We start from the raw sequence: 811,280 nt of genomic DNA, 5'->3' as shown, positions 1-811,280 counted from the left end.
ATTGGTGGGCTTCCGGATTACCCGCCTTTTACGCGATCGCGTATACGTTGTCACGCAGAAACGGGTACGACTGGCAGCGTATACTCGGTTTCCCGTGGTTTCTGCAGGGCGTTCGGGCTTGATGCGCCTATGTCGTCTGCGATGCCGCGGCAGGTCTCGCCGTCTTGTCTGCCGGCTGTCTGGGTTGCCTGGCCGGGTATCCGGCGATTGGCAGGATGGCAGGCACACGGTGGGCAACCCCGAAGGGTTGTCCACGGTTGGCTGTCCATCAGCTACAAGTAAACGATACCGATACGGGTTAACTACTCGTAAACCGTATACGGAGCCTTCACGCGCTTGATTTGAAAGCGATTTCAGACGCTCTGCGTACCCGATTCTGCGCGCTTCCGTACTCGTTTCTGCGACGGGCCGAACCCGATTCTGCGGCAGACCGAACCCGTTTCAGCGCACGGCGCGAACCGAATTCTGCGAGGATAACCCATTGATCCCACAGGCTTTTCCACAGGCTGGCAGGACGAAAGCGTACCCGTTTCTGCGCCGTGGGCTGGTGAAGTGTGTGGCTGGCCGTCCTTCCGCGCTGGAAACCACGTTATCCACGCAGAATCTGGTACGCATTGGCGGCCAAAGACACTGGGCGGAAGCGGTGGGCGTACCCGATTCTGCGGGCACGGACTGCCGAAGCGTACCCAATTCTGCGCGAAACGGCTTCGGCGGCCGCCAAGACGACATCGAACCCGTTTCTGCGGCGTACCCGATTCTGCGAAATTGGCGTTGCGGGACAACTTCGACGCGGCCGTACCTGTTTCTGCGGGCAAACAGGGGGCAGCAAATCACAGGGGCGTACCCGTTTCTGCGTACCGCATCGGTGTGGGTGGACGGGCAGCCAGCGTACACGCGGACGTATACGTAAAGTTGGTGCCCACTAAGTAACGGCCAACCCGCGGATCAAGCGGCAAGCCCGTACCTATTTCTGCGTGTGAATAAGTGCTCGATTAGGCCGGTGACCAATACCTGAGCCAGCTCCATCTAGGGCGAGTACCCATTTCTGCGCAGGATGACGCTTCGTGGGCGTACCCGTTTCTGCGCCGCCCAAGCAGCATCGGTACGTATACGTGCCGCAGGCCGAAAACGTACCCAGTTCTGCGTGGATAACCCAGTTGCTCAAAACGAAGGCGGGATAACTGGAGAGCAAAGCAAGCGTTTCGGCCCTCGCCGCGCGAAAGCGTGCCCGTTTCTGCGTCGCACCATCGCGTGGCAATTCTGACCGCAGCGCGCCCAACCGTACCCATTTCTGCGCAGGACAGCGGCGACAACCGTACCCATTTCTGCGTTGCAACAATACGACGATCCGGAGCGTACCCGTTTCTGCGACGGAGTGCGAGGAGGGGCGCGGCGGCACAGCGCAAGAAGCACGCAACAGCAGCCGCGAGACAACCCAGGCCCACCGCACGGACGAAAAAAAACCCGCCGTAAGGCGGGTTTTTCTGAAGCTGGCCGTGCCGTTGCAGGCGCGGCCGACTTGAGCGGGACTTAGATCGGCGTGATGTTGGCCGCTTGCAGACCCTTCGGGCCGTTCTTCACTTCGAACGACACGCGCTGGTTTTCTTGCAGCGACTTGAAGCCCTCGACGCGAACTTCCGAGAAGTGCGCGAACAGGTCGTCACCGCCGGCGTCCGGCTTGATGAAGCCAAAGCCCTTGGCGTCGTTGAACCACTTGACGATACCGGTTTGCATGGTATTGCTTTCCAAAAAAGATAAAAAGAAACCGATGGTGCTCACACCACCGTACTGCCAACTCAAGGAAAGGACACCATGGACAACCGAAGTACCAAGACGGTGGCTAACGAATGAACTGTTGCCTCGTCGCTTGAATCTGGCGGAGATTTATACGGGGGATTGTCCTCCCCGTCAAGGCAGGGATTCCCCCGGCCCGGACTGGCTGCCCGCGCGGGCTTGTGGGATCATCCGGCCTTTTCCGACTTGCCCAGTCAACAAGGCGCCCGGCGCGCGTGCGATGCATGCGCCACCCAAGAACCTGGAGACCCCATGACCATGCCCGATCAGGCCCCCCGGCCCAGTCCATCCTCCCCGCCCGCCGGCGTCCCGGCCAGTCTCGTCGAACGGCTGTTCAAGCTGCGCGAACACAACACGAACGTGCGCACCGAGCTGCTGGCCGGCGTGACGACGTTCCTGACGATGGCCTACATCATCTTCGTCAACCCCAGCATCCTGGGCGATGCCGGCGTGCCGAAGGACGCCGTGTTCGTCGCCACCTGCCTGGCCGCCGCCATCGGCACGCTGATCATGGGCTTCTACGCGAACTATCCGATCGCGATGGCGCCGGGCATGGGGCTGAACGCCTACTTTGCCTACACCGTGGTCAAGGGCATGGGCCTGCCGTGGGAAGCGGCGCTCGGGGCCGTGTTCATCTCGGGCTGCCTGTTCCTGATCGTGACGCTCTTCCGCGTGCGCGAAGCCATCGTGAAAGGCATCCCCGCCGCCATCCGCGGGGCGATCACGGCCGGCATCGGCCTGTTCCTGGCGATCATCGCGCTGCACAGCGCGGGCATCATCACCGGCAACCCGGCCACGCTGGTGACGCTGGGCGACCTGCACCAGCCACCGGCCGTGCTGGCCATCATCGGCTTCTTCGTCATCGTCGCGCTGGACCGGCTCAAGGTGAAGGGCGCGATCCTGATCGGCATCCTGCTGACCACGGTGCTGAGCTTCGTGTTTGCGGGCAACCAGTTCCATGGCGTGGTGTCGGCCCCGCCGTCCATCTCGCCGACGCTGTTCAAGCTCGACATCTCCGCCGCCCTGTCCATCGGCATCATCAACGTGGTCCTGGTGTTCTTCCTCGTCGAGCTGTTCGATGCCACCGGCACGCTGATGGGCGTGGCCAACCGGGCGGGGCTGCTCAAGGCCGGCAAGATGGACCGCCTGAACAAGGCGCTGATGGCCGACAGCACGGCCATCATGGCCGGTTCGCTGCTCGGCACGTCGTCCACCACGGCCTATATCGAGAGCGCCTCCGGCGTGCAGGCCGGCGGCCGCACCGGGCTGACCGCCGTGACCGTGGCCGTGCTGTTCCTGGTCTGCCTGTTCATCGCCCCGCTGGCCGGCACCGTGCCGGCCTACGCCACGGCGCCGGCGCTGCTGTACGTGTCGTGCCTGATGCTGCGCGAACTGGTTGATATCGACTGGAGCGACGTCACCGAGGTCGTGCCCGCCGTGCTGACCGCGCTGGGCATGCCGTTCACCTACTCGGTGGCCAACGGCGTGGCGTTCGGCTTCATTTCCTATGCCGTGCTCAAGCTGCTCACCGGCCGCGCGCGCGAGGTGCCGCTGATGGCCTGGATCATCGCCGCGGTGTTCCTGTTCAAGTTCTACTACCTGCCGGGTCACTGAGCGGCGGCGGCCTTCCGCCCGGCGGACGTGCGAAGGGACAGCCCGCTGGCTGTCCCTTTTTCATGGTGCTGTCATCGTATGTTCAAAATGAAAACGATGACATCGGGCCCGTCCGAGGGATGAAAGCGTACCCGTTTCTTCGTATCAAACGACCGACCGCCGCCGACACGGCGTACCCGTTTCTGCGTCGAATGTAAGGACTCATTAACCTAATGGGCGATGCGCCAAGCCGCTCTCGCGTCTCATACAAAAGTATGAGACTTGGGTGAAGCCGAACATTCCGGGCTGGACAAAAGGGGTGAAATGCACTGAACTAGAGGCGTGGCAAAAATTTGAGGGCGCGTCGTAGCGCCCTTTGTTGACTCCGGGATCCGCAGGCGCCGCCGACGCATCGGCCGTGCTTGCCCGATGGACACGCGGCCAGGCCCGCCAGCCGTGACAGAGAAGCCGGCCAGCCGATAAAGAGACCGTCCGCAACAGGACGGCTTCGCCACCACGATACAAAGAGTGCGCGCAGCCATGCGCACCAGACAAAGACAGCTCGATTCCAGAACAGAGAAAGTGGTAACCGCGAACGTGTAGTGCCGGGGGATGTTGTTCAACGGGGAACAAATCATGACCGCAGGAGAAATCCGGCGTCCCGCCATCGGGCCCGACAGCCAGGCCGGCAGCCAGCCGGTACCGGGTGCCTGGGCTGCCCTGGGAGAAGCCTCAGCAGACGTCGCGCTTCAGGAAGCCGGCGAAAAGGGGCACGAGGATTACGCCATCACCGACGTCGCCGCGCTGCTGGCCGAAGACCGCGACGTCTCGCCACGCACCCGCGCGGCCGTCCAGAGCCTGTTGCAGCGCCATCGGCTGCTGTCCGAAGAACTGCACCGGCAACGCCTGCTGCTGCAGGAATGGATCCTGAGCCAGCTTACCTACAAGGCGCTCTACTACCAGTATTCGGGCCAGAAGCCCGAGGCGCCCAGCATCGAGCTGATGCGCGAGAAGGACATGGTGCGCCGGCGCATCCGCGACGAACTGTACGCGGGGGCCGACCCGGCGGCGCTGTCCGACGATTCCCCTCGCAGTCTGTCCAGACCGTGATTCACCAGACGTTGCGCGCGGACCCTTCCGCGCAGCCGGCGGAACCCGAGCGGGCCCAGTGGCCCGTGGCCGCGCGCGCGGCCGGCCCCGCCGCACCCAACAAGAAGTCCAACGTCAGGGAGAAGGTCATGGACCGACTGTGCAAGGCGCCGGCACGCACCGCACAGATCGTGCTCGTGTCGCGTTACGAAGATTTTGGTTTCAGTGCGAACCAGTTTGGCTCGGGGTGGGAGATCCGGCGCGTGCAACAGGTGCGAGACCTGGAACGCACCGTGCGCGGCAGCGCGCCCATGGCCGGCATCATCGACCTGCAGGCCCCCTATACCGATGCCGAACTGGCCCAGCTCGAACAGGGGCTGCAGCACCTGCACGTGATGTGGGTGGCCATCACGTCCACGGCCATGCTCGAAGACGAACGCGTGCGCCGCCTGATCCGCGACTACTGCGTGGATTACGTGCGCACGCCGTTCTCGTTCGACGAACTGCTCTACACGCTCAAGCACGCCCACGGCATGGCCTGCCTGCACGGCGCCCGGCTGCCGGAGCAGGCCGCGCGCGGCCCGATGATCGGCGAATGCCAGGCCATGCGCGCGATGTTCCGCTCGCTGGCCAAGGTGGCCCACAACGATGCGCCGGTGTTCATCTCGGGCGAATCGGGCACGGGCAAGGAACTGGCCGCGCAGGCTATCCACGAGTCATCCAGCCGCCGCAAGGGCCCGTTCGTCGCCATCAACTGCGGGGCGATCCCGTCGCACCTGGTGCAGTCCGAACTGTTCGGCTACGAGAAAGGCGCGTTCACCGGCGCCAACCAGCGCAAGATCGGCTGGATCGAGCAGGCGCAGGGCGGCACGCTGTTCCTGGACGAAATCGGCGACCTGCCGCTCGAAAGCCAGGTGGCGCTGCTGCGCTTTCTGCAGCAGGGCACGATCACGCGGCTGGGCGGCCACCAGTCGATTCCGCTGGACTTGCGCATCATCTCGGCCACGCACGTGGACCTGGTGGCGGCGCAGGCCGACGGCCGCTTCCGGGCCGACCTGTTCCACCGCCTGTGCGTGCTGACGCTGACGATCCCGCCGCTGCGCGAGCGCGGCGAGGACATCCTGCTGCTGGCCAACGCGGTGCTGGCCGAGCACGGCCACGAGGCGCACCGGCGCATCCGCGGCTTCTCGTCGTGCGCCACGCAGTCGATGATGCAGTACACGTGGCCCGGCAACGTGCGCGAGTTGATCAACCGGGTGCGGCGGGCCATCGTGATGACTGACAACCGCAAGATCACCGCCGAGGACCTGCAGCTCCACAGCGGCGTGGAAGTGCCCCGCAAGACGCTCGATGCGATCCGCGAGGAAGCCGAGCGCGAGGCTATCCGCACCGTGATGGCCAGCCACGGCTTCCACGTGGTGCCGGCGGCGCGCGAGCTGAACGTGTCGCGCGTGACGCTCTACCGGCTGATGCACAAGCACAACATCCGCGTCGATCTGCAGCCGGGCGCGCCGGGCGAGTAGTTTCTAAGCAAGGGATGCCAGGCGCGCCACGGCTTGCCCGTGGCGCCAAGGGGGCTCCGGCGACGTCCGCTCGCCGGAGCCCCTTCGTCCTTTCGCCCGGACAGCGGCGGAAGGCTGGCGCGGCTTGGCCCGCGCAACATCGTCCTAGCTCATGCTGACCTTGCCGCGCCGCCCGCGTGGCGGGGCGCTGTCGTCGTGCGGCAGCCGACCCGGCGCCAGGCCGTGCGGGTCGGTCAGGTTGTCGCGCGCCTGCCGCTCGGGCGGCTGCGGCGGCTGCGGCGTGCCGGGCTCCTGCTTGAACTGCAGGTCGCCCCAGGTCCAGCCGAATGCCCGCACGTAGCTGTCGTTGCTGACGGCGGCGTGGCTGTTCAGGTTGGCCGCCTCGGGCCGGTCGAAATAGGCATAGTTGCCGGCCAGCGCCGGCGCGGCAGCGGTCGAGAGCAGCGCCAGCGCGAAGGCGGCAAGGACTCTGGCGTACATGGGTGGCTCCCTCCCTTGCTGGAAAAAGGTGCCCGCCGGGGGACGGAGCACGTAAACCGGTTTAGGTCCGGCCGCGCGAAAAAGCAACGTGGACTTGCCCGGACCCGATGCCCGCCAGGCGTCGCACCCGCGCCTCAGCAGCCCGGATGGCCGTTGCGCTGGCGGCTGGCGGCCGCGGCCACGCCGCGCTGCGCGGTGGCGCAAAACGTCGTCGCGGGGCGCGCCGTGGGGCGCGGGGACGGCAACAGGGGCGGCGACAGCAGCTCCCTGACGGATGGGGCCGGGCCGGCTAGCCGATGGGCGCGCCGGCGGGCCGTCATTCGCGCTGGTGGATGACGCATGGCAGTGGTCCTCTCCTGCGTGCTGACGCTATTGTTTTTTTGACTCGAACTTCTCCCGGCATGGACAAGAGCGACAAGCGTGCCAATCGTCGGTAAACGCTTGTTCCAAAAGGGTTGTGGCAAGGCCGCCCGCGACCGTGCGGTGCCGATGACCGGCAGGCGGCGGCAATCGGTTACGCCGTTGCAACCCGATGCGGACGGCAGGCCGCGTGGCGGCGCCGGGCGTGAAACGTCGGCCCACCGGCGGCGCGCGGCGGGCGTGCGGCCGATGTCGCGCGCGGTGGGAGCGCGGCCCCCTGGCGCGTTCTAAACAAACACTTATGTCTGCCTTTCAGCGCGCGGGACGCCCGCCACAGGCGCAAAGTGCGGCACCGGGCGCGCGCCACCCCGGCCGGTGGGCCGGGCGTGCATCCGGTTGCATCGCTGAAACCCGCTGCGCCCGCAGAAATGGGTACGCCCCGGGGGTCAACGCGGCGTGCCTTGCGCGCCCGAGGCGCCGCTGGCGGCCGGGGTGGGCGCGCCGTTGCCCGAGATCGGCTTGGGGCCCGGGCCGGGCTGATTGCGTTCGCAGCCGGCCAGCAGGGCCAGGCAAAGCGCCAGGCCGGCGCACGCGGCGTATCGACGGCCGTTCAGGGAGAGGATCACGATGGCTCCTGTTCTGGCCGGACGCCGCGCGTCCAGCCTCGGGGGTCCGGCATGTGTGCCTGAATCAACTGTAGCAGGCGCCGCGTGCGCCGGCGGCCAAGCGGACTATGATGAACGCAAGCCGGTTTCGGGCCCCGCATGGGCATCAGACGCCGGCCGACAGACGCGGCGCGCGGCGCCAGCCAGACTCCACGGGTGTCCCGGCGGAACCTTCGGCCCGACACCTCCCAAGCCTTTCAAGGACGCCACGGCATGCCTTCCGACCACGTGCCCGAGAATCCCGACCGCTCGCCGCCCAGCCCCCGCCGCGGCCGCCTGCTGCCCGACCGCCACACCGGCGCCCGCACGGTGCGCGTGGTGTCCGCCGCGGTGATGTCGTGGTTCGACCACCGGGCCGCCAGCAAGGGCGCGGCGCTGTCGTTCTACATGCTGTTCTCGCTGGCGCCGATCCTGGTGCTCGTCATTTCGATTGCCGGCCTGTTCTTCGGCGCCGAGGCCGCGCGCGGCGAGATCTTCATGCAGCTCAACGGGCTGGTCGGCGAGCAGGGCGCCGCGGCCATCCAGGAAATCCTAGCGGCCACGCACCGGGCCGGCGGCGGCGGCGTGGCGGCCCTGATCGCGTTCGGCATCCTCGTGCTGGGCGCCACCAGTGCCTTTGCCGAGCTCAAGAGCAGCTTGGACGATATCTGGCAGGCGCCGCCGCCCACTGGCGCCGGCTGGAAAAAGCTGCTGCGGGCGCGGCTGCTGTCGTTCAGCATCGTGCTGGCGCTGGCGTTCATGCTGCTGGTGTCGCTGGTGGTCAACGCCGCGCTGGCCGTGGTCAACCGCTTCTGGGGCCAGCTCTGGACGGCGTCGTGGTTCGCGCCGGTGGCCGACGCCATTTCCACCGCGTTCTCGTTCGCCGTGGTGACCGCGCTGTTCGCCACGATCTTCAAGATGCTGCCCAACGTGCGCATCGCCTGGCGCGACGTGCTGATGGGGTCGATCATCACCGCGCTGCTGTTCTCGGTGGGCAAGCGGCTGATCGGCATCTACCTGGGCAACAGCGCGGTGGCGTCGTCCTATGGCGCGGCCGGCTCGGTCGTGGCGCTGATGCTCTGGGTGTATTACTCGGCACAAATATTTTTCTTCGGCGCCGAGCTGACGCGCCAGTACGCGCTGCAGTTCGGTAGCCTGCGCGGCCACGATCCGGCCCGCGAAAACCGGGCGGCGCCAGGCCATGCCCCGGCCGGCACCGCGAACCGGTAAAATAGCGCCCCAATCCGATCCCCGGGACGCGTCCCGGGCTGCCCCTGGCCTTTGGCGCCGCCCCCTGCCGCGCCAGCGCTCCGCCCGGGCCATCGCCCTTACCCGATTCCAGAAGCCGTGAGTTCGCTCGTTTCCGAAATTGCGCGTCGTCGCACGTTTGCCATCATTTCCCACCCGGATGCGGGTAAGACCACGCTGACCGAGAAGCTGCTCTGGTTCGGCGGCGCCATCCAGGTGGCCGGCGAGGTCCGCGCGCGCAAGGCCGACCGCCACGCCACGTCCGACTGGATGGAGCTGGAAAAGCAGCGCGGCATCTCGGTGACGTCGTCGGTGATGCAGTTCCCGTATCAGTCCCGCCCGGACCAGCCCGAGAACATCGTCAATCTGCTCGACACCCCGGGCCACGAGGACTTCTCGGAAGACACCTACCGCACGCTGACGGCCGTGGACTCGGCCGTGATGGTGATCGACTCGGTCAACGGCGTGGAAGCGCAGACCATCAAGCTGCTGAACGTCTGCCGGCTGCGCGACACGCCCATCCTGACGTTCATCAACAAGCTGGACCGCGAGGGCCGCTCGCCCATCGAACTGCTCGACGAGATCGAGGACGTGCTGAAGATCCAGTGCGCGCCGATGACGTGGCCCATCGGCATGGGCAAGGCGTTCCGCGGCGTGTACCACATGATCGACGACAAGGTGCAGCTCTTCGACCCCAAGGGGGAGAAGGGCACCGCCGCCATCCTGGACGGGCTGGACAGCCCCGAGCTGGACCGCATCCTCGGCTCGCAGGCCGACGAACTGCGCATGGAGATCGAACTGGTGCGCGGCGCGTCGCACACGTTCGACAAGGAGGCGTTCCTGGCCGGCAAGCAGACGCCGGTCTACTTTGGCTCGGCCATCAACAACTTCGGCGTGCAGTCGCTGCTGGACGCGCTGTGCCAGCTCTCGCCGCCGCCGCTGGCGCGCCAGACCGAGACGCGCACCGTGGAGCCCGAGGAACCCAAGTTCAGCGGCTTCGTGTTCAAGATCCAGGCCAACATGGACCCGCGCCACCGCGACCGCATTGCGTTCGTGCGCGTGTGCTCGGGCCGCTTCGACCGCGGCATGAAGCTGCTGCACGTGTCGCAGGGCAAGACCGTGGCGATCAACAACGCCATCACGTTCATGGCGCAGGACCGCAACACGACCGAGGAAGCGTTTGCCGGCGACATCATCGGCGTGCCCAACCACGGCACGATCCGCCTGGGCGACGTATTCACCGAGGGCGAGCCGCTGCGCTTTACCGGCATCCCGTCGTTCGCGCCCGAGTTCTTCCGCCGCGCGCGGCTGAACAACCCGCTCAAGGTCAAGCAGCTCCAGAAGGGCCTGCAGCAACTGGCTGAGGAGGGCGCCACGCAGATGTTCCGCCCGCTGATGTCGAACGAGCTGGTGCTGGGCGCCGTGGGCATGCTGCAGTTCGACGTGGTGGCGCACCGGCTGGAGCACGAGTACGGCGTGGATGCGATCTTCGAGTCGCACGAATGCGCCACGGCGCGCTGGCTCAAGGGCGACCCGGCCGAGATCGAGAAGCTGATCGACAAGAACGGCCACAACGTGGCAGTGGATGGCGCGGGCGACCACGTCTACCTGGCGCCCAGCATGGTCAACCTGCGCCTGACGCAGGAGCGCTTTCCGAACATCCGCTTCCTGGAGACGCGGGAAATCGCCTGATCCGCGCCGCGGGGGCCGGGGCGCCCCCGGCCGCGATGTATCGTTGCCGATACAACATTCGGCCGGCGCGATCGGCCGGGCTCGGCTAGAATCCCGAGCTTTGTACGCGATTGCGTACATTGCATCCGCCCGGCCCGTCCGGCGCCCCTTCGCCCCATGTCCAACGCCCCTGCGCAGCCGGCCGACGAGCCGGACACCGTCTTTCGCGACCCCGCCTTCCGGCATTTCTGGTTCGCGCGGCTCTGTACCACCATCGGCTACCAGATCTTCACGGTGGCCGTGGGCTGGCAGATGTACGACCTGACGCGCGACCCGTTCATGCTCGGCATGGTCGGGCTGGTGCAGTTCCTGCCGTCGATCGTGCTGCTGCTGATGTCCGGCCACGTGGCCGACCGCTTCGACCGCCGCATCATCGTGCGCACCTGCCAGATGCTGGAGGCCGTCATCGCGGCCGCGATGGCCGTGGCCAGTTTTTCGGGCTGGGTCACCAGCGAGCACATCTTCCTGTTTGTGGCGGCCATCGGCGGCTGCCGGGCGTTCGAGATGCCGACGTTCCAGGCGCTGCTGCCGAGCGTGGTGACGCCGCGCCAGTTGCCGCGTGCCGTGGCGCTGTCCAGCTCGGCCGCGCAGACGGCCATCATCATCGGCCCGGCGCTGGGCGGGTTTGCCTACGTGGCCGGCCCCGGCGTGGTCTACACGATCAGCGCCGTGCTGTTCGCCATCGCGGCGGGCCTGGTGTTCACGCTGAAGCTGCGCCAGGCGGCCCAGCGCCTGACGGCGCCGGTCAGCGTCAAGACCCTGTTTGCCGGCTTTGCGTACATCCGCAGCCATCAGGTGCTGCTGGGCGCGGTGTCGCTGGACCTGTTCGCGGTGCTGCTCGGCGGCGCCACGGCGCTGCTGCCGATCTATGCGCGCGACATCCTGCACACCGGGCCGTGGGGCCTGGGGCTGCTGCGCTCGTCGCCGGCCATCGGCGCGCTGGTCACGGCGCTCTGGCTGGCCCGGCATCCGCTGAACCGCCGCGTGGGCCGCGTGATGTTCGGCGCGGTGGCCATCTTCGGGGTGGCGACGATGGTGTTCGGCATCTCCACGTGGCTGCCGCTGTCGATGGGTGCGCTGGTGGTGCTGGGCGCATCGGACATGATCAGCGTCGTGGTGCGCCAGACGCTGGTGCAGCTCGATACCCCGGACGACATGCGCGGCCGCGTGGGCGCGGTTAATTCGGTCTTCATCGGCGCGTCGAACCAGCTGGGCGAGTTCGAATCGGGCGTCACGGCCGCGCTGCTGGGCCCGGTAGGCGCGGTGCTGCTGGGCGGCGCCGGCACGCTGCTGGTGGTGGGCGTCTGGATGAAGCTGTTCCCGGCGCTGACCAGCCGCGACCGCCTGCACGACCATCCCACCGAACCCAAGGCCGGGCAGGGCGCGGCGGCGGCACGCTAGGACCGACAGGGCGGCCAGACCGCCCTTTTTCGATGGCCGCGCGTACCCGTTTCTGCGTGAATGGCGGGTGGTCCTCCGGGTCCGCCATCCGCCCGCCATCGCCCCCGATTTGGGATAGAGTCACGTGATGCCCGACGCCCCCCAGCCCCTCAGCGGCAACGCCGTGTTCTCCGCGCTCACGCAGTCGCGTGCGTCGCTGGAGCGCGCCTGCGTGCTGGGCGACGGCCTGGGCCTGGCGCTATGGCGCAACCGCCAGGACGACACCGCCTACGCCCGGCCGGGCCACCACACGATGTCGGTCTACCTGGAAGGCGGGCAGGGCACCTATCGCCGCGACGCGCCGGACCGCAAGGGCGGCCCCGACCGGCTGTGCCTGCTGCCGGCCGACCATGAATCGGCCTGGCACGTCGGCGGCACCCAGCGCTTTCTCCATCTCTACTTCCAGCCCGAGCACCTGGCGTGGCACTGCGTGCGCGTGCTCGATGCGGAGCCGCGCGCGTTGCAGTTGCAGGACCGGCTGTTCGCCGAGGATGCCCGGCTGGTGGCGATGTCGCGCCGGCTGGTGGCGCTGGACTGGCAGGACCCCGACAGCCGCATGATCGGCAACGCCATGGCGCACGAGGCCGTGACGCACCTGCTGCTGTCCCATGGTGCGCGCCGGCCGTCCGCCGACTGGCGCGGCGGGCTGTCCGCCACGGCGCGGCGCCGCGTGGCCGACTGGATCCACGCCCATCCGGCCGACAATCCCACGCTCGGACAGCTTGCCGAACTGGCCGGCCTGTCGGAATTCCATTTCGCGCGGATGTTCCGCGTCTCGTTTGGCATGGCCCCGCACGCCTGGGTCATGCGGGCGCGGCTGGAACGGGCGCGGGGCCTGCTGGACGACCGCCGGCTGTCGTTGCAGCAGGTGGCGGCCCGCGCCGGCTTTGCGTCGGCCAGCCACCTCAGCAACCGCTTCGGCGCTGCCTACGGCGTCACCCCCGGCCAATGGCGCGGGGCGGCAACAATTCCCACCGCGTTGTAAAGACTGCACTCGCAGGGCCGCCCCGCCAGCAATAGTGACGCCGGCGGCGCGCCCGCCTGCGCGACACCCCGGCTCGCCGCCAGCCGTTGCGCGGCTTTGGCTCACGCAGAAACGGGTACGCCCGGGCGCCGCCGGGCGGCCCGGCTGGCACAGCCTTCGCAAGTCTGGCGGGGTTTGCCACCCGGAGCCTTTGCATGGACCTGAACCTGATCGATCACGCCAAGCTGGAAGCCACCTGGGCCTACCTGACCCAGTTCGCCGTCAGCCAGGGCCTGAACTGCCTGGCGGCCCTGGCCATCCTGACCATCGGCTGGTGGCTGTCCGGCCGCGCCGCCCGCGCGCTGCGCCAGACCCTGCAGCGCACCCATGTCGACGACACGCTGCGCCCGATGCTGGCCAGCGTCGCCCAGTGGGTGATCCGCGTGCTGACCGTGGTGCTGGTGCTGTCCCAGTTCGGCGTGCAGACGGCCAGCATCATCGCCATGCTCGGCGCCGCCGGCCTGGCCATCGGCCTGGCGCTGCAGGGCACGCTGCAGAACATTGCCGCCGGCATCATGCTGGTGCTGCTGCGGCCGTTCCGCGTCGGGCAGTACATCGACGCCCAGGGCGTGGCCGGCACCGTGCGCGAGACCGGGCTGTTCATGACCGAATTGCAGACGTTCGACGGCGTCTGCCTGCGCGTGCCCAACGGCAAGATCTGGGGCAGCCCGATCATGAACTACAGCGAGAACCCCACGCGGCGGATGGACATCGAGGTCACCGTCACCTTCGACAGCCCCGTGCAGGCCGGGCTGGACGCGCTGGCCGCCATGCTCGACAGCGAGAAGCGCCTGCTACCCGAGCCGCGGCGCGAAGTCATGGTAGTGCGCTACACCGACCGCGGCGTCACGCTGAACGCCCGCTACTGGACGTCGAACGACAACTTCTGGACCGTGCAGTACGGCTTCTTCGCGCGGCTGAAGTCGGTGCTGGAAGGCGCCGGCTGCCGCATCGCCGTGCCGATCCAGGAAGTGCACGTGCCCGAGATGGAAGACGCCGAACCGGCCGAATCGGGCAACGGCGACGCCCGCAGCCTGCCGTATCGCGGACGGCCAAACTAGCACGCAGAATTGGGTACGCTTTGGGCGCGCGGCAAGACATCGGGACGTCGAGCTCGCAGCCGAATTCCAGCGATGGTGGTCTCCCCTCTCCCGCAACGCGGGAGAGGGGCTGGGGAGAGGGCGTTGAGGCGCTGCTTGCCGACCACATCGCATTTTGAGCCGCCGGCCCTCTCCCCTGACCCCTCTCCCGCAGGCGGGAGAGGGGAACAAGACATCGGGACGTCGAGCTCGCAGCCGAATTCCAGCGATGGTGGTCTCCCCTCCCGCAACGCGGGAGAGGGGCTGGGGGAGAGGGCGTTGAGGCGCTGCTTGCCGACCACATCGCATTTTGAGCCGCCGGCCCTCTCCCCTGACCCCTCTCCCGCAGGCGGGAGAGGGCAATAACCAACAATCCTCAGCCCTCGTCCGCGAACAGCGAGCACGCGCCCATCTCGGCCGTGCCCACGTGCTTGCGGAACCCGCCAAACAGGTCGCGGCCCACGCCGTGGCGGTTGGCCGTGAGATCGGGGATCTGGACGGTGCGCGCGGCCCAGTCGTCGTCGGCGGCCAGCACGGTCAGCACGCCGGCCGGGGCGTCCACGCGGACGATATCGCCGGTGCGGACCTTGCCGATCGGCCCGCCGGCCAGCGCTTCCGGGCAGACGTGGATGGCGGCCGGCACCTTGCCCGACGCGCCCGACATGCGGCCGTCGGTCACCAGCGCCACCTGGAAGCCGCGGTCCTGCAGCAGCGTCAGCGTCGGCGTCAGCTTGTGCAGCTCGGGCATGCCGCACGCCGACGGCCCCTGCCACGGCAGCACGGCCACGAAATCGCGCTCCAGCTCGCCGCGCTTGAAGGCGGCCAGCACGTCGTCCTGATGCTGGAACACGATGGCCGGCGCCTCCACCACCTGGTGCTCGGGCTTGACCGCCGACGTCTTGATCACGCAGCGGCCCAGCTTTCCGTCCAGCAGCTTGATGCCGCCGTCCGGCGCAAACGGCTGGTCGGGGCCGCGCACGATGGTGTCGTCGAGCGACTTCTCCGGGCCGTCGGCCCACGTCAGCCGGCCCTCGCGCAGCGTCGGCTCGCGCGTGTAGTCGGCCAGCCCGCGCCCGACAATCGTCGTCACGTCGTCATGGAGCAGCCCCAGCGACAGCAGGCCGCGGATCACCAGCGACAGCCCGCCGGCGGCCTGGAACTGGTTCACGTCGGCCTTGCCGTTCGGATAGACGCGCGCCAGCAGCGGCACGGCGGCGGACAGCTCGTGGAAGTCGTCCCACGTAAGCTGGATGCCGGCCACGCGGGCCATGGCGATCAGGTGCAGCGTGTGGTTGGTGGACCCGCCCGTGGCCACCAGGCCGACGATGCCGTTCACGAACGCGCGTTCGTCCAGCACGTCGGCAATCGGCGTGTAGCGCTCGCCGCCGTGCACCAGCCGCAGTGCGTGGCGCGCCGATTCACGTGTCAGCGCCTCGCGCAGCGGCGTGTTGGGGTTGATGAATGCGGTGCCCGGCAGGTGCAGGCCCATGATTTCCATGAGCATCTGGTTTGAGTTGGCCGTGCCGTAGAACGTGCAGGTGCCGGGGCCGTGGTACGACCTGGATTCGGCCTCCAGCAGCCCGGCGCGGTCGATCTTGCCTTCGGCGTAGAGCTGGCGGATGTGGGCCTTCTCGTCGTTGCTCATGCCCGTGGTCATCGGCCCGGCCGGCACGAACACGGCGGGCAGGTGGCCGAACGACAGCGCGCCCATCACCAGGCCGGGGACGATCTTGTCGCACACGCCCAGGCACAGCACGCCGTCGAACATCTGGTGCGACAGCGCCACGGCCGTGGCCATCGCGATCACGTCGCGCGAGAACAGCGACAGGTCCATGCCGTCCTGCCCCTGGGTCACGCCGTCGCACATGGCCGGGGTGCCGCCCGCGAACTGCGCCGTGCCGCCCGCTTCGAGCGCGGCTTCCTTGATCCATTGCGGAAACGCCTGCAGCGGCTGGTGCGCCGACAGCATGTCGTTGTAGGCCGACACGATGGCCAGGTTCGGCCGCTCCTGCGCCTTCAGGCGGATCTTGGCCTCGTCGGGCATGGCGGCCACGGCATGGGCCAGGTTGGTACACGAGATGTTGGCGCGCTCGACCTTCTGGCCGGCCAAGGCGCGGGTGCGGTCCAGATACGCCTGCCGGGTGGCGGCGCTGCGGGCCACGATACGGGCCGTGACCTGCTCCAGAACGGGGTGGCGGGGCATTGTGATCTCCTGAAAGGGCGATTCTCAGCGTAGCCGAAAAAACGGGGCGCCACCGTCACGGCGGCGTCATCGAATGGGGACTGCCAGCCGTTGGGAGTGACGAAAGGGGGCGGATGTTCCGCATCCGGCCCGCCGGCGCGGCCCGCAGAAACGGGTACGCCCGTGCTGCCTGGCGGCGCGCCCGCCTGTCCAAGCGGCCATGAGTGACGTAACATCACTGGAACAAATGCGCCGCCCGGCGGCACTCAGTAGTTGCCGGGGGCGATCCCCCGAAGGAGCCCAGGGTGAGCATGCCCGATTTCGACATGGTGCTGTTTGGCGGCACCGGTGACCTGGCGCGGCGCAAGCTGCTGCCGTCCCTCTTCGACGCCCACCGCTGCGGCGTGCTGCATCCGTCGGCCCGCATCCTGGCCACGGGCAGCCATCCGCAGACCACCGAGCAGTACAAGGCCACGCTGGAAGACACCGTGCGCCCCGGCCTGGAGCACGCGCCGCCCGAGGCGTGGGCGTCGTTCCTGGACCGCATCTGCTATGTGCAGGCCGACGCCCGCGAGCCGGCCCACTTCGACGCGCTGGCCCAGAAGGTGCTGGCCCGCAAGCCCGAGGTGGTGGTCTGCTACCTGGCCACGGCGCCTCACATCTTCGTGCCGATCTGCGAACAGCTGGCCCGCACCGGGCTGAACACGCCGAACGTGCGCGTGGTGCTGGAGAAGCCGCTCGGCCACGACCTGGATTCGTCCGAGGCCATCAACGCGGCCGTGGGCAAGTACTTTGCCGAGGACCAGATCTACCGGATCGACCACTACCTGGGCAAGGAATCGGTCCAGAACCTGATGGCGATCCGCTTCGGCAATGCGCTGTTCGAGCCGCTGTGGCGGCGCGAATGGGTGCAGGACGTGCAGATCACGATTGCCGAGGAACTGGGCGTGGAGAAGCGCGGTGACTTCTACGACCAGACCGGCGCGCTGCGCGACATGGTGCAGAACCACCTGCTCCAGCTGCTGTGCATGGTGGCGATGGAGCCGCCGGCCAGCCTCAGCGAGGACGCCATCCGCGACGAGAAGATCAAGATCCTCAAGGCGCTCAAGCCCATCATGCCGCAGGACGTGGCCGAGAAGACCGTGCGCGGCCAGTACCGCTCGGGCGCCATCGCCGGCAAGCCCGTGGTGGGCTACCTGGAAGAGCAGGGCATTGCGCCGGACAGCCGCACCGAGACGTTCGTCGCCATCAAGGCCGAGATTGCCAACTGGCGCTGGGAAGGCGTGCCGTTCTACCTGCGCACCGGCAAGCGCATGCAGTCTCGCGTGGCCGAGATCGTGGTGCACTTCCGCGACGTGCCGCACGCCATCTTTCCCAAGCCGCTGGGCTTGTCGCCGCAGAACCGGCTGGTGATCCGGCTGCAGCCCGAGGAAAGCATCAGGCTGTACTTCCTGGTCAAGCAGGCCGGCGACACGCTGGAGCTGACGCCCACCTCGCTCGATCTCGATTTCGCCAACTCGTTCAAGGCGCGCCGCGCCGGGGCCTACGAGCGCCTGCTGCTGGACGTGATCCGCGGCCGGCTGGGCCTGTTCGTGCGGCGCGACGAGCAGGTGCAGGCGTGGCGCTGGGTGGAGCCGATCATCGACACCTGGGACGCCAGCACCGTGCCGCCCAAGCCGTACACGGCGGGCACGTGGGGGCCGGCGGCGTCCACGGCGCTGATGTCGCGCGACGGCGCGCTCTGGCACGAGGAAGTCTGATCCCGACCGAAAGGAGCCGCGCCATGCGCCAGTTCGAACATCCCACGCTGATGGACCAGGCCGAATCGCTGGCCATCTCGGTCAGCCATGCGCTGGACCTCGTCATCAAGGCCAAGGGCTGGGCCGTGCTGGCGGTATCGGGCGGCAAGTCGCCGGTGCCGATGTTCGAGCGGCTGCGCTACCGCCCCATCCGCTGGGACGCCGTGACCGTGACGCTGGTGGACGACCGCGCCGTGCCGCCCGACCACGCCGACAGCAACGGCGCGCTGGTGCGCAGCCACCTGCTGCGCGAGGGCGCGGCCGTGGCCGGCTGGGCGCCGCTGATCCGCGACGACGCCGAGGCCGCCGCGCCGCTGCAGGCCGTGCAGCGCCTGAACGCCAGCTTCCAGCAGCCCGACGTGGTGGTGCTGGGCATGGGCGAGGACGGGCACACGGCGTCGCTGTTCCCGGACGCGCCGGAGCTGCAGACCGGCCTGTCCGAGCCGCAGCCCGGCTACCTGGTCACCCATCCGTCCGTGGCGCCGCACGCGCGCGTGACGCTGAACCTGGCCGCGCTGCTGGCCGCCGAACGCACCTTCCTGGCCATCTCGGGCGCGCGCAAGAACGCGGTGCTGGCGCGCGCGCTGGAGGCGCCCACGCCGTCGCTGCCCGTCAGCGTCGTGCTGGCCCGGCACCGGCGCGGCGTGGACATCTTCCGCACCGAAGGCGGCTGACCCGCCATCCCACCCCACGCATCCACGCATCCACGCATCCACGCAGCGATCCACATGTCCTATCCCAGACTGCTGGCCGATGTCGGCGGCACCAATGTCCGTTTTGCCCTGGAAACCGCGCCGATGCGCATTGGCGCGGTCACGGCCTACAAGGTGGCCGATCACGTGTCGCTGGAAGCGGCGATGCGCCAGTACCTGTCCACGCTGCCCGACGACGCGCGGCCGGCCCATGCCGCCATCGGCCTGGCCAACCCGGTGACGGGCGACCACGTCAAGCTGACCAACCACAACTGGGCGTTCTCGGTCGAGGCCATGCGCCAGTCGCTGGCGCTGCAGACGCTGGTGGCCATCAACGACTTCACGTCGCTGGCGCTGGCGCTGCCGCACCTGTCCGACGACGACATCGTGCAGGTGCGGCCCGGCACGGCCGTGGCCACGGCGCCGCGCGCGCTGATCGGCCCGGGTACCGGGCTGGGCGTCTCCGGCCTCGTGCCGGCCCCTGGCGGCGGCGCGGTGGCGCTGGCGGGCGAGGGCGGCCACATCGAGGTCATGCCGGTCACGGACGACGAATGGATTGCCTGGCGCGCCGCGCATGACCAGTTGGGCCGGGTGTCGGCCGAGCGGCTGCTGTCGGGCATGGGGCTGTCGCACATCCACGCGTCGCTGTCCGCAGAAACGGGTACGCCGCTGGATACGCTGCTCACGCCCGCGCAGGTCACCGACGGCGCGCTGAAGCAGGGCGACCCGCTGTGCCGCCGCGCGTTCGACGCCTTCTGCGGGCTGCTGGGCTCGGTGGCGGGCGACATCGCGCTGGTGCTGGGCGCGCGCGGCGGCGTCTACATCGGCGGCGGCATCGTGCCGCGCTTCGTGCAGGCGTTCCATGCCTCGCCGTTCAACGCGCGCTTTGTCGACAAGGGGCGCATGGGCAAGTACCTGGCCGAGGTGCCCGTGTTCGTGATTGCCGCCGAATTCCCGGCCCTGCCGGGCCTGGCCCGCGCGCTGGCCGACCGGCTGCAGGGTGACATGCGCCACCCCGCCACCTGAGCGCCGACGACCATGCGAGTCCTGCTGGTGGAAGACGATGCCATGATCGGCGAGAGCGTGAAGACGGCGCTGCGCCAGGAGGGCTTTACGGTGGACTGGGTGACCGATGGCGACGCGGGGCTGGACGCCGCGTCCGACCAGCACGGCCCCCGCGCCGATGGCGGCTACGACCTCGTGCTGCTGGACCTGGGGCTGCCGCGCCGCTCGGGCATCGACGTGCTCAAGACGCTGCGCGCGCGCAACGTGCGCACGCCGGTGCTGATCGTCACCGCCCGCGACGCCGTGGCGGACCGCGTGGCCGGGCTCAACGCCGGCGCCGATGACTACGTGATCAAGCCATTCGACCTGCAGGAGCTGGTGGCGCGCATGCACGCGATGGCGCGCCGCGCCGAAGGCCGCGCGGAGCCGGAACTGCGCTACGGCGACATCGTGCTGAACCCGTCCACGCGCGAGGCCACGCAGGCCGGCACGCCGGTGCGGCTGTCGGCGCGCGAGTACGCGCTGCTGTCGGCGCTGATGGCCCGGCCCGGCAAGGTCTGGTCGGTGCCGCAGCTGCAGGAGCGGCTGTACGGCTGGGACGACGAGGTCGGCAGCAACACGGTGGAGGTCTATATCCACGCGCTGCGCCGCAAGTTCGGCGCGGGGCTGATCCGCAACATCCGCGGCGTCGGCTACCTGATGCCGCAGCTGGATGACGCGGCCAGCAAGGCGGCCGACTGATGCGATCGATCCAGCGAACGTTGCTGTGGTGGCTCGCGGCGGGCCTGGCGCTGGGCATCGCCGTGGCCACGGGCCTGATCTACGGCCAGGCGCGGCAGGAAGCCAACGCGCTGTTCGACTACCAGATGAAGCAGCTTGCCGCCGCGCTGCCCAGCCAGTTCCAGGCCCCGATGGCGCCGCCGTTCGATGGCGGCGGCAGTGCCACGGGCGCCGACCTGCTGCGCGCCGACGAGGACGTCGTGATCCATATCTGGGACGGCTCGGGCCGCAGCCTCTATCTGTCGCATTCCCGCCCGGCGCTGCCGCCGCGCGCCGAGCTGGGTTTCACCAACGCGCAGACCGAATCGGGCGAATGGCGCATCTACAGCGTCCAGCTGGGGCCGGCCGTGGTGCAGATCGCCCAGCCGCTCAGCGCGCGCCGCACGCTGGCGGCCCATATGGCGCTGCGCACCGTGGCACCGCTGCTGCTGTTGCTGCCGCTGCTGGCGTGGCTGGTGTGGATGGCGGTGGGACGCGGCCTGCGTCCGCTGCGCGAGATTGCCACCGAGGTGCGCGCGCGCGATGCCAACACGCTGGCGCCGCTGGCCGTGCGCGACATGCCCGACGAGATCGCGCCGCTGTCGGCCGCGCTGAACCAGTTGCTGGCACGGCTGGCCCATGCCATCGACACCCAGCGCGCCTTCGTGGCCGATGCCGCGCACGCGCTGCGCACGCCGCTGACCGCGTTGCAGCTCCAGGCGCAGCTGGTGGAGCGCGCCGAGAGCGCCGACGCGCGGCAGGCGGCGCTGGGCCAGCTACGGCAGGGGCTGGAGCGGCTCACGCATATGGTGGCGCAGCTGCTGACGCTGGCGCGCCAGGAGCCCGGCGCCGCGCCGCCGCCGCACGAACCGGTAAACCTGCGGGCGCTGGCTGGCGAAGTGGTGGTGCAGATGTCGCAGGCGGCCATCGACCGCGACATCGACCTGGGGCTGGAGGATGGCGGCACGCAGGGGCCGGTCACGGTGCGTGGCGATGCCGACGCGCTGCGCATCCTGTTGACCAACCTCGTCGACAACGCGCTGCACTACATCCCGCGCGGCGGCCGGGTCGACGTCTGCGTGGCGCACACCGGGCGCGGCATCGAACTGGTGGTGACCGACAACGGCCCCGGCATCCCGCCCGACGAACGCGCGCGCGTGTTCGACCGCTTCTACCGTGCGCCCGACGCGCCCACGGGCGGTAGCGGCCTGGGCCTGGCCATCGTCGCCGAGGTGGCGCAGTCCCACGGCGCGCAGGTGGCGCTGGAAGACGCGGCGCCGGGACTGCGCGTGCGCGTGGTGTTTCCGGCCGTCGGCTGAGGCCGGGGCGTCAGCCCACCGGGGCCACCAGCGGCTCGCCGGCAAAGTGGCGGCGGGCGTTTTCCAGGAACTGGTTCACCGATGCCAGCACCGCCTCGGGCGACCATCCGCCCACGTGCGGCGTCAGCACGACGTTCGGGCAATCGAACAGTTCGGCCGGCGGCTCGGGCTCGCTCTCGTAGACGTCCAGCCCGGCGCCGCCAAGCTGGCCGGCCCGCAGCGCGTTGCCCAGGGCGGCCGTGTCTACCACGCTGCCGCGCGCGATGTTGACCAGGTAGCCGCCCGGCCCCAGCGCGCGCAGCACGCCCGCATTGACCATATGGCGCGTGGCCGGGCCGCCCGGGGTGGCGACCACGAGGTAGTCGGCCCATTCGGCCAGCGCCATCACATCGGCAAAGTAACGGTACGGAGCGTCCTCGCGCGGGCGGCGGTTGTGGTAGCCCACCTCCAGATCGAACGCCTGGCCGCGCTGGGCGATGCGCCGGCCAATCGTGCCCAGCCCGATGATGCCCAGCCGCTTGCCGGACACATTGGGCGGCAGCGCGATGGTCGTGCGCCAGATGCCGTCGCGCGTGGCGCGGTCCAGCGAGGGCACGCGGCGCACGGTGGCCAGCAGCAGCGCCATCGCGTGGTCGGCCACGCAGCTATCGTTCGTGCCCGCGCCGTTGCCCACGGCAATGCCGCGCGCCCGGCAGGCGGCGATGTCGATGTTCTCGTACCCGGCGCCCAGCGCGCACACCAGCGTCAGTTGCGGCATGGCGGCAACGTCCGCGGCCGTCAGGCCCGTGGTGCCGTTGGTCAGCACCGCGCGGAACGTGCCGCCCTTGCTGGCGATGGCTTCGGCCCGCTGCGCGGCATCGGGCGCGTAGCAGACGTCGTATTGGCGGGAAACGAGGACGAGGTGGTCCGGTTCGAGCTGGACCAGGACGAGCAGGGCGGGCTTCATGCGTGACAGCGGATCGAGAGAGGAAAGTCGTAAAGGCCGGCCAGGGCCGACCCCGCATTCTATGCCCGGGGGCGCCGGGCTGCCTGCGGCGCGCCGGTGTTGTGGGCGATTATCAGTCGGGATCGGCGGGCGTGGCGGGGCGCAGAAATGGGTACGCTGTGGCGGGGCGGAGGGCGCAGAAATGGGTACGCTTTTGCAGGTGGGTGTTGTTTTTGGCGGGGGCGGTACGCATGCGCCTGCCCTCTCCCCCGGCCCCTCTCCCGCGTTGCGGGAGAGGGGAGAACCCCGCAGGTCTTTCGATCGCTCACGGTTTGCTCCCCTCTCCCGCTTGCGGGAGAGGGGCCGGGGGTGAGGGCCAGCCGGCCAATTGCCGACCACCCTGATTCGCCGCCACAATCGAGCCATGCGCCTGCCCACCCCCCACACCTGGCCCTACCACCTGCTGCTTGGCGCGGCCGGCATGCTCGTGCTGGGGCCGCTGGGGGGCGTGGCGGCGGCGTACATGAACTTCTCGCTGGGGTTCTTCGTGGGCGGGCAGGTGCTGGCCGGCATCCTTGGCTCGGCGGTGACGGCCGGGTATGGCGCGGCGGGGCGGCATGGGGCCAACTACATCCAGACCGCGGCGGCGTCGGTGGCGGGGATGGGTGGCATGGTGGTCGTCATCCAGGCGATGGGATGGATGGGCATGGCGCAGCCGCCGCTGTGGCAGTTGATCGGCTACATGCTCTGCATCGGCATGTACGGCGTGGGCGTGGGCATGCTCTACACGCCGTTGCTGGTGGATCGCATGCAGCTCACGTTCCCGTCCGGGCTGGCCGTGGCCAACATCCTGCGTGCGCTGACCGATCCGGTGCTGCTGCGCCGGTCGCTGGCGCGGCTGGCCGGCGGGATGGGCGCGGGCGTGCTGGCCGGGGTGGGGGCCACGCGCGTGGCGTGGCTGGGTGCCATCGACCTGTCGGCGTCGACGTTCGGCGTCGGGATGATCGTCGGCGCGCGCATCGGCATCGCCGCGCTGGTGGGCGGGCTGGCCGGGTGGGCGCTGACGCCGTACTTCGTGTCCATCGGCTGGCTGGCGCCGGGCGATCCCTATCGCAAGATCACGTTCCTGCTGGCGCTGGGGATGATCATGGGCGCCGCCGCCGTGGACGTGCTGCTCCTGCTGGCGCGTGCCTGGCAGCGCGCGCGGCGGGCCACCGGCGGATCGGCGGGCCGTGCGTCGGCGCCGCAGCGCTGGATCGTCGCCTGGGTCGTGGTCTGGGGCCTGGCGGTGGTCGCCAGCGGCGCCGCATGGTTCGACCAGCCCGTCGGCTACCAGTTGATGGCCGTCGGGCTGGTGCTGGTCTTTGCGCTGGTCAACGGCATCTCGGTGGGGATGGTCGACCAGAACCCGATTTCGTCCGCGTTCGTGCTGACCGTGATCCTGATGGCGGCGGTGGGGCTGCGCCAGCCCCATGTCGGGCTGATCGCGGCGACGGTGCTGCTGGTCTCCACGGCCGAGGCGTGCGACATGCAGCAGGACCGCTCCACGGGCTGGCGGCTCGGCACCAACCGCACGGTGCAGTTTGCCTACCAGGTGGCGGGGATCGTGGTGGGCGCGGTGCTGGCGGTGCTGCTGGCGCGGCTGTTCATGGATGCCTATCCGGTGCTGCGGCTCGACCAGACCGTGCTGCCGGCCGACCAGCAGCCGGCGCGCTGGACATCGGCCATGACCTACAAGATCGTCGGCGCGCTGCGCAGCATGACCGAGGACCGGCCCTACCAGCGGCTGGCGGTCTGGATCGGCGTGGGTATCGGACTGGTGACCGAGGTCCTGCGCAAGGCGCTGCGCGCGTGGCCGCGCTATATGCGGTTTGCCCAGGCGGGCCGGGCCGGCCGGACTTGCGATTTCGTGCTCGATGCGGTGGTGCTGCCGTCGCCGTATGCGTCGTCGTTTGGCGGCTTTGTCAACCTGCCGGCCACCGTGTGGATGGCGGCCGGCGGCGTGGCGGCCAGCCTGTGGGACAGCCGGGCGCGCCGGGCATCGCGCGACGCGGCGCTGCCCGAGGACATGAGCACGACTTCGCTGGTGGGCGGCGGGCTGATTGCCGGCGACGCGCTGGCCGCGCTGGGCTTCGGCGTGGCCGGGCTGCTGGCCGTGGTGGGCTGACGCCGGCTCAGATCACCGGCATCGACGCATGGGGCGGCTTGCCCGCCAGCAGGCCTGACAGCTTCTTCAGTGCCATCGATAGCTGCGCGCGGTCCGGCACGCCGCCCAGCGCGATGCGGATGGCGTTGGGCGGCGCGGCGCCGTCGTGGAACACGTCAGACGCGGTGACGCGCAGCGAGGCGTCCTGCGCCGCGCGGCTGAATCCGGCCGATGACCAGTAGCTGGGCAGCGCGTGCCAGACGTGGATGCCCGACGGCGCAAACGGGCCGCTGGCCGCCAGCCATTGCCGGGCAATCTGCTGGCGCGCGGCCGCTTCCTCGCGGATGCCGGCCAGCAGCGCGGCGGCCGAGCCGTCGCGGATCCACTGGGTCGCCAGCGCCGTGGCAATCGGCGACGCCATCAGCGTGATCGCGCGCAGCGCGCCGAGGATCGATTCCTGCATGTCGCGGTCGGGCGCCACCACATAGGCGGTGCGCAGCCCCGGACTCAGGCATTTGGCCAGCGTGGCGATGTAGACGGTCTGGTCCGGCGCGATGGCGGCCAGCGGCGGCGGCGCGTCGGGCGTCAGCAGCCAGTACGGGTCGTCCTCGACGATCAGCACGCCATGCTGCCGGGCCACGCGGACGATCTCGCGCCGGCGCGCCGCGGGCATCGTGTGGGTGGTGGGGTTCTGCAGCGTCGGGTTGAAGTAGACGAGCTGGACGTTGCCGCTGCGGCAGGCGGCGTCGAGCGCGTCGGGGCGCATGCCGTCGGCGTCGACGGCGATGGTGGCCACCTGCCGGCCCAGTTCGGCGGCCGCGCCGCGCACGCCCGGGTAGACCAGCGGTTCGGCGGCGATGGTGCCGCCGGGCGTGGTGCGGCTCAGGATCAAGGCGGCCAGCGCGGGCTGGGCGCCGGGGCTGGCCATCACGCGCTCGGGCGCCACGTCGCCCAGCATCGGCGCCAGCCACTGCGCGCCGGCCACGCGGTCGGGCATGGTGCCGCCGCCAAGCTGGTAGGTCATCAGCAGGTTGGCGTCGGCGCGCAGCGTCACCTGGGCCAGCCCGCGCCGCAGCAGGTCGGCAAAGTCGATGCCGGCCGGCGGGGGCGGCACGTTCATGCTCAGGTCCACGGCCTGCGCCAGTTCAAAGGCCGGGGCGGCGACGAAGGTGCCGAGCGAACCGCGCGGCGCCACCAGCCCGCGCCGGCGGGCCTCGGCCAGCGCCCGGGTGACCGTGGTCAGGTCGACGGCGAACAGCGCCGCCAGTTCGCGCTGGGGCGGCAGGCGGTCGCCGGGCACCAGCCGGCCGTCGGCCATCGCCATCTCCAGAAAACCGGCGATCTGGATGTAGCGCGGCCCGGCGCCGGGCGCGAACGCGCCGATCCACGCGGGTTTGGCGGGCGGCGGGTTGCCGGGGCGCACGGGCTGCGTTGTAGGCAAGACAAGACTCCACTTGTATGGATGTTGTCTTACCTTAGCATGCGCCGCACCGCAGGCAAATCCATACAAATACCCGGTTGCCGGGTCTGCCCCGCCTGCGCCCCCGAACCAAGGTGTTTGACATGCGTAAGCCACCAGCCGACCCGTGCGGGCGTCGGCGCCCCCCGTCCCGTCCTGCCGCCTCATCGTTCCTGCCGCCCGGCGCCTGCCTGGCCGCCATCGCGCCGCTGATCCTGACCGGCTGCACGTGGGACCTGCTGAACCCCAGCGGCTCCATCGGCGTGCAGACGCGCAACCTGATCGTGCTGGCCACGGCGCTGATGCTGCTGGTGGTGGTGCCCGTGATCATCCTGACGCTGGTGTTCGCGTGGCGCTACCGCGAAGGCAATACCCGGGCCGCGTACGCGCCGCGCTGGTCGCATTCCACCCGGATCGAAGTGGTGGTGTGGGGCATCCCGTGCGTCATCGTGGCGCTGCTGGGCATCATCATCTGGGACACCACGCACAAGCTGGACCCGTTCCGCCCGCTGGAATCAGCTGTCGCGCCGCTGCAGGTGGACGTGGTGGCGCTGGACTGGAAGTGGCTGTTCATCTATCCGCAGTACGGCGTGGCGTCGCTGAACGAACTGCCGATCCCGGTGGGCACGCCGGTCAACTTCCGCATCACGGCCGAGTCGACGATGAACGCGCTGTTCATCCCGCGGCTGGGCAGCATGGTCTATGCGATGGCCGGCATGCAGACGAAGCTGCACCTGATTGCCGACCAGCCCGGCGTGTTCGACGGCCGCTCGGCGGCCTACAGCGGCGCGGGGTTCTCGGACATGCATTTCCGGACCGTTGCCACGTCGCGGGCCGATTTCGACGCCTGGGTGGCGCGCGCCCGCGCATCGGGCCACACGCTGGACGCGGCGGCCTACCGCCGGCTGGAGCAGCCCAGCAGCAAGGACCCCGTCACCGTCTACGGCAAGGTGGACCCGCGCCTGTTCCAGGGCGTGGTGGACCAGTACATGGCCGGCAACGGCGACATCTGCCGGGCCGACACCCCGGTCACCCTGAGCGCCATTGCCGGCGCCAACATGCCGCCGCTCCCGGCGCAGCAGACCACGCTGGAGCGCTAACCCATCATGTTCGGAAAACTTTCTCTCGACGCCATCCCGCTGCACGAGCCCATCATCATGGGCACGCTGGTGGCGGTGCTGCTGGGCGGCGCCGCGCTGCTGGCCGCGATCACGCGCTACCGCAAGTGGGGCTATCTCTGGACCGAGTGGATCTGCTCGGTGGACCACAAGCGCATTGGCGTGATGTACATCGTGCTGGCGCTGGTCATGCTGCTGCGCGGGTTTGCCGACGCCATCATGATGCGCACGCAGCAGGCCATCGCCGTGGGCGAGGCGGCCGGCTACCTGCCGCCGCACCACTACGACCAGATCTTCACCGCGCACGGCGTGATCATGATCTTCTTCGTCGCCACGCCGTTCATCCTGGGCCTGATGAACGTGATCGTGCCGCTGCAGATTGGCGCGCGCGACGTGGCGTACCCGTTCGTCAACTCGCTGAGCTTCTGGATGTCGGCCATGGGCGCGGTGCTGGTCATGCTGTCGATGTTCGTCGGCGACTTCGCGGCCACGGGCTGGGTGGCCTATCCGCCGCTGAGCGGGCTCGGGTACAGCCCGACCGTGGGCGTGGACTACTACATCTGGTCGCTGCAGATATCGGGGCTGGGCACCACGCTGACCGGCATCAACTTCATCGTGACGATCCTGCGCATGCGCGCGCCGGGCCTGACGCTGATGAAGATGCCGGTGTTCACGTGGACGGCGCTGATCACCAACATCCTGATCGTGGCCATCTTCCCGGTGCTGACGGCCACGCTGGCGCTGCTGGCGGCCGACCGCTACCTGGACATGCACATCTTCACGACCGAGCTGGGCGGCAACGCGATGATGTACGTGAACCTGATCTGGATCTGGGGCCACCCGGAGGTCTACGTGCTGATCCTGCCGTGCTTCGGCGCGTTCTCGGAGATCATCGCCACGTTCTCGCGCAAGCCGCTGTTCGGGTACACGTCGATGGTGTACGCCACGTCGTCCATCGGCGTGCTGTCGTTCTTCGTCTGGCTGCACCACTTCTTCACGATGGGATCGGGCGCCAGCGTCAATGCGTTCTTCGGCATCATGACGTCGATCATCTCGATTCCCACCGGCGTCAAGCTGTTCAACTGGCTGTTCACGATGTACCGGGGGCGCATCCGCTTCCACTCGTCCACGCTCTGGACCATCGGCTTCATGGTCACGTTTGCCGTGGGCGGCATGACCGGCGTGCTGCTGGCCGTGCCGGGCGCGGACTTCGTGCTGCACAACAGCCTGTTCCTGATCGCCCACTTCCACAACGTGATCATTGGCGGCGTGGTGTTCGGCTGCCTGGCGGCCATGACGTTCTGGTTCCCCAAGGTGTTCGGCTTCACGCTGAACGAGTTCTGGGGCAAGGTGGCGTTCTGGTGCTGGCTGGTAGGCTTCTACCTGGCGTTCATGCCGCTCTACGCGCTGGGCCTGCAGGGCATGACGCGGCGCATGAACCACTACAACAACCCTGACTGGCAGCCGTACCTGATCGTCGCGCTGGTGGGCGCCGTGGTCATCGGCTGCGGCATCCTGGCGATCCTCTGGCAGCTGTTTGTCAGCGTGCGCGACCGCCACCAGCACCGCGACCTGACCGGCGATCCGTGGGACGGCCGCAGCCTGGAATGGGCCACCGCGTCGCCGGCGCCGTTCTACAACTTCGCGCACGTGCCGCAGATCACGTCGCTGGAGCAGCACTGGGACGACAAGGAGACCGGCCGCGCCTACCGGGTCGACGCGCCGTACGCGGACATCCACATGCCGCGCAACACGTCGGCGGGGTTCATCGTGTCGGCGTTCGGGCTGGTGCTGTGCTTCGCGCTGGTCTGGCACATCTGGTGGCTGGCCGGCTTCGGGCTGGTGGCGATGATCCTGACGTTCATCGCCCGCAGCTACGACCGCGACGTGGACTACTACGTGCCGGCCGCCGAGGTCGCGCGCATCGAACAGGCCCGCCACGCCCAGCTGGGCGCCGCGCTGGCCGCCCGGGGAGCCAACTGACCATGACCACCACCCTGAAACTCCAGGCCGGCGCGGCGGACGTGCCGCACGCGGCCGCCGCCCCTGCGCACGACGCCGGGCACGACCATCATGCCCAGGCCCAGGCATCGACGCTGAAGCTCGGGTTCTGGATCTACCTGATGAGCGACTGCCTGATCTTCGCGTCGCTGTTTGCCACGTTCGGCGTGCTGCTGCACGGCACGGCCGGCGGCCCCACCGGGCGCGAGCTGTTCGACCTGCGCTTCGTGCTGGCCGAGACCGTGCTGCTGCTGACCAGCAGCCTGACGTTCGGCGTGGCGATGCTGAAGCTGGACGAAGCCGGCAAGGGCGCCCCGCAGGCCGTGATTCGCTGGCTGGTGCTGACGTTCGCGCTGGGCGCCGCCTTCGTGTGCATGGAGGTATACGAATTCCGCGAACTGCTGCACGAGGGCGCGGGGCCGCACCGCAGCGCCTACCTGTCGGCGTTCTTCATGCTGGTGGGCACGCACGGGCTGCACGTCAGCGCCGGCCTGCTGTGGATCATCGTCATGGTCAACCAGGTGCAGGTGTTCGGGCTGGACGCCGTGGTGCGCCGCCGGCTGGCCTGCCTGAGCCTGTTCTGGCATTTCCTGGACCTGGTGTGGATCTTCGTGTTCACGGTGGTCTACCTGCGGGAGTTCCTGTGATGTCCCAATCCGAAGCCATCCATCCTGCCGCCCATGGCAGCCTGCGCAGCCACCTGATCGGCTACGCGCTGTCGCTGGTGCTGACGTTCCTGTCGTTTGGTGCCGTGATGGGCCGGCTGCTGCCGCCGCGCGCCGGGCTGGCGCTGATCGTGGCGCTGTGCGTGGTGCAACTGCTGGTGCAGCTCGTGTACTTCCTGCACCTGGGGCCGCGCCGCGGCCAGCGCGGCAATACGGCGATCTTCGCGTGCACGGTGGGCCTGATCGCCATCGTCGTGTCGGGGTCGCTGTGGGTCATGCACAACGCCAACCAGAACATGATGCCGATGCCGTCCGTGCCAGTTGGGGCGCGCGCGCCAGGCTGAGGCATCTGTGCCCGGCTCGGGCTGGAGCCGGTTCTTGACAGGACAGACGTGCGTTCCCCGCACGGCCTGTCCTTTTTTGCTGTGGAGGCCGGGCTAGTCGTCAGTGATGACGCTGATCTTGCCGTCGGGCTCCAGGTACATGACCTTGACGTGCCGGTACGACTCCACGCCCTTCTCGCGCAGCTGCGCGGCCAGTTCCTCGTCGGTGATCGTGTGGCGCTCCATGTTGCGCACCACCTTCTTGCCGTTGCGCACCAGCACCACCTTCTGCGGTGTGACAAAGCGCCGGATCGCGGGCGACAGCCACGCGCCCAGGTCGAACAGCCGGTTCCAGGCCACCAGCGTGCCCACCAGCAGCGCGGCGTCGGCCACGCTGTCGCCCTTGCCGGCCATGCCGTTCTGCGCGGCATCGGCCACGATCACCACGATCAGCAGGTCGGCAATGCCAAGCGAGCCCACGTCGCGCCGGGCGACAAAGCGGAACATCAGGAACAGGAACCAGTACATCAGCGTGCCGCGCAGCATGGTTTCGAGCGGCGAAATGCTGAAGTGGAGCAGGTTGCCCCAGTCGACCGAAAGGTCCATGGCGGGTGCGGCGCAGGGCGCCTTGTTGAGCCTGCTTCCATGGTAAGGACCGGCGCGCGGGCGGTGCGACGGTGGCTGTCCGATCCCGCTGTCAGGCGGCTCCTACCCCTCCAGGCTCCCTCGCGCGACCTAGCCCCCGCCAGGATGCGCCTGCGACGCTTCCGACGCATAGTCGGCCGCGATCAGGATGACCAGCCGTGCCGATTCGGCCCGCCCGCGCTGCCCGGCCGCCTCGCGCAGCGCGCCAACCAGCTGGCGCAGCAGCGCGCCGGTGGACCGGCCGCCATCGAGCGTGCGGAAATGCATCATCGCCTTGTCGATCTCGGACGTGGCCAGCGCGGACACCGGCTCGCCCTGCTGGGCGGCATCGGCCTTCTCGACGATCTGGGTGGCATAGAGCCGTACCACGGCATCATGGTCTGCCATCTCGACACTCCTTGGACGCCGGCGGCGCTGTGTTGGATGGCCGGACCATGCATATTCCGGTCCCGGCGCCGCCAAAGGGGGCCAGCCCCGCAGGCAGCGCGCATTCCCGGCCCGGCAGGCCGTGCAGATTTCACAAAGGCGGGAATTTATGGCCGTCGCGGTTGCGCAGGCGGGCCAAGGGGGGGAATGGCGGGGGATGGCAGGGGGGATGGCCGGGCAGACAGGGGCGGCGGCCGCGGACTTGCGCCGGCGTCCGTCGCCCCTGCGCAGTGCCGCCGTCAGGCCGGCGGCGCACCCTCCTTGAAACACGCCTTGAGCTGGCTGCGCAGTTCGGGCGAGTCCTGGTGGTCGTGAACCTGCACCGCGTGCTGCACGGCTGCTTCCAGCAGCTCGTCCTCCGTGTCGGCGCTCAATGCGACCGTGCAGTTCTTCTCGCTGGGAAACTCGCGGCAATCGATGTATTTGCGTCCCATGGCTGCCTCCTGGCGCGAATGATCGGCGCGCCAGAACCAGTATAGGGCGAGGGGTGATCGGGTGGGCGCCTGCACGCATCGGCAATTCGGACTAAGCTGTCGCGTCCCCGTTCTGAAAGCCGGCGCCGCCCGGACCATGCCATGCCCCAGTCACTCAGGATCGACTTTGTCTCGGATATCGCCTGCCCATGGTGCGCCATCGGCCTGGCGTCGCTGATGCAGGCGCTGGAGCGCACCCGCGACGTGGTGGACGCCCAAGTGGTCATGCACCCGTTCGAGCTGAACCCGCAGATGGGCCCGCAGGGCGAGGCCATCGTCGACTACCTGGGCAAGAAGTACGGCCGCACGCCGGCCCAGATTGCCGAGACGCAGGCCATGATCCGCGAGCGCGGCGCCAGCGTCGGGTTCAACTTCGGCCCGCGCGACTTTGTCTACAACACGTTCGACGCACACCGGCTGCTGCAATGGGCCGCCACGCAGGGCCGGCAGCTCCCGCTGAAGCAGGCGCTGCTGCAGGCGTACCACGGCGACGGCAAGGACCCCAGCAGCCACGACGTGCTGCGGGAGGCCGCCGCGTCCGTGGGGCTGGACGCCGCCGAGGCGCGCCGCGTCCTGGAGTCCGACGCCTACGCCGACGAAGTGCGGGCCGAGCAGCGCGAGTACCAGGGCATGGGCATCCAGTCGGTGCCGTCCGTGATCTTCAACAACCGCTACCTCGTCACCGGCGGCCAGCCGGTGGAGGCGTTCGAGCAGGCCATCCGCGAGATTGCCCGCGAGGCGCAGGGTCAGAACTGATGCCGCATGCCGACCATCACGCCCACGCGCGTGCTGCGGCTGACATCGGTGACCGGCGTGCCGGCCCAGTACTCGGTCTCGCGGCCCACCGTGCCGCCGCGCGCCACCACCACGTCTGACTCCAGGTACACGCTCGTGCGCTTGGAGAACGCGTAGTCGGCCACCAGCGCGACGCTGTCGGCATTGCCGGCGCCCAGGTGTACCGGTACATCCAGGAATTGCGTGGTGACGTTGCCTGACTGGCGATAGCGGTAGTAGGCGCCTGACAGGTGCAGCGCCTGCGTGAGCTGGTAGCCCAGGCCCACGTACGAGATGTTGAAGCGCGCGTCCTGGCCCGATTCGCGCCGCCCCAGGTGGCCGGCATAGGCGGTGGCCTTGCCCATCGCATACGAGCCGCCCACCGAGTAGTTGCGCACGGTGTTGGCGCCGTCGTCGCTGCGGCGCTGGTCGTACGCCACGCCCAGCGCCAGCGCGCCCTGCTGGTACTTCACCCCGCCGCCCAGCGTGGTGCCGCGCGCCAGCGTGCCGGGCTGCTCGCCCGCGCCGTAGTCGAGCTGGACCGAGAACGGGCCCACCTGCTTCTGGTAGACCACGCTGTTGTTGATCCGGTAGTCCTGGAAGAAGATGTCGCCGCCGATGTAGAGCGGGTCGGACCAGAACAGCCCCCAGCCCTTGGCCAGCGGGTCGAATTCCCAGGCGATGTTGTTCAGCGCGTTGTACTGGCGGCCAAAGGTCAGGCTGCCCCAGTGTCCGCTCAGGCCCACCCAGGCCTGGCGTCCGAACAGTGCGTCGTAGTTCATCTTGCCGGTATCGCTGCCGAAGCCGGCCTCCAGCTGGAAGATGGCATGGATGCCGCCGCCCAGGTCTTCGTCGCCCTTCAGGCCGAAGCGGCTGGCGGCCATGCCGCTGGACAGCACGCCCACCTGCGAATGGTGGCGGCCATCGATATTGGACGTATAGCGCACCGCCGAGTCGACGAGGCCATAGAGCGTCACGCCGGAGCCGGCGTACGCGGCGCAGGGCAACAGCCCGGCCGCTAGCAGCCAAAGGCTGGCTGGGGTCTTCACGAGTTGTCCTCCGGAATACGGATCGCATCCGGCGCGGGGCGCCGGAAGGGTCGGTTCAGGCAAGTACCTGAGGGGTTCCAGTCCTGCGCGGAAGTCCTTCGGCAAGAAGGACGCAGGGCGTTATCCGGCGAATGCGCCGGCCAGTTGGCACGGCGCCCGGATCGAGGGTCGAAGCGAATCGGCGAATGCTGTGAGCGGGCACAGGCAAGCCAGGGGGCGCGGGCGCGACGGCCCGGTGGTGATGCGCCGCCGTCACCTGCTTCGACATCGGCGCAGGTCCGGGTGCCTGAAAAGGCAGCACCGGCACGCACGGTGCGGCGGAAGGCCGGTAGTTTACCGCATCCGCTACGCCCGCAGCCCGTGCTCGGACGCGTAGTCGAACAGCTCGGCGTCGTTCTTGACCCCCAGCTTGCGCATGGCGCTGTGCTTCTGCGTGCTGACCGTATTGATGCTGCGATTCAGGTGCCGGGCCACCTCCGACGTGGTCATGCCGCCGACATAGAGCCGCAGCACTTCCATCTCGCGCGGGCTCAGCGTGTCCAGCGACCCGTTCTGCGACGTGCCGGGGCCGGGCCGGGTGATGGCCCGCCGCATCGTCGCGCCCAGATGCTCGCGCCCCTGAAAGGCGGCAATCACGGCGGCGGGCAGCTCGCGCATGTCGTCGCGCTTGTTCAGCAAGGCCAGCGCGCCGGCCCGGCGCATGCTGAGCAACAGCCCGGGGTTGTCCAGCATCGTCAGCACCACGATCCGCACCGCTGGAAACTTGGCGCGGATGGCGTTCAGCAGGACCAGCCCGTCGGGCACGCCGCTGCCCGGCATCGAGAAATCGGTAATCACCACGTCGCACTCGATGCGGGACAGGTTATCCATCAATCCCGGCGGATTGGCCGCCTCGGCGACCACGCTGAAGCCCAGTTGCCGGCTTAATATCTCCCGCACGCCGAACACGATGAATGGGTGATCGTCCGCGAGCATGACGCGTATGGTGGGCATAGTGCGTTTCCCAGAGTTTTCGGATGAGGGCGGCGGCCGCATGGAAAGCATCGCTGGCGAATCGCCAGGCCATTGGGGATCGGCACGCTTGGCATGTGGTGGGTCTGCTGCGGCAAGGCAGCGGAAGGGAGTCTGGCGTAGGACCGGCGATGGCGCCGCGGCGGGCGGGGCCGCCCGGCCGATACCGCAAGCATCAGGAAGGCGTAGGCAGATTCTGATTGGCGATCCGGCTGGACGCCACGCGGTCCAGACGAAGCCTAAGGACTCGTCATCTTTTGCGGGATGGAAACTTTTCTATTTTCTTTTTCAGATGTGACGCGCAAGGTCGCAATTCGCGCTGCCCTGGCGGACGGCCGATGTCGGGCCGATCTGGGCGTTTCTTGAGGACCTGTCCCACGTTTTAGTCGAATTACTATTTTATTTCCCGCATTCAAATCAGGCGACCCATTCGCCGCCGTCTGATTTTCTCTCAGATCCCCATCTTTAGAGTTTTTACGATTTTTGCTCGCTCCACGCGCTCATACGATTCGGTGCGTGGAGTAGCGGAACTCGTCCGTCCTGCCCTTCCGGCACCGACGGCCTCCGCATCCAGAACGAGACACCAGGCCTTACCGCCGCCTCTGCAGGCGGGCAACGCCTGCGAGTTGGGTCGCTGCCAGATGCAGCAGGTTTCTGAGAAATAGAGAGCAAGCAGTCATGAACAAGAATCGGTATCGCCGCGTATTCAGCAAGCATCTCGGCATGCTTGTGGCCGTTGCGGAAAATGTGAAGAGCCGCGGCAAGGCGCCTGGGGAAGGCGCCGCGGAGGCATCGCCCCAGCTGGGCGTGGTATCGGCGATGACGGCCATCGCCCTCGCCCTGTTTGCCTGGGACATGGACGAAGCCCGTGCCCAAGGACTGCCGACCCAGGGCAACGTCGTGGCCGGTCAGGCCACCATCTCGCAGCCGAACGGCTCGACGATGACCATCAATCAGGGCAGCCAGCGCGCTGTCATCGACTGGAACAGCTTCAGCATCGGCCAGGGCAATACTGTCCAGTTCAACCAGCCCAACGCACAGGCCCAGGCGCTGAACCGCGTCACGGGTGGGCTCCCCTCCAATATCCACGGCTCGCTGCTCGCCAACGGGCAGGTGCTGATCCAGAACGCCAACGGCGTGCTGTTCGGACGCGGTGCAGTGGTCAATGTCGGCTCGCTGCTCGCGACGACGAAATCCATCGACTCCAACGCCTTCATGGCCGGCAGCCCGCTGGCACTGAGCGCCACCGGCACGCAGGCCGGCATCATCAACGAAGGCTCCATCAACGCCCAGGGTTACGTGACCTTCATGGGCGACCAGGTCCGCAACGCGGGCGACATCAAGACCGGCCCGGGCGGACAAGTCCTGCTGGCCGCTGGCGATAGCGCCACGGTGGCCCTGCACAACGGCCAGGGCATCTCGCTGGTCCTGAACGACGCCACCGCCAACGCGCTGGCGGAAAACAGCGGCAACATCCACGCCCAGGACGGCACGGTGCTGATTACCGCGCGCGGCAAGGACACGCTCCTTAATACGGTTGTGAACCTCTCCGGCGTGGTCCGCGCCGGCACGGTCGTGGCCGACGCCGGCAAGACCGGCGACGTGGTCATGACCGGCAGCATCGACGCCTCGAACCGCAACGGCGGCCAGGGCGGCACGGTGGTACTGGCTGGCGACCGCGTCGGCCTGTTCGACAGCGCCTCGATCGATGCCTCGGGCGACTCGGCTGGCGGCAAGGTCATCCTTGGTGGTGACTCGCTGGGCAAGCTCGAAGGCACCGAAGCGCGCAAGCTGCTGCAGGATGGTGCGGGCTTTGCCAACTTCACGCAGGTGGGTGTCAACGCGCGGATCGATGCCGGTGCGCGGCATGGTGACGGTGGGTTCGTGGAAACCTCGGCTCACAACCTCAACGTCCAAGGCACGGTGACCGCCTCAGCGCCGAACGGCAAGTCTGGCGAATGGTTGATCGATCCGACCGATATCACCATCGGCACAGGTAACGATGCTGGCTACAGCGGTAGCGTCTCGGGTGGCTTCACGCCGACGGGCAGCACTGCCACGGTTCGCAACACGTCCATCAACGACGCCCTGAACGCAGGCACCGACGTCACGATCACCACGGCCAGCTCAGGTACGGCGGGCGGGAATATCGTGCAGAGCACCGGTGCCGACATTACAAAGACCGGCGGCGGCGCGGCGAATCTCACGCTGGTGGCAAACAGATCGATTACCCTCAACGGCAATATCACGTCCACCTCCGATGCGCTGAATCTGAATCTGACCTCGGGGATGGGCGGCGGATATGGCGCCGTTCTCCAATCAAGCGGCAGAACCATCGACTTGAATGGCGGACGGCTAACGGCGTACGGGGACACGACAAGCGCCTCAAGCGGCCATGCCATCAACATAAGCGGCACCCTGGCAAATATCGGCGGCGGCACCATTACCGGCTTTAGCGCCGGCAGCGTTGGCGTGTATATGAACACCGCCATGACGCAGGTGGGTGGCAGCCTCTCCATCTATGGCAGTTCCCGCTCGGAGACCGGCGTCTATATTGACAACGGATCCAACCTTACGATCTCCGGAGGATCGCAACTGGTCATCCATGGGGAAGGTGGCGGCTACGACGGCATCATGCACCGCGGCGTTCTTACCCTCAATGATGATGCCGCCGTCAGCTTGATTGGCAACACGACGGGCCGTTTGTACTCGGGCATTCGTCTCAACACGCTCAAGATTACAGTCAACAACAACGCCTCGCTGGATATCGAAGGCCACTCCACGGGCTCAGGAAGCGACTCGCAAGGCGTGACGATCCTGGGTGGCAATTACGCGACCAGCAGCATCTCGGTCTCGGGCAACGGGGTCGTCAACATTACCGGCGTAGGCAACTACGCGGATGGTATTCGAGCCTGCGGTGCGACGTCTATCAATATCTCGGACAACGGTGCGGTGAACCTCAACGGTACATCGAACAACGAGCCAGGCATATTCTTCGACACACTTCGGTATAACCTGCAGAACAATGCCACGCTGAATCTCAGCGGCAGCGGTAACGGATCGAATCCCGAATGGGCCGGCGTGGGTATCCTTGGCCAAGGATCCATGTCCGGAGACAGCAAGCTGACAGTCAACGGCGACGGACCCAAGGCCGCCGGTGTACGTTGGCAGGGTACGTTGAATATGTCGGGAAACGCGACCGTCGACATGACCGGCCAGTCGGATACCCAGGACGGCGTACTGATCCAAACCGTCATCAACGCCACTGACGATGCTCGAATCAACGTTTCGGGCACGTCGCGCGCCAACACCGCCACCTCAGCCGGCGTGCGCTTCGCATCCAACTCCAGCCTGAATCTCTCTGGAAACGTGAAGACCGACATCACTGGCGATTCGCGGTACCGCGAAGGGGTCCATTTCCAGGGTGGCGTCAACATCACCGACAACGCCTACATGAACGCTACCGGCACCTCCAGCGGTGGCGGTGACGCGGGCATCGGCGTGCGCGTGGGCACCACCAGCAACATTACCGTGAACGGCAACGGTACTGCCGTCCTGACGGGCGCCGCCCCCGACGGCCGCGACCACGCGCTCGAAGGCCGCATGCGGGTAAACGGAAACGGTGCCATCCACATCCTGACCGGCGATCGCGTCGCGCCTACCGATGGCAACGGCAACGGCCCGGACGGTAACGGCAATGGCCCGGACGGCAATGGCAACGGTCCCGATGGCAACGGTAACGGCCCTGACGGCAATGGCAACGGCCCCGACGGCAATGGCAACGGCCCCGACGGCAATGGCAACGGCCCCGACGGCAATGGCAACGGCCCCGACGGCAATGGCAACGGCCCCGACGGCAATGGCAACGGCCCCGATGGCAATGGCAACGGCCCCGATGGGAACGGCAATGGCCCCGACGGCAACGGTAACGGCCCGGATGGCAATGGCAACGGTCCTGACGGCAACGGCAACGGCCCCGACGGCAATGGCAACGGTCCCGACGGTAACGGCAATGGCCCGGACGGTAACGGCAACGGCCCCGACGGTAACGGCAACGGTCCCGACGGTAACGGCAATGGCCCGGACGGTAACGGCAACGGCCCCGACGGTAACGGCAATGGCCCCGACGGTAACGGCAATGGCCCCGACGGTAACGGCAATGGCCCCGACGGTAACGGTAACGGTCCCGACGGCAACGGCAATGGCCCCGACGGTAACGGCAATGGCCCGGACGGTAACGGCAACGGCCCCGACGGGAACGGTAACGGCCCGGACGGCAACGGTAACGGCCCCGACGGCAACGGCAATGGCCCGGACGGCAACGGTAACGGTCCCGATGGGAACGGTAACGGCCCCGACGGCAATGGCAACGGCCCCGACGGCAATGGCAACGGCCCCGACGGCAATGGCAACGGCCCCGATGGCAATGGCAACGGCCCCGATGGGAACGGCAATGGCCCCGACGGCAACGGTAACGGCCCGGATGGCAATGGCAACGGTCCTGACGGCAACGGCAACGGCCCCGACGGCAATGGCAACGGTCCCGACGGTAACGGCAATGGCCCGGACGGTAACGGCAACGGCCCCGACGGTAACGGCAACGGTCCCGACGGTAACGGCAATGGCCCGGACGGTAACGGCAACGGCCCCGACGGTAACGGCAATGGCCCCGACGGTAACGGCAATGGCCCCGACGGTAACGGCAATGGCCCCGATGGGAACGGCAACGGTCCCGACGGCAATGGCAACGGTCCCGACGGGAACGGCAACGGCCCCGATGGGAACGGCAACGGTCCGGACGGGAACGGTAACGGCCCGGACGGCAACGGCAACGGTCCCGACGGCAATGGCAACGGCCCCGACGGTAACGGCAATGGCCCGGACGGTAACGGCAATGGCCCTGACGGCAATGGCAACGGCCCGGACGGCAACGGCAACGGTCCCGATGGCAATGGCAACGGTCCCGACGGTAACGGCAATGGCCCGGACGGCAATGGCAACGGACCCGATGGGAACGGCAACGGCCCCGATGGGAACGGCAACGGTCCTGACGGGAACGGCAACGGCCCGGACGGTAACGGCAATGGCCCCGACGGCAATGGCAACGGCCCCGACGGTAATGGCAACGGCCCGGACGGTAACGGCAATGGCCCGGACGGGAACGGCAACGGCCCCGATGGGAACGGCAACGGCCCCGACGGGAACGGCAACGGCCCGGACGGGAACGGCAACGGCCCGGACGGTAACGGCAACGGCCCCGACGGGAACGGCAACGGCCCCGACGGCAATGGCAACGGCCCCGATGGGAACGGCAACGGCCCGGATGGCAATGGCAATGGCCCCGACGGGAACGGCAACGGCCCGGACGGCAATGGCAACGGTCCCGATGGGAACGGCAACGGCCCGGATGGCAATGGCAACGGTCCCGATGGCAACGGCAACGGCCCGGATGGCAACGGCAATGGCCCGGACGGTAACGGCAACGGTCCCGACGGCAACGGCAATGGCCCGGACGGTAACGGCAACGGCCCCGACGGTAACGGCAATGGCCCGGATGGCAATGGCAACGGTCCCGACGGGAACGGCAACGGCCCGGATGGGAACGGCAATGGCCCGGACGGCAACGGCAACGGCCCCGACGGCAATGGCAACGGTCCTGACGGCAACGGTAACGGCCCGGACGGGAACGGCAACGGCCCCGATGGCAACGGCAATGGCCCCGATGGGAACGGTAACGGCCCCGACGGTAACGGCAATGGCCCGGACGGTAACGGCAACGGCCCCGACGGGAACGGCAACGGCCCCGACGGCAATGGCAACGGCCCCGATGGCAATGGCAATGGCCCCGACGGGAACGGCAACGGCCCGGACGGCAATGGCAACGGTCCCGACGGGAACGGCAATGGCCCCGACGGGAACGGAAACGGTCCCGACGGCAATGGCAACGGTCCCGACGGGAACGGCAATGGCCCCGACGGGAACGGCAATGGCCCCGACGGCAATGGCAACGGTCCCGACGGCAATGGCAACGGCCCGGATGGGAACGGCAATGGCCCTGACGGAAACGGCAATGGCCCCGATGGGAACGGTAACGGCCCCGATGGGAACGGTAACGGCCCCGATGGGAACGGTAACGGCCCCGATGGGAACGGTAACGGCCCGGACGGCAATGGCAACGGCCCCGATGGGAACGGCAATGGCCCTGACGGCAACGGCAACGGCCCCGACGGTAACGGTAACGGCCCCGATGGGAACGGCAACGGCCCGGACGGTAATGGCAACGGCCCCGATGGGAACGGCAATGGCCCTGACGGCAACGGCAACGGCCCCGACGGGAACGGCAATGGCCCTGACGGGAACGGCAACGGTCCTGACGGAAACGGCAATGGCCCCGATGGCAACGGTAACGGCCCGGACGGCAACGGCAACGGCCCCGACGGCAACGGCAACGGCCCCGACGGCAACGGCAACGGCTCCGACGGCGGTAACGGCTCGAACGGTGGCAACGGCTCCGACGGCGGCGACAAGACGCCTGACGGGGGTTCGGACGGCTCCGGTGGTTCGGGCTCGGGTGGCTCCAACTCGGGTGCCACGGCCGGTGCAATCATGGGCGCGGTTGGCGCGGGCGGTATCCTCGCCTACGTGATCGACGACCTGGCCGACGCAAGCTGGTACCTCGATGCCCCGGTGCCGCTGACGGTCGAGTCCGACGAGGACAAGGCGTGGGAAGGTGCGCTGATGTCGGGTGCCACCGTCCAGGTGAAGGGCACGACGGCCACGGTCCAGGTGAAGACCAAGACCGGGACTGTCGAGCGCACGCTGACGTTGCGGGACGGCGCCAACGGGACGAAGCACTTCGTCTACGAGGACCCCGTCACCAAGACCAAGGCCGATCTGGCGGTGAACATGGAGACACGCGAGTTCTTCTACACCGAGGCCGGCGCGCCGAACGGCAAGCGCTACGTCGTGAAGAGCCACGGCTGGTTGAAGAGTGACGCTGCGCCAGCAGCAAGCACCAGCTCCACCGTCTCGGCTACGCCGGGTACGGCAGGCGGTATCGGCGGCTGACGATAGCCATGTGCCGGCGTCGAAAGGCGCCGGCATATTGGCGCCCGCCATGGGTCCAATCATTCAACAAGAACAAGCGGTTCCGATCAGTTTCCGATGCTGTTGATGCGGAAACTGATTCGGACCATTTTCATTTCGAACGCGCACATTCCCTGCCACACTCCGCTCACATGCATGGGGTGGGAGATGCTGGGTATGCGCCTAACGCTCGGGTCCACGTCGAGATTTCGTAAAACGGCTATTAGCCTGTGGCCGCTGCGCCGCTACGCTGACTTGCATGAACGCTCTCTGAGCAGAATCGGACATGCAAGATGTCTCGACCGGTTCTGGAAAATCTTGAAAACCATCGAAACCATGCTCCGGCAGCATGCCAGCCGCACGCGCATGCTCATGCGCTGCCTGTGCACCACGCTGCTAATCGCCGTCGCGCCTGTGCAGGCGCAGTCGGAAACACCACCCATCACGCAGACTGGCATTGCCGCCGCCAACGTCGCCTTTGACGTCGTCCCGGCGGGCAGCCGCGCACACGACGACATCGTCGGCGTTCTTCGCAAGGCTTCCGCCACGCTGGGCGACACGCCGACGACCCTCGAAGCCGTCGGGCAATGGTCGGACAGCCTCACCAATGCGTTGCGCCAGGGCGGCTATCCCGTCGGCCAGGTCCTTGTGACCGAGCCAGACTGGCAGGCGAGCCGGCAAGGCGCGCCGCTGAAGTTCACGGCCTTTCCTGGCCGCATTCATGAAGTCAAGATCGACAACAAGTCGCGCGTGAAGGATGCCCGGCTCTATCGGCTGATCACGAAGGCACTCTGTGGCGCCGACACGCTCGACCGCGTCTGCGTCCTGCAGACGTCGCGGCTGGAGCGCACCACGCAGCTCCTGCAGGACGTGCCGGGCGTGGCAATTGCCAAGGCGCCGCAGTTCTCGTCCGGTGGCGCGCTGGGCGGCATCGACGTGCTGTTCAGCCTGCAGCAGCGCGGCAAACCGTTGAGCGGCGACATCTTCATCGACAACCAGGGTATCGAGGCAACAGGTCTCACCCGACTCGGCGTGACCGGCTCCGGCAACAACTTCTTCGGGCTGGGCGAAAGCTACGCGCTGACGCTGACCGGCACCGAGAAACGCATGTGGACCGGGTCGCTGACCGGCAGCATTCCGATCTTCGACGACGGGCTGCGCCTCACGGGCGGCTTCACGCGCCAGCAGTACACGATCAACGCCTCCACGCGGCTGGCCGGCGTGGCCAACACCGCGCAGCTCGGGCTGAGCTACCCCATCACGCGCGGGCTCGACCGCAACGTTTGGGTCGGCGGCTCCTACCTGCACAGCCGCACGTCGACGTCGTATGTCGACTTCGAGAATGCGTTCTCGCACAGCACGCTCGATGCCTTCCGCTTCTCGCTGCAGGGGAACAATGGCGACCGGGCGCAGCAACTGCGTACCAACATCTGGAGCGGCGAAGTGGCTCTGACGGCCGGCCGCCGGCGCAGCAGTTCCCCGGCCACCGACGCGGCGGTCAATCGCAAGGACCATTACGGCAAGCTCGGCGTGTCGGCCTTCGGCACCTATGCACTGAACACCAGCGGCGACTTCTTCCTGTCCGGGCGCGCGAACGGCCAGTACGCCAGTACCAACCTGGACCCCAGCGAGAAGCTCAGCGTGGGCGGCCCCGGCGCCGTGCGCGCCTACCGGGCCGACGAAGGGTCGTTCGATGACGGCGTGATCCTCAATCTCGGCGTCCACAAGCGCGTGCCGATCGTCGCCGGCAATCAGCTCCAGTTCGGCCTGTTCTCGGACTTCGCGATCGGCAAGGTCAATCACAAGCCCTGGAGCCGCTGGGAATCCGGCTACGTCGGCATCCCCGGTGTCACCAACCGACGCATCCTGTCCGGCTACGGCCTGAGCGTGGAATGGCTGACATCGTTCGGCGCCACGTTCTCGGCCTCGGCATCCAAGGCATACGGCTTTTCCTCCACCTCATGGGTCGATCCCGGCAAGAAACCCGTGCAGTACTGGCTATCCGTGTCCTGGGCGAACTAGGCCAACGCAACGCAAGCACAACACGCCAAGCGCCCCTTTTCGAGAAAGACGGCTATGAAATTCGATATCACGACGTTCGAGCATCACTGTTATCGCAGTGATCCCGCGATTGCCTTCAACGGCCTGCGCGAGCTGCTGCAGAAGATTGCCGATGGCTATGGCGAGACCAGCCACCTTGATGAATGGGAGCAGTCGACGGAGGCCATCAATATCCGCGACGAGCATATGGTGACGCGGCTGGCCGCGGCGATCACCGCGCTGGCGACCAATCCGGACTTCCACATGTCCGAGCAGGACAGCGCATCGGTGCTCAAGCACCAGCGCTGGCTGGCCAGCATCTTTGCCAGCAGCCCGTTCCGCAATGCCGACCACATCCTGCGGGCGCTGGGCATCGACGAAACGGCGCGCGACAGCTTCGACATCCACCCGGCTGACCTGTGGAAGTTCCAGCTCTTCTACCTGCCGCAGTCGGAAATCAAGCTTGACTGGGACGCACTGTGGAAGCTCGACAAGGGCGCGGCTGGCGGGCTGGCCATGGCGATCCTCTCGCCGCGGTTCCAGGGCACCGTCGCCGCGCACCGGAAACGCGAGTTCCTGCTGGAATGGCTGCCCGGCCGTCTGGACCAGGTGGAAAACCTTGACCGGCTGCCGCATGTGATCATGCACGACGTCAACATGTTCTGCAGCTACGCGGACACGCCGGAAAAGCACAGCATCAAGAAGCCGCTCTGCACGCTGGTGCGCCGCAAGCTGGCGGGGATGGGCGTGCATGACACCGAGCGCAAGGCCGTGGCGCCGAAGGACGGGAAGAAGCCCGTGCTGCTGGTGGTGCTGGAATCGTTCCAGAAGAACCATTCGATCTACCGCACCCATTCGCAGACCATCGACCTGATGCGCCGGAAGTTCCACGTGGTCGGCATGGGCTACCGCGACCGGGTGGACGACGCCGGCCGGGCGGTGTTCGACGAGTTCATCGAGCTGCAGTACCACGGTGTGTGGAACTCGGCCGCCCATGTGCGTGACATCAGCGAGAAGTACCAGGCGCAGATGTTCTACATGCCCAGCGTCGGCATGTTCGCGGTCACCGTGGTCGTCTCGGCCTTCCGCGTCGCGCCGATCCAGATCATGGCGCTGGGTCATCCGGCGACGACCCATTCCCCCGCGATGGACTACGTGGTGGTCGAGCAGGACTACGTCGGCGATCCGGCCTGTTTCAGCGAGCAACTGCTGGTGCTGCCGCCCGATGGCATGCCCTACCGGCCGTCGGCCAACCTGCTGGCCTGGCCGCCAAAGCCGCCGGCCCGGTCGTCCGATGTCGTCAAGATCGCCGTGGCGGCCACGACCATGAAGCTCAACCCGGGGTTCATCGAGACCTGCGGCGCGATTGCCCGCGAGGCGCGTGTGCCGGTGGAGTTCCATTTCCTGGTGGGGCAGGGCAGCGGCCTGGTGTATCCGCAGGTCCGCAACATGATCCAGCGCGTGATGGGCAACAAGGCGGTGGTGCATCGGGACCAGCGCTACGGCGTCTACATGGACACCATCGCAAGCTGCCAGATGTTTGCGAACCCGTTCCCGTTCGGCAATACCAACGGCATCGTCGATACGGTCTGGCCGGGGCTGGTCGGCGTCTGCAAGACCGGGCGGGAGGTGCACGAGCACATCGACGAGGGCATGTTCCGCCGGCTGGGATTCCCGGAATGGACCATCGCCAAGACCGTGGACGAGTACAAGGCGGCCGTGATCCGCATGGCCGAGAACCACGAGGAACGCGAGGCGCTGGCGGCGAAGCTGGCCGGGCGAGAGGCCATCGAGACGCACATCTTCAAGGGCCGCCCGGAGATCCTGGGCGAGCGCATGTATGCGCTGTGGTCGGAACAAGTTGCCAATGAGAACGCGAACAGATCATGAATGAACTCAGCAAATCGGCGCTGCGGCGCTCGCACGACCCCGCCTTCCTGCAGCATTACTTTGCCGGCCGGGGACTGGACATCTGCGGGGCGGGCGAGAGCCTGGCCACGTTCGCGGGCTGGTTCCCGCGCGTGCAGGACGTGAAACCCTGGCGCAAGTCGGCGTCCGACATGCAGGAGGTGCCGGGCATCGACGAACAGTCGCTCGACTTCGTCCACGCCAGCCTGCGCCTGCAGACCCTGGCCAACCCGCACAAGGCGCTGGCGCGCTGGCTGGACCTGGTGAAGCCCGGCGGCTATGTGATCTTCACCGTGCCGGACGAGGACTTCCTGACGCCGCGCAATACCATCCGGCTGACGATGCCCGGCAAGAATCCCAAGGCGCAGTCGTCCGGCCAGGGCGGCGGCGCGCGCTTCACGATCTACAAGCCACCGCACGACGACGCGACGACCCAGAACCTGCTGGACACCATCCAGCTGTTCTCGCGCGTGGCGTCGTGCGAGCGGATGGCGCTGGTGCGGGACCATGAAGGCGAGGCGCCAGTCAACGGCGAGGCCGATACGCGGCGCTTTGTCGAGGGCGTGATCGAGGTGGTGCTGCGCAAGCGCGCCGCGCCGGGCATCCAGGACCTGCTCGGCCGCGCCAACGCGGCCCAGAACGCGGAAGACTGCGTGCGCTGCTGCCGCGAGGCCGTCGCGACCTATCCGTACCGGTTCCAGGCCTACCTTCGCTCGATCATGCTGGCGCAGCGCTGGAGCCTGATGGACGAGATCGACCACGTGCTGGATCTGGCCACGAAGCGCCTGCATGGCGAATGGAATCCGCAGCTCTACCAGATGCTCCACTACATCAAGAGCGGGCGCCTGAACCAGGGCTTCCAGCTGCGCGAGCAGATGTACGCCCGCATCAACTGGCAGCGTCGCACCAAGGCGCAGCCGCCGGCCAACACCCCGGCCTGGACAGGCCAGCCGCTGGAGGGCAAGCGCATTGTCATCTGGAGCGAGTTCGGGCTGGGGGACGAGATCTTCTTCCTGCGGTTCGCCCGGGTCCTGCGGGAGCAATGTGGCGCCGCCCACGTGACCGTGGTGTGCCAGGGACCGATCTTCGAGCTGTTCAAGGCGTCGGGCGAGGCGGACGACGTGGTCCGCGTGGACGCCACGTCCAGCCTGGCGCCGCACGATTTCTGGGTCTATCCGCACGCGATCATGGCCCACCTGCCGGTCGATGTGTCGAACCTGCCGCAAACGGTGCCGTTCCTGCGCGTGCCGGAGGCGGCCAGCCTGCCCGGGCGGCCCGAGGCGCTGAAGGTGGGCGTGGTGTTCAAGGGCGCGCCCAATCACGAGAACGACCATGCACGCTCGCTGCGGTCGCTCTCGGTGCTGGACGCGCTGTTCGCGCATCAGGAAGTGGACTTCTACAGCCTGCAGAAGGGCCCCGGCGCCGACGAGGCCGCCGATTACGCGCGGCGCCTGCCCAACTTCTACGACATCGGCGCCGGCGTGCAGACGATGATCGAGACGGCGCAGGCGGTCCAGGCGCTCGACCTGCTGGTGACGGTGGATACCTCGGTCGCCCACGTGGCCGGCGCGCTGGGCAAGCAGACGTGGCTGTTCCTGCCGTTCTACACGGACTGGCGCTGGTTCTACGAAGGCGAGGACAGCCCCTGGTATCCGTCGATGCGGCTGTTCCGCCAGCGTTGGGGCGCCGAGGTGCCCGAGGTAATCGCCCGCATGAACGGCGAACTGCTCGGTCTGATGCTGGACAAGCAGAGACGCCAGGTGGCTGTCGGCGAACCCAGAATCTGATGCCAATTGTTTAAAGAAATTGCTATTCGATGCGGTCAGGGACGGCTCTACCCTTCAGGTGAATTGACCAAGGAGTCCATCATGAAACATCCAGTCGACCGGCTGATTGCCGGCATCTTTCTGACAGTCGTGACGACGGTGGTGGCGATGCTGCTGCTGTCCGTCATACCCGTTGCCGAGATGAACGAAGGGCGGAACATCTGGCATCTGCTGATTGGCGTGACCATCGCCGCCTGCATTTGCCTGCCGCGTCCGATTCTGATGCGTACGTACTGGCGCGAGCGCTATCCGTTCGTGCTGGACGACGAACTCAACAACATGCTGCTGGGCCGGTTGATCGGCCTGGCCTGCGGGGCGATGGCGGGCATGTTCGTGCTCGCGAAGATTGCCTGACGCGCCACTGTCCCATCCTTTTCCTGCGAGGCCGATCATGACGATCACAAAATTCAGCATCAACAAGTTCGAGTACCTGTGCTACCTCGGCGAGCACGAAAAGGCCGGCCGCGAGCTGGTGGCCCTGATGGAGCTCATCGACCGCCACTACGGGCTGCTGATGGACGTCGACGAGTGGCCGCAATCGGTTGAGGCGCTCGACATCATGGACGACCACCTGCTCACGCGGCTGGCGTCCGCCATCACGAGCCTCGTCGCCAATCCGTCGTTCCGCTTCTCGGACCATGGGGCCGCCGTGCTGCTCCAGTACCAGCGCTGGCTGGCGGCCCTGTTCGCGGCCAGCCCGTTCCGGAATGGCGACCACATCCTGCGCACGCTGGGCGCGGACGAGGAGGCGCGCACGGCGCTGCAACTGCGCACGTCGGAGCTGCAGAAGTTTCAGTTGTTCTATTTCCCGGAATCGGAAGTCGTGCTCGACTGGGACGTGATCTGGGGCGTCGACAAGGTGCTGGCGGCCGGCCTGGCGCTGGCGATCATGTCGTCGCGCTTCCTGGCCACCCCGTCGGCGCACGCCAAGCGCGAGCTGCTGCTGCGCTGGCTGCCGCCGCGGCTGGCCGAGGTGGACAGCGTCGACCAGTTGCCGATGGCCATCCTGCACGACGTCTACATGCACTGCAGCTACGCCGACCTGCCGGGCAAGCACGACATCAAGAAGCCGATCAACACGCTGATCCGGCGCAAGCTGGCGTCGCTGGGCGTGGCCGATGTGGCGCGCCCGGCGGCCCGGCCGGCGTCGGGCAAGCCGGTGATCCTGGTGGTGCTGGAGTGGTTCTCAGAGAACCATTCGATCTACCGCACCCATTCGCAGACCATGGTGGCCATGCGCGACAAGTTCCATCTGGTCGGCATGGGCTACGAGGATCGTGTGGACGATGCCGGCAAGGCCGTGTTCGACGAGTTCGTGCCGCTGGAGGGCGGCAGCGTCTGGGAAAACGCCGCGCACGTGCGCGCCACCAGCGAGAAGTACCAGGCCCAGGCGGCCTACATGCCAAGTGTCGGCATGTTCCCGATCACGATGCTGCTGGCCAGCCTGCGCGTCGCGCCGCTGCAACTGATGGCGCTGGGCCATCCGGCCACGACCCACGGCCATGCGATGGATTACGTGGTGGTCGAGGAAGACTACGTCGGCGACGAGGCGTGCTTCAGCGAGACGCTGCTCAAGCTGCCGCCGGACGGCATGCCGTACCGGGCCCCGGCGGCGATGCTGCGGCTGGACCTGGACGCGGCAAGGAAGCCGCGGCCGACCGAAGTCGTCAAGGTCGCCGTGGCGGCCACGACGATCAAGCTCAATCCCAAGTTCCTGGCGGCCTGCGCGGCGATTGCCCGGACGACCAAGGTGCCGGTGGAGTTCCACTTCCTGGTGGGGCAGGCCACGGGGCTGATGTTCCCGCAGGTCCGCAATGTGGTGCGCCGGATCATCGGCCCGTCGGCCATCGTGCACAAGCACCAGAGCTACGACGACTACATGGCGGTCATCGCGGACTGCGACATGTTCCTGAACCCGTTCCCGTTCGGCAACACCAACGGAATCGTCGATACGGTCTGGTCGGGCCTGGTGGGCGTGTGCCGCACCGGCGCCGAGGTCCACGAGCATATCGACGAGGGCATGTTCCGCCGGCTCGGCTTTCCGGACTGGACGATCACCACGTCCACCGAGCAGTACATCGCGGCGGCCGTGCGGATGATCGAGCGCGCCGAGGAGCGGCGGGTCATGCAGGGCAAGCTGGCGGGCCCGCAGGCCATCGAGCGGCTGATCTTCAAGGGCCGCCCGGAGATCCTTGGCCAGCGCATCCAGGCGCTGTGGGAAGACAAGCTCAGGACGGCCACGCCGGCCTGAGCGCTGGGCGCCAAGGGTATCGCTTACTTCGCCCCCGTCACCGGCTCCGGCATGGCCGACGAGTGATGGTGGGCGATCAGCCACTTGCCGTCGTTCCACTCGTAGACGTAGGTGTACCGGGCGTGGACGGTCTTGCCGTCGGCGTACCGGAACGTGTAGTTGCCGACGTCCTGGGCCACGTTGCAGCCGATGCGGATAAAGCGGTCGTCGATCGATCCCTGCGGCTTGTACTTCAGGAACTTGACGAAGTAGTCCTTGATGGCGGCCGGCGTGGTGCGGGCCTGGTTGGACACGGTCGGCAGCAGCACGCCGTCCGGCGCGTAGTTGGCCAGCACCTTGTCCGGGTCGCCAGTGCGCAGCGAGTCGTTCCAGCGGTCGAACAGGCTGGCGATCTGCTGCTGGGTGGCGGGCGCGCAGGCTTGCTGCGCGGCGGCCGGCAGCGAGGTGAGAAGAACGCCTGCGGCAACGGCGGCGAGGGAAGCGGCACCAACGTATGTCATCGAATTTTTCCTGTGGTCAGTCTGGTCGTCACCCCTGTGCAGGGGTGGCGCCGGTGAATCGGCACGGGAAAATTCTGGGGGCCGAACGTTAACCGCAGGGCCCGGCTTCGATGAAGCGATGCTGACGATCAGATGAACGGCAGATGAACGAATCGTGCCGGGACCGGCGCAACTGGAATCAGGGTACATCGTCGATGCGGTAGCCAAGTCCGCGCACGGTCTTGAGCAGCGGCAGGGCGTGGCCGTCGTCGATCTTGCTGCGCAGCCGGCGCACGTAGACGTCGACGATATTGGTCAGCGGGTCCTCGTTGGCGCCCCAGACGTTGGACAGGATGCGCTCGCGGCTGAACACCCGGCCCGGCGCGCTCATCAGCAGTTCCAGGAAGGCCAGCTCCTTGGCCGTCAGCGGGATGGCCTGGCCGCCGCGCATGACCTGCATGCGGTCGCGGTCGAGCACCAGGTCCGCCACCTGTAGCTGCTGGGATATGGGCTGCTGCTCGCGGCCGCGTCTGAGCAAGGCCTCGATGCGGGCCAGCAGTTCCTCGAACGCGAACGGCTTGGTCAGGTAGTCGTCGGCGCCCAGCCGCAGGCCGGCCACGCGGTCGCCCACGTCGCTCAGCGAGGTCAGGATCAGGATCGGCACGTGGTTGCGCTCGGCGCGCAGCGTCTGGCACAGCTCCAGGCCGTCGATGCCGGGCAGCATCAGGTCCAGCAGCAGCAGCGACGCGTCGCCGCGGCGCGCCATGTCCAGCCCCTCGGGCCCGGTGCGCGCGAGCTGGACGAGATAGCCCTCCGCGCGCAGCCCGCGCACCAGGAAATCGGCCACGCGGGCGTCGTCTTCAATGACCAGGATGTTCATGGTGTGGGATGGCAGTGGCGCCGGCGCCGGCGGCATCGGCGCGCGGCCCGGGCGGCAGCTCAATGCAGGCGCGGGTGCCATGCGGCGCGGCGGCGCTGACGGAAAGGTTGCCATGATGGGCCCGCACGATCGCCAGCGCAATCGACAGGCCAATGCCGGTGCCGTCCGCCCGATGCGCCCGCGCGCGCCGGCCGCGCATGAAGCGCTCGAACACCGACCCCAGTTCCTCGGGGTCGATGCCGATGCCCCGGTCCTCCACTTCGATCCGTACGCCGTCGCCGCTGGCCGCCGCGCGCAGGCATACCGTGCTGCCGCGCGGCGAATAGCGGATGGCGTTGTCCAGCAGGATCACGATGGCCTGCCGCAGCCGGTCGGCATCGGCCATGACGGTGAGGCCGTCGGCGCCCTCGGGCGCCTGGAGCTGGATCTTGACGTCGTGCTCGGCCCCCAGCGCATCGGCAAAATCGGCGGAATCCTGCAGGAGCTGCCACAGCGCCACGCTGCGCGGCTGCATGACCAACTGGTCAGCTTCCGCCCGCGCGATCAGCAACAGGTCGTTGATATGCCCGGTCAGTTGCTCGGCCGCGCCGACGATGTGCTGCAGCGCCTGCCGGTACTCGTGCGCGGGCTTCTCGCCGCCGCGCAGCGCAATCTCGGCCTCGCCGCGAATGGCCGTGGTCGGCGTGCGCAACTCGTGGCCCAGGTCGGCAAACAGTTGCCGGCGGCGCTGGTCGATGCGCTGGAGCGTCTCGTGCGCCGAACTCAACTCGGCCGTCCGGGCCTGCACCGCCTCTTCCAGCCGGCGGCGCGCCGCGTCGGCGTCGATCCGGTGCTGCTGCAGCTCGGCGGCCATGGCGTTGAAGCCGGCCGCGACATGCCCGAATTCGTCGCCGGAATGGATCGGCAGGCGGTAGTCGAGCGCCCCGCTACGCAGCGCGCCGACGCCTTCGAGCAACTGGTCCAGCGGCCGCTTGAGCCGCCGGCCCAGGCGCAGCGCCAGCACGACGGCCGCCAACAGCGTCACGGCGGCCATCACGAATGCCTGGGTCCGCAGCCGGTCCAGCCCGCGCTCGGTGGCGGCCCGCGCCACCGGCACGGCGGCGCGCTGGCGTTCGATGGCGCCGTAAAGCAGTTCGCGCAGGTCACGGCCGCGCGCCTTGTCGAACACCTTGTTCAGTTCGTTCCAGACGCCCGCGAAGTCGGCGTCGCGCGGCAGGGGCTGCAGGGCCACGAGGCGGCCTTCCACGGCGCGGATGTTGTCGCCCAGCAGTTCGGACATGCCGGCCAGTTCGTTGACCTCGGGCGGCACGGGCACGCCATCGAGCGCCGAGATGGTGTTCCAGAGCACGATGTCGCGCTGGGCAAGCTGCTGCAGCCGGCCGGCGCTGCGCTTCATGCTGGCCAGCAGGCGGTCGCGGGCCTCGGGCGAGGCATCGGCGTTCATCAGCCGCTGCGACGCCCAGACGCGCAGCCGCTGCTTGTTGGCGGAAAGGTCCAGCAGTTCGGCCAGGATGTCGTTGGCCAGCCGGCTGTGCTGAGCGTAGTCGTTGACGCGGTTGGCGCCCCAATAGACGAACGCCGCCTGGATGCAGACCAGGGCGACGAGCAGGGCAAAGGCGAGCGTCAGGCGAAAACGGAACATGGCGGGGGTATCAGGGGCGCAGCGGTGGCGCGGCGCGCCACCGGGCTTGGCTTGGCGCGGCCAGCGGGCACCTTCCGGACGCCCGCGTGGCCGCAGCCGGCGCTCATACTTCCTTCGTCAGCGCCTTGAAGTCAATCCACTGGTCGAACTGTTCGTTCGTGACGTGACCGGAGTCAATGGCTGCCTCGCGCAGCGACAGGTTCTTCTTGACCGCGAGCTTGGCGATCTCGGCGGCCTTGTCGTAGCCGATATGCGGATTCAGCGCCGTCACCGACATCAGCGAGCGCTCCAGCAGTTCCTGAATCCGCGCGCGGTCCGGCTCGACGCCTTCCACCATGTGCTCGGCAAAGCTGGCGGCGGCGTCGGCCAGCAGCGTGACGGACTGCAACAGGCTGTAGACGATCACCGGCTTGTACGCGTTGAGTTCCAGCGTGCCCAGGCTGTTGGCCAGCGTGACCGTGGTGTGGTTGCCGATCACGCGGCAGCAGACCATCGCCAGCGCCTCGGCCTGCGTGGGGTTGACCTTGCCCGGCATGATCGACGAACCCGGCTCGTTGGCGGGCAACTGCAGCTCGGCAAAGCCGGCGCGCGGGCCCGAGCCCAGCAGCATAAAATCGCGCGCGATCTTCAGGAACGACGACGCCGTCGTGTTCAGCGCGCCGGACAGGTCCGCCAGCGCATCGTGCGCGGCCTGCAGCGCGTAGCGGTTGGCGGCCGGCTCGAACGGCAGGCCCGTGTAGCCGGCCAGCGCCCGGGCAAACGCCGCCGCGAACCCCGGCGGCGCGTTCAGGCCCGTGCCGACGGCGGTACCGCCCTGCGCCACGGGCATCGCACGCAGCATGGCCTGCTGCAGCCGCGACTGCGCGTCGGCCACTTGCGTCATGTAGCCGGAAAACTCCTGGCCCAGCGTCAGGGGCACGGCATCCTGCAGATGGGTGCGGCCGACCTTGACGATATCGGCAAAGGCGTCGACCTTCCTGGCGAACGCCTGTTGCAGCGTCTCCAGCGACGGCAACAGTGTCTGCTGGATGGCACGCGTGGCTGCGATATGCATCGCCGTCGGGAAGCTGTCGTTCGACGACTGGCTGGCGTTGACGTGGTCGTTCGGGTGAACCGGCTTCTTGCTGCCCACCTCGCCGCCCAGCATCTGGATGGCGCGGTTCGAGATCACCTCGTTGAGGTTCATGTTGGTCTGCGTGCCGGACCCGGTCTGCCACACCGACAGCGGGAACTCACCTGGCCACTTGCCGGCGATGACTTCCTCGGCGGCCTTCTCGATGGCATCCGCCACGTCGGGCTTGAGCACGCCAAGCTCGCGGTTGGCGCGGGCGGCGCACAGCTTCAGGACCGCGAACGCCTCGATCAGCGCGGGCGGCATTTTCTCGGTGCCGATACGAAAATTCTGACGCGACCTTTCGGTCTGGGCACCCCAGAGATGATCGGCCGGGACGGCAACGTCTCCCAGGCTGTCTTTCTCGATGCGGGTGGCTGGGGACTTCTCGGACATGGACGGACTCCTTCAGGAAAGAGATCGCAGTTGAATCTGAGCAGACCTAGAGGATAGCCGCCCGGTGGCATATGCGCCGCAAAGCCCTGCCGCCGGCGCGTGCTTGGGCAGCGGCCGGCGGCGGTTGCCTGGAATCAATGCCTACGGAGCGATTGGCGGGGCCGGGCCGGTGCCGGCGTCCCGCGCGCGCCACGCATGGCGTGGCATGGTCATGCGGTCATCTTCAGGCACATTTCCATGCAGGCCGTGCACGCCTTGGCGCATTCCTGGCAGTGCCAGTGGTCGTGCCGCTCGCATTCTTCCTTGCACCACTTGCACACTTCGGCGCAATCTTCGCAGACCAGCGGGGCGAACTCGCTGTTGCGGAGCATGTAGGACGCGGCCAGGTTGGCGATGCCGGCGCAGTCCATGTCCAGCGCGATGCAGCGCGACATCTTGCGGGTGTCGGGTTCCTCCAGGCACGCCGCCGCGCACTTCAGGCAGGCCGCCGCCGCGGCGTTGCACGCGGCGATGCAGTCGGCGTAGCGGGCAAAGTTTTCCTGCACGTTGGGTCGTATCATCGGTGTCCTCCTTGGGGGGATAGGTGGTAGGCAACCGTTATCCACAATAGGCAACATCGGGCGGCCGTGCAGTCCGGCGTGGTCTACAATGGCCCCCTCCACTTCGCCTACATGGCCCGATGCGGCGGGGCGAGGGCGGGGTTGCGCGCAGTTCGGCGCAGTACGCGGCAGTTGACAGATCCGGGCGGCATGAAAGGACAGCATCATGGGTGAGGCAAAACGACGGGGTACGCCTGAGGAACGGGCGCAGCAGGCGCGGGCACGGGTAGACGCGCTGCGGCCGGCGCAACTGGTCTGCGGATCGTGCAAGACCGCCTTCACGAACTTCGACGCCATTCCGGCGCCGGGCCTGCACGGCATCGACGCCGTGTTCGGCGGCGAGTGCCCCAACTGCGGCAACGACGTGGTCGTGTTCAAGGGCGAATCGAAGGCGGTGGCCGAGGCCATGCTGGCCTACCAGAGGATGATGGGCGAGAACGCCAAGCTCGGTTACCAGTCGGCGGACGGCCGGCACGTGCCGTTCGACGCCGACGCCCCGCAAGCATCGGACGCTTCCGACGAATCCACCAAGCACTGACAGGTCTGCAGCCGCGCCGCGCGCGGCGGCTTTCAGCGCCGAAAGTCGGCGCTCAGGCGTCCACTTCCAGCAGTTCCGCCGGGCCGATCTCGTAGCGGCCGCGGCCGGCCGCCTTGGCGCGGTACAGCAGCACGTCGGCCTGGCGCATCAACGCTTCCTCGCTCATCGGCGTGCCGCGATACAGCGCCACGCCGATGCTGACATCCACGTCGGCCAGCACCCCATCGAAATAGAATCCACGCGCCACCGCCTGCAGGATGGCCTCGGCCACGCGCTGCGCGGCGGCCGGGGTGGCGATGTCCGACAGGATCACGGCAAATTCGTCGCCACCCAGCCGCGCGACGTGGTCCTGCTTGCGCACGCAGCGCCGCAGCCGCAGCGCGAACGATTGCAGCAACTGGTCGCCCGTGGCGTGGCCGTGCATGTCGTTGACGGCCTTGAAGCGGTCCATGTCCAGATAGAGGAGCGCCATCAGTGCATCGTCGCTGCGGCTCAGCGCCATGGCGTCGCGCAGGTGGGTCTCGAACGCGGCGCGGTTGGGCAGCTGGGTCAGGTGATCGGTGCGGGACAGGTGCGACAGCCGCTGGGCTTCCAGCTTGCGCTGGGTGATGTCCTGCACGTGGATGTGCACGCCCACCACCTGCTTGCCGTCCTCGCTCCACTCGGGCCGGTAGCTCGTTTCCATCCAGTGCAGGTCGGGGTAGGCATATTCGGCCTCGAAGCTGACCACGCTGCCCGCCAGCGCCCGCTGCAGGTGGGGCCGGGCGCGCTGGTAGCGTTCCTCGCCCAGCAGCTCGCGCATGGTCATGCCGCGGATGCGGTCCACCGGCAGGCCGAACGCGCGCTCGTAGGCGGCGTTGTTGAAGACGTAGCGCTCGTCGTTGTCGATGAAGGCCAGCAGCGACGGCAGCGTATCGGTCACGGCGCGCAGCCGGCGCTCGCTGCGCGCCAGTTGCTGGCCGCGCTGCCGCACGTCGCGCATCAGGCCGATAAAGGCCCGCGTGACGTCGCCGATCTCGTCGCGCTGGGGCCGCTGCGGCAGCCGCTCGAAGGCGTCGACGTCGTTCGCGCTCTCGCGCACCACCTGGTGCAGCCGCGACAGCGGCATCAGCAGCCGCCGCACGGCCAGCCAGATCAGCAGTGCCACCACGGCCAGCACGATGCCGGACAACGTCAGGAAGCGCGCCTGCATCTGCCGCAGCGGGGCATACGCCTCGCGCGCGGGCAGCACGGCCACCAGCTCCCAGCCCGTGGTGGCCATCAGGCGCCGCGCGATGACCGGCTGAGCCGGCGTCAGGAATTCCAGCCGGGCCGTGTGGTTTTCGACGCCGCAGGTATCGTCGAACGGCCGCGCGGGCTGATGCAGCCGTGCCGCATCGGGATGCTGGATGTAGACCGGCGCCGCGCCGGCCGACACCAGGCAGTAGAAGCCCGTGATGCCCAGCCGGCTGCGCGCGATCTCGACCAGGAAATTGGAGTGGGCCAGGTTGAGCCAGCCGCCCACCAGCCCCATGAACTCCCCGGCCGGGGAGACCACCGGCACCGCCACCAGGGCACCCATCGCCCCGTTGGTGCGGGCGCGCAGCGGGGCGGCCACCACGACGTTGCGCGTGCGGGCTGCCTCATGGAAGTAGATGCGGTCGCTGACGTCGGCCGGCATGCCGTCCATCGTCAGCACCGTGCCGCGGGCGTCGGCGATGACCACGGCGTCGAACGCATCGGGGATCGAGATGGCGCGGTTGACCACGTCGAGCAGGCGCGGGCGCAGTTCGTCGTGCGGCGTGCCGGTCGCGGCGGCCAGCAGCGGCACTAGCTGGGGCGCCAGGTTCGTCAGCATCACGATGCGGTCTTCCATGGCCGTGTCCAGCAACTCGGTGGACAATTTGACGATGGAGTCCTGCTGGTTCTGCAGCACGTCCTCAAGGTCGCGGTGCGCGTGATAGAGCGAGCCGAGCACAATGCCGCCGCCAAGCACGGCGGCAAGCACCGTGGTGATCAGGGCGATTCGCGCCTTGAGCGATGGCAGTAATCGGGGCATGCGGTTCGGATGATTCCCGCGTGGCGGGCTGGGCGCCTCGGTAGTCGGCGGAGGCCGGGATTGCCCTGTGCCAGGGTCCGTCGAGCCAAAGTTACGGTATCACGACTCACCCGTTTGAGGCAGTCCGGGCATTCCGGGTTTGACAGCGCGGCCGCGCTGGCGCGTGTGGCGGTGACGCCATGTTTCGGCGGCAGCGGCCACGCTTCGTGAAGTTTCGGTGTCAGCGTCATCTGTCCTGTCACATAGCGCGTTCAATCTGCACGTTGGCGACCCAAACAGCGTGCAACGCGGCGCGCGGGCGGGCCGCCGTACACCAATAATCCACGTCATGGGCGGCGCGGACATGCCTGGGCATGCCGCCCGCCACCATGCGGAGGGGTCACCATGATCAAGACAATGCTGGGCCGGCTGGCTGCCATCCGCGTACGGCGGCGGGCGGCCGCGCCGCGGCAGGCCCGTGGCATCGAGCGGTTCGAAATGCAGCGCATGGCACCGGCGCAGCGCCGCCATCTCTGGCTGTCGTTCGTCTGCTGCGTCGCGTTGCTGGGATAGCCATCCGCCAAAAAGAAAACCCGGCTGGACGCACACGCGTGCAGCCGGGGTTTCAGGGGCGGGGGCGCCCGGTCTACCGCGTTCAGGTCTTGCTGGCGATGGTCAGCGGTTCGCCGACGCCGGTCGGGTTGTGCAGGCGCCGGTAAAGGTCGTCGATCCGCGAGCGGCTGCTGGCCAGCTCTTCGCGGCCTTGCTCGGTCAGCAGGTAGACCCGTCCGATGCCGTCGCGCAGCACGCTTTCCAGGTAACCCTCCATCTGCAGGGCGCGGAGCAAGGGCCGGACCGTGCCGATATCGACCTGGAATCCATACTCCATGAGCATTTCTGCAAGCATGGCCACGGTGGCGGGCACCTCCATGGCGAACTGCATGACGTAGACGCGGGCTAGCAAGCCGAGGAACTGTCGTTTCATGTGGCAGGCAACGCAAAACCGGGGCGGTAGGTTGACGCAGGAATGCAACGTGCGCGCAACGCCCCATCCCCCGATCGCTGCGCAGTCGCTACGATACGCCTTTCCGCCGACAAAAAAAAGAAGCCGCCAGGAGTTGCCTGGCGGCTTGTCGGGAATGCGTCGGAGGGGTCAATTAACTCTGGCGCAGGGCAGATTTTAATGGAACTGAATACGCAATGTCACGCCCTGTGGTAAGGCCCCCTACCACGGGGGGGTAAACCTGTAAGGCATCCGAAAGCGTCACTGCGGCGTGCATGCAACAAACGCCGCTTTTGCCCCTTTTTTGGGCGCCGATCCGGGACGTTGGGCGTTGCAGTCTGTCGTATTTGCCGGCCCGCATGTCCGATTCCAGCACGCCATGGTGGCCGGTATGCGGTGAAATGGCGCCCATCCAATGCCATGGCAATCCTCGGATTGGGGCGTAAAGCGACACAAGTGTCGCTTGGCTGCAACGGTCTGCGCTCCCAAACTCTAATTCTTGCTCCGATCGAACTGATGAAACCCGCTGACCTGCTTCGCCTGCTGCTGCTTTCCGCCATCTGGGGCGCAAGCTTTCTGTTCATCCGCATTGCCGCGCCGGTGCTGGGTCCGTTCCCGACGGCGTTCTTCCGCGTGCTGATCGGCGCCGTGACTCTGGTGGCCTGTCTGCCCCTGCTGGGCGTGAAATGGGACATGAAAGGCAAGTGGCCGGCCGTGGTGGGGCTCGGCATCATCAATTCGGGCATTCCATTCGTGATGTACTCGGTGGCGGCGCTCTGGCTGCCGGCCGGCTATTCGGCCATCTTCAACGCGATGACGCCGCTGATGGGCGTGGTGATCGGCACCCTGTTCTTTGCCGAGAAGCTGACGCGGGCCAAGGCGGCCGGCGTGATGATGGGGCTGGCGGGCGTGGCCGTGCTGACGCGCACCGGGCCGGTCGTGTTTTCGCACGATGTGCTGCTTGGGGCGCTTGCGTGCCTGATGGCGACGTCGTGCTACGCGCTGGCGGGCTTCCTGACCCGGCGCTGGATTACCGCCCAGGGCGGGCTGGACAGCCGGCTCGTGGCGGGCGGCAGCCTGGTCGGCGCCGCGCTGTTCCTGCTGCCGTTCAGCGCGGTGGCGCTGATCCGCGACAACACGCTGCCGGCCGCCGGTGTTGGTGTCTGGGCGGCGATGCTGGGCCTGGGCATGTTCTGCACGGCCATCGCCTACGTGCTCTATTTCCGGCTGATTGCCGACCTGGGACCGGTGCGCTCGCTGACCGTGACCTTCCTGATTCCGCCGTTCGGCATCGTCTGGGGCTGGATGTTCCTGGGCGAGGCGCTGTCCTGGGCGCACGCGGGCGGCATGCTGCTGATCGGACTGGCGGTGTGGCTGGTGCTGCGGCCGGCCGCGCCGGCGGCGACGCCGGCCGTGGCGCGGCCATGATGGCGGTGGCTTAGCGGCGATAGTAGCCGTGGTCGTAGCCATGACCGTGGTCGTGGCGGTGCCAGGCGTGGTATTCGCGGCGGTCGTACCAGCGGCGGCCATCCCAGTAGCGGTCGCCGTGCCAGCCGATGATGACGGCGGGCGGCGGCGCCACGACCACCGGCGGCGCCGGGCGATAAACCAGGGGCGGCGGCGGAGGCGGGGCTACGTACACGGGTTGGGGCGGGACATAGACCGGCGCCGGGGCGACGACCACCGGGGCCGGCGCGATCGGCACGCCGAGATTCACGTCGACATCGACGCGCGCCATGGCGGCGGTGGAAGCGGCCAGCGCGGCGGCGCCGGCAACGAACAGCGAGAGGTAGAGGGGGCGCTTGCTCATGGAAATCACCAGTGGGTGAGATGCGATGGCTCCACTCTACCCATCTGGCGTATTACCGTTTGCGCACCTTTGTAACGGCACCTGACGTTTCTGTAAGAAACGTCCGCGCTACTTGCCAGGCTAGGCGGCGGTGGCGCTTTCGGCACCCGCCGACTGGCAGGCCGGGCACAGGCCGTACAGCACCAGCATGTGCTCGCGCAGGACAAAGTCGTTCTGGGCGGCCACCTGTTTCTGGCGCTGCTCGATGCCTTCGTCGCGGAATTCCTCGACCACGCCGCAGCTCACGCAGATCAGGTGGTCATGGTGGCCGCCCTCGTTCAGCTCGAATACCGCGTGGTCCGACTCGAAGCTGTGGCGCAGCAGGATGTTGGCCTGCACGAGCTGGTTCAGCACACGGTAGACGGTGGACAAGCCCGCGTCGATATCGAGGTCGAGCAGGATCCGGTAGACGTCTTCCGCGCTGAGGTGCCGACGCTCGCTGCTGCGAAACGCTTCCAGCACGTGCATGCGCGGCGACGTGGCCTTCAGGCCCGCGCGCTTCAGGGGAACGGCATCGGAGTTCACGGTGGACATAGTCATGCGGCGGCTCGCGCCCGGTTGGGGCGCCTGGTTAGTACTCCAGTCGGTGGAACCCCGACGGGGCGGAAGCCGGCGCGTGGGGCCGGCCGCCACCGCCGGAGGCGTGGCGGGAGCAGGCGGAGAAGCGCCGGGCCGCATCCGCATGATGTGCGGGAGCGTCCCGGGCGGCGCGCTGTGCCTGCGTGGCGCGCGGAATAAAAAGGTGGCCTGGCTTGCTGCAGGATGACGCGATCGGGAAAACGGGGTCTGGATGTTTTCCCGATCTTCCTGCAGCTGGCTACTACCAAACGCTCCGTGTCTCGGAGCGGTCCCCACAAAAGACGGTATCGGGCGCCGTATCGGCGGGTGCGGACACGCCGCACGCTGAACCACGCCCTGCAATCTGTGCCTGCCCGGTGTCGGCGGTGCCGTGCGTCGGACAGTGATGCGAATAGTAAATGGGAATCGATCTCATTTCAAGGAATATTTTTGCCGTGGGGATTCGACCCTGCGGCGGGAGTGGTCATGGACACGACAACGCAACCGGGCTTGCCCCTGCGCCAGCGCATCGACGCGCTGGACTGGCCCGCCATCGCACACCAGCTCGACGCGTTCGGCTGTGCCGCCATCCCGGCGCTGGTGCCGCACGGGGTCTGCGACCGGCTCGTCGATCTCTATCGCGACGACACCCGCTTCCGGGCCCGCATCGACATGCGCCGGCACGGCTTCGGGCAGGGCGAGTACAAGTACTTCGCCTATCCGCTGCCTGACGCGGTGGAGACCCTGCGGACCGGCCTCTATCCCCGACTGGTGCCGATCGCCAACCGCTGGAACTCGGCGATGGGGATCGACACCCGCTATCCCGCCGCCCATGCCGATTTCCTGGCTCGCTGCCACCGTGCGGGCCAGCCGCGCCCCACGCCGCTGCTGCTGCAGTACACGGCCGGCGACTACAACTGCCTGCATCAGGACCTCTACGGCGAGCATGTTTTTCCGCTGCAGGTGGCGGTGCTGCTGTCCGCACCCGGCCAGGACTTCACGGGCGGCGAGTTCGTGATGACCGAGCAGCGGCCGCGCATGCAGTCGCGCGCCGAGGTGGTGTCGCTGCGCAAAGGCGACGCCGTGGTCTTCGCGGTCAGCCAGCGGCCCGTGCAGGGCACGCGCGGCGTCTATCGCGTGAACCTGCGGCATGGCGTGAGCCGGCTGCACACGGGCCACCGGCACACGCTCGGCATCATTTTCCACGACGCGGCGTGAGCCGCATAGCCGATTTACATCACAGGATGATGTAAATATTGCCGCCACGGGCCGAGCCGGGAAATCGCTCGGGGATTTCCCGTAGCTTCGCCCAATTACATCACGACATGATGTATTGTCCGTCCCTCCTGCACCGGCACATCGCGCAAGACGACCGACGGTGCGCAGACGAAACGGGGAAAGACAGATGCAAATACGGAGACAGACGGACCTGCTGTCCGGACTGATGTTCATCGCGGTGGGGCTCGGATTCTCGTTCATCGCCCGCGGCTACACGATGGGAACGGCGGCGCGCATGGGGCCGGGCTACTTCCCGTTCTGGCTCGGCATCGTGCTGGCGCTGCTGGGCGCGGTGGTAGCCATCGGCTCCACGTCGGGCAAGGCCGAGGCGGACCGCATGGCGCGCTGGGACATCAAGACGCTGCTCTGGATCCTGGGGTCGGTGGTGCTGTTCGGGCTCGTGCTGAAGCCGCTGGGCATGGTGCTGTCGGTGCTCGTGCTGGTGCTGACGTCGTCGATGGCAAGCCATGAATTCACGTGGAAGGGCGCCTGCCTGAACGCCGTGGTGCTGGTGCTGATCAGCACGTTCGCGTTCGTCTACGGCATCAACCTGCAGATGCCGGTGTGGCCGGCATTCCTGACCAACTGAGGAGGGCGCGGACATGGAACTGCTGAGCCATCTCGCGCTGGGATTTTCCACGGCGCTTTCGCTGCAAAACATCGCCTACGCCTTCCTGGGCTGCGTGCTGGGCACGCTGATCGGCGTGCTGCCGGGGCTGGGGCCGCTGGCGACCATCGCCATGCTGCTGCCGGTCACGTACTCGCTGCCCCCGGTGGCCGCGCTGATCATGCTGGCCGGCATCTACTACGGCGCGCAGTACGGCGGATCGACCACGGCCATCCTCGTGAACCTGCCCGGCGAGTCGTCGTCGGTCTGCACCACGCTGGACGGCTACCAGATGGCCCGCCGCGGCCGCGCCGGCGTGGCGCTGGCCACGGCCGGGCTGGGGTCGTTCTTCGCCGGCAGCGTCGCCACGCTGATCCTGGCCGCGTTTGCCACGCCGCTGTCGGAGCTGGCGTTCAAGTTTGGGCCGGCCGAATACTTCTCGCTGATGGTGCTGGGCCTGATCGGCGCCGTGGTGCTGGCGTCGGGCTCGCTGGTCAAGGCCGTGGGCATGATCGTGCTGGGCCTGCTGCTGGGGCTGGTGGGCACCGATGTCAACTCGGGCGCCGCGCGCTTCTCGTTCGATGTCCCCGAGCTGACCGACGGCATCAGCATTACGGCGCTGGCGATGGGCCTGTTCGGGTTTGCCGAGATCATCGCCAACCTGGAGCAGAAGGAAACGCGCGAGACGTTCACCGACAAGGTCTCCGGCCTGTTCCCGAACCGCGAGGATTTCCGCCGCATGATCCCGGCCGTGCTGCGGGGCACGGCGCTGGGGTCGGCGCTGGGCATCCTGCCGGGCGGCGGCGCGTCGCTGGCGTCGTTTGCGGCCTATTCGCTGGAAAAGAAGACGTCGAAGTTCTCGCACGAGTTCGGCAAGGGCGCCATCGAGGGCGTGGCCGGGCCGGAGTCGGCCAACAACGCCGCCGCGCAGACGTCCTTTATCCCGCTGCTGACGCTGGGCATCCCGCCCAATGCGGTCATGGCGCTGATGGTGGGCGCCATGACGATCCACAACATCCAGCCCGGCCCGCAGGTGATGACCAGCAACCCGTCGCTGTTCTGGGGGCTGATCGCGTCGATGTGGATCGGCAACTTCATGCTGGTGGTGCTGAACCTGCCGCTGATCGGCATCTGGGTGAAGCTGCTGACCGTGCCGTACCGCTTTCTCTATCCGGCCATCCTCACGTTTTGCAGCATCGGCGTGTACTCGGTCAACAACACGGTGTTCGACGTGTTCGTGGCCGCCGCCTGCGGCCTGGTGGGCTACCTGTTCCTGAAGCTGCGCTGCGAGCCGGCGCCGCTGCTGCTGGGCTTTGTGCTGGGGCCGATGATGGAGGAAAACTTCCGCCGCACGCTGCTGCTGTCGCGGGGCGACTTCAGCGTGTTCGTGTCGCGGCCGTTGTCGCTGGGCCTGCTGGTGGCGGCCGCGGCGCTGGTGGCCGTGGTGGCGCTGCCGTCGATCAAGGCCAAGCGCGAGGAAGCATTCCAGGAGGAATAATGTGGGCCACCCCACATTCTTATCGGTCACATAATCGGTAAATTACGGCGCTGTCATTATCCATATAATGACAGCGTCGTCATGTTAGGGTGTAGGCCGTTCCGGAAACCGGGCATTTAAAACGGGTCACTACAACCATAAGAACGAGGCCAGCAGCCAGATCCGGCTGTTACCGCACGAATATCCGCCCATTATCGGACGTAGCCGTAATCCCGTTGTCCGATGCCCTTCCAGACGTATGGCCAAGTGTGCCGGCGTGCCCGCTGTGAAAATATGGGAAACACATTCCATAAACCGAGGGGCATGCAAATGAAAGCGAAACTGGCTTCGTTATCGATGGCCGTGCTGTTGACGCTGGCCGGGTGCGGCGGCGGCGGAGACGGCGATTCGACGCAACAGGCGAACAACGGCGGCGGCACGCCGGCCCAGCCGGCCCAGCCCGCGCCCGCCACCCCCACGCCCGAGAAGCCGGCGACCGTCCTGGAGACCAACCAGGCGCTGCTCAAGGCCGCGTCCGCGCAGGGCGCCATGCCGACCAACATGACCTCGCCGCCCATCGTCACGCCAGGCACGCCCAACATGCCGACGACGATCGCCAATGGCGTGCTGATCGCGCCCGGCGACCCGGCGCTGCGCTTCAGCGGCACCATGGTGCAGAACGGCACCGTCCACCCCGACCAGCTTCTGATGAAGAACATCGCCGTCAACTACGGCGGGCTGGGCCGTGGCTCCAACGTGCTCTACATCGATTTCGTGACCGATGCGCCGGTCTTCGAGATCCTGGTCAAGGGCAACGTGGAGATCTCGCGCCACCGCATCCTCGTGGACGGCGCCTACGTGTCCGGCACGCCGGTCGGCTATCCCGACGACGGCAACCTGTACCTGACGCGCGTGGACTTCCAGGGCGCCCGCAAGACGCGCCACATCCGCATCGAATCGAACGACATGCGCTTCGGCGGCCTGTACGTCGCGCCGGGCGACAAGGTCACCGCCGTGCCGACGCTGGGCAACGTGCGCGCCATCGCGCTGGGCGATTCGGTCACCGAGGGCATGTCCGGCCAGGGCGACAGCTTCGACAACTACGCCAGCCGCCTGGGCTACATCATGGGCTGGAAGGACATGTACGTGTCCGGCGTGGGCTCCACGGGCTATCTGGCCGCGCCGTCCACCAAGCTCAAGTTCCGCGACCGCATGGAGACCGACGTCTACCCGTTCAACCCGCACGTGATCCTGATTGCCGGCGGCATCAACGACGCCCCGTTCACGCAGCAGGCGCTGCAGGCCGAGGCCGCGACGCTGTTCGACGAGATCGCCACCCGCCTGCCCAACACCACGGTGTTCGTGCTCGGGCCGTGGTCGCCCGGCTCCACCCACGTGGAGCAGCGTGACGCGATCCGGGCCGCCGTGGGCCAGCGCGCCAACTTCCACTTCATCGACAACATCGCCGAGCAGTGGCAGACCGGCACCGGCAACGTGGCCAACCCCAAGGGCGACGGCAACGGCGACATCTACGTCTCGGCCGATGGCACCCACCCGACGCTGGCCGGCCACATCTACCTGGCCGACAAGGTGGCCGCCGCCATGCGCGCGGTGATCGGCAAGTTCTGACCTGGGGGGCGCGCCGTCCGCAGGGGCGGCGCGCGCGGGGCGGGCCAGCCGGATCAGAGCAGGTCGATGGCGGCCAGTACCGAGCAGGCCAGCGCGAAGACCAGCCCGCCCAGGCCCATCCGCTGCTGGATGATGCCGAATTTCTCGCGCCGCTTGGCGGCCGGGTACGACGCGCTGATGCCGCTTTCCTCGATCAGCGACAGCGCGAACGGCACGTGGCGGAACGCCTTGGCCTTGAAGCGCGTGTAGTACTGCAGCACGAAGTCGAGGTCGCTGTAGATGCGCCATTTCTCGTCGTAGCGCAGGTCGCAGACGCGGAACGCCATGGCCTGGTGGCAGGCGTGGATGATGCCGGCGCGCAGCCGGTAGAGCGGGGCGGCCGGCTCCAGCCCGCGCGGGCTGATGTTGTCGCCGTAGATCAGCCACGCGCCACGGTGCTCGTGGGCGGCCTGGACGACGATGGAGAGCGCGTCGGGCCGGGCGAAGCAGTCGCCCGAGTTCATGAACAGCACCCATTCGCCGGTGGCGCGGGCCAGGCCCTTGTTCATCGCGGCGTAGACGCCGTTGTCGGGCTCGCTGACGAACACGTCGATCTCGGCGGCGCGGACGCGCGCCAGTTCCACGGAGCCGTCGGTGGAGCCGCCGTCGATGACCAGGTACTGCACGTCGAACGTGTCGGCCTGCTGCTGGGCCACGCTGTCCATGGTGCGCGCCAGCCCGTCGCGGTTGTTGTAGTTGACGGTGACTACGGAAATCTGGGTCATGACGAATTCCTGCCTGCGTAAGCGATAGCCAATATGGCGGCCGTCCGCGCCGATGACCCCGGCCGTCCCCTTCTTTTTGCATCGCGCAAGTTCGACGGCATGGCGCCAGCGTTCCACGTAAACGCTGGCGCCGATGTGGGACGCCGCACACAGCGTGCGCGGCGTGCGGCAGGAGGCTGACAGGAGGAATGCGGAAGGCGTGCGGAAGGGGCGGAAAGAACGGACGCCGGCAGGTCAGGCCCGGATCAGGCCCCTATCAGGCCGATACAGTGACCCGGGCATCACCCGCGGTCATGATGCCGATCTGGGCCGCATGGCCGAAGCCTGCCTGGCGGAAGCAGCGCAGGACCGCGTCGGCGGCGGACGGGGCACAGGTCACCAGCAGCCCGCCGCTGGTCTGCGGATCGGTCAGCAGCGCCTGCTGGACGTCGGATACGCCCGCGCCCAGCACCACGTCGTGCCCGTAGCTGGCCCAGTTGCGGCGCGACGCCCCGGTCACCGCGCCATGTTCTGCCAGCGCGGCCACGCCCGGCAGCAGCGGCACGCGCGCCATGTCCACCGTGGCGCCCAGCCCGCTGCCCCGGCACACCTCCAGCAGGTGGCCCAGCAGGCCAAAGCCGGTGACGTCGGTGATCGCGTGCACGCCGTCCAGCTCGCCCAGCGTGCGGCCGGGCGTGTTGAGCTGCGTGGTGCTGGCAATCATCTGGCGGTAGCCGTAGTCGTCGAGCAGGTCTTTCTTGATTGCCGCCGAGTAGACCCCCACGCCGAGCGGCTTGCCCAGGATCACCACGTCGCCGGCCTGCGCGTCGCGGTTGCGGCGGATGCGGTCCGGGTGGACCAGCCCCATCACCACCAGCCCGTAGATCGGCTCCACCGAGTCGATCGAGTGCCCGCCGGCAATCGGAATGCCGGCCTCGGCGCAGACCGCCTGGCCGCCGGCCAGGATCTTGCCGATGGTCTCGGGCGACAGCTTGTCCACCGGCATGCCGACCAGCGCCAGCGCCATGATCGGCGTGCCGCCCATCGCGTAGACATCGGAAATGGCATTGGTGGCGGCGATGCGGCCGAAGTCGTAGGGGTCGTCCACCACCGGCATGAAGAAGTCCGTGGTGGCAATCAGCGCCTGCGTGTCGTTGAGGCGGTAGACCGCCGCGTCGTCGCTGGTCTCGATGCCCACCAGCAGCGCGGGCGGCGCCGGAAACTGGCCGGTATTGCGCAGGATGTCGCTCAGCACACCCGGCGCGATCTTGCACCCGCAGCCGCCACCGTGCGCCAGCGACGTCAGCCTGACTTCCTTGTCCCCCGGCTTCGCATCCGCCATCACGCCACCCTGCGCGACGTGATGCGGTAGCCGAACGCGGCCGGGTCCAGGCTGTCGAGCGTGCCCGCCACCGTGCGGCCCTGTGGATACATCAGGAACGGCACCGGCGCCGCGTTGCTGCCCGGCAGCCGCACGTCGTGGCCATGGTTGTAGGCCACCCAGTTGCCTTCCCACGCGCCGAACAGCATCGCGCGCGCGGCGCGTACCTTGCCGTCGGTCATCGGCAGGCCGCCCGGCGTTTCCTCCAGCGCCACCTTACGCACGTCGCCGGGGTCGGCCGGGATCCAGCCATAGCCGGCGGCGTAGAACTCGGCGCGGCAGTGCTGGGCCTTGGAGATGTCGCCCGACTTGCCGAGCGCCCGGAAGCCTAGCTGCGAATCGTCGACGCGCACGCCATAGGCGTCGCGCGCCGGCACGCCGGCCGCCCGGGCCAGCGCGACAAACAGGCCGTTGATGTCGGCACACTTGCCGTTCATCACGCCGCCGGTCTTGAGCATCGTCACCACGTCGCCGGTGCCGCAGCCGCGCACGCTGGCGTCGCGGCAGGTATGGTCCACCACCCACTGGTAGATGGCCTGCGCCTTGGTCATGTCGTCGGTCATGCCGGCCGTGATGGCCAGCGCGGTCTGGCGCACGATGCCGTCGGTCGGCATCAGCGCCGTGGGCCGCAGGTATTCGCGTAGCGCCGCCGGCGATTCCGCGCCGGCGCCGCGGGCCGGTGCGGCGCCCAGGTCGACGTCGCGGTCGCGCAGCGCCACGGTGTTGGTTAGCCGGCCCGTCAGCGGCGCGCCATGTGTGGCGTTAGGCCAGTCGATGACCAGCATGTCGACGCCATAGCGCCCCGTGCGCACGGGGCGGACCCGCCCGCCGGGCGCCAGCCATTCGTTCGATACGGTGCGCTGGTAGTCGCCAAGCTGGCCGGCCGTCATCGGCACCCACACGGTGGCGGGCGCGGAGGCGGCGGGTAGCTGGATGTCGGTGGTCAGTTCGTAGACCCGCCAGCCCGCCGAGGCCGGAAAGGTGTCCGGCGTGGCTGTGGCAGCGGGGGTGGAGGTGGCGGCGAAGGCCGGGGCGATGCCCGTGGCGCCGAGGGTGGCCGGAATGGCGGCGCCAAGCCGCAGGAACGCGCGTCTGTCCATGGTGATCCCCTGGATGAGAAGTTCGAGACTCGAAACATGCCCAACCGCTGCCCTAGGATGGTAGGCGACGCCAAGGCGACAGGAAAGCGGAAACTGCCCCGGCTGGAACGAAAGTTGCGCGTCAGTCTGCGGTCGGGGCCGCATGGGGCGGCTGATCCAGCAGGAGACGTCATGAAGCAGAGCAGGCACGACACGTCGGGCAATCGCGAATTGGACAAGCGCCAGGGGCTCGACGACCGCGAATTGCGCGAGAACGCCGCCGCGAACCAGCAGGCGCGCGAGCGGGCGGACAAGGACTGGGAAAACGCGGCGTCGCATCGCAAGCCGTCGGAGCCGGAAACCGACAAGCCGGCCGGCCGGAAATAGCGCGCCGCCGGGCGTGCGGTGCCGGTCAGATTTGCACCGGGCACCGGCAGGAAAGATGGCGGAAAGCAGCAGGAGTCGAACCTACCTGGGAACGTCTGGCGCCCCCAACCGGGTTTGAAGCCCGGCCGCATCACCGGATACGGATGCCTTCCGTGGTGGGTGGCGCCGCCGGCCGCCATTCGCTGTCCGGCCGCAGCATGCGCGCATTCGCCACGCGGCGAGTGTATCCCGCGCGGTCGAAGAACTCCAGAAGCTGGATCGTCCGCTTGCGGCCCAGCCCCACCGCGTCACGGAACGCGATGACCTCCACGCGCCCGTGCGCGGCGGCCATGGCGCCAAACCGGCCCGCCAGCGCCTCGATGACCGGCGCGGCGTAGAACAGGTCGCGCACCACCTGGTGCACGTCGCCCTGCCGCGCCAGCTTGCGCAGCACCTGCCGCACCTGTTCCTCGGGCGCGTTCAGTGCCACCGCGTGCTCGCGCACCCAGGGCGGGTCGAAGCCGCCAGCCGCCACGCGCGGCAGCAGCCGTGCGGCCAGCGCCTGCTCGGCGTCGGTGAACGTGATGGCATGGCCGGGCAGCCGCAGCCAGCCGCCGTGCCGTTCCACGTCGTGCCGCTGGAGCAGCGTATCGAGCAGCGCGGACCAGAGCGCGTCCGGCAGCGGCGCGCCCGCAAAAGCCACGCGGCGCAGCGAGCCGGCCCCCAGGCCGGGTTCGTCGGGCATGCGCGCGTGAAAGCCGGCCAGCGTGTCCAGCACGCGCGCGCGCAACGCATCGACATCGCGCGCCAGGATCCACGTGTCGCCCACGCGCTGCGTGTCGGGCGGCAGCGTCCCCGCATCGGCGGCGCGGCCCGTGAGCTGCGCCAGCCGGCGCTCGCCCAGGCCGTGCGGCGCGTGTTCCAGCAGCGCCGCGAGACCCTGGCCGGACAGGTAGCGCTCCACGGCCTGCAGCCACGCCACCCGGGCCGGCGTGCGGCGGTGCCGCTCGGGGGCCAGGTTGTCCAGCACCACGCCACCGCCCACGGTCTGCGTGGCCTGCGCGTTGCGCACGATGATGCGGTCGCCGGCCAGCGCGCAGAGCGGCGTGGCGAACACCAGCTGCGCCAGCGCGGTGCCGCCGGCATCGAGCGACTCGGCGTCCAGCAGCACCACGTTGGCCACGCGATGCGCGGCGCCCAGATGCACGTGCACGGGCGTCCAGTGACCGATCCGCAGGTCGGCGCCCGGCTGCAGCGTCAGGCGGACATCGAGCCGCGTCACCGGCGCCATCAGCACGGGGTCGACGATCCAGTCGCCGCGCCGGATCGCGTCCTTGTCGACGCCGGCCAGATTCAGCGCGCAGCGCTGGCCGGCCAGCCCGGCTTCGGCCGGACGGTTCTGGGCGTGGATGCTGCGCACGCGCGCCGGCAGGCCCGACGGCGCCACCTGCATCACGTCGCCCACGGCCACGCGGCCGTCGAACACGGTGCCGGTGACCACCGTGCCGTGCCCGGCCAGCGTGAACACGCGGTCCACGGCCAGCCGGAACCGGCCATCGCTGCGGCGCGCGGGCTGCTGCCGCGCGGCATCGTGCAGCCAGTCGCGCAGCCGGGCCACGCCGGCGTCGGCGGCATCGGTGGCGTTGACCGCGAAGATGTCGGCGCCGGCGTAGGGCGTGGTGGCCAGCAGCGACGCGATCTCTTCGCGCACGGCGGCCAGGCGCACCGCGTCGGCATGGTCGGCCTTGGTCAGCACCACCACCGCGCGCGGCACGCCAAGCCGCTCGACGATGGCCACGTGCTCGCGCGTCTGCGGCATGACGCCGTCGTCGGCGGCCACCACCAGCAGCGCCAGGTCGATGCCGCTGGCGCCGGCCGACATCGTGTGGATCAGCCGCTCATGGCCGGGTACGTCGATGTAGCCCAGCACGTCGCCGCCGGGCAGCGGCGTGTACGCGTAGCCCAGTTCGATCGAGATGCCGCGCGCTTTCTCTTCCTTGAGCCGGTCGGTGTCGACGCCGGTCAGCGCCCGCACCAGCGTGGTCTTGCCATGGTCGATATGCCCGGCCGTGCCGACGATCATGCGTGCAGCGCCTCGGCCAGCCCAGGCAACTGGCCCGTGAACGCGGCTTCGTCGTGCGCTTCCAGGCAGCGCAGGTCGAGCCAGAGCGCGTCGTCGCGGATGCGGCCGATGATCGGGCGCGGCAGCGCGCGCAGCGCCGCTTCCAGTCGCTGCAGCCGGCAGCCGGCGCGCTTGCCCGCATCGCGCGGCGCCACCGCAAGCCCGAAGCTCGGCAGCTGCCCGCCCGGTAGCGCGCCGCTGCCAATCTGGCTGACGGTCGGCACCGCCGACACCTGCCACGCATCGCCCAGCGCCGCCTGCATGGCCGGCAGCAGCCGCCCGGCCAGCGCTGCCATCTCGCCCGCGGGGCGCGTCAGCAGCCGCAGCGTCGGCAGCGACGCCGCCAGCGTGTCCGGATCGCGATACAGCCGCAGCACTGGTTCCAGCGCCGCCAGCGTCAGCTTGCCCACGCGCAGCGCGCGCTTGAGCGGGTTCTTCTTGATCCTGGCGATCAGGTCCGCGCGGCCGACGATCAGCCCGGCCTGGGGCCCGCCCAGCAGCTTGTCGCCGCTGAAGGTCACCAGGTCCGCGCCGGCCGCGATGGTGTCGCGCACGGTGGTCTCGGGTGGCAGGCCCCAGCGCGCCAGGTCGCACAGCGTGCCGCTGCCCAGGTCCACCACCACGGGCAGGCCGTGCGGCTGGGCGGTGCGCACCACCTCGGCCACGTCGACGCTGCGCGTGAAACCGGTGATCTCGTAGTTGCTGCAGTGGACCTTCATCAGCAGCGCCGTGCGCGGGCCGATGGCGTTGGCGTAGTCGTGCGGATGGGTGCGGTTGGTCGTGCCGATCTCCACCAGCCGGGCGCCGGCCCGCTGCATCACGTCGGGAATCCGGAACGCGCCGCCGATCTCGACCAGTTCGCCGCGCGACACCACCACCTCGCGGCGCTGCGCCAGCGTGTTCAGCATCAGCAGCACGGCCGCCGCGTTGTTGTTGACCACCGTGGCGGCCTCGGCGCCAGTCAGCTCGCAGAGCAGGTCGTCGACCAGATCGTCGCGGTCGCCGCGACCGCCGGTGTCGAGGTCGAATTCAAGGTTGGCTGGCGCGGTCATCGCCCGCATCACGGCCTGCACCGCGCTGTCGGGCAGCAGCGCGCGGCCCAGGTTGGTGTGGAGCACGGTGCCGGTCAGGTTGAACACGGCGCGCAGGCGGGGCTGGCTGTCGCGCTGCACCTGGGCGGCCAGCCCGTCGCAGAGCGCGGCGTCGGCGATGGCGTGGCGCGTGAGCCGGCCTGCCACGGCCTGCGCGCGCAGCGTATCCAGCAGGCGGCGCAGCGCGGCCGTGACCGGGGCGCGGCCGTACTGGTCCAGCAGCGCCTGCGCGCCGGGCAGCCGTAGCAGGCGGTCCACCGACGGGATGTCCGCCGGCTGCGCGGGCATCGACACGCTGTCGTTCATCGCCGCGCCTCCCCGCCGTCCGCGTCGTCGTCATCGTCGTCGGGCAGCCACAGCAGCGGATTGCCGTTGGCGCGGCCGTAGCCGGCCTCGCCCATCATCACGTCGAGCGCCAGCGACGCCAGGTCGTCGGCCAGCGGCTCGGCCAGCGGGTCTTTCTCCATATAGCTGATCTTGCGGTAGTGGTGGCACTGGTCGCAGGTCTCGGCCTTGAGCGCGTCGCCGTGGCCTTCCACGGCGTAGTAGCTGATGCCTTCGGTCGTCTCGCAGTGGCTGCACTTGACGCGCACCATGTGCCATTCGGTAGCGCACAGCCCGCAATGCAGATAGCGCAGCCCCTGGTAGCGGCCGCCGATGCGCACGATGCTGGCCACGGGCGGCGTGCCGCAGACCGGGCAGACCGTGTGGACGTCGAGCACCGGGATGTCGCCTTCGCGCAGGCCGCTGGCCAGCACCGTGCGGTCCAGCTGCAGCACCGCCATCAGCAGCGGGGCCAGCGCGGGGTCCACGGGGCCGTCATGCTGGCCCAGCAGCGCGCGGACCTGATCGGCCAGCGCGGCCGGCGACAGGGCGCGCAGCGTGGCCAGCGGGGCGGCAAGCGCGGGCAGCGCAGCCAGGCGTTCGAACAGCGCCGGGGCCGACACCGGCACGCCGGCATCCTGCGCGGGCAGCAGCGGCATGCAGTGCTCGCCGGCGCGTTCGATGGTCTGGGGGGAGGGCGGGGGAATGTCCAGGGACTGGGCCACTGCGTGCTGCGCGTTGGCCACGGCGGCCATCAGCAGCAGGTAGGGCCCGATGGGGCTGGACGGCGCCAGTTGCCGCAGGCGCTGGGCCCGGGCGCCAAACACTTCGGCGCGCTCGGGCAACCGCACGCGCGCAATGGCGATGTGGTCGATCGATTCGATCTCCGCCGGCTCCAGAATGCGCTGCACCATCGTGTCGTCATCCTTTGGCGAGCCGGCCCGGGGGTGCCTGCCCGCTATTTGTCGCCTGGCCGGAAGTTCTCGCGGAACCAGGCGCGATGATGTTTCCACGCCCAGCCCGGCGTGACCGTCCCGCGCGTCATGGCCTGCACGGAACCCTTGACCCATACGGCTGCATAGATGTGCACAATGATGCCGCAAATCAGCAGGAAGGCGCAAACGGCGTGCACCACCGACGCGAGCCGGATGGCCCAGATCGGGAACAGGGCGGAGAACCACGCGCGCCACATCACCAGCCCGCTCAGCAACAGCAGCACCAGGCACGCCACCATCACGAAGAACAGCAGCTTCTGGCCGGCGTTGTAGCGGCCCACCTCGGGCACGTTTTCCTCGTGGTTGGTCAGCACGTCGCGGCCGTGGCGCAGCCATTCGCGGTCGCTCCAGGTCATGAGGTTGTGGTGCCAGAAGCGCAGCGCCAGGATCAGGAACGCCACGAACATGAACACGCCGATGTACGGGTGCAGGATGCGCGTCCACGTGCCGCCACCGAACAGCGCGCTCATCCAGTACATCGACGGATGGAACAGCGCCAGCCCGGACAGCGCCAGCAGCACGAACGTCAGCGCCACGATCCAGTGGTTGGTGCGCTCGCCGGCCGTATAGCGGCGGATGTTGGCCTCGCGGCGCTTATCGATTCTCATCGCGCACCTCCTCTGGCGGCGTCACTTCGTCGGGCGTGCCGCGCGGCCGGGGATTGTCGCGGCCCCAGCGCACGATCTCGTCCTCGGCGGCGGCCTCGTCCTCGGGGCCGGTCTCGTTCGGGCCCACGCGGATGTAGTGGAAGAAGCCCGCGATGGCCGCCAGCGCCATGCCGGCCACGGCCAGCGGTTTCGAGATGCCCTTCCACAGGCTCACCAGCGGGCTGATGTGCGGGTCGTCGGGCAGCTCGTGGTACAGGCTCGGCTTGTCGGCGTGATGCAGCACGTACATCACGTGCGTGCCGCCCACGCCGGCCGGGTCGTACAGGCCGGCCTTCTCGAAGCCGCGCGACTTCAGGTCGACGATCCGCTCCTCGGCGTGAGCCACCATGTCGGTCTTGGTGCCGAACACGATGGCGCCGGTCGGGCAGGTCTTCACGCAGGCCGGCTCCTGGCCCACGGCCACGCGGTCCGAGCACAGCGTGCACTTGTACGCCTTGTGGTCGGTCTTCGAGATCCGCGGGATGTTGAACGGGCAGCCGGTGATGCAATAGCCGCAGCCGATGCAGTTTTCCTCGTGGAAGTCGACGATCCCGTTGGCGTACTGGACGATCGCGCCCGGCGCGGGGCACGCCTTGAGGCAGCCGGGGTCCTCGCAGTGCATGCAGCCGTCCTTGCGGATCAGCCATTCCAGGTTGCCGTTCGGGTTCTCGTACTCGGTGAACCGCATCAGGGTCCACGTGTGCTCGTCCAGGTCGGCCGGGTTGTCGTAGATGCCGACGTTCACGCCCACGTCGCCGCGCAGGTCGTTCCATTCCATGCACGCCGCCTGGCAGGCCTTGCAGCCGATGCACTTGGTGGTGTCGATCAGCTTGGCCACGCTGCCGGTAACCGGCTGCCGCACGCTGGGCGGCTGCGTGGTGGTGGCCGAGCGGCGCACGATATCGAGAGACTGTAGTGCCATCGTTGCGCTCCTATGCCCTTTCCACCTTGACCATGAACGACTTGAACTCGGGCGTCTGGGTGTTGCCGTCGCCCACGAACGGCGTGAGCGTGTTGGCCAGGAAGCCCGGCTTGGTCAGCCCCGTGAAGCCCCAGTGCAGCGGTATGCCCACCATGTGCACGGTCTTGCCGTCGATCCGGAACGGCTTGATCCGCTTGGTGACCAGCGCCACGGCCTTGATGTAGCCGCGCGTCGAACTGACCTTCACGCGGTCGCCCGCCTTCACGCCCACCTGCTTGGCCAGGTCCTCGCCGATCTCGACGAACTGCTCGGGCTGCAGGATCGCGTTGATGTGGGCGTGCTTGGTCCAGTAGTGGAAGTGCTCGGTCAGGCGGTACGTGGTGGCGATGACCGGGTAGGCGTCGGGCTTGCCGAACTGCGCCCAGTCGTTCTTGAACACGCGCGCCGCCGGGTTGCTGACCACCTTGGATTCGCGCCCGTTCAGCGGGTTGTAGCCCAGCGGGTTCTCGAACGGCTCGTAGTGCTCGGGGAACGGCCCCTCCACCAGCGTCTGCCGGGCAAAGAACCGCGCCACGCCTTCGGCCTGCATGATGAACGGCCCCATGCCGTTGGCCGGGTCCTCGTCCAGCTTGAAGTCCGGCGTGTCGAAGCCCGTCCAGCTCTTGCCGTTCCAGGCAATCAGCTTGCGGCCCGGGTTGAACGGCTTGCCGTTCACGTCGCACGATGCCCGGTTGTACAGCACGCGCCGGTTGGCCGGCCACGACCACGCCCAGTTCAGGTTCTGGCCGATGCCGGTGGGGTCGCTGTTGTCGCGCTTGGCCATCTGGTTGCCGGCCTGCGTCCACGACCCGCAGTAGATCCAGCAGCCGCTCGCGGTGCTGCCGTCGGCCTGCAGCTCGCCAAAGCTGTTCAGCTGCTCGCCGGCCTTGCGCACCACCTTGGTCGGGTCTTTCGGGTCGACGAGGTCGGTCAGCGCGCGGCCCGAATACTCCTTCGCCAGCTCCTCGGGCGTGGGCGAATGCGGCACCGCGTACGGCCAGTGCAGGTTGACGATGGGGTCCGGATACTTGCCGCCGTCCTTCTGGTACAGCGTGCGGATGCGCAGCCACAGGTCGGACATGATCTCGATGTCGCTGCGCGCCTCGCCCGGCGGGTCGGCGCCCTGCCAGTGCCATTGCAGCCAGCGCGACGAATTCACGAGCGCGCCGTTTTCCTCGGCAAAGCAGGTGGTGGGCAGCCGGAAGACCTCGGTCTTGATCGACTTGGTGTCCACGTCGTTCGATTCGCCGACGTTGCGCCAGAACTCGGACGTCTCGGTGGCCAGCGGGTCCATCACCACCATGAACTTCAACTGGCTCAGGCTCTGCAATAGCTTGGCCTTGTTCGGCGCCGCCGCCAGCGGGTTGAAGCCCTGGAGGATGTAGCCGTTGACCCGGCCCGCGTGCATCAGCTCGAAGACCTGCAGCATGTCGTAGGCCTTGTCGAGCTTGGGCAGGTAGTCGAACGCCCAGTTGTTCTCCCTGGTGGCGGCCGGGCCCCACCACGCCTTCATCAGGCTGACGTGGAACTTGCCGTAGTTCTGCCAGTAGCTGAGCTGGTTGGGCCGCAGCGGCTTGAACGAGCGCGCCTCGATGTACTTGTCGTAGTCGACCTCGGAGTCGGCCGGCAGCGTCAGGTAGCCGGGCAGCAGGTTGGTCATCAGGCCCAGGTCGGTCAGGCCCTGGATGTTGGAGTGGCCGCGCAGCGCGTTCATGCCGCCGCCGGCAATGCCGATGTTGCCCAGAAGCAGTTGCACCATCGCGCCGCAGCGGATCATCTGCGAGCCGATGGAGTGCTGCGTCCAGCCCAGCGCGTACATGATGGTCATGGCGCGGCTTGGCGTGGCCGTGCTGGCCATCATCTCGCAGACCTTCAGGAAGCGGTCCTGCGGCGTGCCGCAGACGCGCTCGACCATTTCCGGCGTGTAGCGCGCGTAGTGGGCCTTGAGCAACTGGTAGACGCAGCGCGGGTGCTGCAGCGTCGGGTCGGTCTTCACATAGCCGTCGTCACCTTTCTCCCAGTCCCAGCTTTCCTTCAGGTAGTGGCGCTTCTCGGCGTCGTAGCCGGAGAAGATGCCGTCCTTGAACTGGTAGTCCTCGCGCACGATGAACGTGAGGTCGGTGTAGTTCTTCACGTACTCGTGCTGGATCCGGTCGTTTTCCAGCAGCCAGCGGATGACGCCGCCCAGGAACACGATGTCCGTGCCGGTGCGGATCTGCACGTAATAGTCGGCCACGGACGCCGAGCGCGTGAAGCGCGGGTCCACCACGATCAGGCGCGCCTTGTTGTGCGCCTTGGCTTCGGTCACCCACTTGAAACCGCACGGGTGGGCCTCGGCGGCATTGCCGCCCATGATCAGGATAACGTCCGCGTTCTTGATGTCGACCCAATGGTTCGTCATCGCTCCACGGCCAAACGTCGGGGCAAGACCTGCCACCGTCGGGCCATGTCAGACACGTGCCTGGTTGTCGAACCCCAGCATGCCAAGACTGCGGATCGTCTTGTGCGTGATGTATCCCGTCTCGTTGCTGCTGGCCGACGCGGCCAGCATCGCGGTACTGAGCCAGCGGTTCACGGTCTGGCCCTGCTCGTTCTTCTCGATGAAGTTGGCGTCGCGGTCCTGCTTCATCAGCGTGGCGATGCGGGCGAGCGCGTCGTCCCACGAGATGCGCTGCCACTTGTCCGATCCCGGCGCGCGGTACTCGGGGTACTGCAGCCGGTTGGGACTATGGATGAAGTCGATCAGGCCGGCGCCCTTGGGGCATAGCGTGCCGCGGTTGACCGGGTGGTCGGGGTCGCCCTCGATGTGGATGATGCTGGCCTTCGCGTTCTTGGCCTTGTCGCCAAGGCTGTACATCAGCAGGCCACATGCCACCGAGCAGTAGGGGCAGGTATTGCGGGTCTCGGTGGTGCGCGCCAGCTTGTAGGCCCGTACCTCCGCCAGCGCCGTGTCGGGCGCAAACCCGACCAGCGCGAGGCTCGATCCCGCCAGCGACGCTCCCGTGAACTTCAGGAACTGTCGGCGGTTCATCGTAACCATGAGCACACCTCCTTGTACCGACTCGCCGGCCGGTCATGGACTTGTTGCAGGGACAAGGACCAGTATAGGCATTAGTGGCGTTTTCGCTATGTATGCAGACCGAACGGGTGGCTCAAACGGCGATATTGGGGGTTTTGTGATTTAAAGATTACTTTAAGGTGCGCGCGAGGCGAAAAAAAACCCGCTGGCGAACCAGCGGGTTTCTCGTCTGGACAGCAATGGCTTGCCATGCACTGTCCGATGGCCCATTACCGCAGGCTTTGCAGTTCCTGCGTGTACACCTTCATGAACGTCGGGTTCGAGAAACCGGTGGGATAACCGTAGTTCGAAACCCATTTCACCGTACGGCCGTTTTCCGGAGACCACCAGCCCGTGACCGTTTCGCTGTACGTGGCGGTACCGAGGTTGCCGTTCGGCAGTTGAACATCGTTCGAGTTCGTGTAGGTGATGACGTAGTTGATGCGCAGCGCGTTGAACGTGCCGGCGGCCGTGGTGACCGGCTCATAACCCGCAACGGTAGCCTTCACTGCGCCGGTTTCACGATAGCCAGCCTGGCAGCTATAGGCCCACGTATCGCTCCACGTCTTGCCGACGTACATCGGGAAGCTGTAGAGATTGCGCTTCGGGGCGTACGTGCACACGTTGCCGTTGTCCAGGTACGTACGCGTCAGGCGGTTGCGGTCCTGATCCTGCGTGTAGCTCTGGGACGGCGTGTTGGTGTCGATGTTGAGACCGGTGATCGACGCGATACCGTTGCTGACGGCCGTCGTCGTGTAGGCGATGTGCTGCGTGCCACCGCCGCCGCCGAGACGTTGCGACGTTTCGGCGTACGTGGCGACTTCGCCAGCCTTCTGGACGGGCGAGGTGTAGCGCTGCGGCGCCACGGTCAGGTTCAGCTTGAACACCTTGCTGGCATCGTTCACCAGCGTGGCCGTGAGCTGGATGGTGTCGCCCGTCGGGCTGACCAGATTGCCCGACCAGTTGGTCTCGTTCAGCGTCTGGTTGGTCACCGTGGTCTGATTGCTTGTGATAACCGCCTGCCACTTGACCGGCGCGCTCGTCCGCAGTGCCAGGTAGTCACCCGATTGCACGCTCAGCGACGCGGCCTGGCCGGTAGCGACCGAGGTGCCTTGCGTCGTGCTGCCCGATGCGCTGACGCTCAGCGTGGCGCCGCCGCCGCTATCGTCGCCGCCACCACCGCACGCGCCAAGCATTGCGGCCAGCGCGAAGCTGGCCATCCATTTACCCATTCCCTTCATGATTTCCCCTAACGTTCTTTTTCGGTGTCTGGCCCCGGACCTGGTTTTGATATCAGGGCCGGGGCAGATTCTAGGGGGAAGTGATTTAAGCTGCGCCCCCAACCTCAGGGGGGCTTGACGGCGTTGCCGGGAAATCAGCGGCCGATAATCAATGTCGGGTTATACCGATTACCTGCCATGGTTTTCGGGGTTGCCCGACAACCGGTAATAACGATTATCTTGGGATGCGCCCGAGCTACCGAGCTTCAACCTTTAAAAATCCACCTTCTGCCCCGGCTCCGGCACGATCACGGCCGTGGCCGGGTTGTTGCCCAGCGCCGTCTTCAGTTCTGCCGGCGTGCCGCGCAGCATCGGGCTGGTGCCGTAGTGCATCGGGATCGCGTATTTCGGCTTGATGAAGTCGCGCAGCGCGATGGCGGCGTCTTGCGGGCCCATCGTGAAATGGCCGCCGATCGGGATCAGCACCAGGTCGGGCTTGTAGCGGTCGGCCACCATCATCATGTCGCCGTACAGGCCGGTGTCGCCCATGTGCCAGATCTTGAAGCCGTTTTCCATCTCGATGATGTAGCCCACCGGTTCGCCGCCGTAGTGGGTCTCGTCCTTGCCGGTGGCGGGATTCTTCCAGACCAGTTCCGACGAATGCTCGGCATGCACGGCCGTCACCTTGGGGCCGTTCGGGCCCAGCGGCTGGACCGTGCCGCTCTTGTTGAAGCGTTGCGACAGGTTGGCCGGCACCATGCCCAGGCTGACGAGCTGCTGGCCCATGCCGCCGCCGTTCCAGGTGGGCGCGTTGTTGAGCTTGGCCAGTTCGGCCGCGTCGCCCAGGTGGTCGCCGTGGGCGTGGGTGACCAGGATCAGGTCGACCTTGCCCAGCGCGGAAAGCTGCTTGAATGCGGCCGGGGTCTTGGGATTGCCGGTCAGCCACGGGTCGACCACGATGACCTTGCCGCCCGGTGTGGTGATGCGCATCGCGGCCTGCCCCAGCCAGAGCACCTCGGTCTTGCCGGCGGCCACCGGCGCGCCGGTGGCGCCGGGCTGGGCCGGGGCGGGCGGATTCGAAACATTGCTCGCGCAGGCGGTGAGCAGGGCCACCGCGCCGGCGATCAGCAGATGGCGGGGGCGCAGCGCAAAGCGGCGTGTGATCATGGTCGTCCCTTTTGGAATTGTCTAGACATTTGCCAGAACCGCACCGCTTCAGCAGGCTGACGCGCAGGCACCGAGGCGTTGCGATGTGGAGTATTTGCATCGCCCGAAACGCTGTCAACTGGCATTTCCCGCGCCATGACCGGACAGAAGTTGTAACGTCAGATTCAAGAAACGGCTATTTGCAGCCCGGTGCGGCCCGGCTGGCGGGGCGCCGGGGTGGCCTGGCATTTACATCTGCTCACCACCGTGTAACCCATCGTAATCATCGGGCGTCCATCATGCATTCCGTAGTGCGGGCCATTGGCGGCCCGCCAAGGAGTGAGAGATGCGCAAGTCGATTCGTTACACCGGTATCGCCGTCCTGAGTGCCGCCATGCTGGTCGCGGGGACGGCCTCGGCCCGTGACCGTTACCACCATGGTGGCGGCGGATCGTCCGCGGGGGCCGCGATTGCCGTGGCGGCGGTGGCCGGGCTGGCGCTCGGCGCGCTGGTGGCCAGCAGCCAGCCGGTGGTGGCCGCGCCGGCGCCGTACTATGCCCCGCCGCCGCAGCCGGTGGCCTACGCCGCGCCGGCCGTGCCGCCGGGCTACTGCTACGACAACTACCGCGGCGGCTACGTGCCGTGCGGCCGCCCGGCGCCGGTGCAATATGCGCCGCCGTCGTCGTACTACGGCTCGTCGTACTACGGGTATTGAGATCCGGGCCCGGCCGGGCCCATCGGGGGATGGACGGGAAGGCAGCCTGCGTGGCTGCCTTTCGTCATCTGGGGGTCAGGTCGCGGCGCCCAGCGTGATGGTGGACGCGCCGGCATCTTCCACGTCGATGCCCCAGTCGCCATGCATGTACCAATCGTCGCCCAGCAGTTCGGCCGGATGCTGCGTGCGGCTGGAGCCGTTGCCGCAGCCCATGGCGTCGACGGCGCAGTACTTGTCGCAGCCCCAGCAGATGCGCTCGGGATGCTTGGGATGAAGCGGAAATTTCTTGGCCATGTGGATGTGCCGGCGTGCGGATGGGGCGCCGACGCATTCGATGGTAGTGCGTCCGCCGGCAGGTTTTGGCGATTTTGCTAGTCGGTTTGCGCAGGATCAATTGCGATGCCACGTTGTGGAATCACAGTCCGCCCCGCTAGCGCCGGCGCATCACCAGATACAGCCCGGCCGCCGCGATGGCCATCCCCGGCCACGCCATCGGCGGCAGCGACTCGCCCAGCAGCACGAACGCGATGACGGCCGTCACGGGCGGCACCAGGAAGAACAGCGCCGACACGCGCGACGCCTCGCCATGGCGGATCATCGCCAGCAGCAGCGATATCGCCACCAGCGAATTGCACAACACCAGATACGCCAGCGAGCCGAACAGCCCCGGCGTCCACGCCACGTGCATCGGCTCGGTCAGCCACGCCAGCGGCGCGGTGACCGCCAGCGCCACCCCGTACTGCACGGTGTTGGCCAGTACCGGATGCACGGGCGAGCCGAAGCGCTTTTCCCAGAGCGTGCCGGCCGTGATGGCCAGCAGCGCCAGCACCGCGAACAGCAGGCCCAGCGCGGAACTCATCTGCACGGACGACCGGGCCGTGATGACCAGCGTCGCGCCCGTCACGCCCAGCGCCAGCCCGGCCCAGCGCACGCGATCCACGCGCTCGCCGGCAATCAGCGGCGCCAGCAGGCCGATCAGGATCGGCTGCTGCGACGTGACCAGCGCCACCGCGCCGGCCGACATCCCCAGCTTCAGGCTCAGGTACGTGAACGCGAAATAGCCGGCCTGGATCAGCAGGCCGATCATCGCCAGGTGCAGCCACGGCGCCAGCCCCGGCGGCATGGCGGGCCGCAGCCACAGGCACGGGCCGATCAGCAGCCCGACCACGATGGCGTAGCGCAGCGCCAGGAACGTCAGCGGATCGGCATATTGCAGGCCGAGCTTGAGGAACACGAAGCCGCAGGACCACAGCAGCAGGAACAGCGCGGGAGCCAGGCGCAGCCAGAGCGGGGCGGCCGGCGCCTGCAACGTACGGTCGGTCATGGATGGGCCAGCCGGGGCGGGCCGGCCACGGCGGAGTCAAGGGGGCAAGCCGAGACGATAGCACCGCATCGCATCAGGCCATCAGCTTTTCCTTGACGATCGGCAGGTCGCGCACGCGCTTGCCCGTGGCGTGGTACACCGCGTTGGCCACGGCGGCGGCAAAGCCGGTGATGCCGATCTCGCCAATGCCGCGCGCGCCGAACTCGTTGAACGCCAGGTCCGGATGGTCCAGCAGCAGCACGTCGATCTGCGGCTGGTCGGCGTGCACCGGCACCGCGTACTCGGCGTAGTTGTTGTTGCCCGGCATGCCGTTGCGCTCGTCGTACTCGGTGGCCTCGAACAGCGCCATGCCGATGCCCATCACGATGGCGCCCTCCACTTGGTTGCGCGCGGTCACGGGGTTGATCACGCGGCCCACGTCGATGGCGCTGACCACGCGCGACACGCGCAGCCGCGAGATGCCGGGGTCCCAGCGCACCTCCACGAAATGCGCGCCGAACGACATGAACGGCATCTTGTCGGTGTTCGGCGCGCCGCCCGTGCGCCCGAAGCCCTCGGCCGCGGCAAAGCGCTGCTGGTTCAGCACGTCCGCGTAGTCCACGCTGCGCTTGCCGTCGGTCAGCCTGCCGTCCTGGAGCTTCAGCGTCTCGGGGTTGGCGCCGGCAAACGCGCCGCCCTCGCCGGTAGCAAAGCCGCGTAGCTGGCCGATGGCCTCGCGGGTGGCCTCGGCCACGGCGGGCAGCACGCTGGCCGTTGCCCACGACCCGCCCGCCACGGGCGCGGCCGGGAACGACGAATCGCCGATCCGCACGTCGATCTTCTCGAACGGCAGCCCGGTCAGCTCGCTCACGGTCTGCGCGACGATCGTGTACATGCCGGTGCCGATGTCCTGGATCGCGCAGGTCACCTGCGCCGTGCCGTCGCCGCGCAGGAACACGCGGGCCTCGGCTGGGGTGCGCCACGCGTCCCAGTTGCAGACGGCCACGCCGTAGCCAATGACCTCGCTGCCGTCCCGCATCGACCCCGGGCGCGGGTCGCGCCTGTCCCAGCCGAACTTGCGGCTGCCCAGCTCGATGGCCTCGCGCAGGTGGTTGCTCGACCACGGCAGGTTCATGCTTTCGTCGCGCGTGGACAGGTTGGTCATGCGGAACTGCACCGGGTCCTGCCCGCAGGCCAGCGCCAGTTCGTCGATGGCCGATTCCAGCGCGAACAGCCCGGGCGCGGCGCCCGGCGCGCGCATCGACGTGGGCGCGCCCCGGTGCACGCTGGTCGTGTGGTGCGTGACCAGCACGTTCGGGCACGAATAGAGGCTCTGCGTCATGCCGCCGCAGTTCTCCACGTACTGCTCGATGAACGACGTGGTGTTGACCGATTCGTGCCGGATCGACGTGATGCGCCCGTCGGCACTGGCCGACAGCCGCAGGTGCTGGCGCGTCTCGGGCCGCTGGCCCGTGGTCGTGAACATGGCCGCGCGCGGCACCACGAACTTGACCGGCCGGCCCGTCATCTGCGCCGCCGCGCTGGTGGCCACCGAATGCGGCCACATGAACAGCTTGGCGCCAAAGCCGGACCCCAGGAACGGGCAGTCCACGGTCACGCGCTCGGGCGTCAGGCCGAATACCTGCGCGATGGTATTGCGGTGCACGGTGGCGCCCTGCGTGGCCTCGTAGAGATGCAGCTCGCCGCCTTCCCACCACGCCACGGTGGCGTGCATCTCCATCGGGTTGTGGGTCTCCACGGGCGTGCGGTAGATGGCGTCGACCTGGACCGCGCCCTGGTCGAACGCCGGCGCCGGCGTGCCGCGGGCATGGCCCGCTTGCGTCGGCTTCAGGCCATTGGCCTTGACACCGTGCTCCAGGTCCGCCACCGCCTTGTCTGGCGCGTACGACACGCGCACGCGGTACGCGGCGTCGCGCGCGTGCTCGAACGTGTCCGCCACCACCAGCGCCACCATCTGGCCGCCGTAGTGGATCGTCTGGTCCTCGAAGGGCAGCCGGTGCTCGTCGGTGATCGACGCGGTCAGGATCGTGGCGCCCGAGATCGGGCTCTTCGGCGTCCTGTACAGGCGCGGAAAGTTGCCGTGGTGCAGGATGTCGACCACGCCCGGCACGCGGCGCGCGTCGGCCACGTCGATGTCGGTGATGCGCCCGCTGGCCACGGTGCTGTAGACGCCGTAGGCGTGCAGCATGCCCGGCATCGAGCGGTCGGCGGTGTAGAGGGCGGCGCCGGTCACCTTGAGCCGGCCATCGATGCGGCGCGGCGAGGCGCCGATAGCAGTGCGGTTCACGCGGATATCTCCTTGGGCGGTGTCGGGCGCGTCAGGCCATCAGCCGCGACAGGTTCCGGATCACGGCCTGCTGGCCGAGCGGGATCTTGAAGCCGTTCTGGCCGTACGACTGCGCGCCGGCCAGCGCCGCGGCCGCGGCGTCGCGGATCGACGCCTCGGTCAGCGGCTTGCCGCGCAGCACGGCCTCGGCATCGGCGGCGCGCCACGGCTTGGTGGTGACGCCGCCCAGCGCGATGCGGATGTCGCGCACGCTGCCGCCGTCCATCGCCACGATGACCGCGCTCGACGCCAGCGCGAACTGGTACGACGTGCGGTCGCGCAGCTTCAGGTAGGCAGACCGGCTGCCCGCCATCGGCGCGTCCAGCGTCACGTGGGTGATCAGCTCGTCGGGCTCCAGCGCATGTTCCTTCCAGGGCGTGTCGCCGGGCAGCAGGTGGAAGTCCGCGAACGCGATGTCGCGCTTGCCGCGCGGGCCCTGCACGTGCACGGTGGCGCCGATGGCCACCATCGCCACGCACATGTCCGACGGATGCGCGGCGATGCACTGCGGGCTGCCGCCCAGCACCGCGTGGACATTGCGGTTCAGGCCCTCGATGGCGGCACAGCCGGACCCCGGCGCGCGCTTGTTGCACGGCGACACCCCGTCGCGGAAGTAGCCGCAGCGCACGCGCTGCATCACGTTGCCGGCCGTGGTGGCCTTGTTGCGGAGCTGCGTGCTGGCGCCGGACAGAATCGCTTCGGACAGCACCGGGTAGTGCCGCGCGACGTGCGCGTGCCGGGCCAGGTCGGTATTGCTGACCATGGCGCCCACGCGCACGCGGCCGTCGGGCAGCGGTTCGATCTGGTCCAGGCCGAGCTTGTGGATGTCCACCACGTGCGCGGGGCGCATGACGTCGAGCTTCATCAGGTCCAGCAGCGTCGTGCCGCCGGCCAGGAAGACCGTGTCGGCGCTGCGCGCGTGCAGCGCGATGGCCTGCTCCACGTCGGCCGCGCGGGCGTATTCGAAGTTGCGCATCACGCCCCCTGCATCTTGCCGCGCGCGTCCTGGATGGCCGCCACGATGTTCTTGTACGCGCCGCAGCGGCAGATGTTGCCGCTCATCGCCTCGCGCACGGCCGCCTCGTCGGCGGGCACGCGCTTGTCCTGCAGGATGCCCACGGCGCTCATCATCTGCCCGGCGGTGCAGTAGCCGCACTGGTAGGCATCGTGGTCCCAGAACGCCTGCTGCACGGGATGCAGCTGGCCGTCGCGCGCCAGGCCCTCCACGGTCGTGATCTCGTCGCCGTCGTGCATGACGGTGACCGACAGGCACGCATTGACCGTGACGCCGTTGACGATCAGCGTGCACGCGCCGCACTGGCCGTGGTCGCAGCCCTTCTTGGTGCCGGTGAGATGAAGCTGGTCGCGCAGCGTATCGAGCAGGATCGCATTGGCCGGCACGGTCAGCCGGTGCGCGGTGCCGTTGACCTTCAGCGTGACGGGATAGCCCTGCGCCTCGCCGGTCAGCGTGGCGGTGGCCGCGTTCGTGGGGTCTTCCATATGTTCTCCTTGTTCTGGAGCGCGTCCACGAGCCCGGCCACATTGCACCAATGTCATGTGCCGGGCAGGGGCAACAGCGTCGGGCGCGCTCTCACTTTATGCGCAACCCCAGCTTTTTCAAGGACGGCTTGCAGCGGCACGGCGCGCGCACCGTCGTGAGGCAAATGTCTTTGCTTGTCTCATCGGATGGGGCTCGCTCGTTCCCGCCGGGACACGGTGTTGTCACGCTGATGTGCCTCGTCGGCGGGACGCGTGTGCCGAGGAACGGTCCACCGTGGGCGTGCTAGATTGGCCACCTGCCCCCGCCATGGGGCGCAACCGCGTGGAGCTGGATGTCCATGGATTCATTGATTACCGCCGCGGCGCGGGCGCTGGCCCACGGCGATCCGCTGGGTGCGCTGGATCGCGTTGCGCTGCGTGACGATGCCCCGGCGCTGGCCTTGCGCGGCATCGCCATGTCGCAACTGGGCGACTTTGCGCGCGCCCGGGCGCTGCTGCGCGGGGCGGCGCGGGCGTTTGGTCCGCGCGAGAGCCTGGCGCGGGCGCGTTGCGCGGTGGCCGAGGCCGAGGTGGCGCTGGCCGCGCGAGACCTGGGCTGGCCCGCGCGGGCGCTGGATGCCGCGCGGCGCGTGCTCGATGCCCATGGCGACCACGTCAACGCCGCGCATGCCGGCTACCTGATCGCGCGGCATCACCTCATCACGGGACAACTGGAAGACGCCGAGCGCACGCTGGCGACGCTCGATGCCGCGCCGCTGCCGCCGGCGCTGCGCGCGGTGCACGAACTCGTGGCGGCCGGCATCGCGATTCGCCGCGTGCGGGCCGCCGACGCGCACGCGGCACTGGCCCGGGCGGCGGACGCCGCGCAGCGGGCCGGCATCCCGGCGCTGGTCGCGGAGGTGGCGGCGGCCGAGCAGGTGCTGCAGGCCCCGGTCGCGCAGCGCGTGGCGCGCGGGCAGGCGCTGCCGCTGCGGCTCGATGCAGTGGAAGCCTGCCTGGCGTCCGATGCGCTGATCGTAGATGCCTGCCGCATGACCGTGCGCCGGCGCGACACGGTGGTGGCGCTGGCGCGCCGGCCGGTGCTGTTCGGGCTGGCGCGCGCGCTGGCGCAAGCGTGGCCGGAGGACGTGCCGCGCGATGCGCTGATCGCCACGGCGTTCCGCATGCGCCATGCCGACGACACGCACCGCGCGCGGCTGCGCGTGGAGATGGGCCGGCTGCGGCAGGCGGTGGCGCCGCTGGCCGGCATCGACGCCACGCCACGCGGCTTTGCGCTGCGGCCGGCGGATGACGCCGAGGTGCTGCTGATCGTGCCGCCTGCCGACCAGCTTTACGCGCCGGTGCTGGCGTGCCTGGCCGACGGGCAGTCGTGGTCCAGTTCGGCACTGGCGCTGGCGCTGGGCATCAGCCAGCGCACGGTGCAGCGCGCGCTCGATGCGCTGGCCGCCGCCGGGCAGGTCCAGCCGGTGGGCAGTGGCCGCACGCGGCGCTGGATGACGCCGCCGGCCACCGGATTCGCGACGGCCTTGTTACTCCCCGCGCCGCTGCCTGGCGCGTAGCATGGGTTTCACGTTCACCACGTCAAAGGAAACCGTCATGAAACGCAATGCCGCAGAAATCGTTCAGGAATACGGCCCGTTCCCGGGGGTCGAGCATGTGCACGGGCTGACATTCGATGGCCGGCAGGTCTGGTTCGCGGTGGGCGACAGGCTGCTGGCGCTGGACCCGTCCAGCGGCGCCACCGCGCGCGAGATCGGCGTGCAGGCCGATGCCGGCACCGCGTTCGATGGCCGCTACCTGTTCCAGATCGCCGAGCGCCAGATCCAGAAGATCGATCCGCAGACCGGCAAGGTGGTGGCGACGATCCCGGCGCCGGGCCATGGCAACGATTCGGGCCTGACCTGGGCCGAGGGGTCGCTGTGGGTCGGCCAGTACCGCGACCGCAAGATCCACGAGATCGACCCGGAGACCGGCGCCATCCGCCGCACCATCGAATCGAGCCGCTACGTCACGGGCGTGACGTGGGTCGACGGGCAGCTCTGGCACGGCACCTGGGAAAACGACCAGAGCGAGTTGCGCCGCGTCGACCCGCAGACCGGCAAGGTGCTGGAGGCGCTGGAGATGCCGGCCGGCGTGGGCGTATCGGGGCTGGAATCGGATGGCGCCGACCGCTTCTACTGCGGCGGCGGCAACAGCGGCAAGGTACGCGCGGTGCGGCGGCCGCGCTAGCCGACCCGGCCCCGCGGTGCGTCAGCGGTCGCTGCGGATCGGGCCGAATTCCACGGGCACCCAGGTGTAGCCCACCTGGTCGCGCCGCACGTGGCCCAGGCCCGGGAACGGCAGGTGCGCGCCGCCCACCCAGAGCTTGTTGCGCGCCGCATCGGCCAGCACGCGCTTGCGCGTCTGCACGGCCTGCTGGCTGTCCACGTCGAACTCGATGGCGATGTTGGGCCGGCGGAACTGCGTGGCGTGGCTGTGGACGATGTCGCCCCAGAGCAGCAGGTTGTCCTTGCCGGCCGTGAACAGGTAGCCGGTGTGGCCCGGCGTGTGGCCCGGCGTGGGCACCGGCTGCACGCCCGGCACCGGCGACTCGCCCGACGCGCCGCGGAACGTGCGGAAACGGTTGGCGGCCTGGTACGGCGCCACGGCATTGCGCGCCATCGCAAAGAACGCCTGGGCGCCCTCGGGCGCGGCGGTGGCCACCGATTCGCTGAGCCAGTAGTCGGCGTCGGCCTGGTCCGCGTAGACCGTCGCGTTGGGGAACACCGGCTTGCCGTCGGCCACGAGGCCGCAGGCGTGGTCGCCGTGCAGGTGGGTCAGCAGCACCGCATCCACCTGTTCGGGGCTGTAGCCGGCCGCGCGCAGGTTCGGCACGATGCCGCCGAGCGTGGGGCCGAAGCAGGCCGCCGCGCCGGTATCCACCAGCACGAGTTGCGTGCCGGTGTGGACCAGGTAGGCGTTGACGGCGGTCTGCATGCCGGGCGTGGAGGCCACGAACATGCGCGCCAGCAGGCTCTGCACCTCGCGCGCGCTCGTGTACTTGAGCACCTTGGGGTCAAGGTCGATGTAGCCGTCGTAGAGGGCCGTGACTTCGAGCTGGCCGACCATCATCCGGTAATAGCCGGGCACCTGCGTCTTCTGCTGGGCGGGCGGGGCGGCATGGGCCACGCCGGACGCCAGCGGCAGTGCCGCGGCGGCGGCCAGCAGCGCGGCGGCCATGGCAGCCCGTGCGCGGGGCTGGCGGATTCGGGGGGGCGCGGGGCAGGCGCAGTTCCATGTGGGTTCTCCCTGGGGTCGGATTCGTCAAAGTGCGATGAAACGGAGATGCACGACGCTGCACATTACGCGTATCGACCGGACCGGGCAAGTTGGCACTCCGGACAACAGGGCCATACCTTTGGCTGATGCCCCGCACGGCCGCCATGGCAGGGTTCGCTGCCCGGCTTTGTAAAAACCACACACGGCACGGCGCGTGGTGATCGGTGCCACGGGGGCTGGCGCAGTGGCATCGATCTTGCCTGCAGCGTTTGAATCCGCTCCCGCCGCCGCGCGGGAAGCGGGACCATTCGAACGATGATGAAGGAGTCCCCATGTCTGAGAAGCAACCGTTCCTGACGGACGTCAAAACGATTCGCGAGCGTGCCCGGCAACACATCGACGACGGCGCCGTGACCGCCGGGTACAACGCCGAGCGCGACACGGTGATCAAGTTGCTCAACGAGGCGCTGGCCACCGAGATCGTCTGCACGCTGCGCTACCGCCGCCACTATTTCATGGCCAAGGGGCCGAACTCGAAGGGCGTGGCCGAGGAATTCCTGGCCCACTCGAACGAGGAACAGGGCCATGCCGACCAGATTGCCGAGCGCATCGTGCAACTGGGCGGCGAGCCGGACCTGTCGCCCAACACGCTGACCACGCGCAGCCACGCCGAGTACGTGGAAGGCACGTCGCTGTCGGACATGATCAAGGAAAACCTGGTGGCCGAGCGGATCGCCATCGACACGTACCGCGAGATCATCCAGTACCTGGGCGAGAAGGACCCGACGTCGCGCCGGCTGATGGAGAGCATCCTGGCCGTCGAGGAAGAGCACGCCGACGAGATGCTGGACCTGCTGTCGTCGCGCGAGGACGGGCAGAAGAAGTAGGCGGAAGCCAGCGGCCGCCGGAGTCTGGCCGGCAGCCAAGGAGAAAGGCGAGGCCACGGCCTCGCCTTTTTTCGTCGTGGCGCGTGGCGCCGTGGGCCCCGGTCGTCCGTCAGTTGACCGGCTGCGGCTCGGGGAAGCGGTACTTGCCGCCCAGCACTTCCTGGCGCGGGCGATACAGCCGCACCGTGTAGTTCCAGCCTTCGACGATCGGCAGGCAGTTGCTGGCGTTGGCGTCGCAGCCACCGAACTGGATGGTCACGCCGCCGTCGGCATCCTTCTTCGCCGTGAGGTTGTTCAGCGTGTAGGCGTTGGCGGCGTTCTTCTCGAAGTAGCCCTTGGCGTTGTAGACGCTGACCGACCAGAAGCCGTTGACGGGCACGTCCTTGACGTGCAGCCGGTAGACGGTCTTGCCGTCGTTCTTCGGCGGCGTGATGTTCAGGTAGGTGGCGTCCTTGTCCGGGTTGCCGCCCCACGCGGCGGCCGCGCCGATCAGGTGGCGCACCGGGTCCACCTCGCCGCGCTTGCCGAAGGCGCGCTTGAAGTCGGGCACCGTCGACGCCAGCACCAGGATGGCCTCGCGCACCTTCTTCTGGCTGGCCGCGTCCCAGTTCGGCAGTTCCAGTTGGCCGGGGGACTTCTGGGTGACCTGGATGGCGTCCTGCAGCGCGTGCACTTGCCGGACGTCGTCCGGACTGTTCGGGTCAACCAGCGTGCGGATGCCGACCACGGCGTAGCGCGTGCCCACGCTGTCGCGCGTCAGCACGCGCTTGCCGGCGCCGTAGTAGACGGCCGGCACGTAGTGGTCCGCGTTGATGACCTGCAGCGACATGTAGCGCTTGCCCGGATCGGGCATCGTGATCGTGACCGGCCCCGCGTCGAGGTCGAACACGGCCGACGAGTACAGCGTGTCGCGGTTGAGCCGGATCACGGTCTGCCGGTCGATCGACGACGGCTCGCGGCGGTGGTAGATCTTGCCGAGCCCGCCCTGCTTGGCCAGGCTGGCAATGTAGGTATCCGATTCCGCGCGGACGAAGTTGTCGACGGTGACCGGTACCGGATTGGTCGCGGGAGCGGTTGCGTCCTGCGCGTGGGCCATGCCGAAACCGGCCAGGGCCAGGCCCGCGAAGGTATTGACGATCTGCTTTCTGTTCACTGGTTTGCCTTCCACAAAGCGTGGCGCCAGGCCACTTGCGGGGCAAGTATGCGGCAGCGCGGCCGTGCCCGGCATCGCGCGCGAAAGGACTCAGATCGGGCGCCGAAACCTTTTAATTGGCGGGCGCCGCCGGCCGCCTGGCCTGCGGCCCAGCCGGCATCGGACGCATCCGAGCCTGCGCGGTCAGCGTACCGCCGTGCCGGGCTTGCAGTTCTTCACGTAGCCGGTGACGCGGCTCTTGCTGAGCATCGGACGCCAGTCGCCGGCGCTGCGGATCTCCACGTCGGTGCCCTGCCGGGCCGCGCGCAGGCTGATCAGGTATGACGTGCCGGCATCGGCGCGATGGCCGTAGCCCACGCGCACGTCGACCTTGCCGGGCTCGGGGTACGCCTGCACGCTGGCGTCGTCGCCGAGCTTCTGCTTCAGGCACAACACCAGGTCGCCGACGCTGGCGTCGGAGTGCAGCGTGCTGCCGTCCTGCGATTCCAGGTATTCCATGCTGGTGCCGCTGGCGCAGGCCGCCAGCAGCGGGGCTAGGATGGCCGCGATCATGAGTGGCCGGATTCGGGTCATTGAGGCTCCTGTCGTGCATCGGGGGGGGGGCGGAGGCGTCCGCCCCGCGATGCTGCCATGCCCGGGGCCGCGCGGTCAAAGCCGCCGGGCAGGGCCGGGCGCCCGTCAGCCGAACGTGAACGCGTACGCCTGCGCCCCGGCGTCCAGGAAGCGGATCTCGAACGTGTGCTCGCCCACGTCGCCGGCCTGGCGCACGAGCTGGTAGAGCCGCGTGGCGGTGACCGCGCCGTTGCCGTTGGCGTCGATGTCGGCACCGTGGCTGGCGCCGGGCGCCTTGCCGTCGATCGTCACCACGAAGCGCACCGCGCGGCCGTCGGCGCCGAGGCCCAGCACCAGGTGCAGGTCGCGGGCCCGGAAGCGGTAGCGGATGCTGCCGTCGGCGCGGTCCAGCATGGCCTGCTCGGGGCCCACGGTCCACTGGCCGGTCAGGCCCCACTGGTTCAGCGGCAGGCGGGTGCCCACGTCGTAGCGCTGCGATGCATCGGGCCGGATACCGCCCGGCGAGGCAAAGTTCGACGCCTGGCTGTAGCCAACGTACGTCTCGCCCGATCGGACGTTGCGCAGGTCAGGCGCGGCCTGGGCGCCCTGGGCGTCCGGCACCACCACGTCGCGCGACGCGGACGGCTGGCCGGCCTCGGCCAGCAGCGTCTGAATCACGCGCTCGGAGTTGGCGTAGTCGCCCTCGCCGAACTGGTGATGGCGGATGTTGCCGCGCGCATCGACAAAGTAGGCGGCCGGCCAGTAGTTGTTGTCGAACGCGCGCCAGATGCGGAAGTCGCTGTCCAGCGCCACCGGGAAGTTGATCTTGAAATCGCCAATCGCGCGGCGGACGTTCTCCGGGCGCTTTTCGAACGCAAACTCGGGCGTGTGCACGCCGATCACGGTCAGGCCGGGGTACTTGTCGGCCCAGGCCCGCAGGTACGGCAGCGTGCGGATGCAGTTGATGCACGAGTACGTCCAGAAGTAGACCAGCGTGACCTTGCCCTGCAGCTGCTGGCGGGTGATGGGCGCGCCGTTGGGCGTGTTGAACCACTGGACGGCGCCGTCCAGCGCCGGCAACTGGCCTTCCACGGGCAGGCGGCTGCCGAAGCCGGCGCTCATGTCGTTGGCCGCCAGCAGCATGCCGGGGCCGGCCTGGGCCACTTCCGGGGCGGCCGGCCGCACCGGCGCGGCCTCCTTGTGCAGCCGCTCGATCAGCGCTTGCTCCAACCGGGCCGGGCCGCCAATCGACAGCCGCGCCAGCAGGCCGGTATCGGCACCGATGGCGATGGCCGCCACGCCGCCCAGCACGCCCACGCCCAGGCCGCGGCGCAGCCATTCGCCCGCGCCCATCGACCGCTTCATGGCCGCGAAGAGCCGTCCGCCCACGCCCAGCGCGGCGGCCAGCGACGTCGCCGCGCCGGCCGCGTACGCCACCAGCAGCAGCGAACTCTGCACGCTGGCGCCCTGCAGTGCCGCCGTGGTCAGCACGATGCCGAGGATCGGGCCGGCGCACGGCGCCCAGAGCATGCCCGTGGCCACGCCAAGCAGCAGCGACGCCCACGGCGAGGCAACGGTGCCCGTGCCGTTGCCGGCCAGCCGGTTGCCCAGCGCCACCACCGGCCGCGTCAGCGCATCGGCCAGCCGCGGCACCAGCAGCGACACGCCAAAGACGGCCAGCAGCGCCAGCGCGGCGTAGCGGCCGTACTCGTTGGCGCGTACGGCCCAGGCCCCGCCCACCGACGCCAGCGTGGCCACGGCCGCAAAGGTCAGCGCCATGCCGGCCAGCATCGGCAGGCGGCCGCGCAGGAAGGGCTGGCCGCTGCCGCTCAGCACGAACGGCAGGACGGGCAGGATGCACGGGCTCAGGATGGTGAGCGCGCCGCCCAGGTAGGCAAGGATCAGCAGGGTCATGGTCGGGTCCTCTCGGCAAGGATGTCGGGCCAGCAATCTGGCATGCCCCAATGAGACGCCGCTGATCTACCGTAAATGTGTCGCCGAACGGCAAAGTTGTATGGCTTTGTGGGGCCCGCGCGCCCAGATACATTGCGATACACGGAAACCGGCGGCCGCCCATACAATCACGCCAACAGACGGATTGTTCACATTTCGCCAAGAACAAATTACCAGGGGTGACGCTGATGGAATCGCACGTAGACCACGTCCTGATCGTTGACGACGATCGGGAAATCCGGGAGTTGGTATCCACTTACCTGACCAAGAACGGCCTGCGCGTGACCATGGCGCCCGACGGCCGGCACATGCGCCAGTTCCTGGAGGCCAACACGGTGGACCTGATCGTGCTGGACGTGATGATGCCCGGCGACGACGGCCTGGTGCTCTGCCGTGAACTGCGTGCCGGCAAGCACAAGGCCACGCCGATCCTGATGCTGACCGCCCGCGACGACGAGACCGACCGCATCATCGGTCTGGAAATGGGCGCCGACGACTACCTGACCAAGCCGTTCGCGGCCCGCGAGCTGCTGGCGCGCATCAAGGCCGTGCTGCGCCGCACGCGCATGCTGCCGCCGAACCTGCAGATCACCGAGGCCGGCCAGTTGCTGGCCTTCGGCGACTGGCAGCTGGACACCACGGCGCGCCACCTGATCGACAAGGAAGGCACCATCGTCGCGCTGAGCGGCGCCGAGTACCGGCTGCTGCGCGTGTTCGTCGACCATCCGCAGCGCGTGCTGAACCGCGACCAGCTGCTGAACCTGACGCAGGGCCGCGAGGCCGACATGTTCGAGCGCTCGGTCGACCTGCTGGTCAGCCGGCTGCGGCAGCGTCTCAATGACGACGCCCGCGAGCCGGCCTATATCAAGACCGTGCGCAGCGAGGGCTATGTGTTCTCGATGCCCGTTGAAATCACGGAGGCACGTCAGTGAGCACTCGCCGCCGCTGGCACTGGCCCCATACGCTGGGGTCCCGGCTGTTCCTGATCCTGCTGACGGGGTTGATCGTCGCGCACCTGATGTCGATCGCCGTGCTGTTCTCCGAGCGCTACATGTCGGCCCGGCAGGTGATGCTGGGCACGCTGGAAACCGACGTGGCCACGTCCGTCGCCATCCTCGACCGGATTCCGGCCGCCGAACGGCCGCAGTGGCTGCCGCGCGTGAACCGGGGCAACTACCAGTACATCCTGGGCCCCGGGGCGCAGGGCGTGCCGGAAATGACCCAGCGCGGCAAGGACATCGCCGAGCGGATCATGGAGGCCACAGGCACGCGGTATCCGGTCACGGTGGAATGGATTCCCGGCGACGGCAAGCAGTTGCAGGCGCACCTGACGCTGACCGACGGCAGCCCGCTGACGATCGACGTGCATCCGCGCATGACGCCCATCGCCGAATGGCTGCCCTACGTGCTGGTGCTGCAACTGGCGTTGCTGGTGCTGTGCTGCTGGTTCGCCGTGCGGCTGTCGATCCGCCCGCTGGTCGCGCTGGCCGAGGCCGCCGACGCGATGAATCCGAATGTGAAGTCGGCGCCGCTCGACGAGGACGGGCCGACGGAGGTGGCGCGCGCCGCCCGGGCGTTCAACGCGATGCGTGGCCGGATTGCGCACTTCGTGGCCGAGCGCGTGCAGATCCTGGCCGCCATCTCGCATGACCTGCAGACGCCCATCACGCGGATGAAGCTGCGCGCGGAGATGGCCGAGGATTCCGAGGAAAAGCGCAAGATGGTCAACGATCTGAACGAAATCCAGACACTGGTGCGCGAGGGCCTGGCCTATGCCCGCAGCGCCAGCGGCGACGGCGAGCCGCCGTCGCGCGTGGATTTGGGATCGTTCGTCGAAAGCCTCGTCTACGACTACCAGGACACCGGCAAGGACGTGGCGGTGGTGCAGAACGCGGGCGGCGCCATCCTGACGCGGCCCAACGCGCTGCGGCGCGTGCTGACCAACCTGATCGACAACGCGATCAAATACGGCGGCGGGGCGGCGGAAGTCGGCGTCCGCCGCGAACCGGGCGCCGTGGTCATCGCCATCATGGACCGCGGGCCCGGCATCCCCGAAGACAAGCTCGACGCCGTGCTGCAGCCGTTTGTACGGCTGGAAGGCTCCCGCAACCGCGAAACCGGCGGCACCGGACTGGGCCTGGCCATCGCCCACCAGCTCGTGACAGCCGCCGGCGGCTCCCTGAGCCTGCGCAACCGCGATGGCGGCGGCCTGGCAGCGGAAATACGGCTGGCGGCCTAGCTGGGCGGCAGGACGTCTGCCTTTGTTTCGTAGTTCCGGGGGTTGCTCCCCCTCTGCCGCTTGCGCTGGACTTCGGCTGCGAGCTCGGCGTCCCGGTGTCTTGCTCCCCTCTGCCGCCTGCGGGAAAGGGGTCGGGGGAGAGGGCCGGCGGTTCAAATCGCGATGTTGGTCGGCAAGCAGAGCCTCAGCGCCCTCACCCCCAGCCCCTCTCCCGCGCTGCGGGAGAGGGGAGACCACCATCGCTGGAATTCGGCTGCGAGCTTGACGTCCCGATGTCTTGCTCCCCTCTGCCGGCTGCGGGAGAGGGGAGACCACCATCGCTGGAATTCGGCTGCGAGCTCGGCGTCCCGATGTCTTGCTCCCCTCTCCCCGCCTGCGGGAGAGGGGTCGGGGGAGAGGGCCAGCGGTTCAAATCGCGATGTTGGTCGGCAAGCAGAGCCTCAACGCCCTCACCCCCAGCCCCTCTCCCGCGCTGCGGGAGAGGGGAGACCACCATCGCTGGAATTCGGCTGCGAGCTTGACGTCCCGATGTCTTGCTCCCCTCTGCCGCCTGCGCTGGAATTCGGCGTCGAGCTCGACATCCCTATGTCTTGCTCCCCTCTCCCGCGCTGCGGGAGAGGGGTCGGGGGAGAGGGCCGGCGGTTCAAATCGCGATGTTGTTCGGCAAGCAGAGCCTCAACGCCCTCACCCCCAGCCCCTCTCCCGCGTTGCGGGAGAGGGGAGACCACCATCGCTGGAATTCCGCTGCGAGCTCGACATCCCGATGTCTTGCTCCCCTCTCCCGCCTGCGGGAGAGGGGTTGGGGGAGAGGGCCAGCGGTTCAAATCGCGATGTTGGCCGCCAAGCAGCGCAACCCGCCCCGCCGCGGAGCAAACTGCACTTCCTGACGCCGCAGCTCGCTGCGTCATCCCTTCCCAGCCCCTCCCGGCAGCACCTCCCACCCGGCCTGCCCAGGCCAGGCCACCCGCCTTCCAGCCGTCCTTCCCCCCTTTTTGTACGCGACTGTATCAACGCGCCGCGACGATACGTGCCCTGACAGAACGGCCGTGAAGTCGCTACGGGCGCGATACGTCGGGCGCCTTAAATACGTTCCGTGGCAGCGCAACGCAACAACGACAAGGCGAAAACGCTGCTTCGGCACAACCCCGACTCATACCGCAAACCGCTATCCAAAAGGAAACCGATCATGTCCAAGACTCTCGCCCAACGCCTCGTCCTCGCCGTTGCCCTCGCTGCCGCCGCTGCTGGCGCACAGGCTTCCGTCCTCGGTGCCCGCGACCCGTTCACCGAAGGCGCCCGTTCCGCCACCGAAGCACGCGACCCGTACACGGAAGGCGCCCGCTCGGTGCAGGAGCCGCGCAGCCCGTACTACGACGGCGCCCGCACGGTGGCCCTGGTCCGCTCGGCTGATCCGTTCCTCGATGGTGCCCGCTCGGTGCAGGATCAGCGCGACCCGTACACGGAAGGCGCCCGCTCGGTGCAGGAGCCGCGCAGCCCGTACTACGACGGCGCCCGCACGGTAGCCCTGGTCCGCTCGGCTGATCCGTTCCTCGATGGTGCCCGCTCGGTGCAGGACCAGCGTAGCCCCTACTACGATGGCGCCCGCTCGGTACAGGAACCGCGCAGCCCGTACTACGACGGCGCCCGCACGGTAGCCCTGGTCCGTTCGGCCGATCCGTTCCTCGATGGTGCCCGCTCGGTGCAGGACCAGCGCGACCCGTACTCGGAAGGCGCCCGCTCGGTGCAGGAACCGCGCAGCCCGTACTACGACGGCGCCCACACGGTGGCCGGCATGGACCGCACCGGCGTCTCGGCGCCCCCGGCGCGTAGCGCCGATCCCTACCTCGACGGCGCTTACGCCTGAGGCGGCATCCGCCCCCGATCGACCCTGAAAACCCTGACTCAACCCCTGCAACAGAAGGAAAAGGAACACCATGACCCGCATCGAAAAAGTCCTGTACACCGGCAAGGTCCACGTCACGTCCGGTGGCCGCGACGGATCGGCCCGCAGCAGCGACGGCAAGCTGGATATCCAGCTCTCGCACTTCGCCGGCAAGGGCCAGGGCACGAACCCCGAGCAGCTGCTGGCTGCCGGCTGGTCCGCCTGCTTCATCGGCGCCATCGGCATCGCGGCGTCGAAGGCCAAGGTGCAACTGCCGCAGGACCTGTCGGTGGATACCGAAGTCGACCTCGGCACGGCCGGCGTGGAGTTCCTGCTGCAGGCCCGGCTGCGCGTGCACATTCCCGGCGTGGACCGCGACGTGGCGCGCCAGCTTGTGGAAACGGCGCACCGCACCTGCCCGTACTCGAAGGCCCTGCACGGCAACGTCCACATCGAGACCGAACTGGTCTGACCCGCCCCGCGTGCCCCGTGGCCTGCCCAGGCAGGCGGCGGGGCGCCGACCTTACAGAAAGGCCCCCGAATCATGCGTAACGTACTCCGCGCCATGCTTGCCGCCATCGGCATCGCCGCGATCTATACCTTCGGCACCGGCGCGATTGCCGAAAGCCCGAAAGTGGGCGACCAGGGCGCCGCGCCCGAATTCGTGGGCATCAACAACTGGCTGAACACGACCCCGCTGACCATGCAGCAGTTGCGCGGCAAGGTGGTGCTGGTGGACTTCTGGACCTATGCCTGCGGCAACTGCGTGAACACGCTGCCGTACATCAAGCAGTGGCATGACAAGTACAAGGACCAGGGGCTCGTCGTGGTGGGCGTGCACACGCCCGAGTTTCCGTTCGAGAAATCGACCGAGAACGTGCAGGCGGCGCTGAAGCGGTACGACATCCGCTACCCGGTGGCGCAGGACAACGCCTACGGCACGTGGTCCGCGTATCGCAACCAGTACTGGCCGGCGCTGTACCTGATCGATGCCAACGGCCGCATCGTCTACCAGCACTATGGCGAGGGCCGCTACAAGGAAACCGAGGCGGCCATCCAGAAGCTGCTGGCCGAACGCCGCGCCGCGCCGTAGCGCGGGCCACGGCGCGATGGAAAGGGGCCCTGCGGGGCCCCTTCCTGCGTGGATGCGTGGCTAGCGCGCGCCGTCCAGCAGCACGATGGTCAGCAGCAGCGACGCGTCGCTGAGCGCCTTCACGTCGTGCCGGACGTTGCCGGCCAGGTAGATCAGGTCGCCCGCGCGCAGCCGTTGCGAACCGTGGTCGAGCGCGACCTCGATCTCGCCCTCGATGCACTGGATCGTCAGCGGCCCGGCCACGGCGTGCGGCGGCAACTGCTTGCCGGCCAGCATCACCAGGCGTGCCACTTCCATGTGGGGCGCCTTGAACAGCGCGGTGGTGGGGGTGTTCTTGAGGTTGGCGCCCAGCGGCAGCACGCTGGCGGTCTGGCCGGACGACAGGTGGGGAATCGACATGGTGCTTCGCTCGCTGGGTGGGGATTGGCTGGTTGTACAGCCGCGCCAGGCTGCGCGCGGTAGCTTTCAGTCTATGGCCAAACGATGCCCGCGGCCCAGTGCGAGTGTGGCAAAGGCAGCGTATGTCGACCCGGGACGGCATCGTCGGCGTAGGGCAGGCGCGGCCACGCCCGGTGGTCGGGCACGGCCGCGCGGGGGGCCTCAGGCGGCGGCGCCGTCGGTGTAGACGTCGACCGTGCGCGCCGGCTCGGCGGACACGCCGCGGCGATCCATGCCCGACAGCGAGCGGTCGTCGTCACGCTCGCGCGTGACCGGCGCAACGTTGCGCGCGCCTTCGCTGTACGGGTCGAACTGGCCGCTGCGGGCGCCATCGGTGTAGACGTCGCGCGTGTCGACGCGGTAGCTGTAGCCGTACAGCTCGCCGGCAGGCGTGCCGCCGCGCGGGGACGCGGCGTGGGCGGCGCCGGCGGTCAGCCCCAGGGCAACGATGGCGGTGAAAATGTGGAAAGCGGTAACTCTGCGGGACATGGCAACACTCCGTAAAACAGGTAGAAAGGCAACGAGCGCGTTGGCGCGCTCGGGGGGCTATAACGCACGAGCCGTACCACCATCAAACGGCCGCTTGAAGTGCCGGGCATGCCGCTCCCGGGGCCGATCCGGGCCCTTGGTGTCGGGCGAAGGCCAACAGCGCGCGCGCCGCCTGCCGGGCCGGGGCCGACACCCGCCGCGCCGCCGGGGCGCTGCTAGACTTCGGGCGTCCCCTGTAGCTGCCCGTCCTGACCGTGAACCTTTCCCACCTTGAACGCCAACTCCAGTTCCTGCGCGAGATCGACCGCCTCAAGCGCGTGATCCGCATGACGCCGCTGATCGACCAGTCGCGCCGCGAGAACAGTGCCGAGCACTCGTGGCACCTGGCCATGTACGCGCTGGTGCTGGCCGAGCATGCCGCCGAGCCCGTCGACGTGACCCGCGTGGTGAAGATGCTGCTGCTGCACGACATCGTCGAGATCGACGCCGGCGACGTGCCGTTCCACGATACCGCCGCGCACGCCGCCCAGGCCGCGCGCGAGCAACTGGCCGCCGAGCGGATCTTCGGGATGCTGCCCGATGCCCAGGCCGCCGAGTTCCGCAGCCTGTGGGACGAGTTCGAGGCCGGCCAGAGCGCCGACGCGCGCTTTGCCAAGGCGGTGGACCGCTTCCAGCCGCTGCTGCACAACGCGGCCACGGGCGGCGGATCGTGGGTGGAGATGCAGGTCACCGAGGCGCAGGCCGCCGCGCGCTACCGTCCGCCCATCGAGCGCGGCTCGCCGGTGCTGTGGGAAGAGGCCGCGCGGCTGGTGCGGCAGCACTTTGCCGGCGGCGCCGACCACTGACGCGGCGCCGATCGCCATTTGGCCTACACGGTTGTCAGACCCCGGCCGACTACCGCGCGGGGCGCTTTGGGTGAATAAGTACGCTATGTGACAAACATCCAGAGGTGACCCCATGAGCAAGGACGTACACGTGGTGCCCGCCCCCGAAGGCTGGGCCGTGGAAGAGGCCAGGACCCCGGCGGGCCGCAAGCTGTTCGCCACGCAGGAGGACGCCATCGAGGCGGCCACGGAGCTGGCCCGGCGCAACCAGTCGGAGCTGTTCATCCATGGCCGCGACGGCCAGATCCGCTCGCGCAACTCGTTCGGGCACGATCCCCGGTCGATCAAGGGATAAGTGGCCGGCGCGAATGGGAGGTCGATCATGCAACCGGCTGAACAGGCAGCGCAGTTCCTGCAGCGCCAGCAGTTGCGGCTGGCCACGGCGGAGTCGTGCACGGCGGGGCTGATCGCGTCGCATATCGCTGACGTGCCCGGCTGCGGCGGCACGCTCAAGTGCGCCATCGTCGCGTACTCGCCCGATGCCAAGGAGCAGATCCTGGGCGTCAATCCAGACCTGATTGCGCGCCACGGGCTGACCAGCGAGGCGGTGTCGCTGGCGATGGCGCGCGGCGTGATGCGCATCAGCCAGGCCGACGTGGCGGTGGCCAACACCGGCGTGGCCGACGATGGCGCGCCCGATGGCACGCCGGCCGGCACCCAGTGCTTCGCGTGGCTGTTCCGCCTGCCGGGCAAGACCCAGACGGTGCGCGAGTACACTGAGACGCGGCGCTTCAGCGGCAATCGCACGGAAATCCGCAAGGCGGCGTCCGAATGGGCGCTGGAGCGGATTTCGCACTATCATGCGCTCGCCATGGCGGCCGGGCGGCCCTAGTGGCATGGCGCGTGCTTCGTGATGGCAATCCATTGCCGTGGCGGGCGCCACGGCGCACGCTGCGCGCGTGTCCGGAAATTCACCGTTCCGCACAGCAACGGCCGGGCTGACGCGCAAGCGGGCGGCGGGCGGCCATCGCTATAGTGGAACCACGCATCACGGGCCCCGGCACCATGCACCAGGCAACGCGCACCCCCACGACCGACATGCCATTCCTCAAACCAAAAATCAGAGCCACGGTCATCTGCGTACGCGCGGGGCAGGTGCTGCTCGTGTCGAAGGACGGCGCGCGCTGGGCGCTGCCGGGCGGGCGGCCGGACAGCCAGGAGCCGCTGATCGACACCGGCCGCCGCGAACTGCGCGAGGAAACCGCGCTGGAGGCCAAGGCGATGACGGCCGCGTTCCAGTTCATCGGGGCGACGACGGTCCACCACGTGTTCGCGGCCACGGTCGGCAAGTCGGCCAACGCCAAGCCGCGCAACGAGATCAAGCACGTGAAATGGACGTCGCCCGACGGGCTGGACCACCTGGACACCAGCCCGACCACGCGGGCCATCGTCTCGCAGTACTTCCTCTGCAACGTCGACTAGGCGTCCCGGGCCGGGCAGATTTTGCACCGGGTGTGCGCGATGCCCGGCACGATCTGCAATCGGCCGGACCTGCACGTGAAGCGGCGTGCCTCGGCTACTTCACCTGGCCGGCCATCTGGCGGGCCATCTCAAGATGGTGGTTCAGCGTGGGCAGCGTCTCGCGCGCGAACGCCTTGACGCCGTCGTCCTTGGTGTCGTCCACGGCCTTCCGGAACAGCGCCACGGCGTCCTGGTGCGCGTCCACGCCAATCTGCTGCGCGTAGGCCCGGTCGAAATCGGCACCCTTGAGCTGCCCGAGCCTGGCGAGCGCCTGCTTGTCGTTGTCCAGCGGGGACGCCGGCACCTGCACGCCCAGGCGCTGCGCGTGCTGCTTGAGCTTGGCCTCCGCAGCGCGATGGTCCTTGACCATCTGCGCCGCAAACGCCTTCACGGCCGGGCTGCTGGCGCGGCTTTCGGCCAGCGTGCTGGCCTGGATCTCCATCGATCCGGCCAGCGCGGCCTTGCGCAGGAACATGGCGTCGGCGTCGCCGGCCAGCGCGGTGCCGGGTTTGTCGGACAGCGGCGCCGCCTGCGCCGGCGCGGCCAGCATCAGCAGCGATGCCGCGGCGGCCACGCAGCCAAGCCAGGCGCCAACGGATCGTGCATGGCGGGAAAGACGGGAAAGTTGTGCGCGCATGATCGGCCTCCGCAGATCGTTGGTATCCATGGCACGCAAGACGCAAGGGACATGCCGGTGGCCGCCACGGCGCATGCCCGCCAGACAGGCACGATGCTTGCGCGCGGTTCCGCAGACAGGCTTTCTGGAGATTGTGATGTCGAGCAAACCACGCACCGGCGGCGACGCCAAGCCCACCGACACCCCCACCAATCCCGGCGTGCGCACCGACCGCCGCGCCGACGAGGTGAAGAGCCGCAGCGCCGATCCGGGCCAGAGCAGCTACGGCGGGTTCCGCAACGAGGACCCAGGTGCCCAGCACCAGGCCGATTCGGGCGCGGCGGAGCCGTCCAGGGGCAAGGACGCGGGCGGCGAGTCCGGCAAGTCCGGCAAGTCCGGCAAGCAGGGCGCGGGGCGGCCATGAGGCGCGGCCCGCCCGATGACCGCTACCTCGACACCCTGCGCCAGCCGCCGCGCGGCTACGGCGGCGATCCGCGCCGCATGGAGCAGATGCGCTACACGGGGCGCGCCGGCTGGGGCATCGACGGTGGCTATCCCGACGAAATCCGCGACGGCGACCGCTACGACGGCGCCGCCGCCTATCGCCCCGGCCGCGGGCTGGGTGGGCCCAAGGGCTACACCCGCAGCGACGAACGGATCCGCGAGGACCTGTGCGAGCGGCTGGCCCATGCGCGCCATGTCGATGTACGCGAAGTGGAGGTGAACGTGACCGATGGATGGGTGAAGCTGACCGGCACCGTGCCGGCACGCCAGCAGAAATACCGGATCGAGGACATCGCCGCGATGGTGTCGGGCGTCAAGGACGTCGAGAACGACATCCGCGTGGTGCCCGGCACGCAGGACACGAGCTGGACCGGCCAGCCCGGCGAACCGGGCCTGACCGGGCAGCCGGGGCAGGCCGACCAGCCCGGCACGGCCGGGCAGAGCGAGGCCGAGCCGACGCCTGAGGAACTGGCCGATCCCGACGCGCCCACCCGGCCCGACGGCAAGCCAGCCTGACGCCCGTCACCGGCCCGCGCGGCCGGTGAAGTGGCAGGCCCCCCGGGGGACGCCACGGGCCGCGTATCGATATGCCGCGATCTTCGTTCGCGGCGGCCTTCCGTGCGCCTACGCTTGGCAGGCGCAGCCTTTGACGTGTCCGGTACGCCGACCTAGGCTACTCAGGCACGCGCCCCTGCGCGTTCCCGAGGAGACCTCACCATGGACCTGCGGCCCGATCCGACCTTCCATGCATCGCCGCGGCTCGCGATGCAGGCCCCGGCGGAAACCCACGCCTACACGCTGCTGCTGAGCCCCGATGCGTCGCAGCCCGACGCGCTGGCGGTCATCGACGTCAATCCCGCATCGCCGCGCTACGGCCAGGTGGTGCACACGGTACCCATGACGGCCAGGGGCGACGAGCTGCACCACTTCGGCTGGAATGCGTGCTCGTCGGCGCTGTCGCCGCTCACCGGCCACGCCTTCCTGCAGCGCCGCTACCTGGTCATCCCGGGCATGCGCAGCTCGCGCATCTACATCGTCGATACGCGGCCCGACCCCACGCAGGCACGCATCCACAAGGTCATCGAACCCGAGGAAGTGTTCCGCAAGACCGGCTATTCGCGCCCGCACACAGTGCATTGCGGCCCGGATGGCATCTACGTCAGCACGCTGGGCGGCGCCGGCCCCGACGGCACCGACGGCGCGCCGGGCATCTTCATCATGGACTGCGAGACATTCGAGGTGCTGGGCCGCTGGGAGATTGACCGCGGCCCGCAGGACAAGCACTACGACTTCTGGTGGAACCTGCCGCGCGACTACATGGTGTCGAGCGAATGGGCGCTGCCGCCGCAGTTCGAGCGCGGGCTGGTGCCCGAAGACCTGCTGGCCAACCGCTATGGCCACCGGCTGCACTTCTGGGACCTGCGCGCGCGGCGCAACGTGCAGACCATCGACCTTGGCGCGCAGCACCAGATGGCGCTGGAGGTGCGTCCCGCGCACGACCCCGTGCGCGAGTACGGCTTTGTTGGCGTGGTGGTCGACACGACCAACCTGGAAGGCTCGATCTGGACGTGGTGGCGCGAGGGCGGCCAGTTCCATATCGAGAAGACCGCGACGATCCCGCCCGAGCCGGCCGCCGCCGACGACCTGCCGCCACTGCTCAAGGGCTTTGGCGCCGTGCCGCCGCTGGTGACCGATATCGACCTGTCGCTGGACGACCGCTTCCTGTACGTGTCGTGCTGGGGCACGGGCGAGATGCGCCAGTACGACGTCAGCGACCCGCGCAAGCCCCGGCAGACCGGATCGGTGCACGTGGGCGGCATCGTCCGGCGCACGCCGCATCCCGATGGCCAGCCGTTCGCGGGCGGCCCGCAGATGGTGGAGATCAGCCGCGACGGGCGGCGCGTGTACTGGACCAATTCGCTGTATTCCACCTGGGACGACCAGTTCTATCCCGACGGCGTGCCCGGCACGCAGGTGATGGCCCACGCCGGCCCCGAGGGCGGGCTGACGCTCGACGACCGGTTTCGCGTGACGTTCCCCGACGGCTACCGCGCGCATCAGATCCGGCTCGAAGGCGGCGACTGCTCGACCGATTCGTTCTGCTACACGTCGGTGCAGGCGCCGGAGCACGCTTGACCGCAAGCTGGGAGCCGATCGGCCTGTGGGTCGCCGTGGTGGCGAGCGGCCTCTACCACGGCATCAACCCGGCGATGGGCTGGCCGCTGGCCGTCTCCGGCGCGATGCTCGCGCGCAGTGGCCGGCAGTTGCCGGTGTCGCTGGGCTACCTTGGCGTGGGCCACGCGGTGGCCGTGCTCGCGCTCACGCTGCCGTTCGGCCTGCTGGCCGCGCTGGCCGCATGGGCGCCAACGATCCGCATGACGGCGGCGGTGCTGGTGACGGCCTGCGGCGTGGTGCTGCTGTGCCGGCGCCGGCATCCGCGCGTGCTGGCGCGCATCCCGCCGTCACGGCTGATGCTCTGGTCGTTTGCGGTGGCGCTGGCCCACGGTGCCGGGCTGATGCTCCTGCCGATCTATCTGGGCCTCTGCACCGCGCCCGATGCCGGGCACCAGGCGGCCACCACGCTGGCCTTCGGCAACGCCGGCACCGCGCTGCTGGTGGCGGCCATCCACACCGCCGCGATGCTCGTGGCGGGCGGCGCGCTGGCGTGGCTGGCGTGGCGCTACGTCGGCCCGCAACTGGTCTCGCGCAGCTGGTTCAACCTCGACGCGGTCTGGGCGCTGAGCCTCGTGATCGTGGGCGTGGCGTCGCTGTGGCTGCTGGCCGTCGATCCAGGTGTCTGAGTGATCGGTGTCAGTCGTCGCGTCAGTCGTCGCTCTGATAGCGGCCGTCCAGCTCGTCGTAGCGCGGCTTGCGCACCAGCCGCTGGCGTTCGCCGAACGGGACGACGATGGCGGGGTCCTCGGTCATCTGGCCCTGGGTCTGCAGCAGGTCCAGCGCCTGCTGCATGCCGCGCACGGCGCCCTGCAACGCGGCGTTGGCGTACAGCACCAGGCCGTAGCCCATCCGCTCCAGCGCGTCGCGGCCCTGCACCGGTGTCTTGCCGCCGATCACGATGTTGATCAGCAGCGGCACGTCGAACAGGCCGGGCAGCCGCTCGATGTCGCGCAGGTCCTCGATGGCCTCCAGGAACAGGATGTCCGCGCCGGCTTCGGCAAACCGGTGGCCCCGGTCGATGGCGTCGTCGATGCCGTGCACGGCCGCCGCATCGGTACGGGCCACGATCAGGAAATCGGGGTCGTCGCGCGCGTCGGTGGCGGCCCGGATCTTGCCGACCATCTCGCCCGTGCCGATGACCTGCTTGCCGGCAAAGTGGCCGCACTTCTTCGGCATCACCTGGTCTTCGAGCTGGATGGCATCGGCGCCGGCCCGTTCCAGCGTGCGCACCGCGTGGTGCACGTTCAGCGCGTTGCCGAACCCGGTGTCCGCATCCACCAGCAGCGGCAGGTCCACGGCGTCGCGCACGCGGGCGGTGTGCTCGGCGATGTCGCTCAAGCCGATGAAGCCCAGGTCGGGCAGTCCGAACGACATGTTGGTGACGCCCGCGCCGGTCAGGTAGACCGCCTGGAAGCCGAGGTCCTCGATCACGCGCGCGCTCATGGCGTTGAACGCGCCGGGCATCAGCAGCGCCTGGCGCGCCGCCACCTGCTGCCGGAACGCCTGCCGGCGGGCGGAGGCTTTGGAAGTCATGGGGATTCTCCAGTCAGGCGGGACGCCGGCGGCATCCCGATGCAGGCTGAAGATTACACCTTGCCGGGCAACCGGCTAGAGCGCAGCCGGCACCTTGGCGGGGGCGGGCGCAGCCGAGGCGGCGGGCGCCTTGTCCGGGTTGCTGCCATAGGCAAAGTAGCGCGCCTTGGCGCCCTTGCCCCAGTACGCCACGGTGAACTGCTTGCCGTCGCGGGCGTACAGCAGTTCCAGCGTGCCATTGGCGGCCGCCCACTCGGCGTAGGCGTTCTGGGCGTTGGCGTCGGTCTTGCGCTTCGATTCGTAGCGCGCGTCGAGCTTGTGCGTGACGTCGTCCAGCGCGGTGCGGTCGAAGGTCAGCGTCACCAGCGTCACCAGGTCCTGCGCATCGCAATTGACGACCGCGCGCGTCAGTCCGGGCAGGTTGAATCGGTCGAGGTGGCGCAGCTCGAAGGCGTCGCCGCCGGCCCACGGCGTCTTGCCGGTCTTCTCGCGGTTCGGGCCGGGCGTCAGCCTTGCGCACTGGGTCTTGCCCAGCTCCAGCCCCAGCGGCGCCGCGACGGCGCCCACGGTGGACTGCGCATGGGCCGCGCCGGCCAGGCAGGCCAGGGCCAGCAGGAATACTTGCTTCATGGGATTGCTTCCAGACGATGTCCCGGGATTTTACGGCTTTCCGCGGGCCCGACTTGAGCGCGGCCGTCAGCCTTCGGTCAGTTGCCGCGCCAGCAGTTGCGCGTGGGGCGTCAGCGCCTGGAAATCGCGCGCGCAGAGATAGAGGCGGCGGGTCGCCCAGGGTTCGGACAGCGGCAGGATGGCCAGCCCGCGCGGCATGGTCTGCGCCAGTGCGTCGGACACGATCGAGATGCCGATGCCGGCGTCGACCAGCATCGCCACATGCTCGACGTTGCGAAGCTGCACGCGGTAGTGCAGCTGGCGCCCCAGCCGCGCGGCGCGCTCGGCCAGGTGCGATTCCAGCGCCGTGTCGGCCACGCCGACGATCGGCTCGCCCACGATGTCCGCAAACGCCACCGTTTCCTGCGTGGCAATCGGATGCATCCGGCCGGCCACGACCACGAGCTGGTCCTGGGCGATGCGGTGGGTCTGGAGCGTCGAGACATCGGTGATGTCGGCGACGATGCCCAGGTCGGCGCGGCCCTCGGCCAGCGCCTGGACGATCTCCGCGCTGGGACGCTCGCCCAGGTCGACCGACAGGTCCGGATGGGCGGCCAGGAAGCGGCACAGGGGGGGCGGCAGGAAGGCAGCCAGCGCGGCGGTATTCGACAGCAGCCGGATGCGGCCCTTGAGGCCCGTGGCGTAGTGGCGCAGTTCGCCGCGCATCTGCTCCACCTGGCCCAGGATCGAGCGCGCGTGGCGCACCAGCGCCTCGCCCGCCGCGGTGGGCCGCACGCCGCGCCGGTTGCGTTCCAGCAGCGGCGCGCCCAGCGCGGCCTCCATGCCGGCGATGCGCTCGCTGACGGACGCCACCGCAAGGTGCATCGCGCGGGCGCCGTGGGTCAGGCTGCCGCATTCCACGACGCTCAGGAACAGCCGCATGTCGGTCAGGTCGAAACGCACCGCAACGCTCCTCTGCTTTCGGATGCGCCGAAGTCTAGCACCGGAAATGCCAGATTGCGGACCGGGCCGCCGGTGCATAGCATTCCGTCCATGGATCCGATACTGATGGTTCTTGGCGCTGGATTTGTGGCTGGCGCGATGAATGCCCTGGCTGGCGGGGGCTCGTTCGTCAGCCTGCCGGCGATGATCGCCGCCGGGGTGCCACCGGTTCAGGCGAACACGTCCAGCACCGTGGCGCTGTTTCCGGGCGGGCTCGCCAGCGCGTGGGCCTATCGCGACGGGCTGGGCCCGGTGGGCGCCGTGTCGCTGCGGGCGCTGCTGGTGGCCACGCTGTGCGGCGGGCTGGCCGGGGCGCTGCTGCTGTTGCGCACGCCATCGGCCGCGTTCACGTTCGTGCTGCCGTGGCTGCTGCTGGTGGCCTGCGTGGCGCTGGCGTTCGGGCGCCAACTGGGCGAGGCGCTGCGCAGGCGCTGCCATGTCCACGCCAATGCCGTGCTGGCCGTGCAGTTCGCGCTGGGCGTCTATGGCGGCTATTTCGGCGGGGCCGTCGGCATCATGATGATCGCCATGTGGGGCCTGCTCGACAGCCGCGACATCAAGCGGCTCAATGCCCCGCGCACGCTGATGGTCAGCGCCGCCAACGCGGTGGCCGTGATCGCCTTTATCGTGGCGGGAGCCGTGCGCTGGCCAGAGACGCTGGCGATGCTGATCGGCGCGGTGCTGGGCGGCTACGGCGGCGCGCTGCTCGGCAAGCTCACGCCGCCGCGCGTGGTGCGGGCGGGCACGCTGCTGGCCACGTCGTGCATCACGCTGGCGTTTTTCGTCAAGACCTACGCGCCGGGGATGTTCCGGTAGCGCCCCCCGCCGGATCGGTCAGACCGCGTCCGTGGCGATGGCGGCATCCAGCATGGCGATGGTCAGCCCCACCAGCAGTGCCACCGCCGACGCAATGAACCAGCGTACGGTCTTGCGGTATTCCGGGATGCTGTCGTCTTCCAGCCGCAGCGCGCGAAACAGGGCCAGAATCTGCAGCGCCACCGCGACGATCAGGCACAACGCGGCCAGCAGCGCGCTGGCGCCCCAGTGGCCGGGACTCTCGAACCCCCAGAAACGCCAGAACGCCAGCGAAAAGCCCAGCAGCACCGTGATGGCCGTGATGATGCCCTGCCGGAAGCCCGACGGGACGCCGGTCGGCGGCGCAGGCGGTGGCGGGTGCGGCCCATCCGGCGTCGGCATCGGCGCGCTCAACCGGCGGCCCCCGGCATCTGCACCATGGCCAGCGTGGCGATATTGCCGCCGATCACGCGGCTGGCGTGGCCCTTGCCGTGCGTGTCCTCCAGCAGCAGTGCGTTGCCCGGTACCAGCGCGCGGCGCTCGCCGTCCGATGCCTCGAACTCCATCTCGCCATCGAGCACGAAGATCCACATGCGCACCGGCGCGGGATGGAACTGGCCGACCCAGCCGGTGGGGATGACCAGGAAACCCTGCCGCTCGGCCGGGTCCAGGCGCGAGACGCGGAACGCTGGCGCCGGCGGGGCGAAGTCGCGCTCGTGCATGTCGAACGACAGCGCGCCGAAATGCGATTCGCCGGCGTCGTCGCTGTAGAGGCGCCCGAAGGCCAGCGTCGAATGGCTGACGGGCGGGTCGGTGGAGGTGGCGTCGGCCATGGCAGGGCTCCGGTCCGCGTGGCGATCTACCCAGTCTAGTCGCGGCCCGGCTGCGGACCTAGCCCTGCACGCGCCGCGCGATGGCGCGCTCGAACCAGTCGTCGAGCATGGCTTTCTCGTAGCGCAGCGGGTCGCTGGGGCCGTACAGGTTGACGCCCCAGTTGAAGTGCATGTTGTGGATGCGTTCCTCGCGCGTGGCCAGCGTCTCGTCGCCGTGCGTCAGCACGTAGCGCAGCGTCATGCGCGGCCACGTGGCGTCGCGCACGATGCGCAGGCCGCTTGGGTAGCGCCAGTCGACGTAGCCGGCCAGGTCGATGTCCAGCACTTCGATCGACAGCGCGTAGCCGGGCGGCAGCCCACGGGCGGCCAGCTTCTGCAGGTGCTGGCGGATCGCCTGCAGCACCTGCGCGTCGCTGCCGTAGCCGGCGTGGCGCGAGGCGTCCTGGTACGTGTCGGGATGCAGGAACGTGACGGTCAGCGCGCTCGGCGGCTCGGCCGCCAGGGCGCCGCCCATGGTGGCCAGCATGGCAACGAGCGGCGCGCCGGCCAGCCGGATGGAGAAGCGCCAGGGAAGGCGCAAGGGAAAGCGAGACATGGCACCCCGCCGCGAAAACGCCCGGCTGCACCGCTGGCACGGCACGGCTTCCAGCCGGTGAAGCGCGTGGCCTGCTTCAGCTTAGTACACGGCGCAGCGGTTATGATCGGACCCTTCGCACGATGGAGACCGAGCATGACGCAAGCCCAACAGTATCTGCAGGAAGCCATCCGCCTGGCGCGCGCCAACATGGAAGCGGGCGGCCGCCCGTTCGGCGCCGTGATCGTCCGCGATGGCCAGGTCATCGCCACGGCCGTCAATGAGATCCACAAGACCCAGGACCCGACGTCGCACGCCGAGCTGAACGCCATCCGCGCCGCCAGCCACAAGCTCGGCAGCCCCAGCCTGGCCGGCTGCGCGGTCTACGCCAGCGGCCACCCGTGCCCGATGTGCATGGCGGCGATGCGGCTGGCCGGCGTGACCGAGGTGGCCTACGCCTATTCGAACGACGATGGCGAGCCGTTCGGGCTGTCCACGGCGGCCATCTACGCCGACCTGGCCCGGCCCTTCGCCGAGCAGTCGATGACCATCCAGTACCTGCCCGTGCGGCAGCAGGGCGAGCTCGACCTGTACGAGGCCTGGCAGCAGCGGCAGCGCTGACATCCGCCGCGCCGCCGCCGGCGGCGCTACTTCTGCCTGACCAGGTCGCTCGGCTTCCACGCCTTGTCGAAGAACGCCTGGGTCGGGCCGTACAGCCGCAGGATCACGAAGTAGCCCTGCCCCGGCAGCGTGCGCAGCCAGTTGCGGCCCTCGCCCGGCGATGTCGGCCCGAAGTAGATGTCGGTCGATCCATCGGCGTTCTGCGCGGGCTTGTCCATCGTGTTGATCGACGGGAAGGGCTGGCCGTTGTCGACGCCGGTCGCCTTCAGCGAGTCATAGATCGTGACGGACCAGAACAGCGCGGCCGGCACGTCCTTCGGCAGCGTCAGCTTGTAGCGGTTACCGCCGCTCAGGAACTTGCCGTCGGCATCGACGAACGTCGCCGGATACTTGGCGCCCACGTTCACCATTTCCACGGCCATGCCCGGGCTGGCCGAGTAGGCGTTGGCAAAGAACCCGGTGCGCGGGTCGATATAGTTGAACGTCTCGGCCGTGAACGTGGCGTTGCCCGGGAAGACGTTGAGCCAGCGCCGGTCCGGGTACCAGAGGCCGTTCTCGACGATGGTCTGCGGCTCGTAAGACGCCACGTGCGCCATCTTGGCTGCCGTGCGCGCGGCCTTGTCCAGCAGCGCCCGCTGCCGCGCGTCCGGCGCGAACGGCTTGTCCTTGCGGATGCCCAGCGCGGCCAGCATGCCGCGCATTTCCATGTCCTGCGGGTCGGCGTACTCGTGCGCGATGTAGCGGGCCAGCATGTCGAAGGCCGAGCCGTCGGTGGGGTACAGCATGTCGACGGGCACGCCCGACGCGTTCGGGAACTGCATCGGCCGCGCCGATGCCTCCTTGCCCAGCGGGTAGATGCGGGTCTGTTCCATCACGCGCACCGGCTCGGCCAGCGCCTTCGGGTCCTTGAAGAAGCCGCGCCAGAACACGAATACGCCGTAGGTGCGCGAGCGCATGGTGATGTAGCCCGGCGGCACCTCGCCGCGGTAGTCGGGCGGCAGCAGCAGGTACTTGCCGCCCTTGCCCTTGTCGGGCCCGGGCAGGCCCACGTCGCCGCACCAGCGGCGGCCTTCGATCTCGCCTTCCGTGCAGATCGGCCGCTGGAAGAAGTCGTCGAGGATGCCCTGCAGGCCCGGCGGCACCTCGATCACCATCGGCCCGTCCTCCTTGAGGTCCAGGTAGCCCATGGCGTAGATCACGTCCGAGTTCGGCGTGGTGACCCGCGTCTTGGCGTTCAGCCGGTCCTTCCAGATCGGCAGCACGTTGTAGCCCTTGCCGAACGTCTTCTCCGAGCCTTCCTTCATGCCGTACATGTTCAGCGCCGGCAGCGCCCAGATGTAGCTCTGCACCGCGCGCTGGAAGTACAGCTCGTCCTGCAGCGCGGTAATGCCCTGGCGGGTCGGGTAGCCGCCCTGGAACGGCGTGCCCGCCAGATTCTCGTATCGGGAAGACTGCCCGTGTGCCGCGCCGGCCAACGCCATCGCCAGCGGGGCCGCCGCCATCCATTTCAGTGCTCGTCGCATCGTGTTCTCCGCCAGTTGTGCCGGGTTCGACGGAAATGGTATCGACGATGCACCGGGTGCGGCATTCACTTCTTTCGGCGAACGATATGAATTTTCTCGGGCGGCGCCCCTGGACGGCTACTTCCAGGTGTACTTGAAGCCGACGCGGGCCGCGTACTGGTAGTAGTTCTGCTGGCCCCAGGAGCCCGAGACATTGGCCCAGGCCGTGCGGCCCTTGCCCAGGTCCGCGTTCAGGCCCAGCTTCAGCTCCATCCGGTTGTGGGGATAGAGGGTGCCCACCGGGATCTGGTTGAACGCGATGTTGCTGTCCGTGTCGCTGTACCACCAGTTCACGGTCAGGTACGGCTGGTACTTACGGCCGTCGGCGCGGTCGTAGGTGCGGTGCGTGCGCACGCCGAGCCGGGTGATGACGCCTGAGCTGTCGGCGCCGTTCACGCGCGTGCCGTTGGGCTCGGTGACATCGTCCTCGTTGTAGTCGACGTAGATCAATTGCGCCTGCGGCTCCACCACCCAGCCGTCGCGCAGCGGCACCGCGTAGCCCGCCTCGCCCGACAGCGCCAGCCCCTGCGCGTGGTAGCGCACCGAGGGCAGCAGGTCGCCCTCCACGCGGTTGGTGAACCAGCCGTATTGGAACCACGTGTCGACGTAGGCGCCCAGCCGGTTCTCGTCGTTCTGGTACCACGTGCCGTACGCGCCGACGCTCCAGCCTTCCACCTTGCCGCGCGCGTGGAACGCGTTGCCGGCGGCGTCCGCGTCGGTGCGGGCGTTGCCGTAGCTGGCCATCAGCCCGGCGTGCGCGCGGTCGGTCTCAGAGCCCAGGTGCCACTTGGCGAGTTCGAGCCCGCCGTGCAGCAGGAACGAGTCGGTGCTGGTCTTGTACACGCCGTCCTTGCTGCGGCTGCCCTGCCAGTTGCCCACGGCGCGCAGCCAGCCCGCGCGCGGCTTGTCCTCCGCCCGGTCGAAGCCCTGCGATTCCACGTACTGCGGCTCGCCCAGCCGGTCGTGCAGGCTGTGGACGAACATCTGCCCGGCCAGCCGCTGGTTGGCCAGGTAGGCGGCCACCTCGGGCCGGTACAGCGCCTGCGGGGTTGGCGTGGGCTCGGGGCTGCGCTCGGAGCGCAGGTACCAGACGTCCGGATTGGCGCCGGCCTGGTCGCCTCGAAACAGGCGGTACTCGTAGACCCCGGCCACGGCACGGCCGTTCAGCGCGAACGCGTTGGGGTCGCTGGCCGACGGCGCCTTGTTGGTCAGCTCGACCAGCGCGATGCCGGCGCCGTTGGTCAGCGCGCCCGCGCCGCCCACGTTGTTCACGGCGATGCGGGTCGGCCCGCCCGGGCCGGTGGCGGTGGCGTCGACGACGAGCATGTCGGACCGGCTGGCCGCGCCGCCTTCGTTGAGCACCGTGTTGAGCTTGAGCGCGCCGCCGTTCGACACGAATGTGCCGCCGCCATCGGCGCCGGGCGTCTGCCCGCCGGTGATCACCAGCACGTTGCCGACGGCCGTGCCGCCACCGGCCACGTCGATGGTGCCGCTGTTCGTGAACGTCCGCACGCCCAGCAATTGCCCCTGCACCGCGCCGCCCAGCACCGGCGCGTTGGCCGACTGGCCGAGCGGCAAGTAGGCGCCGGTGGCGTCGAACGTGGCGATGGCGTCGGCCGGGCTGCGCGTGGCGGCCGTGCCGACTGGCTGCGGCGCCAGCGACAGCGTGCCGCCGTTGTCGACGCTGTTGGCGCCGCTCGTGCCCAGGTTGGCCACCGCCACCTGCCACGTGTCGCGGACCCCCGTGCCGCTGCCGTCGATGAACCGACGCAGGTTCCAGGCCCCGGCGTTGGCGATCTGCGTGGCCGACGTGGCGGCGGTGACCACGCCCGTCATCGCGCCCGTGTTGCGCAGCACGAAGCTGCCCGCCGCGCCGTTGTCGGCCGCCACCGCCACGTCGCTGAGCGCCGACAGTCCGGCCCCGTTCTGCACGGCCTGCGCCGCGCCGCCCACGCGGATGCCGGCGCTGGTGCCCCATCCCGCCAAAATCGGCCCGGTGCTGGTGACGTCGACCGTGCCCTGCGTGGTGGCCTCGATGCCGGATGCGTTGTTGCCGACGGTCTGGATGCCGCCGCTGTTGGCCACGGTGATGGCCGCGGCGGCAGTCGCCTGGGCCAGGATGCCTTGCGAGTCGGCTACGCCGAGCGTCTGGATCGATCCGGTGTTCGTGATCTGCTGCGCGCCGGTGCTGCTGAAGCTGCGCATGCCGCGCTGGGTGGCGCCGCGCGCGAGGATCGCGCCGGCGTTGCGGACGGTGACGCTGCCCGCGCCGGTGCCGCCGCTGAAGCCCGAGCCGGCGACGATGCCCGCGCCCGACCCGTTGACGTCGATCTGCCCGCCCTGGAAGTCGATGCTGACCGGGCCGCCCAGCGTGGTGGCCTGCAGGCCGAACGAGCCGCCGCCGGAGCCGTCGCCGCCGCCGTTGTCGGCATGGGTGACGATGGTGCCCGACGCGCGCACGGTCACGGGCGCGGTGGCTGAATCATTGGTGGCGTAGATGCCGTTGGCGTTGGCGTTGAACGTTTCGAGCTTGCCCCCGTGGTAGTCCACCGTCGTCGCGTTGGTGTTCGAATGGGCGCGAATGGCGCCCGCGCCGTTGCCGACCACCGTGATGTTGCCGGAATAGTCCACCGTCGACGTGCCGTTGACCGCGCTCATGATGATGCCGTAGCCGCGCCCCGAGGTCGGCGCGCCGCGCACGGTAATGTCGCCCGAGCCCGTGACCTGGGCGTTGCTGGCGCCGCGCGCGATCACGTAGATGGCGCGCGACCCCTCCGCGTCGCCGGCGTTGGCGGGGCTGCCCACGGTCAGCGTGCCGTGGTTCTCCACGGCGATGTTGCCGTCGGTGGCGCCGCCGCTGACGTAGATGCCGTGGCCCTGTATCCCGGTGGTCGTCAGGGCGCCACGGTTGACGATGGTGATGTCGCCGCTGGTGGTGGCGGCGGCGCGCAGCGCGCTGCCGGCCGTGCCGTCGGTCGTGATCGCGCCCGTATTGCGGATGCTGACCGCGCCCGTGCCGCCCCAGCCCAGGATGCCGAACGCGTTCTCGTCGATGGACCGGATGCTGGCGCCGTTGTCGATCGTGATCGCGCCGCTGCCGACGGTGCGGGCCCAGATGCCGGCGTGGTTGGCCTTGCCCGCTTCCAGGCCGGGGTCGGCGGGGTCCGCCACGCCGTTGGTGTTGTCGACGATGATCGACACGCCGCTGCCGACCGTCGCGGAGATGGTGCCGGCGCCCACTGCGCGGCCATGGACGCCGTTGCCGCCCACCACCGAGATCTGGCCCGTGCCGTTGTGCACGATGCTGGCATTGCCGCCGCCGGTGTTGTTGGCGTCCAGCCCGTCATGGTCGTTGCCGTTGACGAGGTTGGTGATCTGGAGCGCCGTGCCGGCCGTGACCGAGATCGACGCCGCGCCCGCCGTGTTGTTGAGCGCGTTGGCGCCGTCCAGCGCAGTCGCGCCGGTTAGCGTGATGCCAGTGGCGCCGCCCGAGAACGTCACCGTGGCGTCGCCGGGCGCGCCCGTGACCTGGGCCTGGACCCCATGGGCGTTGCTGACCGTGGCGCTGTTCGTAATCGTCGCGCCGTCCACGGTCACCGACGCGCTGGCCTGTCGGCCGAATGCCCGCAGGCTGGAGGCGGTGGTGCCGCCGAACGTGGCGCCTGGCAGCGTGCCCAGCACGGCCGCCGTGCCGATGGCCGGCTGGCACAGCACGCCGGTCGGAAAGCTGCCCGAGATGTCGCTGCCGCAGCGCGCCGTGGCCTGGGCGGCGGCCGGCGTGGCATGCACGGACAGCGCCACCAGCGCGGCGGCGCCCAGCGTCACGCGCGGCGTGGGCGCGTCCGGCTCCGGACCATCGTTGCGGAAGGGTGGGTAAGAAGCAGACGCAGCCAGGCCCATGACATCGTTCGCCGGGGAACCATCGTCACTGCATTGTTGGCGGTCGCGTCACCTTCCGTAATTGAATCTTTTTTGATTGCGTCTGAAGAGATTTGTTAGAAGTATCAAAATCTCTGACTGCGCAGTGAAGGTGCGGGCGGGCCGGCTTCCGGTGGAAACCGCCCGCCCGTGCGGGCCGGCTGCCGTTCAGTCGAGCGTGATCTTGCCGGCCTTCACGATCTGCGCGTAGCGCGTGGTGTCGCGCTCGATCAGCTTGCGGAACTCGTCGGGCGTGCTGCCCACCGGGATGAAGCCCAGCTCGGTCAGCTTCTTCGCCACGTCGGGGCTGCGCGTGGCGGCCGCGATCTCCTTCGCCATGCGGTCGACCACCGGCTGCGGCGTGCCGGCCGGGGCCAGCAGGCCGGTCCACGAACTCATGATGAAGCCGGGAAAGCCGGACTCCTCCATGGTCGGGATGTTGGGCTCGCCGGGCCAGCGCTTGGCGGATGCCACGGCCAGCACGTTGATCTTGCCGGACTTCACATGCGGCATCGGCACCAGCAGCGGGTCGAACGCCACGGAGACCTCGCCGGCCACCAGCGCGGGCAGGATCGGCGCGCTGCCGTTGTACGGCACGTGCGTCATGCGGACTTTCGATTCCATCGCCAGCCGCTCGCCGGTCAGATGCGCCGAGCTGCCGACGCCGCTGGAGCCGAACGTCAGCGCGTCCGGATGCTTGCGGCCGTAGTCGACCAGCTCGCCGACGCTCCTGGCGGGCACCTTCTTGCTGGCAAACAGGAACAACGGCAGTTCTGCCATTTCCGCCACTGGTGTCAGGTCCGACGGCTTGTAGCTGAGCTTGGAGTACAGCGACATGTTGGCGCTGTACGCGGCCAGCACCGACACGAACGTGTAGCCGTCCGGCGCCGAGCGCGCGGCCACGCCCACGCCCAGCGTGCTGTTGGCGCCGGGCTTGTTCTCGATGATGATCGGCTGGCCCAGGCTCTGGGACACGCGCTCGAACACCACGCGCGACACGGTGTCGGTGGACCCGCCCGGCGTGTACGGCACGATGACCTTGATCGGCTTGCTGGGCCAGGCGTCCGCGGCAAAGGCGGACGGGGTGGACAGGGTGGCGATGGCAACGGCCATCCCGCACGCGGCGCGCGCGGCTTGACGCTTGATACGCACTACATCTCCTTCACTGATGTTCTGCTCGCACCCGGTGGCGGCGCCCCGGGGCTCTCGGCCGGACGGCGCCGGCCGGGCGATTATCGGCGAGGAACCGGGCGGCCGGCGTCAGGGTCAGCCCCCGGTTGTGCGATGCAATGTGCGATAGCCGCACCGGCGCGGGCCGGCCATGCTGCATGGCAGGCCGGCATGGCGCGACGGGTGCCGGTCAGTCGATGCGCGCGCCCGAGCTGACCACCACGGGCTTCCACGCCTGGTACTCGGCCACGACGAACTTGCCGAACGCGTCGGGCGTCAGGCTCATCGCCTCCGCGCCCTGCTGCGCGAGCTTGCTGCGCATCTCGGGCTGCGACAGCGCGTCGGTCACGGTGCGGTTCAGCCTGGCGACGATCTCCGGCGGCGTGCCCTTCGGCGCGAACAGGCCGAACCACGCGCCCGTCACCACGTTGCGCACGCCGGCCTCGGCCATGGTCGGCACGTCGGGCAGCGCGCTCGACCGCTTGCGCGACGTCACGGCCAGCGCGCGCAGTTGCCCACCGCGGATATGCGAGATCACCGACGGCACAGTCGCGAACATGAACTGCACGCGGCCGGCCAGCAGGTCGTTCAGCGCGTCGGCGCCCTTGTACGGCACGTGGGTCGTCTTGGTGCCCGCGCTCTCGTTGAACAGCACGCCGGACAGGTGCGCGGCCGTGCCCACGCCGGTGGAGCTGAAGTTGAGCTGGTTCGGGTGCGCCTTGGCGTAGGCGATGAACTCCTGCACGGTCTTGGCCGGCACGCCGGGGCTGACGACCATCACGTTGGGCACGTCGGCGATGGGCGCCACGGCCTGCAGGTCGGTCTGCGGGTTGACCTTGAGGCGGCTGTACAGCGTGGGATTGATCGCCACGGGGCCCACCGACGTGGCCAGTAGTGTGTAGCCGTCGGGGTCGCTGCGGCCGACGAAGTCCGTGCCGATGTTGCCGCCGGCGCCGGGGCGGTTTTCCACCACCACGCTCTGGCCCAGCGCCTTGCCCATCTGCTGCGCCACCTCGCGCGCCAGGATGTCGGTGGTGCCGCCGGCCGTGAACGCCACGACCACGCGGATCGGCTTCGACGGGTACGGTTGCTGGGCATGGGCTGTCGCGGCGCAAAAAAGCAGTACGCCGGCGGCCGAGCGCCGCAGGAAGTCTTTCATCGCTGTCTCCGTGTGTCTCTTGTCATGGGGCCTGCCGCTGGCGCGGTAGCCCTGGGACCATCTTAGAAAGACGGCGGCGCCGAGCTTTGACGAAACAGAAACGCTGCGTTCTTGCCGTGCGGCGCGGCCGCGGCTACCTGGGCTTCAGGAAATGCTGCTCCATCGCGGCGCAGCGGCTCAGGTATTCCAGCAGCCGGCCCACGGCCGATGGCAGGCTGTCGCGGTCGCGCACGCAGACATAGAACGCGCGCTCGGCCCAGTCGTCCTTCAGCGTCAGCAGCGACAGGCCCATCATCTGCAGGTAGTTGCGGGCGATGCCCTCGGGCACCACGGCCAGGCCCAGGCCCTCGCGCACCATGCGGCAGCGCGCCTCGAAGTTCGACACCTGCGTCTTGACGGTCAGCGGCCGCGAGATCGTGCCGGACACCAGCGTCAGGAACGCGTCGAACGTGTGGCGCGGAAAGTAGCCCAGGAAGTCGTAGTCCAGCGCCTCTTCCAGATGCAGCGCGCCGCGTGCCTCCAGCGGATGCCCGCGCGGCACCACCAACCCCACGCGGTCCTGGCGGTATGGCAGCGAGTGCACGCCGGGGCTGGGGCTGCGCGCGTGGTAGATGCCGATGTCGGCATCGCCGTTGGAGACCATGCGCGGGATGTCGAAGCTGAACGCTTCCACCAGGTCGATGCGGGCCTCGGGGTCGTGTTTCAGGAAGCCGCTGATGTCGGCCGGCAGGAACTGCAGGATGGTCGACCGGTTGGACGCCAGCCGGATCTTGGCGATGCCGTCGAGCGAGTAGGCCGCCAGCGCGTCCTGCGCAAGCTGCACGCTGCGCACGATGGCCTTGGCGCGCTGGTAGAGCATGGCGCCGGCCGGCGTGGGCTCCACGCCGCGCCCGTGGCGGCGCAGCAGCGCCGTGCCCGCGCGCCGTTCCAGCTCGGCAATCCGCTTGCTGGCGGCGGAGGTGACCAGGTTCTCGCGCTCGGCCGCACGTGACAGGCTCTTCTCTTCCACGGCGGCAATCAGGATGGCAAGCGAAGGAATGTCCATGTCCATGGGTCGGGCGTGCTCCGGAAGGAAAAGCTGCGCGCAAAACGGCGTGCGCCGAGTATGCACCAGCCCGGGCCGGGCCGGATACGCGGCCGGGCTCGGGAGCTTTCACCAAATGTCAAAGCTGGGCCGGTGGCGGTTCGTACGATGGAGGCATTCCAGAGGAGACCACCGGAGACCCCCGGCATGCTGATCGACCGATTTGCCGACTATGTCGGCAGCCAGGCCCATGCGCCGCTGCCCGACGACGTACAGCACCACGCCCGGCGCGTGGTGATCGACTGGTTTGCCGCGCTGCTGGCCGGCGTGCCGATGGCGCCGGGCCAGCAACTGATGGCGGCCCATCGCGCCGAACTGGGCGTGGGACACAGTACCGTGCTGGGCCATGGCACCACGGCCTTCCCGGCGCTGGCCGCGTGGATCAACGGCAGCGTGTCGCACGCGGCCGAGTTCGACGACATCTACCGCGACGCGGTCTATCACCCGGGCTGCCCGACCATCGCCGCCGCCCTGGCCGTGGCCGAGCAGTGCGACGCCAGCGGCACCGACCTGCTGCGCGCCGTGGGGGCCGGCTACGAGGTCTCCACGCGTATCGGCGCGGCGATCCAGCCCGCGCACTACCGCTACTTCCATACCACCGGCACGGTCGGCTGCATTGGCGCGGCGGCGGCCGGCGCGCTGCTGCTGGCGCCGGGCGATGCCGGCGTGGCAGGCCATGCGATGGCCACGGCCACCACGTTTGCCTCGGGGCTGCAGCAGGCCTTCCGCTCCGATGCGATGACCAAGGCGCTGCACGCGGGCCATGCGGCCCAGACCGGCGTGCTGGCCGCGCAGGGCGCCGCGCATGGCGTGACCGGCGTGCGCGACATCCTGGAAGGCGACGCCGGCTTTGGCGCGGCGCTGGGCGGCAGCCCGGACTGGTCGCGCGTCACCGACGGCCTGGGCAGCGACTTCCACGTCACGCGCATCACGCAGAAGAACCACGGCTGCTGCGGCCACACGTTCGCCGCCATCGACGCCGCGATGCAGCTCGTGCGCGACCATGACCTCGATCCGTCGCGCATTGCCGCCGTGCACGTGCAGGCGTACCAGGTGGCGCTGGACGTCACCGGCAACTTCCATCCGGCCACGCCGTTCGAGGCGCGCTTCAGCCTGCCCTACGTGGTGGCGCACGGCATCCTGCACGGCGCGGTGCGGCTCGATGCGTTCAGCCCCGCGCGCCTGGCCGATCCCGCCATCCGCGCGCTGATGCAGCGCATCACGCTGGCCGCCGATCCCGCGCTGACCGCCGCCTTTCCGCGCCAGCGCGCCGCGCGCGTGGCGATCGAGATGGCCGACGGCCGCCGCCACGAGCACTTCGCGCCCTACCGGCGCGGCGATCCCGAAGCGCCGCTCGACGACGCGACGCTGGCAGACAAGTTCATGGAGCTGGCCGGCCCCGTGCTGGGCACGATCCGCGCCGCCAGCCTGCTGGACGCGCTGTGGCAGCTCGACGCGCGCCCGGTGCGCGCGCTGGGGCTCGGTGCGCTGCGCGCGCGCTGAAGCCATCCCCTCATTGATACCGAAGCAGACGGAACAGTCATGACGAGAGTCGACAAGGAAATCGTGGCCGGCGCGCCCGCCGTGGCCGCCACGGGCAAGGACCTGGCGCGCGCGCTGTTCGCGCCGCAGGCCGTGGCGCTGGTGGGCGCTTCGGCCGACGAGAAGAAGAACACGGCCCGGCCGTTGCGCTTCATGCGCAAGCACGGCTTCCAGGGCCGCATCCTGCCGGTCAACGCCGGCCGGACCGAGGTGATGGGGCTGGCCGCGTACCCGAGCGTGGCCGCGCTGCCCGAGCCGATCGACCACGCGTTCGTGATGGTGCCCGGCGCCCACGTGGCCGAGGCGCTGGCGCAGAGCGCCGCGCAGGGCGCGCGCGTGGTGACCATCTTCTCCGACGGCTTTGCGGAACTGGGCCAGGCTGGCATGGCGGCGCAGCAGGCGCTGGCCGAGCAGGCGCGCGCGCTGGGCGTGCGCGTGCTGGGGCCGAACAGCATCGGCGTGGTCGACATCCATAGCGGCGCGGTGCTGTCCGTCAACGCGGTGCTGGAGATGGACGCGCTGCATGCCGGCCCCGTCAGCGTGGTGTCGCAGAGCGGGTCGATGCTGGGCGCGCTGCTGTCGCGGGGCGCGGCGCGCGGCATGGGCTTTGCCAAGCTCGTGTCGGTGGGCAACGAATGCGATATCGGCGTGGGCGAGCTGGTGGACCTGCTGGTCGACGACGCCGCCACCGAGGTCATCCTGCTGTTCCTGGAAACGATCCGCGACGCGGCGGTGCTGGGTCCGGCGCTGCGCCGCGCCAGGGCCGCCGGCAAGCCGGTGCTGGTCTACAAGCTCGGGCGTTCGGCGCAGGGCGAGGCGCTTGCCCAGTCGCACACGGGCGCGCTGGCCGGCAACGACGCGGCCGTGGACGCCTTTCTGCGCCAGCATGGCGCGATGCGCGTGGAACTGCTGGAAACACTGTTCGAGGCGGCGCCGCTGGCCAGCCGCTACGCGCGCACGGTGCCCGCGCTGGACCGCGCGCCGCGCGTGGCCGTGGTGACGACGACCGGCGGCGGGGCGGCCACGGTGGTGGACCGCCTGGGCCTGTCCGGCGTGGAAGCCGTGGCGCCGCCCGACGCCTTCATCGCACACATGGCGACGCGCGGCGTGAAGATCCGGCAGACGCCGATCATCGACCTGACGCTGGCCGCCAGCGGCGCGCAGTACCGCGACCTCGTGGAGCAGATGCTGCAGGGCGACTGGTGCGATGCCGTGTTGTGCGTGGCCGGGTCGTCGGCGCAGTTTCATCCGCAGCTTGCGGTCAGGCCCATCGTCGAGGCATCGGCGGTGGGCGGCAAGCCGCTGCTGGCGTTCCTGTCGCCGGAAGCCACGCAGTCGCTGCAGGTGCTGCAGGACGCCGGCGTGCCCGCGTTCCGCACGCCCGAAAGCTGCGCCGATGCGCTGGCCTGCCTGTTCCGCGCGGCCCGGGCGGGCCAGGCGGCGCCCGATGCGCCGCTGCCGCCGCTGGCGTGGCCGGCCGGGCTGCCGACGCAGGGCGACCTCAGCGAGATCGAGGCCGGCGCCGTCTTCGCGGCGCTGGGCGTGCCCGTGGCGCCGGCCGCGCTGGTCGATCCGGCGTCGCTGGCCCACGCGGTGCCGTATCCGGTGGTCGCCAAGGTGTGCTCGCGCGACATCCTGCACAAGACCGAGATCGGCGGCGTGCAGGTGGGCGTGCGCGACAACGCCGAACTGGCCGCCGCCGTACAGCGCCTGATGGCCAACGCGCGCGCCCACGCGCCGGCTGCCCGCGTCGACGGCATCCTCGTCCAGCGCATGGAGGACCGGCTGCTGGAGCTGATGCTCGGCTATCGGCTGGACCCGCTGGTGGGGCCCATCGTCGTGCTCGGCGCCGGCGGCATCACGGCCGAGCTGCATCGTGACGTCAGCCTGCGGCCGGCGCCCGTGAGCCTGGCCGACGCACGGCAGATGATCGACGAAGTGCGGTCCACGCGCATCGTGCGCGGCTTCCGTGGCCTGCCGCGCGGCGACGTCGACGCGCTGGCCGACGCCATCGTCCGCTTCTCTCGCCTGGCGGCGCTGGACGGCGCCACCGTGGCCGAGGCCGAGATCAACCCGCTGTTCGTGCGCGCCGACGGCGTGGTCGGCGTCGACTGCGTGCTGCGCCTGGCCGACTGATCGGCGCGCGCAGCCATCCCCATACCCAGCCTCACCGGAGACACCATGCATTTCAAGCTCACCCCCGAACAGCAGGAATTCCAGGACGCCGTGAGCCGCTTTGCCGAAAAGGCACTGCGCCCCGGCGCCCGCGAGCGCGCCCATACCGACGCCTACCCGTGGGACGTGGCGAAGAAGATGGCCGAGCAGGGCCTGCTCGGCATCACGATTGCCGAGGCCGACGGCGGCCAGGGCGGCACGCTGATGGACGCCGTGATCGCCATCCAGGCCGTGGCGGCCCACTGCCCCCGCAGCGCGGACGTGGTGCAGGCCGGCAACTTCGGCGCGATCCGCGTGCTGGCCGAGTACGGATCGCCGGCGCAGAAGGACAAGTGGCTGGCGCCGCTGCTGCGCGGCGAGACGCTGATCTCGGTTGGCATGACCGAGCCCGAGGCCGGATCGGCCGTCACCGAGCTGAAGACCAGCGCCACGCCCGACGGCGAGGGCTTCCGCATCAACGGCACCAAGATCTTCACCACGCATGGGCCCCATGCCGACGTGATCCTGGCGTACGTGCGATTCGGCCCCGGCGTAGGCGGCATCGGCTCGGTGCTGATCGACACGAAGGCGCCGGGCGTGCGCATCGGCCAGAAGTCGCGCTTCATGTCGGGCGAGGAATGGGCGCAGATCTACTTCGAGGACGTCTACGTGGCGCCGCAGGACGTGCTGCTGGGCGAGGGCGGCTTCAAGAAGCAGATTGCCGGCTTCAACGTCGAGCGCATGGGCAACACCGCGCGCTCGCTGGCGCTGGGCCGCTATGCGTACGAGGTGGCGCGCCAGTGGGCGCTGCAGCGCAAGCAGTTCGGGCGCCTGCTGTGCGAATTCCAGGGTCTGCAGTGGAAGTTCGCCGAGATGAAGATGAAGCTCGATGCCGGCCAGCTGCTGCTGTACCGGGCGGCCAGCAATGCCGACAGCGGCCTGCCGTCGGCCGAGGAAACGGCCATCGCCAAGGCGTTCTGCAACCAGGCCGGCTTCGACATCGCCAACGAGGCGCTGCAGGTGATGGGCGGCATGGGCTACAGCCAGGAGGAACTGGTCGAGTACTGCCAGCGGCGCTGCCGGGGCTGGATGATCGCGGGCGGCTCGATCGAGATCCTCAAGAACCGCATTGCCGAGGCGGTCTTCGAGCGGACGTTCCCGCAGCGGCCCTGATCGCCAGGGGCGCCGGGGGCGCCGGGATCAGGCCGCCTCGGCCGTCACGGCGGCCGACGGCACGCTCAGCATGGCGCCTTTCTCGCGCGCGCGGAACACGGCCTCGGTCTTGCTGCGGGCCGCCAGCCGGCGGTAGATCTGCAGCGTGTGGCTCTTGACCGTTGGCACCGAAATGTCCAGCCGGCGGCTGATCAGCTTGATCGACATGCCCTTGGACAGCAGCACGAGCACGTCGTACTGGCGCTGCGTCAGGTTCAGCAACTGGGCCTCGGCGGCAAACGCGGGCAAGCCCTGGCCGACATTGCGCGCGGGCACCATCGGCAGGACCACGGCGACCCCATCGTCGGCCAGCGCGGCTTCGCGGCCGGGCTCCGTGCCGCCGGTGCGCATGGCGCCGATGATCCGGCGCATGGTCTGCTCGATGTCGTCGGCCGGGGCGTTCTCCGGCAGCCACGACAGCAACGGCGACACTGTGCGCGGGGGCGTCCACTGGACCGTGCCGCTGGAGCCCAGGTACAGCACGCCCCGGACGGCGTCGGCGGTGCCCAGCAGTTCGAGCGTGGCGGCGTCGTACCCCTGGAACAGGTCGCCGACGATCAGCAACTCGATGCCCCGCAGGGAATGAGCGCGCGATGGCGATGGCGACAGCGCAGGCGAGACCACGCTGGCGTCGTGGACGTCCGCGATCCGGTGCAATACCTGCTGGATGCCAAGGCCGATCAGCGGCCTGGACTCTAGAACCGCAGCCTTCATCTGAAGCTCCCCTTGTTTCTGATTTTGTGTTTGAAAAAGGAGCAGCGCAAAAACCGTTCCAGAATGAAAATCGCGCCACAACCCGCATGGCGCCGTGAAAACCTGACCGGCGCCCGTTACGTGTTACGTAACATTGGGCGCCGCACGTGCTGCAATATTTACCTTTTTTCCGATGCCAGATTAAGGTGGGGTTAAGTCTAAATGTATGCATGCCCCGCCGTTGGGGGGTATTCGGATAATCGCCGCAGCATTTACTGGCTGGTCGCGTCCGCGTCGCCTTCGCCCGCCAGGCGCTCGTTCGGCGTCTTGCCGGGCGCGGGGTGCTCGGGCTTGAGTACGTGGCCGGAGGTTTCGTCGTCGACGAGTCCATTACCGTCGCCGGACACCTTGATTTCGACTGTCTGGTTTTCGCTCGCCTTGTTCGCGTCGTTTTCGGCGGGGGTGTTTTGCGGGGCATTGTCGCGGGGCGTATTCATCTTGGACTCCTTTGGCTGCTGAATAAGACATGGGTAACCGGATGTGCTTGGCGCAGCAAGGTTCAGACCAAGGTTTGCCGCCGGAACGCAAAAAGGCCCGCATCGCTGCGGGCCTTTGATACCGGCGCGAAGCCGGCGGGTTACAGCGCACCGGCCAGCCGGAACTGGCCCACGGCGCGGTGCAGCGCGTCGGCCTGGTCCTCCAGCGACGCGGCGGCGGCCGTGGCCTGCTCCACCAGCGCGGCGTTCTGCTGCGCCATCTGGTCCATCTGCGACACCGCCTGGTTGACCTGCTCGATGCCGCCGGTCTGTTCCTCGGTGGCGGCGCGCATCTCGCCCATCAGGTCGGTCACGCGCTTGACGGCCTCGACGATCTCTTCCATGGCCTTGCCGGCGCCTTCCACCAGCGTCGCGCCGTCTTCCACGCGCTGGGCCGAGTTGTCGATCAGCGACTTGATTTCCTTGGCCGCCGTGGCGCTGCGCTGGGCCAGGCTGCGGACTTCCCCGGCCACCACCGCGAAGCCGCGGCCCTGCTCGCCGGCCCGGGCCGCTTCCACGGCCGCGTTCAGGGCCAGGATGTTGGTCTGGAAGGCGATACCCTCGATCACGGCGATGATGTCCACCACCTTGCCCGAGGCGTCCTTGATCTCGCCCATCGTCGCCACGACCTTGTGCACGATCTCGCCACCGCGCACGGCGATATCCGATGCGCCCTCGGCCAGGTGCGCCGCCTGGCGCGCGTTATCGGCGCTCTGGCGCACGGTGCTGGTCAGTTCCTCCATGCTCGCGGCGGTCTGTTCCAGCGACGCCGCCTGTTCCTCGCTGCGGCGCGACAGGTCGACGTTGCCGGCCGAGATCTGGCGCGCCGCCCCGGCGATGGCGTCGGCGGAGCCGCGGATCTGGCCGATGGCGCCGGTCAGCCGTGCCTGCATCTGCTGCATGTTGTACAGCACGCTGTCGCGGTCGTGCGGTGCGGTCTCGACCTGCGTGGCAAGGTCGCCCTCGGCGATGCGCGCGGCAATGTGCGACGTCAGCGCCGGTTCGCCGCCAAGCTGCTTCTGCAGGCTTATCGACACCCGCACCATCACCACGCTCATCAGCGCGCCCACGGCCACCAGCCAGCCCAGCGCCTTCCAGAGCGCGGCGCGGAATTCGGCGTGGATGTCGTCGAGGTACAGGCCGGCGATGAAGTCCCAGTCCCACGGCTTGAAGTTCAGCGTGTAGCTGAGCTTGGGCTGCGGCGCCTCGGCGCCCGGCTTGGGCCACAGGTATTCGATGAAGCCCTTGCCGGTGGTCTTGCCGATCTGCGCGATGTCGCGGAACAGGTAGACGCCGTTCGGGTCCTTCATGTCGCCCATGAACTTGCCATTGAGTTCGGACTTGATCGGATGCATCAGCACGACCATGTCGGAGCGCATGATCGTGAAGTAGCCGTCGGCGCCAAAGCGGATGGCCCGCACGCGGTCGATGGCCTGCTTCTGCGCGTCCTCGCTGCTCAGCTTGCCGGCGCGCGCCAGCGCCTCGTATTCAGCAACCACTGAATTTGCCGCGTCGGTCACCTGCTCCAGCGCCACCTTGCGGTCCTCCAGGCGCTGCTCGCGCATCTGCCAGACGTTCCACAGCGTGATGGCCAGCAGGCAGGCCCAGCTCAGCACCAGGGGCAGCATGAGCTTCTTTCTCAGACTCAGGTTTTGCAGCATCCAACTCCTCCATTTCGCTTCGTTGATCGGCGGGACGTTTGGTCGCACGTCCTCTATGAGCGGCGCTAACGGCCGTCCGGAGCCGAAACTTGACTGAGGATTGATACCAATAGTGTGGGTAGTGGCGTGGGCGCCGCTTTCCGGGCGCCCCATGCCACGCATGGCTCACGCGAACATGCGGATCAGCTGCTGCAGCCGGTCGCAGGCGTTCGGCACCTGCCGCTCGATGGCCGTGGCCACGCCTAGCAGCAGCCCGGCGCGGGCCGTGCCGGGGTCGCAGTAGAAGCCGGACAGCGGCGCCGGCGCCAGCCCGTAGGCATAGGCTTCGCGGGCGATGCGCCGGTCGTCGGCGCCATCGGGCAACTGGACGACGACAGCCAGCCCGGCCGCGTAGGCGTGGAACTGGCGCGCCTGCAGCGCGGCCAGCAGCGTCTGGCTGCGCTGGGCGTAGATCCGCTTCATCCGGCGCAGGTGGCGCATGTAGTGGCCGTCGCGCATGAATTCGGCGGTGGCTAGTTGCACGGCCGGGCCCGGCGCCGATCCCAGGCAGGCCACGGCCTCCTCGAAGCGGCCGACCAGCGCGGGCGGCGCGACCACAAAGCCAAGCCGCAGCGTGGGGCTGATGGTCTTGCTGAACGAGCCGATGTGGATCACGCGGCCGGCGCGGTCCAGCGACGCCAGCGCCGGTGCCGCCCGGCGCCGCAGCTGCAACTCGCCCAGGTAGTCGTCCTCGATGACCCACGCGCCGGCCCGGCCCGCCCAGTCCAGCAACTGCATGCGCCGTGCGAGCGACAGCGTCGGCCCCAGCGGCGCGTGCTGGCCGGGCGTCACCAGCGCCACGGCGGCGTCGGGCGCCAGCCGCTCGCCCTGCGCCACGTCCAGCCCGTCCTCGTCGACCGGCACCGCAACCGTCCGGAACTGGGCGATCGACAGCGCGGTGCGGCTGGGCAGGAAGCCGGGATTCTCGACCCAGGCCGCGCGGCCCGGCGCCGGGATCACGCGCAGCGCCACGCCCAGCGCGCCCGTGAAGCCGGCGGCGATGAAGACCTGCGACGGCTGGCAGTCGATGCCGCGCGACAGCGCCACGTGGGCCGCGATCTCACGACGCAGCGCGTGCTCGCCGCGCGGATCGGGGTACGACGCGGGCGCCTCCACCTCGTCGCGCACGGCCCGCGCGCGCAGCCGCGCGACCAGCGACGCCGGAAAGCAGTCGGACGCCGGCACGCCCATCTGGAACACCGCCGGCCCTGGCAGAAAGTGCTGGTACAACGCGGACTGCAGGTCGGCGTCGATGGACCGCGCCGCGCCGGTGGGGCCGGGCAACGCGGCCGGCTGGTCCGCCACCCGCGTGCCGGCGGCGCGCGATGCGACCAGCAACTGCGCATCGACCAGCCGCTCGTAGGCGGCCTTGACCGTGCCGCGCGCCACGCCAAGCTGGGTGGCAAGGTCCATCCACGACGGCAGCCGCGCGCCGGGCGCCAGCACGCCGCTCTCGATGGCGGCGGCGATACCGGCGCGGATCTGCTCCGCAAGTGACGTGCGGGACGTGCGGTCAAGCTGCAGGTGGAGTGGGGGCGGCATGGTCGGGGGCGGTGCGGGATCGGCGTGGTACAGCCGGTTGCGCGCATCTTGGTGCTTTTCGGTGTACCAGCCGGCGTCCATGATTCTACCCATCGGCCGGGCGCTCGACCCGGCCTTCCACGACAGACAGGAGTTGGCAATGCGACTGGACTACACCAAGGCGGCGCCGGGCGGCGTGAAGGCATTCGGCGGCGTCTACGGCTACATCATGCAATCGGGGCTCGAAGACGTGCTGGTCGAGATGGTCTACCTGCGCGTAAGCCAGATCAACGGCTGCGCGTACTGCCTGGACATGCACACGCGCGACCTCGTCAGGAAGGGCGTGTCGCCGCAGAAGCTGGCGCTGGTGCAGGTCTGGCACGAGGCGGGCAGCCTGTTCAGCGCGCGCGAGCAGGCGGCGCTGCGCTGGGCGGAATCGGTCACGCGCGTGGCCGAGACCCACGTGCCGCAGGCGGATTTCGACGCCGCCGCGGCCGTGTTTGCCGAGAAGGAACTGGCCGACCTGACGATGGCGATCGGCCTGATGAACGCGTTCAACCGGCTGGCCATCAGCTTCCGGCGCGGCCCGGAGCCGGCCGAAGGCTGAGTACCCCGGCTGCCGGTGACGATGGCGGCTTAGCGCATCGGCAGGCTGTCGATGGCGTTGCCGCCGCCCTGGCCGGTGGGCACGCGCGCGTCGCGGCGGGCCGGCACGATGCCATCGTCGGCCAGCCGCTGCTGCAGGGTGCGGTTGTCGAGCTGGCAGTAGTCCTTGCCGATCTCGCGCGTGATGGCGTCGCTGACCGACGCCGGCAGCGCCTGCCGCAGCAGCCCCAGAAAGCGCGGCGGCGCGATCACGACCAGCTCGTCGAACCGTTGCCGGTTGCGCGCGTCCTCCAGCAGCTTCGCCACGCGGCGCGAGAAAAGCTGCGCCTCCTGATGCAGGGCGTCCTCGCCGGCCGACGACACCACCGTGGCCGTGCGGCCCGCGTGCGCGCCGGGGTGGCCGGCATCGCCCTGCACCGGGGCCTGCCCACGGCGGCCGTAGGCGTCGCGGCGCAGGTCGGCATTGTCGGCATGGGCGCCGGCGTCCGTGACCTTCTCGACTTCTTCCAGGCGGGCGTTGTCGCCCTGCGGTGCCAGCACGCGGGCGACACCTTCGTCCGCCACCAGTATCCAGACTGTTTTCATGGGAAGTCTCCGATTGGGGCCTGCAAATCAGGCCCGTGGAGAGAGAGGCTTGCAAACACCACGCCACGCCCGCCGGAGTGCGCGCGCGGCGGGTCGCGGCGGCGCCGATTGCAGCTTCGACGGGCAGCGTCGCAAGATTTGCAGCCCAGGCGTCATCAACGTAATCAAAACGCCCGGCCATCCGCGCCGGGATTGGTTGCCGCACCAGATGAGAATCATTATCAGCCTCGGCTTGCGGCGCCGGACGTGGCCGCCGCACCGCATGGACGATGCGGCGGGGTTGCGGCGGCGCATGATCGCCGTGGCCGTCACATTCCGCTATCCTCGCAGCAGTTTCCGCCGAGGAGTCGCGATGTCCCGTCTGATCCGTCCATGGCGCGGCGCTGTTGCCGTCGCCGCCTGGCTGGCCGCCGCCAGCCTGCCCGCCGGAGCCGCCGGCCCCGACAAGTTCGCCGTGCCGGGCCTGGAAAAACCGGCCACGGTGCTGGTGGACCGCTGGGGCGTGCCGCACATCTACGCCAATACGCTTTACGACGCGTTCTACGTGCAGGGCTTCATGGCCGCGCGCGACCGGCTCTGGCAGATCGACCTGTGGCGCAAGCGCGGGCTGGGCGAGATGGCCAGGGACTTCGGCCCGGCCTACGTCGACGGCGACCGCATGGCGCGCGCGGTGCTGTTCCGCGGCGACATGTACCGCGAATGGCTGGCCTACGGGTCCGATGCCAAGCGCGTGGCCGAGGCATTCGTGGCCGGCGTGAACGCCTACGTGGCGCAGGTGGAGGCCCGCCCGGAACTGCTGCCGCCCGAGTTCAAGATCCTCAACTACAAGCCGTCGCGCTGGCGCGCCGAGGACGTGGTGCGCATTCGCCACCACGGCCTGACGCTGAACTTCACCGGCGAGATTGACCGCGCGCAGGTGTTCTGCCACGCCAGGCCGAACGCGGTACGCGCCGACTGGGTGCGCCGCGAACTCGATCCGCCGGTGGAGCCCAGGCTGCCGGACGGGCTGGACCCGTGCGGGCTGCCCGGCGCCGAACTGCGCAAGGCGTACGACCTGGCCACGGCGCCGCCGCGCTTTCCGAAGGACTGGTGGCAGGGCGCCGCCAAGGCCGCCAGCCTGCCGGTGGACCAGCTCTACGCAACGGTGGACGCCAACAGCGACACGGGCCGCAGCCTGGGCTCGAACAACTGGGTCATCGCCGGCAGCCGCACCACCACGGGCCGGCCGATCCTGGCCAATGATCCGCACCGCGCGCATGGCGCGCCGAGCCTGCGCTACATCAGCCACCTGAACGCGCCGGGGCTGTCGGTGATCGGCGCGGGCGAGCCGTTCCTGCCCGGCATCTCGATCGGCCACAACGGCACCATCGCGTTCGGCCTGACCCGGTTCTACATGGACCAGGAAGACCTCTACGTCTACGAGACCAATCCCGCGCAGCCACACGAATATCGCTACAAGGGCCGCTGGGAGCCGATGGAAACGGTCACCGAGCAGATCGCCGTGCGCGGCGAGCCCACGCCCCGCAAGGTGACGATCGACTACACGCGGCACGGGCCGGTGCTGTACGCCGACACCAAGGCCGGCCGCGCCTACGCGCTGCGCGCCGCGTGGCTGGACTACGGCATGGCGCCGTACTTCGGGTCGATGGACTACATGCGCGCCCAGAACTGGGACCAGTTCCGCGCGGCGATGAACCGCTGGGGCGCGCCCGGCGAGAACCAGGTGTACGCGGACCGCACCGGCAACATCGGCTGGATTCCGGGCGGCCTGACCGTGAACCGCCCGAACTGGGACGGCCTGATGCCGGTGCCCGGCGATGGCCGCTACGAGTGGGCCGGGTATCGCAACATGGACGAGCTGCCGTGGGCGTTCAACCCGGCGCCGGGCTTCGTCGTGACGGCCAACGAGAACAACATCCCGCCCGAGCATCCGGCCGCGAAGATCGGCGTGGGGTACGAATGGAGCGACAGCTCGCGCGCACGCCGGCTCAAGGCGCTGGTGGCGGCGAATCCGCGCAGTTCGCTGGAGGATTCGATGGCGTGGCAGAACGACACCGTGTCGCTGCCCGCGCAGCGCGTGGTGGCGCTGGTCAAGCCGCTGAACAGCAGCGACCCGCAGGTGCAGCGCGGGCTGGACCTGCTGCGCAACTGGGACGGCAACGCCCGCGCCACCAGCGCGCCGGCCGCGCTGTTCGAGGTCTGGTTCAGTAAGTACCTGCGCCCGGCCGTGGTGCGGGCCGCGCTGCCGGCGGACGCGTCGCGCCTGGTCGGCGCCGGCGACGCCAGCCGCGTGATCGCGGTGCTGGAGCGTCCCGACACGTGGATGGCGATGGACAAGCGCAACGACATCCTGTTCGGCACGCTGAAGTCGGCCATGGTCGAAGTCGAGAAAAAGCTCGGCACCGACCCGAAGGCGTGGCAATGGGGCAAGCTGCACACGGCCGTGTTCAACCACCCGCTGGACCCGATCCTCGACGCCACGCAGCGCCAGCAGTTCGACGTCAACGCGGGCCCGATCGGCGGGTCGTCGTTCACGCCGATGAACACGAGCTACCGCAACAGCGACTTCCAGTTGACCGCCGGCGCGTCGTTCCGCATGGTGCTCGACGTCGGCAACTGGGACGCCTCGCGCGCGGTCAACACGCCGGGACAGTCGGGCAACCCGGCCAGCCCCCACTACCGCGACCTGGCGCCGCTGTGGGCCAAGGGCGAGTATTTCCCGCTGGTCTACACGCGCAAGGCGGTGGAAAAGGAAAGCAGGGAACGGGTGGAACTGGTGCCGCAGTAGGGGGGGTGTGCTCCCCTCTCCCGCTTGCGGGAGAGGGGCGGGGGAGAGGGCCAGTGGTGCAAATTGCGACGGTCGGCAAGCAGAACCTCGTCGCCCTCTCCCCCAACCCCTCTCCCACGGTGTGGGAGAGGGGAGCAAGGCACGTAGTGGGCGACGACAGGTCGCGATTTCAGGCGCCGGCCCTCTCCCCCAACCCCTCTCCCACGGTGTGGGAGAGGGGAGCAAAAACAAACCAAACCAAACCAAATCAGACCTACAACGCCATCTCCAGCACCCGGGCTACGTGGATGGCCTGGCGGCCGGTGCCGTCGTGGATCTGGTGGCGGCAGCTGGTGCCGTCGGCGACGACCAGCGTGTCGGCGTCGGCCTTGCGTACGGCGGGCAGCAGCGACAGCTCGCCCATCTTCATCGAGACCGCGTGGTGCTCGGCCTCGTAGCCGAAGCTGCCGGCCATGCCGCAGCATGACGATTCGATCAGCGACGTCTTCAGCCCGGGAATCCAGCCCAGCACCTGTTCCACCGGCCGTACCGCGTCGAATGCCTTCTGGTGGCAGTGGCCGTGCAGCAGCGCCTGGGCGTGGCCGACTGGCTTCAGCGCCGGGGCAAAGCGGCCGGCGGCGTGCTCGCGGACCAGGAATTCCTCGAACAGGAACGCGTGGTCGGCCAGCCGTCGCGCGGCGTCGCCGTAGCCGTACTGCAGGAATTCGTCGCGCATCGACAGCAGGCACGACGGCTCCAGCCCCACCACCGCCACGCCCCGTTCGACGTACGGCAGCAGCGCGTCGAGCGCGCGCCGGGCCTCCGCGCGGGCCTCGTCGACCAGCCCGGCGGCCAGGAACGTGCGGCCGCAGCAGAGCGGGCGCTCGCCGGGCACGCCGGACAGGTGGACGGTGTAGCCGGCCGCCTGCAGCACGCGCTGCGCCGCGCGGGCGTTTTCGGGCTCCATGTGGTTGTTGAAGGTATCGACGAACAGCAGCACTTCCTTGTCCGCCGTGGGCTGGGCGACATAGTCGTCGCGCACGAAGGCCGGCTGCCAGCGCGGCAGCGAGCGCCGCGCGGACAGGCCCAGCAGCCGCTCGCCAAGCTGCGGCAGCCCCGGCACGCGGTCGCGCAGGTTGAACAGCCAGGGCAGCTTGCTGGCGATGCCGGCGTAGCGGGGCAGGAAGGCCACCAGGCGGTCGCGCGCGCGCAGGCGGCCGGCGCGGGCGTTGGCGGCGCGCACCTCGATCTTCATCTTGGCCATGTCGATGCCGGTCGGGCAGTCGCGCTTGCAGCCCTTGCACGACACGCACAGGTCCATCGTCTCCTTGACGGCCGGGTCGAGCAGCCCGTCGGGGCCAAGCTGGCCGGACAGCGCCAGCCGCAGCGTGTTGGCGCGGCCGCGCGTCAGGTGCTGCTCGTCGCGCGTGACGCGGTAGCTGGGGCACATCGTGCCAGCGTCGAACTTGCGGCAGTGGCCGTTGTTGTTGCACATCTCCACGGCGGCGGCCAGGCCGCGCGCGGGGTCCAGGCCCGTGCCCGGCGCGCTCTCGGCCTCGGTGACGGGGTCTCGCGTGACGTTCCAGGCCGACCAGTCCAGCGCCGGCGTCAGCGGCGTGACGGTGTAGCCGGGCGGAAAGCGGAACAGCGCGGTGTCGTCCATCTTCGCCGTGCGCACGATCTTGCCCGGGTTGCAGCGATTGTCCGGATCGAACAGCGCCTTGACCTCTTCGAACGCGCGCGCCAGCGACGGCCCGAACTGCCAGGCCACCCATTCGCCGCGGCACAGGCCGTCGCCGTGCTCGCCCGAGTAGGCGCCCTTGTACTCGCGCACCATCGCGGCGGCTTCCTCGGCGATGGCGCGCATCTTGGCCGCGCCGTCGCGGCGCATGTCCAGGATCGGCCGCACGTGCAGCGTGCCCACGCTGGCGTGGGCGTACCAGGTGCCGCGCGTGCCGTGCTTGTGGAAGACCTCGGTCAGGCGCGACGTGTACTCGGCCAGGTGTTCCAGCGGCACCGCGCAGTCCTCGATGAACGACACCGGCTTGCCATCGCCCTTCATGCTCATCATGATGTTCAGCCCGGCCTTGCGGACTTCCCACAGCGCCTTCTGCGGGCCGGCGTCGGGCATCTCGACCACCGATCCGGGCAGGCCCAGGTCGGCCATCAGCTCCACCAGCTGGCGCAGGCCGCGCAGCGTGGCGTCGCGGTCCTCGCCGGCGAACTCGACCAGCAGGATGGCCTCGGGCTCGCCGATCAGCGCGCGCTCGATCACGGGCCGGAACGCGGGGTTGCCGCGCGCCAGGTCGATCATCGTGCGGTCCACCAGCTCCACGGCGGCCGGCTTGAGCGCGACGATATGGCGCGTCAGGTCCATCGACTGGTAGAAGGTGGGGAAGTTGACCACGCCGAGCGTCTTGTGCGTGGGCAGCGGCGCCAGCTGCAGCGTGATCTGGCGGAAGTAGGCCAGCGTGCCTTCGGAGCCCACCAGCAGGTGCGCCAGGTTGACGCTGCCGTCGGCCGTGTAGGGCCGCTCGTTGCGCGGCGCGAAGATGTCGAGGTTGTAGCCGCCCACGCGGCGCAGCACCCGGGGGTACATCTGCGCGATGGCATCGGCTTCGCGCGCGGCAATGCGGCGCACGCCGTCGGCGATGGCGCGGTGCGGGGCGTCGTCCGCCGGCCACTGCGTGTCGAAGCGCACGTCGTCGCCATTGGCCAGGATGGCCTGTACCCCCAGCACGTTGTGCACCATGTTGCCGTACTGGATGGAGCGCGAGCCGCACGAGTTGTTGCCGGTCATGCCGCCGATCGTGCATTGCGCGGCCGTGGACACGTCCACCGGAAACCACAGGCCGTGCGGCTTGAGCCAGGCGTTCAGGTGATCCAGCACGATGCCGGGCTGCACGGTCACCGTGCGCGCCACGGGATCGAAATCGACCACCTGGTTCAGGTACTTGCTGTTGTCGATGACCAGCGCCTCGCCCACGGTCTGGCCGCACTGGCTGGTGCCGCCGCCGCGCGGTAGCAGCGGCGCTTTGAGGTCGCGGGCGATGTCCAGCGCCAGCCTGGCGTCGGCTTCGTCGCGCGGCACCACCACGCCCAGCGGCATGATCTGGTAGATCGACGCGTCGGTGGCATAGCGGCCGCGGCTGGCGGTGTCGAACAGCACGTCGCCGCGCAGTTCGGCGGCCAGGCGCCGGTACAGCGGCGATTGCAGGGCAGGGGCGGAAGCCGCGCCGGGCATGAAGCGCAGCGGCTGCACGCCGGGCGGCGTGGGAGTGACGGGCAAGGCCATGGGCGGGGATGTCTCCGGGTTGCGGGCGCCTTGCCGGACCCCGCCACCTGTGCCCGATGCGCGCCGTGCGGCGCGCCGGCGGCTCAGGCGGCGACGTCCTGGGCGCGTTCTAGTTCGGCGATCAGCGCGTCGTGCTTGTGCTTCAGGTGCGCGCGCAGGATGTCTCGCAGCGCCGCGCCGTCGCGTCTGGCCAGGGCATCGAGCATGGCGCCGTGCTCGCGCACGGCCATGTCCCATTTGTCGTGGTCGAAGTTCGAGCGGAAGCGCAGCGCCTGGATACGCAGGTTGATGCGGCGATAAGTCTCCTCAAGGATCGGATTGCGAGCGGCGGCGTTGATGGCGTCGTGGATGCGCCGGTTCAGCGCGTAGTAGTTGGGCAGGTCGCGCCGCGCATGGCAGGCCAGCATCTCGAAGTGCAGCGCGCGGATTTCGTTGAGCTCGGCCTCGGTGATGCGCTCGCAGGCCAGTTCGCCGGACATGGCCTCCAGCGCGCCCATCATCTCGAACAGGTGGTCGATGGTTTCCTTCGACAGCACCACCACCTCGGCGCCGCGGTTGGGCAGCAGCGTCACCAGGCCGTCAGCGGCCAGCACCTTGAACGCCTCGCGCAGCGGCGTACGCGACACCTGGAGCAGATCGCACAGCACGCGCTCGTTCAGGCGGGTGCCGGGCGCCAGATCGCCTTCCATGATCATCGTGCGCAGGCGCTGGGCCACCGCCACATGCAGGATCTGGCGGTCGACGGCTGGCGCGGAGAGGGTCGGAATTGTGCTCATCAGGGATCGTGTGGCTTGACAGTATTGTATTCAAAACCTACTCTGGGGCAAGCACGAATCAGGTTCCGGTAGCGTTTTCCCTTACCGGCACCCGGCGGCGACCGGCAGGTATTCCTTATATGCGTTGATTTATAAGGGTTTGTAGCGGAGAGGCAGGTGCTTGCGCCGGCCAACATTATCCCGCATGCCGACGCGGTCGTGCATCCCGGTTTTTTGAATACAAAATTCAAACGTAAGGACGCGAGGCGACATGATCCGACTGAATTCCCATCCGAGTGGCCGGCACTTCCTGCAGATTCCGGGCCCCACCAACGTGCCCGACCGCGTGCTGCGCGCGATGGACTACCCGACCATCGACCATCGCGGCCCCGAGTTCCAGCAACTGGGCAAGAAGGTGCTGGCCGATATCCGCAAGGTGTTCCAGACCACGCAGCCGGTGGTGATCTACCCGGCGTCGGGCACCGGCGCGTGGGAGGCGGCGCTGGTCAACACGCTGTCGCCCGGCGACAAGGTGCTGATGTACGAGACCGGCCACTTCGCCTCACTCTGGAAGAAGATGGCCGACAAGCTGGGCCTGAAGCCCGAGTTCATCGTCGGCGACTGGCGCCATGGCGTGGATGCCGCCGCCATTGGCGCGCGGCTGGCCGAGGACCGCGGCCACGAGATCAAGGCGGTCTGCGTGGTGCACAACGAGACGTCGACCGGCGTCACGTCCGACATCGTGGCCGTGCGGCGCGCCATCGACGGCGCCAGCCATCCGGCGCTGCTGCTGGTCGACACCATCTCGTCGCTCGGTTCGGTCGACTACCGGCATGACGAGTGGGGCGTGGACGTGACGGTGTCGGGCTCGCAGAAGGGGCTGATGCTGCCGCCGGGCATCTCGTTCAACGCGGTCAGCCAGAAGGCCGTGGCGGCGTCTGCCCACGCAAAGCTGCCCAAGGCGTTCTGGGGCTGGGACGAGATCCTGGAATCGAACAAGAACGGCTTCTGGCCGTACACGCCGGCCACGAACCTGCTCTACGGGCTGTCCGAGGCGTGCGACATGCTGTTCGAGGAAGGGCTGCCCAACGTCTTTGCGCGCCACCAGCGCCACGCGGCCGCCACGCGCGCCTGCGTGACCGCCTGGGGGCTGGAGATCCTGTGCCAGAACCCGGCCGAGTACAGCCCGGCGCTGACCGCCGTAGTCATGCCCGATGGCCACAACGCCGACGCGTTCCGCAAGGCGACGCTCGAACATTTCAACATGTCGCTGGGACAGGGGCTGTCCAAGCTGTCCGGCAAGGTCTTCCGCATCGGCCACCTTGGCGATTTCAACGACCTGACGCTGATGGGCACGCTTGCCGGCGTGGAGATGGGGCTGGCGCTGGCCGGCGTGCCGCACCAGACCGGCGGCGTGCTGGCCGCGATGGCCAGCCTGCGCGAGGCGGCGTCGAAGCCGGCGCTGCGCGCGGCGTAGCAGGCCATGGCATGACACAGGCGCCCCGCTTCCCCAGGACAACTGGACGGGAGCGGGGCGCAGATCAGCAGGGATCGGCACAGGCTCGATCCGGTTTTTCCAGGAGTCCGCAGCACCCGCAGTCATCACCGCAAACCGAGGCCGCCCGCCAGAGGCGCCCCGCTACCCTAGGAGACAGATCATGACGTTGCGTTATGCCGCACGCGCGCTCGCGTGTGCTTCGCTGTTCGGCGCTGGTTGGGCCACCCCGGCCCTGGCCTGGGAGCCGACCAAGCCCGTGGAAGTGGTGGTGCCGTTCAGTGCCGGCGGCGCGTCGGACCAGATGGCGCGCTCGATCCAGGGCATCATCGCCAAGCACAAGCTGATGAACCAGCCGATGATCGTCGTGAACAAGGCGGGGGCCAGCGGCGCGGAAGGGCTGATGGACACCAAGGCGTCGAAGGGCGACGCGCACAAGCTGCTGGTCACGTCGTCGGCGCTCTACACGGTGCCGATGATCAGCCAGTTGCCGTTCAACTGGCGCGACCTGACGCCGGTGGCGATGGTCGCCATGGACGAGTTCGTGCTCTGGACCAACGCGCAGGACCCGTACAAGACGCCGTCGGACTACCTGGCCGAGGTCAAGAAGAGCCCGGGCAAGTTCAAGATGGGCGGCACCAGCTCCAAGCGCGAGGACCAGATCATCACCGCGCAGACCGAGCGCAAGGCCGGCGTGCGGTTCATCTACATCCCGTACAAGGGCGGCGGCGAGGCCGCCACGCAGCTATCGGGCAAGCACATCGACTCCAACGTCAACAACCCGTCCGAATCGGTGGGCCAGTGGCGCGCCGGCGAGCACCGCGCGCTGTGCGTGTTCGCGCCGGACCGCATGCAGTACACCTCGAAGATCACCGGCACGCAGAGCTGGCACGACATTCCCACCTGCAAGGAGCAGGGGCTGGACGTGCAGTACCAGATGCTGCGCGTGTTCATGCTGCCCGGCGGCGTCAAGCCGGACCAGCAGAAGTACTACGTCGACCTGATGCAGAAGGTGGTGGCCACGCCCGAGTGGAAGGAATACCTGGAAAAGAACGCGCTCAAGAACGACTTTGTCACGGGCCAGAAGCTGACCGAGTTCCTGACGACCGACGAGACGCGCCACAAGGACATCATCAAGGAAGCGGGCTTCGTGGCGGCCAAGTAGGGCAGGGTGGTCTCCCCCTGGCCCGCCGCGCGGGCGGGGGGGGCCTGACACAAGAGCGGGGAGACGGATTCCATGCACGACGAAACACATGAGGACGCCGCGCCGGCGGCGATATCGGTGCGCGCGGCGGAGATCGCCATGGCGGTGCTGATCGCGGCCGGCGCGGTGGTGGTGATGGTCACCAACTACGGGATCGGCGCGGGCTGGGCGCCCGACGGGCCGCAGGCCGGCTATTTTCCGCTGCGCATCGGCGCGCTGATCTTCATCGCCTGCTTGGCCGTGCTGTGGACGGCGCTGCGCACGCCGAACGATGCCGTCTTCGTGACGTGGCCGCAGTTGCGGCAGGTGGCGGTCATCCTGGTGCCGCTGACCGTGTACGTCGCGCTGATCGGGTTCCTGGGCATCTACGTGGCATCGGCCATCTTCATCGCCGGCTTCATGCTGGCCATCGGCAAGTTTGCGTGGTGGCGTGCCGTGCTGACCGGCGTGGTCATCAACGCGGCGCTGTTCTGGATCTTCGAGATGCAGTTCCGCGTGCCGCTGCCCAAGGGCCCGCTCGAAGCGGCCTTCGGCTTCTGAAGGGGAACGCGCATGGAAGAACTCAATGCATTGATGGGCGGCTTTGCCGTGGCCATGTCGTGGCACAACGTCGGCCTGATGCTGGTGGGCATCCTGCTCGGTATCGTGGTGGGCGTGCTGCCGGGGCTGGGCGGGCCCAACGGCGTGGCGATCCTGCTGCCGCTGACGTTCTCGATGGAGCCCACGTCGGCCATCATCATGCTGTCTTGCATCTACTGGGGCGCGCTGTTCGGCGGGGCCATCACGTCGATCCTGTTCAACATCCCCGGAGAGGCGTGGTCGGTGGCCACGACGTTCGACGGCTACCCGATGGCCCAGCAGGGCGAGGCCGGCCGGGCGCTGACGTCGGCGTTCACGGGGTCGTTCCTGGGCGCGCTGGCCGGCGTGCTGCTGATCACGTTCCTGGCGCCGATGGTGGCAAAGTTCGCGCTGCGGTTCGGGCCGCCGGAATTCTTCGCGGTCTACTTCCTCACGTTCTGCAGCTTCATCGGCATGGGCAAGGAGGCCAAGGCCAAGATCGTGATCGCGATGTGCATCGGCTTTGCGCTGGCGGCGGTGGGCATGGACACGGTGTCCGGCACGCTGCGCATGACCTTCGGCTCCACCGAGCTGCTGCGCGGCTTTGACTTCCTGGTGGTGGTGATCGGCCTGTTCGGCATCAGCGAGATCCTGATGACGATGGAAGAGGGCGTGGCGTTCCGCGGCAAGAAGGCCAGCATCGACCTCAAGGTGGTGCTCAGGACGTGGGCCGAACTGCCGCGCTACTGGATGACGCTGATCCGCTCGTCGGTCATCGGCTGCTGGCTTGGCGTGACGCCGGGCGGCGCCACGGCGGCGTCGTTCATGGGCTACGGCGTGGCCAAGCGCTTCTCGCGCAAGCGCGACACGTTCGGCAAGGGCAATGTCGAGGGCGTGATCGCACCGGAATGCGCCGCGCATGCGGCCGGCACCAGCGCGCTGCTGCCGATGCTGGCGCTGGGCATCCCGGGGTCGGCCACGGCGGCGGTGCTGCTGGGCGGGCTGATGATCTGGGGCCTGCAGCCGGGGCCGCTGCTGTTTGCCGAGCAGAAGACGTTCGTCTGGGGGCTGATCGCCAGCATGTACCTGGGCAACCTGGCGGGGCTGATCGTGGTGCTGTCCACGGTGCCGCTGTTTGCCGCCATCCTGCGCATTCCGTTCGCGATCATCGCGCCGCTGATCCTGGTGGTCTGCGCCATCGGCGCGTTCACGGTGCACAACGCCATGTTCGACGTCTGGCTGATGCTGATCTTCGGCGTCATCGGCTACGTGCTCAAGAAGCTCGACTACCCGCTGGCGCCGCTGGTGCTGGCGCTGGTGCTGGGCGACCGGGCCGAGGACGCGTTCCGGCAGACCATGCTGATGTCGCAGGGCGAGATGAACGTGTTCTGGTCGAACGGCCTGGTCGGCACGATCATGGCGCTGGCCGTGGTGATCCTGGTGTGGCCGGTGGTCGGCGGGGTGCTGGAGAAGTCCCGCCGCCGCAAGATGGTGTCGGCGCCGGGCGGCGCCGCGGAGTAGCCCCGGCCCAGGGCGGGCCGCGACGCATTCAGTTGACGTAGAACAGGATGCTGATGAACTGGCAGAAGCTGCCCGCCAGCACGAACAGGTGCCAGATGCCGTGGAAGTGCCGCACCTTCTCGTCGAACAGGAAGAAGCCGATGCCGGCGGTGTAGATAGCGCCGCCGGCCACCAGCCAGTACAGGCCAGCCGGCGGCAGCACCGCCGTGAGCGGCTGGAACGCGATCAGCACCAGCCAGCCCATGATCACGTAGATCGACAGCGACAGCACGCGGGTGCGGTGGCCGATCCATAGCTCCTGGACGATGCCGATGGCGGCCAGCGCCCAGTTGATGCCGAAGAGCGTCCAGCCCCACGGGCCGCGCAGCGTGACCAGCGCAAACGGCGTGTAGCTGCCGGCGATCAGCAGGTAGATCGCGCAGTAGTCGAGCCGCCGGAACACGTCCTTGGCCGGCCCGCGCACGCTGTGATAGACCGTGGAAATCGTGTAGAGCAGGACCAGCGTGGTGCCGTAGACCACCGAGCTGACCACCTTCCAGACGTCGTGGTAAAGCGCCGACGTCGTCACCAGTACGGCCATCCCTGCCGCAGACAACACCGCGCCCACCAGGTGGCTGTAGCCATTGAACCGTTCCCCGCGATACATCCCGAAAGCTCCGTGTGCGTAGTTGGCAAGCGGCCATTGTGGCATGGATCGGCGCCATACCCCGACGAAGCGGGCAGAAGCCGCGCAATTGGCCCCGCCAACATGACGTGCGTGTGTCCGGCTGTCGTTTTGCGTTCGTTTTCCGTTCATTCGCAAACGGTTGACTTTCAAACGGCCGATCGTATCGTTATGGTCACATGGTTGACATATCAAGCGTCCAGACTTCCACGTCTCGCCCGCCGATACCCCTCCACCGGGGGGTAATCGTTGTCAGACAAGACATTGGAGGACAAAGGCGGCCGGGATGTGCACGGGCGGCAAGGTGCTTCGACGCCCGGACCAGTGACGCGAACCAACCTGACCTCGACCATGATCCTCACGAAACCTGTTCATTCGCGCATGCACAGGCCGCTGCTTGGCGCCGGCGTGCTGTGCCTGGCGCTGCTGCTGGGCGGCTGCGGCGGCGATGACAACAACAACAGCGGCGGCCAGCCCACGCCGCCGCCGGCCACGGGTGGCGGCAACGACGGCGGCGGCACCAAGCCGCCCGCCGCCTGCACCACGGCGCATTGCGCGCCGGCACCGTGACGCAGGCGCCGCGCCTGCACCGATCCCACCCAACCGACACGCTCCCCGCATGACATTCAACCCATCCAAGCGCAAGTTCCTGCGCAACACGCTCGGCACCGCGGCCGCCGCCGCCACGCTGGCATCGTTCCCGCCCAGCATCCGCCGGGCGCTGGCCATCGAGGCGAACAACGCCACCGGCACCATCCAGGACGTCAAGCACGTGGTGCTGCTGATGCTGGAAAACCGCTCGTTCGACAACTACTTCGGCACGTTCAAGGGCGTGCGCGGCTATGGCGACCGCTTTGCGATCCCGCTGGCCAACGGCCAGAACGCGTTCTTCCAGACCGACGCCACCAACAACACGATCACCCCGTACCGGCTGGACGGCTCACTGGGCAACGCGCAGCGCGCCGGCAGCACGCCGCATACGTGGCCCGACGCCCAGGCCGCGTGGGACCACGGCCGCATGAACCGCTGGCCCGTGGCCAAGAACCGGCTGTCGATGTCGTACTACGACACGGCCGAGATTCCGTTCCAGCGCGCGCTGGCCGATGCGTTCACGCTGTGCGACGCCTACCACTGCTCGATGCACACGGGCACCATCCCGAACCGGCTGTTCTACTGGACCGGCACCAATGGCCCCAGCGGCGCCAACGTGGCGGCCATGGTCAACGAGTTCAACGGCGGCAACGACGTGGGGCCGTCCACGCAGGGCTGGACGTGGAAGACCTACGCGGACCGCCTGGTCGACGCCGGCGTGAGCTGGAAGGTCTACCAGAGCCTGGCCGACAACTACGGCTGCAACGAGATGATGAGCTTCCGCCACTGGCGCGCGGCCATCGAGTCGATGCCGGTGGCGCGCCGGCCCGTGGCGCTGCCGGGCACGTCGCCCGCCTACGACCCGGCCATCGACGACGCGCTGAGCCCGCTGGCCAGGGGCTTTGGCAACACGATGCCCGACGGGCTGCTGCAGTCGTTCCGCGACGACGTGCAGAACGGCACGCTGCCCGAGATCTCGTGGATCATCCCGCCGTCGCTCTACAGCGAGCATCCGGGGCCGTCCAGCCCGGCGCAGGGCGGCTGGTACGTGCAACAGGTGCTGGACGCGCTGACGGCCAACCCCGAGGTCTTCAGCAAGACCGTGCTGCTGATCAACTACGACGAGAACGACGGCTTCTTCGACCACATGCCGCCGCCGTCGGCCCCGTCGCGCAATGCCGATGCCTCGCTGGCCGGCGGCAGCACGCTCAGTGACGCCGACATGGCGTTCGAGTACCACAACTACACGCCGGCCACGGCCGCCCAGTCGGCCATCGACGGCAAGCCCTACGGCCCGGGCCCGCGCGTGCCGATGTGGGTGGTGTCGCCGTGGAGCCGCGGCGGCTACGTCAATTCGCAGGTGTTCGACCACACGTCGACGCTGCTCTTCCTGGAAAAGCGCTTTGGCGTGAAGGAGCCGCAGATCGGCGCCTATCGCCGGGCGGTCTGCGGCGACCTGACGTCGGCGTTCAACTTCGTCAACCCGAACAAGGACCCGCTGCCGACGCTGGCCGGCCGCAGCACCAAGGTGACGGTGGACAACCTTGCGCTGACGCAGAAGGCGATGGCCGCCATTCCGGTGCCCACCACGCCGGCGCTGCCGGCGCAGGCCACGGGCACGCGGCCGTCGCGCGCGCTGCCGTACGAGCTGCACACCACGTCGCGTGTCGATGGCACGGCCCGGACCGTGTCGCTGACGTTCGCCAACAACGGCACGGCCGGCGCGGTCTTCCACGTCTACGACCGGCTGCACCTGGACGCCATCCCGCGCCGCTACGTCGTGGAGGCCGGCAAGAGCCTGGACGGCGTGTGGAACGTGGCGGCCGACAACGGCAAGTACGACCTCTGGGTGCTGGGCCCGAACGGCTACCACCGCGCGTTCATCGGCGATGCCAGCGAGCAGGCCGGCGCGGCTGGCGCCGAGATCCAGGTCTGCTACGAACTGTGCGAGCCGCCGGTGCTGCAGGTAAAGCTGTACAACCGGAGCGACAAGGCGTGCACGTTCGGCGTGGCGGCCAAGGCGTACCGCACGGACGGCCCGTGGGGCCAGAAGGTGGAAGCCGGCAAGGTCGGCGAGCTGACGTGGCCGCTGGCCGACAGCGGCAACTGGTACGACTTCGAGGTGAGCTGCGACATCGCGCCGTCGTTCCGCCGCCGCGTGGCGGGCCGCATCGAGACCGGCAAGGATTCGGTCAGCGACCCGGCGATGGGCGTGGTGGCCTGAGGCGTGCCGTGGCGGTGCCGCGCCTACCCGCGCGGCCCCGGGGCCGGCCGGCATGGCGTGTACACTTGCCGGCTGGCACCGGGCCGCGCCGCGGCGTCGGGCGCCATCCTCCAGAACCCGACTCGACAGGATTCCATGAAGACCATTCCGATGTTCCTTGCTGCCGTCGCGCTGACCGCCTCGGGTGTGGCCGCCGCCGCCGAAACGCTGCCTTCGGGCGTGGTGATCGAAACCGTGACCAAGGGCACGGGCGCCTCGCCCAAGGCCAGCGACACCGTGAAGGTGCACTATCGCGGCACGCTGACCGACGGCAAGGAGTTCGACAGCTCGTACAAGCGCGGCCAGCCGATCTCGTTCCCGCTGAACCGCGTGATCCCGTGCTGGACCGAGGGCGTGCAGAAAATGCAGGTGGGCGGCAAGGCCAAGCTGACCTGCCCGGCGTCGACGGCCTATGGCGCGCGCGGCGTGCCGGGCACGATCCCGCCCAACGCGACGCTGAACTTCGAGGTGGAGCTGCTGGGCATCGGCGGCTGATTTCCGCACCGGGGCAGCGCCGTGGATTCCGTCATCGTGATCGTCGCGCTGGGCGCGGCGGTTGCGGGCTTCGTGCAGGGGCTGTCCGGCTTTGCGTTCGGCATGGTCGCCATGTCGTTCTGGGCCTGGGGCGTGGACCCGCGCATGGCCGCGGCGATGTCGGTGTTCGGCGCGCTGACCGGGCAACTGCTGGCCGCCGTGACCGTGCGGCGCCAGTTTCATCTGGCGGCCGTGCTGCCGTTCCTGCTGGGCGGCCTGGTCGGCATTCCCATCGGCGTGAGCCTGCTGCCCAGGCTGGACGTCAACCTGTTCAAGCTCTGCCTGGGCACCATCCTGATCGTGTTCTGCCCGATCATGCTGGTGGCGGCGCGGATGCCGAAGATCCATCACGGCGGCCGCGTGGCCGACGCGGTGGCCGGCGGCATCGGCGGCATCATGGGCGGCATTGGCGGCTTCACCGGTGTGGTGCCGACGCTCTGGTGCACGCTGCGCGGGTACGACAAGGACAAGCAGCGCGTCATCATCCAGAACTTCAACCTCGGCGCGCTGATCGTGACAATGGGCGTCTACATCGGCACCGGCATCATCACGCGCGAGATGCTGCCGATGTTCGCCATCGTGGCGCCCGCGATGCTGGTGCCGACACTGATCGGCACGCGGGTCTACCTCGGCATCAGCGATATCACCTTCCGGCGCATTGTGCTGACGCTGCTGACCGGCTCGGGCGTGGCGATGCTGGTGTCGGCCGTGCCGCGCGTGCTGGCATCCTGAGTGGCGAATACGTAACGTCTGGCGACGCGACACGAGCCCCCGGCATCAGGGTTTATACTGACGCCCGCGCCGGCCCCGCAGGGCCCGGCTTTTCGCCTATCTTTGAGTCAGGACCGGCCCTCCGCGCCGTCCGCAGGCTCCCCGCCGCATCATGAACAAGCGTTTCTACCTCTTCTGCGCCACCACGTGGGCCGCCGCCGCCATCCTGATTTTGGGCAACGGCGCCATGTCCACGGACGTCCTCAGCGGCGTGGTGGCCCTGGCCGGTTTCGACCTGCTGCGCCCCTGACCCCCTCTGCCTTGCGTGCCGCCCGGCACGATTTCGGCTTCGCACGGCCGGCTGCGCCCCGCGCGCGATCAGAGATGGCGGTTTCACTATCTGACGGCTACGCTTACGGATGGCCGTGCGGTTTCCGCACGATGTGTATCCACCCACCGTTTGCAGGAGATGTCGATGAAAGCGTCCACGATGGCACTGGCGGTAGCGGCAATGGCGGTACTGGCTCCGGGACTGGCAACCGCCGCCGGCCCGGCCAACCCTGCCGACCGGTACGACTACAACATGCGCGCCACCAACAAGGACGGCTATGTGCCGGACCCGGCGCGCGTGACCAACAAGGACGGCTACGTGCCCGACACCGCCCGCGCCGGCGACAAGTTCGACCCGTACACCCAGGGCGCGAACCAGGGCACCGCGTCGGCGCTGACCGACAGCAAGGCGACAAAGAAGAAGTCGTCGACCAAGGCACACAAGAAGGCGCCGGCTGCGCAGTAAGCGCTTTGGCAGGGGTTTGGCGAGCGTGGCCAGACCTCTTGTCTTCTTTCAAGCCAGATGATCCTCACCTGTGCAGGATCGCTATCTCAGAGACACATCGTTCTTCGATGCTGATATGGATCTTGCGGCTTCCGTAGTGGATGCCGGTCACCCCCCGTTCAAACATTCCCCACGCGTACGCTGGCTCGAATTTCGGAAGATCGGGCGTTTCCCGGTGTAAAGAGGGGGCAGGGTGCAAGGGGCGATAATCGCCGCCGATATAGACGGCGAGGTCATAGGGGTCGAGGCAGTATTTCTTCGGTGAGACTTTCAGGCGGATGTAGACGTAGTCGCCAAGCGCGGAACTTGGCCGGTACCGGTTTGCCTGACCTGAAAACGACGCCCCCGATGCCTGGTAGTTCGTTAGCCAGCCTGAGATGCCGTAGGGTGTGGCGCCGATGTGAGAGGTCAGTTTCGTATCGCCGTGCAATTTCACATCGAGCAGTTTCTCTATGGCGGCATTGTCGAAGGTGTGGATCCGCTGGCCCCTGGCCGCGTCCAGGAACATGACGACCCGCTCGATGCCCTCGCGCACTTCGACGGGCCAGTGTCTGCCGGCTGCGGTGGTCTGCGCCGGGAGCGGATCGCCGGGATTCCCGGGCCGCAGGACAATGTCGGTCGCCGAAGGATCCGCAACCGGCGTTTGATCCGAGGTGCTGGCGCAGCCCGACTGCAGTGCCGCGCAGAGCGCCGCAATCAAGGCGACTACACCTCGCGGCGCGGGTCGGGAGGATCCGATCGTCAAAATCATGGTTGTCTGCCGTCCAAAGTTGGGAGCCACTTGCCCCGCCCCAACCGGCGACAGTATTGCGATCGGTCAGTTTGTGGAATCGCAGTACCCTTGAATTGAGGAAGACTTCGCAAGCGGTGTCGGCAGGCATGAAAAAAAGCCCCGTTGAACCTTGGTTCAACGGGGCTTTCTGCTTTGGTACCGCTATCGTCGCCGGGCGACCTCAAGCAAGCATCAACGCTTGGCCGACTGATCCCCCCGTGCGAACACGCGCTCGCCGGCCACCCAGGTTTCCAGCACCTGGATCTTCCAGATGTCGGTCGCGGGCACCTTGAACAGGTCGCGGTCCACCACGATGAAGTCGGCCCACTTGCCGGCTTCCAGCGATCCCAGCGTCTTTTCCTGGTGCTCGGCGTAGGCGGCGTCCAGCGTGAACGCGCGGAATGCCTGGGGCAGCGTCATCGCTTCCTCGGGGTGCCAGCCCTTGATCGGGCGGCCTTCGTGGTCGGTGCGGGTCACGGCGGCGTGCAGGCCGTAGAACGGGTTGGCCGATTCCACCGGGAAGTCGGACCCGCCGGCAATGACGGTGCCCTGCTTCAGGAACGTGTGCCAGGCATAGGCGCCCTTGATGCGGTCCTTGCCGATGCGGTCCTCGGCCATGTTCATGTCGCTGGTGGCGTGCGTGGGCTGCATCGACGCGATCAGGTCCAGCTTCTTGAAGCGCGGGATGTCCGGCATCGACACCACCTGGGCGTGCTCGATGCGGTTGCGCAGCTGGCGGCCGCCCACGTCCTTGTAGGCCGCTTCCATGGCGTCCAGCACCTGGTGGTTGGTCTTGTCGCCGATGGCGTGGACGTTGACCTGGTAGCCGGCCTTGATGGCCGTCTTCACGGCCGCCTGCATGGCGGCGTCGCTCATGAACAGCAGGCCGCTGTGCGCGTGGTCGTCGGTGTACGGCTCCATCAGGGCCGCGCCCCGGCTGCCCAGCGCGCCGTCGCCATAGAGCTTCACCGCGCGCAGGTAGTAGCGGTCGTTGCCGTAGCCGATGACCGGGCCCTTGGCGGACAGCGCCTTGAAGTCGTCGCCGGTGTCGCGGATCATCGCGTAGATGCGCGTGGTCAGCTTGCCCTGGTCGGCGAACTCGCGGTAGATGCGGTCGTCGGTCACGGTCACGCCGGCGTCGCCCACGGCGGTCAGGCCCAGCGCGTTCATGTGCGCCAGCGCGGCGGCCAGCGCGGCGCGGCGGTCGTCGTCGGTGTACGGCGGGATGACGTCGTTGACCAGCGCCATCGCCTTGTCCACCAGCACGCCGGTCGGGTTGCCGTTGGCGTCGCGCTCGATGCGGCCGCCGGCCGGGTCCTTGGTATCGCGCGTGATGCCGGCCGCCTGCAGCGCCTTGGTGTTCAGCCACGCGGCGTGGCCGTCCACGCGCACCAGGCGGGCCGGACGGTCGGACACGGCGGCGTCCAGCTCGGCGGCGGTCGGAAAGCGGCCCAGCTTCCAGTTCACCTGGTTCCAGCCATAGCCCAGCAGCCACTGGCGCTGCGGGTTCTTCTGGCCGTAGGCGCGGATGATGCCCTGCGCCTCCTGCAGGTCACGGGTGCCCGAGAGCGAAATCTCCGTGGTCTTGAAGCCCAGGCGGAACACGTGGCCGTGGGCGTCGATCAGGCCCGGCAGCAGCGTCTTGCCCTGGCCGTCGATGCGCCGGGCATCGGGATACTTTGCGCGCAGCGCGGCGGCGTCGCCGGTGGCCAGCACCTTGCCCTGGTCGAACACCAGGCCGCTGAAGCTGGCGATCTTGTCGTTCTGCAGCGTGTAGCCCTGGACGGACTCCACCAGCGTGGGTGCCGCGTGGGCCTGCACCGCCGCCATGGCGGCCAGCGCCAGCAGGCGCGTGCGAATGGACTTCTTCACGGATGACTCCTTGTCGTTGTGCTTGTTGTGCTTGTTATGGGTGTTGCCAGGGCGCGCCCGGGAATGGCGCGCCGCTTTGCTGCTATTCACCGGCTGCCGGGGCCAGGCCGCGCCCGGAGGCGTCGGCGCTGGCCGGGGGCAGCGCGGGGAATTCCATCTCGGCATACCGCACGAAGCGCGACTTGCGCGCGATGCGATAGCCCATCCAGATCGCCAGGAAGATGGGAATGCCGACGTACGTGGCGGCCACGGCCACCCAGTCGATGTTGCCCGACGTGAACGCCTGGTAGTTCTGGCCCAGCGTCACGATCATGCAGAGCGCGAACGCGAAGATCGGCCCGTACGGGAAGAACGGCGAGCGGTACGGCAGCCGGTTCAGGTCCAGGCCCTGGGCCACGAAGCCCTTGCGAAAGCGGTAGTGGCTCACGGCGATGCCGAGCCACGCGATGAAGCCGGTCATGCCCGACAGGTTCAGCAGCCACAGGCACACCGACTTGCTTTCGAACAGCGACGTCAGGAAGCACAGCGCGCCCACGGCCGTGGTGGCCAGCAGCGCCATCAGCGGCACGCCATTGCGCGTGAGCCGGGCGAAGATGCGCGGCGCGCGGCCCTCGGTGGCCAGGTTGTAGAGCATGCGCGTGGACGCATACATGCCCGAGTTGCCCGCCGACAGCACGGCGGTCAGGATCACCGCGTTCATCACGCCGGCCGCAAAGGCCAGGCCTGCGTGCCGGAACACCAGCGTGAACGGGCTGACGCCCACGGTTTCCACATCGGTCTTGAGCAGGCTCGGATCGGTGTACGGAATCAGGATGCCGATGATCAGGATGGCCAGCACGTAGAACAGCAGGATGCGCCAGAACACCTGCCGCACCGCGCGCGGGATGTTCCTGGCCGGGTCCGCCGATTCCCCGGCGGCCACGCCGATCAGCTCCGTGCCCTGGAACGAGAAGCCCGCGATCATCGCCACGCCGATCAGCGCGGGCAGGCCGCCCACGAACGGGGCGTCGCCGGTGGTCAGGTTGGCCAGGCCGTTCACGTGCGCAAAGTCGCCGCGCATGATGCCGAAGATCATCAGCGTGCCGATGCCGATGAACGCGATGACCGTGACGACCTTGATCAGCGCGCACCAGTACTCGGCCTCGCCGAAGCCGCGCACCGAGATGGCGTTGAGCGCGAACATCAGGCCCAGGAACAGCGCGCTCCAGAGCATGCCGGGCGTGTCCGGGAACCAGTACTGCATCACAAGCTGCGCGGCGGCCAGTTCCACGGCGATGGTCACCGCCCAGTTGTACCAGTAGTTCCAGCCCAGCGCGAAGCCAAAGCCTTCGTCCACGTAGCGCGCGCCGTACGTGGCGAACGAGCCGGAGACCGGCATGTAGGCCGCCAGTTCGCCCAGGCTCGTCATCAGGAAGTACACCATCGCGCCGATCAGGATGTAGGCGGCCAGCGCGCCGCCGGGGCCGGCCTGGGCGATGGTGGCGCCCGAGGCCACGAACAGGCCGGTACCGATGGAGCCGCCGATGGCGATCATGGTGAGATGGCGCGCGCGCAGCGTGCGGCGCAGCCCGGGCGCGTGCGCGCCAGCTGTTGTATGCGATTGAGTGGACATATGAGACATGCGTCCGGCCCTTGTGAGGCCGGGCGGGGTTTACCGGCCCGCGGTCTCCTCTCCGCCGGCCGGCATGGTGGGCGGCATCATAAGAGAAAACAGCGGGCCAGCAAAGGCGGGAAATGCCGGACGCAAATGCCTTAGCGCAACCTTGTGTCGATGCGCGCGACGATGCCGTCCATCCAGTTGCGCAGGGCAGAATCGGACATGACCAGCGCCGTGCTGCGCCAGAGCACGCGATAGACGTGCCGGCGATCCACCTTGCTGATGCGCGCCGGGTCGAGCCATGCATCGTTTTCCACCAGCAGGGCCAGCGTCTCCAGCCCGATCAGGATCGGCCACAGGCAGGCCAGCCGCAGGCGCACGGCCGTGCGCGGCAGCGCGAACGTGTACGCCATGGCGTCGCGGAAATGATCGAGCGCAACCCGCACCAGCGCGTGCAGCACCGGCCGGGCCTGGGCCGAGCTTTGCGGATCGAGCAGATCCTGCACGGTCAGGCCATGCCGGGCCAGCATCTCCGTGGGCAGGTAGCAGCGGCCGATGCGCAGGTCCTTGCCGCAGTCGCGCAGCACGTTCACCAGTTGCAGTGCCTTGCCGAAGCGCACGCCGCGCGCCAGCATCGTGCCGACCGGCGCGCGGAACGTGCCGGGCAGGTGGGTGTCGGTCATCGTCGTCCAGAACTCGCCGACGCAGCCGGCCACGAGGTAGGTGTAGCGATCCAGTTCCGCCAGCGTGCCGAGCGCCGCCACCTGGCCCGAGCGCTCGTCGGGGAAGGTGCGCAGGTCGAACTCCATGCCTTCGGTCAGCGTGGTGACGATGCCCTGCACGGCAGCGCGATCGGCCGCGGAAAGCTGCGCCAGCACCGCCAGCGCGGGACCGACAGACTCCAGCAGCAGCTTCTCGTTCGAATCGGTCTGCTGGCCGGCGACTTCCACGGCAAGGCGCTGCGCCAGCGCGCCGCCATCGTCATCGCCATGGATGCGCGCGCGCAGGGCCAGCAGCAGGTCCAGCCGCTGCGCGGGCGGGATCAGCGACGTATCGGCGATGGTGTCCGCCGCGCGCGCCAGCAGATAGGCCAGCCCCACGGGGTCGCGCATGCCGGCGGGCAGGATGCGCAGGGTCAGGTAGAACGAACGGGAAACGCCCTTCAGCAACGGGCCGAGCAGGAAGGCCCGGTTGGGGTTTGGCATGACGCAGGTGGCAGACGGATGGGACGCGGCATTGTACCTATTGCGTCATCCTGCACCGCCGTTGGGGCTTAGGGTGAGGGCCGGCAGATCAAGGACGATTGCCGCAGTGTGAACCGCTTGCCCTCACCCCCGGCCGCTCTCCCGCATGGCGGGAGAGGGAAGTCACCCAGGTTATCGGTCAGCCATCCCCCCACCTACCCCCGCCCGTACTCCAGCTTCGGGTACCAGTTGCCGCGGCCCTCGGGTGTCGTGTCCAGCAGGGTCCAGAGCGGGTCGGGGTCGGGCGCGCTGCGGGGGTCCTCGCCGGGGTCGGCCATCTCGCCGCTCATTTCCACGCTGTAGAAATGCCGCAGCTTGCCGTCGCGCCGGGTGAAGACCGTGTAGGCCGGCATGTCGGCGTCCTCGGCGCTGACGTAGTCGCGCGTGAAATCGCCGTCGGTGTCGGCGTAGACCTTCAGTTGCGTCCAGCCGCGCGCGGCCTTGGCGGCCTTCAGGCGGTCGATGGGCGAGCGCGCCACCATCGACAGCGCCACGCGCTGCTCGATGTCGGGCACCTTGCCTTCCCACGACGCCATCAGCGACGTGCACATCGGGCACGGTTTCTCGCGCTGCGGCCCGAACATGTAGCTGTAGACCACCAGCGTGTCCTTGTCGCCGAACAGTTCGGCCAGCGTGACGGGGCCGTTCTCGCCCGTGAAACGATAGGTCTTCGTCACTTCTCCGCCGGGCGGCAGCGCGCGGCGCATGGCGGCCACGCGCTCGATGTGGCGGCGCAGCTCGATTTCCTCGGCCAGCAGCGCGTTGCGCGCCTGCCGGTACGCATCGCTCTCGTTCGGAAAATGCACGCGGTTGGTGTCGGCCAGGGCACGGGCCGGGGTCAATGTGGACGATTGCGTCATCGTCTTGCCTCCTCAACCAGGGTTTTCGTGGCGTGCGCGCCACGATAGGGAACACCCGCATCCGCCCGGAAAGCCCGGGCCGGCGCGGCCGTCTGACCAGCATAGGCAAGGAACTGTCCACATACGCACCCCGGGCCGCGCGCGGTCATTCCCATGTCATCCCGGGATATGCATAATCTGTAGCATCTGGGCTTCAAGACATGATCTGATGCGCGTGACGATTCGAACCACGACGATTCCCGGATCCCTTGACCGGGGCCCACTGCATCGTGCGGCGGTCTACCTCAATACCGAGGAAGATGCTTCGCCGCTGATGGTCAGTGCATGGAGTCAGCGTGAACCCGACGCCTTTCTGGCGGCCCAGCGCTGGGCCCGCAACCACCACTACATGGTGTCGAATCCCCGCAACGGCACGTACTACGGCGGACGCACCGCCCGCTGAGCTACCCCACCCGCCTGCTTCCATGAAACGATGGCTGCTGTACGGCCTCGCGCTTGCCGCGTCGGGGCCCGCCTTTGCCGATGCCGGCCTGCTCGAACGCCTGGTCGGCGGCTTTTCGCGCGATTCGCTGTGGAAGAACGTGCAGCAGCGCTGCCTGGTGCCGCCCAGCCCGGCCCATGCCGACTGCGTGATCGTGGACCGCGCGCAGGGCTTTGTGCTCTACAAGGACATGATCGGCGCGTCGCACTACCTGGTGATTCCCGATCACGCGATGGCCGGCGTGGATGACCCGCGCGTCTGGCAGGACGGCCCGCGCAACGCGTGGTCGTTCGGCTGGCAGGCGCGCGACATCGTCGGCAAGGCGGTGGGGCGTCCGCTGCCGGACACGCTGCTGGGGCTGGCGATCAACGCGCGCACGTCGCGCAGCCAGGACCAGCTCCATATCCACCTGGACTGCATCAGCGACCGCGCGCGCGAATTCCTGCTCAACGGCAATATCGGCACGCAGTGGCAGGACCTGAGCTTCAACGGCAAGCCGGTGCGCGCGATGCTGGTGCCGGCCGAGCCGGCGGCGCTGCCGGTCAACCCGTTCGCGCTGGTGCGGCAGGACGTGCTGGGCAAGGCTGGCGACGGCACCATTGCCGACCGGGGCGTGTTCGTGGCCTATGTGAAGCCCGCGGCCGGGCCGGCCGGGTTTGTGGTGGTCGACGAGCCCGTGGACAAGGCGCGCGGCAGCAACGGCCATGCGAGCGACTTCCTGGACCGGGGCTGCAAGCTGGGCCGGGCGGACCCGACCGACCGCTAGCCCTGGGTTTCGCCAGGCGGAACCCGGCGCCGGCTGCGCGGTGATCGACCGGTTTAATTGCCGCCACGCGCGCGCAGGCACGGCACGGGCGCGCGGCCCGCGTAGAATCGACGCGAAACACGGGCGGCAAGCCCTCCACGACGCGCATCGATGAATACCCCGGCAGCAGAACCGGCAGCAGACCGGCGCCCCCAACCTTCCCCCGCCATTGACGACAGCACGGCCGCGCGCGGCATTGCGCTGCTGACATTCGCCTTTATCCTGAGCCAGTTCTACCGGAGCTGCCTGGCCGTGATCGCGCCCGAGCTGCAGCACGATTTCGGGCTGTCGCCGGCCGGGTTTGGCGCGCTGTCGTCGTGCTTCTTCCTGGCGTTCGCGGTGGCGCAGATCCCGGTGGGCATCGCGTTCGACCGCTACGGCGTGGGCCGGCCCACGGCGTGGCTGCTCGGCGTGGGCGCCGCATCGGCCATCGGCTTCGTGCTGGCTCCCAGCGGGGTGCTGGCGATGGTGGCGCAGATGGGGCTCGGGCTGGCCTGCGCGCCGGTCTTCATGGGGTTGCTGCACTACGCTTCGGAGCAATTGTCCGAGCGCCAGTACATGCGCGTGGTGAGCCGGTCGAACGCCATGGGCATGATCGGCGCGCTCTGCGCCACGGCGCCGCTGGGCTGGTTCTCGCAGCATTTCGGCTGGCGGCCCGCGCTGGCGATCTCGGCGCTGTGCATGGTGGGCGCGTGCTGGGGCGTGTGGCGCCATGTGCGCGACGGCGGCCATGCGCAGGCGCGCCAGGCGCCGATGGGCGCGATGCTGGCCGAGAGCGCGCGGCTGCTGGGCATGTGGCCGCTCTGGACGCTGATTCCGCTGTGCGTGGCGATGGCCGCCGGCACGGGCTTTCGCAACGCGTGGAGCGGGCCGTACCTGGCTGACGTGTTCGGCCTGCAGGCGGGCCCGCGCGGCGTGGCGCTGACGCTGCTGAGCCTGGCCGGCTTTGCCACGGCGTTCCTGCTGCCGGTGCTGGTCCGGCGCAGCACGATCAAGGCGACCATCGGCGGCTGGGCCGGCCTGTCGATGGCGGGCGGCATCGTGCTGGCGGCGTGGCCCGATGCCGGCGTGGTGCAGGGCGTGGGCATGATGGCGCTGCTGTCGACCATCGGCATGCTGCATCCGCTGGTCATGGCGCAGGGCCGCGCGCTGATTCCGCCGGCCAAGCGCGGGCGCGGCCTGGGGCTGCTGAACACGTTCGTGTTCCTGGGCTCGGCGCTGACGTCGTGGGGCTTCGGGCTGATCGCCAACGCCGGGCACCTGCGCGACTGGCCCGTCGCCCATACCTATTCGGCGATCTTCCTGTCCGCCGTGGCCGTAGTGGCGCTGTCGCTGCTGCCGTACTGGTTCAGCCCCACGCGGGCCGGCCAGGCGTCGCGCTAGGCGCCAACTTTACAAACGGCTTTCAACGCGGCGCTGCCGCCGCAATCCGCGTTTTCCCTGAGTTTTCGCTCAAGTTCCGCTCCGCTCGTCCGTTAGGTCTTCCAATGTCTGTTCTTGCGTACATGGAGATGTGCGGGGACGCAGGCGGAGCGGCCGGACGCGCAGCGCGCGGTCTTCCGGCGGCCACGAACCCAATCGATCAGGTAGAAGACATGAAGAATCTTGGTATTGGTGTGCGCCTTGGCATTGGCTTTGGCGTGGTGCTGGTGTTGTCGCTGCTCATGACCGTCGTGGGCGTGCTGCGCCTGCAGGAGGTTGCGGGCCGCACGCACGCGATGATGCAGGAGCCGCTGGCCAAGGAACGCGTGGTCAGCGACTGGTACCGGCTGATGTATGCCAGCGTGCGCCGTACCACGGCCGTGGCCCGCAGCAGCGACCCCACGCTGGGCGCCTTCTTTGCCAAGGAGACGAAGTATTCGACCGACGCCATCGCGGCGCTGCGCGACAAGATGCAGCCGATGCTGACGTCCGACGCCGAGAAGGCCGCGTTCCAGCGCATCCTGGTGGTGCGCAACCCGTACAACGAATCGCGCGACAAGATCACCAAGCTCAAGGCCGAGGGCCTGACCGACGAGGCCAACAAGGTGCTGGATACCGAGTTCGTGCCCGCCGGCGACGCCTACCTGGGCGAAATCCAGAAGCTGCTGGACATCCAGCGCGCGGCCATCGACGCCACCGCGCTGGAGATCAACGGCATCTACGAAAGCGCGCGCAACGGCCTGATCGCCCTGGGCGTGATCGCGCTGGCCATCGGCGTGGCGTTTGCGTGGTGGCTGACCATCGGCATCACGCGCCCGCTGCACCGCGCCGTGGGCTTTGCCCGCACCGTGGCCGCCGGCGACCTGAGCAGCCGCATCGAGGTGGACAGCACCGACGAGACCGGCCAGTTGCTGGAAGCGCTGCGCGAGATGAACGACAACATCCTGGGCATCGTGCGCGAGGTGCGCAATGGCACCGAGGCCATCGCCACGGGCACCAGCCAGATCGCGGCCGGCAATACCGACCTGTCGCAGCGCACCGAGGAACAGGCGTCGTCGCTGCAGGAAACGGCGTCGAGCATGGAGGAACTGACCAGCATCGTCCGCCAGAACGCCGACAGCGCCAAGCAGGCCAGCGCGCTGGCCGTCAACGCGTCCGAGGTGGCCACACAGGGCGGCGAGGTGGTGGGGCAGGTCGTCAACACGATGGACGAGATCAACACGTCGTCGCGCAAGGTCGTCGACATCATCTCGGTGATCGAGGGCATCGCGTTCCAGACCAACATCCTGGCGCTGAACGCGGCGGTGGAAGCGGCCCGGGCCGGCGAGCAAGGCCGCGGCTTCGCGGTGGTGGCGGGCGAGGTGCGCAGCCTGGCGCAGCGCAGCGCCACGGCGGCCAAGGAAATTAAGTCGCTGATCGGGGATTCGGCGGATCGCGTCGAGCGCGGCTCGCAACTCGTGGCGCAGGCCGGCCAGACCATGGAGGAAATCGTCAGCGCGGTGAAGCGCGTGACCGACATCATGGGCGAGATCAGCGCGGCGTCGGCCGAGCAGAGCGCCGGCATCGAGCAGGTGAACCAGGCGGTCACGCAGATGGACACCGTGACGCAGCAGAACGCCGCGCTGGTGGAACAGGCCGCGGCGGCCGCGGGCTCGCTGGAAGAGCAGGCCCAGCGGCTCAAGGAGGCCGTGGCGACGTTCCGCCTGGCCGCCTGAGCGCCGCTGCTACTGGGTCTTGGGCGGCACGATCTTGCCGCCCGTCTCGCCGGCCGGTGCCTTGTGCTGCATCGACGGCATCATGTTGCTGTTCAGGTGGAACATCACCCAGAGCGACCCCGTGAGGGTGATGACCACCAGCGTGAGCGTGAACATCAGCGACAGCATGTTCCAGCCGCCTTCCGACTTCGCGTTCATATGCAGGAAGAAGATCATATGGACGACGATTTGCACCGCGCCGATCAGCAGGATCACGATCGCCGTGGTCGACGACTTCTCGAACACCTCGCCCATCACGAGCCAGAACGGTATGGCTGTCAGGAACACCGACAGCACGAAGCCGGTCAGGTAGCCGCCCAGCGTGGCGTGCGGCCCGATGTCCTCGTCATGATGGCCGTGGCCGTCGTGGCCGTGCCCGTCCAGGGCATGGTCTTGTGCGCTCATGGCAGGGTCCCCATCAGGTAGACGAACGTAAAGACGCCGATCCAGACGACGTCCAGGAAGTGCCAGAACATCGACAGGCACATCAGCCGCCGCTTGTTGGCCGTGATCAGGCCGTGCCGGCCCACCTGCACCATCAGCACGATCAGCCACACCATGCCGAACGTCACGTGCAGCCCGTGCGTGCCGACCAGCGCGAAGAACGACGTCAGGAACGCGCTGCGCGTGGGGCCGGCGCCCTCGTGGATCAGGTGCGCGAATTCATAAAGCTCCACGGCCAGGAAGGCCGCGCCGAACACGCCGGTGATGGCCAGCCAGATCTGCGTGCCGGCCACGCGGTTCTGCTGGAGCTGGAGCATCGCAAAGCCGTACGTGATCGACGACAGCAACAGGAACGACGTGTTCAGCGCCACCAGCGGCAGCTCGAACAGCTCCGCGCCGGTGGGGCCGCCCGCGTACTCGCGGCCCAGCACGCCGTAGGCGGCGAACAGGCACGCGAAGATCAGGCAGTCGCTCATCAGGTAGAGCCAGAACCCCAGCAGCGTGCCGTTCTGGGGGTGATGCTCCTCGGTCAGGTAGAACTGGTAGCCGCCGGGCGGCACGTCGTCTGCCGCGGCGGTGTCGTTCACATGGAGGGGGAGGGTGGTATCAGCCATGGCCTGCCATCAGTTGGGTGCGCGCCGCCTCCGTCCGGACCACGTCCTCGGTCGGGATGTAGTAGTCGCGCTTGTAGTTGAAGGTATGGATGATTGCCGCGATGACCGTGGCCGCGAACGACGCGATCACCAGCCACCAGATGTGCCAGATCAGCGCGAAGCCCATCAGCGTGGACAGCCCCGCCAGCACGATGCCGGCCGCCGTGTTCTTGGGCATGTGGATCGGGATGAAGCCCTCCAGCGGCCGCACATAGCCGTGCTGCTTCATCTGCCACCAGGCGTCGGTGTCGTGCACCACCGGCGTGAACGCGAAGTTGTACTGCGGCGGCGGCGACGACGTGGACCATTCCAGCGTGCGGCCGTTCCAGGGGTCGCCCGTGGTGTCGCGCAGTTCCTCGCGGCGCCGGAAGCTGACCACCAGCTGGATGATGAAGCAGGCAATGCCGCACGCGATCAGGAACGCGCCGAACGCGGCGGTGACGAACCAGGGCTGCAGCGTCGGGTCGTCGAAATGGTTCACGCGGCGCGTGACGCCGAGCATGCCCAGCCAGTACAGCGGCATGAACGCGAAGTAGAAGCCGACCAGCCAGAACCAGAACGACGCCTTGCCCCACGACGCCACCAGCCGGTAGCCGAACGCCTTGGGGAACCAGTAGTAGATGCCGGCCATGAGCCCGAACAGCACGCCGCCGATGATCACGTTGTGGAAGTGGGCGATCAGGAACAGGCTGTTGTGCAGCACGAAGTCCGCCGGCGGCACCGCCAGCAGCACCCCGGTCATGCCGCCGATCACGAAGGTGACCATGAAGCCCACCGTCCACAGCATCGGCGCCTCGAACTTGATCTTGCCGTGGTACATCGTGAACAGCCAGTTGAAGATCTTGGCCCCGGTCGGGATCGAGATGATCATCGTCGTGATCCCGAAGAACGAGTTCACGCTGGCGCCGGACCCCATGGTGAAGAAGTGGTGCAGCCACACCAGGTACGACAGCACGGTAATCACCACCGTGGCGTAGACCATCGACGCGTAGCCGAACAGGCGCTTGCGGCAGAACGTGGCGGTGACCTCCGAGAAGATGCCGAACACGGGCAGCACCAGGATGTAGACCTCGGGATGGCCCCAGATCCAGATCAGATTCACGTACAGCATGGCGCTGCCGCCCTGGTCGGCCGTGAAGAAGTTGGTGCCGACGTAGCGGTCCAGCGACAGCAGCGCCAGCGCGGCCGTCAGCACCGGGAACGCGGCGATGATCAGCACGTTGGTGCACAGCGACGTCCACGTGAAGATCGGCATGCGCATCAGCGTCATGCCCGGCGCGCGCATCTTGACGATCGTCACCAGCAGGTTGATCCCCGATAACAAGGTCCCCACGCCCGCCACCTGCAGCGCCCATATGTAGTAGTCGACGCCCACGTCCGGACTGTGCAGGATGCCCGACAGCGGTGGATAGGCCAGCCAGCCCGTGCGCGCGAATTCACCGACGAAGAGCGACATCATCACCAGGATGGCGCCGCCCGTGGTCATCCAGAAGCTGAAGTTGTTGAGGAACGGGAACGCCACGTCGCGCGCGCCAATCTGCAGCGGCACCACGAAGTTCATCAGCCCCGTGACCAGCGGCATCGCCACGAAGAAGATCATGATCACGCCGTGCGCCGTGAAGATCTGGTCGTAGTGGTGCGGCGGCAGGTAGCCCAGGTTGTCGCCAAAGGCGATGGCCTGCTGGATCCGCATCATGATCGCGTCGGCAAAGCCGCGCAGCAGCATGACGATGCCCAGCACCATGTACATGATGCCGATCTTCTTGTGGTCGATGCTGGTGAACCACTCGCGCCACAGGTACCCCCAGACGCGGTAGTAGGTCAGCAGCGCCACCAAGGCCAGGCCGCCCAGCACCACGACGGCGAAGGTGCCGATCAGGATCGGCTCGTGCAGCGGGATGGCCTCCCAGGTCAGGCGGCCAAAGATCGTATTGGCGAGTTCGGAACGCTCGGGCATGGTTGTCACCTGGGCCGGTACCGGCCCGCGAGGGCCGATGAAGACGGCAAATGTTGAAACGGGGTTGTCCTGCCGGCAGTACGGGCGGGGGCGGCAATGCGGGCGCCGCGCATCAGCGCAACAGCCGGTTGCCCTCGCCGGACGACGCGGTATCTGGCGCGAACGCCGGCGCGGCGGCCGGGGTGTTGCTCGCGGTGCAGATGGCCGATGACGGATCGAACCTCAGCCGGCCGGGATTCCGGTTCTGGGCCATGGTGTCCGCCAGGCAGGCGCCGCCGTCTACACAGCGGTTCAGGATCAGGTGATAAAGGTCGGGCGCCACGCTGGCGTAGCGCTGCACGGGCTCGCGCTCGCTAGGCTGGGCCAGCTTCAGGTAGGCGTCCTTCGACAACTGCGTGCCAGACGCCTTGGCCTGCGCCACCCAGCGGTCGAAATCGGCGTCGGCCAAGCCGTGGAACTTGAACGTCATGTGCGAGAAGCCGGCCCCGCTGTAGTTGGCGGATAGCCCCTCGTAGACGCCGGCCTTGTTGATCACGGCGTGGAGCTTGGTCTCCATGCCGGGCATCGCGTAGACCATGCCGGCCAGCGACGGCACGAAGAACGTGTTCATGACCGAGGTGGCGGTGATCTTGAAGGCAATCGGGCGATCCACCGGCGCGGCCAGTTCGTTGACGGTTGCGATCCCCTGTTCGGGGTAGAGGAACAGCCATTTCCAGTCCATCGCCACCACTTCCACGGTCAGCGGCTTGACGTCGGCCGGCACGGGGCGTCCTTCGTCGATGCGGGTCAGCGGGCGGTAGGGGTCGAGCTGGTGGGTGCTGACCCAGGTGACGGCGCCCAGCGCGATGATGATCAGCAGCGGGGCGGCCCAGATGGCCAGTTCCAGCACCGTGGAGTGGTCCCACTCGGGGTTGTACGGCGCGTCGCCTTTCTCGCGGTAACGCCACGCAAAGAGCAGCGTGAGGCATATGACCGGCACGATGATCAGCAGCATCAGGCAGGTGGCGATGATGATCAGGTCGCGCTGCCGGACGGCCATGTCGCCCTGGGGCGACAGCAGGACCGCGTTGCTGCATCCCGCAAGCGCCAGCAATAGGGCGATTGCGGCACTTCTCGCAAGTAATTTTCCCGTCACACTTAACTTCGGCACTACAGCTTCGGAGCGTGGCATGGTCTTGGAAGTGGCGTTTGATTCACGTCGATCTCGGACTGCCGTAGCAATCTTCTGATTTCCAATGGCAGTTTAGGCGCTATTCTTGTGACTGCGGGACTTTAAGTGCAGTACGACATTCCTTCCGCACTCGATGGAGACTTTCAGATGGCAAGTCTGACTCACCAGCATCGCGCGTCGCCGACTGCACCTCCGGCGCCCGGCCACCATGAGGTGGCACCTGCCGAAATCGCCACTGGCGTGGTGATTGGCCGCGCTTCCGAGTACTTCGATTTCTTCGTCTACGGCATCGCGTCGGTGCTGGTCTTTCCGTCGGTCTACTTCCCGTTCGCAAGCGAATTGGCGGGATTGCTATTCAGCTTCGCGATCTTCTCGTTCGCGTTTATCGGACGCCCGTTTGGAACGGCCCTGTTCATGCGCGTGCAGCGCCGCTGGGGGCGCGGCACCAAGCTCACGGCGTCGCTGTTCCTGCTGGGCACGGCCACGGTGGGCATCGCGTTCCTGCCGTCCTACGCCTCCATCGGCAGCGCGGCCATCTACCTGCTGTCGCTGTTCCGCTTCCTGCAGGGCATTGCGTTCGGCGGGTCGTGGGACGGGCTGCCGTCGCTGCTGGCCCTGAACGCGCCCGAGAACAAGCGCGGCTGGTACGCGATGGTGGGCCAGCTTGGCGCCCCGACCGGCTTCATCGTCGCCGGCGCGCTGTTCCTGTTCCTGAGCGTGAGCCTGACGCCGGCCGAGTTCATCGACTGGGGCTGGCGCTATCCGTTCTTCGTGGCGTTCGCGATCAACGTGGTGGCGCTGTTCGCGCGGCTGCGGCTGGTGGTGACGCACGAATACACGCGGCTGCTGGAAGAGGACGAACTGGAGCCGATCAGCACGCTGCAGATGGTGAACGCGCAGGGCTTCAACATCTTCCTGGGCGCGTTTGCGTCGCTGGCCAGCTATGCGCTGTTCCACCTCGTGACCGTGTTTCCGCTGTCGTGGGTGAGCCTGCACAAGACGCAGGCGATCAGCGACGTGCTGGCCGTGCAGATTGTCGGCGCCGGCATCGCGTTCATCGGCACGCTGATTTCCGGCTGGCTGGCCGACCGTATCGGCCGCCGCACCACGCTGGCGACGATGGCGGTGCTGATCGGCCTGTTCAGCCTGGCCGCGCCGTGGCTGCTCGATGGCGGGGCGACCGGGCAGGACATCTTCATCCTGGTGGGATTCGGGCTGCTCGGCCTGTCCTACGGGCAGGCGGCCGGCGTGGTGACGTCGAACTTCGACACCAAGTTCCGCTACACGGGCGCCGCGCTGACCACGGACTTCGGCTGGCTGTTCGGCGCCGCGTTCGCGCCGCTGGTGGCGCTGGGGCTGTCGTCGCTGTTCGGGCTGGCCGCGGTGAGCCTGTACCTGCTCTCCGGCGTGGTGGCCACGCTGATCGCGCTGCGGATCAACCGCGCGCTGGGCACGCCCGACAACGACTGAACCGGCCACCCTTCGGACCCCGGCCAGGCGCGTGCCGCAGCAATGCGGCGCGCGCCTTTGCATTGGAGCGCCCGGCGGCCCCTTTGACTATTGGCGCGGGCTTCGACATGCTCACGGTTCGAATTGGGAGATACCGTGAAAGACCTGATCCAGGGCATTCTGAAATTCCAGCGCGACGAATTCCCCAAGCGGTCCGCGCTGTTCCAGGAACTGGCCACGCAGCAAAGCCCCACCACGCTGTTCATCGCGTGCTCGGACAGCCGCGTTGAGCCGGCGCTGTTGACGCAGAGCGAGCCCGGCAAGCTGTTCGTGATCCGCAACGCCGGCAACATCGTGCCGGCCTACGCGGTGCAGCCCGGCGGCGTGTCGGCCAGCGTCGAATATGCGGTGGCCGGGCTCAAGGTGCGCGACATCGTGATCTGCGGCCACTCCAACTGCGGCGCGATGACGGCGGTGGCCATGTGCCAGTGCCTGGACCACATGCCGTCGGTGGCGCAGTGGCTGGAACATGCCGCCGGCGCCCGGCGCGTGAGCCTGGCGCGGCCGCATGCGTCGGACCGCGAGCGCGTGGACGACATGGTCCGCCAGAACGTGATCGAGCAGCTTGCCCACCTGCGCACCCACCCGTGCGTGGCCCAGGCGCTGGCCGCGCGCCAGATCGAGCTGCACGGCTGGTTCTACGACATCGGCACCGGCGCCATCGACGCGCTGGACGGCAAGACCGGCCAGTTCGTGCCGCTGGCCGATTTTCCGGCGGTCACCGCCACGGACATGGCCCCCTGAGCGCGCCGCGCGGCAGGTCCGGCGGAAAGTGAAACAAACCGTACATGGTGCACCATCGGCCGGATTTGCCGTTATTGTTGTCATTCAACGAGGACAAAAAACGGCCAATCCGCCCATGCAGTTGCCCCCGATTCCTTCCAACGAAGCCGCGCGCCTGGCCACGCTCCGCTCGCTGAGCGTGCTCGACACCCCGCCCGAGGAGCGGTTCGACCGCCTGACCCGTCTGGCCAAACGCCTGTTTGGCGTGCCCATCGCCGTCGTCAGCCTGATCGATGCCAACCGGCAGTGGTTCAAGTCCTGCCAGGGGCTGGACGTCACCGAAACCTCGCGCGGCACGTCGTTCTGCGGCCACGCCATCTGCGGCGACGACATCCTGCTGATTCCCGATGCCACGCAGGACGCCCGCTTCCATGACAACCCGCTGGTCACCGGCGAGCCCCATATCCGCTTCTACGCCGGCCGGCCGCTTTCCGCGCCCAACGGCGCCAAGCTGGGCACGCTCTGCCTGATCGACCGCAAGCCGCGGTCGTTCGACGACGAGGACCGCGCGCTGCTGCACGACCTGGCGCGCATGGCCGAGCAGGAGCTGGCGGCCGTGCATCTGGCGACGATGGACGAGCTGACGTCGCTGTCCAACCGGCGCGGCTTTGCCGTGCTCGGCCAGCACGCCATCGAGCTGTGCCGCCGCCTGAACCGCCCGGCGACGCTGGTCTTCTTCGACATGGATGGCTTCAAGCCGATCAACGACCGCTTTGGCCACGCCGAGGGCGACCGCGCGCTGATGGCGTTCGGCGCGGAGCTGCGCGCCGCGTTCCGGGAATCCGATGTGGTGGGCCGCCTGGGCGGCGATGAATTTGCGGCGCTGCTGACCAATACCGACGCCACCGGCTGCCAGGACGCGCTGGCGCGCCTGCACCTTCAGGTCGATGCCTGGAACACGCGCAACCCGGCCGGCTACGCGCTGCGCTTCAGCGCGGGGGTCATCGCCTTCGACCCCCAGCGGCACGGCAACGTGCACGACCTGCTGGCCGAGGCAGACGCGGCGATGTACCGCAACAAGGCCGCGCGCAAGGCCGGCCGGCACTAGCCGCGCGGGCTAGCGGCCGGCGGGGGCGGCGCGCATGACGCCGGCGGCAATCTCGCTGGTCAGCGCGTCCACCGCTTCCAGCTCGGCCTCGCCGATCATCACCGGCGCGCGGGCGGCGCCCCAGTCGCCGTAGATCATGGCGATGCAGCGGTTGCGGATCTTGACCGGCGCCAGCAGCACCGTGCGGGCGTCCGGAATCGCGTCGCGATACCAGCGCGGCATGCGGTGGGCCACTTCGGCGTCGAACGTATCCTCGATCAGCAGCGGGCGGGCCGCCAGGCCGGCAAAGTGGAATACGTCGGGCACGAAGCCTTCCTCGAACGACAGCGCGGGCAGTACCTCGCGCATGCCATCGCCGAAGCCCAGCCGCGCGTGAAAGCGGCGCGTGGTCGGGTTCAGCATCATCAGGAAGCAGCGCGAGAAATCCAGCGCCCGCATGGTGGTTTCCAGCACCATCGGCGCCAGCTGCGAGACGGTCAGGTTGGCCCCCTCGCGCTGGACTTCGTCCAGCCCCTGGCGCAGGCGCTCCAGCACGTTGACGGGCACCGGGCCGTGCGGCGCGGCGCCATCCGCCGGGGCGGCGGCTTCCGAGGCCGAGATCGACGTATTCAGCACCTCGGCCTGCCGCACCGCCACGCTGACATCGCTCGGATTGAGCCCCAGCACCTTGGCATGGGTGGTCAGCAGCGCCTCCACGGACGCCTCGGTGCCTTCGCGGACCATCGTCACGGCGGCCTCGGCCGACACATGGGCGATGGCGGACAGCCAGTCGGCATGGGTTTCCAGCACGGTCTCGTTGGACAGCGTGCGCGGCTTCATCGCGTGGGCGATCAGCCCCGGCAGCCGCCACTTGCGCGCGGCGGCCTCGGCAATCTCTTCCAGCGAGACGCCCAGCACTTCCTTGGCCGCCTCGTCCTCGGTCATCGGGTGCGCGGCGCACATGGCCTCCACGCGCTCCCATTCCTCGGGGAAGTAGAACACCAGCAGCAGGCGGCTCATGTGGTGCATCAGCGTGCAGACCACCGCCTCCTCGCCCTCGTTGATGCCGCGCGCCTGGGTCAGCGCGCGCGTGATCTCGCCCGCCACCAGCGCGCGCTGCAGCGCCTTGAGCGCCTGCGGCCGCTTGGGCGCCACGCCGTGGAAGTAGTCCAGCAACTGGATGCCGAGCGTGAGGTGGCTGATCGCCTCCACCCCCAGCACCAGGATGGCGCGCGACACGGTGGTGACCTCGCCGCCGAAGGACCGGTACATCGCCGAATTGGCCAGCCGAATGACCTTCTGCGACAGGCTGAAGTCGGACAGCACGCTCGTGGCCATCTCGCCCACGGTCAGGTCGGCGTTGAGCGTCTTGAAGATGTTGTCGACGCAGTACTGCAGCGTCGGAAAGTCGCCTTGCTGGGCCATGCGGGCCCACAAGGTCTCGAAGAATTCGGACTTGGACATCAGGCGCCCACCCGCTGCGTGAACACTTCGTCGTCGCCCATGATGAGCCTGCCGTCGAGCACTGCGTTCTCGAAGTCCGCCGGACTCAGCGCCCGCGCGTAGCGCCAGCCCTGCACGAGGTCGCAGCCCTGCGCGGCCAGCAGCGCGCCCTGCGCGTCGGTCTCCACGCCCTCGGCGATGGCCACCAGCCCCAGCTCGCGGGCCAGCGACAGCACGGCGGACACGATGGTGCGCGCGTGCGGGGAATCGATCATGTCGGCCACGAAGCTGCGGTCCACCTTCAGCGCCGACAGCGGGAAGCGCCGCAGGTACGACAGGCTCGAATAGCCGGTGCCGAAGTCGTCCACGGCAAAGCGGATGCCCAGCGCGCGCAGCGACAGCAGCAGCCGCTCGGCGGCCTTCGGGTCGGTCATCAGCACGCTTTCGGTGATTTCCAGCACCAGGCGGTCCGCGGCGATGCCGGCGTCCTGGATGGCGCTGCGCACGCTGTCGTAGAAGTTGGGATGCAGGAACTGTACTGCCGACACGTTGACCGACATATGGCCCACGTGGATGCCCTGGGCATCCCACGCGGCCAGCTGGGCGCAGGCGCAGCGCAGCGCCCACGAGCCCAGATGCTTGATCAGCCCGTTCTTCTCGGCCACCGGGATGAAGATGTCCGGGCGGATGTCCTCGCCGGCGTGTTCCCAGCGCATCAGCGCCTCGACGGCGCAGATCTCGCCCGTGCCGGGCCAGACGATCGGCTGGTAGTGCAGCAGGAATTCGCCGCTTTGCACCGCCTCGAACATGCTCTGCTCGATGCGGAACTGCTCGTCCAGCCGGCGTTCCAGCTCGGGCGAATAGATGCAGTAGCGGTTCTTGCCCAGCGCCTTGGCCTCGTACATCGCCAGGTCCGCGCGGCGCAGTCATTGCGATTCGGATTGCGCGGCGCCGGTGGAAAACGACAGCCCGATGCTGGTGGTGATCCGCACGTGGCAGCCGCCCAGCAGGAACGGCTGGCGGCAGACGTGGATCACGCGCTCCAGCAGGCGGTGCGCGTCGGCCTCGGTTTCCAGCCCGTCCAGCAGCAGCACGAACTCGTCGCCGCCCAGCCGCGCCACGCTGTGGTGGCTGCGCACGGTGTCCTGCAGCCGGGCGCCCACTTCCTTGAGCAGCGCGTCGCCGTACTCGTGGCCCAGCGAGTCGTTGATGTTCTTGAACCCGTCCAGGTCCATCAGCGCCAGCGCGAACGGCTGGCTGGCCAGCGGGCCGGATGTGTATTCCTCGATGCGCTTGCGGATATAGGCGCGGTTGCCCACGCCGGTCAGCGGATCCAGGAAGGCACGCTCGGTCAACTGGCGCTCGGATTCGATCCAGTCGGAAATGTCGTGGCCGAACAGCAGCAGGCTGGCGCCGCCGCCGGCGCCGCAGTGATGGCTCACGCGCAGGTCGATCCAGCCGGGGCCGCCGCTGCCGCCGGCCACCCGCACGCGCTCGCGCCGGGGGGCGTGGTCGTGGGCGCAGCCCTGGAGCATGCGCGCCACGCGCTCGCGCGATTCCAGCGCGATCAGGTCCAGCACGGACGTATGGAGCAGGTAGTCGAGCGGATAGACCAGCAGGTCGGCCGTGGTCTCGGTGGCTTCGAGGATGCGGCCCTGGACGTCGACCCGCATGGCCAGCGCGCCGGAAGCTTCCAGCAACGCCCAGGCCTCGCCCCCGGCAGGGGTGGCACCGGCCAGCCGGCGGTCGGCAGGCTCGGGTGCCAGGGCTACATCGAATGCAAGCGCGGTCATGTATCGGTTATGCCCGAAGTCCTGTGGACGCAGGACGGATATCGGATGGAATTCTATGAATCTGAAGCGCCGTGACCCCGGGAGATGACACCAGTCCGCGGCAAACCTTGGCACGGAACATGACCACTGGCATTGGCGGGGCGGTTTGACGCGACAGCGGCGATTCTAATACGACCTGGCGTCCGCCTGAACACCGCATGGACAAACGGATTGCGGGAATCGGCGCGCCCGCAACACGCGCCCCCGGCCGCCGGGGGGCGCGGCGCGGGCGGGATTGACTCCCCCGGCGAAATCCGTGACACTCGCCGGCATGACCTGCCTGGGCGGCCAATGGCCGCGGACAGTCATCGACAACCCGCCCATCGAGGCGGGTTTTTTGTGGCCGTCGTCCGGGAGGGGGGCTGGGGAAAGAGGGAAAACCCTGAGCGGGCTGGCGAAGCGATGGCCGGCGTGTCGGCCGGCCAGCTTCCCGCTCCCATGTGGCGGGAGCGGTGGAGTGCGTCAGGCCTTCTCGGGCCCGAAATCCTCGGCGTCCACGTCGTAGTTCGCCGGTTCCCAGCGGATTGCCAGCAGCGCCAGCAGGCCGGCCAGCGGGGCCAGCGCGATGACCCAGAACACCTTGGTCGACAGCGCGGCGGCCAGCACCGGGAACAGGAACAGCGACGCCGTGGAGCTGGCGCGCATCAGCGTCTGGTTGAAACCGACGCCCACGCCGCGCAGCGACGTCGGGTAGCTCAGCGACGCGTAGGTCATGGTATGCGCGCCCGGGCCAAAGCCCTGGCCCAGCAGGAACAGCGCCAGGAAGGCAATGGCGGTGGCCACCTGCGCGCCGCCGTCGGGTTTGCCAACCAGCGCCAGGCCCACCAGCGCGGCAAGCTGGCAGGCGTAGCCGGTGACGGTCAGCTTCCAGGCGCCCGTTTTGGGCACCAGATGCACGCCAATCAGCCCGCCGACGAACGCGAACAGCAGGTTCAGCGCCAGCGACACCAGGATGGTCGTCAGCATGGTCTGGGCCAGGAAGCTGGCGATGATGACCGGCAGGCCGAACGCCACGGCGTTGTAGGCGAACGACGACGCAATCGACATGATCGTGGCCAGCGTGGTGCGGCGCGCGTAGACCCCCTTGAGCAGCAGGCCGTAGTTGCGCCACGACGCCGGGCGCTTGGGCGGCTCGGCCACCGCGTCGGGCGCCACCACGGCGTCGATGCCGTACGACGTGCGCAGGATCTTGGCCGCGCCTTCCAGGTCGCCCTGGTTGGCGGCCCACACCGGCGATTCGCTCATGTAGCGGCTGCGCACGGCGATGATGATCAGCGCCGGCACCGCGCCAAAGCCCAGGATGATGCGCCAGAGCAGCCCGCTGTGCGATTCGGGCAGGATCGCGTAGCAGCCCAGCACCAGCAGGTACGACACGCAGATGGCCGCGTACCACGTGGGGCACCACATCGCCACGCGCGCGGCCTTGTTGCCGTGCCCCTTCAGTTTCGAGAATTCGGCCAGGAACGCCATGGCCACGGGCAGGTCGATGCCGACGCCCAGGCCCATCACGAACCGGGCGCCGGCCAGCACGTACTCGTTCGGGGCCAGCGCGCAGGCAATGGCGGCGATCACGAAGCAGAGCATGTCGGCCATGAACACGCGGTAGCGGCCGATGCGGTCGGTGAAATAGCCACCCAGGAAGGCGCCGACGATGGCGCCGAACGTAATGGCCGACGCCACCATGCCGGTACCGGCCGGCGTCAGGCCGAATTCCTTCGAAACGTCCTTGAGGCCGAAGGCGAGCGCGCCAAGGTCATAGGCATCGAGGAAAATGCCGCCCAGCGCAATGGCCACGACGATCCGGGCATTGCTGACGGCGGCACCGCCTTCGTTGACGAGCCGCGCCACGTCGGCGGCGGAACGGATGACGGCGCGCGCGGGCGGCGCCTGGGTGGCAGCCTGTGCGCCAGCGGGCGACAGGGCGAGATCGACTGACATTTGTAGTTTTCGAGGGCGCTTGAAAAGGAAGGCGGGCGCCTCCCAGCACCCGCCCGTCAGCGGTGGATCGTACGACAACCGGCCCGGCGCGGCCAAATGCATTGTTGTTATATCTTTAGAACCGCACCTTGGCGGGGCCTTGCCGGGCCTGGCATTGCAAGCTGGCTGAAAGGCAGCCGGCCGGACCCTGATGTACGATGACTGCCGTTGACCACAGCAAGTACCAACGGAGACAAGGGATGACAGGACAGAGCAAGGTGGCGCTGGTCACCGGCGCGGCGCGGGGCATCGGCAAGGCCGTGGCCCAGGCCATGCTGGAGGACGGCTATCGGGTCGTGCTGGCGGGCCGGACCGCCGAGACGCTGGAAGCGCTGGCCGCGCAGGCCCGCGCCGCGGGACAGACCGCGCTGGCCGTGCAATGCGACGTCAGCCGCCCGGAATCGGTCGATGCGCTGTACGCGACCGTGCGCGAGCACTTCGGCCGGCTCGACGTGCTGTTCAACAACGCCGGCATCAACGCGCCGGCCGTGCCCATCGACGAACTGTCGGTCGAACAGTGGAAGGCCGTGGTCGATACCAACCTGACCGGCGCCTTCCTGTGCGCGCGCGGCGCGTTTGCGCTGATGAAGTCGCAGGACCCGCGCGGCGGCCGGATCATCAATAATGGCTCGATCTCGGCCCACGCGCCACGCCCGAACACCGTGCCCTACACGGCCACCAAGCACGCCATCACCGGCCTGACCAAGAGCCTGTCGCTCGATGGCCGCGCCCACGACATCGCCTGCGGCCAGATCGACATCGGCAACGCCGGCACCGACATGGCCAACCGCATGGCGCGCGGCGTGCCGCAGGCCAATGGCGAAATCCGCCCCGAACCGCTGATGGACGTCGCCCATATCGCCAGCTCGGTGCTGCATATGGCCAACCTGCCGCTGGACGCCAACGTCCAGTTCATGACGGTGATGGCGACGAAGATGCCGTTCGTGGGACGGGGGTAAGGAGAGAGGCTGGGGACGGGGGAGAGGGCAAGCGGCTTAAAGCGATTCAGATTGCGACGATCGCATCGTGAGCCGCCAGCCCTTCAGGCTGCAGGCTACCGCCCGCCCTGCCGCCCCGCCATGAACGCCGCGGCGTCGGCCGCCGTCATGCCGCGCTCGTCGCGGGCTTCGGGGTCGGCGCCGTGGGCTTTCAGCAGTTCCACAATGTCGGTGCGCTGGAACATGGCGGCCGTCATCAGCGCCGTGCGGCCGTCGGGCGATGCGCCTTCGACGTCCGCGCCGTGTTCCAGCAGGATTTCGATGATGGCCTGGTAGCCCTTGTAGGCCGCGCCGGCAATCGGCGTCTGGCCCATGGCGTTGCGCGTGTCCGGCGATGCACCGGCCTGCAGCAGCGTGCGCAGGGCGTCGGCGTGGCCGTGGTAGGCGGCCAGCATCACCAGCGTGTCGCCTTTTTCGTTGCGCAGGTTTGGCGGCATGCCGCGTTCGATCAAGGCGGCCAGTGCCGCGGCGTCGCCATTGCGCGCGAGATCGAAGACCTGGCCAAGCGCGGCGATCATGCGGGCTTCTTCGTCCGCGGTCATGGTGGGGGCCCGGTTTTCGTCCATTGCCGATTCCTTTCTGATTCGCCCTCTCCCGGGCAGGGCGGGAGAGGGCGTACTGCCTGAACTACGTGATTACCTGGCCTCGATCTTCTCGATCGCGGCCGCCACGCCGGCGCCGTAGGCCGGGTCGGCCTTGGTGCAGTGCTCGATGTGGCGTTGCTGGATGGGCTTGGACACCCCCTTGATGGCGCGCGCCGTGTTGTCGAACAGCGCCTGCTGCTGCGCCGGCGACATCAGGCGGAACAGCGCGCCCGGCTGCGAGAAGTAGTCGTCGTCCACACGGTGGTTCCAGTGGTCGGCGCTGCCTTCCAGCGTCAGCGGCGGCTCGCGGAAGTCCGGCTGCTCGGCCCACTCGCCCTTGGTGTTCGGCTCGTAGGCGATGGTGCCGCCCTGGTTGCCGTCGGTCCGGCCGCGGCCGTCGCGGTGGTAGCTGTTGACGTAGCGCGCGGCCTTGGGCGAGTTCACCGGGATCAGGTGATGGTTCACGCCCAGGCGGTAACGCTCGGCGTCGCCGTACGAGAACAGGCGGCCCTGCAGCATCTTGTCGGGCGAGAAGCCGACGCCCGGCACGATCGTCGACGGCGCAAACGCGGACTGCTCCACCTCGGCGAAATGGTTCTCGGGGTTGCGGTTCAGCTCCAGCGTGCCCACTTCGATCAGCGGGTAGTCCTTGTGCGGCCAGACCTTGGTCAGGTCGAACGGGTTGTACGGCACCTTGCTGGCGTCGGCCTCGGGCATGATCTGCACGCAGAACTTCCAGCGCGGGAAGTCGCCGCGCTCGATGGCTTCATACAGGTCGCGCTGGTGGTATTCGCGGTCCTGGCCCGTCACCTCGGCGGCCTCGGCGTCGGTCAGGTTCTGGATGCCCTGCTGGGTGACGAAGTGGAACTTGACCCAGTAGCGCTCCATGTCCTTGTTGATGAAGCTGTAGGTGTGGCTGCCGAAGCCGTGCATGTTGCGCCAGCTGCGCGGGATGCCGCGGTCGCTCATCACGATGGTGACCTGGTGGAATGCCTCGGGCAGGCTGGTCCAGAAGTCCCAGTTGTTCTCGGCGCTGCGCATGCCGGTGCGCGGGTCGCGCTTCACGGCGTGGTTCAGGTCGGGGAACTTGAGCGGGTCGCGCAGGAAGAAGACCGGGGTGTTGTTGCCCACGAGGTCCCAGTTGCCTTCCTCGGTATAGAACTTGATGGCGAAGCCGCGGATGTCGCGCTCGGCGTCGGCCGCGCCACGCTCGCCGGCCACCGACGAGAAGCGCATGAACAGCTCGGTCTTCTTGCCGACCTGCGAGAACAGGTTGGCGCGGGTGTACTTGGTGATGTCGTTCGTGACGGTGAACGTGCCGTAGGCGCCCGAGCCCTTGGCGTGCATGCGGCGCTCGGGGATGACCTCGCGGTCGAAGTGGGCCAGCTTTTCCAGGAACCAGACATCCTGCAGCAGTGCCGGGCCGCGCGGGCCCGCGGTCTGGATATTGTTGTTGTCGACGACGGGCGCGCCGAAAGCGGTCGTGAGCTTTTTCATGGGACTGGACTCCTTGGTGCATGGCGCGCGACGGGCGGGTCATGCGTGGACGTTTGTGGGTCTGCTTCCAGGCTGCCACCGGCGCTGCGGTGCGACCGGCGGGAGACAGGTGGAACTATCGCAGATGGAATGCGACAAGTCATATTGTATTGATCAATGCCTCTGATAGGCATCAGACTTTTGTGTTACAGAATTAAATCTTTTGCTAGGTTGGCAGTATCGGGGCCGCCCGGTCAGTCGTCGGAGGTGGCGAACTGGAACTGGCCCTTGCCGCGCGCCTTGGCGCGGTACAGCGCCCGGTCGGCCAGGTGCAGGATGTCGTCGGCGGTCAGGCCCTCGGGCCGCACATGGGCGATGCCGATGCTGACGCCGAGCCGGGCCTGGTGGCCGGAGGAGAGCAGATAGGGGGCGCTTACCTCGCGCAGCAGGTCCTGCGCCAGCGCCTGCACGCTCTGGGTGCTTTCGTTGCGCAGCACGATCACGAATTCGTCGCCGCCGATGCGGTAGACCAGCCCGCGCCCCGGCACGGCGCCGCGCAGCCGCTCACCCACACGCACCAGCAACTCGTCGCCGCTGCCATGGCCGAACGAGTCGTTGACGGGCTTGAAGCCGTCCAGATCCATATAGAGCAGCGTCAGGTAGCGGCCGGCGGCCATGCGCAGCGCGCTGGCCTCGCGGATTTCCGCCAGCAGGCTCGACCGGTTCAGCAGCCCGGTCAGCGAGTCGTGGCGGGCGCGGTAGGCGTTTTCCCGCTCGGAACGCATCGTCGCCACCACCATCGCGTTCATCCGGAACGACGCGCTGGTCATGCTGAAGACATACACGGGCAGTTGCAGCAGCGTGAGCAGGAACAGCGGCTCGTGGGCCTGCAGCGCGCCCGCGCAGATCGGGCCCAGGCTCAGCAGAATCATCAGCGCCGTCAGGCGCGGCGCGCCGTAATTGCGAAAACAGATACCGCCGCACATGGCCGCGGCCGACAGGCACGCCATGGCCGCGCTGAGCCAGTCGCCGCTGATGACGCTCAGGTAGGCGCCCAGCCCGACGCTGGCCGCCCAGGCCAGGGTCAGCAGGATATGGAGGTCGGTGGGCGTAGCGCGGCCTTGCCGGGCGGCGGCGCGGGCGCGGAACAGAACGACCACGCGCGCCAGGCAGATGACCGCTTCCAGCCCCAGCCAGACCAGAAATTCGGGCCGGCGCAGATGCAGCGTGATGACGGTGGCCACCATCAGCGTGTTCAGGATGCCGCCAAAGAAGATCGACAGCGTGCCGAACAGGCTGCCCACCAGCGCCTCGCGGATTTCGGCCGGCACGTCCCGGCCAGGTTCGGCAACCCAGCGCGTGAAAGGCCAGCGCGGGGCACTGTAGACCTGGCCCGACAGGAACATGGGGGAGTAGCGTTGGGTCATCGCCCATGCATTCTGCCAGAGGCACGTTACGCCGCGTGCACCGATTCGGTGGGGTGGACGCGCCGGCGGCGCGCCTGCAACACCGCCGCATCGCGCCGTGGCCGGGCGGCGATTTTCCACATTTTCCGGTGACCCATTTGATTGATACGGATGGTTGATATAAAAATGATCCGATAAATGCATCCGGATTATCGGCGGCATTTCCATTCAAAGTCAGTCTTTGCGATATTAATAATCGCGGATGGATTATCTTGATAATCCATTGCGGTGGCGTGGAATATCGCTTTTCCGGAGATGGGTGCGGCCTATGAGAAAACGGATCCATGGCAGGCGCGGTGTCTGTGCGACGGTACTGGTCGGCGTGGCCACGTCCGCGCAGTCGGCAACGGTGGTGGGGCCCAGCACCACGGGCGTGACGCTATCCACCGACACCGCCTACCAGCTCGACGCGGGCACCACCGTATCCGCCCAGCATGGCGATGCGGTGGCGGTGGCCGGTATCGCCCCGGTCACGTTCACCAGCGCCGGCACCATCCAGTCGTCGCTGGACGGCAGGGCGTCGGCGGTGCGGTTCAACGTGCCGGGCACCTTCGTCAACCAGGCCAGCGGGCTCGTGCACGGCAATACCTTTGGCGTGCTGATGACCGGCGGCGGCGTGGGCAGCAATGTCGTCAACTATGGCGATATCAGCGTGCAGGCCAGCCATGCGATTTATTACGACACCGATACCAGCGGCACCATCGACAATTACGGCACGATCAATGCCGGCACCTCCGGCACCGTCCGCTCCACCGCCGACGGCATTTATATCGAATCCACCGGCACGGTCGCCATCAATAATCACGCCGGCGCGTCAATCCGCAGCGGCGTCGGCAACCGCGATTATGCGTACGGCATCATCGTCGAGCGCGGGACCGTGGACATCCGCAACGAAGGCAGCATCGAAGGCTACATCGGGGGCATCCGCAGCACGACGCCCAATGCGGTGCGGATCGTAAACACCGCGGGCGGGTCGATCGTGGCCAACGTGGGGACGGCCGTGCAGCTGGGCCAGGGCGGCACGCTGACCAACAACGGCGTGATTGCCGGCGGGGGCGGGCCGGCCATCTTGCTGACCGGGGCGAACAACCGCGTGGAACTGGGCACCGGGTCGGTGCTGCAAGGCACCGGCAACGTCGTGGTGGCCAGCCAGGGCACCGGCAACGCCATCGCGCTGTCTGGCACCGGCACCGAGGCTGGCGACTTCACAGCCACCGAAGGCAACGGGTTTGCCTCGCTGGCGGCCGGCGCGGGCGCCGACTGGACGCTCACCGGCAATGTCAGCATGCAGGGCAGCGGCGCGGCGACGGTATCGGTCGACGGCAACCTGGCGCTCGGCGGCACGGTCGCCATTGCGGGCACGGGCGGCACGACGATTGGCAGCACCGGCCGGCTGACGCTGGGAACCGGCGGCGCGGGCGGCTTCGTCAATGGCAATTTCGCCAACGATGGCGAACTGGTCTTGCGGCGCAGCGACAACTTCCAGATCGCCGGCGTGCTGGGCGGCGCCGGCACGCTGATCCAGGCCGGCTCCGGCATCACGGCGCTGACCGGCGCGGGATCGACGCAAGGCGCGGTGTCGGTGCGCAGCGGCGCGCTGCTGCTGGGCCAGGACGGCACGTTCACGACCACGGGCGATTTCACGACCGAGGCCGGCGCAACCACGGCCATCGCGGGCCGCTCGTCGCTGACCGTCGGCAACAGTTTCACAATGAACGGCACGCTCGACGTGGCCGTGGGCCGCAACAAGCGCGACATCACGGCCAGCACCGCCACCATTGGCCCGGGCGCCACGTTCAACCTGGTCGGCTATTCGGCCGACGACGCAGCCAGCGTGTCCGAGCTGGCGTCGAGCGCGTTCACCGTGATCCACGCCAACACGCCGAACGGGCTCACCGGCACGTTCGACGCGGTGCGGCTGGGCGGCAAGTCGAGCGCGGCCGATTACCTGACGCTGACCTCCAGCTACGGTCCGCAGAGCTTTGTCGTCGGCCTGGGCCTGACCTGGTACGCGGCCCACAGCACGAGGCCCGACCTTGCCGCCGGCACGTTCACGCTGGCCGATCCCGACGACAAGTTCGAGCTCGACGCGCGGCTGATCGACCAGGCGTCCAACCCGGCCACGGGCTGGGACGGCCGCACGCTGACCAAGCTCGGGCCCGGCACGCTGCAACTGTCGAAGGCCAACCGCTATACCGGCCCGACCCGGGTGGAAGCCGGCACGCTGCTGGCCGGCGCGGCGAACGTAGTGGCCGCCAGCGAGCGTGTCAGCCTGGGCCCGGCCGCGACGTTCGATCTGGGCGGCTTCGACCAGACGGTCAACAACCTGTCCGGCAGCGGCGCGGTGGCGCTCGGGACGGCAACGCTGACGCTCAATCAGGCGGCGGACGGCGCGTTCGATGGCGTCGTGAGCGGCCCCGGCGGGCTTGGCAAGACCGGCGCCGGCGCGCTGACGCTGACGCGCGACCAGACCTACGGCGGCAATACCACCGTCGATGCCGGCGCGCTGATCCTGGACAACGGCGCGCGGCTGGCCGGCACCGGGCAGGTTACCGTGGCGCCCGGCGCGCTGCTGGGCGGCTATGGCGGCGTGGGCGGTTCCGTCGTCAACCACGGCGTGCTGGCCGTGGCCGATGCCGCGCCGGGATTCGACGGCCGACCGGCCGGGGTGTTCGCCATCGCCGGCTCGCTGGTCAACCATGGCGAAATTCGCATGGGCAGTCCGGTGCCGGCCAGCACGCTGACCGTCGGCGGCGACTACACCGGCAACGGCGGCCGGCTGACGCTCTACACCGCGCTTGGCGACGACAATTCGGCCACCGACCGGCTGGTCATCAACGGCAACACGTCGGGCCAGACGCTGGTGGGCATCCGCAATGCCGGCGGCGTGGGCGCGCGGACCGTCAACGGCATCCGCATCGTCCAGGTCGACGGGCGCTCGGACGGCGTGTTCACGCTCGATGGCCGGGTCGTGGCCGGCGCCTACGAATACGCGCTGCAGCAGGGCGGCGTGGCATCGCCCGACGATGGTGACTGGTACCTGCGCTCGCTGTCGGCGGCGCCCACGCCGGTACCGCGGCCGGAGACCGGCGCCTACCTGGCCAACCAGATGGTGGCGCAGGCGATGTTCCAGCACACGTACCACGACCGCGCCGGGCTGCCCGATTCGGACGGGCCGGGCCAGGGGCGGCCGGCACGGTCCACCGGCTGGGCCAGGCTGGCGGGCGGCCATGCCGACGGCAACGCGGACGGCGGCCGCCTTGCCGCGTCGGCCGATACCTTCGTGATGCAGGCCGGCATCGACGTGCTGCACCGCGTGACCGCCAGCGGGCGCTGGCAGGCAGGGGTGATGGCCGGCTACGGCACGTCCACCACGCACGCCAGCGCGCGCGACAACCCGGCCATCGCGCGCGGCACCGTGAACGGCGTGGCCGCCGGGCTCTACGGCACGTGGCACCGCGACGCCGAGGGCCCCGCCGGCCCCTATGTCGACAGCTGGGTCCAGTACGGCAACTTCCGGCACACGGTCAAGGGCGGCGGGCTGGCCGGCGAGGACTACACGAGCCAGCTCTGGTCAGGGTCGGTGGAGGCCGGCTGGGCGCTGCCGGTGGGGCACACGGGCGCCGGCGTGGTGCACGTCGAGCCGCAGGTGCAACTGGTCTACACGGACTACCACGCCGGCAGCCATACCGAGCGCACCGGCACGGTGGTCCGCAGCGACCGCAGCGGCGGCGTGGCCACGCGCGTTGGCACGCGGCTGTTCCACGCGCCGGCTGGCGAGGGCGTGCCGACGTGGATGCCGTACCTGGAGCTGAACTGGTGGCACAACAGCCATGGCAACGCGATGGCGTTCGACGGCGTGGTGGTGACGCAGGACGGCCCGCGCAACCGCGTGGAGACGAAGGTCGGCGCGCAGGCGCGCATCGGCCAGCGCTGGCGGCTCTGGGGCAACCTTGGCTACCAGTACGGCAACGGCGGATACGAAAGCATCACAGGGCTGCTGGGCGTGCGCTACGCGTGGTGAGCCGGCCGCGCCGGCCGCCGGGTGATGCCGCCGCCGGTTCGGCCGGGCGGGCCGAGGTTTACCGTGCCTTTTCGGACGACGCCTATATCCTTACAAGGTAAAACAACGCGCAGGAGACAACGATGCAAGCGAGGTTTGCGCGCGGCATTGCGCAGACGCCACTGACGGTGGCGGCCCGGGAATATCCGCTGGCGGAGGAGGCCGCCAAGCCCGAGGTCGGCGACCTGGTGACCGTCTTCAGCCAGGACATGGAGACCGAGTTCAGCGTCCGGCTGAACGCCGTGGCCGGGCCCGATCTCTGGTACGGCGTGATCTACGGCATCAATCGCGGCGCCGAGATGCTGGTCGTGGCCGAGGGGCTGGAACTCGACGACGTGGTCAGCGTGCGGCGCCAGGAGATCGCCTCGGTCATCAAGGCCGACCACCCCCACTGACCCACGCCTCGCCTGCGGGCGCGGAGATTGCCGCGCGGGTCCGGCTGGCGGTATGCTGCGGCTGCACAATGCCTGCCAGGGCAGGCATCGCCTTTTCCCGTCCAGCCACCGAGCCCGCGCCGTTCCATGTCCTCGTCCTTCACCCCCGCCACCACCGTACGCCAGTTCATTGCCGGACCCGCCGGCCAGCTCGAAGTCTTGATCGACCCGCCCGATGGCGCGCCCCGTGGCGTGGCCGTGGTCGCGCATCCGCACCCGAGCCAGGGCGGCACCGCCGAGCACAAGATTCCGCAACTGCTGGCGCGCGTGCTGCAGGCGCATGGCTTCCTGGCGCTGCGGCCGAACTATCGGGGCGTGGGCCAGAGCGAGGGCCAGTATGACGACGGGGATGGCGAGACCGACGACGTGCTGGCCGTGATCCGCCACGTGCGGGCCGCGCATCCGGCGCTGCCGCTGGCGCTGGCCGGCTTCTCGTTCGGCGGATTCATCCAGGCCCGCGCCGCGGAGCGGCTGGCCGCCGACGGCGAGGCCGTGGCGCACCTGATCCTGACCGGCATGCCGGCCGGCGCGCTGTCCGAGCACCTGTCGTACGACACGCCGGCGGTGCCGGCCCACAGCCTGGTGGTACACGGCGAGCACGACGAGCGCGTGCCGCTGGCCAACGTCTTCAACTGGGCACGGCCGCAGGAACTGCCCGTGTTCGTGCTGCCCGGCGCGGGGCATTTCTTCACGGGCAAGCTGCCGGGATTGAAGCGGGTGGTGGAGGGATACCTGGCGCGGCGCGAGGACTGACGCCCCCGGGCCGCCGCGCCGGTCAGAACTGGTAGTTGATCGAGATGTCGCCGGTCCAGCTTGTGGAGCGCGACGTGACCGGGCTGCTGCGCGCGTCGCCGACCAGCGCCGACATGCCCACGTCGGCCGTCGAGAACCAGTGCTTGTTGAAGATCCAGATGGCCGACACGCCGCCGCCGTACGACTTGATGCCGGCGCCGGCGCGGTGCTGCGCTAGCCCCGAGCGGGCCGACTGCTCGGCCGTCACGCCGTACCAGCGGCTCATGTAGGCCGAATCGGCAAAGGTCATGGTCGGGCCCGCGAACCAGAAGAACTTGTCGCTGCTGCCCGGCAGCGGCATGTAGGCGCCGATGTCGCCGATCACGCCGTTGGCGCCGCCGAACTGGCGCCGGATGTTGGCGCGGATGACCAGCGGGAATTCCTTCGACACCACGTACTCGGCGAACACCTTCGTTTCCGCCGCCATGCCGATGTTGCCCAGGCCGCCCAGGTGCTCGTGGTCCTTTTTCTCGCGGCGGCCCAGGTCGTACGTCAACGCCACGCCGGCGCGGACGTTAGGGGTGTGGATGATGTTCCAGCCCAGCCCCTCGCCGGTGGAAAAGAACGCGCGGTCGCGGTAGCGGATGTCGATGACCGGCCCGCCCAGCAGGTAGTAGTTGGTGGTGCCTTCGTAGCGCGGCCGGGCGCTCAGGGCGGCGCCCACGCGCACGTCCCAGTCGTGGTCGGGCTCGCCCACGAACATCTTCTTGAGCGGCACCCCCACCGAGTACTGCCACTCGGCCAGCGGCGCGGGCGTCTGGGCGTGGGCGCGCGGCGCCAGCAGCAGCGCCAGGGCGGCCAGCAGCGCCAGGGCCAGCCATCGTGCGGCGTGGCGGCGCGCCGCACGGGATGGCAGGGGGTGGGAAGGGACGCGCCAGGGCTGGCTATCCAGGATGGTCGACACGTGGTTCTCCGGTGTTCTTGTTGCCCCGGCGGGCCGGGGCGGAATCGACTTGAGGCGGGATGCGGGGCCGCCGGGATGACGGCAACTTATCTTTTCACCGAAGCCGGCGCCCGGCAACTTCCCTGTCTCCCACAACCGTGTAGGAAGGACGCCGATTCCGAGGTCAGCCGGCCCTGCCTACCATCGAAACTGGCACGTATCCCGGCCCCTAGCCGTGGCCTTCCTCCTCGCCGCGCCAGTCGCGCCGCATGATCAGGAAGGTGAACGACGTGGACCAGCCGATCAGGATCAGGCCCACCAGCGGCTGCACCGAGGCCAGCAGCCGCAGGGGCCCGATCGGGAAGATATCGCCGATGCTCTGGGTCGTGAACGTTTCCAGCGAGAAATAGATGTAGGCCACCGGGCCGTGCTCGCGCATGCCGGTAAGCTGGCCGATGGCCAGCACGTCGGCGCCCAGCCAGTAGCCGGCGCTGAAGACGATGGCCTCGATGCAGTGGGTCACGATGATCAGCACGATCACTGCACCAATATTGAGCTTGCCGCTGAGCCGCCGCGGATGGAATTCGGAAATCAGCCGCAGCGCCTCGTAGTGGATGGCCACCGCCAGCAGCGTCAGCGTGGCGGTCAGGGCCACGGCAAGCAGGTAGTTGAGCGGGGTGTCGACCATCGGCGGCGGGCAAGGGACGCGGAGATGGCCAGACTATACGGCGGCCCCGGCCATGTAAATGCACAAGGGTGTGAGCAAACGGACACAATGCGGGGTTGCCAGCGCGGCGCCGCGCCCGGAGAATCGTCTCGCCCCGCCAGCGCGGGCGCGACGGGGAGAACAGCAATGACGACAGCGGACGGCTTCCTGCCGCCGACCGACCACGATGGCACCGCCCCGGCATTCCTGGCCGGCGCGGGCGAAATGGCGGCCCTGATCCGCCAGCATGACTGGACCGCCACGTCGCTGGGCCCGCCCGCGCAGTGGCCGCAGAGCCTGAAGACGGCCATCCGGATCATGCTCACGTCGCGCCAGCCGATCTGGATCGGCTGGGGCCCGGAGCTGTACTTCTTCTACAACGACCCGTACAAGGCGATCATCGGCGGCAAGCACCCGGTGGCGCTGGGCCAGCCGACGGCGCGCGTCTGGCGCGAGATCTGGCCGGAGATCGGCCCGCTGCTGGCCACGGCCATGAACGGCGTGGAAGGCACGTTCGTCGAGCAGAAGCTGCTGATCATGGAGCGCAACGGCTACCCGGAGGAGACGTACTACACGTTCTCGTACAGCCCGGTGCCGGATGACAACGGCGGCACCGGCGGCATTATCTGCGCCAACAGCGACGACACCGAGCGCGTGGTGGCCGAGCGCCAGCTGAACCTGCTGCGCGAGCTGGCGTCGTCGACCAACAACGCGCGCAGCGGCGCCGAGGCGTGCCGGCTCGGCGTGGCCGCGCTGCGAACCAACCCGTACGACATCCCGTTCGCGTTGCTCTACCTGGCCGGCCGGGGCGCCACCACGCTGACGCTGGCCGGCACCACGGGGCTGGCCGCCGATCATCCGGCCGCACCCGCGCAACTGGACGCCGACGACCCGGCCGCCCCCTGGCCCGTGGGCGACGCCATGCGCGCCGGCCAGCCGGTCCACGTCGGCGACCTGTCCGCCCGCTTTGCCACGCCGCTGCCCGGTGGCGCCTGGCAGATGCCGCCGCGCGCGGCCGTGGTGCTGCCCGTGCAGCTGTCGGGCGACAGCGCGCCCAGCGGCGTGCTGGTGGTCGGCCTGAACCCGTGCCGGCTGTTCGGCGACCGCTACCGCGCGTTCCTGGACCTCGTGGCCGGCCAGATCGGCCAGGCCATCAGCTACGCGCACGCCTACGAGGAGGAACGGCGCCGGGCCGAGGCGCTGGCCGAGCTGGATCGCGCCAAGACCACGTTCTTCTCGAATATCAGCCATGAATTCCGCACGCCGCTGACGCTGATGCTGGGCCCGCTGGAGGAAATGCTGGGCCGCGACGGCGTGCCCGAGCCAGACCGCGCGCTGGCCGAGATCGCCCATCGCAACGGGCAGCGGCTGCTGAAGCTGGTGAACGCGCTGCTGGATTTCTCGCGCATCGAGGCCGGGCGCGTGCAGATGCACGCCCAGCCCACGGACCTGCCGGCGTTCACGGCCGACCTGGCGTCGCTGTTCCGCTCGGCGATCGAATCGGCCGGCATGACGCTGCGCGTGGACTGCCCGCCGCTGCCGGTGGCCGTGGCGGTGGACCGCGACATGTGGGAGACGGTGGTCCTGAACCTGCTGTCCAACGCGTTCAAGTTCACGTACGCGGGCACCATCGGCGTGTCCGTGCGGATGCGCCAGACGGGCGAGGTGGAACTGAGCGTGACCGACACCGGCATCGGCATCGCACCCGAGGAGCTACCCCGGCTGTTCGAACGGTTCCACCGCGTGGCCGGCGCGGTTGGCCGGTCCATCGAAGGCAGCGGCATCGGGCTGGCCCTGGTGCAGGAACTGGTGCGGCTGCACGGCGGCACGATCGAGGTGGACAGCACGCCGGGCGAGGGGTCGCGCTTCCGCGTGACGCTGCCGCGCACGGTGGGCGTGGCCGAGCCCGCGCCCCCGGCGCCGGCCGCCAGCGCCCGCGCGCTGGCCTTTGCCGATGCGGCGCGGCGCTGGATGCCCGAGGCCGACGAGACTCCGGCGACGCCGCTGCCCGCCATCGCCACCGACGACGCGCAGGCAGACGTGCGCGGCCGGCTGCTGGTGGCCGACGACAACGCCGACCTGCGCGACTACATGCGCCGCATCCTGGCATCGGCCGGCCATGAGGTACTGGTGGCGGCCGACGGCCAGGAGGCGATGGAACTGGCGCAGCGCCACCTGCCGGACCTGATCGTCTCCGACGTGATGATGCCGCGGCTGGACGGCTTTGGCCTGCTGCGCGAAGTCCGCGCGTCCGACGCGCTGCGCCAGACGCCGGTGCTGCTGCTGTCCGCCCGCGCCGGCGAGGAAGCGCGCGTGAGCGGCCTGGCCTCGGGCGCCGACGACTACCTGATCAAGCCGTTCAACGCCCGCGAGCTCCTGGCGCGCGTGGCGGCCAACCTGCGGCTGTCGCGGCTGCGCGGACAGGCCCAGCGCGAACTGCGCGCGATGAACGATTCGCTGGAGCGCCGCGTGATCGAAACCGTGGCCGACCGTGACCGCCTGTGGGACCTGAGCGAGGACCTGCTGATGGTGACCAGCGTCGACGGCATGCTCGAACGCGTGAGCCCGTCGTGGCACCGCACGCTCGGGCACGACGCCGCGGCGCTGGCCGGGCGCTCCTGCCTGGCGTTCGTGCATCCCGAGGACCTCGTGGCGGTCACCGAGCAACTGATCGCGCTGCGCCAGCACGGCGCGCCGGTGCGCTACGAATGCCGGATGCTGTGCGCCAGCACGGCGGTGCGCTGGATGGCGTGGACGCTGTCGATCGATCCGGCCAGCGGGCGCATCCATGGCGTCGGCCGCGACGTGACCAGCGACAAGGACGCGGCCGAGGCGCTGCGGCACGCCGACGAGGCGCTGCGCATGGCGCAGAAGATGGAGTCCATCGGCAAGCTGACCGGCGGCGTGGCGCACGATTTCAACAACCTGCTGCAGGTGATTGGCGGCAACCTGCAGTTGCTGACCCGCGACGTGGCCGGCGACGACCGTGCCGAGACCCGCGTGCGTAACGCGCTGGCCGGCGTGGCGCGCGGCGCCAAGCTGGCGTCGCAACTGCTGGCCTTCGGCCGCCGCCAGCCGCTGGCGCCGAAGGTGGTCAATCTGGGCCGCTTCGTGCGCGGGCTCGACGACATGCTGCGGCGGGCGCTCGGTGACGGCGTGGAGATCGAAACAGTCATCGCGGCCGGGCTCTGGAACACGCTGGTGGACCCGTTCCAGGTGGAAAACGCGCTGCTGAACCTGGCCATCAACGCGCGCGACGCGATGAACGGCCACGGCCGGCTGACGGTGGAAGCCGGCAACGCCGTGATCGACGACGTCTACGCGCGCCGCAACGCCGACGTGGAGCCGGGCCAGTACGTGATGCTGGCAGTGACCGACACCGGCGCCGGGATGCCGCCCGATATCCAGGAACAGGTCTTCGAGCCGTTTTTCACGACCAAGCCCGAGGGACAGGGCACGGGGCTGGGCCTGAGCATGGTCTACGGCTTCGTGCGGCAGTCGGGCGGGCACGTGAAGATCTACAGCGAGGTGGGTGTCGGCACCACGGTGCGGCTGTACCTGCCGCGCGCACACGAGGCGGAGGACCTGGAGACCGAGGTGGACGTGGGCCCGGCCGGCGGCGGCACCGAGACGGTGCTGGTGGTGGAGGACGACGAGGACGTGCGGGCGACGGTGGTGGAGATGCTCGGCAGCCTGGGCTACCGCGTGCTCAAGGCGCGTGACGCCACGAGCGCGCTGGCCATCGTCGAGAGCGGCGTGCCGATCGATCTGCTGTTCAGCGACGTGGTCATGCCGGGGCCGCTGCGCAGCACCGAGATGGCGCGCAAGGTGCGCGAGCGGCTGCCGGGCATCGCGGTGCTGTTCACGTCGGGCTATACGGACAACGCCATCGTCCACACGGGACGGCTCGATCCCGGCGTGGAACTGCTGAGCAAGCCGTACACGCATGACGCGCTGGCGCGCAAGGTCCGGCATGTGCTGGCGGGCGGCGCGCGGCTGTCGGCGGTGCCGATGGAGCCCGCGCACACCCGGCTCGTCGATGGGGCGCCGCCGCAGCCGGTGGCCGACGTGCCCGATGGCAGGCCGGGCGAGGCGGGCGTGGTGCCGCCGCGCAGCCAGCGCGTGGTCTTTGTCGAGGACGACGACCTGCTGCGCGCCAGCACGGCCGAGCTGATGCGGATGTTCGGCATCGACGTGGTCGAGGCGCGCAACGACGTGGAGGCGATGGCCGCGCTGCGCGCCGATGGCGTGGACGTGCTGCTGACGGACGTGGGGCTGGGCGGGGTATCGGGCGTGGACCTGGCCATCGATGCCTGCCGGCTGCGGCCGGGGCTGCGCGTGATCTTCGTGAGCGGCTACGACGTGGTGCTGACGCCGGCGCAGCGCGCCGCGCTGCCGCACGCGGTGTCGCTGCGCAAGCCGTACGCGCTGGCCGATTTCATCAACCTGCTGCAGGCACGGCCGGCGGGGGAATGACGAAGGCCGCCAGATGGCGGCCTTCGGTGTTTTCAGACGGGCAGGGCGGTGGCGACGAGGGCGGCTGCGGCGCCGCTGGCGGCGGTCAGTGCCAGCCATCCGCCAACGATCAGGGCGCTGTTGCGGAAAGTCATGATGGGCTCCGTGGAGAGGGTCCGGAGCCCGTCATGGACTCCGGCTACTGCGTTTGGGCCGCCTGCATCGGGCGGGGCTCAGGCGTTGGCGCCGTCGGTGTAGATGTCGCGGGTGCGGGCACCGTCATAGAACGGGTTGCGCGGCTGGTTCACGCTGCGGGCGCCGTCGTAGTACGGGTCGGCGCTGCGGGCCGGGCTGGCGGACACGCCCACGCGGTCCAGGCCGGCGACGATGCGCGCACCGTCGGTGTACGGATCGGCCTTGCCGACCTTGGCGCCATCGGTGAACGGGTCAGCCTTGCCGACGCGGGCACCTTCCGAGAACGTGTCGAACTGGCCCTGACGGGCGCCGTCGGTGAAGCTGCTGCGCGCGTCCTGCACGCGGAAGCTGTAGCCGTAGACTTCGCCGGCCTTCTGCACGGCGGGGGCGGCCTGCACGGCACCGGTCACGAAAGCTGCGGCAAGGGCGGCGGCGGAAAGGATGGTCTTGGCGGTCATGATGGCTCTCCTGTCTGGTTGGCCGGGCGATCACGCTGTGGATCGCGGGGCCGGATACTGTTCGATGTCCGGTTCTTCCTGCTTGCTATCTACTGGTAGGTAGATTCGCTGCGCTAAAAAAGAACCGTTTCCGGTACTGCTGACTGCGGGTGTTGCGTGGAATCTGCCGGGCTGCGTCTTGCTTCTTGCTGCTGTCTTGCCGCTCGGCGTCGTCCATGGCTCGAATAGTATCTACTACTAGATAGACAAGCAAGGAGTTTTTGCGGAGCACAATCGTAGAAACGCCAAATTGCGGGTTTGGACGGGTTACTACGGGGTCAGGCGATGGCCGCTACATGACTGATTTCAAACGATAACTTGGCGATGGCTATCGCAGGATCGCCTCCGATTAGAGTGTTTGCTCTAGTTCGTGGAACCTTGGCGGTCACGCAACGACACGAGCCCGAGCAGCAAAATCCGCGTGTGTTCCTGTAGCACTTCCTGCACACGGCGGGTCTCGTCCTCGCCATAGCGTTCCCATTGCAGCGCGCGCAGCACGTGACGCCGCATCACCTTGAAGGCGGCAATCTGGCTGTCGATGGCGACGGTCCGGATGCGCGTGGTTTCGTCAGAGGCCGGCCGGCCGGTCAGCCGCCCGATCAGTGCCGATGTCAGCGCGAACAGGCGGCGGTTGATGCCCGCGTCGATGCGCTCGAACGCGGTGGGCGGCCCCAGCCCGGCGCGCTCGCGGGCCATGAACTGGCGCCAGTGGTCAGTTTCGGGGCATTCATAGAGGAAGTTGGCAAAGCGGGCCTGCAGCGCCAGGTAGATGTCGACCAGCTCGGCATCCGACAGGTCGGCCCGCGCCAGCTGGGCCTCGGCGGCGGCCACCACGTCCTGCAACGTCGCCCAGGCGCGCTCGACAAAGTAGTCGATGCAGGCCAGGTAGACCCCTTCCTTGTTGTCGAAGTAGTACTGCAAGGCCGGGGCGTTGACGCTGGCCTCGCGGGCGATGTCGCGCGTGGACGCGCCGTCGAAGCCGTGGGCGGCAAACAGCCGCATCGCCGCCTCGATGATGCGCGCCCGGGTCTCTTCCCCACGCTGGTAGCCGCCTTCGGCCGCTGGCCTGTGTCGCGCCATGTCGCCCCATCCCCTGTGTGAACAGGCTGAAATATATCAGTTGACAGATTTATTCCAAGTGGAATAATTGCGCGGCATTCCACACAAAAAGCCCCCACGCCCCATGTCCGCCCCCGACTCGGTTGCCGCACCCGCCGGCGCCGCTCCGCAATCCGTTTCCGCTTCCCGATCCACCCGCCGCCGCACCATCCTGTTCGGCATCGGCGGCGCGCTGCTGCTCGTTGCGCTGGTGTTCGGCGTTCGCTGGTGGCTGTACGGCCGGTTCATCGAAAGCACCGACGACGCCTATATCCAGGCCGACAGCGTGACCGTGGCCCCCAAGGTCAGCGGCTACGTGGCCGAGGTGTATGTCCGCGACAACCAGCAGGTCACCGCCGGCCAGCAGCTCGTGCGGCTGGACAACCGCCAGTACCAGGCGGCCCTGGACGAGGCCACGGCCACGGTGGCGTCGCGCCAGGCCGACGTGGCCCGCGCCGATGCCGACCTGCAGCAGCAGAAGGCCCGCATCGCACAGGCGGCCGCCGAGGTGGACGGCGCCCGCGCCAACGCGCGCTACGCCGCGTCGCAGGTGGAACGCTACGCGCCGCTGGTCCGGACCGGCGCCGAGACCGAGGAACGCACGGCCGAGCTGCGCAACGCCCAGACCCGCGCCGCCACCACGCTGGCCGCCAACGAGGCGGCGCTCAAGGTCGAGCAGAGCCAGGTGGTGACGCTGCAGACGCGGCTGCAGCAGGCCCAGGCCCAGCTGGAAGTGGCCGAAGCCAGCGCCCGCAAGGCGCGGCTGGACCTGGACGACACCGTGGTGCGCGCCAGCAAGGCGGGCCGCGTGGCCGACAAGGGCGTGCGCGTGGGCCAGTTCGCCCAGCCCGGCACGCGGCTGCTGACCGTGGTGCCGGTGCAGGACCTGTACCTGACCGCCAATTTCAAGGAAACACAGGTCGGCCGCATGCGCGCCGGCCAGTCGGTGACGCTGCATGTCGATGCGCTGTCCGGCGAGCCGCTGCATGGCGTGGTGGAAAGCCTGTCGCCGGGCACCGGCTCGCAGTTCGCGCTGCTGCCCGCGCAGAACGCCACCGGCAACTTCACCAAGATCGTCCAGCGCGTGCCGGTACGCATCCACGTGGACGTGCCGAACGATGCCCGGCCGGTGCTGGTGCCGGGGCTGTCCGTCGTGGTCGACGTCGATACGCGCGAGCTGCATCCGGCCCGCGCGCAGGCGCCGGCGGCCGGAGCCAGCCATGGCTGAGGCGGCCGCCGCCGGCCAGCCGGCCGCGGGCGCGGCGCCACAGCCCAACGCGACGGCCGCCGACTGGATCGCCGTGGCCGCCGGCTCGCTGGGCGCGCTGCTGGCCACGCTGGACATCTCGATCACGAACTCCGCGCTGCCGCAGATCCAGGGCCAGATTGGCGCGGCCGGCACCGAGGGCACCTGGGTGTCCACCGGCTACCTGATGGCCGAGATCGTCATCATCCCGCTCACGGCGTGGCTGACGCGCGTGTTCGGGCTGCGCCGCTTCCTGATGTGGAACGCGCTGCTGTTCACGGCGTTCTCGGTCATGTGCGGGCTGTCGCATAGCCTGACCGCGATGGTGATTGGCCGCATCGGGCAGGGGTTTGCGGGCGGCGCGATGATCCCGACCGCGCAGACCATCGTGCGCACCCGGCTACCGCGCCACCAGATGCCCATCGGCATGTCGATGTTCGGCCTGATCGTGCTGCTGGGGCCGCTGCTGGGCCCCGTGGTGGGTGGCTGGCTGGCCGAGAACATCAACTGGCGCTGGTGCTTCTTCCTCAACGTGCCGATCACGGCCGTGCTGGTGCCGCTGCTGTACTTCGGGCTCAAGCCCGAGCGGGCCGACGTGGAGGCGTTCTTCAAGGCCGACTGGCTGGGCATCGTCGGCCTGGCCATCGGGCTCAGCTCGCTGACCGTGGTGCTGGAGGAAGGCCAGCGCGAGCAGTGGTTCGAGTCGCGGTTCATCATCTACCTGTCGGTGCTGTCGGCCATCGGGCTGACGATGATGTTCATCGGCCAGTTCACGGCGCAGCGGCCCATCGTGCGGCTGCGGCTGCTGCTGAACCGCAGCTACGCAAGCGTGATCGTCATCGTCACGACGGTCGGCGCTGGGCTGTACGGCGTGTCGTACCTGCTGCCGCAGTTCCTGTCGCTGATCGCCGGGTACAACGCCGAGCAGGCCGGCGGCATCATGCTGCTGTCCGGGCTGCCCGCGTTCCTGCTGATGCCGGTGCTGCCGCGCATGCTGGGCAAGTTCGACAGCCGCTGGCTCGTCATCACCGGGCTGGTCTGCTTCTTTGCGAGCTGCATGCTCGACATCGGCCTGACCGTGGACAGCGTGGGCCACGACTTCACGGCGTCGCAGATCCTGCGCGGCTTTGGCCAGATCCTGGCCATGATGCCGCTGAACCAGGCGTCGATGGCGGCCGTGGCCACCCACGAGGCCGGCGACGCGGCGGGGCTCTACAACATGGCGCGCAACCTGGGCGGGTCGATCGGGCTGGCGCTGCTGGGCACGCTGATCGACCGCCGCAACGCCTACCACGACGCGGTGATCCGCGAATCGGTCACGGCCAATGGCGCGATCGGCCAGGAGCACATGGCGTCTAGCATCGCGAGCTTCGTGGCGCAGGGCGGCGACTACGCCCACGCGCAGTTGCAGGCGGTGGCCCAGCTCAGCGGCGAGATCGCCCGGCAGGCGGCCGTCATGACGTTTTCCGAAACCTTCTATGCGCTGGGCATCGCGCTGCTGTGCTGCGTGCCGCTGGCGCTGCTGCTCAAGCCGCCCCGTCCGGGCGCCCCCGTTTCCACCGGTCACTGATGATGATTGTCTTTTCCCGTGCCAGGTTGCCCCGCCTGCTGGCGATGGCCGCGGCGCTGCTGGCCGCCGGCTGCACCGTCGGCCCCGACTACCGTAGCGCGCCGCAGGTGGCTGCCAACGCCATCGACGCGGGCCGTTTTCCGCACGCGCCGGCTGGCGCCGAGCCGGCCGCGCCGCGTGCGGCTGACTGGTGGCATGCGCTGGGCGACAGCCAGCTGGACGCGCTGATCGAGACCGCGCTGCGCGACAGCCCCGACATCGACGCCGCCAGCGCCCGCGTGCGCCAGGCGCGTGCCGGGCTGGCCAGCAACAAGGCCAACCTGCTGCCGAAGGTGGGGTTCGACGCCGCCATGCTGCGCACGCGGTCGCCCGACCTGTCGGCGCTGTCGGGCGGCGAATCGTCCGGTGGCGGCAGGGGCCCGCTGTCGCTCTACGTCGCCGCGTTCGACGCAAGCTGGGAGATCGACCTGTTCGGCGGCACGCGCCGCTCGATCGAGGCCGCGTCGGCGGAGTCCGATGCCGCGTCGGCGCAGCTGGCCGACGCGCACGTGCAGCTTGCCGCCGAGGTGGCGCAGGCGTACATCACGCTGCGCGAGCAGCAGGCCAGCCTGGCGCACCTGCAGGCGTCCGAGACGCTGGAGGCCGACATGCTGGACCTGACCCGGCAGCGGCGTGCCCGTGGCGTGGCATCGCAACTGGAGGTCGAGCGGCTGCTGACCCAGCTCGACAACACCCGCGCGCAGATGTCGCCGGTGCAGGCCGGCATTGCCGAATCGTTCGACCAGCTCGCGCTGCTGACCGGCCGCGCGCCGGGCACGCTCGACGCGGGACTGGCCGCCCCGCGCCCGCTGCCGACCGTGCCGGAGACCGTGGCCGTGGGCGACCCCGCCACGCTGCTCAGGGCGCGCCCGGACATCCGCGCGGCCGAGCGCCGGCTGGCATCGAGCACGGCGCAGATCGGCGTGCGCAAGGCCGACTGGTTCCCGAAGCTGTCGCTGCTGGGCTCGCTGGGTTTCAGCGCGATGGACCCCGGCCACCTTGCGCGCAAGGACAACGGCACCTGGCTGACGCTGCCGCGCCTGCAATGGAACATCCTAGACTTCGGCCGGGTGGCGGCCGGCGTGGACAGCGCCGAGGCCGGCCGCGACGAGGCCGACGCCAACTATCGCGGCACGGTGCTCAAGGCGCTGCGCGACGCCGACGTGGCGCTGTCGCGCTACGGCCACCAGCGCGAGCACGTGGTGGTGCTGCGCCGTGTGGAACAGTCGGCCGACCGCGCGTCGACGCTGCAGCAGCAGCGCTACCGCGCCGGCACGGCCAGCATGCTCGAATGGCTGGACGTGGAACGCACGCGCGTGGTGGCGCAGCAGAACCGCATCTCGGGCGACGCCGACCTGCTCAAGGACTTTGTCTCGCTGCAGAAATCGCTCGGCCTGGGCTGGCAGACGCCCGTTGACCCGGCGTCGTAGGCCGGCCCGGCCGCCCCGCCGCCGCCCCCGCGTGGCGCCCGTGCCGCGTGCGGGTGCAGCAATTGCCAGAAAAACGCCGACAGCCGAACCGGACGGCGCCGACTACCCCGCCAGCGGGGTGCGCCGCACACTGGCAAGCGGATGGGAATGGATAGAATCGTCGTGGGCAGGCTGTCCCAACGGCGCGGTCGACAACAACCAGGCGGTGGGGAGCATGCGGGACACGGTAGCGCCGGCAGCGGCCGAACGGATACCGGCTGAACCATCGGGGAGAACACCATGGCGCAGGCGCTGATTCGATGGAATGCCGCGGCGGCGGCCCCGGCTGCGGCGCGCCGCTGGGGGCAGGCCCGCTCGCTGGTGTGGGTGATGGTCCTGTCGCTCTGCCTGGGCCTGCTGGCCGGGTGCGCCAGCCTGCCGGCCAACGCCGGGCGCACGCCCAGCTACGCGGCCACCGACACCGGCAACACGCTGCTGGCCCGCTCGCTGGCGCCACGGCTGGCAAAGAACCCCGGCCAGTCGATCTTCTACCCGCTGGGCGCCGGCCCTGACGCGCTGACGGCGCGCATGGCGCTGGCGCGGGCCGCGCAGAAGACGCTCGACATCCAGTACTACATCTACGACATCGACACCACCGGCAGCGCGCTGCTGGGCGAGATCATCGACGCCGCCGACCGTGGCGTGCGCGTGCGCATCCTGATGGACGACATCCACACGGCCAAGCAGGACAAGGTCTGGGCCGCGCTGGACTCCCATCCCAACATCGAGGTCCGCATCTTCAACCCGTTCGCCAACCGCAAGGCGCGCTGGCTGGAGATGGTCTGGGACTTCGGCCGGCTGAACCGGCGCATGCACAACAAGCAGATGACGGTCGACAACCTGGTGTCGATCATGGGCGGGCGCAACATCGGCGATGCGTATTTCTCGGCCAAGCCGGACATGGCGTTCAGCGACCTCGACGTGATGGTGGCCGGGCCGGTCGTGCCGGCCGCCAGCAAGGTCTTCGACGAATACTGGAACAGCGAGATGGCTTACCCGGTGGCCACGCTGACGCCCGAGGGCAAGGAGGCGCCCGAGGAGCTCAAGGCGTTCCGCAAGCGGATCGAGGCGCGCGGCGACCTGGCGCGGGCCAGCCCGTTCGTGCAGGAACTGCTCGATTCCGGCCTGGCCAAGGGGATCGAGGTGGGCCACCTGCCCGGCTTCATGGGCGGCGCGCGGGTCATCGCGGACAAGGCGGACAAGATCGAGGAAGACGAGGACGACCCGTCCACGCATGCCATTCCGCAACTGCGCGCGATGCTGGAAAAGGCGCAGACCGAGCTGGTGCTGGTGTCGCCGTACTTCGTGCCCGACGACGAGAACGAGAAGTGGCTGGCCGGCATTGCCCGGCGCGGCGTCAAGGTGCGCGTGCTGACCAATTCCTTCGCGGCCACCGACGTGTCGGCCGTGCATGCCGGCTACGCGCCGCGCCGCAAGGCGCTGCTGCGGGCCGGCGTGGAGCTGTGGGAGCTGAAGGCCACGGCGGCAAATGCCGAACTGGCGCGCAGCCGGTCGACCAAGCACCGCATGTTCGCGTCCAGCCGGGCCAGCCTGCATGCCAAGGCGTATGCGGTGGACCGCCACCTGCTGTTCATCGGCTCGATGAACCTGGACCCGCGCTCGATCAAGCTCAATACCGAGATGGGCGTGGTGCTGGACAGCCCGGCGCTGTCCCGGCAGCTCGTGGAGGACATGGACCGGCGTCTGATCGACATCGCCTACCGGGTGGAACTGAAGAAGGATGCCAACGGCGCGGAATCGCTGACGTGGACCACGCGCAACAATGGCAAGGAGGAAACGTTCGATTCCGAGCCGGACATGAACGTCTGGCAGCGGATGGGGATCGGCGTGCTGCAGTGGCTGCCGGTGGAGGACCAGCTCTAGGCCGCGCGCTATGCCGCCGGCAGGTCGGCCCCGCCGCCGGGCTGCAGCAGTTGCAGCAGGAAGTCCTGCAGCCGGGTCAGTTCGCCGGCGATGCCGCCCGGAAAGCCCTGCCGGCCGCCCCGGTCGTCGATCAGCAGCCCGGCCAGGAACGCCGACACGGCCGCCGCGTTGCCCAGTGCCCCAAGCTGGTTGCCGATGCGCGGGTAGGCATAGAACAGCTCCAGCGGGCGCACCTCGCGCGGCAACTGGGCCAGCCAGCGCAGCGCGGTGGGCGTGAGCGACAGGTTGACCGGGTTGTCGGGCTGGCGCAGCTCGCTCCAGTCGACGGCCGGCATGGCGGGCGGGCCGTCGTCCAGCACCTTCCGGGCTTCTTCGACCGTGACGAATTCGAACGAGATGGGGTCCATGGTGTGTGGCCCACTGGGGGCCGATAGATTGCGCGCCGACGCCCATCTTAACGGACACCCCGCCCCGTTTCTGTAGCCCCTTCGTAGGTCCCGTGGCGCCAAAGTCATGGCTGGGCGCCCGATTGGTCATGGCAGGCCGGCGCCGCTTTGCCACACTCCAGGCATGCAAACGGAGCTGCCATGACCTGGGATTTGCTGATCGAAGCGGATTGCGTACCGGTGACACTGCGCGCGGGCGCCGAAGTGGCGTGCCGTGCCGGCCGGCTGTGGATGACCGCCGAAGTCCGCCACGCCGGGCGCCAGGCGCGGCCATCGGCCGACGTCGTGCTGCTGGCCGGCCAGCGCTGCCGCGTGGACGCGGACGGCATCTACTTCCTGAGCGCGCTGCGCACGGCGGCGGGCAGCACCGCGCAATGCCAGATCATCCCGGGCGGCCAGCAGCGGCTGGTGCTGCGCCCGACCTGACGGCTGCGGCCTCCTCGGCGATCCAGTCGGCCACGTGGCGCACGTCGTCGCGCGGCGTCTCGGTGGCGTGGATCAGCCAGAACGCGTTGGGGCTGGGCATGGCCGCGCCGGCCGACGCAATCACGCTGAGCTGGCCGCCGTCGATTAGCGCCCGGATCAGTTCCAGCCGGCCCAGCGCCACGCCCTGGCCGGCCAGCGCGGCATGGATCATCTGGTCGTACTGGTTGAAGCGCAGCATGCCGCGCCGGCTGGCGTGGCGGTAGCCCTGCGCGCCCAGCCAGTTGCGCCAGTGCAGCCACGGGCGCGGATCGTCGAATTCCAGCAGCGGCAGGTCGGCCAGTGCCTCGGCGGACGCCAGCCGCCCCACGCCAAGCGACGGATTGGCCACGGGCGCGATGGTTTCGTCGAACAGCCGGATCGCGTGCGACGGGGCGGCCGACGCCGGGCAGTAGCGGATGGCAAGGTCGATGCCGTCGGCGCGCAGGTCGCTGATCTGGTTGCTGGCCGACAGCCGCACGTCGAGCTGCGGATGGCGGCGCTGCAGGCTGCCCAGCCGGGGCAGCAGCCACAACCCCGCCACGCCGATGCTGGCCGTCACCGTGACCGGCTGGCGGCCGTCGCGCTTGCGCAGTTCGGCGGCCACGTCCTGCAACTGCTGCACGGCGCCGTCGGCGCTGCGGAACAGCCGCTCGCCCTCGGGCGTGAAGGCCACGCCGCGATGCTGGCGCACGAACAGCCGCACCTGCAACTGGTCTTCGAGCGCGCGGATCTGCCGGCTCACGGCGGACTGGGTCAGGCACAGGTCATCGGCCGCCTGCGTGATGCTCATGCGCCGGCCCACGGCCACGAAGCCCTTGAGCAGGTCGAGCGGGAACAGCCGGACGAGGGGGACGGACATGGCGGGCGACTCGGGCAGGGCGGGGACGGGCACCCATTACAGCACGGAATGCCGACCGTCTGCCATGCGCCGTGGGAATGCCTGGCGACCCGAAAAGTCGTTTGCGCGGCGCGCCCCGATCGCATGAAATCGCAGGGATCAACCACCCCGTTCCGGGAGCCCGCCATGATCCGCACCCCTGCCACGCATGATGCCCGCGCATCGCAGCCCGCCGCCGCGCCGTGGTGGCGCGGGCCCGCCTTCCTGCTGCTGGCGGCCGGGCTGGTGATGGGGCTGGCCCTGGGCGTGCGCCACGTGCAGGGCCTGTTCCTGCTGCCCGTGGTGGCGGAGCGCGGCTGGACGCGCGAGACCTTCGGCTTCGCCATGGCCGTGCAGAACCTGGTGTGGGGCATCGCCCAGCCGTTCACGGGCATGGTGGCGGACCGCTTCGGGTCGTGGAAGGTGATGCTGGGCGGGCCGGCGCTGTACGCGGCCGGGCTGTGGGGCATGTCGATGGCGCCGTCGTCCACCGCGTTCGTGCTGACGGCGGGCATCCTCGTCGGCATCGCGCAGTCGGGGACGACGTTCGGCGTGGTCTACGGCGCGCTGAGCCGCATGGTGCCGCCCGCGGCGCGCAGCCGGACGCTCGGCATTGCCGGGGCGGCGGGCGGCATCGGCCAGTTCCTGATGGTGCCGGCGGCGCAGGCGCTGCTGTCGGTGGCGGGCTGGCAACTCGCGCTGATGGTGTTCGCGGTGGCGGCACTGGTGCTGCTGCCGCTGGCGCTGCCGTTCCAGGACCGCGCGGCCGGCACGGATGCGGGCGGCAGCCACCCGCCAATGGGCGCGGCCATTGCCGAGGCGTTCCGCCATTCGGGCTTCTGGCTGCTGAACCTGGGCTTCCTGGCGTGCGGCTTCCAGCTCGCGTTCATCGCCAACCACCTGCCGGCCTACCTGCGCGACAAGGGCATGGCGCCGGCCAGCGCGATGATTGCGCTGGCCATCATCGCGCTGGCCAATATCGGCGGCACCTTCGCGTTTGGCTGGCTGGGCGGCCGGCATGTGAAGAAGTACCTGCTGGCTGGCATCTACCTGGCGCGCACGTCGGCCATGGCGCTGTTCGTGCTGCTGCCGCTGAGCCCGGTGACGCTGTACGGGTTTGCGGCGGTGATGGGGTTCCTGTGGCTGGGCACCGTGCCGCTGACCAGCGGGATCGTGTCGCAGGTGTTCGGCGTGCGCTACATCACCACGCTGTTCGGCTTCGTGTTCTTCGGCCACCAGCTGGGGTCGTTCCTGGGGGTGTGGCTGGGCGGGCTGGTATTCGAGCTGACGCGTTCCTATGATCTGGTGTGGATGGGGGCCATGGCGCTGGGCGTGGTGGCCGCGGCGCTGCACTGGCCCATCGACGACCGTGAGATCGTGCGCGTGCCGTGGCGGCAGGCGCGGCCCTGATCCGGCGGGCGGCCGGCGGGCAGTGCGCGGCGCGGCAGGTGGAGTATGCTTGGCACGTCCGTCCCCGCACAGATTCTCCGGAGCCCGCCATGCCGATTCGATTCCCTGTCTGGATGGCCGCCATCGCCGCGGCCGTTGCGTTGAGCGCCTGCGCATCGTTGCAACCGGTGGACACGGGGCAGAAGCTGATCGGCAGCCCGCAGTCGGCCGTGCGCGACACGTTTGGCGCGCCCACCGACACGTTCCAGCTCGCCAACGGCACGCAGCGCTGGATCTATTCCAAGCAGCCGTACGGCTACGAGATCTACGTGGCCGACTTTGACGCCAGCGGCCGGCTGACCGGCTTCCGCCAGACGCTGACCGAGGCGGAGATTTACACCGCCCGGCCCGGCGTCTGGACCAAGCAGGACGTGCTGGAGCGCTGGGGCCGCCCGCGCGAGCCGGTGCAGTACTACTCGCTGATGAAGCGCGAGGCATGGTCCTATCGCATGTACCTGCCGGGCTACGTGCCGGCGCACTTCAGCGCCTACTTTGACGACAACGGCGTGCTGGACCGGACGATGATCATCCAGGACGCCCGCGGCGGCGAGCGCAGCCGGAAGTAGCCGCCGGGCCGGCCCGGCGCCGGCCTATAATGGCTCGCCCCCCGCACCGCCACACGGGGCGGCCTTCCGGTTCGGCCCCATCGTCAATGCCCTCGTATCCTCTCGTCCTTTGCCTGACCATTGCCGTGGTGTGTAGTGCGGGCATGGCCGTTGCCGCCTGGCCGCGCCGTGACGATCCCACCGTGCGCGCATTCCTGGTGCTGGCCGGCGGGGCGGCCATCTGGAGCGGCGGCCGGCTGCTGGAAATCAGCGAGACCGAGCTGGCGGGGCGGATCTTCTGGGCCAAGTTCCAGTACGCGGGCATCGTGGCGGTGCCCATCGGCTGGCTGGTGGCGATGGTCCACCTGAGCCGTCCGCGCTACGTCGTGCCGTGGTCGATGCTGTGGGTGCCGGTGCTGGCCGCGCTGCTGAGCCTGGTGCTGGTCTTCACCAACGAGCGCCACCACCTGATCTGGACGTCCATCGAGCTGATGCCGCCCGACGTGGCACCGGGCGCGGTATTCCATCACGGCATCGGGTACACGGCCGTGGCGGCGTGGACCTACGCGATGCTCGGCCTGAGCCTGTTCTTCCTGGCCACGGCCGAGGTGCCCAACGACGCGCTGTCGGTACGCGGCCGCAACGTGCTGATGGCTGGCCTGATGCTGCCGCTGGCGGCGCACATCGCCTATCTCTACCGCTGGACGGGCCCGCTCGGCGGCGACCTGACACCCGCGACCTTCTCGCTGATGACGCTGCTGGTCTGGTTCTGCGCGCTGCGCACGCACCTGGACGACACCGGCCACTACGCCCGGCTGCGCGTGTTCGACACGATCCGCGAGGGCTGCGTGATCCTGGGCGGCGACGGGCGGGTGGTCGAGTTCAACCCGGCCGCCGCGCGGCTGGTGCCGGAGCTGCGGCGCGGGCAGATGCCGCCGGCGCTCTGGCATCGCGCGCTCGGCGAGCCGGGCAGTGGTGCTTCGGCAATTCCCGAGGGCGCCGGCTACGAGGTGGCCGTGGAGCCGGTATGCCGCATGGACGGCCGGCAGATCGGCCTGCTGGTGTTCATGCGCGACGTCAGCCGCTACCAGTCGCGCGAACTGGCGCTGGCCACGCAGCTTGGCGAGACGGCGGAGCAGTTGTCGCGCGTGCAGGCCGACCTGGACATCGACGCGCTGACCGGCATTCCGAACCGGCGCTACTTCCAGCGCGAATCGCACGCGGCCGTGTCGCGCGCGTGGGAGCGGGGCACCGAGCTGGGGCTGCTGATCCTGGATGTCGACCTGTTCAAGCAGTACAACGACCTCTACGGCCACCCGCGCGGCGACGAATGCCTGCGGCAGGTGGCGGCGGCGCTGGTCGGCGTGCTGCGAGGCGCCCAGTTCTGCGCGCGCCTGGGCGGCGAGGAATTCGCCGTGGTGCTGCCCGAATCGTCGATGGAAGAAACCCGCGCCGTCGCCCGCGCCATGGTGGCTGCCGTGCGAGAACTGGGCATCGCGCACAACGGCACGCCGGTGCAGCCGTACGTGACGATCAGCGTCGGCGCCGTATGCGCGGTGCCGGACGCCGCCCGGCTGGAGCCGCTGCTGCACCGCGCCGACAGCGCGATGTACCGCGCCAAGCGCGCCGGCCGCAACCGCTACGTGCTCGACGGCAGCCTGTACCTGGGCGTGCAGAACAGCTGATTTCACGCCCTTGCCACAAAGGGCTTGCAAATTCCCAAACCTTCTGTAGAATTCGCGGCTCGCGTCGCAGCAGCAATGCAGCGAAACGAAGCCCAGATGGCGGAATTGGTAGACGCACTAGGTTCAGGTCCTAGCGGTGGCAACACTGTGGAGGTTCGAGTCCTCTTCTGGGCACCAATTCGAAAGCCCTGCTCATCGAGCAGGGCTTTTTCTTTTGTAGGCCCAGAAAGGGCAGTCCCTGCGGACTGCCCGCGAGGACTCGAATGGGTTGCGCTTGCAAGCGCAACCCCGGGGTCGCGCGTGGGTGACCGAGTCCTCTTCTGGGCACCAATTCAAAAGCCCTGCTCATCGAGCAGGGCTTTTTCATTTTCTGCTGGCGATGGCGGCTGTTGGGCGGCCGGCCCTCACCCCCGGCCCCTCTCCCGCAGGCGGGAGAGGGGAGAACCCAAACGGCATATCGAGCGCGGCGGGTTTGCTCCCCTCTCCCGCGCGCGGGAGAGGGGTTGGGGGAGAGGGCCAGCCGACCAACCGGCGACACTCACATCCGCAGCCCTGGCAACCGCGCCGCCGCAGGCCACCGCCACGCCATGGCAGACGCGCGGCTAGTCGCGCCCCCGGCGCTTGTATCCGGTGAGCATCGCGCCGATCAGGTTCTCCCGGCCCTTGATGCTCATCGCAATGGCCGCCGCCACATGCAGCACGACCAGCCCGAGCAGCGTGTTGGACAGCCAGCGGTGGATGTCGATCGGCCAGTCCTCGCCCCAGAACGGATCGAGCCGGGACATCCAGCCCGTGACGGCCAGCGCCAGGATCAGCGCCCACATCGCCAGCATCGTCACGGCGCCCAGCGGCGTATGGCTGATGAACCGGGGCGCCCGCCCGCGCAGCAGCGCGCGGCTGTACGCCAGCACCCCGGCAGGGCGCGGCAGCCACGCGCGAAAACGCGCGTGCTCGGTGCCGATGAAACCCCACAGGATGCGGAACAGCACCAGCCCGGCCGCCACGTAGCCCAGCACGCGGTGCACCTGGTCGCCGGAATCGTCGATCACGTCATAGAGGACGATGGCCGCCACGCTCCAATGCGTGAAGCGGACGGCCAGGTCCCAGACGCGAATCGAGTCGGACGTCCGGACCCGATCCGCCGGGGTTGCCATGCCTACTTCTCGATTTCGGATTTGACGATGTCGAGCGTCTTGGTATCGAAGTAGATCTCGGCCTTCTTGCCGTCCTTGGTGGTGCCGTAGATCTCGTAGCAGTTGCCGTCGATCTTGAACTTCTTGATGTTGTAGCCCTGCGCGGCAATCTTGGCCTTGGCATCGGCCTCGGGCATCCATTCGGACTTCGGATGCTTGGCGCAGTTGGCGCCGGCCAGCGCGGCGGTGGAGAACAGTCCGGCGACGGCTACGGCGGCGATCTTCTTGTACATGGCTCGACTCCTCGCAAAAAAGCCCATCGGGCAATGCCAAGCATCCTAGGCCGGGATGCAATTGATTCTCAATGTAGGTTTTCCCGGTCAACCGTCAAGGAAGGTGCGAATAAATCGCTCTATGGGGCGGTATGTCATCGCGCTGTCACCGTCCCGTAATGTCCCTACCAGGCACGTGGACTTCACGATTGTTCGCGTTGTGGGACAATCGCGGCCCATCGGGTAAGGGTTTTCCCGGTATCTCGCTTCGAAGGGCCTGCATGAAAACGATCGACTGGAAGGACTGGGAAATCTTCTGCCGCGTGGTGGAAGGCGGCGGCTTCACGCAGGGGGCGGAACTGGCGGAAGTGCCAAAGTCGTCGGCCAGCGCGGCAGTGGCGCGGCTGGAGGGCCAGCTCGGCGTGCGGCTGTTCGAGCGCACCACCCGCCGCGTGCGCGTGACGCAACGCGGCCAGCAGTTGTACGACCGCGTGGCGCCGCTGTTCGGCGCGCTGCGCGAGATCAGCGCCGAAGCGGCGTCGGTCAGCGCCGAGGTCAGCGGCACGCTGCGCATCGCCACGCCGTACGAGGTGGGCTCGCAGCACCTGGCGCCCACCGTGAACCGGCTGCTGAAGCTGCATCCGTCGCTGCGCGTGCAGCTCGACATGGCCTGGGACCAGCCCGACCTGATCCGCCACGGCTACGACCTGGCCTTCGTCATGACCGATACCGGCCTGCACGACAGCTCGTTCGCCAGCAAGCGCGTGGTGCTGATCGAGCGGGCGTTCTACGCGGCGCCTTCGCTGATCCGCGAACGCGGGCTGCCGCACGCGCCGCAGGACCTGCAGGGCTGGCCGACCGTCGGCAACCTGGACGACTCGCACTGGGAATTCGAGCGCGACGGCGTGCAGACGTATTCGCTCGATGTGCAGCCGCGCATCTGTACGCACAACGCCGAGGTGCGGCTGCAGGCGGCCGTCGACGGGCTGGGCGTGACGCGGCTGTCGCCGCGCTTCGTCCATGAGCAACTGGTGCAGGGCCAGCTCGTGCGCGTGCTGCCCGGTTATTCGTCGTCGCCGCTCAAGGTCTACGTGCTGATGCCCGCGCGCAAGCTGATGCCGGCCAGCGTGCGCGCGTTCCTGAACGCGCTGGAGGAAACGCTGGGCGTGCCGGAGACGCGCCGCCCGGTCACGCGCCTGGCGGCGACCCTGCAGCCGGATGCGTCCGCGCTGGTGCCGGAGGCACTGGCCGCATCGCTGCAAGACCCCGACGGCGCGCCCGCCATCGCCACGCTCGGCTGAGCAGGGCCCGTGCGGCGGGCCGGGTCAGTAGGGCTGGTCGCCGCTGCGCAGGTCGAAGGCCAGCGTGTCGGCGATCTCCAGCATCTCGTCGTCGTCCTCGCTGCGCGTGATCCAGCCCGCGTAGGCGTCGCCGCCGGTATCCCAGTTCCAGAGCGTGTAGCCGGCCACGCGTAGCTGGTCGGTCGCCAGCTCCATCAGCTCGGGCACGCTCGTGCCTTCCAGGAAGTCCTCGTCCTCGGGGTCGTCGGTGCCCCAGTCGATCTCCAGGTCGATCCGCTCGCACAGCTGGTTCAGGCAGCCGATGAAGGACTCGGCATCCTTCCAGTCGACATAGAAGCCGGCCTCCCAGTCGATGATCTCCTTGATCTGGAAGAGCAGCATGTCGGCGTCGGCCTCGTCCTCCTCGGCGTCTTCCAGCGCTTCTTCGAACAGCGCGAAGTGCCGCGTGGTCTGCTGGGTGTCTCCCAGGTTGATCAGCGCGAACAGCCGGCTCACGGCGTCCTGCGCGTCGTCGTCCAGTTCTATTGCCATCCGTGGCTCCTTGGTGGCCAGTGGTCTCCGTTCATGCGGCCACTTTTACGATTTCACGATGCCCGCGCGGCGTCACGCGCAACGCGCGCGACGTGCGGGTCGGTTCGATCCAGCCTTTGTCGAGCATGGTCTCCAGCAGGGCGGCACCCAGCGCGCCGCCCAGATGCGGCTTGCGCTCGCTCCAGTCCGGGCACGTGCACGCAAACTGCCGCCGCTTGCGCCGCGCGGCGGCCAGGTCGATGCCCAGCAGCGCCAGCGCCTGCGAGCCATCGGCCGTCAGATCCACGCGCGTGCCCGCCACGGCCAGCCACCCTGCCTGCGACATTCGTTCGAACAGCCCCACCGCAAGTTCCCCGGCCAGATGGTCGTAGCAGGTGCGCGCCTGCCGCAACGCGGGCGGCGTGGCACGCGACACCGGCACAGCCCGCAGACGCGGCGGCTGGCTGGCCAGCGACGCCGTCGCAAGTGCCTCGATCGCCACCCCGATCTCCGGCGCCGCCAGCCGGTAATACCGGTTGCGACCGCGCGATTCCACGGCCAGCAACCCGCCTTCCGACAACCGCGCCAGATGGCCGCTGGTGGACGACGCCGACAACCCGGCAATCGCCGCCAGCTCCCCCGCCGGCCGCGCACTACCGTCCATCAGCGCCCAGAGCATCGCCGCCCGGCCGGGATCGGCAAGCAGGCCAGCAAGCTGGCTGATGGCAGGAGCGTATTCCATAGTTCATGAAGGGGTGAAGGGACGATGGGAGTATAGGCGGTTGGCGGGGGAGTTGAGGGCGAGCGGTGGCGCGTTACGGCGCCAATGAGGCGACGCGGCTGACCGCTGTCGCAACCCATCCGCCGCGCGTCTGAACCACTGAAGCGGAGTCGTTCAAAAGCGACAACCAGGGCGGGCATCAGGGTGACAGGTCGGCAAAGCGTATCTTTCCACCGTCGGAGTTGAGAAAATCCCGCTTCGAGGATGGCCTCCTTGTGCATGGCTGGGGTTGATGCCCAAGCCACGACCGTTCGCACGGGAGCCCGACCGCAAGAACTAAAACGACGATGGCGCGTGCGTAGCTGGCAACCAGCCGGCGGCCGCGCAGGGAAAAAGGGTCGCCGGCCTGGCCGGCCACAAATCTGCATGACAAAACGCTTACGCCTCGCCGCCGGTGAACAGCCGTGCTTGCGCGCCATTGCTGGCGCCGTTTCCATTCTCTCGATGTCCCTCGCCGCGACGCCGGTGCAAGCCGCCGGTGGCAATGGCGGTGCCGGCGGGTATAGCGCTCCAACACCAGGCGGATTGGGCGGCTTCGCCCAGGGCGCGTCTGGCCAGAACGGACCGACCGTACTGGATGGGGATGGCACGGGTGGCGGCGGTGGCGCGCGCAATGCAGCCGGCGGCCAAGGCGGCATCAGCCAGTACATGACAGTGCCCGGCAATACAGCCGGCGCAGCAGGGACCGCACCGGGGCAAAGCGGCGGCGTTGGCGGCGACGGTGCCTTCGACAACCTCGCGTTTGCGGCCAGTGGCGGCGGTGGTGGCGGCGGTGGCGCGGACGGCTTGATCGTGGGCTCTGCACCGGTTGCCATTTCTACCGCGATCCTGGGCGGGAGCGGGGGCACGGGCGGCAATGGCGGTAGCGATGCGTCGTCGCCGCCTGCGGCCTACTTGGGCGCAGGGGGCGGTGGCGGCGAGGGCGGGTATGGCGTGGTCCACGCTGGCGGTGCGGAAATCGCGGTGAAGGCGGGCGCCGTGGTGTCCGGCGGCCGAGGCGGCAATGGTGGCAATGGCGGCGGTTCCAAGCCGACGGCGAACTTCCAGGGCGCGGGCAATGGCGGCGACGGCGGCGTCGGCATGTCGGTGACCAGTGCGGCCACCGTCCATATCGAAGCAAGTGCGGTCGTGTTCGGGGGCGGCGGCGGGGCAGGGGGATCGGGCGGAGACGGTGTCTACGACCTGTACGCCAGCCAAGGTGGCAGCGGCGGCAAGGGCGGCACCGGCATGGAACTCGCCAGCGGCTCGACGCTGCTCAACGAGGGCACGATCGCGGGGGGCTCCGGGGGCGCCGGTGGCCTGGGCGGCATGAACAACGATGGCTCGCGTGCCAACTTCGGCACCACAGGCGCATTTGGCGTGGGCGTGCGCGGCAGCAACCTCACCATCGTCAACAAGGGGACCATCCTGTCAGGCGGCTTTGGCGCGGCCGCTGTCCAGTTCACGAACGGCAGAAACCGTTTCGAGTTCTGGACCAACAGCGCCGTGGGAACAATCGAGGCCAACGGCACAGACGACACATTCGTGCTGGCCGGCGACACTGGCACTTCCACGCTTGCCGGCGGCATTGGCAACGCTGGCCTTTACCGTGGTTTCGAGCATTTCGAGAAGATTGGTGCGTCGGTCTGGACGCTTGCCGGGACCAATACCGACGTCACGAACTGGAAAATCCTGGGCGGCACCCTGGCGGTTGCCTCGGACGCCAACCTCGGCGACGCAGCCGGCACGCTGGCGCTGAACGGCGGCACGCTGCGGACCACGGCAACCATGACGACCGCGCGGGCCACCACGCTGGGCGCGGATGGCGGCACCTTCGAGGTCGCGAACGGTACGCTGACCCACAGCGGTGCGATCGACGGTGCAGGCAGCCTCGCCAAGACCGGGGGCGGTACGCTGGATCTGAACGCCGTGAACACCTATTCGGGCGGCACGCAGGTCAATGCCGGCATGCTAAGCGCCAACGTCAACGGTGCGCTCGGCACAGGGGCGGTGAGTGTGGACGGGGGCGCCACGCTGCGCCTGTACGGCAACTTTGACCTCGGCGGACGTCAGGTCACCAATCGGTCCGGCTACATCCAGCTTTTCGGCGCCGGGACGCTCGGCAACGCGCAGGTGACGAACCTCGGCGGATTCACCTACCTGCTGGGCAGCAGCACGGCGGCCAATGCCACCATCGTCAACGACGGCGGCACGATGTCGTTCCAGGAAGGCAGCAATGGCGGCAACAGCCGGGTCACCACACGTAGCGGCAGCCTGACCGAATTCTGGGGCTGGAGTACCGCCGGCAACGCCTCGCTCGTCGCGGAGGCAGGTGGCCGGGTCGATTTCTCAGGCACGTTCGGTACGACGCTTGACCACCGGATCAGTGCCGGCGCCATTGCAGGGGCAGGCCGCTTCCAGCTTGGTCAGAACATGCTCACGGTGGGTGGTGACAATGCCTCGACGACAGTGAGCGGCACGATCGAGGATGGCGGCGCGGGGGGCGGCAGCGGCGGGGGGCTCATCAAGGTGGGCACTGGCACGCTGACCTTGAGCGGGGCCAACACCTATACCGGTGCGACGTCGGTCAACGCGGGCACGCTGGCGGTGAATGGCAGTGTGATGGGCGCGGTCACGGTGAACAACGGTGCGACGCTCGGCGGGGTGGGCAGCGTGGGCAATACCGTGATTGCGTCGGGCGGCACGCTGGCCCCAGGCAACTCCATCGGCACGCTGACCGTGCATGGCGACCTGACGCTGGCCGCCGGCTCGACCTATCGCATCGAGGCCGATCCGGCTTCGTCGGCAAGCGATCGCGTGGCGGTCAGCGGCACGGCGACGCTCGCGGGTGCGGCGGTCCATGTGGGCCCCGACGGCAACTTTGCCTCCACCCGTCGCTACACCATCCTGACTGCCGGGGCGCTGCAGGGGCGTTTTGCCTCGACGGCCTCCAACTACGCGTTCCTTGAACCGACCCTGACCTATGGCGCCAACGAGGTCACGCTGGCGCTCACTCGCAAAGATGTCACGGCGCCGGAGCCTGGTTCGCCGGTCGATCCGGCCCCGGGCGCCGGCACGGGCGGCACAGGCGGCACGGGCGGTGCCACCCCGCGTCCGATGCGCTTTGCCGATGCGGCCGTGACGGGCAACCAGCGTGCCGTGGCCAACGCACTGGAGACCTTGCCGGACAGCAACCCCGTGCACGAAGCCGTGGTGACGTTGCCGGCGGGTGCGCCGCCTGCCGTCTTCGACAGCCTCTCCGGCGAAGCGCACGCCAGCGTGGCCACGGGCTTGATGACCCTGGCGGGTGGGGCACGGGCGGTGCCGGTCGCGCATCTGAACGACAGCCTGTCTGCCGGCATGCTGCCCGGCGCGCCGATTGCGCAGCTGGGCGGCGCCGTGCCGGCTGCTGCGATGCCTATCTCCGCTGCCCAGCCGCTGTGGGTGGAGGTACTGGGCAACTGGCAACGCTTCCACGGGAGCGCTGATGCAGCGTCCGCAAGCCAGCAGACCGGCGGATTCTATCTCGGTGGCGATGGCGCAGTGGGGCAGGGCTGGCGAGTGGGCGGAGCGTTCGGCTACGCCAATAGCACGCTGCGCGTGAGCGAGCGATCCTCGCGCGCGATCACGGATTCGTTCAGCGCCACGCTGTATGGGGGCCGCGCGTTCACGCTCGGCGGCGGCAAGCTCAAGTGGCTGTTCGGCACCGCCTATAGCTGGCACGACGCCGACACGGACCGGCAGGCGAATCTGGGCGGCAGCACGGTCCAGTCCCTGACGGCCAGCTATCACGCCAGCACGGCGCAAGTCTTTACGGAAGCTGGCTTCGCCATGCCGCTATCGGCGGCCACCCAGGTCGAACCGTACGCCGGCGTGGCCTGGAGCGACACACGCACGCGGAGCTTTGCGGAAACGGGCGGCTCGGCGGCGCTGCACAGCCCCGGCGACAGCAACACGCTGACGACGACCACGCTTGGCTTGCGTACCAGCGCGCGTGGTCGGGTGGCTGGTACTGACGCGGCAGTCTACGTCGGAGCGGGCTGGCGCCATGCTTTCGGCGATATCCGCCCGGCTACCACGCTCGCCTTCGACGGTAGCCAACCGTTCACAGTGACCGGCGCGCCGATCGCGCAGAACGCGGCGTTGGCCGAACTACGCGCCGACTTCGCCATCTCGCCCATGGCCACGCTTGCCTTGCGCTATACCGGCCAGTTCGGCGGCGGCAACCAGGACCACACTGGCACGGTGGGTTTGCGCTGGAGGTTCTAGCGTTGCAAGACAAGCGGGACGTGAGCGGTTCGGCCACGCTGATAACCGTAGCCGTCCCGCGACATCTTCCGCTTGCAGCCGTTACATAACGTCATGGCGTGATCTACCATCACCCCCGCTACGTCTTTGTAGCAAAAACAATACATATAAGGGTAGATCCATGCAGTCCAACATTTGTCGTGGAATGCGACGCGCCGGGGTGTGCGCGCCGCAAGCTTCTGCTATCGCGCTCGGCGTCGCACTGCTATTTCCGATAGGGGCGTCCGCCGGCGAGTACTTCGCCTCAAACCTGGCCGAATTGCAGACCGCCATGGCGGCGGCCAATGCTGACGGGGACCAGAGCGCGGTCATTCGCCTGACTGCGAGCTTTACAGTGTCCGGTGTCCTGGCAGTCCCGGCCCCCACCAAGCCGATCACGATCGACACGAACGGCTTTGTACTCTCCAAGAATGATGCCGCCGTGGGCAACTTTGTCACGTCGACCGCGGCGCCGCTTATCTTTAACGGGAACTATGCCGGCACGGCCGGCGCCACGGCGAACACCGCGCTCGTTCTCAACGGCGGCGGCCAGGCTGTCATCCATGGCACCGTGACTGGCGGCGACTCCACGGTGGCCGGCAGCGGTGGCGGCGCAGCCGTGTCGGTGCTGGCCAACACCAGCCTGGTGAACAATGGCTCGATCAAGGGAGGCAGTGCGACCGGCGCCGATCTGAGCGTGAGCGGCTTGAGTTCCGGGGTGTCGCTGTCGACCGGTGCGAATCTCGTCAATTCGGCGACGGGTCTGATTGTGGGAGGCGATGGTACTGGCGGCGTGGCGGGAGTCGGCGTCAACGTGAACGTGACCACGGGCAGCAGCATCGTCAACCAAGGCACCATTCGAGGCGGTGCCGACCTGAGCGGCGGCGCGGGCGGTGGCCGCGGCATCCGCTTCACGGGCGGTGTCAGGGCCTCGCTCGACAACTCCGGTCTTGTCGAGGGCGGGGTTGGCAACGTGGCGGTCTATGTTCAATCGGGCACGCCTTCCATTACGATCTTGAACTCCGGCACCATCCGCGCCGGCACCGGCTACGCGAATGCCATCGAATTTGCCACCGGCACAGGCGTCTCTGCGCTCGAACTGCAGGCCGGCTCCAACATCGTCGGCAACGTGGTCGCCAGCGCCACCGATACCAACGACGCCTTCCGCCTTGGCGGCGCCACCAACAGCGTGTTCGACGTGTCCACCATCGGCGACGCGGCACAGTACCGCTATTTCGATACCTTCACCAAGACCGGCACCAGCACGTGGGCGCTGATCGGGACCGGCACGATGACCACGCCGTGGACGGTGCAACAAGGCACGCTGCAGATCGGCAATAGCGGTAACAGCGGCAGCCTGGCCAGCAATGTCGTCGTCAATGACGGCGCCACGCTGGCCTTCAACCGCTCGGACAACTACACCTACGGCGGCATCGTCTCCGGTGCCGGCGGCCTGGCCCAGAACGGCACCGGCACCACGGTGCTGACGGCGGCCAGCTCCTACACCGGCCCGACCATCGTCAACCTCGGCACGCTGGGCATCGATGGCTCGATCGCCAGCCCCGTGACGGTCAACGCTGCCGGCACGCTGTCCGGCACCGGCACGATCTTCGGCAATGTCACCAACAGCGGCACGGTCACGCCGGGCGGCGGCGCGGGCGTGCTGACCATCGCCGGCAACTACATCGGCAATGGCGGTACCGTGCGCGTGAATACGGTATTTGGCGGCGATAGCTCGGCCACCGGACGCATGGTGGTCACCGGCGACACGTCTGGCACCAGCCAGATCCGCGCCGTCAAGGTCGGCGGCACCGGCGCCCCAACCGTCGAGGGGATCAAGATCATCGACGTGCAAGGCGCATCGCATGGCACCTTCACACTGGCCGGCGACTATACCTATCAGGGCGAGCCGGCGGTGTTGGCGGGTGCGTATGCGTATCGCCTGGCCAAGAACGGCGTATCGACGCCCAACGATGGCGACTGGTATCTGCGTTCGACGCTGGCCGAAACAGCCCCGACAGGCAACTCGGGCACGGCCACCGCTGCGGCCCCGCTGCTGGCCCCGACCGTGCCGCTGTATGAAGCCTATTCCAGCGTATTGCAGCGCTTCAACGAACTTGGCACGCTGCAGCAGCGCGTGGGCAATCGCTCGTGGTCCCCGAACGCCTCGGTGCAGGCCGAGCAGGACGCCGGCAAGCCGATCATCGGCCGCGGCGCGTGGGCGCGTGTGGAAGGCTCCACCACCCATGTCGACCCGTCGACCAGCACCACCAGCGCCAGCTACAACGTCCGCATGTGGAAGTTCGAGGGCGGTGTTGACGCCCCGGTCATCCAGAACGACGCCGGCACGCTGGTGGTAGGCCCCACCTTCCACTACGGCATCGCCAATTCCAACGTATCGTCGATGCTAGGCAACGGTTCGGTCGATGCGACTGGCTATGGCTTTGGCGGAACGGCCACGTGGTACGGCAACAATGGTGCCTATGTCGATGCCCGCGCAACGGTGACGTGGTACGACACCGATATCCGTTCGTCGACGCTGGCGACCAAGCTGGCCAATGGCAACCGGGGCAGCGGCGTGGCCACCAGCCTGGAAGCCGGCCACCAGTTGGCGCTGGGCGGCAACTGGTCGATCACGCCGCAGGCACAGCTCGCCTGGTCGCAGGTGCGGTTCGACGCCTTCACCGACCAATACGGCGCCAACGTGTCGCGCGACAACGGCAACAGCCTGGTCTCGCGCCTGGGCGTGTCGCTCGACCACGAGGCAAGGTGGGCGGCCGGCAACGGCAAGACGAGCCGCTCGCACGTCTATGGCATCACGAACCTGTACTACGACTTCCTGCACGGCACGTCGGCACGCGTGGCCGACCTCAGCGTCGTCAGCAAGGAACAGGCGCTGTGGGCTGGCCTGGGCATCGGCGCTTCGCTGAACTGGGATGACGACCGCTACACGGTCTATGGCGAACTGCTGGCGCGCACCAGCGTGCAGGACTTCGGCGACAGCAATGCAATCGGCGCCAAACTCGGCGTACGTTATCGCTGGTAACGGCGAATGGGGGGAGGGCCGGGCCCGTCTGGCGCCCTCCCTCCGCCCGAGAAAAACGGACCTGTCCCGCTGGTAACCCTACGCCGCGACCCCCTCCGCAATCTCCCCCAGCCCAATGACGACCGTGATATTCGGCGTCCAGTTCAAACGGTCCGTGTTCACTTCGGCAAACGTGCTCACCGTGGCGGCATAGCCCTGTGCGCGCAGGTCGTCGGCGAGCCGTTGGGCGCGGGGTTCCAATGCCGATTGGGGGTTGTCTTCGTTGATTTCCAGCACCAGCGTGGTCTCGAACTCTTCCTTGCCCTTCTGGATCGCGCTGTGCATCGCCTTGAGCTGCTTGTTCGCGAGTGCGACGAGGCGGCTGTACCGGGATTCTTCCTGGCTGGCGCGCAGGGCTTTGGCGGCGTTGATGATTTCGGTGCGATCCACGAACATGATGGCCTTTTCGATGTGGGGTGAGGACGCGCAGCGCCAGAAACGGCAGCCACGAGATACTGTATAAATATACAGTATTCGTCATTTGTCCCGCAAGGTCGAAAAGCGGACGTCTCTTGCATCGTGCCGAATCCGCTAGAACGCCACGGTCACCGCGGCAATCACCACCTGCTCCTGCGACTTCGGGTTGAACCAGTACACGCTGCCGGTGACCTTGCCGTACGTGAGTTGCAGCATGCCGCCGCGCTGGAACTCGCGGTCGCCGCCGTAGATGCGGGTGCGCTGCGCGACCAGCCCCAGCCGCAGCCATTGCACCGGCCGGAAGCCCAGTTCGCTCCAGGCATAGGTGTAGGGCGTGGTGGACCCCGTTCCCGGCAGGTATTCGGCTTCGATGTAGTAGTCGAACTTGCCGACCGCCAGGCTGGCTTCCACGCCGGCAATGGGGCCGTGGGCGCTGCCCGCCACGAATCCGACGATGGGCGTCACCTTGTACTGGATCTTCTCGCCGCCCGAGAACGACCAGCCGATAAAGCCGGACCTGGCGTCCAGCGCCTCGTAGTTGATGCGCGCTTCCAGGTGAAGCGCGCCACGGTCGGCGGCGAAGATGCCCGAGCCGTAGTTGCCTTCCTGCCGGGGCATGTTCCAGAAGCCGGTCGCCAGGAAGCTCCAGGCCGCCGGCGCGTCGCCGCCGGCGTCGGGCGGGTCGACGGCCACCTGCTGGGCCTGGACCCCGCCGCAGGCCAGTGCAAGGCCGACCAAGGCCCACCCCGCCCGCATCTCAGCCCCCCAACGCGATGACCGCCGCGGTCACCGCCACGCCCAGCGCCATCATGCCGAACCCGGCGCGCCACGGGTTCATGCCGCCGTAATGGCCCAGCGCGGCGCCGCCGACGAACAGCATGATCAGCGTCAGCACCCTCGACACGATGAGCGCCGTACCCACGTCGTGCAGCAGCACGAACGGCAGGGCCACGGGAAACGTCGACAACACGACGATGCAGAAGATGCGGATCGCCGCCAGGCCATCGCGAAGGTTCAGCGAAGGCCGCGTCGCCACGGTGGCGCCCGCTGCCAGCCGCGCCCGCATTGGCTCCAGGTCGTCGTCGGCGATGTGCGGGTTCATGGCCGGAGGCAGCGCGTCGCGGATCGCCGCGATGCCGGTGGCCGGGTTGCCGTCCTGCACGGTGGCCGCCAGCTTCTGCAGCATGCCGCGCCCGGCGAGCGTGCGCACCAGGTACATGATGGCGTCGACCAGTCCCCAGGCGAGGTTGCAGCCCAGCGCCGCGCGCAGCATGGTCTCGGGCGTGTCAGACCCGCCCGAGGCCGAGGCGACGGCGCCCACGAACGTCAGCGCCATGTAGAGCCCGAAACACATTTCGGACACCCGGTCCACCACATCCAGGCCCGGCGCGGGCGCGGCGGCAGTGACGACTTGGGGCGGATGGACAGTCGGCATGCTCGTGCCTCCCCCAGAGATCGGGAATCGACTCCGCACACGGTAGGCCGTTCGCCGCCGTCCATCCATTGGACCAAAGTCCCAGCGCATCCCGCCGCCCCTGTCGCATTCCGGATCGCGCGCCGTCGTGTTCCGGTTCGATAGCCCGGCACCCTGTGCCTAGACTCGTTGCACGTCAAACAAGGAGCCAACCCGTGTCGATCCTGTCCCTTCCCGCCAGCGCAGTGCGCCACGCCGCGCTGGCGCTCGGCCTGACCCTTGCGGCCAGCACCGGCGCCGCGCACGCCGAAACGTGGCCGGCGTGGGCCGTCGCGGTTGCCCTGTCTGTGCGTTGCCCCACGCTGACGGGCCGGTGCGCCGCACGGCGTGGAAGCCATCGGCCAGCGCTTACAGTAAATTCCAAGCATCCGCGCTTGCCGCGCCTTGCCGGGAGACCACCGTGGGCAACATGCATGATCGCCGCCGCTTCCTGGGCGCCGCACTGGGCGGCCTGCTGATTCCCACCCTGCCGGCCTGTGGCGGCGATGACGATCCCGCGCCGGCGCCGGGTCCGGCCCCGGTGCCGGACGCGCAGGTCTCGCAGGCCATCGCCCAGCTCGATACGCTGGCCAGCAACCTGATGACCCGCTCCGGCGTGCCCGGCATGGCCGTGGCCGTGGTGCGCAACGGCCAGACCGTCTATGCGAAGGGGTTTGGCCGCCGGCTGGTCAGCGATCCCGCGCCCGTCGATGCCGACACGGTTTTCCAGCTTGCCTCGGTCTCCAAGCCCATCGGGGCTACCGTGGTGGCGCGGCAGGTGGGCAGGGGCAGCATCCAGTGGGACACGCCCGTGGTCCGGCAACTGCCATGGTTCCAGCTATCGGACCCCGATTCCACCGCCGCAGTCACCGTCGGCGACCTCTATGCGCATCGCTCCGGCCTGCCCGACCACGCCGGAGACCGGCTCGAAGACATGGGCTATGACCGGCGCGAAGTGCTCACGCGCCTGCGCTACCTGCCGGTGCATCCGCTGCGCGCGGTCTACGAGTACACGAACTTCGGCATGACCGCGGCGGCCGAGGCCGTGGCCACGGCCGCCGGCATCGACTGGGCCACGCTGTCCGCGCAGGCAATCTACCAGCCGCTGGGCATGACCCGCACCAGTTCGCGCTACGCGGATTTCGCCGCGCGCGACAACCGCGCGCTCGGCCACGTGAAGGTCAATGGCGCCTGGGTGCAGGGCATGGGCACGATGCCGGACGCGCAATCGCCCGCGGGCGGCGTCAGCTCGTCGGTCAACGACATGGCGAAATGGCTGATCATGCTGCTGGCGCGCGGCGAATACGGCGGCCAGCGCATCGTCGATGCCGCTGCGCTGGCGCCCGCGCTGACGCAGCAGATGCAAAGCAGCCCGCCCGTCGATGGCCGGCCCGCCGGCTACTACGGCTACGGCTTCAACGTCGGCACGACCGAGCTGGGCCTGACCGCCTACAACCACTCGGGCGCCTTCGCGGTGGGGGCGGCCACCAGTTTCACCGCGGTGCCGTCGCTGAACCTGGCCATCGTCACGCTGACCAACGGCTATCCGATCGGTATCCCGGAAACGCTCAACGCCCAGTTTCTCGACCTGGTCCAGTACGGCGCTTTCCGCCGCGACTGGAACGCGATCTTCACTGAAGCCTTCGCGCCGCTGCTCATCCCCGAGGGGCGGCTGGTGGGCCAGTCGCCGCCGGCCAACCCGTTGCCGGCACGCGCGCTGTCCACGTACACCGGCACCTATCGCAACGACTACCACGGCCCGCTGACCGTGGCCGAGCAGGGCGGCGCGCTGGTCATGACGCTGGGCGCCCGGCCGCTGGTGCTGCCGCTGACCCACTGGGACGGCGACGTCTTCACCTTCACGCTCCACAACGAGAACGCCACGCCGGGGACGATCTCGCGCGCGACGTTCTCCAGCGACCAGGTCTGGCTGGAGTACTACGATCACGAGGGACTGGGGGTGTTTGTGCGGTAGGCGGGACGCTTGCCGGGGGACAGGCACTGGCCGGTTGCGGCTGCGAACGTCCCGATCCTCACCACCGCCCCTCACCCCCCGGCCTGCCCTGGCGGTGGGCCTCGAACCGTTCCAGCAGAAAGTCGACCAGTACCCGGATCCTGTCGGACCGGGAGCTGCTGCCGCTGTAGACCAGGTGGATGTCGGCCGGCGCGAAGTGCCATTGCGGCAGCACGCGGCACAGGCTGCCGTTGCGCAGATGGTCGGCGATGTCCCATTCCGAACGCACCACCAGCCCCTGGCCTTCCAGCGCCCAGATCACGGCCGATTCGCCGTCGTTGGTACTCATCGTGCCGCGCACCTTGACGGTTTCCTGCTGGGTGCCGTTGCGCAGGTGCCAGGTGCCGAAGGTTTCGTCCGCCTCGCGGATGAAGATGCAGCTATGCCGGCTCAGGTCGCGCGGCGTGGCCGGCAGGCCGGCGCGTGCCAGGTACGACGGCGCGGCCACCAGCAGGCGCCGGTTGTTGGCCAGCAGCCGGGCCGTGAGCCGCACGTCGGGCAGGTCGCCAAAGTGGATCACGGCGTCGAGCCCCAGTTCGGTCAGGTTCAGCGGCCGCTCGCTCAGATAGAGCTGGATTTCAATCTTGGGGAACGCCTGCGCGAACGCGGCCAGCGCCGGGGCGATGTGCCGCCGGCCAAAGCCCAGCGTCGCGCCGATCTTGAGCAGGCCGTGCGGCGTGCTGCTGTTGCCGGCCACCGCCCGTTCCAGCGTTTCCAGTTCGGCCAGGATGCGGCCGCCTTCCACCAGGTACGACTCGCCTTCGGGCGTCAGGCTGATGCGCCGCGTGGTGCGATTGAGCAGCCGCACGCCCAGCCGCGACTCCAGCGCCAGCAGCCGCTTGCTGACGGCGGACGGCGTCACGCCCAGTTCCTGCGCGGCGGCAGCCATGCTGCCGAACCTGTTGATCGCCATGAAAAAGGCGACGTCGGAGAACGCGTCCATTGGTGAATGGTAGGCAAGAAAGATGTGATTTTGCCTAAATTATGTTTCTGGGGGCAAGTGCTACGATGCTTTCCACAACAACGACCCGGACGGAGACCCCCATGACATTCCATCGACTTGCCGCTGGCATCGCGTGCGCCGCCGCCATGAGCAGCGCGTTTGCGCAGTCCTTTCCCCAGCGCCCGGTACGCCTCGTGGTGCCCTACGCCCCGGGCGGCAGCGCCGATATCGCCGCCCGCCTGATCTCGGATGCCTGGGCCAAGAACCTGGGCGGCACGATCGTCGTCGACAACCGCGCGGGCGCGGGCGGCAACATCGGCGTGGACGCCGTGGCCAAGTCGCCGGCTGATGGCTACACCATTGGCCTGCAAACCGTGTCGCTGGCAATCAACCCCGGCCTGTTCCCGCGCATGCCGTACGACACGCTCAAGGATCTGGCGCCCATCGGCATGGTGGCCGGGTCGCAGCACGTGCTGGTGGTCAACAACAAGATCCCGGCCAAGAACCTGCAGGAGCTGATCGCGCTGGCCAAGGCCAGGCCGGACAAGCTGACCTATGGCTCGGCCGGCAACGGCAGCACGTTCCATATGTCGGCCGAGCTGTTCAAGTCGGTGGCCAATGTGTCGATCGTCCACGTGCCGTATCGCGGCGGCGGCCCGGCCCTGGTCGACACCATCGCCGGGCAGGTCGACATGAGCTTCCCGGTCATCTCGGCCGCCCAGCAGCATGTGCAGGCCGGCAAGCTGACCGCGCTGGCGGTGACCGGGTCCCGGCGCTCGCCGCTGCTGCCCAATGTGCCGACGGCCGCCGAGGCCGGCCTGCCGGGCTACAACTTCGAGACGTGGTTCATGGTGTTCGCGCCGGCGGGCACGCCCAAGCCGGTCATCGACAAGCTGAACGCCACCCTCAACGCCGCCCTGACGGCCGACGCCACCCGCGACCGCATGACCAAGGAGGGCTTCGATCCGATGCCCACCACGCCGGAAGCGGCACGCAAGCGGCTGGAGCAGGAACTGCCGGTATGGGCCCAGCTGATCCGGCAACGCGGCATTACCGCCGAATGATTGTGAAACAGGCCAAATATGTCTCCACGTACCCTATATAACAAGCTGGTCGATTCCCACACGGTCGCCAGGATCGACGACGACAACGTGCTGTTGTTCTGCGACCTGCACCTGATGAACGAGTACACCAGCCCGCAGGCATTCGCCGGGCTGCACGAGCAGGGGCGCGGCGTGCTGATGCCGGGACAGAACGTCTCGGTGGTCAGCCACATCATCCCCACGCACCCGACAAAGATCCGCGTGATTGCGGATCCGGCATCGTCGCTGCAGGCGACAAACCTGCGCGCGAACTGCCAAAAGCACCAGATCCCGCTGTTCGATACCAATGACACGCTACAGGGTATCGAGCACGTGGTGGCGCCCGAGCACGGCATGATCCGCCCCGGCATGGTCGTCATGTGTGGCGACAGCCATACGACCACCTATGGCGCGCTGGCCGCGCTGGGCTTCGGCATCGGCACGTCGGAGGTGGAGCACGTGCTGGCCACGCAGACGCTGGTCTACCGCATGGCCCGGACGATGCGCATCCGCGTGGACGGCACGCTGCCGGCCGGCACCACCGCGAAGGACCTGATCCTGATGATCATCGGCCGGATCGGCGCGCAGGGCGCGCGCGGCTACGTGGTCGAATATTGCGGCTCGGCCATCCAGGCGCTCAGCGTCGAAGCGCGCTTCACGCTGTGCAACATGACGGTGGAAGCCGCCGCGCGCGGCGCGCTGATCGCGCCGGATGCCGTGTCGATCGACTACGTGCTGCGCCGCGCCGCCGACATGGACGCGCATCAGCGCACCGCCGCGCAGGCGCACTGGGCCTCGCTCCAGACCGATGCCGGCGCGGTGTTCGACCTCGACTTCACGTTCGATGCGAGCGACGTGGAGCCCCACGTGACGTGGGGCACCAGCCCGGACCAGGTGGTGCCGGTGTCCGGCCAGATTCCGTTTCCCGAGGACCAGATCGACGAGGCGGGCCAGCGCTCGGTGGAACGGGCGCTGTCGTACACGCACCTGCGGCCGGGCACGGCGCTCGAAGGCACGGCCATCCAGCACGTGTTCATCGGCTCCTGCACCAATGGCCGCATCGAGGACCTGCGCGCCGTGGCCGGCGTGGTGCGTGGCCGGCGCGTGGCCGACGGCGTGCGCGCAATGGTGGTGCCGGGGTCTGGCGCGGTCAAGGCACAGGCCGAGCGCGAAGGCATTGCCGACATCCTCACGGCCGCCGGCTTCGAATGGCGGCAGCCCGGCTGCTCGATGTGCCTGGCGATGAATGACGACGTGCTGGCCGATGGCGTGCGCTGCGCGTCGACCACCAACCGAAACTTCGAAGGCCGGCAGGGACGCGGCGCGATTACCCACCTGATGAGCCCGGCCATGGCGGCCGCGGCGGCCATCACCGGCAAGATCACCGACGTCCGCAAACTGGAGACCGCACATGTCTGAACAGGCCCGCATCACCGGCAAGGCGGCCGCCATCCGCTTCGAGAACCTCGATACCGACCAGATCATGCCCAAGCAGTTCTTGCGCGGCATCGACAAGGCAGGGCTCGACAAGGGCGTGCTGTACGACCAGCGCTTCGACGGCCAGGGCAAGCCGCGCCCGGACTTCGTGCTGAACCGCCCCGCGTATGCCAACACGCGCATTCTCGTCGGCGGGGCCAACTTCGGCTGTGGATCCAGCCGCGAGCACGCGGTCTGGGGCTTGCAGCAATTCGGCATCCGGGCCGTCATCGCCCCGAGCTTCGGCGAGATCTTCTACTCGAACGCGATGAACAACCGGCTGCTGCTGGTCATGCTGCCGCGCGAGGTCATCGAGGCGCTGATGGACGCCGTCGATGCGGACGCGGGCAACACGGTGTCGGTCGACGTCGAGACGATGCAGGTCACCACGCCGGTCGGCACGCACGGTTTCGCGCTGTCCGAGCGGCACCGCCGCATGTTCATCGAGGGGCTCGACATGATCGGCCTGTCACTGAAGTACCGCGCCGAGATCGAGCAGTTCGCCGCGCGGTACTGGGCCGCTTCGCCGTGGACCCGCGACGTTGCCCGCCGCACGCGCGAACGGCTGGGCACGACCTGAGCCGGCAATTCGTTATCCAGCGGGAGCCGGCAAGCCGGCCCCCTTTTCACCCGATCACGGCAGCACCGGGTTTGCCACGGCCCGCGCCACGATGGCGTCGGCGTCGCGTTGCAGCAGCAGCCGCTGTGCGACGAGGTCGTTGGCCGCGGCGGTCACCGCCGCCACGTAGCCGGCCTGGTTGGTGTAGAGCGATTCCAGCGAGGGGCGTCCGTCGCCCGCGGCAATGCGGGCCGCCTCGGTCTTGTGAAACGGGATGAACGCGCCGGTCAGGTTCGACAGGTCCACGATGCCCGGCGTGGCGACGTAGTTGAACTCGATGCTGGTGCCGAGCGGCGCCCGTGCCTCCACCGAGCGGATGCCGGCGCGCGGGATGCCCGTGGTGGCGTCCAACTGCGGCACCAGGATCGCGTAGTCGCGGTTCAGGTTCGCGGGCGGCAGGATGGTCGCGATGCCCGACTCGTCCTCGCGCCGGTACTGCGGCCCGAAATCGAGCAGCGCGTAGCCGTTGTAGCGCGCCAGGTACTGGAAGTCCGGGATTGGCGTCGAGACACCGCCCACGGGCCAGGACAGCCCCTTCATCGCCGGGAAGACCAGGCTGGCCGGACGCACCAGCGTGCCGTCGGCCAGCGTGGGCACTTGGCTCGGCGGCGGCGCGGTGCCCTTGACCACCCAGTCCTCCAGGTCCAGGAACAGCGCACGGAACGTGTCGTTGAAGTGGATCACGGTGCCGGCCGGATAGACGTTGCGCGTGGGCGCGTAGTTGATGCTGGCCGTGCCGCCGGCGCCGCCGTGCTGCGTGCCGGTGTAGTAGTAGATGCGCGCGTTGTCCGGTTGCTTGAGGTCGGCGAAGCCGTTGGCGTCGGTCAGCACCGGCGAGCCCTGCAACTGCCAGAACTCGGTGCCGGACAGGCCCAGGAAGAACTTCGGGCACGTGCTGGTGGCCGCGCAGCGGGTCATCACGCCGCCGGCCTTGCCGGCCACGTCGTCCACATAGTCCTTGTCCAGCCCGCGCGGCGCGGTCTGCCCGAATGCGGTGTGGTCGGTGCGCAGCCCGCCGCCGCCGCCCGGCACCGCAAAGCGCGTGTTGATGTTGGTCTGGCGCGCGGCCACGTGGGCGTACATGCCGTCGAACACCTTCGACCCGTCCAGCGCCTGGTTGAAGCCCAGGTGCAGGAACGTCTTCATCGCATTGCCCGACTGCGACGTGCCCTGGCCGATGGTGTAGCGAATGCGGCCAGCCAGCGGATTCGGCGTGCCGGCGCTGTCGGCGGCCTTGGCGCGGAAGAACGTCACCGTGTCGCGCAGCGCGGCCAGGCCCACGCCCATCACCTTCGGGTCCTTGGCCACGTAGACGAGTTCGTAGAGGTACTGCGGGTCAAAGCCGCCGCGCAGGCAGATGCTGGCCGGATCGGCCGTGCCGGGGAATGGCGCGCTGGCGTCGCACTTGGCAAACTTCCAGTCGGCGGCCGGGATGGCCACGCGCGCGTCGGTCTCGTTCTGGCGGCGCGTCAGCGAATAACCGGGCTGGGTGTTGTCCAGGCTGGCCGGCGCGTACGGGATCATCGTGCCGTTGAACACGCCGCCCGGCAGCGACATCGCGGGCGTGGCCGTGCTGGGGACCAGTTCGGTCCGATAGGTGCCCGTGATCGACGTGCCGTCGGCGTTCTTGGCCACCGGCACCGACACGGTCAGGCGGGCCGGGCTGGACTTCGGCACATCGCCCTGCCACGCCGAGTAGAGCATCACGTAGCCGCGTTCGAAGTACACGGCGTCGCTGGGCGTCGCAGCCGGGTTGGGCATCGTCAGGATGTTGCCGCGGTTCGGCGCGTCGTAGCGCAGCACGCCGCTGGCCTTGCTCATGTCCTTGGGCTTGAGCATCGTGAAGTCGGCGGTGTACTCGACCATGCCGTTGGCATTGACCGGCGCCAGCGCCAGGTCCTGGATGATCGCGTTCTTCGGGTCCTTCGGGTCCACCTCGCCGCGCAGCGTGCCGGTCACCTGCTCGTACTGGCCCACGTCGCCGTAGGTGCCGGCAAAGTCCTGCCGGCCCGTGATCGTCAGCGTCTGCGCCGGGGTGCGCGCCTGCGGCGTGCCGCCCGTGCCCCCGCCGCCGCCGGTGTTGCCGCCGCCGTTGTTGTCGTCGCTGCCACCGCAGCCCGCCACCGCCAGCATTGCCGCCAGCGCGAGCGCCGCCGCGTGCCGGCCCTGTGCACGTCCATCCATCGGGTGTCTCCTCGGTCTTTTATCTGTCGAAGCCGTCCGTTCATGCGACGGAGGGCGCCTCGACTATAGGTGCTGGGCATTGTGCTGATAAATTGATTGTTTGGATCGATTTATCGGTTGCCCAGAAAAAAGGCCGGGCGGGTGCCCGGCCTGCCTGCGCCAGCTTTTGCGGCGGCTATGACTTCGTGATGTCGAACACCAGGTTCACCGGCGACGGCCCGAACGATCCGTTCGGCACCACGCCAGACTGGTTGATGCCGGGGCGCGACCAGTCGCAGACACCGTTCGGGAAGATGGCCTGCAGCCGCGTCATTTCGGCGCCCGTGAACATCACCGCGTAGTCGGTGGCGGCAATCGGCTTGAGCGCGCACTTGATGACGTCGGCCGCCACCGGGCCACCCGCCACGATGCGCGGCGCCGTCCACGACGGGAACAGGCCGTTGCACGTGGTGTTGGCGATCTGGCTCAGCGTCTGTACCTCCTGCGTGAACGTCGTCGCGTTGCTCCAGCAGCCGTCCACCGCGTTGGCCGGCTTGTACGTCACCACCTTGTCCTTCTGCGCCGTGGTCGTGACGTCGGCCTTGTACGCGGCCACCCAGGTGATGAACGTGTTCCAGGCCGTGTCCGCGGGCACCGGGTTGCCGCGCCACATGACGTGGTTGTTGCTGTCGCCGTTGGCCCGCACCATCCGCTCGCGCAGCGCAAAGTGGAACCACTGGTAGTGGTAGGCGGTGTCCTCGTTGTAGATGCCGGTGACGTCGAACACGGGGATGCTGGCCAGCCCGCCGTTGGTGCCGAGCTGCAGGCCGCTCTGGTACGCGCGCAGGATGGCGCCGGGGTCGCCGGCCACGCGGTTCGGCACGTAGTTGGCATCCTGGTCGTAGCCGCCCACCTTCTCGTTGAGGTCCAGGAACTGCGTGGTCGTGATCGCGCCGCTGTTCAGCGCGGCCAGGCCGTACTGCACGCCGACGTTGTCGAACGGCCGCAGCGCGAAGCCGGTGGCCTTGTCCACGCCGTAGATGTTCCGCGCGGCGTCATAGACCGTCGGCCGGACCCCGGTGGGGTTGTTCACCGGGTGATACCGCAGCGATGCCGGCACCGCCGCGTTGAACACGCCCGAGTTGTAGCCCGCGTAGTCCACGCGTCCCGGCACGGGGTCGGTCCGCTGGGCCTGGTTGGCGGCATCCTCGAACGCCTTGCGGCTCTTGTACCCGGTCACGGCCGCGATCTGCGTGTCAGTCAGCGCCGATGGATTGAGCGTGATGTAGTGCGTGATGAGGTGGCCGTCGGACCCCGAGAATGCAATCGACAGCGGGTCGGGGAACGTGCACGAGATCAGCACGCCATCGAACAGGCCGGGAATGCGGTCGGCCGGCTGGGCGCTGCCGTACGAGCCGCCCGAGCAGCCCGCGCTCACGGTAAAGAGCGGCACGCCAAAGCGTTCGATGGTGGCCTCCTTCGACATCATCGCGGCCTCGCTGGCCAGCACCGCATTGCAGTTGTTCGACGCATGCTGCAGCGTGTTGGCGAACATCGCATAGCCTTCGGCCAGCCGCTGCGTATTGAGCAGGCTGAAGTCGAAGCCGGCCGACTGGATGTTGCCCTGCGCGCTGCCCTGGATGTACCAGCCGCCGGGGCAGCCAAAGCCCTCGATGGCGATCATCCGCCGGTTCCATGCCTTGGGCGGCGACGTGGGCGTGGGCGCGGGTTCGCTGGTCGGGTCGTGGATCACGGCGTTCTGGTAGATGCCGCGGTCGACGGTGCCCGTTTCCACGCGCACGATGAACGGCACCTGCGCGCCGCCAAGCGTGGTGACGGTGGCCACGTCCGCCGGGCGTGCCGACGTATCGCTCATCACCTTCAGCGCGCCGCCCTGCGTGGGCATGTACAGGTAGTTCACGCGCGTGGCGACGCTGCAGTTCTCGTCCAGCGGGGCGCCGAGCGTGCTGCCGTCGGGCAGCTGGAACGAACTGGTCTGGCATACGAACGGCGTCTGCCACGGGCCGGAGATCACCGGGCCGGTGATCGGATAGTTGGTCATCGTCAGCGTGTTCGACGCCTTGCCGACGCTGGCCACCACGGCATTGGCACCGTTGGCCAGCCCGCTCAGCACGGCCTGGCGGTGCGACGGGTCGGTGGGGCTGGGCCGGAACTGCGCGGTGACGTCGTTGCCGTTCAGCAGCACCCTGAGCGGACGGTCGTTGTTGACGGACGTGGGCACGCCGATGTCGATCAGCGCGGTGCCGCCGGTGACGTATTCGGGTTGCGACGAAAGCAACTGGACCGTCGGCGCGATGCCGGGGTCGTCGTCACCGCCTCCGCCGCACGCGGCAAGGCCAAGGGCCATCAGCCCGGCGAGCGTGACGCCGAGCCATCTCTTCAGCGATTTCATGGGGAGTCTCCAATCGTTGTCTTGAGGCTCCCGTCAACATGGGCGCCTGAGGCGAGCTTAGGCCGCCGTTCTGCATTGTCCAAGGCTCCCGGACCCTGAACGAAAACGGTTGCAACGGCGTAACGGTAGAAATTGCCCGCGCTGAACAGTGCGCCATATCGCGATTACAAAATGGCTGGCGATGGATGACGGGTGGATGCCTGACGCCGCTTCGAGCCGCACAGCGCTGCGGGTGCGAGGCCAAAAATAAAAAAGGGAAGCAAGGCGCGCGCCCTGCTTCCCTCAGTCCATCTGGCGGCCGCGTGGCCGCTCACTGCTTCACGGCTGGAAGAACGATACCGGCGTCATCAGCCGGTTCTCCTGGCGGATCAGGTAGCCCGCGTCGGCGCTGCGCTTGAGGTAGTCGGCCCAGGCCGGGTCCTTCTGCAGCGCCTGACGGCGGGCCTCGCGGTCGGCCGCGTTCTCGTAGACCCAGATGTGCATGTAGCTGTTCACGTCGCCGGTCTCCGTCTGCATGTAGGCCAGCGGCTTGCCCAGGTGGCGGCTCTGCGTGTCGAAGCCGTGCTCGGCGTAGAGCGCCAGATGCTTCTTGATGGTGCCGGGGCGGCAGGTGTAGGTGCGGACGTCGTACAGCATGAGGTTTCCTTTCGGTCTCGAATGGCGGAGGGTTGGGTCAGTCGACGCTGGCGCCGGACTGCTTGACCAGGACGGCCCAGCGCGCCACTTCCTGGTTCACGTACTTCTGGAACGCGGGCTGCTCGTCGCCCACGGGATCGGCGCCCAGGCCCTTCAGGCGTTCCTTGACGGCCGCATCGGCCACGCTCTGGACGATGGCGTGCGACAGCTTTTCCACGACGGCGGGCGGCGTGCCGGCCGGCACGAACAGGCCGAACCACGACCGCATGGTCATCGACGGGTAGGCCGTCTCGCCAAACGCGGGCACGTCGGGCAGCGCGGCGTGGCGCCGGGTGCCGGTCACGGCCAGCGCGCGCAGCTTGCCGCTCTGCACCTGCGCCAGCACTTCGGGCAGGTTGGCGAACATGGCCTGCACCTGGCCGCCCATCAGGTCGTTCAGCGCCTGCGAGCCGCCCTTGTAGGCCACGTGCTGCATCTTTGCGCCGGTCAGCGTGCTGAACTGCTCGCCGGCCAGGTGCGATGCGGTGCCCGTGCCGCCCGAGCCGTAGTTGACCTTGCCCGGATTGGCCTTGGCATAGGTCGCCAGCTCGCTGGCCGACTTGGCCGGCACCGATGGATTGACCACCAGCAGCAGCGGCACCGACGCCAGGTTCGACAGCGCGACGAAATCGCGCGTCAGGCTGTAGTTGAGCTTCTGGTACAGCGACGCGTTGATGGCATGGCTCGACGTGGCCATCAGCAGCGTGTAGCCGTCGGGGTCCGAGCGTGCGGCGGTGACGGCGCCGATATTGCCGTTGGCGCCGGCCTTGTTCTCGACCACGACCGACTGGCCGAGCCGGGCCGACATGGCCTGGGCCACCGTGCGGGCAATCACGTCCGTGGCGCCGCCCGGGGCGAACGGCACGATCACGCGCAGCGGACGGTCGGGATACTCGGCCATGGCATGGAAGGTGGTGAAGGCAAGTGCGGCGGCCACGACAAGGCGCCGCAGCCGGGCGGCTGCGCTGAACATCGTTGTCTCCTCTGGTTTTCTTGTCGGGACACTTTAGGCAGGCCCGCGCCAGCGGCGTTAGGACAGTTCAGACGTTGTATTGCACTTTTTCGCGCCGTTCAGGTGAGCGGGCGGCAGTGCTTGCGCCGGAAATCGCCTGGCGTCAGGCCGGTCTGCTTCTTGAAAAAGCGCGCGAAGTAGGCCGGATCCTCGATATTGAGCCGGAAAGCGATCTCGGCGATGCCGGTCTCGGTGTTCGACAGCCACCGCTTGGCCTCCAGCACCACCCGCTCCTGAATCACCTGGCTGGCCGTGCGGCCGATGGTCTGCTTGACCGCGTCGTTGAGCTGCCGCTCGCTCACGCAGAGCGCCTCGGCGTACTGGCCCACCGCGCCAAAGCGCAGGTAGTGGGTCTCCACCAGCATCGTGAAGCGCCGCGCCAGCGCCTGGCGCGGGCCCGCCTCGCCGGCCTGCTCGCCCTCGGGGCACAGCCGGCGCAGCCGCGTCAGCAGCACCAGCAGGCACGCCTGCACCACGTCGGCAAAGCCGGCTTGCCGGTCGCGTGCCTCGCGCTCCATCTCGGCCAGCAGCGGCAGCATGGCGTCGTGCTGGCCGGATGTCAGGTAGAGCGCGCTGTGGCCGCGCGTGGGCTGGTAGAACGGAAACCTGGCCGCGTCGTCGGCACGCGGGAACATCCGGGCAAAGAAGTCGGTGCTGAAGTTCAGCACATAGCCGTAGGGCTTGACCGTCGACGTCCACGCATGCACCTGCCCCGGCGAGAGGAAGAACACCGAATGGTCGCGCACGTCGAAATGCGCAAAGTCGAGCATGTGGGTGCCGCTGGCGCGGGTCATCCACAGCAGGTGGTAATAGTTGTGCCGATGCAGGAAGCCGCGCGGAATGTCGTCGCGGTCTTCGAGCCGGACGATATCGAAGTAGAACGTCCCTTCCACCGCGAAATCGGACGTCTCGAACGTGGGAAACGCGTCGGCGGGAGCGGGGCGGAGGACTTCTGACAAGCGGCGGTTCCTTGCGAGGGCGGCTGCGGGATCGGTCGACATCGTATCCCAGCCGGCGTGAAAGCGCAGCCTGCCGCTCGCGCGGCGCCGTCATGCGGCGCCACTGGTCGGGTCGTTCTGATCCCGGCCGCGCCGCTCAGCCCGCCTCGCCGCGCATGCCGATCTCGGCAATCAGCTTGCCGTACCGCGCGTTCTCGGCCGCCACCATCTGCGCGAACTGGGCCGGCGACGCGCTCTTGCGCAGCTCGCCCGAGTTGGCCTTGGTCGATGCGTCGAGCTTGCCGCTGGCCTGCAGCGTGGCGATGGCGTCGAACAGCCGCCTGGTGAGCGCCGGCGGCAGGCCGGCCGGCGCAAAGACGCCGCTCCAGTTGTCGAGCACGAAGCCGGGTGGCAGCGCCTCGGCCAGCGTCGGCACGTCCGGGAAGTAGACCGAGCGCGCCGCCGACGACACGGCTAGCGGCCGGATCTGCCCGTTGCGCAGGAACGGCGCGGCCGTCGACAGCACGGGCATGCCGAACTGGGTCTGCCCACTGACCATCGCCGTGACGATCTCGCTGGCCCCCTTGTACGGGATGTGCACGGCCTCGGTGCGCGTCTGGTGCAGCAGGCTTTCCACGGCCAGGTGCGCCACCGAACCCTTGCCGCCCGAGCCGTAGTTCAGCGCGCCGGGCTGGCGCTTCATCGCGTCCACCAGCTCGCGCGCGGTCCGGTACGGCGACGCGGCCGGCACGGCCAGTACCACCGGGCCGCCGGACACCGTGGTGATGGGCGTGAAGTCGCGCGTCGCGTCGTACGGCGGATCGCGGTACAGGTGCACGTTGATGACGTGCTGGTTGGCCAGCACGCCCAGCGTGTAGCCGTCCGGCTCGGCGCGCTTGAGCGCCCGGGCGCCGATGATGCCGCCGGCGCCGCCGATGTTCTCGACGACCACCGACTGGCCCAGCAGCGGCCCGAGCTCGGCCGCCAGGCTGCGCGCGGACGCATCGGGCGCGGTGCCGGCAATGAACGGCACGATCAGGCGGATCGGCCGCGAGGGGTAGGCGGGGGCGGCAGCCAGGCCGGTGCGGCAGGCCATGCCGCCCAGTGCGGCGGCGCCCGCCGTGGCAAGCCACTGACGACGGTTCATGCTTGTCTCCTGTTCTGGCCGGCGCGCGGTCTGCAGCCGCGTCGCCGTGGGTCGGCATTCAGGCTGCCGGGTCGAGGATGGCCTTGGCGATGGTATTGCGCTGGATCTCGCTGGTGCCCGTGAAAATGCGGAACATGCGCAGCTTGCGCCAGATCTGCTCCACCGGGTGCCCGCGCGTCACGCCAAGGTTGCCGTGGATCTGCACGGCCTTGTCCGCCACTTCGAAGCAGCGCTCTGACACGAACAGCTTGCACGCGGCCGCCTTCATGCGCAGGTCCGCGCCGGCATCGGCCAGCAGCGCGGTCTGCGCGATCATGCTCTCGCAGGCCCACAGCGCGGCGGCCATGTCGGCCAGCATATGCTGGATGGCCTGGAAGCGCGCGATCGGCCCGCCGAACTGGCGGCGTTGCCCGGCATACGCCACGGACGCCGCGTAGGCGTGCGTGGCCAGCCCCAGCATCGACGGGCAGTGCAGCAGCCGGTTCACGTTGATGCGCGACATGCCCAGCCGGAAGCCCTGGCCCTCGCCGCCGAAGATGTTGGCGCGCGGCACGCGCACGTTGTCGAAGTGGATGTCGGCGTCGATGTGCTGGCCCGACATCGGCACGTACTCGGTGCTGACCGTCACGCCCGGCAGGTCCAGGTCCACCAGCACGGCGGTAATGGCCGGCGGCGTGGTGGCGGGGTCCGTCACGCACATCACGATGGCAAAGTCCGCGAACGGGGCGCCGCTGATGTAGTGCTTGGTGCCGTTGATGAGCAGGTCGTCGCCATCGGCCACGGCGCTGGTGCGGATGCTCTGCGCGTCGGAGCCCGAATGGGGCTCGGTCAGCGCGAAGCAGGTGGACTTGCGGCCCCGGATCACCGGCTCGAAGTAGCGCGCAAGCTGGTCCGGCGTGGCGTACTTGAGCATGTTGCCCACGCGCGGCGGGCCGCCCAGGTCGCCCAGCACATGCGATGCCAGCGCCGCGCCGCTGGCGGCCAGGTCGGCCTTCAGCGCGCATTGCTCGGCGATATTGAGCCCGCGGCCGCCCAGTTCCACGGGCAGGCAGGCCGCGTACAGGCCCAGTTCGCTGGAACGGCGCCAGACGCCGCGCAGCACGTCGAGCGGCCAGGGGTCCTCGGTGCCCAGGCCCAGCTCGCGTTCGAGCGGGCGCAGTTCCTCGTCGATGTAGCGGCGCACGGCGGCGCGCGTCTCGATCAGCACCGGGTTGGTCAGATGGTCGAACATGGCGGCCCCTCAGTTGACGCGGCGGGCGGCGCCCACCCAGTATTGCTCGCGCACGAGCTTGCGGGCCAGCTTGCCGCTGGCGTTCTTGGGCAGCTCGGCCACGAAGTCGACCGAGCGCGGCGACTTGTAGTCGGCAATGCGCGCGCGGCAATGGCCGATCAGCTCGGCCGCGCTGGCCTGCCGGCCCGGCCACAGCGCCACCACGGCCTTCACGGATTCGCCCCAGGTGTCGTCCGGCACGCTGATCACGCACGCTTCCATCACGTCCGGGTGCTGGTACAGCGTGGCCTCCACCTCGGTCGGGTACACGTTGAAGCCGCCCGAGATGATCATGTCCTTCTTGCGGTCCACCAGGTAGATGTAGCCCTCGGCGTCCACGCGCGCCAGGTCGCCGGTGTGCAGCCAGCCGTCGACCAGCACCTCGCGCGTCAGATCGGGCTCGCCCCAGTAGCCCTGGAACACGTCGGCGCCACGGATCACCAGCTCGCCGATCGCGTCGCCGCTGACCTCCTGGCCGCGTTCGTCCACCACACGTACCTCGGTCTCGCTCATCGCGCGCCCGCACGACGCCAGCCGCTCGGGGTGGTCGGCCAGTGCCTTGGCGTGGTCGGCGGTGGACAGCCGCGTGACGCCCGACGTCGATTCGCTGGCCCCGTACCCCTGCGACAGGATCGGGCCGATGCGCTCCCATGCCTCGCGGATGCGGGCCGGTGCCATTGGCGCGGCGCCGTAGGCCAGCGTCTTGAGGCTGCGCAGGTCCGCCGTGGCCAGCGCGGGCTCGGCCAGCAGCATGTTGATCATCGCCGGCACCATGAACACGTGCGTGAGCTGCAGGCGCGGCACGTCGGCCAGGAACTGCGCGGTGTCGAATTTCTCGAACAGCACCAGCGTGGCGCCCAGGAACAGGTAGGGCTGCATCAGCATGCCGGACGCATGTGTGATCGGGCCGATCAGCGCCAGGCGGTCGCCGGGGCGGGCCGGGCGGTCCATCGTCAGGATCAGCTTGCGCATCGACGCCAGCCGGTTGCCGTAGCTCTGCATCGCGGCCTTGATCTTGCCGGTGGAGCCGGACGAGAAGTGCAGCACGGCGAGGTCGTCGGGCTGCGGCACGTAGTCGATGGCGGTGGTGGCGCCGTGGGCGATCAGGTCCTCGTAGGCGCCGTAGCCGTCGGTGGCGCCCGCGATGGCAAAGAAATGCTCGACGCTGCCAAAGCCGGGCGTGGCGCGGGAATAGCCCGTGTAGCCGGGGCCGGCGATCAGCACGCGCGGGGTGCAGTTCTCGGCCACGTCGGACGCCTCGGCGGCCGTGAAGCGCGGGTTCAGCGCCGCCTTGACCAACCCGGCCTTGTACAGCGCGCATTCGATCTCGACCACTTCCGGGCAGTTGCGTGACTGGATCGCCACGCGGTCGCCCTTGCGCAGACCCAGCGCCAGCAGCGCGTTGGCCAGCCGCGTCGAGCGTTCGTCGAGCTGGCGGAAGGTCAGCACCCGGTCGCGGTACAGCACGGCTGGGTTGTCGCCCCAGTAGCGCGCCGCGCGCCGCAGGAAATAGGCGAACGTCATCGTGTCTCCTTGCATTTCTGATCTTGTGTGCGACCAGTCTCGGCCATGCCGGACATGACTACAATGCTGCGTCGGGAATCAAGTCATAACCAACGGGAATGGGCGATGGAGACGCGGGATCTGGAATACGTGCTGGCGGTGGGCACCCATGGCGGTATCGGGCGCGCGGCGGAGGCGCTGGGCATGACGCAGCCTGCCGTCACCAAGGCCATCCAGCGCGTGGAGGCGCAACTGGGCGTGCCGCTGTTCGAGCGGACCACGCTGGGCATGCGCGTCACGCAGGCCGGCGCCGTGTTCCTGGAGCGCGCGCGGCGGATCCGGCTGGAATACGAGGACGCGATCAAGGAGATGCGCGGCATCCAGACCGGCGAGCAGGGGCTGCTGCGGCTGGGCTATTCGCCATCGATGCCGGCCGGGCTGGTGCTGGGCGCCTGCCGGCAACTGATCCGCGAGCGGCCCGTGGCGCGGCTGCGGCTGACGATGCGCGTGGCGCGCGAGCTGATGGATCTGGTGCAGGCCGGCGACCTGGACCTGGCCGTGGCGCCGCTGCCGCGCCAGCCCAATCCGGGCCTGGCGTCGCGGGAGCTGTTCACCGACCGGCTGGCCGTGGTGGCCGACGAGGACCATCCGCTGCACCGGCGGCGCAACCTCGGGCTGGCCGATCTGGTCGACCAGCACTGGCTGCTGCCCAGCGCCCACGTGCTGGTGCGCCAGCAGCTCGAAGTGGCATTCGCCGACCTGGGGCTGCCCGCGCCGATCCTGCGCGTGGAAACGGATTTCGGCAGCGCCACGCTGTTCGATCTGGTGCGCGGCACCGAACTGCTGTGCATCGCCGGCGCCACCGGCAACAGCGAGCGCGCCAGCCTGCGGCCCATCGCGCTGCGCGCCGACGCGCTGGACCTGGGCCGGCGCGTCGGCGTGATGTCGCGCGCGGGCGCCTACCTGTCGCCGCTGGCGCAGCGGATGATCGACCTGCTGGCCGCGCGCGTGGCCTGAGCGATGGCGCGCATGGCGGCGCTCACGGCGCGCGTTGCAGGCGCAGCACCTGGCCGCCCGCGCTGGTCTCGGCCAGCACGTACAGCTCGCCGGCGGCGTCCTTGCCAAACGAGTACACGGTGCCCGGCAGCGGCAGCGACCAGTCGATCGACTCGCTGACCGTGCCGCCGCGGTAGGCAAAGCTCTTCAGCGCGCCCTTGCAGAGGTCGGTGTAGAAGTAGCGGCCCTTGAGCTCCGGCACGGCGCTGCCGGCGTAGACAAAGCCCCCCAGGATCGCGCAGCTGCCGTCGTCGTGGCTGTACTCGAATGCGGGCGGCGTGAGCCCGGTGGTGTCGCAGTTGGTGCCGTTGACGCAGACGGTGCCTTCCAGCCGCACCCAGCCGTAGTTCAGGCCCGGGGCCGAGGCGGGGACGATGTTGACCTCCTCGCGCGCGTCCTGGCCCACGTCGGCAATGTAGACAAGCCCGGCGCTGTCGAACGAGAAGCGCCACGGGTTGCGCAGGCCGCGCGCCCAGACTTCGCCCCGGCCGCCGCCGCCGCTGGCGAACGGGTTGTCCGGCGGCACCGCGTAGCCGTTGCCGCGCACGTCGATGCGCAGCATCTTGCCCAGCAGCGAGCCGTTGTTCTGTGCGTTGCCGGGCGGGTCGTTGGCGCCCCCGCCGTCGCCGGTGCCCAGGTAGAGCATGCCGTCCGGCCCGAACGCAAGCTGGCCGCCGTTGTGGTTCGACTGCCCTGGGTGGGGGATCGACAGCAGCACCGTGCCGCTGGCGTCGGCCACGTCGGCGCCTGGCGTGGTCACCCGGTAGCGGGCCACGGTGATGGCGCCGCCGGTATCGGTGTAGTAGACGAAGAAGCGCCCGTTGGTGGCGAAGTCCGGATCGAACGCCATCGACAGCAGGCCGCGCTCGCCATCGGTGGTGGTCAGCGACGAGATGTCCAGGAACGGCGTGCCAAGCAGCGCGCCATTGCGGATCACGCGGATGCGGCCGGGCCGCTCGACCACGAACAGCCGCGGGTCGTTGGCCGGCGCGGTCAGGTAGATCGGCGCGTCCAGCCCGCCCGCCACCGCGGCCAGGCTCAGCCGCATCGTCTCGGGCGCGTTGTAGGCCACGGTGACGGTCGGCGAGAGATTGCCGGCATCGACCGTGACCGACTGCGTGGCCTGCGCGGCGTTGTAGAGCGAGGTGCCGTTGAGGACGTCGCCGGCCGTGATGGTGTAGGTGCCGGCCGCCAGGTTCGGCAGCGTGGCCGAGCGCGTCACGGTCTGCTGGAAGTTGCCCGGACCGGCCACCGACACGTTGGCGTCGGTGCCGGCAGGCAGGCCCGCGACAGCCAGCGACAGCGTGGCCGGGCCGGCGGCAGTGCCCGAGCCGGGCGCCGATCCCGAGCCCGCCCCGGCGTCGGCCGTGGTGCCGCTGCCCGACCCGTCGCCGCCGCAGGCGGCCAGTACGCATATGCATCCGCCGAGCAGAACGCTGGCGACCCACCGAAAGCTGCTGGTCATGGCTGGCTCCTGGAACCTGCTGTCCGCACGCTTGTAATGCCGGGTAGCAGTGCCTACACGTTCCTGCTGAAACCGCATCGGGAACGTGGGGGGCCGGGCCGCTGCACGATGGCGATGCGCGCGTTGCCGCCGTCGTGCTGACGCGACACAGCAAGGAACCTGCCAGCGCGACTAGCGCTTGGCGCGCCGCGACGCCTTGCGCTTCTTGCGTGGCTTTGGCGGCGTCAGGGCGGCCGTCCAGGCGTCGATGGCGGCGTTGGTGAACGCCGTGCTGGCCAGCGCCGTCTGCCGCCGGGCCTCGCTGGTTGCCCGGCCACGTGCCGCGCCCGCCACGGCGTTGGCGCCGCTGAGCCACAGGCTCAGCATCGGGTTCTTCTTCAGCCACGGGTTCTTCATGGGGACCTCCGTCTGGTGCGTGCGGCGCCGCGATGGTGCGCCACGGTAAAGACCACCGGGCAAGCAAGGATCGTACGTGGCGCGCGGGCGGCGCGTGACGTGTTCGGCAATGCTGTCAATGCGGGTGTTATGTGCGTTGGCGCATATTGCGGCCGATTTCGAGCAGGGACCATGGCGATGGCCCTGAGCCGACAGAATCCGACACGAGGAACCTCAATGCTCGATACCCCCGCAGCCCCGCTCCGGCAGCATCCCCAGGCAGGCGTCTTCGGCAACATCGGCAACCTGCCGGACCAGCCCTGTCCGATCGAACCGGACTGGATTCGCACCGGTGCGCCGGTCACCCGCTGCCGCGACCATTCGTCCACGCAGGACGGCTCGGCCTGGACGACGATGTGGGATTGCACGCGCAGCACGTTCGAATGGCATTACCAGTTCGACGAAGTCGTGGTGATCCTGGAAGGCAGCGTGCGCGTCACGGACAGCCAGGGCCAGTCCCGCGTGCTGGCCGAAGGCGACGTGGCGTTTTTTCCCTATGGGTCGTCGTGGCTCTGGGAAGTGGACCGCTATGTGCGCAAGGTGGCGTTCTGCCATAGCCCGGTGCCGCGCGGCCTGCGGCTGCCGGTGCGCATTGCCCGCCGGCTGGCACGCAAGCCCGGCACGCGGCACGGGCTGTTGGCCCGCATCGGCCAGCGGCTGTCGATGACGCTGCGGCGCCTGGGCGCGCTTGGCCGTACCACGGCCACCGTGCTGCTCTGCTGCCTGCCGCTGTAGCCGCGCCCGTCAGGGCTTGGGCATCTGGTTGGGCTCGCCGGGCGGCTGCACCGCCTGGAACGGCTGGCCGGGAATCTGCTGGTTGGGATCGGGCGTCGGCTGCGGCATCTGCGCCGGCTGGGCCTGCTGCGCCTGCTGTGCGGGCTGGTACTGCGGCGCGGGCCGCACCGGTGCGCTGGACACGGCTGGCGCGGTGGACTGCACCGGCGCCGGCATCGGCGTGGACAGCGGCGCGGCGGCCCCGGCAGGCGGCGCGGCGGGCACGTTGGCCCGGCCGCCGGCCGCCACGGTGTTCTGCAGCGGCAGCGCAATCTCCTGGCGCACGCCGTTGCGCTCGATCACCACGTTGCGGCCGTGAATCTCCACCAGCCGGATCTGCGACGACAGCGTCGCCCCCGCGCGCACCGCCTTGGGCGGACCGCCATCGAGCGACACGATGGCCGCCGCCGGCCCCACGCCGTCGAGGTCCGCCACCACGCCGATCAACTGCACGTCACGCACGCCCGACTGCGCGCTGCCGCCGAACAGCGTGGCCACGGCGCCGGTTTCCACGGCCTCGGTCTGGGCGATCCGGGCCGACTTGGGCACCGGGATGGTCCGCATCGCGCTGAACGCCAGCACCCAGTGCGTGACCAGCGCGCACAGGGCGACGAACAGCAGCAGCGCCACGGCCCGGGGCAGCCAGGCGGCGGTGGGATCGAAGCGGAGCGGAAGCCGGGATGACAGGGGCACGGGGCATGCGCCTTGGGGGCGGGTTCTTTGAGGTGCGGCTAGCGTAGCAGATCGCCGCGGCGTTTTGGTGTGGCGCAGGCGGGACATGCCGGCGCTTGTCAGCGTTATTCCGATGCCGATGTCGGCGCTTCACTGACGGCAGGCCCGCGCGCCCGACACTAGTATCCAGATGCGACCTGCCGGCGAGACAGCCCGATGCTTGCCCGGCATCCCGTCTCCGGCTGTTTGTTTCCCCACATCAAGGAAGAACAGCCATGGACCGTCGTCACTTTCTCAGGCTCGGAGGATTTCTCACCGTCACCGTTGCCGCAGGCGGCCTTGCCGCGTGCGGCGGAGGGGGCGGCGACGATCCACCCCCCGACACCGGCAATCCCGAAAACTTCAATTTCGTCCATGGCGTGGCCTCCGGCGACCCGCGCGCCGACAGCGTGGTGGTCTGGACGCGCGTCGAGGGCAGCAACGGCAAGCGGCCCGTGGTGGTGCGGCTGCAGGTCTCCACGCAGGCAGACTTCCCGCCGCAGGGGCTGATCGTCAACGAACCGCTGATGGCGCGGCCCGAATGGGACTACACGCTGCGCAACAAGGTCACCGGGCTCACGGCCGGCACGCGCTACTACTACCGCTTCCTGCTGGGCAACCGGGCCAGCACGGTTGGCCGCACCCGCACCGCCGCGGCGGCCGGCACCGCGCTGTCGCAGCTTCGCTTCGCGTTCGTGAGCTGCCAGGACTGGAACGCCAACCACTGGGGCGGCATGGAGGAACTGGCGCAGCAGGACCTGGACTTCATCGTCCACGTGGGCGACTACATCTACGAGGCCGTGCCGGGCGGCTCGCGCGCGGGCAATGTGGAAGACCGCCACGGCGCGCTGACCCTGCCCAACGGCACCGCGCTGCCCGACGGCAGCGTCTATGCGACCACGATCGACGACTACCGCTACCTGTACCGCAGCTATCGCGCCGACGCGCGGCTGCAGGCGCTGCATGCGTCCGCGCCGATGATCGCGATCTGGGACGACCACGAGTTCTCCGACAACTGCTGGCAGGACCGCCAGACCTATGACGCCGACGACGACCTGACACCCCGCACGGCCCGCCGGCGCGCGGCCAGCCAGGCGTGGTTCGAATACATGCCGGCCGATGTCAGCTTCGACGCCGCCAATCCGTCGTTCCAGAACATCCAGATCTATCGCGCGTTCACGTTCGGCAACCTGGCCACGCTGCTGATGACCGACGAGCGGCTGTACCGGGCCGACCACGTGATTCCGGAACCGACGGCCGGCGGCTCGGTGGGCAGCCTGTACCTGGTGCCGTTCGACACGCTGGCGACGGCCGAGGCGGCCAAGATCGCCACGGCCGGCGGCGCGCTGACGCCGGTGTCGATGCTGGGCGATGCGCAGCGCGCGTGGTGGCAGGACCGCGTGGGCGGGGCGGGCACGACGTGGAAGCTCTGGGGCAACCAGCTTGCCGCCCTGCGCATGCAGGTGGACATCACGCAGGCCGTCTCGCGGCTGGTGGCGCGGGCGCTGGTGCTGGCGAACAGCGCGCTGGCGGCCGTGGAGGACGCGATTGCCACGGCGCTGGCCAGCGATCTTGCCGCGGCGCGGGCGGCTGGCAGCTACGCCAACCTGGCCTATACGGCGCTGCGCAACGTGATGTCGCAGGCCGGCATCGACGCGGCCAGCTTCGACGCCAATGTCCGCCCGTTCGTCGAGGCGCGGTTGCCGCCGGCGTCGCTGCTGGGCAAGTTCATCCTCAATGCGGACCAGTGGGACGGCTTCAACGCAGAGCGCAAGAACCTGATGGCCTTCCTGAAGGCCAACGGCGTCAAGAACGTGGTGGCGCTGAGCGGGGACATCCACGCGTTCTTCGGCGGGCAGGTCATGGACGACTACGATGCCGCCAGCCCGGTCCCGGTGATGGTGGATCTGGTCACGGCGGGGCTATCGAGCAACACGCTGCTCAGTTCGTTCCGTACCGTGGTGGACAGCGACGCGGCGTTTGCCGCGCTGCGGGACCTGATCTACAGCGACGTGGGCGGCACGCTGGTCAACACGTTCGACACCACGCTGCGCACGTTCAACCCGTGGCTGCGCCATGTCGACACCAACGCCGAGGGCTACGCGCTGGTCACGCTGACGCCGGGCAAGCTCAGCTGTACATTCCACACGATGCAGCGGCTCAACGGCGGCACGGCGCCATCGCCGGCCACGGCCAGCACGCGGCTGCTGGAGGTGGCAGCCAACACGGCCGACGTCAGCGTGTCGTAGCGGCCCAGGGCGCGCGGCAGGCGGGGGAGGACGCCTGCCGCGCCGGGGCGGCCCGCTTACGGCTTGCGGCGCCGGCCCGGTGGCGGGTCCACGCGGTACTGGCCCGGCGTGCCCTTCCACGCGCAGCGGCCGGCGCCGCCGCCTATCTCGCAGGCCAGCGCGGACAGCGCCATCGTCGCCAGGATCAGCAGCCGGTGCAGCATGGCGGCGCCTTACTTGCGGTCGATGTCGAGCACGGCCTGCGCGAAGGCGGTGGGCGCCTCCTGCGGCAGGTTGTGGCCGATGCCGCCCGTGATGTCGCGGTGCTCGTAGCGGCCCGTGAACTTGCTCTTGTAGGCGCTGGGCGACGGGTGCGGCGCGCCGTTGGCGTCGCCTTCCATCGTGATGGTCGGCACGCTGATCGTCGGCGCCGTGGCCAGCTTCTTCTCGATGTCGTCGAACTTCGCCTCGCCCTCGACCAGGCCCAGGCGCCAGCGGTAGTTGTGGATCGTGATGGCCACGTGGTCGGGGTTGTCCAGCGACGCGGCGCTGCGCGCGAACGTGGCGTCGTCGAACTTCCACTGCGGCGACGCCAGCTTCCAGATCAGCTTCGAGAACTCGTGCGTGTACTTCTGGTAGCCCGCCACGCCACGGTCGGTGGCGAAGTAGAACTGGTACCACCACTGCAGTTCGGCCTCGGGCGGCAGCGGCTGCTTGCCCGCGGCCTGGCTGCCGATCAGGTAGCCGCTGACCGACACCAGCCCGCGGAAGCGGTCCGGCCACAGCGCGGCCATGATGTCGGCGGTGCGCGCGCCCCAGTCGAAGCCGGCCACCACGGCGCTGCGGATCTTCAGCGCGTCCAGCAGCGCCATCATGTCCACGGCCATGGCCGACGGCTGGCCGTTGCGCATCGTGTCGGCCGACAGGAACCGCGTGGTGCCGTAGCCGCGCAGGTGCGGAATGATCACGCGGTAGCCGCGCTGGGCCAGCAGGGGCGCCACGTCGACGAACGCGTGGATGTCGTACGGCCAGCCGTGCAGCAGCAGCGCCACCGGGCCGTCGGCCGGGCCCACTTCGGCGTAGCCGATGTTCAGCACGCCGGCGTTGATCTGCTTGATCGTGCCGAACGAGGTGTGCGTGCCGGGCGTGACCGGCGTCAGCGGCGCGGCCTTGGACACGGCCGACTGGGCGTTGGCCGAGCCGATCATGCCAAGCTGGGCGGCGGCCAGGGCCAGGCCGGCGGTGCCCAGGAAGTTACGGCGGGGCAGGTCGATGTTCTTCTTCATGATTTCTCCTTTTTGCGTCCAGACGCAGGCGTTGTACTGCGATGCGGCGCCACGGCGCCGGGTACGTGAAACATTCGGGTCACGGCCGATGCAAGACCGACCTATGCTGTGTAGCGCCCCGGCGGCCACGGCGATATAGACCCGGGACCACTGCTTTCCGAATGGCACGCCAGGGCGCCGATCCGGCCGGCGCGCCCGGCAGCGGGCGGCTTGTTGGCAGTGAGTCTAGGGGCCCCCCGCAGGCGGCATGTGTCGGACTGGCCCGGTTTTGTATCGCAATGTATTTGGCCGCCCCGCTGGGGCACGCCGATACAAAAAGGGCGGCCGGGGCGGGGTGGCGGGCGGGCCCCGGCGCCGCCGCCGCGATACGACTTTGGTATGACACTGCCACGCCGACGCGCTACGGCGGTCGAACCAACGGGCGATGCACACATGCGCCCCGCCTGCCTACCATGTGCTCACGGGGCACGCGGGCGTTGGCTCCGGGGAGAAAGCACATGAACCAATCGAATGGCCTCGAAATGGTCCGGCTGCGCGCGGCGGCGTCCGCGTCGAGCCAGGACGCGCGGTTGTGGCGCTGGTTTTCGGACCAGATGGAGGAGCACCGCCTGAGCTGCGAGCGCACCCGAGACTGGTGGCACATCACCGTGGCCGGGCGCGAGCTGGCCTGCGACCGGTCGTTCGACGTGGCGGTGCGCACCGCCTACACGCTGAGCCGGGCGCTGGAGGCCGTCTAGGGCGGCCTGACCGGCCCGCCGTCGTTGGCAATCTCGCGGAAAGCGCCGATAATCCCGCTTCGCATCGGGCGGAACGATGCCGGTTTGCGGCCGTTGCCGGCAAATCCAGCGCATCCTCGTGCAATGTCGGCCATCGGGTCGTGCATGGTCCGTCCCGACCGCGCCCCGGCGCGGTGCCCCTGAATGCAGAGTGAGAGCCAGATGACCAGCAGTGCCGCCATGTTGCGCGAACCGGCCGAAGACGCCGCCGACGGGCTCGTGCTCGTCGTGGACGATGACGACGACGTGCGGCGTGCGCTGTCGGGCCTGTTCCGCTCGGTGGGGCTGGCCAGCCTGGCGTTCGCCTCGGGCGAGGAACTGCTGGCCCACGGCTTTCCGGACCAGCCCACCTGCATCGTGCTGGATGTGCGGCTGCGTGGCGCCAGCGGGCTGGACCTGCAGAGCCACCTGAACCTGGCCGGCCGCACCGCTTCCATCGTGTTCATCACCGGCTACGGCGACGTGCCGATGACCGTGGCGGCCATGAAGGCCGGCGCCGTCAACTTCATCGCCAAGCCCTTCCGCGAGCAGGACCTGCTGGACGCCGTGAACGAGGCGCTGCAGCGCGACCGCCTGCGCCGCCAGGCGCGTTCCCAGACCCAGCAGCTCCGCGAGCGCTTTGGCGCGCTGACCGGCCGCGAGCAGGAGGTCATGAAGCTGCTGGTGCACGGCCTGATGAACAAGGAAGTGGCCGATGAACTGGGCATCAGCCAGGCCACGGTCAAGATCTACCGGGGGCAGGCCATGCGCAAGATGGCCGCGCGCACGTTTGCCGACCTGATCCTGATGGCCCAGGCGCTGGGGCTGGTGACGCCCCGCGCCCGACGCGCCGGCGCGACCGCCGCCGGCGACTGACCCGGCGGCTCCCGCCTATCGCAGCAGGTTGGTCTTCGCCAGTTCCACCAGTTCGTCCGCGCGGCCGTTCATGACCGCCTTCAGCGCCCACAGGCTGAACCCCTTGACCTGCTCGGCCTTCAGCGCGGGCGGCATCGCCAGTTCCTGCGTGTTGGTCACCACGTCGAGCAGCGCGGGGCCGTCGTGCGCCAGCATCATCGCCACGGCCTCGGGCAGCAGCAGCGGGTCTTCCACGCGCTGGGCGTGCACGCCCACGGCGCGCGCCATGGCCGCGAAATCGGGGTTCTGCAGCGACGTGCCGGTCTCCAGCAGGCCGGACGCCTTCATCTCCAGCGCCACAAAGCCCAGCACGCTGTTGTTGAAGATCACCACCTTTACCGGCAGCCCCTGCTGCACCAGCGTCAGGAAATCGCCCATCAGCATTGCAAAGCCGCCGTCGCCAGACAGGCTTATCACCTGCCGGTCCGGAAACGCGGCTTGCGCGCCGATGGCCTGCGGCAGCGCGTTCGCCATCGAGCCATGGGCCAGCGACCCGATCAGCCGCCGCCGGCCGTTCATGCGCAGGTAGCGCGCGGCCCAGATCGTCGGCGTGCCCACGTCGAACGTGAAGACGGCATCCTCGTCGGCCTGCTCGCTGAGCAGTCGCGCCAGGTATTGCGGATGGATGGGCTTGCGGCCGCTGTCGCCGGTGGCCAGGTCGTCAAGCTGCTGGCGGGCCTCGCGGTAGTGGCGCACGCTGGCGTCCAGGTGGGCGGTGTCGGCCTGCGGCGCCAGGCGCGGCTGCAGCGCGTCGAGCGTGGCGGCCACGTCACCCACCAGGCCCAGGTCCAGCCGCGTGCGGCGACCCAGGTTCTCGGGCCGCACGTCCACCTGCACCACGCGGGCGTCGGCGGGATAGAACTGCCGGTAGGGAAAGTCGGTGCCGAGCATGACCAGCGTGTCGCAGTTCTGCATCGCGTGGTAGCCGGAGCTGAAGCCGATCAGGCCGGTCATGCCGACGTCGTACGGGTTGTCGTACTCGATGTACTCCTTGCCGCCCAGCGCGTGGACGACCGGCGCCTTCAGCGTCTCGGCCAGCCGCACCACCTGGTCGTGCGCGCCGGCGCAGCCGCGCCCGCACAGCAGCGTCGTGCGGCGGCTGTCGCGCAGCAGGTGCGCCAGCGCGTCGAGCGACGCGGCGTCGGGCACCACCACGGGCGCCGGCAGCGCCATCGACGCCGGTGCCGACAGCGCGGCCGTGGCCGCGCGCAGCGCCACGTCGCCCGGAATCACGATCACGGCCACGCCGCGGCGGCCCACGGCGGTGCGGATGGCCGTTTCCAGCACGCCCGGCAACTGCTCCACGCTGCTCACCAGTTCGCAGTAGTGGCTGCATTCGCGGAACAGTTGCTCGGGGTGCGTTTCCTGGAAGTAGTTGCGGCCGATCTCGGCGCTGGGAATGTGGGCGGCGATGGCCAGCACCGGCACGCGCGAGCGGTGGCAGTCGAACAGCCCGTTGATCAGGTGCAGGTTGCCCGGCCCGCAGCTGCCGGCGCAGACCGCCAGTTCGCCGGTCAGGTGCGCCTCGGCGCCGGCCGCGAACGCTGCCGTTTCCTCGTGCCGCGTGTGGATCCAGTCGATGTCGCCGCGCCGGCGCAGCGATTCGGTCAGCCCGTTGAGGCTGTCGCCGACGACGCCGTAGATGCGGCGGACGCCCACGCCATGTAGCACCGAGGTAATCAGGTCGGCTGCGTTCTCCGTGGCCATGCTGTGCTCCTTGTCCGGTTGGGGATGCCTGTGGGATTCGCGCGGCGGCGAAAGATTCCACAGGCTACGCCGCGCCGGCGGGCACGGGTTCCGCCCCGGCGCGCGGCGTTCCGGATTCGCACGGCGTGGCTAGCCGGGCCCGCGCAGCGCGTGCTCGATGCAGGCGATGATCTCGGTGTCGTGGAACGGCTTGGTCAGGAAGCAGGTGGCGCCGGCGTCGCGGGCGCGCTGGGCGTAGCCGTCCCACACGAACGCGGTCATGAAGATCACGGGCATGCGGTGGTCGCCGGCCCGCAGTGCGTTGCAGAGCGCAAAGCCGTTCATCGCGGGCATCTGGACGTCGGTGATCACGCAGTCGATGCCGGCCAGCGACGGGGACGCCAGCAGCCCGGGCCCGCCGTCGTACAGCTCGGCGGCCATGTCCAGCGAGCGCACCAGCCGCCCCATGGCTTGCCGGACGGAAGCGTCGTCGTCGACGATGGCGATCACGGGGGTGGCAGTCAATCAGGTTCCTCTGTAGTGGGGCGACGCGCGGCACCGCCAGCCCCGCAGCATAATCGCGCCCGGACGCGGCCCATATCATACGGTGGTATTGTCAGCGCCCCGCCGACACGGCGCGCCGCCGATACCAACGTATCAGTGACGCGCCGAGCGTGCACCGGGATCAGAAGTTGTGCCGCATGCCCAGAGCGAAGGTCTGCGGATCGGCCCCGGCGTTCACCCCCAGCTCGTTGATGGCGAAGTCGTAGACCGCGTTGCGCCGGTTCTGGATGCGGCTGTAGTACGCAAACAGCGCCGTGCGCCGGGACAGCGGGTAGTCGTAGCCCACCGTGAACTGCGTGGCGCCGGTTTCCGCGCCGCTACGGAAGAAGCCGACCGTATCGGTCGACGACCCCGTGCCGTTGGCCGCCAGCGCAAAGCCCACCCGCAGGCTGCCCGGCCCAAGCTGCTGCACCAGCGACGCGTAGTAGCCGTTGCGCTGCAGGTCGCCGCTGTCGGTGCGGTAGTGCAGGTGCTCGTACAGCGCCGAGATCCGCGTGCCCTTGAATAGCTGGTACGCCACGCCCACCTTCAGCGCGTCGTCGTTGCGGCCGGCCGCCTGGTAGTGCTGGTGGATCTCGTACGCCACGGTCGCGTTCAGCGGGCCCTTGTCGTAGACCACCGCGGCCGAGTACAGCGCGGGGTTGCGCGCCACCGTGGTCTTTTCCTCGGGCAGCCCCCAGCCCAGCCACGCGCTGACGCCGGCAAGCTGCGGCGAGCGGTACTGCACGATGTTCTTCTGGCGCCGGTCGAACGAACTGGTGTCCTGCACGTTGTCGGAGGTCGACGTGGACCCGTTGCCGATCAGCGCCATGTAGCCGGCCGTCGTCGGGTAGTACGGGTCGTACGCCATGGTCGACTCGGTGTACGGCGTGTGCCAGTGGCCCATGAACAGCAGCCCGTAGTCGCCCTGCAGCCCGATCCGGGAATTGCGCGTGGCAATGCCGCCCTGGCCGTTGTCGACCGACAGGTTGCTCTCGATCTGCCAGAGCGCCTTCAGCGAGCCGCCCAGTTCCTCCTCGCCGCGCAGGCCCCATACCGAGCGGTTGTTGGTCTGCCGCACCACGCTGCCCAGCGACGTGCCGTCGGTGGCCGCGCTGGCCCGCGAGTATTCGATGGCGGTGTTCAGGCGGCCGTAGACGGTGACGGTGCCGGCCAGCGCGGGCGTCGATGCCAGGCTGGCCGCGGCCAGCGCGAGGGGTACGCCGACGCGCCCGCGCGTGGATGCTTCAGTGCGTCGACGCATCGCCCGCCTTCTTGTCGTTGGCTGCCACCAGCGGACCCGGCGTGCCGGTGATCTTCGGCACGCACTCGGCGTGGAACCATGCCACGCTGACCGGCTCGCCGGCGATCATGCGCTTGATGGGTGGCACGACCTGCTCGCCGATCAGCATGCCCAGCAGGCCCAGCAGCGCCACGGCGGGCGGCGCGGGCGAGCGCACCTGCAGCAGGGCGTAGATGACGCCGACCAGCACGCCGGCGCCCAGGGAAACAAGGTAGATCTTCATGGTTGGTTCTCGCTATGTCGGAAAAGGGTCAGCGCGATGCCGGCGGCAGCCCCACGCCCAGCAGGTGGCGCACGCGTGGCGGCTCGCTGGCGACGTGGAAGCCGGCCACGTCGCGCTGCAGGTCGGCGTCGGCGTTGGGCACGCGGCGGTGCTGGCGCAGGTGTTCGGCCCACGATTCCACCAGGAACCACTCGGTCAGCAGCTCGGGGTTGGCCGGGTCCTCCATCACGCCCCAGCTGAACGCGCCGTCGCGCAGCCGTTCTTCGGACAGCCGGTGCACGGCGCGCAGGAAGGCGTCACGGTTGGCGGCCGGAATGCAGTACTCGATCAGGATCATCACCGGGCCGCGGTCGTGGCCGATGGCGTCGGCCATCTCGGGCTCGGGCCAGTGGCGGGCCGGACCCAGGTCTTCCTCGCCACGCGGCAGGCGGATGCGGTGCAGCAGCAGCGCGGCCACCACCAGCCCGCCCGCCGCGATCAGCAGCGCGTGCGGCGTGCCCATGGCCTGCGCGACAAAGCCCCACAGCAGGCTGCCGCCGGCCAGCGCGCCGTTGAAGACCATCTGGTAGACGGCCAGCGCACGGCCCCGCACCCAGTTCGGCAGGATGGCCTGCGCGGCGCCACCCAGCGTGGTCAGCGCCAGGATCCACGCCGCACCCAGCACCAGCAGCAGCGGCAGCGCCAGCCAGACCGGCGGGGCGAACGACAGCCCGGCCATGACCGCCGCCGTGGCGATGGCCGATGCCAGCACCACGCCGTCGCCATCGAGCCGCTTCTGCAGCATCGGCATCGTCAGCGCGCCAAGGATGGCCCCGGCGCCCACGGCGCCCAGCAGCACCCCGTACAGGCCCGCGCCGCCGTGCAGCAGTTGCTTGGCCACCAGGGGCAGCAGCGCCCAGACGCTGCTGCCGAACGCGAAATGCACGGCCGCGCGCAGCAGCACGATATGGAGCTTGCCGTGCGCCCGCGTGAAGCGCAGGCCGGCGCGGAAGGCGCTGAAGAAATGCTCGCGCAGCGGGTCGGTCGGCTGCGCCGGCCGCTTCCACCAGATCAGCGCGGCAATCACGAACACGTAGCTGAGCAGGTCCACGCCATAGGTGGCCGCCGCGCCGAACGCGGCCAGCAGCAGGCCGCCCGTGGCCGGCCCGATGGCACGGGCGATATTCACGCCCAGCGCGTTCAGCGCCACGGCCTGCCGCAGCGTGCTGGGCGGCACCAGTTCGGGAACGATCGACTGCCATGTCGGGCCCATCATCGCCGCGCCGATGCCGCCGGCAAAGGCCAGTGCGATCAGGATTTCAATGGTCAGGCCGTCCTGCCATGCCAGGAACGCCAGCGTGCCGCTGACGGCGGCCAGCGCCACCTGGATCACGATCAGGAAGCGGCGGCGGTCCAGGATGTCGGACAGCACGCCGGCCGGAATCGCCAGCAGAAAGACCGGCAGCGTGGCCGCGGCCTGGATGGTCGCCACGGCGGCGGGCGACGTCGACAGGTCGGTGGCCAGCCACGCGCTGGCCACGTCGCGCATGAAGCTGCCGATGTTGCCCAGGATGGTGGCCGCCCAAAGCACGGCGAAGGTCGGCTGCGCCAGCGGCGCGAACGAGCCGGCGGGTTTGGCGGAGGTAGCGGCCTGCGTCATGGCCGGCTCCGCAGGTCGTGCCAGGCCACCAGCAGGAAGCCGCCGACGAGGCCCAGGTGCTCGAAGAACGCATTCATCAGCATGAACTGCGCCTCGGGCGGCGCGCTCCAGAACCGGTTGGCCATGAACGTGGCCGCCAGCGTGAAGGCCGCCAGCGCCAGCGCGCCAAGCCAGCGATACACGCCCAGCAGGATCATGGCCGGCGCGGCCAGCTCCAGCGCAATGGTCGCCGCCGCCAGCGGCACGGCAGGCGCCAGCCCGAAGTGCTGCATCTCGGCCACGGCACCGGGGAAATCGAACAGCTTGACGAGCCCGCCCTGCAGATAGGCCGCGCAAAGCAGCAGCAGGGCAATCCAGCGCAACCAGCCCGTGCTGGCGCCGGCTGCCGTCGGCGATGAGGAAGAAACTTGCATGGCGGGTCTCCGGAAAAGAAAAACGGGTTGGGGGTGGGGCGGGTTGCGGGGGTCAGCATGTGAGACGCTGGCCCTCACCCCCGGCCCCTCTCCCGCTGTGCGGGAGAGGGGAGACAACAATGGGTGATCGCAGCTTGGCGGTTTCAATACACCGCCGGGCCTGCTCCCCTCTCCCGCAAGCGGGAGAGGGGCTGGGGGAGAGGGCAAGCGGTGCAAATTGCCGATACCAGCACCGCGAGCCGCCGGCCCTCTCCCCCGACCCCTCTCCCGCCATGCGGGAGAGGGGAGACAACAATGGGTGATCGTAGCTTGGCGGTTTCAATACACCGCCGGGTTTGCTCCCCTCTCCCGCAAGCGGGAGAGGGGCTGGGGGTGAGGGCAAGCAGTGCAAATTGCCGATACCAGCACCGCGAGCCGCCAGCCCTCTCCCCCGACCCCTCTCCCGCCGTGCGGGAGAGGGGAGACAACAATGGGCCGGACAAGCTCAGGTGTTGTCAAACACGCCGGGCCTGCTCTGTAGTGGTCAAGTTTTTTCAGACAGGTATTAAGGTTGTCTGGCGTTTGAACTTGTCCTCAAACTCCTGCGGCGACTCATATCCCAGTGTCGAGTGCAATCGCACCGGGTTATAGAAGCCGACGATGTACTGCGTAATGTCGCGCCGGGCTTCAGCCCGGTCGACGTAGCGCCTTTGCCAGATGCGCTCCATCTTCAGGTTCAGGAAGAAGCGCTCGGCCACCGCATTGTCCCAACAATCGCCCAGCCGGCTCATGCTGCAAATGAGGCCGTGGCGTCCCAGCAAGCCCCGGTATTCCTCGCTCGCGTACTGGCTGCCCCGATCCGAATGCACGATCAGGCCCGGTGACGGATTGCGCTGCTGGATCGCCATCCTCAACGCCGTGACCACCAGCGATGCAGGCATGGCCGCTGCCATGGCCCATCCCACTACCTTGCGCGAATACAGGTCCAGCACCACCGCCACATACAGCCAGCCCTCGGCCGTGCGGACGTAGGTAATATCCGCCGCCCAGGCCTGGTTGGGCTGCACCGGACTGAACTGCCGGCCCAGCACGTTCGGCGCCACCGGCCGGTCGTGCCGGCTGTTGGTCGTCGCCACGAACTTGCGCTTCCAGACCGGACGCAGATCGGCCTGGCGCATCAGCGTGCGCGCCCGATAGCGCCCGATCTTCACGCCTTGTCTGCCCAGATCCCGTGCTACGCGCCGGCTGCCGTAGGTGCGCCCGCTCGCCTCGAATGCCGCCCGTACGTGGATCTGCTGCCGGTTGCGCTCCACGTTGACCGGCCGGCCGCGCCGGTGCGCGTAGTAACCCGCGCGACTCGCTCCCAGTACCCGACAGGCACGGCTGACCGCCACGGCCTCCTTCTCCAGCGCGCTGACTGCGTGATAGATCACTTCAGCTCGCGGGCGAAGAAGGCCGATGCCTTTTTTAGGATCAGGTTGTCCTCCTTCAGGCGGCGGTTCTCTTCCTCCAGCTGGCGGATGCGCTGCTGCTCGGGCGTCAGCGGCCGGCCAATGCCCTTGCCGCCGGCCAGTTCCGCGTCGTACTGCGCCAGCCAGCGCCGCACGGCCGTCTCGCCAATGGCCATCGTGTGGCAGACCTCGGCCACCGAAAGCCCCTGGTCCCGGATCATCCGGACCACCTCCAGCTTGAAGCTGGCGTCGAACTTGCGACGTTGCTTTGTCATGTCGTCCTTTCCTCGTCGATCGTGATTTTCCACCTATCGACCTGTCTGAGGAAATTGGACCACTACACTCCCCTCTCCCGCACGCGGGAGAGGGGCTGGGGGTGAGGGCAAGCGGTGCAAATTGCCGATACCAGCACCGCGAGCCACCAGCCCTCTCCCCCGACCCCTCTCCCGCCGTGCGGGAGAGGGGAGACAAAAATCGGCCGGTCAAGCTCAGGTGTATCAATCACGCCGGGCCTGCTCCCCTCTCCCGCGCGCGGGAGAGGGGCTGGGGGTGAGGGCAAGCGGTGCAAATTGCCGATACCAGCACCGCGAGCCACCGGCCCTCTCCCCCGACCCCTCTCCCGCCATGCGGGAGAGGGAGACAACAATCGGTCGGTCAAGCTCAGCGCTTGTCAAACCATCAGCCAGCCTCAGAACGCCCAGCAAGAACACCCGAGCGCGCCCCAGAAGCTGCTTTCGTCCGATGTCGGCACGCTCGACGTCCACGCCTTGGCGTGCGCGTGGCCGTGGACGCCGCACGAGCTGGCGCAGCCGCAGGCGGTGTTCATCGCGAGCTGCCTGGCCTGGGCGGTCGGGCGCGGCTGGTACTGGCTGCCGTGGCGGGCGGGAGACCAGTCGGGCATGGCCGGCGGGATGTCGGGCGAGTGCTTGCCGAACTCGTTGTCGCCGTAGACCACCTTGCCGCCCAGCACGGTCATGACCGACGTGATGTCCTGGATGTCGTCGCCGGGCACGCTGAAGTAGTCGGCGGACAGCACGGCCAGGTCGGCCAGCTGGCCGGCCTTGATCTGGCCCTTCTTGCCTTCCTCGGACGAGAACCACGTGTTGGCCTCGGTCCACAGCCGCAGCGCGGTCTCGCGGTCCAGCAGGTTGGCTTGCGGATACATCGACATGCCGCCGACGGTCTTGCCGGTGGTCAGCCAGTACAGCGACACCCACGGGTTGTACGACGCCACGCGCGTCGCGTCGGTGCCGGCGCCCACCTTCACGCCCTTTTCCAGCATCTTCTTGATCGGCGGCGTGGCTTCGGCCGCCTTGGCGCCGTAGCGCTCGACGAAGTATTCGCCCTGGTAGGCCATGCGGTGCTGCACGGCGATGCCGCCGCCCAGTGCCGCGATGCGGTCGATGTTGCGGTCGGAGATCGTCTCGGCGTGGTCGAAGAACCAGTTCAGGCCGTTGAACGGCACGTCCTTGGCCACCTTCTCGTAGACGTTCAGCGCGCGGGTGATGGTCTCGTCGTAGGTTGCGTGCAGGCGCCACGGCCAGCGCTTTTCGGCCAGCAGGCGGATCACGGGCTCCAGGTCGGCCTCCATCGACGGCGGCATGTCCGGGCGCTCGACGCGGAAGTCCTCGAAGTCGGCGGCCGTGTAGACCAGCATCTCGCCGGCGCCGTTGTGGCGGTACAGGTCGTCGCCCTGGCCCGGCTTGACCGTGGACGTCCAGGTCTTGAAGTCGGCCAGTTCCTCCTTGGGCTTCTGCGTGAACAGGTTGTACGCCAGGCGCACCGTGAGCTGGCCGTCCTTGTGCAGCTCCTCGATGATGTTGTAGTCCTCGGGGTAGTTCTGGTAGCCGCCGCCGGCGTCGATCACGCCGGTCACGCCCAGCCGGTTCACCTCGCGCATGAAATGGCGCGTGGAGTTCTTCTGGTACTCGGGCGGCAGCTTCGGGCCCTTGGCCAGCGTGGCGTAGAGGATGGTGGCGTTGGGCTTCGCCAGCAGCAGCCCGGTGGGGTTGCCGCGGGCGTCGCGGATGATCTCGCCGCCCGGCGGATTCGGCGTGTCCTTGTTGTAGCCCACGGCGCGCAGCGCGGCGCCGTTCAGGATGGCGCGGTCGTACAGGTGCAGGATGAACACGGGCGTGTCCGGCGCCACGGCGTTCAGTTCCTCGATGGTCGGCAGGCGCTTCTCGACGAACTGGTGCTCGGTGAAGCCGCCCACCACGCGCACCCACTGCGGGGCCGGCGTGCGGGCTACCTGGTCCTTGAGCATGCGCATGGCGTCGGCCAGCGAGCGCACGCCGTCCCAGCGCAGCTCCATGTTGTAGTTCAGGCCACCGCGGATGATGTGCATGTGGCTGTCGATCAGCCCGGGAATGGCCCGCCGGCCGTTCAGGTCGATGACCCGGGTGCCGGCCGCGGCCAGCTTCATGACCTCGTCGCGGGTGCCCACGGCGAGGAAGCGGCCGTCCTGGATGGCCACGGCGTCGGCCTGGGGGTTGGCCCGGTCCAGGGTGGCAAACTTGCCGTTGACGAGGATGAGGTCGGGTGTCGGGTTTGGCGACATGGCGAAAAGCTCCGAAGAGGCGGCCGCGCCGAGGGCGGCGGCCGAGGCGATGAATTGCCGGCGGGTCACTGACATGGCTGCGGCGCTCAGGCGTTCAGGAAGGCCAGCAGGTCTGCGTTGACCTGGTCGGCGTTGATCACGCACATGCCGTGCGACGCACCCGGGTACACCTTCAGCGTGGCGTTCTTGACGATCTTGGCCGACAGCTTGCCCGCATTGTCGATCGGCACGATCTGGTCGTCGTCACCGTGCAGGATCAGCGTGGGCACGTCGATCTTCTTCAGGTCGGCCGTGTAGTCCACTTCCGAGAACTCCTTGATGCACAGGTACTGGCCCAGGATGCCCCCAGCCATGCCCTGCGCCCAGAAGGCGTCGATGGTGCCCTGCGAGACCTTGGCGTTCGGACGGTTGAAGCCGAAGAACGGCGTGGCCAGGTCCTTGTAGAACTGCGAGCGGTTCTCGGCCACGCCCTTGCGGATGTTGTCGAACACTTCGAGCGGCAGGCCGTTCGGGTAGGCGGCGCTCTTGGCCATCGTCGGCGGCACGGCGCCGATCAGCACGGCCTTGGCCACGCGCTTCGTGCCATGGCGGCCGATGTAGCGGGCCACTTCGCCGCCACCGGTCGAGTGGCCCACCAGCGTGGCGCCCTTGATGTCCAGCGCGTCCAGCACGGCGGCCAGGTCGTCGGCGTAGGTGTTCATGTCGTTGCCCTGCGCCGGCTGGTCCGAGCGGCCATGGCCACGGCGGTCGTGGGCGATCACGCGGAAGCCCTTCTGCACCAGGAACAGCATCTGGGCGTCCCAGGCGTCGGCATCGAGCGGCCAGCCGTGCGAGAACACCACCGGGCGGCCCGAGCCCCAGTCCTTGTAGAAGATGCGCGTGCCGTCCCGGGTCGTCACGTAGCTGCCCTGCTTGCCCGGGCGGCCGGCGGCGGGCGCGGCTTCGGCGGCGGCGGGGGCCAGCGCGGCCATCGAGGCCACCGACGCGGCGGCGGCACCCACGGTGCTGCCAACCAGCAGCTTGCGGCGCGAGGCGTCCGGTTGTTCGGCGGAAGGCTGGGGGGCGAGGTTCGACATGAGACTTCTCCTGGCTAAAGGTGTATTCAGTTTGTTTGATTTGGTGATCCCGCCGGCGCTGGCCGGGTTCGCCGTCTGGCGCTGCGATGGATGGAACTTTAGCGGGGCGGATGCGCTGTTCGCGGCACCCGTCCTGCACGAGTTCATCAAAAAAATTGAAGCGCCGTTGGGCGGGGGATCGGCGGGCGGCCGTGCGCGCGCACGGCGCAACCCGCCGCAAGACTAGACGCGGCGTGCGCGGGCAACCATTGGCTGATCGTATTAGCCGGGGGTGGCCGTGGCCGGCGGGTGGCGGCACGGGGCTGTCCATGGCGCGCAGCGGCCGCGCGGCGGCCCTACGCACTTGGTATTAGTCGGGCGGATGCGGTGCGCGCCGGCGGCGCGATGCGCGTTGTCCACTCATCAATTGGTATGGGTGGCGCAGCCGCGGGGGCTGTGCTGAAATGCGGGGCGGACCGGGGCGGCCATCGCCGGCCGGCCCGCCGCGCATCCCGCCATCCATCCGCAATCCGCCCACAGGGCACCTTGGAGAGTCCCGTCGTGACATCGCAGAACGCAGACCCGGCCGGCCCCGGCGACAACGCCGACGCGCTGGTGCTGGTGGTGGACGACGACGCCATGCTGCGGGCCGCGCTGGGCAACCTGTTCCGCTCCGTGGGCATGCGCGTGGCGCTGTTCGGCTCGGCGGCCGAGCTGCTGGAATTTCCGCTGCCGGACACGCCGTGCTGCCTGGTGCTGGACGTGCGGCTGCGCGGCCCGAGCGGGCTGGACCTGCAAGGCCGGCTGGCGCAGATGGGCGTGCGCATCCCCATCATCTTCATGACGGGCCACGGCGACATTGCGATGACGGTCACGGCGATGAAGGCCGGGGCCGAGGACTTCATGGCCAAGCCGTTGCGCGAGCAGGACCTGCTCGATGCGGTGTCCGCCGCGCTGCAGAAGGACCGGCACCGCCGCCGCGGGCTGCGCCGGCTGCAGGACATCCGCGCGCACTACGCCACGCTGACGCCGCGCGAGGCCGAGGTCATGGGCAAGGCCGTCTCGGGGCTGCTGAACAAGCAGATTGCCAGCGAGATCGGCATCAGCGAGGTCACCGTCAAGATCCATCGCGGCCAGGCCATGCGCAAGATGCACGCGCGCACGTTTGCCGACCTGGTGCTGATGGCGCAGCAGATCGGGCTGTGCCAGGCAGACCAGTAGCCCGCCCGCTTCGTATCCCAATGTATCCGCAGGCCGCCAGGCCACAGTGGCTGACAAGACCGCCGCGCGCCGGATATCCCGCCGATACACGGCGGCCCTGAAATGGGGGCTCCACCACATACCGTACCAAGGAGCCCGCCATGAAACCGATTCGCCTGATGACCGCCGCGCTGCTGATGCTGGGCGCGGGGCTGCAACTGTCCGCCGCGCATGCCCAGGCGCCCGGCATCCATCGCACCGATCTTGTGCAGCAGCCGATTTCGGTGCCCGGCCACCAGACCGTGCAGGTGCGCGTGGATTTCGACCCGGGCGCGTTTGCCCCGGCGCACACGCACCCGGGTGAGGAGATTGCCTACGTGGTCGAAGGCTCGCTGGAATACCGGCTCGAAGGCCGCCCGCCCGTCACGCTGAAGGCTGGCGAGTCGCTGTTCATTCCCGATGGCGTCGCGCATTCGGCGCGCAACGTGGGCACCGGCAAGGCGTCGGAGCTGGCCACCTACATCGTCAAGACCGGGGCGCCGCTGGTGGTGCTGAAGAAGTAACGGGCCGGGGCGCCGCGCGCCTCAGCCGAACTTGCGGGCGGCGTCCAGCGCCAGGCCCGAGCCGATGCCGCCGAACAGGTCGCCTTCCACGCGCCGCGCGGCCGGCAGCAGCCGCGCCAGCTGCTCGCGCAGCATCGGCACGCTGCTGGAGCCGCCCGTGAACAGGATCGTGTCGACGCTGTCGGCGGCCACGCCGGCCGTCTTCAGCATGCCCTGCACGGTGCTGGCCGTCCTGGCCACTAGCTTGTCGATGGACCGGTCGAAGTCGTCGCGCGTGATGTCCAGCGTGGTGTCCGGCGCGATGCGGCCCAGGTCCAGCGTGGTGCGCGGGTCGGCCGACAGCGCGATCTTGGCCGCCTCCACCTGGATGGCCAGCCAGTGGCCGGCGCGGTCCTTGATCAGCCGGATCAGGCGGTCGAGCTTCTCGGTCTCGGCCGCGTCGCGGTAGTTGTCCATCACGATGGCCCACGCCTTGCGCGTGTAGACCAGGTTGATCGTGTGCCAGCTGGCCAGGTCGAAGTACTGGCCCGACGGCATCGCCTTGCCGTTGCGCAGCTGGCTGTTCAGCCCCAGCAGCGGCATCACGCTCGCCAGGCTCAGCGCGCGGTCGAAATCGGTGCCGCCGATGTGCACGCCGCCATTGGCCAGGATGTCCTCGCGGCGGTCCAGCTTCTTCGCGCGCTCCGGCGACAGCCGCACCAGCGAGAAGTCCGACGTGCCGCCGCCGATATCGGCCACCAGCACCAGTTCCTCGCCACCGATGCCGGCCTCGTAGTCGAACGCCGCGGCAATCGGCTCGTACTGGAACGCGATGTCCCGAAAGCCCGCGTCGCGCGCGATCTCGGCCAGCGTGTCCTCGGCCAGCTGGTCGGCCTGGGCGTCCTCGTCGATGAAATGCACCGGCCGGCCCAGCACCGCCGCATGGAATTCGCGGCCGGCGGCGCGCTCGGCGCGGCCCTTCAGCTCGCCGATGAAATGCGCCAGCAGCTTGCGGAACGGCATGGCCTGGCCCATCACCTCGGTGCTGTCGTCCATCATCGACGTGCCGAGCAGGCTCTTGATCGACCGCATCATGCGGCCCTCGTAGCCGGCCAGGTAGTCGGCCAGCGCGGCGCGGCCGTAGCTGACCAGCGGGTCTTCGGCGTGGAAGAAGAGCACGGAGGGCAGCGTGGCCTTGCCGTCTTCCAGCGGCAGCAGCGTGGGCGCGCCGGGGCGCAGCCAGCCGACGGTGGAATTGGACGTGCCGAAGTCGACGCCGCAAGCGTTGGAGATCATGGACATACAGGGATTCAGGGGGCAGCGGAGACGCGCGCGGCGCGGGTGTCGGGTGGCCGTGCGCGGGTGGCTATTGTAGGGGTTTTCCCCGCGGGGCGTCGGTCATCGGGGATCACCCCATGCGGGTTTGTGCCAACTGTTCGCCACCCCGGGGTTGCAGTCTACTGAAGGTGCAGGTTGCAGTGTGACCGGCCGATGCGACACCACCGGCTGGCCGTTTGGAAAACCGACTGGAGACAATACCATGGTGACCAAGCAGGACGAGACACGCATTTTCCGCGAACTGGTGGCGCTGGCCGCGCTGGAGACACTCGGCGGCGCCATCGCCCTGGGGCTGGCATTCAACGTGCTGACGTTCAACCTGCTCCGCTGACGCCACGCACGCCAAGGGGCCGCCACGACGGCCCCTTTTGCATGCCCGCAGGCGGCGGCTGACCGCTCATGCCAGCGCGGCCGGCGGCACGGGCGCGGGCGCATCGCGCGTGCGCAGCCACGCCAGCAGGTCTGCCTCGGGCATCGGCCGCGCCAGCAGGTAGCCCTGCATCGTGTGGCAGCCGATGTCGATCAGCGCCTGGCGGTCGGCCTCGTGCTCCACGCCCTCGGCCACCACCTCGAAGCCGAACGAGCGGCCCAGGTTCAGCACCGCGCGCATCAGGTCCTGGCTGCGCGCGGAGCCCGCGATGCCGGTGATGAAGCTGCGATCCACCTTCACGCAGGCCGCGCCAAGCTGGCGCAGCGCGCCCAGCCCCGAGTAGCCCACGCCAAAGTCGTCCAGCGCGATGGCCACGCCGGCGCGCGCCATGTTGGCGAGCTTGCCCTGCACGGCCACCACGTCTAGCGCCACTTCCTCGGTGATTTCCACGGTCAGCAGGCCCGGTTCGAGCTTGCATGACTCCAGCGTGGACAGCAGCAGACGGTCGACGTCCACCTGCGCCATCTCGCGCGGCGAGAGATTGATCGCGATTGGAATGCGCCGGCCGCCCCCGGCGTGCAGCGCCGTGGAGAGCCGGCAGATCTTGGACAGCGTCGCGCGCAGCAGCGCCTCGGACAGGCCCGACGCCGCCGCCACCGACACCAGCTCGGGCGGCGGCACCCAGCCGTGCCGCGCGTGCTTCCAGCGGATCAGCGCCTCCAGGCTGCGCACCTGCGTGCCGCCATCGCCAAAGATCGGCTGGAACCAGACTTCGAGCGTGTCGTCGGCCAGCGCGCGGGGCAGGTCGCGCTCGATGTCGCGCTGCATCTGCAGGTGGCGGTGCAGCTCGTCGTCGAACACGTAATGGCTGTTGCGGCCGATGCGCTTGGCCGCGTAGAGCGCGGCATCGGCAAACAGCAGCATGTCGTCCAGGCTGATATCGGGGCCCCGGCAGATGCCCACGCTGACGCCGACCTGGCAGAACTCGTAGCCCTCCAGCGGGCGGCGCACCGCCGCGATCAGCCGCGCGGCCAGCGCCGACGGGCAGTCGCTGGCGTCGAACGGGTCGTAGAGCATCATGAACTCGTCGCCGCCCATGCGCCCGACCAGCATGTTCGGCCCACCCACGGCCTCCAGCCGCCGCGCCACCTCGCGCAGCACGCCGTCGCCGGCCTTGTGGCCAAAGGCGTCGTTGATCAGCTTGAAGCCGTCCAGGTCCAGTAGCAGCAGGCAGTGGCGGCCAGACAGGCCGTTGGCAAAGCGTTTGTTGGCGCGGTCGAAGAAGCCGCTGCGGCTGAGCAGGCCGGTGAGCGGGTCCAGGCTGGCCAGCGTCCACATCTCGTCGGCGCGGTTCACGGCGTCGTCGTGGGCAATGCGCAGCGCGTCCTGCAGTGCCGTGGCCTCGTTCTTCAGCTGGATCGACTGCCGGATCTGCCGTTCGCTCTCCAGCGTGCAGCGCACCAGCGCGGCCAGGTACAGCACGGTCGTGCCGGCCAGCCAGTACTTGTCGAAGTTGCCGAACCAGACCAGGCACGCGGCTGCCGACAGCAGCGGCGGCGTGATGAAGCAGAGCGGAATCCGCGCGTAGGCAAAGCCGTGCGTGACCGCGCCGGCCGTGATGCCACAGACCACGGTGAGATAGAACAGCGACTGGGCCGACGTGTAGCCGTCGCAGAGCAGCGGAATGGCGGCCCAGGTCAGGCCGGACAGCAGCGCCAGCGTGCAGTGCAGGCGCAGGTGGCGGGCGACGGTGCGGGGCAGCCGCGCGTCGTCGTGGCCCAGCCCGGCGGGCACCCGCGACACCGGCAGCCCGCACAGCCGGATGCGCAGCGTGTTCCAGACCAGCGACACCAGGAACCAGCCCAGCGCGATGGCGCCGCGCCCCGCGTGCCACGACACGGCCAGCACGCACAGGCCCAGGATGATGTTGATCGGGATCGACAGCCGCACGGTGCGGCGCACCGCCAGCAACTGGTCGTGCCGGGTCAGCCGGGCCTGCGTGGCGTCCAGGGCCGCCACGGTGCCCGCCTCGGCGCGCATGGCGTGGAACGCCTTCCCCCGCGCGCTATGCGTTGTTTTCATCGGTTCATGCTCACCGCCACCCGTCCGGCCACGCCGGCGGGCGGTCTTCCGCGTCCTGAATAGTCCGGTTCCCGCTGCTTGTTCTGATGTGTTCGCTGTGCCGCGCGATCGGTGCCGGCGGCGCCAGGATCAGGAACCGTGGTGCAAGTCCGCCGGGCCGGCATGTCCCCGAAGGCCGGCAGGGCGGAACCGTCGTTCCGTCAGGTTGATGGCTTAACGCATGGTCGTTCGCTTCTTTCGCGTGGGGCGCAGGGGCATGGAAACGGCGAGTATAGGACCAAACCGCGCGAGCCCGCGTGGCGTGCAAGCGTCAGGCGGGCACCGCCGCGCGCGCGTGCGCCTGCCAGAAGGCCAGGAAATCGGCCACCGGCATGGCTTTGCCGAACAGCCACCCCTGGCCGTACTGCACGCCGCGCTGGCGCAGCGCCAGGCGCTGGGCGTCGGTCTCGATGCCCTCGGCCACCATGCGGATGTCCAGCGCGCGCGCCATGCCGATGATGTGCGGCCCCACCGACCGCGACGGCCCGTCGGTGGTGATCGCGCCGACGAACGCCTTGTCGATCTTGAGCCCGTCCACGTCCAGGTCTTCCAGGTAGGCCAGGCTCGCATAGCCGGTGCCGAAGTCGTCGATGTAGATCGGGTGCCCGGCGCGCCGGAACGCGGCGATGGTCTCGCGGCAGGCCGCGTCGTTGGCAAAGCCGCGCTCGGTGACCTCGATCCAGAGCTGCGCCGGGCGGATGCCGGCGCGGCGCAGCGCGGCGTCGATGGCGGGCAGCGTGTCCGGCGCGCGGAAATCGTCAGGCGACAGGTTGATCGACACGTGCAGCGCCGGGTTGGCCGCCATCTGCTCGCCCAGGTCAGCCACCACGGCGTCGATCATGCAGCGCGTGATGGCGTGGATGGCGCCCACTTCCTCGGCCATCGGGATAAAGCGGTCCGGCAGCACGATGGACCCGTCCGGCAGCCGCCAGCGGACCAGCGCCTCGGCGCCCACGCAGCGGCCGTCGTCCAGCGCCATCACGGGCTGGTAGACCGCGAAGAATTCCTTGCGGCGGATGGCGTCCTGCAGCACGTAGCGCGGGCTGCGCAGCCCGCGGCCCCAGCGCAGCATCAGCCAGGTGGCGATGGCGCTGACCGCCAGGCCCAGCGGCAGCCCTACGTAGAGCAGCCGCCGCCAGGTGCCGGCCACCTCGTTGACGGGCTCGTAGGCCACCACCGCGAACGGCAGCCCGCGCGACGCCTTGACGTCGAGGTACTGGCCCTGCCGCACCTGGCCGTCGAGCTGGCTGGCCCAGGCGTGCGCCAGCGTGCCCGGATCGGTACCGTTCCACGACGCCAGCACGTGGCCCGTGTGCGCGTCGATCAGGCCCAGCCGGATCTGGGTGTCGAGCGGCACGATGTCGATGAAGAACTGGGCGTCGACCACGGCCACGTGGCGGCCCACGCGGAACTGGACCATGCGCGGCGGCTGGCCGGCGGCATCCACGCGGTAGGCGGCCGCCAATTGCGGCAGCGCCACCCAGGGCCGGCGCTGGCCCTCGATGCTGCGCAGGGCGCCCGGAAACGACGACGACGCGCACAGTAGCTGTTCGTCGTCGAGATAGGTGATCTGGCGGGCGTAGCGGTGCTGGAGATCGGCCTCGCGCATGGCTTCCAGGTGCGCGGGGCTGCAGGGGGCGCCGGCAAAGCGGTCGGCCTGCCGGGCGGCCAGGATGGCGTCGCGCGCCACCACTTCCACGCGCTGGAGCGCGCGCTCGGTGAAGCGGTCCACGCGCTGGCGGAAAAGCTGCTCGGCGAATTCCCGCGACAGCCACGTGGTCAGTGCCACCGGGCCGCAGACGCCCAGCGCCACCACACAGAACATGAAGAGCCAGAGGCGCCGCGTCATGGAGAAGAGCCGTGAACAGTGCGACGCAGGATAGCAGAACGATATCGCTGCCAGATCCGATACTGCCAGGGCAACCAGACGCCGGCGCGGCCGGCCGGGCTGGCTATTTCGTGTCGACCGGGCACGCGCCTGATGCGCACCCTTGCGCGGCCTGCGCGGGCCCGGCCGTGGCGGCCACCGATGCGGCCTCGCGGGCTTCCAGCACCAGCGCGGCGATCTGCGCGCCGAGCGTCAGGTCGGCCACCGACCCGAAATGCTGGTGCCGCAGGTTGCCGGCCGCGTCGATCAGCACCAGCGTCGGCGTGCCGCGCATGGCGTAGGCGCGCATCGTGTGCGGAATGCCGCCGTGGCCATCGGGCTGGTCCACGCCCACCGGAAACGGAATGCGGTACTCGTGCAGGAACGCGGCCAGCGCCGTCGGCGTCATCGCGTCGTGGTGCTCGAACACCGTGTGCAGGCCGATCACGGCCACCTCGGACGCCGCGAACGTCTGGTGGACGCGCAGCGCCTGCGGCAGCCCGTGCGACACGCAGCCGGGGCAGAGCATCTGGAAGGCTTCGAGGACCACCACCTTGCCGCGCAGTGCTTCGAGCGACAGGGGCTGGTCGGTGTTGAACCATTGCTGGATGGCCCAGGCGGGCGCGGGCTGGAGCAGGGAATCGGTCATGGCGGGAAACTCCGTTGGCATGGCGGAAAGTATGCGGCGGCCCCTGGTGCCCCGGACGGCCGTTCGTCCACGATAGTTACCGATTCGTACAGCGCCCATGGCGCAGGCGACGTATTCGACATTTCACGACGCGCCGAAGCATCGCGCTGCCGTCCGCGGCGATCATGACCATCCCGTCAGCCACGTTCCACGCCCATGCAGCCCGCCGATCCCGTCGCCGCCGTCACGCATCCGGACCCGTATCCCTACTACCGCGCGCTGGCCCGCACGCGGCCGTTCCACTTCGACCAGGGCCTGAAGCTCTGGGTGGCCGCTGGCGCCGAGACCGTGGCGGCCGTGCTGGCGCACCCCGATGCCCGCGTGCGTCCGCCCGGCCAGCCCGTGCCGCCGGCGCTGGCTGGCGGGCCGGCGGGCGACCTGTTCGGCCGGCTGGTGCGGATGAACGACGGGCCGGCGCACGCGGCGCTGAAGCCGGCCATCCTGCGCGGGCTGGCCGGGCTGGACCTCGGGCTGGTGCGCGTGCGCGCGCATGCGCTGGCCGCCGCGCTGCCACGGCTGGGCACCGACGACGCCCACGAGGCCATGCAGTGGATGTTCACGCTGCCGGTGCTGACCGTGGCCGACCTGCTGGGCCTGCCGCTGGCGCGCGACGCCGATGGCCATGTCCTGACGCGGATTGCCGGCTTTGTCACGACGTTCGCCGCCGCCATGTCGCCGCTGGCATCGCCTGCCGATGTGGCTGCCGGCGCCGCCGCCGCGCAATGGCTGACCCGCTGTGTGGCGGACCAAGCCGACCAAGCCGACCCCGCGCCGCCCGACGGCCTGCTGCCGACGCTGTGGCGCGATGCCGCGCACGTCGAGCCGGCGGCGCGCGTGGCCAACGCCGTCGGCCTGATGATCCAGGCCTGCGAGGCAACGGCCGGGCTGATCGGCAATACGCTGGTCCACCTGGGCCGCGACGCGGCCGGGCGCCCGGTGGAGGACTTCGACGCCATCGACGCGACCGTGGCGCGCGTGGCCGACCTCGACCCGCCGGTGCAGAACACGCGGCGCTTTCTGGCCGCCGATGCCGTCGTCTGCGGCCAGCCGCTGCGGGCCGGCGACGCGGTGCTGGTGCTGCTGGCCGCCGCCGCGCACGATCCGTCGGCGCCGTCGGGCGGCCGGCCGTGGACCTTCGGCGCCGGCCGCCACGGCTGCCCCGGCGACGCACTGGCGCGGGTGCTGGCCGCCTGCACGGTCCAGGCGCTGCTGGCGCGCGGCGTGCAGCCCGCGCGGCTGGCCGCTGGCGTACGCTATCGGCCATCGGTCAACGCGCGCATTCCGCAGTTCACATCCCAACCCTGACACAGGAGCCCCCATGATCGCCGTGATCTTCGAAGTCGAGCCCGCGCCGGGCCGCCAGGACACCTATCTGGACATCGCCGCCCACCTGAAGCCGACGCTGGAAGGCATCGACGGCTTCATCTCGGTGGAGCGCTTCCAGAGCCTGACCACGCCGGGCAAGCTGCTGTCGCTGTCGTTCTTCCGCGACGAGGCGGCGGTGCTGGCGTGGCGCAATACGCTCGATCACCGCCGCGCGCAGGCGGCCGGGCGCGGCGGCGTGTTTGCCAACTACCGGCTGCGCGTGGCCCAGGTGCTGCGCGACTACGGCCTGCACGAGCGCGACGAGGCGCCCGCCGACAGCCGCGCCGCGCACGACGCCGCCACCCGGTAGCGCACGGCGGGCCGGGCGCCGACCCCGGCCTTCCTGACAAGCTGACATATTCGGCCGTTACACTCGTGCATCATCGGGGGTCTACCACGCGGCACCGGGACACGAGGGGCGAGGCGGCATGAGACGGCGCACGGGCGGCACGAAGCTGTGGACAACGTTGAGCAAGCAGGCGGCGCGCAGCGCACGCCAGTTCAGCCGCACGGTCACCCAGACCGTGACCGATCCGATGATGCGCGCGGCCCGCAAGCAGAGCCACGCCGTCAGCAAGGCCGTGGGCGAGGCCGTCGGCAAGGTCACGCGCCAGGCCATGACCGGCGTGGTCACGCCGGCGCGCGCCCCGGTCAGCCGCAGCGGCGGCACGTGGGAAGAGGGCCTGTGGGGTTTCAGCGTCGGCCTGGGCCGCATCGGCCCGCGCAAGTACCGCGTGTTCGTGCCGCCCGGCGTGAGCGCGGCGCGGCCGGCCCCGCTGCTGGTGCTGCTGCATGGCTGCGGGCAGGATTCGGCCAGCTTTGCCGCCTGCGCCCGCGTGGCCACCGTGGCGCGCGACGCGCGCTGGGTGGTGCTGATGCCCGAGCAGTCGGTGCAGGCCAACGCCCAGCGCTGCTGGAACTGGTTCCGGCCCGCCGCGCGCGGCGCATCGGAAAGCGCGCTGCTGATGTCCCTGATCGACCATGTCTGCCAGCGCTACGCCATCGTGGCGCATCGCGTCTGCGCGTTCGGCCTGTCGGCCGGCGGGGCCATGGCGATGATGCTGGGCCTGCGCTACCCCGACCGCTTTGCCGCCATCGGCTCGCACTCGGGCGCCGCGCCGTTCAGCGCCATCAATGCCACCCAGGCCCACAAGGCCATGCGCGGCGAGCGCGGCCCGGACGCCGTGGCCGCCCGGCTGGCGCTGGCGGGCCGCCGCGCGCCGCCGTTGCTGCTGCTGCACGGCGACGAGGACGGCGTGGTGTCCTATGACAACGCCACGTCCACGGCGGCGATGTGGCTCGAACTGCTGCCGCCGGGATCGTCACCGCCCACGGCGCTGCCGGCGCGCCGCGTGCGCCGGGGCACGCGCCGGGCTGTCGACGTATTCGACTGGCAGGCCGGCCCCCGGCCGTACCTGCGCGTGGTGAAGGTGGAAGGGCTGCGCCACGCGTGGAGCGGCGGCGCACCGGGCCAGGCGTTCTCCGACCCGGGCGGACCCGACGCGCTCAAGATCGCGCTGCGGTTTTTCTCGGTGAACGGGCGGCTGCCCGCGTGACCCGCTCAGCCCGCGCCGACCGGTTCGAACACGACGTCGCTGGTCGGGCAGGCCACGCAGGGCAGGATGAAGCCGTCTTCCTTCTCGTCCAGGCTCAGGCCGGGCCAGTCGATCCGGTAGCGCACGCTGCCGGCGTGCAGCCGGCTCATGCAGGCGCGGCACGTGCCGTTGCGGCACGAACTCGGCAGCGGCAGGCCCTCCAGCAGCGCGGCCTCCAGCAGGCTCAGCGACGCCGGCGCGGCAAAGCCGGCCCCGCCCGGCAGCACGCGGGCCGTGAAGGTGCGATCGTCGTCGGTCATGGCGCGTCGTCCTGCTGGGCCGGATACGCGGCGCGGCCGTGCGTGGCGTCGCGCAGCGCGGCCTCGGCCGTATCCCGCATCGCGGCGGGCAGGCGGATCACCAGCGTCGCCAGCGCGCCGTACGCGGTATCGGCCAGCGTGCAGCCAGCATCGGCCATCTGCTCGATCCAGCGCCGCACGCGCGGCTCGTCGGCGTAGTCGACCTGCACCGTCAGCGTGGCGTAGGCGATGCGCTCGATCCGCGCCGCGTCCTTGAGGGCCCCGGCAATGGCGTCGGTGTAGGCCCGTACCAGCCCGCCGGCGCCCAGCTTGACCCCGCCGTAGTAGCGCACCACGGCCGCCAGCACGCCGTCGAGGTCGTGGTGGCGCAGCACTTCCAGGATCGGCCGGCCCGCCGTGCCGGACGGCTCGCCGTCGTCAGACATGCCCGACTGGCCGCCGGCCAGCAGCGCCCAGCAGACGTGCGTGGCCGCCGGATGCTCCGCGCGCAGGCCGGCAATCACGGCCATGGCCGCGTCGCGGTCGGGCACGGGCACCGCCAGCGCGATAAAGCGGCTCTTGCGTATCTCGATGTCGGCGTGGACGGGGTGGGCAAGCGTGAAGGTGGGCAAGACAGGGTCGGGACGGGATGCAGGAGGCGAGTGTAGCGCAGCGCGCGCCGGGGCCATTCGTGTGACAGCTTGCTGACGGTCAAATGGCGGTCACGAAAACGCCTTACCATCCGGACGGGCCCGCATCCGTCCGATCCCGGTGCAGCGCGCCCGCCTTCTTCCCCGATTCCCCCTTGTCGCCACCGAGCGCCACCGAGCGCCACTGACCGCCATGACCGACCAGACCGTTACCGCCCGTCGCCGCGCCCTGAAGATCCTGGGCGGCGCCCCGATGCTGCCGCTCGGCGCCGCCGCCGCGACCCTGGCGGGCGGCATGACGGCGATGGAGGCCGCGCTGGCCGCCCCGGCGCGCCGCAAGCCGGCCGTGTTCGCATCGGCCACGTTCACGGGCATGGCGGCGCCGTCGCTGGACAATCCGGCGGCCATGGCGAACACAACGGTGGGGTCGTCGCTGACCGTGTCGTACCGCGACGGCACCTCGCAGTCGTACACGCTGGCCTACCAGCCGTTCTTCGTCACCGGCGACATGGTGCCCGACGGGCGCGGCGGCAAGGTGCTGGCGGGCGGCTACTACGACATCCAGAACCGGCCGATCGTCGACGATTCTGTGCCCGGCAAGTCGCGCCAGTTCTATTCCGATGCGCCCGACGGCAGCTCGCTGCTGACGCTGGGCAACGCCCGCGTGCCCGGCGTGCGCGGCAACGCGGTCTTTGCGGTGGTGCAGTTCGAGTACACGTCGCGCAACCAGGCCAACGCCGAGATGCACGGCATGCTGCCGTCGCCGATTGCCGTGCTGACGCTGGACCAGGACCCCCGGACCGGCAGCCTGCGCCTGGTGCGCTATCACAACGTCGATACGTCGGGCGTCAACGGGCTGTGGATCACCTGCGGCGCCAGCCTGTCGCCGTGGAACACCCACCTGTCGAGCGAGGAATACGAGCCCGACGCGGCCAAGGCCGCCACGGACAAGAAGCTGCGCGGCTTCAGCCAGCACCTGTACGGCGATCCGGCGCGCGCCAATCCGTACCACTACGGCCACCTGCCCGAGGTGACGGTCCACCCGGACGGCACCGGGTCCATCCGCAAGCACTACTGCCTGGGCCGCATCTCGCACGAACTGGTGCAGGTGATGCCCGACGAGCGCACCGTACTGATGGGCGACGACGCCACCAACGGCGGGCTGTTCCTGTTCATCGCCGACCGTCCGCGCGACCTGTCGGCCGGCCGGCTCTACGTGGCCAAGTGGCACCAGACGTCGGGCACGGGCCCGGGCGCGGCCACGCTGACGTGGATCCCGCTGGGCAGCGCCAGCAGCGACGAGATCCGCCGGCTTGTCGATGGCGGCATCCGCATCGCCGACATCATGGACGTGCAGTTCAAGGACCCCGAGGACGCTGGCTATACCCGCATCATGTTCGACGGCAAGCCGAACTGGGTGAAGGTCAAGCCGGGCCAGGAAAAGGCCGCGGCCTTCCTGGAAACGCACCGCTACGCGGCGCTGGCCGGCGGCAGCCTGGGCTTTACCAAGATGGAAGGCACGACGGTCAACATCGCCGACCGCAAGGCGTACTCGGCCATCTCGCGCATCGAGACGAGCATGCTGGCCGGCCACGCCGCCAATGCCGGCGACATCCGCGTGGAAGGGCCGTACTCGGGCGCCGTGTACGAGCTGAACCTGCGCGGCGGGCAGTCGGACCAGGCCGGCAACCGCATCGACAGCGAATGGGTGCCTGTGGACATGGCGCCGGTGCCGGCGCTGGTGTCCGAGGACCTGGGCGGCGGGCCGAAGAAGGCGCAGGACGCGCTCGGCAACTATGCCAACCCGGACAAGGTGGCCACGCCGGACAACCTGAAGTTCTCGGAATCGCTACGCACTCTGTTCATCGGCGAAGACAGCAACACGCACGTGAACAACTACCTGTGGGCCTACAACGTCGACACGAAGCAGCTATCGCGCCTGATGTCGTGCCCGGCCGGCGCCGAATCCACGGGGCTGCACGCGGTGGACGAGATCCACGGCTGGACCTACATCATGAGTAACTTCCAGCACGCCGGCGACTGGGAAAAGGGCCTGCACGACAAGGTCAAGGCCCGGCTGGAGCCGCTGGTGCAAGCCAACTACCACGGCGGCTTCGGGGCGGCCGTGGGCTACCTGACCGCCACGCCGGCCGCGATCCGGCTGAACCGGCGCGGCTGACCGGGTTGTCCTCCGCGCGGTTTCTGACCGCGCGGGCGTGGCGGGTTTGCTACCCTGTGCGTTCGGCGCCGGCGTCCGCCCGGTGCACCCACTGGAGACCCCATGACCCAGCCCGCCGCAGACCCCACCGCGCGCCGCATGGCGCCGGCCACCGAGCGCAATCGCGAACCGATCCTGGCCGTGCTGCGCGACGTGCTGCCGCCGCGCGGCACGGTGCTGGAGATTGCCAGCGGCACGGGCCAGCACGCGGTGCACTTTGCCACCGCGTTGCCGGGCCTGACCTGGCAGCCCAGCGATCCCGATGCCACCCACCGCGAGTCGATTGCCGCCTGGACGGCCCACGCGCAGGCTGCCAACGTGCTGCCGCCGCTGGCGCTGGACGTGCGGCAGGAGCCGTGGGGCATCGACCGCGTCGACGCCATCGTCTGCATCAACATGATCCATATCGCCCCGTGGGCCGCCGCCGAGGCGCTGTTCGCGGGCGCCGGCACGCGGCTGGGCGCGGGCGGCATTCTCTACCTGTACGGGCCCTACCGGCGCGATGGCGCGCACACGGCGCCCAGCAACGAGGCATTCGACCGGCAGCTCAGGGCGGCCGATGCCGCCTGGGGCGTGCGCGACATGGCGGACGTGATGGCGCTGGGCGCGGCCCAGGGGCTGGTGTGCGATGCGCCGGTACCGATGCCGGCCAACAACTTCAGCCTGGTGTTCCGCAAGGCGGGATAAGCAGGGATAAACACGGATAGGCCCGCGGCCGCCTCAGCCCTTGACCAGCATCACCAGCGCGGTGGCGATCAGGCACACTGCGAACGCGGCGCGCAGCCGCCGCTCGGGCATGCGGTGCGCCAGCGCCACGCCCCACGAGATCGTCAGCATGCCGCCGAGCGACAGCGGAATGCCGCTGTACCAGTCGACATGGCCGGCATGCGCATAGGTGGCCAGCGCGACCACGGCGCCGGGCGTGACCAGCGCCAGCGCCAGCCCCTGCGCCGCGGCCTGGCGCATGCCGAACAGGCCGACCAGTGCCGGGGCGGCCACCACGCCGCCGCCCACGCTGAAGAATCCGGAGAATGCGCCGCCGACCACGCCGACGGCCGGTATCCATGACGACGACACGCGCGCCTGCTGCTGGGGCGCGGCGCGGCCGGGCATCAGGCGCCAGAGGAAATAGACGGCCAGCCCGATCATGAAGAGCGCGAAGATGCGCCGCAGCAGCGCGGCGTCGATCGACGTGGCCAGCCGGGCGGACGCCCACGTGGCCAGCACGGCCGACAGGCCCAGCACGATGGCCGTGCGCAGGTCGATGTCGGCGCGCTTGCGGTACTGCCAGAAGCCGATCACCACGTTTGGCGCGATCATGACCAGCGAGGTGCCCTGCGCGAGCTGCTGGTCCATGCCGTAGAGCAGGCCCAGCGCAGGGATGGCGATCAGCCCGCCGCCGATGCCGAATAACCCGCCCACGCCGCCGAGCAGCCCTCCAAGTCCGAAAATCAGCAGGGCGGACAGCAGCGAATGGTCAGGCATGGCGATCGAAGGGGGCGTTCGGTTCAGGCGAGCGGCAGATGATACGCGGACATGGCGCAGACATGGCGCGAAATGCCGGACCGACAGTCGGTCGTCCGGCGACCGGATCGGCGGCCCGGGTCGAGGGGCCGTGCAGCGCTCAGTCCACCTGCGCGCCCGACTGCCTGACGATCTTCGCCCACTTGTCCATGTCGGCGCGCAGCAGCGTGGCCAGTTGCTGCGGCGTGCCGGGCAGCACCTCGGCGCCCTGCGCGGCCAGCTTGTCGCGCAGCGGCTTGTCGGCCAGCGCGGCCTGCAGCGTGGTGGACAGCTTCTGCGTGACGTCCCTGGGCGTGCCGCGCACCGCGAACAGCGCCACCCACAGGTCGCCGCTGTAGCCGGGCACCGTCTCGCCGATGGCCGGGATGTCCGGCGCGAACGGCGACCGCTTGGCCGAACTGACGCCCAGCGCGCGGACCTTGCCGGCCTTGATGTGCGACAGCACCGACGGCAGGCTGGCGAATGCCATCGGCACCTGGTTGCCAAGCACGTCGTTCAGCGCGGGCGCCACGCCCTTGTAGGGCACGTGTTCGAGCTTGATGCCGGCCGTGGTGTTCAGCATCTCGCCGAGCAGGTGGTTCAGCGTGCCGTTGCCGGCCGATGCGTAGCGATAGAAATCGGGCTTGGCCTTGGCCAGCGCGATCAGCTCCGCCATAGTCCGGGCCGGAAACGCCGGGTTGACGACCAGCACGTTGGGCACGGTGGCCACGGTGGCAATCGGCTCGAAATCCTTGACCGGGTCGAACGGCACGCTGCGGTAGAGCGACGGGTTGATGGCCTGCGTGCTGCTGATGGTCATCAGCAGCGTGTAACCGTCAGGCGTGGCGCGGGCCGCGGCCTGGGTGCCGATGTTGCCGCCGGCGCCGGGGCGGTTTTCCACCACCACCTGCTGGCCCAGCCGCTGCGAGAGGTCCGCGGCCACGAGCCGCGCCACGATGTCGTTGGTGCCGCCCGGGGCCTGCGGCACGATCATCTGGATCGGCTTCGACGGGTACGTGTCGGCGTGGGCGTGGCCGATGGCGGTGGCCGCCAGCGCCAGGCAGGCCACGGCGCGAAGGGTGCGGATCATGCTGTCTCCTGTTATGTGCCGCCCACTCTAGCCGAGCGCCCGCCGCAGGAGAAATTCAATCGGCGACTGGCGCCATAAGGTTTTCTTATCGGGCGGTCTCCACGGCGGGGCGCTGCGTTGGATATCACATGCCGATGGGTTGCTCCCCTCTCCCGCCCGCGGGAGAGGGGCCGGGGGTGAGGGCCAGCGGTGGCAGCCAGACAGGTCGGCGCCTGCACCGCCAGCCCCCACCCCCAACCCCTCCCATAGGCAGAGGGGAGTCACGTAGAGCGGGAGACCGCCGCCAGCGACCCGCCCGAGGCAATTTTCTCCGCCACGATCTCGCGCAGGATGTCGGCCACGGCTTCGGCGGCGTGGGACCGGGGTAGCGCGCGGGGCCAGCACAGCGACAGCGTGCGGCGCAGTTCGGGCGTGATGCGGCGGCGCGGCATGGCGGCGTCGGATTCGTCCAGCGACGACGCGGGCAGCACCGTGCAGGCCAGCCCCTCGCGCGCGGCGGCCAGCAGGATCGGCAGCGAATCCAGGTCCGCCACCACGTTCAGCGCGATGCCGGCCTTGGCAAAGCTGCGCTCCACCACCTCGCGCAGGCCCTGCGATCCGCTGGGCAGTACCAGCGGCAGGCCGTCCAGCGCCTTGAGCGGCACCGTGTCGCCCCGGCTGCGCGGCGCGGGGCCGGGTGGCGTGCCGATCAGGTAAAGCGGTTCGGTGGCCAGCGGCTCGGGCTCCACGGCGCGCGACGGCGTGTCGCGGAACAGGATGGCAAAGTCCAGCCGGTTCTGGTTCAGCAGTTCGGAGATATAGCCGCTCATGCTCTCGAAGAGCTGCAGCCGCACCTGCGGGTAGCGCTGGCGCACCGTGCGCACCAGCGCCATGCCGAAGGCCGCCGCCGCCGTGGTGGGCAGCCCGACCGCCACGGTGCCGGACACCTCGCTGCCGGCCACGCGCACGTCGGCGCCGGCAATCTCGATCTGTCGCAGGATGTTGCGCACATGGCGGTAAAGCGTGCGCCCGGCCTCGGTAGGCCGCACGCCCTTGGCGCCCCGGTGCACCAGTGGCACGCCGAATTCGTCCTCCAGCGCGGCAAGCTGCTGGGACAGCGCCGGCTGTGCCACGCAGACCACCTCGGCGGCGCGGGTCAGGCTGCCGTGGTCGACGATGGCCACGAAATAGCGCATGGCGCGGATGTCCATCCCGGTTCTCCCCTTGGTCGATCTATCAGATTGCAAAACGCCAGGGTATTGATTCTACTTATGGTGCCTTCCGCAATTGCTATTTCACAGCGGCGGCGCGGGCGGGTAGATTGGGCGCCATCGTGCCATGCGCACCATCCGCCCCAGACACTGCCATGTCCAGACCGCTTGAAGGCATCACCGTCCTCTCCCTCGAACAGGCCATTGCCGCGCCGTTCTGCACGCGCCAGCTTGCAGACCTGGGCGCGCGCGTGATCAAGATCGAACGGCCGGGCCCGGGCGATTTCGCACGCGCGTATGACAGCCGGGTGCGCGGGCTGTCGTCGCACTTCGTCTGGACCAACCGCTCGAAGGAAAGCCTGACGCTGGACGTCAAGGCGCCCGGCGCGGCCCCGGTGCTGGCGGCGCTGCTGGAGAAGACCGACGTGCTGGTGCAGAACCTGGCGCCGGGCGCGTCGGCACGGCTGGGGCTGGACTACGACACGCTGTCGGCCCGCTATCCGCGCCTGATCGTCTGCGATATCTCGGGCTACGGCGGCGACGGCCCCTACCGGGACAAGAAGGCGTACGACCTGCTGGTGCAGAGCGAATCGGGCTTTGTGTCGGTGACCGGCACGCCGGACGAAGGCGTCAAGGCCGGGGCGTCGGTGGCCGACATCGCCGCCGGCATGTACGCCTACAGCAACGTGCTGGCCGCGCTGATCGAGCGGGGCCAGACCGGGCGCGGCAAGCGCATCGACGTGTCGATGCTGGAATCGATGGTCGAGTGGATGAGTTTCCCGATGTACTACGCGTTCGAAGGCGCCGAGCCGCCGCCGCGCGCCGGTGCCGCCCACGCCACGATCTACCCGTACGGGCCGTTCCCCACCGGCGACGGCAAGACCGTGATGCTGGGCCTGCAGAACGAGCGCGAGTGGGCTGTGTTCTGCAAGGTGGTGCTGCAGGAGCCGGATCTGGCCACGCAGGCGGCGTTTGCCACCAACAGCCTGCGCAGCGCCAACCGCGCCCAGTTGCGCGCGCGGATCGTCGAGACCTTCGCACGCCTGACCGCCGCCGAGGTGGTGGCGCGGCTGGAAGCGGCCAATATCGCCAACGCCAACGTCAATACCATGGCCGACGTCTGGCACCACCCGCAACTGGCCGCGCGCCAGCGCTGGCGCCAGGTGGATACCGCCGCCGGCCCGGTGCCGGCGCTGCTGCCGCCGGGCATGACCGATGCACGGATGGACCCCGTGCCGGCCGTGGGCCAGCACACCGACGCCATTCTGGCCGAGGCCGGCTGCACGCCCGCGCAGATCGCCAGCCTGCATGCCGATGGCGTGGTCTGAGGGAGCCGGCATGACCACATCCACCGCCCGCCTGCCGCGCAGCTACCTGTTCGTGCCGGGGTCGCGCCCGGAGCGCATCGGCAAGGCCATCGCGGCCGGCGCCGATGCCGTGATCGTCGACCTGGAAGACGCCGTCGCGCCCGACGCCAAGCAGGTGGCGCGGGACGGCCTGCGCGACCCATGGCGCACGCTGCAGGACCAGGCCGACGCGGCCGGCGTGGCGCTGCTGCTGCGCGTGAATGGCGCCGATACCGTCTACTTTGCCGACGATCTGGCGTTTTGCCGCGCGCAGTCGGTGCGCGAGATCGTGCTGCCCAAGGCCGACCCCGGCGCGCTGGCGGCCTTGCGGGCCGGGCTGCCCGACACGCCGTGCCATGCGCTGCTGGAGACCGCCGCCGGGTTTGCCAGCCTGCGCGACGTGGCGCAGGCACCGGGCGTCACGCGGCTGCTGTTCGGCAGCATCGACCTGATGTTCGACCTCGACGTGGCCGACGACGACCTGCCGCTGCATGCATTCCGCAGCCAGATCGTGCTCCATTCGCGCGCGGCCGGGCTGCCCGCGCCGGTGGACGGCGTCTGCACCGCCATCGGCGACGCCGACGCACTGGCCGCCGACACGCAGCGCGGCCGGCGCTTCGGCTTTGGCGCCAAGCTGCTGATCCATCCCAACCAGGTGGAAGGCGTGCATCGCGCGCTGGCGCCGACCGGGCAGGAGGCGGCATGGGCGCGTCGGGTGGTGGAGCAGGCCGCCGCGGCGCAGGGCGCGGCCATCGCCGTGGACGGCAAGATGGTGGACCGCCCGGTGCTGGAACGGGCGCAGCGCATTGTCGCGGCGTTGGGGCGATAGCGGCCCTGCGGCGCCAATCGGTGTTTTCCCTGACCGGCGGGTTCGCGGCAAATGTCGAACAAACGCAGCAGGATGAAAGCCGTTTGTAATCAGGTTGCGTTCCAATGCGCGTGGAGTCGTGCCACGCCCATTGCATCGCGGCAACGGAAGCCGCCCGGGAAATGAAACAACCATAAAAGTCGCTTACCCGGTGCACCAATCCGCTGGCACGGTCGTTTACTGCAGACCGCAAGTCGAATCGAGCCAGACTGATCGTGCATTTTCCCGTACCCCGCGTGGCCGTGGCAGCGTTGCTTGCCCTGGCCGCCAGCGTTGGCCGCGCGGCCAGCGCGCCCATGCCGCCCGACGGCCCCTGCGTGGCGCCGCCGGCCCGGGCGGCCCTGACCTTGGCGCAGGCCCGGCTCGACGCGCTGCGCTGCAATCGCGACATCATCGCGGCGCGCCGCAGCGAGGAAGCCAGCCAGGCCGATATCCAGATTGCCTCCCAGCGGCCCAACCCGGTGCTGAGCCTGGGCGTGGCCAACATCAACCCGCACCTGGGCGTGGGCGCCGGCAACCTGCGCAGCAAGACCGTGGATTCGACGGTCCGCGTGGACCAGGTCATCGAGACCGCCAACAAGGGCAACCTGCGCACCGAGGCCGCCCGCAAGGCCAGCGCCGCGGCCGGCGAGCAGACGCAGGCCGTGGTGGCCCAGCAGCTTGGCGCGGTGGACCAGGCGTGGTACGAGGCCGTGGTCAGCCAGACCCGCGTGGAAGTGCTCACCGAGATGGTGGGCCTGTACGGCCGCACGCAGCAGGCCAATGAGGTGCGGCTCAAGGCGGGCGACGTGTCGCGCGCCGACGTGACCAAGCTCCAGCTGGAAACCCTGCGCGCCCAGAGCGACCTGCGCAACGCAATTGCCGACCACACCAGTGACAAGGCCGCACTGGCCGCCGCCATGGGCGTGCCGAGCACGCTGGCCGACAACCGGCTGGTGGCTGACTGGCCGGCGCCCGACGCCCCCGTGCCGGCCTTCGACCCCGACGTGCTGCAGCGCCGGCCCGACGTGACCGCGGCCGAGGCCCGGCTGGCGGCGGCGGCGTCGCAGCGCGACCTGGCCCGCGCCGGTCGCGTGCCCGACGTGACCGTCGGCGTGCAGTACGAGCACTATCCGATCTCCGAGACCAACACCACCGGCAGCGGCAACAGCTACGGCGCGTTCGTGTCGATCCCGCTGTTCGTGCGCCACAGCTACGGCGGCGAGGCGCGCCGCGCCGAGGTGGACTACTACGCCGCGCTGGACGACCGCAACCGCATCCTGCTCGAAGCCCAGAACGACATCGGCCGGCTGCGCGCGCAACTGGATGCCGCGCGGGCCAGCCTGCAGCAGATGCGGGAATCGGTGCTGCCGGCCGCCGAGAGCGTGGCCAACAGCGCCGAGTTCGCCTATTCGAAGGGCGCCAGCGGCGTGCTGGACCTGCTGGACGCGCGCCGCGCGCTGCGCCAGACGCGGGTGGAGGCCGTGGAGGCGCAGGGCAACTATGCCAAGGCGCTGTCGGCCTACCTGACCGCGCTGCAGACCACCCAATCCGATATCAACAAGCTTCCCCAGGTTCGTACCGATGCGTCGCGTCCTTGATTTCCCGTTTTTCTCCCGTGGCGCCCGCTCGGGCCGTCCCGGTGCCGTGCGGATGGCCGCCGTCCTGTCGCTGTGCGCGCTGGTGCTGGCCGGCTGCGGCAAGAAGGAAGTGCCGGACAACGACGACGATCCGAAGATCACCGGGCAGACCATCGCCTACCCGGCCAGCGTCAAGGCGCTGCCGGGGGTGGTGGGCCAGCCCGTGCAGAGCGGCGGCGACCGCATGCTGAGCATGCCGGGCCGGCTGGTCTGGAACGAGGACCGCACCGTGCGCGTGGCCACGCCATTCGCCGGGCGCGTGATGGAGATCCTGGTGCAGCCCGGCGCCACCGTGAAGGCCGGGCAGCCGCTGGCCATGCTGACGTCGCCGGACTTTGGCGTGGCGCAGGCCGACGCGCGCAAGTCCGCCGCCGACAGCGCCGTGGCGGCCAAGTCGCTGGCGCGCCAGCGCGAGCTGTACCAGGCCGGCGTGATCGCGCAGAAAGACTTCGAGCAGGCCCAGGCCGACAACGCCCGTGCCGCGGCCGACCTGGCCCGCACGCAGGCCGCGCTGCGCATGTACGGCGCGGGCGGCGGCGACGCGGTGAACCAGCGCTTCGCCCTGCGCAGCCCCATCGACGGCGTGGTGGTCGAGCGCAATATCAATACCGGCATGGAGCTCCGGCCCGACCAGCAGCCCAACGCGCCGCTGTTCCTGATTACCGATCCGTCCACGCTCTGGGCCCAGCTTGACGCGGCCGAGGCGGACCTGGGCCTGTTCAAGGCCGGCGTGTCCGTGCAGCTCACCAGCGCGGCCTATCCGGGCGAGACGTTCCTGGGCACCGTGGTCAAGATCGCGGACTATGTCGACCCCACGTCGCGCAGCGTCAAGGTGCGGCTGGCGGTGCCCAACGCCGACCGCCGCCTGAAGGCGGAGATGTACGTGACCGCGAAGCTGCAGGCGGCGTCGTTCCAGGGTATCTCGGTGCCGTCCAAGGCCGTGTTCCTGGCCGACAACAGGAACTACGTGTTCGTGCGCACGTCGGCCACGCCGTTCGTGTTCGAGCGCCGGGAGGTGAAGCTCGGCGTGACGCTGCCCGGCACGACCGAGGTGGTCCAGGGCCTCAAGGCCGGCGACGTGGTCATCACGGACGGCAACCTCTACCTGCAGGACATCCTGCGCGATGCCACCGCGGTGAACGCCGCGCGGGCGTCCGCCAAGCAATGAGGACGGCGGACCGATGATTTCGCGCATTGTTCATTTCGCGCTGCACCAGAAGCTGTTTGTCTGGCTCGGCCTGATCATCTTCATCGCGGGCGGCCTGGCCGCGTTCAAGAACCTGCCGATCGAGGCCTTTCCGGACGTGTCGGACATCCAGGTCAACGTGATCACGTTGTACCCGGGCCGCGCCGCCGAGGAGGTGGAGCGCCAGGTGACGATCCCGATCGAGACCGCGCTGGCCGGCACGCCGAATTCCGTGCGGGTGTTCTCGCACACCCAGTTCGGCCTGTCGTTCATGATGGTGACCTTCAACGACAAGGCCACCGACGTGACCGCGCGCCAGCAGATCATCGAGCGCCTGCGCAGCGTGGACCTGCCCGACGGCGTGCAGCCCGAGCTGGCGCCGCTGTCGACGGCCATCGGCGAGATCTTCCGCTTCCGGCTGACCGGCAAGGGCTACACGCCCCAGCAGTTGCGCACGCTGCAGGACTGGGTGGTGGAAAAGAACCTGCGCCAGGTGCCGGGCGTGGCCGACCTGGTGACGATCGGCGGGTCGATCAAGCAGTACGAAGTGAACCCGAACCTGGGCCGCATGCGCGACGCCCGCATCTCGCTGTCGCAACTGTTCACGGCGCTGCAGCGCGGCAATTCCAACGCCGGCGGCGGCGCGGTGGCGCACGGGCGGCAGCAGTACCTGCTGCGCTCGCTGGGCAGCTTCCGCTCGTCGGCCGACATCGCCAACGTGGTGGTGGCCGAGAACAACGGCACGCCGATCCTGGTGAAGGACATTGCCGAGGTGAAGGTGGGCTCGGCGCCGCCGCAGGGGCTGATGGGGCAGGACGACGAGGACGACATCGTGTCGGGCATCGTGGTCATGCGCAAGGGCGAGAACCCGTCGGTGGTGCTGGAGGCGCTGAAGCAGAAGATCGATCTGCTGGACACGCAGATCCTGCCCAAGGGCGTGAAGATCGTGCCGTACTACGACCGCTCGACGCTGATCGACAAGACGCTGCACACGGTGTTCGGCAACCTGGTGGAAGGCGCGCTGCTGGTGCTGGCCGTGCTGTACCTGTTCCTGGCGAACGTGCGCGCGGCGGCCATCGTGGCGCTGGTGATCCCGCTGTCGCTGCTGTCCACGTTCATCGGGCTGACCTGGGTGGGCATCCCGGCCAACCTGCTGTCGCTGGGCGCGATGGACTTCGGGATCATCGTCGACGGCGCGGTGATCGTCGTCGAGAACATCTTCAAGCGGCTGGGCGAGCTCAAGGAGCAGCAGATCCAGGACAGCAAGGCGCGGCTGTACGCGATCCTGCAGGCCACCACCGAGGTGGGCCGGCCCACCGTGTTCTCGATGGTCATCATCATCGCCGCGCACATCCCGATCTTCACGCTGCAGCGCCACGAGGGCAAGATCTTCGCGCCGATGGCGTACACGGTGACCGGCGCGCTGATCGGATCGCTGATCCTGTCGCTGACCGTCGTGCCGCTGCTGTGCCACCTGCTGCTCACGAAGAACATCGCCCACGACGACAACTTCGTCGTCCGCTTCTGCAAGCGGCTCTACGAGCCGATGCTGGCCTGGGCGCTGGACAACAAGAAGACGGTGGTGGGCGTGGCGCTGGGGCTGCTGGTGGTGACGTTCGGCGTGGGCAAGTTCCTGGGCAGCGAATTCCTGCCCGAGCTGGACGAGGGCTCGATGTGGGTCAGCTTCGACCTGCCGGCGTCGGTGTCGCTGGACGAGGCGCGCGACCAGGCCCGCATGCTGCGCGGCGTGATCCGCAAGACGCCGGAGGTCAACACGACGATCTCGAAGGTGGGTCGCCCCGACGATGGCACCGACCCGAAGCTCATCAACACCGTGGAAATCCTGGTGGACCTGAAGGGCGACCAGAAGTGGCGCGCCGGCTACGACAAGCGCCGGATCATCGAGGAGATCAACCACAACCTGCGCCAGTTGCCGGGCATCGAGCCAAACTTCTCGCAGCCGGTGCGCGACAACATCCTGGAAAGCATCTCGCAGATCAAGGGCCAGATCGTGATCAAGGTGCAGAGCGACAGCCTGGAGCACAACAAGCAGGTGGCCGACCAGATCCTGGCCAACGTGCAGTCGGTCAAGGGCGTGATGCGCGCGTTCATCGACCGCGACGGCGAACTGCCGCAGTACGTGCTGGAATTCGACCGCGCCCAGGCGGCCCGCTACGGGATCAACGTGGCCGACGTGCAGGACCTGATGGAAAGCGCGCTGGCCGGCAAGGCGGCCACCGAGCTGTGGGAAGGCGAGCGCCACTTCAGCGTGGTGGTGCGGCTGCGGCCCGGCGAGCGCGAGCTGCCGAACCTGCCGAACATCTTCATGCAGACCGCCGACGGCGCGCAGGTGCCGCTGTCGCAGCTCGTGACGTTCCGCGCGGCGTCCGGGGCGATGAACATCAGCCGCGAGAACGGCCAGCGCACCACGTCGATCGGCATCTTCATCCACGACCGCGACATGGGCAGCGTGGTGAAGGACATGCAGGCGCTGGTCAAGAAGAACGTCAATGCCGAAGACGTCAAGATCAGCTGGTCTGGCGAATTCGAGAACCAGGAGCGCGCCATGGCACGGCTGTCGATCGTGGTGCCGCTGTCGGTGCTGCTGATCTTCCTGCTGCTGTTCAATGCGTTCCAGTCGTTCAAGAGCGCGGCGCTGATCATCTCCAACATCCCGTTCGCGCTGATCGGCGGCGTGTTCGCGCTGTTCCTGACCGGTATCCCGCTGTCGGTGTCGGCCGCCATCGGCTTCATCGCGCTGTTCGGGCAGGCCGTGCTGAACGGCGTGGTGATGGTGACGTACTTCAACCAGCTGCGGCAGGAAGGCATGTCGGTGCGCCAGGCCGTGCTGACCGGATCGATGGACCGCCTGCGCACGGTGCTGATGACCGCCATGCTGGCCATGCTGGGCCTGTTCCCGATGGCCATCTCGCGTGCCATCGGCTCGGAAACCCAGCGCCCGCTGGCCATCGTCATCATCGGCGGCCTGATCACGGCCACGCTGCTGACGCTGATCGTGCTGCCGACGCTCTACGAGTGGATGGTTGGCCGAAGCTGGCCCGACGAGGAAGGCGAGCCGGACAACGACAACCGCCTGACCGACTCGCTGGCGCATTGAGCCGGGGTGGGATGGAAAAAGCCGGGGCGGGTGCTCCGGCTTTTTTTGTTGGCTGGCGCGACGGGGAGTACGCCGCCGGCGCCTGGCCGGCGGTCAGGCCATCACCCGCAGCAAATCCTCACCGACGCCCACCCGCCCGAAACAACGGCCAGACCAGCAGCGCCAGCCCGCCCGTGGTGGCCCACACCACCGGCCATGACGTCAGCGCCAGCCAATGCGGCAGCGCGAGCGGGGTCAGGAAGAAGCCGAGGAAGACTGCGGTGTTGGCCATGCCGAGCGCGGTGCCGGCGCGGTCGGGACCGGCCATGGCGGCCAGTTCGGTGTAGCCCACGCCGTGCCAGGCCGAGACGGCGATGCCGGCCAGTGCCAGCAGCACCGGCAGCGCGGCCATCAGCGCGGGACTGGCTGCGCTGGCGTACACGCCGGCGGCCAGCAGCAGGAAGGCCGCGGCCGATAGCAGCGTGCAGCCGCGCAGGTAGGCGCGGCGGTTGCCGTGGCGGTCGGTCCAGCGGCCGCTCCAGATGCGGGCGGCCATCGCGCCGGCCTGGATCGCGACCAGCGTGGCGGTGATGGTGCCGAGCCCGGCGTGGGCGTAGTCGTGCAGGAAGATCGACGCGAACGTCAGCACCGCGAACTGCGGCACGCAGAGCAGGCCGATGCCGAGCACGAGACGCCAGACCGCGGCGCGCCGTAGCGGATTCTCGTGCGTGGGTGGGGCGGCGGCGCCGGCGTGGCTGTCGGGCGGCTCGTGCAGCCAGTGCCATGTCAGCCCGGCCGCGATGCCGCACAGCAATGCCACCCAGCCATAGGCCCAGGCAAAGCCGTAGGTCGATGCCAGCCACGGCAACGTCAGCGCCCCGATGCCGCCGCCGAGCGGCACGGCGGTCTGGCGGATGCTCATCGCCAGGCCGCGCTCACCCTCGCGGAACCAGCGCATCACGGCGCGGCCGCTGGCGCCATTGACGCTACCGCCGACCAGCCCCACCACCGTCATGGCGACGACCAGCCACGCCAGCGACGGCAGATGCCCGGCGGCCGGCGCCAGCCACAGCGCCATGCCCAGCAACGCCGCGCAGGTGGCCGTCAGGCCGGCCAGCAGCACGGGGCGGTCGCCCCAGCGGTCGGCGGCTAGGCCCCACGGCAGTTCGGACAGGGCGGTGCCGAGCCCGATGGCGCCCACGGCCAGGCCGACTTCGGCGGTGTCGAGCTGGTAGCCGCTGCGCATCCAGACGGCCGTGGTGGGCAGGCCGCTGACGGCGGCCAGCACGCTGGCGTTGGCCGCCACGCCGACGCCCAGGACCTTCCAGCGATGGGATGGCGCCAGCGATCGGCCGCCATCGGACAGACACAAGGTGTGCGGGGACATGGGTGACACGTGATCCGGAAGTGGTTTGACGCGGTCCAGTCTGTCACCGAGAATCCATCCTGAAAATCGGAAAATATTCCGCTAATCGTTCGATAAAACAGGATGGTTGCCATGTCCCGAACCAATCTCGATGTGGCCGCGCTGCGCAGCCTGCTGGCCGGCATGGAACTGGGCAGTTTTGCCCGCGCGGCGGATCGCGTGGGCCGCTCCACCTCCGCCATCAGCGCCCAGATCCGCAAGCTCGAAGAGCAGGCCGGCACGCCGCTGTTCCGCAAGTCTGGCCGGGGCCTGGCGCTGACGGCGGCCGGCGAGGCGATGCTCGGCTACGCGCGCCGGCTGGTCGACCTGAACGACGAAGCCGTGACGGCCGTGCGGGGCGTGGACCTGTCGGGCGGCATCCGGCTCGGCCTGCAGGAGGAATTTGGCGAGGGGCTGCTGCCCGAGGTGCTGGGCCGGTTTGCGCGGGCGCATCCCAAGATACGCATCGAGGCGGTGGTGTCGCGCAATGCCGACCTGCTTGCGCGGATCGATGCCGGCGGCTGCGACCTGGCGCTGGTGTGGGCCGACATGCAGCCGGCCATGGCGGCGGAGATCGACGGTTATGTGCTGGGCCCGCGGCACGTGGAGCGGCTGGACGCCGTGCCGATGTGCTGGGTCGGTTCCGCGACGGAGCGCTGGGAGCCGGCCGATGGCGATCCGCTGCCGCTGGTGGCCTTCGACCGGCCATGCCAGTTCCACGCGGCGGCCACCGCGGCGCTGGACCGTGCAGGTCGGCCTTGGCGGGTCACGTTTTCGAGTCCGAACCTGGGGGGATTGTGGGCCGCGGCCGCCGCCGGGCTGGGGCTGACCGTGCGCTCGCGCTACGGGCTGCCGGCCGGGGTGCGCGCGTTGTCGCCCGAGGCGTCGGGCCTGCCGGCGCTGCCCTCGATGTCGCTGGCGATGGTGCGCGCCGCCGCGACGATGCCGCCGGAGGTGGAACGGCTGGCCGATATCCTCCACACGGCACTTGGCGATCTGGCGCGCCGCGACGGCCCGCCTGCCTGACCCTCCACGCGATGCGCGGCGTCAGGCGGGCGGGCGTCGGGGAGACGTTCAGTCGTCGTAGCGGCTGGAACGATGGGTCGGCCGGCAGAGCAGCGCGCCCAGCAGCACGCCGACGCCCAGCGCCATGCCCAGTGCCTTCATCGGCTCCTTGTGCGTGTAATCGGTCACGCATTCCTGGCCGCGCGACATGCTGTCGGTGACCGACGCCTTGATCGACGCGAGCTTGTCAGAGCCTTGCGCGGCCTTGGACAGGAATTTCTCCTTGGCCGCCTGGATGGCTTCGCCGGTCAGGTTGGGCAGCTGGGCCAGCAGGTCGTCCAGGTCCTGCGCCAGTTGCCGGGTATCGGATTGCAGCTTCTGCTGGGAAGTCGGCGGATTGATGTTGTTCGGTTCGTTCGGGTCCATGGGCGTCTCCAGGAAGGATGCGGGTGGATTCGTGCCAGCGCATGTTTCGTACCAGCGCGCGGCGCCAGCGCTGGCGCGGGCTGCAGGCCCCGGCGCGCGCATTCCGGGTCGCCAAGTTGCGCACCGTTGTAAATTTCGCCGCGCCAGGGCCCATGGCGGCCGGCACCTGGGCAGCGGGCGGGGCTTCTTGCATGCTGCGGATGCGGCGCATAATGCGCGTTGCCCTACCACGACAGAAGAGGAAGACATGCACGCCCCATCGGCTCCCCACGCCCGTATTCGTCGGTTGACCATGGCCGCCTTCGTGCTGGCCATGCTCGGCACGGCGCAGGCCGCCACGCTGGATCGCGGCCAGCTGGAACAGTCGGCCGACCGCGCTGCGGCGGCCAGCTACAAGGAGTGGGTGGAACTGCTCGCCATTCCCAACGACGCCACCGTGCCGGCCGACATCCAGAAGAACGTGGACTGGCTGGTCAAGGCGTTCGCGCGGCGCGGCTTCCAGGCCCGCGCGCTGCCCAATGGCGACAAGCCGATGGTTTACGCCGAGTACGCGGCGCCGGGCGCCCCGGCTGCTGGCCGCAAGACCGTGCTGTTCTACATGCACCTGGACGGCCAGTCGGTCACGCCGTCGCAGTGGGCGCAGAAGAGCCCGTGGGACGCCACGCTGAAGGCCCGCACGGCCGACGGCAAGTGGGAGGCGCTGCCGCTGGACAAGCTCTACGCGGGCCCGGTGGACCCGGAATGGCGGCTGTTTGCGCGGTCATCGTCGGACGACAAGGGGCCCATCGTGATGTTCCTGGCCGCGATGGACGCGCTGAAGGCCGCCGGCGTGGAGCCCGGCGTCGACATCAAGGTGCTGCTCGATTCGGAGGAGGAAAAGGGCTCGCCGTCGCTGGGGCAGGTCATCGGCCAGAACCTCGCGCTGCTGCGCAACGACGGCATGGTGATCCTGGACGGCCCGATGCACCAGAGCAACCAGCCCACGCTGGTGTTCGGCAATCGCGGCATCCAGCTCGTGCAGCTCAAGGTGTTCGGCGCGTCGCAGGGGCTGCACAGCGGCCACTACGGCAACTATTCGGCCAACCCGGTGCAGCGCATGGCGAGCCTGCTGGCGTCGATGAAGGACGACAACGGCCGCGTGACCATTCCCGGCTACTACACGCCGGTGAAGATCGACGCGCGCGCCCGGCAGATCATGGCCGCCGTGCCAGACGACGAGGCCGCGCTGAAGCGCCGGCTGGGCATTGCCAGCCCCGAGAAGGTGGGCGCCAATTACCAGGAGGCGATGCAGTACCCGAGCCTGAACGTGCGCGGCATTGCGGCCGGCGACGTCGGCCCGAAGGCGCGCACGATCATCCCGGAAGTGGCAGTGGCCGATATCGACCTGCGCACGGTGCCCGAGACGCCGCCCGAGACGCTGGTGGCGCTGCTGCGCAAGCACATCGAGAAGCAGGGCTACCACCTGGTGAACGGCGAGCCCACGGCCGAGGAACGGGCGCGCTATCCGAAGCTGGCGTCGCTGACGGCCGGCGAGGTATCGGCGTCCAGCTCTGCCGCGCGGACCGACCTGGACGCGCCGGTCAGCAAGTGGCTGCAGGGCGTGATGCAGGACACCTACGGCCGCGCGCCGGTGCAGATCCGCATGATGGGTGGCACGGTGCCCACGGGCGCCGCCGTGCAGGCGCTGAAGTCGCCGTTCGTGATCGTGCCGCTGGTCAACGCGGACAACAACCAGCACAGCTTTGACGAGAACATGCGGCTGGGCAACTACCGCGACGGCATCCGCACGCTGATGGGCATCCTGCAGACGCCGTTCCGCTAGGCGTGCCAGCTCAGGGCTTGCCAGCGCCGGTGCAGATGCCGTGCAGCTTGCGCAGGCCCGTGTACAGCCCGTGCCGTTCCTCGGGCGTCAGCAGGCGGATCACCGACGCCTGGCCGCGCCGCGCGAGCGGGATGACCTGGGCATGCAGCGCGGCGCCCGTTTCGCTGATCTTGCAGGCCAGGCGCTTGCGCGGCGTGGTGCCTTCCGATTCCAGCGTGACCAGTCCCCGGTCTTCCAGCAGCCGCAGCGTGCGGCTGACCAGCGCCTTGTCCGACGTGGACTGCCGCACCAGCTCGGCAAACGACATCGGCTCGCCATGGGCCAGCAGCGCCAGGATGCGCCATTCCGGCACGGTCAGGTCGAACTGCGACGCATAGGGCTCGGTCACGCTGTTGCGCAGCGCCGTGACAAGCTGGCTCAGCATCGTGGTGAGGAAATCGTTGACGGTCAGGCCGGTGCCGGCTTCGTCGAGGTCCGACCAGGGGTCGCGCATGTCGGACGTGGCCGGGGACTGCTGGATGGTGCTGGACATGAAGGGGGCGCCAAAAAGGAATGCCGGCAATCCGGCTGGAAACCGGCTGCGATTGTCTCACACCGCCTGTTGTTCGCAACTTTGTGCCGGCCCGCGCCATGGATCCGCCGATCGGCCGATGTCAATCCACGCTCTGTTCAGGTTGAGTCGTCAACTACGGCCCTTGATTGGCAGGAAGCAGGAAGAGAACCTGGCGACGAAGTCGCGCCGCCGCGCGAAGCCGATGACGCTGGCGGCGCAGGCCCCCGCCGATCAGTAGTTGACCACGACGTTCAGCATCGCCACGCGCGGGTTGCCCACCGGCAGCACGTTGTTGTTGAGGCCGCCCGCGTAGTACGCCTTGTCGAACACGTTCTTGATGTTGAGCGCGGCGCGCCAGTGGTTGGCCGTGTAGCCGACGCCCAGGTCCGCCACCGCGTAGCCCGGCACGGTGTAGCTGAAGCTGTAGCCGCGTTTGGCGCTTTCGCCGCGCGCGCCCACGCCGGCCCACCAGCCAGCCAGCGCGCCGCGGAAGCGGTACTGCGTCCACAGCGAGAAGCTGTGCCGCGGCACCGCGTTGAGCGGCTTGCCCACGTTGGCCGCTACCGTGTCCTCGGTCACCTCGCTGTCGATGTAGGCGTAGGCGCCGGTCACGCTCAGGCCATTGCCCAGGTCCTGCGTCAGCTCGGCCTCGAAACCGCGCGAGCGCTGCTCGCCCACGGCCACGCTGAAGCCGGTGTTGATCGGGTCCGACGCCAGCACGTTCTTGCGGGTCAGGTCGAACGCCGCCAGCGTCAGCAGGCCGGTCTTGCCCGGCATGTCGAACTTCACGCCCACTTCCACCTGGCGGCCCTTCTCGGGCTTGAACGTGCTGTTGTTCACGTCGGTGCCGATGTTCGGCAGGAACGACGTGGCGTAGCTGACGTACGGGCGGGCCCAGTGCGTCAGGTCGTACATCACGGCGGCGCTGCCGGTGACGGCGTGGTCGTCGTTGTCGGTGCGCGTGCCGGCCAGCCGGTTGGTGCTGGCCGAGCGCGCGGTTTCGTGGCGCACGCCGGCCGTGACCGTCCAGCGGTCGGCAATGCGGATCTGGTCGCGGAAGTACAGGCCCAGCGCGTTGAGCGTGTCGGTGCTGTCGGTGCTGAAGCTGGCCGGGCAGTTGATGGCGGCGCCGTACACGGGCCGGTAGACGTTCAGCGCGGCCACGCGGCAGGTCTTCTGCAGCCGGTCTTCCTTCGTGTGCCGGTAGTCAATGCCGAAGGTCAGGCTGTGCTGGTGGCCGGTGAACGCGAACGTCTTCTGCACGTTGGTGTCCACGCCGAACGAATCGCCCGAGAAGTCCTGCTGCGTGGCGCTGCGGTTCAGCGTCTGGCTGTTCACGGCCATCGTGCCGGCCGTGACGAACGTGCCCGTCAGCGACGACGTCTGGTAGCGCAGGTTCTGGTTGACCGTCCAGCCAGAATCGAAGCGGTGGGTCAGCGCGTAGCCCACGCGGTTCTGCTCGCCATCGTAGGGCTGGGCGCCGGGCTCGCCGATGAAGCGCGAACTGGGCACCACGCCGTTGACGTTGGGCGTCAGCGTGCCGTTGACCGGCAGGCCCTGCTGGCGCACGTAGTGGCGCTCGTTGTGGCTGACCAGCAGCGTGAAATCGGTGCGCTCGCCAAAATCGAGCGTCAGCGACGGCGCGACGTAGCGGTTGCGGTACCAGACGTGGTCGGTGGGGTCGTCGCTGTCCATCGCCAGCGCCGTCAGCCGGAACGCGGCCTTGCTGCCGGGCTTGAGCGGCGTACCGACGTCGGCGGTCACCTGCCGCAGGCCGTAGTTGCCAACGGTCAGGCCCAGTTCGCCGAACAGTTCGGGCCGGGGCCGCTTGGTGACGATGTTGACCAGCCCGCCCGGCTGCACCTGGCCGAACAGGACCGACGCCGGCCCCTTGAGCACTTCCACGCGCTCGGCGCCAAACACTTCCTGCGCCACGCGGTTGTTGCTGTCCACCAGCAGCCCGTCGGCAAAGACCGATTCGGACGCGCGCTGGCCGCGGATGATGAAGTCGTCCCAGCCGCGCCGGCCGTAGGTGTTGGCCGAGACGCCGGCGGCGTTCCAGAGCACGTCGCTCAGCGTTTGCGACTGCTGGCTGTCCATCAGGTCGCGCGTGATGACGGTGATGGACTGCGCGCTGTCCGCCGCCGATTCGTTCGATTTCGTCACGCCGGCCGCCCGGCGCGTGGCAAAGCCGACGTCGGCGCCGGTATTGGCGCCGGCGCTGACCGTGACGGTGGGCAGCACGCTGCCGTTGTCATCGGCATGGGCGGCAAGGGCAAACAGGGACAGGCAGGCGAGGGCGGTGGGCGTAAGCAGACAGCGAAGCGACATCGGGGATTTCCGGCGGGGCCGCAAGATGCGGCGAAAAAGGCGTCACCGAGGTGACGAAAGCGCCGAATTATAAATAGGAATTGTTCGCATTTGCGCCTTGCTTGCGATCTTTGTCTCCAAATAGATACAAGAATGACAACGGGCGGACCATCGTCCGCCCGTCGCGCGTCGTGGAGGCCAGGCAGCCGTTACGCCGCGAAGCCCCCGTCCACGTTGAGGCTGGCGCCGGTGACGAAGCTCGATTCCGGCCCGGCCAGGTATCCGACCATGCTGGCGATCTCGTCCGGATGGGCGTGGCGCGGCAGCGCCATCAGCCCGTGCAGCGACGTGGCGAAATCGGAGTTTTCCGGGTTCATGTCGGTGTTCACCGGCCCCGGCTGCACGTTGTTGACCGTGATGCCGCGCGGGCCCAGGTCGCGCGCCATGCCCTGCACCAGCCCCTTCAACGCGGACTTGCTCATCGCGTACGCCGCGCCGCCGGCGAACGGCATGCGGTCCGCATTGGTGCTGCCGACGTTGATGATCCGGCCGCCTTCGCCCATGTGGGACAGCGCGGCCTTGCTGGCCACGAACACGGCGCGCACGTTGACGGCCACGGTCTTGTCGAAGTCTTCCAGCGCGAAGGTGTCCACCGGGCCCAGGTACAGCACGCCGGCGTTGTTGACGAGGATGTCGATGCGGCCGAAGTCGATCGCGGCGTCGTTGACGGCGCGGGTCAGCGCGGCGGCGTCGGCCGCGTCGGCGGCATAGGCCCGGGCCCGGCCGCCGGCGGCCTCGATGGCGGCCACCAGTTCCTGCGCGGCGGCGCCCGAGCTCTGGTACGTGAAGGCCACGGCGGCGCCGTCGCGGGCCAGGCGGCGGACGATGGCCGCGCCAATGCCGCGTGCGCCGCCGGTGACGAAAGCTACCTTGTTGGTGAGAGGGGTGGTCATGATCGGCTCCTTGGGATGTCAGTGAAGGTGAACCGAGTATGGGCGGCGCACTCCGTTGCCGGTAGGCGGAAATCCGGATCAACTTCTTCAACCATTGGTATAAGATGCGGCGCCATGGAAGCCCTGAACCTGCTCGAATCGTTTGTCCAGAGCGCCGAGACCGGCAGCTTTTCGGCCGCCGCCCGGCGCCTGGGCCTGACCCCGGCCGCCGTCAGCAAGAACGTGGCCCGGCTGGAGCAGCACCTGGGGCTGCGCCTGTTCCAGCGCAGCACGCGCAAGCTCACGCTGACGCTGGGCGGCGAGCAGTTCCTGCGGCAGGTGGCCGACCCGTATTCGACACTGCGCGACGCGTTTGCCAGCGCCGCGCAGGACGACGGCAAGCCGGCCGGCGTGCTGCGGGTGAGCATGGGCGTGGCGTTCGGCCGCGAATACCTGGTGCCGCTGCTGGGCGACTTCCTGGCGCGCTACCCGGCCATCGTCCCGGACTGGCACTTCGACAACCGCGCGGTCGACCTGATCGCCGGCGGCTTCGATGCCGCCATCGGTGGCGGCATCGAACTGACCGAGGGCGTGGTGGCGCGCCAGTTGGCACGCACTCACATCGTCGCCACGGCCGCGCCGTCGTACCTGCGCGGCCGGCCGCTGCCGCGCCACCCGTCCGACCTGGCCGCGTTCGACGGCATCGCCCGCCGGTCCGCGTCCACCGGCCGCCTGCGGGCCTACAGCCTGCGCAACCAGGTGGGCGAGGACGCGCTGGCCGAACCGCGCACGCGGCTGATCTTCGACGACCCCGAGGCCATGGCCCACGCCGCCATGCAGGGGCTGGGCGTGGCGCTGCTGCCGATGCCCCACGCGGCGCCGTGGCTGGAAACCGGGGCGCTGGTGCGGCTGCTGCCGGGCTGGTGTGCAGACAACGGCCCGCTCACGCTCTACTATCCCAACCGCAAGCTCCTGCCGCCCAAGACGCGCGTGTTCATCGACTTCGTCGTCGACGCTTTTGAGAATCGGGGCCTTGCGCGCAGGTTCGATGGACGCTGAACTGTCGTTTCATGAAGCACCCCGACCGGGAGGGCTGTATGGCAACCGCAGTGCGCAGGAGCATGCCGCTCCATCTCCATGTCTGGCTATGGTTCGCCTCGCTGGTGCTGCTGCTGGGCGCGCTGATCTCCGGCATCCAGTACACGATGACCAAGGCGACGCTGGAACGCTCGGTGGCCGACACCACGCAGCGGATCAGCCGCGAGACGCTGGAGGAAGTGGACAACCTGATGCGGCCGGCCCAGATGGCCGTCAAGCTGGTCAGCCACAGCGCGCTGGCCGATGCGCCCACCGTCGCGCAGCGCATGGCGCGCGTGGCGCTGGTGCGCGACGCGCTGGAGACGTCGCCGGTGCTGCAGTCGCTGTACATCGGCTACGAGGATGGCAGCTTCTTCTTCGTGCGGCCCGTCCGTGACGACCGCGAGCGGGCCACCTACGGCGCCCCGGGCCATACCGCCTTCCTGATCCAGAGCGTGGACCGCGAGGCCGGCGCGCCGCGCGGCCGCTACTTCTACCTCGACGCCGACCTGCGCGTGACCGGCGAGGCGCCGGCGCCGGACCTGGCCACGCGCTTCGACCCGCGCCAGCGCCCGTGGTACCGGCAGGCGATGGCGTCTGGCGCGCTGGTGCGCACGGACCCCTACCTGTTCTATTCGGACCGCGAGTCCGGCGCCACGCTGGCCCTGCCCACCGGATCGCGCCGGGCCGTGGTGGGCGGCGATTTCCGGCTCGATGCGCTGGGCCAGTTGCTGAACCACGAGACCGTGACGCCGCGCGCGGTGCTGGCGTTGCTGGACCCGCAGGGCCGGCTCGTGGCGATCAATCGCCGCCCGCCCGATTCCGCCTCGGCGCCCGACACCATGGAGGCCCATCCGCTCGGTAATCCGCAGGACTACGGGCTGGCGGTGCTGACGCGGCTGGCGGCGAGCACGGTGTCCCGGCCGCCGGCCGCCGGGCCATCCGCTGGCCCGTCCGGCGGCCCCGAAAGCGTCGGGCTGGAGCATGCCGATGACGAGGACTGGTACACGTCGATCGACCGGCTGAACCCGGGCGCCAGCGACTCGCTGGTGCTGGTGTCGGCCATCCCGCAGTCGGAACTGCTGCACGAGCCCCGGCGGCAGGCGGCACTCGGCATGGCCGTGACGGGGCTGGTGCTGTTCCTGGCGCTGCCGCTGGTCTGGCTGGTGGCGCGCAGCGTCTCGCGGCCGCTGGCGTCGCTGGCCACCGAGGCCGACGCGGTGCGCCGCTTCGATTTCGTCCGCCCGGTTTCGGTCCGCTCGCGCATTACCGAGGTCAATGCGCTGGCCGGCACGATGGACGAGATGCGGGCCACGATCCAGCGCATGCTCCATGTCACGCAAGCGGTTTCGGCCGAGCATCGGCTGGAGACGCTGCTGCCGCTGCTGCTGCGCGAGACACTGCGCGCCGCCGGCGGCCAGGCCGGCGCGCTGTACCTGGCGGAGCCGGGCGACGGCCTGCGGCCCGTGGTCGGCTTTGACCGGCAGGGCCAGGACGTGACCGCGCAGATGGGCGAGCCGCTGCCCCGCGATGCGCTGCCGCTGGCACGCTCGGCCGTGCGCGAGGGCCGGGCGCTGGTCGGCCATCTGGGCAGCCAGGACGTGCGCGGCGCCCGGCTGGACGTGCTGGGCGGGCCGGCGCCGATGCACGGCGCCGTGATCCCGCTGATCAACCGCCAGCAGGCGCTGCTGGGCGTGGTGCTGGTGCTGCGCGACACGCCGATGGAGGCGGCCCAGCTGGCGTTTGTCAGCACGATGGCGAGCCTGTCGGCCGGCGCGATCGAGGTCGGCGAGCTGACCACGGCCCAGCGCGACCTGTTCGACGCGTTCATCCGCCTGCTGGCCGGCGCCATCGACGCCCGCAGCCCGCACACGGGCAGCCACTGCGCGCGCGTGCCCGAGCTGACCAAGATGCTGGCCCGGGCCGCCTGCGACGCGACGGACGGCCCGTACCGGTCGTTCCAGCTAACCGAGGCGCAGTGGGAGGCGCTGCATGTGGCGGCGTGGCTGCACGACTGCGGCAAGGTCACCACGCCCGACGACGTCATCGACAAGGCCACCAAGCTTGAGGCCCGCTACGACCGCATCCACGAGGTGCGCATGCGCTTCGAGGTGCTGAAGCGAGACGCGGAGATTGCCTGCCTGGAGGCCGTGGCCAATGGCGAGGACCCGGCGCAGGCCCGGACGCGCCGTGACGCGGCGCTGCGCGGGCTGGACGACGACTTTGCGTTCGTGGCGGCCTGCAACATCGGCGGCGAGCAGATGGACGCGGCGGACCAGGCGCGCCTGCGCGAGATTGGCGCGAGCACCTGGCGGCGCACGCTGGACGACCGGCTCGGCATCTCGCAGGAGGAACTGGCGCGCCGGCGCGACCGGCCCGCCGCGCCACTGCCGGCGGACGAGCCGCTGCTGGCGGACCGGCCCGAGCACATCATCGAGCGCGGGCCGCGCGACCGCATCGCCGCGGACAACCCGTGGGGCTTCCGGCTGACCATGCCGCCGCACCTGTACGACCGCGGCGAGCTGCACAACCTGACGGTGGCGCGCGGCACGCTGACGCCGGAGGAACGGTTCAAGATCGAGGACCACATCGTGCAGACGCAGATCATGCTGTCGAAGCTGCCGTTCCCCAAGCACCTGCGCGAGGTGCCGGAGATTGCGGGCGGCCACCACGAGCGGATGGACGGCACCGGCTACCCGCGCGGGCTGACGCGCGACCAGATGAGCCCGCTGGCACGGATGATGGGCATCGCCGACATCTTCGAGGCGCTGACGGCGGCCGACCGGCCGTACAAGAAGGCCAAGACGCTGTCGGAGGCCGTCGCCATCATGAAGCGGCTGCGCGACCAGCAGCATATCGACGCCGAACTGTTCGACCTGTTCCTGGGCGCGGGCATCCACCGGACCTATGCCGCGCGCTACATGGACCCGGCGCTGATCGACGACGCCTGATCGACGCCGCCTGACGCGCGGGGCGGCGTGGACTATGCTGGGGAGGTTCGAGACGCGGCATCACAGGGGCGACCATGAGCGTGGAAAAGATCGAGATTCCCGGCAGCCAGGGCGGCACGCTGGCCGGGCGGATGGAGTGGCCGGACGGCCCCGTGCGCGCGCACGCGCTGTTCGCGCACTGCTTCACCTGCGGCAAGGACAGCCTGGCCGCGTCGCGCATCGCGCGGGCGCTGACCGCGCAGGGCATTGCCGTGCTGCGTTTCGACTTCACCGGCATCGGCGCCAGCGAGGGCGATTTCGCCAGCACCAACTTCTCGTCGAACCTGGCCGACCTGGAGGCCGTGGCGCAGTTCATGCGCGCGCGCGGGCAGGCCCCGGCGCTGCTGATCGGCCATAGCCTGGGCGGCGCCGCCGTGCTGGGCGTGGCGCGGCGGCTGCCCGAGGTGCGGGCGGTGGCCACGATTGCGGCGCCCAGCGAGCCGTCCCATGTGCTCGGGATGCTTGGCGACAACGTCGCGCGCATCCGCGAAGCCGGCGAGCTGGAGGTGAAGCTGGCGGGCCGGCCGTTCCGCATCGCGCGGCAGTTCCTCGACGACCTGTCGGGCCACGCGCTGCTGGACGAGGTGGCCCGGCTCGGCAAGCCGCTGCTGGTGCTGCAATCGCCCATCGACGATACGGTGGAGCCCGAGAACGGCAGCGCGATCTTTGCGGCCGCCGCGCAGCCCAAGAGCTTCGTGTCGCTGGACGGGGCTGACCACCTGCTGCAGAACCGCGCGGCCGCCGCCTATGCCGCGAACATGATTGCCGCGTGGTCGCAGCACTACCTGCCGACGCTGGCCGAGGACGTGCAGGCCGAGATTCCGGAGCCGGGCGTGGTCGTGGTGGCCGAGCGCCACCGGGGCCGCTACCAGCAGACCGTACGCGTGGGGCGCCACGAACTCGTGGCCGACGAGCCCGCGACGCTCGGCGGCGACGATGCCGGGCCGAATCCGTACGAATGGCTGCTGGCGGCGCTGGGCGCGTGTACGTCGATGACGCTGCGGATGTACGCGGAACGCAAGGCGCTGCCGCTGGAGCACGTGGCCGTGCAGTTGCGCCACGAGAAGGTTCACGCCGAGGATTGCGCCGCCTGCGAGACCAAGGTCGGCAAGGTCGACCGGATCGAGCGGCGCATTGCGATCCGCGGCGAGCTGTCCGCCGAGCAGCGGGCGTCGCTGATGGCCATCGCCGACAAATGCCCGGTCCATCGCACGCTGGAATCGGAAATCATCATCGACACGCAGCCGGGCTAGGCTAGCCGGTCTGCAGCACGCGCCGGCGGGCGGCGTCGAAGGCGGCGCCCTCGGCCACGAGCCATGCTTCCACCTCGGCCACCTGCGCGGTCTGCCCGTGCGCGCAGACAAAGTGGTAGGCGGCCACACTCGGCGCGTGGATGCCCCACAGGTCCACCAGCCGGCCCGATTCCAGGTCTTCCAGGATCAGCGCGGAGCGGCCCATCGCCACGCCCTGGCCGGCCAGGGCGGCATTGATAGCCAGTTGCGACAGGTTGAAGCGCTGCCCCTCGGCCGCGTCGGGCAGGTCCACGCCCGCATGGCGCAGCCAGCCCTGCCATTCCTCGAACTCGCCGGCGCCGTCCCATGGTGTCACGTCGTGCAGCAGCATGGCGCCGCGCAGGCCGCCCGGCGTGCGCAGTTCGGGGTGCGCGGCCAGATAGGCCGGGCTGGCGACCGGGATCAGCCATTCGTCGAGAAAGCGGTGCGCCTTCAGGTCGGGATAGCCGCCGGGGTCGAAACGCACGGCCGCCTCGGTGCCGTCGCGCATCATCCGCGAGCGGTCCAGCGCGTGGAATTCGCCATAGACGCGCAGCCCGATGTCGGGATGCTGCCGGAAGAAGCCGCCCAGCCGTGGCGTGAGCCAGACCATGGCGAACGACGGCGAGCACGACAGTGCGATGGGCTGCTTCTCGCGCGGCCGGCGCAGTTGCGTGAGCGTGCCTTCGATGGCCTGGAACGACTCGCGCAGCACAAAGCGCAGCCGCTCGCCCTCGGGCGTCAGCACCAGCGCGCGGGGCGTGCGCAGGAACAGCGGCCGGTCCAGCCATTGTTCCAGCTGCTTGACCTGCTGGCTGACCGCGCCCTGGGTCACGCAAAGCTCGGCGGCGGCCTGGGTGAAGTTGCAATGCCGCGCCGCCGCCTCAAAACAGCGCAGCCATCCCAATAATGATGCAGAAAGCGTGTTGGCCATTAGTCAGACTAATGCTCGGATCAGTACAAATGGTTTGTCACACCCGCGTAATGGGACAAGAATGGGATCACCCCTTCCGAAGACAGAGTTGCCATGTCAAGCGATGTAACCGCCGACGTATCGGCATTTACCCCTAGTCTGCTCGCCGACCTGCAGGCTGGCCGGCCCGTGTTCTGGGCCAATCCGGCGCGCAGTGCGGCGCCCGCGATACAGACGTCGGTGGACGGGCGTGCCATTAGTCTAGCTGATGTACGCGCCGCCCAGGCCCGCTTCGTACGGTTTGCGCCGCTGCTGGCGCGGCTGTTCCCCGAACTGCAGGACAGCGCCGGGCGCATCGAGTCGCCGCTGCTGGCCGCCCCGGCGATGCAGCAGGCGCTGGGCCTGCCGGCGTCGGCCGGCGCGCTGTGGATCAAGGCCGACCACAGCCTGCCCGTGGCCGGGTCGATCAAGGCACGTGGCGGCATCCACGAGGTACTGGAATTTGCCGAGTCGCTGGCGCTGGAACACGGGCTGGTCACGCTCGACGCCGACTACGCCGTCCTGGCCGATGCCCCGGCGCGCGCGCTGTTCGGCCGCTACCAGGTGGCCGTGGGCTCCACGGGCAACCTGGGCCTGAGCATTGGCGTGATGGCATCGGCGCTGGGCTTCCGCGCGGCGGTCCACATGTCGTCCGATGCCAAGGCGTGGAAGAAAGACCGCCTGCGCAAGCGCGGCGTGCAGGTGGTGGAGCACACGGGCGACTACGCCGCCGCCGTGGCCGCCGGCCGGCGCGAGGCCGATGCCGACCCGTACGCCTACTTTGTCGACGACGAGCGCTCGCTGTCGCTGATGCTCGGCTATAGCGCCGCGGCGCTGCATCTGGCCGACCAGTTGGCCGCCGCCGGCGTGCAGGTCGACGCCGCCCACCCGCTGTGCGTCTACCTGCCATGTGGCGTGGGCGGCGCGCCGGCCGGCATCGCGTTCGGCCTGCGCCAGCTTTACGGGCCGCACGTCCACGCGTTCTTCGCGGAGCCCACCCAGTCGCCGTGCTTCCTCGTCGAAATGGTGGCACCCGGTGCGTCGGTCTATGACATCGGCCTGACCAACCGCACCGAGGCCGATGGCCTGGCCGTGCCGCAGGCATCGGAGCTGGCGGCCCAGGCCATGCGCCCGATGCTGGGCGGCGTCTACACGGTGGCCGATGACACGCTGTTCGCAGACCTGCACCGTGTGCGCGAGACCCAGGACCTGCGGATCGAGCCGTCTGCGGCGGCCGGTTTCAGCGGCCCGCACATGCTGACCGGCACCGACGCCGGCCGCGCCTACCTGCGGCAGCACCACCTGGACAGCGCAATGCCCGGCGCCACGCACCTCGTGTGGACCACCGGCGGCCTGTTCGTTCCTCCCGAGGAATACGCGCGCTTTGCCGAACGCGGCGCGGCGCTGGCGGCCACCCAGCCGGCCTGACCTCTTCCTTTCGATTGCATCGTTGCGGAGCTTCACCATGAACCGATCGTCCCTCCCCATCGCCCACGCCGTCGTTGCCGGCGTCCTGGCTGCCGGCGCCTCGCTGGCGTGCGCGCAAGGTTTTCCGACCAAGCCGATCCAGCTTGTCATCCCGTTCCCGCCCGGCGGCGCCACCGACGTCATCGGGCGCCTGGTGGGCAAGAAGCTTGGCGACAAGCTGGGCCAGCCGGTCGTGATCGACAACCGGCCCGGCGCCGGCACCATCGTCGGCGCCAGCTTCGTGGCCAAGGCCGCGCCGGACGGCTACACGCTGCTGGCCAGCTCGGGCACCACGTTCACGGTCAACCCGGCCATCCACGCCAAGCTGCCGTACGACCCGGTCAAGAGCTTCGAGCCGATCGGGTTTGCCGGCCGCACGGGCCTGATCCTGCTGGCCAACAAGGACCAGCCGGTCAGCAACCTCAAGCAGCTCGTGGCCGCCGCCAAGGCGCAGCCGGGCAAGTATTCGTACGGGTCGTTCGGCACCGGCACCACGGCCCAGTTCGCGGGCGAGATGCTGTTCAACCTGGCCGGCGTGAAACTGCTGCACGTGCCGTACAAGGGCAGCGCCCCGGCCATGACCGACCTGATCGGCGGACAGATCCCGTTCTCGGTGGACACCGTGGCCGCCGCCATTCCGCAGGTGAAGTCGGGCAAGGTCAAGGCCATCGCGGTGACCACCGCCAAGCGGTCCACGCTGCTGCCCGACGTGCCGACCGCGGCCGAGGCCGGCTACCCGGGCATCGACGCCGACACGTGGCTGGCGCTGGTGGCGCCGCGCGGCCTGCCCGCCGACGTGAGGCAGAAGCTGGAAAAGGCGCTGGCCGAGGTCATGGCCGATCCCGACACGCGCAAGCAGCTCACGCAGGCCGGCTTCGAACCGGTGGAAGGCAACGGCGCGGCCGTGTCGGCGCTGATCAACAAGGAACTGCCGCTGATGCGCGCCACCGCGCAGCGCGCCAGCATTACTGCAGAATAATGGCCCAGCCATACCGGAGACAGTCGTGAACGACGCCCAGAAGACGCTGGTGGCGCGCCCCGCCACCGAATTGCGCCGCATGATCGGCAGCAAGGAAATCTCGCCGGTCGAGCTGCTCGACGCGTGCATCGCCCAGATCGAGCGGGTCAACCCGTTCCTGAACGCGGTGACGGCCACCTGCTTCGACCGGGCCCGCGACGAAGCCCGCGCCGCCGAGCGCGCCGTGCTGGACGGCCAGCCGCTGGGGCTGCTGCACGGGCTGCCGCTCGGCGTGAAGGACCTGGAGGCCACGGCCGGCCTGCTGACCACCTACGGGTCGCCGCTGTACCGCGACAACGTGCCCGCCGAGGACAACGTGCTGGTGGCGCGCCTGCGCGCGGCCGGCGCCATCGTGGCCGGCAAGACCAACATCCCGGAGATGGGCGCCGGCGCCAACTCGCGCAACGACGTCTGGGGCGCCACGGGCAACCCGTTCAACCCGAACCTCAACGCGGGCGGGTCGTCGGGCGGCTCGGCCGCGGCGCTGGCGGCCGACCTGCTGCCCGTGTGCACGGGGTCCGATACCGGCGGCTCGCTGCGCATCCCGGCCGCCAAGTGCGGCGTGGTGGGCTTCCGGCCGTCGCCGGGCGTGGTGCCCAGTTCGCGCAAGCTGCTGGGCTGGACGCCGATCTCGGTGGTCGGGCCGATGGGCCGCACCGTGGCCGATGCCTGCCTGCAGCTAGCCGCGTCGGCCGGCGTGTCGGCCGGCGATCCGCTGACCTACCCGCTGGACCCGCTGTCGTTCCTGACCCCGGCGGCGGTGGACCTGGGCAGCCTTCGCGTGGCCTACACCGAGGACTTTGGCTGCTGCGACGTGGACGACGGCATCCGCCGCACGTTCCGCGAGAAGATCGACGCCATGCGGCACCTGTTCCGCACCTGCGACGCCATCGACGTGGACCTGGGCGAGGCGCACCGCTGCTTCGACGTGCTGCGCGCGGAAAGCTTCGTGGCCGGCATGCGCGACGCCTACGAGCGCGACCCGTCGCAACTGGGCCCGAACACGCGCGCCAACTTCGAGATGGGCGCGCGGATGTCGCTGCTGGACAGCGCCTGGGCGCAGGCCGAGCAGACGCGCATCCTGCAGCGGTTCCAGCAGCTTTACCGCGACTACGACGTGATCCTGTCGCCGACCACGCCGGTGTCGCCGTTCCCGTGGACGTCGCTGTACGCGGAATCGATCAACGGCGTGCGGCAGGAGAACTACTACCGCTGGCTGTCGCTGACGTACGTGGTGACGCTGGCCACGCATCCGGCACTGTCCCTGCCATGCGGCCGCGACCACCAGGGCATGCCGTTCGGTCTGCAGGTCGTGGGCGGCTTCCGCAAGGACCACGAGACGCTGGGCATCTCCCACGCGATGGAACAGGCCTTCGCGGCCATCCCGTCCCTGCGCCGCCCGCTGCCCGACCTCGACGCGCTGAAACCGGCCGAACCGGCGCTGACGTCGATCGTCACCGCCCCGCCGGTGCTGGACGCCAAAGTGAAGCAGGGCAGGGAGGCGTCGGCGGTGTAACGCCGGCGCGCGTCCATCCCGCTTGGTTTTGCTCCCCTCTCCCGCCTGCGGGAGAGGGGCTGGGGGAGAGGGCCAGCGGTTCAAATAGCGACCATCGCGTCTTGCACTGCCTGCCCTCACCCCCGACCCCTCTCCCGCAGGCGGGAGAGGGGAGCACACCATCGCCACACCTCCCTCCGCCTGCCCACCCCCCACTCACCACCCACCCCCCCCAATTCCATCCCACGGAATTACCCCGCTGCATTCCGCCTCCGCCCGGCCTAACCTCCTGTCATACCAGAACACAGACAGGAGACCCCCTTGGCAACCTTTGCACTGCGCGCCGCGCGCCAACTGCTGGCGCTGGCGCTTCCGCTGGCCGTGATGGCCGGCGCCCCGGCCCACGCCGCCTTCCCCGACAAGCCGATCCGCATCGTCGTGCCGTTCTCGCCCGGTGGCGGCACGGACCTGATTGCCCGTGCGATGGGCGTGGCGATGGCGCAGGACCTGGGCCAGCCCGTGGTGGTCGACAACAAGCCCGGTGGCGGCACGATCATCGGCACCGACAACGTTGCCAAGAGCGCGCCGGACGGCTACACGCTCGTGATGGCCACGTTCGCGCATGCGGTCAATCCGAGCCTGCAGCCGAAGCTGCCCTACGACACCGACAAGGCGTTCACGCCGGTGATGCTGGTGGGCCGCTCGCCCAACGTGCTCGTGGTGCGCGCCGACAGCCCGTACAAGACCGTGCGCGACGTGATCGCGGCGGCCAAGGGCAAGCCCGGTGGCCTGTCGTTCGCGTCGCAGGGGCCGGGCACGTCGGCGCACCTGGCGGGCGAGCTGTTCAAGCGGCTGGCCGGCGTGGACCTGAACCACATCCCGTACAAGGGTGCCGGCCCGGCCATCACCGACCTGCTGGGCGGCCAGGTGGACCTGATGTTCGCCACGGCGTCGGCCGTCGCCAACCTGCTGGAAACCGGCAAGCTGCGCGCGCTGGGCGTGACCACGGCGCAGCGGTCGCCCAGCCCCGACCTGTCCAAGGTGCCGACCATCGCCGAAAGCGGCGTACCCGGCTACGTGGCCGAAAGCTGGTACGGCCTGTTCGCGCCGGCCGGCACCCCGGCGGCCGTGGTGGCGCGTCTGAACGCCGCCGCGCGCAAGGCCGTCACGGCCGACGCATTCCGCAAGCGGGCCGAAGCCGAAGGGCTGATCGTCACCCCCGGCACGCCCGACGAACTGGGCCGCTACGTCCGCGCCGAAGAGGCGCGCTGGGGCAAGGTCGTCAAGGACGCCCGCGTCGGCGTCAACTGACCGCGCGCCGCACACCCCCGAATCCATCCGCAATGCATTGACCCGATCATGACCGCATACACCCTGATCCAGCTCGACCAGCGCGACGGCATCGCCGTGCTGACCCTGAACCGACCCGACAAGCGCAACGCCATCAGCGACGACATGCGCACCGAACTGATCGATGCGCTGGAGCGCGTGACGGCCGACCGCGCCGTGCGCGCGCTGGTGCTGACCGGCAGCGGCAAGGGCTTCTGCGCCGGTGGCGACGTGGCCGGCATGCAGCGCCGCATGGACGCGCCGCCGGGCGAAGTGGGTTTCAACGGCTGGTCGCGCCAGCAGCGCGTGCACCACTCCGTGGCGCTGCTGCATGACATGCCCAAGCCCGTCATCGCCGCCGTCAATGGCGGGGCCAACGGCCTGGGCGCCGACCTGGCGATGGCCTGCGATCTCGTGATCGCCGCGCCGGCGGCCAGCTTCACGTGGTCGTATATCCATCGCGGCCTGATCCCGGACGGCGGCGGCATGTACTTCCTGCCGCGCCGCGTCGGGCTGGCGCAGGCCAAGCAGTTGATCTTCGGCGGCCGCAAGGTGGAAGCGGCCGAGGCGCTGCAACTGGGCATCGCCGACCGGCTCAGCGCGTCGGGCGATTCGCTCGTCGACGAGGCCGTGGCCTGGGCGGCCGAGATGTCGCAGGGCTCGGCCACGGCGCTGGCGCTGGGCAAGTCGATCCTGAACCAGACCTTCGAGCTGACGGCCGACCAGGTTTTTGCGCAGGGCAGCCAGGCGCAGGGCATCTGCTACACCAGCAGCGCGCATCGCGAATCGGTGCTGGCGTTCCTGGCCAAGACCGCCAGCAAGGGTTGAACATGATGGCCGCACAGTCTTCCGCCGGCGCCATCGCCCGGCTCGTCAAACCGCGCAGCGTGGCCGTGATCGGCGCGTCGGCGGACCCCGCCAAGACCGCCGGGCGCCCGGTGTCGTACCTGACGCGCCACGGCTTTGCCGGCGCGATCTACCCGGTCAATCCGAAGGTCGACACGATCGACGGCATCCGCTGCTATCCGGACATCGGCTCGCTGCCCGAGGTGCCCGACGTGGGCATCGTGCTGCTGGGCGCCGAGCGCGCGCACCAGGCCGTGCGCGAACTGGCCGCGCGCGGCACCGGCGCCGCCATCGTGCTGGCCAGCGGCTACACGGAGACCGGCGACGCCGGCGCGCGGCGCCAGGCCGAGCTGATCGAGGCCGCCGGCAGCATGCGCCTGCTGGGGCCGAACACGATCGGGCTGGTCAACCTGACCGACAACATCCCGCTGTCGGCCAGCGGCGCGCTGGCGATGGACCACTTTCCGGCCGGCAGCATCGGCGTGGTGTCGCAGAGCGGCGGCATCCTGGGCGCGCTGCTGTCGCGCGCGGCGGCGCGCGGCATCGGGCTGTCCAAGCTGGTGTCCACCAGCAACGAGGCCGACCTGGAACTGGCCGACTTCATCGACTACCTGGCCGACGACCCAGCCACGCGCGTGATTGCGCTCTACGTGGAAAGCGTGCGCAACGTCGAGCGCTTTCGTGCGGCGGCGCTGAAGGCGGCGGCGGCCGGCAAGCCCGTGGTGGCGTTCAAGATCGGCCGCTCCGAGGCCGGCGCGCGCGCGGCGGTGTCGCACACGGGCGCCATGGCCGGCGCCGACCGCATGTACGACGCGCTGTTCCGGCAGGTCGGCGTGATCCGCGCGCAGACGTTCTCGGACCTGATCGACATCCCGGCCGCGCTGGCCACGGGCCGCGTGCTGCACGGCAACCGCATCGCGGTGCTGACGTCCACCGGTGGCGCCGGAACGCTGGTGTCCGACAGCCTGGGCGTGTCCGGCTTCGAGACCCCCGCGCCCGACCCGCAGACCGCCGCCCGCCTGCGCGCGCTGCAAACGGGCGACCACGCCGCGCTGGACCGCAATCCGATCGACGTGACGCTGGCCGGCCTGCAGCCCGACCTGCTGCGCGGCGCCATCCGCGCGCTGCTGGCCAGCCCCAGCTACGACGCGGTGACGATCATCGTCGGCTCGTCCGGGCTGGCCATGCCGGACCTGATGGCCGACGCGATCAACGATTGCCTGCCCGAGAGCGACAAGCCGGTACTGGCCTACGTCAGCCCGCATGCGCCGCAGGTGGCGGCCGTGCTGAACCAGCGCGGCGTGCCGGCCTTCAGCGCGCCCGAAAGCTGCGCGGTGGCGTTTGCCGCGATGCTGGCGGCGGGCCAGCCGCCCCAGAGTGCCGCCGATGCCGAACCGGTGTCCGCCGCCACGCCCGGCGACCTGCCGCAAGGCCCGCTCGACGAACACGCCGCCAAGCAACTGTTCGCGCGGTTCGGCGTGCCGGTCGTGCGCGAGACCGTGGTGGCGGACGAGGCCGGCGCAGAGGCCGCCGCGCGCACGCTGGGTGAGCGCGTGGTGTTGAAGATCCTGTCCGCGTCGATCACGCACAAGAGCGACGTCGGCGGCGTGGCGGTGAACGTGGCGCCGGACGCCATCGGCATGCGGCTGGCCGCCATGCGTGACGCCGTGCGGCAGCACACGGGCCAGGCGCCCACGCGCTTCCTGGTGCAGGAAATGGTTGGCGGCGGCGTGGAGCTGATCCTTGGCACGCACCGCGATGCGCTCGGTACAGCCATCCTGCTGGGCATGGGCGGCGTGACGGCCGAACTGTTCCAGGACACCACGCTGCGGCTGCTGCCCGCGTCGGGCGCGCTGTCGCGGGCCGAGGCGCTGTCGATGGTGCGCGCGCTGAAGACGTGGCCGCTGCTTGACGGCTATCGCGGCCGCCCGAAGGCCGACGTGGACGCGCTGGTCGATGCTATCGTGGCGTTTTCGCGGATGGCGGCCGCATTGGGGCCGCGTCTGGTGGAGGCCGAGATCAACCCGATCTTCGTGCTGCCGGCGGGCCAGGGGGTGCGCGCGGCGGACGGCGTGGCGGTGATCGGCCCATGACAGCAAGCACAGGGGAGTGCCCACGATGACCGAACCCGCCGCCGCCACAGCGGTACCGATCGACACCGACGCCAGCCGCCATGCCGCGGCGTTCGTCGACCAATTGGCGCGGCAGGCGGACGTCCATGTGACCGACGCGCTGGGCTGCCGCATGGTCTGGCGCCGCTTTGGCGCCGGGCCGCACCTGCTGCTGGTGCACGGCGGCCACGGTAGCTGGCTGCACTGGGCGCACAACATCGCGGCGCTGGCGCGGCGGCATACAGTCTGGGTGCCGGACCTGCCCGGCTACGGCGCGTCCGGCGATCCCGCCGACGGCACGCTGCGCACGCTGGTGGACACCGTGGCGGCCGGCTTTGCGCAACTGCCCGTGGACGGGCCGGTCGACATCGCCGGGTTCTCGTTCGGCGGCCTGACCGCCGCGAACCTGGCCAGCGTGCTGCCGGAGGTGCGCCGCCTGGCGCTGCTGGGGCCAGGCGGGCACGGCGGCGTGCGCCGGCAGGCCATCGACTTGGTCGACTGGCGCCGCGCGCCGGACGCGGCGGCGCTGGCCGACGCGATGCGCCACAACATCGCCGCGTTCATGATTGCCGATGCGCGCCGCATCGACGCGCTGGCCGTGCTGGCCTACACCGAGTCCTGCCGCCACGCGCGCTTTCGCAGCAAGCAGATTTCCCGCGCGGGCGGGCTGGCCGAGGCGCTGGACCGTTTCGGTGGCCCGGTGCTGGTCATCTACGGCGAGCACGATGTCACGGCCGATCCGCCGGCCGTGCTGGCCGCGCTGGTCGACGGGCGTGCGGATCGGCAGGGCGCGATTGTCGCGGGCGCGGGCCACTGGGTCCAGTACGAGGCGCCCGATGCCGTGCACGCGCGGCTGGACGACTGGCTGGCGGGCGGCGGCATCGACCGTGGACGCCGGTGACGCCCGGCGCCGGGCGCGCGGCCGCCCGGCCAATGCGCAGTCCAGCCGATCGCTGGAGCGCGGCATCGAGATCCTGCGCGCGTTCCGGCCGGGGTCGGAGGTGCTGGGCAACGGCGAACTGGCCGAGCGCACCGGGCTGGCGCGCTCGACGGTCAGCCGCCTGACGCAGAGCCTGGTCGACATGGGGTTCCTGCAGTACGACGCGGCGCTGCGCGCCTACCGGCTGGGCGTGCCCGTGCTGAGCCTGGCGCATGCGATGCGCAGCGGGTCGACGGTGCTGCAACTGGCGGCGCCGCGCATGCGCGACCTGGCGCAGGCGGCTTCGCTGAACGTGGGGCTGGCCATGGCCGACCGCGACGAGATGGTGTACCTGGAATCGATCCGGCATGGCCGCAAGGCGTCGCTGCGCAGCGTGGTGGCGGGGCAGCGGGTGCCGATGGCGCTCACGTCGCTGGGACGCGCGTGGCTGGCGGTGGCGCCCGAGGCCGACTACGCGGCCCGCATGGCCGATTTCGCGGCGCGCTCGGCGCACTGGCCGGCGCTGCGGCGCGAGATCGACACGGCCGTGGCGCACGTGCGCCGCCACGGCTGGTGCGCGGCAAGCTGGCAGCCCGAGGTGGTGGCCATCGCCACGCCGCTGGCGCTGGAACACTATCCGGTGCACGTGCTCAACGTGAGCGTGTCCACGCGCGTGCCCATTGGCGACGTCACGCGCGAGCTGGCCCCCCGGCTGATGCGGCTGGCCGCCGAGATCGGCGACGCGGTGCAGGCGGCGCAGGCCGGGCCGCCGTAATCGCCACTGCGGCCGGCGCCGGCGTCAGGTGATGCGCGTCTGCGTGACCGATACCACCTTGGCCCAGCGCGCAATCTCGCCCTGCAGGAACCGCGTGAACTGGGCCGCGTTGTTGCCAACCGGCTCCAGCCCTTCGCCAGTCAGCCGCTTGCGCGTGGCGGGCGACGCCACGGCCGCTGCGGCGGCGGCTTCCAGCTCCCTGACCGTCTCCGGCGCCATGCCGGCGGGCCCGAGCAGCCCGTACCAGGATCGATAGTCGAAATTCGGGATGGTCTCGGCAATTGGCGCCAGCTTCGGAAAGGCGGGCAGCCGGTTCGGGCTGCTGACGCCAAGCCCCTTGATCTTGCCGGCCTGCAGCAGCGGCTGCACCGTGGCGACGTTGCCCAGCAGCAGGTCGGCCTGGCTGCCGACCACGTCGGCCACGGCCGGGCCGGCGCCCTTGTACGGCACGCTGACGATGTCGACGCCGGCCTCGTGCTTGAGCATCTCGCCTGCCAGGTGGTTGGCGCTGCCCACGCCCGCCACGGCCAGGCTGATCTTGCCGGGCTTGGCCTTGGCCAGCGCAATCAGCTCGCGCAGGTTGTTCGCTTCCAGCCCGGGCCGCGCCACCAGGATCAGCGGCGAGCTGGCGATCAGCGAGATCGGCGTGAAGTCCTTGATCGGGTCGAACGGCTTCTTGTCGAACAGCGCCGGGTTGATCGCGTGGCTGGTGTAGCTGAGCAGCAGCGTGCCGCCGTCGGGCTCGGCCTTGGACACGGCCACCGCCGCGATGTTGCCGGCCGCACCGCCGCGGTTCTCGACGATGAACGGATGCTTGAGCCGCTGCTCCAGATCGGCCGCCAGCGCGCGGGCGACGATGTCGGTGCCGCCGCCGGGCGTGGCACCCACCAGCAGCTTGGTCACCGAGGGCGCGGCGTGTACCAGTTCGGGGGGCAACACCAGCGCTGCCGAAAGCAGCGCCAGGAAGTCGCGTCGTTGCATGGGTTGTCTCCGTTTCTCTTTCGAATCCGGCGCCTCGTCTGGCGGGCGCCGTGCGGGGATGCGGCCGGGGGGCGCCGGCCGCAAGGCTTGGGTCAGGCCGTGGCGGGCTCCGCCGGGTGCGTTGCCGCGGTGCCCGGCCAGGGCATCAGCGGCATGCCCATCGCCTGCGCCTGGCGCTGCTCGAAGGCGTCGAACGCGGCACTGCGCGCGCTGCCGCGCAGCCCGCCGCGCACGGCGCCGGCGCGGACATCGGTGAAATAGACCGCCCAGTCGTCGGGCAGCGGCTGCGACCCCGGCACCGACAGCCACAGGCGCAGCAGGTGGCGCTTGCGGTCGAATGCCTCGTAGTCCTCGAAGTTGGTGCGCGAGTGGACGGTCACATAGTTGTTCAGCAACTGCATGTCGCCCTGCTCAAGCTGCATCGAGAAGCACAGCGCGGGGTCGGCCAGCAGCGTGTCGAGCAGGTCCAGCGCCTCGGTCTGGGCGGGCGTCAGGCGCGGCACGTCGGGAAAGTCGCGCTGGGCAGCCACCACGTTCTTGCGGTTGATCCGGAACGCGAACGCCGTGGGATGGCTGCCCAGGATCGGCAGCGGGTAGTACGGCGGCTGCGACGGGTCCTGCGCTCCCTGGTAGCTGTAGTAGAACGGCTGCTGCAGCACCGGGATCAGGTCCGGGCGGCGCTGGGCCACGGCATCGCGCAGCGCGATGGAACTGACCACCTTGCTCTCGCCCCCGGAGCGGGCCGCGCGGCGGCAGATCAGGCCGACGATGTCGCCCGAATCGGTATGGAAATCGAGCCCGGCGTTGGTGTTGTAGCCACGGCCGTTGGTGGTCTTGTAGGCGGCGCCCACGTCGCGCACGTCGTTCATGAAGTCGCTGGTGCGGTTCTGGGTGCGGGCCACGCCCATGTGCAGCCCCATGCCCCAGTAGGCCAGGCGGGTGTCGTCCTCGGTCCAGCGGTCCACCGGAAAGCCCTTGACCAGGCACATGCCCCAGCGGCCCTGCGTCATCGCCACGGCCCGGTCCAGCGCCTGGCGCGCGCCGGCATCGAGCGGAAAGTCGTCGCGGGTCATCTCCAGCAGCGGCTTGCCCAGGGCGCGGGCGTGCGCCAGGGCGTGGTCGAAGCTGGCCACCTCGGCATCGGTCAGGCGCAGGATCCAGGAAGTATCGCGCTGGGCATCGGCGGCGAGCCAGGCTTGGGGGCGTTGTGCGGGCATGGGAATCGTTGTCTCTGTCAGGTTGTGGGCGGGGCTGTGCAGCCTTGCGCGACGTCGTGAAGCCAGTCTATGCTTGCCCGGCAACAAGAAAAAGTGACGTTGTTTGACGTCCTTCATAAGGATTGCTGATGAAGCTGGAGACCTTCGCCACGCTGGCGGCCGTGATCGAGGAAGGCTCGTTCGCCGCGGCGGCCGCGACGATGCACCTGACGCCGAGCGCGGTCAGCATGCAGATGAAGCAGCTGGAACAGTACCTGGGCCAGCCGCTGTTCGACCGCTCGGGGCTGCAGGTGCGGCCCAACGCGCTGGCCCGCGAGGTAGCTGCCGCGATGGAAGGCGGCCTGCGGCACCTGAACGCGCTGCGCCGCCGCGCCAGCGTGGCCGTGGAGGGCACGGTGCGGCTGGGGGTCATCGAGTCCATGCAGCCGGTGCTGCTGCCCGGCACGCTACGCTACCTGCGCGAGCGCTACCCGCGCCTGACCGTCAAGCCCGTGCGCGGGCGCAGCGCGGGGCTCATCGAAATGGTCAAGGCCGCCCAGCTGGACGCCGCCGTGGTGGCCCGCCCCGAAACGGGCCGGCTTGCGAGCTTGCGCTGGTATCCGGTGGCCACGCGCGAACTGCAACTGATCGCCCCACCCGGCAGCCGTGGCGAATCGGCCGCCGACCTGCTGGCCCGCTACGACTGGATCCGCTACGACAAGGCCACCGTCACCGGCGCCATGGCCGCCCGCCACGTGCACGGCCTGCTGCCCGACAAGCGCAGCGCGATGGAATTCGACAGCGTTACCGCCATCGTCGCGATGGTCAGCGCCGGGCTGGGGGTGTCGGTGGTGCAGTTGATGGACCCGACGGTGATCGACCGCTATCCGGTCCGCCGCATCCGCCTGGGCCCGGACGCGCCCGTGCTGCAGATGTCGCTTGTGCTGCGCAAGGCCGACGAAGACAACCGCCTGTTGCAGGCGCTGCGCGAAGCGGTGACGGCGACGTTGGGGGTGGGGTAAGGCGTTGGGGATTCAAGGTTTGCTCCCGTCTCCGGGATCGGGGAGAGGGCAGGCAATGTAGGGCGCGATGGTCGCCATTCGAACCGCTGGCCCTCACCCCCAGCCCCTCTCCCGCGCCGCGGGAGAGGGGAGCAGGTCATGGTGTGCGGCAAGCTATCGGCCGATCAATCGCAGCCGGTTTGCTCCCCTCTCCCGCCTGCGGGAGAGGGTCGGGGGAGAGGGCAGGCAGTGCAAGACGCGATGGTCGCCATTTGAACCGCTGGCCCTCACCCCCAGCCCCTCTCCCGCGACGCGGGAGAGGGGAGCAGGTCATGGTGTGCGGCAAGCTATCGGCCCATCAATCGCAGCTGGTTTGCTCCCCTCTCCCGCCTGCGGGAGAGGGTCGGGGGAGAGGGCAGGCAGTGCAAGACGCGATGGTCGCCATTTGAACCGCTGGCCCTCACCCCCAGCCCCCTCTCCCGCGACGCGGGAGAGGGGAGCAGGTCATGGTGTGCGGCAAGCTATCGGCCCATCAATAGCTACTGGTTTGCTCCCCCTCTCCCGCCTGCGGGAGAGGGGTCGGGGGTGAGGGCAGGCAATGCAAGACGCGATGGTCGCCATTTGAACCGCTGGCCCTCTCCCCCAGCCCCTCTCCCGCGGCGCGGGAGAGGGGAGCAGGTCATCGGATTTGGCAGGCTACCGGCCTATCAATCGCAGCCGGTTTGCTCCCCCTCTCCCGCCTGCGGGAGAGGGGTCGGGGGGAGAGGGCAGGCAATGCAAGACGCGATGGTCGCCATTTGAACCGCTGGCCCTCTCCCCCAGCCCCTCTCCCGCGGCGCGGGAGAGGGGAGCAGGTCATCGGATTTGGCAGGCTACCGGCCTATCAATCGCAGCCGGTTTGCTCCCCTCTCCCGCCATGGCGGGAGAGGGGAGTGTAGTGGTCAAGTTTTTTCAGACAGGTATTAAGGTTGTCTGGCGTTTGAACTTGTCCTCAAACTCCTGCGGCGACTCATATCCCAGTGTCGAGTGCAATCGCACCGGGTTATAGAAGCCGACGATGTACTGCGTAATGTCGCGCCGGGCTTCAGCCCGGTCGACGTAGCGCCTTTGCCAGATGCGCTCCATCTTCAGGTTCAGGAAGAAGCGCTCGGCCACCGCATTGTCCCAACAATCGCCCAGCCGGCTCATGCTGCAAATGAGGCCGTGGCGTCCCAGCAAGCCCCGGTATTCCTCGCTCGCGTACTGGCTGCCCCGATCCGAATGCACGATCAGGCCCGGTGACGGATTGCGCTGCTGGATCGCCATCCTCAACGCCGTGACCACCAGCGATGCAGGCATGGCCGCTGCCATGGCCCATCCCACTACCTTGCGCGAATACAGGTCCAGCACCACCGCCACATACAGCCAGCCCTCGGCCGTGCGGACGTAGGTAATATCCGCCGCCCAGGCCTGGTTGGGCTGCACCGGACTGAACTGCCGGCCCAGCACGTTCGGCGCCACCGGCCGGTCGTGCCGGCTGTTGGTCGTCGCCACGAACTTGCGCTTCCAGACCGGACGCAGATCGGCCTGGCGCATCAGCGTGCGCGCCCGATAGCGCCCGATCTTCACGCCTTGTCTGCCCAGATCCCGTGCTACGCGCCGGCTGCCGTAGGTGCGCCCGCTCGCCTCGAATGCCGCCCGTACGTGGATCTGCTGCCGGTTGCGCTCCACGTTGACCGGCCGGCCGCGCCGGTGCGCGTAGTAACCCGCGCGACTCGCTCCCAGTACCCGACAGGCACGGCTGACCGCCACGGCCTCCTTCTCCAGCGCGCTGACTGCGTGATAGATCACTTCAGCTCGCGGGCGAAGAAGGCCGATGCCTTTTTTAGGATCAGGTTGTCCTCCTTCAGGCGGCGGTTCTCTTCCTCCAGCTGGCGGATGCGCTGCTGCTCGGGCGTCAGCGGCCGGCCAATGCCCTTGCCGCCGGCCAGTTCCGCGTCGTACTGCGCCAGCCAGCGCCGCACGGCCGTCTCGCCAATGGCCATCGTGTGGCAGACCTCGGCCACCGAAAGCCCCTGGTCCCGGATCATCCGGACCACCTCCAGCTTGAAGCTGGCGTCGAACTTGCGACGTTGCTTTGTCATGTCGTCCTTTCCTCGTCGATCGTGATTTTCCACCTATCGACCTGTCTGAGGAAATTGGACCACTACAGGTCATGGTGTGCGGCAAGCTATCGGCCCACCAATCGCAGCCGGTTTGCTCCCCTCTCCCGCCTGCGGGAGAGGGGTCGGGGGAGAGGGCAGGCAATGCAAGACGCGATGGTCGTCATTTGAACCGCTGGCCCTCACCCCCAGCCCCTCTCCCGCGGCGCGGGAGAGGGGAGCAGGTCATCGGATTTGGCAAGCTATCGGCCCATCAATCGCTGCCGGTTTGTTCCCCTCTCCCGCCTGCGGGAGAGGGGTCGGGGGAGAGGGCAGGCAATGCAAGACGCGATGGTCGTCATTTGAACCGCTGGCCCTCACCCTCAGTCGTCCTCCCGCCCCATCAGCACCCGCACGCTATCGGCACGTATTTCCGCCAGCGCCACTGCCTGGGGAAACGTTGGCTGGCACAGACGGGTCAGCACGTTGCCTGGGGGCATTTCCACGGCCAGGCGCATGTCGCAGGCGCGGGCCAGGAGCATGGTTTCGTGCCAGCGGACGGGCAGGGCCATGTTGCGGGCCAGGTCTTCGGCGATGCGGGACGGGTCGCGCAGTTCGCGGGCGGCGCTGGCGCTGAAGTAGCGTAGCGACGGGCGTGCCAGCGTGATGCCGTCGAAGGCCCGGCGCAAGGCCTGGGCCGGTTCGTCGAGCAGCGGGCAGTGCGACGGTACGGCAATCGCCACGCGTTGCGCGGTGCGGGCGCCGGCGTTCAGGGCCAACGTGGCGACGCGGTCCATGGCGGCGTCCGATCCGGCGATGACGAGTTGACCTTCGGCGTTGTAGTTGGCGATATAGACCGGCATGTCGGGCGTGTGGACTTGCGCGACGCTGGCGGCCAGCGCGCGCTCGTCGAGCCCCAGGATCGCCGTCATGCCGTAGCCGCCGGGATAGGCGGTTTCCATCAGCCGGCCGCGCAGGGCCACGAGCCGTACGGCATCGGCGAACGGCAGCACGCCGGCCGTGACCGCCGCCGCGTAGGCGCCGATCGACAGCCCGGCCGCGGCGTGCGCGGGCGGGCCGTCTGCCAGCAGCGCCCGGGCGCTCGCCACGCCCGCGACGAGCAGGCATAGCTGCACCGATACCGTCGAGGCCAGGTGTGCGGCGTCGTCGTGGACCAGGATGTCGGCGCCCAGCGCGTCGCTGGCTTCGGCCAGCGTGCGGGCCACCGCCGGCGCGTCCGGCAGCGCGTGCAGCATGCCGGGACGCTGCGCGCCCTGGCCCGGAAACGTCAGCAGGGTTGGCATGGCGGCTGCCATGGGTCGTCGCAGAGCACCGGGCCGGTGTCGGTCTTCAGCAGCACGCGGCTCTGCGTGCGCAGCCGCTCGCGCAGCGCGAACGCGCCGTGTGGCGTGGCGATCTGGATATCGAGCCGTACGTCATCCCGCTCGACCAGCGCCTGCAGCGCGGCCAGCACGTCGGGCGCCGGCGGTTGCGGGCAATGGATCAGCAGGTCGATGTCGCTGCCGGCGTGCAGCACGTCGATGCCGGACGCCAGCGTGAAGCCGACCGCGCCGGTCACGCCCCAGTGGTGGGGCAGCGCGGCGAGCCGGCTGGCGATGGGGTCCAGCGCGTGCAGCGCGGGGATGTCGTCGCGGCGCGGATGCAGGCGCCAGAAGCCTTCGCGTGCGATGTCGAACGGCGACACCACGGTGGCGCACTGGGCGGCATCGATCCACGTGGCATGGCGCTGCGCGCGCACGCGGCCGCGGATGCCCACCGGGATGCGGCCCGTGCCGTCGCGGTCGCGCCGCACCACGAGCGGGGCCTGCGCCAGCCAGTCCGCATCGGCCCAGTCCGGCACGTCCCCGGCCGCGATGAACGCGGCGGGGTCGCGCAGCCAGACCAGGTCGTGCGGCTGCGGGCGCATGTCAGCCGTGCCACTGGCTGGCAAGGGCCTCCCGCGCGCGGCGCGTGGCGCCCCGGTTCTCGCCATGCAGGCGGCTGCGCAGGTCGCGGTGCGGATCGGCATCGATATCGTCCAAGACTTCCTGCAGATGGCGGCGGACCGTGGTCAGGTCGTCGGCCGATGGCGTGGCGGCCGGCTGCACGGGAATCGTGCGCCAGAGCAGCCCCAGCGTGGCGTAGTTGTCGAGGTCATAGGCCATCGGGGGCACGGTGGCCGCGAATGCTTCCAGATCCTCCACGCTGCGCAGCGTGATGCGCGCGGCGGCTTCCTTGCCCATCGCGTGCACCTGCACGGCGGGGTCGTGCAGCGCGAGGATGCGGTTGGCCTGGTAGCCGTGCGCCAGGAACGCGCCCGACATGGCCTTGCCGACCAGCAGCGCGATCACCGGATGCCCCTGCAGCCGGGCCGTCGCGTAGGCCGCGGCGGCGCTGGCCAGCGCCTGGTGGATGCCGAACGCTTCCTCGCGCCGGCCGTAGGCCTGGCTGGGCGTGTCGACCACGGCGACGATGGCGCGCTTGACCGGCCGGTCGCGGTCCGCGTCCACCACGTCATGCACGGCGCGCGCCAGCGACCAGCCTTCCAGCAGCCCCACCTCGCCCTGGCGGGCGCGCGGGAACGGGCTGGCGGCGTCTGGCACCACGGCGATCAGGCGCGCGGCGCGGCCGGCGATCTCGGTATCGGCCACCTGCACCGACGGCGGATAGCCGGGCAGCCGGGGGGCGGCGCCGGCCAGCGCGGCCAGCCACGCCGCGCCACGGCTGGGCAGATGCGGTTCGCTCATTGTCGTTCTCCATAGAGCCGGCGCACGGTGGCCGGATCGGGCTGATGCACGGCGTCGGCCGCGGCGTAGGCGGCCATCCGTTGCAGGTAGCGGTCGTAGTCGTCGCTGCGCGCGGCCGGCGTGGCCGGGGCCGCAACCAGTTCGGCCACGGTGTCGCGGATGACGGCCGCGTCGTCGTCGACGTAGCGGTCGGCCAGCCCCGTGGCAAAGCGTTGCTCGCCGCCGGTCAGGCCCCAGATGAACGGGCGGTCGCGCGAATCGTATTCGCCGATGCCGGCTTCCTGCTCGATCACGGCCGGGCCGTTCAGGCCCAGGCGCGCCTCGCGCGTCACCACCAGCGCGCTGCACAGGCCGGCCGCGATCGACATGCCGCCAAAGCAGCCCACCTGTCCGGCAATCACGCCGATCACGGGCTGGTAGCGGCGCAGGTCGACAATGCCGGCGTGGATCTCGGCAATCGCGGCCAGGCCCAGGTTGGCCTCCTGCAGCCGCACGCCGCCGGTCTCGAACAGGATGACCGCGCGCATCGGCACGCCGCGCCGGTTGTCCTCGGCGGCCAGCTCCAGCGCGCCGGCAATCTTGGCGCCGCCCACTTCGCCCAGGCTGCCGCCCTGGAACGCGCCCTCGATGGCCATGACCACCGTGGGCAGTCCGTCGACGGTGCCCTTGGCCACGATTACGCCGTCGTCGCCCTGTGGCACCACGCCCTGGCGTTCCAGCCACGGCGAGGTCAGGCCGTCGAACGGGCCGGCCAGTTCGCGGAAGCTGCCGGGGTCCAGCAGCGCGCGGGCGCGCTCGCGGGCGCCCATCTCGACAAAGCTCTCGCGGGAAAGCAGCGTGGCGCGGGTCATGTCGGCTCCTTGCTGTCCAGGGCCTCGAACGCCTCGGCCAGCCGCATGCCCACCACGCCCGGCGTGGCGCCGAAGTCGTGGATGCGGATCTTCATCGCCGCGCGCGGCTCGGCGCTGAAGACGCGGGTGAGCTGGGCGTCCCAGACGCGCGCGTAGCCGTTGACCGACGTGGTGACGTCGATCAGCGTCTTGCCCGCGTCGCCGGGCTCGATGATGACCTCCAGGTCGCCGGACCCCACCACGCCCACCAGCACGCGGCGTGATGCCGGGTTGCCGGCGGCGTATTCGAAACGGAGCTGTTCCATCAGATGTCTCCAGATTGCACGGCCGGAAGCCGGTCAAGGAATAGGGTGGCGGCCAGCAGGTCGGCCGCGCCGCCGGGCGATGCGTGCCGCGCCTGCATCGTGGCTTCCAGGTCGTGCAGCCGGCGCCGGCCCGCCAGCGTGCCGATGCCGCCGGCTTCCAGCACCGCCTCGGCGCCGGCCTGCACGTCGGCCAGCCCCGCCCGGCCCGCGCGGGCCAGCACGCAGGTGTCGTCGAGCCGCGCCATGATGGCCAGCAGCGCGTTGACCTGCGCCGTGGGCTCGGCGTCGCCGCGCGCGCGGCATCGCGCAGCGCCGGCAGGCCGATACCCGTCACGTGCGGAAAGCCGGCCTCGGCCTGCTCGCGCGCGCCGCCCACGCCGTACGCCGCGCAGGCCAGCTCGCCCTTGTTGCCGGTCTGGGCGGGGCGATGCCGGTCAGGCAGCCGCGCGATCACGGCGGCCATCTGCACCACGGCCTTGGCGTGCAGCCGCGCGCCATCGGTCTTGCCCAGCCAGCCGGCCGCGCCGGCCAGCAGGCCCAGCGCCCAGATGGCGCCGCGATGGGTGTTGACGCCGCCCGTGGCGCGCAGCATCGTCGCCTCGGCGTCGCGGCCCAGCGCGCCCAGCCGTTCGCGCAGCGTCACGTCGATACGGGGCGCCTGCCGGCCCGCGCGCGCCATCGCGGCAAAGCCGTCGCGCAGGCTGCGCGCAGAGGCCAGCATCAGCGGCAGCGTCATGTCGGCGTGGGCGCCGTTGCCGCGCGCATCCACCAGCCCCGGCTTGGGCGCCAGCGTGGCTTCGTCGACGAGTACCGCCACGGCAAGGTCGCCCAGCGCCTCGGCCATGCCGTGCGCCACGGGCGGGCGCGCTGCCAGGGTCGCCATCATCACCAGCTCCTGAAGCGTGCGGGCGGGTTGTAGAGGCCGCCCGACCATTCGACCAGGTCCGCCATGCTGCGCGCGGCCAGCAATGACCGCGTGGCCTGGGCGCGATGCACGCCAAGGTCCTCGGGCAGGGCGATCAGCCCGTCGCTGCGCATCTGGCGCGTGGTGGCCGGGTCGTGCTTCATGCCGATCGGCGTCACGCCGGCCACGGCGGCAATCATGCGGCGGCGCTCTTCCAGCGAGCGTGCCTTGTACAGGTAGGCGATGCCTTCCTCGGTCAGCACGTGGGTGACGTCGTCGCCGTAGATCATGACCGGTGCCAGCGGCATGCCGCTGTCACGCGCCACCTGCACGGCGTCCATCGATTCGACGAAGGTCGGCTTGCCGCCGGCCTGGAACGTTTCCACCATCTGCACCACGAGCTTGCGGCCGCGGGCCAGCGGGTCGTCGGTCTCGATCAGGTCCAGCCAGGCCGGCGTGGCATGGCGGCGGCCGCCGGGGTTGTGGCCCATGTTCGGCGCGCCGCCAAAGCCGGACAGGCGCCCGCGCGTGACCGTCGACGAATGGCCGTCGCCGTCGATCTGCAGCGTGGAGCCGATGAACAGGTCCACCGCGTACTGGCCGGCCAACTGGCAGAACGCGCGGTTGGAGCGCATGCTGCCGTCGGCGCCGGTGAAGAACACGTCGGGCCGCGCCGCCACGTAGTCTTCCATGCCCAGTTCGCTGCCAAAGCTGTGCACGCTTTCCACCCAGCCGGACTCGATGGCCGGGATCAGCGTGGGGTGCGGGTTCAGCGTCCAGTACTTGCAGATCTTGCCCTTCAGGCCAAGCTGCTCGCCGTAGGTGGGCAGGATCAGCTCGATGGCCGCCGTGTTGAAGCCGATGCCGTGGTTCAGCGACTGCACGTTGTGGCGCTCGTAGATGCCGCGGATCGCCATCATCGCCATCAGGATGTGCACGGGCTTGATGAGCCGGGGGTCGCGCGTGAACAGCGGCTCGCAGAAGAACGGCTTGTCGGACTGCACGACGTAGTCGATCCAGGACCCCGGAATGTCCACGCGCGACAGGTCGGCCGGGTCGTCGACGATCTCGTTGACCTGCGCGATCACGATGCCGTCGCGGAACGCCGCGGCCTCCACCAGCGCCGGGGAATCCTCGGTGCTGGGGCCGGTGTACAGGTTGCCGTGGCGGTCGGCCTTGTAGCCGGCCGTCAGCACGATGTGCGGCGTCAGGTCCACGTACAGCCGCGAGTACAGCTCGATGTAGGTGTGGATGGCGCCCACTTCCAGCAGGCCGTCTTCCAGGAACTGCGAGATCCGCACGCTCTGGGCGCCGGCGTACGCGAAGTCGAGCTTGCGGGCGATGCCGCGCTCGAACAGGTCCAGGTGTTCCACCCGGCTCACGCTCGGGATGATCATGTGCAGGTCGTGCACGCGCGCCGGGTCGGTCTCGGCCAGCGCGCGGGACAGGAAGTCGGCCTGCTTCTGGTTGTTGCCCTCCAGCACCACGCGGTCGCCCGGGGCGGTGATCGTCTCCAGGAAGCGGACGATGTCTGCCGTGGGCACCACCTTGCCCGTGGCGATCTGCGCGCCCAGGGCCTGGCGGCGCCGCTTCTCGGTGCGGCGCGTGTCCCATTGTCGTTCCGGTATCGGGTTCAGCATGACATCTCCGGTGTGCTGCGGTCGTTACCGGAAAGATAGGCCAGGCCGGCCGGGCGGAACAATCAACGTCGGCGACGGATCGTTACGGCCGGCGTAAATGTGATGGCGGCGGCGCTGGGCCGCGCGGCGCCCGTCAGCCGGGCTTGCCGGCCGGCGTCAGCATGCGGCAGACGGCCGCCAGCGCCAGCAGGTTCGGGTCGCGCTCGCGGCGGCGCAGGAACGACAGGCCGATGGTCTGCTTCATGCCGTAGTCGGCCGTCAGCGGCACGAACGCCACGTTGCGCGCGAACACGTCGCGCACGCGGCCCGGCAGCAGCGAGTAGCCGATGCCGCCGCCCACGAGGTTCATCAGCGAGAAGATGTCGCCCACCTTCATCACCACGTTGGGCGTGAAATCGGCAATGCGGAACGCCTCGGCAAAGCCGCTCGACGTCACGAAGCCGTCGCCCAGCGACACGAACGGCTCGTCGCGGCACTGGCGCAGGTCGATGGCGTCCAGCCGGGCGTACGGGGAATCGGCCGGGGTGGCAAAGAAGATGTCGTCCTCGAACATCGGAATGGACTCGATCTCGGCGCTGGGCTCGGGCATGCCCATCAGCGTGGCGTCGATGGTGCCCTGGCGCAGCTTGTCCAGCAGGTCGGCGTTGGAGCCCAGCACCAGCTCGGTCTGCAGCTCCGGGCGGCGCATCTTGATGCCGATCACCACCTGCGGCACGGTGCGGATGGTCAGCGAGTAGAGCGAGCCGATCTTGAGCTGGTCGGCCGAATAGCCGGCCGCCTCGCGCGTGACGCGCACGCCGTCGGCCATGGTTTTGAGTACGTCGCGCGCCACGTCGGCCAGCACGTGGGCGGCCTCGGTGGGCAGCAGGTTGCGGCCCTCGTGGCGGAACAGCGCGCAGCGCAGCCCCTCTTCCAGCGAATGCAGCGCCCGGTGCACGCTGACCGTGCTGATCTCCAGCGTCTCGGCGGCCTTGGCCAGGTTGCCGGTCTCCATGAAGGCGAGCAGCGCTTCGAGTTTGCGGAAGGTGATGTCTTCGCTGATGCGTTCGGGCATGGGGGCGGCGGCCGGAGGGTGCGGGACAGGCCACGATGATCGCACACCGGCGCCGCGCGTGGCGGCCATTTGTGTCGCCGCATGTCACCGGCCCGGCGTGACATGCCGTGACATGGTTTGCAGGGCGACAACGCCGGGCGTGCCGCCTAGAGTTCAGCCCGTCGATTTCCAACCCGCCGCCCAGGCATGGCGCCTGCGTCGGCAACCCAACGGAGTGTCACCATGAAGAAGATGATCGCAGTCATGATCTTGTGTATTGTTTCGGCAGGCGCCAGCGCGCAGGGCCTGATGGGCGGCGGCGACCGCATGGCGCGGACCGAGCAGGTGTTGTCGCAGTTGCAGGCGCGCTTTGCCAGTGCCAACACCACGCACGACGGCCGGCTGACGCGGACCCAGGCCCAGGCCGGCATGCCGATGGTGGCGAAGCACTTCGACGAGATCGACACGCACCACGCCGGCTTTGTCACGCTGCCGCAGGTGGAGGCATTCCTGGCGCAGCGCATGCGGCAGCGCTGAGGCCGCGCCGGCAAGAACAAGAACCGGAGACACGCCATGGAGCAGGGACACCGGATCATCGTGCTGGACGACGAGGCGGAGCTGCGCAACATGCTGCAGCGCTTTCTGACGGGCCACGGCTTTCAGGTGCGCGCCGTGGCCGACGGCAAGCAACTGAACCGCTACCTGCAGCGCGAGCCGTACGACCTGCTGGTGCTGGACCTGATGATGGAACCCGAGGACGGCCTGACGATCTGCCGCCGGCTGCGCGCCGAGGGCCAGACGCTGCCGATCCTGATGCTGACGGCCAAGGGCGAGCCGGCCGACCGCGTGGTCGGCCTGGACACCGGCGCCGACGACTACCTGGCCAAGCCGTTCCTGCCCGACGAACTGGTGGCGCGCATCCGCGCGCTGCTGCGGCGCCAGAAGATCGCGGCGGGCGATCCCACCGTCACCAGCCAGACGCTGAGCTTCGGCGAATTCCGCTTCGACGTGGGCAAGCAGACGCTCACGCGCGCCGGCGAGCCGGTGGCGGTGCATTCGGCCCAGATGCTGCTGCTGCACGCGCTGGGGTCGTCGCCCAACCGCGCGGTCAGCCGCGAGAACCTGCTGGCCCGCGCGCGCGGCCGCGACCACGACGCGCTGGACCGCAGCATCGACGTGCAGATCCTGCGGTTGCGCCAGATCGTGGAGGAAGACCCGTCCAGGCCGCGCTTCATCAAGACGGTCTGGGGCGTGGGCTACATGCTGGTGGCGGGCGTGGACGCGTGATGCGGCGCCTGCTGCCCCGCACGCTGCTGGCCCGCAGCATCGGACTGCTGGTGATCCTGGTGGTCGTCACGCAGGCGTGTTCCCTGTTCGTGCTGCTGCATTACGTGCAGCGCCCGCGCGTGGAGCGCGCCGCCACGGTGTTCTCGCAGTACATCGCCATGATGGATCGGGCGCTGCACGACATGGCGCCCGCCGAGGGCCGCGCCGCGCTGGCCCGCATCGGCGGGCAGGCCGATCCGCCGCCCCACGACCCGCCCGGCGCCGACATGGCGCATCCGTTCCGTACCTGGCAGCGCGACGTCTTCATGCAGGCGCTGCGGCGCCACCTGGACCGCGATACCGACGTGCGCTGGCAGAGCGGCGGCGACGAGGAAAAGATCTGGATCCAGGTACATGCCGCCGGCCATCCGGCCTGGATCGGCCTGCCGATGACGGCCGACGCGCAGGCCAGCGGCATCACGGCCGCCATTGCGCTGTCGGCGGCGCTGGCCATGCTGGCGGCGCTGACTGGCTACCTGCTGCAGCGCCACATCAACCGCCCGCTGCGCGACCTGGCGCAGGCGGCGCGCGAGATCCACGCTGGCGCGCTGCCCGCCCCGCTGCCCACCAGCGGGCCCACCGAGATTGCCGAGGTCAGCCGCGCTTTCAACGACATGACCGATGCGCTGCGCCAGGCCGAGACCACGCGCGCGCTGATGCTGGCGGGCGTCTCGCACGACATCCGCACGCCGCTCACCAAGCTGCGGCTGGCCATGGCGATGGCGCTGCCGCGCGGCACCGACGACGCCTTCGTGGGGTCCGTCGAGGGCTATCTCGATCACATCGACACGATCCTCCAGCAGTTCATGGACTACGCGGGCAGTGGCGAGAAAGAGGTGCCGCAGCCGGGCGACCTGAACGCGCTGGTCAGCCAGCTCGCGGCCGATTTTGCCGGGCTCGGCCATGAGTTCGCGCTGGAGCTGGGGCCGCTGCGGCCCGTGGCGTACCGCCCCACGAGCATGCTGCGGATGCTGATGAACCTGATGCAGAACGCGGTGAAGTACGGCAAGACCGGCCTGCTGGTGCGCACGTGGCAGGACGACGCCCGCGCCCATGTGGCGATCTGCGACCGTGGCACCGGCATCGGCGTGGCTGAGCTGGAGCGGCTGCGCGAGCCATTCAGCCGGGGCAGCAACACGCAGGGCGAAGGCGGCACCGGGCTTGGGCTGGCCATCGTCGACCGCATCGCGCGGCTGCACGGCGGCGCGCTGACGTTCCACGCGCGCGAGGGCGGCGGGCTGGCCGTGGTGGTGTCGCTGCCGGCGTGACATGGATTGACATAGTTCCTGGCTGGCTTGTGGCGCGGCTTCGTCCAATACTGGGTCTGCCTGGCACCGATGTCCGGTGCCACCCGAACCGGCAACTACCCAGCAAGGAATCCATCATGACCCACGTGCTCCACACCCTTTCCCGCCGCGCCAGCCACCTCGCCGTAGCCGCCGTGGCAGCCGCCACGCTGCTGATGGCCGGCGGCGCATCGGCCGCGACGATGATCGCCGAGGCATCGGTCCCGGCATCCATCGCTCCGGTGCGGCCGGACGTGGTCTACGTGCGCGGCTTCGACGCCGACGCGCGGCAGGTGAAGGTCGACGACACGATGGTCCACCGGCTCAAGGCGATGGCCACGGGCGACAACGCCGGCAGCGAGTCCACGCAGGCCGCCGACACCGCGCGCAACGCCACGGCCGACGAGATCGTCAAGCAACTCCAGGCGCGGGGCCTGCACGCGGTGCGTCTGGACGGCCTGGTGCCGGCCGACGCCAACGCGGTGATCGTCGAGGGCCGCTTCGACCGGATCGACGAAGGCATGCAGCGCCGCCGCACGCTGATCGGGCTGGGTGCGGGCCAGAGCGACGTGTCGGCGTCGGTGCAGGTGTTGTACCAGCCGGCCAACGCCGCCGCCGTGCCGCTGGCGCTGTTCGACACCCATGCCGACAGCGGCCACATGCCCGGTATCGCCGAAGTGGCCGGCGTGGGCGCCGCCGCCAGCCACGTGGCGCTATCGGCCGCGGCCGGCGTGGGCGTGCATGGCGCCACCGAACTCAAGCGCGACAGCGTGCAGGCCGAGGCGCGGCGCGTGGGCGATGCGGTGGCCACCCGTGTGCTGGCCGTGTTGGCCCAGGCGCCGGCCCCAGGTGCCGCGCGGCTCTGAAACCCGCGCCCCGGCAGGCAAAAGGGACGCCCCGGCGTCCCTTTCCTTTTCCTGATCGCTCAGATACATTGGCGTCTCGTGATCTGTCTGAAATGCCGTGAAACACTACACACGCGAAAATTTCCAGCTTACGCAAAGTGTTGGCTTTCACCTGAACCGGGCGCGCAACGGCCTGCTGATGGAGATGGATGCCGCGCTGCGCCCGCTGGACATCACCGCCCAGCAGATGGGCATCCTGCTGTCGCTGCTGCGCGGGGTGGCCAGCACCCCGCTGGAGGTCAGCCGGCTGCTCGGCATCGACACGGGTCTGATGACGCGGATGCTGGACAAGCTGGAAAACAAGGGCCTGCTCAAGCGCGAGCGCAGCGAGGACGACCGGCGCGTGATCCACCTGATCCTGTCGGCCAAGGGCAGGGCGGTGGCCGCCCAGGTGCCCGAGATCGCGCCCGAGGTGCTGAACCACCGGCTGCGCAATTTCTCCGTCGACGAATTCAACGAGTTCATGCGCCTGCTGCGCAAGTTCGCGGACGGCGAGTAGGCCGTCCGCACGCGGTCAGGCGGCCGGGGCGGGCTTGCGCACGGTGAAGTCGGCCGCGAACGCCACCGCCATCGCCACCGCGCCGCAGGCAAAGATCAGCGCGTGGTTCTCGTGAGTGTGCGAGAACAGCCAGGCGTAGCCATAGCCGCCCACGGCCTGGAACAGCGCGAACGACGCGGTGGCGCGGCTCCACGCGGCGCGTTGCGCCACGGGGTCGTACGGCAGCAGTTCCTGCACGCGGCCGAGCACCATCGGCACGATGCCGGTGGTGCAGGCGCCCAGCACCAGCGTGGCCGTCCAGAGCGCCGCCGGCGCATGGCACAGCGCCAGCATCGCGGCGGCCAGCCCCTGCAGCGCCATCGCGATGCGGTAGCCGTTGCGATAGCCAAGGCGCGGCCCGATCCAGCCGGTCAGCAGCGGCCCCGCAATGGCGGCCACGCCGTACAGCACCCAGTAACGCGCGCCCACCGCCGCACCCTGGCCCAGCCCGCGCGCCACGAAATCCACGAGCAATACCATCGCCGGCACCAGCCCGAGCGCGTTGGCCGCGTACTGCACGTAGATCACGCGCAGCGCGTGGCGCTGGCCGGACAGCGCGCCGTCCGCCGCATGGTGTCCGGCCGCGGTGGCGGCGGGCATGGCCGGCGGCGTATCGGCGGCGAACCAGCCCGTCCAGCTCAGCACGGTGAGCACCAGCGCGACGGCGCCGAGCCCGAACCACGTGGCGCGCAGGCCGAGCGTAAGCAGCTCCGGCACCAGCGTGCCCGACGCGGCAATGCCGAGCCCCAGCCCCAGGAAGATCATCCCGCTGACCAGCCCGCGCCGGCCCGGGGCGATGTGCGGCAGGATGGCCGTGGCCACCAGCACCATGATCGCGCCGCCCGACAGCCCCGACAGGAAGCGCCAGACGAAGAACCACCCCACCGACACCGGGAACGCGCACGCAAAGAACGCGGCGGTGGCCGTGACCATCAGCCAGCGCAGCGCGTGGCGGTTCGACAGCCGCGCGGCCAGCGGCCGGCCCAGCAGCGCACCGGCCAGGTAGCCGGCAAAGTTGGCCGCGCCCAGCGCGACCGTATCGGCGGCGCTGAACCAGTGGGCCTGGATCAGCGACGGTATCAGCGGGGTATAGGCAAAGCGGGCAAGGCCGATGGCGACAAGGCTGGCGCACAGGCCCGCAAATGCGGCGTGCAGGGCGCGGGCGTCGAGCGTGCGGCCATCGGGCACGGATGGATGGGAAGCGGTGGCGGGGGCATCGGCGGACATGGGGTTCCTTCGGCTGGGTCAGGACGAGTGCCCGCGCCACGCGGCCGGTGGCCGCGCGGGACGTGCACGTCGGAATAGGGGGAGTGGAGGCTAGCGGGCGGGCAGGCCCAGCGACGCCAGCGCGGGCCGCACCGCCGCCTCCAGCAGCGCGCGGTCCGGCATCACGCGCGACAGCACACGCATGCCCACCTGCAGCGACAGCAGCATCGCGGCCGCCTCGTCGGGGTCATGGCCGGGCGCAATGGTGCCGTCGGCCTGCGCGCCGCGCACGGCGCGGGCAAAGAAGTCGCGCAGCAGCGACAGCTCCTGCGCCACGGCGGCCTGGAGTTCGGGATCGTCATTCGAGGCTTCCAGCGCCGTGTTGATCAGCATGCAGCCCCGGTTCGGCAGCTCGGTGGCGCCGCGCTCGACGCTTTCGGCAAAGAACTGCACCAGCGCCTGCGCCGGCGCGAAACCGGCCTCGATGCGCACGATGCGCTCGCGCAGCGTGCGGTTCAGGTAGTCGTCCAGCGCCTGCAGGAAGAGCTGGCGCTTGTCGCCAAACGCGTTGTACAGGCTGGGCTGGGTCAGGCCCATCGCCTGCGTCAGCTCGCGCGTGGACGTGGCGTGGTAGCCCTTGGCCCAGAACGTGTGCTGGGCGGCCGACAGCGCGGCGTCGGCGTCGAATTGGCGGGGTCGTGCCATCGCATCCCTCGTTTTGTATCGATCAGTATGAAACCGTGGAAGCGATTATAGATCGCTCGATACAAAACGCAAGGCGGAGGCAGTGACCCCGCCGGCGGCAGGGGCAAGGCAGGGTCAGCCGCCGATGGCCACCTGCCGCGCGGCCACGTTGCGCGCCAGCGCCGCGTCATGCGTGACCAGCATCAGCGCGCAGCCGCGCTCGGCCGTGGCCTCGACCATCAGGTCGATCACCTCGCGCTGCGTGAGCGGGTCAAGCCGCGACGTGGGCTCGTCGGCAAACAGGAAGACCGGGTCGACCAGCAGCGCGCGCAGCAGCGCAAACCGTTGCAGCTCGCCGCCGGACAGGGCCGTCGGCCGCCGCTCCAGCAGCGCCGGGCGCAGGTGCATGCGCGCCATCAGCGGGGCGATCCGGCTGGGCGGCATGCGGTGGCGCGCGCACAGATCGTGCAGCGCGCGGCCCATCGTGCGCGCCGGCGCAAAGGCCGAGGCAGGGTCCTGATACAGCTTCTGGAAGCGCTCGCGCGCCACCTGCGGCGCGCGGCGCACGGTGCCGGCATCGGCGGGCAGCAGGCCGAGCAGCACGTTGCCCAGCGTCGACTTGCCGCTGCCGCTCGGGCCCGTCACGGCCAGCCGCTCGCCGGCGCGCAGCGTCAGGTCGATCTGCCGGAACAGCGGCCGCCCGCCAAGCTGCTTGGCGAGGCCGCTGGCGTGCAGCACCGTGTCGCCCGTGGCGGGATGGGGCCGCGCCGGCCACGCGTCGGGCGCGGCGGCCAGCAGCGTGCCCGTGTACGGATGACGCGGCGCGTGCAGCAGGTCTGCGGCGGGCCCCTGTTCGACGATCTGGCCGTCGCGCAGCACGGCCACGTCGCCGCCCAGCGTGCGGGCCACGGCAAGGTCGTGGGTGATGGCCAGCACGGCGCAGCCCTCACGCAGCGCGGCCTGCAGCTGGGCGATGACCGCGTCGCGCCAGTGCGGATCGAGCCCCTTGGTCGGCTCGTCGACGATCAGCACCGGCGCGCGGCCGGCCCGCGTGATTGCCAGCGCCGCGCGCTGCGCCATGCCGCCGGACAGCGTGCCCGGCCAGGCGTCGCCGGCCTGCGGCATGCCCAGCGCGGCCAGATCGTGCGCGGATTGCTGCCACGCCGCGCGCCAGGACTGGCCGCCGACCAGCGCGTGCGTCTCCGCCAGTTGGCGGCCCAGCCGCATGGTCGGGTCCAGCGCCAGCGCGGGCTCCTGCGGCAGCAGCGCCAGCCGCCGGCCCCAGTCGGCACGGCGCCCGCGTACGTCCATCGCCGCGAATTGGCGCTCGCCCAGCGTGATCCGGCCGTCCGCGCGCAGCCCGCGCGGCAGCGTGCCGAGGATGGCGTGGGCCAGCAGGCTCTTGCCCGCGCCGCTTTCGCCGATCAGCGTCAGCGCGCGGCCGGCCACGAGGTTGAACGAGAACGGCCCGATGCGCGGCCCGGTGGCGCTGCCGACGGTGAGCGCGTCCACGCGCAGCAGGATGTCGCACGCCGGCGTCATGGCACGTCTCCCTGCGCGTCGTCGCGCCCGCTCAGTAGCACCAGCGCCAGCGTGGCCAGCGTCAGCACGACGATCGGGCCGGCGATGATCCACGGCGCCTCGGCCGCGTAGGGCAGCAGTTCGGTCATCATCAGTCCCAGTTCGGCCTGCGGCGGCTGCGCGCCGAGCCCGACAAAGCCCATGGCGGCCAGCGCCAGCACCGCCGCGCTGGCGCCAAAGCACATCAGCGTGGCCAGCAGCGGCAGCAGCGCGGGCAGCACGTGGTGGCGCAGGATGTAGGCCGGGCCGAAGCCGAGCAGCCGCGCCGCTTCCACATGCGGGCTGGCCAGCACCACGCGCGCGGTGGCGCTGGTCAGCCGGAAGTATTCGACCCAGAGCACCAGCGACAGCCCCACGTAGAGCGGCCAGTACGCGCCCGGCGCAAACGCGCTGAGCAGCAGCACCAGCAGCAGGCCGGGCAGCGCCAGCACCGTGTCGGCCAGCCCGTTGGCGATGCGCAGCAGCCAGCCGCCGCGCCACGCGGCAGCCAGGCCCAGCAGCGTGCCCGGAGTGGCCGCCGACAGCGCGCTGGCCAGCGCCAGCCCCAGCGACAGCCGCGTGGCACTGGCCAGCCGGGCCAGCATGCTGCGGCCCAGGTGATCGGTGCCCAGCGGCTCACCCCACGCCGGCCCCTGCAGGATCGCGTACAGGTCCTGCTCGAACGGCGCGCGCGCCGCCAGCCATGGCGCGGCCACCGCGAACGCCAGCAGGCAGAGCAGCAGGCCGATGCCCAGACGGCGGCGCGTCACCATGACGCCCCCCGCGCAACGCGCACGCGCGGATCGATCCACGCGCAGGCCAGGTCGACCAGCGCATTCAGCGCGACGAACAACAGCCCCATGACGATGGCCGTGCCCTGGATCATCGGAATGTCCCGCCCGAAGATCGCGTGGACCAGCGCATGGCCAATGCCGGGCCACGCGAACAGTGTCTCGATGACCACCACGCCCTCCACCAGGTAGACCAGTTGCACGCCAAGGTAGGCCACCAGCGGAATCGCGGCGTTGCGCACGCCATGACGGTACAGCGCCTGCGCGTCGCCCAGGCCCTTGGTGCGGGCAAACTGGAAGTAGGGCGCGGCCGTGACCGACGCCATCGCGTGGCGCGCCACGCGCATCGCCGTGGCCGACAGCCCCAGGCCCAGCGTCAGCGCCGGCAGCAGCAGCGTGCCGTGGGTGTCGTGGCCGCCGGCCGGCACGAGGTTCCATTCGATGGCCAGCACGCTGACCAGCACGATGCCCAGCACGAACGGCGGCAGCGCGCGCAGCAGCGCCGACGCCACCAGCGTGGCGCGGTCCGCCAGCCCGCCCGCGCGCAGCCCGGCCGCAAAGCCCAGCGGCACGGCGATGGCGCACGACACGGCCAGCGCGGCCAGCGCCAGTTGCAGCGTATGGCCGAGCTGATGCGCGATCTCGTCGGCCACGCGCGCGCCGGTCACCACGGACACGCCCAGGTCCAACCGCATTAGCTGGCTCCACCATTGCAGCAGCGCGTGCGTCCACGGCTGGTCCAGCCCCAGCTCCGCGCGCACGGCCTCGGCGGCGGCCGTGGTCACCATGTCGTAGCCATAGCGGCCGGCGGCGATGCGGTAGGCGATATCGCCCGGCAGCAGCCGCATCATCAGGAAGCCCAGCGTGCCGACCAGCGCGGCCACGACCAGCGCCTGCATCGTCCGCTGCAGCACGATGCGGCCGACCAGCGATCCGGGCGCCGCCATGGCGCGCAGCTGGTCCGAGGGTTCGCCCGGCAGGGCCGCCACGCGATCGGTCATCGGTTCCACTCCATCTGTGTCAGGCGGTACGTGCGTTCGAACGGGTCGATCGACACGCCGCGCAGTTGCGGGCTGGCCGCCAGGGTCTGGCGATACCAGACCACGGGAATCAGCGGCAGGTCGCGCTGCAGCGTGCCGGCGACGGTGCGGCGCAGCGCGGCCGCGTCGGCCTCGCTGGCGGCGGGCAGGGCGGCCAGTGCTTCGGTCACGTCGGGTGCGCGCCAGTGCATCGGACCCCAGTCGCCGCCGTCGCCGGCCGGGCCGCCAAGGTCCTGCGCCACGGTGCCGAAGGCGTCGGGCACCACGCCGTAGTTGCGTGACATCAGCGCCATCTCCAGCGAGCCGTCGCGGTGGCCCAGCGGAATCTCGCTGGAATTGCCGACCGCCACGCGCACGGCGATACCGACCTGGCGCAGTTGCTCCTGGATGGCCGTGGCGATGACCGGCAGTTCGGGGCGGTCCGGGAACGAGCGCAGCGTCAGGGCGAAGCGATCGTCGCCGCGCCGCAGCGTGCCGTCGGGCCCGGGGCGCCAGCCGGCGGCGGCAAGCAACGCGCGGGCGCGGGCCGGATCGGTCGGCAGCGGCGGCAGCGCCGGGTCGTGCCAGCCGGGCAGCGCGGGCGGGAACAACTGCGCCGCCGCCAGCGACCGGTCGCGCAGGATGGCCGTGGCGATGCCGGCACGGTCGAGCGCGAGCGACATCGCCTGCCGCACGCGCACGTCGGCCAGCAGCGGATGGGCCGCATTGAGCTTGAGCACGGTCGTGCGCGGCAGTGTCACCGCGTGCAGCCGCACGCTGGCGCGCTGCGCCAGCCGCACCACGCTGCCCGGATCGAGCCCGTAGGCCAGGTCGGCCTGGCCGCCCTCGGCCATCAGCGCGCGCATCTCGGCACGACCGACGGACAGGTAGCTGGCCCGCGCGATGGCCGGACGCGCGCCCTGCCAGCCGTCGAACGCGGCCACGGCAAAGCGCTGCGGCGGTTCCAGTTCGACGATCCGGTACGGCCCGCTGCCGACGATCGTGCGCACCGTGCCGTCTGGCCCGAACGCGGACGGCGCCAGCACCTGCGTGCTGCTGTGCGACAGCAGCGCCGGCAGCGGCGCGAAGGGCCGGGTCAGGCGGATGCGGATGGTTTCGGCGGGCGTGTCTGCCGCCGCGATGGCGGCGATCGGTGCCACGCCCAGCACGCCGGCCGCGTGGCGGGCGCGTTCCAGCGCCGCCGCCACGTCGGCTGCACGCACCGGCGCGCCGTCATGGAAGCGTGCGCCGGGGCGCAGCGTGAACGTCCACAGCAACTGGTCGGCGCTGACCGTCCACTGCCGGGCGAGCCCCGGCGCGGGGCGTCCGGCCGCGTCGTAGTCGACCAGCGTCTCGGTGACCTGCATCCGCGAGAACAGGTAGCCGTTGCGCAGCGGGTCGAGGCTGGACAGCTCCCACGGGCCGATCACGCGCAGCGTGCGGTCGGGCGCTACCGTGGCGCGGGCCGGCGCTGTGGCCAGCCACGGCGCCAGCGCGGCGGCGCCCAGCAGGCGGCGGCGCCGGGGGGATCGGGGCGGCATCGGCATCAGTAGCTGAGCCGCAGGCCCAGCCGCACCGTGCGGCCTTCGCCGGGGGCGATCCAGACGTTGCTGTACGAGCTGGCGTAGTAGGTGCGGTCGAACAGGTTGTTGACGTTCAGCGTCACGCGCACGGCCTTGCTGTACTGCCAGTAGGCCAGCACGTCGGCCAGCGTGTAGGCGGGCAGCGAGAAGGTGTCCTGCGTGTCGCCGCTGCGCGTGCCCACGTAGCGCACGCCGGCGCCCACGCCGTAGCGCTGTCCCACGGGCGCGCGGTCCTCGTAAATCGCCATCAGGCTGCCGCTGGTGCGCGGCACGTTGGCCAGCGGCGTGCCGGCGGCCAGCCGGGCGTCCTGGGTGACCTCGGCATCGGTGAACGCAAAGCTGCCGGTCACGCGCCAGTGGTTGCCGATGCGGCCGGCCACGTCCAGTTCCACGCCCCGGCTGCGGGCCTCGCCGGCGGCGATCTGGAACGACGTGTTGGCCGGATCGGTGGTCAGCACGTTGCGCTTGCGGATGTCGAACAGGGCCAGCGTGACCGTGGTGCGCTGGTCGGTGGAGACGTACCTGACGCCGGTTTCGGCCGCGCGGCCGTGCTCGGGCGAGAACGCGTCGCCGCTGGCGTCGCTGCCGGGGTTGGGCCGGAACGACTTGCTGGCGTTGGCGAACAGCGACACCGTGGGCGTGGCCAGGTAGGTCACGCCGATGCGGGGCGAGAACGCGGTCTGGTGCTGGCTGGCGGTGCTGGCGCGCAGGCGGTTGTCGAGCGACTGGTTGTAGATGTCGAAGCGCGCGCCGGCCAGCACGCGCCACCGGTCGCCCAGCCGAAGCTGGTCCTGCGCGTACAGGCCGACGTTGGTCTGGCGCTCGTAGGTGCTGGTGTTGGGCAGCAGCGACGGCGGCGTCTGGCCGTAGACCGGGTCGTAGATGTCGATGGCGTACGGCGCGGCCGCCGTGGGGTTGCGCCGCAGCATGACCTGGGTGTTGCTGAAGCGGTAGGTATCCACGCCCAGCAGCAGTTCGTGGCCCACCGGGCCGGTGTCGAAGCGGCCGGTCACGTCGGCCTGCAGCGACAGGTCGTCGGATTGGAAGTCGCGGTAGCGGCGCTGGCGCGTCAGCGTGCGGTTGTCGGGCAGCAGCGCGGTGGCCTCGGTGGAGTAGCCCTCCAGCGAACCGCCGCGGTAGGCCATGGCCACGCGGCCCTTCCACCGGTCGGAAAACTCGTGCTCGACCGAGAGCTGGTGTGACTGGCTGTCCAGCCGGATGTCGCCGTCGCCGGGCTCGCCCAGGAAGCGCGAGCGCGGCAGCGCGTCGAGCCGGCCCGCGACGGCCACGATGCCGCGGTCCAGCGGCACGGTGTAGCGCTGGAACTCGGCGGTGTACTGGATCACGGTGCGCGGGCCGAGCATCCACGTGAACGACGGCGCCAGCAGGAAGCGGCGGCTGTTGACGAAGTCGCGCGTGCTGCCGTCGTGCTCGGCCACGGCGATCAGGCGGCCGGCCACGTCCTGGCCTAGCGCGCCGGTGACGTCGGCCGACGCGCGGTAGCGGTCGTGGTTGCCCACCTCGAAGCCATAGGTCTGCGCCGGCTTGAACTGCGGCGTCCTGGTGACGAGGTTGATGACGCCGCCGGGGTCCGCGCTGCCGTAGAGCGACGATGCCGGGCCCTTCAGCACCTCGATGCGCTCGATGGTGGCCGTGTCGCGCGGGGCGGTGTAGCCGCGGTTGGCGGCAAAGCCGTTGACCAGGTAGCTCGCGCCAGTGTTCTCGTTGCCGGTGAAGCCGCGGATGGCGAAGTTGTCCCACAGGCCGCCCAGGTTGTTCTGGCGCGACACGCCGCTCACGTAGTCGAACGTGTCGTCGAGCCGGGTGGCCGCGGCGTCATCGATCAGCGTGCGCGGCACCACCTGTACCGACTGGGGCACCTCACGCAGCGGCGTGTCGGTGCGCGTGGCGCCGGTGGCGTAGGGCGTGGCGGCGGCGCGGACCGATACCTCGGGCAGGGTTTGATCCTCGGCGGCGCCGGCAAATGGCGAGGTGGCGGCGGTGGCGGCGAAGAGAAAGGCGGGCGGGAGGCGGCGTCCGGACATGGGCAGGCGAGGGCGGCGTTATTGCAACAGTGTTGCATTATTAACGAGACGCCCGCGTCACGCCAGCTTTTTTTGTCTTCAGCAAGGCCGGCATCGCGCCGGCCTTTTCCTTTGCCTGTCACCACACAGAAAGATTAAGCAAATGTGACGTTGTGGGAATTGTCTTACGAATGTTTCAGCAGCGGACTTCTGCTTTGGAAAGGTCGCAAAACATAACCTGCAACTACAGCAGGGCCACAACGCAATCCAGTGCAAGTCACACGGAGATTGCCGGGCCTGATCAGTATCCACCTCGAGAAAAGGAGCACGACATGATTGCAAAGAAGTGGCTGAGTGCAGCAGTTTGTTCGCTGATGGTTGCCGCCCCGGTGGGCGTGGCGTACGCACAGGCCGGCTCCAAGGCCGACTATGACGCCGCCGTGAAGCAGGCCGACGCGGACTACAAGACCGCCAAGAGCCGTTGCGACGGCCAGTCGGGCAACGCCAAGGACGTCTGCAAGGCTGAAGCCAAGCGCGACCACGACGTGGCCAAGGCCAACGCCGAAGCCAAGCGCGACGGCACCGAGAAGGCCCACGCCAAGGCCCTGAAGACCAAGGCCGACCGTGACTACGACGTCGCCAAGGAAATGTGCGACGACAAGAAGGGCAACGACAAAGACGTGTGCGTGAAGGAAGCCAAGGCTACCCACGAACGTGCCCTGAGCAGCGCCAAGGTCGAGAAGGCTGCCGCTACCGGCACCAGCACCGACGTGGCCGAGGCCCGCGCCGACGCCCGCAAGGACACCGCCGACGCCGCCTACAAGGCTGACAAGGAAAAGTGCGATGCCATGTCCGGCGATGCCAAGGACAAGTGCCAGGCCAACGTGAAGGCCAAGTACAACAAGTAATCCGTCATCCACAGTCCATCGCAAGGCGCCAGTCGGACGGCTGGCGCTTTGCATGATCCGCAGTCCACTGACACGAAGGAGCCAGATATGAACTGGGACCAGATCGAAGGCAAATGGGACCAAGCCAAGGGCAAGGTCAAGGAAAAGTGGGGCAAGCTGACCGACGACGACATCGCGGTCATCAACGGCAAGCGTGACCAGCTCGCCGGCCGTATCCAGGAACGCTACGGCTACACGAAGGAACAGGTCGAGGACGAGATGAAGGCCTGGGAGCGCGACACGCGCTGGTAAGCCACCGGGCCCGCAAGGGCCGGCTGGATGTCGTGCGCGGACACGCATGGCATGCACCAAGGGCGGCGGAGCTTCGGCTCCGCCGCTTTTCGTTTGTCTCCGCCCATGTCAACGGCTTGTCAAATTTGTAACGGCGTCAACGCGGAATATTTCGGCGCGTTACGAATGATTACGAGCGGGCCTGCTTCCCCACGACAAGAAAAAACGGCAGGCCGCCGGCTGCACCTGGCTTCGGGTCGCGGCACGCAGGGTCTACACCACGCGACCAGGTTCCGCAGAAGGACCGGCGCGCCAGACAGGGGAGCAGTCAGTCGTGCATGGGCCAGTATCGTGTCTGCAAGGGCTTGCAAAAGCCCGGGCAGGGGGAATCTTTGACTTTTTTCCGAGCCAGTACGTTTGTTACCTGACGGCCGTGGCGTCGGTTTCCAGGTTTTGTTATCCGGTGGGCAGCCGCAAATGGCTGTCGCGCCGCATCAAGCTCGTCGCGCTGTCGGCGCTGCACGGGCGGATCGCGCGGCCGTGGCTGCGGGCGGCGGCGTCGTGCGCGCTGCTGCAGCGCTTGGTGACCGCGCGGCCGGTGCTGCTGGAACGGCCTTACCGGCCGCTCGGCGCCAACGGACTGTGCTTTGCCGAGCGGGCGCGGCTGGTGCTCGATCACTACGCGGCCGTGCGCGACACGCTGCCCGTCTGCGTGTGCGACAGCGTCTACCTGTCCGGTGGCATGACACGGTCGTTTGCCGAGGGCGCCTACACGCTGCGGCTGGCCGATGCCGGACAGAACACGCGCGAGGGCGAGCTGGCGTTCTACTGGACCGATACGGCGACCGGCGCCTGCCTGTCGCAGCTCTCCTTCTATCTGCGGCGTGGCGCCGACGGCCCCGAGATCTACATCGGCGGCCTGCAGGGGCCGATGCATGACGCCAGCCTCGACTGGATCCGCGCGTCCACACGTGCCTGCGAAGGGCTGCGGCCCAAGGATGCGGTGATGCAGGCGCTGTTCGGCTTTGCCCGGCGCATTGGCGCGCGCCGCATCGTCGCGGTCTCGCGCGCCAACCACGTGGGACGGCACCGGCTGCACGCGCGGCAGATCCAGTGCGACTACGAAGGCTTCTGGGCCGAGTACCACGGCGTGGCGCTGCCGGATGGCAACATCGAGATGCCGGCGCAGCCGCCCGAGCGCGACATTGCCGAAATCGCCTCGAAGAAGCGGTCGGCGTGGCGGCGCAAGCAGGCGCTGGCGGCGTTGATCCGCGATACGGTGGCCGATGCGCTGCACCCGGCGTCCCACGCCGCCGGCAACGACGACGGCCTGCCGGCCATCGTCCCGGCCGCCTGATCCCTGGCGGCCTGCAGGGCAAAACGGCGCGGCGTAAACCCTAGTAGTCTAGCTACCTAGACTTTTACTAGAGTCCGGTATCGGCCCTCCCGCCACGCGTGCCGCGTGCGGCGGGGGGGGGCTGCCTGCCGCCACCGATGCCGGACGCCAACGAACTCCTTTCCCGCAGCCGCGAACCCGTCTACCTGCAGCTCGCCACGATCTTTCGTCGACAGATCGAAAGCGGCGCGTGGCAGCCGGGCGAGCAGATTCCGTCGCTCGACGCGCTGTGCCGCCAGTACGGCGTGGCGCGCATGACGATGCACCACGCGCTGTCCCAGCTTGATGCCGAGGGCCTGGTGGACCGCGCGCGCGGCCGGGGCACCTTCGTCAAGGCCGCCGGCCGGGCGCGCCGCCCGATGGCGCTGCCGACGAGCTGGCACGAAGCCGTGGCCGTGGGCGGCCAGCTATCGACCGAAGCCATTGTCGAGTCGACGGCCGACGTCAGCCTGCCCGCCGACCTGGGCATGCCCTGCGACTTTCGCCGGGCCGACGCCTACCACTTCCTGCACCGCGCGCACCGCGTGGACGGCCGGCCGTTCGCCGTGGGCGAGGTCTACATTGCCGCCGATGTCTTTGCGCGCGAGCCCGAAGCGTTCCGGCAGGGCGCGTCGGTGCCGGTGCTCGACCGGTTTCCGGGCCTGACGGTCAGCGCGGCGCGCCAGCGGCTGACCATCGTGCCGGCCGGCGCCGAGGCCGCGCGCGCGCTGGCGCTGGCCGTGGGCGCGCCGGTGGCCGAGCTGCGCCGCTTCGCGTGCGTGGACGACGTCATCGTCTATTACGCACGCATCGAATTCCCCACCGAGTACGTCTGCCTGGACTTCGACCTGCTCGCCAACCCTTCCTGACACCGCCAACCCGTACGGATACCCAGATGGAGACTCAAGACAAGATGAACGGCGCGGAAAGCCTGGTGAAGACGCTGCTGGCCTGCGGCGTGGACACCTGCTTTGCCAACCCCGGCACCAGCGAGATGCACTTCGTGGCCGCGCTCGACCGCATTCCCGGCATGCGCTGCGTGCTGGGGCTGTTCGAAGGCGTGGTCACCGGCGCGGCCGATGGCTACGCGCGCATGGCCGACAAGCCGGCCGCCACGCTGCTGCACTGCGGCCCGGGGCTGGCCAACGGGCTGGCGAACCTGCACAACGCGCAGCGCGCGCAGACGCCGATCGTCAACATCGTCGGCGACCAGGCCACCTACCATCGCCCGCTCGATGCGCCGCTCACGGCCGATACCGAGGGCTGGGCCCGCCCGGTGTCGGTCTGGACGCGCACCGCGACGCACGCGGCGTCGGTGGGTGCCGATGCGGCCGCCGCCGTGCAGGCCGCGCGCGGCGCGTCGGGCGGCATCGCGAGCCTGATCCTGCCGTCCGACGTGTGCTGGGACGACGGCGGCCAGGTGGCCGGGCCGCTGCCCGCGCTGCCGGTGCCGAAGGTGTCGCCCGATGCCGTGCAGAAGGCTGCGCGCGTGCTGCGCAGCGGCCAGCCGACGCTGATCGTGCTGGCCGGCGCGGCGCTGCGCGAAGCGGCGCTGGCCGATGCGCACCGCATCGCCGCCGCCACGGACGCGCGGCTGATCACGCCGATGTCGAACGCCCGCGTGACGCGCGGCCGGGGCCGGCTGGCCGTCGACCGCATTCCGTATTCAGGCGACGCGGCGCGCCAGAAGCTGGCTGGCATCCGCAACGTGATCCTGGTGGGTGCGCCGCCGCCGGTCACGTTCTTCGCGTATCCGGGCAAGTCGCCGCGCCCGTATCCCGAGGATGCGGTGATCCACGTGCTGGCCCGCGCCGAGGAAGACCTGGGCGAGGCGCTGGCGCGGCTGGCCGATGAAGTGGGCGCACGGGGCGCGGCGCTGCCCGCATCCACGCCCCCGGCCACGGAAGCTGCGCGCGGCGCGATCACGTCGGAAGCGGTGGCGCAGTCGCTGACCGCGCTGCTGCCCGAGCAGGCCGTGGTGGTGGAGGAAAGCGTGAGCTTTGGACGCGCGTTCTATCCGGGCACGGTGCACGCGGCGCCGCACGACTGGCTGCAGCTGACTGGCGGCGCCATCGGCGCGGGCCTGCCGCTGGCCACGGGCGCGGCCATCGCGTCGCCGGGCCGCCGCGTGGTGGCGCTGCAGGCCGACGGCTCGGGCATGTACACGCTGCAATCGCTGTGGACCATGGCGCGCGAGCGGCTGGACGTGACCGTGGTGCTGCTGGCCAACCGCAAGTACGCCATCCTGCTCGGCGAGCTGGCCGGCGTGGGCGCCAATCCCGGCAAGACGGCGATGGACATGCTGGACCTGGGCAACCCGGACCTGGACTGGGTGGCGATGGCCAACGGCATGGGCGTGGAGGCCGCGCGCGCCGATACGATGGACGCGTTCAACGACCTGTTTGCCAGCGCCAACCAGCGCAAGGGGCCGTTCCTGATCGAACTGGTGATCTGACCGCGCGCCGATCCACCTGATCCAGCGTCTTCCATTGTGGCAACCGTGGGCGCCCCCCAGCATGGGGGCACCCCAACGGCCACAACGGAGGTCATCATGAGGCAGGCATGGATTGGCTTGGCGGCGCTGGCGAGCCTGCCGGGCTTGCCCGGCTGCGTGCACACGCCACCGCCCACGCAGACGCTTACCGACGGCAGCAACAACATCGTCTGCAATTTCTCGCACCGGCTGCCCGACGACCCCATCGTCTATCCGGGCCAGCCGGGCATCTCGATGCAGCACGACTTCTTCGGCAACACCACGGCCAACGCGTACACCACGGCCAGCACGCTGCAGCGCGTGTCCGGCACGACCTGCGAGAACGCGGCCGATGCGTCGGGCTACTGGGCGCCGTCTCTGCGGCTGCCGGACGGCACGGTGGTGGCGCCGATGTACCAGAAGACCTACTACACGAACCAGGCCGTGCCTTCGAGCCGCCGGGTGACGGTGCGGCCGTTCCCGCTGGGGCTGCAGATGATGGTCGGCGACCATTCCGGCAGCGGGCCGAACCCGCGCGTCTCGTTCCTGTGCACGGGCCGGGGCTACACCAACACGATCCCGACCAACTGCAAGCCCGACCCGGAGACCGGCACGCAGTTCAACATCGGCATGAACTTCCCGACGTGCTGGGACGGCCGGACGCTGGCGCCGGTGATGGGCGGCCGCGACAACATGGCCTACCCGGACAACGACGGCAACTGCCCGGCCGGCTACCCGGTGCACCTGCCCGAGGTGAACATGAACATCGCGTACCGGCTGGGGCAGATCACGGACCTGACGAACGTGCAGCTTTCGCTCGATCCGGAGCTGGACGCGCAGGGCAACGTGGTGCGCCAGCGCTGGGGGTCGCTGTACACGGCCCATGGCGACTTCTTCATGGGATGGCGCGAGCAGGCGGCGCGGTTCATGGTGGGGTACTGCATGAACAAGGGCCGCGTGTGCAACCGGGAGGTGGCCTACGCCTATGACGAGGTGACCGAGGACGCCACCGTGCGCAGCGGCGACGCCACCAACCGGGGCGGGGAGCCCGCGCTGTACGCCGAGCAGGCCAGCGGCACGACGCCCGAGTCGACCATCTACATCAAGGTGCGCATCCCGTCGGGCGCGGCGGCGCTGCCGCCGGATTTCGCGGCGCGCTACGTGCTGCTGGTGGACGGCGGCAACGTGACCGACACGTCGGCCGTCAACATCCACGCGTACAGCGTGTCCACGGCGTGGTCGGAGCAGACGATCTCGGGCACCAACGCGCCGGCGTGCAGCGGCACCAGCGCCGCGCTCTACCTCGACAACACGATGCAGTACCGGGGCTTCACGGTCACCCAGGCCGTCAACGAGGCGCTGGCCGCCGGGCGGGACACCGTGGCGTTCTGCATCCGCGGCGCGGGCGCGGGGCGGGTGTTCCAGTTCAGCAGCCGGGAGAGCGCCAACAAGCCCGTGCTGTACCTGATCGCCGTGAATCCGCTGCCAAGCTGAACGTCAGCGGTCGACCTCGGCCCAGGCCGACATGGCCTGGCCGCCGGCGTCGTCGCCGGTCCAGAGCACGACCTTGCCCGGTGTGGCGGGGTCGTTCATGCCGCCGACGGTCACCGTGTCCTGGTGGAACAGCGGCGCCACGCCCCGGAAGCCGAAGCGGCGCACGCGGGCTTGGGGCCGGGCCTGCCGCAGCAGCTCCAGCGTCAGCATGGCCTGCAGCGGGCCATGGACGATCAGGCCCGGATAGCCTTCCACGTCGCGCACGTAGTCGAGGTCGTAGTGGATGCGGTGGCCGTTGAACGTCAGCGCCGAGAAGCGGAACAGCATCACCGGATCGGCCTGGAGCGTGCGGCCGAACTGCGCCGCATGCGGCAGGCGGGGGCGCGGCGGCTGGGGCTGGCCGCGCTCGGGCATCGCGCGGTAGACGATGTCGTGGCGCTCGGTCAGCCGGGTTTCGCCGTCGACCGTGTACTGGTGGTCCACGCCGACGAACCACAGCTCGCCGGTGCGGCCCGACTTGTGCTGGACATCGGCAATCGTCGACGTCTTGGTGACCGTCTCGCCGACCGACAGCCCCCGGTGGAACGTCAGCTCGCCGCCGGCCCACATGCGGCGCGGCAGCGGCACGGGCGGCAGGAAGCCGCCCAGCGCCGGGTGCCCGTCCGGGCCCAGCGTGTGCTGCGGCGCGCGCGGCAGGAAGTAGAGCCAGTGCCAGAGCGGCGGCAGCGGCTGAGCGGCGATGGCGGGGCCGTCGAGGTCGAAGGTGGCGGCCAGCGCGTGCACGGGTTCGGCGGCGAGCGTCTCGGTGCGCGTTTCCGAGCGGCCGATCCATTCGCGCAGGTGTTCGAGCGTAGGGGTGGTCATCGTGGCTCCAGGGGTCATCGGGCGGCGGGCAGCCAGTCGTTGACGTGCGCCTCGCGGTCCAGGCGCCAGACGCGCGCGATGATGGCGCGCATCTCGGCCTCGCTGGCGCCGTGGCGGAACGCGCCAAGCTGCACGGCCTTGGCTTCCAGTTCGGGCCGCGACAGCGTGTTGTCGGGGTCGCCCTTGGGCACGTCCACGCGGGCTTCGAGCGTGCGGCCATCGGTGGTGCGCACGGTCACGCGGCCAATCCACTGGCGCGGATAGGCGGCGTTGATCTCGTCGTCGAGCGCCATCGACACGCGGTTGCAGAACGCGGCGATGCGCGGGTCCTGCAGCGCGTGCTGCTCGAACTCGCCCAGGCCAGCGTGCGCATGCACGGCCACCAGGCCCAGCACCGTGCCCATCGAGAACTTGGCCTGGTGGATCGTGACCGGGTTGACCACGGGGCCGAGCACGTCGATGGCGCCCTGGTGCACGTGGGCCGTCACGGCGTCGATCTGGTCGGCCTGCAGCCCCTCGCGCAGCATCAGCGCCTTGAGCGCGTCGGCGGCGGGGTGGGTGTGGCGGCACGACGCGAAGAACTTGAACGACGTCTCGGCCGTGGCCCAGCGCGTGCCCAGCCCGTCGGTCAGCGCGGCGGGGTTGGCGTCGCTGGACATGCCGGCGGCCATGCCCTGCGCGCCTTCGAGGATCTGCTTCGCCCCGGTAAAGCCGGCGCGCGCCAGCCAGGCCGATTGCAGGCCGTCAGCGGCGGCCTTGGCCGTGTGGAGCTGCTTGGAATCGGCGGCATCGCGCAGGAATTCCCACAGGCCGGCGGCCTGCGTGCCGGCGGAGCCGAGCGCCTGGTTGATGCCTTCGGCGTCCAGCCCGTAGAGCTTGGCCACCGCCGCGGCGGCGGCCAGCGTGCCGACGGTGCCCGTGGTGTGGAACACGCGGTAGTGCGAGCGGCCCATGAATTCGCCGATGCGGATGCCGGCCTCGTAGCCGGCGATCGACGCCAGCAGCACGTCGGCGCCGGTCTTGCCCTCGGCCTGGGCCGCGGCCACCACGGCCGGGAACACCACGGCGGCCGGGTGCAGTACCGAGCCGTTGTGCACGTCGTCCTGCTCCACCACGTGCGACGACGCGCCGTTGATTAGCGCGGCGAAGTAGGGCGAGGTGCGGCGACGGTCGACAAAGACTTCGGCGTCGCCGGTGGACGGACCCATCGCGGCGGCGAATTCCTGGATGCGGCGGATGGCCGGGGCGTCCTTGCCGGCGATGGCGGACGCGATCCAGTCGAGGAACAGGTCCTGCGTGCGCGCCACCACGGGCGCGGGTACGTCTTCGAGCTTCAGGCGCGCCAGGAAGTCGCAGAGCTGGCGGGTCGGGTAGAGGTCGGTGGGCATGGGCAGTGGGGCGGAATCAGAACGAACGCGGCAGGTCGAGCACGTGCTCGGCCACGTAGGACAGGATCAGGTTCGTCGAGATCGGCGCCACCTGGTAGAGCCGGGTCTCGCGGAACTTGCGCTCGATGTCGTATTCGGCGGCAAAGCCGAAGCCGCCGTGCGTCTGCAGGCAGACGTTGGCCGCTTCCCACGAGGCATCGGCGGCCAGCAGCTTGGCCATGTTGGCTTCCTTGCCGCAGGGCTTGCCGGCGTCGAACAGCTGCGCTGCCTTGTAGCGCATCAGGCTGGCCGCTTCCACGTTGACGTAGGCGCGCGCGATCGGGAACTGCACGCCCTGGTTCTGGCCGATGGGGCGGTCGAAGACGATGCGCTCGCGGGCATAGCCGCTGGCGCGCTCGACGAACCAGTAGCCGTCGCCAATGCACTCGGCGGCAATCAGGATGCGCTCGGCGTTCAGGCCGTCGAGGATGTACTTGAGGCCGCGGCCTTCCTCGCCGATCAGGTTCTCGGCAGGGATTTCAAGGTTGTCGAAGAACAGCTCGTTGGTCTCGTGGTTGACCATGTTGCGGATCGGCTGCACGGTCAGGCCGTTGCCGATGGCCTCGCGCAGGTCCACGACGAACACGGACAGGCCCTCGGACTTCTTCTTCACCTGGTCCAGCGGCGTGGTGCGGGCCAGCAGCAGCATCAGGTCAGAGTGCTGCACGCGCGAGATCCACACCTTCTGGCCGTTGATCACGTACTTGTCGCCCTTGCGGACGGCGGTGGTCTTGAGCTTGGTGGTATCGGTGCCCGTGGTGGGCTCGGTGACGGCCATCGACTGCATGCGCAGTTCGCCCGAGGCGATGCCGGGCAGCCAGCGCTGCTTCTGGGCGTCGGAGCCGTGGCGCAGCAGGCATCCCATCACGTACATCTGGCCGTGGCAGGCGCCGGAGTTGCCGCCGTTGCGGTTGATTTCCTCCATGATCACGGACGCGGCCGTCAGCGGCAGGCCCGAGCCGCCATACGCCTCCGGGATCAGCGCGGACAGCCAGCCGGCCTGGGTCAGGGCCTGGACGAATTCCTCGGGAAAGCCGTTGTGTTCCTCGATCCGCTGCCAGTAGGCGGAGTCGAACTGCGCGCAGAGGTCGCGTACGGCCTCGCGGATTTCGGGGTAGAGCTGGTCGGGGTCCTGCGCTGCTTGCATGGCGATGTCCGGTCGATGTCGGGGAGTGGTGGCCATTATTCCCCGAGCCGCCCCGGCCGCCCTATTCGGATTTGCTGAAGCGCGGCTTTTGCGGGGCTTAGGGTTTGCCTGGGCCGGTCAGGGTTATCCCGTGGCTTTTCCGGCGCCGTGTCCAGCCTTCGGCAAATCGGAATTGTGTGCGGCGGCGTTTGCTTTCACGCTGGCACCTGGATGATTTCGCAGCCCGAACGAGAGACGCGCGACACGCGCGCAGACCGGAGACGACGCATGACCCGCATGATCCGCATGATCCCTTTCCCCACCCTGATCCCCCGGATGCCCGCCTGGCTGGCCTGGGCCGCCATGAGCGTGGCCGCCGTGGCGGTGACACCAGGCACGGCGCGCGCGGCCGACCCGTACCCGTCGCGGCCCATCACGATGGTGGTGCCTTTCGCGGCCGGCGGCCCCACCGACGTGGTGGCGCGCTCGGTGGCCGCGGCGATGTCGAAGTCGCTGGGCCAGAGCGTGGTGGTCGAGAACCGGCTGGGCGCGGGCGGCACGGTGTCGGCCGCCTACGTGGCCAAGTCCGCGCCGGACGGCTACACGATCCTGATCCACCACAACGGCATGGCCACCGCGCCGGCGCTCTATTCCAAGTTGCCCTACAAGCCGCTGACCGATTTTTCGTTCGTGGGCCAGGTGGCCGATGTGCCGATGACGCTGCTGGGCCGCCACGACCTGCCGGCCAGCACGCTGCCCGAGCTGGTCAGCTACATCAAGCAGAACCAGACCAAGGTGAACCTGGCCAATGCGGGGCTGGGCGCGGTGTCGCAGCTGTGCGGCATGCTGTTCCAGAAGGCGATCGGCGTGGACCTGCAGACCATCCCGTACCAGGGCACGGCGCCGGCGCTGACCGCGCTGCTGGGCGGGCAGGTGGACATCCTGTGCGACCAGACCACGCAGACGCTGCCCCATATCAAGTCCGGCAAGGTCAAGCTGTACGGCGTGACCACGACCGAGCGGATTCCGGCGCTGCCGGACACGCCGACGCTGCGCGAGGGCGGGCTGAAGGGCTTCGAGGTCAAGGTCTGGCACGGCATCTACGCCCCCAAGGGCACGCCGCCGGCCGTCATCGACAAGCTCAACGGCGCCCTGCGCGCGGCGCTCAAGGACCCGGCCGTGGTAACCCGCATGACGGAACTGGGCGCGGTGATCGTGCCGGCCGACAAGCAGACCCCCGAAGGACTGCACGCGTGGCTGGCATCGGAGATCGACAAGTGGTCGCCGATCATCAAAGCCGCGGGGGTGAAGGCGGATTGATGGGGTGAACCGGCCAGGGAGCAACGAGGCAGCGGCAACCGGTTTCTACACCGGCTGCCTTGCCGCTTCCGCCAGGTACTGGATCAGGGTTTCCGCGAACTGCGGCAGCTCGCGGCCCGGGCGGCGCACCAGGCGCAGCTCGCGGCGGGCCCAGTCGTCTTCCAGCTTGATGAAGCGCAGCACCTTGCGGCTGGCGTAGCGGCGCGCGCAGCTGTTCGGCACGATGGCGATGCCCGCGCCCGCTTCCACCATCCGGCACACCGCGTCGAAGCTGCCGACCTGAATGCGCAGGCTGATGCGCTTGCCCATGCCGCCGGCAATGCGGTCCAGAAACGACTGGATGGCCGATGACTGGTTCAGGCCCACGAAGCGGCAGGTATCGAGCAGATCGGCGAAATGCAGCGCCTTGAACGCCGGCAGCGCGTGGTTGACGGGCGCGATGACGATCAGTTCGTCGCTGCACAGGTGCATGGCGTCCAGGTCGGCCGTGGCCACTTCTCCGGCCACGATGCCCAGGTCGGCGGCGCCGGCGCCCACCGCCGAGACGATGTCGGCCGACAGGTGTTCTTCCAGCTCGACATCGACATCGGGGTTCTCGGACAGGAAGCGCGACAGCCCGTGCGCCAGGAACGAGTTGGTGGCCGTAGTGTTGGCCAGCAGCCGGACGCGGCCCTTGACGCCCTTGGCATAGGGCCGCAGGTCGGCGTGCAGGCATTCCAGCTGGCGGAACACCTCGCGGGCGTGGCGCAGCAGTTCGTCGCCGGCGGGCGTCAGGCGGACGCCCTTCACCTGGCGGATCAGCAACTGCGTCTGGAACGCTTCCTCCAGTTGCTTGATGCGGGAGCTGGCGGCGGGCAGGGACAGGAAGCTGCGCTCCGCGGCGCGGGTCAGGTTCTCGGTTTCCCCGACATTGAGGAAGAGGCGCAGGTCGGTCAGGTCGTAGTGCATGGGTTCAGCGGGCGTGAAGCCCGCTTTTGTCATTCGAGAATTCCACAAACGGCGCCGCCAATTTATCGTATCCGCCTCGGCAATAGAACGGGGGCCAGTCCGGACCCCGGTAATCCGGCAGCCAAGGAGGCAAAGATGAGTGGAATGATGGCAGGCAAGGTCGTGGTGGTGACGGGCGCGGGCGGCGGCATTGGCCGTGGCATCGCGCTGGGCATGGCCGCTGCCGGCGCGCGCGTGGTGGCGAACGACCTTGGCGTATCGATGAGCGGCGAGGGCGGCGACGCCGGCCCGGCGCAGCGCGTGGTCGAGGAGATCCGGGCCGCCGGCGGCGAGGCCGTGGCCAGCACCGACAGCGTGTCCACGTGGGCCGGCGCCAATGCCATCGTGCAGTGCGCGATGGACAATTTCGGCCGCATCGACGCCGTGGTCAACAATGCCGGCAACCTGCGCGACCGCATGTTCTTCAAGATGAACGAGGAGGAATGGCGGTCGGTGATCGACGTGCACCTGCACGGCACGTTCTTCGTCAGCCGGGCGGCGGCCAGCTATTTCAAGGACCAGGAGGGTGGGGCGTTCGTGCACATGACGTCGACCTCGGGGCTGATCGGCAACCTGGGGCAGGCCAACTACTCGGCGGCCAAGCTCGGCATCGCGGCGCTGTCCAAATCGATCGCGCTGGACATGCAGCGCTTCAACGTCCGGTCGAATTGCATTGCACCATTTGCCTGGAGCCGGATGACCAGCTCGATCCCGGCCGAGACGCCCGAGGAAAAGGCGCGCGTGGCCCGGCTGCAGAAGATGGAGGCGGGCAAGATCGCCCCGGTGGCGGTGTTCCTGGCCAGCGACGCGGCGCAGCAGGTGAACGGCCAGATCTTTGCCGTGCGCGCCAACGAGATCATGCTGATGAGCCAGCCGCGCCCGGTGCGCTCGGTCCATACCAGCGAAGGCTGGACGCCCGAGACCGTGGCCGAGATCGCCATGCCGGCCATGCAGGGCAGCTTCTTCAAGCTCGAACGCTCGCCCGATGTGATCAACTGGGATCCGATCTGATCCACCGGAGTCCCCCCGGGCGCCGCAGCCGCCGCATTCCACCCTGCGGCACCACACGCTGCGGCGCAGCAACGCCAGTGCGTGGCACGCAACCTGCTCATTCAGTCCTCATCTGGGCTTATTCGACTTTCGTGATGTCAGCCAGGCGTTTGGCGCCGGTCCCGCGCACCTCGACTGTGCGGCGTGGCGGGCCGGGACGCATGGCGGTGCATGCGCGCGCCCGGCAATGTGCGTGACGCGGGCTGGCACTCTCGCGCCGACAGTGCTGGTGCGACGCGCCGCGCGTGCGGCATCGGGTCGCATGCCGCGATGACGCCGGCGGCGACGTTGCAGTCCGGCAGACTTTCCATGTCGCGCACAGGGTCATGCGTGCATGATGGGGCGGCGGCGAACATGCCAGCGACGCTGGCTCGCCGTGCATGCGCGGCGCGCGCTTCGATATGCGAAAAGCGGGGGAAATCATGCGTTTGCACGATGCCGGCGGCGGCCGCGTTCATGCATCGCGCCGCGCTGACTGTAGGAGCGCAGCCGACAGTTGCTGTCAGATGTTTCCGGATTTGATGGGCCGTTACACAACACGCTGTGCATCATCCGCGCTTAAGGTGTAATGTGTGTCACAAGCATGGTCAATGGCCCGTCGCAGCGGGGTGATGACGCGAGGGTTCGGTGAACGGCGTGCATGTCATGAGCGTGCGTGTCGGCGACCGAACCGACCGGCAACAGAAGCGGTCAACTCCGGATTCACGTTCGCCGTTATTTGACTATGATGAAGTAAAGACTTCGCAACTTGGCAACTCCACCAGGCCGGGGTGGTGGACCAGCAAAGTTGCCGCGAAGATCTTAGGGGAGTAGAACTACCTTCGCCTCGGACGTGGGACTCTGACGGGAGTGAGGTATGGACATTTTTGGCCACTACGCCACGCGCTTCGAAGCTCGCAAGGAAGAGGAATACAGCATCCAGGAGTACCTGGAGATCTGCAAGAAGGATCCTACTGCCTACGCGACCGCTGCCGAACGCATGCTCGCCGCAATCGGACAGCCCGAACTGGTGGACACCCACCACGATCCGCGCCTGTCCCGACTGTTCTTCAACAAGGTGATCCGGGTCTACCCGGCGTTCCGCGACTTCTATGGCATGGAGGACACGATCGAGCAGATCGTCTCGTTCTTCAAGCACGCGGCGCAGGGCCTGGAAGAGCGCAAGCAGATCCTCTATCTGCTGGGGCCTCCCGGAGGCGGCAAGTCGTCGCTGGCCGAGAAGCTCAAGGCGCTGATGGAAGAGATTCCCATCTACGCACTGAAGGGCTCGCCCATCCATGAATCGCCGCTCGGCCTCTTCTCTCCGGAGGAGGACGGCAAGATCATGGAGGAAGACTATGGCATTCCCATCCGCTACCTGAATACCATCCCGTCGCCGTGGGCCGTCAAGCGGCTGCACGAGTTCAACGGGGACATCACCAAGTTCCGCGTGGTGAAGCTGCGGCCGTCGGTGCTGGCGCAGATTGCCATCTCCAAGACCGAGCCGGGCGACGAAAACAACCAGGACATCTCGTCGCTGGTGGGCAAGGTCGACATCCGCAAGCTGGAAGACTTTCCGCAGGACGATCCGGACGCGTACTCGTATTCGGGCGGGCTCTGCCTGGCCAACCGCGGCCTGCTGGAGTTCGTGGAAATGTTCAAGGCACCGATCAAGGTGCTGCACCCGCTGCTGACCGCCACGCAGGAAGGCAACTACAAGGGCACGGAAGGCTTTGGCGCGATTCCGTTCGATGGCGTCATCCTGGCCCACTCGAACGAGGCCGAATGGCAGACGTTCAAGGCGGACAAGAACAACGAGGCATTCCTGGACCGGATCTACATCGTCAAGGTGCCGTACTGCCTGCGCGTGTCCGACGAGGTGAAGATCTACGACAAGCTGCTGCGCAGCAGTTCGCTGTCGGCCGCGCCCAACGCCCCGAACACGCTGAAGATGATGGCGCAGTTCGCGGTGCTCACGCGGATCAAGGAGCCCGAGAACTCGAACATCTTCTCGAAGATGCGCGTCTACGACGGCGAAAGCCTCAAGGATGTGGACCCGAAGGCCAAGTCGTACCAGGAGTACCGCGACTACGCCGGCATCGACGAGGGCATGAACGGGTTGTCCACGCGCTTCGCGTTCAAGGTGCTGTCCAAAGTCTTCAACTTCGACAACACCGAGGTGGCCGCCAATCCGGTGCACCTGCTCTACGTGCTCGAACAGCAGATCGAGCGCGAGCAGTTTCCGCCGGAGCAGGAAGCCAAGCTGATGTCGTACATCAAGGAGTACCTGACCACGCCTTATGTGGAGTTCATCGGCAAGGAGATCCAGACGGCGTACCTGGAGTCGTATTCCGAGTACGGGCAGAACATATTCGACCGCTACGTGGTGTTTGCCGACCTGTGGATCCAGGACCAGGAGTACCGCGATCCGAACACCGGTGAAATCCTTGACCGCAACGCACTGAACGACGAGCTCGAAAAGGTGGAGAAGCCGGCGGGCATCTCGAACCCTAAGGACTTCCGCAACGAGATCGTCAACTTCGTGCTGCGGGCGCGTGCCAACAATGGAGGCAAGAACCCGGTCTGGACCAGCTACGAGAAGCTGCGGATGGTGATCGAGAAGCGCATGTTCTCCACCACGGAGGACCTGCTGCCGGTGATCTCGTTCAACGCGAAGTCGTCGCGGGAGGACCAGGACAAGCACGAGAACTTCGTCAACCGCATGGTTGAGAAAGGCTATACACCCAAGCAGGTTCGGCTTCTGGTGGAGTGGTATCTGCGCGTCAGGAAATCGTCGTAATCACACCGGACGCGGTCTTTTTCCACGGCGCTGACTTTTCTGGCGTCTTAACAGGCGGGCGAACGGCATATGGCTACGGTCATCGATCGGCGCGAGAACGGCGGCAATAAAAGCGCCGTCAATCAGCAACGCTTCATCAAGCGCTACCGCGAGCAGATCCGGCAAGCGGTGGCGAAGGCGGTGTCCGGCCGGAAGATCATGGACATCGAACAGAGCGGGCAGGTGTCCATTCCGGTCAAGGACATCTCCGAGCCGATTTTCCATCACGGCCAGGGCGGCAAGCGGGAGTGGATCCACCCGGGCAACAAGAAGTTCGTCAAGGGTGACAGCTTCGACCGCCAGCAGCAGGGCAGTGGTGGGACCGGGTCGCGTGCCAGCGACAGCGGCGAGGGCGAGGATGAGTTCGTCTTCACGCTGTCGCGCGAGGACTTCCTGAACTTCTTCTTCGAGGACATGGCGCTGCCGGACCTGGCCAAGCGCCACCTTGCCAAGATTGCCGAGGTGCGCAAGGTGCGCGCCGGCTACTCCATCGACGGCACGCCCTCGAACCTGTCGATCCTGCGCACGATGCGCAGCTCGCTGGGGCGGCGCATCGCGCTGTCGAGCCCCTACATGAAGCGCCTGCACGAACTGGAAGCCGAGTACGGCGAGGTGCTGGAGAAGGAGGGCCCGTACTCCGAACGCGCCGAGGCGCTGATGGAAAAGATGCGGCACCTGCGCGCGCAGGTGGACCGCGTGCCCTTCATCGAGAAACTGGACCTGCGCTACAACAACCGTGTGCTCAAGAAGCGGCCCCAGGCCCAGGCGGTGATGTTCTGCCTGATGGACGTGTCGGGGTCGATGGACGAAAGCCGCAAGGACCTGGCCAAGCGCTTCTTCATGCTGCTGTACCTGTTCCTGAAGCGGAACTACGAGCGCATCGACGTCATCTTCATCCGGCACCACACGGTGGCGAAGGAAGTGGACGAGGAAGATTTCTTCCATTCGCGGGAGTCCGGTGGTACCGTGGTTTCGAGCGCGCTGAAGCTGATGGTGGAAGTGATCCACGACCGCTATCCGCCGAGCCAGTGGAACATCTATTGCGCCCAGGCGTCGGACGGCGACAACTGGGCCGGCGATTCCGAACTGTGCGGCAGGCTGCTGCGCGAGTCGATCCTGCCGCTGGTGCAGTACTACGCGTATGTGGAAGTTGCATCGGAGGAACCGCAGAACCTGTGGGAGGAGTACCTGACGGTAAAGAGCCAGTTCGAGCACTTTGCGATGCAGCGCATCATCGGTGCCGACGAGATCTACCCCGTCCTGCACGACCTCTTCCAGAAGCGCGCGGCGTGACACGTCACTGGGGAAGTCCATGGCTTATCTATCGACGGGCTCGGAGTGGACCTTCGAGCTGATCCAGCGTTATGACCGGGAGATCGCCCGCATCGCCGGCGAATTCGGCCTGGATACCTATCCGAACCAGATCGAGATCATCACGGCGGAGCAGATGCTGGACGCCTACGCGTCGGCCGGGCTGCCGGTGGGCTACAACCACTGGTCGTACGGCAAGCACTTCCTGTCGTCGGAGCGCAGCTACCAGCGCGGCTACATGGGGCTGGCCTACGAGATCGTCATCAACTCGAACCCGTGCATCGCCTACCTGATGGAGGAGAACACGATGCCGATGCAGGCGCTGACGATCGCGCATGCCTGCTACGGCCACAACTCGTTCTTCAAGGGCAACTACCTGTTCCGCACGTGGACCAATGCGGACGCCATCATCGACTACCTGCTGTTCGCCAAGAACTACGTGGCCGAGTGCGAGCAGCGCTACGGCGAGCAGGAAGTGGAACTGCTGCTGGATTCCTGCCACGCGCTGCAGAACTACGGCGTGGACCGCTACAAGCGGCCCAAGAAGCTGTCGATCACCGAGGAGCAGGCCCGCCAGGCCGAGCGCGAGAACTACCTGCAGATGCAGGTGAACGACCTCTGGCGCACCCTGCCCAAGCACCGCCCCCACGCGCTGCGCGAGGAGGAGGAAGCGGCGGAAATGGAGGCCAGCTTCCCGCCCGAGCCGCAGGAGAACCTGCTGTACTTCATCGAGAAGAACGCGCCCAAGCTGCAGCCGTGGCAGCGCGAGATCGTTCGGATCGTGCGCAAGATCGCGCAGTATTTCTATCCGCAGCGCCAGACCAAGGTGATGAACGAAGGCTGGGCCACGTTCTGGCACTACACGATCATCAACAAGCTCTACGAGGAAAAGCTGGTCAACGATGCATTCATGCTGGAGCTGCTGCAGGCCCACACCAACGTCATCTACCAGCCGCCGTACCACAGCCCGTACTACAGCGGGCTGAACCCGTACACGGTGGGTTTCCTGATGTTCCAGGACCTGCGCCGCATGTGCGAGGACCCCACCGAGGAAGACCGCCGCTGGGCGCCCGAGATTGCCGGCAGCGACTGGCGCGAGACGCTCGACTTTGCGATGCGCAACTTCAAGGACGAGAGCTTCCTGCTGCAGTTCCTGTCACCGCGCGTGATCCGCGAGCTGAAGCTGTTCTCGGTGCTGGACGACGACCGCGAGGGCAAGCTCCGCGTGACGGCGATCCATGACGACGAAGGCTACCGCGAGATCCGCCGCCTGCTGGCCACGCAGTACGACCTGTCGAACATGGAGCCGAACATCCAGGTGACCAACGTCGACATCGGCGGCGATCGCTCGCTGACGCTGCGGCACCTGCAGCAGGACCGCCGTCCGCTGGCACAGAACTTTGATGAAGTGGTGCGGCACGTGACCCGCCTGTGGGGCTTCACGGTGCGGCTGGAAGTGGTTTACGAAGATGGCCGGCGCGAACTCAAGTACGAGTGCAAGCCGGAACGCCGGCACCACCAGCATCGGAAGGCGGCGTAGAGGTAGGTTTGCTCCCTTCTCCCATTTGTGGGAGAGGGGAGAAAGCATCGAAACGGTAACGGAGCCCGTTACCGCCCCCGCTCCTGTCCCCGCGGCCTTGCCGTCGAGCATGCGCCCGCCCGTTCCAGATCCACGCCAGGCAGCAGATGCAGCAGCCGTACCAGTTCCGACTGGCGGTGCGTGCCGGTCTTGCGCAGCGTATCGCGGATATGCACGCGCACGGTGTGCGGCGACAGGAATTCGCGTTCGGCGATCTCGTTGAGCGTTTCGCCGGCCGCCAGGCGGATCGCGATGATGCTTTCCTTGCGCGACAGCCCGAACAGCGACGTCAGCACGCCGGCGTCAAGCACCGAGCGCGACTCCGAGTTGCCGAGCAGCATCATCGCCATCGGCAATTGCCACGGCCCCTCCACGGGCTGGCGCGACACCAGCGGCATGACGATGATCGGCACCGGCTGGCCGCCCGAGGTGATGTGCATCCACGACCCCGCCGCGGCGCCGCCATGGCGGCCGCCGTGCACGGCGTTGTCCAGCAGCTTGCGCAGCGTGGCCTGCAGCGATTCGGGCTGGGCGCACAGTACGCCGTTGTCGAGCGCCAGGTTGGCGTCGGCCTGCACCAGCGCCTCGGCCCAGCTATTGGCGTAGCGCACGCGCATGTCGGCCTGCAGGGCCATGACGCCAAAGTCGAGCGTGTCCAGCCCGGCCAGGCCCAGGGACGCCAGGCCGCTCAGTTCGAAGTTGCGATGCTGCATGCGCGCCGCGCGCGCCCAGTGGGGCATGACCTGCGCCACGCGGCGGTTGCAGTCCAGGCCGTGGCAGTCGTCGCAGCCGGGCGTGGCGCTCATCCAGACGCAAACGTCATGGGTATCGAACAGCCGGATGCCATGGGCCAGCCCGTTGCAGTCGAACGGCACGGCGTCGGCGGGATGGGGGTCGACGAGCATCCCGGCGGTGGCGCGCGGGGCGATGGCGGCGTGCGAGGGCAGCGTGCGCATGCTTTCGGGCATGTTGCCGGCGCTGGTATAGCAGCCGTGGCGCGTGACGCCCAGGCGGGCCTGCCCGGCGAGCTTGTCCCATATCAGGTAGCTCGGGCTGGCGGAACACGTGTAGTGGGAAAACAGGTCCAGGGCGGCCGGCATGGCGGCCACGTCCATGGCGGACTCATAGATGCGATCGACCAGACGATCGAAGACGTCGTCGGCAGACAAGTGTTCGCCCATTTCTTTTTTCCCCGGTGGCAAACGCCTTTTCCTCAAGGCCGCTGCGTCGGTGCGCGACCCTTCTTTTGTTGTGGTGACAGTGCCGTGCTCCCGTTGTCCGGGATCGCCTCCACGACGGCCGTCCGTGCAACGATGATCGCGCATGAACTGGCCGGGGGAATATCCCGCCAAGGGAGGGGGCATGTCCGGCATTGCGGCGCCACGCCTGCCTTTCCGGCCGTCCGGCGTGGCGGCGAGAGCCGCTGCGACAGATGGCCGAGATAGTAATGCCGTGACCCGCGTATTTCAAACGATTCGGCGCCCCGGGCCGGCGTCCGCATTGCGCAAATGCGACAACGGACGCCGTGGCGCGCATCGCCCGGCACATTGGCCGACCGTCATCGTGGTCTTCCCTGAGCCGAGGTGACGAGTTCGGCGCCCGCGCCAGCCACCGCGCTCAGGCCCGCTTCGGCGGCGGCCTGAGCGGCCGCGCCATTGCCGCCATCGACCTGCACGGTCACGTACGGCGCCGCCATGCGGATGCCCTCGGCGTCAAAATTGCGCTTGAGCCGGGCGTTGAACGCGCGCGAGATCTCGGCCTGCGTCAGCGGCCGGGTCTTGAACTGGGCCAGCACGACCTGGCCGTTCGGATCGAAGCGGTCCAGCCCCAGGATGTCCAGCCCGGACAGCAGGTTGCGCGAATAGCGGTGGTCGCGGGCCACCTCGGCGCCGGTCTCGCGGATGATCTCCAGCGCGCGGTCGAAGTCGCTCTGGTAGGCAATGGAGATGTTGAACACCGCGAACGCATAGTCGCGCGACAGGTTCTTCACCGCCTTGATCTGGCTGTACGGCAGCGTGTGCAGCGCGCCTTTGCCGTCGCGCAGCCGCACGGTGCGGATGGTCATGCCCTCCACCACGCCGGCGTGGTTGGGCAGTTCGATCGAGTCGCCGATCGCGATGGAATCCTCGATGACGATGAACAGCCCGGTGATCAGGTCCTGCACCAGGCTTTGCGCGCCAAAGCCGATGGCCAGGCCGACCACGCCGGCGCCGGCCAGCAGCGGCGTGACGTTGACGCCCAGGTTGGCCAGCACCGCGATCATCGCCACCACCAGCAGCGCCACGAACGACGCATTGCGCACCAGCGGCAGGATGGTCTTGGCCCGCATGCTCGGCTGCGCGGCGCGCGTGGACGACGGCGTCAGGGACTGCGTGATGGCCGTATCGATGACCAGCCACACCAGCCACGCCAGCAGCACCACGCCAATCACGCTCAGCACGGACTCGGTGATGTGCCGGCCCAGCACGGTCGAATCGGCAAGCTGGATCAGCGACGTGCCCCAGATACGTGCATTGAATTCCAGGAACGCCAGCCAGATCACCACGCGCATCAGCGCCACGCCAAAGCGGGCAAAGCGCTGCAGGTAGGCCGAGCGGCGGCGGTCACGCAGCCGGGGCGCCCGTACGGTGGCCTTGGGCGAGCGGCCCGCCACCAGCGTCAGCAGAATGGCCGCCACGAACAGCGCTACGGTGACCACGGCGCGCCGCAGGAATTCGTCGGCCCGGCCGGTGGCCATGACCGTGCCGATGACGGACGCCGCCACCACGGCCAGCATCGGCAGGTACCACGCCTGTCCGGCCATGCGCAGCAGCTCCATCAGCGCCGGGTGTTCCTGCCGGAACGCGAACGGCCGGAATGCGATGAGCTGGCCGATGGCCCGCCGGAACCGCACGGCGAACACGCCGATCAGCATGGCGGCCAGGATATTGGCAAAGGTGCTGATCAGCGCCGACAGGTTCACGCCCAGCGCCGCAATCACGCGCGTGTCGTTATTGGCCTCGCCCAGCGCGGCCAGCGCGCCGGTCACGAACAGCAGCATCGGCGAATGGAGCAGCAGGTCGCGCACCGCGTGCTTGCGATGGCCGGACTGGAACAGCGCGAAGATGACCTGGCAGACCGCCGACATCAGCGCGCCGGCCAGGATGGCATAGGCCACCAGCACCGCGCCCATGCTCGCGGGCGTGCGGCCGAAGACCTTGTAGGCCAGCAGTATGGTCAGCGCGAAGGCCGCGATCCACGGCCCGATCCGCCGCAGGAAATAGATGCCGACATCCACCCAGGACGGCACCACCGGCAGCGCCGTGGAGCGCTTGGGCCGGATGCGGCTGCGATGGAGCCGCCGCGACAGCTCGAACAGCAGCCAGCCCGTGAGCGCCCATCCCGCCAGCACGATGCCGAACTCGCGCCACGACTCCATCGCGGCGCGCGTCTGGCCAACCGTCACGGCCTCGCGCAGCTCCTCGCCGGCAAACCGCATGCGCCAGCGCCAGTACTGCCATGGCCCGCGATCCTTGTGCGGGCCATTGTCGATTTCCTGCAGCGCCTGGGCGACGGCGCCGATCAGACCGGTAGCCGGCTCGCTGGCGGCCGCGGCTGGTGCCGACGCGTCCAGCCCCTGGCGCAGCGTCTGCAACTGCGCCACCAGCGCCTGGCGTTCGGCATCGTTCTGCAGCGTGCCGATGACCTGGTCCAGGGACTTGGCCAGCGCGGCGCTGGCCGGGGGCGCAGAGGCGGCGCCGTTGGCCGGGGCCTTGACGGCGTTGAGCAGGGGCGAGCCGGCGCCCCATGCCGTGCCGCTGAGCAGCAGCATCAGGCACAGGGCTTGGAACCAGGCCAGAACCAGTGGACGGGGGCGCAAGCAATGCATGAAGAAAGGGGCGCGGGCGGTGGATGTCGCCGTCAGATAGCCAGCATGCGCGTCACTGTAGCGCATTGGCCATGCCGGCTGCAGCAAGTCGGCTCGGGAGCGCTTTCGCGGCCCGGCAACGAAAATCAAAAAATTTGAATAACTCGTCCGCGAATGCGTCACTTACAGGCCGGGGCCGAAGCCTATAGTTCTGTTCATGGACAGCGCGCAACGCTGAACCCGGCCAGGCAGACAAGCAGCGAAGCAGCCGGGACCATTCACAACAACTGAACAAATTTTTGATCGAATTCGGAGAGAAATCATGACCAAGACCACCGCCCTCAAGATTGCATCGACCCTGGTTCTGTCGCTGGCCGCGCTGGGCGCCGCCCAGGCCGAGACGGTTTCCGCAGACAAGTATGGCTACACGTTCCGCACGACGGCCTCGGCCGACACGTACGGTTACGGCTTCCGGACGCACGACGCCTTCACGGACGGCGCCCGCACCGGCAAGCCCGACGCCTTCACGGACGGCGCCCGCACGGTAGCCGGCCTCGACAGGGCAGGCGTGTCGGCTGCCCCGGGCCGCACGGCCGATCCGTACCTGGACGGCGCCCGCAACGCCGATCCCTATACCGATGGCGCCCGCTTCGTGGCCGGCCGCGATCGCGTCGGGGTGTCGGCCGAACCGGCCCGCAGCTTCGACCCGTACCTCGACGGCGCCCGTGCATGATCGATGTCACCCGCATCCCGCAAGGCGTTACGTAACCCGTAACGCCTTTTTGTTGGCGGAGCGCGTGCCGACCGGCCCGTCCGGCACTGTTTTGCGCCCGACTGAAGTGGGGTAACGCGGCGTGGAACGTCCGCCTGGCGCGGGCTGGCGGCCGGCCGATTGAAACGGGGGTATGGCAACGCGCGGCGCGTGCCGATATTGGCATGTCGTTTGCAGACTATCCCGGCAAACGCGGCGCCACCGTTGCGCCAGACTTGCCGACCGGGAGACCACCATGTTCCAGAACCTCGCTGCCTCCGTCCATGATGTGATCGTCCGCGATGCCGCCATCGTCGCGGCCATCGACGCCGCCATGCTTGGCCGTCGCGCAGACTATGCCGGCCAGCCGATGGCGTGGAAGATGTTCTGCGAGGCGTCGCACGTGGCGACGCTGAACGACGTGCTGCGCCACGCCTTCATCGAGCGCGTGGCCAACGAGCGCGGCGCCGACGTGGCGCTGCGGCTGAAGGCCAAGGCCGAGTCGATCCGCGCCGAAGCCATCGCGCGCCTGCGCTGAGGCGCTGGACCGGCGGCATTGGGCTACCATGGCGGCTTTGCCGCCGGAGCCGCCATGCCGCCGATCGAGACGCTGCTGCCATTCCTGGGAATCGCCCTGTTGCTGAGCCTGGCGCCGGGGCCGGACAACATCTTCGTGCTGCTGCAATCGGCCATGCACGGCACGCGCGCCGGGCTGACCGTGGTGCTGGGCCTGTGCACCGGGTTGCTGGTGCATACGGCCGTGGTGGCGGTGGGGCTGGCCGCGCTGCTGGCGGCGTCGGCCGTGGCGTTCACGATCCTGAAGGTCGCCGGGGCGCTCTACCTGGTCTATCTCGCCTGGCAGGCGTTCCGGGCACCGGTCGGGCAGGTCGGCACGCCCGGGCACGCCGCCCGGCCGGTCCGCAACATGTATCTGCGCGGCGTGGTCATGAACCTGACCAATCCCAAGGTCGTGGTCTTCTTCCTGGCCTTCCTGCCGCAGTTCGTCAACCCGCAACAGGGCCACGTGGCGGTCCAGCTCATGGTGCTGGGCTTCGTGTTCATAGTGGCCACGCTGCTCGTGTTCGGGTCGATCGCGTGGTTTTCGGGCGTGTTTGGCCGCGTGCTGATGCGCTCGGCGCGCGTGCAGCGGGCGGTCAACTGGTTCGCGGGCACGGTGTTCCTGGCGCTGGCCGGCCGGCTGGTGCTGTCCCAGCGCTAGCGCCGCCGTTCAGGCAAACGTGATGGCGCGGCGCCGTTCCGGGTGTTCCAGGTGCGGCACATTGTTGAAGCTCAGCAGCCGCTGCGTGCCGCGTCCCACAATCAGTTCGCAGAAGCCGGTGTTGCGGAACTGCAGGTTCAGCTCGATGGCCGTCTGCGTGGGCGCGCCGAGCAGGTCGGCAATAGCCCGGCCAATCGCGCCGCCCGAACTCACCACCAGCAGGGCATCCTCGCGCGCGGCGCCCTCGGTGGCCGTGGCCAGCGCCGCCTGCATGCGGGCGCCAAACGCCGCCCAGGTCTCGGGCATGCCGGGCAGCCCGTCCTGTGTCCACGCCGCAAACGCGGCCCGGAACGTGCGCCAGTAGTCCTGGTAGTCGCCGTTCTGGTGGGCGCGATGGTCGGCGCCGTTCGTAAAGCTGCGGTAGAGCGATTCGCCGTCGTACTCGTTCAGGCCGGCGTGGGTCTCCACGGCGACGCCGCTGGCGCCCATCCCGGCCAGGATTTCGGCGGCCGTGTCCTGCTGGCGCACCAGCGACCCGGCCACCACGCGCCGGAACTGCAGCCCGCGGTCCCGGAAATACTCCCCGAGCCAGCGTGCCTGCTGGCGGCCGACGTCCGACAGGCAGTCGTAGTTGGCGGCGCCAAAGGAGGCTTGTCCGTGACGGACGAGGAAGAGCGTGGCCATGATCGGGTGGGGGCGTGGGGAAGGAATGCCGCGATTCTAGATCGGGCCATTCCGGCGGAGCCAGCAGGCCCCGCCGGAATTCATGACGGCCATGGTTTCGCTGCATGCCGAGCAGCGGCGCGCCAGGCCGGGCGGGGCGAAAGTCAGTCCAGCGTCACGCCGGTGTCGGCGGTCAGCTTCAGCACCACCGGCAGGTAGGCCTTGTACGCGCGCTCGGCCTCGGCCGGCGTGTTGCCCACCGGCTCGGCGCCCATCTCGTCGATTCTGGCCTGCATCTCCGGCGTGCGAATCAGCGCGGACACCTCGCGGCCCAGCCGTTCGATCACCGCGTCGGGCGTCTTGGCCGGCGCCAGCAGCGTGGTCGGGCCGACGATCTTGTACGCCGCGTCGCCATAGCCGGCTTCGGCAAACGTCGGCACGTCGGGCAGCGCCCTGGCGCGCGTGGTGCCGGCCACGGCCAGCGGACGCAGCTTGCCGGTGGCCAGGTGCTGGCGCAGCGTGGTGATCGACCCGATCGTCACGTTGACCTGCCCGGCCAGCAGGTCGCTGACCATCGGCCCCTCGCCACGGTAGGGCACATGCAGGATGTCGACGCCGTAGGTCTTGTCCATGTACGCCTGGATCGTGTGCGGCTGGGTGCCGGGCCCCCAAGAGCCCATGCGCAGCTTGCCGGGTTCCTTCTTTGCGTAGGCCAGCAGTTCGTTGACCGTCTTGACCGGCACGCTGCTGTTGACGGCCAGCACCGTGCGCGCCAGGGCCACGTCCGAGATCGGCCGCAGGTCGGTGCGCGGGTCGTACGGCAGCTTCTTGTAGAGCGCCAGGTTGGCCGTGATCGGGCCCGGAATCGTCATCAGCAGCGTGTAGCCGTCCGGCGCCGACTTGGCGACGAAATCCGTGCCGATGATGCCGCCCGCGCCGCTCTTGTTTTCCACCACCACGGGCTGGCCCAGCCGCTTGGACAGCCCGTCGGCCACCTGGCGTGCCAGCGTGTCGGTCAGCCCGCCGGCCGGGTAGGGCACCACCAGCCGGACCGGCTTGGTCGGGTAGTCGCCCTGGGCCGATGCCGCGAACGGCAGCAGCGACAGCGCCGCGCAGGCAACGCGTGTCGCCCACCGCCGGCGGGGCGGCGTGGATTGCTTCATGGTGTGTCTCCTCTTTGGAGCCCGGCCTGTCAGGCGTGCCGCTTTTGGCTGCGGCTGTGCGGGCGGTTGGTGGGTGTCGGGCGAGGGATCAAACGCTTCAGTTGTCGATGCCCAGGTAGCCGCTGACGATGCGTGCCATCTCCACGGGCAGGCGCTCGTCGTCCAGCCTCAGCGGGCCGGGGTTGTTCAGCACCGCGTTGACCAGCATGCCGAACACCATCTGCATGGCAAACCGCACGCGCAGCTCGGCCTCGTCGGCCGGGCCGGCCAGCCGGGGCACCAGCAGCGTCACCAGCCGCTCGATCAGCGCCTGGCCGTTCTGCTGGTGTGGCAGCCATTGCTCGGGATGGGTCGTGGCGTGCTTGAGCGACGCGCGGATGATGCCGCGGTTGTTGCGGCAGCCGTTGACCATGAAGCGCATGGTCTTCTCGATGATCTGGCGCGCCGGCGCCTCCTGCCAGCGGTGCTCGGCCATGTAGCGCGCCACCGACTCGTCGGATTCGGCCATCACGGACGCCCGCAGCGCGTCGAAGTACGCCATCTTGTCGCGGAAGCGGCCGTAGAACGCGCCCACCGACACCTGGCAGGCGGCCGCGATCTGCGCCACCGACACCGCCGTGAAATCGCGCTCGGCCAGCAACTGGCGGCCCGCCGACAGCAGCGCGTGCTCGGTCTCGCGGGCGCGGCGCTGGCGCGGCGGCTGGAGGATCGACGTCGTGTCAACTTGCGGAAAGCCGGTGGCCGCGGCGGGGGCGGCGTTGTCGGCACTTTGGGGCGAGGCTGCTTGCATGGTGCATTTCCGTATTCGAATTCGGATTCGGTTTTGCACCTTACTTTTGGCCCCGGAATGCCGTCAAGTCAGGGTTTACGCGCCTGATTTCCAATATCTGGAAATTGATTCCACTTTTTGACACTATTGCCGGCAGGCGCCCACACTGGAATCAGGAGACGACATGCCCATGAACACCCCGGTCGAACAATTCATTGCCGAACGCCGCCGCGAAGATCCTTCGTTCGGCGGGCTGCTGGCCAAGGGGTTTGCGCTGCTGCGCTGCTTTGTCGACGATCCGCGCCCGCTGGGCAACGGCGAGCTGTCGCAGCGGCTGCAACTGCCGCGCGCCACGGTGTCGCGCATCTGCCGCACGCTGTTCGAACTGGGCTACCTGGACTGGGACCCAAAGCTCGACAAGTACTTCGTCGGCGCGCAGGTGCTGGCGCTGGGCTATCCGTACCTGGCCGGGCTGCCGGTGCGGCACCTGGCGCGCCCGCTGATGCAGGCGCTGGCCAACGAGGTGGAAGGCGCCGTGTCGCTGGGCGTGGCCCACCGGCTGGACGTGACGTACCTGGAATCGTGCACGCACCTGGAAGGCACCTCGGCGCGGCCGGCGGTGGGCGCGGTGCGGTCCGTGATGACCACGGCAATGGGGCGGGCGTTCCTGTGCACGCTGTCCAAGCGCGAGTTCGAGCAACTGATGATGCAGGCGCGCACCGAACGGCCCGACGAGTTCGCCGTCTGCTACGACACCGTGTGCCACAACGTCGCCCATTACCCCAAGCGCGGCTTCACGCTGAACGAGGGCGACGCCGGCGAGGGCATCCACGGCGTGGGCGTCTATTCGCGCATCACCTACCTGAACCGGCCGCTGCTGTTCAACTGCGCCATCCCGGGCCTGCGGGTACGGCGCGGCATGATGGAAAAGCGCGTGGCGCCGCTGCTGCGCGAGATGGTGCGGTCGATCGAAAACATGGCTGGCGTGGGACGCTAGCCGCCGGCGCGGGCCCGGTACGCCCGCATGGACAGAACGCCGTGGCACGTACCCGGCGTCATCAACGGAGACACCATGCTGGATCTGCAGCCCCTGCTGTGCCCGCGTTCGATCGCCGTGGTCGGCGCGTCGACGCAACCCGACAAGGTGGGCGGCGTGCCCGTCCGCCTGCTGGCCGAACTGGGCTACGCCGGCCCGGTGTACCCCGTCAATCCCGGCGCCGCCACCGTACAGGGCCTGCGCGCCTACGCCTCGGTGGCCGACATCGGCGCGCCGGTGGATCTGGCCATCGTGGCCGTGCCGGCGCCCGCCGCGCCCGACGTGATGGCGCAACTGGGCCAGGCCGGCACGCGCGCCGCCGTGGTCTTCACCTCCGGGTTTGCCGAAGTCAGCGGCGGCGACGCGCTGCAGCACGCGCTGGCCAGCCAGGCCCGCGCACACGGCGTGCAGTTGCTCGGGCCCAACTGCCTGGGCGCGATGAACCTGCGCGAGCGGATGTTCGCCACGTTCTCGCCCATCCCGTTGAGCGGCCTGCCGCCGGTGGGCGACGTGGGGCTGGTCAGCCAGAGCGGCGCGTTTGGCGCCTACGCGTTTGCGCTGGCCCGCGAGGCCGGGCTGGGCCTGAGCCATTGGGTCACCACCGGCAACGAGGCCGGCCTGCAGGTGGCCGACGTGATCGAGTGGCTGGCCGACGACCCGCAGACGCGCGTGATCCTGGCCTATATGGAAGGGGCGCGCGACGGCCTGCGCCTGCGCCGCGCGCTGGCTGCCGCGCGCCGGGCCGGCAAGCCGGTGGTGATCGCCAAGGTGGGCACCACGGCGGCCGGCGCCAGTGCCGCGCAATCGCACACGGCCAGCCTGGCCGGCGAGGACGCGGTCTATCAGGCCGTGTTCGACGAATACGGCGTGCATCGCGCGCATACGCTGGAAGCCTTCTTCCGGCTCGGCTACACGCTGGCGCGCGGGCGCCGGCCGGCCGTGTGGCAGGCGCCGTCGGGCATGCCGGCCGACGCGGTGGCGCCGCTGGCCATCGTCACGGTCTCTGGCGGGGTCGGCATCATGATGGCCGACAGTGCCGAATCGCAGGGGCTGCCGCTGCCGCCGATGCCGGACGCCGCCGCGCAGGCGCTGCGCACCGCGATTCCGTTTGCCAGCACCGCCAATCCCATCGACGTGACCGGGCAGGTGGTGGCCCAGCCGCAGGTGTTCGTCGATGCGCTGGGCAGCGTGGCGCGCTGCGGCCAGTACGGCGCCGTGGCCGCTTTTGTGGCCGGCGCCGCCAACGCACCGCGTGTGTGGGGGCCGCTCCAGGATGCCGTCACCGCGCTGCACGCCGATCCGCAGGCCGCGCCACTGTTGATCTCGGGCGTGATGGACGACCAGAAGCGCGCCTGGCTGGAAGCGCGCGGCTGCCTGGTGTTCCGCGAGCCGGCGTACACCGTGGAAGCCGTGGCCGCGCTGGCCAAGGCGGCCGCGCTGGAAGCCGCCGCGGGCGCGCCCGATGACGCCGACGGCTCGCCGCTGGTGCCCGTGCAGGTGCCGGCCGAAGCCAGCGCGCTGTCCGAAGCCGAAGCCATGGCGCTGCTGGCCGGTGCCGGCGTGCCGGTGGTGCGCCACGGCGTGGCCGGCGATGCCGATGCGGCGGTGCGCATTGCCGAATCGATCGGCTTCCCGGTGGCAGTCAAGCTCTGCTCGCGCCACATCCTGCACAAGAGCGACGTCGGCGGCGTGGTGCTGAACCTGCAGGACGCCGCCGCGGTGCGCGCCGCCTTTGCGCGCGTGCTGCAGGCGGCGGCCGAAGCGCGCGATGCGCAGGGTGGCCGGGTGCCATTCGAAGGCGTCATCGTCGCGCGCATGGCGCGGGGCTGGGGCGAGATCATGGTGGGCGTGCGGCGCGACCCCGTATTCGGGCTGGTGGCGCTGGCCGGTATCGGCGGCACGGCCGTCGAGATCTTCCGGCAGATGGCGTTCGGCCTGGCGCCGCTGTCGCGCCCGCGCGCCCGGACGATGCTGGAACAAAGCCGCGCCGCCGCGCTCTGCACCGGGCACCGTGGCCATCCCGCGCTCGACCTCGATGCCGTGGCCGACGTGCTGGTGCATGTGTCGCGCGCCGCCGCCGCCATCGGTGACCGGCTCGACACGCTCGAAATCAACCCGTTCATCGTCGGCCCGGACGGCCTGGTGGCGGCCGACGCGGTAATCACGCTGCGCTGAACGGCCAGCCCGCCCAACACGGAGACAAACGATGCGATCGATCTTTCGCAGGATGCGCCACGCCATGGCGTTCTGGATGGCCGCCGGCATCGCCGGCGCGACGCTGATGCCGGCCGCGACTGCGGCGCCGGCCTGGCCCGACCGGCCGATCCGGCTCGTGGTGCCGTTCCCGCCCGGCGGCGGCACTGACGTGATCGGCCGCATGCTGGCCGCGCGGCTGTCCACGGTGCTCAAGGGCACCGTGGTGGTCGAGAACGTCGCCGGGGCGACCGGCACGATCGGCGCCGCGCAGGTGGCCCGCGCCGCGCCGGGCGGCTACACGCTCGTACTCGGCATCTCGGCCACCCATGCCATCGCGCCGGCCATCTTCCCGAAGCTGCCGTACGACCCGCTGCGCGACTTCGTGCCCATCGGCCGCATTGCGTACGGCGGCAACGTGCTGGTCGTGAACCCGACGTTCCCGGCGCATGACCTGCGCGCGCTCGTCGCCATGGCCCGCCAGCCCGGCGCGGACCTGGCCTATGGTTCCTGGGGCCAGGGCTCGGGCGGCCATCTCGCGGGCGAGAGCATCAACGTGTCGGCCGGCGTCCGCCTGCGCCATGTGCCGTACAAGGGCGTGGCGCCGATGCTCAATGACGTGATGGGCGGCACGGTGCCGCTGGCCATGTCGGACCTGGCCGGCACGCTGCCGCTGATTCGCGCCGGCAAGGTGCGGCCGCTGGCCGTGACCGGCTCCGAACGCTCGGCGGCGCTGCCCGAGGTGCCGACGCTGGCCGAATCGGGCATCGCGTTCAAGGTGGATAGCTGGTTCGCGCTGTTCGCCCCGGCGCGCACGCCGGCCGCCATCGTCGAGCGGCTGGAAGCGGCCACGCACGAGGCGATGCAGGACGGCGCCATCCAGGCGCAGATCGCCACCATGGGCATGCGCTACGCGCCGATGTCCCGCGCGCGGTTCGCCGAGCAGATGCGCGACGACGCCCGCGCGTGGGCCGCCCTCGTCAAGTCCAGCGGCGCCGCGCTGGAATGAATCCACGACACCAACCAGAGGCTATTCCATGAACCATCCCGCGACGCCCCCCTGGCCGCATCGCTGCACACCAGCCCGCAGGAGGCGCTGGTCGCCGCCGCCGCCGTGCCGCTGGTGCTCTACGGCTATCCGCTGATCGAGACGCTGCGCACGTGCCGGCTGCAGACGTCGGTCGACGCGCCCACGTGCTACGGCCGCGCACCCATGAACACGCTGTCCGCCAGCGAGCGGCCATGGACGCACGAGGACCGCGACATCGTCACGCCGGCCAACGACCTGCTGTACTTCTGCGGCTGGCTGAACCTGGCCGATGGCCCGGTGACGCTGCGCGTGCCAGCGCTGCCGGACGCGGACCGCTACTACGTGGTGGAACTGCTGGACGCCCACACCAACAACTTCGCCAACCTGGGCCCCCGCAACGTGCCGGCGGACGGCGCCGACGTGCGCATCGTCGGCCCGGGCCAGCAGGCCGACGGGCCGCACGTGGTGCAGGCGCCCACGTCGCTGGTCTGGGTGCTCGGCCGCGTGCTGGTGACGGGCGCCGAAGACCTGCCGAAGGCCCATGCCTTCGAGCAGGGCTTCGAGGTGGTGCAACACCCCGGCACCGCGCAGCCCGCCAGCGTGGCGCGGTGGCAGGACACCGGCGACGCCGGCGTGGACTTCTTCCAGAACCTGTTCCGGGCGATGCGCGACTTTCCGCCCGCGCCGGCGGAGGCCGGCCTGTTCACGCTGCTGCGCAAGGTGGGGCTGCGGCTGGAGGACGAGGTGGAGATCGCCACGCTGCGGCCGGCCATCGTCAACGGCCTGCGCAGCGCCTACGCGCAGGGCATGGCGCTGATCGAGGCCCATACCCGCAGCCAGGGGCACAAGGCGTGGGGCTACAGCCTGCGCCTGGGCACCTATGGCGACGACTGGATGCTGCGCGCCTGCACGGCTATGAAGGGGCTGGGCGCGCTGCGGGCCGATGAAGCGGTCTACGCGATGGCCGATTTCGATGCCGGCGGCGAGCGCCTGCACGGCCGGCATCGCTACGTGCTGCGCTTTCCGGCCGGCATGCTGCCGCCGGCCGACGCCTTCTGGTCGGTGTCGCTGTACGGCGAGGACCGCTATTTCACGGCCAACGCGATCGGCCGCTACGCCATCGGCGATCGCACGCCGGGCCTGCGCCGCGAGCCGGACGGATCGCTCGCGATCGATATCGGCCACGCCCGGCCCGCCGACGACACCAACTGGCTGCCGGCGCCCGACGGCGTCTTCTACCTGATCCTGCGGCTCTACCACCCGACGCCGGGCTTCATCGCCGGCGAGTACCGCATCCCGGCCGTGCAGCGGATTGGCTGAAGACCCCTCTAACAATAATCAGGAGACACGAGACATGCCGCATCCCACCAACGACGTCCAGCAACTGGCACGGGACGCCGTGCTCTACACGCTGCCGCTATACGAGATGGCCCGCATGCGCGCGGCCACCTGCCCGCGCCGCGACCGCGCCGGCCGCTTTGCCGGCGACGGCCCCGAGAGCACGCTGCGCTGGATCAACCACCTGATCCACACGCGCGAACTGCTGGGGCCGCAGCATCGGCAGGTAGTCACGCCGAACAACGACACCCTGTACACGAACGCCTGGCTGGACTTGTCCCGCGAGCCGGTGGTGCTGGACGTGCCCGACTTCGCCGGCCGCTACTACGTGCTGGGCCTGCTGGACGCCTATACCAACCCGTTCGGCTACATCGGCAGCCGCACCACGGGCACCGGGGCGGGCCAGTTCCTGCTGCACGGTCCGGGCTGGCATGGCGAGGTGCCGGCCGGCATGCGCGCGGTGCGGTGCCCGACCGACGCAGTCTGGATGATCGGCCGGCTGCTCGTCGATGACGACGCCGACCTGGCGGCCGCCCACGCGCTGCAGGACGCCGTCGCGCTGAAACGCCTGGACGGTGCGCCCGCCGCGTTTGCCTTCGACGTCGGCATGCAGCCGCGCGAGCACCTGGGCGATGCGGCGCGCTTTGCGGCGGTGGTCAACGCGATGCTGGCGCATAACGCGCCGCCGCGCGACGAGGCCGGCATGGTCGCGCGGTTTGCCGCGGTGGGCATCGGCGCGGGGCTGACGCCCACGGCGGCGCAGGCCGAGGCGCTGGGCGCCGCGCTGCGGGCCGTGCTGGACGAGCTTGGCGCGCCGCAGGCGTCGGACATGGGCGGCGGCTGGACCATGTCGGTCGACGTGCGGGAATCGTATGGCCGCCACTACCTGCAGCGGGCGCTGGTGGCGCGCAACTACATCGGCGCGCTGGGCGTGCAGGAGGCCATGTACATCATGGCCGACCGCGACGCCGACGGCGCGCCGCTGGACGGCAGGCGCGCCTACCGGCTGCATTTCGCGGCCGACAACCTGCCGCGCGTGGACGCGTTCTGGTCGCTGACGATGTACGACAAGAGCGACTGCATGCTGGTGCCGAACGCGATATCGCGCTACTCGCTTGGCGACCGCTCGCCCACGCTGGTGCGCAATGCCGACGGCAGCCTGACGCTCCATCTGTCGGCCACGCCGCCGGCCGACCACGCCCGGCACGGCAACTGGCTGCCGGCGCCGGCCGGCCCGTTCTACGTGGCGCTGCGACTCTACGTGCCGCAGCCCGCGCACCTGGACCGCACCTACCGCTATCCGGCCATCGAGCCGGTCAAGGAGCCATCATGACGCCCCTCGCAACAGACCCGCCGCCGCCTGCTGGGCGCGCTGGCACTGGCCGGCGTGGTGCCGCGCGCGTTCGGCGAGGCATGGCCCGCCAAGACGGTGCGGCTGGTGTCGCCATACGGGCCTGGCGGCTCGAACGACACGTCGGCACGCGTGCTGGCCGAAGCGCTGAGCCGCAAGTACGGCCAGCAACTGGTGGTCGAGAACAAGCCGGGCGCCGGGACGCGCGTGGCTAGCGAGTCGGTGGCCCATGCGCCAGCCGACGGCTACACGCTGCTGTGGGCCGCCGCGCCGTTCGCGATCAATTCCGGGGCCGGGCTGAGCCAGCGGTTCGACATCCACAAGGATTTCGTGGCCGTCGGCCCGCGCGTGCTGGGCCCGATCTTCCTGATCGTCAACGCCGCGTCGCCGGTCAGGACCGTGGCGGACTTCGTCAAGATGGCAAAGCAGAAGCCGGGCGGCGTGACGTTTGCGTCGCCGGGCGTCGGGTCCGGCCCGCACCTGACGGCCGAACTGTTCGCCGCGCAGGCGGGGTTCAAGGCGCTGAACGTGCATTACCGCGGCGATGCCACGGCGTACACCGAGCTGCTGGCCGGCCGCGCGGACGCGACGCTGACCGCCATCACCACCGCGCTGCCATTCATCCAGGCCGGCAAGCTGCGCGTGATTGCGGTGGCGGCCGACGTGCGCACGCCGGTGTATCCGGACGCGCCGACGTTTGCCGAGCAGGGCGTGGCGGGGGTGGTCGGCTACGGCTGGTTCGGGATCGTGGCCCCGGCGGGCACGCCGCCAGCCATCGTCCAGCAGATCAACCACGATGCCAGCCAGGCGCTGGGCGACCCGCAGGTCAGGCAGAAGCTGCTGGGACTGGGGCTGCAGCCGGCGCCGGGCAGCAGCGCGGACTTTGCCGGTTTCATCGACGCCGAGGTCAAGAAGTGGGGCGCGCTGGTCAAGGCGCGTGGGATCGTGCTGGAGTAGCGCGCGTCAGCCCTGGCCGGCGGGCTTGCGGGCCAGGGTTGCGCACTGGCCGATCACGCGCTGGACGCAGCAGGCGGTGCCGCTCCATTCGCCCCGGCTGACGTTGCCGTCGGCGCCGGCTACCAGCTTGCGCTGGCACTGGGCCACGCGGGCCGGCGGCTCCAGCCCGGCGTCGCGCGGGCCGCTGCCGGGTGGGCGCGCCACCGGCATCTCTTGGGTCCAGACATAGGCCGTACCACCCGGCACGGTCTGCACGGCCTGGGGTGGCCCCCACTGGGCCTTGGCCTGCTCGACGGGCGCGCCTTTCCAGGAATCGACGATTCCCTGCATGGCGTTCGACTCGATGCTGGCGCAGGCCGCCGCCAGGGCAACGGTGCCGGCGGCGAGCAGAATGGCGCGGAATGAGGGCGGGCGGGGCGACGCGGGCATGGCGGCTCCATCGAGAGGGCGGGGCTCCCGTGGCAGCCTAGCTGACGCGGGCGGCGGATGGCAATGTGTGGATGTGCGTCGCCGCACCGATTTTTCAGCCGAACAGCGACGGCTGGCCGAGCGCCCGGGACGGCTCCCGGCGGACGGCCGGGCGGGGCAGGGCGGATCGGTCGGCGCGCAGCGGGGCGGGCTCGGGGGCGGTGAGCGCAAATTCGCGCACGGCTGCCAGCGGCACGGCGGTGGCCTGCAGCCGTGCCAGATGCGGCGCCAGTATCTGATAGGTATCGATGTCGAAGCGGGCCGGGGCGGCGGTCAGCGCCTGGGCGTCGTCCAGCGTCGCGGCCGTGCCCAGGTAGCACCAGTCCTCGATGACGTGCCATGGCTGCCCGGGCTGCTCGCCTTCGCGCCAGGCCACGGCGCCCCCGAACGGCCACGGCGTCAGCGCCAGCGCGTGCATCGCGGCCGCCAGGCGCAGCCGGTGGTCGGCGCGCGATTCGTGGCCCGTGCACGCGCCCGCGCATCGGTGAAGTTGCCGGGCGAAGCACGGATTGCCGCGCCGCGCGGTGGGTTCCATCATCAGCGTGACCTGGCAGAGCTGCTCGGTCTCGGCCAGCTCCCGCAGCCGGGCCTGGGCGCCGGTACGCGTGGCGAATACGCCATAGAGGGCGGCATGGCGGCTGAAATCGACGTGGCGGTCCGAGCGCAGCCGCGGCGCGGGCAGGCCATCGACCAGTTCCCAGGCGAACAGCTCGCCCGCGTGGCGTAGCTGCTGGTTGTGCAGCGGCCGCAGGGCCTTGACCAGATGGGCCTCCAGCAGCAAGGCGCCGATCTCGCCGCCGGTTTCGCGCCAGTCCACGCGGCGCACGGTGCGCGCGATCCGCATTTCCTTCGGATTGGCATGGTCGCCGGAAAAGTGGGCGCGGATGCGCTGTCGCAGGTGGATGCTCTTGCCGACATAGAGCGGCGCGTCGTCGTCGCCATAGAACAGATAGACGCCGGGGCGGTCTGGCACGTCGTCGAGCGCCGTCTCGCTCAGGCCCGCCGGCAGGCTGGCGTGCTTGACCAGCGCCTTGACGGCCGATTCCACCAGATCGACCGAATAGAGACCGTGGATCTTCTGCCAGAACTGCCAGAGCACCTCGGCATCGGCCAGCGCGCGGTGCCGGCCCTTGGGCACGAGGTTGAACCGGGCGATCAGGGCGTCGAGGCCGTGGCGCTCCACCGACGGGAACAGCGAGCGGGACAGGCGCAGCGTGCACAGGACGTCGGCCCGGAAGGTCACGCCGGCGCGGCGGAACTCGTTCTTCAGGAAGCCGTAGTCAAAGCGGGCGTTGTGGGCAACGAACAGGCGGCCCTGCAGGCGCTCGGCTAGCAACTCGGCAATCGACGCAAAGGTGGGCTGGCCGCGCACCATGTCGTCGGTGATGCCGGTCATCCCCTGGATAAAGGGCGGGATGCTGGCTTGCGGGTCGACCAGCGTGTCCCACTGGTGGATGCCGTCGGGGCCCACTTCGACCACGCCGATTTCGGTGATCCGGTCGCGCTGGGCGTCGGGGCCGGTGGTTTCCAGATCGACAAACGCAATGGGGCGCGCGAGCGCGGCCGCCAGCGCGTGGGCGTCGAGGGCACCCGCGTCGCGGCTGGGCAGGCGTTCGGGGAGATAGGTAGCGGGTTCCGCGGGCGTCGTCATGCGGCGATTCTACGGGATCGGAAAATTCTTTTGCGAAACCCCTTGCGCAGGTCGCCGGGCTCCTCTAATATTCGCCCCCTCGCAACACGAACCGCGCTGCAAACGCAGCAGCGACAAGGGTTGCGGGGTTGATGGGGGTTGGAGTTGGCGAGGTTTGCCAGCGCTGACCGGCAGAAAAAAGTTCTGCGAAACCTGTTGACGAAACGTTGAATGCTCTGCATAATCTCGTTTCTCCGCTGCGACGAAATACGCAGCGACAGCGAACGGCGAAGCCGGCCCGCTGAAGTTCTTTAACAACCAAACAACCGATAAGTGTGGGCGCTTGATGGCGAACGCCGCCGGGGACTTCGGGTTCCTGGTGTTGCTTCAACAGTATCAAGTGCTCGCACAGTAAAACATGTTGGTTTGGCTCTTCGGGGTCAAGCCAGTCAGTTTTCTGAGAGTGAGCGACCGCTCGAAAGAGCGAGCCCTTCGGGGCACACAGAGATTGAACTGAAGAGTTTGATCCTGGCTCAGATTGAACGCTGGCGGCATGCCTTACACATGCAAGTCGAACGGCAGCGCGGACTTCGGTCTGGCGGCGAGTGGCGAACGGGTGAGTAATACATCGGAACGTACCCTGTTGTGGGGGATAACTAGTCGAAAGATTAGCTAATACCGCATACGACCTGAGGGTGAAAGCGGGGGACCGCAAGGCCTCGCGCAGCAGGAGCGGCCGATGTCTGATTAGCTAGTTGGTGGGGTAAAGGCTCACCAAGGCGACGATCAGTAGCTGGTCTGAGAGGACGATCAGCCACACTGGGACTGAGACACGGCCCAGACTCCTACGGGAGGCAGCAGTGGGGAATTTTGGACAATGGGGGCAACCCTGATCCAGCAATGCCGCGTGTGTGAAGAAGGCCTTCGGGTTGTAAAGCACTTTTGTCCGGAAAGAAAACGTTCTGGTTAATACCTGGGGCGGATGACGGTACCGGAAGAATAAGCACCGGCTAACTACGTGCCAGCAGCCGCGGTAATACGTAGGGTGCGAGCGTTAATCGGAATTACTGGGCGTAAAGCGTGCGCAGGCGGTTTTGTAAGACAGGCGTGAAATCCCCGGGCTTAACCTGGGAATTGCGCTTGTGACTGCAAGGCTAGAGTGCGTCAGAGGGGGGTAGAATTCCACGTGTAGCAGTGAAATGCGTAGAGATGTGGAGGAATACCGATGGCGAAGGCAGCCCCCTGGGACGTGACTGACGCTCATGCACGAAAGCGTGGGGAGCAAACAGGATTAGATACCCTGGTAGTCCACGCCCTAAACGATGTCAACTAGTTGTTGGGGATTCATTTTCTCAGTAACGTAGCTAACGCGTGAAGTTGACCGCCTGGGGAGTACGGTCGCAAGATTAAAACTCAAAGGAATTGACGGGGACCCGCACAAGCGGTGGATGATGTGGATTAATTCGATGCAACGCGAAAAACCTTACCTACCCTTGACATGCCACTAACGAAGCAGAGATGCATTAGGTGCCCGAAAGGGAAAGTGGACACAGGTGCTGCATGGCTGTCGTCAGCTCGTGTCGTGAGATGTTGGGTTAAGTCCCGCAACGAGCGCAACCCTTATCTTTAGTTGCTACGAAAGGGCACTCTAGAGAGACTGCCGGTGACAAACCGGAGGAAGGTGGGGATGACGTCAAGTCCTCATGGCCCTTATGGGTAGGGCTTCACACGTCATACAATGGTGCGTACAGAGGGTTGCCAACCCGCGAGGGGGAGCTAATCCCAGAAAACGCATCGTAGTCCGGATCGCAGTCTGCAACTCGACTGCGTGAAGCTGGAATCGCTAGTAATCGCGGATCAGCATGCCGCGGTGAATACGTTCCCGGGTCTTGTACACACCGCCCGTCACACCATGGGAGTGGGTTTTGCCAGAAGTAGTTAGCCTAACCGCAAGGAGGGCGATTACCACGGCAGGGTTCATGACTGGGGTGAAGTCGTAACAAGGTAGCCGTATCGGAAGGTGCGGCTGGATCACCTCCTTTCCAGAGGCTTGTGTTCACAAGTCAAGCGTCCACACTTATCGGTTTGTTTGAGTGTTACAGCCAAGGGTCTGTAGCTCAGGTGGTTAGAGCACCGTCTTGATAAGGCGGGGGTCGTAGGTTCAAGTCCTACCAGACCCACCAAGTTATCCGGGGGATTAGCTCAGCTGGGAGAGCACCTGCTTTGCAAGCAGGGGGTCGTCGGTTCGATCCCGTCATCCTCCACCACTTACCTTGGGGTAGTTGTCAAAGAGAAGCGCTCGGTTGCGAGTGTTTGTCTTTGGCTGTTGCCATCGAGCATGTTTGCTCGGCTGTTCTTTAACAATATGGGATGTAGTAAAGGTGTCGCGAGTGCGTTGATGAGGCGTGCTGCAGTACGCGATACCGGGTTGTGATTGTATCAACCAAAATGTATTTAAGTGATCGAAAGATGACTTGGAATACGGCACAAACGCGAGAACTCAGACCTGTAATGGATGTGGAGACACACTCGTTATAGGGTCAAGCGAACAAGTGCATGTGGTGGATGCCTTGGCGATCACAGGCGATGAAGGACGCGGTAGCCTGCGAAAAGCTTCGGGGAGCTGGCAAACGAGCTTTGATCCGGAGATGTCCGAATGGGGAAACCCGGCCCGTATGGGTCATCCCTTGCTGAATACATAGGCAAGGGAAGCGAACGCGGCGAACTGAAACATCTAAGTAGCTGCAGGAACAGAAATCAACCGAGATTCCCAAAGTAGTGGCGAACGAAATGGGAAGAGCCTTGTACTCTTTAGCAGCATTGTTAGCAGAACGGGATGGAAAGCCCGGCCATAGCAGGTGATAGCCCTGTATGCGAAAACAGCGTTGTGGAACTAGGTGTACGACAAGTAGGGCGGGACACGTGAAATCCTGTCTGAAGATGGGGGGACCATCCTCCAAGGCTAAATACTCGTGATCGACCGATAGTGAACCAGTACCGTGAGGGAAAGGCGAAAAGAACCCCGGGAGGGGAGTGAAATAGATCCTGAAACCGCATGCATACAAACAGTCGGAGCCTGGCAACGGGTGACGGCGTACCTTTTGTATAATGGGTCAGCGACTTACATTCAGTGGCAAGCTTAACCGATTAGGGAAGGCGTAGCGAAAGCGAGTCCGAACAGGGCGTTGAGTCGCTGGGTGTAGACCCGAAACCAGATGATCTATCCATGGCCAGGTTGAAGGTGCGGTAACACGTACTGGAGGACCGAACCCACTAACGTTGAAAAGTTAGGGGATGAGCTGTGGATAGGGGTGAAAGGCTAAACAAATCTGGAAATAGCTGGTTCTCTCCGAAAACTATTTAGGTAGTGCCTCGTGTCTCACCTTCGGGGGTAGAGCACTGTCATGGTTGGGGGGTCTATTGCTGATTACCCCGCCATAGCAAACTCCGAATACCGAAGAGTGCAATCACGGGAGACAGACATCGGGTGCTAACGTCCGGTGTCAAGAGGGAAACAACCCAGACCGCCAGCTAAGGTCCCCAAGATTGGCTAAGTGGGAAACGAAGTGGGAAGGCTAAAACAGTCAGGAGGTTGGCTTAGAAGCAGCCACCCTTTAAAGAAAGCGTAATAGCTCACTGATCGAGTCGTCCTGCGCGGAAGATGTAACGGGGCTAAGCCAGTCACCGAAGCTGCGGACGCGCGCAAGCGCGTGGTAGGAGAGCGTTCTGTAAGCCTGTGAAGGTGTCTTGTAAAGGATGCTGGAGGTATCAGAAGTGCGAATGCTGACATGAGTAGCGATAAAGGGGGTGAAAGGCCCCCTCGCCGTAAGCCCAAGGTTTCCTACGCAACGTTCATCGGCGTAGGGTGAGTCGGCCCCTAAGGCGAGGCAGAGATGCGTAGCTGATGGGAAGCAGGTTAATATTCCTGCACCGTCGTATGATGCGATGGGGGGACGGATCGCGGAAGGTTGTCCGGGTGTTGGAAGTCCCGGTCCCTGCATTGGAGAAGGCGCTTAGGCAAATCCGGGCGCGGAATTCAAGGATGCGGGGCGAGCGGCCTAGTGCTGCGAAGCAATTGGAAGTGGTTCCAAGAAAAGCCTCTAAGCTTCAGTCATACGAGACCGTACCGCAAACCGACACAGGTGGGCGAGATGAGTATTCTAAGGCGCTTGAGAGAACTCGGGAGAAGGAACTCGGCAAATTGGTACCGTAACTTCGGGATAAGGTACGCCCTGGTAGCTTGACTGGCCTGCGCCAGAAGGGTGAAGGGGTTGCAATAAAATGGTGGCTGCGACTGTTTAATAAAAACACAGCACTCTGCAAACACGAAAGTGGACGTATAGGGTGTGACGCCTGCCCGGTGCCGGAAGATTAAATGATGGGGTGCAAGCTCTTGATTGAAGTCCCGGTAAACGGCGGCCGTAACTATAACGGTCCTAAGGTAGCGAAATTCCTTGTCGGGTAAGTTCCGACCTGCACGAATGGCGTAACGATGGCCACACTGTCTCCTCCCGAGACTCAGCGAAGTTGAAGTGTTTGTGATGATGCAATCTCCCCGCGGCTAGACGGACAGACCCCATGAACCTTTACTGTAGCTTTGCATTGGACTTTGAACCGATCTGTGTAGGATAGGTGGGAGGCTTTGAAGCGTGGACGCTAGTTCACGTGGAGCCGTCCTTGAAATACCACCCTGGTTTGTTTGAGGTTCTAACCTTGGCCCGTGAATCCGGGTCGGGGACAGTGCATGGTAGGCAGTTTGACTGGGGCGGTCTCCTCCCAAAGTGTAACGGAGGAGTTCGAAGGTACGCTTGGTACGGTCGGACATCGTACCTAAAGTGCAATGGCAAAAGCGTGCTTAACTGCGAGACCGACAAGTCGAGCAGGTGCGAAAGCAGGACATAGTGATCCGGTGGTTCTGAATGGAAGGGCCATCGCTCAACGGATAAAAGGTACTCTGGGGATAACAGGCTGATACCGCCCAAGAGTTCATATCGACGGCGGTGTTTGGCACCTCGATGTCGGCTCATCTCATCCTGGGGCTGTAGCCGGTCCCAAGGGTATGGCTGTTCGCCATTTAAAGAGGTACGTGAGCTGGGTTTAAAACGTCGTGAGACAGTTTGGTCCCTATCTGCCGTGGGCGTTGGAATCTTGACGGGGGCTGCTCCTAGTACGAGAGGACCGGAGTGGACGTACCGCTGGTGTACCTGTTGTCTCGCCAGAGGCATCGCAGGGTAGCTATGTACGGAAGAGATAACCGCTGAAAGCATCTAAGCGGGAAACTCGCCTGAAGATGAGGATTCCCTGGAGGCTTGACCTCCTTGAAGGGTCGTTCGAGACCAGGACGTTGATAGGCTGGGTGTGGAAGCGCAGTAATGCGTTAAGCTAACCAGTACTAATTGCCCGTAAGGCTTGATCCTATAACCAGTGTGTTTTACCTGGTGTTCCGCTGTGCCACAGGCATACAGCACAACCCCATATCTTTACTACACCCAGATTCGCCCGCGCTGACCACACGTCAGCGCCGGCAACCCCTCATGCCTGGTGACCATAGCGAGTTGGAACCACCCCTTCCCATCCCGAACAGGACCGTGAAACGACTTTGCGCCGATGATAGTGCGGACTACCCGTGTGAAAGTAGGTCATCGCCAGGCTCTTATACCCAGAACCCCCAAGCCCAAAAGCTTGGGGGTTTTGCTTTTGCAGCGGCGGTTTTGCGATTTTGCGTGCCGGGGGCGTGGCGCGTATGATGGCCGTCGCAACGACCGACGACCCATGATCGACGATAACGACGTCTCGCCGACACCGCCCGTGCAGTGGTTTCTCTACCTGCTCGAATGCGAGGGCAGCACGATTTACACCGGCATTACGACCGACGTACAACGCCGCTATGCGCAGCATGTCGCCGGCACCGGTGCCAAGTACACGCGGTCCCGCAAGCCGCTGCGGCTGTTGGGATGGCTGGCCTTTCCGACCCAGTCGGACGCACTCAAGGCCGAAATCCAGACCAAGCGCCTGACGGCCGCGCAGAAACGTGCGATGTGTGCCGACCTGGTACTCGCCGATCTGGCCGAACCCGCGGCACAATAGAAAACGCCGGCCCAAGGGCCGGCGTTTTGCATTTCAGGCTCGCAAAAGCCTGGCGGGCGACAGTCAGACCACAACCAGATTGACGTCGATATTGCCGCGGGTGGCGTTCGAGTACGGGCAGACCTGGTGAGCCGCTTCCACCAGCTTCTGGGCCGCTTCCTTCTCCATGCCCGGCAGCGAAATCTTCAGCTCCACCTGGATACCAAAGCCCTGCGGGATCTGGCCGATGCCGACCGCGCCGTCGATCTTCGCATCCGGCGATATGGTGATTTTCTGCTGGCCGGCCACGAAGCGGATGGCACCGAGGAAACAGGCCGAATAGCCGGCCGCAAACAGTTGCTCGGGGTTCAGGCCATTCCCGGCACCGCCCATTTCCTTCGGCACCGCCAGCTTGGCGTCGAGTTGGCCGTCCGACGTCGTGGCGCGGCCATCGCGGCCACCGGTTGCGGATGCGTGGGCGGTGTACAGGACTTTTTCCAGTTTCATTTGCACTCTCCTAGATATGCCCGGGGGCGGGCAGCAGTTTCAACATGCCGATTCACGGCGATCAATCTTCCGATCGCGCTGCTTCCAGCGTCGACCGTAAGTCATGCAAACGCGCTGTCAGGGCCTGGATTTCTTCCACCGAGCACTGCATCGCGCACAACAATCGTTCCGGAATGCCCTCCGCCGACTGGCGCAGCGCCTGGCCGGCATCCGTCAGGCTGACCAGTACCCGGCGCTCGTCGGACGTATCCCGCACGCGCCGCACATGTCCGGCCGATTCCAGCCGCTTCAGCAGCGGCGTCAGCGTCCCGGAATCCAGCCGCAACCGGGCACCCAGGTCCGACACGCTCAACTCCCGATGCTCCCACAACACAAGCATTGCCAGGTACTGCGGGTAAGTCAGCCCCAGCTCACCGAGGATCGGCTTGTAGATCTTGGTCATCGCCAGCGACGTGGAATACAGCGCAAAGCAGAGCTGCTGGTCCAGTTGCAGCCAGTCATCTGTTCTGGAAGGGGTCGTTGGCGTGGTCATGCAGCTATCTTATACGCAATTAGATTGTGCGCAAGATAAATTTTGCATCGACCCTATAGAGCATAGGGCCAGCCCGTGAAGGATCAAGGAAAGGGATCAAGGAAAGCCGGCCGTCGCAGAAGCCTTAAGTCTGGTTTAAGTGTGGCTCCCTACGATGTCACTGTCGCGCCAACGGGCCCACCCGTTGCGGCGCCGTCCAACATCCAGAAAGGAAAGCACCATGATTCGCCAGACCCTCGTCCGTTCCGCTGTCGGCGTTGCCGCGCTTGCTGCCCTGGCGGGCGGCTACGCGTATCTGCAGAAAGATGCCATCACGCCGGGATACGCCGCGCAGGCACCGGTCGTGTCCGCGCCGGCCGCGGTGGCCACGCCCACCGACTTCTCGGGCATCGTCGATCAATTCGGCCCCGCCGTGGTCAACATCAGCGTCACCGCCCGCGCCCAGCGCACGTCGGCCCAGGTGCCGCCGGGCATGGACCCCGACGATCCGCTGTTCCAGTTCTTCAAGCGCTTCGGCCCGCAGTTCCAGGGGCCGCAGAGCCAGCAGCCGCAACTGGTGAAGGGGCTGGGCTCGGGCTTCATCGTCAGCCCTGACGGCCTGATCTTGACGAACGCCCACGTTGTCGACAACGCCACGGAAGTCACCGTCAAGCTGACCGACCGCCGCGAATTCAAGGCCAAGGTGCTCGGCAGCGATCCGCAGACCGATATCGCCGTGATCCGCATCGACGCCAAGGACCTGCCGACCGTGCGACTCGGCGACCCGTCGAAGATCCGCGTGGGCGAGCCCGTGCTGGCCATCGGCTCGCCGTACGGCTTTGAGAACACCGTCACGGCCGGCATCGTCAGCGCCAAGTCGCGCTCGCTGCCCGACGACACCTACGTGCCGTTCATCCAGACCGATGTGGCCGTGAACCCCGGCAACTCGGGCGGGCCCCTGTTCAACCAGCGCGGCGAAGTCATCGGCATCAACTCGCAGATCTACAGCCAGACCGGCGGCTACCAGGGCCTGTCGTTTGCGATTCCGATCGACGTGGCGAAGAAGGTCGAGCAGCAGCTCGTCGCCCACGGCAAGGTCACGCGCGGCCGCCTGGGAATCTCGGTGCAGGAGGTGAACCAGGCCCTGGCGCAGTCGTTCAAGCTGCCCAAGCCGGCCGGCGCGCTGGTGAACTCGGTGGAACCGGACAGCCCCGCCGCGCAGGCCGGCCTGAAGCCCGGTGACGTGATCGTGCAGCTTGGCAACGACGTGATCGACCATTCGGGCGACCTGCCCGAGCACGTCGCCGACTTGCAACCGGGCACGAAGACCGATCTCAAGGTCATCCGCAAGGGCGAGCCGCTGACGCTGAGCGTGAAGATCGGCGCGGTCAAGGAAAGTGCGTCGGCGCAGGCCAAGAGCGGCGGCGAAGCCGGCGGACGCCTGGGCCTTGCGGTCCGTCCGCTGACCCCGGCCGAGAAGCGCGACAGCGGCATCGACGGCGGCCTCGTGGTCGAGGATGTCGCCGGTCCGGCCGCGCGCGTCGGCATCCAGCCGGGCGACGTCATCCTGTCGCTCAATGGCACGCCGATCGCATCGGTCGACCAGCTCCGCGCGCTGGTGTCGAAGTCGGGCAAGCAGGTGGCCCTGCTGGTGCAGCGCGACGACGCGCGCATCTTCATTCCGCTCGATCTGGGCTGATCGCCGGCCGCGATGCCGACCCCGAGGCCGGCAGGCGCGCGACAGGCCTCCGCGGGCGTATACGGTGATGCGTATACGCCCGCAAACCCTTGCCAGGCGCGGAATTCCGGGCGACAAAACATCCCAAATGGGCGTTCGAGCGGGTATGATCTCGACTGCGATGCATGAAGCGTGTGGTGACTCACGTCGCCACTTCTGGTTCTTGCTAAATCGACAGAAGAAGGAAGTCTATGCAGTTGGATTTCACCCGCGCCCCCATCTCGCCGGGCTCCGACCTGGCGCGGCGTCTGACGCCAGTGATCAAGCAGTCGACCGCACGTCGGCGCAAGAAGGAAGTCCCGCCCCACTGGGAGCGCGGCTACCGCTCCCACTACTACCGCAACGAGCGTGGCGACAAGCTTGGCGAAGTCCGCCTGTCCGATCGCGGCGACCTGCCCGTGGTCTACCACTGGGCCGCCGGCAACTATTCCGGCGCCGAAGGCTCGCTCGCGCATGCCCGTGCGCGCGTGGAGGAAACGGTCGGCTTTGGCATGCGCCAGTTGTCGCTGTTCTGATCGACCGCCCACGCGTGCCCGCCGGGCATGCATGTCATCCGCAAGGGCGCGCCGCCGCCGTTGCCGCGCTGTCGCCAGCGCCCCAGCAGTACCCCGCTCCGCGATGCAAGGCCCAGGCTAGTCCAGCCGGCGTTGCACCAGCATGAAGACCGCGGCCACCAGCGCCATCGCGGCAATCAACCGATACAGATCCTCGCAGGCCATCAGCCGCGCCTGCTGATCGACGATCGCAGCCATCTGCGCCAGCGCGCCCGCGTGTGCCTGCCCGGCATCGAATCCGCGCGCCGCCAGCAGCGACTGGGCCGCCTGCATCCACTCGGCGGTCTGCGCGGGACGTAGCCCGATGGCCTGCACCAGGCTCGCATGCACCGCGAACTGCCGGTTCTGCAGCAGCACCGCGCCCAGCGCCGACGCGAACGAGCTGGCGATCTGCCGCACCAGGTTCTTGCTGCGATAGCCGTGCGCAAAGTCGTCGCCGCTCAGGCTGCGGAACGTCAGGCCGGCAATCGGGATGATGACCATCACGCCAAACAGCCCCTTGCCGACAAGCCCCGGCACCAGCGCGGCGGGCCCCACATCGGGCGGCATGAACGAGAACCACGCCATCGCGGCCGCCATCAGCAGCAGCCCGGCCACCATGAGCGGCTTCTTGTGCGTCAGCCGGCGCGCCACGCGCAGGTAGATCCAGATGCCCGCCAGGCTGATGCCGGCCGCCAGCGTATTGAGCCAGCCCGTGGTGGCCAGCGGAAACCGCAGCGCCTGCTCCGCGAAGATCGGGAACACGTAGCCGCTCAGGTTGCTGATCATGTAGTAGACGAAGTACATCGCCAGGCCGGTCAGGTACACCGGTTCGCGCAGCGCGCGCAGGTGCAGCACGGGCGTGTCGTGGTGCCACTGCTGCCACAGGAAGAGGCCCAGCAGCCCCAGCGCCAGCGCCGCCACCAGCGCCACGCGCAGCGGGTGCGAGAAGATGTCGAACCGCGCCTCGGTCATCGACGCCTGCAGCACGACGATGGCCACGCCGAACAGCAGCAGCGGCCCCAGCGCCGGGCCGTCGTGCTCGGCGCGTGGCTCGGCATCGGGCAGCAGCAACCATGTGCCGACGGCCGCCAGGGCGGCAAACGGCAGCACGCCGTAGAACACGTCCTGCCAGACGCCATGCTCCACCAGCTCGGCCGCGAACGCCGGCGCCATGGCCGAAGCGCCAAAGATCCCGAGCATGAACAGGCGCGATGCACGCGGCCGGTCCTCGGGCGCGAACATCACGTTCACCAGGATGCGGCAGCTCGTGAACAGCGCCCCGCCGCCCACGCCCTGCAGGAACCGCGCGACCACCATCTGCGGCAGCCCCGTGCTGGTGGCCGCCACCACGGTGCCGCCCATGAACAGCAGCAGCGACCCGGTCAGGTAGTTGCGATAGCCAAACCGCCGCGCCAGCCATTGCTGCTTGAGGATCATCATCATGCTGCCCACCGCGTAGGCCGCCTGGACCAGCGCGAAGCTGCGCGGGTCGGCGTCGATGCCGCCGACGATATGGCTCGACGCAAAGACGAACATGATGTTTTCAAGGAATTCGACGCCCGTGGTCAGCCCCAGCAGCGCCATGATCAGCGTCTGCCGCTGCCGGTGGGTCAGCAGCCGCAGCCAGCGCACGCCGGCCTGCAGCCGGTGCCAGCGTCCGGCGGGCCTGCTCACGGCTGCGCTGCCTCCAGGGCAGCCAGATGCTGATGCAGCGCGGCCAGCTCGCGCGTGGCGGCGGCAAGCCCGGCATCGCCCAGCGGCGCCCACGCGGCGCCATAGGCGGCATGCACGACCGGCGCCACCTGCGCGAACAGCTCCCGCGCGGCCGGCGTCAGCGTCAGCGCCAGGCTGCGGCGGTCATGCTCGGCGGTCTTGCGCAGCACCAGCCCCCTGGCTTCCAGCCCGTCGACGAGCCGCGTCATCTGCGTGCGCGTGGCGTCGATGGTCAGGCCCAGCTCCGACGGCATGGTCGGCTCGCCGGCATCGGTGGCCAGCATGCTGATGACGAGGTATTGGTGCAGGTCCAGCTCGAACGGCGCCAGCGCGCGCTCGATATGCTGCCGCAGCAGCCGGGCCGAGCGCAGCAGCAGCCGCGACGCCAGGATCAGGTCGCGCGGCGCCTCGGGATGCTCGGCGCAGAAGCGGTCAATGCGACGTTCGAACGACATTTTGTTTCATCCGAGATAGTTACGAATGAAACTATATGAGGCCAAGGCCGCCATGGCAAGTTCGGCACCGTGGATAGTCTGGCCCGCCGGCCGAACGCTAGCGCCGCGCCAGGCAGCGGGACAGGTCGCGCAATGCCGCGCGCAATCCGCCGAGCACGCCGGCCTGCGACCCCCTGCCCGGCGCGCCGTACTTCCAGCCGACGTACTGGTCAGTGAACGCTCGCACTGCGTCGCGCGCCTGGGGTAGAGCGGCCTCGGCGCGGGCGGCGAAGTCGCGCGGACCTTCCGACGTCCCGCGCGACACGCCGTGCCGCGCCAGCAAGCCGCAGTAGCGGTCGTAGAGCGCCTGCACCGGATCCACCCGCCGGCGGCGCAGCCACATCGGCACCAGCGCGAGCACCGCGAGCAGGGCCAGCCCCGTCGCCAGCACCTGCGGCAGCCGATTGCCGAGCCCCGCCTGGTCGAGCAGCCGGTTCTGCTGGCCGCGGTCGTATTCGAGCACCCAGCGCTGCCACCGGTACGCCAGCCCGTCGAAGCTCCAGCGCAGGTCGCGCAGCCAGCCGGGCGCGCGCAGATCGCGCAACGCCTGCAGGTCCTCGCCCGCCAGCGCGGCGTCGACGCCGTTCTCCACCCGGCTCGGCGCGACGGCGCTGGTCGGATCGACGCGCACCCAACCCCGGCCGGCCAGCCAGACCTCGGCCCACGCATGGGCGTCCGACTGCCGGATCACATAGTGCCTGCCCATCGGGTTGTACTCGCCGCCCTGGTAGCCCAGCACCACCCGCGCCGGCACCCCGGCCGCGCGCATCAGGAACACGAAACTGCTGGCGTAGTGCTCGCAGAAGCCGCGCCGGGTATCGAACAGGAAGCTGTCCACCTGGGATGTGCCCAGCGGCGGCGGCGACAGCGTGTACGCAAACGGCGCGGCGGCGAACAGCCGCATGGCGGCCTGCACGCGCTGCCACGGGTCTGGATACCGGGCCATCCAGCCGGCGGCCAGCTCGCGGCTGCGCGGGTTGCCGTCCGGCAGCGCGAGCGACAGTTGCAGCGTGCGGCGCGTCAGCGGCTGCGGCAGGCCCTGCAGTTCGGACAGCGCGCGGTACCGCAGCGCCCGGTCCACCGGCGCCCGCATGAAGAATTCGCCATCGGCCGACGCCTGCGCCAGCAAGCTGTCCGACACCGCCACGCCGCGATCCAGCAGATACAGCCACGGCTTGTGATTGGGCTCCAGCGTGACGTTGTACGTGCGCAGACCGGCGCCGCCGCCATCGCGCAGGTCGCGGTCCCCATCGTCGTCGCGCAGCCCTGGCGCCGCGCGCAGCGTGGGCGCCTCGCCGGCGCGCCATGTCTGGCCGTCGTAGTGCCACAGCACCAGCGCCCGCCAGTAGAGCGCGCTCGCGGGCAGCGGGTCGCCGACGATATCGGCGCGGAACGCCACTTCCGGCGAGCGGATCAGTTCGCCAACGCTGCCCGGCCGCATCGTGTCGCTGATGCCGGTTCGGCCGGTCGGCTCGGACTGCGGCAGCCGCCACAGCGGATGGTCCAGGCGCGGAAACAGCAGGAACAGGAACAGCGCCCACGGCAGCCCGAACAGCGCCATGCGGCCCAGCAGCGGCCAGATTGCCAGCCGTCCACGCGCCTCGGGATGGTGGAACAGCAGCCAGTTGCGCAGGATCCATGCTCCGATCGCCATGCTGTAGATCGCCAGCCAGAACGGCTGGTCCTCCAGGTACAGCGTCAGCAGCAGGTAGAACGACAACTGCGTGACCAGCGTGGCATCAGCCAGCGCCCGGGTCTCCATCAGCTTGAGAATCACGAACGCCGCCAGTAGCGCCACGCAAAGCTCGCGCCCGAAGCTGCCGCCGCCCCGCCAGACCAGCGCGGCGGCAATCAGCAGCACCAGCACGCCGGCCGTGCCGACCAGGAATTTCGAAGGCAGCGGCGCGCGCTGGCGCCAGAGCAGCCAGCGCCAGGCCAGCAGCAGCACCAGCAGCAGGCTGACCGATACCGGTAGCGTGCGGGCCTGCGGCGCCAGCACGAGCGCCAACTGGGCAATCAGCATGCCGTGTTCCTGATGGCCAAGCGGCCGCGCTGGCTGCTGCGGCTTCATGATGCGCGGCGCTCCGGCCAGATGGCCAGCGCTTCCAGGCAGGCGCGGCGATGGGCCGGGCCGGCGCCCGGCGCGATCTCCACGCCGGGCAGGCGCAGGCCCAGGTCGACATGGTCGCCCGCGGCCAGCACCCAGGCGCACAGGCGCGACAGCCGCGCCTCGGTATCCATCGTGAACGGCAGCGCGTCCCAATCGATCCAGCAGCCGGGCTGGCGCGGCACGTGCCCGGTGCGGCTCAGCCATCGGCCGGTGCGGGCGCTGTGCTTCCAGGCGATGCGGTGCAGCGGGTCGCCGGGGCGGTATTTGCGCAGCTGGTCGATGCCATCGTCGGCGGCGGCCTGGAGCTGGCCGTCGTCGCCGTCCTCAGGGCGCGGCGTCAGCGGCAGCGGTGGCGCCGGCCGCTCGGGCGCGGGATAGACAAAGGTGGTGAGCGGCAGGTCCGCATAGCTCCAGACCCGGAACAGGCCGAACGGAAAGCGGCTGGACACGGTCACGCGTGGCAGCGCCAGCCGGCCGCGCCGTGGCGCCGCCACGCGCACGGCAAGCGCGCCCTGCCCCAGCCCGTCCAGCGTCAGACCCGGCGCGGCGTCGGCCACTCCGCCCGCGGCCATGGCTTCCACGCCGATGCGCGCGCCGCCGTCATGGTTGGCGACGTGCAGCACGAACGTGGCGGTCTCGCCCGCGAATGGCGCCGAGACCGGGCCCGCCGAGATATCGAGATCGAGCAGGTTGCGGTAGGCCATCCACATGCAGGCCATGCCGATGCCCACCAGCAGGAACGTCAGCGCAAAGCCCAGGCTGATGTTGTAGTTCAGCGAGGTGGTCAGCATCGCCAGCAGCAGCAGGGCAAAGCCCAGGCCGCTGCGCGTGGGCAGGATGTAGAGGTGGCGACGATCGAGCGTGACCACGCCGTTGACCGGCGGGCGCGGCCGGCGCGGGCGGGGCGTGGGCACCGGCAGGGGCAGCGCGGGGCCGGAAGCCGTCGGCGGACGTCGCATGGCTGGCCTGGGCGGCGGCGGTATCAGGGAATCGCCACGCGGGCGACCAGATGGTCCAGCGCGGTGGTGTCGGCATCGCCGGGCAGCAGCCGATGGCCGGCCACGGGCGCGAACACGGCCTGCACGTCTTCCGGCATCACCATGTCGCGCTGGTCCAGCAGCGCCCAGGCGCGGGCGCAGGCCAGCAGCGCCAGGCCGGCGCGCGGCGACAGCCCGGCCACGAAGCCGGACTCGGCGCGCGTGGCCTGCACCAGCGCCAGCACGTAATCGACCAGTGCGGGGCTGGTATAGACGCGGCTCGCGGCGGCCTGCAGCGCCACCACCTGCTCGGCGTCCATCACGGCCACCGGCTCGGGCCGGGTGGCGGCGCCCAGGTACAGCACGCGCTCGAACGCCGGGTCGGGATAGCCGAGCGAAATCCGCATCGTGAAGCGGTCCAGCTGCGATTCGGGCAGCGCATGCGTGCCGATCTGGTCCAGCGGATTCTGGGTGGCGACGACGAAGAACGGCGTGGGCAGCGCGTGGGTCACGCCGTCGTGCGTCACCTGGTGTTCGGCCATCGCTTCCAGCAGCGCGCTCTGCGTCTTCGGCGGCGCGCGGTTGATCTCGTCGGCCAGCACCAGTTGCGCGAAGACCGGGCCGCGATGGAAGCGGAAATCGCTGGATTCGCGTACGTAGACCGACACGCCGACCAGGTCCGCCGGCAGCAGGTCGCTGGTGAACTGCACGCGCTGGTACTGCAGCCCCAGCGTCTGCGCCAGCGCGTGAGCCAGCGTGGTCTTGCCCACGCCGGGCACGTCTTCCAGCAGCAGGTGGCCGCCGGCCAGCATGCACGCCAGCGCCAGCCGCACCTGGCGCGGCTTGCCCAGCACGATGCGGCTGAGCTGGTTCTGGGCCTCGGCCAGCGAGGCGGTGATCCGGGGTCTGGCAGTCACGATGGGCAGCCTTGGTGGCAGGTTGGCGATGACGGGACGGTGCGGCAGGGTCCGGCCATTGTAGCGGCGTGGAGGTCGCATGCGACAGTGGGTTTCCGCACGGTGGCGCGGCGGCGACGGTGGCCCGGTGCACCGGAATCGGGCGCCAGCCCGCGCCGGATCGCGCCGCTTCTGGCATCATCGGGCTGTCGCCGCCCCCTCACTTTCAGAATTGTCTTAGCTGCTGCAATGACTGCCTCGCAACCGCGCGTGTCTGGCGCGCCCCATTCCCTCGATTTCGATTGTTCCGCTCCGCTGGCCGACCAGGCGGCCCTGGCCAGCCTGGCGCGCGAATTCCACGCGGGCGGCTACATCGTGCTGCGCCAGTTTGCCAGCGAGGCCACATGCGCCGCGCTGGAGGCGGTGACGCGCCGCCACCTGGCCGACGCCGTGCCGCCGGTGGAGTTCGAAGCCGACCTGGGCTATCCCGGCGCGCCGGCCACGCGCGACGCGGCGGGCGGGCACACGGTGCGCCGGCTGCGCCAGGCGTATGGGCGGGACGAGGCGTTCCGGCGCTGGGCCAGCCATCCGCAGCTGGTGGCGACGGTGGAGGCGCTGCTAGGCGAGCCGGCCCGGCTCACGCTGGCCCACCACAACTGCGTGATGACCAAGCATCCGCACTATGGCAGCCAGACCGGCTGGCACCGCGACACGCGCTACTGGTCGTTCGTGAATCCGGAACTGGTCACCGTCTGGTTGGCGCTAGGCGACGAGGACGAGCGCAACGGGGTGCTGCGCGTGATTCCGGGCTCGCATCGCGCCAGGCTGGACCCGGCCCAGCTCGATCCGGCCGAGTTCCTGGTCGAGGCCCATCCGGCCAGCCAGGGGTTACTCAAGGGGGCGATGCCGCTGGCGCTGCATCGCGGCGACGTGCTGATGTTCGACAGCCGCCTGTTCCACGCGGCCGGCCGCAACGATTCGGAGGCGGTGAAGCTGTCGGTGGCGTTCGCGTATTTCGGCGCCAGCAACCGGCCGATCAGCGGGTCGCGGTCGGCCGAGTTCGGCAGCGTCGAGATGCCGCCTGCCGCACTCTGACGTTTCGTCGTACCCAATAAGAAAGCCGCCCATTCCGGGCGGCTTTTTTCGTTGCCAGTAGGACTCAGGCCGTCTTGCGCCGCGCGCTACGCCAGCGGAAGAAGGCAATGACGTCCGCCAGGCGCAGCGGCACGAGCGGCGTGGCATGGCGGACGGCATCGCGCCGGGCGTAGTGGCTCAGAAGCTGCGCGCCGACGGGGCGCTCAAGGTAGGAAGCTTCCGGGTAATGCATGGCAAATCCCTATTGTGGTCAACAAACGCCTACAGTATACACTTCGATGGTGCACTGCGCCATTTGCTGGTGCGCAACGGGGAATTGCCTGAACCGTGATCGGGCAGGGTCAGGCGTGGGTCTGGCGAGGGGCGTCCGCCGTGCCCGCCGTGGGTGCAGCCGTGGCGCCATCGGCCGCCATCGATTCCACCGCCTTGGCGGCGCTGTAGACGTGGCGCGTGGCCAGCAGCGACGCCAGGTCGGCATCGCCGGCAATCACGGCCTGCAGGATCTGGGCGTGCTCGTCCCAGTTGATGCGCGCCCGGCTCAGGTTGGCCGGCGCGAACAGCAGCGCGGTGCGCTCGCGCAGCGACCGCATCATGTCCTGCAGCACGCTGTTGGCGGCGATGTTGCCCAGCACCTCGTGAAAGCGCGAATTCAGTTCGACGAACCGCTCGGTCTGGCCGCTGTCGACCGCGTCGTTGCCTTCCTTGAGCACCTTTTCCAGTTCCTGGATCAGCGCCGGATCGCGGCGCTGCGCGGCCAGCTTGGCGTTCAGCCCTTCCAGCGTGGCGCGCACCTCGACCATTTCGCGGGCGATGTTGGGCGACAGCCGGGCCACGGACGCGCCGCGCCGCGGCTCGATCCGCACCAGCCCCTCGGCCGCCAGCGCCCGCAGCGCCTCGCGCACGGGAATGCGCGACACGCCCAGTTCCAGCGACAGCGTGTTTTCCACCAGCCGCTCGCCCTGTTCGTACTGGCCGCCCAGGATACGTTGCCGCAGCGTGTCGGTGACCAGCGCGAAAAGGGGAGAATGCTGGGCGCCCAGGCTTGCGGCCGGGGTGTCCGGATTCGGCTTGATGGCACTGGCGGTGGCGTCGTTCATGGTCGGGATCGGCCGTCGGATATCGGTGATGCGCCGCGGTCGATGGGCCACGGCGTGAATGCCGCTATTGTATACCGTTGCCTCCCCGCGCAAGACATAGGGTAGACATCTACCGTGGCCCCGCCGATGACGCCGCCGGGTTTGTCAGCCGCCCGCGTGCTGGAACGTGAAGCTGTCCGCGTAGATGAAAGGCGCCTCGGCACCAAGCGCCATGAACGTCTGCCGGGCGTCGCGGATCATGTGCGGCGACCCGCACAGGTAGATCGCGTGCTCGGACAGGTCGCCCAGGTCGGCCGCCACGGCGTCCTGCACGTAGCCGCGCCGCCCCTGCCAGTTGTCGCCGCCGCGCGACAGCACCGGCACGTACTGGAAGTCGTACAGCCGCTCGCCCCAGGTGGCGATCTCGTCGTGCAGATACAGGTCGGCGGCCGAGCGCGCGCCCCAGTAGAGCCAGACGGGCGGGCAATCGGGGTCGTCCATCAGCGATTCGAGCATGCTCTTGATCGGCGCCAGCCCGGTGCCGGTCGCCACCATCAGCAGCGGCCGGTAATCCTCCTTGCGCAGCGCAAAGCTGCCGTGCGGCAGTTCCACGTCGAGCCGGTCCCCGGCGCGCAGTTGCGGCAGGCGGCGCGACGTGAACCGCCCGCCGGCGATCTGCCGCACATGGAAGTCGACGCTGTTGCCGGCCGGTGCCGATGCCATGGAGAAACTGCGATGGCTGCCGTCCTCCAGCCAGACCTTCAGGTACTGGCCGGGCGCGTAGACGAACGGTTCGTCGTCGGGCAGGGCCAGCCGCAGGTGCTGGACGTCCGGACCCAGCGGCGCCACCGACATCACCGATGCCGACGTGCGGCGCGGCGGCGGCAGCGCGGCCCCGGCGCGCGCGGTGCTGATGACGAGGTCGCTCAGCGGGCGCGCCTGACAGGCCAGCGCGACGCCCTCGGCGTGTTCGGCCTCGGTCAGCGCCATCGGAAAATCCTCATAGGACACCGACCCTTCCACCACCTGCATGCGGCACGTGCCGCATCCGCCGAACGTGCATTCGTGGGCCAGCGCCACGCCGCTGCGCAGCGCGGCATCGAGCACCGACTCGCCGGCCGCCACCTGGAACACCTGTTGCGTTTCCGCAATCTCGACGCGATGGGCCATGACTGATTCCCCCGCCTACTTCTTGATGTCGGCCTGCGCCAGCACGGTCAGGTCGTCGGCGGCCAGCAGGTCGCGCAGCGCTTCCAGCGCGGCCACGCCGCACGCGGTGTCCTGCTCGCCGTTGCCGCCGGACAGCCCCACGCCGCCGATGACCTCGCCGTTCACCACGATCGGGTAGCCGCCCACGAACACCGCGAACTTGCCCTCGAAGCTCCACTGGATGCCGAACGCCTCGTTGCCGGGCAGTGCCGGGCCGTTCGGCGGCGTGTTGAACAGGTGCGTGGAGCGCTTGTGCCCGGCGGCCGTGAACGCCTTGTTCCAGGCAATCTGCGGCCCGGTGATGCGCGCGCCGTCCATGCGTTCGAGCAGCAGCGGGTAGCCGCCGTCATCGACGATGCAGACTGATTCCAGCACGCCGATTTCATCGGCCTTCCGGATCGCGGCGGCCACCATGTGGCGCGCCTCCCTGAGTTCGAGCTTGATCGATTTTTTCATCGTAGTTTCCTTGGATTCGGGTCAGACGCCCTGGTAGACGGTCTTGATCTGCGTATAGAACTCCAGCCCGGCGCGGCCCGATTCGCGGAACGTCGATGTGCTGGAGCGCTTGAGCCCGCCGAACGGGGCGTTGACGAGGTTGCCCGTGGTGGTGCGGTTGATCTTGACCGTGCCCGATTCGATGTCGCGCGCAAAGTCGTGCAGGTAGCGCGGGTTGCGCGTGGCGATGGCGGCGGACAGCCCGTAGTCGGTGTCGTTGGCCTTGGCGATGGCATCGGCGTAGCTGTCCACCTCGATGATCGCCAGCACCGGGCCGAAGATTTCCTCGCGGGCAATCCGCATCGACTGCGTGACGTCGGTGAACACGGCCGGCGCCACGTAGTAGCCGTGCGCGAAGTCGCCGTCGGTCAGCGCGTCGCCGCCGCACAGCAGCGTGGCTTCCTGCCGCCCGGCGGCGATGTAGCCCAGCACGGTCTCGCGCTGCTTGCGCGTGGCCAGCGGGCCCAGGTCCATGCCCGGCGTCATGCCGCTGCCGATCTTCAGCGCCTTGACCCTGGCCACCAGCTTGTCGGTGAACGCCTGCCGGACCTCGGGCATCACCAGGATGCGGCTGGTGCCGGTGCACGCCTGGCCCGACAGCGACAGCCCGCCCTTGATGGCCAGGTCCACGGCGTGGTCCAGGTCGGCGTCCTCCATCACGATCAGCGGATTCTTGCCGCCCAGCTCCATCTGCGTGCGCGTGGTCATCGGCACGGCCTTGTGGATCTGCTCGCCGGCCGCCGTGGACCCCGTGAACGACACGGCGCGCACCGCGCGCGATGCCACCAGCGTCGGGCCCACCTCGGCCGCGCTGCCGGTCACGAAGTTGAGCACGCCTTTCGGAATGCCGGCCTTGACGAACGCCTCGGCCAGCCGGTAGCCGGACAGCGGCGCGTCCGACGACGGCTTGAACACCACGGTGTTGCCCGTGATCAGCGCCGGCGCGATCTTGCGCGCGGGAATCGACACCGGGAAGTTCCACGGCGAGATCACGGTCACCACGCCCAGCGGCTCGCGCAGCGTGTAGACCAGCATGTCCGGATCGTCGTTAGGAAAACTCTCACCGCCGAAGGTCTGGCCTTCCACGGCGTAGAAGCGCAGGGTCTGGGCCGACCGCATGACTTCGTCGCGTGCCAGGTTCAGCGCCTTGCCTTCCTCGCGCGTCAGTTCGGCGGCGATGCTGTCGGCGTTGGCTTCCAGGTGCGCGGCGGCGTCGTTCAGGACCCTGGCGCGCTTGCCGATCGGGGTCTTCTTCCATCCGTCGAACGCGGCGGCGGCGGCGGCCACCGCGGCGGCGGCATCGCGGGCGTCCGACGCGGCGTGGCGGCTGACGATCTCGCGCGTGTCGGCGGGGTTGACGTTGTCGAGCGTGCGGCCGGTGGCGCTGTCGCACCATTCGCCGTCGATGTAGTTGCGGTACGTCTCGGTCATCTTGCGGGGGCCTGGTTGGAGGATTCGGGACGGCCCCGGACGCGCCGGGCGGCCAGGGTCACGCGGGGCGGTGCGGCCTCAGGCGGCCGCGGCCTCGGGCTTGGCGTCGACGTAGTCGTAGTACAGCGCCGTGGTGTAGAGCAGCCGCATCTGGGCGCCGATCTCGCAGATCTTCAGGCAACGCTGCTGCAGTTCGGGCGTGTTGGCGTGCTCCAGCACGATCTGGTAGCCGCGCTCGCCGTGGATTTCGTCGGACACGATGTGCAGGTCGAAGAATTCGACTTCCTCGTCGGTGAAGCCGTACTTCTCGCGCAGCGTCGGGGTTTGCTTGCGGTAGATCGACGGCACCTGCGACTCCAGCCCCACCACCAGGCCGGCCACGGCCACCACGGGGTCCTCGCGCATCGCCACGGCGTAGCACCAGCTTTGCAGCCCGCGCGTGGTCGGCGACATGTTGTCGGGGTTCACCACGCGCTCGCGTGAGGTGCCGCAGGCTTCGGCAAAGCGGATCAGCAGGTCCGTGTGGCGGTCGCCGCCGATTTCCTCCTCGTACATGTTGGCCAGCAGGAAGTCCTTGGCCTCGGTCATGTGGTCGGGCGTGCGGGCGTAGATATAGGCCAGGTAGTCGGCGAACGGCCCGACGTAGTGGTAGTGGTTCTCGGCCCAGCGGGCCAGGTGCTCGCGGCTCAGCGTGCCGCCGGCCCACGCCTTGCTGAAGGGCGCCTGGTTCGCGCTCTTGCCTTTGATGGCGTTTTCCAGCGCGGCACGGAAGTCTTCTCGGTTCATCAGTTCGGCCATTGGGGGCTCCTGTTTTCGTAGCGTTCGGGGTAAAAGGGGTTTGTATACTTTCTACAACGGCGCCCGGGCGATAAAAAAACCGCGCAGGGCGGTGACTGCAATCGTCGGCGGGTCAGGCGGCGACGGCCTGGGCGGCGGCGATCCGTTGCCAGGCCACGCCGGCCAGGGCCACGTCTTCCAGCCCGACGCCCACCGACTTGTAGATCACGATGTCGTCGGCATGGCGGCGCGCGGGTTCGGTATCGAGCAGCACATCGGCCAGTTCCACGATCTTGTTGTCGGGCAGTGCGGCCTTGTCGGCCAGCACAAGGTCGCCGGCTTCGCGCAGCGATTGCTGGCGCCACTCGACCACCACGGCGGCAGCGCGCGCCAGCAGCGTGTCGTCCAGCTCGCGCGTGTGCGGCAGGCTGGATCCGATGGCGGCCACGAACGCGCCGGGCTTGACGACGTTGCCGGGGAATAGCGGCGTGGTCGAGCGCGACGCCGTCACGATGATGTCCGCCGTCTTCGCGGCGGCCTCGGCCGGCGCGAAGGCCACCGGGATGCCGCACTGGCTGGCCAGGCGGTCGGCCGCGTCGGGCGCCGCGTACGGGTCGCAGACCAGCACCTGCCGCAGCGGCAGCGCGGCCGATAGCTGCAGCGCATGCTGCACGCCCTGCGTGCCGGCGCCGAACAGCGCCAGCGTCGACGCGCCGGGCGTGGCCAGCTTGCGGGCCGCCAGCACCGTGCAGGCCGCCGTGCGCAGCCGCGTGATCGCGCCGGCATCGAACGAGGCCAGCGGGCGGCCGTCAACCGTCGAAAACAGCAGGATGACAAACGAGAACTGGCCGGCGATGGTGGTGTAGACCTTGGCGCCCGCCACCTGCTGGGACGGGATGACCGCGCCGAGCGTCGACAGCTTCACGCCGCCCGCCTCGGTGCGGATGCGTTCCTGCATGGCCGCGTCGCCCCGGCCGAAGCTGCGGAAAGCGTCGAGCATGGCGGCCTGGGCGTCGGCGGCGGTGACGTGGCGATCGATCATCGCGTCGGTGACATGGAGCATGGGAACGGGCCTGTAAGTCATTTCGGTATACAGTCTACACACAGTTTACGAAAAAGCCAGAGGGTTTTCCAGCAGCCGCCAGCCCCGACCGGAACGGTGCGCACCGCCCGCAATCCGTGCAGTGTGGCCTGTTCCGGGGAATCTGCCGCACCGCGGCGGTGATTTCCCTAGGTCCGGCAGTTTTCGCTTGTGATCGTGATCGAGCGGGATATAGTATACAAAAAAGCGATTCGACAACGATTCATATACCGCCCCCACAAGGGCCTCCAGGAAAGGGGAGCCTCATGCAACAAACTGTTGAGATTGGCCTGGCACATTGGGTGTACCTGCTGGGCGTGGCAGTGATCGTGCTGACGATGATCCTGCGGGCCAATGTCGTGGTGCCGTCGATCCTGGGCACCTTCCTCGTGATCCTGGCCATCACGGGCAGCCCGATCAGCGCGCTGGGCGGCATCTTCTCGGCCAGCCTCGTGGCGGCCAAGGAACTGTTCAACATCTTCCTGGTGATCGCGTTCATGACGGCGCTGCTCAACGCGCTGAAGACGCTGCGATCCGATATCCGCATGGTCGAGCCGTTCCGGCTGGTGATGAAGAACGGCCATAGCGCCTATTTCATCCTGGCCGGCATCACCTACGTGATCTCGCTGTTCTTCTGGCCCACGCCGGCCGTGCCGCTGGTGTCGGCCATCCTGCTGCCGGCCGCCATCGCCGCCGGGCTGCCGCCGCTGGCTGGCGCCATGGCCATCGCGATTGCCGGGCAGGGCATGGCGCTGTCGTCGGACTACGTGATCGGCGTGGCGCCGGGCATCAGCGCCAAGGCGGCCGGCGCGGCGGTCAGCGCGGCCGTGGTGGCGGACCGCGCGCTGATCCTGTCGATCATCACCGGTGCCATCGCGCTGTCGCTGGCCTACCTGTCCATGCGCCGCCATATCGTGCCGGCCAGCGGCGCGCTGCTGGACCGCTGGCAGGCCCGCGCCACGGGCCCCGACGCCGCCGTGGAAGCCATCGGCACGTTCGACAAGGCCGAGATCGCGCGCGGCACGTCGCACGACGAGCCGCTGGCCACCGACGCCAACATCGAGCAGAGCCTGGCGATGGTGGCGCGCCGCCGCGTGAAGTGGTCAAAGTTCTTTGCCGTGCTGACGCCGCTGGCGTTCATCTGCGTGGTGACGCTGATGGTGCTGCCGAAGATCGCCTCCGGCATGCCCGACCTCAAGGGCGGCGCCGCCGCCGCGCTGGTGGGTGGCGTGGCCGCGCTGCTGATGATGCTGGCCACGCTGGCCGCCGAAGGGCCGCGCCGCATGCTCGACGTCTGCCCGGACCACATCACCGACGGCTTCGTGTTCGCGTTCAAGGCCATGGGCTCGGTGCTGCCGATTGCCGGCTTCTTCTTCGTGGGCGCCGGAGAAACCGCCGCGCAGATCCTGGGCGTGGATGCCGGCCGCGCGCCGAGCCTGCTGTTCGAACTGATCCAGGCGTACCAGCACATGATCCCGGACAACCACGTGCTGGTGGCATTCGGCGTGCTGCTGGTGGGCATGATCACCGGCATCGACGGCTCGGGGTTTGCCGGGCTGCCGCTGACCGGCACGCTGGCCGGGGCGCTGGGCCCGGTGGTCGGGTTCGATTCCGCCACGCTGGCCGCCGTGGGCCAGATGGGCGCGGTCTGGACGGGCGGCGGCACGCTGATCGCGTGGTCGTCGCTGATCGCCGTGGCCGGGTTTGCCCGCGTACCCGTGCTCGACGCCGTGCGCGCGCTGCTGCTGCCCGTGCTGGCCGGGCTGTTTGTCTCCACGATCTGCGCCATGCTGCTGTGGCATTGACGCGCCGGTCGTTTCCGCGGATTTAAAGAGATTGCTATGCCGAAAGTCGTCTTCCACAAGAACGGACAGGTGTTCACCGACGAGGTGAAGCCCGACACCAACCTGGTCGTGCGTGCCGGGATCAAGCAGTTCCCGTATCCGAACCTGCGCTACGAATGCGGCATGGGCAAGTGCTCGAAGTGCGCGTGCCGGGTGCTGGCCGGCGCCGAGCACCTGCCGCCGCCGAACTGGAAGGAAAAGAAGCAGCTTGGCGAGCGGCTGGACCAGGGATTCCGGCTGGCGTGCCAGATCTGGCTCACGCACGACATCGAGCTGGAACAGGAAGCGCTGGCGGCCTGACATGTTCGTGATCCTGACCAGCAAGCCGGGCCAGTTCCGCACCGAGCCCGTGCCCGGCGTGGAGCCGCGCGAGACCTGGGAATACCTGTTCTACGGCCGGCCCAAGGCCGTGTTCGTGATTGCCGAGCTGACGGCGCCGCGCGACGCCATCGTCAAGGTGCGCGTGATCGACGAATCCGGCCCGGCGGGCCCTGACGACCCTGCGCCCGTGGTCAACCACGTGCCAACCCGGTTCCTGGAGCGTTTCGACACGCTCGCCGCCGCCCACGACGCGCTGCACAAGCTGGCGCGCTTCGGCAGCATGGACCTCTCGATAAGGAAAATATGATGCGGGCCGACTCCGACGCTGCCATCGCCCCGACCACCCCGAACACCCCGGATGCGGCCGATGTCGCGCCACCGGCGCCGGCGCGCATGGTCGCCATCACGTTCGTGACCAACCAGGGCAAGACCGTGAACGCGCCCGAGAACAGCAACCTGCTGCGCGTGTCGCTGCGCGAGCAGGGCGGCATTCCGTTCAAGTGTGGCGGCGGCATCTGCGGCACGTGCAAGTGCCGGATCGAGCAGGGGCTGGAACATACGGACGCGGTCAAGCCCAAGGAGCGCAAGCACCTGACCGACGACGACCTGCGCGCCGGCTATCGCATGGCGTGCCAGACCTTCGTCAAGGGGGATGTGGCGGTGTCCTGGGAACCCCGCACCGGGCCCCGCTAGCGCGCCGGACCGCTCAGGTCCGCAGGCTCACCATCGCCGAGATCTTGCCGGCCGCCTCCAGCAGCGGTGGCAGGAAGCGGTCGACCATCTCCTGCGCGCTGGTGCGGTTGGCCTGCCCGCTGATGTTCAGCGCGGCAATCACCTGCCCGGTGCGGCTGCGGATCGGCGCCGCCAGCGACACCAGCCCTTCCTCCAGTTCCTGGTCGTTCTGGGCCCAGCCCCGGCTGCGGATGTCGGCGACCATCCGCTTCAACTGGTCGATGTCGGTAACCGTGCGGCGCGTGCGCGGCTGCAGGTCTGACGCCTGGAGTACGCGGTCCAGCTCGGCGTCGTCCAGGCCGGACAGCAGCACGCGGCCCATCGACGAGCAATAGGCCGGCAGCCGGCTGCCGATCGACAGGTTGATCGTCATGATCTTGCGCGCCGGCACGCGCAGCACGTAGACGATCTCGGTGCCGTCCAGCACGGAGATCGAGCAGCTTTCGTGCACCGACTGCGACAGCGCCTCCATGACCGGCTCGGCCAGGTTCCAGAACGGCATCGACGTCAGGTACGCGAACCCCAGGTCCAGGATCTTCGGCGTCAGGCGGAACAGCCGGCCATCGTTCTGCACATAGCCCAGCCCCACCAGCGTCAGCAGGATGCGCCGCGCGCCGGCCCGGGTCAGGCCGCTGGCCTGCGCAATCTCGGTCAGCGTCTGGGCCGGATGGGCGGCGTCGAAGGCGCGGATCACCGACAGGCCGCGCGCGAACGATTGCACGTAGCTGTCGCTCGGCTTTTCCGTCGTACCGGCAGCGGGCGCGCGGGTCGTAGCGGGATCGGCAGGATGCGCCATGGGTCTGGAAAGGGTGGCAGAGGCTTGGAAGGCCGAAAGGGTAGAGGAAATGTGCCTGCTTTGCCAGTCCGGGGCAACCTTGGCCGGCACAATCGGCTCTGCCGCATAATGTGCGGTCGATGCGTGGCGGCACGCGGCGGCGACAGGGCCCCGACAGGCGGCCGCCGACAACGGTGTCTGACAAGGGGAATGGGTCCGGTGAGCGAGACAATCCAGTGGAATGACTGGGAGGCGTTCTGCTGTGTGGTGGAACAGGGGACATTCACGGCGGCGGCGGCCGCGCTGGACTGTCCGAAGTCACGGGTATCGGCGGCGGTGATCCGGCTGGAAACGGCCATCGGCGCCAAGCTGCTGGAGCGCACCACGCGCCGCATGCGGCTGACCGATGCGGGCGGCGCGGTCTATCGCGACGTGGCGCCGCTGTTTGCGCGGCTGCGCGAGATCCGCCAGGAAACGCTGGCGCGCGAGGAACGCGTGCAGGGCATGCTGCGCATCGCCACGCCTTACGAATTCGGCGCCCAGCAGCTTGGCGGCGTGATCTGCCGGACGCTGGCCGCGCATCCGGCGCTGGACATCACCGTGGAAATCGCCCAGGGGCTCGTCGATCCGATCCGCGAGGGCTTTGACATCGCGTTCGTGACCGTCGATACCGAACTGCCGGATTCGGGCACCATCGCGCGCCGCATCTGGAACGTCGAGCGGGGCCTGGTGGCCGCGCCGAGCCTGGCCGCCAGCCTGCCGGCGCAGATGCAGCCCGAGGACCTGTCCAACATGCCGACGCTGGCCACGCCGGGCGTCTCCGTCTGGGAATTCTCGCGTCACGGGCAGCGCATCGCCGTGCCCATCCGGCCGCGCATGCAGACCTACAACGCCGAACTGCGGATGCAGGCCGCGCTGGCCGGGCTGGGCATCGCCCGCGTGCCGATGACGGCGGCCGAGACCGAGATCGCGCAGGGCCGGCTCGTGCGCGTCATGCCCGACTATCCGCTGCCACCGCTGCGCGTGTTCGCGCTGCTGCCGGACCGCCGGCTCCAGCCGCGCAAGGTGCGGGCGTTCATGGAAGCCATCGAATCGATGATGGGGGCGGACCTGGGAGATCTGGGCGACGCGGGACATCCGGCGGGATAGGTGCCGGGGGCGCTGCGGGTATGGCGGGGGAACTGGATGAGGGGCCCGGCAAGGACAGGGGGAGCACCCTGCCGGCAAGCCTCGCCGGGGGAAGTGGCGAGGCCGGGGGAGCGGGCGATCAGGCGCCTTCGGTAAAGGCGTCGCGCTGTTCGGTCACGCCACGGGCGCCTTCCGAGTACACGTCGCGCTTGTCGGTCACGCTGCGCGAACCTTCGGTGTACACGTCACGCTTTTCAGTCACGCCGCGCGCGCCGTCCAGGTACGGGTCGATCTTGCGGCCGATGCTGCCATCCAGGCGGGCAAGGTCAGAAATGGGCTGCGAAGCCTGGGCGGCGGTGGCGCCGACCGACAGGCCGAGGGCGCAGAGCAGGGAGAGGGCGAGGGTCTTCTTCATGGTTGTGCTGTTCCGACTTATGGCAAAGATCGCGGGTCGTGGCCCGCGGTGGCTGTAATGTAGGCGTCGGCCACAGCATGAAAAAGGTCGATTTCTCGACACACTGTCCAGTAGCGTGAACAGTACGGGAAAACCCTAGGACGGGATTTCCGGCAACCCCGGCGATCGTTTGCCCGCCGGGGTTGTAGGGTTAGCGGTCGCTTACACCACGCCCCGGCTCACGCCGGCGATCAGCATCAGCAAAATTTGCGCGACGACGAACAGCACCAGCGGTGAGAGGTCGAAGCCACCCAGGCGCGGCATCACGCGCTGGATCGGACGCAGCAGCGGCGCGGTCAGGTGCCAGATCGGGCCGGCCAGCGGCGACTGCGGGTTGAGCCACGACAGCACGGCCATCAGCAGCGTCACCCACATTACCATCGTGATGCCCCACTTCAGCATCGTCAGCAGCGCCAGCGCCAGGATGGCGGGCAGGAAGGCGATGGGGTCGGCGTCCAGCAGCAGCGCGCGGCAGACCAGGAAGGCCACGGCCGTCAGGTAGGCGGCCAGCACCGTGGCCCAGTCCACGCCGCCGATGCCGGGGATGATGCGGCGCAGCGGGCGCACGATCCAGTCGGTCACCTGGAACACGCCCTGCGACACCGGGTTGCGCGACGGCAGCCGGGTGAGCTGCATCCACAGCCGCAGCAGCAGGGCCATGCCGAACAGCGTGAAGACGGTATCCAGCAGGAACAGGAAGATTTCCATGAACATCGGGCGGCTTTCCCTTTGAAGACGTTAGGGGGGGCGACAAGGTGTCGACGACCGCACAGATTCTGCCATACCGCGCCGGCCGGGCTCCGTGGAAAATAGGGCCCGTATGCGCGCCAGCACACCGGATGGCCGTACGGCGACGCCATATAATGGGCGCCTTGTCCGATCCACCCGCGCCCACGAACAGCCCCTATGGCCCGCCAGCCTGCTTCCGCGAAGTCTTCCCCCGACACCGCACTGACCAAACAGGACTTCGAGGCGCTGTCCGATTTCCGCTACCAGTTGCGCCGCTTCCTGCGGTTTTCAGAGGAAGCTGCGCAGGCCGAGGGCGTGACGGTGCAGCAGTACGTGCTGATGCTCCATATCCGCGGCAGCCGGGACAAGAACTGGGCGTCCGTGGGCGAACTGGCCGAGCGGCTGCAGGCCAAGCAGCATGGCGTGGTGGCGCTGGTCAACCGCTGCGAGGCCGCGGGGCTGGTGGCGCGTCGCGTGCATCCCGACGACCGGCGCGTGGTGCAGATCCACCTGCTGGCCAAGGGCGAGCGATGCCTGAACCGGCTGGCCGCGCTGCACCGGGCCGAGCTGCAGTCCCTGCGCAACACGTTCCGCGTGGCCCGGATCACGGCCTTCAACGACGACGAGGCCGAGCGCGGCTGAGGCCGCCAGCGGGGCCGCCGGCCGGGGCGTTACAGCCGGTTACCCATCACAATCTCCGGTGACACCTGCCGCCATGGCGCGGCACTAGACTCCCGCGCATCACAGATACGCGCAACGTCGCAGGAGTCCCCACCATGTCCATCTCGATCCGCCCGGCCGTCCGCACGCTCGCCCTGGCCGTCCTGGCTGCCGGTACGCTGGCCGGTTGCGCCGCGCCCTACGGCGCGGGCTACGGCGATGGCTATGGCACGGGCTACCAGACCGGCTACCAGACCGCCGGCTACCAGGGCGCCTACGGCAACCCGGCCTACAACGGCGGCTACAACAACGGCTACAACACCGGTTACGGTACGTCCGGCACGCAGATCAGCGGCGCGCCGGGCTATCCGCAGTCGTCGCCGTACCCCGCCACGTCGTCCTATCCGCAACAGCCCGGCTACGACCAGTACGGCTATCCGCAACCGGCGCAGGGCGGCAGCTACGGCGCCTATGACGGCGCCAGCACCAACGGCGGCTACAGCGACCCGTACGCGGTGCGCTACGGCTGGGTGGAATCGATCGAACAGGTGGGCGGGCAGCCGGCCAACGCCAGCGGCGTCGGCGCGGTGCTGGGCGGCGTGGCCGGGGGCTTGCTGGGCCACCAGATCGGCGGCGGCCGGGGCAATACGGTGGCTACCATCGGCGGTGCCGTGGCCGGCGCGCTGGCCGGCAATGAGGTGGAAAAACGCACCAGCACCGCCCCGGCGGCGTTCCGCGTGCGGGTGCGCACGCAGGACAACGGCTACCTCACGCTGACGCAGGGCAGCCCGTACAACATGCGCATCGGCGACCGCGTCCGCATCCAGAACGGCGTGGCGATGCCGTACTGACCGGCGCTCAGGCCAGCGCGTTGACCAGGAACGTCAGCGCGCGGCCATGCGCCAGCGCGGCCGCGCGCTGGTTGTAGGATTCGCGCGCCCAGCAGTTGAAGCCGTGGTCGGCCTGGTCGTAGATCAGCACCTCGGTGCCGCGCTTGCCGGCCACGGCCTGGCGCACCTGCTCCACGTCGTCGGGCTTGATATGGGCGTCCAGCGCGCCGTAGTGGAACTGCACGGGCACGTTGAGCGCGGCCGCCTCGTGCAACTGGTTCTGGATGCCGCCGCCGTAATAGGGCACGGCGGCGTCCACCAGGCCGCGCGCCGCGGCCAGGTACGACACCAGGCCGCCAAAGCAGTAGCCCACGGCCGCCACCTTGCCGCCTTCGCCAATCTCGGCGCGCAGCGCCTGCACGGTGGCCGCGACGTCGCCCACCGTATCCTCCAGGTTCACGGCCTTGCGCAGTTCCATCGCGCGCTCCCAGTCCTTGCCGCTGTAGCCCAGCTCCACGCGCGGGCCGGTGCGCCAGAACACGTCCGGCGACAGCACCACGTAGCCGTCGGCCGCGTACTGGTCGGCCACCGAGCGGATGTGCTCGTTGACGCCAAAGATCTCCTGGATCAGCACGATGCCCGGGTTGCCGGGCTTCTTGCCGCCGGGCGGCAGGCTCAGGTAGGCGTCGAAGCTGCCGGCGTCGGTGTCGATGCGGATCCAGCGGCTGTTGGGGATCGTGGTCATGGTCGGGCACTCCAGGAGGTTGGTCGAGACGGGCGGCGCGCCCGGCAGCCGCCAAGTGTGCCACCGCCATGGCGATCGTGCAGGCCCCTGGCCGAACACCGCCCGACAAAAAAATATGCCGGCACCCGCGGGAGGGGTAGCCGGCATGGCGGCCGCCAGCGAACTGGCGGCTCAGGACTGCTTGACTCGCTCTTCAGCCTCGCGCGCTACCAGCGAAGCTGTACATTCTTCTCGCCCGGGCTCAGCGTCGTCTGCTTTGACTTGCCCTCGAACGTCGCCACCACCTGGTACGACGCACGCGGCCCCTTGATCAGGCAACGCGGGCCGGTGGCCTTGAATTCCGCCACCTGCTGGCCGTCGCGCATCAGCTTGACGTTGACATCCGAGAGGTACTCGCCCCGGGTGCCCTGGGTGAACAGCAGGCCCATGTCGTAGTTGCGGGCCTCGCTGTTCATCTGCGCCTGCTCGTCGGCGGCCACGCCGCCACAGACGTAGGTGAACGGGCCGGCCGTGTCGGTCCGCATGTCGGCGTGGGCGGCCATCGAGATGCCCAACGCCGCGGCGGCGGCACCCACGGCGCACCATTGGCGCGCCATGCGGCCCATCGAAGTGTTTCGTGCTTGCATCGCTTCCTCCTGCCGGAATGGGCGGGATGCGCGCGCATGGCGCTGACCACGGGGCAGGGAACTGTCAGAGACGCAGGCCTGGACATGCAGCCTGCCGCGGCATCCTCGCTCGGTACCTGAAGTACACACCACGGCACAGGAGGCGTCTGTCGGCGTTTGACTGATCTTCCTGCGGGAAGCGTCCGGGGGATGCGCGGAACAGCGGGCGGTTATGCCCGCATTCGTGCCGTTGACGGCAAAAGAGAGGCGCGGGACACCCGGCCGCCGCGCCCCGGCACGCTCAGTACGCCGACGACTTGTCGAAGCGCGTGCGCCAGTTGTCGGTATAGGCGCGCACCACGGCGCTGTCGCCACGGATCAGCATGCCGTTCTCCGCGTTACGTTCCTGGGCCGACTTGGTGAAATTGAACGACCCCGTGAACACGGCCTGGTCGTCGAACACCATCACCTTGTTGTGGGCGATGGCCGGCTTGGTATCGACCACCACCTGGATGCCCGCGTTCTTGAGGAAGGTGGCGCTCGTGTAGCGCTCAGACGCCTGGCTCTTGTCCACGATCACGCGCACGTCCACGCCGCGCTGGTGGGCCTCGGCCACGGCCTTGGCAATCGGGGTGCTGGTGAACGAGTACGCCTGGATCAGCAGCCTCTTGCGCGTGCGGTGGATGGCGTCGACGATCATGTCCTGGCAGCTCGGGCCGTCCGGCACGAAGCACAGCGTGTAGGTGCTGCCGCTGGCGAACGGCGTGGACTGGGCGCGCGGCGTGGTCAGCGCATCGACGGCACGGTCCAGCATGGATGTGGTGCGGGCCTGGGCGGCGCCCACGACGGCCAGCAGTCCGGCAATGCCGGCAACGGCCAGCCGGCGGCAGGGAAGCAAGGAAAGAAACATCAGGTTACAGGGGAGTGACGGGAAATCGAGGGCCCGCAGCGTAACAGGCGCCGCGCCGATCCCGCAACCGGAAACGCGCGGCAGCTTGATCGGGAACCTGCGGCCCGTCTTGGGACTCGACAGGGCTGGTGCTTATGATGAAGGCACGCACCGCCGCGGCACCCGCGCTGCATCGCCGCATCTCCCCACGCCAGACCCCAGGAGGCCCGCATGACCGATCACACCTACAAGCTCGTGGAAATCGTTGGATCCTCGCCCGATGGCAGCGACCAGGCCATCCGCAACGCGCTGGCCAAGGCCGCCGAGACCATCAAGCACATCGACTGGTTCGAAGTCGTCGAGACGCGCGGCCATGTGCAGGACGGCAAGGTCGGCCATTTCCAGGTCACGCTCAAGATCGGCTTCCGCGTGAACTGACCGGGCCGCGCCCGCCTGCCGCCCCGGCCGCGCGCCGCTTCAGTCGAACTGGTACGACCAGAGCAGGTTGATGCGCGGCGAGCGGTGGCTGGCGTTGGTCGGCCTGTCGCCCACGGGCTGGGCCACCGACACGTCCATCGTGTAGTAGCGCCGGTCCGAGAAGCGCAGGCCGATAGCCAGCGACTGCAGCGTCCGGTGCGACAGCGACACGCTGTTCGAGTACACGCGCGCCATGTCCGCCACCAGAAACGGCTGCAGCGTCTTCAGGTACGTGAAATCCACCGTGAACAGCCGGTTCAGCTCGGCCGATGCGCCCCAGCCCTTGTCGCCCGCCACCTCGCCAGCCGGGTAGCCCAGCCCGAAGAACCGGCCGCCAAAGCTGATCTGCTCGCTCGACGCCAGCCGGTTGGCGCTGTACTGGCCCGCCGCAGACAGCGCCATGCCGAAGCCGAACGGCAGGTCGCTGGCCTGCGACAGCAGCAGCCGCGTGCGGAAGAAGCTCAGGTCGTTGAGGTTGTTCTGCCGGCTCGCGCCCAGTCCGTCGATGCCCTTGTAGAAGCCCAGCGTGGCATTGCGCGTCACGCCCGTGCCGCGCTGCAGGTACGACGCCTCGGCCGTCGCCACGCGCACGCTCGTGGCCAGTTCCACCTGCCGGCCGGCGCCGGGCTGCACGGCCTGCGTGTAGCGCTCGAACTGGTTGTTGGCGTAGAAGCCGCCGGTCAGCGTCAGCGCGTGACGGTTGTTCAGGATCACCGGATAGCTCAGCGTGCCGCCCAGCCGCTTGGAATCGTTGACGTAGCGCGACTCGAACCCGATCGGCGCCAGCGCGTTGTTCTCGGGCACGCCGCGGTAGTGCGACGCCGTGAGCCGGGCCAGCATCCCCTCGGTGCCCAGCGGCTGCGCGTAGGTGGCCGAGTAGTACTCCTCGTTGTCGCGGCCCTTTGGGAACAGCGTCGAGAACGACAGCTGCTCGCCCAGCGGCGTCAGGCTGTTGGTGGTGGCCGTGGCGATGGCCCGCACGCCCGGCGACATCCATTCCACGCCGGTGCCGAACGTGAACGGCTTGCGCTTGACCTCCAGCACCATGTCGCACGCGCCGTCGGTGGTGGTCGGCGGCTGCACGGTGGCGTTGACCTGCATGCCGGGCTGCTGGGCCAGCACGTTCACGTAGTGCTCGAAGCTTTCCTGCCGCAGCGGGCGGTCCTTCTTCAACTGCTCGGCGATCTTGCGTAGCCGCCCCTCGGCCGGGCCGGGCTTGCCCTTGACCGTGATGTTGGCCACGTAGCCCTCCACCACGGTGATCAGCACGTTGCCGTTCTCGAACGCCTGCGCCGGCACGAACGCGAACGACAGCGGGTAGCCCGCGTCCCTGTACATCTGCGTGACGGATTCCGCGGCCTGCAGCAGCTCGGCCACCGTGATCTCGCGGTTGGCCAGCGGGGTGAATTTTGCCGCGATCTGGTCGAACGGCAGCGTCCGGGCGCCTTCGATCTGGAAATGCCGCGGTGTCAGCCGCGACGCCAGCAGGTTCTGCAGCGCCGAATCGGGCCGCTCCACCTGCACGGTCACGTTGCTCTGGGCGGGTTTGCTGGGTGCGATGCTGGGCAGCGTCTGCGTGGGATCGCCCTGCACCGGGCCGCGCTCCGCATGGGACAGCCCGCTATGGAAGAGGCCGACGCCGACCAGCAGCGCGGCAACGCTCTCGCGTGTACGCATGGTGTTACCCCTCGATGGAAACCTGCTTTGCGGCTATGTGGTGGCGTGCCACGGGCGGGAGAGGTGCCGCTCCCCTGCCGCCCCTGCGTGGCCGCAACGCTTGCTTGATGCGGGGCGCGCGGGCGCCCCTTGCCGCTATCGCTTGCCGCCGAGCGCGCCGGTCAGGCCGCCGACGAGTCCGCCCACCAGCCCCGTGACCGGGGCCAGCGGGCTGGCGGGCTTGGTGCCGCCCGTCGTCGGCGTGGTGCCGCCGCTAGTGGCCGGGGCGTTGCCGCCAGTCAGGCCGGCCACCAGCCCGGTGACCGGTGCGAGCGGGCTGGCGGTGCTGCCGCCCGCGCCGCCCGTGGCCCCCGACAGCGCACCGGTGGCGCCGTTGGCAATGCCGCTGACCAGGCCGGTCACCGGCGCCAGCGGGCTTGCCGTGCTGCCGCCCGTGGCGCTGGTCAGGCCGCTGGTGACTGTATTGACCAGGCCCGTGACCGGGGCGAGCGGGCTGGCCGCGCCGCCGGTGGCACTGGTCAGGCCGCCGGTCAGTCCGGCCACGAGGCCGGTCACCGGCGCCAGCGGGCTGCCGGTGCTGCCCGCCGGGCCATTCACGACGCCGCCCACCGCGGCCACCGTGTTGCCGGTGCCCGTGACGATGCCGCCCACGCCCGACACCACCGGCGTGTTGGTGCTGGTCAGTTGCGAGCCGGCCGTCGCCAGCGCGCCGCCCACGGTGGCAAGCAGGTTGTTGACCGGCTGGCCCAGGCCCGTGGCTGCGCCCAGCGATTGCGTGCTGCTGGTCAGCGTCGACGTCAGCGGCACGATGGCCTTGCTGACGCTCGACGTGAGCTGTTCGACCGGACCCGTCGAGAGCGCGGTGCCCAGTTGCCCGCCAAGGTTGTTCACCGCGCCGCCCACCTGCGAGACCACGCCGCCCAGCGGCGTCGTGACCGCGCCCAGCGGCGCCAGCGGGCCGCTGCCCAGGCCCGTGACCGCGCTGCCGGCGCTGGTCACGGCGTTACCAAGCTGGCTGACCACGCCGCCCGTGCTGGCCACCGTGCTTCCCACCGGGTTCGTGGCATTGGGCATGCTGCCCAGGCCGGATTGCACGCCGGTGCCCAGCGCGCCCACCGCGCCACCGATCGACGTCACCACGCCGGCCAGCCCGTCCTTGGTCTGCACGGAGACGACCGGCACGTTGGCGTCCTTGATGGCCTCGCCCACGCCGGTGACGGTATCGGCCACGCCGCCGATGATGCCGCCCGCGTTGTTGACGATGGCGCCGGTCGGCGTCAGCGCGGGCGTGGTGCCGCTGTTGTTGCCGTCGTTCGGGTTGCCGCCGTTGGGCTGCCCACCGTTGGGCTGCCCACCGTTGGGCTGGCCGCCGTTGCTGGCGGTGTCGGTGCCGCCGCCCGTGGTGGCGGTGCTGTTCGACCCGCCGGCGCCGCTGCTCCCACCCGCGCCGCTGGTGCCCATCGACGTCGAACCGCTGCCGCTGGCGCAGCCGCCCAGTGCCAGCAGGGACCCCAGCAATGCCGTGACGAAGCATTGCTTCGCCGAAAGTTGTGCCTTGCGCATGACCATTTCCTTTTTCAGATTTTCCCGACCAGGTTCACGGACACGCTGTGGATCGTCTCTGTTGCGATGCCTGTGGCGTGCCGCGTCTGTCATGGCTTGCGCAAGCGGTGTGCCAGTGGTTGGGCCATGTCGGCGCCAGACCCCGCGCAAGCAGGGGATGCCGCGCGCAAACGCGCGTGCCGCAAGGGTTTGCGGCCGATCGGTCAAACGCGCGCATGAAGCGGCCGGGTGCGGCGGGCCGCGTGTTTCGCGTTACGTGTTACGTAACGCACGGTGACGCGGAGGGAACGGCGCGGGGTGCGATGCCGCGCGCGCGGGCGGGGCGGCCGGTGTCCGGTGTAACGGGCGGTGCGGGAACACGTTACGTAGCACGTAACACCGTGCGGCCATCGCGCCAACGCTTGCTGCCGGGGCCCGCCGCGTGCCCGAAAGCCTTGCCCGGCAACGGTCTCCGGCCGGGGCACAGGCACGCGGCGCGCCTGTATCGAACACGCGATTGAGCCTGGCATACCGCTTGCGCTTCCGGTCCGCAGCCACGACGCATCACCCAGCCGCCGAACGGGTCGCGGCGATATGCGCGGGAAGACAGCGGGCCACGCCCAGCACATCGAAAAGGAGATCAGGACATGCAAGCAACCAAGCCGACGCGCCCCTTGAACATGATGGCCATCGCCTGCGCGGCGATGGTGGCCCTGCTGGCCGGCTGCGCCTCGGGCGGGTCCAGTGGCGGCAGCCCCAGCCCCGCCACGCCGGGCACCCCGACCAATCCCGGCACCGACAACCCGCAGCCCACCGCGGCAACCACGCCCACGGGCAAGGTGGTGGAAGGCGCGGGCAACACCGTGGTGGCCACCGGCAATGCGGTGAGCCAGATCGGCCAGCAGATCAAGGACACGAACCTGCCGCTGGTGCCGACCAATGCGAAGAACGCCACCGGCGACGTGGTGATCGAGGCGGGCCAGACCGTGGCCACGCTGGGCACCGGCGTGCGCGACGGCCTGGGCCAGATCGGCGCGGTGGACAACCCCGTGGGCGTGACCGTGGCCAACACCGGCAACGTCGTCACGCAGGCGGGCGCCACGGTGGTCAGCGCGGGCGATCTCGTCAAGGCCGTCGGCACGGACCAGCTCTCGCCGCTGTCGGCCGTGACCAATCCTGCCGGCGGACTCGTGCAGACCGTGGGACAGGGCGTGATGACGTTGGGCGGCAAGCTGGGCGAGACGCTGTCCACGGGCCCCGTGGCGCAGCTCACCGGCAGCACCAGCAAGGTCATCGTGCCACTGACCACGCAGCTCACCAACGCCACGCAGACCGTGGGCGGCGCCACCGGGCTCGGCGTGCCCGTCGACAACCTGCTGACCAAGCTCGGCAATACCGTCGCCACGGCGGGCAGCATGATCGCCAACACCAACACGCCGATCGTCTCGCCGCTGGGCGGCGTGGTGAACCAGACCGGCCAGACCGTTGCGGTGGCCGGCGTGCTGCTGAACCACAACGGCGCCACGGGCGGCAATCCGCTCGGTGGACTGCTCAACAACCTGCCGCTGGGCGGCACGGGCGGCGGCACGGGCGGCAGCAGCCCGCTGGCACCGGTCACCGGCCTGCTGGGATCGGTGGGTGGCGCGGCGGGCGGCAGCACCGGCGGCAGCAATCCGCTGGCGCCGGTCACAGGCCTGCTGACCACGGTCACGAGCGGCCTGACCGGTGCCACGAGCGGCGCCGCATCGGGCGGGACCACCGCCAGTCCGCTCGCCCCCGTTACTGGCCTGCTGGGCGGGCTGACGCGCCACTGAGCTGCAAACCTTTATCGCGGACGACTCGGGATTTTCCCTGTCATCCGCGCCGGCTACTTTACGGTGCGCTGTCGTCCTTACCCCGCGCGGCGCATCCTTTTATTTCGTGCCGTGCGTCCGCCTGCAGCAATACGTGCAGGCTGCCGCACGGCACACCGCCTTTATTGCGCGCTCTTTAACAATTCGGCTCAGGGTCATCCCGAAGTCGGAAGGCGGGCCGACATTGTTTCAAACGTCTGTCCGCCTTTAAGCTGAAACAGCCATAGCTCGAACGGGGGGTATGGTTGAGACATGCGTTGTCTTATAAATGTTTGCACCAGCGGTTTCACACATAAAAAACGCCACGCCGGGCTTGCGCCCGGCACAGATGGCAGAGGAACAGGGGTCAGGTCGTACCGCTGGATATCCGTGCAGGGTAGACACTTTCGGGAGTGAGATCATGCAAAAGAAACTGGCGCGCCATGGCAAGACCCAACGGGGAGCCACTGCCATCGAATATGGCCTGATCGTGGGCCTCATCTCCATCGCCATCGCAGCCGGAGTCGGCTTGATGGGCACCAACCTCGGCGCCGGGTTCAATACCCTGGCCGGCCGCATCGCGGGCTGGTTCGCCCCCTGAGCGCCCGCGGATTCGCGCACACACACCATTTTTTGACCCATCCGGCTCCGGCCGGACGCACCTGAAGCAACCGGTTCAACGTGCTGGCAGTCATGCCAGCCGTGGCGGGCGCTCGCGCGCCTGTCTGAAGCAGTGGCGGAAGTGGTAGCGGTAGGCACTGGCCGCAGGCACTGACGGACGGCCAGGCAAGAACGGTAAGAGTGGTTCCAAGTCGCGCATCAACGCAGTACGCCCACCGGGCACGCCGCTAGCCGGGCGCCGCGCAGCAATGCCGGCGCCTGGAGCGCGGTGTCGTGTGTCGCCAATGCAAGACGAATCGGGTGAAGCATGGCTTTACGGGGGAACGCGAACCAGCGGCGCGCGCGTGGCGTGGCCGCGGTGGAGTTTGCGCTGGTGTTTCCGCTGCTGTTGGCAGTGGTGCTGGGCATCGTCTACTACGGCGTGGTGCTGGCACTGCAGCAGGTACTGACGCTCGCCGCCCAGGAGGGTGCGCGGGCTGCCTTGCGTTATCCGCTCGCCGTCAACGGCGGCACGCTGGCCGATACGCTCGACCTGCGCGTGAGCGCCGCCAACCTGGCCGCACGCAACACGCTGCCGGAGGCCATCGCCGCGCAGATCGGTGACGGCGCCGTGGCCCAGCCCGTGGCCTGTACCGCCCCGGCCGGCACGCAATGCGTGCAGGTCACGCTGAACCTTCCCACCCGCGCGCTCCTGCCGGTCATCCCGCTGGTCCCCGTGCCCGGCACGCTGACCGGCGCCGCCGTCGTGCAGCTTTCTCCCGATCTCTGAGGCCACATGAGCAGCAAACAGATAAGGATCCTTGCCATCGTGCTGCTGGTACTGGCCGCGCTGCTGGCGGTCATGGCGTGGCAGGTGGCGCGCACGCAGTCGGTCGCCATTCCGCATGCCAAGGCCAGGCCGGCCCACGCCGTGGTGGTCACCACGCGCGCCGTGGAAGCGGGCAAGCCGCTGACGGCCGACGCGCTGGCGGTCATGGAGCTGCCGATCGACCCGGCCGGCGCCTACCAGGACGCCGCGCGCGTGGTGGGGCAGGTGCCGGTGGTCAACCTGGGCGCCAACGTGCCCGTGCTCGAAGGCCAGTTGCTGTCCGGGCTGGCGCGGCAGATTCCCGATGGCGAACGCGCGCTGGCCGTGGCCGTGGACGAGGTGATCGGCGTGGGCCACCAGGTGCAGCCCGGCGATTTCGTCGACGTGTTCGTGACGCTGCGCCGCGACAGCCAGGAGATTGGCGAAAGCCAGAGCCGCCTGCTGCTGTCTCACCTGCGCGTGCTGGCCTACGGCAGCGGCAGCGTCAGCGATACCCGCAAGGTGCAGGCCGAGCAGATGATGGCGCGCCGCGAGGGCGCCAAGACGGCGGTGCTGTCGGTGCCGGTGGACCAGGTGGGCAAGCTGGCGATGGCGCAGCAGGCCGGCCGGCTGGTGCTGGCGCTGCGCAACCCGGCCGATCCGTCGATCCCCAGCGACGGCATGTATGCCGAACCGCCGGCCGTGCTGCCGGCGCGCGCCGGCGTGCCGGCCGAGGCCCAGCGGTCGCCGGTGGACCGCGCCGCCGCCGGCATCAGCCTGGTCGGACTGGCCGGCCCGAATGCCGCGCCGACCCCGCGCACCACGGCGCAGCCTCCCCGCCCGCTGCCGGCACCGGTGCCGGCGGCCCCGGCCACGCGGCGCGAGCCCCAGGACAACCCCGTCGGCGTGGAAGTGATCCGCGCCGGCAAGCGAGCGATCGAATAACGGACAACAGGGCATGCCCAAACCCATGACAGCCCGAGGCAATACCGGCCGGATCGGCCGGCGCGTGGTCACCATCGCCCTGCTGGCGATGACGTCGATACCGATGACGGCGCCGCACCCGGTGGCGGCCCAGGAGAACACGGCGGCGGTTCCGTCGCCAGGCGCCGCGCGCACGTTGCGCCTGATGGCCGGCGCGCAGCAGGAGATCCGCCCCGGCCAGCCGCTGGAGCGCGTGGCCGTGGGCAACCCGGCCGTGGCTGATGCACTGCTGCTCAAGGCGCGCAGCGGCCCGCCGACCGTGCTGGTGGTGGCCAGGAAGCCCGGCGTGACCGACGTGATGCTTTGGACCCGCAACGCGGCGCCGGTCACGTACACGGTGCAGGTGGATGCCGTGTCGCCCGATGCCGGCGGCGCCAGCGTGGACCTGTCGGCGGTGGGCGCCGCCATTCGTGGCGAATCGCCCGACGCCGCGGCCGCCGCCCGCACGCAGCAGGCCGCGCGCGCCGCGGTGGCCGGGCCGGACGGCAAGGGCGGCGTGGTGGTCGACCGCTCGGTGGTGCCCGTATCGAACACGGTGCAGGTGGACGTGAAGGTCGTGGAGATCAGCAAGACCATCCTGAAGGAGGTGGGCTTCAACTTCATCAAGAGCAGCGGCGGCTTCACGTTCGGCCAGTTCAGCCCCACGTCGCTGACCAAGACCACGATCGGCCCGCAGCCAAGCTTCGAGGGCACGTTGCCGATCGGCAGCGCGTTCAACCTGGTGGCCGCGTGGGCCAAGGAGGGCATCTTCGCCAACCTGAGCCTGCTGGAGGCCAACGGGCTGGTGCGCGTGCTGGCGGAGCCGAGCCTGGTGGCGCTGTCCGGCCAGAGCGCGAGCTTTCTGGCGGGCGGCGAGATCCCGATCCCGGTGCCACAGGCGCTGGGCACGACGACCATCCAGTTCAAGCCATTCGGCATCGGGCTGACGGTGTCGCCCACGGTGGTGTCGAAGGAGCGCATCGCGCTGAAGGTGGCGCCCGAGGCCAGCGACCTCGACCCGTCGCGCGGCATCAGCATCAACGGCGCGTCGGTGCCCGCCATCGTCACGCGGCGCGCGGACACCACGGTGGAGCTGGGCGACGGCGAGAGCTTCGTGATCGGCGGGCTGGTCAGCCGCAACACGGTCAGCAACGTGAGCAAGGTGCCGTTCCTGGGCGATTTGCCGATCCTGGGCAGCTTCTTCAAGAACCTCAATTTCCACCAGGAGGACCGCGAGCTGATGATCGTGGTCACGCCACACCTGGTCAAGCCGCTGGCCCGCGATTCGCAGGTGGCGGCGAACGTGGCCAAGGACGGCCGCACGACCGCCAGCCCCAACGTCTGGGGCCGCTTCGTGCTGGGCGAATACGCAGACCCGACGCTGCCCGGCTTTTCGCGGTAGCGCAGATGGAGCGAATCACACCGATGGATGCCTTCCTGCTGAATACCCCGCGAGAAGACGTGCGGCTCTGGCTGGAGCAGGCGCTCGACGGCGCCGGCACGCTGGTGACCGAGGAAGGCGCGCAGGAAGCCTTTGTCGAGCAGATCTCGGAGCTGCGGCCGGGGCTGGTCTTTCTCGACTTCTCGGCGTCGCAGGCGCAGGCGTCGGCCCGGCTGGCCGAGCAGGTGGCGCGGCTGTTCCCGCAGTTGCCGCTGGTGGCCGTGGGCCACGCGGGGGATTCCGACGCGATGCTGGCCGCGCTGCGCGCCGGCGTGCGCGATTTCATCGACCTGCGCGGCGCGCCGTCGCAGGCCACGCATGCCGTGCGCCGCCTGATGGTGCCGCGCGCGCAGGTGCGCGCCGTGACGCCCGCGCACCGGCATGGCCGCATCGTGGCGCTGCTCGGCGCGCGCGCCGGCGTGGGCGTGACCAGCGTGGCGGTCAACCTGGCCGCGGCGGTGCGCCAGCGCGCCAGCGCCGAGGTACTGCTGCTGGACCTGGGCCTGCCCGCGCGCGACGGCGCGCTGCACATGAACATCGCGCCCGAATTCCACTTTGTCGAGGCCGTGCGCAACCTGCGCCGCTTCGACCAGGTGTTCGTCGATACCGCGCTGGCGCGCCATGCCAACGGCGTGTCGGTGCTGCCGCTGCCGGCCACGCTGTCCGAACTGCGCGACGTGTCGTTCTCCGAGGCGCTGGCGCTGCTGGACCGCCTGCGCGCGTTCTTCGACCTCCAGGTGATCGACCTGGGCGGCTTCTCGAACGCCGAGTTCATGTCGCAGATCGTCAAGGCCGCCGACGCCGTGGTGATGGTGGCCGAGCAGAGCGTGGGCGCCATCGTCTCGGCCGCCGAGCTGCTGCACGAGCTGAAGAAGCGCGAGATCGAGCGGCCAGACCTGCACCTGCTGGTGTCGCGCTTCGACGACGCGCTGGGCGTGGACGCCGCGCAGATGGCCGAGCGCATCGGCGTGGCGTCGGTCGATACGCTGCCGGAGCGGCGCGCGGCGCTGGTGCAGGCGGCCAACCGTGGCGTGGTGCTGGCCGACGACGCGCCGGCGGACCCGTACGTGCGCGCGCTGGGCGCGCTGATGGACCGGCTGGGCTACCGCGCGGGCCAGGCGCCCGAGCGCGGCATCCTGGCCCGGATCAAGCAAAAGCTGCCCGAGACGCTGCGTGTCGCGCGCACCGCGCGGGCGGGGAACTGACATGACCGAAGCGATCGAATTCTCGGACAACACCGCCGCGCCGTTTCCTGTGTCGCAGGAATTCCACAAGATCAAGGAAGCGGCGCACGAACACCTGCTCACGCGCATCGAGGAGCTGGGCGCCGAGTTCGGCCGCTGGTCGCGCTCCGCCATCCAGCGCTTTGTCGACCTGGAGCTCGAAAGCTTCACGCGGCTGCGCCGCATCCCGATCAACGAGGCCGAGCTGCACCAGATCTCCGAGGCGCTGACCAAGGAGCTGGCCGGCTTTGGCCCGATCGAGGACCTGCTGCACGACGTGGCCGTGGAGGACATCCTGGTGAACGGGCACATGGACGTCTACGTGTCGCGCCACGGCGTGCTGGAGCGGATTCCGGTGCGGTTTGCCGACAACGGCCACCTGCTGCGCATCGTGCGGCGCATCCTGGCGCCCATCGGCCGCCGGCTCGATGAATCGAACCCGATGGTCGACGCGCGGCTGCCCGACGGCGGCCGCATCAACGTGATCATCCCGCCGCTGGCGCTGGCCGGCCCCGTGGTGTCGATCCGCAAGTTCCGCAAGGACCCGCTGACGCCGGCCGACCTGCAGGCGCTGGGCACGATGAGCCCCGAGATCACCGAACTGCTGGAGGCGGCGGTGCGGGCGCGCTGCAACATCCTGGTCAGCGGCGGCACCAGTTCGGGCAAGACGTCGCTGCTCAACGCGCTGGCCACGTTCATCCCGCCGACCGAGCGCGTGATCACCATCGAGGACACGGCCGAGCTGGCGCTGAACCACCCGCACGTGGTGCGGCTGGAAAGCCGGCCCGGCGGGTTCGAGGGCACCGGCACGGTCACCATCCGCGACCTGCTGCGCAACAGCCTGCGGATGCGGCCGGACCGCATCATCGTGGGCGAGGTGCGCGGCGGCGAGGTGCTGGAGATGCTGCAGGCCATGAGCACCGGGCATGACGGCTCGATGGGCACGATCCACGCCAGCAGCCCGCGCGAATGCCTGTACCGGCTGGAGATGCTGGCCGGCTTTGCCGGCTTCCAGGGCAGCGAGGTGAGCCTGCGCCGGCAGATTGCCAACGCGGTGGACTTCATCGTGCAGATCGGGCGGCTGTCGAACGGCCGGCGGCGCATCCTGTCGATCACCGAGGTCACCGGGCTGGGCGACAACATCATCGCCACGCAGGAGCTGTATCGCCACGAGCCGGTGCCCAACCCCGACGGCACCGAAGGCGACCGCTGGCAGGCGCTGGGCATCCTGCCCCATTCGCCCAAGCTCGCGCGCATGCGCCCGGCCAACTTCGGACTGGACGATCGCTTTGATCTCTAGCGCCAGCCTTCTCGTCGCCGCGATGGCCCTGGTGCTGCTGGGGCTGGGCCTGCTGCTGCTGGCCACGGCCCGGGGGCGCGCCCAGGCCGAGCTGTCGCGCGCGCACCTGGCCGCGCAGACCGAGCAGGTGCGCGCCCGCTACGCCACGGCGGCCGAGCCCGGCCCGCAGGGCAATGTGCGCGACCTGCGCCGCCGCTGGGCGGACCTGATGCGGCGCGCGGACATCGCGCCCACGCGCGGCACGTGGCTGCGCTGGGGCGTGCCGCTGCTGTGCCTGGTGCTGGCCGGCGCGGCAGCCGGCGGCGCGCTCGGGGCGGTGGCGATGCTTGCGGTGGGCGTGGCGCTGGCCGCGTTCCTGCTGTGGCTGCGCATCGGCCGCGTACGCGACAGGATGCTGCGGCAGCTGCCCGGCTTTCTCGATGGCGTGGTGCGGCTGATGACCATCGGCAGCAGCGTGCCGGCCGCGTTCCAGAACTCGGTGGCCAACACCGAGCCGCCGCTGCGTCAGTGCCTGGTGCAGGCCATCCACCTGCAACGGGCCGGCAAGGAACTCGACCAGGCCGTGCTGCAGATGGGCCGCGCGTACCGGCTGGACGAGCTGGTCATCGTGTCGTCGGTGCTGCGGCTGTCGCAGCGCTACGGCGGCCGCGCCGACGTGGTGATGGAGCGCACCGCCACCTTCATGCGCGACCGCGAGGAAGCCCAGCGCGAGCTGCTGGCGCTGTCCGCCGAGACGCGGCTGTCGGCCTGGGTGCTGGGCCTGCTGCCGCTGGTGGTGGCGGGCGGGCTGTTCGTGCTGAATGCCGGCTACGTGATGCTGATGTGGAAGGACCCCACGGGCCGCAACCTGCTGCTGGGCGCGGCTGTGCTGGAAGTGGTAGGCGTGCTGATGCTGTACCGGCTGGCCAAGTCGATCTAGGGGCGCGCCATGCAGATGCCAGCCACCACCCTGATCTCCGCCAGCCTGATGGCAGCCGCCGTGGCGCTGCTGATGCTGGCGTGGCCGCTGCTACGGCAGTGGCGCCAGCGGCGCGTGGCCGCGCGGACAATCGATGCCGCGCTGGAACGGCAGGCCGCCGCGCAGCCGCATCCCGCCGGCCAGCCCTCGGCCCAGCCGGCGGCGCCGGCCACGCCGCAGATGTCGGCACGTGCCGCCGCGGCCGCCGCCGCGCTGGCGCAGGACGCGCCCCAGCCAGCCGAGGACGCCGCGCGCAAGCCGGCCGCCACGGGGCTGGGCGCGCGGCTGGGCGATGCTTTTGGCGAGCGCTTCAACCAGCGCTGGCTCGCGTCGCGGCTCGGGCGCGCCGTGGTGACGGCCGAGGAACAGCGGCTGCTGGAGCAGTGCGGCTACTACGGCGTGCAGCCGCGCGCGGTCTTTGGCGGCGTGCGGCTGGTGGTGCCGGCGGTGCTGGCGGCTGGCGTGCTGCTGTGGCGCATCGACGGGCCGATGGCGGCCACGTTTGCGTGGACCTTCGCCACGTTTGCGCTGGCCTTTCTGCTGGCCAAGCTGATCCTGCGCCGGTGGGCCGGCAGCCGGCAGCGCCAGGTGGCCGAGGAACTGCCGGTGCTGATCGACATGCTGCGGCTGCTGCAGGGTGTGGGCCTGTCGATGGACCAGAGCCTGCAGGTCATCGTCACCGAATTCGGCACGATGCTGCGCGTGCTGGGGCCCGAGCTGCAGCGCGCGAACCAGCAGTTCGCGTCCGGCCGCTCGCGCGAGCAGACGCTGCAGCGCATCGGCAAGCTGTTCGACGACGAGGACCTGAAGAGCCTGATCACGCTGCTGACGCAGGTGGACAAGCACGGCGGCGCCGTGCAGGAGCCGCTGCGCCAGTTCGGCGAGCGGCTGCAGGTGGCGCGCAAGGCGCGCATGAAGGACAAGATCGGCCGGCTGACGGTCAAGATGACCGGCGTGATGGTGGTGAGCCTGCTGCCGGTGCTGCTGATTCTGACGGCCGGGCCCGGCTTCCTGGGCGTGATCCGGATGCTGGCCCGCATGAACGGAGGAACCTAGATGACGATGACATCGCGTGGCCTGTGGGCCAGCGCGCTGGTGGCGGCCGGCGCGCTGCTGGGCGGCTGCGCCAGCGTGCCCGGCAGCGCCGAGGCCATGGCGCGGCAGGCCGACGCCCAGATCGAGCTGGCGAAGCTGCAGGAAAAGACCGCGCGCGCCGAGTACAACGACCAGAACGTCTACCTGGGCCTGATCGGCAAGATGCAGCAGGAAAGCATGTACTACGCGTCGCTGGCCCATATCGACGCCTTCCAGCAGCGCTTTGGCGCCACGCCCGCGCTGCAGGTGCTGCGCGCCGACGCGCTGCGCGAGACCGGCCAGGACGACGCGGCGCTGCAGGCGTACCGCGATCTGCTGAACACCGACCGCGCGGCCCGCGCGCAGCATGGCATCGGCCTGGTGCTGGGCCGGCAGGGCGATTTCATCCGCGCCGCCGTGGCGCTGCGCCAGGCGGCCACGCTGGACCCGGTCAACCCGCAGATCGCCAACGACCTGGGCTACGCGCTGATGCGCGGCGGCGCGCTGCAGGACGCGCGCGTGCCGGTGATGCAGGCGCTGGAGCTGGACGCCAACAACCCGCGCGCGATCAGCAACGCGGTGGTGTTGATGCTCGCCACCGGCAAGCGCACCGAAGCCACCGCGATGATGCAGCGTGCCGCCATGCCCGAGCCCACGCGCGCGGCCATCCGCAAGGAAGCGGACCGCGTGGCCCGCGCGGCCCAGTTGCGCGACAAGGCTGCGTCGCGCGGCAATCCGCAGACCACGATCCACCCGGCGTCCACGCAGGCCGTGGCGCTCAACGCAGGAGCCCGGCCATGAAGCGCGTTTGCCATGCCGTGATTGCCACGGCCATTGCCGCCACCGTTTGCGTGCCCGCCCTGGCCCAGCAGCCGCCCGCGCCCGAGGCCGCGCGCGCCGCCGAGGTGCCGGTGGGCGATACCACGCGCACGCTGCTAGAGATCCAGCGCAGCGGCGCGCAGGCCGGGCCGATGCTGCCGCTGACCGGCGACCAGGCCGCGCTGGGCTATGCGCGCTACATGCGCAGCTTCACGCATCCGCTGCCGGAATTCTTCACCACGATGGCCACCGGCAGCCCGTTGCGCGGCGGCGCGGGCAGCCAGCCCATGACCGGGCAGTAGGCACCGGCCATGCGCGCGCGAGCCGGCCCTCCGCGTCAACGCGGCGCCATCAGCGTGATGGTCGCCGTGCTGATCGCCACCGTCGCCATCGGCGCCCTGGTGTCGATCGACGTCGGCTTCGTGTTCTATACGCAGCGGCAATTGCAGAAATCGGTGGACCTGGCCGCGCTGTCGGGCGCCCAGCAACTGAAGCGGGCCGACGACCTGCCCACGACCACGGCCAACGTGCTGGCGTCGGTCACGGCGGCGGCCAGCCAGAACGGCTACGGCCAGCCCGTGGCGGCCAACTGCGCCGACATGGCGCCCGGCGGCGCCGACGGCATGCGTGCCTGCCTGGGCCTGTGGGACCCGGCCGATCCCGGCAATGGCGACGCGGTGCGGCACTTCAGCGCCGGCTACAACAGTGCGGTGGTTTCGCCCAACGCGGTGCGCGTGCAGGCCACGCGCACGGTGCCGCTGCTGTTCGTGCTGCCGGGGGGGCAGTCGCGGCAACTGCGCGCCGAGGCCATCGCGGCCGGCAGCCCGCCCGTGGCGGCGTTCGCGGTCGGCAGCGGGCTGCTGGACCTCGACCGCGCCAGCGGCGTGTTGGGGCTGCTGCTGGGCAACATCGTCAGTCTTTCCGTGGCCGACTGGACCGGACTGGCCAGTACCACGGTGACGCTGGACAAGCTCAAGCTCCAGCTCGGTGCCGGCACGGTCCAGCAACTGCTCGACACGCAACTGTCGATCCAGGATTTCTACGCGCTGGTGCTCAACGCGGCCGGTCGGCAGGCGCTGCTGGGCGCCGCGCTGGGCAGCCCCACCACGCAGCTCGGGCTCAACGGCATCGGCACGCGCTTCACGCTGGGCCAGATGCTGGACCTGGGCGTGCTGACGCCGGCTGCGTCGTCGGCGGCCGAGGTGGGGCTCAACGTGGCGTCGCTGCTGACCACGGCCGCCTATGTGGCGCGCGGCACCGATGCCGTGGCGCTGAACGTGCCGAACCTGAACCTCAACACGGGGCTGGTCAACGTCTCGGCGGTGGCGGCGCTGACCGTCATCGAACCGCCGCAGGTGGCCGTGGGCCCGGCGCGCCAGTTGGCGGACGGCCGCTGGCGCACCACGGCCAGCACCGCGCAACTGGGCGTGCGGGTGGCCGCGCAGGCGTCGGTCAACCTGGGGCTGGCATCGGCCCAGGTAGACCTGCCGGTGCTGCTGCGCGCCGCCACGGCCCGCGCGGACCTGACCGGCGTGCAATGCGCGGCCGCACGGGCGCAGCGCCGGGCCACGCTCAATGTCTCGTCCGAGCTGGTCAACGCCTGTCTGTCGACCGATGGACGCACCTGCCGTGGCAGCGGCGCGCCGCCGTTCCAGATCGCGCGGGTAAGCGGGCTGGGCCTGGGGCTGGCCAGCATCACCGCGCAGCCGGTGACGCCCGCGCGGCAGCGGCAGTCGGGCACCGACGTCGTACTGGCGCCCGAAGGGCACGCGCGCCTGTCGTTCACGTCCACGGCCGTCGACCAGGCGATCAGCGGGCTGCTCAACAACCTGAACCCGAGCCTCAACGTGCTGGGCGGCGATGCCAAGGTCGACGAACTGCTGAACCTGCTGGCCCCGCCGCTGAGCAGCCTGGTCGGCACGCTGGCCGGCTGGCTGCTGACCACGCTGGGCATCAACATCGCCAATGCCGATGTCTGGCTCAACGGCATCGACTGCAACAACGCAGAACTTGTGTATTGAACGAACATGAAAGCAGAGCGCTGGGCCTACGAGAGCCTTGAAGTCTATGTGTGGGAAGGCCAGTACGAGATTGCCGACCGCGTGGCGCGCTTTCTGGCGCCGCTGGGCGCCGAGGTGATCCGCGCCGGCGCGCTGGACGCGCTGCCCGGCGAGGCGCGCGTCAAGCCGTGCATCGCTGTGATCAGCGCGTCGGCCATCGGCTCGGCCAAGTTCACGCTGGACTGGGAGGCCGCGCACGGCATGCCCGTGATCTGGGTGGGCGCGCCCGACCGCGACAACGACCCGGGCCGCTTTCCGCCCGAGTACGCGCACATCCTGCCGCACGACTTCAACGGGGCCGACCTGCGCAATCAGATCGCCAAGCTGGTGCCGCAACTGCTGGCCGCCGCCGAGGCGCGGCCCGACGTGGCGGACCTGGTGGCCGAGTCCCCGGCCATGCTGGAGCTGATGGAGCAGGTGGACACGTTTGCCGGCTTCGACAGCAACGTGATGCTGTACGGCGAGACCGGCGCGGGCAAGGAACGCATCGCGCGGCTGTTCCACGACCGCAACGCCCAGTACGGCAAGGGCCCGTTCGTGGCCGTGAACTGCGGGGCGATCCCCGACGGGCTGTTCGAGTCGCAATTCTTCGGCCATGCCAAGGGCGCGTTCACGGGGGCCATGTTCGCGCACCGGGGCTTCTTCGAGCAGGCCACGGGCGGCACGCTGTTCCTGGACGAGATTGGCGACCTGCCGCTGTTCCAGCAGGTCAAGCTGCTGCGCGTGCTGGAGGAAAACGCGCTGACGCGGCTGGGATCGACGATGGCCGTCAAGCTGGACTTCCGGCTGGTGGCGGCCACCAACAAGGACCTGCGCGAGGCGGTGCGCGAGGGGCGCTTTCGCGCCGACCTGTACTTCCGGCTGGCCGTGATCGAGCTGCGCATCCCGAGCCTGGAGGAGCGCGGCGCCGGCGACAAGGTGGGCCTGCTGCAATCGTTCCTGCGCCACATGATGGGCGCGGCCACGTACGACGCGCTGCCGCCGATGCCCGACTGGCTCAAGGGCGCCGTGGGCACCGCGTACTTCGTCGGCAACGTGCGCGAGCTGCGCAACCTGGCCGAGCGCGTGGGCATCACGGTGCGCCAGTGCGGCGGGTGGGACGAGGAACGCATCCGCCCGCTGTTCCGCGGCCTGCGCCCCGGCGCGTTCGATGGCACGGAGCGCAGCGACCCGCGCGGCGATGCCGAGGAACGGCGCCGCATTATCGCCGCGCTCGATGCCAATGGCTGGCGGCGCCAGGACACGGCGGCGTGTCTGGGCATCAGCCGCAAGGTGCTCTGGGAGAAGATGCGCAAGTTCCAGATCGCCGACAGCGAAGCGGAGCCGGTCTGAGCGCCGGGCGCCGCCGCGCGGGCGTTATGATGCGGGACCGCGCGGCCCGGCCGTGCTCCCTGCGCCACCGCGCCGAAGGATCCGAATTGCGTTTTCTCCACACCGCCGACTGGCATCTGGGTCGGCTCTTCCATGCCCGCAGCCTGATCGAGGACCAGGCGCACGTGCTCGACCAGTTCGTGGCGCTGGTGCGCGACGTGCGGCCCGATGCCGTGCTGATTGCCGGCGACGTGTACGACCGCGCGGTGCCGCCGCCCGAGGCGGTGTCGCTGCTGGACGACGTACTGGCGCGCATCGTGGTGGAAGCCGGCGTGCCGGTGGTGATGATCGCGGGCAACCACGACAGCGCGCAGCGGCTGGACTTCGGCGCGCGGCTGCTGTCGGCGCGCGGGCTGCACGTGGCCGGCCGCACCGGCCCCGCCGCGTCGTCGGTGACGCTGCGCGACGCCCACGGCGACGTGCGGATCTACGCGCTGCCGTACGCGGAGCCGGCCACCGTGCGTGACGCGCTGGGCATCGACCTGGGCTCGCACGAGGCCGCGCTGGGCGCGCAGCTCGATGCGATCCGCGCCAGTCATCCGGCGGGCGTGCGCGCCGTGGCGGTGGGCCATGCGTTCGTGGTGGGCGGGGCGGTCAGCGAGTCGGAGCGGCCGCTGTCGGTGGGCGGCAGCGGCGCGGTGGCCGCCGACCTGTTCCACGGCTTCGATTTCGTCGCGTTGGGGCACCTGCACCGGCCGCAGACCATCGGCGGGCGCATCCACTACGCGGGGTCGCTGCTCAAGTATTCGCTGTCGGAAGCCGATCACCACAAGACCGTGTCACTGGTGGAACTGGACCAGAACGGCGGCGTGCGCATCGAAGCCATCGCGCTGCAGCCGCGCCGGGACTTGCGCATCCTGACTGGCGAACTGGCGCACCTGGTGCAGGCCGGCGCCGCCGACCCGCGCCGCGACGACTACGTGTATGCCGTGCTGACCGATGCCGGCGCGCTGCTGGACCCGATGGCGCGGCTGCGCGAGGCGTACCCGAACGCGCTGGCGATCGAGCGGGCCGTGCTGGCGCGCAGCGGCCAGGCCGGCGAGAGCGGCCGCCGCATGCGCGAGCTGGACACCGGCACGCTGTTCGCGCATTTCTTCCGCGAGGTCGCTGACGCGGACCTGGACGGCGACCAGCGCCGCGCGCTCGACCATCTACTGGCTGGCATGGAGGCTTCGGAAAGGGAATCGGCATGAAACCGCTGTACCTGAAGTTGCAGGCGTTCGGCCCGTTTGCCGCCACGGAGACCATCGATTTCACGCGGCTCGGGGACCAGGCGTTCTTCCTGATCCACGGCCCGACCGGCGCGGGCAAGACCACGCTGCTCGACGCCATCTGCTTTGCGCTCTATGGCGACACGTCGGGCGGCGAGCGCACCGCGCAGGACATGCGCAGCGCCAACGCCGACCCCGCGCTGCGCACCGAGGTGACGCTGGAATTCGGCCTGGGGCCGATGCACTACCGCGTGACGCGCTCGCCCACGCAGGACCGGCCGAGCCAGCGCGCGGCCGGCGGCTTCGTCAAGGAGGCCGCCAAGGCGCAGCTGGACGTGCTGCTGGACGACCAGTGGAAGAGCCACGCGAGCCAGCCGAACCGTGTCAGCGACGCCGTGCGCGACCTGCTGGGCTTCGACAGCGCCCAGTTCCGGCAGGTCATCGTGCTGCCGCAGGGGCGCTTTCGCGAACTGCTGACCGCCGATTCCCGCGCGCGCCAGGGCATTCTGGAGCGGCTGTTCCACACCGAGCTGTACCGGCGTGTGGAAGAGCAGCTCAAGGAGCAGGCCGCCAGCATCCGCCGCGAGGCGGAGGACATCGCCGTGCGCCGCAAGGCGCTGCTGGACCAGCACCAGATGGCGTCGGTGGAGGCGCTGGGCGCGCGCATCGACGACTTGCAGGGCACGCTTACCGAGTTGCAGCGCCGCGAGGATGTGGCGCGCGCGACCAGCGAGGCCGCCCAGGCGTCGCTGCGCAAGGGCGAACTCGAAAACGCCCAGATCAAGGCGTGGCAGGAAGCCGAAGGCGCCCACGCGGTGCTGGCCGCCCGGGCTGCGGGCGTCGATGCCGACCGCGCGCGGCTGCTGGCGGCGCGCCGCGCGGCACAGGTCACGCCGGCCGTGCAGCACCTGCAGGCGGCGCGGCAGGACCAGGCCGCCGCCCGGGCCGCCCAGGCCCAGGCCGAGGCATCGGCCGCGCGGGCCGCGCAGCAGGCCGAAGCCGCCGCGCGCGCGCTGCGTGCCGAGCTGTCGCGCCATGACGCCCGCACCGCCGCGCAACGCACCGTGGCCACGCTCGAACACCTGTTGCCGCAGGCCCGCAAGCTTGGTGTGCTGCGCAACGCAGTGGCACAGGCCGGCACCGCGCTGGCGATGGCGCAGTCGGTCTGCACGCAGCGGATCGAAGCGTTCGGGGCCGCCGCCGCCACGCTGAAGACGTGCGAAACCCGGTTCGAACAGGCGCGCCACGACGCGGCCGGGCTGCAGGCGCTGGAGCTGCAACTGGCGCAGGCGCGCGAACGTGCCGCGCGCGTGGCCCGGTATCGGCAACGTGAAGCCGAACTGGCGCCGCTGCGCGCCGCGCTGGCCACGCACGAGGCGGCCCGCCGCAGCGCCGCCGACGCGCGCGACGCGGCGCGCGTCGCCGTACGGCAGGCCGAGGTGGACTGGCGCCACGGCCAGGCCGCGCGGCTGGCCGGCAGCCTGAAGCGGGGCGAGGCATGTCCGGTCTGCGGCGGCAAGGACCATCCCGCACTGGCCCAGCGGACGCTGGCGCTGGTCAGCGACGACGACCTGGATGCCGCGCGGCTGGCGTTGCAACGCGACGAGGACCGCCTGGCGCAGGCCACGGCCGCCTGCCAGGACGCCGGGGCGAAGGTGGCGCAGTGCGAGGCGCGGCTGGCGGACCTGGCCGAGGCGGCCGGCGATGTCTCGGCCGCCTGCGCGCAGGCGCTGGACACGCAAATCGCCGAACTGGCGCAGGCGGTGGCACGCGCCGCACAGGCCGCGCAGCGCGCGGCGACGCTGGGCGAGCAACTGGCCCAGGCCCGCACCGCGCGCGAGGCGGCCGAGGCGGCGGCGCAGGCGGCCGACGTGGCCGTGCGCACCGCCACGCAGGAGCACGCGCGGCTGGACGGCGAATGGCAGGCCCACTGCGCGCAGGTGCCCGAGGCATCGCGCGACCCCGACGCGATGACCGTGGCGATCGAGGCGGCGCGCCGCGAATCGGGCGCGCTGGAAGCGGCCTTGCAGGCCGCGCAGGGTGCCGAGCGCGATGCGGTGGCGTTGCAGGCGGCCACGGCGGCCGCGCTGGCATCGGCGCGCGACAACGCCACGCAGGCCGACGCCCGCGTGCAGGAGCGCGAGGCCGCCCTGGCATCGGCCATGGGCGCGGCCGGGTTCGACGACGACGCGGCCTACGCCGCCGCCTTCCTGCCCGAGGCCGAGATGGCCGCGCTGGACGACGCGATCCGCGCGTTCGACGTGGAGATTGCCCGGGCGGCCGAATGGCGCGCCCGCACGGCCGCGCTTGCCCAGGCGCTGCCATTGCCCGACCTGCCGGCGCTGCTGGCCGCGCGCGACGAGGCGGCGGTGCGGCTGGAAAACGCGATCCGCCAGCGCAGCGAGGTGGCGGCCGCGCGCGATGCGCTGCTGCAATGCAAGGGCCAGGTGGAATCGCTGGCCGCCGAGGGCCGCGAGGTGGAAACGCGCTACGCGGTGCTGGGCCGGCTGTCGGAAGTGGCCAATGGCAACAATCCGCGCCGCATGACGTTCCAGCGCTTTGTGCTGGCCACGCTGCTGGACGAGGTGCTGGAGGCGGCGTCGCTGCGGCTGCTGCGCATGAGCCGGGGCCGCTACGCGCTGCAGCGCGTGCGCGAGCAGGGCGACCAGCGCATGGCCGGCGGGCTGGACCTGGAGGTGTTCGACCACGATACCGGGGTCACGCGGCCGGCCAATACGCTGTCGGGCGGCGAGGGCTTCCTGGCGTCGCTGTCGCTGGCGCTGGGGCTGGCCGACGTGGTGCAGTCGCGCGCCGGCGGCATCCAGCTCGACACGCTGTTCGTCGACGAAGGTTTCGGCACGCTCGATCCGGAGAGCCTGGACTTCGCCATCCGCACGCTGCTGGACCTGCAGCAGTCCGGGCGGCTGGTGGGCATCATTTCGCATGTGGCGGAGTTGCGCGAGCGCATCGACGTGCGGCTCGAAGTGCGCCCCGGCGTGGCCGGCAGCCAGGCGGTGCTGCGCCTGCCCTGATTGCTGCGCTGCAAAACGTCCCGTGTCCGATTATCGCCCTCGTCGCGCCAACCCTTATTGCGGGACGCGGGCGGGGGCGGTAACCTTTGTTCATTCTGCGAATTGGAGTTCGTATAGCGAACAGCGCTGTACGTTAGCTGTACGATCGCTCCACGGTTTGATCGCGGACCTTTCACATAGGCCGCCGCAAGACGGCTCATCAAGACAACTGCAAGATTGTTGGACCCTGTCCTGGAAATCCTCGGGACGCCCGTTCGCGCAGCCTGCCCGGAGACGACTTTGCGTGCCGCCCATCTTGCGGCCAGCTCCGGTGCGACGCCGGACCCTTCCGTACTGGAACGCAAGTGATCAACAAGCTATATGACTCGGTGGAAGCGGCGGTGGCCGGCATCCACGATGGCGCCACGATCCTGATCGGCGGCTTTGGCCTGGCGGGCATGCCTGCCGAACTGATCGACGCCCTGATCGCCCAGGGCGCGCGCGACCTGACCATCGTCAACAACAACGCCGGCAACGGCGACACCGGCCTGGCCGCGCTGCTGAAGACCAAGCGTGTGCGCAAGATCATTTGCTCGTTCCCGCGCCAGGTGGATTCGTACGTGTTCGATTCGCTCTACCATGCGGGCGAGATCGAGCTGGAACTGGTGCCGCAGGGCAACCTGGCCGAGCGCATCCGCGCCGCCGGTGCCGGCATCGGCGGGTTCTTCACGCGCACGGCCTACGGCACCCCGTTGGCCGAAGGCAAGGAAACGCGCATCATCGACGGCCAGGGCTACGTGTTCGAGAGCCCGATCCATGCCGACTTTGCGCTGATCAAGGCCGACACGGCCGACCGCTGGGGCAACCTGACCTACCGCAAGACGGCCCGCAACTTCGGCCCGATCATGGCGATGGCCGCCAAGTGCGCCATCGTGCAGGTCAGCAACGTCGTGGAACTGGGCGAGATGGACCCCGAGCACATCGTCACGCCGGGCCTGTTCGTCAAGCGCGTGGTCAAGGTCGGCGGCACCGCCGCCAAGGCCGCCTGAGCGCAGAAGGAGATAGAGACATGCAACGCCTGACCCGCGACCAGATGGCCGCCCGCGTGGCCAAAGACATTCCGGAAGGTGCCGTGGTGAACCTCGGCATCGGCCTGCCCACCCTGGTCGGCAACCACCTGCCGGCCGACCGCGAGATCCTGCTGCACAGCGAGAACGGCCTGCTCGGCATGGGCCCCGCGCCCGCGGCCGGCCAGGAAGATGGCGACCTGATCAACGCCGGCAAGCAGCCGGTGACGATCAAGGCCGGCGGCTCGTACTTCCACCATGCCGATTCGTTCGCGATGATGCGCGGCGGCCACCTGGACTTCTGCGTGCTGGGTGCCTTCCAGGTGTCCGAGCGCGGCGACCTGGCCAACTGGCACACCGGCGCGCCCGGCGCCATCCCCGCCGTGGGCGGCGCGATGGACCTGGCTATCGGCGCCAAGCAGGTGTTCGTGATGATGGAACACCAGACCAAGCAGGGCGAGAGCAAGATCGTGCCCGAGTGCACCTACCCGCTGACCGGCATCGGCTGCGTGACCCGCATCTACACGGACCTGGCGACCATCGACGTGACGCCGGACGGCCTGGTGGCGCGCGACCTGGTCGACGGCCTGTCGTTCGACGAACTGCAACGCCTGACCGGCGTGCCCCTGAAGCAGGCCGTAGCCGCCTGATATCCACCCCAGACGAGTGAGACAGAACATGAGCGACGCATTCATCGTTGACGCCATCCGCACCCCCATCGGCCGTTACGGCGGCAGCCTGTCGGCCGTGCGCGCGGACGACCTGGGCGCGGTGCCCCTGAAGGCCCTGATGGCCCGCAATGCCAACCTGGACTGGAAGGCCATCGACGACGTGATCTTCGGCAACGCCAACCAGGCGGGCGAGGACAACCGCAACGTGGCGCGCATGTCGCTGCTGCTGGCCGGGCTGCCGCAGGAAGTGCCGGGCGCGACGATCAACCGCCTGTGCGGCTCGGGCATGGACGCCACCGGCACGGCCGCGCGGGCGATCAAGTCGGGCGAAGCCAACCTGATGATCTCGGGCGGCGTGGAAAGCATGAGCCGCGCCCCGTTCGTGATGGGCAAGGCCACGTCGGCGTTCTCGCGCCAAGCCGAGATCTTCGACACCACCATCGGCTGGCGCTTCATCAACCCGGCCATGCGTGCCGCGTACGGCGTGGATTCGATGCCGGAGACGGCCGAGAACGTGGCCACCGACTACAAGATCAGCCGCGAGGACCAGGACCTGATGGCGCTGCGCAGCCAGGAAAAGGCGTCGCGCGCCCAGGCCGACGGTACGCTGGCCCAGGAAATCACCGCGGTCACCATCGCGCAGAAGAAGGGCGACCCGATCGTGGTGGACCGTGACGAGCACCCGCGCGCCACCAGCATGGAAGCGCTGGCCAAGCTGCGCGGCGTGGTGCGCCCGGACGGCACCGTGACGGCGGGCAATGCGTCGGGCGTGAACGACGGCGCCTGCGCGCTGCTGCTGGCAAGCGAGGCGGGCCTGAAGCAGCACGGCCTGAAGCCGCGCGCCCGCATTGTCGGCATGGCCACGGCCGGCGTGGCACCGCGCGTGATGGGCATCGGCCCGGCACCGGCCACGCAGAAGCTGATGAAGCAACTGGGCATGTCGCTGGACCAGATCGACGTGATCGAACTGAACGAGGCGTTCGCGGCGCAGGGCCTGGCCGTGCTGCGCGAACTGGGCGTGGCCGACGACGACAAGCGCGTGAACCCGAACGGCGGCGCCATCGCCCTGGGCCACCCGCTGGGCATGAGCGGCGCGCGCCTGGTGACCACCGCCCTGTACCAGCTCGAACGCACCAACGGCCGCTTTGCGCTGTGCACGATGTGCATCGGCGTGGGCCAGGGCATCGCGATGGTGATCGAGCGGGTTTGAGGTAATTGGGGGTCTTGAGCTGGCCCTGAGACCACTCAACTTCCCCTCGCTTCCTGCCGTTAACCCGGATGGGAAGTCCAGGTAGTGTCTCTTCCCCAACGAGGTAGAGCATTGCGGCCAGGCCGACGGGCTCGCCGGTCCGGCCGCATCTTTTTTGACTGACCCGGCGCCCTGGGCGGCCGGTGCGGAGTATCGAGATGTCCCTTCCCGTTGCCACGCTTGTGACTGGCGCCAGTTCCGGTATCGGCCGTGCCATTGCCGAGATGCTGCTCGCCGACGGCGTGACCCGTGTGATCAATGTCGACTATGCAGCGCCGACGTGGTCGCACCCCAACATGACCTTCTTCCAGGCCGACCTGACCGATGCCGACGCCACGCGCGCGGTGGGCGAGCAGGTGACCGCGCAGTTCGCGGTGACGCGGCTCGTGAACAACGCCGGCGCCACGCGGCCCGGCACGGCCGACACGGCCACGGCGGCCGATCTGGACTATGTCGTGGGCCTGACGCTGCAGGCCACGATGCTGCTGACCCAGGCCTGCCTGCCCGCGATGCGCGCGGCCGGCTTTGGACGTATCGTCAACATGGCCTCGCGCGCGGCGCTGGGCAAGCCCGAGCGCGTGGTGTATTCCGCGGCCAAGGCCGGGCTGGTTGGCATGACCCGAACGCTGGCGATGGAGCTGGGCGGCGACGGTATCACCGTCAACGCCGTGGCACCGGGTCCCATCGCCACCGAGCTGTTCCGACGGAGCAATCCGGAGGGCAGCGAACAGACACGGCGCATCCTGGCAAGCATCGCCGTGAAGAGAATGGGAACGCCGGAAGATGTGGCGCGTGCCTCGCTGTTCTTCCTCGCCCCCGAGAATGGTTTCGTGACGGGACAGGTGCTGTACGTCTGCGGCGGAACCACGCTGGGGGTGGCGCCCGTATAAGTTGCCCGCCCCGAGGCACGGGGTGGAATAGCGATACACAAGCATTGCGCCCGCGGCGGGGCCGTCGGGCGTGCATCAAACTCCTGGAGCACAAGATGAGCATCATCAACCAAACCTCGAAGGCGCGCAGACGCCTGCTGGCCGCTGGCGTGGCCATGGCCGCCGGCTTTGCCGTCATGACGGGCGCGCAGGCGCAGGGCAACTATCCGACCAAGCCGATCACGATGATCGTGCCGTTCTCGGCCGGTGGCACCACCGACATCCTGGCGCGTATCGTCAGCCTGCAACTGGGCAAGGCGCTGGGCCAGTCCGTGGTGGTGGACAACCGTCCGGGCGCCGGCGGCAACATCGGCGCGTCGCTGGCCGCCAAGGCCCCGGCCGACGGCTACACGCTGTTCATGGGCACCATCGGCACGCACGCGATCAACCAGTCGCTGTACTCGAAGCTGCCGTTCGACCCGGTCAAGGATTTCGCGCCGATCACGCGCGTGGCCATGGTGCCGAACATCGTCGTGGTGAACCCGAAGGTGCCGGTCCACAACATCAAGGAACTGATCGCCTACGTGAAGGCGAACCCGGACAAGCTGTCGTACGGTTCGTCGGGCAGCGGTTCGTCGATGCACCTGTCGGGCGAGCTGTTCAACTCGATGACCGGCCTGCACATCCAGCACATTCCGTACAAGGGCAGCGCCCCGGCCGTGAATGACCTGCTGGGCAACCAGATCGGCCTGATGTTCGACAACCTGCCGTCGTCGTACCCGCACGTGAAGGCTGGCAAGCTGCGCGCGCTGGCCGTGACGTCGGGCAAGCGCTCGCCGGCGCTGCCGGACGTGCCGACCGTGGCCGAAGCCGGCGTGCCGGGCTATGAAGCCACGTCGTGGTTCGCGCTGTACGCCACCGGCGGCACGCCGCAGCCGATCGTCGACCGCCTGAACGCCGAAGTGGTCAAGATCCTGGCCATGCCGGAAGTGAAGAAGCAGATGGCCGAGCAGGGCGCCGAAGCCAACCCCGAGAAGCCGGCCCAGCTGGCCGCGTTCATGAAGTCCGAGGCCGCCAAGTGGGCCAAGGTCGTGAAGGCGTCGGGCGCGACGGTGGACTGATCCGTCCCCACGTAGCTTGCTGTACTGAAACGGCCGCCGGGTGCCTTGCCCGGCGGCCGTTTTGCATTGGGCGCCGCGTCGGGGCGAAAAAAAACCCGCGAGATCATCGCGGGTTTAAATCCCAGGTCCGTGGAGGACAGGAGGAGACAAGCGTTGGCGCCGTCGGCGGGTACCAGGTCAGAACAGGCTGTACTTGACGACCTGTTCTTCCACGCCGACAAAGCGCACCAGTTGCCGCAGGCCGCTGGCGTATTCCTTGATGTGATGGCCGTCCGGGGTGTCCGGCAGCCGGTAATAAATCGGCGCGGCACCGGCACGGGCGCGCGCCGCACTGACGGAGGCGGAGATATCGCCCGCCGACGTGCCTTCGGAAATTTCCGGTCTTGCGTTCATCGACGACTCCCTTGAGACGCATGGCGCTGAACGTTGGGCCGGCAAACAAAAGGCGCGCGCATGCGGGTAACAATGTCTGGAATGTATTGCAGGCGGTCGCGAAAAGCCATTTCGATTTTTTTAAATCAGTTTCAGGACAATTGACTTTCTTGTCATATTTCAGAATTCCACCGGGGCGGTCGATATCGGAAGATGTCTCCCTTCGTGGCCAGCCGCTCGGCGCGTCCAAGGGGTTAACGGCATGACGGGCCCCGACTTGCGGGTTACCATAGCGCCACCCTGAACATTCCCGGCACTAGGCAGCAATCTCCATGCCAACCGGGCTCACTGGACGCTCCGGCGAATGTCGACCCAGCACGCGCTCCTGATTTCCCTGATCGAAAAGCCATCGTCGGGCTACGACCTGGCGCGCCGGTTCGACAAGTCCATCGGCTACTTCTGGCACGCCACGCACCAGCAGATCTACCGCGAGCTGGGCCGCATGGCCGAACTGGGCTGGATCTCGGCCGAAGATCCCGCGCGCGAGGCGCCGGTGGCCGAGCCGGCGGACGCCGCCGGCAGCAGCGAGAAGAAGAGCCGCAAGAAGGTGTACTACGTGCTGCCGGCCGGCCGCGAGGAACTGGTGCGATGGGTGCTGGCGCCCGGTGCCGGGCTGGACCAGCGTGAGGAAATTCTGGTCAAGCTACGTGCAGATGCTGCAATCGGGCCGCTGGGGCTGGACCAGGAGATGCTGCGGCTGATCGCGCTGCACGAGGAGCGGCTGGCGCTCTACCGGCGCATCGAAAGCAAGGATTTCGCGGGGACGCTGGACCGGCGCCAGCAGATCCAGTACGCGCTGCTGATGCGCGGCATCCGGTTCCAGGAGGACTGGGTGAAGTGGGGGCGGGAACTGCTGCCGATGCTCCGCAAGCCCGGCTGAGACCGGGTGGGGCTGGCGCCCGCCGCCGGCATGGCCGGCGCGGGCAAGCGAGTGAGCCAGTCAGCTAGGGTGAGCGGGATCAGGCCACGCTGGCGGCGCGGGCGGCCGCTTCGGCCGGGGCCAGGCCCAGGCGGCGGCGGGCCAGCGCGTACTCTTCCACAAACCGGCGCACCAGCTCGGCGGCCGGCACCACGCGCTTGATGGCGCCCACGCCCTGGCCGGCACCCCAGATATCCTTCCACGGCTTGACGCGGGTCGAGCCAAAGTTCATGGCCGAGGCGTCCGACGTCGGCAGCGCCTCCGGGTCCAGGCCCGACCGCACGATGCTTTCGCGCAGGTAGTTGCCGTGCACCCCGGTGAACAGGTTCGAGTAGATGATGTCGTCGGCCGTGCTGTCGACGATCATCTGCTTGTAGGCGTCCTGGGCGTTGGCTTCCAGCGTGGCGATGAAGGCCGAGCCGATGTAGGCCAGGTCGGCGCCGGCGGCCTGCGCGGCCAGCACCGCGTCGCCGCTGGCAATGGCGCCCGACAGCAGCAGCGGGCCATCGAACCATTCGCGGATCTCGTGCAGCAGCGCAAACGGCGACAGCGTGCCGGCATGGCCGCCCGCGCCGGCTGCCACGGCGATCAGGCCGTCGGCACCTTTCTCGATCGCCTTGCGGGCGAACTTGTTGTTGATCACGTCGTGCAGCACGATGCCGCCGTAGCCGTGCACGGCGTCGTTGACCTCGGCGCGCGCGCCCAGCGACGTGATCACGATCGGCACCTTGTAGCGCACGCACTGTTCCAGGTCGTGTTCGAGCCGGTCGTTCGACTTGTGCACGATCTGGTTCACGGCGAACGGAGCGGCGGGACGGTCCGGGTGCTTGGCGTCGTGCTCGCCCAGTTCGGTCGTGATGCGGTCCAGCCATTCCGACAGCTTCTCGGCCGGCCGGGCGTTCAGGGCCGGGAACGAGCCGACCACGCCGGCCTTGCACTGGGCAATCACGAGGTCCGGGTTGGAAATGATGAACAGCGGCGAGCAGACGGCCGGCAGCGACAGGTTTTGCAGCAGGGCGGGAATGGCCATGACGGTTCCTTCGGGGTCATCGGAGCGAATGCAACTATGCAACCAGTTGCATGATGGCTGGCAAGGTATCACGGTGCCCGCGCATCGTGCAACTTGTTGGCAGGACATTTCCGCGCAGGCGTCCGGCTGCCAGTGGCGCTTTGTCTACAATGAGCGGATTGCGACGCGCCAAGCAGGAGATCAGTGGTGACTCACCCAGCGACCGACGGTGTCCCGGCCAAAGGGCCGAAGCCGGTGTCCGACGACCTGTTCGACGCCGACCTGGCGGCGTGGTATGGCCAGCCCGAACGCGCGTTCGATGGCTGGCTGGCGCACCATGGTTTTCGGCCCGGCACGGCCGTCGTCTACCGGGCGATGTGGGGCAAGCTGCTGCGCTGGTCGGGCGAGCAGGGCCTGCCGCCGCTGAAATGGTCGGCGGCCCAGATCGGCGCGTTCCTGGACGCCCAGGACCTGCACAAGCGCCATCGCTATCGCTACGCCAGATTGATAGAGCGGATCTTCCACCACCTGGCCTCGCTGCAGCAGAACCTTCACAACCCGGCCAGCCAGGCCGTGAAGTCGCATCTGGCCGAGGGCGAGAACGATCCGACCGCCTTCCTGCTGCCCGGCGAGCGTGACCTGCTGGTGGCGCGCATCCTCGCGCCGGGGCTGCCGGCCGAGCGCGACGGCAAGGCTGGCAAGGACGGCATTTCGCCGACGGCGTGGAAGCGCGCGCGTGACGTGGCGCTGCTGGCCGTGCTGCTGGGCGGCGGGCTCAAGGTGGCCGAGGTGCGCGCGTTGCGCATCGAGTCCATCAAACGGGTCAACGACGGTGCCATGTCGATCCGCATGGTCCGGCCCGACAACGGCCGCGCGTACACGGTGCCGCTGTTCGGCTTTGCCCGCGCGCCGCTGCGCCAGTGGCTGGCCTTGCGGGCGGCCGCCGACACGCTCGGCGACCTGGTCTTCCCGGCCATGGCCAACGGCCGGCCCATGCACGCGGCGTCGGTCTATCGGCGGGTCGAGATCCTGCTGGAGGAAGCCGGCGTGCTGGCCGGGCGCAGCGAGCGGGCATCGCCGCAGACGCTGCGCAACACGTGCGGTGCGATGCACTTCGATGCTGGCGCAACGCCGGCCGCCGTGGCGCAACTGCTGGGCATGCGCGACCTGGAATCGGGCTGGCGGCTCCATGCGGCCTACGAAGCCTGGCAGGCGCGGGCCGGCCTGCCGCTGATGGCCCGGCAGCCCGAACGGGCCGGGCGGGAAATGTAGACGACCGTACAAACGGACGAGGCGGTCGTAATATCGCTCGGTTAAGATGGGTGCCGGCCGGCCATTTGCCGCCGGCACCGACACAAATCCGATCTCAATATCTCCATGGCTCAAACCCTATTGCTCACTGGCGCAACCGGATATATCGCTTCCCACACCTGGCTGGCGCTCCATGCCGCTGGCTATCAGGTGATCGGGCTCGATAATCTTTGCAACAGTAACCGCGAGGTCGTGAACCGCCTGGCCCGCATTACCGGCACCACGCCGCAATTTGTCGAGGGTGACGTGCGCGACCGCGCGCTGCTGGACCGCCTGTTTGCCGAGCACGACATCACGGGCGCCATCCATTTCGCGGCGCTCAAGGCCGTGGGGGAATCGGTCAGCCAGCCGCTGGCGTATTACGGTAACAATCTCGAAGGGATGATTACGCTGTGCAGCGCCATGCAGGCGGCCGGCGTCAAGCAACTGGTCTTCAGTTCGTCGGCCACCGTGTATGGCAATCCGCATACCGTGCCGATTCTGGAAGATTTCCCGCTATCGGCCACGAATCCCTACGGCCAGACCAAACTGATGGGCGAGCAGATCCTGCGCGATCTCGAAAAATCGGATCCGGAATAGCGCATCGCGTTTTTGCGATATTTCAATCCGGTCGGCGCGCATGAAAGCGGGCTGATCGGCGAAGACCCGGGCGGTATTCCCAACAACCTGATGCCGTACGTGGCCCAGGTGGCCGGCGGGCGCCGGGAAAAACTCAGTGTTTATGGCGACGACTACCCAACCGTGGACGGCACCGGCGTGCGCGACTACATCCACGTCTGCGACCTCGCCGACGGCCACGTGGCGGCGCTGAACTACCTGCGCGACCACACCGGCGGCGTCACGGTCAACCTCGGCACCGGCCGTGGCTACAGCGTCCTGGAGGTAGTGAAGGCCTACGAACGTGCCAGCGGTCGCCCGGTGCCGTACCAGATCGTCGACCGGCGGCCCGGCGATATCGCGTCGTGCTACGCCGATCCGTCGCTGGCCCAGTCGCTGCTCGGGTGGCGTGCCCGGCACGACCTCGACCGCATGTGCGAGGATTCCTGGCGCTGGCAGTCGATGAATCCGATGGGGTTTGCGAACTGAATCGACGCAGCCAATAAAAAACCGGGCGGAAGCCCGGTTTTTTTATGATCCCGCGTGGCGGCGGAGATCAGCGAATCAGAAAGTCTTCCATCGACTTGCCGTTGGCCAGGGCCTGGGTCAGCCAGCCCGGGCGCTTGCCGCGGCCCGTCCAGGTATTGCCGGCGCTGTCGCGGTAACGGACCGGCACCTTGCGGGCCACCGGCACCTTCTTGCCGGCCGCGGCCTTGCCGCCAAATCCCAGGTCTTCGGCGGTCAGGCCAAATTGTTCGATTTTCTCGCGAATCTCGGCGATCACGGACGCTTGTTCGCGTGCCTTGATCTCTTCGGCCTGCTTCTGCAGTTCGCTGATTTTCTGAACGATTTCCTGATATGTCGCCATTTGTATCCCTCGATTTACTGGTGGGTCCGTGAATTGACGCAAAGCATTTTATAACCATAGACGGCCGGGCTGCAAATGCTTTAAGGCGTCAGACCCGCATTTTGCGAAAATTCTCAATAACGAAGAATTACTGAACTTATATCGGACGACAAAGTCAGCCAGGGCGAGCGCAAAATGCGCGGCCCATCTGCAAACGCGCGGCCCATGGGGCGCCAGCCTTGCGGTGCCGGTACGGGCCGCCGCCATCAGACAATTCCGCCATTCGCCATTGGCCGGGCCGCCATTCAAAGCGCGGATTCAGCAGGCGCTGAATACAGTCTTCAAGGATTTTCATTACCGCCGGGGCAAATGGCGCGTTGGCGCGGCAGCGGTGTTTAATCGGGCTGGCGCGAATCCAAGTGCATCACGCGCCATACCCGAAATCGATTTGCCGCGCAACTCAAGTAAGGTTGCCAGCCGACCGTTATCGAGTCCTGAGCAGGCCGTACGGGGTGTCGGTCTGCCGGACCGGGGCAGGGGAGTGGCTCCGGGTTATCTCCTAATGGTCAGCACATCATGTCCTTTCACCAGAATATCCAGATCAAGACCCTCCTGCGGGGCGCCATGGCCTTGCTCGGGGCCATCCTGCTGCTTGTGGGCGGCGCGGGACTGCATGGGATTTCCCAGTCCAATGATGCGCTGAGGGAGACCTACACGAACCAGCTGGCGTCGTCGCAGGCGCTGGCCGAGGCCATGGTCGGCACCACCCGCCTGCGCCTGGCGCTGGACCGCACCGTCATGCCGGGTAGCGAGGGCGACGACATGCAGAAGCACGTGGACCGCTCCAAGACGTTCATCGAATCGTCCGAGCGCGGCTGGAAGCGCTACATGGCCTTGCCGCAGAACGACGAGGAAAAGGTGCTGTCCAGCGCGCTGGCCGCCAAGCGCCAGGACTTCTTCGAGAAAGGCGTGGCCAGGTGGCAGCAGGCGCTGACCGCCGGCAACCGTGAAGAATCGCTGAAGCTGGCGCGCGACGTGATGCCCGAGCTGCAGCGCAGCATGGCCTCCGCGCACGACAAGCTCGAAAAATTCCAGATGGAAGCGGCCAGGACGAGCTTCGAGACGGCCCAGTCGCGCTTCGAGACGATCCGGATGATGGCGATCGTGCTGATCGTCGCCGGCATCGCCATTGCCATCGGCGCGGCCGTGATGCTCCACCGCGCCATCGTGCGCCCGGTGGAAGAGGCGCTGACCGTGTTCGAGCGCATGGCCGGCGGCGACCTGACGTCGCACATCAGCAGCATGTCGAAGAACGAGATTGGCCGGATGATGCAGGCGCTGGCGAAGATGCAGGACAGCCTGTCCGGCATCGTGTCCGAAGTGCGCGGCGGGACCGATTCGATCGCGTCCGCCACCAAGCAGATCGCCGCGGGCAACACCGACCTCTCGCAGCGCACCGAGGAACAGGCCGCGTCGCTGGAGCAGACCGCCGCGAGCATGGAGGAACTGACCACGGTCGTGCGGCAGAACGCCGACAACGCGCGCCAGGCCGGCATGCTGGCCGGCGAGGCGTCGCAGATCGCCATGAAGGGCGGCGACGTGGTGGGCCGCGTGGTGGACACGATGAACGAGATCAACGGCGCGTCGCGCAAGGTGGTGGAGATCATCGGCGTGATCGAGGGTATCGCGTTCCAGACCAACATCCTGGCGCTGAACGCGGCCGTGGAAGCGGCCCGCGCCGGCGAGCAGGGCCGTGGCTTTGCCGTGGTGGCGGGCGAGGTGCGCAGCCTGGCGCAGCGCAGCGCCAACGCCGCCAAGGAAATTGAGTCGCTGATCAGTGAGTCCGGCCAGCGCGTGGAAAGCGGCACGAAGCTCGTGGCCGAGGCCGGCCAGACGATGGGCGAGATCGTGCAGGCCGTGCGCCGCGTGACGGACATCATGAACGAGATCAGCGCGGCGTCGCAGGAGCAGACCACCGGCATCGAGCAGGTGAACCAGGCCGTGTCGCAGATGGACCAGGTAACGCAGCAGAACGCGGCACTGGTGGAAGAAGCCGCCGCCGCAGCCGGCGCGCTGGAAGAACAGGCGCAGAAGCTGAAGAGCGTGGTGTCGGTGTTCTCGCTGGCATCCGACGGCGGCGCGACGCGCCAGCTTGCCGCCCCGGCCCGTCCGGCCCCGGCCCCCGCCCCGGCCGCGCCCAAGGCTGCCCCGGCTGCCAAGGCACCGGCCCGCCCGGCCGCCAAGCGTCAGCCCGTGGTCCGCACGGCCCGCGAGCCCAAGCTGCTGCGTCCCGCGATGAACCAGCCGGGCGGCGGATCGGCCGACGACGACTGGGCTGCCTTCTGATTGTTTCCGGACCGATACAAGACAGGACAGATTGCCACGCGGTTCCAGGTTCACAGCACGCGCGCGGGATGCCATGATGCGGGGTTTTTCCCATCCCGCATCTTGTTGTCCGCCGCGCCGCTGCCGTCATTCTTCGCGCCCCCCCGATGATTGCCACGAATACCCTCCTGTTGCTGCTTGCGGCCACGCTCGGCGTCGCGGCCGCGCTGTGGCTGCGCGCGGCCAAAGCGGACGGCGAGCCGGGGCGCAAGGCGGTCCGGTCGCTGGGCTGGTCCGCCGCGCTGATGTCGCAGACCACGACCGGCATGCCGCTCTGGGTGACGCTCGCCTCCGGCACGATCAGCGCCGCCAACCAGGGCGCCGAGATGGCTGCCACGTTCGCCGCCACGCTGGCCGCCAGCGTGGCGGCGTCGAACCTGCTGGCGCCGGTGATGCAGTGGACGCGCCACGGCGGCCGGGGCTGGCAACTGGCCATCGCCACGGCGATGCTGGCCGGCGCCGGGCTGGTGGCCGTGGCCGGCGCGCGGCTGGGCCGGGCGTGCGGCGGGCTGTCGATGTCGCCGCGCGGCTGCCTCGATGCGGCCGGCGTGCACGGGCCGGCGTGGCTGGCCGGCGGGCTGGCGCTGCTGTGCTCGGGGCTTTACGCGATGCACCGGCTGCAGTCGCGCAAGTGGGCGGGCGCGTTCGGCGACATGGCGCTGCCCGATGACGCCATCGACGATCATCCGGCGGCCGGGCGCGGCGGCGAGTCGCGCGTGGTGCGCCGCGCCCATGGCCGCATGGGCGGCCTGACCGTGCGCTCGCCGGGCCGGGGCCAGCCGCCCGTGGGCGAATACAGCGTCAGCACCGAACTGCCCGACCGCACCGCGTTTGCGCGCTGGCTGGACCAGACCATCGCGCACGCGCGGCTGTCGGAAACCGCCTGCGCGGTGCTGCTGATTCATATCGCCGATTTCCGCGAGGTGGACGAAGTCTTCGAAGTCCGCGCCGACGACATCCTGGCGCAGGACGCCGGCGCGCTGGCGCAGGCCGCGCTGGAGCCGCACCACTTCCTGGCCCGGCTGGCGCGCGACGAATTTGCCGTGGGCGTGCCCGAACTAGTGCAGCACAGCCGCGCGCACGACGTGGGCGCCCGCGTGCTGGGGTCGCTGTCCGAATTCGTGGCCGCGCGCGGGCTGCAGATGCAGATCGGCGTCAACATCGGCATCGCGATCTACCCGCGCGACGCGGCCACGTCGGAGTCGCTGATGCAGGCCGCGCGCGTGAGCCTGTCCGAGGCGCGCGAAAGCGGGTCCAACCAGATGCGGGTGTTCAATTCGGCCGCCGGCGAGCGCGCGCGCCGCATGCGGGTGATCCGCCGCGACCTCTGGCCCGCCATCCAGGACGACGCCCTGTCGCTGGTCTACCAGCCCAAGTACGACGTGAAGTCGCGCGGCGTGGTGGGCGCCGAGGCGCTGTGCCGCTGGCGCCATCCGACGCTCGGGCCCGTGAATCCGGCCGAATTCATCATGGTGGCCGAGCAGTCGGGCCAGATCGACAAGCTTGACGACTGGGTCATCTCCACGGTCTGCGCGCAGGTGCGCCAGTGGCAGGACGCCGGGCTGCCGACGGTGCCGGTGGCCATCAACGTGTCCGGCCTGCGCTTTGCCAGCCGCAATTTCCCGCAGTACCTGCTCGAACAGATCCACCAGCACGACATTCCGCCGTCGGCCATCACGCTGGAAATCACCGAGACGGCGGCCATGAAGGACATCGGCAAGTCGATGGAGACGCTGGCGGAGCTGCAGTCGCTGGGCATCCACGTGGCGCTGGACGACTTCGGCAGCGGCTATTCCAGCCTGGGTTACCTGAAGCGGCTGCGGGTGGGCACGCTGAAGATCGACCGCACGCTGATCGGCGGGCTGGACGCCGACCCGCAGGGCCGGGCCATCGTCGGGTCGATGGTGGCGCTGGCGCACGAACTGCGCATGAAGGTGGTGGCCGAGGGCGTGGAATCGGCGTCGCAGCTGGAAATCCTGCACGACATGGGCTGCGACGAGGTGCAGGGCTACCTGATGGCCATGCCGCTCGACGTGCCGGCCTTTGCCGAGCTGATGGCCGGCGCCCAGCGGCTGCGGGCGTAGGCGCCGGGGCCGGTCCGCCCATTGCCGGAACCGCCGAAACCGCGCGAACGTGAAAAATTGTCAACTTTGCCCCGCCAACGCTAAAGCGCGGCGCTGGCGTGTCGATATGGAAAGGACAGGGCAGTGGCGCGTGCCGGCATTGGCGCGCGCCAGCCAGCTGGCCTGTCCGTCGCCGGCCGCATTGCCTTGGCACTGGCGGACCCACCGCTTCTGGAGTCACCGATGTCCCTTCCGCACATCCTCGTCGTCGACGATTCGCCGTCCCTGCGCCGCATGACCGTTGCCTGCCTGCGCGCGGGCGGATTCACGGTCACCGAGGCGGCCGACGGCAAGGAAGCGCACGAGGTGGCGATGGAGGGCGGGTTCGGCATGCTGGTGACCGACCAGGTCATGCCCGGCATGGACGGCCTGTCGCTGATCCGCGCGCTGCGCGCCACGCCGGCCTACGCCGCCATCCCCATCCTGATGCTGTCCACCGAGCACGACAGCCGCATCCTGGACCAGGCCCGCGAGGCCGGTGCCTCGGGCTTCCTGGCCAAGCCGTTCGACCCCGAAGAGCTGATGGCGTCGGTCCACGCGCTGCTGGACCCTCCCACGGAGGGGTAATCCGGGCACGAAGTCGTGCTTAATTCACCCCGCCGCCTGCCGTAAATACTGGAGGGCCATAGCAGGTGGTCCGGCCGGGGCCATGGGGCCGCGCCGGGTGCCGCCTCGGGTCGCCAGCAGCCAGGGGCACGCTACCCCGGCCACGACCAACCTTGCCAGCGGGGGCAACATGAACACCAGCAACAGCCGCGCGGACGGCGCGGGCGAAGAATTCCTGGCCTTCCGGCTGGGCCGCGAGGAATACGGCATCGACATCCTCAAGGTCCAGGAAATCCGTGGCTACGAATCGGTCACGCAGATCGCCAACGCGCCTGACTACCTGAAGGGCGTGATCAACCTGCGCGGCACCATCGTCCCGATCATCGACCTGCGCATCAAGTTCCGGCAGGCCCAGATCAGCTACGACCAGTACACCGTGGTGATCATCGTCGATATCCATGAACGCACCACCGGCATCGTGGTTGACGGCGTGTCCGACGTGCTGACGCTGACCGCGTCGCAGATCAAGCCCGCGCCGGCGCTGTCCGGCGGCGTGGAAACCGAATACATCCGCGGGCTCGGCTCGCTCGAAGGTCGCATGCTGATTCTGGCCGACATCGAGAAGCTGATGAACGTCGACGACCTCGCGGCGCTGGACGCCGCCGCCGGCACCGCCTGAACCCCCGACCAACCCGCGGCCCGGCCCGCGCCGACGCGGCGGGCCAGGCCCCAGAGCCGCCACACAGCAATGCGCAACAACCAGCCAGTCACGCAGCACGAGCACCTGCTCTCGCCGGACGATTACCTGATCTCGCGGACCGACCTCAAGGGGCGGATCACCTTCGCGAACCGGGCGTTCGTGGAGACCAGCGGCTTCCCGGCGGCCGAGCTGCTGGGCGCGCCGCACAACCTCGTGCGCCATCCCGACATGCCGCCGGAAGCGTTTGCCGACCTCTGGGCATCGATCCAGGCCGGCAAGTCGTGGGTCGGCATCGTCAAGAACCGCCGCAAGAACGGCGACTACTACTGGGTGCAGGCCACCGTGACCGCCACGCGCGTGGACGGCCGCATCATCGGCTGCACGTCCGTGCGCTCGATGGCCACGCGCGAGCAGATCGAGGCCGCCGACGCGGCCTACCGGCGCTTCCGCGAAAACCGCGCCGCCGGCCTGGCGATCCGCGATGGCGCCGTGGTGCGCACCGGCGTGGCGGGGCTGTTCGGCCGGCTCACGCGGCTGACGCTGCGCCGGCGCATCCTCTGGGCGCAGGCGGCCGGGCTGGCCTGGTTCCTGGCGGCGCTGGGCGGCGTGCACTGGATGTCGGCCGAGGCCGCCGCGCAACTGTGGCCATGGCTGTGGGGCGCGTTCGCGCTGGCCGTGCTGTCGTCGATGGCGTCGGGCGCGCTGCTGGTGGCGCGCGTGGAGCGGCCCGTGAGCGAGATGCTCGACTTCGCGCTGCGCATGGGCGCCGGCGACCTGACCACGACGTTCGAACACAAGGCCGCCGACGAGGTGGGCGCGCTGGCGCGTGCAATGCGCACGATGCAGCGCAGCCTGCTGTCGGTGGTGCATGACATCCAGGAAGGCATGACCAGCATCTCCACGGCCACGCACCAGGTGGCGGCGGGCAACAACGACCTGTCGCAGCGTACCGAGCAGCAGGCCGCGTCGCTGGAGGAGACCGCGTCGAGCATGGAGCAGTTGACCGGCACGGTGCGCCAGAACGCCGACAACGCGCGGCAGGCCAGCGGGCTGGCCGCCAACGCTTCCGAGACCGCGCTGCGCGGCGGCGAGGCCGTGGGGCGCGTGGTGCACACCATGCAGGACATCAACGAGGCGTCGCGCAAGATCGTAGACATCATCGGCGTGATCGAGGGCATCGCGTTCCAGACCAACATCCTGGCGCTGAATGCGGCCGTGGAGGCGGCGCGGGCCGGCGAACAGGGCCGCGGGTTTGCCGTGGTGGCGGGCGAGGTGCGCAGCCTGGCCCAGCGCAGCGCCAATGCGGCCAAGGAAATCAAGGGGCTGATCGGCAACACCGTGGCGCGCGTGGAAAACGGCGCCGCGCAGGTCAGCGAGGCTGGCGCGACGATGGACGAGATCGTCCAGGCCGTGAAGCGCGTGACCGACATCATGGGCGACATCAGTTCGGCATCGGCCGAGCAGAGCGCGGGCATCGAACAGGTGAACGAGGCGGTGGCGCAGATGGACGAAGGCACGCAGCAGAACGCCGCGCTGGTGGAGCAGGCCGCTGCCGCGGCCGGCGCACTGGAGGAACAGGCCGAGCGCCTGCGCGAGTCGATCTCCACGTTCCGCGTGAGCACGCAGGCCGAGGTCCGGCCCGCGCGCCCGCGCGGCGTGGCGGCGCTGGCGCATGTGGCTGGCTGAAGTGGGGAGCAGGCCCGCGCGCCGCAGGGTGGCCGGGCTTTCATAAAAGGGCCGCGTCTCGGGCGCGGCATCAGGAACGGGGTAGAGCGGCCGCCCACGCAGGCGGCAGCGACATGCAACCCGGAGCGGCGTGGCCGTTCCGGTCATTTCTGACAGAAGAAGGGGGTAGTTCTATGCAGTGGTTCAATCAACTTCGCGTGACGACCAGGCTGATCGCCGGCTTCCTGGTCGTATCCGTGATCGGTGCCGTCATCGGCCTGCTGGGCGTGGTCAACATGGGGCGCATGGCGGAATGGACCGGCAAGATCTACAACACCGACCTGCAGGCGCTGAAGGCCGTGCAGGACGGCAACATCAACCTGGTCTACGCCAGCCGCGCCCAGATTGCGCTGCTGTCGGCGTCGACCATGGGCGAGCGGGCGACCGAGAAGGAACAGATCCAGAAGTCGCTGACCGCCATGGAAACCCGCGTCAAGCTGGCCAAGGACTCGTTCGCGTCGCCCGAGGGCCAGGCCCTGTTCAAGCAGTACGAGACGCTGGTGCCGCCGTTCCGCGAGCGCATGCAGAAGTACGTCGACCTGGTCAGCAAGCAGCCGCTGGACACGTCGCAGTTCGAAAGCACCGTGTTCACGGAAAGTACCGACCTGCTCAAGGACAGCCGCGCGCTGGAAGACGTGCTGTTCAAGATGGTCAAGCGCCGCGACGAGCGCGCCAAGGCCAACATGGATGAATCGACCAGCGTCTACAACAGCTCGCGCGTGCTGATGCTGCTGCTGGTGCTGGGCGGCGTCGTGATCTCGGTGGTGCTGGGCTGGCTGCTGGCCCGCCAGCTGTCGCGCCAGCTTGGCGGCGAGCCGGGCTACGCCGCGTCGATTGCCGCGCGCATCGCCGACGGCGACTTCTCGGGCAAGGTGGAACTGCGCCGTGGCGACGACCACAGCCTGCTGCACGCCATGAGCCAGATGCAGCAGCAGCTCTCGGGCATGGTGCGCGACTTCAAGGAATCGGCCGAATCGATCGGCACGGCGTCGCGCCAGATCGCGGCGGGCAACAACGACCTGTCGCAGCGTACCGAGCAGCAGGCCGCGTCGCTGGAGGAAACGGCGTCGAGCATGGAGGAACTGACCAGCACCGTGCGCCAGAACGCCGACAACGCGCGCCAGGCCAGCGGGCTGGCGGCCAACGCGTCGGATACAGCCGTGCGCGGCGGCGAGGTGGTGGGCCGCGTGGTGGAGACGATGGGCGAGATCAACGACGCCTCGCGCAAGATCGTCGACATCATCGGCGTGATCGAGGGCATCGCGTTCCAGACCAACATCCTGGCGCTGAACGCGGCCGTGGAAGCGGCCCGCGCCGGCGAGCAGGGCCGTGGTTTTGCGGTGGTGGCCGGTGAAGTGCGCAGCCTGGCGCAGCGCAGCGCCAACGCCGCCAAGGAAATCAAGACGCTGATCGACAACTCGGTGGCGCAGGTGGATACCGGCGCGGCGCTGGTGAGCCAGGCCGGCACGACCATGGACGAGATCGTGCAGGCCGTGAAGCGCGTGACCGACATCATGGGCGAGATCAGCGCGGCCTCCGCCGAGCAGAGCTCGGGCATCGAGCAGGTGAACCAGGCCGTGGCGCAGATGGACGAGGTGACGCAGCAGAACGCGGCGCTGGTGGAGCAGGCTGCCGCGGCGGCCGGGTCGCTGCAGGACCAGGCGTCGCGCCTGATGGATTCGGTGTCCAGCTTCCGCCTGTCCGACGACGACGGCCACGTGGCGGCGGCCCCGATGCTGGCCGCCCCGGCCGCCCCGACCGTGCGCTCGGTGGTCAAGCCGGCCGCCAAGCCGGCTGTGGCCCGCGTGGGCAAGGCTCGCAAGACCGGTGGCAAGGCGTCCCGCGCCGCGACCGCGCTGGTGGCCGTGGCGGCCGCCGCGCCGGCCGTCGGTGAAGAAGCCGAGGAAGCTGCCGATAGCTACAAGAAGCGCCCGGCATTGACCGCCGCGTCCGACAACGGCGACTGGAGCGCCTTCTGATCGACCGCCGGGACTGGTCCCGGCGCCTGAACTCGCCGTCGTCACCAGACGGCACGCCCCGGCACAGCGGCACCCCCGCTGCGCCGGGGCGTTCACACGTCCGCAGAACATCATGCATACGGAAATCAGTCTGTCCCTGTCGGCCGAAGCCGTAGCGCGGTTGCGAGCGGACTTCGACGCCTTTGTAAAAGTTTCCACCGGGCTGGACCCGCAGTTCATCCCGCCCGCCTTTGACGACTTCATGCGCGCGCGGCTGATGCAGCAGGACGGGCCGCTGACCGAGCGGGCCGTGATGCGGCTGCTGGCCAGTGGCGAGTACGGCTGGGCCAAGAAGGTCTTCGACAAGCAACTGCCCAACGCGCTGGCGGCGCTGATGCGTGACGCGCAGCGCTTTGGCTTTGCGCTGGTCGTGCAGCCGGACTGGACGCCCCAGCAGCGCGTGGATCACGCGCGCGAGTGGGCGGCCAACATCCTGTCCGAAGCGGGCGCCGACGCGGCGTTCACCGAGGCGCTGGCGGCGCAGATCTCGTCGTCGGCCGTCGATGTGCGCGCCATCGAGGAACGCATGCGCACGCCGGCCTGGCGGATTGCCGACGGGCTGCGCCAGCGGGCCTACGACGTCATGTACGCGCTGCAGACCGAGCAGAGCGAGGCGCTGGGCCGCAGCAAGGTGGGCGAGCTGCGGACGCTGCTGGGGCTGGCGCTCGAATACGGTTCTGTAAGTGCCGAGGAAGCCGCCCGCGTGCTCGAACAAGTGGAGCGTGCGCGGCCGCATCTGTTCCGCGAAGCCCCCGACGACGTCTTTGCGCGGCTGGCCGCGTGGCTGCGGCGCGTGTTTAGCCAAGGCGCGCTGGTTCGTCAATAGTGGAAAGCAGCAACCCCACTTCAGCAGGTGGCGTGTGCACGGCTCGGGAACCCTATCCGTTCTGTACACAAACTGTTACACCTTTGATGAAAATCAGAAGTCAGTCACATTCGCTGTTACAAATTTGGCTGGCCATGTCTTTTCCTTGCGACATTCCGCAATCCCCAACGTAAGTAGGGATTGGCATTGTGGGCGGATTGCCGATATAAACGTAACAGTTTCACTTGCACTCTGTAACATCTGTAACGTTTCAGGGTTAAGGTGTAACCGGGCGAAGTATCTTTCGTTGTACGTCGTACCTACTCGAACACGCACCAAACGATCTGGTCGCCGGCAGGAGTTCCATGCCGGTAAGCGCCGGACAAGCGGTCGAGAGGTTTTTTGGTAGCGGGGAAAAATTGGAAAGCAGTGAAGTTCTCCAGGAGATCAGGGAGGTCAATCTCGCCTATCTTCTGCTTGCGCAACGACTGGTGCGCGAAAACCAGGTGGAAGCCATGTTCAGGCTTGGTGTCAGCAAGGAAATTGCTGAGATCCTTGCCAAGCTGACGTCGGCGCAACTCGTCAAGCTGGCAGCATCCAACATGGTGCTGTGCCGTTTCCGCTTCGACGACCATGCGTTGCTGTCCACCCTCACCCACACGGCCAAGAGCCATGATATGCAGCAGATCCACGCTGCTATCCTGCTGGCCCGGCAACCTGTGGAGTCGCTCAATTGACCGCGCTCCTCCAGGCCCAGCCGGCCCGCAGCTTCACGGCCACACCCGTACCCAACCGCAAGAGCGTCCTGCAGGATGCCAACCAGACCCAGCTCGCCATCGAGCTGATCGGACTGGGGGCGCGCCTGCAGGTGCTTGAAGCCGAGACCACGCTCTCGCGCGACCGGTTGATCCGGCTCTACAAGGAGCTCCGGGGCGCGTCGCCGCCCAAGGGCATGCTCCCCTTCTCGACGGACTGGTTCACCACCTGGCTGCCGAATATCCACTCGTCGCTGTTCTTCTCGGCGTACCAGTTCATGGTGCAGGAAGGCGAGACGTCGGGCATTCGTGCCGTAGTGGCCGCTTACCGTCTGTACCTCGAGCACGTTTCGCTGCTCGGCGGCGAAATCGTCTTAAGTTTCACCCGTGCCTGGACGTTAGTACGGTTTTTCGAGAGCAACATGCTGCAGCTTTCCACGTGCACCTGTTGCGGCGGCCAGTTCGTGACGCATGCCTATGAGCCGCACGCGAACTTCGTCTGCAGCCTGTGCCGTCCGCCCTCGCGGGCCGGAAAGGTGAAGAAGCTCTCGAAGGACGCCACAGCCGCGCAGACCGAAGCCTGAGTTCATCGGGACTGACGTCTTCACGGCAGGTGGGCCCCGGACGTACCGGCGGGCGCTGACCCCGTTCGCCTGTACGCCAGGGAGCCCTTGTGCGCCTGACGCGTGTTTTTCAGACGGGGATCCGATCGTGCTAGTAGTTCTTGGCTATGTCGTCGTAGTTGTGGCGGTGCTGGGTGGTTACGCCCTCACCGGCGGCCACATGGGCGCGCTTTACCAACCGGCGGAGCTGATCATCATTGGCGGCGCCGCGGTGGGCGCCTTCATCAGCTCCAACAGCGGCAAGGCCATCAAGGCCACGATGAAGGCCATGCCCTCGCTGCTCAAGGGCTCCAAGTACAAGAAGGAACTGTACCTGGACGTGATGGCGCTGCTCTACGTGCTGCTGTCCAAGGCACGCCGCGAGGGCATCCTGTTCCTCGAAAAGGAAATTGCCGATCCCGCATCGAGCAGTGTCTTCAGCCAGTACCCCCGCATCCTGGCCGACGCCAAGATGATGGAGTTCCTGACCGACTACCTGCGCATGATGGTCAACGGCAACATGAACGCCTTCGAGATCGAGGCGCTCATGGACCACGAAATCGAAACGTTCCGCCACGAGGCCGAGATTCCCGCCCATGCGCTGTCGCGCGTCGGCGACGGCCTGCCCGCCTTCGGCATCGTTGCCGCGGTGATGGGCGTGGTGCACGCGCTGGCCTCGGCAGACCTGCCGCCGGCCGAACTGGGCGCCCTGATCGCCCACGCCATGGTGGGTACGTTCCTGGGCATCCTGCTGGCCTACGGCTTCGTGTCGCCGCTGGCGTCGCGGGTGGAGCACCAGGTGTCCGAGAGCATCAAGATGTACGAATGCATCAAGGTGACCCTGCTGGCGTCGCTCAACGGCTACGCGCCGCTGGTGGCGGTGGAATTTGGCCGCAAGGTGCTGTACTCCACGGTACGTCCGTCGTTCCTCGAGCTCGACGACCACGTCCGCGAAGTCAAGAGCCTGACCTGACGGGAGAGCAGCCATGAGCAGCGCCCAGGACCTTCGTCCGATCATCATCAAGAAGGCGAAGTCGCACGCCAAGCCGCACGGCAACCATAGCTGGAAGATTGCCTACGCCGACTTCATGACGGCCATGATGGCGCTGTTCCTGGTGCTGTGGCTGCTGAGTTCGTCGTCGCCCAAGACGCTGGTGGGCGTGGCCGAGTACTTCAAGACGCCGCTGAAGGTGGCGGTGGCCGGCGGCGACAAGAGCAGCCTGTCGAAGAGCGTGATCCCCGGCGGCGGCAAGGACCCCACGGCCAAGGACGGCGAGGTCATGCGCGCCATGACCAACGACCCGGCCGACGCCCAGCGCCGCCGCGACCAGATGGACAGCGAGCGCCTGCGCGCGCTCAAGGGCCGCCTGGAACAGATCATCGAGAACAACCCCACGCTGCGCCAGTTCCGGCCGCAGTTGCTGCTGGATATCACCAGCGAGGGCCTGCGCATCCAGATCCTGGATACGCAGAACCGGCCGATGTTCCGCACCGGCAGCGCCGCGGTGGAGCCGTACATGCGCACCATCCTGCGCGAGATCGGCCCGGTGCTCAACGAGATGCCCAACAAGGTGAGCCTGTCTGGCCACACCGACTCGGCCACGTACATGCGCGGGGAGCGCGCGTACAGCAACTGGGAGCTGTCGGCCGACCGCGCCAACGCGTCGCGCCAGGAGCTGATTGCCGGCGGCATGCAGGAAGGCAAGGTGCTGCGCGTGCTGGGCCTGGCCGACACGATGCCGCTGGAAAAGAACGACGCGCTGGCGCCCACCAACCGCCGCATCAGCATCGTGGTGCTGAACAAGCGTGCGCAGGCCCAGTTCGAGCAGGAAAACGCCAGCGCCGCCGACGTGCAGGTGCAGGCCACTAAGGGGCGCGCGGCCGAGGAGTTCCAGGCGCAGGTGGAGGGCGCCCCGGGCGCGGCGGCAGTGGCTGCCAGCGCGCCGAAGGCCAAGTAGGAACAGAGGGAAGAAGGGGGCGCGCCACCGCGGTGGGCGGCGCGTCCTCCCAGCAATCTAGCGAGCCAGGACAACCATGTCTGTCGATATCGATATCACGCAGTTCTACCAGACCTTCTTCGAAGAGGCAGAGGAACTGCTCGTTGAAATGGAGCAGCTGCTGCTCGAGGTGGACATCGAGTCGCCCGATGCCGAAGCGCTCAACGCCATCTTCCGTGCCGCGCATTCCATCAAGGGCGGTGCCGCCACGTTCGGCTTCACGGCCCTGACCGAGACCACGCACATCTTCGAGAACCTGCTAGACCGCACGCGGCGGCGGGAACTGGCCCTGACCCGGGTCATCATCGACACCTTTCTGGAAACCAAGGACGTGTTGCAAGACCAGCTCAACGCCTATCGCAACGGCACCGAACCCGATCCGGAAACGTTCAAGCGCATCTGCGCCGTCCTGCAACAACTGGCGCAGGAAGCCGGCGGCGATGCGGGCCACGCTCCGGCCCCCGCACCCGCTGCCGTGGCGGCCCCGGCCCCCGCGCCGGCCGCAGCGCCGGCCGGCGGCAACCTCAAGGTTCGCCTGATCAAGGTGTCCCCGGCCGACCAGGCGCTGCTGCGCGAGGAACTGGCCAACCTGGGCGAGATCACCGGCCAGGAAGAGGCCGACGGCGACCTGACCATCTGGCTGAACAGCCAGTGCGGCACCGACGACATCATCGCGGTCTGCTGTTTCGTGATCGACGAGAAGCAGATCGCCGTGGAAGCCGTGGCCCCCGGCGAGGCACCCGCCGCCGCGCCGGCCCCGGCACCGGCCCCCGCGGCCGCCCCGGCGCCGGTTGCCGCCGCGCCCGCCGCCGCCCCGGCCGCCAAGGACAAGGAAAAAGCCAAGCCGGCCGCCGCGGCCGCCGCGCATGCGCCGGATTCGGGCTCGATCCGCGTGCCGACCGAGAAGGTCGACCAGATCATCAACCTGGTGGGCGAACTGGTCATCACCCAGTCGATGCTGGCGCAGACCGCCTCGTCGCTGGACCCGGTACTGTTCGACCGCCTGTTCTCGGGCATGGGCCAGCTGGAGCGCAACGCCCGCGACCTGCAGGAAGCGGTGATGTCGATCCGCATGATGCCGATGGACTACGTGTTCTCGCGCTTCCCGCGCCTGGTGCGCGACCTGGCCAGCAAGCTGGGCAAGCAGATCGACCTGGTCACCTTCGGCAAGGCCACCGAGCTGGACAAGAGCCTGATCGAGCGGATCATCGACCCGCTGACCCACCTGGTGCGCAACAGCCTGGACCACGGCATCGAGACCCCCGAGAAGCGCGTGGCCGCCGGCAAGGAGCCGACCGGCCAGCTCATCCTGTCCGCGCAGCACGCGGGCGGCAACATCGTGATCGAGGTCAGCGACGACGGCGGTGGCCTGAACCGCGACCGCATCCTGTCCAAGGCGCTGCAGAACAACCTGCCGGGCGTGTCGGAGAGCATGCCCGACGAGGAAGTCTGGCAGCTCATCTTCGCGCCGGGCTTTTCCACGGCCGAGGTGGTGACCGACGTGTCGGGCCGCGGCGTGGGCATGGACGTGGTCAAGCGGAACATCCAGGAAATGGGCGGCCACGTGGAAATCAGCTCGCGCCAGGGCCTGGGCGCCACCACGCGCATCGTGCTGCCGCTGACGCTGGCCATCCTGGACGGCATGTCGGTGCGCACCGGCGAGGAAACGTTCATCCTGCCGCTGAACTGCGTGATGGAGTCTCTGCAGCCGAAGGCCGACGACGTGCACACCGCCGCCAACGGCGAGCGCGTGATGAACGTGCGCGGCGAATACCTGCCGCTGCTGGAACTGCACAAGGTCTTCAACGTGGCCAACGCCGTGCAGGAGCCCACGCAGGGCATCGCCGTGATCCTGTCCGCCGAGGGCAAGCGCTTCGCGCTGCTGGTGGACCAGTTGATCGGCCAGCACCAGGTGGTGCTGAAGAACCTGGAAACCAACTACCGCAAGGTGCCGTGCATCTCGGCCGCGACGATCCTGGGCGACGGCAGCGTCGCGCTGATCGTGGACGTGGCCGCGCTGCAGCGCACCGGCGTGCGCCGCCAGGACATGGCGATCGCACTGTAACTGACAGCAAGGAGAACGGACATGGCCGGCATCGGACACATCGATACCCAGGGCAGCGAAGCCTCTGGCCAGGAATACCTGGTCTTCACGCTGGGCACCGAGGAATATGGCATCGACATCCTGAAGGTGCAGGAGATCCGCAGCTACGAGACGGTGACCCGCATCGCCAACGCGCCCGATTTCATCAAGGGCGTCACCAACCTGCGCGGCGTGATCGTGCCGATCGTCGACCTGCGCCTGAAGTTCAACCTGGCCAACGTGCGGTATGACCACCAGACCGTGGTGATCATCCTGAACGTGGCGGGCCGCGTGGTGGGCATCGTGGTCGACGGCGTGTCGGACGTGCTGACGCTGACCGGCGACGACATCAAGGCCGCGCCGGAATTCGGCGTGTCGGTGTCGAACGAGCACCTGACGGGCCTGGGTTCGGTGGAAGGCCGGATGCTGATCCTGATCGACATCGAACGCATGATGACCAGCCCCGAGATGGAGCTGATCGAGGCCGAGCTCGCCTAAAGCGCCTGCCGGCCCGCCCCCGAAGACGCCTGTAACCGCCGTGCATCGGCAACCCTGAAGACATACACCCATGACGCCGCTCCGTTCTTCCTCCAGCGCCACCGGGAAGCCAGGCGCGGCCGCCAGTGCCGGCACGCCGGTGCTGGCGCCGCTGCGCGACGACATGCGTGACTTTCTGCTGACCGAGCGTGACTTCGAGAAAGTCCGCACGCTGATCCACAAGCGCGCGGGCATCTCGCTGGGCAGCCACAAGCGCGAGATGGTCTACAGCCGCCTGGCGCGGCGCCTGCGCTCGCTGCAGATCAGCGATTTCGGCACGTACCTGGAACTGCTCGAAGCCGACGAACGGTCGGACGAGTGGGAATACTTCACCAACGCGCTGACCACCAACCTCACGTCGTTCTTCCGGGAATCGCACCACTTTCCGCTGCTGGCCGAACATGCCAGGAAGGTGGGCCGGCCCTACAGCGTGTGGTGCGCGGCGGCATCCACCGGCGAAGAGCCGTACTCGATCGCCATCACGCTGGCCGAGGCGCTGGGCGACCGCGCCGCCACCGTGCTGGCCACCGACATCGACACGCAGGTGCTGTCCAAGGCGCGCGCGGGGGTCTATACCACCGAGCAGGTGGCGCGCCTGCAGCAGGAACAGCTGCGCCGCTTCTTCCTGAAAGGCACCGGCGCCCGTGCGGGGTCGGTCAAGGTCAAGCCCGACCTGGCGTCGACCATCACGTTCGCGCCGCTGAACCTGCTGGCGCCCGACTGGGGCATCCGCGAGAAGTTCGACGCGATCTTCTGCCGCAACGTGATGATCTACTTCGACAAGCCGACCCAGGGCCGCATCCTGGAACGGTTCGCGCCGATGCTCAAGCCGCATGGCCTGCTGTTCGCCGGCCATTCGGAAAACTTTTCCTATGTCTCGCGCGCGTTCCAGCTGCGCGGGCAGACCGTCTACGAACTGGCCGGCAAGGGCGGGGGTGCATGATGCGCGGCACGCCCCAGATTCCAGAGGCCATCGCGACGCGCAAGTACTTCGACCGCGAGTTCGGCAAGCAGGCCATCAAGCTGCTGCCCAACGAGTACTACGTGACCGGCGACGACGTGGTGCTGACCACGGTGCTGGGGTCGTGCGTGGCCGCGTGCATCCGCGACGAGTACGCGGGCGTGGGCGGCATGAACCATTTCATGCTGCCCGACGACGAGAACGCCGGCGCCGACCGCCTGCTGTCGGCGTCGATGCGCTACGGCTGCTATGCGCTGGAAGTGCTGATCAATGAACTGCTGAAGATGGGCGCCCGCCGCGAGCGCCTGGAGGCCAAGGTTTTTGGCGGCGGCGCGGTGCTGGCGAACATGACGACCCTCAATATTGGGGACCGGAATGCCGATTTCGTACTGAAGTACCTGCGCACCGAGGAGATCCGCGTCGCCGCCCAGGACCTGCGCGGTCCGCACGCCCGGCGCGTGAGCTACTTCCCGCGCACGGGCCTGGCGCTGGTGCGCCGGCTGACGCGCCAGGACGATACGGTTGGCGTGGAACGCGAGGAACGTGCCCTGGCACGCGCGCTGTCCACATCCACGAAGGCGCCCGCGCGTGGTGCCGTGGAATTGTTTACGCGGCAGGCAACGGCGAAGACGCCGTCCTGAAAACTGAAGACGTAGAGACGAACATGACCGCCGCGAAAATCAAGGTGCTGTGCGTGGATGATTCCGCGCTGATCCGCAGCCTGATGACGGAGATCATCAACAGCCAGCCGGACATGGAGGTGGTGGGTACCGCCCCCGACCCGCTGGTGGCCCGCGACATGATCAAGCGCCTGAACCCCGACGTGCTGACGCTGGACGTGGAAATGCCACGGATGGACGGGCTCGACTTCCTGGAGCGCCTGATGCGGCTGAGGCCGATGCCGGTGCTGATGGTGTCGTCGCTGACCGAGCGCGGGTCCGAGATCACGATGCGCGCGCTGGAACTGGGCGCCGTGGACTTCGTGACCAAGCCCAAGCTGGGCATCCGCGACGGCCTGATCGAGTACACCGACACCATCGCCGACAAGCTCCGCGCCGCGGCCCGCGCCCGCGTGCGGGCCCGGCCCGAGGCGGCGGCCACCGGTGGGGCCCCGGCCGCGCCGATCCTGCGCGCGCCGCTGCTGTCGACCGAGAAGCTGATCATCGTCGGCGCGTCCACCGGCGGCACCGAGGCCATCAAGGAATTCCTGATGCCGCTGCCGCCCGATTCGCCCGCCGTCATGATCGTGCAGCACATGCCGGCCGGCTTCACCAAGTCGTTCGCGCAGCGCCTGAACGGGCTGTGCCGCATCACGGTCAAGGAAGCCGAGCACGGCGAGCGCGTGCTGCCCGGCTACGCGTACATCGCCCCGGGCGACTCGCACCTGCTGCTGGCGCGCAGCGGCGCCAACTACGTGGCGCACCTGTCGGCCGAGGCGCCGGTGAACCGGCATCGCCCGTCCGTGGACGTGCTGTTCGATTCGGCCGCCATCCACGGCGGCAAGAACGTGACCGGCGTGATCCTGACCGGCATGGGCAAGGACGGCGCCCGCGGCATGCTGCGGATGAAGGAAGCCGGGTCGTACAACCTGGCGCAGGACGAGCAGTCCTGCATCGTATTCGGCATGCCGAAGGAGGCAATTGCCACCGGCGGCGTGCATGAAGTCGTGCCACTGAACCAGATGAGCCAGCGCGTCATGGCCCACCTGGCGACGTTCGGCGCGCGGGCGCAGCGCGTGTAGTGCCGGAGCGCGCGCGGGAGAGGTCAGATCAGCAACAACAACCGGATGGCACCGTCATCCGCAACCGTTTTGGAGCCGTATAGTGGACAAGAACATCAAGATCCTCGTGGTCGACGACTTCCCGACCATGCGTCGGATCATCCGTAACCTGCTCAAGGAGCTGGGTTTCACCAACGTCGAGGAAGCCGAGGACGGCGCCGCCGGCCTGGAAAAGGCCAAGGACGGCAGCTTCCAGTTCGTGGTGTCGGACTGGAACATGCCCAACATGGACGGCCTGACCATGCTGCAGTCGATCCGCGCCACGCCCGGCATCGAGAAGACGCCGGTGCTGATGGTGACGGCCGAGGCAAAGAAGGAGAACATCATCGCCGCCGCGCAGGCCGGCGCCAACGGCTACGTGGTCAAGCCCTTCACGGCCGCAACGCTGGACGAAAAGATCACCAAGATCTTCGAGAAGCTCGGTCAATAAGAAGAGGTACGCGACATGTCGACGACTCCGACTTTCAGCCAAGAATCGGCCGAGCAGATCATCCATCGCATCGGCAACCTGACGCGAATGCTGCGCGACAACATGCGTGAGCTGGGGCTCGACAAGGAAATCGAGAAGGCCGCCCTGGCCATTCCCGATGCGCGCGACCGCCTCAACTACATCGCCGCCATGACCGAGCAGGCGGCCGAGCGCACGCTTACCGCCGTGGAACTGGCGCAGCCGCTGCAGGAAGACCTGGAAGGCAAGGCCACCGCGCTGGACAAGCGCTGGGACGAGTGGTTCGCGCAACCGGTGGAGCTGGGCGACGCCCGCGCGCTGGTGCTGGACACCCGCGAGTTCCTGACCGAGGTCCCGCAGAAGGCCAAGGCCACCGGCGGCCACCTGCTCGAAATCATGATGGCCCAGGACTTCCAGGACCTGACTGGCCAGGTGATCAAGAAGATGATGGACATGATCCGCACCCTGGAGCAGGAACTGCTGCAGGTGCTGATCGACAACGTGCCGGCGGACCGCCGCGTGGAAGCGGCCCCGACGCTGATGAACGGCCCGCAGATCAACCCGGAAGGCAAGGCCGACGTCGTGTCCGACCAGTCCCAGGTGGACGACCTGCTGGCCAGCCTGGGCTTCTGAGCCCGGCCTCCCTCTCCCGCCCCCCCCGGGGGTTGAGGATGGCGTCTGTGGTCTCCCCTCTCCCGCTGCGCGGGAGAGGGGCCGGGGGAGAGGGCCAGCGACCCAACCTGCCACCCACGCCGCCACCCCCAACTCCCACCCCCAACCCCCACCCGCATTCGCTGGCACAATCGTGGTCGACCACGGTTTCCCCACTGCCAGAGGATCGCCCCCATGCATGCTCGCCGTACCGTTGTTGTCGTCGCCGTTGCCGCCGCGTTTTCCGCCGGCATCGCCCAGGGTCAGACGCTGACCGTCCCGCAGGTTTCCCCCATCCGTCGATAGCGCCTACGCCAGGCTGGAGGCCGCCCCGGTCTACCAGAAGCTGATGGCCGACGTGCGCGCCGACGACGCCCGCGCGCTGGCCGAGTTGAAGACGATGACCGAGATCCCCGCGCCGCCGTTCAAGGAAAAGGCGCGCGCCGAATACTTCGTGGCCCGGCTCAAGGCGCTGGGGCTGTCGGACGCCCATATCGACGCCGAAGGCAACGCCATCGGCATCCGCAAGGGCACCGGCAACGGGCCCAAGCTGCTGGTATCGGCCCACCTGGACACGGTCTTCCCGGAAGGCACCGACGTTACCGTGAAGGCGCGCGACGGCAAGCTCTACGCGCCCGGCATCGGCGACGACACGCGCGGGCTGGCCGTGCTGCTCTCCTGGCTCAAGGTGCTCAACGACAACAACGTGCGCACCGTGGGCGACCTGGTCTTCGTCGGCAACGTCGGTGAGGAGGAACTGGGCAACCTGCGCGGCATGAAGGCCGTGTTCCGCGACCATGCCGACATCGACGGCATGGTCGGCATCGAACCCGGCACCGGCGAGCGCGTGCTCACGCAGGGCACCGGCAGCCACCGCTACGAAGTCACGTTCAAGGGGCCGGGCGGCCACAGCTTCGGCGCGTTCGGCCTGCCCAGCGCGATCCATGCGATGGGCCGCGCCGTCAGCAAGATTGGCGACGTCCGCACGCCCACCGATCCCAAGACCACGTTCACGGTGGGCACAGTGGGCGGTGGCACGTCGGTCAACGCGATTGCCGGCGATGCCCGCATGGCCATCGACATCCGCTCCAACGGCACGCCTGCGCTGCTGGAGGCCGAAAAGCAGATCATGGACGCGATCGCCGCCGGCGTGGCCGACGAGAACGCCCGCTGGAAGCCCGCGCGCGGGCAGGAGATCACGTTCCAGACGCGCATGATCGGCGACCGGCCTGCCGGGCAGACGCCCACCGACGCCGTGATCGTGCAGTCGGCGGTGCGCGTGATCCGCAGCCGCGCCAAGGAAGCGCCCTCGCTGCGCGGCGGCAGCACCGACGCCAATGTGCCGATGTCGCTGGGCATCCCGGCCATCATCATCGGCAGCGGCGGCAAGTCGGGCGGCTCGCACTCGCGCGACGAATGGTTCGACCCCACCAACGCCTACGAAGGCGCGCAATGGGGCCTGACCACGGTGCTCGGCCTGGTGGGCGTCGACGGCGTGGCCGATCCGCTGCTGGCGCGCCGCGCGGCCCGCACGGCCGCCGCGCGCTGATTGCAACGGCCGGCTAGGCGGTCAGCGGAAAGTTGCGGTCGAACGTGGCCGCCACGTCCAGCCGCTGCTTCAGCAGCCCGGCCTGCAGGTAGAAGTCGGCGGTCTGCTGCTGGATGGCGACCACCTCGGCGTCGATGGCCTGCCAGCGTGTGCGGCGGCGCTCGAACTGCAGCCGCGCCGCCTCGGGCGGAATGCCGATGATGCGCGCCAGCGTGGCCGAGAACTCGGGCACGTGCTGGTACGACCAGACCTGCGCGCGCACCACGCGCTGCAGGAAGTCGGCCAGCACGGCGCGCTTGGTGGCCAGCGCCGTGTCGGTGGCGGCCAGGTAGCTCAGGCCGGACCACAGGCCGCGCCCGCTGACCAGCACGCGCGCATGGCCGCTGGTCTCGGCCATGGCCGTATACGGCTCCCACGTGGCCCAGGCATCCACCGAGCCGTTGGTCAGCGCCAGCTTGGCATCGGCTGGCGGCAGGAAGCGGATGTCGGCGTCCTCGGGCTTCAGGCCGGCCGACGCCAGCGCCTTGAGCGTCACGAAATGGCCGATCGAGCCGCGATTGGTGCCGATGCGCTTGCCCTTCAGGTCGGCCGCGCTGCGCAGCGGCGAATCCGGCCGCACCAGCACGGCGGTGCCATACGGGTCTGACCGATTGGCGCCGATCAGGCGGATGCGCGTGCCCGCCGCCAGCGCGAAGATCGCGGGCGCGTCGCCAATCGGCCCGCTGTCGACGGCGCCGGCGTTAAGCGCCTCGGCCAGCGGCGCGGCGGCCGGGAACTCGGTCCACTGGATGTCGTAGGTCAGGCCCTTGAGCGCATCGGCCGATTCCAGCAGCGCGCGCAGGCCGCCTTTCTGGTCGCCGGCCTTCAGCACCGGGCGGGGCTGGGCGTGCGCGGTGGGCAGGGCGCCGGCCAGCGCAACGGCGCTGGCGGCATGCAGGAACTGGCGGCGATCGATCGTCATGCGGGGCGGCAGTAAGGGTGACTGGAGCCCCGACCGTACGCCCGCCGCGCGCGAATCCCAACGAATGTTTTCGCAAGTCGTTATGCCCGGCCCCGGCCCGCACGCCTACGTGCGCGGCGCCGGCGCGTTGAGCGCGAACGCCGGCACGTCGTGCAGCGCCGCGACGATGGCGGCGATGTGCGGCCAGCGCTGCGCGACGTCAAAGCCCATGCGCCCGGCACCAATGGCCTGCGGGAACAGGTAGATGTCGGCCACGGTCGGCACGTCGCCCACCACGAAGCGCCCGGTGCGGCGCGCCGCCAGCCGTTCCTCGATCGCGCAGAAGCCCATGTCGACCCAGTGGCGCGCCCACGCGGCCACGCCCTCGGCGTCCATGCCGGGAATGGTCGACAGGCGCGCAGCCACGCGCGGCGGCAGCAAGGCGTGGATCTCGGCGGCGATCGACAGCGCAATGGCGCGCGCAAACGCGCGGTCCTCGGGGTCGGCCGGCAGCAGCGGCGGCGTGCGGTAGCGTTCGTCCAGGTATTCGATGATGGCCAGCGACTGGGTAATCAGCTCGCCGGTGTCGGTCTGCAGCGCGGGCACCAGCCCCTGCGGGTTGATCGCGCGGTAGCGGGCCTGGCGTGACTCGGCCGCCTCGCCAAAGATCGTGACCGGCTCGATCTCGACCGCCAGGCCCTTGAGCGCCAGCGCGATCTTCACGCGCGACGTGGCCGATGACACCTCGTTGGCATAGAGCTTCATGATGTTCCTTCCGGGGCGGTCCCCGCTTGCAGTGGCGATGGCGCAAGCTTCGGGCGCCGGCGTATCGGCGATGTGTCGCGCACCGCCCGCGCGCGTATCGGCCTGTGGCCCCGCCGGCGCCAGATACACTGCGTGACAATGCAGCTTGCCCGGCGCGGTTGCATCGCCCGCCCGGTTGCGCTTCAATGGGCCCCTCGAAAACCTGCCCGATGCCATCATGGAACCCACGCCCGACACCCCGTCCCGCCCCGCGCTGCGCGCGCTGACCCCGCTGGAGGGCCGCGTGGTGGCCGTGCTGCTGGAAAAGCAGTTCACCGTGCCGGACACCTATCCGCTGTCGCTGAACGCGCTGGCCGCGGGATGCAACCAGAAGACGGCGCGCGCGCCGGTGATGAGCGTGACCGAGGACGAGATCCTGGCCGCCATCGACGGCCTGAAGTCGCTGAGCCTGGTCTTCGAGGGCAGCAGCAGCCGCGTGCCGCGCTTCGAACAGAACCTGGGCAAGGTGCTGGGCGTGCCGAGCCAGTCGGCGGCGCTGCTGTCCACGCTGCTGCTGCGCGGCCCCCAGACGGCCGCCGAACTGCGCCTGAACACGGCCCGGCTGCACGCGTTTGCCGATATCTCGTCGGTCGAGGCGTTCCTGGACGAACTGGCCGAACGTGCGCCCGCGCTGGTCGTGAAGCTGCCGCGCGCGCCCGGCGAGCGTGAGCACCGGTGGATGCACCTGCTGTGCGGCGACGTCAACGTGGCCGAGCTGGCCGCGCCCTCGCGCGCCGACGCGGCGCCCGCGTCGCCGTCCGAGCTGGAAGCGCTGCGCATCGGCCACCGCGAACTGCAGGAAAAGGTGGCCCGGCTGCAGGCGCTGGTCGTGGAAATGGCCGGCCAGCTCGGCATCGAGATCGAACCGGGCCGGCTGGGCTGATCCGCCGGCCAGGCATGTAAGTGTTCGCTCTGCCCGCCCGCCATGCAGCAGGGCGGCAGGCCGGCCAGGACCTCGGTCCGGGCGTCCCGCCCACCGGCCAACCCGCCGGCGCCCGATGCCACGTCCGAAACGTGACATCATCGGCCCCGATCCCGTCCGATGCCGGCATGATCGGCACATTCCGGCGATCCGGGCCTAAAGATCGCCACATCGGGGCCGTTATTCCCGCTGCCCCCCTCATTCCTGAAACAGGCACCTGTTTCCCCGCCTTTTCCCCCCAATGCCGTGACCCCCCGGGCTTTGATAATCCTCGGTGACGAAGTGCCGCCCGCGCGCTTTGCACTGGAGCATTCATGTCCGAGGAAAGCGATCTCGAAAAAACCGAACCCGCCTCACCCCGGCGCCTGGAAAAGGCGCGCGAGGAGGGGCAGGTGGTGCGTTCGCGCGAACTCGGCACGTTCGTGATGCTGATGACCGGCGTGCTGGGGCTCTGGACGCTGGGCGGCCCGCTAGGCCGCAAGCTGAACGGGGTGATGCAGGCCAGCCTGGCGTTCGAGCCGGCCACGGCCTTCGACCCCAACCGCATGCTGTCGCAGTTCGCCATCGCCATCTGGGACAGCCTGCTGGCCTTCATGCCGCTGCTGCTGATGTTTGGCGTGGCCGCGCTGGTGGCCCCGCTGGCGCTGGGCGGCTGGCTGTTCTCGACCAAGTCGTTCGCGCCCAATTTCTCGCGCCTGTCGCCGCTGGAGGGGCTGGGCCGGATGTTCTCGTCGCAGTCGCTGGCGGAACTGGTCAAGGCCATCGCCAAGTCGGTGCTGGTGGGCGGCGTGGGCGCGTGGATGGTGTGGCGCGAGCTGCCGGAGGCCATCGCGCTGATGAACGCCCCGGTCAACGAGGCCATGCTGCGCATGATGGACATGGTGCTGTACGTGTGCGGCATCGTGGCGGGATCGCTGATCCTGGTGGCGGCGCTCGACACGCCGTGGCAGCTCTGGACGTTCTACAAGAAACTCCGCATGACCAAGGAAGAGGTCAAGCAGGAGATGAAGGAAACCGACGGCGACCCGCACATCAAGGCGCGCATCCGCCAGCAGCAGCGGGCCATGGCCCGGCGCCGGATGATGGCCGAGGTGCCCAAGGCCGACGTCGTGGTGACCAACCCCACGCACTTCGCCGTGGCGCTGCGCTACGACGAAGGCGCGCGCTGGAACGCGCCCCGCGTGGTGGCCAAGGGCGCCGACGAGGTGGCGGCCCGCATCCGCGAACTGGCCCGCGAAAACCGCGTGCCGGTGCTGTCGGCACCGCCGCTGGCCCGCGCGCTGCACCGCCACGTGGAAATCGGCCACGAGATCCCGGCCGGCCTGTACACGGCCGTCGCCGAGATCCTCGCCTGGGTTTATCAATTGAAGAACTGGCACTACAGCTATGGTCCGCAGCCCGATTCGCCGACCGACCTGCTGGTGCCGGATGAACTAGCCGTACCGGAAAGCCGCGCATGAACGCCCTGACCAACCTATTCAACATGCCCGCACTGCGGGGTGGCGCCCAGATGAAGGCGCTGGCTGGCCCGCTGCTGATCGTCATGATCCTCGGCATGATGATCCTGCCGCTGCCGGCGTTCATCCTGGACCTGCTGTTCACGTTCAACATCGCGCTGTCGATCATGGTGCTGCTGGTGGGCATGTACACGCAGCGCCCGCTGGATTTCGCGGCGTTCCCGGCCGTGCTGCTGTTCTCCACGCTGCTGCGCCTGTCGCTGAACGTGGCGTCGACCCGCGTGGTGCTGCTGGAAGGCCATACCGGCCCCGACGCGGCCGGCAAGGTGATCGAGGCGTTCGGCCACTTCCTGGTGGGCGGCAACTTTGCGGTCGGTATCGTGGTGTTCGCCATCCTGGTCGTCATCAACTTCATGGTGATTACCAAAGGCGCGGGCCGTATCGCCGAAGTCGGCGCGCGCTTCATGCTCGACGCCATGCCCGGCAAGCAGATGGCCATCGACGCCGACCTGAACGCGGGCCTGATCAACGAGGAAGGCGCCCGCAAGCGCCGGTCCGAGGTGGCGCAGGAATCGGACTTCTACGGCGCCATGGACGGTGCGTCGAAGTTCGTGCGCGGCGACGCCATCGCCGGCCTGCTGATCATGTTCATCAACGTGGCCGCCGGCATGGTCGTGGGCATGGTCCAGCACGACCTGGATTTCGGCACGGCCGTCCACAACTACACGCTGCTGACGATTGGCGACGGCCTGGTGGCCCAGATCCCCGCGCTGGTGATCTCCACGGCCGCCGGTGTGATCGTGTCGCGCGTGTCGAACGAGCAGGACGTTGGCCAGCAGCTGACCGGCCAGCTGTTCTCTGACCCGCGCGTGATGTTCATCACCGCCGGCATCATCGGCACGATGGGCCTGATCCCGGGCATGCCGCACTTTGCCTTCCTGCTGCTGGCCGGCGCGCTGATCTGGTTTGGCCGCTACATGATGCGCCGCGAGGTCAAGGCGACCGAGTCCAAGGCCAGCGAGGAACGCAGCCCGGCCGTGCAGGCCGAGGTGGCCGAAGCCACGTGGGAAGACGTCACGATGGTCGACCCGCTGGGCATGGAAGTGGGCTACCGCCTGATCACGCTGGTGGACCGCGGCCAGAACGGCGAGCTGCTGGGCCGCATCAAGAGCATCCGCAAGAAGATCGCGCAGGACATCGGCTTCCTGGTGCCGGTGGTGCACATCCGCGACAACCTGGAACTGAAGCCCAACGCCTACCGCATCACGCTCAAGGGCGTGGAGATCGGCAGCGGCGAGGCCAACCCCGGCCAGTGGATGGCGATCAACCCCGGGCAGGTCACCGGCACGCTGCCGGGCGCCGCCACGCGCGACCCCGCGTTCGGCCTGCCGGCCGTGTGGATCGACGCCGCGCTCAAGGAGCAGGCCCAGGCATACGGCTACACGGTGGTGGACGCCAGCACCGTGGTGGCCACGCACCTGAACCACCTGATCCAGATGCACGCATCGGAACTGCTGGGCCGCCAGGAAGTGCAGGCGCTGCTGGACCGCATCGGCAAGGAAGCGCCCAAGCTGACCGAGGACCTGGTGCCCAAGACGATCTCGCTGACCGGCCTGCAGAAGGTGCTGCAGAACCTGCTGGACGAAGGCGTGGCGATCCGCGACATGCGCACGGTGCTGGACGTGGTGGCCGAGAACGCGCCGAAGATCAACGACCCGGCCGAGCTGACCACGCTGGTGCGCGTGGCCCTGGGCCGCGCCATCACGCAGCAGCTCTTCCCGAACAACGCCGACATGCAGGTGATCGGCCTGGACGCCGGCCTGGAGCGCGTGCTGACGCAGGCGCTGGCCAACGGCGGCGGCATCGAGCCGGGCCTGGCCGATGCACTGCTGCAGCAGGCGCAGGGCGCCGTGGCCCGCCAGGAACAACTGGGGCTGGACCCGGTGCTGCTGGTGCCGCCGCCGATGCGTCCGCTGATGGCCCGCTTCCTGCGCCGCACGCTGCCCCAGCTGAAAGTGCTGTCGCATGCCGAGGTACCGGACAACCGCAACATTCGCATTACCGCCATGATCGGCGGCGCAGCGTGAGGACTGAACGATGAGCGTGGCAAAGTTTGTGGCGGCCAACGGCCGCGAAGCGATGCGCAAGGTGCGCGAGGCCATGGGCCCCGACGCCGTGGTGCTCTCCAACCGCACCATCGAGGGCGGCGTGGAAATCGTGGCGATGCGCGATACCGACCTGGGTTCGGTCAGCGCCAGCGCCCAGCTCTACGAGCCGGCCGCACTGGCGTCGCCGGCGCCGCTGCCGATGCTGCAGGCGCTGCACGATGCCTACCCGTCGCAGCCGGCCACCATCCTGGCGCCGACGCCCGACGCCTTCGCAGCCATGCCGCCGGCCCACGCCGGCCAGGGCGACGCGATGCTCGGCGACCTGCGCGGTGAACTGGCGTCGATGCGCTCGCTGCTGGAGCGCCAGTTCGCCGGCCTGTCGCAGGGCGGCAATGGCGTGGCCGCCGGCGATCCGCTGCGCGAGTCGCTGTTCGAATGGATGGTCAACGCCGGGTTCTCGGGCCAGCTTGCGCGCACGCTGCTGTCGCGCCTGCCCGTGGGTACCGACCGCCCGGCCGCGATGGCCTGGATCCGCCAGGAACTGGCCAGCAAGGTGCCGGTACTGGCCGACGAGGACGCGCTGTTCGCGCAGGGCGGCGTGCTGGCGCTGATCGGCCCGACCGGCGTGGGCAAGACCACCACCACCGCCAAGCTGGCGGCCCGCTTCGTGCTGCGCCACGGCCCCCAGAGCCTGGCCCTGCTGACGACCGACCGCTTCCGGATCGGCGCGCACGAGCAGCTTCGCATCTACGGCGACATCCTCGGCGTGCCCGTGCACGCGGTCAAGGACGCCGCGGACCTGCGCTTTGCGCTGTCGGCCATGAAGGACAAACACCTCGTGATCATCGACACGGTGGGCATGAGCCAGCGCGACCGCAGCCTGTCGGACCAGATTGCCATGCTGGCCGGCGTGCAGATGCCGATGCAGCGCGTGCTGCTGCTGAACGGCGCCGCGCACGGCGACACGCTCAACGAGGTGGTGCACGCCTACCGCAACGACGCCGCCGGCGCCGCTGGCGGCATAGACGGCTGCATCATCAGCAAGCTCGACGAAGCCACGCACCTGGGGTCCGTGCTGGACGTGGTGATCCGCCACCGGCTGCCGGTGTTCTACGCCTCCACCGGCCAGCGCGTGCCCGAGCATCTGGAACTGGCCCAGGCTGGTGCGCTCGTGGAACGTGCATTCCTGACGCCGCGCCGTGGCTCGCTGTTCAATGACGCCGACGTGGCGCGCCGCCAGGCCGGGGCTGCCGAAGCCGCCACGCCGCGCCAGGCCGACCGCAACGGCGGCGCCGACGACGTGCTGCGCTCGCTGACCGACAGCGCCAACGCCGTGGGCGTCTGCGTGGAAGAACTGAGCGGCCCGCAGTACGGCTTCGACCTGGCCCGCCAGCTCTGGCAGCAGCGTGCCGGCGGCGCGTCGGCACTGCGTCCGATGGTGCAGCAGGTGCGCCTGGCCATGTGCCGCGACGCCAGCCGCGCGTGCGACCGCTACGTGCTGAACGTGACGCAGAACGTCGCGCAGACCGTGCAGGGCCGCCGCGCCCCGCAGATGATGCAGCACACGCTGTGGCTGGCCGACCGCGACGGCATGCCGCTGGCCAGCACGGTGGTGTCCGCCGTGCGCGCCCGCCATTCGCTGTCGGAAGCCGAGGCCGATGCCGAAGCCGCCACGGTGCGCGCCACGCTGGCCGCCGCCCGCACGGTGGTGAACCTGAACAGCTCGCTGCCCACGCCCGCCACGCTGGCCCGCTGGCAGCAGACGGGCGAGCGCTGGATCGCCGGCGCGCGCAAGACCATGCGCGTGATCGCCGACGGCGCCGCCAACAAGCTCGACACGGTGGCCGACACGCTGACGTTCCACGCCATCGGCGACGTGACGTACCGCGACCGCGCCGCCGCGCACTGGCTGGCCCACGGGCTGGTCCGCATTCCGGACGGCCAGGTGCGTGCCGCCGCGCGCGGCAAGGGCCATGCCGGCGAGAGCGGCACCGAAGCCTGCCTGGTGGTGTCCCGCCTGGTCGACCACGAGACCGGCGACACGCTGTCGGTCGAATACACGCTGTGCGATCCGGCACTGGCCGACGACGCCGCCCAGGTGGCGCGCTGGTCGCAGTGGACGCTGGCGGCCGAGGAACAGTTCCGCACGCTGCGCCACGCGATCGAGCATTTTGCGCAGGACGGTGACGCGGATGCGGCCCCGTGCGAAGGCATGGTGTCGCTGCAACTGGGCCTGACCGCGCTGCGCCTGCAGCACACGCCCACGCCGACCGCGCCGGCCTTCCTGTCGCGCCTGGCTGGCCGGGCTTCCGCCCGCGTGAACGCTCCGGTGGCCGGCGCCGTGCTTAACGAAGGCATGGGCCGCCTGCTGGCGCTGCTGGACGTGCTGGAGAACTATCCGGGCCGCGGCGCCGCGCCGGCGCCCGCGCTGCACGACGACGTGCCCGGATCGGCCACGTCCGCCATGCAGGCCATGGCCGCCATGGAAGCCACGCAAGCCATGCCGCAACTCGCGGCCGCCGGGGAGTAAGCCTTGAACCTGATGGGCTCCGATCAGGCCGAAAGCCTGCGCCGCCTGCTGGCGCCGCGCGTGACGCGCCGCATCGCCGTGGTGGGTGCCGAGCCGGGCGTGGGCGCCACGACCGTGGCGCTGGGCCTGGCCAACGCGCTAGCGATGCAGGGCGAGCGTGTGCTGCTGGTGGACGAGGACCGCTACGGCGCGCGCGCCATGCGGCTGGCAGGTGCCGCCCCGGCCGCGACGCTGGCCGACGTGCTCGACGGCCGCGCGCCGTTCGCGGCGGCGGTGGGTACGCGGCCTGCCACCGGCATTGCCGTGCTGCAGGCCGGCCATCCGCCGGTTGGCATGTTGCCGGCCGAGCCGGTGCTGGCCGCGCGGCTGCCCGACGTGCGCTCGCTGCTGGTGGACGCCCGCCGCGACGCCACGGGCGCGCTGTCGGTGCTGGCCGGGCAGTCGCACAACTTCGTGATCGTCATGCGGCCCGAGGCCACGTCGATCACGGCCGCCTATGCCTGCATCAAGCGGCTGCATCACGAATACGCATGCCGTCACTTCCAGCTCGTCGTCAACCTGGCGGCCGCGGAGGGAACGGTCACGGCGCTCGCGCGCAACCTGGCCCGCACGGCGAGCCAGTACCTGGGCGTGGAGGCCAGCCTGGCAGGGTATCTGCCGATGGATCCGCTGGTGGCGCGTGCGCTCCAGCTGGGGCGGTGCGTGGTGGAGGCGTATCCCGCCGCCACGGCCACCGGTGCGTTGCGGCACATCGCCAGCCGTATCGGCGCATGGCCGATGCGCCAGGAAGCAGCGCCCCTGGGCACGGCTCCGGCCGTGCCCGCATGACCTCGCAAAGAACAAGAAGTCCCGACAAGACCGGAAACTCAGCCTGCCAGACGCCGACTCCCAGTAACAGCCGGCTTTGGCAAACATAGAAAGCATTTAACGAGAGTTCCACCATGTACACGATTCAGGGAAAGCTCGAGCAGGCGGACGTGGTCAAGTCGCACGCGCCGCTGGTGCGGCGCATCGCGCTGCAACTGGCGGCCAAGCTGCCCGCCAGCGTACAGATCGACGACCTGATACAGGCCGGCATGATCGGCCTGCTCGACGCCGCCAAGCGCTACGAAGACAACCATGGCGCGCGGTTCGAGACCTACGCCAGCCAGCGCATCCGGGGTGCCATGCTCGACGAGGTGCGCGCCAACGACTGGCAATCGCGCAGCCTGCGGCAGTTCACGCGCAAGATCGAGCGCACGCAGCGCCAGCTGGAGCAGAAGCTGGGCCGCACGCCGATCGACTCCGAGGTGGCCAAGGAGCTGGAGATGCCGCTTGAGGAGTACCAGGAGCTGCTCAACGAGGTCTACGGCTGCCAGCTGCTGCACTACGAGGATTTCGAGCGCTCGGGTGAGGAAGACTTCCTGGACCGCCACCTGGGCGTCACCGACGATGCCAACCCGCTGACGGTGCTGATGGAGTCGGGCATGCGCGAGGCGCTGATCCGCGCCATCGACAAGCTGCCGGAGCGCGAGAAGCTGGTGCTGTCGCTGTGCTACGACCAGGAACTGAACCTGCGCGAAATCGGCGCGGTGCTGGAAGTGACCGAGTCGCGCGTGTGCCAGATCCGCAGCCAGGCCATCGCGCGCCTGCGCACCCAGTTGCGCGGGATGCTGTGATGCGGCGCGTACTGATCCTTGCCGCGCTCTGGGCAATGGGCCAGGCCGCGTCCCACGCGCAGACGCCGGCGCCCGTGTTCACCCGGGCCAACTACGAGATCGCCGGGTCGCGCTTTGCGTGGACAGCGTCGTCGATGGGCCCGCAGATCGCCAGCAAGGGCCAGCGCGCGCTGTCAGCGCCGATCATGCCGCTGGCGACGATGCCGCAGGCCATGGGCCGCATCACGTCGGTGCGCTGGCGCTACAGCTTTACCCGCACGCCGCCGGTGGACCTGCAGGCCTACCTGTGCAATGCCGACCGCTGCGTGATGCTGCCTGGCGCCGAGGGCCGCACCGACGCCTTCGTGGGCGACGATGCCTCCAAGGGCTTCGTGTTTGCCTATCGCATCCCTGGCCAGGGCGGGCTCGCCCCGATGCTCCAGGGCCGCAGCAACGAGGTCACCGTCAACTACCGCTGACCCGCCGCCGGGCCCCCACCGGCCCAGCAGACGGTCATCGGACGCCACATCCGGCGCCCGGTGGCACGCTTCCTGCGCTTTCCCCGCCCAGCAACGTGCGGAAAGCGCGACATTCGTCCCCTATGCATCCCGGCTGCGGCGTGGCCATGCCCGCGTATCGCTGCCGCCATGTAATTCCTACGTGCAAGTCTCGCCACGTTGCCATCCTCTGTCAGCCAGAAAGGATCCAACGCAATGGAAGATTTCCGCGACATCAAGCTTTCCCGCCGCGAGTTCGTGGTGGCCGGGGCGGCATCGGTCACGGCCGCCGCCGTGCCGGCCGGCGCCGCCACGCCCCCGGCGCCCGGTGCCAGCGTGGCGCCCGGCGCGCTTAAGCCCGTGGCCGCCAACGTATCGTTCGTCGTCAACGGCCAGCCGCGCGCGCTGGCGCTGGACACCCGTACCACGCTGCTCGATGCGCTGCGCGAGCACCTGCACCTGACCGGCACCAAGAAGGGCTGCGACCACGGCCAGTGCGGCGCCTGCACGGTCATCGTGGACGGCCGGCGCATCAATTCCTGCCTGACGCTGGCCGTGATGCACGAAGGCGCCACCATCACGACCGTGGAAGGGCTGGGCCATCCGAACCGGATGCACCCGATGCAGGTGGCATTCGTCAAGCATGACGGCTACCAGTGCGGCTACTGCACGCCGGGCCAGATCTGCTCGGCCGTGGCCGTGCTGGACGAGATTCGCGCCGGCATTCCCAGCCACGTGACGCCGGACCTGAACGCCCGGCCGCAGGCGTCGCCGGGCGAGATCCGCGAGCGCATGAGCGGCAACATCTGCCGCTGCGGCGCCTATTCGAACATCCTGGACGCAATCACCGAGGTGGCGGGAGGCCAGTCATGAACCCGTTTACCTACGAACGCGCGGCCACCCCGGCCGACGCCGCCGCAGCGGCGATGAAGCACCCCGGCGCGCGCTTCATCGCCGGCGGCACCAACCTGCTGGACCTGATGAAGCTCGGCATCGAGGCGCCCACGCATCTGGTGGACGTCAACGGGCTGGCGCTGGACAAGATCGAGCCGACGCAGCAGGGCGGCCTGCGCGTGGGCGCGCTGGTGCGCAACACCGACCTTGCGGCGGACCCGCGCGTGCGGCGCGACTACGGCGTGCTGTCGCGCGCGCTGCTGGCCGGTGCGTCGGGCCAGTTGCGCAACCGCGCCACCACGGCCGGCAACCTGCTGCAGCGCACGCGCTGCCCCTATTTCTACGACACGGCCCAGCCGTGCAACAAGCGCCGGCCGGGCAGCGGCTGCGGCGCCATCGGCGGCTTCAGCCGGCAACTGGCCGTGATCGGCGGCAGCGACGCCTGCATCGCCACGCATCCGAGCGACATGGCCGTGGCCATGCGCGTGCTGGACGCCAGCGTCGAGACGGTGCGCCCGGACGGCCAGCGGCGCGTCATCCCGATTGCCGATTTCCATCGGCTGCCCGGCAACACGCCGCATATCGAAACCGTGCTGGAGCGCGGCGAGCTGATCACGGCCGTGACGCTGCCGCCGCCGGTGGGCGGCGTCCACCTCTACCGCAAGGTCCGCGACCGCGCCTCGTACGCGTTTGCGCTGGTGTCCGTGGCGGCCATCGTGCAGCGCGACGGCACCGGCCGCGTGGCGCTGGGCGGCGTGGCCCACAAGCCGTGGCGCGTGGCCGCGGCCGATGCCGAGATGCCGCACGGGCCCACGGCCGTCACCCAGCGACTGCTGGAGGGCGCCACGCCGACGGCGGAAAACGCCTACAAGATCCAACTGGTGCGGCGCACGGTGGCCGCGGTCCTGACGCAGGCCAAGGGGTGAAGCCATGAAATTCGACACACCCGCGACAACCAATCCCATCGACGCCGGCCGCGTGGTCGGCCAGGCAGTGGACCGTATCGACGGCGCCCGCAAGACCACGGGCACGGCCACCTACGCCTATGAATGGCACGACGTGGCGCCGAACCCGGCCTACGGCTACGTGGTCGGCGCCGGCATCGCCAAGGGGCGCATCCGCACGATGCAGCTGGACGCCGCCCGCCGCGCGCCGGGCGTGCTGGCCATCGTCACGGCCCAGAACGCCGGCAAGCTCGGCAAGGCCAAGCGCAACACGGCCAGGCTGCTGGCCGGGCCCGAGATCCAGCACTACCACCAGGCCATCGCGCTGGTGGTGGCCGAGACGTTCGAGCAGGCCCGTGCCGCCGCCGCGCTGATCCGCGTCGACTACGCGGCCGAGAAAGGCCAGTTCGACCTGGAGGACGCGTGCTGCTTTTCCGCCAAGCCGAAGAAGGATTCGAAGCCCGATACCGAGGTCGGCGACTTCGAAGGCGCCTTCGCAGCCGCGCCGGTGCAGCTCGACGCGCGCTACACGACGCCGGACCAGTCGCACTGCATGATGGAACCGCATGCGTCGATGGCTGCGTGGTCGGGCGACAAGGTGACGATCTGGACCGCCAACCAGATGGTGGCCTGGGCGCACGAGGACATGGCGACCACGCTTGGCATCCCGAAGGAAAAGATCCGCATCGTCTCGCCGTTCATTGGCGGCGGCTTCGGCGGCAAGCTGTTCCTGCGCGCCGAGGTGCTGCTGGCCGTGCTGGGCGCGCGCGAGGCCCGGCGGCCCGTGAAGGTGGCGCTGACGCGGCCGCTGATGGCCAACAACACCACGCACCGGCCGGCCACGATCCAGCGCATCCGCATCGGCGCCACGCGCGATGGCAAGATCACGGCCATCGGCCACGAAAGCTGGTCGGGCGACCTGCAGGGCGGCCAGCCGGAGACGGCCGTGATGCAGACGCGCCTGCTCTATGCAGGCGCCAACCGCATGACGACGATGCGGCTGGCGACGCTGGACCTGCCCGAGGGCAACGCCATGCGCGCGCCGGGCGAGGCGCCCGGGCTGATGGCGCTGGAAATCGCCATCGACGAGATGGCCGGGAAGCTGGGCATGGACCCGGTGCAGTTCCGCATCCTCAATGACACCCAGGTGGACCCGGAGAAGCCCGAGCGGCCGTTCTCGCAGCGCCGTTTCGTGGAATGCCTGCGGCTGGGGGCCGAGCATTTCGGCTGGAACCGGCGCAACCCGAAGCCGGGGTCGATGCGCGAGGGCCAGTGGCTGATCGGCATGGGCGTGGCGTCGGCGTTCCGCAACAACCTGCTGACGAAGTCCGGCGCGCGCGTGGCCATCGACGCGGGCGGCGCCGTGGTCGTGGAAACCGACATGACCGACATCGGCACGGGCAGCTACACGATCATCGCGCAGACCGCCGCCGAGATGATGGGCGTGCCGCTGGACCGCGTGGTGGTGCGGCTCGGCGATTCGAACTTTCCGGAGTCGTGCGGCTCGGGCGGGCAGTGGGGCGGCAACAACGCCACGGCGGGCGTCTACGCGGCCTGCATGAAGCTGCGCCAGACGCTGGCCGAACGCGCCGGGCTGGACGCCGCGCACGCGGTGTTCGAGAGCGGCCAGATCCGGGCGGGCGGACGCAGCGTGCCCCTGGCGCAGTTCGCGGGCGCGTCGGCCGAGGACATCATCGAGTACGGCGACCTGGACAAGAAGTACCAGCAGTCCACGTTCGGCGGCCACTTCGTGGAGGTGGCCGTGGACCTGGCCACCGCCGAGGTGCGCGTGCAGCGCATGCTGGCCGTCTGCGCGGCGGGCCGCATCCTGAACCCCAAGTCGGCCCGCAGCCAGGTGATCGGCGCGATGACGATGGGCGTGGGCGCGGCGCTGATGGAGGCGCTGCACGTCGACAAGCGCGTGGGCTTTTTCGCCAACCACGACCTGGCCAGCTATGAGGTGCCCGTGCACGCCGACATCCCGCACCAGGAAGTCATCTTCCTGGACGAGACCGACCCGATCTCGTCGCCGATGAAGGCCAAGGGCGTGGGCGAACTGGGCATCTGCGGCGTAGCCGCCGCCGTGGCCAACGCGGTGTACCACGCTACCGGCGTCAGGGTGAGGGATTATCCGGTCACGCTGGACAAGATGCTGGCGGCGATGCCGGTGGTGGGGTAGGGGGGATTTGGCGCGGGGGATTTGCTCCCCTCTCCCGCAAGCGGGAGAGGGGAGACAACCGGCGGCAATGAAGTAGCGCAGTCGAACACCCCCTACCGCCCCAGCCGCTCCAGCAATCCCTTCAACACCCGCTGTTCCTCCGCCGACAGGCCGCCCGCGATCCGGGCGTCGTGCGCGCAGACCGCATCGGTGACCTCCCGCAGCGTCTTTTGCCCCGCATCCGTCAGCACCAGGCCGAACGCGCGCCGGTCGGTCGGGGAGGGCACGCGCTCGACCAGGCCCATTGCCTCCAGCGCGTCGACGAGCAGCACCGCGCCGGAGCGGGCGATGCCCAGGATCGTTGCTAGATCGGTCAGTTTCAGGTTGGCGTTGCGCGCGATGATCTGCAGCGCGGAGAAGCGGGGCGGCGTGATGTTCCACGGGGCCAGCGCGGCCACGAAGTCCTCGTAGACACGGATCTGCGCGCGGCGGATCGCGTATCCGATCAGCGAATCGAGCACCCCGTAGTCGACATTGGGCAGGTGGGGGTCGAAGTGCCCGCCGTTGGGGTCGGGCGCCAGCGCCTCGCGTGGCTTGCGGGACGGCGCCATGCTCACCTGACCATGAAGTAGCGCAGCACCACCCGGTCCGGGTAGCGCGCGCCCGAGGCCACGAACAGGTGCTGCATCAGCCAGCGATAGCGCGGCGCGGCGGTCTCGAAGCGGGGCGCGGTGCGGAAGTAGATCTCGGCCGGGTCCACCTGTTCGCCGCGGTTGAGCCGGGCGATGACCGCCGCGCTGCCGCTGCGCACGCCGGCGTTGACGATGTAGATGCGCGCGCCGTCGTCGGTTTCCAGCACATAGCGGGCCTCGATGTCGGCGGTGGTCACGTCGTCGCCGCCCGGGTGCCGGATCAACTGGAAGTCCGCGCCGCCCGGCAGGATGTGGCCGTTCAGGCGCGGGCCGCGCACCGTGCCCGACAGGATCGGGATCACGCGGCGCTGGCCCAGCGGCGTGACGCCAACCTCGGTGGGCGGCGCCACCTGCAGGTCGAAGTCGGCCACGTGTTCCAGCGTGGGCTGGGCGATGCCGGCGCTCATTTCAGGAGCTTCCAGTTGCCGTTGTCGATGGTCAGCAGCACCCGCCCGCGCTGGTCGAAGCCGAAGTGGTCCTGCGCCGTGTAGTTCAGCACGCCGTGCGACACGACGATGTCGCGCTCGGACTCCAGCGCGTCCTTGAGCGCCTTGCGGAATTCCGGCGTGCCCGGCTTGGCCTTCTTCAGCGCCACCGGCACGATCCGCTGCAGCACCAGCCCCGCGTCATACGGATGCGCACCGAACTGCGTGCGGCTCTCGGGGCCGTACTGTTTCTCGTAGCGGGTCACGTAGTCCATGCCCGGCTTCTTGGCGGCGCTGGTGGCGGGAAGCTGCTCGGCCACGATCACCGGGCCGGCGGGCAGGATGGCGCCGTTGACGGCCTTGCCGCCGATGCGGATCAGGTCGCGCGTGGCGGCGCCGTGGGTCTGGTAGACCGGGCCCGTATAGCCGCGCTCGCGCAGCGTGGTATGCGGCAGCGCCGCGCCCGTGCCCGCGCCGGCAATCAGCACGGCATCCGCGCGCGCGGCAATCAGCTTCAGCGTCTGGGCCGTGACGCTGGTGTCGGAACGCGCATAGCGCTCGGCGGCCACGACCTTGATGCCGTTGGCCTGCGCGGCGGTGGTGAATTCCTTGAGCCAGGTTTCGCCGTAGGCATCGGCAAAGCCGATGAACGCCACGGTCTTCACGCCGTTGGCCTTGGCGGCGCCGGCCACCGCCTCGGCCATCAGCTTCACGGGCTGCGCCAGCCGGTACGTCCACGCGCCGCGGCCGGGCTTGAGTTCGATCGGCGAGAACGCCAGCTGCACGGTCTGGCTTTCGTCGGCCACTTCGGAGATGGCGATCGACGGCGCCACGGCCGAAGAGCCCAGGATGATGTCGACCTTGTCCTCGGTGACAAAGCGCCGCGCGATCTTGGTGCCCTGCGTGGGGTCCGAGCCATCGTCCATGACGATGTAGTGGATCTTCTCGCCCGCAATGGTCTCGGGCAGGAACGGCATGGTGTTCTTCTGCGGGATGCCCAGCGACGCGGACGGCCCGGTGGAGGCGATGCTGACGCCGACGGTCACGTCGGCCCGCGCCGTGGCGCTCAGCAGCATCAGCGCGGCGGCCGCCATGGCGGCGCGCGGGATCAGGATTTGGGGCATGTTTTGGTCTCCCTTGTTATCTGGATGCCTGCGGCTGGCTGGCCTGCAACTGCTGCTGCCCAAAGCCGGCCAGTGTCTTGTAGCGCCGGGCAATCGCCTCGCGTTCGCGCAGCGGAATCACGGTGTCGATATCGCTGAAGCCCTGCGGCGCGCGTTCCTCGGCCAGCTGCATCACCTGCTCGGGGCCGTTCATGCGGTTGCGCAGCACGATACCGGCCGTGCGCGGCAGGCGTTCCGCCTCGTACTCGCGCAGCGCGTAGTCGGGGTCGCGTTCGGCCAGCAGGCAGTCGGTCAGGTAGCGCGCGTCCACGATGGCCTGCGCGCTGCCGTTGGAGCCGATGGGGTACATCGGATGCGCGGCGTCGCCCAGCAGCGTCACGCGGCCGAACGTCCAGCGCGGCAGCGGGTCCTTGTCGACCATCGGGAACTCGTAGATGGCTTCGGCGCCGTCGATCAGCGCCGGGATGTCGATCCAGTCCCAGCGCCAGCCGGCAAAGGCATCGCGGAAGACTGACTTGTCGACCTGGCGGTTCCAGTCGCTGCGCGGCGGCGTGTCGGGGTAGTCGTCGGGCACCTTCAGCTCGGCGATCCAGTTGATGCGCGAGCGGCCCTGCGCGCGTAGCGGCTCGGAGATCGGATAGGCCACGAACTTCTGGTCCTGGAAGCCGGCCATGAACATCGAGCGGCCGTCGAGGTAGGGCGCCGCGTCGGTGGTGGCGCGCCACAGCAGGCGGCGCGAGAAGCGCGGGGCGTCGCCGGTCGGATAGAAATGCCGGCGCACGGCCGAGTGGATGCCGTCGGCGCCCACCAGCACGTCGGCCTGGGCCGCGACCAGCGCCTGGTCATGGCGCCGGCGCAGCGTGAAGCGCGCCGGCTCGCCCTGGCCGCCGGTGTGTTCGATCGACTCCAGCGCATGGCCCGTGTGCAGCCGGTCGGCGCCAAGCCGTTGCCGCGCGGTCTCGTACAGCAGCATCTGGAATTCGCCGCGATGGACCGAGAACTGCGGCCAGTCGTAGCCGGCCGCGCGGCCGCGGGGCTCGTGCCAGATGCGCTGGCCGAACTTGTTGTAGTAGGACAGTGACGATGTCTGGATGCCGATGCGGGCCAGGTCCGCCTCCAGCCCCAGCGCGCAGAGTTCGCGCACGGCATGGGGCAGCAGGTTGATGCCGACGCCGAGCGGGCGCAGCGATTCGCTCGCTTCCCACACCTCCACGTCGAGCCCGTGGCGATGGCAGAGCAGCGCGAGCGTCAGCCCGCCGATGCCACCGCCGGCGATTGCGATCTTCATGAGTCTCCTGGCACCGCCGTGTTCTGTGATTGTTCTACTGTATAACTAATCGGCCGCGCCGCCAGCTAGCGGTTTCCCTGAGCGGTCTCTTGGCCAGCAGGGCGTCGACGATGCGCGCGGGTCGTGGACAACGTGGCGGCGGCCACCCGCCTTGAATTTGCGCACGCATGCCCCATCTGCGGTCTGCTTGTTTTCACTTCGCCCCGCCCCCCGCATGTACAAGAAAGGCACTTCCGTCGAGATCCAGTTTCCCCCGCAACGCCTGAACGACGCCGCCGGCGATCCGTACTGGGTGGACCTGACGACCGACGAGGCGCAGGCGCTGCTCGCGCGCCTGCAACAGCATCTGGCCCAGTCGGGCGACCCCACGGCCGCGCCGCTGGTGTTCAGCTTGGAAGGCCCGCCGGTCATCCACGCACAGAAGGACGCTGCGGCGCAGGCGCCTGTCGCACCCCCGGCCGACGATTTCAGGCAGTGGGTCTGCATCATCTGCGGCTGGATCTACGACGAGGCGGCCGGCCTGCCCGAGGACGGCATCGCGCCCGGCACGCGCTGGGAAGATATTCCGGACGACTGGCGTTGCCCCGAATGCGACGTCGGCAAGGAAGACTTTGCGATGGTGGCGTTCTAAGGCCGGCGCTCAGCGCTCCGCCGGCGGGACGTCGGCTACCCGCGCCGCGAATGCGGCATGCGCGGCCGCGTCGACCGGGCGGTGCTTGACGGTGGCCGACGGCGGATACTTGGCCACGGTATTGCCGTTCTTCCAGTCGCGGGCCGGACGCACCGGGCGCGGGGCAAAGCCGCCGCCGCAGTTGGGGCAGACGTTGCCGAGCACGCCATCGACACAGTTCGCGCAGAACGTGCATTCGAAGCTGCAGATGCGCGCCTGCGTGGATGCGGGTGGCAGGGCGACGTTGCAGTGTTCGCAGGTGGGGCGCAGCTCAAGCACGGCGTTCTCCTTGGGTCGTGATGGTTCGCGCCATCATAGCCGCCAACCTGTCCCGCACGCCATGCAGGTGCATTCGCACGCGCCAGCTTTCGGCCAAGAAAAAAAACGCCCCGGGGCATCGCTGCCCCGGGGCGTTTCGCTTGCGGCGCGTGGCCGGTGCGGGCTTACGCCTTTACCGATTCCAGCGCGGCGTTCAGCGTCTTGCTCGGACGCATCACGGCCGACAGCTTGGCCTCGTCCGGCTTGTAGTAGCCGCCGATGTCGGCCGGCTTGCCCTGGACGTCGCCCAGTTCGCCGATGATGGTCTTCTCGTTCTCGGTCAGCGTCTTGGCCAGCGGAGCAAACGCCTTGGCCAGTTCGGCGTCGTCGGTCTGCGCGGCCAGTTCCTGGGCCCAGTACATCGCCAGGTAGAACTGGCTGCCACGGTTGTCGAGCTGGCCGGTCTTCGGCGACGGGCTCTTGGCGTTGTCCAGCAGCTTGCCGGTGGCGGCGTCCAGCGTCTTGGCCAGGATCTTGGCGCGGGCATTGCCCGACTTGATGCCCAGCTCTTCCAGCGACACGGCCAGGGCCAGGAATTCACCCAGCGAGTCCCAGCGCAGGTGGTTTTCTTCCACCAGTTGCTGCACGTGCTTCGGGGCCGAACCGCCGGCGCCGGTCTCGTACATGCCGCCGCCGGCCATCAGCGGGACGATCGACAGCATCTTGGCGCTGGTGCCCAGTTCCATGATCGGAAACAGGTCGGTCAGGTAGTCGCGCAGGATGTTGCCGGTGACCGAGATGGTGTCCAGGCCGCGGATCACGCGCTCCAGCGTGTAGCGCATGGCGCGCACCTGCGACATGATCTGGATGTCCAGCCCGTTGGTGTCGTGATCCTTCAGGTACGTTTCCACCTTCTTGATCAGCTCGGCCTCGTGCGGACGGTACGGGTCAAGCCAGAAGACGGCCGGCATGCCCGAGTTGCGGGCGCGCGTCACGGCCAGCTTCACCCAGTCACGGATCGGTGCGTCCTTGACCTGGCACATGCGCCAGATGTCGCCCTGCTCGACCTGCTGCGTCAGCGCCGTCAGCACTTCGCCGGTGGCGTTGTCGACGATGCGGGCCTCGCCGTCCTCGGGAATCTCGAAGGTCTTGTCGTGCGAGCCGTATTCCTCGGCCTTCTGCGCCATCAGGCCGACGTTCGGCACCGTGCCCATCGTCACCGGGTCGAACGCGCCGTTGGTCTTGCAGAAGTTGATGATTTCCTGGTAGATCCGGGCGAACGTCGATTCCGGGATCAGGCACTTGGTGTCCTTGGTGCGGCCGTCGGCGCCCCACATCTTGCCGCCGATACGGATCATGGCCGGCATCGATGCGTCGACGATCACGTCGTTCGGCGCGTGCAGGTTCGAGATGCCCTTGGCCGAGTCCACCATCGCCAGTTCCGGGCGATGCTCGTGGCAGGCGTGCATGTCGCGGATGACTTCTTCCTTCTTCGACTCGGGCAGCGCCTCGATCTTGGTGTACAGGTCCACCAGGCCGTTGTTGACGTTCACGCCCAGCTCGTCGAACAGCTTCTGGTGCTTGGCGAAGGCGTCCTTGTAGAAAACCTTGACGGCGTGGCCGAACACGATGGGGTGCGACACCTTCATCATCGTCGCCTTGACGTGCAGGCTCAGCATGACGCCGGTCTTGCGCGCGTCTTCCATCTGTTCCTCGTAGAAGGCCAGCAGGGCCTTCTTGCTCATGAACATGCTGTCGATGATCTCGCCGTCCTGCAGGGCCACCTTCGGCTTGAGCACGATGGTCTTGCCGCTCTTGGTCACCAGCTCCATGCGCACTTCACGGCCCTTTTCGAGCGTGATCGACTTTTCGCCGTGGTAGAAGTCGCCGTGCTTCATGTGGGCCACGTGCGTGCGCGACGCCATGCTCCACTCGCCCATGCTGTGCGGGTGCTTGCGGGCGTAGTTCTTGACGGCGGCCGGGGCGCGGCGGTCCGAGTTGCCTTCGCGCAGCACCGGGTTCACGGCGCTGCCCAGGCACTTGGAGTAGCGCTTCTGGATGGCCTTTTCCTCGTCGGTCTTGGGATCTTCGGGGTAGTCGGGGATGCGATAGCCCTTCGACTGCAGTTCCTTGATCGCGCTGACGAGCTGGAACACCGACGCGCTGATGTTCGGCAGCTTGATGATGTTGGTGTCGGGATCCTGCGTGAGCTTGCCCAGTTCGGCCAGGTTGTCCGGCACGCGCTGCTCTTCGGTCAGGAATTCGGGGAATTCGCCCAGGATACGGCCGGCCACCGAGATGTCGCTGGTTACCACGTTCACGCCGGCGGGCTTGGTGAACGTGCGGATGATGGGCAGGAAGGCACTGGTGGCCAGCAGCGGAGCTTCGTCGGTTAGGGTGTAGATGATGGTGGGCTGCTGGTTACTCATCGCTGATCTCGCATCAAATTCGGGGTTGGAAAATGCCCCGCCCGGGTCGCGGTCCGAGGCAAGACTCGAATTTTGCCTGATTTTGCATGGCGGAGGGGCCATCCTTCATGTGAAATTTGTGTGCTGCATACACCGGCATCCAACGCCCGTTTGCGCAACGTTGTGTCAATGTCTGTCTTCGGCGCTCAAAATCATCAATCTAGGATAGATTCTGGCGCATGCAAAATTGACGATTCTTATGTCTTATAGAAGAGTTCGACTGCGTTGCTCGGGTATCCCGGCATGTGAAGTGCGCCAAGACGCACTTTGAGGCGTTGGCGTCAGGTGTGGAAGGCGCCGGCGTCGCGCGCGCCCGGGGCGGGCGTGGCACTGCGCTCGAAGTCCGCAATGATCTGCGCGCCAAACAGCAGCAGCGTGGCGGCGATCTCCAGGCTCAGCAACACCACGATGGCCGTGGTCAGCGAGCCATAGACCCGCCCCACCTGGGACAGCGTCGAGAAGTACCAGACCAGCACATGGCGCGAGATTTCCCAGAGCACCGCCGCAAAGATCGCGCCGACCAGCGCATGGCGCACCGACAGCCGGCCCACCGGCATGACCAGGTAGATCGACGTCAGCAGCAGGATCTCGCCGATGAATCCCAGCAGGTAGAGCAGCGTGCCGGACAGGCGGTCGAGCGACCAGTCGTGGCCCAGCACCTCCAGGTGCCGCTCGCCGATGGTCTGCAGGCCGCCGGCCACCACGGTCACGATCAGCAGGCCGACACTGAGCACAAGGATGTAGCAGTACGGCAGGATGGCCGACACTAGGAAGTGCCGCCGCCGGATGGCCACGCGATGGACGAAGATCACCGACATCGCGTTTTCCAGCACCGTGAACGCCAGCGAGCTGAAGAAGATCATCGTGATGGCCAGCACCCAGCCAATCACGCCGCGATTGTTCAGAAAGCGCGCCAGTTCGGTGACCAGCGCGTGGGACTGCCCGGGCAGCAGCCATTCCAGGTAGCGCTCCAGCGTTTCCAGCAGCTCCACGGGGTCGGCGATATGGGACAGCCCGATCAGCATCAGGATCAGCAGCGGCACGATCGACAGCAGCGCGTAGTACGCCACCGCGCCGGCCAGCAGCAGGCCCTGGTTGGCGCGGAAGTGGACCAGCGCATCGAGCAGGAAGCGGGCCGGGTGCTGGAGCACCTGCCGCAGGCGGGCGTCGAGAAGTTGCATGTTCGAAAGCTTGCGGCCCGGGCCCGGCGCCCGTCACCGCGCGCTGTACGGGAACCGGGTTTGCGCGGCCATCCGCGACAGGTGATCGTGCAGGTGGGCCAGTTCGGCGGACAGTTGCAGGGTCAGGAATGCGTGGGAGCTTTGGCCGATGGTCGGGTCGTCGGGGTGCGGTGTCGGCAGCGCGGCGTGCTGGCGTACCAGCGCGATGTCGGCGGCCTCCAGCGCCGCCGCCATCTCCAGCAGCAGGTCGCGGATGTAGCGCTCGTTGCCGTCCGCCTCGCTGGCGTCGGGATCGATGGCGGCCAGCATTTCCAGCGCGCTGATGCTGACGCGGGCGCTGTGCTGCACTTCCTCCAGGTCGGCGGCGGGCACGCTGGTCTCCTTGGCGACCGAGGGGATCAGGCTGCGCATCTGCACCAGCAGGTTGGACAGCTTCATCATGTCCTGCTGCCGCGCCTTCTCGTCGCGCTCGCCGCGCTCGATCTTGGCGTGCACCGCCGCGCAGCCGCGCAGCAGCGCGGCCAGCTTGAAGCGCCACGAATACGATGCATACGCCGGGAACGCAAACGAGAACACCAGTGCGATGGCGGTGCCGATCAGCACGTCCACGGTCCGCCACAGCGCGTCGTAGACGTTCTGCTCGCCGTGCCCGGCCGTGATGACCACGGTCACGGCCGCCAGCAGCGCGATATAGCCGCCCTTGCCGACCGCGTGATACGCGCAGTAGCCGCAGATCACGGCCATCAGCCCCCACGTCAGCATCGGAATGCCGAAGTAGGTCTCCTGGATGATCAGGAACAGGCCGATCAGCGCGCCGATCACGGTGCCGGCGCCGCGTTCCGCCGCCCGCCGGCGGATGTTGCCGTGGTGCTGCAGCCCGCCGATCACGACCAGCACGGTGATGGTGGCCCATTCGCCGTGCGGGACGTCGATGCCGGTGGTCAGCGCAATCGACACCAGCAGGGCCAGCGCCACGCGCGTGGCGTGGAAGATGCGGGCCTGCCGGAATCGTCGGTCGGGGTCGAACAGCGCGCTGGTTGTTTTTCGCAGGGCCTCGATCATGGCGGCGATCACCGTGCGGAGATCTGAACGCTTCGAGTGTATAGAGCGGGGCCCATGTTCCGCAATGTTTACATTTGGCGGAAGCGGTGGCCGGGCCAGGCCCGGCGGCGTCGGTTCGAGGCTCACGGCTGCTGCGCGCCGCGGCCGTCAGGAAGGATCTTTGGTGCGCGTGCGCGACACGGCCGACATGATGCCGATGCCCAGCACGATCACGCAGGCGATGCCGATATAGACCTGGGAGATGCCGGCGACGGAAAGCCCCCAGGCGATACCGCCCACGAGCACCAGGAGTCCGATCACATAGAGCAGGAATGACATGGCGTTACCTCCGGACATTGTTTTTGACTACCGGACGTCACTCCGCCGTGCTTGCCGGCAACGGCGGGTGGCTACATGTCAATGTAGGGAGGATGTTTGCCGCGCGCGATCAGACGCGCGCCGAGCCTGTCGTAGGCAGGTTCTGACGCGCCACGCGCGCCAGCGGGCAGGGGGGCGCTCAGCCGGCCGCCAGGCTCACGCCGCCGCCAGCGGCCTGGGCCTTGCCGTCGCGGCCGTACATTTCGTTGGGCACCATGCCGCCCTGGCGCAGCACCTGGATGGCTTCCTGGGTGAAGTCCAGATGGGCGTTGACGATGGCGCCGTTGAGCGTGTTGGCGTCCCTGGCCTTGTGGGCGAAGAACACGACCTTGCGCCAGGCCTCGGCCACGGCCGGATCCACCGGGCGGCCCACCAGCAGGCCGCCGGCGCCGGCGCGCAGGCCCAGCGCAATCATCTGCGCCTCGCGCGTGGCGCTGGCGCGTGTCAGCGCCTGGGCCAGTTCCATCTTCGTGTTGAGCAGGTCGCTCAGCGCCTGGAAATCCTGCCGCCGGATGGCGTCGCGTTCTTCCGCAAGGGCGCGGCCGAAAGCGGCAATGGCGTTGGCTTCTACCGAAAGGGACTGGATCAGGGCTGCTTGGCTCATGTCAGGTTCAGGATTGGGCGCCGCCCTGGCTCAGCTCGTGCAGAGACGCGAGCAGGCCATCGGCGATCTTGCTGGGATCGATCTTGATCCGGCCTTCCGCAATGGCCTGACGGACTTCCGCCACCTTGGCGGCGTCGATGTCGCCGTCGCTGTCCTGCAGCAGGCGCGCACCGATATCGCGAACCTGGGCAGCCAGCGGGCTGACGCGCACGCCGGTCAGGGCGGAAGGATCCGTCAACGTGGCGCCGTTGGCTGCCTGGCGGGCGTTGCCTTCGGTGGCCGTGGCGTCGGCGGGCCGGGACGGAGTGGAGTTGTTGATCTTCACGGTGAAATCCTTGCTGGGTTCGTCTGGTTTATCGACCGGCGCGCCAGAAACTTTAGGCCGTATCGCGCGGATCCGGGTCGACTTCCCGAAACGGGCAGCCGGCATTCTCGCACGGCCTGCCGCGCAGCGGTGACGGCCACCCTGACTGTTGCCCCGCAGGGATTTCAGCCCGTGTGACGACTAACTTTCACGACTTCCATACGGACGCAGAAAGTGCCGTCCGCACATCTTTTTGAAGCGATTTACTGCAGCACCACGGTGTCGCCGCTGCGCACCAGCCCGCTGACGACCTGGCCGTTGCGCAGCCTTACCTGCACCGGGTTGCCGGTGGCGGCGTCGGTCAGCACCTTGCCTTCGCTGCTGAGCTGGAACGATTCGCCCTCGACGGTCACGTTGACGGTCTGGCCGGACTTGACCGCGATGGGCCGCTTGATCAGGTCCGTGCGCATCGGCGATCCGGCCGCGACGCGGTTGGCGACGACCGAGCCGTCCACCTGCGACGGATCCGTCACCACGGCGCGCGGCAACTGGCCCAGGTCGCCCTGGCGCAGCTCCAGGTCGGCCGCGGTGATGGACTCGCCCGGCGCCATGGCGCGGGCGGCCACGTAGTAGTTCGTCAGCACGGCCACGCGGGCCTGCATGTAGCGCGTCCAGGGCCGCTCGCCGCCGCACCGCACGCCCACGTTGACGCGGCCATAGGGCGCGGCGCCGGCGGGCAGGAACGGCTCGGGATTCACGCATTCGGGCGCGCGGCCGCCGGACGGCGGCACCACCTGCACGCTGACCTTGCCGGGCAGTCCCATGGACTGGCGCAGCAGGAACTGCTCGACGGCCACGCGCGCGGGATCGTCGTTGGCAAACGGATTCTGTGCGGCCTGTACCGGCGCCGCGCCCGGAGGCGCGACCGGCGAGACCTGGGCGGGCGCGGCCATGGCGGGCGCGGTCAGCGCAATGCCGGCCAGCGCCAGCCAGGCGGCGGCCTGGCGGTGGAGAGTCATAGAGAGCATCCCAGCAAGGACGGTCAATCAGTGGAGCCCATTGTAGGCAGCCTCGCGCGGAAGACCGAACCGGAAATGCGCGGATTTCTCCTGCCTATTCGCACGATTGGCGTGACAACCCGGCCCCTAAGATGGCAACCCTGAAGAAGCCCGGCCGGCGGTGTGCGACAGGTATACCCAAGGTCTACGGCAGCTCTCTCCCCGAAATGAAGCCATTGCAGGAAAGGCAGACATCATGGACAGACTCGATGCGGCGTTCCGCTTCCAGCAGGAAGCACTGAGCCTGCGGACCCAGCGGCAATCGGTGATTGCCTCGAACATCGCCCACGCGGACACGCCGGGCTACAAGGCGCGCGACTTCGATTTCGCCAGCACGCTGGCCCAGTCGGTGGAGCGCGGCAACCAGCAGCGCGACGGCGTGTCGCTGTCCACCACGTCCGCCCGCCACTTGCCGGCCCAGGCGCCCGCCATGAGCAACAGCGACCGCGACCTGCAGTACCGCATTCCGCTGCAGTCCAGCGTCGACGGCAACACGGTCGAGATGGACACCGAGCGCGTGGCGTTTGCCGACAACACGGTGCACTACGAGGCCGGGCTGACGGTGATGAGCAGCAAGATCCGGACGATGCTGTCCGCGATCCAGAACTGATCGGGGGGCAGGCAGACATGGGCAGCATGAACATTTTCGACGTGGCCGGATCGGCCATGGCCGCGCAGTCGCAGCGCATGAACGTCACGGCGTCGAACCTGGCCAACGCCGACAGCGCCGTGGCGCCGAACGGCCAGCCGTACCGCGCCAAGCAGGTGATCTTCGAGATGGCGCCCACGCCCGGCCAGACCGACGTGGGCGGCGTGCAGGTGGCCGGGGTGATGGAAGACTCCGCGCCGCCGCGCATGATCCACAACCCCACGCATCCGCTGGCCGACGCCAACGGCTACGTGACGATGCCCAACGTGAACCCGGTGGAAGAGATGGTCAACATGATCTCGGCGTCGCGTTCGTACCAGGCCAACGTGGAGGTGCTCAACACCGCCAAGAACATGATGCTGAAGACGCTGACCATCGGTCAGTGACGGCAGCCTCCCCAACGCAACCTCTTACCGGATTCACCGAACCACCATGGCAACTTCGAACGTAGGCAGCAGCACCTCCAACGCCGCCGTGAACCAGGCCCTGCAAAGCGGCAGCGCCAACGCGGCCGACCTGCAGAGCAACTTCCTGACGATGCTGGTCACGCAGATGAACAACCAGGATCCGCTCAACCCGATGGACAACGCGCAGCTCACCTCGCAGCTCGCGCAGATCAGCACCGTGAGCGGCCTGCAGACCATGAACGAGACCATGACGCAGTTGCTGACGCAGACCGCTGCCAGCCGCGCGATGGATTCCGCCGCGCTGATCGGCAAGACCGTCATGGTGCCGGGATCGGCCGTGACCGTGGATGGCGGCGTGGCCGGCAAGATCGGCGTGGACGTGCCGTCGACGGCCGACAGCGTGACCGTGCAGGTGCTGGACAAGAGCGGCAACGTGGTGCGCACGATCGACATGAAGGGCCAGACCGCCGGCGTGCACGACATCGCCTGGGACGGCAAGAACGACCAGGGCGGCGCGGTGCCCGACGGCGAATACAGCTTCAAGGTGGCCGCCACGGCCGACGGCAAGGACATCAAGCCGATCTCGCTGGTCTACGGCAAGGTGCAGTCCATCAGCGGCGACAGCAGCGGCGTGCTGGTGGAACTGGGCGACGGCAAGAAGGCCAACGTCGACGACGTGCGCCGCATCTCCTGATCCGCGCACCGCAGCAGCGAATACATCCAACACTAACGCATCACCCGGTCCGGGCATACGCGCGGGCATTTCACGAACGACAGCCTACTTAGGGGAAACATCATGGGTTTTGGTCAAGGGGTAAGCGGCCTCAACGCCGCGGCGTCCAACCTGGACGTGATCGGTAACAACATCGCCAACGCCAACACGGTTGGCTTCAAGCAATCCACCGCGCAGTTCGCGGACGTGTACGCCGGTTCCAAGATCGGCCTGGGCACGCGCGTGAACGCCGTGGTGCAGTCGTTTACGAACGGCAACATCTCGACGTCGGGCCGCTACCTGGACGTGGCCATCAGCAACGGCAACGGCTTTTTCCGGCTGACCAACCCCGACGGCCAGGTCTTCTACTCGCGCAACGGCCAGCTCAACCGCCTGGACGACGGCCGCCTGGTGAACGCCACCGGCCTGCAGGTGACGGGCTACCCCGCTGGCGCCACCGCCGGTGGCGTGGCACCGCAGCCGATCACCATCAGCAACGCGCAGATGCCGCCGAAGGCCACCACCAACATCGACGCCCAGTTCCAGCTCGATTCGCGCAGCGCCGTGCCGACCAGCGCGTTCGCCAGCACGCCGGCCGCCAAGCCCGATTCGACGATGTTCAGCTACAGCACGGCCATGACCGTGTACGACTCGCTGGGCAACAAGCAGCAGCTGACCGCCTACTTCGGCCGCTCGGTCGTGGCCGGCCCGCCGGTTGCCCCGGCCCCGACCAACGCGTTCGGCGGCAATGACTGGTCGATGAACGTGACCGATTCCGCCGGCAACGTGCTGCAGACCGTGACGATGTCGTTCGACGCCGATGGCAAGCTGCGTGCCCCGGCTGCAGGCGCCATGCCCAACATCACGCTGCCGGCATCGAACGGTGCCGCCGCGCTGACCGCCCAGCTCAACCTGACCGGCACCACGCAGTTCGGCGCCGACAACGACCCGAAGAAGATCGTGCAGAACGGCTACACGTCGGGCGCGCTGGTGGGCTTCTCGGTGCAGGAAGACGGCACGATCCTGGGTTCGTACTCGAACGAGCAGACCATGTCGCTGGGCCAGATCGCGATGGCGTCGTTCGGCAACGTCGAGGGCCTGAAGCCCGAAGGCGACAACGTGTGGTCCGCCACCGGTGCGTCGGGCCAGGAACTGCTGGGCGTGGCCGGCGGCGCGATGGGTACGCTGAAGTCCAACGCCGTGGAAGAGTCGAACGTCGACCTGTCCGGCCAGCTTGTGAACCTGATCGTCGCGCAGCGCAACTACCAGGCCAACGCGCAGACCATCAAGGCGCAGGACACCGTCCTGCAGACCCTGGTGAACATCTGACCGACGCGACTAGCCGGAAGCCTCCGCCATGGACCGCATGATCTACACCGCCCTGTCGGGCGCCAAGCAGATACTCGACCAGCAGGCCGCAGTATCGAACAACCTGGCCAACGCCTCCACGCCGGCGTTCAAGGCGCAGGTGAACCTGTACCGCGCCGTGCCGGTGCAGGGCCAGGAGACGCAGACGCGCGCGTTCACGCTCGCGTCCACGCCCGGCGCCGACATGAAGGCCGGACCGCTGACCTACACCGGCCGCGACCTCGACGTGGCGCTGCAGGGCAACGGCTGGCTGGCGGTGCAGATGCCCGACGGCTCCGAGGCCTACACCCGCGCCGGCGCGCTGCAGGTGTCGGCCGACGGCCAGCTCCAGACGTCGTCCGGACGTCCGGTGCTGGGCGACGGCGGCCCCATCGCGGTGCCGCCGGGCTCCACCGTGTCGATCGGCACGGACGGCAGCGTGGTGGCGCGCGGCCCGGGCGAGGCCGCCAACGGCCTGGCCCAGGTGGGCAAGCTGCGCGTGGTCACGCCGCCGCCCGAAGGGCTGGCCCGTGGCGACGACGGCTACTTCCGGCTGCGCCCCGGCGTGGACGCGCTCCAGCAGGACCCTAACGTGCGCGTGATTTCCGGCGCGATCGAGGGCAGCAACGTCAACCCGGTCGAGGCCATGGTGGACATGATCGCCAACGCCCGCCGCTTCGAGATGCAGATGAAGATGATCTCGGGCGCGGACTCCAACGACCAGCGGGCCAACGCGCTGCTGTCGAACAACTGATGACGCGCGCGGTACCGATCGCACGCACAACGAACTTCCGAACCAGGACAACTCCATGATTCGCTCCCTCTGGATCGCCAAGACCGGCCTCGATGCGCAGCAGACGCAGATGGACGTGATTTCGAACAACCTGGCCAACGTGTCGACCACGGGCTTCAAGCGCAGCCGCGCGGTGTTCGAGGAACTGATGTACCAGACGATCCGCCAGCCCGGCGCGCTGTCGTCGGACCAGACCGTGCTGCCGTCGGGCATGCAGCTTGGTACCGGCGTGCGCCCCGTGGCCACGGAACGGATCCACACGCAGGGCAACCCCACGCAGACCGGCAACTCGCGCGACGTGGCCATCATCGGCCAGGGCTTCTTCCAGGTGACGATGCCCGACGGCACCACGTCGTACACGCGCGACGGCTCGTTCCAGGTAGACCCGAACGGCCAGCTGGTGACGTCCAGCGGCTTCGTGCTGAACCCGGCCATCACGCTGCCGGCCAACTACACGTCGGTGAACGTTGCCCGTGACGGCACGGTGACGGTGATGCAGCCGGGCTCGACCAACGCGGCCACCGTGGGCCAGATCCAGCTTGCCACGTTCCCGAACCCGGCCGGCCTGGAAAGCCTGGGCGAGAACCTGTACGTGCAGACCGACGCCTCGGGCGCGCCGAACACCACGGTGCCAGGCCTGAACGGCGCGGGCACGCTGCAGAACAACTACGTCGAGGCGTCCAACGTCAACGTGGTGGAGGAACTGGTCAGCATGATCCAGACGCAGCGCGCGTACGAGATCAACAGCAAGGCGGTGCAGACGTCGGACCAGATGCTCCAGCGCCTGAGCCAAATGGGTTAAGAACGGGAATGATCATGGCCGCCACGCAGTATCGCATCGGTGCAATCGTCACGTACGCCATCGTCGGCCTGGCCGCGCTGGCCAGTGGCGGCTGCGCGATGATGCCCAAGGAGCCGCTGGTGCAGATGCCCACCACCGCACGCGCCGAGCCGCGCGCGATGGGCCCTGCCACGGGTTCCATCTACGCATCCTCGTACGCGGGCAACCCGCTGTTCGAGGATCGGCGGCCGCGTAACGTTGGCGACATCCTCACGATCGTGATCAGCGAGAACGTCAACGCCAGCAAGAATTCCGCCACCAACGCCAACCGCACCGGCAGCACCACGCTGGCGTTCAACGCGGTGCCGCGTGCCCTGGGCGGCCTGTTCGGCACGAGCCAGAACGCCGACGCCAACGGATCCAATTCGCTGAAGGCCGGCGGGGGCGCCAGCGCCGCCAACACCTTCAACGGCACGATCACGGTCACGGTGCTCGAAGTGCTGCCCAACGGCAACCTCGTGGTGTCCGGAGAGAAGCAGATGGCCATCAACCAGGGCGCGGAATTCATCCGCTTCTCGGGGGTGGTCAATCCCCGCACGATTACCGGCGACAACGCAGTGCCGTCCACGCAGGTGGCGGATGCGCGCATCGAGTACACCGCCAAGGGGTACATCGACGAGGCGCAGAACATGGGCTGGCTGCAGCGCTTCTTCCTCAATGTCTTACCGTTCTGATCCCGCCATGTTTCTGCCTCCGATGCCTCTCCACAAGCCAGGCTCGTTTTTTGGCACCCCGCCCGGCCGACATTCCCGCTCAGGCCGCGCGGTCTCTTCTGCCAGCGTGCTGCGTGTGCTCTGCCTGGTCCTGCTGCTGCTGCTGCTGGGCGCGGGCGCCGCGCACGCGGAGCGCCTGAAGAACCTGGCCACGTTCCAGGGCGTGCGCGACAACCCGCTGGTTGGCTACGGCCTGGTCGTGGGGCTGGACAACACCGGCGACCAGACGATGCAGACGCCGTTCACCACGCAGAGCTTGAGCAACATGCTGTCGCAGCTTGGCATCACGCTGCCGGCCGGCAAGAACATGCAGCTCAAGAACGTGGCGGCCGTGATGGTCACCGCCACGCTGCCGGCCTACGCCCAGCCGGGCAGCCAGCTCGACGTGGTGGTGTCGTCGATGGGTAACGCCAAGAGCCTGCGCGGCGGCACGCTGCTGATGACGCCGCTCAAGGGCGCCGACGGCAACGTGTACGCCATCGCGCAGGGCAACATGCTGGTGGGCGGCGCCGGGGCGTCGGCCAACGGCAGCAAGGTCCAGATCAACCAGCTGGCCGTCGGGCGCATCGCCAATGGCGCGATCGTCGAACGTGCCGTGCCGTCGTTCCAGCCGGACGGCGGCTTCATGAACCTCGAACTCAAGGACACCGACTTCGGCACCGCCGAACGCGTGGTCGACGCGATCAACCGCAACCTTGGCCCCGGCACCGCCGCCGCCATGGACGGCCGCGTGGTGCAGGTGCGCACGCCGCAGACCCCGGCCGCGCGCGTGGGCTTCATGGCCCGCATCGAGAACCTTGACGTCACGCCGGCGCGCGCCGCGGCCAAGGTCATCCTGAACGCCCGCACCGGTTCCATCGTGATGAACCAGGCGGTGACGGTGGAAGACTGCGCCATTGCGCACGGCAACCTGTCGGTGGTCATCAACACCCAGCCGGTGATCAGCCAGCCGGCGCCGTTCAGCCAGGGCCAGACCGTGGTGGCGCCGGTGTCGCAGATCGACCTGAAGCGCGACGGTGGGTCGCTGCAGATCGTCAAGGCGGGCGCGTCGCTGGCGGCCGTGGTCAAGGGCCTGAACGCGCTGGGCGCCACGCCGGCCGACCTGCAGACCATCCTGGAAGCCATGCGGGCCGCTGGCGCGCTGCGCGCCGAACTGGAGATCATCTGATGGCGGCGGGCAACACGCTGGGCGCGCAGGCTGACGTCTCGCAGCGCTTCGCCCTGGATACGCAGGGGTTCGAGGCGCTCAAGAGCCAGGCCCGCGCGGGCAACAATTCGAACACGCTGCAGGCCGCCGCCAAGCAGTTCGAGGCGGTGTTCACGCAGATGGTGCTCAAGAGCATGCGCGACGCCACGCCGTCCGATGGCCTGTTCGACAACGAGCAGACCAAGCTCTACATGTCGATGATGGACCAGCAGTTGTCGCAGCAGTTGTCGTCGCGCGGCATCGGGCTTGCCGACGTGATGATCCGCCAGCTTGCGCGTGCCACCGGCACGCAACTGCCGCCGACGATGGGCGGCGCGGGCGGCATCACCGGCGCCAGCGCGCGCGACGCCCAGCTGGCCCAGCTGCTGGACAGCCGCGGCGCCACCGACGCCGACGGCCCGCCGCCCGTGGGCACCACGCTGCCCGGCGCGGCATGGAATCCCACCGCCGGCCTGCGCCAGTACCAGAACCAGGCCGACTGGCAGGGCAACGGCCAGACGCAACTGGGCCAGTTGCCGGACGATTCGCCCGAACACATCAGCAACTTCGTCAACCGCCTGGCCGAGCCGGCCATGGCGGCGTCGCGCGCCTCCGGCGTGCCGGCCAAGCTGATCGTCGGCCAGGCCGCGCTGGAATCGGGCTGGGGCCGCCGCGAGATCCGCAATGCCGATGGCACCAGCAGCTTCAACGTGTTCGGCATCAAGGCCGGCGCCAACTGGAAGGGCCCGACCACCGAGATCCTGACGACCGAATACGTCGACGGCCAGCCGCAGAAGGTGCGCGCAAAATTCCGCGCCTACGGGTCGTACGAGGAAGCGTGCAACGACTACGCCAGGCTGATCAGCAACAACCCGCGCTACGCCGGCGTGGTCAGCGCCGCCAACGCCGAGGAAGCGGCCCACGGCCTGCAGCGGGCCGGGTATGCCACCGATCCGGCGTACGGCGAAAAGCTGGTGCGGATCATGAAGAAGGTTTCGACGTAACGGTTGTCTTCGGTTTTGCTCCCCTCTCCCGCATGCGGGAGAGGGGTCGGGGGTGAGGGCCAGCGCTTCGCAAGTGCGACATCGCGCTTGAGCCGCCTGCCCTCACCCCAGCCCCCTCTCCCACTTCGCGGGAGAGGGGAGCAAACACGCAACCAAGCACTCCCGGCGCTACCTTCATCGGTCGCGCCGTCCCCGCTTGTACGCGCCGCAAACCAAAGAGTGAGCACTAACAACACCGACACCTTCGACACCATTGCGACGCTAAAGTCGCGCCGCATTTGCGCCGATAACCAACACATCCACCGCCGTCGGCAGCGTGCCGCTGGCTAGCCATTCGATCCGGAGTCAGACGAACATGTCTCTGTTTAATATCGGTCTGTCGGGCCTGAACGTCGCCCAGAACGGGCTCACCACGGTCGGCCACAACTTCAGCAACGCGGCCACCGTCGGCTATACCCGCCAGAACACGATCATTGCGTCGGCCGGCGGCCAGGCCACCGGTGCCGGCTTCTACGGCCAGGGTTCGAACACCATCACCGTGCAGCGCGTGTACGACGGCTTCCTGACCGGGCAGCTTCGCGGCGCCACGTCGGCCAGCTTCGAGCTGTCGACGTACGCGGAACAGATCGGCCAGATCGACAACCTGCTGGCGGACGAGAAAGGTGGCCTGGCGCCGCTGATGCAGAAGTTCTTCGCGGCCGTGCAGGCCGTGTCCGATACCCCGGCCGATCCGGCGACCCGCCAGGGCCTGATCTCGTCGGCCCAGGCGCTGGCCGGGCAGATCAAGTCGTCCAGCGACTACTTCAAGCAGCTGCAGGACGGCATCAACACCCAGCTCCAGTCGTCGGTGACGCAGGTCAATGACTACTCGAAGCAGATCGCCAACCTGAACAAGGAAATCTCGCGCATGACCGCCGCGTCGGGCGGCCACGCGCCGAACGACCTGCTGGACCAGCGCGACCAGGCCGTGGCCAAGCTGACCGAACTGGTCGGCGCCAAGGTGGTGGTGCAGGACGGCGGCACGTACAACGTGTTCGTCGGCAACGGCCAGCCGCTGGTGATGGGCACCGATTCGTACGACATCAAGACGGTGCCGTCGTCGGTGGACCCGAGCCGCCAGACCATCGCCTACACGCTGCCGAACGGCACGACGATCGAGGCCGAGGAAGGCGCGGTCACGGGCGGCTCCATTGGCGGGCTGCTGCGTTTCCGCAGCGAATCGCTGGACACGGCGCAGAACGCCATTGGCCGCCTGTCGCTGGCCATCGGCCAGACGTTCAACAACCAGCACAAGCTGGGCATCGACCTGAACGGCGCCATCGGCACCGACATGTTCACGCTGGGCAAGCCGACCGTGTTCTCGAACGACAAGAACACGTCGGGCGCGCAGCTCACGGCCACGATCACCAACACCGGCAACCTGACGACCAGCGATTACACGCTGAAGTTCGCCGGCGGCAGCTATTCGCTGGTGCGCAAGTCCGACAACGTGGTGGTGTCGAACACCGCTGCCCCGGGCACCTATCCGCTGACGATCAACACGCCCGAAGGCTTCTCGCTGACGCTCGACCGCGCGATGAACGCCAACGAATCGTTCGAGATCCAGCCCACGCGCAATGCCGCGGCCGGCTTTGGCACGCTGATCACGGACCCGGCCAAGATCGCCGCCGCATCGCCGGCGCGCGCCGACGCCAGCACGCAGAACACCGGCACGGTCAAGGCATCGCTGACCAACGTCGCGCCCGGCTTCACGCTGATGACCAATCCGGTCAAGGTGACGTTCACGGGCGGCGCCTACACGATCGTCGACTCGGTGACCAATGCGCCGCTGGTGCCGGCACCGACGGTGACGGCCACCGCGTCGGGCACCGACATCACGATCAACAACATGACGTTCAGCCTGAACGGCACGCCGAAGAATGGCGACACGTTCACGCTGTCGAACAACACGGGCGCGGTGTCGGACAACGGCAACATGCTCAAGCTGGCCAAGCTGCAGACGGCCAAGACCATCAACGGCACGTCGAGCTTCAACGACGCCTACGCCCAGCTGGTCAACGACGTGGGCAGCAAGGCCAAGTCCACGACGATCGCGTCGGCGTCGCAGGACAGCATCACGAACCAGATCTACACGTCCCAGCAGTCGGTGTCGGGCGTGAACATGGACGAGGAAACGGTCAACCTGCTGAAGTTCCAGCAGCTTTACCAGGCCAACGCCAAGGTGATCCAGGCCGCCAGCACCATCTTCGACACGCTGGTCAGCATCGCCTGATCGCGCACACCCCCGATACAACCTCCGGACAAGAAGGAATCACGCCATGCGCGTCGCCACCTCCACCCTGTATCACCAGGGCCTGTCGTCGATGAACAGCCAGCAGTCCAGCCTGCTGCACGTGCAGCAGCAGTTGGCCACCGGCCGCCGCGTGCTGACGCCGTCGGACGACCCCGTTGCCGCCACGCGCGCGCTCGGCGTGTCGCAGTCGATGGCCGTGAACGGCCAGTACACGGCGTCGCGCAAGCAGGCCAACATGTCGCTGGGGCTGGAGGAAAACACGCTCCAGTCGGTCACCACCACGCTGCAGAACATCAAGACCCTGCTGGTGAACGCCGGCAACGGCACGCTGAGCGACAACGACCGCGCGTCGCTGGCCACGGCGCTGCAGGGCCAGTACGACCAGCTCGTGGGCCTGGCCAACGCCGACGACGGCAACGGCAACTTCCTGTTCGGCGGCCTGAAGTCGGGCTCGGCACCGTTCGCGGCCGATGCCGCGGGCAACCTGACCTACCAGGGCGACACCGGCCACCAACTGCTGCAGGTGGACGTCGCGCGCCAGATGGAAGCAGGCAACCACGGCGCCGAGATCTTCCAGTCGGTGACCGCCAATGCCGGCTACGTGATCAAGGGCACCGGCACCAACGCCGGCACCGGCGTGTTCAGCGCGATCTCGGTGACCAACCCGACCGATCCCGCCTACGGCCACTCGTTCAGCGTCGCGTTCCAGACCGACGCCGGCACCGGCAAGAAGCAGTACGTGGTGACCGACACCACGACCGGCACGACCGCTGCACCGGTGGACTACGTCGAAAACGGCTCGATCAGCGTGGGCGGCGTGTCGTTCTCGGTCAAGGGCGTGCCGGCCGACACCGACAAGTTCACGGTCCAGCCGGCCCAGCAGGCGGGCGCCGACATGTTCGCCAACCTGAAGAACGTGATCAGCGCACTGCGCCAGCCGATCAGCTCGGGCACGTCGCCCGACGTGGCGGCCGCCAACCTGCAGAACGCCATCGCCACTGGCCTGCGCCAGAACGACAACTCGCTGGACAACGTGCTGACCGTGCGTTCGTCGGTGGGCTCGCGCATGAACGAAGTCGACGCGCTGGACACCATCGGCGATAACCGCGACCTCAGCAGCGCACAGACGCTGTCGAACCTGACCGAGCTGGACTACGCCGCCGCGATCACTGAGTACTACCAGCGCCAGACCGCGCTGCAGGGCGCGCAGCAATCGTTCATGCAGATCCAGCAGATGAACCTGTTCAGGTTCCTGTAACGGACGTGGCGCGCCCAGGCGCTGGGTGGGGAAGTGTCTGACCGGGCTGCTGGCTGTGCGTCAGTGGATCGACCGCGCCTTTGGCGGGCTTCTGGTCGGTTTTGGCGTCTTGCTGGCGGTGGCACGCGGCTCGCGCTGACATCTTTCACGCCGCGGAGGTTGTCCCGCTCCGTGCACAAGATTGGTGATATATTACATATCACCAATCTGCACCTGCCGCCGCCATGCTCGATCCTTCTCTGCTGGGCCGGATAACTTTCACCCACAGCGAGCCGTCAGAGGCCCCGTTGCCGCCGGGGCGCCACCGGCTTGGACTGGCCGACGAGCGCGATGCGGTGCTCTACGTGCCGCCGGAGCTTGGCCCTGGCCCCGTGCCGCTGCTGGTCATGTTTCACGGTGCCGGCGGCTTTCCCGAGAAGGTTTTGCCCTTTGTCGAGCCGCACGCGGATGCGCATGGCTTTCTGGTGCTGGCGCCGCATTCGACCTATCCCACGTGGGACATCGTCATCGGCGGCAACGGCCCCGACCTGCAGAAGTTGCACAGGGGGCTGGACGCCGTCTCGGCCCGCTACCGCATTCGCCCGGAACGGCTGGCGTTCGCCGGCTTTTCGGATGGGGCGAGCTACGCGCTGTCCATCGGCATCACCAACGGCGACATTGCCAGCCACGTCATCGCTTTCTCAGGCGGGTTCATGTCCGTCTTCCTGCAGGAAGGCTCGCCGAAGGTGTTTATCGCGCATGGGCTGGTTGACGAGCAACTGCCCATCCAGACCAGCGGCCGGACCAATGCCGCCAAGCTGAAGGCTGCCGGATACGACGTCGAGTATGTCGAATTTCACGGCACGCACCTGATCCATCCCCCGATCGTGACCGAGGCCATCCGCTTCTTCCTGGCGTAGCGCGCCGTCGCCAGCCCCAGGATCTGCCGCCAACGGAGTGCAATCCATGAATATCGAGATTCCGCAGTCTCTGATCCACCCGCTGCTTGCCATGGTCGAGGCCGAGTCTCCGCTGGCACGGCAGCTCAAGGAGCACGGTCTCTGTCACGGCAGCATGTCGGTGTCGGCGCGGCTGTTCGACGCACAGTCGCTCAACATGCTCTACACGCTGAGCAAGGCGAAGAACGAACGGCAGCTCACGTTCCAGATGCTGGCGCTCGACAACGTCTACAACGCTCCGCAGGCGCGGACCATTCCCGGCCTGGAGCGCTTGGTGGCGGGGCTGGTGGCGTACCTGTCGCGCGATGTCATCGACGGCTGGCTGTACCAGCGCAGCCGCGATGGCGTACTGCTGCCGTGGCTGGTCTATCGCATCCGCCATGTGGAGCCCGAGCAGGGCATGGCCTACGTGGCCATCGACCTGCTGGCGAATACCATGCTGTCCGCCAACTCGGAGCTGACCGACCCCACGCGGCGCAGAGGGGGCATGACGACGTCGATCATCGTCACGCGCGACGAGATCGTGGACCGCACGATTCCGCAGCTGCTCGCCGATTTCGGGTTTTTCAAGGAGTGCGCGGAATTCCGGCAGGAGTACGACCGGCACGCGCAGCTTTTTCTGCGCTACCAGCGCAGCTTCGGCGCCCAGTACATCGCCACGGGACCCGCCTTCACCGTGGAAGGCAAGGGCACCGTTTCGCTGGCACGGCTGGGCGATGGCGTGGCGGCCCGCTGCATCAATGACGAGGAACGGCTGGAGCGCCGCTTCGAAGTGACATGCGACGCCGAATTCTGGCGCAAGGCCGGGGTGGCCACCGGATTTGAACGGATGCCGCTGCACGGCTACGTGCATCTGTTCCACCTGGAATGGCACCGCAACATCTGGGTGCATGTGCAGCACCTGACCGAATACCAGTACCAGCCCGGGCTGCGCGACAAGCTCGTGCTGCCGGACCACCACCGCGACCTGATCGACATCCTGACCTCGCACCTGGACGTCCTGGTGCAGGACGTGGTGCCTGGCAAATCGGGCGGCACGACCATCCTCTGCCAGGGCGCGCCCGGCCTTGGCAAGACATTGACGGCCGAGGTGTACGCGGAAGTCGTCGGCCGGCCGCTCTACCGCGTGCATTCCGGACAGCTCGGCACGACCGCCGCCTCGGTCGGCGCCAGCCTGATGGAGATACTGCGCCGCGCCATGCGCTGGAATGCCGTGCTGTTGCTCGACGAGGCCGACGTCTACATCCGCCGCCGCGACAACGACCTGGAGCACAACGCCATCGTTGCGGAATTCCTGCGCACGCTGGAGTATTTCAGCGGCCTGCTGTTCATGACCACCAACCGTACCGGTGACGTCGATGACGCCATCCTGTCGCGGTGCATCGCCACCATCCAGTACGAGACGCCCGACCGGGCGGATGCATCGCGCCTGTGGCGTCTGCAAGCCGACCAGTTCGGCGCGACCCTCGATGACGAACTGGTGGAGGCGTTGACCGCGGCCTACCCGACAGCAAGCGGACGCGACATCAAGGAACTGATGAAACTCGCCACCCGCTATGCCAAGGCGAAGCAGACGGCGCTGTCGGAAGACGTGTTCCGGCTGTGCGCGCAGTTCCGGGCCATCGCACCGGCGGGATGACGCGTCGCGGCGTTCATGGTGAAGAGGTGCTGTTTTCGTCATATTTATGCGTTCTTCTCGAAACAAATAATCATCCTTTGCAGAATCTTTCACTTCCGCCGCTGCGAAGTAGCTGAAAGTATTTCGCTCGATAGTCCGCCGATGCGCCGGGCCGTCGGGAGATTGCCCGGTCAATACCCCGGGACGGCGCGAATCAAAAAAGGGAGATGGCGGGCCGTACCACGGAGTCCACCATGAGCGCCGCCTTCGACTGGTTCCAGCACCTGCTTCGTCCGCATCCAGAAGTCACTTTCTTCCTGGTGCTGGGGCTGGGATACGCGCTGGGCAAGCTGAAAATCGGCAGCTTTACGCTGGGCGCGGTCACCGGGACGCTTCTTGCCGGCGTGCTGGTCGGGCAACTCGGGCTCAAGATCTCCGGCGAAGTGAAGCAGTGCTTCTTCCTGCTTTTCCTGTTTTCCATCGGATTCCGCACGGGCCCGCAGTTCTTTCGCGGATTGCGTAGCGACGGCCTGCAGCAGGCGCTGCTGGCGGGCATCGTCGCCACAACGGGGCTCGTGGTCGCGTTCATCGTCAGCAAGCTGTTTGGCTACCAGGCCGGCACCGCTGCGGGCGTGGTGGCTGGCGCGTTGACGGAGTCCGCCACCATCGGTACGGCCGGTGACGCCATCTCGCGGCTGGCCCTGTCCGAAGCCGATCGACAGGTGTTGACGAACCAGATTCCCGTCGCGTTCGCCGTCACCTATCTGGTGGGTGTGGTCGGCGCGGCGTGGATCCTCGCCCAACTTGCCCCCCGGCTGCTTCGCGTGGACCTGCCAGCGGCGTGCCGCGAGCTTGAAAGCCGGATGGAGGGCAACACCGCACATGCCATCCCGAGCCGGCGGGAGATCGAGTTCCGCGCCTACCAGATCGACGCAGGTTCGCCGCTGGCGGGCATGACCGTGGCCCAGCTGGAGGTGGATATCGGTGGCCAGCGCATCTGCGTGGAACGTCTTCGCCGCAGTGGCGCGATGATGCGCATCGCGCCGGACATCGTCCTGCGCGCGGGCGACGCGCTCAGTGTCTCAGGCCGTCGCACCTTGTTGGTCGAGCGGATGGACGGCCCGCATTCCGGCCTGCACGAGATCGATGATCGTGAGTTGCTGGACGTGGAAGTGGAACTGCTGGACGTCATCATCACATCCAAGGCCGTCGACGGCCGCCGGCTGGGCGATCTGGCCAAGGAAGAAAGCGCGCGCGGGGTGTTCGTGGCGCGTGTGTCGCGCGCCGGCACGCCGGTAATGGTGTCACCGGAAACCGTCCTCAACCGTGGCGATGTCGTCTCGCTGGTGGGCAGCGCGAGAAGCGTGGAAGGCGCGGTCGACAAGATTGGCGTCGCCGATCGGGCCACCAATGCGACCGATATGGTGCTGGTATCGCTGGGCATCGTCGCCGGCGCGCTCGTGGGCGTGCCGGCACTGGTCGTGGGTGGCATCGAGATCGGGCTGTCGCTCAGCGTCGGGGTGCTGCTGGGCGGGCTGGTGTGTGGCTGGCTCCGGTCGGTACAGCCGCGGCTGTTCGGGCGTATTCCCGGGCCGACGCTGTGGGTGTTCGAATCGATTGGCCTGACCGGCTTCGTGGCAATCGTGGGCCTGAACGCCGGCCCCGACTTCGTCAAGGGGCTTCAGTCCAGCGGCCTCTCGCTGCTGCTGGCCGGCGTGCTGACGGTGAGCATCCCGATGCTGACGGGCGTCTTCGTCGGACACAAGCTCATGAAGATGCATCCGGGCATCCTGCTCGGCGTATGCGCGGGCGCTTCCACGGCGACGCCGGCGCTGGCTGCCGTACAGGAAGCCGCAAAGAGCGCGGTGCCCACGCTGGGCTACGGCGTCGCCTATGCCGTCGGAAACGTCCTGCTGGCGCTGTGGGGCACGGTGATCGTGGCGCTGATGACCTGAGCAAGCAACGGATACCCTGACCACGGCAACGAATATTTCCGCAGAACGGCATGCGGAAACGTTGTTTGGATTTGGCGCGGCGCAGCCATAGCATGGCCAGCTCCTTTCACGGTAGCGCCAGACAACAATGCCAACACGTAACGCTTCCCCGTCCGTTCGTCGTGCCCGTTCCACGGCTGCGCCCCGGCGCGCCGCTCCTGTCTTGCGCATCGGCCTGGCCGGCGCGGTGGCCGCCGCGCTCGTTTCGCTGGTGGCCTGCGGGTCCGACGGCGGTACCCCGGTGGCCTCCACCGGCAACACCGCGACGTCGCCGGGCACGGGTACCGTGCAGAAGCGTCCGAACATCCTGTACATCATGGCCGACGACCTCGGCTATTCCGATATCCGCGCGTTCGGCGGCGAGATCGACACGCCGAACCTGGACGCACTGGTGGCGTCCGGCCGCATCCTGACCAATCACCACACCGGCACGGTCTGCGCGATCACGCGGTCGATGCTGATCTCCGGCACCGACCACCACCTCGTCGGCGAAGGCACGATGGGCGCGCCGAACGACGAACGCAAAGGCCTGCCCGGCTACGAAGGCTATCTCAACGACAGCGCGCTGTCCGTGGCCCAGCTGCTGCAGGACGCTGGCTACCACACGTACATGGCCGGCAAGTGGCATCTCGGTTCCGGCATCGCCGGGGCGGCCGCCACCAGCGGCAAGACGCCTGACCAGTGGGGTTTCGAGCGCAGCTACGCGCTGCTGGGCGGCGCGGCGTCGAACCACTTCGGACACGAGGCCGCCGGATCGCGCAACTACACCGAGAACGGCAAGTACGTGCAGCCGGGCCAGCCGGGGCAGCCCGGCGGCGCCGGCGGATCGCCCGCGCTGTTCTACTCGACCAACTTCTATACGCAGAAGCTGATCGAGTACATCGACGCCAACAAGGCCGATGGCAAGCCGTTCTTTGCGTATGCCGCGTACACGTCGCCGCACTGGCCGCTGCAGGTGCCGGAGCCCTGGCTGAGCAAGTACAAGGGCCGGTACGACGCGGGCTATGACGCCGTCCGCAACGCGCGTATCGCGCGTCAGAAGGCGCTCGGCATCATCCCCGCCGACTTCAATCCGTATGCGGGCCAGCCCGAGGCACTGGTTGCGCCGGCGGGCACGGCCGCCAACGGCACGGCCGGCGCCAAATACATCAACGCGCTGAACGGCCCGGCGCAGGGCTATACCGACTACGGCCCCGGCCTGGTGGACAAGGCATGGGCCAGCCTGGGCGCGGACGAACGCAAGGCGCAGGCGCGCTACATGGAGATCTACGCGGGCATGGTCGAAAACCTCGACTACAACATCGGCCTGCTGGTCCAGCACCTGAAGGACATCGGCGAGTACGACAACACGTTCATCATGTTCCAGTCCGACAACGGCGCGGAGGGATGGCCGATCACCAATGGCGACCCGACCGCCACCGACACCGCCAACGCCGCCGAGCCCGTGTACTCGACGCTGGGCACCGACAACGGCCTGCAGGCCGCGCGGCGCCTGCAGTACGGGCTGCGCTGGGCCGAGGTCAGCGCCACGCCGTTCCGCCAGACCAAGGGGTACATGGGCGAAGGCGGCATCTCCACGCCGGCGATCGTGAAACTGCCGGGGCAGACGCAGCAGCAGCCCACGCTGCGCGCCTTCACGCACGTGACCGACAACACGGCAACGTTCCTGGCCGTGGCCGGCATCGCGCTGCCATCCACCGCCGCCGCGCCCAGCATCGATCCGGCAACCGGCACGGACCGGAACCGGGGCAAGGTGGTCTACAACGGCCGCAACGTCTGGCCGATCACCGGGCAATCGCTGCTGCCGGTGCTGCGTGGCGAGGCGACGGGCGAGGTGCGCACCACCGCGTTTGGCGAAGAGTCGTACGGCCGGGCGCAGATCCGCAGCGCCGATGGCCGGTGGAAGGCGCTGTGGACCGAGCCCGCGCAGTTCGGCCAGGCCGACGGCCATTGGGAGCTGTTCGACCTGGCCACCGACCGCAGCGAGAACCACGACGTCTCCGCCAGCAACGCGACGGTGCTGGACAGCCTGATCGCACAGTGGAAGACGTACATGCAGGGCGTGGGCGGCGTGGAGCCGGTGCGGCCCAAGGGCTACTACTGATCGATGCGTCGCGTCATGGCAGCTTCTGCAAAGCTACGGGGCGCCGCGAAGGTGGCGGTCGTCGCAGTGGCGTTCGGCGTGGCGTTTGCGGCCGTGTCCGGCGTCTATGCATCGCGCGCCGCCCACGGCCCGCGCGATGCCGCGTTACCGTCCGGCGGGCTGGACGGCAGCAACACCGGCAGGCCGGCGGCGCCGCTGGGCAGCGGGCGGCAATGCGTGCAATACAGCGGCCTGCCAGATGGTTGGGGCGCCGATGCCCGCGCCGGCATGGTGCACCTGAGCGGCGGCGATTTCGTGCTCGGCACCCGTCATGGCTATCCCGACGAACGCCCGGCCGGCAGCGGCCGCACGCGCGTGGCCGGTTTCTGGATCGACCAGACGGAGGTCACCAACGCACAGTTCGCCGCGTTCGTGCAGGCCACGAACTATGTAACCGATGCCGAGCGGCAGCAGGGCGCCGCCGTGTTCCACTCGCCGACGCAGGCCGAACTGGATGCCCGGCCGCTGGCGTGGTGGTCGTGGGTCAAGGGCGCATCGTGGCGACATCCGGACGGGCCGGCCAGCGACCTGCGCGGCCGCGCCAACCATCCGGTCACGCTGGTCACGCAACGCGACGCGCTGGCCTATGCGCAATGGCTCGGCCGCGACCTGCCGACAGAAGCCGAATGGGAGTACGCCGGCAAGGCCGGGCACGAGGACGCCACGCTTGACACCGCGCCGCGCGATCCGGCCGGCAAGCCATCCGCCAACTACTGGCAGGGCGCGTTCCCGCTGATGAACACGAACGAGGATGGGCACGTCGGGCGCTCGCCCGTGGGCTGCTACGCGGCCAGCGACTACCGGCTGTTCGACATGATCGGCAACGCGTGGGAATGGACGCGCGACGTCTACCGTGGCGAGCACCAGGGCCATGCCAACGGCGACACCGCCGCCATTGCCCCCGCCAATCGGCCCCATGGTGCGGCCGGCAACACGCCGATGGTTATCAAGGGCGGCTCGTTCCTTTGCTCGTCCGACTATTGCGTACGCTACCGCGCGTCGTCGCGCGAGCAGCAGGAAGCGGACTTGCCCGCTTCACATATCGGCTTCCGCACGGTGTTGCGCGACAAGGGGTGACGACGCGCGCTCAACTGCCCCGGGCCGCCGGCCGGCGCTCCAGAAGCTGCACCAGCGTCATCAGCGCCTGGTTCACCGGCGTGGCGATGCCGTGCGCCAAGCCGCGTCGCACGATGGCGCCATTCAGGTAGTCAATCTCCGTGGGACGAGCGCGGGCCAGGTCCTGCGCCATCGACGAATACTGGCCGGCAGGGATCGTATGGCGGATGCGCTCGAACTGGCGCTCGACGTCGAGGTCGATGCCGACGCGCTCGGCGCACGCCACGGCCAGGCATTCGGCGATCAGTTGCTTCATCGTCTCCTCGGCCGCCTCGACGTTGCGGATCTCGCCATAGGGGAGGTTGGCGATGCCCGAGAGCGCGTTGTACGCGCAGTTGAGCACAAGCTTGTCCCAGAGCGGCACCCGCACGTCGGCGGACACCACGGTCGGTACGCCGGCCGCGCCCAGCATCCGGGCGATGTCGGCGCTTTGCGGCGAATCGCCGATCACAAGGTCGCCGCGTCCGTGGCGCCTGAGATGGCCGGGGCCGGCCATCTCGCACGCCACGTAGACGGCGGCCGCGATGACCGGCCGGCCTAGCGCGCCTTCCAGCATCGCCGCGTTGTCGATGCCGTTCTGAAGCGACAGCACTGCGGCATCGGCTTTCAGGAACGGGCGCAACTGCCGCGCGGCGTCGACCGTGTCGGCAGACTTCACGCAGACGAGCACGAGGTCGGCGTCCTCGGCCGCCTGCACGCGCGTGTCCGCGGCGACGGCGATGTACGTGTCCATCGCCGGCGATTCGAACCGCAGGCCATGGCGCGTCACGCTGTCGACATGTACCGGCCGGCCGACCAGCGTCACGGGATGCCCCGCCCTGGCCAGCATGGCGCCATAGAAACATCCCACGGCACCCGCGCCGATAACGGTGATCTTCATGCGGCCTCCTTGGCTGTGATCGCAACTTGCGATCGGAGAACGCGGCGGCGTGTGGTGGTGTTGACGGCGGGCGGGTCAGCAGCGTGCGAATTGGCAACCGTTGGTGCGGGCGCTGAAAATGCGAAATGCCGCGAGTGTTGAAATCGCGGCATTCGCTTCAGCGGTCAGGATTGGCGGCCGTCGGCGCGCGCCCCCCGATCAGTAATCCCACTGCACCGGCACGAAGCGGAAGCCGTTGCCGTTCTTCGCGATATGGCCGATGGACGGGAACGCGATATGTGCCGCCGCCAGCAGGGAACCCGTTTCCGCGGCTTCGTTGAGCAGGCCGATCCGCACGTCGACAGCCAGCTCCGGCTCGTGCTCGAAACCGTTCTGCCATGCGGGATTGTCGAAGCCCACCTCGAAGATCGCATCGCCCACGAACGTCAGCTTCTCGCCGCCCGAGGCCACGTCCACGACGCAATGCCCTGGCGTATGGCCGCCCGTCACGCGCGCCGACACGCCCGGCGCCACCTGCACAGTGCGGTCGAACTGCACGATGTTCTTGCTGTACAGCTCCACAAAGCGGGCAGCGGCCTTGCGCAGCGCGGGCGGCACGGTCTCCGGCATCACGGTCTTGCTGAAGTCCGGGTTCTTCCAGAACTCCACCTCCGCACCGGCCACGTGGATCCGCACGTCGGGGCGCAGCTTGGCCTTGACCCCCTCGACGTTCAGCCCGCCGACGTGGTCCATGTGCATGTGCGTGATCACGATATCGGTGATCGCGCCCAGGTCGATGCCGGCCGATTCCAGCCGCATCACCGAGCGGCCGGCGCGCGTGAAGTACTCGAAGCCGTCGCCCACGCCCGAATCGATCAGGATCAGGCGGTCGCCGCTGCGGACCAGCGCGATGTTGAGCGCCCAGTCGAACATGTCGCGGCGCAGGAAGCGGCCGTCGAACCACTCGTTGCGGTCTTCAGGGCTCACATTGGTGGACATGGTCGAGGTCGGCAGCGGCAGGATGCCGTCGCTGATCAGCACCACGTCGACGTCTCCGATCCGTACCGCGTAGCGGGAAGGCACGAGTTCGCCGGAACCCTCCTTGCCAAGGTTGGCGGTCACCGGCTGCAGATTGCGGGTTGTTTCGCTCATGATCAGTTCCTGTCTTTGGGTGGGTAGGCCGCTGGGCGGCTGGCGCGGGTCCGCTTGGTCGCACGGACATCCTCCTCGACCGTCGCGCGGCTTGCGCAACCATCGGTGCAACGGATTCTAGGCAGGGGGCGCGGCAGGCAGTAGGGCCGTGGCGGCCTTCACTATGTTGTACGGCGCGCAACAATGGCTAGCGGGGGATCGGGCGGGAAACAACCCCCAAACGGAGGGTGACATTTTTGGATTTTTTGCCGATATAGGAGAGCCGCGCATTGATAGACGCGGCCCATCCAACAAGGAGAAATTTCCATGCAGCGCACTCAGCGCCCGCTGTCCTTCCCGGGGTCACTTGCTCTGGCATTGCTGACTTCGGCAGTTCTGGCCGCCTGCGGAGGCGGTGGGGACGGCGGGGAGGCCGCGACACAGACGTCGGCTACCACGGCCACCACTGCACCGGGCACCCCGGTCACCGCAACGCCGGCCGAACCGGTCACCGCAGCGCCGGCCGAACCGGTCGCCAAGCCGGTCAGCGTCGTCACGCCGGCGTGCTCCGGCTGCGCCGCCGTCGACGCCAATACCTATGCCGGCAGCGGCGTGGGCGTCTGGCAGAACCCGAACGCCACGGCCGCCGCGGTGGACATGCCGATCAGCATCGCTGGCCTGACGGGCCAGGACGTGACGCTGGTGTTCACCAACCAGACCGGCGTGCCCCAGACCATGCCCACGATCGCGCTGACTTCGTCGTACATGCCGACGATTGCCGCCAGCGCCATCCAGTGGGATAACGGCGTCAACGCCACCAAGCGACGGATTGCCGACTTCAACCGCGATGGCTGGGTGGCGCTTGCCGGCCCGCGCGGTACCGCACCGAACCGTTCGTCGTTCGGCGCCTCGTCGCCGCTGCGCGCAGCGGGCTATGTCGTGGGTTCGCCCCGCAACTTCTACCACGAGGACAATTCCTCGCGCAGCACGACGCTGGTCCGCACCGATACCACGTCCGACGGCACGGTGGTGAACTTCTGGGTGGAGGACAGCGAGAACGACGTCGCCAAGGTCAGCCCGACCATCGTCAACCAGCTCTACGCCGGCTTCGTCCCGGGCGGCAAGATCTACGACATGCTCAAGCAGACCGGCGGCCCGGTCTGGGGCCCGCACGCCTACGGCGACCTGGTCGACGGCTCGGTGCCGCAGCCCATCGACATCGTGATTCTGAACTTCGACAACAACGCCACGCCGTTCGGAATGGTCGGCTACTTCTTCGCACGCAACGCGATCAAGATGGACCCGAGCACGAACCCGTACAGCAACGAGTCGGTGTCGCTGTACCTGGATTCGGAGACGCTGTATCGCGGCGGCGCAGACGGCATGCAGTCCATGCTGCTGACGATGGCGCATGAAGGCATGCACATGCAGAACTTCTATCGCCGCGCGGTGGTGAAGGGCCCGTCGTATGCCTTCGATACCTGGCTGGAAGAAGCCAGCGCGATGATGATGGAGGATTTCGCGAGCCAGTCGATCGATCCGACGTACAACGCCATCCGCGACGTGCGCTTCCCGAACTACGTGGGCTACAAGGCGGGTTCGTACAACTGCAGCCTGCTGACCTGGGATGCCTTTGGTCCGTCGTGCGACAGCTATTCGGTGTCGGGCTCGCTCGGCGGCTTCCTGGATCGCCAGCTCGGCCTGGGCTTCTACAAGCACCTGCTGTCCAACGTGAGCAGCACCGATTCGGTGGCGGTGCTCGATGCGTCGATCCGGGCGACCGTGCCGACGTCGAGCCTGGGCGAGCAACTGCGCCGCTTCGCCGCGACGTCGGGTGCGCTGATGAAGTCCCCGAGCCCCACCGGCTTTGGCTTTCCGGCGCGTGCCGAAGGTGGCTTCACGCTGCCGGTCATCGAGCCGCAACTGTACCTGCCGCTGCGCACGCTGACGCAGTCGGTGCCGGCCACGCTGCAGCCGTACGCCAGCCTGCCGGTGGTGCGCAAGGCCGTGTCGGGTACCTATAGCGAGACGGTCAAGGTGCCGGCACAATCGACGCTGTCGGTCGTGATCCAGTAAGACCAACGGGGCGGCGCAATCCGCCCCGTCTTTTCGTCAGACACCATGCAGAGATTCGCACTATCGGGCCTCATCGCCCTGACGCTCGCGGCGTGTGCCGCGGCAACGACGCCGCAGGGCCAGACAGCCCTCGTCGGCCAAATCCGTATCAAGGGCAACGAGCCGTTCCCGACGGTCATGCTGGAGACGCCCGCACACGACAGTTGGGAACTGGTCGGCGTGCCGCTGGCTGACGCCCGCGCGCTGACCGGCCGGCAAGTGACCGTGCACGGCACCGTAATCCGGGCGCCCGGGCCGGGCGTGTGGCTGCCGTCGATGCGGGTGACGGGAAAGCCGGAGGTTGTTCGTTAGGACCACAGCGTCCGGCGCGGCGCCGCATTCGCGACCCGCACTCCCCAACCCACCCCACCCCTACCCCCCGCGATCCGTACGCGGCACATACGGGATCTTTTCTTCCTCGTAGAGCCGGTAGATCAGTTCCAGCATTTCCTTGATGTCGCGCGATTCGTCCATCGCGCGCATGCTCATGATGATGGGCGACGTGAGCGTGGGGTCGTCCAGTTCCATGTAGCTCACGTCATCGCGCTTCAGGCCGTAGACGCTGCTCGGCACCACCGAGATGCCTTCGCCGGCCGCCACCAGTCCCAGCGCGATCTGCAGTTCGCGCACTTCGTAGATGCGGCGCGGGGTCAGCGCGCGTTCCTGGAATGCCGACAGGACCTGGTCGGCGTAGCTGGGGCGGGGCGCCTTGGGAAAGACGATCAGCGTCTCGTGGATCAGGTCGCGCAGCGACAGGACCGGCTTTGCCGTGGACAGCGGATGGCCGATGGGCAGCGCAACGATCATCTTTTCCTCGCGCAGGATCACGCGGCGGATGTTGGCGTCCTCGTGGCGGATGCGGCCGAAGCCCACGTCGATGCGGCCGTCCTTGAGCGCGCGGATCTGGTCCATCGTCGACATCTCGTGCAGGCTCAGTTCGACCGACTTGTTCTCGTCGCGGAACCGCCGGATGATCTTGGGCAGCATGCCGTAGAGCGTGGAGCCGACAAAGCCGACCGACAGGCTGCGCTCGATATTGCCCACGCGCCGCGTCATCGATTCCAGTTCGCTGGTCTGCGCCAGCAGGTGCACCGCGTGGGAATAAAAGAACTTGCCGGTCTCGGTCAGCTTGAGCGGCCGGGCGTTGCGCTCGAACAGTTGCACGCCCAGTTCTTCTTCCAGTTGCTGGATCTGACGGCTCAGTGGCGGCTGCGCAATATGCAGCCGCTGGGCCGCGCGCGTGAAGTTGCGTTCTTCCGCGACGGCCACGAAATAGCGCAGGTGACGCAACTCCATACAATACCTCCAGGATATAGCCCGATACTAAAACGGTGTTGGACTGGCTGGTTTGCCGCCTCTATTCTGCTTTCAACCCCGGTTTTCGGGGCGCGATTATACCTTCCAAGTTGATTCAGACCGACCTGGAATGAGGGTTAACCCCACAAAAATGACAGAGCGTTAGGAGCAGACATGAGTGCCAAGGTGTTCGACACGAAAGAAGTTCAGGACCTGCTGAAGGCCGCCGCCAACCTGGGCAATGACGCCGGCAGCGCGCGCACCAAGCAGATTGCTCACCGTCTGCTGAGCGACCTCTTCAAGGCCATCGACGACCTCGACATGACGCCCGACGAAATCTGGGCCGGCGTGCATTACTTCAACAAGCTCGGCCAGGACGGCGAAGCGGCGCTGCTGGCCGCCGGGGTGGGGCTGGAGAAGTATCTCGACATCCGCATGGACGCCGCCGACCGCGAGGCCGACATCCACGGCGGCACGCCGCGCACGATCGAAGGCCCGCTCTACGTCGCCGGCGCGCCGGTGCGCGACGGCGTCTCCCGGATCGATATCAACCCCGACGCCGATGCCGGCCCGCTGGTCATCCGCGGCACGGTCACGGGGCCGGACGGCAAGCCGTTGGCCGGCGCGGTGGTGGAGTGCTGGCACGCCAACTCCAAGGGCTTCTACTCGCACTTCGACCCGACTGGCGCGCAGGACGACTTCAACCTGCGCGGCGCCGTGAAGACAGGTGCCGACGGCCAGTACGAGTTCCGCACGCTGATGCCGGTGGGCTATGGCTGCCCGCCGCAGGGCGCCACGCAGCAACTGCTCGACGCACTGGGCCGCCACGGCAACCGTCCCGCGCACGTGCACTTCTTCGTTACCAGCGACAAGACGCGCAAGCTGACCACGCAGATCAACATCGAAGGCGACCCGCTGATCTGGGACGACTTTGCCTACGCCACGCGCGAGGAACTGGTGCCGCACGTGGTGGAGAAGACCGGTGGCACCGCGCTGGGCCTGAAGGCCGACGCGTACAAGGAAATCCGGTTCGATATCGCGCTGACGCCGCTGGTGCAAGGCCAGGACAACCAGCGCGTGAACCGTCCGCGCGCTGCCGCGACCACCGCCGCCGTGGCCGCCTGAGCCCACCCGGCGCCGTACCCGCGGCCTGACTGCCAGGCCGCCCCCCTTCCTCGCAAACCACATGGACCGATGCCATGGGCGCCACGCCCGCCGGCATCGGGGAGACGACTCATGCCCGCAAACCTTGACAAGGCACAACAGCTCGACGACCTGCTGCGCAACGCGGTCCAGGACGACCCGGAGAACGGCATCTTCCGCTGCCGCCGCGACATCTTCACCAACGCCGACCTGTACGAGCTCGAAATGAAGCACATCTTCGAGCGCAACTGGGTCTACCTGGCGCACGAGAGCCAGGTGCCGAACAACAACGACTACTACACCACGTGGATCGGCCGCCAGCCGATCGTCATCACGCGCGACAAGACCGGCGCCCTGCACGCCGTGATCAACGCCTGCGCGCACAAGGGCGCGATGCTGTGCCGCCGCAAGCATGGCAACAAGGGCAGCTTCACGTGCCCGTTCCACGGCTGGACGTTTTCCAACGCCGGCAAACTGCTGAAGGTGAAGGACGAGAAGACCACCGAGTATCCGGTGCAGTTCAACCAGCACGGCTCGCATGACCTGCGCAAGGTGGCCCGCTTCGAGAACTACCGTGGCTTCCTGTTTGGCAGCCTCAGCGACGACGTGATGCCGCTGGAAGAGTACCTGGGCGAGACGCGCGTCATCATCGACCAGATCGTGGCGCAGGCGCCCGAGGGGCTGGAAGTGCTGCGCGGCAATTCGTCCTACATCTACGACGGCAACTGGAAGATGCAGATGGAAAACGGCTGCGACGGCTACCACGTCAGCACCGTGCACTGGAACTATGCCGCGACGATGGGCCGCCGCAAGGTGGAAGGCACCAAGGCCGTCGACGCCAACGGCTGGAGCAGGTCGACGGCCGGCGTCTACGGCTTCGAGCACGGCCACATCCTGCTCTGGACGCGGACGATGAACCCCGAGGTGCGCCCGGTGTACCAGCATCGCGACGAGATTGCGGCACGCGTCGGCCCCGACCAGGCGAACTACATCGTCAACCAGACGCGCAATCTCTGCCTGTACCCGAATGTGTTCCTGATGGACCAGTTCAGCACCCAGATCCGCGTGGTGCGTCCGATCAGCGTCGACAAGACCGAAGTCAGCATCTTCTGCTTTGCGCCGAAGGGTGAAAGCGCCGAGAGCCGTGCCATCCGCATCCGCCAGTACGAGGACTTCTTCAACGTGTCCGGCATGGGCACCAGCGACGATCTCGAAGAATTCCGCGCCTGCCAGGCCGGCTACGCGGGCTCGACGTCGATGTGGAACGACATGTCGCGCGGCGCGCCGCTGTGGATCCACGGCCCCGACGCCAACGCGCAGGGCATGGGCCTGAAGCCGGTGATCTCGGGCGAGCGCAGCGAGGACGAAGGCTTGTTCGTGGTCCAGCACGAATACTGGCGGCAAGTCATGCGCGCCGCGCTGCGCAAGGAACAGGCGGAGGCATTGGCATGAGCTTCGACCATCCATCCATCTGCCAGGCGCTCTACCGCGAGGCGCGTTTCCTGGATGACCGCCAGTGGGACGAATGGCTGGCCTGCTACGCCGATGACGTCACCTACTGGATGCCGGCCTGGGACGACGACGACCAGCCCACCGAAGACCCGCAGCGCGAGATATCCCTGATGTACTACGCCGATCGCGGCGGCCTGGAAGACCGCGTGTTCCGCATCCGGACCGAGCGCAGCAGCGCGTCGATGCCCGAGCCGCGCACGAGCCACTACATCGCCAACGTCGAGGTACTGGCCGAACGCGATGACGAGGTGGACGTCCGCTACAACTTCCACACGCTCAGCCATCGCTACAAGGTGACCGACCAGTTCTTCGGCACGGTATTCCTCACGTTCCGCAAGGTGGAAGGCCGCCTGCTCATCGCGGCCAAGAAGATCTTGCTCAAGAACGACTACATCCGCCAGGTGCTCGACGTCTACCACGTCTGAGGCCACGCAGCGGATTGCAAACGGACGCAGGAGGCAACATGTCCAGCTACAACATTGCATTGAACTTCGAAGACGGCGTGACTCGCTTTGTCGAGTGCCGGGCCGGTGAAAAGGTACTGGACGCCGCGTTCCGCGCCCGGATCAACCTGCCGATGGATTGCTCCGACGGCGTCTGCGGCACGTGCAAGTGCCGCGCCGAAAGCGGCCGTTACGACCTTGGCGACGACTACATCGAGGACGCGCTCAGTGACGACGAGAAGGCCAGCGGCCTCGTGCTGACCTGCCAGATGGTGCCCGAGAGCGACTGCGTGATCGCGGTGCCGGCGTCGTCGGCGGTGTGCAAGACCGAGCAGAGCCAGTTTGCCGCGACGGTGGCCAGCGTGGTGCCGCACAACGACGCCGCCGTGGTGCTCGAACTCGACGTCGATAGCATCCCGCCGGTCTTCCTGGCAGGCCAGTACGTCAACATCGACGTGCCGGGCAGCGGCCAGCATCGCTCGTACTCGTTCTCGTCCGCGCCCGGTGCGTCGCGTATCAGCTTCCTGATCAAGAAGATTCCCGGCGGCGTCATGAGCACCTGGCTGGAGACCGCGCGGCCCGGGCACAAGGTCAACCTGACCGGCCCGCTCGGCAGCTTCTACCTGCGCGCCGTGGAGCGCCCGCTGCTGTTCCTGGCCGGCGGCACCGGGCTGGCGCCGTTCCTGTCGATGCTCGAAGTGCTGGTGCGCGCGGCGTCCGACCAGAAGGTGCACCTGATCTACGGCGTGACGCGCGATCTCGATCTGGTGCAGGTCGGCGCGATCGAAGCCTACGCCGCGCGGCTGCCGAACTTCACGTACACCACCGTGGTGGCCGACGACGCGTCGTGCCACCCGTGCAAGGGCTGGGTCACGCAGCACTTGCCGCCCGCCTGCCTGCACGACGGCAACGTGGACGTGTACCTGTGCGGGCCGCCGCCGATGGTGGACGCCGTGCGCAAGCATTTCGATGACAACGGCGTGAAGCCCAACAGCTTCCACTACGAGAAGTTCACGCCCAATGCCGTGGCGGTGGCGGCATGAGTGCCGGACGCTTCGCGGGCAAGGTGATGGTCGTCACCGGTGCCGCGCAGGGCATCGGGCGCGGCGTGGCGCTGCGCGCTGCGGCCGAGGGCGCGCAAGTCCTGCTGGTGGATCGCGCCGAGTTTGTCGGCGAGGTCGCGGCCGAGGTACACGGGGCCGCCGGCTTCGTTGCCGACATGGAAACCTATGCGGGCGCCGCCGCCGCAATGGCCTGCGCAGCGGAGACGTTCGGCCGCATCGACATCCTCGTCAACGGCGTCGGCGGTGCCATCCGCATGCGGCCGTTCGCCGAATTCGAACCGGCGCAGATCGACGCGGAGATCCGCCGTTCGCTGATGCCGACGCTGTACGCCTGCCACGCCGTGCTGCCGCGCATGCTGGCGCAGGGTGGCGGCACCATCGTCAACATCTCGTCGAATGCCACGCGCGGCATCCGGCGCGTGCCGTACTCGGCCGCCAAGGGCGGCGTCAATGCGATGACCCAGGCGCTGGCCATGGAGTACGGGCCGCACAACATCCGCGTGGTGGCCGCCGCGCCGGGCGGTACGCAGGCACCGCCGCGCCGCGTGCCGCGCAATGCGGCCGGCGACAGCGCGCAGGAACGCGCCTGGATGGCCGAGGCGGTGACGCAGGTCACCGGCTCCACGTTCTTCGGGCGCTACGGCACGCTGGACGAACAGGTCGCACCGATCCTGTTCCTGGCGTCCGACGAAGCCAGCTACATCACGGGCGCCGTGCTGCCCGTGGCCGGCGGCGACAACGGGTAGGACAACGCGGGGGATACCGCGCACCATTCCATCAACGAGGAGACAAGCCATGCGTCATGTCGACGTCCACCAGCTCGCGGACGACGCGCGCTTCAACCGCTTTCATGCCGGCGTGCTGTTCTGGTGCGCGCTGATCATCATCTTCGACGGCTACGATCTGGCCGTGGTCGGCATCGCGCTGCCATCGATCATGAAGGACATGGGCGTCGACGCCACGCGCGCCGGCTTCATGGTCAGCGCCGCGCTGTTCGGCATGATGTTCGGCGCGGTCATCATGGGCACCGTGGCCGACCGCATTGGCCGGCCACGCGCCATTGCCATCTGCATTGCGCTGTTCAGCATCTTCACGGCCGCCGCGGGCATGACCCGCGACCCGGTCGCCTTCAGCGTGACGCGCTTTCTGGCCGGACTGGGCATTGGCGGCGTGATGCCGAACGTGGTGGCGCAGATGACCGAGTTCTCGCCGCGCCGCCTGCGCGGCACGATGGTCACGCTGATGTTCAGCGGCTACTCGGTGGGCGGCATGCTGGCCGCGCTGATGGGCAAGTCGCTGATCGAGACCTACGGCTGGCAGTCGGTCTTCCTGGCGGCGGGCGCGCCGGTGCTGATCATTCCGGCCGTACTCAGGCGGATGCCGGAGTCGCTGCCGTTCCTGATCCGCCGCAACCGGCTCGATACGCTGCGCGCCGTGCTGGCCCGCATGGCGCCCACGTACCGCCCGCAGGCCACCGACCGCTTCGACCTGCCGCAGGCCGACGCCTCCAGCGCCCCCATCCGCATGTTGTTCCGCGACGGCCGCGGCTTCAGCACCGTGATGCTCTGGGTTGCGTTCTTCATGTGCCTGTTCATGGTCTATGCGCTGAGTTCGTGGCTGACCAAGCTGATGGCCGGCGCGGGCTACAGCCTGGGATCGGCGCTGACGTTCGTGCTGGTGCTGAACTTCGGCGCGATGGCCGGCGCGATTGGCGGCGGCTGGCTGGCCGACCGCTTCAACATCAAGCACGTGCTGGTGGGCATGTACGTGCTGGCGGCGGTTTCGATCACGCTGCTCGGCTATCGGATGCCGACCGGCGCCCTGTTCGTGGTGGTAGCGCTGGCCGGTGCCTCGACCATCGGCACGCAGATCGTGACCTATGCCTACGCGGGGCAGTTCTATCCAGCGGCCGTGCGTGGCACGGGCATCGGCTGGGCGTCGGGCGTTGGCAGAAGCGGTGCGATCCTGGCGCCGATCGTGATCGGCGTCCTGGTGGGCATGTCGCTGTCCCACCAGCAGAACTTCGCGGCGATGGCCGTGCCGGCCGTCATCGCCGTGGTCGCCGTGCTGCTGATCGACCACAAGTGCTCGGCGTCGGTCATCGGCAGCGCGTCGCCCCAGGCCGGCGCGGCGCAGCCGGTGGCCATGCAGGTCAGTCACGGCGGATCCTGATCCCGCGGCGTCAGCAACGTATCGAGGGTTAACGCGGATACGGGCGCCAGGTGCTTCGCTCAGGAGCCCTTCAGCGTGCCGCCCAGCACTTCGCGCCGGGCCCGCAGCACGTAGATGGCCTGCCGAAGGCTGGCCAGCATCGGGTTGGCACGGTTGTCGTCGCCGCCCGGCTGGGCCCGCGCAGCCTGTTCCAGGCGCTGGAGTTCGGCCTCGCGCTCGGCGATATAGCGGTCCAGGATCACCACGTCCCGGAGCGTCTTTCCTTTTTGCATCGGTTTGCTTGCCAGTAATGGATCAGTCAACGGGTCGTTTCAATATATCCACTGGCCCGTGCGCCGTGGCCGCCCGTGCGCCGCGCGGGACACCCGGCACGATGTCCATATAGCAAGCATTTGGGAACATCCGCAATGTCATGTCTGGACATATATTTCATGCGTCTCTTGCAACGATTCGCGCCGCGCAAGAGAACTAGTTCGACTTCCCGCCGCTCCTTCAGGAGCGGTTTTTTTTCGCCAATCGGCGGGGAATGGCTGGCCCGGGGCGAATCCTTGCGTAGAGTATGATTGCGTCCTTCCCTCCAGCATTGGCGCATCCCACGGTCATGGCCCGAACCCCGGTGAAGTCCACTCCCAGCCAACTTCATTTCCCGGTTGTCGGGATCGGCGCGTCGGCCGGCGGAATCGAGGCGTTGAAGGCATTTTTCGAGGCCCTGCCCACGCGCACCGGCGCCGCCTACGTCATCGTCCTGCACCTGTCCCCCGACCACTCCAGCGTGCTGCCGGAAGTGCTGGCCAACGTCACGTCCATGCCGGTCCGGCAGGTCACGGACGCTGTGCCGATCGAAGCCAACCACGTCTACCTGATCCCGCCGTCGAAGGTGCTGGTCATGGAGGACAGCTACCTGCGCGTGCAGCCGCCGGCGTCCAACGCGGAACGCCGGATGGCGATCGACCTGTTCCTGCGCTCGCTGGCCGAGGCGCACCGCGACCGCGCCGTAGGCATCGTGCTGTCGGGCGCGGGGTCCGACGGTGCCGTCGGGCTGACGCGCGTGAAGGAACTGGGCGGCATCGTCCTGGCCCAGCAGCCCGAGGATGCGGCGTTCTCCAGCATGCCGCGCGCGGCCATCGCCACGGGTCAGGTGGACCTGACGCTGCCGGTGGCCGACATGCCGCAGCGGCTGATGGAGATGTGGTCCAGCGGCCGCCGGATCCGCGCCGTGACCGAGGCGCCCGCCGAGAGCGACGACGGGCTTGCCGGCGACCACGAGCGCGTGCTGCGCGAGATCATGGTCATCCTGCGCACCCGCACGGCGCACGATTTCCGGCAGTACAAGCGCGCGACGGTGCTGCGGCGCGTGGAGCGCCGCATGCAGGTCAACGGCCTGTCGGACCTGCAGGACTATCGCGATTTCCTGCACGACCATCCCGACGAGACGCCGCTGCTGCTGCAGGACATGCTGATCAGCGTGACCAACTTCTTCCGCGACAAGGAAGCGTTCGACGTCCTGGAAAAGGAGGTGATGCCGCTGGTGGTGGAGAACCGCTTCGCCAACGAGCCGCTCCGCATCTGGTCGGCCGGCTGCGCCACGGGCGAAGAGGCGTACTCGATTGCGATGCTGCTGCAGGAGGCGTCGTCGCGCACCGCCGACGCCGTGCCCTACCAGGTGTTCGCCACCGACATCGACGAACGCGCCATCTCGTTCGCGCGGCTGGGCCTGTATCCGGAGTCGATCCTGGCCGACGTGGAACCGACCCGCGCGCGGCAGTTCCTGACCAAGGACGCCGCCCACTACCGCGTCAAGAAGGAATTGCGCGAGCACGTGCTGTTCGCGCTGCACAACCTGCTGCGCGATCCGCCGTTCTCGCGGCTGGACATGATCTGCTGCCGCAACCTGCTGATCTACCTGGACCGCGAGGCGCAGCTTGACGTGCTGCGCACGTTCCACTTCGCGCTGCGCCCGGGCGGCTACCTGTTCCTGGGCAGCTCCGAGGCGGCCGACAGCGTCAGCACGCTGTTCACCGTGGTGGACAAGAAGGCGCGCATCTACCGCGCCAATGTGGCGGTCCGCGCCGACGCACCGGTGCCGATGTCGGCGTCGATGCAGAGCCTGCGCATGCCGGTCACCGTGATGCAGCCGCAGGGCCGCCGCAAGTTCTCTTTCGGCGATCTGCACCAGCGGCTGGTGGAGCAGCATGCGCCGCCCAGCGTGCTGGTCAGCCGCGAATCGGACATCGTGCACCTGTCGGACCGCGCCGGGCGCTTTCTCGAATACGCGGGCGGCGAGCCGTCCCACAACGTCATTGCGGCGGTACGGCCCGAGTTGCGGCTGGAACTGCGCACGGCCATCTTCCAGGCGCTGCAGACCAATCACAGCGTGGAGGCGCGGCGCGTGCAACTGACGCGCGACGGCCGCAATTTCTTCGTCAACATGGTGGCGCGGCCCGTGCATGACGCCGAGGCCAACGCCGATTTCGTGCTGATCCTGTTCCACGAGGTCGAGGACAGCATGGGCGAGGCGTCCGACACGCCGCAGAAGCGCCAGCCAGACCCGATCGTCAGCCAGCTCGAACGCGAGCTGCAGCGCACCAAGGAGCAGTTGCAGGCCACCATCGAGCAGTCCGAGACGTCGACCGAGGAACTGAAGGCGTCCAACGAGGAACTGCAGGCGATCAACGAGGAACTGCGCTCGGCCACCGAAGAGCTGGAAACCAGCAAGGAAGAGCTGCAGTCGATCAACGAGGAACTGGTCACCGTCAACGCCGAGCTGAAGTCGAAGGTCGAGGAAACCGGCAAGATCAACGACGACCTGCAGAACCTGATTACCGCCAACGACATCGGCACGATCTTCGTCGACCGCAATATCCGCATCAAGCGCTACACGCCGCGCGCCGTGGACGTGTTCAGCATCATCCCGTCCGATATCGGGCGCTCGCTGCTGGACATTACGCACCGGCTGGACTACCCGAACCTGGCCGACGACGCGGCCGAGGCGTTCGATTCGCTGCGGCTGATCGAGCGCGAGGTACCGAGCAACGACGGCCGCTGGTACCTGGCGCGCTTCCTGCCATACCGCACGACCGAGGATCGCATTGATGGCGCCGTGCTGTCGTTCATCGACATCACGTCGCGCATGGCAGCCGAAGCCCGGCTGCGCGAGGGCGAGCGGCGCATGCGCATCGTGGCGGAGAGTACGCGCGACTACGCGATCATCACGTTCGACGACGACGGCCGGGTCACGAGCTGGAACCTGGGCGCCGAGCGCATCTTCGGGCATGCCGAGGCCGAGATGCTGGGCCAGCCGGCCGACGTGCTGTTCACGCCCGAAGACCGCGAGCACGGCGTGCCGGCCGAGGAAATGTCCCGCGCGCGCAAGTTCGGGCGCGTGGAGGAAGACCGCTGGCACCTGCGCAAGGACGGCACGCGCTTTCGTTCCAGCGGCGTGCTGTCGCGGCTGGACCAGTCCGGCATCAGCGGGTTTGCCAAGATCGCGCGCGACCTGGACGAGGTGCTGCCCCCCAGCGCGCCGCGCCGCGACCCCGGCTTCTGGAATGCGTCTGCGCACGACCAGCGCGACGAGTTCCTGGCCGTGGCGTCACACGAACTGAAGCACCCGCTGAACCTGATCAGCGCCAGTACCGAACTGATCGCGCGGGCGCCCGAGACGCGCGGCAACCCGCTGATCGCGCGCGCGGCCGAGACCATCCGGCGCACCGTGCAGGGCCAGGCGCAGATCATCGACGACCTGCTCGACATGTCGCGCGTGCGCACCGGCAAGCTGTCGGTCTCGCGCGCCACCATCGACCTCGTGGCGGTCGTCCGCCACGTCTGCGGCGCCGTGCGCGAGGAAGCCGCGCAGCACGACACCGCGCTGGAAGAACACCTGCCGGCCGAGCCGCTCTGGATCGAGGCCGACGTCACGCGCATCGAGCAGGTGGTGTGGAACCTGCTGCGCAACGCGCTGAACTTCACGCCGGCGGGCGGCCGCATCACCGTGTCGCTGACGCAGGCCGATGGCAAGGCGCAGCTGACCGTGCGCGACACGGGGCAGGGGATCGAGCCCGAGGCGCTGCCCCATATCTTCGATATGTACCGGCAGGCCCACACGCCCAAGGGCCGCGCGCGCGGGCTGGGCATCGGGCTGAACCTCGTCAAGGAAATCGTCACGCTGCATGGCGGGGCCGTGCGGGCCGAATCCGCGGGGCGCGGACACGGCGCAACGTTCTCGGTGACGCTGCCGCTGGGCCGGTTGCGCCGCGATGCCGCGGCCGATGGCGACGGCACCGCCGCTTCGTCGATGTTGCGCGGCCTGCATGTGATGCTGGTGGACGACGACGAGGAAACCGTGGATACGTTCCGGCTGCTGCTGGAAACGGAAGGCGCGGTCGTCGACGTGGCGACCAGCGGCGAATCGGCGCTGGCGCGCATGGATGCCCGGCGGCCGGACCTGCTGCTGTCCGATATCGGCATGCCCGACATGGACGGCTACCAGCTGGTGCACCGCCTGCGCGAACACGTGGCGCTGAAGGATGTGCCGGCGATCGCGCTCAGCGGCTACGGCCGCCACAGCGACGTGGAAGCGGCGCTGCGTGCCGGCTTCAACGCCCACCTGCCCAAGCCTGTCCTGCTCGACAACCTGCTCTCCACGCTCATGCGCCTTCGGCATCGCTGAGCACGGCGTGCCCGTCGGCCTGCCCTAAGCCGGCGCCGGGGCACTGGTTGCAGTCGATCCAGCGTTTGCCCCAGGCCAGCCCTTCGGCCATGGCGCGTTCCCGCGTGCGGAAGATGCCGATCTCGCATGACTGCACCAGCGCCGCTCCGCCTTGCGTCACGCGCGCGGTGGCCCGCCATTGTTCCTCGCCCACAAAGACGGCCGTGCCCTCGACGGTATGTCCGTAATACTGCTGTGTCGCCATGGCACCCTCCTGTTTCCAGCGCAGGCACATCGCTTGCCCTCTGAAAAAATTGTATGGGTGACTGCGGGCTTGGGTATCCATCTGCCCCTGTCCGGAATGTCGAGGTTGGGGACGTTTGCTATGCTTGCGCATCCCCCCGCCCCACGCCCCCATGCCCTCGACCCACTTCTATACGAACCAGGCCGATTCCCTGCGGGATTTCGAGGCCGAGTGCCTGAGCCTGGACGCAGCCGGCTACGTGGTCGACCTGGGGCAGGCGTGGTGGGAGCGCGTGCCGGCCGCCGTGGCCGCGCTGGACCGGCCCCGCATGCAATTGCTGCTGCGGCGGCTGCGCGCCGGCGATACGGTCGTGACGCTCAGGCTGTGCAGCATCGGCAGTTCGGTGCGCGACGTGCGCGCGACGGTCGAACGGTTTCGCACGCTGGGCGTCAGGCTCTACTGCGTCGAAACCGGCGACAGTTCGCTGACCGAGGCCGGCTCGCCGATCTTCCGCACGCTGGTGGCCGTGGAAGGACTGGAACGCACCACGCGCAGCGCCCGCATGAAGGCCAGCGCGGAACTGGCCGTGGAACGCGGCAGCCGGCTGGGCCGGCGCCCGGCGCTGGCCGCGACCGTGCACGACGAGATCCGCGCGGCACTGCGGCAGGGCACGTCGGTCAGCGAGCTGGCGCGCATGTTCAAGGTGTCGCGCCAGACCATCATGCGCATCCGCGACGGCCGCGCCGAGTGACGCGGCGGCCATCCCTTATTGCACGTTCGGTGTGAGCCGATGCAATTCCTGCCGCGTCGCAGCGGCGGGAACCACCGGGCGGGCGTCGGGCATGGACCTTGCGCCCCGCGATACCGTTGCCCACTCGATCCCCTGGATGCGGAGGCCGCACGCATGCCACACACCGCGCCGCCGGTGTCGCGCCGGCGCATTGCCCGCGAACTCTGGAGTGCCATCTGGCGCCACCGGCTGCGCGTCATGGCGGCCATCGCGCTGCTGCTGCTGGCCAAGGCCGCCACGGTGTCGGTGCCGCTGGTGCTGAAGCTGATCGTCGACGAGGCCGCCTCCACTCAGACGCTGATGAACCCGGCCGGCGCCGCACGCGCGGGGCCGCTGGTGCACCTGATCGTCACGGTCCCGGTCTTCCTGGTGCTGGCCTACGCCATCCTGCGGCTGCTGGGCAACGCGTTCAACGAGCTGCGCGACGTGGTGTTCGCGCACGTGGCGCAGAGCACGGTGGCCGGCTTCATGGCGCGCGCATTCGCGCACCTGCACGGGCTGGGCGCGCGCTTTCATTCGCAGCGCGAGACCGGCGCCATCATCCGGGACCTCGACAAGGGCACCGCCGCGATCGGCTTCCTGCTTGGCGTGGCCGTGTTCACCATCGTGCCGACGCTGCTGGAGATTGCCGCCGTGCTGGTGATCATGGTGGCGGCCTACGGCGGGCAGTTCGCAGCCATCATCCTGCTGGTCTTTGCGCTGTACGCGGGCTGCACGGTGCTGCTGACGCGGCGCCGCATGAAGGTCCAGCGCCAGGTGAACGTCGTAGAGGCCCAGACCAACAGCAAGGTCGTGGACAGCCTGCTCAACTACGACACGGTCAAGTACTTTGCGCGCGAATCGTTCGAAGCGCGCCGGCTCGGCAGCCTGCTGGACCGCTGGGTGGTGACCAGCGTGCAGAACCAGCATGCGCTCTCGGCGCTGCATATCGCGCAGAGCGGCTGCATCGCGGTGGGCGTGGCGTGCGTGATGCTGCTGGGCGTGCAGCGCGTGGCGCAGGGCGCGCTCACCGTGGGCGACCTTGTGCTGATCAATGCCTACATCATCCAGGTGGTGCTGCCGCTCAACACGCTGGGCTTCATCTTCCGGGAATCCAACGACGCCATGACCAACGTCGAGCGGCTGTTTGCGCTGCTCGATGCCAAGGGTCGGGCCGGCGAGGACGACGATGCCCCCGGCGCGCGGCCGCTTGCCGTGTCGCGGGGCGAGATCGCGTTCGAGCACGTGAACTTCAGCTACGACCCCAGCCGCCAGACGCTGTGGGACGTGAGTTTTCGCGTCGGGGCCGGCCAGACCGTGGCCGTGGTCGGCGGCAGCGGCTCGGGCAAGTCCACGCTGGCGCGGCTGCTGTTCCGGCTCTACCAGCCCGATTCGGGCCGCGTGCTGATCGACGGGCAGGACCTGCGGCTCGTCACGCAGCGCAGCCTGCGCGAGGCGGTGGGCATCGTGCCGCAGGACACGATCCTGTTCAACGACACCATTGCCTACAACATCGCCTATGGGCTCGAAGGCGCCTCGCGCGCCGACGTGGTGGCCGCGGCGCGCGCCGCCCAGCTCGACACCTTTGTCGACCGCCTGCCCGATGGCTACGAGACCATGGTGGGCGAGCGCGGCGTGCGGCTCTCGGGCGGCGAACGCCAGCGCGTGGCCATCGCGCGCGCCATGCTCAAGCGGCCGCCGATCGTCGTGTTCGACGAAGCCACCTCGGCGCTGGACACGCGCACCGAACGCGCCATCCAGCAGGAACTGACGCGCGTGGCCAAGGGCCGCACGGCGTTCATCATCGCGCACCGGCTGTCCACGATCACCGACGCCGACCACATCCTGGTGATGGAGCACGGCCGCGTGGTCGAGGCAGGCACGCACCAGGCGCTGCTGGCGCGCGGCGGTGTCTACGCCCAGATGTGGCGGCTGCAGCAGCAACAGCGCGAACTCGAACGCACCGAGGAACGGCTGGCACTGCAGCCGATCCGGCTCGAAGCCATCGTGGCAGGCGTGGTCGATGGCCTGCGCGAGCGCATGGCCGAGCGCCATATCCACCTGTTCACGGTGGTCGGCGAGACCGAGCTGCGCGTGACCGGCGACCCCGGCGTGCTGCAGAAGGCCGTCTGGGAACTGTGCGACCGCATCGTCGATGCCGTCGACGATGGCGGGCGCATCGAACTGCGGCTGGAACGCAGCAATGGCGACGCCACGCTGACGCTGGCGGCGCTGGCGTCCGCACAGGGCCATCCGGTGCCCGCCGCCGAGATCCAGCGGCTGCAGGCCGAACTGGCCGAAGCGGGCATCACGCTGATGGCCGACGCCGCGCAGCAGGTGTGGCGGCTGCGCATGCCGATGCGCCCGGTCAGCGAGCCGCTGGCGCCGGCGCAGTTGCCCGACGTGGCGGGCCCGCCATCGGTCATGGGGCCGCAGACGCTGCGTGGCAGCCATATCCTCGTGCTCGACGACGACGCACCCACGCGCGACGTGCTGGTCGAGGCGCTGGAAGACCTGGGCGCCGATGCCATCGCGTTCGCCCACGGGCGCGACCTGCTGCAGCACCTGTCCGACGCGGCGATTCAGGACTGGCCGCAGGTGCTGCTCTGCGATATCGCGCTGGACGAGGAAGACGGCTACACGGTGCTGCGCGATGTGCGCCGGCTGGAATCGCAGCGCGACGTGCCGCTGGTGCGGCGTTTCACCGCCATCGCGCTGTCCGGCCACGCGCAGCCGCAGGACCGCATCCGCGCGATGATGGCCGGCTTTCAGATGCACCTGTCCAAGCCCGTGCAGATGGCCGAACTGATTGCCGCCATCACCGCGCACCTGCACCAGGGGCAGGCCGGGGCCGCGCCGCTGGCACCGGCGCCCGATGATGCGCGGCTGTCGCGCGACCCGTGATGGCGTCACGGTGCCCGGCGCGGTTCAGCCCCGTTGCCGCGTGAGCCGTACCGCGGCCACCACGCGGTCGTCGACCACGCGGCGTTCGCGCAGTACCCAGCGCATGCCGCGTGCCAGCTCGCGCCAGCCGGCCGCGTCGAGGTGCCGGGCCAGCGCCGGAATGGCGCGCACGGTATCGCCGATGGCCATCGGCGCCGGCAGGCACAGCCACGACGTCCACACCGCGTTGCGCGCCAGCAGGCTGCGGCGGCTGGCGGCGTCGCGCTGCGGGCTCGGGTGATGATGGACGACCAGCTCGGGCACGTACACCATCAACCAGCCTTGCCCCGCCAGTTGCAGGGCTAGCGCCGCCTCCTCGCCACCGATGAAGAAGCGCGGATCGTAGCCGCCGGCGGCCAGGAACGCGCGGACGCGGAACACCGTGGCGCCCGCCATGAAGCCCAGGATGGCGCGCCCCGGCAGGTCCGCCGATGGCAGCGGGCTGCGCGCCATATGGGTACTCGCAGGGTCTTCGCGGTTGTCGGCGCCGACCAGGATGCGGGCGGTCAGCGACACCACGCCGGCATTGGCATCGAGCAGCGCGCGGGCGCGCGCGAGCGATCCGTCGTGCCACCAGCAGTCGTCGTCGCAGAACGCCACGTAAGGCGTGCCGGCGACGTCCGACGCCCATTGCGCGCCCAGGTTGCGGCCCGCCGCGCCAAGGTTGATGTCGCTGCGCAGGCAGGCGACGCCGGGGAACGCCTGGCGCAGCATCGCCGCCGTGCCGTCGCCGGAGCCGTTGTCGACCACGGCGATGCGTGGCCGCTCGGGCAGCGTCAGCAGATGCTGCAGGGTGCGCCGCAGCGTATCGCGCCGATTGTGCGTCAGCACGACCACGCAGATGCCGGCGTGGCAGGGCGTGGACGCCATGCGGATCAGGTGCCCGGCGCCGGCGAGATGTCGAGCGACCAGTAGCGCTCGGGCGCGCCGATGTCGGCAAGCTGCCCGGCATTGAACAGCGGTAGCTGGCTCTCGTACGCTTCCACCGCTGCCATCTTCGCGGCGTGCCACGGCGCTACCGGAAAGTGCACGGGCGACGCGACGAGCCCGGCCTGCCACCAGCCCAGCAGCCGGCTCTGCACCATGCCGGGCAGCCTGCGGTAGATCGCATCCTCATAGAACAGCCACTGCGTGGGCGGCACGGGCGCGCGATCCTCAACGCCATCACCCGCATCATCGTCCGCGGTCTGCGTGGCGCGGGCCGTCTGCATGCCCATGACCGTCGTGCGCAGCAGCATGCACGCCTGGCTGACCAGCACGTGGTCGCTGTGGAACAGGCCCATCGGCGCCACCACCGTGCCACCGCGTTGCAGCGCCGGTGATGCGGCCAGGCCGGCCATGATGTCCTCGGCGCTCTGCGGCTTGCCGTACTGGCCGTCCAGGAATCTCAGCCATTCGGGCCGCGCACCCAGCATGTTCAGGCTGCGGGCGTCTTCCCGGCGGCGGTTGGCCACGGCCTGCGTCACGCTGGCAAAGCCGGCGGCGCGGTCCCAGTCGGTCAGGGCGGTATCGGCATCGGGCATGCCGGCCAGCACCGTGACGACCACGGCATCGCGGGCGGCGGCGATCAGCGCGCCGCAACTGAAGACGGCATCGTCGAGATGCGGCGAAATGACAGTCAGCGGTTCAGGTATCTGCAAGATCGGCATCGATGGAAATCGGTGGTCAATGGGGCCGGGCAGCGTCCCGGGCGGCCTGTCCGGCATCGTCGAACGGGGCCGGCGGCGGCTGCCAGGCGCTGGCGCTTGCGTGCAGGCGCTGCTGGGCGGCGCGCCGTGACACGAATGCAGCCACGGTCAATCGCAAGCCCTGTGCCAGCGCCACGGTCGGCTGCCATTGCAGCAGCGTGCGGGCCAGTGTGATGTCCGGGCATCGCTGGCGCGGATCGTCGGCGGGCAGCGGGCGGTGTTCGATTGGCGACGTGGAGCCGGTGGCGTGCAGGATCCCGGTGGCGATGTCGCGCATGGTCGTCTCGCACGGGTTGCCAAGATTGACCGGCGTGCCGGCGGCGTCGGCGGCCATCAGCCGGATCAGCCCTTCCACCAGGTCGTCCACATAGCAGAACGAGCGCGTCTGGGATCCGTCGCCGTAGAGCGTCAGCGGCTCGCCGGCCAGCGCCTGCGATATGAAGTTGGACACCACGCGGCCGTCGGCCGGATGCATGCGCGGCCCGTAGGTATTGAAAATCCGCGCAATCCGCACGTCCACGCCGTGCTGGCGGTGGTAGTCCATGAACAGCGTCTCGGCGCAGCGCTTGCCCTCGTCGTAGCACGCGCGCCGGCCCACCGGGTTCACATGGCCCCAGTAGCTTTCCTGCTGCGGATGGTTGTCAGGGTCGCCATAGACCTCGCTCGTCGACGCCTGGAGGATGCGCGCCTTGACGCGCTTGGCCAGCCCCAGCAGGTTGATCGCGCCATGCACGCTGGTCTTGGTGGTCTGCACCGGGTCGCTCTGGTAGTGCACCGGCGACGCCGGGCAGGCAAGGTTGTAGATCTCGTCGACTTCCACATAGAGCGGGAACGTCACGTCGTGGCGCAGCAGCTCGAAGTTGGGCCGGTGCAGCAGCTGGGCGATGTTTTCCTTGCTGCCCGTGTAGAAGTTATCGACGCAAAGTACATCATGGCCGGCTTCGACCAGCCGGTCGCACAGGTGCGAGCCCAGAAAGCCGGCGCCGCCGGTGACCAGGATGCGCTTGAGGGCGGGGTCCTTCATGGCTGTCTCCCGGGCCGTTCAGGCCGCCACGCGGCCGGTGCCGGCGTGGGCCTGGGTCAGCCGCGCGTAGACCTGTTCCATCTGGCGCGCCACGCCGGCCCACGTGAAGTGCGTCTGGGCGCGCGCGCGGCCGGCCTGGCCCATGCGGTCGATCAGCGCCGGGTCCATCGCCAGCCGGGCCAGCCGCTCGGCCAGCGGCTGCGGCGCGTGCGGCGGCACCAGGAAGCCCGTCTCGCCATCGACCACCGTGGAGCGGATGCCGCCCACGCTGGCGCCCACCACCGGCACGCCGCACGCCATCGCCTCCACCGGCGTGATGCCGAACGGCTCGTACCACGGCGTGGTCACGAACACGTCGGACGCGCCATAGAACTGGCGCAACTGGTCGCGGCCGCGCCGGCCCACGAACGTGACCATGTCGCTGACGCCGGCCTCGCCGGCCACCTGCCTGAGCCGGCCGATCTCGGGTGTGGCCGCCTCGCTGGGGGAATCGGCGTTGCCGCCCACCACGTAGAGCCGGGCGCGCACGCCGAGCGTGTGGCGCAGGTAACCCACCGCGCGGATCACGTTGTCGATGCCCTTGCGCGGCACCAGCCGGCCGAGCTGCAGCACCGTGAAGTCGTCGCGCTGCCAGCCAAGGTCGCGGCGCGCCTGCGCGCGATCCACCGGCGAGAACTCCTCGTCGTCAAAGCCGCAGGGCACGGTTTCGATGCGGCTGCGTTCGGCGCCGCACAGACCGACCAGGTCTTCCTCGTCCTGCGGGCATTCGGCGATCACGCAGTCGGCCTCGCGCGCCAGCGTGTCCTCGATGTCGAAGCGCGCGTCGGGAAAGCCGTCGGCGCTGCCCTGGTGCTGCCGGCGCACCTTGCCGAGCGCGTGGAAGGTCATGACCAGCGGAATGCCGAGTGACGCGCGGGCACGCAGCGCGGCCACGCCGGACATGAAGAAGTTGGCGTGCAGCACGTCGTAGCCGATGGCGTCGCGCCGGATGAAGTCGACCATGAAGTCCCCGAACGCCGGCATGTACTGCAGCAGCGCTTCCTTCGGTACATGCACCGCCGGGCCGGCCGGCACGTGCACCACGCGCACATTGGGCGCAAAGCCGACCACGTCGGGCAGCAGCGCCTTGTCGCGGCGCGTGAACACGTCCACGGGATAGCCGCACTTGCCCAGTTGGCGGGCCAGGTGCGCCACGTAGACATTCTGGCCGCCGCTGTCGACGCTGCCAATGCTGGCAAGCGGCGACGCGTGTTCGCTGATCAGGGCAATTCTTCGCATGGCTGGCTCCGCGTGTCGTGAGGGACTTCAGACCCGCCGTCTGCAGCATGCATGCCAATGCCGGCGGCCGTTGCGCCAGCGCGGGCGGCGAGAAGCGTTATAACGGTTCTCCCCGTCGCGCGCCGTTGCGGCCCGCGTTGCACGGCGTCGCGGCACCGTTTGCAGTTCGTGAGCGCCGTTTCTACTGCCTGCATGTAGAAGCGTTGGTCCAGCCGTGATACCGGCCATGCCACGCGGGCGGACGCACCGGTACATGGGCCATCGCAGCGGTGCGCCGGGCGCGGACCTTGCGTGGATGCCGGTCCCACACGGACCACGGAGACCAGCGATGGGAGACCACGCGGAAACCGGCTGCATGCCGCTTGCCGATGCCAGCTGCGCGCGTCGCGCGCTGGAGCTGGCGCTGCCGATGCTCACCGCCAGCCTAGAGGACAAGGCCGTTGGCGAGAGCCACTGCATGCACATCGTGATCATGGACCCGACACGGCCCTATGGCAGCGGCACGTTCGAGTCCGCCATCCTCCGCGAACACTCGCTGCCGTCGCGCGATCGCTGGGATGCCGACTACGCGCACTACGCGCGCGAGAAAGCGCGGCTGACGTGGCGCACGCAGGTGGACAGCGGCCAGCTCATGGACCGTGCGCCGCACCTGCTGTGCGTGGGCGACACCGTGCTGGCCGGCGCCATCGTGCTGGACGGCATTGTCGTGGCCGTCAGCGGCGCCAACGGCTGGTACGACGAGGCGTTCGCGCGCTGCGTGGCCAGCCTGCTGCGCGCCGTCGTGCGTGAGCGCCTGCACGGCGCGCCGCGCTGAAGCGCGTTGCCCGCTGGCATGCAATTCGCTGCTACGGGCCCTCACCGAACCACCACTACAGGGGAATGCGACATGCAGGACATCGACCAAGGCCGGCACCCGTTGCTGGAAGGAAAGCGGTACCTGGTGACGGGCGGCGGGCGCGGCCTGGGTGGCGAGATCTGCCGCATGCTCGCGGCCAGCGGCGCCCATGTGATCGTGGCGGACATCGACGAGGCGCTGGCCAGCCAGTGCGCGGCCACGCTGCGCGAAAGCGGCGCCGAGGCGACGGCCTGCGGTGCCGACGTCTCCGACCCCATGGCCGTGCAGCGGCTCTTTGCTGACATCGCGCGCGGAGGCGGCAGGCTCGACGGCCTGATCAACAACGCCGCCATCGACATCACGCTGCCGGTGGAGGAAGTCGACACCGAGCAATGGCGCCGCGTGCTGATGGTGAACCTGTACGGCCCGTACCTGCTGGCCCACGCGGCCGTGCCGCTGATGAAGGCGCAGGGGGGCGGGCATATCGTCACTATCGCGTCCACGGCGTCCAAGCGCGCCTGGCCCAATGCGTCGGCCTATCACGCGACCAAATGGGGCGTGCTCGGCTTTTCGCACGCGCTGCACGCGGAGCTGCGGCCGCACCGCATCAAGGTGTCGGCCGTGGTGGCGGGCGGCATGCGCACGCCGTTCCTGCTCGACCGCTTCCCAGATATCGACACCTCGACGCTGCAGGACCCCGCCAATGTCGCGCGCGCCGTGCGCTTCGTGCTGACCCAGCCCGAGGAAACCGTGATTCCCGAAGTCATGGTGTTGCCGATGAAGGAGACGTCATGGCCCTAGACACATCGGGTGGCGGCGCGGTGCTGCTGGACAAGGACGGCACGCTGCTGCAGGACGTGCCCTACAACGTCGATCCGGGCCGGATCCGGCTGGCCGAGTCGGCTGGCGACGCGCTGCGCAGGCTGGCGCGGCTCGGCATGCCGCTCGCCGTGGTCAGCAACCAGCCCGGCGTGGCGCTGGGCCGCTTCGACGAACCCGCGCTGGAAGCCGTCCGCCACTGCCTGAGCGAGTTGTTCGCGCGGCACGGGGCCAGGCTGTCCGGCTTCTTCTATTGCCCGCACCACCCGGCCGGGCAGGTCTCGGCCTACGCGATGCACTGCCTGTGCCGCAAGCCCGCGCCGGGCCTGTTGCGCCGGGCGTGCAGCGCGCTGGGCTGCGACCCGGCGCAGTCGTGGATGGTCGGCGACATCCTTGACGACGTGGAGGCGGGCCGGCGCGCCGGCTGCGGCACGGTGCTTGTCGATTGCGGCAACGAGACCGAATGGGTGGGCGGGGCGCTGCGCACGCCGGACTTCATCGTGCCGACGCTGGAGCGCGCCGCGCAGGTCATCGCGGCCGGGCTGCCGGTGTCGCCGTCGCCGCCGCTGATGACGGAGCGGCCATGCTGACGTGGCCGCAGGCGCGCCGCGTGCTCTGCGTGCGGCCCGACAACCTGGGCGACGTGCTGATGACCACGCCCGCCATGCAGGCGCTGGCCGACAGCGCGCCGCACCGCGCGCTGACGCTGCTGACCTCGCGCGCGTCGGCCGCGCTGGCGCCGCATCTGGACATGATCGACGACGTGATTGCCTGGGACGCGCCGTGGGTGCGCCACGCGCATGACGTCGATGCAAGCAGGCTGTCGGCCGAGCTCGCCGGTTGCGCGGCCCGGCTCGCCGCGCGCAACTTCGACGCCGCCGTGATCTTCACCGTCTATAGCCAGAGTGCGCTGCCGGCCGCCACGCTGTGCAGCCTGGCCGGTATTCCGCTGCGGCTCGCGCACTGCCGCGAGAACCCGTATGCGCTGCTGACCGACTGGGTGCCCGACCCCGAGCCGTCCAACCCGCCACGCCACGAAGTGCAGCGCCAGCTCGACCTTGTCGCCAGCATCGGCGCCACCACCCGCGATGCGCACCTGCGCTTCGCGCTGGCCGATGCGGATCGCCACGCCGTGCAGCGGCTGCTCGCGCCGCTGGTGGCGCGCCACGGCCGCCGCGCCTGCATCGTGATCCATCCCGGCGCCACGGCGGCTTCGCGGCGTTGGCCGGCGGATCGGTTCGCGAGCGTGGCGCGCGAACTGGCCGCGCAGGCCGGCGCACTGGTGCTGGTGACCGGCTCGGCCGCCGAGGCGCCGGTCGTCGACACGGTCTGCACGCTGGCCGCCCATCCGGCAGTCCTGCCGATGGCAGGCCGCTTCACGCTTGGCGAAATGGGTGCGCTGCTGGCGGCGGCGGACTTGCTCGTGTCGAACAACAGCGGCCCGGTGCACATGGCGGCCGCGCTGGGCACGCCGGTCGTCGACCTCTATGCGCTGACCAATCCGCAGCACACGCCGTGGATGGTGCCCAGCCGCGTGCTGTTCCAGGACGTGCCGTGCCGCTATTGCTACAAGAGCACCTGTCCGCAGGGTCATCACCGCTGCCTGGCCGACGTTCCCGCGCGCGACGTCGTGGCGGCGGCCGCGATGCTGCTCGATGGCGCGCCTGCCGTCGCGGCGCCGATGCCGTGGGTGTCGCCCGCGCCGCGTCCGGCGCTGCCGGTCACCGTGGCGGCCGTACCGAACATCGTCAAGGAGGACGCGCATGTACACGCTCGGCATTAATGCCGCCTATCACGATTCCGCCGCTTGCCTGGTGCATGACGGCGTGGTGGTGGCCGCGGCGGAGGACGAACGCTTCACGCACATCAAGCACGGCAAGCGCCCGGTGCCGTTCAGCGCGTGGGAGTTGCCCTGGCATGCGATCGACTATTGCCTGCAGGAAGCCGGTATCGGGCTGGCCCAGGTGGACCACGTGGCCTATTCGTACGATCCCGCGCTGCTGCTGGGCGAAATGGGCGGCGCGGAATCGGTGGTGCTGCCGCTGGAGCCGTCGCGTGGCGGCACGCCGGACGCGGTGTCGTCGCCGTGGGACCCGCTGTTCCTGTCGTACGTGGTCAACGCCCCCCGCCAGTTGGCTTCGGGCGCGCCGCACCACCTGTCCGCGCGCTTTCGGCAGGTGCGCCACGACGGGCCGTTCCGCTGGCATTTCGTCGAACACCACATGGCGCACGAGGCCAGCGCATTCCTGGCCGCGCCGTTCGCGCGCTGCGCGGTGCTGACGATGGACGGGCGCGGCGAGCGCGCCACCACCAGCTACGGCGTGTTCGACGGCCGCGCGTACCGCCGCATCAAGCAGATCGACCTGCCCGACTCGCTGGGCCTGCTCTACGAACGCGTCACGCGGCACCTGGGTTTCCTGCATTCGTCGGACGAGTACAAGGTCATGGCGCTGGCGTCGTACGGCAAGCCGGCCTGGCTCGATGCTTTCCGCCAGATGGTCAGCACCGACGCGGAGGGCGGCTACCACGTGGCCGATTCGGACCTCGAAGCGGTGCTGGGCCCGGCGCGCCAGCGTGGCGAGGCGTTCGAGGGCAAGCATTTCGACATCGCGCGCTCGCTGCAGCAGGTGCTGGAGGAAACGGTGGTCGGCATGGCCACGTGGCTGGCGCAGGCCAGCGGCGAGCGGCAACTGGCGATGGCCGGCGGCGTGGCGCTGAACTGCGTGATGAACGCGCGCGTGCGCGACCAGGCGCCGTTCGATGCCGTCTGGGTGCAGCCGGCCGCTGGCGACGCCGGCACGGCGCTGGGCGCGGCGCTCTGGGTCGACTTCCAGGAACGCGGCACGTCCGGGCAATCCGGCAAGCATTGGCAGATGGATCACGCCTACCTGGGCCCCGCGTTTGGCGACGACGAGATTGCCGCATTCCTGGACTGGGCCAAGCTGCCATATCGCCAGCTTGACGACGTGCCCGCGCAGACCGCCGCACTGCTGGCGCAAGGCCGCATCATCGGCTGGTTCCAGGGGCGCATGGAGTTCGGCCCCCGGGCGCTTGGCGCGCGATCGATCCTGGCGTCGCCGATCGACCCCGGCATGCAGCAGCGGCTCAACGAGATCAAGGACCGCGAGGACTTCCGGCCCGTGGCGCCGGTGGTCATGCAGGAGCGGCTCGGCGACTGGTTCCGCGCGCGCAAGCCCGGCGACGGCATCGCGCCGTTCATGCTGTTTGTCTACGACGTGATCCCGGAGCAGGCCCGCCGCATTCCAGCGGTGACCCACGTCGACGGCACGGCCCGCGTGCAGACGATCCGGCGCGACCAGAACGCGGCCTACTACGACGTGCTGGCCGCGTTCGAGAAGCTGACTGGCGTGCCGGTGCTGGTCAACACGTCGTTCAATACGCGCGGCGAGCCCATCGTCTGCACGCCGCGCGATGCCGTGGAGTGCTTCTGGACGTCGCCGCTCGACGCGCTGGTCATCGGCTCGTTCCTGCTCGAAAAGCCCGGCGCGCGCGCGCCGGCACGGTCCGCCGCGGCGCAGCGCAAGGAGACGGCCGATGCGGGCGCCTGAGCCGCTGGTCTCGGTGGTGATCGCCACCTACCGCCGCCCGGCGCTGTTGCAGCGCTGCCTGGCGGCGCTGTGCGCGCAGCGGATGGACGCCAGCGCGTTCGAGATCATCGTTGCCGACGATGGCTGCGAGCGCCGCATTGCTGCGCTGGTGGCCGCGCTGGCCGCCCGGCATCGCGACGTGGCGCTGCGCTATACGGCGGTGCCGCACACGCAGGGCCCCGCCGGCGCGCGCAACGCGGGCGCACGGCTGGCGCGCGGCGAGATCCTGGCCTTTACCGACGACGACACGATCCCATCCCCCGAATGGGTGTGCCAGGGCTACCTTGCGCTGGCCGCGCAGCAAATGTGGTGCGCCGCGGCCGGCCGTGTGGTGGTGCCCACGCCGGTGCGGCCCACCGACCATGAACGCGACACGGCCGGGCTGGCGAGCGCCGAGTTCGTGACGGCCAACTGCTTTGTGCGGCGGTCGGCGTTCCAGCGCGTGGGCGGCTTCGACGAGCGCTTCACGCGAGCGTGGCGCGAGGATTCGGACCTGCAGTTCCGGCTTGAGCAGCAGGCCGGCGTGGTGGGCCGCGCCGAAGCGGCCGTGGTCGAGCATCCGGTGCGGCCGGCGCAATGGGGTGCCAGCGCGCTGGCACAGGCCAAGGTCTACTTCGACGCGCTGCTCTACAAGAAGCATCCGCGCCTGTACCGCACGCGCATCCGGCCGGTGCCGCCGTGGGACTACTACGTGATCGTGGGCAGCGCCTGCGTGGCCGGGCTGGCGCTGCTGGCCGGCGCGCCGCGCGTGGCGGCCGGCGCGGGTGGCATCTGGCTGGCCATGACGGCGGTGTTCTGCCTGCGCCGGTTGCGCGGCGCGTCTTGGCGGCCCGCCCATGTGCTGGAGATGATCGCGACGTCGGTGGTGATTCCGCCGCTGTCGCTGTACTGGCGCCTGCGCGGCGCGCTGGCGTTCCGCACGGGGTTCTTGTGATGGCCGCCGCCATGCGCAGCATCGCGGTGTTCCGGGCGCTGCAGTTGGGCGACATGCTGTGCGCGGTGCCGGCCCTGCGCGCGCTGCGCCAGGGCGAGCCGGACGCGCACATCACGCTGATCGGGCTGCCGTGGGCGCGCGACTTTGTCGACCGCTACGCCAGCCTGCTCGATGACTTTGTGCCGTTTCCGGGCGCGGCAGGCATGCCCGAGCAGCCGTGCGACGCCACGGCGCTGCCCGGCTTCTTTGCGCAGGCGCGCGCGCGCAAGTTCGACCTTGCCATCCAGCTCCACGGCAGCGGCACGCTGACCAACCCGCTGGTCCGCCAGCTTGGCGCGCGCGCCATCGCCGGCTTCCATGACGATCCCGCGCAGGCAGGCGACGGCCAGTGGCTGCCTTGGCCGGACGGCAACGAGATCGAGCGACTGCTGGCGCTGATGCAGCGGCTTGGCTATCCGTCGACCGACGCCCACCTGTCGTTTCCGCTCCATCCCGCCGATCACGCGGCGTGGCAGGCATTGGCGCAGGCGCACGCGCTGCAACCGGGCGGCTATGTTTGCGTGCATCCCGGCGCGCGGATGCTGTCGCGGCGCTGGCCGGTCGAGCGCTTTGCCGACGTGGCGCGCCAGCTGGGCGGCCCGTGGCAGGTGGTGGTCACCGGCGCGCCCGACGAAATGCCGCTGGCCGCGCGCTTCTGCGCGCTGGCGGGCCGGCCGGTGGTCAACCTTTGCGGCCAGACCACGCTCGGCGCCATGGCGGCGCTGATCGGCCATGCGCGGCTGCTGATCTGCAACGACACCGGCGCTTCGCACATCGCCGCCGCGATGGGCACGCCCAGCGTGGTCGTCTCGTGCGGCAGCGACAGCGCGCGCTGCGCGCCGCTGGACCGCGCGCGGCACCGCGTGCTGGCCGACTACCCGCCGTGCCGGCCGTGCACGTGGCACGCCTGCCCGTACGGCCACGAATGCGCGCGCCATATCGACGTGGCGCAGGTCGTCGCGGCGGCGCGCCAGCTTGTGGATCTCTCCTTGACGGAAACCGCCCATGCCTGAGCGACTGCGCATCCTGACGTGGCATGTCCACGGCAACTACCTGTATTACTTGTCGCAGGTGCCGCACGACTTCCTGCTCGTCACGCGGCCCGGCTATCCGCCCGGCTACGCGGGCGTGGGCGGGCAACTGCCGTGGGGCGGCAACGTCCGCGAGGTACCGCACGACCAGGTGCCCGGCACTGCGTTCGACTGCGTGCTGTACCAGCACCGCGACCACTACGCCGGCGACCGGCTGACGCTGCTGACGCCGGCGCAGCAGCGGCTGCCGGCGATCTACCTCGAACACGACCCGCCCCAGGAGCATCCGACCAACACGCGGCACCCGGTGCAGGACCCGGCCATGCTGCTGGTGCACGTGACGCCGTTCAACGCGCTGATGTGGGATAGCGGCGTGACGCCGACGCGCGTGATCGACCATGGCGTGGTGGTGGACCCGCAGGTGCGCTACACCGGCCAGCTTGCGCGCGGTATCAGCGTGGTCAACCATCTGGCCCGGCGCGGCCGGCGCCTGGGTGCCGACGTGTTCGACGCCGTGCGCCAGCGCGTGGCGCTGGACCTCGTCGGCATGGACGCGCAGGCGGCCGGCGGACTGGGCGAGGTACCCAATCCGGAACTGGCCGCGTTCATGGCGCGCTACCGGTTTTTCTTCCACCCCATCCGCTATACAAGCCTGGGGCTGGCCGTGGTCGAGGCCATGTCGATCGGCATGCCCGTGGTGGGGCTGGCCACGACGGAGCTGGCCACCGTGATCCGCAATGGCGTGAACGGGCACGTCGACACGCGGCTGGACAGCCTGGTTGACGTCATGCGGGCCCTGATGGAAGATCCGCGCATGGCCGCCGCATGGGGCCAGTCCGCCGCCCGGACGGCGCGCGAGCGCTTCGGCATCGGGCGTTTCGTCGCGGACTGGCAGGCGGCATTTGCCGATGTGACGTCGTAGGAGCGCCTGATGCAGGACGCCGTGCGCACGATTCTGATGTACGGCGTGGTCCCGCTGTGGATCCTCGCCGGCCTGGGGGACTGGTGGTGGCACCGCCGCACCGCCATCGAGCGCAATGCCGGCGTGCTCGAATCGGCCATGCACAGCCTGATGATGGTCCAGGTGGGCATACCGGTGCTGCTGGCCCTGTTCCTGGAAATCAACGCCATGCTGTTCGCGATCATGCTGGTGGCCGTGGTGGTCCACGCGGTCACCGCCTGGATCGACGTGGCCTACGCGTCGAAGTGGCGCGAGATCCGGCCCGGCGAGCAGCACATGCACAGCCTGCTGGAAATGCTGCCGGTCATGGCCGTGGCGCTGATTGCCAGCGCCTACTGGGACCAGTTTCTGGCGCTGTTCGGCGCCGGCCCGGCGCAGGCCGACTTTGCGCTGCGGCTCAAGGACCAACCGCTGCCCGCGCGCTACCTGGCCGGGCTGTTCGTCACGCTGCTGTTTCTGGTGGTGGCGCCGTATGCAGAAGAGCTGCTTCGCTGTGCACGGGCGCGGGGGCAGGGGCGGGCAGCAATGCCGGCGGGGCATCGGCGCAAAGCGTAGCCAGCATGGCGAGATGGTCGGCAAAGCCGGCCGGGGCCCGGCCACGGGCCCGCGCGCTGGTCACCACGCGCGGCAGTGTGCTCCACGCGATCTGGGCTTCCAGCGCGATCAGGCGCTGCACCAGTGCCACGTCCTCGCTGCTGGCATGGGGCGGGAAGCCGCCGGCGCGGCGATAGGCGCGCGAGCAGACCCCCAGGTTGGCGCCGTGGATATGGCGATGGTTTTCCACGCGCTGGTAGCGCGCCGCGAAGCGCGCGGCCACGTGCGGCGGATGCTCGCCCCAGTCGTCCACCGTGACCAGCCCGCACACGGCATCGGCGCACAGCGCAAGCTGCGCCACGAGCCAGTCTGGCGCCACGCGGCTGTCGGCGTCGGTAAAGGCCAGCCAGCGCGCGTCGCGCGCCAGAAGGTGCTCGGCGCCGGTGTGGCGGGCCATGCCGACGTTGCGCGCGGCGATGGTCAGGCAGGTGACCTGGGCGGTGGCGTGGCGGCGTGCAATGGCCAGCGAGTTGTCGGTGCAGTCGTCGAACACCAGCACCACCATCACCGGCTCCTGGCGCAGCCCCGGGTGCTGCGCAGCGGCGGCCAGCGCCAGCAGGCAGCCTTCCAGGCAAGCCTCTTCGTTATGCACGGGAACGACGACGCCGATCATCGGTAAGCCTCCCGCTGGCGCAGCGGCCGGGGGTTGCGCGACCAGACTTCCAGCAGAAAATCCGGCTCGATGTGGCGCACGTGGCGATGCAGGCCCGCGTGGCGCGCGATGGCGGCATGCACCTGCCGCGTCGACAGGTTCCGCTCGGCGAACGGACGCAGGTAGTGGCAGGCCACGATCGTGCCGTCCGGGCCCAGCGCGTGAGTCGCGGCCGTGGCGGTGCGCGCCCAGTCGTCGGCCGTGAAGTAGTAGCCAAGCTCGCTTAGCACGATCAGGTCGAAGCGGCCGTCGGGCCAGTCCTGCGGCAGTTGCGCGACGCGCGCGTCGACGTGGCGCTGGCCGGCCATCCGCGCCCGCGTCAGTTCGATGGCGCGCGGCACCAGGTCCACGGCCAGCAGCGTGTCGCAGCGCGCGGCCAGCCGTTCGGTCAGTAGGCCCGTGGCGCAGCCGGCTTCCAGCGCGCGGGCGTAGCGCGCCTCGGGCAGGGCGGCCATCACGATGTCGCGCTTGCGGGCCTCGTACCAGAGCGATTCGAAGCCCCACGGATCGTCCTGCTCGAAGATCGCCACAAAATCTGTCTGGATCGCGTTTGCGCTGTCAGTCATCGCTGTCAGTCATGGGTGAGGGGTCATGGGTCAGGGGGCGTTGTCGTAGTCGTCGGCGTCGCGGCTCACGGCCGCGCCCAGCTTGGCCAGGTCGCGCTCGGCATGGCTCTGGCGCAGGAACACGGGCAGGTCCGCGAACAGCGCCGCCAGCCGCGCGTCGCGGCACAGCGGGCCGGCGCCCAGCACGTTGCCGGCGCGCTGCATCACGCGCTGCACCGTGGCTTCCACCGTGGTGCGCAGGCACATAGCCGGCACGTAGGCATCGGCCTGCGGCTGCGCGTCGATCCACGCGGCGGTCTCGCGCAGCAGCGCGGCCGCCGCGCGCAGGTCGCTGTCGATGGCACCCAGGTGCGCGCAGGCGTGCGGGTCGTTGTGCCGCCGCACGGTATCGCGCACGGCCCACGCAAACGGCAGCACGGTGCCGTACCAGCACGCGGCAATGCCGGCGCCGCCATGCCAGAAGCCGGGGCGCGCCACGTAGGCGCCGGCCGGGCCGATCTGCAGCGCCGGGCAATTGTCGAGCAGCACGTCGCCGCTGCGCGTATCGGCCATGCCCACCGCATGCCAGCCGCCGTCGGTGACGGCCACGCCCGGGCCCTTGAGGTCGATGGCGGCGATCAGCGCGTCTTCGCCGTCGTGGCACGTCACCAGCGCGTGCGACACGCTGGCGGCGCCCGAGCACCACGCCTTGCGCCCGTCGAGCCGCAGCGGCTTGCCGTGGGCAATGCCGCTCTCGCGCGCAAGCGTGCGGGTATCGGCCTCCACGTCGGGCGTGGCGCGCACGCGCGCGTCGGGCGGCTCGGCGGCCCACACGGCCCAGCTGGTCGACGGCTGCGGCGTGGCGTCCGCCACTTCGGCCAGGATCGCCAGCGCGTCGGCGTGTGCTTCGAACAGCTTGATGGCCACCGCGCCGTGCTCGGCCGCGATGGCGGCGAACAGTTTCCAGCGCGCCGCCGTGTGGCCGCCACCGGGCAGCGGGATGCCGTCCGGCCCGGCATGGCTGGCGATCAGGGCATCGAGCGTGGCGTCGGGGGCATCGGCTGACATGGCGGGGTCCAGGGCGTTCCAGTGCAGTCGGCTCCGCAAGTTCCCTGCCAGCCCGTTGGCGGACCTGGGCGCGGTGGTTGCGCGCGCCGTGTGGCACGGGTTTCGCAGCAACTTGCGCCGATGCGCCGGCCGTGGCGCCGGCCGTCCCGCGTTCCGTCCGCCGCTAACCGCCGCGTGTGCAATCCTTACCGGTGCATGTAAGCCGCGAACGCCCCTAGCTCCATGAATCTGCAATGCCAGCCGGACCGATCTCGCCGTGCCGCCCGTTCACGCCGGGTTAGCGCTGGCGGCTGGTGTCGCCCATGATCGTCCGCACCATCGCCTTGCGGTAGGCGCGGTCGGCGGCCAACGTGCGGCACAGCAGCACCAGCAGGCGGCGCGAGTGGTCCAGCGGGTAGCCTTTTTCCTTCAGCGCGCGCAGGTGATGCAGCCGCTTGCGGATGTCGGCGCGCAGGCGCTTGATGCGGTGGTCGATCGGAAAGATGTCGCGGTCCAGCCGGGCTTGCCGGCGCTGCGCCGCCCAGTAGTCCGCCCGGTTGCGCGTGGGGTCCATGGGCCGTCCGGCAGGTTGGGGGTGCCGGACAGGCTTGCATCTTTCGTACCGGGGTCGGCACGTCGACCATGGCGCACTTCGGCACCGGTGCTACGCCGTCACCCACCCCTGGCAATGCCCGGCGATGCGCTGCGCCAGCGCCGCGATGCCCTCGGGCGTCAGGTTGTCCGCCGCGATCACGGTCCGCGTCGCCCAGCGGTGGAAGTGCCGCCGCTGCGAGCGCGCGTAGGCCGGGTCGTAGTGCCGGGCGGCCAGCGCGGCGAACAGGTGCGGCAGGTCGCCGGTGCGCGCCATCGCCTGCCACGTCTCGATGGTGGCGCCGCCGTGCAGCGCCCGGAGCCGGCCGAGCTGTTCCACCAGCCAGTCGGGCCGGTCGCCCAGGTAGGCGTAGTCGTGCAGCAGATAGGCTAGCCGCGCCGGCATCGGCACGTCGATCTCCACGCATGGGCTGTCGCGCATCCGCGTCACCAGCGGCACCGGCAGGTTGAGCTGGCCGATGCGGGCGCCTTCGCCTTCCACATAGAGCGGGCGGCCCAGGTCGACGCGCTCGATCGCGTCGGCCAGCGCGGTCTCGAAGCCGGTCTGCGACGGCTGGGCGACGCCGGGCAGCGCGCCCAGCAGCGAGCCCTTGTGGCGGGCCAGCGCCTCGATGTCGAGCACCTGCTCGCCGCTGGCGGCCAGCGCCTGCAGCACGCGCGTCTTGCCGCTGCCGGTGGCGCCGCAGATGACCACGAGCGGCAGCCGGGGCGCCTGCGTCTCCAGCAGGGCGATCACGTGCCGGCGCCAGGACTTGTAGCCGCCGGCCAGTTGCTGGGCGTCCCAGCCCACCATGCGCAGCCACGTGACCATCGACGCGCTGCGCAGCCCGCCGCGCCAGCAGTAGACCATCGGCCGCCAGCTTGCTGGCTGGTCCGCCAGCCGCTCGCGCAGGTGGCGCGCCAGGTTGGCCGCCACCATGGCGCCGCCCACGCGCCGGGCCTCGAACGCGCCGGACTGCTTGTAGAGCGTGCCGACGATGCGCCGCTCCTCGTCGTCGAGGACCGGGCAGTTGAGCGCGCCGGGGATATGGTCGATGGCGAATTCGGCCGGCGAGCGGACGTCGATCAGGGTGTCGAAGCCGTGCCGGTCATCGACGCGAACGTAGGGTTTCATGGCTGGAGCCGCCTTGTCGCCCGGCGGGGGCGTGCCGGTATTGTGCGATAACCGGCCCGGCGCCGAAAGGGGCGCCGGGGGCCCGTGCTATCGTGCGCCGGCCCCCGCTTCTGCAAGGATCCAGTAAGAAACGGGCGGCATCATCGGGAATCCTCGTGGAAGGCACAGCATGTCGACACTCAGCACCTCCTCCGCTCCGAAGGGTCCGAACGGTCTGGTCGACGCCTTCGGCTGTGCCGCCGACAAGCTGCACGCCAACCAGTCGCTGGCCGGCAGCGACCTCCAGTTCCATCGCAAGACCTCGGGCCAGCAGGCCGGCCAGATCGCCATGGCGGCGGCCGAGCGCGGCTTCGTGGCGGGCGTGGCGCTGCGCGCCGGGCACCGCCGCCGCATCGTCCAGGGCCGCCACGCGCGCACGCACGACTTTGCCACCGGCGATATCTATATCCGCAGCCTGGCCGAGGACTACAAGGCCGACTACCAGACCTGTTTCGACTTCGTGCTGATGGAGCTGCCGCGCAGCTTTATCGAGCGCACCAGCAGCGAACTGGGGCGCGGCCGGCTGCGCGGGCTGGACGAGACGGCCGGCCGCGCCGACCCGGTGCTGGCCCATCTGGCGCAGGCGCTGGTGCCGGCGCTGTGCTACCCCGAGCAGGCGTGCCGGCTGTACATCGACCAGTTGAGCGCCAGCATCGGCACGCACCTGGTGAGCCAGTACGGCGGCGACCCGGTGGCGTCGGCCAAGGCCAACCGGCTGCTGTCGCCGCGCTGCGTGGCGCGGGCCAAGGAGATGCTGGCGGCCAAGATCGACGGCGACCTGTCGATGGCCGAAGTGGCCGATGCCTGCGGGCTGTCGCGCAGCCACTTCTCGCGGGCGTTCCACGACACCACGGGCCAGACGCCCTACCAGTGGCTGATGGCGCGCCGCATGGAACTGGCGTGCAGGCTGCTGCGCGACGCCAGCCTGCCGCTGGCCGACGTGGCGATGGGCTGCGGGTTTGCCGACCAGAGCCATTTCACGCGCGTGTTCGCGCGGCAGATGGGCATGCCGCCGGGGCTCTGGCGCCGCCGCCAGCCCGCCTAGGCCCCCGCGCGGCACAAATCGACAAGGCAACGGCGCCGGCATCGCGTAGATTGGCGTGGACTGCCGCGCGAGCGGCGCTTCGTGACCGCAAAACTGGAGATGCCGGCTGTGACATCGCAAAGCCCCCCGCCCCCCCCGGGTCGGCCTACGAGCAGGAGGCCATCCAGATGGTGCGCAACGTGGCGCTGGCCGTCGAGCGCCGCATCCACGAGAACCTGAGCGGCGCCCATCCCCACGCGGGGCCGTGCTACACCGAATCCACGATCATCCAGTGCCTGCAGGAGCAGGTGGTGCACCTGGCGCGCGTGGCCACGCTGGGCACGCTGGCCGCGTCCATCGCGCATGAAATCCGCCAGCCGCTGACCGCCATCCGCATCGAGGCGGGCGCCATCCAGCGCTGGATGGGCCGCCCCGTCCCGGCCACGGACGAAGTGACCGAGGGCATCGCCCGCATCCAGGAACAGTCCGAGCGCGCCGAGCGCGTGATCCGCAGCCTGCGCGCGCTGATGCGCCGCGAGCCGGCCACGCCCGAGCCGTTCCGGCTGGACCACGCCGTGCAAGACGTGCTGCCGCTGGCCGATTGCCGCATCCACGACGCCAGCATCGACCTGCAGCTCGACCTCGACGCCACGCTGCCGCCGGTGCAGGGTGACCGCGTGCAGATCCAGCAGGTCATCCTGAACCTGCTGCTCAATGCCGTGGAAGCCCGCCGCGAAGGGCCGCCGGGCAGCGCCCGGGTGCTGCTGCGCGCGCGGCGCGGGCCGGCGGGTGCCGCGACTGCCGTGATCGAGGTTGTCGACAACGGCCGTGGCATCGCGCCGGACAAGCTCGCGCGCGTGTTCGAGCCCTTCTTCAGCACCAAGGACGACGGCATGGGCATCGGGCTGGCCATCTGCCGCTCGATCGTGGAAGTGCACGGCGGCACCATCGCGGTGGCGTCGGGCGATGGCCAGACCACCGTGACGGTGACGCTGCCGGTCCACTCATAGTCTCCGCTTGCCCACGCGCGCCAGGTAGCCGAACACGGCCGCGCGCAGTCGGTGTTCCAGGAACGGGATGTCGGTCTCGCCACGCCCGGCGGCGGCATCGACCATGCCCACGATCATCGCGAACAGGTCGGACGCCACCACGTCCACGCGCACGTGGTCCGGAAAGATGAGCTGGGTGACGATCTCGGTGAACAGCCGCCGCAGTTCGGCGTCGCTGACCTCGCCGCGCAGCGCTGGCCGCTCGTCGGCCGCGTCCAGCAGCCGCGCCAGCCCGGGCCGCTGCCACTGCAGCCGGACGGTCGCCGAGATCACCAGTTCCAGCGTGGCCTTGGCGGTGCGCTGGTCCAGCGCGGCGGCCAGTTCGCGCCGGAAGCGCTGCGTTTCGCGCTGGATCAGCGCCACGGTCAGCGCGTCCCGATTCGGAAAATGCTGACGGAGCGCGTCGATGTCGACGCCCGCCCGCGCCGCCACGGCTTCCACCGTGAAGCGGTCTGGCCCGTCGGCTGCGAGCACCTGCGCGGCTGCCTCGACGATGGCGGCCCTGGGATCGGGCGGACAACTGGACATGGCCGGGCCCTTGCCGCTAGCCGGCGCGCGGCAGCACCGTGCCGGGCAGCGCGGCCAGCCGGGCGCAGCCCAGCAGCGCCATCGCCACTTCCAGCTCGGTCTGCAGCACGGTCAGCATATGGGCCACGCCGGGCACGCCACCCACGGCCAGCGCATGGAGCACGGGCTGGCCCACCATCACCGCGCGGGCGCCGAGCGCGATGGCCTTGACGATATCGGTGCCGCGCCGGATGCCGCCGTCCAGCAGCACCGGCACCGCGCCATCCACGGCGCGCACCACGGCTGGCAGCGCGTCGATGGTGGCCGGCACGCCGTCGAGCGTGCGGCCGCCATGGTTGGAGACGACGATGCCGGACACGCCGGCGTCCAGCGCGGGCACGACATCGGCCGGATGCAGCAGCCCCTTGACCAGCACCGGCAGCACGGTCTGGCTGCACAGCCACGCCACGTCGCGCCACGTCGGGGCATCGCGCAGCATCTGGCGGAATACCGGGCTGCCCTGGCTGGCATCGACCGGCGCCGGCGGCGCAAAGCCGGCGAGGTTGACCGCGCCGATGCCGTCCGGCAGCCGGAATCCCGCGCGCTGTTCCACGTTGCGGATGCCGCTGACCACCGCGTCGATGGTCAGCACGATGGCCTGGTAGCCGGCCTGCTCCGCGCGGCGCACCAGCGTCAACGTGTCTTCGCGGCGCGGCTGCAGGTAGAGCTGGAACCAGAGCGTGGTGGCTGCGGCGCGCGCGATGTCCTCCAGCGTGACGCTGGCCTGCGTGCTGACCGTCATCCACGTGCGCGCCAGCGACGCCGCGTGGACCGTGGCCAGTTCCCCGTCAGCGTGCACCAGCCTGTGCCAGGCAGTGGGCGCGATCAGGATCGGGTAGTCGAGCGGCTGGCCGAACAGCTCCGTCCGCGCCGACGGCTGCGACAGGTCGGCCAGCGCCCGGGGCAGCAGCCGCAGCCGGTCGAATGCGACGCGGTTGTCGCGCTGGGTCAGGCCATCGGCGGCGTAGCCGGCCACGTAGGCGGCGATGGCCGGCGGCACGCGCTCGTGGAAGCGGCGTTCGTAGTCGCGCAGCGCGACCGTATCGGCGGGAATCGTCGTCATAGCTCCGCCCAGCGTCGCAGCAGGTTGTGATAGTGGTTCACCAGCGCCGGCACGGCCGGGTCGCCGTCGCCCAGCCGCACGCGCAGGTCCAGGATCGTCTGGTCCAGCGCGTAGAGCGTGGTGCGCATGCCGTCGTCCTTGACCATCGACTGCGCCCAGAAAAACGACGCCCAGCGGCAGCCGCGCGTGACCGGCGTGACCCGGTGCAGCGACGCCGCCGGGTACACGACCATGTGGCCGGCCGGCAGCTTCACCGTGTGCGTGCCGTACAGGTCCTCGACGACCAGTTCGCCGCCGTCGTATTCATCAGGGTCCGACAGGAACAGCGTGGTCGAGACATCGGCGCGCATGCGCAGGCCGCCGGTGCCCGGCATCGTGCGGATGGCGTTGTCGACGTGCGTGCCGAACGTCATGCCGGCCTCGTAGCGGTTGAACATCGGCGGCAGCACGCGCAGTGGCAGGGCGGCCGAGTGGTAGGCCGGGCAGCGCCCCAGCGCCTGCAGCACGGCGTCGCCCAGCGCCAGCGCCTCGCGGTCGTCCACGGGCAGTTGCAGGTTGGCCTTGCACTGGGCGGCCAGGTCGCCGGCCGTGGCGCGGCCGTCGATCCATGTCGCGGCTTGCAGCCGCTGGCGCAGGGCGCGGACTTCGTCCGGCGACAGGACATCGGGAATCTGTATCAGCATGGTGGGACCCTTGCGGGGACGTGGTAAGGGACGTCGTGGGGATCGGTCAGAACGTCATGCCCACGTTGAGCAGGAACGTGCGGCCGGCCGTGGGCACCGCGCGGGACGCGTTGAACGCCGACAGGTAGTTCACGCGGCCGGTCAGGTTGTAGCCGTTCAGCGACGCGCGGAAGCGGCCCTGGCGGTACGACACCATCGCGTCCAGCGACAGGGTGTGGGGCACGCGGCCCTTGTTGGCCGAATCGGCCCAGTACGGCGACGCGTACTGCAGGCCGCCGCCGATGGTCAGCCGGCCCGGCAGCGGCACGATGGACTGCGGGATGTCGTAGGCGGTCCAGACCGTGACGTTGTGCTGCGGCGCGCCGGGCGCCTCCTTGCCGACCAGCGCCGGATTGGTGGCGGCCGTGACCTTGCCATCGAGGTAGGTGTACGCCACGTTGGCCGTCCAGTGGGGCGTGATGCGGCCGGTCAGGCCCAGTTCCACCCCCCGGATGCGGCGGCCCTCGCCCGATTCCGAGAAGCCGTTGACCACCTCGCCCGTCACCGGGTCCTCGGTGTAGGCGTTGTCCTTGTCGATCTGGAACAGCGCGCCGGTCACGCCGATCCGCTTGTCCAGGAAGTCGAGCTTGGCGCCCACTTCCAGCGTGTCGGAGCGCTCGGGCGTGTTGCTGGCCCCGGCGCGCGGCACCTCGGTCTGCACGCCGCCCACGGCCAGCGCGATGTCGGTGCCCACGGGCCGGTAGGCGCGCGAGAACGCCGCGTAGAACATCGTGTCGTCGGTTGGCTCCCAGATGGCGCTCAGGGCCGGGCTCAGCTTCTTCGCGTCGGCCGTGCCGCCGGTGGCAAACGCGCTGCTGGCGTACTCGCTGCGGAAGTAGTCCCAGCGCAGGCTGCCCAGCAGCGAGAACGACTGCGTCAGCCAGGCGCGGTCGCGCAGGAACACGCCGACGTCCGTGGCGTTGGCGTCGCGCCGCACGCCGCCGTAGCTGACGCTGGCGTTCTGGCTGGCATCGAACGCCGGATTGACGATGGTCTGGTTGTTGAGCCGGCCCGTCCAGGTGCCGATGTCGCGGTGGTCGCGCTGATAGCTGGCGTCGAGCCCGGCCATGGCGCGGTGGCGGACGCTGCCGGTGTGGAACTCGCCCCGGGCCGTCAGCACGTTCTGCACGCCCCAGCCGCGTTGCAGGTAGGTGCTGCCGCCGCGCGCGCCGTAACGCAGGCTGGCGTTGCCGCCGGCCAGCAGCCTGCGCAGCGTGGCGTTGTTGACGGCGGCCGGGTTCGTGCTGGAGAAATCGCGCTGGTAGAAGCTGAAGCGCGTGTCGTTGTGGAGCGTGATGCCGTTGCCCAGGCTGGTCTCCAGCGCCGATGTCACCACGTGGGCGTCGCCGAAGTCGCGGTCGGTGTTGCGCACGTAGGACGTGGACGACGACAGGCCCGGCACGCCGTATTCGGTGATCGGCCGGTAGACGCCGTCGTCGCCCTCGGCCATCGGCATGCCAAAGTCGGGCGGCCCGCTGCGGTGCAGGTAGGCGTAGCTCAGGTGCCATTCGGTCGGGGTGCCCAGCCCGAGCCCCAGGTCCAGCGCGATGCCGCGCCGGTCGTCGTCCACGTGGTCGCGGCCCGGCTTGCTGCCGTCCTGGAACAGGCCGGTCACGCGCAGCGCCGACGTCTCGCCGAGCGCGTAGTTGCCGTCCACCGTGGTGCGAAATGTCGTACCGGAGCCGAAGCTCTGGTCGATGCTGGTGTGCGTGCCGGGGCCGGCGCGCCGCGAGGTCTGGTTGATGATGCCGCCCAGGCTGCCCACGCCGAAGCTCTCGCCGGACGGGCCCTTGATGACTTCGACGCTGTCGAGGTTGAAGCTGTCGCGCCGGTAGGCGCCGAAGTCGCGCAGGCCGTCCAGGTAGATATCGCCCTTGGCCGTCAGCCCCCGGATGCGGAACTGGTCGCCGTTCAGCCCGCCGTTGCCTTCGCCGGTGGAGATGGTGATGCCCGGCACGTTCTTCAGCGCCTGCTCCAGCGACGTGGTCTGCTGCTGGTCGAGCAGGTCGCGCGGGATCACGAGGATGGTCTTGGGCGTTTCCCGGACCGTGTCGGGCAGCCGCGCGACGCCGGTGCCGGCATCGTTGGTATTGGCGGTGGACTGGCCCGTCACGGTGACGGCCGGCAACTGCCTGAGCGGCTGCGCCTGGACGGCATGCGGCAACGCCGCGAGCGAGAGGACCGAGCCGGTGCCCGCGGCCCCGGACACCAGCGCGCGGATCGAGGAGGAAACGATTTTCTGCTGCACAACTGAACTCCAGCATGGAAGACAACGATCGGACGGACGTGAACATCCGTTGCACCTGTCGCAGGACAGGCGCGCGAGGGCGGTCGAAGGGGGGCGGGAGTGTTGTGACGCGAAGGGCTTGCTGGTCGCCGTGCAGGACGATGGCTGGCTGGGGCGCGGTCAGTGCCGATGCGTCTCGCACATCGTGCCGGACCGCGCCCCGCGCCTTGTGATCTTCAACAACGGGGGCAACCGTAAGGCATCGGCACCGGCCCGGTCAATCGAAGTCGGCCTGCGGGGAAAGAATTCAGGGAACTGCGAAGTGGGGGGGATTGCGGGGAATTTCGGATGTTTCCGAGGATGGGTAAGGCAGGCTCCGGCGCCCGACCCGAGGCGCCTAGAAGCTGGCCGCCAGCCCCAGCGAGATGCCCGACACGTTGTTGCCGAACACGTAGCGCACCACGGCGCGCACCCGGGTGACGAACACTTCATGCGCGCTGGTGTCCAGTTCGAGCCCCATCCCCAGCGTGGTCAGGTAGTCGAAGCCCAGCGCGCCGGCCTGCGCCCCGAGGTAGTGGGAATGCGACAGTTCCAGCACATAGCGCACGGGCCGGTCCAGCGCGTGCCAGCCGGTGGGAGCACGCCAGCGCGCGTACAGGCTGGCGGTCTGGGCATTGGCCGACCCCTGCACGGCCTCCGACGACCCGCCGAAGCTGCGCAGGTGGATATTGGTGTAGCGCAGTTCCAGGTCGATGTCGTGCTCGGGCCGGTAGTGTTCCCAGTCGATCATCACCGATCCGCCCAGCCCGTAGGCGTTCAGCGATCCGCCGTCCAGGAAGTTGATGTCGCGGTCTGTCTTGCGGTCGACAAAGCCCTGCGCCAGCCGCAGGTCGCTGGACACATTGCCCAGCGACGCGTTGAAGATCGGCCGGAACACCAGTTCCCTGCTGGCCGTCAGCGGAAAGTCCCAGCCGATGCCGATGGTGCCGGCCACGGTGTTCCAGCGCGTGGGCAGCTCGCGCGATTCGGTGCCGTTCGATGCCACGAACGTGGGGTCGTAGCGGCTGTAGGCGATGGACCCCTCCATGTACACCGGCACCGACTTGCTGAGCGTGAACCCTCCTCCCAGCTGGGACATGACCATGCCCGGGTTGGCGGTCTGCGAGTCGGTGATCGACAGCGAACTGGACGCCAGGTCCGGCACGACGGAAAAGCTCATCAGCGTCAGCACCGCGTTGGCCTGGCGCTGCACGCCGGGGCCAAAGGCCACCCGCAGGTCCTGGGCGGGCTGGGCGTGCGCGGGCAGGCCGCCCAGCAGCAGCCAGGGCAGCAGTGCAGCCAGGCACCCCCGACGGACGACACCGGTTGCTGGTAACGGCAGGCGGCCCATGCGGTCGGCCGGGGCGGCGCCCGGCGGGGTTCGGCGATGGGGGCCAGCGTAACCCGGCTGGCCGCGCCTGCGTATTGGACCAAGGTTCCATTGCCGCGCCGCGGTGCGCCATCTATATGTTGTGCTGAAAGCTGGAACGGGAGCAGGCGGCATCATTTGGGAGGGGGGTGCCATGACGTTGGGCAGCGTGCGACGTACTGAGGATATGCGACGTATGCCACCCATGCGAGGCGGGCGTGGCATCGGCCGGTGGATGCTGGCGTGCCTGCTGGGGTTGGGCAGCGCCGTGGCGCCGGCTGCGCTGGCCCAATCGCCGCAAGCGGCGCAGTCGGCCCAGGCGCCCCAGTCGGCCCAGGCGCCGACCTTCAAGCCCGAAGAGCTGGAGGCGCTGGTGGCGCCCATCGCGCTCTATCCCGATTCGGTGCTGTCCCAGGTGCTGATGGCGTCGACCTATCCGCTGGAAATCGTGCAGGCCGCCCGCTGGCAGAAGGCCAACGCGAGCCTCAAGGGCGAGGCGGCGGTCAAGGCCGTGCAGGACCAGCCGTGGGATGTCAGCGTGAAGTCGCTGGTGGCGTTTCCGCAGGTGCTGGAGCCGCTGAACGACAAGCTCGACTGGACGCAGAAGCTTGGCGACGCCTTCCTGGCGCAGGAAAAGGACGTGCTGGCGGCCGTCCAGCGGCTGCGCGCCAAGGCGCAGCAGTCGGGCAACCTCAAGTCGAACGAGCAGCAGAACGTGGTGGTGCAGCAGGCACCCCAGGGCGCGGCCACGCCGCAGACCATCGTCATCGAGCCGGCCAATCCGCAGGTCATCTACGTGCCGGCCTACAACCCGACCGTGGTCTACGGCAGCTGGGGGTACCCGAGCTACCCGCCGTACTACTGGCCGCCGTATCCGGCCTACTACCCGGGCGCCGCGCTGATGACCGGGTTTGCCTGGGGCGTGGGGCTGGCCGCCGCCGGGGCCATCTTCGGCGACTGCAACTGGGGCGGCGGGGACGTGAACATCGACGTGAACCGCGCCACCAACATCGACCGCAACTTCGACCGGACCAAGGTGGAGGGCGGCAACAAGTGGAAGCACGATTCCAGCCACCGCAAGGGCGTGGCCTACCGCGACAACGCCACGCGCGAGAAATTCGGCAACAACGTGGGCGGCGCGGACCGGCGCAACGACTTCAGGGGGCGCGAGGGGGCCGGTGACCGGGGCGACCGGGCGGGCAATCGCGGGCAGGATCGCGCCGGCGACCGCATGGCGGACCGGGGCGGGGATCGGGCCGGCGACCGTGCCGGCGACCGGGCGGGCGACCGGGCAGGAGACCGTGCCGGGGATCGCGCCGGGGGGGCCGGGGATCGCTCGGCAAATCGCGGGCAGGGGGCCGGAGGTGACCGGTTGTCCACGGCGGACCGGGGCGGCGGCGGTGGCGACCGAGGCGGCGGCTACGGCGGCGGTGGACGCGACAACGCATTCCAGGGCGTGGGCGGCGGCGGCGCGCAGCGCGATTTCGACCGCGGCAACGCCAGCGCCGGCGGGGGCTTTGGTGGCGGCAACACGGCGGCCAACCGGGGCGGTGGCGGCGGCGGCTTCAGCGGGGGCGGCGGAGGCCGGGGCGGTGGCGGCTTCAGCGGGGGCGGCGGCGGGCGTGGCGGTGGCTTTGGCGGCGGCGGTGGCCGCGGCGGCCGCCGGTGACCGGGCATGGCGATGACGACCACAGGGTGGAACGCATGCGGGCAATGACAGCAAACTCGCGGCTGCGCCTGGCGCGCGCTCTGGTCACGCTGGGGCTGGGGCTCGCGCTGGCGCTGCCGGCGCTGGCGCAGAAGGGCTTCGACACCCCGGAGGCCGCGATGAACGCCTTTGGCGACGCCGTGGCGACCAGCGACGATGCTGCGATGACGGCGCTGCTGGGCGCGTCGGCGCGGCGCATGATCCCGCCCGTGGGCGCGGACCTGCGCTACCGCTTCCTGTCGGCGTGGAGCCAGTCGCACAGCGTGGTGCGGGGCGACGATGGCCGCGCGCGCATCGCCGTGGGCAACGACGGCTGGACGCTGCCGATTCCGCTGGTGTCGACCAACGGCCGCTGGCATTTCGACGCGCGGGCCGGCAGCGACGAGATCCGGCTGCGGCGCATCGGCCGCAACGAGCTGTCGACCATCCAGACCATGCTGGCGATCTACGACGCCCAGCACGAGTACGCGCTGGGCCGGCACGACGGCGGCGGGCTGGTCGTCTACGCGCGCAAGCTCGTCAGTTCGCCGGGCAAGCAGGATGGGCTGTACTGGCCCACCCGGCCCGGCGAGCCCGAAAGCCCCCTGGGCCCCGCGTTCATCGACGCCGTGACCAGCCATCGCGGCGGGTCGGACGGCTACAACGGCTATCGCTACAAATTGCTGACCGGACAGGGACCAGCGGCGCCCGGCGGCCGGTACACGTACCTGGTCGACGGCAAGCTGTTCGGCGGGTTTGCGGTGCTGGCGTGGCCGGCCCGCTATGGCGACACGGGCATCAAGAGCTTCATGGTCAGCCACGACGGCCAGGTCTACGAACGCGACCTGGGCCGCGACACCCCGGCGCGCGCCGCCGCCATCACGACGTTCGACCCCGGCAACGGGTGGAGCAAGGTGGCGCCCGAACTGCTGCAGCCGGTGCCGGCCATGCCGGCGGCGCAGCCCACCGCGGCCACGCGCTGAGCCCGGCTTTTCTCCCGCCTGTTTCCGCCTGGATTGACGGCTGCTTAATTAAGCGGCCGATGAAAATCGCCGCGCCTTAAGAAAGATTTTATTCACGCTCGAAAGCTCTTTACACGGAATGGCAAGTAGAGATTGCAATCGGCAGGGCGCCGACCTAACGTGATATGGCACAAACAAACGAGTCAGAAAAAGCAACAGGAATCGATCGTATTTGACGATCGCAATTCGGCGTGGGGTAGGTCAACACAGGGACGTTTCATCGATCTGGCGGCGCCACGGTCTGGCCGTGCGCCGGTGGCAGTCCAATCATTCATGCCCCCTGACCGGCTCCCGCTCTCAACAGGGAGATCATCATGAATCGACGGCTGTTCATCAGTCTGCCCGCCTTGAGCCTGGCGCCCTTGCTGGGCGCCTGCACCACCAATACGTCCGGCAGCGATGCGGCGGCCAAACGCCGGGAGATCGATGCCGGCGTAGACGGCACCATGAGCAAGCTGTTTGCGTCGGCCAGCTCCGCGCAGGCGCTGGCGCAGCAGGCCAAGGGCATCCTGGTGTTCCCGAAGATCCTGGCCGGCGGCTTCATCGTCGGCGCCGAGTACGGCGAGGGGGCGCTGCGCGTGAACAATGCGTCGGTGGGCTACTACCGCACCACCAGCGCGCAGTTCGGCCTGCTGGCGGGCGCACAGTCCAAGGCGCTGATCCTGATGTTCATGACCGACGACGCGCTGCGGGCCTTCCAGGCCAGCAAGGGGTGGACGGCCGGCGTGGACGGCTCCATCGCGCTGGCGACGATCGGCGCGAACGGGCAGATCGACACCAACACGGCGCGCGCCCCGATTGTCGGCTTCATGCTGACCAATGCCGGGCTGATGGCCAACCTCTCGCTAGAAGGCACCAAGATCAGCAAGCTCGATATCTGAGCGGGCGCGGCCATGAGATGGATTCCACTGCTGCTGGCGGGCGCGTCCATGGCCCTGGCGTTCGTGGCGCTGCCCCGCACGGCAGCCCCGCGCCGCCCGGCCGACCGCCTGCGCATGGTGGAAGGCAGCCCGCTCTGCGACACCGCCAGCCGGCCGGGGATGGTCGAGCTGGCGGGATCGCTCGCGCATGAGCTGAACCAGCCGCTGACGGCCATTACCAGCAATGCCCAGGCCGCGCGCGAGTACCTGATGTCGGGCGCGGCGGCGCAGGACGAAATCCGCGAGATCCTGGACGACATCGTCACCGACGCCTCGCGTGCCAGCGACATCGTCAAGGGCGTGCGCGCGCTGATCCGTGGCGAGGCGCCCCGGCTGGTGGCGTTTCCGATTGCCGACGTGGTCGACCGCGCGCTGGAGCTGGTGCGCGACGAAGCGCGGGCGCGTGGCGTGACGGTGCAGGGCGCGGCAGACCCGGCGCTGCCCCGTGCGATGGGCGACCCGATGGAAATCCAGCTCGTGCTGCTGAACCTGCTGGTCAACGCGCTGGACGCCGTGCAGGCCGCCCCGTCCGGCGTCGCACGGCAAGTCAACGTGTCGGCCGCCGCGCGCGACGGCCTGCTGCTGATAGCCGTGCGCGACAACGGCTGCGGCGTCAGCGAAGGCGACCTCGACAAGATCTTCCGGCCGTTCTTCTCGTCCAAGCCGCGCGGCATGGGGCTGGGCCTGTCGTTCAGCCGCGCGCTGATGGAGCGCAACGGCGGGCGCCTGCGCGCCATCCGCAACCGCGACATCGGCATGACCTTCGAATGCCTGCTGCGCACCGAGGCGGCCACTGCCCACCACGCCGCGCCCGCGACGATGGCATCCCGCCTGCGCACCGCCACCTCCAGGAGATAGCACCGCCATGCTTGCCACCAGGACCACCATCCATATCGTCGACGACGACGACAGCGTGCGCCGCGCGCTGGGCCGGGTGCTTGCGGCCCACGGCTATCTCACGGCGGGGTTTGCCTCGGCCAGCCAGTTCCTGGAAGAGGCGGACCTGGACAGCACGCCGGGCTGCGCGCTGCTGGACCTGCAGTTGCCCGACATCAGCGGCATCGACCTGCAGCAGGCGCTGTGCAGCCGCATCCCGGTCATCATCCTGACCGGCCACGCCGACGTGGCCAGCGCGGTGCTGACGATGCAGGCCGGCGCCATCGACTTCCTGCAGAAGCCGGTGTCCGACGTGCAACTGCTGGCGTCGGTGGCGCGCGGCTGCGAATGCGCGGCGCGCCAGTTCACGCAGGCGCGCGAGTTGCGCGAGCTGCGCAAGAAGGTGGATCGCCTGACGCCGCGCGAGCGCGAGGTGCTGGCGTGGATCGTCACCGGGTTCCGCAACAAGCAGGTAGCCAACCGGCTGGGCACGGTGGAGAAGACCATCAAGGTGCATCGCGCCCATGTGATGCAGAAGCTGGAGGTCGATTCGCTGCCCGCGCTGGTCCGCATTGCCGACCGCATGGGCATGGTGGCCGACACGGCCGCCTGAGCGCGCCGCGGCTGGACCATGGGCCAATATCGCGCGCCGCGCGGGTCTCGTAGCCTAGGCAGATACATGCTTACCATCGGCTGCGCCGCTCGCACATGGGTCCTACCGGAAAATTCGTGGCGGTTGTCGACGACGATGCGTCCGTGGCGCGCTCCACGGCGCGGCTGTTGCACGCGGCCGGCATCGCGGCGGACACCTTTGCCAGCGGCGACGCCTTCCTGGCCCGGATACACGGCCCGGCCGCGTACCGCCCGAGCTGCGTGATCCTGGACGTCTGCATGCCGGGCGTGGACGGGCTGGAAGTGCAGCAGCAGCTGGCCGGCCTGGGCCTGCCGCTGATCTTCATCACCGCCCACGAACTGCCCGAGGTGCGCGACCGCGCGCTGGCGGCCGGCGCCGTGGGCTACCTGCGCAAGCCGTTCGACGCCAACCAGCTGATCCGGCTGGTGCGCAGCGTGATGCTGTAGCCCCATGCCTTTGGTCCTTGGTCCAATTGCCAAGCAGCCGGCGGCGGGCGCACTCTTGTCAGGACGCGGCCCGCAGGCCAACCAGGGGGACTGGCAAATGGCGATACTGATGCTTTCCAACCTCCATCCCGACACCACCGAGGAACAGGTGCGCGAATTCCTCGAACGCTATGGCTTTCCGCCGTTCGACGCGATCGAGCGGCAAGAGGGCGACGGCACGCGGCCGGGCATGACGCTGACGTTCAACACGGTGGACATGGTGGCCCTGCAGCACTTCGTGCCGCGCATCCACGGCGTGTTCTGGAACGGCCACAAGCTCAACGCGCTGCTGCTGCGGGAACGCTTCAACTAGTCGCGCGGGCCGCGCGCGGGGAGGGACGACGATGGCAAGCGGTCTGCAATCCATGCGCGGCCTGGGGGTCTGGCTGGCGGCGGCCGGACTGGCCATGGCCGCCTGCAACCGCCACGAGGCCAAGGCCCCGGCCGCGCCGCCGGTGACCGAGGTGGGCGTCGTCAAGGTGGCGCTGCGCGACGTGCCGCTCACGTACGAGTACGTCGGCGAGACGCAAAGCTCGCAGCAGGTGGAAATCCGCGCGCGCGTCAACGGCTTCCTGGAACAGCGGCTGTACACCGAGGGCGCGCTGGTCAAGGCCGGGCAGGTCATGTTCCGGATGGACCAGAAGCCGTTCAAGGCGGCGCTGGAGGCCGCGCAGGCCGAACTGGCCCAGCAGCAGGCCCGGCTTACCACCGCGCGCGCCAACCTGGCCAGGGTGCGCCCGCTGGCGGCGCGCAACGCGTTGAGCCAGAAGGACCTGGACGACGCCACCGGCCAGGAGCAGGCGGCGGCCGCCGCCGTCGAGGCCGCCAAGGCCAATGTCACCAATGCCAAGCTGAACCTGGGCTACACCACGATCATGTCGCCGGTGGACGGCCTGTCGAGCTACGCCAAGAAGCAGGTGGGCTCGTACATCGACCCCTCGAACAGCCTGCTGACCTACGTGGCCAAGCTCGATCCGATCTGGATCAACTTCAGCCTGTCGGAAAACGAGGTGCTGGGCTTCCAGTCGCAGTCGGCGGCCGGCACGCTGAAGCTGCCCGACCGGGGCGCGATGGAGGTGGAGATCGTGCTGGCCGACGGCAGCGTCTATCCCAGGCGCGGGCATATCGCGTTTGCCGATGCGTCGTTCAACTCCGAGACCGGCACCTACCTGATCCGAGCCGAGATGCCGAACGGCCAGGGCATGCTGCGGCCCGGACAGTTCGTGCGCGTGCGGGTGATGGGCGCGCTGCGCACGCGGGCCATCACCGTGCCGCAGGAGGCCGTGGTGCAGGGCCAGCGCGGGCAGTCGGTATGGCTGGTGGGCAAGGACAACAAGGCCGAGTCGCGCGTGGTAGACGTGGGCGAGTGGTCGCACGGCAACTGGGTGATCCGCTCGGGCCTGCGCGAAGGCGACACGGTCATCGTCGACGGTTCGGTGCGGCTGGCGCCCGGCGCGCCGGTCAAGCCCGTGGCGGCGGCTCCGCAGGCCACCGACGGGGCGCGGCCGCCCGCCGCGCCACCAGGGCCGCCCGCCGCCGCGCCGACGGCCCCGGCCGGGGCCCAGCCGGCGAAGGGTGCCGCGTCATGAAGCTGTCCCACTTCTTCATCGACCGCCCGATCTTTGCGTCGGTGCTGTCCATCATCATCGTGGTGGGCGGCATGGTGGCGCTGTTCAACCTGCCGATTGCCCAGTTTCCCGAGATCACGCCGCCCAGCATCACGGTGTCGACCACGTACCCCGGCGCCAGCTCGGAGGTGGTGGCCCAGAACGTGGCCGCGCCGATCGAGCAGCAGGTGAACGGCGCGGACAACATGCTGTACATGTCGTCCACCAGCTCGTCCACGGGCAACATGACGCTGACCACGTTCTTCGAGATCGGCACCGACCCGTCGCTGGCGCAGGTGGACGTGCAGAACCGCGTGAACCTGGCGCTGCCGACGCTGCCGGACGCCGTGACGCGCCAGGGCGTGACCGTGGAAAAGCGCTCGCAGGCGTTCATGATGGTGATCGCGGTGTATTCGCCGGACAACAGCTACCCGCAGACCTTCGTCGACAACTACACGAGCATCTACATCCTGGACGCGCTCAAGCGCATTCCGGGCGCCAACCAGTCGTCGATCTTCGGCACGCCGGACTACGCCATGCGGATCTGGCTCAAGCCGGACCGCATGGCGCAGCTCGGCATCACGGCCGAGGACGTCAAGAACGCCGTGGCCAACCAGAACGAGCAGTTCTCGGCGGGGCGGATCGGCCAGTCGCCCACGTCGGAGCCGGTCAAGCAGACGTTCCCGGTGGCCACCAAGGGACGCATGACCGAGCCGCAGGAGTTCGAGAACATCATCCTGCGCGCGGCCTCCGGCGACGCGGCGCTGGTGCGGCTCAAGGACATCGGCCGGGCCGAACTGGGGTCCAAGGACTACTCGCTGCGCAGCCGCTACCAGGGCAAGACGGCCACGCTGCTGGCCGTGTACCAGCAGCCCGGCGCCAACGCGCTGGCCGTGGCCGGCGAGGTGCGCAAGACGCTGGAGGCGGCCAAGAAGACGTTCCCGCCGGGGCTGGAATACGAGATCGCGCTGGACACCACCGAGTTCGTGCACGAGTCGATCAACGAGGTGGTGCATACGCTGCGCGACGCGGTGATTCTGGTGATCCTGGTCGTCTACCTGTTCCTGCAGAGCTTCCGCGCCACGCTGGTGCCGATCCTGGCCGTGCCGGTGTCGATCATCGGCACGTTCACGGCCATGGCCGCGTTCGGCTTCTCGGTGAACATGCTCACGCTGTTCGGGATGGTGCTGGCCATCGGCATCGTGGTGGACGACGCCATCGTGGTGATCGAGAACGTCGAGCGCAACATGATGGAGTTCCACATGCCGCCCAAGGAGGCCGCCAAGGCCGCCATGGACGAGGTGGGCGGGCCGGTGATCGCCATCGTGCTGGTGCTGCTGGCCGTGTTCATCCCGGTGGCGTTCCTGTCCGGCATCACGGGCCAGCTCTACAAGCAGTTCGCCATCACGCTGGCGGTGTCGGTGCTGCTGTCCGGGGTGGTGGCGCTGACGCTGTCGCCCGCGCTGGCGGCCATCCTGCTCAAGCCCGGCACGCACGAGAAGAACCGCTTCTTCCGCTGGTTCAACCGCAGCTTCGACCGCGTGGTGGAAGGCTACGGCTCGGCGGTGCAGACCGTGATCCGGCGCACGGTGATCTCGCTGGCCATCGTGGTGGCGCTGGTCGTGGCGGCCGTGCTGATGTTCGTACGCATTCCGTCGTCGTTCCTGCCCGTGGAGGACCAGGGCTACCTGCTGGGCGCCGTGATCCTGCCCGACGCGGCCAGCCTGGATCGCACCGGCGCCCTGTCCCGGCGCGCGGCGGAGTGGTTCGAGAAGCAGCCGGCGGTGAAATCGGTGGCCGTGCCGGACGGCTACAGCCTGATCGATTCGCAGAACAAGTCGAACGCCGGCACGCTGTTCATCACGCTGAAGGGCTTTCACGAGCGCGGCAAGGGCGAGAGCGCGGCGGACCTGATCGCGCAGGCCACGCAGGAGTTTTCCACCTACCGCGACGGGCTGGTGATACCGGTCAACCCGCCGTCGATCCCGGGGCTGGGCACCACGGGCGGCTTCGAGTTCTGGCTGCAAAGCACCGGCGACGGCACCTACCAGCAACTGGAGGAACGCACGCGCGCGTTCATTGCCAAGGCGCGGCAGCGGCCGGAGCTGCGCGGCGTGAGCACGACGATCAACACGCGGTCGCGCCAGCTGCTGGTGGACCTGGACCGCGAGCGCGCCGAGACGCAGGGCGTGCCCGTGGAGCAGGTGTACTCGGCGCTGCAGACGATGTTCGGCTCGCTGTACGTGAGCCAGTTCCCGAAGAACAGCCGCCTGTTCCAGGTGATCCTGCAGGCCGAGCCCGAGTACCGGTCGCGGCCCGAGGACCTGGACAAGGTCTACGTGCGCAACGCCCGCAACGAGATGGTGCCGATCAAGGCCGTCACGACCGTGCGCTGGGTGGCCGGCGCGGACCTGGTCACCCGCTTCAACAACTTCCCGGCGGCCAAGATCACCGGCGATGCCGCGCCCGGCTACAGCTCGGGCCAGGCGCTGCAGGCCATGGAGGAGATTGCCGCCGAGGTGCTGGGCGAGGGCTACAGCTACGCGTGGAGCGGGCAGGCATACGAGGAAAAGAAGGCCGGCTCCACCGCCGCCATGGTGTTCGCGTTCGCGCTGCTGATGGTGTTCCTGATCCTGGCGGCGCAGTACGAGAAGTGGTCGCTGCCGCTGGGCGTGCTGCTGGCCGTGCCGTTCGCGCTGTTCGGCGCGCTGGTCGGCATCCTGCTGCGCGGCATGGAGAACGACGTGTACTTCCAGATCGGCCTGACGGTGCTGATCGCGCTGGCGGCCAAGAACGCGATCCTGATCTTCGAGTTCGCGGTGGAGATGCGCGTCAAGGAAGGGCTGAGCGCGTACGACGCGGCGGTCAAGGCGTCCAAGCTGCGGCTGCGGCCGATCATCATGACGTCGCTGGCGTTCATCCTGGGCTGCATTCCGCTGGCCATCGCCAGCGGCGCGTCGGCCGCCAGCCGCCAGTCGCTGGGGACCGGTGTGATCGGCGGCATGCTCGGCGCCACGATCATCGCCATCTTCTTCATCCCGATGTTCTTCTGGGGGCTGGAGCGCGAGAGCAAGAAGAAGCTGGCGCGGCAGGCCGCTCGCGACGCCGGCCCGGCCGAGCCCACCGGAGGCACCCTGTGAACCGGCCGGCGCCGAGCGCTGCCGGCCCCGAGAAGGAGCGAACCATGTCCAGATCGAAGATTTCCGTGGTGCTGCTGTGCGCGGGGCTGGGCGCCGCGCTGAGCGTGCCGGCGCTGGCGCAGAAGCCCATCGCCTATCCGGCCAAGGGCCAGAGCCAGGCGCAGCAGCAACAGGACGACGGCTACTGCTATTCGTGGGCCAAGTCCAACACCGGCATCGACCCGGCCGCGGTGGCCGCCGCGCCGCCGCCCCAGCAGGGTGGCCCGGCCGTCGGCGGCGGCGAGCGCGTGGGCGGTGCCGCGCGCGGGGCGCTGGGCGGCGCGGTCATCGGCGGCATTGCCGGCGACGCGGGCAAGGGCGCCGCGGCCGGCGCGGCGGTCGGCACGATGGCGGGCGGCCATCGCGCGCGCCAGAACCAGCGCAATGCGCAGGCCAACGCCCAGCAACAGCAGTCCGGCGCCATGAGCACCTACTACCGCGCCTATTCCGCCTGCATGCAGGGGCGCGGCTACACCATCCAGTGACTGGCACCGGCATCCGCATGGAGACAGCCTTGAAACCGATTCCGCGACGCCAGGCGCTGGCCCTGGCCGTACTGCTTGCCGCGGCCTGGCCGGCGCGGGCCTATTACGACCACTTCCTGAGCGGCACGATCATCGGCACGCTGAACAAGGACCAGACCGCCGAGCTGACCACGGCGTTCGGCAAGACGCTGTCCGAGTCCGACGATGGCAAGAGCGTGCCGTTCCACCTGGCGCCGAACGCCAAGGGCAAGCCCACCGATGGCACGTTCACGCCGCTCGTGACCCGCACCGAGAACGGCCAGCGCTGCCGCAAGGTGCGCAGCGAGCTGCGCCAGCCGGGCCGCCAGCCCGAACGCTGGACGGGCTGGTACTGCCAGCAGCCGGACGGCGAATGGAAGAAGACGCTGCTGAAGGACTAGCGGCCGGCGTTGGCCGCCAGCCCGGCCGCTAGAAGCGCTCGGGGATGTAGCGGTAGGGGTAGTCGGGCGCCCGGTAGCCGCCGGCCTTCTGCCGCGCCGGCAGCGTGATCTTCTTGCGCGCGATGCGCTCGTAGGGCACGGTGTCCAGCAGGTGGCGGATGATGTTGAGCCGGGCGCGGCGCTTGTTGTCCGAGCGCACCACGTGCCAGGGCGCGAACTCGGTGTCAGACGCCTCGAACATCGCGTCGCGGGCGCGCGAGTAGTCATACCAGCGGCTGTACGACTTCAGGTCCATGTCGGTCAGCTTCCAGGTCTTGCGGCCGTCCTTGATGCGCTGCTCCAGCCGGCGCGTCTGTTCCTCGGGGCTGACTTCCAGCCAGTATTTCAGCAGCCGGACGTTGGAGCCGACGATGGCGCGCTCGATCAGCGGCACCGCGCGCAGGAAGATATCCACCTGGCTGTCGTCGGCAAAGCCCATCACCCGTTCCACGCCGGCGCGGTTATACCAGCTGCGGTCGAAGATCACCACCTCGCCAGCGGCCGGCAGGTAGGGGATGTAGCGCTGCATGTACATCTGGCTCTTCTCGCGCTCGGTGGGCGCGGGCAGCGCCACCACGCGGAACACGCGCGGGCTGACGCGCTCGGTCAGCGCCTTGATGGTGCCGCCCTTGCCGGCGCCGTCGCGCCCCTCGAAGACGATGCAGATCTTGGCGCCGGTGGCCTTGACCCAGTCCTGCAGGTGCACCAGTTCCACGTGCAGGTCGGCCAGCGCCGCCTCGTATTCCTTGCGGCCGAGCGCGTTACCGTCGCCGGCAGCGTCGGCGGCGCCCCCCTTCCGTTTTGCCATGGCTGATCCCCCGCGTGCGATGCACGGACTTTGCAATGCCGTACCAATCTGGACACTGCGCCGCGCTTTGGCAATGGACCTTGGTCCAATGCTTGGCCCAAGGACCAATTGCATTGCCCCGGCGATTGGCGGACGCTTGCCGTCAGCGCCTTATTTTCCAGGGTGGCCGGCATGCGCAAGAGCGGATTCCTGTTGATGGTGGGAGCGATGTGGCTGGCCGTGATCGGCATCTTCTGGAGCGATCCGAGCGGCCAGACGCCCGACAAGCTGAACCTGTTCCGGTTTGCGCTGCACGGCCTGGAGGTGCAGTTGTTCCGCACCGGCGGCGACCCGCCGCGCTACCTGGTGAACGTGCTGGCCCGCGACTGGCTGCTGGGCTGCCTGCTGATATTTGCCGCCGGGGCGGTGCTGGTGTTGGTTGCGCGCCGCCGCCAGCAGGTGTGAAGCCCGGCCGCATGCCGGGCGGACAACGGAGTCATACGATGCTGCAAGCGCCGTATTCCACCGCGACCGTGTCGCGCACGCTGATCGATTCGCTGATCCGGTTCGGCCTCGTGGCGCTGCTGGCCACGTTCTGCTTCCAGATCTTCCGGCCGTTCATGAACCTGCTGGTCTGGTCCGTGATCCTGGCCATCACGCTCTATCCGCTGCAGGTGCGGCTGCGCGGCCGGGTGTTTGCCGGCGATGGCCGCACCGCCACGCTGATCATCGTGCTGGTCATCGCCATCGTGCTGGTGCCCACCTACCTGCTGGGCACGGCGCTGATCGAATCGATGGAGCAGGCGATGGCGATTGCCCGGCGCGGCGAATTCCATATCCCCCCGCCCCCGGAGGCGCTGGCCGGCTGGCCGCTGGTGGGGCGCCGGCTACACGACGCCTGGGCCATGGCCGCTACCGACGCGGCCAGCCTGATGGAAAGGCTCGGCCCGCAGATCAAGGCGGCCAGCCTGACGGTGCTGGGCGCCATCGGCGGCGTGGGCGTGGGGCTGCTGGTCTTTGTGGGCGCGCTGATCATCGCCGGCATCATCATGGCCTACGGCGAGCAGGGCACGCGCAGCGCCGTGCGCATCGCGACGCGCATCACGGGGCCGGAGCGGGGCCCGCGCCTCACGGCGCTCTGCACGGCCACGATCCGGGCCGTGGCGCAGGGCGTGGTGGGCATCGCGTTTATCCAGATGCTGCTGATTGGCGTGGCGTTCGTGCTCAAGGGCGTGCCCGGCGCGGGGCTGCTGGCGCTGGCGGTGCTGCTGCTGGGCATCATGCAGTTGCCGGCCACGCTGATCACGATTCCGGTGATCCTGCTGGTTTTTGCGTCCGAAGGCGCCAGCGCCACCAATATCGTCTTTGCCATCTACGTGTTCATCGCCGGGCTGGCCGACAACGTGCTCAAGCCGCTGATGCTGGGCCGGGGCGTGGATGTGCCGATGCCGGTGATCCTGGTGGGCGCGCTGGGCGGCATGGTCACGGGCGGCGTGATCGGGCTGTTCATCGGGCCCATCGTGCTGGCGGTGGGCTACCAGTTGTTCTGGCAGTGGGTGGACGAGCCGCTGCCGCGCATCGAAGCGGAGCCGCGCAGCAACGCCGACATCACCGGAGGCTAGCCGTGGCCGCGCGTGCCGGCGCCTGGCTGGCAACCGCCGCGCTGCTGGGTGCCTGCGCCCGCGTGGGCCCGGACTTCCAGCCACAGCCAGAGGCGTGGAGCGCTGGCTGGCGCAGCGACGCCATCGAGCAGGTCAGCACGCAGCAGGCCGAGCCGGACCTGCGGCAGTGGTGGCAGGTGTTCGGCGACCCGGTGCTGGAGGCGCTGATGGCCGAGGCCGATGCCGGCAACGCCGACGTCAAGGTGGCCGGGCTGCGCGTGATGGAGGCGCGCGCCCAGCTGGGCATGGCGCTGGCGGGCCGCTATCCGCAGATGCAGCAGGCCAGCGCCGCCGCGCTGTACGTGAACAGTCGCCAGTCGGGGCCCACGGCGCAGACCAGCCGGCTCTGGGAGTACAGCGCGGGCGTCGACATCGGCTGGGAACTCGACTTCTGGGGCCGCTTTGCGCGGGCCATCGAGTCGGCGGACGCCGCGTACTTCGCGGCCCAGGCCAACCGCGAGGCGGTGCTGGTGCTACTGCACGCGCAGGTGGCCAACACCTACTTTGCGCTGCGCACGGCGGAGGCGCGGCTGCGCATCGCGCGGGACAACGCACGGCTGCAGCACCGCAGCTTCGAGATCACCGAGCGGCTGTTCAAGGGCGGCGAGAGCGACGAGCTCGATTTCCAGCAGGCACGCACGCAGTACCTGGGCACGCTGAGCAGCATTCCGGAGTTCGAGAACCAGATCGCGCAGGCCCGCAACGCGCTTGGCGTGCTGCTGGGCCGTCCGCCGGGGTCGCTGCCGGAACTGGCCGATGCCGGCGCGCGCGAGGGCGTGCTGCCGCTGATCGACCGCGCGGTGCTGCAGGACGTGCCGGCCAGCCTGCTGCTGCGCCGGCCCGACATCCGCGCCGCCGAATGGCGCGTGGCCGCGCAGTCGGCCCAGATTGGCGTGGCGCGGGCCGACCTGTATCCGTCGGTGTCGCTGATCGGCAGCATCGGCTGGTCGGCCACGTCGCTGCCCGGCACGCAGAACGGCCTGCTGCTGGTGGGCGGCCCCAGCGTGCGCTGGAACATCTTCGACTACGGCCGCATCGTCAACAACGTGCGCGTGCAGGACGCGCGGCTGCAGCAGTTGATCGTCGACTACCAGGCCGCAGTCCGGCAGGCGGCGCGCGAGGCCGACGACGCGGCCAGCGGGCTGATCCGGGCGCTGCAGCGCGAGCGGATACTGGGCGAGGCGGCGGTATCGGCCGAGCGTTCGCTGTCGCTGGCCAACACCGTGTTCCGCGAGGGCTATTCGGACTTCCAGCGCGTGCTGGACGCGCAGCGCGCGCTGTTCGCGCAGCAGGATGGCTACCTGGTCAATCGTGGCAACGCCGTGAACTACCTGATCGCGCTGTACAAGTCGCTGGGCGGCGGCTGGGACACGCCGGTGCCGCTGGTGGATGCCGGCACGCGCGCGCAGATGCGCCAGCGCACCAACTGGGGCAACCTGCTGGATGAGGTGCCGTCGCCGCCATGAACGATCGCGCCGATCCCGCCGCCGCGCCGCCGCAGGCGGCCCCCACTCAGGACGCCCCGCCGCCCCCGCCGCGCGATCCGTCGCGCAAGGCCGTGCGCGGGATCGTCGCGCTGATCGTGCTGACCCTGGCGTGGTACCTGCTGGCCGACCGGCTGACGCCCTACACCCAGCAGGCGCGCGTGCAGGCGTTCGTGATTCCGGTGGCGTCCGAAGTATCGGGCCGCGTCACGCGCGTGTACGTGCGCAACAACCAGAACGTGGCGGCCGGCACGGTGCTGTTCGACGTCGATCCGCAGCACTACCGGATCGCGCTGGACCGCGCCCGCGCGGACCTGGAATCGACGCGGCGGCAGATTGGCGCCAACACGGCCGGCATCGATGCGGCGCGGGCGTCGCTGCGCGCGGCGCAGGCCAACGAGCTCAAGGCGCGGCAGGACAGCGAGCGGCTGGAGCGGCTGTATCGCGAGGACCCCGGCACGGTGTCGGTGCGGCGGCTGGAGGTGGCGCGCGCCACGCATACGCAGGCCGTGAGCCAGGTGGCGGCGGCGCGTGCCGAGGTGGAACGCGCGCGCGAGCAGCAGGGCGGCGGCGACGACGACAACGCCAAGCTGCGCAGCGCCGCGGCGGCCGTGGAAAAAGCCGAGCTCGACATGGCCAACGCGCAGGTGCGCGCGCGCACGGCCGGGCTGGTCACCGACCTGCGCACCGAGGCCGGCCTGTACGCGGCGGCCGGCAGCCCGGTCATGACGCTGATCGCCATCCACGACGTATGGATCAGCGCCGACATGACCGAGAACAACCTTGGCCACCTGGCGCCCGGCACGCCGGTCGGTATCGTGCTGGACGCGCTGCCCGGCCGGGTGCTGAGCGGCAAGGTGCGCAGCATCGGCTACGGCATCAGCGCCGGCCAGCCCGCGCCGCCGGGCGGGTTGCCCACCGTGCAGAACAGCCGCGACTGGCTGCGGCCCGCGCAGCGCTTTCCGGTCATCGTCGACATCGATCCCGGCCAGCTCGATACGCTGCGCGGCATCCGCGTGGGCGGGCAGGCCGAGGTGATGGCGTTTCCGCGCGATGGCAACCCGCTGAACCTGCTGGGCCGCGCGTTTCTGCGCGTGATGAGCTGGATGTCCTATGTCTACTGACGCGGCCGCCGCGCCGGCCCTGCGCGCCGCCATGGCCCGCCGCGCGCTGCGGCTGGCGCTGGGCACGGCGGGCTGCCTGGCCGTCAGCTTCGGCCTGCAATGGCCGGTGCCCGTCATGGCGCCGGTGCTGGCCGTGTTCGTCTTTGCCGCGCTGGACCGGCCGCTGCCGCTCAAGGCCGGGCTGGGGCTGGCACTGGTGGTGATGCTGGCCACGGGCAGCGGGCTGCTGCTGGTGCCGTTCCTGCGCCATGCGCCGGCCGCCGGCGTGCTGATGGCGGCCCTGTGCCTGTTTCTGGCGTTCCGCTATGGCCTGCGCGGTGGCAACGGGCTGGTGTCGACGTTCGTCGTGGCCGGGGTCACGCTGATTGCGGCGGCCGGCACGGCCAGCGGCGCGCTGGCGCTGACGGTGATCGGCGCGCTGACACAGGGGCTCACTGCGGCGGTGCTGGCGCTGGGCGCCTGCCATGCGCTGGTGCCCGAGCATGGCGCGCCGGCCCCGCGCCCGCCGCCGCGCGCCGTGCCGGACGCGGACCGTATCGCCTGGCGCGCCACGCTGGTGGTGATGCCGCCGTTCCTGCTGGCGCTGTCGGACCCGGCCGCCTATCTGCCGATCATCATGAAGGCTGTCAGCCTGGGCCGGCAGAGCTGCACCACGGCGCGCGGCGCGGCGCTGGAGCTGGTGGGCTCCACGCTGATGGGCGGGCTGCTGGCCATCGCGTGCTGGCTGGCGCTGGGGCTCTTCGTCCATCTGTGGATGTTCTTCCTGTGGATGGCGCTGTTCGCGCTGCTGGTGGCGCGCCGGCTGTTCCGCGTGGCGCCCACGGCGCTGTCGCCGGGATTCTGGCTCAACAGCCTCGTGACGATGATCATCCTGCTCGGCCAGTCCGTGGCTGACAGCGCGGCGGGCAAGGACGTCTACCAGGCGTTCATGGTGCGCATGGGCCTGTTCGTGGCCGTGTCGCTCTATGCCTGGCTGATGCTGGCGCTGCTGGACCGCCCGCGCGCCGTGGCCGCCGCATAAGGCTGCATCAGGGCCGTCCGCCATGGCGCCGGCGCCACGCAATCGGCGCCTCGCCGAACTGCGCGGAGAACCAGCGCGAGAACGACGCCGCCGAGCCGTAGCCCAGCAGCCCCGACACGCGCAGCAGCGAATAGTCGGGATTGGCGACGTAGCGCAGCGCCAGGTCGCGCCGCACCGTGTTGACGATGTCGGTGAACGACTCGCCCGACGCGTCGAGCTGGCGCTGCATCGTGCGCAGGCTCAGTCCCAGGCCCTGCGCCACGGCGTCGGCGGTGGCGCGGCCCATCGGCAGCATCAGGTAGACGGCATTGCGGACTTCGCGCCCGATGGAGGCGTCGTTGACGCGCGGCAGCGTTTCCACCACCCGCTCTGCGTGGCGCGCCATGGCCGGGTTGCCGGTGGGATTGGGCGCCGACAGGTCTTCCGCCGCGCAGACGATGCCGTTGAACTCGCTGCCGAACGCCAGCGGGCAGCCGAACAGCCGGCGATGCACCTGCGTGTCCTGCGGCGCCGTGTGCGTGAAGTGCACGCCCACCGGATGCCACTGCGGCCCCAGCAGCGCGCGGCAGAGCCGGAACACCACGCCGATGGCCAGCTCCGTGGCCTGCCGAGACGGCGTATCGAGCACCACTTCCTGGCGGATCACCGCCACCCGGCCGGTCGTCTCCAGCAGGATCGCCACCGACTCGTTGACCAGGTGACGGTAGCGGATGATCGTTTCCAGCGCGTCGCGCAGCGTGGCTTGCTGGCTGATCAGCAGGCTCATCACGCCGAAATCCGAAAGCTGGCGCGATTCCGCCATGCGCAGGCCGAAGGTGGGGCACGTGGCGGCCTGGGCGGCACTTTCCAGCAGCGCGGCGCAGGCTTCGGCGGGGATGCGCTGCTCCGGATCGGTCAGCAGCGCCTGGGTCAGGCGCGCGCCGCGCAGCAGCGGCAGCGGGTTGATGCCGAGGTCGCGCGCGACGTCGAAGAAGTTGGTCAGCGCGGCCGCGCGCACCAGGGTTTTCACGGGGGTCTCCTGTTGGGACGTGCGCCGCATGCGTGGCCGCGGCGCATCGTTGCCGCGATGATAGGTGCCCGTGGCATGAAATGCAAAGTCGCTGGATGGCCGTGCAAAGCAGCGGGGGCCGCGCGCTTCTAGATTGTCGACATGGCGGCGCAGATCGTGCCGCCAGCCGAATTTGGAGACGATCCCCATGGCAAAGGCAGTGCGCATGTATGAAACCGGCGGGCCCGAGGTGCTTCGCTACGAAGACGCGGAAGTGGGCGAGCCGGGTGCCGGCCAGGTCCGTATCCGCCACGTGGCGGTGGGCCTCAACTACGCGGACACGTACTTCCGCAACGGTACCTATCCCGTGCCGCTGCCGGCCGGCATGGGCGTCGAGGCGGCAGGCGTGGTGCAGGCCATCGGCCCGGGCGTGACCAACGTGGCCGTGGGCGACCGCGTGACCTACACCGGCTTTGTCAACACGCTGGGCGCGTACAGCACCGAGCGCCTGGTGCCGGCCGCGCCGCTGATCCGGCTGCCGGAAAGCATCGGCTTCGAGACCGCCGCGGCCATGACCATGCGCGGGCTGACGTCGGCCTACCTGATGCGCCGCATCCACACGTTCCGCAAGGGCGACACGATCCTGCTGCACGCGGCGGCCGGCGGCGTGGGGCTGATTGTGTCGCAGTGGGCGCGCCTGCTGGGGCTGAACGTGATCGGCACCGTTTCCACCGAGGAAAAAGGCGAGGTGGCGCGCGCCCATGGCTGCCAGCACATCATCAACTACAGCCACGAGGACGTGGCGGCCCGCGTGCGCGAGATTACCGATGGCGTGGGCGCCAACGTGGTGTTCGACAGCGTGGGCAAGAGCACCTTCATGGCGTCGCTGGATTCGCTCAAGCGGCGCGGCCTGCTGGTGTGCGTGGGCACGGCGTCGGGCCCGGTGCCGCCGTTCGACCCGGTGCTGCTGGCGATGAAGGGATCGGTCTACGTGACCCGTCCCGCGCTGGCCGACTACATCGCCGATCCGGCCGAGAAGGCCGAGCTGGCCGGCGAGCTGTTCGACCACGTGGGCGCCGGCCGCATCCGCATCGAGATCCACCAGCGCTACGCGCTGCAGGACGCGGTGCAGGCCCACCGGGACCTGGAGTCGCGCAAGACCACGGGTTCGTCGATCTTCGTCATCTAAGGAGCCGCCATGCAAGTCCGACAACTGAGCTGTGCCCTGGGCGCCGAACTGCAGGGCGTGGACCTGGCCGATGCCGTCCGCAGCGACGACCTGTTTGGCGAGATCCGCGCGCTGCTGCTGAAGCACCGCGTGCTGTTCCTGCGCAACCAGCAGTTCAGCCGCGCCGAGCATGTGGCGTTTGCGCGCCGCTTTGGCGAGCTGGAGGACCACCCGGTGGCCGGCAGCGACCCCGAGCATCCGGGCCTGGTACGCATCTACAAGTCGCCCGACCAGCCGAACGACCGCTACGAGAACTGCTGGCATGCCGACACCACGTGGCGCGAGGCGCCTCAGTTTGGCGCGGTGCTGCGCTGCGTGGAATGCCCGCCCGTGGGCGGCGACACGATGTGGGCCAACATGGCGCTGGCCTACGAGCGGCTGCCTGACACGGTGAAGGCCCAGATTGCCGACCTGCGCGCGCGCCACAGCATCGAGGCCAGCTTTGGCGCGGCCATGCCGATCGAGAAGCGGCTGGCGCTGAAGGCCCAGTACCCCGACGCCGAGCACCCGGTGGTGCGCACCCATCCCGACACCGGCGAGAAGGTGCTCTACGTGAACGGCTTCACCACGCATTTCACCAACTACCACACGCCCGGGCGCGTGCGGTTCGGCCAGGACGCCAACCCCGGCGCGGCCGACCTGCTGCGCTACCTGGTGTCGCAGGCGTACATCCCCGAGTTCCAGGTGCGCTGGCGCTGGGAACCGAACAGCGTGGCGATCTGGGACAACACGGCCACCCAGCACTACGCGGTGATGGACTACGCGCCGTGCCACCGCAAGATGGAGCGCGCCGGCATCATCGGCAGCGTGCCTTACTGAAGTTTGAAAGGAAACACAGGCATGAGAGACCAGAATCTCGTCGTGACGACCCCTTCGGCATACGCCTACCCGCTGCTGGTCAAGCAGCTGCTGACCAACGCAATGAGCCTGTATGGCGACCAGGAGATCAGCTACCGGGGCGAGATGCGCTACACGTACCGCGACTTTCACGCGCGGCTGGGCCGGCTGGCCGGCGCGCTGGCGTCGCTGGGCGTGCGCCATGGCAGCACCGTGGCCGTGATGGACTGGGACAGCCATCGCTACCTGGAGTGCTACTTCGGCGTGCCGATGATGGGCGCCACGCTGTTCACGGTGAACGTGCGGCTGTCGCCGCAGCAGATCCTGTACACGCTCAACGACGCCGGCGCCGACGTGGTGCTGGTGCATCCGGACTTCCTGCCCGTGCTGGCGCAGATAAGCGACGGGCTGGTGCGCCAGCCGCGCCTGGTGCTGATGGCCGACGGACAGGACGTGCCGCCGGGCCCGCTGGCGTTCGACGGCGAGTACGAGGCCATGCTGGCCGCCGCGCCGGACGGCTACGACTTTCCGGACTTCGACGAGCGCACCAAGGCCACCACGTTCTACACCACGGGCACCACGGGCGACCCCAAGGGCGTCTGCTACAGCCACCGCGACATCGTGCTGCACACGCTGACGGCGGCCACCAGCCTGTGCGCGCCGCGCGAAGGCCAGCGCATGCACCGGGAAGACGTGTACATGCCGATCACGCCGATGTTCCACGTGATGGCGTGGGGCATGCCGTACGTAGCCATCATGCTCGGCCTGCGCACGGTGCTGCCGGGCCGCTACGTGCCGGCCGCGCTGCTGGCGCTGCGCGAAGCGGAAAAGGTGACGTTCTCGCACTGCGTGCCGACGATCCTGCAGATGCTGCTGCAGGCGGCCGGCGAAGGGCAGCACAACCTGTGGGGCTGGAAGATGATCATCGGCGGTTCGGCCCTGCCGCCGGTGCTGTGCGAGGCGGCGCTGGCGCGCGGCATCGACATCTTTGCCGGCTACGGCATGTCCGAGACCGGCCCGATCGTGGCGCTGGCCCAGTTGCCGCCGGGCTACGTGGCGGGCAGCCGCGAGGAAGAAGTGGCGCTGCGCTGCGCCACGGGCCGGCCGGTGCCGCTGGCGGACTTCCGCGTCGTCGGCCCCGACATGCGCGAGGTGCCGCACGACGGCAAGGCGCAGGGCGAGATCGTGCTGCGCGCGCCGTACCTGACGAAGTCGTACTTCCGCAAGCCGTCGGCGTCGGAGGAGCTGTGGGCCGATGGCTACCTGCACACGCAGGACGTGGCGGTGATGGGGCCGGACGGCTTCGTGCAGATCGTCGACCGGCTCAAGGACGTGATCAAGACGGGCGGCGAATGGGTGTCGTCGATCGAGATCGAGAACCTCGTGACGCAGGTGGCGGGCGTGCAGGAATGCGCGGTGATCGGCGTGCCCGACGCGCGCTGGGGCGAGCGGCCGATGGCCTACGTGGTGCGGCAGGCGGGCGTGGAGGTGGACGCGCAGCAGATCCGCACGGCGCTGCTGGACCATGTGGCAACGCAGCGGCTCAGCAAGTTCGCGGTGCCCGAATCGGACCGGATCGCCTTTGTGGCGGCGATTCCCAAGACCAGCGTCGGCAAGATTGACAAGAAGCTGCTGCGGGAACGCAAGGCAGCCTGAGGCGAGAAGGAAAGGGAAACTTGGATGCCGCCCGGCCAGCCGGGCGGTTTTTTTTATTGGCGCGGGCCGGTCAGACCAGCGTCCGGAACGCGCCCAGCGCGTGGTGGGCCAGCAGCGCGGCCAGCACCAGCATCGTGATGCCAATCAGCCGGTCCAGCACCTGCCACGCGCGGGGGCTGGCAAACCACGGCGCCAGCCAGCGCGCGCCAAAGCCCAGCGCGCCGAACCACAGCAGGCTGCCGCAACTGGCGCCGGCCACGAACCACGTGCGCATCGGCGCGGGATGCTGGGCGCCGATGCTGCCCACCAGCAGCACGGTGTCCAGGTAGACGTGGGGATTGAGCAGCGTGAAGGCCAGCGCCTGGGCCAGTACCGCGCCACGGCTGGCGTTGCCGGCGGCCTGCGCGGTCTGCATCGCGTGCTGCTGCCGCGCGCGGCGCCACGCGCGCCAGCCGTAGTACGCCAGGAAGACGGCGCCCGCGAGCGCCAGCGTGGCCGCCAGCGCGGGGCGGTCCCCCAGCGCCTGGGCCATGCCCATCACGCCGGCGGCGATCAGCAGCGCGTCGGCCAGCGCACACAGCAGCACCACGCTGCCCACGTGCTCGCGCCGCAGCCCCTGGCGCAGCACGAACGCATTCTGGGCGCCGATGGCGACGATCAGGCCGAGGCTCAGTGCCAGGCCCTGGAACAGGACGGCGAGGCCGGGGGATGGGGTGGCGGCGATGGCTAGCATGGCGCGCAGCTTGCCATCATGGCGCCGTGAAGACAAACTAAACCATCTTCATCCACATTAGCCAGGCTAAATCATGCTCGACTACGCCGCGCTGTCCGCGCTGGCCGCCGTGGTGCGCGAGGGCAGCTTCGAGCGCGCCGCCCGGGCGCTGCACGTGACCCCTTCGGCAATTTCGCAGCGCATCCGCATGCTGGAGGAGCGCGTGGGCTGCGCGCTGGTGATCCGCGACACACCATGCCGCGCCACGGAGACCGGGCGCCGGCTGTGCCAGCACGTGGACCATGTGCGGCTGCTCGAACAGGAATTGCACGATGCGCTGCCCGCGCTGGCGCCCGACGGCACGTCGCGCGTGCCGCTGCCCGTGGCGGTCAATGCCGACAGCCTGGCGACGTGGCTGGCCGATCCGCTGGCCACGTTCGCGGCGCGGCACGCGGTGCTGATGGATGTGTCGGTCGACGACCAGGACCATACGACCGAGTGGCTGCGCAGCGGCGCGGTGCTGGCCGCCGTGACCGCCACGGCGCGGCCGGCGGCGGGCTGCAACAGCCGGCCGCTCGGGGCGATGCGCTACGTGGCGGCGGCCAGTCCGGCGTTCATGGCGCGCTATTTCCCGGATGGGGTGGGCGCCGGCAGCCTGGCCAGCGCCCCGAGCCTGGTCTTCAACGGCAAGGACGAATTGCAGGCGCGCTGGGCCAGCCGGCTATGCCACCGGACGGTGGCGCTGCCGCGGCATATGCTGCCGTCGTCGCACGCGTTCGTGACGGCGGCGCTGGCCGGCATGGGGTGGGGCATGCATCCCCAGCTGATGATCGCGCCGCACCTGAAGCGCGGCACGCTGGTGGAACTGGTGCCGGAGACGCCGCTGGACGTGGCGCTGCACTGGCAGCATGCGCGCGCGGCGTCGGCACTGCTGGAGGGGCTGGGCAACGAGGTGCTGGCCGCCGCCCGCCGCGCGCTGCTGCCGCTGTGACGGACGCGTAGCGCGGCGTGGCGAACTGGGGTAATGGCCCCGGCGGCGCCGTTACGGCTTGATGTGGAAGGTCTTGACGATGCCGGCGTTGCGGTCAAACTCGGCGTGCAGCGACTGGTTCAGGTCCTGCAGCGACTGGGCCGGCATCGGCTCGTAGCCCAGCGCCTCCAGCCGCTGGCGGACCTTGGGATTGGCCGCCGCCTTGTAGACCGCGCCCTGGATCTTCTGCGCCACGTCGGCCGGCACCTGTGCCGACGCGATCACGCCCACCCAGTTGCTGAAGTCGATGTCGGGGTAGCCCTGCTCGGCGAAGGTCGGCACCTGCGGCAGCAGCGGCGAGCGGGTCTTCGACGCCACCGCGTACGGCTGGAGCTTGCCCGCGCGGATCATTGGCAGCGACGTGACCATGCCGTCATACATCAGCGGGATCTGACCGCCCATGACCTGCGTGAGCGCCGGGCCCGAACCGGGGAACGGCACGTGCTGCAGGTCCATGCCGGCCTCCTGGTTCAGGATCGCGCCGGCGTAGTGCGATGCCGTGCCGGCGCTGTACGACGCGAAGCTGAGCTTGCCGGGATTGGCCTTGGCGTAGGCGATCAGGCTCTTGAGGTCCTTGGCCGGCAGGCTGGGTGTGCCCACCAGCACCATGCGCGAGCGGCCAACGGCCGCCAGCGGCCGGATGTCCTTCATCGTGTCGTACGGCGTTTTCTGGACTTGCGGCACCTCGGTCAGCACGTTGGTGGCGGTGACCATCACGGTATGGCCGTCGGCCGGCGCGGCCAGCATGGTGTTGATGGCGATGGCCCCGCCCCCGCCGGGCTTGTTGTCGACGACCACGGGCTGGCCCAGGTCGGCGGAAAGCTGCTCGGCCAGCAGGCGCGCCATGACGTCCATGGTGCCGCCGGCCGGGGCGGGCACCAGCACGCGCACGGGCTTGGTGGTCCATGCCATCGCGGCAGGCATCGCCAGGGTCAGCAGCGCCGCCAGCGTGGCGCGGCGCAGGAGGAATCGGGCAGGGTGGTTGGGCATCTGTGTCTCCAATATAGGTCTTGTAGGGTGTAAAGGTCCGGACCTGCCCACGTGCGGCGGTAGAGGGTAGTGTCGTGGCGTGAAATCGGCAGGTCCGGTGAAAGCGGCCCCGGCGCGGGCGTCCGGGGCGTTCCGGGCCGTCAGGGCTTGCCGGACGGCCCGGCCCAGCGGCCGCGCCGGGCCGGCAGCGCGGCCAGCACGAAGGCGCGCTGGGCATCGGTCATGCCGTCCCAGAGGCCGATCTCGGTCGAGGTGCGGCCGCATCCCTGGCAGTAACGGCGTGCCGCGTCCATGCGGCAGATGTTGATGCAGGGATTGGCCGGGCGGGGCGGGACGGACTGCGTCATGGCGATGGTGCGTGCAGTGGCCCGCGTCAGGCGGCGCGGCGCAGCGGCAGGTTCTTCTGCCCGGCCTGGCGGTTCGGCAGCATGCCGTGCGCGGCCAGCGTCTCGTCCACACTGTCGTACCACGTGCCGATGCGGTAGATCTCGCGCGCTTCCTTGCCGGTGGCAATCTCGCGGCCCAGTTCATGCGCCACGCGCACGCACTGCTGGATCTGCTGCACGGACGTCATGCGCCGGCCGTGCTGGTCGATGATCGTGTCCTCGATGCCGCAGCGCGGGTGCAGGCCCATGGCCATCGCCATCATGTTGAACGGCAGCACGTTCTTGAGCAGCGACTCGGCGGTCAGCGTGCAGCCGTCCGGCGCGCGATGGATGAAGTTGAAGAAGTTGAACGGGTTGGGGCCGTCAAAGCCGCCGCCGATGCCGATCCACGTCAGGTTCAGCGGGCCCATGTAGGCGCCGGCGCGCACCATGCGCTCCAGCGTTTCAAGCGCGTGGATGCCGGTGAGCTGGAAATGCGGCTGGATGCCCGCGGCCGACAGGCGGCGCAGGTGTTCCTCCACCCAGCCCGGGCCGGCCGGCACGGTCATCTCGCGGTACGCCTCGATGAACGCCGGGTTGGACAGCGACGTGCCCGCCAGGTATTCGGGGTACAGCAGCTCCATGATGTTCATCTGCGTGGTGTTGATGGCCACGGTCACCTGGTCCGGCGCGGGCGTCAGGTCGGCCAGCATGTGGCGCGTGTCGTCCGACAGCCACACGGCGGCCTGGCCCTCGTCCTCGGGCGCGAACGAGATGGAGCCGCCCACCTGGATGATCATGTCGGGCACGGCCTCGCGCACGCCGGCAATCAGCTCGTTGAACTTGGACAGGCGCTTGGACCCCTTGCCGTCCAGCTCGCGCACGTGCAGGTGCAGCACGGTGGCGCCGGCCTGGTAGCAGTCCACGGCCTTCTGCACCTGCTCTTCCATCGTCACGGGGATGTCTTCCGGGAAGTCCTCGGGCATCCACTCGGGGCCGTACGGGGCCACGGTGATGACCACCTTGTCCATGTTCTCGGGGTGCAGGGAATCGTCGAGGAATTGCATGTCGTCTCCTTGTTTGGTCGGTGCGTATCCAGTGCCTGAAGTATCGGCCAACACAGGGCGGCAATTTGACGCTCCGGGACGCTCGATTTACATTTCGGGACAGTCAGGGAAAACACGATGTCCTACTTTCTGCGCAGTGCCAGCCTTACCAACTACGTGGATGTGGCGCGGGCCGTGGGGCTCGATCCGCACCAGATGCTGCGCGCGGCACGCATCAGCCGCAACGCGCTGCTGGACCCCGATATCCGCATTCCGGCCGCGCACGTGGGGCGGCTGCTGGAGGCGTCGGCCAGCGCGGCGCAGGTCGATGATTTCGGGCTGCGCATGGCCGAGCTGCGGCAGTTCTCGAACCTGGGCCCGCTGGCGTTCGTGGTGCGCGAGGAGCCCACGCTGCGGCGCGCGCTGGAATCGATGGTGCGGCACATGAGCCTGCAGAACGAGGCGCTGGCGATGCGGGTGGAAGAAGCCGACGGGCTGGTGCTGATCCGGCTGCAACTGCTGGGCGACGTGCCGGGCCGGCTGCGCCAGGCCACCGAGCTGGCGGCGGGGGTGATGTATCGCATGCTCACGCTGTTCCTGGGCCCGGCGTGGCGGCCGCGCAGCATCTGCTTCACGCATGCGCCGCCAGAAAGCCAGGCGGCCTGCCAGCGCGTGTTCGGCATGCCGGCGCTCTACAACCAGGATTTCGATGGCATCGTCTGCGTGGTGCGCGACCTGGAGGCGCCGCTGCCGTCGTATGACCCGGTGATGGCGCAGCAGGTGAAGCGCTACCTTGGCACACTGCTGGCGCAGTCGAACACCAGCATGGCCGACAAGGTGCGCAAGCTGGTGCACGCGCTGCTGCCCAGCGGCATGTGTTCGGTGGATCGCGTGGCGCAGCAGCTTGGCGTGGACCGCCGCACCGTGCACCGCTGGCTGGAGCAGGAGGGCACCACGTACTCGGCCATCGTCAACGATGCGCGTGCGGGGCTGGCCACGCGCTACATCGAGAACCGGGCGCGGCCGTTGTCGGAGGTGGCGACGCTGCTGGGGTTCTCGTCGCTGAGCGCGTTCTCGCGCTGGTTTGGCGTGCAGTTTGGCTGCAGCGTGTCGAAATGGCGCGCCCAGCACGCCGACGGCGCGGACGCGGCAGGCTGACGGACGACGAAACGAAAAAGGGCCACGCGGGCGGGTGCCTGCGTGGCCAACGAAGCCCCGGCGCCGCCCGGCCGGACGGGTATGCGGCCACCCCGCCCGGACGGCGCCGGTTCGCTGCGCGGTCAGAACTTGTGGCGGATGCCGAGCGCCACGCCCAGCATATTGCTCTGGCCGTTGGCCAGCGCGTAGCTGTTGCCCAGCGACAGGCTGTTGGCGTAGACGGTGCCCAGCGATTCCAGCATCAGCCCGGCGTTCTTCGCATAGGCCGTGGACAGGTAGACGTCCGTGCGCTTGGAGAACGTGTAGTTCGCCACGAACGCCACCTGCCACGGGTTCGGGGCGTTGGTGCCGAACAGGTTCTTCATGTCGTCGTAGTGGTAGGCCAGCGTCAGGCCCACGGCCGGCGTGACCTGGTAGTTGGCGCCGATCCAGTAGTAGTCGTCGCGCTGGATCACCGCGCCGGCCGCGTTCTTGTTCTGGCCCCAGCGGTAGCCGCCCATGATCTTGGCAACGTTGCTGAACGTGTAGCTGGCGCCCACCACGGCCTTGCGCATGGTGCCGCTGCTGGTGCCGATGGTCGGGTTCCACTGGTCGTAGCCGACGGTCAGGCCCAGCGGACCGCTGGCGTAGGCCACGGCGGCACCGTAGGCGGTGTCGCGGCGGAACGCGCCCGGCACCTCGCCGTTGCCGCCGATCGGCGTGGGAATGCCCACCGATGCCGGCAGCGCCAGGCCGGTGCCGAACGACCAGTGCGCCAGCGCGGTGACGGGGCCGAACTGGCCCGTGTACTTGACCGTGTTGTCCTCGCGGAAGTTGGCGCCCGACTGGAGCACCACCGGCTCGTACTGCGTGGCGTAGGCGGTTGGCGAGAAATTGGCCAGGGCCTCGAACATCGACGTGTACTGGCGGCCCAGGCTCAGTTGCCCGATGCCGGCCTTGGTGACGCCGATGAACGCCTGGCGGCCGAACAGTCGCCCGCTCTGCTGCAGCGTGCCGTTGTCCAGGCTGAAGCCGCTTTCCAGCACGAACACGCTCTTCACGCCGCCACCCAGGTCCTCGGTGCCGCGCAGGCCCCAGCGCGACCCGGCCAGGCCGCCCGAATCCATGCGGTAGACCTTGTTGGACGGACCGGGATTGAACCCGTTGGCCGCCGTCGGGATGTTGCCCACGTGGTTGGCGTATTCGATGTTGATGTCCGCCACGCCGTACAGCGTGACGTTGGACTGCGCGAAAGCGCTGCCCGCGCCGGCCAGCGATGCGGCAATGACCATGCCCTTGAGCTTCATGAAACTGTCTCCTCTCTTCTGTTGTCGTGTTTGCGTGTTGCAGCGGTACTTCCCGTCGGAATCGGTACTGCGGTAAGGCGCGTGCCGGCTGGCGCTCAACGGCGGCGTTGCAGCCGCGCCAGCAGCTCTGTCGCGCCGGGCCACGGGCCGAAGCCCGCGGCCGGATTCAGGTGGCCGACCTTGCCCAGGTCGACCAGTTCGCTGCCCCAGTCGCACGCCATGCCGGCCGCGCGCTCGTAGCTGGCCAGCGGGTCGTTGCGGCTGGCGGCCACGATCGTCGGGAACGGCAGCGGCTCGCGCGGGATCGGCAGCCAGCCGCCGAATTCCAGCGAGGTGCGGTCCGGATAGCCGGCCGGCAGCGGGGTTTCCAGGTCGGCCGGCGTGGCCAGCAACGCGCCGATCACCTTGCCCTGCGGCACGCGGTGGTACAGGTGGCGCGCCCAGTGCGCGGCGATCATCACGCCGGCGCTGTGGCAGGCCAGCAGCACGGGGCCGTCGATGGCCAGCAGCGCCTTGTCGAGCGCGACCATGCGCGCGGCACAGCTGAGCTTGTCGTGATCGAGCGGCGGCACGGCGGCCACCTTCTTGCGCGCGGCCAGCAGGTCGTTCTGGAGCAGCGTCTGCCAGTGCTCGGCAACGTGATCGCGCAGGCCGGGCACGATCAGCACGGTGGTATCGGGGGACAGGAACATCGTGTATGGCGTGGTGACTGGATGGGTAGGCACGCCAGCGCGGCCGGCTGCCCGTCGACACGAAGTATTTGGTCAACGGGGGCGCGCAGTTTGACTTTCCGGGACAACTACTTTGCTTGACGGGACAGTGCGGGAAAACCCCGCCGGCCTGGGCGGCGGCGGGGTTGCGGGGGCGGCACGCGGCGGGCGGGGCTGGCGCCCCGTGTGGCGGAAGCGCTAGGCGGCGGCGCGGTCGATCCAGCCGGCCGCTTCATCCGTCCAGGCCGTGAAGGCGTCGAAGACGCGGTCGACCAGGGCGATGCAGTGCTGGCGCCGGGCGTCGTCGAGCACGATGGCGGCAAAGGCGCGGTGATCGGCGTGTTGGGCGTGGCCCGATTCCAGCGCAAAGTGGAACGGGCCCAGGTAGCGCAGCTCGACGCCCAGCTTCGGGTGCAGGGCCTCGGCCAGCGGCGTGGTCAGCGAGAACAGCACGTTGCCGGTTTCCTCGATGGCCTCGATCACCGCCAGCCGCTCGGCGCCATCGCGGGCCTGCGCCACGATGGCGCACAGCTCGTACATCAGCACGCGGCAGCGGTGGGAGTCGTCGCTCCAGAGTGTGCGCAGCGCGTCGGTGGTGGTCGTGGTGGTGTCCCAGCCAAGCTTGCGGAAGTCTTCCAGGTACCAGGGCCAGTGATGGTCGTCCTCGTAGGTGTGGGCGTTGACCTTGGCCTGGTGCGCATCGCCGTGCGGCGCGCGGCGCAGCAGGTAACGGTTCAGGTCGCCAAACGCCATGACGAAGAACGCAAAGCCGCGCATGAAATCGAGCCGAATCTGCGGGGGCAGGCGTTCGTCGCGCATGCGCTCGAACAGCGGTAACTGCGCGTACGACAGCTTCCTGCGCAGAATGTGAGCGAGCACGGCTTGCATGAAGACTCCTGCGATGCAGCGGGCGTCCTGATTCTAGGCAACGCGGGGCCGAAGTCAAAGCCGGTCATGGCGTGACATATTCAGTGTCTGTGCCGAGTCTGACTGCGCGCGACGATTCGGTCCTTCGTCTCGCGGCGGCCCCGCCGGGGGATGCGTGCCTCAGCCCTTGCTGAAGATGCTGTAGAAATCGGGCGCGCCGGTTTCGCGCACGGTCAGGTCCAGCGAGCCTTCGATATGGGCCAGGTGCTCGGCCATCGTCGCCTGGGCCTGCGCGGTGTTGCGCTGCTCGATGGCGTCCACGAGCATGCGGTGTTCGTGCTCGGGGCAGGCCGGAGCGCCCGGACGGTCGTAGAGCGTGATGATCAGGCAGGTCAGCGACACCATCTCGCGGATCAGCTTTTCCAGGATCGCGTTGCCGGCCATTTCGGCCAGCACGATGTGGAATTCGCCGGACAGCCGGATCACAGCGGCGCGGTCGCCGCGCGCGCGGGCATCGTCCTCCTGGCGGATATGGCGGCGCAGGCCGCGAATCTGCGCGGCCGTGGCCGTGGTGGCCAGCACGCCGGCCAGTTCGGGTTCCACCAGCCGGCGCGCCTGGAACACCTGGCGCGCTTCCTCGATGCTGGGGCTGGAAATGAACGCGCCCCGGTTGGGCACCAGCGTCACCAGCTTCTCGTGCGCCAGCCGGGCAAACACCTGCCGGATCCGCGCGCGGCTGGCGCCGGTCACCTCGCACAGCCGTTCCTCCACGAGCTTGGTGCCGGCCAGCAGCCGGTGCTCCATGATCGCGTTCAGCAGATCCTGGTAGATGCCTTCGTTGACGGAGGATTCGGAAGCGTCGGCGGCCACGGCGTCGCCACTGACCTGCGGCACAGGCAGTTCGGCGTCCGCGGCTTTCTTGCGTCGGGTGACCATTTCGGGAACGATATCCCGCCGCGAGGGCGGCGGGTGGTGACAAAAGTTGTGCATATCGTACACAAAAATGGTGCAGGGCTTGGTTTTGGGGTTGGCTTGCTCCCCTCTCCCGCAGGCGGGAGAGGGGAGCTAGAACAGCTCGAACAGCCCTCACCCATTCAACGCATACTGGCTCAGCATCCCCGCGTATGCCTTGGGCAGCGGCCGGGCCCAGTCGCCGCGCTTGCTGGTGGACAGGCGGACGGAGACCAGCGCTTCGGCCATCTTGACCGCGCAGGTCACGCCGTCGATGACCGGGGCGCCGATGGCGTCGGCGATCTCCTCGCAGAGGTCGGTCATGCCCGCGCAGCCCAGCACGATGCAGTCGCTGCGGTCTTCGGCCAGCGCCTGGCGGCAGGCGTCGGTGATGATGCGGCGCGCGTCGGAGCCCGGTTTTTCCAGGTCCAGCACGGGCAGGTCGCTGGCGCGCACGTTGCGGCAGAAGCGTTCCATGCCGTAGCGCTCGGCCAGGTGCCAGGCGATATTGCACGTGCGCGACAGCGTGGTGACCACGCTGAAGCTGGTGCCGATGAAGCTCGCCGCGTGCATGGCGGCCTCGGCGATGCCGATCACCGGGCCCCGCGCCAGCTCGCGTGCCGCGTAGAGGCCGGGGTCGCCAAAGCAGGCGATCACGTAGCCGTCCACGCCCTCGCGCTCGCCCAGCAGGACCTCGTCCAGGATGCCCGGCACGCTGAGCGCCTCGTCGTAGTGGCTTTCGATCGACGCCGGCCCCATGCGCGGGCTGACCGCGATGATGCGCGTATCGGCCTGGGCCACGGCGCGGGCGCACTGGCCAATCTTCTCGGTCATGCTCTGCGTGGTGTTCGGGTTGATGATCTTCAGTTTCATGGTCGGAGAGAGCAGGGGAGGAAGGGGTCAGGCCTGGCGGGCGTCCGCCAGATGGCCGGGCATCAGCCGGGGGGCCAGCGCGCGGTACAGCACCAATGCAATCCCCATGCCGATGAACCAGCTGTAGTTGGCCAGCCACTGCCACGACGGAATGACCACGCAGAGCACCGGCACGATGGCCGACGGGATCATCGTCGCCACGGCGGCCGGGTTGTAGCCCTTGCGGTACCAGTAGGCACCGTTGCGGCGCATTGTGTAGAGGTCGTCCACCACCACGCGCTGGCCGCGCACGAGGAAGAAGTCCGAGATCAGGATGCCGAACAGCGGGCCGATGAAGGCGCCCAGCACGTCCAGCGTGTAGTGGATCATCGTCGGGTGGTTGTACAGGTTCCACGGCGTGATGAAGATCGACGCCACGGCCGCGATCATGCCGCCCGTGCGCCAGCTGATGTACTTGGGCGCGACGTTGGAGAAGTCGAACGCGGGCGAGACGAAGTTGGCCACGATGTTGATGCCGATGGTGGCCGTCATGAACGTGAACGCGCCCAGCAGCATGGCAAACGTGCTGTCGATATGGCTGACCGTTTCCACCGGGTCCGTGATCAGCTTGCCGAACACGGGCAGCGTGGCCGAGGTGGTCACCACCACCAGCAGCGAGAACCCGAGGAAGTTCACCGGCAGGCCCCAGAAGTTGCCGCGTTTCACCGAGCGGAAGTCGCGGGCGTAGCGCGAGAAATCGCCGAAGTTCAGCATCGGGCCCGAGAAGTACGACACCACCAGCGCGATGGCGCTCAGCATCACGGGCACGGCGTCCCAGCCCTGGTATTTCAGGAAGCTCAGCGTGAAGTTGACGTTCTCGATGCCGGCCTTGTTGATGAGCCAGATGGCCAGCGCGATTATCACCACGTAGACGGCCGGGCCGGCCCAGTCGATGAACTTGCGGATGGTCTCCATGCCGGTCCAGAACACCAGCGCCTGAAGCACCCAGAGCGTCATGAACGCGGCCCAGCCGAGCGTGGACAGCCCCGCAAAGCCGTGCTGCTTCAGGTCGGCATAGGGCGCCAGCGACGGGAAGAAGTGCAGCGCCAGCACCAGGAACGCGCTGGACGCCAGGTAGGTCTGGATGCCGTACCACGCCACGGCGATCAGGCCCCGGATGATGGCGGGGATGTTGGCGCCCAGCACGCCGAACGACGCGCGGCAGATTACCGGATACGGCGTGCCGGTGACCTGGCTGGGCTTGGCCACGAGGTTGCAGAAGAACTGCACGATCAGGATGCCCACCAGCAGCGCCAGCAGCACCTGCCAGCTCGACAGGCCCAGCGCGAACAGGCTGCCGGCCGTGATGTAGCCGCCCACGCTGTGCACGTCGGACATCCAGAACGCGAAAATGTTGTACGTGCCCCAGGTCTGCTTGCGCAGCGGGGCCAGGTCCTCATTGGTCAGCCGGTCGTCGTAGCCTGGCTTGATCACGGCGTTGCTTTCGGGGGCGTGCGTGCCGATGGTATCGACCGCGGGCGAAGCTGTCACTGGCATCTCTTGTCTCCGTTGGTGGCCGGGCGTCGGGGCGCCGGCCATCTTTCGATTTCGTCTTGACGACAAAATTGTCTACAAAATCGTTTTTGTTTGTGTACGGAGTTGTAGGCGACGACTACGGGATTGTCAACGCGGCAGCAGCCGGGCTTCGGGTAGACCCCTAAGCCGGCGCGGGTTGCGCGGTCAACGGGGTGGCCCGCGCGGCAACTGGCGACGATTGCAGCTTTTACCGGCCGGCCCCGTAATGTGCGGTGAATTCCGCAAAGACCGGCCGCCGCGCGGTGCCGTGTGCCACAATCGGCTCCAAGCGTTTGGCGGAGCCAGCATGACTCAAGATTCCACGTCCGCGGCGGCGATCCTGGCCAAGGATTGCGCCCGGGAACCGATCCACATTCCCGGCGGCATCCAGCCCCACGGCTTCCTGGTCAGCGTGGACGCGGCCGGCACCGTGGTGCAGGCCAGCCGCAATACAGCGCTGCTCGCGGGCAAGGCCCCGGAGGCCGTCGACGAGGTGCTGGGCCAGCCGCTGGACGCGCTGATCGGCGACGGCGCGCGGCTGGCGCTCCAGGCGCTGGACGCGCTGCGGGCCGACGGCATCCCGCTCTATGCCGGGTCCATCGCGGACCCGCGCGGCGGCAGCAGCGGGGCATCGCCGCTGGCCATCATCGTGCACACCTGGCAGGGCGTGCGATTCGTCGAACTGGAACCGGCGCGCGGCACCGAGGACGTATTCGCGTCGATCTACCCGCTCGTGCGCACCTTCATCAACAGCCTGCAGACGGTGGACGGCGTGGAGGGGCTGGCCCGGCTGGCGGCCGAGGAAGTGCACCGGATCACCGGCTACGGCCGCACGATGGTGTACGCCTTCGACGAGGAAGGCCATGGCCACGTGCTGGCCGAGTCGATGGAGCCTGGCTACGCCAGCTACCTGGGCCAGCGCTTTCCCGCGTCGGACATCCCGCAGCAGGCCCGCGCGCTCTACGTGCGCAACCGCATCCGGCTGATTGCCGACGCCGACTACGAGCCCTCGCCGCTGGTGCCTGCGCTGCACCCGGCCACCGGCCAGCCCACCGACCTGACCTTTGCCTCGCTGCGCAGCATCTCGCCGGTGCACGTGCGGTACATGAAGAACATGGGTACGTGGTCGTCGATGTCGATGTCGATCGTGGTGCGCGGCCGGCTCTGGGGCCTGATCTCGTGCCACCACGCCACGGCGCGCGTGCCGTCGTTCGAGGTGCGCACCGCGTGCGAGCACATCGCCCAGGTGCTGTCGCTGCAGGTGGAAGCCAAGGAAGACCATGCCGAAGCCAGCTACCGGCTGCTGTTGCGCCAGCGGCAGTCGCGGCTGCTGGCGTCGATGACCAACACCGACGATTTCATCGAGGCCATCTCGGGCGATGCCGAGGACCTGCTGGCGCTGGTGGGCGCCACCGGGGCCGTGGCCGTGTTCGAGGGTCGCGTGGTGCGGATTGGCGACGCGCCGGGCAACGACGTCATCCAGAAGCTGCTGGCGTGGCTCGATACGCGCAGCGAGGACGTGTATGCGACCGACCAGCTTGCCGTGGACTGGCCCGAGGCCGCCGCGTCAGGCGTGGGCGACGGCGCGGCGGGGATGCTCGTGGTGTCGCTGTCGCGGTTGTTCCGCAACTACGTGATCTGGTTCCGTGCCGAGGTGGTGCAGACGGTGCGCTGGGCCGGCGATCCGCGCGCCAAGCTGTCGGGGCTGTCCACGTCGCTGTCGCCGCGCGAGAGCTTCGAGGTCTGGACGCAGACGGTACGTGGGCGGTCCGAGCCATGGCGCGCCGCGGACCTGGAGATCGCCGCCGAATTCCGTGGCGCGCTGCTCGGTATCGTGCTGCGCCGCGCCGAGGAACTGGCGCAGCTGGCGCTGGAACTGGGCCGCGCCAACCGCGAGCTGGAGGGCTTCTCGTACACCGTGTCGCACGACCTGCGCGCGCCGCTGCGCCATATCGTCGGGTTTGCCGACCTGCTCCGCGAGATGGACCATAGCCGGCTCTCGGAGCGCGGCCGCCACTTTGTCGACCGCATCATCGCGCAGGCCCGTTTCGGCGGCAAGCTGGTGGACGACCTGCTGGCGTTCTCGCAGATGGGCCGCGCGGCGCTGCGCCCGCAGCGCCTGAACCTGCACGCGCTGGCGGAGCGGCTGCTGGCCGAGGAATCGAAGGATATTGGCGAGCGGCGGCTGGAATGCCGCGTCGGCGCGCTGGGCGACGTGACGGCCGATCCGGTGCTGATGGACGTGGTTTTGCGCAACCTGATCGCCAACGCGATAAAATTCAGCAGTACGCGTGGCGTGGACGCAGACGGCCCGCCTGCCGTGGTCGAGGTTGGCACCAAGCCCGGCGAGGGCGAACTGGCTGGCCAGGACGTGTTCTACGTCCGCGACAACGGCGTGGGTTTCGACATGCGCTACGTCGACAAGCTGTTCGGCGTGTTCCAGCGTCTGCACCGCGTCGAGGAGTTTCCGGGCACCGGCATCGGGCTGGCCAGCGTGCGGCGCATCATCGAGCGCCACGGCGGCACCACCTGGGCCGAAGGCGAAATCGACAAGGGCGCGACGATCTGGTTCTCGCTGCCGCGCGAGTTCGTGCCCGAGGGCACGGCGGGCGTGAACGAGACCGCCGCCGAGGCCGCGGCCCGGCTGGCTGCCATGTCGTCGGGCCAGCCCTACCGCCCGGTGTTGAAAGATACGAGGAATACTGAAAATGAGCGCACTGAGGCCGATCCTGCTGGTGGAAGACAATCCTGACGATATCGAGCTGACCCTGATCGCGCTGCAGAAGAGCCGCCTGGCCAATCCGGTGGTGTCCGTGCGCGATGGCGCCGAGGCGCTGGACTTCCTGCGCCGCGAAGGCGCCTATGCCGACCGCCAGGAAGAAAACCCGGCGGTGATCCTGCTGGACAAGAAGCTGCCGAAGGTGGATGGCCACGAGGTGCTGCGCGAAGTGCGCGCCGATGAGCGGCTGCGCCGCGTGCCCGTGGTGATGCTGACGTCGTCGCGCGAGGAGCGCGACCTGCTGAAGAGCTACGACCTGGGCGTCAACGCCTACGTGGTGAAGCCCGTGGAGTTCGACGATTTCATGGCCGCCATCAACGACCTGGGCGTGTTCTGGGCGGTGCTGAACGAGCCGCCGCCCTACACCCGCTGAGACCCTATACGCGCCAAGACGTACCGCGGGCCGTCAGACGCCCCGCACCAGCGGCAGTTGCACGCGGAAGGTGGCGCCCTTGCCCAGCCCGTCGCTGTGCGCGCTGACGCTGCCGTTGTGCATCAGCACCAGGTTCTTCACCATCCAGAGACCCAGTCCCAGCCCCGGCACGCGGTTGGCGCGCTCCAGATGCGCCTGCTCGAACCGCTCGAAGATCCGCTCCAGCGCTTCCGGCGAGATGCCCACGCCGGTGTCGCGCACCGACAGCACGGCGTGATCGCCTTCCTCCGCCACTGATAGCTCCACCGTGCCGCGCTCGGCAAACTTCAGCGCGTTGGTCAGCAGGTTCAGCACCACCTGCTTGAGCCGGTTCTCGTCGCCCATCACCTGGCACGGCGCGGCCGCCTGCACGATCAGCGTGACATGACGCGATTCGGCGTCCATGCGCAGGTCCTCGGCCACCGTGGCCGCCAGCGACGCCACGTCCAGCGGACGCAGTTCCACGGACAGCTTGCCCGTGGCGATGGCACCGCTGTCGAGCAGGTCGTCGACCATGCGGGCTAGCTGGCGCGTGTTGCGTTCGATGACCTCGCCGGCGCGCTTGACGTGCGCGGGGTCGGTGCCGCGCTCCAGCAGCGTGGTCCACCAGAGGATGGCGTGCAGCGGCGAGCGCAGTTCGTGGCTCACGGCCGCGACGAAATGGTCCATGGCCCGCGCGCCGCGCTCGCTGATCTCGCGTGCGCGCTGTTCTTCCTCGGCCACGGCCTGGTAGTGCAGTTCCGACGCCTTGCGGGCCGTGATGTCGATCGTGAAGCCGATCAGCGACTGCGCCGAGCCGTCGGCCAGGTAGCGCGCGGCGCCGCGCGACATCAGCCAGCGCATGGTGCCGTCCTGCCAGACCACGCGGTATTCGACCTCGAAGTGCGAGCGGGTGGCGATGGCGCGGTCCATGGCGGCGCGTACGTCGCGGCGGTCCGCCGGGTACATCAGTTCGCCAAAGACGCGCGCCTCGTCGATGCTGTCGTCCGGCTGCAGGCCCATGTTGGCCTTGCACTGGTCGGTGCAGTTCATGTAGCCGGTGGCGACGTCCAGTTCCCACGCGCCGACGCGGGCAAATGCCAGCAATTCCTCTAGCTGCTTGCGGTGCGTCTGCAGCGCCGCATTGGCCTCTTCCACCAGCACCTGGCGCAGCCGCGCCTGCGAGCGCAGCTTGGCGTGCTCACGCCGCGTCTGCTCGGTGCGCAGCATCTGATCGGTCACGTCCGTCACCAGCAGCACGAACACCGCGCCCGGCGCGTTGTCGCCCGCCACGCGGGTGGCCTTGGCCTGCCAGTAGCGCTCGTCGGTGCCGTCGCCGGCCGGATAGCCGTCGTAGCGGATGGGCGGGGACAGCCGCGATTCGCCGAGCGCCAGGGTGTCCAGCGTGGCCATCAGCCACTCGCGGCGCGCCAGCATCTGCGGCTCGGACAGCGTGGGGTTGATGTCGAAGACCGACTTGCCCACGACGTCGTCACGGGTCCGTCCGGCCTGCGTCAGGTAGCGCGTGTTGGCGCCCACCACTTCGCGCCGGCCGTTCAGGATCAGGTAGGACTCGGGCAGGGTGTCGAACAGCAGCGCCGTATCGAGCGGCGTGTCCTCCGAGAGCATCTGGTCGGCACCTTGCATGACGCTGAGCCCGTTCAAAGTGTGCCCGGCGCGGCAGGCGCGAAAGCGGGGACGCGGTCCAGCAGGGCATCGAACGCCGCTTGGGCGCCGGCGCAGGCCAGCGCGATATCCGCCGGCTCGCGCACGCTGGCGTGCAACGCGTGCAGGAACTGCTTCCAGCGCGGGCCTGGCGACTGTCCGGCGCCCAGATAGTGCAGCGGATGCGGCGCCAGCCGCCCGGCCAGTTGCCGGTACAGCACCGCGCCGCCCAGTTGCGAGCCTTCGATCACGTAGCAGACGCCCCAGCGGAAGGCCGGTTCGCGGCGCAGTGGGGTCACGTCGAAGTCGCGCACTGGCGTGCCGCCGGCCGGCGTGGCCGGGTGCGAAAGATCCGCGTTGAGTTCGGGCATCCGGGTGATCGGCGCCAGCAGGGCCGGGTCCTGCGGCCCGTCGCCAAAGCTGGCCAGCCAGCGCTCCAGCGGTGCCAGCCAAGCGCGCAGGATCAACAGGTGATCGCGGTAGTCGGCCAGCGACGGCGCGGCATGGGACAGCGGCATCGAACGGTCAAGCGTGGCGTGCCGTTCGGCGGTGGCCGCGCGCAGGGACGCCAGTACGTCGGTGGATGGGGGCGAGAGTTCAGTCACGCGATGGATGGTCCTTGGGGGCAGCGAGACGGCAAGCCCACATGGTACCCGAATGGCGCCGCGACCGGCCGGGTGCGGGGCCGCGATGACGCCCGCATGACAATCGTGTCATGCAAGGGGGCCGGCGGGCCGCCGCCGATAGAATCGTCCCATCGCGCCCGATGGCGCAACCGTTTGGAAGGAGTCTGAAATGAAGTGTCCGACTTGTCCCGACGCAACGCTCGTGATGGCCGAGCGGCAGGGCGTGGAAATCGACTACTGCCCGCAGTGCCGCGGCGTCTGGCTGGACCGCGGGGAGCTCGACAAGATCCTGGAGCGCTCCACGCAGGTCGAAGCGGCGCCCCAGCCGGCGGGGCAGCGTGAACAGCGCCCGTACCAGTCCGACGACCGCGGCCGGCGCGACCGTCATGGCTATGACCGGGGGCACGACCGGGGCTACGACAAGCACTACGACAAGCGCAAGAAGTCCTGGCTGTACGATATCTTCGACTGACGTGCCCAAGACAAAGGGGCGCTGCCTTCACCCGGCAGCGCCCCTTTTTTATTGGCTCAAGACGTCAGACATCCTATCAATGTCTGGTCTTTCAGACAGGCAGGGCCCGTCCGTATCAGGCGGCCTTGACGGCCTGCCGGGCGATCAGCTTCCAGTGGCCACCCTGCTTTTGCCAGACCTGCAATACCTTCAGCTGCACGGTGCCGGACTTGCCGCTGTCCAGCGTCTCGCCGGCCAGCGTGTGGCGGATCACGGCCACGTCGCCCGACACGTTCACGGTCTGGTCCGTGATGTTGATGCTGACGAAGTCCGACTTCTTGTCGAGCAGGTCGCCGATAAAGCTCGACTTGGTGTCGATGCGGCCGCCCGAATGGCCGTAGCTCAGCGATTCGGCCACCAGTTGCGACAGCGTCGCCTGGTCCGGATCGACCATCGCCACGCGCAGCTTCTCGGCGGCGGACGTGACGGCCTGGGTGTCGTTCGATTGGGCCAGCGCAGGCGCGGCGGCGATGCCAAGCACGAGGGCGGCGCCGATGGCCGCGGTGAATTTACGCATGATGTCTCCCGATTGTTCTGAACTGCCTGGGGTGTCGATGTGGAAAACCGTCGCGGACGAAGTCGCGCGACGGTTGTAGGTCATCGTATCACAAGGGCGTGGAGACGCAACCTCGGGTTGCGTCGGGGAGACAGCGGTCAGCCTTCCTTGCCGTCCAGGCGCGGGCGGGTCAGGAACGGCGCGTACTTGATGGCGTAGAGGATCAGCGACGCCGCCCAGCAGGCCCCGGCCAGCGTGACGGCCTGCAGCTTGAGCGCCGGCAGTGCGAGCGGGCCGGCCACGCGGATGACGGCGGCCAGGATCATCAGCAGGTAGGCCAGGTGCTCCATGGTGCCCGTTTGAAGCGGCCGTCCGGTGTGGCCCAGCGCCGTGCGCGTGATCATCGCGATGATGGCGCAGCCGATTACCCCCACGGTCAGCGCGTGCAGCGCGGTGGAGCGGTCGATCCAGCCGGCTGCCGCCGCCGCGATCAGCAGGAAGCCGACCGGCAGGAATGCGTAGGCCACGTGCAGGATGGCGACGATAGGCTTGCGCAGCGTGCGCATCGAATCCCAGCCGTACAGCCGCACGCCCTGTGCGACAGCCGCGCCGAGCGCCAGCACCGCCACCAGCCAGCCCGGCGCCGGGGAAGCCGCCGCCAGGGTAGCCAGCAGCGTCAGCGGAATGACGCCGCGCTCCACGGTTGCCCAGCGGCGAATGTGTACGCCCGGCACTGCGTTGGCCGTGAACATTGGAATGACCCGGCCGCCGATCACGGTGACGAAGACCGTCACCAGCCCCGTCGCCGCTTCTGACGTGTAGAGCGACCAGTCCAGCCGCCCGGCCAGGGCGGCGGCGTGAAAGCCGATGTTCAGCGCGCCCATCAGGCCCAGCGCGATGGCCAGCCCGTAGTTGCGCTGGCTCTTTGCGCGCCGCAGGATCGCGTAGAAGCTCAGGCTGCAGAGCGGCAGGAATGCCACGTCGGCCGCGATGGCGGCCCAGGCCGGCCCGGTCCACATCAGCACGCGGGCCAGCAGCCAGACGCCGGCTAGCGCGCCCAGCCACGCGCCCTGCGGCGTCTGCAGCCCCGTCCAGTTCTTGCCCGCCGTGAACAGAAAGCCCACCACGACCGCGGCGGAGAAGCCGAAGACCATCTCGTGGGCGTGCCAGAGCATGCCGCCCAGCCACGGCGAGGCCGCCGGTATCCACAGGCCCGCATACATCGCCACCCACGCGGCAATGGACAGCGCGCCAAACAGCGCGGCCAGCAGGTAGAACGGACGGAAACCGAGCGCCAGGACGGGCAGGCCGCGATAGGCCGATTGGCGCGAGGGCGGGGAGATCTGCAGCAGGACGGACATGGTGAGAGCGCCAACGGGCGCACAAGAACGTGGCAGGCGGCGCGCCGGGAGCGGCACGCCGGTGTGACGGAATCGATTCTAGAAAAGATGCAAAACAAATGCAATTTAATGGTTCGGCTATCGCCATCTTGTTGATGCAACCGGCTGCCTTCGGGAAAACACTGACGCGGTATGCCGCACATCCCCTCCTCGCGTAGGGGTGAATCGCGGGCCAGGCTGCCGATACCCAAGACAAAGCAGACATTCAGAGCCGGTGCCACGACGCCGCGCCAAGCCAATCGAACGGGCTTTCTCAGCGATGCCGCGCCACGGCCAGTTGCCGCGTGGCGCAATCGTCATTCGGTCCAGCCTTGGGCCATTCATCGGGAATACAGAGGGGAAACCGTGAAATTCAAAGACTTGTCCATCAAGACCAAGCTCCTTGCGGGGTTTGGCACGCTGGCGCTGATCGTGCTGGTGGTGTCGGGGCTGTCGTTGCGGGCCCTGAGCCGCTCCACCGACGGCTTTTCGGCCTACATCAACGGCCTGAACGCGCGCGCCGAGGCGGCGTCGCTGGTGCGCACGGCCGTGGACCGCCGCGCCATTGCGGCGCGCAACCTTGTGCTGGTCAGCGCGCAGTCCGACCTGGACCTGGAGAAAGCCGAGGTCCTCAAGGCCCATGCCGACGTCCAGGAGCGGCTGGCCCGGCTCAGGCAGATGGTCATGGCCGAAGGCGTCAGCGACGCCGCCCGCCAGCTCGTGGCCGAAGTCGACCGGATCGAATCGAAGTACGGCCCGGTGGCCACCGACATCGTCGGGCTGGCGCTCGACGGCAAGCGGGACGCCGCCATCGCCAAGATGAACGCCGAGTGCCGGCCGCTGCTGGCCGCGCTGGTCAAGGCCACGCGCGACTACGCGCAGTTCACGCGCGAGCGCCAGACCGACATGGTCAAGCAGTTGGAGGAAGAGTACGGGCGGCAGCGCCTGTTCCTGATCGTCGTGGCGATTGCCGCCGTGGTGTTCGGCATCGTCGGCGGGCTGGTGCTGACGCGCGCGATCACGGGGCCGATCCAGCGCGCCGTGGACGTGGCGCGTACCGTGGCGCGCGGCGAGGTGGGCATGCATATCGAGGTGGATTCGCAGGACGAGCCGGGCCGCCTGCTGGCCGCGCTGCGCGACATGAACGACCGGCTGGCCGAGACCGTGGCCAGCGTGCGCGAGAGCAGCGGCAATATCGCGGTGGCTACGGGCGAGATCGCCAGCGGCAACATGGACCTGTCCAGCCGTACCGAGCAGCAGGCCGCGTCGCTGGAGGAAACCGCCGCCAGCATGGAGCAACTGACCGCCACGGTGCGCCACAACACCGAGAACGCCCGGCAGGCCAGCGAACTGGCGCGCAGCGCCGCCGACGTGGCGCAGCAGGGCAGCGGCACGGTGGGCCGCGTGGTGGACACCATGGAAGGCATCAGTGCCAGTTCCAGCAAGATTGCCGAGATCACCGGCATCATCGAAAGCATCGCGTTCCAGACCAACATCCTGGCGCTGAACGCGGCGGTCGAGGCCGCCCGGGCCGGCGAGCAGGGCCGCGGGTTTGCCGTGGTGGCCAGCGAAGTGCGTAGCCTGGCGCAGCGTTCGTCGAACGCGGCCAAGGAGATCAAGGAGCTGATCGATGCCTCGGTGGCGCAGGTGCAGGCCGGCTCCGCGCTGGCCAGCGAGGCCGGGCAGACCATGTCGGCGGTGACCGAAGCGGTGGAGCGCGTGACCCATATCGTCGGCGAGATCGCGGCGGCCTCCGCCGAGCAGAATCGCGGCATCGAGCAGGTGAACCAGGCCATCGTGCAGATCGACCAGGTGACGCAGCAGAACGCGTCGCTGGTGCATGAGGCGGCCACCGCGTCGAAATCGCTCGAAGAGCAGGGCAGGCTGCTGACCGATGCCGTGGCGTTCTTCAAGCTGCCGGGCCACGACAAGGCGGCGCGCCGCGCGTTGCCGGGCCGGCGGGCCGTTGTGGCGGGCGAGGTGGCCTACGGCTGACCTCGCCGCGCGCGCGTGGCCTCGGCGGCGGCCGCGCGCAGTTCGGGCGGAAACGCCCGGATCTCGGTGTGGAAGAAGCCGCGCTCGGCCGCCCGCAGCGTGCCAAGCTGCACGGCCAGCCGCTCCATGGCGGCATACGCCTGCGCGGACGCCCCCTGCTCGTGCACGAGGTACCACGCCGATTCCAGCAGCAGGTTGGCCAGTTGCAGCGCGTTGTAGCGGACGTGGCCGTTGTCGTGCTCTTCCAGCGCGAACGCGGCCACCGACGACCACCGCACAAAGCCCTTGGCCGGCGCGAACGGCGCATGGAAGGGGCGCAGCGCGTCCACGGCGGCGGCTACGGTCAGCGGCTGCTGGGCGCGGAAGGCCGCCAGCGATGCCGACATTGGCGCGGCATCCTCATGGGCGCCGGCCCCGGCATGCCCGCGCGCCACGCGCAGCAGGAAGATCGTGTTCCACGCCGAACCGCCTCCCACGCCAAAGCGGTCGCAGATCCATTCCGACAGCCCCAGCCAGCGCATCGACTGCCGCTGCACGTCGCCGGCCGCCATCGTCCGCTCGCCGTCGACCAGGCCGTATTGCCAGAACAGCCACAGCGACCAGCCAATGTTGGCGGCCGCGTGCTGCACGGCGTCGACCGAATCGGCCTCGTAGGCAGCCTGCAGCGCGCCCGAGAACGCGTCCAGCGCCTGGCGCGCGGCGTCGTGGCGTGACGACGGGCCGCGCGGCGCGTCCGGCCGCAGCGCGACGCTCTTGCAGACCAGCGCCTCCAGGTTCAGCGTCTCAAAGCGGATGCGCGGGTTGTAGCGCACCACGGGCCGCAGTTCAGCATCGGCGGACAGGCGGCCCAGCTCGCGCTGCGCCGCGTCCAGATCGCCGCGCGCATAGTGTTCCCAGGCCCGCACCACGTGGGCCATGGCCGCAAAGGTCGGCAGCGCGGCATTGACGCCGCCGGCCACCACGATGCGCTCGAAGCGGCGCAGCGCGGCGCGGCTCTTGTCCAGGCGGTCGCTGCGGCGCCAGGCCAGGCTTTCCTTGAGCAGTGACAGCGCCTGCTGGAAGTCGTCGGCCGCCGAACGCTGCGCCGCGCGAAACGACTCGGCCACGCCATGGTCGATCTCGCCCGCAAAGCCGTCCTGAGCGCCCCGCATGGCCTGCGTCAGGTGCCGCCAGAACGCCATGTCCCGCATCACGTACTGCAACCCCTGGCTGGCCGGTGCGGGCGCCGCGTCGCCGCCGTCGGGCGCCTGGCCCAGCCAGCGCGCCACGCCGGCCGTGCCCAGGGCCTTGCCGTGCGCGACGAAGCGCAGCCGGCGGGCCGTGGCCGCCGTCATCCAGAACGGCCCCCGGCTGCGGCCTTCCGCGCGCAGCGCGGACACGCCCACGGCCTTGTCGTGGCCCCAGCCAACCGGCACGCCCCAGCGCGCGAAATCGGCGAACGCGCGAGAGACGATCATCCGCACGTTGGCCGCGTCCGCAAAGCGCGTGCGCACGGCTGCCGCGCCCAGGTCTTCCTGGTCGCGCGACACGGCCAGCCAGATGCGCGCCAGCAGCCAGACGGACTGGTAGCGCGCGGCGTGCCCGCCCACGCGGTAGGGCGGCGACAGGTCGATCGGGATCACGGTGGTGGCTGGCATGGCCGCCATGTTACGCGTGTTACAGTAGCGCCGGTTGGCGTTCCGCGCCGCCACCTATGCTCCGCACCACGATCCGGGCCTGGATTGCCAACCGTCGACATGGACGACACCCACAACCAATAACCATAGCGTGCAGATATGCCAAACCGACTCCTCCGCTGGCTCCTGATGCCCCTGATCGCGGCCTGTGCCGCCACGGTCGTGCAGGCCGCCGAGACCCCGCTCGACGCCAGATCGCTGTTCGACGCCGCCGGCGTGGACGGCACGATGGTCGTCTACGACGTGCGCCAGCAGCGCACGATGACCTACAACCCGCGCCGCGCGGCCACGCCGTACTCGCCGGCGTCGACGTTCAAGATCTTCAATTCGCTGATCGGGCTGGAAACCGGCGCCGTGGCCGACGTGGACCACGACAAGCTGCCGTGGGACGGCAAGGTCTGGATGCACCACGGCAAGCCGATCCTGCCGCCCGTCTGCAACGGCGAGGTGGCGCTGCGCGTGGCGCTGAAGAACTCGTGCGTGCCGGCGTACCAGGCGCTGGCGCGCCGCGTAGGCACGGCGCAGTACCGCAAGTACCTGGGCGCGGCGCACTTCGGCAACGCCGACGTGGAGGGCCCGGTGGACCGCTTCTGGCTCAACGGCCGCCTGCAGGTCACCACCTACCAGCAGATCGACTTCCTGCGCGCCGCGGCGGCTCACAAGGTGCCGCTGATCTCCGAGCGCAGCTTCGAGGCGCTGGACGACATCCTGACCATCGAGCGCACGCCGGCGTACACGCTGCGCGCCAAGACCGGCTGGGCCACGTCGGGCAAGATGGATGTGGGCTGGTGGGTGGGCTGGGTGACGCGCGGCGACGATACCTACGTGTTCGCGATGAACCTGGACATGCCGCAGCCGGAAGTCGGCGCCAGGCGCCAGGAAATCGCCCGCGCGGTGCTGCGCCAGGTGGGCGCGCTGCCGTAAGCCGGCGGGCCGCCGCTACGGGGCGAGCTGGTCGATGACCGAGGCGGCGGTCTGCAGCCCGGTATCGACCAGATGCTGCATGTAGACGCCCATCTGCGGCATGCACAGCGCCAGCACCAGCATGCCGCCCAGCAGCGTCACCGGAAAGCCGACCGCGAAGATCGACAACTGCGGCGACGCGCGGTTCAGGATACCCATTGCCAGGTTCAGCGTCAGCAGCGCGGCAATCATCGGCAGCGACAGCAGCATGCCCGAGGCAAAGACCGTGCCGCCGGCGCGCGCCACCATGCCCCAGCCGTGGCCGGACAGCGGCACGGCGGCAATCGGCACGCCCTGGAAGCTGTCGACCAGCGCGGCCAGCATCATCAGGTGGCCGTCCAGCGACAGGAACATCAGCGTGGCGACGATGTTCAGGAAGCGCGACAGCACCATGGTCTGCCCGCCGGACGAGCGGTCGTAGAACGCGGCGAACGACAGGCCCATCTGCAGGCCGATGATTTCGCCGGCCATCTGCACCGCGGCAAACATCAGCCGCATGGTGAAGCCCATGGCCACGCCGATGCCAACCTCGTTCAGGATGATCAGCAGGCCCTCGTACGAATAGACCGGCGCGGCCGGGATGGCGCCGATGGTGGGCGAGACCACCGTGGACAGCGCCGCGGCCAGCAGCACCTTGGCGCGGCGCGGGATGGTCGACTCGCTGAAGACGGGCGCGGTGGCGATCAGCGCCAGCAGCCGGAACATCGGCCACAGGAAGGCGGCGATCCACCCGTAGAGCTGGTCGGTGGTGACCTCTAGCACGGCGCCGGTTTCCTGCGGATAGCCTGGGGGAGCGGGCGCGTCAGTGCGCCAGGGCGGGGATGCCCTGGAAGACTTCGCGCATGTAGTCGACGAACGTGTTGAGCATCCACGGGCCGACCAGCACCATCGTCACGAACAGTGCCACCAGCTTGGGGATGAACGTCAGCGTCATCTCGTTGATCTGGGTGGCGGCCTGGAACAGGCTCACCACCAGGCCGGCGGCCAGCGCCACCAGCAGCAGCGGGGCAGACAGCATCAGCGTCATCTTCATCGCCTGCGTGGCGATCGTCATGACCATCTCGGGCGTCATCTCGGGCTCCGCGTCAATTCATGAAGCTCTGCGCCAGGGACCCCAGCAGCAGTTGCCAGCCATCGACCAGCACGAACAGCATCAGCTTGAACGGCAGCGAAATGGTGGCGGGTGGCACCATCATCATCCCCATGGCCATCAGCACGCTGGCGACGACGAGGTCGATGATCAGGAACGGAATGAAGATCGTGAAGCCGATCTGGAACGCGGTCTTCAGCTCGCTGGTGACAAAGGCCGGCACCAGTACCGCGAACGGTACGTCGTCCGGGCTCTGCATCTCGGGCGTCTTGGCCATCTGCGCGAACAGCGCCAGGTCCTTCTCGCGCGTCTGGTGCAGCATGAACGCGCGCACCGGCACGGCGGCGCGCTGGGCGGCCGTCTCCAGGCTGATGCGGTTTTCGGACAGCGGCTTGTAGGCGTCGGTGTAGACCTTGTCGAAGACCGGCGACATCACGAAGAACGTGAGGAACAGCGACAGGCCCACCAGCACCTGGTTGGGCGGCGACGAGGCCGTGCCCAGCGCGTTGCGCAGCAGGCCCAGCACGATGATGATGCGCGTGAAGCCGGTCATCATCAGCATGGCGGCCGGCAGGAACGACAGCGACGTGAGCAGGACCAGCGTCTGGATCGACAGCGACCAGATCTGGCCGCCGCCAGCGGCCGGCTTGCTCGTCACGCCCGGCAGCGACTGCGCCAGCGCGGCGTCCGGCACGAGGCAGAGCGCCAGCGGCAGCAGCGCCAGCAAGGCGCCCGCCACGTGCGGCGGACGCACGAAGGGCTTCACGGGTAGCCGCTGGACAGCGGCGGCACGCGGCGTGTTCATTTCTTGAGGTTTTCCTGCATGGCGCGCATCAGCCGTTCGCCAAAGCTGCCTTGCATCGGCGGCATGGGGGTCGAACCGGCGGGCGCGCTGGTGTCCGGCTGGGCCGGCAGCGTATGGAGCGGGCGGATTTCGTTGGGCGAGACACCGAGCACCAGCCAGGTATCGCCCACTTCCACGGTCACCACTTTCTGGCGCGTGCTCAGCGCCAGGCTGTTGACGACCTTGATCGATGCATTGCCGGTGCCGTGGCGCACCAGGCCCACGCGGCGCGCCAGCCAGGCCATGCCCAGGATCAGCGCGATGACGGCAAACAGCCCCAGGCCGGCCTGCGCCAGGCTGGCGCCGCTGCCGATGGCCGGCGCGTTGCCCGCGATGGCGGGGCTGGCGGCGGCACCGCTGGCGGCATGGGCCGTGCCGGGCACGACGTCGGCGGCCTGCGCACCGGCGGCGGCAAGGCCGCTGGCGGCCGTGCCGAGGATCATGCGCGCGGCAGCTGCAAGCCGGCGCGGGGCGGCTGTCATTTGTTGAGCTTCCGGATGCGTTCGGACGGCGTGATGATGTCCGTCAGGCGAATGCCGAACTTGTCGTTCACCACCACCACCTCGCCCTGGGCGATCAGGTAGCCGTTCACGAGCACGTCCATCGGTTCGCCGGCCAGGCCGTCCAGTTCCACCACCGAGCCCTGCGCCAGTTGCAGCAGGTTCTTGATGGGTACCTTGGTGCGGCCCAGTTCGACGGTCAGCTGCACGGGGATATCGAGGATCATCCCGATATCGTTGTGGAAGCCGCTCGGTGCGTCCTGCGCCAGGGGCGGGAACACCGTGGAAGCCGCCGGCGTGGCCGTGGCCATGGCCGAAGCGGGAGCCACCGGCGCTGCCGTGGCGGTGGCGTCGGCCGCAGGTGCCGCCTGTTCGGCGCTGGTCTGCTCAGCCAGGGCGCTGGCCCAGTCGTCCATCGGATCGACCGGCTTGTCCTGAGTGCCGTCAGTCATGATCGGTTTCCTTGTTGGAATCGCTGTCTTGGTAATTGATCATTCGTTCCACGCGCAGTGCGTACTGGCCGTTCATCGTGCCGAAGCCGCACTGCATGACGGGTACGCCGTCGACCTTGCCGAAGATCTTCTCCGGCAGCTCGATCGGCAGCACGTCGCCCTCGCGCATGGCCAGAACCTCGGCCACGGTGCTGCGCAGGTGTGCGAATTCGGCCACCAGTTCCACTTCGGCGGCACGTAGCTGGTTGGAAAGCTGGCCGAGCCAGCGTTTGTCCACCTCGACCTCGTCCTGCAGCGGATTCATCAGCAGATCACGCAGCGGCTCGATCATCGAAAAGGGGATACAGATGTGCAACTGCCCGCCAACCGCGCCCAGTTCGATATGGAACGCGGTGGTGACCACGGCGTCGTTCGGGCCGGCGACGTTGGCAAACTTGGTGTGCATCTCCGAGCGGACGTAGTCGAACTCGATGGGATGCACCGTGCCCCATGCCTGGCTGTAGCTGTTCAGCGTCAGGTCCAGCATGCGGCGGATGATGCGCTGCTCGGTCTGGGTGAAGTCGCGGCCTTCCACGCGGGTGTGGAAGCGGCCGTCGCCGCCAAACAGGTTGTCGACCACCAGGAACACGAGGTTCGGGTCGTACACGAACAGCGCGGTGCCCCGCAGCGGCTTCATGTGGACCAGGTTCAGGTTGGTCGGCACCGGCAGGTTGCGCACGAAGTCGCCGTACTTCTCGATCCTGACCGAACCCACCGAGATGTCGGCGCCGCGGCGGATGAAGTTGAACAGCGCGGTGCGCAGTGCCCGGGCAAATCGCTCGTTGATGATTTCGAGCGTATGCAGGCGGCCGCGAACCACGCGCTCCTGGTTGGCCAGGTTGTACGGGCGCACGCCGCCTTCTTCGACGACTGGCGCGCTCGCCGCCGGCGTATCGGTTTCGCCCGATACGCCCTTGAGTAGTTCGTCTACCTCGTCCTGCGAGAGGAACTTGTCGTAGGCCATCTAGTGTCCTGCCCCGTGAACGGCTGTAAGGATGAAACGGTCCATGTCCGGCTTCAGGCGTCGCGCATGACGCGGCGGCAGGAAGGAAGGTTGGCGGGCAGTTTCATGGCTATCGGTTTGGCTCGGGGTTCGCGGCGGCAGGGTACGGCTTACTGCACCACGAACGATGTAAACAAGACATCCAGGATCTTCTGGGGCGGCAGGCCGGGGGCAAACGGCTGGCTGATCGCCGCCTGGATGTCCTGGGCCAGCTTGCGCTTGCCTTCCACCGTGGCCAGATCGCCTGGCTGGCGTGCCGAGAGCAGCAGCAGGATGCGGCTGCGTGCTTCCGGCTGGTACTGCGCCAGACGACCCTGCGTGTCGGCGTCCGCCACCTTCAGCGACAGGCCGGTGTGTAGGAAGCGGTCGCCGTCCTCGCTCTTGAGGTTGACGGTGAACGCATCGAGCGGCACGAAGATCGGCGGCGGCACCACCGGGGCAGCCGGCGCAGCCGGTTGATGATTGCTGCTGAGAATGCTGCCCAGGAAAAAGCCGCCAGCGGCCAGCACCACCACCAGCACGCCGCCGCCAATCAGCAGCAGTCGGCCGCGCTTGCTCGAAGTGCCGCCAGTCTGGGAGGGGGAAAGCGTGTTCGCCATGAGATGCCTGTGTCGGAATGCCTGCCATTCTTCCCGAATCGCAGGCAAGCAAAGGGCCGATAAAAAGGGGGAAACCCGCTCAGCTTGGCCGTTTGAGCTGAACGGGCATCGGGCGCAGGGGCGCTTCGGCGCGCCATTCGCGCCTGCATGCTGGTTAACGAATACCGGCAGCCGAACTTAAGACGCGCGTGGCGGTTCCGTAGGCTTTGGCGTCGAAATGTGGTCTAAAAGACTCTTACGGCGAGATGCTGGCCATCTCCGGCGTCCGCTCGGCAGATCGCCCGCGATGCGTGCCCATCTGCGAATCCGCTACAGTCCTTCACCCGCCAGCCGTTGTCCTGCTGGCGTTCGCGTCGTTTAACTCTTATATAAGATATAAGACATTTGATCTCGGCCAGACTTAGGATTACAATCACGCGGCAGCGACGGCCCCCAGGGGTCGCCAGCCCACAAGAGACAAGGCCGTACCCGTTACCACCCTATTAACAGCAGGTTCCCATGCTTGATACCTATCGCGCCCATGTTGCCGAACGCGCCGCGCTTGGCATTCCCCCTCTGCCGCTGACTGCCAAGCAGACCGCCGAGCTGATCGAACTGATCAAGAACCCGCCGGCGGGCGAGGAGCAGGCCCTGGTGGACCTGATCACCTACCGCGTGCCGGCCGGCGTGGACGACGCCGCGAAAGTCAAGGCGTCGTACCTGGCCGCCGTGGCGCTGGGTTCGGAAAAGACCCCGCTGATCTCGCGCGCCCGTGCCACCGAGCTGCTCGGCACGATGCTGGGCGGCTACAACATCTCGCCGCTGATCGAGCTGCTCGATGACGCCGAGGTGGGCACCGTGGCCGCCAACGCGCTCAAGAAGACCCTGCTGATGTTCGACGCCTTCCACGACGTAAAGGAAAAGGCCGACAAGGGCAACGCCAACGCCAAGGCCGTGCTGCAGAGCTGGGCCGACGCCGAGTGGTTCACGAGCCGCCCCGCGCTGCCGGAATCGCTGACGATCACCGTGTTCAAGGTGCCGGGCGAGACCAACACCGACGACCTGTCGCCGGCCCCGGACGCCACCACGCGCCCGGACATCCCGATGCACGCGCTGGCCATGCTGAAGAACAAGCGCGAAGGCGCCGCGTTCCAGCCCGAGGAAGACGGCAAGCGCGGCCCGGTGAAATTCATCGAATCGCTCAAGGAAAAGGGCCACCTGGTGGCCTACGTCGGCGACGTGGTGGGTACCGGTTCCAGCCGCAAGTCGGCCACCAACTCGGTGCTGTGGTTCACGGGTGAAGACATCCCGTTCGTGCCGAACAAGCGCTTTGGCGGCGTGTGCCTGGGCAGCAAGATCGCCCCGATCTTCTACAACACGATGGAAGACGCCGGCGCGCTGCCGATCGAGCTGGACGTGTCGCAGATGGAAATGGGCGACGTCGTGGAACTGCGCCCGTACGAAGGCAAGGCGCTCAAGAACGGCGCCGTGATCGCCGAGTTCAAGGTCAAGTCCGACGTGCTGTTCGACGAAGTGCGCGCCGGCGGCCGCATTCCGCTGATCATCGGCCGGGGCCTGACCGCCAAGGCCCGCGAGGCGCTGGGCCTGGCCCCGTCGGACCTGTTCCGCCTGCCGCAGAACCCGGCCGATACCGGCCGCGGCTTCACGCTGGCCCAGAAGATGGTGGGCCGCGCCTGCGGCCTGGCCGAAGGCCAGGGCATCCGCCCGGGCACGTACTGCGAACCGAAGATGACCTCGGTGGGCTCGCAGGACACCACCGGCCCGATGACGCGCGACGAGCTGAAGGACCTGGCCTGCCTGGGCTTCTCGGCCGACCTGGTGATGCAGTCGTTCTGCCACACGGCCGCCTACCCGAAGCCGGTGGACGTCAAGACGCACCACACGCTGCCGCAGTTCATCAGCACCCGTGGCGGCATCTCGCTGCGCCCCGGTGACGGCGTGATCCACTCGTGGCTGAACCGCATGCTGCTGCCCGACACCGTCGGCACCGGCGGCGATTCGCACACCCGCTTCCCGATCGGCATCAGCTTCCCGGCCGGCTCGGGCCTGGTCGCCTTTGCCGCCGCCACCGGCGTGATGCCGCTGGACATGCCGGAATCGGTGCTGGTCCGCTTCAAGGGCAAGATGCAGCCGGGCGTGACGCTGCGCGACCTGGTCAACGCCATTCCGCTGTACGCGATCAAGCAGGGCCTGCTGACCGTGGCCAAGCAGGGCAAGAAGAACATCTTCTCGGGCCGCATCCTGGAGATCGAGGGCCTGCCGGAACTGAAGGTGGAACAGGCTTTCGAGCTGTCGGACGCCTCGGCCGAGCGTTCGGCCGCCGGTTGCACGGTGCGCCTGAACAAGGAACCGATCATCGAGTACATCAACAGCAACATCACGCTGCTGAAGTGGATGATCGCCGAGGGCTACCAGGACCCGCGCAGCCTGCAGCGCCGCATCAAGGCGATGGAGGCATGGCTGGCCGATCCGAAGCTGCTGGAGCCGGACACCGACGCCGAGTACGCCGCCGTGATCGAGATCGACCTGGCCGACGTGCACGAGCCGATCGTGGCCTGCCCGAACGACCCGGACGACGTGAAGACGCTGTCCGACGTGGCCGGCGCCAAGATCGACGAAGTGTTCATCGGTTCGTGCATGACGAACATCGGCCATTTCCGGGCCGCGTCGAAGCTGCTGGAAGGCAAGCGCGACATCCCCGTGAAGCTGTGGGTCGCCCCGCCGACCAAGATGGACCAGAAGCAGCTGACCGAGGAAGGCCACTACGGCGTGTTCGGCACGGCCGGCGCCCGTACCGAAATGCCGGGCTGCTCGCTGTGCATGGGTAACCAGGCACAGGTGCGCGAAGGCGCCACGGTCATGTCCACGTCGACGCGTAACTTCCCGAACCGTCTGGGCAAGAACACGAACGTGTACCTGGGTTCGGCCGAACTGGCCGCCATCTGCTCGCGCCTGGGCCGCATCCCGACCAAGGACGAGTACATGGCCGACATCGGCGTGATCAACGCCAATGGCGACAAGATCTACAAGTACATGAACTTCGACCAGATCGAGGACTTCAAGGAAGTTGCCGATTCGGTGACGATCTGAGCGACGGTGTTCCGCGCCCGAGGATGGGCGGCGGAACCCAGCCTGACTGATGAACCCCGCGGCGCGCAGGCGCTTGCGGGGTTTTTTGTTTCCGGCCTCCGGCATCGCGGTGGCCACCAGCCGCCAGCCGCCAGCCGCCAGCCGCTAGCCGCTGCGCAACCCCCGCGCCAGTGCGTCCAGCCAAGCCGGGTCGGCAATGCGCCAGTGGCGGCCCCGGCCTTCCAGGTGGCCCAGCTTCTGCCAGTCGGACAGCAGCCGGTTCAGCGTCTCGGCCCGCACGGCCAGCTTGGCGGCCAGCTGGCGCTGGCTGAGCGGCAGTTCGATGGCTGGCCCGGCCTGCGCCCGCAGCTTCAGCAGGTAGGCGGCCAGGCGCTGGGCGGCGCTGGTGCTGGCCAGGCTGTCCACGTCGTCGATCCGCAGCGTCACCGTCTGCGCGGCCAGATGCAGCATGTTCACGGCCAGCGCCGGATGGTCCAGGCACGCCTGCCGCAGCGCGGCGCGCGGGAACTGGCATAGCGTGCTGTCCACGGCAGCACGGGCTTCCACGGGATAGCGCGGCTGGTGCAGGAACATCACGATGGCGCCCAGCAACTGGCCCGCTTCCACGTGGTGGATGATGCGGTCCTCGCCATCGATGCCGATGCGCAGCGTGTCCACGCGGCCGCGCATGACCAGGTACCAGAAATCGGCCCGCTCGCCCTGGCTGAACACGTAATCGCCCCGCGCCAGCTCGCGCACCGACGCCTGCGCCAGCAGCCGCCCGCCCTGGGCGGCCGCGTGCAGCACCGGGTGGCCGGCCAGCATCGCCTGCGCCTCGGCCACCCCGCCCGCCGCCGTCTTGACATTTCTCATTGGTGTTTCGACCCACGCCCCGAATAATTCGCAAATGATAATCATTTTCAAGTAGTTGTCGCCCGCCAATCGGGCGATCTTTGATCGGGGATAGATCGTGGTTCGTCATTTCACATCGGGCCGGCGCCGCTGGCCGGCAGGCGTCGCCTTTGGCGTCGCATTGGTCTGGCCGGGCCTGGGGTCGGCAACCGTGGCCGATCAGGTCCATGAACTGGAAAGCGTGACCGTCAGCGCCATGCGCTCGGCCAGCACCGTGGAGGAAACACCGCGCACCGTCACCGTCATCACGGGCGAGCAGGTGCGCGAGCGGGTGGGCAGCGGCGGCATCCAGGGGCTGCTGGCGGACCTGCCCGGCATCGCGTTCGCCCGCACCGGCGGGCTGGGCGGCCAGCTCGTGATGCGCGGCTTCAACACCAACTCGGGCCACTCGATCATGGCCATCGACGGCGACCGCTACCGGGGCCGCAGCACGCTCGAATACAACATGATCGACCCGGCCACCATCGAGCGCATCGAGGTCATCCGCGGCCCGGCGTCGGCGCTGTACGGCTCCGACGCCATGAACGGCGTGGTCAACATCGTCACCCGGCGCGCGAAGGTCGACGCCGACCAGCCGTTCACGCTCAAGCCAAGGCTGCGCTCGCTGGAGTGGAACAGCGTCAACAACATGGTCGGCGGCCGCGTGGAAGTGCTGGGCGGCGGCAACGGCTTCGACGTGATGCTCGGCGTCAACCACCGCGATGGCGACGACTATTCCACGCCCCTCGGCGACGCGCTGAACAGCGGCTTCAACTCGACCGGCGCCGACCTTGCCATCGGATACCGGCCGCACGCGGACGCGCGCTGGGAGCTGTCCGCGCGCTACCAGCGGGTGGTCAGCGAGCGCGCCGGCGGCCTGGGCGCCGCGCCCGGCGAGCCGTGGATGAGCGTGCGCGAGGACCCGATCATCGAGCGCTACGTGCGGCTGGCCTACCAGGGCCGCAAGTTCGGCGCGCTGGCCGACAGCATCGACGCCAGCGTCTACGTGCGCGACTTCGACACCGACATCTACCAGCGCAACGCGCGCTCGCCGGTCTTCACGGCCTACAACCACATCAAGGTCTACACGCCCACCGTCTGGGGCGGGCACCTGACCGTGAACAAGCGGCTTGGCAGCCATGCGCTGAGCTTTGGCGGCGATTTCTTCAACGAAAGCTTCGACGGCCGCATCAACCAGGTCCAGCGCTACAGCAACAGCACCGGCGCGCTGCTGGGCAGCACCGGCTGGCGGCAGATGGAACGCGCGGCCCACCAGACCAACGTGGGCCTGTTCGTCCACGACGACTGGCACGTCGGCGACGCATGGACGCTGTCCGGGTCGCTGCGCGGCGACATGGTCGACATCCGCATCGGCGATACCTACGCGGGCGAGCCGCCCAAGCTGACCGAGGCGTACGCCGGCTCGACCCGACCCCGGCACTACGCCGTGACCGGCGGGCTGGGCGCGATCTACGAGTTCGTGCCGGGCTGGCAGGTGGTGGGCAACCTGAGCCGGGGTTTCCGGGCGCCGTCGGGCATGAACCTGACGATTTCCAGCGTGGCGGGCACGCAGGCCACGCTGCCGTCGCCGCACCTGACGCCCGAGACCAACCTGACCGCCGAGGCCGGCGTGCGCTGGTTCGGCACCGACGGCTGGGCGCGGCTGACGGCCTACCAGAGCAAGTACACGGACCTGATCGCGCTGCAGCGGATCGATGCCAACCTGTTCCAGCGCCAGAACATCGGCAAGGCCACGATCCGGGGCGTGGAGCTGGAAGGCCGCACGAAGATCTTCCGGCGCTGGAGCGTGGGCGCGGCCGCCACGTACACGCACGCCCGCAACGACATCACGGGCCGGCCGCTGCCGTACGTGGCGCCGCTGACGGCCAATGCATCGCTGCGCTACGACGGCGCGGGCTGGCACGCCGAGGGCGTGGTCCGCGCGTTCCGGGCCAAGACCGACATCGACCCGTCGCAGGAGCGGCGTACGGCCGGCTACGGCATGGTCGACCTGTTCGTCGGCATGGACGTCAGCCGCGTGCTGGGCGATGGCTGGCGCGACTGGAAGCTGCTGGCCGGCGTGGAGAACGTGTTCAACAAGGTGGGCCGCAATCCCACCGTGACCGAGAACCTGTCGTACCCGAACACGCTGGTCGGCAACCCGCTCGTGGAACCGGGCCGCGCGGTGACGCTGAAGCTGACGGGGGTCTATTGATGCGGGGCGTGCGTGGTGCGATGGCGCTGGTGGGGGTGGCGGGGGGTGGTGGGGATGGCGGCGATGGCGTGGATGGGTGCGGCGGCGGCGGCCGACGCGCCCGCTGTCGTCGACCAGAACGGCCATCGGGTGGTGCTGCCGGCGCAGGTGCGGCGCGTGGCGGTGATCCCGATCCCGCTCGCGTCGATGGTGATGGCCGTCGATGGCGGCGCCCAGCGGCTGGCGGCCATGCACACGGCCAGCCGTGCCGACTTCGATTACGGCCTGCTCGGCCGGCTGTTCCCGGACGCGGCCCGCATCCCGGCGCAGATCGCGGGCGAGGGCTTCGTGCCGAACGTGGAGGCGCTGGCCGCCAGCGGCGCCGACGTCGTGATCCAGTGGGGCGACCGGGGCGACGACATCGTGCGGCCGATCCGCGAACTGGGCCTGCCGGTGGTGACCGTGCGCTACGGCGACAGCAGCCTGGCGGCCGGCTGGCTGCGGCTGGTCGGCGCCAGCCTGGGCAAGCCGGCGCGCGGCGAGCGGCTGGCGCAATGGTTCGAGTCGCGCCGCGCCGACGTCGCCGCCCGTACCGCGCCGATTGCCGCCGCCGAGCGTCCGCGCGTGCTGTACCTGCAACGGGCGCGCTCGGGCCTGCGCGCGGCCGGCAAGGGCACCAGCATGGACGGCGATATCCGGCTGGCGGGCGGCGTGAACGTGGCGGCCGGCGTGCCGGGCTTCGCGCAGGTCAGCGTCGAGCAACTGCTGGCCTGGGACCCGCAGGTCGTGCTGCTGAACAACTTCGAGCCCGGCCTGGTGCCGGCCGACCTCTATGGCGATGCGCGGCTGCGCGGGCTGGCCGCGGTGCGCGAGCGGCGTGTCTACAGCTATCCGCACGGCGGTTTCCGCTGGGACCCGCCCAGCCAGGAAACGCCGCTGACGCTCGACTGGCTGTCCAGCCTGTTTCATCCGCAACGGGCCGAGTCCGGCATCCGCGACCGGATTGCCGACGCCTACCGCCTGCTTTACGACTACCGCATGACGCCGCGCGATACCGACGACCTGCTCAAGCTCGACGCCAACGGCGCCAGCGCCCACTACCGCGCACTGTTCGGCCAGGGCGCCGCGCCATGACGCGCACCCGTACCCTGGCCACGCCCGTCCTGCTGACGGCCTTGCCGGTCATCGCACTGCTGGCCATCGGGCTGGGCCGCTACACCGTGGACCCGGGCACCGTGCTGCGCATCCTGGCGTCGCCGCTGCTGGGGCCGGGCGATGTGGCGCCGATGCAGGCCAGCGTCGTGGCCGGCGTGCGGCTGCCGCGCGTGCTGCTGGCCGGGCTGGTCGGCGCGGGGCTGGCCGGCGCCGGCGCGGCGTTGCAGGCGCTGTTCCGCAACCCGCTGGCCGAGCCGCAGCTGCTGGGCGTGTCGTCCGGCGCGGCGTTCGGCGGCGTGCTGGCGCTGCTCTGGCTGGGCGATGGCTGGCCCGTGGTCTCGGGCGCGCTGCTATGGGGGATGCTGGCGCTGTTCGCGGTGTACTGGCTCGCGGGCGGCCGGCGCGGCCAGTCCGGCACGGTGCTGCTGGTGCTGGCCGGCATCGTCGTCAACGCGGTGTTCGCGGCCGGCGTGTCGCTGATCAAGCTGATGGCGGACCCGCAGAACCAGTTGCCGGCCATCGTCTTCTGGCTCATGGGCAGCCTTGCGGCGGCCGACCACGCGCGGCTGGCGCTGGCGCTGCCGTGCATCGGCGCCAGCCTGCTGCTGCTGTACGGGCTGCGGTTCCACCTGATGGCGCTGGCCGTGGGGGACGCCGACGCGCGCAGCCTCGGCGTGCCGGTGGCGCGCGTGCGCGTGCTGGCGCTGCTGGCCGTCGGCCTGATCGCGGCGTCCAGCGTGGCCGTCTGCGGCGTGGTGGGCTGGGTGGGGCTGGTGGTGCCGCATCTGGTGCGCATGGCCTGCGGCAGCCACCATCGCCATTTCCTGCTGCATACCGTGCTGGCGGGCGCCGGCTACCTGATCGTCGTCGATACGCTGGCACGCACGCTGACGCCGATGGAGATACCGCTCGGCGCGCTGACGGCCTTGCTGGGCGCGCCGGTGTTCGCGGTGCTGATCCGCAGGCTCGGAGGCAGCGCCCATGGCTGACATCGTCCTGTCCTGCGACGGCATCGGGCACCGCTACGGCGACCGCACCGTGCTGCGCGACATCGGCCTGCGGCTGCCGCGTGGCGCGCGCTGCGCGCTGCTGGGCGCCAACGGGGCCGGCAAGTCGACACTGCTGCGGATTCTGGCCGGACAACTGGCGCCGGCCACGGGGCGGGTCGTGCGCGCGGGCCGCATCGGCTTCGTGCCGCAGGAGGTGCATCCGGCCCTGCCTATCAGCGCGCTGGAAATGGTGCTGCTGGGCCGCGCCGGCGGCATCTCGCTGCTGCGCGCACCGGGCCGGGCCGACTACGACGCGGCGCGCGCCGCCCTGGGCCGCGTGCAGGCGTTGCACCTGGCCGACCGCACGTTCCTGTCGCTCTCCGGCGGCGAACGCCAACTGGTGGTGCTGGCGCGTGCGCTGGCCGCGCAGGCGAGCCTGCTGCTGCTGGACGAGCCTTGCGCGGCGATGGACTGGCACAACCAGGCGCTGACGCTGCGGCTGCTGGCCGAACTGGCGGCCGATAGCATCACCGTGCTGTTCAGCACGCACGTGCCGCAGCACGCGCTGGAATGCGCGAGCCATGCCGTGCTGCTGTTCGGCGATGGCCGACACGCCTTCGGGCCGCCGGACGCCGTCATGGACGAGGCCGCGCTGTCCCGCCTCTATCGCCTGCCCGTGCGCCGCGTGCGCATGGCCGGGCTGGGCGGCGCCGGCACGGCTGTGCCGGTGTTCTCGCATCCCCCCTCCCAACCGTCTTCTCCACAGCCGGCGCAACCCTGCGCAACATCGTCATGAGTTCTGTCCTGCACGTCCGTGCCATCGCCCACGAGGTGCCGTCGTTCATCGCGCTGCTTCAGGCACGCGGCATGGCGTCGCATTCGCTGCGCGATCTGCACGATGCCGACTTCCTGGGCCGGCGCGCCATCCTGATCGAAGCCCATGTCGACCAGCGCGCGCTGCTGCGCCACCGCGCGGTCCTGCGCACCCATCTGGACGCCGGCGGCACGCTGGTCTTCAACGGCCATCTGGTCTATCCGATCTTCGACGAACTGGCGCCGTTCCGCGTGGCGGCGGGGCGGGGCGTGCGCGACCTGATCGTCGAGCGGGTGCACGACCACCCAGTCTTCGCCGGCGTGTCGTGCGACGACCTGAGCTTCCGGCGCGGCGTGGCCGGCTTCTACGGCCGGGGCGCCAACCCCGCGCCGCCGGGCGCCGTGGTGCTGCACCGGCTGCGGCAGGACGGCTCGCCGCTGGACTGGGTCTGGCAGCGCCCGGCCGGCGGGCAGGTATTCATGCACGGCGGCAATTCGTGCTGGATGTACGTGGACGACGAGACCAGCGCGGCGCGCATCGGCCCGCAGTTGCTGGACTGGATCCAGGCCGGCGCACCCGCGCTGGCCACAGCCAACGGAGACTGAACCGTGCGTATCGCATTCGTGGATGGCGGCACCTATTACCATCACGCAACCTTCAACGACCCCGCGCTGCGCGGGTATTTCGACGCCAACGTCTACGCGCCAGACCTGCCGCAGGCAGACCTGGCCCCGTTCGACTGCCTGTACGTGGCCAGCCGCCAGAACCCGGCGGACCTGGTGGCGGCGCGCCCGGCGATCGACGCCTTCCTGGCGGCCGGCAAGCTCGTGGTGGCGCTGGGCGAATGCCGCGCCGACCTGTGGCTCGACGGCGTGCAATGGCGGCCCACGGTCACCAATTTCTGGTGGTGGCTGGAGCCCGATGCGGACAGCGGGCTGCGCGTCGGCGATCCCGGCCACGGGCTGTTCCGCCGGATGCGGCTGGCCGACGCCACGTGGCACCGCCATGGCGACCTGCTGACGCCACCCGGTGCGGTGTCGGTGGTGGATACCGTCGATGGCCGCTCGGTGCTGTACGACGACGCGGCCACCGGCCCGGGCCGGCGCATCGTGGCGACGCTGGACCCGTGCTATCACCACGGCAGCTACTTCATGCCGGCCGCGTCGCGGTTCCTGCACCACTTCCTGCCGTGGCTCAAGGACGGCGCGCCACCGACGTGACCGCCAGCCGGCCCCGGACGCAAAAACGCCCGGCGAGGCATCGCCGGGCGTCGGGTGGCGGCGGCGGGCCGCGCGGGGTTACTTGCTGGACTTGGCGCCGTCGGTATAGGGATCGGGCTTGCCGACCCGCGCGCCGTCGGTATAGGGATCGGGCTTGCCGGTGCGGGCGCCGTCCGTGTACGGGTTGTACTTGTCCGACTTCGCACCGTCCGTGTACGGATCGGCCTTGGCCGACGGGGCCAGGTCGGTCCGCGTGGACTGCTTGGCGCCATCGGTGTAGGGGTCGAACTTGCCGGCCTTGGCGCCGTCGGTGTACGGGTCGGCCTTGCCGGCCTTGGCACCCTGCGAGTACGGATCGAACTGCTTGGTCTGCCCGTGTGCAAGCGGGGCCATGGCCACGGCCGCGGCTGCGACGATCAGGCTGGAAAGGAGTGTCTTGCTCATGAGAGCCTCGCCAGTTGAGGGCGCGATTCAGGGGCCCGCCCGAGTGCGCCCACTAAGCCATCGGGCAGGCGGCATGACGCCTGGAATGCAATCTCTGCAAGGATAGTCGCTGACGCCGGAACCTGCCGTTACGGCCGGTAACGGTTCTCGGCGGCTAGTGCGCCGCCGGCTTGCGCGGCCGGGGCGTCTCGCGGACCTGCGCGGCCGGGACATCGACCACCGCATCGGCCGCCGCATCCGTGGCCGCGGTGGCCAGCGCCGGCATGCCCAGCATGTGGCCCCAGGCGTCCATCCACGCCCGCTGCGTGGCCGCGCCCAGCTCCATCATGGCCGACGCGTAGTGCAGCGGAATCGACAACAGCGGCATCTGGTTGTTCCACTGGCGCGCGTACAGCTCCTCCGGGTCCTGCGGGACAAAGAACGACGCCCAGTCGAACTGCGCCTCCTCGGTCATGGACTTCGTGAAATCGGTGTTCAGGCCCATGAACTTCTGCCACGTTTCCATCACCTTGGCGTCGCCGAACGGCGCAAAGGCGGGGAACGGGAAGGCGGCAGGCATGGCCCAGGTGGCCCAGAAGGTCGTCGGATTGCTTGGCATGCTGGAAACTCCGGTTGAAAAACCTGTGAGGAAAAAAGTGCTGCAAGCGGGGCGCGTGATGGTTGTCTGGCGGTGCGCAGGGCGCGCACATCACGGCAACCCCCGGGGGCGACCACCACATCGTGTGCCCATCCGGCCGATGGGTCAACCGGCAGGCGCGACGCGGTGGCCCGGGCATCACGTGTGCGCCGCGCCGGGGCGCGGAGCGGCCCAGCGTGTGACATATCGCAGGCACAATAGCGGCTCTTCATGACCGGGATGGGAAATGGAACTGCGGCAACTGCGCTACTTCGTGCACGTGGTGGAACTGGGCAGCATGGGGCAGGCGGCCCAGCGGCTCGGCGTGGTCACGTCGGCGCTGAGCCAGCAGATCAGCCGGCTGGAAAGCGAACTGTCCACGCGCCTGCTGCAGCGTACGTCCACGGGCGTGGTGCCCACCGATGCCGGGCTGGCGTTCTGGCGCCAGGCGCAACTGGCGCTGCGCCATGCCGACGATGCGGCGCTGGCGGCCCGTACCGCGCGGCTGTCGGGCCATGTCAGCGTGGGCATGGCACCGAGCACGCTGGCCGTGCTGGGCCCGTCGTTCATGGTCGCCATGCGCGACCGCTATCCCGATATCCGCCTGCACCTCGTGGAAAGCCTGTCCGGCGGGCTGGCGACGATGATCGGCGCGCGGCAGCTCGACCTTGCCGTGCTGTTCCAGCTTGAGCCGGGGCAGCGCTGGAGCAGCCTGCCGCTGCTGGAAGAACGGCTGTTCGTGATCGCGCGGGCCGACCAGCCGGGGCTGCCGGCGGCCGGCACCATGCGGCTCGACGAGATTGGCGACCTGCCGCTGATCCTGCCCAGCGGCTCGCATGGCCTGCGGGCGGTGCTCAACGCCGCGTCGGCGCGCAGCCAGCGGCCGCTGAACGTGGTGGCCGAGATCGACGGGCTGGCCGTGCTGATGGATGCGGTGCGCGCCGGCATCGGCGCGACGATCCAGCCCGGCGCGGCCGTGGCGCGCCACCTGGGCGATCCGCTGGCGCTGATCGAGATCTCGGACGCCGGCGTGAGCCGGCCCAACCTGCTGGTCAGCCTGTCCGACGACGAACTGTCGCCGGCCGGCCTGGCCGCGCGCGGCGTGCTGGAGCAGGTGGCGCGCCAGCTGGTGACGGCCGGCCGCTGGCCCGGCGCGACCCTTCACAAATCCTGAACACGGTACGCCGGGGCGGGGCTGGCGCGCCGGGTGCCCGCTTGCGTAGAGTCGGGGGTCCAGCAGATCCCACAAATCCAACGATTCCCGCAGGAGACTCCGCATGACCTCACGCATGCCGCGCCGCGTCGCGCTCAAGGCGCTTGGCACCTTTGCCCTGGCCGCCGCCCTTTCCGGTTCCGCCCTGGCCGCCGACAACTGGCCGTCCAAGCCGATCACGCTGGTCGTGCCGTTCGCGTCGGGCGGCACCACCGACATCATCGGCCGGGCGGTCGGCCAGCGGCTGGGCGAGGCGCTGGGCCAGCCTGTGGTGGTGGACAACCGCCCCGGCGCGGGCGGCACCATCGGCGGCGCCCTGGTGGCGCGCGCCAACCCGGACGGCTACACGTTCCTGCTGGCCACCGTGGCCCACACCATGGCGCCCGGCATCTACAAGTCCCTGCCGTACGACTTCCAGAAGGATCTGGCGCCGATCGGCATGGTGGCGCTGACGCCCAACGTGCTGATCGTCAATCCGTCGATCCCGGCCAAGACCGTGCAGGAGCTGGTGGCCTACATCAAGGCCAATCCGGGCAAGGTCAACTATGGCTCGGCCGGCATCGGCAGCACCGAGCACCTGTCCGGCGAGCTGTTCCGCGCGCTGACCAGGACCGATATTTCGCACGTGCCGTACAAGGGCGGCGCGCCGATGATGACCGACCTGATGGCCGGCCAGATCCAGATGGCCATCGAGACCAGCCCGTCGGCCAATCCCCATATCAAGAGCGGCAAGGTCAAGGCGCTGGCGGTGACGTCGGCCAAGCGCTCGGCGGCCTATCCCGGCGTGCCGACCGTGGCGGAGAGCGGCGTGCCCGGCTACGAGGTGACCACGTGGTACGCGCTGATGGCCCCGCACGGCACGCCCGAGCCGATCCGCCAGCGCATGAGCGCCGAACTGGCCAAGGTGCTGAAGCAGCCCGACGTGCAGAAGCGCTTTGAAGAGCAGGGCGTGACCGCCGGCGACATGACGCCGCCGCAGCTGGCCGGCTTCATCAAGACCGAAACCGCCAAGTGGACGCAGGTGGCGAAGGATTCCGGCGCCAAGGCCGAATAACGCCACCCACCGCCGTGGTGCCTACAGCGCGCGGCGGATCTCCGCCACGCCAAACGCGGCCAGCGCCAGCCCGGCCACGCGGTCGATCCACTGGCGCAGCCGCGTGCCCAGCGCATGCCGGGCGCCGGTGACCATCGCCACCAGCACGCACCACCAGGCGATGGACCCGCAGAACACGCCCAGCACCGTGGTCATGGCGATGGTCGTCGAGAACGCCCCGCGCGGCGCCAGCGTGGCGAACAGCGCGGCGAACATGATCACGGTCTGCGGGTTGGTCAGCGTCAGCAGCAAGGCGCTGCCGAACGCGCGCAGCTTCGACCCATTGGCGCGCAGCGTGGCCACCTGCTCCGTCGGCTTCTGGAAGAACGTGCGCAGCCCCAGGTAGAGCAGGAACAGCCCGGCGGCCACGTGCAGCGGCTTGTCGTAGGCCAGCATGAACTGCGACACCCCCACCAGCCCCAGCGCGGCCACCAGCCCGTAGACCGCGTCGCCGCAGGCAATGCCGAAGCCGATGGCCAGCCCGGCGCGCGGGCCGTCGGTCAGTGTGCGGCGGATGCAGAGCATGCCCATCGGGCCGACGGGCGCGGCCACCGCCAGGCCAACGCCGGCAGCGGTCAGGAACAGGGCGGGCAGGGACATCGCGGGGTCTCCGTTCATGGTGGTCGTGGCAGGCCGATCGCAGCGATTCTATCGGCTAGGCCGCCACCTGCGGCGTGGAGCGCGCCAGCAGTTGCGCCAGTTCCACAGCGGGCACCGGGCGTCCGAACAGCCAGCCCTGGCCGTAGTCCACGCCCTGCGCGCGCAGGAAATCGGCCTGGTTGCGGTCCTCGATGCCCTCGGCCACCACCTGCAGGCCCAGCGACTGGGCCATGGCGATGATGTGCGGTGCCACGGTGCTCGACGCCGCCTCCTGCCCGATGGTGTCGACGAACGACTTGTCGATCTTCAGCGCGTCCACCTTGAAGCTCTGCAGGTACGACAGGCTCGAATAGCCGGTGCCGAAGTCGTCGATATAGACCGGGTGGCCGGCGTCGCGGAATGCCTGGATGGTGTCGCGCGCCACGTCGGGCTCCAGAAAGCCGCGCTCGGTGGCCTCGATGCGGATCTGGTCCGGCGCGATGCCGGTGCCGCGCAGCCGCGCCGTCAGCACGCTCAGGAAGCGGCGGCTCTTCAGGTCTTCCACGCCGACGTTGATCGACACGTAGAAGTGCGGATGCCGCCGCAGCAGCGTGCCCAGTTCGGCCAGCACGATGTCCAGCACCTGGTCCGTGATCTGCTGGATCAGCCCGGCGTTCTCGGCCATCGGGATGAACAGGTTCGGGCGCACCAGCCGCCCGTGGCGGCGCCAGCGGACCAGCGCCTCGACGCCCACCGGCTGGTTGTCGGCCAGCGACACGATGGGCTGGTAGTGGACGGCCATCTCGTGCCGCCGCACCGCGCCGCGCAGTTCGCCCTCCAGGCTGAAGCGCCGCGTGGCGCGCCGCCAGACCAGGATGCCCAGCGGCATGCCGGCCGCCAGCCCCACGCCCAGGCCACCCACCAGCAGCGCCTTCCAGTTGGCCAGCAGCGCCGTGCGCGGCGCCAGCACCACCACGGCCAGCGGCATGGTGCGCGAGCGGCGCAGCACGATCGACGCATCGTCGTCGCTGCCCACGTCCTTGCCCGATCCGTAGGCATGGTCGGCGTAGGCGCGCTGCAGGCGCGGCACGCTGGCGCCCTGCGACGCCGCGAAGATCCGTCCGGCATCGGTCTGCACGGCGGCCAGCATGCGCGTCTCGCGGTCCACCACGTCGACGAAGGTCTGCGGGTCCATGCCGACGTAGCTGCCGTTGCGCCCCAGCAGCATCGACCGGCGCGGCGCGGCGAACGGGTTGGGCTGGTCGAACCAGTAGTCCAGGCCGTCGGGCGTGCGCCAGTCGGGCGGCGGCAGCAGGAACTGGTTGGCCTGCACGGCGCCCAGCAGCGCCGAGCACAGCCGCTTGCCGCCGCGGTAGGCGCCGGCGTCCTGGATATGGCGGTAGGTGTAGGTGATGCGCCGCATCTCCACCAGGTGCGACGCCGAGCACGGGTCGTCGCGCAGCGATTCCAGGTCCTGCAGCGCGTTCAGGGCCTGGGTCATGACCGTTTCGGCGCGGGCCACGGCGGCGTCCGCGAACACGCTGAGCTGCTCGGATTCGCGCCGGTTGGCTTCGAGCTGGGCCATGAACACGCCGATCCCGACCGGGAACAGCGTGGCCATCGTCGCCAGCACGATTGTCACAACCACGAACCAGCTACGCTGCATCGGGTGCCCTCAGGAGACGCGCCGCGGCGGCGCCGTCCCGTCTCAACGGAAGTGAAAGTGCCGCCGCGCCAGCCGTGGCCCCGGGCCGGCGGCAGGGGCCCGGGATCATCTACCCGCTCTGGGGAGCATAGCTAACAATCGGCCTGCCCGTCTGTCATGCCGGCCCGGCGGTTGCATTTTTGCAGGCCGGCGACGGCGCGCCCAGGGGCGGAACCTGCGCACAGGGTAAGTGAATTTGCGCTACGCCCGAATCCATCCAGATGGCGGGGGGTGGGCTGGCGCACGGTGGCGGCGCGCCCAGGGGGGGCCGGGCGCGCGGAGGTGGCGGCTCAGCGGGGGATGCCCGGCAGCCGCGCCGCGCCGCGGGCCGGGCCGCGCGCGGGTTTGCGCCGGGAGTCGACCCGGCTACGCTTTTTCAGCGCCTCAGATCGCGGACCGCAGGACGGCCCCGGTGGCAAAGAAGCTCTGCAGGTTGTCGAACACCAGCCCGGCCATGGCGGCGCGGGTCTCGTGCGTGCCGCTGGCCACGTGGGGCAGCAGCACCACGTTGTCCAGCCCGAACAGCGCGGGCGGCACGTTGGGCTCGTCCTCGAACACGTCCAGCCCGGCGCCGGCGATGCGCTGGTTCGCCAGCGCATCGACCAGCGCGGCCTCGTCGACCACGGTGCCGCGCGCGATGTTGATCAGGTAGCCCTGCGGGCCCAGCGCCTTGAGCACGTCGGCCGACACGAGGTGGCGCGTCTCGGGCCCGCCCGAGGCGGCAATCACCAGGAAGTCGGCCCATTCGGCCAGCGCCGGCAGCGATGGCTCGAAGCCGTACGGCACGCCGTCCTGCGCCTTGCGGCCGAAGTAGCGTACTTCCATGTCGAACCCGCTGGACCGCTTGGCGATGACCCGGCCGATGCGGCCCATGCCGACGATGCCCAGCCGCTTGCCGCTCACGCGCGTGGTGAGCGGGTACGGGCCGCGCGGCCATGCGCCGCGCCGCACGTAGCGGTCGGCGGCGCTGACCTGGCGCGCCGCGTCCATCAGCAGCGCGAAGGCGGTGTCGGCCACGCAGTCGTTGAGCACGTCGGGTGTGTAACCCACGGCGATGCCGCGCGCGCGGGCCGTGTCGAGGTCGAGCTTGTCCAGCCCCACGCCGAAGCTGGAAACGACGCGCAGATTCGGCAGCGCGGCCAGCATCGTGGCGTCCACGCCCGTGGCGGCGCGCGTGGTCATCGCCACGAACTCGCCGCCGTGTTGCGCCAGGTAGGCGGCCGGGTCGCTTTCGGCCCAGAACGGATGCACGTCGAAATGCTCGGCCAGGCGGGCTTCGGTCTGTTCGGGCAGCCGGCCATGCTGCAGGAGGCGGGGTTTCATGCGGAAGGGGTCCTTGGTGTCCGTTGGGTGGGAAAGGGCGCGGTCAGTCGGCGCTCAGGTGATTATCGGCGATGATCCTTGCGTAACGCTTGCGGTCATTGGCAATGGTCTCGGCAAACTGCTGCGGCGTGCTGCCCACCGGAATCGCGCCCTGTTCCACGAGCTGCTTCTTCACCTCGGGCATGGCCACCACCTTCTTCACGTCGGCGGCGATCTTGTCGACGACGTCCTTCGGCGTGCCGGCGGGGGCCAGCAGGCCCACCCACGAGCCGGATTCCGCGTTCTGGATGCCGGCCTCGGCCAGCGTCGGCACGTCGGGCATCGACGGCGAGCGCACCGACCCCGTTACCGCCAGCGCGCGCAGCTTGCCGGCCTTGACGTGGCCCGTGGTCTCCAGGATCGACGCGAACAGCATGTCGACGTTGCCGGCCATCAGGTCGGTCATCGCGGCGCCGCCGCCCTTGTAGGGCACGTGCAGCATGTCGGTGCCGGTGGCGGCCTTGAAGATCTCGCCCGACAGGTGCGGCGAGCCGCCCGTGCCGGAGCTGGCAAACGTCAGCTTGCCCGGCTTGGCCTTGGCCAGCGCCACCAGTTCCTTCGGCGTCCTGGCGGGCAGCCCCGGCGTGACCACCAGCGCGAACGGCAGCTCGGCCATCATCGTCACGGGCACGAAGCTGTCGGGCTTGTAGTTGAGCTTCTTGTAGAGAAACGGGTTGATCGACTGCGTGCCGACGTTGCCGGCCACCAGCGTGTAGCCGTCTGGCTTGGCCCGGGCGGTCAGTTCCAGCCCCACGTTGCCGGCCGCGCCGGGACGGTTGTCCACCACGACGGGCTGGCCCCAGAGCTGCGCCAGCCGCTGCGCCACCAGCCGCGTGCCGATGTCGGTGCCGCCCCCCGGCGTGAACGGCACGATGATGGTCACCGACCGCGTGGGCCACGGGTCTTGCGCGTGCGCGGGCAGGGCAAGCGTGGCAGCGGCCAGGGCGAGGGCGGCGATGCGGGGAGGGGTGGGCATGGGGGTCTCCGGGGTGTTCTTGTGGTGGTGTCGTTTCGATTTTTCTCCCCTCTCGCGTGCGAGAGGGGAGCAAACAGTGGGTGTGTTTCCAGCCGCCGCCTCAGCGGCCGGCTGCCTTTCGCCATGCGGCAAAGTCCTCGCGGGCCTGCTCGGATGTCGGGGGGTAGAGGCCGATGATCGAGCGGCCGTTGCGGACCTGTTCGGTCACGAAGTCCTCGAACGCGGTCATCTCCACCGCCTCGGCGGCGATTTCCTCGGCCATGTGGCGCGGAATGACGACCACGCCCTCGGCGTCGCCGACCATCACGTCGCCGGGGAACACCGCCACGTCACCGCAGCCGATCGGCACGTCGAACTCCAGCGCCTGGTGCAGCGTCAGGTTGGTCGGTGCCGACGGGCGGTGGTGATAGGCCGGCATCGCCATCTGCGCGATCTCGGGCGAGTCGCGGAAGCCGCCGTCGGTGACGATGCCCGCGCCGCCGCGCTGCATCAGCCGCGTGACCAGGATGGACCCGGCGCTGGCGGCGCGGGCGTCCTTGCGGCTGTCGATCACCAGCACGGCGCCGGGCGGGCACTGCTCGATGGCCTGGCGCTGCGGGTGGTTCGGGTCCTGGAACACGGTGATTGGGTTCAGGTCCTCGCGGGCGGGGATGTAGCGCAGTGTGAAGGCCGGGCCGACCATCGTGCCGCCGGCCGGGTTCAGCGGCCGCACGTCCTGGATGAACTGGTTGCGCAGGCCGCGCTTGAACAGCGCGGTGCACAGCGTGGCCGTGCTGACGGTCTTCAGCGCATCGCGCAGGCTGGAACTGAGCGGGGTCATCGGTCGGGCCTCAGTAGATGCTCGGTTCGCCCACGGGGGCGCCGAAGTCGGTTTGCAGGAAGTCGAAGTCGCAGCCGTCGTTGGCCTGCCGCACGTGCTGCGAAAAGATGTAGCCGTAGCCGCGCGCGTAGCGCGGCGGCGGCGGGGTCCAGGCGGCGCGGCGGGCCGCCAGTTCCTCGTCGGACACTTCCAGGTGGATGCGGCGCTGGTCGATATCCACGGTGATCAGGTCGCCGGTGCGGACCAGTGCGAACGGGCCGCCGATATACGCCTCGGGCGCCACGTGCAGGATGCAGGCGCCGTAGCTGGTGCCGCTCATGCGCGCGTCGGACATCCGCAGCATGTCGCGCACGCCCTGCTTCACCAGTTTCTTCGGAATCGGCAGCATGCCCCACTCGGGCATGCCGGGGCCGCCCAGCGGGCCGGCGTTGCGCAGGATCAGGATGTGGTCGGCGGTCACGTCCAGCGTCTCGTCCTCGACGGCTGCCTTCATCGACGGATAGTCGTCGAACACCAGCGCCGGCCCCGTATGCCGGAAAAACCGCTTCTCGCAGGCGCTGGGCTTGATCACGCAGCCGTCGGGGGCGATGTTGCCACGCAGGACGGCCAGCGCGCCTTCCTGGTACAGCGCGTTGGCCGGGGTGCGGATCACGTCGTCGTTGTGTACCTCGGCGCCGGCGATGTTCTCGCCCAGCGTGCGGCCCGTGACCGTGGGCGCGTCCAGGTGCAGCTTGTCCCGGATGCGCGTCATCAGCGCCGGCAGCCCGCCCGCGTAGAAGAAGTCCTCCATCAGGTACTTGTCGCCGCTGGGCCGGATATTGGCAATCACGGGCACGTGGCGGCTCATGCGGTCGAAGTCGTCCAGGCCGATGTCGTGGCCGGCGCGGCGGGCCATGGCGATGACGTGGATGATGGCGTTGGTGGAGCAGCCCATCGCCATGGCCACCGCGATGGCGTTTTCGAACGACGCGTGCGTCTGGATGCGCTGGGGCGTCAGGTCTTCCCAGACCATGCCGACGATGCGGCGGCCGGCCTCGGAGCACATGCGGATATGGTTGGCGTCGGCGGCCGGGATCGACGACGCGCCGGGCAGCGTCATGCCGATGGTCTCGGCGATGGCCGTCATCGTGCTGGCCGTGCCCATCGTCATGCAGGTGCCGTGGCTGCGCGCGATGCCGCCCTCGATGCCGATCCATTCGGTCTTGCTGATGTTGCCCGCGCGGCGCTCGTCCCAGAACTTCCAGGCGTCGGAGCCCGACCCCAGCACCTGGCCCTTGTAGTTGCCGCGCAGCATGGTGCCGGCGGGCACATAGATGGCCGGCACGCCGGCGCTGGTGGCGCCCATCAGCAGGCCCGGCGTGGTCTTGTCGCAGCCGCCCATCAGCACGGCGCCGTCGATGGGGTGGGAGCGGATCAGCTCCTCGGTCTCGATGGCCAGCAGGTTGCGGTAGAGCATCGTGGTCGGCTTGACCGAGCTCTCGGACAACGAAATGGCCGGCAGTTCCACGGGGAAACCGCCGGCCTGCAGGATGCCGCGCTTCACGTCGTCCACGCGCTGCTTGAAGTGCGCGTGGCAGGGGTTGATGTCGGACCAGGTGTTGATGATCGCGATGAGCGGCTTGCCCATCCATTCATCGGGCGCGTAGCCCATCTGCATGATCCGGGAGCGATGCCCGGACGAACGCAAGTCGTCGGGCGCGAACCAGCGCGCGCTGCGTAGCTGGTCCGGCGTCTTCTTCGGTGCCGTCATGGTTGTCTCTTCCACTTGGTAATCATTCGGCCGTTCACTTGTACGACGACCGTGTTTCGCTGGATTAAAGCACTAATATATTAGTACGTCAACGCGATCTTCCCCTCGTTCGTTCAGCTAGAATCGCGCCCAACGCACTTGTCACCTTCGCATGGCCGCCACGCTACCCAATCCCGCCCAGTTCCACTTCGACCGCACGCGCCAGGCGGCGCCGCAGGTGTTCGAGCACATGCGCGACCAGATCATCTCGCTGGCGCTGCCGCCCGGCACGGTGCTGTCCCGCCCGGAGCTGGCGCTGCAATACGGCATCAGCCAGACGCCCGTGCGCGACGCGCTGATGCGGCTGGCCGAGGAAGGGCTGGTCGACGTGTTCCCGCAGCACGCCACGCGCGTGAGCCGGATCGACGTGGCGCTGGCACGGCAGGCGCACTTCCTGCGCCGGTCGGTGGAGGTGGAGATCGTCCGCGCGCTGGCCGGCGCGCCCGACGCCGCCCTGGTGGACCGGCTGCGTGCCACCATCGCGCGCCAGCAGCGCATGCTGGAACTCGACGATCTGGCCGAATTCACAGCCAACGACCAGTATTTCCATCGCCAGCTCTACGAGGCCGCCGCCGTGCCCGACCTGTTCGGGCTGGTGCGCCGCCAGAGCGGCCACCTGGACCGCCTGCGCCGCCTGCACCTGCCGATTCCTGGCAAGGCTCATGCGGTGCTGCGCGACCATGCGGCCATCGTCGACGCCATTGCGGCCGGTGACGTGCCCGGTGCCGAGGCGGCGCTGCGCGGCCACCTGACCGGCACGCTGGCCAACGTCGAGGAAATCCGCGCCAGCTTCCGCGACTACCTGCGCTGACCGCGCGCCGTTTGTTTTTGGCAACGACTGCGCGCAAATCTACCCATCGGATGGGTATTGGCAGCATCTCCGCAAACGTCAGCCACGAAGAATTTGTCGATTGCCGGTGGAAATTGATAGATTCGGGAGGTACCTACTGCCGGGTAGACCGAGATGTCCGCCAGAGTCACCATTACCACCAGCGAGCAATTGGGGCAGGTGCTCCAGGGCGCGCGCAAGATCGCCGGCCTGACCCAGGCCGACGCCGCCGCGCGGCTGGCCATCAGCCAGAGCCGCGTGTCCCATATGGAACTGAATCCCGAAACCATCAGCGTGGCGCAGCTGCTGGCGCTGCTGGGCGCCTACGACCTGGACCTCGTCATCGAGCCGCGCGTGATGAGCGATGCACTGCTGGACAAGCTGGAGTGGTAGGCGCCGCGCATCAGGGCAGGTAGCCCAGCAGCTTCCACCAGAAGTAGTCGAGCGGCAGCAGCAGCACGATCGTCAGCGCCGCCATCGCCAGGCACAGCCGCGTGCCATGCCGCAGCCCCACGCCGCCAAGCTGCATCGCAATCACGATCGGCGGCGACTGGTACGGAAAGAACACGGTCGAGAACACCGGCACCTGCAGCATCAGCACCGTTTCCAGCGGCAGCCCCGTGGCGGTTGCCAGGTCGCGCGCCAGCGGCGTGAGCACGGCCGGCAGCGCCGGCAGCGTCGACATCATCCCCAGCACCGCCCCCATCGCCCCGATCGTGCCGACATTGGCCGCCGTGTGGCCCGGCGTCAGCGGCAGCACGTGCAGCAGCCCGGCGCTGATGGCGCTGCCCAGGCCCGTGGATTCCACCACGGCGCCCAGCCCCAGAAAGCCCGCCACGTAGATCAGCGGCACCAGGTGGGCCTGCTCGGACAGCGCCTTTGGCGACACCAGCCCGATGCCGGGCAGCAGGCACACGATGCAGGCGGCCAGCGAGATCCAGGCGGGCGAGATGCCGTGCCACGCATCGGTGGCGAACCCGGCCACGGCCAGCGCCAGGATGATGGCCAGCATCCGCTCCTGCGCGCCCATCGCCGTGGCCGTGACGGGCGCCTGCGCCGGCAGCGGGCCTTTTTCCGGGAACAGCTTGCAGATCATCCAGATCAGCAGCACGGTCTTCAGCGCGCCCAGCACCGGGAAATGCAGCAGCAGGTAGCTGCCGTAGCTGAGGTTGATGTGGTACAGCGAACTGGCCGCGCCCAGCAGCACGCTGTTCGGGATATTGGCCGGAAGGATCGTGGTGGGCGGCATGTAGCTGGCCAGCGCCACGGTCATCACCATGCCGATGCGGCCGTTGGACGCCGGGGCAAAGCCCAGCCGGTCCGCCAGCGCCAGCACGATCGGCATCAGCAGCAGCACGCGGCCCGTGGTGGACGGCATCAGGAACGCCAGCCCCACCGCGCTGAGCGCCACGGTGGTGATGACCTGCGGATAGGTGCCCACGCGCTTGCGGAAGATGATGTCGGCCAGCCGCAGCGCCAGCCCCGTGCTGCGCAGCGCCACGCCGGTCACGGCGCCGCCGAACATCAGCCACCACGCGGTGGACGTGAAACCGGAGAACACCACGGTTGGCGGCGCGATGTGGAACACCACGGCGGCCAGGAAGAACAGCAGCGTGGCCGTGGGCTCGGGCAGCACGCCCACGGCCCAGCAGCAGACCGTCGACAGGACCAGCGCCCCGGCCCAGATCAGTGCGGGCGGCGCATGCAGCGCACTGCCGGCGATCCAGACGGCGGCAATGCAGGCGCCGATCAGCAGGGCGGCGCACAGCGAATCGGCGGGACGGCCGGCAAGCTGGGGCGACGGGGGAGGGGGCGGCGGGGCGCCAGGCCGCGCGTCGGCACGGCCGGGGGTAATCGACATCGGGATCTGTCTCGGAGCGCCCGCCGATGCGGGTCTTGTTTGATGAGCGGAAGTGCTGAGTCGCTATCGTAGGATTGTCTCGACAGGCAGGCAACTGCCGCGTGACCCCGCTAGCGCGTCTTGCGGAAGGTCAGGTTGATGCGCTCGGCACCGGTCAGTGGGTGGTCACCTGCGGCCAGCGGCGCGATCCCATGGAACACCAGCCGCGACGGGCCACCCCAGACCACCACGTCGCCATGCGCCAGCCGCACCCGCGCCGGCCGGTCGGCCCGCCGCAGCCCGCCCCAGAGGAACGTGGCCGGCAGGCCCAGCGACACCGACACGATCGGCGCGCGCAGGTCCAGCTCGTCACGATCCTGGTGCAGCGACAGCCGCGTGCCGGGCAGGTAGCGGTTGATCAGGCAGGCGTCGGGCCGGAAATCGGCATATCCGGCCGCGGCGGCGGCATCGCGCGCCAGTTGGCGGAACGGCTCGGGCATCGGCGGCCAGGGCCGGCCCGAATCGGGATCGACGCCATCGTAGCGGTAGCCTGTGCGATCCGACACCCACCCCCGCTCGCCGCAATTGGTCATCGCCACCGACATCCGCAGCCCGCCCGGCGTCACCAGATGCCGGAAAGGTGAGCCCGCGCTGACTTCGCCCACGGCGCCCAGCAGCGCCGGCCCGGCCTCGCGCGCAAAGCCGCGCAGCACCACCGCGCCGGGCGCCAGGGGCTCGGCGGCCGGCGCGGCGTCGGGGTCGGTGGGAAGGGCGTCGAAGAGGTCGAAGGTCATGTCAAAGGGCAGCGTTTCGTTTGTTGCGAATGGCGATTGTTTCACGCTGGATGCCGCCGCCGTCGTAACGGCCGCCCGGAAGTCACGCGCCAGCCCCTACCTGCCCTTCATCCCCTCCAGCAACGCCTTGTGGAACGCCGCCGGGTCCTGCATCTGCGGCGCGTGGCCCAGTTCGGGGAATTGCACCAGCGTCGTGTTCGGGATGGCCTTGGCCGTGCGCTGGGCCAGTTCGGGGTAGCGGCCCAGCGTGGGCTGGATCTCGGGCGGGGCGGCGTCCTTCCCGATGGCCGTGGTGTCCTTGTCGCCGATCATCAGCAGTGTGGGGGCCTGGATGGCGCCCATTTCGTAGACCACGGGCTGGGTGTAGATCATGTCGTACAGCAGCGCGGAGTTCCAGGCGACGATCTGCTTGCCGGGGCCGCGGTACATGCCGGCCAGCATCTGCACCCACGGTTCGTACGCCGGCTTCCACTGGTTCACGTAGTACGTGGATTTCTCGTAGTTGCGGATGCGGTCGGCCGTGGTGTTCAGCTCGCGGGCGTACCACTGGTCCACCGACAGCGGCGGCACGCCCTTGGCCTTCCAGTCCTCCAGCCCGATCGGGTTGACGAGCACCAGCTGGCGGGTCTCCTTCGGATACATCAGCGCGTAGCGCATCGCCAGCATCCCGCCGGTGGAGTGGCCCATGACGGTGACGTCGCGGATGCCGATCGATGCCAGCAGGTCATGCGTGTTACGCGCCAGTTGCTGGAACGTGTACTGATAGTGCGCCGGCTTGGTCGACTTGCAGAAGCCGACCTGGTCGGGCGCCACCACGCGGTAGCCGGCACCGCTCAGTTCGCGGATCGTCTCCTGCCACGTGGCGCCGCAGAAGTTCTTGCCATGCAGCAGCACCACGGCGCGGCCGTTTGGCTTTTCGGGCTGGATGTCCATGAACGCCATGTCGAGCGGCTGGCCTTGCGACGTGAAGCGGTAGTGCTGGACAGAGTAGGGGTAGTCGAAACCTTCGAGCTGCGGGCCGTAGGCGGGGCCGTCATCGGCAGCGTGGGCAAGCGGGGCGATGGCAAGGGCTGCCAGGAGCAGGAGACGGCGTGCGGGCATGGTCGGGGGCGGCTTGTGGATGGGACGCACAAGTGACCATGCGGGGGTGGGGGAAGTTCCGGGTGGGGCTTGAAGGGCTGAGGGTTTGCTCCCCTCTCCCGCACGCGGGAGAGGGGAGCAAACCGGCGACGTTGCGATTCGTCGCCATGTACCGACTCAAGCGAACGTATCCACCTCGCCCCGTGCCAGCGGGCGCGGGGTGCGGGGGGTGGCGGCGACCGGGGTGGCTGGTTCGTTGCCGAAGCCCGTGGTCTGGCCAAAGCTGCTGCCGCTGGCCTGGCGTTGCGGCTGCTGTTGCTGGCCGCCCGAGTTGGCCTGGGCAAAGCCGTCGGCGCCCACCGAGGTCTGGCCGAGCTGGATGCCGGCTTCGGCCATCGACGTGCGCAGTTGGGGCAGCGCCGCTTCCACGGCGGCGCGCACGGCTTGGTGGGGCGATACGAACTGGGCCTGGGCCTGGTCGTTGACCACGTTCAGCACCACCTTCAGCGGGCCGAGGTTGGGCGGGTTCAGGTCCAGCTCGGCGGTCTGGTTGCCTTGCGTCGACAGGCGCACCATCTGCTGGCCCAGCGCCTGCGACCACTGGCTGTCGCCGACGTTCGGCGCGATGACCGGGCGGGCTGCTGCTGCGGCGGCGCTGGCATGGCCGGCGTGGTTCGGGGCCTGGGCCGCCGCCAGGGCGGATGCCAGCGTGGCGGCGCTGCTGCTGTTGGTGGCGCCCGTGTCAGCCGCCTCGCCGGTGCGGGCGGCGGCCTGTGCGGCGGCGAACGGCGTGGCGGACGGCTGGGTCGACGGAGCAGCCTGCGTGTTGTCCGCGATGGTCGGCGCCGGCTGGTTCGACTGGCCGAGGTTGCCCTGCTGCTGACCGGCGCCCTGGCCGCCTGCGTGCTGCGGCGCGCCCTGCGCGGGTGCGGCGGTGGTGGCCGCGGCGGCCAGCTTGTCGGCCGTGGTTGGCGAGGCGTTCTGCAGCGCGGCGCGTTGCTGGGCGATCAGCGCCAGCGTGTCGCCCGCGTTCGGCACGCTGCCCTTGGGGGCTTCGGTGACGATGCCGGCCGGCACGTTGGCGTCCACCTGCGCCTGCAGCGCGGCGGCGTCCGGTGCGGCGGCCGGCGCGGCGTTGGCTGCGGTGGCGGGTGCCGTGGCGGCAGGCTGGCCGGGCAGTCCCGGCAGGCCGGTCAGCGCGGTGCCATCGGCGCCGGCGCCGGTGGGCTGGGCCTGCTGCGGATTGGGCAGCGGGGCCAGCAGCGCGGCGGCGGCCAGTGCGGCGGCCACGGCGGCGGCGTCGGCGCTGGCCGTGGCCGTGTCGTCCTTGTCGGCCGTCTCGGGGTCGGCAGCGTCAGCCGTATCGGCCGCGCCATCCTTCTTCGCAACCTTGGCGTCGTCCTGCTTGGGCAGCGCGTTGTTCGTGCCGGCCTGTTCGGGCTGGGGCTTCTGGGTGTTCTGCCCGGCGTCGGGCTTGCTGTCCCTGGCGGGCACCTTGGCCTGCTGGGCGGCCGGCTGGCCGTCCTGGCGCGCGCGGGTCAGCGTGTCCTTGAACAGGTTGGCATCGGCGCCCTTGCCGCCGGCGTCCGGCGACTTGAGGCTGTTCAGGGCTGCGGCGGCGTTGCCGGCCAACTGGCTGATATCGATCATGGTGGTATGGGGCAGGTCAGTTGTGGCCGCTTGCCGGCTGGCGGGCGATGCGGGCGGCGTATTCGTCGTTGGCGCGCTGTTCGCGGCGCGTGGCTACCTGCTGCTCGCGCACCTCGGCGCGCGTGATCAGCGTGTCGAACGAGTTCTGGCGGCGCTTCTGCTGCTGCCAGTGGGTGCGGCCGGCCAGCAGGTCGGCCTCGGCCTTGGCCAGCGTGGCGGTCTGCTGGCGGATGGCGTGGTCCAGCGAATCCAGGAAGCGCGAGAAATCCTGCCAGCGGCTGGACGTCATGCCCTCGGCGGCAATCGCCTGCATGCGCGCGCGGTACTCGTGGCGGTACTCGGTCAGCGCGTGCAGTTGCTGCTCGGCCTGCGTGCGCAGCCCCTGCAGGCGGCCCAGCTCGCGCGCGGCCTTGTCCGTGTTGTCCTGGGCGATGTCGGCCAGCGTGTTCAGCGGCGAAGTCTTAGCCATGGTGGGTTGCTCCGATGGTCGCGTGCAGCTGGGCAATCGACGCCTCGTAGTCGGCGCGCTCGTGGATGTCCTGCTGCAGGAATGCCTCCATGCGCGGATGCAGGCGGATCGCGAGGTCCAGCTCCGGGTCGTTGCCGGGCACGTAGGCGCCGACGCTGATCAGGTCGCGATTGCGCTGGTAGCGCGACATCAACTGCTTGAACCGCCGCACGGAGGCAAACTGCGGCGGCTCGATCAGCGCGGTCATGGCGCGGCTGATCGACGCTTCCACGTCGATGGCCGGGTAGTGGCCGGCCTCGGCCAGGCTGCGGGACAGCACGATATGGCCGTCCAGGATGGCGCGGGCCGAGTCGGCGATCGGGTCCTGCTGGTCGTCGCCCTCGGTCAGCACCGTGTAGAACGCGGTGATCGATCCGCCGCCCTCGGGGCCGTTGCCGGTGCGTTCCACCAGCGTCGGCAGCTTGGCGAACACTGACGGCGGGTAGCCCTTGGTGGCGGGCGGCTCGCCGATGGCCAGCGCAATCTCGCGCTGGGCCATCGCGTAGCGGGTCAGCGAATCCATGATCAGCAGCACGTGCTGGCCCTTGTCGCGGAAGTACTCGGCCAGCCGCGTGGCGTAGGCCGCGCCCTGCATGCGCAGCAGCGGCGAGCAGTCGGCCGGCGCCGCCACCACCACTGACCGCTTGCGGCCTTCCTCGCCCAGGATGTTCTCGATGAATTCCTTCACTTCGCGGCCGCGCTCGCCGATCAGGCCGACGACGATCACGTCGGCGTTCGTGTAGCGCGCCATCATGCCCAGCAGCACCGACTTGCCCACGCCCGAGCCCGCGAACAGGCCCATGCGCTGGCCGCGGCCCACGGTCAGCATGCCGTTGATGGCGCGCACGCCGGTGTCCAGCACCGTTTCGATCGGCGCGCGCATCAGCGGGTTGATCTGGGCGCCCGACAGCGGCACCTCGCTGGCGGCCGTGATCGGGCCCAGGCCATCGAGCGGACGGCCGGCGGCGTCGAGCACGCGGCCCAGCAGGCCGTCGCCCACGGGCAGCCGCTTGGAGCCCGGCTCGCGCGGCGCGCTGACGCCCTTGGGCAGCGGCGACGGTTCCAGCGGATAGACGCGCGCGCCCGGCACCAGGCCGGCCACGTCGGATTGCGGCATCAGGTAGAGGCGGTCGGCGCCAAAGCCCACCACTTCGGCCTCGGCCGTGCGCGGGCCGCCATGCGAATGCTGGCCCGCCGGCAGTTCTATCAGGCAGTCGCTGCCCACGGGCATGCGCAGGCCCACGGCTTCCAGCACCAGCCCGGCGGCGCGCGTCAGGCGGCCACAGGTGCGCTTGCTGTCGATCTCGGCGATGCTCGACGACGCGGACGCCAGCGCGTCGCGCCAGCGGCCGGTGTGCGCGGCGGCGGCGTCGGGGGCGGGGGCGGCGGCCGGGGTGTCATGCATGGGGCGGCTCCCACGGGTCGTTGCGGCCCAGCGCCTTGATCACGCGCTCCCAGCGCGTGGCCAGCGTGCCGTCCAGTTCGCCGCTGGCCGCGCTGGCGATGCAGCCGCCACGTGCCACGGCGGGGTCGGCGCGCAGCGTCCAGCCGGCGGCCTGGAGCTCGCCCTGCAGGTGGGTTTCCACCAGCGCGACATCGTCGGGATTGAGCAGCAGGCACGGCGCGCCTGACAGCGGCGGCTCGGCGTTGATCAGTTCGCGCGCGGCGGGCACCAGCGCGGCGGGGTCGATTTCCATCGTCTTGCGCACCAGCTGGCGCGCCACGTCCAGCGCCAGCGAGATCAGCGCATCGGCAATCTCGGTATCGACGCGGCCCAGCGCGTCGCGGAAGTTGCCGGCCAGCTCCTGCAGCCGGGCCGCTTCGCTGCGGGCCGATTCGAGGCCGCGCGCGTAGCCTTCGCGGTGGCCGTCGCCGTAGCCCTGCGTCTGCCCCTGCGTGTAGCCCTGGGCGTAGCCTTCCTTGCGGGCGCCGTCGCGCATGGCGTCGAGCGCGGCGAAGTCGATCGGCGGCGGGGGCGGCGGCTCCACCGGCAACTGCGCGGCCAGCACCTTCTTCAGGGCGTCGCGCGGGTCGAGCGATTCGGGCTGCCAGCGCTTCCAGGCGTCGCCGCCGGTGTGGCGGCGCCCGGGCGGCTCGAAGCCCTGGAAGCCTTCGTCGCTGCGGTGCAGGTTGCCGAGGCCGCGCGGCGCCTGCGGCGTGCCGCCCGCGTCGCGCATGTCGCGCATGTCGTGCATGTCGTGCATGTCGGACCGGTCCGGCGTGCGGCCGCCCTGGCCGCTGCCGGGCGCCGCCGGCGCGCCGAAGAACCCCGGGTCGCCACGGCCCGGGCCGCGGCCTGCGGCAAAGCCGCGTTCAAACGTAGGCATCGTCGCCTCCGCCAATCTGGATTTCGCCGGCCTCGGCCAGGCGTCTCACCACCTGCAGGATGGCCTTCTGCTCGGCCTCCACCTGCGACACGCGCACCGGACCCAGCGCGTCCAGGTCCTCGCGCAGCATCTCGCCGGCCCGGGTCGACATGTTGCGGATGAACTTGTCGCGCAGCTCCTGCGGCGCGCCCTTGAGCGCGACGATGAGCGATTCGGTGGCGATTTCCTTGAGCACGCGCTGGATGCCGCGGTCGTCCACTTCCAGCAGGTTCTCGAACAGGAACATCTCGTCGATGATCTTCTGTGCCAGGTCGGCGTCGTGCGTGCGCACGCCGTCGATGACCGCTTCCTCGTGGGCCGTGCTCATCAGGTTGATGATCTCGGCCGCCGTGCGCACGCCGCCCATGCGGCTGCGCTTCAGGCTCTGGCCCGCCAGCAGCTTGGTCAGCACGTCGGTCAGTTCCTGCAGCGCGCCCGGCTGCACGCCGCCGAACGTGGCAATACGCAGCACCACGTCGTTGCGCAGCCGCTCGGTGAAGAAGCCCAGCACCTCGGAAGACTTCTGGCGGTCCAGGTGGATCAGGATCGTGGCGATGATCTGCGGGTGCTCGTCCTTGATCAGCTCGGCCACCGACGTGGCTTCCATCCAGTTCAGCGAGTCGATGCCGCCGCCCGGGTCGCGGGCTTCCAGGATGTCCTCGATCACGGACAGCGCGCGTTCCTCGCCCAGCGCCTTGTTCAGCACGCTCTTGATGAACGAGCTGGAGTCCACGTTCAGCGCCAGGTACTGCTCGGTCTCGCCGCGGAACTCGGCCAGCACCTCGGCCATTTCCTCGCGGGTCACGGCCGACAGGTTGGCCATGGCCGAGCCCAGCTGCTGCACTTCGCGCGGCGACAGATGCTTGAAGACCTCGGCGGCCGAATCCTCGCCCACCGCCATCATCAGGATGGCGCTCTTCTGCAGGCCCTTCTCGGGCGCTCCCTTGTTAGCCTTCGTCATTTGCCATCCAGGTCTTGATTACGCTGGCGACCAGGCGCGGGTCGCGTTGCGCGGCGTCGCGCACCAGGGCGAGATCGCTTTCGTATTTGGCCGCCAGGCGCAGCACTTCCGGATTGGTTTCCTCTTCCGGCGGCGGCAGCGCGGCGTCCGCTGCGGCGGCGTCCGCGGTGTCGATCGTGGGCGGCAGCGGCGGCGCGGTGTACTTGCGCAGCACCGGACGCGCCACCTTGAACCACAGGAACATCGCCAGCAGGGCCAGCAGCAGGTAGCCGACGCCGGTCTTGGCCAGGTCGATCATCTGCGGCTGCTTCCAGAGCGGCAGTTCCGGTTCCTTGTTGTTCTCGGCCGTGAACGGGCTGTTGACCACGTTCAGCGAATCGCCGCGCTCGGCGGAAAAGCCCATCGCTTCCTTGGTCAGGTTCTCGATCTGGGCCAGTTCCTTGGCGGTCAGCGCCTCGGTGACCGGCTTGCCCTTGGCGTCCACCTTGCTGCGGTAGTTCACGACCACGGCCACCGACAGGCGCTTGACGCCGCCCGGGGCCTGCTGCACGTGGCGCACGGTGCGGTCCAGCTCGTAGTTGGTGGTGGCGTCGCGGCGGTTGCTGCTCGGGCCGGTCTTCTCGGCCGTCTGCGTGGCCTGGTTGGCCTGCGCCTGGGCGGGCGGATTCGGCTGGCCGGGCTGGCGCGGCGGCTGCGGCGTGGTCACCGGGGCCACGGCGGCGGCGGGCGGCTGGTTCGACAGCGCGCCGGGCACGCCGCCGACGGCCGAGCCGCCCTGCTGGTTCGATTCGCTGGTCTGCTGGCTGCGGATGGCGGCCTTGGTCGGGTCCTGGTTCGGCTTGAAGCTTTCGTCGGTGTGCTCGACCGACGAGAAATCGATGTCGGCCGTGACCTGGGCGTGGACGTTGTCCTTGCCCAGGATCGGCAGCAGGATCGATTCCACGCGCTTCACGTACGCCTGTTCCACCTGCTGCACGAACTTGAGCTGGGTGGCGTCCATCGAGCGGTCGTTGCTGCCCGACAGCAGGTTGCCGTGCTGGTCGACGATGGAAATGGACTTGGGCGTCAGTTCCGGCACGCTGGACGACACCAGGTGCGTGATGGCGGCCACCTGGCCTTCATCGACGGCGCGGCCCGGGTAGAGCTGCAGCACCACCGACGCGGTGGGCTTCTGGCGCTCGCGCACGAACAGCGTGGGCTTGGGGATGGCCAGGTGCACGCGGGCCGACTGCACGGCGCCGATGGATTCGATCGAACGGGCCAGCTCGCCTTCCAGGCCGCGCTGGTAGTTCACCTGCTCGGCAAACTGGCTGATGCCGAACTTCTGGTTGTCCATCAGTTCCATGCCCGTGGTGCCGCTCTTGGGCAGGCCCTGGCTGGCCAGGCGCAGGCGCGTCTCGGCCACCTTGTCGGCCGGCACCATCACCGCACCGCCGCCTTCGGCGAACTTGTACGGGACGTTCATCTGCTGCAGCGACTGGATCACCGCGCCGCCGTCGCGTTCGGACAGGTTCGTGTACAGGACCTTGTAGTCGGGCTGGCGCGACCACATCACGCCCACGGCGATGGCGGCAACCAGCGCCGCGCCGCCCAGCATCAGCGGCAGGCGCGGGTTGCCCTTGAGTTTTTCGACCAGGGCCGCGCCGTTCGGCAGGGTGGCGGCCGCGTTCATGCGCGCATCTCCGGCTTGGCCGGGCATACCCTGCCCTTACCACTCTGGCCTTCGCTGCCGTTAATCATTCCGGCACGGCTCACATTACGCTGCAGACAAAACACGCGCACTCCCCGCGATAGTTGATGTTCCCTGGCCGTGGGCGGTAAGGCAAAAACGCGGCGAACCGCCAGATCCGGCACGGTAGCGATGATCGGTCAGACGGCTGATGGACAATCGGCTGAATAGGCCATGTTTTCCCGCCGATTTCAGCCTTTGGGAGGAGGCGGGCCGCCAGTACAGTGCGAGGGCTGAAACAGGGAGCGACGTGACGTTTACGGCACGTTGGGCGATTTCAGGTCGCATTTTCCCCTGTCTCCCCTTCATCCAACCTGTACGAGCCATGACCATTTCCTCTATCGAAGGCATGCTCCAGCAACTGCGCGGCCTTGCGCAGGTGGCTGGCGGCGGCACCGCGTCCCAGGCCACGGCGGCGGCGTCCGCGTCCGGCTTTGCCGGCGAGCTGCAACGATCGCTGCAACGGCTGAACACCAGCCAGGAACGCGCCTACGGCCAGGCCGAGGCGTTTGAAGTGGGCAAGCCCGGCGTGTCGCTGAACGACGTGATGATCGACATGCAGAAGGCCAACATTTCGTTCCAGACGGCCGTCCAGGTACGCAACCGCCTGGCGGCGGCGTACCAGGAAATGATGAACATGCCGGTGTAAGCCCGCGCGGCACGGCAGCAGTACGGATTTCCAGAGCACAGAAGGAACGCCATGGCGACACAGAACATGACGGTTGACGATGCCATGCAGCTCGCGGCCAACGCCTGGGTGCAGGGCAACCCCGCCCAGGCGGCCGACATCGCGCGGCAGATCCTGGCGAACCGGCCCGGCCATGTGGGTGCCCGCCATCTGGACCTGACGATCCGGCACGGCGTGAACCACCTGCAGTTCACCGCCATCGGGCCGCACCGGCCCGACCTGTATGACATTGGCGACTTCAGCTACGGCGTGCCGGCCGTGTTCCCGCACAACCAGGCGGACCAGCCGGCGCGGCTGCGCGTGGGCCGCTATTGCACGATCGCGCACGACGTCAAGGTCATCCTGGGCAGCTACCACCGCCACGACTGGCACACGATCTACCCGTTCACGGCGCCCAACTTCGGCACGCTGTTCCGGCCGGCCCGGCCCGTGCCGGACTTCTCGTCCACGCGCGGCGGGGTCAGCATCGGCAACGACGTCTGGATCGGCGCGCATTCGGTGATCCTGTCGGGCGTGACGATTGGCGACGGCGCGGTGATCGGCGCCGGCTCGGTGGTGTCGCGCGACGTGGGCGCCTACGAGGTCTGGGCCGGCAATCCTGCCCAGTTCGTCAAGCGCCGCTTCGACGAGGCCACCAGCGCCCGGCTGCAGGCGCTGCGCTGGTGGGACTGGCCGAAAGAGGAAGTGGAAGCCAGCATCGGCTGGATCATGAACGGAGGCGGCCCCGCGCTGGACAAGCTCGCGCAGCACAAGGCCGCGATGATCCACAAGATGCGCGCCACCACCAAGGGCGAGCGCATCGTGGCCGGTGCCAGCGGCATCGTCCGGCTGCGGCTGCCGCAGCAGTGGAAGGCCGGCGCGCCCACCTGGGTGGTGCTGCATGGCTCGCTGGGCTCGATCGACGGCGTGAAGGACTTCGAGGCCGCCGCGCCCGGCGTCAACCTGGTCTTTGCCGACCTGCCGGGCTCGGGTGCGTCGTGGTACCCGGCCGACTACTCGGCCGAAGGGTTCGCGCGCGAGCTGCGCCCGGCCATCGACCAGGCCATCGACGGCGACTACCGCATCGTGGGCGTCAGCTTTGGCGGCGCGGTGGGCCTGGCGATGGCGCGCGACAACGACCGCTGCCAGGGCGTGCTGCTGCTGGACACGCCGTTCGAGGCGAAGAAGCTCTGGCACAACCACCAGTTCCTGCGCGGCGCCATTGCCAGCGACCCCGACAACCAGCACGTGCGCCGCTTTGCCTGGGAAATCTACGGCGTCACCGAGCACGCGCTGACCGAGCGCACCTACTGGCACCTGCTGGACGACCTGCCCACGCCGGTGCAGGTGCTGACCGGCGACGTGCCGATGCATCCGCCGCGCCGCACCGCCAAGGTGGCGTGCTGCCTGGACAAGGAAGACCTGGCCGCGCTGCGCCGCCGGGGGATTGGCGTGCAGCAGGTGGCCGGCGGCCACGACCTGATCCACGACAACCCCGCGGCAGTCGTCAAGGCCATGGACGCGTTCGCGGCCGAGGCCGTGGCCGCCGCCTGATCCGCCACTACAACGGACCTGCCCACCATGCCGGGGCAGGCCAGCATGAGTCATGGGAATGAGCAAAGAATCTCTACGCGCAAAGATTGCCGGTCTCGTCGAAGAGTACGCGGCACTGGTCCAGAGCGAGACGCCGGGCTTCCGGCCCGGTGAAACCGTCATCCCGCCGTCGGGCAAGGTGGTGGGCGCCCCGGAAATGAAGGCGATGGTCGAGGCGTCGCTGGACGCCTGGCTGACCACGGGCCGCTTTAACGACGCGTTCGAGCAGCGGCTGGGCCAGCTGCTGGGCGTGAAGCACGTGCTGACGGTCAACTCGGGCTCGTCGGCCAACCTGGTGGCGTTTGCCACGCTGACGTCGCCGCGCCTGGGCGATCGTGCCATCCGCCCCGGCGACGAGGTGATCGGCGTGGCCGCCGGCTTTCCGACCACGGTCAACCCGATCCTGCAGTGCGGCGCCGTGCCGGTGTTCGTCGACGTGGAACTGGGCACGTACAACGTGGACGCCAGCCGCATCGAGGCCGCCATCACGCCGCGCACCAAGGCGATCATGCTGGCCCACACGCTGGGCAACCCGTTCAACCTGGAAGTGGTGACGGCGCTGTGCCGCAAGTACAACCTCTGGCTGGTGGAGGACTGCTGCGACGCGCTGGGCGCCACCTACAACGGCCAGCTGGTCGGCACGTTCGGCGACATCGGCACGCTGAGCTTCTACCCGGCCCACCACATCACGATGGGCGAGGGCGGCGCGGTGTTCACGAACAACCACGCGCTGAAGACCATCGCCGAGTCGTTCCGCGACTGGGGCCGCGACTGCTACTGCCCGCCGGGCAAGGACAACACCTGCAACCGGCGCTTCTGCTGGAAGCTCGGTAACCTGCCCGAGGGCTACGACCACAAGTACACGTACTCGCACCTGGGCTACAACCTCAAGATCACCGACATGCAGGCCGCCTGCGGCCTGGCGCAGATCGACCGCGCCGAGGGCTTCATCGCCGCGCGCCGCCACAACTTCAGCTTCCTGCGCGAGCGCCTGGCCGCCTGCAGCGAGATGCTGATCCTGCCGGAAGCCACGCCGAACTCGGACCCGTCGTGGTTCGGCTTCCCGGTGACGCTGCGGCCCGAGGCCAACGTGCGCCGCACCGACGTGGTCACGTACCTGGACCAGTACCGCATCGGCACGCGGCTGCTGTTCGCGGGCAACCTGACGCGCCAGCCGTACATGATCGGCCGCAACTACCGCGTGGTGGGCGACCTGACCAACTCGGACATCGTCATGAACGACACGTTCTGGCTGGGCATCTATCCGGGGCTGTCGGAGTCGATGCTCGACTTCGTGGGCGAGAAGCTCGAACAGTTCTTCGGCATCGGGTTCTGACCATGCAGTGCGAGGCGCTGGCGCTGCCCGGCTGCTTTCTGCTGCACGGTGCTCGCCTGGGCGACGCGCGGGGCGACTTCATGAAGCTGTTCCACGCGCCCACGCTGGCCGCCCAGGGGCTGGAGACCGCGTTTGCCGAATCGTACGTGTCGACGTCCCACGCGGGCGTGATCCGCGGCATGCACTTTCAGCGGCCGCCGCACGACCACGCCAAGCTGGTGAGCTGCCTGACCGGCCGCGCGCGCGACGGGCTGGTGGACCTGCGGCGCGGCTCGCCGACCTTTGGCCGCAGCCTGAGTCTGATGCTCAGCGCCGACGTGCCGGCCATGCTCTACATCCCGCGCGGCATCGCGCACGGCTTTGCCGCCCATGTCGACGACACGCGGCTCTGGTACCTGGTTTCCAGCGTGCATGAGCCGGCGGCCGACGCCGGCATCCATGTGGACGACGTCGGCATCGACTGGTGGGACGGTGCGCCCGCGCTGGCCGGCGCCACGCCGATCCTGTCGCCGCGCGACACCGCACACCCGTCGCTGGCCGCGTACCTGGCCCACACCGACTTTTCCTGAACCGCCATGCCGACCGTCTTGCTGACCGGTGCATCGGGCTACGCGGGCGGCGCCATCCGCGACGTCCTGCGCCAGGCCGGCATGACCGTGCTGACCGCCGGCCGCCGTGCCGATGACGACCTGCCGTTCGATCTGCTGCGGCCCGACCGCCTGCCCGCGCTGCCCGCCGGCATCGACGCCTGCGTCCATGCCGCCGCCGCCAACGAGGTGCTGTGCCGGCAGGACCCGCTGGCCGCGTTCACGGCCAACGTGACCGCCACGCGCGCGCTGGCCGGCCGGTTGCGCGACGCGCAGGTCGGTCACGTGGTCTACCTGTCGACGTTCCACGTATTCGGCCGCCCGGCCGGCCGGCTCGACGAGACCGCCGAGCCGGTGCCGGCCAACGACTACGGCCTGACCCATCTGCTGGCCGAGCACCTGCTGCGCGCGCAGCCGTTTCGCACCACCGTCATTCGCCCGGCCAATCTGTTCGGCACGCCGGCCGACTGGTCGACATTCAACCGCTGGACGCTGGCACCGTTTGACTTCATGCAGCAGGCGCTGCGCGACGGCGCGGTGCGGCTGCTGTCCGACGGCTCGCCGGTGCGCTGCTACGTCTCGCTGGAGCGGCTGGCGGCGGCGGTCGTCCAGGGGCTGCAAGGCCACCTGCCGCCCGTGACGCACGTCTCCGGCCAGCCGTGGCGCATGGACGCCCTGGCGCGGCTGTGCGCCGGCGTGGCCGCGCAGGCCAGCGGGCGCGACGTGCCGGTATCGCTCGGCACGCACCGGCCCGCGGAAGCGGCCTACACGTTCGGCTCGGGGCACTGGGCCGATGAAACCGACGCAGTAGGCGAAGGCGAACGGTCGTGCATGGCGACGTTCGCGCGCCACGTCGCCGACAGACTGCTGCAAGACAGCAAGGCAGGAACACCATGAACCGGATCTCCACGCTGGCGAAGATCTCGCCGCTGGCCGACATCGAACGCTCGGTGCGCGGCAACCACGTGGCCGTGGGCGACGACGTGACCATCGACAGCTTCGTCAAGATCAAGTTCGCGGGCGGCGACGGCAACGTCGAAATCGGCCCGCGCTGCTACCTGAACTCGGGCGTGGTGATCTACTCGGGCAATGGCGTGCGGATGGGGGAGGGCGTGCTGATCGCGGCCAACACCACGCTGGCGCCGACCAACCACGAGTACCGCTCGCGCGAACGTACGATCATCGCGCAGCGCTTCATGCCGTCGCGCGGCGGCATCGTCATCGGCGACGACTGCTGGATCGGCGCGAACTGCGTGCTGCTGGACGGCACCGTGCTCGGCACGGGCTGTGTGGTGGGCGCCGGCACCGTGCTCAAGGGCGAGTGGCCGGATTACGCGGTGATCGCTGGCAATCCGGCCCGCATCGTCAAGTATCGCGACTGACGAACGCGTCGATCTGGGCCTCGGTGATGGCGCGCGCCTGGGCGGGCGATGCCTGCACCTGGCGGTACCAGTCGGCCGTGGCCAGCAGGGCGCGGTCGAGCGTCCAGCGTGGCTGCCAGCCGAGCGTGCGCATGGCCTTCGACGAATCCAGGTACAGATAGCCGGCCTCGTGCGGCGCCGCCGCGCGCATCGCGGCATCGAGTTCCCAGCGCAGTTGCGGCCAGTGACGCTGCAAGCCTTCCAGCACGGCCTGGACGGGCCGGTTGTCGCTGGCGGCCGGGCCGAAGTTGAAGGCGTCGGCAAAGGCGGCCGCGTCGTCGCCGAGCAACCGGGTGCCGAGCAGCAGGTAGCCGTGCAGCGATTCCAGCACGTGCTGCCACGGCCGCGTGGCTTCCGGATGGCGGATGCGCAGCGGCTGGCCCGCCGCCGCGGCGCGCGCGGCATCGGGGATCAGTCGGTCGGCCGACCAGTCGCCGCCGCCGATCACGTTGCCGGCGCGGGCGCTGGCCAGATGCTGGCCGGCCGACGCCAGGAACGCACGGCGATAGCTCGCCACGACCAGCTCCGCGCCGGCCTTGCTGGCGCTGTAGGGGTCATGGCCGCCGAGCGGATCGGTCTCGCGGTAGCCCCAGAGCCATTCGCGGTTCTCGTAGCACTTGTCGGTCGTGACCACCACCACGGCGCGCACCGATGGACTGGCGCGCACCGCTTCGAGCACGTTGACGGTGCCCATCACGTTGGTCGACCACGTATCGACCGGCGTGCGGTAGCTTTCGCGCACCAGCGGCTGGGCCGCCAGGTGGAACACGATCTCGGGCTCGGCCGCCTGCATGGCCTGCTGCAGGCGCGCGGCGTCGCGGATATCGGCGACATGGTGCGCGTGCAGGTCGCGGGCGACATCGGCCAGCGTGAACAGGTTGGGCTCGGTGGCGGGGGCCAGCGCGTAGCCGGTGACGCGGGCGCCGGCACGCGCGAGCCACATCGACAGCCACGCGCCCTTGAAGCCGGTGTGGCCGGTCACGAACACGCGCCGGCCGCGGTAAGCGGCGAGCGCCTCCATCACCAGACCTTCCACGGCGCCTTGCCGGTCTGCCAGAGCTGTTCGAGCTGGTTCTTCTCGCGCAGCGTGTCCATCGGCTGCCAGAAGCCGCCGTGCTCGAACGCCAGCAGGTGGCCCTCGCGCGCCAGGCGGCCCATCGGCTCCTGTTCCCAGCTGATGTGGTCGCCGTCGATCAGGTCGAGCACCTCGGGCTGCAGCACGAAGAAGCCGCCGTTGATCCAGCCGCCGTCGCCGCGCGGCTTTTCGGCAAAGCCGGTGACCATGTCCTCGTTCGTGCGCTGCAGCGCGCCGTAGCGGCCCGGGGGCTGCACGGCGGCCACGGTGGCCCAGCGGCCGTGGCGGCGGTGGAACGCGATCTCGGCACTGATGTCGATGTCGGACACGCCGTCGCCGTAGGTGAAGCAGAACGTCTCGCCGGCGGGCAGGTAGTCGCGCACGCGGCGCAGGCGGCCGCCGGTCTGCGATTCCTCGCCCGTGTCCACCAGCGTCACGCGCCACGGCTCGGCCTTCTGGCAGTGCACTTCCATGCGGTTGCCGGACATGTCGAACGTGACGTCGGACATGTGCAGGAAGTAGTTGGCGAAGTATTCCTTGATGACGTAGCCCTTGTAGCCCAGGCAGATCACGAACTCGTTGACGCCGTGCGCCGAGTACATCTTCATGATGTGCCACAGGATGGGCTTGCCGCCGATCTCGATCATCGGCTTCGGACGCAGGTGCGATTCCTCGGAAATGCGGGTGCCAAGGCCACCGGCCAGGATCACGGCTTTCATGCGACGGCCTCTTCCTGCGCGTCCACGACCTCGACCTTCATGCCGGCGATCTCGAACGCGCTGGGCACGGGGCCGGCTTCGAGCGTGGCCAGGTCCAGGCCGAACTGCTCGGCCAGCAGGCCGGCCAGCGCGGACTTGTCGTAGTCGTTCTCTTCCAGCCACGCGGCCAGCAGGCGGTACAGCGGCAGCGCGTACGGGCGCTGGCCGATGGCCTCGATCAGCAGGTCGATGGCCTCGGTGCGCGACGCCATGTGGTACTTGTAGACGGCCAGCCCGTAGGTGACCATCCAGTGGCGGTACCACGTGGAACTGAGGTTTTCCAGCACGTTGTGCAGCTTGTCGTACTGGCCGGTCTCGATGTGGGCGGCCACGCTTAGCGCCATGTCGGTGGTGGAGTACCACGTGCCGCCGAAGTAGACACCCTGCTCGCGCGCGGGCATCGCCTCGGGCAGGCCCTTGCGCGCGTGCGACAGCGCGTAGGCCTGCTGCTCGACCCACGCGGCGAAGGCCGGCGCGTCGGTCATCGCGCTGGTCTCCACGCGCTGGCGCAGCGACAGGCGCAGTTCGTTGAGCCGGCCCACGTCGGACGCCAGCTCGCAGGCCATGTTGACGTACGCGGCCTCGTCCTCGCAGATCAGCGGGTCGAGCCCGCAGTCCTTGAGGAACACGGCCGAGATGCGCTGGTGGAAGGCCGGGCCGGTCAGCGACACCACGGGCACGCCCATCCACAGCGCATCGCACGTGGTGGTGCCGCCCGTGTACGGCGTGGCGTCCAGCGCGATGTCGATGCGGTGGTACATCACGTACTGGTTCTCGGCCACGCGGTCGATCAGCTCCACGCGGTCCAGGTCGATGCGGTGCGCGGCCAGGCGGGCCTCGAACAGCTCGCGCACGCCTTCGCGGGCCACGTTCTGGGCCTCGATCAGCAGGCGGCTGTCCGGGCAGGCGGCCAGCACGGCGGACCAGAGCCGCAGCGTCAGGTCGCTCAGCTTGGTCAGCCCGTTGCACGAGCCGAACGTGATGTAGCCGTTGCGCAGCGCGGGAGTGTCCTTGACGCGGTACTTGTCCTCGTAGACCTGCAGCGGGCTGGTGACCAGCGGATGGAACGCGCAGAACACCGGCGCGCGCAGCAGCGTCTCGGTGTAGTGGCTCTCCGTGCCGGCCGGGTCGCCGGTCCAGTCGGAGATCCGGTAGTCGATCGACGGCATGCCGGTGGTACCCGGAAAGCCCAGCCACGTCATCTGCACCGGCGCCACGCGGTGCGCCAGCACCAGCAGCGGCGACTGGCCGGTGTAGCCGCCCAGGTCGACCATCACGTCGATGTCCTCGCGGCGGATGCGCTCCACGGTGTCCAGCGTGGACAGGGTGCTCACGTCGATCATCGCCGTGGCGTACTGCGCCAGCTTCTCGGTCAGCACGTCGTGCTTCCGGTTCATGCGGAACAGGTAGACGTCGAAGCGGTTGCGGTCGATGTTGGCGATCAGCGGGATCAGGAAGTAGGCAATGGCGTGCCAGCCCAGGTCGGCGGACAGGAAGCCGATGCGGATGCGCGGCGCCGTGCTGCCCAGCGGCGCCGTGGCGGGCACGGCATCGCGCGTCAGCATCGCGGCAAAGTCCTCGGCCTCGGCGCGCAGCGTCTGGGCGGTGGTGTCTTCGGCGCTCAGCATGCCCAGCAGCACGTTGGAGCGGTTGGTTGCCAGCGACGGATCGCCGTAGCGGGCCACGCGGTACGCCTGCAGGCCGCCGGCCGGGTCGCCGTTGGCGCGGCGCTCGTTGCCCAGGTTGGCGAACGCGATGTAGTTGGTGGGATCGGTCTCGACCAGACGCTGGTAGAGGTCCTGCGCGGCGCGGCGCTCGTTCATCATCGTGTGGACGCGCGCCATCGACAACTGCAGGTTCGTGTCGTCCGGACGGGCCACCAGCGCGCGTTCCAGCAGCGGCCGGGCGTCACGGGCATTGTCCTGGCGGGTCAGCAGCATGCCCAGCAGGCCCTGCAGGGCCAGGTCGTCGGGCCACCTGGCCAGCGCCTGCTCGGCCAGCGGCAGGGCCTCGGCGTCGCGGTCCAGCAGCAGCAGCGAGTAACCCTTCAGGTATTCCACCTGCGCCGGTGGCGCGCCGCGCCGGCCGGCCTGGTCGGCCGTGCCGTAGGCGGCCTGATAGTTGCCGATCCGGAACAATGCCCACGCTTCTTCCAGCGCGTGCGATCCGCTTCCCCTTGGCTGTCTTTTCATTTGCTTGTGTCTTTCGATGGCCTGCAGACGCCCGGACGATCCAGGAATGGATGGTCTGGTCCCATGCCAACAAATTAACAAGCCGCCGTGCGGGGCGACGGCGCGAACACAACGCGAAAAAAGGGCTATTTCGGCCGGTAGCGCGGCCGGCGTGGCGGATCGGCCCCACCGGCCGGGGCCGGGGCCGTCAGGCCGGTGTCAGGGCGAGCGGGTTGGCCGCGTCGGGGCCGGCTTCCATGCGGTGCAGCCACGCCAGCAGTTCGGCCACGGCCACGTAGAGCTGGGGCGGGATCTGGCTGTCCAGATCCACCTGCATCAGCAGGTTGACCAGCGCGGGCGATCCGTGCACGTAGACGCCGGCCTCGCGGGCGCGGGCGATGATGGCCTCGGCGGACATGCCGTAGCCCTTGGCCACCACGCGCGGGGCGTTGTCGCTGGACTGGTAGGAGAGGGCGACGGCGGCGCCGCGGTCGGACGGGTGGTCGCTCATGCTGGCAGCGCGATGACGGTGGGCGTCGACGGGGCGTCCTCGGTCGACACGTTCATGTTCAGCAGCGCGATGCCGCGTGCCTCCAGTTGCGCGCGAAAATCGGCGCGGCCCTGGATCAGCCGCGCGGCGGCGTCGCTGTCGGCGGCGACCAGCCGTGCTTCGAGCCCGTGGGCGCCGAGCGTCAGCACCGCATCGACGCTGCCCAGCATCGGCAGGTTCAGGCGCAGGCGCGTGCTCCAGCTTGCGGCGGCGGCCGGCGCGCCGCCGGCCTCGCGTTCGGCCACGTGGTCCGGATGGCGGGTGATTTCCCAGTCGACGGGCATGCCGGGCCAGGCGTCGATCGTCGCGCGAAATTGCTGCGAGGCCAGCAGTTCAAGCTGCTGGCGCACCACGCCCTCGCTGGACGGATGGATCGGCGGGCCTCGGTCGGGCTGCGGCTGGGTGGCGCTGTTGTCGGGCGCGTTCCAGCTCGCCACGATGGCGGCATGCTGGGCGCGCGCGATATGGTGGCCCTCGTGCGAGATCTCGGCCGTGAGCTGGTAGGCGTGCGCGGCGGCGCTGGCATGGGCGGCCAGCCGCTGCTCGGCGGCGGGGCTGGACGGCGTCTGTGGTGCCTGCGCGGTGGCCGCGTTGCCCGGCGACGGCTGCGCCGGTTTGGCGGGGTCGCCGTGCGCGGGCACGCCGGTCGACAGCGGATAGATGACCGGCCGCGTCAGTTCGGCCAGGATCGTCGCGCTGGGCGGCGCCATCGGGCTGGGCGTGGACGGGCCGCCGTAGGGCAGCAGCGCGGCCGGTGCCGGCGCCGGGGCCGATGGCGTCGCAGCGGGCTGGCCTTGCGGCTGGGGCTGGGCAGGGTTGCGCAGCGTGGCCTGCGGCTCCTGCAGCAGCGTGGCAAGCGGGCGCTGGCCCGTGACCCATTGCGTCAGGTGCGATTCATAGAACAGCCCGCTCTGGTCGACAAAGCGCGCCAGTGCGCTGGCCAGGTCCTGCGTGGCGCCGGGCTGGCCGGCCGGCGCGGTGGCCAGCAGCGGCGCGCCGGGGCGTGCCGGCGCGGCGTCGCCGCCTTCGAACAGGTCCAGGATCGCCTTGGCGGCAAAGCTCAGTGTTTCGCGCGTGGAGGTGGTCTGGCCGGCCAGCCGGGGGTCGGTGCCGCCCGGCGTCAGCGTGCCGGGCTGGCGCGCCTGCACCGTCTCGCCGGTGGACGACTGCACGTCGCCCTGCGACACGTCGGGCACCGGCATCAGCGCGGCGAGCTTGTCGATGGCCAGCGCCGGGCGCGATAGCTGCGGGTCCGGGGCCTGATGCGGGATCAGGCTGGGAGGAATCTGGATGCCGGTCATGGCCGCGTGTCAGCGATGGGAACGGATGCGCCACGCGCGCGCGCGGCGCCCCGGTCGGCCCGGGGGCGCGGTGGGTCAGACGGCGCCGTAGGCCGTGGAAAGTTCGAGCTTACGGCGCGAGTTGTTGAGCAGTGCGCCCAGTTCGGCCAGGCGCGGCATGGTCAGGTCGCGGATGCGGGCGTCGTGGGCCAGGATGCGCTCCAGCAGCTGGAAGCGGCGCAGGCGCTCGGCGTCGGTGAACGGCGCGCTGTGGTCCAGCAGGCGCAGGCGGTCCACTTCGGCCATGTAGACCTTCTGCAGGTCAGCCAGCGCGTCCCAGTTCGACGCGCGCGCGGCGTCGAGCATCTGCTCGGACAGCACCAGCAGCTCTTCGTAGCTGCGAACGATGGGGGACATGGCAAACATCATCAGTTGTCCTGCAAAACGGGTTGGGCCGCCACGGCCGGCTCGTGCGGCATGGCGTCGGCGGGGGCCGCCGGGTCGATGGCCGCCCAGGCCGAGGCCAGGTTTTCAAGCAGGGTGTCGACTTCGGCCAGCAGGGCCGGGTCGCTGCGCAGGTTGGCCAGCATCAGGCGGCGGGTCATGTATTCGTACAGCGATTCGAGGCTGGCGGAGATCTCTCCGCCCGCCTCGTGATCCAGCACCGCGCGCAGGCCGTTGTCGATGATGTTGATGGCCTTGGAGATTGCATTGCCGCGCGCTTCCAGCTCGCCGTTTTCCATATGGAACTTCGCCCGGGCGATGGCCGAGCGCGCGCCGTCGTACAGCATGGCGATCAGCTTGTGCGGGCTGGCACTCATGACCCCGGTCTGGACACCGACCTGGGCATAGGCGTTGATACCTTGGCGCGCGAACATGGCGAGACTCCGTTGGATTACTTCTTGGTGCTGCTGCCGTTGAGGGCCGAGAACTGCTGCGTCAGGTAGCTGCTGGTCTGGTTCATCTGGGCGACCAGCAGGTCGAGCTGCGTGAACTGCTTGCGGTAGCGGTCCATCGTCGCGGTGATCTGGTCCTGGGTGAACGTGTACTTGTCTTCCAGGTCCTTCAGCGTCGACGTGATGCCGTCGGTGGCCGCGGACAGCGCGCCGCCGGTGGCGTTCAGCGAGTCGTTGTAGTCGGTCACGGTCTTGCCGATGCCGGCAGCGCCGTTCACGCCGGCAAACACGGCCTTCAGCTTGTCCATGTTGTTCGTGATGGTCTTGGACAGCTTGTCGTCGTTGACCTTCAGCGTGCCGTTGTTGCTGCTGTCCAGCGAGAACTCCACGCCGATATCGGACAGCGTGATGGTCTTGCCGTTGCCGTCGGACATCGGCGTGTTCAGCATGGCGCGCATGCGGGCCTGGATGTTGCGCAGCGTGCCGTCGCCGTTGAGCGCGCCCTTGGTGCCGGCGTCGGTGTCGAAGGCGGTCAGCGTCTTGGCGGCGGTCAGCACGTTGTTGTACGCGGCCACGAAGCCGGCCACGGCGGTCTTGATCGACGCCGTGTCCACCGTCATGTCGAGGCTGGTGGTGCCCAGGCTCTTCAGGTTCAGCGTGACGCCCTGCGCGGCCTCGGAGATCGTGTTGCTCTGGCTCGTGACGGCGATGTTGTTGATCGTCAGCGCGGCGTTGGCGGCCTTGACCTTCTCGGACATGCCGTTGGGCTGCGTGGCCAGGGTGGGGTCGAAGGCGACCACGTCACCCACGGCGCTGTCGCTGGCGGAAACCTTGAAGCCCGACTTCGTGCCGGTCTGGTCCGACGTCAGCACCAGGCGGTAGGGCGTGCCGCTGCCGTCGTTGATGATGCTGGCCGTCACGCCGATGCCGGCCTTGTTGATCGAGTCGCGGATGCCTTGCAGCGACGTGTCCGAGCCAATCGTCACGGTCTTGGTGCTGGTGGGCGTGCCGCCCGAGCCCAGGTTCTCGCCAAAGTCGAATGTGATGGTGCCGCCGCCGATGGCGGCCTTCTGGTCGGCCACCCGCTTGGAGACCACGCTCTGCGCGGCGGCCAGCGAGGTGACGTTGACCGTGTACTTGCCGGACACGGCCGTGGCGTCGTTGGTGGCCGTCAGCACGCTGTCGCTGCCCACCTTGGCGGTCACGGCGCTGTAGGTCTGGGCGTTGGCCAGCGTCTTGGCGGCGGCCGCGTAGGCGTCCAGCACGCTCTTGACGGTGCCGTAGCCGCTCAGCTTGGCCTGGTAGCTCTTGGCCTGGGTGTTGATGGCGTCCAGCCGGGTGTTCTCGCTCGCTTCCAGCTTGTCGAGCAGATCGCCAAGCTGGAGATTGGAGCCTACGCCGATGTTCGAGATCGCTGCCATGTTCTTTTACCTGTTTTTGTTGTGCTTCAACTGACGGGTTGCGAGGAATCAGACTGCCTGGCTGACGAACAGCCCCTGGAGCTTGTCGATGGCGCGCGCGAAGCGCAGCACCTCTTCACTGGGCAACTGGCGGATCAGTTCGCCGGTTTCCTTGTCCACTACCTTGGTGATCACGCGGTGCGTGGTGTCGTCGATTTCGAACCGCAGGCCGATGGAGGTGGTCTTGAGCACGTCGACCAGTTCGTCGACGGCGGCCGTCATGTCGCCCGGGCCGGTGCGGCCACCCATGTCCTGGGCGGCGGCGGCCGGCCGGACGGCACCGGCGGTCACGGCCGCCGCGGCGGGCGCGGGGGCGTGCGTGACGGCGGCGGGTTCGGCGGGAATGCGTGCCGCCGGGATGGAAACGGGTTGGGTGGATGCCATGGTCAGCTCCGTCCGGTAGGGCAGGGATAACACTACGGTTGAAATGTTTTGCAGGCAGTGGTCTGCCTGCAAAACACTCCGGCAAAAAAACCGGGCCTTGCGGCCCGGTTCTCTGCGGCGCGGCGATTAACGCAGCAGCGAGAGCACGTTTTGCGTGGTCTGGTTGGCTTGCGACAGCACCGACGTACCAGCTTGTTGCAGGATGTTCGCGCGGGTCATGTTCGACACTTCCGTTGCGTAGTCTGCGTCTTCGATGCGCGAACGCGAGGCCGACAGGTTGTTGATCGTCGTGCTCAGGTTGTTGATCGCGGATTCGAAGCGGTTCTGCACGGCACCCAGCGAGGAGCGCAGGGCGTCGACCGAAGCCAGGGCCTTGTCCAGCGTTGCCAGCGGGTTGGCCGTGGCAGCGTTGGTGACAGCCGACGTCGTCGTGGCGGCCTTGATGGCAACCACACCGGTCGTCGTGTTCAGCGTGCCCATCGACGAGTCGATGGCGATGTACACGTTGGCTTGCGTGTCGTCCAGGTTCTTGGCGTTCAGTGCCTTGACGTCGGCGGCGTTCGTTGCCGTGGTCAGGGCCACTTGCATGAACAGCTTGCCGTTGCTGTCCTTGACCAGCGAGGCGGTAGCGCCCGTGTTGGTCGACACGCCCAGGGCGGTGCGCAGGGCAGCCGTCGTGTTGGCGGTGGTAGCGTCGGCAGCGGCGGTTGCGCCAGCGCCGAACACGTCGGTCACGGCCTTGTCGCCAGCCGTCACAGCGGTCACGCCGCCTTGCGGGCCGTTCACGTTGAAGCCCATGGCGCCCAGGGTCTTCGAGGTGATTTCCTTCAGGTCGATCGAGATCGTTTCGCTGTCGTTGGCGCCAACTTGGATCGTCATCTTCTGATCCTTGGCCAGAACCTTCACGCCGTTGAATTGCGTTTGGGCCGACACGCGGTCGATTTCAGCCAGACGTTGTGCGATTTCGTCCTGGACCGACTTCAGGTCCGACTGCGAGTTCGTGCCGTTGGCGGCTTGCACCGACAGTTCACGGATACGTTGCAGGTTGTTGTTGACTTCGGTCAGCGCGCCTTCGGTCGTCTGCGAGATCGAGATACCGTCGTTGGCGTTGCGCGAAGCTTGCGTCAGGCCCTTGATGTTGGCGGTGAAGCGGTTGGCAATGGCTTGGCCAGCTGCGTCGTCCTTGGCGCTGTTGATGCGCAGACCCGACGACAGGCGTTGGATTGCGGTGTTCAGCGACGATTGCGACGTGTTCAGGTTGCTCTGCGTTTGCAGCGACAGAATGTTGGTGTTGATGACTTGCGCCATGGTACGACTCCTATTTGCAATGTTTTAGGCATTCCGGCAGTTGCCGTAACGTTGGCTGCCTGCGTTGCAGGGCGTAGAGTGCCTCCGTTGCAAAGGTTATCGACCGTGGGTGAGAAGACTTTAGAGTGACTTTTGCGCGCGTTGCGGGCGCAGGCAAAACGTGTGCAGGCAGCCTGGCCGGGCCATCGGCGCGCCGCCCGCGCGGCGCTATATATATAGGGGCGCGCACTTGGGGGCGGCCGCCGGCCGGGCCGCTCAGCGGCGCTTGCGGGTGCGCGGGATGAACAGGCGCACGAAGTCCGGCGACGCCTCGGCGTCCAGCATGGCCGTGGCCTCGCCCGCGCCATGGGCGGGCGTCACCACCGTGATGGCGCGCTTGTAGATCACCGTGGGGGTGGCATCTTCCGCGGAACGCCCCAGCAGGATCATGTAGTTGTCCGACGCCAGCACCACGCCGTTGAGACGCGTGCCGTTCGACAGGTGGACAACCACCGCGGCGCGGCTGGCGCTGTGCGCGGCGAACTGCAACTGCTGCAGCTTTCTGCTGGGTCTGGGAGCCTTGATTTCCTTCTTCACAACTTCTCCGGAAGAGCCCGCGAGGGTTCTGGCGGCTGACAACGGTCCGATGGTCGGGGCCTGTGGGCGGCGTCGCTCTAAAAGTGACGTTCCGGCCAGGCCGACGGCGGCGAGAATTGAAACATTCGCTCTCGGAACCGGCGCTGGGACGTGCCACCATCATTGCAGCAGACAAGCGTTTCACGAAAGTGGCGAACGCTGCCCAACTGCGCCGGCGTGGCGGCACTGCCAGGAGAGAAGGGGAATACTTCAGGCGGGAGAGTAACAAAGTTTTACAAGCGTTGACGAAGCCCCGGTGATGCTGGGCCTAGAGGATTTGCTCTATTTCACCGATTGCGTGATGCTTGCGATTCAGGTAGCACTTTTGCTCGCGAGCTTGCAGGCGGTAGCCGGAGGCGCGTCCCGCAGCCCGCGCCAGCTAAAGGTTTGCGGGCATCGTCCGTAAATCATCGACAAGTACAAAAGTGAGTCGGACCATCACTTTTGGCAGTCATGTGCGCCATACGTTACACCCGCCATCAGGGGAATCCCTGATAGAAACGCGATTTACACCTCATGTAAGCGGGTTTATATTCCCGGTTCGGGTCCGGGTACAGCCGGTCCCTTCACAGCAGTCCTGAAAGCCTACGAGCACCCCGCGCGTGGGCTTCTTTTTTTTGAGCCCGCGTCCTGCGCGGCGATCCGTCTGATCGCGGTACCTGCCGCGTCCGCCGTTTGCGGCGGCACTCGGAGTGCACGAGGCAGATTAGACGCCATGCGCTGCCCCACCAATTTGTGGAAGAGCAGCGACTTTCCCCCCCATTTCATTTTTTCGCTCAAGTGCCCAGCCTGCCGCGCCGATACCGGGCGGTGCGATGCCCCTTGGCGGGCGGATGCAGCGCGTACACGCACAAAACCGAACAAGGCGAACAACGTGAAAGGTACGAAGTGATGGGCTTGCGGAAAATGGGGATCGGCGCGCGGATGTCGCTGGCGTTCCTGGCCGTGGTGGTGCTGCTGGCCGTGGTGGCCACGGTGGGGGTCAGGGCGCTGGGCAGCATGAACGACGCGATGCATCTGGCCGTGGAGCAGCGGCTGATGCGCGTGATGGAACTGAAGGTGGCCAAGGAGCGGGTGCTGACGATCGGCATCCTGGTGCGCGACGCGGCATTGACCGAAGACCCCGCGCTGGCCGAGCAGAACGCCGAGAAGGTGAACAAGCTGCGCGGCCAGGTCAGCGCCACGCTGGAAGACCTGGGCAAGGTGATGCGGACATCGGCCAATCCGGAGTCCGCCGGAAAGCTGGACGCGCTGACCAAGGCGCGCGCCGACTACAACGGCCAGCTCGACCTCGTGCTGCAGCAACTGCGCAGCGGCGCCTTCGATGGCGCGCGCGCCGGGCTGGTGGTGACGCTGCCGGCCGCGCAGGCGGCCTATTTCGAACAGCTCGACGGCGTGGCCGAGATGGGCCGCCAGTTGGCGATGGCCGCCGTGGCCGATGCCACGCGCCAGTACCAGTTCACGCGCAACGTGCTGATCGGCATGTCGGTGGCGGCGGCCATCATCGCCGCGCTGCTGGGCGTGGCGCTGACGCGATCGGTCACGCGGCCGGCGCATCAGGCGCTGGATGCCGCCGAGGCGCTGGCGCAGGGCCAGCTTGGCCACGCCATCGTCGTGCGTAGCCAGGACGAGATGGGCCGCATGCTGGGCGCGCTGGAGCGGGCGTTTGGCCAGCTTGGCGTGCTAGTGCGTGGCATCCAGCAGGCGGCCGGGTCGATCGACACGGCCGCGCGCGAGATTGCCAGCGGCAATACGGACCTGTCGCAGCGCACCGAGGAGCAGGCGGCGTCGCTGGAACAGACCGCCGCGTCGATGGAGCAACTGACGTCGACCGTGCGCCAGAACGCCGAGAATGCCCGCCAGGCCAACCAGCTGGCGGTCAACGCGTCGGACGTGGCCACCGAGGGCGGCCGCGCGGTGCGTAGCGTCGTCGACACGATGGACGGTATCTCCAAGTCGTCGGCCCGTGTGTCGGAAATCATCGGCGTGATCGAAGGCATCGCGTTCCAGACCAATATCCTGGCGCTGAACGCGGCGGTGGAAGCGGCCCGCGCCGGCGAGCATGGCCGCGGCTTCAGCGTGGTGGCGGCGGAAGTGCGCACGCTGGCGCAGCGGTCGTCGTCGGCGGCGAAGGAAATCGGCGAACTGATCAACGGCTCGGTGCGTCAGGTGCAGGACGGCGCCAGGCAGGTGGAAGTGGCCGGCAAGACGATGGACGACATCGTCAGCGCCGTGCGCCGCGTGACCGACATCATGGGCGAGATCACGGCGGCCAGCCAGGAGCAGACGGCCGGCATCGAGCAGGTGAGCCTGGCGATTACCCAGATGGAAAGCGTGACGCAGCAGAACGCCGCGCTGGTGGAGCAGGCCAGCGCCGCCGCCGAAAGCCTGATGCAGCAGGCCGGCAGCCTGGTGACCGAGGTGGCGCGCTTCGACCTGGGCCAGCACGGCGGCCCGTCGGGCCGTGGCGTGGTGGGCCGGGCCGTGGCCGAGGTGGAAACGATTGCGCCGCGCGCGGTGCGGCAGATCGCCGCCAAGCCCGCGCCCGCGCTGCCGCGCCCGGCCGCCCGGCCGCAACCGGCGCCGGCCCGTCTGGCGCCGGCCGCCCGGCCGCAGCCGGCAGCCCGCGTGGCCGCCGTGCCGGCCGCGGCGCGTCCGCCGGTGCAGCGCAAGCCGCAGGCCGATTCGGTGCTGTCGCGTCAGCCGGCCAAGCCGGCCACGCCGCGCGCGCCGGTGTCGCACCAGCGCAAGGAACCGGTGCTGGGCGCCACGGCGCGCCGCCGCCCGGCTGCCGCGCCGGTGCCCGCCACCGCCGATGCCGGCGACTGGGAAACGTTCTGACCTTGTCCGCACCGGGGTACCCGGCGGCGCCGCAGCCGCCGGGCCGTGATCCCGCTGTCGCCCCGGCGCGCGGCGCGCTGCTGAAAGGGACCGGACAAGCACGGTTTTCAGCAGTCGCATAAAATACCGGCTCTCCTTCACCGACAGAAGAGCAGCGGAGCCCGGCCGGGCTTCATCTGCCAGCCGAGCCATTCCATGTCCGCAGCGCCCGCCTCCAGCCTTACTCCCGACGCACCGCCGCCCGATGTCCCTGTCATGCAGGTGATCTTCGGCCTGATGCTGGCCATCCTGCTCGGCGCGCTGGAACAGTCGATCGTGGCCGTGGTGCTGCCCGACATCGCGCTGCAACTGAACGGCTTCGAGGACATGGCGTGGGTGATTTCCGCCTACCTGGTGGCGTCGACCGTGGTGACGCCGATCTACGGCAAGCTGTCCGACGTGCTCGGGCGGCGCTCGGTGCTGACGTTCTCGATCGTGCTGTTCCTGCTGGCGTCGGTGGCGTGCGCGATGGCCACGACCATGCCGATGCTGATTGGCGCCCGCATCCTGCAGGGGCTGGGCGGCGGCGGGCTGATCTCGGTGTCGCAGGCGACCATTGCCGACGTGGTGCCGCTGCGCGAGCGCGGCAAGTACCAGGGCTACGTGAGCGGCGTGTGGGCCGTGGCGAGCATGGCCGGCCCGGTGATCGGCGGCTATCTGGCGCACTTCCTGTCCTGGCGCTGGATTTTCTGGATCAACATTCCGCTGTCGCTGCTGGCGCTGGTCGTGGTGCGGCGCGCGCTGCGCCATCTGCCGGTGAGCGGCCGCCGCCACCGTATCGACTATCTGGGCGCGCTGCTGTTTGGCGGCGGCCTGTCTGGCGTGCTGGTGTTCCTGACGCGCCTGGGGCAAGGCCATTCGCCGCTGGAGCCGCAGACCATTGGCCTGCTGGCGGCCGGACTGGTCGGCCTGGCGCTGTTCGTCTGGCAGGAGCGCCGCGCGACCGATCCCGTGATTCCGCTGGCGATGCTGGGCGTGCCGACCGTGGCCATCTGCTGCCTGACGCTGTTCCTGTGCTTCTTCCAGTTGATCGCGATGTCGGTGCTGCTGCCGCTGCGCTTTCAGGTGGTGGGCGGCGCGCACGCGGACACGGCGGCGCTGCGGCTGGTGCCGCTGACGCTGGCGATTCCGTTCGGCGCCTATATCTCGGGCCGGCTGATGTCGTGGAGCGGCCGCTACAAGCCGCTGCAGATGACGGGCTGCCTGGTGGCGCCGGTGGCCATCGTGGCGCTGGCGTTCACGCCGCCGCACGCGGTGCTGCCGGCGGCGCTGGTCATGATCGTGCTGGGCCTGTCGATCGGATTGCAACTGCCGAGCGGGCTGGTGGCCACGCAGAACTCGGTGCCGCCGCAGCAGGTGGGCATCGCCACGGCGCTGACCGCATTTTCGCGGCTGCTGGGTGGCGCGGTGGGCGTGGCGGTGCTGACGACGGTGCTGATCGCGCTGCTGCGCCATAGCGGCGTGGCCGTATCGGACCTGAGCGGCGGCGAGGACGTGCTGATGAGCATGTTCCGGCGCGCCATCGCCGCAACGGATCAGGGCGATGCCGCCGCCGTGCGGGTGGCCGCCGAGCGCGCGTTCCGCGTGCTGTTCCTGCTGAGCGCGGGGGTGTCGCTGATCGCGCCGTTCTTTGTGGCGCGGCTCAAGGAGACGACGCTGCGCGGCAGCCCTGCCGCGGCGGCCAAGGCGGCTGCCGCGACGGCGGAGTGAACGGTTAGTCCTGCGGCGGCGCCAGCGCGCGCCGCCGGGCCCTGGCCGCCAGCCCCGGGCCCAGCGCCCAGCGCAGCGTCGGCGCCAGCCCGCGCATGCCGGCCAGCGCCAGCGAGCGGCGCAGCGACGGCCGGTGCAGCCCCAGCATCTGGCGCGCCCACGGCGGCAGCAGCGCCACGCCGGCGTCGGCCATCGTCCGCACGGCCGGTATCAGCAGCGGGTTGGCCACCGGCATCGCCATGATCAGCCGCACCACTTCGCGCGTACGGTCGGTACTGGCCAGCCCGGCGCGCTGGGCTTCCAGGTAGGCGTCGATCTGCGCACGCGTGCGCGGCACGTCGGGCGCGCCCAGCAGGGCTGCCACTGTCGCTTCTTCCTCGAAATACCGGTCCTGTTCGGCCAGTGACAGCGGCTTCACGTAGCGCAGGTAGCCGGCCAGGAAGCTCGATACCTCGGCCACGTGCACCCATGTCAGCAACTCGGGATCGTCGGCGGCATAGGGCTGGCCGTCCGGCGCGGTGCCGCGGATCGAGGCGTGGATGCGGCGCACGCGCTCGATCAACTGCATCGCATCGGCACGGCTACCGTAGGTGGTGCCGGCGATGAACTGCGCGGTGCGGCCCAGCCGGCCCTGCATGTCGGTGCGGAACGAGGAGTGGTCCCACACGCCGGCCAACGCGCGCGGGTGCAGCGCCTGCAACAGCAGGGCGCTGACGCCGCCCGCCAGCATCGCCGGGAAATCGGCGTGGACGCGCCAGCAGACGGCGTCCGGGCCGAACAGGCCGGGGTCGCCGGGCGGGTTGTCGTAGTCGAGCGTGAGACCGGAATTGCTGCGGGTGAGCGCGCGGACCTGCGCGCCGGCATGGCTGCGCAGCCGCTGCAGCAGCAGCCCGCTGGCGGCGCCGGCGGGCGGGCGGTTCGATGGGTCGGGTGTAGCGGCCAAGGTGACGAGTCGGGGGCGATGGCGCGATGTACGCCAGCATACACCCCCGGCGCGCGCGGTCGGCGGGTCAGTCGTAGCGCAGGTCCGTGGCCTTGCCCCAGAACACGCGGTAGGCGTAGGCGGTGTAGCCGAGGATCGTCGGCAGCACGATCACCGCGCCGACCAGGATCGCCATCAGCGATTCCGGCGCGCTGGCCGCCTGCCAGATGTCGATGCGGTCCACCACGAGGTACGGGAACAGGCTGTAGGCCAGCCCGTTGAACGCCAGCAGGAAGATCACGGCCGTGCCCGCGAACGGCACCCAGCACCAGCGGTCGTTGCCGCCCGCGTGGAGGTTGCGCATGCGCCGCAGGAACCGCTCGATCGCCACGAACAGGCCCATCGTCAGCAGCGGGATCGGCGCCAGCATGATGATGTTGGGCAGCGCGAACCATTTGTCGAAGATGCGCGCGCTGACCATCGGCGTGACCACCGAGATGGCCGCCACGCCGGCCGCCGTGAGCCACAGGCTGCGCCGCGCCCAGTAGATGGCGCGCAGCTGCAGGCTGCCCGTGGTCTTCATGATCAGCCACGTGGCGCCCAGCAGGCAGTAGCCGGCCACCAGGCACAGGCCGACGGCCACGGCGAACAGCAGGTTGGGCAGGTCGTAGCGGAAGCCGGTGATGTAGAGCCCGAGCATCAGCCCCTGCGAGAAGCTGGCCAGCAGCGAGCCGGCGTAGAACGCGAAGTTCCACCACGGCTTGTGCGGATCGCGCGCCTTGACGCGGAAGTCGAACGCCACGCCGCGGATGATCAGCCCGGCCAGCATCAGCGCCACGGGCAGGTACAGGTTGGTCAGGATCACGCCGTGGGTCAGCGGAAAGGCCGTCAGCAGCAGGCCGACGCCCAGCACCAGCCACGTCTCGTTGGCATCCCAGAACGGGCCGATCGACGCGATCATGGTGTCCTTGTCGGCATCGTCGGCGCGGCGCAGCAGCACGCCCACGCCCAGGTCGTAGCCGTCCAGGATCACGTAGATCAGCATCGACAGCCCCATCAGCGCCAGGAACACCAGCGGCATCCAGCCGGCCGGCTGGCTCAGGTCGTGCATCGTGGCCGGGTTCATTGCGGGCTCCTGGGGTGGGCGAGGACGGGTTGCGGGGTGGCGATGGCCGGCCCGGCGCCGGGCTGGCCGGCCTTGCGGGCCAGGTGGAACACCACCGAGATGTAGGCGACGATCAGCACGAGGTAGAGCGACAGGTACATGGCCAGCGTGCTGCCGATCATCGTGGCGGGCACCTTGGACGCCGCCTGCGCCGTGGTCAGCACGCCGTAGACCAGATAGGGCTGGCGGCCGATCTCGGTAACGTACCAGCCGGCCACTAGGGCGATCCAGCCAGAGAACGTCATCGCCACCAGCACGCGCGCCAGCCAAGGGGCCGGGGCGCCACGCCGGCGGATCTGCCAGGCGCCCAGCCACGATACGGCCAGCATCAGCAGGCAGACGCCCACCATGATCCGGAACGCAAAGAACAGCGGGGCCACGGGCGGGTGGCGGTCGGCAAAGGCATCGATGCCCAGGATCTCGCCATCGGCCTTGTGCGTCAGGTAGATCGACGCGAGCTTGGGAATGGCGATCTCGAAGTCGTTCTGCCGCGTGGTGGCGTTGGGCAGCCCGAACAGCACGGCCGGCGCGCCTTTTTCCGTCTTCCAGATGCCTTCCATGGCGGCGATCTTGGCGGGCTGGTGGTGCAGCGTGTTCAGGCCGTGCAGGTCGCCGGCAACGATCTGCAGCGGAATCAGCATCGCGGCCAGCATCACGCCGGTGCGCAGCGAATGCATGACCTCGCGGCTGCGGTCATGGCGCAGCCAGCGGTAGGCCGAGATGCCCGCCAGCAGAAAGGCGACGGTCAGGCCAGAGGCCAGCAGCATGTGGACCAGCCGGTACGGGAACGACGGGTTGAAGATGACGGCCAGCCAGCTCACCACGTGGGCGCGGCCGTCGATCATCTCGAAACCGGCGGGCGTCTGCATCCACGAATTCAGCGCCAGGATCCAGAACGCCGACAGCGTCGTGCCGCCGGCCACCAGCAGCGTGGCGATGGTGTGCATGCGGTTGCTGACGCGGCGCATGCCGAACAGCATGATGCCGAGGAAGGTGGCTTCCAGGAAGAAGGCGGTCAGCACCTCGTACGCCAGCAGCGGGCCGGCGATATTGCCGACGGTCTCCATGTAGCCCGGCCAGTTGGTGCCGAACTGGAAGCTCATGGTGATGCCGCTGACCACGCCCAGCGCGAACGTCAGCGCGAAGATCTTGACCCAGACGCGGTAGGCGTCCATCCAGCTTTCGTCGCCGGTCTTGCCATAGCGCAGCTTGAAGAACAGCAGCACCCAGGCCAGCGAGATGCTGATGGTCGGAAACAGAATGTGGAACGTGATATTCGCGGCGAACTGGATGCGGGCCAGTATCACCGGATCGACACTTGCAAACACGGGTTACTCCTTGCGGGGGCGGGCAGGCTTGGCGGGGGATTTGCTGCTGGCCGGCGTGGCGGGCGTGGCGGGCGTGGCGGGCGTGGCGGGCGACTTGGCGGCCTTGGTGGCCTTGTCAGGGGCCTTGTCGGCGCCTTTCTGCCGGGCGCCGCCGCCTATGCCGATGGCGGTGGTCAGCCGGTCCTTGACGTCCAGCAGCTTGGTGACGCGCGAGCCCAGGCGCATCAGTTTTTCCAGCGTGGCGACGTCGAGCTTCTGCATGTCGCCAAACCACGTGGTGACCAGCAGGATCAGTCCGTACATCTCTTTCATGCGGGCCTGCGCGTGGCGGTCTTCGTCGGACAGAGGTGTCTCAAGCTGCACTTCGCGCAGCATCGACAGCGTCGGATCAATCTCGCGCCGGCGCCGCTCCTCGGCCAGCGTGCGAAAGATGGCCCAGACATCATCGGGCGCGGAGAAGTACTCGCGCCGGTCCCCCGGCTGGTGAGACAGCCGCACGAGGTTCCAGGACTCCAGTTCCTTGAGCCCGATGCTGACATTGGAGCGGGAAAAGCCCAGAGATTCGGCAATTTCGTCGGCATTGAGCGGACGCGCCGCCGTGAAAAGCAGGGCGTATATCTGACCGACCGTTCGGTTGATTCCCCACCGGCTACCCATCTCACCGAAGTGGAGGACAAACCGCTGGACCAGGGGCGAGAGCTGCATTGTCTGTTTTGAATTTTCAGAAAGTTGTGAAAGTTTAGAACAAAACGTTGCAGGACGTGTGCAGGTGTGACGGGGTGTCGCAGTGGGGGTGGGTTATGGGGGGGCAGGGTGGTGTCACGTCTCACAGTTATTGAGTTTTGTCTCACAGTTAGTGGGTCAAATTCTCAAAGTTAGTGGGTAAAAGTGTCCGCACAATGGCGTGCGGGGTGTGACTCTGAGATGGGGAGGGCCTCCACGATCGGGGTCGTCATTCGGATTCGGCAATCTCCAGTCGGTCGCAACCATGAGTCCGAGTTCCTGCATCGGCTGAAGATCGATGCATCAACGATGTGCGAGGTGGAAGTTCGACACGAAGGCGGGCACTCTTCGTACGGCGCGGTAGTCAACACGTCGAGGCCCTGGGCTGTAGTTCGCTCTTGGCGGCGTGCGAAGGGATTTAGTCGGGTTTGTCTGGCGACCAAAGCGGCAATGCCCTCCAACCTTTGCGCCAGGCAGAGGTCAGTTCGGCGTTTAGAAAGGGGCACTCGGAGATCGGGATGCCGTGCCTCGCCGCAGCACTCCCACGATCGTGCGCTGACTCTGGCGTGGCGGCCTGTTCAAGTGCCCATCGCCACGCCTTGTCGCAAGCCGCCTCGTCAAAGAGGCCAAAATTGCATAGTTCAATATCGATGGTCAGATGAGCGGCGAGCGCTTGATATGCCGCGGAGCGCTTCTTCGTGCTGGGCTTCCAAAGCAGATCAAACGGTGCCTTCGCTTTGTTCCGCGCTCCGGAGTGCTTTGTTAGCTAGAGTTCCCAGCGGCGTGGCGGTGAACGGATGCATGCCCACATAGGCATCGCAATGTGTGCATGCGTAGGACCACGGCCATTCCCCGTACGATGCGCCGTAGATCTCACTGTTATTGACTATGCGAACCGGGCTATCGCAGTAGGGGCATGCTCGGGGAGCCGGCATCTTGCTTCTGATGCGGGCGACATGTTGAGGGCTTGGATCCCACGGAGTCTTGTCTGTTAGTGCCATCATCAATTCTCCGGATCGCTTCTTGCCCAAGTTGGCGATGAGCTAGAAGTACGGGGAGTCTTCTGTATCTTCTGCATCGTCCTCGGAATCCTCGTCGTCCTCATCGAAGCCGTCGGTGTCGCCTTCGAACGACACAATGACACCTTCGTAGCTGCCATCGCCCTCCTCGTAGTCAAGCCAGTTCTCCACATCGTCAAGATCGAATAGCGCTTCAATCCCCGCAAGATTCTTCCGTGCTAGCGCATCTTGCTTTGCCGTGAACAGGGGATTCAGAGTCGCGGCTTGATCGTAGAAATGTACGTTCAGCGCCAGGAGGCAATTGAAAACTGGATCCGCAGCGATATGCGTGTTGGCGAATCCACCCCATCCTTTGATTCCTGCTTCGTAGGCCAGCAGCCACAGGTCATCATAGAGGGCACTGGATTGTTCCTGTGCTTTCCAGAATGAGTTTTTCGGTATCTTAGTCAGACGTCCGGTGCTATGAAGGTCCATCAAAATCAGCGCGCATACGGAACTGTGCATCTCTGCGACAAGATCGATGTTTGCTTCAGACAGGAGCAAGCCGAGATCCTTTGCCATCCACAGGCACCATGCCACTTCGCTGTGGTGACCTAGAGGGGCATGATCTTCGATCAAAGCGTTGATAAAGCGGCTGAGCCTTGTTTTCCCCAATGGATAGCCGACGTTCTTGTAAGTTGAGAAGATCCGAGCAATGGTTTGCAGAGTATTTGGGTATCCCATTGCGACTTGACAAATATGAGCCTCGAAGCGATCCCAGTTGTTCTTCCGGACAATGACAGAGGATGCCTTTTTGAGCGCATAAATCATGACGCTTTCATCGGCGTTTAATCGTGCCAGCTCTTTCGCCAACTCGAAGAAATGGCTGAAATCTGCCACCTGCTTGGGGCCGGTTTTGGCGATCGAAAAGCTACGGAGCCTGTGGCTCCAGAAATCATCCGTTATCTCAAGAACTGGCGATGTTTTGGTTTTTTCAAAATTGACTTGCAGCTCAAATTCTTTCAGCGAGCGGATAAGCGCCGCGAGTGCCGATTCCGCTTCGCGGGCTGTGGCAAAAAACATGAAGTAGTCATCGACATAACGGAAGCCCGCGGGCAGTCCTTTCAGGCGCTTCTTCAACTCCAGATCAACGGCTGTGGCGATGGCTTCAGCAATGATGTGTGACGTGTCCGGTCCAATCGGGAGGCCGAATGTCTGTTCGTCCTGCGCCTGACGAAGTGCCAGATCCAACAGGTTGCCAAAAAATTTCGGCGTCGGCTTCCGGCTCTTCTTTGCTGCGGCTTTGCCGTGAAGTGCCCATGGAACGGAGTGTGTGTAGATTGTCGGGAAGAATCTCGAGATGTCGGTGCGAAGCATATACCTATACCCTGCAGATTCCAGGACCTTGCGATTGTAGAGAAACTGCATCGAAGGTATGTTCGCGCCTCGAGATCCTTTGTGCAAAAATCTCGGGCGACTTGCCGATAGTCTGGATTGCCGGTAGTGCTTTAGTAACTCGCCCCAGTTCTCTGCAATATGCTTCGATAGATATGTTTGCGCAACGGGATTCGTCAGGCTCGTGACGCGCCGCTGATGACCGGCCCGCGCGACGCTGGAAAGCTCTGCCCTTGCGCCTGGTGCTTTTGGAATCTTTGGGCCTGTTTTTGGGGGCGTCTGAAGAGCGAACCATTGCGCATATAGAGCCGCATGATTTTTTGCCAGATTCTCCGTCGTGAATGATGGTGGTAGTTGGGAGGGGAAATAGCCACGCTCAAGCAGTCGTTCGGTGCGGTCCATTGTTTTTCCTTCAAGCCGCAGCGTCCCAATCTGGATTCTCCGCAGCGTTCCAAGTTGTTCGCCCAGGAACGTGCCACGATACCGCACTGCCGTGGGTCTTACACTCCCCCGCTAGCGGGGCAGTTGCTGGCGACGGTTGCGATACTACGCCGGGGTCAATGCAAGTCGATGGGCGGGGAGTTACGGAATCCAGAACGGCAAAGCGGACGTGCCCGCTTTGTCAGTAACGATGGCAACACTTTGTTCAGCGCGGGTCACTGCCACGTAGAAACTTGCCGCGGGTACTGGCTCGAGCATTGATCCTTTGGGCCGGACGCGGGCCGCGGATTGACCGCGTCGCAATGGCAGGTCGTACTGGAGGCGCTCGCCCGACTGCCGGCCACAGTGTCATCGCGACGTCTGCAGTTCGCGTTGCCGCTGCTGCACGAAACCGGTTTGCGCCTGGCCGAGTTGATGTCGACGACCACCGGAGACCTGACGTGGGAGGTCCTGCCACAACCGGGAATGCCGCCGCTCGAAGGATGGTGGCTGACCGTGCGGGGTAAGGGCGATCGGATGCGGCAGGTTCCCGTGTCGCCGGATTCGGTCTCGCGGCTGCGCGACTATCTGCGGGCACGCGGCCTGTCTGCGGACCCGGCGGCTTCGCCCGCCGTTGCGCTGATTGGGGCAAATCCGTCCGCCCGGCGCGAGCGTGGCGAGACGGCTTGGGATCCGACTCGGCACGTTGCGGCAAGCAGCTTCCACCGGCATCTTCGGGCGTTCTTCACGCACTGCGCGCAAGGTCTGCTGGAAAGCGACCCGGCGAGTGCCGCACGCCTGGGGCGAGCCACCACCCATTGGCTGCGCCACACGCACGTATGGCACGCGCTCGATGCGGGAGTCGCTGTCGAGATCGTCCAGCAGAACGTCGGCCATGTTTCACTGGACACGACCACTCGCTACGTGAAGACCGAGCGCGTGCGCAGGCTGCAGGCGATGCAGCAACTGTGGCAGGCAAGCCATGTCATGTCATGCGGCGCTGTCGCCGCGCAAGCTCAATCTTGCTAGCGCCCATGAAGCCGCGGCGATCGCCCCGTGTGGTCGCGGAAAGCCGGCTTGCGCCGGGCTCATCGAGCCGATGAAATTTATATACTGAAAAATAGAGGCGCATCTCTCGTCCAGCCTGGCAAGGCAAAGGATGCGCTCTGAGTTTGGAAGGCCTCGCATCTCGGACTATGCTTAGCTCGGACGTTTCCGCTCTGGCGAGCGGAAACGAAAAACCGCGTGGGGCAGTTGGCGCTGCGTCACGCGGTTTAGAGTTCTGCGTACGACCGTAGAGGCCTACGCATGTTGCTTGTTCGGTTACTGGGTCGGACAACCCCAGTATTGAACAGGGGGCATGCCAGGTCAAGGACTTTGTCGTCCCGCAGTTCACGAGGTGATTGAGATAAGACTTCGTGGAGGCTGGTATGCCTACGACCTCATCCATCCAATTCTTCGACGGCTTCCGGTGGGCGTTCTTGCCACCGCGAACGGGCCGGCGCGCCGTGAGTTATTACGGTCGCTGGCCGTCGCCGAGCCAGGGGCGTTCGATTCTGCTTCGCGCCAAGGAATTGCTCCCGCTGGTGGGCTTTCTGGAGGCGTGTGCCACCCTTCAGCTCATCCAGGAATTTCGCGAGCAGCCTGGCGTGCTGACGCATTTTGCTTCTGGAAAACTGGTCGAACATCGTCCGGACTTTCTTTTCTCCAGCGACGGGATCGCGCATCTGATCTTCATCCCTACGCGAGCCGGCATGCCGTTCGCATCGCCGGATAGGCAACTCGTCGCCCATGGTGACGAGGGCGTCTGCCATTTCCGCGTCTGTGCATTCTCGCCGACGAAGCCTTCCATCATCGAGCTGTCTACGTTGAGCCCATCTCATCTCATCCGGGGACCACTGAGTGGTGCCCAGCTAAGCGTGGTGCGAAGTGTTTATGACGAGTTGATCGGCGGGGCTGAGATGCGTCGGCATCGGTTCGTATGAGGAGGCGGAAATGAAGAATTCTCGACAACAAGCAGCTGTTCGTATGACGGGCGGATCCCCCGTGGCCGGCGCCGTAGGAAGTGCGGCCAACCAATCCGCGCGGATCTTTCATCGGGGTGGCAAGGCCTTTCAGGTGTGCGCTGGGCTGGATGCTAGAACCCTGATTTGCCGCGACCTTCAAGACGGCCACCTTGTCGAGTTCACAGTGGAAGAGATCGGCCTGGATTCAGGCCTCATCCGGCAGAGCGCCGGCGGACAGCTTCGCGACGCACCCGATTCCGTGCGCAAGGAGACGGCGCGCAGGCGCGGCTACCTGCGCGAAGTCGCCAAGCAGGGTGTGAGCATGTTCCGGCGGGGAAGGTGGCTGCGGGACGCCATCGATCGCGCGGCGCATCGGCTGGGCGACGCACGACCTCCCTCAGACTCCACGGTCGTGCGGTGGTGGCAGGCCTTCCTTCGCGATGGCTTCGCGGCGCTCATGTCGCACACGGATCTTCGGGGGGGCAAGGGAAAGCCTCGCTTAGCCCCAGGCCACGCCGAGAAGGTCTCCCGTGCCGTGGATCAGTGCCTGCAGCGGCCACGGCGTCCCGTCGTGGAGATCCTGGACGATCTCAATACGCAGGTCTCGGTGGAGAACGCCTGGGCGCTCGGTCCGCCTGCCCGACCCGTTAGCCGGGCTACCCTATATCGATCGCTTCACAATCGGCCGGCCATCGAGCGGTTGTCCGCGAAGGTTGGGGCCGCCGAGGCACGCCGGATGTTGAGTCTGTCCAAGGCCAATCCGAGCGAAGCGCCGCGCCGCCCGCTGCAGATAGTGCAGTCCGACCACGGTGTGCTCGATGTGGTTCTCGTTGACGAGGTGACCGGAAAGCCCGTCGGCCGACCGAATCTGTCCGTCATGATCTGCGTGGCCACACGCATGGTCGTCGCATGGGAGGTGTCGCTTGCCAGCCCGAACGAACAAACCGTCTTGGCTCTATTACGCCAGGCCATGACAGGGGCTTCCGATACGCGGTCTGGTGCGGGCGGCAGCGGCGTAGACGCTGGCCATCTATCGATCAACACACCGCGACGGCTCGCCCATGGGCAGATCGAGATGGTGCTGTTCGACCGCGCCAAGGAATTCGACTCCGCTGCAGTTCAGGCGGCCTGCACCGAGTTGGATATTGTGACGATGTTCTGCCCGGCCTATCGTCCAGATAACAAGGGGCATATCGAGCGGTTCATTGGGACGGTAAATCGCAGCTTCATCAGTTCGTTGCCCGGCACGACATATGGCAGTCCGAAAGAGCGGCTTGGCTATGATGCAGAAGGCAACGCAACGCTGACGATCTCGGCGCTCCGTGAGATCCTGGGTAGGTGGATCGATACGGTCTATGGGCTCGCGCCACACCAAGGCTTGGGTGGTGCGACGCCGGAGCTTGTCTGGCGGCAATGTGCGCCTGGCCGTCAGCTGGACTCGCTACATAGCGACGAGGCGGTGGCGCGTGCCTGTCGCCCATCGGCGCGGCGGCACGTTGGGAAAAGCGGCATCAAGCTGTTCGGTAACCAACGTTATGCCTCTGCCGAACTCGAGGGGCTCAGGCTTCGATATGGCAGGCACTGCGAAGTTACCGTTCGGTTCGACCCAATGGACCTCGGGCATATCTGGATCACTCACCCGGACACGCGATTCGAACTACTCGTACCTAACGTCGATCCCGGCTACGCGCATGGTCTTACCTTGCGTGAGCACGACCTTTTGCGTAAGCATCAACGAGCCAAGAATCTCAATGAGACGGAGCGTGTCCGGCTCGCGGCCAGCCGCACGGCATTGCGCCGAGAAATTGAAGCGGCACAGGCCGATGGAACTGTCCGACGACGCAAAGCCGCGGCGATTGCCAAGGATGCCGGCAAACGTGCGAGAGTGCGGCAGCCACAGGAAGCTGCACCGCCGCACGCCGACAACTCGCAGACCTTAGGTGTCTTTCGCATGCGCCCTCGCAAAGCGTTGCCCGGTTTCGCCTTGGGACGGATGAGCCGTCTTGGTGTCCCCCCCGTCGGATCCAGCGAGGCTGATGGAGCCGATCATGAGAGTTGAGACACAGGCCCACTTGGCTGCAAACGAAGTTTCAAAGTACATCATCGACTATCCCGCATTCCATGATTTGAGGGCGCGCATGGACGGTATGATCACCTCGCCCGATCCGAAGGGAATGTTGGTGGTGGGTGATACCCGCGTCGGAAAAACGACACTGGCGCGATCGCTTCTGGACACCCATCCCAAGACTTTTGTCGATGGCACGCCGAGCGTCCCCGTCCTCTACATCGAGATTCCCACAATACCCACCGAGAAATCCATTGCACGTGCCCTCATGCTGCAACTGGATGTGACCACGGGGCGGACGCTCAGCGAGCAGGAACTGATTGCTCGCTTCGCCAAGATTGCCGAGTATTGCCGCATCAAGCTGGTCATCATCGATGAGTTTCACCACTTCACCGAATCGTCGCACTATCCAAAGCTGCTGCGTTATGCCAATTCCGTAAAGAGCCTGATGAATCAATCGGGAGTATCGGTCGTGCTGATGGGACTGCCAAACTCGCGTGCCATCCTGGACAAAAACCAGCAACTGCGAGGCCGGTTCTCATCGGTGCAGCACATCGGCGCGTTCGCGATGGAGGAGACGGATCAGTTCAACGACTTCCTTGATGTCCTGCGAGCCCTGGCAGACAAGCTGCCGTTTGAGAACGCGGCTGAGATCGCTGACCATTTGTACGGGCCACGCATGTGGTATGCCACTCACGGCGCGCTTGGCTACGTCAAGAAACTGCTGATCGAAGCCATCGAGATGAGCGGCGCCTCAAAAAATAAGCAGCTTAGTATGAACTTGATGGAGAAGGCCTTCACTGCCGCGATCTGGCACGACGGTATCGGGAAACTGAATCCGTTCAATCGCAGCTTCAGCCATAACCTGCTGGACGAGGTGGGGCAACCATTCTGTCCTGATATGGCCTTCTGAGATGCCTCGCGCCGGTTCATGCCAAGGCGACGGGAAGTCGCCAATGAGAACGACATCCGTGGCTCAAAAGTCCCCGTTGTCGGGGGCGAATGCCGCACGATCCGTGGTGTTGGCAAGCCGTTGTGAAGTGCAAAGGGGCAGCGAAGCCCTTTGCGACGAGAGCGCACGCGGCTACGTGTTACGCGTACGATACCAGCAAGCGCTTTCGCTTGACCAGAGCAAGGCTCTCGAGGAAGAGTCAAAGAGGAAGGTTAAGGGAATTGATCGGCTACGCCAACGGGCAGCCTTCTGCCCCGAATGCTTTCAACACGCAGCATATTGGCGCGAGGATTGGGAGAGGCGGGCGGTACTCGCATGTCTTGTGCATCGACTCCGCCTCGTGGCCATCTGCCCCATTTGTAGTAGGGCGCTGAGTTGGCGCCGCTTTGATGTAGCCCATTGCATCTGCGGATTTCCGCTCGCGCTTTGGCGGCGCGAGATGGCAGGGGACGCCGAGATCCGGGTCACGCGCTATGTTCTGGGGCTACGATTGACGAACGGCGAAATGAGAAACGACTGGGGGAAACTCCCGTTACCCGTTCGCGTGCCATTTCTCAGGGCGCTCGGTTATGCGTGGATGGGCAATTCCATCACTGAACAGGAGCGCCTCGGTGGCTTGGGCGAGCGAGGGGATGCCTGTGCGTTTGCCGCCGCGGGTGACGCCCTATCTCGCCTCCGGAATCCTGCGCTATTCCTAGTAAAGGACTTTGCCGGAAGGGAGGATAGCGATCTGGTTCAGTTGCAGAAATTGGTCGCGACCGAGCTGTTTCGCGGCACCCATGGACCGATGGGAGTGAGTTTGCAGCGATACCTGCAAACAGCGGTAGCAGAGCTCTATAGAAGTGCGCCGGCCAAAGGGACTGTCCTGGGCTACTGGCTTCCCATTTTTTTGGGTGGGTCGGATACTTGGCCCGTCGATGTGGAGCAGCTTCCAAAGTGGGTGAGGCGATCCCCAACCGTGTGGACAAAAAATCCGAAAAGGGTCTCGCTAGAGGCTCTGCATGACGCTTGGCATACACGCCACGAAGGCCTGTCGTCTCGCGATTGCGCTGAGCGGTTCAACGTGCCGACGTCGATCATTGTCGCTATGTTCAAGCGGTGTGGGCACAGACGGCAAGGCGGCGAACACAAATATCCCCGACGGGCAATCGAGGAACTGTTGGGCCGTTACAAGCAATCTAGACGGACGGACGACTACATCGACATCGCTACGGTATTGCGCTATGGCATGACGATAGGAGAGTGTGTCAGCCGCTTGCTAAATCCCGCCGTCATCGAGAGGCGAGCTGTCGCCTTGGTGCGTCGGGACGCAAGTGTCGAATTAATGTTCGCCAAATGGGTTCTTCCATACTTCTGGTCCGTACGAGTTGTGGTCCCTTATGGCTATGGTGGGATTCACTGCGATTTGCGGTGGACCAGCGTTGGAGTCGCGGCGAGATTCCTGCACGTCGAGCGGGAAGACATCGTGCGATGGGTGCGCGAAGGCCGCTTGGGGGTCATTCTGCCAGGCGTGCCCAGCGAGGATATGGGAATTCCGCGCGAGATGTTGCGACGAATACGTCGGAGTCAGCAAGGCTGGCACAATGCAGAGAGCGCTCTGGATTGGCGCCCCCATACGGTTGAAACTGTTTCGACTTACCTCGTGAGATTGCCGGCGCCTACTCGCGCCAGTCCTGCGATCTAGGCGTAAGCCGGTCCCTGGCGTGTTTCCTCGGAAATATCCGGGTCTGACCTCCCAAGATGCGCTGCAAGGGACCATTGATAGTTCACCTATGCCTGGCGCGACCCGACGCCTGAGTTGGCATTTAGTAGCTAGTCTCAAGACGGGCGTGCCGAGTAAGTTGCATTGTATGTTGCACAAACCTCTGCAACGAGATACCGTTCTGTTTAACAGCTAACCCGCGGTGTCGGTGTGGCTCGACCACCTGGGATGCGGGGGAAAAAGCCGGCGTAAGCCGGTTTTTTCATTTGCGCTGGCCATGCGTTTATGGCGGAAGCGCATTGCGTGAAGAGGGACTGCCTTACCGAGAGGCGCGGTGGCGCACGCATGGTAGGAATCAGGTCGGTGACAGTCCCAAACAGACCCTTCTCGGACATCGAGCTTCCCTATGGCAATGTCGGATAGTTCTCCAAATGAAGACATTGACCTGACAGCCCAAGTCCCCGGTTACTTCGTGGCGATGCACTCGACCTCGACGCGGGCGCCTAGTGCCAACTCGCGGACGCCCACCGCACTTCTCGCCGGATAACGCCTCGGCTGGAAGTTACGTGGTGTAGACGGTATTGAAGTCTGCCCATTCCTTCAAATCAACGAGGAAGACCGTGCATTTTGCGACGCTTTCAAGGCTGTGTCCGTGCGCCTCGAGAACGGCTTTGATGTTATCCATTGTCTGACGCGACTCGGCCGCGATGCCACCGGGTGCAAGCTTCTGGGTTCCCGGGACTAAGCCGACTTGGCCGGAAAGGATAGAGCGTCGTTCCGGCTTGCACGGCTTCGGAGAAAGGGAGGGTTCCCTTTGTGACCGTGTTGGAATCTAGAAACCGAGGTTCCGCGAAAGCCGAGGAGACACATAGCGCCCCGATGACGGCGAAGAGAGCTTGACGATGTTTCATGGCCAGTCCTTAGAGAGTGGGAAATTCGATGGGTTGATCTTTTGAGGGTCCTGGCTCAATACGCTCGTAGCGTCGTCGACAGGGGGGGCGGCGCTCGGTCGAGGACGCTAGGCGCTTCGTGCAAAGCAGAATGCCGACGCCGATGGCTATCGTCCCGACGGCGTGATGCAAGTGAATGGACTCATGAAGGAAGAGCACAGCCAAGACCACGCCGAAGAGAGGGAGCAGGTGAATCGACAGCCCTGCGCGCGCGGCGCCAACGCGAGCAACGCCGATGTTGTAGAGCAGGTATGCGACAACCGAGGGGAAGATTCCTAGATATGCCATAGCACTCAGGGATTGGACGGACCAGACGGGAGCTGGTCCTGAGAAGCGCTCCCACAGATACAGGGGAAGCAGCACAGCCAACCCGATGACGATCTGTGCGGCCATAAGGCCGATGCGGTCGATGTCTGAGGGGAATGCGCGAAGCCACAGCGTATAGAGCGCCCAAGACACCATTGCGCACAATACGATTGAATCCCCCAGAGAAAACGACAGCGAGAAAAGTCGCGACCAGTCGCCTTGCAACACGATGGTGAGTACGCCCGCGAATGAGAGCGTCAGCCCCAGAATTTGAGCTCGCTTTAGAGGCTGCTTATAGAACAGAGCAGCAAACAGTGCGATCAAAATTGGGATGAAGGAGCTAAGCAACAGCGCGTTCGACGCGGTCGTGGATTGTAGGCCAACGCAGACGAAAGCGTTGAATGCGACGATGCCCATCATCGATACGCCAACTAGGCGCCCCGCATACTGTCGGTAGCGATGACGATCCCGGCGCATAACGCGCCAAGCGAACGGCAGCAACAGTGTCAAGGCGATTTGCCACCGCCAGAACAGCATCATGAATGGTGGCACTTCATCGCGGATTGCACGCCCAACAATGAAGTTGCCCGCCCAGAATAGAGGGGGCGGAATTAGTACCAGCAGGCTGAACCAATCCACACGTGAATCGATGGCCTGCTGTGCTGCTACGGCGGGGACGGGCGACTGTATGGTCATCGCGACTCCCGCTCGCCGAGACAGTCGCTGGTGCACGCACGATCTATGCGCCCCAGCCGATTTTCATCGTCCACCGTGCAAACTAAACCTGTTTCTACGTGTGTCTTGCTCATGCCTTAACTTCTGCCGCTCTGCGCTATGGGCGCCCGCTGTCAGTGTAGATTCATGGCAGCTTAGACGGCGACACACTTCGCGTAAACGAATTTAGTGTCATGCGACACTTTTATCGAAAGCGAGTTTAAAAGAGGGAGCTCGATATTGCCGTTGGGGCGCTTGCTTGTGCCAAAAGCTTCGCCATGGACTCTAGGGCACAGGTCAGATCTGGCAGAGACGGCGCGCCCAGGCAAAGTCGAAGGCCGCCGTCGTTGTCGTCAGTCGCAGCGGTCGAAGACGGCGGGGTGAGCAGAACACCTATCGACCTCGCTGCGAGTTCGATGTGAGCTGCTTTTTGCTTTGTCATTGGCAGCCAGACGTGATATCCCCGCCTTTCGCGCTTTTTCATCAGGCCGCCGAGGATGGTTTCTGCGATGATGGTCCGACGCTCGGCTTCAGTTTGTATGGAGAGGCTGAGGGCGTCAGCCGTGCCGTCGAGGATCCATTGTTCCATGAGTGCACACGTGAGGGGCGACACCATGACGGCAGTGGCTTGTAGTGTGTTAAGCGCGGCGTCAATGCTTGATCCTGGAACGACTAGTCCCCCAATGCGCATCGAAGGGTTGACCGTCTTCGACATGCTGTTCGCATAGAAGGTACGCTCTGGAGCGAGCATCGCGAGCGGCGGGAGTGATTCATCTGCGCGCAGCGCATACACATCGTCTTCGATGATTGTGGCGCTGCGCGCGCGGCACACTGAGACGATGTCCTGTCGTCTCGAAAGGCTCATGGTCGCCGCAGTCGGGTTCTGCATGGTCGGTGTTACATAGACTGCCGCACGCTCTGTTTTGCAGTTAGCTAGTGCTCGGTCCAATGCGTCAGGAATCAGACCCTCATCATCGATCGCCACGCCACGCAAGGGGACACCCTGAAATCTGGCGAGGGCGATGGCTCCCGGATAAGTCTCCGACTCCGTGAAAAGCGTGCCGTTGTGACCGCAGGCCACTGACATGGCTACTGCTACGGCGTGATGGGCTCCGCTTGTCAGCATCAGGACATTGGGATCGGCTGCCAAACCGACTTTCGCGAACCACTGCGCCATCATTCTTCGGTGTTCATCGTGGCCGCCAAATGGCGGGTAGTGGTTGAAGTGACCAGCGTCGGCCCGTTTGGCGACGGCTGCGAGCGTGCGGGCGAGTACGCGCTCAGTCATCGCAGCAGGCGGCGCGTTCCGAGACAAGTCGATGAGGGGGCCTCGTCGAGCGTGACTGATTGCGACGAACGTTCCTCTTCCTTTGACGCTTCTTACTAGACCCCTACGTTCCAACATGCCATACGCTTTCGTGACCGTCCCGATGCCAATGCCGAGTTGATCGGCAAGATCCCGATGCGCCGGCAATCGGTCGCCTGTTTCGAGTGAGCCGTCCAGGATGTCTTCCGACAAAGCTGTGGCTAGTCGGTCGCAAGGAGATGAAGAAGTGGCGTCGGAAAGACGAGGGTTCCACGGAGATCGAAGGCGCATGACCAGTACCAATAGTGTGTTGTGACACTTTGCTGATTGGCTTGTAGTGTCACGTCAACTATGATGGCACTCTCTACTTTCAGTGTACAGCGCACAGCGGTAGGTGGCAGAGTATCGAGCCCTTGCTGCGCGCTGATTTTCATCCAAGGCGGCGCGCGATCAGGTCCGCCGCGTCAACAACCGTCAGCAGAAATGACTCATCATCAGGTTCTTACCGATTCGGAAAAGGCCCAAGTGTTCCGGCCGAAATCGGCTGCACGTGTGCTGCTTATCCAAGTTGGAACGCCGCCTCTCGAGATTCGCGACTCGCAAGGGGATCTCCCAATCTGGTTTAGCCAAGCCTTGGGCAAGCCGGTGGCAGACCTGGATGTGGTCCGCGTTTTCGAAGATGAGCAGTTGCCTCCGCCCGATCCGAACAAGGTCGCAATCATCACCGGGTCTTGGGAAATGGTTACGGATCGTCATGGCTGGAGTGAGTTGACTGCGGAGTGGATTCGACAGGCCGTTGCCATACGGATGCCGCTCTTCGGCGTGTGCTACGGGCATCAACTGATGGCTCATGCACTAGGAGGGCGTGTGGATTTCCATCCGGAAGGCAGAGAGATGGGCTGTCTGGATATTGTCAAAACGGCCGCGGGCGAAGCGGATCCGTTCCTGATGAACTGGCCGCATCGCTTCCAGGCGCACCTCACTCACTTGCAAACCGTCATGGAGTTGCCGCCGGGGGCCACGACCTTGGCCGTGTCTCGTCACGATCGCCATCAGGTTGTTCGTTACGGGCCCAACGCTATCTCGACGCAGTTTCATCCTGAGTTCACTCCCGCTATTTCTGCAGCGTGCATCCAGAAGAGACGCCAAGCACTGCATGAGGAAGGTCGAGACCCAGACGCAATGCTCAGCGCGTTGAAGGATACGCCGGAGGCGATGGGAATGCTACGCGCGTTCGTCGCAAGCGCGGCTGGTGAAAGCGCTCACCAGGAACCATCCTCGACTACTTTCTGTGACACGATCGGTTGACGGTCGTTTGACAACCCATATAAAGGCAACCATGACGCCCGTACCCTTCAAACAAGTGGACGTTTTCACGAACACGCCTTATCGCGGTAATCCGGTCGCGGTAGTTCTAGACGCCCAAGGACTAAGTTCCGACCAGATGCAACGGATCGCGAACTGGACGAATCTGTCGGAGACCACCTTCGTATTGCCGCCCACTCACGCGGATGCGGACTACCAGGTCAGGATATTTACCCCGCAGTCCGAGCTTCCGTTTGCCGGCCATCCAACGCTGGGCACGGCTCACGCACTGATCGAAGCAGGAGTTGTTGCGGTAAAGCAGGGCAAGTTAGTGCAGGAATGCGGTGCAGGTTTGATCGAACTCAGTGTTACTGCACGCACCGGAGAGAGTCCGCTGATTGCGTTCAAGCTTCCTGTGCCCACCCTGACGCCTGTCAAAGAAGATCGGCTCCAGGAACTGGAGTCAATCTTGGGGGCATCGATACTTCGCGAACATAGTCCGAAGCTCGTGAACGTCGGACCCGTTTGGACCATCGTTCAGCTTCAAAGTGCGGACGCCGTTCTCGGTCTTCGCCCGGACTACGCACGTATGGCGGATTTCAACAGGCAGGATGAGTCTATCGGGGTTGTCGTATTCGGTGCATATGGAGAGGATGCGAACGCCGCGATCGAGGTGCGTGCTTTCGCACCCAGTGTAGGGGTCAACGAGGATCCGGTCTGCGGTAGTGGCAATGGCTCTGTCGCGGCATTTATCCGCGATGCCGGTCAGATCGGGCAGTTCGGTGCGACGTATGTAGCGACCCAAGGTTCTATCGTAGGCCGCGATGGGAAGCTCGTTGTGTCGTTCGAGGGGGCCGATACCATTCGCGTCGGCGGCCAGTCTGTGACGTGTATCGAAGGCGTCATAACGCAATGAGCTCCACGCGACGGACAGCCGTCGCTCGTAGAGGCGCGGAGGGCAGAACCCTCTCTCGCAACTTTTCTTGGTCTGCACCCGTACTATGAAAAAGATTGGTCTTATTGGCGGCATCGGTCCCGAGTCAACGGTCTCGTACTATCGCCAGCTCGTTGAGGGGCTGAAGGACAAGATGGGGCCGGAGGTTCTTCCGCGACTGTCTATCGAAACCTTGAGCGCGTTTGAAGTCTTCAAGATGTGCAAGGAGATGCGCTACGACGACCTGACTGCCTATGTCCTGGATGCGATTCACTGTCTGGCCGCCGCGGGCGCGGACTATGCCGCCCTCACAGGGAACACACCAAATATCGTCTTCGACGACCTCAAGGCGAAATCTCCGATCCCTCTCGTTAGTGCTATTGAAGCGACGCTTGCGACGGCGCAAAGGCGAAACCTGAAGACAGTTGGATTGCTCGGCACAGTGTTCACGATGTCCAATTCATTCTTCCGGACGCCGTTCGAGAAGGCGGGCATTGAAATCGTCTGCCCGAACGGGGAACAGATGTCGTATATCCAGGATCGCATTGAAGCGGAACTCGAACACGGGGTGGTCACTGACGACGCGCGCGAAGGCTTTGTGCAGATCATTCGATCAATGCATGAGCAGCAGGGAATTCAGCAAGTTATTCTGGGCTGTACCGAGCTTCCGCTTCTGTTGAGCGATGAGAATTGCCCAGTGCCGTGCCTCGACACCGTCGATATCCACGTAGCAACCCTCATCGATCTGATGACGGAAGGCTGATGCCGAGTTTGTAGGCGCACAGCGCCCCCTTTCCGGCAAGGATGTTTCGTTTCGATTGCTGCTCCGTACCCTCGTCATACTATTGACCACGTCCGGATTGGAAGGGCGAGCAAAGCTGTTCGGGGGGGACGTCATGCCATACCGCCATGAGCGAGGCAGACAAGGCTATCGCCGGGATTGACGTCTCACACGATGTCGCATCGATGGCTTGCCTGAGCACGCGCGCTCTGGCGCAGGCTGGAGCGTCGCAGTGGCTGAGTCTGTCATCGACCAACTTCATGCCGATGGCCTGCACCTGCGCCAGCCCATGAGACATTGTGGCTTCAGCGGCCGGCGCAGCAAGCGAAACCAAGACCAGGACGAGAAGAATGTAGGCCAGCGGAGAAGGCGTGTCTCGAGGCATATTCTTCTCCCGCCGCTACAGATCCAATACCAATGTTCCTCCGCTGCAGCGAGACACACACGGCGTCATGACTGTCTGTCTTTCTGACTCGTCCAGAATAAAGTCCTGATGGTCGACCTCTCCAGCCAGGTAGCGGACCTTGCAGGTTCCACATAGGCCGGATTGGCACGACGTTTCCACGGCGGCGCCTGCCTGCTGGAGGACCTCCGCCAGATTCTGGCCGGGCGCGACGGTGAGCTTCTTGTCGGATCTGGCCAGCTCGACCACATATCCCTCCGCGGGCGAGTCGCTGGAAGTGGGTGCCTTTTGCACGGGCGCCTTGAAATGCTCGCAATGCACGAGCTCCTGTGGCCAATGCGCGGCGGCATCCGCGCAAGCCTGCATAAACCCCCCCCGGGCCGCAGTAGTAGATATGGGTATCCGCCTCGGGATGCTTCAGCAGCTTGGCGATGTTCAGCCCCTTTTTCGGGTCTCCACCATCGAAGTGACAGTGGATCTTGCCGATGCGGGCGATGCTTCGCAGTTCCGACTCGAAGGCGGCGTACTGCAGACCCTTTGCACAGTAATGCAGTTCGTAGTCAACCCATTTCGCTTCCAGTCGATGCACCATCGACTTGAGCGGTGTCACGCCGATACCGCCGGCCAGCATGATGATCTTCTTTGCGCCTTCCGCGAGTGGGAAGTTGTTGCGCGGCACGCTGACCTTGACGCGGTTGGGTACGCGCAACGTTTCGTGCATGCCGCGAGATCCGCCGCGCCCGGCTTCGTCTCGCAATACTGCCACCACGTAACGGTGGCGTTCTTCAGGACTGTTGCATAGCGAATACTGGCGAATCACGCCCGGTGCGATATGCACGTCGATGTGGGCGCCAGCGGTAAAGGCGGGCAGTTCGTTGCCATCGGCATCCACAAACTCATAGGAGTTGATGCCGGTGGCCTCCATGCGGACTTGCCGCAGGACGAGTTCCAGGTGCGTGAGCGTAGCGCGCTCGGCAAGGGGGAGGGGGGCGTTCATGATGTGGTCTCCAGGGACATCGGCCGGGCGATGCAGTGCCGCCCGGCGTTATTTCAGTGGCGTCAGGCCTTGAGGCTTTGTTCCAGTTCCTCGAGCCGGGCCTTCACGAACGCTGCACGTTCCTCGCCTCTGAGGCTGTCGGCCTCGGTGATGATGGCCACCGCCTTGCGAGCGAGCAGTCGGCGATTGGCAACCTCCTTCTCAACCGTATCCGCTTCCGGCAATTCGAATACGTTGCCGGTGCAGTAGCTGTTAGGCGCGCCGCCCACGTCGCGCAACCATTGCGCAAAGCCTTGCGCGGCTGCTGCGGCATTGGACCCTCGCACTGCCTCGCGCAGCATCTTGCGGAACGCGTAGAGGCCGGCATCGAACTTGGTGGGGTTTTCCAGCGAATGCACGGCGATGGGACGCTGGCTGATGATGGCTTCGTAATCGCCAGGCGCGTACTGGGCATCCTTGTAGTTGGCGCGCTCGCGGTGATTGGGCGGAATCGGCGGCATATCTTCGAGCTTGTACTTGCCGAATCGTTCGGGGCGACGCATCGCCACCTGGCCGTCGAGGAAGTCGATGCTTTCGTAACCGACCATGCTCTTGTCGCCCACGAGTCGGGTGTCGATGCCGGGGCCCATGACACGCCAGCCGATCATCTTGCTGTTCTCGTCATCGACCGGCACCGTCCAGCGGATGATGTGGAAGCGGCTAAACAGCTTTTTCTTCGAACCGTCTTCCGAGGTATAGGCGTGCAGACTCAGGTTCGGCAGCACCTGATGCTGAATACGCAGGAACATCTTGTCCTTGTCGACGCGCCGGGCACCCGCGCAGGCAAGGCCGCGCCCCTGATGGACGGGGATGAACTGCATGTCTGGTGCCACTTCCATCGACGCGGCACCGACTTCGTCGAAGGTTGTGTTCTGGAACTTGCCACCCACGACGTTCTTGGCGGCGTGCAGCGCGGTCGGGTGGAAGTTGTCAGCGGCATTGTCTTGCACCTGTAGCCAGTTGCAGTGTTGGAAGTTGCTGTACGGCACCAGTTCGTCTGTAGGCAACACCGTGAAGTCCTGCTCCCACTCCGGGAACGGCGGCTCTTCCTCGGGCGGCCCCATATACGCGAATACCAGGCCGTTGCGCTCGATGGCCTTGTACGCGCCCTGACGGATCGAGCACGCGTACTTGTCGGCGTCCTTTTCCTCGCCAGCAGGGAAGGGCACGTGCAGGCACGCACCATCCACATCGAACACCATGCCGTGGTAGCAGCACTTGATGCCGCGTTCCTGGATTGCGCCGTATTCGAGGGAGGCGCCGCGGTGCACGCAATGGGCGTGCAGCACGCCGACGCGGCCACTGCCGTCGCGGAACGCCACCAACTCTTCGCTCAGGATCTTAAGGAAGCGCGGCGTGTCCGTGAGTTCCATCGACATGCACACCGGATGCCAGAAGCGGCGCATGTATTCGCCGGTCGGCGTGCCCGGGCCGGTTTCCGTAAGTTCGGGGTCGTGGCCCGGCACGCGGCTTGTGTAGTAGCCGCCGTAGGGGATCAGCTTCTTTGCCGTGGGCGCAGCCGTTGCGTTGCCACCGCTGGTCTTGCTGGCGTCGTGTTGGTCGAAAGGCGTGGTCATGATGGGTGTCTCCTGGGGGATCTCGTAGTCTTTGACTACTGAATTCTGAACTCTGTATCCAAAGTGTACGCGCGCAATACGTCGATGCAAGATCGGGTTTACGCGCGCAACGCTGTCAGCACTTCGTTAGTTTTTTGCCTTGTCGACGAGGGCGGAGGCTTGGATCCACGGCATCATGCCGCGCAGCTTCGCCCCGACGGTTTCAATGGGATGGGCGGCAGTCAGGCGCCGCCGCGATTGCAGGGTCGGTGCGCCCGCCTGGCTTTCCAGGATGAAGGCTTTCGCATATTCCCCGGTCTGGATGTCAGCCAGCACGGCCTTCATGGCTGCCCGGGTTTCGTCTGTGACAATGCGTGGACCGGTCAGGTACTCGCCATACTCCGCATTGTTGGAAATGCCGTAGTTCATCGTGCCGATGCCGCCTTCGTATATGAGGTCCACAATCAGCTTGAGCTCATGCAGGCACTCGAAGTAGGCCATCTCGGGCGCGTAGCCTGCCTCCACGAGTGTGTCGAAGCCTGCCTTGATCAGTTCGACGGCACCGCCGCACAGCACGGCCTGCTCGCCAAAGAGGTCTGTCTCGGTTTCTTCCCGGAAGTTGGTTTCGATGACGCCTGACCGTCCGCAACCGATGGCGGAGGCGTACGCCAGCGCGACATCGCGCGCGCGTCCAGAACGGTCCTGGGCCACCGCGATGAGACCGGGAACGCCGCCACCATCAACGTAGGTCGACCGCACCGTATGGCCGGGCGCCTTCGGCGCGATCATCACCACATCGAGGTCGGCACGCGGTGATACCTGCCCGTAGTGGATATTGAATCCGTGGGCGAAGGCAAGGGTGGCCCCCTCGCGGATCGCCGGGGCAATGGTGTCCCGATAGACCTTCCCGATCGTTTCGTCGGGAATCAGCACGATCACGACATCCGCCATCTTCGTCGCTTCGCTCATGCTGGCCACAGAAAGGCCAGCGGCCTGTGCCTTGCGCCAGGAGTCGCCCCCTTCACGCAGGCCAACCACGACATCGATATGACTGTCCTTCAGGTTCAGCGCATGGGCGTGGCCCTGCGAGCCGTAGCCGATGACGGCAACCTTCTTGCCGCGCAGCAGCGACAGATCGGCATCCTTGTCGTAGAAAACTTTCATTGCAGTGTCTCCGTTCCTATCGTGGGTTCTGAACTCTGTATTCAGAGTTCAAATTTAGGGTGGGACCGATCCGAATGTCAAGGGGGATATCCCTCGCATATGCCGAGATTGCAATCGGCACACCGCTCGCCCACAATGCTTTGGATACAGAGTGCAAAGGCAGTCACCATGGCAACCACCTTCTCCAAGATCCAGACCCGTCCCGACTATGTCGACGAGGTCTACAAGATGCTTCTCGATGCCATCAGCGCCGGCACGCTTGCGCCCGGCACGCGCCTCACACAGGAAGAGATCGCAGACCAGATGCAGGTGTCCCGCTCGCCCGTGATTCAGGCACTGCGCATCCTGAAGAAAGATGGCTTCGTGCAGGACGCGCCTGGCCGCGGCGTGCTGGTCACGCCGCTCGATGCCGAGGCAGTCGGCCAGCTCTACGAGATCCGCGGTTCGCTGGATGCCCTCGCTGCGCGGCTGGCGGCCAAGCGTCATTTCAAGGTCGATCCGAAGATCATCGCCAACGGCCGTCGCGTTGCCCGTGGCAAGGACGTCAAGGCGATGATGGATGCCGACATGGAGTTCCACAATGCGATCTACCGTGCGGCCGGGAATCCGTTCCTGGAGCAGAGCGCTCAGAACTACTGGATGCACCTGCGCCGCGCCATGGGTGCGGTACTGCAGTCCTCTGCTCAGCAGCGCCAGACCATCTGGGATGAACACGAAGCCATTGCCGAAGCTATCGCCGCCGGGGACGCTGCACGCGCTGCCGAGTTGACCGATGTGCATACGACCCAGGCTCGCGAGAATCTGACGCGCCGCCTGGACGAGTATTTCTCCGATACTCGCCAGACGGCGGCGTAAGCGCTCCAACTATCGACGACCGGCCCTGTCAGGGTTGACGAGCTTGGCCGGCACGGCGAACACAAGCACACCACCGATGACCAGGCTTGCAGCGAGCACCAGTACGCCGTTGCCCGTTGTGCCCGTGGACGTTTGCACCCAGCCGATCAGGTACGGACTGATCACGCCCGAAATGCTGCCCACCGAGTTCGCCAGTGCGATGCCCGCTGCTGCTGCGGCACCACCAAGGATGGCCGGCGGCAGCGTCCAGAACTGGGAGATCGTGGTCATGATGCCCATCGTACCGATCGTCAGCGCCATCATCGCGAGGGCCGTGTTGTTGGCATAGGCCACGCTCACGCATAGTCCCATCGCACCGATCACGCCTGGCACGGCCAGATGCCAGCGGCGCTCGCCGCGGCTGTCGGAGCTTTGGCCGACCAGGATCATCGAGGCTGTAGCGGCTGCGTAGGGAATAGCCGACAGCAAGCCAATGTCGAGCGGGTTCGATACGCCACTGGCCTTGACGATGGTGGGTAGCCAGAAGCTGACGCCGTAGAGACCCATGGTGAAGAAGAAGTAGATCACGCTGAGCAGCAGGATCTTCGGGTTGGTCAGGCCATCGCGTACGGAATGCAGCGCGTGCCCCTTGCTCTCAGCCGCCAGATTTGATTCGATCATCGCGCGCTGCGAACTGCTCAGCCATTTGGCATCGGCCACTTTGTCGTCGAGGTAAAAGTAGGCCACGATGCCGACCAGTACGGTGGGAATGCCTTCGAGCAGGAACAGCCACTGCCAGCCCGCCCAACCGTGCGAGCCGTGCATGGAGTTCATGATCCAGCCCGATAGCGGCCCGCCGATCACGCCAGACATCGGGATGCCGGTCAGGAAGAGGGCGGTGACCTTGCTGCGACGCGACGCCGGGAACCAGTACGTCAGATAGAGCAGGATGGCCGGAATGAAGCCGGCCTCCGCCACGCCGAGCAGGAAGCGCATGATGTAGAAGCTCGTCGGTGAGTTGACGAACATCATCGCGGCGGAAATCAGACCCCATGTCACCATGATGCGAGCGATCCATCGCCGTGCGCCCACGCGCAGCAGGATCAGGTTGCTGGGCACTTCAAAGAGCAGGTAGCCCACGAAGAAGATGCCGGCGCCCAGGCCGTAGACGGCGTCGCTCAAGCCAAGATCCTGCATCATCTGCAGCTTTGCGTACCCGACGTTGATCCGGTCGAGGTATGCGCACATGTAGCAGAGGAAGAGGAACGGCAAGAGCCGCCACATGACCTTCGAATAGGTTTCGGATTCGGTGGGGACGAATGGCGTCACCACGCTCGCTGGTGTTTGCATGGGGTGTCTCCTAGGGGCTTAGTTATGGATATGGGAGAGCGGGCCGCCGGTGGCTGATGCCATCGAAGGTGGCGGCCCGCTTCAAGACCGCAGGGATGCGGCCCGTACAACGGTGAAGATCAGTCGAACATGTCGGGCTGCGTGAGACGCAGGTGGTCCCAGATCGGCTGGAAATGCAGCCAGCCGATGTAATCGCTGCCTACGTGCTCGCGGCTATATCGCGCGCGCTCCGGCGTGACGAGGTGCGGCTTGATTCCCGTGGCTTCGATCATCAGTTGCTGCTTGCAGCAGCGTTCCAGCGCGATGAACCAGAAGGCGGCGGCCTCGATGCTGTGACGGCTTGCGGTCAGAAGCCCGTGGTTCTGGTGGATGGCAGCCTTCACGCCGGCGAATGCGTTCGCCACCTTGTGCCCGCCCTTGACCTCGACGGCTACCTTGCCGGCTTCCTCGCCAATCACCACGTGGTCTTCAAAGAAGGCGCACGCGTCCTGCGTGATCGGTTCGATGGCCTTGCCGAGCGAGGCGAATGCGGTGCCGTATTCGGTGTGGGCGTGGCACATCGCCACGATGTCCTGGTGCATCTCGTGCACGGCAGCGTGCAGGACAAAGCCGGCGCGGTTGATCGCATATTCGCCTTCGACTACACGCCCTTCGTGGTCCGCGCAGATCAGGTTCGAGACATTGACCTGCGCGAAATGCACGGCCATCGGATTGGTCCAGTACAGCTCGGGGTGTTCCGGATCGCGCACGGTCAGGTGGCCGGCAAAGCCATAGTCCAGCCGTTCGAGGGCGAAAGCGCGGCAGGCGGCCACGAGCCGCTCCTTGCGATGCTGCCGCTCCTCCGCAAACGTGGCGTATGTCTGGACCGACGGGTAAATGAGCCCCGTCTGTTCGGGCTGGTAAATGGACGTGCGCTCCTCGCTATTGAAAACCTGCGGGGCGCGTTCGAGTACGGCTGCCATGTCAACTCCTCGGTATAAATGTGGGGACTATTGGTATTCGCGGGATGCCGTGCTGGCGTCTGCGGTACGGCTTCATAGTCGTCGCCGAGGGGTGCGTTGACAAACGATGGGTGTTCATGAAAGCATGAACCGGGTTCATGCATCAGTCCATTCGTATGAGACGCGTACCGAATTTTGTGTTGTTGCGTGCCTTTGAGGCGGCCGCCCGGTTGGAGAGCTTCACGCTTGCCGGCAAGGAGCTATACCTGACGCAGTCCGCGATCAGCCACCAGGTCAAGGAACTGGAGGAGTATTTCGGTCGCAAGCTGTTCGACCGCCGCACCAGGCGAGTGGAATTGACGCCCGAGGGCAAGCGACTGCAGGAAAGCCTGTCCCGGGTATTCGACGTCATCGAGGCCGCTTGCAACGAGGTCGCACTGGCTCCGCAGTCTCAGGTGCTGGCGGTCTACTGCGCACCGAGTTTCGCCGCGAAATGGTTAGGCCCACGGCTGCCACAGTTCATGCAGACACATGGCGACATTACGATCCGGCTGTCGTCGGGTGCGGACGCCATCGATCTGACACATGCCCGCGAAGTCGACGTCGCCATTACATATGGATCAGCCCACACCAGGGCGGGCCTTGTGGTGCGCGCGTTGGGCAAGGAACGCATCGTTCCGTTGTGCTCGCCTTCTCTAATCGAGGCCGGCGAGCCCCTACAGCTTCAGATGGAGAGACTTCCTCTGATCGATTCGCAACTCAGCCGCGTAAGCTGGCCAGACTGGTTCGGCGCCAACGGAATGGTCTGCCCAACGCGACCGCGCGCATCGTTCGACCGTGGTGCATTGGCAATTTCTGCTGCAGTCGATGGCATGGGCATTGCGCTCGAAAGCATCCGTCTCGCGGAGCGAGAACTGGCGCGGGGCGACCTCGTGGCGATCGGTGAAAACGAGTTCACTCACATTGCTCGCGAAACCCACTTCTTGTCCTACCGGCAGAATGAGAAGCACTTGTACAAGGTAGGGACATTCGTGGAATGGCTGATCCAGGAAATGGGTCTGGGATCGGAAACGTAGCAGTCGCCGGAAGGTGCGCAGCGGCGAATGTGAAGCTCGGAATGGCCGATGTACTGCGTTATTGCGTCGAATAGAGGGGCTCCTCCCGGCCAGTCTGGGACACTCGTTAGTCATCGGCGAATGCCTGTCGTTTGACTTCGACGATAAGCCCTGACCACTTCTGCGGCTGGAACCGACTTCCGGCCTGCCGTCCGCTAGCCATCCCTTTGTACCCACATACTGTGAGACGGACCGCCCCTTTTACCCACTAACTGTGAGATTTCGACCCAGGTAGTTTGCGACGGCGCTCAGCAACTCCTTGATTTATCTAGTGGATTTGCCCCCGTGTCCCCGGACACGGTCACACCCTTAGATTGATAAGGCCATCGCACGCCTGAACTCGCGCGGAGAGCGGTAATTCAGGGCGCTATGGGGATGCTGCTCGTTGTAGTGCTCGAAGGCAATGGCCAGATTGCGAACGGCCGTCTCGGCATCAGGCTTGGGCATAAAGGCGACATAGTCGCGCTTCATAGTCTTCACAAAGCTCTCGGCCATGCCGTTGCTCTGCGGGCTGCAGACCGGCGTGGTCAGTGGCTTCAAGCCGATTGCCGACGCAAACGCCTTGGTCTTGTCTGCCGTGTAGCCTGAGCCATTATCGGTCAGCCATTCAATTTCCGTCGGCGTCTTCAGCACGTTTCCAAAGCGATTCTCGACGGCGGCCAACATCACGTCGCGGACCACGTCACCGCTATGCCCGCCAGTGGTCGCCGCCCAACTCATCGCCTCGCGGTCGCAGCAGTCCAGGGCAAACGTCACGCGCAGTGGCTCGCCGTTGTCGCAGCGGAACTCAAAGCCGTCAGAGCACCACCGCTGGTTCGTCTTTGCTACCGCAACCTTACCCTCATGCCTGCGCTGCGGGCGTGGCGGGGCCACCCTGCGTTGCAGCAGCAGGCCGTACATTCGCATGACCCGATAGACCCGTTTCGCATTGACGGGCGGTGCACTGTGGCGCTCGCGCTCCCTGCGCAGTACACCCCAGACCCGGCGATAGCCGTAGCTGGGCAGATGAGCGACCGCATTGCGAATCTCCTCGACCAACCCTGCATCGTCGGTTTGTCGGGCGCTGCGCCCGTCCCGCCAGTCTGCAGGGCGAGCCAGCTTCTCTGCCACATTCGAGCGCGCTACACCGAGAACTTCGCAGACCCGCTTCACAGGTCGTCCCCCGGCAATGAGGGTGAGCGCGCAATCCATTTTCGCGACTTCATCACCTCCACTGCCTCACGGAGAATCTCGTTCTCCATAGTCTTCTTGCCCAGCAGGCGCTGTAGCTCACGGACTTGCTTGAGCGCGTCGCTCAACTCCGATGCCGGCACGACTTCTTCACCGGCACTGACCGCCGATAGGCTGCCATCCTGGTACAGCTTGCGCCAATGAAAGAGCTGATTCGGATTGACGCCATGCTGGCGCGCCACCATCGACACCGTCTTGCCCGGCTCGCAGCTCTCGCGCACCATCGCGAGCTTCTCGTCCGGCGACCACCGCCGCCGGCGCTCCGGCCCCGTCAACACTTCCACCAATTCCTGCTTCGTTTTAGTCATAAACACAGTCGTATGCCTACCCGCTATTGTAAGTGGGGGACTGTGTCCGGCGATTCAGGGGGCCGCTCCATCTAGGTCGGGCTTCCCATTAACTTTGAGATGGGACAGGTGGGCTGGGGCGGGTGTCACGTCCCAAAGCTAGTGCGATCGCGCTGTGGGAGGCGAGATAGCGGACGACGCCGAGGGGTTGCCCAGATGACGGGACGCCGACGGGAGCGTGCTGGGATGGAATTGCGTCGGCAAAGGGCCGGAGTTGCGGCAGGGCGTCGGCAGCCGGTGTACGCGTTAGAGCGAAGACTTAACGGAGCAGGAGTTCGTCGGCCGCTTCCTGTCGCGTTGGGGTCGCTAGGTATACAGAAAGATTGAGTGTCTCTGACCGACCGTGGATTCAATGGGTCGATGCAACACTAGACACTGCGTAAGCCGTGGAGGTGCTGCAAATGAAACAAAGGCGCCGGATTTACTACACCGAGACTCAGAAGGCACTAATGTGGGAGCGGTGGCGAAAAGGGGACACGCTTCACCAGATCGCCCGGCTGTTTGATCGGTACCATTCATCAGTACAAGGGATTCTGGCGAAGTCCGGCGGCATTCAACCGTCACCGCGACACCGTTCCAGGCTTGCCCTGACCCTCGCCGAACGGGAAGAAATCTCTCGCTCGGTAGTGGCGGGTCTGTCGGTCCGATCGATCGCCTGCCGGCTCGGGCGCGCCCCATCGACCATTAGCCGGGAGTTGCGGCGCAATGGCGGCAGCCAATGCTATCGCGCAAGTCAAGCCGATGAACTCGCCTGGGTTCGCGCGCTCCGTCCGAAGACCTGTAAGCTCGTCAGAAATCCTGCGCTGGCACAGGTTGTGGCGGCCAAACTGAAGATGCGGTGGTCTCCGGAACAGATTGCTGGCTGGCTCAAGCATGACTATGCGGTCAACAAGGACTACCAGGTGTCACACGAGACCATCTACCGTAGCCTCTATGTCCAGGCCCGCGGCGCCCTAAAGAAGGAGTTGCTCGCACATCTGAGGCGGTGCCGGATCATGCGTCACGCACGGAACTACTCGGCGAAGACCGATGAGCGCGGAAGAATCCGTGATGCCGTTTCAATAAGCGAGCGGCCTGCGAGCGTTGAAGACCGCGCGATACCAGGCCACTGGGAAGGAGACTTGCTCTTCGGCAGTGCCAACAGCCAGATAGTAACCTTGGTCGAGCGTCAGACGAGGTTCGTGATGCTGCTCAAGGTCTCCAGCAAAGACACAGAGACGGTCGTCAACGCGCTGATCAAACATGCTGGAAAGCTGCCACAAGAACTGTACAAATCCCTGACGTGGGATCGTGGCAAAGAACTGGCCGATCACAAGCGCTTCACCGTCTCGACCGACATCAAGGTCTACTTCTGCGACCCTCAACATCCCTGGCAACGCGGTTCCAACGAGAACACAAATGGCCTCTTGAGGCAGTACCTCCCAAAAGGCACTGATCTCTCCATCTATTCCCAGGCAAAGCTCAACGGCATAGCGAGGCAACTCAATGAACGGCCGCGAAAGACATTAAACTTCGACACACCTGCAGAACGATTCCATCAGACCGTTGCGTTGACCGGTTGAATTCACAAAGCACAACGGCCATAGCGGTGTAGCGAGGCGAGCACCATGCAATTACATATCGTCATCTCAAATAGCGTCATTGCTCTGGCCATTCCTCCGGTACAAGCGCGGGTGGCTTAGTCCAGGGCCGTTCCACCAACGCGTCTTGAAACCACTTGTCGCGAAGATTTGCGTGCTCGGTGACGATTAACTGGAAGCCTGGCGCATCTTCCTTCGTGAACTTGAGCAGCAACTCGAACAATCGCCGAACCGCCCTGAGGTCTGCATCGGCTTCTTCCGTCTTTTGAACTGAGCCGTCAGCTTCCTTGTAGACCTGCTCCGACGGGAAATAGACTTGGGTCGGCTGATCGATCAACAGAAATCGGGGAATCGGTCGGTTGTTCTTGACCGCAAACAAGTGTAGGGCGAGCAGTGCTGAGAGGTGGTAGGCCAGATGGTTCTCGCCCCCGCCTGTACGACTCATGGGAACCGGGCGTTCGGGGCGATCGAAGACGATCGTGATGTTGGCCAGATCGAAACGCGCTGGATAGGCTCTGAACTCGGCTTCGAACTTCTGAATATATTGCGATACCTGCGTGGAGATGATGTTCAATATCGAATTGAGCCGGTCGTTGCTGTCGTCCGCACCAACACGCTTTTCCAGATCCTCAACCTTCAGCTTGAGGCGGCGATGTTCGGCCTCGAGCCTAGCAAGCTCTTCATTCGGAGCGAGGCTCTCTATGAACAAGCTGATGCGACCGACGACACGTGCAGCCGCGTTGTTGCGCGTGCCCATCTGGGCAACGACTTCATTGGCCGCAATTGCTGCGGATAGCTCGGCTTCCTTGACTTTGATGGCGCCAGCGACCTCTTGAGCCTTGTCATCTAACCCAGCCAAATAGGCATCCAGCTTGGGCCGTTGACCTGTGGCAATGCGCAATTCGGCGTCAAGCGATTGTAGCTCGTTGAGCAGTAGCGTGGCCACAGGAGACTTCAGCGCAAGGTTTGGCTCGCTGAATGGCCACTGCCACTCGCCGGTATCGGGGTTTTTCGGTAGCGCTTTGATTGAAGCCAGTCGATCCAACTGTTCAGTGGCCTCGTTTTCGTAGCCGCCAGCACGCTTTGAGAATTGGCGAGCGGCGTCAATCTTCCCTTGTGCTTCCCGACGATCCTTGCGCAATTGGCCCAGTTCCTCTTCAAGACGAGAAATCCTGCTCCCGTCGTCATCGGGAATCTTCTCGGGCTTCCAGTCGAGCGCGGTTCGCAGGACTTCAATGATCTCCTTCGCGGTGGTGTCGGGGCCTTTGCCGCCGATTACGCCAACGGCTTTGGCCTCGGAGTAGAGACCAATCGCCTTCTGGTGAGATGTGTCGATGGCGTCCCGTGCCTGTTCCAATAGTTTTGCGTTGAGCCGGAGATCCCGCTGTGCGATGCGCAGCTTGGATTCGAGTTCGTACCGATCGTGGGAAGAGACTCCAAGTAGGATCGGTAGCGTGTCACGGATCGCCTGCGGCTGAAACTGCTCGTTCTGGCGATAGAGGAGTTGGTCCTTGTTCGCGACCAGCCCTTGTTTCTGGAACAGGTAATAAAACGTGTGCTTGACGTTGGCGTCGTAACTGTCTCTGCTGTGTTCCAAGGCTACATCGGTACGATTCTCGGGAATTCCGAGGAGGCGCGATAGCAACGTAACGACAGCGTCGTCGTCTGAGTTGACCACCAGTTCCTCAAATGAGGGAACCTGCAGCTTGGTACCTCGGCGCAACATTGCGATACTGCAACTCGCTCCGCCTACTGGGGGCGTGGGTTTTGCGACTAACACTTGTTCGCGATCGAACTGATAGATGACGGTGAACCACGCCACCTTATCGCGAATAATGCCCTCCGGGACATTGAACGAGGACCGCCCCATGCAGTACTCGACGATCTCGGAAAGCGCAGACTTGCCGGTAGACGAGCGCCCTGTGATGACGTTGAGGCCGTCCACCCGGAATTGCAGATCTCGGCGTTGCCCGTCGTGGCTGTAGATGTGGATGGACTTGATCTTCATGGGCGAATTCCGAAAGTCGTATATACGGTCACTCGGTCGGCGATACGTGCGAATTCCTTCCCGACGATTCGTGCCACGCGCTGGCAGGATTTCGTTTCGTCGGTTCCCGCTATTGTTTTCCGAACCTTGTCGGCGACAGTTTGGAGCCGACCGTCAGGCGCGACCGAGATGCAGCCTCTCTCCATCAACAAGCCGAAGCCTTCGAGCGCATAGGGAAGCATGGCGGTAACTCTGTCGGCGAAGCCTACTTGCACCTGGGGATTCTCTTCGATGCTCTTTAAGAGGTAGCTTCGAGGATTAATTGCTTCGCGCGAAGCCTTGTGCAGGCATAGGGGCAGGACGAGCAAAGAGAGCGAGAAGGGCAAACCTCGGGCATCTTCTTCCTCATAACCCTGCATGGCACGGAACAGGATGAGGCCGCAGAAGGCCGGATTGAACAAGTTCCGTATTTCGATAGGGCGCTGGTCCCAACGCTTCACTTGGCGACCTCCAGCAATTGACTAACGCGGTCGAGGAATCGAGGATGCCAGTGGACCCGGGGTTGGGGTGCTGCATCGGCCAGGATGTGGAAGGAGCCACGGGTGACATAGGGTTCTGTCACGCGTGCCCGGATACGCAACGATTCGTAATTTCCGGTCTGTTGGTCCGCCCACGTGTAAAGCTCTCTGCCTGCTCGCAGCAGCAAGTCCTCGGCGCTGTTCTCGTCAAGTCCTTCGAATACAACGTCCTTGTAACGGCTCCACTCGTCGACAAGGCGGTCTTCATAGTCCTCGATTTCTCCGGAAACCAGGAGGTTTTCGCGTGCCCATTCCGATCGTTGCTCAAATGCTCTGTAGTAGTCGAGGATCGCATTGCGGATACGGTTGGAGGAAATCCCGATCTTCCGAAGCTGTACCACGAAGGTCCGAGGGTCGCTATCGGTGTCAATTTCGTCGGCAGGCGCCTTGCCGCGGAATGTGATGGGCAGGTTGTCCAGCTTGTATTCCTCGGATAGCGCAGAGAACTTGTCCGATACCTCGTAGCCGAAAATTCCTCCGTCCGTGCCGCCAGTCAACTGCTTGATAACCGTGTCGTTCCACCATCCTTCCAGTCTCTCAAATACAGCATTCCGGTGCTCGCGCCGAATGCTTCGCATGTGCATGTCCTTGATTGTCTCTGGAATGTCCTCGATGCGGGGGCTGCCGTCGAGAATCAGAATACGGGCAAGGAAGTCTTCCTTCTCGGTGGGGGTAAGTTCGTTAAATGCCATCGCGATTTCCCCGATCAGCTCCGACTTCGATCTGCCGAGCGCATTTTCCGCCTGTTCGGCCAACGTCATCGTTTCGTCGTTAGATCTGAGTTGGGCGGGTAAGAATCTCTTCAGGAACGAGGAGTCCGAAACTGTGCCCGTCGTGAACAGAAAAAAACGTAGGTTGGATGCGCTTCGACCATCGCGCTTATATCGTGCCAACCAGATGCGGGCGGACTTCCAAAAGTCGGTCGAAAGATCGGTTAGACGATCACCAGAGGCCTTGTGCTTTAACGATGCGAGGGACTTTCTGCCGTTGCTATCCACGAAGTCCAGGTCGTCATCCATCTCGAGAAAGACGGCCGTATCTTCTGGTAGCTGCAATAACTGGAGCAAAGCAAGGCGTCCTTGGTAGATGTACCCCAGTCCCTGTTCGCTCGCCGAGAACTTATCTGTGGTTGCCACGACGATCCCCAAGTCATTTCAATATTGCAATGAGAGCAGGTGGCCGATGCGTCGTACAGAGAGGACGCGTCTGCCCACGCGCCCTGTTGATCTGTATTCTTTCCTCGCAGCTATAGTAGCTAATCCAAACTACCACCTGCCTGTTCTGTGAATAGTAACAAATCTAGATGGCTAGCTACCTTGACCGATTACTTTACGGCTAGAGTCTCTGAGAACAGATCGCGACAGTTGCTCCTGTAATCAAGCCAAGCAAAACAGCGTGCTACAGGCTTCGACACTTGCAATGACGTGAGAAGAAAAAATACCATCGACTTCGCCAACTCCATGCACTTGTATAGCGAGATCTGACGGATGTCATCACGCTTTCGTCGTCATCCGACCTCCCCCGTTTTGCCCCGCGGCTCCTTCCTTTCTGCATATGAGGCGGATCGCACCACTGTAGCATTGATAACGCGCCATTAAACCCCCTCAATTGGAGGAGTATCGCGCTAGAATTCCGCACGGGAGAATCCATAGACGTGTAAAAATCGGGGGAGCAATGGCGACAGCAACGCTGTGCAAGCTGGAGCAGAGGAAGATTAACGTTCATGAGGCGATTCGGCTGAGACAGATCGCTCGCGCGGCCAAACGACCGATGCCGGCGTTCACTTGTACAGAATGCGCTCGGCCAGTCCGTCCACACAAAGGCGGTGGCCACACTCCCGCTCACTTTGAACATTTGCATCGCAACAGGAATTGCTCGCTGAGCCACAAGGCGGCGCACCAAAAGCCCGCGGCAGCGAAGCATGCCAGTTCGATTGACACGGCCGAGCTGGCGCGCTTGACTGCCGGAGGGGACGACTATATCCGCACCAAGGATGGAGAGGTTAAAGGGCTTGCCCTTCGCCTTGACTTGAACGAAGGAGCTCCCGAAGTCGTTGTTGTTGGGAAGGGCCCGCGCATCGAACGTCGCGCGAAGCTGTTACTTGATACGCCGTACGCCGTCCCAACGTACGTAAAGCGCGGCACCAATGCGTGGGAGTACCTCGGTGAATACAGAGCAATAGCCTACAGGGAAGATAGGTCTACGATCGAGCAGTACCGTGGCGAGCGCAGAGCCGAGGACGTCGCGGGTATCTTGTTTCTCGAGTCCGACGAGGCTCTTTCTGTAACCGTGCGTGGCGGCGGGTTTGCTGACCCGCAAACTAGATGGGAAATTGAGCTGGCGGCGATCCAATACGTTACGCGAGAGCTGGAGCGCAAAGGTTTTATTGTCGAGGACCGTCAGCGAGAGAACCGCGGTTACGATCTGCTTGCTCGACGTGGGCAGGAAGAGCTTTTCTATGAGGTGAAGGGCACGGATGCGATCGCCCCGCGCTTCTTCATTTCTCGAAACGAGCGCAATTTCTCAAAGCGGAATCAGAACTGGCGTCTTGCGGTCGTGACGTCTGCGCGTGCGAATCCGACGCTACTCGTTCTGACGGCAGCCGAGATGGAAGCTCGGTTCACCTTCGACTGCCTTGCGTGGGAGTGCACGGCAGCCTAAATGGATTCCGTTTTCGGCGATAGCCGATGGCCGCTTCGCGGTGAGGTTGAGACGATTGAACGTCCGCGCGTCGAACGGCGCGATCGACTCTTTCTGGCCGAAAAGCGACCGCCTCCCGGCCAACCGTAGTCAACTGCGAACGCTGGAAATGGTCTTTAGATCGCCGAGATCATGGTAGCAATCTGCTTACGGTCGTCGCTTGAGAGTCGCATTGCCGTCATGGTGTCGTTGAGCGTAGCCGTGGCAGCTTGGATGGCCGAAGACAGCGTTCCAACGGCGCTCCGGATGGCATCAACCTTCATTTCGCGCTGACGGGCTGGCAGTTTTTGGTCGGCCGCCGCCTCTTGTAGCTCGGCTGCCTTGTCGCGCAACTGTTGTTGAAGGTCTCGTATCTTGATCATCAGCTTCTTGATCGCGTCAGGGTACTTGCTGTCCTCGATCGCCCGAGTCGTCGCATCCTTGTCTTCCGTTTTCGACAAGACACGGCCGCCATGGGACATCGTAATCCGGTCGGATGCGGACTTCGGCGTACCATCGGCTTTTGTGGCGAAACTCTTTTCGTCAGGACGCGTCGCCTCGGGCCTGTCCTGCGCAACTGGTGAAGAGGAAGCCGCGTTCGACGGCAGCTCTGTAGTCGCCAGGGGCGAGACCGTTGTAACAACACCAAAATACATTATGGTTATCCTTTAAATTTCGCGTGATCTGGCCCAAGGGCCACAACGTATGACGCGATTCACTAACGGATAGCCTCGGTTAACGTTTAACCGCAGAAACGAAAAAATGTGTTCCGAGAATCACAACAATAGGTCGTGAGCATATAACCGCAACGGTCATGGGGGATCATCCGTCTGACCAGCTGCTACTGGCCGGTCCCCGCCCTCGGCTTTCCCACGCGGGGCTTGTCGGCGCCATAGACGACTTCAGAACCGAAGCGGTCTATGGTGTTGCGCCAACTAAACACCCATCCATTAGGGGGTATTCGTGCCCGCAGGGGGGCGAGGCGTACGGCGATGGCCCTGGTCTGCTACCCCCTCATCGCCTGAAATGCTGCCAAGATAGTGCGGGCGCGCTCCACGAAGGGGCGATCCACCATCTTGCCGTCGACCAGATAGGCGCCCACGCCCTTGGCGTCGGCCTCGTCGGCGGCCGCCACAATGCGCTGTGCCGCGGCGATCTCTGCCTCGGTTGGCTGGAACACGGCGTTAGCCAGTGCAATCTGGCTTGGATGGATGCAGCTCTTGCCCAGATAGCCCAGCCGGCGTGCCAGTTCGGCTTCGGCGCGATAGCCGTCCGCGTCCTTTACATCCGCGAACGCGGCGTCATAGGCGAATACGCCAGCTTCGGCGGCGGCCATGCGCATCTGGTACATCGTCTGCGCCACGGCCAGCGTCTCGCGCCGGTGGATGCCGGCCGGCTCGAACAGGTCGGCATAGCCGAGCTGCAGCCCCGCCACGCGCGGATCGGCGGCTGCCAGTTCATGCGCCTTGCGCAGCCCGCGCGGCGACTCGATATTGAGCAGCAGCTTCACCGGCGTGGTCACGCCGTTGGCGGCCTCGGCCTGTGCCACGGCGTGGGCGGCCAGGTGCACCTGCTCGACTTCCTCCACCTTCGGCACGTTCACCAGATGCAGCCCGGAGCGCACCACGGCGACGATGTCGGGCGCGAAGTGCGCGGTGTCCGGCGCGTTCACGCGCACGATCAGGGTCTTGCACGATGCCGCCGTGCGGCCCGAGGCCAGCAGGTCCTGCAGCGCGGCGCGGGCCTCGGCCTTGCGCGGCTCGGCCACGGCGTCTTCCAGGTCGAACGACAGGGCATCGGCGGCGCTGGCCAATGCCTTGTCGAACAGCTCCGGGCGCGATCCCGGTACAAACAGTTTGCTGCGCATGATCGTCCTCACCGTCATTCGGCCCGGATGTTGCGCTGCTTGACCAGCGCCCCCCAGCGTGCCGCCTCGCCCTGCACGAACTTGCCGAACTGCTGCGGCGTGTTGCCGACGGGCTCCAGCCCCATCTGACGCAGCTTGTCCTGCACCTGCGGGTCGGCCACGGCGTCCTGCACTTCCTTCGCCAGTCGCGCCACCACGTCGGGCGGCGTACCCTTGGGCACCCACACGCCGTTCCATTCCAGCACCTGGAACTCCGGCAGGCCGCTTTCGGCCAGCGTCGGCGTATCGGGCAGGCCGGGGTTGCGCTTGAGCGACGTCACCGCCAGCGCCTTGAGCTTGCCGCTCTTCGCATAGTTGAGCGTGGATGCCACGTTGCCGAAATAGGCCGACACCTGGTTGCCCATCACGTCGGTCAGCGCCGGCGCACCACCCTTGTACGGCACGTGCAGCAGGTCGATGCCGGCCTTGGCGTTCAGCAGTTCGCCCGCCAGGTGCGACCCGCTGCCCGAGCCTGCCGAGGCAAACGTCAGCTTGCCTGGATTGGCCTTGGCATAGGCGATGAAGTCCTTGACCGTCTTGTATGGCGCATTGGGCGGCACGACCAGGATGTTGGCCGCGGTGGCCACCAGCGAAATCGGCACCAGATCCTTGAGCGGGTCGAACGACATCTTGCGCAGGCTCGGATTGACCGCGAACGCCGAGGCGTCGTAGAGCACTGTGTAGCCATCGGGCGTGGCCTTGGCCACAGCTTCCTCGCCAATCACGCCGGCTGCGCCGGGACGGTTGTCGATGACCACCTGCTGGCCCATCGACGCGCTCATGCGCTGCGCGATCACGCGCGCCGTGTTGTCGGCGCCACCGCCGGCGGAATAGGGCACGATCATGCGGATCGGGCGGTCGGGATAGGCAGCGGCGGCCAGCAGCGGCGCGCACGCGGCCACTGCGACCAGCAGTTTGCGGCAGGTCGGATGCATGAACAGGTCTCCAGGTTTCTTGGAATTGTGGGGATCGTCAGACAGTGGCGATCGGATTGGCCGGCGATCCCACGGCGCGCGGCAGGTGCATCGGCGGCGCGCTCAGCAGGAACGATGCGCGCCCGGCCTGGTGCAGCCACGCCGCCAGCGGCGTCAGGTGCCACATCTCGCCCAGCGGCATGCCAAGCTTGACCAGGCAAAGCTCATGCAGCGGCAGCAGCGGGCCGGTCGTGCCCGGCGGCAGGGCGTGGCGGCGTTCTTCCACCGCATGGTTGTCGGCGGCGATGGCGGCAATCCCGGCGTCGTCGATCCAGCGCAGCAGCCGCGCGTCGGTGCCGTCCAGCACGGCGCAGGCGTTGCGCAGCCCGGCGTGATCGTCAGCGGCGGACAGTTGCAGCGCCATGTCGGCCAGCCCGGTATGCACGCAGAGGATGTCGCCGCGCCGCACATCGGCGCCATCGGCCTCGATCACGCGCATCAGGTCGTCGTAGCCCACGGCGCGACGGGCCGGCCCGAAATGCCGGTGCAGGTCCACGAGCGTGCCGCGCCCCTGGATGCCGCGCGCCGCCATCGGCGCAATCGACAGCGCCTGTGCCCCGATGAACGTGCCATCGGCCGCGCTGCCGGTGCCAACCGAGAAGCCGTTGTAGCCCACCGTTTCGGCGTGGCCGTCGCCATCGGCATCGAACAGGCAGTTCACGTGCCCCAGGGCGTCCCACTGCGTCGAGTACTGTGGTGACAGCGTGACGTGGTCGTCGCTGATCACATCGGTGGCGCCCGGAGTATCGCCAGCCATTGGCCGGTTGAACACGCGCTGGCCGTCTTTTTCCGATGGATGCAGCACCGGTGGACGGCGGCGCGGGTTCAGCACGCCAGCACGCGGCACGTCGAGCGGCAGGCTGAGCGAGAACGTCAGCCCTTCGCGCACCTCGCGCACGGCGGCCAGCACCTGCGCGGGGCCGATCAGGTTGAGCCGGCCAAGCTGGTCGTCGGGGCCAAAGTCGCCCCAGTTGGATCCTTCCGGACGATGCGTCCAGCGTGGGTTCGTGGCCATCATCGATCCTTGCCGGCGTCGCTGGCGTCAATCACCACCCCGGCGGCGCGCAGCGCGGCGATGCGTGCATCGTCCAGGCCGGCGGCGCGCAGCGCTTCCACCGAATGCTCGCCCAGCGCAGGTGCCACGCGCCGGAAGGCGCCCGGGGTGCCGCCCAGCCGGGGAGAGATGTTATGCACGGGAATCTGGCCCATCTCGGCATCGGGAATCTCGACCACGATATCGCGCGCCTGGAAGTGGGGGTCCTGCTCGATATCGGCGATGTCGTAGATCGGGCCAATCGTCACGCCGGCCTTGTCGAAGAACGCCACGCAGTCGGGCTGGGTCATCGTGCCCAGGAATTCGCCGATGATGCCGTCCAGCAGCGCGGCATGCTTTACGCGCTCGCCATTGGTGGCGAAGCGTGGATCGGCAATCAGTTCCGGCCGGCCGATGGCGCGGAATAGCCGCTCGGTCATGGCCTGCGTCGATGCCGACAGGCACACCCATTTGCCATCCGCCGTCTGGTAGGCATTGCGCGGTGCGCTGTTGGTGGATCGGCTGCCCGTACGCGGCTTGACCTTGCCGGTCAGTCGATAGTTGGCCGCCTGCGCGCCCAGGATGGCGAAGATCGGGTCCAGCAGCGGCAGGTCGATCACTTGCCCCACGCCGCCGCGCACTTCCACGTTACGCACGGCGCTTAGCACGCCAATCGCGCCATACAGGCCGGCGGTCATGTCGCCCAGGTAGATCGGCGGCAGCACCGGCTCGCGGTCGGCAAAGCCGTTCATCGACGCGAAGCCCGACATGCCTTCCACCAGCGTGCCAAAGCCGGGGCGATGCGAATACGGGCCGTCCTGGCCCCAGCCCGAAACGCGCACGATGACCAGCCTCGGGTTGCGCGCCATCAGCACGTCGGGCCCCAGGCCCATGGATTCGAGCGTGCCTGGCTTGAAGCTTTCCACGAACACATCGGCGTGCGCCACGAGGTCCAGAATCACGTCGATGGCGCCTTCGGCCCGGAAGTTCAGGCACAGGCTGCGCTTGTTGCGGCAGTACGCCTTCCACGCCGTGGGCACGTCCTTGACCTTCCAGTCGCGCAGCGTGTCGCCGCTGGCCGGCTCTACCTTGAGCACGTCGGCGCCCAGGTCGGCCAGCGCCATCGTCAGCGTGTTGCCCGCCACCAGCCGGGAAAGATCGAGGATGCGGATGCCGTCGAGCGGTCCGGTGGCGTCGGGCGCCAGGGGTTGCTGCCTGAACATGGAAAAGACTCGGTGAATTATTCGGCGGTGATGTTGCGGGCCTTGGCCACCTGCTTCCAGCGCGCGCTGTCGCGGCGGATATGCTCGGCGAACTGGGCCGCGGTCATCGCGGACGGCTCGGCGCCCTCGCGCGAGAAGATCTCGCGCATTTCGGGCGTGGCGATGATGTCGCGGATCTCGGCGTTGAGCTTGTCCACCAGCGCCTGCGGGGTGCCGGCCGGCGCGAACGCGCCCCACCAGAGTTCGGCGGAATAGTTCGGTACGGTCTCGGCCACCGATGGCCACTGCGGCGCAAACCGCGAGCGCGACGGCGACGTCACGCCCAACGCGCGCACCTTGCCGCTCTTCACCTGCGTGGCCACCGACGGGAAGCTGGCAATCACGAACTGCACCTGCCCGGCGATCAGGTCCGTCAGCGCGTTGGAAATGCCCTTGTAGGGCACATGCGTGAACTCGATGCCGGCGTCGCCGGCCAGCAGTTCGCTGGACATCTGGTTGATCGATCCGACGCCGGCCGATCCGTAGTTGATCGCGCCCTTGTCCTTCCTGGCGGCTGCAATCAGGTCGCCCACGGTCTTGTACGGCGACTTGTCGGACACGGCCAGCACCATCGGGCCGCTGGCCAGCATCGCCACGGGCGCGAAGCTCTTGTTCACGTCGTAGCTGGTCTTCGGCTGGACGGCGGCATTGGCGGTCAGCGTGGAAGACGTCACCAGCAGCGTCGCGCCGTCGGGTGCGGAACGGGCCACGAACTCGGCACCGATGGCGCCGCCGGCACCGGGCTTGTTGTCGACGATGGCCGTGACGCCAAGCTTCTTCGACAACTTGTCGCTGACCAGTCGCGCGAACACGTCGTTGCTGCCGCTGGGCGGGAAGGGCACCACCATGCGGATGGACTTCGGAATCGCCGCGTCCGCCGCATGCGCGGACGGCGTGACGCCGAAAGTCAGGCCAACGGCGGCAAGGACGGCAAGGGCCGGGATTCCGGGAAGGGCCAGAAAGGCGGTGGCGCGGGTGCGCAGACGCGGGCGATGCGGCATCACGAAGTTGTCTCCATATATTGTGCGGTGCGGCGCCTGTTGGATCGACACCGTCTGCCAAGCATCTTAGCCACGCCGGCGATTGAGCTAAAGTGACGTTTTTAAACCTATCGGTGAGAAAAACTCATGAAGGTGGAGTGCTTCCAGACGCTGGCCGCGGTGCTGCGCTGCGGCAGCTTTGCCGGGGCGGCGGCCGAGATGAACCTGTCGCCAAGCGCCGTCAGCCTGCAGATGAAGCAGCTGGAGTCGTATTTCGGACAACCGCTGTTCGACCGCTCGGCGCTCCAGGTGCGGCCCACGCCGTTCGCGCTGGAGGTGAGCGCCACGCTGGACGGTGCGATCCACGCGATGGAGTCGCTGCGGCGCCGTTCCGCGCCCGTGGTGGAGGGTAAGGTGACGCTGGGCATCATCGAGCCGATGCAGGTGAAGCTGTTGCCGCCGTTCACCACGCTGGTCCGCGAGCGCTATCCCAATCTGGACGTGCGGCTGGAACGCGGCCGCTCGACCGCGCTGGTGGAAGCGCTGCGCTCCGGTACCATCGACGCCGCCGTGGTGGCCCAGCCGGAATCCGGCGCTTCCGCGCGCGTGCGCTGGACGCCGCTGTTCCGCGAGCCGTGCGTGCTGGTAGCGCCGCTCGATTCAACGGCCCGCACCGTCAAGGCGCTGCTCAAGGCGTATGAATGGATTCGCTTCGATACGTCGACCATCGCCGGCTCGGCGGCGGCCGAGTTCGTGCGCCGCACGGCGCCCGATACGCGCTCGCGTATCGAGCTGCTGTCCATTCCCGCCATCGTTGCGATGGCGTCGCGCGGGCTGGGCGTGTCCGTGCTGCCGCAGCCCGACCCCTATCTGCTTGAGGCATTCCCCGTGCGCGTGATAGCGCTGGGCGACGCGCCACCGTCTCGCCAGATATCGTTCGTCTCGCGGATCGCGCCGGCAGAAGATCGCGTCATCGCAGCGCTGCTGGAAACGCTCCGTAGCGCGATTCAACGTCCGTGATCGGTGGGTTCAAGCGGGACGAAGCGATACAAGCTCGCCCAGAACCGTGTCCAGTGCGACGTGGCCGCGCAGGATCTGGTCAGGACTGCTTTCGAAATCGATCCAGCCTTCGTTGAAGCCATCCAGCATGCGCATGCGGGCCAGCGGATGCTTCATGCCCTGCGCGCGGAACAGTGCTTCCCACATCGGCCGGTCGACCACTTCAGCGCGTACCGGGCGGGACAGCACTCGGGCAAAGGCCGAAGCGAGGTCGTTGGGACTGACCCGCCGGGGGCCCTCAAGCTCCACGACGCGCACACCGTGCCATGTCTGCTGCAACAGCTGGGCCGCAACGCGGCCTACGTCTGCGGTGGCAACCATTGGCACCGGCTTGTCGAGCGGCTGCAGGTAGCTGGCGATGACGCCATCGTCGCGCGCGGACGCGACATCCCACGCGGCGTTCTCCATGAACCAGCCGGGCCGCAGGAACGTGACGGGCATCGGCATCTCGCGCAGCGCCTGCTCCATCAGCGTACGCTGGGTCAGCAGGTTGAACTCGTTGGCCTGAGCGCCGATCGTCGACAGGCAAACGACCTTTTCTGGCCGTGCCTTCCGCAGCGCCGTGCACACGGCTTCAATGACCTTGCGCGCCTCGGGAAAGCCGGGCGCCGGATCGAACTCCGAAGGCGGCAGGATAAAGACGCCCGTCGCGCCTTCGAACGCGGCGGCGAGCGACGAACCATCTTCCATCACGGCCGTCGCGATCTCGCAACCGCGCTTTGCCCATGAGCCGGCCCGTGTCGCGTCGCGCACGACGGCGCGCACTGCCCGGCCCGACGCCAGCAACTCGCGGGCCAATGCGCCGCCGACCTTTCCGGTGATTCCAGTGATTGCATACATTGCTCGTTCTCCTTGAGTGAATACGCCGGACGCATTCTGGCTACTCACCGAGCCAAACAAAATGACAGGGACGGCATCAGATAAGTGACAACACGTCATCAATTTGGCATGATCGCGGGTGGGTCGCCCGCGTTTTTCCACGCCTATTCACTTGAACCACAATGAGATCCCGTAGCGAGAAACTGTCCGGCAGCATCAGCGTGTTCGCCGCCGTGGTGGATGCCGGGACATTCGCGGCTGCGTCGGAAGTCATCGGCATGACGCCGCCGGGTGTGAGTCGTGCGATTGCGCGACTGGAGAAGCGGCTGAACATCCGGCTCTTCAACCGAACCACGCGCTCCGTCTCGCTGACGGAAGAGGGCCGGCGCTTCTACGAACAGGTCATGCCCCATCTGGCCGGCCTGGAGGAGGCGGCCGCAGCGGCTGCGGGCAGTGCCTCGGCCGTGCGCGGAAAGCTGCGAATCAATCTGGATCCTGTCGTCTACCGCGCCGTGCTCGGGCAGCAATTCGATGCATTCATGGACGCGCATCCGGAACTCGAAATCGAGCTCATCGCGCGCGACAGCCTGGGCGACCTCGTCATGGACGGCTTCGACCTTGCCGTGCGATTCGGCGAACCGCGGGCGTCCAGCCTGGTCGCGCGAAAGCTGCTGGATACCGGCATCGTGACGGTCGCGGCGCCCGCGTATATTGCTCGCCGGGGACGGCCGGCAAAACCGCAGGACCTGGAAAGCCGAGACCACCGGTGCCTTGAGTTCCGCAATCCGGAGACCGGCAAGCCATTCGCCTGGGAGTTCCATCGCGGGCGCAAACGCCTCGTGGTGGACACGCGGGGGCGCCTCACGGTCAACGATCCGGGCGCGCTGCTCAATGCGTGCCTCGCCGGCTCCGGCATCGCGCAGATGCTGCTGCTGGGTGCCGAGCCGCTGATCGCAGCCGGCAAGTTGATCAATCTGTTTCCCGAGTGGGCCGACGAGCGTTTTCCGTTGTACGCGTACTACCCGTCCCGACATCACGTGCCGGCAAAGACCCGGGCGTTCCTGGATTTCATGGTCGGATTGACGGGGGCCAATGGCCGCTTTGGCAAGGGCTAGCGCCGTTCGAGATCGCGGCGCTCATCAGCCCGCGCGTATCATCCCCGGCGTTGCTGACCCGGATGTCCCGTCCCCCATTCGACCGCATCAACTCCCATGATCGATCTCAACGGCGTCTACTACTTTGCGAAGGTCGTCGAACACCAGGGCATCACCGCCGCCGCCCGCGTGCTCGATGTGCCGAAGTCCAGCATCAGCCGCCGCATTCTCGCGCTGGAGGCGGCGCTGGGTGCGCGTCTGATCCAGCGCACGTCACGCCGGTTCGTGATTACCGAGCTCGGCACCGAGTTCCATCGCCACGCGCTGGCGATGCTGGTGGAGGCGGAGGCCGCGGAGAACGTCGTGCGCACGCGCACGGCCGAGCCGAGCGGCACGATCCGGTTCACGTGTTCGGTGGCAGTGGCGCAGCTGGTGCTGGCGACGCTGATTCCGCGTTTCATGGCCCGGCATCCGCGTGTGCGCATCGTCGAGCACGCGACGAACCGGCATGTGGATCTGGTGCACGAGGGCTTTGACATGGGGCTGCGCGCGCATATGGCGCCGCTGCCCGATTCTTCACTGGTGCAGCGCTCGCTGGCGCAGATTCCCTGGACGCTGTTCGCCAGCCCCGGCTATCTCAAGCGCAGGGGGACGCCGGATTCGCCCGAGGCGCTGGCCGGGCACGATGCCATCGCGCTGGGCGCGCCGCAGGACGCCTATGTATGGAACCTGCGCGACGTCCGGCATGCGGGACAGATCCATGCGGTGACATACGACCCGTCGCTCGTCAGCGACGACATGGCCACGCTGAAGGCAGCCGCGTGCGAAGGGGTGGGCATCGTCGCGCTGCCCGGCTATGTCGGCAAGGCCGAGATGGCGGCCGGCAAGCTTGTGCGGGTGTTGCCGCAGTGGATCGCGGGCGTGGCCACGCTGACGCTGCTGATGCCGTCGCGGCGCGGGCTGCTGCCGTCCGTGCGGGCGTTCAGCGAGTTCCTGGCCGACGAGGTGCCGCTGCTGGTCCAGTAGCACTGGCGGCGCGTTTCCTGCGTTCAGCGTTGCCATCATCCCAAAAATGGGACGATGGTTCCTGTTTTGCCTCGCTGTTTTTCCATCGTCCCATTTGTAAAGTGGTTCTCACGCCGCGACCGATGCCGGAGCGGTACCAACCGAAAGGAGAGAACCATGCCCCCTCGCAACAACCGCCTGACCCGTGACAACGCCGTGCTGCTGCTGGTGGATCACCAGATCGGCCTTTACACCGGCGTGCGCGATATCGACACGCTGGAGCTGACGCATAACGTGGTTGGCCTGGCAAAGGCCGCCGTGGCGCTTGGCGTGCCCGTAATCGTTACCACGACGACCGAGAACGTCTGGGGCCCGATGATCCCGGCGCTGCGCGAAGCGCTGCCGGGCGTGCCCGTGATCGAACGCACGACCGTGAACGCATGGGACGAGCCGCGCGTGGTGGCCGCGGTGGAGGCCACGGGCCGCAAGAAGCTAGTCGTCTCGGGCATCTCTACCGACGTGTGCCTGGCGTTCCCCGCCATGTCCGCGCTCGACGCCGGATACGACAGCTTCGCCGTGATCGATGCCTCGGGCGGCTTCTCGGATACCCAGGTGCGGATGGGCGTGGCGCGCATGCAGCAGGCCGGCGTGGTGCCGGTCTGCTATTCGAACGTGGCGGTCGAGATCCTGGCCGACAACGCTGCTCCGGAGGCCCAGGCCGTCTACGCCGCGCTTGGCATGCCGTTCGGCGGGCTGGTGTCCGGCCTGAAGCAGTACTTCTCGCGCGTCTGAACGTGGTGTCGATCCGGAGAGCGACCATGGAACACGACATCGTCATCGTCGGCGGCGGCAGCGCGGGGGCCGTGCTGGCGCGCCGGCTCAGCGACGTGCCGCACCGACGCGTGCTGTTGCTGGAAGCGGGCCCGGCCTACCGCCCGTCTGGCTATCCCGATGCGCTGGCCCTGGCCGACAACGTCGGCGGCGACGCCGCGCATGACTGGGGCTACAAGTCGGAGTCGGGCGCCATCGGCCACGCGATTCACGCGCGCCGGGGCCGCGTGCTTGGCGGCAGTTCCGCCATCAACGCTGCCGTGGCGATGCGGGCCCGGGCCGCGGATTTCGACCGCTGGGCGCGGCGCGGCATTACGGGCTGGTCTGCGGCGGAAGTCCTGCAAAGCTTTCGCAAGCTCGAATCGGCACCCTATGGTGACGATGCCTGGCATGGCCGGGACGGTCCGTTGCCGGTCCGGCAGATGACGGCCGAAGCCCTGACGCCGTCGCTGCGGAGTTTCGTCGACGCCACCGCCGCGCTGGGTTTCGAGCGTATCGCCGATTTCAATGCGGACGCCCAGCACGGTGTTGGCCCTTATCCGCTCAACGTGGTCGATGGCGTGCGGCAGAACACCGGCATCGCCTATCTGACGGCCGATGTGCGCCGCCGCGCGAACCTGGAAATCCGTGCCGAGGCGGAAGTCGATCGCGTGCTGCTGGAAGGCGGCCGTGCGTGCGGCGTGCGGCTTGTCGACGGCACGCTGATCGCGGCCGGTGCGGTCGTGCTGTCGGCCGGCGCCTACGGCAGTCCCGCGATCCTGATGCGCTCGGGCATCGGCCCCGCCAACGACCTGCGCGCGCTCGGCATCGCACCGGTTGCTGATCTGCCGGTGGGACGACGGCTGATGGACCATCCGTTCTACTACAACGTCTACGCGTTGCGGCGCGAGTTCAGTGCGATGACACCGGCGGCTGGCGCGATCCTGTGGACACGCTCGCAGTCCGCCGCGCCGGACGAACTGGACCTGCACGTCTCCGCAACGCATATCTGGGACCCCGCCGCGAGCCCCACGGGCGGCGCCGTTGTGCTGGCCGCCGCGCTGACCCTGCCGGAATCGACGGGCACGGTACGGCTGGCGAGCGCCGATCCGCGTGTCGCGCCGCGTATCGACTTCAATTTCCTGTCCACTGCGCGCGACCGGCGCCGGCTGCTGGAGGGCGTGCGCCTGTCGCGGCGCATCGGGTCCACGGCGCCGTTTGCGAACCTCGTCGCGCACGAAATGGAGCCGGGGCGCAGCGTGCAGACCGATGCCGAACTCGAAGCCGCCATCGTTGCCGGGCTGGATACCTATCAGCACGCCACGTCGACGGCACCAATGGGGGCGGCGGGGGATCCTCACGCCGTCGTCGATACGCTGGGCGCAGTGCATGGCATTGGCGGGCTGCATGTCGTCGACGCGTCGATCCTGCCCGAGATTCCGTCCGTGGCAACCAACCTCACGACCATCATGGCGGCGGAGCATATCGCCGCACGCGTAACGGACTGGAGCCGATGATGACGACAGCTTGGGGTACCACCCAACTCATACCGCTGCGTGAGGCCGATCAATGCTGGTGCTCGACTATCCGCTGGCGCCCGAGCAAGCACTGCCGGTGGCGCACGACATCGCACTGACCGCGGTGAAATGGCTCGCCAGGCAGGGCGTGCGGCGGCTGGCAATCGTCGGCGATTCGGCTGGCGGCGGGTTGGGCAGCGAGGAACTGCTGCGCGACGATGCGCTGCGTTACGCCGGGCAGGCGCGCGCGCAGGGCAATACCGTGACGCTGGAGATCTGGCAGGGGCTGCATCACGTGTTCCACTTCAACGTGGCCGAACTGGAGAGCGCACGCATCGCGCTGGATCGGGTGGCGGCGTTTGTGGTCGAGCACCTGTAGGTTGCCGCCAGCAAGACTGGCAGGGATGGGCGAAAGCGCGCCGGCGTGCATTCGGTAGCCCCAGCCGCAGTTCCTCTCCGTTCCGCCAACGCCACGTCGGCACAGGTGGCGCAGGCTCAGAAGATCGCGCGCCGCGTTACTACGACTATCACAGTCCTAGATTTGATAGCGGTTACCCGCATGCTGTGATCGCAAAAGGGGATCGCAAGACCCCTGCAAGAAAACTTCTTGCACGCCTTAACTACGACTACTAGAATCTGAGTTAAGGCGTGGCGATTGACGCGGCGCGGATACCCGGGCGGCGCCGCCGCTGGTCAGTGCAGTACAGAATCGATCAGGAGCAGTAGTGATGTCACAACGCATTCTTGTTATTGGCGCCGGCTTTGCCGGCATGTGGAGCGCCCTGGCTGCGGCCCGTCTGCTCGACGAGGCCGCGCGCACCGATGTGGAGATCGTGCTGGTGGCGCCCGAGCCCGCGCTGCACGTGCGGCCCCGCCTTTACGAACAACATCCGCTCAAGATGAAGGCGCCGCTGCTGGAGATCTTCGCAGCCACTGGTGTGCGGTTTGTGCAGGGCATCGTCGAGCAGATCGACGTGGCGGCGCGTCAGGTGACGGTCAAGGGCGTGGGCGCCGATACATCGCACCAGACGCTGGGCTACGACCGCCTTGTGCTGGCGGCGGGCAGCCGGCTGTTCCGGCCGGCGATCGACGGCCTTGACGCGCATGCTTTCAACGTCGATCAGGTGGCCGATGCTTCCCGGCTGGAAGCGCATCTGCATGGCCTGGCGAGCCGGCCCGATAGCGAGGCCCGGAACACCGTCGTGATTGCCGGCGCCGGCTTCACCGGTATCGAAACGGCGGCCGAGATGCCCGCGCGACTGCGTGAGGTGCTCGGTGCCGACGCCGCCGTGCGCGTCATCATGGTGGAGCGCAATAGCGAGATCGGCCCGGACCTGGGGCAGGGCCCGCGCCCCGTCATCACACAGGCGCTGACCGAACTGGGCGTGACGTGGAAGCTGGGCTCCGGCGTGGCATCGGTGGACGCGCAAGGCGTCACGCTGCAGAGCGGCGAGCGCATCCAGGCCCAGACCGTGATCTGGACTGCCGGCGCACGGGCCAGCGCGTTGACCGACCAGATTCCCGCGCAGCGCGACAACTTCGGCCGCCTGTATGTCGATCGCAACCTGCAGGTGGAGGGCGTGGACCACGTCTATGCCACGGGTGACGTGGCCCGTGCCGCCACCGACGACGACGGCAACGTGACCATGATGTCTTGCCAGCACGCGATGAACCTCGGTCGCTCGGCGGGACACAACGTGGCCGCTGACCTGCTGGGCCAGCCGCCGATCCCGTACAGCCAGCCAAAGTACGTCACGTGCCTGGACCTGGGCCCGTGGGGCGCGGTGTACACGGAAGGGTGGGACCGCCAGGTCAAGCTGTCCGGCGCCGAAGCCAAGGCGTTGAAGACCCGGATCAACACGGAGTGGATCTATCCGCCGAGCGCCAACCGGGCCGAGGCGCTGGCATCCGCCGATCCGCGCCGTATCGTCGTGGCCTGACCGGCCGCCAGAAAGAAGAAGGGCGATCCATCGGGATCGCCCTTTTTTATCGGCTGCTGGACCTTACCGGCTACCGCGCCGGTTCTCCGCGCGATCGGTCAGCCACTGTACGACCTGACCGCCGTAGGCAGCGGGCGCCTTCTCCACGGTACGCTCGGCAATATCGGCCAGCGTGTGATTCTTCAACTCCGCGCGCATCGCCTTCTCGGCCGACTGCATCACCGCATGGATCGAGCAGACCCCGCGCGTGGCCCACGCGGGTGCGTAGCCTTCGAACACAGCGTTGCGCTCGCGAATCTCCCGGCACTCGAACAGCGCTTTGTCTCCGTCGATGGCGACGACGACGTCATGGACCGTGATGCGCGACGGCGGCCGCGCCAGCCGGAAACCGCCCTTGATGCCTTCAGTGGCCACCACGAGCCCGGCCTTCGCGAGCTTGGTGAACAGCTTGGCGAGGAAGTCGTGGGGGATGCCTTGCAAATCGGCGAGGTCGCGTACGCTTGCTTCTTCCACCGCGATGCTGGAGCGGGACAGGTGGAGCAGGCAGTGCAGGCCGTACTCCACGCCCGTGCTGATGTGGGACATATCTAACTCGGACAGGCTAAATCGTAGTTGGAAGCCTACACCAGCAGGCAAGCGGCAGCAACCGCGGGTTATATGCCAAGAATGTGAATTAATCTGCGCCCGACGGCCACTCGCCACCGAGGACACGCGCGAAATGGGCACAGCTTGTCGCGTAAGCCGGCCTCGACTAGCCTGATAATCGGTTCAAATTACTCGCCGCCCCGCGACCCACCTTGATGCCAGAACCGTTCGCCACCCGATATGGCTGGGCGCTGCAGCGCCTGCGCGAGGTTTTCTCCCCATTGAACGTGGCCGCGGCGGCATGGCTGATCGCAACATGGTCGTTCGCGGCCTATCAGCTTGTGAGCGAGCGCGACCGCCTGCTGCATGTCGCCGCCGAGCGCACCCAGGCGGAAGCCCGCGCGTTTGGCGCCTATTCCAAATCCAGCATCCTGCGGCTGTCCGAGTTCCTGCTTGACCTGCGGGCTAGTTGGCTGGTGGGCCAGGACGGCTTTGTCGAGCTGGTGCGGGAACGGGAGAACCTCGTGGTGGACCTGTCGTTCCAGGTGGCGGTGATCGACAAGCACGGCATGCTCGTCTACTCATCCATCGGTTCCCCGGCGCGCGGAGAGAAGGTCGACCTGAGCAAGCGCGAGCATTTTCGCGTCCATCAGAACGCCGGGGGCCGGGACGTACTGTTTATCAGCGACCCGGTGAAGGGCAAGGTCTCCGGCAAATGGTCGATCCAGTTCACCCGTCCCATCCTGCGCGGTGGCGTTTTCGACGGCGTCATCGTGGTGTCGGTCAGTCCCGAACAGTTCGCCAGCTTTGCGCAGACCTTTACCTCGCTCGACGGCGAAGTCGCGTCGGTCATCAAGACGTCCGGCCAGGTCATGGCCAGGGTCCCGGCACTGGAAGGCGCGCTGGGCAGGGCGGTCACCAACAACCGGCCTTACCTGGCCAGCGACGCGCCCGTGGCCGGTAGCTTCCGCGGAGTGTCCGGCTCCGAAGGCGTGGAGCGTCTCTTCGGTTACTACCGCATGCCGGAGTTCGGGCTGAACTTCGTCGTCGGCGAGTCGATCGATCTTGTGCTGGCGCCGTACGAGTCGTACCGACGCATTGCCTTCGCCAGCGCCATTGCATCCACATTGCTGCTGGGGCTGCTCTACTACAGCCTGCGCCGTTCCATGGCCGAGCGGCAGCGCCATATGGAAGAGATGCGGCTGGCGTCGCTGGTCTACTCGTCCAGCAGCGAGGCGATGGTCGTCACATCGCTGGACGGCACCATCATCGACGCGAACCCGGCGTTCTCGGCTGCCACGGGCTATGCGGCGGACGAGGTCAGGGGGCGCTCTGGCTACAGCCTCGGCGGCACGGAAACGACGCCCGGGCTGATCGAACGGCTGCGGGCCGCCGTGGAGGCCACGGGAAAATGGAGCGGCGAGATCGCGGTGCGGCGCAAGGACGGGAGCGAGTTTCCGGCTTACCTGACGGTGGACACCTACCTGGCCCACGCCTACGGGGAGCGCCGCCGCGTGGCGCTGATCCATGACATGACCGAGAAACGCCAGGCGGAGGAAGTCATCCGGCACCAGGCGAACTTCGACGCGCTGACCGATCTGCCCAACCGCCGGCTGTTCTTCGACCGGCTCAGGCAGGAGATCGAACGCCCGCGTGGCGCCCAGGATTCGCTGGCGCTGCTGTTCATCGACCTCGACCGCTTCAAGGAGGTCAACGATACGCTGGGCCACGACCAGGGCGACCAGTTGCTGCTGGAGGCCGTACGTCGTATCGCCGCATCGGTGCGCGCATCGGACACCGTGGCGCGGCTGGCCGGCGACGAGTTCACCGTGATCCTGCCGACGGTCAACGATGTCGGCGTGGCGCAGGGCATTGCCCAGGCGATCCTGGAACGCATCGCGGCACCTTACCGGCTGGCCGGCGAACTGGTGGTCGTGTCAGCCAGCATCGGCGTGGCCCTGTATCCCAAAGACGCCGATAACGCCGAGGCGCTACTGGTGTGCGCCGACCAGGCGATGTTCGCGGCCAAGAAGGAGGGCCGCAATCGCGCGAAGGTTTTCAGCAAGGCGCTGCTGCACGCCGAGAAAGAGCGCCTGCGCATTACGCAGGACCTGCGTGCGGCGCTGACCGCGGGGCAGTTCGCCCTCCATTACCAACCCATTGTCGACCTGCGGACCGGAAAGGTCTGCAAGGCCGAGGCGCTGATCCGCTGGGATCATCCGGTACGCGGGTCCATCCCGCCCGACGATTTCATCCCCGTTGCGGAAGAGTCCGGCCTCATCATCGACATCGGCCGCTGGGTGCTGGCGGAAGCGCTGGACCAACTGGCGCGCTGGCAGACCGTGCTGGGCAATGGCTTCCAGATGTCCGTCAACAAGTCGCCGATGGAGTTCTGCGCGCCCGCCAGCGGGCCGGAATCCTGGTCCGGGCTGATCGAGCGTCGAAACGTGCCGGTCGGCAGCCTTGTCATCGAGATAACCGAAAGCTCGGTGATGGAGCAGGGCGCCGACGTCATCAATCAACTGTCCCGCTTCCAGGCCGCCGGCATCGAGATCGCGCTCGACGATTTCGGCACGGGCTATTCGTCGCTGTCGTACCTGCGGCGTCTCGATATCGACTACATCAAGATCGACCGCTCCTTCATCCGGTCGCTGACGCGAGGCCCGGACGACGTGGCCCTGTGCCGCGCCATCATCAGCATGGCCCACGCGCTGCGCATCCGCGTGATCGCCGAGGGCATCGAGACCGAGTCGCAACGCAGGATCCTGCTGGAGGCTGGCTGCGACTACGGCCAAGGCTTTCTGTTCTGCCCGCCCGTAGACGCCCGGGCGTTCGAGGCGTTTGCGAGCGCGGTGACTTGACGCGTGGCGCCACTGGTTTATGGTGTAGGCCCACTATCGACCCAAATTGGTGAGCCAGTATTTATGCCCAGACGCAGACAGGCCGTGGAACTGCCGTTCGTCGGCACCCTGGATCGGGCCGAGGGTCAGCTTGGTCGGCAGTTGACCGTGGTGCTGCGGGCGGCGATCCGCGCGGGCGATTTGAAGCCCGGCGAAGCGTTGCCATCGACCCGGCATCTGGCCAGTTCACTCGGGATTTCGCGCGGGCTGGTCACCGATGCCTTCGAGCAGCTCATTGCCGAAGGCTTTCTGGAGGCGCAGGCCGGGTCCGGGACTCGGGTATCGACGACGCTCTCCTCGGTGGCGCCGACGGCTGGCGAGACCGCGCCACGGCGTGTGAAAGGCAAGCCGACGTTGCCGCCCCGGGCCGCCGCATTTGCCGAAGTTGCCCGCCAGTTCTCGCCGCTGCCGTCGGTTCCGTTCGCGGTGTCGGTGCCGGTCGGGCCGACCGCGCCCGACGATACCTGGCGGCGCGTGGGCAACCGGACGCGCGGGCTGCGCGCGGCGGCGCCATCGGGTTACGACGATCCGCAGGGCGTTGCCGTATTGCGTGCCGCCATTGCGGACTACGTGCGCAAGTCGCGCTCGGTGCATTGCTCGCCGGCGCAGGTCATCATCACGGCCGGCACGCAGCAGGGGCTCTATCTGGCCTGCCAGGTGTTGCTGGAGCCGACCGACCGGGTCTGGGTGGAAGAGCCCGCGTATCGCGGCATCACCGGCATCCTGGAAGCGATGGGCGCGCGGGAGCGGATGGTGCGGGTGCCCGTGGACGAGGCCGGCATGGACGTGGACGCCGGCGTGCGCATGGCCGACGACGCGCGCGCCGCGTTTGTCACGCCTTCGCACCAGTATCCGCTGGGCATGCCGTTGAGCATGGCCCGCCGCACCGCGCTCGTTGCGTGGGCGCGGCGCCATGACGCGTGGATCGTCGAGGATGACTACGACAGCGAACTGCGCTACGTGGGGCACCCGTTTCCGTCGCTGCAGGGGCTGGCGCCCGACCGGGTCATCTACCTGGGCACCTTCAGCAAGATCCTGTTTCCGTCATTGCGGCTGGGCTATGTGATCGTGCCGGAGCATCTGGTGGCGTCGTTCTGCGGCGCGCGCAGCCTGATGGACCGGCATCCGCCTAGCGCGGACCAGCACGCGCTGGCCGCGTTCATCGCCGAGGGCCACCTTGACCGGCACATCCGGCGCGTGCGGCTGGTGTATGCCGACCGGCGCGCGTACCTGATCGACATCATCGCGCGGCTGATCCCGCCTGAGCACGCGTGGGTCCAGCCCGGCGACCAGGGCATGCACCTTGTCCTGTGGCTGGCCGATACGGTCCGTGACGAGACCGTGGCTGCGCGGGCGCTGGAGCAAGGCGTCTCGGTGCGGGCCGTGTCGCCGATGTATGCCGACCACGGGCGCCCGGGGCTGATCCTGGGCCTGGGCGGCTACTCGAACGAGCAGATGGAGCGGGCCGTCAAGACGCTGGCGGCCATCATCGCCGAGCAGGCCGGCGGCAAAGCTGTCCGGCGGCGCGCGCATTAGGGCGGCGGGCCGGACTTACTTCGCCGTGGGCATGGCGAATTCCGCGCCACGCGCCGTGTCGTTGGGCCAACGCTGCATGACGCTCTTCTGGCGGGTATAGAAGCGCACGCCTTCCTCGCCATAGGCGTGCATGTCACCGAACAGCGAGCGCTTCCAGCCGCCAAAGCCGTGCCATGCCATCGGCACCGGGATGGGCACGTTGATGCCCACCATGCCCACTTCGATGCGGCGGCTGAACTCGCGCGCGATCTGGCCGTCGCGCGTGTAGCAGGCCACGCCGTTCGCAAACTCGTGGCTGTTGACCAGCTTGACCGCTTCGGCAAAGTCCTTGACGCGCACGCACCCCAGCACCGGTCCGAAGATTTCCTCGCGGTAGATGCGCATGTCGGGCGTCACGTGGTCGAACAGCGTGCCGCCCGTGAAGAAGCCGTTTTCATGGCCGGGGACGCGGTAGTTGCGTCCGTCCACCAGCAGCTCGGCGCCTTCCTGCACGCCGATGCCGATGTAGTTCTCGATCCGCTCCAGCGCTTCGCGCGTCACCACCGGCCCCATCTCGGCGTCGGCCTCCATGCCGTTCTTGATGACCAGTTCCAGCGCCCGCGCCTTGAGCCTGGGGATGATCTTGTCCGCCACGTCACCCACCAGCACGGCGACGGAAATCGCCATGCAGCGCTCGCCAGCCGACCCGTAGGCGGCGCCGATCAGGCCGTCCACCGCCTGGTCGATATCGGCGTCGGGCATCACGACCATGTGGTTCTTGGCGCCGCCCAGCGCCTGCACGCGCTTGCCCAGCCGGGCGCCGGTCTCGTAGATGTAGTTCGCGATCGGCGTGGAACCGACAAAGCTCACCGCGCGCACGTCGTCGTGATGGAGCAGCGCGTCCACCACCGGCTTGCCGCCCTGCACCACGTTGAACACGCCATCGGGCAGGCCGGCTTCCTTGAGCAGGTTGGCCATGAACAGCGATGCCGACGGATCGCGCTCGCTGGGCTTGAGGATGAAGCAGTTGCCGGCCGCGATGGCCACCGGGAACATCCAGCAGGGCACCATGCACGGGAAGTTGAACGGGGTGATGCCGGCCACCACGCCCAACGGCTGCCGCAGCGTCCAGTTGTCCATGCCCGTGGAGACCTGGTCGGTGAAGTCGCCCTTGAGCAACTGCGGGATGCCGCAGGCGAACTCGATGATGTCGATGCCGCGGCTCACCTCGCCCGCGGCGTCGCTGAGCACCTTGCCGTGCTCGGCCGTGATGATGGCCGCCAGCGCGTCCTTGTCGCGGTTCATCAGTTCCAGGAACTTCAGCATGATGCGGGCGCGGCGGATCGGCGGCGTATCGGCCCACGCCGGAAACGCGGCCCTGGCGCTGGCCACGGCCGCGTCCACGTCCTTGCTGTTGCCAAGCCGGACCTGCCGCGCCACCGCACCGGTTGCCGGGTTGTACACGGCCTGCGTCTGCGCGCCGTGGCCCACGTAGGGCTTGCCGGCAACGTAGTGGACGACTTCGGCGGAACTGGTGAATGGTGCGGTCACGGGCATCTCCTTCGATAGTGGTGCGAGTCAACGGCTGCAGTGTAGGAACCGGCAGCCGGGCGCGGTAGATGGCCAAACGCAAACTTATTGTTTAGGATTTTGATCCAGTGAGATGCCGGTTTGCAAAATAATGGGGGTGGCCATGGCGAAGGCGGGCAAGGACAGCGTGGAGCGGTTGTGGGAGCACTTGCACTGGCTGGCGGTGCTGGACCAGCAGGGGAGCTTCAGCAAGGCTGCGGACCGGCTGGGCGTCAGCAAGGCGTCGATGAGCCAGCGCATCGCCGAACTGGAACGCTCGGCCGGCATCATGCTGGTGCAGCGCACCACGCGCAGCGCGGCGCTCACGGACGCCGGGCGCCAGCTTGTCGAATCGACGCGCGGGGCGTTCGAACAGATCGCCAACGGGTTTGCCAACGTGCGCGAGCTGGCCGAGACGCCCCGGGGCATCCTGCGGGTCACGGCGCCGGTGGCCTTCGCCCGCCAGCAACTGGTGCCGCTGTTGCCCGGCTTCCTGGCCACGTACCCCGACATCCGGCTGGAACTCGACATGTCAGACCGGCTGCGCGCGCTGGCGCAGGAAGGGTTCGACATGGCCATCCGCCACACGGCCGCGCCGCCGGAGACCCATGTGGCGTGGATGCTGTCGCAGACCCGCACGGTGCTGGTGGCCAGCGGCAAGTACCTGAAGACCCACGGCACGCCGGCGTCGCCGGCCGGGCTGGCTGACCACCAGTGTCTGCACTACCCGCGCGCGCACGGGGCGGTGACGTGGACCTTTGTCCCGGCGAAGGGCGGACATCAGCGCCGCGTGGATCCAATCACGGTGGCGGTCAGCGGGCCGCTGGGCGTCAACAACAGCGAGGCGCTGCGCGATGCGGCCATCGCCGGCCTGGGCATCGCCCTGCTGCCGGACTTCAGCGCGCAAAGCGCGCTGGAAAAGCGCCAGCTCGTCGAGGTGCTGCCCGACTGGCAGTCGACCGGCGCGTTCGGCGAATGGCTGTACGCGATCCGGCCCTACAGCGCCCATGCGTCCCGGGTGAGCCAGGTGTTTGTCGACTACCTGCGCGCCGCGTTCAAGGCGGGGTTTTCGTCACATGGCCGCTGACGGCCGAATACTGGTCTAGTGAAAACATTCGAAAATGGCTCTTCAAGCTGGCCCATTGCGCCAGCAATATTCGCCCACATCGACCCCCCAAGCCAGAACCCACCATGTACGTACCGGCCCATTTCGCAGTCCCCGACATCGACGCCCTGCATCGCCTGATGCGCGAACACCCGTTTGCCGCCCTGGTGACGAACGGCGCCAGCGGACTCGACGCCAACCATATTCCCTTCGAACTCGAACTGCCGCCCGGCAAGCAGGGCGTGCTGCACGGGCATGTGGCGCGCAACAACCCGGTGTGGACCGACGTCCGCAATGGCGACGACGTGCTGGTCGTGTTCCGCGCCGAGGACGCCTACATCACGCCGAACTGGTACCCGAGCAAGCACGAGTTCAAGAAGCAGGTGCCCACCTGGAACTACCGCGTGGTCCACGCGCACGGCAAGATCACGATCCGCGACGACGAGCGCTACGTCCGCGGCGTGGTGGCCAGGCTGACGCGCACGCACGAGTCGTCCCAGCCGAAGCCGTGGAAAATGGGCGACTCCCCGGTAGACTATATCGAGACGATGCTCAAGGCGATCGTCGGTATCGAGATCGAAATCGAGAAAATCGTTGGCAAGTTCAAGCTGAGCCAGAACCGCGAGCTGCGCGACAAGCGCAGTGCCGGCGAGGCGCTGAAAGCCCAGGGCGACGTTGCAATGGGCCAGGCGATGCTCGACGTGATCACCGAGGACCCCCGGTAGGCCATTGCGCGCCAGGGGCCGTGTATGGCAAGCCAACTCCAGGGGAAGCATGAGTTCTGATCGCATCATTGTCATGGGCGCGGGCCACAGCGGATGCAAGGCGGTGCAGGCGCTGCGCAAGCACGGCTGGACCGGCGGCATCACCATGGTCGGCAAGGAGGGCCGCGTGCCCTGCGACCGGCCGCCGCTATCTAAGGCCGTGCTGCTGGGCAAGAAGTCTCACGACGCCTGCGCGTTCTTTCCGATGGACTGGTACGAGCAGAACGGTATCGACCTGCGGTTGGGGCGGACGGTGCAGCGCATCGACCCGTCCGCCCGGACGGTCACGCTCGATGGTGGCGACACCCTGGGTTACCAGAAGCTGCTGATTGCGACGGGTGCCGACCTGATCGCGCTGCCGATACCGGGCGCCGACCTGCCCGGCGTGGAAGGGCTGCGCACGCCGGAGCAGGCCGCGCGCATCGCGGCGTCGCTGCAGGCCGGCAACCGGGTGGTCGTGATCGGTGCGGGTTTCATCGGGCTGGAGGTGGCCGCTGCGGCGGTAGAGAAAGGCTGCCAGGTCGAACTGCTGGAAGCGGCGCCGCACGCGTTGGGACGCAGCCTGCCGGCGCCGGTGTCTGACGCGCTGATCGCGTTTCACCGGCAGAAGGGCGTCCAGATTCGCTTCGGCGCGCGCGTGGCCGCAATCGAGGGCCAGGCGCGCGCCGAAACGGTGGTGCTGGCCGACGGCACCCGCATTGCGTGCGACGTCATCGTCTACGGCATCGGCGTGCGGCCCAACACGGCCATCGCCGAGGCGGCGGGCCTGACGGTCGACAACGGCATCGTGGTGGATGCGCAGCTGCAGACTTCGGCCCCCGACATCTACGCCTGCGGCGACGTCACGCGCTATTTCTGCGACCTGTTCCACCAGCCGCTGCGCCTGGAAAGCTGGAAGAGCGCGGAAGAGCAGGCCGATGCCGTGGCGCGCAGCATGGTCGGGCAGCCGGTGCGCTATGGCCACGTGCCATGGTTCTGGTCGAACCAGTTCGACCTGACGCTGCAGGTGTCGGGGCTGCCGGCCCTGGGCACGCGCCACGTCGAACGGGCCATCGGCGACAGCAGGCTCTACCTGTCCACCGACGATGGCGGCACGACGGTCGGCGTCAGCGCGCTCGGGGCGGTCAGGGAGATTGCCATGCCGATGCGGGTGGCCAAGGCGTTCGTCGAAGGGCGCCAGCAGATCGATCCGGCGCGCTTCGCCGATGCGTCGGTGCCGCTGCAGGCGCTGGCCGGAGAGCCCTGACTGCCCGGGTTACGCCTGCTGTGGCACGAACGGCTGGCCCATCGGCTTCAGGCGAATGCCCGGCGCCAGCCGCGTCCACGGCAGGTCCGCCGGGTCGGCCGTCATCGGGCCGGGCGCCTTGGCCACCAGCACCGCCTGCGCGATGCCCTGGAAATCCGCGCGGAAATGCACCGAACTTTTGTTGACGAGGATCTTCATCGCCTCGGGCTCCACGCCGGCAACGCGGTACAGGTTGCGATCCAGCATCTGCGCCTTGCCACCGCTGACCACGACCTTGACGCCGCCAATGCCCAGCAGCGCCACCGGGCCGACGTCGGCCAGCATGCCGTGCATCATCGGCCCGCCAAAGCGGCAGACACCGTCGGACAGGCCCAGCACCTCGAAGCTGGCCTGCAGCGGTGCGTCGCCCGGCACGCCCGAGACCCCGCCCAGTGCAACGTCGATGACCGCGCCCACGCCCGCCGCATGCGCTGTGGCGGCCACGGCCGGGTCCCAGATCAGGCCGATGGCCGCGCCCTGCGCGCCGTGGCGCAGCAGCGCGCGCAGCATGCCCGTGGTGTTCGAATCGCCGCCGGCGCCCGGGTTGTCCTGCGTGTCGGCGATGACTACTGGCTTTGTCGCGCCCTTGGCCAGCGCCATGGCCTGCAGCACGGCCTCGTCGGGCGAGAGGAACGGCACCTGCCAAGCGGCTTCCTCGGCCAGCATCCGGTCATGCAGCGCCTGGACGGCGGCCTCGGCCGCCTCGGCGGTTTCGCCATAGCCCCAGATCACCGGCCCGCATTCGGGAAAATCGGCCGCCGGAAAGCCCGGCGCGAAGGATAGCGACACCACGCCATCGCGCTCGCGCGCGTCGATCTCGGCGTACATGCCGCACGCGGGCTCCAGCATCGTGCACATGCCGTTGATCGGAATCAGGAAGGGCAGGCGGCGCGCGGCGCGGTGCCAGCGCGTCTGGCCGTTCAGCAGCCGATGCAGCAGTTCCGCCGCGCGCGCGCCGGTCTGGTCCATGTCCACGTGGGGGTAGGTGCGATACGCGACCAGCGCGTCCGCCGCGTCCAGCATGGCGCGCGTGACGTTGGCGTGCAGGTCCAGCGACGCCACGATCGGCACCGCCGGGCCCACGACGTCGCGCAGGCGCGCCAGCAGCGTGCCTTCGCCATCGTCGGTGTGCTCGGCGACCATGGCGCCGTGCAGGTCCAGGTAGATGGCATCGAAGCCGCCCGCGCGCGCGGCCGCGACGATCTCGCCGGCAATGCGCTCGTAGGCGTCCTCGGTGACGTGCGCAGACGGGCTGGCACCGGCCCAGATCACGGGCAGCAGCGTCCAGTCATGGCGGCGGGCCGCCTGGATGAATCCGCCGGCCGGGATGTTGACGTCGGCCAGCTTCAGTACGTCTTCGCCGCGCGCCATCGCCGGGAAGCCCTCGCCGCGCTCGAAGTTCGCATAGCCGGCCTTGGACGGCGCGAACGTGTTGGTCTCGTGCTGAAACCCGGCGATCAGGATCCGTGTTGCCAAGTCTTGCTCCATGGGGTGTCGGTAGAAAAGGTCAGGCGGCAGCAACGCTGCCTTCGGGCGCGGGGATGCGGTTGGCCAGCAGCAGGATTGCCCCGGCCACCAGCAGCGCCACCATCACGAGCAGGCCGGCCTGCATGCTGCCCGTTGCGGTGCGCACCGCGCCGATGATGGTCGGGCTCAGAAAGCCGCCGATCAGCCCGATGGTGTTGATCAGCGCGATGCCGCCGGCCGCGGCCTCGCCCTTGAGGTATTGCGACGGGATGGCCCAGAACACCGTGTAGGCCGTCCACATCATCGCCGTCGCCACCGTCATGCACAGCAGCGACAGCGCCAGGTTGCCGCTCGACATCGTGGCCAGCGCCAGCGCGGCGGCGCCGATGAGGGCTGGCACGGCGCTGTGCAGGCGCCGCTCGCCGCGCCGGTCCGAGCGCCGGCCGATCACCACCATGGCGATGGCGGCGGCGATGTACGGGATCATCGAGTAGAGGCCGATCTGCATCGTGTCGGTCACGCCATCGGCCTTGAGGATCGACGGCAGCCAGAAGCTCACCGCGTAGATGCCGCAGATCATCGTGAAGTACGCGAACGCCAGGCCATAGACGCGCCGGTCGCGCGCCACCTCCGCGAACGAGTGGTGGGCGGTGCCCGTGGTGCGCAGCTCCGCTGCGAGCAGCCGCTTCTCGTCGTCGTTGAGCCAGCGGGCGTCCTCGGGGCGGTCGGCCAGCATGCGCAGCGCCAGCCCGCCCAGCACGACGCAGGGCAGCCCTTCGACCAGGAACATCCACTGCCAGCCGGCCAGCCCGTGCGCGCCGGCCAGGCCGGTCATCAGCCAGGTGGAAAGCGGCGAGCCGAAGATGCCGCCGATGGGGCCGGCCAGCATCACCACGGCCATGACGCGGGCCATGCGCGCCTGCCCGTACCAGTACGTCAGGTAGAAGATCATGCCCGGCGCAAAGCCCGCTTCGAACACACCCAGCAGGAACCGCATCACGTAGAACGTGGTTTCGTCGCGCACGAACATCATCCCGGCCGACGTCAGCCCCCACAGCACCAGAATGCGGCTGATGGTCTTGCGCGCGCCGATGCGCGGCAGCAGCAGGTTGCTCGGGATTTCGAACAGCACGTAGCCCAGGAAGAAAATGCCGGCGCCCAGGCCGTAGACGGCGTCGGACAGGCCCAGGTCGCTCTGCATCTGCAGCTTGGCAAAGCCGATGTTGACGCGGTCCAGGTAGGCGAAGGTGTAGCAGATCAGCAGGAAGGGCAGCAGGCGCCAGTTCAGCTTGCGATACAGCGCCTGGCGGGCAGCGTCGGTGAACGGCGCGGGCGCCGCCGCGCGGTGGGGCAGGGGTGCGGACATGTCTCTCTCTCCCGTTGGCAGTCCGTGGTGGGAATGGAATGTCGTTGTGCTTTTTTTCTTGGTGTGGGGCAATCGTCGGGCAGATGGCGGGACAGAGCAAGAGCAACCGAAGTCGGTTATCGTTGCCCTTTGGGCAACACGCGAACATGGGAGCAACATGCGCGAACTGAACCAGCGCCGGCTGCGCTATTTCCATGAAGTGCTGACGCACGGGTCGATCCGCGGCGCGGCGGACAGCATCAACACGTCGCCGTCGGTCATCACGCGCCAGATCCGGCTGCTGGAGGAAGAGGTGGGTGCGCCGCTGTTCGACCGCCACGCGCGCGGCGTGCAGCCCACCGAGGCGGCGCTGCACCTGCTGGAGTACTGGCGCGGCTGCCGCGCCCAGCAGGAACGGTTCGAGGACCGCATGCAGGCACTGCGCGGTCTGCAGCACGGGCAGGTACGCATCGCCACGAGCGAGGGCTACGTCGATGGCCTGATGGACGAGGTGCTGACCGACTTCTGCGCGCGCTATCCACGCCTGGACATCACCGTCGACATCCTGCCCGTCAACAACGTGCTGCAGGAGGTGGCGGAAAGCCGCGCGCATATCGGCCTGGCCTACAACCCGCCGTCGCACGCCGACATTACGTGGGTGGCCACGTCGCCCCAGCCCGTGGTGCTGCTGGTGCGCGCCGGGCATCCGCTGGCGCGGCGCGGCGGCCCGGTGGCGATCAGCGAGCTGGCCGATTACCCGCTGGCAATGATGCCGCCCGCGTTCGGACTCGGCCAGGTCGTGCAGATGCTGGCCTATACGGAGAACGTGCAGATCCGCCCGACGCTGACCACCAACTCGCTGTCGGTGCTGCGGCACTTCGTCAAGCGCCACGACGGCATCACGATGATCGGTGCCTTCGCCGCCTACCGCGAACTGCAGTCGGGCGAGCTGGTGACGCTGCCCATCGCCCATCCGCTGTTCGAGGCAGCCAAGGCGCGCGTGCTGGTGCGCACGGGCCGCCCGCTCGGCGTGGCCGCCGACACCTTGCTGGAAACCCTGCTGCGCCAGATGCGGATGTTCGCGGAGGTCAGTGCGGGGCGGAAGGCGGGCGCCAGCACGGGCGGCGGGGCCAAAGCGCCAGCGCGCCGGAAGCGGTGACGAGCCGTCCGCCGCCGTCCCCTTCCTCGCCCGCTATTAGGTTGTAAAAGCAACCGATATATGCTTCAATGCGCCGCAGTTGTATTGGTTGTATCCACAACCAGAATTCACCGACAACAGGAGGCGACATGAGCACGAAGGCAGAGGCAATGCATTGGATCCGTGGCGAATGGCTGGCGGAGGGGCAGTGCAAGGAGAGCATCGACCCGGCCACCGGGCAGGTGATCGGGTATTTCCACGATGCGACGGCGGCCACGATGCAGTTGGCGATCGACGCGGCGGCGGAGACGTTTGCGGCGGGCCACTGGCGCGATGACGCCTACCTGCGGGCCACGGCGCTGGGGCATCTGGCCGATGCGTTCGCCCGCCGGCAGCAGGAGGTGGTGGACATGCTGTGCGCGGAGAACGGCAAGCTGCGCGCGGAAGCCACCTTCGAGGCGTCGCTGATTCCGCGCGCGCTGCGCTTTGTGGCCGGGCTGGCGATGCACAACTTCGGGCGCGTGGTGGAAAGCCGGCCGGGCCAGCAGAGCATGTCCATCCGTGAGCCGGTGGGCGTGGCCGGGCTCATCATTCCGTGGAATTCCCCGGCCTATCTCTGCATCCGCGCGTTGGCGCCGGCACTGGCCGCCGGCTGCACGGCGGTGGTCAAGATGCCGCACCAGGCCGCGCAGACCGCGGCGCTGCTGGCCAACATCGTCGCCAGCGTGCCGGAGCTGCCGAAGGGCGTGGTCAATATCGTGACCGAGTCGGGCGCCGACGGGGCGCGCCTGCTGGTGGATTCGCCGCAGGTGCCGGTCGTCAGCTTTACCGGCAGCACCGCCACCGGCCGCGCCATTGCGCGCGCGGCCGCCGACCGGCTCAAGCGCGTGGGGCTGGAACTCGGCGGCAAGACGCCGCACCTGATCTTCGACGATGCCGATCTGGCCGCCGTGCTGCCGGTGCTGGAGAAGTCGTCCACGGTGTTCGCCGGCCAGTTCTGCATGACCGGCAGCCGGATTCTCGTGCAGCGTGGCATCGCCGATGCCGTGCGCGCCGGCCTGGCGCAGCGGCTGGAGGCAGTGCGCGTGGGCCCGGCCCGCGAGGCGACGAGCCAGATGGGGCCGCTGATCGACAAGGCGGCCGTGGCGCGCGTGAATGGCTTGGTGGAAGCGGCCATCGCGGCCGGCGCCCGGCCCATCGTGCGCGGCGGCCCGGCGCAGGACCCCGCGCTGGCGGGCGGCGCGTTCTATCGGCCGACGCTGCTGGAAATTGCCGACCAAAGCCTGCCGATCGCCCGCGAGGAAACGTTCGGCCCGGTGCAGACGCTGCAGGTGTTCGATACCGAGGCGAAAGCCATCGCGCTGGCCAACGACAGCGACTACGGGCTCAGCGCGTGCGTGTGGAGCCGCGACGTGGACCGGCCGATCCGTGTGGCGCGGCGCCTGCAGGCCGGCCTGGTGTCGATCAATAGCTGGGCCAATCTGGCCGTGGAGATGGAAGAGGGCGGTTTCAAGTCGAGCGGGCTGGGCCGCCTGGGCGGCCTGGCGTCGGTCGAGGACTTCCTGGAGTACAAGCAGATCACGCAGGACTTCATCCCGCATCACCACTGAGGCACCGCGCCCGGTGCCTCCGGGGCGGCGGGCTAGATGCGCCCCAGCCACGCCGCCGCGTTTTTCCAGCGCAGTTGCTGCACCACGGGGTCCGGCAGGCCCAGCGACGCGATTCGCGCCGCCGGGTCGGCGTCCATGATGGCGAACGGGTAGTCGGTGCCGATCATCACGCGTGTCTCGCCCACCAGTTCCACCAGCGCGCGGATGGCCTGCGGGCTGTAGAGCAGGTCGTCGTAGTACAGCGCGCGCGCGGCGTCGACCGGGGCCGTGGCCATGGCGTCGCGCAAGGCGCGCTGTTTTTCCCACGCGAACTGCATGCGCGGCACCAGCGCCTGGATGGAGCCGCCGCCATGGCTCAGCGCGATCCGCAGCTTCGGAAAGCGCGCCAGCAGCCCGCCCGTGATCAGCGACGCCGCCGCCAGCCCGATCTCGCCGGGGAACGCGACGATCTGCTCCAGCGCGGGCGGGCCCACCAGCCGGTCCATGCCGGCCGGGCGCAGCGGATGCACGAAGATCGCCGCGTTGCACGCCTGCGCCGCTTCAAAGAACGGCCAGAAGCGCGGATCGCCAATCGGCACGCCCATCACGTTGCTGCCCACCTCGATGCCCGCCAGTCCCAGCGTGCCCACCGCATGGTCGAGCTCCGCGATGGCGCGGTCCATGTCCTGCAGCGGCGCCGCACCCAGCGCGCTGAACCGGTCGGGCGCGCGCGCCACCATGCCGGCCAGCGTCTCGTTGAGGTAGCGCGACAGCACGCCCGCATCCTCGCCATCCATCCAGTACGACAGTAGTTCCGGCATCGGGGACAGCACCTGATGGGCGACGTCGGTGGCGTCCATGTCGGCCAGCCGCGCGGCGGTGTCCCAGGCGTGATGCGGCACCGTGCGATAGATCTCGCCGGAAATCACGACGTGCCGGTGGCAAGGCTGCGCGTCGCGCATCGACGGCCACGGCACGTTGGCGCGCTGGCCGATGTAGCGCGGAAACTCGGCCGGGATGACGTGGGTGTGGACGTCGATGCATCCGCAGCGGGCGGGCAGGGGGTTCATTGGGGTATCTCCTGATAGGGAAGTGTGCTTCTAACGGTTGCAAAAGCAACTGTCATGCGCTTTAATTCGAGCACGGATAGGTTGCTTTTGCAACAATTTAGGAGACTCGTTCGATGGCCACACCCCAAGACGTACTGGATCGCCCCACGGCACCGGCACCGGCAGCGATTGCCGACACCGCCGTGCAGGCCAAGCTGATGGAGGCCGTCGCCAGGCTTCGCCCGATCATCGCGGAGCGCGCCCGCCAGACCGAACTCGACCGCCGCGTGTCGGCCGAGGTGACCGATCAACTGATTGCCGCGGGCCTGTACCGGGCGGTGCAGCCCAGGCGCTTCGGCGGCCACGAACTCGGGCTCGACGTGCTGCGCCGCCTGGCGTTCGAACTGGGCCAGGGCTGCGCCTCCACCGGATGGTGCTACGGCCTGAGCGCCGCAGCGTCGTGGGTGCTGGGCATGTTCCCGGGCGAAGCGCAGCAGGACGTGTGGGGCGCATCGCCCGACGCGCTGATCGCATCGTGCATCGCCCCCACCGGCAAGGCCGAAGCGGTGGCCGGCGGCTTCCGCCTGCAAGGCCGCTGGAGCTTTGGCAGCAACTGCGACAACGCCCAGTGGATGTCGCTCGGCGCGATGGTGGCGCAGGGCGAGGGCCAGCCGCCGCGGCCGCTGTTCCTGCTGGTGCCCAAGGGCCCGTACCAGATCGTCGATACGTGGCATACGGTGGGGCTGGCCGGCACGGGCAGCAAGGACATCGCCATCGAAGAACCGGTCTTCGTGCCGGAACACCGCACCGTGGCCTTTGCCGACGTGCTGGAGCAGGAGGGCCCCGGCGCCGCCCTGCACGCGTCGGCGATCTACCGGTTGCCGTTCCTGAGCGGCTTCCCGCCGCTGCTGGCCAACCCGGCGGTGGCGGCGCTGCGCGGCGCGCTCGATGCATTCGTCGACAGCGTCGCCGCGCGGGCCACGCGCGGGGCGTTTGCGGGCGGCGGGCAGTCGATTGCCCAGTTCGGCCACGTGCAGGCCGCCGTGGCGCGCGGCGAAGCGGCCGTGGACGCGGCGCAACTGATCCTGCAACGCGACCTGCAACTGGCCACGGACCTCGTTGCCGTCGGCACCAAGCTCAGTGCCGCCCAGCGCATCACGCTGCGGCGCGGCCACGCCTATGCCGTGCAGCTCTGCGTGGAAGCGATCAACGAGCTGTACGACGTGGTGGGCGGCACCGGCATCCAGCTGGACAACGCCGTGCAGCGCGCATGGCGCGACATCAACGCGGTGGCGCACCATATCAGCGTCAACTGGCATGCCGTATCGAGCATGTACGGGCAGATGCGGATGGGCCTGCCGCCGCGCGGGCAGTACTGAAGGGGCGCGCCATGATCCGACACCAGAAACTGGGCCGCATCGAGCTCAACGTGACCGATCCCCAGCGCTCGCGCCGCTTCTACGAGGACGTGGTGGGCCTGCAGTACGTGGATACCGGCAGCGAAGGCGAGATCCGGCTGCGCTGCGACCACGATCACCACAGCCTTGTGCTGTATCCCGGCAAGGCGGCCGGGCTGCGCTGCGCGGGCTTCATGCTGCAGGACGCCGCGCAGTTCGCGCCGCTGCTGGAGCGCCTGGACGCGGCCGGCCTGCCGGTGGAGCACGTGCCGGCCGACACCTGTGCCGCGCGGGCGCAGGCGCGCGCCATCCGCGTGTTCGAGCCGCTGGTGGGTGCCATGCTGGAGTTCTACGTGCCGGCGCCGGACTCGGCCCGGCCGTTCGCGCCCACGGTGACGCGCATCCAGCGCCTGGGCCACGTGGTCTTCAACACGCCCGATGCGGCCCGCGCCGTGGCGTTCTGGCGCGACGTGCTGAACTTCCGCGAATCGGATTCTGTGGGCGATGTCATCACGTTCATGCGCTGCTGGCCCAACCCGTATCACCATGGCATCGGCATCGCCCGCTTCGAGCGGCGCTGCCTGCACCACGTCAACTACATGGTGACCGAGATCGACGACATCGGCCGGGCGCTCACGCGGCTGAAGGCGGCCGGCTCCGACGTGGTGTTCGGGCCGGGCCGGCATCCGGCGTCGGACAGCGTCTTCCTGTACTTCCTGGACCCGGACGGCCTGACGATGGAATACAGCTTCGGCATGGAAGCGTTCCCGGAGACCTTTCCGCGCGCGCCGCGCCGCATCGAGCCGTCGCCGCTGTCACTGGATTACTGGGGCTCGACCCGCGACCCGCGCTGCTTTACCGGCGCCGGCGCCAATGCCGTGCCCGCTACCGAGGAGGCCCGCCCATGAGCGCCGACATCATCACCCCGCCCATCGACAGCCGGGACCTGCGCAACGCGCTGGGACGATTCGCCACCGGCGTCTGCGTGGTGACCACGCGCACCGCCGACGGCCAGCGCGCGGCGCTGACGATCAACTCGTTCTGCTCCGTGTCGCTGGACCCGCCGCTGGTGGCGTGGTACCTGAGCGACCGCGCGCCGAGCCTGCAGGCGTTCTCGGAGTCCGAGTACTTCGCCGTGCACGTGCTGACGGCCGAGCAGCAGCACCTGGCGTCGCATTTCGCGCGGCCGTCGCCTGACAAGTTCGCCATCCTGGGCGATGGGGTGCGCCCCGGCCTGGGCGACGTGCCGCTGCTGGACGGCGCGCTGGCGTGCTTCGAATGCCGCACCACCACGGTGGTGCCGTTCGGCGACCACGTGATGATGCTGGGACAGGTGGAACGGTTCGGCTACGGCGCGCAGACGCCGCTGCTGTTCCACGCCGGCAAGTTCATGGCGCGCGAGCCCGTGCTGCAGACCTAGCGGCGCGGCCCGCCGCCATACACCATAAGACAAGACAATCTGGAGACAAACGTGCACGCCCCCAACCGTCCCACGCAACTGTTTCGCGGCCACTGGTGGATCGTCATCGGCTCGGTCCTCGGGCTGATCGTCGGCAACGTCACCGTGCTGCAGTTCTCGGCCTCGGTGCTGATGAAGCCGATCATGGCCGAGTTCGGCTGGAACCGCAGCGTGCTGTCCGCCGCCGTGATGCTGGGCTCGATCTTCGCGGCCATCGCCACGCCGGTGGCCGGCAAGCTGATTGACGCCCGCGGCATCAAGCCGGTCACGCTCGCGGCCATTACGCTGTTTTCGCTGGCCATCGCGGCCATGTCGCTGGCGCCGCCGGTGCCGGCCGCGTTCCTGGCGATGTTCGCGCTGATGGGTTTGTTCAGCGCCGGCCAGGCGCCGCTGCCGTACGCCAAGGCGATTGCGGCGGCCTTCGACCGCCAGCGCGGCCTGGCCATGGGCATCGCCATGACCGGCGTGGGCCTGGGCGCGGCGCTGGTGCCGCGCCTGACGCAGTCCTACCTGGACCACTTCGGCTGGCGCGGGGCCTTTGTCGCGGTGGGTGTGACGGTGTTCTGCATCGCGTTTCCCGCCGTGGCGCTGCTGGTCCGCGACGTGTCCGTCGACGCAGGCAACGTGGCGGCGCGGGTGCGGCAACTGCCGGGGCTGGCCGCGCGCGATGCGCTGCGCCACAAGGACTTCTGGGTCATGGCGGTGGTCTTTCTGTGCATCCCGATCGTCGCCAACGGCACCATCGTCCATCTGGTGCCGCTGCTGACCGATCGGGGCATCCCGTCCAGCCAGGCCGTGACGGTGTTCTCGGGCATTGGCGCGTCGCTGATCGTCGGCCGCCTGCTGTGCGGCTATCTGCTGGACCGCTTCTTCGGCCCCCATGTCGCCATCGCGTTCGTGCTGCTGCCGGCGCTGGGCGTGCTGACGCTGCTGGGCAGCAGCGACGTGGCGCTGACCACGGTGGGCGCGGTGCTGGTGGGCATCGGCATGGGCGCCGAGGTGGACCTGATCGCCTACCTGCAGAGCCGCTACTTCGGCCTGCGCGCGTTCGGCCAGATCTACGGCTGCCTGTTCGCGGCCTTCACGGTCGGCACCGGCCTGGGGCCGTTTGTGATGGGGGCCACCTACGACCTGGCCGGGTCCTACCGTCCGGCGCTGCTCGCCTTTGTCGCGGTGCTGGCCTGCGCGGCGCTGATGCTGCTGCGCCTGCCACGCCAGTACCCGTTCCCGGTGCAGGGCACGCCGCGCCCGGCCGGCCAGGACGACGCCTCGCGCGCGACGGTGGCCTAGTGCCCGCTCTCCACGCTTTCCCATCCCTGACTCAACGCATCGCCACACCATGAAGCTCGTTACCTATCTCCACAACGGCAATACGTCCATCGGCAAGGTCGAGGGCGACCTCGTGATCGACCTGCCGCGCAACGATCCGGCCCTGCCCGACACCATGCAGGAACTGCTCGAAGCCGGCCCTGCCGCGCTGGACCGCGCCCGCGCCGTGCGCGGCGGCTTTACCGCGCCGCTGTCGGCGGTGACGCTGCTGGCGCCGGTGCCCAAGCCGTCGAAATACCTGGCCATCGGCATGAACTACCGCAAGCACGTGGCGGAGGCGGCCAAGGTTGGCGTCCATACGCCGCCCGTGCAGGTCTGGTTCAACAAGCAGGTGTCGTGCATCAACGACCCGTTCGGCGACGTACACATGCCGGTGGTCTCGGCGCAGCTCGACTACGAGGTGGAACTGTGCGCGGTCATCGGCACCCGCTGCCGGCATGTGAGCCGCGAGGACGCCCCGTCGGTCATCGCCGGCTACATGGTCTGCAACGACGTGTCCGTGCGCGACTGGCAGCTGGCGTCGCAGACGATGACCATCGGCAAGTCGTTCGACACCTGCGGCCCGATCGGCCCGTGGATCGTCACCCCAGACGAACTGGGCGACCCCCACGCGCTGCGCCTGCGGATGTGGGTCAACGGCGAACTGCGCCAGGACGACGTGACCGGCGCGATGATCCACGACATCTACGGCCAGGTGGTGCATCTGTCGAAGGCATTCACGCTGGAGCCAGGCGACCTGCTGGCCACCGGCACGCCGTCCGGCGTGGGCGTGGCGATGGACCCGCCGTCCTACCTGAAGGTGGGCGACGTCATGCGCGCCGAGATCGACGGCATCGGCCACATCGAGAACCGCGTGGTGGCCGAACCCGCCTGACCCACCCCCCGCGGGAGTAGCCCCGCAGCACCCCAGTACCCAGCGCCGTCGCCACCAGGTCGGCCCGCCATGTCCGCCGCCGCGCGGGCAGGGCGGCCTGTTGCCCGGCGCCACGGCACACCGGCTGTCCCACCTCACTTTGATGACGCCTATGCAAACCAAGAATGAAGTCGTGGACCCCTGTCAGGCCGGCCGTCCGGCCAGCCCGATGCGCCGCCGGATCGGCGCGATGCTGGGCGGCCTGCTGGCCAGCCAGGCCGTACCCGCGCGTGCGCAGCCGCAGCCGCAGGACGGCATGGCGGGCGTGCAGCGTATCGACGTCCACCATCACATCCTGCCGCCGGTCTTCCGCCAGACCATGGGCGAGGACGCCATCGGCGCGCCGGCCCCGAACCGCGTGGCGCCGCAGTGGAAGGTGGCCGATTCGCTGGGCCTGATGGACCGGCAGGGCATCACCACCGCCGTGGTCTCGGCGCCGCCGCTGTGGATGCCTGACATGGCCAGGACGAGCCAGCTTACGCGCGCCTGCAACGAGTTCGCCGCGCAGATGGTCAGCGACCACCCGTCGCGCTTCGGCACGTTCAGCGCGCTGCCGTTGCCCGACGTGCGCGCGGCCATGGCCGAGATCACCCATGCGTTCGACGTGCTGAAGGCCGACGGCATCGGCCTGATGACCAACTATGGCGACAAGTACCTGGGCCACGCCGATTTCGCGCCGGTCTTTGCGGAACTGAACCGCCGCAAGGCCGTGGTCTACGTGCATCCCACGTCGTGCCAGTGCCATCGCGGCCTGCTGCCGGAGCAGCCCGATTCGCTGATCGAGTTCCCGCATGACACCACGCGCGCCGTGTCCAGCCTGATGTTCTCTGGCGTGTTCAGCCGCTGCCCGGACATCCGCTTCATCTTCTCGCACGCCGGCGGCACGGTGCCCTACCTGGCCACGCGCATGGCGATCCTGGGCTCGCTGGACAAGACGCTGGCCCGCCAGGTGCCAGAGGGCGTGATGCCGCTGCTCAAGCGGCTGTACTACGACACCGCGATTGCCGCGAACCCGATCTCGATGGCGGCGCTGCGCAAGCTGGTCACGCCGGCCAACATCGTCCTGGGTACCGATTTTCCGTTTGTCCCGGAAACCGGCACGCAGGCCACGTTTGCCGGGCTGCGGGATGTGGGCTTCAGCGCGGAGGAACTGCGCGCGGTGGAAGGCGGCAACGCGGCGCGGCTGCTGGCGCGGGTGGCCAGCCAGGGTGCGCGGCTGGGGACGGCGCAGGCGAGCTAGCCCGGCCATCCAATTCTCATAAAAAAGACGGAGGAGACCCATGACAATCAAACTGAAACACCTGGCGCTGGGCTGCGCGGCGGCGCTGCCCGCGCTGGCGGGCGCGCAGTCCGTGACGCTGTACGGCGTGGTCGATACGGGCGTGGAGATGGTCAACCACGCCGGCCCGACGCAGGGCACCGTGGTGCGCATGCCTAACCTGTCCGCCTCGGTGCCGTCGCGTTGGGGGCTGCGCGGCGTGGAAGACCTGGGCGGCGGCCTGAAATCGCAGTTCGTGCTGGAATCGGGCTTCGCGCCTGATACCGGCGCGGCCAATTTCGGCAACCGCCTGTTCGGCCGGCAAGCGTGGGTGGGGCTGTCGGGAGACTGGGGCCAGGTCGCGTTCGGGCGCCAGTACACGATGATGTTCTGGGCCACGCTCGACGCGGACATCCTGGGGCCGAACACGTTCGGGTCCGGCGCGCTCGATCCGACGATCCCGAACTCGCGCGCGGACAACGCCATCTCGTACAAGGGCAAGTTCGGCGGGCTGACGGTGGGCGCCACCTACAGCTTTGGCCGCGATGCGGCGGTGGCCGCGCCCAGTCCGTCCAGCAACAACTGCGCGGGCGAGAACCCCGCCGACAAGCGGGCCTGCCGCGAGTGGTCGGCGCTGCTGATGTACGAGACGCCGCACTTCGGCGTGGCGGCGGCCTACGATTCGTGGCGCGGCGGCCCGGGCGCCTTTGGCGGCCTTACCAGCAGCGGCCGCAAGGACGACCGGCTGTCGCTAAGCGCCTATACGCTGTTCGATCGCGTGAAGGCCGGGGCGGGCTGGCTGCGGCATGACAACGACGGCAATCCCGCGCCGCGCAGCGACCTGTTCTGGCTCGGCGGCTCGTACGACCTGACGCCGGCGTTCACGGTGGCCGGGCAGGTCTATCACCAGCGCTATCACAACAGCGCCAACAAGGCATGGCTCTACGCGGTGCGCGGCACGTACAACTTCTCGAAGCGCACGGCCGTCTACGCCACGGCCGGGTTCATCGACAACGGCGGGCAACTGGCCCAGTCGGTGAGCAGCAATCCGGGCGCCAGTGCGTCGCCCGGCGGCACGCAGCTCGGGGCGATGCTCGGCGTCAAGCACATCTTCTGAACGCGGCCGGCGGGCGGTCAGGCGGTCAGGTGTCCGGATCGTCCTGCGCCGCCTTGCGCCGCACCCGGCGCGCCACGGTCAGCTTGCGGTTGACGCCCGTGGCGCTCTGGCAGCCGTCGACGAGGTTGGTGAAGATGGCCCGCAGCGTCTTGAGCGTGGCGGCCAGTTCCTCGGGCGACACGCCGGACATCGACGCGCGCTCGATGTCCCAGGCGCGCGGCGCCAGTTCGGCGACGATGGCGCCGCCGGCGGGCGTCAGGGACAGGTGGATGTTGCGCTTGTCCGTCGCCGACACGTCGCGTCGCAGGAAGCCGCGCTCCTCCAGCGCCGCCACCGCGCGGGACAGGTACGAGATTTCCGCGCCGGTGTGGCTGGCCAGGTCGGACAGCGTCTGGTGGTCCTCGTGGCGCAGCGCGGCCAGCACCCGCCACGCCTGCAGGTTGATGTTGTGCGGCTTCAGGTCGTCGCTGAATCGCGCGGCGATGATGCTGGCGGCGCGATTGAGCAGGTAGCCGACGGAGTGGTCCAGGTCGTGGTCGGGACGTTCGGCCGGCAGCGGCTGCATCCCGGCGCGGCCCGGCCGGACCGGTGACTTGGTCGCCGCGGCGGGGACGGACCCGTTCGCGCGCGGCGTGGAGGTGGACTTCGGCATGGAAGGGAACGGTTCAGGCAAGGTTTGGGGCGCGTGGGCCAGATGATAGCTTAAACAACCGCTTGGCAGGCGGAAAGGCTGCGGGGCGCCCGTCCCTCAGCCCGCCCCCAGGTTCGTCGAGCGGGCCGCGCAGGCCCGCAGGAACGCAATCAGCGTGGTCACCGCCCGGGTCTGGTAGCGCGCGGGCATGAAGAGCAGGTACATCGTCGTGCGCAGGAAGGCCAGGTCTTGGGGCGGCAGCGGCAGTTGCAGCAGCGTGCCGGCCGCGAGGTCGCGGTCGACCATGTAGCGGGGCACCAGGCCAACGCCCAGCCCTTGCAGGATCGTGTCGCGCAGGAAGAAGAAGTTGGCCGACATCAGCCGGGGCCGGATCTGGGCCTGGCCGCCCGCCGTGCCGGCGCGCCCGGCCACCAGCAGCTTCTGGCCGGTCAGTTCGGACGTGATGAGCGGCAGGTCCTTGAACTGGTCGAGCGTGTGCGGCATGCCGGTTTCGCGCACCAGCTGCGGCGTGGCGCAGGCCACGTATTCCACGTCGCCCAGGCTGTGCGAGACCGCGTTGGACGGCGCCTCGCCCATGACGCGCACGGCGAAGTCGACGGCGCCCTTGACCAGGTCGTCGATGTCGTTGTCGAAAATCACGTTCAGCGTGATGGCCGGATACAGCCGCATGAATTCGACAAACCACGCCGACATCGTGTGCTGGCCGAACCCGCTCGGCACGCTAAGCCGCACCGTGCCGCTGAGCCGCTTGCCCAGGCTCTGGACCGATTCCTGGGCCGCCAGCAACTCGTGCCGGATTGCCCGGCCATGCTCGTAGAGCTGCCAGCCCAGCTCCGTCGGCTCCAGTTGCCGCGTACTGCGGCGCAGCAGTTCGGCGCCCAGTTGCCGCTCGAACTGGTTCAGCCGCTTGCTCACGTTGGCCCGGCTCATGCCCAGTTGCACGGCCGCCCGGCTCAGGTTGCCGGCGTCGATGATGTCCACCAGCAGCGACAGCGCGCCCAAGTCCATTGTCAACTCCAGGTTTTCATATGTCGTCAGTTTCGGTTGCAATTGTCAAGCATATGGAACATATGGACAATCGGCGTCCATAGGAGACGTTGAACCATGCAACAAGAACAGAAAGCAGCGCCGCTGCCGCTGGCCGGCTTGCGCGTGCTGGACCTTTCGCGCGTGCTGGCCGGCCCGATGTGCGCGATGGCGCTGGCCGACCTGGGCGCCGATGTCGTCAAGGTGGAGCATCCGTCGCGCGGCGACGATACCCGCGACTGGGGCGTGCGCATCGGCACGCGCAATACGTCGTATTTCAACAGCGCCAACCGCAACAAGCGGTCCGTCACGCTGGACCTGCAAAGCGAGGAGGGCGCGGCGCTGGCCCGCCAACTGGCGGCCCAGAGCGACGTGGTGATCCAGAACTTCAAGGTTGGCGGCGCCGAAAAGCTCGGGCTGGGCTACGACCAGCTCGCCGCGCTGAACCCCCGCCTGGTCTACTGCTCGATCTCCGGCTACGCCCGCTTCACGCCCGAGGCGGAGCGCCCCGGCTACGACCTCGTGGTGCAGGGCGAGGCCGGCGTGATGGCGACCAACGGCGAGGCCGGCCAGGGGCCGCTCAAGTTCGGCGTGGCCGCCGTCGACATGTTCACGGGCATGTACGCGGCGCAGGCCATCCTGGCCGCGCTGTACGCGCGCCAGTCTACCGGCCGGGGCCGGCACGTGCAGATGGCCCTGTACGACTGCGGGCTCATGATCACGTCCTACTACGGCATGGAAGCGCTGCTCAAGCAGGGCGACCCGCCCAAGTTCGGCAATGCCCATCCGTCGATCGTGCCCTACGGCGTGTTCGATGCGGCCGACGGCCCGCTGGTCATCACCGTGGGCAACAATGGCCAGTTCCAGCGCTTCTGCCGCGACGTGATCGGCCGCCCGGAATGGGCCGAGGACGAACGCTTTGCCACCAACACGGCGCGCTCCGCGCATCGCGACACGCTGCTGGCCGAGATTCGCGCCGCGCTGCGCACGTTCAGCCGGGCCGATCTGCTGCAGCGGCTGACCGCGGCGCAGATTCCGTGCGGAGAGGTGCTGGGCATGCTCGACGCGCTGCAGTCCGAACGCACCGCGCAGGCGGGCCTGCTCCATCGCTTCGACGACAGCGAGGCCGGCCCGCAGGCCGTGCTGGCGCCGCCGTACGCGATGGACGGCCAGCGCATGCCCGTGCGCCTGCCGCCGCCGCACATGGGCCAGCACACGCACGAGGTGTTCCGCGAACGGCTGGCGCTCGACGACGCCGCCATCGCGGGCCTGCGCGCGCGCGGCGTGATCTGACCACATCCAGACAAGACCTGCATTTCATTCCCGAGGAGACAAACCATGACCCATCTGCTGAACCGCCGCCGCGTGCTCAAGGCGGGCGCCGCCGCATCGCTGGCCGCCCTGCTGCCCGCCGCGATGGCCAAGACTGGCTGGCCCGACAAGTTCATCAAGATGGTGGTGGCCTTTCCGGCCGGCGGCCCCACCGACACGGCCGCGCGCATCGTGGCCCAGAAGCTGTCCGAGCGCCTGGGCCAGCAGGTGATCATCGAGAACAAGCCAGGCGCGTCGGGTTCCATCGGCACGGCCAGCTTCATCAAGAGCCCGCCCGACGGCTACAACCTGTCGATGTTCGGCATGCCGGCGCTGCTGGCGCCGCTGATGTACAAGACCAACGCCTACGACGTGAAGAAGGATTTCCTGTCGGTGGCCACGGTCTACGTGCTACCGATGGCCATCGTCATCAACCCGCAGGTGGTGCCGGGCGTGGAAACGCTGCCCGACCTGATCCGCTTTGCCAAGGCCAGCAAGACGCCGCTGAGCTACACCAGCTCGGGCACGGGCAGCTTTGGCCACCTGGCGATGGAGCAGCTCAAGGACCTGGGCCACTTCGACATGCTGCACGTGCCGTACCGGGGCAGCGCGCCGGCCGTGGCCGACCTGCTGGGCGGCCAGGTGGGCATCATGTTCGCCGACGTGGTGGCCGCGCTGCCGCACATCCGCGCCGGCAAGCTCAAGGCCATCGCGCTGAGCTCGCCCAACGCGCGCGTGCTGCTGCCGAACGTGAAGACGGTGTCCGAGCAGGGCTTCCCGGGCTTCGACTTCGACTCGTGGGGCGGCCTGATCGCGCCGCTGGACACGCCGCAGGCCATCGTTGACCGCATCGCCAGCGAGACGCGCAGCATCATCGGCAGCGACAAGGAACTGCAGCAGAAGCTGGTGACCGCGGGCGCCATCGCCTCGTTCCAGGACGGCAAGCAGATGCAGGCGCGCCTGAACAAGGACTACGACCGCTGGAGCGCTATCGTCAAGGAAAAGAACATCAGCGCCAATTGATGGCCGGCGTGCCTGTCCGATAAGGCAGCCTTTCGCACCCTGCCATCTCCGGCCGCGTCCGCTACAACAGGGCCAACCGCCCTGGCAAGACCGCCGGCGCCGCCGTGCGCCGGTGGCCCGAAGCTTGCGTCTATGGGGGGCGGAATAAAGATGCCTGCCATGTATTCCTACGTCATTGACTGCATCGACGACCGGATCGCCGCTTTGGACCGCGCGATTGACCAGACTCGGGACCGGATCAGAGCGCAGATCCGCCTCATCAGAGCCGCGCGCAGCGATACGCATCGCCCCGAAATGGCGATGGAGGTACTGCGGTACCTCGTGGACACGCATGACGCGTTGCGGAAGCTTCGGGCGGTAGAAATTGCGCTGCGGCAGACGCTCTTCCATGGCCTCTACGTGAGGCATCTGGTGCCCTCCCTGTCATGCGGTCCGCCCGGCAGGAGAGGACTTGACTATCCCCACAGAACCCCGGGCCTGGGCTGACGATCCCCAGGCCATCCAGATCGCCGAGACCCGCACGCGGATCCGGCGCCAGATCGCCCTGATCCGGGCCTGCCGGCGCGACGCCGGCGACACCGCGCTGGCCCTGCGGGTGTTGCATACGATGCAGCACAGCCTGCGCGCGCTGCGCTGGACCCGCGCCGCCGCGGACCGCGCGCGGCAGCCCTGGGAGCCGCCCGGTGCGGCATTGCGACAAGACTAATCTCGACGCAGAAAACTTTCACTTCACCCCTCCCACCCCGCGATGGGACGATGCCGTCTTCCAGGGGGCCGCCAACGCAAGCCCCGGCCGCGCGCCGGGCATTCACAGGGAGGAAAGCATGCAAACCGTCAGGACCAAGGATGGCGTCGACATCTTCTACAAGGACTGGGGCAGCGGCCAGCCCATCGTCTTCTCGCACGGCTGGCCGCTGAGCGCGGACGACTGGGACGCGCAGATGATGTTCTTCCTGAACCAGGGCTTCCGCGTGATCGCCCACGACCGGCGCGGCCACGGCCGTTCCACGCAGACCGCCGACGGCCACGACATGGATCACTATGCCGACGACCTGGCGGCGGTGACCGCACATCTGGACCTGAAGAACGCCATCCACGTCGGCCATTCCACCGGCGGCGGCGAGGTGGTGCGCTACCTGGCCCGCCACGGCGAGAGCCGGGTGGCCAAGGCGGTGCTGATTGCCGCCGTGCCGCCGCTGATGGTCAAGACCGAAGCCAACCCGGGCGGGCTGCCGAAGGAGGTGTTCGACGGCTTCCAGGCGCAGGTGGCCAACAACCGCGCGCAGTTCTACCGCGACATCCCGGAAGGCCCGTTCTACGGCTACAACCGGCCCGGCGCGAAGGCGCAGGAAGGCGTGATCGCCAACTGGTGGCGCCAGGGCATGCAGGGCGGCGCCAAGGCGCACTACGACGGCATCGTCGCGTTCTCGCAGACCGATTTCACGGAAGACCTGAAGAAGATTGGCGTGCCGACGCTGGTCATGCATGGCGATGACGACCAGATCGTGCCGTACGCCGATTCCGGGCCGCTGTCGGCCAAGCTGCTGCGCCAGGGCACGCTGAAGACGTACAAGGGCTTCCCGCACGGCATGCCGACCACGCACGCGGACACCATCAACGCCGACCTGCTGGCGTTCATCCGCGGCTGACCCCGGCGCGGGCACGCCTGTCCGCCCCCGGGGCGTGCCCGGCTGTCAACGGCGGTGGCGGCAGCATGGGCGGCGCGGGCGGCCGCTGATCGTCAGAACGTGGCGGGAGGGAGCAAGGCTGCAACAAAAAACCCGGCGCGAGTGCGCCGGGCTGTTGGTCATTCGCCGGTCGGTGCCGGCGTGGGCGCCGCAGGTTCCTGCGGTGCCGATGCAGCGGGTGGGGCCGTGTCGCCCGCCGCTGCCTGTTCGGCCGGCTGGGCCGGCTGGGCGGGTTTCTTGGCGCGTGCCTGGCCCTGGCGCGAACGGCCGGCCAGCAACTGGCGGCCACGCCGCGCATCGGCGGCGGTCACTTCGCCGGCGGGCTCGCCCGCCAGGTCCACGCGCGGCGCGCCTTCGGTCAGGCAGGCCCAGTAGCGGCCGCCCCGGCACCACGTGCGGATCGCATCGCGCAGCTCGGCCTCGGTCAGGCCCAGTTGCTCGGCATGCGTCATCAGGTCCTCGAAGATGCCGACCTTGAGCGGCACCTTGGGCGCGGGATTTTTCGGGAATGCCAGCGGAAAGCGCTTCTGCAGCTTGCCGAAGGTGCGCACCACCGGATCGACCGGTGCCTCGGCCTTCGGCTTGGCCGTAGCGGCCTTGCCCTCTGCCGGGGGCTTGGCCTTGGCAGCGGGCGCGGGACGCCGGGGGGCGCGGGGCTGCTTTTCCCGTGCCTCCTTCTTTGCCTGTTCGGCGAGTTTTGCCTTGAGTGCTGCCAGTTGTTCGAAGCCCATTTCGTCAAGCCCAATAAAACGTCGCGGGATTATATCAGCCGCGCCCTGCACGGCCCGAACCGGCGCCGGAACCGAACGTGGCGCCTGCCGCGCGCGTGCGGCGGCATCGGTCGGAAAAACCTCCACTTCTCGATTACACCGGCGCCGGCCGCATCGGTGCGAACGGCGGGGGCATGGGCACGGCGGACCCCACGCGCCGCAGTGGCATGGTCGTTGCGGAGGTAAGCGCGTCCTGAAGACAGGGCTTTCACCATCGCACTCTGGAGGGGTCTCCCATGTTCGTGCACAACAAGCGTCTGCAATACACCGTCCGCGTCTCGCAACCCGACCCGGGCCTGGCCAACCTGCTGCTCGAACAGTTCGGCGGCCCACAGGGCGAACTCGCGGCCGCGTGCCGCTACTTCACGCAGGCGCTGGCCGAGGAAGACCCGGGGCGCAAGGACATGCTGCTCGATATCGCCACCGAGGAACTGAGCCACCTGGAGGTCATCGGCTCGATCATCGCCATGCTGAACCGTGGCGCCAAGGGCGACCTGGCCGAAGGCGTGCAGCAGGAGGCGGAGCTGTACCGGTCCCTGCAGGGCGCCGGCAACGACAGCCACGTCACGCAGCTGCTCTACGGCGGCGGGCCCGCGCTGATCAACTCGGCGGGCGTGCCGTGGACGGCCGCGTACATCGATTCGATCGGCGAGCCCACGGCGGACTTGCGCTCGAATATCGCGGCCGAGGCGCGCGCCAAGATCATCTACGAACGGCTGATGAACGTCACCGATGACCCCGGCGTGCAGGAGGCGCTGGGCTTCCTGATGACGCGCGAGGTGTCGCACCAGAAGTCGTTCGAGAAGGCGCTGTACTCGATCACCCCGAGCTTCCCGCCCGGAAAGGCGCCGGCCGACCCCAAGTTCGCCAGCGTCTATTTCAAGATGTCGCAGGGTGCCGAGACGCTGCGCGGCCCGTGGAATGCCGACAGTACGTTCGAATTCGTCGAAGACCCGCCGCCGGCGGTGGACGGGGGCGACGGCTCGGCCAGCGTGTCGATGCCAGCCGACCAGCTCTCGGCGCTCGAAGCGTTTGCCACGCGCGGCCAGTCTGACGTCGACAGCGATCCCGAGACCGGCGTCGACCTGGGCAAGGCCGAGGGCGATGTCGATGGCACCGGCCAGGACATGGCCGCGAGCAAGACGTGAACGACGGCTGCGTGACGATGGCGGCCCGGCGCTGCTGGCGCCGCCATCCGCTGCGGCTGCTGTCCGGCCTGCTGGTCAACGTGGCCGGGCTCTGCGCGCTGGCCGGGCTGATCTGAGCGGATACGGCGGGCCGAAGCGAAGCCAGCGCCGATAGGCGCTGGCGTACCGGCCGGAGCCGGCGGGCGGTCGCGGGGGATCAGGTGATCAGGCCGGCTGGCCCATCAGTTCGGTCTTGCGGGCTTCCAGTTGCTCGGCCACCTCGCGCAGGTCCACCTTGGCGCGGATCACGGCCGGGAACAGCTCGCCTTCCTCTTCCTCGACGTGGTGTCCCACGTATTCGGACAGCACCGTGTAGTGGGCCTCCAGCATTTCCTTGTCGCCCGCCTCCACCTTGGCCACCAGGTCCTTGGCCACGGCGTGCTCCACCTGGGCCTCGTCCAGCATGTCGTCGATCTTGTCGCTGGCGCCACGCAGCGCCGGGTAGAAGATCTCTTCCTCGATCTGCGCGTGCACCTTCAGCATCTGGCAGGTCTCGGCGGCGATCGACTGCTTCGTGGCATCGTCCTTGGCATCCTGGAACGCCTTGAACAGCTTCTTGACGGCGCGGTGGTCGTCCACCAGCAGGGAGAGCGCGGCGCGCTGCTCCACGGGTACTTTGGATTTGTCCATGATGTCTCGTGCTGTGGGGTTGGTCTTGGTCTGGCAGGGCGGGGGCCCGGCGCGCGGGTCCGCCCCTTCTTACGGGATAGCAAATCGCATTCCAGCGCCGCATGGCGCGCGATGGGCCCGCTGGTGCGGACCGTGCGCCACGGCGCGTGCCGGCCGCTTGTCAAGCCGGTGGCGATAAACGCCACGCATTGAAAGAATGCCAGCCGGGTGACCTGCGCCAAGGCACGGCCACGGCCGCAAAAGTAAGGTGTTTGTCATGTTGGGCGGGCCGGGATTCCGGTAAACTCGCCCGGTTCTGTGGACCCGCCCCCGTCTCAAAGCGATCTTCCCGCCGCTGGCATGCGACGCTACCTGCTGATATTTCTGCTGCTGATTCTGCCGTTCCAGTTTTCCTGGGCGGCGGCGGCACGCTATTGCCAGCACGAGACTGCCGCAGCCGCCGCGCGTCACCTGGGCCACCACGAGCATCGGCATCAGGATGCCGCGCCCGATGTGGACAAAAAGGCGGTTGCCGATACCGACTGCGGCGTCTGCCACGCCATCTCCCTGCCGTTCGTCGATGCCCAGCCGGCCAGGCTGGACGGCATTCGGCGCGCCCAGCCGCTGCACGCGACCCACCCGGCGGCCTTCACGTCGATGAACGCCCGCGCCCCCGACCGGCCCCAGTGGCTGCGTCTCGCCTGACCGGCGGGACGACGACTTTCTCTCCTTCGCGTCTCGCCGAATTCTCCCGGTCAAGAACCCTGGTGCAATTCGATGCGAAGACTATTCATGCCGCTCGGGCTGGCGGCAGCATGCCTCAGCCCAACCGTTGCCCTGGCGCAGCCAGGCCCCGCCACGCCGCCCCCGGCCGTCGCGCCGGCGTGGCCGGCGCTGCCGCTTGAGACGGCCGGCCCACTGACGCTCGACGCCGCGCTGGCGCTGGCGGCGGCCAGCAACTTCAGCGTATCCGCCGCCGCGCGCGACGTGGACGCCGCCGAGGGCGGCATCATGCAGGCGCGGACCATTCCCAACCCCGAGATTGCCGCCGTCATGGAAGACACGCGGCGCGCCACGCGCAGCACGACGGGGCAGGTCAACCTGCCGATCGAACTGGGCGGCAAGCGCTCCGCACGGATCGACGCCGCCGAGCGCACGCGCGAACTCGCGCAGGCGACGCTGGCCAGCGTGCGTGGCGACATCCGCGCGCAGGTGATCGAAAGCTTCTTTGCCGTACTGATCGCGCAGGAGCGCGTCAAGCTGGCCGCCGGATCGGCCGATATCGCCGCGCGCGGCGCCCAGGCCGCTGCCCGGCGCGTGGCGGCTGGCAAGATCTCGCCGGTCGACGAAACCAAGGCGCGCGTGGAGCAGGCCAACGCCGAGCTGGAACTGGCCGAGGCCACCGCGGGCCTGGAATCGGCACGGCAGGCGCTGACGGCGCTCTGGGGCAACACGGCCCCGCGCTTTGCCGAGGCGCAGGGCAACCTCGATGCGCTGCCGTCCCGGCCCGCGCCGGCCATCCTGCAGCAGGAACTGGAAGGCTCGCCGCTGGTGGCCGCCAGCCGGGCCGAACTGGACCGCCGGCAGGCCGTGATCGGCGTCGAGCGCAGCCGCCAGTATCCCGACGTGACCGTCAGCCTGGGCGCCAAGCGCGACAACGAGGCCAACCGCAACATGGCCGTGCTTGGCGTTGCCATTCCGCTGCCGCTGTTCGACCGCAACCAGGGCAACCTCTACGCGGCGATCCGGCAGGCCGACAAGGCGCAGGACGAACATCTGGCGAACCGGATCAACCTGACCCGCAGCCTGCTGCAGGCGTCGAACCAGCTATCGGTCTCGCGCGCGTCGGCCCAGACGCTGAAGGCCACGGTGCTGCCCGGCGCCGAACAGGCGTACAACGCCGCGACCATCGGCTTCGAGGCCGGCAAGTTCAACTATCTCGACGTGCTGGACGCACAGCGCACGCTGTTCCAGGCACGTATCCGCTACCTCGGCGTGCTGGGGCAGACCTATCAGGCGGCGACGACGATCGACCGCATCCTCGGACGCTAGGAGCCGCACATCATGGCCATGACCCCAAAACAACAGGCCGCCATCGCGGCGATCGTACTGGTGGGCGGCATCGCGACGGGCGCGGTGCTGATGACGGGCCGTTCGGCCCCCCACGACCATGCCGGACACGCCGATGCCGAGGCCCACGCGGCCAGCGAGCCGCACGCGAACGAACAGGCGGCGCATCCGGCCCCGGCGTCCGCCCCGGGCGCCCCGGCAACCGCCATCGCCAACGCCACGCCGGACAAGGTGGTGCTGACGCCCGCCCAGCTCGCCGCCGCGGCCGTGACCGTGCAGGCCGCGGCGCCGGCGCGCCTGCGTACCGGCGTGGCGTTTCCGGGCGAGATCCGCTTCAACGAGGACCGCACCGCGCACGTGGTGCCGCGGCTGACCGGCGTGGTGGAGAGCGTGCCGGCCAACATCGGCCAGCAGGTGCGCAAGGGACAGGTGCTGGCGGTGCTGGCCAGCTCCACGCTGTCCGACCAGCGCAGCGAGCTGCTGGCCGCGCAGCAGCGGCTGGACCTGGCCCGCGTCACGTTCGACCGCGAGAAGCGGCTGTTCGAGCAGAAGATCTCCGCCGAGCAGGACTACCTGGCCGCGCGCAACGCGCTGCAGGAGGCCCAGATCAGCGTCCGCAACGCGCGCCAGAAGCTCACCGCCATTGGTGCCAGCGATGCCGCCACGGCCTTGAACCGCTACGAGCTGCGCGCGCCGTTCGACGGGCTGATTGTCGAGAAGCACATCGCGCTGGGCGAGGCGGTGGCCGACAACGCCAACGTGTTCACGCTGTCGGACCTGTCGTCGGTCTGGGCCGAGTTCGTGGTATCGGCCAAGGACCTGGAAAAGGTGCGCGTCGGCGAGAAGGCCACGATCACGTCGACGTCGTCCGACGTGCGCGCCGAGGGCACGGTGTCGTACGTCGGCTCGCTGCTGGGCGAGCAGACGCGCACGGCCAAGGCGCGTGTGACGCTGACCAATCCGCAGATGGCGTGGCGGCCCGGGCTGTTCGTGACCGTCGACGTCTACGGGGCCGAGGTGCAGGTGCCGGTGGCGGTGCAGGCCGACGCCGTGCAGCAGATCGACGGCCGGCCCGCCGTGTTCGTGGCGGTGGCCGACGGCTTCGTGGTCCGGCCCGTCAAGACCGGCCGCGCTGACGGCCGCGTGGTGGAAATTGTCGACGGCCTGGCGCCGGGCACGCGCTACGCGGCGGCCAACAGCTTCGTGCTCAAGGCCGAGCTGGGCAAGGCCGGCGCCGAGCACAGCCACTGACCCGGAGAGACCGCCATGTTCGAACGTCTGATCCGATTCGCCATCGCCCAGCGGTGGCTGGTGCTGTGCGCGGTGCTGGCCATGGCCGCGCTGGGCGCCTACAACTACAGCCGGCTGCCGATCGACGCGGTGCCGGACATCACCAACGTCCAGGTGCAGATCAACACGGCCGCGCCCGGCTATTCGCCGCTGGAGACCGAGCAGCGCGTTACCTATCCGCTGGAAGTGGTGATGGCCGGGCTGCCGGGGCTGGCGCAGACGCGCTCGCTGTCGCGCTACGGCCTGTCGCAGGTGACGGTCATCTTCGACGACGGCACCGACATCTACTTTGCGCGCCAGCTGGTCAACCAGCGCATCCAGGAAGCCAAGGACAAGCTGCCGGCCGGCGTGGTGCCGGCGATGGGGCCGATCTCCACCGGCCTGGGCGAGATCTACCTGTGGACCGTCGAGGCCGGCGACGGCGCGCGCAAGCCCGACGGCACCGCGTACACGCCCACGGACCTGCGCGAGATCCAGGACTGGATCGTCCGGCCGCAGTTGCGCAACGTGCCCGGCGTGACCGAAGTCAACACGATTGGCGGCTTCGACAAGCAGTACCTGGTGGCGCCCAGCCTGGAGCGGCTGGCCGCCTACGGGCTGACGCTGACCGATGTGGTCCACGCGCTGAACCGCAACAACGACAACGTGGGCGCCGGCTACATCGAGCGGCGCGGCGAGCAGTATCTGGTGCGTGCGCCGGGGCAGGTGCGGTCCGAGGCCGACCTGCGCAACATCATCGTCGGCACGGCCCAGGGCCAGCCGATCCGCGTGCGCGACATCGGCGACGTGTCGGTGGGGCGGGAACTGCGCACCGGCGCGGCCACCGAGAACGGCAAGGAGGTGGTGCTGGGTACGGTGTTCATGCTGATCGGCGAGAACAGCCGCGCGGTGGCGCGCGCCGTGGACACCCGGGTGGCGGCCATCAACCGCACGCTGCCCGATGGCGTGAAGATCGTCACCGTGTACGACCGCACGCGGCTGGTGGACAAGGCCATCGCCACGGTCAAGAAGAACCTGCTGGAAGGGGCCGTGCTGGTCATCGCCATCCTGTTCCTGTTCCTGGGCAACCTTCGCGCGGCGGTCATCACGGCGATGGTGATTCCGCTGGCCATGCTGTTCACGTTCACGGGCATGGTCAGCTACCGCGTCAGCGCCAACCTGATGAGCCTGGGCGCGCTGGACTTCGGCATCATCGTGGACGGCGCGGTCGTGATCGTGGAGAACTGCGTGCGGCGGCTGGCCCATGCGCAGGCCAGCCACGGCCGGCCGCTGACGCGCGCCGAACGCTTCGACGAGGTGTTTGCGGCGGCGCGCGAGGCCCGCCGGCCGTTGATCTTCGGCCAGCTCATCATCATGATCGTGTACCTGCCGATCTTTGCGCTGACCGGCGTGGAAGGCCGCATGTTCCACCCGATGGCGTTCACGGTGGTGCTGGCGCTGCTGGGCGCCATGATCCTGTCGGTGACGTTCGTGCCGGCGGCGGTGGCGCTGGGCATCGGCGGGCGCGTGGCGGAGAAGGAAAACCGGCTCATGCAGTGGGCCAGCCGCCGCTATGCGCCGATGCTGGACCGGTCGCTGGCCAACACGCCGGTGGTGCTGACGTTCGCGGGCGTGGCCGTGGTGCTCTGCGTGGCAATGGCCACGCGGCTGGGCAGCGAGTTCATCCCGAACCTGAACGAGGGCGACATGGCCATCCAGGCGCTGCGGATTCCGGGCACGAGCCTGTCGCAGTCCGTGGCGATGCAGCAGCAGATCGAGACCACGCTGAAGGCCAAATTCCCCGAGATCGAGCGCGTGTTCGCGCGGACCGGGACGGCCGAGATTGCGTCGGACCCGATGCCGCCCAACGTGTCCGACGGCTACATCATGCTCAAGCCCGAGCGCGACTGGCCCGCGCCGCGCAAGACCCACGCGGCACTGCTGGCAGCCATCCAGGCCGAGGTAGCCACGATCCCGGGCAACAACTACGAGTTCTCGCAGCCCATCCAGCTCCGCTTCAACGAGCTGATTTCCGGCGTGCGCGCGGACGTCGCGGTCAAGATCTTCGGCGACGACAACGCGGTGCTCGACGACACGGCGCGGCGCGTGGCGGCCGTGCTGCAGGGCATCCAGGGCGCGCAGGAGGTCAAGGTGGAGCAGACCACGGGCCTGCCGATGATGACCGTCAACATCGACCGCGACAAGGCCGCGCGCTACGGGCTGAACATGAGCGACGTCCAGGAGGCCGTGGCCACCGGCATCGGCGGGCGCGAGGCGGGCACGTTCTTCCAGGGCGACCGCCGCTTCGACATCGTCGTGCGGCTGCCCGAGACCGTGCGCGCCGACGTGGAGGCGCTGCGCCGGCTGCCGATTCCGCTGCCCCGCGCCGTGGAGGGCCGCACCACGTTCATCCCGCTCAGCGAGGTGGCGACGCTGGACGTGGCGCCGGGCCCAAACCAGATTTCGCGCGAGAACGGCAAGCGCCGCATCGTGGTCAGCGCCAATGTGCGCGGGCGCGACATCGGATCGTTCGTGCCGGAGGCCGAGGCGGCCATCCAGCGGCAGGTGCGGATTCCGCCGGGGTACTGGACGACCTGGGGCGGCACGTTCGAGCAACTGGAGTCGGCCCGGGCGCGGCTGCAGGTGGTGGTGCCGGTGGCGCTGCTGCTGGTGTTCGCGCTGCTGTTCGCGATGTTCGGCAACGTGCGCGACGGGCTGCTGGTGTTCACCGGCATCCCGTTTGCGCTGACCGGCGGCATCCTGGCGCTGTGGCTGCGCGGCATCCCGCTGTCGATCACGGCGGCGGTGGGGTTTATCGCGCTATGCGGCGTGGCGGTGCTGAACGGGCTGGTGATGCTGTCGTTCATCCGCGCGCTGCGCGAAGCAGGCCATCCGCTTGACCACGCCGTGCGGCTGGGCGCGCTGACGCGGCTGCGGCCGGTGCTGATGACGGCGCTGGTGGCGTCGCTGGGCTTCGTGCCGATGGCCATCGCCACCGGCACCGGCGCCGAGGTGCAACGGCCGCTGGCGACCGTGGTGATCGGCGGCATCCTGTCCTCCACGGCGCTGACGCTGCTGGTGCTGCCGGTGCTGTACCGGCTGGCCCACCGGCGCGACGCCGATCCGTCGGCCAAGGCCGCCGAGCCCGCACCGGCAGAAGGAGCAGGACCTCAGCCCGCGTGAGGCGCCGGGTGGTGGCCGGCTGCCGGCAGATCGCTGTAGCGCTGGATCTCGACGGTAAGGTGGACAATTTCCTCGTGGATGGAAAGCGCCTGCCGGATCGTCGCCGCCGACAGCATGGCGTCGTCGGTGACCAGGCTGAGCGCGCACGAGAACTTTTCCTTGCCCACGCGCCAGACGTGCAGGTCGGCGACCCGCGTGTTGCCGGGCGCGGCCTCGAACGGCGCCAGCACCTCGCGGATTTCGGCCACCACGTGGTGGTCCATCTCGCGGTCCAGCAGCACCACGCCGGTCTGCCGCAGCAGGCCCAGCGCCCACGTGCCGACCAGTACGGCGCCGACGATGCCCATCACGGGGTCCAGCCAGCCCCAGCCCAGCAGCCAGCCGCCCGCCAGCGCCACGATGGCCAGCACCGACGTGGCCGCATCGGCCAGCACATGGACGTACGCGGACCGCAGGTTCAGGTCCTGGTGGTCGTGGTCGTGGTGGTGGTCATGAGAATGGCCGTGGTGGCCGTGGCCGTGATGATGCCCATGGTCGTGGGCGCCGCCCAGGATCAGCGCGCTGGCCAGGTTGACGACCAGCCCGACCACCGTGACGGCAATCGCCTCCTTGTAGTGGATGGCCTGCGGGCTGATCATCCGCTCGACCGATCCGAACACCATCAGCCCGGCGATGCAGAGCAGGAAGACGGCGCTGGCAAAGCCGGCCAGCACCTCGATCTTCCAGGTGCCGAACGAGAACCGCGCGTCGTTGGCGTAGCGGCGCGCGGCGGCGTAGGCAAACGCGCTCAGGCCGATGGCCAGCGCGTGGGAGCTCATGTGCCAGCCATCGGCCAGCAGCGCCATCGAGTTGAACCAGAGGCCGGCGGCAATCTCGACGAACATCGTCGCGGCCGTGATGAGCATCACCAGCCGCGTGCGGCGCTCGGCCGCGCGGTTGCCGCCGTCGAAGACGTGGGAATGGGTCCAGGGGGAAAGATCGTGTGTGCGCATGGTGCCGCCCCTATTTGAAATAGCTGCGGACCACTTCCACCAGCACGTCGCGGGCGTCGCTTTGGCCCTCGCGCGCCGGTTCGGCATCGACGAGGTGACACCGGATGTGTTCTTCCAGTACCACCGCCAGCAGGCCGTTCATGGCGCCGCGGCAACTGGTGATCTGCTGCAGCACGTCGAGGCAGCCTTTCTCTTCCTCTAGTGCCCGCTCGATGGCGTCGATCTGTCCGCGGATGCGCCGGACGCGGTTCAGCAGCTTCTGCTTGTCCTGGATGATATGACTCATGGCCGGAGGGGTAAATAGGGTAGGGGGGTATAGTACCTAAATCCGCACACCCCGCACAACCCGCTGTCCCACCGGTCAGGCCAGCGCGACCCCGCCATTGGCCGGCAGGCTGCGGGGGCGCCGCGATGCCCGGGCGACCAGCGCGCAGACCGACAGGGTGCCGGCAAACACGCCCAGCGACGACGACGTCTGGCCGTGCGCGGCAAAGCCGGTCAGGAACGCAAAGGTGGCCATTTCCCAGATCCGGGTGGCTTTCTGGCTCGTTTTCATGATGATTGAGGGCGCTTGGCCGGGGGCGCATCCCCCCGGCCGTTGACGTGGATCAGGCTGGATCGGGCTGGATCAGTATTCCGTCACCGGCGCATGCACCGGCGCGATCGACGGGTGCTGGGTCTGCGTGCGCTGGGCGGCCTTGTGGACCATCGTGTAGGCGTAGTCGATGCCCATGCCGTAGGCGCCCGAGTGTTCCTTGGCCAGGCCGGTCACCGCGTCGTACGTTTCCTTGTTCTTCCAGTCGCGCTGCCATTCCAGCAGCACCTGCTGCCAGGTGACCGGCACCACGCCGGCCTGGATCATGCGCTGCATGGCGTAGTCGTGCGCTTCCTTGGTGGTGCCGCCCGAGGCGTCGGCCACCATGTAGATCTCGTAGTCGCCTTCCAGCATGGCCGACAGCGCGAATGTGGTGTTGCAGACTTCGGTCCAGAGCCCGGCCACCACGATCTTCTTGCGGCCGTTGGCGGCCAGCGCGTCGCGCACCTTCTGGTCGTCCCACGAGTTCATCGACGTGCGTTCCAGCGTTTCCTTGCCCGGGAAGACGTCGAGCAGTTCGGGGTAGGTGTAGCCCGAGAACGAATCGCTCTCGACGGTGGTGATGGTGGTGGGCACGTCGAAGATCTTGGCTGCCTTGGCCAGGCCGACGACGTTGTTCTTCATCGTCTGGCGGTCCATCGACTGGACGCCGAAGGCCATCTGGGGCTGGTGGTCGATGATGATCAGTTGGCTGTTGCGCGGGGTCAGGACTTGCAGCTTGGCGTTGTTGGCGTTCGACATGATGGGCTCCGGTATAAAAGGTGATTCAATGAATTTGAGTGGTTATTGGGCGGTGCTGGCTTCGCTTCGTCGCGCTTCGTTTCGCTTCGCTGCGTTGTCGCGCCGTCCATGTGCTGAACTATAGCGACCGCCGGCCCGGCGCAAACAGGCTATCGCTGTCATAGTTATTCAAAATAATTGAATTGAGGGGGCGGCGTGTCATCCGCCCGCCCCAGCGCGTTGACTACCATGAGGAACGGTTGCGGCCGCCGGCCGGCTTCCGCCCCCATTCCAAGGAGACCCGAATGATCAGCAAGAACACGATCTGCCTGTGGTTCGACCGCGACGCGCTGGACGCCGCGAACTTCTATGCCAGCACGTTCCCCGACAGCAAGGTGGGCGCGGTGCACCGCGCGCCCGGCAACTACCCGGACGGCAAGGAAGGCGACGTCCTGACCGTCGAGTTCACCGTGGCCGGCATTCCCTGCATCGGCCTGAACGGCGGGCCGGCCTTCAAGCACAGCGAGGCGTTCTCGTTCCAGATCGCCACCGACGACCAGGCCGAGACCGACCGGCTGTGGAACGCCATCGTCCAGAACGGCGGCCAGGAGAGCGAGTGCGGCTGGTGCAAGGACCGTTGGGGCCTGTCCTGGCAGATCACGCCGCGCGCGCTGACCCAGGCTTACACGAGCCCCGACCGCGCGGCGGCCAAGCGGGCCTTCGACGCCATGATGACGATGCGCAAGATCGATATCGCAAAGATCGAGGCGGCGGTGGCGGGCAAATAGCGGGCGAACAGCGCCGATCAGCGGCCGATAAGCGGCCGATAAGCGGGCGGCGGGCTGGCGGAGAGGGCCGGTGCGACGGTTACAATCCTTGCACCCCTTCAGCCGTCCCGCGCCCCCGCGCCCGCCCGCATGGATCACAACCTGACCCTCATCACCACGCTCGCCGCCGGCTTCGGCATCGCGCTCGTCCTCGGCTTCCTGGCGGAGCGCATGAAGATCCCGGCGCTGGTTGGCTACCTCGTGTCCGGCATCATCATCGGGCCCGGCACGCCGGGCTTCGTGGCCGACGTCCACCTGGCGGCGCAGTTATCCGAGATCGGCGTGATGCTGCTGATGTTCGGCGTCGGGCTGCATTTCTCGCTGCGCGACCTGCTGGCCGTCAAGCGCATTGCCATTCCGGGCGCCGTGGTCCAGATGGGCATCGCCACGCTGCTCGGCATGGCCCTGGGCTGGATCTGGGGCTGGCACTGGGGCACCGGGCTGATCTTCGGGCTGTCGCTGTCGTGCGCCAGCACGGTCGTGCTGCTCAAGGCGCTGGAAAGCCGGGGCGTGCTCGAAACGATGAACGGCCGCATCGCCGTGGGCTGGCTGGTCGTGGAAGACCTGGCCACGGTGCTGGTGCTGGTGCTGCTGCCGCCGCTGGCCGGGCTGCTCGGTGGCGGCGCGGCCGACGCGGCGCAGTCTTCGCAGTCGATCGGCATCACGATCTTCCAGACGCTGCTGCAGGTGGTGGCCTTTATCGCGCTGATGCTGGTGGCGGGGCGGCGGGTGCTGCCGTGGCTGCTCTGGCAGGTGGCCAAGACCGGCTCGCGCGAGCTGTTCACGCTGGCCGTGGTGGCCGCGGCCATCGGCATCGCCTTTGGCGCGGCGCAGGTGTTCAGCGTGTCGTTTGCGCTGGGCGCCTTCTTTGCCGGCATGGTGATGCGCGAATCGGAGTTCAGCCACCGCGCAGCCGAGGAATCGCTGCCGCTGCGCGACGCATTCTCGGTGCTGTTCTTCGTGTCGGTCGGCATGCTGTTCAAGCCGGCCATCCTGATGGAGCAGCCGCTGCACGTGCTGGCCGTGGTGGCCGTCATCATCCTGGGCAAGGCGCTGGCGGCGTTCGTGCTGGTGCTGGCGTTCCGCTACCCGCTGAACACGGCGCTGACGGTGTCGGCCAGCCTGGCCCAGATCGGCGAGTTCTCGTTCATCCTGGCGGGCCTGGGCGTGACGCTGAACCTGCTGCCCGAGGAAGGCATGAGCCTGATCCTGGCCGGCGCGCTGATCTCGATCGCGCTGAACCCGCTGCTGTTTGCCGCCGTGGAGCCGGTGCGCAACTGGATCCTGGCCCGCTCGGCCACCGCGCGCCGGCTGGAACAGCGCGGCGACCCCTATGCCGAACTGCCGGTGGAAACCGAGCGGCGCTTCCTGCAGGGGCAGGTGGTGCTGGTCGGCTACGGGCGCGTCGGGCGCCGGATCGCCAGTGCCATGCAGGCGCGCGGCATTCCGTTCGTGGTTGCCGACGAGAACCGCGAACTGGTGGAGGGCCTGCGCAAGGCCGGGTTTGCCGCCGTGTCCGGCAACGCCGCCGAGCCGGCCGTGCTGATCCAGGCCCATATCGCCCATGCCGCGATGCTGGTGGTGGCGGTGCCCGAGCCGCTGCATGTGCGCCAGATGGTGGAAACCGCGCGCACGCTCAATCCCGATGTCGAGATCGTGCTGCGCACCCACAGCGAGGATGAATCCGCGCTGCTACGCAAGGAAGGGCTGGGCACCGTGTTCTACGGCGAGGAAGAACTGGCCAAGGGCATGGCCGGGCATGTGCTCGGGCGCTTTGTCCCGGCCAGTGCCGACGGCATGACGGCCAATCCGGTGCCGCTCTAGGCGCCAGGCGCCAGGCGCCAGGCCATACGCGAACGGGCAGCCCAGGCTGCCCGTTTTTCTTGTCGTCGCCGTTGCTCAGGGCGCCACGGCCACCCCCTCCCGCGCCACCGCCTGCTGCCGGCGCAGCGCCTCGGTCGTCGTGCCCTGGCCGTCCGGCGCCCAGCCCGGCGGCATCACCAGGTAGCCGGCGGCGTCCGCCAGGCGTCTGGCCTGCAGCATGTCCTTGCCCAGGCTGATCCAGTGCTCGAACTGGTTGACCAGCGGGTTGTGCGTGGTGGTGGGGTGGACCAGCCCGAAGCGGCACGGTTCGTCGTCGCGCTCGGCCACGTAGGTGCCGAACAGCCGGTCGAAGACGATCAGCACGCCGCCGTAGTTGGCATCGAGATAGTCGACGTTCGACGCATGGTGCACGCGGTGGGCCGACGGCGTGTTGAACACGTATTCCAGCCAGCCCAGCCTGGGAATCCACGTGGTGTGCAGCCAGAACTGGTACAGCAGGTTCAGGCTCAGCGTGGCCAGCACCACCTCCGGGCGCACGCCCAGGAACACCAGCGGGGCGAAGAAGATGGCGGTGCCCGTGAGCTTGCCGGTCCACCCCAGCCGGTAGGCCGTGCCCAGCGTCAGCTCGTTGGGCGAGTGGTGCACCGCGTGCGTGGCCCAGAAGAAGCGGATGCGGTGCGACGCGCGGTGGTACCAGTAGTAGCAGAACTCCTGGCCGATGAAGAGCAGCAGCACGGCCAGCACGCTGTTGATCTCCACGGTGAACAGCCGGTGCTGCCAGGCGTAGGCAAAGATCGGCGTGGCCAGCGACAGCGGCAGCAGCGCCATCAGCTTGCGGCCGATCATGTCGACCAGCGACAGCCCCATCTCGTGCCAGGGATAGCCGCGGCCTTGCCGGCGGGCCTTGCGGGCCAGGCAGTACGCTTCGACCAGAGAAGCCGCCACGATGAATCCGGTGGCGTAGAGGGTGAGAAGATGAAGTCGCATGATCGTCCCTTTCGAGGTTGGCGGGGGACGCCTGGCTTGGCAGTCGCGGCGTCGGTGAGCCAACTGTAGGGGGCGGTCGGGCCGGGCGCCATTCGGCAATTATGTCGGGGCATGTCACGGCCCGGAAAGCGGCCAGGGGCAACGGTTTGCGGACCTTTCAGCCGGCCACCACGCGGTTGCGTCCGCCCGACTTGGCCGCGTAGAGCCGCTCGTCGGCCAGCATCAGCAGCGCGTCCAGGGTTGCGGCGCCTGGCGCGGCGGCCTCGGCCACGCCGAACGACGCCGTGAAGCGGATGGTGCCGCGCGCCGCCGCGTCGTCGGCCGGCTCGCAGGCCAGCGCTTCCACGATGCCGCGCAGTTGCTCGGCCACGCCCGCCGCCTGCTGGCCGGTGGCGCGCGGCAGCAACACGGCGAATTCCTCGCCGCCCAGGCGGGCCGGCATGTGCCGCTCCGTGGTCAGCCGATGCGAACCGTATCGTCGCCCGGCGCGCCGGTCCGTCGGCCGTTCTTCGAAAGATTTCAGATCGGCTCCGCAAAGGTTCACTACGGCGCACCGCCGGCGCGTCCCTAGAATAGGGGCGTCGACAAACGGGCCGGCAACGGGGCCGGCCCGCGTCCAACGATCGGAGCATCATGGGTCAGCTCTTGCGGCATCCGGCCATCCTGTTCGTCGTGCTGCTGGTCGTCCTGGCGATTGCCGTGGCGATCGGGTCGCTGCTGCTGCGCCGCTTCCGGCCCATTCCGGCCGACAGCCGCGACGACTTCAACATCATCCAGGGGGCCACGCTGACGCTGCTGGCGCTGCTGATCGGCTTCACGCTGTCGATGGCGGTGGGCCGCTACGACCAGCGCAAGAACCTGGAAGAGGAAGAGGCCAACGCCATCGGCACCGAATACCTGCGCGCGCAGTTCCTGGACGCGCAGGCCGCCGAGCGGGCGCGGACGCTGCTGGCCAGCTACCTGGCCCAGCGCATCGAGTACTACCAGACGCGCGACGACGACGCGCTGCGCCAGATCGCGGCCGCCACCGCGCGAACCCAGGACGAGATGTGGGCCGTGGTGCGCGATGCCGGACTGAAGACGCCCACGCCGATCACGGCGCTGACCGTGTCCGGCATGAACGACGTGATCAACTCCCAGGGCTACACGGAAGCGGCCTGGCTGAACCGGATTCCCGTGGCGGCGTGGGGGCTGATGGTCGGCATCGCGTTCTTCAGCAGCCTGATGCAGGGCTACGGGGCCCGCAACGCACGGCCGCAACTGGGCCTGCTGCTGATCCTGCCGCTGACGGTGGCGGTGTCGCTGGCGCTGATTGCCGATATCGACAGCCCGCGCGGCGGCCTGATCCGCGTGAAGCCGCAGAACCTGCTGAACCTGCAGGGCTCGCTGGGCCGCTAGCCCCGCACGGCTGGCGCGGGGGTTTGGCACAATGGCGCCTTTGGCCGGCGCCGGCGCCCGCATGGCGTCGTCGCGCCCCCCCGGCACAGGAGCGATGACCGCATGACGGCGCCAGAATCCCTTCCGCAATCTCCCCCGCGCAGCTCCCAGACTTCCCCGTCTTCTCCGGCTTCTCCCGCACGTCCTCCCGCCATCGGCCTTGGCAGCGCCGCGCGCGACCTGTACCGCGCGCTCTGGCGCCATGCCGCCGGGGTGCGTGGCCACATGCTCGGCGCGGCGGGCCTGCTGTCGGGCGCCCAGTTGCTGAGGCTGACCATGCCGTGGCTGGCCGCGCAGGCCATCAACGCGCTGCAGCAGGGCAACATGGACGTGGCCGGCCGCTGGATCGTCTACCTGATCGGCATCTACCTGCTGTCATGGCTGCTGCACGGCCCGGGCCGCGTGCTGGAGCGCAACGTCGGCGTGCAGGTGCGCGAGCGGCTGGCGGACCAGCTCTACGCGCGCATCGCGGCGTCGCCGCTGGCGTGGCGCGACGGGCGGCACTCGGGCGAATTGCAGCACCGCGTGGTGCAGTCGAGCCGCGCGCTGTCGGACTTCGCCCAGAACCAGTTCGGCTACCTGCAGAGCGCGTTCAACTTCGTGGGGCCCATCGTGGCGCTGGCGCTGCTGTCTCGCACCAGCGGCGTGATCGCGGTCACCGGCTACGTGGTGATCGCGCTGATCATCCTGCGGTTCGACCGCACGCTGATGCAGCTCGCGCGCGCCGAGAACGACGCCGAACGCCGCTACGCGGCCGCGCTGCTGGACTTCGTCGGCAACGCCGGCACCGTCATCGGCCTGCGGCTGCAGGCGGCGTCGCGCAAGCTGCTGGACCGCCGCATGCAGGCCGTGATGGCGCCGCTGCGCCGGGCCGTGATGGTCAACGAGGGCAAGTGGTTCACCGTGGACCTGCTGGGCATGGGGCTGACGTGGATCCTGGTGGTGGTGTACGTGCTGCAGGCGCGCGAGCCGGGGCAGGCCGTGCTGCTGGGCACGGTGTTCATGATCTACCAGTACGCGCAGCAGGCGGCCACCGTGGTGGGCGCGATGGCGTCGAACTTCCAGAGCTTCGCGCGGATGCATACCGACTTCGGCAGCGCCGAGCCAATCTGGGCCGCCCCCGGCGATCCGGACGCCCCGGTGCCGGCCGTGGTGCCCGACGCCCCTTGGCGGACGCTGGCGCTGCGCGGCGCCACGTGGCGCTACGCCGACGACGCACGCGGCGGCCTGCACGGCGTGGACCTGCTGCTGCAGCGCGGCGCGCGCATTGCGCTGGTCGGCCCCAGCGGTGGCGGCAAGAGCACGCTGCTGCGCGCGCTGGCCGGCCTCTATCGGCCGCAGCAAGGCGAGCTGGCGCGCGATGGCCACCTGGTGGACTGGAGCGAACTGCGCACGCTGGCGACGCTGATCCCGCAGGAGGCGGAAGTCTTCGAGGCCAGCGTGGCCGAGAACCTGACGTTCGGCGAGCCGGCCGAGCGGGCCGCGCTGGACGCGGCGGTGCATACGGGAGTGTTCGACGAGGTGCTGCAACGGCTGCCCGACGGGCTCGACAGCCCGCTCAGCGAGCGCGGCGCCAACCTGTCGGGCGGGCAGCGCCAGCGGCTGGCGCTGGCACGCGGCGCGCTGGCGGCGCGCGGCAGTTCGCTGCTGTTGCTGGACGAACCCACCAGTGCGCTCGATCCGCAGGCCGAGGGCCGGGTCTTCGACCGCATGTTCGCCGCGTTTCCGACGGCCTGCATCGTCGCTTCGGTGCACAGGCCGAGCCTGCTGGCGCGCTTCGATACCCTTGTCGTGGTGGAGGCCGGCCGGGTCGTCGACGCCGGCCCGCGCGAAGAAGTGCTCGCAAGGCGTCCCCACTGAGCGGGGAGCCGCCTTGCGCGGGATGCCGCTAGCGGCTTACTGGCACTGGCTGATGGCGGCAGCCTCGCCGTTGTCCTGGCCACGGTAGCCCAGCCACGAGCCGGGGCCGCTGGTCGACTTGCGCACCACGGCCGCCGCACCGTTCGGCGGCTGCTGGCCCGGCACGTACACGTCGAATGCCTGGTCGTTGGCCAGCATGTACTGCATGAACACCTGCTGGCGCGTCGCATCGGCCCACTTCTGGCCGATACACTGCGCGGCGGCCTTCGGGGCCAGCTTGCTCTCGCCGATGGGGCGCGTCGCCTGCGTCGGGGGAGGCGTGTAGGGGGACATGGCGCAGCCAGTCAGAGTGGCCGCGCAGAGAGCGACGATGAACGGATATTTCATGTTGTTGGCTCCATATCGAATCGCGGAATGCATCGCAGGCGCCACTCGGAGAGGGCAGCGCCACGCGGTGCGACGAGGTGTACCCGGACGTGGCCCGGGGCCTCGCCAGTACAAGATTCGAGTCTAGGCAACAGCGCGCCTTGCCGGCTACGCGCCGCGCTTCTATCCCGCGTGTCGGTGTCCGTCTGATTCCGCCATGCCCGCGCCGTCATCGGCGCCTTTGCATTGACCCGCCCATGATCTACAAAACGAGAACCCGGGGGCCGTGGCGCGCGCGGCTGGCGCGCGAGACCAGTCAACAAGACTCGACAAGATCGAAGGGGGCAGCAGATGAATGCCAATCCGAATCCGAACAAGGCGCTGTGGGAGAAGGGCGACTTCACGCGGCTGGCGGCGACCATGCGCGAAAGCGGCGACCAGTTCGTGGAAAGCCTGGGCATCACGCCGGGCATGAAGGTGCTGGACCTGGGCTGCGGTGACGGCACCACCGCCTTGCCCGAGGCCCGGCGCGGGGCCGACGTGCTGGGGGTCGACATCGCCAGCAATCTCGTCGCGGCCGGCAACCGCCGCGCGCAGGAGGCGGGGCTGGCGAACGTGCGCTTTCAGGAGGGCGACGCCTGCGCGCTAACCGGCCTGCCGGACCAGTCGTTCGACCTGGTGGTCAGCATGTTCGGCGCGATGTTCGCCCCGAAGCCCGGCGACGTGGCCAGGGAGATGGTGCGCGTGACGCGGCCCGGCGGGCGCATCGTCATGGGCAACTGGATCCCGAACGACCCCACGCTCGTGGCCCAGGTGCTGAAGACCAGCATGGCGTATTCGCCACCGCCGCCGGAAGGCTTCGTGAGCCCGATGCTCTGGGGCAACGAGGCCGCCGTGACCGAGCGCTTCGGCGCGGCCGGCGTGCCGCCCGAGAACATCGAGTTCACCCGCGAGACCTACGTGTTCCGCTACGACGGCGCGCCGTCCGACTTCCTGGCGATCTTCCGCGACTACTACGGCCCCACCATGAACGCCTTTGCGGCGGCCGAGGCCAGCGGCAAGCGGGCCGACCTGCAACGCGAACTGGAGACGCTGTTCGCGGCGCAGAACCAGAGCGGCAAGGCCGACGCCACGTCGATCCCGGCCACGTTCCTGCGCGTGACCGTCAAGCGGCCCTGACGCCGCGACGGCCCTGGGCACGGCACGCGCCCCGCGCGCCGTGCCGGCATCCACACGCCCGCGCAGCGGCGGCCGGGAGGGCCCGCGCGCGTAAATAACGTGGATGCATGTCGGCGGCAAGCCTCGTAAATGACAGTTGCAAAACGGAACAGATTGTCAGGCGCGAGGCCGCTACAGTGGCCGTTCCCGAGTTTTCCGGGCTTTTTCAGGAGGTAATCGAATGAAGCAACATCTGGCGAAATCCCTGTTGATGGCCGGCGCGCTGGTCGCGTCGTACCCGCTGCTTGCCCAGCAGATGGCCCCCGTCCAGCAGGCCCAGCCGATGCCCGCCCCGTCAGCCGCCCCGTCGTCCGTGACCGCCCAGCCGGTGCAGGCCGCGCCCGCCGCAGGCTATGCCGCCCCGGCCGCGCCCGCCGCCGCCAGCCCCTATGCGCAGGGCTCGATGGAATCCGTGCAGCGTGGCGTACCGCCCGCACCGGGCGCCGTGTCGATGGCCCCGCCGCCCGCGCCGGCCGCCGTGGTGGACCCCGCCGCGATGAGCCTGCCGCCCGATGCGCTCGGCACGCGCCTGGGCCAGCGCAACCGCTTCCTCGACGGCGCCTGATCGCGCCTGTGCCCGCGCTGCACAGAGGCTGTGCGGCGCGTGGCGTTGCACCGCGCGTCAGCCGCCACTACGCGCTTGTTCCCAGACGCCTTGCTCGGCTTCATGGCCCGCCACTGCGGCACCCGCTGACCGGAGCGGCTTGCGCGGCACCTTCGGCGGGAAAGGGTTCCGTGCCGCTTGCCGAGCACCTACAGTGATTGAAGTCCCGGCGTGCACCGCGCCGCGGGCATGGTCTGTGCGCGACTGGGAACCGCCATGCAGGAACTTGCCTTCCGTACGCTGCTGTACCGCTATTTCTTCTTCGACTGGCTGTTCAAGGACGTCAGCCGGGGCGACATCGTGGCGCGCGCCGCCGCGTGGCGCTTCAACCAGGCGCGCGCCCACTGGCTGCTGACCTATATGCGCCGCTGGCTCTGGTGCGGGCTGCTGCTGTACGGCATCGGCGGCGCCGTGGAGACGCTGATGCGCGCACCGGTGCTGTCGGCCTTCTTCTACGTGCCGGGCGCGCTGGCCGTGCCCGTCAACATCGTGATCGGCGTGGTCTGGATCGGGCTCAAGGCGTGTCCCGGCCCGGCGCGCAACTAGCCCCACGTTTCACCGCTGCAACCTTCACGGCAACCCCGCCCGTGGCCCGGCCCGGTGCCTGCCCGCAAACGGCTTGCCGCCGCCCGTGGCGTGCATATTGCGTGATGCGGGGTTTGCCCACGCTCCCGGGCGAGCCGCCACGCCATGTGCGCGCCATCGCTCTTGCATGCCAGGTTCGGCGCGCGCCAGCGCCCTCCGGCCGCGCTCAGAAGCCATGAGCCACCGTCCCTTCCCCAGGGGCGGCGCCGATCTTCTACCTGTCGGAGGTTCGCCATGAACCGGTACATCGTGCTCGCAAGCTTTACAGACCAGGGCATACGCAGCGTCAAGGACACCACCAAACGCGCGGCGGCCGTGCGCGAAATGGCGCCGCAGTTCGGCGTGAAGGTGAACGACGTGTTCTGGACGCTCGGCAAATACGACGTGGTCCTGACGCTGGAGGCGCAGGACGATACGGCCGTCACGGCCTTCGGGCTCAGCATCGCCGCCCAGGGCAACGTGCACACGCAAACGCTGCGCGCGTTCTCCGAGGATGACATGAAGGGCATCCTCGGCAAGATGCGTTGAGCACAGGCACGTCGTGCCGCCGGTGCCGGCCCCGCTGCCGGCACCGGTTGTGGTTTACCCCGTCTCCCGCGCGGCGCCCGTGTAAGAACCGGGTAAGCGGCGCGCATTACCTTGTAGCCATGCCGGGCGCGGGCACGCGCGTGGCGCATCGACAAGGAATGCAGGAGACAGGATGCAAGACGATTTGATCGAGAAACTGAAGGCCAGCCGCCACTATCGCGAGCTGGTGCGCCGGCGCGGCCGGCTGGGATGGCTGCTGACGGCGGTGATGCTGGTGGTGTACTACGGCTACGTGCTGCTGATTGCGTTCGACAAGGAACTGCTGGCCACGCGCGTGGGGCAGGGCGTGATGACGTGGGGCATGCCGATCGGGCTGTTCGTGATTCTCTTCACGGTCGTCATCACGGGCCTCTACGTGCGCCACGCCAACCGGGTCTACGACGACCTGACCGACCGCATCAAGCAGGAGGTGGCATGAGCGCCCGGCACGCATCCGTCATCGCGGCGGCCGGCGCGGCGCTGCTGTCGGCAGGCGCCGCCTGCGCGGCCGGCGGCGACCTGGGGCAGGCCGTCAAGCAGGCCACCAACTGGACGGCCATCGGCATGTTCATGGTGTTCGTGATCGGCACGCTGTTCATCACCAAGTGGGCGGCCAAGAAGACGCGCTCGGCGGCCACGTTCTACACCGGCGGCGGCATCACGGGCTTCCAGAACGGGCTGGCCATTGCCGGCGACTTCATGTCGGCCGCGTCGTTCCTCGGCATCTCGGCGGCCGTCTACACCAGCGGCTATGACGGGCTGATCTATTCGATCGGCTTCCTGGTGGGCTGGCCGATCATCACGTTCCTGATGGCCGAGCGCCTGCGCAACCTGGGCCGCTTCACGTTTGCCGACGTGGCCGCGTACCGCTTCCGCCAGGCGCCGATTCGCGCGTTCGCGGCGTCGGGCACGCTGGTGGTGGTGGCGTTCTACCTGATCGCGCAGATGGTGGGCGCGGGCCAGTTGATCAAGCTGCTGTTCGGGCTGGAATACTGGGTGGCCGTGGTCATCGTCGGCGCGCTGATGATGATCTACGTGCTGTTCGGCGGCATGACGGCCACCACGTGGGTGCAGATCATCAAGGCGTGCCTGCTGCTGGGCGGCGCGTCGTTCATGGCGTTCATGGTGCTGGCGCAGTTCCACTTCAGCCCCGAGGCGCTGTTCGCCAAGGCCGTGGAGGTGCACGCCAAGAAGGACTCGATCATGAGCCCGGGCAACTTCATCAAGGACCCGATCTCGGCCATCTCGTTCGGCATCGCGCTGATGTTCGGCACGGCCGGCCTGCCGCACATCCTGATGCGCTTCTTCACGGTGCCCAACGCCAAGGAGGCACGCAAGTCGGTGTTCTGGGCCACCACGTGGATCGGGTACTTCTACATCCTCACGTTCATCATCGGCTTTGGCGCCATCGTGCTGGTCGGCACCAACGCCAGCTTCCAGGACGGCAGCGGCAAGCTGCTGGGCGGCGTGAACATGGCGGCCGTACACCTGGCCAGCGCCGTGGGCGGCAATGTGTTCCTGGGCTTCATCTCGGCCGTGGCGTTCGCGACCATCCTGGCCGTGGTGGCCGGGCTGACGCTGGCGGGTGCGTCGGCGGTGTCGCACGACCTGTACCAGACCGTGTTCAAGCACGGCCAGGCGTCGAGCGCGATGGAACTGCGGGTGTCGAAGATCACGACCGTCGTGCTGGGCATGGTCGCCGTGGTGCTGGGCATCGTGTTCGAGAAGCAGAACATCGCGTTCATGGTGTCGCTGGCGTTCGCAGTTGCGGCGTCGGCCAACTTCCCGGTGCTGTTCCTGTCGGTGCTGTGGAAGGGCTGCACCACGCGCGGCGCGATGATCGGCGGCTTCCTGGGCCTGCTGTCGGCCGTGGTGCTGACCGTGCTGTCGCAGGCGGTCTGGGTGGACGTGTTCCACTTCAAGAGCGCGCCGTTCCCGTACACGTCGCCGGCGCTGTTCTCGATGACCATCGGCTTCGTCGGCATCTGGCTGTTCTCGGTCACCGACCGGTCGCGCCGCGCGCTGATCGACAAGGCCGGCTTCGAGGCACAGGAACTGCGTTCGGAAACCGGCATCGGCGCGGGCGAAGCCGCCGCGCACTGATCCGGCGCCCCAGGGCGCACAGGCACAACGGCAGAAGGCAAGACGGCCACGGCGGGATGACCCGGCGTGGCCGTCTTGCTTTATAGGGGGGCTGGCGTCAGACGCGGACGATGCGTACCTGCAGCGCGGGGCCGCCGGCCACGATGGCCAGCAGGCGGTCGACGTTCGGATGCGCGCCGGGGCGGTTGCGGGCGTCGGCCGTATGCTCGGCAAAGACTGCCAGGCCATGTTCGGCCGCGCGGGCGTCTAGCGTGCCGAATGCCTGCTGCAGGTAGTGGTACACGGCCACCGAACCCTGCTTGCCCGGCACGTTGTCGATGCTGGCCACCACGGCGCCGCTGGCGTCGGCCAGTTCGATGCGGGTGATGCCGTCGATGGCCGGCAGTTGGGCGAGGTTGTCCTTGAAGACCGGTTGCGGCTGGATCATGGAGAAGCGTTCCTTGCGGTCGGAAAAGCAAAAACGGACGGCGCCTGCAAGGGCGACCGTCCGTTCTGCATTGTGCGTTGGTAGGCTCGATTGGACTCGAACCAACGACCCCCACCATGTCAAGGTGGTGCTCTAACCAGCTGAGCTACGAGCCTAGCGAAGGCGCGAATTCTATAGAGAGCTTTCGCAAAGCGCAAGCCCCTGCTGCATCATTCGTCGGTCTTGGCGGGCGGCACGGTCTTGCCCAGCAGCTTGCCAAGCAGGCCGTTCTTGCCGGCGCCCTGCTGGCGCGGCGATTTCGGCAGCGAGCCTGCCCGGTTGGCGCCGGCCTGCTTGAGATGGTTATTGATCTTCAGGCCCTTGTTCTTTTCCAGGTCGGTTTTCTTCACGGACAGCTTCCCAATTGGTTGAGCCGGGCATTGTACGCAGGTGCGGCCATGGCGCGCGATCCGGCGGTCAGTCGTCGCCCTTGATGGCCTGCTTGGTCGCCTGATAGCCGCGCTTGGTGGTATCGGCCACCGCATGGCCGGCGTCGCGCGCGCCGTGGCCGATGGTGCGGCCGGCTTCCTTGGCGCCATGGCCGATCGTGCGCGCCACGTCGGCCACCGCGTGGCCGGTCTTCTTGCCGGCCTCCTTGACGCCTTCCTTGAACGCGTGTGCATCGGACGCCACGCTGGCATGCGCCATCGGACTCGCGATGGCGATCACAAGCACGGGTAGCAGGGTCTTCAGGCGCATGGTGGATACGTATCGGTGTGGCAGTTGGGCGGATTCTACCCGCGTTGGGGCGGGGATTCCCGCCAGCCGTCCGGCCGGCGGGTGTGGGCCATCAGCGGGCCGGGCCGGCGTCGGTGATCGCGCTGTAGACCAGCGTGCGCAACTGGCGCCGCACCGGATAGGCCGACGACGGCAGCAACTGCGTCAGGAACAGCCCGATCAGGTCTTCCTGCGGATCGACCCAGAAGAACGTACTGGCCGCGCCGCCCCAGAACATGTCGCCCGCGCTGCCCGGGATCAGCGTGCTGGCCGGCGCGATGGTCGTCGCGAAGCCCAGCCCGAAGCCCACGCCGTCGTAGGTGGCCTCGCTGAACATCGAGCGCGACAGCCGCGGGATGTCCGCGCCGCCGGGCAGGTGGTTGGCGGTCATCAGCGCCAGCGTCTTGGGCGACAGCAGCCGCACGCCGTCCAGTTCGCCGCCGTTCAGCAGCATCCGCGCAAAGCGCATGTAGTCGGCCGCTGTCGACACCAGCCCGCCGCCGCCGGACAGGAACGCGGGCGGCTTCAGGTACGGGCTGGTCTGCGGATCGTCCTGCAGCATCGGCCCGCGCGGCGTGATGACCTTGGAACCCAGCGTGCCCACGGCGTAGCAGGCGCAGAAGCGGCTGGCCTTGTGCGCCGGCACGTGAAAGCCGGTATCGACCATGCCGAGCGGGTCCAGGATGCGCTGGCGCAGGAACGCGTCGAACGGCATGCCGCTGATCTTGCCGACCAGGTAGCCCAGCACGTCGGTGGACACCGAGTAGTTCCACGCCTCGCCCGGCGAGAACTCCAGCGGCAGCGTGGCCAGCTTGGCGATCATGTCGTCCAGCGTGCCTACGGTGGCCAGTTCGCCGATCTTGAGCTTGCGGTAGGCCGCGTCGACGTTGCTGTTCTGCTGGAAGCCGTAGGTCAGGCCCGAGGTATGGCGCAGCAGGTCCACCACCAGCATGGGCCGGGCCGGCGGGCGGGTCTGAAAGCCCTCCATGAAGCCGCCGGCGAACACACCCAGGTTTTCCCAGGCGGGAATGTACTTGCTGACCGGATCGTCCAGCGCGATCCGGCACTCCTCCACCAGCATCATGATGGCCACCGACGTGATCGGCTTGGTCATCGAATAGATGCGGAAGATCGCATCGTCGGCCAGCGGCACCTGCCGTTCGCGGTCCGCCTGGCCCAGCACCGCGTTGAGCGCCAGCCCGCCGCGCCGCCACACCTGCACCAGCGCGCCCGGCAGCTTGCCCGGCGCGACGTAGGTCTCGTCGATGAAGCGTCCGATCCGGTCCAGCCGGTCCCGGGACATCCCCTGCGTGTCCTGCATATCCGGTGCCTCCTTGCGATGGGATTGATGTTGGGGGGAGGGCCCGGCGCGCGTTCAGGCGGAGGGTTTGCGCGCCCCCCACGGCAGCAGGCCGCGCCACGGCCATCCCAGCGTCATGCCGGCGGCGGCCAGCAGGATCAGCGCGGCACCGCCCACTTGCGACAGGTGTAGCTGATGCCCGAATGCGAGCCGGTCCACCAGAATGGCCACGATAGGATAAATGAACGACAACGCCCCTGTCAGGTGGGTGGGCAGTTTCTGGATGGCGCCATACAGCAGGATGTACATCAGCCCCGTGTGCACCACGCCCATGGTGGCCAGCGTGGCCCACGGCAGCGCGCCGGCCGGCAGGTCCGCGCGCAGCGCCAGCGGCAGCAGCAGGACGCTGCCCACCAGCACGTGGATCAGCGCGATCAGGTGCGGCGGCACGCCGCGTAGCTGCTTGGCGATCAGCGCGGCCAGCGCATAGCAGAACGCCGCGCCCAGCGCCAGCGCGATGCCGCCCAGGTAGCTGCCGTGCGCCGCGCCGCCACCGGGCCGGGCCTGCACGATCAGCAGCATGCCGCCGAAAGCCAGCACCAGCCACGCCACCTTGGCGCCGGTGATGCGCTCGCCCAGGCACAGCGCCCCGAGCGCCACCAGCATGAACGGCTGGGTGTTGTAGACGGCCGTGGCGATCGAGATCGACGCGCCCGCGTAGGCCGAAAACAGCAGCAGCCAGTTGGCGACGATGGCCACCCCGCCCGCCACGGCCAGCAGCGCCTGCCGCCCCGTGATCTGGCCCGGCCGCAGGTAGCCGCGCGCCAGGCACACCGGGATCAGCACCAGCGCGCCGAATGCGCAGCGCCAGAACACCACCTGCGTGACGGGCCGCCCCGACACCACCACCAGCCAGCCGATGGTGCCCGAGATCACCATCGCCGCCACCATTTCCAGCATCCCCCGCGTTCGCTCCTGCACGGCTGTCTCCCCAAGTTCGAGGGTTGCAGTCTATCGGGTGTGGCCTACAATCCACAGTCGAAATGGCAGGCAAAGCGCCATTCTTTCCGTATTCCGTAAGGCCAAGGCGAGGAAAAACCTTATGTCGCTCGACGATATCGACCGCCGGCTGCTGGCGCTGCTGCAGCAGGACGGCCGCATGCCGGTCAAGGCGCTGGCCGAACAGGTGGGGCTGTCGTCCCCGGGCACCTCGGAGCGGCTGCGCCGGCTGGAGGACCGCGGCGTGATCCGCGGCTTCACGGTCGATGTGGAGCCGCGCACGCTGGGCTTTGCGATGCAGGCCATCGTCCGCATCCGGCCGCTGCCGGGCCGGCTGCACGCGGTGCAGAAGCTGATCGAAGGCATTCCCGAATTCGCCGAGTGCGACAAGGTGACCGGCGACGACTGCTTCATCGGCCGGCTCTACCTGCGGTCCATCGAGCACCTGGACCACATCCTGGAGCAGATCACCGAGATGGCGGAGACCAGTTCGGCCATCGTCAAGTCCCAGCCGGTGCGGCGGCGCCTGCCGCCGCTGTAGCCGGGCAGGGCGGCCGGGCCGGCGGCGCTGTGGGATAATGCCGCGTTTTGCCCGGCGCCCGGCTCACAAGGCCGCCCGCACGGGTGTGTCCTGGCCCTGACCGATCCCCCGTGGGCCGCTGCGTTTGCGTATTTTCCAAGCACCCACAATGCCCACATACCGTTCCAAGACCTCCACCGCCGGCCGCAACATGGCGGGCGCGCGCTCGCTGTGGCGCGCCACCGGCATGAAAGACGAGGATTTCCAGAAGCCCATCATCGCGGTGGTCAATTCGTTCACCCAGTTCGTGCCCGGCCACGTCCACCTGAAGGACCTGGGCCAGCTCGTGGCGCGCGAGATCGAGGCCGCCGGCGGCGTGGCCAAGGAATTCAACACGATCGCCGTGGACGACGGCATCGCCATGGGCCACGACGGCATGCTGTACTCGCTGCCCAGCCGCGACATCATCGCCGACTCGGTGGAATACATGGTCAACGCGCACTGCGCCGACGCCATGGTCTGCATCTCGAACTGCGACAAGATCACCCCGGGCATGCTGATGGCCGCCATGCGGCTGAACATCCCCGTGATCTTCGTCTCGGGCGGCCCGATGGAAGCCGGCAAGACGCGCCTTGCCAACCCGGTGACCAAGACCATCGAACTGAAGAAGCTGGACCTCGTGGACGCGATGGTCATGGCCGCCGATGCGTCGTACACCGACGAAGAGGTGGAGCAGGTGGAACGCTCGGCCTGCCCGACGTGCGGCTCGTGCTCGGGCATGTTCACGGCCAACTCGATGAACTGCCTGACCGAGGCGCTGGGCCTGTCGCTGCCCGGCAACGGCACCGTGGTGGCCACGCACGCGGACCGCGAGCAACTGTTCCGCCGCGCCGGCCGCCGCATCGTCGACCTGGCCCGCATGTACTACGAGCAGAACGACGAACGCGTGCTGCCGAGGTCGGTGGGGTTCAAGGCGTTCGAGAACGCCATGACGCTGGACATCGCCATGGGCGGGTCCACCAACACGATCCTGCACCTGCTGGCCATTGCCCGCGAGGCCGAGATCGACTTCACGATGGCCGACATCGACCGCATGTCGCGCTCGGTGCCGCAGCTCTGCAAGGTGGCGCCGAACACGAACAAGTACCACATCGAGGACGTACACCGCGCCGGCGGCATCATGGCCATCCTGGGCGAGCTGGACCGCGCGGGCAAGCTGCACACCGACGTGCCCACCGTGCACACGCCGACGCTCAAGGACGCGCTGGACCAGTGGGACATCGTCCGCACGCAGGACGAGGCCGTGCGCACGTTCTACATGGCCGGCCCGGCCGGCGTGCCCACGCAGGTGGCGTTCAGCCAGAACACGCGCTGGCCCAGCCTGGACCTGGACCGCGCCGAGGGCTGCATCCGCTCGTACGACCATGCGTTCTCGAAGGAAGGCGGCCTGGCCGTGCTGACCGGCAACATCGCGCTGGACGGCTGCGTGGTCAAGACGGCCGGCGTGGACGAAAGCATCCTGGTGTTCGAGGGCTCGGCGCACGTGACCGAGTCGCAGGACGAGGCGGTCGAGAACATCCTGAACGACAAGGTCAAGGCCGGCGACGTGGTGATCGTGCGCTACGAAGGCCCCAAGGGCGGCCCCGGCATGCAGGAAATGCTCTACCCGACCAGCTACATCAAGTCCAAGGGCCTGGGCAAGGCGTGCGCGCTGCTGACCGACGGCCGCTTCTCGGGCGGCACCTCGGGCCTGTCGATCGGGCACTGCTCGCCCGAGGCGGCGGCCGGTGGCGCCATCGGCCTGGTCCGTGACGGCGACCGCATCCGCATCGACATTCCGAACCGGACCATCGACGTGCTGGTGTCCGACGAGGAACTGGCGGCGCGCCGCGCCGAGCAGGACGCCCAAGGCTGGAAGCCGGCCCGGCCGCGCCCGCGCAAGGTGTCCGCCGCGCTGAAGGCATACGCCAAGCTGGTCATGTCGGCCGACAAGGGCGCCGTGCGCGACCTGTCACTGCTGGACGACTGACCGACGGCCGGGTCTCGCGCCCGGCCGCATCGTCCGGCGCTCCCCGCGCCGGAAGCCGGGCGGCGCCCCCGCCGCCCGCGCATCTCTTCATATATCCGCACATGCCCGCCGTGGTCCGGTCGATAGGACCAGCTGGTTCCATTGAGTGACCCGGCCGTGGGGCATAGAGTCCGCCTGAACCCCGAAAGCAAGAGAACAGAGGAACAGAGGCGGAGACAAACGATGTCGATCAGTCGAAGACGTATCCTGGCCGGCGCCGCGCTGGCCATGTTGGCCACCCTGGCGCCTGTGGCGCCAGCCCTGGCGCAGGACAAGCCCATCACCATCGTCGTGGGCAGCCCCGCCGGCGGCACCACCGACGCGCTGGCGCGCCTGATCGCGCGCTCGATGGCCGAGACGCTGCACCGCTCCGTGGTGGTGGACAACCGGCCCGGCGCGGGCGGCAACATCGCCGCGCAGTACGTGGCGCGCGCCACGCCGGACGGCAGCACGCTGCTGATGAGCTTCACCGGCCACACCATCAACGCCACGCTTTACAAGAACCTGCCGTTCGATCCGGTCAAGGATTTCACGCCGATCACGATGGTCGCGCGCGTGCCGAGCGTGCTGGTGGCGCGCAAGGGCGTGCCGTTCGACACCACGGCCGGGCTGGTCGACTACGCGAAGAAAAACCCCGGCAAGCTGACGTTCGCGATCGGCGCGCAGGGGTCGTCGCTGCATCTGGCCAGCGAGCAGTTCAAGCTCCAGACCGGCACCGACATCGTGAACATCCCGTACAAGGGCACCAACCCGGCGCTGACCGACCTGCTGGGCGGCACCGTCGACCTGATGTTCGCCAGCACGGTCAACGTGCTGCCGCACGTGAAGGCCGGCACGCTGAAGTTCCTGGGCGTCAGCAGCAAGGACGCGCTGGCGCAGTTTCCGGGCGTGCCGCCGATCGGGCAGACGGTCAAGGGCTTCGAGTCGTCGGCGTGGTTCGGGCTGTTTGGCCCGGCCCGGCTGCCGCAGGCCGTGACCGACCAGCTCTACCGCGCCGTGAAGATCGCCGTGGACGACCCGGCGTACCGCAAGCGCATGGAAACCGAGGCGGCCAGCGCCATCAGCATGACGCCCCAGGCGTTTGGCGCCTTCGTGCGCAGCGACATCGCGCACTGGGCGCGCGTGATCCAGGCGTCGGGCACCAAGGTGGAATGAAGGAATCGAGATGACTGGCCAGACATTGGCGCAGAAGCTGCTCGCCCGCGCGGCGGGCCGGACCAGCGTGGCGCCCGGGGAAATCGTCACCTGCCGCGTGGATCTGGCGATGCTGCATGACTCCAGCGGCCCGCGCCGCGTGAAGCCGATGCTGGAAAAGCTCGGCGCGAAGGTGTGGGACCCGGACCGCGTGGTCGTGGTGACCGACCACTACGTGCCGGCCCACGATGCCGACAGCCGCCGCATCGTCCAGATCGCGCGCGACTGGGTGCGCGACGAGGGCGTGGCGCGTTTTCACGACATGGAAGGCATCTGCCACGTGGTGGTGCTGCAGAACGGCTACCTGCGCCCCGGCATGTTCGCGGTGGGCGGCGACAGCCATTCGTCCACCGGCGGCGCGTTTGGCGCCTACATGTTCGGCATCGGCGCCACCGAGATGCTTGGCGTGCTGGTTACGGGCGAGATCTGGGTGCGCGTGCCGGAGACCATCCGCATGCAGTGGCACGGCCGGCTGGGCGCGGGCGTGTCGGCCAAGGACATGATGCTGCGCATGTGCACGCAGTTCGGCATGGACGGCGGCCAGTACCAGGCCGTGGAATACACGGGCGGCGCCGTGGCCGCGCTGTCGATGTAGGAACGGATGACGCTGTCGAACATGACGGCTGAACTGGGCGCGCAGGTGGGCCTGATCGCCCCCGACGCCACCACGCGCGACTGGCTGCTGGCGGCCGGCGTGGCGCCCGAGGCCATCGACGTCGACGGCTGGCAGACGGACGCCGACGCGGCCTGCCTGGCCGTGCACGACTTCGATGCCGCCGCGCTGGCGCCGCAGGTGTCGCGCCCGCATACCCCGGCCGATGCCGACGACGTGGGCCTGTTTGGCGGCGTGGGCATCGACATTGCCTACATCGGCGCCTGCACCGGTGCCAAGCTCGACGACCTGCGCATGGCGGCCCAGGTGCTGCGCGGCCAGCGCGTGGCCCGTGGCACGCGGCTGCTCGTGGCGCCGGCCAGCGCGGCAGACCAGCAGCGCGCCGCGCAGGAAGGCACGCTGGCCGCGCTGACCGATGCCGGCGCCGAACTGCTGCCCAACGCCTGCGGCGCGTGCGCCGGCTACGGCGAGCACCGCTTTGGCGAGGACAGCGTGGTCATCAGCGCCACCGCGCGCAATTTCAAGGGCCGGATGGGCGCGGCGTCGTCGCAGGTCTACCTGGGCTCGCCGTACACGGTCGCGGCCTCGGCCATCGCGGGCCGGATCGCCGATCCACGGGAGATGCTGGGATGAGCGCCGTACCGATTTCGACTGCGGCCGACGGCCGCCTGACCGGCCGCGCCTGGGTGTTCGGCGACGACATCAACACCGACCTGCTGGCGCCCGGCGCCTACATGAAGTTCGGCATCGAGGAAATCGCCCGGCACTGCCTGGAAGCGGTGGAGCCTTTGTTCGCCACGCAGGTGCGGCCCGGCGACATCGTCTTCGGCGGCCGCAACTTTGGCGCGGGATCGTCGCGCGAGCAGGCCGTGGAGGTGCTGCGCCACCTGGGCGTGGTGGCCGTGGTGGCGCCGTCGTTCGCCGGGCTGTTCTATCGCAACGGCTTCAACCTGGGCCTGCCGCTGCTGACGTGCCCCGCGCTGCCGCCGATGGTAGCCGGGCAGCGCGTGGGCTGCGACATCGACACCGGGCAGGTGTTTCGCGATGGCGCGCCTGCGATACAGTGCGAGCCGGTGCCGCCTCATCTCGTGGCCATGATCCGCGACGGCGGGCTGGTGCCGCACCTGGCGCGCCGTATCGCGTCGGGCCAACTCACCATGAACAAGGATCGGCAATGACCCTCAAGCAACGTCTGCAAGGCTCCGGCATCGTCACGGCGCCCGGCGTCTACGACGCGTTCTCCGCGCTGCTGGTGGAGCAGGCCGGCTTCCAGGCCGCGTACCTGTCGGGCGCCAGCATCGCCTACACGCGGCTGGGCCGGCCGGACATCGGCTTCCTGTCGCTGGAAGACGTGGCGTCGGTGGCGCGCGGCATCCGCGAGCGCTGCCCCACGCTGCCGCTGATCGTCGACGCCGACACGGGCTTTGGCAACGCGCTCAACGTCATGCACACCGTGCGCGTGCTGGAGCGCGCCGGTGCCACGGCGATCCAGCTCGAAGACCAGGCGATGCCCAAGCGCTGCGGCCACCTGGACGGCAAGACCGTCATCAGCGCCGCCGAGATGGCCGGCAAGATCCGCGCGGCCTGCGATGCGCGCCGCGACGCCAATACGCTGGTCATCGCCCGCACCGACGCGGTGGCCGTGGAGGGCATGGAGGCCGCGCTGGCCCGCGCCGAGCAGTATGCCGAGGCCGGCGCCGACGTGCTGTTCGTGGAAGCGCTGCGCAGCCGCGAGGACATGACCGCCGCCATCGCCCGCCTGGGCAAGCGTGCGCCGCTGCTGGCCAACATGGTCGAGGGCGGCAAGACGCCGGTGTTGCCGGCCGCCGAACTGCAGGACATCGGCTTCCGCATCGTGATCTTCCCCGGTGGCACCGTGCGCGCGCTGAGCTTTGCGCTGCGCGACTACCTGGCCAGCCTGCACGCCAGCGGCACCACCACGCCGTACCTGGACCGCATGCTGTCGTTCCAGGCGCTCAACGACGTGATCGGCACGCCCGAGATGCTGGCGCTGGGCAAGCAGTACGAATAACGCCCGCCGCGCGCCGGCCGCTTGCATTGCAGGGGCTGGCGCGCGTACCGTGGCGGCATTGCCCCCGAATCGCCCCGCCCGATGCTCGATGTCCACGCCCCCCTGACCACGCTGCCACGCTTCCAGCAGGTGCGCCTGATCCTGCGCGAGCGCATTCGCGGCGGTCACTACGAAGCCGGCCTGCCGCTGCCCGGCGAGCGCCAGCTGGCCGAGGAATTCGGCGTGGCGCGCGTGACGGTGCGCTCGGCGCTGGCGCGGCTGCAGGAGGAAGGGCTGGTCGAGCGTTCGCGCGGCAAGGGGACCGTGCCCACGGCGCGCCACGCGGCGGCCCCGGCGCGGGCATCGGCCCAGGCCGTGCAGACCGTGCGCGGCGGGCTGCTCGACAACATCGTCAGCGTCAGCATGCGCACGCGCGTGCAGGTGCTGGAATGGAAGCGCATGCCGGCGCCGCCGGCCGTCAGCGCGGCGTTGTCGCTGCCGCCCGGCGCGCCGGTGCTCAAGGTGGTGCGCGTGCGCAAGTTCAAGGCCCAGCCGATTTCCTATACCGAGGTGTTCGTGCCCGGCGACCTGGCCGCCGCGCTCGATCGCCATACGCTGCAGGACACGCCGATGCTGGTGGCACTGGCGCAGCACGGCGTGGAGGTGGTGTCGGCGGAGCAGACGCTGGGCGCCGCCGTGGCCGACCTGGACGTGGCGCGCATCTTCCGCATCGCGCCGGGCGTGCCGCTGCTGCGCGTGTCGCGCGTGGCGTCGGACGCCGAGGGCCGGCCCGTGCAGTTCCTGGTCGGGCTGTACCACCCCGAGCGCTACACGTACCAGATGCGGCTGACGCGCGCGGGAGCGTCCACCAGCGTGTGGATCGACGCCGACCGGTCCTGATCAGCGGCGCACCAGCGCCACCACGTAGCGGCAGGCGCCGGTCCCCGGATTGACGAAGGTGCAGGGCGCCGGGGGGCCCAGTTGCAGGCAATCGCCGGCGTGCAGCGTGTGGACGATCTCGCCTTCCTCGAACACCAGCGTGCCATCGAGCACCCACACCTGCTGGTGCTGGAACGTGAACGCCGACGACGGGTACGACACCCGCGCGCCGCCCGGCAGCGACACTTCCACCAGTTCCAGCATGCCGCCGTTGCGCGGCGACACCGCGCGGCGCATGTAGCCAGTCTCGGGGTCCTGCCAGACCGGCTGGTCGGCGGCCCGGCTCAGGCGCTCGCCCGCCTGCTCGGCCAGCGCCAGCAGCATCGACAACTGCAGGCCGAACGCGCCGGACAGCCGCCCCAGCACCGTCGCCGTGGGGCTGGCCTCGCCCCGCTCGATCTTGCTGATCATCGCCTTGGACACCCCGGACCGCTCCGCCAGCTCCGCCAGCGACCACCCGCGCGATTCCCGCTCGATCCGCACCCGGGCGGAGATGGCAGTGGTGGGGTCTTCAGCGGGTCGGGTCATGGTGGAAGGGTGTTTGCATGCGTTGGTTTGCTTTCTGCTCCGGCGTGGCGGAGAGGGGAGACCACAATTGGCAGCCTCAGGCTTTTCGTTCGATATCCCGATGTTCTGCTCCCCTCTCCCGCTTGCGGGAGAGGGGTCGGGGGAGAGGGCCAGCGGCTCAACTTGCGACGTGGTCGGCAAGCAGCACCGCAACGCCCTCACCCCCAGCCCCTCTCCCGCGTTGCGGGAGAGGGGAGACCACATTCGGCAGAATCAGGCTGTGTTCGATATCCCGATGTTCTGCTCCCCTCTCCCGCTTGCGGGAGAGGGGTTGGGGGAGAGGGCCAGCGGCTCAACTTGCGATGTGGTCGGCAAGCAGGGCCTCAACGCCCTCACCCCCAGCCCCTCTCCCGCGTTGCGGGACAGGGGAGACCACAATCGGCAGAATCAGGCTGTGTTCGACGTCCCGATGTCTTGCTCCCCTCCACCACGGTGACGCTGGCAGATTATAAAAGTCCCCCAGGCACTCCCGGGTAAACCCCATCCGCATCCTCCTTACGATAATGCCCATTCGTCCACTATAGTGGATGAAACCCGGGAGCCCCCATGCCGCGTGAAATCCGTCTGAACGCCTTCGACATGCACTGTGTCGGCCACATCCAACAGGGGTTGTGGACCCATCCGCGCGACCAGTCGCATCGTTATGCCGAACTCCAGTACTGGACCGACTACGCCCGCACGCTCGAACGCGGGCTGTTCGATGGCATCTTCTTTGCCGATGTGGTGGGCGTCTACGACGTCTACGGCGGTAGCCCCGACGCGGCACTGCGCGGGACGGTGCAGGTGCCGGTCAATGACCCGACGCTCGTGATCTCGGCCATGGCGGCCGTGACCCGGCACCTGGGCTTTGGCGTGACCGCCAACCTGATCTACGAGCAGCCGTTTCTGTTCGCGCGCCGCATGTCCACGCTGGATCACCTGACCGGCGGCCGGATTGGCTGGAACATCGTCACGGGGTACCTGGACAGCGCCGCGCGGGCCATCGGCATGGATGGGCAGGTGGCCCACGACGACCGCTACGACCTGGCCGACGAGTACATGGCGCTGGTCTACAAGCTCTGGGAAGGTAGCTGGGACGACGACGCGGTGCGGGCGGACCGCGCGGCCGGCGTCTATGCCGATCCGGACAAGGTGCGCGTGATCCACCATCGCGGGCCGCAGTACCGGGTCGATGCGATGCACCTGTGCGCGCCCTCGCCGCAGCGCACGCCGCTGCTGTACCAGGCCGGCGCGTCCGCGCGCGGCCGCCAGTTCGCCGCCACGCATGCCGAATGCGTGTTCGTGAACGGGCAGAAGAAAGAGGGCGTGCGCGAGATCGTCGACGACATCCGGGCGCAGGCCGTCCGGCTGGGGCGGCAGGCCGACGACGTCAAGGTGTTCCTTGGCGCCACGCTGGTGGTTGGCCGCACCGATGCCGAGGCGCAGGAGAAGTTCGACGAATACCGCCGCTACGTCAGTTCCGAGGCCGCGCTGGTGCACGCGGCGGCGTCGCTGGGCATCGACTTTGCGCGGTACGACCTGGACGCGCCGATCGAAACCGGCAAGAGCCAGGCTATCGTATCGAACGTGGAGGCGATGAACCGCAGCGCCGGCCCGCAGTGGACGCGCCGCAAGCTGCTGGAGCAGATGGTGCTGGGCAGCCGCCAGCCGCCCTGGGTGGGGTCCGCCGCGCGCCTGGCCGACCAGTTGATCGCCTGGAGCGAGGAAACCGGCGTGGACGGCTTCAACCTGTCGCGCACCGTGGTGCCGGAGTGCTTCGAGGACGTGATCGACCTGGTCGTGCCGCTGCTGCAGGAACGCGGCGCCTACAAGACGGCGTACCAGCCCGGCACCTACCGGGACAAGCTGTTCGGCCGGGCCCGCTTGCCAGCCTCGCACGTGGCGGCGCAATATCGGGGCACCGGCGCCGGCGCGGCATAGGGCGGGCGGCCATCACAGAGGCATCATGGTAGACAAGACGACTTTCCGGGACGCCATGGCGGGGCTGGGCGCCGCCGTCAACGTCATCACCACCGACGGCGTGGCGGGCGTGGGCGGCTGTACGGCGTCGGCCGTCTGCCCGGTCACGGACGACCCGCCCACGCTGGTGGTCTGCATCAACCGCGCCAGCCGCAACAACGCGGCCATCCGCGAGAACGGCCGGCTCTGCGTCAACGTGCTGGCCGCCGAGCAGCGCGACCTGGCCATGCGCTTTGCGGACAAGGACCTGTCGCTCGACGAACGCTTTGCCTGCGCCGAATGGGCGCGGCTGGCCACGGGTGCCCCGGTGCTGCGCGGCGCCGTCAGCGCGCTGGACTGCGTGGTCGAATCCGTGACCGAGGTGGGCACCCATACGGTCTTCTTCTGCGCGGTCAAGGCCGCCCGCACGGACACCGCGCGGGCCGGGCTGATCTACTTCGGACGCGACTTCCACGCCGTGGGTGCGGGCGACCTGCCGCTGGCGTGAGATGACGACGCCCACTTCCACCGCCGCCCCGCTGCCGCGGCGCCAGCGCGGCAAGCTGTTTTCCATCGCCATCCTGCTGCTGGCCGAGGTGGCCGCCATGGGCGTCTGGTTCTCGGCCAGCACCGCCGTGGCGGTGATCAAGGGGACACATGCAATCACCGCGTTCGACGAGGCGCTGCTGACCAGCGCCGTCCAGTTCGGCTTCGTGGCGGGCACGCTGGCGTCGGCGCTGCTGTCGCTGCCAGATCGCTACGACCTGCGCCGGCTGTTCGCCGGATCGGCGCTGGTGGCGGCACTGGCCACCGGCACGCTGGCCTTCGTGGCGCCCACCGGCGGGCTGGTGGTGGTGCTGCGCTTCATCACGGGCATGTGCATGGCCGGTGTCTACCCGGTTGGCATGCGGCTGGCCGCCACCTGGGCGCAGGCGGACCTGGGGCTGCTGATCGGCCTGCTGGTGGGTGCGCTGACGCTGGGATCGGCCAGCCCCCACCTGGTGGCGGCCTACCTGGTGCCCACGGCGGGCGGGCTCGACTGGCGCGCGATCTACGGCACGGCGGCGGCCTGCGCGGCCGGTGCGGCGTTGCTGATCGGGCTGGCGGCGGTCGGGCCGAACCTGCGCAAGGCGGCGCGCATCGACCCGGCCAAGATCGCCCAGGCATGGCGGCAGCCGGCCGTGCGGCTGGCCAACCTGGGCTATCTGGGCCATATGTGGGAGCTGTACGCGATGTGGGCGTGGCTGGCGCTGTTCCTGCAGCAGACGTTCGACGCGCGCGGCCTGTCCGACCCGCGCGGCCGGGCGGAACTGCTGACGTTCGCGGCCATCGCCATCGGGGCGCTCGGCGCGTGGCTGGGCGGCTGGCTGGCAGACCGCGTGGGCCGCACGGCCGTGACGATTGGCGCGATGGCCACCAGCGCGTCGTGCGCGGCGCTGATGGGCTGGCTGGGCGCCGCGCCGATGGCGGTGCTCGTGACCGTGGCGCTGGTCTGGGGCGTGTCGGTCATCGCCGATTCCGCGCAGTTCTCGGCCAGCATCACCGAACTGGCCGAGCCGTCGTCGATCGGCACGCTGCTGACGGCGCAGACCTGCGCCGGCTTTCTGCTGACGCTGGTCAGCATCCACCTGGTGCCGGACGTCGTCGCGTGGCTGGGCTGGCGCGCCGGCTTCGGCATGCTGGCCATCGGCCCGGCGCTGGGCTGCGTGGCGATGTGGCGGCTGCGGCAACACCCGGACGCGCGCCGGCTGGCCGGGGGGCGGCGGTAGGGCGGGGCCAGGGCGAACGTCCATCGCCCGGCTGTTGCAAATTGTTGACTCGTCACCCCAATCGGGGGATGTCCGGCTGGGGACGTGCTGTTACAGTCGCGCGCAACCCGCTGTCGTACGCGCTGGCGTGGCCGCTGCCCGCAATCCGGGCGGCTTTCGCTCCAGATAACGACAAATACGGGTCAGGTCGATGTTTTCTTACGCTTTTGCCGGCGCGCGCGCTGCCGGCCTTGCCATGCTTGCCGCGGCGCTGCTGGCCGCCTGCGGCTCGGACGATGCCGATTCACCGGCTCAGCCCGCCACGCCGGCGGCGTCGCGGCTGGTGGTCGATACCGGCAGCGCTGCGCCGGTTGCGGGCGGCACGCTGACGCTCAAGGCCACGCTGCTGGCCGCCGACGGCACCGAGGTCAAGGGCGCCAGCTTTGCCTGGACGTCGTCGGACGAGACGGTGGCTACCGTGCTATCGGCCTCGGACAAGGCCCCGACGGCGGCCGCGCCGGTCGGCATCTACGCCACGATCCGCACCCTGGCGGCTGGCCGGGCCGATATCACGGCCACGGCCACGCTGCCCGACGGCAGCCGTATCGCCAGCGTGACCCATCTGACGGTGCAGGCCGCGCCGGCCGTGTCGTACACGCTGACGCTCACGCCGGCGACCCTGACCGTGGTGGCCGGCGCCGCCGCGCAGACCGTGTCCGTGGCGGTGCGCCGCTCCGATGGCGTGGACGGCGTGGCCGACCTGGCGAACTGGTCCTGGACCAGCGACGACGCCAGCTTTGTCGTGACCCCGGCGGCCGATGGCCGTGGCGCCAAGGTAGCCAGCCCCGGCTCGGCATACAGTGCGGCGGCCGCGACACTGACCGCCTGCGCCGACGCGCCCGCTGGCCCCCGCCTTTGTGCCAACGCTGCGCTGACGCGCAACACGTCGCTGCCGCCGACCTATACCGTGGGCGGCACGGTCTCCGGGCTGGCGGCCGGCAAGAGCCTGCAACTGGCCGATATCACCGGCGATACGCAGGTCATCGCCGGCAATGGCGTATTCACGATGCCGACCCCGCGTCTCGGCGCCTCGTCCTATGCGGTATCGGTGTCGGCGCAACCGGCGGGCCAGACCTGCTCCGTGACCCGCGGGACCGGCACGGTGGCGTCCGCCAACGTCGCCGACATCGCGGTGGCCTGCGTGCAGGCCCAGTTCGTCGTGGTGGCAAACCGGGCGGACCAGACGTTCTCGGTCTACCGCGCGGACCCGGCCAGCGGCGCGCTGGCGGCCGTGCCGGGCAGCCCGTTCACCTCTGGCGACAACGTCAACGACATTGCCTTCCTGCCGAACGGCCAGGTGGGGTATGCGGTGATGCCGAATACCAACCGGGTGGTGAGCTTCCGGCTTGACCCGGCCACGGGTGCGATGGCGGAGATTCCGGGCTCGGCCCGCAGTTCGGTCTTGACTGCGCCTCAGGCAGTTACCGTCCATCCCACGGGCAGGTCCCTGATTGTGGGGGCCGGGCGGGGGATCGTGTGGTACCCCATCGATCCAGCTTCACTGGTGCCGGCGGGCGGCGTGGGCTACGAGGCGTCGGGCCTGGGCCAGACGCGCGACGTCGAGTTCTCTCCTGACGGGCTGTACCTCTATACCGCCAATTCGATCGTGGGCCAGATCTCCAAATTCCCCATTGCCAGCAATGGCGGCGTGATCGGTTTTGGGTCGATCGACTATTCCGTCGGTGTCATCATGCCCAGTGCCATGTCCTTTTCGCCAGACGGCCGCACGCTGCTCTATACCAGCGAGCAGGACGGCTTGCTCGGCGTGGGCACGGTCGACCCGGCAGGGGGGCAGATCCAGTCCAGCCAGCTGGTGCCGACAGCCCCGTTCCCGTCCGATGTCGCCATGACGCCATCCGGGCAGTTTGCCTTCGTGCTGAGCGGCATCGGCGCCGGTATCACGGGCTACAAGGTCGTCAGTCCCGGTGTGGTGCCGCTGCCCGGCATCGCGCCCACCGGCCCCGGTTCGGGCTCGGGCCGCCTCAAGGTGGAACCGGGCGGCCGTCGCCTGTACGTCGCCATGTTCAACCAGAATCTGGTGTCGGGGTTCTCGATCGACGCCACGACCGGCGCGCTGACGTCGATTCCCGGCAGCCCGTTCCCGACGGGCTCTGGCAATACGTCGATCGCCGTCGTCGAACCGCGCCCCTGAGGCCGCCGTCCGCCCATAAAAAAACCCGGCGCGGGGCCGGGTAAAAGCGGAAAGTGTCGGTAAGGCGGGTCAGAAGCGGTGGCGGACCCCCATCATGGCGCCGAACTGGTTGTCGCCGGCGGTCACGCCCGTGCCGCCCAGCGACACCGTGGAGCCGAGGCCCTTGTCCGTCTGGTTCCAGACGTAGCCCATGTTCAGGTAGGCGCTGGTGCGCTTGGAGAACGCGTAGTCGGCCGATGCCACGAGCACCAGCGGGTCCGCGCCGGTATGGCCGTAGTCCTGGTAGTAGACCGAGCCCTTCAGCGTCAGCGCCGGCGTGACCTGGTAGCCCATGCCCAGCCAGTAGATGTTGCTGCGGTGGAAGGCGCCATGGCCCAGGCCGGTCAGGTTTTCCCAGCGGTAGCCGGCGTAGACCTTGGTCGGGCCCACCGCGTAGCTGGCGGCCAGCGCGGCGCGCTGGTCCTTGAGCAGGCCGTTGGGCTGGCGCAGGTCGTAGACCAGGCCCAGGTCCAGCGGGCCGGCCGTGTAGCGCAGGCTGGCCGCGTACTGGCGGCCGCTCTTGTAGTCGCCGGGGATCTCGCCGGCGCCAAAGCCCGGCACGGCCGTCATGTCGTAGCCCGTGCTGTACAGCGCCGAGGCGGTCAGGCCGCCGTACTTGCCCGTGTACTTGAGCGAGTTGTCGGCGCGGCTGGCCATGGCGGCGTCCATGTTCACGATCGAGTACTGCACGTCGGCGGCCATCGGGTCGAACGCCAGCGTGAAGTCGTAGATCGGGGTCTGGTGGCGGCCCAGCGTCAGGGCGCCGAAGCCGGCTTGCAGGCCCAGGTAGGCCTGGCGGTTGAACAGCCGGCCGCCGTTGGAGGCGCCCGTGTCGATGTCGAAGCCGCTTTCCAGCACGAAGAGGCCCTTCATGCCGCCGCCCAGGTCCTCGGTGCCGCGCAGGCCCCACCACGAACCCGTGGTGACACCGTTGCCGGACTGCACGCGGACGTTGCTGTTATTGCCGCCGTCGCGGGACAGGTACTCGATGCCGGCATCGGCCACGCCGTACAGGGTGACGCTGGACTGGGCTTGTGCGCCTGCGGCCAGCAATGCGGTGGCCGCTGCAGCCGCCAGTTTGATTTTCATGCCTTGTTCTCCGAGGTTGAAAAAGGTCCGGCAATGATGGGAAGGCAGCCGGTTCGCGGCTTTGATATAGCTCGACATTTATGCAATCCGTGGCCGATTTTTCGCACCGTGGCATGGCAGCCGGCCATCGGCCTACGGCCCGCGTGGCACTTGTACGAAAAGGCGCGGACAACCGCCTGCGGTCTGTTGCACTTGCGCGAAAACGCCTTGCCACAGGGGTTTGGCGATGGCCGGTGTGGCGCGCGCGTATCGCTGCTGGCCGCCGCGTCGAACCATTCCGACACCCGATTCGGTGCACGTCCTACAAGCGCCGCGGCCCACGCTTCCTACACTGGAAACCAGCGCCGATGCCTGCCCCAACGCCGCGTTCCACGTGGCCGGCAGGCCGGACATTCAGGAACCGACCACAGGAGTGCGACCATGAACAAGGACCAGGTGAAGGGCCGAATGAACGAGGCCAAGGGCAAGGCCAAGGAACTGGCCGGCAAGATGACCGGCAAGACCTCCACGGAGATCAAGGGCAAGGCCGAGCAGGTGGCGGGCCGCACCCAGGCCGCCTACGGCGACACCAAGGCCGACATGAAGAAGAATCCGCAGAAGAACCCGCGTTGATCGCGCGGCAGACACTGCCGGATGGCACGGAAGGCGGGGTCGCGAACCCCGCCTTTTTCACGTCCGCACCATGATTTGCAGGGGACAAGCGATGAAATCGGCGCAAACCGCGACGCTGGCGGCATCGATGGGCGATATCGTCGCGGCCCCCGGCCAGACCGTGCCGCTGCAGGAAGTCCTGCGCCAGCGGCAGCTTTTTGCCGAGATGGTCGAGGCCATGCAGGGCGACGTCACGCTGCAGCAGGTGCTGGACAGCGCGGTACGCACGGCCGCGCAGGGCTGCGGCGCGCCCATGGGCAAGGTGCTGGAACTGGACGCCGCCCGGGGCACCCTGGTCATCCGCAGCCACCATGGCCTGAAAGCGGCCGACATGGGCCGCGAGGTGGGCGAGGCCGCCAGCGGCAACCCGCCCGGCGAGGCCCTACGGCAGGCCGCGCCCGTGGTGGACGCCGACGTGCGGCGCCGCCCGCGCGGCGTCCTGCCGGCGATCTTCGTGGAGAACGCGGTGGTCACCTCGGTGAACCTGCCGCTGATCAACCACGACGGCGCTTACGGCGTGCTGGAGGTGGATTTCCGCGAAACGGTGGAAATTGGCGCGCTGGAGATGTCGTTCCTGGCGTCGGTGGCCGGCATGCTGGCCGAATGCATCGAAAAGCATCGCGCGCAGGCCGCGCTGGCGCTGGAGCGCGACGCCAAGGCGCTGCTGCTGCGCGAACAGCAGCACCGGGTGCGCAACAATTTCCAGATGATCATCGCGATGGTCCAGCGCAGCACGTTCCTGGCCAGCGAGGACGGCCGCAAGCCGCTGCGCGAGATCGAGCGCCGCATCTTCGCCATGGCGTCGCTCTACAACCACCTGCTGGGCCTGAGCGAGCAGGCGCAGCATGCCGACCTGGGCCGCTACCTGGGCGGGCTGGCGGCCAGCTTCGACGAGTTCTACGACCTCAAGGCCAGCGGCATCGCGTTCAACCTGGACGTCCAGTTCGGGCTCGTGGCCGACCTGGACCGCTGCACGACCATCGGGATCATCGTCAACGAACTGGTCGCCAATGCCGTGGAACACGCGTTCGCGGGCGGCAGCGGCGAGATCCGGGTGTCGCTGGCCGCGTCGCCGCCGCGCGGCTGCGTGGTCCGCGTGTCGGACGATGGCCGGGGGCTGCCGGCCGGGCCCGGCGAGGAAGGCGTGGGCCTGCGCACGGTGCGCCGCATGCTGGAGGGCATTGGCGGCCGGCTGGACGTGGCGTCAGCCCCGGGTCAGGGCGCCGCGTGGACGATCACGGTCGATCGCCTGTAGGCGGCAGCACGCGGCCCGGGTTCAGCAGGTTCTTGGGGTCCAGCGCGCGCTTGACCTGCCACATCAGCTCCAGCTCCACGGGCGACTTGTAGCGGCTCAGGTCGTCGCGCTTGGCCACGCCGATGCCGTGCTCGGCCGAAATGGAGCCATTCTCGGCGTAGGCCAGCCCGTCGACGAGGTCGGACACGGGCTTGTACCACTGCGCCAGGAAGCTCCTGGCGTCGCGGTCGCGCGGGCGCAGCGGGTTGAAGTGGACGTTGCCGTCGCCCATGTGGCCGTAGATCACCATGCGCGTGGCCGGCTCCAGGGCCAGCACTTCGGCCGACGCCCGCTCGATGAACTGCGCGATGCGCGACACCGGCACCGAGATGTCGCACTTGATGCTGCCGCCGGTGCGCGTCTGGGCGTCCGAGATTTCCTCGCGGATGCGCCAGAACTGCTGCACGTCGGCCAGGCTCGACGCCACGGCGGCGTCCACCACCCATTCATTGCCCAGGCCGGTTTCCAGGATCTCCATCAGCGTGCCGTTCAGCGTCTCGGCGTCGGCGCCCGACGTCAGCTCGATCAGCACCATCCAGTCGTGCCGGGCCGGCAGTGGCGACGGGATATCGCCCAGGTATTCGAGCACGAGGTCCAGCGCCGGGGCCGAGATCAGCTCGAACGCCGTGACCGCGCCGCCGGACAGCGCGCGCGCCTCGCCCAGCAGCCGCACCGCCGCCTCGGGGCTCTGCACGGCCACGAACGCCACGGCCGTGGCGCGCGGCTGCGGCATCAGCTTCAGCACGGCGCCGGTGATGATGCCCAGCGTGCCCTCGGCGCCGATGAACAGGTGCTTGAGGTCGTAGCCGGTGTTGTCCTTGCGCAGCCCCTTGAGCGACGAGAACACGCGCCCGTCGGGCAGCACCACCTCGATCCCCAGCACCAGGTCGCGCATGTTGCCGTAGCGCAGCACCGCCGTGCCGCCGGCATTGGTCGACAGGTTGCCGCCGATCTGGCACGACCCCTCCGAGCCAATCCGCAGCGGAAACAGCCGCCCGGCCTCGTCGGCGGCCGCCCGCGCGGCGGACAGCGTCACGCCGGCTTCCACGGTCATCGTGTCGTTGACCGTGTCGATGGCCAGCACGCGGTGCATCTTCCTGAGGCTGACGACCACGGCCGTGCCGCTGTCGTCGGGCACCGCGCCGCCCATCAGCGACGTGTTGCCGCCCTGCGGCACCACCGGCACGTCGTGCGCGTGGCACCACGCCATCACGCGGCTGACCTGCTCGGTGGTCGTCGGCATGACCACCAGCGGCGAGCGCCCGTGATAGATGCGGCGATAGTCGGTCACGTACGGCTCGGTGTCGGCGGGGTCGCTCAGGCAGCCTTGCGGGCCGACGATGGCCGCCATGGCGTGGCGCAGGGCGTCCGGTTGGGACAGGGCTTCGGAAGTCGGGGACGGCATGTTTCGGGGCTCGGAACGTCGGGGAGGGATCAGTATGCAGCGCCGGGCGCGGACACCTGCTGGGCGCGCTCGGGCAGGAATTCGGCGGCCAGCTTGCGCGCCGCGTTGGCATAGACCAGCACGTCGACGCCGGTCGCCACGAACGTGCAGCCCAGCTCCAGGTAGCGGCGCGCCAGCGCGTTGTCCGATGTCAGCGTGCCGGCCGCCTTGCCGCTGGCGACGATCGTGCGCATGGCCGATTCGATCTGCGCCTGCACCTCGGGATGGCCCGGGTTGCCGCGGTGGCCCATCGACGCCGCCAGGTCGGCCGGGCCGATGAACACGCCGTCCACGCCGTCGACGGCGCACAGCGCGTCCAGGTTCTGCATGGCGGTCACGGTTTCGGCCTGCACCAGCAGGCAGACCTCGTCGTCGGCCACGTCCAGGTAGTCCTTGCGGGCGCTCCATTGCGACACCCGCGCCACGGCGCTGCCCACCCCGCGCACGCCGAACGGCGGATAGCGCGTGGCGCGCACCAGCGCGGCGGCCTGCTCGGCGGTGTCGACCATCGGAATCAGCAGCGTGCGGGCGCCGACGTCCAGCAGCTGCTTGATCAGCGCGGTCTCGCCGGACACGGCGCGCACCACGGCCTGCGAGCGGTACGGGCCCAGCGCCTGCAGCGTCTGCAGGATCGAGCGCACGTCATTGGGCGCGTGCTCGCCATCGACGAGCAGCCAGTCGAAGCCGGCCGTGGCGGTGATCTCGGCCAGGTACGGCGACGCGGCGGACATCCACAGGCCGATCTGGGCCTGGCGGGCGGCCAGGGCGGCCTTGAACGGGTTATGGGCAGGCATGGGGTTGTCTCCTCGAAGGGCCAGGCGGCCGGATGCCGGGTGGCTCAGCCTAGCTGGCCCTGGCACAGATACTTGGTATGCATGTAGTCGTCAAGTCCGTGGCGCGACCCCTCGCGGCCGTAGCCCGATTCCTTGACGCCGCCGAACGGCGCCGCCTCCGACGCCAGCGCGCCCTCGTTGATGCCGACGATGCCGGTTTCCAGCGCCTGCGCCACGCGCCAGACGCGGCGCACGTCGCTGGAATAGAAATAGGCGGCCAGCCCGAACGGGGTGTCGTTGGCGTCGCGGACCACCTCGTCCTCGTGCGTGAAGCGGAACACGGGCGCCACCGGGCCGAAGGTTTCCTCGTGGGCCAGTTCCATGGCCGGCGTGGCATCGACGAGCACGGTCGGGGCGTAGTAGTGCGGGCCGTCGGCGGTGCGCAGGCGCTCGCCGCCCACCACCACGCGGGCGCCCCTGGCCACGGCGTCGCGCACGTGGCGCTCGATCTTGTCGACGGCCCGCGCGTTGATCATCGGCCCGATCTGCGCGTCGGGCTCGGTGGCCGGCCCCACGTGCAGCGCGCCCACGCAAGCGGCCAGCCTGGCCACGAACGCGTCGTGCACGCCAGCCTGCACGTAGACCCGGTTCGGGCAGACGCAGGTCTGGCCGCCGTTGCGGAACTTGGCGGCCATCAGGCCGTCGACGGCGGCATCGAGGTCGGCATCGTCGAACACGATGAACGGCGCATTGCCGCCCAGTTCCAGCGACAGCTTCTTGAGCGTGCCGGCCGATTCCCGCGCCAGGTGCTTGCCCACGGGCGTGGAGCCCGTGAACGTGATCTTGCGCACGCGCGGGTCGGCCAGCCAGGCATCGACCACGGCCGGCGTATGGGCGCGCGACGCGGTGACGATGTTCAGCACGCCCGGCGGCAGTCCGGCCTGCTCGGCCAGCGCCACCAGCGCCAGCGCGGTCAGCGGCGTGTCCTCGGCCGGCTTGGCCACGACGGTGCAGCCGGCCGCCAGCGCCGGGGCGATCTTGCGCGCGATCATCGCCAGCGGGAAGTTCCACGGCGTGATGGCCGCCACCACGCCCACCGGCTCCTTGAGCACGAGCATCTTGCGGCCCGGCACGGCCTCGGCCACCACGTCACCGCAGATGCGCGTGGCTTCCTCGGCAAACCATTCGACGTACGACGCGCCGTAGCGCACCTCGCCCACGCTCTCGTGCATCGGCTTGCCCTGTTCGGCGGAGATGATGCGCGCCAGGTCCGGCTCGTGGGCCAGGATCAGCGCGTGCCAGCGCTTGATCAGCTGCGCGCGCTCGCGGGCGGGGCGGCGGCTCCAGGCGGGAAAGGCGGCCGCGGCGGCGTCGGCGGCGCGGCGGGCGTCACCGGCGTCGCTGTCCGGCACGCTGGCGATGACCGCGCCCGTGGCCGGATCGGTCACGTCGAAGCGGGCGCCGCTGTCGCACCATTGCTGGTCGATGAAGTTCTGCGTGCGCAGCAGGGCGGGGTGGGTGAGGGTGGTCAGCATCGGGTGGGGTGGTCAGACGTTGGAAGGCCGGCAAGCGCCGTGGGGGAGACGGCTAGCTCACGATCCCCACGTGCCACGGCACGAATTCGTGGTCGCCAAGGCCCAGCAGTTCGCTCTTGGTGGGCTCGCCCGAGGCGGCGCGCAGGATGTGCGCGAAGATGCGTTCGCCCATCTGGGCCACGCTCAGTTCGCCGTCCAGCACCAGCCCGCAGTTGATGTCCATGTCTTCCTCCAGCCGGCGGTACATCGGCGAGTTGGACGCGAGCTTGATCGTCGGGGCGGGCTTGGAGCCGAACATCGAGCCCCGCCCGGTGGTGAAGCAGATCAGGTTGGCGCCGCTGGCGATCTGGCCCGTGGCAGCCACGGGGTCGTAGCCCGGGGAATCCATGAACACGAAGCCGGCCTGGTCGATCGGCTCGGCGTACTCGTACACGGCCTGCAGCGGCGTGGTGCCGCCCTTCATGGCCGAGCCCAGCGATTTCTCGAAGATGTTGGCCAGCCCGCCCTGCTGGTTGCCGTGGCCCACCACGCCGTTGAACTGCGCGTTGTGGCCGGCCGTGTAGCGCTCCCACCACGCCAGCCGGTCCAGCAGTTTCTGGCCGACCTCGGGCGTGACCGCGCGGCGCGTGAGCATGTATTCCACGCCGTGGATCTCGGGCGTCTCGGACAGGATGGCCGTGCCGCCGTGGCGCACCAGGATGTCCATGGCCGCGCCCAGCGCCGGGTTGGCCGTGATGCCCGAGAAGCCGTCCGACCCGCCGCATTCGAGCCCGATCTTGATGTGGCTCGCGCTGACCGGCTGGCGGCGGTACGCATTGGCCGCCGGCAGCATGGACTCGATGGCGCGGATGCCGGCCTCGATGGTGGCGCGCGTGCCGCCGGTGTCCTGCATGACCAGCGTGTGCAGGGTCTCGCCGGGCACCAGTCCCTGCGAATCCACCAGCGACGCCACCTGGTTGCGCTCGCAGCCCAGCCCGACGATCAGCACGCCGGCCAGGTTCGGGTGCCGGGCATAGCCGGCAATCGTGCGGCGCAGCAGGTCGAAATGCTCGCTCGGCGACGACATGCCGCAGCCGCTGCTCTGCGCGAAGGCGGCCACGCCGTCGACATTCGGATAGGCCGCCAGCCGTTCCGGCGTGAAATGCGCGGCGATGTGCTTGATGACCGTGGCCGAGCAATTCACCGACGACAGGATGCCGATGAAATTGCGCGTCCCCACGCGGCCGTCGGGCCGCACGTAACCCATGAACGTGGCGCGCTCGGCCTCGGGCACGTAGGCCACCGGGCGCACGTCGGTGCAGAAGGCCGGGTCGCGGTAGAAGTCGACGAGCCGGAGGTTGTGGCTGTGCACGTGCTCGCCGGGCACGATGTCGCGGTCGGCCACGCCGATCACGGTGTCGTACTTCCTGACCGGCTCGCCGCGGGCAATCGCGCGCGCGGCAATCTTGTGCCCGGCCGGCACCTGGGCGCGCACGCGCACGTCCAGGTCGGGCAGGTGCTGGCCCAGCGTCAGGTCGCCCCGGGCGATCAGGACGTTGTCGTTGGCGTGCAGGCGGATGACGGGGTTCAGGGTCACGGTGGTCGGGGGCGATGCGGATCAGCTCTGCGCGAGCATGTCCTTGAGTTTCAGGCGCTGGATGAGCTGGGTCTCCTGGTCGTAGACCGCGGCGACGTACTTCTTGTATTCGGGACCGTCCAGGTACATGACCGGCGCGTCGATGCGCGACGCCACGGCCTTGAACTCGGCGCTGGCCACCGCCGCGCGGAATGCGTCGCGCAGCTTCTTCTCGACGTCGGGCGGCAGGCCCTTGGGCGCGCCGATGCCGTTGGGCGCCTCCACCACCACGTTGAAGCCCAGTTCCTTGAGCGTGGGCGTGTCCTTGAAGCGCGGCGTGCGCTGCTCGCCCCAGGTGGCCAGCAGGCGCAGCTTGCCCGCTTCCACGTGCGGCGCCCACGAGCTGGAATCGGCCAGCAGCTCCACCTGGTTCGCCAGCACGTCCTGCAGCGCCTGCGAGCCGCCCTTGTAGGCCACCGCGTTGAACCTGACGCCGGCGGCCAGCGCAAACTGTTCCATGCCGACGTGCGTGGCGCCGCCGATGCCGGCGTGCGCGTACGTCACGCGGCCCGGGTTGGCCTTGGCCTCGGCAATCACGTCGGCCAGCGTCCTGTAGCGCGAGTTGGCCGGCACGGCGATGCCAAAGGTCTGGCCCGACGTGCGCGCCAGGTAGGTCAGGTCGGTGCGCGGGTCAAGCTGCAGCATGCCGAGCTGCGAGAAGCGCGTGACCGAGATCGGGATCTGGCCGATCGTGTAGCCGTCCGGCGCGGCGCTGGCCAGCGCCTTGGTGCCGATCATGCCGGACGCGCCGGCGCGGTTTTCCACCACGATGGACTGCTTGAGCAACCCCGACGCCACCTGGCACAGCGCGCGCATCGACTGGTCCGCCGTGCCGCCCACGGGCCACGGGCAGATGAACTTGATGGGGCGGTCCGGATACTCGCTGGCGGCGCGCGCGATGCGCGGGCCCAGCAGGGCGGCCGTGCCGGTGGCGGCAACGGCGGTGGCGGCGGCGCTGCCCAGCAGCAGGCGGCGGCGCGAAAGGCTGGCGGGAAGGCCGTGTGTCATGGGGATTGTCTCCAACGCTGTTCTAGGTCGCGGACGGGCTGCGACGCCCATCCGCTCTGCCAGCGATTGTGGGCGCGGGCAACATAACCATCCAATAGAAAATTGGCATTGCTTCATAACCTGCCGGTTAGGTAGACTCGCCGCCATGGCCCATATCGACCGCGCCTTCCGTTCCAACATCAAGCTCAGGCACCTGCAACTGCTGGTGGCGCTGGACGAATTTCGCCACCTGGGCCGGACCGCCGAGTTCCTGTCGGTCAGCCAGCCGGCGGTGTCGAAGGTGCTGGCCGAGGTGGAGAAGATGCTGGGGCTGACGCTGTTCACGCGCTCCACGCGCGGCACCGAGCCCACGCCGGCCGGCGAATCGCTGGTGCGCTTTGCGCGCGCGGTGCTGGCCCAGTACGACGTGACGCGCGACGAGATCGAGGCCGTGGCCAGCGGCGCGGCTGGCCGCGTGCGCGTGGGGTCGATGGGCGCCACGCTGCCCGTGCTGCTGGCCCAGGCCGTGGCACGCCTGAAGGCGCAGTCGCCGCGCGCCACGGTGCTGGTGGAAGAGGGCGACCTGACGCACCTGCTGCCCCGGCTGCGGCTGTCGGAGCTGGACGTGATCGTCGGCCGGCTGGAACCGGCCTACGCGGCGCCGGACCTCGTCACCGAGGCGCTGTACGAGGAGCCGATGGTCGCCATCGTCGCGGCCGGCCACGCGCTGGCCGGCAAGGCGCGCCCGGGCTGGGCCGATGTGGCGCGCCAGCCGCTGGTGCTGCCGCCGCCGTGGGCGTCACTGCGCGTGAAGATCGAGCAGGCACTGCATCGGCACGGCCAGACGCTGCCGGCCGACATCATGGAATCGTCGTCGTACCTGGCCGTGACCACGTTCGTCGCGCAGCGCCAGGCGGTAGGATTCGTCGCCCGCGCCGTGGGCCGCCAGTTGCAGGCCGAGGGCCGTTTCCACGTGCTGGCGATGCCGGTGGAGGTAGACCTGCCGCCCGTGGGGCTGATCACGCTACGCGACCGCCGGCTGCCGCCGGCCGTATCCGATCTGGCCGCCTGCCTGCGTGAGGCGGCGCGCGACATCGAACGCGCCGGCGCCGCCGCGCCCCGGCCCCGAACCCGAAAGACCATCCGCGAGACCTGACAGGACGTCATGACAGAACACCCGAGACCCTCCCGCCGGACCGATGTGATCGTGCTGGGCGCCGGCATCGTCGGCGTCGCCACGGCGCTGGCGCTGCAGCAGCGCGGCCACGCGGTCTGCCTGGTGGATCGCAACGCGCCGGGGCGCGAGACCTCGTACGGCAATGCCGGCATCATCCAGCGCGAGGCGGTGCAGCCCTACGCGTTTCCGCGCGCCTGGCAGGCCATCCTGCGCGTGGCCGCGCGGCGCGGCAACGACGTGCACTACCACCTGCGGGCGCTGCCGTCGCTGGTGCCGGCGCTGGCGCGCTACTGGCACGCGTCGGCGCCGCAGCGCTACGCCGCCACGGTCAGCGCCTATGCCGCGCTGATCCGCCATTGCATCGACGAACACGCGCCGCTGGTCGAGCGCGCCGGCGCGCAGGACCTGATCCGCAAGACCGGCTGGTTCGAGGCGTACCGGACCCCGGCCGCGTTCGACGCCGCCGCGCGCGAGGCCGGCACGGTGGCCGCCGCGCACGAACTGCGCCATGCCATCCTGGACGGCGCCGCGCTGGCGCGCGAGGAACCGGCGCTGCAACGCACGCTGGCCGGCGCCGTGCACTGGCAGGACCCATGGACCGTCAGCGATCCGGGCGAACTGGTGGCGCGCTACGCGGCGCTGTTCGAGCGCGAGGGCGGCGTGCTGCTGCGCGGCGATGCCGACACGCTGCGCGCGTCGGGCAGCGGCTGGACCGTGCAGACCGCCGACGGCACCATCGACGCCGAACACGCCGTGATCGCGCTGGGCCCGTGGGCGGCCGGGCTGACGCAGCGGCTTGGCTACCGCCTGCCGCTGTTCGTCAAGCGTGGTTATCACCGCCACTATCGCGTGGCGTCCATGCCGGCCCGCCCGCTGCTCGACGCCGAGAACGGCATGCTGCTGGCGCCGATGCGGCAGGGGCTGCGGCTGACCACGGGCGCCGAGTTCGCCCACCACGACGCACCGCCGACGCCGGTGCAGTCCGCGCGCGCCGAACTGCTGGCGGCCGATCTGGTGCGGCTGGGCCCGCCCGTCGAAGCCACGCCGTGGATGGGCGCGCGGCCGTGCATCGCCGACATGCGGCCCGTGGTGGGCCGCGCGCCGCGCCACGCCAACCTGTGGTTCCACTTCGGCCACGGCCACCAGGGCCTGACGCTGGGCCCGGCCACGGCGCGCCTGCTGGCCGAGATGTTCGACCGCGACACGCCTTACGTCGACCCCGCGCCGTACGATCCGCGCCGCTTCGGCGGCTAGCGCCTGGCGCGGCGCGTGGCTGGCCCTGGCGCTTGTTTTTCCCCCTCTCCCCTCTGGGAGAGGGGTTAGGGGAGAGGGCCAGCGGTTCAACATGCCATGGTCGGCAAGCAGCACCGCCACGCCCTCTCCCCCGGCCCCTCTCCCGCGATGCGGGAGAGGGGAGCAAACACGCGGGTGGTGGCTGGCCCAGGCGCTTGTTTTTCCCCTCTCCCTCTGGGAGAGGGGGTTAGGGGTGAGGGCCTGCGATTCAAGATGCGATGGCCGGCGATCAGCCCCACTTTATCCCTCCCCCGATACCTCCACCAGGCAGCTCATCGCGTTCGGTCCTTGCGTCAGGTCCGACGTGCCGATGTCGAGCGTCAGCGTGTTGGCGGCGCCGGCGCGGTCCAGGCCGTCGGCGTCCGGGTTGTACCACGCCCCGGTGGCGATCATGGCCACGCCGCGCGTGATGCCGTCGCTGACGGCCAGCCCGGCGGCGATGGCGCCGCGGGTGTTGTGGACGCGTACGCGCATGCCGGGCGTCAGGCCGCGCGCGGCGGCGTCGGCGGGGTGCAGCGTGATGCGTTCCGCGCCGTCTACCTTGTTCGACTGGGCCAGCGGGGCCGCGTCGAGCTGGCTGTGCAGGCGGTCGGCCGGCTGCACCGAGACCAGATGCAGCGGATGGCGCTGCGCCTCGGGTGCGCCCAGCCATTCGGCTGGCGGCTGCCAGTTCGGATGGGTGCCGCAGTCGTCGGACAGCCGCCCCAGCGTGGCGCTGGACAGCTCGATGCGGCCGCTCGGCGTGCGCAGCGGATGGGCCAGCGGGTCGCGGCGGAAATCGTCGAACAGCACGAAGTCCTCGGCCGGCGGCGGCAGGGCGACATGGCCCGCGCGCCAGAACGTGTCGAAGTCGGGCAGGTCGATGCCGGCGCGCGCCTGTGCCTCGCGGCAGCGGGCGTAGATGGCCTCGATCCAGCCGGGCTCGTCGCGGCGCTCGGTGAATGCGTCGCGGTAGCCCAGCCGTTCGGCCAGTGCCGTGAAGATGTCGAGATCGCTGCGCGCCTGGTGCAGCGGCGCGATAGCGCGGTGCATCGCCAGCACATAGCGGTCGCGCGACGAGCCGCCGATATCGTTGCGTTCCAGCGCCGTGGTCACGGGCAGCACGATGTCGGCGTGGCGCGCGGTGGCCGTCCAGACGATGTCCTGCACGATCACCGTCTGCGGCCGCGCCCACGCCTGACGCAGCCGCGCGAGCTGCTGGTGGTGATGAAACGGGTTGCCGCCGGCCCAGTGCACGAGCTTCACGTCGGGATAGTGGCGCGTCTCGCCCTGGAAGCGGTACGGGGTGCCAGGATGCAACAGCATGTCGGCAAGCCGCGCGCACGGGATGTCCAGGTCCGCCGGATTGCGGCCCACCGGCATTTCGGGCCCCGGCGTGGCCACGCGCGGATTGCCCACGCCGTTCATCGACCCATGGCCGAAGCCGAACCCGCCGCCGGGCAGCCCGATCTGCCCGAGCATGGCCGCCAGCGCAATCGCCATCCAGTAGGGCTGCTCGCCGCGATGCTGGCGCTGCACGGCGAAGCTGCACGTGATGTAGCTGCGCCGGCCGGCCAGTTGCGCGGCCAGCCGTTCGATGCGCGCGGCCGGGATGCCGGTGATGGCGGCCGCCCACGCCGGCGTCTTGGGCGTGCCGTCGCTATCGCCCAGCAGGTAGGCTTCCAGCTCGGCCCAGCCGCTGCAATGCGACTGCAGGAACGCCGCGTCGTGCGCGTCGGCGCGGCGCAGCGCGTAGGCCAGCGCCAGCATCAGCGCCACGTCGGTGTTCGGGCGGATGGGGACCCATTCGGCGCCCAGGAAGTCCGGGCAGTCGTCGCGCGTGGGGCTGACGTTGATGACCGTGGCGCCGCTGGCGGCCAGCTTGCGCAGCCATTGCGCCTGCGTATGCTCAGCCGCGCCGCCGGACGATACCTGCCCGTTCTTGAGTGCCAGCCCGCCAAAGGCCAGGAACACCTCGGTATGGGCGATCAGGCTCGGCCATGCGGTCACGCGGCCGGTCAGCGGCTGGTAGGTGCCAATCACGTGCGGCAGCAGGAACTGCGCCGTGCCCCAGCTGTAGTTGCCGACCTGGTCGACGCAGCCGCCGCCGGTGAAGTGGAAGCGGCGGATCAGCGAGCGCGCGTGGTGCAGCCGTCCCGCCGACGACCAGCCGTACGATCCGCCGAACACGCCCGACGGCCCGTACGTGCCGCGCACGCGGGCGATCTCGCCGGCGACGAGGTCGAGCGCGTCGTCCCAGGACACTTCCACGAAATCGTCGCGGCCGCGCGCGTGGCCGTCGCTGGACTCGCGCCGTGCCAGCCAGCCGCGCCGCACCATCGGCGCGCGGATGCGCGTGGGCGAGTAGACCATCGGTACGATGGCGTCGAGCAGCGGCGACGGATCGGGGTCGGCGGCAAACGGCTCGCAAGCGATCAGCCGGCCGTCCTCGACCACGGCGGTGAAGGCGCCCCAGTGGGCCAGTTGCGGATAGCGGCGGACGGTCACGGTATCAGTCGCCCTGGATGCCGGCCTTGCGGATCAGGTCGCCCCACTTGGTGCGCTCGGTGGCTAGCAGCCGCGCGAACTGCTGCGGCGTGTCCGACGTGGCATCCATGCCTGATACCGCCAGCCGCTGGCGGATGTCCGGATCGGCCATGACCTTGACCAGCGCCTTGTTCAGCGTGGCAACCACGTCGGCGGGCGTGCCGGCCGGCGCCACCAGCCCGTACCAGTTGGTGACCTCGTAGCCGGGCACGCCGGCTTCCGCCACGGTCGGCACGCCCGGGAACTGGGCCGACCGCGTGGCCGTGGTCACGGCCAGCGCGCGCAGCTTGCCGGAAGCAATCAGCGGCTTGGCCGATGGGTCCGAGAACGTGATCGGCACCACGCCGCCCATCACGTCGGTCAGCGCCGGCGTGGTGCCCTTGTAGGGCACGTGCTGCATCTGCACGTGGGCCAGCATCTTGAACTGCTCGGCGGCGATCTGGCCGATGGTGCCGTTGCCGCCGGACGCGTACGAGAACCGGCCGTTGGCGCTGCGCACGGCGGCCAGCATGCCCTGCACGTCCTTGTACGGCGTGTCGGCGCCGGTGACCAGCACGTTGGGCATGGTCACCAGCACGCTCACTGGCGCGAAGTCTTTCTGCGGGTCGTAGTTGAGCTTGCGCAGGTTGGGCCAGATCGTGAACGACCCCGGCGTGGCGATGTAGAGCGTGTAACCGTCCGGCGCGGACTTGGCCACCATCTCGGTGGCGATCAGCCCGCCGGCGCCGGGCCGGTTGTCGATGATCACGTTGGCCTTGAGCTGGTCCGACAGCGCCGGGGCGATGGCCCGCGCCAGCGCATCGGCGCCGCCGCCGGGCGGAAAGCCCACGACCACGCGGATCGGCTTGGCCGGGTCGGGCCAGGCGGCGTGGGCCAGCGGGGAAAGCAGGGCGAGGGCCAGGAGGAGGGTGTGGCGGGGAAGCATGGTGAGGCTCCGAAGATCTTGTGTGAAACAGGGTAGGAGGTTGCGATGCCTGCCCTCTCCCCCGGCCCCTCTCCCGCGCGCGGGAGAGGGGAGACAACCGCGGGCTGTCCAGATGGCTTGGGTTTGCTCCGCGCTTCCGCGCGCGGGAGAGGGGAGACCACCACCAGCTGTCCAGATGGCTTTGGTTTGCTCCCCTCTCCCGCTTGCGGGAGAGGGGCTGGGGGAGAGGGCCGGCCGTCCGTCATGCGACGGCGCCGGAAGACAGCGACACCTGGTCCCACTCCCACGCCACGAACGCGAGCCGTTCGCCGGTGTGGACCACGGGGTCGCTGCGCAGGCCGATCAGCACGCCGTCGCGCGGGAACGCCCTGACGGGGGTGAGCGACGCGTCGAGCTTGAGCGTGTCGCCGATCGACTGGCCTTCGCGCAGCAGGTCGCCGGCGCGGGCGCCGGGGATGAACAGGCCGCCTTCGTCGGCGGTGATCCATCCGCGCCGCTTCACGCGCCGCAGCGACGTGGCGGCTGGCTGCGCCGGCTGGCCGGACAGGATGCCCATCTGCACGGCCAGCGTCTGGAAGCCGGTTTCGGCCACGGCGATGTTGTCGGGCTCGAAGCGGCTGCCGCTGCCCAGTTCGAGCATGAACGCGCAGACGCCGGCGGCCAGGCACTGGTAGTCGAGCGCGCCGGCGATGTTGCCGGGCAGCTCGCCCTTGCCGCCCACGTCCTGCTGGCAAGCCACGTGCGGATGGAATGGCGCCATGGCCGCCAGCACGTCGGCCTCGGTGACGGGGCTGTCCGGATGCACCTTGTAGACCGTGTAGGGCCGGGCATCGAACAGCGGGTTCATCGTGTGCAGGTTGATCAGCACGTCGGCCACGCCGCGCACTTCGGCGATCAGCGCGTGGGCCAGCCGTTCCGATACCAGGCCGCCCGCGTTGCCGGGATAGGTCTGGTCGAGGTCGAGTTCGTCGTACGGATTGCGCTTGCGGCGCGCGTCCAGCGCCTGCGGGTTGCCGGTGGGCGTGACCACCACGTTGCCGTGCATCGTGGCCGGGTCCAGGCCGCGGGCAAAGCGCAGCGCCGCCACCATGCCGTTGATCTCGTCGCCGTGCACCTGGCCGTGCAGCCAGAGCGTGCGGCCGGGATGGGCGCCGCGCACCGCCACGTACGGCAGCGTGACGGCCATGCCCGAGGCCATGGAGCCGACCGGTAGTTGGCCGTTGGTGCGGGCCGGGCCCGATTGCTGGCGCAGCCAGTCACCGATGATAGGCATGGGAAGTGTCCTTGTTGGAGGGTTCGAGCGTGGCGATGGCGGCGAACGCCTGGTCCAGGTCGGCCAGCAGGTCGGGCACCGCTTCGAGCCCGATGTGGAGCCGGATCACGGTGCCGTGGGCGGCCCAGTCCGTGACGCTGCGCGCGCGGCGCATGTCGGCCAGCACGGCCAGGCTTTCAAAGCCGCCCCACGACGCGCCGATGCCGAAGAGCCGCAGGCTGTCGACGAAACGCTCGGGCGCCACCGGGGCTGGCGAGCGCAGCGTGAACGAAAGCAGGCCGTTGGTGCCGTGGCAGTCGCGCCGCCACAGGGCGTGGCCCGGATCGTGCGGCAGCGCGGGGCAGAAGACCTGCGCCACCTCGGGCCGGTCCAGCAGCCAGCGCGCCACGTCGAGCGCGCCGGCCTGATGCTGCGCCAGCCGCGCGCCCAGCGAGCGGATGCCGCGCTGCACCAGGTAGGCGTCGTCGGGGCTCACGGTCATGCCGAAGGCGTCGGCCATGGCCGCCAGCGGCTGCCACGCGGCCTCGGTGGTGCAGACCGTGCCCATCATCACGTCCGAATGGCCGCCCAGGTACTTGGTGGCGGCCATCAGCGAGATATCGGCGCCCAGCGCCAGCGGCCGGTACAGCAGGCCGGAGCCCCACGTGTTGTCCGCCGCCACCAGTGCGCCGTGCGCATGGGCGCGGGCGGCCAGCGCGGGCAGGTCGCACATCTCGTAGACGAGCGATCCCGGCGCCTCCACGTAGACCAGCCGCGTCTCGGGCCGCAGCTTCGCGTCCAGGTCCGTGCCGTCGGCGGCGTAGAAGTCGGCGCCGATGCCGTGCTGGCGCAGGAACCCGTTGGCCAGGTTGCGCACGGGTTCGTAGACGCAGTCGGGCAGCAGCACGTGCTGGCCGGGGCGCACGTAGGCCAGGATCGTCATCGCCGCCGCGGCCAGCCCGGACGGGAACAGCCGCGTGCGGTGGCCGCCTTCCAGCATCGTCACCATGTCTTCGAGCGCGAAGTTGGTGGGATTGCCGCGCGCGCCGTAGGTGAACAGGCGCTCGGTGTCGCGCCGCGCGCGCATCTCGCGCTGCTGGGCGACCGATTCGAACAGGACGGTGCTGGCCCGCACCACGGGCGGGTTCACCGGCTGGCCGCCGGGCACGCTGGCGGTGCGTCCGGCGTGGGCCAGGCGGGTGGAGAGCGCTTTGGTCATGGCTTGCCTGTGGGTTGGCGGAAGGTGTGTGGGGTTTTGCAAGGCGCGTGCCTAGTCGACATGCGCGCCGGACAGCCGCACGATCTGCGACCACCGCGCGATGTCCTGCCTGAGCTGCGCGGCGAATGCCTCGGGCGTGTTGGCCACCACGTCGCTGCCGCCGTCGTTGATGGTCTTGACCACGTCGGGCATCTGCAGCACCTGCACGATGGCGCGGTTCAGCAGCGCCACGCGTTCGGGCGACGTGCCGGCCGGCACGAAGAAGCCGTACCAGTCCTCGAAGCGTGCATTGCGGTAGCCCATTTCCTCAAGCGTGGGCACCTTGGCGAATACCCCTAGCCGGCGCGGGCTGGTGACGGCCAGCGCACGCATGCGGCCGGCCTGGATGAAGCTGGCCACCGACGACGTCGACGTGATCAGTACATCCACCTGTCCGCCCAGCAGGTCGTTGATGGCCGGGCCCGCGCCCTTGTACGGCACGTGCTGCAGCGACACGCTGCTGTCCTTGTCCAGCACCACGCCCACCAGGTGCGACAGCGTGCCGTTGCCCGGCGTGGCGAACGTGATCTTGTTCGGCTGCGCCCTGGCCTGCGTGGCCAGTTCCTCGAACGTCTTCCACGGCGCGTTGGCCGACACCACGATGGCCAGCGGCGCGGCGTTGATCTGCGTGACCGGGATGAACTGCTTGACCGGGTCGAAGCCCGGCGCGCGGTAGAGCGTCGGGTTGACGGCCATGATCGACACCTGCGAGGTCAGCACGGTGTAGCCATCGGGCTTGGCCTCGGCCACGTAGCGCGTGCCGATGTTGCCGCCGGCGCCGCCGCGGTTGTCGGTCACCGCGCTCTGGCCCAGCACCTGCGACAGCCGCGTGGCCACCACGCGCGTCACGGCGTCGTTGCCGCCGCCGGCCGGGAACGGCGACACGATACGAAGCGGCTGCGCCGGAAATCCGTTGACGGGCGCCAGCGGCTGCTGCGCCAGCGCGGCGGCGCAGAGCGTGACGGTGCAGGCGGCAACCAGGTACTGCGACAGACGGCGGGTGATCGGACGGGACATGGGGCGACCTCGTTATGCGTTGGGCAGGTGTTGGGGGTCAGGTTCGGATGGCGGTCAGGCAGCGGGCGGGAAGCGGAACGTCGCCAGCTCCTGGGCGTCGAGCTGGGCGATCAGGCCCGTTTCCCACGCCAGGTACTGGCGCGCGGCGGCCTTGTTGCCGTCGTGCCGGTCGTGGACGAAGAACAGGTAGTCGATGCAGCGCGCGTCGGGCAGCGTGTCGGCGCCGTGCCGCACGGGCAGGCCGGCGGCGCGCCACGCGCCCAGGCCGCCCTGCAGCCGGCGCACGTCGCGGTAGCCCAGCGCCAGCAGGTCGGCGGCGGCCAGGTCGGCCGGATCGTCGGCATCGGCATCGCCCACCAGCACGAGCGTGGTGTCGTGCGGCACGCCGTGCAGGTCCTGCGCAAGCCGCGCCCGCGTGGACCAGCGCGCGCCGTCGACGTGGCCGGCGCGATAGGCCATGCTGCCGCGCAGATCGAGCGCCAGCATCGCCTGCGCCGCCATGCCGGCCGACAGTTGCGCACTGGTCACGGTCGGCAGCGCGGTGACTTCGGGCGCCGGGCCGTGCGGCGCGCGCACGCCCGCGGCCAGGCCGGCGTCGAGCCCGCCGTCCAGCACCACGGCGTCATGGCCCATCTGGCGCAGCCAGCTGGCGACGACGGGCGCGCGCACCGCGTCGGCATCGAACAGCACCAGCCGGGCGCGGCGCACGCCGACGTACTGGTCGGTGGCCTGCATCAACTGGCCCCCCGGCGTGTGCTGGGCGCCGGGCAGCGTGCGCGCGGCGTATTCCTCGGCCGTGCGGACGTCGCACAGGAACGTCGTGCGCGTCGCGTCGGCCAGCCAGCCGATGGCCTGTTCGGGCGCGATCATCGGCACGCCAAAGCGTTCGGCCAGGGCCCGGGCGGCCGTGCGGGCCGCATCGGCGCCAGCGGGCGCGCCGGTGTCCGGGTAGCGCGCCGTGCCGCCGTGTTCGAGCACGAAATCGTTCAGGTACCAGCCCTGGGTGCCGTTTTCCAGCGCGTAGACCGGGTTGGGCACGCCGAAGTTGATCAGCGACTGGGCGCCGATGATGCTGCGCGTGCGGCCGGCGCAGTTGATGACGACCGGCGTGGTGGTGTCCGGCACCAGATCGCGCAGCCGGTAGGCCAGCTCGCCGTTCGGGCAGCAGATGGCGCCGGGGATGTTCATCTTGCGGAATTCGCTGGCGGGGCGGCCGTCCAGCACCACGGGCGGCCGCGCGCCGGCACGCATGGCCGCCAGCTCCTGCGCCGACACGCGCGGGGTGTGGTAGTGGTGCTCGGCCAGTTCGCCGAACGTCTTCGACGGCACGTTCACGCCCGCGAACAGCGTGTAGCCGGCCGCCTGCCAGGCCGGCATGCCGCCGTCGAGCACGTGCAGGTTGCGGTAGCCCAGCCGGGCCAGCGCGGCGGCGGCACGCGCGGCCACGCCGTCGCCGTCGTCGGCCAGCACGATGCGGGCGTCGGTGCGGGGCGCCAGGCGGCCCACGTCCAGCTCCAGCCGGCTGTACGGCAGCGGCACCGCGTAGAACGGATGGCCCTCGCCATACTGGCCGTGCTCGCGGACGTCGAACAGCGCGATTTCGTCGGGGTCGTGCAGCCAGCCCTTGAGCGTGGGGGCGTCGACGGGTCGATAGATGGCCTGGGTCATGAATTTTGGGCAAAAGGGGGCCGTCCTCGCGCGCGGGGCGCGAAGTGGCGGCGGGATTCTCGGGAGTCGGGGCGCGGCGGCCCCGTCAGGCTATGTCTAGCGGCGGGTCTGCACGCCCACGTTCATGACCTGGCAGCGGCCGGTCTCAAGGTCGAACGACAGCCGTTCGGTTAGCGTTTCGAGCGAGCGGCCGTACATGTGCAGGTGGCGGATGACGTCGTCGCCCCGGATCTCGACCGAATGGATGTCGTCGGGCAGCAGCGCGATGCCGTGGCGCGGCCCCACTTCCACGGTCCGCTCGTGCGCGAGCGTGCCCACGCCGGGCTGGCTGCCATCGTCGGTGCGGGTGTAGACGTCGTTGAACTCCACGCCGCTCACGCCCGCCACGCAGGCCCAGGTGGTGTGGTTGTGCGGCGGGATGCGCTTGCCCGGCCGCATCACGTTCAGGTAGAGCGCGTAGGTCTGGTCCGGATCCTCGGCGATCAGGTAGCGCGCCTGGCGCTCGGTGGCCTCGGGCGGCGGGTAGTCGGCCTCGTTCCAGAAATCGGTGCGGGCGGCCAGGTCTTCCACCAGGGTCAGCACCTGGGCCAGGCTGGCGCGGGTCACGCCGCCGTTGTCTACGATGTTTCTAATGGATTCGATCGTTTCGCCGACGGCCGACTGACGCTGTTCTGCGATGGACATGGTGCGGTCTATCCTTGCAATCTCTGTTTTTCGGGGGTAGAACGGTGCTTCGTGTTTCACTGTAATGAACACCTGTCCTGAAAACCACTTAATGCGCGACGAAAACCCATTAGCACGGCTAATGAATGCGTAACCTCGACCTCGACCTGCTCCGCACGCTGGTGGCCATTGCGGACCATGAGACCTTTGGCGCGGCGGCGGCGGCCGTCCAGCGCACGCAGTCGGCCGTCACCCAGCAGATGCAGCGGCTGGAAGAGCAACTCGGGCTGGCGTTGTTCGAGCGGCAGGGGCGCGGCAAGCAGTTCACGCGCCACGGCAAGAAGCTGCTGGAATACGCGCGGCAGTTGCTGACGACCAACGACGAGGCGCTGCGCGTGCTGCGCGAAGGGGACCTGACCGGTTCGCTGCGCATCGGCGCGCCGCACGACGTGGCCGACACCATGCTGCCGGTGCTGCTGTCGCATATCGCGCGGTCGTCGCCGGCGCTGCGGCTGGAGATCCACGTGGGGCGCAGCCCGTTCCTGATGGAGCAGCTCCGGCGCGGCGAGATCGACCTGACCGTGTCCACGCGCGAGGACGCGACGCTCGATGGCATCGCGCTGCGCACCACGCCGACGATCTGGGTCTGCGCGGCGGACTTCGTCTACGAGCGCGGCACGCCCGTGCCGCTGATCCTGGCTGACGAGCCGAGCCTGTTCCGCAAGCTGTCGCTGGAGGCGCTGACGCAGGCCGGCGTGCCGTGGCGCATCGCCTACCTGGCGCCGAGCCTGATCGGCATCAAGGCGGCGCTGCGCGGCGGGCTGGGCATCACGGCGCGCAGCATCGACCTGCTCCAGGCGGACATGCGCATCCTGGGCGAGGCCGACGGCCTGCCGCGCCTGCCCGATGTCACCTACTACCTCTGGGCGCGTCCCAACGCGGTCAATCCTGTGGCGCGACATGTCTTCTCGATGCTCAAAACAGCCTTGCAGCGCGGCCTGGCCAGCGCCTGAGGCGCGGCCCGGCCGGCGACAGCGCGGCGGCGGAAAAGCAGGATCGTAGGCGGCCGGCCCTGCGCCGCCAACGAAGAAGATCGCGTAACGATGTGCGGCGGCCCGGCGGATGGCTTGCCACGCCGGCGGTGAAAGCCAGCCGAAAGCCGGTTGAAAGTGTCCGGAAAGATTCGGGTGGCATGGACAGGCTGCCAGCCGTTCCGTTCTGCGGAAGACGGTGGAATTCACTGTTGCGCCAAATGCATATTGCGCCGCGTCATCCATGCCCTATCTTTGCACCACAGTCGTTCAGATTTGACCAGGAGGTGCTGACATGAACAACACGACCCGCGCAGCGGCCCAGGCCGCCCAGGCACAAACCGGACTCACGTCCGCCCGCACCCCGGCCGGCCCCACGGTCACGGCGATCCACCACCAGGACATCGTGGCGGCCTTCACGGCGGCTCCGTCGACGGCCGTCGCAGCGGCGGCGCCCGTGGCGGTGCTGCACATGCTCTACCCGCGCACCGACGCCCGCACGCACCGCAGCCTGGACCATCTGGTCGGCGCGCTGCACAACCACGGGCTGCATGACGTGGCGACGCTGGTCGCGCGCGAGGCCCATTACCTGGTCTTTACCGACGCCGTGCAGGCATGGCGCGCGCTGCACGAGATCCGCCACGACTCGCTGGCCATCGGCGTGCACCTCTACTATCGCGGCCTGACCGGCGACGCGGCCGAGAAGGCGCTGGACCTCGACGCGCACAGGCTGCACTGAACGCGCCTGGCCAGGTGTTGCCCGGACCGCGCGGCGTAGCCGGTCAGCCGCGAACCAGCAGCGCCACCGGCAGCGTCGCGAACACGTCCTTGGCGCGCAGCCAGCCGGCGTGGTTGGCCACGGCGTGGCCGGTCAGCGCGTCGGTCCAGTCGGCATCGGCCGCGCGCAGGCCCGTGTCCTGCCAGCAGTGCGGCGGCACGTGCGGCTGCGCCGGATCGACAAGCCGCGCCGCCAGCCGCGTCACGGCCACCATCACCTCGGTATTGCCGAACTGGCGCGTGAACGCCAGCACGTTGCCCGCCCGCTCGCCACTGGCCGGCACCGGGCGATAGCTGCCCTGCGCGAACACCGCCGCGTGGTCGCGCCGGAACGCCAGCACGCTGCGGATCAACTGCTGCTTGATGCGGCCATCGCGCCAGTGCGCCAGCCAGTGCGGCCAGCCGCCCCGGCATTCGAGCTGCGATTGCAGCCGCGCATAGTCGGGCGCGCGGCGGTTGTCCGGGTCGACCAGGCTGAAGTCCCAGGTCTCGTTGCCCTGGTAGCGGTCCGGCACGCCGGGCGCGGTCAGTTGCAGCAGCGTCTGCGCCAGGCTGTTCAGCGCGGCGGCGGTGCCGATGCGGCCCGCAAAGGCGCCGATGCTCTCCAGCACGCTGTCGGGCCCGCCGCTGGCAATAGCCGGCAGAAACGCCTCGCAGGCGTCCTCGTAGGCCGTATCGGGATGGGTCCAGCTGCCATGGCGCTTGGCTTCGCGGATGGCCTTCTGCTGCCACGCCAGGACGCGGTCGATGAACGCGCGCTGGGCGTCATCGGCGGCGAGTTCACGCGGATCGGCCGGCCACGCGCCAACCAGCGTCTGGTACAGCATCATGCGGTCCACGCCGTCCGGGCCGGTGGGCGAGGGGCTCAGCAGCGGCGCCAGCCGCGCTTCCCAGCCTGCCACGGCCTCGGCCCATTCGTCGGCCCGCTCGCTGAGCACGGCCAGCCGCATGCGGGCATCCTCGCCGCGCTTGTGGTCGTGCGTGGCCACGGCCAGCATCGCGTGCGGCCAGTCGGCGGCGCGCGCCTGCATCCGTTCATGAAAGCGCTCGGGCGCCATCGCCAGCGTGCCGGGGTCGCTGCCCACCTCGTTGCGCGACAGCAGGCGGCCGTAGCGGTAGAACGCGGTGTCCTCGGTCGACTTGGCGGCCAGCGCCGGCATCAGTTGCTGGAGCTTTGTGCGCAGCCGGCCCGGATCGCTGTCGATGGGGTCGTCCACGCGCAGGCAGGCGACGATGAAATCGAGCGCGGCGGCCTCGTCGGGCGCCAGATGGCGGCGCGCGTCGGCGGCGGCCGCCGTGACCATCGCGTCGTCGAACGCGGTGTCGCGCGGCGCGGCGCCGGCCGCCGTGTAGTAGCTGCGATAGACCGGAATCGCGGTCATGAACGCGGTCAGCGCGTGGCGCAGCGCGTGCGGCGTCAGGTCGCGCGTGGCGTGGTCCTGGCGCGCCCGCGCGTGCAGCCGGGCGCAGACGCCATCGGCTTCGGCAATCAGGTGGCGGGCCAGCACGCGGTGCCGGCCGGCGCGCACGTAGTCAGAGAACGGCCGCGCGTCGCCGCTGATCTGCATCCAGAGCATGCAAAGCGGTGCCTCGCCGTGCAGGTCGTGCAGCACGGCGCCCACCTCGTCCATGAAGTCGTAGCCGGTGGTGCCGTCGACGTTCCAGTCGCGCGGCAGCGGCTCCGTTTCACCCAGGATCTTCTCGATGACCAGCCACGGGTGCATGCGCGCCAGCTCGCCGGGCCGGCCGGGGCGCAGCGCGTCCAGCCGCTCGCGCACGCGGCGGCAGTAGCCGGCCGGGTCGGCCAGGCCATCGACGTGGTCGATGCGCAGCCCGTCGATCCAGCCTTCGCGGTAGAGCCGGAACGGCAGCGCGTGCACGGCCTCGAATACGTCCTCGCATTCCTCGCGCACGCCCACGAGATCGGTGATCTCGAAGAAGCGGCGCCGGTTCAGTTGCGCCGCGCCGGTGCGCCACCACGCCAGCCGGTAGTGCTGGCGCTCCAGCAGCGCGTGCAGCGCGCTGGCATCGGCCGGCACCTCGGTCTCGCCGTCGGCCAGCGGCAGGTCGTGGTCGCCGTAGTGCAGCGCCAGCCTGCCGTCGTTGCCGTGCCGCACGGCGATGGCGCCGGATTCCAGCGTCTGCCAGTACGGGTCGCCCAGGATCGGCACCAGCACCTTGCCGCGCAGGTCGGGGTCGGCCGGCTGCCAGTCGATGTCGAAATAGTGCGCAAAGGCGCTCTGCTCGCCGCGCGCCAGCACGTCGCGCCACCACGGGTTGTGCAGCGCGTCGGACGCCATGTGGTTCGGCACGATGTCCACCACCAGGCCAAGCCCGGCCTCGCGGGCGCGCGCGGCCAGCGCGAGGAAACCTTCTTCGCCGCCCAGTTCGGGGTTGATGCGCGTGAAGTCGGTGACGTCGTAGCCGTGCGTGGAGCCGGGCCGCGCGGCGGTGATCGGCGACAGGTACAGGTGGCTGACGCCCAGCCCGGCGTAGTAGGGCACCAGCGCGGCGGCATCGGCAAACGTAAAGCCGGCGTGCAACTGCAGCCGCGCCGTGGCGCGCGGCACGCCGGCGTGGTCCAGGTCGACGTTGTCTGTCATGGAGGCGGGGCCCTGGCGGGCCGTCAGGACGATTGCAGGCAGGCGACGCTGGTCAGGCCCGGCAGCGTGCCGGCCATCAGCGACGCGATGGCGCCGGACTGGCTGGCATGCAGCATCCGCCCGCCGTCGCAGTCCACTTCCACGGGCTCCGTGCCGAGGTTGAGCCAGATCGACAGCAGGCTGCCGTCGCCCATGCGCCAGCGCGCCAGCAGCGCGCGCTCGCCCAGGATGGTGACGCCGGCGGACTGGCTGTGCGGCAGCCGGGGCATGATCTCGTTGCGCCGGATCGATAGCAACTCGCCGTAGTAGTGGTTCCACGCGCGGCAGTTGCCGTCGCTGTTGTCGCAGACCGGCTTCGAGGCGTCGAACGTTTCCACGGCATTCGGGTCCGGGATGCGCGCGGCGTGGGTCTCGTCGCGGAACGCGGCGGACGCCGCGAACTCGCGGCGCCGGCCATCGCGCACGGCCTGCGCCAGTTCGGGCGGATGATCGGTGAAGTACAGGAACGGCTCGCGCGCGCCCAGTTCCTCGCCCATGAACACGAGCGGGATCTGCGGGCAGAGCAGTTGCAGCGCCACGGCGGCGCGCAGCGCGTCGGGGTCGGCCAGCGTGGTCAGGCGGTCGCCGAACGCGCGGTTGCCGGTCTGGTCGTGGTTCTGCACGAACATCACGAACGCGGTGGGCGCCAGCGCCGCGCTGGGCTGCCCGCGCCGCACCTCGCGGCCCTGCAGCGGGCCGTTCTCGTCGCCGCTGCGGTGCGGCGACACCTCGCCCTGCCACGCAAAGCCTTCGCGCAGCACGCGCGCCAGGTGGTGCAGCGCCGGCGAGCCAGTGGGGTCCGTGCGTTGGCTGCCGGGCAGGTCGGCCTGGTATTCGCGGTAGTAGCCGTCGTCCTCGCCGGTCAGCAGCACGTGCAGCGCGTGATGGGCGTCGTCGTTCCACTGCGCGTCGTAGCCGCCCTCGATCAGCGCCACGTCGTTGTGGTCGTTCTCCAGCACCAGATGGATATGCCGGCCCTGCACGCAGTCGCGCAGGTCGGTGGCCAGCCGGGGCAGCCAGCCTTCGTCGTCGATGGCGTGCACGGCGTCCAGCCGCAGGCCGTCGAAGCGGAACGCTTCAAGCCAGTAGCGCGCGTTCTCGCCAAAGAAGCGGCGCACCTCGGCGCGGCGGAAGTCGATGGCCGGGCCCCACGGCGTCTGCCGGTCGTTGCGGAAGAAGGCGCTAGCGTAGGTGGGCAGGTAGTTGCCCTCGGGCCCGAAGTGGTTGTAGACCACGTCCAGGAACACCATCATGCCCAGGCCGTGCGCGGTATCGACCAGCGCGCGCAGTTCGTCGGGCGTGCCGTAGCTGCGCTCGGGCGCGAACGGCAGCACGCCGTCGTAGCCCCAGTTACGCGCGCCCGGAAACTCGGCCAGCGGCATCAGCTCGATGGCGGTGAAGCCCAGCGCGGCCAGCCGGTGCAGTTCGGCGGTGACGCCCGCGTAGCCGCCGTACAGGCCGACGTGGATTTCGTAGATCACGGCCTCGTGCCACGGGCGGCCGCGCCATTCGGCATGCTGCCAGCGGTACGCGGCGCCGGGCTCGGGCAGGCACAGCACGCTGGCGCCGTGCACGTCGTCGGCCTGCAGCCGCGATGCGGGGTCCGGCACGATAGTGCCGTCGTCAAGCCGGAACCAGTAGCGCGCGCCGTGGCAGCACGGCGCCACGGCCTCGAACCAGCCCTTGCGGCCTTCCACCATCAGCACCGGTGCCATGCCGGCCACTTCCAGCCGTACCGTCTGGCCCTGCGCGGCGGCGTCTGGCGCCCACAGGCGAAAGCGCACACGCCCGTCGGCCAGGCGGACCGGGCCGAACCAGTACGCTTCGTCGCTATCGTCGCCGCACGGCAGCAGGCGCGTGTCGGCGCCCAGCGTCTGCCAGTTCGGTACCGCCGGGGGCACGCCGTGGCGCGGCGGCAGAGCGGGTGATGCAGTCATCATGGTGGGCCACCTTCACGCAAATCGCCATGCAGAACGCCGGATGCCGGTCATGCCGGGGATGCCGCGCCAGCGTCGGCCGGCGACAGCACCGGCGGCTCGGCCACCACCACGGGGCGGCGGCTGCGCACGGGCCGGGCCGGCGCCTCTTCCACCACGGGGGCGATGACGGGCAGGTCGGCCAGTGCCGGCGACAGCGCGCCGTACATCGCCATGTACTGGCGGGCCGGCGCCTCCCAGCTGAAGTCGGTCTGCATGCCGGTCCGTTGCAGGCTGCGCCAGTGGCGCGGGCGGCCATACCATCCTAGTGCACGGACGATGGCGGCACGCATGGCTTCGGCCGAATCGCCGTCGAAAACGATGCCGTTGGCGCGCGCGGCCGGCGTGGCTTCGTCGCCCACGTCACGCACGGTGTCGGCCAGGCCGCCCACGCGCGAGACGATCGGCACGGTGCCGTAGCGCATGGCGTAGACCGGCGTCAGCCCGAATGGCTCGAAGCGGCTGCCGTGCAGCAGGATGTCGGCGCCCGCGTGCAGCAGGTGGGCGTCTTCCTCGCGGTAGCCGATGGTCACGCCGACGCGGCCCGGATGGCGCTGCGCCAGCGCCGTGTAGGCCGCTTCCAGCTTCGGGTCGCCGCAGCCGAGCACCACGAACTGGGCGTCGGCATCGGTCTCCAGCGTCAGCGCGATGGCGTCGAGCGCCACATCGGCCATTTTCTGATGAGTCAGGCGGCTGCCCATGGCGATGACCGGGCGGTCCGGGTCCACCGGCAGCCCGTGGCGGGCCTGCAGCGCGGCCTTGCAGGCGCGCTTGCCGGTCATGTTGCGTACGTCGTAGCGCTGCGGCAGCAGGCGGTCGGTGCGCGGCGACCACGCATCGACGTCGACGCCGTTCGGGATCGCGCCCAGCACGTCGGCGCGGTGGGCCAGCAGCCCGTCGAGCCCGTGGCCGAAATGCGGCGTCAGGATTTCCCGCGCATAGGTGTGGCTGACCGTGGTCACGCGGTCCGCGTAGCGGATGCCTGCCTTCAGGAAGTTGATCTTGCCCCAGAACTCGATACCGTCCGGCGTCAGGCATTCGGCGGGCAGGCCCAGCGCGCCGGCCGTCTCCATCGGGAACACGCCCTGGAAGGCCAGGTTGTGGATCGTGCAGACCGTGGGGATGCGCAGCCCGCGCAGGTGCATCAGCAGTGGCGTCAGCGCGGCATGCCAGTCGTGGGCATGGACCAGGCTGGGCACCGGCAGCGGCGTCTCGCCGGCGGCGATGGCCGTGGCGGCATGGGCCAGCGCGGCAAAGCGCTGGGCGTTGTCGCAGAAGTCGCGGCCGGTGGCATCCACGTACAGCGAGCCGGGACGGTCGTACAGCGACGGGCAGTCCAGGAATACCACGCGCACGCCGTCGGGCATCAGGCCCTGGAGCAGGCGCGCCGGGCTGTGTCCGGGCGGCAAGGCCATCGGCAGGCGGATGGCGCCCAGGCTGCGCACGTCGCGCGCGGCGGCCACCGCCCGGGGATAGCCGGGCATCAGGATCGTGACGTCGCTGCCGCGCTGTCGCAGCGCCTGCGCCAGGCCGCCCACCACATCGGCAAGCCCGCCGGTCTTGGCCAGGGGCTGGGCTTCAGCCGCCACAAACAAGGTATTCGCGTTCAAGGAGAACTCCCGCATTTTTGGTGTCGTTACCGGGTGCTTTGGAGGAATGCGCCATCGAGGACACGGCGCAGGGCAACGGCTATGCGAACTTTGTGCCAGCTCTTGTGCCGCGCAACAATCGGCCTCCACGCTGGCGCCGCCATCACGGTTACGGTCGTCCGTGGCAACGGCGGTGTATAAGCTGCCCGTGCCGTTGTAGAAACTGCCGCGGGCCCGGCGGCGTGCCGAGAATCTGCAAAGCGCTGTTCCAGCGCTGCGCCGCCGGACGCGCTACTGGCAGCGCTCGCTGAAGCCGCCGGCCACGCTGGATGACGTGTTGCCAGCCGTGCCGCCTGTGCCGCTGGCGCCGTCCCCGCCCCGGCGCGGGCCCTGCACGTGGCCGCTGGCGCGGTGCAGCAGGCAGACCGGCACCGGATCGACATGCCAGACCCGTTCGCAGTATTCGCGGATCGCCCGGTCCGACGAGAAGCGGCCCGAGCGGGCGGACGACAGCACGGACATCCGCTGCCAGCGGTCCTGGTCGGCGTAGGCGGCCGATACCTCGCGCTGGCATTGCAGGTACGACGCAAAGTCGGCCATCAGCATGTACGGGTCGTGCTGCAGCAGCCCCTCGAACAGCGGCCGGAACACGGCCGCGTCGCCCTTGGAGAAGAAGCCGTGCTGGATCAGGTCCACCACGGCGCGCAACTCGGGGCTGGACTCGTAATAGCTGGACGGGTGATAGCCGGCGGCGCGCAGCGCGTAGACCTCCGACGCGTTGAGCCCGAACGGGAAGAAGTTGTCGGCCCCGATGGCGTCGCGCAGCTCGATGTTGGCGCCGTCCATCGTGCCGATCGTCATGGCCCCGTTCATGGCGAACTTCATGTTGCCCGTGCCGGACGCCTCCTTGCCGGCCAGCGAGATCTGCTCGGACAGGTCTGCCGCCGGGTAGATCTTCTGGCCGTACGTGACGTTGAAATTGGGCAGGAAGACCACCTTCAGCCGGTCGCGCACCTGCGGGTCGCGGTTGACCACGTCGGCCACCGACGTGATGAAGCGGATCATCAGCTTGGCGTAGTGGTAGCCCGGCGCCGCCTTGCCGGCGAACAGGAACGTGCGCGGCGGCACGTCGGCGTTGGGGCTGGACTTGATCTGGTGATAGAGCGCGATGATGTGCAGCACGGCCAGGTGCTGGCGCTTGTACTCGTGGATGCGCTTGACCATCACGTCGAACATCGAGTCCGGGTTCACCACCACGCCGGTGCAGTCGCGGATCAGCTGGGCCAGGTCGCGCTTGTTGGCGCGGCGCACGGCCTGCCATTGCTCGCGGAAGCCTGCGTCGTCGGCGTAAGGCTCCAGCGCGCGGAGCTGGTCGAGGTCCTTGATCCAGCCGTCGCCGATGGCGTCGCTGACCAGCTGCGTCATGCGCGGGTTGGACAGCGCCAGCCACCGGCGCGGCGTCACGCCGTTGGTGATGCTGGTGAATTTCTCGGGCCACATGGCGTAGAAGTCCTGCAGCACGTCCTCGCGCATCAGCCGCGAATGCAGCTCGGCGACGCCGTTGATCGCGTGACTGCCCACGCACGCGAGCCCCGCCATCCGCACGTAACGGCCGCCCTGCTCGTTGACCAGCGACAGCCGGGCCACGCGCGACTCGTCGCCGTAGAAGCCGATGCGCACCTCGTCCAGAAAGCGAGCGTTGATCTCGTAGATGATTTCCAGGTGGCGCGGCAGGATGCGGCGGAACAGTTCCAGCGGCCACTGTTCCAGTGCCTCGGGCAGCAGCGTGTGGTTGGTATAGGCAAATGCGTTGCGCGTGATGTGCCAGGCGTCGTGCCAGGCCAGGTCGTGGTCGTCGATCAGCAGCCGCATCAGCTCGGCGATGCCCACCGCCGGGTGCGTGTCGTTGAGCTGGACCGCGAACTTCTCGTGAAAGCGTGTGACGGGAATGCCATGCGAGGCCATCAGGCGCAGCATGTCCTGCAGCGAGCAGGCGACGAAGAAATACTGCTGTTCGAGCCGTAGCTCCTTGCCCTGCTGGGTCTCGTCGTTGGGGTAGAGCACCTTGGTCAGGTTCTCGGACGTCACTTTCTTGCTGACGGCGCCCAGGTAGTCGCCCCGGTTGAACGTGTGGAAGTCGAACGCCTCGGTGGCTTCGGCGCGCCACAGCCGCAGCGTGTTGACCGTGTTCACGCGGTAGCCCAGGATCGGCGAGTCGAACGGTACGCCCACCACGGTCTTCTCGGGCACCCAGCGCACGCGGTAGCGGCCCCGGTCGTCGGTGTAGTGCTCGGTATGGCCGCCCAGCCGGACCTGTACGGCCCATTCGGAGCGCTGGATCTCCCACGGGTTGCCGTGGCGCAGCCAGGTGTCGGTGGTTTCCACCTGCTGGCCGTCGATGATGTTCTGGTGGAAGATGCCGTACTCGTAGCGGATGCCGTAGCCCAGTGCGGGAATCTCCAGCGTGGCCAGCGAATCCATGAAGCAGGCCGCCAGCCGGCCCAGGCCGCCGTTGCCCAGCCCGGGCTCTTCCTCGTGGGCCAGGATGTCGTCGAGGTCCAGGTCCAGCGCGGTCATCGCCGCGCGGACCTCGTCGAAGATGCCAAGGTTGACGAGGTTGTTGCCCAGGTGCGGGCCCATCAGGAATTCGGCCGACAGGTAGGCGACGGTGCGCGACGGCTGGTTCTGGTACGTCTCGGCCGTGCTGATCCAGCGCTGCACGAGCCGGTCGCGCACGGTATGGGCCAGCGCCTGGTACAGGTCGTTGCCGCTGGCGTGGCCGGGCAGCTTGCCTTGCGTATAAAACACGTGATCGAGGAACGCGTGCCGGATGGTGGCGCTGGACATGGCCGTGCGCGTATCGTCGACATGTTCCTGGCCGGATGCCGGGGTGGACAGGGTGGCATCGGCAGTAGCCGGCCGCAGCCGGGATGCTTCGGTCATCACTTGACTCCTGGGCGGATCAAAGGGGGGCGAAAATCCTTCAGGCTAGATCAGGCTAGAAAAGTTTTGCGGCGGATGCACGCAGAATCACTGCTGTCAGCGCTGGTATGAAACCTGCAGCACGCAGGGGGCTTCCCGTCCCTGCAACCTACCCGAGACGCGCCATGGCGACCCACATTCCGCATGACCCTGTGCGCCGGCCAGACCGCCGGCCGGACCAGAGTCCCGACCACAACAAGGAAAAAGGCGACCAGCCGGCGCGCAACCTGCCCGACAAGCATCCGCCGCCGCCCTCCGTCCGTGGGGCGGGGCGCAATCCTGGCTGACATTCCAGACGTTCCGTTGTAGTTTCTGCATGCGTGTTCGCGCGAAGGACCGGCACGTGTACGTGCGCTCGCGCCTATGATTGAAAGCCTGGCACCCTTGCGTCGGCGACGCCGGGGTGCAACCACTGCTTCCAAGAAAAGCAGCGACAGCAAGACATGAGGGAGCGTTCCCATGGATACGCACACGCGCATTGACGGCGTGCCGTTGCCGGCATGGCTCGATGCGGTCGACGACATCGCGGTCTTCGCGTTGTCGGCGGACGGGCTTGTCTCGGCGTGGTCCGATGCCGCCCGCCGCCTGCTCGGCCATGCCGCCGCCGACGTGACCGGCCACGCCATGTCCCGCTTCCACCCGCCCGAGTCCGTGGCCGCCGGCGATGCCGAGCGCCTGCTGGACGCCGCGCGCCGGCACGGCCGGGCTGAGGACAAGGGCTGGCGCGTGCGGCAGGACGGCAGCCTGCTCTACGTGAGCGCCGTGGTCGTGGCGGTGCCCGCCGCCGAGGGCGCGCCCGAGGGCTTTGCCGTGGTCTACCGCGACCTCACGGTCCAGTACGCGGCCGAGGAATACGCGCGCGGCATGGCGGCCCGCTGGCAGGACCTCGTCGATACGCTGGACGACTGCGCCATCTGCGAACTGGGCCCCGAGGGCGAGATCCGAAGCTGGAACCCCGGCGCGCAGGCGCTGTTCGGCCACACGGCGCAGGAGGCCGTGGGCCAGCCGCTGTCGCTGCTGTACTCCGAACACGACGTGCCGTCCGGCGATACGCCCGGCGCGCTGGACGGCGTGCGTGCCAGCGGCGCGTGGGCCGGCGACCAGCGGCTGCAGCGGCACGACGGCTCGCTGGTGCGCTGCCACGTGCGGCAGGTGCTGCTGCGCGATGCCGGCGGCAGCGTGTCGGGCGTGCTCTGGACCGCGCAGGACATCACCAGCGCCGCGCGGCTGGTCGACCTGGAGAGCGCCGGGCGCCGCGTGCAGTCGTTCCTGGCCATCCTGGCGCACGAACTGCGCAACCCGCTGGCGCCCATCCGCAACGCCGTCGACGTGATCCGGCTGACGCCGGGCGGCGACCAGCGCATCCGGCACTGCGCCGAGATCATCGGCCGGCAGCTCCAGCTGCTGACCCGTCTGGTGAGCGACCTGATGGACGTGGGCCGCGTCACCTCGGGCAAGCTCAAGGTGCAGCCGGTGCCGATTCCGTATCACGACGTGATGAACGCGGCCGTGGAGGCCATGCGGCCCGCGCTGGACGGCGCCAGCCAGCAGCTTGCGGTGTCGCTGCCGGCCGAGCCCGTGTTCGTCAATGGCGATGCGGCGCGGCTGGAGCAGGTGCTGTCCAACCTGCTCAGCAACGCCACCAAGTACACGCCGCGCGGCGGCACGGTGACTGTGCGCGTGCGGGCCGAAGGCGGCAACGTGATCACGACGATTGCCGACACCGGCCGCGGCATCGCGCCCGAGGCGCTGGACCGCATCTTCAACCTGTTCGCGCAGGAGGGCGACGAGTCGGCCCGCAGCGGGCTCGGCATCGGGCTGGCGCTGGCGCGGGCCGTGGTGGAGGCGCACGGCGGCGCCATCCAGGCCAGCAGCGCTGGCGAAGGGCGCGGCAGCACGTTTACGATCCTGCTGCCGCAGGTGTACATGGACGGCGCCAGTGTCACGCGTGCCAGCGCCACGCCCTGCGCGGGCCGGCGCATCCTGATCGTCGATGACAGCGCCGATTCGGCCGACAGCATGGCGGAACTGCTGACCGTGCTGGGCCATGCGGCGCAGCCGGTCTACTCGGGCCTGCAGGCCGTGGAAGCGGTGCGCGGCTTTGCGCCCGACGTGGTGCTGCTGGACCTGGAAATGCCCGACATGAGCGGCTACGACGTGCTGCGGGTGCTGCGCGAGGCCGGCACCACGTGCCGCATCTTCGCGCTGACCGGGCGCAGCTCCGCCGACGACCGGCGCCGCACCGACGCGGCCGGCTTTGACGCGCACCTCGTCAAGCCGCTGACCGTCGAGGCGCTCTGCAAGGCGCTGGCCGATCCGGCCGGGCACTGACCGCGCCACCCCCTCACGCATCCGCATCGGCGCCGTTGGCGCGGGCGTCACCCCCCGCCGCGCCGTCGCGCACGGCGGCGACGCGCCTCGCCACGTCCGCGCGCGTGAACAGGTGGCGTACGTCGGCATCGAGCCGCCGCTGCCAGTTCGGATGGCCCGCCACCGTGCCGGGCAGGTTGGGTTGTTCGGCCAGCGCCAGCAGGTCTTCCACCGGTACCAGCCGCAGCGGCGTGGGCGCGCGATGGAGCCAGGCGAGCAGGACGTCGACCGGCGGGCGGTCGGCGGGCGGCACCTCGCCCTGGGCCGCGCCGGCGTCGACCATCGCCTGCCAGAGCGCCGCGCGCTCGGCGGCGCGGCCGTCCAGCAGCCCCGCCTCGGTTTCGTCGGCGCCCAGCTGGTGCAGCCGCGCGCGCCACGCGATGTCGTTGCCGGCCCACCAGCCCGCGATGGTCGGCAGGTCGTGCGTGGTCGTGGTGGCCACGGCCAGCGCGGGCCATGCCTCGGGCGGCAGGAACGGCGCGGGGTCGGGCGTGGCAGACGCCGGCGCCTCGGTGGCCGGCGCGGCCACGTTGTCGCCGTCGGCGCCGTCTTCCTCTTCCTCCTCGCGCACGAACCAGAGCACGTCGATGCCAAGCACGCCGCGCGACTCCAGCGCGTCATTCAGCGTCTCGGGCACCGTGCCCAGGTTCTCGCCGATGATGATCGCGCGATGGCGCCACGACTCGATCGCCACCAGCCGCAGCAGGTCGTCGAGCGGAAAGCTCAGGTACGCCCCGGCGCTGGCCGGCGCGCCGGCCGGCACGAGCCACATGCGGGCCAGCCCCAGCACGTGGTCGATGCGCAGCCCGCCCGCGTGGGCCAGGTTGGCGCGCAGCATCTCGATGAACGCGGCGTAGCCATTGCGGCGCAGCCCGCGCGGCGAAAACACGGCCACGCCCCAGTCCTGCCCCAGCGGGTTGTAGAGGTCGGGCGGCGCGCCGGCATGAAAGCCGTTCAGGATCTCGGTCTGGCGGGCCCAGGCATGGCTGCCGCCGGGATCGGTGCCCACGGCAAGGTCGGCAATCACGCCGATGGCCATGCCCGCGTCGCGCGCGCGGCGCTGCGCATCGGCCAGTCCGTCGGCGGCCAGCCACTGCAGGAACGCGTGGTAGCCGATGGCGTCCGCCCCGGTCGTCGCCATGGCCGCGGCGGCCGCGCCGTCGGGGCTTTGCAGCGTGGCGGGCCAGCGGCGCCAGTCGGCGGCGTCGCGCGCGGACGCCTCGTCGGTGGCGGCGGCCAGCCGCTCGGCCTGGATGGCCTCGAACGTCGCGTGCGCCAGAAGCGCCTTGCCGCCGCGCGCGCGGAACGCCGCGAACGCCTGTTTCTGCGCGGGTGGCAGCAGTGCGTCGTGGTGCTGCCAGAGCCATTGGAACAGCCGCAGCCGCAGCGCGGCCGTGGCGGGCCAGTCGATTTCGGTGCGGCGCTCGGCCTCGGCCAGCGCGGCGCCGATGCCCAGCGCCGCCACGGCCTGGTGGACCGCATCCTGGCCGAACACGCGCGCCGGGTCGGCGTAGAGCGGGTTGAACACGATGCGGCTCGACGGCGAGTACGGGCTGTAGCGCTCGGGCAGCGCGGCAAAGCCCGCGTGCAGCGGGTTGATCGCGATGGCATCGGCGCCGGCCTGCGCGGCGGCTTCGGCGGCCAGCGCCAGCGTGGTCAGGTCCCCCAGGCCCGTGTCGGCGCCGCGGCGCAGCCCGTAGAGCTGCACGGCGAGGCCCCAGGGCTTGCCGGTGCGGTGGGCATGGCCGTTCGCCGCCAGCGCGTCGGCCACGCCGAAGCAGCGCGGCGGCGCTACCGCCACCGTGGTTTCCACGTCGCCCAGCAGCAGCCGGTGGTAGCCCCACTGGTCGATCGGCGCGATCTCCATCGTGCCGGCGCCGGTGCGTTGCGCCACGCCCTCGACGGTCGTGCCGTCCTCCAGCTCCAGCCGATAGGGCCGCTGCGGCACCGTATGTGCCCACGGCACGGCCACGGGCCGGCCCTGGTCGGCCGTGATCAGTGGCGGCAGCGCCATCGCGCCGTCATCGGCAGCCAGCCGCGCCAGCGACGCCTCGCACTCGCCCTGCGTGCCGCAGGGCAGCTCCAGCGCGGTCAGTACCGTGTGCAGTGCGTCGGGGGACAGCTGCTGCGGGTTGTTCCAGGCGTCGCGCCAGCGCACCTGCAGGCCGGCCCGTTCGGCCAGGCGCCATAGCGATTCATGCTCGCTCATCGTGGGATGTCCTCTTCCTTGGGCACGGCGGCCGTCAGCAGGGCCAGGCCGCGTGCGGGCACCCGGTAGGCGGGGCGGCCCTCGTCATCGAGCGACACGGGTTCGTCCTCCAGGTCGGGTGCGGTACTGTCGAACAGCAGGTGCCAGTCCTCGCCGGGCACGGGCATGCGGAACACCACGTCCTCGCCGCTGGCGTTCAGGCACAGCAGGATGGCCTCCACCTCGTCCTCGGGGCTGTGCATGGCGCGCCGCAGCGCCAGCGTGCGGTCCTCGGGGTTGGCCCATTGCTCGCTGCTCAGCTCGTTGCCGTCGGGGCCGAACCACGCAATGTCGGGCAGCCCCGGCGCCGGCTGCGAGCGGCCGTGGACGAAGCGGTTCTCGCGCAGCACGGGCAGGCGGCGGCGCAGCGCCAGCAGGCGGCTGACCACGCGGCGCATCGGCGCGTTCGACGGGTGCGCCGCATCGTCCCAGTTGAGCCACGACAGCTCGTTGTCCTGGCAGTAGGCGTTGTTGTTGCCCTGCTGGCTGCGGCCCCATTCGTCGCCGGCGGTCAGCATCGGCGTGCCCTGCGACAGCAGCAGCGTGGCCATCATCGCGCGCGCCACGCGGCCGCGGGTCTCCAGGATGGCGTCGTCGTCGGTCGGGCCTTCCACGGCGCCGTCCGGGCTCCAGTTGGCGCTGGCGTTGTCGTCGTTGCCGTCGCGGTTGTCCTCGTGGTTGGCCTCGTTGTGCTTGTGCGCGTAGCTGACCACGTCGGCCAGCGTGAAGCCGTCGTGCGCGGTGACGAAGTTGACGCTGGCCCACGGCTTGCGGTGGCGGCGGTCGAACAGGTCGGCCGATCCGGTCAGCCGGGCCGCCAGCTCGCCGCGCTGGCCCGCGTCGCCGCGCCAGAAGCGGCGCACGTTGTCGCGGAACTTGTCGTTCCATTCGGCAAAGCCGGGCGGATGGTTGCCCACCTGGTAGCCGCCGGGGCCCAGGTCCCACGGCTCCGAGATCAGCTTCACGCGCGACAGCACCGGGTCCTGCAGGATCGCGTCGAAGAAGCCCGATCCGGGGTCGAAGCCGTTGCTTTCGCGGCCCAGCGTGCTGCCCAGGTCGAAGCGGAAGCCGTCGACGTGGAAGGTCTGCACCCAGTAGCGCAGCGAGTCCATCACCATCTGCAGCACGCGCGGGTGCGACAGGTTCAGCGTGTTGCCGCAGCCCGTGTCGTTGATGTAGTGGCGTTCGTCGCCGGGGATCAGCCGGTAGTAGCTGGCGTTGTCCAGCCCGCGCCACGACACCGTGGGCCCCAGTTCATTGCCTTCGCAGGTGTGGTTGTAGACCACGTCCAGCAGCACCTCGATGCCGGCCGCGTGCAGGCGGCGGACGGCGATCTTGACCTCGTGGTGCTGGCGCCCGGACAGGTACAGCGGCTCCGGCGCGAAGAACGACAGCGTGTTGTAGCCCCAGTAGTTGCGCAGGCCGCGCTCGATCAGGAAGCGGTCCTGCAGGAAGGCGTGGATCGGCAGCAACTCGATCGACGTCACGCCAAGCTGCAGCAGGTGCTCGATGAAGCGCGGGTCTGCCAGCGCGGCGAACGTGCCGCGATACTGCGGCAGCAGGTCCTCGCGCAGCATCGACGCGCCGCGCACGTGCACCTCGTAGATCGAGGTCGTCGGCCACGGCACGCAGGGCGGGCGGTCGTCGCCCCAGTTGAAGCTCTCGTCGATCACCACGGCCTTGGGCATGGTCGGCGCGCTGTCGCGCCGGTCGGGCGTCAGGTCGGCACGCGGACTGTTGAGCCGGTAGCCGAACAATGCGTCTGACCAGCGCACCGGCCCGCTCAGCGCGCGGGCGTACGGGTCCAGCAGCAGCTTGTACGGGTTGAAGCGGTGGCCGCGCGTGGGATCGTACGGGCCGAACGCGCGCAGCCCGTACTGCAGGCCGGGCTGCGCGTGGGGCAGGTAGCCGTGCCAGATCTCGTCGGTGCATTCGGGCAGCGGCAGGCGCTGCACCTCCTTGCGGCCGTTGGCGGAAAACAGGCACAGGTCGACGCGGCTGGCGTTCGCGGAGAACACCGCGAAGTTGACACCGAGCCCGTCCCAGTGCGCGCCGAGCGGATAGGGCTTGCCCGGCAGCAGGCGGTCGACGGTAGTGCTGGCCATGCGTGTCGCTCCTCCGTTTCTTCTGGTTCTTCTGTGTGGCCCGGCCGGGCCGCCCGCCCGCTACGCCGCCCTGGCGTCAACCGTTTGCTCCCGGTGCGTAGCGCAGGACCAGCGCGGCCAGCGGCGGCAGCAGCAGCGACACCGAGGCCGGCTGCCCGTGCGACGGCGTGTCCTCGGCGCGCACCTGGCCGCCGTTGCCGAGGTTGCTGCCGCCATAGATCTCGGCGTCGGTGTTCAGGCATTCCTCCCAGGTGCCCGCGAACGGCACGCCCAGCCGGTAGCCGTGGCGCGGCACCGGCGTCATGTTGACGACGACGAGTACCACTTCCTCGCTGTTGGACGCGGCGCGGCGCAGGTAGGCGAACACGCTGTTCTGCTGGTCGTCGCCGACGATCCACTGGAAGCCTTCGGGCCGGTGGTCCATCGCATGCAGCGCGGGCAGGTCGCGGTACAGGCGGTTCAGGTCGCGTACCAGCGAATGGACGCCCCGGTGGGCCGGCTGGTCCAGCAGCGCCCAGTCCAGCTCGTCATCGTGGTTCCACTCGCGCCACTGGGCGAACTCGCCGCCCATGAACAGCAGCTTCTTGCCCGGATGCGTCCACATGAAGCCGTAGTACGCGCGCAGGTTGGCAAAGCGCTGCCAGTCGTCGCCCGGCGCCTTGCCGATCATCGAGCCCTTGCCGTGTACCACCTCGTCGTGGGACAGCGGCAGCACGAACGCCTCGGACCACGCGTAGACCATGCCGAACGTCATGTCGCCGTGGTGCCACGGGCGGTGCACCGGCTCGTGGGACAGGTAGCGCAGCGTGTCGTGCATCCAGCCCATGTTCCACTTGAAGCTGAAGCCCAGGCCGCCCGATTCCACGCTGGCCGTGACGCCGGGCCACGCGGTGGATTCCTCGGCGATGGTCAGCGCGCCGGGGCAGCGCTCGTGCACCACGGTGTTCATCTCGCGCAGGAAGGCCACGGACTCCAGGTTCTCGCGCCCGCCAAAGCGGTTCGGCACCCACTGGCCCGGCTCGCGGCTGTAGTCGCGGTAGAGCATCGACGCCACGGCGTCCACGCGCAGCGCGTCGGCGTGGTAGTGCTCCAGCCAGTGCACCGCGTTGGCCAGCAGGAAGCCGCGCACCTCGTTGCGGCCCAGGTTGTAGATCAGCGTGTTCCAGTCCTGGTGATAGCCCTCGCGCGGGTCCTGGTGCTCGTAGAGCGCCGTGCCGTCGAACATCGCCAGCCCGTGCGGGTCGGTCGGAAAGTGCGCGGGCACCCAGTCCAGGATCACGCCGATGCCGGCCTGGTGGCAGCGGTCGACGAACGCGGCAAAGCGCTCGGGCGACCCCAGCCGCGCGGTGGGCGCGAACAGCGACAGCGGCTGGTAGCCCCACGACCCCCCGAACGGGTGCTCGGTGATCGGCAGCAGCTCGATATGGGTGAAGCCCAGGTCGCGCACGTACGGCACCAGCCGTTCGGCCAGGATGTCCCAGCCCCGGCCGCTGTCGTTGGCGGCGCGCTGCCACGACGTCACGTGCAGCTCGTACACCGACATCGGCGCGCTGTACGGGTCGGTTTTGGCGCGTTGTTCCATCCAGGCCGCGTCGTTCCACTGGAACGGCGGGGCGGCCTGGCCGGCGCACGCCACCACCGATGCGGTGGCCGGCGGCAGTTCGGTGGCCTGCGCCACCGGGTCGGCCTTGTCGGGCAGTTCCTCGCCGTGCGGGCCGGTCATGTCGTACTTGTACCGGCTGCCCGGCGCCACGCCCATGCCTTGCGGAATGAACAGTTCCCAGACGCCGGAGCCGTGGCGCAGCCGCATCGGGTGCCGTGACGCGTTCCAGCCGTTAAAGTCGCCAATCACCGACACGCGCTTGGCGTTGGGCGCCCAGACGGCAAAGCGCACGCCGGGTTCGCCCTCGATGGTCAGGCACTGGGCGCCCAGGCACTTGCCCAGTTCCAGGTGCCGGCCCTCGTTGAACAGGTGCAGGTCCAGCTCGCCCAGCAGCAGGCCAAACGCGTAGGGGTCGGCGCTGATCTGCTCGCTGCCGTCGGGCCAGCGGATCCGCAGGCGGTAGTCGGCCGCCGATAGCTGGCCGCTTGCCGCGTCGGGCAGGCGGCCCGCGAACACGCCGTCAACATGCAGCCGGGTCATGTCGGACACGAATTCGCCGTCGCGCGTGGCCAGCTGCATGGCGGCGGCGCCGGGCACGATCGCGCGGACCACCACGCCATGTTCGTCGCGGTGCGGCCCCAGCACGCCGAACGGGTCCGCCAGGCGGGCCTCCCGCAGCGCGTCGATGACCGGGCCGGGCAGCGTGGGGGCCGGTGCGGCGAGCGTGGCGGCATCATTGCTTGCCATCTTCAATCTCCAGTCAGCTTGCGCACGAGCCGGGCCAGGCCGCTGGTGGGCAGGTCGATCCACGCCACGCGGTTGGCGGCCTCGTAGCCCACCTCGTACGCGGCGCGTTCCAGCAGGAACAGGTCCAGCAGCGGCT

Annotated in this window: 704 protein-coding genes, 5 tRNA genes, 3 rRNA genes and 8 pseudogenes (1 of these 720 only partly in view); 377 read left to right on the top strand and 343 right to left on the bottom strand. The window is 68.7% G+C overall.

The genetic code is table 11. From position 1 onward, the window contains the following. Window positions 1-1,530: 1,530 nt before the first annotated feature. Entirely contained in the window at window positions 1,531-1,734 is a 204-nt protein-coding gene (locus EPAKOI_RS25320) for a cold-shock protein (protein WP_124685789.1), read from the bottom strand. Window positions 1,735-2,046: 312 nt separating this feature from the next. Here EPAKOI_RS25320 and EPAKOI_RS25315 point away from each other — a divergent pair, with 312 nt between their 5' ends. The 3 genes from EPAKOI_RS25315 (at window position 2,047) to EPAKOI_RS25305 (ending at window position 5,999) form a co-directional block, all read left to right on the top strand. Continuing rightward, window positions 2,047-3,408 (top strand): NCS2 family permease, encoded by a 1,362-nt coding sequence (locus EPAKOI_RS25315; protein WP_423194042.1) that lies wholly within the window; start codon window positions 2,047-2,049, stop codon window positions 3,406-3,408. Between the two features lie 615 nt (window positions 3,409-4,023). Continuing rightward, window positions 4,024-4,497 carry a hypothetical protein gene (locus tag EPAKOI_RS25310; protein ID WP_124685787.1) on the top strand — a complete coding sequence of 158 codons (474 nt, stop codon included), beginning with the start codon at window positions 4,024-4,026 and terminating at the stop codon, window positions 4,495-4,497. Window positions 4,498-4,625: 128 nt separating this feature from the next. After that, a complete protein-coding gene (locus EPAKOI_RS25305) occupies window positions 4,626-5,999 on the top strand; it encodes a sigma-54-dependent transcriptional regulator (RefSeq protein ID WP_124685786.1) in 1,374 nt (457 codons plus the stop codon). 144 nt (window positions 6,000-6,143) lie between these two features. On the opposite strand, the gene EPAKOI_RS25300 is transcribed toward EPAKOI_RS25305, so the two are convergent. Next, a complete protein-coding gene (locus tag EPAKOI_RS25300) occupies window positions 6,144-6,479 on the bottom strand; it encodes a hypothetical protein (protein WP_124685785.1) in 336 nt (111 codons plus the stop codon). Window positions 6,480-7,285: 806 nt separating this feature from the next. Next, window positions 7,286-7,465 carry a hypothetical protein gene (locus EPAKOI_RS25295; RefSeq protein WP_313839369.1) on the bottom strand — a complete coding sequence of 60 codons (180 nt, stop codon included), beginning with the start codon at window positions 7,463-7,465 and terminating at the stop codon, window positions 7,286-7,288. A gap of 252 nt (window positions 7,466-7,717) precedes the next feature. On the opposite strand from EPAKOI_RS25295, the gene EPAKOI_RS25290 reads away from it, so the two are divergent. From EPAKOI_RS25290 to EPAKOI_RS25270, 5 genes are all read left to right on the top strand, one after another. Beyond that, window positions 7,718-8,713: a YihY/virulence factor BrkB family protein gene (locus EPAKOI_RS25290; protein ID WP_124685782.1), complete on the top strand. Its 996-nt coding sequence runs from the start codon at window positions 7,718-7,720 to the stop codon at window positions 8,711-8,713. Window positions 8,714-8,830: 117 nt separating this feature from the next. Then, complete coding sequence (locus tag EPAKOI_RS25285) at window positions 8,831-10,423, top strand: peptide chain release factor 3 (protein ID WP_423194041.1); 1,593 nt, start codon at window positions 8,831-8,833, stop codon at window positions 10,421-10,423. A gap of 156 nt (window positions 10,424-10,579) precedes the next feature. Next, a complete protein-coding gene (locus tag EPAKOI_RS25280; RefSeq protein ID WP_124685780.1) occupies window positions 10,580-11,863 on the top strand; it encodes an MFS transporter in 1,284 nt (427 codons plus the stop codon). A 127-nt stretch (window positions 11,864-11,990) separates the two neighbouring features. Further along, window positions 11,991-12,887, top strand: coding sequence for a helix-turn-helix domain-containing protein (locus EPAKOI_RS25275; protein ID WP_423194040.1), 897 nt, complete (start codon window positions 11,991-11,993; stop codon window positions 12,885-12,887). A gap of 194 nt (window positions 12,888-13,081) precedes the next feature. Beyond that, complete coding sequence (locus EPAKOI_RS25270) at window positions 13,082-13,987, top strand: mechanosensitive ion channel family protein (protein WP_124685778.1); 906 nt, start codon at window positions 13,082-13,084, stop codon at window positions 13,985-13,987. A 394-nt stretch (window positions 13,988-14,381) separates the two neighbouring features. Here EPAKOI_RS25270 and edd read toward each other — a convergent pair whose 3' ends face one another. Beyond that, on the bottom strand, window positions 14,382-16,208 hold the full coding sequence (gene edd, locus EPAKOI_RS25265) for a phosphogluconate dehydratase (protein ID WP_423194039.1): 1,827 nt from the start codon (window positions 16,206-16,208) through the stop codon (window positions 14,382-14,384). A 290-nt stretch (window positions 16,209-16,498) separates the two neighbouring features. On the opposite strand from edd, the gene zwf reads away from it, so the two are divergent. The 5 genes from zwf to EPAKOI_RS25240 are packed head-to-tail and all read left to right on the top strand — an operon-like array spanning window position 16,499 to window position 21,761. Further along, complete coding sequence (gene zwf, locus EPAKOI_RS25260) at window positions 16,499-17,947, top strand: glucose-6-phosphate dehydrogenase (protein ID WP_423194572.1); 1,449 nt, start codon at window positions 16,499-16,501, stop codon at window positions 17,945-17,947. A 23-nt stretch (window positions 17,948-17,970) separates the two neighbouring features. Beyond that, a complete protein-coding gene (gene pgl, locus EPAKOI_RS25255) occupies window positions 17,971-18,660 on the top strand; it encodes a 6-phosphogluconolactonase (RefSeq protein ID WP_313839381.1) in 690 nt (229 codons plus the stop codon). A gap of 54 nt (window positions 18,661-18,714) precedes the next feature. After that, window positions 18,715-19,704 (top strand): glucokinase, encoded by a 990-nt coding sequence (locus EPAKOI_RS25250; protein ID WP_423194038.1) that lies wholly within the window; start codon window positions 18,715-18,717, stop codon window positions 19,702-19,704. 12 nt (window positions 19,705-19,716) lie between these two features. Next, on the top strand, window positions 19,717-20,424 hold the full coding sequence (locus EPAKOI_RS25245; protein WP_124685773.1) for a response regulator transcription factor: 708 nt from the start codon (window positions 19,717-19,719) through the stop codon (window positions 20,422-20,424). Then, window positions 20,424-21,761 (top strand): ATP-binding protein, encoded by a 1,338-nt coding sequence (locus EPAKOI_RS25240; RefSeq protein WP_124685772.1) that lies wholly within the window; start codon window positions 20,424-20,426, stop codon window positions 21,759-21,761. Before EPAKOI_RS25245 ends, EPAKOI_RS25240 begins: the two co-directional genes overlap by 1 nt. A 10-nt stretch (window positions 21,762-21,771) precedes the next feature. Here the strand turns inward: EPAKOI_RS25240 and EPAKOI_RS25235 are convergent, their stop codons facing one another. Continuing rightward, window positions 21,772-22,707 (bottom strand): 2-hydroxyacid dehydrogenase, encoded by a 936-nt coding sequence (locus EPAKOI_RS25235; RefSeq protein ID WP_423194037.1) that lies wholly within the window; start codon window positions 22,705-22,707, stop codon window positions 21,772-21,774. A gap of 403 nt (window positions 22,708-23,110) precedes the next feature. Between EPAKOI_RS25235 and EPAKOI_RS25230 the strand changes: the two genes are divergently transcribed. Then, window positions 23,111-24,853 (top strand): OPT/YSL family transporter, encoded by a 1,743-nt coding sequence (locus EPAKOI_RS25230; protein ID WP_423194036.1) that lies wholly within the window; start codon window positions 23,111-23,113, stop codon window positions 24,851-24,853. Window positions 24,854-24,860: 7 nt separating this feature from the next. Here EPAKOI_RS25230 and EPAKOI_RS25225 read toward each other — a convergent pair whose 3' ends face one another. Beyond that, window positions 24,861-26,273: a PLP-dependent aminotransferase family protein gene (locus tag EPAKOI_RS25225; protein ID WP_423194035.1), complete on the bottom strand. Its 1,413-nt coding sequence runs from the start codon at window positions 26,271-26,273 to the stop codon at window positions 24,861-24,863. A 122-nt stretch (window positions 26,274-26,395) separates the two neighbouring features. On the opposite strand from EPAKOI_RS25225, the gene cyoA (EPAKOI_RS25220) reads away from it, so the two are divergent. From cyoA (EPAKOI_RS25220) to cyoD (EPAKOI_RS25205), 4 genes are read left to right on the top strand one after another with little or no spacing between them, the layout of a single operon-like run. Continuing rightward, window positions 26,396-27,391, top strand: a complete 996-nt coding sequence (gene cyoA / locus EPAKOI_RS25220; protein WP_423194034.1) for a ubiquinol oxidase subunit II — start codon at window positions 26,396-26,398, stop codon at window positions 27,389-27,391. Window positions 27,392-27,397: 6 nt separating this feature from the next. After that, window positions 27,398-29,392 (top strand): cytochrome o ubiquinol oxidase subunit I, encoded by a 1,995-nt coding sequence (gene cyoB, locus EPAKOI_RS25215; RefSeq protein ID WP_423194033.1) that lies wholly within the window; start codon window positions 27,398-27,400, stop codon window positions 29,390-29,392. A 2-nt stretch (window positions 29,393-29,394) separates the two neighbouring features. Next, window positions 29,395-30,057: a cytochrome o ubiquinol oxidase subunit III gene (gene cyoC / locus EPAKOI_RS25210; RefSeq protein ID WP_423194032.1), complete on the top strand. Its 663-nt coding sequence runs from the start codon at window positions 29,395-29,397 to the stop codon at window positions 30,055-30,057. After that, entirely contained in the window at window positions 30,057-30,419 is a 363-nt protein-coding gene (cyoD, locus tag EPAKOI_RS25205; protein WP_423194031.1) for a cytochrome o ubiquinol oxidase subunit IV, read from the top strand. Before cyoC (EPAKOI_RS25210) ends, cyoD (EPAKOI_RS25205) begins: the two co-directional genes overlap by 1 nt. Window positions 30,420-30,512: 93 nt before the next feature. Here the strand turns inward: cyoD (EPAKOI_RS25205) and EPAKOI_RS25200 are convergent, their stop codons facing one another. From EPAKOI_RS25200 to EPAKOI_RS25190, 3 genes are all read right to left on the bottom strand, one after another. Beyond that, window positions 30,513-31,004 (bottom strand): DUF421 domain-containing protein, encoded by a 492-nt coding sequence (locus EPAKOI_RS25200; RefSeq protein WP_124685765.1) that lies wholly within the window; start codon window positions 31,002-31,004, stop codon window positions 30,513-30,515. A gap of 129 nt (window positions 31,005-31,133) precedes the next feature. Next, a complete protein-coding gene (locus EPAKOI_RS25195) occupies window positions 31,134-31,430 on the bottom strand; it encodes a hypothetical protein (protein WP_124685764.1) in 297 nt (98 codons plus the stop codon). A gap of 278 nt (window positions 31,431-31,708) precedes the next feature. After that, a complete protein-coding gene (locus EPAKOI_RS25190; protein ID WP_124685763.1) occupies window positions 31,709-31,903 on the bottom strand; it encodes a DUF1059 domain-containing protein in 195 nt (64 codons plus the stop codon). A gap of 141 nt (window positions 31,904-32,044) precedes the next feature. Between EPAKOI_RS25190 and EPAKOI_RS25185 the strand changes: the two genes are divergently transcribed. After that, entirely contained in the window at window positions 32,045-32,698 is a 654-nt protein-coding gene (locus EPAKOI_RS25185; protein ID WP_313839397.1) for a DsbA family oxidoreductase, read from the top strand. Here the strand turns inward: EPAKOI_RS25185 and EPAKOI_RS25180 are convergent. Both EPAKOI_RS25180 and EPAKOI_RS25175 read right to left on the bottom strand, forming a co-directional pair. Next, window positions 32,689-33,765 carry a porin gene (locus EPAKOI_RS25180; RefSeq protein ID WP_423194030.1) on the bottom strand — a complete coding sequence of 359 codons (1,077 nt, stop codon included), beginning with the start codon at window positions 33,763-33,765 and terminating at the stop codon, window positions 32,689-32,691. The two genes, EPAKOI_RS25185 and EPAKOI_RS25180, sit on opposite strands and share 10 nt — an antisense overlap. Window positions 33,766-34,110: 345 nt before the next feature. Beyond that, window positions 34,111-34,758 (bottom strand): response regulator transcription factor, encoded by a 648-nt coding sequence (locus EPAKOI_RS25175; RefSeq protein WP_253700318.1) that lies wholly within the window; start codon window positions 34,756-34,758, stop codon window positions 34,111-34,113. 696 nt (window positions 34,759-35,454) lie between these two features. Here EPAKOI_RS25175 and EPAKOI_RS25170 point away from each other — a divergent pair. From EPAKOI_RS25170 to EPAKOI_RS25145, 6 genes are all read left to right on the top strand, one after another. Beyond that, on the top strand, window positions 35,455-41,844 hold the full coding sequence (locus EPAKOI_RS25170; protein WP_423194029.1) for a filamentous hemagglutinin N-terminal domain-containing protein: 6,390 nt from the start codon (window positions 35,455-35,457) through the stop codon (window positions 41,842-41,844). 336 nt (window positions 41,845-42,180) lie between these two features. Continuing rightward, window positions 42,181-43,884: a ShlB/FhaC/HecB family hemolysin secretion/activation protein gene (locus EPAKOI_RS25165; RefSeq protein ID WP_423194028.1), complete on the top strand. Its 1,704-nt coding sequence runs from the start codon at window positions 42,181-42,183 to the stop codon at window positions 43,882-43,884. Between the two features lie 54 nt (window positions 43,885-43,938). Continuing rightward, a complete protein-coding gene (locus EPAKOI_RS25160; RefSeq protein ID WP_124685758.1) occupies window positions 43,939-45,792 on the top strand; it encodes a peptide transporter in 1,854 nt (617 codons plus the stop codon). Then, window positions 45,789-47,597, top strand: coding sequence for a methyltransferase domain-containing protein (locus EPAKOI_RS25155; RefSeq protein ID WP_423194027.1), 1,809 nt, complete (start codon window positions 45,789-45,791; stop codon window positions 47,595-47,597). Before EPAKOI_RS25160 ends, EPAKOI_RS25155 begins: the two co-directional genes overlap by 4 nt. Before the next feature lie 81 nt (window positions 47,598-47,678). Continuing rightward, complete coding sequence (locus EPAKOI_RS25150) at window positions 47,679-47,990, top strand: hypothetical protein (RefSeq protein ID WP_124685757.1); 312 nt, start codon at window positions 47,679-47,681, stop codon at window positions 47,988-47,990. Between the two features lie 37 nt (window positions 47,991-48,027). Continuing rightward, on the top strand, window positions 48,028-49,887 hold the full coding sequence (locus EPAKOI_RS25145) for a peptide transporter (RefSeq protein ID WP_124685756.1): 1,860 nt from the start codon (window positions 48,028-48,030) through the stop codon (window positions 49,885-49,887). A 23-nt stretch (window positions 49,888-49,910) separates the two neighbouring features. Here EPAKOI_RS25145 and EPAKOI_RS25140 read toward each other — a convergent pair whose 3' ends face one another. The 5 genes from EPAKOI_RS25140 to EPAKOI_RS25120 form a co-directional block, all read right to left on the bottom strand. Beyond that, window positions 49,911-50,387, bottom strand: coding sequence for an SgcJ/EcaC family oxidoreductase (locus EPAKOI_RS25140; protein ID WP_423194026.1), 477 nt, complete (start codon window positions 50,385-50,387; stop codon window positions 49,911-49,913). Between the two features lie 178 nt (window positions 50,388-50,565). Continuing rightward, entirely contained in the window at window positions 50,566-51,246 is a 681-nt protein-coding gene (locus EPAKOI_RS25135; RefSeq protein WP_124685754.1) for a response regulator transcription factor, read from the bottom strand. Further along, window positions 51,227-52,888, bottom strand: coding sequence for an ATP-binding protein (locus EPAKOI_RS25130; RefSeq protein WP_423194025.1), 1,662 nt, complete (start codon window positions 52,886-52,888; stop codon window positions 51,227-51,229). Before EPAKOI_RS25130 ends, EPAKOI_RS25135 begins: the two co-directional genes overlap by 20 nt. Before the next feature lie 103 nt (window positions 52,889-52,991). Beyond that, window positions 52,992-54,395: a class II fumarate hydratase gene (gene fumC / locus EPAKOI_RS25125; protein ID WP_313839666.1), complete on the bottom strand. Its 1,404-nt coding sequence runs from the start codon at window positions 54,393-54,395 to the stop codon at window positions 52,992-52,994. A gap of 209 nt (window positions 54,396-54,604) precedes the next feature. After that, window positions 54,605-54,955 (bottom strand): four-helix bundle copper-binding protein, encoded by a 351-nt coding sequence (locus EPAKOI_RS25120; protein WP_124685751.1) that lies wholly within the window; start codon window positions 54,953-54,955, stop codon window positions 54,605-54,607. 205 nt (window positions 54,956-55,160) lie between these two features. Between EPAKOI_RS25120 and EPAKOI_RS25115 the strand changes: the two genes are divergently transcribed. Beyond that, on the top strand, window positions 55,161-55,532 hold the full coding sequence (locus EPAKOI_RS25115) for a hypothetical protein (RefSeq protein ID WP_124685750.1): 372 nt from the start codon (window positions 55,161-55,163) through the stop codon (window positions 55,530-55,532). Window positions 55,533-55,584: 52 nt separating this feature from the next. On the opposite strand, the gene EPAKOI_RS25110 is transcribed toward EPAKOI_RS25115, so the two are convergent. Next, window positions 55,585-57,570 (bottom strand): sensor domain-containing diguanylate cyclase, encoded by a 1,986-nt coding sequence (locus EPAKOI_RS25110; RefSeq protein WP_124685749.1) that lies wholly within the window; start codon window positions 57,568-57,570, stop codon window positions 55,585-55,587. 384 nt (window positions 57,571-57,954) lie between these two features. Between EPAKOI_RS25110 and EPAKOI_RS25105 the strand changes: the two genes are divergently transcribed. After that, the gene (locus EPAKOI_RS25105) at window positions 57,955-58,122 is read left to right on the top strand and encodes a hypothetical protein (RefSeq protein WP_423194024.1); all 168 of its coding nucleotides are present in this window, start codon (window positions 57,955-57,957) and stop codon (window positions 58,120-58,122) included. Window positions 58,123-58,204: 82 nt separating this feature from the next. Here EPAKOI_RS25105 and EPAKOI_RS25100 read toward each other — a convergent pair whose 3' ends face one another. Then, window positions 58,205-58,534 (bottom strand): PadR family transcriptional regulator, encoded by a 330-nt coding sequence (locus tag EPAKOI_RS25100; protein ID WP_124685748.1) that lies wholly within the window; start codon window positions 58,532-58,534, stop codon window positions 58,205-58,207. Between the two features lie 534 nt (window positions 58,535-59,068). Here EPAKOI_RS25100 and EPAKOI_RS25095 point away from each other — a divergent pair. Further along, complete coding sequence (locus EPAKOI_RS25095) at window positions 59,069-59,980, top strand: DMT family transporter (protein WP_423194023.1); 912 nt, start codon at window positions 59,069-59,071, stop codon at window positions 59,978-59,980. A gap of 10 nt (window positions 59,981-59,990) precedes the next feature. Here the strand turns inward: EPAKOI_RS25095 and EPAKOI_RS25090 are convergent, their stop codons facing one another. Continuing rightward, window positions 59,991-60,362, bottom strand: coding sequence for a hypothetical protein (locus tag EPAKOI_RS25090; RefSeq protein ID WP_423194022.1), 372 nt, complete (start codon window positions 60,360-60,362; stop codon window positions 59,991-59,993). A 120-nt stretch (window positions 60,363-60,482) separates the two neighbouring features. Further along, on the bottom strand, window positions 60,483-60,941 hold the full coding sequence (gene fur / locus EPAKOI_RS25085) for a ferric iron uptake transcriptional regulator (RefSeq protein ID WP_313839676.1): 459 nt from the start codon (window positions 60,939-60,941) through the stop codon (window positions 60,483-60,485). 504 nt (window positions 60,942-61,445) lie between these two features. On the opposite strand from fur, the gene EPAKOI_RS25080 reads away from it, so the two are divergent. The 4 genes from EPAKOI_RS25080 to EPAKOI_RS25065 all read left to right on the top strand — a co-directional run bounded on the left by EPAKOI_RS25080 (window position 61,446) and on the right by EPAKOI_RS25065 (window position 65,950). Further along, on the top strand, window positions 61,446-62,177 hold the full coding sequence (locus EPAKOI_RS25080) for a 2OG-Fe(II) oxygenase (protein WP_423194021.1): 732 nt from the start codon (window positions 61,446-61,448) through the stop codon (window positions 62,175-62,177). 187 nt (window positions 62,178-62,364) lie between these two features. Then, complete coding sequence (locus EPAKOI_RS25075; protein ID WP_124685743.1) at window positions 62,365-62,826, top strand: tripartite tricarboxylate transporter TctB family protein; 462 nt, start codon at window positions 62,365-62,367, stop codon at window positions 62,824-62,826. 13 nt (window positions 62,827-62,839) lie between these two features. Further along, window positions 62,840-64,342 (top strand): tripartite tricarboxylate transporter permease, encoded by a 1,503-nt coding sequence (locus EPAKOI_RS25070; RefSeq protein WP_124685742.1) that lies wholly within the window; start codon window positions 62,840-62,842, stop codon window positions 64,340-64,342. Window positions 64,343-64,651: 309 nt separating this feature from the next. Beyond that, window positions 64,652-65,950 carry an SGNH/GDSL hydrolase family protein gene (locus tag EPAKOI_RS25065; RefSeq protein ID WP_423194020.1) on the top strand — a complete coding sequence of 433 codons (1,299 nt, stop codon included), beginning with the start codon at window positions 64,652-64,654 and terminating at the stop codon, window positions 65,948-65,950. Between the two features lie 53 nt (window positions 65,951-66,003). On the opposite strand, the gene EPAKOI_RS25060 is transcribed toward EPAKOI_RS25065, so the two are convergent. The 3 genes from EPAKOI_RS25060 to EPAKOI_RS25050 form a co-directional block, all read right to left on the bottom strand. After that, window positions 66,004-66,714, bottom strand: a complete 711-nt coding sequence (locus tag EPAKOI_RS25060) for a glycosyltransferase family 2 protein (RefSeq protein ID WP_423194019.1) — start codon at window positions 66,712-66,714, stop codon at window positions 66,004-66,006. A 256-nt stretch (window positions 66,715-66,970) separates the two neighbouring features. Further along, window positions 66,971-68,035, bottom strand: coding sequence for a selenide, water dikinase SelD (selD, locus tag EPAKOI_RS25055; RefSeq protein ID WP_124685739.1), 1,065 nt, complete (start codon window positions 68,033-68,035; stop codon window positions 66,971-66,973). Beyond that, a complete protein-coding gene (locus tag EPAKOI_RS25050) occupies window positions 68,035-69,174 on the bottom strand; it encodes a transglutaminase-like domain-containing protein (RefSeq protein ID WP_423194018.1) in 1,140 nt (379 codons plus the stop codon). Before EPAKOI_RS25050 ends, selD begins: the two co-directional genes overlap by 1 nt. A gap of 171 nt (window positions 69,175-69,345) precedes the next feature. Between EPAKOI_RS25050 and EPAKOI_RS25045 the strand changes: the two genes are divergently transcribed. Continuing rightward, window positions 69,346-69,540, top strand: a complete 195-nt coding sequence (locus EPAKOI_RS25045; RefSeq protein ID WP_313839689.1) for a hypothetical protein — start codon at window positions 69,346-69,348, stop codon at window positions 69,538-69,540. Window positions 69,541-69,596: 56 nt separating this feature from the next. On the opposite strand, the gene EPAKOI_RS25040 is transcribed toward EPAKOI_RS25045, so the two are convergent. From EPAKOI_RS25040 to EPAKOI_RS25000, 9 genes are all read right to left on the bottom strand, one after another. Next, window positions 69,597-69,692: transfer RNA gene (locus tag EPAKOI_RS25040), tRNA-Sec, on the bottom strand. Further along, window positions 69,671-71,602, bottom strand: a complete 1,932-nt coding sequence (gene selB / locus EPAKOI_RS25035; RefSeq protein WP_423194017.1) for a selenocysteine-specific translation elongation factor — start codon at window positions 71,600-71,602, stop codon at window positions 69,671-69,673. Before selB ends, EPAKOI_RS25040 begins: the two co-directional genes overlap by 22 nt. Further along, window positions 71,599-73,038, bottom strand: a complete 1,440-nt coding sequence (gene selA / locus EPAKOI_RS25030; RefSeq protein ID WP_423194016.1) for an L-seryl-tRNA(Sec) selenium transferase — start codon at window positions 73,036-73,038, stop codon at window positions 71,599-71,601. Before selA ends, selB begins: the two co-directional genes overlap by 4 nt. Next, on the bottom strand, window positions 73,035-73,970 hold the full coding sequence (gene fdhE / locus EPAKOI_RS25025) for a formate dehydrogenase accessory protein FdhE (RefSeq protein ID WP_423194015.1): 936 nt from the start codon (window positions 73,968-73,970) through the stop codon (window positions 73,035-73,037). The genes selA and fdhE overlap by 4 nt, the downstream gene beginning before the upstream one ends. Window positions 73,971-74,014: 44 nt before the next feature. After that, window positions 74,015-74,659, bottom strand: a complete 645-nt coding sequence (locus tag EPAKOI_RS25020; protein ID WP_124685733.1) for a formate dehydrogenase subunit gamma — start codon at window positions 74,657-74,659, stop codon at window positions 74,015-74,017. Beyond that, complete coding sequence (gene fdxH / locus EPAKOI_RS25015; protein WP_423194014.1) at window positions 74,646-75,620, bottom strand: formate dehydrogenase subunit beta; 975 nt, start codon at window positions 75,618-75,620, stop codon at window positions 74,646-74,648. Before fdxH ends, EPAKOI_RS25020 begins: the two co-directional genes overlap by 14 nt. Before the next feature lie 10 nt (window positions 75,621-75,630). Next, window positions 75,631-78,699 (bottom strand): formate dehydrogenase-N subunit alpha, encoded by a 3,069-nt coding sequence (gene fdnG, locus EPAKOI_RS25010; RefSeq protein WP_313839698.1) that lies wholly within the window; start codon window positions 78,697-78,699, stop codon window positions 75,631-75,633. Between the two features lie 248 nt (window positions 78,700-78,947). Then, a complete protein-coding gene (locus EPAKOI_RS25005; RefSeq protein ID WP_423194013.1) occupies window positions 78,948-79,958 on the bottom strand; it encodes a hypothetical protein in 1,011 nt (336 codons plus the stop codon). Window positions 79,959-80,210: 252 nt separating this feature from the next. Further along, window positions 80,211-81,104, bottom strand: a complete 894-nt coding sequence (locus EPAKOI_RS25000) for a metal-dependent hydrolase (RefSeq protein WP_423194012.1) — start codon at window positions 81,102-81,104, stop codon at window positions 80,211-80,213. A gap of 325 nt (window positions 81,105-81,429) precedes the next feature. On the opposite strand from EPAKOI_RS25000, the gene EPAKOI_RS24995 reads away from it, so the two are divergent. Further along, window positions 81,430-81,798: a mechanosensitive ion channel protein MscS gene (locus tag EPAKOI_RS24995; protein WP_124685727.1), complete on the top strand. Its 369-nt coding sequence runs from the start codon at window positions 81,430-81,432 to the stop codon at window positions 81,796-81,798. 75 nt (window positions 81,799-81,873) lie between these two features. On the opposite strand, the gene EPAKOI_RS24990 is transcribed toward EPAKOI_RS24995, so the two are convergent. From EPAKOI_RS24990 to EPAKOI_RS24970, 5 genes are all read right to left on the bottom strand, one after another. Then, complete coding sequence (locus EPAKOI_RS24990) at window positions 81,874-82,092, bottom strand: DUF3079 domain-containing protein (RefSeq protein WP_423194011.1); 219 nt, start codon at window positions 82,090-82,092, stop codon at window positions 81,874-81,876. Between the two features lie 136 nt (window positions 82,093-82,228). Next, entirely contained in the window at window positions 82,229-83,122 is an 894-nt protein-coding gene (locus tag EPAKOI_RS24985; RefSeq protein ID WP_423194010.1) for a DMT family transporter, read from the bottom strand. A 73-nt stretch (window positions 83,123-83,195) separates the two neighbouring features. After that, window positions 83,196-85,409 (bottom strand): xanthine dehydrogenase family protein molybdopterin-binding subunit, encoded by a 2,214-nt coding sequence (locus EPAKOI_RS24980; protein ID WP_423194009.1) that lies wholly within the window; start codon window positions 85,407-85,409, stop codon window positions 83,196-83,198. 31 nt (window positions 85,410-85,440) lie between these two features. After that, window positions 85,441-86,424, bottom strand: coding sequence for a xanthine dehydrogenase family protein subunit M (locus tag EPAKOI_RS24975; protein ID WP_313839708.1), 984 nt, complete (start codon window positions 86,422-86,424; stop codon window positions 85,441-85,443). Beyond that, a complete protein-coding gene (locus tag EPAKOI_RS24970; RefSeq protein ID WP_423194008.1) occupies window positions 86,424-86,948 on the bottom strand; it encodes a (2Fe-2S)-binding protein in 525 nt (174 codons plus the stop codon). The genes EPAKOI_RS24975 and EPAKOI_RS24970 overlap by 1 nt, the downstream gene beginning before the upstream one ends. Before the next feature lie 338 nt (window positions 86,949-87,286). On the opposite strand from EPAKOI_RS24970, the gene EPAKOI_RS24965 reads away from it, so the two are divergent. Further along, window positions 87,287-88,507 carry a helix-turn-helix domain-containing protein gene (locus EPAKOI_RS24965; protein ID WP_423194007.1) on the top strand — a complete coding sequence of 407 codons (1,221 nt, stop codon included), beginning with the start codon at window positions 87,287-87,289 and terminating at the stop codon, window positions 88,505-88,507. A gap of 37 nt (window positions 88,508-88,544) precedes the next feature. Further along, on the top strand, window positions 88,545-89,177 hold the full coding sequence (locus EPAKOI_RS24960) for a glutaminyl-peptide cyclotransferase (RefSeq protein ID WP_124685720.1): 633 nt from the start codon (window positions 88,545-88,547) through the stop codon (window positions 89,175-89,177). A 21-nt stretch (window positions 89,178-89,198) separates the two neighbouring features. Here the strand turns inward: EPAKOI_RS24960 and EPAKOI_RS24955 are convergent, their stop codons facing one another. After that, on the bottom strand, window positions 89,199-90,167 hold the full coding sequence (locus EPAKOI_RS24955; RefSeq protein WP_423194006.1) for an MBL fold metallo-hydrolase: 969 nt from the start codon (window positions 90,165-90,167) through the stop codon (window positions 89,199-89,201). A gap of 371 nt (window positions 90,168-90,538) precedes the next feature. Between EPAKOI_RS24955 and EPAKOI_RS24950 the strand changes: the two genes are divergently transcribed. Beyond that, a complete protein-coding gene (locus EPAKOI_RS24950) occupies window positions 90,539-91,093 on the top strand; it encodes a ferritin-like domain-containing protein (RefSeq protein ID WP_124685718.1) in 555 nt (184 codons plus the stop codon). A 109-nt stretch (window positions 91,094-91,202) separates the two neighbouring features. Here the strand turns inward: EPAKOI_RS24950 and EPAKOI_RS24945 are convergent, their stop codons facing one another. The 3 genes from EPAKOI_RS24945 to EPAKOI_RS24935 all read right to left on the bottom strand — a co-directional run bounded on the left by EPAKOI_RS24945 (window position 91,203) and on the right by EPAKOI_RS24935 (window position 94,712). Continuing rightward, window positions 91,203-92,246 (bottom strand): DUF1254 domain-containing protein, encoded by a 1,044-nt coding sequence (locus EPAKOI_RS24945; protein ID WP_423194005.1) that lies wholly within the window; start codon window positions 92,244-92,246, stop codon window positions 91,203-91,205. 183 nt (window positions 92,247-92,429) lie between these two features. After that, the gene (locus EPAKOI_RS24940; RefSeq protein WP_313839716.1) at window positions 92,430-92,819 is read right to left on the bottom strand and encodes a hypothetical protein; all 390 of its coding nucleotides are present in this window, start codon (window positions 92,817-92,819) and stop codon (window positions 92,430-92,432) included. Between the two features lie 105 nt (window positions 92,820-92,924). Continuing rightward, window positions 92,925-94,712: a cytochrome c biogenesis protein DipZ gene (locus EPAKOI_RS24935; protein WP_423194004.1), complete on the bottom strand. Its 1,788-nt coding sequence runs from the start codon at window positions 94,710-94,712 to the stop codon at window positions 92,925-92,927. Between the two features lie 227 nt (window positions 94,713-94,939). On the opposite strand from EPAKOI_RS24935, the gene EPAKOI_RS24930 reads away from it, so the two are divergent. The 5 genes from EPAKOI_RS24930 to EPAKOI_RS24910 all read left to right on the top strand — a co-directional run bounded on the left by EPAKOI_RS24930 (window position 94,940) and on the right by EPAKOI_RS24910 (window position 99,965). Further along, entirely contained in the window at window positions 94,940-95,683 is a 744-nt protein-coding gene (locus tag EPAKOI_RS24930; protein WP_124685715.1) for a response regulator, read from the top strand. Beyond that, complete coding sequence (locus EPAKOI_RS24925; protein WP_423194003.1) at window positions 95,680-96,990, top strand: ATP-binding protein; 1,311 nt, start codon at window positions 95,680-95,682, stop codon at window positions 96,988-96,990. Before EPAKOI_RS24930 ends, EPAKOI_RS24925 begins: the two co-directional genes overlap by 4 nt. 1,345 nt (window positions 96,991-98,335) lie before the next feature. Further along, window positions 98,336-98,854, top strand: a complete 519-nt coding sequence (locus tag EPAKOI_RS24920; protein ID WP_423194002.1) for a copper resistance protein CopQ — start codon at window positions 98,336-98,338, stop codon at window positions 98,852-98,854. Window positions 98,855-98,924: 70 nt separating this feature from the next. After that, window positions 98,925-99,344 (top strand): organic hydroperoxide resistance protein, encoded by a 420-nt coding sequence (locus tag EPAKOI_RS24915; RefSeq protein WP_124685713.1) that lies wholly within the window; start codon window positions 98,925-98,927, stop codon window positions 99,342-99,344. Between the two features lie 72 nt (window positions 99,345-99,416). After that, window positions 99,417-99,965: a thioredoxin family protein gene (locus EPAKOI_RS24910; RefSeq protein WP_124685712.1), complete on the top strand. Its 549-nt coding sequence runs from the start codon at window positions 99,417-99,419 to the stop codon at window positions 99,963-99,965. Window positions 99,966-100,025: 60 nt separating this feature from the next. On the opposite strand, the gene EPAKOI_RS24905 is transcribed toward EPAKOI_RS24910, so the two are convergent. Both EPAKOI_RS24905 and EPAKOI_RS24900 read right to left on the bottom strand, forming a co-directional pair. Further along, window positions 100,026-100,364 (bottom strand): cupin domain-containing protein, encoded by a 339-nt coding sequence (locus EPAKOI_RS24905; protein WP_423194001.1) that lies wholly within the window; start codon window positions 100,362-100,364, stop codon window positions 100,026-100,028. 201 nt (window positions 100,365-100,565) lie between these two features. Continuing rightward, window positions 100,566-100,892, bottom strand: coding sequence for a hypothetical protein (locus EPAKOI_RS24900; RefSeq protein WP_423194000.1), 327 nt, complete (start codon window positions 100,890-100,892; stop codon window positions 100,566-100,568). A gap of 254 nt (window positions 100,893-101,146) precedes the next feature. On the opposite strand from EPAKOI_RS24900, the gene EPAKOI_RS24895 reads away from it, so the two are divergent. From EPAKOI_RS24895 to EPAKOI_RS24880, 4 genes are all read left to right on the top strand, one after another. Then, complete coding sequence (locus EPAKOI_RS24895) at window positions 101,147-101,737, top strand: HD domain-containing protein (protein WP_124685709.1); 591 nt, start codon at window positions 101,147-101,149, stop codon at window positions 101,735-101,737. Between the two features lie 112 nt (window positions 101,738-101,849). Next, entirely contained in the window at window positions 101,850-102,071 is a 222-nt protein-coding gene (locus EPAKOI_RS24890) for a DUF2188 domain-containing protein (protein WP_124685708.1), read from the top strand. Between the two features lie 27 nt (window positions 102,072-102,098). Next, window positions 102,099-102,608: a CinA family protein gene (locus tag EPAKOI_RS24885; RefSeq protein ID WP_124685707.1), complete on the top strand. Its 510-nt coding sequence runs from the start codon at window positions 102,099-102,101 to the stop codon at window positions 102,606-102,608. Window positions 102,609-102,814: 206 nt separating this feature from the next. Continuing rightward, entirely contained in the window at window positions 102,815-103,198 is a 384-nt protein-coding gene (locus tag EPAKOI_RS24880; protein ID WP_124685706.1) for an NUDIX hydrolase, read from the top strand. Window positions 103,199-103,292: 94 nt separating this feature from the next. Here the strand turns inward: EPAKOI_RS24880 and EPAKOI_RS24875 are convergent, their stop codons facing one another. Then, window positions 103,293-103,874, bottom strand: a complete 582-nt coding sequence (locus EPAKOI_RS24875) for a DUF4142 domain-containing protein (protein ID WP_423193999.1) — start codon at window positions 103,872-103,874, stop codon at window positions 103,293-103,295. A 136-nt stretch (window positions 103,875-104,010) separates the two neighbouring features. On the opposite strand from EPAKOI_RS24875, the gene EPAKOI_RS24870 reads away from it, so the two are divergent. The 4 genes from EPAKOI_RS24870 (at window position 104,011) to EPAKOI_RS24855 (ending at window position 107,158) form a co-directional block, all read left to right on the top strand. Then, on the top strand, window positions 104,011-104,277 hold the full coding sequence (locus tag EPAKOI_RS24870) for a hypothetical protein (RefSeq protein ID WP_423193998.1): 267 nt from the start codon (window positions 104,011-104,013) through the stop codon (window positions 104,275-104,277). Continuing rightward, a complete protein-coding gene (locus EPAKOI_RS24865; protein WP_423193997.1) occupies window positions 104,274-104,873 on the top strand; it encodes a BON domain-containing protein in 600 nt (199 codons plus the stop codon). Before EPAKOI_RS24870 ends, EPAKOI_RS24865 begins: the two co-directional genes overlap by 4 nt. A 201-nt stretch (window positions 104,874-105,074) precedes the next feature. Continuing rightward, window positions 105,075-106,493, top strand: a complete 1,419-nt coding sequence (locus tag EPAKOI_RS24860) for a selenium-binding protein SBP56-related protein (RefSeq protein ID WP_124685702.1) — start codon at window positions 105,075-105,077, stop codon at window positions 106,491-106,493. A gap of 74 nt (window positions 106,494-106,567) precedes the next feature. Then, a complete protein-coding gene (locus EPAKOI_RS24855; RefSeq protein WP_253700348.1) occupies window positions 106,568-107,158 on the top strand; it encodes a hypothetical protein in 591 nt (196 codons plus the stop codon). 22 nt (window positions 107,159-107,180) lie between these two features. Here EPAKOI_RS24855 and EPAKOI_RS24850 read toward each other — a convergent pair whose 3' ends face one another. The 3 genes from EPAKOI_RS24850 to EPAKOI_RS24840 all read right to left on the bottom strand — a co-directional run bounded on the left by EPAKOI_RS24850 (window position 107,181) and on the right by EPAKOI_RS24840 (window position 109,637). Beyond that, window positions 107,181-108,065 carry an oxaloacetate decarboxylase gene (locus EPAKOI_RS24850; RefSeq protein ID WP_313839736.1) on the bottom strand — a complete coding sequence of 295 codons (885 nt, stop codon included), beginning with the start codon at window positions 108,063-108,065 and terminating at the stop codon, window positions 107,181-107,183. Between the two features lie 75 nt (window positions 108,066-108,140). Beyond that, entirely contained in the window at window positions 108,141-108,695 is a 555-nt protein-coding gene (locus EPAKOI_RS24845; protein ID WP_423193996.1) for a hypothetical protein, read from the bottom strand. A 66-nt stretch (window positions 108,696-108,761) separates the two neighbouring features. Next, window positions 108,762-109,637: a LysR family transcriptional regulator gene (locus EPAKOI_RS24840; protein ID WP_423193995.1), complete on the bottom strand. Its 876-nt coding sequence runs from the start codon at window positions 109,635-109,637 to the stop codon at window positions 108,762-108,764. 90 nt (window positions 109,638-109,727) lie between these two features. Between EPAKOI_RS24840 and EPAKOI_RS24835 the strand changes: the two genes are divergently transcribed. Beyond that, window positions 109,728-110,492, top strand: coding sequence for a sulfite exporter TauE/SafE family protein (locus tag EPAKOI_RS24835; RefSeq protein ID WP_423193994.1), 765 nt, complete (start codon window positions 109,728-109,730; stop codon window positions 110,490-110,492). A gap of 18 nt (window positions 110,493-110,510) precedes the next feature. Here EPAKOI_RS24835 and EPAKOI_RS24830 read toward each other — a convergent pair whose 3' ends face one another. From EPAKOI_RS24830 to EPAKOI_RS24820, 3 genes are read right to left on the bottom strand one after another with little or no spacing between them, the layout of a single operon-like run. Next, window positions 110,511-110,873: a hypothetical protein gene (locus tag EPAKOI_RS24830; RefSeq protein WP_423193993.1), complete on the bottom strand. Its 363-nt coding sequence runs from the start codon at window positions 110,871-110,873 to the stop codon at window positions 110,511-110,513. An 8-nt stretch (window positions 110,874-110,881) separates the two neighbouring features. After that, window positions 110,882-111,304 carry a cupin domain-containing protein gene (locus tag EPAKOI_RS24825; RefSeq protein WP_124685695.1) on the bottom strand — a complete coding sequence of 141 codons (423 nt, stop codon included), beginning with the start codon at window positions 111,302-111,304 and terminating at the stop codon, window positions 110,882-110,884. 58 nt (window positions 111,305-111,362) lie between these two features. Then, window positions 111,363-111,899 (bottom strand): DUF3016 domain-containing protein, encoded by a 537-nt coding sequence (locus EPAKOI_RS24820; RefSeq protein ID WP_124685694.1) that lies wholly within the window; start codon window positions 111,897-111,899, stop codon window positions 111,363-111,365. A gap of 135 nt (window positions 111,900-112,034) precedes the next feature. Between EPAKOI_RS24820 and EPAKOI_RS24815 the strand changes: the two genes are divergently transcribed. Next, a complete protein-coding gene (locus EPAKOI_RS24815; protein WP_423193992.1) occupies window positions 112,035-112,499 on the top strand; it encodes a nucleoside deaminase in 465 nt (154 codons plus the stop codon). Between the two features lie 26 nt (window positions 112,500-112,525). On the opposite strand, the gene EPAKOI_RS24810 is transcribed toward EPAKOI_RS24815, so the two are convergent. The 5 genes from EPAKOI_RS24810 to EPAKOI_RS24790 all read right to left on the bottom strand — a co-directional run bounded on the left by EPAKOI_RS24810 (window position 112,526) and on the right by EPAKOI_RS24790 (window position 121,353). Beyond that, window positions 112,526-114,022, bottom strand: coding sequence for a DUF1254 domain-containing protein (locus tag EPAKOI_RS24810; protein ID WP_124685692.1), 1,497 nt, complete (start codon window positions 114,020-114,022; stop codon window positions 112,526-112,528). A gap of 117 nt (window positions 114,023-114,139) precedes the next feature. Next, window positions 114,140-117,961, bottom strand: a complete 3,822-nt coding sequence (locus tag EPAKOI_RS24805) for an autotransporter outer membrane beta-barrel domain-containing protein (RefSeq protein ID WP_423193991.1) — start codon at window positions 117,959-117,961, stop codon at window positions 114,140-114,142. A 186-nt stretch (window positions 117,962-118,147) separates the two neighbouring features. Next, window positions 118,148-119,092, bottom strand: coding sequence for a Bug family tripartite tricarboxylate transporter substrate binding protein (locus EPAKOI_RS24800; protein ID WP_253700346.1), 945 nt, complete (start codon window positions 119,090-119,092; stop codon window positions 118,148-118,150). Between the two features lie 247 nt (window positions 119,093-119,339). Then, window positions 119,340-120,308 (bottom strand): Bug family tripartite tricarboxylate transporter substrate binding protein, encoded by a 969-nt coding sequence (locus EPAKOI_RS24795; RefSeq protein ID WP_124685689.1) that lies wholly within the window; start codon window positions 120,306-120,308, stop codon window positions 119,340-119,342. 133 nt (window positions 120,309-120,441) lie between these two features. After that, complete coding sequence (locus EPAKOI_RS24790; RefSeq protein ID WP_124685688.1) at window positions 120,442-121,353, bottom strand: LysR family transcriptional regulator; 912 nt, start codon at window positions 121,351-121,353, stop codon at window positions 120,442-120,444. Window positions 121,354-121,539: 186 nt separating this feature from the next. On the opposite strand from EPAKOI_RS24790, the gene EPAKOI_RS24785 reads away from it, so the two are divergent. From EPAKOI_RS24785 to EPAKOI_RS24775, 3 genes are read left to right on the top strand one after another with little or no spacing between them, the layout of a single operon-like run. Further along, window positions 121,540-122,895, top strand: coding sequence for an MmgE/PrpD family protein (locus tag EPAKOI_RS24785; RefSeq protein ID WP_423193990.1), 1,356 nt, complete (start codon window positions 121,540-121,542; stop codon window positions 122,893-122,895). Between the two features lie 39 nt (window positions 122,896-122,934). Beyond that, window positions 122,935-125,070: an acetate--CoA ligase family protein gene (locus EPAKOI_RS24780; protein WP_423193989.1), complete on the top strand. Its 2,136-nt coding sequence runs from the start codon at window positions 122,935-122,937 to the stop codon at window positions 125,068-125,070. Window positions 125,071-125,115: 45 nt separating this feature from the next. Further along, window positions 125,116-126,261: an acyl-CoA dehydrogenase family protein gene (locus tag EPAKOI_RS24775; RefSeq protein WP_423193988.1), complete on the top strand. Its 1,146-nt coding sequence runs from the start codon at window positions 125,116-125,118 to the stop codon at window positions 126,259-126,261. Window positions 126,262-126,288: 27 nt separating this feature from the next. On the opposite strand, the gene EPAKOI_RS24770 is transcribed toward EPAKOI_RS24775, so the two are convergent. From EPAKOI_RS24770 to EPAKOI_RS24755, 4 genes are all read right to left on the bottom strand, one after another. Continuing rightward, window positions 126,289-127,014: a response regulator transcription factor gene (locus tag EPAKOI_RS24770; RefSeq protein WP_423193987.1), complete on the bottom strand. Its 726-nt coding sequence runs from the start codon at window positions 127,012-127,014 to the stop codon at window positions 126,289-126,291. A gap of 251 nt (window positions 127,015-127,265) precedes the next feature. Next, window positions 127,266-127,490 carry a hypothetical protein gene (locus EPAKOI_RS24765; protein ID WP_124685683.1) on the bottom strand — a complete coding sequence of 75 codons (225 nt, stop codon included), beginning with the start codon at window positions 127,488-127,490 and terminating at the stop codon, window positions 127,266-127,268. 140 nt (window positions 127,491-127,630) lie between these two features. Beyond that, window positions 127,631-129,190 (bottom strand): methyl-accepting chemotaxis protein, encoded by a 1,560-nt coding sequence (locus EPAKOI_RS24760; protein ID WP_423193986.1) that lies wholly within the window; start codon window positions 129,188-129,190, stop codon window positions 127,631-127,633. A gap of 165 nt (window positions 129,191-129,355) precedes the next feature. Continuing rightward, window positions 129,356-130,771: a PLP-dependent aminotransferase family protein gene (locus EPAKOI_RS24755; protein ID WP_423194571.1), complete on the bottom strand. Its 1,416-nt coding sequence runs from the start codon at window positions 130,769-130,771 to the stop codon at window positions 129,356-129,358. A gap of 133 nt (window positions 130,772-130,904) precedes the next feature. Between EPAKOI_RS24755 and EPAKOI_RS24750 the strand changes: the two genes are divergently transcribed. Then, on the top strand, window positions 130,905-131,357 hold the full coding sequence (locus EPAKOI_RS24750) for a carboxymuconolactone decarboxylase family protein (protein ID WP_216644010.1): 453 nt from the start codon (window positions 130,905-130,907) through the stop codon (window positions 131,355-131,357). Between the two features lie 29 nt (window positions 131,358-131,386). Here EPAKOI_RS24750 and EPAKOI_RS24745 read toward each other — a convergent pair whose 3' ends face one another. Continuing rightward, window positions 131,387-131,941: a host attachment protein gene (locus tag EPAKOI_RS24745; protein WP_124685679.1), complete on the bottom strand. Its 555-nt coding sequence runs from the start codon at window positions 131,939-131,941 to the stop codon at window positions 131,387-131,389. Window positions 131,942-132,293: 352 nt separating this feature from the next. On the opposite strand from EPAKOI_RS24745, the gene EPAKOI_RS24740 reads away from it, so the two are divergent. Next, complete coding sequence (locus EPAKOI_RS24740) at window positions 132,294-134,729, top strand: penicillin acylase family protein (RefSeq protein WP_423193985.1); 2,436 nt, start codon at window positions 132,294-132,296, stop codon at window positions 134,727-134,729. 253 nt (window positions 134,730-134,982) lie between these two features. On the opposite strand, the gene EPAKOI_RS24735 is transcribed toward EPAKOI_RS24740, so the two are convergent. Next, window positions 134,983-138,003 (bottom strand): FAD-binding and (Fe-S)-binding domain-containing protein, encoded by a 3,021-nt coding sequence (locus tag EPAKOI_RS24735; RefSeq protein WP_423193984.1) that lies wholly within the window; start codon window positions 138,001-138,003, stop codon window positions 134,983-134,985. Between the two features lie 83 nt (window positions 138,004-138,086). Continuing rightward, on the bottom strand, window positions 138,087-138,779 hold the full coding sequence (locus tag EPAKOI_RS24730; RefSeq protein ID WP_124685676.1) for a GntR family transcriptional regulator: 693 nt from the start codon (window positions 138,777-138,779) through the stop codon (window positions 138,087-138,089). A gap of 250 nt (window positions 138,780-139,029) precedes the next feature. Here EPAKOI_RS24730 and EPAKOI_RS24725 point away from each other — a divergent pair, with 250 nt between their 5' ends. The 4 genes from EPAKOI_RS24725 (at window position 139,030) to EPAKOI_RS24710 (ending at window position 143,536) form a co-directional block, all read left to right on the top strand. Then, a complete protein-coding gene (locus EPAKOI_RS24725; RefSeq protein ID WP_423193983.1) occupies window positions 139,030-140,235 on the top strand; it encodes a pyridoxal-phosphate-dependent aminotransferase family protein in 1,206 nt (401 codons plus the stop codon). Between the two features lie 181 nt (window positions 140,236-140,416). Next, the gene (locus EPAKOI_RS24720; RefSeq protein WP_124685674.1) at window positions 140,417-141,418 is read left to right on the top strand and encodes a Bug family tripartite tricarboxylate transporter substrate binding protein; all 1,002 of its coding nucleotides are present in this window, start codon (window positions 140,417-140,419) and stop codon (window positions 141,416-141,418) included. A gap of 72 nt (window positions 141,419-141,490) precedes the next feature. After that, on the top strand, window positions 141,491-141,997 hold the full coding sequence (locus EPAKOI_RS24715) for a tripartite tricarboxylate transporter TctB family protein (protein WP_124685673.1): 507 nt from the start codon (window positions 141,491-141,493) through the stop codon (window positions 141,995-141,997). Between the two features lie 12 nt (window positions 141,998-142,009). Continuing rightward, on the top strand, window positions 142,010-143,536 hold the full coding sequence (locus EPAKOI_RS24710; protein ID WP_124685672.1) for a tripartite tricarboxylate transporter permease: 1,527 nt from the start codon (window positions 142,010-142,012) through the stop codon (window positions 143,534-143,536). A 28-nt stretch (window positions 143,537-143,564) separates the two neighbouring features. Here the strand turns inward: EPAKOI_RS24710 and trhA are convergent, their stop codons facing one another. Beyond that, complete coding sequence (gene trhA, locus EPAKOI_RS24705; protein ID WP_313839777.1) at window positions 143,565-144,182, bottom strand: PAQR family membrane homeostasis protein TrhA; 618 nt, start codon at window positions 144,180-144,182, stop codon at window positions 143,565-143,567. A 369-nt stretch (window positions 144,183-144,551) separates the two neighbouring features. Between trhA and EPAKOI_RS24700 the strand changes: the two genes are divergently transcribed. From EPAKOI_RS24700 to EPAKOI_RS24675, 6 genes are all read left to right on the top strand, one after another. Beyond that, a complete protein-coding gene (locus EPAKOI_RS24700) occupies window positions 144,552-144,770 on the top strand; it encodes a hypothetical protein (protein ID WP_124685670.1) in 219 nt (72 codons plus the stop codon). 49 nt (window positions 144,771-144,819) lie between these two features. Beyond that, window positions 144,820-147,015, top strand: a complete 2,196-nt coding sequence (locus EPAKOI_RS24695; RefSeq protein WP_423193982.1) for a phosphocholine-specific phospholipase C — start codon at window positions 144,820-144,822, stop codon at window positions 147,013-147,015. 135 nt (window positions 147,016-147,150) lie between these two features. Then, complete coding sequence (locus tag EPAKOI_RS24690; RefSeq protein ID WP_124685668.1) at window positions 147,151-147,549, top strand: FKBP-type peptidyl-prolyl cis-trans isomerase; 399 nt, start codon at window positions 147,151-147,153, stop codon at window positions 147,547-147,549. Window positions 147,550-147,570: 21 nt separating this feature from the next. Continuing rightward, on the top strand, window positions 147,571-148,320 hold the full coding sequence (locus EPAKOI_RS24685) for a sulfite exporter TauE/SafE family protein (RefSeq protein ID WP_313839785.1): 750 nt from the start codon (window positions 147,571-147,573) through the stop codon (window positions 148,318-148,320). A 151-nt stretch (window positions 148,321-148,471) separates the two neighbouring features. Next, the gene (locus tag EPAKOI_RS24680) at window positions 148,472-148,609 is read left to right on the top strand and encodes a hypothetical protein (RefSeq protein WP_423193981.1); all 138 of its coding nucleotides are present in this window, start codon (window positions 148,472-148,474) and stop codon (window positions 148,607-148,609) included. A gap of 165 nt (window positions 148,610-148,774) precedes the next feature. Then, the gene (locus tag EPAKOI_RS24675; protein ID WP_124685666.1) at window positions 148,775-149,095 is read left to right on the top strand and encodes a hypothetical protein; all 321 of its coding nucleotides are present in this window, start codon (window positions 148,775-148,777) and stop codon (window positions 149,093-149,095) included. A gap of 64 nt (window positions 149,096-149,159) precedes the next feature. Here the strand turns inward: EPAKOI_RS24675 and EPAKOI_RS24670 are convergent, their stop codons facing one another. The 5 genes from EPAKOI_RS24670 to EPAKOI_RS24650 form a co-directional block, all read right to left on the bottom strand. Then, window positions 149,160-149,885, bottom strand: coding sequence for a hypothetical protein (locus EPAKOI_RS24670; RefSeq protein WP_423193980.1), 726 nt, complete (start codon window positions 149,883-149,885; stop codon window positions 149,160-149,162). Window positions 149,886-150,098: 213 nt separating this feature from the next. After that, window positions 150,099-151,778 carry an amidohydrolase gene (locus EPAKOI_RS24665; RefSeq protein WP_423193979.1) on the bottom strand — a complete coding sequence of 560 codons (1,680 nt, stop codon included), beginning with the start codon at window positions 151,776-151,778 and terminating at the stop codon, window positions 150,099-150,101. 82 nt (window positions 151,779-151,860) lie between these two features. After that, complete coding sequence (locus EPAKOI_RS24660; RefSeq protein WP_423193978.1) at window positions 151,861-153,390, bottom strand: amino acid permease; 1,530 nt, start codon at window positions 153,388-153,390, stop codon at window positions 151,861-151,863. A 140-nt stretch (window positions 153,391-153,530) separates the two neighbouring features. Beyond that, on the bottom strand, window positions 153,531-154,580 hold the full coding sequence (locus EPAKOI_RS24655; protein ID WP_423193977.1) for a phytoene/squalene synthase family protein: 1,050 nt from the start codon (window positions 154,578-154,580) through the stop codon (window positions 153,531-153,533). Window positions 154,581-154,774: 194 nt separating this feature from the next. Next, window positions 154,775-155,479: a DUF899 family protein gene (locus EPAKOI_RS24650; protein WP_423193976.1), complete on the bottom strand. Its 705-nt coding sequence runs from the start codon at window positions 155,477-155,479 to the stop codon at window positions 154,775-154,777. A 208-nt stretch (window positions 155,480-155,687) separates the two neighbouring features. On the opposite strand from EPAKOI_RS24650, the gene EPAKOI_RS24645 reads away from it, so the two are divergent. The 4 genes from EPAKOI_RS24645 (at window position 155,688) to EPAKOI_RS24630 (ending at window position 159,902) form a co-directional block, all read left to right on the top strand. Then, window positions 155,688-155,921, top strand: a complete 234-nt coding sequence (locus EPAKOI_RS24645) for a CDP-diacylglycerol pyrophosphatase (RefSeq protein ID WP_124685660.1) — start codon at window positions 155,688-155,690, stop codon at window positions 155,919-155,921. A gap of 22 nt (window positions 155,922-155,943) precedes the next feature. After that, on the top strand, window positions 155,944-156,726 hold the full coding sequence (locus EPAKOI_RS24640) for a CDP-diacylglycerol diphosphatase (RefSeq protein ID WP_423193975.1): 783 nt from the start codon (window positions 155,944-155,946) through the stop codon (window positions 156,724-156,726). A gap of 150 nt (window positions 156,727-156,876) precedes the next feature. Then, window positions 156,877-158,148 carry an MFS transporter gene (locus tag EPAKOI_RS24635; protein ID WP_423193974.1) on the top strand — a complete coding sequence of 424 codons (1,272 nt, stop codon included), beginning with the start codon at window positions 156,877-156,879 and terminating at the stop codon, window positions 158,146-158,148. Between the two features lie 212 nt (window positions 158,149-158,360). Then, complete coding sequence (locus EPAKOI_RS24630; protein WP_124685657.1) at window positions 158,361-159,902, top strand: methyl-accepting chemotaxis protein; 1,542 nt, start codon at window positions 158,361-158,363, stop codon at window positions 159,900-159,902. A gap of 9 nt (window positions 159,903-159,911) precedes the next feature. Here EPAKOI_RS24630 and cyoD (EPAKOI_RS24625) read toward each other — a convergent pair whose 3' ends face one another. The 4 genes from cyoD (EPAKOI_RS24625) to cyoA (EPAKOI_RS24610) form a co-directional block, all read right to left on the bottom strand. Beyond that, entirely contained in the window at window positions 159,912-160,346 is a 435-nt protein-coding gene (cyoD, locus tag EPAKOI_RS24625) for a cytochrome o ubiquinol oxidase subunit IV (RefSeq protein WP_124685656.1), read from the bottom strand. After that, window positions 160,343-160,999: a cytochrome o ubiquinol oxidase subunit III gene (gene cyoC, locus EPAKOI_RS24620; protein ID WP_124685655.1), complete on the bottom strand. Its 657-nt coding sequence runs from the start codon at window positions 160,997-160,999 to the stop codon at window positions 160,343-160,345. The genes cyoD (EPAKOI_RS24625) and cyoC (EPAKOI_RS24620) overlap by 4 nt, the downstream gene beginning before the upstream one ends. Beyond that, complete coding sequence (gene cyoB / locus EPAKOI_RS24615) at window positions 160,992-162,995, bottom strand: cytochrome o ubiquinol oxidase subunit I (RefSeq protein WP_124685654.1); 2,004 nt, start codon at window positions 162,993-162,995, stop codon at window positions 160,992-160,994. The genes cyoC (EPAKOI_RS24620) and cyoB (EPAKOI_RS24615) overlap by 8 nt, the downstream gene beginning before the upstream one ends. 112 nt (window positions 162,996-163,107) lie before the next feature. Next, window positions 163,108-164,166: a ubiquinol oxidase subunit II gene (gene cyoA / locus EPAKOI_RS24610; RefSeq protein WP_124685653.1), complete on the bottom strand. Its 1,059-nt coding sequence runs from the start codon at window positions 164,164-164,166 to the stop codon at window positions 163,108-163,110. 147 nt (window positions 164,167-164,313) lie between these two features. Between cyoA (EPAKOI_RS24610) and EPAKOI_RS24605 the strand changes: the two genes are divergently transcribed. The 3 genes from EPAKOI_RS24605 to EPAKOI_RS24595 all read left to right on the top strand — a co-directional run bounded on the left by EPAKOI_RS24605 (window position 164,314) and on the right by EPAKOI_RS24595 (window position 167,506). Then, complete coding sequence (locus EPAKOI_RS24605; RefSeq protein ID WP_124685652.1) at window positions 164,314-165,636, top strand: MFS transporter; 1,323 nt, start codon at window positions 164,314-164,316, stop codon at window positions 165,634-165,636. Between the two features lie 135 nt (window positions 165,637-165,771). Then, window positions 165,772-166,419 (top strand): carbonic anhydrase, encoded by a 648-nt coding sequence (locus EPAKOI_RS24600; RefSeq protein ID WP_423193973.1) that lies wholly within the window; start codon window positions 165,772-165,774, stop codon window positions 166,417-166,419. Between the two features lie 115 nt (window positions 166,420-166,534). Beyond that, window positions 166,535-167,506 carry a GGDEF domain-containing protein gene (locus EPAKOI_RS24595; RefSeq protein WP_124685650.1) on the top strand — a complete coding sequence of 324 codons (972 nt, stop codon included), beginning with the start codon at window positions 166,535-166,537 and terminating at the stop codon, window positions 167,504-167,506. 9 nt (window positions 167,507-167,515) lie between these two features. On the opposite strand, the gene EPAKOI_RS24590 is transcribed toward EPAKOI_RS24595, so the two are convergent. The 4 genes from EPAKOI_RS24590 to EPAKOI_RS24575 all read right to left on the bottom strand — a co-directional run bounded on the left by EPAKOI_RS24590 (window position 167,516) and on the right by EPAKOI_RS24575 (window position 172,698). Beyond that, window positions 167,516-168,949: an HDOD domain-containing protein gene (locus tag EPAKOI_RS24590; protein WP_423193972.1), complete on the bottom strand. Its 1,434-nt coding sequence runs from the start codon at window positions 168,947-168,949 to the stop codon at window positions 167,516-167,518. After that, window positions 168,949-169,833 (bottom strand): putative bifunctional diguanylate cyclase/phosphodiesterase, encoded by an 885-nt coding sequence (locus EPAKOI_RS24585; protein ID WP_423193971.1) that lies wholly within the window; start codon window positions 169,831-169,833, stop codon window positions 168,949-168,951. Before EPAKOI_RS24585 ends, EPAKOI_RS24590 begins: the two co-directional genes overlap by 1 nt. A 21-nt stretch (window positions 169,834-169,854) precedes the next feature. Further along, window positions 169,855-170,721, bottom strand: coding sequence for a diguanylate cyclase domain-containing protein (locus tag EPAKOI_RS24580; protein ID WP_423193970.1), 867 nt, complete (start codon window positions 170,719-170,721; stop codon window positions 169,855-169,857). Window positions 170,722-171,222: 501 nt separating this feature from the next. After that, the gene (locus EPAKOI_RS24575; protein WP_124685647.1) at window positions 171,223-172,698 is read right to left on the bottom strand and encodes an MFS transporter; all 1,476 of its coding nucleotides are present in this window, start codon (window positions 172,696-172,698) and stop codon (window positions 171,223-171,225) included. 239 nt (window positions 172,699-172,937) lie between these two features. Here EPAKOI_RS24575 and EPAKOI_RS24570 point away from each other — a divergent pair, with 239 nt between their 5' ends. Further along, window positions 172,938-173,696, top strand: a complete 759-nt coding sequence (locus tag EPAKOI_RS24570; protein WP_423193969.1) for an SDR family oxidoreductase — start codon at window positions 172,938-172,940, stop codon at window positions 173,694-173,696. Window positions 173,697-173,791: 95 nt separating this feature from the next. Here EPAKOI_RS24570 and EPAKOI_RS24565 read toward each other — a convergent pair whose 3' ends face one another. The 3 genes from EPAKOI_RS24565 to EPAKOI_RS24555 all read right to left on the bottom strand — a co-directional run bounded on the left by EPAKOI_RS24565 (window position 173,792) and on the right by EPAKOI_RS24555 (window position 177,222). After that, a complete protein-coding gene (locus EPAKOI_RS24565) occupies window positions 173,792-174,277 on the bottom strand; it encodes an ankyrin repeat domain-containing protein (protein WP_124686715.1) in 486 nt (161 codons plus the stop codon). 93 nt (window positions 174,278-174,370) lie between these two features. Beyond that, window positions 174,371-175,816: a catalase gene (locus EPAKOI_RS24560; protein WP_423193968.1), complete on the bottom strand. Its 1,446-nt coding sequence runs from the start codon at window positions 175,814-175,816 to the stop codon at window positions 174,371-174,373. 233 nt (window positions 175,817-176,049) lie between these two features. Then, window positions 176,050-177,222 (bottom strand): GGDEF domain-containing protein, encoded by a 1,173-nt coding sequence (locus EPAKOI_RS24555; protein ID WP_253700310.1) that lies wholly within the window; start codon window positions 177,220-177,222, stop codon window positions 176,050-176,052. 307 nt (window positions 177,223-177,529) lie between these two features. Here EPAKOI_RS24555 and EPAKOI_RS24550 point away from each other — a divergent pair, with 307 nt between their 5' ends. From EPAKOI_RS24550 to EPAKOI_RS24540, 3 genes are all read left to right on the top strand, one after another. Then, entirely contained in the window at window positions 177,530-181,285 is a 3,756-nt protein-coding gene (locus EPAKOI_RS24550; protein WP_423193967.1) for an autotransporter outer membrane beta-barrel domain-containing protein, read from the top strand. Window positions 181,286-181,407: 122 nt separating this feature from the next. Continuing rightward, window positions 181,408-181,719 (top strand): hypothetical protein, encoded by a 312-nt coding sequence (locus tag EPAKOI_RS24545; RefSeq protein WP_124685643.1) that lies wholly within the window; start codon window positions 181,408-181,410, stop codon window positions 181,717-181,719. Window positions 181,720-181,845: 126 nt separating this feature from the next. Next, window positions 181,846-182,511 carry an alpha/beta hydrolase gene (locus EPAKOI_RS24540; protein ID WP_313839013.1) on the top strand — a complete coding sequence of 222 codons (666 nt, stop codon included), beginning with the start codon at window positions 181,846-181,848 and terminating at the stop codon, window positions 182,509-182,511. Between the two features lie 22 nt (window positions 182,512-182,533). Here EPAKOI_RS24540 and EPAKOI_RS24535 read toward each other — a convergent pair whose 3' ends face one another. Together EPAKOI_RS24535 and EPAKOI_RS24530 are read right to left on the bottom strand one after the other, a co-directional pair. Next, window positions 182,534-183,406 (bottom strand): MipA/OmpV family protein, encoded by an 873-nt coding sequence (locus EPAKOI_RS24535; protein ID WP_124686713.1) that lies wholly within the window; start codon window positions 183,404-183,406, stop codon window positions 182,534-182,536. Between the two features lie 256 nt (window positions 183,407-183,662). After that, the gene (locus EPAKOI_RS24530; protein WP_124685641.1) at window positions 183,663-184,121 is read right to left on the bottom strand and encodes an ion channel; all 459 of its coding nucleotides are present in this window, start codon (window positions 184,119-184,121) and stop codon (window positions 183,663-183,665) included. Window positions 184,122-184,286: 165 nt separating this feature from the next. On the opposite strand from EPAKOI_RS24530, the gene EPAKOI_RS24525 reads away from it, so the two are divergent. Then, entirely contained in the window at window positions 184,287-188,615 is a 4,329-nt protein-coding gene (locus tag EPAKOI_RS24525; protein WP_423193966.1) for a response regulator, read from the top strand. A gap of 212 nt (window positions 188,616-188,827) precedes the next feature. Here EPAKOI_RS24525 and EPAKOI_RS24520 read toward each other — a convergent pair whose 3' ends face one another. Together EPAKOI_RS24520 and EPAKOI_RS24515 are read right to left on the bottom strand one after the other, a co-directional pair. After that, window positions 188,828-189,247 carry a copper resistance protein CopQ gene (locus tag EPAKOI_RS24520; protein ID WP_313839017.1) on the bottom strand — a complete coding sequence of 140 codons (420 nt, stop codon included), beginning with the start codon at window positions 189,245-189,247 and terminating at the stop codon, window positions 188,828-188,830. A gap of 402 nt (window positions 189,248-189,649) precedes the next feature. Continuing rightward, window positions 189,650-190,366, bottom strand: coding sequence for a CerR family C-terminal domain-containing protein (locus EPAKOI_RS24515; RefSeq protein WP_423193965.1), 717 nt, complete (start codon window positions 190,364-190,366; stop codon window positions 189,650-189,652). A 103-nt stretch (window positions 190,367-190,469) separates the two neighbouring features. On the opposite strand from EPAKOI_RS24515, the gene EPAKOI_RS24510 reads away from it, so the two are divergent. The 4 genes from EPAKOI_RS24510 to EPAKOI_RS24495 all read left to right on the top strand — a co-directional run bounded on the left by EPAKOI_RS24510 (window position 190,470) and on the right by EPAKOI_RS24495 (window position 196,592). Beyond that, window positions 190,470-191,612: an HlyD family secretion protein gene (locus tag EPAKOI_RS24510; RefSeq protein ID WP_423193964.1), complete on the top strand. Its 1,143-nt coding sequence runs from the start codon at window positions 190,470-190,472 to the stop codon at window positions 191,610-191,612. Further along, window positions 191,605-193,200 carry an MDR family MFS transporter gene (locus EPAKOI_RS24505; protein ID WP_124685637.1) on the top strand — a complete coding sequence of 532 codons (1,596 nt, stop codon included), beginning with the start codon at window positions 191,605-191,607 and terminating at the stop codon, window positions 193,198-193,200. Before EPAKOI_RS24510 ends, EPAKOI_RS24505 begins: the two co-directional genes overlap by 8 nt. Window positions 193,201-193,202: 2 nt before the next feature. Further along, window positions 193,203-194,669, top strand: a complete 1,467-nt coding sequence (locus EPAKOI_RS24500) for an efflux transporter outer membrane subunit (RefSeq protein ID WP_423194570.1) — start codon at window positions 193,203-193,205, stop codon at window positions 194,667-194,669. 279 nt (window positions 194,670-194,948) lie between these two features. Beyond that, window positions 194,949-196,592: a phospholipase D family protein gene (locus tag EPAKOI_RS24495; RefSeq protein ID WP_124685636.1), complete on the top strand. Its 1,644-nt coding sequence runs from the start codon at window positions 194,949-194,951 to the stop codon at window positions 196,590-196,592. An 8-nt stretch (window positions 196,593-196,600) separates the two neighbouring features. Here the strand turns inward: EPAKOI_RS24495 and EPAKOI_RS24490 are convergent, their stop codons facing one another. Next, window positions 196,601-196,999, bottom strand: coding sequence for a hypothetical protein (locus tag EPAKOI_RS24490; protein ID WP_124685635.1), 399 nt, complete (start codon window positions 196,997-196,999; stop codon window positions 196,601-196,603). Between the two features lie 180 nt (window positions 197,000-197,179). Here EPAKOI_RS24490 and EPAKOI_RS24485 point away from each other — a divergent pair, with 180 nt between their 5' ends. After that, entirely contained in the window at window positions 197,180-197,464 is a 285-nt protein-coding gene (locus tag EPAKOI_RS24485) for a DUF2917 domain-containing protein (RefSeq protein WP_423193963.1), read from the top strand. Here EPAKOI_RS24485 and EPAKOI_RS24480 read toward each other — a convergent pair. Then, window positions 197,421-198,362 (bottom strand): LysR substrate-binding domain-containing protein, encoded by a 942-nt coding sequence (locus EPAKOI_RS24480; protein ID WP_124685633.1) that lies wholly within the window; start codon window positions 198,360-198,362, stop codon window positions 197,421-197,423. The two genes, EPAKOI_RS24485 and EPAKOI_RS24480, sit on opposite strands and share 44 nt — an antisense overlap. Before the next feature lie 165 nt (window positions 198,363-198,527). Between EPAKOI_RS24480 and EPAKOI_RS24475 the strand changes: the two genes are divergently transcribed. The 4 genes from EPAKOI_RS24475 to EPAKOI_RS24460 all read left to right on the top strand — a co-directional run bounded on the left by EPAKOI_RS24475 (window position 198,528) and on the right by EPAKOI_RS24460 (window position 202,236). Beyond that, the gene (locus tag EPAKOI_RS24475) at window positions 198,528-199,790 is read left to right on the top strand and encodes an MFS transporter (protein WP_423193962.1); all 1,263 of its coding nucleotides are present in this window, start codon (window positions 198,528-198,530) and stop codon (window positions 199,788-199,790) included. An 89-nt stretch (window positions 199,791-199,879) separates the two neighbouring features. Beyond that, a complete protein-coding gene (locus EPAKOI_RS24470) occupies window positions 199,880-200,395 on the top strand; it encodes a hypothetical protein (RefSeq protein WP_124685631.1) in 516 nt (171 codons plus the stop codon). 86 nt (window positions 200,396-200,481) lie between these two features. After that, a complete protein-coding gene (locus EPAKOI_RS24465) occupies window positions 200,482-202,059 on the top strand; it encodes a diguanylate cyclase domain-containing protein (RefSeq protein ID WP_423193961.1) in 1,578 nt (525 codons plus the stop codon). A gap of 90 nt (window positions 202,060-202,149) precedes the next feature. Continuing rightward, window positions 202,150-202,236 (top strand) — tRNA-Leu (locus tag EPAKOI_RS24460). 425 nt (window positions 202,237-202,661) lie between these two features. Here EPAKOI_RS24460 and EPAKOI_RS24455 read toward each other — a convergent pair. Continuing rightward, on the bottom strand, window positions 202,662-203,213 hold the full coding sequence (locus tag EPAKOI_RS24455; protein ID WP_423193960.1) for a cytochrome b/b6 domain-containing protein: 552 nt from the start codon (window positions 203,211-203,213) through the stop codon (window positions 202,662-202,664). A 2-nt stretch (window positions 203,214-203,215) separates the two neighbouring features. Next, on the bottom strand, window positions 203,216-203,485 hold the full coding sequence (locus EPAKOI_RS24450) for a PepSY domain-containing protein (RefSeq protein ID WP_124685628.1): 270 nt from the start codon (window positions 203,483-203,485) through the stop codon (window positions 203,216-203,218). A 260-nt stretch (window positions 203,486-203,745) separates the two neighbouring features. Between EPAKOI_RS24450 and EPAKOI_RS24445 the strand changes: the two genes are divergently transcribed. Next, window positions 203,746-204,765, top strand: coding sequence for a LysR family transcriptional regulator (locus EPAKOI_RS24445; RefSeq protein WP_313839032.1), 1,020 nt, complete (start codon window positions 203,746-203,748; stop codon window positions 204,763-204,765). Between the two features lie 24 nt (window positions 204,766-204,789). Here the strand turns inward: EPAKOI_RS24445 and EPAKOI_RS24440 are convergent, their stop codons facing one another. Both EPAKOI_RS24440 and EPAKOI_RS24435 read right to left on the bottom strand, forming a co-directional pair. Next, window positions 204,790-205,296, bottom strand: a complete 507-nt coding sequence (locus EPAKOI_RS24440; RefSeq protein WP_124685627.1) for a DUF6630 family protein — start codon at window positions 205,294-205,296, stop codon at window positions 204,790-204,792. A 31-nt stretch (window positions 205,297-205,327) separates the two neighbouring features. Beyond that, window positions 205,328-206,017: an ArsR/SmtB family transcription factor gene (locus tag EPAKOI_RS24435; RefSeq protein WP_124685626.1), complete on the bottom strand. Its 690-nt coding sequence runs from the start codon at window positions 206,015-206,017 to the stop codon at window positions 205,328-205,330. Between the two features lie 405 nt (window positions 206,018-206,422). On the opposite strand from EPAKOI_RS24435, the gene EPAKOI_RS24430 reads away from it, so the two are divergent. Together EPAKOI_RS24430 and EPAKOI_RS24425 are read left to right on the top strand one after the other, a co-directional pair. After that, entirely contained in the window at window positions 206,423-210,304 is a 3,882-nt protein-coding gene (locus EPAKOI_RS24430) for an autotransporter domain-containing protein (RefSeq protein WP_423193959.1), read from the top strand. Window positions 210,305-210,464: 160 nt separating this feature from the next. After that, on the top strand, window positions 210,465-213,368 hold the full coding sequence (locus EPAKOI_RS24425; RefSeq protein ID WP_423193958.1) for an autotransporter outer membrane beta-barrel domain-containing protein: 2,904 nt from the start codon (window positions 210,465-210,467) through the stop codon (window positions 213,366-213,368). Window positions 213,369-213,446: 78 nt separating this feature from the next. On the opposite strand, the gene EPAKOI_RS24420 is transcribed toward EPAKOI_RS24425, so the two are convergent. From EPAKOI_RS24420 to EPAKOI_RS24410, 3 genes are all read right to left on the bottom strand, one after another. Beyond that, a complete protein-coding gene (locus EPAKOI_RS24420; protein ID WP_253700304.1) occupies window positions 213,447-213,803 on the bottom strand; it encodes a hypothetical protein in 357 nt (118 codons plus the stop codon). Window positions 213,804-213,938: 135 nt separating this feature from the next. Beyond that, entirely contained in the window at window positions 213,939-214,562 is a 624-nt protein-coding gene (locus EPAKOI_RS24415; protein ID WP_423193957.1) for a hypothetical protein, read from the bottom strand. A 19-nt stretch (window positions 214,563-214,581) separates the two neighbouring features. After that, window positions 214,582-215,259: a hypothetical protein gene (locus tag EPAKOI_RS24410; RefSeq protein WP_423193956.1), complete on the bottom strand. Its 678-nt coding sequence runs from the start codon at window positions 215,257-215,259 to the stop codon at window positions 214,582-214,584. A 448-nt stretch (window positions 215,260-215,707) separates the two neighbouring features. On the opposite strand from EPAKOI_RS24410, the gene EPAKOI_RS24405 reads away from it, so the two are divergent. Continuing rightward, entirely contained in the window at window positions 215,708-217,252 is a 1,545-nt protein-coding gene (locus tag EPAKOI_RS24405) for a serine hydrolase (protein WP_423193955.1), read from the top strand. A gap of 58 nt (window positions 217,253-217,310) precedes the next feature. Here the strand turns inward: EPAKOI_RS24405 and EPAKOI_RS24400 are convergent, their stop codons facing one another. Further along, complete coding sequence (locus tag EPAKOI_RS24400) at window positions 217,311-218,234, bottom strand: LysR family transcriptional regulator (protein WP_124685619.1); 924 nt, start codon at window positions 218,232-218,234, stop codon at window positions 217,311-217,313. Between the two features lie 101 nt (window positions 218,235-218,335). On the opposite strand from EPAKOI_RS24400, the gene EPAKOI_RS24395 reads away from it, so the two are divergent. The 3 genes from EPAKOI_RS24395 to leuD are packed head-to-tail and all read left to right on the top strand — an operon-like array spanning window position 218,336 to window position 221,372. Beyond that, window positions 218,336-219,298 carry a tripartite tricarboxylate transporter substrate binding protein gene (locus EPAKOI_RS24395; RefSeq protein ID WP_253700297.1) on the top strand — a complete coding sequence of 321 codons (963 nt, stop codon included), beginning with the start codon at window positions 218,336-218,338 and terminating at the stop codon, window positions 219,296-219,298. Between the two features lie 18 nt (window positions 219,299-219,316). Continuing rightward, complete coding sequence (leuC, locus tag EPAKOI_RS24390; protein ID WP_423193954.1) at window positions 219,317-220,735, top strand: 3-isopropylmalate dehydratase large subunit; 1,419 nt, start codon at window positions 219,317-219,319, stop codon at window positions 220,733-220,735. Further along, on the top strand, window positions 220,728-221,372 hold the full coding sequence (leuD, locus tag EPAKOI_RS24385) for a 3-isopropylmalate dehydratase small subunit (RefSeq protein WP_423193953.1): 645 nt from the start codon (window positions 220,728-220,730) through the stop codon (window positions 221,370-221,372). Before leuC ends, leuD begins: the two co-directional genes overlap by 8 nt. A 54-nt stretch (window positions 221,373-221,426) precedes the next feature. Here leuD and EPAKOI_RS24380 read toward each other — a convergent pair whose 3' ends face one another. From EPAKOI_RS24380 to EPAKOI_RS24345, 8 genes are all read right to left on the bottom strand, one after another. Further along, entirely contained in the window at window positions 221,427-223,595 is a 2,169-nt protein-coding gene (locus tag EPAKOI_RS24380) for an alpha/beta hydrolase domain-containing protein (protein ID WP_423193952.1), read from the bottom strand. Window positions 223,596-223,770: 175 nt separating this feature from the next. Further along, window positions 223,771-225,987 carry a DUF6351 family protein gene (locus EPAKOI_RS24375; protein WP_423193951.1) on the bottom strand — a complete coding sequence of 739 codons (2,217 nt, stop codon included), beginning with the start codon at window positions 225,985-225,987 and terminating at the stop codon, window positions 223,771-223,773. Between the two features lie 318 nt (window positions 225,988-226,305). Beyond that, window positions 226,306-226,623 carry an NIPSNAP family protein gene (locus EPAKOI_RS24370; RefSeq protein WP_313839055.1) on the bottom strand — a complete coding sequence of 106 codons (318 nt, stop codon included), beginning with the start codon at window positions 226,621-226,623 and terminating at the stop codon, window positions 226,306-226,308. A gap of 37 nt (window positions 226,624-226,660) precedes the next feature. Continuing rightward, window positions 226,661-227,635, bottom strand: coding sequence for a Bug family tripartite tricarboxylate transporter substrate binding protein (locus tag EPAKOI_RS24365; RefSeq protein ID WP_423193950.1), 975 nt, complete (start codon window positions 227,633-227,635; stop codon window positions 226,661-226,663). A 98-nt stretch (window positions 227,636-227,733) separates the two neighbouring features. Then, window positions 227,734-228,633 (bottom strand): helix-turn-helix domain-containing protein, encoded by a 900-nt coding sequence (locus EPAKOI_RS24360; protein WP_423193949.1) that lies wholly within the window; start codon window positions 228,631-228,633, stop codon window positions 227,734-227,736. A gap of 136 nt (window positions 228,634-228,769) precedes the next feature. Further along, the gene (locus EPAKOI_RS24355) at window positions 228,770-229,759 is read right to left on the bottom strand and encodes a tripartite tricarboxylate transporter substrate-binding protein (RefSeq protein WP_423193948.1); all 990 of its coding nucleotides are present in this window, start codon (window positions 229,757-229,759) and stop codon (window positions 228,770-228,772) included. A 58-nt stretch (window positions 229,760-229,817) separates the two neighbouring features. Further along, window positions 229,818-230,990, bottom strand: coding sequence for an acyl-CoA dehydrogenase family protein (locus EPAKOI_RS24350; RefSeq protein WP_423193947.1), 1,173 nt, complete (start codon window positions 230,988-230,990; stop codon window positions 229,818-229,820). A 9-nt stretch (window positions 230,991-230,999) separates the two neighbouring features. Beyond that, window positions 231,000-232,553 carry an AMP-binding protein gene (locus EPAKOI_RS24345; protein WP_423193946.1) on the bottom strand — a complete coding sequence of 518 codons (1,554 nt, stop codon included), beginning with the start codon at window positions 232,551-232,553 and terminating at the stop codon, window positions 231,000-231,002. 105 nt (window positions 232,554-232,658) lie between these two features. On the opposite strand from EPAKOI_RS24345, the gene EPAKOI_RS24340 reads away from it, so the two are divergent. Next, complete coding sequence (locus tag EPAKOI_RS24340; protein WP_423193945.1) at window positions 232,659-233,549, top strand: LysR family transcriptional regulator; 891 nt, start codon at window positions 232,659-232,661, stop codon at window positions 233,547-233,549. 22 nt (window positions 233,550-233,571) lie between these two features. On the opposite strand, the gene EPAKOI_RS24335 is transcribed toward EPAKOI_RS24340, so the two are convergent. Continuing rightward, the gene (locus tag EPAKOI_RS24335; RefSeq protein WP_423193944.1) at window positions 233,572-235,053 is read right to left on the bottom strand and encodes a PQQ-dependent sugar dehydrogenase; all 1,482 of its coding nucleotides are present in this window, start codon (window positions 235,051-235,053) and stop codon (window positions 233,572-233,574) included. 171 nt (window positions 235,054-235,224) lie between these two features. Continuing rightward, complete coding sequence (locus EPAKOI_RS24330; RefSeq protein WP_124685606.1) at window positions 235,225-235,449, bottom strand: hypothetical protein; 225 nt, start codon at window positions 235,447-235,449, stop codon at window positions 235,225-235,227. A 216-nt stretch (window positions 235,450-235,665) separates the two neighbouring features. On the opposite strand from EPAKOI_RS24330, the gene EPAKOI_RS24325 reads away from it, so the two are divergent. Continuing rightward, entirely contained in the window at window positions 235,666-236,223 is a 558-nt protein-coding gene (locus EPAKOI_RS24325; protein WP_423193943.1) for a cupin domain-containing protein, read from the top strand. 9 nt (window positions 236,224-236,232) lie between these two features. Here EPAKOI_RS24325 and EPAKOI_RS24320 read toward each other — a convergent pair whose 3' ends face one another. After that, the gene (locus EPAKOI_RS24320; RefSeq protein ID WP_253700295.1) at window positions 236,233-236,955 is read right to left on the bottom strand and encodes a type II secretion system protein N; all 723 of its coding nucleotides are present in this window, start codon (window positions 236,953-236,955) and stop codon (window positions 236,233-236,235) included. 254 nt (window positions 236,956-237,209) lie between these two features. Here EPAKOI_RS24320 and EPAKOI_RS24315 point away from each other — a divergent pair, with 254 nt between their 5' ends. Further along, on the top strand, window positions 237,210-239,222 hold the full coding sequence (locus EPAKOI_RS24315) for an alkaline phosphatase D family protein (RefSeq protein WP_423193942.1): 2,013 nt from the start codon (window positions 237,210-237,212) through the stop codon (window positions 239,220-239,222). A 56-nt stretch (window positions 239,223-239,278) separates the two neighbouring features. Here the strand turns inward: EPAKOI_RS24315 and EPAKOI_RS24310 are convergent, their stop codons facing one another. After that, complete coding sequence (locus EPAKOI_RS24310; RefSeq protein ID WP_423193941.1) at window positions 239,279-239,425, bottom strand: MarR family transcriptional regulator; 147 nt, start codon at window positions 239,423-239,425, stop codon at window positions 239,279-239,281. A 9-nt stretch (window positions 239,426-239,434) separates the two neighbouring features. Beyond that, window positions 239,435-240,487, bottom strand: a complete 1,053-nt coding sequence (locus tag EPAKOI_RS24305; protein ID WP_124685603.1) for an alpha/beta fold hydrolase — start codon at window positions 240,485-240,487, stop codon at window positions 239,435-239,437. A gap of 497 nt (window positions 240,488-240,984) precedes the next feature. On the opposite strand from EPAKOI_RS24305, the gene EPAKOI_RS24300 reads away from it, so the two are divergent. Both EPAKOI_RS24300 and EPAKOI_RS24295 read left to right on the top strand, forming a co-directional pair. Further along, window positions 240,985-241,224 carry a hypothetical protein gene (locus tag EPAKOI_RS24300; protein WP_124685602.1) on the top strand — a complete coding sequence of 80 codons (240 nt, stop codon included), beginning with the start codon at window positions 240,985-240,987 and terminating at the stop codon, window positions 241,222-241,224. Between the two features lie 201 nt (window positions 241,225-241,425). Continuing rightward, window positions 241,426-242,118: a response regulator transcription factor gene (locus EPAKOI_RS24295; RefSeq protein ID WP_423193940.1), complete on the top strand. Its 693-nt coding sequence runs from the start codon at window positions 241,426-241,428 to the stop codon at window positions 242,116-242,118. Between the two features lie 15 nt (window positions 242,119-242,133). Here the strand turns inward: EPAKOI_RS24295 and poxB are convergent, their stop codons facing one another. The 9 genes from poxB to EPAKOI_RS24250 all read right to left on the bottom strand — a co-directional run bounded on the left by poxB (window position 242,134) and on the right by EPAKOI_RS24250 (window position 253,030). Further along, on the bottom strand, window positions 242,134-243,864 hold the full coding sequence (gene poxB, locus EPAKOI_RS24290) for a ubiquinone-dependent pyruvate dehydrogenase (protein ID WP_423193939.1): 1,731 nt from the start codon (window positions 243,862-243,864) through the stop codon (window positions 242,134-242,136). 129 nt (window positions 243,865-243,993) lie between these two features. After that, the gene (locus EPAKOI_RS24285) at window positions 243,994-244,368 is read right to left on the bottom strand and encodes a response regulator transcription factor (protein WP_124685599.1); all 375 of its coding nucleotides are present in this window, start codon (window positions 244,366-244,368) and stop codon (window positions 243,994-243,996) included. A gap of 160 nt (window positions 244,369-244,528) precedes the next feature. After that, the gene (locus EPAKOI_RS24280) at window positions 244,529-245,650 is read right to left on the bottom strand and encodes a porin (RefSeq protein ID WP_423193938.1); all 1,122 of its coding nucleotides are present in this window, start codon (window positions 245,648-245,650) and stop codon (window positions 244,529-244,531) included. Continuing rightward, on the bottom strand, window positions 245,634-245,912 hold the full coding sequence (locus tag EPAKOI_RS24275; RefSeq protein ID WP_313839077.1) for a XapX domain-containing protein: 279 nt from the start codon (window positions 245,910-245,912) through the stop codon (window positions 245,634-245,636). The genes EPAKOI_RS24280 and EPAKOI_RS24275 overlap by 17 nt, the downstream gene beginning before the upstream one ends. A 28-nt stretch (window positions 245,913-245,940) precedes the next feature. Next, window positions 245,941-247,551: an MFS transporter gene (locus tag EPAKOI_RS24270; protein WP_124685596.1), complete on the bottom strand. Its 1,611-nt coding sequence runs from the start codon at window positions 247,549-247,551 to the stop codon at window positions 245,941-245,943. Further along, entirely contained in the window at window positions 247,548-247,964 is a 417-nt protein-coding gene (locus EPAKOI_RS24265) for a DoxX family protein (RefSeq protein ID WP_124685595.1), read from the bottom strand. Before EPAKOI_RS24265 ends, EPAKOI_RS24270 begins: the two co-directional genes overlap by 4 nt. A 533-nt stretch (window positions 247,965-248,497) precedes the next feature. Then, window positions 248,498-249,669 (bottom strand): IS3 family transposase gene (locus EPAKOI_RS24260; protein WP_423192497.1). Its coding sequence is split into 2 segments (ribosomal slippage): window positions 248,498-249,402 and window positions 249,402-249,669, totalling 1,173 coding nucleotides; the frame shifts between segments, so codons are not numbered across the junction. Between the two features lie 413 nt (window positions 249,670-250,082). Beyond that, a complete protein-coding gene (locus tag EPAKOI_RS24255) occupies window positions 250,083-251,954 on the bottom strand; it encodes an amidohydrolase (protein ID WP_216644005.1) in 1,872 nt (623 codons plus the stop codon). An 86-nt stretch (window positions 251,955-252,040) separates the two neighbouring features. Further along, on the bottom strand, window positions 252,041-253,030 hold the full coding sequence (locus tag EPAKOI_RS24250) for an alpha/beta fold hydrolase (RefSeq protein WP_423193937.1): 990 nt from the start codon (window positions 253,028-253,030) through the stop codon (window positions 252,041-252,043). Here EPAKOI_RS24250 and EPAKOI_RS24245 point away from each other — a divergent pair. The 3 genes from EPAKOI_RS24245 (at window position 253,029) to EPAKOI_RS24235 (ending at window position 254,772) form a co-directional block, all read left to right on the top strand. Beyond that, a complete protein-coding gene (locus tag EPAKOI_RS24245; RefSeq protein WP_423193936.1) occupies window positions 253,029-253,256 on the top strand; it encodes a hypothetical protein in 228 nt (75 codons plus the stop codon). The two genes, EPAKOI_RS24250 and EPAKOI_RS24245, sit on opposite strands and share 2 nt — an antisense overlap. A 392-nt stretch (window positions 253,257-253,648) precedes the next feature. Beyond that, on the top strand, window positions 253,649-254,230 hold the full coding sequence (locus EPAKOI_RS24240; RefSeq protein WP_423194569.1) for a response regulator transcription factor: 582 nt from the start codon (window positions 253,649-253,651) through the stop codon (window positions 254,228-254,230). A gap of 140 nt (window positions 254,231-254,370) precedes the next feature. Further along, complete coding sequence (locus EPAKOI_RS24235) at window positions 254,371-254,772, top strand: cupin domain-containing protein (protein ID WP_313839085.1); 402 nt, start codon at window positions 254,371-254,373, stop codon at window positions 254,770-254,772. 21 nt (window positions 254,773-254,793) lie between these two features. Here EPAKOI_RS24235 and EPAKOI_RS24230 read toward each other — a convergent pair whose 3' ends face one another. Continuing rightward, entirely contained in the window at window positions 254,794-256,047 is a 1,254-nt protein-coding gene (locus tag EPAKOI_RS24230; protein WP_313839208.1) for an Hsp70 family protein, read from the bottom strand. 244 nt (window positions 256,048-256,291) lie between these two features. On the opposite strand from EPAKOI_RS24230, the gene EPAKOI_RS24225 reads away from it, so the two are divergent. Continuing rightward, window positions 256,292-256,420 (top strand): hypothetical protein, encoded by a 129-nt coding sequence (locus EPAKOI_RS24225; protein WP_301337493.1) that lies wholly within the window; start codon window positions 256,292-256,294, stop codon window positions 256,418-256,420. Window positions 256,421-256,486: 66 nt separating this feature from the next. Here the strand turns inward: EPAKOI_RS24225 and EPAKOI_RS24220 are convergent, their stop codons facing one another. From EPAKOI_RS24220 to EPAKOI_RS24210, 3 genes are all read right to left on the bottom strand, one after another. Further along, entirely contained in the window at window positions 256,487-258,541 is a 2,055-nt protein-coding gene (locus EPAKOI_RS24220) for a putative bifunctional diguanylate cyclase/phosphodiesterase (protein WP_423193935.1), read from the bottom strand. Window positions 258,542-258,851: 310 nt separating this feature from the next. Beyond that, window positions 258,852-260,429: an EAL domain-containing protein gene (locus EPAKOI_RS24215; RefSeq protein ID WP_423193934.1), complete on the bottom strand. Its 1,578-nt coding sequence runs from the start codon at window positions 260,427-260,429 to the stop codon at window positions 258,852-258,854. A gap of 103 nt (window positions 260,430-260,532) precedes the next feature. Beyond that, a complete protein-coding gene (locus EPAKOI_RS24210; protein WP_124685588.1) occupies window positions 260,533-261,096 on the bottom strand; it encodes a redoxin domain-containing protein in 564 nt (187 codons plus the stop codon). A 195-nt stretch (window positions 261,097-261,291) separates the two neighbouring features. On the opposite strand from EPAKOI_RS24210, the gene EPAKOI_RS24205 reads away from it, so the two are divergent. The 3 genes from EPAKOI_RS24205 to EPAKOI_RS24195 all read left to right on the top strand — a co-directional run bounded on the left by EPAKOI_RS24205 (window position 261,292) and on the right by EPAKOI_RS24195 (window position 264,056). Continuing rightward, window positions 261,292-262,440, top strand: a complete 1,149-nt coding sequence (locus tag EPAKOI_RS24205; RefSeq protein WP_423193933.1) for a cytochrome P450 — start codon at window positions 261,292-261,294, stop codon at window positions 262,438-262,440. A 13-nt stretch (window positions 262,441-262,453) separates the two neighbouring features. After that, window positions 262,454-262,810, top strand: coding sequence for an antibiotic biosynthesis monooxygenase family protein (locus EPAKOI_RS24200; protein WP_124685586.1), 357 nt, complete (start codon window positions 262,454-262,456; stop codon window positions 262,808-262,810). 118 nt (window positions 262,811-262,928) lie between these two features. Continuing rightward, a complete protein-coding gene (locus EPAKOI_RS24195) occupies window positions 262,929-264,056 on the top strand; it encodes an alpha/beta hydrolase family esterase (protein ID WP_423193932.1) in 1,128 nt (375 codons plus the stop codon). 5 nt (window positions 264,057-264,061) lie between these two features. Here EPAKOI_RS24195 and EPAKOI_RS24190 read toward each other — a convergent pair whose 3' ends face one another. Together EPAKOI_RS24190 and EPAKOI_RS24185 are read right to left on the bottom strand one after the other, a co-directional pair. Beyond that, window positions 264,062-264,355, bottom strand: coding sequence for a 2Fe-2S iron-sulfur cluster-binding protein (locus EPAKOI_RS24190; protein ID WP_313839097.1), 294 nt, complete (start codon window positions 264,353-264,355; stop codon window positions 264,062-264,064). Next, the gene (locus EPAKOI_RS24185; protein WP_124685583.1) at window positions 264,352-264,966 is read right to left on the bottom strand and encodes an IMPACT family protein; all 615 of its coding nucleotides are present in this window, start codon (window positions 264,964-264,966) and stop codon (window positions 264,352-264,354) included. Before EPAKOI_RS24185 ends, EPAKOI_RS24190 begins: the two co-directional genes overlap by 4 nt. A 211-nt stretch (window positions 264,967-265,177) precedes the next feature. On the opposite strand from EPAKOI_RS24185, the gene EPAKOI_RS24180 reads away from it, so the two are divergent. Both EPAKOI_RS24180 and EPAKOI_RS24175 read left to right on the top strand, forming a co-directional pair. Continuing rightward, window positions 265,178-267,163 (top strand): PhoX family protein, encoded by a 1,986-nt coding sequence (locus EPAKOI_RS24180; RefSeq protein WP_423193931.1) that lies wholly within the window; start codon window positions 265,178-265,180, stop codon window positions 267,161-267,163. Window positions 267,164-267,265: 102 nt separating this feature from the next. Then, window positions 267,266-267,889 carry a DUF938 domain-containing protein gene (locus EPAKOI_RS24175; RefSeq protein WP_313839100.1) on the top strand — a complete coding sequence of 208 codons (624 nt, stop codon included), beginning with the start codon at window positions 267,266-267,268 and terminating at the stop codon, window positions 267,887-267,889. Between the two features lie 33 nt (window positions 267,890-267,922). Here the strand turns inward: EPAKOI_RS24175 and EPAKOI_RS24170 are convergent, their stop codons facing one another. The 3 genes from EPAKOI_RS24170 to EPAKOI_RS24160 all read right to left on the bottom strand — a co-directional run bounded on the left by EPAKOI_RS24170 (window position 267,923) and on the right by EPAKOI_RS24160 (window position 270,985). Then, the gene (locus EPAKOI_RS24170; RefSeq protein ID WP_313839102.1) at window positions 267,923-268,687 is read right to left on the bottom strand and encodes a sulfite exporter TauE/SafE family protein; all 765 of its coding nucleotides are present in this window, start codon (window positions 268,685-268,687) and stop codon (window positions 267,923-267,925) included. 139 nt (window positions 268,688-268,826) lie between these two features. Then, entirely contained in the window at window positions 268,827-269,795 is a 969-nt protein-coding gene (locus EPAKOI_RS24165) for a Bug family tripartite tricarboxylate transporter substrate binding protein (protein ID WP_124685579.1), read from the bottom strand. Window positions 269,796-270,055: 260 nt separating this feature from the next. Next, window positions 270,056-270,985, bottom strand: a complete 930-nt coding sequence (locus tag EPAKOI_RS24160) for a LysR substrate-binding domain-containing protein (protein ID WP_423193930.1) — start codon at window positions 270,983-270,985, stop codon at window positions 270,056-270,058. Window positions 270,986-271,140: 155 nt separating this feature from the next. On the opposite strand from EPAKOI_RS24160, the gene EPAKOI_RS24155 reads away from it, so the two are divergent. The 5 genes from EPAKOI_RS24155 to EPAKOI_RS24135 all read left to right on the top strand — a co-directional run bounded on the left by EPAKOI_RS24155 (window position 271,141) and on the right by EPAKOI_RS24135 (window position 279,122). Further along, window positions 271,141-272,313, top strand: a complete 1,173-nt coding sequence (locus tag EPAKOI_RS24155) for a CaiB/BaiF CoA transferase family protein (RefSeq protein ID WP_423193929.1) — start codon at window positions 271,141-271,143, stop codon at window positions 272,311-272,313. 10 nt (window positions 272,314-272,323) lie between these two features. Then, a complete protein-coding gene (locus EPAKOI_RS24150; protein ID WP_423193928.1) occupies window positions 272,324-273,160 on the top strand; it encodes an HpcH/HpaI aldolase/citrate lyase family protein in 837 nt (278 codons plus the stop codon). 254 nt (window positions 273,161-273,414) lie between these two features. Further along, window positions 273,415-274,779 (top strand): TolC family protein, encoded by a 1,365-nt coding sequence (locus EPAKOI_RS24145; RefSeq protein WP_409559055.1) that lies wholly within the window; start codon window positions 273,415-273,417, stop codon window positions 274,777-274,779. Then, the gene (locus tag EPAKOI_RS24140) at window positions 274,763-275,986 is read left to right on the top strand and encodes an efflux RND transporter periplasmic adaptor subunit (protein WP_124685575.1); all 1,224 of its coding nucleotides are present in this window, start codon (window positions 274,763-274,765) and stop codon (window positions 275,984-275,986) included. The genes EPAKOI_RS24145 and EPAKOI_RS24140 overlap by 17 nt, the downstream gene beginning before the upstream one ends. A gap of 13 nt (window positions 275,987-275,999) precedes the next feature. Further along, window positions 276,000-279,122 (top strand): efflux RND transporter permease subunit, encoded by a 3,123-nt coding sequence (locus EPAKOI_RS24135; protein ID WP_423193927.1) that lies wholly within the window; start codon window positions 276,000-276,002, stop codon window positions 279,120-279,122. A gap of 118 nt (window positions 279,123-279,240) precedes the next feature. Here the strand turns inward: EPAKOI_RS24135 and EPAKOI_RS24130 are convergent, their stop codons facing one another. Further along, window positions 279,241-280,488, bottom strand: a complete 1,248-nt coding sequence (locus EPAKOI_RS24130; protein WP_423193926.1) for an MFS transporter — start codon at window positions 280,486-280,488, stop codon at window positions 279,241-279,243. A 111-nt stretch (window positions 280,489-280,599) separates the two neighbouring features. Here EPAKOI_RS24130 and EPAKOI_RS24125 point away from each other — a divergent pair, with 111 nt between their 5' ends. Further along, window positions 280,600-281,532, top strand: a complete 933-nt coding sequence (locus EPAKOI_RS24125; RefSeq protein ID WP_423193925.1) for a LysR substrate-binding domain-containing protein — start codon at window positions 280,600-280,602, stop codon at window positions 281,530-281,532. A gap of 48 nt (window positions 281,533-281,580) precedes the next feature. Here the strand turns inward: EPAKOI_RS24125 and EPAKOI_RS24120 are convergent, their stop codons facing one another. Further along, the gene (locus tag EPAKOI_RS24120; protein ID WP_423193924.1) at window positions 281,581-281,937 is read right to left on the bottom strand and encodes a DUF883 family protein; all 357 of its coding nucleotides are present in this window, start codon (window positions 281,935-281,937) and stop codon (window positions 281,581-281,583) included. Between the two features lie 247 nt (window positions 281,938-282,184). On the opposite strand from EPAKOI_RS24120, the gene EPAKOI_RS24115 reads away from it, so the two are divergent. Further along, window positions 282,185-283,759 (top strand): M20/M25/M40 family metallo-hydrolase, encoded by a 1,575-nt coding sequence (locus EPAKOI_RS24115; RefSeq protein WP_423193923.1) that lies wholly within the window; start codon window positions 282,185-282,187, stop codon window positions 283,757-283,759. A gap of 10 nt (window positions 283,760-283,769) precedes the next feature. Here EPAKOI_RS24115 and EPAKOI_RS24110 read toward each other — a convergent pair whose 3' ends face one another. The 3 genes from EPAKOI_RS24110 to EPAKOI_RS24100 form a co-directional block, all read right to left on the bottom strand. Continuing rightward, window positions 283,770-284,291: a MarR family winged helix-turn-helix transcriptional regulator gene (locus tag EPAKOI_RS24110; protein ID WP_423193922.1), complete on the bottom strand. Its 522-nt coding sequence runs from the start codon at window positions 284,289-284,291 to the stop codon at window positions 283,770-283,772. A gap of 252 nt (window positions 284,292-284,543) precedes the next feature. Then, a complete protein-coding gene (locus tag EPAKOI_RS24105) occupies window positions 284,544-286,643 on the bottom strand; it encodes a TonB-dependent siderophore receptor (protein WP_423193921.1) in 2,100 nt (699 codons plus the stop codon). Between the two features lie 188 nt (window positions 286,644-286,831). Beyond that, window positions 286,832-287,575, bottom strand: coding sequence for an SDR family oxidoreductase (locus EPAKOI_RS24100; protein WP_124685567.1), 744 nt, complete (start codon window positions 287,573-287,575; stop codon window positions 286,832-286,834). 114 nt (window positions 287,576-287,689) lie between these two features. Here EPAKOI_RS24100 and EPAKOI_RS24095 point away from each other — a divergent pair, with 114 nt between their 5' ends. The 3 genes from EPAKOI_RS24095 to EPAKOI_RS24085 all read left to right on the top strand — a co-directional run bounded on the left by EPAKOI_RS24095 (window position 287,690) and on the right by EPAKOI_RS24085 (window position 292,874). Continuing rightward, window positions 287,690-288,613, top strand: coding sequence for a LysR family transcriptional regulator (locus EPAKOI_RS24095; protein WP_423193920.1), 924 nt, complete (start codon window positions 287,690-287,692; stop codon window positions 288,611-288,613). A 62-nt stretch (window positions 288,614-288,675) separates the two neighbouring features. Further along, on the top strand, window positions 288,676-291,582 hold the full coding sequence (locus EPAKOI_RS24090; protein ID WP_423193919.1) for an HD domain-containing phosphohydrolase: 2,907 nt from the start codon (window positions 288,676-288,678) through the stop codon (window positions 291,580-291,582). 74 nt (window positions 291,583-291,656) lie between these two features. Then, on the top strand, window positions 291,657-292,874 hold the full coding sequence (locus EPAKOI_RS24085; RefSeq protein ID WP_423193918.1) for an alpha/beta fold hydrolase: 1,218 nt from the start codon (window positions 291,657-291,659) through the stop codon (window positions 292,872-292,874). Between the two features lies 1 nt (window position 292,875). On the opposite strand, the gene EPAKOI_RS24080 is transcribed toward EPAKOI_RS24085, so the two are convergent. Then, on the bottom strand, window positions 292,876-293,826 hold the full coding sequence (locus tag EPAKOI_RS24080; RefSeq protein WP_423193917.1) for a LysR substrate-binding domain-containing protein: 951 nt from the start codon (window positions 293,824-293,826) through the stop codon (window positions 292,876-292,878). A gap of 93 nt (window positions 293,827-293,919) precedes the next feature. Between EPAKOI_RS24080 and EPAKOI_RS24075 the strand changes: the two genes are divergently transcribed. From EPAKOI_RS24075 to EPAKOI_RS24040, 8 genes are all read left to right on the top strand, one after another. Continuing rightward, window positions 293,920-295,272: a D-serine ammonia-lyase gene (locus EPAKOI_RS24075; protein ID WP_423193916.1), complete on the top strand. Its 1,353-nt coding sequence runs from the start codon at window positions 293,920-293,922 to the stop codon at window positions 295,270-295,272. Between the two features lie 37 nt (window positions 295,273-295,309). Beyond that, window positions 295,310-296,290, top strand: coding sequence for a Bug family tripartite tricarboxylate transporter substrate binding protein (locus EPAKOI_RS24070; RefSeq protein WP_423193915.1), 981 nt, complete (start codon window positions 295,310-295,312; stop codon window positions 296,288-296,290). Window positions 296,291-296,369: 79 nt separating this feature from the next. Then, window positions 296,370-297,845 (top strand): amidase, encoded by a 1,476-nt coding sequence (locus EPAKOI_RS24065; RefSeq protein WP_124686702.1) that lies wholly within the window; start codon window positions 296,370-296,372, stop codon window positions 297,843-297,845. A 300-nt stretch (window positions 297,846-298,145) separates the two neighbouring features. After that, window positions 298,146-299,135, top strand: a complete 990-nt coding sequence (locus tag EPAKOI_RS24060) for a tripartite tricarboxylate transporter substrate binding protein (protein ID WP_423193914.1) — start codon at window positions 298,146-298,148, stop codon at window positions 299,133-299,135. A 48-nt stretch (window positions 299,136-299,183) separates the two neighbouring features. Continuing rightward, window positions 299,184-299,981 (top strand): enoyl-CoA hydratase/isomerase family protein, encoded by a 798-nt coding sequence (locus EPAKOI_RS24055; RefSeq protein WP_124685560.1) that lies wholly within the window; start codon window positions 299,184-299,186, stop codon window positions 299,979-299,981. A gap of 2 nt (window positions 299,982-299,983) precedes the next feature. Then, a complete protein-coding gene (locus tag EPAKOI_RS24050) occupies window positions 299,984-302,092 on the top strand; it encodes an acetate--CoA ligase family protein (protein WP_423193913.1) in 2,109 nt (702 codons plus the stop codon). 25 nt (window positions 302,093-302,117) lie between these two features. Next, on the top strand, window positions 302,118-303,011 hold the full coding sequence (locus EPAKOI_RS24045; RefSeq protein ID WP_423193912.1) for an alpha/beta fold hydrolase: 894 nt from the start codon (window positions 302,118-302,120) through the stop codon (window positions 303,009-303,011). Further along, a complete protein-coding gene (locus tag EPAKOI_RS24040; RefSeq protein ID WP_423193911.1) occupies window positions 302,998-303,804 on the top strand; it encodes an IclR family transcriptional regulator in 807 nt (268 codons plus the stop codon). The genes EPAKOI_RS24045 and EPAKOI_RS24040 overlap by 14 nt, the downstream gene beginning before the upstream one ends. 24 nt (window positions 303,805-303,828) lie before the next feature. Here the strand turns inward: EPAKOI_RS24040 and EPAKOI_RS24035 are convergent, their stop codons facing one another. Both EPAKOI_RS24035 and EPAKOI_RS24030 read right to left on the bottom strand, forming a co-directional pair. Beyond that, window positions 303,829-304,785 (bottom strand): tripartite tricarboxylate transporter substrate binding protein, encoded by a 957-nt coding sequence (locus EPAKOI_RS24035; RefSeq protein WP_423193910.1) that lies wholly within the window; start codon window positions 304,783-304,785, stop codon window positions 303,829-303,831. 92 nt (window positions 304,786-304,877) lie between these two features. Continuing rightward, window positions 304,878-306,002, bottom strand: coding sequence for a TauD/TfdA family dioxygenase (locus EPAKOI_RS24030; RefSeq protein WP_423193909.1), 1,125 nt, complete (start codon window positions 306,000-306,002; stop codon window positions 304,878-304,880). A gap of 128 nt (window positions 306,003-306,130) precedes the next feature. On the opposite strand from EPAKOI_RS24030, the gene EPAKOI_RS24025 reads away from it, so the two are divergent. Beyond that, entirely contained in the window at window positions 306,131-307,003 is an 873-nt protein-coding gene (locus EPAKOI_RS24025; RefSeq protein ID WP_423193908.1) for a LysR family transcriptional regulator, read from the top strand. A gap of 930 nt (window positions 307,004-307,933) precedes the next feature. On the opposite strand, the gene EPAKOI_RS24020 is transcribed toward EPAKOI_RS24025, so the two are convergent. The 9 genes and pseudogenes from EPAKOI_RS24020 to EPAKOI_RS23980 all read right to left on the bottom strand — a co-directional run bounded on the left by EPAKOI_RS24020 (window position 307,934) and on the right by EPAKOI_RS23980 (window position 316,603). Next, window positions 307,934-309,105, bottom strand: a protein-coding gene (locus EPAKOI_RS24020) for an IS3 family transposase (protein WP_423192497.1) whose coding sequence is annotated in 2 segments (ribosomal slippage) — window positions 307,934-308,838 and window positions 308,838-309,105 — 1,173 coding nt in all. Because the reading frame shifts where the segments join, the coding sequence is not laid out codon by codon here. Between the two features lie 380 nt (window positions 309,106-309,485). Continuing rightward, window positions 309,486-310,406 carry a malonate decarboxylase subunit epsilon gene (mdcH, locus tag EPAKOI_RS24015; RefSeq protein WP_423193907.1) on the bottom strand — a complete coding sequence of 307 codons (921 nt, stop codon included), beginning with the start codon at window positions 310,404-310,406 and terminating at the stop codon, window positions 309,486-309,488. Beyond that, window positions 310,391-311,029, bottom strand: a complete 639-nt coding sequence (locus EPAKOI_RS24010) for a malonate decarboxylase holo-ACP synthase (RefSeq protein ID WP_423193906.1) — start codon at window positions 311,027-311,029, stop codon at window positions 310,391-310,393. Before EPAKOI_RS24010 ends, mdcH begins: the two co-directional genes overlap by 16 nt. A gap of 1 nt (window position 311,030) precedes the next feature. Continuing rightward, window positions 311,031-311,849 (bottom strand): biotin-independent malonate decarboxylase subunit gamma, encoded by an 819-nt coding sequence (gene mdcE, locus EPAKOI_RS24005; RefSeq protein ID WP_423193905.1) that lies wholly within the window; start codon window positions 311,847-311,849, stop codon window positions 311,031-311,033. Beyond that, on the bottom strand, window positions 311,846-312,700 hold the full coding sequence (locus EPAKOI_RS24000) for a biotin-independent malonate decarboxylase subunit beta (protein ID WP_313839140.1): 855 nt from the start codon (window positions 312,698-312,700) through the stop codon (window positions 311,846-311,848). The genes mdcE and EPAKOI_RS24000 overlap by 4 nt, the downstream gene beginning before the upstream one ends. Next, on the bottom strand, window positions 312,697-313,005 hold the full coding sequence (locus tag EPAKOI_RS23995) for a malonate decarboxylase subunit delta (protein WP_124685552.1): 309 nt from the start codon (window positions 313,003-313,005) through the stop codon (window positions 312,697-312,699). The genes EPAKOI_RS24000 and EPAKOI_RS23995 overlap by 4 nt, the downstream gene beginning before the upstream one ends. After that, a pseudogene (locus tag EPAKOI_RS23990) lies at window positions 313,005-313,888 on the bottom strand (triphosphoribosyl-dephospho-CoA synthase). Before EPAKOI_RS23990 ends, EPAKOI_RS23995 begins: the two are co-directional and overlap by 1 nt. Before the next feature lie 2 nt (window positions 313,889-313,890). Then, entirely contained in the window at window positions 313,891-315,549 is a 1,659-nt protein-coding gene (mdcA, locus tag EPAKOI_RS23985) for a malonate decarboxylase subunit alpha (protein ID WP_423193904.1), read from the bottom strand. 133 nt (window positions 315,550-315,682) lie between these two features. Further along, the gene (locus EPAKOI_RS23980) at window positions 315,683-316,603 is read right to left on the bottom strand and encodes a LysR family transcriptional regulator (protein WP_423193903.1); all 921 of its coding nucleotides are present in this window, start codon (window positions 316,601-316,603) and stop codon (window positions 315,683-315,685) included. Between the two features lie 222 nt (window positions 316,604-316,825). Between EPAKOI_RS23980 and EPAKOI_RS23975 the strand changes: the two genes are divergently transcribed. The 5 genes from EPAKOI_RS23975 to EPAKOI_RS23955 all read left to right on the top strand — a co-directional run bounded on the left by EPAKOI_RS23975 (window position 316,826) and on the right by EPAKOI_RS23955 (window position 320,598). Further along, on the top strand, window positions 316,826-317,119 hold the full coding sequence (locus EPAKOI_RS23975) for an EF-hand domain-containing protein (RefSeq protein WP_313839147.1): 294 nt from the start codon (window positions 316,826-316,828) through the stop codon (window positions 317,117-317,119). Between the two features lie 36 nt (window positions 317,120-317,155). Continuing rightward, on the top strand, window positions 317,156-317,869 hold the full coding sequence (locus EPAKOI_RS23970; protein ID WP_124685547.1) for a response regulator: 714 nt from the start codon (window positions 317,156-317,158) through the stop codon (window positions 317,867-317,869). Then, window positions 317,869-319,176 (top strand): ATP-binding protein, encoded by a 1,308-nt coding sequence (locus EPAKOI_RS23965; protein ID WP_423193902.1) that lies wholly within the window; start codon window positions 317,869-317,871, stop codon window positions 319,174-319,176. The genes EPAKOI_RS23970 and EPAKOI_RS23965 overlap by 1 nt, the downstream gene beginning before the upstream one ends. Before the next feature lie 116 nt (window positions 319,177-319,292). Further along, window positions 319,293-320,060, top strand: coding sequence for a DUF4410 domain-containing protein (locus EPAKOI_RS23960; RefSeq protein ID WP_423193901.1), 768 nt, complete (start codon window positions 319,293-319,295; stop codon window positions 320,058-320,060). Window positions 320,061-320,157: 97 nt separating this feature from the next. Then, complete coding sequence (locus EPAKOI_RS23955; protein WP_313839153.1) at window positions 320,158-320,598, top strand: MarR family winged helix-turn-helix transcriptional regulator; 441 nt, start codon at window positions 320,158-320,160, stop codon at window positions 320,596-320,598. A gap of 15 nt (window positions 320,599-320,613) precedes the next feature. Here EPAKOI_RS23955 and EPAKOI_RS23950 read toward each other — a convergent pair whose 3' ends face one another. The 7 genes from EPAKOI_RS23950 to EPAKOI_RS23920 all read right to left on the bottom strand — a co-directional run bounded on the left by EPAKOI_RS23950 (window position 320,614) and on the right by EPAKOI_RS23920 (window position 329,525). Next, window positions 320,614-321,864 carry a YbfB/YjiJ family MFS transporter gene (locus tag EPAKOI_RS23950; protein ID WP_423193900.1) on the bottom strand — a complete coding sequence of 417 codons (1,251 nt, stop codon included), beginning with the start codon at window positions 321,862-321,864 and terminating at the stop codon, window positions 320,614-320,616. A 90-nt stretch (window positions 321,865-321,954) separates the two neighbouring features. Next, complete coding sequence (locus EPAKOI_RS23945) at window positions 321,955-322,548, bottom strand: TetR/AcrR family transcriptional regulator (protein ID WP_423193899.1); 594 nt, start codon at window positions 322,546-322,548, stop codon at window positions 321,955-321,957. 114 nt (window positions 322,549-322,662) lie between these two features. Continuing rightward, a complete protein-coding gene (locus EPAKOI_RS23940; protein WP_423193898.1) occupies window positions 322,663-324,069 on the bottom strand; it encodes an ABC transporter ATP-binding protein in 1,407 nt (468 codons plus the stop codon). Next, window positions 324,066-324,860: an ABC transporter permease gene (locus EPAKOI_RS23935; RefSeq protein ID WP_423193897.1), complete on the bottom strand. Its 795-nt coding sequence runs from the start codon at window positions 324,858-324,860 to the stop codon at window positions 324,066-324,068. Before EPAKOI_RS23935 ends, EPAKOI_RS23940 begins: the two co-directional genes overlap by 4 nt. Then, window positions 324,854-325,879, bottom strand: a complete 1,026-nt coding sequence (locus EPAKOI_RS23930) for an ABC transporter permease (RefSeq protein ID WP_423193896.1) — start codon at window positions 325,877-325,879, stop codon at window positions 324,854-324,856. Before EPAKOI_RS23930 ends, EPAKOI_RS23935 begins: the two co-directional genes overlap by 7 nt. After that, complete coding sequence (locus tag EPAKOI_RS23925) at window positions 325,876-327,438, bottom strand: ABC transporter substrate-binding protein (protein WP_423193895.1); 1,563 nt, start codon at window positions 327,436-327,438, stop codon at window positions 325,876-325,878. Before EPAKOI_RS23925 ends, EPAKOI_RS23930 begins: the two co-directional genes overlap by 4 nt. A 5-nt stretch (window positions 327,439-327,443) precedes the next feature. Beyond that, on the bottom strand, window positions 327,444-329,525 hold the full coding sequence (locus tag EPAKOI_RS23920; RefSeq protein ID WP_423193894.1) for a TonB-dependent siderophore receptor: 2,082 nt from the start codon (window positions 329,523-329,525) through the stop codon (window positions 327,444-327,446). A gap of 314 nt (window positions 329,526-329,839) precedes the next feature. Here EPAKOI_RS23920 and EPAKOI_RS23915 point away from each other — a divergent pair, with 314 nt between their 5' ends. The 6 genes from EPAKOI_RS23915 to EPAKOI_RS23890 all read left to right on the top strand — a co-directional run bounded on the left by EPAKOI_RS23915 (window position 329,840) and on the right by EPAKOI_RS23890 (window position 336,024). Beyond that, the gene (locus EPAKOI_RS23915; RefSeq protein WP_124686696.1) at window positions 329,840-330,412 is read left to right on the top strand and encodes a hypothetical protein; all 573 of its coding nucleotides are present in this window, start codon (window positions 329,840-329,842) and stop codon (window positions 330,410-330,412) included. An 87-nt stretch (window positions 330,413-330,499) separates the two neighbouring features. Continuing rightward, window positions 330,500-330,703, top strand: coding sequence for a CsbD family protein (locus EPAKOI_RS23910; protein WP_124685537.1), 204 nt, complete (start codon window positions 330,500-330,502; stop codon window positions 330,701-330,703). 442 nt (window positions 330,704-331,145) lie between these two features. Continuing rightward, window positions 331,146-332,039: a DUF535 family protein gene (locus tag EPAKOI_RS23905; protein WP_423193893.1), complete on the top strand. Its 894-nt coding sequence runs from the start codon at window positions 331,146-331,148 to the stop codon at window positions 332,037-332,039. A gap of 137 nt (window positions 332,040-332,176) precedes the next feature. Further along, window positions 332,177-332,926 (top strand): GntR family transcriptional regulator, encoded by a 750-nt coding sequence (locus EPAKOI_RS23900; protein WP_423193892.1) that lies wholly within the window; start codon window positions 332,177-332,179, stop codon window positions 332,924-332,926. 44 nt (window positions 332,927-332,970) lie between these two features. Continuing rightward, the gene (locus EPAKOI_RS23895) at window positions 332,971-334,512 is read left to right on the top strand and encodes an acetolactate synthase large subunit (RefSeq protein WP_423194568.1); all 1,542 of its coding nucleotides are present in this window, start codon (window positions 332,971-332,973) and stop codon (window positions 334,510-334,512) included. Window positions 334,513-334,608: 96 nt separating this feature from the next. After that, window positions 334,609-336,024 carry a DUF1996 domain-containing protein gene (locus EPAKOI_RS23890; RefSeq protein ID WP_423193891.1) on the top strand — a complete coding sequence of 472 codons (1,416 nt, stop codon included), beginning with the start codon at window positions 334,609-334,611 and terminating at the stop codon, window positions 336,022-336,024. A gap of 3 nt (window positions 336,025-336,027) precedes the next feature. Here the strand turns inward: EPAKOI_RS23890 and EPAKOI_RS23885 are convergent, their stop codons facing one another. From EPAKOI_RS23885 to EPAKOI_RS23875, 3 genes are read right to left on the bottom strand one after another with little or no spacing between them, the layout of a single operon-like run. After that, on the bottom strand, window positions 336,028-336,888 hold the full coding sequence (locus EPAKOI_RS23885) for an FAS1-like dehydratase domain-containing protein (protein ID WP_423193890.1): 861 nt from the start codon (window positions 336,886-336,888) through the stop codon (window positions 336,028-336,030). 14 nt (window positions 336,889-336,902) lie between these two features. Continuing rightward, window positions 336,903-338,276: an MmgE/PrpD family protein gene (locus tag EPAKOI_RS23880; protein ID WP_423193889.1), complete on the bottom strand. Its 1,374-nt coding sequence runs from the start codon at window positions 338,274-338,276 to the stop codon at window positions 336,903-336,905. 16 nt (window positions 338,277-338,292) lie between these two features. Then, window positions 338,293-339,462, bottom strand: coding sequence for an acyl-CoA dehydrogenase family protein (locus tag EPAKOI_RS23875; protein WP_124685531.1), 1,170 nt, complete (start codon window positions 339,460-339,462; stop codon window positions 338,293-338,295). 267 nt (window positions 339,463-339,729) lie between these two features. Between EPAKOI_RS23875 and EPAKOI_RS23870 the strand changes: the two genes are divergently transcribed. Further along, window positions 339,730-340,761 (top strand): tripartite tricarboxylate transporter substrate-binding protein, encoded by a 1,032-nt coding sequence (locus tag EPAKOI_RS23870; RefSeq protein ID WP_423193888.1) that lies wholly within the window; start codon window positions 339,730-339,732, stop codon window positions 340,759-340,761. A 45-nt stretch (window positions 340,762-340,806) separates the two neighbouring features. Here the strand turns inward: EPAKOI_RS23870 and EPAKOI_RS23865 are convergent, their stop codons facing one another. Further along, window positions 340,807-341,709 (bottom strand): LysR substrate-binding domain-containing protein, encoded by a 903-nt coding sequence (locus EPAKOI_RS23865; RefSeq protein WP_313839220.1) that lies wholly within the window; start codon window positions 341,707-341,709, stop codon window positions 340,807-340,809. 135 nt (window positions 341,710-341,844) lie between these two features. Here EPAKOI_RS23865 and EPAKOI_RS23860 point away from each other — a divergent pair, with 135 nt between their 5' ends. After that, complete coding sequence (locus tag EPAKOI_RS23860) at window positions 341,845-342,759, top strand: SDR family NAD(P)-dependent oxidoreductase (protein ID WP_124685530.1); 915 nt, start codon at window positions 341,845-341,847, stop codon at window positions 342,757-342,759. A 137-nt stretch (window positions 342,760-342,896) separates the two neighbouring features. On the opposite strand, the gene EPAKOI_RS23855 is transcribed toward EPAKOI_RS23860, so the two are convergent. Further along, window positions 342,897-343,256: a hypothetical protein gene (locus tag EPAKOI_RS23855; protein WP_423193887.1), complete on the bottom strand. Its 360-nt coding sequence runs from the start codon at window positions 343,254-343,256 to the stop codon at window positions 342,897-342,899. Window positions 343,257-343,654: 398 nt separating this feature from the next. Between EPAKOI_RS23855 and EPAKOI_RS23850 the strand changes: the two genes are divergently transcribed. The 3 genes from EPAKOI_RS23850 to EPAKOI_RS23840 all read left to right on the top strand — a co-directional run bounded on the left by EPAKOI_RS23850 (window position 343,655) and on the right by EPAKOI_RS23840 (window position 348,467). After that, window positions 343,655-345,577 (top strand): PrkA family serine protein kinase, encoded by a 1,923-nt coding sequence (locus EPAKOI_RS23850; RefSeq protein ID WP_124685528.1) that lies wholly within the window; start codon window positions 343,655-343,657, stop codon window positions 345,575-345,577. Between the two features lie 69 nt (window positions 345,578-345,646). Continuing rightward, window positions 345,647-346,909 (top strand): YeaH/YhbH family protein, encoded by a 1,263-nt coding sequence (locus EPAKOI_RS23845; RefSeq protein WP_124685527.1) that lies wholly within the window; start codon window positions 345,647-345,649, stop codon window positions 346,907-346,909. A gap of 19 nt (window positions 346,910-346,928) precedes the next feature. Then, the gene (locus EPAKOI_RS23840; RefSeq protein WP_124685526.1) at window positions 346,929-348,467 is read left to right on the top strand and encodes a SpoVR family protein; all 1,539 of its coding nucleotides are present in this window, start codon (window positions 346,929-346,931) and stop codon (window positions 348,465-348,467) included. Between the two features lie 68 nt (window positions 348,468-348,535). On the opposite strand, the gene EPAKOI_RS23835 is transcribed toward EPAKOI_RS23840, so the two are convergent. Beyond that, window positions 348,536-349,687 carry a helix-turn-helix transcriptional regulator gene (locus tag EPAKOI_RS23835; RefSeq protein WP_423193886.1) on the bottom strand — a complete coding sequence of 384 codons (1,152 nt, stop codon included), beginning with the start codon at window positions 349,685-349,687 and terminating at the stop codon, window positions 348,536-348,538. Window positions 349,688-350,064: 377 nt separating this feature from the next. Next, a complete protein-coding gene (locus EPAKOI_RS23830) occupies window positions 350,065-352,374 on the bottom strand; it encodes a mechanosensitive ion channel family protein (protein WP_423193885.1) in 2,310 nt (769 codons plus the stop codon). Window positions 352,375-352,675: 301 nt separating this feature from the next. On the opposite strand from EPAKOI_RS23830, the gene EPAKOI_RS23825 reads away from it, so the two are divergent. From EPAKOI_RS23825 to EPAKOI_RS23815, 3 genes are all read left to right on the top strand, one after another. Continuing rightward, window positions 352,676-353,086 (top strand): hypothetical protein, encoded by a 411-nt coding sequence (locus EPAKOI_RS23825; protein WP_313839185.1) that lies wholly within the window; start codon window positions 352,676-352,678, stop codon window positions 353,084-353,086. Window positions 353,087-353,360: 274 nt separating this feature from the next. Next, a complete protein-coding gene (locus tag EPAKOI_RS23820; RefSeq protein ID WP_124685523.1) occupies window positions 353,361-353,642 on the top strand; it encodes a DUF7696 family protein in 282 nt (93 codons plus the stop codon). Between the two features lie 54 nt (window positions 353,643-353,696). Further along, window positions 353,697-354,323, top strand: coding sequence for a LysE family translocator (locus EPAKOI_RS23815; RefSeq protein ID WP_423193884.1), 627 nt, complete (start codon window positions 353,697-353,699; stop codon window positions 354,321-354,323). A gap of 9 nt (window positions 354,324-354,332) precedes the next feature. On the opposite strand, the gene EPAKOI_RS23810 is transcribed toward EPAKOI_RS23815, so the two are convergent. The 3 genes from EPAKOI_RS23810 to EPAKOI_RS23800 all read right to left on the bottom strand — a co-directional run bounded on the left by EPAKOI_RS23810 (window position 354,333) and on the right by EPAKOI_RS23800 (window position 356,939). Further along, window positions 354,333-355,007, bottom strand: a complete 675-nt coding sequence (locus tag EPAKOI_RS23810) for a histidine phosphatase family protein (protein ID WP_423193883.1) — start codon at window positions 355,005-355,007, stop codon at window positions 354,333-354,335. Window positions 355,008-355,150: 143 nt separating this feature from the next. Further along, entirely contained in the window at window positions 355,151-356,149 is a 999-nt protein-coding gene (locus EPAKOI_RS23805) for a Bug family tripartite tricarboxylate transporter substrate binding protein (RefSeq protein WP_423193882.1), read from the bottom strand. Window positions 356,150-356,246: 97 nt separating this feature from the next. After that, the gene (locus EPAKOI_RS23800; RefSeq protein WP_124685519.1) at window positions 356,247-356,939 is read right to left on the bottom strand and encodes a TetR/AcrR family transcriptional regulator; all 693 of its coding nucleotides are present in this window, start codon (window positions 356,937-356,939) and stop codon (window positions 356,247-356,249) included. Between the two features lie 169 nt (window positions 356,940-357,108). Between EPAKOI_RS23800 and EPAKOI_RS23795 the strand changes: the two genes are divergently transcribed. From EPAKOI_RS23795 to EPAKOI_RS23770, 6 genes and pseudogenes are all read left to right on the top strand, one after another. Further along, window positions 357,109-357,915, top strand: a complete 807-nt coding sequence (locus tag EPAKOI_RS23795; protein ID WP_124686691.1) for an IclR family transcriptional regulator — start codon at window positions 357,109-357,111, stop codon at window positions 357,913-357,915. A 75-nt stretch (window positions 357,916-357,990) separates the two neighbouring features. Further along, a complete protein-coding gene (locus tag EPAKOI_RS23790) occupies window positions 357,991-360,129 on the top strand; it encodes an acetate--CoA ligase family protein (RefSeq protein ID WP_423193881.1) in 2,139 nt (712 codons plus the stop codon). Between the two features lie 31 nt (window positions 360,130-360,160). Beyond that, window positions 360,161-361,156: a tripartite tricarboxylate transporter substrate binding protein gene (locus EPAKOI_RS23785; protein WP_423193880.1), complete on the top strand. Its 996-nt coding sequence runs from the start codon at window positions 360,161-360,163 to the stop codon at window positions 361,154-361,156. A gap of 28 nt (window positions 361,157-361,184) precedes the next feature. Beyond that, a pseudogene (locus tag EPAKOI_RS23780) lies at window positions 361,185-362,497 on the top strand (DUF1254 domain-containing protein). A 34-nt stretch (window positions 362,498-362,531) separates the two neighbouring features. Further along, window positions 362,532-363,848 carry a DUF1254 domain-containing protein gene (locus EPAKOI_RS23775; RefSeq protein ID WP_423193879.1) on the top strand — a complete coding sequence of 439 codons (1,317 nt, stop codon included), beginning with the start codon at window positions 362,532-362,534 and terminating at the stop codon, window positions 363,846-363,848. Between the two features lie 54 nt (window positions 363,849-363,902). Then, the gene (locus EPAKOI_RS23770) at window positions 363,903-364,823 is read left to right on the top strand and encodes a tripartite tricarboxylate transporter substrate binding protein (protein ID WP_423193878.1); all 921 of its coding nucleotides are present in this window, start codon (window positions 363,903-363,905) and stop codon (window positions 364,821-364,823) included. Between the two features lie 6 nt (window positions 364,824-364,829). On the opposite strand, the gene EPAKOI_RS23765 is transcribed toward EPAKOI_RS23770, so the two are convergent. Together EPAKOI_RS23765 and EPAKOI_RS23760 are read right to left on the bottom strand one after the other, a co-directional pair. Then, window positions 364,830-365,252: a hypothetical protein gene (locus EPAKOI_RS23765; protein WP_423193877.1), complete on the bottom strand. Its 423-nt coding sequence runs from the start codon at window positions 365,250-365,252 to the stop codon at window positions 364,830-364,832. Window positions 365,253-365,346: 94 nt separating this feature from the next. Beyond that, window positions 365,347-366,942: an exonuclease domain-containing protein gene (locus tag EPAKOI_RS23760; RefSeq protein ID WP_423193876.1), complete on the bottom strand. Its 1,596-nt coding sequence runs from the start codon at window positions 366,940-366,942 to the stop codon at window positions 365,347-365,349. Window positions 366,943-367,431: 489 nt separating this feature from the next. Between EPAKOI_RS23760 and EPAKOI_RS23755 the strand changes: the two genes are divergently transcribed. The 6 genes from EPAKOI_RS23755 to EPAKOI_RS23730 all read left to right on the top strand — a co-directional run bounded on the left by EPAKOI_RS23755 (window position 367,432) and on the right by EPAKOI_RS23730 (window position 373,008). Beyond that, window positions 367,432-368,963, top strand: a 16S ribosomal RNA gene (locus tag EPAKOI_RS23755). Window positions 368,964-369,027: 64 nt separating this feature from the next. Next, window positions 369,028-369,104 (top strand) — tRNA-Ile (locus tag EPAKOI_RS23750). A gap of 8 nt (window positions 369,105-369,112) precedes the next feature. Beyond that, window positions 369,113-369,188, top strand: a tRNA-Ala gene (locus tag EPAKOI_RS23745). A gap of 271 nt (window positions 369,189-369,459) precedes the next feature. After that, window positions 369,460-372,338, top strand: a 23S ribosomal RNA gene (locus EPAKOI_RS23740). 120 nt (window positions 372,339-372,458) lie between these two features. Then, window positions 372,459-372,572: ribosomal RNA gene (rrf, locus tag EPAKOI_RS23735) — 5S ribosomal RNA — on the top strand. The 16S, 23S and 5S rRNA genes sit together here with 2 tRNA genes alongside, the layout of an rRNA operon. Before the next feature lie 121 nt (window positions 372,573-372,693). Further along, window positions 372,694-373,008, top strand: a complete 315-nt coding sequence (locus EPAKOI_RS23730) for a GIY-YIG nuclease family protein (protein WP_423193875.1) — start codon at window positions 372,694-372,696, stop codon at window positions 373,006-373,008. 63 nt (window positions 373,009-373,071) lie between these two features. On the opposite strand, the gene EPAKOI_RS23725 is transcribed toward EPAKOI_RS23730, so the two are convergent. Both EPAKOI_RS23725 and EPAKOI_RS23720 read right to left on the bottom strand, forming a co-directional pair. After that, on the bottom strand, window positions 373,072-373,494 hold the full coding sequence (locus EPAKOI_RS23725; RefSeq protein WP_423193874.1) for an organic hydroperoxide resistance protein: 423 nt from the start codon (window positions 373,492-373,494) through the stop codon (window positions 373,072-373,074). Window positions 373,495-373,555: 61 nt separating this feature from the next. Then, complete coding sequence (locus EPAKOI_RS23720) at window positions 373,556-374,026, bottom strand: MarR family winged helix-turn-helix transcriptional regulator (protein ID WP_423193873.1); 471 nt, start codon at window positions 374,024-374,026, stop codon at window positions 373,556-373,558. 220 nt (window positions 374,027-374,246) lie between these two features. On the opposite strand from EPAKOI_RS23720, the gene EPAKOI_RS23715 reads away from it, so the two are divergent. Together EPAKOI_RS23715 and EPAKOI_RS23710 are read left to right on the top strand one after the other, a co-directional pair. Continuing rightward, window positions 374,247-375,704 carry a DegQ family serine endoprotease gene (locus EPAKOI_RS23715; RefSeq protein ID WP_124685900.1) on the top strand — a complete coding sequence of 486 codons (1,458 nt, stop codon included), beginning with the start codon at window positions 374,247-374,249 and terminating at the stop codon, window positions 375,702-375,704. A gap of 230 nt (window positions 375,705-375,934) precedes the next feature. Further along, entirely contained in the window at window positions 375,935-376,258 is a 324-nt protein-coding gene (locus EPAKOI_RS23710; RefSeq protein WP_423193872.1) for a hypothetical protein, read from the top strand. 117 nt (window positions 376,259-376,375) lie between these two features. Here EPAKOI_RS23710 and EPAKOI_RS23705 read toward each other — a convergent pair whose 3' ends face one another. The 5 genes from EPAKOI_RS23705 to EPAKOI_RS23685 all read right to left on the bottom strand — a co-directional run bounded on the left by EPAKOI_RS23705 (window position 376,376) and on the right by EPAKOI_RS23685 (window position 382,490). Further along, window positions 376,376-377,863 (bottom strand): MFS transporter, encoded by a 1,488-nt coding sequence (locus EPAKOI_RS23705; protein WP_423194567.1) that lies wholly within the window; start codon window positions 377,861-377,863, stop codon window positions 376,376-376,378. Window positions 377,864-377,949: 86 nt separating this feature from the next. Beyond that, window positions 377,950-378,447, bottom strand: a complete 498-nt coding sequence (locus EPAKOI_RS23700; RefSeq protein WP_423193871.1) for a MarR family winged helix-turn-helix transcriptional regulator — start codon at window positions 378,445-378,447, stop codon at window positions 377,950-377,952. A 97-nt stretch (window positions 378,448-378,544) separates the two neighbouring features. Continuing rightward, entirely contained in the window at window positions 378,545-380,557 is a 2,013-nt protein-coding gene (locus EPAKOI_RS23695; protein WP_423193870.1) for a transglutaminase TgpA family protein, read from the bottom strand. Beyond that, complete coding sequence (locus EPAKOI_RS23690) at window positions 380,554-381,555, bottom strand: DUF58 domain-containing protein (RefSeq protein WP_423193869.1); 1,002 nt, start codon at window positions 381,553-381,555, stop codon at window positions 380,554-380,556. The genes EPAKOI_RS23695 and EPAKOI_RS23690 overlap by 4 nt, the downstream gene beginning before the upstream one ends. Window positions 381,556-381,578: 23 nt before the next feature. Beyond that, window positions 381,579-382,490: an AAA family ATPase gene (locus EPAKOI_RS23685; RefSeq protein ID WP_423193868.1), complete on the bottom strand. Its 912-nt coding sequence runs from the start codon at window positions 382,488-382,490 to the stop codon at window positions 381,579-381,581. 228 nt (window positions 382,491-382,718) lie between these two features. Here EPAKOI_RS23685 and EPAKOI_RS23680 point away from each other — a divergent pair, with 228 nt between their 5' ends. After that, complete coding sequence (locus tag EPAKOI_RS23680; RefSeq protein WP_124685906.1) at window positions 382,719-383,564, top strand: phytanoyl-CoA dioxygenase family protein; 846 nt, start codon at window positions 382,719-382,721, stop codon at window positions 383,562-383,564. 64 nt (window positions 383,565-383,628) lie between these two features. Here the strand turns inward: EPAKOI_RS23680 and EPAKOI_RS23675 are convergent, their stop codons facing one another. The 7 genes from EPAKOI_RS23675 to EPAKOI_RS23645 form a co-directional block, all read right to left on the bottom strand. Continuing rightward, complete coding sequence (locus EPAKOI_RS23675) at window positions 383,629-383,796, bottom strand: hypothetical protein (protein WP_423193867.1); 168 nt, start codon at window positions 383,794-383,796, stop codon at window positions 383,629-383,631. A gap of 109 nt (window positions 383,797-383,905) precedes the next feature. Beyond that, window positions 383,906-384,661 (bottom strand): GntR family transcriptional regulator, encoded by a 756-nt coding sequence (locus EPAKOI_RS23670; protein WP_423193866.1) that lies wholly within the window; start codon window positions 384,659-384,661, stop codon window positions 383,906-383,908. A gap of 144 nt (window positions 384,662-384,805) precedes the next feature. Next, window positions 384,806-385,810, bottom strand: a complete 1,005-nt coding sequence (locus EPAKOI_RS23665; protein WP_423193865.1) for a 2Fe-2S iron-sulfur cluster-binding protein — start codon at window positions 385,808-385,810, stop codon at window positions 384,806-384,808. A 15-nt stretch (window positions 385,811-385,825) separates the two neighbouring features. After that, window positions 385,826-386,305: a GlcG/HbpS family heme-binding protein gene (locus EPAKOI_RS23660; RefSeq protein WP_423193864.1), complete on the bottom strand. Its 480-nt coding sequence runs from the start codon at window positions 386,303-386,305 to the stop codon at window positions 385,826-385,828. A 21-nt stretch (window positions 386,306-386,326) separates the two neighbouring features. After that, the gene (locus EPAKOI_RS23655) at window positions 386,327-387,775 is read right to left on the bottom strand and encodes an aldehyde dehydrogenase family protein (protein WP_423193863.1); all 1,449 of its coding nucleotides are present in this window, start codon (window positions 387,773-387,775) and stop codon (window positions 386,327-386,329) included. Between the two features lie 78 nt (window positions 387,776-387,853). Continuing rightward, window positions 387,854-388,573 (bottom strand): TenA family transcriptional regulator, encoded by a 720-nt coding sequence (locus tag EPAKOI_RS23650; RefSeq protein ID WP_124685910.1) that lies wholly within the window; start codon window positions 388,571-388,573, stop codon window positions 387,854-387,856. Window positions 388,574-388,685: 112 nt separating this feature from the next. Next, window positions 388,686-389,615 carry an ornithine cyclodeaminase family protein gene (locus EPAKOI_RS23645; protein ID WP_423193862.1) on the bottom strand — a complete coding sequence of 310 codons (930 nt, stop codon included), beginning with the start codon at window positions 389,613-389,615 and terminating at the stop codon, window positions 388,686-388,688. 284 nt (window positions 389,616-389,899) lie between these two features. Between EPAKOI_RS23645 and EPAKOI_RS23640 the strand changes: the two genes are divergently transcribed. The 4 genes from EPAKOI_RS23640 (at window position 389,900) to EPAKOI_RS23625 (ending at window position 392,491) form a co-directional block, all read left to right on the top strand. Beyond that, entirely contained in the window at window positions 389,900-391,438 is a 1,539-nt protein-coding gene (locus tag EPAKOI_RS23640; RefSeq protein WP_313838564.1) for a hypothetical protein, read from the top strand. A gap of 36 nt (window positions 391,439-391,474) precedes the next feature. Then, a complete protein-coding gene (locus EPAKOI_RS23635) occupies window positions 391,475-391,777 on the top strand; it encodes a 2Fe-2S iron-sulfur cluster-binding protein (protein ID WP_124685913.1) in 303 nt (100 codons plus the stop codon). 1 nt (window position 391,778) lies between these two features. Then, the gene (locus EPAKOI_RS23630) at window positions 391,779-392,105 is read left to right on the top strand and encodes a ferredoxin (RefSeq protein WP_423193861.1); all 327 of its coding nucleotides are present in this window, start codon (window positions 391,779-391,781) and stop codon (window positions 392,103-392,105) included. Window positions 392,106-392,191: 86 nt separating this feature from the next. Beyond that, entirely contained in the window at window positions 392,192-392,491 is a 300-nt protein-coding gene (locus EPAKOI_RS23625; RefSeq protein WP_124686734.1) for a 2Fe-2S iron-sulfur cluster-binding protein, read from the top strand. A gap of 13 nt (window positions 392,492-392,504) precedes the next feature. Here EPAKOI_RS23625 and EPAKOI_RS23620 read toward each other — a convergent pair whose 3' ends face one another. Beyond that, entirely contained in the window at window positions 392,505-393,326 is an 822-nt protein-coding gene (locus EPAKOI_RS23620; RefSeq protein ID WP_423193860.1) for an IclR family transcriptional regulator, read from the bottom strand. Between the two features lie 198 nt (window positions 393,327-393,524). Here EPAKOI_RS23620 and EPAKOI_RS23615 point away from each other — a divergent pair, with 198 nt between their 5' ends. Further along, window positions 393,525-394,454, top strand: coding sequence for a LysR family transcriptional regulator (locus EPAKOI_RS23615; RefSeq protein WP_124685916.1), 930 nt, complete (start codon window positions 393,525-393,527; stop codon window positions 394,452-394,454). Window positions 394,455-394,572: 118 nt separating this feature from the next. Here EPAKOI_RS23615 and EPAKOI_RS23610 read toward each other — a convergent pair whose 3' ends face one another. Next, window positions 394,573-394,848: a hypothetical protein gene (locus tag EPAKOI_RS23610; protein ID WP_313838566.1), complete on the bottom strand. Its 276-nt coding sequence runs from the start codon at window positions 394,846-394,848 to the stop codon at window positions 394,573-394,575. Between the two features lie 201 nt (window positions 394,849-395,049). Continuing rightward, on the bottom strand, window positions 395,050-395,601 hold the full coding sequence (locus tag EPAKOI_RS23605) for a YggT family protein (protein WP_124685918.1): 552 nt from the start codon (window positions 395,599-395,601) through the stop codon (window positions 395,050-395,052). Between the two features lie 192 nt (window positions 395,602-395,793). Between EPAKOI_RS23605 and EPAKOI_RS23600 the strand changes: the two genes are divergently transcribed. Together EPAKOI_RS23600 and EPAKOI_RS23595 are read left to right on the top strand one after the other, a co-directional pair. Then, the gene (locus EPAKOI_RS23600) at window positions 395,794-396,258 is read left to right on the top strand and encodes a MarR family winged helix-turn-helix transcriptional regulator (RefSeq protein WP_124685919.1); all 465 of its coding nucleotides are present in this window, start codon (window positions 395,794-395,796) and stop codon (window positions 396,256-396,258) included. Between the two features lie 134 nt (window positions 396,259-396,392). Further along, window positions 396,393-397,127, top strand: a complete 735-nt coding sequence (locus tag EPAKOI_RS23595; RefSeq protein ID WP_423193859.1) for a glycine zipper 2TM domain-containing protein — start codon at window positions 396,393-396,395, stop codon at window positions 397,125-397,127. 7 nt (window positions 397,128-397,134) lie between these two features. On the opposite strand, the gene EPAKOI_RS23590 is transcribed toward EPAKOI_RS23595, so the two are convergent. The 3 genes from EPAKOI_RS23590 to EPAKOI_RS23580 all read right to left on the bottom strand — a co-directional run bounded on the left by EPAKOI_RS23590 (window position 397,135) and on the right by EPAKOI_RS23580 (window position 399,366). Next, the gene (locus tag EPAKOI_RS23590; protein ID WP_423193858.1) at window positions 397,135-397,851 is read right to left on the bottom strand and encodes a dienelactone hydrolase family protein; all 717 of its coding nucleotides are present in this window, start codon (window positions 397,849-397,851) and stop codon (window positions 397,135-397,137) included. 206 nt (window positions 397,852-398,057) lie between these two features. Next, complete coding sequence (locus EPAKOI_RS23585; protein ID WP_124685922.1) at window positions 398,058-398,477, bottom strand: hypothetical protein; 420 nt, start codon at window positions 398,475-398,477, stop codon at window positions 398,058-398,060. 280 nt (window positions 398,478-398,757) lie between these two features. Beyond that, window positions 398,758-399,366 carry a phospholipase D family protein gene (locus tag EPAKOI_RS23580; protein ID WP_216643993.1) on the bottom strand — a complete coding sequence of 203 codons (609 nt, stop codon included), beginning with the start codon at window positions 399,364-399,366 and terminating at the stop codon, window positions 398,758-398,760. Between the two features lie 210 nt (window positions 399,367-399,576). On the opposite strand from EPAKOI_RS23580, the gene EPAKOI_RS23575 reads away from it, so the two are divergent. Then, the gene (locus EPAKOI_RS23575; RefSeq protein ID WP_124685923.1) at window positions 399,577-399,783 is read left to right on the top strand and encodes a dodecin; all 207 of its coding nucleotides are present in this window, start codon (window positions 399,577-399,579) and stop codon (window positions 399,781-399,783) included. Window positions 399,784-399,822: 39 nt separating this feature from the next. Here EPAKOI_RS23575 and EPAKOI_RS23570 read toward each other — a convergent pair whose 3' ends face one another. Beyond that, window positions 399,823-401,499, bottom strand: coding sequence for a ShlB/FhaC/HecB family hemolysin secretion/activation protein (locus EPAKOI_RS23570; RefSeq protein WP_423193857.1), 1,677 nt, complete (start codon window positions 401,497-401,499; stop codon window positions 399,823-399,825). Window positions 401,500-401,634: 135 nt separating this feature from the next. Beyond that, window positions 401,635-403,062 (bottom strand): collagen-like triple helix repeat-containing protein, encoded by a 1,428-nt coding sequence (locus EPAKOI_RS23565; RefSeq protein ID WP_423193856.1) that lies wholly within the window; start codon window positions 403,060-403,062, stop codon window positions 401,635-401,637. A gap of 626 nt (window positions 403,063-403,688) precedes the next feature. Between EPAKOI_RS23565 and EPAKOI_RS23560 the strand changes: the two genes are divergently transcribed. From EPAKOI_RS23560 to EPAKOI_RS23465, 20 genes are all read left to right on the top strand, one after another. Next, window positions 403,689-404,855: a collagen-like triple helix repeat-containing protein gene (locus tag EPAKOI_RS23560; protein WP_423193855.1), complete on the top strand. Its 1,167-nt coding sequence runs from the start codon at window positions 403,689-403,691 to the stop codon at window positions 404,853-404,855. Between the two features lie 439 nt (window positions 404,856-405,294). Continuing rightward, window positions 405,295-405,474, top strand: coding sequence for a Flp family type IVb pilin (locus tag EPAKOI_RS23555; RefSeq protein ID WP_124685927.1), 180 nt, complete (start codon window positions 405,295-405,297; stop codon window positions 405,472-405,474). A gap of 327 nt (window positions 405,475-405,801) precedes the next feature. Beyond that, complete coding sequence (locus EPAKOI_RS23550; protein WP_124685928.1) at window positions 405,802-406,263, top strand: TadE/TadG family type IV pilus assembly protein; 462 nt, start codon at window positions 405,802-405,804, stop codon at window positions 406,261-406,263. 6 nt (window positions 406,264-406,269) lie between these two features. Then, entirely contained in the window at window positions 406,270-407,226 is a 957-nt protein-coding gene (gene cpaB, locus EPAKOI_RS23545) for a Flp pilus assembly protein CpaB (RefSeq protein WP_423193854.1), read from the top strand. 25 nt (window positions 407,227-407,251) lie between these two features. Next, window positions 407,252-408,646 carry a type II and III secretion system protein family protein gene (locus EPAKOI_RS23540; protein ID WP_124686736.1) on the top strand — a complete coding sequence of 465 codons (1,395 nt, stop codon included), beginning with the start codon at window positions 407,252-407,254 and terminating at the stop codon, window positions 408,644-408,646. A gap of 23 nt (window positions 408,647-408,669) precedes the next feature. Next, window positions 408,670-409,890: a response regulator gene (locus EPAKOI_RS23535; protein ID WP_124686737.1), complete on the top strand. Its 1,221-nt coding sequence runs from the start codon at window positions 408,670-408,672 to the stop codon at window positions 409,888-409,890. A 1-nt stretch (window position 409,891) separates the two neighbouring features. Beyond that, window positions 409,892-411,208: a CpaF family protein gene (locus tag EPAKOI_RS23530; protein ID WP_124685930.1), complete on the top strand. Its 1,317-nt coding sequence runs from the start codon at window positions 409,892-409,894 to the stop codon at window positions 411,206-411,208. After that, window positions 411,201-412,127, top strand: a complete 927-nt coding sequence (locus EPAKOI_RS23525; protein WP_423194566.1) for a type II secretion system F family protein — start codon at window positions 411,201-411,203, stop codon at window positions 412,125-412,127. The genes EPAKOI_RS23530 and EPAKOI_RS23525 overlap by 8 nt, the downstream gene beginning before the upstream one ends. A 15-nt stretch (window positions 412,128-412,142) precedes the next feature. Next, window positions 412,143-413,222 (top strand): type II secretion system F family protein, encoded by a 1,080-nt coding sequence (locus tag EPAKOI_RS23520; RefSeq protein WP_423193853.1) that lies wholly within the window; start codon window positions 412,143-412,145, stop codon window positions 413,220-413,222. After that, on the top strand, window positions 413,223-414,041 hold the full coding sequence (locus EPAKOI_RS23515; RefSeq protein WP_423193852.1) for a tetratricopeptide repeat protein: 819 nt from the start codon (window positions 413,223-413,225) through the stop codon (window positions 414,039-414,041). It abuts the gene before it with no gap. Further along, the gene (locus tag EPAKOI_RS23510) at window positions 414,038-414,361 is read left to right on the top strand and encodes a DUF3613 domain-containing protein (protein ID WP_423193851.1); all 324 of its coding nucleotides are present in this window, start codon (window positions 414,038-414,040) and stop codon (window positions 414,359-414,361) included. The genes EPAKOI_RS23515 and EPAKOI_RS23510 overlap by 4 nt, the downstream gene beginning before the upstream one ends. 9 nt (window positions 414,362-414,370) lie before the next feature. Beyond that, on the top strand, window positions 414,371-416,080 hold the full coding sequence (locus EPAKOI_RS23505; RefSeq protein WP_423193850.1) for a TadG family pilus assembly protein: 1,710 nt from the start codon (window positions 414,371-414,373) through the stop codon (window positions 416,078-416,080). A gap of 6 nt (window positions 416,081-416,086) precedes the next feature. After that, window positions 416,087-417,451 (top strand): sigma 54-interacting transcriptional regulator, encoded by a 1,365-nt coding sequence (locus EPAKOI_RS23500; RefSeq protein ID WP_124685933.1) that lies wholly within the window; start codon window positions 416,087-416,089, stop codon window positions 417,449-417,451. A gap of 86 nt (window positions 417,452-417,537) precedes the next feature. Beyond that, complete coding sequence (locus tag EPAKOI_RS23495; RefSeq protein ID WP_124685934.1) at window positions 417,538-418,683, top strand: exonuclease SbcCD subunit D; 1,146 nt, start codon at window positions 417,538-417,540, stop codon at window positions 418,681-418,683. Further along, on the top strand, window positions 418,680-421,733 hold the full coding sequence (locus tag EPAKOI_RS23490; protein WP_423193849.1) for an AAA family ATPase: 3,054 nt from the start codon (window positions 418,680-418,682) through the stop codon (window positions 421,731-421,733). Before EPAKOI_RS23495 ends, EPAKOI_RS23490 begins: the two co-directional genes overlap by 4 nt. 344 nt (window positions 421,734-422,077) lie before the next feature. Continuing rightward, on the top strand, window positions 422,078-422,761 hold the full coding sequence (locus EPAKOI_RS23485; RefSeq protein ID WP_423193848.1) for a 3-oxoacid CoA-transferase subunit A: 684 nt from the start codon (window positions 422,078-422,080) through the stop codon (window positions 422,759-422,761). Between the two features lie 20 nt (window positions 422,762-422,781). After that, window positions 422,782-423,429 (top strand): 3-oxoacid CoA-transferase subunit B, encoded by a 648-nt coding sequence (locus EPAKOI_RS23480; protein ID WP_124685937.1) that lies wholly within the window; start codon window positions 422,782-422,784, stop codon window positions 423,427-423,429. A gap of 28 nt (window positions 423,430-423,457) precedes the next feature. Continuing rightward, complete coding sequence (pcaF, locus tag EPAKOI_RS23475) at window positions 423,458-424,660, top strand: 3-oxoadipyl-CoA thiolase (protein WP_124685938.1); 1,203 nt, start codon at window positions 423,458-423,460, stop codon at window positions 424,658-424,660. Between the two features lie 197 nt (window positions 424,661-424,857). Then, window positions 424,858-425,589, top strand: coding sequence for an SDR family NAD(P)-dependent oxidoreductase (locus EPAKOI_RS23470; RefSeq protein ID WP_124685939.1), 732 nt, complete (start codon window positions 424,858-424,860; stop codon window positions 425,587-425,589). A 95-nt stretch (window positions 425,590-425,684) separates the two neighbouring features. After that, window positions 425,685-426,689 carry a Bug family tripartite tricarboxylate transporter substrate binding protein gene (locus tag EPAKOI_RS23465; protein ID WP_124685940.1) on the top strand — a complete coding sequence of 335 codons (1,005 nt, stop codon included), beginning with the start codon at window positions 425,685-425,687 and terminating at the stop codon, window positions 426,687-426,689. Between the two features lie 177 nt (window positions 426,690-426,866). On the opposite strand, the gene EPAKOI_RS23460 is transcribed toward EPAKOI_RS23465, so the two are convergent. After that, entirely contained in the window at window positions 426,867-427,082 is a 216-nt protein-coding gene (locus EPAKOI_RS23460) for a hypothetical protein (protein WP_124685941.1), read from the bottom strand. 20 nt (window positions 427,083-427,102) lie between these two features. On the opposite strand from EPAKOI_RS23460, the gene EPAKOI_RS23455 reads away from it, so the two are divergent. Then, entirely contained in the window at window positions 427,103-427,327 is a 225-nt protein-coding gene (locus tag EPAKOI_RS23455; RefSeq protein ID WP_423193847.1) for a hypothetical protein, read from the top strand. A gap of 98 nt (window positions 427,328-427,425) precedes the next feature. Beyond that, complete coding sequence (locus tag EPAKOI_RS23450; RefSeq protein ID WP_423193846.1) at window positions 427,426-428,001, top strand: PadR family transcriptional regulator; 576 nt, start codon at window positions 427,426-427,428, stop codon at window positions 427,999-428,001. A gap of 79 nt (window positions 428,002-428,080) precedes the next feature. On the opposite strand, the gene EPAKOI_RS23445 is transcribed toward EPAKOI_RS23450, so the two are convergent. Beyond that, complete coding sequence (locus tag EPAKOI_RS23445; protein ID WP_124685943.1) at window positions 428,081-429,070, bottom strand: NAD(P)H-dependent flavin oxidoreductase; 990 nt, start codon at window positions 429,068-429,070, stop codon at window positions 428,081-428,083. 186 nt (window positions 429,071-429,256) lie between these two features. Here EPAKOI_RS23445 and EPAKOI_RS23440 point away from each other — a divergent pair, with 186 nt between their 5' ends. Beyond that, window positions 429,257-430,321 carry a tyrosine-type recombinase/integrase gene (locus tag EPAKOI_RS23440; RefSeq protein ID WP_423193845.1) on the top strand — a complete coding sequence of 355 codons (1,065 nt, stop codon included), beginning with the start codon at window positions 429,257-429,259 and terminating at the stop codon, window positions 430,319-430,321. Between the two features lie 105 nt (window positions 430,322-430,426). After that, window positions 430,427-431,446 (top strand): annotated as a pseudogene (galE, locus tag EPAKOI_RS23435) (UDP-glucose 4-epimerase GalE). A gap of 67 nt (window positions 431,447-431,513) precedes the next feature. On the opposite strand, the gene EPAKOI_RS23430 reads toward galE, so the two are convergent. Further along, on the bottom strand, window positions 431,514-431,825 hold the full coding sequence (locus EPAKOI_RS23430; RefSeq protein ID WP_423193844.1) for an H-NS family nucleoid-associated regulatory protein: 312 nt from the start codon (window positions 431,823-431,825) through the stop codon (window positions 431,514-431,516). 555 nt (window positions 431,826-432,380) lie between these two features. On the opposite strand from EPAKOI_RS23430, the gene EPAKOI_RS23425 reads away from it, so the two are divergent. The 19 genes and pseudogenes from EPAKOI_RS23425 to EPAKOI_RS23335 all read left to right on the top strand — a co-directional run bounded on the left by EPAKOI_RS23425 (window position 432,381) and on the right by EPAKOI_RS23335 (window position 453,469). Then, entirely contained in the window at window positions 432,381-434,150 is a 1,770-nt protein-coding gene (locus EPAKOI_RS23425) for a methyl-accepting chemotaxis protein (protein WP_423193843.1), read from the top strand. A 146-nt stretch (window positions 434,151-434,296) separates the two neighbouring features. Beyond that, window positions 434,297-436,273, top strand: a complete 1,977-nt coding sequence (locus EPAKOI_RS23420) for a putative bifunctional diguanylate cyclase/phosphodiesterase (RefSeq protein WP_423193842.1) — start codon at window positions 434,297-434,299, stop codon at window positions 436,271-436,273. Window positions 436,274-436,495: 222 nt separating this feature from the next. Then, a complete protein-coding gene (locus tag EPAKOI_RS23415) occupies window positions 436,496-436,879 on the top strand; it encodes a response regulator (protein WP_124685949.1) in 384 nt (127 codons plus the stop codon). 169 nt (window positions 436,880-437,048) lie between these two features. Beyond that, window positions 437,049-437,537, top strand: a complete 489-nt coding sequence (locus tag EPAKOI_RS23410; RefSeq protein WP_124685950.1) for a chemotaxis protein CheW — start codon at window positions 437,049-437,051, stop codon at window positions 437,535-437,537. A 69-nt stretch (window positions 437,538-437,606) separates the two neighbouring features. Beyond that, window positions 437,607-439,244, top strand: coding sequence for a methyl-accepting chemotaxis protein (locus EPAKOI_RS23405; RefSeq protein ID WP_423193841.1), 1,638 nt, complete (start codon window positions 437,607-437,609; stop codon window positions 439,242-439,244). A 173-nt stretch (window positions 439,245-439,417) separates the two neighbouring features. Further along, on the top strand, window positions 439,418-441,262 hold the full coding sequence (locus tag EPAKOI_RS23400) for a methyl-accepting chemotaxis protein (protein WP_423193840.1): 1,845 nt from the start codon (window positions 439,418-439,420) through the stop codon (window positions 441,260-441,262). A 112-nt stretch (window positions 441,263-441,374) separates the two neighbouring features. Then, window positions 441,375-442,127: a DUF4088 domain-containing protein gene (locus tag EPAKOI_RS23395; protein WP_124685953.1), complete on the top strand. Its 753-nt coding sequence runs from the start codon at window positions 441,375-441,377 to the stop codon at window positions 442,125-442,127. Between the two features lie 344 nt (window positions 442,128-442,471). After that, a complete protein-coding gene (flhD, locus tag EPAKOI_RS23390) occupies window positions 442,472-442,843 on the top strand; it encodes a flagellar transcriptional regulator FlhD (RefSeq protein WP_172966159.1) in 372 nt (123 codons plus the stop codon). After that, entirely contained in the window at window positions 442,840-443,445 is a 606-nt protein-coding gene (flhC, locus tag EPAKOI_RS23385; protein WP_124685954.1) for a flagellar transcriptional regulator FlhC, read from the top strand. Before flhD ends, flhC begins: the two co-directional genes overlap by 4 nt. A 127-nt stretch (window positions 443,446-443,572) precedes the next feature. Further along, complete coding sequence (gene motA, locus EPAKOI_RS23380) at window positions 443,573-444,436, top strand: flagellar motor stator protein MotA (RefSeq protein WP_124685955.1); 864 nt, start codon at window positions 443,573-443,575, stop codon at window positions 444,434-444,436. A 13-nt stretch (window positions 444,437-444,449) separates the two neighbouring features. After that, window positions 444,450-445,421 (top strand): flagellar motor protein MotB, encoded by a 972-nt coding sequence (gene motB, locus EPAKOI_RS23375; RefSeq protein WP_124685956.1) that lies wholly within the window; start codon window positions 444,450-444,452, stop codon window positions 445,419-445,421. A 76-nt stretch (window positions 445,422-445,497) separates the two neighbouring features. Beyond that, the gene (gene cheA / locus EPAKOI_RS23370; protein ID WP_423193839.1) at window positions 445,498-447,525 is read left to right on the top strand and encodes a chemotaxis protein CheA; all 2,028 of its coding nucleotides are present in this window, start codon (window positions 445,498-445,500) and stop codon (window positions 447,523-447,525) included. Window positions 447,526-447,546: 21 nt separating this feature from the next. Then, entirely contained in the window at window positions 447,547-448,041 is a 495-nt protein-coding gene (locus EPAKOI_RS23365; protein ID WP_124685958.1) for a chemotaxis protein CheW, read from the top strand. A gap of 70 nt (window positions 448,042-448,111) precedes the next feature. Continuing rightward, window positions 448,112-449,023 carry a CheR family methyltransferase gene (locus tag EPAKOI_RS23360; RefSeq protein WP_423193838.1) on the top strand — a complete coding sequence of 304 codons (912 nt, stop codon included), beginning with the start codon at window positions 448,112-448,114 and terminating at the stop codon, window positions 449,021-449,023. Then, complete coding sequence (cheD, locus tag EPAKOI_RS23355) at window positions 449,020-449,682, top strand: chemoreceptor glutamine deamidase CheD (protein WP_409559042.1); 663 nt, start codon at window positions 449,020-449,022, stop codon at window positions 449,680-449,682. Before EPAKOI_RS23360 ends, cheD begins: the two co-directional genes overlap by 4 nt. Before the next feature lie 23 nt (window positions 449,683-449,705). Continuing rightward, window positions 449,706-450,782 (top strand): protein-glutamate methylesterase/protein-glutamine glutaminase, encoded by a 1,077-nt coding sequence (locus tag EPAKOI_RS23350; RefSeq protein ID WP_124685960.1) that lies wholly within the window; start codon window positions 449,706-449,708, stop codon window positions 450,780-450,782. Between the two features lie 82 nt (window positions 450,783-450,864). After that, complete coding sequence (cheY, locus tag EPAKOI_RS23345) at window positions 450,865-451,251, top strand: chemotaxis response regulator CheY (RefSeq protein ID WP_124685961.1); 387 nt, start codon at window positions 450,865-450,867, stop codon at window positions 451,249-451,251. A 15-nt stretch (window positions 451,252-451,266) separates the two neighbouring features. Beyond that, window positions 451,267-451,902: a protein phosphatase CheZ gene (gene cheZ / locus EPAKOI_RS23340; protein ID WP_124685962.1), complete on the top strand. Its 636-nt coding sequence runs from the start codon at window positions 451,267-451,269 to the stop codon at window positions 451,900-451,902. 213 nt (window positions 451,903-452,115) lie between these two features. Next, window positions 452,116-453,469: pseudogene (locus EPAKOI_RS23335) on the top strand (M20/M25/M40 family metallo-hydrolase). Window positions 453,470-453,482: 13 nt separating this feature from the next. On the opposite strand, the gene EPAKOI_RS23330 reads toward EPAKOI_RS23335, so the two are convergent. Continuing rightward, window positions 453,483-454,430, bottom strand: coding sequence for an ABC transporter substrate-binding protein (locus EPAKOI_RS23330; RefSeq protein WP_313840153.1), 948 nt, complete (start codon window positions 454,428-454,430; stop codon window positions 453,483-453,485). A gap of 105 nt (window positions 454,431-454,535) precedes the next feature. Beyond that, the gene (gene maiA / locus EPAKOI_RS23325) at window positions 454,536-455,174 is read right to left on the bottom strand and encodes a maleylacetoacetate isomerase (RefSeq protein WP_423193837.1); all 639 of its coding nucleotides are present in this window, start codon (window positions 455,172-455,174) and stop codon (window positions 454,536-454,538) included. 217 nt (window positions 455,175-455,391) lie between these two features. Between maiA and EPAKOI_RS23320 the strand changes: the two genes are divergently transcribed. From EPAKOI_RS23320 to paoC, 10 genes are all read left to right on the top strand, one after another. After that, window positions 455,392-456,096, top strand: a complete 705-nt coding sequence (locus EPAKOI_RS23320; protein ID WP_124685966.1) for a YceH family protein — start codon at window positions 455,392-455,394, stop codon at window positions 456,094-456,096. A gap of 353 nt (window positions 456,097-456,449) precedes the next feature. Then, a complete protein-coding gene (flhB, locus tag EPAKOI_RS23315) occupies window positions 456,450-457,595 on the top strand; it encodes a flagellar biosynthesis protein FlhB (protein ID WP_124685967.1) in 1,146 nt (381 codons plus the stop codon). Further along, window positions 457,592-459,679: a flagellar biosynthesis protein FlhA gene (flhA, locus tag EPAKOI_RS23310; protein ID WP_124685968.1), complete on the top strand. Its 2,088-nt coding sequence runs from the start codon at window positions 457,592-457,594 to the stop codon at window positions 459,677-459,679. The genes flhB and flhA overlap by 4 nt, the downstream gene beginning before the upstream one ends. Before the next feature lie 10 nt (window positions 459,680-459,689). Then, on the top strand, window positions 459,690-462,230 hold the full coding sequence (gene flhF, locus EPAKOI_RS23305; protein ID WP_423193836.1) for a flagellar biosynthesis protein FlhF: 2,541 nt from the start codon (window positions 459,690-459,692) through the stop codon (window positions 462,228-462,230). 12 nt (window positions 462,231-462,242) lie between these two features. Continuing rightward, window positions 462,243-463,058: a MinD/ParA family ATP-binding protein gene (locus EPAKOI_RS23300; protein ID WP_423194565.1), complete on the top strand. Its 816-nt coding sequence runs from the start codon at window positions 462,243-462,245 to the stop codon at window positions 463,056-463,058. Between the two features lie 113 nt (window positions 463,059-463,171). Beyond that, the gene (locus tag EPAKOI_RS23295; protein ID WP_124685970.1) at window positions 463,172-463,888 is read left to right on the top strand and encodes an RNA polymerase sigma factor FliA; all 717 of its coding nucleotides are present in this window, start codon (window positions 463,172-463,174) and stop codon (window positions 463,886-463,888) included. Continuing rightward, window positions 463,888-464,346 carry a flagellar protein FlhE gene (locus EPAKOI_RS23290; protein WP_409559081.1) on the top strand — a complete coding sequence of 153 codons (459 nt, stop codon included), beginning with the start codon at window positions 463,888-463,890 and terminating at the stop codon, window positions 464,344-464,346. The genes EPAKOI_RS23295 and EPAKOI_RS23290 overlap by 1 nt, the downstream gene beginning before the upstream one ends. 234 nt (window positions 464,347-464,580) lie before the next feature. Then, window positions 464,581-465,237, top strand: coding sequence for an aldehyde dehydrogenase iron-sulfur subunit PaoA (gene paoA, locus EPAKOI_RS23285; protein ID WP_313840149.1), 657 nt, complete (start codon window positions 464,581-464,583; stop codon window positions 465,235-465,237). Continuing rightward, complete coding sequence (locus EPAKOI_RS23280) at window positions 465,234-466,184, top strand: FAD binding domain-containing protein (RefSeq protein WP_423193835.1); 951 nt, start codon at window positions 465,234-465,236, stop codon at window positions 466,182-466,184. The genes paoA and EPAKOI_RS23280 overlap by 4 nt, the downstream gene beginning before the upstream one ends. 4 nt (window positions 466,185-466,188) lie before the next feature. Beyond that, window positions 466,189-468,381: an aldehyde oxidoreductase molybdenum-binding subunit PaoC gene (gene paoC, locus EPAKOI_RS23275; RefSeq protein ID WP_423193834.1), complete on the top strand. Its 2,193-nt coding sequence runs from the start codon at window positions 466,189-466,191 to the stop codon at window positions 468,379-468,381. Between the two features lie 92 nt (window positions 468,382-468,473). On the opposite strand, the gene EPAKOI_RS23270 is transcribed toward paoC, so the two are convergent. Genes EPAKOI_RS23270 through EPAKOI_RS23255 form a run of 4 tightly spaced genes read right to left on the bottom strand, consistent with a single transcriptional unit; the run spans window position 468,474 to window position 471,889 of the window. Continuing rightward, entirely contained in the window at window positions 468,474-468,971 is a 498-nt protein-coding gene (locus EPAKOI_RS23270; RefSeq protein ID WP_313840146.1) for a MarR family transcriptional regulator, read from the bottom strand. Between the two features lie 2 nt (window positions 468,972-468,973). Continuing rightward, window positions 468,974-469,459: a DUF3237 domain-containing protein gene (locus EPAKOI_RS23265; protein WP_124685975.1), complete on the bottom strand. Its 486-nt coding sequence runs from the start codon at window positions 469,457-469,459 to the stop codon at window positions 468,974-468,976. Continuing rightward, entirely contained in the window at window positions 469,456-470,601 is a 1,146-nt protein-coding gene (locus EPAKOI_RS23260; protein ID WP_423193833.1) for an ABC transporter substrate-binding protein, read from the bottom strand. The genes EPAKOI_RS23265 and EPAKOI_RS23260 overlap by 4 nt, the downstream gene beginning before the upstream one ends. A gap of 16 nt (window positions 470,602-470,617) precedes the next feature. Beyond that, entirely contained in the window at window positions 470,618-471,889 is a 1,272-nt protein-coding gene (locus tag EPAKOI_RS23255) for a flavin-dependent oxidoreductase (protein WP_423193832.1), read from the bottom strand. Window positions 471,890-472,103: 214 nt separating this feature from the next. Between EPAKOI_RS23255 and EPAKOI_RS23250 the strand changes: the two genes are divergently transcribed. After that, the gene (locus EPAKOI_RS23250; RefSeq protein WP_124685978.1) at window positions 472,104-472,520 is read left to right on the top strand and encodes a rubredoxin; all 417 of its coding nucleotides are present in this window, start codon (window positions 472,104-472,106) and stop codon (window positions 472,518-472,520) included. A 9-nt stretch (window positions 472,521-472,529) separates the two neighbouring features. Here the strand turns inward: EPAKOI_RS23250 and EPAKOI_RS23245 are convergent, their stop codons facing one another. From EPAKOI_RS23245 to flgA, 8 genes are all read right to left on the bottom strand, one after another. Continuing rightward, on the bottom strand, window positions 472,530-472,838 hold the full coding sequence (locus EPAKOI_RS23245; RefSeq protein ID WP_423193831.1) for a DUF1272 domain-containing protein: 309 nt from the start codon (window positions 472,836-472,838) through the stop codon (window positions 472,530-472,532). Window positions 472,839-473,002: 164 nt separating this feature from the next. After that, window positions 473,003-475,246: an NADP-dependent isocitrate dehydrogenase gene (locus tag EPAKOI_RS23240; RefSeq protein WP_124685980.1), complete on the bottom strand. Its 2,244-nt coding sequence runs from the start codon at window positions 475,244-475,246 to the stop codon at window positions 473,003-473,005. A 320-nt stretch (window positions 475,247-475,566) separates the two neighbouring features. Further along, entirely contained in the window at window positions 475,567-476,466 is a 900-nt protein-coding gene (locus EPAKOI_RS23235; RefSeq protein ID WP_124685981.1) for a YihY/virulence factor BrkB family protein, read from the bottom strand. A gap of 33 nt (window positions 476,467-476,499) precedes the next feature. After that, entirely contained in the window at window positions 476,500-477,528 is a 1,029-nt protein-coding gene (locus tag EPAKOI_RS23230; RefSeq protein ID WP_124685982.1) for an FUSC family protein, read from the bottom strand. 147 nt (window positions 477,529-477,675) lie between these two features. Continuing rightward, a complete protein-coding gene (locus EPAKOI_RS23225; protein ID WP_172966160.1) occupies window positions 477,676-477,846 on the bottom strand; it encodes a hypothetical protein in 171 nt (56 codons plus the stop codon). A 178-nt stretch (window positions 477,847-478,024) separates the two neighbouring features. After that, on the bottom strand, window positions 478,025-478,489 hold the full coding sequence (locus EPAKOI_RS23220; protein ID WP_124685983.1) for a flagellar protein FlgN: 465 nt from the start codon (window positions 478,487-478,489) through the stop codon (window positions 478,025-478,027). A 7-nt stretch (window positions 478,490-478,496) separates the two neighbouring features. Then, window positions 478,497-478,814, bottom strand: coding sequence for a flagellar biosynthesis anti-sigma factor FlgM (gene flgM / locus EPAKOI_RS23215; protein WP_423193830.1), 318 nt, complete (start codon window positions 478,812-478,814; stop codon window positions 478,497-478,499). 242 nt (window positions 478,815-479,056) lie between these two features. Beyond that, complete coding sequence (gene flgA / locus EPAKOI_RS23210) at window positions 479,057-479,812, bottom strand: flagellar basal body P-ring formation chaperone FlgA (RefSeq protein ID WP_124685985.1); 756 nt, start codon at window positions 479,810-479,812, stop codon at window positions 479,057-479,059. Window positions 479,813-480,044: 232 nt separating this feature from the next. On the opposite strand from flgA, the gene flgB reads away from it, so the two are divergent. From flgB to EPAKOI_RS23125, 17 genes and pseudogenes are all read left to right on the top strand, one after another. Then, a complete protein-coding gene (flgB, locus tag EPAKOI_RS23205) occupies window positions 480,045-480,461 on the top strand; it encodes a flagellar basal body rod protein FlgB (RefSeq protein WP_124686744.1) in 417 nt (138 codons plus the stop codon). A 17-nt stretch (window positions 480,462-480,478) separates the two neighbouring features. Then, the gene (gene flgC / locus EPAKOI_RS23200; protein ID WP_124685986.1) at window positions 480,479-480,886 is read left to right on the top strand and encodes a flagellar basal body rod protein FlgC; all 408 of its coding nucleotides are present in this window, start codon (window positions 480,479-480,481) and stop codon (window positions 480,884-480,886) included. A 46-nt stretch (window positions 480,887-480,932) separates the two neighbouring features. Beyond that, window positions 480,933-481,601, top strand: coding sequence for a flagellar hook assembly protein FlgD (flgD, locus tag EPAKOI_RS23195; protein ID WP_124685987.1), 669 nt, complete (start codon window positions 480,933-480,935; stop codon window positions 481,599-481,601). 102 nt (window positions 481,602-481,703) lie between these two features. Beyond that, a complete protein-coding gene (gene flgE / locus EPAKOI_RS23190; protein ID WP_124685988.1) occupies window positions 481,704-482,948 on the top strand; it encodes a flagellar hook protein FlgE in 1,245 nt (414 codons plus the stop codon). Between the two features lie 28 nt (window positions 482,949-482,976). Continuing rightward, the gene (gene flgF, locus EPAKOI_RS23185) at window positions 482,977-483,720 is read left to right on the top strand and encodes a flagellar basal-body rod protein FlgF (protein ID WP_313840140.1); all 744 of its coding nucleotides are present in this window, start codon (window positions 482,977-482,979) and stop codon (window positions 483,718-483,720) included. Between the two features lie 55 nt (window positions 483,721-483,775). Then, on the top strand, window positions 483,776-484,561 hold the full coding sequence (flgG, locus tag EPAKOI_RS23180; RefSeq protein ID WP_124685990.1) for a flagellar basal-body rod protein FlgG: 786 nt from the start codon (window positions 483,776-483,778) through the stop codon (window positions 484,559-484,561). An 8-nt stretch (window positions 484,562-484,569) separates the two neighbouring features. Then, window positions 484,570-485,274, top strand: coding sequence for a flagellar basal body L-ring protein FlgH (gene flgH, locus EPAKOI_RS23175; protein ID WP_124685991.1), 705 nt, complete (start codon window positions 484,570-484,572; stop codon window positions 485,272-485,274). Window positions 485,275-485,281: 7 nt separating this feature from the next. Further along, on the top strand, window positions 485,282-486,481 hold the full coding sequence (locus EPAKOI_RS23170; protein ID WP_423193829.1) for a flagellar basal body P-ring protein FlgI: 1,200 nt from the start codon (window positions 485,282-485,284) through the stop codon (window positions 486,479-486,481). Continuing rightward, the gene (gene flgJ, locus EPAKOI_RS23165; RefSeq protein WP_423193828.1) at window positions 486,481-487,503 is read left to right on the top strand and encodes a flagellar assembly peptidoglycan hydrolase FlgJ; all 1,023 of its coding nucleotides are present in this window, start codon (window positions 486,481-486,483) and stop codon (window positions 487,501-487,503) included. Before EPAKOI_RS23170 ends, flgJ begins: the two co-directional genes overlap by 1 nt. A 355-nt stretch (window positions 487,504-487,858) precedes the next feature. Then, on the top strand, window positions 487,859-489,775 hold the full coding sequence (gene flgK, locus EPAKOI_RS23160) for a flagellar hook-associated protein FlgK (protein ID WP_423193827.1): 1,917 nt from the start codon (window positions 487,859-487,861) through the stop codon (window positions 489,773-489,775). A 46-nt stretch (window positions 489,776-489,821) separates the two neighbouring features. Beyond that, window positions 489,822-491,054 carry a flagellar hook-associated protein FlgL gene (flgL, locus tag EPAKOI_RS23155; protein ID WP_423193826.1) on the top strand — a complete coding sequence of 411 codons (1,233 nt, stop codon included), beginning with the start codon at window positions 489,822-489,824 and terminating at the stop codon, window positions 491,052-491,054. A 46-nt stretch (window positions 491,055-491,100) separates the two neighbouring features. After that, a pseudogene (locus tag EPAKOI_RS23150) lies at window positions 491,101-491,193 on the top strand (LysE family translocator); the annotation flags it as partial. Window positions 491,194-491,278: 85 nt separating this feature from the next. Next, the gene (locus tag EPAKOI_RS23145; RefSeq protein WP_423193825.1) at window positions 491,279-491,953 is read left to right on the top strand and encodes an alpha/beta hydrolase; all 675 of its coding nucleotides are present in this window, start codon (window positions 491,279-491,281) and stop codon (window positions 491,951-491,953) included. A gap of 46 nt (window positions 491,954-491,999) precedes the next feature. Further along, window positions 492,000-493,631, top strand: coding sequence for an ATP-binding protein (locus EPAKOI_RS23140; RefSeq protein WP_313838636.1), 1,632 nt, complete (start codon window positions 492,000-492,002; stop codon window positions 493,629-493,631). Between the two features lie 233 nt (window positions 493,632-493,864). Next, window positions 493,865-495,565, top strand: a complete 1,701-nt coding sequence (gene aspT, locus EPAKOI_RS23135) for an aspartate-alanine antiporter (protein ID WP_423193824.1) — start codon at window positions 493,865-493,867, stop codon at window positions 495,563-495,565. Window positions 495,566-495,692: 127 nt separating this feature from the next. Further along, window positions 495,693-497,708 carry an arylsulfatase gene (locus EPAKOI_RS23130; protein ID WP_423193823.1) on the top strand — a complete coding sequence of 672 codons (2,016 nt, stop codon included), beginning with the start codon at window positions 495,693-495,695 and terminating at the stop codon, window positions 497,706-497,708. Between the two features lie 15 nt (window positions 497,709-497,723). Further along, window positions 497,724-498,824: a formylglycine-generating enzyme family protein gene (locus EPAKOI_RS23125; RefSeq protein ID WP_423193822.1), complete on the top strand. Its 1,101-nt coding sequence runs from the start codon at window positions 497,724-497,726 to the stop codon at window positions 498,822-498,824. Between the two features lie 10 nt (window positions 498,825-498,834). On the opposite strand, the gene EPAKOI_RS23120 is transcribed toward EPAKOI_RS23125, so the two are convergent. Continuing rightward, complete coding sequence (locus tag EPAKOI_RS23120; protein WP_423193821.1) at window positions 498,835-499,743, bottom strand: ketopantoate reductase family protein; 909 nt, start codon at window positions 499,741-499,743, stop codon at window positions 498,835-498,837. A 198-nt stretch (window positions 499,744-499,941) separates the two neighbouring features. Further along, window positions 499,942-500,874: an MBL fold metallo-hydrolase gene (locus EPAKOI_RS23115; protein ID WP_124686006.1), complete on the bottom strand. Its 933-nt coding sequence runs from the start codon at window positions 500,872-500,874 to the stop codon at window positions 499,942-499,944. Between the two features lie 306 nt (window positions 500,875-501,180). Between EPAKOI_RS23115 and EPAKOI_RS23110 the strand changes: the two genes are divergently transcribed. Continuing rightward, entirely contained in the window at window positions 501,181-502,929 is a 1,749-nt protein-coding gene (locus EPAKOI_RS23110) for a M30 family zinc metallopeptidase (RefSeq protein ID WP_423193820.1), read from the top strand. Window positions 502,930-502,974: 45 nt separating this feature from the next. Continuing rightward, window positions 502,975-503,280: a hypothetical protein gene (locus tag EPAKOI_RS23105; protein ID WP_423193819.1), complete on the top strand. Its 306-nt coding sequence runs from the start codon at window positions 502,975-502,977 to the stop codon at window positions 503,278-503,280. Between the two features lie 60 nt (window positions 503,281-503,340). Here the strand turns inward: EPAKOI_RS23105 and EPAKOI_RS23100 are convergent, their stop codons facing one another. Then, a complete protein-coding gene (locus EPAKOI_RS23100; RefSeq protein ID WP_124686009.1) occupies window positions 503,341-504,264 on the bottom strand; it encodes a LysR family transcriptional regulator in 924 nt (307 codons plus the stop codon). Between the two features lie 174 nt (window positions 504,265-504,438). On the opposite strand from EPAKOI_RS23100, the gene catA reads away from it, so the two are divergent. The 6 genes from catA to EPAKOI_RS23070 all read left to right on the top strand — a co-directional run bounded on the left by catA (window position 504,439) and on the right by EPAKOI_RS23070 (window position 510,598). Next, on the top strand, window positions 504,439-505,389 hold the full coding sequence (catA, locus tag EPAKOI_RS23095) for a catechol 1,2-dioxygenase (protein ID WP_423193818.1): 951 nt from the start codon (window positions 504,439-504,441) through the stop codon (window positions 505,387-505,389). A 111-nt stretch (window positions 505,390-505,500) separates the two neighbouring features. Further along, on the top strand, window positions 505,501-506,859 hold the full coding sequence (locus EPAKOI_RS23090; RefSeq protein ID WP_423193817.1) for a Rieske 2Fe-2S domain-containing protein: 1,359 nt from the start codon (window positions 505,501-505,503) through the stop codon (window positions 506,857-506,859). Continuing rightward, window positions 506,856-507,344, top strand: coding sequence for a benzoate 1,2-dioxygenase small subunit (gene benB / locus EPAKOI_RS23085; RefSeq protein ID WP_313838646.1), 489 nt, complete (start codon window positions 506,856-506,858; stop codon window positions 507,342-507,344). The genes EPAKOI_RS23090 and benB overlap by 4 nt, the downstream gene beginning before the upstream one ends. Window positions 507,345-507,382: 38 nt before the next feature. Then, window positions 507,383-508,405, top strand: a complete 1,023-nt coding sequence (gene benC / locus EPAKOI_RS23080; RefSeq protein WP_124686013.1) for a benzoate 1,2-dioxygenase electron transfer component BenC — start codon at window positions 507,383-507,385, stop codon at window positions 508,403-508,405. After that, complete coding sequence (gene benD / locus EPAKOI_RS23075) at window positions 508,402-509,172, top strand: benzoate diol dehydrogenase BenD (RefSeq protein ID WP_423193816.1); 771 nt, start codon at window positions 508,402-508,404, stop codon at window positions 509,170-509,172. The genes benC and benD overlap by 4 nt, the downstream gene beginning before the upstream one ends. A 49-nt stretch (window positions 509,173-509,221) precedes the next feature. Next, complete coding sequence (locus EPAKOI_RS23070; protein WP_423193815.1) at window positions 509,222-510,598, top strand: MFS transporter; 1,377 nt, start codon at window positions 509,222-509,224, stop codon at window positions 510,596-510,598. A gap of 59 nt (window positions 510,599-510,657) precedes the next feature. On the opposite strand, the gene EPAKOI_RS23065 is transcribed toward EPAKOI_RS23070, so the two are convergent. Beyond that, window positions 510,658-510,870, bottom strand: a complete 213-nt coding sequence (locus EPAKOI_RS23065; RefSeq protein WP_124686016.1) for a hypothetical protein — start codon at window positions 510,868-510,870, stop codon at window positions 510,658-510,660. 329 nt (window positions 510,871-511,199) lie between these two features. On the opposite strand from EPAKOI_RS23065, the gene EPAKOI_RS23060 reads away from it, so the two are divergent. Beyond that, complete coding sequence (locus EPAKOI_RS23060) at window positions 511,200-515,267, top strand: CheR family methyltransferase (RefSeq protein WP_423193814.1); 4,068 nt, start codon at window positions 511,200-511,202, stop codon at window positions 515,265-515,267. On the opposite strand, the gene EPAKOI_RS23055 is transcribed toward EPAKOI_RS23060, so the two are convergent. After that, window positions 515,245-515,511, bottom strand: a complete 267-nt coding sequence (locus EPAKOI_RS23055) for a hypothetical protein (RefSeq protein WP_423193813.1) — start codon at window positions 515,509-515,511, stop codon at window positions 515,245-515,247. The two genes, EPAKOI_RS23060 and EPAKOI_RS23055, sit on opposite strands and share 23 nt — an antisense overlap. A gap of 151 nt (window positions 515,512-515,662) precedes the next feature. Here EPAKOI_RS23055 and EPAKOI_RS23050 point away from each other — a divergent pair, with 151 nt between their 5' ends. Both EPAKOI_RS23050 and EPAKOI_RS23045 read left to right on the top strand, forming a co-directional pair. Further along, window positions 515,663-516,241 (top strand): recombinase family protein, encoded by a 579-nt coding sequence (locus EPAKOI_RS23050; RefSeq protein WP_124686019.1) that lies wholly within the window; start codon window positions 515,663-515,665, stop codon window positions 516,239-516,241. A 153-nt stretch (window positions 516,242-516,394) separates the two neighbouring features. Continuing rightward, window positions 516,395-519,163 (top strand): ABC transporter transmembrane domain-containing protein, encoded by a 2,769-nt coding sequence (locus EPAKOI_RS23045; protein ID WP_423193812.1) that lies wholly within the window; start codon window positions 516,395-516,397, stop codon window positions 519,161-519,163. A gap of 24 nt (window positions 519,164-519,187) precedes the next feature. Here EPAKOI_RS23045 and EPAKOI_RS23040 read toward each other — a convergent pair whose 3' ends face one another. Genes EPAKOI_RS23040 through EPAKOI_RS23025 form a run of 4 tightly spaced genes read right to left on the bottom strand, consistent with a single transcriptional unit; the run spans window position 519,188 to window position 523,192 of the window. Next, complete coding sequence (locus EPAKOI_RS23040) at window positions 519,188-520,072, bottom strand: glycosyltransferase family 2 protein (protein WP_423193811.1); 885 nt, start codon at window positions 520,070-520,072, stop codon at window positions 519,188-519,190. A gap of 5 nt (window positions 520,073-520,077) precedes the next feature. Then, the gene (locus EPAKOI_RS23035; RefSeq protein WP_423193810.1) at window positions 520,078-520,851 is read right to left on the bottom strand and encodes a PIG-L deacetylase family protein; all 774 of its coding nucleotides are present in this window, start codon (window positions 520,849-520,851) and stop codon (window positions 520,078-520,080) included. Window positions 520,852-520,867: 16 nt separating this feature from the next. Next, entirely contained in the window at window positions 520,868-521,914 is a 1,047-nt protein-coding gene (locus tag EPAKOI_RS23030; protein WP_423193809.1) for a UDP-glucuronic acid decarboxylase family protein, read from the bottom strand. A gap of 18 nt (window positions 521,915-521,932) precedes the next feature. Next, window positions 521,933-523,192 carry a glycosyltransferase family 4 protein gene (locus EPAKOI_RS23025; RefSeq protein WP_423193808.1) on the bottom strand — a complete coding sequence of 420 codons (1,260 nt, stop codon included), beginning with the start codon at window positions 523,190-523,192 and terminating at the stop codon, window positions 521,933-521,935. Window positions 523,193-523,547: 355 nt separating this feature from the next. Between EPAKOI_RS23025 and EPAKOI_RS23020 the strand changes: the two genes are divergently transcribed. The 9 genes from EPAKOI_RS23020 (at window position 523,548) to EPAKOI_RS22980 (ending at window position 531,974) form a co-directional block, all read left to right on the top strand. Further along, entirely contained in the window at window positions 523,548-524,006 is a 459-nt protein-coding gene (locus EPAKOI_RS23020; protein ID WP_423193807.1) for a hypothetical protein, read from the top strand. Window positions 524,007-524,078: 72 nt separating this feature from the next. Beyond that, window positions 524,079-524,828 carry an SDR family oxidoreductase gene (locus EPAKOI_RS23015; RefSeq protein WP_423193806.1) on the top strand — a complete coding sequence of 250 codons (750 nt, stop codon included), beginning with the start codon at window positions 524,079-524,081 and terminating at the stop codon, window positions 524,826-524,828. Further along, window positions 524,819-525,436 (top strand): D-glycero-alpha-D-manno-heptose-1,7-bisphosphate 7-phosphatase, encoded by a 618-nt coding sequence (locus tag EPAKOI_RS23010; protein WP_423193805.1) that lies wholly within the window; start codon window positions 524,819-524,821, stop codon window positions 525,434-525,436. Before EPAKOI_RS23015 ends, EPAKOI_RS23010 begins: the two co-directional genes overlap by 10 nt. Then, window positions 525,430-526,629 (top strand): lipopolysaccharide heptosyltransferase II, encoded by a 1,200-nt coding sequence (gene waaF / locus EPAKOI_RS23005; protein WP_423193804.1) that lies wholly within the window; start codon window positions 525,430-525,432, stop codon window positions 526,627-526,629. The genes EPAKOI_RS23010 and waaF overlap by 7 nt, the downstream gene beginning before the upstream one ends. Next, complete coding sequence (locus EPAKOI_RS23000; protein WP_423193803.1) at window positions 526,610-528,415, top strand: carbamoyltransferase; 1,806 nt, start codon at window positions 526,610-526,612, stop codon at window positions 528,413-528,415. The genes waaF and EPAKOI_RS23000 overlap by 20 nt, the downstream gene beginning before the upstream one ends. Further along, complete coding sequence (locus EPAKOI_RS22995; RefSeq protein WP_423193802.1) at window positions 528,402-529,388, top strand: glycosyltransferase family 2 protein; 987 nt, start codon at window positions 528,402-528,404, stop codon at window positions 529,386-529,388. Before EPAKOI_RS23000 ends, EPAKOI_RS22995 begins: the two co-directional genes overlap by 14 nt. Then, window positions 529,388-530,440, top strand: a complete 1,053-nt coding sequence (locus EPAKOI_RS22990) for a glycosyltransferase family 9 protein (protein ID WP_423193801.1) — start codon at window positions 529,388-529,390, stop codon at window positions 530,438-530,440. Before EPAKOI_RS22995 ends, EPAKOI_RS22990 begins: the two co-directional genes overlap by 1 nt. Continuing rightward, entirely contained in the window at window positions 530,433-531,380 is a 948-nt protein-coding gene (locus EPAKOI_RS22985) for a glycosyltransferase (RefSeq protein WP_423193800.1), read from the top strand. Before EPAKOI_RS22990 ends, EPAKOI_RS22985 begins: the two co-directional genes overlap by 8 nt. Before the next feature lie 9 nt (window positions 531,381-531,389). Continuing rightward, on the top strand, window positions 531,390-531,974 hold the full coding sequence (locus tag EPAKOI_RS22980) for a diguanylate cyclase (RefSeq protein WP_124686032.1): 585 nt from the start codon (window positions 531,390-531,392) through the stop codon (window positions 531,972-531,974). Here the strand turns inward: EPAKOI_RS22980 and EPAKOI_RS22975 are convergent. The 5 genes from EPAKOI_RS22975 to mnmH form a co-directional block, all read right to left on the bottom strand. Beyond that, a complete protein-coding gene (locus tag EPAKOI_RS22975) occupies window positions 531,862-532,626 on the bottom strand; it encodes a glycosyltransferase (RefSeq protein ID WP_124686033.1) in 765 nt (254 codons plus the stop codon). The genes EPAKOI_RS22980 and EPAKOI_RS22975 overlap by 113 nt on opposite strands. Beyond that, entirely contained in the window at window positions 532,623-533,231 is a 609-nt protein-coding gene (locus tag EPAKOI_RS22970; RefSeq protein ID WP_423193799.1) for a class I SAM-dependent DNA methyltransferase, read from the bottom strand. Before EPAKOI_RS22970 ends, EPAKOI_RS22975 begins: the two co-directional genes overlap by 4 nt. A gap of 30 nt (window positions 533,232-533,261) precedes the next feature. Next, a complete protein-coding gene (locus tag EPAKOI_RS22965) occupies window positions 533,262-534,278 on the bottom strand; it encodes an acyl-CoA dehydrogenase (protein WP_423193798.1) in 1,017 nt (338 codons plus the stop codon). A gap of 277 nt (window positions 534,279-534,555) precedes the next feature. After that, window positions 534,556-534,831, bottom strand: a complete 276-nt coding sequence (locus EPAKOI_RS22960; RefSeq protein ID WP_124686036.1) for a hypothetical protein — start codon at window positions 534,829-534,831, stop codon at window positions 534,556-534,558. 90 nt (window positions 534,832-534,921) lie between these two features. Beyond that, complete coding sequence (gene mnmH / locus EPAKOI_RS22955; RefSeq protein WP_423193797.1) at window positions 534,922-535,983, bottom strand: tRNA 2-selenouridine(34) synthase MnmH; 1,062 nt, start codon at window positions 535,981-535,983, stop codon at window positions 534,922-534,924. Window positions 535,984-536,152: 169 nt separating this feature from the next. On the opposite strand from mnmH, the gene EPAKOI_RS22950 reads away from it, so the two are divergent. Both EPAKOI_RS22950 and EPAKOI_RS22945 read left to right on the top strand, forming a co-directional pair. After that, window positions 536,153-537,067, top strand: a complete 915-nt coding sequence (locus EPAKOI_RS22950; protein WP_423193796.1) for a helix-turn-helix transcriptional regulator — start codon at window positions 536,153-536,155, stop codon at window positions 537,065-537,067. A gap of 167 nt (window positions 537,068-537,234) precedes the next feature. Beyond that, window positions 537,235-538,056, top strand: a complete 822-nt coding sequence (locus tag EPAKOI_RS22945) for a sensor histidine kinase (RefSeq protein WP_423193795.1) — start codon at window positions 537,235-537,237, stop codon at window positions 538,054-538,056. Here the strand turns inward: EPAKOI_RS22945 and EPAKOI_RS22940 are convergent. From EPAKOI_RS22940 to EPAKOI_RS22920, 5 genes are all read right to left on the bottom strand, one after another. Beyond that, the gene (locus tag EPAKOI_RS22940; RefSeq protein WP_423193794.1) at window positions 538,051-538,623 is read right to left on the bottom strand and encodes a TetR/AcrR family transcriptional regulator; all 573 of its coding nucleotides are present in this window, start codon (window positions 538,621-538,623) and stop codon (window positions 538,051-538,053) included. The genes EPAKOI_RS22945 and EPAKOI_RS22940 overlap by 6 nt on opposite strands. Window positions 538,624-538,639: 16 nt before the next feature. Then, the gene (locus EPAKOI_RS22935; RefSeq protein WP_124686041.1) at window positions 538,640-539,725 is read right to left on the bottom strand and encodes an alpha-hydroxy acid oxidase; all 1,086 of its coding nucleotides are present in this window, start codon (window positions 539,723-539,725) and stop codon (window positions 538,640-538,642) included. After that, window positions 539,722-540,408 carry a Fe2+-dependent dioxygenase gene (locus tag EPAKOI_RS22930; protein WP_313838699.1) on the bottom strand — a complete coding sequence of 229 codons (687 nt, stop codon included), beginning with the start codon at window positions 540,406-540,408 and terminating at the stop codon, window positions 539,722-539,724. Before EPAKOI_RS22930 ends, EPAKOI_RS22935 begins: the two co-directional genes overlap by 4 nt. Window positions 540,409-540,454: 46 nt before the next feature. After that, on the bottom strand, window positions 540,455-542,695 hold the full coding sequence (locus EPAKOI_RS22925; protein WP_423193793.1) for a TonB-dependent receptor: 2,241 nt from the start codon (window positions 542,693-542,695) through the stop codon (window positions 540,455-540,457). Between the two features lie 376 nt (window positions 542,696-543,071). Continuing rightward, window positions 543,072-544,064: a hypothetical protein gene (locus EPAKOI_RS22920; RefSeq protein WP_423193792.1), complete on the bottom strand. Its 993-nt coding sequence runs from the start codon at window positions 544,062-544,064 to the stop codon at window positions 543,072-543,074. A 223-nt stretch (window positions 544,065-544,287) separates the two neighbouring features. Here EPAKOI_RS22920 and EPAKOI_RS22915 point away from each other — a divergent pair, with 223 nt between their 5' ends. The 11 genes from EPAKOI_RS22915 to EPAKOI_RS22865 all read left to right on the top strand — a co-directional run bounded on the left by EPAKOI_RS22915 (window position 544,288) and on the right by EPAKOI_RS22865 (window position 555,396). Further along, complete coding sequence (locus EPAKOI_RS22915) at window positions 544,288-545,751, top strand: DUF3300 domain-containing protein (RefSeq protein WP_423194564.1); 1,464 nt, start codon at window positions 544,288-544,290, stop codon at window positions 545,749-545,751. 44 nt (window positions 545,752-545,795) lie between these two features. Beyond that, the gene (locus EPAKOI_RS22910) at window positions 545,796-546,752 is read left to right on the top strand and encodes a DUF2950 domain-containing protein (protein WP_423193791.1); all 957 of its coding nucleotides are present in this window, start codon (window positions 545,796-545,798) and stop codon (window positions 546,750-546,752) included. A gap of 353 nt (window positions 546,753-547,105) precedes the next feature. Then, on the top strand, window positions 547,106-547,672 hold the full coding sequence (locus EPAKOI_RS22905; protein ID WP_423193790.1) for a BPSL1445 family SYLF domain-containing lipoprotein: 567 nt from the start codon (window positions 547,106-547,108) through the stop codon (window positions 547,670-547,672). 12 nt (window positions 547,673-547,684) lie between these two features. Continuing rightward, window positions 547,685-548,569 (top strand): sensor histidine kinase, encoded by an 885-nt coding sequence (locus EPAKOI_RS22900; protein ID WP_423193789.1) that lies wholly within the window; start codon window positions 547,685-547,687, stop codon window positions 548,567-548,569. A gap of 7 nt (window positions 548,570-548,576) precedes the next feature. Further along, window positions 548,577-549,200: a response regulator transcription factor gene (locus tag EPAKOI_RS22895; RefSeq protein WP_124686047.1), complete on the top strand. Its 624-nt coding sequence runs from the start codon at window positions 548,577-548,579 to the stop codon at window positions 549,198-549,200. A 95-nt stretch (window positions 549,201-549,295) separates the two neighbouring features. Beyond that, complete coding sequence (locus EPAKOI_RS22890) at window positions 549,296-549,667, top strand: response regulator transcription factor (protein ID WP_423193788.1); 372 nt, start codon at window positions 549,296-549,298, stop codon at window positions 549,665-549,667. A 109-nt stretch (window positions 549,668-549,776) separates the two neighbouring features. Beyond that, on the top strand, window positions 549,777-550,019 hold the full coding sequence (locus tag EPAKOI_RS22885) for an RNA recognition motif domain-containing protein (RefSeq protein ID WP_423193787.1): 243 nt from the start codon (window positions 549,777-549,779) through the stop codon (window positions 550,017-550,019). Between the two features lie 31 nt (window positions 550,020-550,050). After that, a complete protein-coding gene (locus tag EPAKOI_RS22880) occupies window positions 550,051-551,295 on the top strand; it encodes an efflux RND transporter periplasmic adaptor subunit (RefSeq protein WP_423193786.1) in 1,245 nt (414 codons plus the stop codon). Beyond that, window positions 551,292-554,453 (top strand): multidrug efflux RND transporter permease subunit, encoded by a 3,162-nt coding sequence (locus EPAKOI_RS22875; protein WP_313838709.1) that lies wholly within the window; start codon window positions 551,292-551,294, stop codon window positions 554,451-554,453. Before EPAKOI_RS22880 ends, EPAKOI_RS22875 begins: the two co-directional genes overlap by 4 nt. 44 nt (window positions 554,454-554,497) lie before the next feature. Then, window positions 554,498-554,977 carry a glycine zipper domain-containing protein gene (locus EPAKOI_RS22870; RefSeq protein ID WP_423193785.1) on the top strand — a complete coding sequence of 160 codons (480 nt, stop codon included), beginning with the start codon at window positions 554,498-554,500 and terminating at the stop codon, window positions 554,975-554,977. A gap of 29 nt (window positions 554,978-555,006) precedes the next feature. Beyond that, on the top strand, window positions 555,007-555,396 hold the full coding sequence (locus EPAKOI_RS22865; protein WP_423193784.1) for a hypothetical protein: 390 nt from the start codon (window positions 555,007-555,009) through the stop codon (window positions 555,394-555,396). A gap of 28 nt (window positions 555,397-555,424) precedes the next feature. Here the strand turns inward: EPAKOI_RS22865 and ppk2 are convergent, their stop codons facing one another. Then, on the bottom strand, window positions 555,425-556,243 hold the full coding sequence (ppk2, locus tag EPAKOI_RS22860; protein WP_124686054.1) for a polyphosphate kinase 2: 819 nt from the start codon (window positions 556,241-556,243) through the stop codon (window positions 555,425-555,427). Window positions 556,244-556,414: 171 nt separating this feature from the next. On the opposite strand from ppk2, the gene EPAKOI_RS22855 reads away from it, so the two are divergent. Genes EPAKOI_RS22855 through EPAKOI_RS22835 form a run of 5 tightly spaced genes read left to right on the top strand, consistent with a single transcriptional unit; the run spans window position 556,415 to window position 561,512 of the window. Further along, entirely contained in the window at window positions 556,415-556,687 is a 273-nt protein-coding gene (locus EPAKOI_RS22855; RefSeq protein ID WP_423193783.1) for a hypothetical protein, read from the top strand. A 38-nt stretch (window positions 556,688-556,725) separates the two neighbouring features. Continuing rightward, complete coding sequence (locus EPAKOI_RS22850) at window positions 556,726-557,844, top strand: AI-2E family transporter (protein WP_423193782.1); 1,119 nt, start codon at window positions 556,726-556,728, stop codon at window positions 557,842-557,844. 2 nt (window positions 557,845-557,846) lie between these two features. After that, window positions 557,847-559,349 carry an efflux transporter outer membrane subunit gene (locus tag EPAKOI_RS22845; RefSeq protein ID WP_423193781.1) on the top strand — a complete coding sequence of 501 codons (1,503 nt, stop codon included), beginning with the start codon at window positions 557,847-557,849 and terminating at the stop codon, window positions 559,347-559,349. After that, window positions 559,346-560,491 carry an HlyD family secretion protein gene (locus tag EPAKOI_RS22840; RefSeq protein ID WP_313838713.1) on the top strand — a complete coding sequence of 382 codons (1,146 nt, stop codon included), beginning with the start codon at window positions 559,346-559,348 and terminating at the stop codon, window positions 560,489-560,491. The genes EPAKOI_RS22845 and EPAKOI_RS22840 overlap by 4 nt, the downstream gene beginning before the upstream one ends. Then, on the top strand, window positions 560,481-561,512 hold the full coding sequence (locus EPAKOI_RS22835; RefSeq protein ID WP_313838714.1) for a DUF2955 domain-containing protein: 1,032 nt from the start codon (window positions 560,481-560,483) through the stop codon (window positions 561,510-561,512). The genes EPAKOI_RS22840 and EPAKOI_RS22835 overlap by 11 nt, the downstream gene beginning before the upstream one ends. A 7-nt stretch (window positions 561,513-561,519) precedes the next feature. On the opposite strand, the gene EPAKOI_RS22830 is transcribed toward EPAKOI_RS22835, so the two are convergent. After that, window positions 561,520-562,521, bottom strand: a complete 1,002-nt coding sequence (locus EPAKOI_RS22830) for an AraC family transcriptional regulator (protein ID WP_423193780.1) — start codon at window positions 562,519-562,521, stop codon at window positions 561,520-561,522. Window positions 562,522-562,708: 187 nt separating this feature from the next. On the opposite strand from EPAKOI_RS22830, the gene EPAKOI_RS22825 reads away from it, so the two are divergent. Genes EPAKOI_RS22825 through EPAKOI_RS22815 form a run of 3 tightly spaced genes read left to right on the top strand, consistent with a single transcriptional unit; the run spans window position 562,709 to window position 566,221 of the window. Continuing rightward, entirely contained in the window at window positions 562,709-563,689 is a 981-nt protein-coding gene (locus tag EPAKOI_RS22825) for a quinone oxidoreductase family protein (protein WP_124686061.1), read from the top strand. Between the two features lie 9 nt (window positions 563,690-563,698). Next, the gene (locus EPAKOI_RS22820) at window positions 563,699-564,547 is read left to right on the top strand and encodes a TauD/TfdA dioxygenase family protein (RefSeq protein WP_313838719.1); all 849 of its coding nucleotides are present in this window, start codon (window positions 563,699-563,701) and stop codon (window positions 564,545-564,547) included. Between the two features lie 21 nt (window positions 564,548-564,568). Then, entirely contained in the window at window positions 564,569-566,221 is a 1,653-nt protein-coding gene (locus EPAKOI_RS22815) for a fatty acid--CoA ligase (protein WP_423193779.1), read from the top strand. Between the two features lie 70 nt (window positions 566,222-566,291). Here EPAKOI_RS22815 and EPAKOI_RS22810 read toward each other — a convergent pair whose 3' ends face one another. Beyond that, window positions 566,292-566,954: a LysE/ArgO family amino acid transporter gene (locus EPAKOI_RS22810; protein WP_423193778.1), complete on the bottom strand. Its 663-nt coding sequence runs from the start codon at window positions 566,952-566,954 to the stop codon at window positions 566,292-566,294. 73 nt (window positions 566,955-567,027) lie between these two features. Between EPAKOI_RS22810 and EPAKOI_RS22805 the strand changes: the two genes are divergently transcribed. Beyond that, on the top strand, window positions 567,028-567,924 hold the full coding sequence (locus EPAKOI_RS22805; protein WP_423193777.1) for a LysR family transcriptional regulator ArgP: 897 nt from the start codon (window positions 567,028-567,030) through the stop codon (window positions 567,922-567,924). A 51-nt stretch (window positions 567,925-567,975) separates the two neighbouring features. On the opposite strand, the gene EPAKOI_RS22800 is transcribed toward EPAKOI_RS22805, so the two are convergent. The 3 genes from EPAKOI_RS22800 to EPAKOI_RS22790 all read right to left on the bottom strand — a co-directional run bounded on the left by EPAKOI_RS22800 (window position 567,976) and on the right by EPAKOI_RS22790 (window position 570,385). Continuing rightward, window positions 567,976-568,953, bottom strand: coding sequence for a tripartite tricarboxylate transporter substrate binding protein (locus EPAKOI_RS22800; protein ID WP_423193776.1), 978 nt, complete (start codon window positions 568,951-568,953; stop codon window positions 567,976-567,978). Between the two features lie 140 nt (window positions 568,954-569,093). Continuing rightward, the gene (locus tag EPAKOI_RS22795) at window positions 569,094-569,300 is read right to left on the bottom strand and encodes a DUF1289 domain-containing protein (RefSeq protein ID WP_313838726.1); all 207 of its coding nucleotides are present in this window, start codon (window positions 569,298-569,300) and stop codon (window positions 569,094-569,096) included. A 26-nt stretch (window positions 569,301-569,326) separates the two neighbouring features. Beyond that, window positions 569,327-570,385 (bottom strand): 3-keto-5-aminohexanoate cleavage protein, encoded by a 1,059-nt coding sequence (locus tag EPAKOI_RS22790; protein ID WP_124686068.1) that lies wholly within the window; start codon window positions 570,383-570,385, stop codon window positions 569,327-569,329. A gap of 117 nt (window positions 570,386-570,502) precedes the next feature. Between EPAKOI_RS22790 and EPAKOI_RS22785 the strand changes: the two genes are divergently transcribed. After that, complete coding sequence (locus EPAKOI_RS22785) at window positions 570,503-571,522, top strand: AraC family transcriptional regulator (RefSeq protein ID WP_423193775.1); 1,020 nt, start codon at window positions 570,503-570,505, stop codon at window positions 571,520-571,522. 122 nt (window positions 571,523-571,644) lie between these two features. On the opposite strand, the gene EPAKOI_RS22780 is transcribed toward EPAKOI_RS22785, so the two are convergent. The 6 genes from EPAKOI_RS22780 to EPAKOI_RS22755 all read right to left on the bottom strand — a co-directional run bounded on the left by EPAKOI_RS22780 (window position 571,645) and on the right by EPAKOI_RS22755 (window position 577,745). After that, window positions 571,645-572,808: a porin gene (locus EPAKOI_RS22780; RefSeq protein ID WP_124686070.1), complete on the bottom strand. Its 1,164-nt coding sequence runs from the start codon at window positions 572,806-572,808 to the stop codon at window positions 571,645-571,647. Window positions 572,809-572,903: 95 nt separating this feature from the next. Beyond that, a complete protein-coding gene (locus EPAKOI_RS22775; RefSeq protein ID WP_423194563.1) occupies window positions 572,904-573,500 on the bottom strand; it encodes an RBBP9/YdeN family alpha/beta hydrolase in 597 nt (198 codons plus the stop codon). Between the two features lie 216 nt (window positions 573,501-573,716). Next, window positions 573,717-574,406 (bottom strand): hypothetical protein, encoded by a 690-nt coding sequence (locus tag EPAKOI_RS22770; RefSeq protein WP_423193774.1) that lies wholly within the window; start codon window positions 574,404-574,406, stop codon window positions 573,717-573,719. A gap of 159 nt (window positions 574,407-574,565) precedes the next feature. Continuing rightward, complete coding sequence (locus tag EPAKOI_RS22765; RefSeq protein ID WP_423193773.1) at window positions 574,566-575,321, bottom strand: GntR family transcriptional regulator; 756 nt, start codon at window positions 575,319-575,321, stop codon at window positions 574,566-574,568. A gap of 150 nt (window positions 575,322-575,471) precedes the next feature. Continuing rightward, window positions 575,472-576,209: an aspartate/glutamate racemase family protein gene (locus EPAKOI_RS22760; protein WP_423193772.1), complete on the bottom strand. Its 738-nt coding sequence runs from the start codon at window positions 576,207-576,209 to the stop codon at window positions 575,472-575,474. A gap of 27 nt (window positions 576,210-576,236) precedes the next feature. After that, window positions 576,237-577,745 carry an NCS1 family nucleobase:cation symporter-1 gene (locus tag EPAKOI_RS22755; protein ID WP_423193771.1) on the bottom strand — a complete coding sequence of 503 codons (1,509 nt, stop codon included), beginning with the start codon at window positions 577,743-577,745 and terminating at the stop codon, window positions 576,237-576,239. A 325-nt stretch (window positions 577,746-578,070) separates the two neighbouring features. Between EPAKOI_RS22755 and EPAKOI_RS22750 the strand changes: the two genes are divergently transcribed. After that, on the top strand, window positions 578,071-580,515 hold the full coding sequence (locus EPAKOI_RS22750; protein ID WP_423193770.1) for an ATP-binding protein: 2,445 nt from the start codon (window positions 578,071-578,073) through the stop codon (window positions 580,513-580,515). After that, a complete protein-coding gene (locus EPAKOI_RS22745; protein ID WP_124686075.1) occupies window positions 580,472-580,915 on the top strand; it encodes a response regulator in 444 nt (147 codons plus the stop codon). Before EPAKOI_RS22750 ends, EPAKOI_RS22745 begins: the two co-directional genes overlap by 44 nt. Before the next feature lie 33 nt (window positions 580,916-580,948). On the opposite strand, the gene EPAKOI_RS22740 is transcribed toward EPAKOI_RS22745, so the two are convergent. After that, window positions 580,949-582,580 carry a PAS domain-containing sensor histidine kinase gene (locus tag EPAKOI_RS22740; RefSeq protein ID WP_423193769.1) on the bottom strand — a complete coding sequence of 544 codons (1,632 nt, stop codon included), beginning with the start codon at window positions 582,578-582,580 and terminating at the stop codon, window positions 580,949-580,951. Window positions 582,581-582,594: 14 nt separating this feature from the next. Beyond that, on the bottom strand, window positions 582,595-583,203 hold the full coding sequence (locus EPAKOI_RS22735) for a biliverdin-producing heme oxygenase (RefSeq protein ID WP_423193768.1): 609 nt from the start codon (window positions 583,201-583,203) through the stop codon (window positions 582,595-582,597). 190 nt (window positions 583,204-583,393) lie between these two features. Between EPAKOI_RS22735 and EPAKOI_RS22730 the strand changes: the two genes are divergently transcribed. Next, window positions 583,394-583,696 (top strand): zf-TFIIB domain-containing protein, encoded by a 303-nt coding sequence (locus EPAKOI_RS22730; protein WP_423193767.1) that lies wholly within the window; start codon window positions 583,394-583,396, stop codon window positions 583,694-583,696. A 115-nt stretch (window positions 583,697-583,811) separates the two neighbouring features. Here EPAKOI_RS22730 and EPAKOI_RS22725 read toward each other — a convergent pair whose 3' ends face one another. Together EPAKOI_RS22725 and EPAKOI_RS22720 are read right to left on the bottom strand one after the other, a co-directional pair. Then, on the bottom strand, window positions 583,812-584,252 hold the full coding sequence (locus tag EPAKOI_RS22725) for a nuclear transport factor 2 family protein (protein ID WP_423193766.1): 441 nt from the start codon (window positions 584,250-584,252) through the stop codon (window positions 583,812-583,814). A 137-nt stretch (window positions 584,253-584,389) separates the two neighbouring features. Continuing rightward, entirely contained in the window at window positions 584,390-585,592 is a 1,203-nt protein-coding gene (locus EPAKOI_RS22720; RefSeq protein WP_423193765.1) for an NnrS family protein, read from the bottom strand. Window positions 585,593-585,976: 384 nt separating this feature from the next. Between EPAKOI_RS22720 and EPAKOI_RS22715 the strand changes: the two genes are divergently transcribed. Further along, window positions 585,977-587,605, top strand: a complete 1,629-nt coding sequence (locus EPAKOI_RS22715; protein ID WP_423193764.1) for a methyl-accepting chemotaxis protein — start codon at window positions 585,977-585,979, stop codon at window positions 587,603-587,605. Here EPAKOI_RS22715 and EPAKOI_RS22710 read toward each other — a convergent pair. Then, window positions 587,596-589,242, bottom strand: a complete 1,647-nt coding sequence (locus EPAKOI_RS22710; RefSeq protein WP_423193763.1) for a hypothetical protein — start codon at window positions 589,240-589,242, stop codon at window positions 587,596-587,598. The two genes, EPAKOI_RS22715 and EPAKOI_RS22710, sit on opposite strands and share 10 nt — an antisense overlap. 138 nt (window positions 589,243-589,380) lie before the next feature. Between EPAKOI_RS22710 and blaOXA the strand changes: the two genes are divergently transcribed. After that, window positions 589,381-590,205, top strand: a complete 825-nt coding sequence (blaOXA, locus tag EPAKOI_RS22705) for an OXA-1206 family carbapenem-hydrolyzing class D beta-lactamase (protein WP_423193762.1) — start codon at window positions 589,381-589,383, stop codon at window positions 590,203-590,205. Between the two features lie 15 nt (window positions 590,206-590,220). Here the strand turns inward: blaOXA and fliR are convergent, their stop codons facing one another. The 7 genes from fliR to fliL form a co-directional block, all read right to left on the bottom strand. Next, window positions 590,221-591,006, bottom strand: a complete 786-nt coding sequence (fliR, locus tag EPAKOI_RS22700; protein ID WP_124686083.1) for a flagellar biosynthetic protein FliR — start codon at window positions 591,004-591,006, stop codon at window positions 590,221-590,223. A 40-nt stretch (window positions 591,007-591,046) separates the two neighbouring features. Continuing rightward, entirely contained in the window at window positions 591,047-591,316 is a 270-nt protein-coding gene (gene fliQ / locus EPAKOI_RS22695; protein ID WP_124686084.1) for a flagellar biosynthesis protein FliQ, read from the bottom strand. 13 nt (window positions 591,317-591,329) lie between these two features. Beyond that, complete coding sequence (gene fliP / locus EPAKOI_RS22690) at window positions 591,330-592,139, bottom strand: flagellar type III secretion system pore protein FliP (protein ID WP_423193761.1); 810 nt, start codon at window positions 592,137-592,139, stop codon at window positions 591,330-591,332. Then, window positions 592,136-592,660: a flagellar biosynthetic protein FliO gene (gene fliO / locus EPAKOI_RS22685; RefSeq protein ID WP_423193760.1), complete on the bottom strand. Its 525-nt coding sequence runs from the start codon at window positions 592,658-592,660 to the stop codon at window positions 592,136-592,138. The genes fliP and fliO overlap by 4 nt, the downstream gene beginning before the upstream one ends. Next, window positions 592,657-593,130, bottom strand: a complete 474-nt coding sequence (gene fliN / locus EPAKOI_RS22680; RefSeq protein ID WP_124686085.1) for a flagellar motor switch protein FliN — start codon at window positions 593,128-593,130, stop codon at window positions 592,657-592,659. The genes fliO and fliN overlap by 4 nt, the downstream gene beginning before the upstream one ends. Continuing rightward, window positions 593,123-594,133, bottom strand: coding sequence for a flagellar motor switch protein FliM (gene fliM / locus EPAKOI_RS22675; RefSeq protein ID WP_124686086.1), 1,011 nt, complete (start codon window positions 594,131-594,133; stop codon window positions 593,123-593,125). Before fliM ends, fliN begins: the two co-directional genes overlap by 8 nt. A 149-nt stretch (window positions 594,134-594,282) precedes the next feature. Beyond that, on the bottom strand, window positions 594,283-594,771 hold the full coding sequence (fliL, locus tag EPAKOI_RS22670) for a flagellar basal body-associated protein FliL (protein WP_124686087.1): 489 nt from the start codon (window positions 594,769-594,771) through the stop codon (window positions 594,283-594,285). Between the two features lie 498 nt (window positions 594,772-595,269). Here fliL and acnB point away from each other — a divergent pair, with 498 nt between their 5' ends. Beyond that, window positions 595,270-597,861: a bifunctional aconitate hydratase 2/2-methylisocitrate dehydratase gene (gene acnB, locus EPAKOI_RS22665; RefSeq protein WP_124686088.1), complete on the top strand. Its 2,592-nt coding sequence runs from the start codon at window positions 595,270-595,272 to the stop codon at window positions 597,859-597,861. 144 nt (window positions 597,862-598,005) lie between these two features. Here acnB and EPAKOI_RS22660 read toward each other — a convergent pair whose 3' ends face one another. After that, complete coding sequence (locus EPAKOI_RS22660; protein ID WP_172966167.1) at window positions 598,006-598,713, bottom strand: Crp/Fnr family transcriptional regulator; 708 nt, start codon at window positions 598,711-598,713, stop codon at window positions 598,006-598,008. Between the two features lie 97 nt (window positions 598,714-598,810). Here EPAKOI_RS22660 and EPAKOI_RS22655 point away from each other — a divergent pair, with 97 nt between their 5' ends. From EPAKOI_RS22655 to EPAKOI_RS22630, 6 genes are all read left to right on the top strand, one after another. Continuing rightward, the gene (locus EPAKOI_RS22655) at window positions 598,811-600,946 is read left to right on the top strand and encodes a TonB-dependent receptor (RefSeq protein ID WP_423193759.1); all 2,136 of its coding nucleotides are present in this window, start codon (window positions 598,811-598,813) and stop codon (window positions 600,944-600,946) included. 63 nt (window positions 600,947-601,009) lie between these two features. Further along, window positions 601,010-602,059, top strand: coding sequence for an ABC transporter substrate-binding protein (locus tag EPAKOI_RS22650; protein ID WP_423193758.1), 1,050 nt, complete (start codon window positions 601,010-601,012; stop codon window positions 602,057-602,059). Next, window positions 602,056-603,069, top strand: a complete 1,014-nt coding sequence (locus EPAKOI_RS22645) for a FecCD family ABC transporter permease (RefSeq protein WP_423193757.1) — start codon at window positions 602,056-602,058, stop codon at window positions 603,067-603,069. The genes EPAKOI_RS22650 and EPAKOI_RS22645 overlap by 4 nt, the downstream gene beginning before the upstream one ends. Continuing rightward, window positions 603,062-603,865, top strand: coding sequence for an ABC transporter ATP-binding protein (locus EPAKOI_RS22640; RefSeq protein ID WP_423193756.1), 804 nt, complete (start codon window positions 603,062-603,064; stop codon window positions 603,863-603,865). Before EPAKOI_RS22645 ends, EPAKOI_RS22640 begins: the two co-directional genes overlap by 8 nt. After that, window positions 603,862-604,488: a hypothetical protein gene (locus EPAKOI_RS22635; RefSeq protein WP_313838768.1), complete on the top strand. Its 627-nt coding sequence runs from the start codon at window positions 603,862-603,864 to the stop codon at window positions 604,486-604,488. The genes EPAKOI_RS22640 and EPAKOI_RS22635 overlap by 4 nt, the downstream gene beginning before the upstream one ends. Before the next feature lie 3 nt (window positions 604,489-604,491). After that, complete coding sequence (locus tag EPAKOI_RS22630) at window positions 604,492-605,103, top strand: hypothetical protein (protein ID WP_124686095.1); 612 nt, start codon at window positions 604,492-604,494, stop codon at window positions 605,101-605,103. Window positions 605,104-605,181: 78 nt separating this feature from the next. On the opposite strand, the gene EPAKOI_RS22625 is transcribed toward EPAKOI_RS22630, so the two are convergent. Together EPAKOI_RS22625 and EPAKOI_RS22620 are read right to left on the bottom strand one after the other, a co-directional pair. Then, complete coding sequence (locus EPAKOI_RS22625; protein WP_124686096.1) at window positions 605,182-605,547, bottom strand: hypothetical protein; 366 nt, start codon at window positions 605,545-605,547, stop codon at window positions 605,182-605,184. A 154-nt stretch (window positions 605,548-605,701) separates the two neighbouring features. Next, window positions 605,702-606,145: a polyhydroxyalkanoate granule-associated phasin gene (locus EPAKOI_RS22620; protein ID WP_313838770.1), complete on the bottom strand. Its 444-nt coding sequence runs from the start codon at window positions 606,143-606,145 to the stop codon at window positions 605,702-605,704. A gap of 265 nt (window positions 606,146-606,410) precedes the next feature. Between EPAKOI_RS22620 and EPAKOI_RS22615 the strand changes: the two genes are divergently transcribed. Further along, window positions 606,411-607,337, top strand: a complete 927-nt coding sequence (locus EPAKOI_RS22615; protein WP_423193755.1) for a LysR family transcriptional regulator — start codon at window positions 606,411-606,413, stop codon at window positions 607,335-607,337. Between the two features lie 103 nt (window positions 607,338-607,440). Further along, complete coding sequence (locus EPAKOI_RS22610) at window positions 607,441-608,430, top strand: tripartite tricarboxylate transporter substrate binding protein (RefSeq protein WP_423193754.1); 990 nt, start codon at window positions 607,441-607,443, stop codon at window positions 608,428-608,430. A 21-nt stretch (window positions 608,431-608,451) separates the two neighbouring features. On the opposite strand, the gene EPAKOI_RS22605 is transcribed toward EPAKOI_RS22610, so the two are convergent. The 6 genes from EPAKOI_RS22605 to araD all read right to left on the bottom strand — a co-directional run bounded on the left by EPAKOI_RS22605 (window position 608,452) and on the right by araD (window position 615,661). Then, window positions 608,452-609,069 carry a LysE family translocator gene (locus EPAKOI_RS22605; RefSeq protein ID WP_124686099.1) on the bottom strand — a complete coding sequence of 206 codons (618 nt, stop codon included), beginning with the start codon at window positions 609,067-609,069 and terminating at the stop codon, window positions 608,452-608,454. A 55-nt stretch (window positions 609,070-609,124) separates the two neighbouring features. After that, the gene (locus tag EPAKOI_RS22600; RefSeq protein ID WP_423193753.1) at window positions 609,125-610,696 is read right to left on the bottom strand and encodes an EAL domain-containing protein; all 1,572 of its coding nucleotides are present in this window, start codon (window positions 610,694-610,696) and stop codon (window positions 609,125-609,127) included. A gap of 441 nt (window positions 610,697-611,137) precedes the next feature. Further along, on the bottom strand, window positions 611,138-612,076 hold the full coding sequence (locus tag EPAKOI_RS22595; protein ID WP_423193752.1) for a 2-hydroxyacid dehydrogenase: 939 nt from the start codon (window positions 612,074-612,076) through the stop codon (window positions 611,138-611,140). A gap of 43 nt (window positions 612,077-612,119) precedes the next feature. Further along, entirely contained in the window at window positions 612,120-613,091 is a 972-nt protein-coding gene (locus EPAKOI_RS22590; RefSeq protein WP_423193751.1) for a Bug family tripartite tricarboxylate transporter substrate binding protein, read from the bottom strand. Between the two features lie 100 nt (window positions 613,092-613,191). Beyond that, window positions 613,192-613,911: a ribonuclease activity regulator RraA gene (locus tag EPAKOI_RS22585; RefSeq protein WP_124686103.1), complete on the bottom strand. Its 720-nt coding sequence runs from the start codon at window positions 613,909-613,911 to the stop codon at window positions 613,192-613,194. A 10-nt stretch (window positions 613,912-613,921) separates the two neighbouring features. Next, the gene (araD, locus tag EPAKOI_RS22580) at window positions 613,922-615,661 is read right to left on the bottom strand and encodes an L-arabinonate dehydratase (protein WP_423193750.1); all 1,740 of its coding nucleotides are present in this window, start codon (window positions 615,659-615,661) and stop codon (window positions 613,922-613,924) included. A gap of 151 nt (window positions 615,662-615,812) precedes the next feature. Between araD and EPAKOI_RS22575 the strand changes: the two genes are divergently transcribed. Together EPAKOI_RS22575 and EPAKOI_RS22570 are read left to right on the top strand one after the other, a co-directional pair. Continuing rightward, the gene (locus EPAKOI_RS22575) at window positions 615,813-616,511 is read left to right on the top strand and encodes a GntR family transcriptional regulator (RefSeq protein WP_423193749.1); all 699 of its coding nucleotides are present in this window, start codon (window positions 615,813-615,815) and stop codon (window positions 616,509-616,511) included. A gap of 153 nt (window positions 616,512-616,664) precedes the next feature. Next, the gene (locus EPAKOI_RS22570) at window positions 616,665-616,922 is read left to right on the top strand and encodes a helix-turn-helix domain-containing protein (RefSeq protein WP_124686106.1); all 258 of its coding nucleotides are present in this window, start codon (window positions 616,665-616,667) and stop codon (window positions 616,920-616,922) included. A 10-nt stretch (window positions 616,923-616,932) separates the two neighbouring features. Here EPAKOI_RS22570 and EPAKOI_RS22565 read toward each other — a convergent pair whose 3' ends face one another. The 9 genes from EPAKOI_RS22565 to fliF form a co-directional block, all read right to left on the bottom strand. Continuing rightward, the gene (locus EPAKOI_RS22565; RefSeq protein ID WP_423193748.1) at window positions 616,933-618,390 is read right to left on the bottom strand and encodes an SLC13 family permease; all 1,458 of its coding nucleotides are present in this window, start codon (window positions 618,388-618,390) and stop codon (window positions 616,933-616,935) included. A 110-nt stretch (window positions 618,391-618,500) separates the two neighbouring features. After that, on the bottom strand, window positions 618,501-619,163 hold the full coding sequence (gene alkB / locus EPAKOI_RS22560) for a DNA oxidative demethylase AlkB (RefSeq protein WP_423193747.1): 663 nt from the start codon (window positions 619,161-619,163) through the stop codon (window positions 618,501-618,503). 96 nt (window positions 619,164-619,259) lie between these two features. Further along, the gene (locus EPAKOI_RS22555) at window positions 619,260-620,264 is read right to left on the bottom strand and encodes an alpha/beta fold hydrolase (RefSeq protein ID WP_423193746.1); all 1,005 of its coding nucleotides are present in this window, start codon (window positions 620,262-620,264) and stop codon (window positions 619,260-619,262) included. Window positions 620,265-620,420: 156 nt separating this feature from the next. Further along, entirely contained in the window at window positions 620,421-621,893 is a 1,473-nt protein-coding gene (locus EPAKOI_RS22550; RefSeq protein ID WP_423193745.1) for a flagellar hook-length control protein FliK, read from the bottom strand. A gap of 16 nt (window positions 621,894-621,909) precedes the next feature. Next, window positions 621,910-622,362, bottom strand: a complete 453-nt coding sequence (fliJ, locus tag EPAKOI_RS22545) for a flagellar export protein FliJ (protein ID WP_124686111.1) — start codon at window positions 622,360-622,362, stop codon at window positions 621,910-621,912. Further along, window positions 622,355-623,806, bottom strand: a complete 1,452-nt coding sequence (fliI, locus tag EPAKOI_RS22540) for a flagellar protein export ATPase FliI (RefSeq protein WP_124686112.1) — start codon at window positions 623,804-623,806, stop codon at window positions 622,355-622,357. Before fliI ends, fliJ begins: the two co-directional genes overlap by 8 nt. Then, entirely contained in the window at window positions 623,799-624,728 is a 930-nt protein-coding gene (fliH, locus tag EPAKOI_RS22535; protein WP_423193744.1) for a flagellar assembly protein FliH, read from the bottom strand. The genes fliI and fliH overlap by 8 nt, the downstream gene beginning before the upstream one ends. After that, a complete protein-coding gene (gene fliG, locus EPAKOI_RS22530; protein ID WP_124686114.1) occupies window positions 624,715-625,728 on the bottom strand; it encodes a flagellar motor switch protein FliG in 1,014 nt (337 codons plus the stop codon). Before fliG ends, fliH begins: the two co-directional genes overlap by 14 nt. Continuing rightward, window positions 625,715-627,400, bottom strand: coding sequence for a flagellar basal-body MS-ring/collar protein FliF (fliF, locus tag EPAKOI_RS22525; RefSeq protein WP_124686115.1), 1,686 nt, complete (start codon window positions 627,398-627,400; stop codon window positions 625,715-625,717). Before fliF ends, fliG begins: the two co-directional genes overlap by 14 nt. 382 nt (window positions 627,401-627,782) lie before the next feature. Here fliF and fliE point away from each other — a divergent pair, with 382 nt between their 5' ends. The 6 genes from fliE (at window position 627,783) to EPAKOI_RS22495 (ending at window position 633,022) form a co-directional block, all read left to right on the top strand. Continuing rightward, window positions 627,783-628,106, top strand: a complete 324-nt coding sequence (gene fliE / locus EPAKOI_RS22520; RefSeq protein ID WP_423193743.1) for a flagellar hook-basal body complex protein FliE — start codon at window positions 627,783-627,785, stop codon at window positions 628,104-628,106. 66 nt (window positions 628,107-628,172) lie between these two features. Continuing rightward, on the top strand, window positions 628,173-629,678 hold the full coding sequence (locus EPAKOI_RS22515; protein ID WP_423193742.1) for an alpha/beta fold hydrolase: 1,506 nt from the start codon (window positions 628,173-628,175) through the stop codon (window positions 629,676-629,678). A gap of 58 nt (window positions 629,679-629,736) precedes the next feature. Next, window positions 629,737-631,053 (top strand): lipopolysaccharide biosynthesis protein RfbH, encoded by a 1,317-nt coding sequence (gene rfbH / locus EPAKOI_RS22510; RefSeq protein ID WP_423193741.1) that lies wholly within the window; start codon window positions 629,737-629,739, stop codon window positions 631,051-631,053. Window positions 631,054-631,055: 2 nt separating this feature from the next. Then, on the top strand, window positions 631,056-631,622 hold the full coding sequence (locus EPAKOI_RS22505; RefSeq protein WP_124686119.1) for a dTDP-4-dehydrorhamnose 3,5-epimerase family protein: 567 nt from the start codon (window positions 631,056-631,058) through the stop codon (window positions 631,620-631,622). A gap of 6 nt (window positions 631,623-631,628) precedes the next feature. Next, entirely contained in the window at window positions 631,629-632,537 is a 909-nt protein-coding gene (locus tag EPAKOI_RS22500) for an NAD-dependent epimerase/dehydratase family protein (protein WP_423193740.1), read from the top strand. Then, window positions 632,534-633,022, top strand: a complete 489-nt coding sequence (locus tag EPAKOI_RS22495; RefSeq protein WP_124686121.1) for an acyltransferase — start codon at window positions 632,534-632,536, stop codon at window positions 633,020-633,022. The genes EPAKOI_RS22500 and EPAKOI_RS22495 overlap by 4 nt, the downstream gene beginning before the upstream one ends. On the opposite strand, the gene rfbG is transcribed toward EPAKOI_RS22495, so the two are convergent. From rfbG to EPAKOI_RS22440, 11 genes are all read right to left on the bottom strand, one after another. Further along, a complete protein-coding gene (gene rfbG, locus EPAKOI_RS22490) occupies window positions 633,006-634,082 on the bottom strand; it encodes a CDP-glucose 4,6-dehydratase (protein WP_423194562.1) in 1,077 nt (358 codons plus the stop codon). The genes EPAKOI_RS22495 and rfbG overlap by 17 nt on opposite strands. Then, window positions 634,082-634,855, bottom strand: coding sequence for a glucose-1-phosphate cytidylyltransferase (rfbF, locus tag EPAKOI_RS22485; RefSeq protein ID WP_124686123.1), 774 nt, complete (start codon window positions 634,853-634,855; stop codon window positions 634,082-634,084). The genes rfbG and rfbF overlap by 1 nt, the downstream gene beginning before the upstream one ends. Next, window positions 634,852-637,086, bottom strand: coding sequence for a tetratricopeptide repeat protein (locus EPAKOI_RS22480; protein ID WP_423193739.1), 2,235 nt, complete (start codon window positions 637,084-637,086; stop codon window positions 634,852-634,854). Before EPAKOI_RS22480 ends, rfbF begins: the two co-directional genes overlap by 4 nt. 187 nt (window positions 637,087-637,273) lie before the next feature. Further along, entirely contained in the window at window positions 637,274-637,576 is a 303-nt protein-coding gene (locus EPAKOI_RS22475; RefSeq protein ID WP_124686125.1) for an EscU/YscU/HrcU family type III secretion system export apparatus switch protein, read from the bottom strand. After that, the gene (locus tag EPAKOI_RS22470) at window positions 637,573-638,916 is read right to left on the bottom strand and encodes a flagellar hook-length control protein FliK (protein WP_423193738.1); all 1,344 of its coding nucleotides are present in this window, start codon (window positions 638,914-638,916) and stop codon (window positions 637,573-637,575) included. The genes EPAKOI_RS22475 and EPAKOI_RS22470 overlap by 4 nt, the downstream gene beginning before the upstream one ends. A gap of 75 nt (window positions 638,917-638,991) precedes the next feature. Next, entirely contained in the window at window positions 638,992-639,321 is a 330-nt protein-coding gene (locus EPAKOI_RS22465; RefSeq protein WP_124686753.1) for a flagellar protein FliT, read from the bottom strand. A 2-nt stretch (window positions 639,322-639,323) separates the two neighbouring features. Then, the gene (gene fliS, locus EPAKOI_RS22460; RefSeq protein ID WP_124686127.1) at window positions 639,324-639,773 is read right to left on the bottom strand and encodes a flagellar export chaperone FliS; all 450 of its coding nucleotides are present in this window, start codon (window positions 639,771-639,773) and stop codon (window positions 639,324-639,326) included. A 17-nt stretch (window positions 639,774-639,790) separates the two neighbouring features. After that, window positions 639,791-641,212, bottom strand: coding sequence for a flagellar filament capping protein FliD (fliD, locus tag EPAKOI_RS22455; protein WP_423193737.1), 1,422 nt, complete (start codon window positions 641,210-641,212; stop codon window positions 639,791-639,793). A gap of 48 nt (window positions 641,213-641,260) precedes the next feature. After that, complete coding sequence (locus tag EPAKOI_RS22450) at window positions 641,261-641,635, bottom strand: flagellar protein FlaG (protein ID WP_423193736.1); 375 nt, start codon at window positions 641,633-641,635, stop codon at window positions 641,261-641,263. Window positions 641,636-641,761: 126 nt separating this feature from the next. After that, complete coding sequence (locus EPAKOI_RS22445; protein WP_124686130.1) at window positions 641,762-642,943, bottom strand: FliC/FljB family flagellin; 1,182 nt, start codon at window positions 642,941-642,943, stop codon at window positions 641,762-641,764. Between the two features lie 255 nt (window positions 642,944-643,198). After that, the gene (locus EPAKOI_RS22440; protein WP_423193735.1) at window positions 643,199-643,519 is read right to left on the bottom strand and encodes an RNA chaperone Hfq; all 321 of its coding nucleotides are present in this window, start codon (window positions 643,517-643,519) and stop codon (window positions 643,199-643,201) included. Between the two features lie 930 nt (window positions 643,520-644,449). Between EPAKOI_RS22440 and EPAKOI_RS22435 the strand changes: the two genes are divergently transcribed. Continuing rightward, complete coding sequence (locus EPAKOI_RS22435) at window positions 644,450-646,399, top strand: methyl-accepting chemotaxis protein (RefSeq protein ID WP_423193734.1); 1,950 nt, start codon at window positions 644,450-644,452, stop codon at window positions 646,397-646,399. Between the two features lie 195 nt (window positions 646,400-646,594). Continuing rightward, the gene (locus EPAKOI_RS22430) at window positions 646,595-648,148 is read left to right on the top strand and encodes an MDR family MFS transporter (protein WP_423193733.1); all 1,554 of its coding nucleotides are present in this window, start codon (window positions 646,595-646,597) and stop codon (window positions 648,146-648,148) included. Between the two features lie 4 nt (window positions 648,149-648,152). Here EPAKOI_RS22430 and EPAKOI_RS22425 read toward each other — a convergent pair whose 3' ends face one another. The 7 genes and pseudogenes from EPAKOI_RS22425 to EPAKOI_RS22395 all read right to left on the bottom strand — a co-directional run bounded on the left by EPAKOI_RS22425 (window position 648,153) and on the right by EPAKOI_RS22395 (window position 655,081). Beyond that, window positions 648,153-649,091, bottom strand: a complete 939-nt coding sequence (locus EPAKOI_RS22425) for an oxygenase MpaB family protein (protein ID WP_409559039.1) — start codon at window positions 649,089-649,091, stop codon at window positions 648,153-648,155. Window positions 649,092-649,158: 67 nt separating this feature from the next. Next, window positions 649,159-650,196 carry a cytochrome d ubiquinol oxidase subunit II gene (locus tag EPAKOI_RS22420; protein ID WP_423193732.1) on the bottom strand — a complete coding sequence of 346 codons (1,038 nt, stop codon included), beginning with the start codon at window positions 650,194-650,196 and terminating at the stop codon, window positions 649,159-649,161. Beyond that, window positions 650,193-651,563, bottom strand: a complete 1,371-nt coding sequence (locus EPAKOI_RS22415) for a cytochrome ubiquinol oxidase subunit I (protein ID WP_423193731.1) — start codon at window positions 651,561-651,563, stop codon at window positions 650,193-650,195. Before EPAKOI_RS22415 ends, EPAKOI_RS22420 begins: the two co-directional genes overlap by 4 nt. Before the next feature lie 3 nt (window positions 651,564-651,566). Continuing rightward, entirely contained in the window at window positions 651,567-652,268 is a 702-nt protein-coding gene (locus tag EPAKOI_RS22410) for a GbsR/MarR family transcriptional regulator (RefSeq protein WP_423193730.1), read from the bottom strand. A 436-nt stretch (window positions 652,269-652,704) separates the two neighbouring features. Beyond that, a complete protein-coding gene (locus EPAKOI_RS22405; RefSeq protein ID WP_423194561.1) occupies window positions 652,705-652,800 on the bottom strand; it encodes a hypothetical protein in 96 nt (31 codons plus the stop codon). 81 nt (window positions 652,801-652,881) lie between these two features. Next, a pseudogene (locus tag EPAKOI_RS22400) lies at window positions 652,882-653,221 on the bottom strand (zinc-finger-containing protein); the annotation flags it as partial. A gap of 108 nt (window positions 653,222-653,329) precedes the next feature. Next, window positions 653,330-655,081 carry an RNA-directed DNA polymerase gene (locus EPAKOI_RS22395; protein WP_423193729.1) on the bottom strand — a complete coding sequence of 584 codons (1,752 nt, stop codon included), beginning with the start codon at window positions 655,079-655,081 and terminating at the stop codon, window positions 653,330-653,332. Between the two features lie 327 nt (window positions 655,082-655,408). On the opposite strand from EPAKOI_RS22395, the gene EPAKOI_RS22390 reads away from it, so the two are divergent. The 4 genes from EPAKOI_RS22390 (at window position 655,409) to EPAKOI_RS22375 (ending at window position 660,083) form a co-directional block, all read left to right on the top strand. Continuing rightward, window positions 655,409-656,128: a tyrosine-type recombinase/integrase gene (locus EPAKOI_RS22390; RefSeq protein ID WP_423193728.1), complete on the top strand. Its 720-nt coding sequence runs from the start codon at window positions 655,409-655,411 to the stop codon at window positions 656,126-656,128. Window positions 656,129-656,529: 401 nt separating this feature from the next. Further along, window positions 656,530-657,084, top strand: a complete 555-nt coding sequence (locus EPAKOI_RS22385) for a hypothetical protein (protein ID WP_423193727.1) — start codon at window positions 656,530-656,532, stop codon at window positions 657,082-657,084. Between the two features lie 10 nt (window positions 657,085-657,094). After that, on the top strand, window positions 657,095-659,164 hold the full coding sequence (locus tag EPAKOI_RS22380) for a Mu transposase C-terminal domain-containing protein (RefSeq protein ID WP_423193726.1): 2,070 nt from the start codon (window positions 657,095-657,097) through the stop codon (window positions 659,162-659,164). Continuing rightward, a complete protein-coding gene (locus EPAKOI_RS22375) occupies window positions 659,154-660,083 on the top strand; it encodes a TniB family NTP-binding protein (protein ID WP_423193725.1) in 930 nt (309 codons plus the stop codon). The genes EPAKOI_RS22380 and EPAKOI_RS22375 overlap by 11 nt, the downstream gene beginning before the upstream one ends. A 2,206-nt stretch (window positions 660,084-662,289) precedes the next feature. Here EPAKOI_RS22375 and EPAKOI_RS22370 read toward each other — a convergent pair. From EPAKOI_RS22370 to EPAKOI_RS22350, 5 genes and pseudogenes are all read right to left on the bottom strand, one after another. Next, the gene (locus tag EPAKOI_RS22370; RefSeq protein ID WP_423194560.1) at window positions 662,290-662,352 is read right to left on the bottom strand and encodes a hypothetical protein; all 63 of its coding nucleotides are present in this window, start codon (window positions 662,350-662,352) and stop codon (window positions 662,290-662,292) included. Between the two features lie 34 nt (window positions 662,353-662,386). Beyond that, the gene (locus tag EPAKOI_RS22365; protein WP_423194559.1) at window positions 662,387-662,590 is read right to left on the bottom strand and encodes a Rid family hydrolase; all 204 of its coding nucleotides are present in this window, start codon (window positions 662,588-662,590) and stop codon (window positions 662,387-662,389) included. 154 nt (window positions 662,591-662,744) lie between these two features. After that, window positions 662,745-663,776 carry a DMT family transporter gene (locus EPAKOI_RS22360; protein ID WP_423193724.1) on the bottom strand — a complete coding sequence of 344 codons (1,032 nt, stop codon included), beginning with the start codon at window positions 663,774-663,776 and terminating at the stop codon, window positions 662,745-662,747. Between the two features lie 238 nt (window positions 663,777-664,014). Next, complete coding sequence (locus EPAKOI_RS22355) at window positions 664,015-665,082, bottom strand: PLP-dependent aminotransferase family protein (protein ID WP_423194558.1); 1,068 nt, start codon at window positions 665,080-665,082, stop codon at window positions 664,015-664,017. Between the two features lie 123 nt (window positions 665,083-665,205). Continuing rightward, a pseudogene (locus EPAKOI_RS22350) lies at window positions 665,206-665,391 on the bottom strand (GntR family transcriptional regulator); the annotation flags it as partial. Window positions 665,392-665,583: 192 nt separating this feature from the next. Here EPAKOI_RS22350 and EPAKOI_RS22345 point away from each other — a divergent pair. The 3 genes from EPAKOI_RS22345 (at window position 665,584) to EPAKOI_RS22335 (ending at window position 668,102) form a co-directional block, all read left to right on the top strand. After that, a complete protein-coding gene (locus EPAKOI_RS22345; protein WP_423193723.1) occupies window positions 665,584-666,408 on the top strand; it encodes a glutamine amidotransferase in 825 nt (274 codons plus the stop codon). Between the two features lie 31 nt (window positions 666,409-666,439). After that, a complete protein-coding gene (locus EPAKOI_RS22340; RefSeq protein WP_423193722.1) occupies window positions 666,440-667,321 on the top strand; it encodes a PhzF family phenazine biosynthesis protein in 882 nt (293 codons plus the stop codon). An 85-nt stretch (window positions 667,322-667,406) separates the two neighbouring features. Continuing rightward, window positions 667,407-668,102, top strand: a complete 696-nt coding sequence (locus EPAKOI_RS22335; protein WP_423193721.1) for an aspartate/glutamate racemase family protein — start codon at window positions 667,407-667,409, stop codon at window positions 668,100-668,102. A gap of 323 nt (window positions 668,103-668,425) precedes the next feature. Here EPAKOI_RS22335 and EPAKOI_RS22330 read toward each other — a convergent pair whose 3' ends face one another. The 3 genes from EPAKOI_RS22330 to ilvC form a co-directional block, all read right to left on the bottom strand. Continuing rightward, window positions 668,426-669,520, bottom strand: a complete 1,095-nt coding sequence (locus EPAKOI_RS22330; protein ID WP_423193720.1) for a ferredoxin reductase — start codon at window positions 669,518-669,520, stop codon at window positions 668,426-668,428. 62 nt (window positions 669,521-669,582) lie between these two features. Further along, complete coding sequence (locus EPAKOI_RS22325) at window positions 669,583-671,136, bottom strand: Rieske 2Fe-2S domain-containing protein (protein ID WP_423193719.1); 1,554 nt, start codon at window positions 671,134-671,136, stop codon at window positions 669,583-669,585. 126 nt (window positions 671,137-671,262) lie between these two features. Beyond that, entirely contained in the window at window positions 671,263-672,279 is a 1,017-nt protein-coding gene (ilvC, locus tag EPAKOI_RS22320; RefSeq protein ID WP_423193718.1) for a ketol-acid reductoisomerase, read from the bottom strand. A 168-nt stretch (window positions 672,280-672,447) separates the two neighbouring features. Between ilvC and EPAKOI_RS22315 the strand changes: the two genes are divergently transcribed. Then, window positions 672,448-673,134 carry a GntR family transcriptional regulator gene (locus EPAKOI_RS22315; protein ID WP_423193717.1) on the top strand — a complete coding sequence of 229 codons (687 nt, stop codon included), beginning with the start codon at window positions 672,448-672,450 and terminating at the stop codon, window positions 673,132-673,134. 9 nt (window positions 673,135-673,143) lie between these two features. On the opposite strand, the gene EPAKOI_RS22310 is transcribed toward EPAKOI_RS22315, so the two are convergent. Together EPAKOI_RS22310 and EPAKOI_RS22305 are read right to left on the bottom strand one after the other, a co-directional pair. Next, window positions 673,144-674,463: an MFS transporter gene (locus EPAKOI_RS22310; protein ID WP_423193716.1), complete on the bottom strand. Its 1,320-nt coding sequence runs from the start codon at window positions 674,461-674,463 to the stop codon at window positions 673,144-673,146. A 119-nt stretch (window positions 674,464-674,582) separates the two neighbouring features. Next, the gene (locus EPAKOI_RS22305; protein WP_423193715.1) at window positions 674,583-675,425 is read right to left on the bottom strand and encodes a class II aldolase/adducin family protein; all 843 of its coding nucleotides are present in this window, start codon (window positions 675,423-675,425) and stop codon (window positions 674,583-674,585) included. A 137-nt stretch (window positions 675,426-675,562) separates the two neighbouring features. Between EPAKOI_RS22305 and EPAKOI_RS22300 the strand changes: the two genes are divergently transcribed. Next, on the top strand, window positions 675,563-676,480 hold the full coding sequence (locus EPAKOI_RS22300) for a LysR substrate-binding domain-containing protein (RefSeq protein WP_423193714.1): 918 nt from the start codon (window positions 675,563-675,565) through the stop codon (window positions 676,478-676,480). A gap of 348 nt (window positions 676,481-676,828) precedes the next feature. Here EPAKOI_RS22300 and EPAKOI_RS22295 read toward each other — a convergent pair. Further along, window positions 676,829-678,033 (bottom strand): IS3 family transposase gene (locus EPAKOI_RS22295; protein WP_423193501.1). Its coding sequence is split into 2 segments (ribosomal slippage): window positions 676,829-677,715 and window positions 677,715-678,033, totalling 1,206 coding nucleotides; the frame shifts between segments, so codons are not numbered across the junction. Between the two features lie 464 nt (window positions 678,034-678,497). Here EPAKOI_RS22295 and EPAKOI_RS22290 point away from each other — a divergent pair. Beyond that, window positions 678,498-679,658: an IS30 family transposase gene (locus EPAKOI_RS22290; RefSeq protein WP_423193469.1), complete on the top strand. Its 1,161-nt coding sequence runs from the start codon at window positions 678,498-678,500 to the stop codon at window positions 679,656-679,658. A gap of 76 nt (window positions 679,659-679,734) precedes the next feature. On the opposite strand, the gene EPAKOI_RS22285 is transcribed toward EPAKOI_RS22290, so the two are convergent. Genes EPAKOI_RS22285 through EPAKOI_RS22275 form a run of 3 tightly spaced genes read right to left on the bottom strand, consistent with a single transcriptional unit; the run spans window position 679,735 to window position 683,377 of the window. Further along, entirely contained in the window at window positions 679,735-681,684 is a 1,950-nt protein-coding gene (locus EPAKOI_RS22285; protein WP_423193713.1) for a DUF3732 domain-containing protein, read from the bottom strand. Continuing rightward, window positions 681,681-682,163 carry a three component ABC system middle component gene (locus EPAKOI_RS22280; protein ID WP_423193712.1) on the bottom strand — a complete coding sequence of 161 codons (483 nt, stop codon included), beginning with the start codon at window positions 682,161-682,163 and terminating at the stop codon, window positions 681,681-681,683. The genes EPAKOI_RS22285 and EPAKOI_RS22280 overlap by 4 nt, the downstream gene beginning before the upstream one ends. Further along, window positions 682,160-683,377, bottom strand: coding sequence for an ABC-three component system protein (locus tag EPAKOI_RS22275; RefSeq protein WP_423193711.1), 1,218 nt, complete (start codon window positions 683,375-683,377; stop codon window positions 682,160-682,162). Before EPAKOI_RS22275 ends, EPAKOI_RS22280 begins: the two co-directional genes overlap by 4 nt. Before the next feature lie 538 nt (window positions 683,378-683,915). On the opposite strand from EPAKOI_RS22275, the gene EPAKOI_RS22270 reads away from it, so the two are divergent. Beyond that, a complete protein-coding gene (locus tag EPAKOI_RS22270) occupies window positions 683,916-684,902 on the top strand; it encodes a DUF3883 domain-containing protein (protein ID WP_423193710.1) in 987 nt (328 codons plus the stop codon). A gap of 155 nt (window positions 684,903-685,057) precedes the next feature. Here the strand turns inward: EPAKOI_RS22270 and EPAKOI_RS22265 are convergent, their stop codons facing one another. From EPAKOI_RS22265 to EPAKOI_RS22240, 6 genes are all read right to left on the bottom strand, one after another. After that, window positions 685,058-685,576, bottom strand: coding sequence for a hypothetical protein (locus tag EPAKOI_RS22265; RefSeq protein WP_423193709.1), 519 nt, complete (start codon window positions 685,574-685,576; stop codon window positions 685,058-685,060). Window positions 685,577-685,926: 350 nt separating this feature from the next. After that, on the bottom strand, window positions 685,927-686,787 hold the full coding sequence (locus tag EPAKOI_RS22260; protein WP_423193708.1) for an HpcH/HpaI aldolase/citrate lyase family protein: 861 nt from the start codon (window positions 686,785-686,787) through the stop codon (window positions 685,927-685,929). Window positions 686,788-686,801: 14 nt separating this feature from the next. Then, window positions 686,802-687,761: a tripartite tricarboxylate transporter substrate binding protein gene (locus tag EPAKOI_RS22255; protein WP_423193707.1), complete on the bottom strand. Its 960-nt coding sequence runs from the start codon at window positions 687,759-687,761 to the stop codon at window positions 686,802-686,804. A gap of 37 nt (window positions 687,762-687,798) precedes the next feature. Beyond that, entirely contained in the window at window positions 687,799-688,815 is a 1,017-nt protein-coding gene (locus tag EPAKOI_RS22250) for a cyclase family protein (RefSeq protein ID WP_423194557.1), read from the bottom strand. Further along, a complete protein-coding gene (locus EPAKOI_RS22245; RefSeq protein ID WP_423193706.1) occupies window positions 688,815-690,056 on the bottom strand; it encodes a CaiB/BaiF CoA transferase family protein in 1,242 nt (413 codons plus the stop codon). Before EPAKOI_RS22245 ends, EPAKOI_RS22250 begins: the two co-directional genes overlap by 1 nt. Window positions 690,057-690,073: 17 nt before the next feature. Beyond that, on the bottom strand, window positions 690,074-691,096 hold the full coding sequence (locus tag EPAKOI_RS22240; RefSeq protein WP_423194556.1) for a tripartite tricarboxylate transporter substrate binding protein: 1,023 nt from the start codon (window positions 691,094-691,096) through the stop codon (window positions 690,074-690,076). Window positions 691,097-691,222: 126 nt separating this feature from the next. Between EPAKOI_RS22240 and EPAKOI_RS22235 the strand changes: the two genes are divergently transcribed. Then, window positions 691,223-692,095: a LysR family transcriptional regulator gene (locus EPAKOI_RS22235; protein ID WP_423193705.1), complete on the top strand. Its 873-nt coding sequence runs from the start codon at window positions 691,223-691,225 to the stop codon at window positions 692,093-692,095. A gap of 9 nt (window positions 692,096-692,104) precedes the next feature. Here EPAKOI_RS22235 and EPAKOI_RS22230 read toward each other — a convergent pair whose 3' ends face one another. Further along, window positions 692,105-692,974: an NmrA family NAD(P)-binding protein gene (locus tag EPAKOI_RS22230; protein WP_423193704.1), complete on the bottom strand. Its 870-nt coding sequence runs from the start codon at window positions 692,972-692,974 to the stop codon at window positions 692,105-692,107. A 161-nt stretch (window positions 692,975-693,135) separates the two neighbouring features. Between EPAKOI_RS22230 and EPAKOI_RS22225 the strand changes: the two genes are divergently transcribed. The 6 genes from EPAKOI_RS22225 (at window position 693,136) to EPAKOI_RS22200 (ending at window position 699,319) form a co-directional block, all read left to right on the top strand. Beyond that, window positions 693,136-694,068, top strand: a complete 933-nt coding sequence (locus tag EPAKOI_RS22225; protein WP_423193703.1) for a LysR family transcriptional regulator — start codon at window positions 693,136-693,138, stop codon at window positions 694,066-694,068. A gap of 96 nt (window positions 694,069-694,164) precedes the next feature. Then, entirely contained in the window at window positions 694,165-695,073 is a 909-nt protein-coding gene (locus EPAKOI_RS22220) for a LysR substrate-binding domain-containing protein (RefSeq protein ID WP_423193702.1), read from the top strand. Window positions 695,074-695,229: 156 nt separating this feature from the next. Then, window positions 695,230-695,844, top strand: coding sequence for an isochorismatase family protein (locus EPAKOI_RS22215; RefSeq protein ID WP_423193701.1), 615 nt, complete (start codon window positions 695,230-695,232; stop codon window positions 695,842-695,844). A gap of 26 nt (window positions 695,845-695,870) precedes the next feature. After that, window positions 695,871-697,379, top strand: a complete 1,509-nt coding sequence (locus EPAKOI_RS22210; RefSeq protein ID WP_423193700.1) for a GMC family oxidoreductase — start codon at window positions 695,871-695,873, stop codon at window positions 697,377-697,379. A 52-nt stretch (window positions 697,380-697,431) separates the two neighbouring features. After that, the gene (locus EPAKOI_RS22205; RefSeq protein ID WP_423193699.1) at window positions 697,432-697,758 is read left to right on the top strand and encodes an alpha/beta hydrolase; all 327 of its coding nucleotides are present in this window, start codon (window positions 697,432-697,434) and stop codon (window positions 697,756-697,758) included. Window positions 697,759-698,107: 349 nt separating this feature from the next. Beyond that, the gene (locus EPAKOI_RS22200) at window positions 698,108-699,319 is read left to right on the top strand and encodes an NAD(P)/FAD-dependent oxidoreductase (protein WP_423193698.1); all 1,212 of its coding nucleotides are present in this window, start codon (window positions 698,108-698,110) and stop codon (window positions 699,317-699,319) included. Window positions 699,320-699,382: 63 nt separating this feature from the next. Here the strand turns inward: EPAKOI_RS22200 and EPAKOI_RS22195 are convergent, their stop codons facing one another. Beyond that, window positions 699,383-699,904 carry an RrF2 family transcriptional regulator gene (locus tag EPAKOI_RS22195; RefSeq protein WP_423193697.1) on the bottom strand — a complete coding sequence of 174 codons (522 nt, stop codon included), beginning with the start codon at window positions 699,902-699,904 and terminating at the stop codon, window positions 699,383-699,385. A 215-nt stretch (window positions 699,905-700,119) separates the two neighbouring features. Between EPAKOI_RS22195 and EPAKOI_RS22190 the strand changes: the two genes are divergently transcribed. Together EPAKOI_RS22190 and EPAKOI_RS22185 are read left to right on the top strand one after the other, a co-directional pair. Then, on the top strand, window positions 700,120-702,765 hold the full coding sequence (locus EPAKOI_RS22190) for a bifunctional diguanylate cyclase/phosphodiesterase (RefSeq protein WP_313838446.1): 2,646 nt from the start codon (window positions 700,120-700,122) through the stop codon (window positions 702,763-702,765). 63 nt (window positions 702,766-702,828) lie between these two features. Beyond that, window positions 702,829-704,340: a PLP-dependent aminotransferase family protein gene (locus EPAKOI_RS22185; protein ID WP_423193696.1), complete on the top strand. Its 1,512-nt coding sequence runs from the start codon at window positions 702,829-702,831 to the stop codon at window positions 704,338-704,340. A gap of 15 nt (window positions 704,341-704,355) precedes the next feature. Here the strand turns inward: EPAKOI_RS22185 and EPAKOI_RS22180 are convergent, their stop codons facing one another. Further along, entirely contained in the window at window positions 704,356-705,876 is a 1,521-nt protein-coding gene (locus EPAKOI_RS22180) for a CoA-acylating methylmalonate-semialdehyde dehydrogenase (RefSeq protein ID WP_423193695.1), read from the bottom strand. A gap of 136 nt (window positions 705,877-706,012) precedes the next feature. Between EPAKOI_RS22180 and EPAKOI_RS22175 the strand changes: the two genes are divergently transcribed. The 3 genes from EPAKOI_RS22175 (at window position 706,013) to EPAKOI_RS22165 (ending at window position 709,003) form a co-directional block, all read left to right on the top strand. Next, entirely contained in the window at window positions 706,013-706,975 is a 963-nt protein-coding gene (locus EPAKOI_RS22175) for a LysR family transcriptional regulator (RefSeq protein ID WP_423193694.1), read from the top strand. A gap of 104 nt (window positions 706,976-707,079) precedes the next feature. Beyond that, window positions 707,080-707,718 (top strand): FMN-binding negative transcriptional regulator, encoded by a 639-nt coding sequence (locus EPAKOI_RS22170; RefSeq protein ID WP_423193693.1) that lies wholly within the window; start codon window positions 707,080-707,082, stop codon window positions 707,716-707,718. Window positions 707,719-707,767: 49 nt separating this feature from the next. Continuing rightward, a complete protein-coding gene (locus tag EPAKOI_RS22165; protein WP_423193692.1) occupies window positions 707,768-709,003 on the top strand; it encodes an NAD(P)/FAD-dependent oxidoreductase in 1,236 nt (411 codons plus the stop codon). A gap of 9 nt (window positions 709,004-709,012) precedes the next feature. On the opposite strand, the gene EPAKOI_RS22160 is transcribed toward EPAKOI_RS22165, so the two are convergent. Then, on the bottom strand, window positions 709,013-710,518 hold the full coding sequence (locus tag EPAKOI_RS22160) for a M81 family metallopeptidase (protein ID WP_423193691.1): 1,506 nt from the start codon (window positions 710,516-710,518) through the stop codon (window positions 709,013-709,015). 31 nt (window positions 710,519-710,549) lie between these two features. Next, a complete protein-coding gene (locus EPAKOI_RS22155) occupies window positions 710,550-711,875 on the bottom strand; it encodes an MFS transporter (RefSeq protein ID WP_423193690.1) in 1,326 nt (441 codons plus the stop codon). Window positions 711,876-712,032: 157 nt separating this feature from the next. Here EPAKOI_RS22155 and EPAKOI_RS22150 point away from each other — a divergent pair, with 157 nt between their 5' ends. Beyond that, complete coding sequence (locus EPAKOI_RS22150; protein WP_423193689.1) at window positions 712,033-713,013, top strand: LysR family transcriptional regulator; 981 nt, start codon at window positions 712,033-712,035, stop codon at window positions 713,011-713,013. Between the two features lie 128 nt (window positions 713,014-713,141). Continuing rightward, window positions 713,142-714,602, top strand: a complete 1,461-nt coding sequence (locus EPAKOI_RS22145) for an aldehyde dehydrogenase family protein (RefSeq protein ID WP_423193688.1) — start codon at window positions 713,142-713,144, stop codon at window positions 714,600-714,602. Between the two features lie 32 nt (window positions 714,603-714,634). On the opposite strand, the gene EPAKOI_RS22140 is transcribed toward EPAKOI_RS22145, so the two are convergent. Beyond that, a complete protein-coding gene (locus EPAKOI_RS22140; protein ID WP_423193687.1) occupies window positions 714,635-715,651 on the bottom strand; it encodes an amidohydrolase family protein in 1,017 nt (338 codons plus the stop codon). A 113-nt stretch (window positions 715,652-715,764) separates the two neighbouring features. On the opposite strand from EPAKOI_RS22140, the gene EPAKOI_RS22135 reads away from it, so the two are divergent. The 7 genes from EPAKOI_RS22135 to EPAKOI_RS22105 all read left to right on the top strand — a co-directional run bounded on the left by EPAKOI_RS22135 (window position 715,765) and on the right by EPAKOI_RS22105 (window position 723,103). Continuing rightward, window positions 715,765-717,009, top strand: coding sequence for an acyl-CoA dehydrogenase (locus EPAKOI_RS22135; RefSeq protein ID WP_423193686.1), 1,245 nt, complete (start codon window positions 715,765-715,767; stop codon window positions 717,007-717,009). 11 nt (window positions 717,010-717,020) lie between these two features. Then, a complete protein-coding gene (locus tag EPAKOI_RS22130) occupies window positions 717,021-717,935 on the top strand; it encodes a VOC family protein (protein WP_313838431.1) in 915 nt (304 codons plus the stop codon). After that, on the top strand, window positions 717,932-718,447 hold the full coding sequence (locus tag EPAKOI_RS22125) for a flavin reductase family protein (RefSeq protein WP_423193685.1): 516 nt from the start codon (window positions 717,932-717,934) through the stop codon (window positions 718,445-718,447). The genes EPAKOI_RS22130 and EPAKOI_RS22125 overlap by 4 nt, the downstream gene beginning before the upstream one ends. 51 nt (window positions 718,448-718,498) lie before the next feature. Further along, complete coding sequence (locus EPAKOI_RS22120; RefSeq protein ID WP_423193684.1) at window positions 718,499-719,776, top strand: MFS transporter; 1,278 nt, start codon at window positions 718,499-718,501, stop codon at window positions 719,774-719,776. 49 nt (window positions 719,777-719,825) lie between these two features. Next, entirely contained in the window at window positions 719,826-720,689 is an 864-nt protein-coding gene (locus tag EPAKOI_RS22115; protein WP_423193683.1) for a fumarylacetoacetate hydrolase family protein, read from the top strand. A gap of 151 nt (window positions 720,690-720,840) precedes the next feature. Beyond that, window positions 720,841-721,968, top strand: a complete 1,128-nt coding sequence (locus EPAKOI_RS22110) for an amidohydrolase family protein (protein WP_423193682.1) — start codon at window positions 720,841-720,843, stop codon at window positions 721,966-721,968. Window positions 721,969-722,014: 46 nt separating this feature from the next. After that, window positions 722,015-723,103 (top strand): porin, encoded by a 1,089-nt coding sequence (locus tag EPAKOI_RS22105; RefSeq protein WP_313838524.1) that lies wholly within the window; start codon window positions 722,015-722,017, stop codon window positions 723,101-723,103. A 25-nt stretch (window positions 723,104-723,128) separates the two neighbouring features. On the opposite strand, the gene EPAKOI_RS22100 is transcribed toward EPAKOI_RS22105, so the two are convergent. Continuing rightward, a complete protein-coding gene (locus EPAKOI_RS22100) occupies window positions 723,129-723,755 on the bottom strand; it encodes a MarR family winged helix-turn-helix transcriptional regulator (RefSeq protein WP_423193681.1) in 627 nt (208 codons plus the stop codon). A 96-nt stretch (window positions 723,756-723,851) separates the two neighbouring features. After that, window positions 723,852-724,763 carry a LysR family transcriptional regulator gene (locus tag EPAKOI_RS22095; protein ID WP_423193680.1) on the bottom strand — a complete coding sequence of 304 codons (912 nt, stop codon included), beginning with the start codon at window positions 724,761-724,763 and terminating at the stop codon, window positions 723,852-723,854. A 96-nt stretch (window positions 724,764-724,859) separates the two neighbouring features. Here EPAKOI_RS22095 and EPAKOI_RS22090 point away from each other — a divergent pair, with 96 nt between their 5' ends. The 4 genes from EPAKOI_RS22090 to EPAKOI_RS22075 all read left to right on the top strand — a co-directional run bounded on the left by EPAKOI_RS22090 (window position 724,860) and on the right by EPAKOI_RS22075 (window position 728,764). Continuing rightward, window positions 724,860-726,074, top strand: a complete 1,215-nt coding sequence (locus tag EPAKOI_RS22090; protein ID WP_423193679.1) for a CaiB/BaiF CoA transferase family protein — start codon at window positions 724,860-724,862, stop codon at window positions 726,072-726,074. Between the two features lie 45 nt (window positions 726,075-726,119). Beyond that, the gene (locus tag EPAKOI_RS22085) at window positions 726,120-727,115 is read left to right on the top strand and encodes a tripartite tricarboxylate transporter substrate binding protein (protein WP_313838419.1); all 996 of its coding nucleotides are present in this window, start codon (window positions 726,120-726,122) and stop codon (window positions 727,113-727,115) included. 451 nt (window positions 727,116-727,566) lie between these two features. Then, on the top strand, window positions 727,567-727,821 hold the full coding sequence (locus EPAKOI_RS22080) for a hypothetical protein (protein ID WP_124686173.1): 255 nt from the start codon (window positions 727,567-727,569) through the stop codon (window positions 727,819-727,821). Between the two features lie 118 nt (window positions 727,822-727,939). Next, window positions 727,940-728,764, top strand: a complete 825-nt coding sequence (locus EPAKOI_RS22075) for an alpha/beta fold hydrolase (protein WP_124686174.1) — start codon at window positions 727,940-727,942, stop codon at window positions 728,762-728,764. A 158-nt stretch (window positions 728,765-728,922) separates the two neighbouring features. Here the strand turns inward: EPAKOI_RS22075 and EPAKOI_RS22070 are convergent, their stop codons facing one another. Beyond that, window positions 728,923-729,534, bottom strand: a complete 612-nt coding sequence (locus EPAKOI_RS22070; RefSeq protein ID WP_124686175.1) for a ProQ/FinO family protein — start codon at window positions 729,532-729,534, stop codon at window positions 728,923-728,925. Window positions 729,535-729,809: 275 nt separating this feature from the next. Between EPAKOI_RS22070 and EPAKOI_RS22065 the strand changes: the two genes are divergently transcribed. Next, window positions 729,810-730,721, top strand: a complete 912-nt coding sequence (locus EPAKOI_RS22065; protein ID WP_313838415.1) for a manganese catalase family protein — start codon at window positions 729,810-729,812, stop codon at window positions 730,719-730,721. Between the two features lie 204 nt (window positions 730,722-730,925). Here the strand turns inward: EPAKOI_RS22065 and EPAKOI_RS22060 are convergent, their stop codons facing one another. After that, window positions 730,926-731,390 carry a hemerythrin domain-containing protein gene (locus EPAKOI_RS22060; protein WP_124686177.1) on the bottom strand — a complete coding sequence of 155 codons (465 nt, stop codon included), beginning with the start codon at window positions 731,388-731,390 and terminating at the stop codon, window positions 730,926-730,928. Window positions 731,391-731,729: 339 nt separating this feature from the next. On the opposite strand from EPAKOI_RS22060, the gene czcI reads away from it, so the two are divergent. The 4 genes from czcI to EPAKOI_RS22040 all read left to right on the top strand — a co-directional run bounded on the left by czcI (window position 731,730) and on the right by EPAKOI_RS22040 (window position 737,891). After that, window positions 731,730-732,074: a cation efflux protein, CzcI family gene (gene czcI, locus EPAKOI_RS22055; RefSeq protein WP_124686178.1), complete on the top strand. Its 345-nt coding sequence runs from the start codon at window positions 731,730-731,732 to the stop codon at window positions 732,072-732,074. A 72-nt stretch (window positions 732,075-732,146) separates the two neighbouring features. After that, the gene (locus EPAKOI_RS22050) at window positions 732,147-733,421 is read left to right on the top strand and encodes a TolC family protein (RefSeq protein ID WP_124686179.1); all 1,275 of its coding nucleotides are present in this window, start codon (window positions 732,147-732,149) and stop codon (window positions 733,419-733,421) included. 12 nt (window positions 733,422-733,433) lie between these two features. Beyond that, complete coding sequence (locus EPAKOI_RS22045) at window positions 733,434-734,690, top strand: efflux RND transporter periplasmic adaptor subunit (protein ID WP_423193678.1); 1,257 nt, start codon at window positions 733,434-733,436, stop codon at window positions 734,688-734,690. A 15-nt stretch (window positions 734,691-734,705) separates the two neighbouring features. Beyond that, window positions 734,706-737,891 carry a CusA/CzcA family heavy metal efflux RND transporter gene (locus tag EPAKOI_RS22040; RefSeq protein WP_423193677.1) on the top strand — a complete coding sequence of 1,062 codons (3,186 nt, stop codon included), beginning with the start codon at window positions 734,706-734,708 and terminating at the stop codon, window positions 737,889-737,891. On the opposite strand, the gene dmeF is transcribed toward EPAKOI_RS22040, so the two are convergent. The 4 genes from dmeF to EPAKOI_RS22020 all read right to left on the bottom strand — a co-directional run bounded on the left by dmeF (window position 737,879) and on the right by EPAKOI_RS22020 (window position 740,219). Next, window positions 737,879-738,883, bottom strand: coding sequence for a CDF family Co(II)/Ni(II) efflux transporter DmeF (dmeF, locus tag EPAKOI_RS22035; RefSeq protein WP_423193676.1), 1,005 nt, complete (start codon window positions 738,881-738,883; stop codon window positions 737,879-737,881). The genes EPAKOI_RS22040 and dmeF overlap by 13 nt on opposite strands. 10 nt (window positions 738,884-738,893) lie before the next feature. Continuing rightward, entirely contained in the window at window positions 738,894-739,169 is a 276-nt protein-coding gene (locus EPAKOI_RS22030; protein WP_423193675.1) for a metal/formaldehyde-sensitive transcriptional repressor, read from the bottom strand. A 75-nt stretch (window positions 739,170-739,244) separates the two neighbouring features. Then, the gene (locus tag EPAKOI_RS22025; protein ID WP_313838401.1) at window positions 739,245-739,439 is read right to left on the bottom strand and encodes a hypothetical protein; all 195 of its coding nucleotides are present in this window, start codon (window positions 739,437-739,439) and stop codon (window positions 739,245-739,247) included. Window positions 739,440-739,511: 72 nt separating this feature from the next. Then, window positions 739,512-740,219 carry a hydrolase gene (locus EPAKOI_RS22020; RefSeq protein WP_124686185.1) on the bottom strand — a complete coding sequence of 236 codons (708 nt, stop codon included), beginning with the start codon at window positions 740,217-740,219 and terminating at the stop codon, window positions 739,512-739,514. 284 nt (window positions 740,220-740,503) lie between these two features. On the opposite strand from EPAKOI_RS22020, the gene EPAKOI_RS22015 reads away from it, so the two are divergent. Then, window positions 740,504-740,986 (top strand): VOC family protein, encoded by a 483-nt coding sequence (locus EPAKOI_RS22015; protein ID WP_423193674.1) that lies wholly within the window; start codon window positions 740,504-740,506, stop codon window positions 740,984-740,986. 129 nt (window positions 740,987-741,115) lie between these two features. Beyond that, window positions 741,116-742,849 (top strand): YbaL family putative K(+) efflux transporter, encoded by a 1,734-nt coding sequence (gene ybaL, locus EPAKOI_RS22010; protein ID WP_423193673.1) that lies wholly within the window; start codon window positions 741,116-741,118, stop codon window positions 742,847-742,849. A 75-nt stretch (window positions 742,850-742,924) separates the two neighbouring features. On the opposite strand, the gene EPAKOI_RS22005 is transcribed toward ybaL, so the two are convergent. Next, window positions 742,925-743,836, bottom strand: coding sequence for a sterol desaturase family protein (locus EPAKOI_RS22005; RefSeq protein WP_423193672.1), 912 nt, complete (start codon window positions 743,834-743,836; stop codon window positions 742,925-742,927). 157 nt (window positions 743,837-743,993) lie between these two features. Beyond that, complete coding sequence (locus tag EPAKOI_RS22000) at window positions 743,994-744,278, bottom strand: diguanylate cyclase (protein WP_423193671.1); 285 nt, start codon at window positions 744,276-744,278, stop codon at window positions 743,994-743,996. A gap of 191 nt (window positions 744,279-744,469) precedes the next feature. Here EPAKOI_RS22000 and EPAKOI_RS21995 point away from each other — a divergent pair, with 191 nt between their 5' ends. Together EPAKOI_RS21995 and EPAKOI_RS21990 are read left to right on the top strand one after the other, a co-directional pair. Next, window positions 744,470-745,234 (top strand): hypothetical protein, encoded by a 765-nt coding sequence (locus tag EPAKOI_RS21995; RefSeq protein ID WP_313838390.1) that lies wholly within the window; start codon window positions 744,470-744,472, stop codon window positions 745,232-745,234. 102 nt (window positions 745,235-745,336) lie between these two features. Beyond that, complete coding sequence (locus tag EPAKOI_RS21990) at window positions 745,337-747,133, top strand: ABC transporter ATP-binding protein (RefSeq protein ID WP_423193670.1); 1,797 nt, start codon at window positions 745,337-745,339, stop codon at window positions 747,131-747,133. Window positions 747,134-747,169: 36 nt separating this feature from the next. Here EPAKOI_RS21990 and EPAKOI_RS21985 read toward each other — a convergent pair whose 3' ends face one another. Continuing rightward, a complete protein-coding gene (locus EPAKOI_RS21985) occupies window positions 747,170-747,520 on the bottom strand; it encodes a hypothetical protein (protein ID WP_313838386.1) in 351 nt (116 codons plus the stop codon). 330 nt (window positions 747,521-747,850) lie between these two features. Here EPAKOI_RS21985 and EPAKOI_RS21980 point away from each other — a divergent pair, with 330 nt between their 5' ends. From EPAKOI_RS21980 to EPAKOI_RS21955, 6 genes are all read left to right on the top strand, one after another. Beyond that, window positions 747,851-748,678: a class I SAM-dependent methyltransferase gene (locus tag EPAKOI_RS21980; RefSeq protein WP_423193669.1), complete on the top strand. Its 828-nt coding sequence runs from the start codon at window positions 747,851-747,853 to the stop codon at window positions 748,676-748,678. 220 nt (window positions 748,679-748,898) lie between these two features. Then, window positions 748,899-749,282, top strand: coding sequence for a hypothetical protein (locus EPAKOI_RS21975; RefSeq protein ID WP_124686194.1), 384 nt, complete (start codon window positions 748,899-748,901; stop codon window positions 749,280-749,282). Between the two features lie 255 nt (window positions 749,283-749,537). Then, window positions 749,538-749,867 (top strand): hypothetical protein, encoded by a 330-nt coding sequence (locus tag EPAKOI_RS21970; protein WP_313838380.1) that lies wholly within the window; start codon window positions 749,538-749,540, stop codon window positions 749,865-749,867. Between the two features lie 273 nt (window positions 749,868-750,140). Further along, window positions 750,141-750,434 (top strand): GYD domain-containing protein, encoded by a 294-nt coding sequence (locus tag EPAKOI_RS21965; RefSeq protein WP_124686196.1) that lies wholly within the window; start codon window positions 750,141-750,143, stop codon window positions 750,432-750,434. A 172-nt stretch (window positions 750,435-750,606) separates the two neighbouring features. Then, a complete protein-coding gene (locus EPAKOI_RS21960; protein WP_124686197.1) occupies window positions 750,607-750,912 on the top strand; it encodes a DUF485 domain-containing protein in 306 nt (101 codons plus the stop codon). After that, the gene (locus EPAKOI_RS21955) at window positions 750,909-752,576 is read left to right on the top strand and encodes a cation acetate symporter (RefSeq protein WP_124686198.1); all 1,668 of its coding nucleotides are present in this window, start codon (window positions 750,909-750,911) and stop codon (window positions 752,574-752,576) included. Before EPAKOI_RS21960 ends, EPAKOI_RS21955 begins: the two co-directional genes overlap by 4 nt. Window positions 752,577-752,673: 97 nt before the next feature. Here EPAKOI_RS21955 and EPAKOI_RS21950 read toward each other — a convergent pair whose 3' ends face one another. The 6 genes from EPAKOI_RS21950 to EPAKOI_RS21925 all read right to left on the bottom strand — a co-directional run bounded on the left by EPAKOI_RS21950 (window position 752,674) and on the right by EPAKOI_RS21925 (window position 756,040). Further along, window positions 752,674-753,003 (bottom strand): DUF2322 family protein, encoded by a 330-nt coding sequence (locus EPAKOI_RS21950; protein ID WP_423193668.1) that lies wholly within the window; start codon window positions 753,001-753,003, stop codon window positions 752,674-752,676. 78 nt (window positions 753,004-753,081) lie between these two features. Continuing rightward, a tRNA-Val gene (locus tag EPAKOI_RS21945) sits at window positions 753,082-753,158 on the bottom strand. 54 nt (window positions 753,159-753,212) lie between these two features. Beyond that, window positions 753,213-753,392 carry a hypothetical protein gene (locus EPAKOI_RS21940; protein ID WP_313838374.1) on the bottom strand — a complete coding sequence of 60 codons (180 nt, stop codon included), beginning with the start codon at window positions 753,390-753,392 and terminating at the stop codon, window positions 753,213-753,215. A gap of 67 nt (window positions 753,393-753,459) precedes the next feature. Then, window positions 753,460-753,741, bottom strand: coding sequence for a hypothetical protein (locus tag EPAKOI_RS21935; RefSeq protein WP_313838372.1), 282 nt, complete (start codon window positions 753,739-753,741; stop codon window positions 753,460-753,462). Between the two features lie 91 nt (window positions 753,742-753,832). Continuing rightward, complete coding sequence (locus tag EPAKOI_RS21930) at window positions 753,833-755,080, bottom strand: serine hydrolase domain-containing protein (protein WP_423193667.1); 1,248 nt, start codon at window positions 755,078-755,080, stop codon at window positions 753,833-753,835. A 54-nt stretch (window positions 755,081-755,134) separates the two neighbouring features. After that, on the bottom strand, window positions 755,135-756,040 hold the full coding sequence (locus EPAKOI_RS21925; protein ID WP_216643996.1) for a DMT family transporter: 906 nt from the start codon (window positions 756,038-756,040) through the stop codon (window positions 755,135-755,137). Window positions 756,041-756,161: 121 nt separating this feature from the next. Here EPAKOI_RS21925 and EPAKOI_RS21920 point away from each other — a divergent pair, with 121 nt between their 5' ends. The 7 genes and pseudogenes from EPAKOI_RS21920 (at window position 756,162) to EPAKOI_RS21890 (ending at window position 763,364) form a co-directional block, all read left to right on the top strand. Then, complete coding sequence (locus EPAKOI_RS21920) at window positions 756,162-756,599, top strand: Lrp/AsnC family transcriptional regulator (protein WP_313838367.1); 438 nt, start codon at window positions 756,162-756,164, stop codon at window positions 756,597-756,599. A 148-nt stretch (window positions 756,600-756,747) separates the two neighbouring features. Next, entirely contained in the window at window positions 756,748-758,607 is a 1,860-nt protein-coding gene (gene ilvD / locus EPAKOI_RS21915) for a dihydroxy-acid dehydratase (RefSeq protein ID WP_423193666.1), read from the top strand. Between the two features lie 222 nt (window positions 758,608-758,829). After that, window positions 758,830-759,801 carry a tripartite tricarboxylate transporter substrate binding protein gene (locus tag EPAKOI_RS21910; protein WP_124686204.1) on the top strand — a complete coding sequence of 324 codons (972 nt, stop codon included), beginning with the start codon at window positions 758,830-758,832 and terminating at the stop codon, window positions 759,799-759,801. Window positions 759,802-759,811: 10 nt separating this feature from the next. Continuing rightward, window positions 759,812-761,086: pseudogene (locus EPAKOI_RS21905) on the top strand (3-isopropylmalate dehydratase large subunit). Further along, entirely contained in the window at window positions 761,083-761,631 is a 549-nt protein-coding gene (locus EPAKOI_RS21900; RefSeq protein ID WP_423193665.1) for a 3-isopropylmalate dehydratase, read from the top strand. Before EPAKOI_RS21905 ends, EPAKOI_RS21900 begins: the two are co-directional and overlap by 4 nt. Then, window positions 761,628-762,485, top strand: a complete 858-nt coding sequence (locus EPAKOI_RS21895) for an isocitrate lyase/PEP mutase family protein (RefSeq protein WP_313838358.1) — start codon at window positions 761,628-761,630, stop codon at window positions 762,483-762,485. Before EPAKOI_RS21900 ends, EPAKOI_RS21895 begins: the two co-directional genes overlap by 4 nt. Before the next feature lie 81 nt (window positions 762,486-762,566). Continuing rightward, on the top strand, window positions 762,567-763,364 hold the full coding sequence (locus tag EPAKOI_RS21890; protein WP_423193664.1) for a GntR family transcriptional regulator: 798 nt from the start codon (window positions 762,567-762,569) through the stop codon (window positions 763,362-763,364). Here the strand turns inward: EPAKOI_RS21890 and EPAKOI_RS21885 are convergent, their stop codons facing one another. Further along, complete coding sequence (locus tag EPAKOI_RS21885) at window positions 763,365-763,931, bottom strand: helix-turn-helix domain-containing protein (RefSeq protein ID WP_124686209.1); 567 nt, start codon at window positions 763,929-763,931, stop codon at window positions 763,365-763,367. It abuts the gene before it with no gap. 585 nt (window positions 763,932-764,516) lie between these two features. On the opposite strand from EPAKOI_RS21885, the gene EPAKOI_RS21880 reads away from it, so the two are divergent. From EPAKOI_RS21880 to EPAKOI_RS21865, 4 genes are all read left to right on the top strand, one after another. Then, entirely contained in the window at window positions 764,517-765,890 is a 1,374-nt protein-coding gene (locus EPAKOI_RS21880; protein ID WP_423193663.1) for an LLM class flavin-dependent oxidoreductase, read from the top strand. A gap of 25 nt (window positions 765,891-765,915) precedes the next feature. Then, window positions 765,916-766,416, top strand: coding sequence for a flavin reductase (locus tag EPAKOI_RS21875; protein ID WP_124686211.1), 501 nt, complete (start codon window positions 765,916-765,918; stop codon window positions 766,414-766,416). 1 nt (window position 766,417) lies between these two features. Further along, window positions 766,418-767,677, top strand: coding sequence for an MFS transporter (locus EPAKOI_RS21870; RefSeq protein WP_423193662.1), 1,260 nt, complete (start codon window positions 766,418-766,420; stop codon window positions 767,675-767,677). Between the two features lie 190 nt (window positions 767,678-767,867). Then, entirely contained in the window at window positions 767,868-769,868 is a 2,001-nt protein-coding gene (locus tag EPAKOI_RS21865) for a lactonase family protein (RefSeq protein WP_423193661.1), read from the top strand. A gap of 69 nt (window positions 769,869-769,937) precedes the next feature. Here the strand turns inward: EPAKOI_RS21865 and EPAKOI_RS21860 are convergent, their stop codons facing one another. Then, window positions 769,938-770,996, bottom strand: a complete 1,059-nt coding sequence (locus EPAKOI_RS21860) for a porin (protein ID WP_423193660.1) — start codon at window positions 770,994-770,996, stop codon at window positions 769,938-769,940. 420 nt (window positions 770,997-771,416) lie between these two features. On the opposite strand from EPAKOI_RS21860, the gene EPAKOI_RS21855 reads away from it, so the two are divergent. Both EPAKOI_RS21855 and EPAKOI_RS21850 read left to right on the top strand, forming a co-directional pair. Further along, on the top strand, window positions 771,417-771,608 hold the full coding sequence (locus tag EPAKOI_RS21855; RefSeq protein WP_124686215.1) for a CsbD family protein: 192 nt from the start codon (window positions 771,417-771,419) through the stop codon (window positions 771,606-771,608). 91 nt (window positions 771,609-771,699) lie between these two features. Next, window positions 771,700-772,902 carry a sensor histidine kinase gene (locus EPAKOI_RS21850; protein ID WP_423193659.1) on the top strand — a complete coding sequence of 401 codons (1,203 nt, stop codon included), beginning with the start codon at window positions 771,700-771,702 and terminating at the stop codon, window positions 772,900-772,902. Here EPAKOI_RS21850 and EPAKOI_RS21845 read toward each other — a convergent pair. The 5 genes from EPAKOI_RS21845 to EPAKOI_RS21825 form a co-directional block, all read right to left on the bottom strand. Then, the gene (locus tag EPAKOI_RS21845; protein WP_423194555.1) at window positions 772,883-774,292 is read right to left on the bottom strand and encodes an FAD-binding oxidoreductase; all 1,410 of its coding nucleotides are present in this window, start codon (window positions 774,290-774,292) and stop codon (window positions 772,883-772,885) included. The genes EPAKOI_RS21850 and EPAKOI_RS21845 overlap by 20 nt on opposite strands. Window positions 774,293-774,375: 83 nt before the next feature. Beyond that, window positions 774,376-775,179 (bottom strand): 4-hydroxy-2-oxoheptanedioate aldolase, encoded by an 804-nt coding sequence (gene hpaI, locus EPAKOI_RS21840; protein WP_124686217.1) that lies wholly within the window; start codon window positions 775,177-775,179, stop codon window positions 774,376-774,378. Window positions 775,180-775,223: 44 nt separating this feature from the next. Beyond that, window positions 775,224-776,693: an NAD-dependent succinate-semialdehyde dehydrogenase gene (locus EPAKOI_RS21835; RefSeq protein ID WP_423193658.1), complete on the bottom strand. Its 1,470-nt coding sequence runs from the start codon at window positions 776,691-776,693 to the stop codon at window positions 775,224-775,226. 52 nt (window positions 776,694-776,745) lie between these two features. Continuing rightward, on the bottom strand, window positions 776,746-778,269 hold the full coding sequence (locus EPAKOI_RS21830) for a UxaA family hydrolase (protein WP_423193657.1): 1,524 nt from the start codon (window positions 778,267-778,269) through the stop codon (window positions 776,746-776,748). A gap of 21 nt (window positions 778,270-778,290) precedes the next feature. Continuing rightward, window positions 778,291-779,316 carry a tripartite tricarboxylate transporter substrate binding protein gene (locus EPAKOI_RS21825; protein WP_313838341.1) on the bottom strand — a complete coding sequence of 342 codons (1,026 nt, stop codon included), beginning with the start codon at window positions 779,314-779,316 and terminating at the stop codon, window positions 778,291-778,293. Window positions 779,317-779,461: 145 nt separating this feature from the next. Between EPAKOI_RS21825 and EPAKOI_RS21820 the strand changes: the two genes are divergently transcribed. Next, window positions 779,462-780,451, top strand: coding sequence for a LysR substrate-binding domain-containing protein (locus tag EPAKOI_RS21820; protein ID WP_423193656.1), 990 nt, complete (start codon window positions 779,462-779,464; stop codon window positions 780,449-780,451). Window positions 780,452-780,460: 9 nt separating this feature from the next. Beyond that, on the top strand, window positions 780,461-781,726 hold the full coding sequence (locus EPAKOI_RS21815; protein WP_423193655.1) for an NAD(P)/FAD-dependent oxidoreductase: 1,266 nt from the start codon (window positions 780,461-780,463) through the stop codon (window positions 781,724-781,726). A 279-nt stretch (window positions 781,727-782,005) separates the two neighbouring features. Here EPAKOI_RS21815 and EPAKOI_RS21810 read toward each other — a convergent pair whose 3' ends face one another. From EPAKOI_RS21810 to EPAKOI_RS21780, 7 genes are all read right to left on the bottom strand, one after another. Next, window positions 782,006-784,252 (bottom strand): molybdopterin-dependent oxidoreductase, encoded by a 2,247-nt coding sequence (locus EPAKOI_RS21810; protein WP_423193654.1) that lies wholly within the window; start codon window positions 784,250-784,252, stop codon window positions 782,006-782,008. Between the two features lie 4 nt (window positions 784,253-784,256). Next, on the bottom strand, window positions 784,257-785,216 hold the full coding sequence (locus EPAKOI_RS21805) for a tripartite tricarboxylate transporter substrate binding protein (protein ID WP_313838331.1): 960 nt from the start codon (window positions 785,214-785,216) through the stop codon (window positions 784,257-784,259). A gap of 241 nt (window positions 785,217-785,457) precedes the next feature. Then, window positions 785,458-786,489: a M14 family metallopeptidase gene (locus EPAKOI_RS21800; protein ID WP_423193653.1), complete on the bottom strand. Its 1,032-nt coding sequence runs from the start codon at window positions 786,487-786,489 to the stop codon at window positions 785,458-785,460. Continuing rightward, complete coding sequence (metC, locus tag EPAKOI_RS21795; protein WP_124686226.1) at window positions 786,473-787,687, bottom strand: cystathionine beta-lyase; 1,215 nt, start codon at window positions 787,685-787,687, stop codon at window positions 786,473-786,475. The genes EPAKOI_RS21800 and metC overlap by 17 nt, the downstream gene beginning before the upstream one ends. A gap of 51 nt (window positions 787,688-787,738) precedes the next feature. Then, window positions 787,739-788,743, bottom strand: coding sequence for a Bug family tripartite tricarboxylate transporter substrate binding protein (locus EPAKOI_RS21790; protein WP_124686227.1), 1,005 nt, complete (start codon window positions 788,741-788,743; stop codon window positions 787,739-787,741). A gap of 54 nt (window positions 788,744-788,797) precedes the next feature. After that, window positions 788,798-790,411, bottom strand: coding sequence for a rhodanese-like domain-containing protein (locus EPAKOI_RS21785; protein ID WP_423193652.1), 1,614 nt, complete (start codon window positions 790,409-790,411; stop codon window positions 788,798-788,800). Between the two features lie 96 nt (window positions 790,412-790,507). Next, window positions 790,508-791,095: a hypothetical protein gene (locus EPAKOI_RS21780; RefSeq protein WP_423193651.1), complete on the bottom strand. Its 588-nt coding sequence runs from the start codon at window positions 791,093-791,095 to the stop codon at window positions 790,508-790,510. Window positions 791,096-791,220: 125 nt separating this feature from the next. On the opposite strand from EPAKOI_RS21780, the gene EPAKOI_RS21775 reads away from it, so the two are divergent. Then, window positions 791,221-792,087 (top strand): LysR substrate-binding domain-containing protein, encoded by an 867-nt coding sequence (locus EPAKOI_RS21775; protein ID WP_124686229.1) that lies wholly within the window; start codon window positions 791,221-791,223, stop codon window positions 792,085-792,087. 313 nt (window positions 792,088-792,400) lie between these two features. Further along, entirely contained in the window at window positions 792,401-792,844 is a 444-nt protein-coding gene (locus tag EPAKOI_RS21770; RefSeq protein ID WP_423193650.1) for a hypothetical protein, read from the top strand. Window positions 792,845-792,887: 43 nt separating this feature from the next. On the opposite strand, the gene treY is transcribed toward EPAKOI_RS21770, so the two are convergent. The 4 genes from treY to EPAKOI_RS21750 form a co-directional block, all read right to left on the bottom strand. After that, window positions 792,888-795,485: a malto-oligosyltrehalose synthase gene (gene treY / locus EPAKOI_RS21765; protein WP_423193649.1), complete on the bottom strand. Its 2,598-nt coding sequence runs from the start codon at window positions 795,483-795,485 to the stop codon at window positions 792,888-792,890. A gap of 23 nt (window positions 795,486-795,508) precedes the next feature. Continuing rightward, the gene (gene treZ / locus EPAKOI_RS21760) at window positions 795,509-797,461 is read right to left on the bottom strand and encodes a malto-oligosyltrehalose trehalohydrolase (protein WP_423194554.1); all 1,953 of its coding nucleotides are present in this window, start codon (window positions 797,459-797,461) and stop codon (window positions 795,509-795,511) included. 50 nt (window positions 797,462-797,511) lie between these two features. Then, a complete protein-coding gene (gene glgA / locus EPAKOI_RS21755) occupies window positions 797,512-799,110 on the bottom strand; it encodes a glycogen synthase GlgA (RefSeq protein WP_423193648.1) in 1,599 nt (532 codons plus the stop codon). A gap of 270 nt (window positions 799,111-799,380) precedes the next feature. Continuing rightward, window positions 799,381-801,936 carry a glycogen/starch/alpha-glucan phosphorylase gene (locus tag EPAKOI_RS21750; protein ID WP_253700367.1) on the bottom strand — a complete coding sequence of 852 codons (2,556 nt, stop codon included), beginning with the start codon at window positions 801,934-801,936 and terminating at the stop codon, window positions 799,381-799,383. A 594-nt stretch (window positions 801,937-802,530) separates the two neighbouring features. On the opposite strand from EPAKOI_RS21750, the gene EPAKOI_RS21745 reads away from it, so the two are divergent. After that, on the top strand, window positions 802,531-804,402 hold the full coding sequence (locus EPAKOI_RS21745; protein ID WP_423193647.1) for a PAS domain-containing hybrid sensor histidine kinase/response regulator: 1,872 nt from the start codon (window positions 802,531-802,533) through the stop codon (window positions 804,400-804,402). Window positions 804,403-804,415: 13 nt separating this feature from the next. Here the strand turns inward: EPAKOI_RS21745 and malQ are convergent, their stop codons facing one another. The 4 genes from malQ to treS form a co-directional block, all read right to left on the bottom strand. Next, window positions 804,416-806,650, bottom strand: a complete 2,235-nt coding sequence (gene malQ, locus EPAKOI_RS21740) for a 4-alpha-glucanotransferase (protein WP_423193646.1) — start codon at window positions 806,648-806,650, stop codon at window positions 804,416-804,418. After that, entirely contained in the window at window positions 806,647-808,794 is a 2,148-nt protein-coding gene (glgX, locus tag EPAKOI_RS21735) for a glycogen debranching protein GlgX (protein WP_423193645.1), read from the bottom strand. The genes malQ and glgX overlap by 4 nt, the downstream gene beginning before the upstream one ends. A 76-nt stretch (window positions 808,795-808,870) precedes the next feature. Next, the gene (glgB, locus tag EPAKOI_RS21730) at window positions 808,871-811,144 is read right to left on the bottom strand and encodes a 1,4-alpha-glucan branching protein GlgB (RefSeq protein WP_423193644.1); all 2,274 of its coding nucleotides are present in this window, start codon (window positions 811,142-811,144) and stop codon (window positions 808,871-808,873) included. A gap of 2 nt (window positions 811,145-811,146) precedes the next feature. Then, window positions 811,147-811,280 carry the 3' portion of a maltose alpha-D-glucosyltransferase gene (gene treS / locus EPAKOI_RS21725; RefSeq protein WP_423193643.1) on the bottom strand. Its footprint extends 3,247 nt past the window's final position, so only the last 134 of its 3,381 coding nucleotides appear in the window; its start codon lies off the right edge, out of view — the gene reads right to left on this strand; the stop codon is at window positions 811,147-811,149.

It is taken from the genome of Cupriavidus sp. H18C2 (assembly GCF_049393795.1).
In the GTDB taxonomy this organism is placed as follows: Bacteria; Pseudomonadota; Gammaproteobacteria; order Burkholderiales; family Burkholderiaceae; genus Cupriavidus; species Cupriavidus pauculus_C.
The sequence above is the reverse complement of the archived record's forward strand: the minus strand, read 5'-3'. Positions and strand labels throughout refer to the sequence as shown.

What these genes read in the sequence shown, in the direction of transcription:
- EPAKOI_RS25320 (WP_124685789.1), bottom strand. Translation starts at nt 1,734, where the DNA reads ATGCAAACCGGTATCGTCAAGTGGTTCAACGACGCCAAGGGCTTTGGC.
- EPAKOI_RS25315 (WP_423194042.1), top strand. Translation starts at nt 2,047, where the DNA reads ATGACCATGCCCGATCAGGCCCCCCGGCCCAGTCCATCCTCCCCGCCC.
- EPAKOI_RS25310 (WP_124685787.1), top strand. Translation starts at nt 4,024, where the DNA reads ATGACCGCAGGAGAAATCCGGCGTCCCGCCATCGGGCCCGACAGCCAG.
- EPAKOI_RS25305 (WP_124685786.1), top strand. Translation starts at nt 4,626, where the DNA reads ATGGACCGACTGTGCAAGGCGCCGGCACGCACCGCACAGATCGTGCTC.
- EPAKOI_RS25300 (WP_124685785.1), bottom strand. Translation starts at nt 6,479, where the DNA reads ATGTACGCCAGAGTCCTTGCCGCCTTCGCGCTGGCGCTGCTCTCGACC.
- EPAKOI_RS25290 (WP_124685782.1), top strand. Translation starts at nt 7,718, where the DNA reads ATGCCTTCCGACCACGTGCCCGAGAATCCCGACCGCTCGCCGCCCAGC.
- EPAKOI_RS25280 (WP_124685780.1), top strand. Translation starts at nt 10,580, where the DNA reads ATGTCCAACGCCCCTGCGCAGCCGGCCGACGAGCCGGACACCGTCTTT.
- EPAKOI_RS25275 (WP_423194040.1), top strand. Translation starts at nt 11,991, where the DNA reads ATGCCCGACGCCCCCCAGCCCCTCAGCGGCAACGCCGTGTTCTCCGCG.
- EPAKOI_RS25270 (WP_124685778.1), top strand. Translation starts at nt 13,082, where the DNA reads ATGGACCTGAACCTGATCGATCACGCCAAGCTGGAAGCCACCTGGGCC.
- edd (WP_423194039.1), bottom strand. Translation starts at nt 16,208, where the DNA reads ATGCCCCGCCACCCCGTTCTGGAGCAGGTCACGGCCCGTATCGTGGCC.
- zwf (WP_423194572.1), top strand. Translation starts at nt 16,499, where the DNA reads ATGCCCGATTTCGACATGGTGCTGTTTGGCGGCACCGGTGACCTGGCG.
- pgl (WP_313839381.1), top strand. Translation starts at nt 17,971, where the DNA reads ATGCGCCAGTTCGAACATCCCACGCTGATGGACCAGGCCGAATCGCTG.
- EPAKOI_RS25250 (WP_423194038.1), top strand. Translation starts at nt 18,715, where the DNA reads ATGTCCTATCCCAGACTGCTGGCCGATGTCGGCGGCACCAATGTCCGT.
- EPAKOI_RS25245 (WP_124685773.1), top strand. Translation starts at nt 19,717, where the DNA reads ATGCGAGTCCTGCTGGTGGAAGACGATGCCATGATCGGCGAGAGCGTG.
- EPAKOI_RS25240 (WP_124685772.1), top strand. Translation starts at nt 20,424, where the DNA reads ATGCGATCGATCCAGCGAACGTTGCTGTGGTGGCTCGCGGCGGGCCTG.
- EPAKOI_RS25235 (WP_423194037.1), bottom strand. Translation starts at nt 22,707, where the DNA reads ATGAAGCCCGCCCTGCTCGTCCTGGTCCAGCTCGAACCGGACCACCTC.
- EPAKOI_RS25230 (WP_423194036.1), top strand. Translation starts at nt 23,111, where the DNA reads ATGCGCCTGCCCACCCCCCACACCTGGCCCTACCACCTGCTGCTTGGC.
- cyoA (WP_423194034.1), top strand. Translation starts at nt 26,396, where the DNA reads ATGCGTAAGCCACCAGCCGACCCGTGCGGGCGTCGGCGCCCCCCGTCC.
- cyoB (WP_423194033.1), top strand. Translation starts at nt 27,398, where the DNA reads ATGTTCGGAAAACTTTCTCTCGACGCCATCCCGCTGCACGAGCCCATC.
- cyoC (WP_423194032.1), top strand. Translation starts at nt 29,395, where the DNA reads ATGACCACCACCCTGAAACTCCAGGCCGGCGCGGCGGACGTGCCGCAC.
- cyoD (WP_423194031.1), top strand. Translation starts at nt 30,057, where the DNA reads ATGTCCCAATCCGAAGCCATCCATCCTGCCGCCCATGGCAGCCTGCGC.
- EPAKOI_RS25200 (WP_124685765.1), bottom strand. Translation starts at nt 31,004, where the DNA reads ATGGACCTTTCGGTCGACTGGGGCAACCTGCTCCACTTCAGCATTTCG.
- EPAKOI_RS25195 (WP_124685764.1), bottom strand. Translation starts at nt 31,430, where the DNA reads ATGGCAGACCATGATGCCGTGGTACGGCTCTATGCCACCCAGATCGTC.
- EPAKOI_RS25190 (WP_124685763.1), bottom strand. Translation starts at nt 31,903, where the DNA reads ATGGGACGCAAATACATCGATTGCCGCGAGTTTCCCAGCGAGAAGAAC.
- EPAKOI_RS25185 (WP_313839397.1), top strand. Translation starts at nt 32,045, where the DNA reads ATGCCCCAGTCACTCAGGATCGACTTTGTCTCGGATATCGCCTGCCCA.
- EPAKOI_RS25175 (WP_253700318.1), bottom strand. Translation starts at nt 34,758, where the DNA reads ATGCCCACCATACGCGTCATGCTCGCGGACGATCACCCATTCATCGTG.
- EPAKOI_RS25170 (WP_423194029.1), top strand. Translation starts at nt 35,455, where the DNA reads ATGAACAAGAATCGGTATCGCCGCGTATTCAGCAAGCATCTCGGCATG.
- EPAKOI_RS25160 (WP_124685758.1), top strand. Translation starts at nt 43,939, where the DNA reads ATGAAATTCGATATCACGACGTTCGAGCATCACTGTTATCGCAGTGAT.
- EPAKOI_RS25155 (WP_423194027.1), top strand. Translation starts at nt 45,789, where the DNA reads ATGAATGAACTCAGCAAATCGGCGCTGCGGCGCTCGCACGACCCCGCC.
- EPAKOI_RS25150 (WP_124685757.1), top strand. Translation starts at nt 47,679, where the DNA reads ATGAAACATCCAGTCGACCGGCTGATTGCCGGCATCTTTCTGACAGTC.
- EPAKOI_RS25145 (WP_124685756.1), top strand. Translation starts at nt 48,028, where the DNA reads ATGACGATCACAAAATTCAGCATCAACAAGTTCGAGTACCTGTGCTAC.
- EPAKOI_RS25140 (WP_423194026.1), bottom strand. Translation starts at nt 50,387, where the DNA reads ATGACATACGTTGGTGCCGCTTCCCTCGCCGCCGTTGCCGCAGGCGTT.
- EPAKOI_RS25135 (WP_124685754.1), bottom strand. Translation starts at nt 51,246, where the DNA reads ATGAACATCCTGGTCATTGAAGACGACGCCCGCGTGGCCGATTTCCTG.
- EPAKOI_RS25130 (WP_423194025.1), bottom strand. Translation starts at nt 52,888, where the DNA reads ATGTTCCGTTTTCGCCTGACGCTCGCCTTTGCCCTGCTCGTCGCCCTG.
- fumC (WP_313839666.1), bottom strand. Translation starts at nt 54,395, where the DNA reads ATGTCCGAGAAGTCCCCAGCCACCCGCATCGAGAAAGACAGCCTGGGA.
- EPAKOI_RS25120 (WP_124685751.1), bottom strand. Translation starts at nt 54,955, where the DNA reads ATGATACGACCCAACGTGCAGGAAAACTTTGCCCGCTACGCCGACTGC.
- EPAKOI_RS25115 (WP_124685750.1), top strand. Translation starts at nt 55,161, where the DNA reads ATGGGTGAGGCAAAACGACGGGGTACGCCTGAGGAACGGGCGCAGCAG.
- EPAKOI_RS25110 (WP_124685749.1), bottom strand. Translation starts at nt 57,570, where the DNA reads ATGCCCCGATTACTGCCATCGCTCAAGGCGCGAATCGCCCTGATCACC.
- EPAKOI_RS25105 (WP_423194024.1), top strand. Translation starts at nt 57,955, where the DNA reads ATGATCAAGACAATGCTGGGCCGGCTGGCTGCCATCCGCGTACGGCGG.
- EPAKOI_RS25100 (WP_124685748.1), bottom strand. Translation starts at nt 58,534, where the DNA reads ATGAAACGACAGTTCCTCGGCTTGCTAGCCCGCGTCTACGTCATGCAG.
- EPAKOI_RS25095 (WP_423194023.1), top strand. Translation starts at nt 59,069, where the DNA reads ATGAAACCCGCTGACCTGCTTCGCCTGCTGCTGCTTTCCGCCATCTGG.
- EPAKOI_RS25090 (WP_423194022.1), bottom strand. Translation starts at nt 60,362, where the DNA reads ATGAGCAAGCGCCCCCTCTACCTCTCGCTGTTCGTTGCCGGCGCCGCC.
- fur (WP_313839676.1), bottom strand. Translation starts at nt 60,941, where the DNA reads ATGACTATGTCCACCGTGAACTCCGATGCCGTTCCCCTGAAGCGCGCG.
- EPAKOI_RS25080 (WP_423194021.1), top strand. Translation starts at nt 61,446, where the DNA reads ATGGACACGACAACGCAACCGGGCTTGCCCCTGCGCCAGCGCATCGAC.
- EPAKOI_RS25075 (WP_124685743.1), top strand. Translation starts at nt 62,365, where the DNA reads ATGCAAATACGGAGACAGACGGACCTGCTGTCCGGACTGATGTTCATC.
- EPAKOI_RS25070 (WP_124685742.1), top strand. Translation starts at nt 62,840, where the DNA reads ATGGAACTGCTGAGCCATCTCGCGCTGGGATTTTCCACGGCGCTTTCG.
- EPAKOI_RS25065 (WP_423194020.1), top strand. Translation starts at nt 64,652, where the DNA reads ATGAAAGCGAAACTGGCTTCGTTATCGATGGCCGTGCTGTTGACGCTG.
- EPAKOI_RS25060 (WP_423194019.1), bottom strand. Translation starts at nt 66,714, where the DNA reads ATGACCCAGATTTCCGTAGTCACCGTCAACTACAACAACCGCGACGGG.
- selD (WP_124685739.1), bottom strand. Translation starts at nt 68,035, where the DNA reads ATGGCGGATGCGAAGCCGGGGGACAAGGAAGTCAGGCTGACGTCGCTG.
- EPAKOI_RS25050 (WP_423194018.1), bottom strand. Translation starts at nt 69,174, where the DNA reads ATGGACAGACGCGCGTTCCTGCGGCTTGGCGCCGCCATTCCGGCCACC.
- EPAKOI_RS25045 (WP_313839689.1), top strand. Translation starts at nt 69,346, where the DNA reads ATGAAGCAGAGCAGGCACGACACGTCGGGCAATCGCGAATTGGACAAG.
- selB (WP_423194017.1), bottom strand. Translation starts at nt 71,602, where the DNA reads ATGATCGTCGGCACGGCCGGGCATATCGACCATGGCAAGACCACGCTG.
- selA (WP_423194016.1), bottom strand. Translation starts at nt 73,038, where the DNA reads ATGAACGACAGCGTGTCGATGCCCGCGCAGCCGGCGGACATCCCGTCG.
- fdhE (WP_423194015.1), bottom strand. Translation starts at nt 73,970, where the DNA reads ATGGTGCAGCGCATTCTGGAGCCGGCGGAGATCGAATCGATCGACCAC.
- EPAKOI_RS25020 (WP_124685733.1), bottom strand. Translation starts at nt 74,659, where the DNA reads ATGAGAATCGATAAGCGCCGCGAGGCCAACATCCGCCGCTATACGGCC.
- fdxH (WP_423194014.1), bottom strand. Translation starts at nt 75,620, where the DNA reads ATGGCACTACAGTCTCTCGATATCGTGCGCCGCTCGGCCACCACCACG.
- EPAKOI_RS25005 (WP_423194013.1), bottom strand. Translation starts at nt 79,958, where the DNA reads ATGAAGGGAATGGGTAAATGGATGGCCAGCTTCGCGCTGGCCGCAATG.
- EPAKOI_RS25000 (WP_423194012.1), bottom strand. Translation starts at nt 81,104, where the DNA reads ATGATCACACGCCGCTTTGCGCTGCGCCCCCGCCATCTGCTGATCGCC.
- EPAKOI_RS24995 (WP_124685727.1), top strand. Translation starts at nt 81,430, where the DNA reads ATGCGCAAGTCGATTCGTTACACCGGTATCGCCGTCCTGAGTGCCGCC.
- EPAKOI_RS24990 (WP_423194011.1), bottom strand. Translation starts at nt 82,092, where the DNA reads ATGGCCAAGAAATTTCCGCTTCATCCCAAGCATCCCGAGCGCATCTGC.
- EPAKOI_RS24985 (WP_423194010.1), bottom strand. Translation starts at nt 83,122, where the DNA reads ATGACCGACCGTACGTTGCAGGCGCCGGCCGCCCCGCTCTGGCTGCGC.
- EPAKOI_RS24975 (WP_313839708.1), bottom strand. Translation starts at nt 86,424, where the DNA reads ATGCGCAACTTCGAATACGCCCGCGCGGCCGACGTGGAGCAGGCCATC.
- EPAKOI_RS24970 (WP_423194008.1), bottom strand. Translation starts at nt 86,948, where the DNA reads ATGGAAGACCCCACGAACGCGGCCACCGCCACGCTGACCGGCGAGGCG.
- EPAKOI_RS24965 (WP_423194007.1), top strand. Translation starts at nt 87,287, where the DNA reads ATGGATTCATTGATTACCGCCGCGGCGCGGGCGCTGGCCCACGGCGAT.
- EPAKOI_RS24960 (WP_124685720.1), top strand. Translation starts at nt 88,545, where the DNA reads ATGAAACGCAATGCCGCAGAAATCGTTCAGGAATACGGCCCGTTCCCG.
- EPAKOI_RS24955 (WP_423194006.1), bottom strand. Translation starts at nt 90,167, where the DNA reads ATGGCCGCCGCGCTGCTGGCCGCCGCCGCGGCACTGCCGCTGGCGTCC.
- EPAKOI_RS24950 (WP_124685718.1), top strand. Translation starts at nt 90,539, where the DNA reads ATGTCTGAGAAGCAACCGTTCCTGACGGACGTCAAAACGATTCGCGAG.
- EPAKOI_RS24940 (WP_313839716.1), bottom strand. Translation starts at nt 92,819, where the DNA reads ATGACCCGAATCCGGCCACTCATGATCGCGGCCATCCTAGCCCCGCTG.
- EPAKOI_RS24935 (WP_423194004.1), bottom strand. Translation starts at nt 94,712, where the DNA reads ATGACCCTGCTGATCCTTGCCTACCTGGGCGGCGCGCTCACCATCCTG.
- EPAKOI_RS24930 (WP_124685715.1), top strand. Translation starts at nt 94,940, where the DNA reads ATGGAATCGCACGTAGACCACGTCCTGATCGTTGACGACGATCGGGAA.
- EPAKOI_RS24915 (WP_124685713.1), top strand. Translation starts at nt 98,925, where the DNA reads ATGACCCGCATCGAAAAAGTCCTGTACACCGGCAAGGTCCACGTCACG.
- EPAKOI_RS24910 (WP_124685712.1), top strand. Translation starts at nt 99,417, where the DNA reads ATGCGTAACGTACTCCGCGCCATGCTTGCCGCCATCGGCATCGCCGCG.
- EPAKOI_RS24905 (WP_423194001.1), bottom strand. Translation starts at nt 100,364, where the DNA reads ATGTCGATTCCCCACCTGTCGTCCGGCCAGACCGCCAGCGTGCTGCCG.
- EPAKOI_RS24900 (WP_423194000.1), bottom strand. Translation starts at nt 100,892, where the DNA reads ATGTCCCGCAGAGTTACCGCTTTCCACATTTTCACCGCCATCGTTGCC.
- EPAKOI_RS24890 (WP_124685708.1), top strand. Translation starts at nt 101,850, where the DNA reads ATGAGCAAGGACGTACACGTGGTGCCCGCCCCCGAAGGCTGGGCCGTG.
- EPAKOI_RS24885 (WP_124685707.1), top strand. Translation starts at nt 102,099, where the DNA reads ATGCAACCGGCTGAACAGGCAGCGCAGTTCCTGCAGCGCCAGCAGTTG.
- EPAKOI_RS24880 (WP_124685706.1), top strand. Translation starts at nt 102,815, where the DNA reads ATGCCATTCCTCAAACCAAAAATCAGAGCCACGGTCATCTGCGTACGC.
- EPAKOI_RS24875 (WP_423193999.1), bottom strand. Translation starts at nt 103,874, where the DNA reads ATGCGCGCACAACTTTCCCGTCTTTCCCGCCATGCACGATCCGTTGGC.
- EPAKOI_RS24870 (WP_423193998.1), top strand. Translation starts at nt 104,011, where the DNA reads ATGTCGAGCAAACCACGCACCGGCGGCGACGCCAAGCCCACCGACACC.
- EPAKOI_RS24865 (WP_423193997.1), top strand. Translation starts at nt 104,274, where the DNA reads ATGAGGCGCGGCCCGCCCGATGACCGCTACCTCGACACCCTGCGCCAG.
- EPAKOI_RS24860 (WP_124685702.1), top strand. Translation starts at nt 105,075, where the DNA reads ATGGACCTGCGGCCCGATCCGACCTTCCATGCATCGCCGCGGCTCGCG.
- EPAKOI_RS24855 (WP_253700348.1), top strand. Translation starts at nt 106,568, where the DNA reads ATGGGCTGGCCGCTGGCCGTCTCCGGCGCGATGCTCGCGCGCAGTGGC.
- EPAKOI_RS24850 (WP_313839736.1), bottom strand. Translation starts at nt 108,065, where the DNA reads ATGACTTCCAAAGCCTCCGCCCGCCGGCAGGCGTTCCGGCAGCAGGTG.
- EPAKOI_RS24845 (WP_423193996.1), bottom strand. Translation starts at nt 108,695, where the DNA reads ATGAAGCAAGTATTCCTGCTGGCCCTGGCCTGCCTGGCCGGCGCGGCC.
- EPAKOI_RS24835 (WP_423193994.1), top strand. Translation starts at nt 109,728, where the DNA reads ATGGATCCGATACTGATGGTTCTTGGCGCTGGATTTGTGGCTGGCGCG.
- EPAKOI_RS24830 (WP_423193993.1), bottom strand. Translation starts at nt 110,873, where the DNA reads ATGCCGACGCCGGATGGGCCGCACCCGCCACCGCCTGCGCCGCCGACC.
- EPAKOI_RS24825 (WP_124685695.1), bottom strand. Translation starts at nt 111,304, where the DNA reads ATGGCCGACGCCACCTCCACCGACCCGCCCGTCAGCCATTCGACGCTG.
- EPAKOI_RS24820 (WP_124685694.1), bottom strand. Translation starts at nt 111,899, where the DNA reads ATGTCTCGCTTTCCCTTGCGCCTTCCCTGGCGCTTCTCCATCCGGCTG.
- EPAKOI_RS24815 (WP_423193992.1), top strand. Translation starts at nt 112,035, where the DNA reads ATGACGCAAGCCCAACAGTATCTGCAGGAAGCCATCCGCCTGGCGCGC.
- EPAKOI_RS24810 (WP_124685692.1), bottom strand. Translation starts at nt 114,022, where the DNA reads ATGCGACGAGCACTGAAATGGATGGCGGCGGCCCCGCTGGCGATGGCG.
- EPAKOI_RS24805 (WP_423193991.1), bottom strand. Translation starts at nt 117,961, where the DNA reads ATGGGCCTGGCTGCGTCTGCTTCTTACCCACCCTTCCGCAACGATGGT.
- EPAKOI_RS24800 (WP_253700346.1), bottom strand. Translation starts at nt 119,092, where the DNA reads ATGGCCGTTGCCATCGCCACCCTGTCCACCCCGTCCGCCTTTGCCGCG.
- EPAKOI_RS24795 (WP_124685689.1), bottom strand. Translation starts at nt 120,308, where the DNA reads ATGAAAGACTTCCTGCGGCGCTCGGCCGCCGGCGTACTGCTTTTTTGC.
- EPAKOI_RS24790 (WP_124685688.1), bottom strand. Translation starts at nt 121,353, where the DNA reads ATGGACATTCCTTCGCTTGCCATCCTGATTGCCGCCGTGGAAGAGAAG.
- EPAKOI_RS24785 (WP_423193990.1), top strand. Translation starts at nt 121,540, where the DNA reads ATGCTGATCGACCGATTTGCCGACTATGTCGGCAGCCAGGCCCATGCG.
- EPAKOI_RS24780 (WP_423193989.1), top strand. Translation starts at nt 122,935, where the DNA reads ATGACGAGAGTCGACAAGGAAATCGTGGCCGGCGCGCCCGCCGTGGCC.
- EPAKOI_RS24775 (WP_423193988.1), top strand. Translation starts at nt 125,116, where the DNA reads ATGCATTTCAAGCTCACCCCCGAACAGCAGGAATTCCAGGACGCCGTG.
- EPAKOI_RS24770 (WP_423193987.1), bottom strand. Translation starts at nt 127,014, where the DNA reads ATGAAGGCTGCGGTTCTAGAGTCCAGGCCGCTGATCGGCCTTGGCATC.
- EPAKOI_RS24765 (WP_124685683.1), bottom strand. Translation starts at nt 127,490, where the DNA reads ATGAATACGCCCCGCGACAATGCCCCGCAAAACACCCCCGCCGAAAAC.
- EPAKOI_RS24760 (WP_423193986.1), bottom strand. Translation starts at nt 129,190, where the DNA reads ATGCTGCAAAACCTGAGTCTGAGAAAGAAGCTCATGCTGCCCCTGGTG.
- EPAKOI_RS24755 (WP_423194571.1), bottom strand. Translation starts at nt 130,771, where the DNA reads ATGCCGCCCCCACTCCACCTGCAGCTTGACCGCACGTCCCGCACGTCA.
- EPAKOI_RS24745 (WP_124685679.1), bottom strand. Translation starts at nt 131,941, where the DNA reads ATGAAAACAGTCTGGATACTGGTGGCGGACGAAGGTGTCGCCCGCGTG.
- EPAKOI_RS24740 (WP_423193985.1), top strand. Translation starts at nt 132,294, where the DNA reads ATGTCCCGTCTGATCCGTCCATGGCGCGGCGCTGTTGCCGTCGCCGCC.
- EPAKOI_RS24735 (WP_423193984.1), bottom strand. Translation starts at nt 138,003, where the DNA reads ATGGCCTTGCCCGTCACTCCCACGCCGCCCGGCGTGCAGCCGCTGCGC.
- EPAKOI_RS24730 (WP_124685676.1), bottom strand. Translation starts at nt 138,779, where the DNA reads ATGAGCACAATTCCGACCCTCTCCGCGCCAGCCGTCGACCGCCAGATC.
- EPAKOI_RS24725 (WP_423193983.1), top strand. Translation starts at nt 139,030, where the DNA reads ATGATCCGACTGAATTCCCATCCGAGTGGCCGGCACTTCCTGCAGATT.
- EPAKOI_RS24720 (WP_124685674.1), top strand. Translation starts at nt 140,417, where the DNA reads ATGACGTTGCGTTATGCCGCACGCGCGCTCGCGTGTGCTTCGCTGTTC.
- EPAKOI_RS24715 (WP_124685673.1), top strand. Translation starts at nt 141,491, where the DNA reads ATGCACGACGAAACACATGAGGACGCCGCGCCGGCGGCGATATCGGTG.
- EPAKOI_RS24710 (WP_124685672.1), top strand. Translation starts at nt 142,010, where the DNA reads ATGGAAGAACTCAATGCATTGATGGGCGGCTTTGCCGTGGCCATGTCG.
- trhA (WP_313839777.1), bottom strand. Translation starts at nt 144,182, where the DNA reads ATGTATCGCGGGGAACGGTTCAATGGCTACAGCCACCTGGTGGGCGCG.
- EPAKOI_RS24700 (WP_124685670.1), top strand. Translation starts at nt 144,552, where the DNA reads ATGATCCTCACGAAACCTGTTCATTCGCGCATGCACAGGCCGCTGCTT.
- EPAKOI_RS24695 (WP_423193982.1), top strand. Translation starts at nt 144,820, where the DNA reads ATGACATTCAACCCATCCAAGCGCAAGTTCCTGCGCAACACGCTCGGC.
- EPAKOI_RS24690 (WP_124685668.1), top strand. Translation starts at nt 147,151, where the DNA reads ATGAAGACCATTCCGATGTTCCTTGCTGCCGTCGCGCTGACCGCCTCG.
- EPAKOI_RS24680 (WP_423193981.1), top strand. Translation starts at nt 148,472, where the DNA reads ATGAACAAGCGTTTCTACCTCTTCTGCGCCACCACGTGGGCCGCCGCC.
- EPAKOI_RS24675 (WP_124685666.1), top strand. Translation starts at nt 148,775, where the DNA reads ATGAAAGCGTCCACGATGGCACTGGCGGTAGCGGCAATGGCGGTACTG.
- EPAKOI_RS24670 (WP_423193980.1), bottom strand. Translation starts at nt 149,885, where the DNA reads ATGATTTTGACGATCGGATCCTCCCGACCCGCGCCGCGAGGTGTAGTC.
- EPAKOI_RS24660 (WP_423193978.1), bottom strand. Translation starts at nt 153,390, where the DNA reads ATGTCCACTCAATCGCATACAACAGCTGGCGCGCACGCGCCCGGGCTG.
- EPAKOI_RS24655 (WP_423193977.1), bottom strand. Translation starts at nt 154,580, where the DNA reads ATGCCAAACCCCAACCGGGCCTTCCTGCTCGGCCCGTTGCTGAAGGGC.
- EPAKOI_RS24650 (WP_423193976.1), bottom strand. Translation starts at nt 155,479, where the DNA reads ATGACGCAATCGTCCACATTGACCCCGGCCCGTGCCCTGGCCGACACC.
- EPAKOI_RS24645 (WP_124685660.1), top strand. Translation starts at nt 155,688, where the DNA reads ATGCGCGTGACGATTCGAACCACGACGATTCCCGGATCCCTTGACCGG.
- EPAKOI_RS24640 (WP_423193975.1), top strand. Translation starts at nt 155,944, where the DNA reads ATGAAACGATGGCTGCTGTACGGCCTCGCGCTTGCCGCGTCGGGGCCC.
- EPAKOI_RS24635 (WP_423193974.1), top strand. Translation starts at nt 156,877, where the DNA reads ATGAATACCCCGGCAGCAGAACCGGCAGCAGACCGGCGCCCCCAACCT.
- EPAKOI_RS24630 (WP_124685657.1), top strand. Translation starts at nt 158,361, where the DNA reads ATGAAGAATCTTGGTATTGGTGTGCGCCTTGGCATTGGCTTTGGCGTG.
- cyoD (WP_124685656.1), bottom strand. Translation starts at nt 160,346, where the DNA reads ATGAGCGCACAAGACCATGCCCTGGACGGGCACGGCCACGACGGCCAC.
- cyoC (WP_124685655.1), bottom strand. Translation starts at nt 160,999, where the DNA reads ATGGCTGATACCACCCTCCCCCTCCATGTGAACGACACCGCCGCGGCA.
- cyoB (WP_124685654.1), bottom strand. Translation starts at nt 162,995, where the DNA reads ATGCCCGAGCGTTCCGAACTCGCCAATACGATCTTTGGCCGCCTGACC.
- cyoA (WP_124685653.1), bottom strand. Translation starts at nt 164,166, where the DNA reads ATGCCACGCTCCGAAGCTGTAGTGCCGAAGTTAAGTGTGACGGGAAAA.
- EPAKOI_RS24605 (WP_124685652.1), top strand. Translation starts at nt 164,314, where the DNA reads ATGGCAAGTCTGACTCACCAGCATCGCGCGTCGCCGACTGCACCTCCG.
- EPAKOI_RS24595 (WP_124685650.1), top strand. Translation starts at nt 166,535, where the DNA reads ATGCAGTTGCCCCCGATTCCTTCCAACGAAGCCGCGCGCCTGGCCACG.
- EPAKOI_RS24590 (WP_423193972.1), bottom strand. Translation starts at nt 168,949, where the DNA reads ATGTCCAAGTCCGAATTCTTCGAGACCTTGTGGGCCCGCATGGCCCAG.
- EPAKOI_RS24585 (WP_423193971.1), bottom strand. Translation starts at nt 169,833, where the DNA reads ATGTACGAGGCCAAGGCGCTGGGCAAGAACCGCTACTGCATCTATTCG.
- EPAKOI_RS24580 (WP_423193970.1), bottom strand. Translation starts at nt 170,721, where the DNA reads ATGACCGCGCTTGCATTCGATGTAGCCCTGGCACCCGAGCCTGCCGAC.
- EPAKOI_RS24575 (WP_124685647.1), bottom strand. Translation starts at nt 172,698, where the DNA reads ATGTCAGTCGATCTCGCCCTGTCGCCCGCTGGCGCACAGGCTGCCACC.
- EPAKOI_RS24570 (WP_423193969.1), top strand. Translation starts at nt 172,938, where the DNA reads ATGACAGGACAGAGCAAGGTGGCGCTGGTCACCGGCGCGGCGCGGGGC.
- EPAKOI_RS24565 (WP_124686715.1), bottom strand. Translation starts at nt 174,277, where the DNA reads ATGACCGCGGACGAAGAAGCCCGCATGATCGCCGCGCTTGGCCAGGTC.
- EPAKOI_RS24560 (WP_423193968.1), bottom strand. Translation starts at nt 175,816, where the DNA reads ATGAAAAAGCTCACGACCGCTTTCGGCGCGCCCGTCGTCGACAACAAC.
- EPAKOI_RS24555 (WP_253700310.1), bottom strand. Translation starts at nt 177,222, where the DNA reads ATGACCCAACGCTACTCCCCCATGTTCCTGTCGGGCCAGGTCTACAGT.
- EPAKOI_RS24550 (WP_423193967.1), top strand. Translation starts at nt 177,530, where the DNA reads ATGAGAAAACGGATCCATGGCAGGCGCGGTGTCTGTGCGACGGTACTG.
- EPAKOI_RS24545 (WP_124685643.1), top strand. Translation starts at nt 181,408, where the DNA reads ATGCAAGCGAGGTTTGCGCGCGGCATTGCGCAGACGCCACTGACGGTG.
- EPAKOI_RS24540 (WP_313839013.1), top strand. Translation starts at nt 181,846, where the DNA reads ATGTCCTCGTCCTTCACCCCCGCCACCACCGTACGCCAGTTCATTGCC.
- EPAKOI_RS24530 (WP_124685641.1), bottom strand. Translation starts at nt 184,121, where the DNA reads ATGGTCGACACCCCGCTCAACTACCTGCTTGCCGTGGCCCTGACCGCC.
- EPAKOI_RS24525 (WP_423193966.1), top strand. Translation starts at nt 184,287, where the DNA reads ATGACGACAGCGGACGGCTTCCTGCCGCCGACCGACCACGATGGCACC.
- EPAKOI_RS24520 (WP_313839017.1), bottom strand. Translation starts at nt 189,247, where the DNA reads ATGACCGCCAAGACCATCCTTTCCGCCGCCGCCCTTGCCGCAGCTTTC.
- EPAKOI_RS24515 (WP_423193965.1), bottom strand. Translation starts at nt 190,366, where the DNA reads ATGGCGCGACACAGGCCAGCGGCCGAAGGCGGCTACCAGCGTGGGGAA.
- EPAKOI_RS24510 (WP_423193964.1), top strand. Translation starts at nt 190,470, where the DNA reads ATGTCCGCCCCCGACTCGGTTGCCGCACCCGCCGGCGCCGCTCCGCAA.
- EPAKOI_RS24505 (WP_124685637.1), top strand. Translation starts at nt 191,605, where the DNA reads ATGGCTGAGGCGGCCGCCGCCGGCCAGCCGGCCGCGGGCGCGGCGCCA.
- EPAKOI_RS24500 (WP_423194570.1), top strand. Translation starts at nt 193,203, where the DNA reads ATGATTGTCTTTTCCCGTGCCAGGTTGCCCCGCCTGCTGGCGATGGCC.
- EPAKOI_RS24495 (WP_124685636.1), top strand. Translation starts at nt 194,949, where the DNA reads ATGGCGCAGGCGCTGATTCGATGGAATGCCGCGGCGGCGGCCCCGGCT.
- EPAKOI_RS24490 (WP_124685635.1), bottom strand. Translation starts at nt 196,999, where the DNA reads ATGGACCCCATCTCGTTCGAATTCGTCACGGTCGAAGAAGCCCGGAAG.
- EPAKOI_RS24485 (WP_423193963.1), top strand. Translation starts at nt 197,180, where the DNA reads ATGACCTGGGATTTGCTGATCGAAGCGGATTGCGTACCGGTGACACTG.
- EPAKOI_RS24480 (WP_124685633.1), bottom strand. Translation starts at nt 198,362, where the DNA reads ATGTCCGTCCCCCTCGTCCGGCTGTTCCCGCTCGACCTGCTCAAGGGC.
- EPAKOI_RS24475 (WP_423193962.1), top strand. Translation starts at nt 198,528, where the DNA reads ATGATCCGCACCCCTGCCACGCATGATGCCCGCGCATCGCAGCCCGCC.
- EPAKOI_RS24470 (WP_124685631.1), top strand. Translation starts at nt 199,880, where the DNA reads ATGCCGATTCGATTCCCTGTCTGGATGGCCGCCATCGCCGCGGCCGTT.
- EPAKOI_RS24465 (WP_423193961.1), top strand. Translation starts at nt 200,482, where the DNA reads ATGCCCTCGTATCCTCTCGTCCTTTGCCTGACCATTGCCGTGGTGTGT.
- EPAKOI_RS24455 (WP_423193960.1), bottom strand. Translation starts at nt 203,213, where the DNA reads ATGGCAACCCCGGCGGATCGGGTCCGGACGTCCGACTCGATTCGCGTC.
- EPAKOI_RS24450 (WP_124685628.1), bottom strand. Translation starts at nt 203,485, where the DNA reads ATGTACAAGAAGATCGCCGCCGTAGCCGTCGCCGGACTGTTCTCCACC.
- EPAKOI_RS24445 (WP_313839032.1), top strand. Translation starts at nt 203,746, where the DNA reads ATGAAAACGATCGACTGGAAGGACTGGGAAATCTTCTGCCGCGTGGTG.
- EPAKOI_RS24440 (WP_124685627.1), bottom strand. Translation starts at nt 205,296, where the DNA reads ATGGCAATAGAACTGGACGACGACGCGCAGGACGCCGTGAGCCGGCTG.
- EPAKOI_RS24435 (WP_124685626.1), bottom strand. Translation starts at nt 206,017, where the DNA reads ATGGAATACGCTCCTGCCATCAGCCAGCTTGCTGGCCTGCTTGCCGAT.
- EPAKOI_RS24430 (WP_423193959.1), top strand. Translation starts at nt 206,423, where the DNA reads ATGACAAAACGCTTACGCCTCGCCGCCGGTGAACAGCCGTGCTTGCGC.
- EPAKOI_RS24425 (WP_423193958.1), top strand. Translation starts at nt 210,465, where the DNA reads ATGCAGTCCAACATTTGTCGTGGAATGCGACGCGCCGGGGTGTGCGCG.
- EPAKOI_RS24420 (WP_253700304.1), bottom strand. Translation starts at nt 213,803, where the DNA reads ATGTTCGTGGATCGCACCGAAATCATCAACGCCGCCAAAGCCCTGCGC.
- EPAKOI_RS24410 (WP_423193956.1), bottom strand. Translation starts at nt 215,259, where the DNA reads ATGCCGACTGTCCATCCGCCCCAAGTCGTCACTGCCGCCGCGCCCGCG.
- EPAKOI_RS24405 (WP_423193955.1), top strand. Translation starts at nt 215,708, where the DNA reads ATGCATGATCGCCGCCGCTTCCTGGGCGCCGCACTGGGCGGCCTGCTG.
- EPAKOI_RS24400 (WP_124685619.1), bottom strand. Translation starts at nt 218,234, where the DNA reads ATGGACGCGTTCTCCGACGTCGCCTTTTTCATGGCGATCAACAGGTTC.
- EPAKOI_RS24395 (WP_253700297.1), top strand. Translation starts at nt 218,336, where the DNA reads ATGACATTCCATCGACTTGCCGCTGGCATCGCGTGCGCCGCCGCCATG.
- leuC (WP_423193954.1), top strand. Translation starts at nt 219,317, where the DNA reads ATGTCTCCACGTACCCTATATAACAAGCTGGTCGATTCCCACACGGTC.
- leuD (WP_423193953.1), top strand. Translation starts at nt 220,728, where the DNA reads ATGTCTGAACAGGCCCGCATCACCGGCAAGGCGGCCGCCATCCGCTTC.
- EPAKOI_RS24380 (WP_423193952.1), bottom strand. Translation starts at nt 223,595, where the DNA reads ATGGATGGACGTGCACAGGGCCGGCACGCGGCGGCGCTCGCGCTGGCG.
- EPAKOI_RS24375 (WP_423193951.1), bottom strand. Translation starts at nt 225,987, where the DNA reads ATGAAATCGCTGAAGAGATGGCTCGGCGTCACGCTCGCCGGGCTGATG.
- EPAKOI_RS24370 (WP_313839055.1), bottom strand. Translation starts at nt 226,623, where the DNA reads ATGCTGTACGACGTCCGCACCTACACCTGCCGCCCCGGCACCATCAAG.
- EPAKOI_RS24365 (WP_423193950.1), bottom strand. Translation starts at nt 227,635, where the DNA reads ATGTTCAGCGCAGCCGCCCGGCTGCGGCGCCTTGTCGTGGCCGCCGCA.
- EPAKOI_RS24355 (WP_423193948.1), bottom strand. Translation starts at nt 229,759, where the DNA reads ATGAACCGTCGTCAGTGGCTTGCCACGGCGGGCGCCGCCGCACTGGGC.
- EPAKOI_RS24350 (WP_423193947.1), bottom strand. Translation starts at nt 230,990, where the DNA reads ATGTTCGACCATCTGACCAACCCGGTGCTGATCGAGACGCGCGCCGCC.
- EPAKOI_RS24345 (WP_423193946.1), bottom strand. Translation starts at nt 232,553, where the DNA reads ATGACGTTCGCCTATTTCCTGCGGCGCGCGGCGCGCTACTGGGGCGAC.
- EPAKOI_RS24340 (WP_423193945.1), top strand. Translation starts at nt 232,659, where the DNA reads ATGGAGACGCGGGATCTGGAATACGTGCTGGCGGTGGGCACCCATGGC.
- EPAKOI_RS24335 (WP_423193944.1), bottom strand. Translation starts at nt 235,053, where the DNA reads ATGACCAGCAGCTTTCGGTGGGTCGCCAGCGTTCTGCTCGGCGGATGC.
- EPAKOI_RS24330 (WP_124685606.1), bottom strand. Translation starts at nt 235,449, where the DNA reads ATGAAGAACCCGTGGCTGAAGAAGAACCCGATGCTGAGCCTGTGGCTC.
- EPAKOI_RS24325 (WP_423193943.1), top strand. Translation starts at nt 235,666, where the DNA reads ATGCTCGATACCCCCGCAGCCCCGCTCCGGCAGCATCCCCAGGCAGGC.
- EPAKOI_RS24315 (WP_423193942.1), top strand. Translation starts at nt 237,210, where the DNA reads ATGGACCGTCGTCACTTTCTCAGGCTCGGAGGATTTCTCACCGTCACC.
- EPAKOI_RS24310 (WP_423193941.1), bottom strand. Translation starts at nt 239,425, where the DNA reads ATGCTGCACCGGCTGCTGATCCTGGCGACGATGGCGCTGTCCGCGCTG.
- EPAKOI_RS24305 (WP_124685603.1), bottom strand. Translation starts at nt 240,487, where the DNA reads ATGAAGAAGAACATCGACCTGCCCCGCCGTAACTTCCTGGGCACCGCC.
- EPAKOI_RS24300 (WP_124685602.1), top strand. Translation starts at nt 240,985, where the DNA reads ATGAACCAATCGAATGGCCTCGAAATGGTCCGGCTGCGCGCGGCGGCG.
- EPAKOI_RS24295 (WP_423193940.1), top strand. Translation starts at nt 241,426, where the DNA reads ATGACCAGCAGTGCCGCCATGTTGCGCGAACCGGCCGAAGACGCCGCC.
- poxB (WP_423193939.1), bottom strand. Translation starts at nt 243,864, where the DNA reads ATGGCCACGGAGAACGCAGCCGACCTGATTACCTCGGTGCTACATGGC.
- EPAKOI_RS24280 (WP_423193938.1), bottom strand. Translation starts at nt 245,650, where the DNA reads ATGCGTCGACGCACTGAAGCATCCACGCGCGGGCGCGTCGGCGTACCC.
- EPAKOI_RS24275 (WP_313839077.1), bottom strand. Translation starts at nt 245,912, where the DNA reads ATGAAGATCTACCTTGTTTCCCTGGGCGCCGGCGTGCTGGTCGGCGTC.
- EPAKOI_RS24270 (WP_124685596.1), bottom strand. Translation starts at nt 247,551, where the DNA reads ATGACGCAGGCCGCTACCTCCGCCAAACCCGCCGGCTCGTTCGCGCCG.
- EPAKOI_RS24265 (WP_124685595.1), bottom strand. Translation starts at nt 247,964, where the DNA reads ATGCAAGTTTCTTCCTCATCGCCGACGGCAGCCGGCGCCAGCACGGGC.
- EPAKOI_RS24255 (WP_216644005.1), bottom strand. Translation starts at nt 251,954, where the DNA reads ATGTCGCCAAACCCGACACCCGACCTCATCCTCGTCAACGGCAAGTTT.
- EPAKOI_RS24245 (WP_423193936.1), top strand. Translation starts at nt 253,029, where the DNA reads ATGAGACTTCTCCTGGCTAAAGGTGTATTCAGTTTGTTTGATTTGGTG.
- EPAKOI_RS24250 (WP_423193937.1), bottom strand. Translation starts at nt 253,030, where the DNA reads ATGTCGAACCTCGCCCCCCAGCCTTCCGCCGAACAACCGGACGCCTCG.
- EPAKOI_RS24240 (WP_423194569.1), top strand. Translation starts at nt 253,649, where the DNA reads ATGCTGCGGGCCGCGCTGGGCAACCTGTTCCGCTCCGTGGGCATGCGC.
- EPAKOI_RS24235 (WP_313839085.1), top strand. Translation starts at nt 254,371, where the DNA reads ATGAAACCGATTCGCCTGATGACCGCCGCGCTGCTGATGCTGGGCGCG.
- EPAKOI_RS24230 (WP_313839208.1), bottom strand. Translation starts at nt 256,047, where the DNA reads ATGATCTCCAACGCTTGCGGCGTCGACTTCGGCACGTCCAATTCCACC.
- EPAKOI_RS24225 (WP_301337493.1), top strand. Translation starts at nt 256,292, where the DNA reads ATGGTGACCAAGCAGGACGAGACACGCATTTTCCGCGAACTGGTGGCG.
- EPAKOI_RS24220 (WP_423193935.1), bottom strand. Translation starts at nt 258,541, where the DNA reads ATGAAAACAACGCATAGCGCGCGGGGGAAGGCGTTCCACGCCATGCGC.
- EPAKOI_RS24215 (WP_423193934.1), bottom strand. Translation starts at nt 260,429, where the DNA reads ATGACGCGGCGCCTCTGGCTCTTCATGTTCTGTGTGGTGGCGCTGGGC.
- EPAKOI_RS24210 (WP_124685588.1), bottom strand. Translation starts at nt 261,096, where the DNA reads ATGACCGATTCCCTGCTCCAGCCCGCGCCCGCCTGGGCCATCCAGCAA.
- EPAKOI_RS24205 (WP_423193933.1), top strand. Translation starts at nt 261,292, where the DNA reads ATGCAGCCCGCCGATCCCGTCGCCGCCGTCACGCATCCGGACCCGTAT.
- EPAKOI_RS24200 (WP_124685586.1), top strand. Translation starts at nt 262,454, where the DNA reads ATGATCGCCGTGATCTTCGAAGTCGAGCCCGCGCCGGGCCGCCAGGAC.
- EPAKOI_RS24195 (WP_423193932.1), top strand. Translation starts at nt 262,929, where the DNA reads ATGAGACGGCGCACGGGCGGCACGAAGCTGTGGACAACGTTGAGCAAG.
- EPAKOI_RS24190 (WP_313839097.1), bottom strand. Translation starts at nt 264,355, where the DNA reads ATGACCGACGACGATCGCACCTTCACGGCCCGCGTGCTGCCGGGCGGG.
- EPAKOI_RS24180 (WP_423193931.1), top strand. Translation starts at nt 265,178, where the DNA reads ATGACCGACCAGACCGTTACCGCCCGTCGCCGCGCCCTGAAGATCCTG.
- EPAKOI_RS24175 (WP_313839100.1), top strand. Translation starts at nt 267,266, where the DNA reads ATGACCCAGCCCGCCGCAGACCCCACCGCGCGCCGCATGGCGCCGGCC.
- EPAKOI_RS24170 (WP_313839102.1), bottom strand. Translation starts at nt 268,687, where the DNA reads ATGCCTGACCATTCGCTGCTGTCCGCCCTGCTGATTTTCGGACTTGGA.
- EPAKOI_RS24165 (WP_124685579.1), bottom strand. Translation starts at nt 269,795, where the DNA reads ATGATCCGCACCCTTCGCGCCGTGGCCTGCCTGGCGCTGGCGGCCACC.
- EPAKOI_RS24160 (WP_423193930.1), bottom strand. Translation starts at nt 270,985, where the DNA reads ATGGACATCCGCGCCATGCGCTATTTCGTGGCCATCGTCGACCACGGC.
- EPAKOI_RS24155 (WP_423193929.1), top strand. Translation starts at nt 271,141, where the DNA reads ATGTCCAGACCGCTTGAAGGCATCACCGTCCTCTCCCTCGAACAGGCC.
- EPAKOI_RS24150 (WP_423193928.1), top strand. Translation starts at nt 272,324, where the DNA reads ATGACCACATCCACCGCCCGCCTGCCGCGCAGCTACCTGTTCGTGCCG.
- EPAKOI_RS24140 (WP_124685575.1), top strand. Translation starts at nt 274,763, where the DNA reads ATGCGTCGCGTCCTTGATTTCCCGTTTTTCTCCCGTGGCGCCCGCTCG.
- EPAKOI_RS24135 (WP_423193927.1), top strand. Translation starts at nt 276,000, where the DNA reads ATGATTTCGCGCATTGTTCATTTCGCGCTGCACCAGAAGCTGTTTGTC.
- EPAKOI_RS24130 (WP_423193926.1), bottom strand. Translation starts at nt 280,488, where the DNA reads ATGTCCCCGCACACCTTGTGTCTGTCCGATGGCGGCCGATCGCTGGCG.
- EPAKOI_RS24125 (WP_423193925.1), top strand. Translation starts at nt 280,600, where the DNA reads ATGTCCCGAACCAATCTCGATGTGGCCGCGCTGCGCAGCCTGCTGGCC.
- EPAKOI_RS24120 (WP_423193924.1), bottom strand. Translation starts at nt 281,937, where the DNA reads ATGGACCCGAACGAACCGAACAACATCAATCCGCCGACTTCCCAGCAG.
- EPAKOI_RS24115 (WP_423193923.1), top strand. Translation starts at nt 282,185, where the DNA reads ATGCACGCCCCATCGGCTCCCCACGCCCGTATTCGTCGGTTGACCATG.
- EPAKOI_RS24110 (WP_423193922.1), bottom strand. Translation starts at nt 284,291, where the DNA reads ATGTCCAGCACCATCCAGCAGTCCCCGGCCACGTCCGACATGCGCGAC.
- EPAKOI_RS24105 (WP_423193921.1), bottom strand. Translation starts at nt 286,643, where the DNA reads ATGTCGCTTCGCTGTCTGCTTACGCCCACCGCCCTCGCCTGCCTGTCC.
- EPAKOI_RS24100 (WP_124685567.1), bottom strand. Translation starts at nt 287,575, where the DNA reads ATGACCACCCCTCTCACCAACAAGGTAGCTTTCGTCACCGGCGGCGCA.
- EPAKOI_RS24095 (WP_423193920.1), top strand. Translation starts at nt 287,690, where the DNA reads ATGGAAGCCCTGAACCTGCTCGAATCGTTTGTCCAGAGCGCCGAGACC.
- EPAKOI_RS24090 (WP_423193919.1), top strand. Translation starts at nt 288,676, where the DNA reads ATGCCGCTCCATCTCCATGTCTGGCTATGGTTCGCCTCGCTGGTGCTG.
- EPAKOI_RS24085 (WP_423193918.1), top strand. Translation starts at nt 291,657, where the DNA reads ATGAGCGTGGAAAAGATCGAGATTCCCGGCAGCCAGGGCGGCACGCTG.
- EPAKOI_RS24080 (WP_423193917.1), bottom strand. Translation starts at nt 293,826, where the DNA reads ATGGCCAACACGCTTTCTGCATCATTATTGGGATGGCTGCGCTGTTTT.
- EPAKOI_RS24075 (WP_423193916.1), top strand. Translation starts at nt 293,920, where the DNA reads ATGTCAAGCGATGTAACCGCCGACGTATCGGCATTTACCCCTAGTCTG.
- EPAKOI_RS24070 (WP_423193915.1), top strand. Translation starts at nt 295,310, where the DNA reads ATGAACCGATCGTCCCTCCCCATCGCCCACGCCGTCGTTGCCGGCGTC.
- EPAKOI_RS24065 (WP_124686702.1), top strand. Translation starts at nt 296,370, where the DNA reads ATGATCGGCAGCAAGGAAATCTCGCCGGTCGAGCTGCTCGACGCGTGC.
- EPAKOI_RS24055 (WP_124685560.1), top strand. Translation starts at nt 299,184, where the DNA reads ATGACCGCATACACCCTGATCCAGCTCGACCAGCGCGACGGCATCGCC.
- EPAKOI_RS24050 (WP_423193913.1), top strand. Translation starts at nt 299,984, where the DNA reads ATGATGGCCGCACAGTCTTCCGCCGGCGCCATCGCCCGGCTCGTCAAA.
- EPAKOI_RS24045 (WP_423193912.1), top strand. Translation starts at nt 302,118, where the DNA reads ATGACCGAACCCGCCGCCGCCACAGCGGTACCGATCGACACCGACGCC.
- EPAKOI_RS24035 (WP_423193910.1), bottom strand. Translation starts at nt 304,785, where the DNA reads ATGCAACGACGCGACTTCCTGGCGCTGCTTTCGGCAGCGCTGGTGTTG.
- EPAKOI_RS24030 (WP_423193909.1), bottom strand. Translation starts at nt 306,002, where the DNA reads ATGCCCGCACAACGCCCCCAAGCCTGGCTCGCCGCCGATGCCCAGCGC.
- EPAKOI_RS24025 (WP_423193908.1), top strand. Translation starts at nt 306,131, where the DNA reads ATGAAGCTGGAGACCTTCGCCACGCTGGCGGCCGTGATCGAGGAAGGC.
- mdcH (WP_423193907.1), bottom strand. Translation starts at nt 310,406, where the DNA reads ATGCCAACCCTGCTGACGTTTCCGGGCCAGGGCGCGCAGCGTCCCGGC.
- EPAKOI_RS24010 (WP_423193906.1), bottom strand. Translation starts at nt 311,029, where the DNA reads ATGCGCCCGCAGCCGCACGACCTGGTCTGGCTGCGCGACCCCGCCGCG.
- mdcE (WP_423193905.1), bottom strand. Translation starts at nt 311,849, where the DNA reads ATGAGCGAACCGCATCTGCCCAGCCGTGGCGCGGCGTGGCTGGCCGCG.
- EPAKOI_RS24000 (WP_313839140.1), bottom strand. Translation starts at nt 312,700, where the DNA reads ATGACCCGCGCCACGCTGCTTTCCCGCGAGAGCTTTGTCGAGATGGGC.
- EPAKOI_RS23995 (WP_124685552.1), bottom strand. Translation starts at nt 313,005, where the DNA reads ATGGAACAGCTCCGTTTCGAATACGCCGCCGGCAACCCGGCATCACGC.
- mdcA (WP_423193904.1), bottom strand. Translation starts at nt 315,549, where the DNA reads ATGCTGAACCCGATACCGGAACGACAATGGGACACGCGCCGCACCGAG.
- EPAKOI_RS23980 (WP_423193903.1), bottom strand. Translation starts at nt 316,603, where the DNA reads ATGCCCGAACGCATCAGCGAAGACATCACCTTCCGCAAACTCGAAGCG.
- EPAKOI_RS23975 (WP_313839147.1), top strand. Translation starts at nt 316,826, where the DNA reads ATGAAGAAGATGATCGCAGTCATGATCTTGTGTATTGTTTCGGCAGGC.
- EPAKOI_RS23970 (WP_124685547.1), top strand. Translation starts at nt 317,156, where the DNA reads ATGGAGCAGGGACACCGGATCATCGTGCTGGACGACGAGGCGGAGCTG.
- EPAKOI_RS23965 (WP_423193902.1), top strand. Translation starts at nt 317,869, where the DNA reads ATGCGGCGCCTGCTGCCCCGCACGCTGCTGGCCCGCAGCATCGGACTG.
- EPAKOI_RS23960 (WP_423193901.1), top strand. Translation starts at nt 319,293, where the DNA reads ATGACCCACGTGCTCCACACCCTTTCCCGCCGCGCCAGCCACCTCGCC.
- EPAKOI_RS23950 (WP_423193900.1), bottom strand. Translation starts at nt 321,864, where the DNA reads ATGTCCGCCGATGCCCCCGCCACCGCTTCCCATCCATCCGTGCCCGAT.
- EPAKOI_RS23945 (WP_423193899.1), bottom strand. Translation starts at nt 322,548, where the DNA reads ATGGCACGACCCCGCCAATTCGACGCCGACGCCGCGCTGTCGGCCGCC.
- EPAKOI_RS23940 (WP_423193898.1), bottom strand. Translation starts at nt 324,069, where the DNA reads ATGACGCCGGCGTGCGACATCCTGCTGCGCGTGGACGCGCTCACCGTC.
- EPAKOI_RS23935 (WP_423193897.1), bottom strand. Translation starts at nt 324,860, where the DNA reads ATGGTGACGCGCCGCCGTCTGGGCATCGGCCTGCTGCTCTGCCTGCTG.
- EPAKOI_RS23930 (WP_423193896.1), bottom strand. Translation starts at nt 325,879, where the DNA reads ATGACCGATCGCGTGGCGGCCCTGCCGGGCGAACCCTCGGACCAGCTG.
- EPAKOI_RS23925 (WP_423193895.1), bottom strand. Translation starts at nt 327,438, where the DNA reads ATGCCGCCCCGATCCCCCCGGCGCCGCCGCCTGCTGGGCGCCGCCGCG.
- EPAKOI_RS23920 (WP_423193894.1), bottom strand. Translation starts at nt 329,525, where the DNA reads ATGTCCGGACGCCGCCTCCCGCCCGCCTTTCTCTTCGCCGCCACCGCC.
- EPAKOI_RS23910 (WP_124685537.1), top strand. Translation starts at nt 330,500, where the DNA reads ATGAACTGGGACCAGATCGAAGGCAAATGGGACCAAGCCAAGGGCAAG.
- EPAKOI_RS23900 (WP_423193892.1), top strand. Translation starts at nt 332,177, where the DNA reads ATGCCGGACGCCAACGAACTCCTTTCCCGCAGCCGCGAACCCGTCTAC.
- EPAKOI_RS23895 (WP_423194568.1), top strand. Translation starts at nt 332,971, where the DNA reads ATGAACGGCGCGGAAAGCCTGGTGAAGACGCTGCTGGCCTGCGGCGTG.
- EPAKOI_RS23890 (WP_423193891.1), top strand. Translation starts at nt 334,609, where the DNA reads ATGAGGCAGGCATGGATTGGCTTGGCGGCGCTGGCGAGCCTGCCGGGC.
- EPAKOI_RS23885 (WP_423193890.1), bottom strand. Translation starts at nt 336,888, where the DNA reads ATGACCACCCCTACGCTCGAACACCTGCGCGAATGGATCGGCCGCTCG.
- EPAKOI_RS23880 (WP_423193889.1), bottom strand. Translation starts at nt 338,276, where the DNA reads ATGCCCACCGACCTCTACCCGACCCGCCAGCTCTGCGACTTCCTGGCG.
- EPAKOI_RS23875 (WP_124685531.1), bottom strand. Translation starts at nt 339,462, where the DNA reads ATGCAAGCAGCGCAGGACCCCGACCAGCTCTACCCCGAAATCCGCGAG.
- EPAKOI_RS23870 (WP_423193888.1), top strand. Translation starts at nt 339,730, where the DNA reads ATGACCCGCATGATCCGCATGATCCCTTTCCCCACCCTGATCCCCCGG.
- EPAKOI_RS23865 (WP_313839220.1), bottom strand. Translation starts at nt 341,709, where the DNA reads ATGCACTACGACCTGACCGACCTGCGCCTCTTCCTCAATGTCGGGGAA.
- EPAKOI_RS23860 (WP_124685530.1), top strand. Translation starts at nt 341,845, where the DNA reads ATGAGTGGAATGATGGCAGGCAAGGTCGTGGTGGTGACGGGCGCGGGC.
- EPAKOI_RS23855 (WP_423193887.1), bottom strand. Translation starts at nt 343,256, where the DNA reads ATGAACGCGGCCGCCGCCGGCATCGTGCAAACGCATGATTTCCCCCGC.
- EPAKOI_RS23850 (WP_124685528.1), top strand. Translation starts at nt 343,655, where the DNA reads ATGGACATTTTTGGCCACTACGCCACGCGCTTCGAAGCTCGCAAGGAA.
- EPAKOI_RS23845 (WP_124685527.1), top strand. Translation starts at nt 345,647, where the DNA reads ATGGCTACGGTCATCGATCGGCGCGAGAACGGCGGCAATAAAAGCGCC.
- EPAKOI_RS23840 (WP_124685526.1), top strand. Translation starts at nt 346,929, where the DNA reads ATGGCTTATCTATCGACGGGCTCGGAGTGGACCTTCGAGCTGATCCAG.
- EPAKOI_RS23835 (WP_423193886.1), bottom strand. Translation starts at nt 349,687, where the DNA reads ATGGGCGAACACTTGTCTGCCGACGACGTCTTCGATCGTCTGGTCGAT.
- EPAKOI_RS23830 (WP_423193885.1), bottom strand. Translation starts at nt 352,374, where the DNA reads ATGCATTGCTTGCGCCCCCGTCCACTGGTTCTGGCCTGGTTCCAAGCC.
- EPAKOI_RS23825 (WP_313839185.1), top strand. Translation starts at nt 352,676, where the DNA reads ATGACCAAGACCACCGCCCTCAAGATTGCATCGACCCTGGTTCTGTCG.
- EPAKOI_RS23820 (WP_124685523.1), top strand. Translation starts at nt 353,361, where the DNA reads ATGTTCCAGAACCTCGCTGCCTCCGTCCATGATGTGATCGTCCGCGAT.
- EPAKOI_RS23815 (WP_423193884.1), top strand. Translation starts at nt 353,697, where the DNA reads ATGCCGCCGATCGAGACGCTGCTGCCATTCCTGGGAATCGCCCTGTTG.
- EPAKOI_RS23810 (WP_423193883.1), bottom strand. Translation starts at nt 355,007, where the DNA reads ATGGCCACGCTCTTCCTCGTCCGTCACGGACAAGCCTCCTTTGGCGCC.
- EPAKOI_RS23805 (WP_423193882.1), bottom strand. Translation starts at nt 356,149, where the DNA reads ATGAAGCAATCCACGCCGCCCCGCCGGCGGTGGGCGACACGCGTTGCC.
- EPAKOI_RS23800 (WP_124685519.1), bottom strand. Translation starts at nt 356,939, where the DNA reads ATGCAAGCAGCCTCGCCCCAAAGTGCCGACAACGCCGCCCCCGCCGCG.
- EPAKOI_RS23795 (WP_124686691.1), top strand. Translation starts at nt 357,109, where the DNA reads ATGAACACCCCGGTCGAACAATTCATTGCCGAACGCCGCCGCGAAGAT.
- EPAKOI_RS23790 (WP_423193881.1), top strand. Translation starts at nt 357,991, where the DNA reads ATGCTGGATCTGCAGCCCCTGCTGTGCCCGCGTTCGATCGCCGTGGTC.
- EPAKOI_RS23785 (WP_423193880.1), top strand. Translation starts at nt 360,161, where the DNA reads ATGCGATCGATCTTTCGCAGGATGCGCCACGCCATGGCGTTCTGGATG.
- EPAKOI_RS23775 (WP_423193879.1), top strand. Translation starts at nt 362,532, where the DNA reads ATGCCGCATCCCACCAACGACGTCCAGCAACTGGCACGGGACGCCGTG.
- EPAKOI_RS23765 (WP_423193877.1), bottom strand. Translation starts at nt 365,252, where the DNA reads ATGCCCGCGTCGCCCCGCCCGCCCTCATTCCGCGCCATTCTGCTCGCC.
- EPAKOI_RS23760 (WP_423193876.1), bottom strand. Translation starts at nt 366,942, where the DNA reads ATGACGACGCCCGCGGAACCCGCTACCTATCTCCCCGAACGCCTGCCC.
- EPAKOI_RS23730 (WP_423193875.1), top strand. Translation starts at nt 372,694, where the DNA reads ATGATCGACGATAACGACGTCTCGCCGACACCGCCCGTGCAGTGGTTT.
- EPAKOI_RS23725 (WP_423193874.1), bottom strand. Translation starts at nt 373,494, where the DNA reads ATGAAACTGGAAAAAGTCCTGTACACCGCCCACGCATCCGCAACCGGT.
- EPAKOI_RS23720 (WP_423193873.1), bottom strand. Translation starts at nt 374,026, where the DNA reads ATGACCACGCCAACGACCCCTTCCAGAACAGATGACTGGCTGCAACTG.
- EPAKOI_RS23715 (WP_124685900.1), top strand. Translation starts at nt 374,247, where the DNA reads ATGATTCGCCAGACCCTCGTCCGTTCCGCTGTCGGCGTTGCCGCGCTT.
- EPAKOI_RS23710 (WP_423193872.1), top strand. Translation starts at nt 375,935, where the DNA reads ATGCAGTTGGATTTCACCCGCGCCCCCATCTCGCCGGGCTCCGACCTG.
- EPAKOI_RS23705 (WP_423194567.1), bottom strand. Translation starts at nt 377,863, where the DNA reads ATGGCGCTGCTGGGGCTGACCACGGGCGTCGAATTCCTTGAAAACATC.
- EPAKOI_RS23700 (WP_423193871.1), bottom strand. Translation starts at nt 378,447, where the DNA reads ATGTCGTTCGAACGTCGCATTGACCGCTTCTGCGCCGAGCATCCCGAG.
- EPAKOI_RS23695 (WP_423193870.1), bottom strand. Translation starts at nt 380,557, where the DNA reads ATGAAGCCGCAGCAGCCAGCGCGGCCGCTTGGCCATCAGGAACACGGC.
- EPAKOI_RS23690 (WP_423193869.1), bottom strand. Translation starts at nt 381,555, where the DNA reads ATGCGACGTCCGCCGACGGCTTCCGGCCCCGCGCTGCCCCTGCCGGTG.
- EPAKOI_RS23680 (WP_124685906.1), top strand. Translation starts at nt 382,719, where the DNA reads ATGACTGCCTCGCAACCGCGCGTGTCTGGCGCGCCCCATTCCCTCGAT.
- EPAKOI_RS23675 (WP_423193867.1), bottom strand. Translation starts at nt 383,796, where the DNA reads ATGCATTACCCGGAAGCTTCCTACCTTGAGCGCCCCGTCGGCGCGCAG.
- EPAKOI_RS23670 (WP_423193866.1), bottom strand. Translation starts at nt 384,661, where the DNA reads ATGAACGACGCCACCGCCAGTGCCATCAAGCCGAATCCGGACACCCCG.
- EPAKOI_RS23665 (WP_423193865.1), bottom strand. Translation starts at nt 385,810, where the DNA reads ATGGCCCATCGCGTCGAGATTGCGGAAACGCAACAGGTGTTCCAGGTG.
- EPAKOI_RS23660 (WP_423193864.1), bottom strand. Translation starts at nt 386,305, where the DNA reads ATGAAAAAATCGATCAAGCTCGAACTCAGGGAGGCGCGCCACATGGTG.
- EPAKOI_RS23655 (WP_423193863.1), bottom strand. Translation starts at nt 387,775, where the DNA reads ATGACCGAGACGTACCGCAACTACATCGACGGCGAATGGTGCGACAGC.
- EPAKOI_RS23650 (WP_124685910.1), bottom strand. Translation starts at nt 388,573, where the DNA reads ATGGCCGAACTGATGAACCGAGAAGACTTCCGTGCCGCGCTGGAAAAC.
- EPAKOI_RS23645 (WP_423193862.1), bottom strand. Translation starts at nt 389,615, where the DNA reads ATGCTCCATGTCACCGACGCGATGATCGATCGCCACGTCACCGCCGCC.
- EPAKOI_RS23640 (WP_313838564.1), top strand. Translation starts at nt 389,900, where the DNA reads ATGCAACAAACTGTTGAGATTGGCCTGGCACATTGGGTGTACCTGCTG.
- EPAKOI_RS23635 (WP_124685913.1), top strand. Translation starts at nt 391,475, where the DNA reads ATGCCGAAAGTCGTCTTCCACAAGAACGGACAGGTGTTCACCGACGAG.
- EPAKOI_RS23630 (WP_423193861.1), top strand. Translation starts at nt 391,779, where the DNA reads ATGTTCGTGATCCTGACCAGCAAGCCGGGCCAGTTCCGCACCGAGCCC.
- EPAKOI_RS23625 (WP_124686734.1), top strand. Translation starts at nt 392,192, where the DNA reads ATGGTCGCCATCACGTTCGTGACCAACCAGGGCAAGACCGTGAACGCG.
- EPAKOI_RS23620 (WP_423193860.1), bottom strand. Translation starts at nt 393,326, where the DNA reads ATGGCGCATCCTGCCGATCCCGCTACGACCCGCGCGCCCGCTGCCGGT.
- EPAKOI_RS23610 (WP_313838566.1), bottom strand. Translation starts at nt 394,848, where the DNA reads ATGAAGAAGACCCTCGCCCTCTCCCTGCTCTGCGCCCTCGGCCTGTCG.
- EPAKOI_RS23605 (WP_124685918.1), bottom strand. Translation starts at nt 395,601, where the DNA reads ATGTTCATGGAAATCTTCCTGTTCCTGCTGGATACCGTCTTCACGCTG.
- EPAKOI_RS23600 (WP_124685919.1), top strand. Translation starts at nt 395,794, where the DNA reads ATGGCCCGCCAGCCTGCTTCCGCGAAGTCTTCCCCCGACACCGCACTG.
- EPAKOI_RS23595 (WP_423193859.1), top strand. Translation starts at nt 396,393, where the DNA reads ATGTCCATCTCGATCCGCCCGGCCGTCCGCACGCTCGCCCTGGCCGTC.
- EPAKOI_RS23590 (WP_423193858.1), bottom strand. Translation starts at nt 397,851, where the DNA reads ATGACCACGATCCCCAACAGCCGCTGGATCCGCATCGACACCGACGCC.
- EPAKOI_RS23585 (WP_124685922.1), bottom strand. Translation starts at nt 398,477, where the DNA reads ATGCAAGCACGAAACACTTCGATGGGCCGCATGGCGCGCCAATGGTGC.
- EPAKOI_RS23580 (WP_216643993.1), bottom strand. Translation starts at nt 399,366, where the DNA reads ATGTTTCTTTCCTTGCTTCCCTGCCGCCGGCTGGCCGTTGCCGGCATT.
- EPAKOI_RS23575 (WP_124685923.1), top strand. Translation starts at nt 399,577, where the DNA reads ATGACCGATCACACCTACAAGCTCGTGGAAATCGTTGGATCCTCGCCC.
- EPAKOI_RS23570 (WP_423193857.1), bottom strand. Translation starts at nt 401,499, where the DNA reads ATGCGTACACGCGAGAGCGTTGCCGCGCTGCTGGTCGGCGTCGGCCTC.
- EPAKOI_RS23565 (WP_423193856.1), bottom strand. Translation starts at nt 403,062, where the DNA reads ATGCGCAAGGCACAACTTTCGGCGAAGCAATGCTTCGTCACGGCATTG.
- EPAKOI_RS23560 (WP_423193855.1), top strand. Translation starts at nt 403,689, where the DNA reads ATGCAAGCAACCAAGCCGACGCGCCCCTTGAACATGATGGCCATCGCC.
- EPAKOI_RS23555 (WP_124685927.1), top strand. Translation starts at nt 405,295, where the DNA reads ATGCAAAAGAAACTGGCGCGCCATGGCAAGACCCAACGGGGAGCCACT.
- EPAKOI_RS23550 (WP_124685928.1), top strand. Translation starts at nt 405,802, where the DNA reads ATGGCTTTACGGGGGAACGCGAACCAGCGGCGCGCGCGTGGCGTGGCC.
- cpaB (WP_423193854.1), top strand. Translation starts at nt 406,270, where the DNA reads ATGAGCAGCAAACAGATAAGGATCCTTGCCATCGTGCTGCTGGTACTG.
- EPAKOI_RS23540 (WP_124686736.1), top strand. Translation starts at nt 407,252, where the DNA reads ATGACAGCCCGAGGCAATACCGGCCGGATCGGCCGGCGCGTGGTCACC.
- EPAKOI_RS23535 (WP_124686737.1), top strand. Translation starts at nt 408,670, where the DNA reads ATGGATGCCTTCCTGCTGAATACCCCGCGAGAAGACGTGCGGCTCTGG.
- EPAKOI_RS23530 (WP_124685930.1), top strand. Translation starts at nt 409,892, where the DNA reads ATGACCGAAGCGATCGAATTCTCGGACAACACCGCCGCGCCGTTTCCT.
- EPAKOI_RS23520 (WP_423193853.1), top strand. Translation starts at nt 412,143, where the DNA reads ATGCCAGCCACCACCCTGATCTCCGCCAGCCTGATGGCAGCCGCCGTG.
- EPAKOI_RS23515 (WP_423193852.1), top strand. Translation starts at nt 413,223, where the DNA reads ATGACGATGACATCGCGTGGCCTGTGGGCCAGCGCGCTGGTGGCGGCC.
- EPAKOI_RS23510 (WP_423193851.1), top strand. Translation starts at nt 414,038, where the DNA reads ATGAAGCGCGTTTGCCATGCCGTGATTGCCACGGCCATTGCCGCCACC.
- EPAKOI_RS23505 (WP_423193850.1), top strand. Translation starts at nt 414,371, where the DNA reads ATGCGCGCGCGAGCCGGCCCTCCGCGTCAACGCGGCGCCATCAGCGTG.
- EPAKOI_RS23500 (WP_124685933.1), top strand. Translation starts at nt 416,087, where the DNA reads ATGAAAGCAGAGCGCTGGGCCTACGAGAGCCTTGAAGTCTATGTGTGG.
- EPAKOI_RS23490 (WP_423193849.1), top strand. Translation starts at nt 418,680, where the DNA reads ATGAAACCGCTGTACCTGAAGTTGCAGGCGTTCGGCCCGTTTGCCGCC.
- EPAKOI_RS23480 (WP_124685937.1), top strand. Translation starts at nt 422,782, where the DNA reads ATGCAACGCCTGACCCGCGACCAGATGGCCGCCCGCGTGGCCAAAGAC.
- pcaF (WP_124685938.1), top strand. Translation starts at nt 423,458, where the DNA reads ATGAGCGACGCATTCATCGTTGACGCCATCCGCACCCCCATCGGCCGT.
- EPAKOI_RS23470 (WP_124685939.1), top strand. Translation starts at nt 424,858, where the DNA reads ATGTCCCTTCCCGTTGCCACGCTTGTGACTGGCGCCAGTTCCGGTATC.
- EPAKOI_RS23465 (WP_124685940.1), top strand. Translation starts at nt 425,685, where the DNA reads ATGAGCATCATCAACCAAACCTCGAAGGCGCGCAGACGCCTGCTGGCC.
- EPAKOI_RS23460 (WP_124685941.1), bottom strand. Translation starts at nt 427,082, where the DNA reads ATGAACGCAAGACCGGAAATTTCCGAAGGCACGTCGGCGGGCGATATC.
- EPAKOI_RS23455 (WP_423193847.1), top strand. Translation starts at nt 427,103, where the DNA reads ATGGCGCTGAACGTTGGGCCGGCAAACAAAAGGCGCGCGCATGCGGGT.
- EPAKOI_RS23450 (WP_423193846.1), top strand. Translation starts at nt 427,426, where the DNA reads ATGTCGACCCAGCACGCGCTCCTGATTTCCCTGATCGAAAAGCCATCG.
- EPAKOI_RS23445 (WP_124685943.1), bottom strand. Translation starts at nt 429,070, where the DNA reads ATGGCCATTCCCGCCCTGCTGCAAAACCTGTCGCTGCCGGCCGTCTGC.
- EPAKOI_RS23430 (WP_423193844.1), bottom strand. Translation starts at nt 431,825, where the DNA reads ATGGCGACATATCAGGAAATCGTTCAGAAAATCAGCGAACTGCAGAAG.
- EPAKOI_RS23425 (WP_423193843.1), top strand. Translation starts at nt 432,381, where the DNA reads ATGTCCTTTCACCAGAATATCCAGATCAAGACCCTCCTGCGGGGCGCC.
- EPAKOI_RS23420 (WP_423193842.1), top strand. Translation starts at nt 434,297, where the DNA reads ATGATTGCCACGAATACCCTCCTGTTGCTGCTTGCGGCCACGCTCGGC.
- EPAKOI_RS23415 (WP_124685949.1), top strand. Translation starts at nt 436,496, where the DNA reads ATGTCCCTTCCGCACATCCTCGTCGTCGACGATTCGCCGTCCCTGCGC.
- EPAKOI_RS23410 (WP_124685950.1), top strand. Translation starts at nt 437,049, where the DNA reads ATGAACACCAGCAACAGCCGCGCGGACGGCGCGGGCGAAGAATTCCTG.
- EPAKOI_RS23405 (WP_423193841.1), top strand. Translation starts at nt 437,607, where the DNA reads ATGCGCAACAACCAGCCAGTCACGCAGCACGAGCACCTGCTCTCGCCG.
- EPAKOI_RS23400 (WP_423193840.1), top strand. Translation starts at nt 439,418, where the DNA reads ATGCAGTGGTTCAATCAACTTCGCGTGACGACCAGGCTGATCGCCGGC.
- EPAKOI_RS23395 (WP_124685953.1), top strand. Translation starts at nt 441,375, where the DNA reads ATGCATACGGAAATCAGTCTGTCCCTGTCGGCCGAAGCCGTAGCGCGG.
- flhD (WP_172966159.1), top strand. Translation starts at nt 442,472, where the DNA reads ATGCCGGTAAGCGCCGGACAAGCGGTCGAGAGGTTTTTTGGTAGCGGG.
- motB (WP_124685956.1), top strand. Translation starts at nt 444,450, where the DNA reads ATGAGCAGCGCCCAGGACCTTCGTCCGATCATCATCAAGAAGGCGAAG.
- cheA (WP_423193839.1), top strand. Translation starts at nt 445,498, where the DNA reads ATGTCTGTCGATATCGATATCACGCAGTTCTACCAGACCTTCTTCGAA.
- EPAKOI_RS23365 (WP_124685958.1), top strand. Translation starts at nt 447,547, where the DNA reads ATGGCCGGCATCGGACACATCGATACCCAGGGCAGCGAAGCCTCTGGC.
- EPAKOI_RS23360 (WP_423193838.1), top strand. Translation starts at nt 448,112, where the DNA reads ATGACGCCGCTCCGTTCTTCCTCCAGCGCCACCGGGAAGCCAGGCGCG.
- cheD (WP_409559042.1), top strand. Translation starts at nt 449,020, where the DNA reads ATGATGCGCGGCACGCCCCAGATTCCAGAGGCCATCGCGACGCGCAAG.
- EPAKOI_RS23350 (WP_124685960.1), top strand. Translation starts at nt 449,706, where the DNA reads ATGACCGCCGCGAAAATCAAGGTGCTGTGCGTGGATGATTCCGCGCTG.
- cheZ (WP_124685962.1), top strand. Translation starts at nt 451,267, where the DNA reads ATGTCGACGACTCCGACTTTCAGCCAAGAATCGGCCGAGCAGATCATC.
- EPAKOI_RS23330 (WP_313840153.1), bottom strand. Translation starts at nt 454,430, where the DNA reads ATGACGATCGATCGCCGCCAGTTCCTGCATGCCGCCAGCGCCGTTGCG.
- maiA (WP_423193837.1), bottom strand. Translation starts at nt 455,174, where the DNA reads ATGAAGCTCTATGCCAACGAGGTGTCATCGGCCACGTCGCGCGTGAAG.
- EPAKOI_RS23320 (WP_124685966.1), top strand. Translation starts at nt 455,392, where the DNA reads ATGGAACCCACGCCCGACACCCCGTCCCGCCCCGCGCTGCGCGCGCTG.
- flhB (WP_124685967.1), top strand. Translation starts at nt 456,450, where the DNA reads ATGTCCGAGGAAAGCGATCTCGAAAAAACCGAACCCGCCTCACCCCGG.
- flhA (WP_124685968.1), top strand. Translation starts at nt 457,592, where the DNA reads ATGAACGCCCTGACCAACCTATTCAACATGCCCGCACTGCGGGGTGGC.
- flhF (WP_423193836.1), top strand. Translation starts at nt 459,690, where the DNA reads ATGAGCGTGGCAAAGTTTGTGGCGGCCAACGGCCGCGAAGCGATGCGC.
- EPAKOI_RS23300 (WP_423194565.1), top strand. Translation starts at nt 462,243, where the DNA reads ATGGGCTCCGATCAGGCCGAAAGCCTGCGCCGCCTGCTGGCGCCGCGC.
- EPAKOI_RS23295 (WP_124685970.1), top strand. Translation starts at nt 463,172, where the DNA reads ATGTACACGATTCAGGGAAAGCTCGAGCAGGCGGACGTGGTCAAGTCG.
- EPAKOI_RS23290 (WP_409559081.1), top strand. Translation starts at nt 463,888, where the DNA reads ATGCGGCGCGTACTGATCCTTGCCGCGCTCTGGGCAATGGGCCAGGCC.
- paoA (WP_313840149.1), top strand. Translation starts at nt 464,581, where the DNA reads ATGGAAGATTTCCGCGACATCAAGCTTTCCCGCCGCGAGTTCGTGGTG.
- EPAKOI_RS23280 (WP_423193835.1), top strand. Translation starts at nt 465,234, where the DNA reads ATGAACCCGTTTACCTACGAACGCGCGGCCACCCCGGCCGACGCCGCC.
- paoC (WP_423193834.1), top strand. Translation starts at nt 466,189, where the DNA reads ATGAAATTCGACACACCCGCGACAACCAATCCCATCGACGCCGGCCGC.
- EPAKOI_RS23270 (WP_313840146.1), bottom strand. Translation starts at nt 468,971, where the DNA reads ATGGCGCCGTCCCGCAAGCCACGCGAGGCGCTGGCGCCCGACCCCAAC.
- EPAKOI_RS23265 (WP_124685975.1), bottom strand. Translation starts at nt 469,459, where the DNA reads ATGAGCGCCGGCATCGCCCAGCCCACGCTGGAACACGTGGCCGACTTC.
- EPAKOI_RS23260 (WP_423193833.1), bottom strand. Translation starts at nt 470,601, where the DNA reads ATGCCCCAAATCCTGATCCCGCGCGCCGCCATGGCGGCCGCCGCGCTG.
- EPAKOI_RS23255 (WP_423193832.1), bottom strand. Translation starts at nt 471,889, where the DNA reads ATGAAGATCGCAATCGCCGGCGGTGGCATCGGCGGGCTGACGCTCGCG.
- EPAKOI_RS23250 (WP_124685978.1), top strand. Translation starts at nt 472,104, where the DNA reads ATGTACAAGAAAGGCACTTCCGTCGAGATCCAGTTTCCCCCGCAACGC.
- EPAKOI_RS23240 (WP_124685980.1), bottom strand. Translation starts at nt 475,246, where the DNA reads ATGAGTAACCAGCAGCCCACCATCATCTACACCCTAACCGACGAAGCT.
- EPAKOI_RS23235 (WP_124685981.1), bottom strand. Translation starts at nt 476,466, where the DNA reads ATGCAACTTCTCGACGCCCGCCTGCGGCAGGTGCTCCAGCACCCGGCC.
- EPAKOI_RS23230 (WP_124685982.1), bottom strand. Translation starts at nt 477,528, where the DNA reads ATGATCGAGGCCCTGCGAAAAACAACCAGCGCGCTGTTCGACCCCGAC.
- EPAKOI_RS23225 (WP_172966160.1), bottom strand. Translation starts at nt 477,846, where the DNA reads ATGTCATTCCTGCTCTATGTGATCGGACTCCTGGTGCTCGTGGGCGGT.
- EPAKOI_RS23220 (WP_124685983.1), bottom strand. Translation starts at nt 478,489, where the DNA reads ATGAGCCAAGCAGCCCTGATCCAGTCCCTTTCGGTAGAAGCCAACGCC.
- flgA (WP_124685985.1), bottom strand. Translation starts at nt 479,812, where the DNA reads ATGACTCTCCACCGCCAGGCCGCCGCCTGGCTGGCGCTGGCCGGCATT.
- flgC (WP_124685986.1), top strand. Translation starts at nt 480,479, where the DNA reads ATGGGCAGCATGAACATTTTCGACGTGGCCGGATCGGCCATGGCCGCG.
- flgD (WP_124685987.1), top strand. Translation starts at nt 480,933, where the DNA reads ATGGCAACTTCGAACGTAGGCAGCAGCACCTCCAACGCCGCCGTGAAC.
- flgE (WP_124685988.1), top strand. Translation starts at nt 481,704, where the DNA reads ATGGGTTTTGGTCAAGGGGTAAGCGGCCTCAACGCCGCGGCGTCCAAC.
- flgF (WP_313840140.1), top strand. Translation starts at nt 482,977, where the DNA reads ATGGACCGCATGATCTACACCGCCCTGTCGGGCGCCAAGCAGATACTC.
- flgG (WP_124685990.1), top strand. Translation starts at nt 483,776, where the DNA reads ATGATTCGCTCCCTCTGGATCGCCAAGACCGGCCTCGATGCGCAGCAG.
- flgH (WP_124685991.1), top strand. Translation starts at nt 484,570, where the DNA reads ATGATCATGGCCGCCACGCAGTATCGCATCGGTGCAATCGTCACGTAC.
- EPAKOI_RS23170 (WP_423193829.1), top strand. Translation starts at nt 485,282, where the DNA reads ATGTTTCTGCCTCCGATGCCTCTCCACAAGCCAGGCTCGTTTTTTGGC.
- flgJ (WP_423193828.1), top strand. Translation starts at nt 486,481, where the DNA reads ATGGCGGCGGGCAACACGCTGGGCGCGCAGGCTGACGTCTCGCAGCGC.
- flgK (WP_423193827.1), top strand. Translation starts at nt 487,859, where the DNA reads ATGTCTCTGTTTAATATCGGTCTGTCGGGCCTGAACGTCGCCCAGAAC.
- flgL (WP_423193826.1), top strand. Translation starts at nt 489,822, where the DNA reads ATGCGCGTCGCCACCTCCACCCTGTATCACCAGGGCCTGTCGTCGATG.
- EPAKOI_RS23145 (WP_423193825.1), top strand. Translation starts at nt 491,279, where the DNA reads ATGCTCGATCCTTCTCTGCTGGGCCGGATAACTTTCACCCACAGCGAG.
- EPAKOI_RS23140 (WP_313838636.1), top strand. Translation starts at nt 492,000, where the DNA reads ATGAATATCGAGATTCCGCAGTCTCTGATCCACCCGCTGCTTGCCATG.
- aspT (WP_423193824.1), top strand. Translation starts at nt 493,865, where the DNA reads ATGAGCGCCGCCTTCGACTGGTTCCAGCACCTGCTTCGTCCGCATCCA.
- EPAKOI_RS23130 (WP_423193823.1), top strand. Translation starts at nt 495,693, where the DNA reads ATGCCAACACGTAACGCTTCCCCGTCCGTTCGTCGTGCCCGTTCCACG.
- EPAKOI_RS23125 (WP_423193822.1), top strand. Translation starts at nt 497,724, where the DNA reads ATGGCAGCTTCTGCAAAGCTACGGGGCGCCGCGAAGGTGGCGGTCGTC.
- EPAKOI_RS23120 (WP_423193821.1), bottom strand. Translation starts at nt 499,743, where the DNA reads ATGAAGATCACCGTTATCGGCGCGGGTGCCGTGGGATGTTTCTATGGC.
- EPAKOI_RS23115 (WP_124686006.1), bottom strand. Translation starts at nt 500,874, where the DNA reads ATGAGCGAAACAACCCGCAATCTGCAGCCGGTGACCGCCAACCTTGGC.
- EPAKOI_RS23110 (WP_423193820.1), top strand. Translation starts at nt 501,181, where the DNA reads ATGCAGCGCACTCAGCGCCCGCTGTCCTTCCCGGGGTCACTTGCTCTG.
- EPAKOI_RS23105 (WP_423193819.1), top strand. Translation starts at nt 502,975, where the DNA reads ATGCAGAGATTCGCACTATCGGGCCTCATCGCCCTGACGCTCGCGGCG.
- EPAKOI_RS23100 (WP_124686009.1), bottom strand. Translation starts at nt 504,264, where the DNA reads ATGGAGTTGCGTCACCTGCGCTATTTCGTGGCCGTCGCGGAAGAACGC.
- catA (WP_423193818.1), top strand. Translation starts at nt 504,439, where the DNA reads ATGAGTGCCAAGGTGTTCGACACGAAAGAAGTTCAGGACCTGCTGAAG.
- EPAKOI_RS23090 (WP_423193817.1), top strand. Translation starts at nt 505,501, where the DNA reads ATGCCCGCAAACCTTGACAAGGCACAACAGCTCGACGACCTGCTGCGC.
- benB (WP_313838646.1), top strand. Translation starts at nt 506,856, where the DNA reads ATGAGCTTCGACCATCCATCCATCTGCCAGGCGCTCTACCGCGAGGCG.
- benC (WP_124686013.1), top strand. Translation starts at nt 507,383, where the DNA reads ATGTCCAGCTACAACATTGCATTGAACTTCGAAGACGGCGTGACTCGC.
- benD (WP_423193816.1), top strand. Translation starts at nt 508,402, where the DNA reads ATGAGTGCCGGACGCTTCGCGGGCAAGGTGATGGTCGTCACCGGTGCC.
- EPAKOI_RS23070 (WP_423193815.1), top strand. Translation starts at nt 509,222, where the DNA reads ATGCGTCATGTCGACGTCCACCAGCTCGCGGACGACGCGCGCTTCAAC.
- EPAKOI_RS23065 (WP_124686016.1), bottom strand. Translation starts at nt 510,870, where the DNA reads ATGCAAAAAGGAAAGACGCTCCGGGACGTGGTGATCCTGGACCGCTAT.
- EPAKOI_RS23060 (WP_423193814.1), top strand. Translation starts at nt 511,200, where the DNA reads ATGGCCCGAACCCCGGTGAAGTCCACTCCCAGCCAACTTCATTTCCCG.
- EPAKOI_RS23055 (WP_423193813.1), bottom strand. Translation starts at nt 515,511, where the DNA reads ATGGCGACACAGCAGTATTACGGACATACCGTCGAGGGCACGGCCGTC.
- EPAKOI_RS23050 (WP_124686019.1), top strand. Translation starts at nt 515,663, where the DNA reads ATGCCCTCGACCCACTTCTATACGAACCAGGCCGATTCCCTGCGGGAT.
- EPAKOI_RS23045 (WP_423193812.1), top strand. Translation starts at nt 516,395, where the DNA reads ATGCCACACACCGCGCCGCCGGTGTCGCGCCGGCGCATTGCCCGCGAA.
- EPAKOI_RS23040 (WP_423193811.1), bottom strand. Translation starts at nt 520,072, where the DNA reads ATGGCGTCCACGCCCTGCCACGCCGGCATCTGCGTGGTCGTGCTGACG.
- EPAKOI_RS23035 (WP_423193810.1), bottom strand. Translation starts at nt 520,851, where the DNA reads ATGCCGATCTTGCAGATACCTGAACCGCTGACTGTCATTTCGCCGCAT.
- EPAKOI_RS23030 (WP_423193809.1), bottom strand. Translation starts at nt 521,914, where the DNA reads ATGAAGGACCCCGCCCTCAAGCGCATCCTGGTCACCGGCGGCGCCGGC.
- EPAKOI_RS23025 (WP_423193808.1), bottom strand. Translation starts at nt 523,192, where the DNA reads ATGCGAAGAATTGCCCTGATCAGCGAACACGCGTCGCCGCTTGCCAGC.
- EPAKOI_RS23020 (WP_423193807.1), top strand. Translation starts at nt 523,548, where the DNA reads ATGCCGCTTGCCGATGCCAGCTGCGCGCGTCGCGCGCTGGAGCTGGCG.
- EPAKOI_RS23015 (WP_423193806.1), top strand. Translation starts at nt 524,079, where the DNA reads ATGCAGGACATCGACCAAGGCCGGCACCCGTTGCTGGAAGGAAAGCGG.
- EPAKOI_RS23010 (WP_423193805.1), top strand. Translation starts at nt 524,819, where the DNA reads ATGGCCCTAGACACATCGGGTGGCGGCGCGGTGCTGCTGGACAAGGAC.
- waaF (WP_423193804.1), top strand. Translation starts at nt 525,430, where the DNA reads ATGCTGACGTGGCCGCAGGCGCGCCGCGTGCTCTGCGTGCGGCCCGAC.
- EPAKOI_RS23000 (WP_423193803.1), top strand. Translation starts at nt 526,610, where the DNA reads ATGTACACGCTCGGCATTAATGCCGCCTATCACGATTCCGCCGCTTGC.
- EPAKOI_RS22995 (WP_423193802.1), top strand. Translation starts at nt 528,402, where the DNA reads ATGCGGGCGCCTGAGCCGCTGGTCTCGGTGGTGATCGCCACCTACCGC.
- EPAKOI_RS22990 (WP_423193801.1), top strand. Translation starts at nt 529,388, where the DNA reads ATGGCCGCCGCCATGCGCAGCATCGCGGTGTTCCGGGCGCTGCAGTTG.
- EPAKOI_RS22985 (WP_423193800.1), top strand. Translation starts at nt 530,433, where the DNA reads ATGCCTGAGCGACTGCGCATCCTGACGTGGCATGTCCACGGCAACTAC.
- EPAKOI_RS22980 (WP_124686032.1), top strand. Translation starts at nt 531,390, where the DNA reads ATGCAGGACGCCGTGCGCACGATTCTGATGTACGGCGTGGTCCCGCTG.
- EPAKOI_RS22975 (WP_124686033.1), bottom strand. Translation starts at nt 532,626, where the DNA reads ATGATCGGCGTCGTCGTTCCCGTGCATAACGAAGAGGCTTGCCTGGAA.
- EPAKOI_RS22970 (WP_423193799.1), bottom strand. Translation starts at nt 533,231, where the DNA reads ATGACTGACAGCGCAAACGCGATCCAGACAGATTTTGTGGCGATCTTC.
- EPAKOI_RS22965 (WP_423193798.1), bottom strand. Translation starts at nt 534,278, where the DNA reads ATGTCAGCCGATGCCCCCGACGCCACGCTCGATGCCCTGATCGCCAGC.
- EPAKOI_RS22960 (WP_124686036.1), bottom strand. Translation starts at nt 534,831, where the DNA reads ATGGACCCCACGCGCAACCGGGCGGACTACTGGGCGGCGCAGCGCCGG.
- mnmH (WP_423193797.1), bottom strand. Translation starts at nt 535,983, where the DNA reads ATGAAACCCTACGTTCGCGTCGATGACCGGCACGGCTTCGACACCCTG.
- EPAKOI_RS22950 (WP_423193796.1), top strand. Translation starts at nt 536,153, where the DNA reads ATGTCGACACTCAGCACCTCCTCCGCTCCGAAGGGTCCGAACGGTCTG.
- EPAKOI_RS22945 (WP_423193795.1), top strand. Translation starts at nt 537,235, where the DNA reads ATGGTGCGCAACGTGGCGCTGGCCGTCGAGCGCCGCATCCACGAGAAC.
- EPAKOI_RS22940 (WP_423193794.1), bottom strand. Translation starts at nt 538,623, where the DNA reads ATGTCCAGTTGTCCGCCCGATCCCAGGGCCGCCATCGTCGAGGCAGCC.
- EPAKOI_RS22935 (WP_124686041.1), bottom strand. Translation starts at nt 539,725, where the DNA reads ATGACGACGATTCCCGCCGATACGGTCGCGCTGCGCGACTACGAACGC.
- EPAKOI_RS22930 (WP_313838699.1), bottom strand. Translation starts at nt 540,408, where the DNA reads ATGCTGATACAGATTCCCGATGTCCTGTCGCCGGACGAAGTCCGCGCC.
- EPAKOI_RS22920 (WP_423193792.1), bottom strand. Translation starts at nt 544,064, where the DNA reads ATGGGCCGCCTGCCGTTACCAGCAACCGGTGTCGTCCGTCGGGGGTGC.
- EPAKOI_RS22915 (WP_423194564.1), top strand. Translation starts at nt 544,288, where the DNA reads ATGCGAGGCGGGCGTGGCATCGGCCGGTGGATGCTGGCGTGCCTGCTG.
- EPAKOI_RS22910 (WP_423193791.1), top strand. Translation starts at nt 545,796, where the DNA reads ATGACAGCAAACTCGCGGCTGCGCCTGGCGCGCGCTCTGGTCACGCTG.
- EPAKOI_RS22905 (WP_423193790.1), top strand. Translation starts at nt 547,106, where the DNA reads ATGAATCGACGGCTGTTCATCAGTCTGCCCGCCTTGAGCCTGGCGCCC.
- EPAKOI_RS22900 (WP_423193789.1), top strand. Translation starts at nt 547,685, where the DNA reads ATGAGATGGATTCCACTGCTGCTGGCGGGCGCGTCCATGGCCCTGGCG.
- EPAKOI_RS22895 (WP_124686047.1), top strand. Translation starts at nt 548,577, where the DNA reads ATGCTTGCCACCAGGACCACCATCCATATCGTCGACGACGACGACAGC.
- EPAKOI_RS22890 (WP_423193788.1), top strand. Translation starts at nt 549,296, where the DNA reads ATGGGTCCTACCGGAAAATTCGTGGCGGTTGTCGACGACGATGCGTCC.
- EPAKOI_RS22885 (WP_423193787.1), top strand. Translation starts at nt 549,777, where the DNA reads ATGCTTTCCAACCTCCATCCCGACACCACCGAGGAACAGGTGCGCGAA.
- EPAKOI_RS22880 (WP_423193786.1), top strand. Translation starts at nt 550,051, where the DNA reads ATGGCAAGCGGTCTGCAATCCATGCGCGGCCTGGGGGTCTGGCTGGCG.
- EPAKOI_RS22875 (WP_313838709.1), top strand. Translation starts at nt 551,292, where the DNA reads ATGAAGCTGTCCCACTTCTTCATCGACCGCCCGATCTTTGCGTCGGTG.
- EPAKOI_RS22870 (WP_423193785.1), top strand. Translation starts at nt 554,498, where the DNA reads ATGTCCAGATCGAAGATTTCCGTGGTGCTGCTGTGCGCGGGGCTGGGC.
- ppk2 (WP_124686054.1), bottom strand. Translation starts at nt 556,243, where the DNA reads ATGGCAAAACGGAAGGGGGGCGCCGCCGACGCTGCCGGCGACGGTAAC.
- EPAKOI_RS22855 (WP_423193783.1), top strand. Translation starts at nt 556,415, where the DNA reads ATGCGCAAGAGCGGATTCCTGTTGATGGTGGGAGCGATGTGGCTGGCC.
- EPAKOI_RS22850 (WP_423193782.1), top strand. Translation starts at nt 556,726, where the DNA reads ATGCTGCAAGCGCCGTATTCCACCGCGACCGTGTCGCGCACGCTGATC.
- EPAKOI_RS22840 (WP_313838713.1), top strand. Translation starts at nt 559,346, where the DNA reads ATGAACGATCGCGCCGATCCCGCCGCCGCGCCGCCGCAGGCGGCCCCC.
- EPAKOI_RS22835 (WP_313838714.1), top strand. Translation starts at nt 560,481, where the DNA reads ATGTCTACTGACGCGGCCGCCGCGCCGGCCCTGCGCGCCGCCATGGCC.
- EPAKOI_RS22825 (WP_124686061.1), top strand. Translation starts at nt 562,709, where the DNA reads ATGGCAAAGGCAGTGCGCATGTATGAAACCGGCGGGCCCGAGGTGCTT.
- EPAKOI_RS22820 (WP_313838719.1), top strand. Translation starts at nt 563,699, where the DNA reads ATGCAAGTCCGACAACTGAGCTGTGCCCTGGGCGCCGAACTGCAGGGC.
- EPAKOI_RS22815 (WP_423193779.1), top strand. Translation starts at nt 564,569, where the DNA reads ATGAGAGACCAGAATCTCGTCGTGACGACCCCTTCGGCATACGCCTAC.
- EPAKOI_RS22810 (WP_423193778.1), bottom strand. Translation starts at nt 566,954, where the DNA reads ATGCTAGCCATCGCCGCCACCCCATCCCCCGGCCTCGCCGTCCTGTTC.
- EPAKOI_RS22805 (WP_423193777.1), top strand. Translation starts at nt 567,028, where the DNA reads ATGCTCGACTACGCCGCGCTGTCCGCGCTGGCCGCCGTGGTGCGCGAG.
- EPAKOI_RS22800 (WP_423193776.1), bottom strand. Translation starts at nt 568,953, where the DNA reads ATGCCCAACCACCCTGCCCGATTCCTCCTGCGCCGCGCCACGCTGGCG.
- EPAKOI_RS22795 (WP_313838726.1), bottom strand. Translation starts at nt 569,300, where the DNA reads ATGACGCAGTCCGTCCCGCCCCGCCCGGCCAATCCCTGCATCAACATC.
- EPAKOI_RS22790 (WP_124686068.1), bottom strand. Translation starts at nt 570,385, where the DNA reads ATGCAATTCCTCGACGATTCCCTGCACCCCGAGAACATGGACAAGGTG.
- EPAKOI_RS22785 (WP_423193775.1), top strand. Translation starts at nt 570,503, where the DNA reads ATGTCCTACTTTCTGCGCAGTGCCAGCCTTACCAACTACGTGGATGTG.
- EPAKOI_RS22780 (WP_124686070.1), bottom strand. Translation starts at nt 572,808, where the DNA reads ATGAAGCTCAAGGGCATGGTCATTGCCGCATCGCTGGCCGGCGCGGGC.
- EPAKOI_RS22775 (WP_423194563.1), bottom strand. Translation starts at nt 573,500, where the DNA reads ATGTTCCTGTCCCCCGATACCACCGTGCTGATCGTGCCCGGCCTGCGC.
- EPAKOI_RS22770 (WP_423193774.1), bottom strand. Translation starts at nt 574,406, where the DNA reads ATGCAAGCCGTGCTCGCTCACATTCTGCGCAGGAAGCTGTCGTACGCG.
- EPAKOI_RS22765 (WP_423193773.1), bottom strand. Translation starts at nt 575,321, where the DNA reads ATGGTCACCCGACGCAAGAAAGCCGCGGACGCCGAACTGCCTGTGCCG.
- EPAKOI_RS22760 (WP_423193772.1), bottom strand. Translation starts at nt 576,209, where the DNA reads ATGAAACTGAAGATCATCAACCCGAACACCACGCAGAGCATGACCGAG.
- EPAKOI_RS22755 (WP_423193771.1), bottom strand. Translation starts at nt 577,745, where the DNA reads ATGCCAGTGACAGCTTCGCCCGCGGTCGATACCATCGGCACGCACGCC.
- EPAKOI_RS22750 (WP_423193770.1), top strand. Translation starts at nt 578,071, where the DNA reads ATGACTCAAGATTCCACGTCCGCGGCGGCGATCCTGGCCAAGGATTGC.
- EPAKOI_RS22745 (WP_124686075.1), top strand. Translation starts at nt 580,472, where the DNA reads ATGAGCGCACTGAGGCCGATCCTGCTGGTGGAAGACAATCCTGACGAT.
- EPAKOI_RS22740 (WP_423193769.1), bottom strand. Translation starts at nt 582,580, where the DNA reads ATGCAAGGTGCCGACCAGATGCTCTCGGAGGACACGCCGCTCGATACG.
- EPAKOI_RS22730 (WP_423193767.1), top strand. Translation starts at nt 583,394, where the DNA reads ATGAAGTGTCCGACTTGTCCCGACGCAACGCTCGTGATGGCCGAGCGG.
- EPAKOI_RS22725 (WP_423193766.1), bottom strand. Translation starts at nt 584,252, where the DNA reads ATGCGTAAATTCACCGCGGCCATCGGCGCCGCCCTCGTGCTTGGCATC.
- EPAKOI_RS22720 (WP_423193765.1), bottom strand. Translation starts at nt 585,592, where the DNA reads ATGTCCGTCCTGCTGCAGATCTCCCCGCCCTCGCGCCAATCGGCCTAT.
- EPAKOI_RS22710 (WP_423193763.1), bottom strand. Translation starts at nt 589,242, where the DNA reads ATGCCAGCCACCACCGTGATCCCGATCGACCTGTCGCCGCCCTACCGC.
- blaOXA (WP_423193762.1), top strand. Translation starts at nt 589,381, where the DNA reads ATGCCAAACCGACTCCTCCGCTGGCTCCTGATGCCCCTGATCGCGGCC.
- fliQ (WP_124686084.1), bottom strand. Translation starts at nt 591,316, where the DNA reads ATGACGCCCGAGATGGTCATGACGATCGCCACGCAGGCGATGAAGATG.
- fliP (WP_423193761.1), bottom strand. Translation starts at nt 592,139, where the DNA reads ATGAACACGCCGCGTGCCGCCGCTGTCCAGCGGCTACCCGTGAAGCCC.
- fliO (WP_423193760.1), bottom strand. Translation starts at nt 592,660, where the DNA reads ATGACAGCCGCCCCGCGCCGGCTTGCAGCTGCCGCGCGCATGATCCTC.
- fliN (WP_124686085.1), bottom strand. Translation starts at nt 593,130, where the DNA reads ATGACTGACGGCACTCAGGACAAGCCGGTCGATCCGATGGACGACTGG.
- fliM (WP_124686086.1), bottom strand. Translation starts at nt 594,133, where the DNA reads ATGGCCTACGACAAGTTCCTCTCGCAGGACGAGGTAGACGAACTACTC.
- fliL (WP_124686087.1), bottom strand. Translation starts at nt 594,771, where the DNA reads ATGGCGAACACGCTTTCCCCCTCCCAGACTGGCGGCACTTCGAGCAAG.
- acnB (WP_124686088.1), top strand. Translation starts at nt 595,270, where the DNA reads ATGCTTGATACCTATCGCGCCCATGTTGCCGAACGCGCCGCGCTTGGC.
- EPAKOI_RS22660 (WP_172966167.1), bottom strand. Translation starts at nt 598,713, where the DNA reads ATGAGAAATGTCAAGACGGCGGCGGGCGGGGTGGCCGAGGCGCAGGCG.
- EPAKOI_RS22650 (WP_423193758.1), top strand. Translation starts at nt 601,010, where the DNA reads ATGGCGTGGATGGGTGCGGCGGCGGCGGCCGACGCGCCCGCTGTCGTC.
- EPAKOI_RS22645 (WP_423193757.1), top strand. Translation starts at nt 602,056, where the DNA reads ATGACGCGCACCCGTACCCTGGCCACGCCCGTCCTGCTGACGGCCTTG.
- EPAKOI_RS22640 (WP_423193756.1), top strand. Translation starts at nt 603,062, where the DNA reads ATGGCTGACATCGTCCTGTCCTGCGACGGCATCGGGCACCGCTACGGC.
- EPAKOI_RS22635 (WP_313838768.1), top strand. Translation starts at nt 603,862, where the DNA reads ATGAGTTCTGTCCTGCACGTCCGTGCCATCGCCCACGAGGTGCCGTCG.
- EPAKOI_RS22625 (WP_124686096.1), bottom strand. Translation starts at nt 605,547, where the DNA reads ATGAGCAAGACACTCCTTTCCAGCCTGATCGTCGCAGCCGCGGCCGTG.
- EPAKOI_RS22620 (WP_313838770.1), bottom strand. Translation starts at nt 606,145, where the DNA reads ATGCCAAGCAATCCGACGACCTTCTGGGCCACCTGGGCCATGCCTGCC.
- EPAKOI_RS22615 (WP_423193755.1), top strand. Translation starts at nt 606,411, where the DNA reads ATGGAACTGCGGCAACTGCGCTACTTCGTGCACGTGGTGGAACTGGGC.
- EPAKOI_RS22610 (WP_423193754.1), top strand. Translation starts at nt 607,441, where the DNA reads ATGACCTCACGCATGCCGCGCCGCGTCGCGCTCAAGGCGCTTGGCACC.
- EPAKOI_RS22605 (WP_124686099.1), bottom strand. Translation starts at nt 609,069, where the DNA reads ATGTCCCTGCCCGCCCTGTTCCTGACCGCTGCCGGCGTTGGCCTGGCG.
- EPAKOI_RS22595 (WP_423193752.1), bottom strand. Translation starts at nt 612,076, where the DNA reads ATGAAACCCCGCCTCCTGCAGCATGGCCGGCTGCCCGAACAGACCGAA.
- EPAKOI_RS22590 (WP_423193751.1), bottom strand. Translation starts at nt 613,091, where the DNA reads ATGCCCACCCCTCCCCGCATCGCCGCCCTCGCCCTGGCCGCTGCCACG.
- EPAKOI_RS22585 (WP_124686103.1), bottom strand. Translation starts at nt 613,911, where the DNA reads ATGACCCCGCTCAGTTCCAGCCTGCGCGATGCGCTGAAGACCGTCAGC.
- araD (WP_423193750.1), bottom strand. Translation starts at nt 615,661, where the DNA reads ATGACGGCACCGAAGAAGACGCCGGACCAGCTACGCAGCGCGCGCTGG.
- EPAKOI_RS22575 (WP_423193749.1), top strand. Translation starts at nt 615,813, where the DNA reads ATGGCCGCCACGCTACCCAATCCCGCCCAGTTCCACTTCGACCGCACG.
- EPAKOI_RS22570 (WP_124686106.1), top strand. Translation starts at nt 616,665, where the DNA reads ATGTCCGCCAGAGTCACCATTACCACCAGCGAGCAATTGGGGCAGGTG.
- EPAKOI_RS22565 (WP_423193748.1), bottom strand. Translation starts at nt 618,390, where the DNA reads ATGTCGATTACCCCCGGCCGTGCCGACGCGCGGCCTGGCGCCCCGCCG.
- alkB (WP_423193747.1), bottom strand. Translation starts at nt 619,163, where the DNA reads ATGACCTTCGACCTCTTCGACGCCCTTCCCACCGACCCCGACGCCGCG.
- EPAKOI_RS22555 (WP_423193746.1), bottom strand. Translation starts at nt 620,264, where the DNA reads ATGCCCGCACGCCGTCTCCTGCTCCTGGCAGCCCTTGCCATCGCCCCG.
- EPAKOI_RS22550 (WP_423193745.1), bottom strand. Translation starts at nt 621,893, where the DNA reads ATGATCGATATCAGCCAGTTGGCCGGCAACGCCGCCGCAGCCCTGAAC.
- fliJ (WP_124686111.1), bottom strand. Translation starts at nt 622,362, where the DNA reads ATGGCTAAGACTTCGCCGCTGAACACGCTGGCCGACATCGCCCAGGAC.
- fliI (WP_124686112.1), bottom strand. Translation starts at nt 623,806, where the DNA reads ATGCATGACACCCCGGCCGCCGCCCCCGCCCCCGACGCCGCCGCCGCG.
- fliH (WP_423193744.1), bottom strand. Translation starts at nt 624,728, where the DNA reads ATGCCTACGTTTGAACGCGGCTTTGCCGCAGGCCGCGGCCCGGGCCGT.
- fliG (WP_124686114.1), bottom strand. Translation starts at nt 625,728, where the DNA reads ATGACGAAGGCTAACAAGGGAGCGCCCGAGAAGGGCCTGCAGAAGAGC.
- fliF (WP_124686115.1), bottom strand. Translation starts at nt 627,400, where the DNA reads ATGAACGCGGCCGCCACCCTGCCGAACGGCGCGGCCCTGGTCGAAAAA.
- fliE (WP_423193743.1), top strand. Translation starts at nt 627,783, where the DNA reads ATGACCATTTCCTCTATCGAAGGCATGCTCCAGCAACTGCGCGGCCTT.
- EPAKOI_RS22515 (WP_423193742.1), top strand. Translation starts at nt 628,173, where the DNA reads ATGACGGTTGACGATGCCATGCAGCTCGCGGCCAACGCCTGGGTGCAG.
- rfbH (WP_423193741.1), top strand. Translation starts at nt 629,737, where the DNA reads ATGAGCAAAGAATCTCTACGCGCAAAGATTGCCGGTCTCGTCGAAGAG.
- EPAKOI_RS22505 (WP_124686119.1), top strand. Translation starts at nt 631,056, where the DNA reads ATGCAGTGCGAGGCGCTGGCGCTGCCCGGCTGCTTTCTGCTGCACGGT.
- EPAKOI_RS22500 (WP_423193740.1), top strand. Translation starts at nt 631,629, where the DNA reads ATGCCGACCGTCTTGCTGACCGGTGCATCGGGCTACGCGGGCGGCGCC.
- EPAKOI_RS22495 (WP_124686121.1), top strand. Translation starts at nt 632,534, where the DNA reads ATGAACCGGATCTCCACGCTGGCGAAGATCTCGCCGCTGGCCGACATC.
- rfbG (WP_423194562.1), bottom strand. Translation starts at nt 634,082, where the DNA reads ATGGAGGCGCTCGCCGCTTACCGCGGCCGGCGCGTGTTCGTGACCGGC.
- rfbF (WP_124686123.1), bottom strand. Translation starts at nt 634,855, where the DNA reads ATGAAAGCCGTGATCCTGGCCGGTGGCCTTGGCACCCGCATTTCCGAG.
- EPAKOI_RS22480 (WP_423193739.1), bottom strand. Translation starts at nt 637,086, where the DNA reads ATGAAAAGACAGCCAAGGGGAAGCGGATCGCACGCGCTGGAAGAAGCG.
- EPAKOI_RS22475 (WP_124686125.1), bottom strand. Translation starts at nt 637,576, where the DNA reads ATGAGCGACCACCCGTCCGACCGCGGCGCCGCCGTCGCCCTCTCCTAC.
- EPAKOI_RS22470 (WP_423193738.1), bottom strand. Translation starts at nt 638,916, where the DNA reads ATGACCGGCATCCAGATTCCTCCCAGCCTGATCCCGCATCAGGCCCCG.
- EPAKOI_RS22465 (WP_124686753.1), bottom strand. Translation starts at nt 639,321, where the DNA reads ATGTTTGCCATGTCCCCCATCGTTCGCAGCTACGAAGAGCTGCTGGTG.
- fliS (WP_124686127.1), bottom strand. Translation starts at nt 639,773, where the DNA reads ATGTTCGCGCGCCAAGGTATCAACGCCTATGCCCAGGTCGGTGTCCAG.
- fliD (WP_423193737.1), bottom strand. Translation starts at nt 641,212, where the DNA reads ATGGCAGCGATCTCGAACATCGGCGTAGGCTCCAATCTCCAGCTTGGC.
- EPAKOI_RS22450 (WP_423193736.1), bottom strand. Translation starts at nt 641,635, where the DNA reads ATGGCATCCACCCAACCCGTTTCCATCCCGGCGGCACGCATTCCCGCC.
- EPAKOI_RS22445 (WP_124686130.1), bottom strand. Translation starts at nt 642,943, where the DNA reads ATGGCGCAAGTCATCAACACCAACATTCTGTCGCTGCAAACGCAGAGC.
- EPAKOI_RS22435 (WP_423193734.1), top strand. Translation starts at nt 644,450, where the DNA reads ATGGGCTTGCGGAAAATGGGGATCGGCGCGCGGATGTCGCTGGCGTTC.
- EPAKOI_RS22430 (WP_423193733.1), top strand. Translation starts at nt 646,595, where the DNA reads ATGTCCGCAGCGCCCGCCTCCAGCCTTACTCCCGACGCACCGCCGCCC.
- EPAKOI_RS22420 (WP_423193732.1), bottom strand. Translation starts at nt 650,196, where the DNA reads ATGAACCCGGCCACGATGCACGACCTGAGCCAGCCGGCCGGCTGGATG.
- EPAKOI_RS22410 (WP_423193730.1), bottom strand. Translation starts at nt 652,268, where the DNA reads ATGCAGCTCTCGCCCCTGGTCCAGCGGTTTGTCCTCCACTTCGGTGAG.
- EPAKOI_RS22395 (WP_423193729.1), bottom strand. Translation starts at nt 655,081, where the DNA reads ATGGACCGCACCGAACGACTGCTTGAGCGTGGCTATTTCCCCTCCCAA.
- EPAKOI_RS22385 (WP_423193727.1), top strand. Translation starts at nt 656,530, where the DNA reads ATGCCTACGACCTCATCCATCCAATTCTTCGACGGCTTCCGGTGGGCG.
- EPAKOI_RS22380 (WP_423193726.1), top strand. Translation starts at nt 657,095, where the DNA reads ATGAAGAATTCTCGACAACAAGCAGCTGTTCGTATGACGGGCGGATCC.
- EPAKOI_RS22375 (WP_423193725.1), top strand. Translation starts at nt 659,154, where the DNA reads ATGAGAGTTGAGACACAGGCCCACTTGGCTGCAAACGAAGTTTCAAAG.
- EPAKOI_RS22360 (WP_423193724.1), bottom strand. Translation starts at nt 663,776, where the DNA reads ATGACCATACAGTCGCCCGTCCCCGCCGTAGCAGCACAGCAGGCCATC.
- EPAKOI_RS22355 (WP_423194558.1), bottom strand. Translation starts at nt 665,082, where the DNA reads ATGACTGAGCGCGTACTCGCCCGCACGCTCGCAGCCGTCGCCAAACGG.
- EPAKOI_RS22345 (WP_423193723.1), top strand. Translation starts at nt 665,584, where the DNA reads ATGACTCATCATCAGGTTCTTACCGATTCGGAAAAGGCCCAAGTGTTC.
- EPAKOI_RS22340 (WP_423193722.1), top strand. Translation starts at nt 666,440, where the DNA reads ATGACGCCCGTACCCTTCAAACAAGTGGACGTTTTCACGAACACGCCT.
- EPAKOI_RS22335 (WP_423193721.1), top strand. Translation starts at nt 667,407, where the DNA reads ATGAAAAAGATTGGTCTTATTGGCGGCATCGGTCCCGAGTCAACGGTC.
- EPAKOI_RS22330 (WP_423193720.1), bottom strand. Translation starts at nt 669,520, where the DNA reads ATGAACGCCCCCCTCCCCCTTGCCGAGCGCGCTACGCTCACGCACCTG.
- EPAKOI_RS22325 (WP_423193719.1), bottom strand. Translation starts at nt 671,136, where the DNA reads ATGACCACGCCTTTCGACCAACACGACGCCAGCAAGACCAGCGGTGGC.
- ilvC (WP_423193718.1), bottom strand. Translation starts at nt 672,279, where the DNA reads ATGAAAGTTTTCTACGACAAGGATGCCGATCTGTCGCTGCTGCGCGGC.
- EPAKOI_RS22315 (WP_423193717.1), top strand. Translation starts at nt 672,448, where the DNA reads ATGGCAACCACCTTCTCCAAGATCCAGACCCGTCCCGACTATGTCGAC.
- EPAKOI_RS22310 (WP_423193716.1), bottom strand. Translation starts at nt 674,463, where the DNA reads ATGCAAACACCAGCGAGCGTGGTGACGCCATTCGTCCCCACCGAATCC.
- EPAKOI_RS22305 (WP_423193715.1), bottom strand. Translation starts at nt 675,425, where the DNA reads ATGGCAGCCGTACTCGAACGCGCCCCGCAGGTTTTCAATAGCGAGGAG.
- EPAKOI_RS22300 (WP_423193714.1), top strand. Translation starts at nt 675,563, where the DNA reads ATGCATCAGTCCATTCGTATGAGACGCGTACCGAATTTTGTGTTGTTG.
- EPAKOI_RS22290 (WP_423193469.1), top strand. Translation starts at nt 678,498, where the DNA reads ATGAAACAAAGGCGCCGGATTTACTACACCGAGACTCAGAAGGCACTA.
- EPAKOI_RS22285 (WP_423193713.1), bottom strand. Translation starts at nt 681,684, where the DNA reads ATGAAGATCAAGTCCATCCACATCTACAGCCACGACGGGCAACGCCGA.
- EPAKOI_RS22270 (WP_423193710.1), top strand. Translation starts at nt 683,916, where the DNA reads ATGGCGACAGCAACGCTGTGCAAGCTGGAGCAGAGGAAGATTAACGTT.
- EPAKOI_RS22265 (WP_423193709.1), bottom strand. Translation starts at nt 685,576, where the DNA reads ATGTATTTTGGTGTTGTTACAACGGTCTCGCCCCTGGCGACTACAGAG.
- EPAKOI_RS22260 (WP_423193708.1), bottom strand. Translation starts at nt 686,787, where the DNA reads ATGCGCAGCAAACTGTTTGTACCGGGATCGCGCCCGGAGCTGTTCGAC.
- EPAKOI_RS22255 (WP_423193707.1), bottom strand. Translation starts at nt 687,761, where the DNA reads ATGCATCCGACCTGCCGCAAACTGCTGGTCGCAGTGGCCGCGTGCGCG.
- EPAKOI_RS22250 (WP_423194557.1), bottom strand. Translation starts at nt 688,815, where the DNA reads ATGGCCACGAACCCACGCTGGACGCATCGTCCGGAAGGATCCAACTGG.
- EPAKOI_RS22245 (WP_423193706.1), bottom strand. Translation starts at nt 690,056, where the DNA reads ATGTTCAGGCAGCAACCCCTGGCGCCCGACGCCACCGGACCGCTCGAC.
- EPAKOI_RS22240 (WP_423194556.1), bottom strand. Translation starts at nt 691,096, where the DNA reads ATGCCGCATCGCCCGCGTCTGCGCACCCGCGCCACCGCCTTTCTGGCC.
- EPAKOI_RS22235 (WP_423193705.1), top strand. Translation starts at nt 691,223, where the DNA reads ATGAAGGTGGAGTGCTTCCAGACGCTGGCCGCGGTGCTGCGCTGCGGC.
- EPAKOI_RS22230 (WP_423193704.1), bottom strand. Translation starts at nt 692,974, where the DNA reads ATGTATGCAATCACTGGAATCACCGGAAAGGTCGGCGGCGCATTGGCC.
- EPAKOI_RS22225 (WP_423193703.1), top strand. Translation starts at nt 693,136, where the DNA reads ATGAGATCCCGTAGCGAGAAACTGTCCGGCAGCATCAGCGTGTTCGCC.
- EPAKOI_RS22220 (WP_423193702.1), top strand. Translation starts at nt 694,165, where the DNA reads ATGATCGATCTCAACGGCGTCTACTACTTTGCGAAGGTCGTCGAACAC.
- EPAKOI_RS22215 (WP_423193701.1), top strand. Translation starts at nt 695,230, where the DNA reads ATGCCCCCTCGCAACAACCGCCTGACCCGTGACAACGCCGTGCTGCTG.
- EPAKOI_RS22210 (WP_423193700.1), top strand. Translation starts at nt 695,871, where the DNA reads ATGGAACACGACATCGTCATCGTCGGCGGCGGCAGCGCGGGGGCCGTG.
- EPAKOI_RS22205 (WP_423193699.1), top strand. Translation starts at nt 697,432, where the DNA reads ATGCTGGTGCTCGACTATCCGCTGGCGCCCGAGCAAGCACTGCCGGTG.
- EPAKOI_RS22200 (WP_423193698.1), top strand. Translation starts at nt 698,108, where the DNA reads ATGTCACAACGCATTCTTGTTATTGGCGCCGGCTTTGCCGGCATGTGG.
- EPAKOI_RS22195 (WP_423193697.1), bottom strand. Translation starts at nt 699,904, where the DNA reads ATGTCCCACATCAGCACGGGCGTGGAGTACGGCCTGCACTGCCTGCTC.
- EPAKOI_RS22190 (WP_313838446.1), top strand. Translation starts at nt 700,120, where the DNA reads ATGCCAGAACCGTTCGCCACCCGATATGGCTGGGCGCTGCAGCGCCTG.
- EPAKOI_RS22185 (WP_423193696.1), top strand. Translation starts at nt 702,829, where the DNA reads ATGCCCAGACGCAGACAGGCCGTGGAACTGCCGTTCGTCGGCACCCTG.
- EPAKOI_RS22180 (WP_423193695.1), bottom strand. Translation starts at nt 705,876, where the DNA reads ATGCCCGTGACCGCACCATTCACCAGTTCCGCCGAAGTCGTCCACTAC.
- EPAKOI_RS22175 (WP_423193694.1), top strand. Translation starts at nt 706,013, where the DNA reads ATGGCGAAGGCGGGCAAGGACAGCGTGGAGCGGTTGTGGGAGCACTTG.
- EPAKOI_RS22170 (WP_423193693.1), top strand. Translation starts at nt 707,080, where the DNA reads ATGTACGTACCGGCCCATTTCGCAGTCCCCGACATCGACGCCCTGCAT.
- EPAKOI_RS22165 (WP_423193692.1), top strand. Translation starts at nt 707,768, where the DNA reads ATGAGTTCTGATCGCATCATTGTCATGGGCGCGGGCCACAGCGGATGC.
- EPAKOI_RS22155 (WP_423193690.1), bottom strand. Translation starts at nt 711,875, where the DNA reads ATGTCCGCACCCCTGCCCCACCGCGCGGCGGCGCCCGCGCCGTTCACC.
- EPAKOI_RS22150 (WP_423193689.1), top strand. Translation starts at nt 712,033, where the DNA reads ATGCGCGAACTGAACCAGCGCCGGCTGCGCTATTTCCATGAAGTGCTG.
- EPAKOI_RS22145 (WP_423193688.1), top strand. Translation starts at nt 713,142, where the DNA reads ATGAGCACGAAGGCAGAGGCAATGCATTGGATCCGTGGCGAATGGCTG.
- EPAKOI_RS22140 (WP_423193687.1), bottom strand. Translation starts at nt 715,651, where the DNA reads ATGAACCCCCTGCCCGCCCGCTGCGGATGCATCGACGTCCACACCCAC.
- EPAKOI_RS22135 (WP_423193686.1), top strand. Translation starts at nt 715,765, where the DNA reads ATGGCCACACCCCAAGACGTACTGGATCGCCCCACGGCACCGGCACCG.
- EPAKOI_RS22130 (WP_313838431.1), top strand. Translation starts at nt 717,021, where the DNA reads ATGATCCGACACCAGAAACTGGGCCGCATCGAGCTCAACGTGACCGAT.
- EPAKOI_RS22125 (WP_423193685.1), top strand. Translation starts at nt 717,932, where the DNA reads ATGAGCGCCGACATCATCACCCCGCCCATCGACAGCCGGGACCTGCGC.
- EPAKOI_RS22115 (WP_423193683.1), top strand. Translation starts at nt 719,826, where the DNA reads ATGAAGCTCGTTACCTATCTCCACAACGGCAATACGTCCATCGGCAAG.
- EPAKOI_RS22110 (WP_423193682.1), top strand. Translation starts at nt 720,841, where the DNA reads ATGCAAACCAAGAATGAAGTCGTGGACCCCTGTCAGGCCGGCCGTCCG.
- EPAKOI_RS22100 (WP_423193681.1), bottom strand. Translation starts at nt 723,755, where the DNA reads ATGCCGAAGTCCACCTCCACGCCGCGCGCGAACGGGTCCGTCCCCGCC.
- EPAKOI_RS22095 (WP_423193680.1), bottom strand. Translation starts at nt 724,763, where the DNA reads ATGGACTTGGGCGCGCTGTCGCTGCTGGTGGACATCATCGACGCCGGC.
- EPAKOI_RS22090 (WP_423193679.1), top strand. Translation starts at nt 724,860, where the DNA reads ATGCAACAAGAACAGAAAGCAGCGCCGCTGCCGCTGGCCGGCTTGCGC.
- EPAKOI_RS22085 (WP_313838419.1), top strand. Translation starts at nt 726,120, where the DNA reads ATGACCCATCTGCTGAACCGCCGCCGCGTGCTCAAGGCGGGCGCCGCC.
- EPAKOI_RS22075 (WP_124686174.1), top strand. Translation starts at nt 727,940, where the DNA reads ATGCAAACCGTCAGGACCAAGGATGGCGTCGACATCTTCTACAAGGAC.
- EPAKOI_RS22070 (WP_124686175.1), bottom strand. Translation starts at nt 729,534, where the DNA reads ATGGGCTTCGAACAACTGGCAGCACTCAAGGCAAAACTCGCCGAACAG.
- EPAKOI_RS22065 (WP_313838415.1), top strand. Translation starts at nt 729,810, where the DNA reads ATGTTCGTGCACAACAAGCGTCTGCAATACACCGTCCGCGTCTCGCAA.
- EPAKOI_RS22060 (WP_124686177.1), bottom strand. Translation starts at nt 731,390, where the DNA reads ATGGACAAATCCAAAGTACCCGTGGAGCAGCGCGCCGCGCTCTCCCTG.
- czcI (WP_124686178.1), top strand. Translation starts at nt 731,730, where the DNA reads ATGCGACGCTACCTGCTGATATTTCTGCTGCTGATTCTGCCGTTCCAG.
- EPAKOI_RS22050 (WP_124686179.1), top strand. Translation starts at nt 732,147, where the DNA reads ATGCGAAGACTATTCATGCCGCTCGGGCTGGCGGCAGCATGCCTCAGC.
- EPAKOI_RS22045 (WP_423193678.1), top strand. Translation starts at nt 733,434, where the DNA reads ATGGCCATGACCCCAAAACAACAGGCCGCCATCGCGGCGATCGTACTG.
- EPAKOI_RS22040 (WP_423193677.1), top strand. Translation starts at nt 734,706, where the DNA reads ATGTTCGAACGTCTGATCCGATTCGCCATCGCCCAGCGGTGGCTGGTG.
- dmeF (WP_423193676.1), bottom strand. Translation starts at nt 738,883, where the DNA reads ATGCGCACACACGATCTTTCCCCCTGGACCCATTCCCACGTCTTCGAC.
- EPAKOI_RS22030 (WP_423193675.1), bottom strand. Translation starts at nt 739,169, where the DNA reads ATGAGTCATATCATCCAGGACAAGCAGAAGCTGCTGAACCGCGTCCGG.
- EPAKOI_RS22025 (WP_313838401.1), bottom strand. Translation starts at nt 739,439, where the DNA reads ATGAAAACGAGCCAGAAAGCCACCCGGATCTGGGAAATGGCCACCTTT.
- EPAKOI_RS22020 (WP_124686185.1), bottom strand. Translation starts at nt 740,219, where the DNA reads ATGTCGAACGCCAACAACGCCAAGCTGCAAGTCCTGACCCCGCGCAAC.
- EPAKOI_RS22015 (WP_423193674.1), top strand. Translation starts at nt 740,504, where the DNA reads ATGATCAGCAAGAACACGATCTGCCTGTGGTTCGACCGCGACGCGCTG.
- ybaL (WP_423193673.1), top strand. Translation starts at nt 741,116, where the DNA reads ATGGATCACAACCTGACCCTCATCACCACGCTCGCCGCCGGCTTCGGC.
- EPAKOI_RS22005 (WP_423193672.1), bottom strand. Translation starts at nt 743,836, where the DNA reads ATGCGACTTCATCTTCTCACCCTCTACGCCACCGGATTCATCGTGGCG.
- EPAKOI_RS22000 (WP_423193671.1), bottom strand. Translation starts at nt 744,278, where the DNA reads ATGCCGGCCCGCCTGGGCGGCGAGGAATTCGCCGTGTTGCTGCCGCGC.
- EPAKOI_RS21995 (WP_313838390.1), top strand. Translation starts at nt 744,470, where the DNA reads ATGGGTCAGCTCTTGCGGCATCCGGCCATCCTGTTCGTCGTGCTGCTG.
- EPAKOI_RS21990 (WP_423193670.1), top strand. Translation starts at nt 745,337, where the DNA reads ATGACGGCGCCAGAATCCCTTCCGCAATCTCCCCCGCGCAGCTCCCAG.
- EPAKOI_RS21985 (WP_313838386.1), bottom strand. Translation starts at nt 747,520, where the DNA reads ATGAAATATCCGTTCATCGTCGCTCTCTGCGCGGCCACTCTGACTGGC.
- EPAKOI_RS21980 (WP_423193669.1), top strand. Translation starts at nt 747,851, where the DNA reads ATGAATGCCAATCCGAATCCGAACAAGGCGCTGTGGGAGAAGGGCGAC.
- EPAKOI_RS21975 (WP_124686194.1), top strand. Translation starts at nt 748,899, where the DNA reads ATGAAGCAACATCTGGCGAAATCCCTGTTGATGGCCGGCGCGCTGGTC.
- EPAKOI_RS21970 (WP_313838380.1), top strand. Translation starts at nt 749,538, where the DNA reads ATGCAGGAACTTGCCTTCCGTACGCTGCTGTACCGCTATTTCTTCTTC.
- EPAKOI_RS21965 (WP_124686196.1), top strand. Translation starts at nt 750,141, where the DNA reads ATGAACCGGTACATCGTGCTCGCAAGCTTTACAGACCAGGGCATACGC.
- EPAKOI_RS21960 (WP_124686197.1), top strand. Translation starts at nt 750,607, where the DNA reads ATGCAAGACGATTTGATCGAGAAACTGAAGGCCAGCCGCCACTATCGC.
- EPAKOI_RS21955 (WP_124686198.1), top strand. Translation starts at nt 750,909, where the DNA reads ATGAGCGCCCGGCACGCATCCGTCATCGCGGCGGCCGGCGCGGCGCTG.
- EPAKOI_RS21950 (WP_423193668.1), bottom strand. Translation starts at nt 753,003, where the DNA reads ATGATCCAGCCGCAACCGGTCTTCAAGGACAACCTCGCCCAACTGCCG.
- EPAKOI_RS21935 (WP_313838372.1), bottom strand. Translation starts at nt 753,741, where the DNA reads ATGCGCCTGAAGACCCTGCTACCCGTGCTTGTGATCGCCATCGCGAGT.
- EPAKOI_RS21930 (WP_423193667.1), bottom strand. Translation starts at nt 755,080, where the DNA reads ATGCAGGACACGCAGGGGATGTCCCGGGACCGGCTGGACCGGATCGGA.
- EPAKOI_RS21920 (WP_313838367.1), top strand. Translation starts at nt 756,162, where the DNA reads ATGTCGCTCGACGATATCGACCGCCGGCTGCTGGCGCTGCTGCAGCAG.
- ilvD (WP_423193666.1), top strand. Translation starts at nt 756,748, where the DNA reads ATGCCCACATACCGTTCCAAGACCTCCACCGCCGGCCGCAACATGGCG.
- EPAKOI_RS21910 (WP_124686204.1), top strand. Translation starts at nt 758,830, where the DNA reads ATGTCGATCAGTCGAAGACGTATCCTGGCCGGCGCCGCGCTGGCCATG.
- EPAKOI_RS21900 (WP_423193665.1), top strand. Translation starts at nt 761,083, where the DNA reads ATGAGCGCCGTACCGATTTCGACTGCGGCCGACGGCCGCCTGACCGGC.
- EPAKOI_RS21895 (WP_313838358.1), top strand. Translation starts at nt 761,628, where the DNA reads ATGACCCTCAAGCAACGTCTGCAAGGCTCCGGCATCGTCACGGCGCCC.
- EPAKOI_RS21890 (WP_423193664.1), top strand. Translation starts at nt 762,567, where the DNA reads ATGCTCGATGTCCACGCCCCCCTGACCACGCTGCCACGCTTCCAGCAG.
- EPAKOI_RS21885 (WP_124686209.1), bottom strand. Translation starts at nt 763,931, where the DNA reads ATGACCCGACCCGCTGAAGACCCCACCACTGCCATCTCCGCCCGGGTG.
- EPAKOI_RS21880 (WP_423193663.1), top strand. Translation starts at nt 764,517, where the DNA reads ATGCCGCGTGAAATCCGTCTGAACGCCTTCGACATGCACTGTGTCGGC.
- EPAKOI_RS21875 (WP_124686211.1), top strand. Translation starts at nt 765,916, where the DNA reads ATGGTAGACAAGACGACTTTCCGGGACGCCATGGCGGGGCTGGGCGCC.
- EPAKOI_RS21870 (WP_423193662.1), top strand. Translation starts at nt 766,418, where the DNA reads ATGACGACGCCCACTTCCACCGCCGCCCCGCTGCCGCGGCGCCAGCGC.
- EPAKOI_RS21865 (WP_423193661.1), top strand. Translation starts at nt 767,868, where the DNA reads ATGTTTTCTTACGCTTTTGCCGGCGCGCGCGCTGCCGGCCTTGCCATG.
- EPAKOI_RS21860 (WP_423193660.1), bottom strand. Translation starts at nt 770,996, where the DNA reads ATGAAAATCAAACTGGCGGCTGCAGCGGCCACCGCATTGCTGGCCGCA.
- EPAKOI_RS21855 (WP_124686215.1), top strand. Translation starts at nt 771,417, where the DNA reads ATGAACAAGGACCAGGTGAAGGGCCGAATGAACGAGGCCAAGGGCAAG.
- EPAKOI_RS21850 (WP_423193659.1), top strand. Translation starts at nt 771,700, where the DNA reads ATGAAATCGGCGCAAACCGCGACGCTGGCGGCATCGATGGGCGATATC.
- EPAKOI_RS21845 (WP_423194555.1), bottom strand. Translation starts at nt 774,292, where the DNA reads ATGGCGGCCATCGTCGGCCCGCAAGGCTGCCTGAGCGACCCCGCCGAC.
- hpaI (WP_124686217.1), bottom strand. Translation starts at nt 775,179, where the DNA reads ATGCCTGCCCATAACCCGTTCAAGGCCGCCCTGGCCGCCCGCCAGGCC.
- EPAKOI_RS21835 (WP_423193658.1), bottom strand. Translation starts at nt 776,693, where the DNA reads ATGCTGACCACCCTCACCCACCCCGCCCTGCTGCGCACGCAGAACTTC.
- EPAKOI_RS21825 (WP_313838341.1), bottom strand. Translation starts at nt 779,316, where the DNA reads ATGACACACGGCCTTCCCGCCAGCCTTTCGCGCCGCCGCCTGCTGCTG.
- EPAKOI_RS21820 (WP_423193656.1), top strand. Translation starts at nt 779,462, where the DNA reads ATGGCCCATATCGACCGCGCCTTCCGTTCCAACATCAAGCTCAGGCAC.
- EPAKOI_RS21815 (WP_423193655.1), top strand. Translation starts at nt 780,461, where the DNA reads ATGACAGAACACCCGAGACCCTCCCGCCGGACCGATGTGATCGTGCTG.
- EPAKOI_RS21805 (WP_313838331.1), bottom strand. Translation starts at nt 785,216, where the DNA reads ATGCTTCCCCGCCACACCCTCCTCCTGGCCCTCGCCCTGCTTTCCCCG.
- EPAKOI_RS21800 (WP_423193653.1), bottom strand. Translation starts at nt 786,489, where the DNA reads ATGCCTATCATCGGTGACTGGCTGCGCCAGCAATCGGGCCCGGCCCGC.
- metC (WP_124686226.1), bottom strand. Translation starts at nt 787,687, where the DNA reads ATGACCAAAGCGCTCTCCACCCGCCTGGCCCACGCCGGACGCACCGCC.
- EPAKOI_RS21790 (WP_124686227.1), bottom strand. Translation starts at nt 788,743, where the DNA reads ATGTCCCGTCCGATCACCCGCCGTCTGTCGCAGTACCTGGTTGCCGCC.
- EPAKOI_RS21785 (WP_423193652.1), bottom strand. Translation starts at nt 790,411, where the DNA reads ATGACCCAGGCCATCTATCGACCCGTCGACGCCCCCACGCTCAAGGGC.
- EPAKOI_RS21780 (WP_423193651.1), bottom strand. Translation starts at nt 791,095, where the DNA reads ATGTCCATCGCAGAACAGCGTCAGTCGGCCGTCGGCGAAACGATCGAA.
- EPAKOI_RS21775 (WP_124686229.1), top strand. Translation starts at nt 791,221, where the DNA reads ATGCGTAACCTCGACCTCGACCTGCTCCGCACGCTGGTGGCCATTGCG.
- EPAKOI_RS21770 (WP_423193650.1), top strand. Translation starts at nt 792,401, where the DNA reads ATGAACAACACGACCCGCGCAGCGGCCCAGGCCGCCCAGGCACAAACC.
- treY (WP_423193649.1), bottom strand. Translation starts at nt 795,485, where the DNA reads ATGACAGACAACGTCGACCTGGACCACGCCGGCGTGCCGCGCGCCACG.
- treZ (WP_423194554.1), bottom strand. Translation starts at nt 797,461, where the DNA reads ATGACTGCATCACCCGCTCTGCCGCCGCGCCACGGCGTGCCCCCGGCG.
- EPAKOI_RS21750 (WP_253700367.1), bottom strand. Translation starts at nt 801,936, where the DNA reads ATGTCCAGCGCCACCATCCGGCACGCGTTCCTCGATCACGTGTTTTAT.
- EPAKOI_RS21745 (WP_423193647.1), top strand. Translation starts at nt 802,531, where the DNA reads ATGGATACGCACACGCGCATTGACGGCGTGCCGTTGCCGGCATGGCTC.
- malQ (WP_423193646.1), bottom strand. Translation starts at nt 806,650, where the DNA reads ATGAGCGAGCATGAATCGCTATGGCGCCTGGCCGAACGGGCCGGCCTG.
- glgX (WP_423193645.1), bottom strand. Translation starts at nt 808,794, where the DNA reads ATGGCCAGCACTACCGTCGACCGCCTGCTGCCGGGCAAGCCCTATCCG.
- glgB (WP_423193644.1), bottom strand. Translation starts at nt 811,144, where the DNA reads ATGGCAAGCAATGATGCCGCCACGCTCGCCGCACCGGCCCCCACGCTG.